This is a genomic window from Sorangiineae bacterium MSr12523, assembly GCA_037157775.1.
Lineage (GTDB): Bacteria > Myxococcota_A > Polyangia > Polyangiales > Polyangiaceae > Pendulispora > Pendulispora brunnea.
Map to the genome: position 1 here is coordinate 9,561,189 of CP089982.1, position 922,746 is coordinate 10,483,934.

Annotated in this window: 777 protein-coding genes, 7 tRNA genes and 3 pseudogenes (2 of these 787 running past the window's edge); 367 read left to right on the plus strand and 420 right to left on the minus strand. The window is 64.9% G+C overall.

What is annotated here, in order from left to right:
* Together acs and LZC95_37265 are read left to right on the plus strand one after the other, a co-directional pair.
* Positions 1–686 carry the end of an acetate--CoA ligase gene (gene acs / locus LZC95_37260; protein WXA92089.1) on the plus strand. The gene continues 1,291 nt to the left of window position 1, outside the view, so the window shows 686 of its 1,977 coding nt (coding positions 1,292–1,977); the start codon falls outside the window, past its left edge; its stop codon occupies positions 684–686.
* A 112-nt stretch (positions 687–798) separates the two neighbouring features.
* On the plus strand, positions 799–1,002 hold the full coding sequence (locus LZC95_37265) for a hypothetical protein (protein ID WXA92090.1): 204 nt from the start codon (positions 799–801) through the stop codon (positions 1,000–1,002).
* Here LZC95_37265 and LZC95_37270 read toward each other — a convergent pair.
* Positions 961–1,434, minus strand: coding sequence for an Hsp20/alpha crystallin family protein (locus tag LZC95_37270; GenBank protein WXA92091.1), 474 nt, complete (start codon positions 1,432–1,434; stop codon positions 961–963). The genes LZC95_37265 and LZC95_37270 overlap by 42 nt on opposite strands.
* 202 nt (positions 1,435–1,636) lie before the next feature.
* Between LZC95_37270 and LZC95_37275 the strand changes: the two genes are divergently transcribed.
* The 4 genes from LZC95_37275 to LZC95_37290 all read left to right on the plus strand — a co-directional run bounded on the left by LZC95_37275 (position 1,637) and on the right by LZC95_37290 (position 3,982).
* Complete coding sequence (locus LZC95_37275) at positions 1,637–1,795, plus strand: hypothetical protein (GenBank protein ID WXA92092.1); 159 nt, start codon at positions 1,637–1,639, stop codon at positions 1,793–1,795.
* A gap of 242 nt (positions 1,796–2,037) precedes the next feature.
* Entirely contained in the window at positions 2,038–2,655 is a 618-nt protein-coding gene (locus tag LZC95_37280; protein ID WXA92093.1) for a LemA family protein, read from the plus strand.
* A gap of 22 nt (positions 2,656–2,677) precedes the next feature.
* Entirely contained in the window at positions 2,678–3,523 is an 846-nt protein-coding gene (locus LZC95_37285) for a TPM domain-containing protein (protein WXA92094.1), read from the plus strand.
* Between the two features lie 24 nt (positions 3,524–3,547).
* Entirely contained in the window at positions 3,548–3,982 is a 435-nt protein-coding gene (locus tag LZC95_37290) for a hypothetical protein (GenBank protein WXA92095.1), read from the plus strand.
* Positions 3,983–4,146: 164 nt separating this feature from the next.
* Here the strand turns inward: LZC95_37290 and LZC95_37295 are convergent, their stop codons facing one another.
* The 4 genes from LZC95_37295 to LZC95_37310 form a co-directional block, all read right to left on the minus strand.
* Complete coding sequence (locus LZC95_37295; protein WXA92096.1) at positions 4,147–4,983, minus strand: M57 family metalloprotease; 837 nt, start codon at positions 4,981–4,983, stop codon at positions 4,147–4,149.
* A gap of 588 nt (positions 4,984–5,571) precedes the next feature.
* The gene (locus LZC95_37300; protein WXA92097.1) at positions 5,572–6,423 is read right to left on the minus strand and encodes a M57 family metalloprotease; all 852 of its coding nucleotides are present in this window, start codon (positions 6,421–6,423) and stop codon (positions 5,572–5,574) included.
* A gap of 262 nt (positions 6,424–6,685) precedes the next feature.
* Positions 6,686–8,527, minus strand: coding sequence for a DUF4091 domain-containing protein (locus tag LZC95_37305; GenBank protein ID WXA92098.1), 1,842 nt, complete (start codon positions 8,525–8,527; stop codon positions 6,686–6,688).
* The gene (locus LZC95_37310; GenBank protein WXA92099.1) at positions 8,524–9,504 is read right to left on the minus strand and encodes a pyridoxal-phosphate dependent enzyme; all 981 of its coding nucleotides are present in this window, start codon (positions 9,502–9,504) and stop codon (positions 8,524–8,526) included. The genes LZC95_37305 and LZC95_37310 overlap by 4 nt, the downstream gene beginning before the upstream one ends.
* Before the next feature lie 116 nt (positions 9,505–9,620).
* On the opposite strand from LZC95_37310, the gene LZC95_37315 reads away from it, so the two are divergent.
* Both LZC95_37315 and glnA read left to right on the plus strand, forming a co-directional pair.
* The gene (locus tag LZC95_37315; protein WXA92100.1) at positions 9,621–9,959 is read left to right on the plus strand and encodes a P-II family nitrogen regulator; all 339 of its coding nucleotides are present in this window, start codon (positions 9,621–9,623) and stop codon (positions 9,957–9,959) included.
* A gap of 92 nt (positions 9,960–10,051) precedes the next feature.
* Positions 10,052–11,467, plus strand: coding sequence for a type I glutamate--ammonia ligase (gene glnA / locus LZC95_37320; protein ID WXA92101.1), 1,416 nt, complete (start codon positions 10,052–10,054; stop codon positions 11,465–11,467).
* Here glnA and LZC95_37325 read toward each other — a convergent pair whose 3' ends face one another.
* The gene (locus tag LZC95_37325; protein WXA92102.1) at positions 11,468–12,508 is read right to left on the minus strand and encodes an alpha/beta hydrolase; all 1,041 of its coding nucleotides are present in this window, start codon (positions 12,506–12,508) and stop codon (positions 11,468–11,470) included.
* Positions 12,508–13,011: a GNAT family N-acetyltransferase gene (locus LZC95_37330; GenBank protein WXA92103.1), complete on the minus strand. Its 504-nt coding sequence runs from the start codon at positions 13,009–13,011 to the stop codon at positions 12,508–12,510. Before LZC95_37330 ends, LZC95_37325 begins: the two co-directional genes overlap by 1 nt.
* A 61-nt stretch (positions 13,012–13,072) precedes the next feature.
* On the opposite strand from LZC95_37330, the gene LZC95_37335 reads away from it, so the two are divergent.
* The 3 genes from LZC95_37335 to LZC95_37345 all read left to right on the plus strand — a co-directional run bounded on the left by LZC95_37335 (position 13,073) and on the right by LZC95_37345 (position 15,994).
* Complete coding sequence (locus tag LZC95_37335; GenBank protein ID WXA92104.1) at positions 13,073–13,561, plus strand: hypothetical protein; 489 nt, start codon at positions 13,073–13,075, stop codon at positions 13,559–13,561.
* A gap of 70 nt (positions 13,562–13,631) precedes the next feature.
* Positions 13,632–14,828, plus strand: a complete 1,197-nt coding sequence (locus LZC95_37340) for an NADP-dependent malic enzyme (protein ID WXA92105.1) — start codon at positions 13,632–13,634, stop codon at positions 14,826–14,828.
* A complete protein-coding gene (locus LZC95_37345) occupies positions 14,825–15,994 on the plus strand; it encodes an aminotransferase class I/II-fold pyridoxal phosphate-dependent enzyme (protein ID WXA92106.1) in 1,170 nt (389 codons plus the stop codon). The genes LZC95_37340 and LZC95_37345 overlap by 4 nt, the downstream gene beginning before the upstream one ends.
* Here the strand turns inward: LZC95_37345 and LZC95_37350 are convergent.
* Both LZC95_37350 and LZC95_37355 read right to left on the minus strand, forming a co-directional pair.
* Positions 15,991–16,818 carry a DUF882 domain-containing protein gene (locus tag LZC95_37350; protein ID WXA92107.1) on the minus strand — a complete coding sequence of 276 codons (828 nt, stop codon included), beginning with the start codon at positions 16,816–16,818 and terminating at the stop codon, positions 15,991–15,993. The genes LZC95_37345 and LZC95_37350 overlap by 4 nt on opposite strands.
* 12 nt (positions 16,819–16,830) lie before the next feature.
* Positions 16,831–17,469, minus strand: a complete 639-nt coding sequence (locus LZC95_37355; protein ID WXA92108.1) for a hypothetical protein — start codon at positions 17,467–17,469, stop codon at positions 16,831–16,833.
* A gap of 57 nt (positions 17,470–17,526) precedes the next feature.
* Here LZC95_37355 and LZC95_37360 point away from each other — a divergent pair, with 57 nt between their 5' ends.
* From LZC95_37360 to LZC95_37370, 3 genes are all read left to right on the plus strand, one after another.
* Positions 17,527–18,045, plus strand: coding sequence for a hypothetical protein (locus LZC95_37360; protein ID WXA92109.1), 519 nt, complete (start codon positions 17,527–17,529; stop codon positions 18,043–18,045).
* Between the two features lie 172 nt (positions 18,046–18,217).
* Entirely contained in the window at positions 18,218–19,183 is a 966-nt protein-coding gene (locus tag LZC95_37365; GenBank protein WXA92110.1) for a hypothetical protein, read from the plus strand.
* A gap of 590 nt (positions 19,184–19,773) precedes the next feature.
* Entirely contained in the window at positions 19,774–20,760 is a 987-nt protein-coding gene (locus tag LZC95_37370; protein ID WXA92111.1) for a sigma-54 dependent transcriptional regulator, read from the plus strand.
* A gap of 78 nt (positions 20,761–20,838) precedes the next feature.
* Here the strand turns inward: LZC95_37370 and LZC95_37375 are convergent, their stop codons facing one another.
* The 12 genes from LZC95_37375 to LZC95_37430 form a co-directional block, all read right to left on the minus strand.
* The gene (locus LZC95_37375) at positions 20,839–22,143 is read right to left on the minus strand and encodes a glycoside hydrolase family 18 protein (GenBank protein WXA92112.1); all 1,305 of its coding nucleotides are present in this window, start codon (positions 22,141–22,143) and stop codon (positions 20,839–20,841) included.
* 335 nt (positions 22,144–22,478) lie between these two features.
* Positions 22,479–23,519 carry a hypothetical protein gene (locus LZC95_37380; protein WXA92113.1) on the minus strand — a complete coding sequence of 347 codons (1,041 nt, stop codon included), beginning with the start codon at positions 23,517–23,519 and terminating at the stop codon, positions 22,479–22,481.
* A 578-nt stretch (positions 23,520–24,097) separates the two neighbouring features.
* Positions 24,098–25,585 carry a type VI secretion system contractile sheath large subunit gene (gene tssC / locus LZC95_37385; protein ID WXA92114.1) on the minus strand — a complete coding sequence of 496 codons (1,488 nt, stop codon included), beginning with the start codon at positions 25,583–25,585 and terminating at the stop codon, positions 24,098–24,100.
* 2 nt (positions 25,586–25,587) lie between these two features.
* Positions 25,588–26,085, minus strand: coding sequence for a type VI secretion system contractile sheath small subunit (gene tssB / locus LZC95_37390; GenBank protein WXA92115.1), 498 nt, complete (start codon positions 26,083–26,085; stop codon positions 25,588–25,590).
* A gap of 88 nt (positions 26,086–26,173) precedes the next feature.
* Positions 26,174–27,853: a type VI secretion system protein TssA gene (gene tssA / locus LZC95_37395; GenBank protein ID WXA92116.1), complete on the minus strand. Its 1,680-nt coding sequence runs from the start codon at positions 27,851–27,853 to the stop codon at positions 26,174–26,176.
* Positions 27,850–29,208: a type VI secretion system baseplate subunit TssK gene (tssK, locus tag LZC95_37400; protein ID WXA92117.1), complete on the minus strand. Its 1,359-nt coding sequence runs from the start codon at positions 29,206–29,208 to the stop codon at positions 27,850–27,852. Before tssK ends, tssA begins: the two co-directional genes overlap by 4 nt.
* 94 nt (positions 29,209–29,302) lie before the next feature.
* Positions 29,303–30,274 (minus strand): type VI secretion system-associated protein TagF, encoded by a 972-nt coding sequence (gene tagF, locus LZC95_37405; GenBank protein WXA92118.1) that lies wholly within the window; start codon positions 30,272–30,274, stop codon positions 29,303–29,305.
* 9 nt (positions 30,275–30,283) lie between these two features.
* Positions 30,284–33,853 carry a type VI secretion system membrane subunit TssM gene (gene tssM / locus LZC95_37410; protein ID WXA92119.1) on the minus strand — a complete coding sequence of 1,190 codons (3,570 nt, stop codon included), beginning with the start codon at positions 33,851–33,853 and terminating at the stop codon, positions 30,284–30,286.
* Positions 33,850–35,058: a type IVB secretion system protein IcmH/DotU gene (gene icmH / locus LZC95_37415; GenBank protein WXA92120.1), complete on the minus strand. Its 1,209-nt coding sequence runs from the start codon at positions 35,056–35,058 to the stop codon at positions 33,850–33,852. The genes tssM and icmH overlap by 4 nt, the downstream gene beginning before the upstream one ends.
* Complete coding sequence (gene tssJ / locus LZC95_37420; protein ID WXA92121.1) at positions 35,055–35,666, minus strand: type VI secretion system lipoprotein TssJ; 612 nt, start codon at positions 35,664–35,666, stop codon at positions 35,055–35,057. Before tssJ ends, icmH begins: the two co-directional genes overlap by 4 nt.
* The gene (gene tssH / locus LZC95_37425) at positions 35,663–38,401 is read right to left on the minus strand and encodes a type VI secretion system ATPase TssH (protein ID WXA92122.1); all 2,739 of its coding nucleotides are present in this window, start codon (positions 38,399–38,401) and stop codon (positions 35,663–35,665) included. Before tssH ends, tssJ begins: the two co-directional genes overlap by 4 nt.
* A gap of 76 nt (positions 38,402–38,477) precedes the next feature.
* Complete coding sequence (locus LZC95_37430; protein WXA92123.1) at positions 38,478–39,968, minus strand: transglycosylase SLT domain-containing protein; 1,491 nt, start codon at positions 39,966–39,968, stop codon at positions 38,478–38,480.
* Positions 39,969–40,041: 73 nt separating this feature from the next.
* Here LZC95_37430 and LZC95_37435 point away from each other — a divergent pair, with 73 nt between their 5' ends.
* Both LZC95_37435 and LZC95_37440 read left to right on the plus strand, forming a co-directional pair.
* The gene (locus LZC95_37435) at positions 40,042–41,478 is read left to right on the plus strand and encodes an FHA domain-containing protein (GenBank protein ID WXA92124.1); all 1,437 of its coding nucleotides are present in this window, start codon (positions 40,042–40,044) and stop codon (positions 41,476–41,478) included.
* 184 nt (positions 41,479–41,662) lie between these two features.
* A complete protein-coding gene (locus LZC95_37440) occupies positions 41,663–43,006 on the plus strand; it encodes an IS4 family transposase (protein WXA92125.1) in 1,344 nt (447 codons plus the stop codon).
* Between the two features lie 107 nt (positions 43,007–43,113).
* Here the strand turns inward: LZC95_37440 and tssE are convergent, their stop codons facing one another.
* Positions 43,114–43,524, minus strand: a complete 411-nt coding sequence (gene tssE / locus LZC95_37445; protein ID WXA92126.1) for a type VI secretion system baseplate subunit TssE — start codon at positions 43,522–43,524, stop codon at positions 43,114–43,116.
* A 3-nt stretch (positions 43,525–43,527) separates the two neighbouring features.
* On the minus strand, positions 43,528–44,025 hold the full coding sequence (gene hcp, locus LZC95_37450; protein WXA92127.1) for a type VI secretion system tube protein Hcp: 498 nt from the start codon (positions 44,023–44,025) through the stop codon (positions 43,528–43,530).
* 411 nt (positions 44,026–44,436) lie between these two features.
* Here hcp and LZC95_37455 point away from each other — a divergent pair, with 411 nt between their 5' ends.
* Positions 44,437–45,252 (plus strand): hypothetical protein, encoded by an 816-nt coding sequence (locus LZC95_37455; protein ID WXA92128.1) that lies wholly within the window; start codon positions 44,437–44,439, stop codon positions 45,250–45,252.
* Here the strand turns inward: LZC95_37455 and tssG are convergent.
* From tssG to tssF (LZC95_37470), 3 genes are read right to left on the minus strand one after another with little or no spacing between them, the layout of a single operon-like run.
* Positions 45,185–46,312, minus strand: coding sequence for a type VI secretion system baseplate subunit TssG (gene tssG, locus LZC95_37460; GenBank protein WXA92129.1), 1,128 nt, complete (start codon positions 46,310–46,312; stop codon positions 45,185–45,187). The two genes, LZC95_37455 and tssG, sit on opposite strands and share 68 nt — an antisense overlap.
* Positions 46,309–48,024 (minus strand): type VI secretion system baseplate subunit TssF, encoded by a 1,716-nt coding sequence (tssF, locus tag LZC95_37465; protein WXA92130.1) that lies wholly within the window; start codon positions 48,022–48,024, stop codon positions 46,309–46,311. Before tssF (LZC95_37465) ends, tssG begins: the two co-directional genes overlap by 4 nt.
* A 3-nt stretch (positions 48,025–48,027) precedes the next feature.
* A complete protein-coding gene (tssF, locus tag LZC95_37470; protein ID WXA92131.1) occupies positions 48,028–49,797 on the minus strand; it encodes a type VI secretion system baseplate subunit TssF in 1,770 nt (589 codons plus the stop codon).
* Between the two features lie 290 nt (positions 49,798–50,087).
* Between tssF (LZC95_37470) and LZC95_37475 the strand changes: the two genes are divergently transcribed.
* On the plus strand, positions 50,088–51,023 hold the full coding sequence (locus LZC95_37475; protein ID WXA92132.1) for a zinc metalloprotease: 936 nt from the start codon (positions 50,088–50,090) through the stop codon (positions 51,021–51,023).
* A gap of 510 nt (positions 51,024–51,533) precedes the next feature.
* Here LZC95_37475 and LZC95_37480 read toward each other — a convergent pair.
* The 5 genes from LZC95_37480 to LZC95_37500 all read right to left on the minus strand — a co-directional run bounded on the left by LZC95_37480 (position 51,534) and on the right by LZC95_37500 (position 59,538).
* The gene (locus LZC95_37480) at positions 51,534–52,958 is read right to left on the minus strand and encodes a hypothetical protein (protein WXA92133.1); all 1,425 of its coding nucleotides are present in this window, start codon (positions 52,956–52,958) and stop codon (positions 51,534–51,536) included.
* Between the two features lie 49 nt (positions 52,959–53,007).
* Positions 53,008–53,760, minus strand: a complete 753-nt coding sequence (locus LZC95_37485) for a hypothetical protein (protein WXA92134.1) — start codon at positions 53,758–53,760, stop codon at positions 53,008–53,010.
* Positions 53,761–53,910: 150 nt separating this feature from the next.
* Positions 53,911–57,990, minus strand: coding sequence for a sigma 54-interacting transcriptional regulator (locus LZC95_37490; protein ID WXA92135.1), 4,080 nt, complete (start codon positions 57,988–57,990; stop codon positions 53,911–53,913).
* 56 nt (positions 57,991–58,046) lie between these two features.
* Positions 58,047–58,238, minus strand: coding sequence for a hypothetical protein (locus tag LZC95_37495; GenBank protein ID WXA92136.1), 192 nt, complete (start codon positions 58,236–58,238; stop codon positions 58,047–58,049).
* A gap of 55 nt (positions 58,239–58,293) precedes the next feature.
* The gene (locus LZC95_37500; protein WXA92137.1) at positions 58,294–59,538 is read right to left on the minus strand and encodes a hypothetical protein; all 1,245 of its coding nucleotides are present in this window, start codon (positions 59,536–59,538) and stop codon (positions 58,294–58,296) included.
* Positions 59,539–59,582: 44 nt separating this feature from the next.
* Between LZC95_37500 and LZC95_37505 the strand changes: the two genes are divergently transcribed.
* The 5 genes from LZC95_37505 to LZC95_37525 all read left to right on the plus strand — a co-directional run bounded on the left by LZC95_37505 (position 59,583) and on the right by LZC95_37525 (position 65,760).
* Positions 59,583–60,656, plus strand: coding sequence for a GNAT family N-acetyltransferase (locus tag LZC95_37505; protein ID WXA92138.1), 1,074 nt, complete (start codon positions 59,583–59,585; stop codon positions 60,654–60,656).
* Positions 60,657–60,743: 87 nt separating this feature from the next.
* Positions 60,744–61,982 carry a hypothetical protein gene (locus tag LZC95_37510; protein WXA92139.1) on the plus strand — a complete coding sequence of 413 codons (1,239 nt, stop codon included), beginning with the start codon at positions 60,744–60,746 and terminating at the stop codon, positions 61,980–61,982.
* Positions 61,979–62,293, plus strand: coding sequence for a hypothetical protein (locus LZC95_37515; GenBank protein WXA92140.1), 315 nt, complete (start codon positions 61,979–61,981; stop codon positions 62,291–62,293). Before LZC95_37510 ends, LZC95_37515 begins: the two co-directional genes overlap by 4 nt.
* 5 nt (positions 62,294–62,298) lie before the next feature.
* On the plus strand, positions 62,299–64,881 hold the full coding sequence (locus tag LZC95_37520) for an Hsp70 family protein (GenBank protein WXA92141.1): 2,583 nt from the start codon (positions 62,299–62,301) through the stop codon (positions 64,879–64,881).
* On the plus strand, positions 64,882–65,760 hold the full coding sequence (locus tag LZC95_37525) for a hypothetical protein (protein ID WXA92142.1): 879 nt from the start codon (positions 64,882–64,884) through the stop codon (positions 65,758–65,760). It abuts the gene before it with no gap.
* Here the strand turns inward: LZC95_37525 and LZC95_37530 are convergent.
* The gene (locus LZC95_37530; GenBank protein WXA92143.1) at positions 65,720–66,964 is read right to left on the minus strand and encodes a serine/threonine protein kinase; all 1,245 of its coding nucleotides are present in this window, start codon (positions 66,962–66,964) and stop codon (positions 65,720–65,722) included. The genes LZC95_37525 and LZC95_37530 overlap by 41 nt on opposite strands.
* 135 nt (positions 66,965–67,099) lie before the next feature.
* Between LZC95_37530 and LZC95_37535 the strand changes: the two genes are divergently transcribed.
* The gene (locus tag LZC95_37535) at positions 67,100–68,230 is read left to right on the plus strand and encodes a VWA domain-containing protein (protein WXA92144.1); all 1,131 of its coding nucleotides are present in this window, start codon (positions 67,100–67,102) and stop codon (positions 68,228–68,230) included.
* A gap of 3 nt (positions 68,231–68,233) precedes the next feature.
* Here the strand turns inward: LZC95_37535 and LZC95_37540 are convergent, their stop codons facing one another.
* Positions 68,234–68,617 carry a response regulator gene (locus LZC95_37540; GenBank protein WXA92145.1) on the minus strand — a complete coding sequence of 128 codons (384 nt, stop codon included), beginning with the start codon at positions 68,615–68,617 and terminating at the stop codon, positions 68,234–68,236.
* A gap of 214 nt (positions 68,618–68,831) precedes the next feature.
* Between LZC95_37540 and LZC95_37545 the strand changes: the two genes are divergently transcribed.
* Positions 68,832–69,113, plus strand: a complete 282-nt coding sequence (locus tag LZC95_37545) for a DUF427 domain-containing protein (protein ID WXA92146.1) — start codon at positions 68,832–68,834, stop codon at positions 69,111–69,113.
* 88 nt (positions 69,114–69,201) lie between these two features.
* On the opposite strand, the gene LZC95_37550 is transcribed toward LZC95_37545, so the two are convergent.
* Positions 69,202–70,878 (minus strand): hypothetical protein, encoded by a 1,677-nt coding sequence (locus LZC95_37550; GenBank protein ID WXA92147.1) that lies wholly within the window; start codon positions 70,876–70,878, stop codon positions 69,202–69,204.
* A 128-nt stretch (positions 70,879–71,006) separates the two neighbouring features.
* On the opposite strand from LZC95_37550, the gene LZC95_37555 reads away from it, so the two are divergent.
* The 4 genes from LZC95_37555 (at position 71,007) to LZC95_37570 (ending at position 72,848) form a co-directional block, all read left to right on the plus strand.
* Positions 71,007–71,699, plus strand: coding sequence for a dual specificity protein phosphatase family protein (locus LZC95_37555; GenBank protein WXA92148.1), 693 nt, complete (start codon positions 71,007–71,009; stop codon positions 71,697–71,699).
* 38 nt (positions 71,700–71,737) lie between these two features.
* Positions 71,738–72,037 (plus strand): hypothetical protein, encoded by a 300-nt coding sequence (locus LZC95_37560; protein ID WXA92149.1) that lies wholly within the window; start codon positions 71,738–71,740, stop codon positions 72,035–72,037.
* 40 nt (positions 72,038–72,077) lie between these two features.
* Positions 72,078–72,236, plus strand: coding sequence for a hypothetical protein (locus LZC95_37565; GenBank protein WXA92150.1), 159 nt, complete (start codon positions 72,078–72,080; stop codon positions 72,234–72,236).
* A 306-nt stretch (positions 72,237–72,542) separates the two neighbouring features.
* Positions 72,543–72,848, plus strand: a complete 306-nt coding sequence (locus LZC95_37570) for a four helix bundle protein (GenBank protein ID WXA92151.1) — start codon at positions 72,543–72,545, stop codon at positions 72,846–72,848.
* A gap of 58 nt (positions 72,849–72,906) precedes the next feature.
* Here LZC95_37570 and LZC95_37575 read toward each other — a convergent pair whose 3' ends face one another.
* Entirely contained in the window at positions 72,907–74,199 is a 1,293-nt protein-coding gene (locus tag LZC95_37575; protein WXA92152.1) for an MFS transporter, read from the minus strand.
* Entirely contained in the window at positions 74,196–75,077 is an 882-nt protein-coding gene (locus LZC95_37580) for a fumarylacetoacetate hydrolase family protein (GenBank protein WXA92153.1), read from the minus strand. The genes LZC95_37575 and LZC95_37580 overlap by 4 nt, the downstream gene beginning before the upstream one ends.
* Before the next feature lie 109 nt (positions 75,078–75,186).
* Here LZC95_37580 and LZC95_37585 point away from each other — a divergent pair, with 109 nt between their 5' ends.
* Together LZC95_37585 and LZC95_37590 are read left to right on the plus strand one after the other, a co-directional pair.
* A complete protein-coding gene (locus tag LZC95_37585; GenBank protein WXA92154.1) occupies positions 75,187–76,215 on the plus strand; it encodes a LacI family DNA-binding transcriptional regulator in 1,029 nt (342 codons plus the stop codon).
* Positions 76,212–77,642 (plus strand): DNA photolyase family protein, encoded by a 1,431-nt coding sequence (locus LZC95_37590; GenBank protein WXA92155.1) that lies wholly within the window; start codon positions 76,212–76,214, stop codon positions 77,640–77,642. The genes LZC95_37585 and LZC95_37590 overlap by 4 nt, the downstream gene beginning before the upstream one ends.
* Positions 77,643–77,649: 7 nt before the next feature.
* On the opposite strand, the gene LZC95_37595 is transcribed toward LZC95_37590, so the two are convergent.
* On the minus strand, positions 77,650–77,916 hold the full coding sequence (locus tag LZC95_37595) for a hypothetical protein (protein WXA92156.1): 267 nt from the start codon (positions 77,914–77,916) through the stop codon (positions 77,650–77,652).
* A gap of 107 nt (positions 77,917–78,023) precedes the next feature.
* Between LZC95_37595 and kduI the strand changes: the two genes are divergently transcribed.
* Positions 78,024–78,872, plus strand: a complete 849-nt coding sequence (kduI, locus tag LZC95_37600) for a 5-dehydro-4-deoxy-D-glucuronate isomerase (GenBank protein ID WXA92157.1) — start codon at positions 78,024–78,026, stop codon at positions 78,870–78,872.
* Positions 78,873–79,049: 177 nt separating this feature from the next.
* Here the strand turns inward: kduI and LZC95_37605 are convergent, their stop codons facing one another.
* On the minus strand, positions 79,050–82,019 hold the full coding sequence (locus tag LZC95_37605; protein WXA92158.1) for a DEAD/DEAH box helicase: 2,970 nt from the start codon (positions 82,017–82,019) through the stop codon (positions 79,050–79,052).
* Positions 82,020–82,341: 322 nt separating this feature from the next.
* On the opposite strand from LZC95_37605, the gene LZC95_37610 reads away from it, so the two are divergent.
* A complete protein-coding gene (locus LZC95_37610) occupies positions 82,342–84,504 on the plus strand; it encodes a S9 family peptidase (protein WXA92159.1) in 2,163 nt (720 codons plus the stop codon).
* Between the two features lie 60 nt (positions 84,505–84,564).
* Here LZC95_37610 and LZC95_37615 read toward each other — a convergent pair whose 3' ends face one another.
* The 3 genes from LZC95_37615 to LZC95_37625 all read right to left on the minus strand — a co-directional run bounded on the left by LZC95_37615 (position 84,565) and on the right by LZC95_37625 (position 87,565).
* A complete protein-coding gene (locus LZC95_37615) occupies positions 84,565–85,677 on the minus strand; it encodes a hypothetical protein (GenBank protein WXA92160.1) in 1,113 nt (370 codons plus the stop codon).
* Positions 85,674–87,008, minus strand: coding sequence for a right-handed parallel beta-helix repeat-containing protein (locus tag LZC95_37620; protein WXA92161.1), 1,335 nt, complete (start codon positions 87,006–87,008; stop codon positions 85,674–85,676). Before LZC95_37620 ends, LZC95_37615 begins: the two co-directional genes overlap by 4 nt.
* Positions 87,009–87,121: 113 nt before the next feature.
* On the minus strand, positions 87,122–87,565 hold the full coding sequence (locus LZC95_37625) for a DoxX family protein (GenBank protein WXA92162.1): 444 nt from the start codon (positions 87,563–87,565) through the stop codon (positions 87,122–87,124).
* A gap of 150 nt (positions 87,566–87,715) precedes the next feature.
* Here LZC95_37625 and LZC95_37630 point away from each other — a divergent pair, with 150 nt between their 5' ends.
* On the plus strand, positions 87,716–88,090 hold the full coding sequence (locus LZC95_37630; GenBank protein WXA92163.1) for a helix-turn-helix transcriptional regulator: 375 nt from the start codon (positions 87,716–87,718) through the stop codon (positions 88,088–88,090).
* 182 nt (positions 88,091–88,272) lie between these two features.
* Here LZC95_37630 and gloA read toward each other — a convergent pair whose 3' ends face one another.
* Positions 88,273–88,656, minus strand: a complete 384-nt coding sequence (gene gloA / locus LZC95_37635; GenBank protein WXA92164.1) for a lactoylglutathione lyase — start codon at positions 88,654–88,656, stop codon at positions 88,273–88,275.
* Positions 88,657–88,666: 10 nt separating this feature from the next.
* Complete coding sequence (locus LZC95_37640; protein ID WXA92165.1) at positions 88,667–89,890, minus strand: acyltransferase; 1,224 nt, start codon at positions 89,888–89,890, stop codon at positions 88,667–88,669.
* A gap of 190 nt (positions 89,891–90,080) precedes the next feature.
* Between LZC95_37640 and LZC95_37645 the strand changes: the two genes are divergently transcribed.
* Both LZC95_37645 and LZC95_37650 read left to right on the plus strand, forming a co-directional pair.
* Positions 90,081–91,142 carry a hypothetical protein gene (locus LZC95_37645; GenBank protein ID WXA92166.1) on the plus strand — a complete coding sequence of 354 codons (1,062 nt, stop codon included), beginning with the start codon at positions 90,081–90,083 and terminating at the stop codon, positions 91,140–91,142.
* A gap of 27 nt (positions 91,143–91,169) precedes the next feature.
* Complete coding sequence (locus LZC95_37650; protein ID WXA92167.1) at positions 91,170–92,366, plus strand: hypothetical protein; 1,197 nt, start codon at positions 91,170–91,172, stop codon at positions 92,364–92,366.
* Here LZC95_37650 and LZC95_37655 read toward each other — a convergent pair.
* Positions 92,363–94,966: a hypothetical protein gene (locus LZC95_37655; GenBank protein ID WXA92168.1), complete on the minus strand. Its 2,604-nt coding sequence runs from the start codon at positions 94,964–94,966 to the stop codon at positions 92,363–92,365. The two genes, LZC95_37650 and LZC95_37655, sit on opposite strands and share 4 nt — an antisense overlap.
* A gap of 195 nt (positions 94,967–95,161) precedes the next feature.
* Positions 95,162–96,961, minus strand: coding sequence for a discoidin domain-containing protein (locus LZC95_37660; protein ID WXA92169.1), 1,800 nt, complete (start codon positions 96,959–96,961; stop codon positions 95,162–95,164).
* Positions 96,962–97,212: 251 nt separating this feature from the next.
* Between LZC95_37660 and LZC95_37665 the strand changes: the two genes are divergently transcribed.
* A complete protein-coding gene (locus LZC95_37665; protein WXA92170.1) occupies positions 97,213–97,935 on the plus strand; it encodes a FadR family transcriptional regulator in 723 nt (240 codons plus the stop codon).
* Positions 97,936–98,001: 66 nt separating this feature from the next.
* Positions 98,002–99,555, plus strand: a complete 1,554-nt coding sequence (locus LZC95_37670; GenBank protein ID WXA92171.1) for an MATE family efflux transporter — start codon at positions 98,002–98,004, stop codon at positions 99,553–99,555.
* Positions 99,556–99,579: 24 nt separating this feature from the next.
* On the opposite strand, the gene LZC95_37675 is transcribed toward LZC95_37670, so the two are convergent.
* Positions 99,580–100,083 (minus strand): transcriptional repressor, encoded by a 504-nt coding sequence (locus LZC95_37675; GenBank protein ID WXA92172.1) that lies wholly within the window; start codon positions 100,081–100,083, stop codon positions 99,580–99,582.
* A 98-nt stretch (positions 100,084–100,181) separates the two neighbouring features.
* Here LZC95_37675 and LZC95_37680 point away from each other — a divergent pair, with 98 nt between their 5' ends.
* Entirely contained in the window at positions 100,182–100,856 is a 675-nt protein-coding gene (locus LZC95_37680) for a hypothetical protein (protein WXA92173.1), read from the plus strand.
* Here LZC95_37680 and LZC95_37685 read toward each other — a convergent pair.
* Together LZC95_37685 and LZC95_37690 are read right to left on the minus strand one after the other, a co-directional pair.
* Entirely contained in the window at positions 100,786–102,186 is a 1,401-nt protein-coding gene (locus LZC95_37685) for an MFS transporter (GenBank protein WXA92174.1), read from the minus strand. The genes LZC95_37680 and LZC95_37685 overlap by 71 nt on opposite strands.
* Positions 102,167–103,021 carry an NAD(P)H-binding protein gene (locus LZC95_37690; protein ID WXA92175.1) on the minus strand — a complete coding sequence of 285 codons (855 nt, stop codon included), beginning with the start codon at positions 103,019–103,021 and terminating at the stop codon, positions 102,167–102,169. The genes LZC95_37685 and LZC95_37690 overlap by 20 nt, the downstream gene beginning before the upstream one ends.
* 311 nt (positions 103,022–103,332) lie before the next feature.
* On the opposite strand from LZC95_37690, the gene LZC95_37695 reads away from it, so the two are divergent.
* A complete protein-coding gene (locus tag LZC95_37695; protein ID WXA92176.1) occupies positions 103,333–103,818 on the plus strand; it encodes a hypothetical protein in 486 nt (161 codons plus the stop codon).
* A 7-nt stretch (positions 103,819–103,825) separates the two neighbouring features.
* On the opposite strand, the gene LZC95_37700 is transcribed toward LZC95_37695, so the two are convergent.
* The 9 genes from LZC95_37700 to LZC95_37740 all read right to left on the minus strand — a co-directional run bounded on the left by LZC95_37700 (position 103,826) and on the right by LZC95_37740 (position 113,268).
* Complete coding sequence (locus LZC95_37700) at positions 103,826–105,370, minus strand: hypothetical protein (protein ID WXA92177.1); 1,545 nt, start codon at positions 105,368–105,370, stop codon at positions 103,826–103,828.
* Between the two features lie 152 nt (positions 105,371–105,522).
* Complete coding sequence (locus tag LZC95_37705) at positions 105,523–105,930, minus strand: hypothetical protein (protein WXA92178.1); 408 nt, start codon at positions 105,928–105,930, stop codon at positions 105,523–105,525.
* 118 nt (positions 105,931–106,048) lie between these two features.
* On the minus strand, positions 106,049–106,891 hold the full coding sequence (locus LZC95_37710) for a hypothetical protein (protein ID WXA92179.1): 843 nt from the start codon (positions 106,889–106,891) through the stop codon (positions 106,049–106,051).
* Entirely contained in the window at positions 106,888–107,412 is a 525-nt protein-coding gene (locus LZC95_37715; GenBank protein ID WXA92180.1) for an RNA polymerase sigma factor, read from the minus strand. Before LZC95_37715 ends, LZC95_37710 begins: the two co-directional genes overlap by 4 nt.
* A gap of 65 nt (positions 107,413–107,477) precedes the next feature.
* Complete coding sequence (locus LZC95_37720; protein WXA92181.1) at positions 107,478–108,509, minus strand: hypothetical protein; 1,032 nt, start codon at positions 108,507–108,509, stop codon at positions 107,478–107,480.
* Between the two features lie 107 nt (positions 108,510–108,616).
* Positions 108,617–109,498, minus strand: coding sequence for a DUF72 domain-containing protein (locus tag LZC95_37725; GenBank protein ID WXA92182.1), 882 nt, complete (start codon positions 109,496–109,498; stop codon positions 108,617–108,619).
* A complete protein-coding gene (gene ligD, locus LZC95_37730) occupies positions 109,491–111,854 on the minus strand; it encodes a DNA ligase D (GenBank protein ID WXA92183.1) in 2,364 nt (787 codons plus the stop codon). The genes LZC95_37725 and ligD overlap by 8 nt, the downstream gene beginning before the upstream one ends.
* Complete coding sequence (locus LZC95_37735) at positions 111,851–112,456, minus strand: UdgX family uracil-DNA binding protein (GenBank protein ID WXA92184.1); 606 nt, start codon at positions 112,454–112,456, stop codon at positions 111,851–111,853. The genes ligD and LZC95_37735 overlap by 4 nt, the downstream gene beginning before the upstream one ends.
* Positions 112,453–113,268, minus strand: a complete 816-nt coding sequence (locus LZC95_37740) for a Ku protein (GenBank protein ID WXA92185.1) — start codon at positions 113,266–113,268, stop codon at positions 112,453–112,455. Before LZC95_37740 ends, LZC95_37735 begins: the two co-directional genes overlap by 4 nt.
* Before the next feature lie 112 nt (positions 113,269–113,380).
* Here LZC95_37740 and LZC95_37745 point away from each other — a divergent pair, with 112 nt between their 5' ends.
* Entirely contained in the window at positions 113,381–114,520 is a 1,140-nt protein-coding gene (locus LZC95_37745) for a Gfo/Idh/MocA family oxidoreductase (GenBank protein ID WXA92186.1), read from the plus strand.
* On the opposite strand, the gene LZC95_37750 is transcribed toward LZC95_37745, so the two are convergent.
* The 7 genes from LZC95_37750 to LZC95_37780 all read right to left on the minus strand — a co-directional run bounded on the left by LZC95_37750 (position 114,497) and on the right by LZC95_37780 (position 120,479).
* A complete protein-coding gene (locus LZC95_37750) occupies positions 114,497–114,904 on the minus strand; it encodes a response regulator (GenBank protein ID WXA92187.1) in 408 nt (135 codons plus the stop codon). The genes LZC95_37745 and LZC95_37750 overlap by 24 nt on opposite strands.
* Positions 114,901–115,179, minus strand: a complete 279-nt coding sequence (locus LZC95_37755; GenBank protein ID WXA92188.1) for a hypothetical protein — start codon at positions 115,177–115,179, stop codon at positions 114,901–114,903. The genes LZC95_37750 and LZC95_37755 overlap by 4 nt, the downstream gene beginning before the upstream one ends.
* Before the next feature lie 248 nt (positions 115,180–115,427).
* Entirely contained in the window at positions 115,428–116,357 is a 930-nt protein-coding gene (locus tag LZC95_37760) for a general secretion pathway protein GspC (protein ID WXA92189.1), read from the minus strand.
* 158 nt (positions 116,358–116,515) lie between these two features.
* Positions 116,516–117,220 (minus strand): amino acid racemase, encoded by a 705-nt coding sequence (locus tag LZC95_37765; protein ID WXA92190.1) that lies wholly within the window; start codon positions 117,218–117,220, stop codon positions 116,516–116,518.
* Between the two features lie 5 nt (positions 117,221–117,225).
* A complete protein-coding gene (locus LZC95_37770) occupies positions 117,226–118,683 on the minus strand; it encodes a CocE/NonD family hydrolase (protein WXA92191.1) in 1,458 nt (485 codons plus the stop codon).
* Positions 118,684–118,806: 123 nt separating this feature from the next.
* A complete protein-coding gene (locus tag LZC95_37775; protein ID WXA92192.1) occupies positions 118,807–119,691 on the minus strand; it encodes a hypothetical protein in 885 nt (294 codons plus the stop codon).
* Positions 119,664–120,479 (minus strand): ferritin-like domain-containing protein, encoded by an 816-nt coding sequence (locus LZC95_37780; protein ID WXA92193.1) that lies wholly within the window; start codon positions 120,477–120,479, stop codon positions 119,664–119,666. Before LZC95_37780 ends, LZC95_37775 begins: the two co-directional genes overlap by 28 nt.
* Positions 120,480–120,881: 402 nt before the next feature.
* Here LZC95_37780 and LZC95_37785 point away from each other — a divergent pair, with 402 nt between their 5' ends.
* The 4 genes from LZC95_37785 (at position 120,882) to LZC95_37800 (ending at position 127,003) form a co-directional block, all read left to right on the plus strand.
* Positions 120,882–122,669 carry a fatty acyl-AMP ligase gene (locus LZC95_37785; GenBank protein WXA92194.1) on the plus strand — a complete coding sequence of 596 codons (1,788 nt, stop codon included), beginning with the start codon at positions 120,882–120,884 and terminating at the stop codon, positions 122,667–122,669.
* A gap of 216 nt (positions 122,670–122,885) precedes the next feature.
* Entirely contained in the window at positions 122,886–124,646 is a 1,761-nt protein-coding gene (locus LZC95_37790; protein WXA92195.1) for a protein kinase, read from the plus strand.
* 63 nt (positions 124,647–124,709) lie between these two features.
* A complete protein-coding gene (locus tag LZC95_37795) occupies positions 124,710–125,546 on the plus strand; it encodes a hypothetical protein (protein ID WXA92196.1) in 837 nt (278 codons plus the stop codon).
* Positions 125,543–127,003: an ABC transporter substrate-binding protein gene (locus tag LZC95_37800; protein ID WXA92197.1), complete on the plus strand. Its 1,461-nt coding sequence runs from the start codon at positions 125,543–125,545 to the stop codon at positions 127,001–127,003. Before LZC95_37795 ends, LZC95_37800 begins: the two co-directional genes overlap by 4 nt.
* A gap of 97 nt (positions 127,004–127,100) precedes the next feature.
* Here LZC95_37800 and LZC95_37805 read toward each other — a convergent pair whose 3' ends face one another.
* Positions 127,101–129,368, minus strand: coding sequence for a zinc-dependent metalloprotease (locus LZC95_37805; GenBank protein WXA92198.1), 2,268 nt, complete (start codon positions 129,366–129,368; stop codon positions 127,101–127,103).
* Between the two features lie 170 nt (positions 129,369–129,538).
* Positions 129,539–130,009, minus strand: a complete 471-nt coding sequence (locus LZC95_37810; GenBank protein WXA92199.1) for an Lrp/AsnC family transcriptional regulator — start codon at positions 130,007–130,009, stop codon at positions 129,539–129,541.
* 92 nt (positions 130,010–130,101) lie between these two features.
* On the opposite strand from LZC95_37810, the gene LZC95_37815 reads away from it, so the two are divergent.
* The 3 genes from LZC95_37815 to LZC95_37825 are packed head-to-tail and all read left to right on the plus strand — an operon-like array spanning position 130,102 to position 133,023.
* The gene (locus LZC95_37815) at positions 130,102–130,962 is read left to right on the plus strand and encodes an EamA family transporter (protein WXA92200.1); all 861 of its coding nucleotides are present in this window, start codon (positions 130,102–130,104) and stop codon (positions 130,960–130,962) included.
* Entirely contained in the window at positions 130,929–131,909 is a 981-nt protein-coding gene (locus LZC95_37820) for an aldo/keto reductase (GenBank protein WXA92201.1), read from the plus strand. The genes LZC95_37815 and LZC95_37820 overlap by 34 nt, the downstream gene beginning before the upstream one ends.
* A gap of 40 nt (positions 131,910–131,949) precedes the next feature.
* Positions 131,950–133,023 carry a flavodoxin family protein gene (locus LZC95_37825; protein ID WXA92202.1) on the plus strand — a complete coding sequence of 358 codons (1,074 nt, stop codon included), beginning with the start codon at positions 131,950–131,952 and terminating at the stop codon, positions 133,021–133,023.
* Here LZC95_37825 and LZC95_37830 read toward each other — a convergent pair whose 3' ends face one another.
* On the minus strand, positions 133,024–133,872 hold the full coding sequence (locus tag LZC95_37830; protein WXA92203.1) for an isocitrate lyase/phosphoenolpyruvate mutase family protein: 849 nt from the start codon (positions 133,870–133,872) through the stop codon (positions 133,024–133,026).
* 157 nt (positions 133,873–134,029) lie between these two features.
* Between LZC95_37830 and LZC95_37835 the strand changes: the two genes are divergently transcribed.
* On the plus strand, positions 134,030–134,869 hold the full coding sequence (locus LZC95_37835) for an AraC family transcriptional regulator (GenBank protein ID WXA92204.1): 840 nt from the start codon (positions 134,030–134,032) through the stop codon (positions 134,867–134,869).
* Here the strand turns inward: LZC95_37835 and LZC95_37840 are convergent.
* From LZC95_37840 to LZC95_37885, 10 genes are all read right to left on the minus strand, one after another.
* Positions 134,851–136,065: a hypothetical protein gene (locus LZC95_37840; GenBank protein WXA92205.1), complete on the minus strand. Its 1,215-nt coding sequence runs from the start codon at positions 136,063–136,065 to the stop codon at positions 134,851–134,853. The two genes, LZC95_37835 and LZC95_37840, sit on opposite strands and share 19 nt — an antisense overlap.
* A gap of 185 nt (positions 136,066–136,250) precedes the next feature.
* A complete protein-coding gene (locus LZC95_37845; protein ID WXA92206.1) occupies positions 136,251–137,783 on the minus strand; it encodes an FAD-dependent oxidoreductase in 1,533 nt (510 codons plus the stop codon).
* A gap of 92 nt (positions 137,784–137,875) precedes the next feature.
* Positions 137,876–139,327: an FAD-binding oxidoreductase gene (locus LZC95_37850; GenBank protein ID WXA92207.1), complete on the minus strand. Its 1,452-nt coding sequence runs from the start codon at positions 139,325–139,327 to the stop codon at positions 137,876–137,878.
* 61 nt (positions 139,328–139,388) lie between these two features.
* Positions 139,389–139,538: a hypothetical protein gene (locus LZC95_37855; protein WXA92208.1), complete on the minus strand. Its 150-nt coding sequence runs from the start codon at positions 139,536–139,538 to the stop codon at positions 139,389–139,391.
* A 12-nt stretch (positions 139,539–139,550) separates the two neighbouring features.
* On the minus strand, positions 139,551–139,832 hold the full coding sequence (locus tag LZC95_37860; GenBank protein WXA92209.1) for a hypothetical protein: 282 nt from the start codon (positions 139,830–139,832) through the stop codon (positions 139,551–139,553).
* On the minus strand, positions 139,829–140,986 hold the full coding sequence (locus LZC95_37865) for an HEXXH motif-containing putative peptide modification protein (GenBank protein ID WXA92210.1): 1,158 nt from the start codon (positions 140,984–140,986) through the stop codon (positions 139,829–139,831). Before LZC95_37865 ends, LZC95_37860 begins: the two co-directional genes overlap by 4 nt.
* Positions 140,983–142,371: an HEXXH motif-containing putative peptide modification protein gene (locus LZC95_37870; GenBank protein ID WXA92211.1), complete on the minus strand. Its 1,389-nt coding sequence runs from the start codon at positions 142,369–142,371 to the stop codon at positions 140,983–140,985. Before LZC95_37870 ends, LZC95_37865 begins: the two co-directional genes overlap by 4 nt.
* A gap of 492 nt (positions 142,372–142,863) precedes the next feature.
* Positions 142,864–143,070 (minus strand): hypothetical protein, encoded by a 207-nt coding sequence (locus tag LZC95_37875; GenBank protein ID WXA92212.1) that lies wholly within the window; start codon positions 143,068–143,070, stop codon positions 142,864–142,866.
* A gap of 426 nt (positions 143,071–143,496) precedes the next feature.
* Positions 143,497–144,015: a hypothetical protein gene (locus LZC95_37880; protein ID WXA92213.1), complete on the minus strand. Its 519-nt coding sequence runs from the start codon at positions 144,013–144,015 to the stop codon at positions 143,497–143,499.
* Between the two features lie 232 nt (positions 144,016–144,247).
* Positions 144,248–145,012, minus strand: a complete 765-nt coding sequence (locus LZC95_37885; GenBank protein ID WXA92214.1) for a GAF domain-containing protein — start codon at positions 145,010–145,012, stop codon at positions 144,248–144,250.
* Between the two features lie 2,993 nt (positions 145,013–148,005).
* Between LZC95_37885 and fabD the strand changes: the two genes are divergently transcribed.
* The 16 genes from fabD (at position 148,006) to LZC95_37965 (ending at position 165,340) form a co-directional block, all read left to right on the plus strand.
* Positions 148,006–148,926, plus strand: coding sequence for an ACP S-malonyltransferase (fabD, locus tag LZC95_37890; protein ID WXA92215.1), 921 nt, complete (start codon positions 148,006–148,008; stop codon positions 148,924–148,926).
* A 98-nt stretch (positions 148,927–149,024) separates the two neighbouring features.
* Positions 149,025–149,354, plus strand: coding sequence for a TcmI family type II polyketide cyclase (locus LZC95_37895; GenBank protein WXA92216.1), 330 nt, complete (start codon positions 149,025–149,027; stop codon positions 149,352–149,354).
* On the plus strand, positions 149,351–150,634 hold the full coding sequence (locus tag LZC95_37900) for a beta-ketoacyl-[acyl-carrier-protein] synthase family protein (GenBank protein WXA92217.1): 1,284 nt from the start codon (positions 149,351–149,353) through the stop codon (positions 150,632–150,634). Before LZC95_37895 ends, LZC95_37900 begins: the two co-directional genes overlap by 4 nt.
* Entirely contained in the window at positions 150,631–151,881 is a 1,251-nt protein-coding gene (locus LZC95_37905) for a ketosynthase chain-length factor (GenBank protein ID WXA92218.1), read from the plus strand. The genes LZC95_37900 and LZC95_37905 overlap by 4 nt, the downstream gene beginning before the upstream one ends.
* A 2-nt stretch (positions 151,882–151,883) precedes the next feature.
* Complete coding sequence (locus tag LZC95_37910; protein ID WXA92219.1) at positions 151,884–152,204, plus strand: phosphopantetheine-binding protein; 321 nt, start codon at positions 151,884–151,886, stop codon at positions 152,202–152,204.
* The gene (fabG, locus tag LZC95_37915) at positions 152,201–152,977 is read left to right on the plus strand and encodes a 3-oxoacyl-ACP reductase FabG (GenBank protein WXA92220.1); all 777 of its coding nucleotides are present in this window, start codon (positions 152,201–152,203) and stop codon (positions 152,975–152,977) included. Before LZC95_37910 ends, fabG begins: the two co-directional genes overlap by 4 nt.
* A 50-nt stretch (positions 152,978–153,027) precedes the next feature.
* Positions 153,028–153,978 (plus strand): aromatase/cyclase, encoded by a 951-nt coding sequence (locus LZC95_37920; GenBank protein ID WXA92221.1) that lies wholly within the window; start codon positions 153,028–153,030, stop codon positions 153,976–153,978.
* Between the two features lie 40 nt (positions 153,979–154,018).
* Positions 154,019–155,554: an FAD-dependent monooxygenase gene (locus LZC95_37925; GenBank protein WXA92222.1), complete on the plus strand. Its 1,536-nt coding sequence runs from the start codon at positions 154,019–154,021 to the stop codon at positions 155,552–155,554.
* On the plus strand, positions 155,539–156,306 hold the full coding sequence (locus LZC95_37930) for an SDR family oxidoreductase (protein WXA92223.1): 768 nt from the start codon (positions 155,539–155,541) through the stop codon (positions 156,304–156,306). The genes LZC95_37925 and LZC95_37930 overlap by 16 nt, the downstream gene beginning before the upstream one ends.
* A gap of 76 nt (positions 156,307–156,382) precedes the next feature.
* Positions 156,383–157,381: a hypothetical protein gene (locus LZC95_37935; GenBank protein WXA92224.1), complete on the plus strand. Its 999-nt coding sequence runs from the start codon at positions 156,383–156,385 to the stop codon at positions 157,379–157,381.
* A 509-nt stretch (positions 157,382–157,890) separates the two neighbouring features.
* On the plus strand, positions 157,891–158,913 hold the full coding sequence (locus LZC95_37940) for a hypothetical protein (GenBank protein ID WXA92225.1): 1,023 nt from the start codon (positions 157,891–157,893) through the stop codon (positions 158,911–158,913).
* Between the two features lie 251 nt (positions 158,914–159,164).
* A complete protein-coding gene (locus LZC95_37945) occupies positions 159,165–160,787 on the plus strand; it encodes an NAD(P)-binding domain-containing protein (GenBank protein ID WXA92226.1) in 1,623 nt (540 codons plus the stop codon).
* Between the two features lie 364 nt (positions 160,788–161,151).
* Positions 161,152–161,382, plus strand: a complete 231-nt coding sequence (locus tag LZC95_37950; protein WXA92227.1) for a hypothetical protein — start codon at positions 161,152–161,154, stop codon at positions 161,380–161,382.
* 154 nt (positions 161,383–161,536) lie between these two features.
* The gene (locus LZC95_37955; protein ID WXA92228.1) at positions 161,537–163,078 is read left to right on the plus strand and encodes an arylsulfatase; all 1,542 of its coding nucleotides are present in this window, start codon (positions 161,537–161,539) and stop codon (positions 163,076–163,078) included.
* Positions 163,075–164,040 (plus strand): formylglycine-generating enzyme family protein, encoded by a 966-nt coding sequence (locus tag LZC95_37960; protein ID WXA92229.1) that lies wholly within the window; start codon positions 163,075–163,077, stop codon positions 164,038–164,040. Before LZC95_37955 ends, LZC95_37960 begins: the two co-directional genes overlap by 4 nt.
* Before the next feature lie 100 nt (positions 164,041–164,140).
* Positions 164,141–165,340 carry an acyl-CoA dehydrogenase family protein gene (locus LZC95_37965; protein ID WXA92230.1) on the plus strand — a complete coding sequence of 400 codons (1,200 nt, stop codon included), beginning with the start codon at positions 164,141–164,143 and terminating at the stop codon, positions 165,338–165,340.
* On the opposite strand, the gene LZC95_37970 is transcribed toward LZC95_37965, so the two are convergent.
* Positions 165,337–165,966 (minus strand): TetR family transcriptional regulator, encoded by a 630-nt coding sequence (locus LZC95_37970; GenBank protein WXA92231.1) that lies wholly within the window; start codon positions 165,964–165,966, stop codon positions 165,337–165,339. The two genes, LZC95_37965 and LZC95_37970, sit on opposite strands and share 4 nt — an antisense overlap.
* 199 nt (positions 165,967–166,165) lie before the next feature.
* Here LZC95_37970 and LZC95_37975 point away from each other — a divergent pair, with 199 nt between their 5' ends.
* Positions 166,166–167,089 carry a S1 family peptidase gene (locus LZC95_37975; protein ID WXA92232.1) on the plus strand — a complete coding sequence of 308 codons (924 nt, stop codon included), beginning with the start codon at positions 166,166–166,168 and terminating at the stop codon, positions 167,087–167,089.
* 41 nt (positions 167,090–167,130) lie between these two features.
* Positions 167,131–167,526 carry a hypothetical protein gene (locus LZC95_37980; GenBank protein ID WXA92233.1) on the plus strand — a complete coding sequence of 132 codons (396 nt, stop codon included), beginning with the start codon at positions 167,131–167,133 and terminating at the stop codon, positions 167,524–167,526.
* Between the two features lie 42 nt (positions 167,527–167,568).
* On the opposite strand, the gene LZC95_37985 is transcribed toward LZC95_37980, so the two are convergent.
* Positions 167,569–168,540, minus strand: coding sequence for a hypothetical protein (locus LZC95_37985; GenBank protein WXA92234.1), 972 nt, complete (start codon positions 168,538–168,540; stop codon positions 167,569–167,571).
* A 615-nt stretch (positions 168,541–169,155) separates the two neighbouring features.
* Here LZC95_37985 and LZC95_37990 point away from each other — a divergent pair.
* From LZC95_37990 to LZC95_38005, 4 genes are read left to right on the plus strand one after another with little or no spacing between them, the layout of a single operon-like run.
* Entirely contained in the window at positions 169,156–169,668 is a 513-nt protein-coding gene (locus LZC95_37990) for a hypothetical protein (GenBank protein WXA92235.1), read from the plus strand.
* Positions 169,665–171,464: a carbamoyltransferase gene (locus LZC95_37995; protein WXA92236.1), complete on the plus strand. Its 1,800-nt coding sequence runs from the start codon at positions 169,665–169,667 to the stop codon at positions 171,462–171,464. Before LZC95_37990 ends, LZC95_37995 begins: the two co-directional genes overlap by 4 nt.
* A complete protein-coding gene (locus LZC95_38000) occupies positions 171,461–171,673 on the plus strand; it encodes a DUF5989 family protein (GenBank protein WXA92237.1) in 213 nt (70 codons plus the stop codon). The genes LZC95_37995 and LZC95_38000 overlap by 4 nt, the downstream gene beginning before the upstream one ends.
* Positions 171,674–171,683: 10 nt before the next feature.
* A complete protein-coding gene (locus tag LZC95_38005; GenBank protein ID WXA92238.1) occupies positions 171,684–172,742 on the plus strand; it encodes a class I SAM-dependent methyltransferase in 1,059 nt (352 codons plus the stop codon).
* Between the two features lie 7 nt (positions 172,743–172,749).
* Here LZC95_38005 and LZC95_38010 read toward each other — a convergent pair whose 3' ends face one another.
* Positions 172,750–173,415, minus strand: coding sequence for an alpha/beta hydrolase (locus LZC95_38010; protein WXA92239.1), 666 nt, complete (start codon positions 173,413–173,415; stop codon positions 172,750–172,752).
* A 459-nt stretch (positions 173,416–173,874) separates the two neighbouring features.
* Between LZC95_38010 and LZC95_38015 the strand changes: the two genes are divergently transcribed.
* Both LZC95_38015 and LZC95_38020 read left to right on the plus strand, forming a co-directional pair.
* Positions 173,875–174,441: a GNAT family N-acetyltransferase gene (locus LZC95_38015; GenBank protein ID WXA92240.1), complete on the plus strand. Its 567-nt coding sequence runs from the start codon at positions 173,875–173,877 to the stop codon at positions 174,439–174,441.
* Entirely contained in the window at positions 174,438–175,007 is a 570-nt protein-coding gene (locus tag LZC95_38020) for a GNAT family N-acetyltransferase (GenBank protein WXA92241.1), read from the plus strand. Before LZC95_38015 ends, LZC95_38020 begins: the two co-directional genes overlap by 4 nt.
* Before the next feature lie 87 nt (positions 175,008–175,094).
* Here the strand turns inward: LZC95_38020 and LZC95_38025 are convergent, their stop codons facing one another.
* Entirely contained in the window at positions 175,095–176,993 is a 1,899-nt protein-coding gene (locus LZC95_38025; protein WXA92242.1) for an immunoglobulin domain-containing protein, read from the minus strand.
* Positions 176,994–177,971: 978 nt separating this feature from the next.
* On the opposite strand from LZC95_38025, the gene LZC95_38030 reads away from it, so the two are divergent.
* Complete coding sequence (locus tag LZC95_38030) at positions 177,972–178,421, plus strand: hypothetical protein (protein WXA92243.1); 450 nt, start codon at positions 177,972–177,974, stop codon at positions 178,419–178,421.
* A gap of 1,022 nt (positions 178,422–179,443) precedes the next feature.
* Here LZC95_38030 and LZC95_38035 read toward each other — a convergent pair.
* The 11 genes from LZC95_38035 to LZC95_38085 all read right to left on the minus strand — a co-directional run bounded on the left by LZC95_38035 (position 179,444) and on the right by LZC95_38085 (position 188,678).
* Positions 179,444–179,516, minus strand: a tRNA-Glu gene (locus tag LZC95_38035).
* A gap of 61 nt (positions 179,517–179,577) precedes the next feature.
* Complete coding sequence (locus LZC95_38040) at positions 179,578–180,993, minus strand: serine/threonine protein kinase (protein WXA92244.1); 1,416 nt, start codon at positions 180,991–180,993, stop codon at positions 179,578–179,580.
* Between the two features lie 62 nt (positions 180,994–181,055).
* A complete protein-coding gene (gene rpsT / locus LZC95_38045; GenBank protein WXA92245.1) occupies positions 181,056–181,328 on the minus strand; it encodes a 30S ribosomal protein S20 in 273 nt (90 codons plus the stop codon).
* An 81-nt stretch (positions 181,329–181,409) separates the two neighbouring features.
* Positions 181,410–182,597: a PrsW family intramembrane metalloprotease gene (locus LZC95_38050; GenBank protein WXA92246.1), complete on the minus strand. Its 1,188-nt coding sequence runs from the start codon at positions 182,595–182,597 to the stop codon at positions 181,410–181,412.
* Between the two features lie 12 nt (positions 182,598–182,609).
* Complete coding sequence (mtnC, locus tag LZC95_38055; protein ID WXA92247.1) at positions 182,610–183,284, minus strand: acireductone synthase; 675 nt, start codon at positions 183,282–183,284, stop codon at positions 182,610–182,612.
* A gap of 3 nt (positions 183,285–183,287) precedes the next feature.
* Positions 183,288–183,836, minus strand: a complete 549-nt coding sequence (locus LZC95_38060; protein ID WXA92248.1) for an acireductone dioxygenase — start codon at positions 183,834–183,836, stop codon at positions 183,288–183,290.
* A gap of 24 nt (positions 183,837–183,860) precedes the next feature.
* On the minus strand, positions 183,861–184,562 hold the full coding sequence (locus LZC95_38065; protein WXA92249.1) for a methylthioribulose 1-phosphate dehydratase: 702 nt from the start codon (positions 184,560–184,562) through the stop codon (positions 183,861–183,863).
* Positions 184,563–184,565: 3 nt separating this feature from the next.
* Positions 184,566–185,312 carry a hypothetical protein gene (locus LZC95_38070; GenBank protein ID WXA92250.1) on the minus strand — a complete coding sequence of 249 codons (747 nt, stop codon included), beginning with the start codon at positions 185,310–185,312 and terminating at the stop codon, positions 184,566–184,568.
* On the minus strand, positions 185,309–185,497 hold the full coding sequence (gene yacG / locus LZC95_38075) for a DNA gyrase inhibitor YacG (GenBank protein ID WXA92251.1): 189 nt from the start codon (positions 185,495–185,497) through the stop codon (positions 185,309–185,311). Before yacG ends, LZC95_38070 begins: the two co-directional genes overlap by 4 nt.
* Positions 185,498–185,499: 2 nt before the next feature.
* The gene (locus LZC95_38080; protein WXA92252.1) at positions 185,500–187,905 is read right to left on the minus strand and encodes a (Fe-S)-binding protein; all 2,406 of its coding nucleotides are present in this window, start codon (positions 187,903–187,905) and stop codon (positions 185,500–185,502) included.
* A 137-nt stretch (positions 187,906–188,042) separates the two neighbouring features.
* Positions 188,043–188,678 (minus strand): hypothetical protein, encoded by a 636-nt coding sequence (locus LZC95_38085; GenBank protein WXA92253.1) that lies wholly within the window; start codon positions 188,676–188,678, stop codon positions 188,043–188,045.
* On the opposite strand from LZC95_38085, the gene LZC95_38090 reads away from it, so the two are divergent.
* From LZC95_38090 to LZC95_38100, 3 genes are read left to right on the plus strand one after another with little or no spacing between them, the layout of a single operon-like run.
* Positions 188,677–189,708, plus strand: a complete 1,032-nt coding sequence (locus LZC95_38090; GenBank protein WXA92254.1) for a hypothetical protein — start codon at positions 188,677–188,679, stop codon at positions 189,706–189,708. The genes LZC95_38085 and LZC95_38090 overlap by 2 nt on opposite strands.
* Positions 189,709–189,765: 57 nt before the next feature.
* Positions 189,766–190,329 carry a sigma-70 family RNA polymerase sigma factor gene (locus LZC95_38095; GenBank protein WXA92255.1) on the plus strand — a complete coding sequence of 188 codons (564 nt, stop codon included), beginning with the start codon at positions 189,766–189,768 and terminating at the stop codon, positions 190,327–190,329.
* Entirely contained in the window at positions 190,326–190,970 is a 645-nt protein-coding gene (locus LZC95_38100) for a hypothetical protein (protein WXA92256.1), read from the plus strand. The genes LZC95_38095 and LZC95_38100 overlap by 4 nt, the downstream gene beginning before the upstream one ends.
* Before the next feature lie 3 nt (positions 190,971–190,973).
* Here the strand turns inward: LZC95_38100 and LZC95_38105 are convergent, their stop codons facing one another.
* Entirely contained in the window at positions 190,974–193,493 is a 2,520-nt protein-coding gene (locus tag LZC95_38105) for a HEAT repeat domain-containing protein (protein WXA92257.1), read from the minus strand.
* Positions 193,494–193,537: 44 nt separating this feature from the next.
* On the opposite strand from LZC95_38105, the gene LZC95_38110 reads away from it, so the two are divergent.
* Both LZC95_38110 and LZC95_38115 read left to right on the plus strand, forming a co-directional pair.
* Complete coding sequence (locus tag LZC95_38110) at positions 193,538–193,951, plus strand: (deoxy)nucleoside triphosphate pyrophosphohydrolase (protein WXA92258.1); 414 nt, start codon at positions 193,538–193,540, stop codon at positions 193,949–193,951.
* A 40-nt stretch (positions 193,952–193,991) separates the two neighbouring features.
* Positions 193,992–194,726, plus strand: a complete 735-nt coding sequence (locus LZC95_38115) for a sigma-70 family RNA polymerase sigma factor (GenBank protein WXA92259.1) — start codon at positions 193,992–193,994, stop codon at positions 194,724–194,726.
* Here the strand turns inward: LZC95_38115 and LZC95_38120 are convergent, their stop codons facing one another.
* Positions 194,727–195,842 (minus strand): alpha-hydroxy-acid oxidizing protein, encoded by a 1,116-nt coding sequence (locus tag LZC95_38120; GenBank protein ID WXA92260.1) that lies wholly within the window; start codon positions 195,840–195,842, stop codon positions 194,727–194,729. It lies immediately after the preceding gene.
* 114 nt (positions 195,843–195,956) lie between these two features.
* Here LZC95_38120 and LZC95_38125 point away from each other — a divergent pair, with 114 nt between their 5' ends.
* A complete protein-coding gene (locus tag LZC95_38125) occupies positions 195,957–196,349 on the plus strand; it encodes a ferritin-like domain-containing protein (protein ID WXA92261.1) in 393 nt (130 codons plus the stop codon).
* The gene (locus LZC95_38130; GenBank protein ID WXA92262.1) at positions 196,346–197,149 is read left to right on the plus strand and encodes a bacteriocin family protein; all 804 of its coding nucleotides are present in this window, start codon (positions 196,346–196,348) and stop codon (positions 197,147–197,149) included. The genes LZC95_38125 and LZC95_38130 overlap by 4 nt, the downstream gene beginning before the upstream one ends.
* On the opposite strand, the gene LZC95_38135 is transcribed toward LZC95_38130, so the two are convergent.
* Complete coding sequence (locus LZC95_38135) at positions 197,146–198,222, minus strand: FAD-binding oxidoreductase (protein WXA92263.1); 1,077 nt, start codon at positions 198,220–198,222, stop codon at positions 197,146–197,148. The two genes, LZC95_38130 and LZC95_38135, sit on opposite strands and share 4 nt — an antisense overlap.
* An 82-nt stretch (positions 198,223–198,304) precedes the next feature.
* Entirely contained in the window at positions 198,305–198,922 is a 618-nt protein-coding gene (locus LZC95_38140) for a hypothetical protein (protein ID WXA92264.1), read from the minus strand.
* 90 nt (positions 198,923–199,012) lie between these two features.
* On the opposite strand from LZC95_38140, the gene LZC95_38145 reads away from it, so the two are divergent.
* Both LZC95_38145 and LZC95_38150 read left to right on the plus strand, forming a co-directional pair.
* On the plus strand, positions 199,013–199,543 hold the full coding sequence (locus LZC95_38145; protein ID WXA92265.1) for a hypothetical protein: 531 nt from the start codon (positions 199,013–199,015) through the stop codon (positions 199,541–199,543).
* Between the two features lie 3 nt (positions 199,544–199,546).
* Positions 199,547–200,764: a tryptophan 7-halogenase gene (locus tag LZC95_38150; GenBank protein ID WXA92266.1), complete on the plus strand. Its 1,218-nt coding sequence runs from the start codon at positions 199,547–199,549 to the stop codon at positions 200,762–200,764.
* A gap of 49 nt (positions 200,765–200,813) precedes the next feature.
* Here the strand turns inward: LZC95_38150 and LZC95_38155 are convergent, their stop codons facing one another.
* The 6 genes from LZC95_38155 to LZC95_38180 form a co-directional block, all read right to left on the minus strand.
* Entirely contained in the window at positions 200,814–201,179 is a 366-nt protein-coding gene (locus LZC95_38155) for a hypothetical protein (protein WXA92267.1), read from the minus strand.
* A complete protein-coding gene (locus LZC95_38160; GenBank protein ID WXA92268.1) occupies positions 201,176–203,305 on the minus strand; it encodes a S8 family serine peptidase in 2,130 nt (709 codons plus the stop codon). The genes LZC95_38155 and LZC95_38160 overlap by 4 nt, the downstream gene beginning before the upstream one ends.
* 105 nt (positions 203,306–203,410) lie before the next feature.
* Positions 203,411–206,326: an excinuclease ABC subunit UvrA gene (uvrA, locus tag LZC95_38165; protein WXA92269.1), complete on the minus strand. Its 2,916-nt coding sequence runs from the start codon at positions 206,324–206,326 to the stop codon at positions 203,411–203,413.
* A gap of 57 nt (positions 206,327–206,383) precedes the next feature.
* Positions 206,384–210,334 carry a protein kinase gene (locus tag LZC95_38170; GenBank protein WXA92270.1) on the minus strand — a complete coding sequence of 1,317 codons (3,951 nt, stop codon included), beginning with the start codon at positions 210,332–210,334 and terminating at the stop codon, positions 206,384–206,386.
* A 4-nt stretch (positions 210,335–210,338) separates the two neighbouring features.
* Entirely contained in the window at positions 210,339–210,950 is a 612-nt protein-coding gene (locus LZC95_38175; GenBank protein ID WXA92271.1) for an RlmE family RNA methyltransferase, read from the minus strand.
* A gap of 101 nt (positions 210,951–211,051) precedes the next feature.
* Complete coding sequence (locus LZC95_38180) at positions 211,052–211,525, minus strand: peroxiredoxin (protein WXA92272.1); 474 nt, start codon at positions 211,523–211,525, stop codon at positions 211,052–211,054.
* Positions 211,526–211,689: 164 nt separating this feature from the next.
* On the opposite strand from LZC95_38180, the gene rplS reads away from it, so the two are divergent.
* Positions 211,690–212,046: a 50S ribosomal protein L19 gene (gene rplS / locus LZC95_38185; GenBank protein WXA92273.1), complete on the plus strand. Its 357-nt coding sequence runs from the start codon at positions 211,690–211,692 to the stop codon at positions 212,044–212,046.
* A 275-nt stretch (positions 212,047–212,321) separates the two neighbouring features.
* On the opposite strand, the gene LZC95_38190 is transcribed toward rplS, so the two are convergent.
* Positions 212,322–213,476, minus strand: coding sequence for a hypothetical protein (locus tag LZC95_38190; GenBank protein ID WXA92274.1), 1,155 nt, complete (start codon positions 213,474–213,476; stop codon positions 212,322–212,324).
* Positions 213,477–213,616: 140 nt separating this feature from the next.
* Positions 213,617–214,807, minus strand: coding sequence for a glycosyltransferase (locus tag LZC95_38195; protein WXA92275.1), 1,191 nt, complete (start codon positions 214,805–214,807; stop codon positions 213,617–213,619).
* 125 nt (positions 214,808–214,932) lie between these two features.
* Between LZC95_38195 and LZC95_38200 the strand changes: the two genes are divergently transcribed.
* The 3 genes from LZC95_38200 (at position 214,933) to LZC95_38210 (ending at position 219,622) form a co-directional block, all read left to right on the plus strand.
* Positions 214,933–216,063 (plus strand): glycosyltransferase, encoded by a 1,131-nt coding sequence (locus LZC95_38200; protein ID WXA92276.1) that lies wholly within the window; start codon positions 214,933–214,935, stop codon positions 216,061–216,063.
* Positions 216,064–216,160: 97 nt separating this feature from the next.
* Positions 216,161–217,471, plus strand: coding sequence for a hypothetical protein (locus LZC95_38205; GenBank protein WXA92277.1), 1,311 nt, complete (start codon positions 216,161–216,163; stop codon positions 217,469–217,471).
* Positions 217,472–217,837: 366 nt separating this feature from the next.
* A complete protein-coding gene (locus LZC95_38210; GenBank protein ID WXB00252.1) occupies positions 217,838–219,622 on the plus strand; it encodes a glycoside hydrolase family 3 protein in 1,785 nt (594 codons plus the stop codon).
* Between the two features lie 4 nt (positions 219,623–219,626).
* Here LZC95_38210 and LZC95_38215 read toward each other — a convergent pair whose 3' ends face one another.
* A complete protein-coding gene (locus LZC95_38215) occupies positions 219,627–220,853 on the minus strand; it encodes an MFS transporter (GenBank protein ID WXA92278.1) in 1,227 nt (408 codons plus the stop codon).
* 108 nt (positions 220,854–220,961) lie between these two features.
* On the opposite strand from LZC95_38215, the gene LZC95_38220 reads away from it, so the two are divergent.
* Positions 220,962–221,441 (plus strand): C40 family peptidase, encoded by a 480-nt coding sequence (locus tag LZC95_38220; GenBank protein WXA92279.1) that lies wholly within the window; start codon positions 220,962–220,964, stop codon positions 221,439–221,441.
* Here LZC95_38220 and LZC95_38225 read toward each other — a convergent pair.
* Together LZC95_38225 and LZC95_38230 are read right to left on the minus strand one after the other, a co-directional pair.
* Positions 221,435–222,523 (minus strand): esterase-like activity of phytase family protein, encoded by a 1,089-nt coding sequence (locus tag LZC95_38225; protein WXA92280.1) that lies wholly within the window; start codon positions 222,521–222,523, stop codon positions 221,435–221,437. The two genes, LZC95_38220 and LZC95_38225, sit on opposite strands and share 7 nt — an antisense overlap.
* Positions 222,524–222,528: 5 nt before the next feature.
* The gene (locus LZC95_38230; protein WXA92281.1) at positions 222,529–223,215 is read right to left on the minus strand and encodes a DUF4412 domain-containing protein; all 687 of its coding nucleotides are present in this window, start codon (positions 223,213–223,215) and stop codon (positions 222,529–222,531) included.
* 115 nt (positions 223,216–223,330) lie between these two features.
* Here LZC95_38230 and LZC95_38235 point away from each other — a divergent pair, with 115 nt between their 5' ends.
* Both LZC95_38235 and LZC95_38240 read left to right on the plus strand, forming a co-directional pair.
* On the plus strand, positions 223,331–223,789 hold the full coding sequence (locus tag LZC95_38235; protein ID WXA92282.1) for a nitrate reductase associated protein: 459 nt from the start codon (positions 223,331–223,333) through the stop codon (positions 223,787–223,789).
* Entirely contained in the window at positions 223,786–224,382 is a 597-nt protein-coding gene (locus LZC95_38240; protein WXA92283.1) for an NTP transferase domain-containing protein, read from the plus strand. Before LZC95_38235 ends, LZC95_38240 begins: the two co-directional genes overlap by 4 nt.
* Here LZC95_38240 and LZC95_38245 read toward each other — a convergent pair.
* The gene (locus LZC95_38245; GenBank protein WXA92284.1) at positions 224,379–225,086 is read right to left on the minus strand and encodes a porin family protein; all 708 of its coding nucleotides are present in this window, start codon (positions 225,084–225,086) and stop codon (positions 224,379–224,381) included. The genes LZC95_38240 and LZC95_38245 overlap by 4 nt on opposite strands.
* Positions 225,087–225,289: 203 nt before the next feature.
* On the opposite strand from LZC95_38245, the gene LZC95_38250 reads away from it, so the two are divergent.
* Positions 225,290–226,402 (plus strand): major royal jelly family protein, encoded by a 1,113-nt coding sequence (locus LZC95_38250; GenBank protein WXA92285.1) that lies wholly within the window; start codon positions 225,290–225,292, stop codon positions 226,400–226,402.
* Positions 226,403–226,405: 3 nt separating this feature from the next.
* Here LZC95_38250 and LZC95_38255 read toward each other — a convergent pair whose 3' ends face one another.
* Positions 226,406–227,266 (minus strand): hypothetical protein, encoded by an 861-nt coding sequence (locus tag LZC95_38255; protein WXA92286.1) that lies wholly within the window; start codon positions 227,264–227,266, stop codon positions 226,406–226,408.
* Between the two features lie 68 nt (positions 227,267–227,334).
* Between LZC95_38255 and LZC95_38260 the strand changes: the two genes are divergently transcribed.
* Positions 227,335–227,919: a DUF1349 domain-containing protein gene (locus LZC95_38260; GenBank protein ID WXA92287.1), complete on the plus strand. Its 585-nt coding sequence runs from the start codon at positions 227,335–227,337 to the stop codon at positions 227,917–227,919.
* On the opposite strand, the gene LZC95_38265 is transcribed toward LZC95_38260, so the two are convergent.
* A complete protein-coding gene (locus LZC95_38265; protein ID WXA92288.1) occupies positions 227,845–228,633 on the minus strand; it encodes a hypothetical protein in 789 nt (262 codons plus the stop codon). The genes LZC95_38260 and LZC95_38265 overlap by 75 nt on opposite strands.
* A gap of 122 nt (positions 228,634–228,755) precedes the next feature.
* Between LZC95_38265 and LZC95_38270 the strand changes: the two genes are divergently transcribed.
* Together LZC95_38270 and LZC95_38275 are read left to right on the plus strand one after the other, a co-directional pair.
* A complete protein-coding gene (locus LZC95_38270) occupies positions 228,756–229,637 on the plus strand; it encodes a PhzF family phenazine biosynthesis protein (protein ID WXA92289.1) in 882 nt (293 codons plus the stop codon).
* Between the two features lie 20 nt (positions 229,638–229,657).
* Positions 229,658–231,637, plus strand: coding sequence for a bifunctional serine/threonine-protein kinase/formylglycine-generating enzyme family protein (locus LZC95_38275; GenBank protein ID WXA92290.1), 1,980 nt, complete (start codon positions 229,658–229,660; stop codon positions 231,635–231,637).
* A gap of 4 nt (positions 231,638–231,641) precedes the next feature.
* On the opposite strand, the gene LZC95_38280 is transcribed toward LZC95_38275, so the two are convergent.
* Positions 231,642–233,996 carry an RNA-binding transcriptional accessory protein gene (locus tag LZC95_38280; protein WXA92291.1) on the minus strand — a complete coding sequence of 785 codons (2,355 nt, stop codon included), beginning with the start codon at positions 233,994–233,996 and terminating at the stop codon, positions 231,642–231,644.
* 137 nt (positions 233,997–234,133) lie between these two features.
* Here LZC95_38280 and LZC95_38285 point away from each other — a divergent pair, with 137 nt between their 5' ends.
* Positions 234,134–234,700: a GNAT family N-acetyltransferase gene (locus tag LZC95_38285; GenBank protein ID WXA92292.1), complete on the plus strand. Its 567-nt coding sequence runs from the start codon at positions 234,134–234,136 to the stop codon at positions 234,698–234,700.
* 2 nt (positions 234,701–234,702) lie between these two features.
* On the opposite strand, the gene LZC95_38290 is transcribed toward LZC95_38285, so the two are convergent.
* On the minus strand, positions 234,703–235,341 hold the full coding sequence (locus LZC95_38290) for a LysE family transporter (GenBank protein WXA92293.1): 639 nt from the start codon (positions 235,339–235,341) through the stop codon (positions 234,703–234,705).
* A 121-nt stretch (positions 235,342–235,462) separates the two neighbouring features.
* On the opposite strand from LZC95_38290, the gene LZC95_38295 reads away from it, so the two are divergent.
* The 3 genes from LZC95_38295 (at position 235,463) to LZC95_38305 (ending at position 237,626) form a co-directional block, all read left to right on the plus strand.
* Positions 235,463–235,801, plus strand: a complete 339-nt coding sequence (locus LZC95_38295; protein ID WXA92294.1) for a hypothetical protein — start codon at positions 235,463–235,465, stop codon at positions 235,799–235,801.
* A gap of 3 nt (positions 235,802–235,804) precedes the next feature.
* Positions 235,805–236,200, plus strand: a complete 396-nt coding sequence (locus LZC95_38300; protein ID WXA92295.1) for a hypothetical protein — start codon at positions 235,805–235,807, stop codon at positions 236,198–236,200.
* Between the two features lie 511 nt (positions 236,201–236,711).
* Positions 236,712–237,626, plus strand: coding sequence for a hypothetical protein (locus tag LZC95_38305; GenBank protein ID WXA92296.1), 915 nt, complete (start codon positions 236,712–236,714; stop codon positions 237,624–237,626).
* 7 nt (positions 237,627–237,633) lie between these two features.
* Here the strand turns inward: LZC95_38305 and LZC95_38310 are convergent, their stop codons facing one another.
* Positions 237,634–238,272, minus strand: a complete 639-nt coding sequence (locus tag LZC95_38310; protein WXA92297.1) for a helix-turn-helix transcriptional regulator — start codon at positions 238,270–238,272, stop codon at positions 237,634–237,636.
* Positions 238,273–238,336: 64 nt separating this feature from the next.
* Here LZC95_38310 and LZC95_38315 point away from each other — a divergent pair, with 64 nt between their 5' ends.
* The 3 genes from LZC95_38315 to LZC95_38325 all read left to right on the plus strand — a co-directional run bounded on the left by LZC95_38315 (position 238,337) and on the right by LZC95_38325 (position 241,684).
* Entirely contained in the window at positions 238,337–238,693 is a 357-nt protein-coding gene (locus LZC95_38315; GenBank protein WXA92298.1) for a hypothetical protein, read from the plus strand.
* 282 nt (positions 238,694–238,975) lie between these two features.
* A complete protein-coding gene (locus tag LZC95_38320; GenBank protein WXA92299.1) occupies positions 238,976–240,808 on the plus strand; it encodes a hypothetical protein in 1,833 nt (610 codons plus the stop codon).
* Positions 240,809–240,889: 81 nt separating this feature from the next.
* Positions 240,890–241,684 carry an aminoglycoside 3'-phosphotransferase gene (locus LZC95_38325; GenBank protein ID WXA92300.1) on the plus strand — a complete coding sequence of 265 codons (795 nt, stop codon included), beginning with the start codon at positions 240,890–240,892 and terminating at the stop codon, positions 241,682–241,684.
* A 121-nt stretch (positions 241,685–241,805) separates the two neighbouring features.
* On the opposite strand, the gene LZC95_38330 is transcribed toward LZC95_38325, so the two are convergent.
* From LZC95_38330 to LZC95_38340, 3 genes are read right to left on the minus strand one after another with little or no spacing between them, the layout of a single operon-like run.
* Complete coding sequence (locus LZC95_38330; GenBank protein WXA92301.1) at positions 241,806–243,008, minus strand: lactonase family protein; 1,203 nt, start codon at positions 243,006–243,008, stop codon at positions 241,806–241,808.
* Positions 243,009–243,041: 33 nt separating this feature from the next.
* Entirely contained in the window at positions 243,042–244,133 is a 1,092-nt protein-coding gene (locus tag LZC95_38335; protein ID WXA92302.1) for a VWA domain-containing protein, read from the minus strand.
* Between the two features lie 52 nt (positions 244,134–244,185).
* Positions 244,186–244,542 carry a GFA family protein gene (locus LZC95_38340; GenBank protein WXA92303.1) on the minus strand — a complete coding sequence of 119 codons (357 nt, stop codon included), beginning with the start codon at positions 244,540–244,542 and terminating at the stop codon, positions 244,186–244,188.
* A gap of 85 nt (positions 244,543–244,627) precedes the next feature.
* On the opposite strand from LZC95_38340, the gene LZC95_38345 reads away from it, so the two are divergent.
* The gene (locus LZC95_38345) at positions 244,628–245,437 is read left to right on the plus strand and encodes a helix-turn-helix domain-containing protein (protein ID WXA92304.1); all 810 of its coding nucleotides are present in this window, start codon (positions 244,628–244,630) and stop codon (positions 245,435–245,437) included.
* On the opposite strand, the gene LZC95_38350 is transcribed toward LZC95_38345, so the two are convergent.
* Positions 245,429–246,625, minus strand: coding sequence for a hypothetical protein (locus LZC95_38350; protein ID WXA92305.1), 1,197 nt, complete (start codon positions 246,623–246,625; stop codon positions 245,429–245,431). The two genes, LZC95_38345 and LZC95_38350, sit on opposite strands and share 9 nt — an antisense overlap.
* A gap of 139 nt (positions 246,626–246,764) precedes the next feature.
* Here LZC95_38350 and LZC95_38355 point away from each other — a divergent pair, with 139 nt between their 5' ends.
* A complete protein-coding gene (locus LZC95_38355; GenBank protein ID WXA92306.1) occupies positions 246,765–247,358 on the plus strand; it encodes a hypothetical protein in 594 nt (197 codons plus the stop codon).
* Between the two features lie 171 nt (positions 247,359–247,529).
* On the opposite strand, the gene LZC95_38360 is transcribed toward LZC95_38355, so the two are convergent.
* The 7 genes from LZC95_38360 to LZC95_38390 form a co-directional block, all read right to left on the minus strand.
* A complete protein-coding gene (locus LZC95_38360) occupies positions 247,530–248,084 on the minus strand; it encodes a GNAT family N-acetyltransferase (protein ID WXA92307.1) in 555 nt (184 codons plus the stop codon).
* A gap of 16 nt (positions 248,085–248,100) precedes the next feature.
* The gene (locus tag LZC95_38365; protein ID WXA92308.1) at positions 248,101–248,985 is read right to left on the minus strand and encodes a LysR family transcriptional regulator; all 885 of its coding nucleotides are present in this window, start codon (positions 248,983–248,985) and stop codon (positions 248,101–248,103) included.
* Positions 248,986–249,031: 46 nt separating this feature from the next.
* On the minus strand, positions 249,032–250,009 hold the full coding sequence (locus LZC95_38370; GenBank protein ID WXA92309.1) for a ketopantoate reductase family protein: 978 nt from the start codon (positions 250,007–250,009) through the stop codon (positions 249,032–249,034).
* 949 nt (positions 250,010–250,958) lie between these two features.
* Entirely contained in the window at positions 250,959–252,329 is a 1,371-nt protein-coding gene (locus tag LZC95_38375) for a TIGR03013 family PEP-CTERM/XrtA system glycosyltransferase (GenBank protein ID WXA92310.1), read from the minus strand.
* 71 nt (positions 252,330–252,400) lie between these two features.
* Positions 252,401–253,015: a polysaccharide biosynthesis/export family protein gene (locus LZC95_38380; protein ID WXA92311.1), complete on the minus strand. Its 615-nt coding sequence runs from the start codon at positions 253,013–253,015 to the stop codon at positions 252,401–252,403.
* An 83-nt stretch (positions 253,016–253,098) separates the two neighbouring features.
* Positions 253,099–254,640, minus strand: a complete 1,542-nt coding sequence (locus LZC95_38385; GenBank protein WXA92312.1) for a hypothetical protein — start codon at positions 254,638–254,640, stop codon at positions 253,099–253,101.
* 6 nt (positions 254,641–254,646) lie between these two features.
* Positions 254,647–256,023, minus strand: coding sequence for a glycosyltransferase (locus LZC95_38390; protein ID WXA92313.1), 1,377 nt, complete (start codon positions 256,021–256,023; stop codon positions 254,647–254,649).
* 52 nt (positions 256,024–256,075) lie between these two features.
* On the opposite strand from LZC95_38390, the gene LZC95_38395 reads away from it, so the two are divergent.
* The 4 genes from LZC95_38395 to LZC95_38410 are packed head-to-tail and all read left to right on the plus strand — an operon-like array spanning position 256,076 to position 263,182.
* Complete coding sequence (locus LZC95_38395) at positions 256,076–258,397, plus strand: hypothetical protein (protein WXA92314.1); 2,322 nt, start codon at positions 256,076–256,078, stop codon at positions 258,395–258,397.
* A gap of 31 nt (positions 258,398–258,428) precedes the next feature.
* Positions 258,429–259,523 carry a glycosyltransferase family 2 protein gene (locus tag LZC95_38400; GenBank protein WXA92315.1) on the plus strand — a complete coding sequence of 365 codons (1,095 nt, stop codon included), beginning with the start codon at positions 258,429–258,431 and terminating at the stop codon, positions 259,521–259,523.
* A gap of 12 nt (positions 259,524–259,535) precedes the next feature.
* Positions 259,536–260,942 (plus strand): O-antigen ligase family protein, encoded by a 1,407-nt coding sequence (locus LZC95_38405; GenBank protein ID WXA92316.1) that lies wholly within the window; start codon positions 259,536–259,538, stop codon positions 260,940–260,942.
* The gene (locus tag LZC95_38410; GenBank protein WXA92317.1) at positions 260,939–263,182 is read left to right on the plus strand and encodes a heparinase II/III family protein; all 2,244 of its coding nucleotides are present in this window, start codon (positions 260,939–260,941) and stop codon (positions 263,180–263,182) included. Before LZC95_38405 ends, LZC95_38410 begins: the two co-directional genes overlap by 4 nt.
* Positions 263,183–264,577: 1,395 nt before the next feature.
* Here the strand turns inward: LZC95_38410 and LZC95_38415 are convergent.
* From LZC95_38415 to LZC95_38425, 3 genes are read right to left on the minus strand one after another with little or no spacing between them, the layout of a single operon-like run.
* Positions 264,578–265,288: an enoyl-CoA hydratase/isomerase family protein gene (locus LZC95_38415; protein WXA92318.1), complete on the minus strand. Its 711-nt coding sequence runs from the start codon at positions 265,286–265,288 to the stop codon at positions 264,578–264,580.
* Between the two features lie 4 nt (positions 265,289–265,292).
* Entirely contained in the window at positions 265,293–266,468 is a 1,176-nt protein-coding gene (locus LZC95_38420; GenBank protein WXA92319.1) for a lipid-transfer protein, read from the minus strand.
* A 43-nt stretch (positions 266,469–266,511) separates the two neighbouring features.
* A complete protein-coding gene (locus LZC95_38425; protein ID WXA92320.1) occupies positions 266,512–269,163 on the minus strand; it encodes an SDR family NAD(P)-dependent oxidoreductase in 2,652 nt (883 codons plus the stop codon).
* 138 nt (positions 269,164–269,301) lie between these two features.
* Here LZC95_38425 and LZC95_38430 point away from each other — a divergent pair, with 138 nt between their 5' ends.
* Positions 269,302–270,594, plus strand: coding sequence for a M18 family aminopeptidase (locus tag LZC95_38430; GenBank protein WXA92321.1), 1,293 nt, complete (start codon positions 269,302–269,304; stop codon positions 270,592–270,594).
* A gap of 117 nt (positions 270,595–270,711) precedes the next feature.
* Here LZC95_38430 and LZC95_38435 read toward each other — a convergent pair whose 3' ends face one another.
* The gene (locus LZC95_38435; protein WXA92322.1) at positions 270,712–271,626 is read right to left on the minus strand and encodes an AraC family transcriptional regulator; all 915 of its coding nucleotides are present in this window, start codon (positions 271,624–271,626) and stop codon (positions 270,712–270,714) included.
* Positions 271,627–271,747: 121 nt separating this feature from the next.
* Here LZC95_38435 and LZC95_38440 point away from each other — a divergent pair, with 121 nt between their 5' ends.
* On the plus strand, positions 271,748–272,824 hold the full coding sequence (locus tag LZC95_38440; GenBank protein ID WXA92323.1) for an aldo/keto reductase: 1,077 nt from the start codon (positions 271,748–271,750) through the stop codon (positions 272,822–272,824).
* A 3-nt stretch (positions 272,825–272,827) separates the two neighbouring features.
* Here LZC95_38440 and LZC95_38445 read toward each other — a convergent pair whose 3' ends face one another.
* Genes LZC95_38445 through LZC95_38455 form a run of 3 tightly spaced genes read right to left on the minus strand, consistent with a single transcriptional unit; the run spans position 272,828 to position 275,794 of the window.
* Complete coding sequence (locus LZC95_38445; protein ID WXA92324.1) at positions 272,828–273,241, minus strand: DCC1-like thiol-disulfide oxidoreductase family protein; 414 nt, start codon at positions 273,239–273,241, stop codon at positions 272,828–272,830.
* 9 nt (positions 273,242–273,250) lie between these two features.
* Positions 273,251–274,177, minus strand: coding sequence for an enoyl-[acyl-carrier-protein] reductase (locus LZC95_38450; GenBank protein WXA92325.1), 927 nt, complete (start codon positions 274,175–274,177; stop codon positions 273,251–273,253).
* Between the two features lie 57 nt (positions 274,178–274,234).
* A complete protein-coding gene (locus tag LZC95_38455) occupies positions 274,235–275,794 on the minus strand; it encodes a serine/threonine protein kinase (protein ID WXA92326.1) in 1,560 nt (519 codons plus the stop codon).
* Between the two features lie 213 nt (positions 275,795–276,007).
* Here LZC95_38455 and LZC95_38460 point away from each other — a divergent pair, with 213 nt between their 5' ends.
* From LZC95_38460 to LZC95_38475, 4 genes are all read left to right on the plus strand, one after another.
* Positions 276,008–277,543, plus strand: a complete 1,536-nt coding sequence (locus LZC95_38460) for a hypothetical protein (protein ID WXA92327.1) — start codon at positions 276,008–276,010, stop codon at positions 277,541–277,543.
* The gene (locus LZC95_38465) at positions 277,540–278,829 is read left to right on the plus strand and encodes a cytochrome c3 family protein (GenBank protein ID WXA92328.1); all 1,290 of its coding nucleotides are present in this window, start codon (positions 277,540–277,542) and stop codon (positions 278,827–278,829) included. The genes LZC95_38460 and LZC95_38465 overlap by 4 nt, the downstream gene beginning before the upstream one ends.
* 87 nt (positions 278,830–278,916) lie before the next feature.
* Complete coding sequence (locus LZC95_38470; protein ID WXA92329.1) at positions 278,917–279,171, plus strand: hypothetical protein; 255 nt, start codon at positions 278,917–278,919, stop codon at positions 279,169–279,171.
* Between the two features lie 182 nt (positions 279,172–279,353).
* On the plus strand, positions 279,354–280,277 hold the full coding sequence (locus LZC95_38475) for a hypothetical protein (protein WXA92330.1): 924 nt from the start codon (positions 279,354–279,356) through the stop codon (positions 280,275–280,277).
* Positions 280,278–280,286: 9 nt separating this feature from the next.
* Here the strand turns inward: LZC95_38475 and LZC95_38480 are convergent, their stop codons facing one another.
* The 23 genes from LZC95_38480 to LZC95_38590 form a co-directional block, all read right to left on the minus strand.
* Complete coding sequence (locus tag LZC95_38480; protein ID WXA92331.1) at positions 280,287–281,150, minus strand: hypothetical protein; 864 nt, start codon at positions 281,148–281,150, stop codon at positions 280,287–280,289.
* A 101-nt stretch (positions 281,151–281,251) separates the two neighbouring features.
* Complete coding sequence (gene rpsK, locus LZC95_38485) at positions 281,252–281,671, minus strand: 30S ribosomal protein S11 (GenBank protein ID WXA92332.1); 420 nt, start codon at positions 281,669–281,671, stop codon at positions 281,252–281,254.
* A gap of 32 nt (positions 281,672–281,703) precedes the next feature.
* A complete protein-coding gene (gene rpsM, locus LZC95_38490; protein ID WXA92333.1) occupies positions 281,704–282,081 on the minus strand; it encodes a 30S ribosomal protein S13 in 378 nt (125 codons plus the stop codon).
* A gap of 9 nt (positions 282,082–282,090) precedes the next feature.
* The gene (gene rpmJ, locus LZC95_38495; GenBank protein WXA92334.1) at positions 282,091–282,204 is read right to left on the minus strand and encodes a 50S ribosomal protein L36; all 114 of its coding nucleotides are present in this window, start codon (positions 282,202–282,204) and stop codon (positions 282,091–282,093) included.
* 98 nt (positions 282,205–282,302) lie between these two features.
* Complete coding sequence (gene infA, locus LZC95_38500; protein WXA92335.1) at positions 282,303–282,545, minus strand: translation initiation factor IF-1; 243 nt, start codon at positions 282,543–282,545, stop codon at positions 282,303–282,305.
* Positions 282,542–283,210, minus strand: coding sequence for an adenylate kinase (locus LZC95_38505; GenBank protein ID WXA92336.1), 669 nt, complete (start codon positions 283,208–283,210; stop codon positions 282,542–282,544). Before LZC95_38505 ends, infA begins: the two co-directional genes overlap by 4 nt.
* A 2-nt stretch (positions 283,211–283,212) precedes the next feature.
* Positions 283,213–284,556, minus strand: coding sequence for a preprotein translocase subunit SecY (gene secY / locus LZC95_38510; GenBank protein WXA92337.1), 1,344 nt, complete (start codon positions 284,554–284,556; stop codon positions 283,213–283,215).
* A 17-nt stretch (positions 284,557–284,573) separates the two neighbouring features.
* Positions 284,574–285,038, minus strand: a complete 465-nt coding sequence (gene rplO, locus LZC95_38515; protein WXA92338.1) for a 50S ribosomal protein L15 — start codon at positions 285,036–285,038, stop codon at positions 284,574–284,576.
* A complete protein-coding gene (gene rpmD / locus LZC95_38520; GenBank protein ID WXA92339.1) occupies positions 285,031–285,225 on the minus strand; it encodes a 50S ribosomal protein L30 in 195 nt (64 codons plus the stop codon). Before rpmD ends, rplO begins: the two co-directional genes overlap by 8 nt.
* A gap of 1 nt (position 285,226) precedes the next feature.
* Positions 285,227–285,778 (minus strand): 30S ribosomal protein S5, encoded by a 552-nt coding sequence (gene rpsE, locus LZC95_38525; protein WXA92340.1) that lies wholly within the window; start codon positions 285,776–285,778, stop codon positions 285,227–285,229.
* Between the two features lie 19 nt (positions 285,779–285,797).
* Positions 285,798–286,151: a 50S ribosomal protein L18 gene (rplR, locus tag LZC95_38530; protein WXA92341.1), complete on the minus strand. Its 354-nt coding sequence runs from the start codon at positions 286,149–286,151 to the stop codon at positions 285,798–285,800.
* Positions 286,152–286,160: 9 nt separating this feature from the next.
* A complete protein-coding gene (rplF, locus tag LZC95_38535) occupies positions 286,161–286,766 on the minus strand; it encodes a 50S ribosomal protein L6 (protein WXA92342.1) in 606 nt (201 codons plus the stop codon).
* The gene (rpsH, locus tag LZC95_38540) at positions 286,766–287,170 is read right to left on the minus strand and encodes a 30S ribosomal protein S8 (GenBank protein ID WXA92343.1); all 405 of its coding nucleotides are present in this window, start codon (positions 287,168–287,170) and stop codon (positions 286,766–286,768) included. The genes rplF and rpsH overlap by 1 nt, the downstream gene beginning before the upstream one ends.
* A 4-nt stretch (positions 287,171–287,174) precedes the next feature.
* Positions 287,175–287,360, minus strand: coding sequence for a type Z 30S ribosomal protein S14 (locus tag LZC95_38545; GenBank protein WXA92344.1), 186 nt, complete (start codon positions 287,358–287,360; stop codon positions 287,175–287,177).
* A gap of 14 nt (positions 287,361–287,374) precedes the next feature.
* On the minus strand, positions 287,375–288,019 hold the full coding sequence (gene rplE, locus LZC95_38550; GenBank protein WXA92345.1) for a 50S ribosomal protein L5: 645 nt from the start codon (positions 288,017–288,019) through the stop codon (positions 287,375–287,377).
* Complete coding sequence (gene rplX / locus LZC95_38555; GenBank protein WXA92346.1) at positions 288,019–288,354, minus strand: 50S ribosomal protein L24; 336 nt, start codon at positions 288,352–288,354, stop codon at positions 288,019–288,021. The genes rplE and rplX overlap by 1 nt, the downstream gene beginning before the upstream one ends.
* Entirely contained in the window at positions 288,354–288,722 is a 369-nt protein-coding gene (gene rplN, locus LZC95_38560; protein ID WXA92347.1) for a 50S ribosomal protein L14, read from the minus strand. The genes rplX and rplN overlap by 1 nt, the downstream gene beginning before the upstream one ends.
* Before the next feature lie 20 nt (positions 288,723–288,742).
* Positions 288,743–289,072 (minus strand): 30S ribosomal protein S17, encoded by a 330-nt coding sequence (rpsQ, locus tag LZC95_38565; protein ID WXA92348.1) that lies wholly within the window; start codon positions 289,070–289,072, stop codon positions 288,743–288,745.
* Positions 289,073–289,075: 3 nt separating this feature from the next.
* Positions 289,076–289,273 (minus strand): 50S ribosomal protein L29, encoded by a 198-nt coding sequence (rpmC, locus tag LZC95_38570; protein ID WXB00253.1) that lies wholly within the window; start codon positions 289,271–289,273, stop codon positions 289,076–289,078.
* Between the two features lie 5 nt (positions 289,274–289,278).
* On the minus strand, positions 289,279–289,692 hold the full coding sequence (gene rplP, locus LZC95_38575) for a 50S ribosomal protein L16 (protein WXA92349.1): 414 nt from the start codon (positions 289,690–289,692) through the stop codon (positions 289,279–289,281).
* Positions 289,693–289,709: 17 nt separating this feature from the next.
* On the minus strand, positions 289,710–290,402 hold the full coding sequence (gene rpsC / locus LZC95_38580) for a 30S ribosomal protein S3 (protein ID WXA92350.1): 693 nt from the start codon (positions 290,400–290,402) through the stop codon (positions 289,710–289,712).
* A gap of 1 nt (position 290,403) precedes the next feature.
* A complete protein-coding gene (gene rplV, locus LZC95_38585; GenBank protein ID WXA92351.1) occupies positions 290,404–290,748 on the minus strand; it encodes a 50S ribosomal protein L22 in 345 nt (114 codons plus the stop codon).
* Between the two features lie 300 nt (positions 290,749–291,048).
* Positions 291,049–292,356 carry a CAP domain-containing protein gene (locus LZC95_38590; protein WXA92352.1) on the minus strand — a complete coding sequence of 436 codons (1,308 nt, stop codon included), beginning with the start codon at positions 292,354–292,356 and terminating at the stop codon, positions 291,049–291,051.
* A 159-nt stretch (positions 292,357–292,515) separates the two neighbouring features.
* Here LZC95_38590 and LZC95_38595 point away from each other — a divergent pair, with 159 nt between their 5' ends.
* Positions 292,516–294,057, plus strand: coding sequence for a family 20 glycosylhydrolase (locus LZC95_38595; protein ID WXA92353.1), 1,542 nt, complete (start codon positions 292,516–292,518; stop codon positions 294,055–294,057).
* 7 nt (positions 294,058–294,064) lie between these two features.
* On the opposite strand, the gene LZC95_38600 is transcribed toward LZC95_38595, so the two are convergent.
* From LZC95_38600 to LZC95_38615, 4 genes are read right to left on the minus strand one after another with little or no spacing between them, the layout of a single operon-like run.
* Positions 294,065–295,366: a hypothetical protein gene (locus tag LZC95_38600; GenBank protein WXA92354.1), complete on the minus strand. Its 1,302-nt coding sequence runs from the start codon at positions 295,364–295,366 to the stop codon at positions 294,065–294,067.
* Between the two features lie 44 nt (positions 295,367–295,410).
* Positions 295,411–296,082 carry a M15 family metallopeptidase gene (locus LZC95_38605; protein ID WXA92355.1) on the minus strand — a complete coding sequence of 224 codons (672 nt, stop codon included), beginning with the start codon at positions 296,080–296,082 and terminating at the stop codon, positions 295,411–295,413.
* Positions 296,079–302,126 (minus strand): MG2 domain-containing protein, encoded by a 6,048-nt coding sequence (locus tag LZC95_38610; GenBank protein WXA92356.1) that lies wholly within the window; start codon positions 302,124–302,126, stop codon positions 296,079–296,081. Before LZC95_38610 ends, LZC95_38605 begins: the two co-directional genes overlap by 4 nt.
* 59 nt (positions 302,127–302,185) lie before the next feature.
* Entirely contained in the window at positions 302,186–303,766 is a 1,581-nt protein-coding gene (locus tag LZC95_38615) for a serine/threonine protein kinase (protein WXA92357.1), read from the minus strand.
* 103 nt (positions 303,767–303,869) lie between these two features.
* Between LZC95_38615 and LZC95_38620 the strand changes: the two genes are divergently transcribed.
* Together LZC95_38620 and LZC95_38625 are read left to right on the plus strand one after the other, a co-directional pair.
* A complete protein-coding gene (locus tag LZC95_38620) occupies positions 303,870–305,225 on the plus strand; it encodes a sigma 54-interacting transcriptional regulator (GenBank protein ID WXA92358.1) in 1,356 nt (451 codons plus the stop codon).
* 164 nt (positions 305,226–305,389) lie between these two features.
* A complete protein-coding gene (locus LZC95_38625) occupies positions 305,390–306,013 on the plus strand; it encodes a hypothetical protein (GenBank protein WXA92359.1) in 624 nt (207 codons plus the stop codon).
* A 13-nt stretch (positions 306,014–306,026) separates the two neighbouring features.
* Here LZC95_38625 and LZC95_38630 read toward each other — a convergent pair whose 3' ends face one another.
* Positions 306,027–306,902: a hypothetical protein gene (locus tag LZC95_38630; protein WXA92360.1), complete on the minus strand. Its 876-nt coding sequence runs from the start codon at positions 306,900–306,902 to the stop codon at positions 306,027–306,029.
* A gap of 80 nt (positions 306,903–306,982) precedes the next feature.
* Here LZC95_38630 and LZC95_38635 point away from each other — a divergent pair, with 80 nt between their 5' ends.
* From LZC95_38635 to LZC95_38650, 4 genes are all read left to right on the plus strand, one after another.
* Positions 306,983–307,765, plus strand: coding sequence for a hypothetical protein (locus tag LZC95_38635; protein ID WXA92361.1), 783 nt, complete (start codon positions 306,983–306,985; stop codon positions 307,763–307,765).
* A gap of 250 nt (positions 307,766–308,015) precedes the next feature.
* A complete protein-coding gene (locus tag LZC95_38640; GenBank protein ID WXA92362.1) occupies positions 308,016–309,065 on the plus strand; it encodes a hypothetical protein in 1,050 nt (349 codons plus the stop codon).
* Between the two features lie 15 nt (positions 309,066–309,080).
* A complete protein-coding gene (locus tag LZC95_38645) occupies positions 309,081–309,665 on the plus strand; it encodes a hypothetical protein (GenBank protein WXA92363.1) in 585 nt (194 codons plus the stop codon).
* Between the two features lie 103 nt (positions 309,666–309,768).
* Positions 309,769–310,557: a hypothetical protein gene (locus tag LZC95_38650; GenBank protein WXA92364.1), complete on the plus strand. Its 789-nt coding sequence runs from the start codon at positions 309,769–309,771 to the stop codon at positions 310,555–310,557.
* 91 nt (positions 310,558–310,648) lie between these two features.
* Here the strand turns inward: LZC95_38650 and rpsS are convergent, their stop codons facing one another.
* From rpsS to rpsL, 9 genes are all read right to left on the minus strand, one after another.
* Positions 310,649–310,954 (minus strand): 30S ribosomal protein S19, encoded by a 306-nt coding sequence (gene rpsS, locus LZC95_38655; GenBank protein ID WXA92365.1) that lies wholly within the window; start codon positions 310,952–310,954, stop codon positions 310,649–310,651.
* A 14-nt stretch (positions 310,955–310,968) separates the two neighbouring features.
* Positions 310,969–311,802: a 50S ribosomal protein L2 gene (gene rplB / locus LZC95_38660; GenBank protein WXA92366.1), complete on the minus strand. Its 834-nt coding sequence runs from the start codon at positions 311,800–311,802 to the stop codon at positions 310,969–310,971.
* Between the two features lie 3 nt (positions 311,803–311,805).
* Positions 311,806–312,096: a 50S ribosomal protein L23 gene (locus tag LZC95_38665; GenBank protein ID WXA92367.1), complete on the minus strand. Its 291-nt coding sequence runs from the start codon at positions 312,094–312,096 to the stop codon at positions 311,806–311,808.
* Positions 312,093–312,746, minus strand: coding sequence for a 50S ribosomal protein L4 (gene rplD, locus LZC95_38670; GenBank protein WXA92368.1), 654 nt, complete (start codon positions 312,744–312,746; stop codon positions 312,093–312,095). The genes LZC95_38665 and rplD overlap by 4 nt, the downstream gene beginning before the upstream one ends.
* A 17-nt stretch (positions 312,747–312,763) precedes the next feature.
* Positions 312,764–313,075, minus strand: a complete 312-nt coding sequence (gene rpsJ, locus LZC95_38675) for a 30S ribosomal protein S10 (protein WXA92369.1) — start codon at positions 313,073–313,075, stop codon at positions 312,764–312,766.
* Between the two features lie 326 nt (positions 313,076–313,401).
* On the minus strand, positions 313,402–314,592 hold the full coding sequence (tuf, locus tag LZC95_38680; GenBank protein WXA92370.1) for an elongation factor Tu: 1,191 nt from the start codon (positions 314,590–314,592) through the stop codon (positions 313,402–313,404).
* A gap of 49 nt (positions 314,593–314,641) precedes the next feature.
* Positions 314,642–316,717 carry an elongation factor G gene (fusA, locus tag LZC95_38685; GenBank protein WXA92371.1) on the minus strand — a complete coding sequence of 692 codons (2,076 nt, stop codon included), beginning with the start codon at positions 316,715–316,717 and terminating at the stop codon, positions 314,642–314,644.
* 339 nt (positions 316,718–317,056) lie between these two features.
* A complete protein-coding gene (rpsG, locus tag LZC95_38690) occupies positions 317,057–317,527 on the minus strand; it encodes a 30S ribosomal protein S7 (protein WXA92372.1) in 471 nt (156 codons plus the stop codon).
* A gap of 12 nt (positions 317,528–317,539) precedes the next feature.
* Positions 317,540–317,938 carry a 30S ribosomal protein S12 gene (gene rpsL, locus LZC95_38695; GenBank protein ID WXA92373.1) on the minus strand — a complete coding sequence of 133 codons (399 nt, stop codon included), beginning with the start codon at positions 317,936–317,938 and terminating at the stop codon, positions 317,540–317,542.
* 174 nt (positions 317,939–318,112) lie between these two features.
* Between rpsL and LZC95_38700 the strand changes: the two genes are divergently transcribed.
* From LZC95_38700 to LZC95_38755, 12 genes are all read left to right on the plus strand, one after another.
* Positions 318,113–318,628 carry a TrmH family RNA methyltransferase gene (locus LZC95_38700; GenBank protein WXA92374.1) on the plus strand — a complete coding sequence of 172 codons (516 nt, stop codon included), beginning with the start codon at positions 318,113–318,115 and terminating at the stop codon, positions 318,626–318,628.
* 230 nt (positions 318,629–318,858) lie between these two features.
* Positions 318,859–319,566 carry a trypsin-like serine protease gene (locus tag LZC95_38705; protein WXA92375.1) on the plus strand — a complete coding sequence of 236 codons (708 nt, stop codon included), beginning with the start codon at positions 318,859–318,861 and terminating at the stop codon, positions 319,564–319,566.
* A 45-nt stretch (positions 319,567–319,611) separates the two neighbouring features.
* The gene (locus LZC95_38710; GenBank protein ID WXA92376.1) at positions 319,612–321,561 is read left to right on the plus strand and encodes a beta-propeller domain-containing protein; all 1,950 of its coding nucleotides are present in this window, start codon (positions 319,612–319,614) and stop codon (positions 321,559–321,561) included.
* An 843-nt stretch (positions 321,562–322,404) separates the two neighbouring features.
* Positions 322,405–323,340 (plus strand): hypothetical protein, encoded by a 936-nt coding sequence (locus LZC95_38715; protein ID WXA92377.1) that lies wholly within the window; start codon positions 322,405–322,407, stop codon positions 323,338–323,340.
* Positions 323,341–323,413: 73 nt separating this feature from the next.
* Positions 323,414–324,289 (plus strand): serine protease, encoded by an 876-nt coding sequence (locus tag LZC95_38720; protein WXA92378.1) that lies wholly within the window; start codon positions 323,414–323,416, stop codon positions 324,287–324,289.
* Between the two features lie 103 nt (positions 324,290–324,392).
* Entirely contained in the window at positions 324,393–326,519 is a 2,127-nt protein-coding gene (locus LZC95_38725; protein WXA92379.1) for a prolyl oligopeptidase family serine peptidase, read from the plus strand.
* A complete protein-coding gene (locus LZC95_38730) occupies positions 326,516–327,001 on the plus strand; it encodes a cupin domain-containing protein (protein WXA92380.1) in 486 nt (161 codons plus the stop codon). The genes LZC95_38725 and LZC95_38730 overlap by 4 nt, the downstream gene beginning before the upstream one ends.
* 7 nt (positions 327,002–327,008) lie before the next feature.
* Positions 327,009–327,335, plus strand: coding sequence for a (2Fe-2S) ferredoxin domain-containing protein (locus LZC95_38735; protein ID WXA92381.1), 327 nt, complete (start codon positions 327,009–327,011; stop codon positions 327,333–327,335).
* Positions 327,332–328,297: a nitronate monooxygenase gene (locus tag LZC95_38740; protein WXA92382.1), complete on the plus strand. Its 966-nt coding sequence runs from the start codon at positions 327,332–327,334 to the stop codon at positions 328,295–328,297. The genes LZC95_38735 and LZC95_38740 overlap by 4 nt, the downstream gene beginning before the upstream one ends.
* 47 nt (positions 328,298–328,344) lie before the next feature.
* Positions 328,345–329,550: a DUF418 domain-containing protein gene (locus LZC95_38745; protein ID WXA92383.1), complete on the plus strand. Its 1,206-nt coding sequence runs from the start codon at positions 328,345–328,347 to the stop codon at positions 329,548–329,550.
* A 1-nt stretch (position 329,551) separates the two neighbouring features.
* Complete coding sequence (locus LZC95_38750; GenBank protein ID WXA92384.1) at positions 329,552–330,211, plus strand: hypothetical protein; 660 nt, start codon at positions 329,552–329,554, stop codon at positions 330,209–330,211.
* A gap of 162 nt (positions 330,212–330,373) precedes the next feature.
* Positions 330,374–332,584 (plus strand): prolyl oligopeptidase family serine peptidase, encoded by a 2,211-nt coding sequence (locus LZC95_38755; protein WXA92385.1) that lies wholly within the window; start codon positions 330,374–330,376, stop codon positions 332,582–332,584.
* A 12-nt stretch (positions 332,585–332,596) separates the two neighbouring features.
* Here the strand turns inward: LZC95_38755 and LZC95_38760 are convergent, their stop codons facing one another.
* From LZC95_38760 to LZC95_38785, 6 genes are all read right to left on the minus strand, one after another.
* The gene (locus tag LZC95_38760; GenBank protein ID WXA92386.1) at positions 332,597–333,262 is read right to left on the minus strand and encodes a thioredoxin family protein; all 666 of its coding nucleotides are present in this window, start codon (positions 333,260–333,262) and stop codon (positions 332,597–332,599) included.
* 57 nt (positions 333,263–333,319) lie between these two features.
* Positions 333,320–334,780 carry an amidohydrolase gene (locus LZC95_38765; protein WXA92387.1) on the minus strand — a complete coding sequence of 487 codons (1,461 nt, stop codon included), beginning with the start codon at positions 334,778–334,780 and terminating at the stop codon, positions 333,320–333,322.
* Positions 334,781–334,893: 113 nt separating this feature from the next.
* Positions 334,894–336,021, minus strand: a complete 1,128-nt coding sequence (locus LZC95_38770) for a HAMP domain-containing histidine kinase (GenBank protein WXA92388.1) — start codon at positions 336,019–336,021, stop codon at positions 334,894–334,896.
* Positions 336,018–336,554 carry a GTP-binding protein gene (locus LZC95_38775; protein WXA92389.1) on the minus strand — a complete coding sequence of 179 codons (537 nt, stop codon included), beginning with the start codon at positions 336,552–336,554 and terminating at the stop codon, positions 336,018–336,020. The genes LZC95_38770 and LZC95_38775 overlap by 4 nt, the downstream gene beginning before the upstream one ends.
* Entirely contained in the window at positions 336,554–338,338 is a 1,785-nt protein-coding gene (locus LZC95_38780; GenBank protein ID WXB00254.1) for an OmpA family protein, read from the minus strand. Before LZC95_38780 ends, LZC95_38775 begins: the two co-directional genes overlap by 1 nt.
* 5 nt (positions 338,339–338,343) lie before the next feature.
* Positions 338,344–338,901 carry a hypothetical protein gene (locus LZC95_38785; protein ID WXA92390.1) on the minus strand — a complete coding sequence of 186 codons (558 nt, stop codon included), beginning with the start codon at positions 338,899–338,901 and terminating at the stop codon, positions 338,344–338,346.
* 201 nt (positions 338,902–339,102) lie between these two features.
* Here LZC95_38785 and LZC95_38790 point away from each other — a divergent pair, with 201 nt between their 5' ends.
* Together LZC95_38790 and LZC95_38795 are read left to right on the plus strand one after the other, a co-directional pair.
* Positions 339,103–340,020: an N-acyl homoserine lactonase family protein gene (locus LZC95_38790; protein ID WXA92391.1), complete on the plus strand. Its 918-nt coding sequence runs from the start codon at positions 339,103–339,105 to the stop codon at positions 340,018–340,020.
* A 78-nt stretch (positions 340,021–340,098) separates the two neighbouring features.
* Complete coding sequence (locus LZC95_38795; protein ID WXA92392.1) at positions 340,099–340,779, plus strand: hypothetical protein; 681 nt, start codon at positions 340,099–340,101, stop codon at positions 340,777–340,779.
* A gap of 5 nt (positions 340,780–340,784) precedes the next feature.
* On the opposite strand, the gene LZC95_38800 is transcribed toward LZC95_38795, so the two are convergent.
* Complete coding sequence (locus LZC95_38800; GenBank protein WXA92393.1) at positions 340,785–342,323, minus strand: PilT/PilU family type 4a pilus ATPase; 1,539 nt, start codon at positions 342,321–342,323, stop codon at positions 340,785–340,787.
* Between the two features lie 129 nt (positions 342,324–342,452).
* Here LZC95_38800 and LZC95_38805 point away from each other — a divergent pair, with 129 nt between their 5' ends.
* Both LZC95_38805 and LZC95_38810 read left to right on the plus strand, forming a co-directional pair.
* Positions 342,453–342,995: a hypothetical protein gene (locus tag LZC95_38805; protein WXA92394.1), complete on the plus strand. Its 543-nt coding sequence runs from the start codon at positions 342,453–342,455 to the stop codon at positions 342,993–342,995.
* A 120-nt stretch (positions 342,996–343,115) separates the two neighbouring features.
* Positions 343,116–345,284, plus strand: a complete 2,169-nt coding sequence (locus LZC95_38810) for a hypothetical protein (protein ID WXA92395.1) — start codon at positions 343,116–343,118, stop codon at positions 345,282–345,284.
* A gap of 200 nt (positions 345,285–345,484) precedes the next feature.
* On the opposite strand, the gene rpoC is transcribed toward LZC95_38810, so the two are convergent.
* From rpoC to LZC95_38890, 16 genes are all read right to left on the minus strand, one after another.
* Positions 345,485–349,738 carry a DNA-directed RNA polymerase subunit beta' gene (rpoC, locus tag LZC95_38815; GenBank protein ID WXA92396.1) on the minus strand — a complete coding sequence of 1,418 codons (4,254 nt, stop codon included), beginning with the start codon at positions 349,736–349,738 and terminating at the stop codon, positions 345,485–345,487.
* Positions 349,739–349,875: 137 nt separating this feature from the next.
* Positions 349,876–354,012: a DNA-directed RNA polymerase subunit beta gene (rpoB, locus tag LZC95_38820; GenBank protein WXA92397.1), complete on the minus strand. Its 4,137-nt coding sequence runs from the start codon at positions 354,010–354,012 to the stop codon at positions 349,876–349,878.
* A 147-nt stretch (positions 354,013–354,159) separates the two neighbouring features.
* Positions 354,160–354,543, minus strand: a complete 384-nt coding sequence (gene rplL, locus LZC95_38825) for a 50S ribosomal protein L7/L12 (GenBank protein ID WXA92398.1) — start codon at positions 354,541–354,543, stop codon at positions 354,160–354,162.
* 68 nt (positions 354,544–354,611) lie between these two features.
* Positions 354,612–355,091 (minus strand): 50S ribosomal protein L10, encoded by a 480-nt coding sequence (gene rplJ / locus LZC95_38830; protein WXA92399.1) that lies wholly within the window; start codon positions 355,089–355,091, stop codon positions 354,612–354,614.
* Between the two features lie 89 nt (positions 355,092–355,180).
* A complete protein-coding gene (gene rplA, locus LZC95_38835) occupies positions 355,181–355,891 on the minus strand; it encodes a 50S ribosomal protein L1 (GenBank protein ID WXA92400.1) in 711 nt (236 codons plus the stop codon).
* Positions 355,892–356,054: 163 nt separating this feature from the next.
* Entirely contained in the window at positions 356,055–356,492 is a 438-nt protein-coding gene (gene rplK, locus LZC95_38840) for a 50S ribosomal protein L11 (protein WXA92401.1), read from the minus strand.
* 136 nt (positions 356,493–356,628) lie between these two features.
* A complete protein-coding gene (nusG, locus tag LZC95_38845) occupies positions 356,629–357,162 on the minus strand; it encodes a transcription termination/antitermination protein NusG (protein ID WXA92402.1) in 534 nt (177 codons plus the stop codon).
* A gap of 73 nt (positions 357,163–357,235) precedes the next feature.
* Positions 357,236–358,006 carry a preprotein translocase subunit SecE gene (gene secE / locus LZC95_38850; GenBank protein WXA92403.1) on the minus strand — a complete coding sequence of 257 codons (771 nt, stop codon included), beginning with the start codon at positions 358,004–358,006 and terminating at the stop codon, positions 357,236–357,238.
* Between the two features lie 47 nt (positions 358,007–358,053).
* A tRNA-Trp gene (locus LZC95_38855) sits at positions 358,054–358,126 on the minus strand.
* Between the two features lie 31 nt (positions 358,127–358,157).
* Entirely contained in the window at positions 358,158–358,310 is a 153-nt protein-coding gene (gene rpmG, locus LZC95_38860; protein WXA92404.1) for a 50S ribosomal protein L33, read from the minus strand.
* Positions 358,311–358,322: 12 nt separating this feature from the next.
* The gene (gene tuf, locus LZC95_38865) at positions 358,323–359,513 is read right to left on the minus strand and encodes an elongation factor Tu (protein ID WXA92405.1); all 1,191 of its coding nucleotides are present in this window, start codon (positions 359,511–359,513) and stop codon (positions 358,323–358,325) included.
* 76 nt (positions 359,514–359,589) lie between these two features.
* Positions 359,590–359,661 (minus strand) — tRNA-Thr (locus LZC95_38870).
* A 132-nt stretch (positions 359,662–359,793) separates the two neighbouring features.
* A tRNA-Gly gene (locus tag LZC95_38875) sits at positions 359,794–359,869 on the minus strand.
* A gap of 47 nt (positions 359,870–359,916) precedes the next feature.
* Positions 359,917–359,998, minus strand: a tRNA-Tyr gene (locus LZC95_38880).
* 89 nt (positions 359,999–360,087) lie between these two features.
* Positions 360,088–360,159 (minus strand) — tRNA-Thr (locus tag LZC95_38885).
* A 249-nt stretch (positions 360,160–360,408) separates the two neighbouring features.
* Positions 360,409–361,281 (minus strand): TetR family transcriptional regulator, encoded by an 873-nt coding sequence (locus tag LZC95_38890; GenBank protein ID WXA92406.1) that lies wholly within the window; start codon positions 361,279–361,281, stop codon positions 360,409–360,411.
* A gap of 116 nt (positions 361,282–361,397) precedes the next feature.
* Between LZC95_38890 and LZC95_38895 the strand changes: the two genes are divergently transcribed.
* The 7 genes from LZC95_38895 to LZC95_38925 are packed head-to-tail and all read left to right on the plus strand — an operon-like array spanning position 361,398 to position 368,592.
* Positions 361,398–362,456, plus strand: coding sequence for an efflux RND transporter periplasmic adaptor subunit (locus LZC95_38895; protein ID WXA92407.1), 1,059 nt, complete (start codon positions 361,398–361,400; stop codon positions 362,454–362,456).
* Positions 362,453–363,373 (plus strand): ABC transporter ATP-binding protein, encoded by a 921-nt coding sequence (locus LZC95_38900; protein WXA92408.1) that lies wholly within the window; start codon positions 362,453–362,455, stop codon positions 363,371–363,373. The genes LZC95_38895 and LZC95_38900 overlap by 4 nt, the downstream gene beginning before the upstream one ends.
* The gene (locus LZC95_38905) at positions 363,357–364,280 is read left to right on the plus strand and encodes an ABC transporter ATP-binding protein (protein ID WXA92409.1); all 924 of its coding nucleotides are present in this window, start codon (positions 363,357–363,359) and stop codon (positions 364,278–364,280) included. Before LZC95_38900 ends, LZC95_38905 begins: the two co-directional genes overlap by 17 nt.
* A complete protein-coding gene (locus LZC95_38910; GenBank protein WXA92410.1) occupies positions 364,277–365,404 on the plus strand; it encodes an ABC transporter permease in 1,128 nt (375 codons plus the stop codon). The genes LZC95_38905 and LZC95_38910 overlap by 4 nt, the downstream gene beginning before the upstream one ends.
* Complete coding sequence (locus tag LZC95_38915) at positions 365,401–366,507, plus strand: ABC transporter permease (protein ID WXA92411.1); 1,107 nt, start codon at positions 365,401–365,403, stop codon at positions 366,505–366,507. The genes LZC95_38910 and LZC95_38915 overlap by 4 nt, the downstream gene beginning before the upstream one ends.
* Before the next feature lie 12 nt (positions 366,508–366,519).
* A complete protein-coding gene (locus LZC95_38920; GenBank protein ID WXA92412.1) occupies positions 366,520–367,335 on the plus strand; it encodes a hypothetical protein in 816 nt (271 codons plus the stop codon).
* Between the two features lie 30 nt (positions 367,336–367,365).
* Positions 367,366–368,592, plus strand: a complete 1,227-nt coding sequence (locus LZC95_38925) for a hypothetical protein (GenBank protein WXA92413.1) — start codon at positions 367,366–367,368, stop codon at positions 368,590–368,592.
* A 160-nt stretch (positions 368,593–368,752) separates the two neighbouring features.
* Here LZC95_38925 and LZC95_38930 read toward each other — a convergent pair whose 3' ends face one another.
* Genes LZC95_38930 through LZC95_38950 form a run of 5 tightly spaced genes read right to left on the minus strand, consistent with a single transcriptional unit; the run spans position 368,753 to position 398,963 of the window.
* Entirely contained in the window at positions 368,753–375,364 is a 6,612-nt protein-coding gene (locus LZC95_38930) for an acyltransferase domain-containing protein (GenBank protein ID WXA92414.1), read from the minus strand.
* Between the two features lie 11 nt (positions 375,365–375,375).
* Complete coding sequence (locus LZC95_38935; GenBank protein WXA92415.1) at positions 375,376–384,771, minus strand: SDR family NAD(P)-dependent oxidoreductase; 9,396 nt, start codon at positions 384,769–384,771, stop codon at positions 375,376–375,378.
* A 2-nt stretch (positions 384,772–384,773) separates the two neighbouring features.
* Positions 384,774–389,093: a type I polyketide synthase gene (locus tag LZC95_38940; protein WXA92416.1), complete on the minus strand. Its 4,320-nt coding sequence runs from the start codon at positions 389,091–389,093 to the stop codon at positions 384,774–384,776.
* The gene (locus tag LZC95_38945; GenBank protein WXA92417.1) at positions 389,077–394,416 is read right to left on the minus strand and encodes a type I polyketide synthase; all 5,340 of its coding nucleotides are present in this window, start codon (positions 394,414–394,416) and stop codon (positions 389,077–389,079) included. The genes LZC95_38940 and LZC95_38945 overlap by 17 nt, the downstream gene beginning before the upstream one ends.
* Positions 394,413–398,963 (minus strand): type I polyketide synthase, encoded by a 4,551-nt coding sequence (locus tag LZC95_38950; protein ID WXA92418.1) that lies wholly within the window; start codon positions 398,961–398,963, stop codon positions 394,413–394,415. The genes LZC95_38945 and LZC95_38950 overlap by 4 nt, the downstream gene beginning before the upstream one ends.
* 411 nt (positions 398,964–399,374) lie before the next feature.
* Between LZC95_38950 and LZC95_38955 the strand changes: the two genes are divergently transcribed.
* From LZC95_38955 to LZC95_38965, 3 genes are all read left to right on the plus strand, one after another.
* On the plus strand, positions 399,375–400,559 hold the full coding sequence (locus tag LZC95_38955) for a cytochrome P450 (protein WXA92419.1): 1,185 nt from the start codon (positions 399,375–399,377) through the stop codon (positions 400,557–400,559).
* Between the two features lie 192 nt (positions 400,560–400,751).
* Positions 400,752–402,491: a PQQ-dependent sugar dehydrogenase gene (locus tag LZC95_38960; protein WXA92420.1), complete on the plus strand. Its 1,740-nt coding sequence runs from the start codon at positions 400,752–400,754 to the stop codon at positions 402,489–402,491.
* 101 nt (positions 402,492–402,592) lie between these two features.
* Complete coding sequence (locus LZC95_38965) at positions 402,593–403,402, plus strand: helix-turn-helix transcriptional regulator (protein ID WXA92421.1); 810 nt, start codon at positions 402,593–402,595, stop codon at positions 403,400–403,402.
* A 161-nt stretch (positions 403,403–403,563) separates the two neighbouring features.
* Here the strand turns inward: LZC95_38965 and LZC95_38970 are convergent, their stop codons facing one another.
* The 3 genes from LZC95_38970 to LZC95_38980 form a co-directional block, all read right to left on the minus strand.
* Positions 403,564–404,505: a fibro-slime domain-containing protein gene (locus tag LZC95_38970; GenBank protein ID WXA92422.1), complete on the minus strand. Its 942-nt coding sequence runs from the start codon at positions 404,503–404,505 to the stop codon at positions 403,564–403,566.
* Positions 404,506–404,757: 252 nt separating this feature from the next.
* Positions 404,758–405,669, minus strand: a complete 912-nt coding sequence (locus tag LZC95_38975; protein WXA92423.1) for a fibro-slime domain-containing protein — start codon at positions 405,667–405,669, stop codon at positions 404,758–404,760.
* 96 nt (positions 405,670–405,765) lie between these two features.
* Positions 405,766–406,833, minus strand: coding sequence for a trypsin-like serine protease (locus tag LZC95_38980; protein WXA92424.1), 1,068 nt, complete (start codon positions 406,831–406,833; stop codon positions 405,766–405,768).
* A 92-nt stretch (positions 406,834–406,925) separates the two neighbouring features.
* Between LZC95_38980 and serS the strand changes: the two genes are divergently transcribed.
* From serS to LZC95_39000, 4 genes are all read left to right on the plus strand, one after another.
* Entirely contained in the window at positions 406,926–408,203 is a 1,278-nt protein-coding gene (gene serS, locus LZC95_38985; GenBank protein ID WXA92425.1) for a serine--tRNA ligase, read from the plus strand.
* A gap of 90 nt (positions 408,204–408,293) precedes the next feature.
* Positions 408,294–408,365, plus strand: a tRNA-Cys gene (locus LZC95_38990).
* A 97-nt stretch (positions 408,366–408,462) separates the two neighbouring features.
* Positions 408,463–408,714 (plus strand): hypothetical protein, encoded by a 252-nt coding sequence (locus LZC95_38995; GenBank protein WXA92426.1) that lies wholly within the window; start codon positions 408,463–408,465, stop codon positions 408,712–408,714.
* 62 nt (positions 408,715–408,776) lie between these two features.
* Positions 408,777–409,265 (plus strand): hypothetical protein, encoded by a 489-nt coding sequence (locus tag LZC95_39000; GenBank protein ID WXA92427.1) that lies wholly within the window; start codon positions 408,777–408,779, stop codon positions 409,263–409,265.
* On the opposite strand, the gene LZC95_39005 is transcribed toward LZC95_39000, so the two are convergent.
* Positions 409,262–409,966, minus strand: coding sequence for a M15 family metallopeptidase (locus LZC95_39005; protein WXA92428.1), 705 nt, complete (start codon positions 409,964–409,966; stop codon positions 409,262–409,264). The genes LZC95_39000 and LZC95_39005 overlap by 4 nt on opposite strands.
* A 47-nt stretch (positions 409,967–410,013) precedes the next feature.
* On the opposite strand from LZC95_39005, the gene LZC95_39010 reads away from it, so the two are divergent.
* Together LZC95_39010 and LZC95_39015 are read left to right on the plus strand one after the other, a co-directional pair.
* Entirely contained in the window at positions 410,014–410,259 is a 246-nt protein-coding gene (locus LZC95_39010; protein ID WXA92429.1) for a hypothetical protein, read from the plus strand.
* A gap of 92 nt (positions 410,260–410,351) precedes the next feature.
* Complete coding sequence (locus tag LZC95_39015; GenBank protein WXA92430.1) at positions 410,352–411,743, plus strand: L-serine ammonia-lyase; 1,392 nt, start codon at positions 410,352–410,354, stop codon at positions 411,741–411,743.
* Here the strand turns inward: LZC95_39015 and LZC95_39020 are convergent.
* Positions 411,730–412,653, minus strand: a complete 924-nt coding sequence (locus LZC95_39020) for an NADPH:quinone reductase (protein ID WXB00255.1) — start codon at positions 412,651–412,653, stop codon at positions 411,730–411,732. The two genes, LZC95_39015 and LZC95_39020, sit on opposite strands and share 14 nt — an antisense overlap.
* A 171-nt stretch (positions 412,654–412,824) precedes the next feature.
* Here LZC95_39020 and LZC95_39025 point away from each other — a divergent pair, with 171 nt between their 5' ends.
* The 9 genes from LZC95_39025 (at position 412,825) to LZC95_39065 (ending at position 426,452) form a co-directional block, all read left to right on the plus strand.
* On the plus strand, positions 412,825–414,798 hold the full coding sequence (locus LZC95_39025; protein ID WXA92431.1) for a TonB-dependent receptor: 1,974 nt from the start codon (positions 412,825–412,827) through the stop codon (positions 414,796–414,798).
* Positions 414,795–415,919: an HmuY family protein gene (locus LZC95_39030; protein WXA92432.1), complete on the plus strand. Its 1,125-nt coding sequence runs from the start codon at positions 414,795–414,797 to the stop codon at positions 415,917–415,919. The genes LZC95_39025 and LZC95_39030 overlap by 4 nt, the downstream gene beginning before the upstream one ends.
* Before the next feature lie 18 nt (positions 415,920–415,937).
* Positions 415,938–416,735: an HmuY family protein gene (locus LZC95_39035; GenBank protein ID WXA92433.1), complete on the plus strand. Its 798-nt coding sequence runs from the start codon at positions 415,938–415,940 to the stop codon at positions 416,733–416,735.
* 3 nt (positions 416,736–416,738) lie between these two features.
* Positions 416,739–418,916 carry an ABC transporter substrate-binding protein gene (locus tag LZC95_39040; GenBank protein WXA92434.1) on the plus strand — a complete coding sequence of 726 codons (2,178 nt, stop codon included), beginning with the start codon at positions 416,739–416,741 and terminating at the stop codon, positions 418,914–418,916.
* Complete coding sequence (locus LZC95_39045) at positions 418,916–419,995, plus strand: iron ABC transporter permease (protein ID WXA92435.1); 1,080 nt, start codon at positions 418,916–418,918, stop codon at positions 419,993–419,995. The genes LZC95_39040 and LZC95_39045 overlap by 1 nt, the downstream gene beginning before the upstream one ends.
* Positions 419,992–420,795 (plus strand): heme ABC transporter ATP-binding protein, encoded by an 804-nt coding sequence (locus tag LZC95_39050; GenBank protein WXA92436.1) that lies wholly within the window; start codon positions 419,992–419,994, stop codon positions 420,793–420,795. The genes LZC95_39045 and LZC95_39050 overlap by 4 nt, the downstream gene beginning before the upstream one ends.
* Positions 420,792–421,871: a hemin-degrading factor gene (locus tag LZC95_39055; protein ID WXA92437.1), complete on the plus strand. Its 1,080-nt coding sequence runs from the start codon at positions 420,792–420,794 to the stop codon at positions 421,869–421,871. The genes LZC95_39050 and LZC95_39055 overlap by 4 nt, the downstream gene beginning before the upstream one ends.
* 1,347 nt (positions 421,872–423,218) lie before the next feature.
* The gene (locus tag LZC95_39060) at positions 423,219–426,005 is read left to right on the plus strand and encodes a hypothetical protein (protein ID WXA92438.1); all 2,787 of its coding nucleotides are present in this window, start codon (positions 423,219–423,221) and stop codon (positions 426,003–426,005) included.
* 54 nt (positions 426,006–426,059) lie between these two features.
* Positions 426,060–426,452: a hypothetical protein gene (locus tag LZC95_39065; GenBank protein ID WXA92439.1), complete on the plus strand. Its 393-nt coding sequence runs from the start codon at positions 426,060–426,062 to the stop codon at positions 426,450–426,452.
* 156 nt (positions 426,453–426,608) lie between these two features.
* Here the strand turns inward: LZC95_39065 and LZC95_39070 are convergent, their stop codons facing one another.
* Entirely contained in the window at positions 426,609–426,785 is a 177-nt protein-coding gene (locus LZC95_39070; GenBank protein ID WXA92440.1) for a hypothetical protein, read from the minus strand.
* A gap of 535 nt (positions 426,786–427,320) precedes the next feature.
* Between LZC95_39070 and LZC95_39075 the strand changes: the two genes are divergently transcribed.
* The 5 genes from LZC95_39075 to LZC95_39095 all read left to right on the plus strand — a co-directional run bounded on the left by LZC95_39075 (position 427,321) and on the right by LZC95_39095 (position 434,393).
* Positions 427,321–428,493: a low temperature requirement protein A gene (locus LZC95_39075; protein ID WXA92441.1), complete on the plus strand. Its 1,173-nt coding sequence runs from the start codon at positions 427,321–427,323 to the stop codon at positions 428,491–428,493.
* Between the two features lie 21 nt (positions 428,494–428,514).
* A protein-coding gene (gene prfB, locus LZC95_39080; GenBank protein ID WXA92442.1) for a peptide chain release factor 2 occupies positions 428,515–429,661 on the plus strand; the annotation gives its coding sequence in 2 pieces (ribosomal slippage) (positions 428,515–428,583 and positions 428,585–429,661; 1,146 coding nt in all).
* 19 nt (positions 429,662–429,680) lie between these two features.
* Positions 429,681–431,390 (plus strand): lysine--tRNA ligase, encoded by a 1,710-nt coding sequence (locus LZC95_39085; GenBank protein WXA92443.1) that lies wholly within the window; start codon positions 429,681–429,683, stop codon positions 431,388–431,390.
* A gap of 6 nt (positions 431,391–431,396) precedes the next feature.
* Positions 431,397–433,652, plus strand: coding sequence for an ABC transporter permease (locus LZC95_39090; protein ID WXA92444.1), 2,256 nt, complete (start codon positions 431,397–431,399; stop codon positions 433,650–433,652).
* A gap of 66 nt (positions 433,653–433,718) precedes the next feature.
* Positions 433,719–434,393 carry an ABC transporter ATP-binding protein gene (locus LZC95_39095; GenBank protein ID WXB00256.1) on the plus strand — a complete coding sequence of 225 codons (675 nt, stop codon included), beginning with the start codon at positions 433,719–433,721 and terminating at the stop codon, positions 434,391–434,393.
* A gap of 154 nt (positions 434,394–434,547) precedes the next feature.
* On the opposite strand, the gene LZC95_39100 is transcribed toward LZC95_39095, so the two are convergent.
* Positions 434,548–434,859, minus strand: coding sequence for a hypothetical protein (locus tag LZC95_39100; protein WXA92445.1), 312 nt, complete (start codon positions 434,857–434,859; stop codon positions 434,548–434,550).
* A gap of 663 nt (positions 434,860–435,522) precedes the next feature.
* Here LZC95_39100 and LZC95_39105 point away from each other — a divergent pair.
* From LZC95_39105 to LZC95_39115, 3 genes are all read left to right on the plus strand, one after another.
* Positions 435,523–436,860: a sigma 54-interacting transcriptional regulator gene (locus LZC95_39105; protein ID WXA92446.1), complete on the plus strand. Its 1,338-nt coding sequence runs from the start codon at positions 435,523–435,525 to the stop codon at positions 436,858–436,860.
* A 226-nt stretch (positions 436,861–437,086) separates the two neighbouring features.
* The gene (locus LZC95_39110; protein WXA92447.1) at positions 437,087–438,154 is read left to right on the plus strand and encodes a hypothetical protein; all 1,068 of its coding nucleotides are present in this window, start codon (positions 437,087–437,089) and stop codon (positions 438,152–438,154) included.
* Positions 438,155–438,195: 41 nt separating this feature from the next.
* Entirely contained in the window at positions 438,196–440,001 is a 1,806-nt protein-coding gene (locus tag LZC95_39115; protein ID WXA92448.1) for a serine/threonine protein kinase, read from the plus strand.
* Positions 440,002–440,119: 118 nt separating this feature from the next.
* Here LZC95_39115 and LZC95_39120 read toward each other — a convergent pair whose 3' ends face one another.
* Positions 440,120–440,731 carry a response regulator transcription factor gene (locus tag LZC95_39120; GenBank protein ID WXA92449.1) on the minus strand — a complete coding sequence of 204 codons (612 nt, stop codon included), beginning with the start codon at positions 440,729–440,731 and terminating at the stop codon, positions 440,120–440,122.
* Positions 440,732–441,167: 436 nt separating this feature from the next.
* Here LZC95_39120 and LZC95_39125 point away from each other — a divergent pair, with 436 nt between their 5' ends.
* Entirely contained in the window at positions 441,168–441,440 is a 273-nt protein-coding gene (locus tag LZC95_39125; GenBank protein ID WXA92450.1) for a hypothetical protein, read from the plus strand.
* A 7-nt stretch (positions 441,441–441,447) separates the two neighbouring features.
* Here the strand turns inward: LZC95_39125 and LZC95_39130 are convergent, their stop codons facing one another.
* Genes LZC95_39130 through folP form a run of 3 tightly spaced genes read right to left on the minus strand, consistent with a single transcriptional unit; the run spans position 441,448 to position 444,304 of the window.
* Positions 441,448–442,380 (minus strand): YbbR-like domain-containing protein, encoded by a 933-nt coding sequence (locus LZC95_39130; GenBank protein WXA92451.1) that lies wholly within the window; start codon positions 442,378–442,380, stop codon positions 441,448–441,450.
* 3 nt (positions 442,381–442,383) lie between these two features.
* Entirely contained in the window at positions 442,384–443,487 is a 1,104-nt protein-coding gene (gene cdaA, locus LZC95_39135; GenBank protein ID WXA92452.1) for a diadenylate cyclase CdaA, read from the minus strand.
* On the minus strand, positions 443,480–444,304 hold the full coding sequence (gene folP, locus LZC95_39140; protein WXA92453.1) for a dihydropteroate synthase: 825 nt from the start codon (positions 444,302–444,304) through the stop codon (positions 443,480–443,482). The genes cdaA and folP overlap by 8 nt, the downstream gene beginning before the upstream one ends.
* Before the next feature lie 326 nt (positions 444,305–444,630).
* Here folP and LZC95_39145 point away from each other — a divergent pair, with 326 nt between their 5' ends.
* Positions 444,631–446,277, plus strand: a complete 1,647-nt coding sequence (locus LZC95_39145) for an HDIG domain-containing protein (GenBank protein ID WXA92454.1) — start codon at positions 444,631–444,633, stop codon at positions 446,275–446,277.
* 19 nt (positions 446,278–446,296) lie between these two features.
* Entirely contained in the window at positions 446,297–448,015 is a 1,719-nt protein-coding gene (locus tag LZC95_39150; GenBank protein WXA92455.1) for an acyl-CoA dehydrogenase family protein, read from the plus strand.
* Here the strand turns inward: LZC95_39150 and LZC95_39155 are convergent.
* On the minus strand, positions 448,008–449,102 hold the full coding sequence (locus LZC95_39155; GenBank protein ID WXA92456.1) for a major royal jelly family protein: 1,095 nt from the start codon (positions 449,100–449,102) through the stop codon (positions 448,008–448,010). The genes LZC95_39150 and LZC95_39155 overlap by 8 nt on opposite strands.
* An 83-nt stretch (positions 449,103–449,185) precedes the next feature.
* Between LZC95_39155 and LZC95_39160 the strand changes: the two genes are divergently transcribed.
* The gene (locus LZC95_39160; GenBank protein ID WXA92457.1) at positions 449,186–449,524 is read left to right on the plus strand and encodes a helix-turn-helix transcriptional regulator; all 339 of its coding nucleotides are present in this window, start codon (positions 449,186–449,188) and stop codon (positions 449,522–449,524) included.
* A gap of 552 nt (positions 449,525–450,076) precedes the next feature.
* On the opposite strand, the gene LZC95_39165 is transcribed toward LZC95_39160, so the two are convergent.
* The 3 genes from LZC95_39165 to LZC95_39175 are packed head-to-tail and all read right to left on the minus strand — an operon-like array spanning position 450,077 to position 454,367.
* Positions 450,077–452,068 carry a hypothetical protein gene (locus tag LZC95_39165; protein WXA92458.1) on the minus strand — a complete coding sequence of 664 codons (1,992 nt, stop codon included), beginning with the start codon at positions 452,066–452,068 and terminating at the stop codon, positions 450,077–450,079.
* 36 nt (positions 452,069–452,104) lie between these two features.
* Entirely contained in the window at positions 452,105–453,349 is a 1,245-nt protein-coding gene (locus LZC95_39170) for a DUF4912 domain-containing protein (protein WXA92459.1), read from the minus strand.
* 37 nt (positions 453,350–453,386) lie between these two features.
* A complete protein-coding gene (locus LZC95_39175; GenBank protein WXA92460.1) occupies positions 453,387–454,367 on the minus strand; it encodes a bifunctional riboflavin kinase/FAD synthetase in 981 nt (326 codons plus the stop codon).
* A 58-nt stretch (positions 454,368–454,425) separates the two neighbouring features.
* Between LZC95_39175 and LZC95_39180 the strand changes: the two genes are divergently transcribed.
* From LZC95_39180 to LZC95_39215, 8 genes are all read left to right on the plus strand, one after another.
* On the plus strand, positions 454,426–455,244 hold the full coding sequence (locus tag LZC95_39180) for an MYXO-CTERM sorting domain-containing protein (GenBank protein WXA92461.1): 819 nt from the start codon (positions 454,426–454,428) through the stop codon (positions 455,242–455,244).
* A 14-nt stretch (positions 455,245–455,258) separates the two neighbouring features.
* Positions 455,259–456,299 carry a DNA polymerase III subunit delta gene (gene holA, locus LZC95_39185; protein WXA92462.1) on the plus strand — a complete coding sequence of 347 codons (1,041 nt, stop codon included), beginning with the start codon at positions 455,259–455,261 and terminating at the stop codon, positions 456,297–456,299.
* Between the two features lie 126 nt (positions 456,300–456,425).
* A complete protein-coding gene (gene ribA / locus LZC95_39190; protein ID WXA92463.1) occupies positions 456,426–457,160 on the plus strand; it encodes a GTP cyclohydrolase II in 735 nt (244 codons plus the stop codon).
* Positions 457,161–457,246: 86 nt separating this feature from the next.
* Entirely contained in the window at positions 457,247–459,352 is a 2,106-nt protein-coding gene (locus tag LZC95_39195) for an ATP-grasp domain-containing protein (protein WXA92464.1), read from the plus strand.
* A 13-nt stretch (positions 459,353–459,365) separates the two neighbouring features.
* Positions 459,366–460,526 (plus strand): thrombospondin type 3 repeat-containing protein, encoded by a 1,161-nt coding sequence (locus LZC95_39200; GenBank protein WXA92465.1) that lies wholly within the window; start codon positions 459,366–459,368, stop codon positions 460,524–460,526.
* Entirely contained in the window at positions 460,523–462,667 is a 2,145-nt protein-coding gene (locus LZC95_39205) for a HEAT repeat domain-containing protein (protein WXA92466.1), read from the plus strand. Before LZC95_39200 ends, LZC95_39205 begins: the two co-directional genes overlap by 4 nt.
* Complete coding sequence (gene xseB, locus LZC95_39210; GenBank protein WXA92467.1) at positions 462,664–462,924, plus strand: exodeoxyribonuclease VII small subunit; 261 nt, start codon at positions 462,664–462,666, stop codon at positions 462,922–462,924. The genes LZC95_39205 and xseB overlap by 4 nt, the downstream gene beginning before the upstream one ends.
* A 73-nt stretch (positions 462,925–462,997) precedes the next feature.
* On the plus strand, positions 462,998–463,936 hold the full coding sequence (locus LZC95_39215; GenBank protein WXA92468.1) for an SH3 domain-containing protein: 939 nt from the start codon (positions 462,998–463,000) through the stop codon (positions 463,934–463,936).
* Here the strand turns inward: LZC95_39215 and LZC95_39220 are convergent, their stop codons facing one another.
* The 8 genes from LZC95_39220 to LZC95_39255 form a co-directional block, all read right to left on the minus strand.
* Complete coding sequence (locus LZC95_39220) at positions 463,937–464,467, minus strand: hypothetical protein (protein WXA92469.1); 531 nt, start codon at positions 464,465–464,467, stop codon at positions 463,937–463,939.
* Complete coding sequence (locus LZC95_39225; GenBank protein ID WXA92470.1) at positions 464,467–465,093, minus strand: hypothetical protein; 627 nt, start codon at positions 465,091–465,093, stop codon at positions 464,467–464,469. The genes LZC95_39220 and LZC95_39225 overlap by 1 nt, the downstream gene beginning before the upstream one ends.
* Positions 465,090–465,965: a sigma-70 family RNA polymerase sigma factor gene (locus LZC95_39230; GenBank protein ID WXA92471.1), complete on the minus strand. Its 876-nt coding sequence runs from the start codon at positions 465,963–465,965 to the stop codon at positions 465,090–465,092. Before LZC95_39230 ends, LZC95_39225 begins: the two co-directional genes overlap by 4 nt.
* A 161-nt stretch (positions 465,966–466,126) precedes the next feature.
* Entirely contained in the window at positions 466,127–467,344 is a 1,218-nt protein-coding gene (locus tag LZC95_39235) for a trypsin-like peptidase domain-containing protein (protein WXA92472.1), read from the minus strand.
* A 6-nt stretch (positions 467,345–467,350) separates the two neighbouring features.
* A complete protein-coding gene (locus tag LZC95_39240; protein ID WXA92473.1) occupies positions 467,351–467,629 on the minus strand; it encodes a DUF1844 domain-containing protein in 279 nt (92 codons plus the stop codon).
* Positions 467,626–468,303, minus strand: a complete 678-nt coding sequence (locus tag LZC95_39245) for a hypothetical protein (GenBank protein ID WXA92474.1) — start codon at positions 468,301–468,303, stop codon at positions 467,626–467,628. The genes LZC95_39240 and LZC95_39245 overlap by 4 nt, the downstream gene beginning before the upstream one ends.
* A gap of 145 nt (positions 468,304–468,448) precedes the next feature.
* Complete coding sequence (locus LZC95_39250) at positions 468,449–469,066, minus strand: peptidylprolyl isomerase (GenBank protein ID WXA92475.1); 618 nt, start codon at positions 469,064–469,066, stop codon at positions 468,449–468,451.
* Positions 469,067–469,149: 83 nt separating this feature from the next.
* Positions 469,150–471,144, minus strand: coding sequence for a 3-isopropylmalate dehydratase (locus LZC95_39255; protein WXA92476.1), 1,995 nt, complete (start codon positions 471,142–471,144; stop codon positions 469,150–469,152).
* Between LZC95_39255 and LZC95_39260 the strand changes: the two genes are divergently transcribed.
* Entirely contained in the window at positions 471,143–472,087 is a 945-nt protein-coding gene (locus tag LZC95_39260; GenBank protein WXA92477.1) for a glycosyltransferase family 4 protein, read from the plus strand. The genes LZC95_39255 and LZC95_39260 overlap by 2 nt on opposite strands.
* Here the strand turns inward: LZC95_39260 and LZC95_39265 are convergent.
* The 3 genes from LZC95_39265 to ftsA all read right to left on the minus strand — a co-directional run bounded on the left by LZC95_39265 (position 472,065) and on the right by ftsA (position 475,712).
* The gene (locus LZC95_39265; GenBank protein WXA92478.1) at positions 472,065–472,781 is read right to left on the minus strand and encodes a C39 family peptidase; all 717 of its coding nucleotides are present in this window, start codon (positions 472,779–472,781) and stop codon (positions 472,065–472,067) included. The genes LZC95_39260 and LZC95_39265 overlap by 23 nt on opposite strands.
* Before the next feature lie 101 nt (positions 472,782–472,882).
* Positions 472,883–474,235 (minus strand): cell division protein FtsZ, encoded by a 1,353-nt coding sequence (gene ftsZ, locus LZC95_39270; protein ID WXA92479.1) that lies wholly within the window; start codon positions 474,233–474,235, stop codon positions 472,883–472,885.
* A 175-nt stretch (positions 474,236–474,410) separates the two neighbouring features.
* A complete protein-coding gene (gene ftsA, locus LZC95_39275) occupies positions 474,411–475,712 on the minus strand; it encodes a cell division protein FtsA (GenBank protein WXA92480.1) in 1,302 nt (433 codons plus the stop codon).
* An 84-nt stretch (positions 475,713–475,796) separates the two neighbouring features.
* On the opposite strand from ftsA, the gene LZC95_39280 reads away from it, so the two are divergent.
* The 3 genes from LZC95_39280 (at position 475,797) to LZC95_39290 (ending at position 479,015) form a co-directional block, all read left to right on the plus strand.
* Entirely contained in the window at positions 475,797–476,522 is a 726-nt protein-coding gene (locus LZC95_39280) for a hypothetical protein (GenBank protein WXA92481.1), read from the plus strand.
* 13 nt (positions 476,523–476,535) lie between these two features.
* Positions 476,536–478,530, plus strand: a complete 1,995-nt coding sequence (locus LZC95_39285) for a dipeptidyl peptidase 3 (protein WXA92482.1) — start codon at positions 476,536–476,538, stop codon at positions 478,528–478,530.
* A gap of 161 nt (positions 478,531–478,691) precedes the next feature.
* Positions 478,692–479,015 carry a hypothetical protein gene (locus LZC95_39290; protein WXA92483.1) on the plus strand — a complete coding sequence of 108 codons (324 nt, stop codon included), beginning with the start codon at positions 478,692–478,694 and terminating at the stop codon, positions 479,013–479,015.
* Positions 479,016–479,019: 4 nt separating this feature from the next.
* On the opposite strand, the gene LZC95_39295 is transcribed toward LZC95_39290, so the two are convergent.
* From LZC95_39295 to LZC95_39365, 15 genes are all read right to left on the minus strand, one after another.
* Positions 479,020–479,904 (minus strand): PAS domain-containing protein, encoded by an 885-nt coding sequence (locus tag LZC95_39295; GenBank protein ID WXA92484.1) that lies wholly within the window; start codon positions 479,902–479,904, stop codon positions 479,020–479,022.
* 21 nt (positions 479,905–479,925) lie between these two features.
* Complete coding sequence (locus LZC95_39300) at positions 479,926–480,828, minus strand: FtsQ-type POTRA domain-containing protein (GenBank protein WXA92485.1); 903 nt, start codon at positions 480,826–480,828, stop codon at positions 479,926–479,928.
* Positions 480,825–482,234 (minus strand): UDP-N-acetylmuramate--L-alanine ligase, encoded by a 1,410-nt coding sequence (gene murC, locus LZC95_39305; protein WXA92486.1) that lies wholly within the window; start codon positions 482,232–482,234, stop codon positions 480,825–480,827. Before murC ends, LZC95_39300 begins: the two co-directional genes overlap by 4 nt.
* Positions 482,234–483,388 (minus strand): UDP-N-acetylglucosamine--N-acetylmuramyl-(pentapeptide) pyrophosphoryl-undecaprenol N-acetylglucosamine transferase, encoded by a 1,155-nt coding sequence (locus tag LZC95_39310; GenBank protein WXA92487.1) that lies wholly within the window; start codon positions 483,386–483,388, stop codon positions 482,234–482,236. The genes murC and LZC95_39310 overlap by 1 nt, the downstream gene beginning before the upstream one ends.
* A gap of 49 nt (positions 483,389–483,437) precedes the next feature.
* Positions 483,438–484,649 carry a putative lipid II flippase FtsW gene (gene ftsW, locus LZC95_39315; GenBank protein ID WXA92488.1) on the minus strand — a complete coding sequence of 404 codons (1,212 nt, stop codon included), beginning with the start codon at positions 484,647–484,649 and terminating at the stop codon, positions 483,438–483,440.
* Complete coding sequence (murD, locus tag LZC95_39320) at positions 484,646–486,022, minus strand: UDP-N-acetylmuramoyl-L-alanine--D-glutamate ligase (protein ID WXA92489.1); 1,377 nt, start codon at positions 486,020–486,022, stop codon at positions 484,646–484,648. The genes ftsW and murD overlap by 4 nt, the downstream gene beginning before the upstream one ends.
* 7 nt (positions 486,023–486,029) lie before the next feature.
* The gene (gene mraY, locus LZC95_39325; protein WXA92490.1) at positions 486,030–487,178 is read right to left on the minus strand and encodes a phospho-N-acetylmuramoyl-pentapeptide-transferase; all 1,149 of its coding nucleotides are present in this window, start codon (positions 487,176–487,178) and stop codon (positions 486,030–486,032) included.
* Positions 487,175–488,665, minus strand: coding sequence for a UDP-N-acetylmuramoyl-tripeptide--D-alanyl-D-alanine ligase (locus LZC95_39330; protein WXA92491.1), 1,491 nt, complete (start codon positions 488,663–488,665; stop codon positions 487,175–487,177). The genes mraY and LZC95_39330 overlap by 4 nt, the downstream gene beginning before the upstream one ends.
* A 3-nt stretch (positions 488,666–488,668) precedes the next feature.
* Positions 488,669–490,231, minus strand: coding sequence for a UDP-N-acetylmuramoyl-L-alanyl-D-glutamate--2,6-diaminopimelate ligase (locus LZC95_39335; GenBank protein WXA92492.1), 1,563 nt, complete (start codon positions 490,229–490,231; stop codon positions 488,669–488,671).
* Positions 490,228–492,351 carry a peptidoglycan glycosyltransferase gene (locus LZC95_39340; GenBank protein ID WXA92493.1) on the minus strand — a complete coding sequence of 708 codons (2,124 nt, stop codon included), beginning with the start codon at positions 492,349–492,351 and terminating at the stop codon, positions 490,228–490,230. Before LZC95_39340 ends, LZC95_39335 begins: the two co-directional genes overlap by 4 nt.
* On the minus strand, positions 492,348–492,758 hold the full coding sequence (locus LZC95_39345) for a cell division protein FtsL (protein ID WXA92494.1): 411 nt from the start codon (positions 492,756–492,758) through the stop codon (positions 492,348–492,350). Before LZC95_39345 ends, LZC95_39340 begins: the two co-directional genes overlap by 4 nt.
* Positions 492,755–493,627, minus strand: a complete 873-nt coding sequence (rsmH, locus tag LZC95_39350) for a 16S rRNA (cytosine(1402)-N(4))-methyltransferase RsmH (protein WXB00257.1) — start codon at positions 493,625–493,627, stop codon at positions 492,755–492,757. Before rsmH ends, LZC95_39345 begins: the two co-directional genes overlap by 4 nt.
* Positions 493,628–493,773: 146 nt before the next feature.
* Positions 493,774–494,217 (minus strand): division/cell wall cluster transcriptional repressor MraZ, encoded by a 444-nt coding sequence (gene mraZ, locus LZC95_39355; protein WXA92495.1) that lies wholly within the window; start codon positions 494,215–494,217, stop codon positions 493,774–493,776.
* Between the two features lie 541 nt (positions 494,218–494,758).
* Positions 494,759–495,901, minus strand: a complete 1,143-nt coding sequence (locus tag LZC95_39360) for an acyl-CoA dehydrogenase family protein (protein ID WXA92496.1) — start codon at positions 495,899–495,901, stop codon at positions 494,759–494,761.
* Positions 495,902–496,005: 104 nt separating this feature from the next.
* The gene (locus LZC95_39365) at positions 496,006–496,956 is read right to left on the minus strand and encodes a S1 family peptidase (protein ID WXA92497.1); all 951 of its coding nucleotides are present in this window, start codon (positions 496,954–496,956) and stop codon (positions 496,006–496,008) included.
* Positions 496,957–497,184: 228 nt separating this feature from the next.
* On the opposite strand from LZC95_39365, the gene LZC95_39370 reads away from it, so the two are divergent.
* Positions 497,185–498,762, plus strand: coding sequence for a DUF58 domain-containing protein (locus tag LZC95_39370; GenBank protein WXA92498.1), 1,578 nt, complete (start codon positions 497,185–497,187; stop codon positions 498,760–498,762).
* A complete protein-coding gene (gene rsmA / locus LZC95_39375) occupies positions 498,759–499,604 on the plus strand; it encodes a 16S rRNA (adenine(1518)-N(6)/adenine(1519)-N(6))-dimethyltransferase RsmA (GenBank protein WXA92499.1) in 846 nt (281 codons plus the stop codon). The genes LZC95_39370 and rsmA overlap by 4 nt, the downstream gene beginning before the upstream one ends.
* Positions 499,605–499,826: 222 nt before the next feature.
* Here the strand turns inward: rsmA and LZC95_39380 are convergent, their stop codons facing one another.
* Positions 499,827–502,415, minus strand: coding sequence for a tetratricopeptide repeat protein (locus LZC95_39380; GenBank protein ID WXA92500.1), 2,589 nt, complete (start codon positions 502,413–502,415; stop codon positions 499,827–499,829).
* A 90-nt stretch (positions 502,416–502,505) separates the two neighbouring features.
* The gene (locus LZC95_39385) at positions 502,506–503,459 is read right to left on the minus strand and encodes a GGDEF domain-containing protein (protein WXA92501.1); all 954 of its coding nucleotides are present in this window, start codon (positions 503,457–503,459) and stop codon (positions 502,506–502,508) included.
* A 219-nt stretch (positions 503,460–503,678) separates the two neighbouring features.
* On the opposite strand from LZC95_39385, the gene LZC95_39390 reads away from it, so the two are divergent.
* Together LZC95_39390 and uvrA (LZC95_39395) are read left to right on the plus strand one after the other, a co-directional pair.
* A complete protein-coding gene (locus LZC95_39390; GenBank protein ID WXA92502.1) occupies positions 503,679–504,560 on the plus strand; it encodes a DMT family transporter in 882 nt (293 codons plus the stop codon).
* Between the two features lie 89 nt (positions 504,561–504,649).
* Complete coding sequence (gene uvrA, locus LZC95_39395) at positions 504,650–507,574, plus strand: excinuclease ABC subunit UvrA (GenBank protein WXA92503.1); 2,925 nt, start codon at positions 504,650–504,652, stop codon at positions 507,572–507,574.
* Positions 507,575–507,759: 185 nt separating this feature from the next.
* On the opposite strand, the gene LZC95_39400 is transcribed toward uvrA (LZC95_39395), so the two are convergent.
* Entirely contained in the window at positions 507,760–508,737 is a 978-nt protein-coding gene (locus tag LZC95_39400; protein WXA92504.1) for a hydrogen peroxide-inducible genes activator, read from the minus strand.
* Positions 508,738–508,869: 132 nt separating this feature from the next.
* Here LZC95_39400 and LZC95_39405 point away from each other — a divergent pair, with 132 nt between their 5' ends.
* The 3 genes from LZC95_39405 to LZC95_39415 are packed head-to-tail and all read left to right on the plus strand — an operon-like array spanning position 508,870 to position 512,202.
* Entirely contained in the window at positions 508,870–510,276 is a 1,407-nt protein-coding gene (locus LZC95_39405; protein ID WXA92505.1) for a cytochrome-c peroxidase, read from the plus strand.
* 9 nt (positions 510,277–510,285) lie between these two features.
* A complete protein-coding gene (locus tag LZC95_39410; protein WXA92506.1) occupies positions 510,286–511,422 on the plus strand; it encodes a metallophosphoesterase in 1,137 nt (378 codons plus the stop codon).
* Positions 511,423–511,437: 15 nt separating this feature from the next.
* Positions 511,438–512,202 (plus strand): hypothetical protein, encoded by a 765-nt coding sequence (locus LZC95_39415; GenBank protein WXA92507.1) that lies wholly within the window; start codon positions 511,438–511,440, stop codon positions 512,200–512,202.
* 104 nt (positions 512,203–512,306) lie between these two features.
* Here LZC95_39415 and LZC95_39420 read toward each other — a convergent pair whose 3' ends face one another.
* Complete coding sequence (locus LZC95_39420) at positions 512,307–513,212, minus strand: LysR family transcriptional regulator (protein ID WXA92508.1); 906 nt, start codon at positions 513,210–513,212, stop codon at positions 512,307–512,309.
* A 76-nt stretch (positions 513,213–513,288) separates the two neighbouring features.
* On the opposite strand from LZC95_39420, the gene LZC95_39425 reads away from it, so the two are divergent.
* From LZC95_39425 to LZC95_39445, 5 genes are all read left to right on the plus strand, one after another.
* Positions 513,289–514,329 (plus strand): cyclase family protein, encoded by a 1,041-nt coding sequence (locus LZC95_39425; GenBank protein WXA92509.1) that lies wholly within the window; start codon positions 513,289–513,291, stop codon positions 514,327–514,329.
* Between the two features lie 193 nt (positions 514,330–514,522).
* The gene (locus LZC95_39430) at positions 514,523–514,885 is read left to right on the plus strand and encodes an RNA-binding protein (protein ID WXA92510.1); all 363 of its coding nucleotides are present in this window, start codon (positions 514,523–514,525) and stop codon (positions 514,883–514,885) included.
* A gap of 107 nt (positions 514,886–514,992) precedes the next feature.
* A complete protein-coding gene (locus LZC95_39435; protein ID WXA92511.1) occupies positions 514,993–515,184 on the plus strand; it encodes a hypothetical protein in 192 nt (63 codons plus the stop codon).
* Positions 515,181–515,519 carry a hypothetical protein gene (locus tag LZC95_39440; protein ID WXA92512.1) on the plus strand — a complete coding sequence of 113 codons (339 nt, stop codon included), beginning with the start codon at positions 515,181–515,183 and terminating at the stop codon, positions 515,517–515,519. Before LZC95_39435 ends, LZC95_39440 begins: the two co-directional genes overlap by 4 nt.
* 44 nt (positions 515,520–515,563) lie before the next feature.
* Positions 515,564–515,887 (plus strand): hypothetical protein, encoded by a 324-nt coding sequence (locus LZC95_39445; GenBank protein ID WXA92513.1) that lies wholly within the window; start codon positions 515,564–515,566, stop codon positions 515,885–515,887.
* 37 nt (positions 515,888–515,924) lie between these two features.
* On the opposite strand, the gene LZC95_39450 is transcribed toward LZC95_39445, so the two are convergent.
* The 3 genes from LZC95_39450 to LZC95_39460 are packed head-to-tail and all read right to left on the minus strand — an operon-like array spanning position 515,925 to position 518,276.
* Positions 515,925–516,323, minus strand: a complete 399-nt coding sequence (locus tag LZC95_39450) for a nuclear transport factor 2 family protein (GenBank protein ID WXA92514.1) — start codon at positions 516,321–516,323, stop codon at positions 515,925–515,927.
* 48 nt (positions 516,324–516,371) lie between these two features.
* Complete coding sequence (locus LZC95_39455; protein WXA92515.1) at positions 516,372–516,755, minus strand: terminase; 384 nt, start codon at positions 516,753–516,755, stop codon at positions 516,372–516,374.
* Between the two features lie 57 nt (positions 516,756–516,812).
* Entirely contained in the window at positions 516,813–518,276 is a 1,464-nt protein-coding gene (locus LZC95_39460) for an amidohydrolase (GenBank protein ID WXA92516.1), read from the minus strand.
* 74 nt (positions 518,277–518,350) lie between these two features.
* Here LZC95_39460 and LZC95_39465 point away from each other — a divergent pair, with 74 nt between their 5' ends.
* Complete coding sequence (locus LZC95_39465) at positions 518,351–519,691, plus strand: sulfatase-like hydrolase/transferase (GenBank protein ID WXA92517.1); 1,341 nt, start codon at positions 518,351–518,353, stop codon at positions 519,689–519,691.
* Positions 519,692–519,710: 19 nt separating this feature from the next.
* Positions 519,711–521,201 (plus strand): DUF362 domain-containing protein, encoded by a 1,491-nt coding sequence (locus tag LZC95_39470; protein WXA92518.1) that lies wholly within the window; start codon positions 519,711–519,713, stop codon positions 521,199–521,201.
* A gap of 2 nt (positions 521,202–521,203) precedes the next feature.
* Here LZC95_39470 and LZC95_39475 read toward each other — a convergent pair whose 3' ends face one another.
* The 4 genes from LZC95_39475 to LZC95_39490 form a co-directional block, all read right to left on the minus strand.
* Complete coding sequence (locus LZC95_39475; GenBank protein WXA92519.1) at positions 521,204–523,393, minus strand: VWA domain-containing protein; 2,190 nt, start codon at positions 523,391–523,393, stop codon at positions 521,204–521,206.
* Positions 523,390–525,975, minus strand: coding sequence for a MoxR family ATPase (locus LZC95_39480; GenBank protein WXA92520.1), 2,586 nt, complete (start codon positions 525,973–525,975; stop codon positions 523,390–523,392). The genes LZC95_39475 and LZC95_39480 overlap by 4 nt, the downstream gene beginning before the upstream one ends.
* 9 nt (positions 525,976–525,984) lie before the next feature.
* Complete coding sequence (locus tag LZC95_39485) at positions 525,985–526,488, minus strand: hypothetical protein (protein ID WXA92521.1); 504 nt, start codon at positions 526,486–526,488, stop codon at positions 525,985–525,987.
* 105 nt (positions 526,489–526,593) lie between these two features.
* Positions 526,594–526,956, minus strand: coding sequence for a TraR/DksA C4-type zinc finger protein (locus LZC95_39490; protein WXA92522.1), 363 nt, complete (start codon positions 526,954–526,956; stop codon positions 526,594–526,596).
* A gap of 203 nt (positions 526,957–527,159) precedes the next feature.
* On the opposite strand from LZC95_39490, the gene LZC95_39495 reads away from it, so the two are divergent.
* Positions 527,160–528,107, plus strand: a complete 948-nt coding sequence (locus tag LZC95_39495; protein WXA92523.1) for a hypothetical protein — start codon at positions 527,160–527,162, stop codon at positions 528,105–528,107.
* Here the strand turns inward: LZC95_39495 and LZC95_39500 are convergent.
* On the minus strand, positions 528,104–529,270 hold the full coding sequence (locus LZC95_39500) for a hypothetical protein (protein ID WXA92524.1): 1,167 nt from the start codon (positions 529,268–529,270) through the stop codon (positions 528,104–528,106). The genes LZC95_39495 and LZC95_39500 overlap by 4 nt on opposite strands.
* Here LZC95_39500 and LZC95_39505 point away from each other — a divergent pair.
* Positions 529,269–530,873 (plus strand): oligosaccharide flippase family protein, encoded by a 1,605-nt coding sequence (locus LZC95_39505; GenBank protein ID WXA92525.1) that lies wholly within the window; start codon positions 529,269–529,271, stop codon positions 530,871–530,873. The genes LZC95_39500 and LZC95_39505 overlap by 2 nt on opposite strands.
* Here the strand turns inward: LZC95_39505 and LZC95_39510 are convergent, their stop codons facing one another.
* The 13 genes from LZC95_39510 to LZC95_39570 all read right to left on the minus strand — a co-directional run bounded on the left by LZC95_39510 (position 530,874) and on the right by LZC95_39570 (position 555,793).
* Positions 530,874–532,037, minus strand: coding sequence for a hypothetical protein (locus tag LZC95_39510; GenBank protein ID WXB00258.1), 1,164 nt, complete (start codon positions 532,035–532,037; stop codon positions 530,874–530,876).
* 96 nt (positions 532,038–532,133) lie between these two features.
* Positions 532,134–532,451, minus strand: a complete 318-nt coding sequence (locus tag LZC95_39515; protein ID WXA92526.1) for a hypothetical protein — start codon at positions 532,449–532,451, stop codon at positions 532,134–532,136.
* A gap of 371 nt (positions 532,452–532,822) precedes the next feature.
* Positions 532,823–534,442, minus strand: a complete 1,620-nt coding sequence (locus LZC95_39520) for an AMP-binding protein (GenBank protein ID WXA92527.1) — start codon at positions 534,440–534,442, stop codon at positions 532,823–532,825.
* Complete coding sequence (locus tag LZC95_39525; GenBank protein WXA92528.1) at positions 534,424–535,128, minus strand: VOC family protein; 705 nt, start codon at positions 535,126–535,128, stop codon at positions 534,424–534,426. The genes LZC95_39520 and LZC95_39525 overlap by 19 nt, the downstream gene beginning before the upstream one ends.
* Entirely contained in the window at positions 535,118–536,185 is a 1,068-nt protein-coding gene (locus LZC95_39530) for a Gfo/Idh/MocA family oxidoreductase (protein WXA92529.1), read from the minus strand. The genes LZC95_39525 and LZC95_39530 overlap by 11 nt, the downstream gene beginning before the upstream one ends.
* Complete coding sequence (locus LZC95_39535) at positions 536,182–537,363, minus strand: cytochrome P450 (protein ID WXA92530.1); 1,182 nt, start codon at positions 537,361–537,363, stop codon at positions 536,182–536,184. Before LZC95_39535 ends, LZC95_39530 begins: the two co-directional genes overlap by 4 nt.
* A gap of 22 nt (positions 537,364–537,385) precedes the next feature.
* Positions 537,386–538,915, minus strand: a complete 1,530-nt coding sequence (locus tag LZC95_39540; protein ID WXA92531.1) for a class I SAM-dependent methyltransferase — start codon at positions 538,913–538,915, stop codon at positions 537,386–537,388.
* On the minus strand, positions 538,912–540,372 hold the full coding sequence (locus LZC95_39545; protein ID WXA92532.1) for a methyltransferase domain-containing protein: 1,461 nt from the start codon (positions 540,370–540,372) through the stop codon (positions 538,912–538,914). The genes LZC95_39540 and LZC95_39545 overlap by 4 nt, the downstream gene beginning before the upstream one ends.
* Entirely contained in the window at positions 540,369–541,475 is a 1,107-nt protein-coding gene (locus LZC95_39550; protein ID WXA92533.1) for a saccharopine dehydrogenase NADP-binding domain-containing protein, read from the minus strand. Before LZC95_39550 ends, LZC95_39545 begins: the two co-directional genes overlap by 4 nt.
* A complete protein-coding gene (locus LZC95_39555) occupies positions 541,472–546,961 on the minus strand; it encodes an amino acid adenylation domain-containing protein (GenBank protein ID WXA92534.1) in 5,490 nt (1,829 codons plus the stop codon). Before LZC95_39555 ends, LZC95_39550 begins: the two co-directional genes overlap by 4 nt.
* Positions 546,958–553,359, minus strand: coding sequence for an amino acid adenylation domain-containing protein (locus LZC95_39560; protein ID WXA92535.1), 6,402 nt, complete (start codon positions 553,357–553,359; stop codon positions 546,958–546,960). The genes LZC95_39555 and LZC95_39560 overlap by 4 nt, the downstream gene beginning before the upstream one ends.
* Positions 553,343–554,722 carry a salicylate synthase gene (locus tag LZC95_39565; protein WXA92536.1) on the minus strand — a complete coding sequence of 460 codons (1,380 nt, stop codon included), beginning with the start codon at positions 554,720–554,722 and terminating at the stop codon, positions 553,343–553,345. Before LZC95_39565 ends, LZC95_39560 begins: the two co-directional genes overlap by 17 nt.
* Positions 554,723–554,788: 66 nt before the next feature.
* Positions 554,789–555,793 carry an alpha/beta hydrolase gene (locus LZC95_39570; protein WXA92537.1) on the minus strand — a complete coding sequence of 335 codons (1,005 nt, stop codon included), beginning with the start codon at positions 555,791–555,793 and terminating at the stop codon, positions 554,789–554,791.
* A gap of 183 nt (positions 555,794–555,976) precedes the next feature.
* Between LZC95_39570 and mxcH the strand changes: the two genes are divergently transcribed.
* Genes mxcH through LZC95_39590 form a run of 4 tightly spaced genes read left to right on the plus strand, consistent with a single transcriptional unit; the run spans position 555,977 to position 563,960 of the window.
* The gene (gene mxcH, locus LZC95_39575; GenBank protein ID WXA92538.1) at positions 555,977–558,466 is read left to right on the plus strand and encodes a TonB-dependent siderophore myxochelin receptor MxcH; all 2,490 of its coding nucleotides are present in this window, start codon (positions 555,977–555,979) and stop codon (positions 558,464–558,466) included.
* Positions 558,467–558,479: 13 nt separating this feature from the next.
* Entirely contained in the window at positions 558,480–559,688 is a 1,209-nt protein-coding gene (locus LZC95_39580; protein WXA92539.1) for a hypothetical protein, read from the plus strand.
* Positions 559,689–559,707: 19 nt separating this feature from the next.
* Positions 559,708–560,592 carry an ABC transporter ATP-binding protein gene (locus LZC95_39585; GenBank protein ID WXA92540.1) on the plus strand — a complete coding sequence of 295 codons (885 nt, stop codon included), beginning with the start codon at positions 559,708–559,710 and terminating at the stop codon, positions 560,590–560,592.
* On the plus strand, positions 560,589–563,960 hold the full coding sequence (locus tag LZC95_39590) for a hypothetical protein (GenBank protein WXA92541.1): 3,372 nt from the start codon (positions 560,589–560,591) through the stop codon (positions 563,958–563,960). The genes LZC95_39585 and LZC95_39590 overlap by 4 nt, the downstream gene beginning before the upstream one ends.
* A gap of 1 nt (position 563,961) precedes the next feature.
* Here LZC95_39590 and LZC95_39595 read toward each other — a convergent pair whose 3' ends face one another.
* From LZC95_39595 to LZC95_39635, 9 genes and pseudogenes are all read right to left on the minus strand, one after another.
* Positions 563,962–565,839, minus strand: a complete 1,878-nt coding sequence (locus LZC95_39595) for a sulfatase-like hydrolase/transferase (protein WXA92542.1) — start codon at positions 565,837–565,839, stop codon at positions 563,962–563,964.
* Between the two features lie 163 nt (positions 565,840–566,002).
* Positions 566,003–566,467 carry an SUF system NifU family Fe-S cluster assembly protein gene (locus tag LZC95_39600; protein WXA92543.1) on the minus strand — a complete coding sequence of 155 codons (465 nt, stop codon included), beginning with the start codon at positions 566,465–566,467 and terminating at the stop codon, positions 566,003–566,005.
* Between the two features lie 4 nt (positions 566,468–566,471).
* Positions 566,472–567,677, minus strand: coding sequence for a SufS family cysteine desulfurase (locus LZC95_39605; GenBank protein WXB00259.1), 1,206 nt, complete (start codon positions 567,675–567,677; stop codon positions 566,472–566,474).
* A 141-nt stretch (positions 567,678–567,818) separates the two neighbouring features.
* Positions 567,819–568,292 (minus strand): annotated as a pseudogene (locus tag LZC95_39610) (nucleotidyltransferase family protein).
* The gene (locus tag LZC95_39615) at positions 568,276–569,301 is read right to left on the minus strand and encodes an XdhC family protein (protein ID WXA92544.1); all 1,026 of its coding nucleotides are present in this window, start codon (positions 569,299–569,301) and stop codon (positions 568,276–568,278) included. The pseudogene LZC95_39610 and the gene LZC95_39615 overlap by 17 nt, the downstream one beginning before the upstream one ends.
* 35 nt (positions 569,302–569,336) lie before the next feature.
* On the minus strand, positions 569,337–569,894 hold the full coding sequence (locus LZC95_39620) for a hypothetical protein (protein ID WXA92545.1): 558 nt from the start codon (positions 569,892–569,894) through the stop codon (positions 569,337–569,339).
* Positions 569,891–572,068, minus strand: coding sequence for a molybdopterin-dependent oxidoreductase (locus tag LZC95_39625; protein ID WXA92546.1), 2,178 nt, complete (start codon positions 572,066–572,068; stop codon positions 569,891–569,893). Before LZC95_39625 ends, LZC95_39620 begins: the two co-directional genes overlap by 4 nt.
* Positions 572,065–572,544, minus strand: a complete 480-nt coding sequence (locus LZC95_39630) for a (2Fe-2S)-binding protein (GenBank protein WXA92547.1) — start codon at positions 572,542–572,544, stop codon at positions 572,065–572,067. Before LZC95_39630 ends, LZC95_39625 begins: the two co-directional genes overlap by 4 nt.
* Positions 572,545–572,628: 84 nt before the next feature.
* The gene (locus LZC95_39635; protein ID WXA92548.1) at positions 572,629–573,588 is read right to left on the minus strand and encodes a LysR family transcriptional regulator; all 960 of its coding nucleotides are present in this window, start codon (positions 573,586–573,588) and stop codon (positions 572,629–572,631) included.
* Positions 573,589–574,102: 514 nt separating this feature from the next.
* On the opposite strand from LZC95_39635, the gene LZC95_39640 reads away from it, so the two are divergent.
* From LZC95_39640 to LZC95_39655, 4 genes are all read left to right on the plus strand, one after another.
* Positions 574,103–576,271, plus strand: a complete 2,169-nt coding sequence (locus LZC95_39640) for a molybdopterin-dependent oxidoreductase (GenBank protein ID WXA92549.1) — start codon at positions 574,103–574,105, stop codon at positions 576,269–576,271.
* Positions 576,272–576,286: 15 nt separating this feature from the next.
* A complete protein-coding gene (locus LZC95_39645; GenBank protein ID WXA92550.1) occupies positions 576,287–576,742 on the plus strand; it encodes a (2Fe-2S)-binding protein in 456 nt (151 codons plus the stop codon).
* A gap of 277 nt (positions 576,743–577,019) precedes the next feature.
* Positions 577,020–578,384 (plus strand): MBOAT family protein, encoded by a 1,365-nt coding sequence (locus LZC95_39650; protein ID WXA92551.1) that lies wholly within the window; start codon positions 577,020–577,022, stop codon positions 578,382–578,384.
* 2 nt (positions 578,385–578,386) lie between these two features.
* The gene (locus LZC95_39655; protein ID WXA92552.1) at positions 578,387–579,565 is read left to right on the plus strand and encodes a hypothetical protein; all 1,179 of its coding nucleotides are present in this window, start codon (positions 578,387–578,389) and stop codon (positions 579,563–579,565) included.
* A gap of 1 nt (position 579,566) precedes the next feature.
* On the opposite strand, the gene kynU is transcribed toward LZC95_39655, so the two are convergent.
* Complete coding sequence (gene kynU, locus LZC95_39660; GenBank protein ID WXA92553.1) at positions 579,567–580,817, minus strand: kynureninase; 1,251 nt, start codon at positions 580,815–580,817, stop codon at positions 579,567–579,569.
* Positions 580,814–581,665 carry a LysR substrate-binding domain-containing protein gene (locus LZC95_39665; GenBank protein WXA92554.1) on the minus strand — a complete coding sequence of 284 codons (852 nt, stop codon included), beginning with the start codon at positions 581,663–581,665 and terminating at the stop codon, positions 580,814–580,816. The genes kynU and LZC95_39665 overlap by 4 nt, the downstream gene beginning before the upstream one ends.
* Before the next feature lie 78 nt (positions 581,666–581,743).
* On the opposite strand from LZC95_39665, the gene LZC95_39670 reads away from it, so the two are divergent.
* A complete protein-coding gene (locus LZC95_39670) occupies positions 581,744–582,895 on the plus strand; it encodes an MFS transporter (GenBank protein WXB00260.1) in 1,152 nt (383 codons plus the stop codon).
* Here the strand turns inward: LZC95_39670 and LZC95_39675 are convergent.
* Entirely contained in the window at positions 582,879–583,643 is a 765-nt protein-coding gene (locus LZC95_39675; protein ID WXA92555.1) for an AraC family transcriptional regulator, read from the minus strand. The two genes, LZC95_39670 and LZC95_39675, sit on opposite strands and share 17 nt — an antisense overlap.
* A 101-nt stretch (positions 583,644–583,744) precedes the next feature.
* Here LZC95_39675 and LZC95_39680 point away from each other — a divergent pair, with 101 nt between their 5' ends.
* Together LZC95_39680 and LZC95_39685 are read left to right on the plus strand one after the other, a co-directional pair.
* Entirely contained in the window at positions 583,745–584,719 is a 975-nt protein-coding gene (locus tag LZC95_39680) for a lipase family protein (GenBank protein ID WXA92556.1), read from the plus strand.
* 147 nt (positions 584,720–584,866) lie between these two features.
* Entirely contained in the window at positions 584,867–585,196 is a 330-nt protein-coding gene (locus tag LZC95_39685; protein WXA92557.1) for a hypothetical protein, read from the plus strand.
* Here LZC95_39685 and LZC95_39690 read toward each other — a convergent pair.
* A complete protein-coding gene (locus LZC95_39690; GenBank protein WXA92558.1) occupies positions 585,193–586,113 on the minus strand; it encodes a LysR family transcriptional regulator in 921 nt (306 codons plus the stop codon). The genes LZC95_39685 and LZC95_39690 overlap by 4 nt on opposite strands.
* 108 nt (positions 586,114–586,221) lie before the next feature.
* Here LZC95_39690 and LZC95_39695 point away from each other — a divergent pair, with 108 nt between their 5' ends.
* Positions 586,222–587,280: an alkene reductase gene (locus LZC95_39695; protein WXA92559.1), complete on the plus strand. Its 1,059-nt coding sequence runs from the start codon at positions 586,222–586,224 to the stop codon at positions 587,278–587,280.
* A gap of 12 nt (positions 587,281–587,292) precedes the next feature.
* Here the strand turns inward: LZC95_39695 and LZC95_39700 are convergent, their stop codons facing one another.
* The 5 genes from LZC95_39700 to LZC95_39720 form a co-directional block, all read right to left on the minus strand.
* Positions 587,293–587,718: a biopolymer transporter ExbD gene (locus LZC95_39700; GenBank protein ID WXA92560.1), complete on the minus strand. Its 426-nt coding sequence runs from the start codon at positions 587,716–587,718 to the stop codon at positions 587,293–587,295.
* Positions 587,719–587,832: 114 nt separating this feature from the next.
* The gene (locus LZC95_39705) at positions 587,833–588,390 is read right to left on the minus strand and encodes a redoxin domain-containing protein (protein WXA92561.1); all 558 of its coding nucleotides are present in this window, start codon (positions 588,388–588,390) and stop codon (positions 587,833–587,835) included.
* Positions 588,390–588,977: a protoglobin domain-containing protein gene (locus LZC95_39710; GenBank protein ID WXA92562.1), complete on the minus strand. Its 588-nt coding sequence runs from the start codon at positions 588,975–588,977 to the stop codon at positions 588,390–588,392. Before LZC95_39710 ends, LZC95_39705 begins: the two co-directional genes overlap by 1 nt.
* A gap of 96 nt (positions 588,978–589,073) precedes the next feature.
* The gene (locus LZC95_39715) at positions 589,074–589,697 is read right to left on the minus strand and encodes a MarR family winged helix-turn-helix transcriptional regulator (protein WXA92563.1); all 624 of its coding nucleotides are present in this window, start codon (positions 589,695–589,697) and stop codon (positions 589,074–589,076) included.
* 44 nt (positions 589,698–589,741) lie between these two features.
* Entirely contained in the window at positions 589,742–590,167 is a 426-nt protein-coding gene (locus tag LZC95_39720; protein ID WXA92564.1) for a hypothetical protein, read from the minus strand.
* Positions 590,168–590,452: 285 nt separating this feature from the next.
* On the opposite strand from LZC95_39720, the gene LZC95_39725 reads away from it, so the two are divergent.
* Positions 590,453–591,139 carry a hypothetical protein gene (locus LZC95_39725; GenBank protein ID WXA92565.1) on the plus strand — a complete coding sequence of 229 codons (687 nt, stop codon included), beginning with the start codon at positions 590,453–590,455 and terminating at the stop codon, positions 591,137–591,139.
* A 47-nt stretch (positions 591,140–591,186) separates the two neighbouring features.
* Here LZC95_39725 and LZC95_39730 read toward each other — a convergent pair whose 3' ends face one another.
* Positions 591,187–591,633 carry a hypothetical protein gene (locus LZC95_39730; protein ID WXA92566.1) on the minus strand — a complete coding sequence of 149 codons (447 nt, stop codon included), beginning with the start codon at positions 591,631–591,633 and terminating at the stop codon, positions 591,187–591,189.
* 139 nt (positions 591,634–591,772) lie between these two features.
* On the minus strand, positions 591,773–592,915 hold the full coding sequence (locus LZC95_39735; GenBank protein ID WXA92567.1) for a S41 family peptidase: 1,143 nt from the start codon (positions 592,913–592,915) through the stop codon (positions 591,773–591,775).
* 294 nt (positions 592,916–593,209) lie between these two features.
* Here LZC95_39735 and LZC95_39740 point away from each other — a divergent pair, with 294 nt between their 5' ends.
* The 4 genes from LZC95_39740 to LZC95_39755 all read left to right on the plus strand — a co-directional run bounded on the left by LZC95_39740 (position 593,210) and on the right by LZC95_39755 (position 597,404).
* Positions 593,210–594,487 carry a hypothetical protein gene (locus LZC95_39740; GenBank protein WXA92568.1) on the plus strand — a complete coding sequence of 426 codons (1,278 nt, stop codon included), beginning with the start codon at positions 593,210–593,212 and terminating at the stop codon, positions 594,485–594,487.
* Positions 594,488–595,726: 1,239 nt separating this feature from the next.
* Positions 595,727–596,074 carry a hypothetical protein gene (locus tag LZC95_39745; GenBank protein ID WXA92569.1) on the plus strand — a complete coding sequence of 116 codons (348 nt, stop codon included), beginning with the start codon at positions 595,727–595,729 and terminating at the stop codon, positions 596,072–596,074.
* A gap of 197 nt (positions 596,075–596,271) precedes the next feature.
* On the plus strand, positions 596,272–596,724 hold the full coding sequence (locus LZC95_39750) for a hypothetical protein (GenBank protein WXA92570.1): 453 nt from the start codon (positions 596,272–596,274) through the stop codon (positions 596,722–596,724).
* A 116-nt stretch (positions 596,725–596,840) separates the two neighbouring features.
* Positions 596,841–597,404 (plus strand): SMI1/KNR4 family protein, encoded by a 564-nt coding sequence (locus tag LZC95_39755; GenBank protein WXA92571.1) that lies wholly within the window; start codon positions 596,841–596,843, stop codon positions 597,402–597,404.
* 410 nt (positions 597,405–597,814) lie between these two features.
* On the opposite strand, the gene LZC95_39760 is transcribed toward LZC95_39755, so the two are convergent.
* The 4 genes from LZC95_39760 to recA all read right to left on the minus strand — a co-directional run bounded on the left by LZC95_39760 (position 597,815) and on the right by recA (position 601,138).
* Positions 597,815–598,090 carry a hypothetical protein gene (locus LZC95_39760; protein ID WXA92572.1) on the minus strand — a complete coding sequence of 92 codons (276 nt, stop codon included), beginning with the start codon at positions 598,088–598,090 and terminating at the stop codon, positions 597,815–597,817.
* 234 nt (positions 598,091–598,324) lie between these two features.
* Complete coding sequence (locus LZC95_39765; GenBank protein WXA92573.1) at positions 598,325–598,924, minus strand: hypothetical protein; 600 nt, start codon at positions 598,922–598,924, stop codon at positions 598,325–598,327.
* Between the two features lie 401 nt (positions 598,925–599,325).
* The gene (locus LZC95_39770) at positions 599,326–600,024 is read right to left on the minus strand and encodes a helix-turn-helix transcriptional regulator (GenBank protein WXA92574.1); all 699 of its coding nucleotides are present in this window, start codon (positions 600,022–600,024) and stop codon (positions 599,326–599,328) included.
* Positions 600,025–600,115: 91 nt separating this feature from the next.
* The gene (gene recA, locus LZC95_39775; protein ID WXB00261.1) at positions 600,116–601,138 is read right to left on the minus strand and encodes a recombinase RecA; all 1,023 of its coding nucleotides are present in this window, start codon (positions 601,136–601,138) and stop codon (positions 600,116–600,118) included.
* Between the two features lie 250 nt (positions 601,139–601,388).
* Between recA and LZC95_39780 the strand changes: the two genes are divergently transcribed.
* Together LZC95_39780 and LZC95_39785 are read left to right on the plus strand one after the other, a co-directional pair.
* Positions 601,389–602,150, plus strand: a complete 762-nt coding sequence (locus LZC95_39780) for a class I SAM-dependent methyltransferase (protein ID WXA92575.1) — start codon at positions 601,389–601,391, stop codon at positions 602,148–602,150.
* A gap of 422 nt (positions 602,151–602,572) precedes the next feature.
* Entirely contained in the window at positions 602,573–603,223 is a 651-nt protein-coding gene (locus tag LZC95_39785; protein WXA92576.1) for a hypothetical protein, read from the plus strand.
* Between the two features lie 11 nt (positions 603,224–603,234).
* On the opposite strand, the gene LZC95_39790 is transcribed toward LZC95_39785, so the two are convergent.
* Together LZC95_39790 and LZC95_39795 are read right to left on the minus strand one after the other, a co-directional pair.
* Positions 603,235–603,852: a hypothetical protein gene (locus LZC95_39790; GenBank protein WXA92577.1), complete on the minus strand. Its 618-nt coding sequence runs from the start codon at positions 603,850–603,852 to the stop codon at positions 603,235–603,237.
* Between the two features lie 162 nt (positions 603,853–604,014).
* Positions 604,015–604,533 (minus strand): hypothetical protein, encoded by a 519-nt coding sequence (locus LZC95_39795; GenBank protein ID WXA92578.1) that lies wholly within the window; start codon positions 604,531–604,533, stop codon positions 604,015–604,017.
* Positions 604,534–604,831: 298 nt separating this feature from the next.
* On the opposite strand from LZC95_39795, the gene LZC95_39800 reads away from it, so the two are divergent.
* Positions 604,832–606,103 (plus strand): MFS transporter, encoded by a 1,272-nt coding sequence (locus LZC95_39800; GenBank protein ID WXA92579.1) that lies wholly within the window; start codon positions 604,832–604,834, stop codon positions 606,101–606,103.
* A gap of 7 nt (positions 606,104–606,110) precedes the next feature.
* Here LZC95_39800 and LZC95_39805 read toward each other — a convergent pair whose 3' ends face one another.
* The 5 genes from LZC95_39805 to LZC95_39825 all read right to left on the minus strand — a co-directional run bounded on the left by LZC95_39805 (position 606,111) and on the right by LZC95_39825 (position 612,922).
* A complete protein-coding gene (locus tag LZC95_39805) occupies positions 606,111–606,629 on the minus strand; it encodes a DUF1097 domain-containing protein (protein WXA92580.1) in 519 nt (172 codons plus the stop codon).
* Positions 606,630–606,830: 201 nt separating this feature from the next.
* Entirely contained in the window at positions 606,831–608,015 is a 1,185-nt protein-coding gene (locus LZC95_39810) for a hypothetical protein (protein WXA92581.1), read from the minus strand.
* Positions 608,016–608,032: 17 nt separating this feature from the next.
* Positions 608,033–609,196: an MFS transporter gene (locus LZC95_39815; GenBank protein ID WXA92582.1), complete on the minus strand. Its 1,164-nt coding sequence runs from the start codon at positions 609,194–609,196 to the stop codon at positions 608,033–608,035.
* A 7-nt stretch (positions 609,197–609,203) separates the two neighbouring features.
* The gene (locus tag LZC95_39820) at positions 609,204–611,948 is read right to left on the minus strand and encodes an L-tyrosine/L-tryptophan isonitrile synthase family protein (GenBank protein ID WXA92583.1); all 2,745 of its coding nucleotides are present in this window, start codon (positions 611,946–611,948) and stop codon (positions 609,204–609,206) included.
* Positions 611,949–612,274: 326 nt separating this feature from the next.
* Positions 612,275–612,922, minus strand: coding sequence for a 2TM domain-containing protein (locus tag LZC95_39825; GenBank protein ID WXA92584.1), 648 nt, complete (start codon positions 612,920–612,922; stop codon positions 612,275–612,277).
* 238 nt (positions 612,923–613,160) lie between these two features.
* Here LZC95_39825 and LZC95_39830 point away from each other — a divergent pair, with 238 nt between their 5' ends.
* Both LZC95_39830 and LZC95_39835 read left to right on the plus strand, forming a co-directional pair.
* Positions 613,161–613,790 (plus strand): energy transducer TonB, encoded by a 630-nt coding sequence (locus tag LZC95_39830; GenBank protein ID WXA92585.1) that lies wholly within the window; start codon positions 613,161–613,163, stop codon positions 613,788–613,790.
* A gap of 212 nt (positions 613,791–614,002) precedes the next feature.
* On the plus strand, positions 614,003–614,752 hold the full coding sequence (locus LZC95_39835) for a hypothetical protein (protein ID WXA92586.1): 750 nt from the start codon (positions 614,003–614,005) through the stop codon (positions 614,750–614,752).
* Here LZC95_39835 and LZC95_39840 read toward each other — a convergent pair.
* From LZC95_39840 to LZC95_39850, 3 genes and pseudogenes are all read right to left on the minus strand, one after another.
* Positions 614,749–615,165, minus strand: coding sequence for a nuclear transport factor 2 family protein (locus LZC95_39840; GenBank protein WXA92587.1), 417 nt, complete (start codon positions 615,163–615,165; stop codon positions 614,749–614,751). The two genes, LZC95_39835 and LZC95_39840, sit on opposite strands and share 4 nt — an antisense overlap.
* Positions 615,166–615,167: 2 nt before the next feature.
* Positions 615,168–616,364 (minus strand): FAD-dependent monooxygenase, encoded by a 1,197-nt coding sequence (locus LZC95_39845; protein ID WXA92588.1) that lies wholly within the window; start codon positions 616,362–616,364, stop codon positions 615,168–615,170.
* Positions 616,365–616,453: 89 nt separating this feature from the next.
* Positions 616,454–623,395, minus strand: a pseudogene (locus tag LZC95_39850) (amino acid adenylation domain-containing protein).
* A gap of 668 nt (positions 623,396–624,063) precedes the next feature.
* On the opposite strand from LZC95_39850, the gene LZC95_39855 reads away from it, so the two are divergent.
* Entirely contained in the window at positions 624,064–625,509 is a 1,446-nt protein-coding gene (locus LZC95_39855) for a hypothetical protein (protein WXA92589.1), read from the plus strand.
* Positions 625,510–626,155: 646 nt separating this feature from the next.
* Here LZC95_39855 and LZC95_39860 read toward each other — a convergent pair.
* The gene (locus LZC95_39860) at positions 626,156–626,956 is read right to left on the minus strand and encodes a helix-turn-helix domain-containing protein (GenBank protein WXA92590.1); all 801 of its coding nucleotides are present in this window, start codon (positions 626,954–626,956) and stop codon (positions 626,156–626,158) included.
* A 9-nt stretch (positions 626,957–626,965) separates the two neighbouring features.
* Between LZC95_39860 and LZC95_39865 the strand changes: the two genes are divergently transcribed.
* Positions 626,966–627,322 (plus strand): DUF4345 domain-containing protein, encoded by a 357-nt coding sequence (locus tag LZC95_39865; GenBank protein WXA92591.1) that lies wholly within the window; start codon positions 626,966–626,968, stop codon positions 627,320–627,322.
* Between the two features lie 5 nt (positions 627,323–627,327).
* Here LZC95_39865 and LZC95_39870 read toward each other — a convergent pair whose 3' ends face one another.
* A complete protein-coding gene (locus LZC95_39870) occupies positions 627,328–629,457 on the minus strand; it encodes a M13 family metallopeptidase (protein WXA92592.1) in 2,130 nt (709 codons plus the stop codon).
* 106 nt (positions 629,458–629,563) lie between these two features.
* Here LZC95_39870 and LZC95_39875 point away from each other — a divergent pair, with 106 nt between their 5' ends.
* From LZC95_39875 to LZC95_39885, 3 genes are read left to right on the plus strand one after another with little or no spacing between them, the layout of a single operon-like run.
* On the plus strand, positions 629,564–630,499 hold the full coding sequence (locus tag LZC95_39875) for a bifunctional helix-turn-helix transcriptional regulator/GNAT family N-acetyltransferase (GenBank protein ID WXA92593.1): 936 nt from the start codon (positions 629,564–629,566) through the stop codon (positions 630,497–630,499).
* Positions 630,500–630,504: 5 nt separating this feature from the next.
* Positions 630,505–631,146: a glutathione S-transferase family protein gene (locus LZC95_39880; protein WXA92594.1), complete on the plus strand. Its 642-nt coding sequence runs from the start codon at positions 630,505–630,507 to the stop codon at positions 631,144–631,146.
* A gap of 1 nt (position 631,147) precedes the next feature.
* Positions 631,148–632,848 carry a PQQ-dependent sugar dehydrogenase gene (locus LZC95_39885; GenBank protein WXA92595.1) on the plus strand — a complete coding sequence of 567 codons (1,701 nt, stop codon included), beginning with the start codon at positions 631,148–631,150 and terminating at the stop codon, positions 632,846–632,848.
* A 169-nt stretch (positions 632,849–633,017) separates the two neighbouring features.
* Here LZC95_39885 and LZC95_39890 read toward each other — a convergent pair whose 3' ends face one another.
* The 4 genes from LZC95_39890 to LZC95_39905 are packed head-to-tail and all read right to left on the minus strand — an operon-like array spanning position 633,018 to position 636,392.
* Positions 633,018–633,998: a hypothetical protein gene (locus tag LZC95_39890; protein ID WXA92596.1), complete on the minus strand. Its 981-nt coding sequence runs from the start codon at positions 633,996–633,998 to the stop codon at positions 633,018–633,020.
* Positions 633,999–634,007: 9 nt separating this feature from the next.
* Positions 634,008–634,490: a pilus assembly protein gene (locus LZC95_39895; protein ID WXA92597.1), complete on the minus strand. Its 483-nt coding sequence runs from the start codon at positions 634,488–634,490 to the stop codon at positions 634,008–634,010.
* A 20-nt stretch (positions 634,491–634,510) separates the two neighbouring features.
* Complete coding sequence (locus tag LZC95_39900; protein WXA92598.1) at positions 634,511–635,947, minus strand: hypothetical protein; 1,437 nt, start codon at positions 635,945–635,947, stop codon at positions 634,511–634,513.
* Positions 635,934–636,392 carry a pilus assembly protein gene (locus LZC95_39905; GenBank protein WXA92599.1) on the minus strand — a complete coding sequence of 153 codons (459 nt, stop codon included), beginning with the start codon at positions 636,390–636,392 and terminating at the stop codon, positions 635,934–635,936. The genes LZC95_39900 and LZC95_39905 overlap by 14 nt, the downstream gene beginning before the upstream one ends.
* A 649-nt stretch (positions 636,393–637,041) precedes the next feature.
* Here LZC95_39905 and LZC95_39910 point away from each other — a divergent pair.
* The 6 genes from LZC95_39910 to LZC95_39935 all read left to right on the plus strand — a co-directional run bounded on the left by LZC95_39910 (position 637,042) and on the right by LZC95_39935 (position 642,631).
* Positions 637,042–638,076 carry a band 7 protein gene (locus tag LZC95_39910; protein WXA92600.1) on the plus strand — a complete coding sequence of 345 codons (1,035 nt, stop codon included), beginning with the start codon at positions 637,042–637,044 and terminating at the stop codon, positions 638,074–638,076.
* Positions 638,073–638,978, plus strand: coding sequence for a hypothetical protein (locus tag LZC95_39915; protein ID WXA92601.1), 906 nt, complete (start codon positions 638,073–638,075; stop codon positions 638,976–638,978). Before LZC95_39910 ends, LZC95_39915 begins: the two co-directional genes overlap by 4 nt.
* Positions 638,975–639,925 (plus strand): DUF1152 domain-containing protein, encoded by a 951-nt coding sequence (locus LZC95_39920; protein WXA92602.1) that lies wholly within the window; start codon positions 638,975–638,977, stop codon positions 639,923–639,925. The genes LZC95_39915 and LZC95_39920 overlap by 4 nt, the downstream gene beginning before the upstream one ends.
* Before the next feature lie 44 nt (positions 639,926–639,969).
* Positions 639,970–641,262 carry a hypothetical protein gene (locus LZC95_39925; GenBank protein WXA92603.1) on the plus strand — a complete coding sequence of 431 codons (1,293 nt, stop codon included), beginning with the start codon at positions 639,970–639,972 and terminating at the stop codon, positions 641,260–641,262.
* 98 nt (positions 641,263–641,360) lie between these two features.
* A complete protein-coding gene (locus LZC95_39930; protein WXA92604.1) occupies positions 641,361–642,185 on the plus strand; it encodes an alpha/beta hydrolase in 825 nt (274 codons plus the stop codon).
* Positions 642,182–642,631 carry a hypothetical protein gene (locus LZC95_39935; GenBank protein WXA92605.1) on the plus strand — a complete coding sequence of 150 codons (450 nt, stop codon included), beginning with the start codon at positions 642,182–642,184 and terminating at the stop codon, positions 642,629–642,631. Before LZC95_39930 ends, LZC95_39935 begins: the two co-directional genes overlap by 4 nt.
* 255 nt (positions 642,632–642,886) lie before the next feature.
* Here the strand turns inward: LZC95_39935 and LZC95_39940 are convergent, their stop codons facing one another.
* Positions 642,887–645,205, minus strand: coding sequence for an AAA family ATPase (locus LZC95_39940; GenBank protein WXA92606.1), 2,319 nt, complete (start codon positions 645,203–645,205; stop codon positions 642,887–642,889).
* Positions 645,206–645,289: 84 nt separating this feature from the next.
* Positions 645,290–646,717: a phenylacetate--CoA ligase family protein gene (locus LZC95_39945; protein ID WXA92607.1), complete on the minus strand. Its 1,428-nt coding sequence runs from the start codon at positions 646,715–646,717 to the stop codon at positions 645,290–645,292.
* 133 nt (positions 646,718–646,850) lie between these two features.
* Between LZC95_39945 and LZC95_39950 the strand changes: the two genes are divergently transcribed.
* The 4 genes from LZC95_39950 (at position 646,851) to LZC95_39965 (ending at position 652,539) form a co-directional block, all read left to right on the plus strand.
* Complete coding sequence (locus LZC95_39950; protein ID WXA92608.1) at positions 646,851–647,750, plus strand: fibro-slime domain-containing protein; 900 nt, start codon at positions 646,851–646,853, stop codon at positions 647,748–647,750.
* A gap of 206 nt (positions 647,751–647,956) precedes the next feature.
* The gene (locus tag LZC95_39955; protein WXA92609.1) at positions 647,957–649,990 is read left to right on the plus strand and encodes a hypothetical protein; all 2,034 of its coding nucleotides are present in this window, start codon (positions 647,957–647,959) and stop codon (positions 649,988–649,990) included.
* A gap of 47 nt (positions 649,991–650,037) precedes the next feature.
* A complete protein-coding gene (locus LZC95_39960; GenBank protein WXA92610.1) occupies positions 650,038–651,288 on the plus strand; it encodes an MFS transporter in 1,251 nt (416 codons plus the stop codon).
* A 9-nt stretch (positions 651,289–651,297) separates the two neighbouring features.
* Positions 651,298–652,539, plus strand: coding sequence for an ATP-grasp domain-containing protein (locus LZC95_39965; protein WXA92611.1), 1,242 nt, complete (start codon positions 651,298–651,300; stop codon positions 652,537–652,539).
* A 7-nt stretch (positions 652,540–652,546) separates the two neighbouring features.
* Here the strand turns inward: LZC95_39965 and LZC95_39970 are convergent, their stop codons facing one another.
* Positions 652,547–653,464: a type 1 glutamine amidotransferase domain-containing protein gene (locus LZC95_39970; protein WXA92612.1), complete on the minus strand. Its 918-nt coding sequence runs from the start codon at positions 653,462–653,464 to the stop codon at positions 652,547–652,549.
* 162 nt (positions 653,465–653,626) lie between these two features.
* Here LZC95_39970 and LZC95_39975 point away from each other — a divergent pair, with 162 nt between their 5' ends.
* A complete protein-coding gene (locus LZC95_39975) occupies positions 653,627–654,538 on the plus strand; it encodes a LysR family transcriptional regulator (protein WXA92613.1) in 912 nt (303 codons plus the stop codon).
* A gap of 30 nt (positions 654,539–654,568) precedes the next feature.
* On the opposite strand, the gene LZC95_39980 is transcribed toward LZC95_39975, so the two are convergent.
* Genes LZC95_39980 through LZC95_40000 form a run of 5 tightly spaced genes read right to left on the minus strand, consistent with a single transcriptional unit; the run spans position 654,569 to position 664,012 of the window.
* Entirely contained in the window at positions 654,569–655,945 is a 1,377-nt protein-coding gene (locus tag LZC95_39980; protein ID WXA92614.1) for a hypothetical protein, read from the minus strand.
* Positions 655,942–659,697 (minus strand): FG-GAP-like repeat-containing protein, encoded by a 3,756-nt coding sequence (locus LZC95_39985; protein WXA92615.1) that lies wholly within the window; start codon positions 659,695–659,697, stop codon positions 655,942–655,944. The genes LZC95_39980 and LZC95_39985 overlap by 4 nt, the downstream gene beginning before the upstream one ends.
* A complete protein-coding gene (locus tag LZC95_39990; protein ID WXA92616.1) occupies positions 659,694–661,139 on the minus strand; it encodes a DUF1501 domain-containing protein in 1,446 nt (481 codons plus the stop codon). Before LZC95_39990 ends, LZC95_39985 begins: the two co-directional genes overlap by 4 nt.
* A gap of 6 nt (positions 661,140–661,145) precedes the next feature.
* The gene (locus tag LZC95_39995) at positions 661,146–661,868 is read right to left on the minus strand and encodes a hypothetical protein (GenBank protein WXA92617.1); all 723 of its coding nucleotides are present in this window, start codon (positions 661,866–661,868) and stop codon (positions 661,146–661,148) included.
* A complete protein-coding gene (locus LZC95_40000; protein WXA92618.1) occupies positions 661,865–664,012 on the minus strand; it encodes a hypothetical protein in 2,148 nt (715 codons plus the stop codon). Before LZC95_40000 ends, LZC95_39995 begins: the two co-directional genes overlap by 4 nt.
* Before the next feature lie 155 nt (positions 664,013–664,167).
* Here LZC95_40000 and LZC95_40005 point away from each other — a divergent pair, with 155 nt between their 5' ends.
* Entirely contained in the window at positions 664,168–665,205 is a 1,038-nt protein-coding gene (locus tag LZC95_40005; GenBank protein WXA92619.1) for a hypothetical protein, read from the plus strand.
* 66 nt (positions 665,206–665,271) lie between these two features.
* Entirely contained in the window at positions 665,272–666,201 is a 930-nt protein-coding gene (locus LZC95_40010) for a DMT family transporter (protein ID WXA92620.1), read from the plus strand.
* Here the strand turns inward: LZC95_40010 and LZC95_40015 are convergent.
* Positions 666,088–667,284, minus strand: a complete 1,197-nt coding sequence (locus LZC95_40015; GenBank protein ID WXA92621.1) for an acyltransferase — start codon at positions 667,282–667,284, stop codon at positions 666,088–666,090. The genes LZC95_40010 and LZC95_40015 overlap by 114 nt on opposite strands.
* Positions 667,285–667,552: 268 nt before the next feature.
* On the opposite strand from LZC95_40015, the gene LZC95_40020 reads away from it, so the two are divergent.
* Complete coding sequence (locus tag LZC95_40020; protein ID WXA92622.1) at positions 667,553–667,909, plus strand: SemiSWEET transporter; 357 nt, start codon at positions 667,553–667,555, stop codon at positions 667,907–667,909.
* Here the strand turns inward: LZC95_40020 and LZC95_40025 are convergent.
* Both LZC95_40025 and LZC95_40030 read right to left on the minus strand, forming a co-directional pair.
* Positions 667,890–669,512 carry a YifB family Mg chelatase-like AAA ATPase gene (locus LZC95_40025; GenBank protein ID WXA92623.1) on the minus strand — a complete coding sequence of 541 codons (1,623 nt, stop codon included), beginning with the start codon at positions 669,510–669,512 and terminating at the stop codon, positions 667,890–667,892. The two genes, LZC95_40020 and LZC95_40025, sit on opposite strands and share 20 nt — an antisense overlap.
* A gap of 57 nt (positions 669,513–669,569) precedes the next feature.
* Positions 669,570–670,199 carry a TetR/AcrR family transcriptional regulator gene (locus LZC95_40030; protein WXA92624.1) on the minus strand — a complete coding sequence of 210 codons (630 nt, stop codon included), beginning with the start codon at positions 670,197–670,199 and terminating at the stop codon, positions 669,570–669,572.
* 227 nt (positions 670,200–670,426) lie between these two features.
* Here LZC95_40030 and LZC95_40035 point away from each other — a divergent pair, with 227 nt between their 5' ends.
* From LZC95_40035 to LZC95_40045, 3 genes are all read left to right on the plus strand, one after another.
* On the plus strand, positions 670,427–671,683 hold the full coding sequence (locus tag LZC95_40035; protein WXA92625.1) for an HlyD family secretion protein: 1,257 nt from the start codon (positions 670,427–670,429) through the stop codon (positions 671,681–671,683).
* Positions 671,684–671,711: 28 nt separating this feature from the next.
* Positions 671,712–673,271 carry a DHA2 family efflux MFS transporter permease subunit gene (locus tag LZC95_40040; GenBank protein WXA92626.1) on the plus strand — a complete coding sequence of 520 codons (1,560 nt, stop codon included), beginning with the start codon at positions 671,712–671,714 and terminating at the stop codon, positions 673,269–673,271.
* A gap of 93 nt (positions 673,272–673,364) precedes the next feature.
* Complete coding sequence (locus tag LZC95_40045) at positions 673,365–674,672, plus strand: inositol-3-phosphate synthase (protein ID WXA92627.1); 1,308 nt, start codon at positions 673,365–673,367, stop codon at positions 674,670–674,672.
* A gap of 90 nt (positions 674,673–674,762) precedes the next feature.
* Here LZC95_40045 and LZC95_40050 read toward each other — a convergent pair whose 3' ends face one another.
* Both LZC95_40050 and LZC95_40055 read right to left on the minus strand, forming a co-directional pair.
* Positions 674,763–676,157 (minus strand): hypothetical protein, encoded by a 1,395-nt coding sequence (locus LZC95_40050; protein WXA92628.1) that lies wholly within the window; start codon positions 676,155–676,157, stop codon positions 674,763–674,765.
* 65 nt (positions 676,158–676,222) lie between these two features.
* Complete coding sequence (locus LZC95_40055) at positions 676,223–677,161, minus strand: SDR family oxidoreductase (GenBank protein WXA92629.1); 939 nt, start codon at positions 677,159–677,161, stop codon at positions 676,223–676,225.
* A 271-nt stretch (positions 677,162–677,432) separates the two neighbouring features.
* On the opposite strand from LZC95_40055, the gene LZC95_40060 reads away from it, so the two are divergent.
* From LZC95_40060 to LZC95_40075, 4 genes are all read left to right on the plus strand, one after another.
* Positions 677,433–679,160, plus strand: coding sequence for a hypothetical protein (locus LZC95_40060; GenBank protein ID WXA92630.1), 1,728 nt, complete (start codon positions 677,433–677,435; stop codon positions 679,158–679,160).
* Complete coding sequence (locus LZC95_40065; GenBank protein ID WXA92631.1) at positions 679,154–679,939, plus strand: CpsD/CapB family tyrosine-protein kinase; 786 nt, start codon at positions 679,154–679,156, stop codon at positions 679,937–679,939. Before LZC95_40060 ends, LZC95_40065 begins: the two co-directional genes overlap by 7 nt.
* A 51-nt stretch (positions 679,940–679,990) precedes the next feature.
* Positions 679,991–681,124, plus strand: a complete 1,134-nt coding sequence (locus LZC95_40070) for a hypothetical protein (GenBank protein ID WXA92632.1) — start codon at positions 679,991–679,993, stop codon at positions 681,122–681,124.
* A gap of 78 nt (positions 681,125–681,202) precedes the next feature.
* The gene (locus LZC95_40075; GenBank protein ID WXA92633.1) at positions 681,203–681,442 is read left to right on the plus strand and encodes a hypothetical protein; all 240 of its coding nucleotides are present in this window, start codon (positions 681,203–681,205) and stop codon (positions 681,440–681,442) included.
* On the opposite strand, the gene LZC95_40080 is transcribed toward LZC95_40075, so the two are convergent.
* From LZC95_40080 to LZC95_40090, 3 genes are all read right to left on the minus strand, one after another.
* Positions 681,439–682,293 (minus strand): hypothetical protein, encoded by an 855-nt coding sequence (locus LZC95_40080; GenBank protein ID WXA92634.1) that lies wholly within the window; start codon positions 682,291–682,293, stop codon positions 681,439–681,441. The genes LZC95_40075 and LZC95_40080 overlap by 4 nt on opposite strands.
* Positions 682,294–682,405: 112 nt before the next feature.
* The gene (locus LZC95_40085; GenBank protein ID WXA92635.1) at positions 682,406–683,260 is read right to left on the minus strand and encodes a hypothetical protein; all 855 of its coding nucleotides are present in this window, start codon (positions 683,258–683,260) and stop codon (positions 682,406–682,408) included.
* On the minus strand, positions 683,257–684,681 hold the full coding sequence (locus LZC95_40090) for an MFS transporter (protein ID WXA92636.1): 1,425 nt from the start codon (positions 684,679–684,681) through the stop codon (positions 683,257–683,259). The genes LZC95_40085 and LZC95_40090 overlap by 4 nt, the downstream gene beginning before the upstream one ends.
* A gap of 77 nt (positions 684,682–684,758) precedes the next feature.
* Here LZC95_40090 and LZC95_40095 point away from each other — a divergent pair, with 77 nt between their 5' ends.
* Positions 684,759–685,697, plus strand: a complete 939-nt coding sequence (locus LZC95_40095; protein ID WXA92637.1) for a DUF1003 domain-containing protein — start codon at positions 684,759–684,761, stop codon at positions 685,695–685,697.
* Between the two features lie 10 nt (positions 685,698–685,707).
* Here LZC95_40095 and LZC95_40100 read toward each other — a convergent pair whose 3' ends face one another.
* A complete protein-coding gene (locus tag LZC95_40100; protein ID WXA92638.1) occupies positions 685,708–686,841 on the minus strand; it encodes a hypothetical protein in 1,134 nt (377 codons plus the stop codon).
* Positions 686,842–687,769: 928 nt separating this feature from the next.
* Here LZC95_40100 and LZC95_40105 point away from each other — a divergent pair.
* Positions 687,770–689,398 carry a protein kinase gene (locus LZC95_40105; protein WXA92639.1) on the plus strand — a complete coding sequence of 543 codons (1,629 nt, stop codon included), beginning with the start codon at positions 687,770–687,772 and terminating at the stop codon, positions 689,396–689,398.
* Between the two features lie 245 nt (positions 689,399–689,643).
* Entirely contained in the window at positions 689,644–691,572 is a 1,929-nt protein-coding gene (speA, locus tag LZC95_40110; protein WXB00262.1) for a biosynthetic arginine decarboxylase, read from the plus strand.
* A gap of 14 nt (positions 691,573–691,586) precedes the next feature.
* Here the strand turns inward: speA and LZC95_40115 are convergent, their stop codons facing one another.
* Positions 691,587–692,225 carry a tRNA (guanine-N7)-methyltransferase gene (locus tag LZC95_40115; GenBank protein WXA92640.1) on the minus strand — a complete coding sequence of 213 codons (639 nt, stop codon included), beginning with the start codon at positions 692,223–692,225 and terminating at the stop codon, positions 691,587–691,589.
* Between the two features lie 126 nt (positions 692,226–692,351).
* On the opposite strand from LZC95_40115, the gene LZC95_40120 reads away from it, so the two are divergent.
* From LZC95_40120 to LZC95_40140, 5 genes are read left to right on the plus strand one after another with little or no spacing between them, the layout of a single operon-like run.
* Positions 692,352–692,960: an RNA polymerase sigma factor gene (locus LZC95_40120; protein ID WXA92641.1), complete on the plus strand. Its 609-nt coding sequence runs from the start codon at positions 692,352–692,354 to the stop codon at positions 692,958–692,960.
* Entirely contained in the window at positions 692,957–693,631 is a 675-nt protein-coding gene (locus LZC95_40125) for a zf-HC2 domain-containing protein (protein ID WXA92642.1), read from the plus strand. The genes LZC95_40120 and LZC95_40125 overlap by 4 nt, the downstream gene beginning before the upstream one ends.
* Entirely contained in the window at positions 693,631–694,530 is a 900-nt protein-coding gene (locus tag LZC95_40130) for a DUF4097 domain-containing protein (GenBank protein ID WXA92643.1), read from the plus strand. Before LZC95_40125 ends, LZC95_40130 begins: the two co-directional genes overlap by 1 nt.
* A gap of 48 nt (positions 694,531–694,578) precedes the next feature.
* Positions 694,579–694,935: a hypothetical protein gene (locus tag LZC95_40135; protein WXA92644.1), complete on the plus strand. Its 357-nt coding sequence runs from the start codon at positions 694,579–694,581 to the stop codon at positions 694,933–694,935.
* A gap of 32 nt (positions 694,936–694,967) precedes the next feature.
* Complete coding sequence (locus LZC95_40140; GenBank protein ID WXA92645.1) at positions 694,968–697,088, plus strand: hypothetical protein; 2,121 nt, start codon at positions 694,968–694,970, stop codon at positions 697,086–697,088.
* On the opposite strand, the gene LZC95_40145 is transcribed toward LZC95_40140, so the two are convergent.
* The 8 genes from LZC95_40145 to LZC95_40180 all read right to left on the minus strand — a co-directional run bounded on the left by LZC95_40145 (position 697,073) and on the right by LZC95_40180 (position 705,100).
* Positions 697,073–698,617 carry a hypothetical protein gene (locus LZC95_40145; protein WXA92646.1) on the minus strand — a complete coding sequence of 515 codons (1,545 nt, stop codon included), beginning with the start codon at positions 698,615–698,617 and terminating at the stop codon, positions 697,073–697,075. The two genes, LZC95_40140 and LZC95_40145, sit on opposite strands and share 16 nt — an antisense overlap.
* On the minus strand, positions 698,614–699,381 hold the full coding sequence (locus LZC95_40150; protein ID WXA92647.1) for a nucleotidyltransferase domain-containing protein: 768 nt from the start codon (positions 699,379–699,381) through the stop codon (positions 698,614–698,616). Before LZC95_40150 ends, LZC95_40145 begins: the two co-directional genes overlap by 4 nt.
* 87 nt (positions 699,382–699,468) lie before the next feature.
* Positions 699,469–699,888: a barstar family protein gene (locus LZC95_40155; GenBank protein ID WXA92648.1), complete on the minus strand. Its 420-nt coding sequence runs from the start codon at positions 699,886–699,888 to the stop codon at positions 699,469–699,471.
* A 68-nt stretch (positions 699,889–699,956) separates the two neighbouring features.
* On the minus strand, positions 699,957–701,174 hold the full coding sequence (locus tag LZC95_40160) for a Hint domain-containing protein (GenBank protein WXA92649.1): 1,218 nt from the start codon (positions 701,172–701,174) through the stop codon (positions 699,957–699,959).
* A gap of 79 nt (positions 701,175–701,253) precedes the next feature.
* The gene (locus LZC95_40165; GenBank protein ID WXA92650.1) at positions 701,254–702,609 is read right to left on the minus strand and encodes a right-handed parallel beta-helix repeat-containing protein; all 1,356 of its coding nucleotides are present in this window, start codon (positions 702,607–702,609) and stop codon (positions 701,254–701,256) included.
* A gap of 12 nt (positions 702,610–702,621) precedes the next feature.
* Entirely contained in the window at positions 702,622–703,662 is a 1,041-nt protein-coding gene (locus LZC95_40170) for an AraC family transcriptional regulator (protein ID WXA92651.1), read from the minus strand.
* Positions 703,663–703,742: 80 nt separating this feature from the next.
* Positions 703,743–704,891, minus strand: coding sequence for an ester cyclase (locus LZC95_40175; protein ID WXA92652.1), 1,149 nt, complete (start codon positions 704,889–704,891; stop codon positions 703,743–703,745).
* 62 nt (positions 704,892–704,953) lie between these two features.
* Positions 704,954–705,100, minus strand: coding sequence for a hypothetical protein (locus LZC95_40180; protein ID WXA92653.1), 147 nt, complete (start codon positions 705,098–705,100; stop codon positions 704,954–704,956).
* Positions 705,101–705,151: 51 nt separating this feature from the next.
* Between LZC95_40180 and LZC95_40185 the strand changes: the two genes are divergently transcribed.
* From LZC95_40185 to LZC95_40210, 6 genes are read left to right on the plus strand one after another with little or no spacing between them, the layout of a single operon-like run.
* Positions 705,152–706,102: an aldo/keto reductase gene (locus tag LZC95_40185; GenBank protein ID WXA92654.1), complete on the plus strand. Its 951-nt coding sequence runs from the start codon at positions 705,152–705,154 to the stop codon at positions 706,100–706,102.
* Positions 706,103–706,126: 24 nt separating this feature from the next.
* A complete protein-coding gene (locus tag LZC95_40190) occupies positions 706,127–706,972 on the plus strand; it encodes a 3'(2'),5'-bisphosphate nucleotidase CysQ (protein ID WXA92655.1) in 846 nt (281 codons plus the stop codon).
* The gene (locus tag LZC95_40195; GenBank protein WXA92656.1) at positions 706,969–708,165 is read left to right on the plus strand and encodes an FAD-binding oxidoreductase; all 1,197 of its coding nucleotides are present in this window, start codon (positions 706,969–706,971) and stop codon (positions 708,163–708,165) included. Before LZC95_40190 ends, LZC95_40195 begins: the two co-directional genes overlap by 4 nt.
* A gap of 35 nt (positions 708,166–708,200) precedes the next feature.
* On the plus strand, positions 708,201–709,940 hold the full coding sequence (locus LZC95_40200; protein WXA92657.1) for a hypothetical protein: 1,740 nt from the start codon (positions 708,201–708,203) through the stop codon (positions 709,938–709,940).
* 50 nt (positions 709,941–709,990) lie between these two features.
* On the plus strand, positions 709,991–711,934 hold the full coding sequence (locus LZC95_40205; GenBank protein WXA92658.1) for a sigma 54-interacting transcriptional regulator: 1,944 nt from the start codon (positions 709,991–709,993) through the stop codon (positions 711,932–711,934).
* A gap of 14 nt (positions 711,935–711,948) precedes the next feature.
* Complete coding sequence (locus LZC95_40210) at positions 711,949–712,854, plus strand: LysR family transcriptional regulator (protein ID WXA92659.1); 906 nt, start codon at positions 711,949–711,951, stop codon at positions 712,852–712,854.
* On the opposite strand, the gene folK is transcribed toward LZC95_40210, so the two are convergent.
* The 3 genes from folK to LZC95_40225 are packed head-to-tail and all read right to left on the minus strand — an operon-like array spanning position 712,828 to position 715,344.
* On the minus strand, positions 712,828–713,322 hold the full coding sequence (gene folK, locus LZC95_40215; protein ID WXA92660.1) for a 2-amino-4-hydroxy-6-hydroxymethyldihydropteridine diphosphokinase: 495 nt from the start codon (positions 713,320–713,322) through the stop codon (positions 712,828–712,830). The two genes, LZC95_40210 and folK, sit on opposite strands and share 27 nt — an antisense overlap.
* Positions 713,323–713,325: 3 nt before the next feature.
* Positions 713,326–713,934: a hypothetical protein gene (locus LZC95_40220; GenBank protein WXA92661.1), complete on the minus strand. Its 609-nt coding sequence runs from the start codon at positions 713,932–713,934 to the stop codon at positions 713,326–713,328.
* A gap of 27 nt (positions 713,935–713,961) precedes the next feature.
* Complete coding sequence (locus LZC95_40225; GenBank protein ID WXA92662.1) at positions 713,962–715,344, minus strand: hypothetical protein; 1,383 nt, start codon at positions 715,342–715,344, stop codon at positions 713,962–713,964.
* 352 nt (positions 715,345–715,696) lie between these two features.
* On the opposite strand from LZC95_40225, the gene LZC95_40230 reads away from it, so the two are divergent.
* Complete coding sequence (locus LZC95_40230) at positions 715,697–717,760, plus strand: serine protein kinase (GenBank protein ID WXA92663.1); 2,064 nt, start codon at positions 715,697–715,699, stop codon at positions 717,758–717,760.
* Positions 717,761–717,778: 18 nt separating this feature from the next.
* Complete coding sequence (locus LZC95_40235) at positions 717,779–718,102, plus strand: hypothetical protein (GenBank protein ID WXA92664.1); 324 nt, start codon at positions 717,779–717,781, stop codon at positions 718,100–718,102.
* An 18-nt stretch (positions 718,103–718,120) separates the two neighbouring features.
* Here the strand turns inward: LZC95_40235 and LZC95_40240 are convergent, their stop codons facing one another.
* The gene (locus LZC95_40240) at positions 718,121–719,140 is read right to left on the minus strand and encodes a lysophospholipase (protein ID WXA92665.1); all 1,020 of its coding nucleotides are present in this window, start codon (positions 719,138–719,140) and stop codon (positions 718,121–718,123) included.
* Between the two features lie 102 nt (positions 719,141–719,242).
* Between LZC95_40240 and LZC95_40245 the strand changes: the two genes are divergently transcribed.
* From LZC95_40245 to LZC95_40270, 6 genes are read left to right on the plus strand one after another with little or no spacing between them, the layout of a single operon-like run.
* The gene (locus LZC95_40245) at positions 719,243–720,325 is read left to right on the plus strand and encodes an adenosine deaminase (protein ID WXA92666.1); all 1,083 of its coding nucleotides are present in this window, start codon (positions 719,243–719,245) and stop codon (positions 720,323–720,325) included.
* A 33-nt stretch (positions 720,326–720,358) separates the two neighbouring features.
* Complete coding sequence (locus tag LZC95_40250; GenBank protein ID WXA92667.1) at positions 720,359–721,075, plus strand: DUF1554 domain-containing protein; 717 nt, start codon at positions 720,359–720,361, stop codon at positions 721,073–721,075.
* A complete protein-coding gene (locus LZC95_40255; protein ID WXA92668.1) occupies positions 721,072–721,815 on the plus strand; it encodes a hypothetical protein in 744 nt (247 codons plus the stop codon). The genes LZC95_40250 and LZC95_40255 overlap by 4 nt, the downstream gene beginning before the upstream one ends.
* Positions 721,812–722,795, plus strand: a complete 984-nt coding sequence (locus LZC95_40260; GenBank protein ID WXA92669.1) for a hypothetical protein — start codon at positions 721,812–721,814, stop codon at positions 722,793–722,795. Before LZC95_40255 ends, LZC95_40260 begins: the two co-directional genes overlap by 4 nt.
* Positions 722,796–722,807: 12 nt before the next feature.
* On the plus strand, positions 722,808–723,323 hold the full coding sequence (locus LZC95_40265; protein WXA92670.1) for a sigma-70 family RNA polymerase sigma factor: 516 nt from the start codon (positions 722,808–722,810) through the stop codon (positions 723,321–723,323).
* Entirely contained in the window at positions 723,320–724,009 is a 690-nt protein-coding gene (locus tag LZC95_40270) for a hypothetical protein (protein WXA92671.1), read from the plus strand. The genes LZC95_40265 and LZC95_40270 overlap by 4 nt, the downstream gene beginning before the upstream one ends.
* 1 nt (position 724,010) lies before the next feature.
* Here the strand turns inward: LZC95_40270 and LZC95_40275 are convergent, their stop codons facing one another.
* Complete coding sequence (locus tag LZC95_40275; protein ID WXA92672.1) at positions 724,011–725,129, minus strand: hypothetical protein; 1,119 nt, start codon at positions 725,127–725,129, stop codon at positions 724,011–724,013.
* Positions 725,130–725,227: 98 nt separating this feature from the next.
* Between LZC95_40275 and LZC95_40280 the strand changes: the two genes are divergently transcribed.
* From LZC95_40280 to atpG, 8 genes are all read left to right on the plus strand, one after another.
* On the plus strand, positions 725,228–726,169 hold the full coding sequence (locus LZC95_40280) for a hypothetical protein (protein ID WXA92673.1): 942 nt from the start codon (positions 725,228–725,230) through the stop codon (positions 726,167–726,169).
* Between the two features lie 108 nt (positions 726,170–726,277).
* Positions 726,278–730,681: a sigma 54-interacting transcriptional regulator gene (locus tag LZC95_40285; protein ID WXA92674.1), complete on the plus strand. Its 4,404-nt coding sequence runs from the start codon at positions 726,278–726,280 to the stop codon at positions 730,679–730,681.
* A 51-nt stretch (positions 730,682–730,732) separates the two neighbouring features.
* On the plus strand, positions 730,733–731,380 hold the full coding sequence (locus tag LZC95_40290) for a peroxiredoxin (GenBank protein ID WXA92675.1): 648 nt from the start codon (positions 730,733–730,735) through the stop codon (positions 731,378–731,380).
* Between the two features lie 150 nt (positions 731,381–731,530).
* The gene (locus tag LZC95_40295; GenBank protein WXA92676.1) at positions 731,531–732,025 is read left to right on the plus strand and encodes an ATP synthase F0 subunit B; all 495 of its coding nucleotides are present in this window, start codon (positions 731,531–731,533) and stop codon (positions 732,023–732,025) included.
* A complete protein-coding gene (locus LZC95_40300; protein ID WXA92677.1) occupies positions 732,022–732,837 on the plus strand; it encodes an ATP synthase F0 subunit B in 816 nt (271 codons plus the stop codon). The genes LZC95_40295 and LZC95_40300 overlap by 4 nt, the downstream gene beginning before the upstream one ends.
* Positions 732,838–733,407, plus strand: coding sequence for an ATP synthase F1 subunit delta (atpH, locus tag LZC95_40305; protein ID WXA92678.1), 570 nt, complete (start codon positions 732,838–732,840; stop codon positions 733,405–733,407).
* Positions 733,408–733,476: 69 nt separating this feature from the next.
* The gene (atpA, locus tag LZC95_40310; protein WXA92679.1) at positions 733,477–735,135 is read left to right on the plus strand and encodes a F0F1 ATP synthase subunit alpha; all 1,659 of its coding nucleotides are present in this window, start codon (positions 733,477–733,479) and stop codon (positions 735,133–735,135) included.
* Positions 735,136–735,137: 2 nt separating this feature from the next.
* Positions 735,138–736,094: an ATP synthase F1 subunit gamma gene (gene atpG / locus LZC95_40315; GenBank protein ID WXA92680.1), complete on the plus strand. Its 957-nt coding sequence runs from the start codon at positions 735,138–735,140 to the stop codon at positions 736,092–736,094.
* Positions 736,095–736,164: 70 nt separating this feature from the next.
* On the opposite strand, the gene LZC95_40320 is transcribed toward atpG, so the two are convergent.
* Both LZC95_40320 and LZC95_40325 read right to left on the minus strand, forming a co-directional pair.
* Positions 736,165–736,917, minus strand: coding sequence for a HAMP domain-containing histidine kinase (locus LZC95_40320; protein ID WXA92681.1), 753 nt, complete (start codon positions 736,915–736,917; stop codon positions 736,165–736,167).
* A 94-nt stretch (positions 736,918–737,011) separates the two neighbouring features.
* Positions 737,012–738,793: an NADH-quinone oxidoreductase subunit H gene (locus LZC95_40325; protein WXA92682.1), complete on the minus strand. Its 1,782-nt coding sequence runs from the start codon at positions 738,791–738,793 to the stop codon at positions 737,012–737,014.
* A 109-nt stretch (positions 738,794–738,902) separates the two neighbouring features.
* Here LZC95_40325 and LZC95_40330 point away from each other — a divergent pair, with 109 nt between their 5' ends.
* From LZC95_40330 to LZC95_40340, 3 genes are read left to right on the plus strand one after another with little or no spacing between them, the layout of a single operon-like run.
* Complete coding sequence (locus LZC95_40330) at positions 738,903–739,811, plus strand: hypothetical protein (GenBank protein WXA92683.1); 909 nt, start codon at positions 738,903–738,905, stop codon at positions 739,809–739,811.
* Positions 739,812–739,851: 40 nt separating this feature from the next.
* A complete protein-coding gene (locus LZC95_40335) occupies positions 739,852–740,673 on the plus strand; it encodes an undecaprenyl-diphosphate phosphatase (GenBank protein WXA92684.1) in 822 nt (273 codons plus the stop codon).
* Positions 740,674–740,698: 25 nt separating this feature from the next.
* The gene (locus LZC95_40340; GenBank protein WXA92685.1) at positions 740,699–741,787 is read left to right on the plus strand and encodes an NTP transferase domain-containing protein; all 1,089 of its coding nucleotides are present in this window, start codon (positions 740,699–740,701) and stop codon (positions 741,785–741,787) included.
* Position 741,788: 1 nt separating this feature from the next.
* On the opposite strand, the gene uvrB is transcribed toward LZC95_40340, so the two are convergent.
* The gene (gene uvrB / locus LZC95_40345; GenBank protein ID WXA92686.1) at positions 741,789–743,954 is read right to left on the minus strand and encodes an excinuclease ABC subunit UvrB; all 2,166 of its coding nucleotides are present in this window, start codon (positions 743,952–743,954) and stop codon (positions 741,789–741,791) included.
* Between the two features lie 285 nt (positions 743,955–744,239).
* Between uvrB and LZC95_40350 the strand changes: the two genes are divergently transcribed.
* The 4 genes from LZC95_40350 to LZC95_40365 are packed head-to-tail and all read left to right on the plus strand — an operon-like array spanning position 744,240 to position 748,750.
* Complete coding sequence (locus LZC95_40350) at positions 744,240–745,097, plus strand: NAD(P)-dependent oxidoreductase (protein WXA92687.1); 858 nt, start codon at positions 744,240–744,242, stop codon at positions 745,095–745,097.
* Positions 745,098–745,115: 18 nt separating this feature from the next.
* A complete protein-coding gene (locus LZC95_40355) occupies positions 745,116–747,071 on the plus strand; it encodes a VWA domain-containing protein (GenBank protein WXA92688.1) in 1,956 nt (651 codons plus the stop codon).
* A 12-nt stretch (positions 747,072–747,083) separates the two neighbouring features.
* Positions 747,084–747,629, plus strand: coding sequence for a hypothetical protein (locus LZC95_40360; protein ID WXA92689.1), 546 nt, complete (start codon positions 747,084–747,086; stop codon positions 747,627–747,629).
* A complete protein-coding gene (locus LZC95_40365; protein WXA92690.1) occupies positions 747,626–748,750 on the plus strand; it encodes a formimidoylglutamate deiminase in 1,125 nt (374 codons plus the stop codon). The genes LZC95_40360 and LZC95_40365 overlap by 4 nt, the downstream gene beginning before the upstream one ends.
* 19 nt (positions 748,751–748,769) lie before the next feature.
* Here the strand turns inward: LZC95_40365 and LZC95_40370 are convergent, their stop codons facing one another.
* Positions 748,770–749,150, minus strand: a complete 381-nt coding sequence (locus LZC95_40370) for a hypothetical protein (protein ID WXA92691.1) — start codon at positions 749,148–749,150, stop codon at positions 748,770–748,772.
* A gap of 29 nt (positions 749,151–749,179) precedes the next feature.
* On the opposite strand from LZC95_40370, the gene LZC95_40375 reads away from it, so the two are divergent.
* The 3 genes from LZC95_40375 to LZC95_40385 are packed head-to-tail and all read left to right on the plus strand — an operon-like array spanning position 749,180 to position 750,446.
* On the plus strand, positions 749,180–749,770 hold the full coding sequence (locus tag LZC95_40375) for a cation transporter (protein WXA92692.1): 591 nt from the start codon (positions 749,180–749,182) through the stop codon (positions 749,768–749,770).
* Complete coding sequence (locus tag LZC95_40380) at positions 749,767–750,078, plus strand: hypothetical protein (protein ID WXA92693.1); 312 nt, start codon at positions 749,767–749,769, stop codon at positions 750,076–750,078. The genes LZC95_40375 and LZC95_40380 overlap by 4 nt, the downstream gene beginning before the upstream one ends.
* 11 nt (positions 750,079–750,089) lie before the next feature.
* Positions 750,090–750,446: a metalloregulator ArsR/SmtB family transcription factor gene (locus LZC95_40385; protein WXA92694.1), complete on the plus strand. Its 357-nt coding sequence runs from the start codon at positions 750,090–750,092 to the stop codon at positions 750,444–750,446.
* Here the strand turns inward: LZC95_40385 and LZC95_40390 are convergent.
* Positions 750,443–752,362, minus strand: coding sequence for a phospholipase C, phosphocholine-specific (locus LZC95_40390; protein ID WXA92695.1), 1,920 nt, complete (start codon positions 752,360–752,362; stop codon positions 750,443–750,445). The genes LZC95_40385 and LZC95_40390 overlap by 4 nt on opposite strands.
* A 166-nt stretch (positions 752,363–752,528) precedes the next feature.
* Here LZC95_40390 and LZC95_40395 point away from each other — a divergent pair, with 166 nt between their 5' ends.
* Positions 752,529–753,767, plus strand: a complete 1,239-nt coding sequence (locus tag LZC95_40395) for an MFS transporter (GenBank protein WXA92696.1) — start codon at positions 752,529–752,531, stop codon at positions 753,765–753,767.
* On the opposite strand, the gene LZC95_40400 is transcribed toward LZC95_40395, so the two are convergent.
* The 5 genes from LZC95_40400 to LZC95_40420 form a co-directional block, all read right to left on the minus strand.
* Positions 753,718–754,410, minus strand: coding sequence for a phosphonatase-like hydrolase (locus LZC95_40400; GenBank protein ID WXA92697.1), 693 nt, complete (start codon positions 754,408–754,410; stop codon positions 753,718–753,720). The two genes, LZC95_40395 and LZC95_40400, sit on opposite strands and share 50 nt — an antisense overlap.
* 59 nt (positions 754,411–754,469) lie before the next feature.
* Complete coding sequence (locus LZC95_40405; protein ID WXA92698.1) at positions 754,470–755,570, minus strand: TIGR03364 family FAD-dependent oxidoreductase; 1,101 nt, start codon at positions 755,568–755,570, stop codon at positions 754,470–754,472.
* Positions 755,571–755,660: 90 nt separating this feature from the next.
* Complete coding sequence (locus LZC95_40410; protein WXA92699.1) at positions 755,661–755,990, minus strand: rhodanese-like domain-containing protein; 330 nt, start codon at positions 755,988–755,990, stop codon at positions 755,661–755,663.
* A gap of 343 nt (positions 755,991–756,333) precedes the next feature.
* Positions 756,334–758,520 carry a SufS family cysteine desulfurase gene (locus tag LZC95_40415; GenBank protein WXA92700.1) on the minus strand — a complete coding sequence of 729 codons (2,187 nt, stop codon included), beginning with the start codon at positions 758,518–758,520 and terminating at the stop codon, positions 756,334–756,336.
* Complete coding sequence (locus tag LZC95_40420) at positions 758,507–759,424, minus strand: hypothetical protein (protein ID WXA92701.1); 918 nt, start codon at positions 759,422–759,424, stop codon at positions 758,507–758,509. Before LZC95_40420 ends, LZC95_40415 begins: the two co-directional genes overlap by 14 nt.
* Positions 759,425–760,200: 776 nt before the next feature.
* Here LZC95_40420 and LZC95_40425 point away from each other — a divergent pair.
* From LZC95_40425 to LZC95_40435, 3 genes are all read left to right on the plus strand, one after another.
* Complete coding sequence (locus LZC95_40425) at positions 760,201–761,613, plus strand: cyclic nucleotide-binding domain-containing protein (protein WXA92702.1); 1,413 nt, start codon at positions 760,201–760,203, stop codon at positions 761,611–761,613.
* A 62-nt stretch (positions 761,614–761,675) separates the two neighbouring features.
* On the plus strand, positions 761,676–763,109 hold the full coding sequence (locus LZC95_40430) for a cyclic nucleotide-binding domain-containing protein (protein ID WXA92703.1): 1,434 nt from the start codon (positions 761,676–761,678) through the stop codon (positions 763,107–763,109).
* Between the two features lie 7 nt (positions 763,110–763,116).
* The gene (locus LZC95_40435) at positions 763,117–764,439 is read left to right on the plus strand and encodes a hydroxymethylglutaryl-CoA reductase, degradative (GenBank protein WXA92704.1); all 1,323 of its coding nucleotides are present in this window, start codon (positions 763,117–763,119) and stop codon (positions 764,437–764,439) included.
* Here the strand turns inward: LZC95_40435 and LZC95_40440 are convergent.
* From LZC95_40440 to LZC95_40450, 3 genes are all read right to left on the minus strand, one after another.
* Positions 764,410–765,855, minus strand: a complete 1,446-nt coding sequence (locus LZC95_40440; protein WXA92705.1) for a M64 family metallopeptidase — start codon at positions 765,853–765,855, stop codon at positions 764,410–764,412. The two genes, LZC95_40435 and LZC95_40440, sit on opposite strands and share 30 nt — an antisense overlap.
* A 311-nt stretch (positions 765,856–766,166) precedes the next feature.
* Positions 766,167–767,069 (minus strand): DUF58 domain-containing protein, encoded by a 903-nt coding sequence (locus LZC95_40445; GenBank protein ID WXA92706.1) that lies wholly within the window; start codon positions 767,067–767,069, stop codon positions 766,167–766,169.
* 6 nt (positions 767,070–767,075) lie between these two features.
* Complete coding sequence (locus LZC95_40450; protein WXA92707.1) at positions 767,076–769,289, minus strand: hypothetical protein; 2,214 nt, start codon at positions 769,287–769,289, stop codon at positions 767,076–767,078.
* 61 nt (positions 769,290–769,350) lie between these two features.
* Between LZC95_40450 and LZC95_40455 the strand changes: the two genes are divergently transcribed.
* Together LZC95_40455 and LZC95_40460 are read left to right on the plus strand one after the other, a co-directional pair.
* Positions 769,351–770,736 carry a sigma-54 dependent transcriptional regulator gene (locus tag LZC95_40455; GenBank protein ID WXA92708.1) on the plus strand — a complete coding sequence of 462 codons (1,386 nt, stop codon included), beginning with the start codon at positions 769,351–769,353 and terminating at the stop codon, positions 770,734–770,736.
* Between the two features lie 147 nt (positions 770,737–770,883).
* Positions 770,884–771,414, plus strand: coding sequence for a hypothetical protein (locus tag LZC95_40460; protein WXA92709.1), 531 nt, complete (start codon positions 770,884–770,886; stop codon positions 771,412–771,414).
* Here the strand turns inward: LZC95_40460 and LZC95_40465 are convergent, their stop codons facing one another.
* Positions 771,415–773,043, minus strand: coding sequence for a PrsW family intramembrane metalloprotease (locus LZC95_40465; protein ID WXA92710.1), 1,629 nt, complete (start codon positions 773,041–773,043; stop codon positions 771,415–771,417). It abuts the gene before it with no gap.
* Positions 773,044–773,302: 259 nt separating this feature from the next.
* Between LZC95_40465 and LZC95_40470 the strand changes: the two genes are divergently transcribed.
* The 5 genes from LZC95_40470 (at position 773,303) to LZC95_40490 (ending at position 778,314) form a co-directional block, all read left to right on the plus strand.
* Positions 773,303–773,671: a DUF2384 domain-containing protein gene (locus tag LZC95_40470; GenBank protein ID WXA92711.1), complete on the plus strand. Its 369-nt coding sequence runs from the start codon at positions 773,303–773,305 to the stop codon at positions 773,669–773,671.
* A 12-nt stretch (positions 773,672–773,683) separates the two neighbouring features.
* Positions 773,684–774,508, plus strand: coding sequence for an RES family NAD+ phosphorylase (locus LZC95_40475; GenBank protein WXA92712.1), 825 nt, complete (start codon positions 773,684–773,686; stop codon positions 774,506–774,508).
* 382 nt (positions 774,509–774,890) lie between these two features.
* Positions 774,891–776,210, plus strand: a complete 1,320-nt coding sequence (locus LZC95_40480; GenBank protein WXA92713.1) for a Stp1/IreP family PP2C-type Ser/Thr phosphatase — start codon at positions 774,891–774,893, stop codon at positions 776,208–776,210.
* An 80-nt stretch (positions 776,211–776,290) separates the two neighbouring features.
* A complete protein-coding gene (locus LZC95_40485; protein ID WXA92714.1) occupies positions 776,291–777,709 on the plus strand; it encodes a hypothetical protein in 1,419 nt (472 codons plus the stop codon).
* Positions 777,709–778,314 carry a DUF3943 domain-containing protein gene (locus LZC95_40490; protein ID WXA92715.1) on the plus strand — a complete coding sequence of 202 codons (606 nt, stop codon included), beginning with the start codon at positions 777,709–777,711 and terminating at the stop codon, positions 778,312–778,314. The genes LZC95_40485 and LZC95_40490 overlap by 1 nt, the downstream gene beginning before the upstream one ends.
* Positions 778,315–778,442: 128 nt before the next feature.
* On the opposite strand, the gene LZC95_40495 is transcribed toward LZC95_40490, so the two are convergent.
* Entirely contained in the window at positions 778,443–778,799 is a 357-nt protein-coding gene (locus LZC95_40495) for a hypothetical protein (GenBank protein WXA92716.1), read from the minus strand.
* A complete protein-coding gene (locus LZC95_40500; GenBank protein ID WXA92717.1) occupies positions 778,790–779,596 on the minus strand; it encodes an MBL fold metallo-hydrolase in 807 nt (268 codons plus the stop codon). The genes LZC95_40495 and LZC95_40500 overlap by 10 nt, the downstream gene beginning before the upstream one ends.
* Before the next feature lie 346 nt (positions 779,597–779,942).
* On the opposite strand from LZC95_40500, the gene LZC95_40505 reads away from it, so the two are divergent.
* On the plus strand, positions 779,943–780,599 hold the full coding sequence (locus tag LZC95_40505) for a helix-turn-helix transcriptional regulator (protein WXA92718.1): 657 nt from the start codon (positions 779,943–779,945) through the stop codon (positions 780,597–780,599).
* On the opposite strand, the gene LZC95_40510 is transcribed toward LZC95_40505, so the two are convergent.
* A complete protein-coding gene (locus tag LZC95_40510; protein WXA92719.1) occupies positions 780,596–781,432 on the minus strand; it encodes an alpha/beta hydrolase in 837 nt (278 codons plus the stop codon). The two genes, LZC95_40505 and LZC95_40510, sit on opposite strands and share 4 nt — an antisense overlap.
* A 44-nt stretch (positions 781,433–781,476) precedes the next feature.
* Here LZC95_40510 and LZC95_40515 point away from each other — a divergent pair, with 44 nt between their 5' ends.
* Together LZC95_40515 and LZC95_40520 are read left to right on the plus strand one after the other, a co-directional pair.
* On the plus strand, positions 781,477–781,707 hold the full coding sequence (locus LZC95_40515) for a type II toxin-antitoxin system Phd/YefM family antitoxin (protein ID WXA92720.1): 231 nt from the start codon (positions 781,477–781,479) through the stop codon (positions 781,705–781,707).
* Positions 781,704–782,090 (plus strand): type II toxin-antitoxin system VapC family toxin, encoded by a 387-nt coding sequence (locus LZC95_40520; protein WXA92721.1) that lies wholly within the window; start codon positions 781,704–781,706, stop codon positions 782,088–782,090. Before LZC95_40515 ends, LZC95_40520 begins: the two co-directional genes overlap by 4 nt.
* Positions 782,091–782,168: 78 nt before the next feature.
* Here LZC95_40520 and LZC95_40525 read toward each other — a convergent pair whose 3' ends face one another.
* Positions 782,169–783,500, minus strand: a complete 1,332-nt coding sequence (locus LZC95_40525; GenBank protein WXA92722.1) for a Glu/Leu/Phe/Val dehydrogenase — start codon at positions 783,498–783,500, stop codon at positions 782,169–782,171.
* 281 nt (positions 783,501–783,781) lie between these two features.
* On the opposite strand from LZC95_40525, the gene LZC95_40530 reads away from it, so the two are divergent.
* Entirely contained in the window at positions 783,782–784,222 is a 441-nt protein-coding gene (locus LZC95_40530; protein ID WXA92723.1) for a hypothetical protein, read from the plus strand.
* A gap of 86 nt (positions 784,223–784,308) precedes the next feature.
* The gene (gene rpsD, locus LZC95_40535; protein ID WXA92724.1) at positions 784,309–784,920 is read left to right on the plus strand and encodes a 30S ribosomal protein S4; all 612 of its coding nucleotides are present in this window, start codon (positions 784,309–784,311) and stop codon (positions 784,918–784,920) included.
* A gap of 230 nt (positions 784,921–785,150) precedes the next feature.
* On the opposite strand, the gene LZC95_40540 is transcribed toward rpsD, so the two are convergent.
* Positions 785,151–785,978, minus strand: coding sequence for a phosphatidate cytidylyltransferase (locus LZC95_40540; GenBank protein WXA92725.1), 828 nt, complete (start codon positions 785,976–785,978; stop codon positions 785,151–785,153).
* A gap of 8 nt (positions 785,979–785,986) precedes the next feature.
* A complete protein-coding gene (uppS, locus tag LZC95_40545; protein WXA92726.1) occupies positions 785,987–786,808 on the minus strand; it encodes a polyprenyl diphosphate synthase in 822 nt (273 codons plus the stop codon).
* Between the two features lie 162 nt (positions 786,809–786,970).
* Here uppS and LZC95_40550 point away from each other — a divergent pair.
* The 3 genes and pseudogenes from LZC95_40550 to LZC95_40560 all read left to right on the plus strand — a co-directional run bounded on the left by LZC95_40550 (position 786,971) and on the right by LZC95_40560 (position 789,684).
* Positions 786,971–787,369 (plus strand): annotated as a pseudogene (locus LZC95_40550) (hotdog fold thioesterase).
* A gap of 9 nt (positions 787,370–787,378) precedes the next feature.
* Positions 787,379–788,263: a 3-keto-5-aminohexanoate cleavage protein gene (locus LZC95_40555; GenBank protein WXB00263.1), complete on the plus strand. Its 885-nt coding sequence runs from the start codon at positions 787,379–787,381 to the stop codon at positions 788,261–788,263.
* Positions 788,260–789,684, plus strand: a complete 1,425-nt coding sequence (locus LZC95_40560; GenBank protein ID WXA92727.1) for an anthranilate synthase component I family protein — start codon at positions 788,260–788,262, stop codon at positions 789,682–789,684. The genes LZC95_40555 and LZC95_40560 overlap by 4 nt, the downstream gene beginning before the upstream one ends.
* On the opposite strand, the gene LZC95_40565 is transcribed toward LZC95_40560, so the two are convergent.
* Positions 789,681–790,568 (minus strand): VOC family protein, encoded by an 888-nt coding sequence (locus LZC95_40565; protein WXA92728.1) that lies wholly within the window; start codon positions 790,566–790,568, stop codon positions 789,681–789,683. The two genes, LZC95_40560 and LZC95_40565, sit on opposite strands and share 4 nt — an antisense overlap.
* A 78-nt stretch (positions 790,569–790,646) precedes the next feature.
* Here LZC95_40565 and LZC95_40570 point away from each other — a divergent pair, with 78 nt between their 5' ends.
* Positions 790,647–791,534: a LysR family transcriptional regulator gene (locus LZC95_40570; protein ID WXA92729.1), complete on the plus strand. Its 888-nt coding sequence runs from the start codon at positions 790,647–790,649 to the stop codon at positions 791,532–791,534.
* A 44-nt stretch (positions 791,535–791,578) separates the two neighbouring features.
* The gene (locus tag LZC95_40575) at positions 791,579–791,965 is read left to right on the plus strand and encodes a Rid family detoxifying hydrolase (GenBank protein WXA92730.1); all 387 of its coding nucleotides are present in this window, start codon (positions 791,579–791,581) and stop codon (positions 791,963–791,965) included.
* Here LZC95_40575 and LZC95_40580 read toward each other — a convergent pair whose 3' ends face one another.
* Both LZC95_40580 and LZC95_40585 read right to left on the minus strand, forming a co-directional pair.
* Positions 791,966–792,841 carry an NmrA family NAD(P)-binding protein gene (locus LZC95_40580; protein ID WXA92731.1) on the minus strand — a complete coding sequence of 292 codons (876 nt, stop codon included), beginning with the start codon at positions 792,839–792,841 and terminating at the stop codon, positions 791,966–791,968.
* Positions 792,842–792,883: 42 nt separating this feature from the next.
* Positions 792,884–793,387 carry a hypothetical protein gene (locus tag LZC95_40585; protein ID WXA92732.1) on the minus strand — a complete coding sequence of 168 codons (504 nt, stop codon included), beginning with the start codon at positions 793,385–793,387 and terminating at the stop codon, positions 792,884–792,886.
* Positions 793,388–793,440: 53 nt separating this feature from the next.
* Here LZC95_40585 and LZC95_40590 point away from each other — a divergent pair, with 53 nt between their 5' ends.
* From LZC95_40590 to LZC95_40600, 3 genes are read left to right on the plus strand one after another with little or no spacing between them, the layout of a single operon-like run.
* Entirely contained in the window at positions 793,441–793,863 is a 423-nt protein-coding gene (locus LZC95_40590; protein ID WXA92733.1) for a LysR substrate-binding domain-containing protein, read from the plus strand.
* A 14-nt stretch (positions 793,864–793,877) separates the two neighbouring features.
* Positions 793,878–794,888, plus strand: a complete 1,011-nt coding sequence (locus tag LZC95_40595; protein WXA92734.1) for a radical SAM protein — start codon at positions 793,878–793,880, stop codon at positions 794,886–794,888.
* A 1-nt stretch (position 794,889) separates the two neighbouring features.
* The gene (locus LZC95_40600; protein ID WXA92735.1) at positions 794,890–795,150 is read left to right on the plus strand and encodes a hypothetical protein; all 261 of its coding nucleotides are present in this window, start codon (positions 794,890–794,892) and stop codon (positions 795,148–795,150) included.
* On the opposite strand, the gene LZC95_40605 is transcribed toward LZC95_40600, so the two are convergent.
* Both LZC95_40605 and LZC95_40610 read right to left on the minus strand, forming a co-directional pair.
* The gene (locus LZC95_40605) at positions 795,151–796,116 is read right to left on the minus strand and encodes a threonine dehydratase (GenBank protein WXA92736.1); all 966 of its coding nucleotides are present in this window, start codon (positions 796,114–796,116) and stop codon (positions 795,151–795,153) included.
* Positions 796,117–796,121: 5 nt separating this feature from the next.
* A complete protein-coding gene (locus LZC95_40610; protein ID WXA92737.1) occupies positions 796,122–796,592 on the minus strand; it encodes a nucleoside 2-deoxyribosyltransferase domain-containing protein in 471 nt (156 codons plus the stop codon).
* Positions 796,593–796,662: 70 nt separating this feature from the next.
* Between LZC95_40610 and LZC95_40615 the strand changes: the two genes are divergently transcribed.
* On the plus strand, positions 796,663–797,211 hold the full coding sequence (locus LZC95_40615) for a sorbitol dehydrogenase family protein (GenBank protein ID WXA92738.1): 549 nt from the start codon (positions 796,663–796,665) through the stop codon (positions 797,209–797,211).
* Entirely contained in the window at positions 797,208–798,842 is a 1,635-nt protein-coding gene (locus LZC95_40620; GenBank protein WXA92739.1) for a GMC family oxidoreductase, read from the plus strand. The genes LZC95_40615 and LZC95_40620 overlap by 4 nt, the downstream gene beginning before the upstream one ends.
* Here the strand turns inward: LZC95_40620 and LZC95_40625 are convergent.
* From LZC95_40625 to LZC95_40650, 6 genes are all read right to left on the minus strand, one after another.
* The gene (locus tag LZC95_40625) at positions 798,839–799,897 is read right to left on the minus strand and encodes a hypothetical protein (GenBank protein ID WXA92740.1); all 1,059 of its coding nucleotides are present in this window, start codon (positions 799,895–799,897) and stop codon (positions 798,839–798,841) included. The genes LZC95_40620 and LZC95_40625 overlap by 4 nt on opposite strands.
* Positions 799,898–799,903: 6 nt before the next feature.
* Positions 799,904–800,965 carry a cytochrome c gene (locus tag LZC95_40630; GenBank protein WXA92741.1) on the minus strand — a complete coding sequence of 354 codons (1,062 nt, stop codon included), beginning with the start codon at positions 800,963–800,965 and terminating at the stop codon, positions 799,904–799,906.
* Between the two features lie 264 nt (positions 800,966–801,229).
* The gene (locus LZC95_40635; GenBank protein ID WXA92742.1) at positions 801,230–802,315 is read right to left on the minus strand and encodes a hypothetical protein; all 1,086 of its coding nucleotides are present in this window, start codon (positions 802,313–802,315) and stop codon (positions 801,230–801,232) included.
* A gap of 6 nt (positions 802,316–802,321) precedes the next feature.
* Positions 802,322–803,383, minus strand: a complete 1,062-nt coding sequence (locus tag LZC95_40640; GenBank protein WXA92743.1) for a c-type cytochrome — start codon at positions 803,381–803,383, stop codon at positions 802,322–802,324.
* A gap of 63 nt (positions 803,384–803,446) precedes the next feature.
* Positions 803,447–804,130 carry a hypothetical protein gene (locus tag LZC95_40645; GenBank protein ID WXA92744.1) on the minus strand — a complete coding sequence of 228 codons (684 nt, stop codon included), beginning with the start codon at positions 804,128–804,130 and terminating at the stop codon, positions 803,447–803,449.
* 18 nt (positions 804,131–804,148) lie between these two features.
* Positions 804,149–804,874: a flagellar biosynthetic protein FliR gene (locus tag LZC95_40650; protein WXA92745.1), complete on the minus strand. Its 726-nt coding sequence runs from the start codon at positions 804,872–804,874 to the stop codon at positions 804,149–804,151.
* A 65-nt stretch (positions 804,875–804,939) separates the two neighbouring features.
* Here LZC95_40650 and LZC95_40655 point away from each other — a divergent pair, with 65 nt between their 5' ends.
* Together LZC95_40655 and LZC95_40660 are read left to right on the plus strand one after the other, a co-directional pair.
* On the plus strand, positions 804,940–805,791 hold the full coding sequence (locus tag LZC95_40655; GenBank protein WXA92746.1) for a MaoC family protein: 852 nt from the start codon (positions 804,940–804,942) through the stop codon (positions 805,789–805,791).
* A 23-nt stretch (positions 805,792–805,814) separates the two neighbouring features.
* Entirely contained in the window at positions 805,815–807,008 is a 1,194-nt protein-coding gene (locus LZC95_40660) for an acetyl-CoA C-acetyltransferase (protein ID WXA92747.1), read from the plus strand.
* Between the two features lie 88 nt (positions 807,009–807,096).
* On the opposite strand, the gene LZC95_40665 is transcribed toward LZC95_40660, so the two are convergent.
* Positions 807,097–807,735, minus strand: a complete 639-nt coding sequence (locus LZC95_40665; GenBank protein ID WXA92748.1) for a hypothetical protein — start codon at positions 807,733–807,735, stop codon at positions 807,097–807,099.
* Positions 807,736–808,405: 670 nt separating this feature from the next.
* On the opposite strand from LZC95_40665, the gene LZC95_40670 reads away from it, so the two are divergent.
* Together LZC95_40670 and LZC95_40675 are read left to right on the plus strand one after the other, a co-directional pair.
* Positions 808,406–809,899 (plus strand): HAMP domain-containing histidine kinase, encoded by a 1,494-nt coding sequence (locus LZC95_40670; protein WXA92749.1) that lies wholly within the window; start codon positions 808,406–808,408, stop codon positions 809,897–809,899.
* Positions 809,896–811,791: a HAMP domain-containing histidine kinase gene (locus LZC95_40675; protein ID WXA92750.1), complete on the plus strand. Its 1,896-nt coding sequence runs from the start codon at positions 809,896–809,898 to the stop codon at positions 811,789–811,791. The genes LZC95_40670 and LZC95_40675 overlap by 4 nt, the downstream gene beginning before the upstream one ends.
* Here the strand turns inward: LZC95_40675 and LZC95_40680 are convergent.
* Positions 811,783–812,073, minus strand: coding sequence for a YciI family protein (locus LZC95_40680; GenBank protein WXA92751.1), 291 nt, complete (start codon positions 812,071–812,073; stop codon positions 811,783–811,785). The two genes, LZC95_40675 and LZC95_40680, sit on opposite strands and share 9 nt — an antisense overlap.
* Positions 812,074–812,259: 186 nt before the next feature.
* Here LZC95_40680 and LZC95_40685 point away from each other — a divergent pair, with 186 nt between their 5' ends.
* A complete protein-coding gene (locus LZC95_40685; protein ID WXA92752.1) occupies positions 812,260–812,484 on the plus strand; it encodes a hypothetical protein in 225 nt (74 codons plus the stop codon).
* Between the two features lie 31 nt (positions 812,485–812,515).
* Here LZC95_40685 and LZC95_40690 read toward each other — a convergent pair whose 3' ends face one another.
* The 4 genes from LZC95_40690 to LZC95_40705 form a co-directional block, all read right to left on the minus strand.
* Complete coding sequence (locus LZC95_40690) at positions 812,516–813,622, minus strand: hypothetical protein (GenBank protein ID WXA92753.1); 1,107 nt, start codon at positions 813,620–813,622, stop codon at positions 812,516–812,518.
* Between the two features lie 41 nt (positions 813,623–813,663).
* Positions 813,664–814,506, minus strand: coding sequence for a DUF6345 domain-containing protein (locus tag LZC95_40695; protein ID WXA92754.1), 843 nt, complete (start codon positions 814,504–814,506; stop codon positions 813,664–813,666).
* 214 nt (positions 814,507–814,720) lie between these two features.
* Positions 814,721–815,434: a hypothetical protein gene (locus LZC95_40700; protein ID WXA92755.1), complete on the minus strand. Its 714-nt coding sequence runs from the start codon at positions 815,432–815,434 to the stop codon at positions 814,721–814,723.
* Between the two features lie 29 nt (positions 815,435–815,463).
* Positions 815,464–817,803: a protein kinase gene (locus tag LZC95_40705; protein ID WXA92756.1), complete on the minus strand. Its 2,340-nt coding sequence runs from the start codon at positions 817,801–817,803 to the stop codon at positions 815,464–815,466.
* 129 nt (positions 817,804–817,932) lie between these two features.
* Here LZC95_40705 and LZC95_40710 point away from each other — a divergent pair, with 129 nt between their 5' ends.
* Positions 817,933–818,838, plus strand: a complete 906-nt coding sequence (locus tag LZC95_40710; protein ID WXA92757.1) for a segregation/condensation protein A — start codon at positions 817,933–817,935, stop codon at positions 818,836–818,838.
* On the plus strand, positions 818,835–819,962 hold the full coding sequence (gene scpB / locus LZC95_40715; protein WXA92758.1) for an SMC-Scp complex subunit ScpB: 1,128 nt from the start codon (positions 818,835–818,837) through the stop codon (positions 819,960–819,962). Before LZC95_40710 ends, scpB begins: the two co-directional genes overlap by 4 nt.
* Here scpB and LZC95_40720 read toward each other — a convergent pair.
* Genes LZC95_40720 through LZC95_40765 form a run of 10 tightly spaced genes read right to left on the minus strand, consistent with a single transcriptional unit; the run spans position 819,935 to position 829,674 of the window.
* Positions 819,935–820,264: an XRE family transcriptional regulator gene (locus LZC95_40720; GenBank protein WXA92759.1), complete on the minus strand. Its 330-nt coding sequence runs from the start codon at positions 820,262–820,264 to the stop codon at positions 819,935–819,937. The genes scpB and LZC95_40720 overlap by 28 nt on opposite strands.
* Positions 820,264–821,667, minus strand: a complete 1,404-nt coding sequence (locus tag LZC95_40725; protein WXA92760.1) for a TldD/PmbA family protein — start codon at positions 821,665–821,667, stop codon at positions 820,264–820,266. Before LZC95_40725 ends, LZC95_40720 begins: the two co-directional genes overlap by 1 nt.
* Before the next feature lie 32 nt (positions 821,668–821,699).
* A complete protein-coding gene (gene cheB / locus LZC95_40730; GenBank protein WXA92761.1) occupies positions 821,700–822,797 on the minus strand; it encodes a chemotaxis-specific protein-glutamate methyltransferase CheB in 1,098 nt (365 codons plus the stop codon).
* Positions 822,794–823,681, minus strand: coding sequence for a protein-glutamate O-methyltransferase CheR (locus tag LZC95_40735; protein ID WXA92762.1), 888 nt, complete (start codon positions 823,679–823,681; stop codon positions 822,794–822,796). The genes cheB and LZC95_40735 overlap by 4 nt, the downstream gene beginning before the upstream one ends.
* A gap of 1 nt (position 823,682) precedes the next feature.
* Complete coding sequence (locus tag LZC95_40740) at positions 823,683–824,771, minus strand: HEAT repeat domain-containing protein (protein WXA92763.1); 1,089 nt, start codon at positions 824,769–824,771, stop codon at positions 823,683–823,685.
* On the minus strand, positions 824,720–825,751 hold the full coding sequence (locus tag LZC95_40745) for a HEAT repeat domain-containing protein (GenBank protein WXA92764.1): 1,032 nt from the start codon (positions 825,749–825,751) through the stop codon (positions 824,720–824,722). Before LZC95_40745 ends, LZC95_40740 begins: the two co-directional genes overlap by 52 nt.
* The gene (locus tag LZC95_40750; GenBank protein ID WXA92765.1) at positions 825,748–826,305 is read right to left on the minus strand and encodes a chemotaxis protein CheW; all 558 of its coding nucleotides are present in this window, start codon (positions 826,303–826,305) and stop codon (positions 825,748–825,750) included. Before LZC95_40750 ends, LZC95_40745 begins: the two co-directional genes overlap by 4 nt.
* Before the next feature lie 4 nt (positions 826,306–826,309).
* Entirely contained in the window at positions 826,310–826,810 is a 501-nt protein-coding gene (locus tag LZC95_40755) for a chemotaxis protein CheW (GenBank protein ID WXA92766.1), read from the minus strand.
* Positions 826,791–829,232: a chemotaxis protein CheA gene (locus LZC95_40760; GenBank protein ID WXA92767.1), complete on the minus strand. Its 2,442-nt coding sequence runs from the start codon at positions 829,230–829,232 to the stop codon at positions 826,791–826,793. Before LZC95_40760 ends, LZC95_40755 begins: the two co-directional genes overlap by 20 nt.
* A gap of 4 nt (positions 829,233–829,236) precedes the next feature.
* Positions 829,237–829,674 carry a response regulator gene (locus tag LZC95_40765; protein ID WXA92768.1) on the minus strand — a complete coding sequence of 146 codons (438 nt, stop codon included), beginning with the start codon at positions 829,672–829,674 and terminating at the stop codon, positions 829,237–829,239.
* Positions 829,675–829,796: 122 nt separating this feature from the next.
* Here LZC95_40765 and LZC95_40770 point away from each other — a divergent pair, with 122 nt between their 5' ends.
* Entirely contained in the window at positions 829,797–830,534 is a 738-nt protein-coding gene (locus LZC95_40770) for a competence/damage-inducible protein A (protein ID WXA92769.1), read from the plus strand.
* On the opposite strand, the gene LZC95_40775 is transcribed toward LZC95_40770, so the two are convergent.
* Positions 830,531–830,758, minus strand: coding sequence for a PDZ domain-containing protein (locus tag LZC95_40775; GenBank protein ID WXA92770.1), 228 nt, complete (start codon positions 830,756–830,758; stop codon positions 830,531–830,533). The genes LZC95_40770 and LZC95_40775 overlap by 4 nt on opposite strands.
* A 363-nt stretch (positions 830,759–831,121) precedes the next feature.
* On the opposite strand from LZC95_40775, the gene LZC95_40780 reads away from it, so the two are divergent.
* The gene (locus tag LZC95_40780) at positions 831,122–832,768 is read left to right on the plus strand and encodes an FHA domain-containing protein (protein WXA92771.1); all 1,647 of its coding nucleotides are present in this window, start codon (positions 831,122–831,124) and stop codon (positions 832,766–832,768) included.
* A gap of 45 nt (positions 832,769–832,813) precedes the next feature.
* Positions 832,814–833,281: a hypothetical protein gene (locus LZC95_40785; protein ID WXA92772.1), complete on the plus strand. Its 468-nt coding sequence runs from the start codon at positions 832,814–832,816 to the stop codon at positions 833,279–833,281.
* A gap of 116 nt (positions 833,282–833,397) precedes the next feature.
* Here the strand turns inward: LZC95_40785 and LZC95_40790 are convergent, their stop codons facing one another.
* Positions 833,398–835,311, minus strand: coding sequence for an OmpA family protein (locus LZC95_40790; GenBank protein WXA92773.1), 1,914 nt, complete (start codon positions 835,309–835,311; stop codon positions 833,398–833,400).
* Between the two features lie 88 nt (positions 835,312–835,399).
* Between LZC95_40790 and LZC95_40795 the strand changes: the two genes are divergently transcribed.
* A complete protein-coding gene (locus tag LZC95_40795) occupies positions 835,400–836,893 on the plus strand; it encodes a hypothetical protein (protein WXA92774.1) in 1,494 nt (497 codons plus the stop codon).
* Positions 836,894–837,096: 203 nt separating this feature from the next.
* On the plus strand, positions 837,097–838,914 hold the full coding sequence (locus tag LZC95_40800) for a zinc-ribbon domain-containing protein (protein ID WXA92775.1): 1,818 nt from the start codon (positions 837,097–837,099) through the stop codon (positions 838,912–838,914).
* 363 nt (positions 838,915–839,277) lie between these two features.
* On the opposite strand, the gene LZC95_40805 is transcribed toward LZC95_40800, so the two are convergent.
* On the minus strand, positions 839,278–839,631 hold the full coding sequence (locus LZC95_40805) for a hypothetical protein (protein WXA92776.1): 354 nt from the start codon (positions 839,629–839,631) through the stop codon (positions 839,278–839,280).
* 53 nt (positions 839,632–839,684) lie between these two features.
* Complete coding sequence (locus tag LZC95_40810; protein ID WXA92777.1) at positions 839,685–841,475, minus strand: OmpA family protein; 1,791 nt, start codon at positions 841,473–841,475, stop codon at positions 839,685–839,687.
* Positions 841,476–841,704: 229 nt separating this feature from the next.
* Here LZC95_40810 and rpmH point away from each other — a divergent pair, with 229 nt between their 5' ends.
* From rpmH to LZC95_40835, 5 genes are all read left to right on the plus strand, one after another.
* A complete protein-coding gene (gene rpmH / locus LZC95_40815; protein ID WXA92778.1) occupies positions 841,705–841,854 on the plus strand; it encodes a 50S ribosomal protein L34 in 150 nt (49 codons plus the stop codon).
* A gap of 80 nt (positions 841,855–841,934) precedes the next feature.
* On the plus strand, positions 841,935–842,345 hold the full coding sequence (gene rnpA / locus LZC95_40820; GenBank protein WXB00264.1) for a ribonuclease P protein component: 411 nt from the start codon (positions 841,935–841,937) through the stop codon (positions 842,343–842,345).
* 21 nt (positions 842,346–842,366) lie between these two features.
* Entirely contained in the window at positions 842,367–842,639 is a 273-nt protein-coding gene (gene yidD / locus LZC95_40825) for a membrane protein insertion efficiency factor YidD (protein ID WXA92779.1), read from the plus strand.
* A gap of 17 nt (positions 842,640–842,656) precedes the next feature.
* Positions 842,657–844,417, plus strand: a complete 1,761-nt coding sequence (gene yidC, locus LZC95_40830) for a membrane protein insertase YidC (GenBank protein WXA92780.1) — start codon at positions 842,657–842,659, stop codon at positions 844,415–844,417.
* Positions 844,410–845,000: a KH domain-containing protein gene (locus LZC95_40835; protein WXA92781.1), complete on the plus strand. Its 591-nt coding sequence runs from the start codon at positions 844,410–844,412 to the stop codon at positions 844,998–845,000. Before yidC ends, LZC95_40835 begins: the two co-directional genes overlap by 8 nt.
* Here the strand turns inward: LZC95_40835 and LZC95_40840 are convergent.
* From LZC95_40840 to LZC95_40860, 5 genes are all read right to left on the minus strand, one after another.
* Positions 844,986–845,978, minus strand: coding sequence for a proline dehydrogenase (locus LZC95_40840; GenBank protein ID WXA92782.1), 993 nt, complete (start codon positions 845,976–845,978; stop codon positions 844,986–844,988). The genes LZC95_40835 and LZC95_40840 overlap by 15 nt on opposite strands.
* On the minus strand, positions 845,975–847,063 hold the full coding sequence (locus tag LZC95_40845; GenBank protein ID WXA92783.1) for an acyl-protein synthetase: 1,089 nt from the start codon (positions 847,061–847,063) through the stop codon (positions 845,975–845,977). The genes LZC95_40840 and LZC95_40845 overlap by 4 nt, the downstream gene beginning before the upstream one ends.
* On the minus strand, positions 847,063–848,343 hold the full coding sequence (locus LZC95_40850; GenBank protein ID WXA92784.1) for an aspartate aminotransferase family protein: 1,281 nt from the start codon (positions 848,341–848,343) through the stop codon (positions 847,063–847,065). Before LZC95_40850 ends, LZC95_40845 begins: the two co-directional genes overlap by 1 nt.
* 26 nt (positions 848,344–848,369) lie before the next feature.
* Positions 848,370–849,272, minus strand: coding sequence for a GGDEF domain-containing protein (locus LZC95_40855; protein WXA92785.1), 903 nt, complete (start codon positions 849,270–849,272; stop codon positions 848,370–848,372).
* Positions 849,273–849,376: 104 nt separating this feature from the next.
* The gene (locus LZC95_40860) at positions 849,377–850,387 is read right to left on the minus strand and encodes a tetraacyldisaccharide 4'-kinase (GenBank protein ID WXA92786.1); all 1,011 of its coding nucleotides are present in this window, start codon (positions 850,385–850,387) and stop codon (positions 849,377–849,379) included.
* On the opposite strand from LZC95_40860, the gene LZC95_40865 reads away from it, so the two are divergent.
* From LZC95_40865 to LZC95_40885, 5 genes are read left to right on the plus strand one after another with little or no spacing between them, the layout of a single operon-like run.
* Positions 850,380–851,705, plus strand: a complete 1,326-nt coding sequence (locus LZC95_40865; protein WXA92787.1) for a hypothetical protein — start codon at positions 850,380–850,382, stop codon at positions 851,703–851,705. The two genes, LZC95_40860 and LZC95_40865, sit on opposite strands and share 8 nt — an antisense overlap.
* Positions 851,702–852,826: a hypothetical protein gene (locus LZC95_40870; GenBank protein ID WXA92788.1), complete on the plus strand. Its 1,125-nt coding sequence runs from the start codon at positions 851,702–851,704 to the stop codon at positions 852,824–852,826. Before LZC95_40865 ends, LZC95_40870 begins: the two co-directional genes overlap by 4 nt.
* A complete protein-coding gene (locus tag LZC95_40875; GenBank protein ID WXA92789.1) occupies positions 852,823–853,086 on the plus strand; it encodes a hypothetical protein in 264 nt (87 codons plus the stop codon). The genes LZC95_40870 and LZC95_40875 overlap by 4 nt, the downstream gene beginning before the upstream one ends.
* Before the next feature lie 13 nt (positions 853,087–853,099).
* Positions 853,100–854,155, plus strand: coding sequence for an endonuclease/exonuclease/phosphatase family protein (locus LZC95_40880; GenBank protein ID WXA92790.1), 1,056 nt, complete (start codon positions 853,100–853,102; stop codon positions 854,153–854,155).
* A 26-nt stretch (positions 854,156–854,181) separates the two neighbouring features.
* Positions 854,182–854,547 (plus strand): phage holin family protein, encoded by a 366-nt coding sequence (locus LZC95_40885; protein ID WXA92791.1) that lies wholly within the window; start codon positions 854,182–854,184, stop codon positions 854,545–854,547.
* Here LZC95_40885 and LZC95_40890 read toward each other — a convergent pair.
* From LZC95_40890 to purQ, 5 genes are all read right to left on the minus strand, one after another.
* Positions 854,536–855,099 (minus strand): hypothetical protein, encoded by a 564-nt coding sequence (locus LZC95_40890; protein ID WXA92792.1) that lies wholly within the window; start codon positions 855,097–855,099, stop codon positions 854,536–854,538. The genes LZC95_40885 and LZC95_40890 overlap by 12 nt on opposite strands.
* A 294-nt stretch (positions 855,100–855,393) precedes the next feature.
* On the minus strand, positions 855,394–856,833 hold the full coding sequence (locus tag LZC95_40895) for a 2-oxo acid dehydrogenase subunit E2 (protein WXA92793.1): 1,440 nt from the start codon (positions 856,831–856,833) through the stop codon (positions 855,394–855,396).
* 11 nt (positions 856,834–856,844) lie between these two features.
* Complete coding sequence (gene rsmB / locus LZC95_40900; protein WXA92794.1) at positions 856,845–858,161, minus strand: 16S rRNA (cytosine(967)-C(5))-methyltransferase RsmB; 1,317 nt, start codon at positions 858,159–858,161, stop codon at positions 856,845–856,847.
* Positions 858,162–858,184: 23 nt separating this feature from the next.
* On the minus strand, positions 858,185–859,906 hold the full coding sequence (gene rseP, locus LZC95_40905; GenBank protein ID WXA92795.1) for an RIP metalloprotease RseP: 1,722 nt from the start codon (positions 859,904–859,906) through the stop codon (positions 858,185–858,187).
* Positions 859,907–859,926: 20 nt separating this feature from the next.
* Positions 859,927–860,634, minus strand: coding sequence for a phosphoribosylformylglycinamidine synthase subunit PurQ (gene purQ / locus LZC95_40910; protein WXA92796.1), 708 nt, complete (start codon positions 860,632–860,634; stop codon positions 859,927–859,929).
* A 50-nt stretch (positions 860,635–860,684) separates the two neighbouring features.
* Between purQ and purL the strand changes: the two genes are divergently transcribed.
* The 3 genes from purL (at position 860,685) to LZC95_40925 (ending at position 864,773) form a co-directional block, all read left to right on the plus strand.
* Positions 860,685–863,114: a phosphoribosylformylglycinamidine synthase subunit PurL gene (gene purL / locus LZC95_40915; protein WXA92797.1), complete on the plus strand. Its 2,430-nt coding sequence runs from the start codon at positions 860,685–860,687 to the stop codon at positions 863,112–863,114.
* A 59-nt stretch (positions 863,115–863,173) separates the two neighbouring features.
* Positions 863,174–864,439 carry a hypothetical protein gene (locus tag LZC95_40920; protein ID WXA92798.1) on the plus strand — a complete coding sequence of 422 codons (1,266 nt, stop codon included), beginning with the start codon at positions 863,174–863,176 and terminating at the stop codon, positions 864,437–864,439.
* An 88-nt stretch (positions 864,440–864,527) separates the two neighbouring features.
* Positions 864,528–864,773 carry a hypothetical protein gene (locus LZC95_40925; GenBank protein ID WXA92799.1) on the plus strand — a complete coding sequence of 82 codons (246 nt, stop codon included), beginning with the start codon at positions 864,528–864,530 and terminating at the stop codon, positions 864,771–864,773.
* A 12-nt stretch (positions 864,774–864,785) separates the two neighbouring features.
* On the opposite strand, the gene LZC95_40930 is transcribed toward LZC95_40925, so the two are convergent.
* Positions 864,786–866,420, minus strand: coding sequence for a serine/threonine protein kinase (locus LZC95_40930; GenBank protein WXA92800.1), 1,635 nt, complete (start codon positions 866,418–866,420; stop codon positions 864,786–864,788).
* Between the two features lie 169 nt (positions 866,421–866,589).
* Positions 866,590–867,786 carry a DUF1343 domain-containing protein gene (locus LZC95_40935; GenBank protein WXA92801.1) on the minus strand — a complete coding sequence of 399 codons (1,197 nt, stop codon included), beginning with the start codon at positions 867,784–867,786 and terminating at the stop codon, positions 866,590–866,592.
* 63 nt (positions 867,787–867,849) lie between these two features.
* Between LZC95_40935 and LZC95_40940 the strand changes: the two genes are divergently transcribed.
* From LZC95_40940 to sthA, 3 genes are read left to right on the plus strand one after another with little or no spacing between them, the layout of a single operon-like run.
* Positions 867,850–868,812 (plus strand): sigma 54-interacting transcriptional regulator, encoded by a 963-nt coding sequence (locus tag LZC95_40940; GenBank protein WXA92802.1) that lies wholly within the window; start codon positions 867,850–867,852, stop codon positions 868,810–868,812.
* A complete protein-coding gene (locus tag LZC95_40945) occupies positions 868,802–870,217 on the plus strand; it encodes a hypothetical protein (GenBank protein WXA92803.1) in 1,416 nt (471 codons plus the stop codon). Before LZC95_40940 ends, LZC95_40945 begins: the two co-directional genes overlap by 11 nt.
* A gap of 40 nt (positions 870,218–870,257) precedes the next feature.
* The gene (sthA, locus tag LZC95_40950; protein ID WXA92804.1) at positions 870,258–871,688 is read left to right on the plus strand and encodes a Si-specific NAD(P)(+) transhydrogenase; all 1,431 of its coding nucleotides are present in this window, start codon (positions 870,258–870,260) and stop codon (positions 871,686–871,688) included.
* Here the strand turns inward: sthA and LZC95_40955 are convergent.
* On the minus strand, positions 871,609–872,760 hold the full coding sequence (locus tag LZC95_40955) for an MFS transporter (GenBank protein WXA92805.1): 1,152 nt from the start codon (positions 872,758–872,760) through the stop codon (positions 871,609–871,611). The two genes, sthA and LZC95_40955, sit on opposite strands and share 80 nt — an antisense overlap.
* Positions 872,761–872,892: 132 nt before the next feature.
* Between LZC95_40955 and LZC95_40960 the strand changes: the two genes are divergently transcribed.
* Together LZC95_40960 and LZC95_40965 are read left to right on the plus strand one after the other, a co-directional pair.
* On the plus strand, positions 872,893–873,672 hold the full coding sequence (locus LZC95_40960; protein ID WXA92806.1) for a DeoR/GlpR family DNA-binding transcription regulator: 780 nt from the start codon (positions 872,893–872,895) through the stop codon (positions 873,670–873,672).
* A 170-nt stretch (positions 873,673–873,842) separates the two neighbouring features.
* Positions 873,843–874,295: a hypothetical protein gene (locus LZC95_40965; GenBank protein ID WXA92807.1), complete on the plus strand. Its 453-nt coding sequence runs from the start codon at positions 873,843–873,845 to the stop codon at positions 874,293–874,295.
* A 13-nt stretch (positions 874,296–874,308) separates the two neighbouring features.
* On the opposite strand, the gene LZC95_40970 is transcribed toward LZC95_40965, so the two are convergent.
* From LZC95_40970 to LZC95_40980, 3 genes are read right to left on the minus strand one after another with little or no spacing between them, the layout of a single operon-like run.
* Positions 874,309–877,416 carry a tetratricopeptide repeat protein gene (locus tag LZC95_40970; protein ID WXA92808.1) on the minus strand — a complete coding sequence of 1,036 codons (3,108 nt, stop codon included), beginning with the start codon at positions 877,414–877,416 and terminating at the stop codon, positions 874,309–874,311.
* 43 nt (positions 877,417–877,459) lie between these two features.
* The gene (locus LZC95_40975; protein ID WXA92809.1) at positions 877,460–878,983 is read right to left on the minus strand and encodes an insulinase family protein; all 1,524 of its coding nucleotides are present in this window, start codon (positions 878,981–878,983) and stop codon (positions 877,460–877,462) included.
* Complete coding sequence (locus LZC95_40980; protein ID WXA92810.1) at positions 878,980–880,341, minus strand: insulinase family protein; 1,362 nt, start codon at positions 880,339–880,341, stop codon at positions 878,980–878,982. Before LZC95_40980 ends, LZC95_40975 begins: the two co-directional genes overlap by 4 nt.
* Before the next feature lie 58 nt (positions 880,342–880,399).
* On the opposite strand from LZC95_40980, the gene LZC95_40985 reads away from it, so the two are divergent.
* Positions 880,400–881,020, plus strand: coding sequence for a Uma2 family endonuclease (locus tag LZC95_40985; GenBank protein ID WXA92811.1), 621 nt, complete (start codon positions 880,400–880,402; stop codon positions 881,018–881,020).
* Here LZC95_40985 and udk read toward each other — a convergent pair whose 3' ends face one another.
* Genes udk through LZC95_41020 form a run of 7 tightly spaced genes read right to left on the minus strand, consistent with a single transcriptional unit; the run spans position 881,021 to position 887,219 of the window.
* Positions 881,021–881,647, minus strand: a complete 627-nt coding sequence (gene udk / locus LZC95_40990) for a uridine kinase (protein WXA92812.1) — start codon at positions 881,645–881,647, stop codon at positions 881,021–881,023.
* Positions 881,644–882,801: a pyridoxal-phosphate dependent enzyme gene (locus LZC95_40995; GenBank protein WXA92813.1), complete on the minus strand. Its 1,158-nt coding sequence runs from the start codon at positions 882,799–882,801 to the stop codon at positions 881,644–881,646. The genes udk and LZC95_40995 overlap by 4 nt, the downstream gene beginning before the upstream one ends.
* A 35-nt stretch (positions 882,802–882,836) precedes the next feature.
* Positions 882,837–883,601, minus strand: coding sequence for a hypothetical protein (locus LZC95_41000; GenBank protein WXA92814.1), 765 nt, complete (start codon positions 883,599–883,601; stop codon positions 882,837–882,839).
* 19 nt (positions 883,602–883,620) lie between these two features.
* Complete coding sequence (gene hemC, locus LZC95_41005; GenBank protein ID WXA92815.1) at positions 883,621–884,526, minus strand: hydroxymethylbilane synthase; 906 nt, start codon at positions 884,524–884,526, stop codon at positions 883,621–883,623.
* A gap of 16 nt (positions 884,527–884,542) precedes the next feature.
* Positions 884,543–885,916 (minus strand): glutamyl-tRNA reductase, encoded by a 1,374-nt coding sequence (hemA, locus tag LZC95_41010; protein ID WXA92816.1) that lies wholly within the window; start codon positions 885,914–885,916, stop codon positions 884,543–884,545.
* A gap of 4 nt (positions 885,917–885,920) precedes the next feature.
* Positions 885,921–886,775 (minus strand): cytochrome c biogenesis protein, encoded by an 855-nt coding sequence (locus LZC95_41015; GenBank protein ID WXA92817.1) that lies wholly within the window; start codon positions 886,773–886,775, stop codon positions 885,921–885,923.
* Positions 886,776–886,793: 18 nt separating this feature from the next.
* On the minus strand, positions 886,794–887,219 hold the full coding sequence (locus LZC95_41020) for a hypothetical protein (GenBank protein ID WXA92818.1): 426 nt from the start codon (positions 887,217–887,219) through the stop codon (positions 886,794–886,796).
* Positions 887,220–887,320: 101 nt separating this feature from the next.
* Here LZC95_41020 and LZC95_41025 point away from each other — a divergent pair, with 101 nt between their 5' ends.
* From LZC95_41025 to LZC95_41055, 7 genes are all read left to right on the plus strand, one after another.
* Complete coding sequence (locus LZC95_41025) at positions 887,321–887,890, plus strand: hypothetical protein (protein WXA92819.1); 570 nt, start codon at positions 887,321–887,323, stop codon at positions 887,888–887,890.
* 37 nt (positions 887,891–887,927) lie between these two features.
* Positions 887,928–888,659: an FAD-dependent oxidoreductase gene (locus LZC95_41030; protein WXA92820.1), complete on the plus strand. Its 732-nt coding sequence runs from the start codon at positions 887,928–887,930 to the stop codon at positions 888,657–888,659.
* Between the two features lie 109 nt (positions 888,660–888,768).
* The gene (pssA, locus tag LZC95_41035; protein ID WXA92821.1) at positions 888,769–889,581 is read left to right on the plus strand and encodes a CDP-diacylglycerol--serine O-phosphatidyltransferase; all 813 of its coding nucleotides are present in this window, start codon (positions 888,769–888,771) and stop codon (positions 889,579–889,581) included.
* A 15-nt stretch (positions 889,582–889,596) separates the two neighbouring features.
* The gene (locus LZC95_41040) at positions 889,597–891,525 is read left to right on the plus strand and encodes a HEAT repeat domain-containing protein (GenBank protein ID WXA92822.1); all 1,929 of its coding nucleotides are present in this window, start codon (positions 889,597–889,599) and stop codon (positions 891,523–891,525) included.
* 15 nt (positions 891,526–891,540) lie between these two features.
* Positions 891,541–892,491: a hypothetical protein gene (locus LZC95_41045; GenBank protein ID WXA92823.1), complete on the plus strand. Its 951-nt coding sequence runs from the start codon at positions 891,541–891,543 to the stop codon at positions 892,489–892,491.
* 26 nt (positions 892,492–892,517) lie between these two features.
* The gene (locus LZC95_41050) at positions 892,518–892,916 is read left to right on the plus strand and encodes a DUF3224 domain-containing protein (protein WXA92824.1); all 399 of its coding nucleotides are present in this window, start codon (positions 892,518–892,520) and stop codon (positions 892,914–892,916) included.
* A 1-nt stretch (position 892,917) separates the two neighbouring features.
* Positions 892,918–893,577 carry a DUF3105 domain-containing protein gene (locus LZC95_41055; protein WXA92825.1) on the plus strand — a complete coding sequence of 220 codons (660 nt, stop codon included), beginning with the start codon at positions 892,918–892,920 and terminating at the stop codon, positions 893,575–893,577.
* Here the strand turns inward: LZC95_41055 and LZC95_41060 are convergent.
* The 6 genes from LZC95_41060 to LZC95_41085 form a co-directional block, all read right to left on the minus strand.
* Positions 893,568–893,786: a hypothetical protein gene (locus LZC95_41060; GenBank protein ID WXA92826.1), complete on the minus strand. Its 219-nt coding sequence runs from the start codon at positions 893,784–893,786 to the stop codon at positions 893,568–893,570. The genes LZC95_41055 and LZC95_41060 overlap by 10 nt on opposite strands.
* Before the next feature lie 40 nt (positions 893,787–893,826).
* Positions 893,827–894,618, minus strand: a complete 792-nt coding sequence (locus tag LZC95_41065) for a 1-acyl-sn-glycerol-3-phosphate acyltransferase (GenBank protein WXA92827.1) — start codon at positions 894,616–894,618, stop codon at positions 893,827–893,829.
* A 15-nt stretch (positions 894,619–894,633) separates the two neighbouring features.
* Positions 894,634–895,716, minus strand: coding sequence for a 2-dehydropantoate 2-reductase (locus tag LZC95_41070; GenBank protein WXA92828.1), 1,083 nt, complete (start codon positions 895,714–895,716; stop codon positions 894,634–894,636).
* Positions 895,717–895,762: 46 nt separating this feature from the next.
* Positions 895,763–896,578, minus strand: a complete 816-nt coding sequence (locus tag LZC95_41075) for a hypothetical protein (GenBank protein WXA92829.1) — start codon at positions 896,576–896,578, stop codon at positions 895,763–895,765.
* Between the two features lie 240 nt (positions 896,579–896,818).
* Complete coding sequence (dusB, locus tag LZC95_41080; protein ID WXA92830.1) at positions 896,819–897,799, minus strand: tRNA dihydrouridine synthase DusB; 981 nt, start codon at positions 897,797–897,799, stop codon at positions 896,819–896,821.
* A gap of 15 nt (positions 897,800–897,814) precedes the next feature.
* Entirely contained in the window at positions 897,815–898,546 is a 732-nt protein-coding gene (locus LZC95_41085) for a 1-acyl-sn-glycerol-3-phosphate acyltransferase (protein ID WXA92831.1), read from the minus strand.
* Positions 898,547–898,864: 318 nt separating this feature from the next.
* On the opposite strand from LZC95_41085, the gene LZC95_41090 reads away from it, so the two are divergent.
* The 5 genes from LZC95_41090 (at position 898,865) to LZC95_41110 (ending at position 904,825) form a co-directional block, all read left to right on the plus strand.
* The gene (locus LZC95_41090) at positions 898,865–899,881 is read left to right on the plus strand and encodes a hypothetical protein (GenBank protein ID WXA92832.1); all 1,017 of its coding nucleotides are present in this window, start codon (positions 898,865–898,867) and stop codon (positions 899,879–899,881) included.
* The gene (locus tag LZC95_41095; GenBank protein ID WXA92833.1) at positions 899,775–901,385 is read left to right on the plus strand and encodes an oligosaccharide flippase family protein; all 1,611 of its coding nucleotides are present in this window, start codon (positions 899,775–899,777) and stop codon (positions 901,383–901,385) included. Before LZC95_41090 ends, LZC95_41095 begins: the two co-directional genes overlap by 107 nt.
* Positions 901,386–901,523: 138 nt before the next feature.
* Positions 901,524–903,011, plus strand: a complete 1,488-nt coding sequence (locus tag LZC95_41100; GenBank protein ID WXA92834.1) for a protein kinase — start codon at positions 901,524–901,526, stop codon at positions 903,009–903,011.
* A gap of 44 nt (positions 903,012–903,055) precedes the next feature.
* Entirely contained in the window at positions 903,056–904,087 is a 1,032-nt protein-coding gene (locus tag LZC95_41105) for a hypothetical protein (protein ID WXA92835.1), read from the plus strand.
* A gap of 9 nt (positions 904,088–904,096) precedes the next feature.
* A complete protein-coding gene (locus LZC95_41110; GenBank protein ID WXA92836.1) occupies positions 904,097–904,825 on the plus strand; it encodes a hypothetical protein in 729 nt (242 codons plus the stop codon).
* Here the strand turns inward: LZC95_41110 and LZC95_41115 are convergent.
* Complete coding sequence (locus LZC95_41115; protein ID WXA92837.1) at positions 904,812–905,510, minus strand: phospholipase; 699 nt, start codon at positions 905,508–905,510, stop codon at positions 904,812–904,814. The genes LZC95_41110 and LZC95_41115 overlap by 14 nt on opposite strands.
* Between LZC95_41115 and LZC95_41120 the strand changes: the two genes are divergently transcribed.
* The 3 genes from LZC95_41120 (at position 905,509) to pepQ (ending at position 909,630) form a co-directional block, all read left to right on the plus strand.
* Entirely contained in the window at positions 905,509–906,036 is a 528-nt protein-coding gene (locus LZC95_41120; GenBank protein WXA92838.1) for an AgmX/PglI C-terminal domain-containing protein, read from the plus strand. The two genes, LZC95_41115 and LZC95_41120, sit on opposite strands and share 2 nt — an antisense overlap.
* 43 nt (positions 906,037–906,079) lie before the next feature.
* A complete protein-coding gene (gene aqpZ, locus LZC95_41125; GenBank protein WXA92839.1) occupies positions 906,080–906,787 on the plus strand; it encodes an aquaporin Z in 708 nt (235 codons plus the stop codon).
* A gap of 1,478 nt (positions 906,788–908,265) precedes the next feature.
* Positions 908,266–909,630, plus strand: a complete 1,365-nt coding sequence (gene pepQ, locus LZC95_41130) for a Xaa-Pro dipeptidase (GenBank protein WXA92840.1) — start codon at positions 908,266–908,268, stop codon at positions 909,628–909,630.
* Positions 909,631–909,643: 13 nt separating this feature from the next.
* Here pepQ and LZC95_41135 read toward each other — a convergent pair whose 3' ends face one another.
* Together LZC95_41135 and LZC95_41140 are read right to left on the minus strand one after the other, a co-directional pair.
* Positions 909,644–910,654 (minus strand): diguanylate cyclase, encoded by a 1,011-nt coding sequence (locus LZC95_41135; protein WXA92841.1) that lies wholly within the window; start codon positions 910,652–910,654, stop codon positions 909,644–909,646.
* A gap of 264 nt (positions 910,655–910,918) precedes the next feature.
* Positions 910,919–912,823 carry a hypothetical protein gene (locus LZC95_41140; protein WXA92842.1) on the minus strand — a complete coding sequence of 635 codons (1,905 nt, stop codon included), beginning with the start codon at positions 912,821–912,823 and terminating at the stop codon, positions 910,919–910,921.
* Between the two features lie 118 nt (positions 912,824–912,941).
* Between LZC95_41140 and LZC95_41145 the strand changes: the two genes are divergently transcribed.
* The 3 genes from LZC95_41145 (at position 912,942) to LZC95_41155 (ending at position 917,352) form a co-directional block, all read left to right on the plus strand.
* Positions 912,942–914,462 (plus strand): VWA domain-containing protein, encoded by a 1,521-nt coding sequence (locus tag LZC95_41145; GenBank protein WXA92843.1) that lies wholly within the window; start codon positions 912,942–912,944, stop codon positions 914,460–914,462.
* 3 nt (positions 914,463–914,465) lie between these two features.
* On the plus strand, positions 914,466–915,341 hold the full coding sequence (locus LZC95_41150) for a hypothetical protein (protein WXA92844.1): 876 nt from the start codon (positions 914,466–914,468) through the stop codon (positions 915,339–915,341).
* Between the two features lie 160 nt (positions 915,342–915,501).
* Complete coding sequence (locus tag LZC95_41155) at positions 915,502–917,352, plus strand: OmpA family protein (protein ID WXA92845.1); 1,851 nt, start codon at positions 915,502–915,504, stop codon at positions 917,350–917,352.
* Positions 917,353–917,413: 61 nt separating this feature from the next.
* On the opposite strand, the gene LZC95_41160 is transcribed toward LZC95_41155, so the two are convergent.
* Entirely contained in the window at positions 917,414–917,761 is a 348-nt protein-coding gene (locus LZC95_41160) for a hypothetical protein (GenBank protein ID WXA92846.1), read from the minus strand.
* Positions 917,762–917,810: 49 nt separating this feature from the next.
* On the opposite strand from LZC95_41160, the gene LZC95_41165 reads away from it, so the two are divergent.
* Positions 917,811–918,767 (plus strand): MYXO-CTERM sorting domain-containing protein, encoded by a 957-nt coding sequence (locus LZC95_41165; protein ID WXA92847.1) that lies wholly within the window; start codon positions 917,811–917,813, stop codon positions 918,765–918,767.
* A gap of 30 nt (positions 918,768–918,797) precedes the next feature.
* Positions 918,798–919,361, plus strand: coding sequence for a Uma2 family endonuclease (locus LZC95_41170; protein ID WXA92848.1), 564 nt, complete (start codon positions 918,798–918,800; stop codon positions 919,359–919,361).
* A 15-nt stretch (positions 919,362–919,376) separates the two neighbouring features.
* Here the strand turns inward: LZC95_41170 and LZC95_41175 are convergent, their stop codons facing one another.
* From LZC95_41175 to LZC95_41185, 3 genes are all read right to left on the minus strand, one after another.
* A complete protein-coding gene (locus LZC95_41175; protein ID WXA92849.1) occupies positions 919,377–919,907 on the minus strand; it encodes a PA2169 family four-helix-bundle protein in 531 nt (176 codons plus the stop codon).
* A gap of 28 nt (positions 919,908–919,935) precedes the next feature.
* Positions 919,936–920,907, minus strand: a complete 972-nt coding sequence (locus LZC95_41180) for a fatty acid desaturase (protein ID WXA92850.1) — start codon at positions 920,905–920,907, stop codon at positions 919,936–919,938.
* 122 nt (positions 920,908–921,029) lie between these two features.
* Positions 921,030–922,283, minus strand: coding sequence for a hypothetical protein (locus LZC95_41185; GenBank protein WXA92851.1), 1,254 nt, complete (start codon positions 922,281–922,283; stop codon positions 921,030–921,032).
* A 71-nt stretch (positions 922,284–922,354) separates the two neighbouring features.
* On the opposite strand from LZC95_41185, the gene LZC95_41190 reads away from it, so the two are divergent.
* Positions 922,355–922,746, plus strand: partial view of a sulfurtransferase gene (locus tag LZC95_41190; protein ID WXA92852.1) — the 5' end (the start) only. Its footprint extends 457 nt past the window's final position; 392 of the gene's 849 nt are visible here — the first part of the coding sequence; it begins with the start codon at positions 922,355–922,357; its stop codon lies off the right edge, out of view.

The following is a 922,746-nucleotide window of genomic DNA, read 5'->3' on the forward strand; positions in this document are numbered from 1 at the left end:
GCGCCATCATGCTCACCACCTTGCCGGGTGCTTGCTACTCCAAGCCGGGAAGCACGGGCCTTCCCTTCTTCGGCGTCGACATCGCCGTCGTGAAGGATCGCGGCGAACCGTGCGGCACGAACGAGGGCGGAAAGCTCGTCGTGAAGAGCCCGTGGCCCTCGATGGCGCGCACGCTCTACAACGACGACGAGCGCTACGTCTCGGCGTACTGGAAGCAAATCGAGGGCGTCTACTTCACCGGCGACGGCGCCCGAAAAGACGAAGATGGATATTTCTGGGTCGTCGGTCGCATCGACGACGTGCTCAATGTCGCGGGCCATCGCATCGGAACCGCCGAGATTGAGAGCGCACTCGTGAGCCATCCCTTCGTGGCCGAAGCGGCCGCGGTCGGAAAGCCGGATGAGCTCAAGGGCCAAGCCCTCGTCGTGTTCGTGACCTTGAAGCAAGGTCAAACGGCCAACGACGAAACGAAGGCGAATCTGAGCAAACACATCGAAAAAGAGATCGGGAAGTTCGCACGCCCCGATTCGATTCGATTTGCCGACGCACTACCCAAGACGCGCAGCGGCAAGATCATGCGGCGCCTTCTCAAAGAGGTTGCCTCGGGCGCCACCGAGGCCAAGGGCGATACGTCGACCTTGGAAGATCTCGGCGTTTTGGCGAAGCTGCGCGCCGACGAAGACTGACGCGCCCATACCGGCCATACCACCTGCGCCCTCATCGAATACCACTTTAACACCAGTGTTTTTGTGGCTTCCGGCGAGGAAGACTTCTCATCGTCGAACGTACGTACGGGGGATGTTGACGTTCGACGATGACGAAGTGACCGGGCCGGCCTCCGTGTACGATCCCACCGGCGCAGATTCGCGCCGGGGATCGCACGGAATGGTGACGAGGTCGTGGCACGGACGCGTCATCGTGTCGTTGCGTGCAGCGCTGAAGACGCTGGTGCACGCCGCGTTACTTGCCCTCACCACCCTGACGCGGGGCGCTCGCAGCTGAGGGAAGGCCGTTCGTCGCGACGGAGACCTGGATGCGACGGGGCTTCGCGGCTTCGAGCTTCGGGATGCGAATGCTCAGCACACCGTCGGAAAGCTCCGCGGTCAGATTCGTGGCATCGAGATCGTCGGGCAAGGTGAAGGCGCGGCTGAACGAGCCGTAGCTTCGACCGAGAACGGCCTGCGTGTTCTTGGACTGCGCGGGCCCGTTGAACTTGCGCGAGCCCTTGATGGTGAGCACGCGGCCATCGACGGTGATATCGAGATCTTCGCTCTTCACGCCTGGCACGTCGACGACGAAGAGTGCGCGTTCGTCGTCGGAAAAGACGTCGATGCTCGGCGAGAAGGAACGGCGATGCGTTGCGGTGCCGAAGGTTGCGCCCATCACGTCGTCGAGGGCGCGATCGAAACGAAACAGATTCTCGTAGGTCAACATGGTGCAATTACCCTTTCGTGGACGGTCCCGGCGTCGAGCAGACGAATGCTCGTGAAGCGTCGTGCCGAGCGAGAGGCAGGCTGCACGAACGGCAGGGGGGAGACCCGCCGCGTGCACGCCTCTCGATCGGCGCGACTGAATCGAGCGTGATGCACACGGGATGCGGCACCATGCCGCCTCCGCGTGCCGGCCGCTCTCGCCGGTGACGTTCCTTACGACCGACATCGATAAAGCATCGATCGCGCCTGTCAATATCGGCCCCTTCGAGCGCCGGGCCTTGCCCAGCATTTTCACTTCCCGCGACAGCCTGCACGCGATGGTCTCCGTGCATCCGTCCGCGATCCAACCGTTTCAGAAGTGACTCGAATACGGCGCCCGAGCGCTCGAAGGGGTCTCTGCGAAAGGGGTGTTTGATCAACTGCGTTCGGGTGGTTACCTTCCTTTCTGACGGCGGTTGCTCTTCCGAATTGCCGCTTCTCGTTCTGCTTTCGTTCCGTCCTCTGCGTCGTCCGTCATGGGAACGACACACGCGGGCGCGGGTCCATTCCATCTTTTTCAACCAACTCGACAGAGCCCTTTTGCAGCACTAGTTTGGACACCGTCATGAAACGACCCGCACTTCCCCGGCGCATTTTTCTCTCCCTCGCGCTCGCGCTTTTCGCCACGCTCGCGATTTTCGGAACGGGCTGCCAGAAGTACGACGAGCTGATCGAGAAGGACCAAGTCGCCGAACAGAAATGGGCCGATATCGAAGCTCAACTTCAGCGCCGGGCCGACCTCGTACCGAACCTCGTGTCGACGGTGAAAGCCTCCGCCGCGCACGAGACGGAAACCTTGCAGAAAGTGTCCGAGGCGCGTGCATCGGCCACGAGCATCAAGCTCACCGCGGACGACCTGTCCGATCCAGCCAAGGTCGCCGCGTTCGAGAAGGCGCAGTCCGAATTGAAGGGCTCCCTCTCACGCTTGATGATGGTCTCGGAGAAGTACCCCGATTTGAAGGCGAACGCCGCCTTCCACGATTTGCAGGTTCAGCTCGAGGGCACCGAGAACCGCATCCTGCGCGCACGCGAGGAGTACAATAAGGCCGTGCGCGAGTACAACGCCGAGCTCGGAAAAATTGGCGGCCAAGCCGTGAACAAGGTCACGGGCAAGCCCTTTACGAAGCGAGTGTACTTCCAAGCGACACCGGAATCGCAGGCGGTCCCGAAGGTCTCGTTCTAGTCGTTTCCATAAAAGGAATACCGTGCGCGCCCGTTTATGGCTGATGGTCTTCGCTTGGATCGCACTCATTGCGATCCCGCGGACCACGCTCGCGTATGAACCTCCGCCGCTGAAGGGGCACGTGGTCGATACGGCGGGCAAGCTCACGCCGGAGGACATTTCCCATTTCGACACGAAGCTCGATGCGTTTCGTCAGCGCGCGGGCTTCGCCGTGGTCGTGTTTCTCACCGGCTCGCTCGAGGGCGAAAACATCGACGACTACACGTACGAGACGTTCCGTGCGTGGAAGGTCGGCGAGAAGGGCCTCGACAACGGCGTACTTCTGGTGATCGCGCCGAACGAGCGAAAGGTTCGCATCGAAACCGGCAAAGGCGTGGGCGGGGAGCTTCCCGATCTCAAGGCGAACGACATCATTCGCAAGCAGATCACGCCGCGCCTCAAGGAGGAGCACTTCCGCCAGGCCGTGGAGGCCGGCACGGACGGCATCATGGAGGCCCTCGCCGGCCCCAACGCGGGGGGCGACGGTGCAACGAAAGAGCGCACCAAGGTGATCCGCCGCACGTCGGACGGAAGCGCCCTGTGGATGTTCGTGCCGCTGCTCCTGCCGCTCGGCATTCTGGTCATCATTCTCGTGGCCATCGCCCGCGCCAAGCGGCGCGGCTTCGGACCGGGGCACGACCGCGACGACGACGATCGCTGGGGTGGCGGCGGCGGTGGCGGGTTCTACGGTGGAGGCGGATTCTTCGGTGGCGGTGGCGGCTGGGGAGGTGGCGGCGGCGGCGGCGGCGACTGGGGCGGCGGCGGAGGAAGCGGATATTCTGGGGGTGGCGGCGAATCCGGTGGCGGTGGCTCGAGCGACAGCTACTGAAGTGGTATAATCATGGTTATACCGATGCCCCGCAAACCGCGCCCTTCGAAACACATCGTCGCGTTCAAGGTCGAGCCGGAGCTCGCGGCCGTGCTCGACGCCATGCCGAACAAGAGCGAATTCATTCGCGCGGCCGTTCAGAATCGTCTCGCCAGCGCCTGTCCTCTCTGCCGCGGAACGGGCGTGGCCCCCTTCGGCGGCGTAGGCGACGAGCTCACCAAGCTCGTTCAGCAGCACCCACTCTGCGTGTGCACCGGCTGCGGCGTCAAAGAGCCGCGCCCCTGTCACTCACCGGGCCACTGCGAAGACGAGCCGCGCATCGAGGCATTCGAGCGATGGGGCATCTTCATCTGCGAAGCCTGCGCCAAATCGACCTTGTTCTGCACCACGTGCAAAAAGCCTCTGCGCAGCGCCGCAAAGAAAAAGTCCGACCGCTGCGACGAATGCCGCGCGGCGTGACGTCGGTCGCGTAAGGGTCCCCGAAGAGAGATTCACATGAAGGCGGGAAGGCGGGAAGGACTGAGGGAGATTTTTAGGTTTCCAATCGGTGCAGTGCCCCGATTGGAATTCACAAAAAACCTCCCCGCCTCCCTGTAAAATCTCAGCCTTCTAATGCGACGCGATCAGGGTGCGCCATAGAGGGCGGCGGCGCCTTGGCGATCGCGGGTCGTGAGAACGAGGTCGCCGCGGTTGCTCCCGTTGCACTGCGGGTAGTGCATGACGGAGGCCGAATCGTAGGTCGTGAGCGCACGCCAGCTGTTGTCCTCGAAGCAGGTGCCCGACTCGGGGCGCGTGTGCTCGTGGCGGAAGCCCAGGGTGTGGCCCAATTCGTGGCGCAGAATGCCCGCCAACGTATACGGAGCGGTATTTCCGAATGCGCTCGTGCTGATCAGCACATTGCGGCTCGAACGCCCATTGTTCGGGAAGAAGGCGCGGGCGAGGTACGAGGTGGTCGACGTCTGGTTCACGTCGAACACGACGTTGGTGTTGCTCGCCGTGCAGTTCCCGTCTTGGCCGCTGCTGTGAACGAAATTCACCTTGGCAACGCCTTCCCACGCGGCCGTGGCGCTGTTCATGGCGTTGACCACCGTGTTGTAACGGCTGCCGAACGAGGCGCGGCTCACGCAGTACGTGATGTTGAGTTTTTGCGTGTTGTTCCACTTCGCGTCCGCGCCGTTTGCGCGGTGCACGATGAGGTCACCCTGCTGGACGTATTCCTCGTAGAAGGAACGCAGCTCGTCGCGGCTCGTGAGAACTTGGTCGCCGTTCACGATGTAGTTCCCGGTCTCGTCTTCACGAGCGACGGTCTTTTCCCACGCATCGAACGAGATCGAAGCGGTGGTTCCCGTGACTTCCGGCTCCGAAGCATTGTTCTCGGAATCCGCGGCGCAGCCGACGGAGACACATGCCATGAGGGACGCGCCGACGAACAGAATGGACGAGAGGATATTGGTACGCATGGTTTGACTCACGAATTGGGGGGGTTTTGGGTGGAGCCTTCCATCTGCGGGGCGAACGACGACATCAAGAGTCGGTCCCCGTGGAGACGATTCAGGTCGTGGTCCAGCGAAAAGCCAAGAAGGGCAAACCCCGCCCCACGCGAGCCAAAGGCGGCGCCTCTTGCGCCGGGCACGTGAGTCACGAAGTACTGGAGGCGCGATTGTCTAACACTTCAACAATTGTCTTACAATCATTTAAGCACTGGATTTTCCCACTTCTAGAAGTGCGCACCTCTCGTACTTCGATATACGTCGGCCCCGATGCTTGCATGCGCATTCACTCCGCACCGCGTCTAACGCGTGACGCGCGCGAACGATGGTTGCCGTGGCATCGAAATTGTTGTCAGGAAAATTATGCCAGCAACAAAACGACAACATCCCCCTGCCCTCATAGAGGAAGGGGGACGGAACCGACCAAAGGATTTGAACAGGGAGACGGGGAGGCGGAGAGGTTTTTGATTCGGGACCAGAGTCCTCAATGCGCACATCGTTGCTGCGACAACAAAAACTCCCCGTCTCCCCGCCTCCCTGTGAATTCTTCTGATTCTTCTACGGCGCGCCGTAGAGGGCTGCGGCGCCCTGCTTGTCCTTGGTCGTCAGCTTCAAGTCACCCGTTTGTGTTCCGTTGCACTGTGGATAGTGCATGACGGACTTGGGATCGTAGCTCGTGAGGGCGCGCCATTTGTTGTCTTCGAAGCAAGTGCCCGACTCGGGGCGCGTATGCTCGTGGCGGAAGCCGAGGGTATGACCGAGCTCGTGGCGAAGGATACCTGCGAGCGTGTACGGGTCGATGCTTCCGAATGCGCTGGTGCTGATGAGAACATTGCGCGAAGAGCGGCCCTGGTTCGGGAAAAATGCGCGGGCCAAAAAGGATTGATCCGTGGTCTGGCGAACGTCGAAAACGACATTGCCGTTGCTCTTGGTGCAGTTGCCGTCCTCGCCGCTCTTGTGGACGAAGTTGACGTTGGCCGCCGCCTCCCATGCCCCCGTGGCACTGGACATCGCGCTCACCACGGCGTTGTAGCGGCTTCCGAAGGAGCTCTTGCTCACGCAGTAGGTGATGTTCAGCTTCTGCGTATTGTTCCACTTCGCATCCGTGGTGCCCGGGTGATGCACAATCAGCGCGCTGTTGTCATTTAGAACGTAATCATCGTAGAACATGCGTAGCTCTTCGACGGTCTCGACGGGTGTGTCGCCGTTGACGATCCACACGCCCTCTTCGTCGACGTGAACGGTCTTCGACCAATCCTCGAACGACAACGGTGCGCCGGTGCCATTGGTGCCCTTGTCGTCGGACTCGGACCGATCCGAATCGGCGGCGCAGCCGACCGCTCCACAGAGCATCAACGAGGTCCCGAAAAGGCAAACGAGAGCGGTGGCGGGCAGCTTCTTGGTACGCATGATGAACTCCATTCAGGTTGCAAAGGGAAGGCGCCAAGGCCTTCGGCGAGGGCTCATAGAAGCCAAGGAGTCGCAAACACCGCTTCACGCGAACCAGCCGGCGCTTCTCACACGTCATCGCGCCGTGCACGTGAGTCACGAAGTTTTCGAAGATCGATTACCTAACACTTCGTCATATGACGGACAACGCAGTACGAAATGAAATTTGAAAATTTCCGACTGGATCGTGCCCTATCGCGAACTCGCGAATGCGTTCGCGCACTCAGTCGCGTGTCGCCGCGTCTCGACGTGAACCTGCACGCCGTGCGATGGCCAGCGTAACCCACGCAACCCCAACGACGAACGAGCCGAATGAGAAGGAATCGGGCGCTCCAGCCATTCCGCACTTCGTACACCCGAACCAACGCGCCACCCGCTCCGTTCGCGGCTTTCGCGGCGGATGCTTGCGCTCGATCACCTCGAGCAACTCCTTGCGTGCCGCAAGCCATGCGCTCCCGCGCTCCGGCCATGCCGGTTTGGCCTTTGCCTCGGCCAAGCCGCGCGCGACCACGTCCCCGACGATGGCGTCGGTGGTCACAGCATCGACCGCCCGCGCAAGCTGGATGTAACCCGCGTCTTCTGCCCCGCGGCGCAGGTTCTTCAGTCGAACCGACGGGTACACGATGGGCTTTCCATCGTCGCGCATCCCGGGAGCAGCCTGCGTGCCGGGATAGACGAGGATCCCATCGCCGTTCGCGTGATCGCCGTCCGCATTGTGGAACGTTTCGCTGACGACGAACGGGTCGAACCCGCGCTCACCGCCACGGCCCCCGCGGTTGGAATCCAGCCAGAACGTGGATTCCCAGTAGAACCAGTGCACAACGCCATAGCGCGCCGCGATCCAGGCATTCGCGCGCAGATCGGTCGCGGGGACGTCGAGCATCATCGGCCCCGCGAAGGGACGCTGGCCATTGTAGACCCAGACGCGCTTGCCGCGGGCGCGCGCTTTCTCGGCGACCTTCGGGTCGTAGCGTTCGGCCAGCATCATGACGAGATCCGCGGCTTGATCGCGCGGATCCTCGCTGCAGGTCACCCCGACGCGCACCCCGCGGGCTTCGGGAACGGCACGGAGCAGATCCATCCAGCGCACGCCGCGGGAGCTCTTGCAATTTTCGTCGACGGCGTAGACGAACACCTCCGTCGCCTCCGCCATACTGCGAACGCGCGCAGCGATGCGACCGACCTCCGCCGCCTTCGCCGCATCGGGCTCGCCGAGCATCCCGTAGGCACCAATGGCCAAGATCCCCTCACCCACCCCGACGCCGGGCCCCGCGTAGCCGGCGGCCTCCGTGTACATTTTGCCGCTGAGCGCCTCCTCATCCAAACCGGCGAGGGCATCGGCCGTCGTCACATCGTGGATCGCACTCAGGCGGTGCGCGTGCAAGGTCTGCCGAAGCGACCGCTCCGCCCGGCGATCGCCCATTCTCTTCTTCAAGGTCGTCGAATCGTAAAATGTCGTGATCGCGGCAGGCCCGGGATAAGGCAGCACCGCATCGGCCACCCGCAGTGAAACGCTTCGTTCGGCCAAGGTGCGATCCCCCGCCCGAACGCGAAGAACGCTGGTGTACACGCCCGGCGGTGCGCCCGGCGGCACGTGAATGTCCACCCACACGGCACCGCGCGCGGTGGGACCGGCATGGGTCTCGTCGCCCGGCACCAGCGCATCGGCGAAAAAGCCCACGTATGCGCCCGCCGCGGGCGCGGCCTCCGGCGTGAAGGCCAGCGAACCTGGAGAGCGCTCGTTGTAACTCGCGCGCTGGATCTCCACGAAACGCTCTTCGAACAGGTCGACCCGCACGCCAGCGAGCGCCGGCGAAAAGGGCTCGAGCGTGGTGCGCACGTGCTCCAGCACCTCGCCGTCGGGCTCCACGACGACTTGAAACGCCACCGTCTCGTCCCGCAGCGCGAAAAGCTCGATCGCCGAGGGCCACACGCTCTCGGGCAGCGGGTGCATCGCGTCCCGCGCGACCTTCTCGCCATCGTCGAGCACCGTCACCCGCGCCGCATGCGCCGTCGACGACCAGGCCATCGCCGCACACACCGCGATGCAAGCCGCGCGCTTCATTGAAAGAGCCGAGCCAACTCGGGCGGCAGATCCTGCTCCGAAGGCGCCCCCTCGAGCAGCGCCGAAAGCGGTGCGCTCGACAGCGTGTGCACGTAGAGGACATGCCGATAGCGACCCTCCGCCACCCGATCCAACGCGGCGGCGAACGCCTTCGCGGTGTACGTCGGATCCAGCGTCAACCCCGAGGCGGCGGCCAGCATCGTGGCATGCTCTCCCTCCGCGGTCCGATGCCCGTAACCCCGCCCCAGGTAGCGGCGCTCGATTTCCAACGGCACCAGCCGGCGCCCACACCGAAACGTTAGCCAGCGGGCCGCAAGTTCTACTCCCCACACCGGCGCCGCCACGGCCACCCCCACCACGCGCGTCTTCATCCCCTCTTGTGCAAATCCCACGGCCAGTCCCGCCGCCGTGCCCCCCGATCCCAAGGTCACCACCGCCAGGTCGGGCTCGGGCAACACCCCATCTCGAACCTGTTTCGCCACTTCCCGCGCCGCGTCCACGTAGCCCAGGGTCCCGAGGCGGTTCGACCCACCCACCGGCAGATAGAGCGCCGGCTCCCCGGCCCAAAGCCGCCGCACGATGGCGAAGGGCGCCGCCGCATACGAACCGACGGGAAAAGCCCGAACGCCGAGAGCCAGCGACGCGCGCAGATTCTCCACCGCGTGGTCGGAGCGCGGCTGAGGCAGAAGCACAGCTTCCACCTCGAAGCCGGCCTCGCGTCCAAAAAGGGCGGTGGCCAGCACTTGGTGGCTGCCGGCGGCGCCCACCGTCACGATGCGCCGCCCCAGGCCACGCGCGCGTGCATCCGCGAGGATCCGCTCCAGCTTTCGAACTTTGTTGCCACCGTAGGCCGGGTGCGTAAGGTCTTCGCGTTTCACCCAGAGGTCACACGGTTCGTGACCCGTGTGACCGGGCTGAACCCGACTCAGGCGCGGGAGGTGCTCGACGGGGGTGGGGTAATTCGGGTTAAGTTCCATCGGGGAAAACGCCCGCGAAACGTTGGCGAAACCTTAACCTGGCATCTTCCCTCGTGTCATCCAGCGTCATCGGGGGGGCCAACGCCTCGCACGTCGCGCGCAGAGAAAGGCACCACGTGAAGAAGATTGAAGCCATCATCAAACCGTTCAAGCTCGACGAGGTCAAAGACGCGTTGAGTGAAGTCGGCGTGCAAGGGATGACGGTGACCGAAGTCAAGGGCTTCGGGCGCACCGGCGGCAAAAAAGAAGTGTATCGCGGTTCGGCCTACGTGGTCGACTTCGTCCCCAAGGTCAAAATCGAGGTCGTCGTTCCGGACGAGCTCGTACACGACGTGATCGACGCCGTCGAGAAATCCGCGAAAACGGGCCGGATCGGTGATGGAAAAATCTTCATCACGCCGGTCGAAGAAGCGGTGCGCATCCGCACCGGTGAACGCGGCAAAGAAGCGATCTAGTTCGCGGCTGCCACCGCCACCAACTAACCCCGATTTTCGCCCCGCAGGCGCGGGGCCCGTAACGAGAGCGTGCTGTCTAGGAGGATCATCGAATGAATCCCAAGGAAGTCATTGAGCTTGCCAAAAACCACGACGTCAAATTCGTCGACTTGAAGTTCGTCGACTTTCCGGGGGTGTGGCAGCACACGACTCTCCCAGCGCGTCGTCTGGACGAATCGCTCTTCGAGGACGGCATCGGCTTCGACGGCTCGTCGATCCGCGGATGGCAGCCGATCAACGCATCGGACATGCTCATCATCCCGGACCCCGAAACGGCGCGCATCGATCCGTTCTACCAGGCGTCGACGCTGCACCTGGTGTGCTCGGTTTACGACCCCATCACGAAGCAGCCCTACTCGCGCGACCCGCGTCACATCGCGAAGAAGGCCGAGGCGTACCTGCGTCAGACGGGCATCGCCGACACCTGCTTCATGGGTCCCGAGGCCGAGTTCTTCGTCTTCGACGACGTTCGCTTCGACCACTCGCAGCCGAACGCCGGCTTCTACTACCTCGACAGCATCGAGGGCGCGTGGAACTCGGGTCGCGAGGAGTTCCCGAACCTTGGCTACAAGGTGCGCCACAAGGAAGGCTACTTCCCGGTCCCACCGACCGACACGCTGGCGAACCTCCGCAACGAGATGATGACCACGTTGATGGAGACCGGCGTCGAGATCGAGGTCGGCCACCACGAGGTGGCGAGCGGTGGTCAGTGTGAGCTTGGCGTGAAGTTCGCCCGCCTGCTCTCCAGCGCCGACCAGCTCCTCTGGTTCAAGTACGTCATCAAGAACGTGGCGCGCAAGAACGGCAAGACGGCGACATTCATGCCGAAGCCGCTCTTCGGCGACAACGGCTCGGGCATGCACGTGCACCAGTCGCTGTGGAAGGAAGGCAAGCCGCTCTTCGGTGGCGACGGCTACGCCGGCCTCAGCGAGAACGCCCTCTACTACATCGGCGGCATCATCAAGCACGCGCGCTCGATCGCCGCGCTCACCAACCCGACGACGAACTCGTACCGCCGCTTGGTGCCGGGCTTCGAGGCGCCGGTCAACCTGGCCTACTCGAGCCGCAACCGCTCCGCGTCGGTGCGTATCCCCATCACGGGCCCGTCGCCGAAGACCCGCCGCATCGAGGTGCGCTTCCCCGACCCGAGCTGCAACCCGTACCTCGCCTTCAGCGCGATGATGATGGCCGGTCTCGACGGCATCCAGAACAAGATCAACCCCGGCGATCCGCTCGACAAGGACATCTACGCCCTGTCGCCCGAGGAGCTGAAGGACATCCCGCACATGCCGGGAAGCCTGGAAGACGCCCTCGACGCGCTCGAGAAGGACCACGAGTTCCTCCTCCGCGGCGACGTCTTCACGCGCGACGCCATCACCGAGTGGCTCGACTACAAGCGCACGCGGGAGCTCAACCCGATCCGCATGCGCCCGACGCCGCACGAGTTCTTCCTCTACTTCGACATTTGATTAACGCTTCGAGGCCAGGAACGAGCGCACCTCCGTGAGGAAGCGCTCTTCCACCTCGATGTGCGGGATGTGACCGATCCCCGGGAGCTCCACGAGCTTGCTCCCGGGGATTTTTGCTGCCGTCTCCTTCCCAAGCCGATCGTAGCGCCCATGTTCGGCGACGACCTCGGGCTTGAGGAGGTTCTTCCCCACGATGGTGCGATCGGCCGTGCCCACGATGAGCAGGGTGGGCACGCGGATGCGGTCGAACTCGTAGTAGACGGGCTGCAAGTAGATCATCTCGCTGGTGAGCGCGGAAACCTTCGCCGCCTGCGGGAAGTTGGACAGCCTGGTGTAACGCGCCGCCGTGTCGACGAGCACTTCGTACTCGGGTTTCCACTCCCGGAAGTACGAGTTCTGGAAGTACTTGCGGACGCTATCGGGATTGGCGGAGAGCTCGACCTTGAGCTTCTGATCCATCGTCGTGTACGGCACGAAGGTGCGGTAGTCCTCGAGCCCGATGGGATCCTCGAGAACGAGTTCGCTGACCTTCTCCGGGTAGAGCAGCGCGAAGCGCATGGCCAGCATGCCGCCCATCGAGTGGCCCAAGATGACGGCGCGCTGGATGCCCAGGGCATCGAGCAGCTGCTTCGTGTTGTGTGCCAACCCGTGGAAGCTGTAAGCGATGTCGGGCCGCGAGGACTTTCCGAAGCCCACTTGGTCCGGAACCACGACCCGGTAGCCCTCGCCGCGGAAGGCCTCGATGACCCGGCGGAAGTAGAAGCCGCTGAAGTTCTTCCCGTGCAAGAGCACGATGGTGCGCCCGTTGGGTGCCCCCGAAGGCGCGACATCCATGTAGGCCATGGATACATGCTGGCCTTCGATGTCGATGGGCTGCCGCTTCACCGGAAAACCGTAGTCGATGCCATCGTCCACCGGATCGGAGCTCGCGACGGACGACGTCGTTGCGGGCGTGGGTGCAGCCGGAGCGGGAGCGGGAGCGGGAGACGAGGCGCACGCACCCAAGGTGCATGCGAGCAAGGCGACGAATACGGTGCGCATCACGTTCCCTCCGCGAGAGCGATCATCGCATCGCCATCGATTCGTACGGTTTGCCATTCCTTGAGGATGCGCGCACCGAGGCGCTCGTAAAAAGCAATCGCATCGACGTTCCAATCGAGCACGAGCCACTTCACGCCAGCACACTTTCGGGCGACAGCCTCACGCGCCAATTCGCGAAGCAGCACGCGTCCCACCCCCAAGCCGCGAAACTCGGGACGCACGAAAAGATCTTCCAAGTAGAGCACGGGGCGTCCCCGCCACGTCGTGTACTGGTAGAAGTACAACGCGAACCCCGCAGGCTTCACCGTCTCGCCTTCGTTCTGTCGCACGTCGGCGATGAACACGTGGAACAGCGGCTCGTCACCGAATCCGTCGCGAAGGAAATCTTCCACCGTTGCGATGACCGCGTTGGGTTCGCGCTCGTACAGCGCGAGGTCCTTCACGAACTCCAGAATCAAAGGCGCGTCGGCGGCGACCGCACGTCGGATCGAAAGGTCGGACATAGCTTCAGGCTTAGGGCGCCAGAGCCGCGAATGACAGTGAGATCGTGTTACAACCTCAACCATGAAGGTCCGCTTCTCACTCCTTCTGGCCCTTCTCGTGGCCGCTTGCTCGTCGGAGGACGACGGCGGTTACGATGCGCTCTTCAACACACCCTCGAGCACCAACAACACACCGAATTCCGTTCGCGGGTTGTGGGTAGCCCATGTGGCGCGCAACGAAAACGATGGTGTGGACTCCGATATCGACGTACGGATGTTCGTTTCCGAATCCAACTTGAAACTCGCCTGCCGCTGCCGATATCCCGACAACACCGTCCTGACGGCGGGAATCACCGTGGGCGCTCAGATCAGCAACACCGATCTCGTCACCACGCAGGACGCGGAGAACGCTCCCGCGAGTGGTAACCACACGTGCCGCATCGTGGCGAAAGCCGGTACGCTCGGGTATCACATCCGAGGTTTCGAGCTCGAATTCCAAGGTGACGGACTGCCTTATCCTCAGTTCGCAACATCGAAGTACGTGCCTCCGTTCGCCAAAGCTAGCGACTGAACAACAACAACGACAAACGGGAATCTAGGCTCCTCTCCCGTGAGCATCTACGCTGCGCTAAGGTCCCTCCATGGAAGACGGTCACAATTACGACGAAGAATCAGTCCTCCTCCACGACAAGCTGCATGGCAAACTGAGTGTCGCCAGCAAAGTCCCCCTGACGTCGCGTCGGGACTTGAGCCTCGCGTACACGCCGGGTGTCGCGCAAGTATGCCTCGAGATCGCGAAGGATCCCGGGCGTGTCCACTCTCTGACCCTCAAGCACAATTCGGTCGCCGTGGTGAGCGATGGCTCGGCGATCTTGGGTATCGGCAACCTAGGCGCGCACGCTGCCATCCCCGTGATGGAAGGCAAGGCGGTACTCTTCAAGGAGTTCGCCAACGTCGACGCTTTCCCCATCTGCCTCAACACACAGAAGACGGAGGAGATCATCAACGCGGTGCGTGTCATCGCGCCCGTGTTCGGCGGCATCAATCTGGAAGACATCTCCTCGCCACGCTGCTTCGAGGTGGAGGATGGCCTCAAGGACATCGGCATCCCCGTCTTTCACGACGACCAACATGGCACGGCCATCGTCGTGCTCGCGGCGCTCATGAACGCCTTGCGCTTCACCGACAAGGACCTCTCGAAGTGCCGCGTGGTCTTCAACGGCAGCGGTGCATCGGCCCTGGCATGTGCGCGCTTGCTCATCGTTGCCGGCGAGCGCAAACTGTTGCCCAAGTTGGGTGACCTCATCATGGTCGACTCCAAGGGCATCCTGGACCGGAACCGCGCGGATTTGCATTCGCACAAGCGCGAGCTCGCCGAAGCGGGCAACGTCGAGAACCGCACCGGCACCCTCAGCGATGCCATGGTCGGCGCCGACGTGTTCATCGGCCTATCCACCGGCAACTGCGTCACCGCGCAAATGGTCCGCAGCATGAACAAGGGCCCCATCGTCTTTCCGATGGCCAACCCCACGCCGGAAATCTTGCCGGACTTGGCGCACGAAGCCGGCGCGTCGATCGTCGGAACGGGACGCAGCGACTACCCGAACCAGATCAACAACGTGCTCGCGTTCCCCGGCATCTTCCGCGGGGCACTCGACTCGAGCGCCATCACCATCAACGACGAGATGAAGATCGAGGCTGCACGCGCACTCTCCTCGTACGTGAAGGAGGTCGGCCCGGAGAGGATCCTGCCCGACGCGCTCGATCGCAAGGTCGCATACCACGTGGCCGATGCAGTGGCCGCCGCCGCGAAGCGTACGGGTGTCTGCCGACCATGACGAGTCTGAAGGGGGAACGGCGGCTGGAGACGGAGCTCGTTCATGCGGGCGAGCTTCGTCCCCGGATCGCCGGGGCGGTCAATGCGCCGATTTTTCAATCGTCCACGTTCGAGTTCGCGAACGAGGGCAGCTACCACGATGTGCGTTACATCCGGCTGAACAACACGCCGAACCACGTCATCCTGCACGAGAAGCTGGCGCGCCTCGAACGCGCCGAGGCCGCGTTGGTCACGTCGAGCGGCATGGCAGCCATCTCGGCGACGTTTCTCGGGCTGCTCTCGCAGGGTGACCACATCATCGCGCACCGCTCGCTCTACGGCGGCACGCACAGCTTCGTGGCGAAAGATCTCCCCAAGCTCGGAATCGAGACCACCTTCGTCGATGCCGACGATCCGGCCTCGTGGCAAAGGGCCCTGCGGCCAACCACGCGGATCTTCTACATCGAGAGCATCACGAACCCGATCCTCGAGGTCGTCGACTTCATGGCGGTCATCGAGTTTTGCCGCGCCAAAGGCCTGGTGTCGGTCATCGACAACACGTGCGCCACGCCGGTGAACTTCCGGCCCATCGAGGTGGGCGTCGATCTCGTGCTGCACAGCGCGACGAAATACCTCAATGGGCACTCGGACATCGTGGCCGGTGCGGTGATGGGCAGCAGCGGGCACATCGAGGCGATCAAGCGCAAGCTGGATCACTTGGGTGGCTCGCTCGATCCGCATGCGTGCTTCCTCTTGCATCGCGGGCTGAAGACCCTCGCACTGCGTGTGCGCCATCAAAACGAGAGCGCGCTGCAGGTGGCGCGTTTCCTCGAGCAGCATCCCGCGGTGGCGAAGGTCAATTACCCGGGCCTCGAGACGCACCCGCGGCATGCGCGCGCACGCGAGTACTTCCGCGGCTCGGGAGGGCTCCTCAGCTTCGAGCTGAAAGGCGGGGTCGCCGCCGCGGACCATCTTTTCGGGCGCATCGAGCTGCCCGCCATCGCGCCCAGCCTGGGCGGACCGGAAACGTTGATTACGCGCCCTGCCACCACGTCGCACGCCGGCATGGAATCCGACGAGCGCGCGCAACAGGGCATCTCGGACGCACTCATCCGCGTATCGATTGGCCTCGAGGCCACCGAGGACCTGATCGACGACTTCGGCCAGGCCCTCGACGGCAGCTACTAATCCTCGTCCTCGTCCTCGCTTTCGGCGGGGACGACGCGGCCGCCGGGCTTCAGGGCTTCGTCGACGTCCAGGCCGATGAAGAAGCGGGGCGGTGGAACGTCGCCCCGCTGGCGCGCGGCGGAATCGGCGCGCTGGGCGACGTCGAGGAGGATGCCGCGCTCACGGCTCGAGCGACCGGGGCCGCTGCGGTCCATCCAGAAATAGCTGCGCGGGCGCACGTCCACGTGCACGAACGAGGCAATCGGGTACACGCCCACGCCGACGAACCCCGTTTCGCGCGCGAAGCGGGCGACGTCGAGATCGGCGGCGCCGGGGACCACGAAGTCGATGGCGATGCCGCGCCCGTGAAGGCCTTGCCCCGTACCGTCGGGCTTGGGCGTGCGGTACCCGGAGATGATGCGGATCTCGTGGGCGTTGAAGTGGCGCTGGATGCGGTAGATGACATCGAGCGTGCGCGGCTCGACGGGGTGCTCGTTGTTCTCGGCCGAGCGCAGCACGTGCGCCGCCTTGTCGAGCTCCTCGGCGGCGAACCCACCTTCGTCGCTGGCCGCGATCAGCTCCGCCACCTCTTTGATGTAGACCGCATTCAATACGAGCTTGGGCCGCCCCGACGCATCGAGCGGCGCCTTGGCGCCTTTCGTCGGAGTATGCAGCGCGCGGACGCTATGAAAGAAACCCGACGGCGCCGTCGGACGGGCCGCGCGGCTCGGAAAACTGCGCACCGGCCGCGCCGGACGCCGCTGCGCCCACGCCGCATCCGAGCTGGCCACGAGCGCAAGCCCCACCATCCCCAGCACGGCCGGCTTCCAATGCGAGATTCGCATGACGATTCCCCCTTACGTCGGCTGGAAGGTGTCGACCACGCGAAGCAACTCGCGCACGACCGGAGCCACCGACTCCCCTTGATGAACGATCTCCACGAGCGAGTAACGGTTCGCCCCGCGCATCAAGATCTCGCGACTGAAGTTCGTGTACGGCGCCTTCGAGGCCTTCACGTTGCGTTTGACCACGTATTCGCGGCCCTGCGAGGTGAGGCTGGCCACGGGAACGCGCCCCGCAACGACCTCGGCCCCCGCGGTCTTCGCGTCTTCCTCGTAGCGCGCGAGCACGTCGCCCCACGAATCGCCTGCTGGGTCGAGCCGCTCGTAAACGGCAAAGACGTATTGGTTCGGGGAGACGTATTCGATGAAGCGCTTTTGCGGCGTCAGGCTCGCGCGGCGAATGATCCAGTTTCTCGGACGCGAGAAACGCACGGTGCCGCCCAAGATGGCAACGCCGATGTACTCCCCGGTGGCGTCGCGGTAATCGAGCGACGGATACGCCGTTTCGAAGGTATTTTTCGGGCCTCCGGGCAGATCGTCGTACTGGTAAAAGGTGTGGTTGTCATAGGCCGAAGCCGGGGGCCCGCTGGCGCAACCCACGAGCGGAACGGCGGCAAGCAACAACCCGACGAAGGAGAAGAGCGTTCGCTTCACGGGAACGAGAATATCGGATCTCGCCAGCCGAGCGCCAACGCGATATGACCTTGCACCATGAGTGCATGGGGCGTTGGCTCGTTGGGGTGCGTGGCGGGAATCGTACTTGTGAGCGCGGCGTTGGGATGCGGGGGCGGGCACTATCAGCCTGCGCCGCTTCAGCCTTCTGTCTGCTCGGGCGTCGATCTGCAGCCGGCATCGACCGCCTTGGACGAGCGCGCGCTGCTGGATTTCCTCAAAGCCCAGGGCGTGCAAACCCGGACGGAGCAGAAGCGTGGCGACCTGGTGTACGTCGAGGTACTCAACCCCCAGAACAACAAGTTGCTCCGGCTCCGGGTGGCCATCCTCCCCTCGGCCATGGCGGCCGGAAAAGAGCTTCACGAGGCCATGCTCCAGCACAAAAAGGGCTCCTGGGGCGTCCACCGGGGCAACCTCGCGGTGCTTGGGCCGGTCAGCGACATGAATGAGATCCTCAGCTTCGCCAGCCGGACGAAGCTCGCATGCTGGGGCGTCCTCACGGTCGCCGCCTCGGCGGACGAGGCCGTGGTCATCCCGGGCGGCTACCGGGAGATTTAGGGGTTAGGGGTTAGGGGTTAGGGAGAGAAAAAAACGGGCTCGAGGTCAGGATGACGGCACCTCTCCCCTAAACCCTCCACCCTAGACCCTCCACCCTTTTTCGTGACGCCGCGAAAAACCGGAAACGAGGTCGGAGCGCGGGCCGAACTAGAGGGAAAGGGGACTCACTGTCATGACTCCTTCTCACCTCGCGGTCCGTTACGCCGTAGATAAAATGAACATTGCTCTTCGTGAGCGTTACGAAGAGCTTCAGACCCTTCTCGCCGAGGCCACGGGCAAGGACGTCCGCGCTCGCTACCGCATCGGCCGACTCATTGCCGACGTCAAAGGCTCCGAACAACGCTACGGGGCACGCGCCGTCAAAAATCTCGCCGCCGCGCTCGGGCGCGACGAGGCGACGCTCTACCGCTTCGCCCTGGTCGCCGAAGCGTGGACGGAGAGCGAGCTCGAGACGCTGCTCGCGCGCAAGACGCCGCATGGCGAGCCCCTCTCGTTCTCCCACTTGGTGGAGCTCGCGCAGATGGCGAGCAAGTCGGAACGCACGGAGATGCTGGAATACGCCCTCGCCTACGGCGTATCCGTCCGGGAACTGATCGACGCCATCGCCGACACCGGCGAAGGCCGCAACGACTCCCCGAACGACGCACCGCCGTCGATTGATTCCCTCTTGCGGCGGGTCGCCAGCACCTGCAACGCCGTGCAGCGCAAGATTGAAATCAGCGAGCGCCTGCTCTCGCAACTCGAAAGGACCGAGCCCAAGTCGGGCTGCTCGTTGGACGATCTGCTCGCACGAGCGGTGTCGTCCCAACGTGCCATCCTGGAAGCCTCGGCCCGATCCATCGAGAAGCTGGAACGTGCGCGCCGGCGTCTCACGCCTGCCTCACCGGAAACCGGCGTGCTGCTCTCCGCCTCCGAGACCAAGGCGGCTCGCTCGATGAGCGCAGAGGACTGGCGACAAACGGAGGCCACGAAGGTCGCCGCCCCTGCCCGTCGTCTGCGAAGCGGAAAGAAAGCTCCGGCTTTGCCGAAGGTCGCGTCGAAATCTCCCGAGCCGCCGCCCTCGCAAACGAGCCTTCGGCCGTCGTCCCGGAACGGCGGCTCCCGAACGCCGCGCCTCCTCGCGGGGTTCGTTCGGTAGCAAACGGACCGGCTGGGCCTCTTTTTTTTCCCAAGCGAGAGGGCTCCCTCCATTCGGAGGCGAACCTCTCGCTTGGGCCATTTAAAGGGCCCCGAATTTCGGGACACGATTACTTAGCGCAGTGACGCGATTCCAAAGTTTCGTCTTGAAACAATGTAATCTAACGCACTGCGCAGCGATATTTTCCACACGTTTCCGTGTTCATTGCGGGCTCCGCACAATGCGAAAATCAATCGTGATTGCGCACCATTGATATAGAACCACTATCAATTTGGCTGGTTCCGGTAGATACCACTTCGAGGCCATTTTCGCGGCCCGCGCCACCCGGTCGGACCGGGCGCAACCGAAAAACGGAAACGCGTCGCGTCATTTTTGGAGAATATGCAGTAATATTCGCTAATTGAAATTTAGATTCGATGTGGGTGCAAGTGTCGGCGCGTTACGCTTAGATCGGTATTTACATGGTATTAAAGTGGTAGTAAGCGTTGGTAATAATGATGACCTCGGGCGGGAGATCGAAGTCGTCGGCCATTCAGATGCCTCTGTCCTCAGCGTCTCATTTCGGACGCATGCTCGGGGGGAGCGTCGCCATGCGCAGGCTCTACCCGCTGTGCGAGCGGCTCGCAGGCTCCAACGTGCCACTCATCGTCGAGGGGGAGACGGGGACGGGTAAAGAGGTGCTTGCTGAGTCGCTGCACGACCAGGGTCCGCGCGCGCGCGAACCCTTCACCGTGTTCGACTGTACCGCGGTGCCGCCAAACCTCGTGGAGGCGGCGCTGTTCGGACACGAGCGCGGCGCCTTCACCGGCGCCACCGAACTTCGCCAGGGCGTCTTCGAGCAAGCCCACGGCGGAACCCTCCTCATCGACGAGATCGGCGACTTGGAGCTCGAGCTGCAGGCCAAGCTGCTGCGCGCCATCGAGCGCTCGGAGATCCGACGCATCGGCGGCAAACAGTGGATCCGGGTGGATGTGCGCATCATCGCTGCCACCCGGCGCAACCTGGACGAGGAGGTGGCCGCCGGCCGCTTCCGCGACGACTTGTTCTATCGGCTCGCCGTGGCCCGGCTCGAGCTTCCCCCTTTGCGCGCGCGGACGGGTGACATCCGGCTCCTCGCGAGCCACTTCTGGAACCGCCTCGCCGGGTCGAAGGTCCCCATCGCGGACGACTTCGTCGCGCAGTTGGAGAGCTACTCCTGGCCGGGCAACGTGCGCGAGCTGCAGAACACCGTGGCCCGCCGTGTGGTGCTCGGGGATCTCATGGGAGGGGAAGCCATTGCGCCCCCGTCCTCGCGATCCCTTCGTTCGACGACGCCCCTCGAGGTCGTGCCGAACCCGAAACCGCCGCCCCGTACCCAGTCGGATCCGGGCGACGTCATCGCCGATGTCATCGCCTGTGGCCTTCCCCTGCCCCGCGCACGCGAACGCGTGCTCGAGGCATTCGAGCGCCGCTACGTGAAGCACCTGGTCGACAAACACCGAGGCAACGTCGCGCGTGCGGCCGCGGCCTCGGGCGTGGCCCTGCGCTACTTCCAGGTTCTACGCGCCCGCACGAAGCGGCGCGAAGAAGAAACCTGAAACGTTTCGTTGTTGGCGTAGGTTTCCCGGGCCCGTGCACACCCCTTATGACAGGGTGCACGGGCCCGCTCCGTTTTGTTACTGCAGTCCGTTGAACACGGCCGAAACGAGCTCGCCGTTCGACGTGTCCCCGCTCAGCTCCCAGAACATGCCGCCGCCGAGGCTCTTGCTCTTGATGTAGCTCGTCTTGGTGCCGATCGACGTGGGCGTGTCGTAGCTCCAGAACTCGGAGCCGTTGAAGATCCAATAGGCCTTGGTGTCGGGGTGGTAGTACCCCTGGAAGCCCTTGTTTTTGAGCACTTTGTAGTCGTCGATGCCCTGCTCGTAGGTGCCCTGCGCCGCGCCGGTCGCCTTCTGGTAGACGCCGTTGCTGGCGTTGGTCACGCCCGTCCACCCGCGACCGTAGAACGGGATGCCGACGACCAGCTTGTTCGACGGCGTTCCGCCATTGAGCCAGAGCGAGACGGCTTCGTCAGTGCTGAACTTGAGCGCCTTCGACGGGTTCGACGCCGAGTTGTAGAGCGCCGAGTGGAAGTTCGTCGTGGTCTCCCACGCGCCGTGGAAGTCGTAGGTCATCAGGTTGATGAAGTCGAGGTACTGATGGATCGACCCGACTTGGATCTTGCTGATCTTGTCCGGCCCTGCGGGCGCGGCGATGGTGAGAAGGCTCCCCGCCTTTGCCGCATTGAGCTGGCTGCGGAACTCGGCGAGCAGCGCGGTGAAGTTCTGCGTGTCCTCCGGGCGGAAGTTGCAGGTGTTTCCGCACGCACCCGGGTACTCCCAGTCGACGTCGATGCCGTCGAAGAGGCCCGCCCAGCGGCTGTCCTTGATGTAGAGGTCGACGCACGACTTCACGAAGGCCGAGCGGTTCGCCGGGAGCGCCGCATCGGAGAAGCCCGAGGACCACGACCAGCCGCCGAGCGAGATGAGGACCTTGATGTTCGGGTACTTCTTCTTGAGCTTCTTCAGCTGGTTGAAGTTCCCGCGCAGCGCACCGGTGTCCCAGGTGTCGGACACGCCGTCGACGCTACCCGCCGCGTCGTAGTACTTGTCGTAGTCCGAGTACGTGTCGCCGAGCTGGCAGCGGTTGCCCACCACGTTCGCGAAGGCGTAGTTGATGTGCGTCAACTTGCTCGCCGAGCCGCTCGTGACGATGTTCTTCACGTGGTAGTTGCGCCCATAGACGCCCCACTCGGTGAAGTAACCGATCACGCGCTTGCCGGCCGCCGCCACCGCGTTGGTCTCGAGCTCTCCCGCCCCCTCGGGCGAGACGTTGGTCGAACGGTCTTCGCTTTCGGAGGCGCCGGTGCATCCGAAGGCACTCAAGGCCAATGCTGTGACGAGCGAGAGCCGGCATACGGCCCCATGCGAGCGGTGCGACATGTTCGAGAGCTCCTTCTGCGCGAGAATTTCCGGCGCATCCGGCGTTAGTGCAGCCCTCGTGCCGCGTGGAAATGCGCGGGATCCTTCGGGTGTTTTCGCATCGATTTCACGTTGCCTGCATGATCCACGCGATCACACATCATGATCGACGCGATCATGCGGTGCATTGGATCATGGCAGGCGAAGGTGCGGCGGCGAAAGGCGAACGCACGATGCGACCCCGCCGTCCGGGAGAAGCTCCAAAGCGCGGCGGCGCTTCGTGGGGCACAGCCCCACCGGATGATCGCATCGTGCGTCGTACTTAGCTTCGTCCGCCCGATTGGGAACGTTGCGCGCTAATCGATGCCTCGTTCCAGCTCATTTGCGTGCCGCACGGACGGAGACGCGGCGGGCTTCGAGGGACGCGGCGAGGACGTGGAGCGCGGGGACGGGCTGCGCGACGGCGGGGCGGGTTCGTCCTCGCTCGGAGCCGATGCCGTCGGCGGCACACCCGTCGGCGATGCGGCAGGTTTGGGCGCGGCGGCGGTGGCCGAAAGGGAGGGCGACGCGACGGCGGGCGCCGTCGGTTTGATCGACGCTCGCGCCGACGGGGTTGCCGTCGCGCCGGCCGATGCTTGCGGAGGAGCGTGGGGCAAATACTTTGCGGCCAGCGTCCCCAGAATGCCGACGGCGAGCATGAGGCACACGCCGAAGATGCAGAGCATCAGAATGACGCGGCCCTTCGTGCGGGGGACGCCGCGCGGCACCTCGGAGATACTTGCGTGCATGGGCGGCGAGACCGCCGCGGTCACGCTGCGACTCGTGGGATCGGTGCCTACGTCCACCACGACCAACGGTTCGATCGGACGTGGCGCTTGCCCCTGGGCCGGCATCACGATGGCCGCATGCGAGGCCCCATCCCGCCCGCGCGACTCGGCCACGTGCGCGATCGGCGTTTGGGCGCTGCGGTCCTTCTCCAGGCCACGCACCAAGTCGTCCGGGTCGGGCGGCGGGGCGGGGATCCTCCCCAACGCGCCCGTTGAAGGCGCCCCCGATTTCGGGGTGAGCGGCGCAGGCGCCGTAATGGCATTCTCGACGAAGGGATCCGAAACGGGCCCGCTCGCGGGACCGACCAATGGCAGCTCCAGAGGAATGGGCTCGGTGTTGTGGTGAATGACTCCGCCGAGCCCCGGCACCGTCATGTTCACGCTCGGCCGCTTGGACTCGGGCATGTCCGATGAAAGCGGCGCGTCTGGCACCGTCGCATTGAAGTCCACGATGTCGGGCAGAACACGCGGCAGCCGAAAATCGTCATGGACGCCCGCGGGTGGCGCCACGCCGGGAACGGTCGCGTTCGACACGGAAGGGCGCTGGCGCGCGAACGGAACCGGGCTCATACGCGGGCCCCGGAGGCTTGCCGGCGGCGGCGGAGTCGGCCGCCCGCCCTCTTGAAAGGGAGGCGCCGGTCCGGATACCACGGTGGCGTTGGCCCCGGCGAGGCGAGCGTGGGGGGGGCGCGGATCAGGGCCGCGGGAATCGGGAGAAGACGGCGCCGCCGTTCCTGCCCCAGGCCCGGCTTGGGGGGCCGATCCTGAAGCGTTGGACGCCGGCGGATCTTGCTCGAATGGCAAGCGAGAATTCGCAGGATCGGTGTTGCTATCGTTCATCGGACCTGACCGCTGGTCCCGCTGCTGGATAGAACGAGACGATTCGCAGCGTAGCGCATTTCGATGGTAGAGCGAAAAGGCAGAGCGCAGGGCCCGAGGCGTTTCTGGCTTGGTGTCGTGCGGGATCACAGGTGGGGGCGCAAGCTAATCGTCCGCGCGGCGTGGCGCGTTGTCGCCAATGATGCAAATCGGCCTGGCAACCGCAACTTGCCGACTCTCAAGGACATTTCTTCAACGGCACAAAATGACGAATGCCGCGCGCAGAGCGATCCGCGCGCGGCATTCCTACGAATTGACGGCCGTTGGGCTTATTCCTTGTCCAACTTGCCGACGAGGGACAGCGTGAAGAAGGCGCCCATGTAGCGGAAGTGCGGGCGAATCTTCATGCTGACACGGTACCAACCCGCGTTGCCTTCGACATCGGTCACCTTGATTTCGGCCTGACGGAGCGGACGCTTGCCGCGCACGGCCGGGGTGATCGAATCCATGTCGGCGACGTACTGCTTGATCCACGAATTGAGCTCGTTCTCGAGATCACCGCGCTCCTTCGCCGTGCCGATTTGCTCGCGCTGAATGACCTTCAGGTAGTGAGCAATGCGATTGGCGACGAAGAGATACGGAAGCTGGGTACCAAGGCGGTAATTGAGCTCGGCGTCCTTGCCCTCGGGCGATTGGCCGAAGGTCTTCGGCTTCTGCACGCTGTTCGCCGAGAAGAATGCCGCGTTGTCGCTGTCCTTGCGGGCGACGAGGGAGATGAAGCCCTCCTCGCTGAGCTCGAACTCGCGGCGCTCGCTGATGAGCACCTCGGTCGGGATCTTCGTCTGCACCTCGCCCATGGCCTCGTACTGGTGCAGCGGCAGGTTGTCGACCGTGCCGCCGGCCTGCGGGCCGACGATGTTCGGGCACCAGCGGTACTTGGCGAAGCTGTCGCCCACGCGCGTGGCGAGCGCGTAGGTGGCATTGCCCCAGAGGTACGCGGTGTGATTGCCAACGACGTCCTCCGAGTAATCGAACGCCTTCGTCGGGGCCGTGTTGGCGCCGTACGGGAGACGCAGGAGGAAGTTCGGCAACAGCAGCGCGACGTAGCGCGCGTCTTCCGACTCGCGGAACGCTTGCCACTTCGTGTACTGCGGGCCCTCGAAGAGCGACTTCAGGTCCTTCAGGTTCGGCAGATTGAGGTAGTTCTTCTCACCGAAGAACTGCGGACCCGCCGCGCCGAAGAAAGGTGCGTGCGCCATCGCCGACACGGCGCCGACCTTCTGCAGAAGGGCAACGTCTTGCGGGCCGGGGCCGAACACGTAATTCGAAAAGATGGCGCCGTACGGCCGGCCACCGAAGGTGCCGTATTCCGCCGTGTACGCGATCTTGTAAAGGCCGCTCTTGGTGACCTCGGGAGCATCTTCGAAGTCCGTGATCAAGTCTTCCTTCGAGACGTTGAGCACTTCGACCTTGATGTTCTCGCGGAAGTCGGTGCGATCGACGACGAACTTCAACCCGCGCCAGGCCGACTCCAGCTTCTGGAAGTCCGGGTGGTGCAGGATGTGATCGATCTGCTTCGACAGCTTGGAGTCGAGCTCGGCGATCATCGCGTCGACGAAGGCCTTGTCGACTTTTTCGGTGGCGTGGCCCGGGGTGAGGAGCTCGCCGATGAGGGCGCGGATGCCGCGCTTGGCGACGTCGTAGCCGTCGTCCGTCGGGGTGAGCTTCGTCTCGAGCAGGATCTCATCCAGCAGGGAGCCGCCCTGCTCGGTGGTGGTGGTCGCTGCTGCGCCTTGATTCTCCAATTCGTTCGCCATGATCAACCCTCACCCTTCCCAACACCGACTTCACTGAGGAGCTTTTCACGCGCCGTGACATCGCCGATGAGTGCCTGAATCTTCTTGCGGAATGCGGGCACGTTGCCGAGCGGGCCTTTGAGCGCGGTGAGCGCGCGGCGCAACTCGAGGAGCTGACGCAGCTCCGGAACGCGCTCGGCGACGGCCTCCGGGCCGAAGTCGGTCAGGCGCTTGAATTGCAGATTGACCGCCAGTTCGGCCTTCTCCTGCCCCTCGACGAGCGTGTTGGGGACGTTGAGCGAGAGCTGCAGGTTGTGCTCTGCAAGGACGCTCTGGAAATTGTCCTTGTCGATGCTGATCGGCTTTCGATCCTCGAGGGGCCGCTCGTCAGCGCGACCGGTGTAGTCGCCAACGAACAACATCTTCAGCGGGAGCTCCACCTCCGCTTGTGCGTCCCCCGTCGAGGGCTTGTACGTAATGTTGACGCGCTCCTGCGGAGCGACGCTTCCCTCTTTGGCCATCGGTAAACTCCCTTTCTTCCTCTACGCGTTCAGTGCCGAACTACGGCTGCGATGTCGCCCAAGGCCCCGCTTTGGGGGCCGTACTTGACTATGAAGCGCGCAAGCGCAGCGCGGCTTCCGGATCCAGTTTCAGTAAACGACGAAAAAGCTGGCTCTCTCTTTCATCGACCGCCCCCTCGTCGCGGTTGCGTGCCTGCAGAGCACGCAAACAATTTGCGAGAGCGTCGGCAGCAAGTGCCGGCTCCCATGCTTCCAACGTGTCGGTGACCTCCGGCAGGAGAAGCTCTGCGAGGTCTTGCGCCAGATCGTAGCGCTCTTTGTCGAGGGCCACCTTGGCAACTTCGAGCCTGCCCACGAAACGGCTTCGCATGTCGCTTCGTTCCCCTGCGCGAAGCACTTTGGCGATGGCCACGTCGCTTCCTTCGCCGATGCCGCCGAGGGCCTCGACGACGGCGGATGCGATCTCCGCACCTTTGCCACCACCGAGCGCGCCGCCTGCACCGGGGGCGCCCCAACGTGCACGCTCACCCGCGAGCCACTCGCGCGTTTCCGGCGAGGCGAAGGGCATCTCGTCGGAAAACTCGAGCTCCTCCAACTTGGGCATCCGCGTGAGGAACGCGACGACCTCGCGCCCCACCGTGTCGCGTGCGTCGGTCCGTTCGAGCTTCTCCAGCGCAATCGCCGAGTAGCGGTGCACGTCGAGCCAGAACGGGTTGGATGCGAGCGCGGTCTCCGCCGCCTCCACGAGCGCCTGCCAGTTCGACGCCTCGAAGTAGCTCGATAAATTGCTCCAATCGTCGCCGGGGGCGGAACGCGCGTAGGTCTTCTTGCCCTTGTCGATCTCGGGCGGCCCGTCGATGGTGAGCCACGTGGCCACCCGCAGAAGCCGGAATGGCCAAGGATCTGCCGGCGCCGTTGCGCGTGCGGCTTTCGCCAACTCGAGAAGGCCTTCTTGCCATTTCGAAGCGGCGTCTTGCAGCTCCTCGAGCGAGCCGCCCGTGGGCACCGCCGCCGGCGCAGATGGGACGGAAACGGAGACCGCCTGCACCGCCTGCGCGACCGCAGCAACCTGCGCGACCGCAGCGACTTGCGCGACAGGGACCGCGGACGTTCCATTCGTACCGTTCGTGCTGGGCTCGGGGGCGGCCACCGGCGCCTGTACCTGCACCGGGGCCTCCACCTTCGGCGGCGGGGGTGGCGGAGGAGCCGGCAACGCGCGAACCTTCTCACGAACGACGATGCGGAACCGCCCGACGCCGGGGTTCAAGTCCCCGAGCTTCGCGCCCAGCTTTTCATCGAGCTCCGAGACCAGCGTTTCCAGCGCCTTCAGCGCATCGGCGTCGGCCGCCGACACCGCGCGTGCGGTGAAGATGCCCTCCAGCGTCTCCCACAGCCACGAGAGCACACCGGCGCGGGCGCGGGCGCGCTTCAGCGGCGGGAACATGTTGTCCCAGAAGCCGTCGACCAAGGCCTGCATCGCGAAGAGGCCCTCGACCACGCCGCGCCACCCTTCGCGCTGCGCCTTGGCCACCGTGAGCCAGCCGGCGAGGCGGAAGTCCTTCGTGCGCTCGGAGAGCATGCGCGAGGCGTCGTCCGCGACGAGCATCCAATCGACGCTTCCGCCGGCCAGGTTGGAGAGCTTCTCGATCTCGGCGGCCACCCGCTCGAACTCGGGGTCGTACGATAGATCGCTCCCGGTGGGCGCCCCCGAAAGCGGGTTCGCATACGGCGCGGTGCGGGTGCGGATCTCTTCGTCGAAGGTGGTCATTGGAGCGTTTGCGCTTCGGTGCCGTACAGGGAGAGCTGTACGGTCGAGGGATCGATGGGAAGGTAGATGGCGACACCGCCGGTCGTGAGGATCTCACGCCAGTAGTCGCTCGCCTTTTCTATACGGAAAAAGAGGACCCCCGGCTTAACTGGAAGCGCCGCCGGAACACGATATTCGTGCGCGATGCGTGCCCCGGAGACGGCAGAGTGCATGAGCGACTCGATGCGCGCCGTCGAAGCGATCTTCGCGAGGCGCGGAACGTGCTCGCGGATCTGCGGCTCGGAGATGTTTCCCGTGCCGCTCACGGCGAGGAAGTAGTCGTACGGCAGCGACGCGGGGTCGCGGAACTCGCCCGTGTACAGCCCGCGCTCGTGCACCTTGAGCGGTACGGTGACGTAGCGCTCGGCAATCACGGTATCGAGCAGCTTCAGGACGCGGTTGAACATCACGTCGAAGACGTCGCCGAGCCCGAGGTGGTTGTACTTGGGGATGCTCGTCGGATCGGCCTCCGCATCGAAGGTGCCGAGCATGCCGAGGAGCTGCGCGAGCGCGCTGTGGGCCTCGCGCGGGGGTGTCTCCGGCTTGTCGACGATCTCCGCGATCATCGGGATGGTCTGGTTGAGCGTGTGCAGGAGCCAGAACTTGGCCGCATCTTGCGCTTGGAAGTCGACCACGGACGCCGAGCGAAGGCGGCGGCTCTGCGCAAGGCTCTGTTGCTTGGCGATCATCGTGGCGAGCACGCGCCGGAAGCCGTCGGCCAGGTAGCGCGAGGCGCCCACACGAAGCACCGGCGGGATGAAGGTGTCGCGCAGCGCGACCGCCCCCGAGGCGGAACGCACGAGCTCTGCGACGGGAAGTGCGTCGAAGCGATCGAGCGGCTCTGCGCCGAACGCGAGACGCGCGTTGTGGCGAACCCACCCGACGGGCCTTTCTTCCTTGGCGGTCGCGCTATCGAGCTCGCGCGCCTCGGCCGCGATGAATCGACTCATGGCCGCCGGATCTCCGCTGAAGTCGACCGCGGCGGTGGAGCCGTCTTCGCGCGAGAGGGCGACGTAGACGGTGAGGTTCTTCCCGGTGAACGCGTCGATGGGACGCGATGGGAGAACGTCATCCACCTGCCCGTCGCCCACCATGAGGGGCGTGCCATCGGGCAAGATGGCATCGAGCCGCGAGACGCGGAGTTGTCCAGCGCGAAGCGCAGCTTCGTCGATCTCGAGCTCGACGACGCCCCACGCATACGGCAACACCGACTCGAGCCGCGTGGCCAGGAGCCGCTCGTGGTAGCGGTCCTGCGCCTGCAGATGGTGTTGCGCTAAAAAGAGTCCCTTGGTCCAGAGCGGCTTACGCGGTTTCATCCCGCCTTCCGAGATTTCAGAGGATCACCGGCAACGAAAGAGAACAAACGATTGGTCGACTACGCTACAGAAATTGTTGGCTGTACTGCAACGCCTACGAGGTCAATGCATGAAGCACATCCGCGAAGCTGGAATGCGCGTCGCGAAAGGCCCCCCCAACCCATTGGGTGAGGTGGGGAGCATGATGGGCTGCTTGGGTTCCATCGACCGGAACGAGCGTTTCGTTGTCCGAATCTGGCATCCATAATTCGGCCAAGGTCGTCTGCGGAACATCCCCGAAGTGAACGAGAAGGGCGCGCGTTTGCATGGACCAGAAACATGCCGGCACGGTCCCACGCCATCGCGCCATTCGCCGGATGACATCGAGCCATACGACCGCCGCGCCTGCACCACCCGCGCCCAGTGAAAGGCGCGCCCCGAGCCGGGTCGGCGGGCGCTCGACCCCGCGGAATGGTTCGATCGTGAGGGCCAGCATCGAAAGCGCGCGCTCGGCGCCCTTCGAACCTTCCGCGAAAAGTGGAAGCCATGCTTGCTCGGGCGCGCTTCCCGCGCACCAGTTGGCGTATTCCGTCCCGGCGGCGGCAACCGCCTCGTAGCCGGGAACCTGCAACCAGGAGAGCGCCTGATCGAAGGGGAGCGCCCCCGGGGCCGCCAGGCGACCGGAATCTGGAACACCCGGCGAGGCCGGGTGCAGGACGTTGTAGGCTTGATCGAAGAAGTCGCCAAAGGCGAGCGGGATCGCATGGGGCGCATCACCGAACAACGCGGTGGGTACGACCGCGAACACGGTGATGGGGTAGCTTCTTCCCACCGCATCGCGGCTCGGCGCGATGATTCCGCAGAGAGCCATGTCCGGCTGCGAGCGATGCGTCCACACGAACGCGTAAACTGCGCCTTGCTCGAAGTTCGTGCGCCATGCATCGCCATGGCGCATGTGCCCCCATTCGAGACCGCTCGCGAGCCACGTTTCGAAGCTCGACACGAGATCTCCATGGGGGCGAATGCGGACGAACTCCGCGTACTGGGGAACCTTACCGATGGCACCGATGAAGCTTCCGCCGTGCACCCGTCCTCCTTATCGGCCGACGATTCTACGCGGACATTGGTAGCCGCGGAAGAAGCCACCCTGCAGAGGATTTTGTTCGCGTGCCGGCTTGATATCGAGCTTCACTTGTGCAGGAGGCTTGGTGCCCCTGATGTCGAACGTCGCGATCAGTACGGCTTTGTCGCCAGCCGTACCTCGTGTGATCTCGGCGGCGTCGAGCAAGTGGAACAAGCCGAAATCGCCTTGGCGCCCGATCTCCTCGTTGAGCCCTTCGCCCCTGACCCGAAGCTTCGCACCGTGGGCGCCTTTTCCGGGCCAGGTGACGGTGAGCCAGCGCTCGGGCTCGTTGCGGTAGGTGCGGTTGACACCTTCCACCTCGAAGTAGACCTCCGCCACCTTCTCGCTCACCGAGTGCAAGTTCACGTCGAACACGACGCCCGGTTCGACCTTCGCGTCGGTGCTCTTCGGAAACACAGTTTCGGTGATGTCCCAGCCGCGGCTGAGGCAATTGTTCATGAACTCGCCCTCGAACGGAACCGCGGAGCGGAGCCGCCGGGAGGCGGAGAACTTGTTGCCGCTGTGATCGATCATCGACTTCAACGTCGCGTCGTAGAAGCCCCAAAGAGCGCCGTCACCGGGGCGGAAGAACTCGACGAAATCCGCGAGCGGAGCGTCCGGGCCGGAACTCGAGAAGGGGTAACGGCCCATCAACTTGGGCTGCCACTTCGCCTGCCAGACCTCCGTTTCCCATTGTCCGCCGGCGATCTGCCCCGAGCCACCGACGACGACGTTGGCCGCCAGTTGGATCGGGTTGAGCAAGAGCGGCGAGAGCAGCGGGCGCGTGAAGCCGTCCTGCTCCGTGAGCAACTGCGTGGTCTGCCGCGTGGCGTCCTGGAACTTCGCGGTCGCGGCGCGCGGATCCGCCTCGCGCTCGTTGTCGCGCAAATCGGTCAGCGCGGCCACCAAACCCGCGAGCAAGGTTTGGTACTGCGTGAGGCCCGTGGGCGCCGGAAGCGAGCCCTCGGGGACCTCGGTCGCGGGAAGGCCAAAGCGCAGCATCGGCCGGAACGCAATCTCCACCGGAGAAGCCGCGACGCCCGGCTTCTTCGCCCCGCCGCCCAGCCCGAGGCCGCCGTCGACGACCTGCTTGGCCTTCTCGTCGGCCTTCTTCTCGGCCACGTCCTTGATCTTCTCGAGGATGCCGCCGTCCGCGCTCGGATCGGGCTCGGACATGTCGAGCATGATGTGCTCGCGCATGACGCGCATCAGGCGCAGGTACGGCCATTCGGGCTCGCTGAGGGCGCTGATCTCGTCGAGGGCGAGGTCGGAATTGCCCGGGTCTTGAACCTGCAAGTCCGCGAGAAAGTCACGCCACGAGTTCTTGTACCGCTCGAAGTACAGCTCGCGCAGTTTGGCGATGGCCTGGTCCTCGGCGCCGGCGTCACCTTCTTGGAGCACCCACTTTTCCGCGGCGAGCTTCGCGCGCTGCATGCCGAGAAGGTCGCGCACGCGCAGCCACCCGTTCTTCGTGTAGGCGCCGTCGACCTTTGCGCCGCGCTTCGACTGAATGAACGGTGCCACGCTGCCGTAGAAGATGGTCTCGCGCCGGATGGGGGCGATTTCCACGTTCGCGTCGCGCACCAGCGATTCGTAGAGGCGCTCCACCTGCGGCACCTGCGCAAGAATGGATCGCGACTTCGACACCACCGTCGCATCGATGCTCCACGGCTTGATGGCCTTCCGCTTGAGGAGCTCGAAGTAGTACGCCACGTGCGGAAGCAGCAGGTCTTCTTCGTTGGGCACGCGGGTGTGCGCGGTGAGGGCCCACTCGTGCACGAGACGCGGCGCCGCCCACTCGGAGTTCATGTGCTCCGGCTCGCCCATCATCAGGTACAACTTGAGCGTGTCGTAGTCCTTGCTGAAATTCTCGTTCGTGCGCACCGGCCCGCTGTCCATCGAGCGAAGCCGCGTCTCCAACTCGGTGTGCGCACGCGCAACGGCCACCCGGGCCAGCACCGCGCCGTACAGATCGCGCAGGCCCTCGTCGAGATCGTCGCCGGTGTACATGCCCCAGCGCAGATTCAGCGGCGGCGAGCCTTGCTCCCACGCGTCGAGTTCTTTGAGGCGCACTTGCGCGGCATCGAGTTGCGGCGAACCGTCCTTGAGGCTCGTTCCCTCGCCCCATTTCACGGATTGCACGCGCGTTGCGATGTCTTGCGTCGAGCTGACCAGCTCGCGGTTGCGCAGGAAGGTGAAGAACGCAGGCAGCACCAAGCACGCGCCGAGGAGCACTGCCGCCAGGGCGAATGCGCCGCGGGTCAGGAATCGACGTTGGCGATCGGCCTCCGTCCGGCCCGCGACGCTCTGGTCGCGGAACATGACCTTCTGGAACACGTCGGTCAAAAAGAAGCTCTTGGCCTCCGTCTGTTGCGGACGCAAGGCGGCGGCGTTGTGGCCGCGCATGCCGAAGGCTTGGGCCATCGACGCGACCACGCGCGCGGTGGGCGTGCCCATTTGCGTGCCGCTCGTGAAGTAGACGCCGCGCAGGATGGGCGTCTCCTGGAAGCGATTCTTCTGGAAGAGCGACTGCAAGAACAGACCGACATGGTGGCGCAGCGGGGCGAACTCCAACGGGAATTCCGCGATCTTCTGCCGCATCTCCACGCGCCGCTCGCGGCGGAAGCTGCGCAACGCCCGCGCGTGCAGCGTCTTCACCAGGTCGGCGAACTCGCGCTCGAAGGCGCCGCGCGGATCGTCCGTCGTGTTGAGCGCAAAGCTCATTCCCCAGATTTGTCCGCGCTCGCTCTTGCGCAGATCGTCCCAGAACTCGACGAAGCCCTGCACGAGGTCGCACTTGGTGAGCACGACGTAGATGGGGACCATCATCTGGATGCGAGTCGCAATCTCGTCGACGCGCGCGCGGATGCGGCGTGCGACGTCGTCGATGCCTTGGTCGTGCGACACGGCGAGATCCGCCAGGCTGATGGCGACGATCAATCCGTTGATGGGCCGGCTCGGTCGGTGCCGTTTCAGCAAATCGAGGAAGGTGAGCCACTCGTCCTGGTCGTTGGTCTCGGTGGCATACCGACCCGCGGTATCGAGCAGGATGGCGTCGTTGGTGAACCACCAGTCGCAATTGCGCGTTCCACCCACGCCCCGGTACGCCGACTGCGCCGTGTCCATCGGAAAGACGAGGCCCGAGTGCTTGATGGCCGTGGTCTTACCCGCGCCCGGCGGTCCGACGATGATGTACCAAGGAAGCGCATACAGCGCCGAGGCTCCACTCCGTGATCCGAGCTTGCTCTTCTTGAGGGCCATGATGGCCTGCTGCATTTTGTTCTGCAGCTCCATCACCGCTTCGCGCCGATCGGGCCGGGTGCTGGCGATTTGCGCCTGCCCCTGCTGGAGCATGGACTGCTCGAGATCGCGAGCCGCCGTGTAGCGCAAATAGAGAATGAGCCCCGCCACGAGTGCGCCGATGAGGAGTACGGCGGCCGTGAGAACGAGCTTGATGACCAGCGAAATCGCGAAGAACCATCCAATGAGCCAAATGGCAAGAATGGCAGCGACGCTCAGTGCAATGGAAATCCAGAGAATCATTTCGTGCTCGTGGCGTAGGACTTCATCTGCTTCGTGGCACTGGACGCACTGAGCCCGATGATGACTTTGAGACCAATGAAGGCGACGATCGCGAGGGCCACGATGCCGATGCCGATGCGAATGAGCGGCATGTCGCGGGTGAAGAGGTTGCGACCCAAATCGGGCGGCTCTCCGTGCGGGCTGATGATGTCACTCGAAGGCACGAAGCGATCGAGGGCGGCCGCGGTTTGCTCGATGACCTGGGCCAGACCTTCGCCGCCGGCCATCTGGTAGCGACCCTGAAAGCCCATGGCGAGGCAGAGGAAGTAGATCTGCAGAACGTGCGCGCGGTGTGGCTCGTTGCGGAGAGCTTCGAGCCGGCGGAAAAAGCCCTCGCCGGCGGTGTTCTCTTGAAAATAGGTAAACTGCAGCGAGTTGGCATTCCACTCCGCGCGCCCCGGCCACTGGCCGCGGAGGATCTGCTCGTCCAAGAGCGCGACGATGGCATATTGCGCATCGCGCACGTCCTCCGGCGGGATGTTCGATTCGTGGGCGCGCCGGCCCATTTCGTTGAACATGCCGCGGCAGGTGTTGCGCAGCGCCTCGGGCGCGGGCAGGTGCTCGCCCTGTGCGAGCTGCGGTGCGAAGGCCAGCAAGTCGGCGCATGCCCAATACATGGGTGCGAGCAACGGATGCTCGGTGCGCGCGATGTTTGCCACCGGTGCGGGCGGCGCAACCGCCGTCGCCGCAACGGCCATGGTGCCCTGCCCCGCGCCTTTGGGTGCAGGAAGTGGTGCGGGTGCGGGAGCAGGCGGCCGCACCTGCACTTGGTGCGGGGGAGGCTGAGGGTGGGGGGAAAGCGACGGCTGCGAGGGCCATGCGGGCTGGCCGGGGATCTGCGGGGGCGGCGGGGTCCCGTATTGTTGCTGCGGCGGGCCGCCGTAAGGCTGCTGCGGATGCGCCCCAGGCGGCGGACCATAGGGCACGCCGGGCGGGGCGTGCGGGGCCCCGGGCGGAAATCCTGGATTCTGCTGCGGGGCGTACTGCCCGTACTGCTGCTGCGGATACGGCTGTTGCTGCTGTGGGGAGGCCCCGGGACCGGCTTGCGGCTGCTGCGGGCGCGGCTGTCCCTGTCCCTGCGGCTGACCCTGCCCCTGCGGCTGCCCCGGCTGTTGACCACCCGGCGGAGCGCCCTGATTCGGTGAGAATTGAACTGTGCGGCTCACTTCTTCCTCTTCTTCATCGGTCCGGTCGATGGGAAGTCATCGACGTGATCCGTACCGTCGTCGACTTTGCTCCCGTCGATCCAGAACGCGAGTTCTGCGTTTTGTACTGGGCGATCCGTGCAGTCTTCGTCTTCGCACGTGCCGCACTTGCCCGGATCGGGCTGCGGCGGCAGGTCGAATGCGGAATACCAAGCCTTGCCCCGAGGATTGTGGAACAGAGCGACGGCGGCGACATACTCGACCCCCTCGGCGCGATCGAACTTCAGATCCGCGCGGGTCGCGGGGTAGGCCTGGACCTCGTTCATCTTGACCAGATCTTCGGCCAACGTCTCTTTGTCTTGATGCCAAATCTGCTCGAAGCTCGCGTTGTACAAACGCGTGTCGCCTTTGAGCTGGTACACGCGGATGACCACCGGGCGCGCCTGGCCTTCGTCGGTCGTGTTGATGCTCGGAGACGCGAGCACCGAAACCGTGACGTGTTGAGGCTCACACTTCGCAGGGGCCGCAGCCGGCGGCGCCGCAGCTTGGCCTCCACCGCATCCCAGAAATGCCATGCACCCTGCAACCGCAACCACCGTTCCGACCCGCACGACCCCTCGCAGCATCATTGTTCCTCCGAAATGCAGACAAAACCGTTAGCATCGTCCGTCGCAAGGCGAAGCTTTCGCGTCGCCTTGCCGCTGGCGATACCTTCGAGCAAAGCGTTGGAGACGAGCGGGAGGATTTTCCCGCGAAGGATGTGGTCCACGTTGCGCGCGCCGCTTTCCACCTCGCGGCAACGGGCAGCGACGGCGTCGATCACCGCGTCGTCGATCACCAGCTCGATGCCGTGCGATTCCCGCGTGCGCGTGGCCACCGCGCCAAGCTTCATGCGGGTGATGCCCAAAAGGGCCTCGGACCGGATGGGGATGTACGGGACCACCGTCATGCGCGCGAGCAGCGCGGGCTTGAAGTGCGCGCTCAAGGTAGGCTTGACCAGGGAAATCAAGTCCTCGTGGCCGGGCACCTCGCCCGCCGAAGGGTCAGCTGCCTGCGTGATGAGATCCGTGGCGAGGTTCGACGTCATGATCACGACCGTGTTGGCGAAGTCGATCACGCGCCCCTCACCATCGGCCAGCATGCCCTTGTCGAAGACTTGATAGAAGAGGTTCATCACCTCGCGGTCCGCTTTCTCGACTTCGTCCAGCAGAACGACCGAGTAGGGGCGCTGGCGTACGGCCTCGGTCAACATGCCCCCTTCGCCGAAGCCCACGTACCCCGGGGGTGAGCCGATCAGGCGAGAGACGGTGTGTTTCTCCTGGAACTCGCTCATGTTGATGGTGACCACGAAACGTTCGCCACCGAACAAAAGGTCGGCAAGGGCCAGCGCCGTTTCGGTTTTTCCGACGCCGCTGGGGCCCACCAAGAGGAATACGCCGAGCGGCGCACCCGGAGCCTTGAGACCGGAGCGCGCGGCGCGAAGTTCACGCGCGATGACCGAGAGGGCCGGATCTTGCCCGCGAACCCTCTGCCTCAGGCGATCTTCGAGGGAAAGAATCGCGGCGACATCGTCCTGCACCATGCGGCCGACCGGGATGCCCGTCCAGTCGGCCACGATGGTGGCGACCAGTGTCTCATCGACATCGGCAAAAACGACCAACTCTTCGCGCGGGATGGCGCGAAGACGGCCCAGGGCAATGCGCAGGTCTTCCAATTTGGCGGCGTGCTCGGCAGTCGCTTGAGTCGCGGTTTGGGTCGCAGAAGGCTCTTTGGCCTCCTTTCCTTCGTCTCCTCCTACTTCGGCCTTTCCGGCCCCGAGGTTGCCAATTTTCGCGACGTCGCGACGAAGCTCGTCCACGCGCTGCACGAGGGCCCGCTGCTCCGCGAGGCGCGTTTCCAGGGTGGCAACGCGTTCGCGCAGCTCGTTTCGCTTGGTCTCCGCGGCCTTGCGCCCTTCCTCGTCGACCACGACGCCGGCCGCGTGATCCCGCCCGAAGGCGCCGATCTCGCGTTCCACCGCCGCCAGCTCGGCCCGAGCATCCTCCAGCGCCGCCGGAGGTGCACCCCGGAGCACGCGCACGCGCGCCGCGCTCGTGTCGAGAAGGTCCACGGCCTTGTCGGGGAGCTGGCGCCCGGCGATGTAGCGGCTCGACAAGGTGACCGCGGCCCGCACCGCCTCGTCGCGGATGACGACGCCGTGGGCCTCTTCGAAGCGCTGCGCGAGCCCGCGGAGCATGAGAACGGCCGCATCGATGCCCGGTTCGTCGACCTTCACCGGTTGAAAGCGTCGCTCGAGGGCGGCGTCTTTCTCGAAGTACCGCTTGTACTCGGCCCACGTGGTCGCGGCGATGGTTCGCAATTCGCCACGTGCGAGCGCGGGCTTGAGCAGATTGGCCGCATCACCCGCGCCTTGCGCACCGCCCGCACCGATCAACGTGTGCGCTTCGTCGATGAAGAGCACGATGGGCTTCGGCGAGGCTTTCACCTCGGAGATGACCGACTTGAGTCGGTTTTCGAACTCGCCTTTCACGCCGGCGCCGGCCTGCAGCGACCCCAAGTCGAGGACCACGACCTGCGTGTCCTTGAGGAACTCGGGCACGTCGCCCTCGGCGATGCGCACCGCGAGGCCCTCCACGAGCGCCGTTTTTCCGACGCCGGGTTCGCCCACGATGATCGGGTTGTTCTTTCGGCGCCGGCAAAGGATGTCGACGACCTGCCGCACCTCGCCCTCGCGCCCGAACACGGGATCGATCCCGCCTTTCTTGGCACGCTCCGTCAGGTTCGTCGTGAAGCGTGCAAGCGCGGTATCGCCACCTGCACCGGGCGCAGCTCCCCCTGCCGACGCGCGTGCTCCGCCGCCGCCGGACCATTCGGCGTTGGCATCCTCGATGGCCTCGGCGCTTTCTCCGGCCAGGATCAAAAGGTTTTTGCGCAAATCATCCGTCGGCAGGCCCTCGAACAAAGTGACGTCGAGCGGCAGGTAACGGCCGGGCGCGTGCAGGAGGCGCACGAGGATCGCGCCGGAGCGCAGGCGGGTCGCGTGAAGTTCGGTGGTCGCGTAGATCCACGCATCTTGCAGCAGCTCGAGGAGCAGCGGGCTGAAACCCGGGCGGCCCGCATTGCCGGTGCGCAGCTCCGTGAGGCTCTTGTGCAGGCGCGCCCGCGTGCGCGACGGGTCGATCTGGAAGCGATCGAGCAGCACGACCAAGTCGCTCTCGCGCACGTCGAGCAGCGCATGCAAAAGGTGCTCGACGGTGACTTCGTAATGCCGCCCCGTGACGCTCGCCCCTGCGGCGGCCTCCAGCGCGCGACGAGAAACGGTATTGAGCTTTTCGAGCAGAGCCCGCGGTTCGGCAATCAGCATGTCATCACCGGTTCTTGGAGCGCCGGCGTCCGGCCGGCTAAAAAGGCGCCGGCGTCCGGCCGGCTAGGATTTGCGACTACTTCTTTTTCTTCGGTTTCGATGAAGCGGGGGGCGTCGGGGCCGGCGTGGGCGCCCCTGCATCCTCCGGAGCGCGAATGGTCAAAAGTGCTCCTGCCTTCAAAGGGGCCGCTGGGTCGAGTGCGTTGTCGGTGACGATCGTCACCGGTGAGACGCCATAGGCGCGTGAGAGACCCTCGAGCGTATCCCCTTCTCGCGCGCGGTAAAGGATGCGTCGCTCGGAACCGGAGCCCACCGCGACACCATCGTTGATGGGGCGGGCGGCGGTGGTTTCAGCTGAGCCGCCATCGACGTTGGGCAAGTTGCGCTTGCCCCAGTCGAAGCCCGAGCCCGCACGTCCTTCCATGCCAGGATTCGTCGAATAAAGAAGCGGCATCAACACTTCTTTGGCGCGGGCCAGTCCTTCCGTCGGCAGATGAACGACCATGGCGAACTTGGTCGAAGGCACGGTGTCCGACAGATATTCCGGATTCAGGTCGCGAATTCGATCGAGGCTCGTATTCGCAGCCCGCGCCACCACCGACAAAGGTGCGCCACCGGGAACTTCGAGATCACTCGTGCGGATCGGGTCGTCGAGCTTCATGCGATCGAGCCCGAAACGAGGGAGATTTCCCAGCACTTGCGCGGTGGCCAGCACCTGAATCACGTAATCCTTTCCGTCGGGCGTGAGGACGTCGTACGACGTCCAGAAGTCCGTCACGGAGTGCGCCGCGATGTCCGATACCGCCGTGCGATATCCGATTCCATATGCATAGAGCGCGAGCTCCCAGCTGCCAAATCGTTCTCGCAGGTCGGCGAGATAATGGGCAGTTGCTTCCGTGGAAATCGCGACACTGCGGCGCTCATCGTACTTCTCGAGAAGGGCGAGGCCGTATGCGGTCGCGACATCGGGGGTCAGTTTCCAGATGCCCACGGCGTCACCCGTGGCCTCGGTTGGCGAAATACCGCCATCGGTGACCGCGAGCACCAAGAGTGACTCGGGGACCTTCCATGCGCGAAGGATCCGCGAGATGTCATCGCGATAGCGCCCGGTTCGTTGAATGCGCTCGCTGAGCCTTTGGCGCGTTCCGTCGGTTTGAACGAGGGAGGCGGTCGCGTTGTCGACGTTCACATCGTCGCGCGATGCGAGATCGCTGCGCTTGAGGGCCGTGGGGAGCTTCTTCGTGTTCCCGGGGGTCGCGCCCTCGAAAAGCGAGGCCTTTCGCGGCGGTTGCGCCTTGGGCGGAATGGGGGCGCCACCGTCGAGGGAAATACCTTGCACGACGGCCCGCAGCTCAATCGATTCGCCGCCGGCGGCGACGCCAATCGACGGCAGAGTCGAAAGGCCGCCGCCATCGGGTCGGGCGAGGGTCCCCGCATCCATCGCGACAGGGCTGAAGAAACCATGCAATGCGGCGCGGACACTCGGGCGTGTCAACGCGATGCCGGCCCCCAGCAGCGGCAGCGCTCCAATGACCCCAACGAGCGCATAAAACGCAGGCTTACGCATTCGGTGGACCAGAAGGTCGCACGCCATCGGCAACCGTGGCAAGGGCAGCAAAGCTATTCATCCTTCCACCATCTTGAACGAGCTTGCCTTCGACGTTGGAGTGGTTCAGCGTCGTGGGGTGACCCACGCCGTACAGCTCCGCGTTTACAACGTGGTGGACCACCGCAGCTTCGAGCACACGACCGATCGCCTTCCCGTGCCGATCGGGCGTGATCCCAAAGTCTCCGCATGCATTCTCGAGGACGACTTGAAGGTGTCGCGCATGCACGCCCAGGTCGATCTTCGCGGAGACGAGCTTCTCGTTCGCGACGCGGGTAGTGCCAATGGCACTTATGTAAATGGGCAGCGCCTTCCCGATCGGTGGGTTTCACTCGGACCTGCCAATCAGGAACGCGAGATCCGCATCGGCAATTGGAGCATTCGCGCCCAGCGCAGTGCGCCGCAGGCGGTGCTTCCGGGACAGACATCGTTCGGCGCGGACGATGGGTCGGTCGTCGGCAATTTCAGCGAGACGATGGGCGTCGACTCGATGAGCGCGGCCGACTTCATGGCCCAGGCCGCTGCCGTCGCGAAAGGGACGAACACGGGCGCGCAGCGCGCGGCGCAGATGACCGAGGCGCTGCACGTCTATTTCGAGAGCTACGAGGCCGCAGCCCGCGAGCTGTACACGCGCATCGCCACGCAGTTGGAGTCGCTGCCGCCGGCGGCGCGCGCGCCGGCGTGCCATCAGATTCAACAGGCGTTTCCCACGCTCGCGGGCAACGACGCGTTCGTGCAACTGTTTCGTCACTATGGCGTTGCCGTGGATGGTTCCGGGCAGACGCCGGAGGGCGTGGCCCTCAAAGCGGTGCGCTACCTTTCGCAGTGGTACCTCGGGCGGCCGGCCACCACGCCGCCGGAGATCATCGCGTTCTGCGACAAGGTCCGGCAGGCGGTCGACGAGCTGCTCCTCGGACACGTGCCGCTCTTGGCGGGGTTGGAGAAGTTCGAACAGCAGATGGCGCTGTCCGAAGGGGAGGAGCAATTCCAGTTACCGGAAACGCCCGCGGAGTTCTCACGCGCGTTGTTCGATTGGAACGATCCGACCGATCGCGCCTCGCGCGCACTGCGACGGAGCTTCGCCGATTTGATGGTCCATCAAGTGGGCATGCTCAACGGCGTCATGCGTGGCGTGAAGGCGCTGCTCGTGGAGCTCGCGCCCGAGGCGATTCATCAAAGCTGGCGCGACCGGCAATCGAAGCGCTCCGCGGTGACGCGGCTCATAGGAAGCTGGCGCCGCGCGCCCGAAATCCTGGAGATCTATGCCAAGCGCTACGGCGATCTCGCCGACGAAGAGAACGAGCGATTCCGTCTTATCTTCGGGCGCGAGTTCGTCGAGGAGTACAAGCAATTCGCCCGCGAACAGGGCTCGGAAACCTCCCGCGCCGCCGCCCTGCACGCCGCGCCAACCCACCAACTCCCCGCGGTCACGGGACAACACCCGCAACAACACGGCGGGTATCCGCGCTGACGAAGAAGAAGATTCACAGGGAGGCGGGGAGGCGGCTGATGATTGGTTCCATCGTCGCTAGCGCAGGGAATTTCTCGCGTCGCCGGCCGCTTTGCGAGGCATGCAGAGCGACGGCGATCGGGTTTGGGCGTGGGAAGAGTTTAGGCGGCTCGAAGTCGATGACGAGAGGCTAAGGCCACGGACAATGCGGATGGTCCGCCGCGCCATGGAGCGCGGCGGCGGCCGTATTTCCGAGGTTTTCTGCGATGCGGCGGAGCGCCAGGGAGCCTACGACCTACTGGAAGGTGCTCGGGTGTCCGGCGAAGCCCTCATGGCTTCGATGAGCGCTGCATGCGTCGAGCGCGGTGATGACGGCGAATTTGTGCTCATCCCCATCGATGGCAGCAACATTCGAGTCGTCGATCGCGACAAGCGCACCGACCTAGGTCTTGTAGGTACCTACACCAATAATGCACGTGGGCTCCAGGTTGTCAGTGCGCTCGCCGTTACAGAGCACGGTACACCGCTCGGGCTATGCGCGCAGACCTGGTGGACACGCTCAACGAAGAAGAAACCGCGTTCTCACTCGACATATCGTCCGGTTCACGAGCGTGAAAGTCGTTACACCGTATGGACGATCCAAGATGCCTTGCGCAGTTACTCGCAGAGCAAATGTAAGCCATGGATCGTCGTCGACCGTGGCGGTGACGCGACGGTCATCCTCGATGAGCTCGTCCGAAGCAGGGCAAGATTCACCGTGCGCTGCTCATGGAATCGGTGCGTCGGAAACCGGAATACCCAGGCAAAACTTCGAGGCGTTCTCGCCAATCAGCGGGTGCAGGCGCACTACACGGTGCATGTTCCACCTGGTCACAAACGGAAGGAGCGTCTCGCGCGCGTGGCAGTGCGACGAGCATCGGTCGAGCTCAATCTGAAGCACGACTGGCAGGCGAAACGTTCCAACCCGACGCTCAACGTTCTTTGGATCCACGAGAGCCGGCCTCCACACGGAGAAAAGCCACTCGATTGGATGCTTTACACGAACAGTCCCATCGAGACGGTGAACGATATGCTGCGCGTCGTGCACAGCTACACGATGCGCTGGCGCATCGAGGACTTTCACAAGACCTGGAAGTCCGGCCATTGCCGAGTGGAAGAAATACGGCTTCGCTCTGCGGCCGCGGTCAGGACTTGGGCTACGCTCCTCGCTGCCGTGGCTACTCGAATCGAACGCCTTAAACATCTCGCCCGTACAGAACCGGACCTTGCCGCCACCGTCGAGCTCTCCGACATCGAACTCGACGCGCTCAAGCTCCTCAAGCGCCAGCAGAAAAAAAAGACCGAGGTGGTAGGAGACGGAGTTCCGACCATCGCCGTCGCCGTGCGGTGGATCGCCGACCTTGGTGGCTACACAGGCAAATCCTCCGGAGGCCCGCCAGGTGCTACTACCATCGGCCGAGGACTCGAAGACCTTGCAGTTGCGGCCCGAGTCCTCTCAATGGTCCGCGAAAACCCGAAAGAATTCGGACTCGCGCGGATGAAGCGATGAATGGTCAGGGGGAGGCGGGGAGTTTTTTTGGGATTTCAATTGGCCAACTGGGCGAACTGAAAACCCCAAAAATCCTCCCCGTCTCCCCGCCTCCCTGTGAATTCTCTTTATGTCACCTCGATGCGGCGGGATGCATCCGTCCGGGTTTCGAAACGGACGGGCGAGGTGTGATCCGGGAGCACCATCGAGGCGGTGATTTCGAATCGAACGACCAGGTCCGGCGTTTCGCTCGGAATGTGCCGCACGCGAACGCGGGTGAGGCGCGGTTCGTACTTCTCGATCGTGTCTTTGAGCGAGCGGGCCAGGATATCGAGCGCGGCCGGGAACGAGTGCACCATCTCCGAAACGTCGGGCACGCCGTAATCCGGGCGCGTGATCATGGTGCCGATGCGCGTTCCGCACATCACCCGAAGGTGCGCCAAAATGGCGTTGCGGAGCGCGCGATCGGCTTCGCTCGCCCCCCCCTCCTGCGCGAGGGCAGGCTCGCGCAGGCGACTACGCAGAGGGTGTATCGGCACGAATTAGGCCCCGGGCTGGTACCAGTCGTCGCTCGTGGCGGTGCCCGCCTCTTTGTTCTCGACCTCGATCTTCCGGAAGCGGAAGCCGACGTCTTCGAGGTGCATGACGTCTGCCTCTTTCGCGGCTTTGGTGGCGTTTTCCGAGTAGCGGTCAACGGAGACGATGGTCGCGTCGGTCAGCTTGATCTGCTCGACCACGATTTCGTTCTTGCCGTCGGCGGCGCGGGAGACCACCTCGATGATGACCTCCTCGATGACTTCGTTCGTCCAGTGCGCCTGGAGGATCTGCGGGGAGGACGCGCCCCACTCCTTGGTGATGATCAGCGGCTTGTGTTGACGATGGCCCTTGGCCTCACCGCTATTCACGTCGGTCGGGACCAACGATGCCATTTGGAACTTGACGCACGGAATGAACTTTTCGCTGCGCCCCTTCTTCTTGGTCTCGGGTTTGAACTGCTTCTGATTCTTGCCCTTGATGGCAACATAAAACTCGAACGCCATAACGAACTGCCTCCCATGGCCTTCTGCGAAGGCCTTGCTTGGAACCTACGAACGACCGAGACGATTGCGCGAAGCGTATCTGTGCCGGCACGCGACCTTCAAGCCGCTCTACATACCTTTCGTCCTTTGGACGGAACAGTTGTGGATTTCATACGTGCTTCAGGTGGGTTTTCTGCGCCTAAAAATAACCCACTGGAAAGCGTCCAGATGAGTAGTGCCAAGTTGCTTGCTTCGTGTACCTTTCGCCCAATGCGTCGGTCATCGTTGACTCTCACGGCCGCCACGGCGGCGTTTTCAACATTGGCGCTCACAGCCCTTTCCGCAACGGGGTGCTCGAAAACTCCCCCGCCGCGGACACGCATCGAGGATCAGTCGAGGAAAGTCGCGCCCTTACCGGCCTGCATTCTTTACTTGCCGTCGCGTAAGAACGAAGCGGCGGGCACGGCGCGGCGCTTGAAAGACGAGCAGGTCTTCAAGTTGGTCTTCCCCGGATTCGACGAGAACCAGAAGGCGCTTACGAAGTCGCCCACCTGCACCGGGCAAAACATCTTCGACGACAAGGTGCTCGCCGGCGGTACGCCCAAGGGCGGTTGGCCGATACGCATGCAAGAAGGGCAGATTACACAGGGTAGCGGCGGCGATCGCATCAAGGTCGTGTGGCTGCGCCTGCAGGAGTGGCCGGACGGTACCGCAGGCGGGCCGCTCGCCATCATCCGCGGCTCGGAGCACTTCGCGGAGTTGTACGCGGTGGTGCCCTTCCGCGGGCGACCCGACAAAGTGCGCCTCGGCACGGAACGAATGGGCGGAGAGTTGCTCGTCACCGCCGAGGAAGATGGGTGCACGGGACATCAAGCGGGGACGCCCTGCGAGGCTTCGCTTCACATCTTTTTGCCGCGGCAAGGCACCTTGCAGCGGGTGGTCGACGTGCCCGTGGAGCGCATTGCCTATGGGTCCGATCGCGAGAAGGGCACGCAGGGGAAGCTCGAGTTTCACATGACGTCGGCCTCGCGCGTTCAACCGGACGGCATTCACCTGGCCGAGCAGGTCGAGGTGAAGGACGACGGCGGCCAGGTGCTGCGCAAAGCGGAGCTCGATCGCGTGTTCAAGCTCACCGAAACAGGGCTCGTCGCCAACGAGGGTTCGCTCTGGGAGCGAATCGCTAAGCCCGAGCCGGAGAAGGCGGAGAAGCCCGAAAAGACCAAGTCACCGCCTCGGCGCCAGCGCTGAGTTCGATCCGGACGATCATCGGGGGGTCGTCCGGAGAACGCTGCCCCAACGCCGCCGTTCCGCCGAGTGCCGCCTCGTCATTTCCGAGTTCGAGGCGAGGTTCTTCGCCGGGGCGAACCTCGATTTCGACGGCCACGTCGACGAAGCCACCGGTCACCTCCTCGATGACGTAGCGAAAGCGCGCGTGGTCTGCACCGCTCGGGACGAGGCGCGCCAAGGTGGCGCGGCCCACCGGCGCAATCCAGAGGACGAGCAAGCCGGCCTGCTTCGTGAGCACGCCGCCGAGCACGACCTCGCCGAGAAGATTGCGCCGCTCACCGAGGCGGGTCATCTCCGAGGGCGCGAGCTCGATATCGCGCCACGGTGCCTCGAGGACGGTGATGGCGAGATCGGGAAACGCGAGGCTCAATGCCTGGACGAGGGCGTCGCGCCCGCGGGGACGCTGGGCGAAAAGGCGCGCGCGACCGAGGCGCATGAGCGGCGCGAGCGCGGGGACGTCCGCGGTGAAGGATGCGCCGCCCACCAAGGAAAGCGCGCGACGGGTGGAGGCATCGCGCCCGCCTGCGGAGAGGCTCGGCGAGAGGCCCACGCGGCGCGATGCGCGCAAAAAGAGCGAGATCAACCGATGGTGGAAGGCGTCGTAGAGGGCGAGCACGGCATCGTCGTCCTGCTGCGCCGCACGCAGAGCGTCCTCGGTGAAGAAGCTCGCCAGCGGCGAGACGGAACCGACGACGCCGAGAAAGCTGGTGGAGACCTCGAAGATGGGAGGGCTCTTGCGGCCGGTGAACTCGTCGTGCTCCTCGACGATGCGAAGCTGGGTGACATCGCCCGCGTGAAAGACCGGTTGAATGTCGTGGCGAAAGCGAATGCGCTCCGCGCGCGGCGGCCCGAGCTCGCCGACGGGCACCGCCTCCGGGCCAATGAGTCGCTCGAGGTGATCGATCAAGGTCGAGAAAGGCACGCGGTGCGCGGTGCGTACGAGCTCGTCGAAGTGCGTCCCCTCGCCCGCGGCTCCGCGCTCGGTGGCGGGCGAAGTCTCGATGGGTTCGTCGTATTTCATGGTGCGCGCGTTCCCCGGCGGAAGTCGTAGGCGAAGAGCAGCTGGCCAGCTCGATCGTGAAGGTTCAAGCGAATCGAGTCTTCTTCGTTCGCGGCGCCTGCGAGCAAGAGCTCGAGCACCTCGCCGAAGAGAAAGAGATCGCCCGCGCCGGTGAAGCGCGATTCGTCGACGTGAACATCGAGTTCGACGCCGATGCGCGCGACGGCCTCGCTGGTGAGATGGGTGCGGCGCCAGCGCACGTCGAGGAGGGCCTCGAACTCGTTGGCGTTCTCCTTCGCACCGGGCCACCTTCCCCACGCGGGCAGGTTGGCGCGGGCGAGAAGCGCGGCAAGCTCGCTCCGTTCGGCCAGCGACGGCAGGCCCAATTTGAAATAGCGGAAGAAGTGCCAAAGGCGATCGCCATCGAGCACCGCCGGCGCGGCCCGCGTGACGGGGGTGACGTTGCGGAAGGCCACCACGGCATTGGCCGCGTTCGCGCCCTCGCTCACGTCACCGATTTCGAGCCGCGCGGCACGACGGAGCTGCGTGGTGACCAGGGCCACCTCGAGATCGCCGCCCGGCGGAATCGCCTTGATCGCGGTGCCGAAGCTCAAAACGACGTCCAGCTCGGGCCCGACGGCCGAGCGACGGCGGTGCAATTCGTAAAAGAGGGTGCCATCCTCCGTGCCGTCGAGCGGCGGCGGAATGAGCGATGCCCACGCTGGCACCGGCTTGGAGCGCAGGGTCCCGCGTTCGACCACCGCGATGCGCTCGACGGAGAAGATCTCCGTGTCGTCGCCGGGCACCATCGCTCGCAGCGACCAGCGCTCCTCCTCGGGCTCCGTGGAGACGGTCATCACGCGCGGCGCGCTGAGTTGCACCGTCGGAACGACGTGAAGCTTGACCGAGGTCGCATCGAAGGCCACATGGCTCGGCAGGGGTTCGGCCAAGCGGATCTCGACCTCGAAGGCGCGCCCCTCCCCCAGCTCCGCGAGCTGCAGTCCAAGGAGCTGCAGCCGCGCGAACTTGTTCGGAAAGGCGAAATACTCGCGGGCGAGAAGCAGCGGCGTGCCCAAGCGGTGGCGACCCGGCAGGTGCGGATCGGCAAAGCCCGGCCTTCGGAAGGTGCGACCGTCCCCGAGCGAAATCTCGCGGCCATTGGCGCGCACGGTGATGGCCTCGGTCTTTCGAACCAAGTGGGCGCGCAGGTCGAGGGCTTGGGAGAGGTCCGCGGCGAAGTACAAACTGAGAGAATCGATCTCGGAGAGCTTCACGCCCTCGAAGAGCTCGATCGAGAGACGAAGCTGCCGCCGTTCCGCGCCGAGCGCCTCCACGCCGCGAAGGACGATGGGCTGCATGACGCATTCTTCGGTGGTGGCGAAGGAGCACACGATGCCCTCGACGGGGCGGCTGTCGAACCGGCGACCTTTTTCGATGGTCTGCCGGGTGCGGGCCTTGAGGGTCGGCTCGAGCTCCAGCATCGTGCCGCTCGGAAAGGCTCGAAGGAGCGCCGGGCAGAGCGTCTCGATGACGGGGTGGATCACCTCGGGAAGCTCGTCGTCGATGCGCTCGCGCAGGCGCGCAAAGCTGAAGGCGAGGCTCTGAACCAAGCGCGAGACACCGGGATCGGCATCGCGTCCGAGGACGGGGGCGACGCGTGGGTGCGTGCGGCCGATCTCCTCGCAGAGTTGGTAGAGGTAATCGAGCTCGGTCTGAAAGGTCCTTTCGAACATGATTTAGATCGTCTCGTCGCCGGTGCGTGCGGGGAAGGATACGGTGCGCCCGGTTCCTTCGAAGCGTGCACGCGTCCGCGCGAAGGAATTGATCTTCGCGTCGTGGGCAAAGAGGCGCGCCAGCACGGAGGCGAACACGTACGCATCGCCCTCCCCGTCGAGACCCGCTTCGTCGAGGCGAATGTCGATGTCGCTGCCCTGCCGCATGCCACGCTCGCCCGCGAGGTTGGTCATGGTGCTCGCCACGTCGACCACCGCGCGAATGCGGCGGAGTGCGGTAAGGCCTGCCGGGCCATTCACGGTGGTGTGCAGGTTGAGCAGGTGCAGGAGGGTGCGCAACACCTCCACCTGACGGCGCGAGGAAGCGCTAACGGCAACCATCGCCAAAGAGCGACGCTGCAGCGGGCGTCCTCCCGGCGGGGCCCGATAGGGCGTGACCGCGGTGATGTTGCGAAAGACGAGCTTTTTCGGCGTGCGGCCGCCGGCAACCTTGATGTCGCCCACGCCGAGCGCCATCGGCAGATCCCGGTTGGTGGCGAGAAGATCGAACGACACGGACTTGACCGGGGGCACTTGGTTCGCCTCGCGCGGGAGTACGAAACGGACGCTGGTATCTTCCTTCTGCCCATTTCCGTGTAGCGCGCGCGGTGAGCGGCCGACGGCGTAGAAAATCTTGTCCTTCGGGGCCGAGTTCACCTGCGCGAGGGCCTCGAAGTCCGTGAGGGGCGGGATCGGTATGGTGGCATTGCGCTCGGCGCACCAGCCTTCCGCGCCCAAGACGCCGTACACTTCGCCGTGATCGGGCGCGAGGCCCGCCGGGCGAAGCATGTGGGAAGGCCGCTCGATGCCGGGACGCACCGGCTCGGCGGTGGTTTCGAAGACGTTCACCACCGGAACGCAATTGGTGCGAAGCGATTCGCGGGTCACGCTGAGGTTCGCAGGCAGGGCGCGCCCCAGCTGGAAGGTGACGGCCACGGTTTGCGCCGGCCCGAGCGAGGTGGTGAGCACGGTCTCGTTGGCGCCGTTCGCGGAGAGCTCGACGAAGGCGAACTTCGACGGCAAGAGGAAGTACTCGCGGACCAGGCGAAAGCCGACGTGCTCCCAAGGTTCCGGCGGCAAGAGAGCCTCGGCGGCATCGAGCCCCCACATCCGCAGCGCGGTGCCGGGAAGGCGCAAGCTCGGGGACTGCGGCGATTCACCCGCCGTGATCTCGATCGACTCGACGGTGGAAAGCGCGAGAAGAAGCCCGAACGAGGACCGCGGCTCGCCGGCCAGATGAAGACGCAGCGGAAACAACGAGGCGAGCGTCTCGTGTTGGCTCTGCGTGCGGCGACGAAACACGACGCGCAACGACTGCCCTCGGTCCTGCGCCCACACGAGCTTCGCGTCGGCGACCTCCCACGGAATGACGCGGGAGGGGGCGAACGCGCGGAACGGGCAACGGACGCCCTCGACCGGGACGCTCAGAAATTCCGTGCCTGCGGGGACATCCGTCGGACGGTCGGCCGCCATTTCGAGGATGGCCGCACACGGGAACGGACGCAGCAGCTCGGGGGAGAGGATCTCGGCGAAGGGGTCGGCGGCGCGCTTGGCGGCGGAGTCGATCAGTTCCTCCACCTGCTGCACGAGGTACTGAAAGCCGTCGATGAGCCGTTCGACGTCGGGATCGTCCGATGGGGCGGCGAGGCCGGGGGCCAACGCGGGGTGGGCCGCGGCAAACGCTTTGGACAGGGACGCTATGGCCTCGAGTTCACGGGAAAAATCGTGAGACACGGCAAACGACGTTACCCGTTTTCGTGCGGGAGCCCACGTTCCACAGCGTCGCGGTCGCAATTGTCGCGACGGCGCGAAAATGACGAACGGCCGAGGTCGAACCGACATCGAACGAAGTGTGGTCAACAGCCCTGAAAACGCGCACGTTTCCGCGGTCATTCACATGATGACTCAATTGATGTCCTTGGTACACCCACCCGCCCATGTGTATGCTTCCCTCGCCCTAATGCAGAGTCCGCACGAATTGCGCGGACATCATCGCGCATAGGGAAAACAGCTGGGAGGCGAGGATGCGCAAGAAGGTCGGAATCGCTCGGGCAGGATGGGCGGTGATGTTGGGGATGGGCACGCTGCTGACGGCGGCCGGATGTAGTTCGGCGGACGACGTGGCCCAGGACGAGACGGCGCAAGACGACAGCGAGCTGACGGCTCGGGGGGGTCACAAGCGAAGCTGCGGCACCCGCAACGTGGACGACGCCGAGCAGGATCGCGTGAACCAGGCCATGGCGGCGCGGGCGAGCAACTTGGTCGCACCGGCGGCGCTCACGACCATCAATGTGTACGTGCACGTGATCAACAAGGGCTCGGGGATCGCCAACGGCGATGTGCCGCAGTCGCAGATCGACGATCAGATCGCAGTGCTCAACGAGTCGTACGGCGGGCAGACGGGCGGCGTGTCGACGAACTTCCGCTTCGTCCTGGCCGGCGTCGATCGCACGACCAATGCAACCTGGTACACGGTGGGTTACGGCTCCTCGGCCGAGACGCAGATGAAAACGGCGCTCCGCAGGGGCGGCGCGCGCGATCTGAATCTCTACACCGCAAACCTCGGGGGCGGTCTCCTCGGGTGGGCCACGTTCCCGCAGGATTATTCGCGCTATCCGAAGGACGATGGCGTGGTCGTGCTCTTCTCGTCGCTACCCGGCGGCAGCGCATCGCCATACAACGAGGGCGACACGGGCACGCACGAAGTCGGCCACTGGCTGGGCCTGTACCATACGTTCCAGGGCGGCTGCACCAAGACGAACGACTCCGTTTCCGACACGCCCGCAGAGAAGTCCGCGGCCTATGGCTGCCCGACGAGCCGCAACACGTGCACCGGCTCGCGCTACCCGGGCAACGATCCGATCACGAACTTCATGGACTACACGGACGACAACTGCATGAACGGGTTCACCGGCGGACAATCGACCCGCATGGACAACATGGTGGCGACGTACCGCTAATCGCGATCAACGGCCGAAGAAGTTCACATGGAGGCGGGGAGGCGGGGAGTTTTTTTGGGTTCCAATCAGCCCAGTTGATTGGTTGGAACCCGTATTCCTCTCTCCTCTCTTCATCATTGTTGAAATCGGCTTTGGAGTGAGGAATTGCATATCATCATTGCGCCATATGCTCCTATCGCCGGATCTGCACGATTTCGTGCGGACACGCTGCGCATAGGGAAACCATTTGGGAGGCGAGGATGCACAATAAGGGCGGAATCGCTCGGGGCGGCTGCTCCACGTCGAACTGCATGAACGCGTTCACCGCCGGACAGTTCACCCGCATGGACAACATGTGGCCACGTACCGCTAAAGAAGAGAATTCACATGAAGGCGGGAAGGCGGGAAGGTCTAGAGGTTTTCCAATCAGCCCAGGAGACTACTTGGAAACCTGAAAAGAAAGCGTTCCGCGCCATGCGCGCCGGCCGTCCTTCCCGCCTTCCCGCCTTCATGTGAATCTCTCTCTCCTCTTCATCCTTGGTGGAAGCGCTCGCCGACGGCGACGGCGGCGGTGAGGGCGGCTAGGGCGGTGAGGAAGAAGTACGAGCCGACGAACATGGGGCGGCCGAGAACGCAGAAGACGAAGAAGGTCATCATCGCCGAGAGCGCAAAGGCGTAGCGCGTGCGCGGAGCACGCCACGCGGCGACGGCGGAAACGATGGCTGCGGAGAGCAGGCCGGGGGCGGCGCGGGGAACGATGCCGTAGCGGTGAAAGAACCAGTTGGTGGGGGTCAGCCCGTCGATGGTCGATTGCGGATGGCCGCCATAGAGATCCAACACGACGCGAAGTGCGGAGCGGTAATCCCAAATTGCGAACGGGGTCACGGTGAGGGCGGCCGCGAGGACGAAGGTGAGCCACTGCAGGCCACCAAAGCCAAGCAAGATGGCCAGAGGAACGAGCCAGACCAGGCTCTGTTTGGCGCTCAGCGCGACGCCGAGGAGTGCGGCGGTAAGGGTCGGCCGCCGGCGCAGATGCGCGACCAAAGCCAGCGCGACGAGCGCCACGGGCAGCATGTCCGTGTAGGACTGCTCCACGAAGAAATAGGCCTTGGGCGTGAGCCAGAGCATCAAGGTCGGGGCATCTTCCGCGAGGCCCGGGAACGGAAGCGACGATGCGGGCCGAAAATCCGGCGTGGCGCGCGCCCGACGCGGGCGGATCGTCGAGGCGGCAAGGGCCGCGGCCTTCGCGGTGATGGGATCGAGGTGCGCGCTCGGCCTCATGCCGCGGTGGGCGATGTAGCGCAACGCGAAGCCGGTCACGACCAAGGTGACGAGGGGCGCCCAGCGAACGTCGCGGGCAATGGCGAAGGCCAGCGCGCTCGCGTAGAGCACCGTGGGAGGATCGCCGGGAGACGCCGCGGATCGATAGGGGTTCTCCCCGTGCAGAAGCGCGCGGGCCGCCTCGGTTTGGACGTCGAAGACGCCGCCGTGCGGGCGCGGCGACAAGAGCATGACGCTGATGCCACCCAGGATGAGAAACAGCGCGAAAAGACCGAAGCGCACCTCGCTCCAGAGGCGACGTTCGGGAACACCCCGCAGAATGGACGGGAGGTACGATGCGAGCAGCACGACCTGTCCTGCGTGCGTCACGCGGATGAAGCGCGGCACCTTTTCGGTGTCGAGCAGAAGGCGCGCGTCCGCAAACGTCGCGATGACGAAGACGGTCAGCGCGATGGTCGCCAAGGTGAGCATGGGCCGCGCAGAATCGTGCTGGAAGGTGCGCTTGGCCACGAGGCGAGCAAACTGCACGACGAGAAGCGCACCACACGCCACGACGAGGATGAATGGCGTCTCACCGAACGAACCTTCGTTCAGCCCCACCGTCATGAGCAGGACGAGGCCGAACACATAGACGACGATGAGCAGCCAGCCGATCTCCCGCGGCAAAGTGGGCATGCGGATCACGTGGAATGGATGAGACTATGCGAACGCCGAATGCGATCGCTTACGTGAAGTGTCGCACGGCCAGAACGACGAGCCACACGACGAGGCCGAGCAAGAGGAGTCCCACGACGATACCGCCGATGGCCCAGCCGATGGCGGAAGTGGGTGGATCCATCAAGATGGGCGGCGGGGGCTCGGCCCATGCCATAGCCGGCTTGGCCGGCGCGTACCCCGGTGGACGCTGCGGCGCGAACGTAAACGACGATGGCGCCGGGGGCTCGACGTTGGGGGCCCCCTGATTCGCCGCAGGTGCGGGCGATGGAGTGGGCGCGGGCATGGGCACCGGCGTTCCCGCGGCGGGCGACACGGAGGGTGGCGCCACGTCCACGGAAATCGGGGCTTCGTAATAGGGCTCGACCTGCAGGTCTTCGATGTCCTCCGGCTCGAGCGAGACGGGGGCAGGCTCCTCCTCGAGATGGCCCGCGGGATAACTCGGAGAGCCCATCGCCGGTGTCGGCGCGTCGTGTTGTGTCAGCGTGGTGAACGGAGGGCGCACCACCGTGGGATTCTTCGAGGAGGGGGGTAGCCCGGAGAGTTCCACGGTATCGAGTGACGGCGCCTGCATCTCCAGGGTGGCCATGGGAGAGATCGCCGGTGTCGGCTGCGGGGCACGCGGGGCCTGCTGCGGGGCCGTTCCTGGAACGCGGGGCGGCAAACCGGCGCTTTGCTCGAGTGCGTCAATCAGGTGCTGCGGAAACTCGGTGACGACGGTGGACGCATCATCGGCAGGCGGAACGGAGTCGGATGCAGGCATGGATGCGAGATTCTTCTCGTCCTCATCCGGCATCATTGTCCTCCCGACAAAGATACCCCATGGGCGCCTGAACAGCGAAGAACTTCCCGAAGTGCATAGCTCGGTTTCGCGTGCGCATCCTCTCCAAGGGAAGCGCCTTCCAAAAGATGACTAGCCGTTCCCGATGCGGACGTTGAGCCGTCTCATCATTTTCTGCAAGCCAAAACGGGAAAGCCCGAGCATCTCTGCCGCTTTGGTCTGGTTTCCGTGGGTACGGTCGAGGGCGTCACGCACGAGCTCCGCCTCGAGCGCGTCGACCCGCGAGCGCAGCCCAACGCCTGCGCCGCGAGCGGCGCCGGGGCCTCCGCGCGCGATTTCCTGCGAAAGCTCGGCCACGTCGATGCGCTCGTCCGCAAGGACAACGGCGCGCCGTATCTCGTTCTCGAGCTGCCGAACGTTGCCTGGCCAGGGATAGACCACGAGGCGGTCCATGGCGGCCTTGGTGATGCGGACTTTCCGCGTGGCGTGTTTTGCGAGGAAGTGATCGACCAACAGCGGAATGTCGTCCGGGCGCTCGCGGAGAGGGGGAACGCGGATGGTAATGACATTGAGTCGATAGAAGAGATCCTCGCGAAAGAGTTTTGCCTCGACCATGGCAGCGAGATCGCGGTGGGTGGCGCAAATGACCCGCACATCGACCTTCCGAACCCGGTCGCTTCCGACGGGGCGCACCTCCCCTTCTTGAAGGACGCGGAGCAGCTTTTTCTGCATCGACAGGGGCATTTCGCCCACTTCGTCGAGGAAAAATGTGCCGCCATCGGCCACGTCGAAGAGGCCTGCGCGGGTGGTGACCGCTCCGGTGAAGGCGCCGCGGACATGGCCGAAAAGCGTGGACTCGAGGAGGGGCTCGGGAACGGCAGCGCAATTTTCCGAGATGAAAGGACGGTCCTTGCGCGGGCCGTTCGTATGCATCGCGCGGGCGACCAGCTCTTTGCCGGTGCCCGACTCGCCCACGAGCAGGACGGGGATGTCGCTCAGGGTCACGCGATCGACGATGTGGAGCATGCTGCGAATCGGTTCGCTGCGACCGGCGATGGCCTCGTAGGGATAGCGCGTTTCGCCGCGAACGGTGCGAAGCTCGGCACGGGTGGCAAAGAGCTCCGCCTCTTTTTCGCCGAGGAGGCGTGCGAGCTCGCGTTGGGCGCGCTCGGCGCGGCGCACGGCGCGCTTGAGGAGCACTTGGTCGCGGGCGTCGGCGATGGCCATGGCGGCCTGGCTGGCGACGAGGCGCACCCAGGCGATCTCACGCGCACCGAAGGCGCCGCGGCGGACGCGGTCGTCGAGGTAGACCACGCCGAGGGTCTCGCCCCGCGCGATGAGCGGGACGGCGAGCACGCTGCGGAGGCGGAGCGCATGCACGGAGGCGTGGGCCTCGGCCAACGTGGAGAAGGCGTCGGTGGCGATGACGGCGTCGCCGGTTTCCATGGCTTTGCGCGCGAGGCCGTGGGAAAGCGAGAGCTGTTCGCCGGTGAGATCGCGGCGGGCCAGGTTGCGTGCGGCGCGTGGCACGAGACGGCCGTCCGGCGCGCGCAGGAGCAAGAGGCCGCGCTCGACGCCGGACCAGAGGACCATGGTGTCGAGCACCTGCTCGAGGAGCGGGCGAAGGCGATCGCGCGAGCCGAGGACGCGCACGATGGTGGCGAGTTGCTCGAGTTGCGCGGGCGCCAAGGTGAACTCGGGAACGTCCACGCCAACGGTATTCGGCTTGGCCCAGGCGAGGGTTTCCACGGTGGCGCGGAACTCGGTCGGAGTGTGCTCGCGCAAGGTGCGAGCGGCGGCGCTGCGCGCGAGTTCGAAGCGGCGCGCGGCATCGCCGTCGCCCCGCTCGGTGGCAAGGCGCGCGGCCGCGAACAGCGCGGGACCGCGGACGCAGAGCGGCGCGGGGACGTCGAGAAGAGCGACGAGTTCCGACAAGGTGGAAGGCGGCGCGGGGAACGAGGAGGCGGCGCGGGCGCCCCACCATTCCCAGCGGACGGGTCCCGCGAGGGTGGCGGTGTCGATGGCCTCGACGGCCGCGCGGTCGACGGCGTCCGGGGCCCAGACGAGCAGGCGCGCCGTGGCGCGGGCCATGTCCGAAGGATCGCGTGCGGCTTGGAGCTCGCGGAAGGCGCGGATGGCTTCCTCGCGTGCGCGCGGGTCGCCGGGTGGGCGCGTCTCGACGATGGCCCAGCGCGCGTAGGCAGCGGCGTCGCGATCGCCCGAGCTTTCGGCCCGGTGAATGGCCTCGGCGGCGGCTTCGTCGGCGCCGTGCACGGCGCCAACGGTCGCGAGGGTGGCTGCCCGAGCGAGCCATGCGCGCGCGGCATCGCTGCGGCGGCCGAGTCGTTCCCAGAGGAGCGCTGCACGCGTGGCGCTGGCGAGGGCGCGGGCGATGTCGCCTTCGTCGGAGGCCGCCGCGGCGAGGCCCGTGAGGTAGGTGGCCTCCTCGACGACGGCCCCGGCCTGCGCCGCAAGCTCGGCGGCGCGCGCGAAGGCCGCGGCGCTCTTGGCCGAGCGGCCATCCGCGTGCTCGATGTAGCCGAGGGTTGCGGTGAGGCGCGCCGACGCCGTTGCGTCGTGCGCGGTGGCCATCGCTTCCTCGAGGATCTGGCGGCCCGCGCCGAACGCCCCGCGCCGGTAGGCAATGAGCGCCTGCACTTCGGCAGCGGCTGCACCGCGTGCGCCTTGGAGGCGCTGTTCGGCCTGCGCGAGATCGCCCGCGTCCCATGCGAGGCGTGCGGCGATGGCGCAGGCGCGGTGCGATGCCTCGCCTGCCGCTCGCTGCGCAAGCGTGAGCGCGATGCGCTCGGCCTCGGAGCGATCGCCGCGACGGCGCGCGATCTCGGCACGACGCCACTCGGCGGCATCGCCGTGTGCGTGGGCGAGTGCTGCCCATGCGCGGCCGATTTCGCCCGCGCGAAGCAGCGCATCCACGGCGGAAAGGACCAGGGTCGGCGGTGCGCCGCCCGTCGCCATGGCATCTTCCGCGGAGGCGAGCGCGCGCACGTCCGGGCGCGGGCGCTCCATTTCGGCAACGAGGGCGGCGATGCGCTCGGAGGCTTCGCCTTCGTCCCACGGCGGGCGTGACGCGGGGCCAGACTGGCCCGCGGGCGCGAGATCGTCGAGCGTCCACGATGCCGGCGGTGCATGGGCGGCGAGATCGAACATGCGCTGCGCGAGATCGGCGTCGCTGCCGAGCACTTCGTCGCGAAGCGGCCATGCGGCCGCGCTGGGGCCGACCACGGCGACGAGCCATCGTGCACGCCCCATTGCCGAAAGCGACGAAAGAGGTGAAAGAGGCGAAAGAGGCGAAAAAGGCGACAGGGCCGTCGAGCCCACCTGCTGCGGGACCGCGCGGATCGCCTCGCGCAGCCACTCGCCAGGGAGGCCCATGCCCTCGTCCACGCGCGCACCGGACACGATGTCCCGTGCGCGCACCGCGAGGTACGCGCGCCGGATGCGCGCACACGCGACCTCCACCGGATCCGGCTCCGTATCGCCAAGAGCGCGGCGCGCGCGTTCGGCAATCCAGGCCGCGGAGGGTCGCGCGCCCGGTGCCGTGGACACGAGCGCCTCCGCCCAACGCGCCGCTTCGCACGGCAGACCATCGAGAAGCTCGGACAGGACCAGGCCCAGCGCGAACAAATCCGCCTCGGGACCGGCCACCTCGGGGCGCTCGCGAAGCTCCGGCGATGCGTAGTGCGGCGTACCACCCCTCGGCCGCGCACTCGAAACGGTGGCGAGCCCCAGATCGACCAGGGTCGCGCGCGTGCCGTCGGTCACGATGTTGGACGGCTTCACATCGCCATGCCGCACCCCCGCCTCGTGCAGCTCGGCAAGGCCCCGCGCGACCCCCAACGCCACCCGGGCCGCCGCGATCGCGCGCTCGTTCGGCGGCAGCGCGCACACTTTGGCCGGATCGAGCGGCGCGCCCTCGACCCACGTCGTCGCGAGGTACCAACCTCCGCCATCGGGAAGCGCCCCTGCGTCGAGCCAGCGCGGGCCCCATGCTCGTGCGAGGTGCGCGACGATCTCGGCCTCAGCCCGCGCAGTGTCCGCATCGTGAACGATCTTCAGCGCGGCCATGGCGCCATCGCCGTTGCGCCGGGCTCGCCACACCTCGGCGGTGGCGCCCTCGCCGGCCCGTTCCAGCAGAGTCCACCCCGCAGGCGCGTACGCCAACTCAGGTGGCTGCGGTTGTGCAGGCGACATGCCTCTATTTATGGCCGCCTGTTTTCGATTCCGTCAACTCAGGTGCCAGGCCCGGCTTAGAACTTGATGCCGTTCTCGGCCCGGTGCTTCCACCACCGGTAGGCGAGGACGGCGGCAGGAACGGCCGCGACCGTCGCGAGGAACGGGGCACCTGCCACGGCAGCCGTGACGGAAACGGCCGTTACCGCACCGGCCGCGATGCCTTTTTTCTTCGACTCGTTCAGCACGTCCGTACGCGTTTGGGTCATGGTGCAACCAAAGGTGCCCACGCGGGGCAAGGGATGCAAGTTCGCAACATTCGCACTACATCGCGTTGATCCATGCCTTGACGGCATTCATCGCCGCCGTGTCGACTTTGTGGGTGCCGAGCGGCGGCATTTGAATGCGCTCCCCGCTCGTGTCGCGGTAGCCGTCTCGGTACGGAATGGTGCTGTGCGCCACGTCGTTTTCCTTGATGCGGAGGAAGCCCGTTTGGCCGGGGGGCTGGAACTTCGATGCCACACCGACGGCCGTTTTGTAGGTGTCGGTCGCGGCGACGCTGCCCAGACTGTCCGTACGCAGACGCATGAACAGCCCGGAGTCCTTCGCCAAGGCGTAGTTCGAATTGCTATGGCACGCGTTCCCGCAGTTGGCGTGGAGAGATCCCAACGCCGCGCGCGCGGTGGCATCGCCCGGCACCTCGTACGAGGACGCGGGCGCATCGGTGACGCGCTGCTCGCTGACCAACGCGGACATCGTGAAGCCGCTCGCCCCCGCGGCCGAAAGACCAATGGCTTCGAAGCCGAGGACTCCATCGAGGTGGCCGTTGTGGCAAAGGGAGCAATCGCTTTGGGGCACGACGTCGTAACCGGTGCCCCAGATGTTGACGACGCCGGCCGTATTCTCGGTGGCACTCGATTGATCGCGCGACCATACGTACGCGGTGCGGTACCAGTCGCTGTTGGTCTTCTTCCAGAGCAGGCGCGTCTCGACGCGAAGATTCCCGAGGCGAAACTCTTTCCAGATCTTCGTGCCCACGGGAAAGCGCCACTCGTCCATGTTGGAGGTGTCGATCTTCGTGCCGGGCGGCAAGTAAATCCAACGGGACTTGTACGCGCCATCGCTCCACGACGTGAAGGCCGGGGTGAATGGCCGCGCGCTGGGCGCGATGCTGCGATCGGGCCACGAGGCGTAAAGGCCCGTGCAACCGAGCTCTTTGGGCTCGCCCGCGGAGCCGACGGCGGTGCAGTCCAACGGCGGGCCCGTGTCGATTGGCGTTACGACATCGGGCGCAGCATCGCTCGGCTGCTGCGCGTCGCTTCCGGAGTCGACGGGGAACGCGTCGCTCGACACATCGGGCTCGGCATCACGAGACGACGAGCCGTCCCCTCCGCCGCGGGGTCCCAGGTCAGGCGCGTTGCCATCCCCATCGTCCGTCCCATCCGGCGTGCTGCCGCTCGAGCTGCTGCACGCACCGAGCGATCCGGCGCCAATGAGCATCGCGGCGGGGAGAACAGCCACCACGCCGACGCGCCATCCTACCTGAGCCTTGCCCGGTCCTCTTCGCATCGGCTTGCCGACGTAGCGAATCGAATGCCAATCTCGAAGCCTGCATGGCGAGCCCTAACACGGTCTCTGCGACACCCGATCACGGTATCCTCTATCGACGCGTCGATCACACGAAGGATCGCGAGGGGGTGCTCGGCATTTTGCGCGAGTACTTCGCGTCCATCGGCGAACCCGGAACGGCGGACGCACGTTACACGCGGCTGTACTTGGATAACCCCGCGCAGCAGGCGTGCACGTTCGTGGCAACCGACGGTGCCACGGGCGAGGTCGTCGGAATCACGTCACTCTTTCCGCGCCCGGTCTGGGTGCGCGGGCAGACGTTTCTCGGCGCCATCGGCGGTGATGGCTATGTGACGCCACGCTATCGACGGCGCGGGATCATCACGAAGCTGCATCGCGAGGCGCTGCGCGCGATGAACGATCGCCACGAGGCGGTGAGCTTCATGTTCGGGCCCCCCGAGCCAAACAACTTGAAGGCACTTCTGCAGGCCGGCGCCTCGCAGGTGGGGCACGTGCAACGCTTCGTGCGCCCCTTCACTGCACGAGGCTTCGGCGGCGCGCGCGCCACGGCCTTGGCCACGTTGGGGCAGCCGCTCGCGTGGGCACTCGGACCGCGCAAAACCAGCTTGCGGCTGATCGAGCTCGGCGAGCGTCCCGATGCGCGCGTCGATCGCGTTTGGCAAGCGACGATCGATGCACTCGCGGGGCGTGACCAGGTGGTGCCGGTGCGCGATGCGGTGTTCTACGCGTGGAGATTCGGACGCGGCGAGCAGCGTGGCTACATCGTGCTCGATGGGGAGACGCCCGTTGCGGCCGTGGCGCTGGAGCGCAATGGGCAGCAGGCGGCGATCGTGGACGTGACGGCGCCGCCGCGGTGGATGACGCGGGCGTACCGCGCCATCCTCGACGCATGCCGCGGCGTCGACTCGGTTCATGTGGAACTACACGTGCCTAGTACGCGCCTTCAGATGATGCTCTACCGGCTTGCGTTTCTGCCACGCACGCGCAAACCGTTTCAGGTGCAGACGGATCGGAATCATCCGGCGTATGACACCCTGGTTCGGGCCGAGGCGTGGCGATACATGTGGGGTGACGGCGACGTCTTTCATGTACTCTGACGTCCTGGACGGCCGGGAGCGTGCGCTGGCGTGCCCCACGCGTGGAAAGTCGCCACAATGGGGCGGCAGTCCATTACAGTGAAGCCCATGTGGCGCGCCGAAGACGAGGCGCTGCTGTCTCGCCTCGAGGATGAACGCATTCTGGAGCGACTCTGGTTGGCAACGACCGGGCATCGCACGCCGCAGCCCGTCCGTGCCGCGGGGCTGATCGCCTGCATCGCGCGGATCGAATCGGGCCGCCGTGCACGGGAAGAGGCTGACCGCGGGGAGCTCGAGCCGCTGCTGCACATCGTGCGAACGGCGCCGCTCGAGGGGATGCCGCCCGAGCTTCTGCACCATCTGGCGCTTCATTTGGACCGGGTCGCGGAAGCGCTCTGCGAGGAAGCACCGGATGCGGCGAGCGATGCGCGTCTTCGCTCCTTGGCGGCGTGGCTCGCGCTGGTGCAGGAGCAGCAGTATTTGTCCGAGTTGGCGCGGGCCGTGGCGGGAGCCCAACTTTCCCCAGCCGAGCTCCAGTGCGCGGTGGAAGATGCCGCGCTGGACGTGATCCATGCCCTCGGGCGCGAGGCCGAGGAGGGCGCGCGCAATCGGACCCAGCGGGCGCGGGCCGCGTGGAGGACGCTCGCGCGCGTGGCGGAGGCATGCCGCACCGCAGGATTGGCGACCTCGGAGCTAGCGCGACGCGCGATGGCGCTTGCCGACTCGAAGAGGCAGCATGCGCTGGACACGGCCCTTTCGTCGATTGCGGAAGCGATGGCGGATGCATCGGCGCGCGGCAGTCTCTCGGGGGATGCGCAGCGGATTCTGCACCCGGCGACGACGCTCTGGTCGTGGGCGGAGTACGATGAGGCCGTGGAGCGCTTCGTCGTCGATCAAGTGAGCGACGCGGCGTGGGAGCTCTATCGGGGCAACCGCTGGGACGATTTGCGCGCGCTCATGGCGACCATCGATCCGCTGGTGGACAGCTTGTGCCGCCGCATCGAGGAACACCACGAGCCCATGGGCTATCTGGCCGCGTGCGCGCACATGCTGATCTTCCGGGCCGAAACGGCCACGACGCTGTCCGAGCAAATTGGGTTCGCGGAGAAGGCGCTGGCCATCTGCCCTTCGCACCGCAACGCGCGCATCGTGCTTTGCAGCTATTTGTGCCGCTCGGCGATTCACACGATGGATCGCGCCGGGTTCTTCGTGGGCGAGAAGGACATTGCGGCGATGGAGGCGATGCTGGCGCGCGCCGAGGGGCTCAATCCCACGTCGCGATCGCTGGAAGAAGCGCGCCGGCGTTTGGCGGCGTTCAAGCAGCGCGCGTACCGGAGGACACCGTGAGCTCGGGCAAAAACCCGTTCGAGGCGTACGACATCGATCCGCGCGAAGGGACGCGTGCCATCACGGAGCGCTTTCGCGAGCTGCTGGAGGACGCGACCAGCGACGAAGAGCGTGAACGGCTGCGCGCCGCGTGGGAGGCGTTGACGCTTCATCCTGCGCAGCGGGTGCGTGCGGCGTTCGGTGCGCATCCTGTCACTGGCGCCCTCCCTCTGCCGGCGGCAACGTCGCCGCGTGTTCAGTGCCCTCCCATGCCGCAAGCATCGGTTACGCCATTTCGAGAAGATCCCATTCTATTTCCCAGGAAGAAGTGAGACGCATGTTCGTCGACCGCCCCGTTGGAATCGATCTTGGCACCACCAATTCGGAGATTGCGCTTTGCCATCCCTCGGAGCGGCGCATCTTTCTCTATGCGGATCGCTTTGGGCGAAAGACCATGCCCTCGGCGGTGGCGTGGGACGCGAAGAGCGCAGCGCTGCTCGTGGGGCATGCGGCGCGGGCGCGCCGGACGAAGGGGGGCGCCATCGTCGAGTCCATCAAGCGCAAGATGGGACAGACCACGCGCACCGAGATAGGGCCGCACGCGCTCCTGCCGGAGGAAATCTCGGCGGCCATCCTCAAGGAATTGCGCACCCGCTTCGCCGAATACCTCGCCGCAGAGGCCGCGGGAGGCGTCGAGATGCGCGTCGCGCGTGCCACCGTCACCGTGCCGGCCTACTTCGATGCGCCGCAAGTGGAGGCCACCCGCCGCGCGGCAGAACAGAGCGGGCTCGAAGTGTTGAGCATCCTCCAAGAGCCCACGGCCGCGGCCATCCACGCGACGTGGAAACATCGCCTCGGCGACGGCACCTTTCTCGTCTACGACTTGGGCGGAGGCACCTTCGACGTTTCCATCGTGCGCTGCCTGGGCGGCGAGTACCAGGTGCTGGCCATCGACGGTGACAACTACCTCGGCGGCGACGATCTCGACAAGCGCTTCGCCGAGCGGCTTCGCCTCGAACTCGTGAAGCGCGGATACGCCCTCGAGCTCGACGTTCGCCAGAACGCCGATGATGCGCTCCGTTGGTCCAAACTCGTGCATCTCGCCCAAGAGATCAAAGAATCGCTCTCCACCCGCGACGTCGTGCACGTATCCAAGCAGGACATCTTCGACGACCAGGGCGGCGAAAGCGTTGGATACGAAGCCGAGATTGGCCGCGCGGAGTACGAAAGCGCCGTGGGAAGCTTGATCGACACGACCCTCGCCTGCTGCGAGCGTGCGCTGGAAAAGAGCCGGCAGCTCGCCGGGGTTGGGCTCGACGGGATCGATCACATTCTTCTCGTCGGCGGCTCGACCCGGGTGCCGCTGGTGGTGCGCAAGGTGACCGAGCTGCTCGCGGAAAAGTGCAAGAACACGAAGCCGCTGCAAGACGAAGTCGATACGTGCGTGGCCCTGGGGGCAGCCATCCATGCCGCACAGCTCGGCGGGTTGCGCATCGGCGACGCGGAGAAGAAGACGCGCGTCTCGTTTTTGACGCCGCTCGCCGGCGAGGGAAAGCAGCTGCGCCTGGGCATCCGCGTCGAAGAGGCGCCAGAGGGCGCGCGAACGTTGGCCGTGCGCGAGGACGGACAGCCGCTGGGCGCAACGGCCTTCGCGCTCGGAGAGAACGTGCGGCTCGACGTGCCGCTCGGTGCGAAGGAGGAGAACCCCGCCACCCTCGCCCTCCTCGACGCGAACGGTACGACGGTCTCGGAGCTCGACTTTGCGCTCTACCGCGTGGGCGCGGGCGAGGCGCGGCCGCGGGCCAGCGCGCTCAGTCGCCCGAGCGTCGTGGCCAAGGACATTGCCCTCGAGGTCGTGCGCGCGGGGCGGCGCGAGCGCCGTGTCCTCCTTTCGCACGGCACCGGGCTCCCCGCCAAAGTGAAGCGCGAATTCTTCACCGTCGACCAGAGCGGCCGGGTCGTCTTGCGTCTGCTCCAGGAGCGGCTTCCCATCAAGACGCTGGTCATCGAGGTGCCGCCCGAGACCAAAGTGGGATCGCGCGTCGAGCTGGAGCTCTCGTGCGACGAATCGATGCGCATGGAGGCGCGGGCCGAGGTCGCGGGGCAGGAGCTGTGGGCCCTGGTCGAGGCGCCGTCGGCGGTTCGCTATGAGAAGGTGGAAGCCATCCTCGCCCTGCTCGACGAGGCGGAGGAGGCCGGGCGCACGCTCTGGGGGGCCTTCGGGCAGGCGTACCACCGCGAATACGAGCGGCTTTCCTCGTCCATCCGGGAGCTCTTGGCCATCGATCCCGACAAGTGCGATGCGCACTGCCAGAAGCTGCGCCTCCTCATCGACGAGTTCCGCGGCGGCGAGCACGAGGCGATGACCCCGCCGATGCACCGCTTCGAGCAGGTGCTCGATACGTTGCGACGCATCGTCTACCGCGCCACGGGTCCGCTCGTGGGCATGGATCGCGCGGCATGGGAGGAACGCCTCACACGCATCACCGAGGAGGCGACGCGCGCGTACGAAGCCTCCGACGGCCCGGCTTGGCGCCGTCTTTTCAACGAGCTGCAAGCGCTGGTCGAGACGGCGTACCAGGAGGAGCTCTCCACCACGCGCCACGATGATCCGACCTACGTCGCACGACGCTTTGCCAGTGTCTTCGCGTGGGCCTCGCGCCTCGAGCTCGACCTGGAGGACTTCCAGCCTTCCGCCGCCGAAGAAGTGCGCGGAGTGCAGCTCGCGGAGAAAGAGCGGCTCGTCGCGTGGCTTCGCGAAAAGTGCGCGCGCCCTCTTGCCGCGGCCTCGGGCGGGGAGCGCGACATCGCCGAAACGCGCCGCACGCTCGAGCAGGTGGCCTCGGAGCTGGAGCGCATTCAGGCCGCCCTCGAGCGCATTCCGTCCATCGGCCTGGTGACCGATCGCGGGAGTCGTTGAGTGGCGGTGCTCCACGCGCTGGCGCTCGCCGGGCTGCGGGCGGTTCTCGAATTCGGGACCGCCAGGGAGCTCGGACGCACCTTGCGCCTGTGGGCCAAGATGAAGGCCAGGACCCACGACGAGGACCTCGCCACCCTCGCCGCGGACCTCATCGACCAAGGCTTGATGCATCTTGCCGTGCGCCTGGCGCGTGCGGAGGTGGCGCGTTACGAGCGCGCGAAGTCGCTGTATCTGCTGGCGCGCTGCCTCGATGCTTCGTCGCAGCGGCCCGACAAACTCGAAGCCCTCGACGTCTTCCGTCGCACGTGCGATCGCGCGGCGCACGAAGGCGAGGCGCTCATCGAATGCGCCGCGCGCGTGCACGTGGTCCGGTTGCTCTGCAGCGAGGCGCACACCTCGATGCAAGCCGTGGCCGAGGCCGCGCGGTTCGATCGACGCTACGTCCGCGGCGCCGATGCGCTTTTCGTCGACTCCGTGCTTCTGCGCTCACCGAGCCGCTTCGTGCGGGCCGCGGCACTGGCCTCGCTCACGGAGCTCGCCGAGCGCGATCCATCGCACCGCGAACAAGCCGTGCGCACGGGCCTCCAGCACGCCGAGGCACGCGGCGATGCGCTCAGCGCCGTCGAGGCCGAGCGGCTCGTCGCCTTGCTTCGCTGTTGGCCGAGCGAGCGCCCCCTCGACGAAGCCGTGCTCGCGCGGGTCGAGGCGCAACGACGCCGCGCGGGCGAGCTCGAGTCACGCGGCGAGGCAGCTACCGCATTGATCGAGGAAGCTCGCCGGCTCGCGAGCTCGGACCGCGAGGCCGCCATCTCCTACCTGCGCGAAGCGCGCGCGCGGTCTAAGGATCGCGCGTCGGGCCAATCGGATCGCGCTCGGTGAGGATGCGCGACCGCGCCGACTCCTCGGAACCTGGCGCGCCTGACACACCTGGCACGCCTGGGAAAGTCGGTGGTACGTACGACGGCGAGGAAGGCGATTCTTCGTCGAAGAACACGGGGATCTCGGCCGAGCCGTCGCCCGCGGGCGGAGAACGCACCCCCGACGCAGCTTGCCCGGATCCCGAAGAGCCCTTCCGGTACAGAACCGCGAGCTCGTGAAAGCGCTGGCGTAGGTAAGCCAGCCGTTCGCTCGTCGGCTCCTCCGGTTGTGGTTTCGAGTCCGCCGTGGCGTGCTTCAGCGACTCCAGCGCACGCGAGAATGCGCCTGCGGTGGGGTACCGCGACTCGCGCTGCGGTGCCATCGCCCGGGCGAGCACTTTGGTCAGCGCTTCGGGCAGGCTCGGATCGATGCTGCGGATTGGCTTGGGATTCGCCGCGGCAATGGCCTTGAAGATCTCGCTGAAGTGATTCCCCTCGAAGGGACGCACCCCGGTGAGCGCTTCGTAGATGATCGTGCCGCACGCGAAAATGTCGAGCCGGCCATCGGGATCCATCTCACCGCGCGCTTGCTCGGGCGCCATATAATAAGGAGTGCCCACCGCATAACCGGTCGCGGTGAGCGCATCGAGGCCTTCGTCTTCGCTCAGCAAAAAGCCGTCGAGCTTCGATGCACCGAAATCGAGCACCTTCACCAAGGCCTCGCCACCCACAGGGCGGCACACGAAGATGTTCTCCGGCTTCATATCCCGGTGCACGATGCCCTGCGCGTGCGCGGCGTGAAGGCCACTGAGCACCTGCGTCATAATCGTGATGACGCTGGGCAAATCCAGCTTAGGCTGCTTCTCCAACCGGTCAGCGAGGGTGTCACCGAATAGTCGTTCCATGACCAGGAACGGGGTGCCATCTTCGAGCGGGCCCACATCGAAAAGTGCGCAAACATTGGGGTGCGCAATGGCCGCACCTGCACGCCCCTCGCGCAGGAAGCGCTGGAGAATCACGTCGGTCGCGGTCTTGTGTGGCACTTTGATCGCGACCGTGCGGCGAAGCGCACGATCGATGGCCTCGTAGACGGTGCCGACGCCGCCCGAGCCAATGATGCTCCGCACGAGGTATTTCCCGGCGAGGACCTTGTTGATGAGGCCCCTCTCGTCGCGAGAAACTTCGTCCGACTCCAGCGAGGGCAGCCGAGGCGGTCTACTTACCACGCGCGTAGCCTACCAGGGACGGGCAGCCCCACCGGAAAATCTGCGTTCCTGGAGTTTAGATTTTCCAGGAACGGTCGATGCATAACCCGGGACGCAATTCCAGGGGGGTACATGGGTCATCGCACGGTTCCCGTCGTGTCATTCTTGTCCTTTGCGTTTGTCGCGCTTGGCCTGACCACTGCCGCATGTGGCAGCGGAAGGGACGATTCGACGTTCAACAACAGCAACGCCACCGACGATCCGGCGAAGCAGGACCCGGGAGGAAGCTTCGGAAGCGATCCGCTTGCGCCCGGAGGTGTTTTCTCCGCATGTGCGACGTCGGCCACCGATGCCGCGCTCACACCGGCCAATTTGGTCATCATGTACGACAAATCGGGCAGCATGGGCGATACCAACAATTCGCCGCCCTTCGATCCCAAGTTGAAGTGGATCCCGGTAAGCACCGGCATGAAGGCCTTTTTGGCCGATCCCGGATCGAAATCCATGAACGCGTCGATCCAATTCTTTCCAATTGGCGACACCGTCGAACAAGTTTGCTCCTACAACTATGCCGATCCGGAGGTGAAGCTCACACCGCTTTCGGAGTCGTCGCCGTTGGTCAACGCCATCAACACGACGCGGCCGCAGGGCGGTACGCCCACATTGCCGGCCCTGCAGGGTGCCATTTCCTATGCGAAGGGCGTCGCGGCGAAGAAGCCACGGGACGCAACGGTGGTCGTGTTGGTGACGGATGGCGAGCCGGGAATCACCATCGACGACAAGTTCAGCGAAGGTTGCCCAAATAACAATATACCGACGGTCGCCAAGACCGCGCGCGATGCCTATTTGAATGCGCCTTCGATCCGCACGTACGTCATCGGCGTGGGCCCGGCCTTGGACAGTTTGAACGCCATCGCCTCCGCGGGAGGTACGCAGGAGGCCATCATGGTCGACGTGCGCGATCCTGCGAACACGACGGGGCTCTTCCAGAAGGCGCTCGAGCGCATTCGTTCGCAGACGCTCTCGTGCGATTTCACCATTCCGCCTCCGCCCGCGGGCAAGACGCTCGATCCGACCCAGGTGAACGTCGTCTATTCGGCCGGCGGCAAGCACCAGGTCATTTCGTACAGCAAGGATTGCGCGAACGGCGCGGGCTGGCGCTACGACGATCCGAGCGCGCCGAAGAGGATCACGCTTTGCCCGACGATGTGCACGGGTGTGCAGTCGGACCGCGATGGAAAGCTGACCCTCGCCTTCGGGTGCGCGACGCAGGTGGACGTGAAGTAAGCGTCAGTTCGAGCGTTTGTCGGCGTAGCGCTCGACATTGTCGATCAAGATGTCGAGGCTCAGAGGCTTGCGCACCACGCCGGCGACGCGCATCGAATCGGCGCGGGCCACGACATCGCCCGAGGCGGAAACGAGGACAACCGGGATGGCCGAAAGTGACGGATCGGCCTCCTGGGCCGCTCGGAATTCCGAGCCCGACATGATGGGCATCATCAAATCGAGCAAGATGAGGTGGGGGCGCTTGGAGCCGGGCGACTGCAAGTACGCGAGAGCCTCCTCACCGTTGCCCGCGCTTGCAACTTCGTAGCCTTCTTCCTGCAATGCGCCTGTCACCGCCTCACGTATGTCGACGTCGTCGTCGACCACGAGCACGAACTTGGTAGTCACACCCGGGATGTTATTCCGCGGAAACGAGCTCGCCAAGCAGAGCCATGTTGCAACGGCGAGTTGCTTTCCTTCAATTCAGAAACGCTGCGTCAACATTTGCGCATGGCTTTTGACTCAAGCGCACGCGACATCCCGTAGCGCGTCGTAGCTCGACTGGCATGAAAAGCGCTTGACGAGCGGTGGACGTGAACCCAACGTCGGATCTTACGAACCGATGAAGGCGATTTGGAACGGGGCAGTTATCGCTGAGAGCGATGACATCGTGATGATCGAGGGAAACGCCTATTTTCCGAAGACATCGCTCGCGACGCAGTACTTTCGCCCCAGCGCTCGCCACACCGTGTGCGGATGGAAGGGTGTGTGCAGCTATTACGATCTCGTCGTCGATGGCGAAGAGAACGTTGGCGCCGCTTGGTACTACCCGACGCCCAAGCCCGCCGCCCAACGCCTCGCCAACCGCGTCGCCTTTTGGCACGGGGTGAGCGTAGAACCGTAGCGGACGGAGTGCACGCAGGCCTGCAAGGCCGATAGTGCACGTAGTCCACGAAGGTCCACGAGCGAAGCGAGTGAACCTTCGGTTCCGGTTATTTCGCGGTGTCCTTGAAGAAGTTCGCGAGGAACTTCCGGGTGAACTGATCGAACGCGTCGTGGGCGATCTGTTCGTAGATAATCTCCTCGGCGGGCTGCTGGGCACCTTTGATGGAGTCCATGCGCGGTGCCCGCCACGACGTCATTTTGAATTTGTACGGCTTGGCATCACCGGGGATGCGGAAGGTCACGTCGAAGGTGACGCCGACCACCACGAAGACGCCGCGCGGAACGTCGGAACTGGCCGTCCCGCCGGACCAATCGGCGGTGTGCTCGATGAAGAGCGTGGGCACGGTCGGCTCGGGTAGCGGCGCATCGGGATCGAGAAGGGGCTCGCCGATCTGGATGTCGAGGACATCCTTTGGAAACGCTTCCGAGAAGCGCTCGACGAGAATCTTCCCGGCGAAGGCCTCGCGCGTGTGGGCGTGCGCGACATCGAAATACCGCGTGGGGAAGGATTGGACGCCCATGAACTTGCTGCTCTTGCCGACCGCGGCATCGGCCTTCTCGAGGGCCTTTCCAATCTCGCGCTGGAAGCGGATTTCGACGCGCGGCCCTTTGCGTTCGGCAAAGGCGAGCAAGCGCTCCACGAAGGCCTGCGCGGCGGAATCCTTGGGGTTGGCCAGCGGCCGGTACGACTCGAACGCGCCGGAGTACACCGCATGCTTCGCCGCTTGAATCTCCGGAACGAGCCGGTGGTCCGGATGGCGCTGCTCGAATTCGTTCAGCGCGCTGACGGTGCCGGACTGCTTCGTCTTTTCGAGCTCGGCCAGCATCGCCGCGCGCCGCACCTTGTCCACGTCCCCTTGAATCTTCGAGTTGGGGTGCGACTGGATGTACCCCTCGATGGCCTCGACGGTGCCCGCGCGCTCGGCCTCGCGAAGCTCTGCGAGCGGCAGAAGTCGGTCTTGCACCTGGGGGCGGTACTTCGAGTCGGCCTTGCCGCGCGCCAGGTACGCGCGGTACGAGGCCACGTCGTTCTTGGTCTGCGCCTTCTGGAACATGCGCTCGTCGCTCCAGATGTTGCGCCCCGTCCAGAGCGCATGGCCGGCGAGGAATCCGATGGTGGGGGCCACGAGCCAGCTCCGCGCCCAGAGCGGAATATTGCGCGCAATGGGCGTTTTCGGCACGAGCGGGCTGGCAAAGCCGCCGTCCTGCAGAGGGTCGATGGCCGCGATGGCCTTGGGGCGGATGCTCTCGCGGGCGGCCACGGCCTCGATGTGCTGCGTGCGGGCCGCGGTCAGGCTGCGCAGCGCTTGCTCGGCCTTCGCCGGATCGGGCGCGGGAAAGACGAAGCGCGGCCCGTCGGTGAAGGTGAGCACGAACTGGTTCCCGGGCGAGGGCCCCTCCACCGATTGAAGCTCGGCGAGGTGGTATACGCGCATCTTGTGCCGCCGCGCATCGATGACGCCGATGGGAAAGACGTAGACACCCGGCTTGTACGGAAGGACGCGCACGTCCCGCCAGACCGCGAGCGCCCGCACGACGCCGAAGGCAATGACGGCCACGAGCACGTAGGCGGCGATGGTCCAGGTCTTCTGGATGGCGAAGGAGCTGTCGAGCGACCCGTACCCGAGGCGGTACAGAACGAGAAGCACGAGCGCCGCGACGGCGCTGAGGCCGAGCCACGCGTAAGGCTCCTTCGGACCGATGCGCACCTCCAAGATCGGCACGGGCATTCCGCTCCCCCGGACCGACCCAAGAAAACGCTCCTGGACAGGACGCGTCAGCTTATAGAAGTCGACGATCTGCATCCTCGCGCGAGCCATACTCTCGCGGAGTCGCACAGAAAGCCAATCCCGTGACATATCCGACCATTCTCTTTTCAATTGGCCTTGCGTTCGCCGGCATCGCGGCCGCACTCGGAGGGGCTTTCTGGATTCTTCTATGGCCCGCGGCGAGCTTCTGGGCGGTGGTCATCCTTGGCTACGCCGGCAAACGCCCGGGGTTGGTCGGTAAGAGGATGGACGGAACGATTGCGCCCCTCTCGTATCTTTTTTTCCTGCCGTTCCTTCTTTTCTCGCAGACCTCGTGGGGCCTCTTTCGTCTGTTCGTGCGCGAGGATGCCTGCAACGAGATCGTGCCGGGGCTGTGGATCGGGCGCTGGCCGGGAGAGCATGATCTGCCGAAGGGCGTGGATCTGGTGGTGGACGTGACCGCGGAGCTACCCGTTCGGCGTCGGGTGGTGCACGCGGGACGCGCTTACCTTTGTCTGCCGGCGCTCGATGCTTCGGTGCCCGATCCGGAGGTGTTCCGCGAGACGGTGGAGCGACTCGCCGCGGACTCGCGCGGGTTGTTCGTGCATTGTGCCTTCGGGCATGGCCGCTCGGCGATGGTGGTGGCAGCGCTGCTGATTCGCCGCGGGCTGGTGCGCGATTTGGAGGAGGCCGAAGCGTTGCTCAAGGCCAAGCGGCCACTGGTATCGATGAGCGCGCGGCAGCGGTCCTACGTGCGCCTGGTGGAATCGCCGCGAACGGCGAGCGCAGCCGAGTAGTCTCCAAAGGGCCGCGCGATGATGGTATCCTCGCGCAGATGTCTGATTCCGCCTCCGTCGAGCGTCGTTTCACCGGCATGCTGGCTCGCATTTTCTCCGACGGCATCGTCACCGACGAAGAGCGCAAGGAGTTATGGACCGCGGTCGCCACGGGCGGCCTCCCCGCCGCCCGCGTGGACGCGCTCCTCATCGATTTCATCCGAAAGAGCTTCTCCCACTTCTCCGCCGACGGCCGCCTCAGCGACTCCGAACGCGGCAAATTACGCCTCATGGTCGACGAGCTGGCGCTATCGCAAGAGAGCCTACCGGACGAAATTCGGCGGGCGCTGGAGAGCTAGGGTTAGAGCGATAGGGCTGCGCGTAGGCGTGGGGCTGGGCGTGAGCGTGGGGCTGGGCGTGAGCGTGGGGCTGGGCGTGAGCGTAGGCGTGGGGCTGGGCGTAAGCGTAGGCGTGGGGCTGGGCGTGAGCGTAGGCGTGAGCGTGAGCGTGGGGGAAATCTCGCCGCTCGTTCCGCCTTCTTCTCACGCCCACGCCTAGCCCTGACCCCACGCTCGCGCCCACGCCTAGCCCTGACCTCACGCCCACGCCTACGCCCACGCTCACGCCCGGCCCTGACCTCACGCCCACGCCCACGCCCACGCCTAGCCCTGACCTCACGCCCACGCCAAAATGCTTCACTCCGCGCGGGGACATGTTTTGATCGGTCATGCCTGTGCGCGCACGCCCCGCGCCAGCTCCGTCCCTGACGCCCGTGAGGCGTGTCGCTGTCACGGGGCCTGCGCGGGTTGGGGCATGACCGATCAAAACATGCCCCCGCGCTCCGCACTTCCGCACCATTCCCTCGTGGCCTATCAGGTCGCGGTCGAGTTCCTGCTCGCTGTGAAAGCGGCCAACATTCGCGACCCGAAGTTTCGCGATGAAGCCATGCGCTCGGCAAAGAGCGCCTGCCTCAATACGGCGGAAGGCGCCGGCCGCATCACGCGTCCGGACAAGGCGCGCGCTTTCGCCATCGCGCGCGGCGAGGCTGTGGAAGCAGTGGCTGCGGTCGAAATCTGCGCGCTCGTCGGCGACGTCGAAGAGAGCGCCGCGGCTCGGTGCGTCGCCATCGCGAAACACCTCGTCGCACTGCTTACTGCCCTGGCGCGCTGACGCAACCGCTGCACGCGCGGGAGCTCGTCTCCCGCGCTCCGCGTCACATCAACGGCCCTCAGTCCACCTTGGCCGGTGACAATTTCGGTGAGATCAGGTGCACGACGGTGAGTGCGACTAGGTAGGCGGAGGCGGCTACTACGAAGATGGGCGTGTAGCTCCCGATCTTCTCCAGGACGAAGCCCGCGTACTTGGCCATCGCCATGCCGCCAAAAGCCCCGAGCATTCCCCCGATGCCCACGACCGAACCCACGGCAGCGCGCGGGAAGACGTCGCCAGGTAGGGTGTACAAATTCGCGGAGAAACCCTGGTGGGCGGCTGTGGCTAGGCCGATGATGCCCACCGCGACCCAGAGGTTCTCGGCGAAGGCTGCGAAGCCTACGGGGATGGCGCAGAAGGCGCAGATGAGCATGGCCGTCTTGCGCGCGCGGTTCATCGAGAGGCCGCGCTTCATCATTTGGGATGAGAGCCACCCTCCCCCGATGCTGCCCACGTCGGACAGCAAATAGATGACGACGAGCGGCGGGCCGAACGACTTCAGGTTCAGACCGTGGCGCTTGTTCAAGAAGTCGGGCAGCCAAAAGAGGAACATCCACCAGATCGGATCGATGAGGAACTTGCCCAGCGCGAAAGCCCACGTCTCCTTCACGCGGAGCAGGCGCAGCCAGCCGATCTTCTCCACGGGATCGGGCGGGTCCTGCTGGATGTACGCGAGCTCCTCGCGCGTGACGCGCGGATGCTCCGCGGGACGGCGGTAGAAGAAGAGCCAGATGGGCAACCAGAGCAGCGCCACCACGCCGGTGACGATGAAACAGGCGGGCCAGCCCCATCGCAGTGTGATGTACGGCACGATGAGCGGCGTGAGGATGGCGCCGATGTTCGTGCCGGCGTTGAACAAGCCGGTCGCGAAGGCGCGCCCCTTCTTGGGGAACCATTCGGTGACGGCTTTGATGCCGGCGGGGAAGCCACCGCCTTCGCCAACGCCGAGCGCCATGCGCGCTGCGGTGAAGCTGACGAGGGAGGTCGCCCCGGCGTGCGCGATGTGCGCGAGCTGCCAGATGCAGTACGCGACCGCGAAGCCTGCGCGCGCACCGATGCGATCCATCACGCGGCCGAAAAAGAGGTAGCTGACCGCGTACGAAGCCTGGAACCAGAAGACGATGTCCGCGTAGTCCGTCTCGCGCCAGGCGAACTCCTTCGACAACGTCGGCTTGAGCACACCGATCATCTGGCGATCGATGTAGTTCACCACCATGGCCGCGAAGAGCAGCGAGACGATCACATACCGATAACCAAACGAGGACTTGGGCGTCGCGGAAGCGGCCGATTCAACGGTCGTTTCGAGGGTCATCGCACTCCGTTTCCTTGTCCCCCTCCCCAGCCCTCCCCGAAGGAAGGAAGTTCGCGGGCCTTCACGGCCACGCAAGGGATCTCGCCATACGAGCCAAAGCGCACCAAGGCGGTCTGGCCTGCGAGAACGTCATGAATGCCCGTGGCGGCGCCCGTCGAGATCAGATCGCCCGCTCGGAGGGGGCGATTGCGCGTGGCCAGATGCTCGAGCAAATAGCGCAACGCCTCGATGGGACCGCCGCTGATCGAGGCCGCGGAGCCGACGCCGACGCGCATGCCATCGATCCAGGTTTCGCACGGCATGTCCGTCCAGGCTCGATGGTGCCAGTCGGGGATCTCGGGGCCGAGGATGAGACCATTGTTGTTGCCGAAGTCGGACACCACGACCGTCGGACCGAGCACGTTGATCGTCTTCAGCGGGCTGCCGGCCGGCTCCATGCCGATGTGCATCGATGCGACCATGGTCTCGGCTTCTTCCAGGGTCCATTCGCGCTTGCCCGCGGGGGCGTCACGACCCACGCGCACGACGAACTCGGCTTCGACGGCGGCGAAACCGCCCTCGATGACCGGAAACTGGATGGGCGCGTGCCCGCCGGCTTCCTCGGCGACGAGCAGTTTGCGGCGAAAGATCGGGCCGCAGATGCGCGGGGCGCCGAGCCGTTCTTCGAACGGCGGCGGCACCTTGCCGATCTTCCAGCCGATGATGTCGTCCGGCCAGAGCTCGATGGCGGCTTCTTGCGTAGCGTAGCCGGTGGCCAGATCGGCCGGAACGATGCCCGGAAACTCGGGCAGGGAGCGTGCACGACGGCGCGCCTCGGTGAATGCGCGGGCCGTTAGGTCACTTCGGTCGATGTGCTTCACGCTGGAAACCGGTGTCATGCCATTCGTTACTACATGACACCGGTTACCTGTTGTCAATCGACACGCGCGCCAAAATGCCATCACATTGTGGCGGAACCGCGGCCACTGGTGGTAGCGTCCCTTCTCGGTGAACCGCCGGCCGACGATCAACGACATCGCCCGCCTGGCCCGCGTCTCCAAGAAAACGGTGTCGCGTGTCATCAACCAGTCTCCGCTGGTGCGGGACGATACGCGGGAGCGCATCAACGCGATCATCGCGGAAACGGGCTTCGTCCCCGATCCGCAGGCGCGAGGGCTCGCCTTCCGGCGCTCGTTCCTGGTCGGGATGATCTACGACAACCCGAACCCGCAGTACGTGGTGAACATGCAGGCCGGTCTGCTCGACGGCATGAGGGGCTCGGGCTTCGAGCTCGTCGTGCACCCGTGCAACCGGCAAAGCCCCACGTTTCTGTCGGATGTGCGCGACTTCGTGGAGCGATTGAAGCTCTTTGGCGTGGTTTTGCCGCCCTCGGCCTCCGAGGACGAGCGCCTGCCCCCCATCTTCGACGAGCTGGATTGCGCCTATGTGCGCATCGCGTCCGTGGCGATGGATGATCCCGAGGCGATGGTCGTCACGAACGACCACGTGGGAGGCATCGTGGCGGCGCGTCACCTCGTGGAGCTCGGGCATCGTCGCGTCGGGCACATCTCCGGCCCGCCGACCTTCCGCTCTGCGCACGAACGAAAGCGCGGCTTTGCGCAGGAGCTCGCCGCCCACGACGTGAAGCTCTTGTCGAAGAACGTCGCCGAGGGTGCGTACTCGTTCGAATCGGGCATTGCTTGCGCGGAGAAGCTGCTCGCGCGCACGCCGCGCATCACGGGCATCTTCTGCGGCAACGATGAAATGGCCGCCGGCGTGCTCTACGCCGCGCGCAAGGCGGGGATCTCGGTGCCGCGCGAGCTGTCGGTCGTGGGCTACGATGACTTCCAGGTCGCCGCGCGCGTGTGGCCTCCGCTGACGACGGTCTGCACGCCGACGCGCGAGGTCGGTCGCATCGCCGCCGACCAGCTTCTGCGCAGCGTCGGGGACGCCCACGGCGTGCGCTACGATCCGCAGGCGATCTTGCCGACGCTGGTCGTGCGCGAGTCGACGGGACCGGCCCCCAAAGACGCGTGAGGACGCTGGTCTGGTACCGCGGCAAGGATCTGCGCATCGCGGATCATGCGCCGCTGCGCGACGCGCTGGGTCACGGCGAGGTCATCGCGTTGTTCGTGCTCGATCCCTATTTCTTCGCACCGGAGCGGGCGCGCGAGCTCCCGCATCGCATGCAGGTGCTGCTCGATTCGCTGCGCGCGCTGGAGGCGAACCTCGCGCAGCGTGGCTCGCGTCTCTGGGTCGTCGCGGGAAAGAGCACCGAGGTGGTGCCCCGCCTCGCGGCACGGTGGAAAGTCGATCGGGTGGTCGCGCATCGCTGGGTCGAGCCATTCGGACGCGAGCGCGATCGCCGCGTGCGCGAGGCGCTGCGCGTGCCGTTCGACGTGTACGAGGGCGAGACGCTGGTGCCGCCGGGGACGTTGCGCACGGGTGCCGGAAAGCCGTACTCGGTGTTCACGGCATTCGCGCGAGCCTTCGCGGCGGCGGCCGACATCGGCAAGCCACTCGCCGCGCCGAAAACGCTCCCGCCCCCGCCGGATGGGATCTCGGCCAAGTCGGTGCCCATTCCCACGTGTGAATCGCTGGGCATCACGCCGAACGCGAACCTTTTGCCAGGCGGCGAACGCGCGGCGCGGGCGCGGTTGAAGCATTTCCTCGACGGCCCTGCGGCCGAGTACGACGTGGGGCGCGATAGGCTCGATCGCGCGGGGACGAGCCGGCTTTCGGCGGACATCAAGTTTGGAACGCTGTCGATCCGCACCGTGTGGACCGAGGTGGAGCGGGCGCTCAGCCGGTCGAAGGCGGCGAAGTCGTTTCTCAACGAGCTCGTTTGGCGGGAGTTCACGCACAGCACCCTTTGGGATCGACCGGAGCTGCTCACCGAGCCGTTTCGTCCCGAGTTCGCCGGCTTTCCTTGGAGCAACGACGAGGCGCTGTGGTCCGCGTGGGTCGAAGGAAAGACGGGCTACCCGGTGGTCGACGCGTCCGCGCGGCAGCTGCTCGGGGAGGGCTTCGTGCACAACCGGGCGCGCATGATCTCGGCGAGCTTTCTCACGAAGGATTTGCTCGTCGATTACCGCCGCGGTGAGGCGCACTACATGAAGTACCTCGCCGACGGCGACTGGGCGCAGAACAACGCGGGCTGGCAGTGGTGCGCTGGGTGTGGCTGCGATGCGCAACCTTACTTCCGCGTGTTCAATCCGGTGACGCAGGGCGAGAAGTTCGATCCTGAGGGCGACTACGTCCGGCGCTGGGTGCCCGAGCTCGAACGAATGCCGGCAAAGTTCATCCACCGCCCCTGGGAAGCCCCCGATGCCGTGTTGCGCGCCGCGGGCGTTCGGCTCGATCGCGATTACCCCCGCCCGGTGGTGCACCACTCCGGGGCGCGCAATCGGTTCCTCGCGCTGGCAGAGGAGCACCTCTCGACGACGAAACGCGCCAAGCGATGAGCGGCGCTTAGAGTCCCGAGGGCGGCAGCTTCGGTTTGGTCTCCGCACCGGCATCGGCACCGACGCCCGTCACGCCCGTTCCGGTGGTACTCGCGGGGGTGGCCTGGGGCGGTGGGGGCGTAGCCGTGGCATTGGCACCACCAGGACCGGGAACGACCACGACGACGACGGCGGGAGGCTTCGGCTCTTGGGTGGAGGGCGACGGAGCGTCCGCAGGTGAGCTCGGGTAGCATCCGCAGGCGGTAAACAGGACAAGGAGGACACGAAGGTGCACGAAGAGACGTTCGACCGTGCGTACAGTAAGATTGTCGAAAAACGACGGCCGCGGTTGCCATTCTAAATGACACCGGTTACCTAAGCCTAAGAAGAAGGAGAGCCGTTATGTTCGAAAAGACCTACCACGCCACCCACCCGGACATGATGGACGGGGTCACGTCGGATCAGCTCCGAGCACGCTATTTGGTCGACGGGCTTTTCGCGCCCGACTCGATCAAGCTGAATTACTCGCACAACGAGCGCTTCGTGATCGGCGGCGTCGCGCCCGTGTCGCGCGCGGTGAAGTTGCCTGCGCAGACGGAGCCGGCATCGGCCGCGGGCCATTCCTTTCTGGAGCGTCGCGAGGTCGGCGTGATCAACGTCGGCGAGGGGACGGGCAAGGTGACCGTCGACGGGACGTCGTACACCTTGCAGCCGAAAGACGGTCTGTACGTGCCCATGGGCTCGACGGACCTGGTCTTCGAATCGGTGGAGCCGTCGCGCTCTGCGCGTTTCTACCTCGCCTCGACGCCGGCGCACGCGCGCTTCGAGACGAAGAAGATCTCCGTCGCGGAAGCGACCCCACTGGAGCGCGGCGCACTGGATACATCCAACGAGCGCACGATTTACCAATACGTCGTTCCCGCGATCTGTCGCTCGGCGCAACTCCTCCTCGGTCTGACGATCCTGAAGACGGGCAGCGTCTGGAACACGATGCCCCCGCACCTCCACGATCGCCGATCGGAAATCTATTTCTACTTCGGACTAAAACCCGATCAACGCGTCTACCACTTCATGGGCCAGCCCGATGCCCAGCGCCACATCGTGGTGGCCAACGAGCAAGCCGTCATCTCCCCGCCCTGGTCGATCCACATGGGCTCGGGCACATCGAACTACGCCTTCATCTGGGCCATGGGCGGCGAAAACCTCGACTACACGGATATGAACGTCCTCGATATTTGCCAATTGAAATAAGCGCAGAAGAAGGTGACCGCCAGGAACGCCAAGGGTCGCCAGGATCGCCAGGGGTGAACAATCTTTTTTGGGGTTTCCAGTTTGCCAACTTGCAAACTGAAAACCCCAATTAGGGCAAGCGTCGTTTCCGTTGGCGATCCTGGCGACCCTTGGCGTCCTGGCGGTTACCTTCTTCCTTTACTCCAACAGAGCCAATAGTTCGTCGCGGGTGATGCCGCCGGCGTGGTCGGCGTTGCCCAATGCCACGTCGGCGAGGGCGCGTTTTTTCTCTTTGAGGGCCAGGATGCGCTCTTCGACGGTGTCTTTGGTCACCATGCGGTAGACCATGACGGGGCGGTCTTGGCCGATGCGGTGGGCGCGGTCGGCGGCTTGGTCTTCGACGGCGGGGTTCCACCAGGGGTCGAGCAAGAAGACGTGGTCGGCGGCGGTGAGGTTCAAGCCCGTGCCGCCGGCCTTGAGGGAGACGAGCATCACCGGCGGACCGTCCTCGCCCTGGAACTCGGAGACGACGGAAGCGCGATCGCGCGTGCTGCCGTCGAGGCGCGTGAATCGGATGCCTTGCGCGCGCAGATGCGGCTCGACCAAATCGAGGAAGCCGGTCCACTGGGAGAAGACGAGGGCCTTGTGACCTTCCGAGGTGGTCTCCTCGAGGGCCTCGAGCAGGCGCTCCACCTTGGATGAACTCTCGGCCGTCTGGCCTGGGACAAGCTGCGCGTGGCAGGCGGCTTGGCGCAGGCGCAAGAGCGCTTCCAGCGCGGCGAGCACGTTGCCGCCTTGGGAGAGCGCGGCGACCACGTCCTTCTTCGTCGCCACCCGGACGGCGTCGTAGACGCTGCGTTCGGCGTCGTCGAGCTCCACGTGCAGAATCGCATCCGTGCGCGGCGGCAGCTCGGGAAGGACTTCGCGCTTCATGCGGCGCAGAACGAAGGGGCGAATCTTGGTGCGAAGGCGCGTAGCCGCCGAGGCATCGCCCACGGAAATGGGGCTGGCGTAGCGGTCCTGGAAGTCGCTCTTGCCGCCGAGCAGCCCCGGGTTGGCGAAGTGCATCACGCTCCACAGCTCCTCGAGCCGGTTTTCCACCGGCGTACCGCTGAGGGCTACGCGGAAGGCACCCTTCAAATCGAAGGCCGCGCGCGCCGTCTGGCTCGTGGGGTTCTTGATGGCCTGTGCCTCGTCCAAAATGACGGTGTCCCACTCTTCGCTTTGCAGCACCGTCGCGTCGAGGCGGAGCACGGCGTAGGTCACCAACGTCACGTCGGCATCGCGATCGAGCTTGCGATTCACGCCTTGGTAGATGTGCGTGCGCAGGCTGGGACGGAAGCGCACGATCTCGTCGGCCCAGTTGTAGACGACGCTCTTCGGGCACACCACCAACGTGCGCCCGCGGATGGCGCAGATCGTTTGCAGCGTCTTTCCGAGACCCATGTCGTCGGCCAGAACGGCCCCCAATTCGGCGTCGCGCAAGAACGAGAGCCAGTCGACGCCCACCTTTTGGTAAGCGCGCAGCTCCGCGAAAATGCCCTCGGGCAGATCCGAGTGCGGGATGCCCGCGAAGCCTTCGACCAACGGCCGCAGCTTGCCAAAGCCGAGCGGCTTGGGCGTATCGAGCGCGTCGCACAAGGCGCCGAGCTCGGGGAGTGCGGCCGTGGGAAGCCGCTTCTCCGAATCGCGCGCGGCCAGAAGATCGGCCACCAGGTGCCCGTGTTCACTGAGCCACTTCGCCGGAAGCGGTGCCCAGCCTCCCCCTTGCAACGGGACCAGATCTAGGCCGTCGCGCCAAGCGCGGATGACGGCTTCGGCATCGGCGCGGCGACCGGCGGGGTTGCGCGAGTCGGGGCCGTCGAGTTCGACGTTCGGCGGAGTGCCATCGCACTCGAAGACCACGTCGAAAAGGCCATTTTCCAAGTCGAGGCGCGGTGAGAGGGAGCGGTTCTCGAAGACGCGCGCATGCGACTCGTCGCCGGTGCGGATCTGCCAGTCGCGCAGCTTGGTGGCGAAGCGGATCGCCTCGGTGCCATTCAGATCGACGCGGCGGCCGGGCACGAGGTTCAAATCATCGCGCAGGCGCAAAATCAGGGTGCGCTCGTCGTCGCGGCGGCGCACGGGCACGTCCCTCCCGTAGGCGATGACCGCGTCGCCATCGACCCGCGCAATCGGCGGATCGCCGTAGACGAGAATGGGCAAGATCGAAAGCGTGTGGCCCTGGTGCGACAGGTCCATGTGGATGCGCGGTGCGAGATGCGCGACCTTGCGCGAGAGCTTGTTCGTCTTGATGACGACGGAAAACGTCTTCTCCAGCTCGGGGATGACGCGGGTCACCAGCTCCGTCTCGAGGGCGCGGGCGAAGGTGCGGGAGAGCGGCAGCTTCTCCAGGAAATCGCCCGTGGTGGTCGTCTCGGTGAGCGGCCGCAGCACGTCCGGCGCGTCGCCGGCGCCGCGAAAGCGCGCGATGCCCATGGCGACGACGTCGGTCATCTCGGGGTTCTTCTCGATGCGCACCACGAAGCCGCCGCCCGAAGCATCCTCGACGACCGCGCACGGCGGCACGCCCTCGCCGGAGACGTGCACCGGTTTGCCATCGAAGGTGACCACCGCGCCGTGCGAAAGGGCCTCGAACACGTCGCGGATGCGCGCCAGCGGCAGGATGTCGCGCGCAGGCGAGCCGAGGATGCGATCAATGAGCAGATCCTCGTGCGTCGGCGTGAAATCGGAGGGGCCACGCCCGCGCGCCAGATCGGACGAGAGGGTGCCGCCGAAGACCTCTTCGCGGCCGTCCTCGTGGACGACGACGCGCGCAAGCGAGAGCAAGCGGCGCTTGTTGGTGAGGCGATAGACCAGGCGCGCTGTTTTGGGCTCCTCGACGGGCTCGCTCTCGCTCTTTTTCGAGCTGGCCGCGATGACCGCCGCGGTCACGTGGGCGCACGGGTCGACCTTGCTGCCGCAGTCGCACGACCACTCTTCGTCATCGACGTAAAGCGTCACCGTGGGGGCGATGGCGAAGCCAGGCGCGCGCACACGCAGGGTCACCTCGCCGTTGCCGCTGCCATTGGACGTGCGCGTGACCGAGTTCTCGCGAACCAGCTTGACCCCTTGCGTCCACATCGCGGGGAGGGCTGCCTTTTTGACTGTCTCGAGAAGTCGACGCATGGGGCTACTCTTTACCCTCTTCGGGCAAACTTTGTCGTACGTGAGGGCTCAGCCCTGAAAAGACGCCGCGAGAAGCGAGCGAAAGCATGGGTGTCACCCAGAGTGCAACTTGCCGGCGCCATCGCAGCGTGAAACAAGTCTAGGCGCCATGGCTCTGCCAAACAACCGGTCGCACATGATTTGGCCCGTTGCCATCACATGCGTTCTTGCGAGCGCGTGCGCAGGCACCCCACCTTCGAAATCTGCGCTATCATCGCCGCCTTCCTCGACAGCCCATACGACGTCCAACACGCCTGCGCGCAGGTCCCCTAGCTCTCACTCCGTGCCTTCGAATTTTCCCTACGAATTTGCGGTCACCCGAGGGTACAGCCTTGGGTCCCCGAAAAATCTGTTCCCGACCGAAGATGGACGGACGGTTCTCTTTCTGCGGGCTCGGCCGCGCGAAGCGAGTCAGTCGCTCTGGGAGGCCGACTTGGCCACGGGGCAGATCCGCGAGCTGCTCCGCCCCGATGCGCTGAAATCCGGCCCCGAGGTGCTCTCGGTCGAGGAACGCGCGCGGCGGGAGCGCCAGCGCATCAGCACGAGCGGCTTCACGGCGTTTCGGGCCACGCGGGACGGAAGCAAGATCGTCGTTTCCCTTTCGGGCCGGCTCTACGTGTTCAACCGCGCCTCGGGTGAGGTGCGCGAGCTTGCGACCGGCACCACGGGGCAGAGCGCCGTCATCGATCCGCAGCTCTCGCCCGACGGAACTCGGGTCGCCTACGTGCGCGATCACGACGTGTACGTCATTGCGCTCGACGGCGGAAAAGAGGTGCGCGTAACCACGGGCGGTACGGCGGCGCGCACGAACGGCCTCGCGGAGTTCATCGCGCAAGAGGAGCTCGGGCGCTCGCGCGGCTATTGGTGGTCGCCCGACGGGCAGGAAATCCTCTACGAGGAGGCAGATCTCTCGCCGGTGCAGCGGCTCACGATCACCGATCCAGCGCACCCGGAGAAGCCGCCCACGCTGTTCCCCTACCCGCGCGCGGGTACGCCCAACGCCATCGTGCGGCTGGCCATTGCGCCGGTGCCTTCCAGCGGGCGCGCGGGATCGCGGCAAACGGGAACGGTTCGCAAGGTGACGTGGGATACGTCGAAGTACCCGTATTTGGCCACGGCGAACTGGTCCAAAAATGCGCCGCCCACGATCTACGTGCTCGATCGCGTGCAGCAAAATGGCCTTGTTTTGGCCATCGACCCGAAGACGGGCACCACGCGTACGCTGCTCTCCGAGCAAGACGCGGCATGGCTCAACGTCGATTCGTCGGTGCCGCGGTGGCTGCCCGACGGAAGCGGCTTCCTCTGGTCGACGGAGCGCCGGGGCACTTGGGAGCTCGAGCTGCACGACGCCCGCGGTGAGTACCGCAACACGGTCATGGGTGCCGCCGGTGGCTACCGTCACCTGCTCGCGATCGATGCCGAAAAGCGGGTCGCTTACGTGAACGCGTCCACCGATCCGACGCGCGCCGAGGTATGGGCTGCACCGCTCGATGGATCCGCACCGTCGCCGGTTGCGCGCGTGACGGATGGCACGGTGACGACATTTTTCGGCGAGGGAACGAAGGTGTTCGCCTTCGCCGAAGACTCGAAGAAGGGCGAACGCCGTTTCGGTGCACGCAAGATCGACGGCTCGTCCGAGGTGGCCATTCCCTCGCTGGCGGAGCCGCCGCCGTTCAAGCCGCAGGTGGAGTACACCACGGTGGGCGAGGAAGGCTTCCACGTGGCGCTGATCCGCCCGAGGAATTTCGACCCGTCGAAGCGCTACCCGCTCATCGACGCGGTGTACGGAGGGCCGCACTCCAACGTGGTCATCTCCGATTCGCTCGCCTACCTGCGATCCCAATGGATCGCCGACGTGACCGATGCCATCGTGGTGGCCGTCGACGTGCAAGGCACCATGTGGCGCGGCCGCGCCTGGGAGCGCAAGCTGCGCGAGCGCCTCGGCGAGGTGCCCCTCGAGGGCCACGTCGCAGCCATTTCGGCCATCGCGAAGAAGTATCCCGAGATCGACGCGAACCGCGTTGGCATTTACGGCTGGTCCTTCGGTGGGTACCTCACGTCGCTCGCGATCCTGCGGCGCCCCGACGTCTTCAAGGTCGGCGTGGCCGGTGCGCCCACGGTCGATCAGGCGGATTACGACACTTGCTACACCGAGCGGTATTTGGGCATTCCGCCCTCACCGGCCTACGAGAATGCCTCGCTTTTGACGTGGGCTGCGCGTCCGCCGACGGAGGCCTCGCCGGCCCGGCCTTTCCTCTTGGTCCACGGCACCGCCGACGACAACGTGTACTTCTCCAACTCGTTGAAGCTGGCCGACACGATGGGCAAATCGGGTCGGCCGGTCGAATTCGTACCGCTCGTCGGGGTGACGCACATGCTGTATGCGCCCGATGTGGCCGGGCCGGCGTGGACGAGAATGGCGAACTTCCTAAGGGACCATTTGTAGACGCTAGAAGATCGAGCGCGCGCTCGAAGCGGCTCGAAGCGTCTCCCGGCCACGAATGGCCTATTTGCACCCTCCCGGCGGAAGGCTCGCGACCCACTCGCGGAGCAGCGCGAGTGCTTCCTTGTGCACCAAACTGCGGCCTAGCTCGGGCATGGCGATGCTCGGTTCGGTGGAGTCCATGCGGTACGTCAAGATGGACCTGTCGGGATTGCCCGGGACCACGTCGTAATCGAAGTTGGACCCCGCCCGCCCGGCGGCAACCGGGATTTTGCACACGCCGAGGCGCATGGGATCCATCTCGCGGAATCCCAAATAGAGCCCGCTGGTGCGCGCTTCCCCGGTCGTACTATGGCAATAGGCGCAATTGCCATCGAGGTACGAACGGGCGCGGTCGTTCAGCCCCACGCTGGGATCGTCCCACACGGGCAAGCGCGGTGCACTATCCAGCGTCGCGGGGGCGCCGGAGAGAAGACCGAGATCTCGCCATTTGGCAATTTGATTGCCCTGCGTACCGTCGGCAAATGTATGCGTGCGGTTGATCTGCGCGGCATAAATGCCAATCGGCGTCGAAAACCCGTTGTTCGCGTGGCACTTGGGGCATTGGTTGGCACTGGGGATCAAATAGGTGGCATGCTGCGTGATCCCCTGCCCGTCGATGAACTCGACGGCGCGCGTGCGTCCGCCGGGCACCTTGGTCGCCACCTGTTGCGCTTCGTCCCATTGGTACGAAATGGCCTTCCACCCATCGCTCGCGCGGATGAGAAGACGTGTTTCCTCCCAGCGTACTTTCGAGTTGGGATCGCGAAAATCCTTGGGAAAGCCAAAGGACTTCGTGATGACCGCCCCCACGGGAAAGTCGAAGGTACCGTCATCCTTGTAGGTCATCGACGTTCCGCGCGGAAGGAAGATGGTTCGCTCCTTCCGCGCGTAATCGGAGAACAAGGGGGTGTTGAGATCGTAATGAACCGTTTCCTTCGCCGGCACGATGGCGCCATCGCGGATGGTGACGAGCCCGTACCGATCGAGCGTCGCATACGGCTCATTCACGTAGGTGCCATCACCACCGGCAGGAATACCTGGGTCGTCGGACGACGAGCTACTGCAGGAAAGCGCGCTGGCCGCGAGGGCCAGCACGACCATCCTGGGAAAAACCTGCCATCGAAAAAGCATCATTCGGGCAGCTTCACTTCGGGAAGGGGGGGAAGCTCGCAGCCGTACACCGTCGGGTTCATTTCGAGAATTTGCGCGAGGTTGGGCGCATCCCGAGTGAACTTGTCGAAGTGCAGATTGACCGACTCCACAGTACCCTTGTTGTTCTTCCAGCAGACCTGGTTCGGATTCACTTGGTCCGAGCTCGTTGGCGGCGTGATGCCATCGTAAATGATCTCCGGCACACGCTTCTTCGGTTCGTTGGTGTTGGGGAATGAGGTGATGCTAAGAAGCAATCCCAACTCCTTGGTACCGTCGACGTCGGTGCCGCCATTGGCGTACGTATTGTCGTGAACGTACACGTTGGTGGGATACGGCTTGGTGTACCCCGTATCCTTTATCTCCTCACCCAGAATGAAATAACTGAGGATCGACGTCTGCGTCGTGCCGTTCTTTTCGAACGTGTTGCCGAACACTTCCACGTTGGTGTTCGCCAGGACGAAGAAGCCGGTGCCGGCGGGCACGTTTTGCAACAAGCCACCGGGCGAGAAGTTCCGATGGTTGTTCTCGTGGACCTTGTTGTTGAACACGCGAATGTCGTGGCCGCCCTTTTGCTCCAGATTCGGCAAATCGAAGATGAGGATACCGCTCGCGTTGTCGTACACGTCGTTGTCGTGCACATCGGCGGTGAAGCAATTTTCGATTTCGATGCCCGCGACGTTGCCGTGCGCGTCGTTGTTTCGAACGATGATGTTCTTCGACTGGCCCACGTAAATACCGGTATCCGATGCACCGATGGTTACGCTGTTTTCGATGAGCACGTTCGTCGATTGCACGGGATAGAGACCATAGGCACCGTGCGAAGCCTCGTCGGCCGACGTCCAGTACGTCTTGACGTTGCGGAAAACGACGTTGGTCCCCTGAAGGACCTTGATGCCGTTGCCGCGGCCATCCTTCACGGTGAATCCTTCGAAGCGAATCTTCTCGACGTACTGCGCGAAGACGCTGTCATTGCTCGTCGCCGTCTGCCCCTGAAAATCGAGCACGGTCTTCTCGCGCCCGGCGCCGAGTACGGTGAAGTTCTTTACGTTGGGCGGCAACGCGAGTTGCCGGGTGAAGCTGAACGTCCCCTCACCAAATTTGATGGTGTCGCCCGACTTGGCATCACCGAGGCGATCTTGGATTTCCACTTCGGTGGTACCGGCTGCGATGAACATGCACTGGTTCGCCGCCGTGCACGTGGGATCCTTCTGCTGGGGAGGAGAAGACGGCGAATCGTCACTGCTGCAGGCAAGCAGCGACACGCCGAGGGATAAGACGCCGAACGTCGCACGGCCAAGGTGATGCGATTTCATACACAGAAGCTATCACTTTGGTCCGAACAGTAATGACCAATACGCATCCATGAAAAAGGGCCCGCACCCGGTCGGCACGAGCCCTCATAAGGGGAAAAAGGCTGCGCAATGCGTCAAGCGACGGCGCCTCGTTTGATGGGCTCAACCACTTCGGTGGAAACCGGAATAGCGCGGGCGCGAAGCACTGGTGCAAAACTGTCGCGATAGGCCCAAGCCAAATAGAGCTCCAATGCGAGAACTAAGAACGCGAGGGGCAATCCCGCTGGCGCAATGGAGAGGTGAAAGCCAACGACGTTGACGATGACCGGTGCCAACAGAAGGAGCGCGAGGGGAACGAAGCGCCCGGCGAGAAGGAGAACACCCGCCACGAGCTCGGTCAGGGCAAGAAGAGGATAGAAGTACCCCGCCGCGGCGAGCCCACCGAGAAACTGGGCGGCTTGGCCTTGGGGCGGAGGCATCGGCAGAAATTGCAGAAAGCCATTCAGGCCGAAGAGCGCAAAGATGAATCCCGCAAGAAGGCGTGCAACCCAGGGTAACTTTCCGAACAACGTGGACATGACCGAACTTCCTTTCCTGTGGACGACCGCTGTTTTGGAAGTCACTTCCTTTTCTGCGGTATGACAAGAAGGTAGATCGGCCCTTTCGAAGGTCAAGTAGCTTCCCTTTCAGAAGTACGTGACTACGCTGTTAGCAGTAGGATTTCACCGATGAGCCGTCACAGCACCCAACTTTGCCCGCGTTTTCAGATTGCCATCAACCTGGTGGGCAAGCGCTGGAACGGGCTCGTGCTTCAGGTCCTCCTGCAGGGCCCGGCTCGTTTCGGTGAGTTGCTCGAGCGCATCGAGGTCGTGGGCGACCGCATCCTTTCCGAGCGCCTGAAAGAGCTCGAGGCCGAGGGCGTGGTCGAACGCCGCGTGGTACCGACCCATCCGGTCCGCGTCGAATACGAGCTGACGGAAAAGGGACGCGCGCTCGCGCCCGTGGTCGAGGCTCTCGGAAAATGGGCCGAGCAGTGGGTCGAAGTACCGGCTGGCGAAGAAGCCGCCGAGCCGGCACCGAAAACCAAGCGAAAAGCTGGCTAAAATCAGCGCGCAACGATCCTCGAACCGAAGAGGAAAACCGCCAAGACGCCAAGAGCGCCAAGACCTGAAGGGCTTGTGAAGAGCGTTACTGGACGCTCAGCACATGGAATTTCTCTTGGCGTTCTTGGCGCCTTGGCGGTTCCCTCTCCCTTCCGCAGGTTCGAGAATCGCGCTCGCCTATGCTAGCTGCGCTCGATTAGCTCGATCTTGTAGCCGTCGGGGTCTTCGACGAAGGCAATGACGGTGGTGCCGTGCTTCATCGGTCCAGGCTCACGCGTGACCTTGCCACCGGCGGCGCGGATGCGCTCGACGGCGTCGTAGATGTTCGGCGTGGCGAGCGCGATGTGGCCGAAGGCATTGCCCAACTCGTACTTCGACGTGCCCCAGTTGTAGGTGAGCTCGAGGACGGTGTTGGCATCTTCGTCGCCGAAACCAACGAAGCACAGGGTGAATTGACCGCTCGGGTACTCCTTCTCGCGGATCACCTTCATGCCCAACACTTCGCAGTAAAATCGTTTGGAGGCTTCCAGATCGCCGACGCGAAGCATGGTGTGCAAGATGCGCATGGGCGCCATCTTACCCCGAGTTTCGCAGCGTCTCTCCCATTTCGCGTAGGTCGGGCACGACCACGGGCGGCGGATTGGCAGGCGCAGGCGGTCGCTTTGTTTCCTCGGCGGGATGGTTCACGGCCTGGAAGCGATCCTTGAGACGCAGGATGGGCTTTTCGAAGGCGTACCAGCTGGCGCTCGCAAACGCGACGGCCACACCGAACTTGAGCAAGAGGATGCTGACCGACTCGAGGGCCTCGGGTGCTTCGAGTGGATCGGTGATGCCGAGGCGGTTGGTGAGCTTGTCGACGAAGACGTCGGCCGGCCTGTGCAGAAGGTACGTGCCGTAGCAGATCTTGCCGAGGTAACGGAGGGACGAGACGCGCAGCAGGGAGGTCACGCGCTCGTTGCGGCGCTGCAGGACGAACAAGACGAGGAGGCCGAACGTGACCGCCACGACGGAGTAGCCGAGCACGCGTCCCCAGGGAGTGGTGCGGGTGAGCAGGCCGAGCGGAAAGCCCACCGCCCAAACGAGAAGTGCGGCCCCCAGCGCGCGGGCCACCGTTTTTCGATCGAACGAGGTGGAGCGCACCATCAGGGCCAAGAGGCAGCCCAAGGAGATGCAGTCCATGCGGCACGGCGTGGCGAGGTATTGAATGCGCTCATTTCCGGGGGCGAGGAGCAGGGCCACCAAGCGGAAGATCGGCGCGGCCACGATGAGACCGAGCAGGAGCTTGCGGAGCTTCGCCGTGTCGAGGATGGCCACGACGAAGGGAAAGACGATGTAAAACTGCTCCTCGATGGCCAGCGACCAGATGGGGCCGAGCACGAACGGCGGCTCGTAGCCGATGGTCTCGGGGACGTTGCCCAAGTAGAGGATGTACCAAAGCGGCGAGCCGGCCGTCTTGATGAAGGACGTCTCGAAGTACGGACCGCGCTGCATGAGCGGGAAGACGACCAGGCAGCCGAGGACGAAGACGTAATAGAGCGGAAAGATCCGCAGCATGCGCCGCGCGTAGAAGTTCCGGAAGTAATGCGGATCGCTTCGCGTATCGAGCAGGATGCCGGCGATGAGGAAGCCGCTGATCACGAAGAAGAGATCGACGCCCACCCACCCGAGCTCCGCCACCTTCGCGAAGCGATGCAGCGGCCCTTGGTCGGGCCAGAAGCGATGAAGAAGAACCAGAGAGATGGCGATGCCGCGAAGGCCGTCGAGCTCTCGAATGAAGCCCCGAGTGAGTCCGTTTTTCACCAACACGAGATCGGTGCCAGAAATGTGCCGTGTTCAGGGTTTAGGGTTTAGGGGTCAGGGTTTGGGGAACGCACGTGCGCTGCGTGTGCGTTGGGGCAAAGTGCTACGCGAGTCGGGCGTGCCAGGCTCCTAAACCCTAAACCCTAAACCCTAAACCCTTCGGTACGACGATTGCTCCGCCCGGTAGGCCATGAGACGAACCAGAGCGGGAAGTACCTGGTCGCCGCGCAGCGCCGCAGTATTCATCGCGTTGTTCGTCGGCGGAGCCTTTGCGGCGTGCAGCTCATCGTCATCCGACGGCGACACGACGCCGGATGCGGCGCCCCCTCGCGATAGCTCGACGATGCAGGACACCGGTACCGACGCGCACGATGCATCCGATGCGAAGGTGCAGGACGCCCCCTCGGACGCGCCCCGTGTCGATGCGGCCGATGGCTCCATCACCGATGCGGGACAGGATACCTCGACGACGGATTCCGGGCTGCCGCCCGCGGCCTCTTTGTGGGCCGGCCCGGCGCTGCCCGCGTTCGACATGGCGACGGTGACGCACGTAAGGCAAGTGCGCGCGACGGGGCAGACGAAGGCCAATCGCTTGGCGGTGGTGGCCAAATTCGGTGACTCCATCACGGCGTCGACGAGCTTCTTCTACGACGTGGGCGATGGAAAAGCCGTCTTGGGAGATTACGGAGCGCTCCAAGGAACCATCGACGCCATTCGCGCAGTCGATGTCGGCGATGGGAAAAACTCGTTCAACCGCGTGAGCACCGGCGCCGTGGGCGGATGGTACGCGAGCGACGCCCTGCGGCCGACGGACCATGTGAAAGGTGAGGTGACGGCTCTGCGACCGGGCTACGCCATCGTCGAGTTCGGAACGAACAACGACGGCAACCCGTCGGTGCTCGCCACGGACCTGAACACCATCATCGACGAGATCGAGGCCGAGGGAACCGTGGCCGTCATCAGCACCATCCCGGATCGGATGGATTACGAGGGCGCCGGCGGAAACATCCGCTCGATGAATGTGCAGATCCGCAACATCGCGTCGACACGGCACCTGCCGATGATCGACCTGTTTGCGGGGCTCGCGGGCCTGCCCCAGGCCGGGCTCGGGCCCGACAAGATCCACCCCTCCGTCGGCGCCAATGGAACGTCGGGCAACTTCACCTCGGCGTACATCACCGTTTATGGCTACAACGTGCGCAACCTCACGGCGATTCAAATGCTCGACCGGCTGCGCGCTCTGCCGCAGTGAAAATGCGGTAACTTGTCAGCGCTTTCGATGATGTATGCGCCTGACACCATTTCGCGGTTCCTTTGGAGCATCGGCAAGCGTGCCGAGGCGGACTTTTACCTCGCGCTGTTTCGCGCCGAGACGAAGGAGCGATTTGCGACCATCGCGGTGGACGGGCCCGTGCTCACGCATGCCCTGGATGCCTTGGTGGTCGATCTCCGTTTTCTGTCCGAGCTCGGTTTGGTGCCCATCATCGTGCTGGGGCTGCTCGATGCGGACGACGTCATCAAGCATGCCTCGTCGTTGGCCCTGGAGCTTGCCCGTGTGGACGTCTCGTCCACCGTCATCGAACACCCGACCCCGGCCGAAGCTGCCGAGGCCGCCCGTGTGGCGGCGCGCGATGGGGTCATTCCCATTCTTCCGCTCGCCTCGCCGCCTTCGCCGGCATCGGGTGGTCGCCCGCTGGCCGATCGCTTCGAGATGGTGCGCGTCTTCTTGGACACCATTCAGACGCGCAAGCTCATTTTCCTCCAGCGGCGCGGAGGCATCTTGCTCGATGGGCGCGCGGTGAGCCTCGTCGAGCTCAATGCCGATTTGCTCACGTTGGTGACGTCGAAGGACGTGTCGCGCAAGCAGAAGACGATCTTGAACGGCATCGCGTACCTCATCGATCGGCTCACGCATCGATGCACCTTCGCGATGACGTCGCCCATCGAGCTTTTGCGCGAGCTCTTCACCACGGGCGGTTCGGGAACGATGGTGCGCCGTGCCGCCCGCGTGGAACGGTACGAGGGCTTCGGCTCGCTCGATACCGCGCGGCTCGTGACCATGCTCGAATCGGCATTCGAGCGGCCACTCAGCGAGGGATTTCTCGAGCGCCCGGTTTCGCGCATCTACCTCGAGGAGCACTACCGCGGGGCCGCGTTGGTCCTGGAGACGCCCCTGGGTGCGTACATGAGCAAATTCGCCGTCGGGCGCGAGGCGCAGGGCGAAGGCCTCGGCAAGGACGTGTGGGGCGCGCTCACGCAGGATTATGCGAACGTGTTTTGGCGATCGCGCACGAAGAACGCCATCAACGCTTGGTACACGAAACAGTGCGACGGGATGATCCGCACCGGCGTGTGGCAGGTGTTCTGGCGAGGGCTTTCCCCCGAGCGCATCCCCGAGGCCATCGCCTTCGCCCTCGACCAGCCGAAAGATTTTCCGCGGGTCGAGGGCGAGAGCACTTCGTCACTGGGCGGTTAGCGGAGGTCCCTTTCCAGGGCGACGGCATCATGCTGCGGGGCGCGGGAATGCTCGGGCGCCGCCGTCACGGTCGTCTGGCACTTGGAAGGATCTTGCAGCGCCGTGCTTGCATCCGGGGCCAACTTCTCCCAGGGCTTTGCGGCGTTGCGGAAGGCTTCCCACGCATCGCCGTGCGAGCCGGCGACCTTGTTGGCTTCGCACACGATCTTGCGCTGGTTCGCAGCGGACAGCGGCACGCTCTGGAGCTTGCCGCCCACCGCAGCGAGCGCCGTGTGGTCGGACAATGCCGCGATGCCCTTCCACACATTGAGGAGCCGGCCTTGCGTGGTCGTTTCCGCGATGTGGTCGCGGAAGAATTTCTGCCACGCGGGCACGTCCGCGTCGGGCACCTTCGAGTAGCGCTCGGCGGCGGCTTGCGACGCGAGACGTGAGACGGCCTGATCGCGCAGGAGCAACGAGGGCGCATTCGCGGCCAGGTTGCTCGCGAACGTGAAACTCTTGGTCGGCCCGTAGTCGAAGGAGAGCAGGTAATTCTTGCGGCCTGCATTCTTCGCGTCGATGGTGCCTTCCAGCTCGCCATCGAACCAGACTTGCGGCGTCTCGGAACCGCACAACGCGAGGCGCGTGTTGTACGAGTTGAGCGCGGGCTTCGTGACGATGCCGGTGAGCGCCGCCGTCCAGGGACCTTTGTCCGTGGCGCGGGAGAGCCACTGGCAACCCGCAACCTCGGCGGTGAACTTGGCCGAGCGCGAGTCCAGACCATCGTAGAACGACGGCATGGCACTGGGCTCGAACGGCGCAGGCGATGCCTGCTGCTCCAGCAGAATGCGCTCCTGCACGGCGGACGATCCGGCGGTGAATTGCTTGCGTGCCCCCTCCGTCATGGGCACCATGCGCGGGGAGAGCGCACCGTAATATTCCGTCGGATTCACGGTGAACGAGTCGTCCCAGCTCGGGTGCACCTCGCGCGGGTCGTAGACGAGATACGAGCCCTCGGGGAGGTTCACGGTGAGCGGGGTGCCGGGCGTGAGCTTCTTCGTCTCGCCGACGTTTCCGTCCTTGTCGACGACGACGATGTCGATCGGATCGAGCAGCGCGGCGGAAGGATCGCTCAAGGTCAGCTTCACGTCGCCCGCAGTCCCCGCATCGCCAACGGCCGGCGCCTCGATGGCGACCCCCGGCGGCTCCTTCTTCTCGAGCGTGGCCAGGATCTTCGTGATGGCCGCGTCGTCCAGCTTGGGCGCGAAGCCCCGCACGAACTGTTCACCGGTGAGGGTACCGGCGGGGTGCGCCTGCAAAATGCCTTTGAGCGATCCCCAGAAGGCGTCCTCTCCAACGCGCGCGCGGATCTGCGTGATGGTCCACGCCGCGCGGCCGTACGGGCCATCGGTGTATTTGGCGCTGCCCGTCAGCGACTTGTCGACGATCGCGTCCGCGGGGTCGAAGCCGAAGGTCCGCCCGAAGAGGCGCACGTTCTTCGATTCGCCCGTCTCGCGGTGTTGGCGCTCGGCCTCCGAGGCCAGCAAGGTGGCCATGCCTTCTTTGAACCACACGTCGTCGTACGTGTGCATCGTGACCCAATCGCCGAACCAGTGGTGCGCCAGCTCGTGCGCGTTGAGGCCGAAGCCGACGGTCCCCTGCCCCGAGCTCTCTTGGTTGAAGGTGATGGTGGCGTTCTCCATTCCACCGCCGAACTCCGGCAGCAGCACCACGGAGTAGCGATCGAACGGGTATTCGCCCACCAGCTTGCCGAAGGTCTCCATCAACTCGGCCAAAAGACTGAGATGCGCCTCGGTGTCCAGGACCAGGCCTTTGCGGTACCAGACGCTGAGCGGCTTGTGCGTCGCCGTCGCGGCGCGATCTTTGTGCTCGAGTTGCCCGCCGGCGAAGGCCATGAGGTACGTCGGCAGCGGCGTCGCGATGCGGTAGCCCACGGTGCGTGAGCCATCCTTCTTCTCGTCCTTCACGCGTTCGCCGTTGGAGATCACGTCTTCGTCGTCGGCGACGGTGAGCTCGGCCGACCAGAGCGCGCGGTCCGAGGGATGGTCGTTGGACACGAGCCAATTGCGGGCGCGGTCCGGCTCGGAGCTGGTGAAGACCACGCGCGAGGTCACCGGATCGCCATCCCGTCCCTTGGAGGCAAACAGCGAGCGCGATAGCGGGGCTTCGTACTTCACCACGAACGTGATGGCGCCTTGTTCGGCGGGAACTTGGGCGAGGTTCACGTGCAGAACCTTCTGCGTGGAATCGTAGGCCCACGGGACGTCCGTGCCCTTCGCCGTCACGCCTTTGACCTCGACGTTCGCATCGAGGGCCACTACCGTGTTCGTCTTGGTCAGCGTGAGGGAGACATCTTCCTCCGCGATCAAACGCTGTTTTGTCCAATCGTACCGCGCACGCAGCGCATACGATTTCGCATCGTAGTCGCGTGTGCCCGTGCATCCCGAGCACGTCCCCGCGTCACCCGCATCGGGGGTCACATTGGCATCGGGCCCCGCGTCGCCAGGCGGCGGTTTCGATCCTGGGGAATCGTCCCCGCAATTCCAAAGAAAGAGCCCGACGGCCGACACGACAGCCGTGCGGAATAATACCGTTTTCATTCTAGGACCTCACTGGTTCGTAGGTGGGCCCCACAGGGAGTAGCACTGAAACGGCTACAAGATCGAGCACGAGCGCGAGCAATCACGAACACCATCCCCGTGCCCGTGCCCGTGCCCGTGCCCGTGCTCCTGATCGTGTTCGTGTTCGTGATCGTGGTCGTGCACGTGCACGCGCACGCGCTCGTGCTCGAAGAGCTAATTGGACATCATCGCGCCGAAACTCAAATCCGCATCAACCTCCACGCCGAGCTCGAGCCCGCTTCCTCCCGCGTAATTCGAGCCAATCCACGCTTCATCCACCCGCAATCGCTTGTAACGCGTGGAGTCACTGGAGGCAGCCCACGTGCTCACCACCTCCAGCCGCACGTGGCGCGTATTAACCGCAGTCAAATCGATGAACTGCACCCCGCGATGGCTCGGCAGCGTACCCGTTTTGACGGGATTGCCCCAATTGGAACCATCGTTCGACACGTAAACCCGATAATCGCGAATGCGCGCCGATTGTTCCGTGTCGGATCGGGAATAGCTCACCGAGTCCTCCCGTTGATTGATCCCAAGGTATTGCACCCGCTTCGTTCCCCCCAAATCGAACCGAAGTGACACCGGTGTCACCTTGTTGCTATCCCAATAGGACAGGTAGTCACCATCCGCCGCCTCGGATGGTCCGTGCCCACTCGCCGAGGAGCTCGCGCTCATGGTGTACGTCGAAGGCGGAATGATGCCTTCGCGCGCCACCGTCTGCACGCGGAAGACCGTATCGTAATCGTCCCACGCGGAGATGCCGCTCAAGTTCAGCTTCCCGCCTCCCTGCGTGAAGTTCACCCGCGCTCCGCTGCGCAAGTTCGTCACACTCGCCACGCGGTAGCCGTTGTCGCGCACCGTGAGCGTGCTGCCCGATGGGCGCGTGATCACGTGGATGTAGTGCACGTTCGGATCGTTCTTTTTGACGGTGGTCACGCCATGGGCACCGTCGTTCCAGAACCCCGGTTTGAGACCGCCGTAGAGATACCCTCCCCCCTCGGTGCCCTCCAGCGATTCCCAAATCCCTTGCAAATAGCCATTGGCGAAGTTGTTGAAATTCACCTGGTTCGAGGGGAATTTGCCATTCACCATCGCCGTCTCGGCCATGAGCGACTTGATGGACGATCCCGCGTTGGTGATGTACCGCCCAATCGTCAGCTTGTAGTCCACCTCGGAATTGCTCCCGCTGTACCACCACGCCCCGCCCGTGGGCAGCTTGTAGTCGGCCTCGATCAAACGAGGGCCCGACGTGTACACCGCCTGCGGGTAATCGTAGCTCGGCGTCATGCCGGTCTTCTGCTCGTTGCTGATCATATCCATGATCGGCGTATCTTCGTTGTTGTTGCTCAACGTGAAGCTGGGCCTGTCCTTGCGGATCTTTTCGTACAGCCCGTGCGATTCCCAATACGCGTTGTCGTTGTCGATCCAGAAGCCCGACAGATTCGGGTACTTCTGCATCACCTCCACGAACTGGTCGTAGCTAAACTCGCCGAAGCCATCGCGCGTGGACAGGTCCACGTCGTGGCCTTTGTAGTCCGAATAGGCCTGCGAGTTGAGCCAGCTCTGGCCGGAGGGCAGCCCCTCGGTGTGCCACTTCGGGTCGTCGGTCATGTAGAGAATGACCTTGAGCCCCTTGGCACTGGCGGCCGTGATCAGCTCGCCAAGGAAGTCTCGGCTAGACCGACAGCTCCCAGGTATGACCGACGGCCAGGGACGCGCGTACCCAAGGCGACTGTGGAAGGTGGCCAGGACGAGGTACTGCGTGTGGAGCTTCTGAGCCTCGGTCACCCAATAACTGGGACTCCAGCCTCCGCTTGTGACGGCGGATTCCCAAGCGCTGCAGCTCGTGTAACCAGGGGATGTTCGCATTCCCCAATGCAAGAAGAGCCCGCCTTGTGATTCTCTCAGGTACTGTTGGCGCGGGTGGGTGAGTTCGGCATGGGCCGGAACGGTGGAGCCGAAGATGATGGCCATCAGCGGCAATAGGAGAGGTACGACTCGAGTTTCCTTTCGGTATGCGCCTCGGCGCATCGTGTGCAGCGCGAGTAACATGACGTAGTCTCCTCGGTGGTGGTGGAGCACCTTGTCGGCAACTCCACCTGTCGAAAGGTTGAGGTATCCTAGACGCAACGCTGGTCTTCAGCAGCCACGGTCCTGAGCGCTATACATCGGATGTATCCGCCGCGCAAAGAAGAAGAACGAAAGGTACATTGAGGGAGAATCTCATGCATACTGACGCGAAGACATCCGATCTATTGACACCGAAAAGGAGCGGCGTGGCGGTCACCGACGAGGCCATCGAGAAAATCAAAGAGATGATCGTCTCCGGGCAGTGGAGACCCGGCGATCGATTGCCGAAAGAAGCGGATTTGGCCGCGCAATTGGGCCTTTCGCGCAACTCGCTGCGGGAGGCCGTGCGCGCGCTCTCGCAGCTGCGCATCCTCGATGTTCGGCAGGGGGACGGGACGTACGTCACGAGCTTGAAGCCGCAGCTTTTGCTCGATGCCGTGAGCTTCGCGGTCGAAGTGCACCGCGATGGATCGGTGCTCGAGTTCTTCGAGGTGCGCCGTGTGCTCGAGCCTGCAGCGGCCGCGATGGCCGCAACGCGCATGCCCGAGGAAGAAATCGAGCTCCTTCGCGCACACCTCCTGCAAGTTCGCCCCGACTCGAGTGTCGACGAATTGGTCGCAAACGACCTCGAATTTCACAAGCGCATCGCCGAGGCATCCGGCAACTCGGTGCTGTGTTCACTCATCAACGGCTTGGCCTCGCCGACGCTTCGAGGCCGCATCTGGCGCGGCGTCAACGACGAGGGCTCGTGGGAACGCACCCAATCCGAACACCGGGCCATTCTGGATGCGATCGCTGCGCGCCAACCGGACGTCGCCCGCGCTTGGGTGGCGGTGCACATCGCCGGCGTCGAGCAGTGGCTCCGTAAGGTCCTGTAATTACGGGCGTTTTTACAAAGTTACATTGACAGAAAATTTGCCGTCGCTATATGCATCGGCACAACCATGCCTGATGCCAAGTTTACCGAGGGGCCGGTCGCGCGCACGTTGCTCGCGTTTTCCTGGCCCATGCTGGCGAGCAGTATCCTTCAATCGCTGAACGCTTCGGTCAACACGGCCTGGGTCGGGCGCTTGCTGGGTGCACGGGCGCTCACCGCCAGCGCGAACGCGAACAGCCTGGTGTTCTTCCTCATCGGCACGACCTTCGGCTTGAGCATGGCGGCGAACGTGCTCGTGGGTCAGAGCCTCGGTGCGAAAGATCTGGTCACGGCCAAGCGAACCGTCGGTACGAGCCTCGCGTTCTTCGGTGCCCTCTCCGTGGTGTTCGCAGGCCTCGGCATCGTGTTCGCGCCTTCCGTGCTCAGCGCGATGCATACGCCGCCCGACGCGCTTCCTTATGCGTCCGCGTACCTGAGGGTGATCTTTCTCGCGCTACCTGGAATGGTGCTTTACACGTTCGTGATGACCGCCTTGCGCGGTGCGGGCGATGCGAAGACGCCGTTTGCGTTCTTGATCGCGTCCGTGGCGATGGACATCACGCTCAACCCGATTTTCATTCGCGGACTGGGGCCGGTGCCGGCCTTGGGCATCGCCGGCTCGGCGTTGGCCACGATGGTGGCGCAGTGGGTGAGCCTGCTCGCCATGGTCGCGTGGCTTTACCGGCGCAAACACTTTCTGCGCATCGCGCGCGGTGAAGGGCATTACCTGCGGATCGATCGCGGCATCGTGCGCGCGCTCATTCTCAAGGGCGTGCCCATGGGGCTCTCCGTGGTGGTCATGAGCTCCTCGATGATTGCCATGATCAGCCTGGTGAACCGGTTTGGTTCGCACATGACGGCGGCCTATGGGGCGTGCTTTCAGGTGTGGAACTACATCCAGATGCCTGCGATGTCGCTCGGTGGCGCGGTGTCGGCGATGGCTGCGCAGAACGTGGGCGCCAAACAATGGGACCGCGTGGCACGCATCGCGCGCGTGGGGGTGCTGATCAGCGCCGTGATGACCGGAACGATGGTGCTGCTGGTATCGGCCGCGCATCACGCGGCGTTTGCCTTCTTCTTGGGCGACGATGCGGAGGCCATCGGCATTGCGAACCACATTCACGTGATCGTGTCGTGGACCTTCATCATGTTCGGCATCTCGCTGGTGCTAGGCAGCGTGATGCGCGCAACCGGCGCGGTGATGGCTCCGCTGGCCATTCTCTTCGTGTCGCTCTGGGTGGTGCGCATTCCCTTTGCGTATGCGCTCACCCCCTCGATGCATGCAGAGGCCCTCTGGTGGAGCTATCCACTCGGCTCCGTGGTCTCCTTGGTTCTCACCGTGGGCTACTACCGCCTCGGCAACTGGCGCGCAGCCCGCATGCTCGGCATGCGTGCAGCCCGCCCGCGCTTAGACTACAGAAGAATTCACAGGGAGGCGGGGAGACGGGGAGTTTTTTGGGTGTTCAATCGGCTCCGTGAGCGAACTGGAAAACCCGAAAAAGCTAAAGGCACGGGGCGTTTTTGGATGTTCATGGGCGCAGTGGACCAAGCGGAACCCCAAAATCTCCCCGCCTCCCCGTGATTCTTCTTCCTCTATTGGCCGTCGTCAGTCGCAGTTGTCGCAGACGCCTTTGAGTTGGACGGCGACCTTGTTCTTGCTGACGGATTTGGGCACGCCCTTGCTGCCCTTGACCTCGAAGGCGAGGCCGGGAAGGCAGGAAACGTCGCCGCATTGGATGCAGATGAAGTGAGGATGCTCGTCGCTGTGCGAGGTGCCGGCGACGCCCTTCTTCAGTTCGAAACGCCAGACGTGATCGCCTAGGTCGGTGCGGCTGACGATGCCGACCTCCGCCAAGTCCATCAGGTTGCGGTAGATGGTGGCGCGGTCGAAACCTTTGCCGGCGAGCGCCTCGAACAGCTCGGCGTGGCTGCTCGGCTCGGAGGTGTCATGCAAATGCTCGAGCACGGCCAACCGCGGTGCCGTGCTGCGGAGGCCCGAGGAGCGGAGGAGGTCTTGGAACGCCTCGACGGATCGATCGTCCGCCTTCTTCGGCTTTTTGGGTTTGGCCAATGGAGACTCCGATGTCGTTTCGTCGGTTAAACGACTCATCAACTGTAGCCCTTCTGCATCTCGATTGCACAAGAAACCGTATCGGGTTGCCCCTATGCTCTGTGTTCCTTACATTAACGCAATTGAATTGCAAATGCATGAGTGACGCAATTACAACGAGCCAACTTCTTTCTGCCGGTCAGGGAACGCTTTTTCTCGGGCTCGTTCTCGGGATGAGGCACGCGACCGATCCGGACCACGTGCTGGCGATCGGGACGATCCTCAGCCGCGATCCGCGGCTTCCGCGGGCGCTGCACATGGGGCTGTTCTGGGGCCTGGGCCACACCCTGACCGTGTTTGCGGTCGGGGCACTGATGCTTATCGGTCGGGTGACGGTACCGCCCAATGCGGTGCTGGCCATGGATCTCGCGGTGGCCGCGATGCTGATCGTGCTCGGCGTTCTGAGCCTGAAAAGCCGCATGCCCGCGAAGTCGCCGTCGCGGGCGCACGATCTGCTGTTGTCGCCGGCACGCCCGTTCGTGGTGGGCATCGTGCATGGGTTGGCCGGGTCGGCCGCCATCACCTTGCTCGCCTTGAGCACGATTGGAGATCGCGGCCTTGCCTTTGCCTACCTCGCGCTCTTCGGCCTGGGCACGGTGGCGGGGATGATGCTGATCACGATGCTCATCGCCTTTCCCCTGACCTTCGCGGGTAAGTTTTCTGCGCGGGTGCCGCTTCTGATTGCACGCGGCTCGGGCGTTCTCAGCGTGGTGGCGGGGCTTGCATTTGCGGCGCAGAGCCTGTTCGCGGTGATGCCGCCGTGGGCAAGGTGATGAAGAGTGTGGCCAGAAGAGAGGCCACGAAGAGCGCGCCGGAGGCCCAGGCTGCCGCCGTGGCGTAGCCCTGCACGGGAACGAGGGACGATGCAGCGACGGCGTTGAGCAGGGCGGTGCCGATGGATCCGCCCACTTGCTGGGAGGCGTTGACCGTGGCCGAGGCCACTCCCGCTTCGCGCGGGGAGATGCCCTGCGTGGCCACGCTGAAGGCGGTGATCATGGCGCAGCCCATACCGAGGCCGACGCAGATCTCGGCGGGGAGAATGCCCGTCAGGTAGTGCGTGTCGGCATCGATTCGGGTGAGCAGGGCCATGCCGAACGATGCCGTGAGCAGCCCCGGCGCCATCAGCGCGCGCGGTGGGAGGCGCGGTAGCAGGCGACTGGCCAGGGTGGTCGCCACGAAGAGCGACGAGGCGGTCATCGGCAGAAAGGCCAGGCCGGCCATGACCGGCGGGTAGTGAAGGACGGTCTGGAAATAGTACGTGAGCAAGAGAAAGAGCCCGAACATGCCCACGATGGCCAAGGCGGCGCAGAGGCATGCCCCACCGCGGTTGCGATCGGCCACGATGTGCAGCGGCAAGAGCGGATTCTCGGCGCGCGCTTCACGGACGACGAAGAGCGCAAGGAGCACGACGGCGGCGAAGGCCAACCAAGGCGCATACGAGGAGGTGCATGCGGAGACGGCACACACCAGGCCGGAGCCCACGAGAAGCACGCCGGGGATGTCGGCGCGCAAATCTCCGGTGCCGGGGGTGCGCGGAACGACGCGGCGTGCACCGACGAAGGCCACGGCGGCGATGGCCACGTTGACGTAGAGGCACCAGCGCCAGCTGGCCATCTGGGTAAGTGCGCCGCCGAGCACGAGGCCGATGGCCCCGCCGCTGCCCGCGATGCCGCCGTAGACCGCGAAGGCTTTCGCACGCTCGCGCGGTTCGGTGAAGGTCACCGCCAGGAGCGAAAGCGCTGTCGGCGAGAGCAAGGCGGCAAAAGCGCCTTGCAGCGCACGGGCGAGGGCGAGCATGCGCAGATCGAGCGCGGCACCCCCGAGGGCCGAGGCCGCGGCAAAACCGGTGAGGCCGATCAAGAACGCGCGCTTGCGGCCAATGGAATCGGCGATGCGTCCGCCGAGCAGGAGCAAGCCCGCGAGCGGAAGGGTGTAGGCCGTGACGACCCATTGGCGCTCCGCATTGGTGAAGTGCAGCGCACGCTGCACCGAGGGGAGCGCGATGCTCACGATGGTGGCGTCGAGCGCGACCATGAGCTGCGCCAGCGCGATGAAGGCGAGCGCGATCCAGCGGCTCGAGGAATCAACGGAACGCGCCTGCATGTGCCCTCGCCCATTGTTCGAAGGTGCGCGGCGCGCGCCCCGTCACCTGCGAGGCGGTGGGAAGCACCTCGGTACCGTGCGCCGTCTCGGAGCGGGCAAAGGCTGCATCGATGACGTCGTCGGACATGCCCCATCGGCGCATTCCGGCGCGCGCGGCGTCGTTGTCGAGCGGCACGAGGGAGAGCGGGCGGCCCAAGACGGTGGCGAGGATGGAGATCTCCTGCTCCGGCGTCAGCGCCTCGGGGCCGGAAAGCTCGTAGGCCTTGCCCTCGTGGCCGGGCTCGGTGAGTGCGCACGCGGCCACGGCGGCGATGTCCGCCGGATCGATCGATGCGGCGGGACGGCGTGCGAAGGAAACGTGAACCTTGCCCGTCTCGCGGATCATCGCGGACCACTGGAGTGCGTTGGACATGAAGCGCCCCGGGCGCAGCATCGTCCAGGCGATGCCGCTCTCCTTGATGGCTCCCTCGGCCGCGTGATGCCAGCGCGAAATGGGATCGTGGGTCGTGCCCTGGGCGGCGCCCCCGAGCACGGACAACTTGACGATGTGACGTACGCCCGCGCGCCGTGCGGCCTCCACCACGCGCGCTTCGTGGGTCGGCGCGGGAATGCTGCCGATCGGCTGCGTGGTCACGAGAAAAATGCAACGCGTGCCCTGCACCGCGGTGTCCAGGCTCGATGCATCGTCGAAGTCGCCGCGCACCACGTCGACCCCCTCTGGAAGTCGAGCCGCCTCCGGCCGCCGGCTCATCGCCCGCACGGCATGGCCGCGCGCCAACAGCATCGGCAAAAGCTCCCTGCCCACGTGTCCCGTCGCCCCGGTGACCAGAATCATGGCTGCATCCTTTCCGGCAAAGAATCATTCAACAACTGAATTATTCTTAGATCGCGTCGTTTCGACTGACCATGGTTGTGCTGCAACAAAGAGCACCCAGGTGAGCGGTAACCGGTGGCATGGTTCGTGGCCGTTCGTGGGAAAGCGACACACATCCGGGCGGTCGACAAGGGAATGTCACACCGAGGCCTTAAGTCGGTCACAGCACGGCCGTAACTACAGAGGTGAGGCCAACCCCACGGGTCTCATTGGGGGTTGGGAGCGCTCATCGAATGCCACTCACTGGTCCTCGTCTGTCCAAAGCAGAGCTCGTGCTCTCCGTTAGCATCTGGTCCGGAGAATCCGGCGAGCTCGATTTCACGGGCCCCATTCTCGAGGAGCGCGATGGCCCGGACAGCTGGCGCCCGCATCGGATCGACCTGGTCGACACGCGCGAGCGGCGCCTCATCAATCCATGGAAGCTCGGCACGAGGTACTTCGTCACCAGTCGCTCGACGGACGAAGAGCAATTCCACGTGCTGGGGAGCCGCCTGGCGGAGGCGGATCACGTTGCGCTGGGAACGATGTTGCTCGGAGACGATGCCGTCTCGGTGATGCTGAAGCCCGCGGGGGTCACCTTCGAGCTTTACCCCGTCCTCACGCTTCCCAAGAGCGCGCACAGTTTGCCGCTCGGGGCTCTGCGCATCGCGACCATCCACGTCGCGCCCATTGCGATGACCAAGATTTGCGCGGGCGATGCATCGGCCCACGCCGAGGCCGCGGCCATGCGTTGGGCAGACATCGCCGCGCGCAAGTAGCGCGCTCTCAGGGAAACCGCGGCATGAGGCGCGGCGTGGGGTTGCACACGCTTTCGTGGAGATCGCCGCAGTTGTAGAGATCTCCTTCGTCGGTTTGCTTGTGGCCAAGGCGCGCCGTGCTGTTGTCTCCCCATGCCGAGATCGAGGAGCGCTTGGCGAACAAGGCGTAGCTGGCACCCGCACCGGTAGCCGTGCCCACGACATTCGCGAGGCCGGTGTTGTACGGCGTCTTTCGACAGACCGTCGTCTGGCAAGGCTCACCCAGGATCTCGCCCGTGCCGATCGAACCAAGTGGGTTCGCGCCCCAGCAGAAGATCCTCCCGTCCTCCGCGACGGCACACGCATGGATCAAGCGGGCACCCACCTCGCGAATGAGCGACATCCCTGGGATTTGGGTCGGGCTCGAGGTCGAGTGCTCGACGAGGTTCGGACCTAGGGTGCCAAAGTCGTTGCCGCCCCAGCAATAGACCCGCGAATCGCGAACCGCGCACGTGAAAAGGTAGCCCGCAGCCAGCGAGGTGACATTCTCGAGCGGCTCGGAAACTCCCGCATCGGTGTAGTTCTTGGCCACGGCACGCGCGGTGGACGAGCAGTTCCCCGAGCACTCCGTATCCAACGACTTGGGATGACCAAGCTGGCCGCTGTGGTTTGCGCCCCAGCACCAAACCGCCTTGCGCTCCTGTGTGATGGCACACGTGTGGTAGCTCGAGACGCCCGTGGCCAAATGGAGCGCCTTCGGCAGCCCATTGACGGATTGCGGAATCGGCGTCGCAGCGGAGGGGGCTACGAGGGTGGTGCCGAGGGCCAGCGCTTCATTTCGCCCCCAGCACGAGACTCGGCCATCCGTTCCGATCGCACACGCATGCTCACGGTTGACCGCGACTTCGACCGCCGAGAGGCCAGCCACTTGCACTGGTACGGAGTTGCACTCTTGGGGGGTGCCCGCCGGTCCTTGATTCAGGGGCGGGCACATGCGATCGCCAGCCTCATTGGGAGCATGCCCGAGCTGGCCGAAGTGATTGTTTCCCCAGCACCAAACCGAATTGTTTCGCTTCACGGCGCAGACGGTCTGGAAGCCTACCGAGACCTGGAGGACATCGGTCATCCCAGGGACTTGGCTGGGCTTGTGCCGGCAGCTCACGAAGGTGTCGTTGCCCGCGTTGCACTGCTCGTCGCCTTCAGGAGGCTGACCGAGGGCTCCGAATTGGTTTCCGCCCCAGCACCACAAGGTGGCATCCGCAAGAAGGGCACACGTGGTCTCGCCCCCCGCGGAGATGCTGACGATGTCGTTCGAGCATGTCCCCTCCCCTTTTGGATCCAAACACGTCGACGGCGCAAAGCAGGACTTCGCCCCACAGGGCACGCCCGGCTCGGCGTCAGCGTCGGCGTCCGGACCGGCGTCGAAGACCGTGCCGTCGCGGACCTCGTAGTTGCCGAGGTAGGCCACGTAGTCGCAGGCGCCGAGGGTACCAAGGAGCGCGTAGGCGAGCACCGGTACGAGGGCGAGTCCGAAGGCGCAGCGTACGCGCCCGGGGCGCGACCGAGACATCATTGGCAGGGCGCCAAGCCTAGCAGAAATGAGAAAGCTCACGCGTCGCGGTGTGACTGCCGTGACGCGTGAGCCTCTCGAGGTGGAGTGGACAAGCCAAGTAAGAGGAAAAGAGCAACTGTCATCCATGGATTGGGAGCGCGGCTCCCATTCCGTCACCGCGCCGGACGATTTTTTCCTTCCCGGTGCGAAGCTCCGTCGAGGCCGGCGTTCACACGCCAGAGCGCGAAAATGAACAGGGCAATCGCGGTCCAGGTAACCGCGAGTATGGCCAGAGCTTTGATCCAGATCGGGCTGGCGGAGAACGCAATTTGGATGTCGACCGCCATGGCGCCACCGCCAACGATGCCTCCCAAGGCTCCGCCGACGAAGGCGAGCCCGAGCGGGAGTGCGATGGGCGCGGCGGAACCGTCCTTCACCTCACGCGCGCGGGTGCGCGTTCCCGTGTCGTTCGGGGACGCCGGCGGCGGACTGCCTGCGGCGCGCACGCGCACGTGCGATGAGGCCCCCGTCCCGGAAGTCACCGAGAGGAGTGTGTCGGTTGGTTCGAAGCGATTGGCCATGGGTCCTACCGGCGCATCAGCGCCTCATGCAAACAATTGGGAAGGAGGCCATGCTTCCATCACCAACATTGGCATTTATTGTAAACCCGTGTCGCGAACGAGCCCGTGTCGCGGGCAGTCAGAGGCCGCGCGTGGCGTCGTTCACGACCGGCATGAACAGGCTTCGCGGGTAATGCTGGCGGAAGCGATCGCCGCGCGTCTTCGCCGCCGCGACATCGCCCGTCTTCACGAGCGCCTGAATGGCGAGCGCCTCCCGTTCCTCTGCGAAGGAGCCGTTGGGAAAGTCGTGTGCGTGCCGCTCGAGCACCACCAGAGCATGCGGCGCATCGGCCCGCGCCAATGCCGCGCGCGCGGTCTCCACGAGGGCCCGCTCGGTACCGCTCGTGTCTCGCGTCTCCGGTGCCGCCGATCCGCGCGTCTCCGGCTCGACCCGCACCGAAGAAGAAGGAGCGGGCGCGCCAATCAAATTGGACGACGCCGGGGCGGGCAGCACAACGGGGGCGGGTGGGTTGGAAGTGCCGGGTCGGAGCTGCGATGATTCCTCCGGTCCGGGCGCCGGCGCCAACGGCGTCTGCGCTACTTGCGGCCCCGTCTCCGGACGCACCACCGTATAGACGACGAAGCCACCGGTGAGCAGACCCACGGCAAATGCCGCCGCCAAGAGCGGAAAGCGCGCCGCACGCAGGCGGGCGCGGGTGGCGTAGGCGGCGGGCGTGGCGGGTGCGGAACCAACCGCCGAAGCCACGTACGATTTCGATTCCGGCGGGGCGCCCCACACGTCGTTGGCAGCCCGGGAGGGCGGCGCTTCGTCTTCCGCCTCGTCCATCGCCGCAGCGTGAATCGTCGCTTCGACGCGCTGGAGCAGGCGGTCCTTCATCCGCGACGAGGCGGGCGGACCGTCGGAGCCGGCTTCGAGCAGTGCGCGCATCGCGGGCGGCAGCGACTCCAGATCGTCGCTCATGCTTTCACCCGTTGCGTTTGCTGCTGCATGCGCGTGACGGCGGCGCAGAAGGCTTTGCGCGCGAGCCGCAGGCGCGAGTACACGGTGTTGAGCGGTTCCCCCAGCGCGCTCGCGACCTCGGGAATGGTCTGTCCATCCAGCTCGTGCAGGATGAAAACCGCCCGTTGGTCCAAGTTGATCGTTTCGAGCGCCGCCATCACCAACCTTTGTGCTTCCCTCGCCTCGAACTGCGCGTCGGCGATGGGTGCCGTGTCTTGCCTCTCGGGTTCGCTGTCGAAGACCTCGCGCTTGAAGCGGGAAGTCCGTCGGTAATCAGATGCTACGCGAAAAGCTATGCCGAAGAGCCACGGGCGAATGGGGCGAAACGAGTCGTAGTCGTCGAGTTTGCGGTGAACGGTCACGAAAACATCGTGGGCCACGTCCTCGAGATCCGAGGGACGCACCCCCAGACGCCGAAGCGTTTGCCAAACGTAGTCGAATTCTGCCTCGTAGATGGATCGGAAGGATGGTCGCCAGCCCACGGCACTGGGTTGAGGGGCCGGGGTTGCTACCACACGAGGGAATCGGGATGAGCGGGGCGAATCCGTCACGGAAAAGTTACCCCCAACCCCATTCCTATAACCCCTGAAATTCTCGGGGTTTGCCACACTTCCGACTGGTTGACCTGCACGGTGGTCTGCGAGAGTGCGGCGAGGAGATCGGAATGGAGGTGTAAAAATAGCACGCCATCAAGCGGCACCTCCACGGCCAAGCGGGCCCCCGCCATGAAAACGGCGGTCGTGGCGTCGCGAGAATCTTCGAAGGACCGGCCGTGCGAACGCAACGCTCCCGCTCCAAGGATCGCGCAGCCCGCCAGCACGCCGTAGTGGTAGCAAGGCACGAGCGAGGCCAGCATCAGCGAGGTTTCGATGCTGCCCGGGCCCACGCTTCGGGTGGTCGGCGCATCGAACCGGCCTTCCAGCCCAGCCGAAAAGGGCATGCGCCGCACACCGACGAGCAGGCGCCCCCCCACCGCAGCCTGCGGCCCGGCTCCCAACGATCCCACCGGACCGCCGTCCGCATGGAATTGAAGATGGGGAGGTGGAGGCGAGGCCGGCTGAGGTGGCGGCGGTTTCGGCGCGGGTGCGTCGACCACGGGGGGCGGGGGCGGAGGGTGCGGCTCTTCGGTGGGCGACGCGGGTGCCGGCGGCGGGGCCTCGGTCACGATGGGTTTGGGCGACATGGCCCCGAGGGGATCGATGGCAATCGCGATGGCCAATTCGGTGGCCTCGGCCAACTCCGCGCAATCCTTGTCCTTGAAGGAGAGGTCGCGTTCACCGTAGAGCTCGCCCGCGGGACCGTGGACCTCGATGCGGGTGCGAAGGACTCTGCGGGCGCGGGTAACGCGCGCGGTGACCATTCTTTCTGCGTGATCGTCGAACGGATCGCGCCCGAGCCGGGCGGCCACGCCGTTGCGCAGATCGCGCTCGTCGGGGCATTTTTCGGTGCCGGGTCCGCGAACGTAGACCAGCCGGACCCGGGGCGGCTCGTCGGCCGCGGCATGACCCTCGCCGGCGAGCCATGCGAGCGCGAAGGCTCCGAGCAGGGCCGTGCTGCCACGAATGGAGGTAAGCGCCATGGGATCAGAAGAGGAAGGGACGGAGGAACATACCTGGCCGGTGGAAAGGAAGCACCATCTCCGACGCAGTGTACCGTGATAGCGGCCCTTATGTATGCCGGGCACACCTACGGTGCCGGGCACACCCGAAACGTTCGTTCCGCAAGACGCCCGAGGCCTTCGTCGCAGATGGTACGCAGGGTGCACGCGTCGAAGGGCGCACGGACTTTGGCGTCGTTGTCGAAGTACACGTAGACATCGCCTTTGCCGCGCAGCTTGCGCTGCCATCCCGCGATGCGTTCCGCCCATGTCCGGAGCGCGCGTTTGCTATATCCGCTTTCGTAAAGTTTGGTATCGCCGTGCAGGCGCACGTAAACGAAGTTGGACGTCACGCCATCGAAATAAGGGAAGCGACCGGCGGTGTCGGCAATACAAAGTGCGATATCGCATTTTCGAAGCAAGGCAAGAAACGCCGGATCGCCAAAGGTCGGATGTCGCACCTCCAAAGCATGAAGAATCGGACGATCGTCGTGCGGTCGCAGGTAGGCGCGGCCTTCGAGGCGATGATCGTGCTTTCGGGCTAGGTTTGCTGCGGCGTGGGTCGTGCGCGGCAGCAAGTCGAAAAATTGCTCGAGACGCTCCGAATCGAACTGTGTGCTCGGAGGCAGTTGCCAAAGGATGGGGCCCAGCTTGTCGCGCAAGGCAAGCACACCCGAGGCAAAGAAATTGGCCAGTGGAATTTCGATGTCGCGCAGCCGTTTGAGATGGGTGATGAAGCGGCTCCCTTTGATGGAAAAGACGAAGCCGTCGGGCGTGGCCTCGTACCATTGGGCCACGCTGGGGGGCCGGAGAAGCGAATAGAACGAGCCGTTGACCTCGATGCTGTCGAACGTGCGGCTGGCATAAGCGAGTTCCTGTTTCTGCGGGAGGCCTTTTGGATAAAAGACGCCGCGCCAAGATGGGTAGTTCCATCCGGATATTCCAATATGAACACGGCTAACTCTAGGCACTCTTGCGCCGCTCCGCCGGCGCAGATGGAAGTCGTTGCTCGAGCTCGAAAAAGCCAGCCCAGGGATCTTTGCGCCGCCGCGCGAGGAGCTTGGGGACGGTCTCCACGGTGAAGTCCTGCGGATCGAGGTGTGCGAGATCACGCCAGGCGACGGGCATGGCCACGGTGGCACCCGGCCGCGCGCGGGATGAATAAGGAACGATGGCGGTGGCGCCATGGCCGTTGCGAAGGTAGTCGATGAAGATTTTTCCGTGGCGTGAACGCTTCGACATCACCGCCGTGTAGCGGTGTGGGTCCTCTTTCTCGAAGCGGAGTGCAATCGCGTGGGTGAAGTCTTTCACGTCGTCCCAGCCGAGTTCCGGCACGATGGGGACGACGACGTGCAAGCCTTTGCCGCCGGTGGTCTTGACGAAGCTGGTGAGTCCAATGCTCTTCCATGCATCGCGCAGCGCGAAGGCCGCTTCGACGACCCGCGTGAAGGGCAAGGAAACATCCGGATCGATATCCATGACGATCCAATCGGGGTGCAGCGGATTGGGCAGGCGCGAGCCCCACCCATGGAGTTCGACGGCACCGAATTGCGCGAGGGACACGAGGCCTTCGGCGTCCTGCACGTAGAGCACGGCGTTCTTGCCGATTTTCGAGCCATGGATGGACTTGGGCATGCCGGGCGTGCGCTGCTTCTGGAAAAAGCACTCGGCGCGGTCACCTTCGGGGCAGCGGACCAGCGCGAGCGGGCGATGCTCCACGTACGGGAGCATGCACGAGGATACGGATTCGATGTAACGGGCCAGCGCGATCTTCGTGGTTCCGGAGGCGCGATCGAGCACGCGATCGGGATGGGTGATGCGGATGCCGGCCACGGTCGCATCGTCCTCAGCGCGGCGTTCGCGTGGGTCGCGTTGTTCGCGTACGACGTCGCGCGAAGGTTTGTCCTCGCGCAGGCCGACGAAGGCCGGGTGGCGGAGTGCGCCGTCCTTGGTCCACTCCGTGAAGCGCACCTCGGCGACGAGCTCCGGCTTCACCCACGTGGCATTGCGCATGCGGGGCGCTCGAGCCACGGCGGGCTTGTCGATGGCGAGCTTCGAAAGGCGGCGGTGCAGATCGCGCAGTACGCGGGCGGTGAAGCCGGTGCCCACCTTACCAACGTAACGGAGCTCGCCACCTTCGCCGTGCACACCGAGGAGGAGTGCGCCCAGGCCCGGCCGGCTTCCTCCGGGCGCGGTGAAGCCGACGATGACCAGTTCCTGGCGCTGCTGGCATTTCACTTTGATCCAATCGCGCGTGCGTGCAGGGCGATGCGGCTGGTCTTTGCGCTTGGCCACGACGCCCTCGACGCCTTGTTGGCATGCGAGCTCGAAAAGCTCGGCGCCTTGTTCGGCGGGCGAGTGTGAAACGTATCCAATGGGCGCTTTGCGATTCCCCAGAATGGACGCCAGCATGGCTTTTCGCGTTTCCAGCGGACGATCGCGCACGTCGAATCCGTCGACGAAGAGCAAATCGAAAATATAGTAAACCACCTCCGCATCTTTGGCATTTTGCATCTTTTGGAAGCTGGGAAGACCGCGCTCGTCGAGCGCGCAGATCTCACCGTCCAGGACCGCCGATTGGATGGGCAATTCGGCGAGTGCCTTGCGGATGGGGGCGAAACGCGCAGTCCAGTCTTGGCCCGTGCGGCTCACGATATGAACTTTGCCGTTCTCGACGGAGGCGAGCGCGCGGTATCCGTCGAGCTTCGGTTCGAAGATCCATCCCTCGCCCTTCGGGATTTCCTCGTCCAAGGTCGCGAGCTGCACGTGGAACGACTCGAGCTTCGGCACGCGCGCCGCCGCGGTTACCTCCTTCGAGCCGGGGGCCTTGGCGTGCGCATCGCGCGTTTTGAGCAAGAGCCATTGATTCTGCTTTTCGCCGCGATTGCGCATGCGCACGAGCGAGAATCCGCCATGCAGCCGCTTGCCCTCGAGCCGAAAGGACAAGCGGCCCTTGGTGAGGCCGGTGTGCGGATCGCCCTCGGGCTCCCACGTGCCCTCGTCCCAAAGCAGCACGTGGCCGGCGCCGTAATGGCCCTCGGGAATGGCGCCCTCGAAGTGGCCATAGTCGAGCGGGTGATCCTCGACCTCGACGGCAAGGCGCTTGTCGCCCGGCACCAAACTAGGGCCTTTGGGGACGGCCCAGCTCTTGAGCACTCCGTCCAATTCGAGACGGAAGTCGTAATGCAATCGGGTTGCGTCATGACGTTGAACCACGTAGGAGAGCGCCTTGGCTCCGCGGCGCGCACTTGGTTCGGGCCCGCGCGGCTCGGGGGTCGCGTCGAAGTCGCGCATGGTTCGATATCGGCGGAGGGCGTCTTTCTTCATGCGGCCATCTCCAGGAGCCTGCGCACCGCCACCAGATCGCGCACGAACCGCGCACGCTCAGTGCGACGCGTCTCGGGATCCGGTGCGCGCAACAAAGAGGACGGATGCACTGTGGCCAGCACCACGGGCGCAAGCGGAGAAGGCACAGGCTCGCCGCGGTGCTGCGTGACGCGGAACGATTTGCCGAGGAGAGCCTGCGCCGCCGTCGCGCCGAGGCACACGATGATGCGCGGCTTGACCGCGGCCAGCTCGGCGTCGAGCCAGAAGCGGCAGGCCGTGATCTCGCCCTGATTGGGCTTGCTGTGGAGACGGCGCTTCCCGCGCGGTGTCCATTTGAAGTGCTTCACGACGTTGGTCATGTATACGCGCCGTCGGTCGATGCCGGCCTCCGCGAGCGCCTGGTCGAGAAGCCGTCCGGCCGGCCCGACGAAGGGCCTGCCTTGAATGTCCTCGACGTCGCCGGGCTGCTCGCCGATGAACAAGATCTCCGCGCGCGAAGGGCCCTCGCCGAACACGGTCTGCGTGCCCGTGCGCCACAGATCGCAGCGCTGACACGATTTGGCCTCCTCGCGCAGGCGCGGCAACGACTTCACGGCGCTCATGCGGCCGCCTTTCGCGTGCGCTTACGCTTGGTCGCGGCGAGGCTGCGCTGCAGCACATCGGCCAAGTCGACGACATTGGTCGCACGAGGCCGAGCCTTCTTCAACTTGGGCATGGGCTTGCCGCGCGCCTTGCGATCGATCAAGGCCATCAGCTTTTCATGGTAGGTATCGTGGAACTCACCGATATCGAACTTCGCCGTCATGCTCTCGATGAGCATGTTGGCGGCCTTCATTTCGCCAGCGCGCGCGCTGGCGGCCTTGGAGGCGGGCTTGGGCAATTCGAGCGTGCCCACGTCGACGACGTCGGTCTTCCAGTGCAGCATGTCCAGCACCAGCACGTCCCCGCTCGGTTTCAACGCGGCAATGTGCTCGCGCGATCGCAGCACCACCCGGGCGATGCCGACCTTGCCCGATTCCGCAAGCGCCGTGCGGAGCAACGCATAGGCGTGGTGTGCCTTCTTTTCCGGCTCCAGGTAATATGGCTTTTCGTAGAGCATCGGATCGATCTCGTCTTCGTTCGCGAATTGGACGATGTCGATGGACTGCGTGGCCTCGACGGCGGCGGCTTGGAAGTCTTCATCGTCGACGACGACGTATTCGCCTTTCTTGAACGGATATCCGCGGACGACGTGCTCCCAGGACACCTTCTTTCCACATTCGTTGCAGATGCGCTCGTTGTGGAGGGTGCCCTCGTCCTCGTCGTGGAGAAAGTTAAAATGGACGCCCGATGCATCACGCACTGCGGTGACGAGTCGCACCGGGATATTGACCAGCCCGAAGTTAATGGTCCCGCTCCAGATTGCGTGCGCCATGATGCCGGGAGCCGTTGCATTGATCAGTCCATTCGCAAAAGGCAGCCTCGGGCAAAATTCCGGTCTTTCCCTTGCTAACCACTCGAAGCTGGCACGAAAGGAGGAAGCGCCAATGGATTCCACCCGAAAAATTCGTTATGCCGTCGCCGGGGCCGGCAATATTGCACAAGCTGCGGTGTTGCCCGCATTCGAGCATGCCCGAGAGAATTCGGAGCTCGCTGCCATCATCTCGTCCGATCCGGAAAAGCGCGAAACGCTCGCGACCCACTATGGGTTGCGCCACGTCGGATCGTACGATCAGCTCGAATCCATTCTGGCGCAGGGCAAGATCGATGCACTTTACATCGCACTTCCCAATTCGATGCACCGCGAATTCACGGAACGGGCGGCGCGGGCCAAGGTGCACGTGCTCTGCGAAAAGCCCATGGCCATGACCGAGGAAGACTGCGAGGCCATGATCCGCGCCTGCCGCGATGCGAACGTGAAGCTCATGATCGCCTACCGCCTGCACTTCGAGGAGGCGAACTTGCGCGCCATCGAGCTCGTGAAAAACGGGACGCTGGGGCCCGTGCGGCTCTTCGATTCGTCGTTCGCGCAGCAAGTGAGGCCGGGCGACATCCGCACCCGCGCGGAGGTGGGCGGCGGGGCGCTGTTCGACACGGGCATCTATTGTGTCAATGCGGCACGGGCCATCTTCCGGGACGAGCCCGAGGAAGTGTTCGCGTACCAGGTTTCGCACGGCGATGGGCGCTTCCGCGGGGTGGATGCCACCACGGTCGCGGTGCTGCGCTTTCCCGGCGAGCGCATCGCCACGTTCGGCTCGAGCCAGGGAGCAGCCACCATCGACACGTACCGAATCATCGGCACCGAGGGCGATCTCCGGGTCGAGCCCGCGTATACGTATCAAGGCGATCTGACGCATACGCTCACCGTCGGCGGCGAAACGCGTACGACCATTTTTACCAAGCGTGACCAGTTTGCACCCGAGCTCGTCGCGTTCTCGCGCTGCATTTTGGAAGGAACGGAGCCCGAGCCGTCGGGCGAAGAAGGGCTGGCCGACGTGCGCATCCTGCGCGCCATTGCCCGTGCGGCGCGCGAAGGACGACCGGTGAAGCTCGGCCCCTTCCACGTCGCGCGTCGGCCCGATCTGCGCAATGAGATTGCGAAGCCGCCGGTGCGAGAGCCCAAGACGGTCAACGCTCCTTCGCCCAGCCTGCCAAGCAATGGATCAGTCAACGTGCGCGGGCGCTGATGGCACCGATGGCATGAGCCGCCCCACGACCTCCACGAGGCGCTCGCGGCTGAAAGGCTTCGCGAGCGCCTCGTCGGCGCCGAGATCCAGCGCGCGATCGAGCAGGGACGAATCGGCGCTCATGGCAACGATGGGAACATCGGCCGTCTTCGCATCGTCGCGAAGCTGCTTGATGACCTCGAGCCCCGTGATGCACGGGAGGCACAAGTCGAGCAACATCAAACGCGGTTCGTGCAGCAATATCGAGGAGAAGGCATCGATACCATCTTTGCCTTGCACGATATCGAATCCTTTGCCGCGAAGAAAATACGACACGAGTTCGACGAGGCTTTTTTCGTCGTCGACGACGAGCAGGGATTGCGGAGTAGCGGTGGAAGAAATCATGGATGGGCATACCTGCGGGCTCGCCCATGCGCACCGCGCGTGTGGCGAGACGAATTGTCGGAAGACGCTGCAACGGCGAGAAATACAATTTCGTACTTCTGCGCGTGCTGCGGCGTGACCTTCGGGGCGCGACGGAGAAGCTGCTGCATGGTGCCGAGGGCCAGGGCGCGGGTCGCAGAGCGGCATTGGATCTCGGGCATGAGCGGGCATCGTGCGGAGACGGTGCCGTCTTCCTCGTAATGCAAATAGACTGGGAGATTGCGTTCGGAGTTCATGTCGCAACCCCCGAGTCTGACGAAGGATTTGCGTGGCTGCTCATAGCGAGTCTCCCTTGTTTGGAATGCACCCCCCGTTTGGAACGATGGGCCATGTGCATCGCCCGAGCCAAGGTTTGTTCTAGATGCTTCGCTTGAGGCGCAATAGCTCAGAATCGCTGCCTTTTCTCAGCTCCAAACCGCGCGGATCGATCAGAACGCTATGACAGGACAAAAGTGCCACCTGTGTAGCCTTTGCCGGCGCACGATCATTTGATGTTGTAATCGATCGCGAAATTCTTGCCGTTTCGGCTCCCGGTCAGGGTCAGGTGGTCGGCGGTACGGAGGCGGCCGAGCGCTTCCAGCATCTTCTCGGGATTGCCCGCGTCGTAGCCGTTGATCTGTTGAATGCGGTCGGCATTCTCGATGCCGAGCCTCCCGAGCAAGGAGTCCTTGGGCACACCGAAGACGTTGATGCCGATGGTCTTGCCGCTGCTGTCTTGGGCGGGAACGATTCTGTGGCGAAACAATTCCCCTTGGTGTTCGAAAACCTGATCGACCACGGCGCGGTCGATGTCGTACTCGTTGTTGCCCACCTTTTTGATGCCATTGGCAATCGCCGGTGGAAGCGCGGTATTCCCTCCCGGAACCGGCTTGGCGGCGTCGGACGGGCCACGTGGTTTGGTCGGTTCGGCAGCGGCAGGCTCGGAGAAGAGGCGGGCCTGGCAAATGGAGCCATTGTTGTCGAGCCAAACGCGATCGCTGCCGACGTAGGCGACCTTCTTGCCATTGAAGTCTCCGCCGCGGCGGCGCAAAACGACGTTCGACGGTGCGTTCTCCGCGCCGGCGGCTCCGTCACTCAGCGCGGCGTAAGACCAATCGGGATCGCTCGATGCTGCAATGATGTGCACCTTCACGCCCTCGCAGACGGCCGCGGAGGGCTCGGCACCATTCGCGTCCGTGTTGGCCGCAGCTTTGGCAACGCCCAACGGTCCGGTCTCCGAGTCGAAGGGATTGCGGGCGAGGATGGCGTCGGCGCTCGTCGCATGCCTGCCTGCCGTGGCCACCGTCGGTGGTCGCGGCGCAAGGGGCTCTCGCGTGAGGCTGGCCGCGTCCGTCATGAGACCAAGGCGGATCACCTGCATGACGCCCTGGGCGCCGAAGAAGGCGGCCATCATGACGAGGGCCGGGGTGATCATCCAAAAGGGTCTTCTTGGAACCATTCGAGGACGAATGAATTGCAAGCGGCTGGCCAGCGCTCGTCAATCGGTATTTCGTCGCGATGGTCGGCGAAACGTGCGACACGATGGCGAGGGACGAAGGGAAGCTGGGCGCCGCGCGACAAGGTGGCAATCGGCTATTTGGTATTTCGAATGGCGCGCTGCAAGGCGGCCTGCGCCAAGAGACGCGTGGAGTCGAGGGTCGGAAGCGGGGAGTTTTCGTCGTTCATGATGAGCGGAATCTCGGTGCAGCCGAGGATGACGGCATCGCAGCCCGCGTCCTTCAGCCTGCCAATCACCCGTCGGAAATAGGCGACTTGCTCGGGCTTGGTGATGCCGCATACCAGTTCATCCATGATGATGCGGTGGATCTCGTCGCGCTCTGCGGCGCTCGGGCGCACGTAACCCAGGCCCTGGGCGCAGAGCTTCTCTGGATAGATCTCGCTGTCGATGGTCCATGCCGTTCCCGTCACGCCAATGCGGTGAAATCCGCGGGCGACGGCCTGCGCGGCCACGACCTCGGCGATATGCAACCAGGGAAGCGGTGAGCGGTGGAGATAGGGAAAGGCCTTGTGAATCGTGTTGTCGGGGCAAATCAGGAATTGCGCACCGATGGATGCCAATTTGTTGGCCGAGGCGAGCATCAGATCGGCCACGCCCCGCCAATCGTTGCGATCGATGCAGGCCACGTAGTGCGCGAGGGAATGCGTGTGCATCGACACCTCCGGGTGCGCATGCGGCCCGAGGTGCCGCGCGCCCTCCGTGCAGATGGTGCGGTAGCAGAGGGCGGCGCCTTCGGCGGAGCAAGCAACGATTCCGATGTGGTCGGGCGACGGGTTCATGCTTCCTAGGGTAACGGAACGATGGGCAGAATCACGCGCGATGGATGGGCCTGCTCGTGCAGGACGTGGTGCTCGGCCGCATGTGGGTTCAGCGCCCAACGTGGTGACGAGCTGCTCGTCACGTCGAGCTGAACGCGATGGCCGGGCTGGAAGGCATGGCTCGTGGGGGTCAGCTCGATGCGGAAAAGACGAGGCTGGCCCGGCTCGAGCGCCAGGCGCAAAATCCCTTCCGCGACGTTGTACGTGGTGCCATCCGGCTCGACGTCGACCAGCTTGATGACGAAGTCGGCCTCGGGTGCGCTGGAGGTGGCCCACAGCTCGACGACGACGGTGCCGGTCACTTCGAGGCTCTCGTCGAGAACCGCGGACGTGTAGACGAGCACGTCGTCGCGAACCTCGATGCGACGCTGATCGCGGGGGCCGGCCAGCTCGGTGAACCCGATGTTGCTGCCACCCCAGGTCGGCACGGGGGACGCGGGATCGTAGGCGATGCGCGCCGGCGCAGACCAGCGTGGCTCGGGACCGAGAGAGCCCGCACCGAGGTACCACGAGGTGTACTGCGTCCGGGCAATGGGCCATTCCGATTCATCGCGCCAAACATTGCTTCCCATGACGAAGATGCGCACGGGGGCGCCCGTGGCCGGCGCGCCGGCGAGTTGCTCGCGGAAGAAGCGGGCGATCTCACCGCGAAAGCCGCCCGGGAGTCCGATGCCGGGCAAGGCGCCGAATCCCAAATAGCGCTCACCCGCAATGGCCGAATGCCCGGTATGTGTCCAGGGGCCCATGACGAGGCGCGTGCGTTGGCGCGCTCGCTCGCTCCCGGCGCGGGTGCGCATGCCGACGAATTGGTCGATGGCGCCTTGCACGAAGTAGTCGTACCAGCCGCCGATGATCAGCGCCGGCACGACGATGCGCTCGTAGGACTGCGCCTCGGTGAAGGCTTGCAGCATGGGCGGGCTTGGTTCGAAGGGCTGCGGGAGGCCGAGCGACATGCTCCAGGTGGTGATGGCGCCGCGCTCGAATACGCCGCCGCGGTGGAACATGGTTCGCGACGGTATGCTGGGCGATTGGCCCGGTGCGATGGCCCGCAGCGCAGGCGGTGCGCGGGTTGCCGCGGCCCATTGTGCGAATCCCTGGTACGAGTTGCCGTTCGCGAAGACGTCGCCCGTGCTGAAGGGTTGTGCGGCAGCCCACGCGACGAGGTCCTCGCCGTCGTCCGCCTCGTGGACGAACGGGGTGAAGCCATCGCGCTTGCGCACGTCTTGAACGACGACGGCGAATCCTTCGCGCGCGAAACCCACGGGATCGAGCACGGGGTTCGTGAAGGCGCCATCTTTTCCGTAGGGCGTGCGGGCGATGATGACGGGCCAGCGCCCCTCACCTGCAGGTCGCGCAACGTGGCACGCGAGGCGGGCACCATCACGCGCCGGAACCTCGACGTCGAAATCCAGTACGGCGTTCATCGGCCCTTCGTAGGTGACCCGTTCGGAAAGTCAATGCGAGCGCAACGTCGCATGGAGCAGGAGGGCGGATTTGACCCGCCCCTGGGGCGGAAGCGCACGGCACCTACCGCACGGCGCCTGCGATCATCGAGCGGCTTCTCGTCCGGAGATGAAACCGATGGCGAAGCCCATCGTGTAGCGCGCGTTGATCTCGCTGCGCGGTTGCAGCGCGAGGGCGCCCGATGGATCGCGGTACGTGTACGCATCGATGCCAAAGGGACCGAAGTAGCCTTCGCGCACGAGTGCCTCGGCAACGCGAGCAGCCTCCTCGACCAAGCGCGCACCGATGGTTTGTTCGGTCGATGTCGGCTCGGCGATGCGCTCGGTCGCGATCCAGCTTCCTCGCGCATCACAGCGTTGCTTGACCAATACGCCCAACGCGTGTGTCCCTTCTTCTTGATCGAGCATGCCGTGGATCGCGTACTCGTCCACGATGGAGACGTTGGGTTCGATTTGCACGCCGCCCTCGGCGAGACCCGCGCGAACGAAGGCGATGTCGGCGTCGGATGCGGCACCGACGTCGACGGGCCTTTGACCGCGGCCCGTCATGCCGAAGGCGCGCTTGATGCGCCATCCGCGACCGACGGCGGGCGACGTGCCGAGCATCACGCGCGCTTCGTCGAGCGACGTAACGAACCTTCCTGATGGAAGGGTTGCTCCCATCGCCGAGGCAAAGGCGCGGGAGTTGACGCGACGGAGAACCTCCACGGGCGGGTGCCGCTCGGGGACCGCACCCGCGGCCTCGAGGATCTTCAGCGCACGGGGCGTCGGGCAGAAGGCGCGGCCTGGAAGACCGCGCGCATTCTGTCCATCGACGAGGACGTCGTTCGGGCCGAGGAGCACGCCGGCAAGACGCGCCACCATGGGCTCCATCGCCGCGAGCACGCTTTTCTTGGGCGAATACCCCCGCAGCGTGGCGAGCTCCAGATCCGCGTCGAGGTTCAGGACCCAGGCGATGCGGGTTGCCATGCGTCGAGTTCGTCCAGAAAAGGCTCGGGCTGCCCCGCGCGGCGGCGTGCCTCGCGGTGCAATGGTTTGCCGCGCATGAGAAGCGGCGTTAGCGGCGGCGGGAGGGAGCGGCACCACGTCTCGAAAGAGAGGCCCGTGCGAAAGAACTCGAACCAGCGCACGCCAAAGCGCACGTGGGCGATTTCTTCGCGGCCGATGATCTCCTGAACGCGCGCGCCCTCTTCATCGCCGGCCTCGCGAAACATGGCCGCGTACCGAGCGGTGTGCTCCAGATTGGCGCTTTCGACACCGAGCCCCATCACCGCGACGAAGGCCGCGGGATCCGCCGAGCCAGGAATGCGCTCCCAGAACCAATCGCGCACCCCGAAGTCTCCGTAGGCGTAACCAAGGCGTCCGAGCTCCTCCTGGTAAAGCCGCATATGCCGCATTTCATCGTGCGCGATGCGCAGAAGCCCGGTGCGAAACGCGATGGGCGTATCGGGAAACGCGAGGACGGCCCACGCCATCAACTCGGCGGCCTGCAGCTCGTGATGCAGGAACGTGTGCAACGCTCGCGCCCGCCCGCTCGGTGCGGACATGCCACGCGTCTTCTCCGCCTTGCGCACGATGCGAAGCTCCGAAGGCCTGCCCGGTGCGCGCAATCTCCTCGCAGGCATTTCCGTTCCGCTTTCCGCGTCGGCCTCCGAGCGCGCGGGCACCGGGCCTGGCGCGAACTTGTGCGCCATCGTGTCGCACAGGATGTAGTCCCATGCCCAGCGCTCGATCGTCCCGGCCTCAGGCTCCTTCATGCGCGGGACATGTTGCCAGAATTCACCGGAGCGCGCCCAGCTTGAGTACTCACGTCGGCGCATTGCCGCTTCGTGGCCGCTTCGTCGCGCCTTCGCGGACCTCGCATCGCGCATCGTTTGCGCGAGTGCTTCCGCATCCGCACAGATGAGCGCCCCATTGGGGCGAGCGCGCGCCGGCGATGGAACGCTGCAGCGAAAGCGCGTCTCGATGATGTGCTTCGGGTCCCGAACTTGCTCAGGGCAAAGGTCTCGGGATCGCTCCCTGCGGGGACCTTCGTGGACTTCGTCCAGCATGGTTCCAACGCCGCGGTGACGGCGTCAGTCGTGCGAAACCAGAATACCGATTTAACCGGGGGGTTGAGTCCAATGAATCAAGTCCAAAATCGATCGTTCGAATCCATCGTGAGACGCTTTCAGTCGCACGTCGCGAAAAATCCCGAAAACGTTGCCCTTCGATACTTGGTGACCGGCGACCATGATGGCCCCGCACGCACGTGGGATTACGCCACGCTTGATGAACGTGCGCGCTCCATCGCAGCTCGACTCGGCGACCACCGTGGCGATTCGCAACCCGTGTTGCTGCTCTATCCAACGGGGCTCGAATTCGCGGCCGCCCTGCTCGCGTGCTTCTATGCCGGCGTTCCCGCAGTCGCGACGGGAGCGCCCGATCCTGCGCGGCTTAAGCGACTCCTTCCTCGCTTGGTCAGTATCGTCCAAGACAGTGGCGCGCGCGTGGTGCTGACCGATGATGCCACCGCGTTGGCGGCCAGGGCGCTTCTCTCCGACGCTCCCGAGTTCGTCGACCTTGACTGGGTGGCCACGGACGATCTCAGCCCCGCCTCGTTTCATCGCACGACGACACTCTCCTCGGAGTCGCTTGCGCTGCTTCAGTACACGTCGGGATCGACGGGCACCCCGAAGGGCGTGATGGTCACGCACGGGAACATCGTGGCGCAAGCCATGGCGCTGGAGAAAGCGTACCTGCACACGATGCCGGCTCGCTGGGTCGGCTGGCTGCCGCTGTTCCACGACATGGGCCTGATGGCCAACCTTTTACAGAGCTGGTGGACCGGCGGGGAGCTCACGCTCATGTCGCCCGAGGCGTTTCTGCAGCGCCCCATGCGCTGGCTTCGCGCCATCTCCGCCTTTCGCGCCACCCGCAGCGGCGGCCCCAATTTCGCATTTGCGTTGTGTGCGCAAAAAGCGAAGAGCGAAGACCTCACCGGCCTGGACCTCTCCTCCCTCGCCTGCATGATCACCGGCGCCGAGCCCGTGCGTGCGCCCTCGCTGGCGGCCTTCGCCGAGGCATTCGAGCCCTACGGCTTTCGGAAGGAAACGTTCGCACCATGCTATGGCAGCGCCGAAGGAACGCTTTTCATCACGGGCCCCGATGCCAATGTGCGGCCCATGGAGGGACGCTTCCGCGCACACGATCTCGAGATCGATCATAGGGCGAGTCGCGCGCGACCCGGGGACAGCAGTGCCATATCACTCATGGCATGTGGCGTTCCACACCGCGGGCTGACCACGGTGCGTGTGGTGGATCCAAATACCCACCATGAGATGCCCGAAGGCAAAGTGGGAGAAATTTGGTTGAAGGGATTGACGATCTCACCCGGCTATTGGCACCAAGCCGAGCTCACGGAAACGAGCTTTGGCGCGCGGCTCGACGGTGACGATTCGGAGCCATATTTCCGTACGGGCGATCTCGGGTTCTGGCTCGATGGTCAACTTTATCCGTGCACGCGTATCTCGGATCTCGTTGTTTTGCACGGGCGCAACCTCTTCCCGCACGATTTGGAGGAGTCGTTGGAGCGAGCACACCCTGCGATCCGCCCGGGTTGCACCGCGGCCTTCACGATTCATTCGGAAGAGCACGGCGAGGGGCTGGCCGTCGTCGCCGAGCTGGACCCTGCACGCATGGGAAGCGATGGCATGGATTGTACGAACGATATGGTGGCAAGCGAGATTCGGCGCGCACTGGCGCTGGAGCACCAGGTAAGACCCGACGTGCTGGTGTTCATCGAACCGCGCACACTGCCAAAGACGAGCAGCGGCAAAGTGCAGCGTGCACAATGTCGTGCCGATCTGCTGGCCAAGCGTCTGCGCGAAATTCATCGCGAGGATGCGCTCTCCGCACCTGATTCCACGGTATCGGGCAAACCGGCAGCTCATCGCGCAGTGGCATGATATCGAAATAGCGCCACAAAATTGCGGTGGAGCTTTGTGTGGTCACGCCAGTTACCTGAAGGCACCAGAAGGCCAACGGAGGGGCAGCATCCAGCGGTTGCCGAAAGGTGCAGCTCTCGCATACAGGCACCGTGGAACGGCTATTGAAATACATTAATTCGATGTCCTCTCCGGCAGCATCCATGAGGTAAATTCGGATTGCTGGGGAGGTCTTCGATGATGAGTGCAGGGAGGGAAACGGACTCCGACGACTCGGAGCAGGGGTCCGCTACATTCGGAAAGTATCAGCTCTTTGCGAAGCTCGGCAGCGGCGGGATGGCGGAAGTTTTTCTCGCGGTGGCCCGCGGCCCGATGGGATTCAACAAGCTCACGGTCATCAAGCGACTGCGCGCATCGGTCTCCGAACAAGGCCACGTGGTGGACATGTTTCTGAACGAGGCGCGCCTGGCGGCGCGGCTCGCGCATCCGAACATCGTTCACACGTACGAGGTCGGAGAGCACGAGGGAACGTACTTCATCGCGATGGAGTACCTCGAGGGACAGTCGCTCAATCGGGTGGCCCACGCCAATGAGATCCATCACCAAATTTCGTCCGTGATGTGGGCGCGCATCATCGCCGATGCGCTGAGCGGCCTTCACAATGCGCACGAGCTGCGCGATTACGACGGCACGCCATTCGATCTGGTTCACCGGGACATCTCGCCGCAGAATATTTTTCTCACGTACACGGGCGAGACGAAGATCGTCGACTTCGGCATTGCGAAGGCGGTCAATACCGAACAGACGGAGGCCGGTGTCCTCAAGGGCAAGGTCCGATACATGGCGCCCGAGCAAGCCCTGGGCAGGGTGGATCGGCGCTCGGACCTCTTCTCCATGGGCATCGTGCTCTGGGAGATGCTCGCCCAACGGCGGCTCTTCGAGGAGCAGCCGGCGAAGATTTTGACGGACCTGGTGCGGCGCGACCCGGTGATGCGTCTTTCGTCCGTGTGCCCCGACATCGATCCCATGTTGGACGGGATCGTAGCCAAGGCCTTGGAGAAAGATGCGTCCAAGCGATATCAAACCGCGGCGGAGATGCGGGAAGCGCTGGAGGCGTACATCCGGCGTACGGGGGAAGTCATCCGCGAGGTGACCATCGAGCGCGCCATGATGGCGATGTTCCAAGAGCGCAAGGAGGCGATCGCCAAGCAGGTGTACACCTTCATGGCGGCGGTGTTGCCACCCGACGGAGATATCTCGTCGGTGGCCACGGCGCACTCGGAGACGGACATGGGTTCGCCCGGGACGCACTCGCAATTCAAGCGGCAGTCGGGGGTAACCCGCCTGCACGACGGCACCCCGCGCACGCCCGTGCAAGAGGTGACCACGATGACGGATGCCGGGTCGAAAAGCTCGGTGGAGATCTCCGTGTCGCGAGGCTTTCGCGCGGCGCTGGTCACCATCGGCCTTTTGCTCGCGGCATGTGTGGGGCTTCTGATCGTGTTGGTCGGCGGGCGCGAGATGCTGCGAACCAACAACGTGGTGCACGAGGCTCCGTCACCGCCACCGCAAGTGCAACCTGCAGCGCAGGCGAAAGTGATTGTCCCGGTTTCGCTGACCACGGACCCAGCCGGTGCCATCGTCGATTGGAATGGTTCACCCGTGGGTCGCACACCTGCGCGCATCGACCTGCCACCGGGCCGGCAGACCTTGATCGTGACGAAGGACGGATACGTTCCGGCGACCCTGGTGGTCGATCTGGAGGCGGGAGCATCGGATGTCACGCGGCAACTTACCTTGGTCCCCACGGCGAAGCCTGCACCGGTGGTGAACAATCCAGCGCCCGTGCGCGCCCGAAGTGCTGCGCGTCAGCCGGCAAACTCGGGGCAGGTGACGGCTTCGGCGACGGCACCGCCCCCGCCCAGCGCGACGCAAATTCCAAGCAGCAAGGTGAAGGTTCTCGAGGACGACGATCCGAAAACCAAAGTGCTCGAATAGGGCATGGGTCGATACGTAACAAGGTAAGGGCGTAATCGTATCTCGCGGAAAGGAAAAATCGACATGGCGAAGTTGCATTCGGCCTTCTTTGCTCTCTGTGTGGCACTTACCGCACCGACCGTCGCATTCGCCGCCGACGGCCCGGGCTCCCCCACCCCCGACAAGCAAAAAACCGCCGACGAGTGGGCAGACGAAGCATTCGCGCTGGTCGCGAAAGGCGAATATCCGAAAGCCATTGCGGCTTATCAGAGAGCTTATCAAATCTCGGCGGACGGCCGTAACCTCTACAACATCGCGAATATCTACGACCGCAAGCTTCACGAGCGAGAGGTCGCGGCCGACTATTACCGGCGCTACTTGCACCTTTCGCAAACGGAGCCGGACCTCACCAAAAGGGCCACCGAACGGCTCGCCGCGCTGAAGGAAGAGGAAGAGGCCATCCGCAAAAACGCCGCCGCCGCCCCGGCGAACGGATCGTCTTCGCAAGGCAGCTCCATCGTCATGACACCGGCGTCGCGAGCATCGGCATCGTCCGCCGAACGCCCCGATACCACGCGCTCCACCATGCAGATCGGCGGAATCATCGCCGGCGGAACCGGTCTTGCGCTGATTGGCGCGGGCGCCGTTTTCGGGATGATCGCGAAATCGAAGAACGACGACGCGTCGAAACTCTGCAATGGCAGCGCGTGCAACGACAAGGAGGCATTGAACCTGACCGACGACGCCCGCCGCGCCGCGACCATCTCCACCATTGGATTCGTGGCCGGAGGCGTCGCCGTGGCGGGCGGATTGCTCCTCTATTTCCTCGCACCGGACAACAAGCGGTCCGCCGCATTGCAGATCACACCCAAGGTCGGACCGCAAATGGCGGGCATTACGCTCGGGGGAGCTTGGCGATGAGACACATCACGTGGAGCATTGCAGCGCTTTCCTGCGCGTGCGGCTTGCTGGCCTGCGCGGACATCTTGGACATTCCATCCGACCGATACGTCTCGGCCTCCTCGGCGGACGGTGGTGATGCGGGGGACGCCCGGTGCACGGGCAATATCGAGGTGCGCATCATCATCGACGTGAGCGGTCCGACGAAGACGCTGGGCGCGCCGTACTTGGCCGGCGAGCAAGATTACTTCCGCGAGCTCAACGAAGGTGGCGGCATCAAGGGCTGCCATATCAACTTCGTATCCACGGATTACGGTTACAAAGCCGACAATGCGCGGCAGGTGTACGAAAGCTGGAAGGCCGACCCCACGTGGCCGCAGGTCGTCGCCGTTCTGGGCTACGGCACGCCGGACACGTTGGGTCTCGCCGACCAAGTCGCCGCCGACAAGAAGCCCCTGCTCGGCGGGCAGCACGCTTCACTCGCCTCGCCCGATGCGGTCAGCATCGACGTGACCGTGCCCGAGATCGGTCAGAATTTCGCGCGCAACACGCTGCGGACGCACTTTGCTACCAATGGATATCCGTACAACTTCTTCGCCTTCACGGATTATTCGACCGGCGCCCGCATTGCGATGTTCCACATCAAGACATTGGGCGGCAAACGGGTCGGCTTCTTCGTGTGCGACGATCCGTACTGCACGGGGCCTGCGCAGGCGGCCCGGGTTCACGCCGAAAGCCTCGGCCTCGACATCGGTCGCGTCCTCCCGCTGCAGCAGAGCGGGCAAGATCAAGCCGCGTACGATGCCGCGGTGCTGCAGTATTTCAAAGACGAGCAGGCGCACAAGAAGAACGACGACCCCAACTACAACATCGTCGATTGGGTGTGGGGCGGCAATACGACGACGACCAGCGTGCAAATGGCCATTGCCCTGTCTCGGATGAAGTCACAGCTCGCGGGAACGACGCCGGCCATTCCCAACGTGCAGCTCATTCTGAACAACAATGGCTTCAGCGAAGACATGTACACGATTTGTGGGACACCGTGCGTCGACGCCGTGCACGGCATCGTTCCTTATACGCCCTACGGCGACACGAGCCGAGGCTCGAGCGAAATGGGGAGGCTCACGGCGCTTCACGACAAGTGGCGGCAGATCGATTCGGCCCAATCGGGCGCGGCACCGGCCTCGTACAAAACCGTGCGCTACGTGCAGGGTTACATCAACGCGACCCTCTTCCGATTGGGGGTCGAGGCGGTGGTCAATCAGCGCAAACCGGTGACGGGCGAGAACTTGAGAGCTGCCCTGGAGACATTCCGCAACGTGGACATGGGCGGACTTACGGACCGATTGTCCTACAGCGAAAAGGACCATCGCCCGCAATCCACGGAGGCGATTTACAAAATCGGGACGGACGGCTCGCTGGTTCGCGAGCCGCCCGACCGAACTATTTCGCTCGAGAATTCTTGGCTAGGTTGGTGAGGTGATCGCCGGAGAGGATTGAACGGGAACACGGGAAGGCGGGAAGGATTTCTGATGATGAAATCCCAACGAACCTTCCCGTCTTCTTCTCATTTTTCTAATTGAAATAGTTCTTCACGGCGGTGTCGATGCGGGAGAGGAGCTCGTCGGTCAAAACGGCATCGTCTCCGCTCGAACCTGCACGCGCGGCCTGAATGGTCGCGCGCGCGTCGACGAGCGCGCTAAGGGCCGCCGTGACTTGCAGCTTCTTCAGAACGGCCACCGCCGTGCGACGCGTGGCGTACGAGCGAATCGAGTCCCCATTGACGAGGTTTGCCTTCAACTCGGCAATGATGAGCGGTGTGACCTGCGCGTCGTACGGCGGATCATTGAGAAATGCGCCGCTGTTGCGCGTGTCGCCGCGAAGCGTGGCCGGATCGAGGTAAAGCCGCGAGAAGAGAAGACTCGTGGCCTGATCGACGCGCGCGGCATACCCTGGAATGGTGGCCACTTTGGTGGCATCGGCGGGAACCTTGAGCGGCCCGAGGGCAACATTCCACGCTTGCAAGTGCTGCGCGGCCGTCCCACCTCGAATCCACTTGAGGAGCCGGTTCAGGATATTGCCCGGCGGTGCGGTCACGGCGCCGCTGAGGAAGCCATTCAACGCCGCATTGTAGCCGGGCGTCGCGTCGTCCGTGAGCGGGTTCGCGCCAAAGTCGAACCGCGAGCATTCGGGATCGACGAGCACGTCGGGATCCGTGCAAAACGCCTGCGTGGGAGCTTCGTTCGAAAGGCCATACAGGTATTTGATGACCGCGTAATCGTAGGGCTTCGGCGTGCCGAGGCGCGCCCGATCCTGCGTCAGGTTGTAGTCCATCACGGTGGACGAGAGGGGCTCGAGCGAGCCTTTGAAATTGTGACGCAGGCCCAAGGTGTGGCCAATCTCGTGCGAAATCACGTGCGAGATGTACGCCTCGAATTTCTGCTTCTTGGTGAGCGGCGGCAACGCACCCGCCGCTGCCTCGGCCTCCTGCAGCTCGGCGACCGTCGGGGCCCAGAGCACGCACGACGGATCGCTGCGGAAATCGCCCCAGGTGAGCCCGGGGATCGGCGCATGCGCGGGCGGCGTGAGGTTCAGCACCGAATCCAGCTTCGGGGCGAGCGGCCCCGGTGCGGGCGGATCGTCGAAGAATGCACTGAGAGAGGTCAGCCAAACGCCGTTGAAATACACGCTGGCACCGCGAATTTCGCCCGTGTTCGGATTGGAGCGCCAATCGGCAAAGGCAAAACCGTAGGTCGGGTCTGCGTCGAAGACGAGGTAATTCTTGTCGTCGTCGGCAAACGAATCGTCCGGGCTGGCCACCTTGGCCTCGAGCGCCTTGAAGCCGAACACCTCGTTCCATCCCTCGACACCGCGTTTGACCGCGCCCAGAACGTCGTACGGCGCGTAAGCCGGATCATCCTTCAACTTGAGGAAGTGGTTCGACAGCAGCCACGTGATCGGTTTTCCGCCGGGGTGAATGTTCCATTTCACCGGGGTTTGCGAGGTCGTCCCCGTATTTTTGACGGAGTGCCGATCGCTGCGGAAATAGAATTCCTTCGCGGGGAGTGCCGAGGCCACGTAGTCCGAGCTCTCGTGGTAGCGGCGGATGGAGAGGCCCAAGGTGCCCGACGCCTTGAAACGATTTGATTCGAGCCCGCCGGAGGCGTTGAGCGCCGCGTCGTTGCTGAAGCCCGTGAACACCTCTTCGAAGGTGACGCCATCCGAAAGCTTGCGGAACTTCTGCAAAAACGCCAAATCGATCTGGAAATGCGAGGGTTGCGAGCCATACGCAAACGCGTCCGATAGCGCGCCAAATCGGTTCAATCCCGCAGCGGGATCGAAAAGGATGTAGTTGTTCGACCCCGCGAGCTCGTCGAAATGATTCGACTTCACGATGGGATACGCTTCGATGATGAGCGATGGGTCGAACGTATCGCTGGTGGCGTAGTTGTTCGATGCGTCAAAGACGAAAAGCTTCCCGTTTTGCTCGCGAAACGTGACCACACGTACACCGAGTGACGCGGCGGCGAACGCACCGACGGTGCCGGGGAAGTAATCTTTGACGTACGCGGTCAGGAAATACCGCTGTCCGAGCTCTTTGCGGTTGATGGCCACGTAAAAAGAACGTGGTGTGTCGGTGCTCGGAACCGACTGCGTCATAAGTCCTTGTGCGGCCGCAGGCAGCGGCCGATCAATGGCAACGAACGCGTCGCCATTGGAAAGCTCGTTGGCTTCTACCGACGAGGAATCGGTCGTTTGCGCGCAACCTGCGGCGACGACGACGGCTGGCGCTACGAGCGCCAGAGACAGATGGACCCCACGGAACGTTCGAGCGAGCGACATCGCGAACACCCTCCACTCCCCCCAGGGTGGTGCGAATTACCTCTACGCGAACGTTCCTGCAAGTTAAAGTTCAACAAAATGAACAAGTGTCTGTTTTAGTGAAGTCTCTTTGGAGCCATGCTAGTTCGTTAGTGCGGCAACGAACGGCGTCTTAGCAAACTCATTTCATTTTAAGTGGAGGGGGGCAAAGGCGGTGGGCGCAGTGGCACGGGAGATGACTGCACGATCGATGTTGTGGTTTGGCCATGGGCCAGAAACCGGTCGAGGATACGGTCCAGGTTCTCCAACGCATCGATGTGGATCTTCATAATGAAGCAGTCCTCGCCGGTGATGCGGTGGCATTCGACGACCTGCGGCATCGACCGTGCAAGCTCCGCCACCTTGGGGAGCTTGCCCGGGGCAGGCCTCACACGCACGTAGATGGTAATGGGCAGTCCCAAGGCGGCCGGGTCGAGCTCCAGGCGGTAGCCTTTGATGATCCCTGCCTCCTCCAAGCGCTGAACGCGCTCCTTGACCGCCGGGGCGGACATCCCCACGCGCCGGGCCAGCTCGGAAACGGACATGCGCGGGTCGTCCTGCAGGAGCCGGAGAAGCTCCGCGTTGCAGGGATCGCGGACCAGATTCATGGTCTTTAGGCTCAATCGCATTTCTCCTTTCAAAACAAAGGCAAAATCGCCCGTTTACCTTTGAAGCATGATAGCGCGATCGGCATGCATGCACCAATCTGCATGCCGTGACCCGCAGACGCATTCCACCGCATGCCTTTTTCCTGTGCAGCGCGCTGTTTCATTATTTGGGGCCCGCGTTTGCCGTTCTCCTGTTTGCCCAGATTCGTCCGCTGGGCGTGGCATGGCTGCGCATTGCCACCGCGGGTGCGATCTTCGCGGTGTGGCGGCGGCCCTGGCGTTACGTGAATACGACCATCGTGGCGCTGGGCGTCGTTCTAGCGGCGATGAACGTGTGCTTCTATCTGGCCATCGCAAGGCTTCCCTTGGGGACGGTGGGCGCCATCGAGTTTCTCGGTCCCATTGCGCTGGCGGCCGCCGGGGCGCGGACGCGGCGCAACCTTCTGGCCCTCGCGCTGGCCACGGCGGGCGTGTATGCACTGACGCGCGTTCGGCTCGCGGGAGATCCCCTCGCCTACGTGTTTGCCTTCGCGAACTGCGCGCTCTTCGTGCTGTACGTGGTGCTCGGGCATCGCATCGCGGCGCGCAGCGGGATCGATCGGCTCGGGGCGGCGATGCTCGTGGCCATGTTGGTCGCATTGCCCGTGGGGATTCGCGATGCGATGCCTGCCTTTCGCAGTCCCATGTTGCTGGGCGCGGCCGTGGGTGTGGGCATTTCGTCCTCGGTCATTCCCTACGTGTGCGACCAATTGGCCATGGCCCGGCTTCCGCGGTCCACGTTTGCGCTGCTGCTCTCGTTGCTTCCTGCGACGGCCACGGTGGTTGGGCTGCTCGCATTGCGGCAGGTACCGACGTCGACGGACTTGGGTGGGGTGGCATTGATCATCGCCGGCGTGGCCCTACATCAGTCCCGTCCCCGCGAACAGGAGAATGCATGCAATACGCACGAATTGGAACATCCGGCCTGAAGGTATCGCGTATCGCGCTCGGCATGATGAGTTACGGCACGAAGCGCTCACGGGCATGGCATCTCGAGCTCGACGAGGCCGAGCCCCTCGTGCGTCGGGCCGTGGAGGCGGGGGTGACGTTCTTCGACACCGCGGACATGTATTCCGACGGAGCCAGCGAGGAGATCACGGGGCGGCTTCTGGGCAAGCTCTTTCCACGTCGTGACGATTACGTCCTGGCGAGCAAAGTCTATTACCCGATGGGCTCGGGGCCGAACGACCGCGGGCTATCGCGAAAACACATTTTGTCGAGCATCGATGCGTCGCTACGACGGCTGGGCACCGACTACGTCGATCTGTATCAAATCCATCGCTGGGATTACGAAACGCCCATCGAGGAGACCATGGAGGCGTTGCACGATGTGGTCCGTGCGGGCAAAGCCCGGTACATCGGTGCATCGAGCATGTACGCGTGGCAATTCGCCAAAGCGCAATACACCGCCGACGCGCGAGGATGGACGCGGTTCGTGTCGATGCAGAACCATTACAATTTGGTCTATCGGGAGGAGGAGCGGGAGATGCTGCCATTCTGCATCGATCAGGGGGTGGGCGCCCTTCCCTGGAGTCCGCTCGCGCGCGGGCTGCTGGCAGGCGCGCGCTCCCGGAGCGGTGAGCTGAAAACGGTTCGCGCGGGCAACGATCCTTATGCCAATGAGCTGTACACCGAGGCGGACTTCGATGTGGTGGAGGCGTTGTCCCGCGTCGCCGCGCAGCGAAACGTTCCGCCGGCGCGCATCGCGCTGGCGTGGCTACTCGGAAAGCGTGGAGTGTGTGCGCCCATCGTGGGGGCGACCAAAATGCACCATGTCGACGACGCCATTGCGGCCGTGGAGCTCGCATTGACGCAGGACGAAATCGCCCAGTTGGAGGCACCCTATCGGCCGCATACGGTCCGCGGTCATTCCTGAGCCATTCCTTCGAGCACGCATCGTGCAATGCACTTTGCGAATGACGGAAATCCGAAAGGGACAGGCTCCGCCCAAGCTCGAGCGCGCCGAATTCCGGCGCCGCTTTCGTGCAAAATTCGCTGATCCCGAGTTCGAAGCGGCCCGTTCGAGTATCGACACACTGGAAGAAATCGCCTGGCGGGCCTATCGAGGCAGTCGAAAATCTCCCCGTACGCGGGTGGCGGGCCCGGGGTATGCCGATCCAACGTACGAGCTTTCCGTCGACTGGCTCGAGGCCAAAGCTCGCATCGAAGCGGCCGCGGAGAAGCATCGCGATCCGAAGAGCGCTTCCCGCGTCTTGGTGATCTGCGGGGCCTCGCGAAACGATGGCACCTGCCCAAGTGAAGTTTCGAAGACATGGCGCCTCGTGAAGGCAGTCGAGGCGAAGATCGCCGCGGAAAGCGACTTCGAGGTGGACGTTCTCGACCTATCCCTACTTGCCTCGGAGTATGGACGTACGATTCATCCTTGCAAAGCATGCGTGTCGACGGCGATGCCGCTCTGCCACTGGCCTTGCTCTTGTTATCCCAACTACGGGCTGGGCCAGGTTGGCGATTGGATGAACGAAATTTACGAGCGATGGACGCGCGCCCACGGTGTCCTTCTCGTCACCCCCGTGTACTGGTATCAGGTTCCATCCGGACTCAAGTCGATGCTCGATCGGCTCGTCTGCGCCGACGGAGGGAATCCCGATCCCACGTTGACCGGCGGCAAAGATCCAAAGAAGGCAAAAGCGGTGGAGCTCGATGGTTGGGACTATCCGCAACACCTCGCCGGACGCGTCTTCGGGGTGGTCGTCCATGGCGATGTCGCAGGAACGGAGAATGTCCGGCGCGCCCTCTCCGATTGGCTCACGTGGATGGGCCTCGTGGAGGCAGGCAAGCACGCCACGCTCGACCGATATATTGGATATTACGAACCGTATGCCACCAGCCACGATGCACTCGACCGAGATACGGCGCTCATGCTGGAAGTGGAAAACGCCGCGATGACCGTTGCCGCCGCGGTTCGTCTGTTGCGGGCAGGAAAAATCGAACGACCTGGAGCGTCGCTGAGACGCCCCAGGCCAAAGTGATCACACGTCGTATTTTTGCGTCAGCTTCGTGAGCTCGCCAAACATGCTGCCCGCGCCGTCGAAGGTGACATCGCGATTCGCGGCAGCGTTCGTGAAAAGCTGCTTGGTGAAGGCGTACGTCGCGAGCATGGGCCCAGCCCCAAGGCTCACGCGTCGTACGCCGAGGGCACGCAGCGACTCCACGGGGGCGAGCCGGTCGCCGACCCCGCCCCACACATTGAGCGGGCCTTGGATGCCTTTGACCAGGGCACCAATGGTGTCCGTGTCGACCGGCCCGGGAACGAATACGCAACGTGCGCCCGCCTCCAAGTAGGCATTTCCGCGCCGGATGGCCTCCGCGACGCGCTCCTCGGCGGAACCGGTGCCGACGAAGAAGGTGTCGATGCGCGCATTGAGTACGAAGTTGGCGAGACCGGCATCCCGTGCCGCACGGACGCCGGCGCGGAGACGCGCCACGGCGGACCCCAATTCGAACAACGCACCTTTGCGTGGATCGGTGTCTTCGATGTTGCACCCCACGATGCCGGCGTCGATGGCTGCCCGAATCGAAGCCGCCACGTCCTCGGGCTCGGGGCCATAGCCGGCCTCGAGATCGGCCGTGACCGCAACCGGCAACCGGCGCGCGATGCTGCCCGCGACCTCGAGCATGCGGGTGCGGCCAATGCGCTCGCCGTCGGGAAAACCGTGCGCCAGCGCCACACCCGCGGAGGTCGTCGCCACCGCGCCAAATCCAGCTTCGCACGCCAGCAGGGCGCTCGGGGTGTCCCAGGCATTGGGCAAGATGAAGCATCCCGCGTCGTGCATCCGTGAGAATTTCGCTGCCTTTTCGTCCATCGAGGGCCGGATCATCGCGTTCTCCTTTGGTCTACCGCCATCGTAGGGATGCTCCCCGGTCCCGACTTGGAAGATATTGCTATCGCGCCCCCGGGCCTCGACGCGGAGCCTGCCAGCCTCTAAGCGTTGGACGATGCCGGTTTCGAGTCGAGAATTCGAGAGAGAAGGGGCCGTGCGCGTCTCCGGCTACCGATGTGGCGCACACCGGGGCGATCCACCCGAGGCGGAGCAATTCGAAAAGCCGGTGATTTCCATCGTGCAGTCCGGAGTATTCGGATTTCGAAGCGAGGGCCGCACGCAATTGCTCACGCGCGGGTTTCTCCTTCTCGGCGATCCAGGCCGGTCGTACGAGATTTCGCACGAGCATGCCGGTGGCGACGAGTGTATCGTATTTCACTTCGACGAAGCAGCGTTCGACGAGCTTGCCGGGGGCCGTTCACGCGCCGGCGGCCGCTATTTCTCGCGCTCCGTGCTGCCGCCCCTGCCGCGCGCGGATGCTATCCGCCAGCTTACGGAGCTGCGCCTCGGCGGGGCATCGCCCGCACTCGGGTTGGAGGAGCTGGCCTTTTCTCTGGCGGCCTGCGTGCTCGACGAAACGGGGTTGCGGCCGCCGCCGAAGCTTCCGCCGGACAGCCGGCGCGCGCGGGACAACGTTTATGCCGCGCTATCGCTGCTCGAGGATTCGTCGTCCGAGGAGCTTCACCTCGATGACATTGCGCAGGCGGCGGATCTCAGCCCGTACCACTTTCTGCGATTGTTCAAACGGGAGCTCGGCGTCACGCCGTATCGCTATTTGATGCAAGCGCGCGTACGCCGGGCCGTCGAACTGCTCGGCGCGACGGACCAGCCCGTAACCGAAATTGCCTTCGACGTGGGGTTCGGCGATTTATCGAACTTCATCAATGCATTTCGTCGCGAGATCGGGTGCTCACCGAGGCAATACCGAAAGGCGTCGCGCGGGGATCGGCGCCCATTTCCGCAATTGCAACGAGGTTACGGCGGCGCAACGTAGAGATACGCGGTGCACTCTTCGTCGCGAATGTCCTCCCCCTGGAGGACGGGGTCCGCCCGCCCTTCCGTGTTGTAGATGCAGGATACACGCAAGCGATCGCCAGCTTCGACGCGCAGCGGTTCGTCGTAGGTGAAGAGGCGCTGGCGGTAGAAATCCCAATGGTCGAAGTTGCCGGCGCAGCTCGGAGATGCGCCACCGTGAAAGCGATCGAGCTGCATCGTGCGCCCCAGGGAGTGCATCCGGGGAGCCACGCCAAATATCGTGGTGGGCGCCGTCATGGTCATTTCGCCCGAGGCTTCCGCGTACGTCTTGCCCGGCGCGAGCTGGATGCCACGCGGCGACAGCGGGAGGAATTGCGCCTCGCGAACGCCCTCGTCGAACTGCAGATCGATGGCCGTACGGCTCGACGCACTGAGCCCGGCGGTCATGACATTGTAATGAACTTGCGCCACCAGCTTGCGGTGGGCCGCCAGCCGTATTCCCGTTCCGGGCGGGAAAATCTGCGCCGGGGTGGACCATGTCCAACTCGCAACGAGGGTCGCAGGATCCACCCGGGGCGAGCCGTAACAGGAATACCCGGGGGCAGGATCGTCCTGGTCCAGCGTGAGGGCATCGGCCTCTGCGGCCATGGTTTGCGGTGCAAAAAGGGTAATCTGCGCGAGCATGCGTGGATCGCTGAATCGGACGCGAATTCCGGTGAGGAACCGATCGCGATCGAGATTCGGATCCACGACGAAACATCGATACGACGTGGGGCCGAGCCCCGGCTTGTAGTCGAAACCAAGGTCCAGTGTGGTGTCGACGTGCGCGAGTTCGGGAATCGGATCGGGCCGCACCCGCGCATGCCCAACGGGTTCACCCGCAGGCGTTCCCGTCTCGGTCCATGAGACCAGGGTGGAAAGCTCGGCATCGCCGAGCCACAGCGCATCGCGCCACGTGCGGCAGATGCCCGTATCGTCGGCGCCCCACGGCGGCATCATCCTGCGTTGAACGGCGTACTTGATCTTGGGCGCCGCACTGACGACGTTCTCGTAGCTATCGAGCCGCGGCAGCGCCGACAGGCCGTCACCGGAATGACAACGAATGCATCGCCGCGCCACGATCGGCGCAACGTCGCGATGGTACGTGGGCCCTCGTTTGCACCCCACGAGTGAGAGGATGGCGACCGCAGCAACGAAGTAGACGGATCGAATCACCAATGGCTTCCTTCGGGCACAATCCTCCCCGTGCTTCCAAGTCGCTAGCCATTGCACCTTCGATGCCATCTATGACGATGGGCTTACGAGCTTAGTGGCGCGCACGGACTCGCAGGTTCGATTCAGGCGACTGGGCTGCAGCCCTGAATCGGCTGCACCCCAGCCGGCGCCTCGCTCCCGCCCCGTTAGGAAGCCTCTTTCCCGGTCCCCTCTTCGAATGCGCGTTCGGCTTGGAGGCTTTGGACGTCGCGGCCGAGGGTGACGATGGCGAGCGTCTTGTTGCCTGCGCGGAAGGCGACGGTGGCGTCGCGTTGGGCGAGGTTGCCCGATATGTCGATGCGGTCCCAGTGATCGGCGTGGCCGACGTAGGAGATGGCTACGTCGTAGTGCTGGCTCCAGAAGAACGGCACGATATCGCAAAGGGTTGCGCGGCCCAGCATGTTCAATGCGGCAATCTGGCCTTGTCGTTCGGCTACGACCCAGTGTTCGATGCGGAGGTTCTGGCCCGTGTGGGGATCTGGCCATCGTGCGATATCGCCGGCGGCCCAGATTCCTGGAGAGCTCGTCTTCAGGTGGGCGTCGACGCGGACGCCGCGGTCGATCATCAGGCCCGCACGCTCGGCGAGGTCCACGTTGGGGCGGACGCCGATGCCGATGACGACGAGATCGGCCTCGAGCGATTCCCCATTGTCGAGAACAACGACTTTCTCGTCGATGCTCTTGGCGGTGTGGCCCAAATGAAATACGACGCCGTGTTCTTCGTGCAGCGCGCGAATGAAATCGCCGAGCTCCGCGCCCATGACGTGTTCCAGTGGCCTCTTTTCCGGTGCAACGACGGCGACCTCGAGGCCGCGGGTGCGCAAGGACGCCGCGACTTCCAATCCAATGAAGCTGGCGCCCACCACGACGGCCTTCTTTGCGCCTTCGCATCGCGCGATGATCGCGCGGCAATCGGCCAGCGTTCGCAGATAGTGCACGTGCGGCAGCGTGGCGCCCGGAATCTGCAGGCGAATGGGCTCGGCGCCCGTGGCGAGCAAAAGTGCCCCATAGCCAAGACGCGATCCGTCGGTAAAAACGACGTTGCGCGTCTCGGGCTCGATGCGCTCGACGTTTACGCCAAGTCGAAGTTCGATGTTTTGTTCTTTGTAGAAATCAGGAGAACGCAGAGGAATCCATTCTTCGGGTGCCGTGCCTGCAAGGTAATCTTTGGATAGATTCGGTCGATCGCACGGCAGCGATGGGTCGGTCCCCACCATCGTCACCTTTCCGGAATACCCTTCGCGCCGCAGCATTTCAGCGGCTGCATTGCCCGCAGCTCCGGCCCCCACGATGACCACCGACGCGGGTGCGCCGTCCGGCGCGCGCTTCGCCGCCGGAGCACGCTTGCCGAGCACGTAGAGTTTCCCATCTCGTTGCTCGACTTCGAAACACGGGACCGGATTGAGCGCGGGCGCGCGCACCGCCTCCCCCGTGCGCAACGAGAAACACGCATGATGCCAAGGGCAGCGGACGGTATCGTCCACACGCAGCCCTTCCGCCAAGGGTCCCCCGTAGTGGGTACACGTAGCACCAATCGCGAAGACTTCGCCGCCTCGACGTGCCACGAGCACGGCCTCGCCGTGCGCATGCCCGAGCAACGTGGCGCCATCGCCCAATTCCCCAACACCGATCCCGGCCGCGAGATCGGGCCCCGCGAGCTTCGTGTCTCCACCGCCCATGGTTTCGCACCTCCGAGTCGATGCTACGCGCTTTCGGAGAGGCAACCAAGGGCGGCCCTCAGCGGCACGGCTTCGTTGTCCGTCTCACCCGCCTAGGACCAGGCCTTGCGGACTTCCGCATAATAGTTTCGGAAGAACGGTACCATTGTCTTGCGATTGCTGGCCGCAATTGCCAGAAGCTCGGGCGGAAGGATGAACTCCTCTTCGCCGAGTTCGTCGTAGAGCGAATCCAGCAGTTCCTTGTAGGTGCGCTCGAACAGGCGGTGCCAACCGATCTTCGGTAGTTCGATACTGTGCTCCCAGCCCATCGCCATGAAGTGCTCGAGGGCCTCGGCGCGGGCGCCATCGCGTGTCCATAGGACGACGGGCTTGCGCTCGGGCAGAAACGTCTCGTCGAACAGGCCGCGCTGACCGCGGATGCGTTTCGCGATGTGCTGACCGAGCAAAGGCGAAAGAAACAAACCGTCGCGGTAGGTGCCGGTGAGCAGCCACAAACCCTCCAGCGAGGTGCCCCCAATCAGCGGGCAGGTGTCGACGGTGACCGGTCGATTCCCGGTTTGCCAGCCCACGAGCTCGGATATGCAAAGATCTTGATCGATTTGCTCCAGCACACAATCGAGGATGAAGAACATGTCCGCGGGGGACGTCCGTGTCATCGGCTTGACCGAAAGTATGTTCGTCGCGCCGAAGTAAAGCCGATTGCCACCGCGCGGCAATCCATGCAGACCGCAGGCAAATGCGCGATTGGGCGTCCGCACGGCGTGGGTAAGCGACGGTGTTTGCGCCTCAAGGAGGAGGGACGTGCCGCCCCCACAAAAGATGCGCGGGATGCGTCGCGCGAGCTCGGGGAGCTCATCGAGCACCGCTTGGGTACCGACTCCCATCGCGAGCACGACCTGCGACGCCGCGATGGTCCGACCATCGGCCAGTGTCACACCGGTCACGCGCCCGTTTCGAACATCGAGTCTCGTCACCGCCCCATCGATGAGGGTCTGGTTCGGCGATTGCTCCACCAGGGTGGTCAACGCCGAAAGCAACCGGCTGGCATCCAGGCAGCCCTCACCCGGCAGAAACAATGCGCGGGTGGGGCGAGCATCCCCTGTCGGATTCATGCCCGGGATCCGATTCTGGTCGGCATTTTCCCAAGGCTCGCCGCTCTCCTGGAGCGCCTTCTGCATCGCGGCGAAGCTCGCGTCCTCGATGGTGCCCGATTTCGAATTGCAAAAAACGAAGGTCCCCGGCGTGATCGCGAGGCGTTGCTCCGCCGACACCTCGGCGTTGATGGATTCGAGCCAGGCGGGCCACAGGCGCGATGCGAGCACGCTCTTCGCGTGTTTGGCGCGGCCCTGTTCCGTGCGCAACAGCGCTGCGGTCACCTCACCGTAGCAGCCGAGCATCGCCCCCGCCGCGGCGGATGCTCCCGCCGGCCGGCCCTTCGGCCCCACGACGGCGATACGCAAGCTCGCATCCTCGAGCGACAGTGCACGCGCAGTCGCGAGACCCAGCGCTCCATTTCCAGCCACGACGATGTCGTACGTATCCACGTTGCTCCTGACTTCTCGAACTTCGGGCTACGGGCTTCGAGAGCCCGTAGCCCAATTTGGATTACTGCTTCTTCTCGGGAACCGCGTACGGAGGCCACCACTTGCGCTCTTCGCTGGAACCGCAGGTCACCGTCGGTGCCGCAACGTCGTCCTGCTCCTTGACCAGCTGCTTGACGGTCTCCAACCAGTTCGACTCTCTATTCTTGTTCATATCGCACTCCATTCATGCGTTATCGTGTTCAATCAATTGACTGCGAACGAGCATGTCGAGCCCCAGATGCAACTGGCGGCGCAGTTCTTCCGTCTCTTTGCCCATGACTTCGAAATAGGCGCGTTCGATTTCGAGCGAGCTTCGGCCATCGCTAAGCTCGAGAATCAACCACGCGCCCAAGTCGAGCCATTGGATTTTCGGGGCGAGAGGCGAAAATGCCATCAAGCATCCGGCCACCTCGACGGGGCGTGTCCTTAGTCCGTCGACCTTTCGATATTTCGGTTCGTCGCTCATGCTTGCTCCGTCGAATCACCGAAGACATCGTTCGAGACCGGTGCGAGTGCCCTCGAGAGCCATGTGACCAGCGATTTTCCCTGCGCCGAGAGAAGATGGGACCACGGCCCCAAAAGCTGCTCGCCGAGGTAGCGGGCGCGGTCGATGGATCGACCGAAACGAGAGACGGAGCCGTTGTTCACCACGGACATGGCGTGCGGCCGTGAAACGTAGTCCGCTGGATTGCCAAATTGCTCGATTGTAGACTTCTCCGCAACGAGCGCAGCGGCCTTGAAGAGCGATAGATGCACGTAAACGTGGTACGCATAAACCGCGCGCACGATGGACCAACGCACCGGGCGCCAGGGGACTTGAATCGTCTCGGCCGGAGCCGTCGCCAATGCAAGCGAACGCCCCGCGTCGAAGAGCTTCATGTGAAGTCCCTCGTGCAACAGGCAGCCGGCGATGTCCCAAGGATTGCCGAGTTCTTCCAGGGATAGAAAGACCGTCGACGGGGTTACATCGCCCCCGGCCGCGGACAATACCGTTCCGCCTTCGATTTTCGCCTGGAGAAGCGCGATGGCATCGATATGCCTCAGGGCAGCTGCCCCGGAGTGCGGCAACAAAGTCGACAACAGCGCGATGGCCTCTTCGATCTTTCGTCGTGACGCCGCATCGGGGTTCAACAGAACGCCACCGCCGCCTTTGGAATCCTTGGCGAAGATGCCATCGAATGCCGCGTGGAGCTCCCTGGCGTGGGCATCGTCCGAGTCCGCCACCGCCCACAACCATTTCGGGTGCTCGGAGCGAATGGGCCAATGCGAGGGCATGTGCGACTCGCAAAGCCCGAGAGGAAGCGCTTCGAGTGCCCGCACCAGGAATGCCTCCAGCGGGTGCGGCGACGCCAAACGGCGCCCTTCCAAGTCGGAGAATGCTTCTTCCAATTTGAGACGGACCAATGGATCGCAAAAGAGGCGGCGCGCGTCGACGTCGTTCAATCTCTCGACGGCGGATGCAATCTGCGCGACCGCCGGAAGGCGCTCGGCGAAAAGGTCCACCCCAAAGCGGTAGCGCGCGAGAACCTTTGCCAGGATTTTCGTCGAATCACCGAACTGCGCATGCTGCACGAGGGTTTCGTCCGCCGTCCCGACCAGATGCGCCGAGCCGTCCGTCATGTCGCACTCCCCTGCAGCGCGTCGCGCATGATCATGCCACTCGATGCGAGCGCGTCGAGTGTCGGAGAGAGCTCGGTCCATGCGCTCTCCGCCGGGATATCCATCGACGACGCATACGCGGCGAGGATCTCGCGCTCGGTTTTCCCGTCGCAGAGCTCGAACGCGAGCCACGCCGGCAGGTTCAAAGTCAGGATCTTGTGTGAGCGCGGCTCCAAAGCGAAAAGCGCACTGCAGCGGGGCGAGCGGCGAAGAAGGACATCGTCGCGGCGCTCGCATCGAGCCGACGAAGCTTCCGTCATGCTGCCTTTGGGCGCCATTTGGCTCGAGCCGGCATGCGCCGGCTCGGACGCGAGCCGCCTGTTCAGCGGACGGAGGGCATCCCATGCCCAGGCGACGAGCGCGTGTCCGTAGGGAGTAACCCTTCGTGCCCAGGCGCCCACCAGTTGCTGGTAATAGTGATCCAATCTCTGTTCAGCTCGTGCGAAAGGTCCTGTCTTGGTGTTCACGACCGACATCGGGTGCGCCAGCGCCTTGTAATCTTGTGGCGCGCCGAATTCGGCATGGTGCGCGGGACCAAAACGCTCCACGGCAGCACGAAAGACTTGCAGGTGGACGTAGGCATGAAAGGCAAAAACGCAATTGGAGAGCGCGGTCGTCCCGCGCCACGGCAACTCGACCCGATCTTCGTCGGCGATGTGGCCGGCACGGCATAGATCGGCAAGCTTGACGTGCATGCCCTCGTGCAAAATATGGCCCGCGGTATCCCACGGATTCTCCAATTCGTCCGGATCGAGAAAGATCATGCAGGGCGTCGGATCGCCCCCCGATCCGGTGAGCCGCCGGCCTCCTGGACCGCGAATGTGCCCAATGGCGATCGAGTGAAGATGCCGAAACACGCTCGACGTCATCTCCGGAACGAGATGGTGCGCGAGCGCAATGGCGCGATCCAGGTTCTCCACCATCTTCGGCGTGGGACGAATGGGTTCGAAGGTGCAGTCGGATCCCGGCATGAACCTCGTGCGAACGATTTCTCCGAGCTTGTCGCCGATCGCGGTCGACTCGTCCGGAAGATCCCACACCCAGGTTTGCTTTCGAGGCCCGACGACGAATCGCCGAGCCATGGCGTGCTGTGAAATCGTCGATTCGGGATGCTGCGACATCGCACCGAGCGCCATGTCGAGCACGGCAAATAGGGATTTTCCCCATGCCTCGTCCTTGCCCGTCTCCAGTCGCTCGATCGCCATTTCCAATTCGGCGCGGACCAGGAAATCACCGAAGAAGCGGTCCGCCGCGGCCTCGTCCAACGATTCGATCTGCGCCGCGAACTCGCGAAACCCCGGATCTCGGGCAGCGAACACATCCAGGGCAAATTTGTAACGCTCCACGACACGGCCGACGATTTTCTCGGACGCGCCAAATTTGCTTATCTTGCTGAAGGTGCCGGTCGATCTGCCGAATCACGTCTTCGAGCTGCTGCATCCCTTTTCTCCGAGTTCGAGGATCCAAGCTGCTTACCATCTGCATCGAGAAAAGATTCCTAGTGCCTCTTCCGTTCATGCGTAATGGCGCCAGGTGTGCAGAGTGAATACGGCCTCGTGGGATCGGGCCATTCCCTGCCGTCTCGTTCCGTAATTCTCCGTTCTTTCTCGACGTGCGCGAAGAGACATCATCTTCTTAGAGGATGACGTACGAATCGCAAGATGGAAATGTTGGTGATCTGTCCGTTCCCACACCGTTATTTGCGCCATTCACGAATGGCCGCCATCAACCGGTCGCCTTGTGCAACGCGGCAGCTCCGGTCCGCGCGTTCACCTCGGCATGTAAAAGATTCAATTACGCGATAGCGGAAGAAGTAGCGCTGATAATCGAATCTCCGCTTACTTCAATAGCTTCGTCGTAAAGGCAAATCCAAAGACGAAGCCGATACACATCTGGGCGAGCAGACCGTACAGCGCACCCTTTTTCGTGTCGGGTCCTTTGGCCAGCACGTACACGAAACCCGCCCCCAAGCATCCACCGAATAATCCGGCTAGAAAACCGAGTCCGACACTTCCCTGGGTGGAAGGCGCTTGCACGTTCGTCATGGCTATTCTCCGTTCTCGATATGTCTACGACCATTAAAGGAATGCGCGATAGGCCCGTAAGGTCACGATATGATCACCACCCTTTCGCCCGCTCCGAGGCGCCCATTGAACCGCATCCGCCGTTGCCTACGAGTCGCCGCACACGTCATGTTCCTTGCCGTCATGACCAGCGGATGCAAATCGACATTGCCCGATGAATGGTTCCAAGAGGACAAAAAGATGCCGTCGGCCCATGCATCTCCACCGGCGCCGCAGTCCGCCAATGCCTGCGAAGAAAAGCGAAACCATTGCTTCGATGGGTGCACCAACGGACCTCCGAGCGACCACGACGCGTGTTTCAAACGGTGCAGTCAACTCCCCCAATGTTGAGTGGGTAAGCGTCTCGTCCGAGCCCCGCATCGAAGCGGGGCTTCGGACCTAGCCGGCTCACTCGGTGCAAACCTCTTTGCCCCATTTGTCGGTGCTGCAGTAGAGGGTCTGCTCCTCTTTCCAGGGGCCAGTCCTGAGGACTCGTACGTCGAATCCCGCCGTTCGCTCGGCCCGGGCCTCGCCACTCGGCGCGACCACCACGACCTCCGTGGGACCTTTGACTTCGACATCCATCTGCCCCGTGGAATCGGCGTGCAGATGCTTGGGATCCCCGGTGCACGCATGCGCCTGAATGCGATAGACGCCGGGCTTGATCTTGTAATCTTTGGACTCTCCAGGCTGCGGCGGGGGCGCGGCCATGCCGCCGAACCAATTGTTGCGGATTTGCCCATCTGGCGTAATGACCACGAAGCCGCAAACGCTATACTGAATGGGTTTGCTGAAATTGCGTCCGACGGGCGTCGGCGGGTTGGTGACGCGGAATGGGATGTCGCCTTTGAGGGCATCGGGCTGGCCCACACCCAACATTTTTCCAATCGAGGCGCATCCGCCCAGCGCGCCGAGCGCAGTAAGCATCAAAGCCCATGTTCCCACCCTAAAATGCGTTTTGTTTCCCATTGCGATCTCTCCGAAAGGACAAGAGCTCGCCCGCCCATCGTGCGCACGAAGCGCACCGCAGGTTGAGCTCCCCTATGCCTTCCTTACGAGCCGCGCCGGGTTTCCTTTAACGAAGCCGCCTCTTTCCAGGACCGACCTCCGGAGCGCGCCGGTTTTGGCGCGCCGTGCTACATCGCGAAGGAGAAGTCGTCTATCGCCGCGGGGAGCGCGGGCCTTCGAGCGCAATGGCGACGAAGCTCGATAGAAGATAGCCCAGACGCTCTTCGTCCGCGTCCCACTGCCGAGGACCGCCGACATGCTCGTGGCAGACGACACCTGCGAGGCGATCATGCACCCAGATGGGCACGTCGAGCATGGCTCCGATGCCAAGCGGCTCGAGGTACGCCTTGGTCAAACACGAGGTGCGCGCGTCCTTTCTCGCATCGTTCGCGATGATGGTACGTTCATAACCGAGCGCCGCGAAGTAAGGTGCATATTGGGTCGCGAAAAGCTCACCACCACCGCTGTGCGTCCCCTTGTCCGTATCGAACAAGTCGAGGCAAGTAATCTTGGTACGCTTGTCGTCGATGAGCCATACGCTGACGCGCGCAACGTCCATTGCGCGGCTTGCGGCTTCGTTCGTGCGGCGGGCGGCTTCGCGGATGTTGCCCAGGATGAGCGAGCGCTGGCTCATGATATCGACGAAACATTCGACATGATGTCGAAGCTTGGCGACCAGCCGGGCGTTGTTGCCGGTAGCGATGGCAGCTTGATCCAAAAAGCCACCGGTGCGGGCGTCGATCTCGGAGCGGACTTGCTCGAGGGCATCCTTCAAGCGTGTGACCAGCCGAAGGTCATCGTTGCTCGCCGCTGCCTCGGCCGAGGTGATGCATGCAAGCGACGCCAGCCGAACCTTCGCCGGAATTCCGCCGATCTTTTCGGCTTCACGAAAAAATTGAGCGCACCGATCTCCCATCTCGAGATTTCATCATGTCCGGATGCGGTGTGGAAGGAAATCGCGTAGCAGACCTTGCCGGCGGCCCGTTTCCGCTCCAGCTGGGGGGCGCTTCGCTTCTTCGGCGGTGCTGAAGCCACCCCCCGCGTCTGGTCGATGCCCGCATGGGCGAGCCGCGCGAAGCACACGGAGGACGCGCTTCCAGGTTCTTCGAAGTCGCCATTCTGCAATCCATCGAATTGAAAACGAACTAGTGAGGCACCCTAGGTCGGATACGATCGGGCGCGCGGTTTACCGGCCGCCGTTTCGAGCTCGCGTCGCTCGTACACCCATCACGCCAACGGGTCGCCCATTCGCGTTCCGAGCGATGCGATTCGCTGCCCGCTGTCGACGCGACGACGAATACGGCGTCACCCATGCCGTGGCCAATGATCGCATTCGACAAGTGGACTAAAACCAGTCCAGGTATACGAATTAGCGCGCGATCTACAGTTCGTGGGACGATGTCCTCCTTCCTAGTCGAACGCCGGTCTGACAAGCGTCTAGCGGTGCTCGCTGCGCGGACCGCGCCATTCCGTGGCACGCCTACTTCAATGATTTACGAAATCGAACTACCCGTGTCGCCGAGATGTACCATGCGCGGGTACGCCGAGCGGTACACCGTACCGTATTGCGTTGGTACACGGCAGATGGATATTATCGATTTATCGAGTAATTTTCACTCGATGTCAGCGCGACCACTGGGCAAACGCTTTGCTCTAGTCTTTGCGTATGACCCAAATCTCAAAATTGAGTGCAGTTGTAGGAATGATCGGACTCATGGCGTCCGTGGCGGGATGCGCCGCGGAACCGGCGAGTGATGGTGACGAATCAGCGACGACTGGGACGTCTACGGAATCGCTTTCCACTCGCCCGTTGACCGGCGTCTGGGACGTCAGTGTCGTCGAACACCTCCATACCGGCGATGTGACTCGCACGGGAACCTTCACGTTCGACGCTGGCGGCGGAGGCAAAATGGTGACGAGCATCGGTCTAACCGGCCCCGTCACCTGGACTCAAAAAGGTCCGGACATCCAGTTCGACTACGAGCACGATCACCATTTACACTCCCGATGGGACGCCCGTCGAAACCTATACCGCCGACTTCACCTCGACTAGAAAGAAGTAGAGCGACCGCAGCGGATTTGGATCAAGTTGCTCGAGCAAGCCCCCCCCCCAAGAAACCTTTGAAACAATACTCCGGGGGGGCTTGCCTCCTCGTTGTCGCGAGAAGAAGGCGGTCAGGTGAATCCGATCGAGCACGGACACGATTTTGCGGCTCCCCCTCCCTCGTGCGGGCTCTCTCCACGTGATCCAAGGGATGGCGTGATCGCAGTGCCGCGGAGGTGTTCAATCGACACTTTCGCGTTTGCTTTTGTCCAGGATGGCGTCCTACCTCTCGCGATTCCGATTGCCGACTTGGTCATGGGCTGTTCGATGGCATCCACACCACGCGTCGGGCACCTTTACTTGGATAATTCACGCCGCCGACGGCGGGATCGTGACCGAATGAATCATGTACGCGCACCGTTGTCGGTGACGATGAAATTCTCGCAAGATGGCATAACCGGATTTTCTCCATCGCGATGCGCGCCGTCGCACGGACGCACATGACGACAGGCGCGGGACGCGCGTGCGGTGGGCGCGCGCCGCAGTCGGCGAAGTCGCTCGCGCACGAGAAAGAATTGCGCGTCGCTCTTCGTCATCGAAGGTACTTCGAGACCAGCCTGCAGCGAAGCATGCCACTCGACTTCCAATTAGCTGTCGACGAGTCAATCAACTCGATGTGCGTCGAGCATCGACAATACGAGGAACCAGCCGTCGTTCATTCCTTGATTGATTGTGGGACTTCTTTCGGTTGCGCAGCGGTTTTACCGGCAACTTCTTGACGCAGCTAGGAGATCATCCCATGATCCGCATTTGCTCGAGTTCTTGAATTCGGAGACCCCCCATTCATGCGGCGAACACTCGATCAGGCGCAACAAGTGCAGCAGCATCGGCTCGATGGCGACTTGCTGGGCACGCCACTGGAAGCCGTCGTGCTGCACTTCCTCGATCGGCTGGCGGACATTGCTGCCCAGGAAATGCGAACTCGGTACGACCTAGGGCGAATCGTCAGCAGAATTCGCCGCGCCCCGACTGGCGCTTTTCCTACTGATGCGCTTCGGCGTCTCGCCCAAGCCTTCGATATCCATCCAAGCGCGCTCCGACGGTCCGCTCGCATCAGTGAAGTCATCGGCGTGGACGAACTCGAGGCGGTATTGGCTTTGCGCACGAACGGCGGCCACCCCGTCACCTGGTCTCACCTGGAGCTCCTGACCGAAGTTCGCGGACGCGATGCACGTTGGACGTTGGTTCAATCCATTCTAGACGAGAGATTGTCTGTCCGTGATTTGGCGGCTCGTATCCGCGGCATTCCTAGAAAGCACCCCGTGGCGCGACAGACTGCCTCTCCATCGACAACGAGCAAAGTCACGACGATTGACACGAGCCCCCCAGTAGTGAACGTTACGCTCCGCGGCGAATTGTAACGATACAATGGGTGTATTTTTGTTCGGCACCCAAATCCAAATTTCGTCTCTTTTCTTCGAATAGCTGGCCACGGAAAATACGTATAAAACTACGAGAAATCTCTCGTAGGAGTTCACGCTAATGACACGGGGCGTGGGTGGCGCAGCATGACCGACGAGCGGGATGCGCGACTTGAAACGTCACCGCCGCAATCGAGCAGTCAGCAGTCCGAGCAAACGAAGACCATCCCTTGTCGTTCGATGACACGACAGCGCAATCGTCGGGTCATTCTTGCGAACTTATCGCATTACGCTCACACGACTTAACTTGACCATTTGTACCCATCGCACCTTTCATCCTCGGAGGCGCAAGGCGATGCTTGACATTCAATCACCGAAACCATCGATGGGGCGACAATGACTCGCATATACGTATTTCCGGGTCAAGGCTCTCAGAAGGCCGGCATGGGTGCCGCACTTTTTGCCAAGTACCCGGACGCGGTGGCCACGGCAGATCGAGTGCTCGGCTATTCCGTGACGGATCTGTGTCTCGAGAATGCGGATCAGCGCCTCGATCGCACCGAGTACACTCAACCCGCGCTCTTCCTAGTCAATGCCCTCAGCTACATGGAAAAGCTAGCAGAGGGCGGCCGCCCCGATATCGTAGCAGGCCATAGCTTGGGTGAGTACAGCGCACTTTTTGCCGCGGGTGCATTCGACCTTGCGACGGGCATCGCCCTCGTCAAAAGGCGTGGGGAGTTGATGGCCCGCTCGAGCGCGGGAGGCATGGCCGCGGTCATGGGGCTCACGGAGAGCGAGGTCGCCGAGGTGCTCCGGGCCGAGGGCGCTAGTACGATCGACATTGCGAATCTCAACGGCCCCAATCAAATCGTGCTCGCGGGACCGCGGGAGGATTTGCTGGCTTGCAAGGAGCCCTTCCTCGCGGCGAAGGCACGGAGCTTCGTTTCACTCCGGGTCAGCGCAGCTTTCCATTCGCGGTACATGGCCGATACCGCCAACGAGTTTCGGGTTTTCTTGCGCGATATTCGCATGTCGCCCTTGCAATTTCCGGTTGTCTCCAATGTCGATGCCCTACCCCATGAAGTCGAAACCATCGCCGACAAACTGGTCGCTCAAATTGTGAGCCCCGTCCGATGGACAGAAACGGTTCGACGCCTTATGTCATTGGACGATCCGCAATTCGAAGAAGTCGGGCCTGGAAAAGTTCTCGCGGGCCTGATTCGACAAATACAGAAAGTTTCCGAACCGCTCGCGGGTTCGTTCCTCGGTCGAGCATCGAACGAGACGGCTCCGTCGCCGGGCCTTGCTCCGCAACACCGTGCAGCTCTCGAAAATGTCCACCATGGGCAAAACGATACGAATTGATGGGATCATGATCGCGGAATCCGGACCGCGGTCTTCGTAGACCAGTTTTCGCAGAAGTGTTCATGGCCGGAGCGATCCGGTCGCGAAAAGGAGATGACATGCATAGCACGTTGATTGTGGCCCGCATGGAGCCACGCTGGAGCACCAACGTCGTCCAGCTTTTCCGAGATTTCGACCAGACCGAGATGCCGCACCGCATGGGAACACGCCGTCGCCAGCTCTTTTCGTACAAGGGCCTCTATTTTCATCTTCAGGAGTTCGACACGGACAATGGCGGCGAGCGCATCGAGCTCGCCAAATCGGATCCGCGATTCATCACCATCAGTGAGGATCTCAAACCGTTCATTCAAGCGTATGACCCCGCCACGTGGCGCTCACCCATCGACGCAATGGCCACTCGCTTTTATCATTGGGAAGCTTCGAAATGATGCGCCGGCGCGTCGTCATTACTGGCATGGGGGTGGTGGCCCCGGGCGGTGTCGGGACCAAGAATTTCTGGAAGTTGCTCTGCGAAGGCCGGACTGCAACGCGGAAGATTTCCACGTTCGATCCGTCGCCGTTTCGCTCGCGCGTCGCGGCGGAGATCGACTTCGACGCCGAGGCGAACGGCCTCGAGCCCCAGGAAATTCGCCGAATGGACCGCGCCGCGCAATTGGCACTCGTGGCGGCGCGTGAAGCGGTGGCTGACAGCGGCATCGACATCGGTCGATTCGACCCTTACCGCGTCGGTATCACCATCGGCAGCGCGGTCGGTGCGACCATGGGCCTCGATGCCGAGTACCGCGTGGTGAGCAACGGCGGCCGCCTCGAGCGGGTCGATCACAGGTACGCGGTTCCGCACCTTTACGATTACTTCGTACCGAGCTCCTTCGCGGCGGAGATCGCGTGGGCTGTCGGTGCCGAAGGCCCCAGCACGGTGGTGTCCACGGGATGCACGTCGGGCATCGATTCGGTGGGCCACGCCGTCGAGCTGATTCGCGAGGGCTCGGCCGACGTGATGATCACCGGCGCGACGGACGCCCCCATTTCGCCGATCACCTTGGCCTGCTTCGATGCCATCAAGGCGACCACACCGCGCAACGACGACCCCGAGCATGCCTCGCGGCCGTTCGACGCGACGAGAGACGGATTCGTCTTGGGCGAGGGTTCGGCCATCTTCGTGCTCGAGGAGTTCGAGGCCGCCAAGCAACGCGGAGCACGCATTCTCGCCGAGATCACCGGATACGCCGCACGTTGCAACGCCTTCCACATGACCGGGCTGCGCCCGGATGGAGTGGAAATGGCAGAGGCCATCCGTGTGGCGCTGGAGGAGTCGCGCATGAATCCGGAAGCCATCGATTACATCAATGCGCACGGCTCCGGCACCAAGCAGAACGATCGCCACGAGACGGCTGCATTCAAGCGAAGTCTGGGTCAACATGCTTACCGCACCCCGGTGAGCTCCATCAAATCGATGGTCGGCCACTCCTTGGGGGCCATTGGTTCGATCGAGATCGCCGCATCGGTCCTGGCCATTCAGCACAATGTGGTTCCCCCCACGGCCAATTTGCACAATCGCGATCCGGAGTGCGATTTGGACTACGTCCCGCGCATCGCCCGCGATCACCGGACGGACGTGGTCCTGACGGTGGGCAGCGGATTCGGTGGATTCCAAAGTGCCATGCTGCTCGCCGACCCGAGCGCGCCGATGGCAAGGAGCGCGGCATGAGCGCCTCGGTCGTGGTGACCGGTCTGGGCATTGCATCGCCCAATGGCCTCGGGACCAAGGATTATTGGTCGGCAACCCTCCGTGGCAAGAGCGGAATCGGCCGCATCACTCGATTCGATCCGACGGGCTATCCGGCGCAGTTGGCCGGTGAGATCCAAGGCTTCGAGGCGAAGAAGCACCTGCCCCAAAGATTGCTCCCGCAAACGGATCGCATGACGCGGCTCGCATTGGTCGCCGCCGATTGGGCGCTGGAAGATGCGGGTGTGAAGCCTGACACGCTTTCCGAATTCGACATGGGCGTCGTCACCGCCAGCTCCTCGGGCGGCTTCGAATTCGGCCAGAACGAGCTCCAAAAGCTGTGGAGCCAGGGCAGCCAACATGTCAGCGCATACCAGTCCTTTGCGTGGTTTTACGCAGTCAACAGCGGCCAGATCTCCATTCGCAATGGAATGAAGGGCCCGAGCGGCGTGGTCGTGAGCGATCAGGCCGGTGGCCTCGATGCCCTCGCGCAGGCGCGCCGCCAGATTCGCAAGGGCACGCCCCTCATCGTCTCCGGCAGCATCGACGCATCCATATGCACGTGGGGCTGGGTGGCGCAGGGCGCGAGCGGACGCCTCAGCACCGGCACCGATCCGGAGCGAGCGTACCTTCCATTCGACGCCGACGCGTCGGGGTTCGTCCCCGGTGAGGGCGGCGCAATCCTCATCCTGGAGAACGAGAGCGCCGCACGGAAGCGCGGCGCAAAGGTCTACGGCGAAATCGCCGGCTACGGAGCGACCATCGATCCGAAGCCGGGAAGCGATCGCGCCCCCGGTTTGCGCAAAGCCATCGAGCTTGCCCTGGCCGACGCGGGTGTCGGGCCTCGCGATGTCGACGTGGTCTTCGCCGATGCAGCGGCCATTCCGGAGCTCGATCGCATCGAGTCCGAGGCGCTCGTCCAGGTCTTCGGCCCGCGCGGAGTGCCCGTTACGGCCCCCAAAACCATGACCGGACGATTGTACTCGGGCGCCGCCCCGCTCGATGTGGCCACCGCGCTGCTTGCCATTCAAGAGGGGCTCATCCCTCCGACGGTGCATACCGCAGCGATCTCCGACTACCAACTCGATCTGGTCACCGGCGAACCGCGGCGTGCCAACGTGCGGACCGCCCTCGTCCTCGCCCGCGGCTATCACGGTTTCAACTCCGCGCTCGTCGTGCGGGGCTTTCACGAATCTTCGAATAACCAACTACAAAACACAGGGAGCTGACAATGAGCAAAGAATTCACCCTCGAAGATCTCAAAAGGGTCCTTCTCGCCGGCGCCGGAGCGGACGAAAACGTCGATCTGGACGGCGACATCCTCGACACCGACTTTGCAGACCTGGGCTACGAATCCGTGGCGATGCTCGAAACGGGCCGGCGCATCGAAATCGAACGCCGCATCTCCCTCGACGATGGCGCGCTCGCTGAGGCGCGCACGCCCCGCGAGCTGCTTTCCTTGGTGAATCAGTACCGCAGCGCCGGTCATTCTGGCCACGCGGGTCATGCCGCTCACGCCGTTCACGCGAGCGCCGCAGGAATGGGAACATGAGCCAGCGGGTAGCCCTCGTTTCCGGCGCCACCAGCGGCATCGGCCTCGCCGTCGCCCGATTGCTCGCCAAGCAGGACCATCGTGTGTTCATCGGTGCGCGCAACGCCGAGAACGTGAAGAACACCGTGCAAAAGCTGCGTGACGAAGCTCTCGAGGTCGACGGCATCGCCCTCGACGTGCGCTCCGGCGAGTCGGTGCGTGCATTCGTGCAAGGCGCCGTCACGCGCTACGGAACGGTCGACGTCTTGGTCAACAACGCAGGTCGCAGCGGCGGCGGCATCACCGCCGACATTGCCGACGACCTCTGGAACGACGTCATCGAGACGAACCTCACCAGCGTCTTTCGTATGACGCGTGAAGTGCTTGGCCCCGGCGGAATGCGGCAGAAGAAATGGGGTCGTATCATCAACATCGCCTCGACAGCTGGCAAACAGGGTGTCATCCTGGGTGCGCCGTATTCGGCGTCGAAGCACGGCGTGGTGGGCTTCACCAAAGCATTGGGCAACGAGCTTGCACCGACCGGTATCACGGTGAATGCAGTGTGCCCGGGCTACGTGGAGACCCCCATGGCAGCACGCGTTCGCCAAGGTTATGCGGCGGCGTACAAGAGCACCGAAGAAGAAATTCTCACCAAATTCCAGGCGAAGATTCCTCTCGGCCGCTATTCGACGCCGGAAGAAGTCGCAGGCCTCGTGGGCTATCTGGCCTCCGATACCGCGGCCTCGATTACGTCCCAAGCCCTCAACGTCTGCGGCGGTCTTGGCAACTTCTGAGCTGCGCCCGCCCCATTAGTTCATAGAAATTCAGCCAGGAGAGATATTCCATGCCGACGACGGGCCTCAAAGAGGTGGAGCACGACATTACCGTGCTCGCCCCGGCCGAAGCCGTGTACCAACTGATTGCGGACGTGCAAAACTGGCCGCGAATCTTCCCGCCGACGGTCTACGTCGATCGCTTCGAGCAAACCGAGCGCGAGGAGCGGATTCGCATTTGGGCAACCGCCAATGGCCAGGCGAAAACGTGGGCCTCGCGCCGTGTCCTCGATCGCGAAAAGCTGCTCATCGAATTTCGGCAGGAGGTCTCCGCGCCCCCCGTCGCCTCGATGGGTGGAACGTGGATCATCGAGCCGATTTCCAAAACGGAATCGCGGGTAAGGCTGCTCCACGACTACCGCGCCATCGACGACGATCCGGCGAGCTTGAAGTGGATTGACGAGGCCGTCGATCGCAATTCACGCTCCGAGCTCACCGCACTCAAGGCGAATGTCGAGCGGGTAACCGCCTCCGAAGAATTGCTCATGTCCTTCGAGGACAGCATCGACATTCGCGGTTCGGCAAAAGACGTCTACGATTTCATCAACGAAGCGAATCTGTGGTCCGAGCGCTTGCCGCACGTAGCCAAGGTGCGCTTCGAGGAGGACGGGCAAGGCCTGCAAACCTTGGAAATGGATACGCGCGCCAAGGACGGCTCCACCCACACCACGAAGTCCATTCGCGTCTGCTTCCCCCATTATCGGATTGCCTACAAGCAAATCACCTTGCCTGCGTTGATGGATCTGCACACCGGCTATTGGACCTTCCGAGAGACCGAAAACGGCGTCCGCGCGTCATCGCAGCACACGGTCATCATTCGCGCGGAAAATATCGCGAAGATTCTCGGTCCCGAAGCCAATGTCGAGAAGGCGAAAGACTACGTTCGCACCGCACTGAGCACGAACAGCCGCGCGACCCTCGGTTATGCCAAAGAGTACGCGGAGGCGAAGCGCCGCGTCTGACGAATCGAGCACCTCCATCGTGACGAATAGAACGGAACAAATGGAAAGGATATCTCCCACCACGCCGGTGGTCGTGGTGGGCGCGGGGCCGGTCGGGCTGATGCTCGCCGGTGAGCTCAGACTCGGCGGCGCCGAGGTGATCGTGCTGGAGAAATTGGACGCTCCGATGACCGAATCGCGAGCCTCCACACTCCACGCGCGCACGATGGAAATTTTGGATAGCCGGGGGCTTCTGGAGAGCATCGGGAAGCCCCCGAATGACAAGATGGGGCATTTCGGCGGGCTGCCGCTCGATCTTACCCTTCCGAGCCCGTATCCCGGTCAATGGAAGGTCGCTCAAACCCAGCTCGAACCTATCCTCCAGCAATGGGCCTCCTCGTTGGGGGCCGATATCCGTCGCGGTCACGAAGTGATCGGCGTGGCCGCCGGCGAGGGCAAGGTCGAGATCCAAGCGATCGGCCCGAAAGGTCCCGTACGGATCGAGGCCAGCTATGTGGTGGCCTGCGACGGCGAAAACAGCATCGTCCGGCGCCTATTGGGCGTCGACTTCCCCCATTCGGGATTGGAGCGCGTGATGATTCGCGCGGACGTCGCCGGGATCCACATTCCCAACCGCCGTTTTCAGCGTTTGGCGAAGGGACTTGCCATTGCGGCCCGTCGCGAGGACGGGGTCACCCGCGTGATGGTGCACGAATTCGGTCGCATGGAAGAACGCGGGGCCGCACAAGCCACGTTCTCCGAGGTCGCCGATATCTGGATGCGCGTCACCGGTGAGGACATCCGCGGTGGGACCCCGCTGTGGGTCAACTCCTTCAGCGACGGCTCCTGCCAATTGACGCATTACCGCCATGGGCGAATCCTGTTCGCGGGCGACGCCGCACACCGGCAAATGCCGATCGGTGGCCAGGCCCTCAACCTCGGTTTGCAGGATGCCGTCAACCTCGGCTGGAAATTGGCACTTTGCGTCCGCGGGCGTGCCTCCGACGAGTTGCTCGATACGTACCATCACGAGCGGCATGCGGTCGGCGAGAGCGTCCTGTCGAATATCAAGGCACAGGCCATGCTGCTATTGGGCGGCCCCGAGGTGGAGTCGGTCCGGAATCTCATGGGCAAACTGATCACGCACGGCGATGTGCGGACCGAGTTGGCGTCGATGATCAGCGGCCTGGATGTCCGATACGACGTCGGCACCAACGCGAACCCCTTGCTGGGCGCGCGGATGCCGCACGTCGAGCTTACCACAAAGTCAGGCACCACCCGCACCCCGGCCTTGCTCCGCGGTGGTCGCGGGGTATTGCTCATTTTCGCAAATCACGACAAAACGCGCTTCGATCGGCTCGCCACGCAAGCAGCACCGTGGGCGGGCCACATTCAACTCATTCAGGCGAAGGCATTGCCAAATGAATCGTTGGTGAAAATACGCGCCGTTCTCATTCGTCCGGATGGCCACGTCGTATGGACCGAGGAAGCGGGCACGGATTCGAGCGATCTCACCGCCGCCTTGCACCGTTGGTTCGGCCCCCCCGCAGATTCGATCCGCAAATCAGGAGAATACCAAACATGGGTAAGCTCGTAGGCAAGACCGCATTGGTCACCGGGTCGAGCCGGGGAATCGGCCGAGCGACCGCCATCCGGCTCGCTCGGGAAGGCGCACTCGTTGCCGTCCATTACGCGAACAATGCGAGCGCGGCCCACGATGTCGTCACCTCGATCGAGAAGGCGGGCGGCCGCGCCTTTGCAATCCAGGCCGAGCTGGGCGTTCCCGGCGACGTGCAGCAACTCTTCGCGGGTCTGGAACAGGGGCTCGAGGAGCACACGGGGAAGGTCGCGCTCGACATTCTCGTCAACAACGCGGGGATCTTGGTGCGCACCTCGCCCGAGACGACCACGCCCGACATGTTCGACCGCCTCATGGCGGTCAATGCGAAGGCGCCCTTCTTCATCATCCAGCGCGCGCTATCGATCATTCCGGACGGCGGGCGCATCATCAACATCTCCACGGGCCTGACCAGGTTCGCCAACCCGGAGGAAATTGCGTTCGCGATGAGCAAGGGCGCGGTCGAAATGCTCGCGCGGCACTTTGCCAAGTATCTGGGCCCGCGCAACATCACGGTCAATAGTGTGGCGCCGGGCGTAACACGCAATAGCAATCCGGTTTTCAATATCCCCGAAGTCGTGAAGCAGTTGGGGCACTTCTCCACCTTCGGCCGCGTGGCCGAACCGGAAGACATCGGCGACGTCGTGGCATTCTTCGCTTCCGATGACTCGCGTTGGGTCACGGGTTCCTTCGTGGACGCAACCGGCGGATCGCTGCTGGGCAGCAGCTGACGCATGGATACTAAAACGAGCTTTCTCGTTACTCGTTACCACCGACCAACCCGATTCGAGGTCGGAAAGGACAGCCATGAACACGTTTAGAATGTACTTTGCGATGGCGCTCGGAACCGGAGCCATCGTGGCCGCCGCATTGGGATGCAGCAACTCGAGCGCGAAGCCCGCGTCCGATGTCGCTGCGACGAGCGGCGCCGCGGTAGCGACGGATGATTCTGCGCGCGCCAAGGAGGCCAAGGACGCCTTCTGGGAAGCATTCCGCTCGATGGACCTCGACGCGATTGCCGGTGCTCGCGACAAAATGATCGGCCTTTTCAACACCCGCCCGAAGGATCCGGATCTGGCGACCATCGGCGGCTTCGCTTACGTCATTCCCATTCAGACGATGCGGTATGGCGGTCCTCCGATGGATCCGTCGAAGATCCCCGCTTACTTCGAGCTTGCCGTGAAATACACGCAGGCCGGTGTGGACGCTGCACCCGACCAGCAGAGCAAAATCTTCGCCACGGCTTTCGCAGGAGGCGTCCTCTATTCGGGCGCAATGGTCAGGCAAGATTGGGCGGCGGCGCAGAAAGGTCGCGAAATGGAGCAACTCGTCACCACGCATATGCCCGCGTTGGGCTACGCGACGGTGACGGATCTGATGAATGGAGCACCGCGAAACACCCCGGATTTCACGACCTCCCTCGATTCGCTCTTTCGTCTCTACGAGCTGTGCAGCGGCGCAAAATTCGACCGCGCGCATCCCGATATGCGCCCGCTCCTCAAAAGGCCGTTTGCAAATCCGAGCCGCGACTGTGGAAATCATTACAACTGGCCGCACTCGATTCAAGGGTATCTCCTCAATTTCGCGGACATACTCGTCAAGAACAATCAGCCCGACGCCGCGCGCCCGGTCTACGAGTTCATCTCCAAGACCGAGGGGTACGACACCTGGAATCCGAAATTCAAGCATATCGTCGAAGAGCGCTTGGCCTCGGACTTGACCAAGCGCGCTGCGGAGTATGGCCCCGGCGATCCTCAAAAGCAGCCGCTCATCGGTGGCGGTTGTTTCGCTTGTCATGGAAAGTGAACTCCAGCGGACGTAATCAAAGAAGTCTCTCGCGATCGTAAGACCCGGACGCATCGGAAGGAGCGCTCGCATGTCCTCTACAACCCACTCACCAGCATCCCAGAGGCTACTCGACACTCTATTGGGAGCGCGCGGCGCTCACGCATTGTACGAGGCCACGAAATTCGGTTTTGCCGAACTTCTCGTCTCGGGTCCGAAAACGGCGGCCGAACTTGCTCGTCTCACCAATGCCCATGCTCCCTCCGTGCTCCGTTTGCTGCGGGCGCTCGCCGGCGTAGGTATTTTCGTCGAGCTCCAAGACGGTAGGTTTGCGAACACACGCTTGTCCCACTTGCTTTGCGCTGACAGTCCCAATTCGAAGCGCAAGAGTTCTCCGAAGTCGAAAAATTCTTCTCGCAGTTCAAGGTGACCACATGCTGGCGTCTGCGCAACCCCGGACACCATCGCGGCAGTCTCCCTAAAAACTCTAGCCATCGTCATACACGCATTCATCGGAAGGAAACGCTCGCATGTCATCTGCCAACCAGTCCAATCCCACCCAGCGGCTGCTCGATACTCTCTTGGGAGCGCGCGGCGCTCACGCATTGCACGCAGCCACGAAATTCGGTTTTGCGGACCACCTTGCCTCGGAACCGAAAACGTCGACCGAACTTGCTCGCCTCACGAATACCCATGCTCCCTCCGTGCTCCGCTTGCTGCGGGCGCTCGCTAGCTTGGGCATCTTCACCGAGCTCGACGACGGCAGATTTGCGAACACCGCGTCATCCGAACTACTTCGCACCGACAACCCCAATTCGATGCGCGATAGCGTCCTGTTTCTCAATCACGACATCATGGCTCAGGCTTGGACGCAGCTGCCCAGCGCCATCGAAACGGGGAAACCCGCCTTCGATTTGCACTACGGCGAGAACCTTTGGCAGTACACCTCGAAGCATCCCGAGGCGGCTTCGGTCTTCAATGCGGGCATGACATCTTTCTCGACTTTGTCCGCTGCCGCCGTGGCCAATGCGTACGACTTCAGTGACATCGGCACGCTGTGCGACCTCGGCGGCGGTCGAGGCATTTTGCTCGCGACCATTCTGGCGAAACACCCGAATCTGCGAGGCATTCTTTTCGATCAGCCCCATGTCGTTTCCTCCGCCGGAAAGGGCCACGACCGGTGGGATGCCATCAAAGACCGTTGTCAGGCCGTGGGCGGCAACTTCTTCGAATCCGTGCCCGCGGCGGATGCTTATATCATGAAGAGCGTCATTCACGATTGGACCGACGAAGAGTCCGTGCGCATCTTCCAGACCGTGCAACGGGCCACGAAACCCGGTCAAAAGCTTCTCCTGGTCGAGGCCATCATCCAGCCGGGTAATGGGCCCGACATCGGCAAAATCGTGGATCTCGGGATGATGATCATGACGGGCCACGGCCGTGAGCGCTCGGAGAAAGAGTACGCGAAGATTCTGGATGCGGGTGGCTTCGATCTCGTGCGCCTCGTGCCAACGGCGTCGTACAGCTACATCATCGAGTCGCGTCGGCGATGAGCCCCCATCCGTCCCGCTTCCGTGCCTTCGCGGACGGAAGCGGGGATCGCGGTGGTCGTTCCAACGAGAATCCATAATTCGTTTTACATTAAAGAATCGCTGATATCCAATTAAATCGATATGACCTGGAAGATGTTCGCTTGACGAGACCCAGGTACTAATTATGATTGAGTCTGGCAGTAATGAACGCTGCATCACTGTGGTCTGCGATAGGGCGCGCCGCAGCATAAAGTATAGCCGAGAGGTGAGGGATGGAAAGAGTAGCGGTCGTGGGCGCTGGTATGTCCGGTCTGGTGACGGCCAAGGAACTCCTCGATGAGGGCGCGGAGGTCGTCGTTTTCGAAGAAGAGCCCAAGGTCGGAGGAACGTTCACGACGGGCCTGGGCTACGAGCGAATGCACCTTACGGTGTCCAATTACTTCATGGCCTTTTCGTCGTTGCCACCCCCCGAGAATCAGGGCCGCTATTTCTGGAGCCGTGCAGAGTACATCGAATACCTCGAGCGTTTCACGGCCAAGTTCGAGATCAACAAGCATGTACGCACCAATACGAAAGTAACCGGAATCTACAGGAACCCCGACGGCACGTTCCGCGTGGCAAGCATGGGCCCCTACGGACCGACGGAGGAGAATTTCACGGCCGTTGCCATCTGTCGCGGCGCCTTTCGCCGGGTGGCGCCCCGGATGATTCCGTTGGAAGGCAATTATACGGGGCAGGTCGTCCACACTGCGGATTGGACCGGTCCCGAGCAATTTCGTGGCAAGCGCGTCGTCTGTGTCGGGATGGGCGAGACATCTGCCGACATTACGAAGTGGATATCGGATGTGGCGCAAGAGTGCTGGCTCTCGATGCGATCCTATCCGTTGCTCATCGAGCGGTATCCATACGGAGGTGCCGACACCAACGATGCCTACTCGACCAGGGTCCTTCACTGGGGCGATCATCTTCGAACCGTCACGACGCTCAAGGAAAAGCTGCAGGCGTATTTGCCCGAGATGCCTGCGCGTAACCGCCTCGTCTACGAGTGGCTCTCCAAGTCGAAGGGTGGACGGTTCCTCCAGAAGAACGACGTATTCATCGACAACGTCCTGAGCGGCGCGATCAAGCCCACCTTCGGTGGCATCGAGAAGTGCGAGGGCAAGCGAATTTACTTCAAAGACGGCCAGAGCACCGAAGCGGACATCGTGATGCTTTGCACGGGCTACGAGGAGGGATCCATCCCCTCGGGTTGGATCGAGGGTCTCGAGATCCCCGACGTGCGGAACCTCTACAAGCATATGTTTCATCCCGATACGGGTCGCCGCCTTGCATTCATCGGCTGGGCGCGACCCGTCCAAGGTGGCGTACCGGCCGCCGCGGAAATGCAGGCACGTCTTTTCGCACGGGCATGCAGCGGGAAATGGGATCTTCCGGAGAAAAGCGAGCTGCTCGAGAAGATCGGGGCCGATGTTGCCAGGGAGAATGCGCTGACCAACGGCATTCCGTACATGCGCACGCTCGTCCGCTACACGGACTACCTGGATGACGTGGCCAATATCGTTGGGTGCAACCCCAAGCTGGAGGACTTCCTCGACGATCCCGAGTTGTTGTACCGCCTCGCTTGCGGCTCCAACATCGCCCCTTGCTACAGATTGGTGGGTCCCCACGCCGATCCCGAGGGCGCCAGAAAAGTCATCATGCGCCTGCCCGTTGCGATGGAGAAGAGCGTCGCCCATCGAGACCTTTTCGATCATCTGGTGCCCCACAACCTCCAGGGCCGAGTCCCCGCGTCGAAGCTCGATCAAATCGCATCCGTCCTCAAATCGCATTTCACGCGCGCATGGGAAGGAAAGCCGACGACGTACGTGCAGGCGACCCCTCCCACCTTCTCTTGAGCAACACAGGCTAGTATTTCACTGGGAGGTTTACGAATGAAACTATAGACGAGTAAGCCCGTCGGACGGCACTGGAGACAATCGGTCGTCGCGGTTGACGGAATTCGCAATTTACGATTGCCGTTGGACCGTTGACCGCCGACTTCTTGCTAGGAAGGACAAATGAACCCCGCGGAGAAAGCCATCGACCCCACTTCGCCCCAAAAGGCGGAGGAAACACGCCGGCCCCAAGAACCGCCACCTAGGGTCCGCGAAGATTACACGGCGGAAGAATTCGTCACGGACGACGATCTTTACGCCAACTTACCTTGTACGGATTGACTCGGTCGTCCCGAGATCGCCCGGGACGAGGAGAAACACTTTCATGCAGCAAGAACAAGATTCCGTTCGGAGTATTCGTATCCTTGCGAAGAGCGTATTCCGCCGGCTGCAGGGAGAAGGATACGAACGCGTTCAACTCATTCAATTTGCGAGCGAGCTCGTCGGGCTAATTGGCTCCAAGGAGCCGCCTCCGTCATCGGACGACGATTCGCCGCTCTCCGAGGGCCATTCTCCCGAACGCGCGCACGTCTCGGGAGCACCGGATGCGACGTGACACCGGTTGCGTCTCGCGTTCGGCGCTGGTTTGCATAGGGTTCATCGTTTCTCTTTCGTGCTCGAACGCGGACGAAACCACGAGCGCGATGGACCATGAACTCCATGCCGCCGGAGGTGAGGAGGCCGCGCCACGGAGACGCCCGAACATATTGATGATTCTGGCCGATGACTTGGGTTATTCCGACATCGGTGCTTTTGGCGGCGAAATCGCCACGCCCAATCTCGATGCGCTGGCTGCCAAAGGTCGCATTCTCACGGATTACTACGCAGCGCCCACGTGCTCGCCCACCCGGTCCGAACTCCTCTCCGGAACGGATCATCACCTCGCGGGCCTTGGTTCGATGGCCGAGGTGATGCTTCCTTCCCAGCGAGGGAAGCCTGGATACGAAGGGTATTTGAACGAGCGTTCGCTCTCCATTGCGGAACTTCTGCGGGATGGCGGATACCACACGTACATGGCAGGGAAATGGCATCTCGGGCTCGAAGAGAGTCAGAGTCCCAAGGCGCGCGGATTCGAATCGTCGTTCGCGTTGCTCGGTGGTGGCGGGTCGCACTTCGCGCCCGTGCCGGGAAAGCCCATGCCGTACGATGACGTGAAGTATCGGGAGAACGGTGTATTTACCGCCATTCCGGCGGACTTTTTCTCCACCACGTTCTACACGGACAAGCTCGTCGCATACATCGATGAGCACGCAGGCGACGGTAAACCGTTCTTTGCTTACGCTGCCTATACGGCTCCGCATTGGCCTCTTCAGGCACCACCCGAAATCATCGATCGCTATCGCGGGCGGTACGACGATGGCTTCGAGCCTACGCGCTCGAGACGCGTCGCACGATTGAAGCGGCTTGGCGTCATTCCGGCGGCATTCGAGCCGAATCAGCCACTGCCGTCGACGCCTGCCAATCCCGCATGGGACGATCTGACCGAAGAGCAGAAGAAGTTTTCTGCCCGCACCATGGAGGTGTATGCGGCCATGGTCGAGCACCTCGATGCGAACATCGGCCGATTGCTGCAGCATCTGAAGGAAATTGGCGAGTACGACGACACATTCGTGTTCTTTCAGTCGGACAACGGTGCAGAAGGAAGCGAGTTTACCTTTCCGAATGGGCCGAACGTCGACAATTCGTACGAGAATATCGGGCGTCCGCTCTCGAATATCAACTACGGAGCTCGCTGGGCCGAGGTGAGTGCGGCGCCGTACAGGCTTTGGAAAGGTCATTCGACCGAAGGAGGCGTTCGTGTGCCGGCCATTGCGCACCTGCCTCGACAAGGACATTGTCGCGCAGCATTCCGGGGGCTCTCGCGGACCTTGGATCTTGCGCCCACCTTCCTCCAGATTGCCAATATTCCCAATCCGGGTTCCCGATACGGCGGAAGAGAGGTGAATCCGATCACCGGCTTTTCGATGTTGCGCGGCCTAAAGGGCAATACCACGAGAGTACGCCCCGCCGGCAGCGTTCTCGCCGACGAGCTCTTTGGCGATCGATACGTGCGGCGGGACCAGTGGAAGATCACGTGGGTCGAGCCCCCGTTGGGTTCGGGCCGATGGCAGCTTTTCGATTTATCGACGGATGGGGCCGAGGCTCACGACAAGGCGATGGAAGAGCCCGTGCTCTTCGAAGAGCTGCGAGCCCAATGGGCCGAATACAAACGCGCCAATGGCGTCATTCCGGGAGGCTCGGGGGCGCCGTGAGGCGGCTTACCCTCGCCGCCATCCTGATAACGTCCGCAATTGTGGGAGGCGTTTGGGCTCGCGCTCGAACCAACACGCCGTCGGCACGTCTTGGATCGAGCGCCCAATGCGGCGTATACAGCGGTCTGCCGCCCGAGTGGGGCGCATCGCCGACGGCCGGCATGGTCCACGTCGATGGTGACGAGTTCGTGCTCGGGAGCATGCACGGCTATGCCGATGAACGCCCCGCAGGCCCGGTGCGCGTTGCCGGCTTTTTCATCGATCGCACGGAGGTGACGAATGCCCAGTTCGCAGCCTTCGTCGAGGCCACGGGGTACGTGACGGGCGCCGAAAAGAGCGGAGGAGCCGTGTTTCGCCAGCCCACCCGCGATACGATTGGAGACGAGCCGTGGTGGCATTACGAGCGCGGCGCCAACTGGCGCCACCCCGATGGGCCACCGAGTGACATTACCAATCGCGGCAACGAGCCCGTCGTGCAGCTCACGCTGGAGGACGCCTCCGCGTATGCGCGATGGCTCGGGCGGCGATTGCCCACCGAAGCCGAATGGGAGCTTGCAGCTCGGGCGGGCGTCGCCGGCGCCGCGCTCGATGGTGCCCCGGCCACGCGGGAAGGAAAGCCCGCGGCCAATTTTTGGCAAGGTGATTTCCCCATCGAGAACCTTGCCCAAGACGGCTACGCGGGCCGCTCGCCCGTCGGGTGCTTTTCCTCGAATGGATTTGGCCTCTACGATATGATCGGGAATGTCTGGGAGTGGACGAGCGATCCTTATCGAGGATCGCACCAGGCCCAGGGTGCGCCAGCGCCCGCGGAGCACGAGCCAGTCGAGCCCCGCGTGATCAAGGGCGGCTCGTACCTGTGCGCGTCGAATTTCTGCGCCCGCCATCGTGCCACGGCAAGGCACCCGCAAGACGCCAGCCTCTCGACCGCCCACGTGGGCTTCCGCACCGCCAAGTCGGACTGAGCGCCTCCTGGGGCGCGGCTTGACGAAAGTTATCCGACTGGATAACTTCGTCGCCGTTGACGTTTCCCCGCTCGAACCGCCGCAGGCGCAGGAGGTAACCATGCCGAGAGAATCCGAGGTTGCAGGTCGGTCGATGCGCGGGCAATTGATGGACGCGGCCGAGCGCCTGGCGCCCAGGCTGCAGGCAGCGACCGCGGCCATCGAGAGCCGCCGTTCTCTGCCGCAGGACATCGCCGCGGAGCTGGCGGCGGCGGGGCTTTATCGCATGCTCACGCCGGCAGCGCTCGGTGGTCACGAAGTCGACGTGCATACCTTCGTCACGGTCATCGAGCGGCTGGCCAGGGCCGATGCCTCGGCCGCTTGGTGCACGTTCATCTCCTGCACCTCGGCGCTCGTGGGCGCTTATCTTCCGCAGACCGAGGCGCGCGTGCTGTTCGCCCACCCCGAAGTCAAATGGGCCGGCGTATTTGCGCCGCGCGGGCAGGCCCATCGCGTGACCCGCGATGGAGTCGAAGGCTTCATGGTCAGCGGGCGGTGGCCCTGGGGTTCCGGCTGTCTCAATGCCGACTACGTCACCGGCGGCTGCCTGGTGCTGGATGCGAATGGCAAACCCGAGGCCCTCGCCGGCGGCACGCCCAATGTGCGGTCCATGGTATTCAGCGCCGACCAAATCGAGATTCACGATACCTGGCATTCCCTCGGGCTGAGAGGAACCGGCAGCAACGAATTCGGCGTGCACGAGCTGTTCGTGCCGGCGGCCCGCTCGACCGCATTGATGACGGACACACCCCTGCCCGGCCCGCTGTACCGTTTTCCTTTGTTTGGCCTGCTCGGCCTGGGTATCGCGGCCGTCGCCTTGGGCGTGGCGCGCGTGGCCATCGACAGCCTGATCGAGCTGGCGACGAAGAAAACCCCGCAGGGCAGCACGCGGCTACTTGCCGAGCGCCCCTCGACGCAAGAGCACGTGGCGCGCGCGGAAGCACGCTGGCGGGCGGCACGCGCCCTCGTGCTGGAGGCGGTGGATGCGGCATGGTCCGCGGCGGTCGAGACCGAAGGGATATCCACCGAGCACAAACGGGATATCCGTCTCGCAACGACCTTTGCCACCGAAGAAGCGGCCGCCGTGGTGAATCGCATGCACACGACGGCGGGCGGGAGTGCGGTATTCGAGGCCTCGCCCATTCAGCGCTGCCTGCGCGACGTGCATGTTGCGACCCAGCACATGATGGTGGGCGAATCCACGTACGAAGTCACCGGGCGCCTGCTGCTGGGCCTCCCCACCAACACGGCGATGCTCTAGCGCAAAATGCTGTAGACGAGGCGCTCCACCGCGGGTGCGAAGATTCCGGCTTCGAATTTCCGGCGCGGCAAGGCCGACTGCCCCAGGATCAATCCGCCAATCGCGTGCAGCACGAAAGCATAATCCTTTTCCGGCTCTTTCGAGCCCAGGGCGACGAATGCCTTGCGGCACAGGGCCGCGTGAATCTTTCCCCATTTGAGCAGCGCCGGGCGCAGCTCCGGTTCGCGGATCGCCGCGAGGTTGATCTCGTACAACGCCACGCCAATATCGGGATGATTGACCACATGGTCGATGTTGTAACGAACCAGCACGGCAGCAAATCGCGACGGATCGGACGCGGCCGCTTCCAGATCTGGGATGATCGCGCCAAAGGTGGTGGCAATGTACCCGCACACCTTCTCGACGACAGCCACCATGAGGGCGCCGCGGGTCCCGAAATAATAGGCGACCAGGCCGTGGCTCGCCGCCGCTTCCTTGGCGACCGTGCGCAGGCTGACCGCACTCGGTCCTTCGCGCACGACGATGCGCAGCGCTGCCTTGACCAGATCGTCGCGGCGCTGGGCTCCACGGTTCGTCAGCTCGGCATTTTCCGTTCGTTTGCTCTTCTTGGCCGTACTCGTTGACATATCCAAACCACCCGCTTGGACTATATCCGATCACGCCTGTTCGTGCATTGATTTGATACATATTGATACTCAGAAATCAGCCCTCGTCGGTGTATAGGAGGACCATTCGCTGCTGGCGTGAGCGCATCGGTTTTCGCCATGCACGGAGAAAGGGCATTTCGTGTCGAGTATTCATTTTTCGCGTTTCGGTATTCTTGCGATGGGCTTTGCGATTCTCGCCGGGTGCGGTGAAGCACCGGAGGCCGACGAAATCGGGCAAAACGAAGCATCGTTGTCCGGAGAGGGAGGGGAGAGTGCACCGAACGCGCGCGATGGGCAGTTTCCTTCGACGCTTCATCTGACGAGTCTCGAGGTGGCGTGTACCGCGACCAAGATCGGGCCCCGGCACATTCTGACCGCTGGGCACTGCGCTCTCGATGAAAGCAAGAAAATCGATGGCCCGTTCAAACCGGGCGGGAATCTGTTCGTGTCCAATAAAGCCAAGCTCGTACCGGCCGGCTGCACCAAAAGTGAACCGGCGTGCTTCGTGTCGAAAGAGCAGACGGCAATCGGGTTGGGGTACGTGAAAGTGACCGTCGAAAAGACCTTGCTCGAGCCGGTATTTGCGAAGAAACCCCTGACACTCGGCGAGGGGTCCGATTTGGCGGTGATCCTGCTGACCGCCGAATCTGCGGCCAAGATCAAAAACATTCCCACCGCCAAAATCGATTTTAGCGCCGTTCATCCGGGAGACGCCCTGACGTTGCAAGGCTACGGCGAAGATTGTTTGCAGTTCAACCAGCGACCCGAGTTGCGGTATGCGGACGCCAAGGCCATTCCCGCGCTCCGCGCCACCACGCCCGATCCGGAATCGCCGCCACCGCCGCCCCCTATCTCGGAAGCCCTTCGCAAGAAGATCGAGAAGGTCATGTTCTTCACGGATTCCAATCTGCGCCTTGGCCCCACGTTGTGCTCCGGAGATTCCGGCGCCCCCGTCTTTCGCAAGGGCAAACCCAACATCGTGGTGGGCGTGAATTCGACGGGCTGGCACGACAGCCAAATGTATTCCAACTGGCATGTCCGCCTCGACGACAAGACCGATGCCAAGGTCCATGCGTGGCTGAAATCGACGCTTGCGCAGTGAGGCGGGCTAAATCCAATTTTTCTTTCCAAGGCAGACACATCATGAAACGTCTTTCGAAAATTCATGCTCTCACGATCCTCACGGCACTCTCGGGAGCCGTCGCCTCGACCGCCTTCGCCGCGGAATCGCAGGACGAGAATACCGACGATGCCGTCCTTGCCGATCGCCGCGTTCCCGAATGCAGCGATGACGCGTCCGCCGCGAATCCGTGCTGGGAAGCTGGACTCGGCAACCGCTGGGTGAAATTCAAGAATACCGGCAACACCCAGGTCAAAGTGGTAGCCGTGTTCCGCCGAAACCATCGACAGGGCGAGCTCGAACGGACCAGTGGACGCCACGAGGGCAACGTTGCCATTCTCAAGCCTGGGCAAGACGCTGTTTGGCATTTCTTGGCCACCGACGGCCCCGAAGACTACGTCGTACGCGACATTCGCTAGGTATTGCGCAGGAGCCGGCGCACGGCTCCTGCTCGATTTCCCCTACAAGCGAATGCGCGCTCGCAATTCGGGAAGCTTTGGAGCCAACGCAGCCTGAACGGCCTCCGCGAGTCTTCGCGAGGCGCGGGCGTCGGGGTGCCCGTTTGGGAGAATCCAGCTAGGATCGAGATCGACGCGGATATAGGGCAGATTTTGCCCCTCGAAGAGGATTCGCTCGAGGGATGGGGCGCCCGTCTCGTCGGGGAGGCAAGGCCCTTGGTAATTGGTCAGCACGATGAGCGGAACCGCGCCGCGCGCCTTGGCCATGGAGACCATCGCCCGATAGGTGGTGCGCGCAACCTCGATGGCTTCATCGCTCTGATACCGAGCCAATCGTTCCGCGAGCAGGCTTAGACGCCAGCGATCTTCGCGCGGCGTGCGCGGGATGCTGACGAAGGTTCCATCGTCCTGCAGCCGGAGATGGGTGCGTTCTCGTTCGACATTTCGCTCCAGCAGATCTTCGAACACGAGCTGGACCACGGCAATGGGATGCTCGAAATCGGGCAATGCGTCGTGCAGGCGCACGTACGATTGATCATCGCCATAGGCGTGCACTGCCAGATTCGCGATCTGCACCCCCAGTGCCTCGCCGACGAGCGCCGGAAAAGACTCCTCGTACGTGATGCCAAGCCCCAGCACGACGGACTCGCCGACGAACACGATCGTGGGCTGCGACAGCTCGGGCAGGTCATTTTCGGTGCGCGCACGTTCACCGCGGGCGTTGATGGCGACAGGGACGACATGCCCGTTCATCACGATGTTGTAGTTGGAGTGGGGAGCGTCGTACCGCCAGCCGTATCGCGCATCGGCATGGGTCGCTGGTACCTCGACGGGGGCCGAGGTCGGGCTCATGTTCATCTTCCAACGCAAAATGAGCTCGCTCACTCCGACCGACAGCGCGATGGCCACGCCGATTCGGGCAACGGCCCCGATCAGCTCTCCGTGTGAGTGGCGCGCAGCCCACCGTCCAGCCATGGGCCTCAATCCAAGCGCCACCCCGAGGCCGCCCACCGCAAGGATGGCACGTTCGAGAGCATATCGTGTGAGCTCGTACGAATTCTCGGCACAACGGTTGTGCATCGTGTGAACTTCGAACCATCGGCGGTCGGCTCGCCAAGCCCAGACAAGAAGGGCGGCGCCCAGTGCCACAAAAATACATTCGACGGCGATGCGCCGAATCGGTGTTTTGGGCGATGCTCCCGTAGAGGGGACCTTGGATGTAGGCGATCCTGGATCGTCGCGTACCATGTTCCTCGGAATCGATTTGAGCTACACGAACTGTCGAGGGCTGAAGCCCGAGAGCTTTACTGGCGGCTCTCGAGGAAGGAAGCAAATTCGGTGGCGAGCAGTTCAACCGTCAAAGTCCGGGGAGCCGATCGTTGGTTATTTCCACTGCATCGGTGGGTCTGGGCCGATCCACATCGGCGAGCGCACAAGTTGCTTCGGTTTGCAGAGACCGAGGCTGACGGGGGTCGCGATATCGCTCGAGCCGCCGAACTCACCAACGATGCACTTTTGCGCCGATTGTACATCCGACACGCCCTCGACGAACAACGTCACGCGGATCTCTTTCGAAAACGGGGCAAGGCGATGCTACGAGCACTGCGTCAGAACGGCCCCGCGGTCAGTCTGCAAGCCAATTGGCTATCGCCCGGCGAACGTGGCCTCGACGACTTGCAGGTCGAAAAAGAGAACGATCATTCACTGCTCGCGTTCTTGCACCTCTCGGAGCGGGCTGCCGCCACGCGCTTCGCCGTCTATCACGACGTGTTGGCCATCGATCCGGAAACGCGCGCGGTGTTCGGCGAGATCTTGAAGGACGAGGCGTTTCACATGAATTACACGCACAAGCAACTCAAGCGCATCGAGCCGCGGCGATATGCAACGCGTCTCTGGCTCGCGCGCATGAGCCGCATGTGGAAAGCCTACTTGCGGCTGTCCGTGGCGGTTGCAGGCGTGTTCGGCGCGGTGTTCCTCTTGGTGCAGTATTTCGTGCTTCTTCCGGTTTTCGCCTTTTTGGCCAAACGAGCCGCAAGAAGCGAACCGGAAGGTTGGACCGCGGCCGACGCACGGCCGCACTCCATGAGGTCACAGTACCGATGAAGATCCTGGGAATCTCGGCGCATTATCACGACGCGGCGGCTGCGCTCTTGGTGGATGGCTTGCCCGTCGCGGCCGTCCAGCAGGAACGCCTGTCGCGCCGAAAAAACGACGCCGCATTTCCGCTCGAAGCCATCGAGTGGTGCCTCGAGCAAGGCCAGTTGGAGCCCGAGGACCTCGATGCCGTGGTCTTTTACGAAAAGCCGATGCTCAAATTCGAGCGCATCCTGACGTGCGCGCTCCGGGCATTTCCAAAGTCGTGGCGAAGTTTTCCCCAAGCGATGAAAAACTCCCTGGGGGAAAAAGTCTGGATCAAAGGAATCATCAGTTCCCACTTGGGTATCCCCGGTGGAAAAATCCTGTTTGCCGAGCATCATCGCTCGCACGCGGCCGCCGCATTTCTCACGGCCCCCACACAGAACGCCGCAATCTTGACCGTCGACGGCGTGGGAGAGTGGGCCACACTCTCCATCGGGCGCGGCCACCGCACACCGGGCGGCAAGACCGACCTCGTTCTACTCCGTGAGATTCGCTTCCCGCACTCGTTGGGAATGCTCTATTCGACGTTCACGGCATTCTTGGGCTTCGCCGTCAACGAAGGCGAATACAAAGTCATGGGGCTCGCGTCGTACGGCAAGCCGCGTTTCGCCGACGCCGTGCGTAAGATTGCGCGCCGAACGGCAGATGGCGCGTTTGCGTTGGAAATGAGCTACTTCGACTACCACACCACCTCGAAGCGCTCGTACTCGGCAAAGTTCATCGACACGTTCGGTCCACCACGCCTTCCGTACGAACCGCTCGACCCTGGCACCCCCGAGGGTGCCCGCTATGCGGATATCGCGGCCAGCGTGCAACTCGTGCTGGAAGAGATCCTGGTGGATCTAACGCGTGAGCTTCGAAAAAGTACCGGGCTATCCGATCTGTGCCTCGGCGGGGGCGTGGCACTCAATGGCTGCGCGAATGCTCGAATCCTGCGTGAGTCCGGGTTCGACAACGTCTTCGTCCCTCCCGCGCCGGGTGATGCGGGTTGTGCGCTGGGCGCGGCACTCTATGCGGACCGGATCCATTTCGGGCAGCCCGATCGGCCCTTTGCCGATCATCCGTACTGGGGCCCAACCTTGGCCCCCGACGAGCTGGCGCGGGTGGCGAGGGAAGATGGATTTGCGCAGGAGCAGCTCCCGAACGGGGAGGCGCTGGTCGCACGCATCGCGGACGAGCTCCATGCGGGAAAGATCGTCGGCTGGATGCAAGGAGCCAGCGAGTTCGGCCCGCGCGCATTGGGGCATCGCAGCATTTTATGTTCCCCGCAGGGCGCCGAGACGCGCGACCGGCTAAATCGCGAGATCAAGTATCGAGAGGAATTCCGTCCGTTCGCGCCCGCCGTTCCCATCGAGGCCGCGAGCACGTATTTCGATTTGCCGCCTGGAGGTGCACGTCTTGCGCGCTTCATGTCGGGGGTGTTCCCCGTGCGGGCGGAGTGGCAATCGCGCTTGGCGGCGATCACGCATGTCGACGGCACGGCGCGACTGCAAACGGTCGACCGCGCGACGGAGCCGCAATTCTACGCTCTTCTCGAGGCGTACGGTCGGCGGAGCGGCATCCCGGTGCTGCTCAATACATCGTTCAATCTGGCGGGCGAACCCATCGTCAATCGAGCGGTGGAGGGGTACTCCACGTTTCGCCGATGCGGCATCGACTTGCTCGTAGCGGGAGATACTCTGGTGAGAAAAGAGCGCGCGGGCGCCATCCGCGAAGATGGCAATGCCGCGGCGAGCGATGCAGAGGAAGCGGCAGAATGATCAAGCGACGCGGAAAATTTCGACGCGGGTTGAGCGTACTTGCGAGCGCCGCACCCTCCATCGCGGAAACCGCTGCGGCAATTTGGAAGAACGAGAAGAAGAACCGCTGGGTCGTTCCGCTTTTGGTGTTCCTATGTTTGACGGGACTCCTCCTGGTCGTGGCCAGCACGGTGGAGGTCATGGCGCCATTCATCTATACGATCTTCTGAGGGGTGAAGCGTGACCTCGGCAGCGAGCGCCATGGCCGCGCGTGACATCGCGCGCATTTCGAAGGCGAGCTTGGAGCTCATGGCGTGCCCCGCCTGCGCCGGCGCACTGGAGGCGTTCTCGGTGGGCTCGGAGGCCGGTATCGCGTGCACCGATTGCGCAGCGCGGTTCGACGTCCGAAACGGCATACCCAATTTGCGGGTCGACGCCGACCAGCGAACCGAGGTGGTTCGCGAGTTCTATTCCGTCGCACCTTTTCCGGGGTATCCGCCGAGGGACAGCCTTGGGAGCTTGCGCGCTCGCGCCGAACGCAGCGAATTCGCGCGGCTCCTGGATCGCGCCATCCCTGGCGATGCCCGCGTGCTGGAGGTCGGGTGCGGAACCGGCCAGATGAGCCTTTTTCTCGCCACGGCCAACCGCGTGGTGCTCGGGGCCGATCTGACACGTGCCTCGCTCGAACTCGGGGGCGCCGCGGCCCGGCGATTTGGTGTCGATCGCGTCACCTTCGTGGAGACCGATCTACGGAAACCTGGACTTCGCCCGGGAGCGTTCGACGTCGTTTATTGTTCCGGCGTTTTGCACCACACGCCCGATCCCCGCGCGTCCTTCGCTGCGCTGGCCAAGCTCGCGAAGCCGGGCGGAACGATCGTGCTCGGTCTGTACAATGCGTATGCGCGCATCCCCCACCGACTCCGGCGCGCGCTCGGGCGCCTGAGCGGGTTCAAGCTCATTCCATTCGACCCGGTGCTCCGCGACCGAAACGCGGAGCCCGCGCGGCGGGACGCGTGGCTGCGCGATCAGTACCTACACCCCGAGGAGCACCGTCACACGACGGCCGAAGTCCAACATTGGTTTCGCGAGAACGGGGTCGAATACCTTCGCACGTACCCCGATTCCCTAATAGCCGCCGAACCGCTTCAGGGTGACGAGTTCTTCACGGCCGCGGACGACAATTGGCACTTCGAGAACTGGCTGGCCCAAATCCGTTGGGCGGGCAGCCTTTGGCACGAAGGCGGTTTATGGATCACCGTAGGCCGCAAGGTGGATTCTCGAAACGACTGTCCGAAATAGCACCATATCAGGTTTCTAGAAGGAACTTACGAACGAGCGCAACCACCTCGTTTGGTCGTTCGAGCAAGACTCCGTGGCCGCTCTCGAGCGCCACGTATTCGCTCCCCGCAATCGCCTCGTGCAGAACACGCGTTTGGTATTCTGGAATCATGAAATCGTGTTGCCCGCGAATGATCAGCGTGGGCGCCGTTATCTTCTTCACCTCTTCGTGTATGTCGACTCGCAAGGCGAACTCGATACGCCGAATCGTGTGCGCAGGGGGCTTTTGAGCAATGATTTCCTCGATATTTTCATGACCAAGCGACGTGACGAACGACGGGGTGAGCGCGAGGGAGAGACCGTAGCGCATTCCTAGCTCGGAATCTTGGGCCTCGAGCCGCGCCCAGGTGCTGAAGATCAACTGATGGCGCGGATCTCCGCTGTTCGCCCAGCCCGCAATCAGCACCAACCGCCGCACGAGATCCGGATGGCGCGCCGCTGTCGCAGCCGACACCACCGCGCCCAGAGAATCGCCTAACAGGTCGACGGGCCCACTGGAAGCGTGGCGAATCGCACTGGCGACCTGCTCGACGAGAATGTCGAGTGATAAGTCTCCCTCGGGGATCGTCGAATTCGAGCATCCAGCATAGTTGATACTGACGACTTCCCGTCGATCGGAAAAGCGCTCGAGCACATGACCGAAGTTGGTCTGGCTGTCCATGCTCGTTCCATGCACGAGGACCAGCGCAGGTCCATGTCCCATCTTCGTATAGTGAACGGTGGTGCCGGAAACCGAAATTGTCGTCATGAATCAGTCCATTCTAACCAAGAACCGAATCGACCACACACGAATGAAGATCCGCGGTGAGCATTGGTAGGTGCGTTCGCGACTCCCGTTGTTCTCGAACAAGCGAAATTCACGCAACTCTTCTGAAGCCTGGTCGATGGACATTAACGGCGACGCCAGAGATTGGCATTCGACATGTACGCAAGCTCTTGCAGCCATTCCGGAAAGCCTGATCCGATTCGGACCCCCTGGTTCCTCCTGTTTTGCCCCCCGGCCGATGACGCTGCCGAAAACATCGAGCGGAAGGAGCTTGCCGTAGCCACTTCCTCGAAGACGCGATAGCGGTGTTCGGCGGAGAAAATGCAGATGACCAGACCCCTGAATGATAGCACCGCGCTAAGACCGGAGGACGCGCGGCCGAGCGTGACGATGCGGCGTCTCGAGGCCGGCGATCTGGAGGACATCGCCGCGCTCTGCGACGAGGCTGCGATCGCGGGCGCGTCCCCGGAGGGGCCCGCGCCGATGGACCGCGGATACTTGCGGTCGCGTCTCTTCGGCGGCGAGGCGAAGTTCGAGGCGTACGGATTGTACGAAGGCGGCCGCCTCATCGCGTGGGGGGCGCTCGCGCCGCACACCTACCGCCCCGTGTACAATGTCTGCGCGGAGATCAGCCTCGTGGTCGCGACTTCGCGCCGGCGTCGCGGGCTCGGCCGCCGGCTGGCCGCGCATTTGCTCGAGCGCGCGCACGCGCATCGTCTCCACACTGTGCTCGTCGTGCTCCCCAGCGAGCCGACGCACCCGATGGCGTGGGCCGTCCGTCTCGGATTCGTCAGCGTGGGAGGCCTCTCCGGTGCCCTCCAAACGGGCGACGACGAATGGTGCGACATCGTGCTTATGCAGAAGTACCTCGCATACGAGGAGCCGGGCCAATGACGTTCCGAAAAGCAGAGCTCCAGGACGCGGAGGCGATCGCGCGCATTTACAACGAGGCCATGCCGCCCGGCGTGTACGTGACGCCCGAGCTGGCGCAGGTGACCGCCGAGAGCCGGCGCCGCTGGATGTCGGAGGTGGCAGCGCCCTTTGGCGCTTGGGTCCTCGAGGCGGGGCAGGGTGAGGTCGTCGGTTGGTGCTCTCTCCGCCCGTTCGCCGTAAGGCCGACCTATCCGCGCATCGCCGAGATCTCGGCATACGTGACGATCGGAAAGCGCGGCCTCATCGGCGCCCGGTTGCTCGCCTGCGCCGTTCACGTGGCGCGGCGCCGTGGGTTTCGATCCATCGTCTCGATTGTGAGTGACAAGAATCGGGTGAGCGTCTCGGGATGCGTCACCTACGGATTCAAGCCGGCGGCGGTGCTCTACGAGGTCGGCAGGTTGGGCGGGAATCTCGAGAACGCGCTGTGGCTCCAAAAGAGCCTGCTCATCGACGATCCGGCCCCGTATCGCAAAATCCGCGACTCCATTCTTCGCACCGAGTGCGCGGACGAACGGACGTATCTATGATTCGATACGAGCTTTTGAGCGAACCTCTCTGAGCGCATGGACTGGCTTTGAGTGCACGAGTGCCGACGGTATTCTCCGGAGTGCTTTTCATTGGAGGCTGATCAACAGGAACTCGCCGCCGTTCAGTGACAAGCCGCCGATCGTGTAGCCGCTGACCGTAATTCCAGATTGGTCGAGCGAGGTGATGCTGGTTCCACTGCCTTTCAGGATGGTGAGGCTCGATGCGGTGACGTCGGGGCTGAAGCCTTTCAGAACGAGCGCAGTCGTGTAGGAAACCGTTGTAGAGGCATTCCAGATTGCAACGTAAGCACGTCGAGATGCATTCTTTTGAACCAGGGCGAACGCCTGTAGGTCGCTCGTGGTGGAAGTGAGCGGGCGAAGTGGCGCTGGCGCGGCCTGGAGCCACTTCAACACGGGCGGCAAGATGGTAGGCCCAGCATTCGGCGCGCCTTCTATTCCGATGGTCGCCACCGCGTAGCCGTACATCATGTCGGCATATGGCATAAGCTCGGCTTCGCGTTGCAGGAACTGGATCATACCGGCAGCGGTCGTGTACTCGTTCTGGCCAAGGGAAAGGCCGTAGCGATCGATGATGACCTTGACGTCGAGGTAGTCGGGGTGTTGCTGAAACTCTTGATAGGCGTTGTAGATGGACTGAGTGATGGTTGGTGACGGCGAGTAATTCTGAATCGTGAAATAGTCGAGCGGCATTGGCTCGGAAATAATTTGTTTGGCAGCAAAATCGTAGAAGTCGCTATTTCCCGAATTCAGCTGGATGCCACCGCTCAGCATGTGGTTGGCACGAAGGTATTGCGCGATGGGTGTCCAGTAGGAGATGAAGCGCTGGATATTCGTCGACACGGCCTTGCTCACGTCCGCAGCAGATACATCGGCGCAGCCGTTGTTATCGTAAGTAGTCGAAAAGCCCAGGGTATGCGACGGCTCCTGCGTGCCGATCCAGATAGCGCCCGGAAATGACGAGTTAAGATCACCCATCCAACTTTCCACCGCGTTCTGGGCCACCTGCATCATGGTTCCCGGCGAGGGTAAGGGGTAAAAGTTGCCGACGGGTTGGGGGCCCTTTGGTGGACAAGGGCGTTCATAGCCCGAATCGAGGTTGCTGCTCGGGTAGGCGGCGGGCGTGCCGCTGATCTGCACTGCGGCCGGTAGAGCGCTGGACGTGGCATCGCTCCGTAGAAGGTTGAACGTCTGCACGAGGGGTGCGCTGCCTGATGTGCTGGGGGTCAGATTCGGTGCCGTGTACGCGAAAAAGGGCGTGTCCTCCGAAGAGTTGATGTCGAGCGTCGCATTGAGAAAATTGACCCCCGAAGTTTGGATATCGTTCTTTACATTCCCGACGATCGTGGACGGAGGCCTGTGCGCGCGACCGATGTCGAAGCCTTCCACCACCCCGCGACGATACGTCACCTGGTGGGCCACCGCGGCGTCCTCCTCGGTGCAATCCACGACGATGGAGGGCGCGAGCGAGCCGGCAGCAACGGTCAAGAGCGCCGGTGCGCTCGTCGTCGTCTGCTTGGCACCGTTGGTGATGGTAACCGTGTAAGCATCGAGATTATTCTGCGCACGGGTATTGGGACCGGTCGTGTAAGACCGCGTGGTGGCTCCCGCGATCGCGACGCCGTTGCGGTTCCACTGGTAGGTCAGCGGAAGGGATCCATAGGCTGCTACCGCGAAAGTGGCCGTTGAATCGGGAACGACCGTCGCGCTAAGGGGGGATTCCGTAATCGTGGGCGGCTTGGGATTGATCGTCAGGGTGGCGCTCTGACTGGCGAGTTGCGAACCGGCTGCGTCAGTAACGACAACGCTGTAGGTGGCGCCGTTATGGTAGCTGTAAATAGTCGTGGGTATCGAGAGCGTTGCAGTGCTGGCGCCAGGCACCGGCGTGCTGCCCTGTTTCCACTGGTACGTCAGCGGCTGATTTCCGCTGGCCGCCACCGAGAAGCGAGCAGGCTGGCCGTCTGTCACCGTCAAATTGGTAGGTTGTGTCTCGATCTCGACATTCGGCGCCAACGTACCTGGGCCGCCGGCGCTCGATGGCCCGGAATCGGCACTACAGTGAACGAGAACGAGAACGAGAACGAGAACGAGTGTCCGAGCCAGACACATCGCGCCGATTGGCGACGGGGAGCATAGGGGCCGGGCGCGAGACGGTGTCTTGTACATGGGTCTCCGGGGTTGATTATCAGTGGCAATTGCCGCAGGCGGGTTCGAGATGCCAGGACCAGCGGAGTGGTATTCGGCGCGAGAGCGCTCCGGAGCAACCCGCTATGCGGTTGACTCGAAGACGACGAATATATTCGTCACAAATCCTATCCCTACGTTCACACCGAAGGAGCGATTCATCGCATTCAAATTCATCGTGCAACGGCTTCTGTTGCCCGCAACATCGATAAAGCCTTTGCAGGTTAAACGCTTGCGTTGCGCCATTATATGGCGCACGGCGAGCTCGCGCGCAAGCGAGTCGCGAGGTAAATCAATGTAAATCAACGACGTCGTGCGACCATTTTCGGCTCGTGAATGTCACAAAGACGCGCGCCGCCGCATGCTGCCAATCAATGAAAAAGGATGCAGCGGCGTACGGCGCCGGGCGCTTGTGGCGCGCTCAACGACGTCGTGGCGTGGCGCGAATTTCGCGTGCGCAACGGCACCGCAGTTCGCTTGGCATCCGCCGGAGTCACGGGGTTGTTGACGGCCAAGCTGAGGTCCGGTCTGCCATCGACGGCGAGCCGCGAGTGTTCGAAGCGGATCGGCCTGAGAAGCGGATGCTCGATGTGCTTCACCGAGTCATGACCGAAGCCGCGGATGTCATGGTCGCTCGATCCTCGTCAAATTGAACGGCGAGGCCGAACGAACGCTCATCACCGCCCGCCGCTTCGGTGCGCGGATGTGCCATGATACGGTTGCATGACGGCAAAAGGTGCTCTCTCTCCGAGGCGTAAACGAATGAGACGCCCAGCACGCCTGGAGGCAGCTCGTCACTGGCTCCCGACCTTCAACGGAAAGAATCTCGTACGCGGCTACGCCAAGTGGTTCGGGGTTGATCTCGGGTGTGCCCTGAAGGAGCTTTTGCTGCTGGGCGTCGCGCTCGATCCCATTTACGTCGAACGATTGCGCACGAGCTTGCGCAATCGCGCTTCCCGCGCGCCCAGTTCGGCCCCACCTCGTGAGGACATTCCGGAAGAAAGCTACGAAGAGTGGTATGCGGCCGATGACAGCAACGACATGGCCACGGATGCATCAGCGAGGGGAACCGTAATCGAGAGCATCGACGAAGCAATGAGGCTTTTGCGCAAGCTCGTGGCGCGCGCCTCGAACGGTGAAGAATTCATCATTGCTGAAAATGGAGCGCTCCTGGCCAAACTAGGACCGATTGTCGAGGAGCCGCCCTTCTAAATGCATAAACGTCATGACTGCGCCTGGTGGACAATTGCTAACGCCGCACTTCAAACACGCCGTTTCCGATTCGTATACGAATACAATTGAAACAGAACGCCCGTCATCCATCGTGAATCGGCAATGCTCACTTGGTGGTGGCTACCTGGGTCGAAACGAGCTGGGGATAGGCCGACTGGCCGTCGCGGTCAATATCCGAACCATCCGGCGACATGAACTGCTCAAAGACGGCGATGTATCCGCAGACGAACGAATTTCGAGTTCCAGCATTTTTACGTTGGACACGGAGACTACGCTTTTGCGGTCGGCTTCTTCTTTGCCCTCGCGGGTGGCTTCGAACTCGTCTTGGCCACTGTCGGCCTGCGTTGGAACAGAGACATCTGTTCGGCTCGCGCTGCCTTGGCTAGGGGTGCCTTATCATAAGTGACATTGACGTGTTCTGTCGGTGGGTAATCAATCCCCTTGCCGTTGAGCAGACTCTCGGTCGTAACCACTTGAAGCCGAGCATGCTCTTTCAGTTTGATAGCGAGATGGATGATATCAATTCCGATCCACGCACGTTTCAATCGATGAGCGACAGCAACGGCAGTGCCACGGCCACAAACGGATCGAGAATCACATCTCCGGGATTGCTACAGCGAGGATGACCCGCTCAAGGAGTTTCTCGTGATCAGGTCACATCAACTCCTCGGCGCTTCGCGTGGCGAGGAACGTTCATCAGGGCTTCAATAGGCACGCCCGGGAGCATTTCGAACGAGTGGCTCGGACGTGTACGAACGTCCGGTCGCGTGACGCGAAGAGCGCGAAACGCCCGGCGACGCGAGATGCGCATTATCGAGAGGTGCGGGGGACGGGGGGCACTTATCCCGCAGGGTCGCGCCCGCCCAAGCAGAGAACGCGCCCGATGCCCGGCGAGCCTGGTCGGTATGCCAGGCCACCAGTTCGTCGACGCGCTCTCGGTTAGGCACCGGCTCGAGCGGCCTGCCCGACTTCCCCCAGGTAGGAAGTCGGGGATCTCTGGGCGTCCCCAGGGGGATTCGAACCCCCGTTAGCGACGTGAAAAGCCGCGGTCCTGGGCCTCTAGACGATGGGGACTCTTAGGCGCCGGGAACCTACGCGGTACCGGTCGCGGTGTCAAAGTCGAAGTGGAGGTGGGCTACGGATTCGGCTCCTCGGGGAGGATGACCGGGCTCGGCACCGCTGCGTCGGCAGTGGAGACGGGAGGCGCCTCGCCGTGCGTGGCGGGGGTGAGAAGCTTGGGAAGGGCCCACATCGTGATGGTGGCGCCCGTTATCGCGGCGAGGGTGCCGGCAACGACGATGAGAGACCTCCGCGTCGGGGGCGGCGCTGGGGACGATGGCGACTCGGGGTGCGCTGGGGACGGCGCCGCGGCTAACGGTACGGTGTGTACCGGAAGGTCCTGCGCGGGCGTGGGGGGCCCCACCGCCTCCGGGCGCACCGCCGCCTGCACGCGCGCCGCCTGCACGCGCGCCGCCTCCGCGCGCACGGCGGCCTCCACGCGAGCCCGCACCGCCCGCAAAGGCTCGGCCGCACCACCCGCGAGAAGCGTCTTCGCCGCCACCTGCTCCTCCGCGACGTCCGCGACCTCCGCCGCGTCCGCGACACCCGCAACATCCGCCGCGTCCGCGACATCCGCGACGTCCGCGCCCGCGCCGTATTCGCACAGCGTGGTCACCGCCACGAGCATCTGCCGCGCCGACACGAAACGCCGCGAGCGGTCGCGGCGCAAAGCTCGCTCCACCAGGCGCGCCACCTCGGCCGAGACACTCGGCTCCACCGACCGCAAGTCCGGCGCGTCGTTCATGCAGATCGACATGATGATCTGCTCGTAGCCCTCCCCCACGTGCGGCGGACGGCCCGAAATGCACTCGAACATCATCGCCCCGAGGCTGTACAGATCGGCCCGGCCATCCACGTCGGCCACGGCCTGCGCCTGCTCCGGCGACATGTACAAAGGCGTCCCGATGACGGTGCCGGCACGCGTGATGAAGCTCACACGGTGATCGGTGCACTCCATCTTCGACATGCCAAAGTCGACGATCTTCACGAAACTGCGCGCCGCGACCACCGGCCCGCGCGACAGCAAGAAGACATTGTCCGGCTTCAGATCGCGGTGGACGATGCCCGCGTCGTGCGCGTCGGCAAGCCCGCGCAGCGTCTGCGCGGCAATCTGCAAGGTCTCCCCAATCGACAGCTTGCCGAGCCGGCGCAGGCGGCAACCCAGGTCCTCGCCGCGCAGCAGCTCCATCACCAGATAGGGACGGCCGTCGCACGAACCGGTGTCGTGAACGGATACGATGTGATCGCTGCGAATGCGCCCCACCGCGCGCGCTTCGCGCGTGAAACGGCTCGCGACCGACTCGACCTGCGCGTACTCGCGGTCGATGAATTTGAGCGCAACCCTGCGCCCTAAGCCAAGATGCTCGGCTTCGTAGACGGCGCCGATGCCTCCGGCGCCGAGAAGCTCGATGATGCGGTAGCGCTCGTCGACCACCTGGCCGACGAGCCTGCGAAGCTCATCTTCCCGCTGTTGGAGGGAAATGCCTTGCACGACGCGGTTTTACCACCGATTCGGCGGCTTCCCCACCCCCAGCCTTCCCTGCTCGAGACGGCTCAGGCGCCGGTCGTGAGCTTGTGGACGGCGGCGGAGAGACGCGCGACGGTGCGCGATGCTGCCTTGAAGTGAAAGACGCGCTTGCCAGCGGCCTTGTCGATCGCTTGGATCGCAAGGGCGAGGGCCGACTTTGCCCCTTCCTGGTTCTTCGCGGTGACCTCGGTGCGGACACGCTTCACGAGGGTGCGCACGGCGCTCTTCACGGAACGGTTACGGTTCGTGCGCTTGATGCGCTGGCGATTGCGCTTTTCTGCGGAGGGATGATTGGCCACGATGATTCCTTCGAGAAACCGGGAAAATGGAGCAGAACGAAGTTCTGCGGGAGGCGCACTCTATTGAAAGACCGGCCCTTGTCAAGCCTTGGCGCCACGCCCCACCCAAGCGCCCGCGCACGCTAGACCCCAGGCGATCGGCGAAAAGGCCAGCGCGAACACCAGGGCCATCGGTGCAGCAAAGCCGAGCACGAGCAATGTCGCCAAAAGGGCGAGGGCCGTCGCCAAAGCGGGCTCGAGCAGGGTGCGCGCATTCGAGGCCCGGGCCACGAGGTACCCGCTCACGGGAAATGCCCCCAAAAGCCCTGCCCCCAGCAGCGCCACCGGAGCCGTGGTGGACACGGTGTGCTCGTCGACCAGCGAGAAATCCACGTTGGCCCAATTGCCGAACAGGATTGACAGCACGAGCCCCACCAGCATGGCCCCCAAGGTCACCAGCGCCCCGTAAGCGATCCACCGGTATTTCACCGGTTGCTCGCTCCGCCGCAGCGCCTCCCGCACCGCGCGAAGGCTCGGCGGCTGCGACAGCGCTTCCAGCGGCATGAACGAGATGCGCGGCCCCGAGCCAGGCGCCGACGACACCGGTCCCTCGTTGCTGCGCTTGCGCAGGTCACGCGCGCCGATCCACGCGACGCCGGCCATGCCGATCAGCAGCGGCACGGTCGCAATGAGGGCGCCCGGCCCGCGGCCGTACACGAAATGGATGTACAGCCCGTGCGCCGCCACCGACCCCACCCACGTCACCGGAAAGAGCGTGCCCGGTGTCTTCAGCTGCCGCGAGCGACCCAGCGCATAGCCCCACGCGCACGCGAAAAAGAGGTGCGCCGGCAGCGCGAGCGCCGCACGCGCGAGCCAGATGCCGCCCGAGGCGTGCGCGCGCAGAAGCAGCGCATTCTCCACGGCCGCGAACCCCAGCGCCGCCGCGCTCGCGTAAACCAAGCCGTCGTACGGCTCGTCGAAGTGGCGCGTTCGAAACGCCGCCCACGTCGCGGAGACCTTGGCCGCCTCGCGCACGGGCGCCACCACAGCGAACAAGAAGAGGAGCGCACCCGCCTCGCCCGACACGGAGGCGCGGATGTCCAGCCCCGTCCACGCAGCCGCCCTCGCCTCGATGTAAAAGGCCACGCCACCAAAGAGCGCGCCCAAGAAGAACACGAGGCTCACGAGCCAGATGGGCTCCTTCTCCTCGTCGGTGTGGTAGACGCCGAACACCAGGAGCACCGCCGGCAACACCGCGGGAAGGAACCACCTCAGGAACGAGAAGACCATCGCCCCTTCCCTTCAGAACCCGAGTTCGTCGGGGGCGAAGGTCGAAACCTTGGGGTGCGTGCTCCCCGCATCGTCCGCGACCCCCGGCCTCAGGAGCTGCCACGTGGAAAGCCCCGCCGTGCGCGCCGCATCCAGTTCGGCGGTCACATCGGAGAGAAACGCCACCTGTCGCGTGCCCAGCGCGCGCAAAATGGCCTCGTACGCGCGCACCTCGCGTTTGGGCCCCGCCGTGGTCGGATCGAAGTAGCCGCTGAGAAACCCCGTGAGATCGCCCTGCTCCGAATGGCGAAACAGGAGCTCCTGCGCCTCGATCGAACCCGAGCTAAAAATCGCGATGCGGATCCCCCGCGCCTTCCATCGCTGAAAGGCCACCGGCACATCGGGGTACACATGGCTCTTCACCTGGCCGGATTCGAATGCACCGCGCCAGATTTTCCCTTGAATCGCCTTGAGCGTGGGCTCTTTGCGATCGGCATCGATCCACGCCGTCAGATGTTCGATGAGGCCCCCGATATCGCTCGCACCCGTCGCTTCGCGAGCGTCGCGCACCTCGTCGTCGTTCCAATGCTCCGCGATGTACTCGGGCAAGGCACGGCGCGAGAGTGGGAACAGAACGTCGTGGACGAAGGAAATGTCCGTCGTCGTTCCCTCGATATCGAGAAGCACCACCTCCGGCGCCGATCCCATCGCCTAAACCCTTGTGTAACGCGGAAAGCGGCCCGCCACGTCGGAACCGGTGAAGTTGGCCACCCAGCCTTTGGGGTCGGTGAAAAGGCGGATCGCGGTGAAGCGCGGCACGGGCCCCATGTCGAACCAGTGGCGCGTGCCCGCGACGACGTTGATGAGGTCACCCTTGGTGCACTCGAGCGCGTAAACGGCGTGCTCGTAATGGATGCAAAAGAGCCCCGAGCCCTCGACGAAAAATCGCGCCTCGTCCTCGGAGTGGGTGTGCTCGTCGAGGAACTTCTTGCGCATTTCAGCGTGGTTCGGCGTGCCTGGATTCACCGAAACGACGTCGGCCGTGCCAAATCCGCACTCGCGTTCCAATTTGCGAATGGAATCGGCATAGGCCGCGAGGACCTCGTCCTGGGAAGCGTCCGGTGCAAGAACGCGCGATGCGTCCCAGCGTTCGAAGCGAATCTTGGCCTCCGCTGCCGCATCGCGGATGGTTTCGAAGGTGGAATACTCGTCGAAAACGTCGGGGCGGGTATCGTCTCGGTAAACGCGCAAACGGCTCATGGGGCATTCCTCCTCGCAGCGCCCTCAGGCAACTGCGATGGGCTGACAGGCGCGATAACGAAGGGTGCAATCGAAGAGAAACTCGAAGGCTTCGACATGACGCCGGGCCTCGTCCATATGACGCCCCCACGCATATAGGCCGTGTCCCGCCACGAGGTAACCGTGGATCGACTCCGTCCCGAACGCGTCCATCCACGCGTCGACCTCGCGGGCGAGGTCGTCCATGTTTTGCGAATTGTGGAAGATCGGCACGCGCTCCTTGTGTTCGTGCGTGCGCACGTCCGAAAGCGCTTTCAGCATTTCGTAGCCGCTAATCTCGAGCACGCCCTGGGCCGCATCGAGCCGCGAGAGAACGGTGGCGCACGGCGAGTGCACGTGCAACACGGCGCCGATTTCCGGGATGCGCGTGTAAAGCCGGGCGTGCAATTTCGCCTCGGCGCTGGGACGCGCCCGGCTGCCATTGGAGCCTGCCGAGTGGGGCGGGAGTGGATGGCCGTCCAGATCGAGAACGACCATGTCCTGCGGCGTGAGCGCGCCTTTTTCGCGTCCCGAGGCCGTGATCATCATGGATCCCTCGCCCACGCGCGTCGAGAAGTTGCCGCCGGTGGCGAGCGCCCAACCGCGACCGTAGAAGTCGCGCCCGACGGCGACCAGCGCGGCCGCGGCGGCTTCGAGGTTGGCGGCGGGGGCCTTCGATCCTTGGTTGGAGGGCGTGGAGGTGCTCATGGCCTAAAAATGGATACCCCCGTGAAGTAGGAGGCGTCCACCGAAGCCCGCAGACCCACCGCTTTTCCCGTATTCCGCGTCGGTCGATCCGTCGACGGAGGGGCGCCACATGGCGAGAAACTCGGAGGAGAACTCGCCGCCGAACGAGAGGTGTGGCGTGAAGTAATAATCGAGGCCGAGTTGGAGCCCTGCGTCGAAGCCGCGCACGTGCACGTCGTTGGAGTTCGCGCGGGTGCCGATGGCGTCTTGGCTCAAGGCGCCGAGGAAGCTGTATCCGCCGTAGAGGCCGATGTACGGATCCCATCGGCCGATGGGGATGTGAAATGCGATTTCGGCGTTGATCTGCCAAAGGTCGTACGGGCTCAGCGCCGTGTAGCGAAGGCGCGGTCCAATCGTGAGAATGAGCAGGCGCAGGCCGAGGCCCACGTCGAACACGGGGCCGACGGCGCTCGTGCGATCGAGGGCGAGGTCGGACGAGTTGAAGGTGGTGAGGCCGACGAGGCCGGCCCCGGCGCTCACGTTCGCGTAGAAGAACTCCAGGCCGCGGCCGCTGTCTTTCTCCTTTGCGTCATAAGAAGAATAGGAATTTCCGTAGGAAGAAGAGGTTGGATAGGAATTCGAAGGGTAGGAAGACGGAGGGGGAGCCTGCGTCGGCGGCAACGGGGCGGGAGGTGCGAGACCTTGCGCGTGAGAGGAACCGGCGGCGGCGAGGCTGATGAGGCCAGCGAGGAACGCCGCCGTGTTCTTCATGATTTCTCGTCCTTGGGCTGTTGGGGCACTTCGCCGGCGTCGGAGCTTTCCTGCTCGGTGCCGGGGATGACGTACTCCCCGTTCAACCATTTCCCGAGGTCGACTTGCTTGCACCGCGGCGAGCAAAACGGCCGCGATTCACGCATCGCCTCGGTCAGCGTCTTGTTGCAGATGGGGCAACGCATGGTCACTCACCCGGGGGCGGCGGCGCGTTGACCTCTCCATCGACGTTGGACGCGATGGACAAGTCGACCGCGGGAAGCTCGGTCGGCGGCAAGGCAATGGCCGTTTCCTCGCAGCTTCGGTCGAGAAGCTCGGCCACGTCCATGGTCGTATAGCGCTCTTCGAGGTTCTGGCTCTTGAGGCCGTCGGTGAGCATGGTCATGCAGAACGGGCACGCGCTGGCCACGGTGCCTTGTTTCACCGCATCCACCAGCTGCAAGGTGCGCTTCACGTTCACGCGGTTTTGATTCTGCTCCTCCATGAACATTTGCGCGCCACCGGCTCCGCAGCAAAGACCGCGCTGCCGGGTCCAATATTCCGCCTCGACCAGCTCGACCCCAGGAATGGCGCGAAGGATGTCCCGCGGCGAGTCGAAGATGCCGTTGTAGCGACCGAGGTAGCAGCTGTCGTGGTACACGACGCGCCCCGTCACGGGATTCTGCGGGTCGAGCTTCTTCTGCGCCAAGAGCCCGAGCAGGTAGTCGGTGTGGTGAACGACTTCGAACTTGGCGTCGAAGTCCGGGTACTCGTTCTTCAACGTGTTGAAGCAGTGCGGGCACGTCGTCACGATCTGCCGGATGCCGCCCTGCTCCTTGTAGCCGTTGAGCACCGCGGCGTTCGTCTCTGCGAGCATCGCAAAGAGGAACTCGTTGCCCGCACGCCGCGCCGGATCGCCCGTGCAGTTCTCCTCCTCGGCGAGAATCGCGAAGTCGACCCCGGCCTTCTTCAACAGCCGCGCCGTCGCGCGCGCAATCTTCTTCGCGCGGTCGTCGTAGCTCGCCGCGCAGCCGACCCAGAAGAGCACCGGTGTGTTCGGCCGCTCCGCGAACGTGGGAATTTCCAGGCCTTCCGCCCAGCCTGCGCGATCCATGCGCGAGAGGTTCCACGGGTTGCCGTTCACCTCCATGCCCTGGAACGGCTTCTGGAGTTCGTGCGGGAACTCGCCTTTGACGAGCACGAGGTTGCGCCGCATATCGACGATCTTGTCGACGTACGAGATCATCACCGGGCACTGCTCTTCGCAGGCGCGGCAGGTGGTGCAGCCCCAGAGCACGTCGGGGTGGATGATGTTCGACACGAGGTCGATCGCCTGGACTCCGTTCGCCGTCTTCGTCGCCTCGGCAGCGCCTTCGGCGTTCGGCTGCGAAGATGCATCCTCCTTCTTCGGCTCGGGAGAAGAGTTTTCCTTTTTCTGGTGAATGAACTCTTTCTCGCGCGAATACAGATGATTGCGCAGATCGAGGGTCAGGTGCTTCGGGCTCAGGACCTTGCCCGTGCGGTGCGCGGGGCAGTTGTCGGAGCAGCGGCCGCACTCGGTGCAGGTGTAGAAGTCGAGAATCGCCTTCCACGAGAAGTGCTCGATGCGTCCCACGCCGATGGGAAGCGCGGTGGGATCCTCGGACTCGCCGGCGGCGCCCACGAGTTCCATGAGCGTCTCGGAATAGGGCTTTTTCTCGGGCGGTGCAGCCTCGGTCGCACCTTCTGCCGCCCCTTCCGTCGAGGGAGCGTCGGCCGCGGGCGCGGGGGTCGGCAACGTCGCCGAGATCAGAGGAAGGCGGCCCGCCGGCGCGAGATCGCGGAAGAAGACGTTCGGGATCGCCGTGATGACGTGGAAGTGCTTCGAGTGCGGCAGCAGGTTCAAAAAGAGAAGAACGAGCGCCGAGTGGATCCAGAAGCCCGCGTGCGCGAGCACGATGAGCAAGGTGGGCGAAAGCCCCTGGAAAAGCATCGCGAAGAAGGTGCCCGCCGGCGAAGGGAACGGCGACCAGCCGACGTGGCCCTCGTCCCCGTACGGCGCGACGATGGTGGCGATAGCCTTGCACTGGTCGGCCGAGACGAGCTCGTGCCCGGTGATGCCGCAAAGCGAGGTGTCACGCTCGGCGAGCACGAACGCGGCACCGTCGTAAACCATGTCGGCGACCATCATCGTGAAGATGATCCCGAGGATGACCAGGCCTTCCGTGCTCAAGGTGGTCCGCTTCATCGGGCGGATCACGCGGTAGTAGAAGAAGATGCAGACGCCCGTGATGACCATGAGGCCCACGGTGTCCTTCATGAACTCGTAGACCTTGCCGAGCGGCATCCACGGCGCCAGCACCAACAGGTTCCACGAGGGGCTGAAGCCGCGACCCCAGAGGATCAAGGTGCGCAGCAGCAGGACCACGAAGCCGATGAAGATCAGCTTGTGGGCGATGCCAGCGGGCTGGTAATAATCCATCTTCTCTTGAACGAAGGCGTACCGCCACACCGCCTTCACCCGATCGCCCAGGCGATCGAAGCGGTCCGCAGAACGCCCGGTTCGAAGTAGAAGCCACCTGCGCCCGGCCGCGATGGCGAATGCTCCGAACGCCACCACCAGCAACACTGTCATCGCCAACGCACTCAAAACGACCGACCTCCGCAAGGGTTAACTGAATCGCCATTCAGTCTACTCCAAATTGGCGCCGGGGGCGGGAAGATTGCTCGGCGGGGGGCGGGAAGATGGCTCGGCAGGGGCCGGGAAGATGGCTACAGGCTGAAGGTGAAGGACTTCTGGTCGTCGGTGGGGGAAACCTCGAGATCCACGCCGTAAGAGCGGCTGCCGATGCGGGCGCCCAGGCGTGCCTTGACGGGCGCGGGGGCGCCGTGGATGTCGGTGAGCTTGATCTTCACGACGTAGGCGCCGCGTGGGGGCTCCATGCCTTCGAAATAGACGTTCTCGACGTTTTGCGAATAGCAGCTCTGGTTGCCCGTGCCGGGGCAGTCGCGGTCGAGGTGCAAGCCGCTGGCGCTGGTGCGGTTCGATTCGGTGACGCTGCTGCCCGAGGGATCGGTGACGCTCAAGTCGATGTCGGCGGGGCTGTCACCCCACGCCACGATGAATTGCAGCAGGCCCGTGCCGAGGCCGCATCCCTCTTCGAGGATGCCGTTGCAGTTGTCGTCGATGGCGTTGAAGCAGATTTCCGGGCCCGTGGGGGTGCAGGCGCTGACGAGGGAGACGCCGGGCGGAGCGACGATGGAACGGGGTTTCAAGTCCGCGCCGGACTTCGTGGAGCGCGCGCTGGGTCCACAAGCTCCGCACGCGATGAAGGCTGCGACGAGCAACGCGATCGATTGCGCGGTTCGCAGAGGCCGCTTACACCTGTGCGTCGTCTTCCTTCTCATGCGGTCTTCTTTTCGCATATTCGCCTGGCTCGCGTTCGCCGTTTTCACCGTGTCGACCGTCGCGCCTTTGGCGCGGGCCCAAGAGGAAAGCGAGCCGGTGGTTCTCGTGTACCGCGCCCCGCGTACATGCCCCACGGAGGCGGCGTTTCTCGAGGAGGTGCGGCAGCGCACGACGCGGCTTCGTGCTCCGCGCGGCGCCGAGGCGTTTCGGCGCTTCACGGTGGACATACGCGTGACGCGGGCCGAGACGCGCGGGCGGCTTTCCATCCGCGACACCGACGGCGCGGAGGCGGTGCGCACCGTGGCGGGCGAGAATTGCGGCGAGGTGGGGGCGGCGCTGGCGCTGGCCGTGGCCATTGCGGTGGACCCGACCGTGTCGCTTGGGCCCGCACCGGAGGGGGGTCCCGCGCATTCGCCATTCGCGAATCGCGAATCGCGAATCGCGAATGCCCCCAGGCCCCCCTCCCCGCCGCCGGCCGCCCGTCCGGTGCCCCCGGCGCCCAAGGTGGTCCGGCGCTTCCGGGCTGCGCTCGCGATGGAGGGCGTGGTCGCCACGGGTGTGGCGCCGGACGCGCTCTGGGGCGCGGGGCTCGCGGCCACGTGGACCGCGCCGCTGACCTTCGAGCCGAGCCTGCGCACGACCATCGCGTACCTCACCGGTGCGCGCGAGGCGATCGACGCCGCCGAGGCGCACTTTGCGCGATGGACCGCGGGCCTGGAGGGCTGCGCGCTGCGCGTGCGACTCGGTTCCGTGTCGCTGTTTCCTTGCGCAAAGCTGGAAATAGGCGCGCTGCGCGCGGAAGGGCAGAAGATCGCGCGGGCCACGTCGGAGGTGCGGCCTTGGGTCGCCGTCGGGCCTTCGGCGCGGGTTCGATGGCTCGTGCCGGGGCAGCGCCTGTTCGTCGAGGCGGGGGCCGCGGCGATGCTTCCATTGACGCGAGATCGCTTCTTTTTCCAGCCGAACATCACGATTCACCGCGCGGCCGTGCTGGGGGCCGAGGCGAGCCTCGCGCTGGGGCTCGAATGGTGATGCGTCCGTGATCAAAACGGCCCGGTCCGTCCATTAACGGGGCGGCATCGCCTTCCCATGAGCATGGTCTCGGACCTCGACCTTCCTTTGACCCCTCCGTCGCCGCGCGCGCGTGAGCGTCTGCGCGCATGCATGGACGAGCACTACGACGCGGTGTGGCGGGCTTTGCGCCGCTTCGGGGTGCCCGAGTCCCAGGTGGAGGACGCGGCCCAGCAGGTGTTCATCGTGTTTGCGAACCGGCTCGAGGCCGTGACGGAAGGCTCCGAGCGCGCGTACCTCTATGGCACGGCGGTCCGTGTTGCTTCGGATTTGCGCAAGCGCGCATCGCGCTCGCGCGAGGTTCCTTCGGCCACCGCGGCCGACGAGCATGCGTCGCCGGAGTACGATGCCGAGCAGCTTCTCGAGGTGCGCCGTGCCCGCGCGTTGCTCGACGATGTTCTGGCGTCGATGCCGATGGATCTGCGCACGGTGTTCGTTCTGTACGAGTTCGAAGAGCTCACCATGGCCCAAATCGCTGCATCTCTGGAGATCCCTCCGGGCACCGTCGCCTCGCGTTTGCGACGCGCGCGCGAGTTCTTCGAATCGAGCGTCAAAGCATTGCAGGCAGGGACCGAACCATGAGCCACCCGAACGATCCGCGTCGCTTGAAGGACGAAACCCGCGACCGCTTGGCGCTCGCGCTGCTGGCATCGGTCCGCCTGGACACTCCCCAAAAGGGCGCGCGCGCCCGCGCCAAAGCCGCCCTGGGCCTCGCCCCTTCCGGCCTCGGCCTCCTCAAATGGCTCTCCCTCGCCACCCTCGGTACCGCGAGCATCGCCCTTTCCATTGCCCTCTCCCCCGAAAAAATCCCTTCTATCCAAGAAGATCCCATCGAAGAAGTAATTCCTGCTCCTTCAAATCTTCCCTTCAAAGAAGACGCTTCAAATCCTCCTCCCAAAGAAGACCCTCCAAAAAAATCAGATCCCGCAAGGAAAGCGCCCCCCAAAACCGAACGACGTTCCTCCCTGCTCGAAGAGATGGCCCTCCTCGACGCCGCACGCGCATCGATTGCAGCCCACGCCCCGGCGAGGGCGCTTGCGACACTCGACGACCTCGAGCACCGTTTTCCGCAGACCACCTTCCGCGAAGAAGCAACGGTGCTCCGCATCGAGGCACTGCACGCCGCAGGCGATCGTGCGCGCGCGGAAAGCCTCGCGCGTGCCTTCCTCGAAGCGCACCCGAAGAGCGCGTACGCGCGTCGCGTGCGCTCCCTTCAACCCTGACGACTATTGCGGCTTGTCCTTTTCCTCTTTCGTCGCGGCAGCCGGAATCCGCTCGTCCGTGGCCTTCGGGTTCATCACCTCGAAAAACGCTTGCCGCGCCAGCTCGCCAAGGGGTGCAGGCTCACTGCGCAATGCCAGGAGCACGCCCTTCTCTTTCATGAACTTCAGAATCGCAATCGCGTCTTCGCGCTTCTGCGCGTCGGCGCCCTTTGCGTCGCGCACCAAGCGCACGCGCAAATTCACGCGCGTCACCGAATGCGGACCGTTGTCGGTCTCGATACCTTGCAGCGCGCGCGACAAGATCAACTTCGGCCAATCTTGCAGGGCGCCATTCACCTTCACGTGGGCGCAGGCTTGCGCGTTGCGGATCCACCGCGCCACGTCGCCCTTCTCGTAGTTCTTGTCGCTCCAGTAGCCGAAGGACCGATTGTAGATGTCCTTGATCTCCTCGAGCGCCTCGGCCGCCACATCGTTGTACGACGCCACCGCCCGAGTCGCCTGGTCGACGTCGCCGCCAATGAGCAATGCCAACACGGCATCGCTGCGCGTGTTCGGATCGGTCAACTTGGCCTCGAGCTGCTTTGCCACGTCGGGCGTCACCCCGCCGAAGCCAATCGCGCGGGCTGCTTGGTGGCGCACCTCCAGCGGCACGTTCGGATCGAGCACGTTCACCAGCCCGCGCGTCGCCGACTGCGCCGGACGGTGCACCAACGTCTCCAGGTAGCAGGCCCGGATGAGCGCATTCTTCGGATCCGGCTTGTTGAACTCGTGAACCTTCTTCACGACCTCGCCGAGTTGATCGTCGGTCGCCACCCAGGAGAGCGCAAAGCACGCTTCGATCCGCGATTGCTCGTTGTTCTCCGGGTTCTCGATGTACTTCGTCAGCGTCGGGTACGCCTTCGGGTCGCCCCACTCGGCGAAGCCATCCGAGGCACCCACGCCGAGACCGCGCAAGGTCATGCCCAGCACCGCCAGACCGCCCTGCATCAGCGAATCCATCGTGGCATCGACCTTGGCCGGCTTGCGGTTCAACTGCTTCTCGAGCAGCCCCCAGCTCGCCGGATCCTTCGTCATGCCGACGTACCGAAGGGCGCTCTGCGCCGTGGCCCACGTCGGGGGAAAATCTTGCTGCCCTTCCTTGGGCAACGGGTCCTTCGGATCCGCCCACTTGCGCAGCAACGTCAACCCGCGCGCCGAGCCCGCGGCCGCGAGAAAACGCATGCCGTTCGCGTGCGGCTGCGGAAGATCCGTCGTCCAGAAGACGGCGCCATCCTCGGCGACCGACAGAATGTCGTTTCGCTTGTCCGGGTGGAGCACCGCCAGATCGGCCAGCATGCGCGCGGACACCACGCGCTCGTTGTCGTCGCGCACCAGCTCCGGATCGTCGACCTTGTTGTAAAGCTTGAGCGGGTCCTGCTTGAGACGCCAACCCAAGGTCGTCGCCGCACGCACGTCGCCGATCTCCGCCAAACGCAGCGCCGCCTCGGTCTTCCAATGCGGCTTCGGGTTCGACGCGATGTACTGCACGAGCATGTCGCCCCCGCGCGGATCGGCCAGCTCGCGCATCATCTCGAAGAGCTGCCGCGTCTGCGCTTTCTCACGCTCCGGGTTGTCGTGCGACACGCTGCGGATCGCCAAAATGAGACCTTTGGCACCGACGCCGTCGCGCAGCGCCTCGAGGAACTTCAGGCGCGAATTCTTGTCCGCCCGCGACAGCGCATCGAGAAGCGGCCCCACGGCGTCCTCGTTGCCAATGCGACCCAACCCGACGGCGGCCTCACGCGCCACCTCGACGGATTTGTCCTGCACCAGCTTGATGAGCACCCCGGTCCACTTCGCATCGCCCGTGCGCGAGAGCACCGTGGCAATGAGCTGGCGCACGCTCTCGCTCTCGTCGGTCGCGTACGTGGCCAATTTTTCGAGCGGAACCATGCCGGCGAGAAGCTCCGGATCGAATGCCGGAACGCCGTCCAAGCGCTGCACCTTGGACAGATGACCCAAGCGGTACTCGGAAAGCACGGCTTCGAATGCGGAGCCCTCGTGCAAGGTGGCCAGGGCCCAACTGATCTGCGGCTTGTCGCTGCTATCGGCCTCCTGCAGCGCCTTCAGAAGCGCAGGCTTCGCCGCATCGGCCGTGGGCGACCCGTATTCGAGGATGGCTTGCGCCGCCGTACCGCGCACGCGATGGTCGTCGGAGGCGAGGCCCTTGATGATGAGGTCGAGCCCCGCGGGATCCTTCGCCCACGCGAGCTCCGCGAACGCCTCCTGCTGAAGGGCGGGCACGTCGTTGCGAGCGGCCCACGAGCGCCATTTCGGAACCGCCTCGGCCTTCGAAAGCACGTAAATGTGCTTTCGCTCCGCGGCAATCTCTTTGACGCCGAGCTTCTCCGATTCCCCCTTCACTGCGAGCACCGCAAACACGATCCCGCCGAGGACCGCGAGACCGCCGATGCCAATCGCTATCGGCTTGAAGGCCCCTTTTTTGAAGTTTCCCTCGTCGACATCGTAATCATTGCCTTGCATCGCCGGAAGGACGATATCAGAGCGGAACACCAGCCAGGAAAAGAATGCATACCGTCATCGTCGCCGCCGCAGTTTTGATCGAGGGGAACCGCGTGCTGCTCACGCAGCGCAAGGCCGGCGCTCATCTCGCGGGCTCCTGGGAATTTCCGGGCGGAAAGGTCGAGCCAGGGGAAGATCCCAAGGCGGCTCTCGCACGCGAGCTCGCGGAAGAAGTGGGCATCGTTGTGCGGATCGGTGAGATTGTCGATGTAACGTTCCACCGCTACGACGACGCGAACAAGGCCGTGCTGCTCCTGTTCTACGAGGCGGAACGAACGACCGATTCGCCCGCCCCTCACGCCGTCGACGTGGCCGACTTGCGCTGGGCTACCGCCGACGAGCTCCAACCCGCGGATTTTCCCCCGGCCGATGTGGCGATTTTGGCCAAGGTACGACATAGGCTGTCCTGTCTGGTATGATTGCTTGTGCTCGTGATACCATCGAACAGCGGTTGCAGGCATGGCGGAGCATAACCGCAAAGGGGAGAACTTTCCGACGACCCAGCACTCCATCCCATTCGGGTTGAAGAGTGCGGACTCCGCCGAGAAAACGCGCTCCCTCGAGCGACTGACCAAGGCCTACTGGAAGCCGGTTTACAAGTACCTTCGCCGCAAGTGGCGCAAGACTCCAGCCGAGGCCGAGGAGCTCACGCAGTCGTTCTTTCTGCGCGCCATCGACAAGAGCACCTTCGCCTCGTACGACCCGGAGCAAGCGCGCTTTCGGACCTTCGTGCGCGTGTGCGTCGACCGGTTCGTGGTCGATCAGAAGCGCCACGAGTCGGCCATCAAACGCGGTCACGGCGTGCGCTTTCTGCAATTGGACTTTCCCGGCGCCGAAGGGGAAATCTCCAGCGACCACGCCATGCTGTCGGATCCGGAGAAGCTCTTCGAGGTCGACTGGGTGCGCAGCGTGCTCGGAATCGCCGTCGAATCCCTGCGCGCGGCCTGCGCCAACAAGGGCAAAGACGTGCACTTCCGCGTGTTCGAGCTTTTTCACCTCGGCGATGCCTCCGAGAAACCGAGCTACGCGGAAGCGGGCGCGATGCTGGGCATCTCGGTGACCGACGTGACGAACCGACTGAGCTACGTGCGGCGCGAGTTCCGCGTGATGGTGCTCGACACCTTGCGCGAGCTCACGGGAAGCGAAGAGGAACTCCGCAGCGAAGCGCGCGCCGTTCTCGGCGTGGAGCTTTGATCACGCGGGCACGAGCAAGTCGCGCGTGATGGATGCGATGTCCGGGCAGCCGGCCAGGGCCATCGAGGTGGTGAGCTCGTTCTGTAAGATTTGAAGCACGCGCACGACACCGGCCTCGCCGCCCACGGTGAGACCCCAGAGAATGGGGCGGCCGACCATCACGGCGCGGGCGCCCAAGGCGAGGGCCTTGAAGATATCCGTGCCCCATCGGATGCCGCCATCGACGAGGACATCGAACCCGGCCGCCTGGCGGGAGGCCACGGCATCGAGAACGCGCGGAAGTGCATCCAACGAGGCAATCGCATTGTCGAGCTGGCGGCCGCCGTGGTTCGAGACGACCACGCCCGATGCACCGGCGTCGATGGCCCGCAGTGCGTCGTCGCCGCGCACGATGCCCTTCAGCAAAATGGGCATGCGTGTGATCTCGCGGAAGCTCGCAATGTCGCGCCAGGTGAGCGACGGATCGTGGCGCCCGGTGGCGTAGGCATGATGGTACGCGTTCTTGGCGCCCTGTACGGCATCGGCCAGGTTGGCCGCGGTCATGCCGGGCGGCAGGGTGAACGCGTTGCGGAGATCGCTCAGGCGGCGGCCCATGACCGGCACGTCGACGGTGACGACCAAGGCCTCGTACCCGGCCGCGTCGGCGCGCTCGATGATCGAGCGCGTGATGCCGCGGTCCTTGTTCACGTAAAGTTGGAACCAACGCGGCGTGGCGCCCGCGGTGTTGGCGGCGTCGAATGCGGTGGCGATCTCCTCGAGGGGCTTGGTGGCCAAGGTGGTGGCCACGTAGGGCGCGCCGGATTTCGCCGCGGCACGGGCGCTGGCCAGCTCGCCGTCGGGATGCGCCAAGCAGTGGTAAGCCATGGGCGCGATGAGAATGGGCGTTGCGACGTCGCGCCCCAGGAGCCGAATGCGCGTGTCCACCCGGCTGACATCGACCATGACGCGGTAGTCGATGGCCCACTTGCGGAATGCGCGGCGGTTCGCGCGGAGCGTGGTCTGCGACTCCGCCCCGGACTTGAAGTAGCCCAAGGTCGAAGGAGGGAGCTCCGCACGCGCGACCCGTTCGAGGTCACGGACCGTGAGAAACGTCGACATATCGAGCGGCTCGATCATGCCGAAGGTATACCGAGGAGCCCGTCCCGGCGCAGCTCATGAACAACGATGCCGGCAACAAAGTGAGTGCGTCAAGGGTTTCATCCTCGCGGAATCGGGTTATTGAATTCCCCTATGTCCAGCGAAAGCTTGCACGAGCCGGAAGACCGACTGTCCGAGCCAACGAAGAACATGCACCGCGCGATCGTCTCGCTCATCGAGGAGCTCGAGGCGGTGGACTGGTACCAACAACGAGCCGAGGCCGCAACGGACGATGCATTGCGCGCCGTGCTCGAACACAACCGCGACGAGGAAATCGAGCATGCGTCGATGACGCTCGAATGGATTCGCCGCAACAACCCGCGCTTCGACGCGAACCTTCGCACCTATCTGATGAAGAGCGAACCCATCACCGAAATCGAGGAAGCGGAGACCGCTGAAGAAACGCAGCCGCAAACGACGACACCGGCTGCCAAACGGGGGACGGACGGATCGCTGGCCATCGGAAGCCTGAAGGAGACTCCATGAATCTTCTGAAACGTGAGCTCGCCCCCATTCTTCCCGATGCCTGGGAAGCCATCGACCAAGAAGCGACGCGCGTCCTCAAGTTGAACCTCGCCGGTCGCAAACTGGTCGACTTCAAAGGCCCGCACGGCTGGAAGTATGCCGCCGTGAACACGGGCCGCCTCGAGTTCCTCAAGGACTCCCCCGCCCCCGAGGTCGCTGCGGGCGTGCGCTCGGTGCAGCCGCTCATCGAGGTGCGCACCATGTTCAAGTTGGACATTCTCGATCTGGATTCCGTGGCCCGTGGGGCAGACGATCCCGATCTATCCGAGGTCGTGAAAGCCGCCGAGCGCATTGCCCACGCCGAGGACAGCGCCATCTTCAACGGCTACAAGGGCGGCCAGATCGACGGCATCATCGAGACGAGCCCGCACACCCCCATCGAGGTGCGCGCCATCGAATCGTGGCCGCAGAGCATCGTGCACGCGAAGGAGACGTTGCGCGCGGCCGGTGTCTCGGGCCCGTATGCGCTCGCCCTCGGCAAGCAGGCTTACGACGAGCTTTCCGCCGGAAGCGAAGACGGCTATCCGCTGCGCAAGCGCATCGAACGCACCTTGATCGACGGGCCCTTCGTCTGGGCGCCCGCCATCCAAGGTGCCGTGCTTCTCTCCACGCGCGGCGGCGATTACGAGCTCACGGTGGGCCAGGATCTATCGATTGGCTACCATTTCCACGACAAGCGCACCGTGGAGCTCTACATCACCGAATCGTTCACCTTCCGCGTGCTCGAGCCCGCGGCGGCGGTCGTCCTCAAGCGAGGCTAGCCCAAGATCGATTGCGCGATCTCGTCGGCCGTGAGCTTGGCCAAAACGATGCCGCTGCGGTAGTGGCCCGTGCCCCAAAAGAGGCCGGGAATGCTCGAGCGGCCGACGAGAGGACGATCGGCATGGGGTCGGAAGCCGACCCACGTGGCCGACAAGGCGGCGTGCGCGAGGCCGGGAACGGCGGCGATGGTGCCATCGAGAATGTCGCGCAGGGCGCCCGCCGTGACCTCGCGTCGGTAACCGACGAATTCGACGGTGGAGCCGCAGTAGACACGGCCATCGCCGCGCGGCACCGCGTAGGCGTGCCCGTTGACGATCATGGTGCGGAGGCGCGGCGGGCGCTCCTCGAGTTGCACCACTTGACCGCGCGCGGGGCGCACGGGTGACAGATCGGCCGCGCCGGCCATACCAGGAATGAGCGAGGACCAGCTGCCTGCGGCCAGCACCGTGGCATCGGCACGCACGATGGTCTCGCCGTCATCCGGTGCGCTGGCAAGTGCGACGCCGGTGCAGCGGTCGCCCTCGAGGAGGACGCGCTCCACCACGGCGCCGATGCGCATCGTCACGTTGCGCATCTTTCCCAGGTGCGCAACCAAGGCGCGTACCAGCGCGGGGGGATCCACCTGCGAGTCGTCGGGGAAGTAGGCGAAGGTGCCCGCCTTGGGCGCCAGCTCGGGCTCGATTTCGCGAGCCGCCGCGACGTCGAGGATCTCGGCGCGCTGTCCGAGCTCGCGCTGGACCGAGACGATGCGCAGGATCTTCTCGCGCTCCTCTCCGCTGTCGGGCAGCACGTGGAGGATGCCCGACACGCGGTAGCCGACGTCGATGCCGGTCTCCCGGCGCAGCTCCTCGGTCCACTCCGCATAGGCGTCGCGCGCACGCACGAAGTACGAAATGCGCTCGGGGCTCTCTTCCTCCACCTCCGCGCCTGCGCCCAGCATACCGGCCGCCGCGCTCGAAGCCTCCGACCCCGGAACCGCGCGCTCGAGCAGCACCACGTCCGCCCCGCGCTTCGCCAACGCCAGCGCCGTCGCGCAACCAATGACCCCACCGCCAATCACCGCTACCCGCATGCCCAAGGCATTAGCACAGCATCATTCTTCCCCCTCCCCCTCCCGCTCCCGCTCCCGTCGAAACGCTCGGGAGCGGGTACGCCTAGCGCACTCTTCGAGTCAAACGCACCAACGTCGCCACGTTCCACACCGCGAACCCGACGAAGAGCACCATCAACCCGCACGACCACCGCGCCCGATCCGGCGTCTCCCCATCCACCAGAAGCCACGCATGCGCGGGCACGTGGCTGCGCAAGCTACGGTGCCGCGGCCCCACCGCGTCGAAGCGCACCAGCCTCCCGGAAAACGTGCTCGGCGGAACGAAGCGCGCGCTCTCCTGCCCCGACGGCACGCGGATCTCCACCCAGAGGTCCGACCGGCCCGCCACCGGTGCGAGCCGGTACGAGTCCGACTCGAAGGGCCGCTCGTACCGAATCGCGCCGCTCGCGCCCAGCATGCCGCGGGCGTTCACCAGCCGATTTTGACCGACCTCCTCGAGCTTGAGCGCCAGAAGCTCCCCCGCCTCGAACGGACTGCTCGGCGCAAAGGCATACGCCGCATCGCGGGCCAAAGAGACGACCATGGCCAGCGACGCAAGCGCCGTGACGACCAGCAGGAGCAGCGTCCATGTACGTTCACGCCGGGGCGGATCGGGCAGCTGCAGAAGCTCCGGATCGACCGGCTCCGCAAACTCCACCAGGCCTTCGGGGGAATGGCTCATCGGACGCACATCCAGGTTGACATCTCACAGGCACGAACGTTCCGTAATTTTTCTCGGCGGCCAAGCCGCAGGCAGGGTAGGCTTTTTGCCATGGCCAAGGCCTCCGCTTGCCCGAGTTGCGGCTTTACGCAAAATCCCCCGAATGCGGTGCGCTGCGCCTCGTGCGGCGCCAAAATGGAGGCGCTCGGTCGAAGTGGCCGTACGCGCGAGGAAGAGCTCGAGCGCAGGTACCAGCAGGAAGGGCTGAGCATCAAATGGATGTTCATTGCCCTGCTGGTGCAGGTCGTTCTTACGGCCGCGCTCGTCTTCGGGCTGCCCATCGTCGTCGGCGCGCTCGATTTCGAGGGCGGCAACGGCATGATCGTGTGCATCCCCGTTTGGTTCCTCGGCGGCTTGCTCATCGGCATGGTCTCGCCGGGGCGCACGTTCATCGAGCCCGTGGTGGCCAGTTTCGTCGTGGCCATTCCCACCACGTTCGTGCTCGTGCAGAACCAGACCGTGCGCATGATTCCCACCTTCCTCTATGTGATCATGGCCGCCATCGGCGTCCTATTCACATTGGTCGGCGCATACATCGGGGAGCGCATCCAGCTCGGCCCCCCGCCGAAAACTGCAGAATAGTCCATGTCGTATGACGTCATCATCGTGGGCGGCGGGCCAGGCGGGTCCGTCACCGCGTCGCGGCTTGCTCAACTCGGCCGGCGTGTGCTCGTCCTGGAGAAGACGCCCTTTCCCCGCTTTCACCTGGGGGAGTCGCTCCTTCCGCAGTCGATGCCCATCCTTACGCGCCTCGGCGTGATGGACGAACTGGAGCAGCGCTTCCTGGTGAAGCGCGGCGCGAACTTCCACCTCAGCGGCACGGGCAAGACCGCCCGGTACGACTTCGCCGAGGCCTTCGACAAGAGCGTCAAGTCGGCGTTCGAGGTGCCACGCGACGAGTTCGATCACGTGCTCCTTCGCCGCGCCGCAAGCTTGGGCGCCGAAGTGCGCGAGGGTTGGACGGTCACGCGCGTCGTCTTCGACAACGACCGCGCCGTCGGTGTCGAAGCGCGCGAGCCTCACGGGGCCACGCATTCGCTCGCCGCGCCCTTCGTGGTGGATGCCACCGGCCGCGATGCGATGCATGCGCACACGACGCGCAGCACCATCCGGGTGCCGCACCTCGACAAAACGGCCCTGTTCTGCCACTTCCGCGATGCCTGGCGCGACACGGGGGATCGCGAGGGCGACATCCAGATCGTCGTCTTCCCCGCGGGTTGGTTCTGGTTCATCCCCTTCAAGGATGGCCGCACCAGCGTCGGCGCCGTCGTGTCCAGCGCGTGGATGAAGACGCGCACCCCCGGCCAGACCGTGGACGATCTTTACCGCCGCGCGGTCAGCGAGTCGGACGTGGCCACGCGCATGCTCGCCGGCGCCGAGCAGCTGTTCCCCGCCGGCGCCACCGCCGATTTCAGCTTCCGCGTGAAGAGCCTCGTCGGCCCTGGATGGCTTGCCGTGGGCGATTCGGGCGGCTTCATCGATCCGCTGTTTTCGACCGGCGCACACCTGGCCATCTATGGCGGCTACCACGGGGCCGACGCCATCCATGCCGCACTCGAGACGCGGGATGGGAGCATGGATCGCTTCATCGCGTGGGAAAAACAGGTACGCCGGGGCGCCGAGCTCTTTCTCGGCGCCGTTCAAGCGTTCTACCAGGGCACGCTTACGGAGTACCTGTTCGCGGACAAGCCGCATCCCTTCTTGAAGCGCTCCATCACGTCGATGCTCTGCGGCGACGTGTTCAGCGGCGACGAGCGCTGGACGCGCGAGATTCAGTCGCGCTTTCCAGCGTCGTTCGACTGAACCTCGTCATCCGCGGCGCGTGCGGGTGCCCTCCCGTTCGATGCGGAACTCAGTCGCGCTTGCCGGGGTCTCTCGGATCGACGGCACCCGCATCGGCTCGCAAATGCACGGTCCGTGCGATCTCGATGTGGAGCACGCCGTCGGTCGCGCGCACGCGGTCGAGGGCGCCCGCCGGGATGCGGGCGGTCACGACGTCACCCGCGATGGTGTCCACCTCGATGCCGAGCGCGGTGAGTTTCGCGCGTGTGACGCGGGCGGGATCGATCTGGAGATAAGCGCGGATCATTTCACCTCGATCCGATGCATCGCCACCCTTCACCGCTGCGGGAGAGGTAGCGGAATCAGGAGCCGGATCGGATGCCTTGTTCGGGCACCCGGTGAGCGCGAGCCCGATGATGGCAAGCAGCAGCTTCATCGGCGGCATCCGCGGCGCCTCCGGCGGACGAGCACCATGCCGAGGGCAATGCCCAGCGCGGTGACCCCCGAAGCGACGCTGCCGGTGGAGGACACGTTGCAGCCAACCTTTCCGTCATCCTTCGAGTCGTTCGGCGGCGCCAGTTTCGAATCGCTCATGGCGGCGAGTGCATCGAGCTTCCCGTAGCCCCATGTCGCGCTGGGAACGGTTGCACCGTCGGGCTTCACCGCCGTGCGGCTCAAGATGCCGCGTACGTCCTCGACGGTGAGCTGCGGATTGCGCTGCAGCATCAGCGCCACCACGCCCGCCGCCGCCGGCGACGACATGCTCGTTCCCTCGAAGGCCGCGTAGCCGTCGGGGCTCGATTTCACCACGCGCTCCGTACGCACCGCGCTGGGCGACACCCCGCCATTCAGCGCGGAGACGAGAAGCTCGCCCGGCGCGGCAATGTCTGGCTTCATCGGTCCGACGCCATTGCGCGACGGACCGTGACTCGAGAACGTACTGAGCGCGCCGAGGTTCACCACCTTGCCGTCGACGTCCTTCTTCAGATGCTCGACGCCATCGGTCGTCGTCCACGTGTTGCGCGTCGTGAACGAGCCGACGGCCAGCACCTTCGAAGCGATGGCCGGATAACCGATGGTCATTTCATGGTTGACCGTCAGAGCCGGATCGTTGTCCGCGAGCAAGAAGCCTCCGGCCAGGGTCGTGTCGATGAATGCATCGAATTTGCCCTTGCCGGTGATCTCGAGAAGCCAGAGCACCTGCTCTTCTTTGTGGTCCGCATCGGTGTCGATCATCGAGATGAAGATGTTGCGCGCCCCCGAGGGCGACGACACGCTTCCGAAGCCTCCCACCGCCCCCACCGCGGTCGTGCCATCGGAGATCAGCGTGTTCTGGAGCGGCCTATCCACCGACACCGCCTTCGAGTAGGCCGGCGTAGCGCCCGGTGCGGCCACGAAGCCCACGCGCACCGCGAGATCCGAGCCCGCATCGCTCCAGATGCTCACGACCTGCTCCGCGAAGGATTGCCCATCCTTGCCCCTGGCCCGCCCCGGAAGCCATCGAACCACGATGGGGGTCGCCGAGGCGGTACCCGTCGCGTGCACCGCCACCGGCGTGGAACCGAGCGGGTTGATCGTGCCGCGGCCTTCGTTGCCGGCCGAGGCCACGACGAGCCTTCCGGGCTTGATCAAATTATCGAGGCACTTGTCCGCCAACGACGAGCCGTCGTGCGGGCCGGTGTGCTCGCCGAGGCTCAAATTGACGACGGCGGGCTTGTTCGCCGCATCCGCGATCTTGAAGATGTACGAAACGCCGTCGCACACCGCCGTCGAGAAGGCCTCTTCGAAGCTGCCCGCGTCGGGAGGCGTACCGAGATCCACGAAGACGAGCTCCGATTCGGGGGCCATGCCGACATAGGGCACGCCCTGCACGGCTCCACCAGCGGCAATGCCCATGACGTGCGTCCCGTGGTAGGCCGTCAAGGCGGTGTACGAGCACTGTCGCGCATCGATTTCAGCGGCGTCGCACTCGCTGCCGTACTTGTAACCCGCGGGAAATCTTCCCTTCGTGCCCTGATCCCAGATGGCGCGCACGCGCGTGTTGCCGTTCGCCTTTTTGAAGGCGGCGTGTTTCAAGTCCATGCCGTTGTCGACCACGCCCACGATGACGCCTTCGCCCTTGTAAGCCGACGAAAGCGGGGAGGCCCCGGCGTGCACTTGATCGGCGCGCACCGCGACCGCGGCCTTGTCGAGCTTCGTCCTCACGGGCAGGCCGCCCTCCATCCGCGACACGATCGCGTCGTTGGCGATGCCGGCGATGGCCTCGGGTGGCACGCGCGCGGTCATCACGTCGCCCGCGACGGTGCCGACCGTACCGCCCGCGGCCTCGATGATCCGACGCGTGGCCTCGGGATCCTTCGACTGCACGAAGATCGACACCGGCGGGGAAGCCACGGCCGTCGTGGCATTCGGCGCATTCGACGCGAGCAGCGAGCGGGTGCGCAACGTCGCATCGAGCTTGTTCCAGCCCGACGTCGTCAGGCCGGCCTGGGCGATGCGCGGCTCGGGATCCTCGCCGGCGGGGCCCGATGAATCGGAGCACGCTGCGACGGAAACGGCCATTGCCCCCCCGAGGGCACACAGCTGCACGAATTTTCTCATCACGAACTAGACGCTCCCTGGTTTCAAATGGCGCGTAAAAATACGTTCGCGATAGGTTAGACGTCTTTACTCCACCGCGGGCGCGCCATTTTGCGAACGAACGCGCCGTTTGGCGCCGTTCGTCGGCGAGGACGACGCCTTGCGGATCGGCTTCGCCTTCAAGAGCGGAGCAAGGAACTGCCCCGTGAACGACTTGGCGATGCCCGCCACGTGTTCCGGCGTGCCCTCCGCCACCAAGGTTCCGCCGCGTGCACCGCCCTCGGGGCCGAGGTCGATGATCCAGTCGGCGCACTTGACGACATCCAGGTTGTGCTCGATGACCACCACCGTGTTGCCCGCATCGACGAGCCGCTGGAGCACCGCGAGCAGCTTCTTGATGTCGTCGAAGTGCAACCCCGTCGTCGGCTCATCCAGCACATAGAGCGTGCGCCCCGTCTGGACCTTGCCCAGCTCGCGACTGAGCTTCACGCGCTGCGCTTCGCCGCCGCTCAACGTCGTGGCCTGCTGCCCGAGCTTCATGTACCCCAGGCCCACCTCCACCAACTTGTCGAGGATGCGCGTCAGTGCGGGGAAAGCCTGAAAGAGCTCGCGGCACTCGTCGATGCTCGACTCGAGCACGTCGTGGATCGACTTGCCCTTGAAGCGCACCTGCAAGGTCTCCGGGTTGTAGCGCTTCGTCTCGCACGCCGAGCACGGGACGTACACGTCGGCCAAGAAGTGCATCTCGACCTTGACGGTGCCGTCGCCGCCGCACGCTTCGCAGCGTCCGCCCTTGACGTTGAAGCTGAATCGTCCCGCGCCGTAGCCGCGCGTGCGCGCCTCGGGCAGCTCCGCGAAGATCTCGCGGATCATGTCGAACGCCTTGGTGTACGTCCCCGGGTTGGAACGCGGCGTGCGGCCGATGGGCTTCTGGTCGATGGCAATCACCTTGTCGAAAGCCGAAAGGCCCTCGATGGAGTCGTGCTCGCCCACCGGATCCGAGCTGTCGTGGAGCGCGCGCCCCAGCGCCGGCAAGAGGATGCCGTTCACCAGCGAGCTCTTTCCCGCGCCGCTCACGCCGGTCACCGCGGTGAGCACGCCCACGGGGATCTTCACGTCGATGCCGCGCAAATTGTGGGCGCGGGCGCGTTTCACCTCGAGCCACGCGCGCGCGGTGCGGCGCTCCGCGGGAACGTCGATGGACTTTTTGCCCGAGAGGTACTCGCCGGTGAGGCTGTTGCTCGCGAGCAACTCGTCGGGCGTGCCGTTGAAGGTGATGTTCCCGCCCATGTGCCCTGCGCCGGGCCCGAAGTCGACCACGTGATCCGACGCCATGATGGTCTCGGCGTCGTGCTCCACGACGATGACGCTGTTTCCGAGATCACGCAGGCGCTGCAACGTGGCGATGAGGTGCGTGTTGTCGCGGGCGTGCAAGCCGATGCTCGGTTCGTCGAGCACGTACATGACGCCGGACAGCTCGCTGCCCAACTGGCTCGCGAGGCGAATGCGCTGCGCTTCGCCACCGCTCAACGTCGGCCCCTTGCGATCGAGGGTGATGTAATCGAGCCCGACGTCGAGCAAGAAGCGCAGACGGCTCTGGATCTCCAAGAGCGCGCCTTCGCTGATCTGGCGATCCGACGAGGGCAGCTCGATCCGGTCGAAGTGCGCGGCCACCTCGGCGATGGTCATCGACGTGACCTCGGTCACGTTTTTGGCGGCGACGAGCACCGCCAGGCTCTCGGCGCGCAGCCGTTTGCCGCTGCACGATTCACACGGGCGCTCGCGCAGGTAGCGGCGGTACGTGTCGCGCGCGGCCTCGGAGGCGGTCTCGCGGAACTTGCGCTCGATGTTGGGGATGACCCCCTCGTACTTCATCGCCCACGTGTTCTGGCCTTCTTTGCCCCAGCGCACGTTGATGCGATCTTGGCTCCCGAAGAGGATGCGCTCTTGCTTTGCCTTGGGGATCTTCTTCCAAGGTGTGTCGAGATTGACGGCGAAGGCCTTGGCCACGCCGTCGATGATGCGCGACGTCCACCCTTCCCCGCGCTGCATGGCCGGCGCCCACGGCGCAATGGCGCCGCCGCGGATCGACAGCGAGGGATCCGGGATGACCAGCGAGGGATCCACCTCGTCGCGCACGCCGAGGCCGTTGCACGAGGGGCACATGCCGAGCGGCGAGTTGAACGAGAAGCTCTGGGGCGAAAGCTCGGGAAAGGCGATGCCGCAGCATGAACGCGCCTCGCTGTAGAGGATCTCCTCCTTGCCGGTGTCGACGCGAAGTTCACCCTTGCCTTCCCGCAGCCCGAGTTCGACACCCTCGGCCACGCGGGCGCGATCTTCTTCCTTGAGCACGATGCGATCGATCACGACGTCGACGGAGTGCTTCTTCTTTTTGTCGAGCGCGGTGACGTCTTCCAGGCGCGAGATCTTTCCGTCGATGCGCACGCGCACGAAGCCACGCGTGCGCAAATCGTCGAAGATTTCGCGAAATTCGCCCTTGCGGTGCGTGACCAATGGCGCAAACAAAGTCACCGCGGTGCCGTCGGGGAGCTTCACGATTTCGCGCGTGATGGCCTGCGCCCCTTGGGCGGCGACCTTCTTTCCGCACTTGGGGCAGTGCTGCTCGCCGAGCTTCGCGTAGAGCACGCGAAGGTAGTCGTACACCTCGGTGATGGTTCCCACGGTGGAGCGCGGGTTGGACGAGGCGCTCTTTTGCTCGATGGCAATGGTCGGCGAGAGGCCGCGCAGGTGCTCGACCTTGGGCCGTTCGAGCTGCCCTAAAAATTGCCGCGCATAGGCGCTCAACGTCTCGATGTAGCGGCGCTGCCCCTCGGCGTACAGCGTATCGAACGCCAAGCTGGATTTTCCCGAGCCGCTCGGCCCCGTGAAGACCACCAGCTTTCGCTTGGGCACGGCCATTTCGTCGATCTTGAGATTGTGCTCACGCGCACCGACGACCTGGACGAAGTCAGGCTCTTTTGCGCTTTGAATCCGAGATTTCACCTACACCTTCACTTTCGACCCGAGGCCGCGTGGGAAATAGCACAACGCGCTCTAGGGTCACGTGCGGTCGGATTCGAGTATCCGGCGGATTTCTTCTGGCACCAGGCCGTAGCCTTCAGCAACCTGCAGAAGAACGTCGTTCAAGACCGCGTTCAAAAAGCCGCGAAGGTACGGTGTCTTCTCCAAGGCGCGCGTCCGTGTGAGCAGGCGCGGAATGCTGCGCACGATCGCCTGGCGCGCCTCGTCGGCGCGGCCCATGTTGGTGCAAATCCGATGCAGCGTCAGGAAGATGGGCGCCTCGTTGAGCAAACTGGGTGAGCCTTGGTCCACGAGGGTGCACGCCCGCTGCGCCAGCTCGTACGCGCGCTCCACCGCCCCACAACGACGCTCCGCCTCGGCAAGAAGGGCGAGCGCGACCGGCACCACGTCGAGCATCTTCGTGGCCTCGTACCCCTGCGCCGCAATGCGGAAAAGCGTGCGCCCGTGCTGCGCATGCTCGGACCCGGTCGTCGACTGAGCAGACCCCGCACAGTTGTCGAGCCGCATGAATTCCATGCCGCGGTAAAAAAGAACCCCCAGCGTCGCGCGATCGTGCGGAACCCAGCTCCCCGTGAGCGCGCCCTCGGCGGTGGAACGCGGCTCTTCGAGCAGGTGATTCAGCGCCGGATCGGCTCCGAACGTGGCCGCCCAGCAGAGAAGGTTCATCTGGCCATGCCGCACCGTGCCGGGCGACCCGATGGCCTGCGCGATGGCAATGCCCGCCTCGATCTGCGCGCGCGCTTCGTCTTTGGCGCCGATCGTGCACAGGGCAAAGCCCATGTTGATGGTGAGCATCGCCTCACGCGTGCGGAGCCCTGCGGCGCTCGCCGCCTCGGCCGCGGCCCGCCGTGCCTCGAGGGCCGCGCCCACTTCGCCGCGCGCCTGGTACACGACCGCGAACGTCTGCCACGCATCCACCGCCGCTGCAGGGATGGCATGCTCGTGCGCGATGGTCAGCAGCCGATCGGCCACGTCCGCGGCCTTGTCGTGCTCACCCGCATAAGCGAAGCGCGCGGCCAACACCGCCGCCGAGCGCGCCTCTTCGTCGCAGAGCCCCGCGTCCCGCGCCTCGCGTCCCACTTGCTCGAGGCGCGCGCTCGTCTCGTGGTCGCCGCCGCGTGCATCCTCGTAGCGAAGGCGTGCACCGCGCGCGCGGATTTCGCTGGCCGCGTCGTAGACGTTCTCCTCCATCGCGCGCACCGCGCTATCGCGCTCGCCGGCGCGCGCGTCGAGGCGGCTCCACGCTTCGTCGAGAATTTGCGCACGCGCGAACGCGGTGGCCTTGTCCTCGGCGAAAGCCAGCGATTTTTCGGCCATCGACACGGCGTCGGCCAGCGCGTTCGCCGCGAGCGCCCGCGCCGCCGCCTTCTCGAGGTACGCGGCCGCTTCCACGCTGCGCCCGCCCAGCTCGAAGTGCCGCGCCACGATGGCGTCGTCCTCGCCCATCTTGGCGAGCCAGCGCGCCGCACACGCGTGCAGATCTTTCAGCGCGTCGTCGCCGAGCGACGCGTAGGCCACCTCGCGCATCAAGGCATGCTTGAACGCCCACTCGCGGGTCCCCTGAAAGCGACTCACGGCCTGCTCGCGCAGAACGTCGGCCGCCGCGAGTGAGCGCAATGCTGCGCCGGCCTCGGCGACGTGAAGCTCCGACAACCCTGCTTCCCAACCGGTGAATCCGAAGACCGACAGCTTCACCGCCGCGTCGCGCGCGGCATCGTCCAGGGCATCGAGGTGCACCTGCATCGCCGCCTCGATGGTCGGCGCTGCCGCGGCATCGCGGCCCTTGGTGGCCAGCCGCGCAAGCTCCTCGGTGAACAGCGGCGAGCCACTCGCCTGCGCCGCGATGGTATCGCTGATCTTGTCGGCCTCCGACACCACGTCCCCGAGCAGCGAGCGCGCGATGAGGCGCACGCTCTTCTTGGACAAAGGCCGCAGCTCCACGCGCACGTGGTCGCGCGAGGCGAACAGGGCCGGATTCTCGCGCCACAAGCCGGGCCGCGTGGTGCCGAAGACCCAAAGGGGCAACCCGACGGCGCGCCCGAGCAGGTGATCCAACATGAAGAGGCTTTCGCTGTCGCACCACTGCAGATCCTCGATGCCGACCACGAGCGGCTTCTGCTTCGCCACCGACATGCCCAACTCGGTGAAAGCCATCCAGAGTGCGTCACGTGCGGCGCGGGCCTCGGCCAGTGCGGGCAGCGGCTGATTGCAAATGATCAGCGCCAAAAACTCGCGACCATCGCCCTCGGTGACCAAATCTTTGATGGCCACCATGGCCTCGTACTCGTCGACGCGTTGATTCGCGACGCCGGCGAGGCCTCGGGCAATGCTGGAGATGATGCCCAGTGCGTGCGCGCTGGAAAATGTCTCGGTGCGCACGAGCACGACACGCGGCGCGCTCACGTGGGACGAAACGCGAAGCAGGGCCTCCTGCCGCAAGCGCGTCTTGCCGATGCCCGGCGCACCCGTCATGGTCGTCACCACCGGCGTGGCATCGTCCACACATCGTTCGAACGATGCGAGCACCTGCCCCAGCTCCGCCTCGCGCCCCACGAACGGCGCACCGCCTGCGCCCTCGTGCTTACCGGGCAATGGCTCGCCCACGAGCGCGGAGCCGTCCTCGCGCACCAAGAACTCGAATCGCCCGCGGGCAAGCTCCGTCGTCGTCGTGTCGGCCAGCACGTACCCGCGCTTCGAGTCGCGTGCGAGCGCCGCCGCGCGGTCGACGACCTCGCCCATCGGGCGCGTCTTGTCGATGCGCGTCCGGCCCGTGGCCACGCCCACCGCCGCGTTCGTGCGCGCGAGGCGCATGGCCAAGTCCAAGGCGCGGGCCGCTTCATCGCCGAGCGCCTTGCGCACGCCGAGGTGGGCCACCACCGCATCGCCACCGAGCTCCGTGGCATCCGCACCACGCGCGCGCAGGTGCGCAAGCAACCGCGCCCGCGGCGCCCCTTTGGGAATGTGCGTCGCGAGAATGGACGTCACCAGCCGCGAGCCGCCGTACGACGACGGCGTCAAAACGCCGCTCGCCGGGGGCATGCTCGGAGTGGTGGCCAGCGCATCCTCGGGCACGCCGATGCGCACCACGTGCGGCGTGTCCATCACGAGCTCCGCGGCCAGCTTGCGCAGCTCTTGCGCCACCACCTCCGCACTTTGCGGGCGGTCCGACGGAATCGTTTGCAGGAGCTGCCACATCAACTCGTCCAGCGCGACCGGCACCTGCCCCACCACTTCGGACAGGCGCGGTGCGGGCGTCGTGACCAGGCGCGCGAGAATCGCCACCGGCGTCGGCCCCACGTGGGGCGGGCGGTTCGCGATCATTTCGAACAAGGTCGCGCCCAATCCGTACAGGTCCGCCGACGCGCTGATCTCGCCATCGCCCCGCGCTTGCTCCGGGGCCATGTACGCGGGCGTTCCCACGATGGCGCCCGTGCGGGTCAGCTTCGCATCCTCCGCGGAGGCGACACCGAAATCGACGAGCTTCACGCAAAGGGGCCCCGAATGCGGCCCGTTGCGCGACGAGGAACCGCTGCGCAGAAGAATGACGTTCGACGGCTTCACGTCGCGGTGGACGATGCCTGCCGCATGCGCCGCCGAGAGCGCATCCGCAATCTGAGCCGCGACCTCCAGGCATTGGCCCACGGTCAGCGGATTGCGCTTTTGCCTCTGCGCGATGTCCTCACCCTCGAGCCATTCCATCGCCACGTAGGGCTGCCCTTCTTCGAGCTGGCCGAATGCGACGAGGCGAACGATACCCGGGTGCACCAGTCCAGCGAGAACGCGCCCTTCTCGGTAGAAGCGGGCCTCTTCGCCGGCATCGACGCCGGGAATGGCAATGACCTTGAGGGCGACCCACGCGCCCGAAACGCGGTCGAAGGCTCGGTACACGATCCCGACCCCGCCGCGCCCAACCTCGCGCTCGACTTCGAACCTCTCCCCCACGACCGATGAAAGAGGTGAAGGGATCACGGCCTCACGGCGCCCCCTCCGCCGCGCGCCGGCCCTCTCCGATGATGAAGACCTCGTAGCTCACGCTTCGAGTCCCCTCGGGCCGAATGATGCGCTCGCTGGAAAAGTGCTTTCGCAACTCCGCGCGCGCAATGGGCAGGTCCTCCCCCATGAAGATCTTTCCGACGAAAGCTCCACCCACCTTCGAAAGACTAGCTGCAACCGCGAGGGCGCGCATGAAAAGCTCGAAACTTCGCGTTTGGTCGCCCAACCGATTGCCTGTGGTGTTGGGCGCCATATCGCTGAGAACCACGTCATAGGGAGCGTGGAGCGCCAGGGCGTCATTTTCGAGTGACAGCGCATCGCCCACGGTAAAGGTGGCGTGGGGGGGTAGCCCAATCTCGATAGGCTTCAGGTCGATGGCGAGCAGCCGGCCGCTGGGCCCGATTTTTTGGGCGGCGTACATGGCCCAGCTTCCCGGGGCCGCGCCCAGGTCGAGCACGTGCATGCCCGGACGGAGCAAGCGCACGCGCCGGTCGATCTCCTCGAGCTTGTAAACGCTGCGGGCCGGAAACCCTTGTGCTTTCGCCGTCTTGGTAAAGTGATCCGGCTTCTTGTAGGGGTTTTTGCCTCGCATGAAGATCGACCCGTCCGCGGCCTCGCACGCCAACCCTGTCGTCTCGTACGTTCCATAACGCGAAACGGACCGAGTTCTTTCGATAAAAGCCGCCCGGACAGTCAGGACAGCGTCGAAAGCACCTCTTTAACCCCGCTGAGGTGTACTCCTGCACGCAGCTCGCCCGAAAAAATCCGGACGATCTTTCCTTGCTTGTCGATGACGAAGGTCAGTCGCTTCGTGCGCTCGAGGAGGCCGAAGATGGAACCGTCGGCCCCGTACATGCGAACGATGCGTTTCTCCGGATCGCTGACCAGGGGGAATGGAAGGTGGTGTCGGGCGGCGAAATCGCGGTGGCTCGCCTCGGTGTCGGAGGAAACACCGATGACCTCGGTGTCTTTTCCGCGGAGATCCTCGTAGAGATCGCGGAAGCCGCACGCCTCGCGGGTGCAGACGGGGGTGAAGTCGCCCGGGTAGAAGTAGAGGACGATATTTTTCTTCCCGCGGTAGTCAGACAGGCGAAATGTTTCGCCTTTCGTGTCCTTCGCTTCGAAATCAGGGGCTTCTTGGCCGGCTGCGAGCGCTCCGTCGGTCATGGTTTCCATGCTCTATCAGCCGCCTGCCCGCGTTGACAGAGTCATTTCCAAATGCTTTAAGGCCGCACCTCTTCTAGCCGGCGAGACGCCGGCGCTGCATCCGGCATCGATTCGTCAGCCGGCCCGCCACCGTTTTTCCTAGAGCTCCGAAAGAAGGCTATCCCATGAATACGCACCCGAAAATCGCCGAAATCGAGTCGAGCCAGCTTCGCTCGGGGCTCCCCGATTTCCGCGTGGGTGACACGGTCCGCGTGCACTACCGGATCGTGGAAGGAGACAAGGACCGCATCCAGGTCTTCCAGGGTGTCGTTCTCAAGCGCCACCGCGCCGGCGCCCGCAGCACCTTCACCGTGCGCAAGGTCAGCTTCAACGTCGGCGTCGAGCGCGTTTTCCTGACGCACTCCCCGCGCATCGACAAGGTGGAAGTCGTCTCCAAGGGCATCGTCCGCCGCGCCCGCCTCTTCTACCTCCGCGACCTTCAAGGCAAGGCCGCCCGCGTCCGCGACCAGAAGGACGCCTGATCTAAAGCTTTTCAGCGCTGCATCTCTCGGCCGCCATGGTCTCCATGGTGGCCGTTGGCGTTTTGTCCGGCCGAAGAGAATTCACATGAAGGCGGGAAGGCGGGAAGGCTTTACGGCACGAGCCGTCGCGGAACGCGTTTTTGTTGTTTTCAGATCGGACCGTGCGCCGAGCGGAAAACCTCAAAAATCTTCCCGCCTTCATGTGAATTCTCTCGAACAAAAAGGCCCGCGATGGGGATCGCGGGCCTTTCAAGAAAGCTAAGGGGAAATTTGGATTACTTGAGCGTTACTTCGGCCAAGGTTTGGGTGACGTTGCTCCAGCGGATGGTGCCGTCGGTGTAGGAGTAGTAGGCGCTGCCGGCGGCGCCCTCGATGGCGGTGACGGTGCCGAAGACGTTGGCGGCGGCGGCGTTGGCGACGGGGAGCGGGACTTCGATGGAGTCGCCGCCCGCGGTTTTCACGGTGACCTTTTTGAGGACGCCCTCGGCGCCGCCCTGGTGGTTGTTCCAGACGATCACGCCGTTCTGGAAGGTCTCGGTCTGGGTGCCCGCGGCCCCGTCGGAGGACACGAAGGTGCCCAGCTTCAGGTTCACCGCGAGGTCGACCACGTAGGTCGGTAGCGGGTTCGGGGCCTCGAGCGAGCCCTTGGCCGACAGGCCGCTGATCTTGCCGGTGAACGTGTTGAAGTCGACGGTGCCGTTCGCGTACACCTCGTGGTCGACGCCGCGCTCGTGACTCGAGCGGACGTGTGCCCCAAGTCCGAGCTTGCTGGCCGCGTTCTTCACGGCGCCGGCGATGCCCGTCAGGGTCACATCCTCGATGGCGCCCGTGGCGGTCGTGTACTTCACCGCGCCGGCGCTGAACTTCGCCGTCGTGGAGCTGCCCGACGCCGTGACGCTGACGAACGTGCCGATGCGGCTATGTGCCGCGGCCAGAGCGGCCTTCGCGGAAACCGTCTTCCAGTTGCCGTCGGTGCCGAAGCCCACGTCGAGCAGCTCGCCCGTCTCGTTGCGCGTGCGAACGTAGCCGTTGGTGAAGCTCCAGTACGCGCTGCCGGCGGCGCCCTCGACGCCGTCGAAGGTGCCCAGCTTGAGGATGACCGCGAGATCCGCAATGTCCTGCGTGAGCGTACCGTTCGGCGTCACCACGGAGGTGAGCGTCCCGGTAAAGGTGTTGAACTTGATGCTGCCCTTCGCGAACTTGAAGGTCGCCACCGGCGAGGCCTTGTCCTGCCCCTGCGCGGCGCCCAAGCCGAGCGAGTTCGCGTACAGATTCACCGTCTGGATGCCGACGGCAAGGGCGCCCTCGGTCGTCCCCGTCTCCTCCGTGGCATTCGATTCATCGCGCGTGTCGGCGGCGCAGCCCACGACGGCGGGGGCAAAGGTCGCAACAGCAGTAAGAGCAGCGAAAAGCGCAAGTTTGACGTTCATGGATGGGAAACCTCTTCTCGGGTGATGTCTCGACGGATGTTCGATCGTCTACCGATCGGATGTCATCAAGTGGTCTGGCCGGTGATACGCGGCGACCTCCGAGATCTCCCCACATGAATGAAGTAAATTTCGAACGGTCGTTAGGCTTCTCCAGCCACCTGTTCCAGCACATTAAAGAGGGCGCGTGCGCTCTCTTCCCAACTGCCGGGCCCGGTATGAACGATGGCCTCCGCGTCCCAAGAGCGGTTCAACGCATCCACCAATCCGTTCGCGAGGGCGCTCGCGTCCCGGGCGGGAACGAGGAGACCCGAACGCGGGTCGGCCAGGCAATCGGGGATGCCGCCCACGTCGGAGCCCACCACCGGACGGCCGCTGGCCAGCGCCTCGAGCACCACGTTGGGGGTTCCCTCGTTGTGGCTTGGCAAGGTGAAGACGTCGCAGGCCCCCACCCACGTCGCCACTTCGCGCAGAGGGCGCGGGCCCGGCGCGATCAGTGTGCCTTCCGGCAGGCTCAATTGCGCGGCGCGCACACGCTGCACGAGCTCGCGCGAAACGCCATCGCCAAGCAACGCGAGCCGGGCATCGGGCCGCGCCGCGCGCACGCGCTCGAAGGCGGTGAGCAGCTCGCCCACCCCCTTCTGCGGCTCGATGCGCCCGCAAAAGACGATGAGCGCGCCTTCGCGCGCGATGCCCAATTCGTCGCGGCAGGCGGCGCGATCGCGCGGCCGGAACAGCGACGTGTCCACGCCGTTGCGAACCAGGTGGATCGCACCCGCGCGCACGCCCATGTCCTCGAGTAGCCGTGACAGCGGACGCGCCACGGAGATCATCGCGTTGGCGCGCGGAAGGACACGGCGCATGTATGCGCGCGCCGAGGCCATCTTGGCCACGATGTTCACGTCGGACCCGTGCACCTTCACCGCGCATGGCTTGCCGAAGGCGCGGGCCATCACGGTGGCCGCGCATCCATCGGGGTAGGCCCACGTACCCAGGATGACGTCGCTCTCGCGCACCAAGCGGCGAAGCGTGGGCTGCGAGGCCAAGGACGCGAGGTAAAGCGGCAGCGCCACCGACGTGCCCACGCGCGGCAGATAAAGCTGCCGCAGGTAGTGCGTGTCGATGCCCGCCACACGCTCGCGCTTCGGCAAGGCGGACAACTTCGCGGCGCGCTCCGGCATGCGCGTGCGATGTGCCAGCGGCACGTACGGGATGGCTTCCACCACCGTCAGCTCGCAAAGCTTCGCCAGTTCGACGAACTGTTGTCGATTGAAGGGAGAACTCAACGGTTCGAGGCTGTTGGGAAAAATCTTCGTGATCGCTAGAACGCGCATTTGGGAAGGGGGTTAGGGATCAGGGGTTAGGGTTTAGGGGGAGAATGCCTGGCGCTGCTCCAACATCTAATCCCTGCTTCCTCCAACCCTAACCCCTAACCCCCAACCCCTAACCCCTCAAAGCAATGCGCATCCTTCACATCGTGCAATCGTTGGAGATGGGTGGGCAGGAACGGCTCATCTTGCACCTTGCCCGTGCGCTTTCCGCGCGGGGACACGAGGTGGGTGTCGCGTCGCTGACGTTGGGCGGCGTGCTGCGGGCGGAGTTCGGCAAGGACATCGAGGTGTTCGATGTGCCGCGGCATGACGGGTTCGACGCCTTCGTCATCGCGCGAATGGCCAAGGCCATCGCCGATTTTTCGCCCGACGCGGTGCACACGCACAACCCGTCGCCCATGTTTTACGCGGTGCCCGCGGCGCGTTTGCTCGGGGTGAAGGCCATCGTGCACACGAAGCACGGGGCCAACATTTACGGTAAGCGCTCCCTGCATGCCGCGCGCGTGGTGGCGCGGCTCACGACGGCGTTCGTCGCCGTCTCGGAAGGCACGGCGGAGGCGGCGCGCATCAAGGAGCGCGTTCCCCCCGCGCTGCTGCACGTCGTGCCCAACGGCATCCCGTTGGACGATTTCGGGCCGAGTATGGAGACGCGTGCGCGCGTACGGCGCGAGCTCGGCATTCCCGACGATGCCTACGTCGTCGGTTCGGTCGGCCGCCTTGCACCGGAGAAAGATTACCCGCTGATGGTGCGCGCCATGCGCGACGTGCTCGGGCCGCGTGCGCGCCTGCTGCTCGTGGGCGATGGGCCCTCGCGCGGGGACATCGAGCAAGCCATCGCGGCGCTTCCCAACGAGAAGCATGCATTTTGCACGCTCACGGGGACCCGGCGCGACGTCGCCGATCTGCTCACGGCGTTCGACGTCTTCAGCCTCACGTCGCGAACGGAAGGGCTGCCCCTCGTCATCCCCGAGGCGATGGCTACCGCACTGCCGGTCGTCGCGACCGCGGTGGGCGGGCTGCCGAGCATCATTTCCGAGCACGTGGGGCTGCTCGCACCGTATGGCGACGTGGATGGGCTGACCCGCGCCATGCTCGCGCTTCGCGACGATGCAGAACGGCGCAGGCGCATGGGCGAGGCGGCACGAAAGCAGGCGCTCGAGCAGTTCTCGCTGGATAAAATGACGGACCGCTACGAAACCCTTTATCGGGCCGCGCGATCGCGCGCCACCAAGGAGCAGACTCTAGCATCGATCGCATAGTCGAAGCTTCACTCCCGCTTTTCTCGTCTGCCTCCTCTGTCTCGTCTGTACTCGCCGTTGCTCCTCCCTCCCCGTTCCTCCTCGGCTCCGCGCGCCCATGTTCGCCCTCCCCATCTACGCCGCGGGTAACGTGACCGACGTCGCGGCGACCGCGGCGATCGTACAAGGCGTCAACGACAACGTCATTCAGACGACCGACAACAGCGGCGACATCGATCGTCATCCGGCGACGTTCACCGGTCTCGATGGCACCTTCACCTTCCGCATCACCGAGCCCGACACCGATGTGCACGGCCTGCGGCTGCGCGTGCGCGGGCAGTATTACCAATCGCTCGACGGCTCTCGGACGACGGATCCCGACGGTACCTTCCAGGCCGTTTACGCCAGCTCCATCACGCTGACCCGGTTCACGACGCTCACGCTTTCGGCGTCCAACACCATCACGGCCCTCACCTCGGCTCGCGTGGGCGATGGCACCTTGTTCTTCACCGTCGACCCCAGCACCACGCAGACGACCTTCACGCTCACGCAGGGCAGTGCCACGCTGGTGCAGGAGCTCGGCCAGCGTTGGCGTCTGCGACAGAGCGGCGGCATTCTCGTCACCAGCACGGTCTCCGCGCCCCCGTTCATCTTGGCGGGCGGGCAGGAGCTCGATCGCAAAGGCATCGACGGGGTGCAGCCCTTCAGCACGACGAGCGTGCTCCACGACATCTCGCCGCGGAACACGGGCGACATCTCGGTGACGTACCGCTACACCTATGCGCCGTACTCGCTCGACTTTCGCTCCTCACCGCCCCGCGCCGCCGGGCCGCAGCGCATTCATCAAGTCATCCCCGACGTCGGGCTCACGCACTTGTTCACGCCCGATTGGCTCAGTTTATCGCGCGTCGGTTTGAGCGTTTCTTCGGCGCCGAATTTCAGCGACAGCAACAAGCCGGTCATCCTGCCCGTCGTCTCCGAGGAGATCCATTTCACCAACGAGCGCTGGGCCTTCATCAGTGCGGCCAGCTTCTCGTACGGCAGCGTGACCCCACGTCTTGGCTCGGGCCCGACCTTCAGCGCGCAGGCCTCCCTCGTGGGGACGCCGTACCCGCATGGCAAATTCCGTAATTTGATGATGACAGTGCAAGCCGTGGCCACGCATGCCAGCCTCCAAGCGTCGGGCTCGGCATCCACCAGCATCAATGCGGCCGGTGCATCCATCGAAGGGCGATATCCGCTCACGAAAGGGCTTGGATTGAGCGCCGGTTATGACATTCGCCTGTCGACGATTCAGACGACGGGGGCCGATCTGGTGCCGTTTTTCCGGCAAATTCTGTTCATAGGCCTCTCGGGGTATTTGACCACCGATGGGACCATTCCCGTTCTTCAGCTTCTCAATTCGCCATTTCGCCCTGCGGGCGGCTAATACCACTTTACGGACCGAGTGTTCCGTACGTTGGAAATGGCAATTGGTCCGAGTGTCCCATTTGCAATGGCATGCAAATGTACAATGGCGCAATGCGTTGTAACTTGCCATTCGGTAGACATTTCCCGTCGGAAAAAGGCATGATGTGTCGCGCAATTTCACGCAAGCGACTTGCTATTTCGTCTATGGGTTGAGTCGTTCTCGCATTCGTCAACGCGACGTACAACCCACGGGAGGTTGCTTATGAGACATCTCGCTCGATTGCCGCGCGGCCTGGTCCTGCTCGCGGCCACCCTCACTTCTCTCGTTTCGTGTAGCTCGGAATCGGGTCTTCGTGATTCCGACGGCGAGGACACGGCCGAGACAATGACACCGGTGTCTATCGACATAGACATCGATCTCTCGCTCGAAGGAAAGCTCGATAGGCGCGTGCGCGATCTGCTCGCCCAAATGACGCTCGAGGAAAAGATTGGGCAAATGACCCAAGCCGAGCGATTGGCATTCAATGATCAAAATCCGGTCACGGACATTCGCGATTACGGTTTAGGGAGCATTCTTTCCGGCGGTGGCAGCACGCCCGCGGGAAATACGCCCGAGGCTTGGCGCAAGATGGTCGACGAGTTTCAAAAGCTCGCATTGTCATCGCGCTTGGGCATTCCCCTCGTTTATGGCGTCGACGCCGTGCACGGCCACAACAATGTGTATGGTGCAACCGTATTTCCGCACAACATTGGGCTGGGGGCCACGCGCAATCCGAACCTCGCGCGCTTGATCGGACGCGCGACGGCGGAAGAGGTCGCGGCCACCGGTGCGCATTGGACGTTCAGCCCGTGCCTATGCTCGGCGCAGGACGAGCGCTGGGGTCGCACGTACGAGAGCTTCGGCGAGGAGCCGGAGATCCCCTCCTCGCTCGCATCGATCATCGATGGCTACCAAGGGAATCCAGGGCGGCCGGGCACCATTCTCGCGACGGCGAAGCACTTCGTGGGCGATGGCGGGACGAAGCTCGGCACGAGCACGAACCCGAACTACCTCCTCGATCAAGGCGACACGCAAGTGAGCGAGGCCGAGCTGCGCGAGCGGCACCTGCCGCCGTTCAAGGCCGCGATCAAGCGGGGCGTCTCCACGGTGATGGTGTCGTACTCGAGCTGGAACGGCACCAAGATGCACGGGCAGAAATACCTGCTCACGGACGTGTTGAAGAAGGAGCTCGGCTTCAAGGGCTTCATCATCTCCGACTGGCACGCCATCGAGCAGATCCCGGGCGACTACGCGTACCAAGTTCGTACGGGCATCAACGCGGGCCTCGATATGATCATGGTGCCCTTCGACTACAAGAAGTTCATCTCGACGCTGAAGGCGGAGGTGCTCGCGGGCAACGTTCCGCAGAGCCGCATCGACGACGCGGTGTCGCGCATTCTGCGTGAGAAGCTCCGCTTCGGGCTGTTCGAGCATCCGTATTCGAGCGATCGCTATGCGGACGACTTCGGGGGCAAGGAGCATCGTGCGATCGCGCGCAAGGCGGTTCAAGAGTCGCTGGTGCTTCTGAAGAACGAGGGCGACGTGCTGCCGCTCGAATCGCACCACACCCGCGTTCTGGTGGCGGGCACCAATGCCGACGATCTGGGCAATCAGACGGGCGGGTGGACGATCACCTGGCAGGGCAAGAGCGGAAAGAACACCGTGGGGACGACGATCCTCGAGGGCATCCGTCAGACGGTCGACAAGAACAGCACCGTCGAATACGTGAAGACGCCGACGGCGGAGCAGTCGAGCGGCTACGACGTGGGCATCGTGGTGGTGGGCGAGTCGCCGTACGCGGAAGGCGTGGGCGACCGCAGGGATCTTCCGCTCAAGGCCGAAGATCAAACCGCCGTCGACAACGTCTGCGGCGCCACCAAGTGCGTCGTGGTCGTGGTCTCGGGCCGCCCGCTCATCGTGACCGATCGCGTGAACAAGATGAACGCGCTGGTCGCCGCCTGGCTCCCCGGCACCGAAGGCCAGGGCGTCGCCGACGTGCTGTTCGGCCGCCGCAACTTCAAGGGCAAGCTGCCCATCACGTGGCCGAAGTCGGTCGCCCAACTGCCGAGCCACAGGGGCGATGCGAACTACGATCCGCTGTTTCCGTATGGGTTCGGGTTGAAGTACTGAGACCCTAGCCGTTGTCGGGCACGCCCTCGGCCGCACCAAGGGGGCGTGCTCGCGGATCGTCTGCGGCAAAGACGAGCGTCACCGCCACGAAGAACGCCCACATGGCCGCGAGATGGATCAACATGGCGCCGCCGCCAATCCTCGTAAAAAGCACACTCGAAAGCGGCGGCCCAATCAGCATCCCCATGGCATACGCCGCGTTGTAGAACGCATTGGCGCGCCCGAGATCCGCGGCGGGCGTCACCACCCCCTGCAGCGCCAACGCCAGCGGTGAAATCGATGCGAGCGTCGCACCCGCCACGAACACGGTGAGGCACATCAATGGGAATGACGTGAGCAAGAGAAAGCTCGCCACCAAGGTTCCCCCCACGGCCGCCAATGCGCGCATCATCAGCAAATGCCCGTAGCGGTCTCCGAGCCGCCCCATCGAGGCCACCGCGAGCAATGCGCCAAAGGCGAAGAACGCCGTGATGAAGATCGTCTGCTTCTCTTCGATGCCCTTGCTCTCGACCAAGTACAGCGGCAGAAAAAGCACCACGGAAGACTGGAAATACCCGTAGGAAAACGTCGCCAGGCACGCGGTCTTGATGCGCCAGAACACGGCGCGCGCGGGCTGGCCCGAGCCCACTGCCTGGTGCTCGTGCGCGCTCGCCCCTTTTCGATCGTCACCGTCGAGCAGCAGCGCGACGACCACGGCCGCCACGCACGCCAGCACCGCGGCCACGATGAATGCCGCGCCCGTGCCCAATCCCGCGACGACCACGCGCGCCACGAGAGGTCCCACGACGTAGCCCACCGCCACGGCAATCGTGTAGAGGCTCATCACGTACGCCTTGTTCGCTGTCCCGGAGCGTGCGAGGAGCGCCGTCTCGGTGGCCACCCACACGGCGACGGAGAACCCGCCGTCGAACAGGCGCACCAACGTGAGACTCGTCACCGTCGTGAGGAAGGGAAACGCCAGCACGCACGCGGCGTATCCAAGCAGCGCCACGGTCAGCGTCTTCTTCGAACCGAAGCGCGCGATGAGCCATCCCGAGGGAATCGACATGCCCGCGATGCCCACGGCAAACGCCGCCGAAAGCCCGCCCATGGCCAGCTTGGGGATGCCGTGCGCATTCAGGTGAATGGCCAGCACCGCCAGCGATGCGCCGTACGCGATCCCCAGAAGCAGAATCGCGCCGTTGATGATCCAGATGTTCCGGTCTTCGATGCGAGCGCGGGGTCCCGACACGGGGCGAGTCTTTACACCACGTGGAAGCGGACGCCGCGACAATCTCGCGAAGTGTTCGCTTTGTAGAAAATTCGGCCACCCTACATCGGGCACGCCACGATAACGCGCATGCGGATGCTGCACCTGGTCCTCGTTCTCGTCCTCGTGGGGGTCTTCACCGGCGGTTGCGCCCGCTCGGTGCATCGCCGGCTGCCGCGTGACGCGCGCAACATCGATACCGCGCCATCGCGCGGCCCCGAGGCGCGCTCGATGCAGGTTGGCCAGGTGCTTTCCTTCGCCGAGTCGCAAATCGGAAAGCCGTATTGCTGGGGAGGCGAAGGCCCTCGATGCTTCGATTGCTCGGGGCTGGCGCAAATGGCCTATAGCCGCGCGGGCCTGCGCATCCCGCGAACGTCGCACGACATGGCCGAACGCCTGCCCGAGATTCCCATGGAGGAAGCGCAGGCGGGCGACATCCTCTGGTGGCCTGGGCACGTGGCCATCTACGAGGGCGAAGGCTGGGTCATCGATGCTTTCAATTCACGCGAGGGCGTGGTGCGCCGCTACGGCTTCACCGACCCACCGCACCGCGCCTTTCGGCCTTATTGATGCAACTTCACCGCGACGATGACGATGCGCGGGACTTGGTCCGATCGGCCGTTGTCGTCGGACGTGAGGAACAAGAGGCGGCGGCCGTCCGGAAGCACGGGGCCGATGGTCATCGCCTCGAAGTTCTCCAGCACGGGGTTGCGCTCGGGGCCGCGATGCGTGGCGCCCGAGCACTGGAGATTTCCGACATCGAGGACCAGCGTCTTTTCCAAGGTGACCACGGAGTCGTCGAGCGAAGGGACGTCGATCACGTTTTTCGCGCCGGCGAGGTTCACGCGGAAGACGCGAACGGTATTGCCATATCCGTGCTGGAAACCACGCTCGAGCACGAGAAGGTCGTCCCCCGAGATCGCGGCCAACTCGGAAACGCCCATGTCGCCGCCCTTTCCACCGCCGAGCGGCTCGGTGCGGTAGGCGAATTCTTCGTCCTTCGACGAGGCAAGCTCGCGCCGTAAAATGCGGACCAAGGTGCCGCGCGTCTTGGTGGCGGGCGGGCCGTCGGAGAGAAGCGAGCCTTCATTCGCGGTGAAGAGGTAGCGCTCGTCCGGCGAAAGAGAGAGGCTCTCGAGCCCCTTGTTCGGTGCCTGACGGGAGTAGTGCTCCGGCATCTCCACCTTTTCGATGAAGACGCCGTGCGCATCGAACTTCGCCACCGCCGGCGCCCGCTCGTTGGCGATCACGAAAAAGCTGCCATCGGACGTGCGCACCAAGCCCTCGCCGTCCCAGGCATCCTCGAAATAGCCGGTGTGCGTTCCGTGCGTGAGCGCCAGTGGATAGGAAAGCGTGAGCCGCGGCCCCAAGGTCCACGTGCGCCACGTGGGACTGGCCACGAGCGAGACGATCCAGGGCCGCTTGTCTTCGAGCGCGTAGAGCGTGTGCGTCGACTCGTCGAGCGCGGTGCCCGAGAGCTCGCGGGTGCGCGCGATGCGCGGAAGGTCCACGATCGCGTAGAGCTCGGTGGGCATGTTCCCGTTTGCGTCCGGCGCCGCGGAGACGCCACACGCCACGGCCTGCACGGTATCTTGCTTCTGGCACGAGTTTCCGCAGGCGGAAACCGCCAAGAGAAGACCTACCGCGCGCACTCTTCTCAAGGGCGTTTGATCTGTGAGTAATTCGCCGGAACCTCGAACCGCGCCGGATCGATCTTCATCTTGTCGATCCGGGTCACGATCATGCGCGAGGTCTCTTTACCGGATGGATCGAACTCGACCGAACGAAGCGGGAACATCTTTTTCTCGTGGACTTCGTTGCCTGCTGGCCCGCTCGTTTTCAAGGGCGCACCGCCCGGGAGGAGCGCACCGAAGTCGAACGCAGCGAGGCCTTCGGCAATGCACGACTCGGTGCGCGAGCCGTTCGCGTGCTTGATCTCCCAAATCTCGCAGTCGTAGTCGGCCACGGTTTGTTTCTTGCCGGTCTTGGTCACGGTGGGGTTGCCACCGGGATCGGCCTCGGCCACGGCCGCGCCGGCCTTGAGGAGATCCATTTCGGTCCAGGCATGCTCGGAATCCATGACCAGGATGGCTTTGCCGTCGGGTCGCACGAGGGTGTACGACTTTTTGCCATCGATCGAGGTGAGGTCGAGGCGGACCCGCTCGCCTGCCGCCGAGACGATCATGTCGGTGGGGGCGCCGGTTTGCCGTTGGACGCGCAGGCCGATTTCGCCCTCGAAGGGGCCGCTGTTCTTCTTGCAGCCTATCGATGCCAGGGCCACGGACACGAGCGCACCAAGTAAGAACGACGGGACGCTCGGGGTACACCTGCGCGGTTCGGCCATGTCCGGCAGATTACAATTTCAGGACGCGCGCGTGCAGCAAGTTGCGCATCTACGGCCGGGCCCCCTTGTTCCGGCGTGCCCGGTGCCGCTGGGCCTATGCTAAATACACGGATCCATGAGCTACAAACGCTTCGCGTTCGAGGGCAACACCCACGAATCGCTCGAGTGCGTGCCCCTCACGGTGCGCCGCAAGCTGGATCTGGTGGGGCTCAAGATTTCGCTGGCCGGGTGGCAAACGCTGTCCCGTGCGGAGCGGCTCTCGCTCTGCCATCTGCCCGTGGACGAGGCGGGGGAGCTCGACGTCTACCGCGAGGTCTTCGAGGCATTCGCGGCGCGTGCGAACGTGCCTCTCTCTCCGCTGCCGAGTGAAGCGTCGGACCGCATGCAGTGGAACGGTGCGGTGCCCCCGGCGGGCGTGCAAGCGCGGCTCGATGCCATGGGCTTCGCGCTGCAGCCGTCGCAATGGGCCGCCCTCGACGAGGAATCGCGCTATGCCCTGATGAAGATGGCCGAGCCGAAACGCGACCCGCGCAAGTTCTCCTGGGTGCTGCAGGAGCTCGGGCTTTTGCCGTGACCGCGACGTCGGGCGCCCTCCTCGGCATTTTCGTGGGAGGCGCCGCCCGGCGCATGAATGGCTATCCCAAGGGCCTTTTGGCCACATCGGCGGGCGGAACGTCCATCGTGAAGCACCTCGTTCGGCTCGGAAACGAGATGGGCATGGCGCCCGTGTTCGTCGGCGATGCGGCGGTGTACGCGGAGGAGGCCCCTGGGGTCGTGGCATTGGCCGATGCTCCAGCGAACATCGGGCCGCTCGGGGGCCTCGCCGCGCTTTTCGCCCATGCGCGCGAGGGACATGTCATCGCGGTCGCGTGCGACATGCCGTTCGTCACACGCGACGTGCTGGAGCGCCTTCGCGCGCATCCGTCCGAGGCGGCCGTGCTGGCGGCACGGCGCACGGCGGAGGGGCCGTTCGAGCCATTTTTGGCGCGCTACGACGTGCATCGTGCGGGCGCCGCACTCGCGGTGTGCTTGCGCGACGGTGCGCGCTCGTTCCAGCGGCTGTTCGCCTCCTGCGACGTGACGGAATGGTCGCTTTCGGAGGAGGAGCGCGCCGCCTGGAACGATTGGGATGCGCCCGACGACGTGCCGGAGTGGGCCCGGCCTTAGTTGAAATAGCCGCCGACCCCCAACCAGAGTTGCGCGGTGAAGAGCGCGCCCTTGATGTCGTCGGTGTTCGTGGTGGTGCCACCCGACGAGGACGATCGGGTCGACGAGGTGGACGCGTGCACGGTGTGATCGAAGCCGAGCCCCGTGAGGATGTTGAACGATGGCGTAAGGCGTATCGTTCCCACGGCCTCGCCCGAGAGGGCCACGGCGAAGACGCCATTGCTCGCATCACTGTTTCCGTCGGAGAGCTTGCCGCCGGCCAAGGTCACCCCGGCGCGCGGGGTCAAATCGAATCGCGATCCAATGGGAATTCGATATCCGACGCGCGGCGTGAACGTGTACACGGTCAGCGAACCTTCATCCCGGTCGCGCGAGCCATTCTTGGTCGACAGAGAAAAATGCCCAAACCCCAGCCCACCGCCGACGGTGACGCCCACGGGGCTGATGTAATCGATACCGAGGCGCGGCGCGGTGTACGGATTGACATTGACGCTGCCCAGTCCAAACGCGGTGAGCGATGCCGAGTCATCGCTGTTGTCGGCGGTGAGCTTCGAATAGCTCACGCCGCCCACCCGTTCGAGCCCCACGCTGACCACGGGGCGCTTGAAGCCACCTTCCTGCGCAGACGCGCTGCCAGGAGCGAATAGAATTACGCACGCAACACCAAAGCCCAAGATGCCGATACGGCCAAAACGAATGCTCATTATTTGGATATCTCCGGAACGCCAACCAAAGTTCGTCACTAAGCGATAACGGGTTTCGTAACGAGTTTCGTCTTATCGCAAGCCCCACGCCAGAGCTCGGAGTGCGGGAAAATGCTGCGTTTTGCTCTTAACTTCGTGCCAGGTGGAATCGTTCGTTCACGGTCTGTGCGCGCATGGGCACATCACCGTGGTAGATCGGCGCCATGAAAGCCGTCCTTCCCGTACTCGCAGTGGCCTGCGTCGTTCATTGCGCGCCGACGACGACCTCCCAAACCACGAACACCGAGCACTCGGAGAAGAAGCTCGAAATGGTCGGCGAATTCGGCGATCAACAGGCGACGGGCGTCGCGGCCGCCAAGAATGGGCGCGTCTTCGTCAACTTTCCGCGGTGGAGCGACAAGGTTCGCTATTCGGTCGCGGAGGTCACTTCCGGCAAGGTGACGCCATTTCCGGACGAAGTGCGCAATACGTGGGATCCCGCCTCGGCGGCGGATCGCTTCGTCTGCGTACAAAGCGTGGTCGTCGACAGCGCGGACCACCTGTGGATTCTCGATCCGGCCTCGCCCATGTTCCAAGGCGTGGTGCCGGGCGGGGCCAAAATGGTGGAGGTCGATCTGGCCACCAATGCGGTGCTGCGCACCATCCGCTTCGGCGCGGACATTGCGCCGACAAAGAGCTATTTGAATGACGTGCGCTTCGATCGCGAGCGCCGCTTTGCCTATTTGACCGACTCCGGGCTCGGCGCCATCGTGGTGGTGGACTTGGCCAATGGCACCCAGCGCAGGTTGCTCGCGGAGCATCCGTCGACCAAGGCGGAAAAAGAGCCGGTCTCCGTGGCCGGGCAGACGCTGGTCGTGGCCAATGGCGATCGGCCGCAGGTGCATGCCGACGGCATTGCCCTGGATCCAACGGGAACGTGGCTCTATTGGCATGCGCTGACCGGGCGCTCTCTGTACCGCGCCAAAACGGCGGATCTGCGGGATGCGTCGCTGACGCCCGACGCACTCGGCGCGCGGGTCGAGCTCGTTGCAAAGACGCACCCGCCGGATGGCATGGAGATGGATGCGAGCGGGCAGCTCTTTTTGACGGACCTCGAAGACAGCGCCGTCGTGCGCCTCGACCCGAATGCCCCGGCAGCGGCGCCGCGCATCGTCGCGCGCGGGCCACAGCTCGATTGGCCGGACTCACTCGCGTTTTCGCCCGATGGGAATTACCTGTACATCACGGCATCGCAAATCGAGCACGCTCCGCGCTTCAACCAAGGAGTCGATCGACGCACGGAGCCTTATCGGCTTTGGCGGGTCTCGTTGAAATAGCTTTTACTCGGTGCAGGTATTGACGACGGCGCCCGAGGCGCGGGCGCCCGTCGTACGGATGGTGGACCCGTTGGACGAATACGACACGGAAGCCGACGCGTCGTCGTTGCTGCCATAGCTGTCGAGACGCCAATCGGTCAGACGACCCTGGCTGTCGTATTGGAAATCCTCGGAGTAGTCGTTCTCCGAACCGTAGGCGTCGTTGCGAAAGGACGATATGAGGCCCTTGCCGTTGTATTGAAAATCGTCGGAATAGTCGTTCTCCGAACCGTAGGCGTCATGACGAAAAGACGATATACGGCCAGCCGAATCGTACTGAAAATCGTCGCTCACGTCCGACTCGGAGCCATATGCATCGTAGCGAAAGGACGATATGAGGCCTTTGCCGTTGTATTGAAAATCCTCGGTCCAATCCGTCGTTCCGGAACCGTCGTGGCGAAAGGACGTGAGCCGGCCGGCCGAGTTGTATTGCAGATCTTCGGTGTAATCTTCGTCCGCGTTCGGGCTGTCGTAGCGGATGGACGTGATGGCGCCGGCGGAGTTGCGCGTAACGTCGACGCGACCGTTGGCCGGCGTACCAGGAACCCTTTGATGCTGGGCCTGCAGCGTGGCCATACGCCCGACATGGCCAAAGAGACGGCTCGTCGAGATGGGGATGCACGGATCGGCTTTGCCTTGGGGAGCGGACGAATCGTTGGCTTGCCCGCCGTCGGGCGACGAGCCATCCGGCGGAGGACCGCCCTCGCCCTGCGGCGGATTCTCGGGGTTGGAGTCGCTGCTCGAACATGCCGCAGCGCCACAAAGAAGACATCCGCCCACAGCGAGCAGCGCAAACAACGAAGACCGACGAAGGAAGGTATGCATTTCGAGAGAGTACGCCAAGCGATGGCGGCGGCTTCCCACGATGGCCAAAATGGTGGAGTCTTTGGAGCATGGATACGCGCAAGGTGGCATGGCATGAAGCGCACTGGCTCAATAGGCCACCTCGGGTGGAGATCGACGGAGAGCACCTCGTGGTGACCACGGCCCTGAATGGCGATTTCTGGAGAAAAACGAGCTACGGCTTCATCCACGACAACGGGCACGCGCTGCTTGCACCGCTCCCAAATGGCGCCGCCGTCGAGATTACCTACGAGGCGCGTTTCGAGGCGCAGTTCGATCAGGCGGGTGTCATGGTGCGCGTCGACGAGCGCACCTGGGTCAAGGCCGGCGTGGAATTCGCCGATGGCCTTCCGCAGCTGGGTGCCGTGGCCACGCGGGATTATTCGGATTGGTCACTGGCGCCCGCGCCCGATTGGATCGGAATACCGATTACGTTGCGCGCGAGCCGCTCGGGGGATGCGCTGACCATTCGCGCGCGCAAGGGAGAAGAGCCGTGGCAATTGGTGCGCGTGATACCGTTCATGCCGGACGCCGTCGCCAGCGCGGGGCCGTTCTGCTGCTCACCGCAGCGCGCCGGCCTGGAGGTGCGATTCACCCGGTTCGTGTTGGGCCCCGCCGATGGGAGCTTGCATTGAGGCCGCATGCCATAGCCACGTGGCGAGCAACGAATAGATGACGGCCACCACTGGAAAGTAGATAGCGTCACTCACGCCCTTCAGTAGGTCGATGCCGGCGAAGCTGAGAACGCGAATGCCCAGGCGAACGGCGTTCAAAGACCACGCGATGAGGCCGAGGCGCGCCGCAAAGGTTCGCTCACCGCGCAGCGAAAGGGCAAAACAGGTGGCCCCGATGGCCGCCGTGAGCACCAACGGCAGATAGAGCGCCTCCACCATCGCATCCCACTGGGCTGCGCGTTCGGCCAGCATGGCCCGGACGGACTCGGAATGCGACGCTTGGTACTCCTGCGCCCAATGCCGGCTGACGAAAAGCATATCGACCGAACGATAACCAAGTTCGAAACAGCAAAATAAGAGCATATTGGCAAATCCCACCAAGGCAGCGCCGGGGGCGCGCGGCAAGCGCTCGAGCGCGGTGGCGGCGAAGACGAACGACATGCACACGATGGCCGTGAAGACCGCCGCCCCGCGTGCCATGTCCATGGGCAGGGCGCGCGCGGCGAGCTTGGCCGCGGGGGAATCCGCGACCGGAATGAAGGACCGGTAGGCGATCTCCTGGAAGCCTTGCAGCACGATGACGAGGACCGCGCACACCGCACCAAAGCGGCAAAGTCGGGTGCGCGCGACGTGGTAGCGCTCGCCCGAAGCCCCCAAAAGAAGAGAGGATGACATCCATGCAAGGTTACCCACCATTGGACGCAGCGGGCACTCGAACCGGCGTAGACCGAGAAGCCGATGGCAGATGAGGCCTATGAGTGGCCGCAAGGCCCGAATGAACCTATGGACACGCGCACATGACCTCGACCTCGCTCCATGTCCTGCATGTCTTCGCCGTCCCTGGCACCACCGGCCCGAGTGGCAACCCGACCACCATCGCGCTCCATGCGGATGCGCTATCCAGCGAGGATATGCGGGGCATCGCCGCGCGGTTCGGGCATGAGAGCGGCTTCGTTTCCGCGCCCCCGGCTGGGTCGGCGTTCGACTTCACCTTCCGCTTTTTCGTACCCAATCACGAAATGGAGATGTGTGGCCACGCCACCTTGGGTGCCCTTTGGATCGTGCGCGAGCTCGGCCTTTGGCCGGCATCGCGCGCCAGCGTCGCGATATCGACGAAAAGCGGCCCCGTGACGGGGCAACTCATCGAGGGTGAGCTGGGAGGGCGCATCGCGATTTCGCAGCCCAAGGGCCGAGTGGTCACATTGCCGGATCCGGACGCACACACGGCACGGGTAGCCTCGGTGCTGGGCATCACGCCGGGCGACCTCGCCGGGCCGATTCGGAACGCGGCCACGAGCCGGGTCAAGACGCTGGTGCCATTGAAGAGCGAGGATGCCGTCCACGCGCTCCGTCCGGATTTCGCGCGCATGGAGGCGCTCTGCGAGGACATCGGCTCGACGGGCCTCTATCCCTATGCGGCGGTGGATTTGCAAAAGCGCATCTTCGAGGCGCGCCAATTCCCCAAGGCCGTCGGCTACCCCGAGGATGCCGCAACGGGCATCGCGGCCAGTGCGCTTGCATTCGGGCTGCTGGAGAATGGCCTGGTGACCGCCAACGAGCAGCCCATTTGCGTGCGACAGGGTCGAGCCATGGGCCAGCCTTCGCAAATCGAGGTGACCTTCGACGGCACGAACGGCTGCTGGCTCACGGGACACGTGCGGCGCGAGGTCAAGGAATAGCGAATAACGTGGAGGTTGCGGTGCCCGCCTTGACCATTCCCGTCACCATCGATGCGCTCGATATCCTCGGGCGGACCATCGATGGGAAGTACCGCGTCGAGGAGCTCGTCGGCCAGGGAGGGTTTGCCCTGGTGTACCGGGCGATGCACACGATTTGGAACAAGCCGGTGGCCATCAAGCTGTTCACCGCGCTGGCCAATGTGCTGCCGGACCAGCGGGATAGGTTCATGGCGTCCTTCGTTCAGGAGGGGGCGCTGCTTACCGAGTTGAGCGCTCGTTCGTCCAACATCGTGCAGGCCCGCGACGTCGGCACGTACACGTCACCGGACGGTCACTGGCTTCCCTATATGGTGCTCGAGTGGCTCGATGGGGTGACGCTTGCCCGCGTGCTCACGGAGGAGCGCGCTTCGAAACAGCCGCCCTGGTCGGTGGGCGAGATGATGACCTTCCTGGGCCCGGTGGCCGCGGCGCTGGAGGTGGCGCACGCGCGAGGGATTGCGCACCGCGACATCAAGCCGGGGAACCTGTTCGTGCTCGGGAAAAATGCGCGCGCCGGCGGCACCGTGGTGAAGCTTCTCGATTTCGGCTTGGCCAAGATGATGGCCGACGAATCGCAACTTCACGCGGCATTGGCAAAAACCGGTACGAACATCAAGTCGTTCACGCCCGCGTATGGGGCGCCGGAGCAATTCACGCGCACCTACGGCGCGACGGGACCGTGGACGGACGTGTTCGCGCTGGCGTTGGTGGCCGTGCGCATGTTGAGCGGGCGTCGCGCGCTCGATGGCGACGATGTCGCGCAACTCGCCTATTCCGCATGTTCCGTGGAGCGACGGCCGACGCCGCGCGCGCTGGGCGCCGAGGTTTCCGACGAGGTCGAACGCGTCTTCGCGCGAGCCCTCGCCGTGCAAACGACGGATCGCTATGCGAGCGCGGGCGCCTTCTGGCTCGCGTTGGAAGCCGCCCTCCGCCCGGTGCCTCCGGTGGAGGAGTCCGTTTCCATTCCGGTTGCGGAACCCGAAAAACCCTCGCAAGGGCCCCGGGGTGGGGGAGCCCTTCGCATCGCCGCCGGCATACTCGCACTCACGCTCATCGCCGTGTTCGCCTTCTTCAGGTTCCACCAGAGAACCAAGAGCCAGGAGGCTCCGCCAGCCCCCTCGGGCATGCCGCCCGCCCCGGTTCTTGCCGCCGCCGTCGTCACGACATGCCCCGACGACACCGTGGAAATCCCGGCAGGCCAATACTTCATGGGCTCCGACCGCAAAGACACCCACCCCAACCAGAAGCCCACACACCACGTCAAAGTGGCCGCCTTCTGCATGGATATCCACGAGGTCACGGCCCGAGACTACAAAGCCTGTTCCCAAATCGGCCAATGCCGCCGCGCGCCCGTCGATGTCGATTGGCCCGGCATCACCCGCCAAGAGCGTAAGGCCTATTCCACCGCGTGCACGGGCGCAGCCCCCGACAAAGCCGATCATCCGATCAACTGTGTTACCTGGCCCATGGCCCATGCCTATTGCGCGGCACGCGGCAAGCGATTGCCCACCGAGGCGGAATGGGAATACGCGGCGCGCGGCCCCGACGGACGCACATTCCCGTGGGGAGATGAAGCGCCCACGCCCCTCCTCGTGAACGCGTGCGGCTCGGAGTGCAGCGCCTGGGGCGATTCCAAAGGGGTCGAGCTCGATATGCTCTATTCGACCAGCGACGGATACCCCACCACGTCCCCCGTCGGAAAATTCCCTTCAGGCAAATCCCGTTATGGCCTTTACGACGTTGCCGGCAATGTGTGGGAATGGGTCGCCGACTGGTACGGCGATTACAGCGCCGTCGAAGCCGAGAATCCCACCGGCCCCGAGAACGGTGACCGCCGCGTCATCCGCGGCGGCGGCTGGAACGGGGCCTTCGACGATTGGCTTCTCCCGTCGTTCCGCTACGCGCAAGATCCCGAGGCACGGAGCCACGGGATCGGCTTTCGCTGCGCGAAGTCTTTGTAGAGCGTTACGGTTTGTTGTTCCGCAAAAGCTTTTCGAACGGATTGTTCGTAAATGCCTTTTCCTGCGGCCGCGGCGCGCCTCCCTGCTTGGGCCCCTGCCCTCGCCCGCGGTCGTTTCTGCCCTGCCCCTGATTGCGGGTCTGCGGCGGTGGCTGTTTCCCGTGCGCACCGCCCACGTTGGCCGACGCTTCCTTCCGCGCCGTCAGCGAAATGCGTTTCCGCCCCAAATCGACCTCGAGAACGCGCACCTTGATCTTGTCGCCCACTTTGACGACCTCGTTCGGGTCTTTCACGTAGCGATCCGTCAACTTCGACACGTGCACGAGCCCGTCCTGGTGCACACCGATGTCCACGAAGGCGCCAAATGCGGTCACGTTGGTGACGACGCCCTCGAGCTCCATGTCGGGCTTCAAGTCCTCCATCGTGCGAACGTCGTCGCGGAACTTGGGCGGCTCGAACGTCGCACGCGGATCGCGCCCCGGCTTCCGCAGCTCGCTCAGAATGTCCTGCAGGGTGAAGCTGCCTACGTCGCCTTCTTGGTAACGCTTCGGATCGATCTTATCGATGAGATCTCCCTTGCCCACCAAGGTGCCCACCGGGACGCCCAAGTCGGTCGCCATCCGCTCCACCAGCGGATAGCGCTCGGGGTGCACCGCACTCGCATCGAGCGGGTTCTCGCCACCGTGGATACGCAAAAAGCCCGCCGCTTGCTCGAACGTGCGCGGCCCCACGCCGGGAACCTCCAGAAGCGCGCGCCGATCCTTGAAGGCACCGCGCGCATGGCGAAACTCGACGATCTTCTTCGCCAGCGACGCACCGATGCCCGCAACGCGCGCCAAGAGCGGCGCGCTCGCCGTATTCAGCTCCACGCCAACGCGGTTCACGCAGCTTTCCACTACTTCGTCGAGCTTGCGCGCGAGCAGCGTCTGCAACACGTCGTGCTGGTACTGGCCCACGCCGATGCTCTTCGGGTCGATTTTCACCAGCTCCGCCAGCGGATCTTGCAGCCGGCGCGCGATGCTGATGGCCCCGCGCACCGTCAGGTCCAAGTCGGGGAACTCCTCGCGCGCGATATCGCTTGCAGAGTACACGCTGGCACCGGCCTCGCTCACCGAGACACAGGGCACCTCTTTGAGGCCCTCGGCCACGAGCAGCTCACGCACGAACAGCTCCGTCTCGCGTCCATGCGTACCGTTGCCCACGGCCACGGCGCTTGGCCGATGCTTGCCCAGAAGCTCGCGCAACACCTTCTTGCCACGTTCCGTCGCCTCGGCGCCCTGCACCAGGTAAATCGTTTCGTGCGCCAGAACCTTGCCCGTGGCATCCACCATCGCGCATTTGCAGCCCGTGCGCTGCCCGGGGTCGATGGCCAACACCGTGCGCGGGCCGAACGGCGCCGCCAGGAGCAGCTCGCGGAGGTTCTGCGCGAACACGTCGACCGCAGCTCGGTCGGAGCGCAACTTGAGCTCCACCCGCACGTCGACCTGGGTGCTTGGCACGATGAGTCGTTTGTACGCGTCTTGCGTCGCCTGCGTTAGCTCGCCCGCAAAAGGCGTCCCCTGGACGATGCCCACCATGCGCTCGATCTTCGGAAGCACCACCTCCGCCGCAAGCTCGATGGATGCGCGCAGAACACCTTCATTTTCGCCGCGGCGAATGGCCAAGAAGCGGTGCGAGGGGATGCTCGACACCGGCTCTTCGAACTTGGCATACGCATCGAACTTGGTCGTCTTGTCGGCGTAGTCCTTGGTCTTGCTCACGGACAAGCTGGCATGTTGCGCGAAGGTTTCGCGCACCATCTTGCGCACTTCGGCATGCTCGGCCACGCGCTCGGCGCAGATGTCCCGGGCACCCGCGAGCGCTGCCTGAACATCGGGCACTTCCTTCGCAGGGTCGACGTAGGTGGCGGCGTTCACCAGTGGATGACCCTCCCGCGCCTGCGACCAAATGAGGTTGGCCAGCGGCTCGAGCCCGCGTTCTTTGGCGATGGTCGCACGCGTACGTCGCTTGGGCTTGTACGGCAAATACAGGTCTTCGAGCTCGGCCTTGGTGCCGGCCGCCTCGATTTTCTTTTTGAGCTCCGGCGTCAATTTTCCCTGCGAGGAGATCTCCGACAGGATGGCGGTGCGCCGCTCGTGCAATTCGAGGAGGTAGGTACGGCGCTCCTCGATGGTGCGGATCTGGACCTCGTCGAGGCCGCCGGTGGCTTCCTTTCGGTAGCGCGCGATGAACGGGACGGTGGCGCCCTCCTCGAGCAACTTGACCACGGCACGGACGGCCGCCGGAGCGAGCTTTAGCTCTTCGGCAATGGCCGGGACGGGATCGAAAGCATTCTCGACGGGGACTTCAGGAGCGGTCATGGTCGCTCTTAGTACCAAAGCGGGTGGCCCTTGGAATTGCAAAAAATACGAGCGACGCTGGTGGAGCGCGCAGCATCGATCTCCGCTGGAGCTGTGGAAGGGGAACGGGCTCGATGGCACTCTATGAGGCGAGGAACATGAACGTAGCCGCAACCAAGCCCGCCTGGTCACTCGGCCGCGCCGAACCGAGCGACCGCGCCGCGCTGATCACGTTGCTCGGCGCGCAATTCCTCGAGCACGACATCCGGTTGACACCCGACCAACTCGCCGTGTCGGTCGATGGGGTTCTCAGCGACCCCACGCGAGGGTTGTTCCTCGTGGCCCGCCTCGCCGGCCCGCGCTCCGAGCCCGTATCGGAGCGCCCTCCGTACCCGGGCGCACCGATCCCGCCTCCCCCGGCGTCCTCACCGGGTGACGTGGTGGTGGGGCTCGCGTACCTGTCGTTCATGTGGACCTTGGAGCACGGCGGTGTGTCCGCCTGGCTCGACGTGCTTTATGTGGTGCCAGAGCAGCGAAGTCGTGGAATCGGGCGCGCTTTGCTCACGGCGTCGCTGGAGGCGTCGCAACAGCGCGGGTGCGTCGCCGTCGATTTGGAAATCGAGGCCTCCCATGCACGGGCCGCAAATTTGTATTTGCGCCTCGGGTTCCGCCCGCACGCCCGCACGCGCTGGGTGAAGCCGCTGCGCGGGCTGACATCGTATTAGCGCTAATCGCGCGCAAGCATCAATTTGACGCCGAGGCCCATCATGACGGTGCCAGTGACGCGGCGGATCGTGCGCTCGGCGCGGGCATGAAGCCGTTGGGCGATTTGGCTCGAAAAGAGCGCGGCCAGGGTGCCGTACCACACGAGGCCATCGCCCATGACGATGCCGATGGCCGAAAGGTGCACCCACGCGGGCGTGCCCGGCTTCATGAAGAGCGCAAAGACGCTACCGAAGTAGACGATGGACTTCGGATTCATCAAATTGGTCAATAGGCCACGGAAATAGCTCGCCGCGATGGAATGGCGAACCGGCGGCGCGGCTTCGGGTGCGGTCCCTATGGTCGCCGGGCCGCGCCCGCGATCCTGCCAGGCGCGCGCGCCAAGATAAACGAGGTAGGCGCCGCCGCCCATTTTCATCGCGCCGTAGAGCCATGGCCAAATGGTAAAAAGCGCCGTGAGGCCCAAAATGACGGCCACGGACCAGATCACACTGCCGGTCACGATGCCCAACACGAGCGCGGCAGCCTGTCGCCGCGTCTGCCGCATCGCCGTTTCCGTGATGACCACGAAGTTCGGCCCAGGACTCACCACCGAGAGAAAGTCCACGGCCAACAACGTGAGCAGTAAGGGAATGTAAGGCATCGCGCGAACAACGATAGGGTCTGACGAGCTGCGCGCCCAGGTTTGCGACTTTTGCGGCGAATCGAAAGCGTTTACCGTGTGTTGGGTAGAGCAGATGACGGGCCTGATGGACGAACAACGCATGCTTTGCCGAAAATACGGCTCCCCATGGGTGGCGTCGCCGGACCATATGAAAGTGGGTATCGCGAAGAACGTGCTCGACGGGCTCCTGCCCATCAACGGGTTGCGCCATCCGATCGAGGGCGCCACGTCGGGTTGGTTCATTTGGGCAGGACAAGAGCTTTCATCGGCACCGGACTTCTTCGCTCCTTTGCACATCGGGCACCTTGCCAAATGGTGCCCCCCGGCCCCGCGCTTTCTGGGACTCGCACCTGGGTGGCGATTCTTGATGGCGAATGGCTATGAGGATGTCTGGGAAGACGCAGCGTTGCTTGATGTCTGCATTCCCAACGTGAGGTAAGGGATGGGGCACGAGCTGGTACCGCGCAAGGGCTGCCTTCCCTCGGCAAGAGAGGTCGCAGGTCTCTTGTCCAAAGAGTTCCGCTACATCAAAGTGGAGGAAGGCGAAGGGATGCAGAGAGCTCACGCAATCGCCGCGTGGATCGAACGAGCAGAGGCACGCGTCTTTCTCGGGCATCATATGGAAGCATTGGAGCATGCCGCACGCTTGAGACGACTGGCGCCGGGAGAAGCGCTTACGATTGAATTTGGCGATGACGCCGACACGGTGGCCAAGATGACCGTCATTCCACGCGAAACGATTAAGTTCGGTTATCAGGGCGAGCAGAACGAACTCTCGAAACGTCCACTCGTGGATCGGTGTGCGAACGTCCTCGAATGCGACGTCGTGGAATTTTAGGCGTCCTACGCGAACAAATAGTTGCATCGCTCACTATGCGGCGATCGCGTGCTGTAAAACTGAATCACGCATCGCAAACATCAATTATCTTGACACATTCTGTAAGGCGCCATGCGTCGCCCCTCCGGGGGATACCCAATTATGCGTGCTAGGCCTTTTCTGCGGCGCGTGGACAGGCGATCGCGCGTGGGATGAGTGGCGTTGCTCTCCAAGTTTGGATCGCGCGATATGGCGCCAATGAGGAGGTACGAAATGTCGACGGTACAATGGCTTCATGAAGCTCACCGATCTCTCCAATGAACAGGTGCTTGCTGGTCTGCATACGCTCGTTGGCCAAGGGCGAGTACTCCTTGCACGGCTGCTGGCCTACCTCGGCGAGGTCGAGGAACGCCGTTTGGACCTGCAATCGGCGTGCTCGTCGCTCTTTGACTTTTGCGTATCCAGACTTGGGCTGTCCGAGGATGAAGCGTGTCGCCGCGTCACCGCTTCGCGTCTTGTACGAAGATTTCCAATGGCTCTTGGCATGCTCGAACGCGGAGAGGTTCACCTCACCACCCTGCTCTTGCTCCGCGAACGCCTGACGGAAGACAATCACGAGGATCTTTTGCGCGCCGCCATCGGGAAAACCAAAGCCCAGGTGCAAGAGTTCCTCGCCTTGCGATTTCCGCGGTCCGACACACCTTCGGTGATTCGCTCATTGCCCAATGCCACCGTCCCGCCAACCGCCGGGACCACGCCGGGATTCGTGCCTATGCCGGCCCCGAAAGCCACTCGTATCGAACCGCTCTCGCCGGATCGGTACGAGGTCCGGTTTACGGCCACCAGGGAGTTGAAGGAAAAGCTCGAATATGCGACGGATCTAATGCGCCACGCGAATCCGAAGGGCGATCTGTCGATCATCGTGGAACGTGCGCTCGACCTTCTCGTCGGCGAGCTCGAAAAACGCAGGCTCGGCAAGGCCAAACGCCCTCCTTTGCGGGAGCATGACACGACTACGCGCTCAGGCTATGTGCGGAGGGCCGTGCGGCGCGAGGTGTTCGAACGAGATGGGGCACGGTGCGCGTTCATGGACGAACTCGGCCGACGTTGTGAATCGCGGGTATTCCTCGAACTCGACCACGTCAACGCACACGCGCTCGGAGGCAGCGATGACGCCACGAATCTCATTGTCAAATGCGCGGCGCACAATCGACTTGCGGCGGAGCGCGACTTTGGGCGTGAGCACATCGACAAGAGAAAGGCGGAGCGCACGAATCTTCCGCGCCAGCGCCGATCCCAATCGAAAGAGGCCACTCGAGCGTTGACCTCGTTGGGATTCAAACAACCACACGTCCGCCGAGCGCTCGCCGTGCTCGAAGAGCGATGGGCCGGCAGCGATCCGTCACTGGAAACCATTCTTCGAGAGACGCTCTCCATTTTGACGTAACGTTGACTTACATGCGTTGGGGCGGCGGGGATGATGGGCGCGCGAAGAGACGAAAGAACTTCCGTGCCAGTCGTGCGTCCCCTCGGATTTCCACGGGCGCTCCGGCGAGTTTTCGATCGCCAAAGACCAAGGCCCGCAGGGTGCTGGGATCGGTATCGATGATGGCATCGGGGTTGCGCGAGTTGGCGCGCCCGATGGCGATGGCCCCATCATCGATATCGACGGAAAAGCGATCTTCGCCCAGCCTGATCTCGTAATTCGCGCGCAGTGCGGCGGCGTTTTCCGGTACGAAGGTCGCCTCGAGTGCGACCATCAGGGCGTCGACGCTCAGCACCCCCACGGGGCCCACGGGCGAGCGCGCGCCCCAGCGACCGAGGCTCAATAGAATTGGATGCAGCTCGCGGCCCCAATCCGTGAGCTCGTAGAGTGCGCCACCGGCCCTGCGCCGCTGCACGATGCCGCCCGCCTCGAGCTCACGGAGCCGCTGGGACAGCACATTCGGGCTTGCGCCCGCAAGGCCAGCCTTGAGATCGGTGAACCGCTTCGGCCCGAACAGGAGCTCGCGGACGATGAGCAGAGCCCACCGCTCCCCGACGACGTCGAGCGCTCTGGCAATACCACAAGGGTCTCCGTAACTACGTGTCACTTGCAAAGTAGGACTATTCGATCCTAAACTAGGACTACGAATTCAACAAGGGGGCAAACACGCCATGAAGAGATTCCTAGCTATCTACATCGGCACAGCAGGCGCGCTCGAGAAGGCGAAGTGGAACGAGCTGGACGAGGAAAAACGAAAAGCCATCGAAGCTTCGGGCATGAAGGCATGGATGGAATGGGGGACGGCCAATTCTGCCGCGATTGTCGATCGTGGAACGCCCCTCGGAAAGACGAAGCGCGCGGCGTCTCAGGGAATTACCGATATCACGAACAGCATGGTCGGCTACGTCATCGTTCAAGCCGAGTCGCACGAAGCCGCTGCAAGGCTGTTCGAAAACCATCCGCATTTTGCGATTTTTCCGGGCGATTCCGTGGAGATCATGGAGTGTCTGCCGCTTCCTGGGCAGTAAGCAACGTCGCAACCGTCTGAATCGTCTCCCAGGTCCGTGTCGTGACATCCTTGCCGAATGTTCCCATCGGAAATGAAAGCTGACGATTTGCGGGAGACGCCTCACACGCGACAGATTCCCTTGAAGCGGCAACGGCTCGTTCGATGCGGGGGAACATCGGGGCGTGTTGAAAGTCTTGGACGGAGATGCGCACGTTGACTACGTTATCGGCCCTTCGCCCCGGGGCAGTGGGAAGAAAGTTCGGAACATTCTGCTTGCTGGGTCGACTCATAGTGGATGCGAATGCCTATTCTCGATGAGACGAACCGGGTAAGACGCGTACTTTATGGCTCCTTGGCTGGCCTCGCGCTGGCCGCGTGCGCCCACACGCCCGCCGCGACAGCAGTGTCGACTCCTCCAGCGGGAACGTCCGGCTCGGTGGAGAAGGTGGAAACGAAGCAGGCGCAATCCCGCGACCCCGGCTTGGCCATCCTGCTTCGCCCGAGTGCTCAACCTTCGCCGAGGGTGCACGTCGAGATCGATCTCGATGCTTCGGATGCCGAGCTCGCGACATGGCGGGTCCAGCGCGGGTCGCCGGAGCGGGTCACGAATGTGGCAGCGCGCGATGGCAAGGGTGAGCTGACGGCGCGCGTTGTGGCGGCAGCCGATGGTGCGGCGAACATCGTGCTCGGGCGTCGCCCCGAGGGAGCGGTGCACCTGGGGTACGACGTTCTCGCGGGGGACGCGGGGGCGGACGATCCGGTCGGCATTCTCGTATTGGAGGATCGCTTTCGCGGCGCCGGTGAGGGGCTCGTCGCACTTCCGGCGGCGGTGGAGGACGCGGTGCTGAACATCACGCTCACCATCGATCCCGAGCCACTGCGGGTGCGCGGCGCCGCTTCGAGCTTGGGCGCTGGCCGCGTTCGCAGCACGAAGGCACGACCGCGAGCATTGCGCTATGCGACCTTCATGGCCGGCTCGCTCGGGAGCGGCGCGTTCGACGGCATCGAGGGTCACGACGAGGGCGCCTGGCTGGGATATACCGCTTTCGATCCGCGTCCGGCGATCGCCGAGCTCGCGCAAATGCGAACGGCATTCGGTGAGCTCTTCAAGGCGGACGTGCCGCTCGCGCCGTGGACGTACCTGTTCATGTCGCAGGCGCGTCCCATCGGTTCGTTCAGCACCACGCCGCGCGCGGGAAGCACATTGGTGCTACTCGGGCCCGACGAAGCGTGGGGCGCCCCATTGCGAGTGGCCATCGCACAACAGCTCGTGCGCCCTTGGATCGGGGGAGAGCTCCGCATTGCGCCCGAAAGCGGCGACGACGCGCAAGCCTGGTGGTTCTCCGAAGGCGTCGCACGCCACGTGGCCATTCGCGTGTTGGGCCGACTCGGGCTTCTCACCCCGAACCAATGGCGTGACACCCTTGCGGGCGAGCTCTCGGTCTTGGCCACGTCACCGCATCGCGCACTTGGGAATACCGAATTATCGGCACTGGCCCAAAAGGGGAATGCCGTCGCGCGGGCCACACTCGCAGCACGTGGGGCGCTCTATGCCGCACGAGAGGGCACGGCCCTGCGCGCGCGGGCGCGTCGCGCGAAGCAGGAGGGCCAGCGCGACAGCCTCGAGGGAGAGATTCTCGCATTGCTGCTCGCCGCGCGAAGCAAGGTGCAACCGGGGCAGCAAACGCGGAGCACCATCACCGCCCAAGCGTGGATCGACGCGCTCTCCAAAGACGACCCGGACGCGGCGAAGACCTTCGACTCCATCGTGGTACGCGGCGAGCCCGTCATCCTTCCCGCCGACGCACTGGGCCCATGCTTCCGCGCAAGCAATGGCAATTACATGGCGTACGATCCAGGTTTCGACGTCGAAAAAACGCGCGCCGACCGGGAGAGCAAAGTCGTCGGCGTCCGCCCCGACGGCCCCGCCGCCAAGGCCGGCCTCCGCGACGGCGACGTCCTCGAATCGATGAAATCGCGCGAAGGCAACGCCGACATCCCCGTCAAATTGGTAGTCACACGAGCCGGCACCAAGGTGAACGTGTCCTACGCCCCGCGCGGTATCCAAGGCCGCGGGCAAACGTGGACACGCACACCGGGAATCAGCGACGAGCGCTGCGGCGATCCGCCGTGAACGAACGATGTCTATGAAAACCTCGCATCTGCCGTTGGAAGCAGTTGGCCGCTGGAAGCGTTGTGGGGTAGCGCGATCCGCATGACGAGCTTGCCGCAATACAGCCGCTACACGTGGATCCCGGTGACGATTGGGAAATCCGGTGCCCAAGTGTATCGGCTCGATGATGACACACGCAGGCCGCGGCTCTATGCGAAGAGTGCGTCACGGAGCACGCAGCCCGATGTGGCGGAGGGGTTGACGCAGGAGGCGGCACGGCTCACGTGGCTCGCGGACCAAGGGATCCCCGCGGCGGAAGTCGTCGAGCTACGCAGCGACGGCGATGGCACGTGGTTGATCACGCGCGCGCTGCCTGGTCGCTCCGCGGCGGAAATATGGCCTTCGGCGCAGCCCGGCGCGATTGCCGAAGCCATGGCGGACATTGCTCGGCGACTGCATGCGTTGCCCACGGCAGGTTGCCCTTTCGACCAAAGGTTATCGCGCATCATTCTCGAGGCCGAGCAACGCGCCGCCGCCGGCCTCGTGGACCTCGAGGACCTCGACGACGTCCGCGCGGGGTGGACCGTCGAGCAATTGCTCCGTGAGTTGCACGCAGCGCGTCCCCAATACGAAGACGTCGTCGTATGCCACGGCGATTTCTGCCTTCCCAATGTACTTGTCGCGGACGACGGCGCCACCGTCACGGGCTTACTCGACGTCGGCCGCCTCGGCCTCGCCGATCGGTATGCGGACCTGGCCTTGATGTCCCGCAGCCTCGCCAGTCCGATGAATGAACAATACGGCGATGACGACGTCCGACGGTTTTTCGCCCGCTACGGCGCCGATGCGACCGACGAACGCATCGCATTTTATCGACTTCTCGATGAGTTCTACTGACGCAATCTACCGCGCCGGCATCACGTCCCTTGCTGGAACGATGTACCCGGGGCGCGGGGAGAACCAAAAGAGCGAATAGCCCAAGCGCGCGCCCCCTCATCGAATCGAAGTGTCGCGCGTTTCAGTCGATGCGAGGCACCTGAAGGTAAATCAGCCCAACGTAGCTCGGCGACGGAACCGATAGGGGCGTGCCCACGGGGCGCGGGACGCCCGTGCTCGGATCGATGGCCATCACGACGACGCTGTCCGATCCCTCGTTGCCGACGAAGAGAAAGCGGCCCGTCGGTTCGACTTGGAAATGACGGGGCCTGCGGCCTTGGGTCGATACGCGGCCGCGGCGGGTGAGTTTGCCGCTCGATGCGTCGATGTCGAAGACCATGAGGCTGTTGTCGCCGCGGTTCGACACGATGAGGTGCTTGCCGTCGGGCAGGACCTGGATCTCGGCGCCGGTGTTGGTCCCGCCGTCGTAGCCGGGCTCCAAGGACGAGACCCTTTCCAATTGTGCAAGTGCGCCATTTGCAGAATCCAAGGTGAATGCGCTGACCGTGCTTCCGTTTTCGTCGATGACGTAGGCGTAATGGCCACTTGGAGCAAAGTCGATATGCCGCGGTCCGTCGCCCGACGGGGCGGATCCCGCATCGGCGAGATCGTTGCCATTGCGACGAAGGATGGCCACGCGATCGAGGCCTTTGTTCGGCACGTAAACGAAGTTGTTCGTCGGGTCGACGGCAATTTGATGCGTCTGCGCCGTATCGCCAAAGGAGCGCGTGGCCGAGCTCTCACCGAGTTTGCCCTGCTCCAGCCGAGGGAACACCGCAATGGTGCCGCCACCATAATTGGCGACCATGGCAAGCTTGCCGGCGCGATCCAAACCGATATACGTCGGGCCGGCACCTCGCGAATCGATCGTCTGAAAGGGTGTCAGCTTTCCCGTCGACCGATCGATGGAGAACGCGCGAATCTGCCCTTGTTGATCCGCCACCGAGTACGCGTACCGGCGCTCCGAATCGAATGCCAGAAACGAGGGATTTCGCCCTGCATCCACCGTGTCGATCAACGTGAGCGCGTACGTGCCCTCGTTGAAGGAATACGTCCGTATCTTCCCGTCGTTGCTCCCCACGTACACGCGGGGCGGTCCCAAGGGTGCGCGCGCATCCTGATCGGTGGTCGCCGCGTCATTGGAAAGGCCATCGACGGATGCGTCGGGGAATGCTCCCTCGAAGCCGTTGTCCGAGTTCGAGCTGCACGCCATGAAGGCCGCGGGAACCACTCCCCCCACGAGGCCCATCGCGCCGAGGAGCACCGCCATCGACGAAGATCCCATGCCTTTTCCGTATCACGGAAGCCACTCGAAGGATCAGGGGACGCAGGCGTAGGTCGCCGAGACGCTCCCCTTGTAGTCGCTGGCGAGTGCGTTGCACGACGCCGTGCAGAGGGCCACCGTGGCCGGTCCCGCGGAATCTAGGAACTGCCAGCCCGTATTGCCGGCGCACGTTGCATTGTAGGCCAGTGTCGCCGGCTGCCCGGATCCCGGAGTGAATGTCACCGTGACGGCATTGCGATCGACGGCGCGGCCATCGGCCACCGAAAGCGCCAACGAACAGGGTGCATCACCCGACGCAAGGCTGGCCAGGCGCGCGCGAAGCTCTTGTGCGGCCTTGGCCGGATCGCCGGGCGGCACCACGATGGCCTTCTGCGTCCCGCCCGCCGCGGCCAGCCGATTGAGGTTCGCGGTCTCGGGCCCCACGGCAACGACCACCGTCGCAATCGAGGGGGATGCCGCCTTGGCTTGGGCGATCACGTTGAGAACATTCGTGTACGTGCTGCTGCAGTCGTTTGGCCCACCGTCGGTGGCCAGCACCACCACCGCCCTCTCGGCGGGTCGCGCTTTCGCGACTTGCTGGGCGGCGGCGACCGCACCGCGCATCGCAGACTCCATGGGACTTCCGCCAGCAGGCACCTTTTGGTCGATCGATGCCGCAAACGACACACTGGGAAGGGCAGTTCGCGCGACGACGGGCTCCGCGTACATCTCCGGCACGCAGAGCGATTGGTCGCGATTGATGATGGGAAAATAGTGCAGCGAAGCACTCATACCCGCCGTCTGCGCATCCGCGAAAAAGGCCTTCATCGCTTGCGTCATCGGCACCCATCGGGTCTGCGTATTGTCGCCGTCGGGATCCTGAACGAGGCTCTTCGACGTATCGAACATCACCGCAAGGTTGATCGGCACGACCTTGTGCGACGACGTCACGGTGCCGCCGCACGTTCCCGCCCCCCCATCGGGGTTCCCGCTGCCAGGTCCGCCGTCGCCCTCCCCCGAAGCGTCCAGCGCACCCGGATTGAGGGGATTCTTTCCCGAGCCATCCGACTCACTTCCACAGGCCGCCAAAAGAACGGCCACGAGCCCCGTAACGATGGCACCGTACGCGATACGCCTCATCTTCATGCTGATGATCCCTTACGGAAACGGCGCCGCGTCTCTTTAGGTAAAATTCGCGTCAGTAGCTCTTTCCGTCGAATTTTTGCAGTTCGAGCGCATCCACGTCCAGACCATCGAGGCAGCGCAGGTTCACGACCACCTTCTCCTGCCCATCGGTGGCATAGGAGCCGAAGGCGCGGATGCCGCACGTGCTGCAGAACAAGTGGTGCATCGTTTTGCTGCCAAATTGGTAATCCACCTGGGATTCCTTCCCCGACAGCTGCCGGAACGCCTCCAGCGGCACCGACGCCATCAGCCAGCCCGTGCGGGTGCAGATGGAACAGTTGCACGCGCTTGCCTTGGCGATGTCGGCAGTGACCTCGAATCGAATTTTGCCGCAGTGGCACGAGCCGGAATACGTCTTCGTCTCTCCCATGTGTTGCCTCCGGTGCGGAAGAGTGTGCCCATGGCGACGTTTCGTATTGTAAAAGCGCGCCAGCCACGCCGAAAATGCGGTTGCCATGGGGCTCGACGGCACGCGCGGAATCTTGAACCCTGCCGAGGGCTTCACCCGTTTCGCCCTTTCGCGGGAGTCGCCACCCGAGGATCTCGCCCCCTTCGTGGATCGCTATTGGAGCGTACGGTGGGATCTCGAGGGCCAGCCGCCGTACGAGCAGGAGACCCTGCCCTACCCCTGCGTGCACATCTCCTTCACCACCGTGGACTTCGAGGTTCACGGTCCCGGGACGCGGCGCTTCGTGGCGCATCTCTCCGGGCGCGGGCAGGTGCACGGAACCAAGTTCAAACCGGCGGGGTTCTTCGCATTGGCCAAGGTGCCCATGCGCGCGCTCGTCGATCGCGTCGTTTCGCTGGAGCACGCGACCGGCCGCGCCGCGCCCATTCCCGAGAACGCGGAGCCCGCAACGGTGAAACCCATCGTGGAATCGTTTTTGCGCAGTTTCGAACCGATCCACGACGCGACCGCGGAGCTGGTGAATGGCCTCGTCGCACGAGCCCAGGAGGACCGGCAAATTGCGCGCGCCGAGGATCTGGCGCAGATCGCGGGCGTCTCCGTGCGCTCATTGCATCGTCTTTTCGAGCGGTACGTGGGCGTAGGTCCCAAATGGATCGTGCGACGATCGCGCGTCCAAGAAGCCGCCGATCGCGTAGCCCGCGGCGGGCACGTCGATTGGGCCGCGGTGGCGCAGGAGCTCGGCTACCACGATCAAGCGCACTTGATTCGTGACTTCCGTGCGCAAATTGGTTTTACGCCATCCATTTATGCGCGCCGCTGCAAAGAGGCTGCGGCGCGGGCCTCATCGTCAGGGTAAATCGACGAAGCGAAACTCGCCTTTGGAAGCCACCACGAGGCGCTTGCCGTCGGGCGTGAACTCGAAACCGTCCCAATCGAAATCGAGCACACCCAACTTGCGCCCCTCTTGCGTGTCCCAAACGCTGAGCGACGTTGCATCGTTTTGCTTGGTACGGAGCAACAGGCGCGAACCGTCGGGACTCAGCCAAAGCGCAACGAAGTGCCCTTCGATGGGCCATCGCTTCGTGGCGTGCTTTTTCGTGTCGACGGGCGCCATTTCGATGATGGGTGCGCGGCCGATCTTCTCGGGCACCGCAGGAATGCGCGCAACGGCAATGGCATGTGCGCCATCGTCGATATCCGCACCGAGCAAAACGCCGACGTCGCGCACATTGTCGACGACGAATCCGAAGTTGTCGAGAATGTAGAGTCCCTTCCGTTCGGAGATATTGGCGCGCGCGGTCGTATAATCGGCAAAGGCCATTCCAATACGGCTTTGAAAGATTTGTACCCCGCGGCGGCGCACCCATTTGCAGGTCTCCGAGGATCCCCCGGCGGCGACGCTGGGAATGACGATGCCGTGCGCCTGGCTGGTCGCGAGATCGATCCATCGTTTGGGGCACGATTCGTCGGCAGCCGCGGCGCCACCCTTCGCGAAGACCACCGCGCGCTCGCCGTCCTCCGAGAGAATGACCTTCGAGGCGCCCGCCAGTTTGCGCGAAAGGGCAGCATTCTCCTTGCCGTCGGCACCGCGCAGCGAAAATGCATTTCCTTTGCGCACCAGCGCCATGCGGTGCGTTGCGGAAACGGTGACGAAGCTTTCGCCATCCTTGGCGGTGAGCTCGGACTGCGTATGCGTGTCCGGCTCCACGAAGACGGCGAGCTTGCCGTCGGTGGTCGCGACGATGCGCCCATCGCGCGAAACGCGAACGGTGCACGACTTCGACGAACAGGCAGCATCGAGGTGTGCCGTCGTCCCCGCGTCGGCGAGGGGCAGCGCACCCGCATCGTTGGCGATATCGCGCTCGGGCGAGTCCGCATCGGGCGTGGACGCGTCCGCTGCAGGTGCAGAGCCTGCGGCCGAAAGAGAAGGCGTCGCCTCACGCCCGCAGGCGCCGAGCGCGACAGCCGCCGCCAACGCGGCAATGCAGGGAAACTTCGAGAAAAAGCTGGATTGCACGTCGAGAAAACGCCGGCTGGCACTCATTTCATCCGCAGTTTCACCCGTGTCCGATGTTCACACCACTGATTCGAACGATGCGCTCGCAAGGCATTCAAGAACCGCACGGAACAGGCCGCGGTTGCCGTCGAGTGCGCCGCGCACCTGTGGTACTCAGGTCGGCGTCATGCATGCTCGCACGTCGGGTCTTCTCCTGGTTGTCCTGCTATCGGCTTGTTCGCGCACCCAAGAGCCCGAACAGAGTACGCCCGCCCCGCCGGCCCGGCAGGCACCGGCCGCACTCTCCGCCACGGCCACTGCCGCGCCGACGACGGGCAACGAGATCGTCTGGGATGCACCGGCATCTTGGGAAAAGGTGCCCAGCGCCAGCGCCATGCGCAAAGCCACGTATCGCATTCCCAAAGCGGCGGGCGACGCGGAGGCCCCAGAGCTCAGCGTCACAGTGGCCGGCGGCTCCAGCGCGGCCAACATCGAACGATGGGTGGGGCAATTTTCGCCGGGAGCCTCCGTCGACAAGAAAGAGCGCACGGTGGGCGGCATCAACGTGAGCGTCGTGGAGATCAAAGGCACCTACGGAGGCGGCATGACGATGCCCGGAATGCCCGCGCCGGCCGGTCCAAAGGAGCACTTTGCCTTGCTCGGCGCCATTGCCGCCGACGGCCAAGACAGCACCTTCTTCAAAATGATCGGCCCCGAAAAGAGCGTCCAAGCCGCCCGCGCCGACTTCGACAAACTCGTCGACAGCCTGAAGAAGCGCTGATTCTCCGACGAACACTGGACAAGCCGGGTCGCCCGCGGAAACAATGGCCGGTTAACGATGAGACGTTTAGCGGCGCGCGAATGCCAATCTATGGCTCCGCGCCTTCGCGTTGGAGATACGAAACGAGCGTAGCGGGTGGGACGCGCTCACCGAAGCGCGCCGCCAAAAAGTTCAGCGGGTGTCGCCCACCTCGGGATCGGCGGTCAGCCGGAGGGAGAATCCCGCGCGGCCCAACAGCGAGAGCAAAAGACCGCGGTAACGCGTCGGCGTCACGCCGCCTCGCTCGTAGGCCCAATGATCCACGATGCCGCGCGCGAAAACCACGAGCGATGGCAAGGGCAGCGCCCGCTGCAGGGCGTCCACCAACATGGTTCCGACGTGCTGGCGACGTGCATCCTCGGCCACCTCGATCGCACCGAGCTCCCAGAGATCGGGCACGTCACGCCACCGGTCTTCCACCGCGGCCGCCGACGGCACCAGCGTGGCATAGCCCACCAATGTTCGATCTTCCAGCGCGGCGACCACCACCGAGCCAATGGCAAGGCAATGTTCGATCGTCGCCATGAGACGTTCCGTTTTGGCGATCGACGTGAACCCCGGCGCCACGTCGATGGCGTGCGCGTCCGTGGGGCGATACCAAACTTCGATGGTCGGGCAGGACATACCCGAGACCATGGGAAGCTCACGCGTTGCGGGCGATGCACGCGCGCGCCGGAGCTCGTGCACATTTGCACGATGGCCTTCACGTCGATGGCGCCGCGGAAAAGACTTCGCGGATGGCGTCGCTTACCGCACGGATCGCTGCAACGCGGCGCTTCGCTTGTGGGACCACGAGCCAAATGCGGTATGGCTTGTCGAAACTCGGAAGCACGTGCACGAGCTGGGGCATCGCATCTCCGACGTAATCGGGCAGCTGGGTGATACCGATTCCCGCGATCGCAGCGGCCATCATCACGCGCGCACTGTTCGCCTGGAAGGCGACGTGGAGGCCCTCGGTCTGAAGCAACTGGAAAGGCTGCCCGCCGAGCCGTATCGCTTCATCGTAGGTCACAATCGGTTGCCCAAGCAGCGAATCGGGCGTTCCACGCTGCCGGACGTACTCGCGCGACGCGTAGAGGCGAAAGGAACGCTCCGCAAGCTTCCGACACGCGAGGCGCGGGTCCGTGGGGCGCACCAGGCGGATCGCGAGATCGGCCTCGCCGCGCAGCAAGTCGACCCGGGCAAAGCCGGTGTTCACGACGACGCGGATCGCAGGGTAACGAGCTTGCACGGCCCGAATCGCGGGAACGACCGAGTACTCCGCGATGGTGTCACTCGTCGCGATGCGCACCAGTCCCTCGATGCGGCCGTCCTCGGCGATGGCTTGCGCCGAAAGTTCCTCCGCAGCCTCGGCCATGCGCTGCGCCGATTGGAGAACGCGCTCCCCGGCCGATGTCAGCTCCCACCCCGCGGGCGTGCGCAGGAAGAGCGCGACTCGAAAGCGCTCCTCCAGCGCAGCGATCCGCCGTCCCACCGTGGTCTGATCGACGCCGAGCACCTTGGCCGCTTTGGCAAGCCGTCGCGTCCGCGCGACCGCGAGGAAGTACCGTACATCGTTCCAATCGAGCGTGCGGGGCGAGCCTTCCATGGCGCACCACAGTACCGGCGCGCGAACCGATGCGTTGGTCTCCTTTTTAGCCACGGAGAATGCGCGCGAGATTCTCCAAGCTCGGCTTGCTCTCACCTCTCGAGATGGCCCGCACCGTATCCGCAATCGCCGCGTTGAGCGGAGCCAGGACACCGAGTTCGAGTCCAAGCTTCGCCACGTACCCATTGATGAACTCGATCTCCGTGGGTCGTCCTCGCTCGAAATCCTGATGCATCGAGGGTCGGAGATCTCCGTAGGCGGCGAGGATTCGATCGATCCACGCGTCGCGGTCCAGCGGCGGGATGGGGTCGACGAGCATTCGCTCCGGGCGCACACCGCTCGCGAACGCGACGGAGAGCGTCTCGTCGTAGGTTCGATCGAACAAGGCGCGGCCCTCCGGATGCGTGATGTACCCGCGCATCGTCGTTCCTGCGACGGCGCCCAGGGTCGTGACGGTGCAATTGAGGAGAAGCTTGGACCAGATCGCGCCATTCATGTTCGCCGTGGTGCGAGTCTCGATGCCCAGATTGAGAAAGCTCGCAATCTGGGTAGCGCGCTCGGTCATGCCGCCCGCAAGTTCACCCATGAGGATATGGCCCGCGTTTCGCTGCTCGTAGCGCCCTGGCGCCATCATCGTCGCCCCCAGGTTCGAGAGCCCACCCAGCACGACACGGGAATGCTGCCGAGCAAGCACCTGCGCCACCGCACCATTCTGAATCGGCAACAGAGTGCCACCGGGCGCGAGCAGCTCGACACACCGCGGTGCGATCGAAAGCGCGTCATCCGCCTTCGTCGCCAGCACGACGAGGTCGAAGGCGCTCTGTGGCCAATCACCGAGGGCACGAACATCGACTCCACGCGCCGCAACCTCCCCTCCGACACCGGTCACGTGCAACCCCGCAGCTTTCAACCCCGCCGCAGAGGACGCGTCACGCGTTGCAAGAGCAACCGAAACTCCGCGCGCAAGCAGCCGTGCACCGATGACGCCCCCAAGGGCGCCCACACCGACGATGAGCAAACGCATGCACGATAGGGATCATCTCTTTGGCCCGAGCTGTCTACGAGACAGCGTCGCCAATGATGCTGCAAGAATGCAGCTCGAAGGAGCAGCGCACACGATTTTACGCAACATGCACCGTGCTGCGGCCGATAGAGGGACATCGATCCTATGAGACACCTCACCGGGCCAGTCGTTTCGACGTTCGCAATGCTATCCACCGTCCTCGGTTGCTCGAGTACACCGGCCCCGCGGACTTGGACACCTGCCGACTACGGGAGTGACTACCGCCCGACGGGGATGGTGCCGCCCATGCTCATTGCGAGCAATGAACTCGCAGCGCTGCAGGCCCTTCGCTGTCTCCCAGTACCCAATACCACGGCACTCGTGCAGATTAGGTGCAAACTCGGCGTCGATGGTGCCCTGTCCAAGTGCCAAGCTCGATATGTCGTCGGTCAGTGCAGAGGGTCGTTCCTCGATCTGATCGAGACCTTCGAAGACATGTATCGCTACCGGCCCGCGCTCATCAACGGCCAACCCGTGGAAATGCCCTATGCGTACAGCCTCAACATTCGGGGCCCGAACGTTCGCGGCGCGCTCTTGCAGCGGTCAAAGCGACCGCTGCGAAGTCGGTCGCAGATGAACGATGTACGAAACTTGGAACCAGATGAAGAATTGGTGCAAATTGCCGGAACGCCACCGACATTTCATCGAGAGGGAGAAATGTGCGTGCCCCCGAGAACAACGGCCATGGTTCAAATCGCGTGCGTCGTAGGCGTCGATGGCGGTGTCTCGCACTGCGACTTGTTTCCGCCGGTGGAACCCATCGGATGCGACGAAGCCGTGTCGAACGCCATCTCGACGATTGAGGAGTCCTATCGGTTCCAACCCGTGATTCGGAACGGCCGGCCCGTCGCCGTGTATACGGTCTTCAGTTTCGGTCTATTGGGAGAAGGCGTTGTTCCGTTTGGAACGGCTACCGGGCCCCAATCCGCAATAGGACGACCTTGATCGTGTCCAGCATGATCGATAGATCGAACAGCAGCGAGTAGCTCTTGATGTAATACAAATCGTACTGCAGCTTCTCGATCATATCGTCGGCGGTCGCCCCGTACTTGCAGCGCACTTGCGCGTGGCCGGTGACGCCCGGTTTCACGTAGAGGCGCTGCTTGAAGAACGGGACCTGTTGGTCCAGTTGCTCGATGAACACCGGCCGCTCGGGGCGTGGGCCGACCATGCTCATGTCGCCGCGGAGCACATTCCACAATTGCGGCAGTTCGTCCAAACGCGTTTTGCGAATGAATTTCCCCACCAGGGTCACACGGTCGTCGTTCTCTTTGGCGAATTGGGCGCCGTTTTTCTCGGCGTCGGTGCGCATCGAACGGAATTTCAGAATCGTGAACAGCCGACCGAACTCCCCTGCCCGCGTCTGCGTATACAGAATCGGGCCCGGTGAATCGAGCTTGATGGCCAGCGCCGTCAGCAGCATCAACGGTGCCGCCATGGCGAGACCGATGCCCGCGACGATCACGTCGAAGATGCGCTTCAAGCGGCGCGTCGTCGGTCGCGAGGTAAAGCCCTCCGCGAAGATCAGCTGGCTCGGCTTGAGTTCGCGGACGAAGATCTTGCCCGCCATGCGCTCGTAGAAGCTGACGCCCTCCTCGACCTCGACGCCGCGGAACTTCACCTCGAGCAATTGCTCGACGGGCAGCGTGCCGCGACGGTCGGGATACGCCACGATGACGAACTTGATTTCCTGCCGCTCGACGATGTCGCGCAGCTCGGCGTAGGTGCCGATGACGCCCTCTTGCCCGTGCGTCATGGAGATGCGGTCGCGCGAGAGCAAGCCCACCAGCTCGAGGCCACAATCCGGTGCCTCGCGAATGAGTGTGGCAATTTCGCGCGCCAAGTCGCCATTACCCAGTAACAGCGTGCGCCGCAAAAAGCCCGCATTGGACGAGATGCGGTTGTACAGCAGACGCCAGGTCGGCACGACCAAGGCCGTAATGGCAATGGCGGGGAGGAAGATGCCGCGCCCGATTTCCAGCGGCCGCACCGCATAGAAGAGGCCCCAAAGGATGACGCTCGCCAGCGCCAAGGCTTTGAGCATGCCGCTGAACAGCGCGCGGGCTGTCTGGACCGAATGCAACTCGTAAAGGCCTGCGTAATAAGCGGCGCCCTGGACGACCAAGCCGACCAGAAGGGCTTTCTTCGCGATATGAGGATAGGTGAGCCCGTCGTGTAAGCCTAGACGGACGCACGCCGCGACGATCAGGACAATCGCCACGAGAACTCCTTCGAACGCGAAGAGAAGGAGGCGCCTTGGTGAACGTAATAGCTCGACCATCGCTCCGTTCGATTCGCTGCCCCGGCTGCAGCGATACTCCTTTGCAACTAAACGCCAGGGATTTTATCGATTTAGGGCACTATGACGGTGTCGCCCGATTGCAGTGCCAGGTTCTGCTGAAGCTCGCCTTTCTCGACGACGGCATCGAAATCGAAGGGGATCCGCCTTTCACCGCGCGCGTCACGCCGGACGATGACGATGCGCGCTGGGTTGGCAAAACGGGTGAAGCCACCGGCCAGCGCCAGACCGTGCAAGACCGTGACCTCGCCGCTGGGGGTGAATTCTCCACCGCGCTGAACTTCGCCAACGACGTAAATTCGATAGGAGTGCACCTCGGACACTTGCACGTTGGCCGGGGGTTGCTCCTGGAAGAACTGTTTTAGTTTCGCCTGGATATCGGCGGTGATCTCGGTGACCGTGCGGCCGTTCCCGGGAACGTCGCCGAGCAGGGGTAGCGAAAATGCCCCATCGGGACGCACCGTGACTTGTTGACTCAGTTCATCGTGTTTCCACACGTTGATCTTGAGTATGTCGCCCGGCCCAACCTTGTAGCCGAGCGCGCTTTCCGCCGGCCAGTTGTACGTTGGGGACGGACCGCACGCCGATACTGCAGCGGCAGAACCGAGGGCGAGACCGAACAACGCGCAGGCGAATGGCCGCGAGGGCGAAGGGGGGAGGGGGCGCATAGGGCGGACCTGTCACCCCTTCGATGCAGAAGGTGGTGCCGCCGCTTCCGTGATCCCGCTCGCGGGCGCGACAATTCTCTAGCTCAACGCAAATATTCGCCCGACTGCTCGACCGTGGCGGGAAGCGACGGGGCGAATTCCCTCAGCGAGGCAACCAGGCGTGCACCTTCTCCGTGATCGATGGCATAGAACGAGACGCTTGGCTCTTCGCACACGACATTGTCGGCGATGCGCCAGCTTCCGACCTTCCGCCACGAGGGGCGAGCCAACTTGTCGTAAACGATGGCGATCTTGCGGCCCTGCACGACGCCATCCACGGCATCGCCGTGAAAGGCGGCGGCCAACTTGAGACGCGCGACGGCGGGGCTACCCAGGCCGATGAGGTCGACGATCTCCGGATCGCTGAAATAGGAAATGGCACCGACGTCCTGAATGGCGATCGGCTGATCCGGATAGTACCGCGCCACGAAACGGGCCATCTGCATCTGCTGTTCGTAAATGTTGTAGCTGGCCTTCGGCGTCTTGATGAGCGAATGCGCTCCGCGCGTCGTCAGCGGCAGCAGCAAAAGCGCAAATGCCAGTGCGTACGTACGAAGCCGTTCCCACGCCGCCAACATCGGCCCCGCGAGCGCCACGAGGCTGAGCAAAACGACGTACGACTCGTAGCGAAAGAGCCAGCCAACCTTGGCGAAGCTCGTATGCAGAACCATCGTCACCGCGGCGACGACGAGCATCAGCCTGCGACGCTCCCACGAGGATGGCGCGCGCGCCACCGCCAGGGCCAGCAGCACGAGGAGCGCCAACAAATGCGGTTCGCGGACGTAGGGCATGACCAGCTCGGCGAACGACGAGGCCGCGCCGAAGTGCTGCCGCTTGATCAGCACGGGATACGGAAAGGGCGCCGCGTCATGGGCCATGGAGAACAGGGCGAAGCCCACCACGGGCAACCCAGCGCCGATGCCCAGGGCGACGGCCATCGCGAGCCGTCGACGGATCAACGCAAGCAGCCCCAGGATGGCCACCGCGAACAGCGTCTCGTAGCGCGCCGACGTGGCGATCATCGCGAAGAGGGAAATCGCCGCAAGGCTTCGCGCCCCCGCCGCTTTCGGCGCCGCGAGCGCGTCCACCGCCGCGTGCACCAGCAGCAAGGTCGCGAGCATGTGGAGCGTGTGCTCCATGCCGATGAGAACGTTCGACACGATGGGCGTCGCCAGAAGGATCGCGCTGCCTAGGAGAACCCGGCCGGTCGCACCGTAGCCATCGCGGCGAAGGCCGCGGTCCACCACCGTCGCGAGAAGCGCGGCGAACACCGCATTCAGTGCGAGCGGCCCGAGCTCGCCCTTGTAGAACGGGCGCAGCGCGGCGAGAAGCAGCGGCCACACGATGGAGGACGACGCGGGCGTGAACTCGTGCGAGGTGATGCCGTAAATGCCCTGATCGGCGAGGTTCTTGGCCAGCGCGAGATGGATGTAGCTATCGTCGAGCGGATAGACGAACGAGCCGCCGGTCTTCGCGCGCATGACGAAAAAGGACACGGCCACGCAGCCCAGGATGATCCCGGCGACGAAGGTCCCACTCGCGATGCGGTGCTCGTGCGTGCGCGGCACCGTTCGCTCGTACCGCACGCCTCTTCAGTCTGCAAGCCGGGAGGCTTCGCGCATCACCGCAGCGAACTCACCGGCGAGCGCACGCCGCGCATAGCGCTCGATGCCGCGCGGGGCGAACGATGCCTCGGCCGCGCGCGCGTGGCCATTGCCTTCGCGAAACGCGCGCAGCCGCGCCTCGAGGTAGGCCGCAATGCGCGCTTCGTCGCGCGGTGGGAGCACGTCCCCCAAGCGATGGCGCGACACCAGCCGCGTGAGCGCGCCCGGTGGCGACAACGTGAGGCATGGGCGGCCGAGGTACATCAGCTCGAAAATTTTCGCCGGGTAGATGCGCTCGACGCCGGGCACCTCGTCGAGGGTGCACAAAACGAGATGGCTCCGCGACAGCTCGATGAGCGACTGCGCATGCTCGAGGTAACCGACCCGCTCCACGCCGAGTGCCTCCATCCCCTCGAAGGCATCGAGCTCCGTGTCGACGATGCGTCCGATGAAGCGCACGTGAAGATGCCGCGCAAGCTCGGGTGCGCGCTCGTGAAGCAGGCGCACCGCCCCGAGGAAGCCGCGCACGCTGGTCAGCTTGAACACGGTGCCCGCGTAGCCGATGACGAAACGGTCGCGCGGCGGCGACGGAAGATCCGTGGGGAAATCGTCCGCGTCGTAGCCGTTCGGGATGGCGTGCACGCGCGCAGGGTCGAGAAAGCGAAAGTGCGAGAGCAGGTTGTCGCGGAACTCCTCCGTCGCCGTGATGACCGCGTGGGCGGTGCGCAGCAGCGCCGACTCGAGCGGATCGCCAATCTTGGAGCCGATGCGACCGCCCATCATCTCGTACGCGGTGCGGTACGTGCTCCACTCGTCGCGGTAGTCGAGAATCACGGCGACCTTCCGCCGCAGCAGCCGCACGATCGGCGCCAGCAGAAACTGCGAGAACGGAGGCGCGCTGATGAGCACCACCTGCGGCGGCGGCCCCGAGAAATAAAGCTTCTTCAGCATGGCCGCCTGCGCCCCGGGCTGCCAGAGGATCTGCGCATCGGGCACGAGCAGCTCCTTGGCGAGGGCGCCCAGGCGGATCTTGCGATGGTGCGCCGTCTCGTTCCACGCCGCGCGCTTGAGGGCATACCCCGGTTCCAGGGTGCGGGCGCGCAGCACTTGAATGCCCGGCGGCAGATCGTGCAAGAGCGATGCATCGGTGAGTGGCACCGAGGGATTCGCCACCGTCAGCACGGTGGGAACCACGTGGTGCTCGGGCAGGTACTTGGCCAGCTTGAGCATGCGCTGCACGCCGGCCCCCCCCACCGGAGGAAAGCTGTAAGCTACAATCAATGCGCGCAGCCAATCCGCCGGCGCGGTTACCGACGCGGGACTCGCCGCGGTCGTCGTTCGTTCGTCCGAATGCGGCACATCCATTTTCCTACCATGCGATGCATCCGCCGTCGCCCTCGTAGCATCATTGTCGTTCATGGCCGAACCGCGGCGATGTCTCACGGTTGCATGGCTTACCTGGCTGCTTGGAGCCGCATCGCTCGCGGCCTGCGCCGCGCAGGATTGGGGCTCGCCGCCGGCGGGACCGCCCGCTTCACCTGCGCCGCCGATGCCCGCGGCCAACGCCTCCGCTCCAAACTGGGCTCCCCCGCCGGGCGACGCGGCGAAGGACCGCCCGCGCCTTTTTCTCAGTGCCGACGTGCTCACCGCACTGCGCGAGCGGGCCCGCGGCAATGCACCGAGCTGGGTGGCGCTTCGAGCGCGATGTGACGACTACGCGGACGCGCAGGTCGCCTACCCCGACGGCGCGGACTACCCCTCCAAAGGAAACATCGGCGAGGGCTACCAGGGCCAAGGCTACTTCGGCCCGCTGCTCGAGTTGTCGCTATGCCATCAGATCACGCGCACACTCGATGCGAACCGCGCGACGGTGTACGCGCGCAAGGCGCTCGAGATCCTCGACAAGATGAGCGAGAAGGACGGCCCCCACGCCGTGCCGATGGAGCGCGACTCGGTCTATGGCATCCGCTTTTACGGCGCCGGCATGGCCATTGCGCACGACTGGCTCCACGCGGTGATGAGCCCCGAACAACGGCGCCGCGTCGACGACGCCGTCCAACGCTGGATCGACGTGTACGAGAAGCGCGGCTTCGGGCGCGATCATCCGCAGGGAAACTACTTCGCCGGGTATTACGTCACCAAAGCGCTCTCCGCGCTTGGTAGCGAGAGCGGCGAGGACAACGCGCGCTGGCGCGACTTCTTCGAGCGCGTGCACCAGAAAACCGTGGCCCCCTTCTATGCCGCGCACCTCGCCGGCGGTGGATGGCCCGAAGGCTGGGGCTATGGAACGCTGGCCAGCTTGAACATGAGCCTGCCCGCCTGGGCGGCACGAACCGCGAAGGACGTCGATCTCGTGGGCGCCGGCTTTTCGTACCCGGTGGATCAGGCCAAGTACCTGCTTCATTTCTCGTGGCCCAACCGTCGAACCCTCGACGACCGCGGAACGATCCACGCGAGCGACACACCGTCGGCCTTCGACCCAGCGCTCGCGTACGGTGCGTGGGGCTTTGCCTCGATGTGGAAGGATCCCATCGCCCCCGCCTTCCACCGCTTTGCGCGCGAGGTGAAGGAGGCCGCGGGCGGATCGCCCACGTTCCTGGAGCCGCTGGTGGGCATGTTGCTTTGGGACGAGCAAGGCGCCGACGCGTCGTTCGACGACCAGCCGCGCGCGTACCTCGCCAAGGGCATGCAAACTGTGGCCATGCGCTCGTCCTGGCGCAAGGACGCCGTGTGGGCTTCGTTCAGCGCGGGGCCGTACGTGAACAACCCCGACTCGGGCGAGATGCTCTTCGATCAAGGTTCGCTGTCCGTGGTGCGGGGCGATCGGCCGCTGCTCGCCTATGCGCCGACGCGCCTCGTGAAGGGCGCCAAAGACGGCGCGCGCGTGGAGAATCAGGTGTATGCGGCGCTGTTCGGCGACAAGGCCGAGCGCGCGCTCTTCAACGTGTTCTACGCGAAGACGCCGGATGGCCCCAAGCCCGGGCAAATTGCCAATGTGTCGGCCAAGACGTCCGTCGGCGTCTTCGAGGACCGCGAGCCCTTCGTCGTGGTCCGTGGCGACCGCCTCGAGGAGACGTACCGCCCGGGCACCGTGGCCGCGTGGACGCGCCAGATTGCCTTCTTTCGGCCTTCGCTCTTCGTCATCGACGATCGCACCGAGGCGGCGAACGCGCGCGCGGACCAGTGGCTCGCGTTTCATCTTTCGCAGCGCCCGCACGTGACGCACCATGCGCGTGTCGACGCAGGCGATGCGGACGATTACGGCGGCGCGCTCATTCCGCTGCTTCCGCGCGGCGCCAAAACGACGACGACGGACGTGTTCGGCGTGCACAAAGTGTGGCGCGCCGAAATCCGCGGTCCGAAGGCGCGCACCCAACGATGGTGCACCGTGTTCGATGCATCGGCCTCACCGCAAGACGTCGCGGCGGCGTCGCTCCTCCATTTCACCGAGGGCAAAGCACGCGGCACGCTGCTTCGCCGAAAGGACACGGCGTACGTCTACGTGGCCGCCCCCGACGACGCGAACCGCATCGAGGGCGCGTTCACCTATGCCGTGCCCACGGCCGCGCTGCATGTCATCGCGGATGTGCCACCCAACGCGAGCTACGCGCTCGTCGCGCAAGGCAGAACCGTGCGTGCGGTGCCCGGTGGAGAAAACGGCACCAAACTGCAGGCAAGCGCGCAGGGCATCCTCGCGTTCCGCGTGTCCGAGGACGGAAAGATCGAACCGGTACCGTAGACCGCGACATCTAACGTGGTCGGTTTTCCCCATGGACCAGGACGCCTCCCTCCCCAGCTTCGTGAGCCTCGTCGTGCCGTGCCTCAACGAGGAGTCGTACATCGAAGCGTGCATCCGTTCGCTCCTCGCGCAGGACTACCCCAAGGACCGGCTCGAGATCCTCGTGGTCGATGGCATGAGCTCCGATGCAACGCGTGAGATCCTCGCGCGCATCATGGAGGACGATGCGCGGGTGCGCGTCATCGACAACCCGGAGCGCATTCAAGCCGCCGGCCTCAACGAAGGCATCCGCGCCTCCAAGGGCGACATCATCGTCCGCGCGGATGTGCATGCAGAGTACAACCAGGACTTCGTCCGCCAGTGCGTGCTGGTGCTCGCGGAGACGGGCGCCAGCAACGTCGGCGGCGCCGCACGTCCGCGCGCGCGCACGTTTTTCCAGCGCGCCCTTGCCGCAGCCTTGGAGAGTCCGCTCGCCATCGGCAATTCCAAATACCGCCAGGTCGATGCCGAGGGCTTCGTGGATACGGTTTTTCCCGGCGCCTTTCCGCGCCGCGTGTTCGCGCAGGCAGGGCTCTTCGATCGAAGGGCCATCACCAACGAGGATGCGGAGATCAATCAGCGCATCCATGCGGCGGGCGGAGAAGTCTATTTGAGCCGTCGCATCGTCGTGCACTATTACCCACGCGAATCGCTGGGAGCGCTGGCGCGGCAGTATTTCAAATATGGAAAAGGGCGCGCGCGCACGCTTTGGAAGCACGGCCGATTCCTCACCTTGCGGCCGGCGCTTCCGTTCCTGGCGCTGACCGGTGGCGTGGGGCTGCTTTTGACATCGCACCTGCAGCCGTTCACACCGTTTGCTTTCGGCGGCTACGCCCTGGGCACCTTGGCCGAAGCGGTGCGGGTCGGAAGGAAGCTCGGCGCGGCCGCCATTCCCGTCGTCTGGAGCATCTTCCCCGTTCTTCACGCCTCGCACGGAGCTGGCTTCGCCGTGGGGCTCGTGCAATATGCCTTCAGACCCGATTGGGGTCCCATCGAATACCTCGATGAGCCCCTCTCTCCATCCGACAGCAGCGACGAACCTTCCACCTCGATCAACCTGAACGGAGCGGGGATGGCGGCGCGCTAGCCCCGAACGCGATTGGGACTCCTCGGAGCCATCCTCCTCGTCACGACCGTTTTTTTGCGGCCGCAGGAAGTCATTCCGCTGCTGCAAGGGATCGGCTTTCTCAACCTCGTGACGGGCCTCGCTGTATTGGGCATCATCATCGAATTCGCCACCGGACGAACCCGTTCCGCGTGGACCCCGCAGCTTCCGTACCTCGGCGCCTTCGCCGCCTGGTGCTTCGCATGCACCTTGATCAAAGCGGGACGCAGCGAGATCGATCACACGGTCAACACGGTCGTGTTCTCCACCGTGTTCATGTTGGTCATCGCCTATGCCGCACGCAGTTACGCGCGTTTCGCGGTCATCGCCTCGACCTTGGTCGCGATATCCATCGCACTCGCCGCCTTCGGCTTTGCCCAATCGCGGGGCGAGTTCGAGTGCATCATCATTTCGGGCGAGGACCTCGCCGCCGGCGACAAGAGCACCGGCACGGCCACCGGGCGCACGTGCGTGCTCAGCCCGCGCGAGTGCGACGAGGATGCGCGACGGGACGCCATGGAAATGGCGCCGGGATCCGAGTTTCTCTGCGAGAAGCCGGGCCCCTTTCAGACCTTCACCATCGGCCACGGGCGCGTTCGCTGGCGCGGCGTTCTGGCGGATCCCAACGAGCTGGCGCTGGCCATCGGCGCCGCGTTCGCGTTCTGCTTCGCCCTGTACAGCGCGGCGCAATCCAAATTGAGGCACATCTTCTTCGGCGGCGCGCTCGCGATGGCTTCGTATTGTGTCATTCAGACGCAATCGCGCGGTGGCGTTCTCGTGTTGGCCGCCGTGCTCGGTGTCTATTTCGTGCGGCGATACGGTTTCAAAGGTGCCTTCGCCGGCGCGACCATGGCACTGCCATTGGTGATGCTCGGCGGGCGCGGCGGCGAAGAGGCCGAGTCATCGTCGTTGGAACGCCTCGGCGCGCTTTACGAGGGTGTGGACATGTTCCGCGCCTCCCCGGTATTCGGCGTGGGGCAAGGGCAATTCGCGGAGCATTATTTCATCACCGCGCACAATTCCTATTTGCTGGCGGCGGCAGAGTTGGGTCTTCCCGGACTCTTCCTTTTTAGCCTCCTCATTTATGTATCGATGAAGATCCCTTACGTGGTCGCCTTTCACCCGGCGGAGGACGTGGACCAGCGGCTGCGTCCGTTCGCGTTTTCGCTGTTCGTGGCGTTCTCGGGGATTCTCATTGGAATCACCTTTTTGTCGTTCTGTTACCACGCGATGCTGTTCATTTATCTCGGCCTCGCGGGCGCGCTGTACGGGGCGGTGAAACAGACGAGTCAGTCATTCCAGATCAAGCTGCGCTGGAAGGAATACCTCGCGATCTTCGTGGTCAATCTGTTGATGCTCGCGTTTCTCTTCGTCTACACCCGTATCAAAGGAGCCCCATGACGGGTGCGCGATTCGTGGTCGGCGCGGTGTGCCTCGGTCTTTCCATCGGGCCGGTCGGTGCCTGCAAGCGCGTGGTGCGAGGGTGCGTGCGCGGTGAGAGCATCAAGCCCGCGCCAAGCGGCACTGTGTCGCAAGGCTCCGAGGACGACGCAACGGCCGGCGGCGAATCGTCGGCTCCGCCGGTGCCGCTCCCCGCGCTGGCGAAGCTGCCCGAGCATCCGCGCATTGCGCTCACCCCCGCGCGACGCGCACGAATGAAGCGCCACGCGGCACAGCGCGCACCGTCGTGGGCGCGCATGGCCCATTTGTGCGAGGAGGCGACGGCGAAGAAGATCCCCAGCGGGTACGAAGGTTGGGATTGGACCAACGCCACCCTTGCGTGTGCGCTCGTCCATTACGTCGAAGGGGACGAGGCGGCGGCACGCACGGCGGTCATGTATTTGCGCGCGCTGGTGGATGACAAAGCCAAAGTGGGTGACGGGGAAGGCGGCGATACCGTCATTCGTCACGACAATGGATATGCGATCCGCACGCGCGGTTTTCTGGGCGCCGTGGCCTACGATTGGCTGCACGATGCGCCGGGCATGACGACGGAGTTGCGCCAGCACGTGATGGATCGATTGGCCTCGTGGATCGATTGGTACGGCCGCGAGGGGTACATGCGCGACAAGCCGATTGCCAATTACTATGCAGGCTATTTCGGTGCGGTCGCCATGACGGGCGTCGCCGCCGAGGGCGACGATCCGCGGGCCACCAAGTTTCGGGCGCAGGCGCAGCGGATGTTCCTGCGGGATATCGGTCCTGCGTATGCCAAGTTGGATGGCGGGCAATGGCCCGAGAGTTGGCAATACGGTGCAGGCCCTGCCGTGACCATGGCGCTCTACGCGGCGACGGAGCACGTGGAATTGCCATGGATCCGGCAGATCCTCGGGTATCGAACGCACGCACTGTTGCCGGACGGTATCCATCTTTACGACAATGGGGATTGGAGCGAGAAGCCGGCCGTGGCCAATGGCGCGGAGCTCGACGCCGTGGCCCTGGCCTTCGATGCGGACCCACTCGCGCAGCAAGCGCGCGCGCTCGCGGCGAAGACGACGCGCAAGCGCGACGATCCGTTCGGCTGGGTCAACGCGCTCGCAGACGATGCGTCGGCGCCGCCGCGCGCGGAAGACGATCCGCGCCGCGGGTCGAAGAGCTACCTCGCTGCGGGCACGGGCACGCTGTTCGCCCGCACGGCGTGGTCGCCCGACGCCGTGTGGCTCGCCTTTCAGAGCGGGCCGCATCTGTCGGACCATCAGCACCTCGATCAGGGGCACTTCGAGCTGGTGCGCGGCGAGGATGCACTCATCTCCGATCCGGGCGCGTATGGCTCGGGGTCCACCACGAGCCACAATTCCATTTTGGTCGACGATGGCAAGGAGGTGCTGGTCTACGCACCGAACCAGGTGCCAGTATCCCGCGCGACGATCACGCGCTTCTCCGACGATGGAACCTACGTGCACGCGCTCGGAGACTTCACCTCGGCCTACGAGCCACCCCGCCAAAGGGACGACGGCCGGCGTTCCGTGGTCCATGCCGAGCGGGAAATCCTATTTTCGCGCACGCCGGTGGCGGGGAACGCGGCCTCGTCGCGCCTCGTCATTTACGATCGCATCGCGGTCGCGAAGCCAGCCTTCGCGGTCACCTGGATCGCGCACACGTGCGGCGACGCCGTTGCCACGCGCTTTACGGTGGGCAGCTCCGCGGCGCAAATCTACACGGTGGCACCGGCCGATGCCAAAGCGCGACTCGTGCGCGAGCCGACCCCGGAAAAGAGCGACAGCTTCTGGACCAACGACGCCCCCGCAAAGGGCCTCCGCGCCACGCGCCTGGAAATCCCCTCGCCCACCGGCGCAACGGACCGCCGTTTCCTTCACGTCATCACCGCCTCCTCCGCCGACGCCCCCCGCGCCCCATTGGGCACCGTGCGCGGCGACGCCGTGGAAGGCGCCTCCCTCGACGGCGAAGCCTACGTCTTCCTACGCACCGCCGCACAAAAGGCCCCCACTGGCTTCGACTACACCGCCCCCGAAGACGCCCCCCGCCACATCGTAAGCGGCCTCGCTCCAAGCGCAACATATGCCGTCTCCGCTGCGCGCGCCGATGGCGGCTGCAAAGTCCGCGTCACGCCCGGCAGCGGCCCGAAAGCGTCCGACGCGGGACTCCTCGTCCTATCCATCGCGGGCTGCGCGCTCAAATGAAGAAGGAACCGCCAAGACGCCAAGGCCGCCAGGATCGCCAGCGGAAACGGCATTGGATTGAATTTTTCAATGAAGGGCAGATTATTCTAAATAGAAATATTTGTTCTTAAACCAAAAAATCTGCCGTATTTCGGTTTTCCGTTGGCCCCGCTGGCGATCCTGGCGCCCTGGCGACCCTGGCGCTCACCTTCTTCTGCGCCGCTTCCCTCAAAGTCCGCGTCACGCCCGGCAGCGGCCCGAAAGCGTCCGACGCGGGACTCCTCGTCCTATCCATCGCAGGCTGCGCGCTCAAATGAAGAAGGAACTGCCAAGACGCCAAGGCCGCCAGGATCGCCAGCGGAAACGGCATTGGATTGAATTTTTGAATGAACGGCAGATTATTCTAAATAGAAATATTTGTTCTTAAACCAAAAAATCTGCCGTATTTCGGTTTTCCGTTGGCCCCGCTGGCGATCCTGGCGCCCTGGCGACCCTGGCGCTCACCTTCTTCTGCGCCGCTTCCCTCGAAGTCCGCGTCACGCCCGGCAGCGGCCCGAAAGCGTCCGACGCGGGACTCCTCGTCCTATCCATCGCAGGCTGCGCGCTCAAATGAAGAAGGAACCGCCAAGACGCCAAGGCCGCCAGGATCGCCAGCGGAAACGGCATTGGATTGATTTTTTGAATGAACGGCAGATTATTCTAAATAGAAATATTTGTTCTTAAACCAAAAAATCTGCCGTATTTCGGTTTTCCGTTGGCCCCGCTGGCGATCCTGGCGCCCTGGCGGCCCTGGCGCTCACCTTCTTCTGCGCCGCTTCCCTCAAAGTCCGCGTCACGCCCGGCAGCGGCCCGAAAGCGTCGGACGCGGGACTCCTCGTCCTATCCATCGCAGGCTGCGCGCTCAAATGAAGAAGGAACCGCCAAGACGCCAAGGCCGCCAGGATCGCCAGCGGAAACGGCATTGGATTGAATTTTTGAATGAACGGCAGATTATTCTAAATAGAAATATTTGTTCTTAAACCAAAAAATCTGCCGTATTTCGGTTTTCCGTTGGCCCCGCTGGCGATCCTGGCGCCCTGGCGACCCTGGCGCTCACCTTCTTCTGCGCCGCTTCCCTCAAAGTCCGCGTCACGCCCGGCAGCGGCCCGAAAGCGTCCGACGCGGGACTCCTCGTCCTATCCATCGCAGGCTGCGCGCTCAAATGAAGAAGGAACCGCCAAGACGCCAAGGCCGCCAGGATCGCCAGCGGAAACGGCATTGGATTGAATTTTTCAATGAAGGGCAGATTATTCTAAATAGAAATATTTGTTCTTAAACCAAAAAATCTGCCGTATTTCGGTTTTCCGTTGGCCCCGCTGGCGATCCTGGCGCCCTGGCGACCCTGGCGCTCACCTTCTTCTGCGCCGCTTCCCTGGGTCACCGCCGCAGCGCCGCGAGCATGCGGTTTTTTACGTCGTCCGTGATCCAGGCGTCGACGGCTTCGTCGAGGCGCTTTTTGTGTTCGGCCTCGGGGCACAAATCGGTTTCGCCGCGGCCGCGCAAATCGCGTTTCGTCGCCGAATACGCATCTTGAGGAAGGGCGCCCCACGTCGTCAGTCGATCGCGTGCATTCTGCACAGGGTCTTCCGACACCGCGTCGACCAAGCCCAGCTCGAACGCGGTGACGGGATCGAACAACTCGGCGCCGAGGATGACGCGCTCGTGGTGCTGTGGTGGAACGCGGCGGCTCACGATGGTGTGGATGCGCGGCGGAAAGCGAACCCCCAGCGCCACCTCGTTCAGACCGATTTTGACCTTCGGGTCTGCCAGAGCCACCCGGTAATCGCAACACAACGCCAGCACGCAGCCGCCCGCGATGGCGTGACCATTGATGGCAGCGGCGGTGGGGCCCGGATAGAGGTACACGGCCGCCATGAAATGCTCGAGCCGGTCGAGGAACATGCGCATGGCAGGTCCATCGAACCGGCTCACCGTCTTCAGATTGAGCCCGGCACTGAAGGCGTTGTCGCTGCCCGAGATGAGGACCGGGCGACCGGCAGCCTCCCGCAGTTGCTCGAGCATGTACGCCATCAGCGTCGAGTCGAGCGCGTTTTTCGCGGGGTGTGCGAGCTTAATCTCGAAGATCATGCCACTAATCTCGTCGATACATCGTAATGACGCAAGCGCCGCCCAATCCTAGATTGTGCTGAAGCGCGACCTTGGCGTCGGGCACCTGGCGCTGATCGGCTTGCCCGCGAAGCTGCCACACCAATTCCGTGCACTGTGCAAGTCCGGTGGCGCCGAGCGGATGACCCTTGGAGAGGAGCCCGCCCGACGGATTCGTCACGTATTTTCCGCCGTACGTGTTCTGCCCTTCCCAGATGAACTTCTCCGCCTCCCCCTCCTTGCAGAGGCCGAGTGCTTCGTACGTGAGCACCTCGTTGGCCGTGAAGCAGTCGTGCAGCTCCACCACGTCCACGTCCTTGGGGCCCAGGCCGGCTTGCTCGTACACCTTCTCGGCGCACTTCACCGCCATGTCGTAGCCGACCATCTTGATCATGCTGTCGCCGAAGCTCGAGGCATAATCCGTGGTCATCGCCTGCGCCGCGATGTACACCGGCTTGGCGATCCCGTTCTTCTTCGCGAACTCATCGGAGCACAGAACGGCCGCCGCCGCACCACACGTGGGCGGGCAACATTGGAAGCGGGTCAGCGGATCGAAGACCTCTTGCGAGGCCATGATCTCTTCCAGCGAAAGCACCTCGTTGAAGAGGGCATACGGATTCTTGCTCGCGTGCTTGCGCGCCTTTTCGCTGACCTTGCCGAACGTCTCCTTCTTCGTCCCGTACTTCCACCGGTATTCGCGCCCCGCGCCGCCGAACATCTGCGCGGCAAACGGCGCTTGGTTCACGCCTTGGACGCGCGACATCACGCCCGCGTGTTGCTCCAGCGGATTGACCCGATCGGTGAACTTCGACCCGAGGGCGCCCTTCTCCATTTGCTCGAACCCGACCACGAGCACGCAATGCGCGCCCGCGTCGATGGCCTGACGGCCCAACATGAGCGCCGTCGAGCCGGTGGAGCAATTGTTGTTCACGTTGAAAACCGGAATTCCGGTCAGGCCAACTTCGTAAATGGCCCGCTGTCCGCAGGTGCTGTCGCCGTACACGTAGCCGGCAAAGGCCTGCTCGATGTCCTCGTATTTGACCTTGGCGTCCTCGAGGGCAGCGCGCGCCGCCTTGGAGGCCATGACGTTGTAATCCTCGCTGGCGCCCGGCTTGGCGAACTTGACCATCCCCACGCCGATGACATTCACGCGCTTGCTCATTGTTCTTTTCCTTCCGTCACGCCTGTCACGTCTGTCACGTCTGTCACGTCAACTGCCTCAAGAACCCAATCCGCTGCGCCGCCCGCACGTCGCCATCCACGCGCAACGCACCCTTTTGATAAAGCGATTGCGGCTGCTCCGTGCCCTTCACCAAGGCCACCAAATCCGCATCCTTCAAGGTCAGTACCGTGGTGGCCGCGGCATCCGTTCCTTCCTTGACCGCGCCGCCTTTCAAGTCGACCACCCATGCCGCATCCGGATCCTGAATGCGGAACTGCAGCACCGCCCCGACCTCGTCGACGAGCCGCTTGTCCTTCGCCACCAGCTCCTTCAATTTCCCAAAGATGGCGGCGGCCTCCGACGCCTTTGGGGGTGCGGGTTGCGCGGCGGAGGGTTGCGATGCGGCGGCCGCCGAAGCTCCACCCGCCCGAGCCTTCACCACCTCCAGCACCAAGTTGGGATCCAGCTTCTTCAAGAATTCCAGCTTCTGCGAAGCCATCACATTGCCGGAAATCTTCAGCTTCCCACCGAAGTACAACTTCTGCGCATCGGCCTTGCCGGTGCACATATCCATGAAGTCCGAGTCCTTCAACTCGAGCGTCGTATCCGCCGCCGACGACGCATCCGCCGACACGGTCCCCGACCCATTCTTCAAATCGATGGTCCACGCACTCGCGGGATCCGTGAGCACGAAGCGGAACACGGTCTGAATTTTCGACGCCAATTGGGCATTGGCCTCCAGGTATTTCCCAATCGCCTGGAACACGTCCGCACTCGTCGGTTGTACGCCGGCAGGTGCCGCCTCGCCCTTCGGAGCCTCTTTCTTCGCAGCAGCCGCCGCCGGCTTCGGCTGCGGGATCTTCTCGTACAACTCGATGGCCGCGCGGCTGATGACCACCTTCTCGCGCTCCTTCACCTTGGCCTGGAAGATGATGCGCGCGCCAATTCCTTTGGCCTTGTCGTCCTCCGAGAGCTCCTGCTTCCACATCTCGGTGACCAGCGTCTCGCCCGGAAAGACCGAATCCGCGAAGCGCACCTTGATGCTACGGAAATACCGTGGATCGCCGTTCGGTGCGAACGACCGCACCACGTGCCGCCCCACGTACCCGAAGGTGCAGAGGCCATGCAAAATCGGCTTTTGGAAGCCGAACGCCTGCGCGAAATTCGGGTCCGCATGCAGCGGATTCCAATCGCCCGAAAGCCGGTACAACAAGGCCTGGTTCTCGGGGATCGGCTCCGTCACCACGGCATCGGGCGCGCGCTCCGGCGGTACGTAGGGATCGCCGCCCGGCCCGCGGCTGCCGCCGAAGCCACCGGCCCCCCGCACGAACGTGGTCATCTCGTTGACGATGAGCTCCTCGCCGCTTTCGTCGTAGCTTTTGATCTCGGTCACGACGAGGGCAAACTTCCCTTTGTCGAAGATGTCCTTGATGCGCGCCTTGTGCACCAACTTGGCATTCGAGGGCAACGGCCGCTTGATTTCGGTGTACTGCTCGCCATGCAGCACGCGGTCGAAACCGTAATTCAGGCCCGGCGCCTGCTTTCCTTCCTTCATCAACTGCAACACGGCCCCCAGCGCGGGTGCCACGCCGAAGGTCGGAAAGGTGTGGAATCCTTCGCCGTGAAGCTCGTAGACGAGCTGCAGATCCTTCGCGTCCAACGGATCCTTCGCCGCACCGATGCCCAGCGCATACAGCGCCACGTCCCGCTCCGTGTACGACGACTCGATCGTCGGCAGCTCGGAACCCAAGGCCAAGTCCACATCGACGAATTCATTGCCGCCCAGGCTCGGCCCCGCCTGCACGTTGGCCAGAATCGGCGCCATGGACTGCACGACCGTGGCCGGATGCTCCGTCTCCTCGAAGGAGGTAATCGGGCCCCACGACGACTTCACCGTTTCCGGCGTGATGACGCGGCCGACGCGGAAGGTCTTGCCCTTGGTGCGCTCCCAGCGCAGCTTTCCGAAGAAGCCACCGCCCACCTCGAAAAGGCCGCCGGTCTCCTCACAGTCCTCGTGGCACAGCCACGCCACGAGCGGGGTCACGTACTCGGGCTTGAGCGACGCGATCAACTCGGGCGGAAGCACCGTCTCCGTCATGCGCGACCCGGCGATGGGCGCGATGGTGTTGACGTGCACGTTCTTCTTCTTGCCCTCGATGGCCAACGTGCTCGCGAAACCGGCCACCCCCAGCTTGGCCATCGAATAATTGGCCTGGCCGAAGTTGCCATAAATGCCCGCGGCCGATGCCGTCATGATCACGCGGCCGTAGCCCTGATCGCGCAGATACGGCCAGGCGGCATGCGTCACCCGGAAGGCACCGAGAACGTGCACGCGATAGATGAGGTCCCAATCCTCCTGGGTCATCTTGGGGAAGCTGACGTCGCGCAGGATGCCGGCGTTGTTCACCACGATGTCCACGCGCTTGAAGTGATCCAGCGCGGTCTGCACGATCTTCGCGCCGTCCTCCACCGAGTCGTAGTTGGCAACGGCTTCGCCGCCGAGCGCTTTGATCTCCTCCACGACTTTGTCGGCCGCGGCGGAGCTCTTGCCTTCGCCCGTGTGGCCTCCACCCAAGTCGTTGACGACGACCTTTGCGCCGCGACTGCCGAACAGGAGGGCATGCGAACGCCCGAGCCCGTTGCCCGCCCCGGTGATGATCACGACCTTTCCATCGAACCTCAGCTCGTTCGCCATGGCGCTCCTCAAAAATGTTCGAAAGCGGATGTTTCGTACACAAAGTATTCGGATCTCGCGGGACGTCAAGCCGCACGGGAGCGGTCCCCTTCAGCTCACCCGATCCACCGCTTTTCGGCGCGTGGTAGGTTACATCACATGGACATCCTGAAGGATTTGCTGGCCTTTCTGCGAAATTCGCCAACGCCGTACCATGCCGTGGAGAGCGCTGCGACGCGGCTGACCAGCGCAGGATTTCGGGCCTTGCTCGAGACCGATTCCTGGGCGGATCTCGCACCCGGCAAGTACTTCGTGAGCCATGGGGAGAGCGCGCTGGTGGCCTTCATCATTCCCGCCGCGCGGAATGTGAGCGGCTTTCGCTTGGTGGGCGCGCACACGGACAGCCCGAACCTGCGGCTGAAGCCGAAACCCGAGTACAAGAAAGAGGGTTACGCGCAGCTTGGCGTGGAAGTCTACGGCGGTGCGCTGCTGAATTCGTGGCTCGATCGGGATCTCTCGCTGGCCGGGCGCGTGCTGGTGCGCACGGAGGGAAAGCTCGAGTCGAAGCTGGTGCGCTTCGACCGGCCTTTGTGCCGTGTTCCGCAATTGGCCATTCACCTGGATCGCGACGTCAGCGACAAGGGGCTGGTGCTGAACAAGCAGGAGCATCTCGCGCCGATCATCGGATTGGCCGATGGCACGAGCGCGGATATCGCGGAGCTGTGCGCGCGCGAGCTGCACATCGAGAAGGCGAACATCGTGGCGACGGATCTGATGCTGTACGACATTGTGCCGCCCACCGTGGGCGGTGCCGACGGCGAGTTCCTCTTTTCCGCGCGATTGGACAACCAGGCGATGTGCCACGCGGCCATCGTCGCGCTCATCGATGCCGCCGAGAACGCGGACAAGCAGGCGGTGGTGCCGCTGGCGGTGCTCTTCGACCATGAAGAGGTGGGCAGCGAAAGCGCGACGGGCGCGGGTTCGGCCTTTTTGGCGCGCGATCTCGAGCGCATCGCGCTCGGTCTGGGCAAGTCGATCGACGAGATGCACCGCACCTTCGCGGGCTCACTCTGCGTGTCGGCGGACATGGCCCACGCGGTTCATCCGAACTACGTCGAACGCCACGAGGCACGCCACCGCCCCGCCCTCAACGGCGGCCCGGTCATCAAGGTGAATTCGCAACAGCGTTACGCCACATCGGCGAAAACCGCTGCGCTGTTCCACGAGCTTTGCCGCGCCGCCGACGTCCCCGTCCAAAGCTACGCGCACCGCACGGACCTCCCCTGCGGCTCCACCATCGGCCCCATCACCGCGGCCAAACTGGGCATCCCCACCGTCGACGTGGGCAACCCCATGCTGAGCATGCACTCCATCCGCGAACTGGGCGGCACCAAAGACCCCGAGCGCATGACCAAAGTGCTAACCCGCTTTTACGCAGTCACGGATTATTGATTTCACATGAAGGCGGGAAGGCGGGAAGGTTTTTAGGAATAGATTTTTTAATTAGGTAGCCTGAGCCACCAAATCAAAAACCCTTCCCGCCTTCATGTTCATCTCTCCTGGAGTGAACTATCCCCGCCGGTATTCCCTTGGAGTACGGCCCGTAATCTTGCGAAATTGCGTCGTAAAGTGGCTTTGGTTCGCAAACCCCACTTCGAGTGCGACCTCGGCGATGGATTTGTGGGTTCGGCGCAGCAGATTCATCGCCGTCTCGATGCGCTGCCTTAGCACGTAGCCGTGGGGCGTTTCGCCCGTGGATTGCTTGAAGGCGCGTGCGAAGTGGAATGGGCTCAATTCCGCTTGGGCGGCCAGCGATTCCAAATCGAGACTCTGCGAGAGATTGGTCACGATGAATTCCGTCACGCGGCGCACGCGTGATGGGGAGAGTCCACCGCGCGTGTCTTTGATGGGTGGCCGGCCAGGCTCGACGTGGTGGCGAAGTACCTGGGCGGCCACCATGCGCGACGCGGAGTCGACGTAGAGCCGGTCCATCGAATCCGGCGATTGGAGGGATTGGCACAGCTCCAAGGCGACGCTTTGAATCACCGAATCGCGAACTCCATTGCGCGTGCTGATGTGCAGCCGCTCGGGCGGGAGATCCAGCACGTCGGCCGCCATGTCCTCGAGCAGCCCCGGCTCCAAGTGAAGATGGATGCTCTCGACGGGCCGCTCGCTGAGGGTGCGCCATTGCACGTCGTACGTGGGGGACATGGCCGGCGTGATGAAGATGTCGCCCACGCCCACGTCGAAGCGCTCCCAATCGCCGCCATCGACGTCGCGCTGCTCGAGGTGCAACTGGCCCGCGGAGACCATCACGATGTGGTGCGCGGCCATCGGTGGCACGCGCACCGGATCATCCTGCACCTCCGGTTCGCGATAGGAGCGCACGAGAAGGCTCCCCCAGCCAAGCGGCTCACTGCTGAGGAGGGTGCAACCCGGGCGCCCCCTCTTGAAGGCGATGGAGGACAGTCCCTGCCGAGCCATTGGACTCAGAATAGCGCAGCAAGATCGCGAAAGTTTTAGCAAGCGGCCGAAAGAAGGTCCTGGCGCCCGCTCCTAGATTCGTCCGCGCGCTCGCTAGGGAGAGCAAACGGAAAGGATTCTCATGATGCGGTACGTACTTCTCGGAAAAAGCGGTCTCAAGGTGTCGGAGCTATGCCTTGGAGCGATGACCTTCGGCACGGAGTGGGGGTGGGGCGCCGACGACGAGGTGAGCCGCACCGTGTACCGAGCGTTCCGCGACGCGGGTGGCAATTTCATCGATACGGCGGACATCTACACCAATGGCGCGAGCGAACGCATCGTCGGTGCGTGCATCCGCGAGGAACGCGATCGTGTGGTGCTCGCGACGAAGTTCACGTGTTCGATGGACAATGAGAATCTCAACTCGAGCGGCAACTCGCGAAAGACCATCGTTCGCGCCGTGGAGGCGAGCCTGCGCCGTCTGGGTACCGATTACATCGATCTCTATTGGCTTCACGCGTGGTCGTTCACCACGCCCATCGACGAGGTGATGCGCGCGCTCGACGATTTGGTCCGGCAGGGCAAGATTCTCTACGTCGGCGTGTCCGATACGCCCGCCTGGATCATCAGCCGCGCCAACACGCTGGCCGAACTGCGCGGGTGGACGAGCTTCATCGCCACGCAGATCGAATACAACTTGGTCGAGCGGAGCGTGGAGCGCGAGCTCCTGCCCATGGCCCGCGCGCTGGACATCGGCGTCCTCGCCTGGAGCCCGCTCGCGAGCGGCATTTTGACGGGGAAGTACAATGCGAAAAAGGACCCCAAGCCCGCGGGCTCGCGGCATGCGGCCGCGCCGCTCGCGCAGATGAGCGAGCGCGCACTGCGCATCGCCGACGTCGTTCAGGAAGTGGCACGCGAGACGGGGCACGAGCCTGCGGCCATCGCGCTGGCCTGGCTGCGCGCACAAGGTGCCATGCCCATCATCGGCGCGCGCAACCCGTCGCAGCTCGCGTCCAATTTGAAGTGCCTCGAGGTGAAGCTCGACGACGCGCACCTGGCGCGCCTCGAGGAGGTATCGCGCATCGAGATGGGCTTCCCCCACGACATCCTCGGCACCTCGGGCCGCCTCGTTCACGGCGGCTTCTACCCGCGTTTCGATCATCCAAACCGCGCGCGCCACGGCATGACGGAGCGCATCCACGCGGCGCTCCTCAAGTAAGCCTCACGGCAGAAACAGCTCGCGCTCCTCGGGGCTCGGCACCCGGCACACCTCCAGCTTGCCGAAGATGCGGTACCGAAAGCGGGCCACCAGCCGATACACCGCGTCCGAAAACGCGCGCGGGATCCACCGGAGAAACCGCGCCCAGCGCCACGGGCGCGGCAGGTATCCCATGCTCGCGAGGATCCCGCGCGAGCGCAGATGCACGGTGCCTTCGTCGACGAAGATCACGGTGTCGACCCCAGCTGGGATCTCCGGGTGCATCGCCCGCAAGCGGGCCGCCGTTTCGCCCTGAATGGGCGCGTACCTCAGGGCCCGTGCGCGATCGACGCGCACGAGCCACTGGACGAGGGCGTCGCAGAAGCCGCAGACGCCGTCGAACAAGATGATGCGGGGCGGAAGAGCGCGTTCGGTCACACGGGAAGATTAAGCATTGCGACCGGGATCGCCCGGCGGAGCGTAACGTGCGTCGGTGGCCTTGCCCATCGTGTGGTAGCCCTTGTCGACATACAGCGTCGTGCCGGTGATGCCCGCGGCGAGCGGGCTCACGAGGAAGGCCGCCGCGTTGCCGACATCCTCGGCCGTCATGGGATCGGTCAATGGCGAATTGTTCGAGGCATATTCGACCATCGCATCGATGATGCCGATGGCGCTCGCCGCGCGCGAAGCCCACGGCCCCGCGGAAATCGTGTTCACGCGCACGCCGTATTTGCGGCCCGCCTCGTAGGCGAGCACGCGTGTATCGCTTTCGAGCGCGGCCTTGGCCGAGGACATTCCGCCGCCGTAGCCGGGGATCACGCGCTCGCTGGCCATGTACGTGAGCGACACGAAGGAGCCGTCCTTCTTCATCAGCGGCGCGAACTTCGCGACCATCGACACCATCGAGTAGGCGCTCACACCGACGGCTTCGAGGTAGCCCGCGCGGCTCGTCTCGAGCAGCGGCTTCTTCACCTCGGGCCCATTGGCCAGCGAGTGCACCACGATGTCGAGCGGTTGCTCGCCGAAGTCGGCCGTGAGCTGCGCGGCCAAGCCCGCGATGGAGAAGTCGCCCTGCTCCTTGTAGCGCTTGTTCTCGCGCACCTCGGCGGGCGCGCTCTCGAGCGTGTCGAAGGCCGCATCGAGCGCGTAGATCTTCTCGAACTCGAGCAACGAGCCGTCGGCAAACTTGCGCGACTCGTCCATCTTGCCGCGCCGCAGGAGCGTCTGAAAGATCCCGAGCGCGGGCGGCCACGTGCCCACGCAAACCTTGGCGCCGGCCTGCGCCAGCGCTTTGGCGATGGCAAACCCGAAGCCGCCATCGTCTGCCACCCCTGCCACCAGCGCCCTGCGCCCCGTCAGATCGATCTTGAGCATGGCCGAGGTATCACCCGGCCACGGGCCTCCATGCAAGGGGCGCTTCGAGTTATGCGCCTACAAATGCGGGATCAGGTGCGCGAACCAAGCGACGCCCGTCGCCATGAGCGCAGCGAGCACCACCACGATGCCGACGGTGGCCGTGCTGGTCGGCTTTTTCATGGCGATGGCCGACGGACCGCCCGCCACCGCAGGATGCAAATGCGACGGCCCCGAAGACGCGACGTTGGGAGGCGTTGGTGTGGTCACCAGCGGTGAATCCATGGGCGGAAGCGCGGACATGCGCATCGTGCCCGACGGGCCACCGCCGAAGCCGCCGCCCGTCCCTCCACCGGTTCCTCCTCCGCTGCCACTTCGAGGACGCGGAGGCAGGGGATACCGCGGCTGACGCGGAATCGGCGTCGGCGGGCGCGGCGGCTCCTCCAGATCTTCCAGCGCGGAGAGATTCCCCTCACTGAGCGCGTCGCCCGGAAGCCCGCCGCTCAAAGGCGCTCCGGTACCGGGAAATTCCCCGGTGTTGATCTCGGTCATCCAACGCGACGGATCCTCGAAGTCGCCCAAGTTGAGCGGCGCAGCCTTGGGGCTCGAGTGCTTCGACTCGGGCGCGCTGCGATCGTCGTCTTTGAGCGAGGTGAATTCGAAGAGCGCCTCCTCGATGAGCTTGTCGATGATCGAGGGCTGGGGCGGGCGAATGCGCTGCTTGTCGCGCACGGCGACGTGCACGAGCGTCTCGATGTCGAAGGAGCTCACGGGCTCGGCGAGGCGAAACATGCAGTTTGCAAGGTCTCGCCCGAGCTCGCGCGCGGACTGGTAACGCAGCGACGGATCGCGCGCCAAGATGCGGTTGACGATCCGCTCCAAGTCCGGCCGCACGTGGCGGTTGTACTGGCTGACCGAGGGGATCACGGCCTGCTGGACTTTTTTGACCGTCTGAAAATCCGTCTCGCCCAAGAAGAGACGCTGCCCGGCCAAAAGCTCCCAGAGGATGATGCCGACCGCGAAGATGTCCGTCCGATGGTCGACATCCTGGCCAAGGGCGGCCTCGGGCGACAGGTAGCTGAATTTGCCTTTGATGATGCCGGGCTCGGATTTTTCGAGCTGGGAGTTGGCCTTGGCGAGACCAAAGTCCACGATTTTGACCTCGCCGTACTTCGTGATGAGCACGTTCGGCGGGGACATGTCCCGGTGGACGATGTTGAGCGGGTTGCCGTTGGGATCGCAGAGCTCGTGCGCGTAGCTGAGTCCCTTGCAAATCTCGTGGGCGATCAAGACGGCCGCCGGCACGGGGAACTGCTTCCCCTGTTTCTTCAGCGATTCCGCGATGGTCTTCAAGTTCGCCCCGTCGACGAACTCCATGACGATGAAGTAGGCGTTGTCGCCCACGCCGATGTCGAAGACCTGAACGCAGTTCGAATGCGACAGGTGCGCCGAAAGACGCGCCTCATCGAGGAACATCGAGATGAACTTCTTCTTCTCGGACAGGTGCGGCAGAACGCGCTTGATGGCGACCTGCTTCTTGAAGCCCTGCAGGCCCTCGCTCTCCGCACGGAAGACTTCTGCCATCCCGCCCGACTCGAGTTTCTCGATGACGCGATAGCGCTGCGCGGAATCCGACATGCTCGTTCGATAGCGTGCCATCCGCAGGGTCCGAGGGTCAAGCGGCCCAAGGGCTCTTTTCCCGTACACGTACACGTTCCCGCTCCCGTTCCCGAAATTCCCGAAGACGGATCGGGTACGGGAACGGGAACGGGAACGTGTACGGGCAGAAAGCAGAAGAATCTTGTCCCTACCCAGCGCGACTGGTACGCGGAAAGAACGCGATCGGCGTCGATGCGCCCCCGATTTCTTCTCTTCCTTGCTGCTGCACCCGTCGCACTTTTGGGGGCGGCCAGGCCCGCCCTCGCCATCGAGCCGGAGGTCACGAGCGATACGTCTGCGCAGTTCTACGACGTGCGCAGCCCAACGGGCGAAACCATCGTGGCGCGGCGGCGTCTCACAACGACGCTGGGTGTCAGCGCCTTCGATTTGCTGGGGAATCAGGAACCCGACCGAAGGGGACGCGAAAAGCTGCCCGAACTGACCTTTCGGGCCCGGCTCCGCTACGACCCGGACTACGGCCCCGGCGGGGGCGTGGACGATCCGAACAACTTCTCCAACCTCGTTCCCGGGTTTTCCCGCGGGCCGGTCGACCTGATGTACGCCTACGTCGAGGGGCGAAAGTTCGCCGGCGGCTGGCTCGGCTTCAAGCTGGGCCGGCAGTACATCGTCGATCCGCTGGGCTGGTGGTCCTTCGACGGCGCCTCGGTTCGGGTGACGACACCTTTCTATGTGGCGCTGGAGGCCTACGGCGGACTGGAAGTGCGCGGAGGTATGCCGCTGTCCACGCCGCGCTTCGAGCAGAACGGTATCTGGCGTGGCGATCGAAGCGGGTACGATCCTTCGCTCTACCCATCGTTTCAGCCCAGCCAGATCGCGCCGGCCATGGGCATCGCCGCCGAGACCACCGGCTTCACCTGGCTGCATGGACGGCTGACCTACCGACGCGTGTACAATACAGGCGAATCCACCGTCTCGCAGTTCGCGGGCGGGCTAGCGCCACCGGTTCATTACGACGAAACGCGCATCTCGCAGGAGCGCGTGGGCTACAGCATCGACGGCACCTTGCCCGACGTGGGCGGGGCGCGCGCGGGGTTCGCCTACGACTTGTACATGGCGAAGATGGCGAGCATCTTCGCGTCGGTCGATGCCTTCGTCACGCGGAGGCTCACGTTGAGCGTGGACTACGACTACTACTCGCCCACGTACGACGCCGACTCGATCTGGAATTTCTTCGCCGGCTCCCCGATGAACGACATCGCCGCCCGCGCCAATTGGGACATCACGGAGGATCTGTCCGCGTCGGCGCGCTTCAATCTGCGCATTTTCCAGACGCAGACGTCGAGCTTCAACGAGAACAGCTCGCCGAACATCGTCCAGGCAGGCGCCGACGCGAACTACTACCCTTCGAGCGGCGCCACCTTCGACGAGGGCGGCTACCTTTCCATCACGCAGAAGCTGGGCGAAAACGTGCACGGCCTTCGCACGAACGGGAACTTCGGCAAGGAAGGCAACCGCGTGGGCGGCGACCTTTTCGTGAACCGCGTCTACGACGGCCGCTATCTTTTGGAGGGCCGCGCGTCCGTTTGGCACTGGGAGGACCGCCTGCGCGAGGGGCGGGATGCCACGAGCTATGGCGCCGTGGCCGCCGTGGGCTACCGCATTGCCCCGCGCAGTAAGATCTTGTTCGAGTACCAGGCCGACGTGAATCGGCTGGTGGGCGTGCGAAATCGCGCGATGCTCTGGCTCACCGTGGCGGTGACGAAATGATCGGCCGCTACGTTCTGCTCGTCGTTGCCATCGTTCTCGCGGCCACATTCGCCGTCGCGGCCCCCTCCCCGTCGGGAAGGGGGAGCCTGCCGCCGGGTGCCTACGACGACGACCGCGGCCCCAGCCAGGCCATTTTCCCGCCGCAATCGCTCACGATTCGGTTCAATCACAAGCTGCACCTCGCCGAGGGTGCCACTTGCAAGACGTGCCATCCGGGCGCGTTGACCAGCGCGTCGGTCGCCGACCATTTGATCCCCAAGGGCGCCGTCTGCGATACGTGCCACCAATCGGACCACTCGAATTTGGCCAAGGTGGTGCCGGGGCAAGGCGCATCGGGACAGTGTGCGTTCTGCCACCTCGGGTACAAAGAGTCGGACGGAAACGCCGTGGCGCGATTGGTGGTGCCGCGTGCCAACATGGTGTTCAACCATCAGAAACACGCGGCGCGCAACATCGGGTGCGGGCAGTGCCACGGTGCGCTCGATCAGGTGGAGCTCGCGACGCGCGATCAATTGCCGCGCATGCGCGGTTGCTTCAAGTGCCACCAGATGCCCGATGCCGCTGCACGCGGCGATGCCAAGAGCGATTGCACGACCTGCCACATCGCGTCGAACCCCCGCGATGGCGATGCGCCCGCGCGAAATGCATCGGTGCGGGCCGAGAACCCGGGCGGGCGGATCAAGACGGTGTTCGCCTCGGGCCGACTCGAGCCACCGCGGTGGCTTCACAATGCGGCGCACACGCCGGACTTCATCGAGCGGCACAAGTACGTGGCGGGAAACGATTCGCAGTTTTGCGCCAACTGCCACAAGGAGGACTTTTGCGTCGGGTGCCACGACGGACGCGTGCGCCCCAAGAGCATCCATCCGAGCGACTACTTATCGATGCACCCCATCGAGGCGCGGCAGCAGACGCAGCGATGCACGAGCTGCCACAACGAACAGAGCTTTTGCCTCGGATGCCACCAACGGGTCGGGATCACCATGTCGGGGCCACCGTCCACCCGGGAGTTGGGACGGTTCCACCCGCCCAAGGGCATCTGGAGTGACGCACCCCGGCGACCTGGTCACCACTCGTTCGAGGCCGAGCGAAACCTGAACGCCTGCGTAAGCTGCCACGTCGAGCGCGATTGCGTCGTTTGCCATGGCGGCTCGGGAATTGGCGGTGGATTCAACCCTCACAAGAGCGGCTTTTCCGGGGGTTGCGCAACGCAGATGCGAAGAAATCCGCGCCCTTGCTTCGTTTGCCACATGCCCGACGACGGAGTGCTCGCTCCATGCCGCTGAGAACGCTGCTCTTTTCCTTGCCTCGGCTCCTGTGGACAGCGTATAGCGACATGTCCGGGGGCCGGGCTAGGTCGAAGGAGGAGCCACGTGAAAGAGCTTGTGCGGTACCTACTCGAGAATCTCTACCTCGATTTCCAGGGGGAAATCACCTTGGAGCAGGTACGCCAGTTCCTCCGGGGCGACGAGAGCCGGGAAGCGAAGCAGCTCTTGGCCAAGCTCATCGAGGACAAGGGCGTGGACGACCTTTTGATCACCCTGGCCGACTGCTTGAAGGAAAGTATCCGTACCGGAATCAACGAGCAAACCGTCCGCGAGCAACTGTCCCTCTACTCGGAGAGCTGAAATTCCGCTTACCGGCGGGCACGCTGCCGGCGGTTAGCCGGCTTCTCGCCGGCGCCGTTCTGGCCGTTTCCTTAGCAAGCTGTGATCAAGGCGTCCAACACGACGCCTCTTCCCCCGCTCCTTACTTACACCTCGTCGCTGCCAACGTTGGCCCGGGCAAGACGCTGCCGCCGGACGGGGCCGTGCTCCTGGCGTTCGATCGTCTGCTCCTGCCGTCGACCGTGGTCCGGCAGTCGATTTACATCTTCGATGGGTTCAATGTCGCCCTTTCGCCCACGGTGCAGTACGACCCCGTCACCAGGGTCGTAACCCTGGGGAGCCCGCGGCAAAGCGAATGGCTGAAACCGGGCCAGCCATACAAGATCGTCTTCACGATCCCGAGCGGGAACGAGGACAACAACGGGCTGCGTGCCATCGATCGCGCGACGCTCGATCCCGCGTCCGAGCGTGTGATCGGTTTTTTCACGGACTCCGCCCCCACCGGAACGCCCGGCCCTCCGCGCGTGGATTTCTGCACCGACGTGCTGCCGATCTTCCAGCAGCACTGCTCGGCGGGCCAATGCCATGGTGAGCCGGGGCCGACGACACCGAGCTCGCGCTTTCCCGATGGACAGTCGCACCCGGCAGCGGGGCTCGTGCTCGAGACCCCCGGCGGGGTTCTGTCCACGGCCATCGGGATCGGCACCCGCCGCGTCGCGATCGGTTCCAACACCGGACCGCGCACGCTGCCGCAGTCGCCGGGCCGCATGTTCGGCCTCGACATGCCCATCGTGGATCCCGGTTCGGCGGCGAACAGCTGGCTCCTTTACAAGCTGCTGCTCGCGCCGCCGCCACCACCGGGCACTCCGCCGAGCGTGCGCCGCAAGTGCGATGGCTCTCCCGGCACTCCGCCGCAAGGCGGGTATCAGCCGCCCGTGTCCTACGCCGTTCTCTCCGACGCCGAACGCGCGCGCCTCGCGGACTTCATCCCCGGCAACAGGATGCCCTACCCGCCCGATCCTGCCAGCGGCGATCGCCGTGAGAACCTCACCGTCGGTGAAGTGCAGCGCATCAGCACCTGGATTGCACAAGGCGCCGTCACGAACGAGTGTGCCTGCGAGCCGTAGAGCGAGAGCCTAGTACCTGCAGGTTCGTCGGGCTTTCACGTCGACGCAAACGCCGTCGATGCAATCGTCCTGGCACGAGAGCGCGTTGACGCAGGATGCGCCCTCGGAACTTTTTGGCCCGCACGTATACGAGGTCGTGTTGCAGTACGCATTGGCGTCGCACCCGGCGTCGCGGCACGAGCCTCCCACGGGAGCTCCGGTCCGGCATCGGCGCACCGTCCCCGATCCGTCGGGCGCACAGTAGGTGCCGCGCATGCAATCGTCTGACGTCTCGCAGGTTTCGAACGTAGCGCCAAGGCGGTGGCACTTTCCCGTTCGTGCGGGGCAGGAAAAGCCTGCGGTGCTGGAGCAATCGGCAAAAATGTTCGGGAACGCACCGCCCGGCCCTGCAGCACAATCGACGCCCTCGGCAGGTTGCACCCGCCGTCGGCATTTGGAGTCCATGCACACGGCCTCGCCGCCGCGGGCTCCAAAGCACTCCACCGTGCCGGAGCAGTCCGCGCCCGCGTCCTTCTTGCCTTCGTACACGGAGCCACAAACGCGCTCCATCTCGTTGGTTCCGGCACACGCGCGGGCCGCAGCCTCCGCCGCTTGCACGCACGAATAGGCTTTGTCACCTTTGTACGTACCGCTGAGCGCCGCGACGTTGGCGAACTCCCTTCGCCTTGCCGAGAGACAAGCGCTCGCCTCGTAGGGCCCGCCGCTGCGCATGCAGCATTCGCCGACGTTGTCGCAGAACGCGTGTGCGTACGCCGAGACGAAGTCCTTCTCGGCGATGGTGCCGTCGGGGACCGTCTCCTCGTCGTCCCCGCCGCACGCCCCCAGGACGATCGCGACCACCAGCAACGGAACTCCGCAACGAAGCCATTTCATGCTTGGTACTTCGTAGAAGACGCGGAACCAACTAAGCCAAAAAAGCAAAAAGGCGCCGATGCCATGGCATCGACGCCTTCTCGCTTCGCGGAAGATCCGAATTAGACGCGGCGGCGCTTCGGCGGACGGCAGCCGTTGTGCGGAACCGGCGTAACGTCGCGGATGAGCGTGACCTTGAAGCCGGCGGTCTGCAGGGCGCGGAGTGCGCTCTCGCGGCCGGCGCCGGGGCCCTTCACGAAGACGGCGATGGAGCGCATGCCGTGATCCATCGCGCGACGGGCCGCTTCTTCGGCGGCAAGCTGCGCGGAGAACGGCGTCGACTTGCGCGAGCCTTTGAAGCCGCGGGAACCGGCGCTCGACCAGGCGATCGCGTTGCCGTTCACGTCGGTGATGGTGACGACGGTGTTGTTGAACGTCGACTGGATGTGCGCGATCCCGGTCGCGACGTTCTTCTTCACCTTGCGCTTCGTGCCCTTGGCTTTCGGGCCCGTGCCGGTGGTTTGCGTCTTCGCAGTGGCCATGTCTTCTTACTCGATCGATAAAGGGTGAAAAATCAGCTCGGTTTGCGCGCGCGCGACAGAATGCCCTTGCGCGGGCCCTTGCGGGTGCGGGCGTTGGTGTGCGTGCGCTGGCCGTGGACCGGCAGGCCTTTGCGGTGACGCAAACCGCGGTAGCAGCCGATATCCATCAGCCGCTTGATATTCGTCTGCACCTCGCGGCGCAGGTCACCTTCGACCTTGTAGTCCGTCTCGAGAAACTCGCGGATGCGCTTGATCTCGGCTTCCGTCAGCTCCTCGGTCTTCTTGGTCGGGGGGATGTTCGCCCGCTCGCAAATGACGCGCGCGAGAGCATGGCCCACGCCGTAAAGGTACGGAAGGGCGTAGGCAATTTGCTTGTGACGGGGGAGGTCGACTCCGGCAATACGAGCCATGGGTATTCCTTAACCTTGACGCTGCTTGTGGCGCGGGTTTTCGCAGATGATTCGGACCACGCCTTTGCGGCGCACGACCTTGCACTTATCGCAAATTTTCTTGACGCTCGGACGAACCTTCATGACGAAAACCTTTATCTGTCTTTTTTGGAGCCCCGCTCGTCGGCTCTCTCTCTACAAGACGCAGGGGAGGCTGGGAGGGGGCGCTTATACTCGAAAAACTACTTGTGCCGGTAGGTGATTCGCCCACGGCTGGGGTCATAAGGACTAACTTCGACGGTGACTCGGTCGCCGGGGAGGATGCGAATGTAAAACTGACGCATGCGCCCGCTGATGGTCGCGAGTACGACGAGCCCGTTATCACATTTCACACGAAACATCGCGTTCGGCAGCGCCTCTTGCACCACGCCGTCGAACTCGAGCTTGTCGCCCTTGGGCTCCTTGCGCTCGCGTCTTTCACTCATGCTCGTTCGGCTTGTCCTTCTTGGCTGGTGATTTCTAGCGCTGCCAAAACTCGCTGGGTCACTTCGTCGACCGTTCCCACCCCGCTGACCCGCTTCAATTTGCCGCGCTTCTCGTAAAAGGGGAGAAGCTCGGCGGTCATCGCCTCGTAGACGTCGATGCGCTTGGCAACGACGGCTTCTTGATCGTCCGGGCGATGCTCGAGATCTGCCTCCGCCACGGAGGCCGGCGGGGGGTTGTACTTCAAATGGTAAATCTGTCCAGTGCGTTTGTCGGTGCGACGCAAGACAGCGCGCTCGACCAGAAGGTCCTTCGGCACGTCGATGGCGACGACCAAGTCCAACTTGACGCCGTTCTTGGCGAGCACATCGTCGAGGCCGGTGGCCTGCGGCGTCGTGCGCGGAAAGCCGTCGAGCAGAAAGCCCGGCTTGGCATCCGGCTCCGTCACGCGCTGATCGACCAAGCCGAGGACGACTTCGTCGGGCACCAGCCCGCCGGCCGCCATCTGCTTGACCAACTCTTGCGGCAGCTTCCCCGCGGCCTTGGCCGCGCGGAGCATGTCGCCGGTGGAGATCTGCGGGATTCCCAAACGGGCGCAGATCACCTTGGCTTGCGTTCCCTTCCCCGCACCCGGGGGTCCCACCAAAACGAGTCGCGTGTTGGCCATGGCTAGACGTCCCTCCTACCGCGAATGCGCGTGGCCTTCCCGCCGGAGCCGGAGAGACCTTCATAATTGCGCGTGATGAGATGCGCTTCGATTTGGTTGACCGTATCGAGCGCGACGCCAACCACGATCATGATCGAGGTGCCGCCCCATCGGAATGGGACGTGGAATGCCTCGCTGATGATCGTCGGGACGATGCACACCGCCGCCACGTAAAGCGAGCCACCGAAGGTGAGACGCGACATCACGTGGTCGATGTAGTCGGCGGTTTGCTTTCCCTGACGGATGCTAGGGATGAACGCCTGCTGCTTCTTCAGGTTGTCCGCCACGTCGACCGGCTGGAACGTGACCGCCGTGTAGAAGTAGCAGAAGAAGATGATCAGCCCGACGTAGAAGACGTTGAACACCCAGTCGCCGCGGGAGAGCGCGCCCTGGAGTTGCGCCATGCCGGGAACCTTGAAGTTCGCGAGCGTGGCCGGGAACATGAGCAGCGACGAGGCGAAGATCGGCGGAATGGTTCCCGCCGTGTTCACGCGCAGCGGCAGGTGCGCCGTCTGGCCGCCGTAGACACGCCGGCCTACGGTTCGTCGTGCATAGAAGATTGGGATGCGACGCTGGCCGCGCTCGAAGAACACGATGGTGGCCACCGTGGCGAGGATGACCGCGGTAACGGCCGCGAGGTTCAGCGGCTGGATGTTACCCTTGTTGGTCGCGAAGTACTGGAACAGGCCCGTCGGGATACCGTCGACGATGCCGGCGAAGATGATGAGCGAGATCCCGTTGCCGATGCCGCGCTCGGTGATCTGCTCGCCGACCCACATCATGAAGGCGGTGCCCGTCGTGAGCGTGATGATGCTCATGATGCGGAAGCCCCAACCCGCGTGAACCACCACGTCACCCACCCGAGCGCTGTCGGAGAGGTCCTGGTTGTTCAGAGCCTCGAGGCTCATCGCGATGCCGAAGGCCTGGACGACCGACAAGAGGATCGTCCCGTAGCGCGTGTACTGGTTGATCTTGCGCTGCCCTTGCTCACCCTCTTTTCGCAGCTCGTCGAGCGGCTTGAAGACCATGGTGAGAAGCTGCAGCACGATGCTCGCGCTGACGTACGGCATGATGCCGAGCGCGAAGATCGAGAGATTACCCAGCGCGCCACCGCTGAACATGTTGAACAGGCCGAGCAGACCGCCGCCTTGCTTGTTGACGACGGCCTGCATCACGTTCCGGTCGACGCCCGGGATCGTGACGAAGACACCGATCCGGTACACCGCGAGCATGACCAAGGTGAAGAGGAGCCGCTTGCGCAGCTCCGGGACCTTGCCGATGTTGGCGAAACCGGAAAAGAGAGCCATGTTCGGGTCTTTGCCTTTTAGGCAGACGCCGGAGTTTCGGCGCCGAGAACGATCGCCTTGCCCCCCGCCTGTTCGATCTTCGCCGCGGCGCTCTTGGAGAAGCGGTGCGCCGTCACGATGACCGACTTGGTGATCTCGCCATCGCCGAGGATCTTGATGCGGTCGACCGGGCCTTTGATGAGGCCGCGGTCGCGCAGCGCGGTCTCGTCGACCTTGGCGCCTGCCGCGAACACTTCCAGATCGCTGACGTTGATCTCCGCGGTCTTGACCGGGAACGGCGGGTTGAAGCCGCGCTTCGGCAAGCGGCGCGCGAGCGGGGTCTGGCCGCCCTCGAAGCCGTGCTTGATACCGTTGCGGGCGTACTGGCCCTTCTGACCGCGACCCGCGGTCTTGCCGAGGCCGGAGCCAACGCCGCGACCCTTGCGGGTCTTCGGGCGGCTCGCACCGACGGGCTTGATGAGCTTCGAAAGAGTGTCAGCCATCGACTTCCTCCACCGTCACGAGGTGAATCACCTTCTTGATCGCACCGCGGAACGACGGCGTGTTCTTCACCGTCACACTGGACCCCGGACCACGAAGGCCGAGACCCTTGAGCGTCAGACGCATCGTCTCTTCTTGACCGATGACGCTGCGGGTCTGAACGACCTTCAGATCTTTGAGAGCTGCCATGTCACGCCTCGCCGGCCACCGCCGCGGCGACGCTTGCCGTCGACTTGCGGTCGGCCTGGTAGATGTCGTTCACTTCTTTGCCGCGCTTGCGCGCGACCATCTCGGCGCTCTTGAGCGACTTGAGCGCCTTCACCGTGGCGCGCACGACGTTGTGCGGGTTCGCACTGCCGATGCACTTGGTGAGGATGTCGTGGATGCCCGCGCTCTCCACCACGGCGCGAACCGCGCCGCCGGCGATAACGCCCGTTCCGGCCGTGGCCGGGCGGAGGAAGACGCGACCGGCGCCGAAGTGACCGAGCACCTCGTGCGGGATGGTCACGCCCGTGAGGGGCACCTTGAAGATGTTCTTGCGGGCCTGGTCGTTCCCCTTGCGGATCGCTTCGGGAACTTCGTTCGCCTTGCCGAGGCCGACACCCACGTGACCCGATTCGTCTCCGACGACGACGAGCGCCGCGAAGGAGAACCGACGGCCGCCCTTGACGACCTTCGCCACGCGGTTGATGTGGATGATGCGCTCTTTGAGCTTGTCTTCGTCGATTTGATCGAAAGCCATGTTCGTATTCCCTGGAGCTTTAGAACTCGAGGCCACCCTCGCGGGCCCCGTCAGCGAGAGCGCGAACACGCCCGTGGTAAAGGTACCCGTTGCGGTCGAAGACGACCTTGGAGACACCCTTGGCGAGGAGAGCCTTGGCCACCGCCTGACCGACCCGCTTCGCGTCGTCGGTCTTGGTGCCATCGGCGCCCTTGAGGCTCTTGGCGAGGGTCGAGACGTGGGCAAGCGTGTTGCCCGTAGCGTCGTCGACGGCCTGCGCGTAGATGTGTTTCGCGCTGCGGAACACGGTGAGACGCGGACGCTCGGCGGTGCCGCTGATCTTTCGGCGGATACGGAGCTTGCGTCGCTCCCGCCCAACAATCTGCATGGCCATGATCAGTTCCTACTTTCCGCCCTTGGCGCCGGCCTTACCGGCCTTCTCGCGAACCTTCTCGCCCTGGTAACGAACGCCTTTGCCACCGTAAGGCTCCGGCGGGCGAAAGCCACGAATCTTCGCGGCCGTCTCGCCCATTTTTTCTTTGTCAGCGCCCGTCAGGATCACGAGGGTGCCCTTCGAGTCGCCGGGGATTTCCACCTTGATGCCGGCGGGAACCGGGAAGTTGACCGGGTGCGAGAAGCCAAGTGACAGGTTGAGAACCTGGCCCTTGAGCTCGGCGCGGTAACCGGTGCCGACCAGTTGCAGCGTCTTGGTGTAGCCAGTGCTCGAACCCACGACCATCGAGTTGATGAGCGCGCGGGCGAGGCCCTGGAAGCGGGCGCCGTCGCGGCCGGGGATGGTCGGCAGCACGGTGAGCGTCGTGCCTTCCACCTTGACCGAGACGTTGTCCGGCAGGCGACGGGCCAACGTGCCCTTGGGGCCTTTGACCTCGACGTTGCCATCCTTGAGGGTAACGGTGACGCCCTTGGGGAGCTCCACCGGGCGCTTGCCAATGCGGGACTGGCGCAGTCCTTCCACGGTGCCCGCGGGCACGGATGCTTGCTGAGTCATCACCAAACCTCGCAAAGGAGCTCGCCGCCTACGCGCTGCTTGCGCGCATCGCGGTCGGTCATAACGCCGCGGCTCGTGCTGAGAATGGACACGCCCAGGCCCGAGCGAACGCGCGGGATGCGGTCGTGCCGGACGTAGACACGGCGACCCGGAGACGAGACGCGACGGAGGCCGTCGATCGCGCTCTGACGGTCACGCCCGTAACGCAGGATGAGCGTCAGGGTGCGCGGACCCGTGGGGTCGTCGCTCTCGCTGACGCGAACGTCATCGAGGAAGCCCTCGGCCTTGAGCACCTGTCCGAGGTGTTCCTTGAGGCGCGAGTGCGGCAGCTCCACGCGGTCGTGCCGCGCGAGGGCGCCGTTGCGGATACGAGTAAGCATATCGGCGATCGGATCGGTCATCATGGGATCACCAGCTAGCCTTGATCACACCGGGGATTTCTCCGCGCAGAGCGAACAGGCGGAGGCATACACGGCAAAGTTCGAATTTGCGGTAGTAACCGCGAGCACGACCACACACCTTGCAGCGATTGCGGACGCGTACCGAGAACTTGGGGGCGCGATTGAGCTTCGCGAATTGAGACGCACGAGCCATTGGTCAGTCCTCGACTATGCTGCCCGGAAAGGCATGCCCAGGTGTTGGAGAAGGGCGCGCCCCTCTTCGTCGGTCTTGGCCGTCGTCACGAAGGAGATGTTGAGCCCCTTGATGACGTCGATCCGGTCGTAGTTGATTTCGGGGAAGATGATCTGCTCTTTGAGGCCGAGCGTGTAGTTCCCCTTGCCGTCGAACGCCTTGCGCGAGACGCCGCGGAAGTCACGGGTACGCGGGAGGCCGATCGTGATGAGGCGATCGATGAACTCCCACATGTGGCCGCGGCGGAGGGTCACCATCGCACCGATGGGGATGCCTGCGCGCAGCTTGAAGCTCGCAATGGCCTTGCGAGCGCGGGTCACGACCGGCTTCTGGCCGGTGATGGCGCGGAGCTCTTCGACGGCGGCGTCGACGATCTTCGGGTTCGTCACCGCGGCGCCGAGGCCCATGTTGATGACGACCTTCTCCAGGCGGGGGACCTGCATCGGGTTCTTGTAGTTGAACTGCTTCGTCAACGCCGGAACGATTTCCTTCGTGTACTTGGCAGCGAAGCGCGGCGCGACGGCTTCCGTCGTCGAAGCGACGTAGTCGGCGTTCGCCTCTGCGGCGGCAGCGGCGGAAGGCTTGCCCTTCTGCTCTTTCTTGTCTTTCTTGCTGGCCATCACTTCTTCTCCCGCTTCGGAGCAGCGATTTCCTCACCGCTCTTGGCGACGCGGATCTTGTTCCCCTTGTCGTCCGTCTTGAAATGCACCCGCGTCGGCTTGCCGGTGCTGGGGTCGACCAGCATCACGTTCGACGCGTGAATCGGTTGCTCGCGCTCGATGATCCCGCCGTTGGGATTGCGGGGCGTGGGGCGCGTGTGGCGGTGAACGAGGTTCACGCCTTCGACGACCACGCGGTTGTCTTCGCGGAGAATGCGGGCGATCTTGCCCTTCTTCCCCTTGTCTTTACCGGTGATGACAACGACCGTGTCGCCGGTGTGAAGCCGCGCCGCCATTACAAAACCTCCGGAGCGAGCGAGATGATCTTCATGAACTTCTTGCCGCGGAGCTCGCGGGCAACCGGTCCAAAGATACGGGTGCCGATCGGCTCGAACTGGGCGTTGATGAGAACAGCGCTGTTCTCGTCGAACTTGATGTAGCTGCCGTCGGGGCGCGACTGCTCGCGCTTGGTGCGGACGACGACGGCCTTGGCCGTGTCACCCTTCTTCACCTTCGTACCCGGGAGGGCTTCTTTGATGGAGACGACGATGATGTCTCCAACGCTGGCATAGCGACGGCGAGATCCGCCGAGCACCTTGATGCACTGGACTCGTTTGGCGCCGGAGTTATCGGCAACCTCCAGTATGGTTCGCATCTGAATCATGGCGATTTCCTCTTCCCGGCCTACTCTTCGACGAACTTCTTGACGAGGCGCACGACCTTGAAGCGCTTATCGCGCGAGATCGGGCGGTGTTCCTGAATTTCGACGAGGTCTCCGTTGCGGAATTCGTTCTTCTCGTCATGAGCCTTGTAGCGCTCGCGCTGGCGGATGTACTTGCCGTACAGCGGGTCGCGGCGAGAGATGACCACTTCCACGACGACGGTCTTGTCCATCTTGTCGCGGATGACGAAGCCGGTCATCTTGCGGCGGAATCCGTGCGCCGCGCGCTCGACGGCGAGCGTCGAATGCTTCGGCGCCGGAACGGCGTTGCTAGCGGGTTTCTCGGTAGCCATCGGTTAGCCTTCCTTCGTCGCGCGGGACTTGAGGACAGTGAGGACGCGCGCGAGGTCGCGGCGGGCTTTGGAGATGCTGCTCGTGTCGTCGAGCCGGTTGGTGAAGTTCTTCAGGCGATTCTGGAACAGATCCGCGCGGAGGCTCTTCTCGAGCTCCTTCAGATCCTCGAGCGAGCGCTCGTTCAAGTCTTTGGCCTTCAACATGATCAGAGCACTCCGCGGGCAAGGAACTTGTACGCGACGGGGAGCTTGTGACCGGCGAGGCGGAACGCTTCGCGGGCGGTCTTCTCGTCGACGCCGGAAATCTCGTACATCACGCGGCCGGGGAGCACGTCGGCTGCCCAAGCCTCGACGCCGCCTTTACCGCCACCCATTCGAACTTCGAGCGGCTTCTTGGTGACGGGACGGTCCGGGAAGATCCGGATCCAGAGCTTGCCAGCGCGCTTCACGTGGCGGGTGATCGCCATACGAGCGGCTTCGATCTGACGGGCCGTGAGGCGCCCCGGCTCGACGGCCTGCATGGCGAAGTCGCCAAAGCTCACGTCGGAACCGCGGTGGGCGACACCACGATTGTGGCCCTTCTGCATCTTTCGAAACTTGGTTCGCTTGGGGGAAAGCATGGTGCTCGCTCTCTACGCTAGGAAATGGGCCGGCGGACGCGGCGCTGAAGGACCTCGCCCTTGAAGATCCAGCACTTGATACCGATGATGCCGTACTTGGTGCGGGCTTCGGCGATGCCGAACTCGATGTCGGCGCGCAGGGTGTGAAGCGGAACGCGACCTTCACGGTACGTTTCCACGCGGCTCATCTCGCTGCCGCCGAGACGACCGGAGCAGCGGATACGGATGCCTTTGGCGCCGAACTTCATCGCCGTCGAAACGGCCTTCTTCATGGCGCGGCGGAAGGCAACGCGGCGTTCGAGCTGGGTGCCGACGTTCTCGGCCACGAGCTGCGCGCTGGTCTCCGCCTTGCGGATCTCCTGCACGTCGATGAACACTTCGTTGTCGGTGAAGGACTGAACACCGGCGAAGAGCGTCTCACCCTTGGCGGCGGTCTTGAGATTGCCGACCTTCAGGGTCTCGATGCCCTTGCCACCCTTGCCGATGACCATGCCGGGGCGGGCGGTGTAGACGATGACCTTCGCTTTGTTCGCGGCGCGCTCGACCTCGACGGACGCGATGTTCGCGTTCATCAAGTAGTCTTTGACGGCCCGCTTGATGCGGATGTCCTCGTGGAGCCACTTGGCGTACGACTTGTCCTCGAACCACTTCGAGTTCCAGGTCTTGATGACGCCGAGGCGGAAGCCGTACGGATGGACTTTCTGACCCATATTAAGCTCTCTCCCCGAGAATGACGGTGATGTGGCTCATACCTTTTTGAATGCGCGTGGCGCGACCCATCGCGCGGGGGCGCCAGCGACGCATGAACTTGTTGGGGGCTTTGTCGACGAAAGCGGTCTCGACGAAGAGCGCATCGACATCCACACCCGGCGCGCGGGTCCGCGCGTTGGCGACGGCACTCTCGATGACCTTCTTGAGCATCGGTGCCCCAGCCTTCTGGGTGAACTCGAGAAGCTGCAGCGCTTCTCCGGCCTGCCTGCCCCGAACGAGGTTCACGACGACTCGGGCCTTCCGCGGGGAGATCCGCGCGAAGCGGGCAATCGCTTTGCTAACCATGGTGGACCTTTCGAACGCCTTTCGAATCTGACTGACGGTACATAACGAGACAGCTGCCTTACGATTCCCGCGGTTGTTTCCCAGAAAGGGGAGCGGGCACTCCGGCTGGCTGCCACTGCGACGATTGCGAAACTGCTAGAAACTGGGTGCTTCGTCGTACCGCTTCGAGGCTCTTGCTTGTTCGAGCGACGGAAGCGGCCGTTACGACCGCGGAGACTACGAGAACCTTACCCCAGGGGGGCTTGGAGGCGCGTACTTTACGCGTGGCGCTGCTGTTGGCAAGGAAAAAACTGTGGGAGCCTACTTCCCGCTGCGCCGTGGGATGGAAGTCGGGCGCCGGCCAAAGGTCAAGGTGACGGTGAGCATACGATGCCCGAAGGCGTCGGGGCGAACCACGGAGCCGATCCCCACGTGGGTGAAGCGGCCGTCGAGCATGTTGGCCCGGTGACCGGGGCTGTCCATCAGCACACGGTGGGCCATTTCCGGCGAATCGCCTTGGGCGACGTTCTCGCCATAGAGCGGAAGGAGCAGCTTCGCGCGACGAAATCGCTCCTCGGTGGTACCGGTGGTCGGGGAGACATGCCCGAAAAAGCCGTGATCGCCCATGTCCTCCGAGTGCGAGCGGGCCAGCGCCGAGAGCTCCTCGTCCTCTATTAAGGAAGGGAGGTGAGCTTCCGCTCGCGCTTCGGCCAGCAAGGTCAGCATTCGCTGATCGGCCAGGGCGGGGGTGAGTGCCGTAGCGGACTCTTGGGATGTCGCGGGGGTGCGCGCCGGCGGATCGGGCTCGTGCACGTCGACGTACACGGGGAGGTTTGCCACGACGACCGGCCCGCTGCTCCCCTGTCCGAAGAGCTCGACGCGGTAGAGGCCCACGTCCGTGACGACGTAGTCCATGGCGAAGCTGCGACTGCGACTCTCGAAGGTGCGCACGGTGCCGTCAGGTCGGGTGATGGCGACCGTCGAGCGCGTGAAGCGATCGCCCACGACACCGCGCAGGTGAAGTGCCTCGTTGCGCGCGACCTGCTTGGGGACGGGATCGAGTTCGAGCTCGACGGGTCCAAACGCGATCGCGACGATGTCGCCGCCGCCACCTGCAGCAATGCGCGCGGTGCCGACGCCGTAGCGCGTGATGGGGAAGTTGCGCGGGACGGCTTCGAGCTGACGGCGCATTGCGCCCTCGATGAGCGCTTCCGTCACATTCGAGTCGCGAACGAAGACGAGCCACAGCGTGGGTCCGGCGTGACCAACTCGATGTGACATCGCGTCGAGCACCGAGCCATCGGCCGGCACCTCGTCGCGCGTTGCGACCCAGGTTGCAAGCTGCACCAATCGTCCATCCGCACGAAAGGTGTCGCCACGTTCGCTCAGCAGGCGCACCACGGTGCGATCGACGACGGCGGCCACGCCTTCGGGCTGCGGTGCCAGCAGCGGATCGCTGGCGTACGTGGAGTAACTCGGCGGGACGATCTCGTGCAGCTCCTCCGGCGCGCGCTGTGCAAGGCCCGAGGGAGATCGCGACGAGAACGAGGACCCAAACGAACTGCAGGCAGCCGAGAGCAAGCCTAGCGCTGCGAGACACGTGAGAACGGCGGGACGGAGACGATCCATGCCGATGTATCGGCCTTCAGGGCGATGTCGTTGCGTGCAGGCCGAAATTCTTAACCGAAGCAAGACGACCAATACAAGTTCGACGACATCGAACTAGCGCCTTCAACGAAATAACGAGAACAACGAGAACAACGAGAACAACGAGAGCAGGGAGGTTCGATGCTTTACACATTGCGTTGGATCGCGACCGGCATGGTGTGGCTGTTCCTCGGTTGTGCGTCATCCGTGCCCGATACCGCGTCCACGGCTTCTTCTTCACTCGAGGGCGTGGCGCCGGCGTCGCCTCCACCCACGATTCCTGCTTTGCAAGAATGGATTCCGGCATCGTCCGCGGGATATGCCCTTTCGTCGAAAAGCCGAATCGTGCTTCACGTTGACGATGCGGCGGATTTGGCCGAAACCGCCACGGTGTTCGCAAGCGATCTAGCCGATCTCACCACGATAAGCGCGGACGTCCTCCCCGGCACGAGCGCCAGCGTGCTCCCGAGCGATATTTTCCTGGAGCTCGACCCGAGCGATGCGCAGCTCGGAAACGAAGGTTATTCGCTGCAGGTGGGCCCTTCGATTCGGATTCGCGCGCACACTTCGACGGGCGCATTTTACGCCACACGCACGCTCCTCCAGTGGCTGCGCCAGACGCGCAACCTTGGAGCAGGCAGCGCGCGCGACTGGCCACGTTATCCGGAGCGGGGATTCATGGTGGACGTGGGGCGGAAGTATTTCTCCATGGATTGGCTGCGGACACACATCAAGGAGCTGGCGTACCTGAAGATGAACTATTTTCATCTTCATCTCTCCGAGACACAGGGTTTCCGCATCGAGAGTGCGACCCACCCGGAGGCCGTTTCAGCCGAGCACTACACGAAGAGCGAAATCCGGGAGCTCATCGACCTGGGCAAAAAGTACCATGTGCTCATCGTCCCGGAGATCGACATGCCGGGACACATGGGCGCCATTTTGGCATCCCACCCCGAGCTGCAGTTGAAGAACGCGCTCGGGATTCGGGATACGGATTTCATCGACCTATCGCTCGATGGCGCGTATGCGTTGATGAAGGACTTGATCACGGAGTACCTGCCGCTCTTCCCTGCCCCGTTTTGGCATTTGGGTGCGGATGAATATGTAAGTCTCTACGCGCTGTATCCGCAGCTTCAGGCGTACGCGCGCAGCCATTATGGCCCCAACGCCACCGGGCGGGACACGTATTATGGTTTCATCAACTGGGCCAACGACATCGTGCGTGCGGCAGGCAAGACGACGCGCATCTGGAACGATGGGATCCAGTCGCCGGGAAGCGACACGATTCGACCGAATCCAAACATCGTGATCGAATATTGGTTCAACCTGGGCCTTACGCCGCAGCAGCATTTGGACGCCGGGCACACGATCCTCAACGCGAGCTACACGCCAACGTATTACGTGTTGGGGATTCGGCACCCGAATGACGCGGACACGTACGAGTCGTGGCCGCCACCGCGGTTTCAAGGCGGACACACCGTGGCCGCGGACGAGCCGCGCCAGCGCGGGGCCAAGGCCCACGTGTGGTGCGACTTCGCCAACGCGGAAACGGAGCAGCAAATCGAGCAGGGCATCGTCCCACTTCTGCGCTCGATGGCGCAGCACACATGGGGTTCGCCGAAAATCGTGACTTCGTATTGCGACTTCAAAGGCATCATCGAAGCCACGGGCCGGGCGCCGTAGAGGCGCGTCAGAGTCCAGTGACCGGCGCAGGTCCGGGGCTATTTTCGGTCGTGCCGATGCCGAGTTGCCCAGAGCCGTTGTAGCCCCAGCATTTGATGCCGCCAGAGAGGACCGCGCAGGTGTGGAAGCCGCCCGCGGAGACGGTGACGACGCCCGGCCCGAGAGCGTAAACCCGGGAGGGGTACCAGCCCGGCACCGATGACGTCGAAGATCGACCCAGCCGGCCGTAGGCTGCTTCTCCCCAACACAGAGCGGCGCCGTCGTTCGTGGCTGTGCATGTGTGCTCGCCACCGGCCCAGACTCCCCTGGCGCCGCCGAAGTCGATGAAGGTGTCGACCGGCGTCAGCTTCGGGGGCCCCGGCTCTGCGCCGAGTTGCCCGGTGCTATTGTTTCCCCAGCAGAGGACATCTCCCGACAAAAGCGCGGCGCACGTGTGTTTGGCGCCTGCAGTTACCGAGGAGACGTACGATGAGCCCAAGACTTGGGCGGTGACGGGTCCGACGTGGGAGGTGGTGGAACCATCGCCGAGCTGACCGATGGAATTGTCGCCCCAGCATTGGACGGAGCCCTCCGACGTGAGCGCGCACGCATGGTGCCCTCCGACGGACACGGCCACCGCACCGGATTCCAAACCGGGGACGGTGACCGGAACCGAGCTATCAGGCCCTGGACTGCCCAGCGCACCATCGAAATTGGAGCCCCAGCACTTCACCGCGCCCGTTGAGGTGACCGCACAAGCGTGGGTCGTGCCCATCGACAGGTCCACCGTGCCCGATTCGAGGCCGCGAACGTCCACGGGGACGCGACTCCCGGGAAGGTTCGCCCCGTTGCCAAGGAGGCCACCAAGGTTCGAGCCCCAGCATTTCGCAGCCCCCGCGGCGGTGACGGCGCAGGAGGCGAACGCGCCCACGGAAACGCGCGCGATGGTCGCATCGATCCCGGTGACGCGCACAGGCACGAGGCTGTCCTCGTTGGTGCCGTTCCCGAGCGCACCATAGTAGTTGGAGCCCCAGCACGCGAGGTAGCCCGATGGCCCCACACCGCAGGAATGGTACGTTCCGGCGGAGACGAGCATGGGTTCGCAGACGCGATCCTGACGGATTTGCGCGGCGGTGCGGATCTGTTGGCGTCCGTCGGTGCACGTGACGTCGTAGGCACCGTCGTCGCGCCGGGTCATGCTTTGGATGTCTTCGACCAAGGGCGAACGGGCCACCGACGCTTGCTCGCGCGGGGCATCGTTCGGCGAGACGCAGCCGGTGGCTGCGGTGAAACACGAAAGGGCGACCCAATTCCAAGAAGTTCGTTTCATGGCTATTGGGGAAATACGTCGCCCAATGGCGAACCTTTCGTTCGCTACTCGACCGAAAAGTCGAAATACGTCTTTGGGAAAGGTTCGTCGCGTAGGGTGAAGTGCCACCACTCGGTCTTGATGCCCTTGAAGCCGTGCTTGTCCATCACGGCTTTGAGGAGGGCGCGATTGGCGCGTTGGGATGCATTGGGACGCGGATCGGCCGTGTTCGACCGAGGGTCGAAGAGATCGAACTCCGTACCGAAATCGAGACCGTCGATGGTGAGATCCACCGTGCTGCCGCGGGTATGGCCGGATTTCTCGGCGATGTAGCCATCACGGAACAAGTTGGATTTGTCGACCTGGGGATAAAACTCGGACTTCATTTTCAGGTCGTTGACGTCCTTGGCCCATTCGACGAAATGGTCGACCGCGCGCTGCGGACGATAGCAATCGTAGACCTTCAACGTGAGCCCCATGGGGCGCAGCTCCGCTTGCACATTGGCCAAGGCTTGGGCTGCGGGGCGCGTCAAAAGGCACTTCGGTGCGTTGTAGCCGCGCACGCGCGTGCCTAGGAAATTGTGCTCGCCGTGGTAACGCGCCTCGACGGCAATGGTTGGGTCGATTTCCGTGATGGAGACGAAGTTGCCTGACGGCTCGGGCGACTTCGTCTCTTGGGAATGCGTGCACGCAGCGAGCGCGATGAATATCGAGGAGGCGAGAAGGGGCTGTTTCATTCGACGATGAGGCGATCGCCGGGACCGCGACCGAAGGTCTCCGGATTGTACATCTCCTCGGCCTTCGGAGGAGGCACGACGTAGGTGCCCGGGGTGGTGGCGCGCGCCACGTACGTGTACGGATGCACGCCGTCCCACACCAAGGAGGCAAAGGCCTCCACCCGATTGTCGCGCATGTTTTCATGCTGCACCCAGTTGTGGGCCCAGAACCACATGGGGCCGTTGGTCGGGGCCTTGGGATCGCCGGGGACCGACTCCGTCACCGCCAGGGCCGCATTGAGCGGTTCGAGGCCCGCGGGGAGCGGATCCACCAGCGCCACATGGTAACGGCGCGCGGGGGTGACCATGGTCAAACGAATGCGAACGCGCGCGCCCGCCTTCACACGGACGGTGCCATCGGCGTCGCGCCGCACGTCGTCCGGCCGATCCACCGCCTCGTAGCTGCGCGATACGGTGAAACCATGGTCGGCGGGCGGCGGCTTCAGGTCGGCCGGCGCGTACGTCATGCCGATTCGGAAATAGAGACGCCCGGGACCGTCCTTGGCCAGCGTGATCTTCGACCCCGCGTCGAGCAGCCGCATGGGAATGTCCGTGTTCGCGCGATCGGTGGAGCGCCCGCGGAAAGCGTGCTCGCTGGCCAGCTTGTCACCTAGCCAGGCTCGCGCCACGAAGTCGGGCTTGGTGCCTTCGTAGGTGCGGAAGTACCGGTCGAGCGCAATCAGCACGAAGGCGTTTTCCTGCGTGCTCGACCAGTGGCCCGCCGTGCGATGCGCGAGAAGTCCTGTGACGATCTTGGCAATGAGATCGCTCTTCGGCTGGTCGGCGATGAGGCTCTCCAGGATGACGCCGTCGGCGCGCCGATCGGACGCAAGCAGCACGTGCGCACCGTCCTCGTACTGCGTGACGAAGTGGGCGGCGCCCGCGGTCTCGCTGACGCGGTTGCCCAGGTGCGTCCGAATGGCGGCCAGCTCCGCCTGCGAACCGGCATCGCCGGTGAGCACGCGCAGAAGCCACCCATCGGCTTCGATGGGCAATTTCGCCGCGCCGCCCGCCTCCGCCACGAGACGCCGCGCCGAGGCCCGATCCGTGTCGCCGAGGATATGCCGCGTGAACAGCGCATACGCCTTGATCGCGCGCCGTGCATCGACCGAATACCACGATGGGATGCGCCCATCGATGTCGCGCATGTACTTCTTCGCGCGCTCCAGCATGCTCGGGTCGACTTTGAACCCCTTGTCTTTGGCGCGCGCCATCGCGTGGGCGATGTGCACGCTCAGGAACGGCCAGCTCTCCAGGTGATTGCCCCAGAAGGACCAGCCGCCGTCGGGTTGTTGGAAGCGCCGTAGCTGCTCCGCGTCGGCTTGGACGCGCTCGATCAGCTTGTCCGGCGGCGGGAGATCCTTCGCCTGGAACGCCGCGAGGACGTCTTTCAGCGAGGCAATGGCAATGACCCGCGAGGCGATTTGCTCGTTGCACTCGAAGGGATAATTCACCAAATAGAGCACGGCGTCGGTCAATGCCTGCAGCGCGGTCGACGAGGTGGTGACCGACACGCCACCGTATTCCGTCACGATGCCGCTGGGCACCTTCACCGGCTGCGCGATGGCCCCTTCGTCGATCTGCCCGTAGGTCGCGAAGGCCTCCGTGGTCGCGGGCGTCCACACAGGCAGCTCGATCTGGCTCGCATCGGCCCAGCGTCCCGCCACCGCCCCCACCTGAAAGCGCGCCGTGCCCGCCCGGCGTGCATTGGCGGCCAGGCGCACCTCGACGCGATCGTTCGCCGGCACGGTGACGCGCTTGCCGGTGGCCGCCACGTCGGCATTCGCACCGCGCGCAGCCACGTCCACGGTCATCGCTTGGTCCGTCTGGTTCTGCACCACGATGGGCAGCTCGAAACGATCGCCGAAGTTGAGAAAGCGCGGCGCCGAGGGGCGCACCATCAGCGGCAGCCGCGCGGTCACCGCGGATTCGCCCGAGCCAAAGCGTGCAGCGCCTTCCGCCGCAATGGCCATGATGCGGTAGCGCGTCAGGCTATCGGGCAGCTTCACCTCGACGCTCGCGTGGCCCTTGGCATCGGTCATCACGCGCGGAACGAAGGCGGCCAGCGGCGTGAGGTTGGTGCGCAGGTGAATCGGGCCGCCCGAAGCTTCGCCGCCTGCGGCAGATTTCTCCATCGCCATGCCCGCGGGGGCCGACAGCATCGCCGGCGACGGAGCCATGGGAGGAGGAGGCGGCGCGGGGAATGCGCCCCGCCGCGCGGCGCCACCGACGGATTGGTGCATCGAGTCCTCCGCCACATTGGCCTCGGCGGCCGCGGTCGTCTTCGCAATGCGCACGTACTCGAGCAACGTCGCGGACTGCACACCGTTCGGACGCGACGCGTAGAACGTCCGCATGGGATCCGGCGTTTGGTAATTCGATAAGGCGAGCACGGCCTCGTCGACCACGACGACCGCCAATTGCGTATTCGCTGCGGGACGATCACCCGCATCGCGCACATCGAGCTCCACCACGGTGCGACCGCCCGGCTCGATCTTCGCTTCGCGCGGCTTCACGGTGATGGCCAGCTTGCGATCGCGCGGCGCAATCTTGAGCGGCACCGTTCCCGTCGCATAGGCGGGGCGCTTCGGCAGGCGTGTATCCACCTCCCCTGCCTCGTTTTTGCGCGGCGCGAGGCCGGTGACTTGCACGCTGACCTGCGCATTGGGGAGCCAGGTGGGCTCGATGGGAATGCGCACCGTCGTGCTCGACTTGACCATCTTCACGCGCTGCAGATGCACGATGCCTTGGCGCCCCACGGTGACCACGGCCTCGCCCGGAAAGGGCGACATGACCAACAATTCCGCGGTCTCGCCGACTTGGTATTCCTCTTTGTCCGCGATGACGGTGAGCGCATCCTCGGGCATGCGCGCATCGGAGGGCATGTCTTCGCCGGAGACCCAAAGCAGCATTTCGCTCTGGTTCTTGCGCCCCTGATCGTCGGTCACCCATGCGGTAACGCGGTAGCGGCCTCCCGCCATGGTCGGCAGGTTGCAATGCACGGCATCGTCCCCGGAGGTTACCTCGCAGGTGCGCACGTCCTTGTCGACGTCGCGGAACTCCGTCCCTTGTTGCTCCCAATCGAGCCGCGCACTCGACACCGTGACCTTGCGCCCGCGCAGTGCGTGCCCATCGATGTCCGTGGCAATCGTGGCCACATCGATGACTTCGCCCGCGCGCACGAACGCGCGCGCACGGCGAATCCCCACGTAGACCGAGCCGGGGTGCACCAGAATATTCGAGCTCGAGGCGAACGTCTGCCGATTGACGTCTTGCAGCCGCGCCTCGACGTGCAGGTTCATCGGATACGCGGGCTCCCTGGCCTCGAAGTCGATGCGAAGCCGATGCTTGCCCTGGCCATCGGTGACGGACCTCCAGCTCTCCGAGACCGAGTCCCCATGGTGCGGCCCAAAGGAGTGTCCGCGCATTCCAAACGATTCGAAGAGGTCCGGCTGCTTGCCAAAGACGTAGTCACTGCGGTTCGGCGGGGTGTAGACGGCTTGGTCGCGCGTCACCGTCCAGTTCACCTCCGTGTTGGGCAGGCCGCCGCCCGCGTAATAGGCGGCGGTCATCGTGGTGACGGCGTGGTCGCCGACCAGGTGCGGGCCCTCCGTCGTTTCCGTGGTGACCTCGAACTCTGGACGGCGGAACTCCTCGATCGAGAAGCCATGCACCGCGTCGGATTCGCCGAGGGACGTCGCACCGAACAAATGCAGATTCACCCGCGAGTGCCCCAAGTTGGCCGTATCGGGAATCTTGAACGCGAGATCGAACGACCCCGTCTTGTCGACCTCCACGAGACCTTTGATGAACTCGTTCCCGCGTGCGTCGGCCGCACCCCAGCGAATCTTCGCGGCGCCGTCGACCAGGCCGATGTCACCGCCCTTCTTCGTGCCGGAGCGCCGGATCCAGCCTTTGACGCGGACCTCCTCGCCGGGCTTGTACATTTTGCGATCGTCGAAGACGAACCACCGAACTTCGTCTTTGATCTCGGGCCGCGTGCTGACGGCTCCCTGCCACGACGGCATCAAGGACAAGAATGCGACGTCATTTCCCTTGCGCGCAATCACGGCGGCTTCGTTCCCCAGCGGCTGCCGCGCGATACCGTCGGCGCCTGTCTTCGAGGTCGAGGCAGCCCCCTGCACGTCGATGCCCGCGAGCCCGGCACCCGTGGAGAGCTCGCTGACGAAGGTCACCAGCTCCTCGGCGTCGCGGAAGGTGCTCAAGGCCATGCGTGTAACCTGCACCCAACTTCGGAACGGCATGCTGAATCGATCCTTCGGTGCCGGAGGTCCGCCGCTTGCGGCGGCCGACTTTCCCGTCAGAGTCGTGGGCTCCACCAGCACGATGACGTGGCCCAAGCCACCCTTGAGGGCGGGCGCGAGATCGATGTTCGTTTCGGTGAGCTCGTCGGGATTGTTGGCCGGGCTCACCGTGCGCTTGGACACGAGCTCCCCGGGCGGCGGGCCCGGCGAGCGCTCACGGTAGGCTTTGCCGATCCAGGCCGTGTACTTGGACCAGTCCTGCGGCGTGACCGCGTAGAGGCTCACCGAAAGGGAGGGCTGGTTGACGCTGTAGACCGGCAGCTTCGTGCCCTCCGCGGCGTCGAGGACGGTCATTTCGCGATCGGCGCGAAACAATTCCGGCTCGCTGCGTTCGGTGGTGAACGACACGCTTTCCTCGCGGCCAAGCGATTGCCCGAATTCATCGCGAAGAGCGCTGCCGACGGTCACTTTGTATTTCGTTTTGCCCCGCGTGCGACCGGAAATGGAGATGCTCTGGTATTGCGCCACCACCTTCATTTGCGGAATCGGCGGCTCGACGCGGACCAGGTTCTTGTCGAATGCCGCGAGATCGAGCTGGTTCGAAAAATTGATTTCGAATGGCATGCGCGGCCGACACGTTTGCCCCCACCCGCATTGGTGCCCGGTGATGCGAAGCGGGCCATGCGTCTCGAAGGTGAAGGATTGATCGGCGGTGGTCTTCTTCGGGCCCTCGCGCGAGGGTGTGCCGGCGCGCACGTGGACGGTCAAATGCGCGCCGGGCGAGAGCGGCTCGTCGGGGCGAACGGCAAGCCAGCGCCCGGGCATGGAGTCTTTGATGCGCTGCCCGAGCTCGCGCTCCGCTTCCACTTCTTCCGCGGTCGCGAGGTGGAGCTTCACAGGCCGCGCATTTCCCGTGACCTCGAGGTTCTTGAGCACGGCCGCCGGGTCGACGGATTGGTCGAAGGCGAGAAAGAGAATCGGGTCGAACCGAACCGGGGTATGCGGCTCCGGATACGAGGCCACGAGCTTCGGCGGCGGGGTCGCAAAGCGCCAGCGCTCCGACATGGAGGGGACCTCCACCTCGTAATCGGTGGCCATCGGAAAGCGCTCTGCGTTGAAAGTCGCCGTCGGCGAGCCGCCGAGCTCCGAATTGGGCTCGAAGAGCAGCGTTTGCGTGCCCACCCAGCGCCATTGGCCCGGCGGCTGCGGGGTGAGACGAACCGGCACCTGCTGCGCCGCGAGATCGCCATGCGACGTGACGGCCACCATGGGCTTCGAAAACGTGACCGAGAGATGCCGCGCCAGCTCGACGGCACCGTCGGGTTGATGCCGGAGCACGCGGGCCGGGCCCGACGCGGCCTGCGGCGGTGGCTGCGAAGAGGCGGGCGGAGGAAAGGCCTCCTGCACGGTCTTGCCGGTGCGCGGTGCGGGCATGCTGCCGGCGCGAAGGGCAAAGTCCTTTTCATCGCCGGGTAGCGGCGCCAACTTCGGGAGGCGGTCGAGCACCTTGCGCGTGTCGGTCGCCGAGAGAGGCTGGGAAGGCGCGGGTGGCGTGGGCGTGCGGTCCTCCCCGGCCTCGGCGTTGCTCAATCGAAAACCGACACCCGATTTGGAGACTTTCCACATGGGCGATCCTCCCCCGTCTTTCTTGGCAATGGGCGAAACGGGAACCTTGGACTCACCGGGACAACCAAGCGCGCAGAGCGCAAGAAGCAGCAAGAACGCAAGCCGAACGTACATGTACGAATCCTCGTTTCGAGGAAACGTTTTACGCTAGGCGACCTTACAGCTCACCCGATTTATTCGAACTTGAGGCACTCCGGCTTGATGTGCCGGATGCCCTGTGCATCCTCGTAATAGGGCGGATTGCACGAGCGCCCATCGTCGGCACGAATGGTGTTCGGGGCTTTGGCGGCCCGCGTGCTCGGCGGAGGTTTGGCCGAAGCGCGCGCGGACGTGACGGGCGGCGTGCTCGCCTCCGCTGAGACCGGCGGTGGCGACGGCGGAGCCACGACACCGGTGGGCACGGACGATGCGGCCGCGCTGGGCACCACGGTGACCGGATCGGCCGACGGCGGCGTGCTCGCCTCCTTCGGCCGGGCGCCAAAAGAAGCCATGCCCAGCGCCACCGCGACGGCGCCGCTCACGATGGCGAGGCCCCAGGCCCATTTCAGTCGGGACGCGGCCTTCGCTTCACGCGACGAGGGTGTGCCGAGTTCTTGCGAATACGAGACGGCTTTGCGCCCCAAATCGGTAATCGTATTCTGCTCGGTGATCTCCGACCTCGCCCCGGGTGCGATCGGCAATGGGAGTGACCCGGCGGGCGCAGATACCGCCGGCGCCGGTGCCGAGGGGATCTCCTTCGGTGCGCGGGGCGTGGAGGGGCGCTCGACCATCGCGGATCTCTCGATGGCCGAAACGGCCTGCGCGCGCCATGCGATGGCACTGGCGGCAATGCGCTGCATCCATTGACTCACCTCGCGCGCGAGCGCGGGCACCATCGCCGACTCGAGGGCCACGGCCATGTCGTGCGCCGATTCGAAGCGAAGCGACGGATCGCGCTGGAGTCCGCGGAGGACGATCTCGTCGACCTCCGGTGGGACGTGCCGCGCGATGAGGCTCGGCTTGTGCACGACGCCGGAAAGCACTTGCGCGAGCGTCGCCGCATCGTTGCTGCCGGTAAAGAGCGGGTCGCCGGTCAGCATTTCCCAAAGGACGACGGACAGCGCGTACACGTCGGTGCGTGCCGAAATGGGATCGTTGAACACCTGCTCGGGCGACATGTAGCGCAGCTTGCCCTTGAGTTGCCCTTGCTGCGTCGTATCGACACTGGTGCGCGCCTTGGCAATGCCGAAGTCCAGCACGCGTGCCATTCCATCGACGCCGACGAGGATGTTCTGCGGCGACACGTCCCGATGGACGATGAACAGCGGGTGCAACGCCTCGTCGGTCGCGGTGTGTGCGGCGTGCAGGCCGTAGAGCGCATCGGCCGCAATGCGCAAAGCCACGCCCACCGGAATGCGCTCCCCCGAATTGCGACAGGCGCGCTGGAGCTCGGCAAGCGATTGCCCGGGTACGTACTCCATGACGAGCAAGAGCTCGTCTCGTTCGGCCACCGTATCGAGGGTGGCGACCACATTGGGGTGGCGAATGCGCGCGGCCAGGTGCGCTTCTTCGACGAACCTCGAGGAAAATTGAGGAATTTTGGCGTAATGAGGATGGAGGCGTTTGATGGCCACCGTACGCACGAACCCCGCGTCCCCGACCAAACGGCCAAAATACACGGTCGCCATGCCGCCGGACGCGATCTCGCCATACATCTCGTACCGCCCAATGCGGTGTTCGACGCGCGCTACGTTTCGCGGGTCGGCAACGGCCATGCTTCCGTTCTTTAGCGCACTTGGGGGCCGACGTCCCGCGAGGTACGCCGAGCGTGGAAAATGCGGAGCATGCTGATACGACAACGACCGCCGAGGTAGCGTCATGACGGATCGAAGCAAGGGCAGCACCATCACGGTCCTACGCTCGAACACCATCGAGGTACCGGCCCTGCGCGTGGCCATCGTGGACGAAGGGCCCGAAGTCTCCGTGCCCCTCGGCCTCGAGCCCGTTACCATCGGCTCATCCGACGAATGCCAATTGGTCTTGCGCGATCGGCGCGTTTCGCGGCGGCATTGTAGCATTACCCTGGGCGACGACGGCGTCGTCCTGCGCGATCTCGCCAGCAAGAATGGCACCTTTCTGGGCGAGATCGCGGTGCGGGAAGCCGTTCTCGTGCCGGAGGTCATTTTCACGGTGGGCATGACGCGGCTGGCGGTGCGGGTCGTGGGCGCGCCCGCGGTGCTGGAGCTCCATCCCACGCCGCAATTCGGCGAGGCGCTGGGGGGCTCGCTGGTGATGCGTGCGCTGTTCGCGCGGCTCGCGGAGGCGGCCCAGAGCGATGAGACCATTTTGCTCTTGGGCGAATCGGGGACGGGGAAAGAGCTTTTGGCGCGAGGGATCCACGATATGAGCCCGCGCCGCGATGGGCCCTTCGTGGTCATGGACGGCGGCTCGATTTCGCCCAACCTGATCGAGGCGGAGTTGTTCGGAAATGTGCGCGGGGCTTTCACGGGCGCGGTGGATGCGCGCGTGGGGCTGCTCCAGCACGCGGATGGCGGGACACTGTTTCTCGACGAGATTGGCGAGTTGCCACTCGATGTGCAGCCCAAGTTGCTGCGCGCCCTCGAGGCGCGGCAGTTCCGCGCGGTAGGCAGCAACAAATGGCAACCCTTTCATGCGCGCATCGTGGCCGCGACCCACCGCGATTTGCGGGCAGCGGTGCGCGACGGCACCTTCCGCAGCGATCTCTATTACCGGCTCGCGGTCATCGAGGCACGGGTGCCCCCGCTTCGCGAGCGCAAGGACGACCTCGAGCTGCTGGTGGATCGGTTTCTCGCGTCGCAGACTCCGCCCCTCACGCGCCACGATTTGCCAAAGACGACGATGGCGATGCTGCGTTCTCATTCCTTCCCGGGCAATGTGCGCGAGCTTCGCAATGTGCTGACCCGATTGGCGCTTTTCCCGCGCCTCGGCCTCGACGCCCTGGAGCCTATCCGCAAGCGCACCTTGGATCCCGGTGCGCACGACAACGACGCCGAAGGCTGGTCGCAATTGTTCGACCTTCCCCTGCGCGAGGCCCGCGAACACTTGGTGGAGCGCTTCGAGTCATCGTACTTGGAAGCGAAACTCAAGGACCACGCCGGCAACGTGGGGCGCACCGCACAATCGGCGGGCGTTTCGCGGCAGATGATTTATCGACTCCTCGAGCGCTATGGTTTGCGACCGGGTGAGGTTTGATTCGATATCCAACTAGTGGTCGAATTCAATGACGAGTTGTCCGGTACACCCGGTACACCGATTGGCATTTGCCGAAGAATCATTCGAATACCTTAGCGGCATGGCTCGTGCTCTTTCCATATTTCAATCGACGTCGATGTGACGTCGACAGGGAGAAAAGCACCATGTCGAAGACGATTTGCGCACCGTTCATGCTGCTGGCCATGGGCGTAGCCTTGCTAGGTTGTGCGGACGCCGGGCCTGCACAACCCGACGAGGACGATTCCTTCGTAGAGGACGACTCGAACGTCGAAGCGGCCTTGATGTCGGAAGACGAGGAGGCGGCGACGTCCGCGGAGGAGGACGACAACGTGAGCACCGAAGAGTTGCCCATCGACGTCAGCATGCCGACCGAGGGAGAAGGTGCCGACCTGGCGCAAGCCAAGCGGGTGCCCGGGAAGATCTACAAAGACAAGAAGGGCTGGTGCCACTATCGAAACTGGGGCGGAGACTTTTACTGCAAGAGCTCTTACAATCACAAATTGCCCAATGGTTATCGCAACGTATTCGTCATTGGCACGAACCACAATGTCTTCACCCGCTGGGCATCTCCTTCGGGCGTCAGTGGCTGGGCGTCGCTCAACGGGCTCTGCTACCACCCTGGGAAACAATCCATTACGCTCAAGACTTCGAAGAAGCCGTGGAAATTCACGATTTTTTGCCGCGCAGAGGACGGAAGCCCCTGGAGGCTAACGCGTTCCGAGGAAGGCAATTGGCCTAAGAAGTGGAGCCCCGCGTGGAAGCGGTGAGCGGTGAGCTCGATCACATCTCGCCGCGAATGGCGAGACCGCCCGGGAGAGGCACGAGCGAGACCGTCGTTTTCGGCGACGTGTGGACGCGAGGCCATTGCCAATAGGCGAGGCCGAGCGAGACGACGCCGATGCCGGCGCTTGCGGCGGATAGCCACCATAGGGTGCGTATCGAATCCACGTCGTCGGGGTTGCACCTTGGTTCGCAGTTCTGCGACACCAAGTCGGAGCGGTCCATGTGCCCCTTGACGAGGAGTACGCCGGACGTGGCCAATGCGGCAATGCCCACGATGCCGAACGTGTAGGCCAAGGGCCGGCTGCCGGATTCGGTGCGCGGGCTCTCGCCCGATGAAGACGAGAGCCCGGGCTCTCCTTCGGAGGATGGCGCAATGGACGCGGCGATCTCACGATCCCGCTCGCCCGGTTTGAGGGTGACCTTGACCGTGGCGGGCGGGGAGCCGATGCGCTCGAAGCGAAACTCGTGCTCTCCAGGGTCCACGGCGACGGGGCCCTCGGGGATCTCGTTGCGGAGCAAGATGCCGTCGACGAGGATGCGCGCGTACTCGACCTTGCGACCGCGGTCATCGGCCACGCGAAAGCGAACCGTGGGAATCGCCGCCTCGACCTCCGATTGCCAACGCTGGCAGTCGCGCGAAAAGCGCGCGGGGCACTCCTGCGTGCACGTGCGCAGAAGCTCCTGCGCCGCGGTGAGCTTTCCCTCGCGCCGTTCGCGCTGCGCCTGCTCGTAAGCGGCCACGCAACGCGCCGCACGCGGATCGTCGGCGGCGTTGGCCCGTTGCGACATTCCCGCGAGCGACCCGAGCAACGACGCGACGAAAAATGCGCTGGCCAGATACCGTGTTCGATTCGCGGGTTGGAACGTAGGCATGTTGCGGGGGGTGAAGATGGGGACCGTCAAGCAAAGCACATCGGGACGGCTCGAGCCAATATGCTACTTTCGGCCAGCCGATGCGACAATCCGCCACCCGAAAGGCCGCAACGTTTCTTGGAGGGTGCCTTCTCCTCTTCGCGTGCTCGCTCGACTACCTATCGCGCGACTTTGCGCAGAACGGTGGTGGAGGCGACATCCCCGATGGGGGAGGGGCGGAGGGGAACTATTGCCAATCGCTGGAGGCCGAGCCGACGTTCTGTGACGATTTCGACAAGGGCATCCATTCGAGCTGGCGGACGGCCGCCCAAGGTGGTGGCCTCGTGAAGGTCGACGACGGCGCCCTGCAGATCAGCGTTCCGGCCAACGCCGCGGACGCGTTCGCGTACATCGAGAAGAGCCTTTCGCCGACGTCCGAGAACATGCTGGTCGAGTTCCACCTCACCGCACAATCGTTGGCCGGGCAGACGAAGGCGTATCAAACGGTGCGCTTCGAGATCCCGAACGGCGGAGGAACCAGCCAGGTCTCGCTGACGTTCGGCGATGATCCGAATACGCCCGATCACCTCGAGGTCCGCGTGAAGGAACATCATCGCTTCACGGACGGAGGCAGCAAGGACAACGGATACGGAGTTCCGATTCCTTTTCCCATCGGTCACGCGGTCGATGTCTCGATGCAGGTCACGCCGGGTACCCCCACGCGGGTGCTCGTCAGCATCGATCAGACTGCAGACGAGCGGAGCCTCTCGGTCGCCATTCCCAATGCGCCCAATGCAAAGGTGGCATTGGGCGTGGTGCAACCGGAGTCTCCCTCGACGGGATGGAATCTCGCGATCGACAACGTCACGATTGTCGCACATTAAACGAACCATCGACGCGCCCGCCTCGTCGAAACCCGATGGTGCTGTGTGATTGCACAGTGATTTCGTCCGGGCGCTTCGTAGTTCAGGGTTTCGATCAACGGCGGGTTGTCACCGCGTGTAGCAGGGTCGAGCGAGAGTTGCTGCGGCGAAACGCCTAAGTGCGCGACGGCACGAAGGCTGCTCATACAACCATTCAGGAACAGCGGTTGGTTGTTCGCTTATCCAACTTCACGGGAGACATCGAACCATCATGAATACGTTTATGAACCTGCGCTCATTTTGGAGTCAAAATTTCACATTTTCGGCCAAGTGGCGGGTCGTGGCTGCGCTGGCGCTGGCGGGGACTCTCGCCGGGGGTTGCTCCAGTGCATCGGATGGAGGAGAGAGCGCGGAAGGATTGCGTCAGGGACTTACCGTGCTTCAGGCCGAGTCCGGAAATACGGTCAAGATTGCGTACAAAAAGGACGACCGTCTCGTCTACCTGCAGACTCGCCGCGGCGAGGCGACGCCCGAGGAGTACCGCAACGACGATCCGACGCTCCCCGCGTTCGGGACGGACTTGAAGATTACGGACCGGGTCGGTGACACGATTTATACACGCGTGGCGGGCACACACTCGGACTTCGATACGGAGTCTTCGGACGATGCGGACGAGTCGAGTGTCCCGAAAAGCGATTCCGAGCAGCATGCGCAGGACAGCGAAATCGTAACGGAGGCGCTCCAAGCATCGATGGGCGCCGTCGAGAAGCTGGGCAAGGATTTCGCGGACGTGGGCGACGTGATGAGCGCGGCCGAGTCGGTGTTCCAGACGCCTCAGGACGACGATGCAACGGACGACGATGGCGACATCGAGGCAACCGAGCTTTCTGCGGCCAAGGGAACGCTCGCCACAGCAGACGTCTCGGCAGCGAAGGCGCAAAAGAAGAAGCACCGGATTTGGCTGTGGAAAGGCAAATGGATCGGCAGCGGGACCTGGCATTCGTCCACGCGAATTGCCAATTACTACAAGGGCAAGTACCACAATCAAAAAGACCAATGCAACCACGGCCGATGCCCGGGAGAAAAGCGCATGAGCCTTGATTGCAAATACCTCAGCGGGTGGCGCAAGTCGTCACGCAAGACCGGACATTGCGCTACCGGTTACAATCCGATTGCGCCCTTCAGCCACAATTGCAACGACGACTCGCACCTCCAAACGATCAACATCCGCTACAATAAAAAACACTCGCCCGACAACGGCTCGTGCCACGACTTTGGTACCAACCCTGACCCGGATGGTTGCGATCCGTCGCGCTGGTAAGGAAAGGGCACGACAATGAGATACCGCCTTTGGCTCTTTGGAGGTGCGGCATGCGTGGCGGGGGTCTTCCTCTTCTCACGCACGCCTTCCAATCCGCCCCCGAGCTCCCCTGCCCCGGAGGCTTCCGTGGCCGCCGCAGTCCCCACGACGGAAGCCGCTTTGCCAAGCGCGCCCCCGCCGGTCGATACGACGGCTCCTCACGAAGAGCCAAAGGCGGAACAGGTTCACGCCGCGCATCGCGCCCCGGAGCCGCCCGCCGCCACCTTGAATGTCACCATCGACGGGCGTCCCACCTCGTGGACCACGGAGGACCTTCGATCCATTCGCCATGCCGGCGGCACGCACGACATTCGCGAACTCACGGCAGCCTTGGCCGGGGGAATTCGTGCCACAGTGCAAATCGTCGGTCAGACGGAGACCGGCGAGCGAACGGCCACCGTGAACCTCGAAGCGCTCGCAGCCACCGACCAACTCCGCATTTGGCCGGAAAGCGACGGAACGTGGTCCATTTCGCGCAATGTGACCAGTGAAGACGGTCGGTCCACGGTGGAGCAGTACAGCCTCACCGATGTGAAGGATCTGGCCATTCGCCGCAACTAACGGGACGATCCAGCAATTGGAAACGGGATAGCCCTCGCGGCTATCCCGTTTTCGCATTTGCATACCTGTACCTCGCGCTCCAATGGCTCCATACACAATCACCATGTTGCGGCGATACGCGCGGGTCGTGAGTGCCATGGTCCTGAGCGGTATGGTCGCACTGGCGTGTTCATTGGAGTCGCTGTCGAGTCAGTACCATGCCGCCGAGGGCGGCCGTGGAGACGCTGCCCCCGCCCCCGTCGAAGAGGACGTCGATGCCTCGCCACGGGCCGCGCCAAGCTGCATGCACACCACGCCTGCACCAACCTTCTGTGATGACTTCGATCACGGGATCGATGAGCGGTGGAGCCCTCTGCTCAAGGGCGACGGCGGGGTGAGCAACCTCGATCAGGCACTCGTGGTCTCGATCCCTGGCGCCTCCAAACGCCCCGGAGCAGCAGCAGCCTTGTGGAAGGAGTTCCCCCAAACGGCGACGTCGGCGCACCTCACGTTCTACTTCCGCGCGCCCGTGCCCATGGGAACGACGGAGCAGCCCATCATCACGTTCGAGCTCGAGCGCAGCAGGAAGGCTTACCAATTGTCCCTCATGTTCAGCGACAGCGAGACCCGCGTGAGCGAACGCCAGCTCGGTGCCGATGCGGGCACACCGCAGAACTACCCCGTGAAGACGCAGATCCCTACCGGCGGCGTCTCCGTCTCGATGGAGTTCTCCCTGGGCAAGCGTCCGCGGCTCGTCCTCTCCTTCAACGAGGTCGAGGTCCTCGACAAGGTGCTCACCCTGCCCTTCACACCGGGCCCGAATCTCAGGCTCTACATCGGCGTTATCCAAGCCGAGGTTCCCACCGATCCGTGGTCCGTCCATTTCGACGACGTCCACGTGCTCGTCGAATAGTGCCCCCTTCGCGAGCTCTTAAAAGCAAACGACCACGCGGACACTCGCAGTGGCGAGCGTCGGCGTGGTCGCTGACGGAAACGGCGCGGTGTTACTTCTTCGCGCCGCCGGGTCCGCCGCCCTTGACCTTGCCCTTCTTGTCGCCGGAGTGGCCGTGGAAGGTGCGGGTCGGGGCGAACTCGCCCAGCTTGTGGCCGACCATGTACTCGGTGACGAAGACCGGCACGAACTTGCGTCCATTGTGCACGGCGAACGTCAGGCCGACGGCGTCGGGGGTGATGGTGCTGCGTCGCGACCAGGTCTTGATGACCTTTTTGCTCTGCGTCGCACCGGCGGCGGCGATCTTTTCGGCGAGGTGACCGTCGACGAACGGACCCTTTTTGACTGAACGAGCCATCGTATGCTCCTAAATTAGCCCTTCTGGCCGCGGCGTTTGACGATCATGCCGTCGGTTCGTTTGTTGTTGCGGGTCTTCAGCCCCTTGGAGAGCTGACCCCACGGCGAGCACGGATGACGTCCACCCGAGGTACGACCCTCACCACCGCCCATCGGATGGTCGACCGGGTTCATCGTCACGCCGCGGTTGTGCGGGCGGCGACCCAGCCAGCGCGAACGACCGGCCTTGCCGAGCGAGATGTTCGCGTGGTCGACGTTCGAGACCTGACCCACCGTCGCGTGGCAATCGAGGTGCACCATGCGAACCTCGCCCGACGGCAAACGGACCTGCGCGTAGTCGCCGTCCTTGGCCATCAGCACCGCGCCCGAACCGGCCGAGCGCACGATCTGGGCGCCCTTGCCCTTCTTGAGCTCGACGTTGTGGATCGTCGTGCCGAGCGGGATGTAACGCAGCATCATCGCGTTGCCCGGCTTGATGTCCGCGTTGCGGCTCGAGATGACCTGGTCGCCCACCTTGAGGCCCTCGGGCGCCAAGATGTAGCGCTTCTCGCCGTCCGCGTAGTTGACCAGCGCGATGCGCGCCGTGCGGTTCGGATCGTATTCGATGGAGGCGACCTTGGCGGGGACGCCAATCTTGTTTCGCTTCCAGTCGATGATGCGGTAGCGCTGCTTGTGTCCACCGCCACGGAAGCGCGACGTGATGCGGCCGTGCGCATTGCGCCCGCCGGTCGACGTCTGGTGCTCGGTGAGGTGCTTCGGCGCTTCCGCGCCCTTGGTGAGCTCCTTGAAGTCGGAGCCGGAGTAAAAACGCCGCGCGGGGGAGGTCGGCTTATAGCTCTTGATGCCCATGGCTTATTCGCTCGAGTCGAAGAAATCGATGGTCTCGCCCTCTTTGAGGGTAACCATGGCCTTCTTCCAATTTTGCATCCTGGCGTGGCCGCGCCCCATGCGCCGCTCTTTACCGCGCACGACCAGCGTGTTCACGCTGACGACGTTCACGTTGAAAAGCTTTTCCACCGCGTTGCGGATTTGGATTTTGTTGGCGTTGCGCGACACCTCGAAGATGACCTGATTCTGCGCGCGCAATAGGTTCGACTTTTCCGTCAGCACGATCGGCCGACGAATGACTTGCTCCGGATTCATTCGGCGCCTCCGTCCGATTTGGATCCCGCGACGAGACGCTGCTCGAGAGCTTTGGCCGCATCCTTCGAGAGCACGAGGGTGTCGTGGCGAAGGAGGTCGTACACGTTGACGCCTTCCGGCGGGAGATACTGATGGTCTTTTGCGTTACGAATCGAGAGCACCAGGTTCTCGTTCGTGCGATGGTCGACGACCAGCGTCTTCTTCTCCGCCTTGAGCGTGTCGAGCGCGGAGAGAAGGCCCTTGGTCTTGATCTCGGGGAGGTCGAAGCGGTCGACCACGACGAGGCGGCCTTCCTTCACGAACTTCGACAGCGCGCTGCGGAGCGCACCCACGCGGACTTTCTGCGGGGGGCGGTAGCTCCAGTCGCGCGGACGCGGCGGGTGGGCCTGACCGCCACCGACGTAAATCGGAGCGCGGATCGAGCCGTGACGCGCACGGCCGGTGCCCTTTTGCTTGTAGAGCTTCTTGGTGCTGCCGCTGACTGCGGAGCGTTCCTTCGCTGAGGCGGTGCCTTGGCGGCGAGAAGCGAGCTGCGCTTTGACCACCTCCCAAAAGAGGTGCTCCTTTATTTCTGCGCCGAACACTTCGTCCGCGAGGTCGAGCGAACCGACCTTTTCGCGCTTCATGTTGTAGACGTCGACGGTTGCCATTGGAAAACTCCTGAACTCTACGACTTGATTTCGACGTCCACCCCGGCGGACAAGTCCAGCTTCATCAGGGCGTCGAGCGTCTGCTGCGTCGGCTCGAGAATGTCGAGCAGGCGTTTGTGCGTGCGAATTTCGAATTGTTCACGCGACTTCTTGTCGACGTGCGGTCCGCGGAGGACCGTGTAACGCGAGATATGCGTGGGGAGCGGGATGGGACCTGCGACGCGCGCGCCGGTCCGCTTTGCCGTCTCCACGATGTCACTCGCCGACTTATCGAGAAGCTGATGATCGAACGCCTTCAGGCGGATACGAATCTTGGTGGCACTGGCCATGGTCTACCTTCTTCAGTCTATTTGCTCTTCAGGCTCTAGCGAGTCGGAGGGCTGTTCCCTTGTTGAACGTCTTGAGGTTCGCAAGCGACGTCCGACTCGCTCGCGCCAGTCTTCAGGCATTTGTAAACGTCGGATTTCCCGCAGCCTGTCGCGTGAAATTCTTTTTCCCCGACGCTGGTCAGTTTCACCAATTTATCGGGACATCCAAAGTCGGTCGCTGCTCTCTGGTGTGCTGCCGTTTCGAAGGCGCTGGCACCGCACGCACTGAGCGAGAGAGCCAGAATTCCGAAAATCGAGAGCGAGCGACCCACCTTTCCGAGAGTTCCTTATTCGAGCACCTTGGTGACGATGCCAGCGCCGACCGTGCGGCCGCCTTCGCGGATCGCGAAGCGCATCTGCTCCTCGAGACCGACCGGCGTGATCAGCGTGATCGTCATCGTGATGTTGTCGCCCGGCATGACCATCTTGGTGCCTTCCGGGAGCTCGCAGGTGCCGGTCACGTCCGTCGTACGCATGTAGAACTGCGGACGGTAGTTCGTGAAGAACGGCGTGTGGCGGCCGCCCTCTTCCTTCTTCAGGACGTACACTTCGCCGACGAACTTCTTGTGCGGCGTCACCGAGCCCGGCTTGCAGAGAATCTGGCCGCGCTCCACGTCGTTCTTCTCGATACCGCGGAGGAGAACACCGATGTTGTCGCCGGCCTGGCCCTGATCGAGCAGCTTGCGGAACATCTCGACGCCCGTGACGACCGTCTTGCGCGAGTCGCGGAAGCCGATGATCTCGACCTCTTCGCCCGTCTTCACGATGCCACGCTCCACGCGGCCGGTGACCACGGTCCCGCGGCCCTTGATCGAGAACACGTCCTCGATCGCCATCAGGAACGGCTTGTCGATGTCACGCTGCGGCTCCGGGATCGCCTCGTCGAGCGCCTTCACCAGGTTGCCGATCGACTCTTCCCACTTCGGCTCGCCGTTGAGCGCCGGGAACGAGGCGACCTGCACGACCTTCGCGTTGTCGCCGTCGAACTTGTTCTTCGACAGGAGCTCGCGGACTTCCATCTCGACCAGGTCGAGCATCTCCGCGTCGTCCACCGCGTCACACTTGTTGAGCGCCACGACGATGTGGTTCAAACCGACCTGGCGGGCCAGCAGAACGTGCTCGCGCGTCTGCGGCATGACCGAGTCGAGCGCGCTCACCACGAGGATGGCGCCGTCCATCTGCGCCGCGCCCGTGATCATGTTCTTGATGTAGTCGGCGTGGCCGGGGCAGTCGACGTGGGCGTAGTGGCGCTTCTCGCTCTCGTACTCCACGTGCGAGGCCGCGATGGTGACCGTCTTGGTCGCGTCGCGGACGGTGCCGCCCTTGGCGATGTCGGCGTAGCTAATGACCTTGGCAAGGCCCTTCTTGGACTGAACCTTCACGAGCGCTGCCGTCAAAGTCGTCTTCCCGTGGTCGATGTGACCAATGGTGCCGACGTTCACGTGGGGCTTGCTTCGGTTGAATTTCTCTTTCGCCATGACTTTCTCCGAGGGGGCTCAGTAATGCGTATCCATGGGGCGTCGCGACTCAGTGCGACGTACCCTTAACCTTGGCCACGATCTCTTCCTGGATCGCCGCCGGAACCGGTGCGTAATGCGAGAAGTGGAGCGACGAGGTCGCGCGGCCCTGCGTCATCGAACGCAGATCGGTCACGTAACCAAACATGGTCGCGAGCGGAACTTCCGCGTCGACCACCTGCGCGTTGCCGCGCTGGCTCATGCCGAGGATCTTGCCGCGGCGCGAGTTCACGTCGCCGATGACGTCGCCCATGTACTGCTCGGGAACGACGACTTCGTTCTTCATGATGGGTTCGAGCAGGTGCAACCCTGCCCGCTTCGCGCCGTCCTGGAAGCAGAGCGACGCTGCGATTTCGAACGCCTGGGCGCTCGAGTCGACCTCGTGGTACGTGCCGTCGTACAGCCGGCACTTCATATCGACGAGCGGGTAGCCAGCGAGAACGCCGCGGGCCATGGCCTCGCGCACGCCCTTCTCCACCGCAGGAATGAACTCCTTCGGGATGGCGCCGCCGACGACCGCATTTTCGAAAACGAAGCCCGTTCCGCGCTCGCCCGGCTCGATCTCCATGAGCACGTGGCCGTACTGGCCGCGACCACCGGACTGCTTCGCGTACTTGTACTCGCAGGGGACCTTCTTCGCGATGGCCTCGCGGTACGCAACCTCGGGCTTGCCGACGTTGGACTCGACTTTGAACTCGCGGCGGAGGCGGTCGACGATGATGTCGAGGTGCAGCTCGCCCATGCCGCTGATGATCGTCTGGCCGCTCTCCTCGTCCGTGTGCATACGGAAGGAGGGGTCTTCGGCCGCGAGCTTCTGCAGACCCACGCCGAGCTTCTCGACGTCGCTCTTGGTCTTCGGCTCGATGGCGATCGAGATGACCGGCTCGGGGAAGACCATCTTCTCCAGGAGGATCGGCTGCTTCTCGTCGCAGAGCGTGTCGCCGGTGCGCGTGTCCTTGAGGCCCACGGCGGCGTAGATGTTTCCGGCGTCGGCTTCCGTCAGCTCTTCACGCTTGTTCGCGTGCATGCGGAGGATGCGGCCGATGCGCTCGCGCTTCCCGCGCGTGGAGTTGAGCACCATGGTGCCCGAGTTGATCGTGCCCGAATAAACACGGAAGAACGTCAGGTTCCCGTGCGGGTCGTTGATGATCTTGAAGGCGTAGCCCGCAAACGGAGCCTTGTCGTCGGCCGGGCGGGTGTCTTCCTGCTCGGTCTTGTCCGGATTCACGCCCTTGACCGGCGGAATGTCGAGCGGCGACGGGAGGTAGTTCACCACCGCGTCGAGCAGGAGCTGCACGCCCTTGTTCTTGAACGCCGAGCCGCAGAGGACCGGGAAGAACTTGAACGAGGTGCATCCCTTGCGGAGGGCGGCGACGATCTCGCCTTCCGTGATCGCATCGAGGTTGCCGTCGAGGAACTTGGCCATGATGCCTTCGTCGACGTCGGCGCACGCCTCGATCATGTGCTCGCGCGCGGTCTTGCACTTCTCAACGAGGTTCTCGGGGATGTCCGTCCAGCTGTACTTCTGGCCCTTGGACTCCTCGTCGAAGATGGCAGCCTTCATCTTGATGAGATCGACCACACCCTTGTGTTGGTCTTCCTCGCCCACCGGCCACTGGATGGCCACTGGGGTGACGCCGAGACGCTCCTTGATGGAGTTCACGTTCATCTCGAAGTCGGCGCCGACCTTGTCCATCTTGTTGACGAACACGATGCGGGGGACGCGAAACTTGTCGGCCTGGCGCCAGACGGTTTCGGTCTGCGGCTCGACACCGTTGCCGCCGTCGAGAACCGCCACCGCGCCGTCGAGCACGCGGAGGCTGCGCTCGACTTCGATGGTGAAGTCCACGTGGCCTGGCGTGTCGATGATGTTGATGCGGTGGCGAACGCCCGCGTGCGGCCCCTCGGCCGGCTGCCAGAAGCAGTTGGTGGCCGCCGAGGTGATCGTGATGCCGCGCTCTTGCTCCTGAACCATGTAGTCCATGGTCGCGGCGCCCTCGTGAACCTCGCCAATCTTGTAGTTGACGCCGGTGTAGTAAAGAACGCGCTCCGTCGTCGTCGTCTTGCCCGCATCGATGTGGGCCATGATTCCGATATTGCGGGTTCTTTCGAGTGAGTATTCGCGGGCCACGGGACTTCTCCTAGTTCGAGGGGCGAAAACTTGGGAGTTTACGCCGCGGGGATGACCTTTTCGTGCCTAAGATGCACGAAACCCCCTCTGGCCATCCCTTCCGCATTTTGGAAGGGGCCGGTAAGTCGCCAGGACTTGACCGGTGAGTCCAGAGAGGGTGCCGGGGATCGATCAATTGTCGAGACCCGGTCCTTATGTCGGCTTCGTCATCTCCGCTTCGTATCTCCCTACATTCGTTGGTGGGGGCCTTCTTTAGCTCACCAAAAGCTACAATTCCAGCCGATTACCAGCCGGTCACCAGCGATAGTGCGCAAACGCACGGTTGGCCTCGGCCATTTTGTGCGTATCGTCCTTCTTTTTCACGGCGTTTCCACGGCCGTTCGCCGCATCGACGAACTCGGCCGCGAGGCGCTCGCGCATCGTCTTCTCGCCACGCTCGCGGGCATAGTTGACCAGCCAGCGCATGGCCAGGGCGACGCGACGCTCGGGACGAACCTCGACCGGCACCTGGTAGGTGGCGCCACCGACGCGGCGGCTCTTCACCTCGAGCTTCGGCTTGACGTTGTCGAGCGCCTTGCGGAAGACCTCGATCGGATCCTCCTTGAAACGCTCGTTGACGATGCCGAAAGCGCCGTAGAGGATGCCCTCGGCCGTCGCCTTCTTACCGCCGTACATCAGCGTGTTGGTGAACTTGGAGACGAGCTTGTCCTTGTACTTCGGGTCCGGAATGATCCGGCGTTTCGGAACTTCACGACGACGGGGCATGGTTCTCCTCGATCAGCCTTTCGGACGCTTGACGCCGTACTTCGAGCGCTTGCGATTGCGATTAACTTTGTTGGTCGACGACGGGCCGATGGCGCCCGAGGCGTCGAGCGTGCCGCGGACGACGTGGTAACGCACGCCCGGCAGGTCCTTGACGCGGCCGCCGCGGATGAGCACGACGGAGTGCTCTTGAAGGTTGTGGCCCTCGCCCGGAATGTACGAGGTGACCTCCATCCCGTTGGTGAGCCGGACGCGGCAGACCTTGCGAAGCGCGGAGTTCGGCTTCTTGGGGGTGGTCGTGTAGACGCGCACGCAGACGCCGCGCTTTTGCGGACATGCTTTCAGCGCGGGAGACGCCGTCTTGAACCGGGCGGCTTCGCGGCCCTGGTTGATGAGCTGATTGATGGTCGGCACGTTATATCCTCGGAAATCCTCGTACGGTCAGCTGAGGCAGCGGGCAGACCATGGCCCGCATGGGAGCGCGCACTCTACTCGTGGCCCCGCCTCTGTCAAGCATGGATTGGCGCACCTCTTTCCAGGCGTTTCCAGGCGGCCTTGGGGTGGCGGCTACTATAAGGAGAGGGCACCGTGGCCCTCTTCCCCCCGCTCGATGCCTCCCCCGAGGAGGTCCGCGAGGCGCTCCGTCCCCTTCGCAACGATTTCTCGGTGGCGCTGCACACGGCGGGCAATGCCTTCGCCGTCGGCGCCATCATCCGGGTCGCGCATAGCTTCCTGGTCCGGGAGATCATCCTTATAGGAGGGGCGCCTTACTACGAGAAAGCCTCGATGGGTATGGAGAAGTACGAGACCATCGTCTCCGTGCCCGACGACGAGGCCTTCTTCGCCCACGTGGCGGGCCGTCCCGTGTGGGCCGTCGAGAAGGACCACGCGCGACGGAGCCTCTACGACGTGCACGCGTTCCCGCGCGGGGTGGTGCTGGCCTTCGGCAGCGAGCGCGCGGGCCTGTCGCCCGAGTTCATCGCGCGGGCCGACGAGATCATCGCGATTCCCATGTACGGGGTGAATCACTCGTTTCCGCTGGCCATCGCCGCAGGCATCGTGATGAACGAATGGGCGCGCCAACATTACGCCGCACGCACGTGACACTTCGATGGTTGCACGCGCAACGAATCGTTCGATGAGCGTCGACCTTACAGAGATGTAGCCCCAAACGGAGTTCGCCTTCCGCCACTATGCCGACGCGAGCCAAACGAGCTCGCTCCGGATGGGTGAACTTTGCAGTGCGCGATCCCGCTGAAGAAGCGTGAGAGTCGGCGCTGACGACTGCGAGGTGCCTGCGGAATCTCTCACGTTGAACCAACTCGGAGATTCACATGAAGACTCTCGTTCTCTCGCTCGTCGCGGGTGCGATGGCCGCGTTCACCATGGGTTGCACCGCCGATACGGCATCTTCCTCGGAAGCCGACAATGGCCGCGTTTCGGAGCCGATCATCGGTGGAACGACCGACAGCGGCGACCCTTCCGTCGTCGGCATCGTTCTCACCGACTCCTCGGGTTCACAATACATTTGCACGGGCAGCGTCATTTCATCGACGAAGGTGCTCACCGCGCGGCATTGCATCGAGGACATGGTGAGCTGGGAAGTGCGCGTGGGCACCAATATCAACAGCCCGACGTCCACACTGGCGGTTAGCAAAGGCGCTTATTCACCCGACGGCGACATTGGCGTGTTGACCCTCTCCCGGGCAACGTCGTTGACGCCCCTCCCCTACAACACGGGGACACTCGACTCGGGCGACATCGGCGCGTCGGTCCGTGCCGTGGGCTACGGCAGCAACAAGACGAATAGCGGAAGCGGCACCGGCGCAGGCACGAAGCGCACGGGCAATACGACCATCCGCGGCCTGCAGGTCGATACGTTCAGCACGTACAACGTCCTTTGCCATGGCGACTCGGGCGGGCCCATTTTCGAGAACGGCACGATCATCGGCATCACGTCGTACGGGAATCCCGCCAACTGCACCGGTTACGGGTATTCCGTCCGCACGGACCTTCACGCCGACTTCATCCAGTCGCACTGAGCCAAGAACTTTTCGGGGCGGTGGCCGTTGGATCGGTCATCGCCCATGAAAACTTCGGATTTTGCCCGCCGCGCGGGCGTGTTGGCGTTGCTCGTGGCCACGGCTTTCGTCGGTTGCAAAGGCGCCTGTGGTCGCGAGGCAGAGGCGGAGCCCAGCAAGGCTTCGCGGACAACGGCGCCGGCCAAGTTGGTGGCCTTTGGGTCTAGGGCCGAGTTCGAGAAGTACCTCGCGGACGCAGCCGAGGCGCAAAAACGCAAGGAGCGTTTGGCGCGGCGCGCAATGGAGGGCCCCGGCAATGCGGCGATGGCGCCCGCGCCGGCTGCTTCTGCAGCGTCGGGGTTGGCTGCCGCCGACAAAGAAGAGTCCATCACGAACAATCAGCACGCCGGCGTCGATGAAGGCGGCATCGTCAAAGTGCACGGGAATCATTTGATCGTGCTCCGGCGAGGTCGCCTTTTTTCATTGAAGGTCGGCGACGAATCGCTCACCCCCGTTTCGGTGGCGGATTGCTATGGGCCGGGGGTCAGCCCCGCCGGCGCGTGGTACGACGAGATGCTCGTGTCGGGCGACACCATTGCGGTCATTGGATACAGCTACCAACGCGGCGGGACGGAGGTTGGGCTCTTCGACATCGATGGAAACGGGCGCATTTCCTACCGCGCGACGTACCACCTTCGTTCCAACGACTATTACTCGTCACGAAATTATGCGAGCCGGCTCATTGGGAACAAGCTCGTATTCTATGCTCCGCTCTACGTGCCTTTGGCCGAGCGCGATACATCGAAATGGTTTCCCGCCGTTCGCCGTTGGTCGCCGGCGGCAACGGCGAACGACTTCGTATCCATTCTCGAGCCATCGCGCGTGTATCGCCCGATCGATCCCAGCGACCAACTCGCGCTCCACACAGTCACCACGTGCGATCTTTCGAAAGGCGATTTCGCCTGCACGGCGCGCGCCGTGATGGGACCACCGGGGCGCGTGTTCTACGTGTCGCAGGACTCGGTGTTCGTCTGGATGACGCCGTGGGCTTCCGGTGAGGACGGCGGCGAGAAGCGCGCGCGTTCGCGTTCACTGCTCTATCGTCTGCCGCTTTCGGGCGAGGAGCCGTCGGTGTTGCGCGTGAGCGGCGGGCCCATCGACCAATTTTCCTTTTTGCAGGGAAGCGACGGAAAGCTCAATGTGCTCGTTCGCAGCGAGACCGCGGGCGAGGCCATGTGGCTTCCCGAGGCTACGGGCGGAGAGCTCGCGCTCTTGCGGGTGCCTTTGGCCTCGTTCAATCGGGCCGCGGAGGAAGCGCCTCATACTGCCTATACGCGGTTGCCCAAGTCGGAAGGGTACGTGATGCAAAATCGCTTCGTGGGCGATTACGTACTTTACGGCACCGGCGCAAGTTGGGGATATGGTTCGCCCAAAGCCGAGGGCAAGCTCGTGGCCTATCGTTACGCGTCGGATGCGCCGGCGCGCGAGCTCGCGTTGGGCCATGGCGTGGACCGCATCGAGGCGATGGGGCGCGATGCGGTCATCGTGGGCGGCGACGGCAAGGATTTGCACTTTTCGAGTGTGGCGCTGGGCGCGACACCGGCACTAGGCGGCAAGTACACGCGCACGGGCGCAGCACAGGGCGAGCTTCGCAGCCATGGCTTCTTTTACAAACCGGACGGCGATCAGCGGGGCATCTTCGGTTTGCCCATTCGTGGCGGCGACCAGCCAGGGTATGCGCATTTGCAGAATGGCTCGGCGTCGATTCTCTTCGTGCGCAACGACCGGCTTGCATTCCGTGAGGTGGGGCAGCTCGAATCGGGCGGGGCTGGGAATGGCCGCGACGACGGATGCAAAGCATCGTGTGTCGATTGGTATGGGAATGCGCGCCCGATCTTTCTACGCGGAAGGGTGTTCGCGCTGCTCGGATACGAGATGGTCGAAGGGCGTCAGGACGAGACGGGCCGCATCCGCGAAGTGCGCCGCATGAACTTCGCCCCGACCGGCGTGCGTTGATGCGCTCGTGCCGCGCTCGAAGCCCGTGGAGTTGGCCTTTTCTGGCCGACCTGGAACCACACCATCGCCGCCTGGGAGCCACGTCCCGTTTCCGTGAAAGATCCAACGCGACGAAAAAAGCCGCGCATCTTGTTGCCCACGACACAGATCTTCCTTGGTTGCGATGACGCGCTCGATCGCACGAGTTTCGACTCGTCGCGCCAGGGCGCCGTCGTTCGAGTTACACGCTGACGGACATACGCCCGGCGGCGCGCGTCTCCGCGGATTTGGCAACATTCTTGGTCGAGCAACTCGAGGCGTACAATGGTGCCACATTGGATTTACTGGCTCTGTTGCGACTCCATCGGGGGAAACTCTTGCGGTCCAGCGTCCGAGATTGTGCCGAGGAACGTACCCGGCTCGCAGGTTCCATTCCCATTACACCGGCCAATGAACGTGCACTTGCTCGTTATTTTGCAACGGAGCTGGCGGCCAAAGGCGGTGCCGCACGCGATATGCTCGCGGAGTGGCCCGATAATCGATAGCGCTCGCGCCGCGTCGCGTTGGGGATAACCCACATAGCGACGAAATGGACGACATGGCTGATTTGCGATTGTCGTTCGTCAGCTCATAAAAAAGTAGCGGCGGCCTCACCAAGATGGTAACCGTGCCCGGTCCGGATGAGTGGGTTTGCAGCGGCGTGATGCTCCAACGCCAACCACTGCGAATGCCCTTGCGGAAGCTGCACTGAAAGCCGAAGCCGTCCCTCCGAAAGCGGTATTTGGACGGCCGCGGTGCATTCCGTTTCCTGGATTTCCACACGCTCTCCGGTTTGGCCGGTGAGCTTTGTCCTCGGAGTGGCACATGAGACATCGGTCTTCGATTTCGACCTTCGTCTATTTATCCATCGCGTGTGGCTCGGCGCTCACCGTCGCCGGCTGCCAAGCTTCGGCATCCGATTCCGATTCGGATTCGGAGGAGACTGTCGCGATCAGCGAAGAACAGGCCCTTAGTGCGGGCTATTTGCGCACGCCGTTTGGGTTGGTGCATCCCGATTGCATTTACGAAGTCGACGAAAACGCACCTGCACGAAACGTGCATGAAACGTGTACCCACCCGCGCGTGGCTAGCGCCGACGCATCGTTCGCCGCCGGCGGACAGGTGCCCGCCACGAATGGCTGGGTGGAGGCCTCCTGGGCCACCCTTTCCAACGCGGCCACGTACATGCATGGCCGATTTACGGTACCGGCTGCACCGAAAACTGCCGGCAATCAGCTCCTCTATTTCTTCCCCAGCCTCGAGCCCAACGGCGGCACGGCGATCATTCAGCCCGTGCTGCAATGGGGTGTCGGCGCGGCGGGTGGCGGGAAATACTGGGCAATTGCCTCGTGGTACGTCGACAACGCCGGCCACGCCGAACATAGCGCGCTCCGGCGCGTTTCCTCGGGTGATGTCATCGATGGGCTGATGGAGGGCTCGAACTGCACGTCCTCGGGCGTGTGCAACTGGAAAATCACCAGCACCGACGTCACGACCGGCGTATCCACGGTGCTGAATCACGCTGCCGACGGAAAGGCGTATACGCAAGCTCAGGGCGGCGTGCTCGAGGCCTATAGCGTCAGCCAATGCGCGCACTACCCCACGGACGGGGACATCACCTTCTCGCAGCTGGTCGTGCGCCGAGGAACCACCACGCTGTCACCGGCATACGGTCCGAAGCGCTGGTCCGTTTCGCCGAGCTGCGGATTCTCGGTGAATGCGAATTCCACGACTTCGCACACGCTTTTCTATTCGAACTGATGATGAATCGTTCGTTCGATGATGCGCACATGATCAACCTATTTCCTATTGCGTAAAGGCGGAGGTTCCACCCATGAAGAAGCTCATTGCAATTGCAGCAGTGCCGGCGTTGTTTCTGGTGGCGTGCAGCAGCGCGGACGAAACCGCGACGAACGAGACCGGCGCTCCGCAGGTGGAAGAGGGCAGCGGCACGCTCGAGCATCCGGACTTCCTGCGCAAGATCGCCGACCCGGCCAATTACAAGGTCACTCGTGAGCCGGCCGAGCGCCGTGGCTCGAGCATCCTGAGCACCTGCGGCTCGGCGGACGATTCCGTGTATGTCAACGACTACACTGGCAACTTGGGCGTCTCCACGGCCTATGTCAATTCGCACAAGAACCCCGTCGGCGCCATGGAGAGCAGCGCCAGCGACTCCTCGAGCGCGAAATACTGCTCGGGCACGCTGATCGCGAACGACCTATTCCTCACCGCCAGCCACTGCATCGACAGCAGCACGGTGCCGAACGACTACATCGCGTTCAACTACGAGCGCGCCAAGGGCTCCACCACGGTGCTGCAGCAGACGCACGTGAAGATCACAGCCATCGTCGAGGACGGCCTGGGCGGTCTCGACTACGCCATCGTGCGCCTCCAGGGCACCCCCGGCGCCACCTTCGGGACGACCAGCACCAACTCGACGGAAGTCTCCAACGGCGCCACCTTGGCGATCATCCAGCACCCCGCCCGCCTGCCGAAGAAGATCGAAGCGGGCACCAAGGCCGGCAACAGCGGCAACTACATGACCTACGGCAACATCGACACGCAAGGCGGCAGCTCCGGCTCCGGCGTCCTCAACGCCTCCGGCCAACTCGTCGGCGTCCACACCAACGGCGGCTGCACATCGAGCGGCGGCACCAACAGCGGCGTACGCATCTCGAAGATCGCCGCCGCGTCGAACATCATCAACTGAGTTCCCGCTCGCAAGAGCGGCCAACGGAAGGCCGGCACGCCGCAGCGTGTGCCGGCCTTTCCTCTATCGCTCGGCCGGGTGCGGGTGTATCACGGATTTCGTCATGATCCGCTCGATTCACCCTGGTTCACAGTTCTTTCGTCGTCGTCTGCTGTCGCTCGTTCCGCTGGTGCCCATCGTGGCGGTGGCCGCGGCCTGTGGCGGTGAGACCCCCGCCGCCGAGGCGCCGCCGCATCGCAACCAGCCGCTTACGAATGCGTTGAAGGATGCCGTCAAACCGGCGGCTGCGGAGGGCGACGCTGGGGCTGGATCGCGGCCGTACTCGGGTCACGGCGCGTCGAGTGTGCCGAAAGAGGTCATCGCGAAGTTCGCGCCCCCGCCCCTTCCCGAGGATCTGTCGCGCACCTTCCAGTCGATGCTCGATGTGCGCGCGCCCTCGGCTGGGCGACTGAGCCCGAATGGCAAGACGTTGTTCATGACGTGGAACGTCACCGGGACGAGCCAGATTTGGCGCGTGGACGGGGCGCAGCACTTTCCGGTTCAAATGACCGGCGGCGAAGATCAAACGACGCTGGCCGATGTCGCACCGGATGGCAGCTTTCTCGTTCTCCAACGCGATCGCAAAGGCGAAGAGAACCCGGGGATCTACCTTCAGGATCCCAAGGGCGGAAAGCTCACCGTGGTGGCGCACAAGCCTGGTGTGCAGTCGACATTCCAGTTTCTGAGCGATGACGGCAAGTACATTTATTATCGCTCGAATGACGTCAAGCCGGGCTCCTATATTTTATATCGTTACGACCGGGCGAAGAACACGCGCGAAGTCGTTTTCGATCAGGAAGGCATTTGGGGCATTGCCGACTATCGGCCGGCTGCTCCCAACTCGCCCGAGTTGAAGCTCCTCCTTCAAAAAGAAGTGGGGGGCGATATGAATGAATATTACGAGTGGGACACGTCGAAAAAGACGCTCACACCGCTTTTTGGCCAAGGTGAAAAAGAGGATTATGAAGCGCAGTACGGTGCCAAGGATGGCGAAATCCTGGCGCAGACTTCCCACCTGAGTGAATTCAAACGGCTTTATCGGTGGGATCTCGCGCAGAAGAAGTTCACGCCCATCGTGGCGGAGATTCCGCACGAAATTTTCAAGTTCCAAGTGGACCACTCGAGAACGCGAATTGCCTACGCGATCAACGACCAAGGCTACACGCGCCTCAAGATTATCGACGCGCGCACGTACAAAGACATCACGCCACCGGCCATCGCCAAGCTCACGGGCGATCATGTGACGTTTGGAAGCATGACGCGCGACGGCAGGTATCTTTCAGTAACCGTGGATAGCGGAAAAGCACCGCCGACGAGCTATATCTACGATTGGAAGACGGGCTCGCTCACCGCATGGCACACCCCGAGCTCGCCGGAGGTCGATGGTGCGACGTTCGCACCTGCGAAGCTGGAGAGCTATCCGGCGCGGGACGGAACGGCCATTCCGATGTTCGTGCGAAGGCCGGAGCCGTCACGCTGCGCCGCACATCCGTGCCCGGTGCTCGTCATGTTCCACGGCGGCCCGGAGGGCCAAGCGCCTCCCGGCTTTTCGCCAGTGAAGCAGGCGTTCGTCGATGCGGGGTTCATCCTGGTGGAGCCAAACGTCCGAGGCAGCAGCGGCTACGGGAAAACGTGGCTGCACGCCGACGATGGGCCCAAGCGCCTCAACATCATCACCGACATCGAAGACGTCTCGAAATACATCCGCGCCAATTGGGGTGAGGGGGGCAAGGCGCCGAAAATTGGAGTCTGGGGCGGCAGCTATGGCGGGTATTCGACGCTGATCGCCATGACCATGTTTGCTGGGGCGTACGATGCCGGTTCGTCCAATGTGGGCATTAGCAATTTGATGACCTTTTTGCAGAACACGGCGCCGTATCGACGCATTCTCCGCATTAGCGAGTATGGCGATCCGGAGCGCGACAAGGATGCGCTCATCAAGCTTTCGCCCAGCACGCACATCGACAAGTTGTCGGCGCCGTTGCAGATTATTCAAGGGGCCAGCGATCCTCGTGTGCCGGTTGGCGAGTCGTTGCAGATGTACGATCTGCTCCAAAAGAAGAACGTGCCGTCGCAGCTCATCATCTTCGCGGACGAGGGGCACGGGGCGCAGAAGCGCGACAATCGCGTGTTGCAGTTTGGGCACGTTTTGCGATTTTTCAAAGAGAACCTGTTGGGCACCAACAAATGAGCACCATGCCTCCCTTCATCGTGCACGAAGACGACGTTCGCGAAGTCGAAGGGCACTATCGGGTGCCTTTCGACGGGGAGGCGCTCTCGTGGGATCGCGACCTCGGGCGCGCTGCGGGGACGGTGAACCTCGGAATGAGCAAAACTCGGCTTCCGCCGGGCAGGCGGACGAGTTTTACGCATGCGCATTCCGAGGAGGAGGAGCTCGTCTACGTTCTCGAGGGAGAGTGCGCCGTGCGGATCGTCGAACCGGGGCAGGCTCCGCGGGAATATGCGTTGCGGGCGGGGCATACGGTGGCGTTCCCGGCGGGAACGGGGATTGCGCATACCTTCGTGAATCGAGGTAATGCGGATTGCCTTCTGCTCACCATTGGCGAGCGGAAGGATGCGACCGATCGCGTCTTTTATCCGGAAGAGCAGGATGCCGCCTACGAAGCGCACATGGTGGCGGACCGGCCTGAGCGGCACTGGAAACGGGTATAATTGACCCATGCCCCACCGAGAGCATTACCTATTCGTGTGCATCAATCGGCGTGACGATGCGAATCCGCGCGGCTCGTGTGCGCAAAAAGGTTCCGAGCTCATTGCCAAAAAGCTGAAAGATGCGCTGAAGACGAAGGGCACTGCCCGCACGGTGCGCGCATGCACGTCGAGTTGCCTCGACATGTGCGAATCGGGGGTCACCATCGTGCAGGAGCCCGAACACGTCGTTTATGGACATGTCACGCTGGACGACGTGGACGAAATTGCCGATGCTTCGGCACGCGGACAGGTCGTCGAGCGGCTCGTCGTCGCCCGAGGCTCCTCGAGGCCATGAGCACCGCCGATTCATTGTGTGCGCGACTGGGCGTACGCGTTCCCGTTTTTCAAGCGCCCATCGGACGCATTGCATCGCCGGAGTTGGCGGCGGCCGTCGCGCAGGCAGGCGGCGTGGGGCATCTGGCATGCACATGGGACAAGCCGGACGACCTTCGCCGTCGCATTCGCGAGGTGCGGGCGCACACGAATGCGTTCGGCGTCAATTTCGTGCTCGATTTTCCCATTGAAGAGAACCTCGACATTGCGCTCGAGGAGGGCGTGCGCATCGTTTCCTTTTTCTGGGGCGTCTCGGAAAAGCACATTGCGCGCGTTCACGCGGCGGGCGCCTTTGCCATTCAAGTCGTTGGCTCGGTGCAAGAAGCCGTTGACGCAGTCCAAGCTGGGGCCGATGCCATCGTGGCCCAAGGATACGAGGCGGGAGGCCACGTTCGCGGCACCGCATCGACGATGGTCCTCGTTCCGCGCGTCGTGGACATCGCAGGCGACATCCCGGTGATCGCCGCAGGCGGCATTGCCGATCGGCGCGGTGTGGCGGCCGCCGTGGCCTTGGGCGCGCGCGGCGTGTGGGTCGGAACGCGATTTCTCGCATCGCGGGAAGCGGATATCCATTCCATCTACCAAGAGCGCGTCCTCGCATCCTCCGAGGAGGACACGGTACATTCCGAGCTTTTCGATCTCGGGTGGGCCCATGCCGGACTCCGCACATTGCGAAATAGCACCGTGCGCGCATGGGAAGCGGCGGGATGCCCGGCGGCGCCGCATCGTCCTGGCGAGGGAGAAATCGTGGGCCAGCGGGCCAATGGCACCAACCTGCTCCGTTACGATTTCGGCGCACCGACGCGGGGCGCCCAAGGCAATACGGAAGCGATGGCGCACTATGCCGGACAGGGTGTAGGCCTCGTGCATTCCGTCGAGCCCGCGGCACGCATCGTCGAAGAACTGGCCTCCGGGCTCCGCTAGCCGGTTTTCGGGCAACATTGGGGAGGCCGGGCCGACCATTCATGTGAATGGCCGATCTCGCCCCCGTTCCTCGAAGCGAGCGCGAACCTTTGCTCGATGTCCTGCGCGCTCTCGCATTGTGCGTCGTGGTGACCGACAACGTCATGACGACGTTCAGCGGTTCCTCGTTCCTGCCGAAAACCTCGCCCGATTACATCCACAACGAAGGACTCTCGGGCATGCTGTTTCGGCTTCTCATGGGGCTGCGATCGATGACCGTCATGAGCTTCCTGTTCGGTCTGGGATTCTCCATCCAGCTCACGCGGGCCAAGGACAGCGAGGTTACGGCCATGTACCTGCGCCGTCTCACCGGCATGTTCGCCCTCGGCATGTGCCACATCGCGCTCGTGTGGTGGGGCGACATTCTCTGGATTTATGCCCTTGCCGGCTTGGTCCTGCTGCCCTGCCGCAAAGCCAGCACGCGCACACTCATCGGGATCGGTTTGGCGCTGGCCATCTTGCCGCGCGCGATCCCTTTGATTCCCTTCGTCGGAACCGCGCTCGTTCCGGACGAAACGGCGATACGGCAGATGAAGGAGAGCATGCTCGCGGCCATCTATGGCACCGAACATGGTCCAATGTTCACGGCGCATCTGCGCACTTTGTTCTATGTTCACGTGTGCAATTTGCCTTGGTTTCTTCCGTGGCTTGCCGGGCGATTCATCCTGGGATTCGTGGCCGGGCGGCATCGTATTTTCGAAAACAATGGCGCAAATCATCTGCCGCTTTTTCGCAAGCTCGCCATCGGCGGTGCTTTCGTCGCGCTCCTCGGGGGAGCCGTCCGCATCACGCTCATGGGGCGGGAGATGGCGCCGGAGCTCAAGTTCGTCGTGCGCTTGGTCGACGACACGGCGGTCGTGGCCTCCGTTGCGATGGGCATCTCTTTGGTCGTGCTGCTCATGCAAAACGCGCGGTGGCAGCGTTGGCTGTCGGTGCTCATTCCGGTCGGCCGAACGCCGCTCACCACCTACCTGTCGCAATCGGTCATTGCGACATTCTTGTTCTATGGCTGGGGCCTCGGCCTTGCGCGCCATGTGCAAGGGCCGAAGGCAGGTCTCGTCGGCCTTGCGATCTTCATGGTGCAAATCGCCATCGCCGGCGCGTGGCTCCGTCGCTACGAGCTCGGTCCACTGGAGTGGGTATGGCGCACACTCGCCTACGGAAAGCGGCAACCCATGCGCCGCCAGCCGCGCAGCCTGGAACAGGTGGTGTAGCGTGCCCTCCGTCATGCGTTGGTGCACCGTCGACGAACTTGCGAGCAAGCTCTCTCTACCCAAAGGATATACCCTCGACCTCTTGTCCAAGTCCGATGTGCCGTTCGTGGCACGCGCATTGGAGCGGTGGTATCCCGATGTTGTGATCGGTTCGGAAAGTCATCATTTGACCGAGGACTTCTACTATCGCAATGTGCAACTCGCCGGCACCGAAGAAGAACGCGACACGCTTGGACTCGTCCTCCGCTTCGAGGGGGCCATCGTGGGGCTGATGATGCTTACGAGAGATCGGCCCAGCCAAAGCCTCACGTCCCGCATGGGCGCCCTCGACCCGGACCATCGACGGGGCGCTGTTGGCTTTCTAGGCGTTTTGCTCCTCGACGCGGCTGCCCGTGCCATGGGAGCCGGTGTGGCCTATTCGTTCGTAACCATGAAGACGAGGCATCAACAAGTCATCGCCGAACGATACGGATTCCAAATCGTCGGCATCATGCCCGCCTGGGACATCGACATGGTCGAACCGAGCCGCCCCAAACGCGTTTTCGAAGCCATCTACGCAAAGGTCTACGCCCCAAAGAGCGAATGGCATATTCCGCCCCCCGACGCCATGACCAAGCGAACCCGCGAACTCTGGAATTTCCTCTTCCCGCAACAGAGCTAGGCGGAGGAAGGGTGCCGCCTCATTCGCTATTCGCGAATCGCGAATCGCGAATCGCGAATGAGACGCGGAGCCCCTCGTTGGCCGCGGCAACGCGCCCAAGGGGCCATTTTTCCCGCAACACGAGCACCACTACGGTCGACAAAGAACCGGAGAGGCAAGTTCATGCGTACGACCATCGTCTTCTTCGCACTGGCAACAAGCGCCTGCGCGCAAAGCAGTACCACCACCACGACCAGCGTGGTTCCGCCGCACAAAGCGGTCGCGACACGGGTGAATCGAGTCGAAGCGCCACCGCAGAACGAACCGCGGCGCGAGGTGGTGGAAGAGGACGTCTTCGGCTTCCACCTGGTTGATCCATATCGCTGGATGGAGAAGAAGGAGAACGTCGACGAGGTCTCGCGGTGGCTACTTCGTGAAGGACACGACACCCGGACGCGATTGGATGCGATTCCCGCATTGCCGAAGTTGCGCGAGCGCGTGCGCGAGCTCGGAATGGCGCAGGCCTTCGCAACGGATATCGCCGTCGCGGGCGATCTTCTATTCTATTTCAAAACGGAAAAGGGCGGTGACCTGCGCACGCTCATCGTTCGTTCGAACGATGGACGCGAACGCGTTCTGGTCGATCCGGCCGCCATGATGGGGCCGAATGGCAAGCACGTATCCATCGATCACTTCCAGCCTTCTGCGGATGGCAAATGGGTCGCATTTGGGCTCGCCGAAGGCGGTGGCGAGATCGCGAACGAACGCATCGTGGAGACGAAAACGGGGCGCCTGCTCCCTGATGTGCTCCCGAGAATTTGGGGCGAGTTCCAACCGCAATGGCGCACGGACGGTGCCGGGCTTTACTACACGGCCATGGTCCCTGCGGCCGAACTCGAAGGCGCGGACCCCATGCAGAACATGCGCGTGCGCTACCATCGGCTCGGAGAATCGTCGGAGAGCGACGCCCTCGTTTTCGGGAGGGCGTTGGACGGCGGTCCCCAATTCGAGCCACAGGAATTTCCCAAGCTCAACGCGATCGCGGGCGGAAAATGGGTACTCGGAACCGCCGGCGGGGCACGGCTCGAACATCGCATCTTCGTCGCATCGGCAAAGGACCTTTCGACGCCGGGCCGAAAACCTACCTGGAAGACAATTGCAGATTACAAAGATCACGTCGAAGGTAGCGCGCCGCACGGCGACGACATTTACGTACTCTCCTCGAAAGACACTTCGAACCGGCGCATCCTTCGAACGTCATTGAAGAGCCCCAACCTCGCAAACGCTATTGTGATCGTGCCCGAGAGCGAGGACGTCATCGAGAGAATCGCAGCCGACGCCAAGTTCCTCTACGTGCACCGGTCCCACCAAGGCCGCTCTCGTTTGCAGCGGTTTTCCTTTGTCAAAGGCACACTGGAGGAGCTCAAGCTGCCCTTCGAAGGCTGGATCGACGAGTTGAAAACGGACCCGACGCGCGAAGGTCTCACGCTGACCATGCAGGGTTGGACCGAGGAAAACCGCTATTTCTCGCTCACGACGGGCGGCGTATTCAAAGAGCTGGCTCTCACCGAACCATCCAACATTGCCGTATCCGGTTTCGTGGCCGAGGAGATCGAGATCAAGAGTGCGGACGGCACCATGGTCCCGTTGACCATCATGCGTCGACAGGATCTTTCCAAGGACGGCTCACATCCAACGATTCTCGATGGATATGGTGCATATGGATACTCGCTTACGCCGGTGTTTCGACCGAACCGATTCGCATGGCTCGAACGTGGTGGCATCTATGCGATCGCACACGTACGTGGCGGTGGCGAAAAAGGTGACGCTTGGCGAATCGGTGGAAAGGGCACGAACAAGGCAAATGGCATTCAAGACTTCGTCGCATGTGGCGAATACCTCGTCCGCGAGAAATACACATCGCCCGCGCGTCTCGCGGCGACGGGCCGGAGCTTCGGTGGAATCCTCGTCGGCCGTGCACTCACGGAACGGCCTGACCTTTTCGCGGCGGGAGAGATTTCGGTAGGTGAATTGAACCCCGTGCGATTCCTAGCTGGAGACAACGGAGCCAATCAAATGGCCGAATTGGGATCGCCGGACACGGAAAGCGGCTTCCGAACCCTTCTTGCGATGGATGCGTTTCACAACGTTCGCGCAGGTGTGAAGTATCCACCGATCATGCTGGAAACGGGGCTCAACGATGGACGGGTTCCGCCTTGGATGAGCGCCAAATTCGGTGCGCAGCTTCGGGCGAATGGGGGCAACGTGTGGATGCGCGTCGAGCGCGACGAAGGCCACGGCGTTGGCTCGATGCGCCGTCAGCGTTTCGATCTGTACGCGGACATCTATGCATTTTTCTTGCATCAGATGGGCGATCCCGACTTCCGCCATTAGGCGACGATCGCCTCAGTACTTCACCCCGCAGCCATAGGCCTTGGTGCTCTTCACCGCGATCGGCCGACCCGCAGCCAGTGCGTCGAGGGCAGCTTCGACGTAGTTGACCAGCTTTCCACCCTCGGGCGACTCGCCCTCACCATCGGGCGAGTTGTCGATGGCGCCTTTGTAAACGAGCACTCCTTGCCGGTCGATCACGAACATGTGCGGTGTATTGGTCGCACCGTAGCGCTTTCCCGTTTCACCGGATTCATCGAGCAGCACGGGGTAGGTCATACCGTAACGCTTTCTGGCCTCGGCGGTCTTCGCGGCACCGTGTCCGTTGTTGCCGGGGGCGCTCGAGTTGACCGCAAGCCAGACGACCCCCTTCGCAATCTGGGCCGACGGAAACGACTTCAGGGATGCCTTGGTGTGCGATGCACGAACGAAGGGGCACTCTGGATTGAACCATTCGAGTACGACCGTCTTGCCGCGGTAATCGCGGAGGTTCATCACCTTGCCATCGAGGTCTCGCAACGAGAAATCGGGCGCGGGTCTTCCCACCTCGGCCACCGCTTGGCCGCTGCCCGTGGCAGCCGTGGTGGTGGTAAACGCCGCGCCTTCGGGCGGGGTCCCGCGCTCGCAACCAGCGACCAAAAGCCCCCCAAAGACGACGGCACACATCGAAATAGCATTCATACGACTCTCCGCTTCCAATAGAATTCAATTCGAACGAATAACCATCGACCTCGCTCCTCAGATGTCCCCCGAACCGCGGTCGCGCACCAAGCCAAGCAGCTCACGCTTCGTGCGCGGCCCGTAGGTCTGGAAAGATGGCTGCGGGTCGTTCTTGTATTCTTCGCGCTCGCGGGTCACGGCGTCGTTGCGATGCGCCGTTTGCACTTCGTCGGGGTCCAGCCCGTAGACGCGGGCTCCGTTGAGGCCCAAGATCTTCCGCTTGATTCGGCGCGTGAGGGCCGGATAGCCGTAACGCTCCTGGAATTCCGGAGTGATCTCGAACGCGCGAAATGCCTGAATCTGATCCTGCGGCGAGCCGTACCAAATGGCATCCGTTCCCCAGAGGATGCGATCCTCTCCCAGGTGCTTGAGAAGCTTTCCCAACACGTGGGCTGCCTGCTCGGGATCCTTCATGGTCTCGCGCCAGACGCCGCCGAGCTCCGCGTAGACATTACCTCGTTTGCCAATTCCGTTCTCCTCGAGGCTGCGAATCAATGCGTCGACGCCCTTTTCGGCGCGTGGATTGTACGGCCCCTCGCGGAGCGACGGCTCGTAGCCCGAATGATAAATGAGAAATGTCGCCTCCGGCGCTGCCTTGGCGGCCGGTCCCACGTCTGCGCAGCCGGTGTACGCGTTGGGGATCCCTGCCAGTGGCAATCCTTTGTGTACCGCAAAAATTTTGACACCGGTGCGCAATCCCTCACGAATCGTGAAGAGCCCCGTCGCGGGATCGTCGAGCCGGTAGCCCTTTCCGTCGGACGACCATATCGGAAATAGCTTGAACGCATCGATCTTCCATCGGTCGACCAGAGCGTGCATGCGATCGCGGATCTGCTCGTGCGTTTCGTCCTTGGGCAGCACCGTACCGTGAATGCGTAGCCGCGGCGAGCCCTCCATCCGGGCGACACGCTCCCGCGTGAGAGCGGCTTCGTCGATATGAATTCCCGCGATATCGTCCGTGCCCCAAAGAGCGCTCAGGACCGCAACTTGGGTATCACTGTCGAGAAAAACCTCTTTGAGAAAAATGTCGCGGTCGAAGCACTCGAGCTGATTCGAGCGCCCGCACTTCGCCTGCGGTGTGGTGAGAAGAAAATTGGCAAGGGTCGGACGGCTCGTCTGCCACCAAGGCCGATCGATCGAGACATGGTGCGTTTGAACATCGAAAAGGAACTCACGCCCCTCGAGCGCACTGGCGGCTTCGGGCTCCGTTTGCGCTTCCTCGGGAAGGGCATAGCGGCCCCCGCACGCCGTCACCTCGTTCAGCGTCAGCAGCACGGTCGCCGCCCCGCAGCTTGACCGCAAAAACGCGCGCCGGCTCATACCAAGGCGGCGCGACGTCTCGTCGGCGCGTTGGAGAGCGGTTCGGTTCACCCATTGGAGACGCTCGGTCAGCGGCTGCGGTTCGTATTCGCCATTCGACGTCGAATCGAGTTTGATCGGCAGACGCAGTTCCTCATCCGGCAAGGATTTCTTTCCCACGCACTCACCTCCTCACGCAGAGAGATGAGGCACCCCGCTCGACATTTCCAACGCCCGTCGATGGACGGCCGCAGCTTGCCGGCGAACGGCCCGGAAAAGCGGCGAACGGCTTCTCAGGTGGGTCGCGCGATGCCGCGCCGTTTCGGCAGCCGGAACCAAAAGCGCGAGCCCCCCTCGGGGCGAGGCTCGTAGCCGATGGTCCCGCCCCAGCGCTCGATGGTAATCCGACAGAAATAGAGCCCCAGGCCAGTGCCCGGCGTGCCGTCGCCGGCGCGCGCGAATTTGCGAAACAGGTGTGGCAGCAATGCCGAAGGCACCCCACTTCCCGAGTCTTCGACGCCCACCAGGATGAAGCCCTCCTGATCGTCATCGACGGTGATGCGAACTACTGCATCGGCGGGGCTATATTTCAGTGCATTCTGCACCAAGTTGCCAATGACTCGAAATAGCCGCAGTTCGTCGCCGGCCACCAGCGTGTCGCCATGCGCGATATGAATGCGCGGCAAAAGCTCGACGCGGCGGGCGCGTGCTTTGGGCGACAATACATTGGCAATCTGCAGAACGACGGCACACACGTCGGCGCGCGGAGCCTCGCCCGCGGAGGCTGCGGTATCGTGCTCGGCGGCGAACACCGCGAGGATCTCGCGAATGAGCTCGTCCTGGCGGTTCGCCGCCCGCAATGCCACCTCGACCAATTTCGAATCGGCCGGGGGCAGTGACTGCTTCTCCAGCAAGGCCAGCGCCCCGAGAATGCTGCTCAAAGGATTGCGCAGGTCGTGCACGATGCAGTGGGCCAGCACCTCCTTCTGCTCCACCTCGCGCGAAAGGGCGTCGTGTGCAAAGCGCAATTCACGCGCGCGCTGCAGCATCGTCCGCTCTTCGCGGAAGATGCGCTCGTTCTCGGCCACCACCAGCAGCGACGTCGCCTTGTCGGCTTCCCGCACCCGCAGCGCCGTGGCCACCAAATGCAGCTCGGAGCCGCCATCGACAATCTGTGTAAAGCCACCCGAGTCCAGCCTCGCCGACCCCTGCCCCGCCCACGTAGCTTCGGCATCCGCGATGAAGAGCGCAAAGAACGGAAACACATCGGACGCGAGAAATGGAACGTCGCGCACGATGGTGCCTTTGCCCAACGAATCGCACCACGATGGCAGCTCGCCGCGCGGCGCGAACCACGGACCTTCGTGACGTTCGAGTACCAACATATCGAGCGCCGTCAGAATCCCCGCGCCTTCGATCATCTTCGGTCCTCACTGTCCACGACGAGGCCGTCCACCGTGAGCATCGCGCGGGTCAATGCCGAAAAGGCACCCTCGACGCCGTCGCCGGTCTTTGCGCTGGTCCTCACCAGCTTCCACTTTTTCTCGCGAAGCTGCTTTTCCATGTCCTCGTCGATATCCCACGAGGCCTCGACATCCGCTTTGTTCAACACGAGCACGAGAGGAATGTTGCCCACGACACGAACGGCCGCCTCTTGCAGCGACAACGCGGTCGTCACCGTTTCGCGGCGTGTTCCATCGGCGACCAACAGATATCCCGCTGCGCCGCGCAGATATGCGAGTTGCACACTTTGAAATTCGTCTTCGCCGCTCAGATCCCACATGACGAGGTCTACCTCGTGGCTGTCCACGCGTACGTGCGCCTTGTCGATCGTAACCCCCACGGTGGTGCGGTATGCATCCGAAAAAATGCTGTGCACGAAGCGTGCGACGAGGCTCGTTTTGCCGACGCCGGTGGCGCCCAGCATGCAAATCTTCTTTTTCTTCGTCGCCATCAGCGAAGCTCGACTCGAAAATCGACGCGACGCGCGCACGACGCCCCGCGGTACGTTCCCACGGCACCGGCGGGCGGAGCGCACGCCTCCGCATCGGGAACCATGGTCACTCCTGCCCCAACGGTGCGAATGTTCTCGGCGGGGACCCCCAATGCGACGAACTCACGCACGACACGCTCCGCGCGCTCCGAACTGAGCGACTGATTGAGTCCCTCCGCGCCTCGCGCATCGGTGTGCCCCGTTACCACCAAGTCCACGGTCTTTCCCGTTTCACGCGCCACCGCGAACAACTTCGTGGCCGCCCGCGCCACGTAATCGAGGGCACCACGCTGCTCGGCGCGAATTTCCGCCGAGCCCAGGGGAAAGAGCACCATCGACGACGCCAGCGTCCCGCTCGCAGCCTCCAAATCGCGCTCCGCATCCGTATTGCGCAGCGCACTCGTATCGAAACGCGATACGGCAGGCAGCGCCAGTGCGAGCACGCGTGCCGTGTCAATCCATGCGCGCGGCGCACTTCCCCGCGCAACGAGCGTCTCGCCATCCACCTCGAGGGTCACGCCCTCGGGAGGCCGCAGCACGCGAAGGGCGCGGCGCTCCGTCAAACGCGGGTCCAGCGAATAGAAAGAGCCGAAGTCGAATGATGCATCGCCCGCCTTCACGCCCAAAGGTGCCACGAGCGACGCAGGCTCCGGCGCCAATGGATCGCGCAGACCCGCAAAGGCGTAATGCTTCCCATCTCGGCGTGCGTCGGTCAGCATGAGCCCGGGCTCCCGCCGCAGGGTGCTCGTCACACTCTGGAAGCGCGCTTCTTCGACGTGGTTCGCATGCGCCTTCCACGCGATGCCCAGCGCCAGAACCACCGCCACGCAGGCCAGCGCCGCGAGCGAATACACCCGCGAGCGCCCCGGGTTCGCGGCGGGGCGCATCTCGCTCTGCAGGCATTGCTGAAGCAGCGACTCGGTCTGCTCGAAGAGCTCCACCTCGCCGCGAAATGACGAAAGATCCGTCCGGAACTGCAGATGGACGCGCTCCTGCACCTCGCGCATCACATCCCCGTAATGGTCGGGCGCCGTCCCGCGCACCACGGCAACGAGCACCGCCAGCGGGCCGTGCTCCACCCAACCCACCAACTCGCCCACGTGGAAGCGCGCCAGGCGCGCCTCCTCGCGGAAAGCGTCGTGCACGAACGCGTCGATGGCACTCAGCATCGCCGCCACTTGATCGGGATCTTGCGGCGGACTGCCCGGTGCGACCAAATGGTGCAACACCAGACCGCTCTCGCGGTGCACCAGGAAGACTTGCTCCACGCGGTAGAGCAAACTTCGCAGCACCACGATTTCCGCGAATGGGCGCCCGGTACGCGCCGCCTCGACGCGCCACCTCAAACCGCGCAGCGATAGACCGTGCGCGAGCGTCTCATTGAGTTGCTGCAGCAACGAACGCAATGCGTGCGTCACTGCTTTGCGAATCGCCGGTCCCATCACGGGCACCAGCGCGTCGATGAATATCTGCGGCTCGGTCTTCACCGCATCACGGATGGCCGCCATTACCGTGGGGCGCAGCGCCCAGGCCAGATCTTCGCCCTGCTTTTGGCTCGCCACCGCCGCCTCGGGGAGAGCTTTCCCCAAGGCGTCGGGCGACATATGGCCCTCGAGCTTCGCAAGGCGCTCGCGTTCGGGGCCCATGAGGATCCGTCGCAGATCCTCCAGGTCCTCGCGGTCGTTCGCAAAGCGACGCAAACGCCGCGCGGGCACGACCTGGCTGGTTCGCTTTTGCTCCTGCACGCTCTTCAATGATCCGGAGTCTGCGCGCGCGCCTCGGCGCGAACGTACCGCTCACCACCCATATCCGCATCGGCCGGTTCGGTGACCGCCGCAAACTCACGCTCCCATTTCGCAGCCATTTCGTCGCGGGCCTGTCGTGTCTCGTCGAGAAACGATTTGGCCTGATCGAGAATCAATTGCCGCATCTCGCGCTGCGCACGCGCAAGCGCCTCCTCCAACCGGGTCACGCGCTGCTCGAGCGCCACCACGGTATCGCGCGCATCGCGGTTCACCGCCGCGAGTGCCTCGGCGTGCGCCGTGCGCTCCGCCTCGAAGCGCGCGGCCAGCGCCTCGGACTCACGCTGCACGTGCGTCTCGAGAACGCCCAATCGGCGCCTCATTTCCTTGCGCAATTCCTCCGCCTCACTGGCGAGGTGCGAGTCCACGCGCAAAAGCTTTCGTTCCAAGTCCCTAAAGGGAGCGCCGAAGAGTATTTCGCGGACTTGTTCGAGGCTTTGATTCACCTGCCCCTGAAGCCGTCCGTTGCCGTCCCGATCGCTCGTTGTTCCATTTGCTACAGCCATGTTGGTCCTGGGCCGATCGCAAGAACGATGCGAACCTCGGCCGCAAGGTCGGGCTGATGGAATGCTGCCCATTCTTCACAATTGGCGCAAAAAATCGCCTCAAGCGGGCGAGACGGTTCCGTGGCACCTCCGCACGTGTGTGGCACAACGCCCCGTGCGGCTCTTGCCAAATGTGGCGCGCGACACATCGTCTTGACCCACATGAAAACGACGTTTCGCACCACCGCGCTCACCGGCACGCTCGCCCTCTCCTTGATGGGGGTCGGCTGCGCGACGGAGAAACCCGCCCAAACGCCTGAAACTTCGGCCAGCAAAGCCGAAGCCGCCCCCGCCGCTGCCTCCACCGAAAAGGGACTCCGCCTCTACGTGTTCGAGTGCGGCGACATCGATGTCGCAGACGATGCCATCTTCCACGCGAACCTGAACACCCCCGGCGTCAAACGCCACCTGATCGGTTCGTGCTACCTCATCGTTCACCCCAAGGGCACCTTGGCTTGGGATACCGGCCTGCCGGACGAGCTGGTGACCAAACCGGAAGGCATCCCGGCGATGAAGGTCTTCACCCTTCGCGTAAAGAAGACGCTCGCCTCGCAGTACCAGGCCATCGGCGTGGCCCCCGATTCGGTGAACTACCTGGGCATCTCGCACATGCACCAGGATCACCGCGGCAACGTCGGCCTGTTCCCGCGCTCTACGCTGCTCGTGCAGAAAGAGGAGTACGAGTCGGTGCTCGGCCCCGACTCGCTCAAATTCGGAAACGATCCGGCGCAGTATCCGACGCTCAAATCGAACCCCGTGAAGAAGCTCGAGGGTGATCTCGACGTCTTCGGCGACGGCTCGGTGGTGATCAAGCGCGCGCTCGGGCACACGCCGGGGCACCAGGCGTTGTTCGTGAAGCTCCCCAAGACGGGAAATATTCTGCTCTCGGGCGACTTGGTGCACTTCACCGACAATTGGAAAGCGCGCGGCGTGCCCGCGTGGAACTTCGATAAGGAGCGCAGCGTCAAGACGATGCAGGAGACCGAGCAGTTCCTGCAGGCGAACCACGCGACTCTTTGGATTCAGCACGATTACGAGCAGAGCGCGACGTTGCGCCACGCGCCCGGCTTTTACGAGTAGCTCGGGGCCGCCGGTAGCGGCGCGGCAGCGGTCCACTTTTTTGGCCCGAGCCGCGCCGATACCGAATGATTCGCTCCCATGACGACTCAAGTACCTCGTGCTTCCTCAGCGGATTTTTTCGATGATGAGGATGCCTTCGATGGAGCCTTCGACTTTGCCACCGCGCTGGAAAATCATTTGGTGGAGAGCGACTCGTCCCCCGACGTCGTGGTGCTCGCCGGCGACGATGCGACGTGGATCGATGCCCCGGTAGCGATGGTGGAAGAAGGGCGCGAGCCCGAGACCGTGGAGCTCGAGACAATCGAGCTCTTGATCGAGGTCGTCGACCCCGTAAAAACGGCGAACACGGCGAACGACGATCCCTTCGCCGAATGGCTCCAGGCGCTGGTTCGTGCGGCCGAAGGTGCGAGCATCTTCATTCATCTCGAGGCGCTTCGCGTGTTCGTCAATGAAGGGCGTGCGCCCTATGCGGCGTTTCCGACCAGCTCCGCGGCGGCCTTGGCCGATGGGAATATCGCGCGGCTCGACGGCGAGGAGCTGGTCGCCACGGCGGCGTTCCTGCGCATTGCCGCCGAATGGCGCCGTGTGCTGGCGGGTGAAGGCGGCGATTTTTCCAAGTGCGGCGCGCGCACCTTCGACGAGTGGTCTGCGGATTTTCTGGCGCGCGTCCTCGGAACACCGGCGAGGTTCGAATGGCTGAAACGCGAGCTTCGACGCCATGGCGTGGCGGCGTTCGGGCTGGTCGAAAGCGCGGCGTGATCCCGCTAGGAAGCGCTGCGTAGGAACATCGCGAGCGAATCGGGATCCCCGGCGACGGCGCGTGCGTCTTCACCGCGGATCTCGCCGTTTCGCACGAGATCGGCCAGATGGCGCTCGAGCGCGATCATGCCTTCGCGCCGTCCCGAGTGGAGCACGCTGGCCATTTGTGCCGTCTTGCCCTCGCGGATCATGTTCGTGACCGCGTGCGTGGCGCGGAGAACTTCGGCCGCGAGTACGCGCCCGCCGGCTCCGCGTGCGCGCGGAACGAGGCGCTGGGCGATGGCGCCGCGAAGCACGTCGGCCAACTGCGTGCGCACTTGGAGCTGCCGTTCCGCGGGGTACGCGTCCACGATGCGCTGGACGGCCGACGCGGCACCGCCGCAGTGAAGCGTGGTGAGCACGAGGTGACCGGTCTCCGCGGCGGTGAGCGCGAGGGAAATGGTCTCGGGATCGCGCATTTCCCCGAGGACGAGCACGTCGGGATCCTCGCGCAGTGCATCGCGTAGACCACTTGCGAAGTCGGCCACGTCGCGCCCGATCTGCCGCTGCCGCACGAGCGCCCGGGAGCCCGCCACCAGCGCGTACTCGATGGGATCCTCGAGCGTGAGCAGCACGATGGAACGACGCGTGAGCGCTGCCTGCGCCAATGCGGCCAGGGTCGTCGATTTGCCGGAGCCCGTGGCACCGCAAACCAAGACGAGACCGTGATTGCCATCCACGAGGTCGTCGATGGGCAGCGGAAAACCGAGCGACGAGAGCGCCGGTGCACTGCGCGCGAGAAAGCGAAGGGCGGCTGCGGTGCCCTCCGAGGTGCGGTAGACATTGACGCGCACGCGGGAGCCCTCCGTCGTTTGGAGCGCAAAATCGAGCGAGCGCCCCGAGTCGATGGCGGCAAGCGCATTCGCATCGAGGCCAAGGCGGGTGCCGACGTCCTCGATGCCTTCGTCTTCCAAGCGATGCAGCTGGCCATCGACACGGACCACGGGGACGTCCGCGTCGACGAGGTGCAGGTCGCTGGCGCGCATTCCGAGCGCGCGCGCGAGCAACGTCTCGCAGGGCAAGGCACCACGCGTCGCCGTGGGAGCGGCGGTACGCACGACGGACAGGCGTGGCGGTGCTTCGACGGGCCCCGCGATTGGGGCCATGTCGGGCGCGGGCGTGTCGCGCTCGCGTACGACGGGGATCTCACGCGGCGGTGCCACGGCCGGAGCGGGCGCCGGCGCGGGTGCTGGGCGGCTGCGATCGCGCAGAAAAACCGCGTCGAACCCGCCGTCTTGCCGCCCGGTGAAGGTGACGCGAAAGCGCCCGAGCTCCCCCGCCTCGTACGAGACGTCGAGCCGGCGCGCACTTCGCAGAGTCTCGCTTCGCTCCTCGGAGAGAATCTCGCCGAGAAGCTCGCGCAGCTCCTGCTCCGAGGTGGGCACCATGTGAAAGCGCTTGGACGCACCGTACGCGAGCATCTTCGGCTCGCGATCCGTGCCTACGCGCAGCTCATTCGCTCCCTGCTGAATCACCACAGCGAGAATGCTATCGATCCGTGCCATCGGTCCGTTCTACGACAACCGACGGCGGCCCGCCCTTCCCGCGGCAACGTGAGCCGCCGTCATTTGTGGGGAACCGATGTCAGGCAGCGTCATTTGTCCGGGAAGGCTGCGGCTTTTACGAAGAAGCCCATGCGAAACATCGTCACCGCTGCGGCCGTTGCGCTCCTTCTCGGACTCTCCTCCACCGCCTCCGCTGCCGACGCTACCGAGCCAAAATCCAAGGAACCGGCGACGGAGGTGCGCTGGTACGGCTATCAAACCTTTCTTTCCGATGCCGCCAGCACCGCACTCATCATCGGGGCCGCCCACAGCGAGAACGTGGTCCTCGCCACGCTCGGTGCTGGGACCTACCTGGTCGGCGGTCCCTTGATTCACGTTCTCAATGGCCACCCCCAAGCCGTAGGCCCCTCCGTGGCAGTGCGCCTTGGTATTCCTGCCGTGGGAGGCCTGATCGGTGCCGGCATCGGCGCCGCCACCTCGGGAGGGGGCGATTGGAGCGGCCTCGCCATCATCGTCTGCGGGCTCGTCGGTGTCGCCGGCGGTGCCAGCATCGCCTCCATCATCGACGCAACCACGTTTGCGAAACAGACCAAACCGCGCTTCTCGAGCTTCTCCATGGGCGTGGCCCCAACCCAGGGAGGCTTCACCATCGGCGCCGCAGGCACATTCTGAATATGCCATTAGCGCGAGTTATCCTTCATGGCGTGAACAACGCACTTCGACATCGCGCATACCGAAATATGGCGGCGCGGGCGAATTGACCGGGGCGGGACGTCGGCCACAATCGGCAGTATGCGTATCCTTCACAAGATGACGATGGGCATGGCCACGGCCTTTTCTCTGACGGCCTGCGTCGACGATGGCTCGGGCACCGGTGGCGGGGCCAGTGCATCGTTGGCCGACGGCCAAGTCGAGAGTGCACTGACGACGATCTCGATGTCGAGCCGCGGCGAATACCTCGTGACGTTTCGCCGGCCGGGATGGACCTTCGGGGGCAGTCTTGGCGTTCGCCCGTTCCGAATTGACACCGGTATCAAAGGCATCGATTCACTGGGCAGCTACACGGAACTCGGCTTTTCGTACGCCGAGCACGGGCTGAAGAGCGCGTCCATTCGCGCCTACGACGATGTGCCGGTGGTTCTCTTCAATGTCGAATATCGGACGGAATCTCCGAACGAAACATCGTTTCCGAGGCTCACGAAATTTCCAAATCTGCCGAATCACCTTTCGTACAATGGGAAGTTCTCGCGTCATTCGTTCACCGAGTTCGGCGCGGACAGTCCGTGGGTCTTCTTCGACGACGATGCCAATGCGTTCGTGCTCTCTGCGGCGAATCACTTCATGAATGCATCGACGCAGCTCTCGGGCGGAAGCCTCACCGCGGGCGTAGACCCTACCGTCACCACCATCCCGTCGGGATTTTCGTTTCAAACGATTCTCGTGGCGCAACCGGGCATCAATGCCGCCTACGAGACGTGGGGGCGAGCACTCACGCGCTGGTCGGGAAAGAGCCTGCCGACGAGCGACTCCGTCCCCTCGCTGGAGCGCTTGGGCTATTGGACCGACAATGGCGCGACCTATTATTACAATTACGATACCGCAAAGGGGTACGAGGGCACGCTCCTCTCCGTAAGGGACCATTTCGAACAGCAGGGCATTCCACTCGCCTACATGCAACTCGATAGCTGGTGGTACCCGAAAGGTCCGAATGTGGATTGGCGGGACAAATCGGGCGGCTTCTACGAGTACGTGGCCGACAAAACGCTGTTCCCCAATGATTTAGGGCCGTTTCGGGCTGCGTTGGGGGTGCCGTTCATCACGCACTCGCGCTGGATCGATCCGGCGAGTCCGTATCGCCAGCAATACAGCATGTCCAACAACGTTTCGACGGACCCCGCATTCTGGAAAGCGATGGCGGAATATTTGTCCGCGCGCGGGGTCGACGTTTACGAGCAGGATTGGCTCAATATCCAGGCACTGCCACGAACGGACAATTTGCACGACCAGGACGCCTTCATGGACAACATGGCGCACGCCATGGCTGCCAAGGGCATCACGATGCAGTACTGTTTGCAGCTCCCGCGGCACGTTTTGCAGGGCACGAAATACGACAATCTGGTCACATCGCGCGTGAGCGGGGACCGATTCAGCCGTGAGAAATGGGCCGATGCGCTGTACGGCTTCCGCCTCGTGAGCGCGCTCGGCATATGGCCATGGACGGACGTGTTCATGAGCAGCGAGGAGAACAATCTGATGATGGCCACCCTCTCGGCGGGCATGCTCGGCGTCGGCGATGCCATCGGCACCGCCGACGTGGCCAACCTCCGCCGAGCCATTCGCAGCGACGGTGTCATCGTGAAGCCGGACGCGCCGCTGGTTCCACTGGATTCGACCTTCGTCAACAGCGCGAAACGCTCCGACGCGCCCTCGGTGGCTGCAACCTACACCGATTTTGGAGGCGCCCCCGCGATGCGGGCGTCGTACGTGTGGGCCTACACGCAGGTGGGCGGGAATCGGCCGCTCACCCTCACGCCCGCCGCCCTGGGCCACACCGGAAGCGTCTTCGTCTACAACTGGTTCCGCGGAAAGGGCCAAGTGCAGGACGCAAGCGCCGCGTTCACCGAGGACCTCAGCTTCAGCGGCGACGGCCCGCGCAGTTATTACATCGTGGTGCCGGTGGGCCCGTCGGGCATCGCGCTGGTGGGCGACGCCGGCAAGTACGTGTCGCTCGGGAAGAAGCGGGTCACACGCGTCTCCGACGATGGGGTGCTCGCCGTGGATCTCGTGTTCGCCCCGGGCGAAGGCCCCGTGACCTTGCGCGGCTACGCCCCCGCGCCACCAACGGCAGTGGCCTCGGTTGGAGCCGTAGGCCCCGTCACATGGGACGCGGCGAGCAAGTCGTTCAGCGTGACCGTCTCACAAGCGGATGGAACCGCGAGCCTGGCACTACGGCAAAGATAGCATGGAGCGCCGGCATCCTGCCGGCGGTTAGCCGGCTTCCAGCCGGCGCCGCGATCGCCGAGCCACCTGGAAGGTGGCGGACCGCCGGCAAGATGCCGGCGCTCCATAGAGCTGCCGGCGCACCAGTTAGAGCCCCCAAATACGAAAAAGGCGCGAACCCAGTGGGTCCGCGCCTTTTCGCGTTTAGCTGAAGCTTACAGCTATTCCTCGTTCACGGCGGACAGCGGCTCCGCCACGGGGCGCGGCGGGGCGGCGGGCGGAGCGCGGTGCTCGGCCTCGCCCTCCACGATGACGTGGAGCTGCTTGTACGCGGGGAGGCCCGTACCGGCCGGGATCAGGCGGCCCATGATGACGTTCTCCTTGAGACCGCGCAGATGGTCGGTCTTGCCGGAGATGGCCGCCTCGGTGAGCACCTTGGTCGTCTCTTGGAAGGAGCTCGCGCTGATGAACGACTCCGTCGAAAGCGACGCCTTGGTGATGCCGAGGAGCAGCGGCTCGGCGATGGCGGGACGACCGCCACGCTCGATGACCCGCTGATTCTCGCGCTCGAAGATGTGCTTCTCGATCTGCTCGTCGATGAGGAAGTTCGTATCGCCCACATCCTTGATACGGACGCGGCGCATCATCTGACGAACGATGACCTCGATGTGCTTGTCGTTGATGGCAACGCCCTGCAGGCGGTAAACCTGCTGGATCTCGTTGACCAGGTACGCCGCCAGCTCCTTCTCGCCTTTGACGCGAAGGATGTCGTGCGGGTTCGCCGGGCCATCCATCAGAGGCTCGCCCGCGCGAACGCGGTCGCCCGGCTGAACCTGGATGTGCTTGCCCTTCGCGATGAGGTACTCGCGCGATTGATCCGTCTGCGGTGCGCCGTTCTGATCGAACGGCGTGATGAGGACCTTGCGCTTGCCCTTGGTGTCCTTGCCGAACGACACCTCGCCGTCGACTTCCGCGATGATCGCGTGGTCCTTCGGCTTACGCGCCTCGAAGAGCTCGGCCACGCGGGGGAGACCACCCGTGATGTCCTGCGTCTTCGTGGTTTCGCGCGGGATCTTCGCGAGAACTTCGCCCGCGTCGATGATGTCGCCGTCCTGGACGACGATGTTCGCGCCGACCGGGAGCAGGTAACGCGCTTCGAGCGTGCTGTTCGGCAGCTTGAGCGTCTCACCCGTCTTCGGGTCCTTGATGGTAACGCGCGGACGGAGATCCGCTGCGCGCGACTCGATGATGACCTTACGCGAGAGGCCGGTGACCTCGTCGAGCTTCTCCACCATCGTGACGCCTTCGACGATGTCGCCGAACTTCACCACGCCGGAGCGCTCGGTGAGGATCGGCATGGCGAACGCGTCCCACTCGGCGAGCAGCTGACCCGCCTTGACCTTGTCGCCCTCGTTGACCTTGAGGACGGCGCCGTACACCAAGCGATGGTGCTCGCGCTCGCGGCCCGTGTCGTCGACGACCACGATTTCGCCGTGGCGGTTCATGACCGTCACCACGCCATCGTGCTTCTTCGCCAGGTTCGCGTTGCGGATGCGCGCGAAGCCTTCGCTGCGCGCCTCGACCGAGCTCTGCTCGATCTTGCCGCGGGCGGCCGCACCACCGATGTGGAACGTGCGCATCGTGAGCTGCGTACCGGGCTCGCCGATCGACTGCGACGCGATGATACCCACCGCCTCGCCGATGTTGACCTTGTAGCCGCGGGCGAGGTCACGCCCGTAGCACTTGGCGCACACGCCGCGCTTGCTCTGGCAGGTGAGCACCGAGCGGATGACCACTTCCTCGATGCCCGCTTCCTCGATGGAGACCACGGTGGGCTCGTCGAGCTCCGTGTTCTGCGGAACGAGGACCTCGCCGGTGAGCGGGTCGACGATGTCTTCCAGGGCCACGCGACCGAGGATGCGGTCGCCCAGCGGCTGAATGACCTCGCCCGCGTCCTCGAGCTTCGTCACGCGGATACCATCCAGCGTGCCGCAGTCGAAGTCCGCGATGATCGCGTCCTGCGCAACGTCGACGAGACGGCGCGTGAGGTAACCCGAGTTGGCCGTCTTGAGCGCCGTGTCCGCGAGACCCTTACGCGCACCGTGCGTCGAGACGAAGTACTGGAGCACGCTGAGTCCTTCGCGGAAGTTCGCCGTGATCGGCGTCTCGATGATCTCGCCCGAGGGCTTGGCCATGAGACCGCGCATGGCGGCGAGCTGGCGAATCTGCTGGGTCGAACCGCGGGCACCCGAGTCGGCCATGATGTAAATCGGGTTGAAGCTCGGCTCGATGCTCTCCTTCCCCGTCTCGGGGTCGGTGACCTTCTCTTTGCCGATCTCCTGCATCATGACTTGGGTGACCTTGTCGGCCACGCCCGCCCAGATGTCGACGATCTTGTTGTAGCGCTCACCGTCGGTGATCAGACCCTCTTGGTACTGATCGATGACGCGCTGCACTTCGTCCTGCGCCTCGCCGAGGAGCACTTGCTTGGCGGCGGGGATGGTCATGTGATCCATGCAGATCGACACGCCGGCGCGGGTCGCGTGCTCGAAGCCGAGCGAACGCAGACGGTCGGCCAGAAGAACCGTCGCCTTGTTGCGGTGCTTGCGGTAGCACGCGTCGATGAGGGCCGAGAGGGCCTTCTTGTCGAGCGTCTTGTTGACCAGGTCGAAGCTCAGACCCTCGGGGAGGATCTCCGAGATGAGGCAGCGGCCGACCGTGGTGTTCACCACGCGGCGCTGGTTGGTCTCGGGGTCGATCACGCGGACGCGGATGCCCGTGTGGATGGTGACCTCGTCGTTGTCGTACGCCATGCGCACTTCTTCCGGCGACGAGTACACGCCTCGCAGCCAGCCTTCGAAGTGCTCTTCCTTCTTGTCGAGCTTGAGGCCACCCTCACGGTAGCTGCCCTTGGCGAACTTCTTCTCGCGGGTCGCGTAGTACAGCCCGAGCACGATGTCCTGCGTCGGGTTGATGATCGGCTTGCCGTTGGCGGGCGACAGAATGTTGTTCGTGCTCATCATGAGCACGCGCGCTTCCATCTGCGCTTCGACCGAGAGCGGCACGTGGACGGCCATCTGGTCGCCGTCGAAGTCGGCGTTGAACGCCGCGCACACCAGCGGGTGAAGCTGGATGGCCTTGCCCTCGATGAGGACCGGCTCGAAGGCCTGGATGCCGAGGCGGTGCAAGGTCGGAGCGCGGTTCAGGAGAACCGGGTGCTCGCTGATGACCTCTTCCAGGATGTCCCAAACCTCGGGACGCTCCTTCTCGACCATCTTCTTGGCGCTCTTGATGGTGTTGACGTACCCGCGCTCTTCCAGCTTGTTGTAGATGAACGGCTTGAAGAGCTCGAGGGCCATCTTGTTCGGCAGACCGCACTGGTGCAGCTTCAGTTGCGGACCGACGACGATGACCGAACGACCCGAGTAGTCGACGCGCTTGCCGAGCAGGTTCTGACGGAAGCGGCCCTGCTTGCCCTTGAGCATGTCGCTGAGGGACTTGAGGGGGCGCTTGTTCGGACCCGTGATGGTCTTGCCGCGACGGCCGTTGTCGAAGAGCGCGTCCACCGCTTCTTGCAGCATGCGCCGCTCGTTGCGGATGATGATCTCCGGGGCGTTGAGCTCCAGGAGGCGCTTCAGACGGTTGTTGCGGTTGATGACGCGGCGGTAAAGGTCGTTCAAGTCGCTGGTCGCGAAACGGCCGCCGTCGAGGGGAACGAGCGGACGCAGATCCGGCGGAAGAACCGGGATCACCGTCAGCATCATCCACTCCGGACGGTTGCCGCTCTCGCGGAACGCCTCGCACACCTTCAGGCGCTTCACGATCTTCTTGCGCTTCGCCTCGCTCGTCGCCGCGCGCATCTCCTGGCGCAGCTCCTCGGAGAGCTTGTGCACGTCGACCTGCTTGAGCATCTCGAGCACGGCCTCGCCGCCCATGCCGGCCGCGAACTTGTCGTCGCCGTACTCCTCGAGCAGCTGGAGGTATCGCTCTTCGCTCAGAAGGTCGCCGCGCGCCAGGCCGGTCTCCTTCGGATCGATGACGATGTACGCCTCGCAGTAGAGGACCTTCTCGAGATCCTTCAGCGTGATGTCGAGCATGTTGCCGATACGGCTCGGCAAGCTCTTCAAGAACCAGATGTGCGCAACCGGCGTGGCCAGGTTGATGTGACCAAGCCGCTCACGGCGCACCTTGCTCTGAATGACCTCGACACCGCACTTCTCGCAGACGATGCCACGGTGCTTCATGCGCTTGTACTTGCCGCAGTTGCACTCGTAGTCCTTCACCGGTCCAAAGATCTTCGCGCAGAAGAGACCATCTCGTTCCGGCTTGAACGTGCGGTAGTTGATCGTCTCCGGCTTCTTGACCTCGCCGTGCGACCACTCACGAATCTTCTCGGGCGACGCGAGCGAAATACGAATCGCGCTGAACGAAAGCGGATCCTTGGGCTTCTCGAAGAAGCTGAAAATGTCGCGCATCGGGTTCCTGTCCTTTTCTAAAACCTGCTGATTCGCCTGAAAACTTTTGGGGCCTGAAGCGGGCAAACCGCCAAGGACGCCAAGGACGCCAAGATTTCTAGTTTTTCTTGGCGATCTTGGCGTCTTGGCGGTTCATCTCACTCCTCCGCCGCGTGGTCGCTCGTGCGGCCGAGTGCACCCGGCTCCACGAGTTCGACGTTGAGGCACAATGCCTGGAGCTCCTTGATGAGAACGTTGAAGCTCTCCGGGAGACCCGGCTCGAGGGTGTGCTCGCCTTTGACGATCGCTTCGTACATGCGCGTACGGCCCATGACGTCGTCGCTCTTGACCGTGAGGAACTCCTGGAGCGCGTACGCCGTGCCGTACGCTTCCATGGCCCACACTTCCATCTCTCCGAGACGCTGACCACCGAACTGCGCCTTGCCGCCCAGCGGCTGCTGGGTAACGAGCGAGTACGGTCCGATCGAACGCGCGTGGATCTTGTCGTCGACCAAGTGGTGCAGCTTGAGCATGTACATCACGCCCACGGTCACCTCCTGATCGAACGCCTCGCCCGTGCGGCCGTCGAAGAGCACCGCTTGGCCGCTCTCCGGCAGACCCGCGAGGGCCAACGCGTCCTTGATGCCGCGCTCCGGAGCGCCGTCGAACACGGGGCTCGCGTAGTGCACACCACCGCGGAGCTTCTGCGCGACCTTCTTCATCTCGTCGTCGGACAACTTGCTCAGCCACTTGTGCAGCTGGGAGTCGCCTTCGAAGATCCGAAGAATGTGCTCGCGAATGGCTTGCGGGCTGAACTTCGTCTCCAGCATGTACTGGAACTGCCAGCCGAGGACCCGCGCGCCCCACCCGAGGTGGGTTTCGAGGATCTGGCCGACGTTCATACGCGAGGGAACGCCGAGCGGGTTGAGCACGATGTCGACGGGGCGGCCGTCCTGCAGGTACGGCATGTCCTCTTCCGCCATGATGCGGGAGATGACGCCCTTGTTGCCGTGGCGACCGGCCATCTTGTCGCCGACCTGCAGCTTGCGCTTGATGGCGATGTAGACCTTCACCATCTTGATGACGCCCGGCGGGAGCTCATCGCCCTTCGACAGACGGTCGATCTTGTCGCGGAAGTGCTCTTCGCGGACCTGGATGATCTCCTCCAGCTGGCGAAGCTTCTCCGCGAGCTCCTCGGCGCCTTCCACCGGCAGCTCGCCCCAGTACTTCTGCGGGATCTCGGACAGCGCAGCCTCGTCGAGCACGGCGCCCTTCTGGAGAAGGACCTTGCCCTTGTCGTCGACCAGCTTGCCGTTCGTCGTCTGACCGACGAGCTGGCGCTTGATCTGACGGAAGAACGAATCGCGCAGGATCTTGATTTCCTCGTCGCGCGAGCGCTCGAGGCGCTGACGCTCGTGGTCTTCGATGTCCTTCGCGCGCTCGTCCTTCTCGGTGCCTTTGCGCGAGAAGATGCGGGCGTTGATGACGATGCCCCCCACGCCCGGGGGGACGCGCAGCGAGCTGTCGCGAACGTCGCCGGCCTTCTCACCGAAGATGGCGCGGAGCAGCTTCTCTTCGGGAGAGAGCTGCGTCTCGCCCTTCGGCGTGATCTTGCCGACGAGGATGTCGCCCGGCTTCACCTCGGCGCCGATGCGCACGATGCCCGACTCGTCGAGGTCCTTGAGGGCTTCCTCGCCGACGTTCGGAATGTCGCGCGTGACCTCTTCCTTGCCGAGCTTCGTGTCGCGGGCGACGCACTCGAACTCCTCGATGTGGATCGAGGTGAACACGTCGTCCTTGGCGATGCGCTCCGACACGAGGATCGAGTCCTCGAAGTTGTAGCCCTGCCACGGCATGAACGCGACGAGCACGTTCTGGCCGAGCGCGAGCTCGCCCATGTCACAGGAGGGGCCGTCCGCGAGAACGTCGCCCACCTTCACGCGCTCACCGGCTCGGACGATCGGCTTCTGGTTGAAGCAGGTCGACTGGTTCGAGCGCTGGAACTTGTTGAGGTGGTAGATGTCCGGGATTTCCGCCTTGTCACCTTCGGCGCGGACGACGATGCGCTGCGCGTCGACGCTCTCGATGATGCCTTCGCGCTTGGCAACGACGCAGACGCCCGAGTCACGGGCCAGCTTGCCCTCCATGCCCGTGCCGACGTACGGCGCGTGCGAGCGGATGAGCGGCACGGCCTGACGCTGCATGTTGGCGCCCATGAGCGCGCGGTTTGCGTCGTCGTGCTCGAGGAACGGCACCAGCGCCGCGGCGACCGACACCATCTGGTTCGGCGCCACGTCGATGAGCTGCACCATGTCCGGGGTGGCCAGGTGGAAGTCACCGTTGAGACGAGCCGAGACGAGCGACTCCTTGAAGCGCCCCTTCTCGTCGACCTCGGCCGAGGCCTGGGCGATGTACTTGCCCTCTTCCTCGAGCGCCGAGTACCAGCCCAACTCGTCCGTCACGCGGCCGTCGGCCACCTTGCGGTACGGGGTCTCGACGAAGCCGAAGTCGTTCACGCGGGCGAACGTCGACAGCGACGCGATGAGGCCGATGTTCGGACCTTCCGGCGTTTCAATCGGGCAGATACGGCCATAGTGCGTGATGTGAACGTCGCGCACCTCGAAGCCCGCGCGCTCGCGGGTCAGACCGCCCGGGCCGAGTGCGGAGAGACGACGCTTGTGCGTGACCTCGCTCAGCGGGTTCGTCTGGTCCATGAACTGCGACAGCTGCGAGGAGCCGAAGTACTCCTTCACGACCGCGCTGACCGGCTTGGCGTTGATCAGGTCGTGCGGCATGAGCGTGTCGATCTCTTGCGACATCGACATGCGCTCCTTGATGGCGCGCTCCATGCGGACCAGACCGATGCGGTACTGGTTCTCCATGAGCTCACCGACCGCGCGCACGCGGCGGTTGCCGAGGTGGTCGATGTCGTCGACGGAGCCGCGGCCATTCTTCAACTCGATGAGGTGGCGAACCGTCTCGAGGATGTCCTGGGCCGTGAGCACCTGCGTATCGAGCGCGGGGCGCTGATCCTCGGGCAGGTCGCGGTAGAACTTGTAGTTCAACTTGAGGCGGCCGACCTTGGAGAGGTCGTAGCGCTCCGGGTTGAAGAACAGGTTGTTGAAGAGCGTCTTCGCCGTCTCGAGCGTGGGCGGATCACCCGGGCGCAGGCGGCGGTAGATCTCCATGATCGCGTCTTCCGTCGTCTTCACCTTCTCGGCGAGCAACGTGTCGCGGAGGTACGAGCCGACGTTCAGACCGTCGATGAAGAGCACGCGGAACTGCTCGACACCCGCCTCGCGGAGCTTCTCGACCTTGCCCTCGGTGACCTCTTCGTTCACCTCGATGAGGACTTCGCCGGTCTCCTTGTCGACGATGTCGTGCGCCGCCACCTTGCCGACGATCTCTTCGACGTCGACCTGCAGGCGGTCCACCTTGGCGTCGCGCAGCTTGCGGATGGCGGCCTTGGTGTACTTGGTGTTCTTCTTGACGATGACGTCGTTGCCGACCTTGATGTCGCGCGTGGCGCGCTGGCCGCTCAACAGCTCGTATTCGACGCTCTTGGAGATCTTGCCGCCCTTCTCCAGGTACACCGTCTCGGTGTTGTAGAAGTAGTTGAGCAGATCCTGCGTCGAGTAGCCGAGGGCGCGCAGAAGCACCGTCGCGTGCATCTTCCGGCGGCGGTCGATGCGCACGAAAATGATGTCCTTCGGGTCGAACTCGAAATCGAGCCACGAACCGCGGTACGGAATGACGCGCGCGGAATAGAGCAGCTTGCCGCTGGAGTGGGTCTTTCCCTTATCGTGGTCGAAAAAGACGCCGGGGCTACGGTGGAGCTGGCTAACGACGACGCGCTCGGACCCGTTGATGATGAAGGTACCGGTGTCCGTCATCAGCGGAATCTCGCCGAAGTAAACCTCCTGCTCCTTGATGTCGCGCACGATGCGGTCGCCGCCGTCGCGCGTGTCGTAGATCATGAGCTGGGTGGTCACCTTGATCGGCGCCGCGTAGGTCATGCCGCGTTGTCGGCACTCCTCGACGTCGTACTTCGGCTTCTCCAGGTTGTAGCTGACGAAGACGAGCTCGCTCGTCCCGTTGAAGTCTTTGATGGGGAAGACAGAGCGGAAAACCGCTTGGAGGCCCACCTCGATCCGGTCCGGCTGCGGCACCGTCGCCTGCAGGAACTTGTCGTAGGACGACTTCTGGATGTCGATGAGGTTGGGCACCTCGATGAAGCGCGGGACGCGCCCGAGGTCTTTACGGATGCGGAAGTTGGATTGGATAGCGTTCGCCATCGCTGCTCCTTGCCGGGTGACTACCTGGAGGCCACTAAGATAAGCGTCGTCAAAAAGCCGAAACGCCGAGAGGGACGAATGCGACGAGATCTCTCCCGTCGCACCGTCCCGAAGTCGGCACTACAGATGAAAAGCGTGTAAAATCAATTACTTGAGCTCGACCTTGGCGCCAGCCTCTTCGAGCTTCTTCTTGAAATCCTCGGCCTCGGCCTTGGACACGCCTTCCTTTAGGGGCTTGGGGGCGGCTTCGACCAGGTCCTTGGCTTCCTTGAGGCCGAGTCCGGTGATCTCGCGCACGACCTTGATCACGTTGATCTTGCTCGCGCCCGCTTCCTTCAGCTCGACGGTGAACTCCGTCTTCTCCTCAGCCGGAGCAGCCGCGGCGGTAGCCGGGCCAGCGACGCCGGCGACGACTGCCGGAGCTGCCTTGACGCCCCACTTCTCTTCGAGGGTCTTGATCAGCTCAGCGATCTGGATGACGGGCAGGTTCGAGAGGTAGTCAACAACCTGCTCTTTGGTGAGATCGGCCATTTTTCAATTCTCCGTATTCGATATTAAAACTTTGAAATCTTTTGAAAACTTGAGGGCCCCGCGCCCAATCATTCGCCCTTTGCCTGGCGCTCTTTGGCCGAAAGCAGGTAGGCGAAGTTCTGTGCAGGAGCATTGAGCAGTGCAACGAATTGCTGCAGCGGCGCTTGGAGCGTCGCGAGCAGCTTGGCGCGCAGCTCGTCTTTGCCAGGCATCGTCGCGAGTTCGTTCTCGACCGCCGCAGCGTCGATCACGGAACCCTCGATGAGGCCCGCCTTGATCTGGAGTTTCTCCCCGACCGGGCCGTCCTTGCGGAAAGCCTTCACCACCTTGGCGGCGGCGCCGGGTTCTTCGTAGCTCCACGCGATACCGGTCATCCCAACGAGGACGGACTTCAGCTTGTCGCTGTAGGCTTGATCCTTCAGCGCTTGCTTGACCAGCGTGTTCTTGACGACCTTGTACTCGACGCCCGCCTTGCGGAATTCCGCACGGAGCTTCGTTACGTTTTCGACCGTCATCCCCTTGTAGTCGAGGAAAACGGCGGCCGTCATCCTGTCGAAACGAGCGCGGACTTCTGCGATTTCCGCGTTCTTTTCGGCAATCTGGCTCTTCACGGTCGCACCAGCTTCCGTAGCCATGATCACGCCTCCTCCGTCCGGCCGATGTACTGAGCCGGGTCGATCTTGATTCCGGGGCCCATGGTCGAAGAGACCGAGATGCTCCGAAGGTACGTCCCCTTGGCGGTCGACGGCTTCTGCCGCACGAGCGCATTGATGAGGGCTGCCGCGTTCTCGGCCAGGGCGCCTTCCTCGAAGGAAACCTTGCCGATGCGGGCGTGGACGATGCCAGCCTTCTCGACGCGGTATTCGATCTTGCCGCCTTTGGCTTCGCGAACGGCGTTGCCCACATCGAAGGTGACGGTGCCGACCTTGGGGTTCGGCATGAGTCCCCGCGGGCCGAGGATACGACCGAGCTTACCGACGGCGCCCATCATGTCGGGCGTCGCGATCACGCGATCGAAGTCCATGAACCCTTCGGAAACCTTCGCCACCATGTCGTCGCTACCGACGAAATCGGCGCCGGCCTCTTTGGCCTCGCGCTCTTTTTCGCCCTTCGCGAAGACGAGCACCCGGACAGCCTGTCCGGTGCCGTGGGGAAGAACGATCGCTCCGCGCACCATCTGGTCGGCGTGCTTTGGATTCACGCCAAGCCTGACGGCGAGATCGACCGTCTCGTCGAACTTGGCGTACTTGGCCTGCTTGACCAACGCACACGCCTCATTCGTCGTGTATTTGCGCGACCGGTCGACTACCGACTCGGCCTTTGCGCGGTTCTTGGGTACCTTGGGCATTTTCCTCCTTTGCGGTCCTTCTGACCTCCCACCGTTGGCCGCGAGCATCGCGGCGCGGTGGTTGATTCAAGTCTCGTAAACTTTCCCGTTCCCGTTCCCGTCCACGTTCCCGAGCTTTTCCCTCCCGAAGAGATCGGGAACGGGAACGTGTACGTGTACGGGATCAGACCACGTCAATCCCCATGGACCTTGCCGTGCCCATGATGGTGAGCTCGGCCGCTTCGAGGCTCGTGCAGTTCATGTCGCCGATCTTCTGCTGGGCGAGCTCTTTGACCTGCGCGCGGGTCACTTTGCCGACCTTGTTCTTGTTCGGCTCCTTGGAACCGCTGCCCGGCTTCTTGCCCGTGGGCAGACCGGCGGCCTTCTTGAGGAGGACGCTGGCGGGCGGGGTGCGGAGGATGAACGAGAACGAGCGGTCGGAGTAGACCGTGATCACCACGGGGATGATCATGTCGCCGCCGGCCGTCTTGGCGTTGAACTCCTTGCAGAACTGCATGATGTTCACGCCGTGCGAGCCGAGCGCCGGGCCCACCGGGGGGGCCGGGTTGGCCTTGCCCGCGGGGAGCTGCAATTTGATTTGTCCAGTGACCTTCTTCGCCATGGGATGACTCTTCGTTTGCTCCTACGGGTGTTCTCGGGTTTCGGATCCTTTTAGAGAGGACCTGAAGCGAAAGTCCGTAGTGCGCATGGGAGCCGTGGGGAAACGGCCCCAGGTTGATGGGAAAACTAGGGGTTACTTAGACGCGCTTTTCGACTTGGCTGAAATCGAGCTCAACCGGGGTGGCGCGACCAAAAATGGAGACCTTGACCTTCAGCTTCTGCTTGTCGGGTTTGACCTCTTCGACGGTGCCGCTGAAGTTGGCAAATGCTCCGTCGATGACGCGAATCTCGTCGCCCGCCTCGAAGGAGACGCGCGGCTTGGGTTTGACGGCGCCCTCCACGATGATCTTGCGAAGGTCGTCGATTTGCGGAGGCTTGACCTCTTGCGGGCGCTGGTTGCCGATGAAGCCGGTGACTTTGGGGGTGTCCTTGACGAGGTGCCAGGCTTCCTCGCTCATCTCCATTTCCACGAAGATGTAGCCCGGGAAGCTGTTCTTCTGACGAACGCGGGCTTTGCCGCCGGCGCGCTGCTCTTGCACCGTCTCGGTCGGGATCAGGATCTCGCCGAACTGAGCTTCTTTCCCGTGCTCCTTGATGCGCTGAAGCAGGGCCTCGCGGACCTTGTTCTCGTAGCCGGAGTAAGTCTGGATGACGTACCACTTCTTGGACATGGCTGATGCTTTCGCAATGCTTGAGGCCTCTTCAGGCGCCCCTTTGGCGACGGTCTGCTGACGCACCATCGCGTTACGATCCGTAGACGAGGTTGGTGACGAAGCCCCAGAAGCGATCCATCAGCGCGAAAAAGATGGTGGCAAGTGCGGTGGTCACCAGAACGACCGCTGTCGAGTTCGTTACCTCCTGCTTGCTCGGCCAAGTGACTTTCGAGAGCTCATCCGCAACTTCCTCGGCGAGCTCCCGTGCGCGCGTCCTCTTCCAATAGTAGATGGCGGTCGCCAACCCGACGGCGCCAGCCAGCGGCATCACAAGCTCGTCATGCGGCTCGCCGATCTGCGGCTTGTACTGCGAGAGCCGAAGCCAACCGACGGTGAGCACCTTGGAGACAATGAACGCAATGAGGATCGCACCGCCGAAATAGGCAGCGAAGACGAACCGGGTCGTGCCAAATTGCGCAGGCGCGACGGCTTCGTCTCCCTCGTCTTCTTCTTCGTCTTCGTCCGCCTCTCCAGCTGCGGCCAACGCATCGGCTTTGCCGTTAGCGGGCTCGTCGGCAGCTTTGCGGACACCAATGCCGATCGGGCGCGCAAGACCTGACTCTGCGCCTTCAGCCCCGCCCTCGTTTGAGGATGGGAAGGTCGAGGCTCCTTCGGATTCCGAGCTTTCTTGCCCTTCCTCCGGCGAATCGCCTTCCTTTTCCTTGTACTTTTGCGTGATCGACATGGTGGTTTCAAAGAGCCACCTCCCCGTTGGTCGGGGGAGGTTCGGGAGGCAGGACGATGCGCCCTGCGGGGACCGTGCCATAGCACGGGTGGCGGAAGACGCCAGCTTTCTCAGCAACGGGTGTGCTGAAACCTAGCAATACCTGGCAAGCGGTGCGGTTTCGGCAGGGGCTGGGGGACTCGAACCCACGACCTGCGGATTTGGAATCCGCTGCTCTACCAACTGAGCTAAACCCCTAAATGGTCGCGTTTGTTTCGGCTCTTTCGGACTACTTGGTCTCCTTGTGAACCGTATGGCGTTTGCAGGAGGGGCAGAACTTTTTCAGCTCGAGCTGCCCCTTCTGCGTCACCTTACGATTCGTCCGGTAATTCCGGGACGAACACTCGGTGCAAACGAGCGTCATCGTGACGCGTGCACCCATCCGAAGATTCCCTTACTCGAGCACCTTGGTGACGATGCCGGCGCCGACCGTGCGGCCGCCTTCGCGGATCGCGAAGCGCATCTGCTCTTCGAGGCCGACCGGCGTGATCAGCGTGATCGTCATCGTGATGTTGTCGCCCGGCATGACCATCTTCGTGCCTTCCGGTAGCTCGCACGTCCCCGTCACGTCCGTCGTGCGCATGTAGAACTGCGGACGGTAGTTCGTGAAGAACGGCGTGTGGCGACCGCCCTCTTCCTTCTTGAGGACGTACACCTCGCCGATGAACTTCTTGTGCGGCGTGACCGAACCCGGCTTGCAGAGAATCTGGCCGCGCTCGATCTCGTCGCGCTCGATGCCGCGCAGGAGCAGGCCGACGTTGTCGCCCGCTTGACCTTGGTCGAGCAGCTTGCGGAACATTTCGACGCCGGTGACGGTGACCTTGCGCGAATCGGTGAAGCCGACGATTTCGACGTCCTCGCCGACCTTGATCACACCACGCTCGATACGACCCGTCGCGACGGTGCCGCGGCCCTTGATCGAGAACACGTCCTCGACCGCGAGCAAGAACGGCTTGTCGACGTCACGCTGCGGCTCCGGGATCGCCTCGTCGAGGGCGGAGATCAGCTTGCCGATGGACTCTTCCCACTTCGGCTCGCCGTTGAGCGCCGGGAACGACGCCACCTGCACGACCTTCGCGTTGTCGCCGTCGAACTTGTTCTTCGACAGGAGCTCGCGGACTTCCATCTCGACCAGGTCGAGCATCTCCGCGTCGTCCACCGCGTCACACTTGTTGAGCGCCACGACGATGTGGTTCAAACCGACCTGGCGGGCCAGCAGGACGTGCTCACGCGTCTGCGGCATGACCGAGTCGAGCGCGCTCACCACGAGGATGGCGCCGTCCATCTGCGCCGCGCCCGTGATCATGTTCTTGATGTAGTCGGCGTGGCCGGGGCAGTCGACGTGGGCGTAGTGGCGCTTCTCGCTCTCGTACTCCACGTGCGAGGCCGCGATGGTGACCGTCTTGGTCGCGTCGCGAACGGTGCCGCCCTTGGCGATGTCGGCATAGCTGATGACCTTGGCCAGGTTCTTCTTCGACTGAACCTTCACGAGTGCTGCCGTCAAGGTCGTCTTCCCGTGGTCGATGTGGCCGATGGTGCCCACGTTCACGTGGGGCTTGCTTCGGTTGAATTTCTCTTTCGCCATGACTTTCTCCGAGAAAACGATTCGAAACGGGCAGCGCTTGAGGCGGCCAAGTGCGGTGCTGCAGGGAGTAAACGAGAGCCCACCACGGGGCTTGAACCCGTGACCTCTTCCTTACCAAGGAAGTGCTCTACCACTGAGCTAGGTGGGCTTTTTGACGGGTCTCGCAACCCATCAACCCTGGCGGTTACCAGGGTGAGGTCTCTATGTCGGGGATAGGGGAACCGATATCGAGGGCCTCAGAAGAAAAGTACAAGAAGAAACGATCGATGAAGAAACCAGTTGGAGCGGGAGACCGGGTTCGAACCGGCGACGTTCAGCTTGGAAGGCTGACGCTCTACCAACTGAGCTACTCCCGCGAAAACCCTGACCTACTGAATGCTGCGGAATCTGAAACGGACGGGAGTGGAGGGTGATGGATTCGAACCATCGAAGGCATAGCCGGCAGATTTACAGTCTGCTCCCTTTGGCCGCTCGGGCAACCCTCCAGAATTTTTGGACTTATTACGCGATTATTTTTCTCTTGAGTAGGGGGTGCTTCAAAATCCGGCTCCGAGAACTGCTTGGCCGGGCGGAGAGCTGACGAGGGGAGTTGAACCCCTAACCACCTGTTTACAAAACAGGTGCTCTACCATTGAGCTACGTCAGCACGTTTGAACGACGGGCGGCGCAGAGTAGCTCAGGAGACAAAAATCCGCAAGCAAGACGGGCGCCAGGGGACTCTTGCCAGGGTGCGCACCGGTAGCGCGTCGTAAGGTTCGTGTCAAGCGCGGAGACGAGAAGATCACAGGGAGGCGGGGAGACGGGGAGATTTTCAGGGTTCCAGTGCTGGCACTTGGCCCATTCAAACCAAAAAGACTCCCCGCCTCCCCGTCTCCCTGTGAATTCTTCTGCGGTTTCAGGGCTTGGTCGGAAAACGCTTCGCGGGTGACGGCGGCGGCGTGGCAATGCGGGGCGCCTTCGACGGCGCAGGCGTGGGGATCCGCGGCGCCCTGGAGGGCGGCGGCGTGGGGATCCGCGGCGCCTTCGAGGGGGATGGCGTGGGAATCCGCGTGGCCTTGAAGGGGGGCGGCGTGGCCAGGCGCTCGGCCTTCGTGGGAAGGGGCGTCTTGAGCAGCGGAGACTTCGTCGGCAGGGGCGTCGTCAGGCGCTCGGCCGAGGCGCGCGTGCGCGGACGCAGGCCATCGGCGAGCACCTGGATCATCAGGTTGATCTCGGCCGGGTCGTCCCACTGCACATTGGGCATCAAGATGGTCCGCGTGACGAGGTATCCACCCATGATGGAGATGACCATGCGAAGGAGCGCGGGAGCTGGCATCTGACGCAGCTCGCCCTTCGCCTGGAAGTGCTCCGCGAGTCGGATGAAGCGCGGATAGATGTCGCGCTGTCCGCGTTCGAAGAACCGATCGAAGAGCTCGGGGCGCAAAAGGACCTCTTGCACGATGAGTTTGAGCTTGGCGCGATGGATCTTCGCGAACTCGAGGCGGTTGAGGAAGAGCGCACGCAGGAAGTCTTCGAGGCGATCCCAGGGGATGGCCATCGTGTCGACCACGCTCGATAGACTTTGAGGCGCCACCAATTCGAGCACCGCGGGGCTGACGGTCTCCTCGAAGAGCCGCTCCTTGCTCTTGAACTGCGAGAAGAGCGTCTTCTCGGCAACGCCTGCGCGTTGCGCAAGGGCGGCGGTGGTGGTTGCGGCAAAGCCTCGCTCGGCAAACAGCTCGAGCGCGGCGGCCAGTATGCGCTGACGGGTCTCGTTCGTTGCAGTCACGACTCTATCTTGACAGAAGGTGGGTTGGTACGTAACTACTTGTTGTACAGTAAGTACTTACCAAGTTCACTAGGTCAGCAATGCGCGAGCATTGCGAACTTGCGGAGGATGGGGTGATGAAAGAGCGAAGTCGTTTCGCGCTGCCGAAACGTGCGGTTGCGGCAATGCTCGGCGCTATAGCACTTGCAGGCGCGCTTGGGTGGCGCGTGCATGCGCAGCAGGCGGCCCTTCAAAGGCCCTCCGGGGGTTCGGGAACCGTGGAGGGAACGGAGGTCGTCATAAGCTCGCGCGTGCATGGGCGCGTTCGCGAAGTGCTCGTGCAGGCCGGCGACACGGTAAAGCGATCGCAGGTGATTGCGCGGCTCGACTGCATCGACCAAGAGGCTAGCCTTCGCTCCGCACGGGCGCAACTTCGCGTTGCGGAGTCGAATGTCGATGTCGCCGAGGCGCAATCGCTCGACGCACACGACAATGCATTGGTCGTGGCGTCGAAGACTGCATCGGCCCGGGCAGAGGGTGCTTCGGCGATGGCGGCGGCGGAACAGGCCGATCGCGAAGCGGAACGCACTTCACGTTTGCATCGTGAAGGGGTCGTGGCTGCCGTCGAGTGGGAGCGGACGGATACGCAACGCGAACAGCTCGATGCGCAGCGAAGGGCCGCGCTCGCCGCGCTGCAAACGACGCAGCTTTCGGCGAAAAGCGCGCGCAGTTCGGCGAATGCAGCCAAGACGCGGGTGGAGGCTGCACGGGCCGCCGTGGAGACGGCCCAGGCCGAAGTGACGCGCGCCGAGACGAGCGTGGCCGAGTGCACCTTGCTCGCACCGCGCGACGCCATCGTGACGGATCGGTTCCTCGAGCCCGGCGCGGTGGTGGCGCCAGGCAGCCGGGTGGCAGGTACAATCGACCTTTCCACTGCGAAGGTCGTTTTCTTTTTGCCCAATGCGGAGCTCGCACGCGGGCGCATTGGCGCGCGCGCGGAGGTGCGCGTGGATGCGTACCCGCATCGCGTGTTCGAAGGCCGCGTGCAGCGTGTGGCCAGCGAAGCGGAGTTCACGCCGCACAACGTGCAGACGCGCGAGGACCGCGATCGACTCGTGTACGCGGTGGAGGTGCACATCGACAATGCGGAGGGCGCGCTGCGTGCGGGGATGCCGGCGGAGGTGACCTTGCCATGACGCCGTTGCTGGAAGCGCGCGACGTGACGAAGTCGTTTGGAGCAACGCGGGCGCTTTCGGGGGCGTCGCTGGCGTTGCGCGAGGGGGAGCTTTTGGGGCTCGTGGGGGCCGACGGCGCGGGCAAGACATCGCTCATTCGCGCGCTGGTGAAGCTCGTGGCGATCGATGGCGGCACGGTGACCGTGGGCGGTGCGACGTGGGACGAGGCCGGACGCGATGCGCGCGAGTCGCTCGGGTACATGCCGCAGCAATACAGCCTGTATCCCGATTTGTCGGTGGACGAGAATCTGACCTTCTTCGCGCGGTTGTTCGGCCTGGAGCGCCACGTCTTCGAAGAGCGGCGCGAGCAGCTGCTCACGATGACCTTGCTCGATCGGGCGCGGGATCGACCGGCGGGCAAGCTGTCGGGCGGCATGTACAAGAAACTCGCGGTGGCGTGCGCACTGCTGCACCGGCCGCGGGCGCTGGTGCTCGACGAGCCGACCAACGGCGTCGATCCGGTGAGCCGGCGCGAGCTGTGGGCGCTGCTGTACGAGTTCGTCGGCCAGGGCATGGGGGTGCTCCTGGCCACGCCCTACATGGACGAGGCTGCGCGGTGCGGGCGCGTGGTGCTTCTCTCGCACGGGGTGGTGCTCGCCGAAGGGGCGCCGGCGGAGCTCGTGGCCTCCTTGGAGCATCCGGTGATCGAGCTCGACGTGGACGAAGCTTCGAGGCAACGCGTTCTCGCGCTCCTCGAAGGGCATTCGGGGGTGCTGGCGGTAACGCCCGCCGGGGAGCACGTGCGGGCGGTGTTGCGCAAAGCGCACGAGAGCGACGTGCGCAGGGCGCTCGCGGAGATGGGGGCGCGCGTGGCGGATGCGCGGCCCGATTTCGAGGATTTGTATTTGACGCTGGTGGACCATGACGCACGCCATTGAGGTTCGCGGGCTCGAGAAGCGATTTGGCGATTTTCGGGCGGTGCGCGGGGTCTCGTTTTGCGTCGAACCGGGGGAGATCTTTGGCTACCTCGGGGCCAATGGCGCGGGGAAGTCGACCACGATTCGCATCTTGTGCGGGCTGCTCGTGCCATCGGGCGGGAGCGCGATGGTCGCGGGGCACGACGTGGCGACCGATTCGGAGGGCGTGCGGCTCTCGGTCGGGTACATGTCGCAGAAGTTTTCGCTCTATCCCGATTTGACCGCGTTCGAGAACCTGGACTTCTTCGGCGGCGCCTACCGACTGCCGCCCGCGCAACGCCGAAAACGCGCGCGCGAGCTGATGGACGAGGTGGGCCTCGATCCCCGCGATGCGACGCTCACGGGCGCAATGCCCGGGGGCATGCGGCAACGCGTGGCGCTGGCCGCGGCGCTTCTTCACGAGCCGCGCATCGTCTTTTTGGACGAGCCGACGGCGGGGGTCGATCCGGCGGCACGGCGCACGTTCTGGCGCACGATTCGTCGCATCGCGGAATCGGGCGTGACCATCTTCGTGACGACGCACTACATGGACGAGGCCGAGTATTGCCATCGCGTGGGGCTGATGGTCGACGGCGCACTGGTCGCGCTGGACACGCCGGCGCGGCTCAAAGAGACGTATGTCCCCGGCGTCATCTACGAGGTGCGCGGCCCGACGTTGCCGCAGGAGCCTCTGCGCGCCCTGCCCAGCGTCACCCGGGTCGAGCCGTTCGGCGCGGGGCTGCACGTGGGCGGTGACGCACGGCTCGACGCCGAGTCCATCGCGCGGGCGCTCGCGTCGGCGGGCGCGGGCGAGGCCACCATCGAGCCTATTTTGCCGACGCTCGAGGACGTGTTCCTCGCGGTGGTCACGCGAAAGGCGGCGTCGTGAATCCCGGCATGCTGCGCCGCACGTGGGCCATGGCCCAGAAGGAGTGGATGCACATCGGGCGCGACTCCGCGACCTTGTACTTCGCGCTGGTGATGCCGTTGGTGCTGCTCGTGCTCTTCGGATACGCCGTCTCGTTCGATCTGGATCACATTCGCACGGTCATCGTGGACCGCGATCACTCCGCGGAGAGTCGGTTGCTCGCGCAACATCTCTTCTCGGGGAAGACCTTCGACCGGGCCGCGGTTCTCGACCACGAGGCCGACGTCGAGCCCATGTTCCGGCGCCGCGAAGCGCAGCTGGCCTTGGTCATTCCCAAAGGCTTTAGCGCGAGCCTGGGCCGGGGCGAGGCGGCGCGGGTGCAGGTGCTCGTCGATGCCGCAGACAACGTCGTCGCCGGCACGGCCGTCGGTTACGTGTCACGCTTCGCCGAAAATACGAACCGCGCGCGCATGCTCGACGTGATCGGTGACGACCCCGCGCGCATCGAGGCGCGGGTGCGCGCGCTGTACAATCCGGAGCTGCGCTCCACGGTATTTCTCGTACCCGGGCTCATTGCCTTCATTCAATCGATGATGGGCGTGCTTCTCACCGCCCTCACCGTGGCGCGCGAATGGGAGCGCGGCAGCATGGAGCAGCTCTTCGCCACACCGGTCTCGCGCCTGGAGATCGTCGTGGGCAAGCTCCTCCCCTACTTCGGCGTGGGCATGGCGCAGCTGCTCCTGGTGCTCAGTGTTGGAACGTGGCTCTTCGACGTACCCATCCGCGGATCGCTGGTGGTGCTCTTCGCCATCTCGTCTTTGTTTCTTGCCGCGTGCCTCGGTCAGGGGCTTCTCATCAGCGTGGCCACGCGCAATCAAATGGTGGCCACGCAGCTCGCCGCGGTCACGTCCATGCTGCCTGCGGCGCTGCTCAGTGGGTTGATCATCCCCATCGACAACATGCCCCGCATCTTGCAGATCTTCACGCAGGTTCTCCCCGCGCGGCACTTCGTCAGTGCGCTGCGCAGCATTCTGCTGCGCGATGGATCGCTCGTGTCGATGCTTCCCGATGCGGGGGCGCTCGCGCTTTTTGCATTGGCCATGCTGCTCGGATCCACCAAATCGTTTCGAAAGGTCATCGCATGATCAGTCCCTACACATTGGTGGCCTTGATCAAGAAAGAGTTCATCCAGGTCTTTCGCGACAAGCGGATGCTCGCGGTGCTGCTCGTGGTTCCCGTGCTGCAGGTCACCGTCTTTGGCTACGCCGCCAACATGGAGCTCACCCGAGTTACCGGCGTGGTGGTCGACGAGAGCCACTCGCGCGAGAGCACGGACTTCACAGAAGCGCTCGGTGCGGAGGGCACCTTTCACCTGCGGCGCGTGCCGGCGATGGGCGACGCGGAGCGCGCGCTCCGTGATGGCGAGGCGTCGATGGTGTTGGTCATTCCACGGGAGTTCTCGCGCAAATTGGGACGCTCCGGGGAGAGCGCGCGGGTGCAGGCGTTGGTCGACGGATCGGATCCTTCGCAGGCGCAATCCGCCATGAGTGCGCTGGAGCAATTCGTCGCGTTGCGCGCCAGCCAGGAGCGCACGGCCCTCTCAGGCCCTGCCGTGGTGCTGGAGCCGCGCTTCTTCTTCAACCCTGGCCTCAAGAGCCGGCTCTTCATGGTGCCCGGCACGGCGGCCGCCGTTCTCGTGATCGTGACCTCGATCGTGACCGCCATGGGCCTGACCCGCGAGCGCGAAGTGGGCACGATGGAGCAACTTTTGGTCACGCCCATGTCGAGCGTCACGCTCATGGTGGGGAAAACCATTCCGTATGCCATGTTCGGATTGGTGGACGAGATGCTCATTCTGCTCGCGGGCAATGCTCTGTTCGACGTGCCCTTGCGCGGGGTGGGGCTCGTCTTTCTCGCCACCACCGTTTACCTCGTGGCCACGTTGGGCATCGGTCTGTTCATTGCAACGATTGCACGCACGCAACAGCAGGCGCTCATGGGAGGCTTCTTTTTCCTGCTGCCCGCGATTTTGCTGTCGGGATTTCTAACCTCGGTCGATGCCATGCCCGGGTGGATCAAACCCATCACGTGGATCAATCCCGTCAAATATTTCGTGGATATCTGTCGCTCCGTTCTATTGCGCCGCGCGTCGTTGGGTGATGTGCTCGGTGCACTGACATCGCTCGCGTTCCTCGGTGTGGCGTTGCTCGCGGGCGCGTCGTGGCGATTTCGAAAGCAGATCGGGTAATGTGATGTCCACGTGCGTACTTGGGTGATCCTCGTTGCGATGGGCGGCGTCGCCGGGTGTGGGTTGATTGCGAACATCGACCCGGTGCAATACGAATCGGACGCCGGCATTGGCGCGCAGCAAGAGGCGGGGCCCGGGGGCCAAGGCGACGCGGACGTGAAGGACGCGGGTGCACGCGATGCCACCGATTGGCGGAAGAGCACGGATTTCTGCGGCCACTTCGATGCGTCCATCACGTATTTCTGCTCCGATTTCGAGCTGGGGGCGGATGTCGAAGACGAAGGCTGGACACGGAATTCGACGAATCGCGCCGACATTTCCTTCGGCCAGCCCGGTCATTCCCAATCGCAGCACGCGACCTGGTTGCACCGCGAAGCGAATACGACGGAGCCCGTGACGGTGTCGTGGTCGACCTCGATCCAGCAAGCGGGGCGCAGCACCTTCCTGGACATGAGCGTCTTTCTGCCCGGCGCCTTGCCGGATGGAACCGTGTGGGCGCAGTTCGAGCCCGGGGTGTCGTCGGGGTGCCAGCTGCAATTCATGGCCAGGGGCGTGCGCCTGATGCCGGCGGGGACGGAGCTCGCATTCACGCAAACGCCGGCGCGCGATCAGCCGGTCCACCTCTACGTGGATCTGCAAAGTACGGGCGCGGGCAACGACCAATTGTCGGTGGAGTGGAAGGGGGTGGGGACGATCCTCGGCTTGCAGTCGATCGCCTGCAGAAACCAGGGGATTTCGCGAATGAGCTTTGGCGTACACGGCAACGATGCGCACGGGACGGAGCGGTCCGTGGGCCTCGACAACGTGGCCATCGGCATTCCGCAGTGAGGGCCTGCGTGCTAGAGCACGCGACTGGACATGGCGCAAAAGGCCTTTACACAGCTCTTTCATCGACGCGAACGGGAGAGCGGACGGCTGCGTCGCTTTTTGCTTTTGCGCCCCTTTGGTCCTGCCCTCGAGATCGATGACGTGGAGCATCCGCCGGAGCTGCCCGCGTACGATGCCGCGCGCGATCTGGAGCCGCGCACCCCGCAGTTCGTGGAGCACACGCTCACGGCGAGCGAGCGCGGCAAGGGCGGGCGGCCCGGGCTGCCCGTGGTGACGGGTGCGCTGGCGGTGGACTGCGATCTCTCGGGGGCGTGCTGTTCGCAGTACCCGGTGATTCCGACCACGCCGGAGGAGAGCCGCCGCGCCGTGGAGGCGTTGAAGAAGTTCGAGCCGGGCAAGGCCCCGATGAAGCCGGAGGACGGGTTCGCACCGTCGACGCTCGGCCGGCGCGATCGGCTGACGCCCATTCTCGAGGGCGATGGGTGCACGTTTTTGACGAGCGAAGGGTGCCGCATTCACAAGTTGGCCGGCGCAGCGGCGAAGCCGTGGACGTGCCGGCAGTATCCGCTGCAGGTCGTTCACTGCGGGAATCAGTTCGAGGTGAGCATTCTGCCGCAATGCGCGTGCGCGGCGCGTACGGTGCACCGTTCCGAGGATGCCGACGAGTGGCCGGCCAATCCGCTGCAGGGGCTCACCACCGTTCCGGAGGTCCCGCCGCAGGTGCGCGTGGACGATGCACGCAGTCTGCCGCGTGCTGCGTATTTGGAATGGGCACGAGCCTTGTCGGACGTGCTGACGGTGCCGGGTATGGATCCGGTGCGCATTTTGGAGAGCGCGACGACGAGCCTTCGCGTTCCAGGTGGAACGCTGAGCGAGGCGTGGCTTCGCACGTTGCAAACGCGGATGGCGTCGGAGGCCGAGCGCCTGGAGACCTATCTGGATCCCGCGGGGCCGCAACCCAAGGGCGCACGTTGGGTCGCAAAGCTCGCCGAGAGCCTCCTGCGCAAGCCGCACCCGAAGCCGACTCCCTCCGCAAGCGACGGGATGGTCTTCGCGCTGGCCTTCCGCGCGCACCTGCTGCTCGAGCTCCCGTCGCTCGCCGCAACGCTGTGCGATCTGACGCGCATCGCACGCCTGGCCGGCCTAGCGCGGGCGACGATGCCCGCCGAGAAGGTGGACGCGCGGCTAGAGACGACGACGTTGCTCCTCTATTTGTGGGCCACGACCCGCTGGCCGGTGGCGTCGGAGAAGGCTTAACGCTGGATTGCGAAAGGCTGGAGTAGAACCCGACGAAGGCGGCGACGTATGGAGCGCCGGCATCCTGCCGGCGGTCCGCCGCCTTCCAGGCGGCTCGCCGCGCGTCTAGCCGGCCAGAGGCCGGCGGACCGCCGGCTGGAAGCCGGCGCTCCATTCCGAACTACGCCTCGAGGTAGTGCTGCGCCTCTTGGATGAGGCTGCGCAAGGCTTCGGGATCCTGAAGGACGGGATCGTCGGCGTCGATGACACCGAGTTGCATGAGGGCGCGGATCATGTCCGTGGGCACGGTCTCGATGGGCTCGACGATCGCGGGCTTGGTCACGACGAGCTTCTCGAGCAGGAAGGCCGAGAGGCGATCCACGGAGGGGTAGTTCCACGCGAGCGTGCCCGGAAGTGTCAGGGCCGTGCGCTTTTCCAGACGGTTGCGAAGCTCCAGGGAGAGCATCGAATCGAGGCCCATGCTTCCAAGGCGCGCCGTGCGGGAGATCTTGGACGGCGGCATTTTGAGCACAGCGGACAGCTCCTCGAGGAGGAGGGTCTCCACGAGCTTTTTGCGCTCGTCGGGCCCCAGATCGGCGAGGTTCGGGAGTGCCGGCTCGCGCGGCGCCGCTTCGACGGGTGCGGCCGCGTCGGCGCGCAGGGTTCGCAGGAGTGGCGAGGCGGCGGCATCGGGGTAGGCGCGGCTCCATTCGGGCCAGTCGACGTCCATGATGACGGTCTGCACGGAGTTGCGGACGAGGAGCGTGCCAAAGAGTTCCATGCCGGTGGCAGGACTGAAGCTGCGCATGCCTTGCGACTCGCCCTCGAAGTGCAAATCGCGGGTGGCCATGCCGCCGTCGGCCCAGAAGCCCCAGTTGAAGGATTGCGCGGGCTCGCCGCGGCCGCGACGGAAGGCGGCGAGTCCGTCCAAGAAGGCGTTGGCCGCGGCGTAGCTTCCCAACAGCGGGGAGTTCAGCACCGCCGAGGCGGACGAGAAGAGCGCGAAGAAGTCGAGCGCATCGCCGGGAAAGGCTCGATGCAGGTTCCAGGCGCCGTACACCTTGGACTGGAAGGCTTCCTCGAGGGCATCTTCGCGCAGCGCGCTCAGGAGCTCGGGGCGGATGATGCCGGCCAGGTGCGCAATGCCGGCAATGGGCGGGCGCGTCTCCTGCGCGTACTCGTCGAGGAACGCGCTCAAGGCCTGCGCGTCGCCGATGTCCAACGCGGGCGTCGCGACATGCGCACCGAGGCGCTCGAGGTGGAGAATGCCGTCGAGCTTCGCGCGCAGATCGGCGGAGTGGCCTTCGTGCGTCCAGGTTCGACGGGGCGGCAGCGGCGTGCGTCCGAGAAGAATCAAGTGGCGGGCGCCGTGGGAGACCATCCAGGCCGCGAGACGCAAGCCCAGGGCTCCGAGTCCGCCCGTCACGAGGTAGGCGCGATCGGCACGGAAGGCTGGCGTGGCGTTGCCCGGTGCGGTGTCGCGAAGCAAACGCGCAACCTGGCGGCGACCGCCCCGATAGAGGATGCGATCTTCACCGGGGCACTTGGCGAGAAGCTCGGCGAGGATTTGCTCCGCCTGAAGCCGCAGGTCGTCCTTCGGATCGACATCGACGATGCCGCCCCACAGCGCCGGATACTCCTGGGCGATGGCGCGCGTCAGGCCCCATACGGGGGCTTGCGCCGGACACGCTCCCCACGCACCGCGCGTTACCACCCAGAGACGCGGTGGCGAGGAACGCCGGTCGAGGGTCTTCAGCAGCTGCGTGACGCTGCGGCAGCCGGAGCTCGATGGTTCGCTTAGGTCGATGTTTCCTAGGTGGACGATGCCGGAAACGGAATCGGTCCACGCGAGATCGTCCTCCGGGTAGCCGATGCGAACCACGTGACCTGCGGCCAGGAGCCCATCGGCCAGGACATCGGCCAGGCCGCCCGGATCGCTCACGATGAGCCAGCGCCGTCGCGGGGTCGTGGGGCCGGCCGCAGGCGGTGGCGCATCTTCCCAGGCCACGCGGTAGAGCAGCTCGCTCGAAGGGCGCGATGCCGCCGTCGTGTGCTCCAACAGGTGGAAGCAGATGCGCTCCACGCGGGCGAGGAGAAGGCCTGCGTCATCGGTGACGTCGATGTCGGCGTAGAGATCGCCGGCATCGTCGGCGACGGGGCCTCCTTCGAGAAAGCGCACATGGCTGTGAACCGCGCGGCCGGCGTCGCGAAAGACGCGGATGCGTTCGGCGCGCGTGGGCATGAACGCGCTCTCGCGCCCCTCGGCGTTGGCGGTGCGAAGGGCGATGGGGGTGGCCATCACCTGCAAGCACGCGTCGAAGACGACGGGGTGGATGCGCGCGCCCTGGGTGCTCAGCGCGTCCTCGAGGACGACGCGACCGATGACGGAGCTGCCGCGCGTGCGCAGGCTTTGCACGGCGCGAAAACGAGGGCCGTAGCCGTTGCCGGCGCGCTCGAGGTTCCCGTAGAAGGTCGCGAGGTCGACCGATTCGCCAGCAGCAACATCGATGGCGCCGGCATCGGCGGACGATGGGCTGCGATGCAGCTCGCCGGAGACATGCCGCGTCCAAGCGTCGAGGGTCGGGTCGTAGCTCGAGAGGGTGAAGCGATGGCCGGCTCCCTCGGCCTCCATGCAGAGCTGCAAGGTCTTCGTTTCGGCCTCGAGGAACAGTGCCTTCTCGAAGACGATCCGCGCGATGTCGACGGGGGCGTCGGCGTAAAGCTCGCGCGCCGCCTCCAGGATGCACTCGATGTAGCCGGTGCCGGGGAAGACGGCCACGCCGCCCACGCAGTGATCCGCGAGGTAGGGGAAGCGCTCGAGGCCCACGTCCGACTCCCAAATGAGGCGCTCGCGCGGAAACGGCGAACGGACGAAGCGGTCCAGCAGCGCATGGCCCCGGGTCCCCGTGGCGGCCTGTTCCCGCGGCGGGTCGAACCAATAGCGTTCGCGCTGAAACGGATACCCCGGCAGATCCAGGGGCGCACCGGGGTGCGGATACAGCGCAGCCCAGTCCACGCTTCCGCCGGCGGCGAAGAGCATTCCCGCGGAGGTCAGCAATGCGCGCAGCTCGTCCTCGTCGCGTTTGAGGGAGCCCAGAATGAGCGAGCTCTCCGGGCGCACGCTCTTCGCGATCGAATACGTGAGCACGGGGTGCGGGCTGATCTCGAGGAACACGTTGAAGCCGCGCTGCTCGAGGGCGGAAATGCCCTGGTGGAAGAGAACGGGCTCGCGAAGATTCCGCGCCCAGTACGCCGCGGAGAAGCGCGCGTCTTCGACGAGAACGCCGTCCACGGTGGAGTGGAACGGCACCGCAGGAGCACGCGGGCGAGTTTCGCGAAGCGCGTGCTCGAGCTCGTCCTTGATGGCGTCCATCTGGGGGCTGTGCGACGCGTAATCGACATTGACGGGACGGAAGAAGATGTCGCGTGCGCGCAGGGCCTCGCCAATGGCCTCCAAGTCCGCACTGTCGCCCGAGAGCAGGCACGAGGTGGGGCCGTTGCACGCGGCGAGGCTCACCGTGGCGGCGTAGGGCTCGAGGATGGTGCGCACCTCGTCGGGCGAAAGCTCGACCACCGCCATGCCACCGCGCCCGCTGGTCTTCTGAGCGATGCGGCTGCGCAAGCAGATGATGCGCGCCGCATCGCGCGCATCGAGGGCGCCGGCGACGTAGGCCGCGGCCACCTCGCCCATGCTGTGGCCGATGACGACGTCCGGGTGCACACCCCACGAGCGCCAAAGCGCGGCCAGGGCCACTTGAATGGCGAAGATCGCAGGCTGAATCACGTCGACCTGGTCGAGCCGCGAGGCGGATTCCTCGGCCTGCAGCTGCTCGAGGAGGGACCAATCGGTGAATTCACCCAGCAGGGGCTCCCACTGGTGGATCGCCTTGCGAAAGACGGGTTCCGCTTCCAGGAGCTGCCGTCCCATGCCCACCCACTGCGAGCCCTGCCCCGGGAACACGAAGGCGATGCGCGGTCGCCCTTCGAGCGCGGCGGGGGCTCGCAGCGGCAGTGGCTCCGCCATCTCGGCCGCGGACAATGCCACCAACGCCGCGCGATGCGGCAAGTGACTTCGCCCGCGCGCGAGGGTGCGGCCCAGTGCCTCGAGGTCGACATCGGGGTAGGCGGTTGGGTAGTGCCCCAGATCGGAAAGCCGTTGCTCGAGCGCCGCCTCGGTGTGCGCGGACAGCGGCAGGAGACGCGGACGCTCCGAACGCAGCGCCGTCGTCACGCCACGCTCGAACAATTGCGCCGCCGTCTCGAGCAGCCGGGGACGGCTCGGCCGCTCGTGCTCCAGGCTCGTTCCCACGAAGCCGTCGGGCAGCTGCGCCTCGATGGCTTTGGCCAGCGTCGGGTGAGGGCCCACCTCCAGAAAGACGCGATGGCCATCGCGGATCAAGGTCGCGATTGCGTCGCCGAAGCGAACCGGATCGCACATGTTGCGGCACCAGTACTCGGCATCGAGCGGGCCATCGACTTGGCGGCCCGTCACCGTCGAGACCATGGGCGTGCGCGGTGCAATGGGGATTAGCCCCTCGAGGGCGCGGTGCAGATCGTCGCGCAGCGGATGCATCTGCGGACCGTGGTAGGCCACGTTGACGCGCACCGTTTTCACGGCGATGCCGCGGCTCGTTGCGTGGGCAACAAAATCGCGAACGCCGGCCAATTCGCCGCTCACCACCGTCTGCACGGGCGCGTTGCACGCAGCTACGGTAAGGCGCCCGGGCGCACTCGCATCGATGAGTTGCTGCGCCTGCTCGGCATTCGTCTCCACGAGCACCATGCCGCCTTGATCGGCGCACCCCTGCTGCAATCGGCTGCGATGCACCACCACGCGGGCCGCTTCGTCGAGGTCCAGCGCGCCGGCCGCCCATGCCGCGGCAATCTCGCCGACACTATGCCCGACCACCGCCGCGGGTTCGATTCCCCAATTGCGCCACATGGCGACCAGGCCCACTTGCACCGCCCATAGCAGCGGCTGCACCAAGTCCACCTGCTGCACGTCGAAGCGCCCGCTCTCCAGCGCACGCGCCACGCCCTCGCAGCCGTGCTTGCTCAAGGCTTCGTCGCATCGCTGCACCGCCGCGCGAAAAACCGCCTCCCGCTGCATCAAGTCGAGTGCCATGCCCGGCCATTGCGAGCCGTTGCCGGTGAACACCAGCACGGGGCGTGTCCCCTGCCCCTTCGTCGTGCAGACCGGAATCGGGTCCGGGAGAAACGACTCCAGCACCACGTGCGCATTGGTGCCGCCAAAGCCGAACGAGCTGACCCCCGCGAAAAGCGTCCCCTCTTCCTCCGGGGTCCACGAGGTCAACGCCGTCTGCACCTCGAGGTTCAGCGCGTCGAAGGCGATGTTCGGATTGGGCGTCTCGAAGTGCAGCGACGGGGGCAGGCGGCGGTGCTTCAGCGCCTGCACGGTTTTGATGAGACCTGCCATGCCGGCCGCTGCCTCCAGGTGGCCGATGTTCGTCTTGGCCGAGCCGATGCGAAGCGGGCGCTGACGATCGGGATGACGCCCGAGCACCTCGCCCAACGCGCCGGCCTCGATGGGATCGCCCAGCATGGTGCCCGTTCCGTGCGCCTCCACGTAGTGCACATGCCCCGGGCACACGCCGGCCCGCGCGTACGCGAGCCCCAGCATTTCGGCCTGCGCCGCGGGGCTGGGCGAGGTCAGCCCGTTGGAGAAGCCGTCGTTGTTGACCGCGGAGCCACGGATGATCGCGTGAATGACGTCGCCGTCGGCGAGCGCCCGCTGCAAGGGCTTGAGCAGCACCACGCCCGCGCCTTCGCCGCGCACGTAGCCATTCGCCCGCGCGTCGAAGGCCTTGCAGCGCCCGTCGGGCGCCATGCCACCGAACTTGGACATGGCGAGCGTGCTGTCCGGGCCGAAGATCAAGTTGACGCCCCCGGCGAGCGCCAATTCGGACTCGCCCGTGAGCAGGCTCTGACACGCGAGGTGCACCGCCACGAGCGACGACGAGCAAGCCGTGTTGATGCTCAGGCTGGGACCCCGCACCCCAAAGACGTAGGAGATGCGCGCCGCGATGATGCTGTCGTCCTGTCCCGTGGCGGTAAACTGCTCGATGGCGCGCGGGCCGCCCCGCCAGAGGCGCGCGTAGTCGTTCCACATCGACCCGACGAAGACGCCGACGGCGCGGTCGCGCAGAGCCTCCTTGGCGATGCCCGCCGCCTCGAACGCGTCCCACGCCAACTCGAGCAGCATCCGCTGCTGCGGATCCATTTCGACCGCCTCGCGTGGGGAGATGCCAAAGAGGTACGGATCGAAGGTATCGCTGCGCTCGAGAAAGCCGCCCCACTTGGTGATCGCTTTGCCGCGGGCCGTGGGATCGCTGTCGTAGAAGCCTTCCGCATCGAAGCGATCCGCGGGCACGGGCCCCACGGCATCGCGTCCCTGCACCAGGAGATCCCAAAAGGCTTGCGGCGTATCCGCACCGCCGGGAAAACGGCACGCCATCGCGATGATGGCCACTGCCCCGCCCTCCGCAGGAGAAGGAGAATACCGGGCCTCTTTGGGCGAGGTACTTTTTGGCTCGGTGAGGTGCGCCGAGAGTTCCGCGATCGTGGGATGGTCCCACAGGAGCGTGAGCGGCAATGGCCGGCCCACCTGCGCGGAAAGCTCGCCCACGAGCTGCGTGGCGCGGGCCGAATCGAGGCCGAGATCGCGCAGGCGCGCATGCACGGAGACCGCGCCGGTGGAAAGACGGAGCTGTTCGCCAATCCAGGCGGCGATCCAGGCCTGCAGTGCATCGCGGGAGGGTACGGAAGCGGACATGGTGGACGTTCTCATTTCGATCGAAGCGGGAGCAGGCGTCGTTGCAGCTCGGTCATGACGGCGCGCTTGTCGCGCAGGAAGAAGAAGTGGTCGCCCTCGAAGGGCAGAAGGTCGAAGGCGCCCGTGGTGAGCTCGCGCCAGCGCAGTTGTTCCTCGAGCGGCGCCAAATCGTCCCCGCGGCCCGCAAACGCGGTGATGGGGCACTCGAGCGGGCGCTCGTCGCCGAAGCGATACGACTCCACGACGGAGTTGTCGGCGTCCATGGATCGCGCCAAGAGCGCTTGCATCTCGGGATCGCGAAACACGGAGTCGGGTGTCGATTGATAGAAGGCCATCGCCTTCAACGCGGATTGTTGCGTGGAGACCCGGCTCAGGGTGGTCTCGGCAAAGGGAATGTGCGGCGCAAAGCACGAGGAGACGAACATGTGCAACGGCGTGCGCCCGGTGCGGCGGCGCAGTTCCGCAAGGGTGGCGAAGCCGGTGAGCCCGCCCAGGCTGTAGCCAAACACGGCGAACGGCACATCGAGGAGCGGGAGGAGCTCGTCGACGATGGCGGACGCGTACGCGCCCATGTTGCGCTCGGGCTCTTCGTGGAGGCGCTCCTCGCGGCCCGGCGGCTGGAAGGTGATGATCTCCACGTCGTCGGGAAACTGCTGCCACCACCCCTGGAAGGCGGATGCACCGGCCCCGCCGTGGGGAAAGCACAGGAGACGCAGCTTGGCCGAAGCTTTCGGCCGCTCGCGCACGAGCCAGCGCCCCGCAGCCTGGACGGGCGTCGACGTGGACTCCTGGCCCGCGATGCGCTCGATCAAGAACGTCGAGAGCTCGTCCAAGGTGGGGTAGCGCCAGATCAAGGTGGAGGAGAGCGACACGCCGAGGCCGGCCTCGAGGCGGTTGCGCAGCTCGATGGCCATGAGCGAGTCGAAGCCCATTTCCTTGAAGGTGAGCTGCGGCCGCACCTGCTCGGCGGAAACCTTGAGGACGCGCGAGAGGTTCTGTTTGAGGAAGCCATCGAGGTGCTCGCGGCGTGCACTCGGATCGGCCGCGGCAAGCGCTTCGGCGATGGAGGCGTCGCGGGCGTGTTCGTCCTCGCGGTAGCGGCTCTCCGCGCGGATGGTCGCGAAGAGGGTGTTCTTGGCGATCTGCGGGTTGAGTTTGCGCCAGAGAAGGAACGGGAACGGGAAAATGCCCAGCGACGTCTCGCCCCCGCGCAGCGCCAGGTCGAGGGCCTTCATGCCTTTTTCAGGGGGAATGCCCGCGATGCCGCTTCGCTCGGCGCCGGCCGCAAGTCCGATGTCGCGGAAGGCGCCCCAGTTGATGCTAAGGGCGGGAAGGCCTCGGGCGCGGCGATGGGCGGCGAGTCCGTCCATGAAGGCATTGGCCGCGGCGTAGTTGCCTTGGCCGGGCGAACCGAGCATGGACGCCACGGAAGAAAAGAGGACGAAGTGCTCGAGGGGGAGGTGGCGCGTGAGCACGTGGAGGTTCCAGGCGCCGGCTACCTTGCTGTCGAGGACTGCGCGGAACTTGGCGCGGTCCATTTGCAGCAGGGCGCCGTCGCGAAGGATGCCTGCGCAGTGGATGACGCCGCGGAGCGGGAAGCCGCCCTGATCGATGACGTGAAGCGCGGCCTGGACATCGTCGCGGCGGGCCACGTCGGCGGAGAAGACGCGGACGTGGGCGCCGAGTGCCTGGAGGGCGCGGATGGCTTCCTTTGCGTGCGCGTCGGGGGCGGAGCGGCCGAGCAGGGCGAGGTGACGAACGCCGCGATCGACGAGGAAGCGGGCCACACGAAGTCCGAGGGCGCCGAGGCCACCGGTGATGAGGTACGTGCCGGATTCGGTGCCAGGTCCCCACCCTTCCCGCGGTAGATGCCGCTCCCGCGGCGCCTTCAGTGCGACGAAGGTTGCCGAAGGCGGCAGTGTCGGCGGGGCCTTCGCATGCGAGAAGTCGATGAAGGTCCCGCATGCATCGAGCAAGCTTGCCGTGCGGGCCGCGGTGGCGGGTGGGGCGAAGTTCACGATGACATCGACGCCCTCGTCGGAGTGGGCGAGCACGCGGACATCGTTCAGGGCGGCTTCGCGCGTGAGTGCCTCGTGCAGAGAAGGATCGGCATCGAGCACGAGCCACGTGTGGCCCCGCTCGAAGGGGGCCAAGCGACGCAACGACGCGACGGTCTGCGCGAGATCGATCGCCGGCGCGGGCGACGGAAGGGCGGGCGGCATGTAGCGCGTGAGGCGCGCCTCGTAGGCAACCCCGGCGTGCAGACGCAGTTGATCGGGCACGTGCTCGGCGCAGAGCATCGCGATGAAGAGATCCAGGCTGCGGCGATCCAGTTCGCACGAGACGGTCTTCAGCTCGGGGTGCTCGTATTCCAGCACGCGCGCCATGGCCCAGAGGGGCGCTTGCATCGGGGTGGTCCCCGAGGTCATCACCCAGAGCCGCGGGCATGGCTGGGGATCGCACGCCACGAGCGCCTGCACGAGCTCGAGCAGGGACTCCGTTTCGGGCAACTCGGCGGGCAGAACGTCGGGCTCCGCCTCGAGCGACGGTGCATCGAGGCCCCAGAAATAGAGCACCCGTGTGAACGCGCCCTGCGTGAAGAGCTCGCGAACATCGGCCCTGGCATCTTTGCGAATCAACGTCGTCTTGACCCCCGCCGGCGCGAGGCGATCGGCGACGGCCGCGGCAAGCCCGCCTTCGTCCGCGAACAGGAGCCATGACTCATCACGTTTCGCCGCGGGCCGTGGAGAAGCCTCCAGCGGTTGCCAGTGAAGCTGATAGAACCAGTCGCTCGGCACGCCCTCCCACGACCGCCCCTGGCCCTCCACACGGCGGATGATGAAGCGCTCGACGGAAAGCACGGGTACCCCCGCGGCGTCGCGAAGCCAGAGCTGCGCCTCCACCGTCGCGGGATCGCGTGCGGGCGTCTCGAGCAACTTCAGGTGCGCGTGCAGCCCCTCGATGCGCGTCCCCGGCTTGCGATGGAGCCGCACCCCATGAAGGCCCGACGGAAGGTACACCGCCCCCTCGTCCACGCGATCCAACCCGGAAAGCGCCGCATCGATGACCTGGAATGCGCCATCGAGCAGGCTTGGATGGACCTGGCAGCCCGAAAGCTCTCCTTGGACCGCGGATGGCACCTGCAGTTCCGCCAGCACCTCGCCGGGACGGCAGAACAGACTTCCAACGACCTGGTACCCCACGCCGTACTCGAGCCCGCGCTCGCGGGTGCGCAGGTAGTGATCCTCCGCCGAAACACCGTGCGAAAGTCGCGCGCGCAGCTCTTCGATCGACACCGTCGAGCCCTCGGTGCCGCACGGATCGCGCGTCACGAGGCCATCGGCATGGCGCGTCCACGCGGCATGGTCGTCGTCGCGGCTGCCGATGGAAAATTCGAAGGTTCGCTCATCGAGCGGGGTGAGCTCGACTTGAACCGTGCGCGCCGTCTCTTCACGAAGCACCAGCGCGGCGCGGATTTCCAACGCGTCGATGCGCGTCGAGCCGGCGATCCCCAGTTCGGCGGCGGCCTCCAACACCAGCTCGACGTATCCGGCACCTGGGAATAGCGCGATGCCGTTCACCTTGTGATCGGCCAGCGAAGGCATGAGGGCGGGGCTCAAGGAGCTCTCCCAGATGCGGCGACCGTCCGCAGTCGTCGAGACGCGCTCGAGCATGCGTCCCACCGCGCTTGCACCTGCCGTCTGCGCGCTCGGTGTGTACCAGAAACGCTGCTCCTGCCATGGGTAACCCGGCAGCGCGAGAACCTGGGCGCCTTCCGGCGAGATCTCGGCCAGCCGCCCGCCCGCGCAGAAGTACCGGGCGCGCGCTTCGAGCAAGCAGTCGCTCTCGGATTTGTCGCGGTACAAGGACGGCAAGGTGAGCGCTTTGGCCTGGAGGTGCTGCAAGCCCTGGGCCATGGAAGGAACCAGCACCGGGTGCGGGCTGATCTCCAGAAAGACGTTGTGTCCGTCCTCGACCAGCCTTCGCAGGACCGGCCAGAAGAGCACCGGCTCGCGAAGATTGTCGGCCCAGTACGAGGCGTCCATCGCGAGACCATCCTCCACGCGATGGGTCACCGTGGAGTAGAAGGCGACCTTCGCCTCGCGTGGTCGGACTTGCCCCAGCGCTTCGTTCAACACCGGACGAAGGGCGTCCATCTGCGGCGAATGGGACGCGTAGTCGACCTTCACCGCCCGGCAAAAGACGTCGCGCCGTCGCAGCTCCTCGAGCACCTGCTCCATCGGTCCGGGGGCCCCCGAGAGCAGCACCGTGTGCGGCCCGTTCTCCGCGGCAACCGCGATCTCGGGCTGGGCGGCAATGGCCCGCTCGGCCTCTTCGCGCCCGAGCTCCACCAGGGCCATCGCACCGTTGCCGCGCGTGCGCTTCACGATTTGGCTGCGCCGCGTGATGATGCACACCGCGTCCTCGAGCGAGAGCACCCCGGCCACGTAGGCCGCCGCCACCTCGCCCATGCTGTGCCCAATCACGGCACTGGGGACGACGCCCCAGGAACGCCACAGCCGCGCGAGCCCGACCTGGACGGCAAAGATGCACGGCTGAATGACGTCCACCTGATCCAAGTGCGAGGCATCCGCATCCGCGCGCAGCTCCGCCAGCACGGACCAGCCCGCGTATTTCTGGATCCAGGTGTCGACCTCCTGCAACTCCGCGGCGAACTCCGGCTCGCGCTCCAGGAGCTGGCAGCCCATTTTGATCCATTGGGAGCCCTGCCCGGGAAAGACGAAGACCACCTTGGGATCGCCGAGCGCCACCTCGTCGGTGCGCATGCAGCGCGCATCGTCTTGACCAGCGGCGACGATGGCCAGCTGCTCCTTCAGCTCCGCCAAGGAGCCCGCACGCAGAACGGCGCGCTGGCGATGCGGGGTCCGCTTGTGCAACGTGTGCAGCACGTCGTCGAGAGAGAGCTCGGGCCTCGCGTCCAAGTGATCCTTCAAGCGCGCCGCGTGCGCGCGGAGCGCCTCGGGGTGCTGCGCGCTGATGGGAACGAGGCGCACGTCCTTCGCATCTCGTGCGGGCGCCGGGGCGCGCGCCGGAGCCTCCTCCAGGATGGCGTGCGCGTTCGTGCCGCTCATGCCGAAGGAGCTCACCGCCGCGCACCGCGGTTGGTCTCCGGACCACGCCGTAAACTCGGTGGGAATGCGCGTCGCCGGGTGCAGCTCGATGTGCGGATTGAGCTCCGTGAAGTGCAGGTTGCGCGGCACGGCCGCATGCCGGAGCGCGAGCACCGCTTTGATGACACCGCAGATGCCCGCTGCCGACTCGAGGTGCCCGAAATTCGTCTTCACCGAGCCCACGAGGAGCGGCGTCGACGCAGGGCGATCCGCGCAGTAAACGTCTTGGATCGCGGCCATTTCGATCGGATCGCCCAGCTTCGTTCCAGTGCCGTGCGCCTCGAGGTAGCCCACGCGATGGGGCTCGAGCCTTGCTTCGCGCAGCGCGGCGAGCATGAGCTCACGCTGGGCGCTGCCGCTGGGAACGGTCATGCCGTTGCTGCGCCCGTCGTGGTTCACGCCCGTGGCGCGCAACACGGCATCGATGCGGTCGCCGTCGCGGAGCGCGTCGCCCAGGCGCTTCAACACCACCACGCCGCTGCCCTCCCCCGGAATGTAGCCGTCGGCCGACGCATCGAACGTGGCACATCGCCCGCTCGGGGACAGCATCCGCGCCTGGCACCGGATCATGTAGATCTCGGGCATCAGCAGCAGATTGATGCCCCCGGCCAGCGCGAGATCGCTGTGCCCGAGTCGCAGGCTCTGGCAGGCCAGGTGCAATGCCACGAGCGACGACGAGCACGCGGTGTCCACGGACAGCGTCGGTCCGCGCAGGCCCAATTGGTACGACACGCGCCCGCTCACCACGCAGTGCGGATGGCCGGTGGCGAAGTACGTATCCATTTCGCCGTGCGCGGTGTCCTTCATCTGCATCATCGCGTAGTCCTGATTGACGATGCCCGCGTAGACGCCGGTGCGCGTGCCCTCCAGGGCCTCCGCCGAGATGCCCGCGTTCTCGAGGGCCTCCCAGCAGGTCTGCAGGAAGATGCGCTGCTGCGGGTCCATGCTCTGCGCCTCGCGCGGCGAGATGCCGAAGAACTCCGCATCGAAGCCATCCACGCGCGTCAGAAAGCCGCCGTGGGCCGTGTACATGCGCCCCGGGGTGCCCGGCTCCGAATCGTAATAGCGGGCCAGGTCCCAGCGCTCTTTCGGTGCTTCGCAAACGCCGTTCGCGCCGTCCTTCAGGAATTGCCAGAAGGACTCCGTGTCGTCGACGCCACCGGGAAAGCGGCAGCCCATGCCGATGATCGCAATCGGCTCCGACGAGAAGGACGGTGCCGTCTCGGGGACCGCGACCGGCGCCGTCTCGACGCCGCGAAGTCGATCGAACTCGCGCACGAGGTACTCGGTGAGTCCCTCGATGGTCGGCCGTTCGAAGAGCACGGCGGGGGTCAGCTCGTGCCCGCGCGTCAGGCGCAGGGCCTTGGAGAGCTCGACGGCGCCCACGGAGTCCATGCCCAATTCGCTGAGCAAGGTGCGCTTGGACGGCGAGGCGTCCGGCTCCAACTGGAGGACGCGGGCAAGCTGCTCGCGCACGTGCCGCTCGATGCGCGGGGGACGCGCGAGTGCGCCCAGAGCCTGGAGTTCGTTCCAAAGCTTCGAGGAAGGCTCGGGCGCCGGAGCTTTCGCAGGTGCGCACTCCGCGACGGCGGCCTCCGAAGCAGGCCAGAAGCGCCGGTGATGCCAGGGATACGCCGGCAAGGAGACGGCGTCCGCCTCGCCGGGATAGAGCGCACCCCAGTCGACGGGATAGCCGGCGACGTGCAGCGCGGCGAGGTTCGCGAGAAGCGTCGGTGCCTCCGGCGCGCCCCGGCGCAGCGAGTACGCGGCCACGCCCGAGACGCCTTCGCGGCGCAAGGTCTCCTGGATGGACGCGAGCAGCACGGGGTGCGGGGATATCTCGACGATGGCACGGTAGCCATCGCGCAGCATGGCCACGAGCGCCGGGTGAAAGCGAACGGCGTCGGTGAGGTTCCTCCCCCAGTAGGCCGCGGTGAGATCCTCGCCCCGCATTTTGCCGGCGGTGACGCTGCTGTAGAGGCAAACCTCCGCCGCGCGAGGGCTCACCCCGCGCAGCGCGGCCTCGAAGGGCTCGCGAAAGGCGCGCATCTGCGGCGAGTGAAAGGCATAGTCCACGCGGAGGAGGCGATGCTTGATGCCGCCTTCGGCCACGCGCTCCAGGACCCGCCCCAGCGCTTCGGTCGCGCCGGCGAGAACGGTGGTCTCGGGGCCGTTGAGGGCCGCGATGCACACCTCGTCCTCGTGTCCCTCGACGTAGCGCCGCGCGTCCGCCTCGGTGCACGAGAGCTCGGCCATTTTTCCGCGGCCGGTGGCCTCGTCCATGAAGCGGCCACGCAAGCCGGCCAGGCGCAGCGCCTCGCTGCGGGTGAGCACACCGGCGAGGTACGCGGCGCTGAGTTCGCCCAGGCTATGGCCCAGCACCGCATCGGGCGCCACCCCCCAGCGCAGCCAGAGATCCGCGAGCGCGATCTGCAGCGCCACGATGACCGGCTGCGCGATGCTCGTGCGCTCGAGCGGCCCCGTGAGGAGCGCGTCCACGAGGGACCAGCCGAACTCCTCGCGGAAGGACACGTCCATGAAGCGCAGGCCGCTCGCGAAGTCCGGATCGCTGGCGAGCAACTCGCGCCCCATGCCCAGCCATTGGCTCCCCTGCCCCGAAAAGACGAAGGCCGTCTTCGACATGCCGTCCAACACGGCTTCCCCGCGGACCACGCCAGGGTGGTGCGTTCCCTCGAGAAAATCGGCCAAACCGCGACGCAGCTCGTCGGCGGTGGTGCCCAGCACGACGAGGCGGTTGCGATGGTGCACGCGGCGGCGCGCTGCCGTGTGGCACACGTCGGCGACGGTGTCCTCGTCCGACAGCCGGTCGCGGTAGGCCGCGGCGAGTTGGATCAGCGAGCGCTCGTGGTGCCCGGAAAGGCACAGCATCTGGGTGCCCTGGCGCGAGGCGCGACGGGCCTCCCGGGGCGGTGCTTCTTCCAGGATGACGTGCGCGTTCGTGCCGCTGAAGCCGAACGAGCTCACGCCGGCCATGCGAGGTCCGTCGCTCGCCCAAGGCTCGAGGCGCGTGGGGATCGCCACGGGCACGTTCCAGTCGATGCGTGAGCTCGGCGTCTCGAAGTGCAGGTGCGCGGGGATGGCGCGGTGGCGCAAGCACAGGGCCGCTTTGATGAACCCCGCGATGCCGGCTGCCGCCTCGGTGTGCCCGAGGTTGCTCTTGACCGAGCCTACGCGCAACGCATCGGGCCGCGGGGCGCCGCCGAAAACGGCAGCGATGGCTCCCATTTCGATGGGATCGCCCAGCGGTGTGCCGGTGCCGTGGGCCTCCAGGTAGCCGATGCGCTGCGGCGCGATGCCGGCGTTGGCCAATGCGGCGAGAAGCAACTCGCGCTGCGCAGCGCCATTGGGAACGGTGAGCCCGCCGCTGCGGCCGTCGTGGTTCAATGCGGAGCCGCGGATGACGGCCCAAATGGGATCGCCGTCGCGCTGCGCGTCGTCGAGCCGTTTGAGCACCACCACGCCGCATCCTTCGGCGCGCACGTAGCCGTCGGCGGCCTCCGCGAACGCACGGCAGCGCCCCGTCGGCGAGAGCGCGCCGAACCGAGAGAGGAATACGCTGCCGTTCGGGCGCAGCACCAAATTGATGCCGCCCGCCAGTGCGATCTCCGATTCGCCCTGCCGCAGGCTCGCGCACGCTTGGTGAATGGCCACCAGCGAGGAGGAGCAGGCGGTGTCGATGACCAGCGCCGGGCCCTTCGTGCCGAAGAAGAACGAGAGCCGGCCCGCCGCGAGGCACGTGGCATTTCCCGTCCCCGCGTGCGCGCTCACGGCATTCAAATCAGTATTTCGTAATTCGAAATCGCCGTAATCGTTATTGCCGATTCCAACGAAGATACCCGTGCGGCTTCCCTGCAGCCGCTCCGGCGACAGCCCTGCATTTTCGCAGGCCTCCCACGCGATCTCGAGCAGGAGCCGATGCTGCGGGTCCATGCTCGCGGCCTCGCGGGGCGAAACGTGGAAGAACTCCGGGTCGAAATCCGCCTCGTGGTCGATGCGGCCCAGGGCACGGGTCGCGATGGCGCCTGCGTCGAACAGCGCGTCCGGCCAGCGCGCTTCCCCCACGGCATCGCGTCCCTCGCGCAGAAGCTCCCAGAGGTCGTCGGGGGTGCGGCATCCGCCCGGGAAGCGGCAAGCCATGCCTACGACGGCAATGGGCGCACGCGCCACGGACTCGGCGCGCGCAAGCCGCGCCTTGAGGTCCTTGATGGCGACGAGGGCTTTCTTGTTCTGTTCGAGAAGGGCAGTCGTGTCCACGATTAGACGAACTCCGCGGAGGGCAGAAGGCTGGCGAGCTCCTCGTCGAGAAGGCTCTGAATGGTCTCGTGGCTCGCACCCTCGAGCGCGTCGAGCGCGGCGAGTGCCTCGCGTGCAGGCTGCGCCTCGGGCGGAAAGAGCACGCCGAGAAGGTGCTCGGTGAGCCGCTGCAACGTGGGATGGTCGTAAATGAGCGTCTTGGGCAGCCGCAGTGCGAGATCGCTCGAGAAGCGGTTCGCGATGGTGACGGCCAGCAGCGAATCGAGCCCGAGCTCGACGAGCCCTTGGTCCGGACGAACCTCGGTGCCCGCATGCATGCCCATGACCGAGAGCACCACGGCGCGCACGTGCCCGTAGAGCACCTTGGAACGCTGTCCAGCGGGCGTGACACCGAGCACGGTGACGATGGGGTCGACCGCGCTTTGCTTCTTTTCCACGAGCCGCTCGAGAAAATGCTCGAGCGGCGGATGTTGCTCGAGCACCGTTTTCCACTCCGCTTCCACGACCGTGACGTCGGTGGTGCCATCGCGAAGCGCGCCCTCGAGGGCATCCAGCGCGCGCTCCTGGGCCATGGTGTCGAACCCGCGGCTTCGAAGTTGGGCGACCACCGCATCGGAGGCCATGGTGCTCTCGGCCCACGCGCCCCAATGCACGCACACCGCGCGCAGTCCGAGGGAGCGGCGATGTTCGGCCAAGCCCTGCAAAAAGGCGTTCGCGGCTGCGTAGCTCGTCTGCCCCGCGGCCCCGAGCACGGCGGTGGCCGACGAGTAGAGAACGAAGTGCTCCAGGTTCATGTCCTTCGTGAGCCTGTGCAGGTTCCACCCGCCATCGAGCTTGGGCGATAGAACGCGATCGAACGCCTCGGGGCTCGAGCCGGCGAGCAGGCCGTCCTCGAGCACGCCCGCGCCGTGGAATACCCCTCGAAGCGGCGGCGCCGACGCGCGCAGTTCCTCGAGCGCACGGGCGAGATCGTCCACATCGGCGACGTTCGCCTGCAAGGTCACCACGCGTGCACCTTTCGCCTGCAGTGAGGCGATCGCGCTTCGCTGCTCGGCATTGGGCACGCGCCGGGAGACCAGGGCCAATGTCCTTGCGCCCGAGCTCACGAGCCGCTCGGCGGTGGCGAGACCGAGGGAGCCCAGGCCGCCGGTCACGAGGAATGTGCCCTCCGCATCGAGCGGTGCGGGGGTTGGCAAAGCATGGGCCGTGAGCCGTGGCACGTACCACTGTCCCGTGCGCCACGCCGCCTGGCGTTCCGCCGCCGTGCCCGCGAGCCGCGACACGATGGCGCTTGCCTCGCCTTGGTGCGGACGCGCGGGAAGATCGAGCAAGGTCACCGCGAGGCTCGGCTCTTCGTGTGCGAGCGCGCGGCCGAAGCCCCAGATGGCGGCGAGCTCCGGTGCGGCCACCATATCGCCGTCCAGGTGCATGGCCGCACGGGTGAGGAAGGTGACGCGGGGCCGGTGCTCGGTGTCCAGCAGCCGTTGCACCAGGGCGCGTGCGGCGTGCAATGCGGGGAGCGCGAGCAGCACCTCGTCGACATCGAAGGAGTCCGCCTCGCACACGCCACCGGACGCCCGAATGGCCGCGCGAAGCTGCTCGGCGAGCGCGCCATCGCCCGCGACGAGGAGGTAGCGCTTGGGGACGGCGGATGCCGGCGACTTCGCGTCGGCGATCCACTCGGTGCGGTACGTGCGCGCCGGTGCATCGTGAAGCGCGAGCCAGTGGCGACGCCGCTGCCAAGGATAGGCCGGGAGCGATCCGCGGCGATCCGCGCGGGGCGCCAGGCGCGACCAATCGGGCTCGATGCCGTGGACATAGAGCGAGGCCACGGCCGAGAGCAGGCCGCGTCGGTCGTCCTGTCCGCGTCGCATGCAAAACGCGGTCGGGGCGTCGGCGATGTACGGTGTCAACGCCGGGTGCGGTCCCAGCTCGAGGAACGCGTTCGAGGCGCCCTCCGCGTGCGTGCTGGCGATGGCCTCGGCGAAGCGCACCCGCTCGCGCATGTTCTTGGCCCAGTATTCCGCGGTGCCCACGGCATCGCGTTCGCGCTGGCCGGTGACCGTGGAATGAAACGCGACGCGCGGCGCTTTGGGCCGAAGGCCGTGCAACTCGCGAACGAGCTCGCCCTGCAACGCGTCCATCTGCGGACTGTGAAAGGCGTAGGCCACCGCGAGCTTCTTGCACCGCACGCCGCGCGCTTCGAGCGCGCGCAGCGCCTCCTCCAGCGCCTCGGGCCGGCCCGAGAGGACCACGTCGCGCGCACCGTTGTGTGCCGCAATGACCACCTCGGGGTGCGCTTCGACGAAGGCGACGGCCTCGGCGAGCGGCAGTGCGACGGAGGCCATGGCGCCCAGGCCAGCGGTGCGCTCCATCAAGCGCGCACGGTGATGCACCACGCGCGCGGCCTCGTCCAAGGTCAAGATGCCCGCCGCCCAGGCGGCCGCCACCTCGCCGACGCTATGGCCCACGACGGCATCGGGTCGGATCCCCCAGTGCGCCAGCGTCTTCGTCAGCGCAACCTGTAGCCGAAAGATCGCCGGCTGCGCCACATCGGTTCGCGCGAGATCGGGCGCTCGTTCGACGCGTCCCGCCACGCGCTGAAAGGCGGCGTCCACCTCGGCCACGGCATCGCGGAACACGGCCTCGGTTCGCGAAAGCGCGGCGCCCATCTCGAGCCAGGGCTGCCCTTGCCCCGTGTAAACGAAGACGCATCGCGCGTTCGGGCGCTTGCTCCCGTACACGACGTCGGGGTGCGGCCGTCCTTCCGCAAAGCTGCGCAGCGCCTCCGCCGCGCCCGCGCGCCCCTCGGCGAGCACGACGAGCCGCTCCTCAAGATGATCGCGGTGAAGGGCGCGAAGCCCGGCGACGCCCTCCACGGTGAGCGCCGCATCCCCCGCCTCGAAGAGATGCGCATGCCGCGCCGCCATCTGGCGCCGCGCCTCGGTATGGCTCGCCGACAGCGGGATCAGGTGCGGCGCTGCGCGGACTTCGGCCGGCTCCGTCGCGCGCGCAGGGGCCTCCGCAAGCACCACGTGCGCATTGGTCCCGCCAAAGCTGAACGCGCTCACGCCCGCCACGCGCGGTGTTGCCCAGGGACGCGCCTCGTTTGCGAGCTCGATGCCCGGCGGCAAGGTGAGGTGCGGATTCTGCGCCTGGAAATGCAGATTGCGCGGAATGGTCCCGTGGCGGAGGGCCAGCACGACCTTGATGAGCCCCGCGATGCCCGCCGCGGGCTCGAGGTGGCCGATGTTCGTCTTCACGGCACCCAGCACGCAGCGCGTGGCCTGCGCGCCGAACACCTCGTGGATGGCTTCCACCTCGATGGGATCGCCGAGCGATGTCCCCGTGCCATGCGTCTCCAGATAAGAGACCTCGGCGGGGCTTACACCGGCACGGGCCAGCGCCTGGCGAATCACGGCTTGCTGGGCCGCGCCATTCGGCGCCGTCAGACCATTGGTCTTCCCGTCCTGGTTGACCGCGCTCCCGCGAACGACCGCCAGAATGCGCGCACCGGAGCGCTCCGCATCCGTGAGCCGTTGGAGCACCACCGCTCCACTCCCCTCGCCGCGCACGAAGCCGTCCGCGCGGGCGTCGAATGTCTTGCAGCGGCCGTCGCTCGCCATCATGCCCCACCGCGTGAGGCTGGTCGTGAGGTGCGGCGTGAGCACCAGGTTCACGCCGCCGGCCAGCGCGATGTCGCACTCGCGGGCGCGCAAGCTCTGGCAGGCCAGGTGCACGGCGACGAGCGACGAGGAACACGCGGTGTCCACGGCGAGGCTCGGACCGGTGAGGTCCAAGAGGTACGAAATCCGATTGGCGATGATGCAATGCGCGGAGCCCGAGCTCGCGTACGCATCGACCTCGTCGAGGCTGCGGAACTGATGCCAAATGTAATCGAAATTGGAGACGCCCACGAAGACGCCGGTCGCCGTTCGGCGCAGCGATGCGGTGGGCAGTCCGGCATCCTCCAAGGCCTCCCAGGCCGTCTCCAAAAAGAGGCGCTGTTGCGGGTCCATGGCCGCCGCTTCGCGCGGGGTGATGCCGAAAAACTCCGCATCGAAGCGCTCGACGTCCTCGAGAAAGCCTCCCCAGCGCGCACCGTTCGCACGGCCGCGTGCCGTCTCGGAGATGGCGTCGCGGCCTTCGACGAGCAGCTCCCAATACGCGCCGACGTCCGGAGCCCCGGGAAAACGACCGGCCATGCCGATGATGGCCATGGGCTCGTCGGCGGTGCCGGCCGCGAGGAGTTCGGCCAGCAGGGTCCTCTGTTCGGGGGTGAGGCTTTCCACCACCTCCTGGAGCTCATTCAGCATCGACATCGGCCTGGTTCCTGGGCGTGAGAGTCTTCGAACGGGACAGCCGCGACAGAGCACCGAGCAACGCTGCGCCATTGCGGGCGTCGATGCGGGGGACGGGCGGCGCGGCCTCGACGGGTGCCGAAAGCGAAAGCTTCGTCTCCAAGAAGCCACCGAGCGCGTCCAAGTTGGGGTGGTTGAACACCATGGTCGGAGGCAGCCGCACGCCCAGCGCGCGCTCGAGGCGGTTGCGGAACTCCAGGGCCATGAGCGAGTCGACCCCCATCGCGCTGAAGCTCTGTTGGCGATCCATCGAGCCCGGATCGCGGCGCAGCACGGCCGCCATTTGCCCCTGCACCCAATGGCGCAAGGTCTCGCGCTGCTCGCGCGTATCGGTCATCGCGCGCAGCCGCTCGAGGATCGGCACCTCGGCCTCGACGCCGGCTTGGAGGACGCCGCGCACGAGATCCTTGAACAGCGATGCGCGCGCCATTTCCGGGTGGTGCGCAAACCAACGTGCGAGTCGAATCGGGAGGATGGCCACGTTGGCGCGCGTCTGGGCTAGGGCGCGCTCGAAGGCCTGAAGGCCCAAGGCGGGCGCGATGGGCACGAGCCCTTGCTCCTGCAGACGCTGCCCGCGCAATGCGCTCGAGGCGGCGAGCCCCACCTCGTCCCAGATGCCCCAGTTGATGGATAGCGCCGGCAGCCCCGCGTCCTGCCGCTGCACCGCAAAGGCGTCCATGAAGGCGTTGGCGGCGGCGTAGTTCGCTTGCCCGGCCGCGCCGAGCAACGCAGCACCCGCAGAGAACAGGACGAAGAAGTCCAGGCTTCGCTCGCGCGTGTGCTCATGGAGAAGCCGCGTGCCCTCGACCTTGGGCCCTGCCACCGTGGCGAAGCGCCGCGCGTCCTGCTGGTACAGCGTGGCATCGTCGAGAACGCCCGCCATGTGCAGAACGCCGCGAAGCGCTGGGAGTGCGCCGTCCATCTCGCGAAAGAGCCCTGCGACGGCATCGGTCCGAGCGATGTCCACCTCGCGTACCCACACCTTCGCGCCGCGTGCGCGGAGGCTCTCCAGGCGCGTTTGCACCTCGGGCGTCGGTGCATGCCGCCCCACGAGAACGAGGGTGCGCGCCCCACGATCGACGAGCCACTCCGCGAAGGTGAGGCCCAAGCCACCTAGGCCGCCGGTGAGGAGATAGGTCCCCTCGGGGTGAATCGCCGTCGAGGACGCGGGCGCGGTTCGGGCACGTTCGAGCCGTCGCACGAAGCGCTTTCCATCGCGCAGGACAATCTCGTCTTCGTCGTCCGTGGCATAGAGCTCGCGCGCGAGCGCGTTCGTCTCCTCGGGCCCCGAGAGCTCGACGCGCACGCAGCGAGGCCTGGGCAGCTCGGTGGCGATGACCCGACCGAGCCCCTGCAGGGACGCCGCGGCGAGCGATCCCGCGGCGGTGACGAGCACCAGCTTCGTTCCCTGAACGGTGCGCGCCTGCTGAAGTGTCTCGAGGTACAACTCGTCCAGCGGCGCGTCCGGACGCTGGAAGGGGCGCAGGTCGATCACGCCTTCGAGCGACGTCGCGGCCGCATCCGCGGGAACGATACGAGCGCCACGCTCCTGCAGATGGGCCACCAACTGCGCGTGCACCGTGTCCGGTGCCCCGACAACGACCCACGCCCCCGGCTCCGCGGTGCCATCTCCAACGAGAGGGAGCTCGCGCAGTACCGGCTCGAAGAACCATTGGCCCACGTCATCGAGGCCGTCGGCGTCCTTGCGCAGCAAGGTCAGACCGCGCGTCTCCACGAGCACACGCCCCGCCTCGTCGAGCACGAGCACATCGCCGCGGGCGGTGGTTCCATCCTCCAGAACGCGCGCCGTCGCGCGCACCCATGCGGCGGCACCTGCATCGCCGAACACCGTGGCATGTTCGATGCCCAGCGGAATCCACGTATGCGAGGCATGCTCGCCCTGCGTCAGCAGCGCCGCCACCACCTGGTGGGCGGCATCCCACGACGCCGGATGAAAGACATGGGCGTCCGCATCGGGCTCCTCGCTGGAACGCAGCCGCCCCAACGCTTCGCCCGGCGCGAGATGAACCTCGGAGAGCCCTTGAAATCGCGGCCCGTAGGCCAGGCCGCCTTCGTTCATCCGCCGATAGTGCGTCTTACCGTCGCGCAGCACCGCCCCGCTCGGAGGCGCGATGGAGGCGGTCCGCTCGGTCCGCTCGAACTGAGAGGATCCCTGCGCCTCCAGCGCCTCGAGACGAAACGTCGCGTGCACCGTCCACTCGTCGGGCGCCGAGGCATCGCGGCTCGCGATGGTTCCTCGCAGGCCCTCACCGCGCACCAAGCCGAGCTGCACCCGACGTGGTTGCTCGGGCAACAAGGTGAGCGCTTCGCGAAACGAGACATCGGCCAGCGACACGGCACCGAGCCCCGATACTGTTCTGGCGGCCGAAAGCGCAAAGTCCAAATAGGCCGTCCCAGGCAGGACCGTCATACCGCGGACGCGGTGGTCGGCCAAGAATGCCAGGCCATCCTCATCGACGTCGAATTCCCAATAATGAGCTTCCGGTCCCGCCGCCGGCCGAAACGCGCTGCCGAGCAGCGGGTGCCCTTCCGCGCGGCGGCGCGGGCGCGATTTGGATAGCCAATACTCGCGTCGCTGCCACGGATACGATGGTGTGTCGACGAGCGCGCCCGAGGCCGGGCACACGTGGGAGAAATCCACCGCGTGGCCCATCGCAAACAGGCTCCCCAAGGATGTCGCCAAGCACGCCGCCTCGTCCTCCTCGCGACGCAGGCTGGGCAATGCCACCGGCCGATGGCCTTCGGCGGCGTCGATGGTCTTTTGAATCGCCGGTAGGAGCACCGGGTGCGGGCTGATCTCCAGGAAGGCCTGGACACCATCCGCGAGCAGCGCCTCCAATCGCTCGTGAAAGAGCACGGGACGGCGCAGGTTCTCCGCCCAGTATTCGGCATCGAGTTGCGCTCCATCGAGGATCGCCCCGCGCGCGGTGGAGTAGATTGGCACGTGCCCGCGCCGCGGTCGCACGTGCGCCAGGTCGGCACGGATGCCCGCGAGCAACGGATCCATCTGCGCGCAGTGCGAGGCGTAATCCACCTTGACCTTGCGGCAGAACACCCCGCGCGCATCCAAGGTTGCCAACAGTGCGTCCATGGCCGAAGGCTCGCCGGACACGAGCACCGTCGACGGACCATTGTACGCCGCGATGGATAGCGCCTCGCCGTAAGGCGCGAGCGCCTCGATGGCTTCCGCGGCGCTCGTTTCCACCAGCGCCATGGCCCCGCGTCCGCGGGTTGCCTGCACGCGCTGGCTGCGGCCGCAGATCACGGCGGCTGCGTCATCGAGGGAAAGGGCACCGGCCACGTAGGCGGCGGCCACTTCGCCCATGCTATGGCCGATCACGGCGTGAGGGCGAATGCCCCATGCTTCCCAATGCTTCGCCAGCGCCACCTGCACGGCGAACAACGTGGGCTGCACAACCGACACTTCGGTGAACGGGTCCGTGCCCGGCTTCGCGTCGAGCACCTCCAAAAGCGAGAAGCTGGCCCACGGTCGAAAGGCGCGATCCACCTCGTGAATCGCCTCGCGAAAGGCGGGGCTGCTCTTCATGAGCTGCTGCCCCATGCCCACCCACTGCGAGCCCTGGCCGGGGAACACCATGGCGACCTTCACCCCGTCCCGCGCCTCGCGCCCCAAAAGCACCGTCCCGGGCAGCGCATGACCGCGCACCGCCGCATCCAGTTGCTGGAGCAGCTCCGCTTTGCTGCGAAAGGCAAACCAGGCGCGCTGGCCGTGGTGCGTGCGCCGGCGGCATGCCGTAAAGCTCAAATCGGAAAGGCGCGCCTCGTCCAAGCTCGCCACGGTTTCCCGCGTCGAGGCCAACAAGGTACCGAGCGCGCGCGGATGCTTCGCCGTCAAGGGCAGCACGCCGACCGACGGTGCCGGCGCCGCATCGCCCGACGTGGGCGGGGCCTCTTCCAGCACGGCGTGCGCAATGATGCCGCTGAAGCCGAACGAGCTCACCCCGGCGAGTCGCTTGCGATCCGCGGGCCACGCGACCGGTGCGGTGGGGATGACGATGCGCGAGGCATCGATCGAGATGACGGGATTGAGCTTCTCGAAGTGCAGGTGCCGAGGAATGCGCTTCTCACGAAGCGCCACCACGGTTTTGATGATGCCGCCCACCCCGGCCGCCGCCTCGGCGTGCCCCAGGTTCGTCTTCAGCGAGCCGACATAAAGCGGGGACGCAGCGTAGGCCGCCTGAATGGCGTGCAGCTCGATGGGATCGCCCAGCGGTGTGCCCGTGCCGTGCGCTTCGACGTAGGAGACGTCCTCGCTTCGAACGGCGGCATCCTTGAGGGCCGCGAGGATCACCTTCTGCTGCGCGCGACCGTTGGGAACCGTGAGGCCGCTGGAGGCTCCATCCTGGCTGACCGCCGAGCCGCGCAGCAGCGCGTGGATGCGATCGCGGTCGCGCAGGGCATCGGAGAGCCGTTTCAGCACGAGAAGGCCGCAGCCCTCCGCGCGCACGTAGCCGTTGGCGCGTGCGTCGAACGTCTTGCAGCGGCCGTCCGGTGCCAGGGCGCCGGTCTGCGAAAGATAAATCGTGGTCTCCGGCGCGAGCATCAAGCTGACGCCTCCCGCCAGCGCCAGGTTGCACTCGCGGTTGCGCAGCGCTTGCAGGGCAAGGTGCACCGTCACCAGCGAGGACGCGCATGCGGCGTCCACGGCCATGCAGGGCCCTTGCAGGCCATAGACGTACGAAAGCCGGCCCGCGGCCACGTTCAAGTAGCTGCCCGTCCCCGAATAGACGTCCAGCGCACGCGGATCCTCCGCCGCGCGGGCGGCGTACTCCGACAGGGTGATGCCCACGTAGACGCCGGTCGAGGAGCCGCTCAAGCTCGTCGTGGGAATGCCCGCGTTCTCGAAGGCCTCGTACGAGACCTCCAGGAGGAGCCTCTGCTGCGGGTCCATGCTCTCCGCCTCGCGCGGCGAGATGCCGAAAAAGTCGGCGTCGAAGGTCCTCACGTCGGGCAGAAAGCCACCGCGCTTGCTGACCATCTTGCCCTTGGCCGAAGGATCGGGTGCATAGTGCGCCTCCACGTCCCAACGATCCGCGGGGATGTCACTCACGGCATCGACACCGCTCTCGAGCAGGCGCCCAAAGCTCGCGAGATCGTGCACGCCGCCGGGGTAGCGGCATCCGATGCCCACGATGGCGATGGGTTCGCGCACGGCGGTGGCCTTCCCCTGTTCGAGTTGCCGTTCGAGAAGGGCGCGCTTTTGCGGGGAGAGATTCTTGATGCGGTCGTCGATGGAATTCATGTCGGTTGAGCGAGCAGTCGCTCGGCCTCGTCGTCGTTCACGTTTTCGACGAAGGCGAGGAGCGCCTCCAGGTCGTGCCCTTGCGGCTCCTCGGCCGGGGCTTCATTCGTCCATCCGAAGCAATCGCGCATCACGAGGTCGCGGATCTCTTTGAGGGTCGGATGGTCGAACACCATGGTCGCGGAGTACCCCGTGCCCAGGAGCCGATTGAGGCGGATGGTGAACTCCACCGCTGTGACCGAGTCGAACCCCATCGAGAAGAGGCCCTGCTCGGCACTGATGATGCTTCGCGCATCGAGTCCGAGCACGCGCGCCGCCGTCTCACGAAGAAGCGCCAGCACGCGTTCGCACTGCTGCGAGGCCGGCTCGTTCTGCCACTGTTCCTTGAGGGACGACGCGGCCGCTTCCACTTCGGGAGGAGGCGCTGCCGCCGACGTCTCCGCGGAGGCAAGGGCTGCCAGCAGCGGGCGCCGGCCGTTCATCTCGTAGATCGGGCGGAACGTGGTCCATTTCACGTCGGCCACGGCCGCGACGGTCACGCCCGATGCGACGAGCTCCTCCAACGCGTCCAGAGCGCGCTCCGGCGCCATCGCACGCATGCCGAGGCGGGTCCAGCTTTGGCGTCTTTCCGCGGTGGTCATGCCTTCCGCGTCCCACATGCCCCAGCACACGCTGAGCGCGGGCAAGCCGAGCGCGCGCCGGTGTGCGGCCACGGCATTGAGGAACTCGTTGGCCGCCGCGTACGGACCCAAGCCCGAGGAGCCCCACACGGAGGCGGCCGACGAGTACACGATGAAAAAGTCCAGCGGGTGCTCGAGGGAAAGCTGGTGGAGGCACCACGTGCCCGCTACCTTGGGTGCCAACGTCTCCGCGAGCAGCGCCTCGTCCACTTGGGCAAAGGGCACGTCGCGCGAAACGCCGGCCGCGTGCACGATGCCCTTGAGCGGGTGCGCGCCCTTCGTCCACGCATCGAACAGCACGCGCATGGCCGCGGGATCGCTCACGTCGGCGGCATGAACCGAGACGGTGACGCCCAGCTCTTCCAGCTCACGAATCGCGTTTGCCTCCGGCGCCCGCCGCGCCAGCAGCGCGAGATGGCGCGCACCGCGCTCGGCCAAGCGCTTCGCGGCGAGAAGCCCGAGGCCTCGCGTTCCGCCGGTCACGAGGTAAAGGCCCGAGGGATCCAGCTCCCACGGCGATGCCGTGTGCGCCTGCTCGGCGCGGGGACGCAACCGCAGCCCGTAGCGGCGGTTCGCGCGAAGGGCGATCTGATCCTCCCCGCCCGATTGCAGCATGGCCGATACCAACGCCGGCACCTCGTCGTCCGACGCAGCAAGCGGCAGGTCGATGAGCCCTGCCATGGCCCGATGCGCCTCCAACGCGAGAACGCGTCCGAGCCCCCACACGGGCGCGGCGAAAGGTTGGACGCTCTCCCCCGAGGTCACCACTTGCGCCCCGCGGGTGACGATCCACACCTTGGACGGCGAAGAAGCCTTTTCCAGCGCTTGAACGAGGCGCACGAGCGACAAGCAGCTCGATTCGACGTGGTTCTCCTCGACGCTCTCGGGCACGTACACGACGAAGTCGACGCGATCGAACTCGGAGACCGCCACCACGGCGCGCACGGCATCCGGCGTCGCGCGCGAGACGGCATGCCCCTGCGCATGCAGGTGCGCGCAGAGCGCGTCGACCAGCGCCGTGGCCGTACCGACCACCAGCCACGACGCGCGACGCGGCGGCATGGCGGGCGCCTGCACCTCCTCCCAGTCGAGCGAATGCACCCACTTCATGGCCGTATCGAGCCAATGGCGTCGATGTTCCCACGCGTAATTCGGCAGGGAAACCAGAGCGCCCTGCCGCGGACCAGGAAGCACGTCGGGCGACACGCCGGCCGTGTACAGCGCTGCGGGCACGGCGCGCAGGCAAACTGCTTCATCCTGCTCGCGGCGAAGCGTGGCCACGGCGCGAGCGCGCGCATCGTGTGCCTGGAACGACTCGCCCAGATCGACCTGCAACACCGGGTGCGCGCCCACCTCGAGGAAGGTGTCGTGCCCCTGCTCGAGCAGTTGCGCCACGGCCTGCGCGAACACCACGGGCCGTCGCACGTTCTGCGTCCAATGGGCAGCGTGCTCGGTGCCCTCGGAAAGCTCGGCCCCCGTCACCGTGGACACGATGGGCAGGCGGGGTGCGGGCGTGCGGGCGCCCGGTCCGAAAATGCCATCCACGGCTTGCCGGAGTTCATCGAGAATCGCATCGGCCTGGGGGCTGTGAAACGCGTAGTCCACGGGCAGCATCCGCGTGAACACGCCCTCGGCGCGAAGCGCGTGCACCAAGGCCTCGAGCGGCGCAGCTTCGCCGGCCACCACCACGGATCGCGGGCCGTTCACCGCGGCCACCGCAAGCCCCGGCTTTGCCTCGAGGCGCGCCTCGATATCCTCGCGCGCAAGGCCGATGGCCGCCATCTTCCCCGCGCCCGTGAGCCGCTGCATCAACCTGGCGCGGTGAAATACGAGCGCCGTCGCCGCGGCGCGATCCATGACGCCCGCCACGCAGGCCGCCGCAATCTCGCCCACGCTATGCCCCACCACCGCCGCGGGCCGAATGCCCATCTCCTCGAGGCACGCCACGAGGGCCATCTGCACGGCGAAAAGGCACGGCTGCGCGATCTCCGTCGCATCGAGCTCGCGACCGCTGGTCAGCGATTGCGCGATGGACCAGCCCGCGAACGGAACGAAATCGCGGTCGATCGCGGCAATCTCCGCGGCAAAGCGCCGGTGGCTCGCCATCAACCCGCGCCCCATGCCGCGCCATTGCGAGCCCTGGCCGGAAAACACGAACACCGGACGCTCGGCCTGCGCCGTCCCCGATCCACAGCACCAGCTCGGGGCCGCACGCCCCGCCAGAAAGGCCTCCGCGGCCTCGAGCAGCCCTTCGGACGAATCCACCGTAAAGGCGGCCCGATGCTCGAAATGGTTCCGCCGTTGGAGTGCCGTGTAGGCAATGTCTTCGATGCGCTGCGTGCATCCCTCGCGACGCAGCCAGCCCGCCAGTCGTTGCACTTGTTTGCGCAAAGAGCGTTCGCTCTTCGCGGAGACGCACACGGTCGACGACGAAGCCCGCGCTGTCTCGTCTTTCGAGGGAATTGGCCGCTCCGGAGCACCCTGCACGATGACGTGCGCATTGGTACCGCCCGCGCCGAACGAGCTGACCGCTGCAAAGCGCTCCGCCCTGGGCGTTGTCCATTCCGTAACATCGTTGGCCAGCCGGAGCCGGGACCCTTCGAAGCGAATCAGGGGATTGAGCTGTCGAAAATTGCGATTGGGCGGGATCCGACCATGGTGCACGGCCAATACCGCCTTGATGAACCCCGCAATGCCCGCGGCGCCTTCCAAATGCCCGACATTGGTCTTCACGGCGCCGAGCACGCAGGCATTTCCTGCCGCCTTGCCGTAGGTCTCGTTCAGCGCCTCCACCTCGATGGGATCACCCAGCGAGGTGCCCGTTCCGTGGGCTTCCACGTAGCCGACGGCGCCGGGGTCGACACCGGACGCCTTCAATGCGCGGCCGATCAGCGCCTGTTGCGCAAGACCATTGGGCGCGGTGATGACGCTGGTCGCACCGTCTTGATTGACCGCCGACCCCCTGACCACCGCGAGGATGGGATCCCCATGGGCCAGCGCATCGTCCAATCGCTTCAGCACGACCACGCCCGCGCCCTCGCCACGCACGAACCCATTGGCCGACGCGTCGAACGTCTTGCATTCGCCATCGGGGCTGAGCATTCCCCATTTGGAATAGGAAATACTCAATGTGGGGGACAAAACGAGGTTCACCCCCCCGGCGATGGCAAAATCGCAATCACGGGTGCGAAGACTTTGGCAGGCCTGGTGCACGGCCACCAACGAGGACGAGCAGGCCGAATCGATGGCCATGCTCGGTCCTTTGAGGTCCAAGTGGAACGAGAGCCGATTGGCCGCGAAACTATAATGCGTGCCCGTGCTGGTGTACGCGTCGATGTTCGATGGGCTCTCTTGAACGGTGGCAAAGTAATCGTTGCCCATCAGGCCGATGAAGACGCCCCCCACGTCACCGGAGTGCTTTCGAAGCGAGGCTTGGGTCAGGCCGGCATTTTCGAGTGCTTCCCAGGCCACCTCCAGAAGCTGACGGTGCTGCGGATCCATGCGCCGCGCCTCCCGCGGCGACACGCCGAAAAAGGCGGCGTCGAATGCGTCGACCCCGTCGATGAACGCACCGCGATCGCTGAGGATGGCGCCGGGCGCGGACGGATCCTCGTCGTGGTAGTCGTCGATGGGGAAGCGGTCAGCGGGCACGCGGGATACGCCGCTTCGCCCCTGCATCAATAGCTCCCAAAACCGATCGGGAGTCCGTGCCCCACCGGGGAAACGGCAGGCGATTCCCACCACCGCAATGGGCTCGGCGTGTGCCGGACGCGTCGCGTGCTTTTCCTTGCTCTGACGCAGTCTTTCCGCCAGCAATCGTCGGTTGGCCGGATCGAGCTTGTCCAACTTGTCGAGAATTCCGCTCATTCCCCTTAGAGACTTTCTCTTTGCGCAATCCAAAGAACGAAGCACGAATGAATCGAATTCGAACTTAGATACTTGGGACCGACTTTTTCTATTTTTGACACATTAAGTCAAATCAAAAATCGAACAACCATTTACGTCATTCATTCGGATGACGTCAGCTGTGAGCCGGCACCGTGCACCTCGCGGTTGCCACGGCAACCGGAGCATCGAGTCCGCGTCGCAACAACATCGGCAACGCGCTCGAAACATGGGGAAACACTGGGCACCGAGTCGCCTCGTGCACCGCCGCCCCGCAAGCTACGCGGCACGGAACGTTCGCGGTAGTCGCCCGAATGCGCGACACGAAAATAGGTATTAACGATAAATGCCGACCTTGCAGACAATCTTCGGCGTCGTTATGTCACCACCACCATGCGCACATTCCCGGCGGGCTCGGAACTTTTGAATCCATATCCATTCTTCGAAGACATGCGGCGGAATCATCCCGTGGCGTTCGACGAGCAAGCGGGCCTTTGGGCCGTGTACCGTCATGCCGACGTGACGGCCGTTCTGGGCGATCATCAAAACTTTCCCACGTCGACCATCGAAGAGGGCGTGTTGCCCGCGCCCGAGTGGCGGCGGCTCTTCAGCCTCAATGCGTTCGACCCTCCTCATCACACGCGCCTTCGCAACCTCGCCTTGCGCGCCTTCACGCCGGCGGCCGTGGCCCGCCTGCAGGCTCACATCACGACCATCGTCGATCGGTTGATCGATGCCGTGGCCGACACGGGGCGGTTGGATCTCGTGGGGGACATCGCAGGTCCCCTGCCCACCATCGTCATCGCCGAAATGCTCGGGGTTCCCGCGGAGGATCAGGAGCAGTTTCGCCACTGGTCCGACGAAGTGGGCGAGCGGGCCAATGCCCTCGTGCTCGATCCGGAAAATGGGGTACGGCGCTTGAGCGAAGCGCTCTCCCCCATGGAGGATTACGTGCGGCACGCGGTGGCGGAACGCCGGCGCCAACCCAAAGACGATTTGATGAGCAGCCTGCTCGCGGCGGAAATCGACGGTCAATCGCTGGAGGAGCCCGACTTGGTGGCTTTCTGCATGCTCCTGTTGATCGCAGGCAACATTTCCACCACGCATTTGATTGGCAATGCCATCCGCGTCCTGCTCGATCATCCGGACCAACGCGAACACTTCCTCGCCCACCCCGCCCAGATGCCCGGCGCCATCGAGGAGCTGCTTCGTTACGACTCACCGGTCCTCGCTGCGCCGAGATGGATTCGCCATGATTACGAGCTCGGGGGCATGAAGCTGCAACGAGGGCAGCGGGTTATTTGTTGGCTCGGCGCCGCCAACCGCGATCCGGAAGCGTTCCCCGATCCGGACCGGCTCGATCTCACGCGCAAAGCCGCGCGCCAAGTGTCGTTCGGCCACGGCGCGCACTACTGCATGGGCGCACCGCTCGCGCGGCTGGAGGCACGCATTGCGCTGCCGGCCATCCTGCAACGCTTGCCAGAGCTCACGCTGGTCGAAGGTACGCAACTCGAACCGGTGCCGGGCTACCTCCTACACGGCATGGTGAAGATGCCCATGGAGTTCAAACCGGCCTGACCGCGCAATTTCAAATTGGATTCAAGGCTCGATCCATTGGAATCCATCGTTCGATACCGAGCGATTGGTTTCCAATGGATCGCGCGTCCCGCGCTTGACCGGGAAACGGAGCCTCGTATAACTGCATAAATACAATATCCATCCAATTCGTCCGGGGGGCCGTGATCCCGAACTCCGAAAGGTGGATAGGAAATGGCTCGACACTCCGTTTTGGTTCCCGTCGTCCTGCTCGCCCTCGCGTCGGCGGCCTGTTCACGAAGCGAACGCGCGCCGGCGGACACGGACGCATCGGCGGTCGTGACACCGGTGGCAGTCGATGGTCGCAGGCTCTTTCTCGAACGTTGTTCCGTGTGCCACGGAAAGGACGCCGAGGGTGCACAGGGACCGACCTTGCGCGGGCTCGCCGGGCGTCAGGCGGGAACCCAAGATCCCTTTGGCTACACGGCGGCCATGCGCGCGCTGAAATTTCGATGGGACGTGCCGACGCTCGACCGATTCCTCGAGGCCCCCACCGAAGTCGTGCCCGGCACTGCAATGGTGCTCGCCGTCCCGGTGGCCGCGGAGCGCAAAGCGCTCGTCATGTACCTGCTCTCGCTCGAGCCGATACCCGAGGTCGCGGACAACGATGCGCACGATGCTGGGCCGCCCCCCGCACCGACCCCCGGATTGCACGTCGCGAAGGACGCGCTCGGTGGCTTTCGGAGCGATGCGCCCGGGGTGCGGCGTCGCATCACCGTGGCGGATCTGCCCGCACCATTCGCCACGAAGGCGCGGCGAAACAGCGCGAAGGTCGTCGAGCCTCCCGCGGGTGCTGCGCCGAAGCTTCCCGCGGGCTTCCACGCCACCGTGGTGACGACGCTCGGCAAACCGCGGCTCCTGCGAACCGCGCCCAATGGCGATTTGTTCGTGGCGGAGAGCTTCTCCGGGCAAATCATGGCGCTTCACATGAGCAAGGACGGAACGACCGTCGAGCGCACCGAGGCCTTCGCAAAAGGGCTGGACCAACCCTTCGGCATCGCGTTCTTCCCGCCCGGCCCTTCCCCGCAGTGGATTTACATCGCCGAGCAGAACAAGGTGATTCGATTCCCCTACGCGAATGGCGATTTGACCCCTCGCGGTACGGCGGAAGTCATGGTGGCCACGCTCGCTCCCAGCACCGGTGGCCACGCCATGCGGAATCTGGCGTTCTCCAACGACGGCAAGCGCATGTTCGTGGCCGTCGGCTCGGAGTCGAACGTCGCCGAAGATCTGCCCGCCCGCTCGCCCGACGAGATTCGCACCTTCGAGGCATCGCATGGCTTGGGCGCGACCTGGGGACCGGAGGAATCGCGCGCGGACGTGCTCGTCTTCGATCCCGACGGAAAGAACGGCCGCACCTTCGCCACCGGAATTCGCAATTGCTCGGGCATGACGGTGCAACCCAAAACCGGCATCGTGTGGTGCTCGACCAACGAGCGCGACGGCCTCGGCGACGATCTGGTTCCCGATTACGTGACACGCGTGCGTGAGAATGCCTTTTACGGGTGGCCCTGGTACTACCTCGGCGACCACGAGGATCCACGCCACGCGGGCAAGCGAACGGATCTCGCGGGCAAGGTCACCGTCCCCGACGTGTTGCTCCAGCCGCACTCGGCGCCGCTTCAAATCACGTTTTACGACGGTGCGATGTTCCCAGCCGACTACCGAGGGAATGCCTTGGTCGCGCTCCACGGCTCGTGGAACCGCGGAGGGCGCACCGGCTACAAGGTGGTGCGCGTGCTCACGAAGGATGGTGTTCCCACCGGCGAGTACGAGGACTTCATGACCGGGTTCGTCATCGACGACGCGCAAGTATGGGCACGCCCCGTCGGCATCACCGTGGGCAAAGACGGCGCGCTCTTCGTGAGCGACGATGCCAATGGGCGAATCTGGCGTGTGACGTATTCGAAGTAAGGCCGCGCGCGTGGCGGGCGGGGCCGTCCCTCCCGAGAACGCCTCGCCATTACCTCGGAGGTCATGGCCAGCGTTCCCCGAGGATATTACCTTCTGCAGCGATGGCGGTAACGACCGAAGAGAGCACCGTGGGAACGCTGCTGCGCGCCTGGCGAACGGCGCGGGGCAAGAGTCAGTTGGCGGTGGCGCTGGAGGCAGGCATTTCCTCGCGCCACTTGAGTTTCGTGGAGACCGGGCGCTCCAGCCCGAGCCGTGAAATGGTGCTCACCTTGGCCGAGACGTTGGAGGTCCCTTTGCGCGAGCGCAATGCCTTGCTCACCGCGGCGGGATTCGCCGCCGTCTACCGGGAGACGCCGCTCGATGCGCCCGTGATGACGGATGTGCGCGAGGCGCTGTCGCACATTCTTCGAGCGAGCGAGCCCAATCCCACCTTGGTGGTAAACCGCCGCTACGATCTGCTGATGGCCAACGACGCGGCGCAGCGCTTTACGTCGTTTTTCGTGCCCGATTGGCGCGGGGGGCCGAACATCATCCGCATGCTCCTGGCACCCGACGGCCTGCGCCCCTACGTGCAAAACTGGCACGAAATCGCCAGCGACGTGGTGCACCGAACGCGCAACGAGCTGGCCTCGAGCCAAACGCGCGACGAGACCGACGAGGCGCTGCTTCGCGATCTCGTGACCGCCGAGGCCGAGTTGCGCCGCGACGGCCGGCCCGCGCGTACGCCATCGATCCTCGTCTCGATGAAGATGCGCAAAGGCGACGTGGCGCTCGATTTGTTCACCACGATCACGACCTTGGGCACGCCGCTCGACATCACCCTTCAAGAACTGCGCATCGAAACACTGTTTCCCGCAGACGCGAGAGCCCGCGAGGCGCTGTTGCGCATCGTGGGCTCCGAGATGCAATGAGACTTAGGACATTTTGCCTGATGGACCGCCGGCCTCCCGCTTGCCCGATGGAGCGCCGGCATCCTGCCGGCGGTTAGCCGGCTTCCAGCCGGCGCCGCGATCGCCGGCCGCCGAGACGGCGGCGGACCGCCGGCAAGATGCCGGCGCTCCATTGCGTGGGGTCAGTGGACCGGCGAATTCGAGACGCACTCGATGGTCGTATCGATGCGGAAACGCGATGCGGTGGTGTGACGCTCCGCGTGGAAGAGGTCCATCGGGTAACGCTGGCCTTTGACGAGGCCTAGCCGGGCTGCCTGCTCGTCGAGCTTCACGGTGGCCAGAAGCTCCGGGTGCAGGCCGCCGAGATCGATGGCGAGCTTGTTGTTGATGAAGAGCCAAAGATCGTCGTCCCCGCGGAAGGTGAACTCTTCGCCGCCGTTGTAGACGAAGGAAAAATGCGCCTCGGTCGTGAAGGCGAAGTTGTGCGTAGCGGGGTTCCCGTTTTGCTCCTTCGGACCATTTCCGAAGCCCTTGCCATCGATGGGGAAGAAGGTCCGATCGTCGAAGACGTAATGCTTCGCGCCAGCGTCGGTGATCGTTTCCTTGAGCTCGAGCGGGACGATGATCCGCCTGTTCGCGTTCAGGCCGTCACCGGCAACGTCGTGATACCAAGCGTCGAACGCCGTCTTCGATGTGGTCTCGAACTTGTTCGGCTGGTTCGGATAGTGATGCGGGCCGTCGCCCACGTACGCCGGTTTGCGATCGGGCAAACTCAAAGCCTCGGCCACAATGCCGGTCGTGGCCTCATCTCCCTGAAAATGCTCGAAATCCGGATGGCCCTGGGCGCTGTCTTTGCACCCCTGATCGTCCGCCTCCTCGCTCCCTGTAATTTGAGCGTTGCACGGCTTGAAATCGCGAATCACCGCCTGAATCACGTGTTCGCATTCCCCGCCGTCGCCACCCGAGCCGCCCTCTCCGAAGCCGCCTTCCCCGAAGCCGCCGCCGTTGTCCGATCCATCTCCGTTGAGACCTCCTCCGTCTCCCCTCGAATTGTCGAACTCCGACCCGTCCGACCCGCAGGCCATCAAGTACGCGCCACCACCGATGGCGGAAATGAACAACACCGAAGCAAGGATTCTCGAGCGGTACATAAACGCTCAAGTTATCGCGCTTCGATAACCGAACAACGAGAAAATCGGTGTGATCGTATTGTCACGGGGCAAACGTAGGACGAGCGCGGACGACTCCTACGGATGGCGCCATCGTCGTCGTCTACGGCATATCGATGCCATTACCGCCGGCCCACCACGACGCCGATGCCATCGACCGTTACGATGGTGACGCGGTGGCGGGCAAGTCGGCGTCCTGATGAGACGTCAGTGGACCGGCGGCTCGTTGTCGACGCACTCGATGGTCGTGTCGACCACGAAGTTGGACAGATCCGTGTGACGCTCCGCGTGGAACAAGTCCATCGGATAACGCTGGCCTACGGTGAGGTGCAAATCGTCCACCCTCACGCTGCCATTGCGCGCGGGGTGAAGACCGCCCAAGTCGATGACCAGCTTCTTGTTGATGAAGAGCCAAAGGTCGTCGTCCCCGTCGAACGTGAAGACCTCGCCGCCGCGGTACACGAAGGTCAAATGCACCTCGGTGGTGAAACCGTAATTGTGCGGGCGATTCCCGCTGCTGTTCGCAGGTGCGTTGCCCCAGCCCTTGCCATCGACGGGGTAAAATTGGTTCGGGGCAAAACGATAATGCCCCGGGGTGGACGTCTCCTCGAGCGTAATCGGATACTCGATGGCCACGTTCACGCCGGGCGTGTCGCGATACCACTGGTCGAATCGGGTCTTGTCGGTGGTCTGAGGCCTATTGCGATCGCCGTTGTAATAGTGAGGCCCGTCCACGAATACCGGTTTGAGATCGGCTCCGAGATTTTCGTCTACGATCCCCTCCGTCGGCCCCTCCCCCGTGTAGTGCTCGAAATCAAGGTGCCCGGTGGCGGCCGAACAATTCCCGGCAAAGGTTTCGGCGCATGGCTTGAAGTCACGAATGATCGCCTTGACGACATGGTTGCACGGCTCGGCGTCGCGATGGCCATTGCCACCCTCTCCATTGAGACCACCGTCGCCGAAGCCACCACCGGGGCCGGCATCAGCGCCGCGAAGGTCGCCGCCGTCCTTGTTTGCGTCATTGAACTCCGAAGAGTCCGAGCCGCAGGCCATCAAATAGGCGCCGCCACCAAAGGCGGAAATGAACAAAATCGAAGCAAGCATTCTCGAGCGGTGCATGGCCGCTCACGTTATCCGGCTTCGATATCCGAACAATCACAAAATTGCTGTGATCGCCTGGTCACGGAGGCAACGTAGGACGAGCGCGGACGACTCCTACGAATGGATACGGCGTCGTCGTGTCCGACGAACTGTTGCCAAGGCAATACCCAATGCCACCAACCCCGCGCCGGCGCCCATCGATCGCGATGACGCCGGACTGGCTGAGCATCCTCCATCGTCTCCGCCCGAACCATTGTTGGTCGGCCGGCCCGTTTCGACCAATGGGCTATTGCCCGATTCATTGAAGGCGCTTTGGATGAGGCTCTTGAACGGCGCGGTCTGCGTGTAGTCGTTGTCGGCGTTCGTGCACCCGTCGGCCGGATTGGTCGCATCCTTGCCGTTGCCGCCGCGCGACACGACACCGATGAGCGCCCCGGTATCCTCCGAGAAGCCTGGTCCGCCGCTGTCGCCAGAACACGTCGACTCGCCAACGAGAAAATCGTTGCCCGGAACGTCGACCCGATCGTCCGAATAGGGCCCGACTTGCACGATGGGGATGCCGGTGCGCTGTTGGCGCTGCGCCGGGTACTTGGTATCCAGCGTGACGCCCCACCCTACGGCGGTAATTTTCTCGCCCTTGCTCGCCTGGGAGTCGAGCCGGATCCTGGCGAGCGGTATCGTCGACGACACGTTGTTCTCGAGCAGCACCAACGCGAGATCGTGACCGCACACCGCCGTCGCATTATCGTGGAAGATCTTTTTGCCACGGGCGGCCGCTTGGGCCGGCGTCGTCCCATTGAAGACCGGCCGCGTCGTTCCCGTGAAGACGTACAAATCGGTCGCCTTGTAATCGGCCCCCACCTCGCCGCCCCCGTTTCCGTCGTTCTGAACCTTGCCGTTTTTGTCGCAATAGAAGGGCTGTTTGCCGGTCTCGGAAACGCAGTGACGCGCGGTGATGAGCAGGTTGGACGCGACCAACGTGGCCGTGCACGTCTCCCCACCATTGCCGTTCTCGACGTGGACGAGCATCACCACGGCATTCTGAGAAGAGGGCGATGCCGAACCGGAGATGATGGGCTGGGAGGTGGAGCCGGTGTTTTCCTCAGCGGCATGGGCGGATGAAGCCGCCGTCAGAGCGGCCGCAAGTAGTGGAAGCAAGCAGGAAGAAAGCGGTTTCTGCATGGGGCTGGAAATTCCCTAGCACAAGGTTTGGCGGGGGCCATTCCGTCTTGGGGAACTCGGCTGGCGCGGCGGGTGGTATAGAAGGGGCCCGCATGCTCGACATTGCCTTCATCCGCCAGAACGCCGACCTCGTTCGTGCCGCCATTCGCAACAAGCGCTTCGACCTCGACTTGGACGAGCTTCTGTCCGCCGACAAGCGCCGCCGCGAAGTCATCACCTTGCTCGACGAGAAGCGCGCCCGGAAGAACCAGGTTGCCGCGCTGATCCCCAAAGCCTCGAAGGAGGAGCGACCCAAGCTCATCGAGGAAGGCAAAGAGGTCAAGGCCGCCATCGAGAAGCTCGAACCGGAGCTGGCCGAGATCACGCGCGTCTACGACGACTTCATGCTGCGCGTGCCCAGCGTGCCGCGGCCCGAGGTGCCGGTGGGCGCCGGTGAGGACGACAACGTCGAGATCCGCAAGGTCGGCACACCGCGCGCGTTCGACTTCGAGCCGAAGGACCATCTCGACTTGATGCAGAGCCTGGGGATGGTGAACTTCGATGGTCCGCGAAAATTCGCGGGCGGTCGCTCCTACGCATTGACCGGATTGGGCGCGCTGCTCGAGATGGCGGTGACCCGGCTCACCGCGGACGTTCTGGTCCAGCGCGGGCTCACCATGGTCATTCCGCCGGTGATGGTGAAAGAGCGCGCCATGCAGGGCACGGGCTTTTTCCCGCTGGGCCGCGAGGAAGCGTACGCCATCACGGCCGACGAGCTTTTCCTGGTGGGTACGAGCGAGGTGGCCTTGGTGTCGCTGCACGCGGACGACACTTTGGACGAGGCGCAGCTGCCGATTCGCTACGCGGGTCTTTCGCCGTGCTTCCGGCGCGAGGCCGGCGCCTACGGCAAGGACACGCGCGGTCTGTACCGCGTGCATCAATTCACGAAGGTGGAGCAGGTCGTCTTCTGCCTGCCGGACGAGGCGGTGGCCGAAAAAGAGCATTATCAGCTGCTCGACAACGCCGAGGCGGTGCTCCACGCGCTGGAGATCCCGTACCGGGTGGCGCTGGCCTGCACGGGCGAGATTGGTCTGGGGCAGACGCGCAAGCACGAGGTGGAATCGTGGATGCCGAGCCGCAACGCCTACTCCGAGACGCACTCCTGCTCGACCTTGGGTGACTTCCAATCGCGCCGTTCGAACATCCGCCTGCGCCTGGCGAACGGCACCTTGGTGTACCCGTACACCCTGAACAACACGGCCATTGCGAGCCCGCGCATCCTGATCCCGCTGCTCGAGAACCACCAGAACCCCGACGGCTCGATCACCCTGCCCAAGGCCCTGGTCCCCTACATGAACGGGCGCACCAAACTCGAACGCGGCGGAAAATAAGGCGCCCCAAATAAGGGCGGGCCTCCCAAAATCTGCTATCGACGCGGGCCCCACCGGTACGCTAGTGTCGGGACCCGCAAAGACAGCGATGGCGTGGTAGCCAAGTGGTTAGGCAATGGTTTGCAAAACCATCATACGTGGGTTCGAATCCCATCCACGCCTCTTCGTCAATGGAGCGCCGGCATCCTGCCGGCGGTCCGCCGGCTTCCAGCCGGCAAGTCTCGGTGGAGTTTCGCCGCTCCCGAGGTAAAGCATAGGCATGCGTTCCCACGACACGCATCCGGCTGCTTATGAAGTACAGCTCGACGTCTATCGGCGGATGACACCGGGGCGTAAGGTAGAGATCGCACTCGAGCTGAGCGAAAGCGTACGCCGGACGGCGCGCAGCGGGATTCGGAAGCGGCATCCCGAGTACTCGGAGCAGCAGGTTACCCGCGCCTTGGTCGCCCTGATCCACGGGCGAGAAACCGCGCAGCGGGTCTGGCCCAATGAGCCGCCCGTAGTGCCGTGAGCGATCCCACGGCATTCCTGTCCTCGTTAACGACTGCACTGACTCAAGCCGGCGTGCCACACATGATCGCGGGCTCGCTAGCGAGTTCGGCCCATGGCATTCCACGCTCGACCCACGATATCGACATCGTCATCGATCCGACGTTCGCAAGCCTGGAGCATTTACTAAAGCTCCTCGCCACCAAAGATCGCTACGTCGATCCTGATAAGGCCCGCGCAGAGTTCCTTCGCCGAGGGCAGTTCAACGTCATCGACATGACCACGGGTTGGAAGGCGGACCTCATCTTCCGCAAGGCGCGTCCATTCAGCCGTTCCGAGATCGATCGGAGCTCCGAGCAAGAGATTCTCGGCGTACATGTACTCGCCGCGTCGGCCGAGGACACAATCCTCTCGAAGCTCGAGTGGGCAGCAAAGAGCGGCGAGTCCGAGCGGCAGCTGCGGGACGTGCGCGGCATCCTCGACACGCAGGGCGACGCTTTGGATTTCGCGTACATCGAGCAATGGCTCGACGAGCTTGGCGTGCGAGAGCTGTGGGACCGCGTGCGGAGCTAATTCGACGGGGAGTCGCCGGCGGGGTGGGCGCCGGGGGGGACGATTTCGAAGTGCTGGTAGTCCTGGCGCGTGTGCCAGCGGGCGCCCCAGACGAAGCCTTCGGCGTCGAAGGCGCGGGTGACGGCGTCGCCTTCGATGATCATGCCGGGGCGCACGTTGGTGCGGTCCACGAAGGGGATGCCCGAGGTGGGAAGCACGATTTCGCCTTTGATGTAAGGGTTCTCGACGGTGTTGATGTCGATGGCCCGCCCGTAAGAATGATTGGACCACGCGGTGCCGCCGGTGACGGGGCGGCAGTTGAAGCCCGACGTGTCGTCCGCCTCCATCGCGGCTTCGTCGCTCCCACCGTATTTGTCGATGGGCTCCATGCGGCGGATGGGAAAGCGTGCGCTGTACATGCTTTTGAACACGCGCACCACCGCCGCGCTCACCTCGTGGTGGACGATCATGCGGCCCCAGTGCGGCTTGGCGTCGAAGCCCCAATACGTCATATCGATGGCGCGCAAGTCCTCCATGGCCACGGGACAGCCCGGGCGCCACGACACGCCATTCATGGATTTGGCCGTCTCCGCGTCGATCGGCAGCACGAACGCCAGAAATGGCGGCTGGATGTCGATCGCGTCGGCACGCGTGCGGTGCAGGGCAATCATCGCAAAAGCCGACGCCGCCAGGAGAAGGATTGCACCCAGACCGAACCGCACGACGAGCACGCTAGCACTTTTGGCGTTCGCTTTGCGTGTACCGGAGCATGATCCAATGGCCCCCCGAACATCGGTTGAACGACGGAGCGCGTCACGCGCTCGCGCACTTCCGCGAGACGGCAGCGGCACGGGAGCTCGCCGAGGACGACCATCGCTGGAAGCTCGAAGGCACTTCGTGGTCCGACGAATTTCCCTACAGCCTGCTATGGCAAGACGAACGATTCCATGAACTTCGGGTGACATGGGAGTCGGGCGGCGTCTGGTGGTTCGATCGCGGGCAGGTCGCGCTCTAGAGCGCTCCAATACTTTGGCAGGTGCTCCAATGCTTTACATTCGAGCGTTCCACCTGCCGCGCTAACGGCGATATGATAATGAGAACCGCGACATGCCCATCAGCGTCTTCGATCTGTTCAAGATCGGAATAGGCCCCTCGAGCTCTCACACCGTCGGGCCCATGCGCGCAGCGCTGATGTTCGCCACCGGACTCTCGGACGATGGGCTGCTCGCCAACACGGCCTCGGTCCGTGCGGAGTTGTACGGATCGCTCGGTGCCACGGGAAAGGGGCACGGCAGTGACAAGGCCGTGATGCTCGGGCTCGAGGGCAACCACCCCGCAAAGGTGGATCCGTTCGTCGCCCACGATCGCGAGGCTGAAATTCGCTCCACGTTGAAGCTGCGGCTCCTGGGGACGCACGAGATCCCCTTCGACGACCGCGAGCACATCGTGATGCACCGGCGCGAGTCATTGCCATTTCACCCCAATGGGATGATTTTGCACGCGTACGACGCTGGCGGTGCTGTCCTGCGCAGCCGAACCTATTATTCCGTTGGGGGCGGCTTCGTCGTCGACGAGAACGCCACCGGCGCCGAGCGCGTCAAAGAATCGGACACGGTGATCCCGTATCCATTCCGCACCGGCGCGCAGCTCCTCGGTTACGCCGACGAAACGGGCCTCTCCATCAGCCGCATCATGCTCGAGAACGAGAAGGCGCTGGGCAAAGAGACCGGCTACTCCACGCCGGCCGAAATCCGCCGCGGCCTGCTCGAGATTTGGTCCGTCATGCGCGAATGCGTGCGCAATGGCTTTGCGCGCGAGGGCGTGCTGCCCGGCGGGCTCAAAGTCAAACGCCGCTCGGCGGAGTTGTACCGCAAGCTCACCACGCGACCGGATCCGTCGGATCCCTTCGTCGTCATGGATTGGGTGAACCTCTATGCGCTCGCGGTGAACGAGGAAAACGCCGCAGGAGGGCGCGTGGTGACGGCCCCAACGAATGGCGCCGCCGGCGTCATCCCTGCGGTGATGCACTATTATGCGAACCACGTCCCCGGCGCCGACGAAGAGGGGATCGTTCGCTACCTGCTCACGGCCGGGGCCATTGGAGTCATCTACAAAGAGTGCGCGTCCATCTCGGGTGCGGAGGTGGGCTGCCAAGGCGAGGTGGGCTCGGCCTGCTCGATGGCGGCTGCCGGCTTGACCGAGGTGCTCGGCGGCTCCCCGCGGCAGGTGGAAAACGCGGCGGAAATTGGCATGGAGCACAACCTCGGGCTCACCTGCGATCCCGTGGGCGGCCTCGTGCAAGTGCCCTGCATCGAGCGCAATGCCATTGCCGCGGTCAAAGCCATCAACGCCGCGCGCATGGCCTTGCGCGGGGACGGCAGCCACTTCGTCTCGCTGGACAAAGTCATCAAGACGATGCGGGAGACCGGCGAGGATATGAAAGACAAATACAAAGAGACCTCGCGCGGAGGCCTCGCGCTCAACGTCATCGAGTGCTGACGACGTCGAGCACGACGCGCCCGCGCACGCCGCCTTCGACGGCTTCGTGGGCGCGCGCAATGTCCTCCAGCGGAAAGCGCGCCGCGATCGGATAGACGAGACCCGACGCGGTGATGGCACGCGCCGCCTCCAACTTGGCGGCGAGCGGAAAGTCGTCGCTGCCGAGAAGTCGAATGGTCACGTTCTTGAAGAGCAGTGGCCAAAAGGGAATCTTCGGCTCGGCGTCCGCAGTCGCATACGCGGCGATGACGCCGCCCAATGCGAGCACGTCGTGGTTCGACCCGAGGTTCGCATCGAAGGCCACCTCGATGATGCGATCCACACCGCGGCCGCCGGTGAGCTCGAGCACCCGCTGCGTGAAGTCCGCTGCGCCTTGCACGAGCGCGTCGCGTGCGCCCGTCTCGCGCTTTGCCGTCGCCACTTCGTCCTCGGAGCGCACCGTCGCGATCACGTGCGCGCCTCCGCGCACCGCGAGAACGGCCGCCGCACGCCCCACGGCCCCCAGCGCACCGCGCACGAGCACCGTGGCGCCTTGCACCGGACCATCGGCGAAGACCGCCCGATGCGCCGTGATGCCCGGAATGCCAAAGCATGCACCTTGCACATAATCGATGCCATCGGGAAGCGAGACCGCCTGTTCCGAAGGGATGCACGTGAACTCTGCGGCCGTGCCCCACGGTCGATACGATTGCGCGCCGAAGCACCACACGCGTTCACCCACCCGCGATGCATCGACGCCCTCGCCCACGGCATCGATGACCCCTGCCCCATCGCTATGCGGAATGATCCTCGGATGCGCCATTGGCATCCCAAGCCATGGCGCCCTCTTCTTCACGTCGCCAGGGTTGATCCCCGAAGCGTGGACGCGTACACGTACCTCTCCCAAACCCGGATAAGGAGGGGCGGGCATTTCACCAACGACCAACACCTCCGCCGCGGCTCCACGTCGTTCGTACCAGGCGGCGCGCATGCCTCACTTTAGCCTTGACGGTACTCCGGGCATCCATCATCTTGCCATCATTGTGATAATGGTTTTCATTATCACTGCTGCAATCCTGTCGTGAACCGAAGGACGAGTTTGATGATCGCTTTGACGCTGGCGTCCACGGCCGCGGCGGGTCGGGCACGCGGTGCGGATCCCGAGCCGCGCGATCCGCACGACACGGTCGTCGTCACGGGCACGCGCACGCCCGAGCGGTCGCAGCGCGCAACGGTGAAGACCGACGTGGTCACGCGCGACGAGATGGATCGCCGGGGCGCGACCAACGTGGGCGAGGCGCTCGCAACGCAACCGGGCGTGCGCGTCGATCCGGGATCGTACGGCTACCTCGGCAATATCCACGCGATTCAGATTCAAGGCTTCGATCGCGATCGCGTGCTCGTGCTGGAGGACGGGGAACGCGTGGTGGGCGACATCGGTGGGGCCATCGATCTGGCCGCCCTTCCCACCGCGGACCTCGCGCGCATCGAAATCGTCACCGGCCCCACCAGCTCCCTCTATGGATCGAGCGCACTCGGCGGAGTGGTCAACCTCGTCACCGCACCTCCGCGCTTCGAAGGACCGAGCGCGCGCGCACGGATCGAAGGGCGGAGCTATTCCACGCTCTTTGCGCAGGCCAACGGGGCGTACCGCAAAGGTCACTCCTTCGTGACCCTCGATGCAAACTACTTCCATCAAGACGGCATCGCGCGCGCGCCCGGGCTGCCGGACATGCAACTCCCCGATACGTCGCGCCAGATGATTGGCCTGCGCGCGGGGACGGACATCTCGAAGCGCATCGATCTGCGGGTGCGCGCGCGCTGGCTGCACGACAAGCTCGACGGCCTCAAATCCGAAGAAACACCGGGACTCGGACGCTACCTCATCGATCTGCCCGAGGAGACGCATCGCTACACCCTTCACGTGATCGAAACCATCGATCTGGGCCGCGGCTCGAATGTGCGCCTCACATTGGGACGTCAATGGAGCGACAACGAGACGGCCAACGACCGGCGCAATTCGCCCATCGATCAGATCCGCGACCGCCACCAGCGCATGCAGAGCTTCGAGGGCGTGGTGACCGTCGCCGATGGGCCGCGCACCTGGGTCCTCGGAACACGCGCCGAGGCGGAGACGTTCTCGCAATACCTGACGAAGTCCGACAGCCTGGCCTCGGGCATCACCACCACGCGCCAGCAAGAGGTGGTTCCGCAAAGCTTCGGCAATGCGGCGGGCTACGGGCAGCTCGAGTGGCGTTTCGGGAAAACCTTCACCGTGCTCGCGGGTGTGCGCGGCGAAGGGCACACGAAGTACGGAGGCGCCGTCTCACCGCGCCTTGCCCTCGCGTACCGCCCCACGCCGGAGGTCGGAATACGCCTCTCGGGAGGACGCGGATTTCGCGCGCCGAGTGCCAAGGAGCTGGGGTTCGTGTTCGACCACTCCTTTTACGGATACCGCGTGCTGGGCAACCCGCTCCTCACGCCGGAGACATCGTGGGGCGTGAACGGCGATGTGACGTGGCAGCCCGATCGCAACGTCACCTTGCGGGCATCGGGGTTCGCCAACTGGGTCGACAACATGATCGACATCGACCTCGCGAACGGCGTTCCGAACGGCACCGTCGTCGATTACCGCTACACGAACTTCGGCAAGGCGCGCACCTTGGGCGGAGATGTCTTCGGGAGCGTGCGCCTCTGGAAAGAGCACCTGCGGGCGGAGGTCAATTACTCCTATCTGTGGACCCGCGACGATCTGAACGATCGGCCGCTCGCCGGACGGCCGCCCCACACCGTTACGGCCTCGCTGCGCGCCCAGCTTCCATGGAAGCTCGAGGCGTATGGCCGCTGGCGCATGACCACGGACGCCTTCATCGACGAGAACACACGCGCGCCCGCGTACTCGATGGTCGACCTGCGCGTGGGGCGTGACCTTTGGCCCAAGTCGCACGCTTACGCCGGCGTGCTCAACCTGCTCGACGTGCATCAAGACGTGGGACGCGTCGGCGATACGCGGCCGCCGCTCGGTCGCGTGTTTTACATCGGCCTGCGCGCCGATTTTTCTCTGGAGGACGAATGAAACCGCGATTCCTTTGGCTTGCTCCATGGCTCGCCCTCGCGTGCGCATCGTGCAGCGACAGCGCGGGCACGAAAGACAATACGGGCGACGCCGGACCGGGCGGCACGCCCGACGCGGGGCACGATTGGAGCGTGTTCTCGTCGGGCACCGAGCTTCGCGTCGCCGTCCCCGAAAGCGGCCGTGCGTACGTTCGCTTGGATCCACCGGCGGTCGTCCAAGTGCCGGGCGATCCCAAAGCGTCGAGCGACTGGGATATCGCGCTCGAGCAATACGACGTCTACACGAACAGCGGCGCATCCGGCTCGGCCCACGGCTCGGCATTCGGGCCCATCGATGCACCTTCGTACAGCGCGGCCACCTTGCCGCAGGTACCGCTCTTGTTCACCGATAAGGCGGGCGGCGCCTTCGTGAAGTGGTACGCGTACGACGGCGATGCCCACGTCCTCTATAGCCGTTACCACGTGGCCGGAATCCAAGATGGTGCGCGCCGCTGGAAGGTGCAGGTGCTCGGCTATTACGGAGAGCGAGACGGCGCACCGGTCAGTGCATTGTACAAGATTCGTTATGCGGAGCTTTTCGCCGATCACGTCGGCGACACCGTGGAGGCGAGCACCCTCGATGGCACCGCAGGCGGCCCCGCGGCCGACCCGAGCAAGCCGAGCGAGTGCATCGACCTCGGCACCGGCACGCGCACGATGCTGACCCCCGCGGCTGCGAGCGCGTCGAACGCGTGGCACCTTTGTTTTCGGCGCGATGCCATCGGCGGCAACGGCGGATTGGGTGGGCCACGCGGGGTGACCAGCATCGACTTCGACGATGCAGCCATTGCGGGCGAGGCGCTTGCCCAAGTCCGAGTGCGCAACGCGGATAGCGAGAAAGCGCGCTTCGACGCGATCAACTGGGCGTCGTTCGAGGGCAAGACGTTGCGCGGTGACCGCGTGATCAGCGCATTCGGCGAAACGTGGGCCGATCGCAACGCACGGACACCGGCCTATGCCGCGTGGGTCGCCACCAGCGCGGGCGGGGAGAAGAAGTACTTCATCGGGTTTACCTCTTTCGAGAATGCCACCGCGGCGTCGCCGGGGACGGTCGCCCTACGCATCAAACCTTTCAAAGAATAAAAGAGAAGGATGAGAGCTATGAAACATAGCCTTTTCGCTGGGCTTCTTTTGTCTTCCATGGCGATCACCGCCGGCGCGGCGGGTTGCAGCGGCGACGACACCGTGGCGAACAACCCTGGCGTCGACGCGGGCAAAGACACCGCGGCATCGAACGACGCCCAGAGTGCCGACACGGGTACGGGCGCCACGGACGCGGGCTCCGATGCCGGCGAACGATGCTCGGCGGCCAAGGAGCAATTGCTCAAGCCCATCGACACGGTGTCTACGGGCGACGTCAACGTGTACGCCACCGAAGGGAATGCGCAACGCATCTACGTGAACGCCAGCGCCGGCGGCTTGAACGGGGCGAGCACGAACCCGCGCATCTACTTGAAGCTCGCCTCCACCAAGGTCGCCGTGACGGACAAATCCGCCGGCGCCTCCGCCGATTGGGACTTGGCGCTCAAACGCGATGTCATCTTCACCAACAGCGGTGATGGCGGCAAAGGCCAAGGTAGCGCGCTGTTCTTGGCGGACAAGCCGTTCGACGAGGTGACCGTCGCCGACACGCAGGGCAAGACCTTCGACACGGAGAACTTCTTCGACGACAATTGCACGCCGAAGCGCGACGAGTTTGGCAGCGTAAAAACGACGTTCAGCGGCTGGTACGATTACAACGACGCAACGCACGTGCTCACGCCCAAGGAGGGCACGTTCCTCGTGCGAACGGCCGCGGGGGCCTTCTTCAAGCTGCAGATTCTCTCGTACTACTCGACGGCCGACGGCGGCACCGGGATGGCGGGCGGCCACTTCACCTTCAAGGTCGGGGCGCTCTGAGTCATGCGGGCCCTCGGCGTTGCGCTCGGCGTGCTTCTCGCGGCGGGCGTCGCCGAGGCCCATGCGCAGACCTGCACGCGTCCCACCGACCCTGCCGGTTACGCCGGCTACGCGTATGGCGCCGCGGCCGTCGCGCACTTCGATGAAGCGCGCACGCGCATCTGGTACACGACGGAGGGCGAGCATCGCGTCCATGCGGCGAGCACGCGCCCCGATGGAGTGCCCGACGAGGTAGCCCGCGCCGCAGCGGTGACGCAAGATGCGCTCGATCGCTACGCGGGTATGGGATTTCGCGCGCCGCCGCCCGACGAAGACACCGCGTGCGGTTCCAACGGCGGCGACGGCCGGCTCGATGTGTACCTCGTGCATTTCACGGGGGCTGACGGCACCGCGGTGCCGGAGCGGTGCGTGGGACGGCAGTGTGCGAGCTTCATCCTGGCCGAGAGCCAACTCGGGGAGAGGTACCCCACGGCCGAAATAGGCATCCGCACCGTGCTCCCGCACGAGGTGTTTCACACCGTGCAGAACGCCTACGACGCGCAGATGGATCGCTTCTGGGCCGAGGGGACTGCGCAGTGGGCGGCAAAGACACTGGATCCCACGCTCACCGATCTGGAGTCGTTTCTGCCGGCGTTCTTTCGCGAGCCATCGCGCTCCCTCGATCTTCCGCCGGGCGGGGCGTCCGCCGCGTATCTTTATGGCAGCGCGATCTGGCCGGTGTACCTGACGGAGACACGCGGCAACGACATCGTGCGCACCATTTTGGAGGCCGAAGGTGCCGATGGCAGCCCGGCCTTGAAGGCGACGGATACCGTCCTGCGCCCATCGAGCCTCGCCACTGAGTTTACGCGCTTTGCCGTTTGGAACACGGCGACGGGAACACGTGCCATGAACGCTGGATACCGTGATGCCAAGAAGTACCCCATGTCGAGCGTGCCGGATTTCCCGGCCGAGGGCAGTGTGCGACGTGCCACGGCAGGCCTCGCGTCCTTCTATTATCGATTGAAGGTCGACGCGGCGAAGCTTCTCGCCTTCGAGGCGGATCCCACGCGCACGGCCGCAACACTCGTTCCGCTCGAGGACGGGATCGCGCGCATCGATCGCACGACAGCGCTTTCGACGACGATTCCGACGCGCGTCGAGGCCGAATCCATCCTCGTCGTCAGCGGCGTGACCACGAACAAAACCGATGCAACCTTTGCGCTCACGTTGAGCACACCTCCGCCGATCGAAACCCCTCCGCCGCCAGACCCGGGTTCGAGCTCCAACTCGAGCTCGGGCGGCTGTTCCGTCTCATCGCACGAGAGCTCGAGCAGCGGCTCCTTCGCCCTCATCCTCGCGCTTGCGCTCTTCGCGGCCGCGTGCGGTCGCACCTCGTCCGCCAAACCAACGCAAGCGGCGCGCATCGTTTCCGTCGGTGGACCGGTCACCGAGACCGTCTTTCTCCTCGGCGCGGGCGAGCAGGTCGTCGGCACCGACACCTCCAGCGTGCACCCCGACAAAGCCAATCAGCTTCCGCGCGTCGGCTACCAACGCACCCTCGGCGCCGAGGGCGTCTTGAGCCTTACCCCCACCCTGGTCATCGCCGCCGAAGAAGCCGGCCCGCCTGCCGCACTCGAGCAGATCCGCGGCGCCGGCGTGCGCCTCGAGATCATTCCCTCGGAGCCATCGGTCGCGGCGGCACGGGCGCGCATCGAAAAGGTGGGGCAGCTCCTCGGCCGCGACACGAAGCAGGCCCTCGGCGACTTCGACGCGGACATCGGCCGCGCCGGCGCACTGGTTGCCAAGGCAACATCGCACCCCAAGGTGCTAGCCCTCTATGCGCGCGGCCAGAATCTGCTGCACGTGTTCGGCGCACACTCCGCCGCCGACTCGATGGTGCGCCTCGCCGGCGGCATCAACGCGGTCAGCGGATTCGATGGCTCGAAACCCATGGCCCCCGAGGCGATGGTCGAGGCGGCGCCCGACATCATCCTCGTCCCCGCGCGCGGATTGGAAAGCCTGGGCGGCGCCGAGGGCCTCGCCAAGGTATCCGGCATCGCACAAACCCCCGCGGCGAAAGAGAAGCACTTCGTCGCCATGGATGACCTGCTCCTGCTCGGCTTCGGTCCGCGCACGGGGCAGGCCATCCGGGAGCTCGCGCGAAAGATTCATCCCGAGCTCGCGTCGGAACCCGACTGATGCTCCTGCCGGCCGCGCTTCCGCTTCCGCAACCCCGCACGCGACGGCGGCTGATCCTCCCCGGCCTGATCGCGCTTCTCGCCGCATCGGCCATTCTCGCCGCGGCCCTCGGGGGCGTGCCGCTGCCGCCGCTCGAAATCGCTGCACTCCTCGCCAGCAAGGCCGGCATCGCACTGCCCGTGGAAACGACGCAGGAGCACACCGCGATCTTCTTCGCCATCCGCTTGCCACGCGTCGTGCTGGGCGTGCTCGTTGGCTCGGGGCTCGGCATGGCGGGTGCGGCCATGCAGGGCGTCTTTCGCAATCCGCTGGCCGATCCGGGCCTGCTCGGCATCTCCAGCGGTGGTGCGCTGGGGGCCGTCGCCGCCATCGTGCTCGGCGCGCACTGGGCGCAAGCCATCGCGCCGTGGATCTCTGCACCGCACATGCTGCCGGTGGCCGCCTTCCTCGGTGCGCTCGGCGCGGCATGGCTCGTGGAGCGCCTCGCCCGCGTCGAAGGCCGCATCGTCGTATCCATGTTTCTTCTCGCGGGCATCGCCGTCGCCGCACTATGTGCCGCGCTCACGGGCCTTCTCACCTTCACCGCCACCGATGCGCAGCTTCGCACGATTCTCTTTTGGACCCTGGGAAGCCTCGGCGGCGCCACTTGGAAGACCGTCCTCGCGACGGCGTTGTTTCTCGCCGCCCCCGTCGCACTGCTGCCGCGCTTTGCACGCGCGCTCAACGCGCTCTTGCTCGGCGAATCGGAGGCACGAAACCTCGGCGTCGCCGCCGACCGCGTGAAGAAGGTCACCACCGTGCTCATCGCGCTCGCCGTGGGCACCTCCGTCGCGGTCTCCGGCGTGGTCGGATTCATCGGCCTCATCGTCCCACACGTCGTGCGGCTCACCGCAGGCCCCGATCATCGCGTGCTCCTCCCAGGCTCCGCGCTCCTGGGCGCCAGCTTGGTTCTCTGGGCCGACGCCCTTGCGCGAACCGCCGTGTTGCCCGCCGAGCTTCCGTTGGGCATCGTCACGGCATCCGTCGGCGCGCCCTGTTTCATCGCACTGCTCGTGCGCGAACGCGGGAGGCTCGGATGATCGAGGCACGCAACGTCAGCTTTCGCGCCGGCGCGATCCCTCTCGTGAACGAGGTGTCGCTCGCCGCCAAACCCGGCGAGGTCGTCGCCATCGTCGGCCCCAACGGTGCCGGCAAATCGACCTTGCTCAAGATGCTCTCCGGCGAGCTCACCCCATCGTCGGGCGAGGTCCGCATGGGCGACCGCCCCCTCGCCGAATGGTCCGTGCACGACCGCGCGCGGGTGCGGGCCGTCCTTTCGCAGCACGAAGACCTTCGCTTCGCCTTTACCGGATTCGACGTGGTGCTGCTCGGGCGCTCGCCCCATATCGCGGGCACCGAATCGATGCGCGACACCGCCATCGCGCGATTGGCCATGTCCGCAACGGACACGCTCGCCTTCGAAGAGCGAACCTACGTCACCCTTTCCGGCGGCGAGCGCCAGCGCATCCAGCTCGCGCGCGCCCTGGCCCAAATCTGGGAGGCACCCGAAGGGCAACACCGAGTGCTTCTTTTGGACGAGCCGACGAACAGCCTCGATTTGCATCACCAACACGCCGTGTTGCACTGGGCGCGAAAGATGGCGGCAGACGGAGTGGCCGTCGTCGCCGTGCTCCACGATTTGAATCTCGCCGCACAATCCGCCGATCGCATTGCCGTCCTTCGCGCCGGCCGCCGCGTGGCCGAGGGCCCGCCGGGCGACGTGCTCACGGCGGAATTGGTGCGCGAGGTCTTCTCCGTCGAGGCGATGGTGCTCCCGCACCCCGAGCTCGACTGTCCTCTCATTGTCACGCGTTCCGCATCATCGGAGGTCCGGTCATGAATCAAAACGATTTGTACGAGCGGTGGCTTGATCTTCGGGCCTCCGAGAAACGACTGTTCGCGCTCGATGCCGCGAACAAATTGAATGTCACCGAATGCGAGCTCGTCGCCTCGGCGTGCACGGCCCCGTCGGGCTCGTCGGGCCCTATCGCCGTACGCCTCGAGGTGCCCGATTGGGTTGCCTTCGTATCCGCCCTCCCCAAGTTGGGACTCGTCAAAGCCATTACGCGCAATCAACCCGCGGTCATCGAAGTGGAGGGCAACTACGATCGCATCGAGTTCTTCGGCGCCCATGGCCAGAGCCTCGGCACCATTGACTTGCGCATCTTCCTTCGCGTCTGGCGATACGCGTTTTTCGTGCGCGAAGAGACATCGCGCGGCACCTCGGAAAGCCTGCAGATTTTCGACGAGACCGGCCGAGCCATCCACAAGATCTACCTTCGCGCCGAAAGTGACCGAACGGCCTTCCTCGAGCTGATCGAGACGTACCGCGCGAAGTCCAGCGCGGCCTTGGAGCTCGCGCCGCCCGCGCAAGTTCGACCGGTCCGTCCCGACGCGGAAATCGATGTCGATGGGCTTCGGCAAGCCTGGCTTGCCATGACCGACACGCACGAGTTCTTCGGACTTTTGCAGCGATTCAGCGTTGCCCGAACGCAAGCGCTCCGGCTGGCAGGCTCCGATTTGGCCTATCCGGTGGAGCGCGACAGCCTCGAGCGGATCCTGCAGAGCGCGGCGGCGTCGGGCCTATCGATCATGGTGTTCGTCGGCAACGCGGGAATCATTCAGATTTACTCCGGCGCCATCACCAAGGTCGTTCCGACCGGACCGTGGATCAACGTGCTCGACCCGACGTTCAACCTGCACGTCCAGCGCGATTTAATCGATTCAGCCTGGGTCGTGCGCAAGCCCACCAAAGACGGGAACGTCACATCGCTCGAGCTCTACACGCGCGAAGGTGAGCAGATTGCACTGCTCGTTGGGCTTCGAAAGCCAGGTCAAACGGAGAACCCCGCTTGGCGCAGCGCAGTGGAAGCACTCCCGGCCGCGCTAAACCAAAATGTTACTTCTTTGACCTAATCCTATTTCATTTCCCTTGCGTACGTGGCGCGTGGTGGTTCTAATTAACTGAGCGAGGCGCGGAGAGCGCCCCACGCACCGCTGTCAAGACAGCGCTGGGAGGAAAACAAGCAGACGAGTCTTTGCGGAGAGATAGTCGCCTGGTGCCCGCGTCACGTAACTGCGCGTCACGAGACCTTGAAAGCCGTTTACCTCATGTAGCGGCTCCACAAGGAGGTACCTGTCCAGGTAAGATTGAAAATCATAATCGATATTCAACGACCCCGTTGAACTTCGACGGGGATCCCTAAGCCAGTGGAAGCACCAGGCAACGCCCATCTCTCCGCGCGACGCCGGCACTATTGCCGGCGTCGCTTTTTTTGTCTGCACCATCCGGCACTCCACCGACGCCGGAGCAGGGTCTCCTACCAGACTGAAGCCACTTCGAAACAATCCGCTTGCGGCCACCATCCACTACTCAGCACCGAGTCAGGTCCTACTCAGGTCTTCGACCGGGCCATCCCGATATCCAAACGACACCGCCCCTGCCCGGCGGACATTCGTAACCGGCACCTTGTATAAGCGCAGCACCGTTCCGACATCGGTATCGTCCAAAAGCGAATCGTCACCTCCGGTAACGACGCGGCAACGTGAGTGTCCACATACTCACCTCGCTTGCCACGTCTTGGTGTCCAGGTTCGTTTTGGACGGCGTCGTTGAGAGGAGTCCATTGTGCGTGCGCAGCGCCGCGGACGGCGCACCTGCTAGCACGAAACGTCTCCGAAAAATCCAACCGCGCCCCCGATTTCCGTCGTTGCTCTCTCGTTCGAAGCCCGCGTGTCACCAGGAGTAGTGCGTCAAGTTGTACGCGTTCCGATTAAAAATCGAATTTGAACTATTCGCACTAATTCCTAGTACGCGCGGCAATTAGTCGGTTTACCGGAGGTACGTCAGATGCGGATGGGCATCAGGGTTTCGGTGCTTATAGCGGCTGTCGCCGTGACGGCGGCTGCGTGTGGAAGTTCCAATGAAAGTTTCTTCGATCCCAACGCCCAGGACGGTGGCCCTCCAATAGGGAACGGCAATTCCGATGCGGGCGGCGGGTTCGGTCAGACAGACGGTAAGGCGCCCCCGGTTAACTGCACACCCAAATCGGCGTGCGCTCCCGACCAAAAATGTGGGTTGGAGGGCGACGGGTGTGACGGAACGCTGGGATGCGGGGCCTGTGCGCCCGGCACGACCTGCGGCGGCGGTGGAAAGCATTTCGAATGCGGTTCCACCACGAACAATTGCAAGCCGAAGACGAAGGCCGAAATTTGCCCGCCGGAAAGCGACGTGTGCGGTCCGGTTTCCGACGGATGCGGAGGTTTGATCGACTGCAAACCGACGTGTCCCGCCGGCCAAACCTGTGGTGGTGGCGGAGTCCCCAGCAAATGCGGTGGTAACAGTGGTTGCCGCCCCAGGAGCTGCCAGGACCAAGGCATTACCTGCGGCCAAGCTGGCGACGGCTGCGGCGGCGTCATCGAGAACTGCGGCACCTGCGCGCCCGGAACGGCGTGCGGTGGCGATCCCGCGAAACCCGGTCAGTGCGGAGGCCAGGTCGTCGACGGTGGTGTGAGTAGCTGCACCCCGAAGACGTGCGCACAGCTCGGTGCCACCTGCGGGCAGCAAGGCGACGGCTGCGGAAACCTCATCAACTGCGGCACCTGCACGGCGCCACAAACCTGCGGCGGCGGCGGAGTACCCAGCAAGTGCGGCGGCAGCAGCGCCTGCGTGCCGAAGACGTGTGCACAAATCGGAGCGACCTGCGGTCTCGCGGGCGATGGTTGCGGCGGTACGCTCAACTGCGGCACCTGCACGGCGCCGCAAACCTGCGGCGGCGGCGGAACCCCCAGCGTGTGCGGTGGCAACTCCACGCCGTGCGTAAAGCGCACATGCGCACAGGCCGGTGCGAACTGCGGACCGGTCGCGGACGGGTGCGGCGGCACCATTCAATGCGGTACCTGCGTCGAGCCGGCTATTTGCGGCGGCAGCGGCGTGCCGAGCGTGTGCGGTGGCGGCGAGCCCCCGGACGCGGGACAGGTGAATTGCCCAGGGACGACGCAGACGACGCTTAAGGGTGTCGTTTACGCCCCGAATGGAACCCTTCCTCTATATAACGCCATCGTTTACGTGCCGACGGCCCCCGTCGATCCGTTCCCGACCAATGGCGTTTCGTGCAACCAGTGCTCGTCGGAGGTCTCGGGCAAACCGCTCGTTCGCACCACCACCGGCACGGACGGCTCCTTCACGCTGACCAATGTACCGGTTGGAAACAATATCCCGGTGGTCATCCAGCTCGGTCGCTGGCGGCGACAGATTCGGGTGTCGAACGTCCCGGCTTGCCAGGTGACGACCATCCCCGAAACGCTGACGCGCCTTCCGAGGAACAAGGGCGAAGGCGACATTCCGCTGACCGCTCTCTCCACCGGCAACGTCGACGCGCTCGAGTGCTTGCTCCGCAAGATGGGCATCGACGACACCGAATTCACGGGGCCGAGCGGCACCGGCCGGATTCGCATGTACCAGGGCGACACGGGTCGGGACGGACACCAGCCGGGGCGACCCCCGAGCGGCAACGCCGTTTCGGAAGACGTGCTCGTCGACAACCAGGCGACCATCAACCAGTACGACCAAGTTCTCTTCGCGTGCGAAGGCTTCCACAACGACGAGACCTCGGCGCGCAAGCAGGCGGTGGTCAATTACACGAACAACGGCGGGCGCGTTTTCGCGACCCATTACAACTACGCCTGGCTCTACAACCAGGTGCCCTTCTCCCAGGCAGCCCAATGGCAGGTCGATAGCGACGGTTCGGACGGCATGGATAGCCTGACGGCCAACGTCGATACGAGCTTCCCGAAGGGCGCGGCGTTCCGTGAGTGGCTGGACAATGTCGATGCTTTGTCTGGCAACAACCCGCCGCAAGTGACCATCAACGAGGCGCGTTGGGACCTCCGCGGGGTGAACTCTCCGTCGCAGCGCTGGCTCTACGGCGCCTCCGATGCCCGCAAGGTGCAGCACTTCACCTTCAACATGCCGTGGAACAAGCCGGCCGATCAGCAGTGCGGCCGCGTCATCTTCAGCGACTTCCACGTCACCAACTCCGACACGAACGGCTCCAGGTTCCCGAACCATTGCGGAGACAGCAGCATCTCGGCGCAGGAGAAGATCCTGATGTTCATGCTGTTCGACCTGGCCTCGTGCATCCAGCCGGACATTCCCCCGCCGCCTCCCACCTGCCGCCCGCGCACCTGCGCGCAGGCCGGTGCGACCTGCGGGCCGGTCGGCGACGGTTGCGGCGGCATCATCCAGTGCGGCGACTGCACGCCTCCGCAGACCTGCGGCGGTGGCGGAACGCCGAGCCAGTGCGGTGGGTCGCAGTGCGTGAAGCGCACCTGCTCCCAGGCGGGTGCGACCTGCGGTCCGGTCGCGGACGGGTGCGGCGGCATCCTCAACTGCGGTGAGTGCATTCCTCCGCAGACGTGCGGTGGCGGCGGCGTCCCGAATCAGTGCGGCAACCCGAGCTGCGTTCCGCGTACCTGCTCCCAGGCGGGTGCGACCTGCGGTCCGATCGGTGACGGTTGCGGCGGCGTCCTCCAATGCGGCCCGTGCACCAAGCCGGGTGAGACGTGCGGCGGCGGCGGCTCGCCGAATGTGTGCGGCAACAGCACGTGCGTTCCGAAGACCTGCCCGGCCGGCGCGAACTGCGGGCCGATGGCCGACGGATGCGGTGGTGTTGTCCAGTGCGGGACTTGCTCTCCGGGCAAGGTCTGCGGTGGCGGCAACCCGGGCACGCCCAACGTGTGCGGCGAAGGTTCGTGCACCCCTCGAACCTGCGCACAAGTGGGCGCGACCTGCGGGCCGATCGGCGATGGTTGCGGCGGCCAGCTCGATTGCGGCGCGTGCACCAAGCCGGGCGAGACGTGCGGCGGCGGCGGTTCGCCGAGCGTCTGCGGCGGTTGCAAGCCGCTCACGTGCGCCGAACGCGGGTACCAGTGCGGTCCGGCAGGCGATGGGTGCGGTGGACTCATCGATTGCGGCGAATGCACGACCCCGGGCGATACGTGCGGCGGTGGCGGCGTTCAGTTCAAGTGCGGGCACCCCGTGATTAACTGAGCACCCCGACCGCGGAACCCGCGACGACCGCGCATCTCCGGATGCGCGGTCGTTGTGTTTTGTCGGTCGGAGTCGGCGTCGGACGCCGACGCCGACGCCGACTCCGACGCCGACGCCGACGCCGACGCCGACTCCGACGCCGACTCCGACGCCGACGCCGACGCCGACTCCGACTCCGACTCCGACTCCGACTCCGACTCCGACTCCGACTCCGACTCCGACTCCGACTCCGACTCCGACTCCGACTCCGACTCCGACTCCGACTCCGATTCCGACTCCGACTCCGACTCCGACTCCGACTCCGACTCCGACTCCGACTCCGACTCCGACTCCGACTCCGACTCCGACTCCGACTCCGACTCCGACTCCGACTCCGACTCCGACTCCGACTCCGACTCCGACTCCGACTCCGACTCCGACTCCGACTCCGACTCCGACTCCGAGTAGGACAGGACATTGTTGGCTGCGGTTGGAGGTGAAGGCGGGGCGGTGGGTTGGTTTTGATTGCCTGCCGGGCGCGAAAGAAGCGCGCCAGCGCCCTCGTTTAATGGCGGGTGGGGGCGGGGGCGCTGTCACGCTTCTTTCGCTGGGAGGGGCATGCAATCAAAACCAACCCACCGCCCCTCCTCGTTTCACGTCCTCGAAGTCTCGCTGCTGGCCATCGAAGTCCTTGGGCCTATCGTTGCAGGTATTCGGCGCTGTGACCGGGATCTGGGCGAGCAGCTTCGGAGGGCTCTCAGCTCCGTTGCGTTGAACATCGCCGAGGGGAATCGTAGCCAAGGGGGGCATCGCATCGCACGGTTCTCTACGGCGGCGGGTTCGACTCACGAGTCTCGTACCGCGTTGCGTGTGGCAGTCGCATGGGCGTACGTACACGCGAGGGACATCGAAGACGGAGAGCAGCTCCTCGACCGCGTCGCAGCCATGCTCTACCGCCTCGGCGCCAAACGGTAACGCCCGCAGGGGCACGGGTTCCCGCCCGTGCCCAACATCCTCCGAGTCGGAATCGGACGAGTCGGAATCGGACGAGTCGGAATCGGACGAGTCGGAATCGGACGAGTCGGAATCGGACGAGTCGGAATCGGACGAGTCGGAATCGGACGAGTCGGAATCGGACGAGTCGGAATCGGACGAGTCGGAATCGGACGAGTCGGAATCGGACGAGTCGGAATCGGACGAGTCGGACTCTGCGTCGGAGTCGGAGTCGGCGTCGGAGTCGGCGTCCGAGTCCGAGTCCGAGTCCGAGCCCGATTTCCGAGGCCGATTTTTCGAGGGCTCGATCTTGGGGCGGGGGGCGCGGTACAAAGGAGGGCCGATGGCCGAATCTCCGCCCCGGCTTCGCGTTTGGTATCGGCCCATGCTCGCGCGCGAGGCGCACGAGGCGCATCGGGCGGCGACGACGTTGGAGCTGCTCTTCGACCTGTGCTTCGTCGTGGCGGTGAGTCGGGCGGGGGCGGCGCTGCACCATGCGCTCGCGGAGAACCACGTTGCGCACGGGGTGTTCAATTACCTCTGCGTCTTCTTCGCCATTTGGTGGGCGTGGCTGCAATTTACCTGGTTTGCCAGCGCCTACGACATCGATGACGTCGCCTACCGGCTTGCCGTACTCGTACAGATCGCCGGCGGCCTCGTGATCGCGGCCGGGGTCGCGCGTGCTTTCGAGGGCGACTTCGCCGTCGTGGTCACGGGTTACGTCGTCATGCGCCTCGCCGGCGTCACGCAATGGCTTCGCGCTGCACGCGGCGATCCCAAGCGACGACGCACGGCCTTGCGGTATGTCCTGGGCATTGCGGCTCTCCAAGTCGCGTGGATCGCGCGGCCTTTGCTTCCCACGCCGTGGCTCGTTCCTTCGTTCCTCGGCCTCACGCTCGCCGAGCTCGCCGTTCCCGTTTGGGCGGAGCACGCCGGACACACCACGTGGAATGCGCACCATATCGCCGAGCGCTACGGGTGCTTCACCCTCATCGTGCTCGGCGAGACCGTCGTGGGCGCCACCAGCGCGATCCAGGAAGGCCTCGAAGAAGGGCACAACATCGCCGGCCTGGTCTCCCTCGCCGCGGCCGGCTTGGTCATCGTGTTTTCCATGTGGTGGCTCTATTTCGACCGGCCCGGCCATCGACGACTCACCTCGTTTCGAACGGCGGTCGTCTGGGGCTATGGCCACTACTTCATCTTCGCGTCGGCCGCCGCGGTCGGCGCCGGCATGGAGGTCGCGGTCGATTACGACACCCACAAAGGCCATTTGGCCCACCTCCCCGCGGGATTGGCCATCCCCCTCCCCGTGGCCATCTACCTGATATCCACCTGGCTGCTGCACATTGGCCCTTCCAACGAGTGCCGCCCCATTGCCATTGGCTTCCCGGTGGCCGCGGGCCTCGTACTTGCGGCCGCCTTTTCCCCGGCGCCGGTGCATATCACGGCCGCCATCGTGGCCGGTTTGGTCGCCCTCATGGTCGCCGTCACCCGGGAGCATCCGGTCGAGCCGTAAATGTGCTAAGGCAACCGAACCATGCTGACCGAATCCCGCGACTCGCTCCAAGACCTCAAAAGGCGCCTCACGGCGCTAAGGGGGCATCTTTGACGTCGCTCGACTGAAGCGCGAACTCGATCGCCTTGGCGAGCAGACCCTGGCTCCCGGTTTCTGGGACGACCAAAACAAGGCCCTCGCCCTCACCCGCAAGCGCTCGAGCATCGAGCAAACCGTGGTGAACTTCGAAAAGCTCGAACGCGACGTGGAGGATGCCTCCGTTCTGCTCGAGCTCGGTGCCACGGAAAAAGACGACGATACCGTCGCGGAAGTCGCCAAGACCATCCCCGAGTTGGAACAGCGCGTTCGCCAGACCGAACTGGCCCGCATGCTCTCCGGCCCGGCGGATCGCTCGGGCGCCATCGTCACCATCCATCCCGGCGCCGGCGGCACCGACGCCAAGGATTGGGCGCAAATGCTTTTGCGCATGTACATGCGTTGGTGCGAGCGCCGCGGCTACAAGACGGAGATCGTCGACTTCCAAGAGGGTGACGAAGCCGGCATCGATGCCGCCTCCTTCACCGTCGCGGGCGATTCGGCCTATGGCTACTTGCGCTCCGAAAATGGCGTCCATCGCCTGGTTCGCATGAGCCCCTTCAATGCGGATCACACGCGGCAAACCGCGTTCGCCGCCGTGGAGGTCACCCCCGACCTGGACGACGACATCCAGATCGAGGTGCAGGACAAGGACATCGAAATTACGACCATGCGCGCCGGCGGTAAGGGCGGGCAGAACGTCAACAAGGTCGAAACCGCGGTCCGGTTGCGCCACCTGCCCACGGGCCTGAACATCGTCTGCCGCGCGGAGCGCTCGCAGCATCAAAACCGCGCCATGGCGATGAAAATGCTCAAAGCGAAGCTCTATGAAATGGAGCTGCAAAAGCGCGAGCAGGCCAATGCGGCGTACCAGGCCACCAAAAGCGCCATCAACTTCGGTAGCCAGATCCGCAACTACGTGTTGGCGCCCTACCGCCTCGTCAAAGACGCGCGCACGGCGCACGAGAACAGCAACGTGGACGCCGTCCTCGACGGGGACCTGGATGCCTTCATCGAGGCGTACCTGCTCGCTGCCGCCGGCGGCGACCTGAAAAAGGGTGTTTCCGCCGACGACGCGGCCGACCTGGCATGATAAACCCACGGCCACCAAGATGTCGCCGTCCGACCCGAACGCACCTTCGCCGCGAGCTCCGCAGGGAAGCTCGCTAGGATCCGCCGAACAAGCGCTGCTCGAGGCGCGCCGCGCCAAGGCGCAGCGCGTTCGCGCGCGGGGTGAAAACCCGTTTGCCAACGACGTCGTCCCGCGCCTGCCCGGCTCGGAGACGAAGGACATCGGCCAGCTCCGAGCCTTCGCCGAGCCGGCCCGCGCCGACGGCAAATACGGCGAGGACGCGGTCAAGAAGCTCGCCGAGGGGCGCACGTTCCACGTCCATGGCCGCATCATCGCCCATCGTTCCGCGGGCGGCCTCTCGTTCTTGCGCCTGCGCGATCGCAGCGGCGAGATTCAGCTCCTGGTGAGCCAGGCCGCGCTGGGCGAGGAGTACGCGCGGCTCGACGACTTCGACATTGGCGACATCATCGAGGCCGAGGGCACCCTCACCGCCTCGAAGCGCGGCGAGCTATCCATCGAGCCCGCGCGCCTTCGCCTGCTCACCAAGGCCATGCGCCCGCTGCCGGAGAAGTGGCACGGCCTTTCCGACGTCGAGACGCGCTACCGCCAACGCTACGTCGACCTGATCGCCAACCCCGGCGTGGCCGAGGTCTTCCGCGCGCGCAGCTACATCGTGCGGGCCATCCGCGCGACCTTCGACGAAGCGGACTTCCTCGAGGTGGAGACGCCCACCTTGAACACGCTCATCGGCGGCGCCGTCGCGCGCCCGTTCGTCACGCACCACAATGCGCTCGATATGGAGCTCTTCATGCGCATCGCGCCGGAGCTCTATTTGAAGCGCCTCATCGTGGGCGGCCTCGAGCGCGTGTACGAGATCGGTCGCTGCTACCGCAACGAGGGCATCAGCACGCGCCACAACCCCGAGTTCACCATGCTGGAGTTCTACTGGGCGTACGCCACGTACGAGACGCTCATGGACTTCACGGAGACCTTGCTCCGCCGCGTGGACGCGCAGCTTGCGCGCGCGATGCCCGAGGCGCATCGCACGTGGGTCGAGGCGCGCACCTTCACCTTCGAGGAACCGTTCGTCCGCCTCCCGATGGAGGACGCCGTGAAGCGCGCCGCCGAGCGCACGCAGATCGCGGATTGGGTGCGCGCGGTCGAGAAGAGCGGCGCGGGCCTGGTCGATCTGTTGCGGGCCGACTTCGGGGAGCGCATCAAAGAGTGGTCGAAGAGCTCGCCGCGCGCGAAGGCCATCGACTGGGGCAACTTCCGCAAGGGCATGCTCAAATGCGAAAACGACGGCGAGCGGCTTTTCGCGCTCTACGAGTACCTCTCGGAGCCGTTCCTGGTCGAAGATTACCGCTCCGCCGATGGGAGCAAGAGCCTCCCCGTCTTCGTGAAGGATCACCCGTACGAGACGTCCCCGCTCTCGCGCAGGAACGATCTGCGCCCGGAGTTGGTCGATCGCTTCGAACTTTTCGTCAGCGGCCGCGAACTCTGCAATGCCTTCAGTGAGCTCAACGATCCCGAGGACCAAGCCGAGCGCTTCCGCGCGCAGGTCGCCATGAAGGCCAAGGGCGCGGAAGAGACGATGGATTACGACGAGGACTACGTGCGCGCCCTCGAGCATGCGATGCCGCCCACCGCAGGCCTCGGCCTAGGTATCGATCGGCTGACCATGCTCCTCACCAACGCGCCGTCCATCCGCGACGTCATTCTGTTCCCTCTGCTTAGGGCCGAGGTCTAGCCGGCCATGTCGAACGAGCGAAGTCAGCGTTGGTCGACGGAGGGCGTCGTCCAGCCGTGGACACCGGGGGAGGCGCTCGGGATCGGCACCAGCTCCTTCCTTCGGCATTGGAAATCGCTCATCGGGCCGCTCATCGGCGCCGTCCTCACGGCGTTCATCTTTCCGCTGGCCACCCCGATCTTTCTCGCGCAGCTCGCAGAGCGGTCGCTCGCCGCCGTGCGCGATACCCCGGCGGAACCGGGTACCTTCCGGCGCGCCATTGGACGCGGGCTGCGCCTTCTGGGGCAGGCCGCGCTGGGGACCTTGGTCACCCTTTTCGTCCCCATGGTGGCCGGTCTTGTCTGCCTCGCATCGCGGGCGTGGTCGCCGTGGGCGCTCGTCTCGCTCATCCCGGCGCTGGCCATCGGCATCGTCTGGAAGCTGCGCTTCGCCTTCACCGCGTTCTTCATGGTCGATGAAGACGCGAAGCTCTTCGAGGCGATGCGCAAGAGCTGGCGCGCCACCTCGCACTGCCTCGATTCGATTCTCCTGCACGCGGTCGTGCTGGCGCCGCTGGTGCTCGTGAGCTTCATGGTCCCCGTGGTGGGCCTCCTGGTTCTGCTGGGCATTCAGCAGCTCGGCATGAGCTACGGCTACGCGCGCACCACCGGCCGGAATGACCTGCCCTGGTTCGATCCCGAGTACAAGCGCCGCGTCGTCCGCCGGCTCTTGCGCGTGACCTTCGTCGCCCTGGTTGCGCTGTTCATCGGGCTCACGGTCTGGGTGCGCGCCATGCCGACGTTGCGCGGCTCCGCGTGGTCCGCGCAGGATACCGCCATCCGCGCGGCCGCCATCGTCAGCGGCGTCATTGCCATCATCGTGGGGCTCGCGCTGCTGCTCCCGCACGCGCTCGACCGGCTCGAGGGCCGGAGCTTTGCGTCGTTCGTCGGAGCACGCCACATTCGCGCGCAGAAGAGCGGCTTTCTCACGGTCATCTCGATTCTCTCCATCTCCGGCGTCGCGCTCTCCTCGTGCTCGCTCTCGAGCGTGGTCAGCGTGATGGGCGGCTTCGGCCAGGATCTGAAGCGGAAGATCCTCGGCAACAACGCGCACATCGTCATCGACATGACGAGCCAATCGGCGTGGGACAACTACGACGACGTGCTCCTCAAGGTGCGTGCGGTGCCCGGCGTCGTGGGCGCCACCCCCGTGGCCCACGGCGAGGGGATGATCTCCAGCCCCTCGAACCTGTCCGGCGTCATCGTTCGCGGCGTCGATCCGGTCACCATTGGCGGGGTCATCGAGCTGCCGAACAACATCGAGGTCGGCAAATTCGAATACCTGGAGCATCCGGAAAAGCTGGCCAAGCTTCCACCCGATGAGGTCATCGGCCTCGGCTCGCACGGCGAGCAGTTCCTCAAGGGCACCGAGCTGGGCTTGCCCGACGACATCGACCCCACGGTGCGCGAGTCCATCATGGCCAAGCCCGCGCGCCCCGGCATCATCATCGGGCGCGAGCTCGCCAAGACGCTGCACGTCTACGTCGGCGACGAGGTGACCTTGGTCTCCGCGCTGGGCGATTTGGGCCCAATGGGCGTGATGCCGCGCACGCGGAAATTCCGCGTGGCCGCGATCTTCTTCAGCGGCATGTACGAATACGACGCCACGCACGTGTACACGACGTTGGAAATGGCCGACGAGTACTTCTCCCTGGGCGACAAGATCCACGCGATCGACGTCAAGGTGGAGGATGCCGAGCGCGCCGACTTCTTCACCCCGGCCATCACCGATGCGATGCAGCGCCCCGATCTGCGCGTGCGCGATTGGCGCGAGATCAACCGGAACCTATTTTCGGCGCTCAAATTGGAGCGTTTTGCGACGTTCATCATTCTGTCGATCGCCATCATCGTGGCGAGCTTCTGCATCATCTGCACCTTGCTCTTGATGGTCACGGAGAAGGGCAAGGAGATCGCCATCCTCAAGGCCATCGGTGCGAGCGACCGCTCCATTTTGCGCACCTTCATGACCGAGGGCATGATCATCGGGGCCATCGGCACGGTGTTCGGCGTGGCCACGGGCCTGGCGCTCTGCACCGGTTTGAAATGGTTCGGCGTGCGGCTCGATCCGGATGTCTATTACATCGATCGATTGCCCATCAACGTGGACGCGCTCGACTTCCTCTCGGTGGCGCTCGCCGCGATGACCATTTGCACCTTGGCCACCGTCTATCCAGCCTATGCGGCTTCGACCCTGCGCCCGGTCGATGGCCTACGTTACGAGTAAAAGGGAGAATCTGCCGTGCCCAACGCCTTGGTCGTCGCCGATAACGTCCGCAAGTCGTTCCAACACATGGGACGCACCTTGGAGGTCTTGCGCGGGATCGATCTCGCCATCCACGAGGGTGAAATCGTGGGTGTGGTCGGGCAATCCGGCGCGGGAAAGTCCACGTTTTTGCACTGCCTGGGCACGCTCGACATTCCGACGAGCGGGTCGCTGCGCCTCGCCGGCGAGGAGCTCACGCAGGTGACGAGCTCGCGCCTGGCGGACATTCGCAACCGCACCATCGGCTTCGTCTTCCAGTTCCACCATCTGCTGCCCGAGTTCAACGCGCTGGAAAATGTGCTCATGCCGGGCCTCATCCAGGGTCGCTCGCGCCGCGATCTCGAGCCGCGTGCGCGTGCGCTGCTCGAGGAGGTCGGCCTGAAGGACCGCACGCTTCATCGCCCGGGTGAGCTCTCCGGCGGCGAGCAGCAGCGCGTCGCCCTCGCGCGCGCCCTGGTGCTCGAGCCCAAATTGCTCCTCGCCGACGAGCCCACGGGCAACCTCGACTCGTCCACGAGCGCGCAAATTCACGATCTATTTTTCACGATCAACAAGCAGCGCGGCACCACCATCGTGGTGGTCACGCACAACCTGGCCCTCGCCGCCAGCATGCCCCGCGTGGTCACTTTGAAAGACGGCCGCGTCGAAAAAGACGAACGCCGCCCCAGCGTCGCCGAAGTACAAAACTCCGCCACGGCGTAAGCCACTGCCGTCCTTACGAGACGAACGATCTCGTTGAACCGCCAAGACACCAAGAACGCCAAGGGCGAAGATTCATCGGCGAGTGCTACTCGACGATCGGGCCCCCCCATCCCACTCTTGGCGTCCTTGGTGTCTTGGCGGTTCGAGCTCGCAGCTACGTCGGGTCGTTCGACTCTTTTTCCGAAGTCAGCACGCGCAAAATTTCGGGCGGGACGCGAAGGGTGTCGGCTTCGCGATCGAAGCGGAGCATCATGAAAAACTCGACACGATCGCCGAAGACGAAGACCTGAACGTCTCGGATCTTTCCTCGGCAGGCCATCAAAGCTCGCTGGGGATCGGCAACGGGAACACCATTCACGGTAAGCGAAAGGTTCCGATACCCGACACGAAGTTGCGCCGAAGCCTCTTCGCTTCGCTCGTCATCGTCGTCGTCCAGCAAGTGCTCCAACACGCTCATCTCGCTCATGTCCCCCCTGCACTCATCAAGTCGGTTGGATGTCTCGGACACGGAACTTCGTGGTGCTGGAACCGCGGCAGCGGGACGAAACCGGCGAGACCGGCGCGATGTGTGCTGCAGAAAGCGTGGGTCGAAATCACGTCTAGGCGATCCTTCCGTGAAGGCAGCGACAAAGGCTCCGGCCTCGCCGGACTTGTTCCGCTGCCGCTGCTCGACTGCAACGACCTGGCGAACAATCACTGACTATCGGCCCTTACGTTGGGCGCGCGCACGTCTGCTATCTGCTATCGACTCATTAATTTAACCAGGGTGGTGAGTACCCCTCGGGCCCGCGCGCGCGCCAGGCGGGTCGCGCGCGCGGGCCACTCCTCTCCTTCCTACTCCCCTCCCTTGGTGGCACCCCCCCGGGCCCACAGTCTTCGCCCCAGCATGTCTTCGGTAGGCTCGACGCCAGGACTGCCCACCCATTGAGCAACCCACGTGCCGCTTGCCGGCTGCGCTACCTGGAGCGGAATAAAAAAGGCTCTTTTGGATCTTTTGCCGGAGTTGCGTAGGCTTACAAGAGTGGTTCCGTTGACATCTATCTGGCGGAGACGGAACGAACTGCGCGGTCCCAGCCGCACGCACAGCTGTCTCGAAGCCGCAAGCTCGCTAACATAGACTCCTCACGACATGGCGCATGACCCTACGGATGAAGGCCTCGATTCAGCGACGTCGACGCTCATTCACGATCTGCCCGATCTAAAGCCGCTCGGCGCCATGTTGCGCGTGATCGAGCCTGCGGGTCAGAAGCCGCATCGGCTCGCCGCGGGCAAGTGCATCATCGGCTCGGCACCCACGTCCGACTTCGTCGTCACGTCGCCTACGGTCTCGCGCACGCACGCCGAACTCGAGCTCGTGCCCGACGGCGTGCGCGTGACGGATCTTGGTAGCCGCAACGGTACGCACTACCTCGGACAGCGCATCGAGCGCGCCGTGCTCTCGCTTGGTTCGCGTATCAAAGTCGGCGCTGCCGAAATCGCCATCGACGCCGACACCGAATCACTAGAAGAAGGGGCCGCCTACCCCGACGACGAGTACCGCAACATCGTCGGCGCCTCTTATGCGATGAGGCGCATCTTCGCGACCCTCGAGCGGCTGGAGGGTTCGCTCGTTACGGTCCTGGTCGAAGGTGAGTCAGGCGTAGGTAAGGAGCTCATCGCTCGCGCCCTTCACGAAGGATCGGAAGTGTTCGCCGGCCCCCTCGTGGTGGTCAACTGCGGTGCCATTCCACGCGACTTGGTGGCAAGCGAGTTGTTCGGACATCGCCGCGGAGCGTTCACCGGTGCGGTGGAAGCGCGCAAGGGTGCGTTCGAAAGCGCCGACGGTGGAACCCTCTTCCTGGACGAGATTGGTGAGCTTCCGCTCGACGTGCAGCCCATGCTTCTGCGCGCGCTCGAAACCGGAGAACTCCGCGCCGTCGGTGCCGATGGAACACGCAAGGTGCGCGTGCGCGTGGTCGCCGCTACGCACCGCATGCTCGAAGAAGAAGTGGAAGCAGGTCGCTTCCGCGAAGACCTCTTCTATCGCCTTGCTGTCGTGCGCATGCGCATCCCGCCGTTGCGCGAACGTCCCGAGGACATCGAGCCGATTGCACGCCGTTTGGCCGAGCAAGCAGGCACCAAGACGCTTCCGCAAGCGGTCATCGAACAACTGAAGTCACGCACCTTCCGCGGCAACGTGCGCGAGTTGCGCAACTTGGTCCAAGCGTATGCGGCGCTCGGTTATTTGCCGGGCGATAAAAGCGCGGCCAACGAAGGCGCACTCGCGGCTGCGCTGGCTGCGTACGTCGACCTCGACCGTCCCTTCCTCGCGCAAAAAGAAGCGCTGGTGGAAGACTTCACCGTCGTCTACTTGCGCGCACTGCTGGCGCGCACACAAGGCAACCAATCTGCAGCGGCTCGGATATCCGGATTGGATCGGACGTACCTCGGCAGGCTTCTCGCAAGACACGGATTGGGGAAGCGATAGGCCATTTGATCTGAAGGCCGTCCCCATCGCGCGGGTGGAACCGTAGGCGATCACTGCTCCGTTGGAGAGGTGGCACCTCGAGGATCCCCGCGAGAAGGGGATCCGACCTACGGACGGGTCCCATCACCCCAAAGGGCGAATTGAGTCCGATACCTGACGTCCGTAACTATCGAATGAGGCCAGAATGGTGAGGGGATTACCGTCAATTGCCGGCGTTTTGTGCGCTATGGCGCTGCCGCTCGCATCGAGCGGCAACGCGAGCGCCGACGACGGCAAGATCAAGCCGAAGGACTTCACGGCGACCCTGCCGTCGAAGCCCGCCGGCTCGTCCGTATCAGTGCAGAATACAAACACCGCCTCCACCTCCAACAAGAACGCGCAAAACGAACTTGCCGCTGCGCAAGCTTACGATCGCGGCGCCGCAGCCTTCGACGCGAAGGATTACGCGCGCGCAGCCGACGAGTTCTCGCGTGCCGATACGCTCGCACCCAACACGCTCGCACTTCAACTCGCGCTCGACTCGGCCATGCGCGCGGGTCGTGCGGCCATGGTCATGGATCTCACCACGCGCGCCGAAGCACGGCTGTCGCAATCACCTGCGTCCAGCGATCGCACCGTGCTCACCGGACTCATTTCACGTGCGCACGCCGAATACGAAGTACGCACGGGCACACTCACCATTCAGTGCGCAGCGCAACACACGTGCGCTGCGCAAGTCGACGACCGTCCGTGGCCCGTCAATGCACGCACGTGGATCGGCGTCGGACGTCATGTCCTCAGCATGAAGATCGACGGTCGCGAAGATCATCGCGACGTCGTGATCGCATCGCGTGAGCAAGTCGAAGTGCGTCCCGATCCTGCTGCCCCCGCTCCACTCCAAGGAGCCAATGTCGCACATAATCCTATATCAAAGGATCCAATGTCGTACCCTGTCGGGCAAGGGCAAAACCAGGGTAATCCAGGCGGTTCCCGACATATGTCCCCAACGTGGTTTTGGGTCGGAGCTGCTACCACCGCGGTCCTGGGTGGACTCACGATCGCGTCAGGAATCGATACGAACGCGAAGCACGACGAGTTCGAGTTGAACCGCACTGCCGATCGCGCGAGCGAGGGGCGTGGGGCACAAACGCGCACGAACGTGCTTCTTGGTCTCACTGCGATTGGAGCGGTAGCAACGGCCACTCTCGCAGTGTTCTTCGTAGATTGGTCGCATTCACGAACACCGGGTCGTGCTTCCGGACCCCGAACGACGTTGGGGCTCGGTAGTTGCTTAACTCTGACGACGACCTACTAGCCCATGAGGACCGGGACAACGGTCCTTCCAGAGGGAACCTGATGAATCACGCGGAACAGGCCAGTTTCATATCCGATCGAGCGGAGGTGCTGAGCCATTCACGCTATGAAGTGGTCACGAAGATTGCCGCGGGTGGAATGGCAACCGTGTACCTGGGTCGCGCGCGCGGGGCGAAGGGTTTTTCCCGTGTGGTGGCCATCAAGCGTGCGCATCCGCACCTGCTCGAGAGCGCTGCGTTTCGCGGCATGCTGCTCGCGGAAGCGCGCCTCGCCTCGCATATCCACCACCCTAATGTGGCAGGAGTGATCGACGTCGAAGAGTTCGACGACGAGCTGCTTCTGGTGATGGATTACGTGGAAGGGCTCGCCCTCTCCGACCTCGTGCGTGGCACCTCGCGCAAGAACGAGAGCGTCCCTCTTCCCATCGCGTTCCGTATCGTGCTCGACGCGGCGGCAGGGCTTCATGCCGCGCACACCACGGCCGACGAACTCGGTCAGCCGCTGGGCATCGTGCACCGTGACGTTTCGCCTCAGAACATCCTCGTCGGCCTCGACGGCACGGCGCGCGTGGTCGACTTCGGCATTGCCAAGGCCACGGCACTAACGCCACAGATGACGCAGATTGAAGGCACGACCGATGGCGCCCGCAAGGGCAAGCTCGGGTACATGGCACCCGAGTACGTGAGCGACTCGATCGTCACGCCTCAAGCCGACGTGTTTGCGCTCGGCGTCATCCTCTGGGAGCTCGTCTGCGGCCGCCGTCTCTTCCGAGCTGGCGATGCGATCCGCACGCTGCGTGCGGTTCTGCGCGGGCCCATTCCGGTCCCGTCGTCGGTGAACCCTGCTGCGGGCGAAGCGCTCGACGAGGTCGTCCTCAAGGCGCTCGCGCGCAATCCGAAGGAGCGCTACAAGACGGCGCTCGAGTTTGCCGAAGCGCTCGAGGCAGCCGCCCGCAAAGACCACGACGTGGCGAGCGCCGCGCGCACGGGCGCATGGGTCGAGGACCTCGCGCACGAGGCTCTGGAGAAGCGCCGCGCGCTCTTCCGCGAGACCATGAGCTCCCTGCGCATGTCGAGCGCGTTCGACACGTTCTGTCCGCGTTCGGCGCTGGTTTCCACGGGCGGCGCCGATCGCCCGCAGGGCATCGAGCCGACGCCGCCCAACGGCAGCCGCGATCTTCCGTCGCAGCGCCTGCGGGCGCATTCGCAGCCCGACGATGGAGCCGCGCTTTGCCACACGGGCAGCCGCTCCTGCGCCGAGGTGGAGTTCAACTCGTCGCGGCACCTCACGCCCATGCCCGTGCGCGCCGCGCGCTGGTCGCTGGCGCGGCTCGTGCAGCTGGCCGCGGTGGCTTCGGTGTTCGTGGTCGCCGGCGTGGGCATCCACGGCGAGCTCTCGGTGAAGCCGAGCCACGATACGTTCGATCGCATCGTGCGCGCGGAGCGATACCTCTCCTCGTCCACGCCGACGCCGGCGGCTCCGGTGTCGACGACGGCGGCGCCTGCGCATGCCGCGGCCGCGCACGTGGACCGTCCCGAAGTGCGCCCGGCGGCTCCGGCGGCCGCACCCGCGCCCACGCCGGCTACGGAGGCACCGGCGCACGCTGAAGCTCGCCCCGCGACGGAGCCGTCGGCCGCACCCGCGCCTCAGGCTCCGGCGCCGGTGGCAAAAGAGGCTACGTCGAGTGGCTCGTCGCACCGATCATCGCGCAACAAATTGCGCAAGTCGGACAGCATGCTCAATCAGCAGACGACGAACCTTGCCAAGTCCCTGCAAGCCGGTGCCGAAAACGCAACCGAATTGCTCAACCGCGCCCCGCCGAATCCGTACACCAAGCGATCTCCGTAAAACGTCAGCCGAGCAGCGGCAGCGGAGCCAGGCCGGCGCATCGCAAACTTGCTACTTCGACTCGACTCTCACCTTCCAGCGGACGCATCGGAATGAAGCGTGCTTGACACTCGCGTGCTCATCGCTCGCTTGCGGCCTGCCGCAAGATGAAGGCGGTGAGCGCGCTGAGGTTGAGAAAGTTCGTCTTTCGCAGAAGGGACTTTACGTGCGTCTTATACGTGTTCGGCGACATATCCTGATCAATCAGGAATCGGTCTCGGGCAACACCGGCAAGTACGCTGGCCAGGATTTGCGACTCTCGGGGGGAAAGCGAATAGGTCTCCGAAATACGCATCAGGATGGGCCCCACTTGCGGAGAGCCAATTTCGCGAATGAGCGATTGGCGCACGAAGGGCGCCAGCTCCTCCGGACCGAAGGGCTTGGAAACGAAAATGGCCCCCAGCCGGGCCGCGCGATTGACCATGGCCGGTTCGAGCACGGCCGTGAGGACCGCGATGGGAATGGCCGGGTCGCGCACGCGCGCCAGATCGGCGAGGTCCATCCCCGAGTCGTTGCCGAGCTGCTCGTCGACGACCATGCCGTTCCACATCCAGCGATAAATGGCCTCTTTCGCCGTAGGCGCGTTGTGCACTACGTGCGCGGGACCGAATCGCTTGATGAGCGAAGCGACCTCCCTGGCTACGACGGGATCGTCAGCGACGATCAGAAACCCCTCCCGAGAAGTCATCATGACTCGTAGTAGCGATTCACACGCCGCCCGGCCCAAAGCCGATATCGAAACCCTCCCCAGACCGCCGGGCCAACGTGGTTCCACCATAGCCTATCCATTCCGCCGAATGCGGCAAACATCGCGGGCGATATCGACCACTGCCGCCCTTCTCCTCGGTGGACTGAGTGCCGCGTGTGGGCTCGACTGGGCTTTGGATGAGTCGTCCGGCAATACTGACTTGCGTGACGCAAGTGACGATAGCCGAATCCTCCCTGATGGCGGTCTCAACGGACCTCCGCGCGCCTGCTCGCGCACGAAGCCGTGTTACTTCGACGAATACTGCGATTATCCAGACGGCAAATGCGGTGCAGTCGCCGAAGGCGTCTGTCAGTTGCGTCCCAATGCGTGCACCGCGCTGTCTCCGCCACAATGCGGCTGCGATGGTCGTCGCTATACGATGGCGTGCGAAGCGCATCGCGCCGGCCTCGATGACGGCCCCGACGCCTGCGCTGCGAACGCGCCCGAGTACTTCGCGTGTGGTCCGACGAAGCAGTGCCAGGTCGGCTTGGAGTACTGCCTGGTCACCGGACTGCTCACCGCGCGCGCCTACCAGTGCAAGCCCTTCAGCGGCTGCTCCACCACCGACTGCGCCTGCGCCCGTCGCACCGATCCGTGCCTTACCTGCACCGAGGTCACCGGCGGCGGCACGCTGAACGATTGCTCGCTTTAGTCGGGCTTTACCAGCGGACGACGACGGAGCTCGGCGTGGTGTGGGCTTCGCAGCCCTCGACGCCGACTTCGATGGCCACGGATTCGCTGCCGCTGGCGGCGGTGGAGTGCACCGTTGCCTTGGGCACCACTTGCTCCGGCCGCAAGGCGCGCAGAATCTCCGGGGGGCACACGAGGCGCACGTCCACCTCGTTGGGCTGACTCTTTCCTTTGGCCTGGCCGACGACGGCGACCGGGATCTTCACGAAGGGCCGCTCGACCACTTCGCGCGTGATCTCGGCGGTGACCAGCACGCTCTGCGTCGCCAGATCCGGCAACACGCGGCCGGTGGGCCGGTCGATGGCCAGATGACGCGGAAAGCTACCTTCCGTTAGCCCCGACACGTCGAACGGATCGGCGCGCACGTGCTGCAGCACGAGCACCTCGCTCTTCGGCCCGCGCACGCGCACCGTCGCCGGATCGGCCTGCGGAACGCCCTTCACCACGAACCCGGGCGCCGGCGTGCCCACCACGCTGACCTGAATCGGCACGTCGCGCGTCACGCGGTCTTCCCACACCAGGTCGATCGCGGGCGGGTCGATCTGCTCGACGCGCACACTCGGCGGCACGTGCACCATGCCGGGATCCAACGTCACCCGGCGCTCGGAGCCGAGGTGCACGTCGATCTGGAGGTAGCCGATGTCATCGGAGTGAAGATCGTCGAGCGCCGAGCGCGAGCCACGCAACGTGAGCCGCACGGAAGGCGGCATCGAGCTCACCAGAACGCGATCGGCGCTCTCGGGCGGCATCAGCGCGACCAGGTTCACCGTCATGGTCCGCTGCGCATCCTGCGCGCCATGAAACAGCGAGTACAAGAGCAGCGCCAGAACGAAGGCGATGAACTTGAGGTTCAGGTTCTCCGTAAAGGCGGCCTTCAGCTTTTCGCCGAGTTCGAGGGCCATGGTCTACTTGTCGGATTCTCCCGAGGTCGTGGTCGGGACTTGCGTGCCTTGAAGGGAGCTGGGCGCGGGCGCCGGTGTCTCGATCGGCTTGGCCGGTGCGAGACGGCGCGGAGGCGAAGGCTCGGGACGAGGGTCGATGTCATCCAGCGAATCCCGCGGCACAGGCGGCCGCTCGGCCGACGACGGCGGAACGCGGTCGCTCTGCGGCTGAAGGCTCGCGGGGGCCGCATCGTTCTTGCTCGAGCGCGGCGGGAGCGAGAAGCGGTACGAACCGGTCTGCCGCTCCTTGTCCTTCTTCGGCGGGACCTTCTTCTTGCGGGCGCGCTGCCCGAACAGCCCGAGCAGCGCCTGCCGCAAGGAGGCACCATCCAGGTTGGAGATGATGTTGCCATTGAAGCAGAAGCTGATCGTCCCGCGCTCCTCGGAGACGACGACCACCACGGCATCCGTCTCCTCGGTGATGCCGAGGGCGGCGCGGTGGCGCGAGCCCAGCGACTTGTCGAGCACCTTGGTGTCCGGCATCGGGAAGAACACGCCGGCCTTGGCCACGCGCAGGTTGCGGATGACCACCGAGCCGTCGTGCAGCTTGTTCAAGCTCTCCGGGAGGAAGATGCCCACGAGCAGCTCGCGCTGAACCTGCGCGTCGATGAGCGTTCCCTGCCCCACCACGAATTCGTCCAGGTTGGCGTCCTGCTCGAAGCAGATGAGCGCACCGATACGGTGGCGGGCCAGCTCGGTCGCGGCGGCGACCACCTCGTCGATGACCCGCGATTCCTGCTGCCGCGAGATCCCTCCGAGGAAGGCGCGCGCGCCCACGCGCATGAGCGCGCGGCGAATGTCGTTCTGGAAGACGACCACGACGACGAGGATGATCGACGACAGAAGCGACGAGAGAAGGTTGTACAGGGTGACGATGTTCAGCCAGCGCGCCACCAGGTAGACGACGAAGATGACGGCGAGGCCGGTCCCCATCTGCATCGCCCGCGTTCCACGCATGACGATGAGCGCGCGGTAGATCACGTAGGTGACCACCAGCAGATCGAGAATGTCGATCAGGATCTCCCGCGGCGGGCGCACCGAGAAAAGGTGGAGGAGGCCTTCAAGCATGGTTGCCACCTCCCAACGCCTTCACGACGTCCAGCGCTTGCCGCGTCCCGCGCACGTCGTGCACGCGGACCACTTGTGCACCGAGCGATGCCGCATGAACGGCCGCGCCGATGGACGCCCCATCGCGTTCAGCAGGTGCTGGATCACCCTGGGTCGCTCCCACCAGCTGCGTCAGAAACGATTTGCGGCTTGCTCCAATGACGATGGGTACCTCCACCGCGCGTGCGATCTCGGGAAGGCGGCGCAACAGGTCCGCGCTCTGCGAGGCGGTCTTCGCGAAGCCGAGCCCCGGATCCATGAGCAGCGACGCATGCGGAACGCCGCGAGACATGGCTCGTTCGGCGGCCGCGCGCCATTCAGCGACGACGTCCTTCACCACGTCATTGTACGCGCCGCGGTAGTCGCTGAACCCGCGCATTTCGGCCTGCGTGCCCCGTGCATGCATCAGGATGAACGCCGCATCCGCTCGGGCTATTTCGTCGGCGAGCGCATCGTCGCGCAAACAAGAGACGTCGTTCACCGCGCATGCGCCCGCGTCGAGACAGGCACGGGCAACCTCGGGGTTTGCCGTGTCGATCGTTACGCACGCGCCGGCCGCCTCGGCCTTTTCCACGGCGTAGCGAACGACGCCAAGCACGCGGGCGAGCTGAACGCTGGCCGGAACGGGCGCGGCACCGGGGCGGGTGGACTCACCGCCGATGTCGAGAATGTCGGCCCCTTCCTGCAAGAGCACGTCGACGCGTGCGCGCGCGTCCGCCTCGTCGAACGACTGCCCTCCATCACTGAACGAATCGGGTGTGACGTTGCATATACCCATGACCGCCGTGCCCCGGGTCGTCGACGCACGCTGGATAATTGCAAAGAGAGACCTTGCCCGATTCACCGACTCTCCTTCCAGAACGAGCCGCACTGACTCGCTCAAGCTGGCCTCGTCGAAGCTCCCGCAAGCTCCCTACTCGGCCTTCCTCTTAACCACGTAGCAATACCCATACCGTTGAGCAAGGATTCGTAGCCTTGCCACGGCAATTCGCGGCGGAGTACCTTCTCGGCGCACGGCTTGCGGTTTCTATAAGCCGGCACGAGGGCCAAGCCTCCCAAATGCTGCGTACGAGGGTCCGAGCAGGGGCGATCGCCGGGGTGGTCATGAGCCTCGGCTTCGCCATGATCATCACCTTGGCGCAGGTCGGCGACGCGCTGATTCCTCAGCTCGACCCGCATTTTGGCGCGCCCGCGCCCACGACCATCCGCGTTCCTTACGCCTCGTTCATTCAAAAGGCGCAGTCGTCGCTCCTTGCGTACGAACATACGCGGATCCTCATTCCCCGCGGAACGGTGCTCGACGAGTCGAACGACGCCCACCGGATCGCCTATGCCTTCGAGATGACGCGCCGGCCCGCGCAAACGATGCGCACGGCCGCGATGTTCGTCATCCATCTGACCTTGCTGCTCTTGGCGTCGGCGTACCTTCGCCGTTTCGGACCGACACGCACGCGCCTCCTGCGCACGCAGCTCGGGCTTTTCGGAACGATGGCCGGCGTCTTCATCGTCGCCAAGTTGTTCCTCGTCTTTACACCGTTGAGCGAATTTTGGATTCCCGTGGCCACGGTTCCCCTGTGGTGCACCTTCGCCTTCGAGCGGCGCACGGCCTTCCTCATCAACGTGATGATGACCTTCATGGCCTCGTCCCTGCTCGTGTTCGACCTGCCATTTCTGGCGGTGCTCATCACGCGGGGGCTTGCCTCGAGCCTGCTCTTTCTGAACCGCAAGCATCCGCGGCAAATGATGCTCGCCGGCTTTGGCGGCGGTCTGATCGCCGCGACCATGTTCGGGGCGATCATCACGGTTTTCGAGGGCCATTTCTCCATCGGGCGCCAGCTCTACTTCGGGCTGGACTCACCGCTTCTGGGCATCGTGGGCGGCGGCGCGCTGGCGGGACTGCTCGCGCATTTCCTGCGTCAGTTCGCCGTGCGCGCGCTGGGCAGCGTCGGACGCGATCGGTTAATGGACCTGACGGACCTGGAGAATCCCCTGCTGCGCAAAATGGCGGAGGAGGCGCCGGGGTCGTGGGAGCACGCGCGCGCCATGGCCAATTTGGCCGAGGCTGCGGCGGCGGCGATCGGGGCGGATGCGCTCCTCACGCGGGTGGGTGCGTACTACCACGACCTGGGAAAGACGATTCAGCCGAAGTACTTCGTCGAGAACCTGGCCGCGGGTGAGCGCACACCGCACGACGATCTGGAGCCCGAGGTGAGCGCCGACGCGATCATGGCGCACGTGGTTCAGGGGACGAAGCTATTGCGCGACGGCGGCATCCCCGAGCCGGTCGTGGAGTTTGCCTACACGCACCACGGCACGCAGGTCATCGAGTACTTCTGGCACAAGTGCAAGCAGCGCGGGAACCCGAAGAACCTGACGGAAGAGTTCTTTCGCTACCCGGGCATGAAGCCGCAAACGAAGGAGACCGCCATCCTGATGCTGGTCGACTCCATCGAGGCGGCGAGCCGTACGATCCAGCCCCCCGAGAAGGCGAAGTTCGAGGAGATGATCCAGCGCATCATCTTCACCAAGCTGAAGACGGGTCAGCTCGACGAGGCCGGCCTCACCCTGGAAGAGCTCAAGATCCTCATCGTGAAAATGGCCGACACCCTGGTGGCGATGTACCACGGCCGCATCAAATATCCCTGGCAGGAGAAAGACGAGCGCCGGCGCAGCAAAGGCGCCATCGTCGCCGCCGCCCCCGTCGCCCCTAGCGCCAGCGACCCAGGCAAGGGCACCTCGAAACCAAACTAAGTTTTCACCCGAGGAATCGATGATCGAGCAGTCGTTCATGAAGTCGCTGTTTCACGGGGTGATTGCGGACAACCTGATCGTGCCGTACCCGGAGCCTTTGCCGGCGGAGACGAACAACCTGCACATCATGCTCGACAGCGTGCGCAAATACTTCGCGCAGAATGTCGACGCGCAGAAGATCGATCGCGAAGCGCTCGTGCCCGACGATGTGCTGCAGGGCATCAAAGACCTGGGCCTCTTCGGTCTTTTGGTACCAAACGATTACGGAGGTATCGGTCTTTCGGCGACGGCGTATGCGCGTGTGATGCAGGAGGTGAGCGGCCTCGAAGGCTCGCTCGCGGTGACCTTGGGCGCGCACCAATCGATCGGGATGAAGGGCATTTTGCTCTTTGGCAGCGAGGAACTGAAGAAGAAGTACCTTCCGAAGTTGGCCACCGGCGAGTGCGTGGCCGCGTTCGCACTGACGGAGCCGAGCGCCGGCAGCGATGCGGCCGCGATTCAGACGCGCGCAGAACTCAGCGACGACGGCAGATACTTCACCCTGAACGGGTCGAAAATCTGGATCTCCAACGGCGGCTTTGCGGATCTTTTTACCGTGTTCGCGCGCACCTCACCGGCCGAGCACGGGGCCAAACCACGCATCACCGCCTTCGTCGTCGAGCGCGGGATGGGCGTGCGCACGGGCCCCAACGAGCACAAGCTGGGCATCCGCGGGAGCTCCACCACCGAGGTGTACTTCGAGGACGTGAAGGTCCCCATCGAGAACGTGCTCGGTGAAGTGGGGCGCGGTTTCAAGGTCGCGATGGAGGTGCTCAACAACGGGCGGCTCGGCGTGGCCAGCGGCAGCATCGGCCTTGCAAAACGCCTCATCAAGCTTTCCGTCGAGCGCGCGCGCGAGCGCAAGGCGTTCGGGCGACCCATCGGGGAGTTCGGGCTCATCAAGGACAAGATTGCCCAGATGATGGCCGGCACCTTCGCCCTGGAGAGCATGACGTACCTCACCACGGGCCTCATCGACTCCAACGTGGCCGACTACTCCGTGGAGAGCGCCATCTGCAAGGTGTACGGCTCGGAGACGCTCTGGAAGATCGTCAACGAGTCGCTGCAGATCGCCGCCGGCGTGGGCTACATGCAAGAGTACTCCTACGAGCGGCATCTGCGCGACGCGCGCATCAATTTGATCTTCGAGGGCACGAACGAGATTCTGCGCTGCTTCATCGCGCTCAGCGGGATGCAGGGCCCCGGGCGTCAACTCGTGGAGGTGGCGCGGGCCATGCGCGAGCCCATCAAGGGGTTCGGCTTGTTGAGCGATTTTGCCATCCGCAAGGCACGCACCGCGCTCGGGCGCGAGCGCTTCACACGTGCACACCCGGTGTTGAACCGCGAGGCCGTGGTCTTCGAGGAGTACACCGTCGAGCTGGCGAAGAACGTCGACAAGGCGCTGCGCAAGTTCGGCAAGGACATCGCCGAGATGCAGTACACGCAAAAGCGCGTGGCCGACATGGCCATCGACCTGTTTGCCATCGCGTCCGTTCTCTCACGCACCACGCGCGCGCTCGAGCAGCGCGGCGAGGAGGGCGCACGCCGCGAGATCGATCTGACCACGGTGTTCGTCTCAGCAGCAGAAAAGCGCCTCGCGGACAACGTCGCCGCCTTCGAAAAGAACGACGACGAGCTGCGCAAGGCCATCGCCGATCGCGCGTACAACGACGGGGGTTACCCGTTCGACATCATTTGATCCGCAGCCGGTAAAGCCGAACGGGCAGCTCGATTTTCGCGGTGCCGCCTTGAAAGAGTGCCACGCGATCCATTTGGGGCGTGGGAAGCCAGATGAAGCCGTCCGCGTCGATGTCGGGGGCATCGACCCAGTGCAGGCGCGCGTCCTGGATCACGGTGGTGATGGTGCCGTCGGCCGCGCGACGCTTGATGGCGTTGGCGGCCAGATCGCCGAAATAGAGATCGCCGTTCGCCATCATGGCCGTGCCGCCGGTGGGCGGGAGATCGGCCCAAGGTTCGACCTTCGCGGCGAGATCCGCTGGGTTGAGCGAAGCATCGTCGAGCCAGCGCGTCTCGATGCGCGACCATGGGCCGTGCAGGGGTGCATAGTACAGGTATTTTCCGTCGGGGCTCACCTCGAGCGGGTCGGCGTTCACGCAGAGGGGTGAGCCGTCGGGAGCTCTGACGATCTGGCCGTCGACGACGACGGGGCGGTTCGATGGCGCGGTGACCGAGGGATGCCCGTCGAGAACGCGCCGCGCGGCGCCGCTGTCGAGATCGAGCACGATGATGCCGGGGCGGCCGGCGTCGGTAAGGTAGCCGCGGCGGCCGTGAAAGCGAATGTCGTCCACGTAGCTTCCAGGGCCCGCGACGCGCGCGTCGAAGGGGTACACGCGCACGACCTCGTTGGTCCCGAGATCGATCTCCACGGCCTTGGGCCCAGAGGGGACCGGTGGACCGCCGAAACCCGAGACGCCGGCATCGATGACCCAGAGGTGCCCTTGACCATCGCGGTGGATGGCGTTCACGTTGACGAACGATTGGGCGGGATTGCGCCCGGCCTCGTTCCACGCGGCGTCGGGATAGGGCTGGGGCTGCCCCGCCTTGTCGAGCACGGCCACCGACGGCCCTTTCGAGCCGGTCCAAAGCGGGCCGGAGACAAAGACGCGCCCGCCCTCCACGGCAACGCCGTTCCAGATCATCGTGCGGCTCTCGGCCGCCACGGAAAGGGTCGTGGGCTCGGAGGCCGAGGACGCGGCCGGCGTCGAAGAGGACGTCGACGAACAAGACACGAGGAGTGCCGCCATCAGGAAAAGCGCTGTCTTCATCGTTGGTAGCGCGGAGATAGGAGGTGGCGAGGCATTCGAAAATACGGCAAAATATTGCCGGTAGTATCCAGTTTGATACCGACATGGCCGCGAAGAAGAAGACCTACGACTGCGCAGTGGGCTGCCCCGTCGAGGCTGCACTCGATCTGATCGACGGCAAGTGGAAGGGCGTGATCCTTTACCACCTGCAAGAGGGCACGCTCCGTTTCAACGAGTTGCAGCGGCGCCTGGGCGCGGTCAACCATCGCATGCTCACGAAGCAGTTGCGCGAGTTGGAGGAGGCCGGTCTCATCACGCGAACGATTCACGCGCAGGTGCCGCCACGGGTCGACTATGCGTTGTCGCCCGAGGGCAAGAGCATGCAGCCCATCATCGAGGCGCTCGCCGCATGGGGCCAAGCGCGCCTCGCCCGTCTCGGCTAGAGGGTTCCCCTGGTTCTCGGTTCCGCGTGGCACTGGGCCTCATGAGGCGAACACGGCTTCCCCGGGCGACGAGACAAACGGGTGCGTCATCGCGCTTCCGCGCAATCGCACACGTTCGTCGTCTGGCTTTTTCTCTGCCAGATAAAGATGAGGGGTAGAAAAGTTCCGGTGGAGCGATCAGTTGCATGCGCAGCTTCACCCAACGAGGAATTCGGCCACCGGTCCGCGCCCGCTGCGCTTCCCATCACCGCTCTGCGTGTCGTTCCCGCTGGCGAGGCTCCCGTAGGAGTGGTTCCTCGCTATCAACGGGCACGCGGAGGGCTGTTGCCTCCCAATCGTACCAATGGCAACCCATCGTCTTGATCTGCGACCTGGAGAGCGCGGAGTCCGGAGCTCCGCGCCCCAAGGTCTGACTCCGCACCTTGCCAAGGCCGGGCCAATCCCCATCGGCTAAAAATGCGCCGCTCTGCGCGCCGTCCCCCTGTCCCGGACAACGTGGGACCTGTCCCGGACACCCTCGTGCCCGGCCCGAGCCCCCCACGATCCATCTCGTCAGCTGCCCGGTTGCATGCCGAGCCGCTGCCGCAAGACCTGAATCTGCCGCTCCAGCTCCTCCGCCGGCAACGCCAAGGCGGTGCGCGCGCGGTCGAGCATCGCGCGCTCCTGGTTGTCGAGCTTCCCGTCGATGAGCGCCGCCGACACGAGGCCGGCGAGGAACCATTGGGGCGACGCGCTCACCAGCGGGGTTGCTTGGGCGGCGTGGGGGTTGGACATGACCTGCGCGACCGTCTCGTCGGGAATGACCCAGCGGCGGCTGCACACGCGAAGAAGCTTCTTCTCCTGCTTGCCCAGCTTCCCGTCTTGCGACATGAGCGCGGCCATCTGCGCGAAGAGAATCTCGCGCTCGCGCGGATCGGCGATGTTGGGCACGAGCCACTCGGGAAGCGGCTGCTCGTGGTTCGCGCGCGGCCGAATGTCGCCCGGTGCGAGCATCGCATCGAGCACCCACGCCTGCTCGCCCCCCGCCACCTCCGTGCCACAGAAATCGCACCGCGGACTGTCGCTCTCGGTGAGCGGTCCGCCACAATTCGGACAGATGACCGACGTCATCGAGAAATTCGCGTGAACGCCGGCCCGGCGTGTGAGCTTCACGATGGCCTGGCTCGGCGTCGGCTCCTGCTGCGGCTGAAAGCGCGCCGACCAGTAGACCTTCACGTACACGTGATCGAAGTCGTTCTCCGGACCAGGATCGCACAAGACGCAATCGGCCGCGCCGATGGCCACGTCGCTCACATTGGCAAGCGGCGCGACATTGGCGCGCATTTGAATGAACTCCGCCGTCGCGCACTTGCGCACGGGCACCGGCGAGCGCTTGCGCGCCGACTCGATCCACTTCCAAAACAGGTACGAGGCTCGGTCCTCGAGAACCTCGCGTGATACCAGAGGGTCCGTCTCACGCAACTCCACCAGCCCCGGAACCTCGCCGTGCGACTCCGGGTACCACTCGGAGAGCTGCGTGATCTCCGAAAGGACCCAATCGTGCTCCGCGGAGCATGCGAGCGCGCCGCAGTACTTGCACTTGATCATCTCGGCCTGCAGATCGAGCGGTGCGCCGCAGTTCGGGCAGCCCTTGCCCACTTGCTCCGGCGGGAGGCGAGTCACCGCGCCCTGCTTGCGCACCAAGGTCCAGATCTCGGTGTACGGCTCGAGGGGCGCACCGCGAAGTGCGCCCGCGATCTGCTCGGGCGTGGACTGCACCGGCACCATGCGGTCGCGCGCCTGCGCGGTGAAGCGCACGTGCACGACGTCGATTGGCGGGCGTGAATCGACCGCCTCCACCGTCGTGTAGAGAATCGACGCATCGCTCATCACGTTGCGCTTGCCCTCGGCGCGCATCAACTCGAGCTGCACTTGGAACCGGCTGAACACCCCGTCGGACACGAAGGGGCGGGCCGGCTTCATGTCACCCGCGCACCACGCCTCGCGCAGAATGACGCTCATGTGCTGCACGCGCTGAATGATGCTCTCCACCGTCAATTGCGGATCGCGCGCCAGCAGCTTCTCGACGGACGCGTTGCGCGGCTTGGAGGAGGCCTCGTGCTGGGCGTCGAGAATGGCCGCGCGCTTGTTTCGCGTCGAGCGCGCCACGAGCCACCACACCAAGACGATGCCGCCCACCAGGAACAAGAGCACGATGAAGCCCACGAAGAAGCCGCCACCGTCCGACGAGCCGCCGCTCGAGGTGTATCCACCACTCGAATACGTGGTTCCGCCGCTGTAGGTGCTCCCGCTCGAGCGACTCCCACTGCTGCTACCACTCGACCGGCTTCCACCGCTGTACGTGCTGCCGCTGGAGCGACTGCCACCGCTGCTCCCGCTCGAGCGGCTTCCACCGCTGCTCCCGCTCGAGCGACTCCCGCCGGAATAGCTCCCTCCCCCGCCCGGCCGGGCCGACGCCAACACTGGCGAGAAGACATAAATAAGGCAGACGGCCAACGCGAAGAGGCGCAGCGCGCGCAAGACCGAACGGAAAATAGAAAGCACGCGGGAAGAGTAACACCCCTCCCGCAGCCGCAAGCGCTATCGGATCATCGTATCGGACGACGACATCGCGCGTCCGCCCACACCGAAACGGCCCGCGTTTTCCGAGGCGCCCAGCGGACGCGCCGCTTCGTCGTCGCCCAAGCCGTAGGCCATGCCTGCGCCGAACCCCTCGATGATGTCCTGGAAACCCTCGGCGAAGGTACCGCCCCTCGGCATGTCGCCGCGGACTCGGGCGCGTTGCACGTGCGCCTGCACCCGTCCCATGGCGCGAAGGATCCCCTCGGCGGCGTCGTCCGTGGCATCGACGGGGTATGCGCCCCCCGCCGACCAGTGAACGAGGCCCTCGGCGAAAATCGGCGATGCCGCCCCCGGCGGCACCTCGAGCGTCGGCGAGTGCGCGACCGACACGAACGCCTCGCCCTCGCGCCAGCCCAGGCCCACGCGAACGACGCAGCCGAGCGGAAGATCGCGCAGGAAAAAGTCGCCGAGCTGCGAATAGACCACGTGATCGCGCACCTGCGTGCGCGGACCGTCCCAGGTCGGCTCGATGATGAGAACGCGCAGCGCGATCTGCCCGTCGCCGTGGGTGCGGCGAAGGTACGCGTACGTCTCGTCGCGCACTTCCCAGTAGACGAACATGGTGCGCGGATCGACGGGGATGGCCACGCACTCGTCGACGTCGTACTTCGGCGGGAGCGGCTCGTCGTCGAGCATGCCGAAGGGCTCCGCAGGCGGCTTCGGCCCCGTGCCCTCGCTCCTGTCCGAATCGGACGCCGCGGGGGGAACGCCGTTTTGCGCGGACGCCTCCACCTCTTCCTCGGGCGGAAGCGGCGGCGGCGGCAGCTCGATCTTCTGCAGCTGATTCAGCAGCGCGCGGGCGGCCGCGTGCTCGGGCTCCTCTTTCAGCACACGCTGCAGCGTCTCCAGCGCCTTGCCCTTGTGGCCCTGCGCTGCATAAATCTCGGCCAACGTCACCGTGGGCACCGTGGCCGGGGACGTGGAGCGCGGGCGGGGCGGCGGCGAGCTGGCACGAATGCGCTCCGCCGCGTCGGGCAGGTGAAGACCGCGCTCGACGACGCGGGCGAGCAGATCGCGCGCGCGCCCGAACCAGCCGCGCGACCTGGCAATCGCCTGCGGGTCGATGGACGTGCGTGAGGTGCGCAGCAGAATCTCGTCGACCAGCTCGGGGCGGGTGAGCACGTTGGCGCGAACCACACCGAGTTCCTCCGCTCGGGTAATGAGGCCGTCTCGGTCGAGTCGCTCGAGCTCTACGCGTTCCATACCCGCGGTTTTGCCTGTCGCGCGCCCGGGGCGCCAGTCAAAAATGCCGGCCCGCGAGAATGCGGCGCGTCTCGGCGACGTCTTCGGCGATCTTGGCCTTGAGCGCCTCCAGGTCGGGGAATCGCTCCTCGCCGCGCAGCCGTGCCACCACGTGGACGCGGAGGTGTGCACCGTACAAATCGCCGTCGAAATCGAGCAGGAACACTTCCACCGTGCGCTCCAGGCCCTCGCCCACGGTCGGACGCACGCCGATGCTCATGGCGCCGAGCGCCAAGGCGCGTACATCGTCGTCGAAAACCTGCTCGACCAGGGTGGCGTAGATACCGTCGGGCGGGAGCATTTCAGGCACATTGCCCAAATTGACGGTGGGAAAACCGATGGTCCGTCCGAGCTTGCGCCCTTCTTGCACGACACCGGAAAGCGCGTGAGGGCGCCCGAGAATGTGCTCGGCCTCGTCCATCTGGCCCGCGGCGATGGCGGCGCGCGCCCGCGAGCTCGAAAATGGGCCACGTTCGTCGCCGACCAGGGCATGGGCGGTGGTCACGAAGCCCAGCGACTCGCCCAAAGTCACCATCTTGGAAAAGTCGCCCTCGGCGCCGGCGCCGAAGCGGAAATTCTGCCCGATGCTGATTTCGTGCGCGAAAAGCTTCTGCACGAGCAGCTCTTTCGCAAAGCGAAGGGGCTTCCACGTAGCGAACTCTCCATCGAACGTGCGCACGAAAACGCGCTCGATGCCCAGGCCTTTGGCCAGCTCCGCGCGGCGCGCCAGGGTGGCGAGGCGCGGGGGCTCCGGTCGGCCGAGCACCACGCTGGGGTGCGGGTCGAAGGTGAGGACGTACGGGGAAAGCCCGTCGCGCTCAGCGCGCTGGACGGCAGCGCGCAGCACCGCGGCATGACCACGATGGATGCCATCCAAGTTTCCGACGACGACCACAGAAGGCCGAACATCCGAGGGAGCGCCACTCTCGTCGATCTCGCTGATCTGGTCGAGCCGCTCGTACGGTAAGCCTTTCGCCACGACGGCGGCTGTATAGCACGTGCCAGCCGGCCGTGTTCTCTGGTAGCGTGGCAAAGTCATGTTTGCCCGCAAGGTCGCGCCGTCCTCGTTCCTTGTATTTGCCTTTCTCTCTTTCCTGGTCCTCGTCCTCACGTCGGGCGACGCGGCCGCAGCCGGCAGCGCGCGCCTCAAGACCACGGAAGTACAAGAGGTTTCCGGGGCCTGGCACATCTTCGTCACCGTCGAGCTGCCCAAGCCGCCGCTCACCGCCCACGTGCCCATGCGGTTCGTCTTCACGAAAACCGCCGTCTACGAGCGCTCGCTGACGGACAACAGCAAGGACCCCGTGGTGAACCGGCAGACATTGGCCGGCCAGCAGCCGACGGCCGAGTCGCTCGACGTCGACTTCGCGAACCCGCAGGGCAAAATCTTCAAGGGCACGAACTTCGACTTCGGCCTGACGCGCGCACGCGGCTACGAGGCCGGCGAGTACACGGTGCAGATCCGCACGGCGGACGGCGTGGACATCGGCGGGCCGATGCGGCTCACGCTGAAAGGCGACAACCCCGTCGTCGATCGCCGCAGCATCACCTTCGAGGCCAAGAAGAAGGGCATCACCAAGGTCGGCGACGAGGATGCCGGCGCGGCCAAAAAGACCGACGAAGCCGCCCCCACGACGAACTACTCGGGTGAGGTGACCCCCAGCGGCAGCGCCGCCCCCTTCGTGCCCAAGACGGCGTACGACCCGACGGAGGAAGAGAAAATCAAAGAAAACCCCAAGGGATGCGGCTGCTCGGTGCCAGGGCTCGCGTCCGCGCTGAACGGGAGCGGGGGCCTCATGTTTCTGAGCGCGCTCGCCGTGCTGGCGGGTGTCAGCCGCCGCCGTCGCAAGCCGTGACGCCGAGCGAAGCCATGGCGCAAGCGAAGCAGGGGAAGCTGCTTCCGCTGTACGTCATCGTCGGCGAGGAGCGCTTCCTTCGCGACGAGGTCGTGGCCGCATTGCGTTCCGCGGCACTAGGCAACGGCGTCGCCGCCTTCAACGAGGACAAGTACACCGCGGGCGAGGCCGACGCCGACGCGATCCTCTCCGCAGCGCGCACGGTGCCGATGATGGCGCCCAAGCGCTTCGTCCTGGTTCGGGGCATCGAGCGCTGGGACTCCTCAGGTGAAGGGCGAAGCGACGACGGCGACGCGAAGAAGCTTGCACCGCTGGACCGATTCGCCGAATACGCCGCCGCGCCCATCGACTCCACCTGCATGGTCCTCACCGGCGACAAGGTCGACGGGCGAAAGAAGCTCGCCACCTTGGGCAAGAAGCAGGGCTTCGTCGTGGCGTGCGACGTCCTGGGAAGTCGCGAGCTACCCAACTGGATCCGCGAGCGCGCCACGGCCCGGGGCAACCCCATCGATCCCGACGTCGCCGAGCTGCTCGCGGAAATTGCAGGCCCCGAGCTGGCCCACGTCAACGACGCCATCGAGCGGCTGGCGCTCTACGCCGGCGAGGGAAAGCCCATCACCGAGGAAGCCGTCGGCGAGTGCGTGGCCCGCGTGCGGACCGCCGACACCTGGGACCTCGTGGCGAAGGTCGGCGCGCGCGACTTGAAAGGTGCACTCGCCGCCCTGGCCGACACCTACGATCCGCGCGACCGCGGACTGCCGCTCCTCGGCGCCTTGGCGTGGTCGATTCGCCAGTTGGCGAAGTTTCAGGCGGCCGCGGAGTCCGGGGCCTCCACGGACGAGGCCGCCAAACGTGCCGGGGTCTTCCAGCCATTCCGCGCCCGGGAACTGGCGCAACGGGCCCGCGGCCTTCGCCCCAAAGAGACGGATCGCTGGCTCCTGGTCCTGGCGGAGACCGACTTGGCACTCAAAGGCTCCCGGAGGCCGCCCCAGGCCATCTTGGAGGACATGCTGACCCGTCTCTGCGCGTCATCGGGACGGGCGTCGCGGGCATGAATCCGCTCGGAGACTGCCGCGCTGCGATTTGACGGACGCCTGCGCCAGTCCTAAGTTTGGCTCCGGCGACAGACCGCAACCGCGGCCTTGCGACCGACTCACATGACGAAACAGGAGAAAGCTGAGATGCACGTCCCCGCTCGGGTGATCCGGCCTCAACTTCATTGGGTAGCTTCGAGTCCTCTTCCAACCAGACACGGCGAATTCACGACGCACGTATTTTTGGATCAGGCTGGAGACGGCACCGGCACCGGGAAAGAGCACCTGGCTTTGGTTTTCGGAGATGTCGACGGAGCGAAGGGCATCCCCGTTCGCGTGCACTCTGAATGCATGACCAGTGAGGTTTTCGGCTCGCTCAAGTGCGATTGCAAAGAGCAGCTGGATTACGCGATGGCCGAAGTGGCGCGCGTCGGGCGCGGCGCCGTGGTTTACCTCCGCCAAGAAGGACGCGGCATTGGGCTGACCAACAAGATTCGCGCGTACGATCTGCAGGCCCGCGGCCACGACACGGTCGACGCAAACCGGCTACTCGGCCTCCCCGACGACGCGCGCAAGTATGACATCGCGGCGGACATTCTCGAGTTCCTCGGTGTGCGCAGCATCCACCTTTTGACCAACAACCCGGAAAAGGTCGAGGCGCTGCGAGCGCTCGGGGTCGAAGTGGTGGGTCGCCAGCCCGTCATCATCGCGCCCAACCCGTACAGCGCCGGCTATCTGGACACGAAGCGCCGCCGCATGGCTCACAAGCTGCCCCGGCTTTCGAGGGTGCCCCAAGCCGGAGCGGGTGCCACCCCGTCGCTGTCGCTGGTCGACACGCTCGCGGTGGACGAAAGCCGCCCGAGCGCGGGCGACGCCGAGTAGTTCTCCTCAGCCTAGCAGCTTAAGGATGCGTAAAGACGCGGGCGTGCGTCTAGGCACCGTAATGGCTTTTGATAGCGTGATGGGACATGCGGATCGCCCTCACGCACAATCTGAAGCTGAGTGCATCGGAAGAGGAAGCGGAGTTCGACAGCCCAGAAACCATCGCCGCGATCAGCGGCGCACTCACCAAAGCGGGGCACGTCGTCGAGCGCATGGAAGTCTCCGGCCCCGCATCGCGGCTGGTGGCGCGCTTGGAGGCGTACGCGCCGGACATCATCTTCAACACCGCCGAAGGGCGGCGCGGCAAGATGCGGCGCGGCTTCTACCCCGCGCTGTTCGAGGAACTCGGCATCGCCGTCACGGGCAGCGACGCCTACGCGCTGTGCATCACGCTCGATAAGGCGCTGACCAAGCGCATCCTCGCGGGCTACGGCGTCTCGAGTCCGCGCGGCCGCATGATCACGCGGGCGTCGCTCAAAGACGGAGGGCTCGACGAGCTTCCCTATCCCGTCGTCGCCAAGCCGAACTTCGAAGGATCCTCGAAAGGCGTCACGCAAGCCAACGTCGCCGAAGACTCCATCGAGCTCGGTCACGCGCTCGATCGCCTGCTCGCACGCTACCCCGACGGCGTCCTGGTGGAGCGCTACATTTCGGGCACGGATCTGCGGGTCTCCCGCGTCGATGGGCTGCCCCCGCTGCCGCCCGTCGAGGTCGTGGTGGACCCGACGTACGCGCGCCGCTTCGATCTGTTCGATTACGCGCTGAAGCACGAAGAGGCATCGTTCGTCTCGTGGCGTGTGCCGGCGCACCTGCCTCGCGCGCTGCTCGAACGGGTGAGCGATCTCGCCGAGCGCACGTTTTCGGCGCTGGGCATGCGCGATGTGGGCTCGCTCGATTTTCGCGTGGGGCTCGATGGGCAGGTCCATTTCCTCAGCGCGACGTGCCTGCCGAGCTTCGGGCCCACCGCATCGCTCTTCGCGGCGACGAAGGCGGTGGGGCTCGACTACCACGCCACCATCCTCGCCGTGCTTCGCGCGGCCACCGCGCGTGCGGGGCTTTTGTCGCTGTACGATGCGACCAAGCCGCGGAGAAACGGCACCGGCAGCAAGCGGCCCATTTTGCGGGTGGGGCTGGCCTTCAACATGAAGCGCATCGACTCCGCCGCCGACGATCGCGAGGCGGAATTCGACAGCCCGAAGACCATCGAAGCGATCACACGGGCCATCGAGAGCTATGGGCACACGGTGGTGCCACTCGAGGCCACGGTGGACTTCCCGCGCGTGCTCATGGCCTCGCGCGTCGATCTGGTCTTCAACATCGCCGAGGGCATCAGCGGCCGCAACCGCGAGGCACAGGTGCCCAATTTGTGCGAGCTGCTCAACGTGCCATACACCGGCAGCGATGCGGCAACCTTGAGCATCTGCCTGGACAAGGCCTTGGCCAAGCGCATGCTCGCGGCCGGGCGCGAACGCGTGCTCACCCCCGAGTTTCAAGTGCTGTACACGGGGCGCGAGAAGCTGCGGAGCTTCCGCTACCCGGTCATCGTGAAGCCCAACGCCGAGGGCACGAGCAAGGGCATCAACGGCAAGAGCGTCGTGGACACCGAGGCGGGTGTGCGCGAGGTGGCGCGCGAAATCATCGAGCGCTACGGGCAGCCGGCCATCGTGGAGGAGTACATCCGCGGGCGCGAATTCACCGTGGGGCTCCTGGGAGAGAGGCGCCCGCGCGTGCTGCCGCCCATGGAAATCGTCTTTCTGGAGCCCTCGGAGCGAGCCGTCTACGGCTACACGATGAAGCAGGACTGGGAACGTCACGTCCGCTACGAGTGCCCGCCCGTGTCGCTGAGCAAGGAGCACGTGCGCGCGATGGAAAAGGTGTGCCGCACCACCTTCACCGCGCTGGGCTGCCGCGATGTGGCCCGCATCGATCTGCGCATGACCCGAGAGGGACAGATTTACGTCATCGAGGTGAATCCCCTGCCCGGCCTCACCCCGAACTACAGCGATCTATGCCTCATCGCCAACGGCGCGCACCTGGAGTATCGGCTGCTCATCGGGGAAATTCTGAGCTACGGGATCAAGCGGTGGCGCGAACGGCAGTTCGCCGCGGCGGACCCGCAAGAGGCCCCACGCGCGACGCCTCCGGAAGGCGGCACCGACACGACGTCGACATGGGAGGCTCAGGGCGCGTAGTCTTCGCAGACGTATGCGCTCCCGGACGGCTCTTATCTCATTGATCGCGCTCGGCGCGGCACTTGGCACGACGCGACCGGCCTCGGCCGAAGATCTCCCCTCGGTGGACACGCGCACGTGGCGCCCTTCCACGGACCACGCCGCGAACCTGGTGCTCGAGCCGGTGCTCACGCCGGGGTCGTGGAACTGGAACGCCGGCGCATGGTTCCACTATGCGCTGCACCCGGTGGATCTGGAGCCGCCCGGCACCGCCGACAAAGTGCGCGCGGTGGAGCATGCCATCGGCGCCGATTTGACCTTGGGCATCGGGCTAGGGCGCATCGTGGCCCTCGGCGCGAGCGTGCCGGCGGTGCTCTATCAGAGCGGACAAAGCGAGTCCCTGCCCAAAACGGTGATGGGCGACGTGGGCCTGCACAGCAAGGTCACCGTCGTGTCCAACGAGCAAGGAGGCTTCGGGCTCGCCCTGCTCAACAACGTGCTCGTGCCCACGGGCGCCCGTACCGGGTTCCAGGGAGATGGCAGCACACGGGTGGGCGCGCGCATTCTTGCAGAGTACACGCTTCTCGTATTGGGCGTGCAGGCGAGCGCCGGCTACACCTTGCGGACCGAGCGGCGCTCGTTCGGCGACGTGCGTTACGGCGACGAGATCCCGTGGACCTTCGGCATCCTCATGCGCCCGGGCATCCTGGGCGTCGATGGCGACAACCGGCAGCTCTGGGAGCTGGCGGTGCATGGTTCGCTTCCCGCAGGGCCGTCGGGACCATTTGGAACGGGGGATCCCGGTAGTTCGAAGCTGAGCCCCATGATGCTCGCGCTCTCGGACCGGATCGCCCTCGGCAAGCAGCGGGATTTCTCGCTCATCGCAGGCGTCGACGTCGGCTTGACGGCGGCTTACGGTGTCCCCACCTTGCGCGGCATCGTGGCCCTTTCGTGGGCGCCGCGCGAGCACGATCAGGACCACGATGGGGTGGCCGACGACGTCGACCAGTGCCCGGAGATCCCCGAGGATCGCGACGGCTTCGAGGACGGCGACGGCTGCCCGGAGATCGATGACGACGATGACGGCATCGTCGATTCCGAGGACAAATGCCCGCGGGTGGCAGGCGTGGCGCAGCCCGGCGACAAGAACGGCTGCCCTCTGCCGGAGGGTAAGCCAAAGAGCGAGTCCCCGTGAGGCGCCTGCTCGTCCCGCCCCTGATTGCACTCGTGCTGGGGGCGGCTCCCGCGCAGGCCGTCGCACAGCGCGTGCAGACGCGCCCTGCGCCGGGCCGGCCGCGGCCTCCCGCGTCCGCCGAGCCCCGCGCGCTCGAAACGACGACCGATCTGCGCGCGCACTTCGGGCTCGATCTGGTGGAGCGCCTTCTGCGGTCGGACGATCCCGACAACCGCCTGCGCGGGATCCTTCGGGCGGCGACCTTGGGCACGCCCGAGGCCGTGGCCCGCTTGATCGACATCGCCGAGCCTTCGAGCACGGTGCGCCTCGATGCGCGGGCGCTCATCGAGGTGGCCCGCGCGCTGGCGCCCTCGGCGGACAAGCCAGCCACGCGCGCGGCGCTGGTGAACCTGGTGAACACGCCGAATCCCTCGGCAAGCCGCAGTGCGCGCACGGACGATGCATCGAGTGCCTTCGATGCCGACCAAGTCGCGCGGCTCGAAATGGCGCGCGGGACCGCGGCCCTGGCGCTCGCGCAATCGGGCGATGCGCACGCCGAGGAGGCGCTGTTCGGGATTTTGCGGGCCGGTGGCGTGGGGCAAAAAGCAGCGATGACCGCGCTCGCGGCGCGGCCTGCACGCAATGCGGCCCTCGTGGGGCCCTCGCTGGTGACGCCGGCGACCATTCGGCTCGCGGTTCGCACGGGCGATTTGCGCGCCCTCGATGCGCTCCGTCAGGCTGCGCGCTCGATGGATCCCGTGACGCGCGCCGCCGGGCTCTCCGCGCTGGGCGAGATGGGCGATGGGCGCGGGGCGGAGTTGGCACGCGCGGCCTTGGGCGACGTCGATGCGCGCGTGCGGGCGGCGGCGGCGCGCGCGCTGGTGCTGCTCGATGCACCGGAGCGATTTCGCGCCGTGAAGGCGCTGATCGATGACACCTCCACCCTTGCGCAGGGCATCGAGCTCGCGCGCACGGCGCAGGACGACGGCGTGGAACGGGCGCTCATCGCGCGGGCCAACGCACCGATCGACGCCGATCTGCGGCGTGCGGCGGTGGCCGCGCTGGGTTATGCGCATTCGCCGCAGGCCCTCGCGGCGCTCGCGGGCTGGCTGCGCAATCCGCTTCTTTCGGGGGATGCGGCCCACGCGCTCGGGCGCTCGCCGATGCGCGGCGCGCAAGCAACCTTGGACAAGGCGCTCAGCGATCCGGCGACGCGGCGGCTCGGTGTGCGTGGGGCCCTCGTGCGTGCGCTGGTGCGAGGCGAAAAGAGCTCGGTGTTCGCGCGCACCATCGAGCAGCTGGCGCAGTCGCGCGAAGGCGCGGACCGAGCCCTGGGTGTGTTCGCCCGTCTTGCCGTGGGAGAGGGCTCGCTCGAAAAGGAGCTGGGCGATCCCGATGCACGCGTGCGAAGGAGCGCGGCCCTGGCGTCGCTCGCGGGGGCGGAGCGCAATGCCGCGGCGAAGGTCCTCGCGCGCTTTACCGTGGAGCGCGATCCGCTGACCCGCACGGCGCTGCTCGCAGGGCTCGTTTCGGGCGACCAGGCCGGCCAGGTGACGACGTTGGAGCTTCGCGCGCGGGCCGAGGGCCAGGAGGCCGATGCGCCGCTCGCCGCGTTGGCCTTGGCGCAGCGGGGCGATACGAAAGAGGACGCGAACGTCAACGCGTTGCTCAAGTCGACCGATCCGCTGCTGCGGGCGCATGCGGCGCGCGGTCTGGGGGGCTCGCCGGTGCCCGATGCGGTGGGGCGACTCGCGGCCGCGTACCGCTACGAGCCGGATGCGACGGTGCGCTACGCATTGGTGCTGGCCTTGGCCTCGCGCATGGGGCAGGACCGCGATGCACCGGCGCGGCGCGAGACGCTCAAGGCGGCCGCCCGGCTCGATCCAGACGATGGCGTGCGCTGGCTGGCCGCGCGTGCCCTGGAGGGCGTGCCCCCGCCGCTGGAGGCCGCGCCGGCGGACGTCACCTGGCTCCGGGCAACGACGGCCGATGGGGGCAAGCCGCCCCCGGATCTCCTGGGAACCTTGGTGCGCGCAGACGGGATCGCCATCCCCATCGTGTTCGACGTGGACGGCTATGCGCTGGTCCCGGGGGTTCCTCCCGGCACGGCGCGTTTGATCCTTGCGCCACGGGTCCCGGCGTACGACCCTGCGAAGCCATGAGCCAGGCATCACCCGATCCGAACGACGAGCCGTCCTTCGAGCAAGCCGTTCGGCAGCTCACCGAAATCGTGCAACGGCTGGAGCGGGGCGACCTTCCCCTCGAGGAATCGGTCGCGCTGTTCGAGCAGGGCGTGCGCCTCTCGGCCATCTCGCAGCGCCGGCTCGACCGTGCGCAGAAGCGCGTGGAAGAGCTCCTCCACGTCGACGAATCCGGCCGCGCGCGCACGGCCCCGTTCGATACGAGCGGCGACACCTAGCGCGGCCGGCCGGGAACTTTCGCCGGGTTTTTCATGTAGGAAGAGGTGGCGTGCTAGAACGCGTTCTTCTCCCGTGGAAAGCAACAAGCGCCAAGGACCGCCGTATTCCGTCGACATTCCCAAGGGGAAAGCCGACGAACCGTCGTGGCTGCGGGTCGCCGCCATCGCCATCGTCGGGTTCGTCGTGGGCGTCGCCTGGCCCAAGGTAGCCGGCGTTCGCATCGGCCCCAACGCACCCTCGGAGGCCGTGGCCGCCCACGCAAAAGAGCAGGCCAAAGAACAGAAGGAACAGCAGGCGGCCGCCGAGGCCTCCGCGTCGGCCTCCTCGGGCAACGTGCCCAGTGTTTCGGCCAACGTGCCCTCCTCCGCAGGCGCGCCGGCCGTGCAACCCGCCAATGCGCCGGACATTCTCGTGAAGGGCGGGATTCTCCTCGGGTGCCGCACCTCCGGCGGTGAGCTCATCAAGGGCATGGCGTGCGGCCCCATCGCGTTCGATGCGATCGTGCAGCCGCGCATGAAGAAACTCTCGCAGTGCGCCGCCGCGCAGGGCGCCGAGGGGAAGTTCGGTGTCATCTTCAACCTGGACTTCAACTCGAACAAGACCGGCTTCACGCTGGGCAAGAACTCCACCGTCAAAGATCCCGACGGCTTGCTCACGTGCTTGAAGCAAAGCTTCGAGTCCGTTTCGCTGTCGGCCGTCTCGCACGAGCACCCGACGTATTCGCTCCTCTACAACGCGAACTTCGTCTCCAAGGTGTCGACCGGCTCCTCGCCTTCCGCGCGCAGCAACACGCCCGCGGCACCGGCCGAGCCTGCGGGCACCGCCACGCAGATCATGTGGGAGGTGGCCATCGTGCGGGACAAGCCGCGCACCGGGCAGGTCGTGGCACGCCTTCCGCGCGGGACCAACGTGCGGCTCGGTGCAAGCCAAGACGGCGGCTGGTACCAGGTGAAGTACGGCGAAAGCTTCGCCAACGAGGGCTGGCTTTACCGCGCCGCCATCGGCAAATAGCTACTTCGCGGCGCCGGCGCCCTTGATGGCGATGCCGAGGACCAAGATGCCGCCCTTGTGGCTCTGACCCGCAACGAAGAAGGGCTCGTTGGGCGACGCCGTCACCTCGATCTTCTTGAGAAACGCCTCGCCCTTGGAGGCGTCGATGCTGGCCGCGAGGCGGTAGCGCTCGGGCTTCGGCGTTTTCTCGAGCAGCACGAGATTGAGCTTGCGACCGTCCACGAGGGCGTACTCGATGGGTTGGCCCTTTTTGAGGGTGATGCCCTTGCGGTCGAGCAGCTTGTACGTGTTGAAGGAGCTAAACGGCGGCTTTTTCAGCTGCGGAAGGTTGCCAATGCTCGGATCGATGGCGCCGGCGCCTGCTTGCTGCGTGGCGTGAAGCACCAGGATTTCTACGTTGGCCGAGTCCTCCGCCTCCGCATGCGCGACCGACGACGTCGTGACGATGACCGCCGGGATGCCGAGCGCGGCGATCGAAAGAGCCGAAAGAGCCGAAAGAGAGAGCGCGACCAACCCGGATCGAAGGGCCATCACTTGGTTCCTGGCTTGTTGTCGCCGATCCAAACCACGACGCTCGAGGCCGACTCACCCGAGACCGCCGGCACGTAGAAGACCGATATTTCGCGCGAGGGAGACTCCACCTGCTCCAACTCGACGCCGCCCGGCGTCACTTCGTTTTCGGGCGCCGCGGCCACGGCCGAAGGCTCGGTTCCCGGCGTTTCGGGCTCCGAGGGCGCTGCGGGCGCCGTGCTGGCGACCGTCGTCGGTGCGGACGTCTCGGGGAAATCCGGCGTGCGGAAGAACATGAACCAGCTTGCAGCCAGGGCAAGGGCGGCGGAAACGGTGCCGGCCACCACCGCGCGGCGCATGCGAATCGGTTTGGGGTCCGCGTTCGGCTTGCGATCCACCTCGTAGCGGGTCGCCTTTTCCATCACGGAGTCGACGATGCGATCGACGGCCTTGGGAACGGGCCGCGCGCTTTCGCTCACCGCGATGCACTCGGACAGCGTGCGAAACTCCTCGACCCAGCGGGCGGCTTCGGCGTCGCGAGCAACCCAGGCCGCCACCCGTTCGGCGGCAGCGCCCTCGAGCTCGCCGTCGGCGTAGGCCATCAAATCGAGCATGGCCTCTTCCCCGAAGGGAGAACCGGCGGTCATTGGGCCCCCTCCTCGCCCGGCTCTTCCGCGCCCCGACCCGCTTGCGGGGCGACATCGGAGGCGGGATCCACGCTCTCAGGTGGCGTGCCCACCTGCTCGGCATAACAATCCGCCAAGGCTCGCTGGAGCTTCTGACGTGCGTGGAATAGGCGGCTCATGATCGTACCTTTTGAAACTCCCATGGCCTGCGCCATTTCTTCGTAGCTAAGGCCGTCGACTTCTCGCATCACGATGACGCCCCGGTGATAGGGCGGTAGCGCTTCGAGCGCCTGTTGCAATCGCACACCGATTTCGCGCCGGCGGACGACATCGACGGGATCGGCACCTTCCACGCGGCTGACGAAGGGGAAAAGGGACTCCTGGTCTTCCTCTTCGTGACGGCGTTCGTCCGGTTCGACGAGCTTGTGGCCCGGCTTGCGGAGCAGGTCGATGCTGAGGTTCGTGATGATGCGGTACAGCCAGGTGAAAAAGCTCGATGATCCCTGGAAGCTATGGAGGCTCTTGAAGACCCTCAAAAAAGCGTCCTGAACGAGTTCGCGGGCGTCGTTCTCGTCACGGACGAGGGCCAAGGCAATGGCAAAGGCGCGCCGTTGGTGCCGTTCCACGAGCTGTCGGAACGCGGCCATGTCACCTGCTTGTGCCCGTGCGATAAGTTGCCGATCCTCCTCTGCTTCTTTTGCCCTCTGCGCTTTGTTGGACGCCGCATGGGCGCGCGTATTCACCGGCCCGGGCACCACGTGGGGGCTTCTCGGGCCGCCGGGAGCGCCAGCAAGTGCGCCCTCACGCGAGTCGGCCTCGGGCTCCTCCTCGCCCTCCCGGCCATCCAGCGCGGGGGAGGACGGAGGCGATTCCGACGACGGGTGAACACTCACCCCTCTACCCATAGTTTCGGTGCGGCGAAGTCACAAGAGCCTGCTCGTTCTGCCCGCTCAGCCATTGCTGCTCGGTTCAACCCGTGCACGTACACCTCCCCGGTCTTCTCGCTGAGGATTTTCGGGCACGGGCACGGGCACGGGCAGAGATTTACGTTGCTCTACGGCGTGGGCAAGGGGGAGACGCGGCGGGGCTTGGGCATGTCTTTCTCCTGCAGCTCACCCAAAGTGACCTTCAAATCGAAGGCTTTGCCCATGCGCAGCACGCGGAGGGTAACCGTTTTTCCGACGCCGGCGGTGCTCGCCATCCAGGAGAGCAAGGTGCCGCGGTCGATGGCCTGGCCGTCGAACTGCACGATGACGTCGCCAGGCTTGAGATCGGCCTTGTCGGCGGGGCTGCCGGGGGCGACGTACTCGATGACCGCGCCCTTGTCGTCGGTCAACTTGAGCTCCGTGCGATCTTCCGGCGCGAGCTCGCGGATGTCGCGGATGCGCACGCCCAAGGCGCTGCGCGTGACGTGTCCATCGCGCAGCAGCATGGGAAGCAGCTGCTTGACCATGTTGATGGGGATCGCGAACCCGATGCCCTGCGCGCCGCCACCGCGGATCGCGGTGTTGATGCCCACCACCTCGCCGCGCAGGTTCAGCAGCGGGCCGCCGGAATTGCCGGGGTTGATGGACGCGTCCGTCTGCAAAAAGTTGTAATACCCCGTGGGATCGAGCGGCACGTCGTCGCGGGTGCGGCCTTTGGCGCTGATGATGCCCGCGCTCACCGTGTGCGAAAGCCCGAACGGGTTGCCGATGGCGACCGTCCAATCGCCCACCTCGGCGCCGTCGGAGTCGCCCAGCGGGAGGGGCTGAAAAGCGGCTCCCGAGCGATCTTTCGCCTCGAGGCGGACCACGGCGATGTCCGTGCGCGGGTCGCGGCCTACGAGCTTGCCCGGGTATTCCCGGTTGTCGGCAAGGCGCACGGTGATGACCTCCGCGCCCTCGATGACGTGGTTGTTCGTGAGGACGGTGCCGTCCTTGTCGATGATGAAGCCCGTGCCGAGGCCTTTGATCTCCCGGCGGCGGCCGCGCATCGTGAAGCCGGGCAGCGCCTCGATCTCCTCGCCGATGGTGGCGATGGTCACCACGCTGGGATCGGCCTGCTTGGCAATGGGCGCAAAGCTGAGAGGCCCGCTCTTCGCGAGCTCCGGCCCTGCATTCGAGAGGGCCGGGCCCTTTGGAACTTGAACGACCCCGCTGGGTACGGGGACGGCGCCGGAGGGAAGCTCCTCCGCCGATGCACCACCGCTGCTTCGTTTGCCGCAGGCTGCCGTCGAGAGCACGCCCAACACCACGACAGGAGCCACGGCGAGGATCGCCCAATTCCGCATTGCGTTTTAGCCTTTCGTTTTGGTGAGCTCCACGTACCGCATGCGCAAATCAAAGAGAATCTGATGGAGGAGACGCTCTTCGTCTCCCGTGAGATTCCCTTTGGTCTTCTCTTCGAGAAGGGCAATGAGGTCGATGGTCTGCCGCGCGAGCGGAAGGTTCTTTTCGAGCCGGTTCGTGTCGGGATGCGGCGCCTCTCCGAGGTGGAGAAGCGCCGAATGGCTGAGCGACAGCACGAACGTCGAAAAGTCGATGCTCGGCAGTTCCTCCGGCGGCTTCTGGCTCACGGTTCCTCGCTGGCTTGATCGGGCGGCGGCTCCGGGGCTTCCTCGTCCTCGTCGTCGTCTTCCTCGTCACTGGAGGCTTCTTCCGCCGCAACGGGCGCGGGCGCAGGCGGCGCCTCGACCGGCGCGGCAGCAGCAACGGGCGCGGGCGCCGGGGCGGACGGCTCGGCGGCGACGACCGGCGCCACCTCTTCGAAGGCCGGCGCGGGGGCAGCCGGCGGCGGGGGCGGCGGTTCCGGGGCAGCAACGGCCGCGGGCGGCGGGGCCGGAGGCGGCGCAACCGGCGCAACCGGCGCTGGGGGCGCGACGACCGGCGCAGGGGCCACGGGAGCGGCGGCCACCGGCGCGGGGGCCGGAGGCGCAGCCACGACGGGCGGCGGCGCAGGGGGAGGCGGCGGGGCCGGGGGAGCGGCAACGCGCGTGCTCTCGGGGGCAGGCGGCGGCGGGACGGGGCGCTCGGCGGGGGGAGGAGGCGGCGCCACGAACGAAGGCGGCGGGGGCGGCTCGGCGGCGAGTGCCGGCTGCGAAAGGGAAATGGGCTCCGCGAGATCGGACACGTCCGGCAAGCCGGCGCGCTGCTTCTCGATGTCCTTGTCGGTCAGAACGCCGCTGCGAAGGTTGCGCTCTCGAACGCGAATGTCCCAATCCCAAGAGTTGATGACTTTGTTATTGCTCATGAGTTCCCCTAAAAGCGAGGCCTGTCCAAACAACGAATCCGGTTGCCGATTTATGCCGGCCCGGAGCTTTCACCCGGCGTTTTGCGCCCTCTGTAACCTGCCCGTGTAACCTGGCCGTGTAACGGGCCAGTGTAACCAGCTTCGGTCACGAGGGCTTCTCGTCCTCTTCTTCTTCGTCTTCCTCTTCGTCGAGGTCGTCGTCGTCCTCGTCTTCCAAATCTTCGTCGTCTTCGTCGTGATCGTGGTCGCAGTCTGGACCGTGCTCGTGATCGTCGTCGTCTTCTTCCTGCTCGGCGCGCGCCTGCTCGATTTCCTCGGGCGTGGCATCACGCACCTCTTCGACCTTGATCGAATAGTGCAGGTCGACCCCCGCGAGCGGGTGGTTCGCGTCGACGCGGACGACGTCTTTCTGAATCTCGACGACGCGCATCGCAAGCTCTTCGCCCTCGCCGAACTCCGCGACGAATTCGTCCCCAAGCTCGATGGCCGCCGGATCGGGGAACTCGGTGCGATCGATGATCAGCACCAGATCCTCGTCACGCTCGCCGAAGCCTTCGTCGGCGGGGATGACAATCTCCTTGGCGTCCCCCGCCTTGAGGCCCTCGAGCGCAGCCTCCAGTCCCGGAACGAGGGTCCCGTAGCCGTGAACGTATTGAATTGGCTCGCCACCTTCGACGGAGCTGCCGTCGATGACGACTCCCTCGGGGGTTTTGAGGGTGTAGGCCACCGTCGCGTAGCTGTTGGCCTGGATCGTCGCTGCCATTGGGGCGGACTCGTAGCGTAAAGTAGTCCACCCCGCCAGAGGTTTCGGGCCGCGGGGCCCGGGCGAGCGGTGTCTAGAGGAGACTAAACGGCCTTCAGGGAGGCCGCGATCTCAGCCGGGTGAACGATATGACCTGCGATGGCGCTCGCGGCAACGACCAATGGGCTTGCAAGATACACCTTTCCGGGACCGCTTCGTCCGGGAAAATTCCGATTCTGGGAGCTCACGGTGACTTGGTCGGGCGAATCGCTGACGCCGGGCCCGGCTTTGATGCAGGCGCCGCACGAGGGGTCGACCAATTCCGCACCGGCCCGGTGGAAGATGTCCAGGTACCCGCGTGATTCGGCGTAGCGGCGGATGTCCTGCGATCCGAACTGGATGTACAGGTGCACGCCATCGGCGACGCGCTTGCCCTGCTCCACCGCGGATTGGAGCACGGTGGCGTACATGTCCATATCGGCCTTTTTGCCGCCGGTGCACGAGCCGCCGTAGGCAATGTCGATTTTCACGTTGGATGATGGCGACAGGGAATCGATGGGGATGCCATTGCGTGGGTCGCCCGGGGTGGCGACCATCGGCGTGAGGGCCCCGAGGTCGATGTCGAAGGTGGCCACGTAGCTCGCGCCGGGATCGGCACGCACGATGCGCGCGCGAACGCTGTCGGCGTCGAGGCCGCGCTGGGCGACCAAATAATCGACGACCACCTCATCGGCCTCGATGATGCCCGTGAAGCCGCCCGCCTCGACGGCCATGTTGGTGAGGGTGGCGCGTTCGTCCAGCGGCATGGCGGCGATGCCATCGCCGGCAAACTCGAGAACCTTGCCGATGCCCTGGCCGGTCTTGAAGAAGGGCTGGCTCAGGATGTGGAGCATGACGTCTTTGGCGCAGACGCCCGAGGGCAAGGCGCCGCGAAGCACGAAACGCGCGGTCTCGGGCACGGTGACCCGGATGTCCTTGGTGAACCACGCGTTGGCCATATCGGTGGAGCCCACGCCGAAGGCGAAGCATCCGAGGGCGCCGGCCATGCACGTGTGCGAGTCCGTCCCGGCGACGAGCTGCCCGGGAAGCGCAATCTCCTCGATGACCTTGTTGTGGCAGATGGCGTCGGAGCCCACGAGCTTTCCGTCGCGCTGCACCTCGCCGTAGAGCTTCACGTGGTGGCGACGGCTGAATTCCTCTTGCACCGTCGCGAGCTCGCGGGCCTGGGCGTCGAGGCCCATGTCGCGGTGGGCCTTGGACATGACCCGATCGAGGAACGTGAGGTGATCGCGGAAGGCGAAGACGCTCTCGGGGTCTTTGACCTTGGCCTCGTCGCCGAGCTCCGCGCGGAAGATGGCGTCGGCCATGGGCGTCACGTACTCGTGCGAAAAGCGCACGTCGGTGCGCGCGAAGAAGGCGTCGCCGGGTTTCACGGCGGGCACGCCCACGGTGCCGCGGCTCGCGTCCACGATGGCGTGGGCGGCGAGGATCTTTTCCGCGAGGGTCATGGGCCGCGGGGCCGTGGTGATGGCGGGCGGCGTGGTGCGGCCGGCCATGCGCGCGCGGTTGTAGGCGAAGAGGCCTCCGTGTTCGACGACGGCGGCGCTGATGGCATCGAGCCCGCGGGTGAACTCCTCCATGGGAATGGCCTCACCGCGGGCGATGCGCGGGATCAGGCCGAAGTCGGTGCTGGTGAGAAGGCCGATGTTTTGCGCATTCTGGCGGTAAATCTTCTCGATGCTCTTGGCGATGACGAGCTTCACGCCGGACTTGAGCTCACTGTAGGGCGCCGTCTCGCGCGAGGAGCCGCAGCCCTTGGAGATGCCGCTGACGATGACGCCAAAGCCGCCGTTCTTGATGTGATCGCGCTGCACGACGCCGCCGCGAAGGCCGACCAGGCAATAGCGCGCCAGGGTTTCGTCGTAGTAGTAGCAAACCCATCCCGGGGTCAGCTCGTCGGTGGAGATGTTGCCGAGGAGCGCGCGTTCGGGATCCCACGCGAGCTCTTCGCCGGCGAGCTGGGCCGCGAGAAGCGCCGGATCTTCGGTGAGCTGGAGGATTTTGCCTTCGATGCGAACCGTTTGGGCATCCGAGACCATGCCTACAGATCTAGCATCGTCGCCGCCGCACGTGACCCGGGTCGCCATCGTGACAACCAGTTATCCGCGCAACGACGATGACGCGTCAGGGCATTTCGTGCGCGCCGAGGTGGAGCAGCTGCGACGCGCCGGCGCCACGGTGGAGGTCTTCGTTCCGCGGGGGCCCGCCTTTGGTTGGCCCGGCGTGGCGGCCCGCCTTCGCGAGCGGCCGTGGCGTGCCATCGCCGTACCCTTCGCCATGGCGCAAATCGCGGGTGCGCTTCGCGCGGCGGGCCGCTTCGATCGGACGATTGCGCATTTCGTCGTTCCCAGCGGGCTGCTCGCGCTTTCGGCGAAGCACCGCGGGGAGCTGGAGCTCGTGTCGCACGGAGGTGACGTCCGGCTCTTGGTGGCGCTTCCGGGCGCGGTGCGGCGGCATGCGGTGCGGGCGATGCTGCGGCATGCGCGGGTGTGGCGCTTTCCGTCGGAGGCCCTGCGACGCGATCTCTCGTCCGCACTGGACCAGGAGGAGCAGCGGGCACTCGAGCCCATCGCTCGCGTCGTGGCCCCGCCCTTCGAGATGCCCGCGATTCCCCCGTGGGATCCCGCAGGCCCCAACCCCAAAAACCTCCCCGCCTCCCCGTCTCCCTGTTCAATTCTCTGGGTCTGCGCCGCGCGCCTCGTTCCGAGCAAGCGAATCGATCGCGCCATCGAGCACGCGGCGGCGCATGGGGTGAGGCTCGTGGTGGTGGGCGATGGGCCGGAGCAGGCGCGGTTGGAAACGTTGGCGCGCGCGTGCGGTGGCCAGGTGCACTTCGTTGGCCGCAAGCCACGCCGCGAAACGCTGGCATGGATCGCGGCGGCCGACGCGCTCGTTCATGCATCGGAGGCCGAGGGACTCTCCACCGTGGTGCGGGAGGCAGAGGCCCTCGGCACGCCGGTCATTTGCCTGAATAATACGTGATGGCCTGACGACCCAGCTGCTCCCAGGCCTCGCGGAAGTTCTTCCGATTGAGGCGCTTGTTCTTGCCATTGCTCGGATCGAGCGGGTCGTTGATGTAGACATTGTTCGCGTCGAAGCCCGTGATGACCACGGAGTGTTCCTCCCAGGTAATCCGGATATCGCCCGTGCGCGTGTGCCATGTCTCGAATTCGGAGTCGGCGAGCTTCCTCCAGAGCGCGTTGTTGATGACCCACACCGGCCGTCCCCTCGCCACGTGCTTCGTGAGGAGCGTGTCGAAGTTCGCCCCCGTCAGGTCCACAATCTCGTTGGGCAAATACCGCTCGGCAAGGCGCGCCACCGGACCGTGGTAAACGCCATATCCGGGCTTCTCGAAAGTATACATGTCGCCGACGAAACCGTCGTACGGATTCCCATGGAAGCCGTCTTCCAAGTAGGGAACCTTTTCGACCTGCTCCGCCAAGGTCATTTTGTCGGCACCGTCGATGCCGGCATATCGAAGCAGCATGGTCAGCGCGGTCACCTCACAGCCGCGCGGCAACTCGGGATTCTGTGCGACGTACGGCACGTCGAGCACGAACGCAGCTTGCGCCTGCGATTCCTGCACGCCCGTTTCCGGCTCGGCGCTCTCCGTCGCGCAGCCGATTGGGGAACAACCTAAAACGATACCCACGAGTAGCGTGAACTTGGTGCGCATACACGCTCGGTAGCACGCGATAAAAAACGGGCCGAGCTGCAAAGAATCTGCAGCCGGCCCGTGATTTCCATTTGCCGTGTTGGCGTGATTGTGTGGCGCGATTAGCCGCCGTGCTTACGCTGGAAGGCGGGCACGTCCCAATCCGTCTCGAAGGCGGGGAAGCTCGAGCTGCGCTCGGCGCGACCGCGCGACTCGGGCACTTCGGCCCAGCGCGCATCACGACGGGTATCGGGCTGCTCGCGCATCGGCAGACGGCTTTGCTGGCCCGCGGAGGGCTGCGTCTGCGCGTACTGCGGAGCGGGCGCGCGGCGCGAGACCGCGGGCACGTGCTGCTGCGGCTCGGGGTAGGCGGGCGCCTGCGGGCGCATCGTCGGATAGGCCGGCGCGCGCATGTTGTAGCTCGAGTCGCGCAGCTGGTGCGTCGGAATGGGCTGCGGCGTGGAAAGCTGGCCGCGGGCGGCAGCTTCCTGCAGGAGCACGCGATCGGCCACGTCGAAGCCGGTGGCGATGACCGTGACCTTGACGTTCTCGCCGAGCGACTCGTCGATGCTCGAACCGAAGATGATATTCGCGTCCTCGTGCGCCTGCTCTTGCACGAGCGAGGCCGCCTCCTGGATTTCGCGCATCTTCAGGTCGGGACCGCCGACGATGTTGATCAGGATTCCCGTCGCGCCCTCGACGGAAATATCGTCGAGCAGCGGTGAGGTAATGGCCATTTCGGCGGCCATGCGGGCGCGATTTTGCCCCTTGGCGATGCCGGTACCCATGAGGGCGCGACCGCGCTCGCTCATCACGGTCTTCACGTCGGCAAAGTCGACGTTGACGATACCGTTTTGGGTAATCAAATCGCTAATACCTTTGACGGCTTGATAAAGAACTTCATCGGCCTTGCGGAATGCATCGATGAAGGTAAGATCTTCGTCGCCCAGCAAAAGCAATTTCTGATTCGGAATCGTAATCAGCGTATCGACGTGCTCGGCCAGCCCGGAAAGGCCGACTTCCGCACGGCGGGCGCGCTGGCGTCCCTCGAAGAGGAACGGCTTGGTCACCACACCGACGGTCAGCGCACCTTCCTCACGCGCAAGCTGCGCGATGACCGGGGCTGCGCCCGTGCCGGTGCCGCCGCCCATGCCGGCGGTGACGAAAACCATGTCGGCGCCGCTGATCAATTCCTTGATCCGCTGCACGTCCTCCAGCGCGGCTTTGCGCCCGCGCTCGGGGTCTGCACCGGCACCGAGACCCTTGGTCACGTTGTTGCCGATGTTCAGCTTGGTGGGCGCGAAATTGGCGTTCAGCGCCTGCGCGTCGGTGTTCACCACGATGAACTCCACGCCCTCCAGGCCGAAGTTGATCATGGTGTTGACCGCGTTCCCGCCGGAGCCGCCGCAGCCGATGACTTTGATGCGCGCCTGGTACTCCTGCTGCTCGTCCGCGAACTCGATCGAGAAACTCATCGCCGTCCTCCCGTGGACCAACGCGGCCCTAGCGGTCTACCTTCATCTTTGGATCCGTCGAAAGACTTGCGATGGCCGAGCGCCTCTTCTCGTTCACCGCCGAATCCGTGATTTTTTCAATCTAAGGAATCAGTCGAACCGGGTACAAATTCTTGGTGCTTATTTATCGAACCACTTAGAAAGCCTGCTTGATCCACTCCCACAGCTTGGATTTCTCCGCGCGCGGGAGGGTCATGACGGCCGCGTCCTTGGCCGGTTTGCTGGCGCCAGACTGCACGCGCATCATCGATTGCGCCGGCGGCGACGCCTCGCGCACGGCGGCCTCGCTCATGACCTGGGCGCCGTATTTCACCAGGCCCACGCCCGTGGCGTATTGCGGACCGGCGATGAGCTGCGTGAGGCCGCGGACCCCGACGGGGTGGCCGATGCGAACCGGCATGCCCAGCACTTCTTCCGCGAACTCGGTCATTCCCTCGAGGAGGACCGCACCGCCGGTGAGAACCGCACCCGCGGAGAGCTGCTCGATGAGGCCCGTGTCCTCGATGCGCTTGCGCACGACGGCGAAAATTTCCTCGACGCGCGGCTCGACGATGTCCGAGAGGACGCGGCGGGCGACGCGGCGCGGGGGGTGCCCGCCCACGCCGGGGACTTCGATTTCCTCGTCGTCGGCGACCATGCGGCCGAGCGCGCAGCCCGAGAGCCGCTTGAGCCGGTCGGCTTCGGCCATCGGGGTGCGAAGGCCCGCGGCGATGTCGTTGGTGATGTTGTTGCCCCCGACGGGGATGACGCTGGTGTGCGCGATTCCGCCGTCGACGTAGAGAAGGATGTCCGTGGTGCCGCCGCCGATGTCGATGACCGCGGCGCCAATTTCCTTTTCGTCGTCCGAAAGCACCGATTCGGCGCTCGCGAGCGGCTCGAGGACCACGTCGGCCACGGCGAGGTTGCAGCGCTCGGCGCAGCGAATGACGTTTTGCACGCAGGTGGTGGCCGCCGTCACGAGATTGACCTTAACGCCGAGGCGCACGCCGCTCATCCCGATGGGATCGCGGATGCCGTCCTGGGTGTCGACGACGTACTCCCGGGGGAGCACGTGGAGGATCTGGCGATCGGCATCGACCGGGATGGCGCGGGCGCCTTCGAGGACGCGCTCCACGTCGGCGCGGGTGACCTCACCGCCGGCGATGGCGGCCACGCCGTCGGACACCATGGACCGAATGTGGCTTCCCGCGACGCCGGCGTACACCGTGCGGATTTCCACGCCGGCCATGGTCTGGGCGCTCTCGATGGCATCCTTGATGGATCGCACTGTCCAGTCGATGTTGGACACGATGCCCTTGCGCAGTCCGCGGCAGGGAACCGAGCCGACGCCGAGGATGGTGATCCCATCTTCGGCCACCTCGCCCACGACGGCGCATACCTTGGTGGTGCCGACGTCCAGCCCGACGACGATCTCTCCGTTGGAAAGCGGGGTGCTCATGACACCCCTGCTTCATCATGCCCGTCCGGTCTGGGCCAAATTTTTGGTCTGCCGGACATACGGGAAGAGCGTAAAAGGAGTGCGATGTCTCAGATAGCCCTTCTTCCCGAGCCGCCGCGCGGCTTCGAGTCCACGGCGAAGTATGCCATTCGGCCGCGCGAAAAGCGGGCGTTTCACTCGATTCTCGAGGCGAAACACGTGGTTGACACCGATCCGTCCCGCGGGAGCGTGGTGGAGCTGACGCAGGATGCCGACGGGGTGCTCTTCACGGCCAAGCAGCCCATCTTGCGCGGCCAACTCGAGGAGGAGATTCGGTTTTCGCGACGAAGCGGCGCGCTTTTGACCAAGTCGGTGTCGCGGCGGGTGCTCGGGAACGACGGGCGGTGCGTGCGCGAGGAGGAGGTCGCGGAATTCCACCACGACGCGATGCCGCTGCCGGAGGCGACGTACCCGGAGGTCACCCTTCCCTTCTGCCTGGGGTGGCTGCCGCTCGATGGGAAGCGGCGAAGCGTGTACGCGTGGATCAACGACCGGTTCGTGGCGAAGGTCTACGTCGAAACGGCGGGCCGCTCGCGGCTGTCGCTTCCCATCGGAACGCGCGATGCGGTCGAGGTGATCTTCTACCCGGACTTGAACGACTGGATCGCGCTGGGCAGCGTGCTCACGCGGCTGGCGAAGCCGTTCATTCCGAAATACTACATGTGGGTCGAGCCCGAGGCGCCGTACCGGCTCTTGCGCTTCGAGGGGCCGTATGGGCCGCCGGGGGCACCGGAAATTACCCTGGAACTCGCCTCCATTTCGGCGAAGTGATTCCATCGGGGACATGCGCCTTCTTGCAGCGGCCTCGCTGGTCGCGCTCGTAGCTTGTTCCCCAGCATCAGCCCCTCCTCCTGCCCCGGCACCGCGGGTGAGCGAAGTACCGCACGCGGCCGCGCAAGCGCCGAAGGCACCGACGTCGAAGTCCCTGGGGATGGTGGGGGACATCCAGGTGGCGTCGTATCCGCCGTCGGGGTTCGAGCGGCTTAGCGCGGAGCAGCGCGCGCTGGCGTACCACCTCGCGAGTGCGGCACTGGCGGGCGACGTGATTTTCACGATGCAGACATCGCGCTTCGCATGGCCCGCGCGGCAGGCGGTGCAGCGGATTTTGGCCAAGCGGGACAAGCTCGAGCCGGGGACGCGCGACAAGCTGCTCGAGTACCGGCGTTTTCTGTTCGTGCACCATGGGCTGCACGACAAATCGACGGGCGCGAAGTACACGCCGCCCATCGCGCGCGCGGAGTTCGAGAAGGCGGCGCGCGCAGCCGACGTGAGCGTGCCGGCGGAGCTTCTCGCGGCGATGTTCGACCCGAAGGTGCAGCCGGCGCAGGTGAACAAGTCGCCGGGCGTGGGGAAAGATCCCATCGCGGAGAGCGCGTCGAACCATTACGAGGGCATCACGAGCAAGGATCTGCACCTGTACGAGGAGCAGTACGAGCTCAATGGGCGTTTGGTGAAGCAAGGGGGCAAGGTCGTCGAGCAGGTGTACCGCTCCGGGGACGCGAAGACGCCGGCGGGGCTGGCCGCGCCCGAGTTGAAGCGCGTGATCGAGCACCTGCAGGCCGCGAGCGCGCTGGCGCCGGCGGCGCAGAAAGAGGCGCTGCGGCACCTGGTGAACTATCTCGCGACGGGAACGCCGGAGGAGTTTCGCAAGCACGACATCGCATGGGTCGCGCAGACGTTTCCCGTGGATTACATTTTGGGCTTCATCGAGGTGGCGCTGGACGTGCGCCAGCGCAAAGGAAGCTTCGAGGCCTTCGTGGCCATCGCCGATCCGCTGCACGATCCGCCGCTGCAGGCTTTGGCGCGGGAGGCGGCGTACTTCGAGCAAAAGCTGCCCACGCCGAAGGAGTACAAGCGCGACGTGTTCCGCGTGCCGGCGGCCGCCGCGGTAAGCGTGCTCGCGGCGACCGGTGAAGCGGGGTTCTTCACCTTCGGCGGGGTGAATCTGCCGAACTCGCAAGAGATGCGCGAGACGCACGGGTCGAAGAACTTCATCAACGAGAGCTCGCTCACCGTCTTTCGTGAGTTGCGCGATGCGAAGCTGCTCGACGAGTTCGTCGCGGCGGAGTCGCGCGCCGAAGTGCAGAGGTGTTTGCCGTACTTGGTCGATGCGGCGGTGGGCTTCCACGAGGTGACCGGCCACGGCTCGGGGAAGGTGAGCAGCACCTTGCAGGGCGACCCATCGAAGCTTTTGGCGCCCTACTACTCCGCGATGGAGGAAGGCCGGGCGAACTTGGTGGCGAATTACCTGATCGGCGATCCGAAGACGGTGCAGATCGGCCTTTTGCCCGACGCGGCATGCGCGCGCGTCTATCCCTCGCTCGAGGAGGCGATGACCTTGGAGTTTCTCTCCTGGGTGCCCGAAGGCGATCGCATCGAAGAAGATCACATGCAGGGCGCGTTCATTCGGCTGGGCATCTTCCTGGAAAAGGGCGTGACGAAGGTCGAAGAGCGCAACGGAAAGATCTTCTTCACCGTGAAGGACCCCGATGCCTGGCGCCGCGCCGCGGGCGAGCTCCTGACCGAGCACCAACGCATCAAGGCGACGGGCGACAAAGCCGCCATGGCCGCCTTGGTGGAGAAGTACGGAAGCCGCTTGAATACGACATGGCGCGATCAAGTCATCGCCCGCGTGAAGTCGCTCAACCTGCCCCGCGCGCTGGCCACGGTGCCTCCAGTGCTCACGCCGATTCGCGACGCGAAGGGCCAAGTGATCGACGCGAAGGCCGAGCAAGTGACGTCCCTCGATGCCTACCTCGACGTGCTCGAGGGTTCGTAGCGCCGCACGAACGGCGCTGTCTTGCCGCTGCCGTGTAGACGTGCTCGGATGGGGCGGTCATGGCCGCGCGCAAGAGCACCCCGAGCAAGAAGGCACCACGAAAGAAGGTGGCTTCCGTAAAAGAAGACGTCCTTCAGAAGGTTCTCCAAACCTACCACAACGTGGGGGTCATTCTGGAGGACGTGCGGTCCCAGCAAAAAGTGATGTTCGAGTACATGCAGGGAATGCAAGAGCGGATCGAGCGGATCGAGCAGCGCCTCGACCGGATCGAGCAGCGCCTCGACCGGATCGAGCAGCGCCTCGACCGGATCGAGCAGCGCCTCGACCTCGTGGAGCTCGCGGTCCGGCATCACTCGACGGAGATTCGTCAGCTGCAGGAAGACGTCCGCCAGTTGCGCAACGATTTCGAGCAGCGTGAAGATCGCGCCCGCATCGCGGCGCTCGAAGAGCGGGTGCAACGGCTCGAGGCGCGCCTGGCAGGCTGACGGGCTAACCTGCAAACGCGGCCATGGCCGAGGCGATGGCGTTTTTCAAGTTGGTGTGGCAGGCGATGTCGCCGAGGTCGGCGCCGATTTCGACGAGGGACTTGGCGACGTTGGGGCGGATGCCGCTCAGGATGACATTCGCGCCGAGGAGGCGCGTGGCGTGGGCGGCGCGGACGATCATCTCGGCGAGGGAGGCGGTGACCTCGGTGACGCCGGTCACGTCGATGATGGCCACCCGGGCCCGTTGATCGATGATGCCGGTGAGCAGCGATTCCGTGATGCGGTGAACGCGCGCTTCGTCGAGGGCGCCGATGAGGGGCATGACGACGATGGAATCGCTGATGGGAATCAACGGCGACGAGAGCTGCGCGAGCATCAGCGATTGCGCGCGGATCAATTCCTCCTGCCGGACGCGTTGCTCGATGGCATCTTTGCGATCCGTGATGTCGCGGGCCACGAAGACGACCGAGTCCTCCGTCATGGGTGACACGGAGCCCGAGAACCAGATGTTCCGGCCCTGAATCGGAAGCGCATACTCCTCGAGGTAGACGACCTGGCGCGTCTCCAATGCGCGCAAGATCGGCGGTAAAAACTGCGCCTCGGCCTCCGGGCCGATGGCTTCGCGGATGGTGCGGCCCACCAGGTCGATGGATGGCGCGTAGAGCAAATCCGGCCGCGTGGGTGCCACCTTCAGGTAACGACCTTCGCGATCGAGGACCAGGACCACGTCGGTCATCGCACGGAAGATCGCGAGGAGCTCGCGATCGGACGCGGTGAGAGCCGTTCCGGCGAGGCGCGCGATCTCGGCCTCTCGTTCACGAAGGCGACCCTCGAGCTCCGCGATACGGCGATGCAACCGCGCCGTTTCGCTGTCGGAAGAGTGATCCATCGGGTGGCCCCGAGGGTATCACTAGCGCATACGAACCACCACGCGTTCGGGCCGGGCGTCGTTGTCGAGCATGATGGCGTCGGCCTTGGCCCCGCGCCGATCGAGCTCGGCGAGAACGCGCACCGCTTGATCGAGTTTGCGACGGAACGGGGGGTCGCCCAGATTCAGTTGCAGGGCATTTTTGCCGACGATCAGCGTCGTGGACCCATCGCGCGCCAGATGGATCTCCTGCAGACGGGCCCGTTGCGCGAGGGGCCCGTGCTCGTAGTCACCCGCGAGGTCGAGCGCGCGCCGGATCGATTGGGCCACCCCCTCGCGGTCCTCGGCAACGGCCTCGGGGGTGATGCCGGTGATGATCGGGAGATCGCTCGGATCGCCCGGCTCGATGCGCTTGAAGATCTCGCCGCTGCGCGTGCTCAGGTACAGGTCGCCCAAGGCGACGAGCGCCACGGCCTCGCGTTCGGCAATCTGGATGACCACGGTGCCGGGGAGGCGCCGCGCCAAGGTGGCTTCGCGCACCCAGGGATCCTGCGACAACTTGGTGCGCGCCTCGTCGAGGTCCACGGAGAAGACGTTCTGACCTTTGGCCACGCCCGCTTCGGCGGCCACGGTCTCGGGGGTGCGGGACTTGGCGCCGACGATCTCGATGTCGGTCACCGCAAAACGCGGGCTGTGGGTAACGTACTCGCGAGCAGCATAGGCCACGGACACCGACACGCCGCCGACCAGCGCCATGCCGGAGAGGGCCTGCAGCGCACGGAACAAAGGCCCGCGCGGGCGTCGTCCCGCTCCCGCTCCCGCTCCCGAAAGGTCATCGGGAGCGGGATCGGGAAGATAGTCGTCGCCCGCATCCGCGAGCTCCATAACGTCGGGAGGAGGCTGCGGCTTGGCAACGCGGCGGTTCGTGGGATTGACCCCGCTCATCCGCCTCCTTTGGAAAGAGCCGCGTGCAGCTCGCGGGCGCTGGCGTTGATGTCGCCCGCGCCCAGAGCAATGACCAGATCGCCGGGCTCGACCAGATCGAGCAGCTCGGCGGCGATTTGCTTCTTGTCCGGCACGTAGCGCACGGCGTGGTGGCCGTGGGCGCGGATGGCGTGGGCAAGCGACTCTCCGGTCGCGCCCTCGATGGGCTGCTCGCCCGCGGGGTACACCTCGGTGACGACGAGCAGGTCGGCCTTGTTGAAGGCGCGGGTGAACTCCTCGAACAGCGCGTGCGTGCGCGTGTAGCGGTGCGGCTGGAAGGCGACGACGACGCGGCGATCGTCGAATCCGCGCTGCGCGGCATCGAGGGTGGCCTCGATTTCCGCCGGGTGGTGGCCGTAGTCGTCGATGATCAGAACGTCACCGCGGCGGCCGCCCTTCTCGAGCGCCGGCTCGCCGATGACGGTGAAGCGACGCTGGACGCCGTGGAAGGACGCGATCGCATCGCGCGTGACGTCCAGCGGGATCTCCAGCTCGTCCGCCACGGCAATGACGCCCAAGGCGTTGAGCACGTTGTGGGCGCCGGGCATGCGCACGGTGAACTCGCCCAGGCTCTGCCCGCGCCGCTGGCAATCGAAGCGGGTCGCAAGCCCCTCGAAGCGCAGGTTGCTCGCACGGTAGTCGGCCTGGCGCGAGACGCCGTAGGTGACGTGGCGGCGCGAGATGCGCGGGAGCAGCTCCTGCACGTGCGGGTGATCGAGGCAGAGCACCGAGAGGCCATAAAACGGCGTGCGGTTCGCGTACTCGACGAAGGCCGCTTTCAAGTTCTCGAACGTGCCGTAGTGGTCGAGGTGCTCGGGATCGATGTTCGTCACCACGGCGATGGTCGGGGTGAGCCGCAAGAACGAGCCATCGCTTTCGTCGGCCTCGGCGACGAACAAGTCGCCCGCACCGAGACGCGCATTCGAGCCAAGCGCATTCACCTTGCCTCCGACCACCACGGTCGGATCGAGCCCCGCCGCACGCAGCACGGTGGCCACCAGCGACGTCGTGGTGGTCTTTCCGTGCGAGCCCGCAATGGCCACGGTGTACTTCACGCGCATCAACTCGGCGAGAAGCTCACCGCGCGAAATGATGGGGATCTCCAGGGCCCGGGCGCGTGTCAGCTCGGGATTGTCCCACTGGATCGCACTGGAGTGCACGACCACGTCGGCCCCTTCGACGTACTCCGGGGCGTGCCCCTCGCGAAAGGTGACGCCCATGCTCTCGAGGCGATGCGTGATCTCGTTCGGCTTGCGATCCGAGCCCGAGACCTCGAACTCCATGGTTCGGAGAATCTCGGCGAGGCCACTCATGCCGATGCCGCCGATGCCCACGAAGTGAACGCGCCGTACGCGACCGCGGAACATCAATGCGTCTCCGGGATGCGGCGGTAGTTGCCGGAGCCATTGGTGGTGCGGGAAACGCCGTTGGTGACGGCCTTGGGCACCGGCGGTGCGTTGGCCTCGACGTGCCATCGTCCCAGGCGGAGGAGATCCTCGGCGACCAGGCGTGCGGAATCGGGGCGCCCGAAGGCGCGTGCGGCTTCCGCCATGCGGGTGCGCGTCGCATCGTCGCGAAGCAGGCGCCCGACCTCGGAAGCGAGGCGCGTGCCGTCGGCCGCCTCTTGGCGAATGGCGAGACACCCGCCGGCGCCGGCGAGGACGGCGGCATTTTTGGCCTGATGGTCGTCGGCCGCGAAGGGGAACGGGATGAGGATCGCCGCGCGCCCGATGGCCGAGATTTCCGCGACGGTGCCCGCTCCGGCGCGCGCAATCACCAGATCGGCGCCGGCGATGGCCTCGGCCACGTCGTCGATGAAGGGCACGACCGTGACGCGGTCGACCTTTTCGCGCTCATAGGCATTGCGCACCACGAGCTCGCGGTCGCGGCCCGACTGGTGCACGATTTCGAGCTGCGGGAACTCTTTGACCAGCCGGCCCATGGCCTCCGGCACGCGCTCGTTGAGCGGGGCCGCGCCCTGGCTTCCGCCCAGCACGAGAACGCGCGCCGAGGACGACGCCCGGTACGGGGCACCGCGGAAACCTTGGCGCAAGGGCACACCGAGGATGCGCACGCTGGAGGCGCGCACGGTGGGCGGAATCTTCGGCAGACCGCCCTCCGACTCCACCAGCGCGAGATAGGCGCGCTGCGCGAACGGCGCGGCCACCTTGTTGGCCAGGCCCATGGCGGCGTTCGGCTCGAAAATGGCCAGCGGAATGCCCAGCATTGCGGCGGCCATGGCCACGGGGCCCGAGGCATAGCCGCCCACGCTCAGCACCACGCGCGGGCGCACGCGGCGGAGCAGCGAGACCGCACGCACCGTGGCCACGGCGGCGACGCCGCTTCCGCGCATGGCGCGCCAGACGCCGCCGCCCTTGATGGGCAGAACATCGAGCAGCTCGAGCCGGTGGCCCGGCGGCAGCGTGATGCGCGATTCGAGCCCCTTGGCGGTGCCCACGAAGGTGACCTCCACCTCCGCGAGCTCGCTCGCCGCCGCCGCAATGGCCAGCGCGGGGAACACGTGCCCTCCTGTACCGCCTCCTGCAATTACGATTCCTGATTTCGTCGTCTCACCTGCTGCCATCGGCTCCACCTTGTCGCGACACGCTCAGCAGGATGCCTGCAGCGGCGGCGTTCACCAAGAGCGACGAGCCACCAAAGCTCACGAAGGGCAACGTCAGCCCCTTGGTTGGAAGAATGGCGAGCGCCACCGAAAGGTTCAGGAGCGCCTGGATGCCAAACATCGTCGCAATACCGAACGCCAGGTAGCTGCCGTAATCGTCGGGCGCCCGCAAGGAGGCGCGAATACCCCGCAAGACCAGGAGAAGGTACGCGCCGCACAGCCCGGCGATGCCGATGAAGCCGAATTCCTCGCCAATGATGGCCGAGACGAAGTCGGTATGGGCCTCCGGCAGGTACAAGGTCTGAAGCCCTCGACCGAGGCCGAGCCCCCACACTTGGCCGGAGCCGAACGCCATGACCGACTGCCACGGCTGGTAGGCCAGGGTTTGCTTGTACTGCTCCATGTTTTCCCACGCCAGGTAGCGCAGGTAGCGGTATTCGCTGAATCGAACGGCGATGACCGCGAACATGCTGCCCAGAATGGTGCCGCCCATGATGTAGCCGACCTTGGCGCCGGCCACGAAGAGCAAGGTGAAGGTCAAAAACAGGAGCTCGACGGCGCTGCCGAAGTCCGGCTGCTTGATGCACAAAACGATGAAGACCCCGGAAATGATGAGATGGGGCAGAAAGCCGACGGTGAACGTCTTCACGCGATCGGCCTTTTTTGCGAGGGAATAGGCGAGCCAGGCGACGATGGCGAGCTTCGCCATCTCGACGGGCTGCACGTGGATGGGCCCGACCGCGAGCCACCGCGCCGCACCACCGGCGTTGTGACCGAGGCCGACGACGCACATCGTGAGCAGGATGCCGACGCCCGCGAGCACGGGGTAGGTCAGCTTGTAGAGGCGGTGATAATCGATGCGGCTCGTAACGAAGAGCACACCGAGGGCCGCCAGCGAGTAGAGGCCTTGCCGCGTCAGGAAGAACTGCGGGTTCTTGTACCGCACCGTCGCCTCGACGGCCGACGCGCTGTACACCATGACCACGCCGAAGCCGATGAGGGCGACGACGATGGCGGCCAGCACGGGATCCATGGGACCGGCCGCTTTGATGGCGTTCGGCGTCGCATCGAGCGGCGCGGCGAGTTGCACTTGAATGCGCGTGCGCAGGTTGGGAGGGGGCGCAACCGAGCTGCGCATGGCGCCGGCTTCGATCCTCATGGCGTGGGCACTCCTCGAGACGGAGACAGGCGGTTGACGGCGGCCACGAACTCGTCCCCCCGGTGCTTGTAGTCGCGGAACATGTCCAGGCTGGAGCACGCCGGCGAAAGGAGCACGGCGTCGCCCGGCTGTGCGAGCTCGAAGGCGGCACGCACGACGGCGTCCATCGTCGCCTCGAGCGACGGCGCCGTGGCGATGCGGCGCACCGGCAGCGCGTTTCCAACGGCGTTGGAGATGGTCTCCGCGGCTTCGCCCAGAACGACGACCCCGCGGCCCTTGGAGCGAAGCACGGACACGAGCGGATCGTAGCTGCCGCCCTTCTCACGCCCGCCTGCGACGAGAACGACCTTGGACTCGGGCAATCCGCGCAAGGCGGTGACGGAGGCGCCCACGTTGGTACCCTTGGAGTCGTCGTAGAAGCGCACACCGCCGATCTCGGTGACGAACGCGGTGCGGTGCGGAAGGCCGGTGAACTTCGCCAAGGTGTCGCGGATGCTCTGCGCGGGGACGCTGAACGCGCGCACGGCGGCGATGGCGGCCGCGATGTTGTTGGCATTGTGGCTGCCGACCAGCGCGATTTCCGAGCGCGGGTAGACGTGGCCGTAGGTGCGTTCGATGATCGTGTTGGGCGTGACGTCGACGTCCCCGCCCGGACCGAAGGTGCGCACGATACCGTCGCCCCGGCGCGCTTCGTGCCAGCAAATGTCGTCGCGGAATGGGATGACCGCCACGTCGTCCTTGGTCTGCCGCACGAAGGCATTGCCCTTGGCGTGGGCGTAATCCTCGAACGAGGGATACCGATCGAGGTGATCCGGCGTGACGTTGAGCAGAATGGACACCTTGGGCTTGAACGTCTCCAAGCGCTCCATTTGGAAGCTGGACACCTCGAGCACCGCAATGTCGAAGGCGTCGTCCACGTAGTCGCTCAGCGGCTCGCCGAAGTTGCCGCCCACGAAGGCGCGGGTGCCGTGCTGCTCGAAAATGGCGCCAATCAGGGCCGTGGTGGTGCTTTTGCCATTGGTGCCGCCCACCGCCACCACGGGAACGCGCGGCGGAAGGGCCTGCACGGACAGCTCCACCTCACCGATGACCCGCACCCCGGCCGCGATGGCCGCGTCCAACTCGGGAAACGACGGAAAACCGGGCGACGTCACCACCAGATCGGCATGCTGGATGGCCTCCGCCGGGTGCGCACCCGCCAGAATGCGCACGCCGCTGTCCTTCAGCTTTCGCGCGTCCTCGGACAGGGCCTCCCACGGTTTGGCGTCCACGGCGGTGACCCCTGCCCCGCGCGCAAGACAAAGGCGTGCGGCGGCGCAGCCACTCAGGCCGAGGCCCAGCACGGCGACATGCTTTCCGGTCAGGTCGAGCACCGGCTAGTTATCGCAACTTCAGGCTAGAAAGCGAAATAAGCGCGAGCAAAATGCTGATGATCCAGAACCGCACGATGATCTTGGGCTCTGGCCAGCCCTTCTTCTCGTAATGGTGGTGGATCGGGGCCATCAAGAAAATGCGCTTTCCAGTGAGGCGAAAGCTCAAAACTTGCACAATGACGCTGACTGCCTCCAAAAAGAAGATTCCCCCGAGGATGATCGAGAGCAGCTCGTTCTTCGTGAAGACGGCGCACATGCCCAGGCCGCCGCCCAAGGCCAGCGATCCGACGTCGCCCATGAACACTTGTGCGGGGTACGTATTGTACCAAAGGAATCCAATGCCAGCGCCCACGACGGCGCCGCAAAAGACGGAGAGCTCGCCCACGCTGGCGATGCCGGGGATGTCCAGGTAGCGCGCGACGATGAAGCGCTGCGATACGTTGGCGATGCCGAAGGTGGCACCGGCCAGGTAGCACCAGAGCAGGTACGTGGCACCGTTGATGATGACCGGGCCGATGGCCAGTCCATCGAGGCCGTCGGTGAGGTTGACGGCGTTGGACATGGCCACGACGACCAACACCGCAAACGCGATGTAGATGGCCACCGGTAGCTCGACGGGGTGTTTGGCGAAGGCCACGAACGGGATGGCCAAGCGCGTGCGGATCTCCCACCAATCCTGGGGCACGTGGCGCTCGGCGAAGAAGACATAAATGATGACCGCCCCGGCGATGAGGAACTGGCCCAAAAGCTTGTACCGGCCAGGAACGCCGCGGGAATTCTTCGCCTTGATCTTGAGGTAGTCGTCCAGGTAGCCGATGACGCCGTAGCCGGCGGTGACGGCGGTGGTGGCCCAGACGAAGACGTTGCTCAGGTCGCACCAGAGAATGGTGGGCAGGAGCACCGACAGAAGAATGAGGGCGCCGCCCATGGTGGGGGTGCCGGACTTGATGTGATGGCTCGCAGGGCCGTCGACGCGAACGACCTGGCCGATCTGCTTGCGCTGCAGTTCGCGGATGAACCACGGCGAGAGAAAGAACGAGATGAACATGGCCGACGCAGCGGCGGCGATGATGCGAAACGGTACGTAGCGAAGAACGTTGAGCCAGGAGAGCCAGCTCGCGTCGTGCCGGAGAGGAAAGAGAAATTCGAGGATCACCTGGGTGTTCTCTGGGGGCTGCTGGTCCGGCTACTGTCGCGGGCGAGAAGTGCAATGGCCACGCGCTCGGTCTGTACGCCGCGGGAGCCTTTGACGAGGACGACGTCGCCGGGGCGAACCTCCGCGCAGGCCGCATCGGCCGCCTCGCTGGTGGTCTCCGCCGGGATGGTGCGCACGCCGCCGCGGGCCGCCTGCGAGAGCGTGGTCCAGATGGCCGAGCCGCCGCATCCGATGACCGTGTCCACGCGGGCGCGTGCAAGCTCGTCCCCCAGCGCAGCATGGGCTTCGGCCTCGGCCGGGCCGAGCTCGCGCATCTCCCCGAGAACCGCGACGATGCGGCGTTTCGAGGGCGCTGCGAGTTCCACGGCGAGCTCGATGGCGGCGGACATGCTCGAGGGGTTGGCGTTGTAACTGTCGTCGATGACGGTGATGCCCCACGACAGCGTGTGGATCTGCGCGCGGCCCTCGGGAAGGGCGACGCGCGCGAGGCCGCGGGCGAGTTCTTCGAGTGAAAGCGCTCGGTCAATGGCAAACTCGGTGGCGGCAAGGGCCGCGAGGAAGTCGACGGCCGCGGCCTCGCCCGCGAGAGGCAGGTCCAGGGTGATCTCGCTCTTGGCCCGCGAGAAGACGACCTTGTTGCCGGCGCGCGACAGGAGGCGGTAGGCGGCGCCGGACGCGCGGCCGAACGAGACGGTGTGGCGTGCGACCGTGCGGGGAAGCTGGCGCGCGATCTCGTCGTCGTCCGCGTTGACGACCGCGCACCCCGATTCGGGAAGCGCCGCGAAGAGGGAGCCCTTTTCCACGCCGACCCCCGCGCGCGTTCCGCCGAGCCGCTCGGCGTGGGCGAGGCCGATGTTGGTGATGATGGCCGCATCGGGCACGGCGATGCTGGCCAAGGTGGCGATCTCGCCGGGCATATTGGTGCCCATTTCGAGCACGACGAAGCGGTGGTGCGGCTCGAGGGCGAAGATCATCGCGGGGACGCCGACCCGGTTGTTCAAGTTGCCCAGGGTGGCGTGCGTCGCGTCCACCTCGGCGAGGAGGGCGGAGGCGAACGACTTGGTCGTCGTTTTTCCGGCGCTACCGGTGATGGCCACGACGCGGCCCTGCGGCGTCTTGGCGCGCCATCGTGCGAGGTGATCGCGTGCGAGCGCACCCCACGCGACGAGGGTGTCATCGACCTCGACGACATGCGGGGCACAGTCCTCGGGATCGGACTCGGGGTCGGCCGGCAGATCGTGCGAGCGACCGCGCTCGATGAGCATGAGGGAAGCACCGGCGCGGGCCGCGGCGAGAACGAAGGCGTGGCCATCGAAGTTCTCACCGCGCAAGGCGACGAAGACGCAGCCGGGCGTGGCCTCGCGGCTGTTGGTGGTGAGACCAGTGTGTAACCGTTCGGGCTTGCCTCGGACCAGTGTGCCGCCCGTGATGCGGGCAATCTCGCCGCTCGTGCGCTGGACCCGGTTTTTGGGGATGGGCGTCGACATGGGTCAGCCTCGTCCCTGTTTCGGGCGCTGGGCACGACGCTCGGCGAGGGCGTTGCGCGACTCGACGCGGTCGTCGAAGGGGCGCTTTTCCGTGCCGATGATCTGGTAGTCCTCGTGGCCTTTCCCGGCGACGACGATGATGTCGCCCGGGCGCGCGCCGAGGATGGTGTCGCGGATGGCGCGGGCGCGATCCAGCTCGACGACGTACGAGGCGCCCGCCGCGCGCATGGCCTCTTCGACGGGGCGCGCGATTTCCGCAGGGTCCTCGGTGCGAGGGTTGTCGCTGGTGATGATGCCGAGGTCGGCGCCTTCGGCGACGGCTTGGCCCATGGGCCCGCGTTTTTTGGGATCGCGGTCGCCGCCGCAGCCGAAAATGCAGACGAGACGCGACCCGTCGGAGCTGACCTTGCGCACGCTCTCGAGGACGCGGGCCAGGGCATCGGGGGTGTGCGCGTAGTCGACGAGCACGATGACGTCGTCGTCCTCGACGTCGCACCGCTCGAGGCGGCCGGAGACGCCCGATTCCTCGCCGATGGCCGCGCAGGCACGACCGAGCTCGAGGTCGAGCGCGCAAGCCACGCCCACCGCGACGACGATATTTTCCAGGTTGTGACGGCCGATGAGGCGCGAGCGCACCCGATGCGTGCCCTTGGGGGTGCGCAAGGTGGCGTCGATGCCGCGCGCATCGAGGGTGGCCTGAAGCGGGGCGATTTCCGCCTCTTCGGGCGGCGTACCGGTGCGGGCGCTCACGCGGATCAAGGGCGCGCGCACGCGCTCGGCGATGCGGCGGCCGAGGGGATCGTCGATGTGGATGACGGAGCTCCCGGGTCCCATGTCGAAGAAGAGCCGCTCCTTGGCGGCGGCGTAGGCCTCCATCGAACCGTGAAAGTCGAGGTGATCTTGCGTAAAATTGGTGAAGGCGGCCACCCGAAAGCGCACCGCCCGCACCCGCCCCAACTCGAGCGCAATGGAGGAGACCTCCATGGCCACGTGGGTCGCGCCAAGCTGGCGCATGTGGTTCATGACGCGCGCGATTTCGTCGGCTTCCGGCGTGGTGTGCTCGGCGACGATCTTCGTGTTGCCGAAGATGTGACCGACGGTGCCAATCATGCCGCACGCGGGTGCGCCCTCACGCTCGCGGGCCAGTGCGCCGTCAACGGCGGCACGCACCAGGTGGCTCGTGGTGGTTTTGCCGTTGGTGCCGGTGATTCCGATGACGTCCAGGGTGAAGGTGGGGTGGCCGTAGACGGCGGCGGACGCAAACGCGAGGGCATCGGCGGCATCGTCCACGATGATGTGCGGGACATTGGCGATGGCGCCCGCGTCGGCGTCGATGTGGCCGCGCTCGACCATGATGGCCGCGGCGCCCCGTTCTTCCGCCTGCGGGATGAAGCGGGTGCCATCGGTGTTGGCCCCGTGGCGGGCGACGAAGAGATCCCCCGGTTCGACGCGGCGCGAGTCGTGGTGCACACCATGCACGCGCACCTCGGGGTCGCCCACGATATCGACCTGGCCGGGAATTTCGCGCACCATGTCGACGAGCCGGAGTCCTTCCGGCGGCATCATGACGAGGGCTCGAAGACCAGGCGGACGGCGCTTCCTTTGGCCGCGGAGCTTCCGGCGGTGGGACTCTGGCGCACCAGACGACCGTAGCCCTCGATCTGCGGAACGAGGCCCGCCGCGAGAATGCTTTTGACGGCATCGCGCGCGGCAAGGCCATTGGTGTCGGGCACGCGCACGGGCTCCTGCGGGGGGCCGATCATGGGCTGCTGTTCCCGCTCCCCCTCCCGCTCCCGATTCTGCGCGATCCCGTCGGGAGCGGGAGCGGGATCGGGAGGGGAAACCTGGGGCGGCTTCATCGAGGCGATGAAGCTATCGGCCGGATCTCCCTCGCGGGTCACGTTGGAAAGCTTGGCGGTGGCGGCGTTGGGGGTCACTCCCAAGTAGCGTAGCGTTGCTTCGGCCGTTCGGCGGAAGACCGGACCGGCAATCGAACCGGCCGCGTGGCCGATGACCGGTTCGTCGAGCATCACGGCAATGACCAACCGCGGGCGTTCGGCCGGCACGAAGCCCACGAAGGACGACGTGAACAACTCGTTCGACATTTTCCCGGTCTTCGTGTCGGCTTTCTGCGCCGTACCGGTTTTTCCGGCCACGCGGAATCCAGGGATACTCGCCTCGAGGGCGGTTCCGCCGTCTTCCGTCACAGCCGTGAGCATCTCGGTCACCATGCGCGCCGTCCCGGGAGGTATCACTTCGCGCCGCACGTGGGTGACGCCTTCACGCACCAGCTCGCCGCGGGAATCCATCACTTTACGGACGAGCACCGGCTCGAGCAGGCGCCCTCCGTTCGCAATCGCGGCCATGGCCATGGCCAGCTGCACGGTGGTGGTGCTCACGCCCTGCCCGAAGGAGGCATACGCCGTATCGACTTCGAACCACGCCCGACCGCGCGGACGAAGCACACCGGAGGCCTCACCGGGCAGCGGCAATCCCGTGGGCTCGCCGAAGCCAAAGCGACGAAACGTCGAGTAAAGGCCCGCCTCGCCCAGGTTGAGGCCGATCTTCAGGGCGCCGATATTGGAGCTGCGCGCGAGGATCTGCGTGGGGGTGAGCCAGTCGTTCAAGTGGGTGTCGCGGATGACGGCCCCCGCGATGGTGTAGCTCCCGTGCTCGCAGAAGATCGACTCGGTGGGCTTGAGCGTGCCCGCGGCAAGTGCGCCAGCGAAGGTGAACACCTTCATGACGGAGCCGGGCTCGAATCGGTCCGTCACGGCCCGATCGCGCCGCGCATCGACCTCGGACTCGCCGTAGTCGTTCGGGTTGTAGCCGGGGCTGGAGGCCAGCGCGAGGATCTCTCCCGTGTTGGGATCCACGACGACGAGCGCCCCGCCCTTGGCCTCGTACGTGCGCTGCGCGGCATTGAGTTCGCGCTCGGCAACGTGCTGGATGCCCTCGTCGATGGTCAGGTGGATATCGCGCCCCGTGAGCGCGTCCCCTTGGGTGTTGCCGTTCGAGAAAATGAGCCGGCCCGTGCGATCGCGGAGGCCGCTGACCTCTTCGACCCGGCCGCGCAGCTCCTCGTCCATGCTCAACTCGAGGCCGTCCTTGCCCTGCCCGTCGGGCGCGACGAATCCGAGCACGGGCCCGGCGAGCTCGCGACCCGGGTAGTAGCGGTGACCTTCGCCCTCGACGTTGAGGCCCTTGATCGGGTGCGGCTGTTTCTTCGCGTCGCTGAGTTCGCGCACGAAGAGGGCCTCGTCGCCGGTGATGCGGCGCTTGATCCAGACGAAACGCTTTTTGGCCGAGAGCTTCGCATAAAGCTCGTCGCCCTTCATGTTGAGGCCCGGGGACAGGCGCGTGGCGACGTCGCGCAAGATGGCGTCTTGCGCATCGGGGGCCTCGATGCCGCGGAGCATCTCGCCCACATCGGCGCTGAGGCTCGGCACCTCGACGCTGACGGCGAGGGCGGTGCCGTTTCGGTCGTAGATCGTGCCGCGCTTGGGCTCGATGTGAAGGCGCCGCTGCCGCTGCTTTTCGGCCATGTCCTTCCACAATGGGCCGTCTTCGACTTGGACCCGGTACGCGCCGGCCACGAGGCCGCCGAGGGCGAGGCTCATCACGCCGACGAGGATCCCCATCCGCAGCCGAATCCAGCGGGCCCGCGACGGATCGAGGTTCTTCATGGGGTGGCCGCCACCGTTGCGGAGCCAGCGTCGGCATTCTCCGGCGCGCGAGGCGGCGATCGATCCGAGTCTTGCAGCGCCGGGAGCACGATCATGCGGTCGGGCGTGGGCGGCTCCATGCCGAGCAGGGTGCGCGCGACGATGTCGACCCGCTCGGGAGTCTTGTAGCTGGCCGCCTCCACCTCGAGGACGCGCTTGACTTCGCGCAGGCGCGCCTGCTCGGCCCGCGCCCGCCCGAGCTCGTAGCCCAGGGCGACGGTGCGGCCGCGCAGGGCGAGGTGCAGCACGAACGCGAGCACGGTGGCCACGATGGCCAGGGTCCACACCGTGACGAAGACGGCCGCCCGCTGCCGCGGCGTCCCCGAGCGGGCTTTGCCCCAGCTTTGAAGCAGCCCCCGGAAATTCACCGCACGCTCTCCTCTTGAGGAATGCGGCGGGCCGCGCGCAACTTGGCGCTGCGGGCACGCGGGTTGGCGGCGCGCTCCTCCTCGCTGGCCATGAGCGGCTTCTTCCAAATGGGCTGCCAGACTTCGCGGTCGGCGAACGTCTTCTTGACGAGACGGTCCTCGAGCGAGTGGAAGCTGATGACGGCCGCCACGCCCCCGGGAACGATGACGTCCTGCAGCGCGGCCAGCAGAATCGAGAGCTCCTCGAGCTCGCGGTTCACGGCGATGCGGAGCGCTTGGAAGGTGCGCGTCGCCGGATCGACCCCGCCCACGCGCACCGGACCGACCGCACGCACGATGGCGCGGCGAAGATCGAGCGTGGTCGCGAGATCGCCCTCGTCGAGGGCGCGCTTGATGCTGCGCGCGATCCGACGCGAGCGGCGTTCGTCGCCGTAGCGGTAGATGATGTCCGCGAGCTCGTCGTCCTTGAGGCGGGTGATGAGATCCAGCGCCGTTTCGGCGTCCTCCGGATCCATCCGCATGTCCAGCGGGCCCTCGGCGCGGAAACTCATGCCGCGCAGCGGGTCGTCGAGCTGGGGCGAGCTTACCCCCAGGTCGGCGCAGAGGCCGTCCACCTTGGCGAGGCCCATGGCGGTGAGCTCCTCGCGCACGCGCCCGAAGTTGGAACGCACGATCTCGATGCGGTCCTCGAACCGCTCGAGGCGCGTCTCGGTGGCACGGATCGCTTCGGGATCGCGATCGAAGCCGATGACCCGGGCGCCGGGGGCGCTCTCCAGGATGGCCTCGGCGTGGCCGCCGCCCCCGAGGGTCACGTCGACGTAGACGCCGCCGTCACGCGGGGCGAGAACCTGCGCCACTTCGTCCTTCATGACGGTGGCATGGACGAAGTGTTCCACGACGTTGACCTCTCCTTCGTCCTCGGCCCAGACCCACTCGACGTTGCCTTCGACGAGGCCCGGGAGGGAAAGTTGCGGATCGCTCGGCTCGATGCCAGCGCCAGCGCGCGCGGGGCCGCTCATAGTCCGAGCTCCGCGAGCCGTGCGCTGATGTCGCGCCGCTCGTCTTCGGTGGTGTCGAAGTGCTGCTTCCACAGCGCCTTGTCCCAAAGTTCCGCGTACTTACCGGAACCTGCCCAGAGCACTTCTTTCTGCAGCGAGGCGTGCTCGCGCAAGGTGGGCGGCACGAGGATGCGACCCGAATCGTCGACCTCGCACTCGACGGCACCGGAAACGTAAATGCGCTTCAACTTCTGAACGGCGCGGTCGAACTGCGGGAGCTTCGCGAGCTTCTCCTCGAACGCCGTCCACTCCGGCATCGCGTACGCGACGAGGCACGGATCGAGCGCGCTGGTCAGCACGATGCGTCGCTCCCCGAGCGCAGCAAGGTGATCGCGGTACCGAGCCGGAAGGCTGGTGCGGCCCTTCGCGTCGATGCTGTGCTCATAACGACCGCGAAACATCCGGCGTCGCGCCTCAACGAATCACCCACGGAGAGAGAGGAAGGGAAAGATTTGGCACTTCTTGCCACTTCTTCCCACGTGCAAACGCCACCGTATGGAGAGGGGCCAGGGCTGTCAATAAATCACCGCATGTTCAGCTCCAGTTTCACACGAGTGTGACGGGCTTGGCCAAGTTGCGGATGGACAGATGATCAGCCCGAGCTGTGGAAAAGCAGCCCGAATCACTGTGGAAAACTTGTGACTTCACTTGGGCTGTACGCGCGCGCTCGCGGTGCATCGCGCACTCGCGACACGATCGCGGCCCCGCGACGCGAACGAGATCGCGTCCATGGACACACGCGTGTGAGCCCTCACGCGCGCGCTTGTTAGTGTCGCTGATGCGGCCCCCAGAAATTGAACAGGGAGGCGGGGAGACGGGGAGGTTTTTTGGGGTTCCTCTCAGCGCCGTTGGCCGAAGGAAAACCCTCAAAATCTCCCCGCCTCCCCGCCTCCCTGTAAATCTTCTTGGGTGTCTATGGAGGGACGGGCGCGGCGGCGAACGTCACATGAGCAAATGCTTTGCGATCACCATGCGTTGCACTTCGCTGGTGCCCTCGCCGATCTCGCAGATCTTGGCGTCGCGCAGGTGGCGTTCGACGTCGAACTCGCGCGTGTAGCCGTAGCCGCCGTGGATCTGCAGGGACCGATTGCACGCGCGTGTCGCCGCTTCGCTTGCAAACAATTTGGCCATGGAGGCCTCTTTGCTGTAGGGGCGCTTTTGATCGGCGAGCCAGGCCGCGCGGTATGTGAGGAGTGAGGCCGCGTCCAACTCGGTCTTGCTGTCGGCGAGCATCCATTTGATCGCCTGGAAGTCCGCGATGGGATTGCCGAATTGCTTGCGATCCTTTGCGTAGTGGACCGCCATGTCGAGTGCGCCGTAGCCCAAGCCGAGGGCCATGGCTGCAATGGACACGCGACCTCGATCGAGGATCTGCATCGTGTCGGAGAAGCCGCAGTCCACCTCGCCGACGCGCTGCGTATCGGGCACCCTCACTTCTTCGAAGGTGAGCTCGACGGTGTCGCTGGAGCGGCAGCCGAGTTTTTCCAGGTGCTTGGACGCCGAGAAGCCTTTCGTGTCTCGGTCGACGATGAAGGCCGTGATGCCCTTTTGCTTGGGCGCGTCCGCATTGGTGCGGGCCAGAACGACGCAGAAGCCGCCGACGCTTCCCTGGGTGATGAACATTTTCGTGCCGTTGATGACCCAGTCGTTGCCATCGCGGCGGGCCGTCGTGCGGAGGGCGGCCGAATCGCTTCCGCTACCTGGCTCCGTCAGGGCCCAGGCCGCGAGCCACTCGCCGCGGGCGGCCTTTGGCAGGTAGCGGCGTTTCTGCTCTTCGTTTCCGAAGGTGAGAATGTGGCCGGTGCCCAAGCCGTTGTGCGAGGCCAATGTCAATGCGAGCGAGCCGTCGATCTTGGCCGTCTCCTCGACGCAAATCGCATAGCTGACCGTGTCCATCCCCGAGCCGCCGTATTCCTCCGGGATGCGGATCCCCAGGAGTCCCATCTCGGCAAGCTTCGGGATGATCTCGTGCGGGAAGCGCTCCTCCTTGTCCCATTGGCGCGCGTGCGGACGAACCTCGGATTGTGCAAAGTCACGAACGGATTGGCGAAGCAACGCGTGGTGTTCGGTGAACGAAAAATCCATGGGGGCGGCCCTCCATACCACTGCACCCCTCCTCCGGCTAGATGGCTCGCACCGCTGCAGGCCAGTACGTGCGATGCCCAGGCGCGTCACCGAGCGCGAGCGGTTTAGAGCGTCATGATGCAGGCCTTGACGCTGGTTGCTTCTTTGCAACGAAAACCCGCGAGGCAGCGGTCACCGCTGCCGCAGGAGCGTGTGCAATAAGCCTGATCTTCGTCGCGGACGCACATGCCCGTGGTGCATTCGAAGGCGGATTGGCAAGGCTGGCCAACGTCGGTGCCGGGCCTCGACTTCTTCGGGCTCTTGGCCCGTGGACGGCCTGCGTCGGCGGCGTCGAGATCGTCTTGGCGCATCTGTTTGGCAAGCGCCATGGCCTCTTCGACCAGGCTGCGTTGGATGTCGATGCGCGCGTATTCGGCGGGTGCATCGCACGGATTGCCGCCCTGCGTCACGATGCCGACGACTTCGCCCGTGCCCTCGTCGAGGGCGACGCCGCCCGCGTCGCCTTGGCAGGTGGCCTCCGCCACGAGAAAGCGATCCTCCACGACGTCCGTCACGGCGACGTGCTCGCGCGCGAGCTTGACCAAGGGCTCGTTCGTCGAACGCTGGCCAAACGACACGGTGCGAATGCGCTCGGTGCGTTGCGGGGGCTCTTCGCGAACGGGAACCGGCGTCGTATCGGGAAGGTCCCGGTCCAGGATGAGGAGCGCCAGTTTGGCGTCTTCCGCCGCGTTCACAACGAGCTCGCGACCGCGGGCGAGAAGCTGCTGCGCGGCAGGATCCTCTCCGCCATAAAGAAGGAGGGACGATGGATCGCGGTCGGCGACGCAGGCGCGGGCCGTAAGAACGAGGTTGGAGCCGAGGGCGGTACCCGTGCAAAGCCGCTCGCCTGCGATGCCGAGGGCGAGCACCGCGGGATCGCGCCCGCGACTTGGTGCCCCCGACACGGGGGAGGAAGACTCCACGGCGAGCGCGAGCGGTGCGCCTCCCGCGTCGTCCCGCGGGGGTGAGGCGCGCATTTCTTTGCTGGAGCCGCACGCGACGCATGCGAACCACATGACAAGCATCCAAAGCGAAGTTCGGTCGTGCATGCCCGAGCGGATTGCGATCGGCGTGCCGCCGCCAAAACACGGAAAATCCCGCGTCTTCAAGGCGCAATCGCCTGTCCGGGACAGCCGCGAGGGTGTCCCGGACGGAGGGTCTAGGGGTTAGGGGTTAGGGAAGAACCAGGCATGCTACCCTCCACCCCTCTCTCCCTAACCCCTAACCCCTAACCCCTCCCCCCAGTGCGACTGCACCCGACCCGTGCGACCTTTCACGTAGCCCTTGCCGGCGCGGCGGTCGCGTCCATGGGCGTGGCGCTGCGGCTCGGGGCGGTGGTCGCGTTCGGTGGCGCGATGATCCTTGCGGTGGCCGTTGGGCGCGCCTTTGCGCTCGCGGCCGTCACGCGCCTCCGTGCGGCGGGCTTCGAAATGGTGTGGAGCACCACGAAGCGCGTTCTGCGGGTCGCGCGCGGCGAGACGGTGACGTTCGGCGCGGAGCTTCGCAATCGCAGCAGCGACGAGATGCGCGGCATCTCGGTGCGGGCCATCGCATCGAGCATGCTCGACGCCACCGTGGAACCGGAAACGGTGGACCTTTTGCCAAACTCGCGGCTCGAGGTGAAGGTCTCCATCCACGCGAAACGCGTGGGCCGGTGGGGGGTGCACGGCATGGCCCTCGAGGTCCGGGGCACGCCGGCGGGCGGCGAGGCGCTCTACGAGGTGCCGCTCATGTTCGCCAATCCATTCGGCATCGAGGTGTTTCCTCGGTCGCTGCACGCGCTGGTCACTTCACCGCGCGGCGGACGCTCCCGGCGCGCGGCCGAGGCGGGGCGTGCGGCACCGGCCCTCGGCGAGGGCGATGAGATCCGCGAGCTGCGAGACCACGTGCCGGGCGATCCCTTCAAGCGCATCGCATGGAAGGCCAGCGCCCGGCGCGGCCGCCTCATCGTGCGCGACATGGAGCGCGAGGAGCGCGACGTGGTGTGGCTCGTGCTCGATGCCTCGGTGGAGCTCTGGGCTGGCCCCGAAGGCCGCGCCCCCCTCGATGACATGGTCGACGAAGTGGCGGCGCTGGCGGCGCGTCATCTGGCCCGCGGAGATCGGGTGGGCCTCGCGGTGTTGGCGTCGCGCCCGCGGACCTGGCTTTCGCCGGCCAGCGGCGCGCCCCACGCGGTGAAGATCGCGGCGGCGCTGGCCAGCGCGGCGAGCATGATCGACGTGGACCGCTGCGAGCTCGACGAGTGGGAAATCGCGCAGCGCGTGTCCGAGCATGCGCGGCCGCTCGATCCGCGCGGGCTGCAGGACATCCCCAAGTCGAACCTGGATTTGCTCGCGGCAAGGGCGCAGGCGCTGCGTGCACGCGCCCCCTTCGCGCCGCGCATTCCCCACGCGCCGACCACGCGGGAGCAGCAGCTTCGGCATTACATCGCGGCCTTCGGCATCGAAGTGCCGCCGCGGGTCGAGGGTGAACGCGAGAAGACACACGCGACCATGGCCGGCGCCCTCGATATGATCTTCAATGACAAGAAGGCCCGGGCGAGCGTGCTTTACGTCTTCTCGCCGGCACCGGCGCCCACGAGCGAGATCCTCACCGTGCTTCGCCGCCTGCGCGCGCGGCGGGTGGACGTGCGCTGGTCGCTGCCGCCGTTCGAGCGCGCGGTGCCGGCGCCCGTGGATCGCGAGGGCATACCGACACGCCTGCACGAGGTGGTGGAAGAAGCCGTGTGGCTTCGTGCGATCGCCGCACGGGCACGCGCGGAGAAGATCCTGCGGCGCCTTGGCGTGCGTCCGCGGGTCACGGAGCGACGGATCGCCGGATGAAAGACTCACGTACCCTGCTCCGCGAATCGGGGCTCGCACCGAAGAAGAGCTTTGGACAGAATTTCCTGGTCGACGCCCACGCCGTTCGGTCCATCGCCTGCGCGTCGGTTCCCGATGCCGAGGTTGGACGCGCCGTCGTCGTGGAATTGGGCGCCGGGCTGGGGGCCCTCACCTCCGAGCTCGCCGCCCGGGCGCGCCTTCTCGTCGCCGTCGAGCGCGACCGCGATCTCGTACCGGTGCTCGCGCGCACCTTCGGCGAGGCCATCGAACGCGGAAGCCTGGAACTGCGCGAGGCCGACGCCAAAACGGTGGATCTCGAAGGCGTCTTCGCCCGGGCCAGCGACGGCGAACCGCGCGTCCTCTGCGGGAATCTGCCGTATCAAATCACGGGTGCCCTCATCGAGCGCGCCGTGCAGAGCGCGACCTTCATCGACCGGGCCGTCTTCATGGTCCAGCGCGAGGTGGCCGATCGCTTGCTCGCGGCGCCGGGCACCAAAGAGTACGGCGCATTGACGGTGTTCACGCGCGCCGCGTTCGACGTGCGGAAGGTGCTCGCGGTGGGCCGTGGCTCCTTCTTTCCGGCCCCCGAGGTGACCAGCACCGTGGTGGAGCTCGCGCCATGCCGCCCGCCGCGCGCGGCCGAGACGAACACGTTCCGCGCCTTGGTCAAAGGCGCGTTCGGGGCGCGACGCAAGACCCTGCGCAACGCATGGAGCTCCCTCGGCAGCGAGCGCATCGCCGCCGCCGCCGAAACGTCGAACATCGACTTGAATGTGCGCGGCGAGACGCTCGACGTCGTCGATTTCGCCCGCATGGCGCGCACACTCGACGGCGAGCGCTAAAATCAGCGAGCGCGATCCTCGAACAGCGTCACGAAGAGAAGAAGAAACCGCCAGGACGCCAAAAGAGAGGCGCCAGGATCGCCAGGTGAACAAACGATAAACTCTCAATTTTTGGGAATTTATCGTTGGTTCAGTTGGCGATCCCGGCGGCCCCTGGTCCTGGCGGTTTCTTTCTTCTTGTTCGAGAATCGTGCTCGCCCGTTTTTAGAGCGAACCGTCAGTCTAGGGGTGCGCGCCCAACTCGGAGAGGGCGAGGATGGCGTCTTTGCGCTCTGGGGCAGCCTTCGGCGACAAGTCGAGGTAACGCCGGTAATGCTCGATGGCGTCGGCGAACTTGCCGGCTTTTTGCAGGGCCTGCGCGCATGCCAGCTGGGCGGGAACGAACCACGGCGGGGCCGGATCCATTTTGTTCGCCTCGCCGACGGCGAAGACGAGGTGCTTCGAAGCGTCGCCCACGGTGCCGCGCTCGAGGAGGAGACGGCCAAATCGGTATTTCCAATAAGGCTGCGCGTCGTTGATCTTCAGGGCCTTCTGCCACGTGATGAAGGCGTTCTGCGAATCGTTGCGCGCCTCGTAGCTCTCGGCCAGGTCGGCGTAAATCTCGCCGCGCTCAGGATCGAGCTCCACGGCGCGTTTGAGATCGGTGATGGACTCGGCGGTGGTGCCGGCTTTGCGTTGGGCAATGCCACGCTGCCAATAGCCTTCCGCGAGGCCGCGCTCGACGGCTCCGACGTTGGGAAGCTTGGCGCGCGCTTCCTCGAGCTTGGCCTCGGCGTCCTTGCCGCGGCCTTTGAGCGCGAGAAGCCGGGTTAATCCAGCATAGGGCAAGGCCGCGTCGTTGGATTTGGCATCGGCCGCGCCGATGGCGCGAAGGTATTCGCGTTCGGCGGCCTCCTGGTTGCCGAGTGCTTCGTCGCTGCGGGCGAGCCAGTACGCAATGCGCAGGTCCTTCGGGAAATCTTTGCCGGCGGCCGAGAGCTGCGCCTTCGCCTCGCTGATGCGATCGAGGGACAGCTTGGCTTTGGCTGCACCGGTGATGGCGGCCGAGGAGGGCTCGCTCTCGAGGGCCCTTTCGAAACTGGCCAGGGCCTCGGCGTGCTTGCCTTCGCCGTACGCGATTTCGCCTTGCGCCACGAGCAAATCGCCCGCGCTCGGATCGAGCTTCGCACCTTGCTCGAGGGCGGCCTTCGCCTCGGCGGCTTTTCCTTTGGCCGCCTCGGTGATGGCGCGCAGTGCCCATGCGTCGGCGAGCTCGCGCGGGGATGCGGCCTCACGGGCCGGGCCTTCGAGAACGGCGGCGAGATCTTCCGCAACGGCGGCGTCGGTGTGTTGGCGTTCCCACGCGGCCTTGGCGCGAAGGACGCGAGCGCCAACGTGCCGCGGGGAGGCGGACAGTGTGGCGTCGATGGCGTTGGCGAGCTCGCTGGAATCGTTCGCGAGGTAGTGGGCGCGGGCCAGGCCGAAGTGCGCGCGGGCGGTTCGACGTTTCGCGAGGGCGCGGGTAAAAGCCTCGAGCGCGGCGGGGGCATCTTGCGCGCGCAGGGCCATTTCACCGCGCACGGCGAGCGCGTCTTCCGAGGCGTCACCGCCCGAGGCGAGAAGGGACTTGGCTTTGTCGACGTCGGCGGTGGTGGAGAAGCGAAGTTGTACTTCGGCGTCGGCGAGTTGGACGTATTCGGCGAGGCCTTTTGCGCGCGGCGCCTGCTGTTGGGCATGGGTGAGCGCTTGGAGTGCGGCCTTCGCATCCGGGAAGACGTCCGCACCCAGGCTGACGCGCGTTTTTTCGGCGGAGGCGACGAGGAGGTTCGCGTATTCGTCCGCGTGCAGTTTGTCGGAGATGGCGATGCGCCCGAAGGCTCCGTAGGGCGTGGCCTCGAGGGCCAGGCCCGCAACGGCCACGAGGCCGATGGCCCAGACGGGTGCCCGGCGTGGCTTCTTTACTGCAACTGAGACACTCGGTTCCGGTTTCGCGGGCTCTTTCGCCGCAACGGGCTCGGGCTCCTCCGGCTCGGGCTCGGAGACTTCCGGGGCCTCTTTCGCGGGCTCGGGTTCGGGTTCGGATTCCGACTCGGATTCGGATTCCGATTCCGATTCCGATTCCGATTCCGACTCGGATTCCGATTCCGAGTCGGATTCCGATTCCGATTCCGACTCCGACACGGATTCCGATTCCGACACGGACTCCGATTTCGCGGGCTCGGGTTGGGGCTCCTCTTTGGCCGAGACCTCTTCGACCGGTTCCTCCGGTGCGATCTCTTTCGGCGATGACTCGGGGGGCGGAGGTGCAACCTCTTCGACGAGCTTTTCCGCCGGTGCGGTGTCTTTGGACGACGGTTCGGGAGGCGGAGCGGAGTCGACGCTCCAGTCGAGACCTTCGAGGATCGCTTCGTCTTCGGCGACGGCGAGGAGCGCGGCGTCTTCGGCGCCCGAGGCGTCGGCCTCCTTCACCTCGAGGACGGGCTCGTCGCTGAGCGAGGGCATCCTCTTGCGCTGACCCGCGTACGGCATCGTGTTCGCGCGCTTCTTCAACGGCGAATCGGCTTCGGTGGCGGGCGCCGTCATCCCCATCATCGGGAGCGGCGGCGTGGAGCGCATCGGGATCGGCGGCGTGGAGCGGGGCGGCGGCGTCGATGGGGACGGCGGCGGCGTGGACGGAGACGGTGGCGGCGTGGATGGGGACGGCTTCTGCGGATTCAGAATGTCATCGAGCGTCCCGAAGATCAGCGTGCTCGTTCCCGCACGGCGAAGCCGGGCTGCGGCGGCCTTCTTCCCTTCGACCATGAAATTGTGCCCGCACTTCGGGCATCGCATGGGAAGCCCCGTCGAAGGGACCCTGCGTTCATCGACCTGGAACGGCGTTTTGCACTTCTCGCACTCGACACGGAGCATGGATTCAGGGCTTTATATGGCCACGCGGTTCTTTCCTCCACGCTTGGCGCGGTACATCGCCTGATCGGCAGCGCGAAAGAGACCTTCGGCATCCGTTGCATCGCCCGGCAACGAGGCGACGCCGAGGCTGATACCCGGATGGACGGTGATGCCATTGCGTTGGAACACGTGCGCACGGATCGCCTCGCGGATGTTGTCCGCAATGCGCACCGCCTCGTCTTTGGCCACGCCCGGGAGTGCCGCCGCGAATTCGTCGCCGCCGAAGCGCGTGGCGAATCCCTGCGCGGCGATCACGCGGCCAATGACCTGACCCGAGGTGCCAATCACGAAGGCCCCCATATCATGGCCGTGCGTGTCGTTGATGCCCTTCACCCCGTCGAGGTCCATCACGATGCAGCTCACCACGTCGACGGTTCCGATGTCCACCGCGGCCACGGTCGTCGCCAGCTGCGCGTCGAAGCGCCGCTTGACCCAGAGACCGCTCAACTCGTCTTCGCTCAGCATTCGCTCGAGCTCGGCGTTGAAGCCTTGCTGGATGGCGTCCTGCTCTTGGAATTCCAGAATCGTCTTGCCGAGGACGATGCGATCGCCCGGCTTCAGACGCGAGTCCGACACCCGTTCGCCATTGAGCAACGTGCCGTTCGTGCTCGAAAGATCGACCACGGCCCATTCGCCCGCGCCGCGATCTTCGAAACGGACGTGCCGCCACGAGACGCTTTCATCGCGCAGCGGAAGGCTCGCGGAAGGATCGCGCCCAACCTCCACCGAGCGGTCCAGCCGAAGCCGCATGCCGACCTCGGGCCCGGCCACCACCATGAGCACGGGCCGCGAATGCTTGCGCAGCTCGGCTTGGAGCGCCTCGCGAAATTGATTGTTGTCGACCAGGGGCTTGGTCCGCAGATGCGCTTTGCGCGGCCTCGAACCGCCCTTCGAGTCATCTTCGGGCATGCGAGCCCAGGGTATCACAGCCCGACTCCCCTTCTTCAAGTTTGGCCCTAGTGTCGCGCCGGAGCCATTTTTTCGATGCCAACGTCGCCAAGTAGTCTCGGAGCCATCCCACTTTCGCCTTCTCTTGCCCGCGGTTCAGAAACCCGCGTTTCCGCGAGCGGAACCGGGACCGCCGCCTCAGCAAGCGCATCCGTTGTAGACGGGCCAAGATCCGGGAACGTCGCCGCCTACGGCTGGATGGCGCTGAGCGCGACCCTCTTCGCCGCAATGTACTTCTTCGCGCACCTGGCCAGCACGGGTCGCAACGTCCCATGGACCTTGGTCGCCGCCACCCGCGCCGCCATGGGAGCACTCGTGGCCATTGCGGTGGCCAAGATGCGCGGCGTTCCCTTCGTGGCCAAAAGCACACCGAAGATGTGGATGCGCAGTGCCTTCGGCACCGTCTCGATGCTCTGCACCTTCTATGCGACCGGCACCCCCGATCTGGCTCTGGGCGATGCCATCACCTTGGTGAACCTCGCGCCGGTGATGCTCGCGTTTCTTGCGCCCTTGATGCTGGGAGAGCGCTCGGGGCGCCGCATGGCAGTTGCCATTCCGTTGTCGCTCGCTGGCGTCATTTGCATCGTCCGGCCAGCGTTCATTTTTGGCCACGAGGTGGCGAACGCCAAAATGCTCATTCCGGCGTCCGTCGCCATTGCGGGCTCCTTTTTCGGCAGCATCGCCATGATCATGCTGCGTCAGGTGAGCGATCGCGAATCACCGGAGGCGATTGCCACACATTTTTCCCTGACCGCCGCAGTTGCCATGCTGCTCCTCTCCATTCCGGGCATGTGGGAATCAGGTACCCTGCCGGGCGTTGTGGATTTCGGCATCATGGTGGTTGCCGGACTCTGTGCTGGGTTTGCGCAACTGGCGATGACCCGCGCGTATGCCCTGGAATTGGCCGCCCGGGTGAGCCCGTTCAGTTATTTGCAAGTCGTGGTCGGCGCGCTCTTGGGAGCGTTCGCCTTATCTCAATGGCCGGATCGGCTAGCAATCGTCGGCATGCTGTTGGTCATTGCGGGCGGCGTATTCGTGAGCATCGTAAGCCTTCGCGAACAGCGACGAAGGGCCACGTAGTTCACTCACCAATCCCTCGGACGGGAATTCGAAGAGCGCGCTATGCCCCATTTGCCGATTGGTTCGTGCTAGTTGGTGAATGAGGTTTGATGGATCGTCTCGTCGTCGTCGGCGCGCGACAACACAATCTGAAGAACGTCGATTTGTCGCTTCCCCGCGGCAAATTGGTGGTTTTTACCGGCCCGAGTGGCTCGGGTAAGTCCTCGCTGGCGTTCGATACGATCTACGCGGAAGGCCAGCGGCGTTACGTCGAGTCGCTGAGCGCCTATGCGCGCCAGTTCCTCGAGCAGCTCGCCAAACCGGACGTGCAACGCATCGACGGCCTGTCGCCCGCCATCGCGATCGAGCAGCGCCCGCTGGCCAAATCGCCGCGGTCGACCGTCGGTACGGTCACGGAAATCGCGGATTACCTGAGGCTACTTTTTGCCCGAGTGGGCGTGCCTCACTGTCCCAATTGCGGAAAGCGCATCGAGGCGCAGACGGTCCAACAGATCGTCGATCATGTTTTGGCGCTGACCGATGGGACGCGGCTCTCGATCCTCGCGCCCATCGTGCGCGGGCGGCGCGGAGAGCTGAAACTCGAGCTCGAGCGCCTGCGTCGCGAAGGTTTCGTGCGCGTCCGCATCGACGATTCGGTGGTCGACCTCGGGGACGAGATCCAGCTCGATGGGCGCAAAGCGCACGACTTGGACGTGGTCGTCGACCGCATCGTCCTCAAGGAAGGACTCAAAGGTCGTCTAACCGACAGCGTGGAGCTTGCACTCAAGTTGGGTGACGGACGACTGCTCGTCGCGGTGGAGGGCCAGGAGCCGTTCTGGCTTTCGGAGCGATTCGCCTGCGTCGATTGCGGGATTTCGTTGCCGCCCATCGAACCGCGGATTTTCTCCTTCAACGGCCCCCACGGTGCCTGTCCCGCGTGCGATGGATTGGGGGCGCGCGTGGTGGTGGATCCCGAGCGCGTGATTGGCGATCCAAAGCGCACCTTGCGCGAGGGCGTGGTGCTCGCGTGGGGCCGGCGCGGATCCGTGTCGTTGGCCACGGAGGTGGCGCGGGCGGTCGAAGCGCTGAGTGTCGATCCCGACGTGCCGTGGGGGAAGATGCGCGAGGCGCAGCGGAAAGCGATTCTGTTCGGGCTGGGCACCGAGGCGGAGCCCCCGCCCGATGGCGCGAAAAAGAAGCGCGGGAAGAAGAAGAATTACGAGGGAATCGTGCCGCGGCTCACCGCACTGCAGATGGCGGACGGCGAGAACGGCGAGGACTTCAACGACGACGATCCCGATGCCAGCGAGGGCGCGATTGGGGAAGACGAGCTCGGGCGATTCCTGGCCACGCGCACGTGCGACGCGTGCCATGGGCGACGGCTTCGACCCGAGGCGCTCGCCGTGAAGCTCGGTGGAAAGGACATCTCGGAGCTTGGCACGATGCCCTTGCGGCATCTCGGCGCCTTCTTGGATGAATTGAAGGCCGAGAACGGCGCCGGGGAGGACTTGGCCGCACGCGAGCGCGCGATTGCCGAACCGCTCATCAATGCGGTGACGGCGCGTCTCGGGTTTCTCGTCGACGTGGGGCTCGACTACCTCTCGCTCGATCGAAGCGCGCAGACGCTCTCCAGCGGCGAGGGCCAGCGCATTCGCCTGGCCACGCAGATTGGCGCGGCGCTCGTCGGCGTCATGTACGTCCTCGACGAGCCGTCCGTCGGACTTCACGCGCGCGACAATGCGCGCCTCATCGAGGCGCAGGCGCGTCTGCGCGATCTGGGCAACACCGTGCTCGTCGTCGAGCACGATCGCGAGGCCATCCTCGCGGCCGACCACGTCGTGGACATGGGCCCCGGTGCGGGCGTGCATGGCGGAAGGGTCATCAGCCAAGGCACACCGGCCGAGGTCATGGCCGATCCGGCGTCGCTCACCGGGCCGTACCTCTCGGGCGAGCGCACGCTCCCCATCATGCGCGATCGGCGCGTGTCCGGCCGCGGCGAGGTGCGCGTCGTCGGGGCGCGCGCGCACAACCTGCGGAACGTCACGGCGGAGATCCCCATTGGCCTTTTGACGTGCATCACCGGCGTCTCGGGCAGTGGGAAGTCCAGCTTGATCGTGGACACCTTGCTGCCCGCCGCGCGGAGCAAACTGTATATGGCCACCGCGCCCGTGGGCGAGTGCGACGGCGTCGAGGGGCTCGAGCAGATCGACAAAGTCATCTCCATCGACCAAGCCCCGCTCGGCCGCACGCCTCGGTCCAACCCGGCCACGTACACCGGCGTGTTCGCGCAACTGCGCGAGCTCTACGCGAACCTTCCCGATGCGCGGGCGCGCGGGTACAAGCCGGGGCGATTCTCCTTCAACGTCAAAGGCGGCCGCTGCGAAGCGTGCCAGGGCGACGGCCTTTTGCGCGTCGAGATGCACTTCCTGCCGGACATCTTCGTCACCTGCGACACGTGCGGCGGCAAGCGGTACAACCGGGAAACCCTGGAGATTCACTACCGCGGACTCTCCATCGCGGACTCCCTCGAGCTCACCGTCGAGCAGGCGAGCCAGACCTTCGACGCCATCCCGCGCGTCTACGAGCGGCTCGAGGCTCTGCGCAAAGTCGGACTCGGGTACCTCACCTTGGGGCAATCGGCAACGACGCTCTCGGGCGGTGAGGCGCAGCGCGTGAAGCTCGCGCGCGAGCTTGCGCGCAAGGCCACGGGGCGCACGCTCTACGTGCTCGACGAGCCCACCACCGGGCTTCACTTCTCGGACATCGAGGTCCTGCTCAGCGCCCTCTTCGATCTGCGCGACCAGGGCAACACCATCGTCATCATCGAGCACAACCTCGATGTCGTGGCCTGCGCGGATTGGGTCGTGGACCTGGGTCCCGAGGGCGGCGAAGGCGGCGGCAAGATCGTCGCCGTGGGCACGCCAGAGCAAGTCGCCAAGAGCGGCATCGCGCACACGAGCCACTACCTGCGCGAGGTGCTCGATCGGGCCAGCGACACGCAGCCCAAATCGAAGCGCATCAAGTCCGCCGGGTAGCGGCCGAAGAATTTGAACAGGGAGGGGGGGAGGCGGGGAGGGATACGGCACAAATCCCACCGCGCACCGAGGCTGGTTTGGGTTTTAGTTGGCTCACGAAGCCAACTGAAAACCTAAAAAAGCCTCGGCATGCGGTGGGATTCGCGTTGTTTCCCTCCCCGCCTCCCCCCCTCCCTGTTCAATCTTCACTTCTTCCGGCGGTGCGCGGGTAAAATCGGCGGGATGACCGCGTCCGTCGGCCGGCGGCGCAGCGAAGCGGGGAGCCCCTCGGTCAGAATGGACAGCACGGCATCGGCCAGCGGGCGGCGCTCCTGTTGCCGCGCGTGAATCAGGCTGATGCGCCGCACGGGAACCGGCGGCGAAAAGGGACGCAGTTGGGACTTTCGCTCGGGGGCGAGACGATTGGCGACGAGCTCGGGCAGCAACGTGAGGCCGTGCCCGGTGTCGACGATGTCGATGAGCGTGTCCAGGCTTCCCGCCTCGAAGCGCACGCCGCCGTCGGACGGCTGCTGCCGCAGGTCGATGCTACACAAATGGAGAATCTGCGTGCGGAAGCAGTGCTCCTCGGAAAGCAGCCACGGCTTGTACTCCACGAGATCGCTCTGGCGAATCTCGGGGCTCTTGCTCAGCGGATGCTTGGGCGAGAGGTACACGAAGAATCGCTCGAAGCCGAGGTGCCGCTCATGAATGGCAGGGCTACCCAATGGCGTGACCGCAAGACCGCCGTCGACGGCATCTTCCAAGAGACGGCGCACCAAAAGATCGGTCGGTAGCTCTTCAATGACCAAGTGCACGCGCGGATAAGCTTTGGTGAACGACGCAACCAATCGCGGAATCAATGTGCGGGCCAACGTGGGAATGACACCCAGCCGATACGAGCCCGCGACCTCGTCCGACGACTGCGTCACATCCGGAAGGCGGGCGCACTCGCGCAGCACCAACCGCGCCTGCGTCACAACGCGCGTGCCCACGTCCGTGGGCACAACCGGCGATTTTCCTCGGTCAAAAAGGCACACTCCGAGGATCTCCTCCAGCCTACGGATCTGCATGCTGAGCGCCGGTTGAGACACACGGCAGCTCTCGGCCGCGCCGCGAAACGAACGATGTTCGTCGACGGCGAGGAGGTAGCGCAGTTGTGTCAGCGTCAATGCGGATACATCCATGTCGAAACCTTCCGCGTAGTCGTATCACCCGAACCGAAGCGTAGCGATAACTTGAAACTATCAGCTCATCATCGTCTTCGATTGGAAGGTTTTCGCGTTTAAGCAGAGAGTCTTTGGTCGGAGGTGGTCGTCATGCGACGAGAGGACGTCGAGATGCCCCACGTTGGCCGATGGCGCAGGGGGGCTCGTGTGAGCTTTCTTGCCGTACTGATTCTGGCGGGGGCCACGGCAGGCGCCGTGAGCGCCCAGCCGCAACCTGCGAAACCAACCCCGCCGCAACCGCCTGCGCAAGCGGCACCGCCTGCAGCATCGGCGCCGCCGATCTTGCTCGGCAATGGGCCGCACGGGGCGATGCCCGCGACGGAGCAACTCACCAAGCTCCCCGGCCTCTTTCCCAAGGAGCCGGACGGGGCTCCGCCGGCGGGCGTCGCCGACAGCTTCTGGAAGGTGCTCGTCCCCTCGGACAATGCCTTCGATCCGAAGCGTGTTGCGCTGGGCAAAAAGCTGTACTTCGACACACGCCTCTCGCGCGATGGAACCGTCTCGTGTGCGACCTGTCACGACGTGAGCCGCGGCTTCACCGATCGACGCCCCACGTCGGAAGGCGTCGATGGCAAGCTCGGGCGCCGCAATGCCCCGACGTCGATGAACGCGATGTTCTTCAACACGCTGTTCCTCGATGGCCGCGCCGCCTCGCTCGAAGAGCAGGCGCGGTTGCCCATCGTCAACCCGATTGAAATGGGCATGCCCGACGGCGCGGCGGTCACCAAGGCGATCGCAGCCATCCCCGAGTACCAGCGCGACTTCCAGGCTGCGTACGGGCGGGCCGTGAGCTACGAGGACATCGGCCGCGCGATTGCTGCGTTCGAGCGAACCCTGGTGTTCCTCGATGCGCCGTTCGATCGGTTCACCGTGGGCGAGGCGACGGCGCTGTCCGACGATGCCAAGGCCGGCTGGGCGCTCTTCAATGGCAAGGCGCGCTGCTCGACCTGTCACCAATTCAGCTCGAACAGCCCGATTGGGACGAACAACAAGTTCCACAACATCGGCGTCTCCGCACGGCATCAAGACTTCAACAAGCTGGCCAGCAAGGCCCTCGCCTCCTTGGAGAAGAGCAACACCAAGGAAACGATGGATCAGATGGCCCTCGAGACCGACCTTTCCGAGCTCGGGCGCTTCGTGGTGACCCGCAACCGCTCGGACATTGGCGGGTTCAAAACATCGCAGTTGCGCAACATCGGAATCACCTCGCCGTACATGCACGACGGGTCGATGCAGACGCTCTGGGACGTGGTGGATCACTACAACAAAGGCGGCGAGGCGAATCCGTTCCTCGACGGCGGCATCGAACCGCTGGCGTTGAGCGAGCGCGAAGTCGACCAGGTGGTGGCGTTCCTGTTCACGCTGACCGACAGGCGGTTCGCCGAGGCGAATCAAAAAGAATTCGATCGCCAGCGCGCGGTGGCCCAAAAGAACCGCCCCTTCCGCGACGAAGCGCTCGCCAATCGGAAGAAACTGCCCTTCGAGGCCCAGAAATAGAGGTCCGTCATGACGACGAAAAAGAGCGCCTGGAAGAGCATCGAAACGAAGCACATGGAGGAGCGCGATAGCCTGTTTCGCGGGCTCGCGAAGCTGGATCGCCGCAGCTTCATGAAGGTCTCCCTCGCTGCCGGTGCCGCGGTGGCGAGCCAAGGCCTGGTCACGCCGCACTCCTTCCAACCGGTGAAGGTGGCCTACGGGCAGACACCGGGCGGACAAAAAGGGAACTTCCGTTTCGCATACATCTCCGATTCGCACTTGTACGAGCGGAAGTTGAATGACCGGTTCGTCAATGCGCTGATGCGCGCGGTGGACGACGTGAATGCGATGGATCCGCAGCCGGACTTCGTCTTTTACGGCGGCGACCTGGCGCAGCTCGGGCAGCCGAAGGAGCTCGAGCTGGGTGCGCAGATCCTGAAGAGCGTGAAGGCTCCGCTCCGGATGATGGTGGGCGAGCACGACTGGTATTTCGATTTGGGCGACAAGTGGCGCGAGCTCTTCGGGCAGCCGCAATATTCGTTCGACCACAAGGGCGTGCACTGCGTGGTGCTCAACAGCGTCGTCGAGAAAGACTTCTGGTCGGCGCGCAAACTCTCGCCGATGGACCGCATGAAGACCGTGGCGGGGCTGGACAACGGCGTGCAGAGCCCCTTCACCGTGGGCGACGAAGGCCGCAAGTGGCTGGCCCAGGACCTGGCCAAGATCCCCGCGTCGACGCCGCTCATCGTCTTTTCGCACTCACCGCTCTACAAGCTGTACAAGCCGTGGAACTTCTGGACCGACGATGCCGAGCAGGTGCAGGCCATCTTGCGCAAGTTCCAGAATGTGACGGTGCTTCACGGGCACACGCACCAATTGCTGAGCAATCGTATCGGCAATATTTCCTTCCACGGGTTCCTCTCCACCGCGTGGCCTTGGCCGTACGCGCCGGAGGGTTTGCCCGAGCTCACCGTTCAAATGGCGCGGCCGGATCCGTTCGATCCGCAGGATGGCTGCGGCGATGGTTCGGTGCAGGTGTTGGCCAATGGCTTGGTCGACAAAGTTTACAATCTTTGGAACCGCAATCCCGTGACGGTGCGGTCCTCTTTCCTGGCGAGCAAGGGCGGCAAAGACAAGCCGGCGGCGGCCGCGCGAACGAGCTTCTGAGAGGAGATCCGAGTCATGTCACCGAAACGCTGTTCCCTCATCGTCGTTGCGATATCCGCACTCGCGGCCCTCGATATCTCGTGCAGTTCGGCGAGCCAAGAGCCCCCGAAGACTGCGGAAAACCCGCCCGCCCAAGGCGGCGCTCAAAGTACGGCCTCCACGGGTGGGGGCAAGTCGGGGGGCCAAGCAGGGATCGAGGTTCTGCTCTGCGACGGCAAGACGAAAACCACCGTGCCGGAAGGAACTCCGGGTACCTCGATTGCCGGTTCGCTCATGGCCGAATGGCTGCGGCAAAACCCCAATAGCAATTGGGAAGCCGAGGAAAAAGAGCGCCACAAGCTGCAACCCGCGGCCGACAATTCGAAGTTGATCAACGTGCAGACCAGCACGGCGGGTGCGACCGGCGGTGCGCCCAAGCCCGAGCAGGCGCAAACCTACGGCCGGGTGACCGAGCAGGATGTCGCCTTGTGGAAGGCGGAATCCGAGCGCATTGCCACGGCCGGCTCGCGTGTCTTCCACAGTGCCGACGAATTGGGCAGCACCATCGCGGTGTCGTGCGACATGTGCCACCCGCACGCGGCGAATACGCACCCGGAGACGTATCCAAAGTTCCAACCGCAATTGGGGCGGGTGGCGCTCTTGCGCGATATGATCAATTGGTGCCTCGAGCATCCCGTCCGGGCGAAGCCCATGTCCTCGGACGACCCGCGCATGCGCGCCCTCGAGGCGTACATCTATGCGCAGCGCAAGGGAAAATCGCTGGACTACGGTCGTCACTGAGGAAGAGGAAACCGCCAGGACGCCAGAAAAGAATCGCCGGGATCGCCAGGTGAACCGACGATAGACCCTGCTTTGGGTTTGTTGCCGTTTCCCTGGCGGTTTCCTCAATGGGCGAAAAGCGCGGCAGCGTGATCGATGAAGGCGCGCACCTTGGGCTGGTGATGGCGATCGGCGGGCCAGATCAGCCAGACGTCGCGCCCTTCGAGGCGGTGCGCCTCGAACAAGGGAATGAGCTCGCCCTTGGCCATGTCCTCGCGCACCGTGCATTCGGTGACTTGGGCGATGCCCATGCCCGAGCGAAGGGCGAAGACGATGGCGTCCGCCGTATTGAAAACGAGGGTTGCCGGCACGTTGCCCGAGCCATCGTGGGGGAGGCTCCAGGCTTGGATGCGTCCCGTCTTGGGCGAGCGGTAGCGGATGCAGTCGTGACGGGTGAGCTCTTCGACGGTGCGCGGGGCGCCGCGGCGGGCGACGTACGACTTCGCTGCGCAGACGATCTCGCGCACCCGGCCGACACGCTTGGCGCGAAGGCCGCTGTCGGGCGCCTTGCCCGTGCGAAGCACCACGTCGTAGCCGCCACCGATCACGTCGACGGGGCGGGCTTCGAAGTCCATCTCGACGCGGATCTCCGGGTACGCGGCCGCAAACCGCGGCAGGCTCGGTAAGACGACGGCGCGGCCCAAGCCGTGGGGCACGCTGACTTTGAGGCGGCCGCGCGGGCCGCTGCGTGCGGCGGTGATGGCGGCTTCGGCGGAGGCGATGCTCTCCACGACGTTTTTGGCGTGCTCGAGCACGACCTCGCCGCACTCGGTGAGGCTCAACGTGCGGGTCGTCCGGCTGAAGAGCGCCCCGCCGAGCCGCTGCTCCAAGCGTGCGACGGCCTTGGCCACGCCCGATGGCGTGCGCCCGAGCGACACGGCTGCGCGGGCGAAGCTGCCGGATTCCGCGGTGCGTACGAAGGCGACGAGGCCCGCCATGCCGACGTTCGGGTCGTCCAGGAGAAAGGCCATTGGAGACATTCTGTCCTGAATCTCCGGACACGCGCGCGCCTTTCCTCGCCATGGTGGGCTCCTTAAATCCCGCGGCATGAAAGCCTCGTTCACGAAGTCCGCGGTGGGCATCTTGTTTTTCAGTTGGGTTGCTGGCTGCACGCCGGCCCAGGCGCGGCCCCCGGCGGCGACGACGGCAACGTCGGCCGCGCCGCGATCCGAATCGGTGGGCAAGAGCCCGTGGGGTCCCCACGACGAGATTGGAGCGCTCAACATGATGACCCCCGAATCGCGCACCGCGATCCTGGCACGCCTCGACGTGCGCAAGGTCTACGACCTTGCGACCGACTATTTCCAAGGCATGCCGAGCTTCGACGCCTTTGGCGATCCGCATTATCAAATTTGGATGACCCACACGCCGCGCGGCACCGGTGTGGACGATCCCGCGAAGGTGGGGCACGCCCACAACGACAAGGTCTCGTACACCGGCGATGCCGTTTCGATGTACACCCACACGGGTACGCACATCGATGCGCTCAACCACTTCGGCCTCGACGGCGAGGTGTACAACGGCGTGAAGGCCGACGAGCACCTCGGCGATCACGGTTGGAACCGCAACGGCGTCGACAAGATGCCGCCGATCATCGCGCGCGGTGTGCTCATCGACGTGGCCGCATCGAAGGGCGTGGCCGTGCTGCCCAATTCGTACGCCATCACGTTGGCCGATCTGCAGAGCGCCCTCACGCGCCAAGCCACGGCCTTGCAACCGGGCGACGTGGTTCTGATTCGCACGGGGCGCATGTCGCTCTGGCCGGACCGCGCGCGCTACGGGGGCAATGAACCGGGCCTCTCCTTCGAGGCCGCCCGATGGCTGGCCGAGGAAAAACGCGCCATGGTCATTGGCAGCGATGCCTTTGCACCGGAAGCGCTGCCGTCGCCGCGGAAGGACAACTGGATTCCCTTGCACACGTACTTACTCGCGCAGCGGGGCATTCCAATCATCGAGGTGATCAATCTCGAGGAGCTCGCGCGCGATCGCACCTACGAGTTCGCCTTCATTGGCGCGCCCCTGCGATTGCGTGGCGCATCCGCTGCGCCCTTCCGACCCATCGCAATACCGTTGCAACCCAAATCGTGACGGCGTCCTTGCGGATGGGCCAGAAAAGATCGCGGCGGCGCGCAATCGGCAGGTGCGCTCTTGTGCTCCCTTGCAATTTCTGCGGTAAGGCCTCACTCTTCGTGAACCTCGCAGCCCGCGAGCAACCGCGTACGACCACGCCTCTCGATAGTCGAGATCGCGCTCAATCGTTGCGAATTCGAATCGGGAAAACATGGGCTCTCGCCTCTACGTTGGCAACCTTTCGTTCCAGACCTCGCAGGAATCCATTCGCGAAGCGTTCTCGCGCTTTGGCGAAGTCGCTGAGGTGTACATCGTTTCCGATCGGGAAACGGGTCAACCGCGTGGCTTTGCGTTCGTAACCATGGGCTCGGCTCAGTCGGCCCAGCAGGCCATCGACGAGATGAATGGCGCGCTGCTCGACGGCCGTCCGTTGAAGGTGAACGAGGCGCAAGAGCGCCCCGCTCCCGGTGGCGGCGGCGGTGGCTTCCGTCGCGGCGGTGGCGGGGGCGGTGGTGGTCGAGGCGGCGGCGGCGGTGGTCGTGGCGGTGGCGGCGGCGGCCGCAATCGCTGGTAGTCGCCACCTTCGGTTCCGACTTGTCGGGCGCCCCGCTTCTTCGAGGCTGCGGCGCCCTCCCCAATGGCCTCAACGAGCCGCTCGGACGGCACGGGATAATTGCGCGCATGGCTTCGAACACCACCTTCCAAAAGCGTCAAAAAGAGCGAGCTCGCCTGGATAAACAGCGCGAGAAGGAAGAGCGGAAAAAGCAGCGCCGCGAAGAGCGTCCCGCCCGCTCGAGCACCGAAGGGGGTGTCGACCCGGACATTGCCCACATCGTCCCCGGACCTCAGCCGGTTGCGGAAGAGGATTCGTGACGAAAGAAGACGAGGCAGCCGGGCGGCACGCGATCCGCATCACCGATCAGTTTCGCAAAGAAGACAGCATGGTCTACGACTTCCGTCGTGACGAGGACCGGCTGACCATCTCCGTGGCCCCGCGGACGACCGCGGAGGACGCAGGTGAGTGGCGCGTTCGCGCTTGGATGCGCGGTGCGTCGGAAGCCGAAGCCGTCACCGAATGGGGCGCAACGCGCGCGGAAGCCCTTCAGGCAGTCGGGCGCACGTGGGCGTCGCAACGCCTCGAGCGCAATCTTCCCCCCTTCGACTGGGACGCCATCGCTGCGGCTCTTGGAACCGTGCGAGCCCTATGAAGGACACACGCATCGGGGATTTTCGCAAAATACTGAATGCTCTCATGGAATCGATGACCGCCACGGCGCGCATCGGACGATGGGAAGGTCCTGACGCGGTCCCCGTGCCGCTTCGGGAAAGCGCGTCGAAGCTCGCGCACCACCTCGACGCCGCCAAACGGCTCGCGGGCGGGATTCGCGACGGACGTCAGCCTGCGACCGCAGCGGCGAGCCTGAACGCCATGAGCGGTGCGCTCGGGCGCCTCGATGCCGCCCATCTGGAGTATCGCCGCCGCATCGACGAGGCCCCCGCGCAAAGTCGTGAAGCTGCGCTCGACCTCGACGGCGAGGTCGATACCGTCAAGAGCGAGTCCCACACCTGGGGATGACGGCTACGGCGGGAGGCATCACCTCCGCTTCGTCGCCTCAGGCAGGGGTCATGGCTCGCACGAGGCCATGGGTGTCCTCCAGCAGTCGGTAGCGCACGATCGCACCGTCCACGACGGTGAAGTGCGCAAAGAACAGCGATTCGTAGACCTTGCCGGTGGCGAGCATGCGCGAAGCGAATTCTCCGCTGGCCACGGCCACGTTCCCCTCGACGACGATGTCGTGCATCGCGAACCGAACGGGCTCGATGTTGCGAAGTAGAAGCTCGTACATCGCTTCCACTTCGTGACGCCGGCTCCGCCGCCCAACCCAGGGCGCGACGGCTTCGTTGCCGGGGATGTACCAATCGACGGGGTCCGAGACGAGTGCGGCAACGTCCTGCACCGCGCCGGCAAGAAGTCGCTCGAAGAAGCATTCCACGATGGCTCGCGTGTTCATACGGATCACGTTAGGCAGCGAGCGGCTGCGGGACCATTACCTCGCAGGTCATGATCCCGACAGCGCACGGGCGAACTCGCCGCTCAGCACGTAGCGCGGGAACGTGATCCATTGCTCGGCGAAGATGCGCAAGATGACGTCCTTCGGCCCGGCGAAGGGCTCCGGCGCTTGCTCTTCCGTCTTGTGACCGACCCCTTGCACACCGATGGCGAGAATCATGGCCAGGAGCCCGCCGGCGATGGCGCCAACCGCCCCCAGCGCGCTCGCCTTCCCCATGACGGCGAGTGCGATGCCCGCGCCGACGGAGACGGTGCCGGCCATGAAGACCGGCACCGTGAGCAGGTGAATCAGCAGGTTTTTCCGGCTGTGGTGCACGTTGCGGTAGTTGTTCCACTGGCGGGTGAAGACCGATTCGTCGTGTCGCGTGTTCATGCCCGTGAGTATGCGGACATCCCCCGCCCCGCTCTTGAACGAACTGGCTACGACGCGCTACACGGGGCCTTCGTCTCGAAAGAGGCCCAGAAGCTCGCGCCGGGTGCGCGGGCCGTAGGTACGAAACGACGGGTTCGGGTCGTTCCGGTACTCGGTGCGCTCGCGCATGACGGCATCATTGGCATGCGCGCGCCGGATCTCGTCGACGTCGACCCCGTAGACGCGGGCGCCGTTGAGGCCGAAGATCTTGCGCTTGATGCGCGGCGTGAGCGCAGGGTACCCGTAGCGCTCTTGAAACTCGGGCGAGATCTCGAAGGCGCGGAAAGCCTGGATCTGGTCCTGCGGTGAGCCGTACCAGATGGCATCCGTGCCCCAGAGAATGCGGTCCTCGCCCAGGTGCACCAGCAGCTTGCCCAGGACGTGTGCCGCCTGCTCGGGATCCTTCATGACCTCGCGCCAGATGGATCCCAGCTCCGCGTAGACGTTGCCTCGTTTCCCAATGCCGTTTTCCTCGAGGCTGCGAATGAGCGCGTTCACGCCCTTCTCGGCGCTCCTTCCTGAAGCATCGTACGGCCCCTCGTGGATGGAAGGATCGTAGCCCGAGTGGTAAATCAGCAAGGTCGCATCCGGCGCAGCCTTGGCCGCGGGCCCCACGTCGATGGGGCTGGTGAACGCGCCTTGGTTTCCCGGCAGCGGCAGGCCTTTGTGCACCGCGAAAATCTTGATGCCCAGCCGCAGCCCCTCGCGGATAGTGAACAGGCCCGTGGCGGGATCATCGAGGCGGTAACCGGTCCCATCGCCGGTCCAGACCGGGTACAGCTTCCACGCGCTGATCTTCCATCGCTCTTTCATCGCGTGCATGCGCTCGCGCGTCTGCTGCGGCGACTCGTCCTTGGGCAGCACGATGCCGTGGATGCGCAGCCGCGGTGAGCCCTCCATCTGCGCGACCCGCTTGCGCGTGAGCGCCTCCTCGTCGATGTGAATCGCGTTGATGTCGTCGGTGCCCCAGAGCGCGCTCAACACCGCGAGCTGCGTGTCGCTATCGAGAAAGACCTCCTTGAGGAAGACGTCGCGATCGAAACACTCCAGCTTTTCCGAGCGTCCGCAATTGGCCTGCGGCGTCGTCAAAAGGAAATTCGCCAAGGTGGGCCGCGAGGTTTTCCACCATGGCCGATCGGTGGACACATGATGCGTCTGCACATCGAAAATGAACTCGTCCCCCTCGAGCACATTTGCCGCAGCGGGATCCGTTTGCGCCTCCTCGGGGATCGCGTAGCGCCCTCCGCAGCCGCTCACTTCGTTCAAGGTCAGAAACACGGTGGCGGCGCCGCAGCTCGAGCGAAGAAAGCTGCGGCGACTCATGCCCAAGCGGCGCGCATTCGCGTCGGCGCGTTCGAGCGCGGTGCGCATGACCCAGCGTATGCGGTCGCTCACCGGGCGAGGCTCGTACTCGCCGTTGGTCGTCGACCCAAGTTTGATCGGGAGCCGCGGTGGCTCCTCGGGCAGTGTCTTCGAGCCCATGTTCATCCTCCATTTTCGCCCCCAAATTCGGCCCAAATTTCGTTGAAAGCAGCACTCGTGCTAGGGACGAGGACGTGTTTTCTCGATGTCTTTTCGCCTGCTCGCTCGCAAGTCTCGTAACGGCCTCGGCCTCGTGCTCTCGAAGTGAGGCCAGCCCCGCGCCCGCCGGCTCGTCCAACGCGCCCCAAACCGCCGCCGCCAGCGCACCCGCGGTGGACGCTTCCGCTGCCGCCGCGCCACGACCGCCGTTCAACGTGCTGCTCATCACCATCGACAGCCTGCGCGCGGACATGCCGTGGGTCGGGTACAAGCGACCGATTGCACCGCGTCTGACGGAGCTCGCGGGTCGCTCGACGGTGTACACGCAGGCGTACTCCACGTCGTCGTTCACGTCGAAAAGCTTGGTCGGCTTCTTGAGCGGGCGCTACCCGTCGGAGCTTCAACGCACGGGTGTCTTCTTCACGCGCTACAAGGACAACCCGCCCTTTCTGTGCGAGCTGCTCGCCAAAGAGCAAATCCCCTGCATGACCGGACAAGCGCACGCGTACCTCGACAAAGGATACGCGGGGCTCGATCGCGGCTTTGCCGAGTGGAAGCTCGTGCCGAAGATCACGTTCGACTACAACACCGACCCGCACGTCACGAGCCAGAAGCTCACGCCGCTGGCCATCGAGCTTTTGAGCAACGAGAAGCTGCGCGGCGATGGGACGCACCCTTTCTTCGCGTGGTTCCACTACATGGATCCGCACGACAAGTACCAGGGGCACGAAGAGTCGACGCACTGGGGCACACGCCCGCGCGATCTCTACGACGAGGAGGTCTTTTACACCGACCTGTGGATCGGCAAGCTGCTCGACTTCGTGGCCAAAGAGCCCTGGGGCGCGCGCACGGCCATCATCGTGACCGCCGATCATGGTGAGGCCTTCGGGGAGCACGGGCGCATCAAGCATGCGCACGAGTTGTACGAGGAGCTGGTGCACGTGCCGCTCATGGCCTTCGTCCCGGGACAGACCGCCGGCCGGCGCATCGAGTCCACGCGCAGCGCGCTGGATCTCACGCCGACCATCGCCGATCTGCTCGGCGCCAAGCCGCTCGAAGGCTTGCATGGAAAGAGCTTCGCACCGGAGTTGCTCGGTGAGCCGCCCGCCCCGTCGCATGACATCGTGACCGATTTGCCGGAGGACGAGTTCAATCAGCGGCGGCGTACGTTCCGGCACGACGACGCAAAGCTCATCGCGCGCGGCAAGGATCAAAGCTTCGAGCTGTTCGATTTGAAGAACGACCCGCGTGAGGAAAAGGATCTCTTCGGTAAAGATCGCGAGCTCACCCGTGACATGCTGGCACGCTACAAGGAGGCGTCCCGCGCCATTGCCGATGTCGCACCGGTAGGTGGTATTCCGGTGCGAAAGGACTGATTGGCGCTACCCTCGAAGGATGCACCCGACCCACGACGCCCGCGTCATTCTTCGCCGCGCGAACGGTTACGACGTTCAGAACATCCGCGCCATCACGCGCGCGGGGCTCGAGGAACTCGGGCTGCGGCCGTTCGGGCGCACCTTGGTGAAGCCCAACTTGGTCGCCGCCGGTGAGCTTTTCACGCACGCGCACACCCGGGCCGAGTTTGCCGAGGGCGTTCTGCTCGCGTTGAAGGATCGGGACGACGGGTCGATGAAGGAGCTGGCGGTGGGCGAACGCAGCGGCATCACCGTCCCCACGCGATTCGTGTTCGACGAGGCGGGCTACAACGAGGTGGTCTCGCGCGTGGGGGCCAAACGGTATTTCTTCGAGGAGGAGCCGCAAGTCGAGATTCCGCTGCGCCACCAGGGGCGTCTGCGCGATTACTTGTTTACGCCGGAGCCCATTGCGCGGGCCGATTTCTTCGTCAATTGCCCCAAGTTCAAGGCCCACCCTTGGACCACGGTGACGTTTTCGATGAAGAACTACATCGGTATCCAGGACGACCGGCACCGGCTCATCGATCACGACCACGCGCTCAATCGCAAAGTGGCCGATCTGCAGTACATCATTCAGCCGCAGTTCTGCGCGGTGGATGCGATCATCGCCGGCGAAGGGCGCATGCTCACGCCCATTCCGCGCGAGCTCGGGCTCATCGTGATGGGGAACAACCAGGTGGCGCTCGATTCCGTGTGCTGCCGCATCATCGGCGTCGACCCGATGGAGGTGGAGCACATTCGCCTCGCGCACGAGCGCGGCTTCGGCCCGCTGGAGGCGAAGATCACCGGGGACGTGACGCTCGAGGAGATGCAGGAGCGCGCGAAGGGCTTCCAAGTGGGGTTGGTGCGCATCGAGAAGTACTTCGAGGGGACGAACATCTTCGGCTACGCCGGCCCGCCGCCCGGCCACGGTGACGATGGCTATTGCTGGGGCGGATGCCCGGGTGTCATGGAAGAAGTCATCGAGGTGCTGCGCCTTTACGACGAGCAATGCGATGCGAAGCTGCCGCGTCTCCACATGGTCTTTGGCCATTACAAAGGACCGCTCGATATCAAATATGGCGAGAAGGTCGTCTTCGTAGGCGACTGCTGCCAATGGCAAGGAAGCCTCGGCGGCGAGGTCGTGAAGATCGAGAGCCTGTACAAGGATCGCTCGCAGCTGGATCCTTACGAGATCAAGCACAAGGATGTGTATGCGCGCATGCTGAAGATGGCGGGCAAGCTGCGGGAGCTGAAGAAGCAGCCGTACATCCGGCTCGAGGGCTGTCCGGTGAGCATTGGCGAGTTGATTCTTCTGCTCGCCGAATTGGGCAACATTCAAAATCCGTATTTCGACAAGCGGCAAGTGCTCGGGTTCAATCGGTCGTATTTGGCATGGCGCGGTAGCTCGGCGTGGCAGCGGCTGCTCGGGCACCCGTACCAAGTGCGGGGCGAAACGGAGCGCGGGCGGGCACGGCCCGAGGTGGAATGAGGTTACGCGGCGCGCCCTGCAACGGCATGGTGCACCGCGCGTAACGCCGTGGCGATGCGCGCGGAGCCCGAGGATACGGCGCGCGCATACACGGCCGGGGTGAGGCGCGCTTCGGGGAGCAACCGCTCGATCAGTGCGATGGCGTCGGCGCGACGGTGCAATTCCGTGCCGCCGACCACGTCGAGAACCTCGGCAATGGCGGCGAGGGCGACGTACACGGCTTCCTCTTCATCGTCATCCGCGACGGTGCGCGGGGCCGCGGGCGGCTCGGGGAACCATCGGGCGAAGCGCTGCTCGAGCGCGCGGCGGTCTCGGTAGAGGGCCTCGGTACGGGCGCGCTCTCCCTCGGTGATGTCGCCGGGCTCGAGTCCGGCCTCGCGGCGAGCGTCGGCCTCGAGCTCCAGATCGTCGAGTGCGCCTTGGTCGCGGCGCCGTGCGATGAGCTCCAGTTCGTCGAGGAGCAGGCCGATTTCCTGCTCCGGCGGCGTAAAGTCGTTCGCGACGTCGGCATGCAACGATGGGCCGAGCTGCGCGCCGCTGCAGATGCCCTCGAGCTGGGCGTCGTCCATGAAATGGTAGAACGCGCGCTCGCCGCGTGTGCGCTGACGGGCAACCAGGGCGCGCAGCACGGCGTTTTCCTCGCCGAGCGCGATGACGCTCACGCCGATGGGTAGCTCGCCCAAGCTTTCGCGCACCTGGGTGACCTTGGCCTCGTCCACGGGTGCGCGGCCGTCGGTCACGAGGACGATCTGCGCGAGTGCCAGCGCAGGATCGTTCGCCTTGGCCTGCGCGATCGTGGCGAAGCTCGAAAGCAATGCTTTCTCGATGTCGGTCCCGCCCTCGCGCTCGGTGGCGCAGATGCTCGCGATGGCCTGGTCGACATCCGTCGGGTTGGAGGCCCGGATGAGGTCCCCGAGTTCCTCGGTGAAGTAGCGGAAGTAGAGCATCGGGCGCACGTGGCCGGGATCCTCGAGGCGCTTTCGCAGGGTCGCGAGCTCCGCGAGCACGATGGCGTCGCGCATGCGCGAGCGATTGCCCCGCATCGAGGTGGAGCCGTCGAGCACGTAAACGCGGACCTCGCTGGTCATGAGCACGCGCGAGTGCCGCTCGACCTCCTCGCGGATGAAGCGCCGGCTCAAGAGACGACCCGCCGCAAGATCGAGCAGCAAGGCCCGAGGATCGGAGATGAGCGCGTCCCGGAGGTCCTCGGGACCGCGGGCGGGGACCAGCTGCATGGCCGGCGTGGGAAAACGGACCGCGCGCACCCGCCGGCGCTCTTCCTCGATGCGCACGGGCGTCATCGGCGCGCCGAGCTCGAAGGCACCATCGACGGCCAGCGCGCATGCGCGCGTGGCGTCATCGTAAAACGCCATCGCGCCGAAGCTCTCCTTCGCCGAGCGCTCGAGCGATTCATGGATCTCGAGCGGGTGGCACCCGCGAAGACCACCAAGGGCGCGCGAAGCGGCGGGCCCGAGCTCGGCATCGGAGCCCTCCTCGAGCGCGCGCAGGGCGGCGTAGAGAAGGCGCACGTCGCCCGTGCGGGATGCCTGGCGTGCTTGATGAACCACATCGACGTCGGGCTGGAGTCCCGCCGCCTGAAGGCGATCGAGCCACGCGATCTGCTGCGCGACGTATTCGCTTCGTGCCGTGACCGCGCGGGCATCCAGGGGCAAGGCGGCGGCCACGTCGAGAAGGACCTGCCGCGCGGCGAGAAGCTGCTGCCGCCTTCGCCCGAGAAGACGCGTCTCGGTGCGCGCACCGTCGAGGAGGTGATCGACGAGCGCGAGCTCGAGCTCCAAGGCGCGCGTGGTCTCCGGCACCTCCGTCGCAAAGCCGAGCGGCGGGAGCAATCCCACGGAACCTGCCGCGGGCGCCTTGCCTTCCTGGGAAGCGCGCGCGAGGAGCTCCCACACGCGACGCAGCCACGCCGCATAGGCGACGAGGGGCCGGCCCGCGACGATGGTGGCCCGCTCCACGAGCTCCACGTTCTCTTCCAGCTCGGCCCACGCGGCCTGGAGCGATTCGGGTGACGGTTCCGACGCAGCGAGCTTTTCCAACGCCGCCGTCTCCGTCTTCGGGCGGTAGCCAAAGGCCGCCAGGAGCGGCCGCGCCACCTTGACGAAGCGCTGCTTCTCGATGTGCTCCGGCCCGAGCGCGAGCCGCTCGATGCGCGCGCCGAGATCCGCGGTCACGAACGGCCCATCGCGAGGATATCGCTCCACACCGCGTCGGCATGACCGCTGCGCAAGCGCGCGAGAAGCCCGCTCGAACGCGCCTCGAGCTCGTCGATGCGCGTGCGCAGCGCGGTGGTTCGCTCGCGCGCCGCTGGGAAACCCTCGCCCACGAGGCGCGCCTCGAGCGCGAACCGCGCAAAGGCACCCTCGTCGTATACCACGTGGAAAAACCGGCTCTTGCGCGTATCGTCGAGGGCCACGAACAGCGCCGTCGCATCGCCCGAGGTGCACGCGCTCTCGATGGGCCCGCGCAGGCTTTCCCAAAATTGCTCGAGAAGGGTCACCGCGCGGCCGATGCGCTCGATATCCACCCTCACGACCTCGTCACGCAGCTCCGCGGGAATGCGCTCCAAGACCTCGTGCAGGTCCGCGATGCGGGCGTCATACTCCGCAGGGGAGGAGGCCGCGTCGTGCGACACGCGAAAGGCCGTCACCAGCAGGGTGTACGTCAGCGAGACGCGTTGCTCGGCGCTGCGCAGGTCACGGTAACCCTTGGCACTCGGCGATCGAACCGGGTGCTGCGCCCGCTCGGTGCGCAAAAGCACTTTGGCCATCAGCGCGAGCAGCTCGCTGCGGGTGAGCACGCGCCCCAGACCCACCGCCTCGAGCCGCTCCAGCACCGAGGACGTGCGCTCGATGAGCAGCAGCCGATCGCGCGTGTCGATACCCTCGAAGGCCGCCTCGAGCAGCGGCCGGATGCGCGGCCCGAGCACGCGCGATTTGAAGGCCAGCGGCGTGGCCCCGAGTGCCTCCAGGCGCTGCGCCGTCCGATCCACGTGCTCCAAATGCGGCTCGAGCGCGTCCACCACCGCATCGAGGCGATCGGCTTCCTTGCCCAGCAACGCCGCACGCACGGCGCGTTGAAGCTCGCCATCCCAGAGCACGACCAGCTGGTCCTCCAGCCGCGCCGCCGCCCGCGCGAACGGGGCATCCGCGGCTTTTTCCGGCGTCTCCGCCCCTTCGGCGCGGAGCTTCGCGTGCTCGGCCACGAGCTTCTCCAGCGCCGCGAGCATCGCGTCGGAGCTCTCGAGCGGGCGCACGGTCGCATGGCCCTCGTCGAGCCACGCCCCCATGTTCGCGAACCCGAGCGACACGTGTTCCTCGAGCAGCGACATGGCCCGCCCACGCAACCATCGCGCAATCGGGCGGGTCGTGCCCGAAGCTTTCTCCAGCTGCCCCGCGAGATTCGAAAGGTCGTCCACCACCTTGTCCACGGGCAGCTCGCCCGCACCGCCCGCGAGCCCCTTTTCGAGCGCGCGGCCCCCCAGTGCCTCGAGGGTGTCGGCCAAGAGCGAGGCCGCCCGCGGTGCATCGCGTCCGCCTGCGTCGGCCGCTTTGGCCAGCTTCTCGACGGTGCGCAGAAGCTTCGCCGGCTCTGCCTCTTTTTTCACGTCCTCCACGGTGCGCGCGAGCTCGTCCACCGAGTAGAGGGCGGCCTGCGGTGCCGGCTTCGGCACGGGCTTGGGCAAACGCGCCAGCACCGCATCGAAGATGCTGCTTTCGACCTTCATGATGGAAAGCTGGCGCCGTTCACGCGGATCGGTCTCGCGTGCGAGAAGGCTGTCCACCGCCTCGCGCGGGGGCCCGCACAAGAGCAGGCTGTAACGAAGCATGGACAGATCCTCGAAGGTGGCCTCCTCCGCCCCGCCCCGCGTGATGCGTCGCAACACCGTGGCCGCCCGCAACACGCGCCCGAGCCGCACGGCGGTGCGCGTCGACAAATAGCGCGTCGGGAAAAAACTGGGATCGCTCCGCGCGGTGCTGGAAAGCTCGCGATCGAGCGCCTCGATGAGCGCGCCCATGGCATCGCACACCTCGTCGGGAACGAACACCGCGTCGACCGCGGCCTGCAGGACGTCCAAATCCTGGATGGTGAGCAGCGAATCCAAACGCGGACGCCCTACCCCTCCAACCTGCGTGCGCAACACCTGCGTGAAATTGGCGCTGTCGGCAAAGCTCTTTGGAACGAAGGCGATGAACGCGATGCGATCGATGAACGCGAGCAGCGTTTCACGCGACGTTTCGAGGACCTCCGCCAGGTAGCGGTTGGTCGTCATCAACGCGCACTCGATGGCGCCCTTGGTGGTAAACGTGCCCTGTTTGAGCTCGCGCTCGTGCAGCACGTTGAGCGTGGTGCGCAGGAGCATGTCGCGCCCGTCGAGCACCTCGTCGAGAAAGGCATGCACGGCGCCGAGCATGCCCTCGTCGGTGAAGTATTCCGTGCGCCCCGTTTGCATGAGCGTCTTGAAGTCCACCGGCCCCACGAGATCCGTCTGTACGGTGCTCTCGGTGAATTGGCGGGCGAAGACGCTGGGCGCCCCGGTGCTTTCGTCGAGGATCCTCCGGAGCACCGCGGACGCGATGGCGCTTTTCGCGGTGCCCGGAGGGCCGGTCATCAAGACGTGCTCGCGCGCGAGAAGCGCCAGCGCGATCTGGCGAAGCAGGCCCTCGCGCTCCACGAAAACGCGGCCAAGTTCGTTGAAGAACTTGAAAAAGCGACCCGCCGCAGGCGTCTCGGCGATCGGGATGGACTCGACCATCCCCTCTACTTAAATCGTCTTTGGAGCGGTCGCAGCCAGTGCCTGCTGAATTTTTCCGGCCAAAGCGTCGATGTCTTCCTGGAAGCTTCCCGGAATCATCGGGCTCTCTTGGCAATAGGCGCCCGGCAAATTCACGATCCACGGCCCTTGCCGGTCGACGCCCGACATGGTCGACCAGCCTTGCGCGCAGCGCTTCGTGTCGATACGCACGGTGACGTTCGCGCCGTTGCCAGAAGGGGCGAGGATCACCACGTAGCGCCGCACGATGTTCGCAGGCTGCTGGTTCACGAAGCCGTACCCGAAGCCGGTGTCCTGCCACTCGGTGAGGACGATGCCCGTCTGCCGATCGATGGATGTGGCCGAGTGTCCTTCGGCGGCCAGGGTTCGACTCACGATGTCGATCCCGCTTTCGACGTTCGCCGACGTGACGAAAGTAACCGGCTTTTGCGTGCTCCCGCACGCAGTTCCCAACGCGAGCGCCAAAAGCCCCCACGGAGAAATTCTAGTTCTCATGCGATCTCCCGATGTTTCGTGTCTTCGACTCGGTCTTGTGCGCACGACGGGGGTTCCGTCATGGCGCGAGCACGATTTCGGGAGATCGCAGAAAACGGTGTGCGACTAGGAGTAGTCCTTCTCCATGCGCTCTTGGTCTTCCTTGCAGCGGATGCAAAGGTTCGTTTCCGGGCGGGCTTCGAGGCGCTTCAGGGAAATTTCTTCGCCGCACTCTTCGCAGACACCGAAGCTACCGTCTTCAATCTTCGCGAGCGCCTTGTTGATCTTGTCCAGAAACGCCTTTTCTCGGCCGCGCAGGCGGAACGTGAAGGATTGGAGGTACTCGCTCGACGCGAGGTCCATCTCGTCGGGCAAGTCGTTGGCGTCGAGGGTCATGTCCTCTTCCAACGTTTGCTTGGCCTTCTTGATGATCTCGTCGCGCTTTTCCGTGAGCAGCGTTTTGAACTTCTTCAGATCGTTCTTTTTCACTTCGGTTGCTCCGCTTCGCTACGCAACGTCTTGGGCTCGGTAATTCGACTAGTCTAATCGATGCCCCCGATTTCGAGGGCGGGAGACGGTAAGCACGTGGGCATTTTTCGTCAAGGGCTAGTGGGGTGGACGCTTGGGGTGCCAAATTCAGGAGCACGACCGGCCCGATGCACTGCTAGGGTGCGCCCCAGGAACGGCCCGCCATGAGCTACCTCGTTGCAGTCGATGAAAACGGGCTTGGTCCTCGCTTGGGCCCGCTCATCGTCACCGCCGTGACGGCGAAATGCGAGGGAAATGGCGCCAAAGTGGCGTTCGGGCGACCGGGGCGTGCCTTCTCCGAGAGGCTCGGCGATTCGAAGGGGCTCGTGGCATACGGCGACTCCGCGCTCGGTGAAGCGTGGGCACGCGCGCTGGCCGAGGCCACGGGTCGTGGACGCGATGCGGCGGACCCCGACGCGCTGTTTGCCGCATTTTCGCTCGAGCCTGCAACCGAGTTGCGGGCCCACTGCCCGAGTGACCACGAGCGTCAGTGCTGGGGACGCGAGACGGAGTCGTTCGGCGCCGACGATGGCATTCTCGCCAAGGTGCGAAAAGATTTGGGGCGCCTTGCGAAAAAGGGCGTCGAGATCGTGCGCGTGGAGGTGGCCTTGGTGTGCACCGCCGCGATCAACCGCGCCGTGGAACGTGGGGAGTCGCGCTTCGTGGTGGACCTTCACGCCATGGAGCGGCTGGTGCTCTCGGCGCGCGCGGCCGTGAATGAAGACGTGGTGGCCGCGTGTGGAAAGGTCGGCGGCTACGATCGCTACAGCGATCACTTCGGGCCGCTCGGCGGGCGTCTGCACGCGGTGGTCTGCGAAGGGCGCGCGCGCAGCGAGTACCAGTTCCCCGGCGTAGGCCGTATCGCCTTCGTGCGCGATGCCGACGAGACGCATTTGCTCGTGGGCATGGCGTCGCTCGTGGGCAAATGGGTGCGCGATTTCATGATGGAGCGCGTGGTGCGCTACCACCGTGAGGCCGACGAGTCGCTGCCCATGGCCAGCGGCTACCACGATCCGGTGACCACGCGCTTCATCAAGCAGAGTGCTCTTCTGCGACGAAAGCGCGGGGTCCCGAACCACTGCTTCGAACGGAAAGCGATCGGCGCCGGCTAGCGTTTCCCGGCGTCGGCTGCGGGGGCGGCAGGAGCGCCGGCGGCGGCGAGGATCCAGGTGCGCAGGCGCGCGACCTTTTCGTCCTTGCTCAGACGCACCTCGGCCTCGGCGGGTTTTGCCACGAGATCCTCGTCGCCCACGCCGAAGATGATGGTGCCCTTGCGCGCGACGACGTATTCGCTCTTGGGGCGGTCGGGCGCATCCTGGATGGTCAGGTGCAACGCCTCGTCGGCAAGCCCCGAAACCGGGAGCGTGCCCGGACGCTGGCGCAGAAGCTTCATCGCGTCCTTGGCCACGTCCGCGTCATCGCGCACGAGCGAGACGATGCGGTAGCGCTTGGTGCCGTCCTTGTAGTAACCGACGGCGCCGGCCCCGAGCCGCGCAATGCCCAAGATCTCCTTGGGGAAGTACTGAATGCCGTTCGGGACGAGGTTCGCGGTCGGCAGGGCGTGCGCCGCCGCCGGCTTTTCCGCCGAGCCGGGAAGCTTGCCGCCGATGCCCTCCGCAATGGCCGTCAGCACCGGCGCGCTCGATTTGGTGATCTGCTCGGGCGACTCCTGCTCGTTCAAGTACGTGAGTTCGGCCAGGTAGGGCCCCTTCCACACGTAGCCGCGGCCATTGCCCAGGGCCCCTGCGCCCCCCGCGGTGATGGGCTTCGGTGCGCGCGCGTCGGCCGGATCGGCGTCGGCGATCACGCGCTTGGTGAACATGCCGTAGGCGCCGCCGGGATCGGCGAACGTCGTCAGGACGACCTCGACGCTCCCGCCTCCACCGCCGCCGTCGACGTAGCGAACGATGACCGCGCGCTTCAGGCCGTACGATTTGTACACCTCGCATTCGCCATCGACGGCGGTCGTGCAGACCTGATCCATCGTGAGCTTGCCACGGTCGCCGTACGTCTTGGTGTCGCCCTGGGGCTCGAGGCAGTAACTGCCCGCGGTGCGGACGAAGAACTCGCCTTGCACCGGATCGTCCACGGTACCGCCGCCCGAGGCACACGCTCCCGGTTTGGCGGTTTCCACCACGGGCGGGGGCGCGGAACCGCGCTCTTCGGTTTTTTCGTTCTTGCTGCAACCCGATCCAGCGAACGCGAGGGATGCCGACACGGCAAACGCGAGCGCCCCTAGCGGAACAGCCGAGAAAGTGAGAGGAACCTTCACCATGGTTCGTCCTCTATCACACCCGGCCCCTTCCGCGTCCAAGCAGGACGAGCCGCAGGCCGGGCAAGGCGCGCGTGCGGTCGGACGGGGCGGACTGGCCGTGCTCGGCGCCAAGGCGTACTTCATTTTGCTGGGATTCGTGCAGCAAACGGCCCTGAAGTACGCGATCGGCATGGCCGGCTATGGCGCCCTTTCGCGGGTGCTTGCACCGGCCAACATCATCAACAACGTCATCGTCTCGAGCTCCACCCAAGGGGTCAGCCGCGCCGTGGCCGGCGGCGGCAAACGCCAGGACGAGGCCTTTCGGGCCACGCTGCGCGTGCATGTGCCGCTCGCGATCGGGCTCGCCGTGCTTTTCGCGTTGCTCAGCCCCACCTATGCGGCATTCCAGAAATCGCCACACATCGCGCGCCCGCTGCGCATCGTCGCGTGCGTGGTCGCGATTTACGGCGTGTATGCGCCGCTCGTGGGCTCGCTGAACGGGCGGGCGATGTTCACGCGCCAGGCGGCGCTGGATACGATTTTTGCGACCCTGCGCACGGTGGGCATGATCGGTGTGGGCTGGTTCTTCGGCTCGCACTTCGGCGCGGGGGTGGAGGGCGCGGTGCTCGGCTTCGTCATCGCCGCGCTGCTCATCGTGCCCATGGCGCTCTTTTGGAGCGGCACGGGGCGCACACCCGATGCGGAAGGCGCACCGGAGGTTCCACGCGGCACGACGTACCTCGCGCAGCTTTTGCCACTGGCCCTGGCGCAGCTCTTTGCCAATGGCTTGATGCAGGCGGACATCGCCGTGCTCGGACGCTTTCTCTCGTCGGGCGCGCTCGACAGCGGCCTCACGGGGGCCGCGGCCGCGAGCAGCTCGGACGAGTGGGTCGCCGTGTATCGGTTTTGCCAATTCTTCGCGTTTTTGCCTTACCAGCTCGTGCTGAGCATCGCGCAGATTCTCTTCCCCATGGTGGCACGCGCCCATGCGGAACACGATCGCGAGGCCGTCCGCCGATACGTCGAACGCGGGGCGCGGATCAGTGCCATCGCGTGCGGGTTGTTCGTCGCGGTCATCGCGGCGCTTCCCGCATCCGTGCTCGGCATGGCCTTCGGCACCGTGGTGTCCGAGCGCGGTGCGGATACGTTGCGCATTCTCGTGATTGGACAGGGTGCCTTCACCTTGTTCGGTATCGGCACCACCGTCCTGGCCAGCCTCGGCAAGGAGCGCCTTTCGGCGACCCTGAGCCTCGTGCTGCTACTTTTTCTCACGGGTTCGGTCTGGGTGGCGAGCTCCCACGCCGAGTATGGCGAGCCACAACTCCGCGCGACGGCCCTTTCGACGAGCGTGACCTTGGCCGTTGGCCTTTTGGCCATGGCGGTCGCCGTGCGTCGTTATTCGGGAGCGTTCATCCCCGTCGCCACGTTTCTGCGCGCGCTCGGGGGAATTGGCCTCGCCTATGCCGCAGGTTTGTTCCTTCCGCGACTCGGCTTGCTTCTCACGCCGGTTGCAGCCGGCGTCGTCGCCGTGGCGTATGTCGTCCTTCTCGCCGTGACGGGCGAGTTGAAGAGCGCCGATCGCGAAATGGTTCTTTCCCTGATTTCACGCCGCAAACGGGCGTGATCAGCACGGGCTCATGCCCCGACGGCGCCGTCGATGCCCAATGATGGCGCCTGCGGCAAGCAGCAGGGGAACGAGGGCGTCCTTCGCGTTGGAAGGCATACCACTGGTCGCGCATCCGCCCTGGGCGGCTTCGGCGGTTGGCGCGACGTCGACATTCGGCGCATCGCCCTCGGATTCGGCCGATTCCGTTATTTCGGTCGCGTGCGCAACACGTGTTCCTCGAAGACGTACCGTCAAGAGATCCCACGGCGCCGACGATGTGTACCCACCGAGAAGGATGCGGCCACTCCGGTCGATCGCCGAATCCGCGTGAGTGCCAGCATCGTAAAGCGCATATCCGCTGCAGTTCCAGCTCATATCGAGCGAACCATTGCGACGGTAACGAAGAACGACAGTCTTCCTGACACGCGCACCGGCGTCACCTGGTTCTTGCACCGTCGCGGAACCGGACACCACGATCCGACCGTCCTTCTGAAGTGCAATGGATCGTGCTTCGTCGGTGCCGCCCGCGATGTCCGTGGCCACGATGCCATTCTCGCCAAATGAGGCATCGAGCCTGCCATTCACGGTCACCCGGGCCACCAACGCATCATAGGAATAAAGACTCGTGGCGGAAGAGAGGTGCCCCGCCACGAGGACTTTGCCATCCGGCTGCACCGCAATATCCGCGATGCGCGTATACGATCCACTCGTTCCATACTCGAGTTGCGGGGCATCGAAATGCATTTGCCCATTGGAACCAAAGGACGTATCGAAGCTACCATCGACGTTGAGTCGAGCGACGACCGCTTCCTTGTCACGCGTGCCGGTAACGATCAGTTTGCCATCCTGCTGAACGGCAAGTTTCGAATACTCGTTTTGGCCGAAGAACACGATGCCATTGCCGCCAAGGGTGGGATCGGGCGTGCCATCCAGCTGAAGCCGCACGAGGGCATAGGAGAACGGGTCACTGTAATGCGTTGGTTGATAGCTGAAGAGAACGGCGATCTTCCCATCCGGCGTCGTGGTAACGGCCGAGGGCGAGTATCTCAGCGAGTCATTGCCGGCGCCCAATCGCCGCATTGCCAACTTCAAATTGCCAGTACCGGCAAAACTCGTATCCAGCGTACCATCGGCGTTGACGCGAAACAGATTCATGTACGGATGCCAATAGAGGTCCTCCACACCACATTCACTCGCCAATAGGACCTTTCCGTCTGCTTGTAGCGTCGCGGCAGTCGCACCATTGCGCACGCACGGCGTCCCGTCCGGGAGCACGGTTTACGGCAACACGATGCGACCTCCATTGCCGAAGCTCGTGTCCAATTGGCCCGATTCGTCGTAACGGACCACTCCGCCCACCGTTTCGACGGGAGGCCGAATCACGGAGCCAACGACGACGACGCGGCCATCCGGTTGGGGCAGGACGGCGGTCGCATAGTCGTCTTGGTTGGTTCCCTCGAGGTCCGTCGTGACCTTTCCCGTTCCTCCCCATGTTGGGTCGAGCGCAGAGGGGTCCGTGTGGGCGTGGCCAGTGTGTGCGAGAGCGATGGTCCCCGCGATGAAGAAAAAGGAATGAAGCTTCGCTAAGTTTCTCATGCCATGCGGGGTAACACGCGGATGACGGCCCCGCGAATCTGCGCGCCGCCTGCGAGTGAACATGGACACGATGACGCGAGAATCGGCCGTATTCCAACGTGGCCCATGATCTGCACGGCCTACACATTCGCGACGTCGCGACTCGCGTGCACGCCTCGTTCAGCGCGCGCGTGCCGTTCCTTGTGTTCGATTCGTTGCCTAAGTGACGTTGGCTACTTGCCGGCTTTAGCTTGCCGCGACCATGTCCAAAAGGCTGTTGTAGGGTCCCTTGCCCTTGAGAGGTATTTCGTTCAATAGCTTCCCCAAAATAATGCGCGGCCGTCCGATGGCCATCTCAATGAGGCATGGCGTTTCCCAGCGCGGGGCGGATGCTAGCTGCTACTTCGAGGCGGGTGGACAATCCGCGCGGCCAACTCGCGCTTGTTGACTTTGCCCAGGGGCGTTTTGGGGAAGCTCTCCAGGACGACGGCGCGATCGAGCAGCTTGAACGCGGCGACGCCGATGGATCGCAAGTGCGTATTCAGCTCGGCGAGGGTCGGTGGCACATCGCGCGCGATGATGCACGCGCACGTGCGCTCGCCCATGGCATCGTCGGGAATACCGATTAGGGCGACATCGCGAATGCACGGATGCGACAAAAGATAATTCTCGATTTCCTCGACGGGTACTTTGTCGCCACCGCGGTTGATGACGTCTTTGCTGCGCCCTTCCACGACGAGGTGCCCGCTCGGGAGCCGGCGCACCAAGTCTCCGCTTCGATAAAAGCCGTCGGAGGTGAAAGCTAGTCGATTATGCGCTTCGGCGCGGTAATACCCGCGAATGGTGTAGGGGCCCCGCACGTGCAGCTCCCCGATCTCACCGTCCGCCACCTCGTGATCGTTGGCATCGACGATGCGGACCTCGTCGTGGACGGCCATGGGGCGGCCTTGCGTCTCGAAGACGACAGAGTCGGATTCGTTTATCCCCGTGAAGTTGAGCAGGCCTTCGGCCATGCCATAGACCTGTTGCAAGGTGCAGCCCAGCGTTCCCCGCACACGGGCCGCCGTTTCGGCCTTGAGACGGGCTCCTCCCGCCTGCAAAAGCTGGAGGCTGCTCAGGTTCTCGGTGGACCACTCCACGGCCTCCAACCAGAGTAAGACCAAAGGTGGAATGAGCGCCGTGGCCGTGATGGCCTCGCGCTCTATCAGGCCAAAGGCTGTCTCCGGGCTGGGATCGCGGCAGAGAACGACGGTGCCGCCCGCGTACAGGCAACCGAGCGCGCCCGGGCAACCCAATGCGAAATTGTGCTCGATGGGCAAGCTGACGAGATAACGCGTTTGGGCGTGAAAGCCGGCTGCCTCCGTGGCAAGGCGGATGTTGCAAAGATAGTCGTCGTGGGTGCGCGGAATCAGCTTGGGCGCGCCGGTGGTGCCGCCCGACAAGAGGAGGAGCGCGACATCGCTTGGATCGGGCTCCGTTTCCTGGTCGTCCGGCGCGTGCGCTTCGAGTTCGCCCAGCGACGTGAATTCCTGCGCATCGCCTGCGACCAACACGTGGCGAACGCTGGGACAGCGCTCGCGAATGGTGCGCGCCAAGGTTCGATAATCGAAGCCGAGGTGGAGATCGGCCACGACGTAGGCCACCGACTCGGAGAGATCCGTCAAATGGACGATTTCCGTCACGCGATGCGCCGGCAAGGCGAGCACCGGGATGGCTCCTATCCGAAACAGCGCAAAGCACAGAGAGAGAAACTCCGCCATATTGGGCAATTGCACCAATACGCGCTGCCCCCGGGCGATGCCCAGCCGGCGCAATCCAGCGGCAAGGCGCGCGGAGCGTTGCTCCAGCTCGCGGTATGTCCATGCGCGCTCGCCGTCGATGACGGCGCACCGGTCCGGCGTTTCCTCGGCGCGGGTGCGCAGCATGGTCCCCAATGTTTCGCCACGCCAATAACCGAGTTCGCGGTATTTCGCCGCGAACTCGTCGGGCCAATTTACGAAGCCTTCGAGCATTGTTCGTCTCCCACGCGAAAGATGGTTGCTCCGTGCAGGAGCGCCGAGTCGAGCTCCGTGGAGAGACCTGCGATGACCACATCGCGAATGTGTGTGTTCTCGCCGGGCTCCAACACGAAGGTGGGATCGTCCCCGACGAGTCTTCGCACGGCCGCCAAATCGCGCTCGTGCACGGCCATTCGCACTTGCCGGAGTGCAATGGCTCCGTTGGGATGGTGAACGTCGGGCGGGCACTGCGGTGTATCGTACGGGGTCACCAGAAAAGGCAGATGCTCGTTGCGCGGATAGGCAAATTGGAATCGCACGCGCGCGCCGTCGGGCTTCGTGCGCGTCCAGCGAACGACGCGCCCCACGGGGATGCCCGCTCGGGCGAGGGCTCGCCGTTCGTGCGTGAGATCGGACGCGTTCACGGCGACGGCCACGTCGCAGAATCCTTCGTTTCGCGTCCAGCGCACCATGCGATGGCCGGCGCCGCGGCCGAAGGCCAGCTCGAGGGGCCATTTGAACCATTTGGCGGTGGCGGGCGCCGTGAGCAGTTCGATGGCGGGGCCGCTGCGAAACCAAATGTGCGCATGCTGTGCTTTGGCCTCCGCGGTCGCATAATCCACCCGAAAACCGAGTTGGCGGTAGTCGCGCACCGCTCGATGAAGGTCGCGAACCCAGAGCAAGACGTGGCTACAGGACATGGAGCTTCTCCAAGGGAAAGGGCTGCGGCGGATCGGGCCGAATCAACTCGGGCATTCCGATACGAGCCGTGAGATCGCGCCAGGCGGAGGACACGCCGATGGCCCATTGCCCCGCACGCGCACGCCGCGCCGGGTCGGCGATGTCGTCACACAAATCGTGCAATGCGGCCACGACCGCATCGGGCCACGTTCGCGCGAAGACATCGTGGTAGCTGCGCGCCTCGGACTCGCCGAGGACGGACGTGCTGGGTACGGCTAGACGCTCCGTCCCGGGGCCGCCCATGAGCAGCCGGCCCGTGGCATCGCGAGGGGCGTGCAGGCGTGGATTCCAGAGCACCAGGCCGTGGGTGTCGGCGAGGGTCAGCACCCCGGCCTCGAAACCGAGCTCGAGGCGATGCATGAAATGCGAATGGTTGTCCGGATCCTCCGGGTGCACTTGGTTTTGCATCCGCAGAGTGACCGGCACGCCGCCAAGGGTCGCGTGGAGCATGCGAAACGGAGAACCGCCCTGGTCGGGCGCGCAAGCACCGAACGACCACGGGCGCAAACCTCCGACGGCGCGGCCAATCACATCGAGCAGCGGATATGCGACTTGGCTGTTGCATGCCGCATCGACGAAGGCGACCCGTTGATGCTGGCGGAGGCGCGTCGCCGCGGCCAGAAAACGACGAATCGATTGCACATTCGGATAAAGCGTATTCACGGCATACGCGGCCCCGCCGCGCTTTGCAGATTGAAGGCACGCGGTGATCTCCCGCACGTGGACGGGGTGCTCGTGCAAGACGTGAATACCGCGCGCGAGCAGGGCCTGGGCCAATTCGGCACCATCGCCGCCCGTCGCGGCCGATCGAACGACCACGCAGGCGATGTCCACGTCACCGGGTACCTGATCGACACTCGTGTAAAGCGGCACGCCGTGCTGCCGTGCCACGTCGCGCGAATAGTCGCTTCCGCGGGCCAGCACCCCGGCGAGCTCGAACGACTCGGGCGCCGAGGTCACCGCGGCAAGGTAGATGCGCCCGAAGGCGGTGCCGGCGACGAGGACGCGCCGCCTCACCAGCTCACCAACATGGTGTGCGGGCCTCGGAAGAAGGTCGCCGCCTTCCACCGGACGTCCTCGTGCAGCCGAAGATTCGGCCAGCGAACGACCAGGGCGGCCAGCGCCTCCTGCAGCTCGACCCGCGCCAGGGCGGCGCCGATGCAATGGTGCATCCCGTGGCCAAATGCCATATGGGCGTGCGCGTCGCGGCACAGGTTCAACTCGTCCGGCGCGGCAAATTTTTCCGCATCGCGGTTGGCGGCGCCCACCGACGCAAATACCGGTTCGCCCATGCGCACCACCGCACCGCCGACGCAGACGTCTTCCGTCGCGTAGTGGCAAAACATGGCGGCGGAGGCCAGCGGGATGTATCGAAGCAGCTCTTCGACGGCGTCGCCCACGCGCTCGGGGTTCGCCCGAAGACGCGCGAGTTGCTCGGGGTGCTTCAACAAGGTGACGATGAAATTGGGAATTTGCGACGACGTCGCCTCGTAGCCCGCCACCAAAATGGCAATGCAAAGCAGCACGAGTTCGCGCTCGTTCAGGCGATCGTCCACGTCGTGGGCCTCGAGCAGCGCCGTCATGAGGTCATCGCGCGGCTCGCGGCGCCGCAGTGCGACGAGCTCGAGGATGTAGCGTGAGAGCTCGCCCATGTTCTGCATGACTTGCTCGGCGCTGAGCGTGTTCGTCGAGAGCAAAGAGTCGTTCCACTCTTTGAAGCGGGCTTGATCGGCCAGCGGAACGCCGAGGAGCTCGCAGATCACGGACATGGGAATGGGCAGCGCGTAGTGCTCGACCAGGTCTGCGGGCGGGCCTTTGGCTTCCATTTCGTCGATCAGGCGGTGCGCGAGCGAGCGCACGTGCGGGCGCAGGGCCTCGACCCTGCGTGGCGTGAAAGCCTGCACGGCGAGATGGCGAAGCCGCGTGAGGGCCGGTGGGTCCATGGTGACGATGCCTTCCGCGATGCGGGGCATGATCCGCGGTGCGTCCTCGCGCGTGAGGGCGATCGAGCGGCTGAAACGTCGGTCCGAGAGCACGAGGCGAACGTCCTCGTAGCGGGTGGCCAGCCATGCGGGCTCGCCGAGGGGAAGCTGCACTTTGACCAGGCCCGGCGTCTGCTGCGCCTCGCGATACGCAGACGCGAGGTCGATGCCGTCGAAGTCGTTGAACGGATACGGTCGGGGAGAGTCCGTCATGGTCGATTCCTTCCTGCTCGAGTCATTGCCTGGGGCGCGCCACGAAGACGCGATGGCCAAGTCGATGCAGCGGGTGGCCCTCTTCGGGGAGGCCGAGCACCCGGCACAAGCCGGCTCGGTCCAGCACCGCGTTCCACTGCGGGAGCGATAGAAACGTCGTGTCGGTCGACGCGCGTCCGTCGCTCGATTCACCGAGCATGAAGGCTTGGGATGCGAGCACCCAGAATTCTTCGCGGGTCGGCTCCGTTAGGACCAGCCAGCCTTCGCTTTGCAGCAATTGGGTCAATCCGCGGATCGAGGCGTCCGTGTCGCGGGCAGCGTTGAGCACACCTCCGCCGATCACGACGTCGAATGCGTGGGGGGCGAATCCTTGCGCGCGGGGCGCGACGTCGATGTCGTAGCGATCGAATCGGACGAAGGGATACGCGCGCAGGCGCTCGGCGGCCTCGTTCAAGAAGAACGCGGAGACGTCCGTGTAAAGGTAGTCCACGTCGCGACCTGCGAGCGCGGGCAAAAGGAGCTCCGACGTCGCGCCGGTGCCGGCCCCCACCTCCAGGATGCGCAGCGGCCTTGGCGCGTGCCAATGCGCCGCCACGCGACCGACCAGCGCACGCACGGCGTGGTGTTGGTAGCGGGCGGCTACGCTTTCGCGGTAAAGCGCGCGTGCAAGGTCGGTTCGTCCTTCGGGGAACAGGAGGTGCACGGCTTTTTGCTCGCCGCGAAGGAGCTCGGGCAGCCTCTCTGCGTTGCGGCGTGCATAGGCGATGGTGCCGGCGGAGCCCATGGCGAGGCGCCAATCGGCTTCGAGTTCGGCCCACGCGCGTTCCAGCGTGGGCTCGGCGTAGGTCAAGGGCGCGATCGCGGTGTGGAAGGCATCACCGGTGCGGAGCAGGAGGCCTTGCTCGGTGAGGACGCGCAGCCAGCGGCGAATCAAGGGTCGATGCGCATCGGCGACCTGTGCGGTGCGAAGGATTTCGTCCTCGGTGTGTCGAGCCTCGGGGTTGGAGAATAGGCCGCTGCGTGAGAGGCCATGCAGCATCGACAGGAGCGCGGTGTGGCTCAAGGCGTCGAGGGTGTGGAGGGCCTTGGTGAAATCGAGGTGGGCAAAGTCCTGTTCCAAGAGCGCCTTGGCTTCGGCGACGATGGGTGCCGCAGGCTCGAGATCGGCCACGAAGCCTGCGAACTCCGCCCCAAGGAGGCGTCGCGCGGCCTTGACCTCCGTGGCGTCGAGCATCGCGTCGGCGGGGGCTTCGTAGAAGATGCGTCGCAGGGTGGACAGATCGACCAGCGCGAGGGCATCGCAGGCCAGCAACGCGCGCAGCAAGGCCACGGGAAGGACTGCGCAATCGGCTTTCGTGCGCTCGAGAAAGGCCAAGGCCCTGGCGGGATGGATCGGCGTCGGTGCATGTTCCACCCCGAGACCGCAGGCTTGGGCGGCGCGGGCAGCGATGCCGCCAAAGCCGTCGGGCGACGAGAAAATGACCATGCGTGCGGCGGGCGGGTCGAGGGTGCGGCACCACGCGGCGAGCGACGCGGAAAATTCGGGACTCATGGTGCTACCGCGAAGAACAGGCGCTGACCGGCGGCGGCCAGGGGCGAATTCGTAGGGGGGAGTTCGAATTGGGGCACGAAGCCGGCGGCGAACAATTCCGCGCGCCAACCGTCGATGTCGACGAAGGGTGAGCCTGTGCCTGCGCGGCGATCTTCGGTGCCCACGGGCGGTGCGCCCGGTGGTGGCGACAGGAGAAACAGGATGGCGCTGAGCATGGCGTCGTTCTCGTGCGTCGAGTCGGTGAAGACGAGCCATCCGCCCGGCACCAGGGCGCGCCTCATGCGACGCAAGGTCCGGCCGACGTGCTCGGCGTTGTGAAGGAGGTTGCAGGCAATCACGAGATCGACGGATTGGGGCGCGATGCCTTGCGCGGCGAAATCGGCATTGAGATCCAACGCCCCACGCCGCACCTCGAGCACGCGACCGCGACGTTCCGCCAGGTGGTCACACGCCGCACCGAGGTACGCCGTGAAGACGTTGCTCTGATACGCGGCGAGCGCGCTCGTCGTGCTCGAGTCGAGCAAGCGGGGCAAGGTGGTTTGGTCGGATACGAGCTGCGGCAATGCGCGCAATGCGGCGATGTGCAGTTCGGCCATCGCGGGTGGGAAGCCCAATGCCGCGTAGGCGTCGCGCATTTCGGTGGGGTCGGTGGGCTCGCGGCCGGGGGGCGGCCAGCCGGCGCGGTTCAGGGCGAGTAGCCAACGGCGGATGAGCCATACGTGGCGCGGAGCTGCGCCGAGTGCGGCGAGGAGCGCGGCTTCGTTGCAAAGGACACCATGCTCGGTGCGGGCGCCGTGCTCGCGAAGCAGCTCCGAGAGAGCGCGGCGGCTGATGGCCTCGAGCCGGCCCAACGCATCGGGAAGCGATTCCACTTCAGCGGCTCCGAGCGAGCGGAGCGCGGCTTCGTGTGTCTCCGTCGGATCGGGATGCGCGGGAAGCGCCGCCACGGGTGCACGCACGATGGATTCATGAATCTGCGCCAAGACGAGCTGGTGCTGCATCTCCGCCGCGTCGGCCCGAGGCTCGGGGTCCAACGCCTCGCCGTGCACGGGCGTGTAGGTCAGCTCGCCGGCATCGTGGTCGACGGTTAGCGCGAAGGACTCCTCAGGGCCCACACGCAGGACGATCGGCACGCCGGCAAGGCATCCCGAGATCACGTGCGCGCCTCGCGCGAAGCGCCACGGTCGAACACCACCGAGCGCGCGACTCGAAAGCGCCAGCACCGCGTAGAGATCGCCGCTGGCGCACGCTGCGCTCACGCCTCGAATCGGCGCCTGCAGGCCTCTTGCCGCGGCCACGAACCGCCGCGCCGACGGCGTTCGCTCCACATGCGTGGCCACGCGCAACGACGCTCCCGTGCGACGCGCGATGCGCGTGCACGCGAGAAGCTCGTCGTACCCAAGCGGTGTCTCGACGAGCACGGAGATCCCTCGTTCGAGCTGCTCGCCAATGTTCACAGGGTGCCCTCCTCGCGTTCGGCCCGCGCGTCCACGGCACCGTCGAGCAACTCGAAAGCCCCCAGCGCACCGCTCTCGCGCAGCCGCGCCACCGTCGCGGCCGGGGGAAGCACGTCCGCCGCGAAGTGGCACCCTGCCGGGACCTCGCCCTCGGCCACAGCGAGCACGCCAAGCGCGGCCATGGCCCCTGTCACGGCCGCGTTGCCGTGCGCGCGCACCATCATCGTGCGCACCATGGCCGAACCTCGATGCATCCCTTCGAGCTGCACCAGCAGCAACACGTATGGCTCTCGGCCCGCCAGATCGAGCAAGCTGGCCCGGCGCAGCAGCGCAATGGCCTGGCCTCGGTCGAGCGTTCGCACGCGATCGAATGCGCTGCGAACCTGCTCGCCCACGAGCACCGTGTGCCAGTCACCGCGTTCGAGCCGGAGTGCACGCGCCAGACGCTCACCCTCCGCATCGAGAAACGGGAGCACGGTCGCACATCCCGGGAAGAACGGCACGTGCACACCTTGCTGGCGCATGGACACGCGCGAACGGCGGCGCCCCTGTCGCCATGCCGCAAGAGGCTCGCTCAGGCCATCCTCGGCACCTTGGAGATAATCGTCCGCCGCCACCTCGGTGAATTGATCGAACACCCCGAAGTAGCTCACCAGATGATGAACCTCGTCGAAGGCCTGCTGCGCCAACCAGCGCGGCAAAAGGCCCGTCAACCCCGGCTGCAATCCGCAGGAAAGCACCGCCGTGCGCTTGGCGCGGGCGAACGCCTCCGCGTCGAGCTTGCGATGCAGCGCATCGTCGCCCGCGACATCGACGTAGTCGGCGCCGGCCCGCAAGGCCTCCAGGGCCACCGCATCCCCGATCGCATGCGAAGGCCCCGCGCAGTTGAGCACGACGCGAGCTCCGTCCACGAACGCGCGCAGCGAGGCCCGATCGCGAAAGTCCACCGCACGGCACGCGAGATCCGCCGCGGGCAACTGCGCGGCGAATCGGTGGGCGGCGGCCACGTCGCGACCCCCGAGACGCAGCGGCGCGCGCCCGAGCAGTTGCCGCGTGGCCTCACGCCCGACGTCGCCATAGGCGCCGAGCACCGCGATGGTCATCGCCGCGCCCCGCGCAACGACGCGGCAAGATGCTCGGCGACGCGCTCCACGAGCGGCGGCTCGATCACGCTGAAATGGTTGCCCGGTACATCGATGAGCCGGAACTGGCCCAAGCACGTCTGCTCCCAGAAGGGCGCCGCCAGGTGCCCGACCCCGGCGGTGATGCCGAAGGACTGCTGCTCCATGCAGCGCAGGTACGTCATGTCGCCCACGTACGGCGGTGGGTCGAAGCGTGCGGCGCGCATGCTGTGCCTGCACACGCGAAAGAGCGAGGGCACCAATTCCGGCCCGATGGGAACCCCCGCGTGCGCCGCCGCCGCGTGTGCGTACGCGGCCAGCCGCTCCTCCTGCGGCCGCGCGGATTGCCGGCGCACGGCCGCAGCCACGGATTCGAGCCCTGCGTCGCCGGCGAGCTTCGCCATCGCGCCCGCGGGAACGTTGCGGTCGTAGTCGACCATGAGCTTCTCGATGGCGCGGTAAACATCCGCGGCCTCCACCTCGGGCCCAAAGACGGCCGCCACCGGATCGAGTTGCAGGTTGGGAACGAAGATCGCCTCGAAGGCCAGCTCTTCGTCCGTCTCGATGAACATGGGAATGCTGTCGACGAGGGTCAGATCCAACACGGACAGACCGCGCTCGAGCAGACGCCGCGCCACCTCGATGGCCAGCAGACCGCCGAGGCAATACCCAATGAGCTGAAATTCCTTGAACCCCTCGTCCGCGAGACGCTGCGCATAGTCATCGGCCACGCGATCGATCAGCTCGCGCGGAGGCGTCGCGACGTATTGCTCGGCATCGGCCACGGCCACACCGATCACGGGCCCCAGGTTCTGCGCGGCCAAAGCCCGGCCCAGGTGCTGGAAGTAATCCATGGTGCCCAGCGCGGCGTGGAACATCACGCGCACGGGTCCCTCCCCTGCCCCGCCAAAGGAGACGAGCAGGGAGTTGCTCCCTTCGCGACGCGCCGGGATCCCTCGCTCGGCGTCGCTCGAGGGCGCCGTCGTCTTGGTTTCCTTTTCGCGGCGAAGCATGCGCCCCAACGCCTGCACCGTGGGCTCGTTGAGCATCTGACGCAGCAGCGTGTCGTACGCCAGCGATGCTGCCTCGGGGATCTCTTCGCGAAGGCGCCCCGCGACACGGGCGAGGATCAGCGAGTCCGCCCCGCGCTGGTAGAAATTGTCATCGCGACCGATCTTCGCGATCCCCAGCGCATTGGCCCAAAGGGCACACAGGCGAAGCTCGAGCTCGTCCAAGTCCGTCTCCTGGCCATCGGCCGAGGAGGCGTGCAGCGATGCCGGGCGAAGCAACGCGAGCTTCTTTCGGTCGACCTTGCCATTCGCCGTCAGCGGCAACGCGTCGACGATCTGGACGTGCGAGGGAATCATGTGCCCGGGCAGCCGCTCCGCCAAAAATGGAGCGAGACCGTCGGGGCGAATCGACTGCCGGTCGCTCTTGAATTGCGCCGCGAACGCATGCATCCCGTACGCAGAGAACGGGTGCTCGTCCGCGGGCAGGCAAACGGCCAGCTCGCCACCGTGCCGCTCGATCAACGCCCGCCATGCGCGCGTCGAGCGGAACTTGCTCGTGCCGTGCTCTCGGTCTCCGTCCTCCGGCTCCATCATGAAGCCTTGCGTGAGCAAAATGTGCGCGTGATCGGCCGTCGGCTCCGTGAAGACCAACCAGCCGCCCGGGGCGAGAAGCTCGAGGGCTGCCGCCACCGCGGCTTCGACGTTGCGGGTGCTGTTGAGCATCCCCGCGCACAGCACCACATCGGCCGAATTGGGCGCGTAGCCCTGCGCGCGGTAATCTTGATCGAGGTCGAGCAGCCCCGTTCGCAGGCAGGGGTACTCGGCGAAGCGCCGCCCTGCATCGGCAAGAAAGAACGCCGTCTGATCGGTGAAGACGTAGTCGACGTCGTAGCCCTCGAGCAGCGGCAGCACCACGCCGCTCGTGGCACCGGTGCCTGCGCCCAGCTCGAGCACGCGCAGCTTCGTGCCACTCGGGCTCGACGCGGCGATCCGGTTGATCACCGCCGCAACGGCGTGGTTGTTGTATCGCGCGATGGCATCATCGCGGTACAACGCGAGGGCAATTTCCTGGCGCCCTTCGGGGAACAGCAGCTCGAAGGGGTTCTGCCGATCCTCCAAGAGCGCGTGCAGCCGCTCCACGTGCGCCAGGTGGTACTGCACGAATGCCGGCGTGCACAGCCCCGTGTCGGAGGCCAGCTGCTGGACGCGCTGCCATGCCTCCCGCACACGGTTCGCATCGATCGGCCGCAGGTGATGATACCGAGCACTCGACGATTCGAAGGAGAGCCATCCCGATTCGGTCAGCATGTGCAGCCACTGCCGGACGAGCCAACGATGCCGCTCGGCAACACGCAATGCCGCGAACATCTCCTCCGCGGTATGGTCGTGGGGCAAGACCGCGAGCATCGACGCGAGGGAGGCGTCGCGGAGGGCGGATAGATAGGCCGGCACCTGCACGGCCTCGAGATCGGGTCGGTCGGCGAAGCGCACGGCCGCCGAGCGCAGACGCGCGTGTCGCGCTGCGAGCTCCTCTCGATCGACGGAGCCGCGTCGCGCCTCCACGAATGCGCTCAGGCTGCGGCCTTCGTGTTCGCTCTCCACGACGCATGCGGCCGCGGCACCGACGGCGGGGTGCGCGAGCAAGGCGGCCTCGATCTCGCCAAGCTCGATGCGGTGTCCGCGAAGCTTGATCTGGTTATCCTCGCGACCGAGAAACTCGACGATGCCCCCGGGAAGGTAACGCGCGAGATCGCCCGTCCGATAAAGGCGCTGACCGTCCACGGGGTGCTCGAAGAAGCGCTCGGACGTGAGCTGCGGATCCCCGAGGTACCCCGATGCGAGCCCGAGGCCGGCGATGTACAGATTGCCGGTCCCCCACACCGGCACATCGCGAAGGGCATCGTCCAATATGCGGAATGCCTGGTTGGTCAGCGGCACGCCGTAGGGAATGCTTCGCCACGACGGATCGACCTGCTCGATGGCATGATAATTCGACCAGATGGAGGCTTCGGTCGCGCCGCCCAATCCGATCAAACGCAACGCCGGAACGAATTGGCGAATTTGCTCCGGCAGCGAAAGGGGAATCCAATCGCCGGACAGGAGGGCAAGCCGCAACGACCCAATCTGCACGGGCTCCGTGGGCAGGTAGCTCGCGAGCATCTGCATTTGCGCAGGAACGGAGTTCCACACGGTGACGCCATGCTGCGCGACGAGTGCGGCCCAATGCGAAGGATCGGCCGAGCGCTCCGGGTCGGGCAACACCAAGGCCGCCCCCGCGGCCAAGGTCGCGAAAATGTCATACACCGACAAGTCGAACCCGAGCTGCGCCAGGCCGAGCACGCGATCGGCGGAGGTGATCGGGAAACGGCGCTGCATGTCCTCGAGCGTGTTGAGCGCCGCACGATGCGAGATCATCACGCCCTTGGGATCCCCCGTGGAGCCCGAGGTGTAGATCACGTAGGCCATCGCGTCAGGGTCAACCCACGCGACCTCGGGAAGGCGATCGGCCGGCGGCAGCGTGTCCACGTCGATCGCGCGGACGGAGGGTGGGAGGGCGGCGTTCGCGGCCACCCACGACTGACTCAGCACGTGAGCGACCTTGGCGTTCGCGAGCAACTTGTCACGGCGAAGCCGCGGCTGCGTGCTGTCCAATGGCAGGTACACACCGCCGGCGAGCAGGACGCCCAGCACGGCAATCACCTGCTCCAGGCCCTTTTGCATGACGATGGCGACGCATTCGCCGGGCGCACAGCCTCCCTCACGCAGCGCCATGGCCACGGCGGCAGCGCGCAGCATCAGCTCGCGGTACGTCAGCGAGCCACGATGGCCGATGACCGCGACCGCGTCGGGGGACGTGCTCGCCCGCTCGACGGCCGCCCGGTGAAGTTGCGAGTCCGGCACGGGTCCCGCGGTTTGGTTCACGCGTTCGCGTTCGCCGATTTGCCATGCGGGCAATGCGACGGGGTCGACCGCATCCCAGGCGCCTTCGTCCTCCGCAAGGCGAAGGAGAAGGGCATGCATGGCCTCGAGCATGTCCTCCACGAGACCGTCGGGGTAGACGCCCTGGCGCACGTCCCAATGGATTTGCAAACCGTGGGCATCGTCTTGGACCTGGCAGTCCAAGGTGACCTGCGGGGTTTGCGTGATGCCGTAACCAAAACGCGCCGCACGCTTGCGCGCGAGACCAATGGCGCTGGTGAAGACCACGGGCGAGAGGGCCGCTTCGCGCCCGCGCTGCCGTGCGACCTCGCGCAGGACTTCGACGCCGGAGAAGAGGCGATGGTCCATGTCTTCGAACAGCTGCCCGCCGAGGCGCGCCGCCTGCTCGTGAAAGCGCCGGCCCGCGGATGGTTCGACGGCCAAGAGGCTCACCGAGGTGAAATCGCCCACCAGGCGCTCGACATCGGGGTGGAGCGGCAACCGATTGAGGACCGTGAGGTTGACGGAGAAGCTCGGGCGCCGCGCCCATCGCTGCAGCACCGCCACGTACGCCGCGAGCACCGCGACCGACGGCGTGATGCCATGCTCGCCGGCGCGGCGACGCAACTGCTCCCAGTGCGGCATGTCGACCCGGCGGCGATGCCGCTGGAAGCGCACCTCGCTCGAGCCGGTACAGGTAACAACGGGCAGCTCCGGTGCGGGAGGCAGCTGCGGCACGCGCGCCAGCCAATGGTCGCGATCGCGCTGGTAGCGGGCTGTATCGCGCAGGCGCCGTTCCGCGAGCAGGTAGTCGCGAAATTGAATCTGCAGCGGCGGCAGATCGTCGCCGGCGCCGTCGAGGATCTGGTCCAGCTCCGCGAAGAGCACCTCGGCGCTCGCCCAATCGGCGATGAGCGCGTCCATGGAGAAATGGACGATGTCCCCTTCCCGCGTGCGCGTCTGCCGCAACTCGAACAGCGGCCACGTCGCCGGCGCGTGCATGCGATGATCCATGGCCGCACGGATGGCGGTGAGTGCGGTTTCCGCCCGATTCGAAGAGGATTCGCGCAGATCCTCGACCTGGATGCGGTAGCGCGGAACCTCGGGCAACACGCGCTGGTACCCGTCGGCCTCCACCACGGCGCGCAGCATGTCATGCCGCTCGATCAGCCGATTCCACGCGTCGGCGAGGCGCCCCGGTTCCACCTGCGGGTAGTGAAGCTCGAGGTAGCCATGGCAAGCCACACCGCCGAATCCAAACGAGTCCTGGCGCCCGAGCCAATAAGCGGTTTGCACGTCGGTCAGCGGAAACGGCTCGTGGCGTGCGCTCGGATCGGCCGAAACACGCTGCAGCGACTCGGCGGCGAGCAAGTCGAGAATCTCGGCCTTGTGCGCGCGGAGCAGGGCGACCCTGTCCTCGGACAGCACGCCCTTGGGTGCGCGGAAGCGGAGTTGCCCGGCGTCGGTCCAGAGCTCGACGCCGAGGGTCTTCAATTCACGAACGATGGCGGCAGCGGCCATGGCAGAAAGCTCCTTCACAACGCACCTTCCTCGAAGTGCGCCACGGTGGGATCGGCCGCGATGGCCGCCGCGATTTCGCGGACGGTCGGGCCAGTGAACAAACGCCGTTGAGGCAATTGAATGGAGTGACGCTGCCGGAGCGCCTCGAGAAAGCGCGTGGCCAGCAGACTGTCGCCCCCCAACTCGAAAAAGCTTTGGTGCGGCCCGACGGAGCGGCCGCCGAACAACTCGCTCCAAATCGCGGCCACCGAGCGTTCCCAATCGCCGCTCAGCGGCTCGGAGGGCGCGTCGGGCACCGCCGCCAATCCGGCGAGGTGCTCGAGGACCTGGGCGCGATTCACTTTGCCATTGGCCGTGAGCGAAACACGGTCGATGCGCTGAATGCGCGCGGGCACCATGTGGGAAGGAAGCTTGCTCGAAAGGAATGCGCGCAGCTCCGGCTCGGAGACGTCCTTCGCGAGCACCACGGCGGCGAGCAAGCGCCCCTCGTGTGCGGCCACCACGGCATGACGAACTTCGGGGTGCGACTTCAGCGCGGCCTCGACTTCGCCGAGCTCGATGCGATGCCCGCGGATCTTCACTTGGTCATCGGTGCGGCCGAGGAACTCCAATGTGCCATCCGGCCAGTAGCGGCCTCGGTCCCCGGTGCGGTACCAGCGCGCACCTTCGTCGTGCACGAACTTGCGGGCGGTCAACTCCGGCGAGCCTCGGTAGCCGCGCGCAACGCCCGCCCCGCCGATCCAGAGCTCGCCCGGAACCCAATCGGGGCAGTCGCGCCCGTGCGCATCCACCACGCGGAAGCTCTGGTTGCCGAGAGGGCGGCCGTACGGGATGGATCGCCACGCCGGATGGACGCGCTTTACCTCGATGAAGTTGGACCAGATGGCCGCTTCGGTCGCACCGCCCATGGCCACGAAACGACAGCCGGGTCGCAGCGCGTGCAGCCGCGCCGGCAAGGTGAGACCGACCCAATCGCCGGACACGAGGACCAGGCGCAGGGCGAGCGATGCCGGGTGCGCCACGAGCAGCAGCATATCGAGCAGCGTGGGCACGCTGTTCCACACGGTGACGCGGTGCTTGGAGGCAAGCTCGAGCCAGCGCCGGGCATCGCGGCGGTGCTCTTCGTCGAGCAGAACGAGCGCGCCACCGACCGAGAGCAGACCGAAGATGTCGAACACCGAGAGGTCGAAATCCAAGGCCGACACGGCGAGCACGCGGTCGTTCGCGCCCACGTCGAAGCGCCGCTGGATATCGGCAATCGTGTTGTGCGCCGCGCGGTGGGAGATCTCGACGCCCTTGGGTTCACCGGTCGAACCCGAGGTGAAGATGACATAGGCCGTCCCGTCGGGATCGCCCACGACGGGCGCGCGCGCTGGCTCGAAGGATTGCGCCTCCCGAGTCGGGTCCGTGATCGCATGGCGCACACCGGCCTGACGCAACATCGCCTCACGGCGCGACGCAGGCTGGTCGGGCGCGATGGGCACATAGCCGGCGCCGGCAGCCAACACGCCCAGCACGGCGGCAATCTGCTCGGGGCCCCGCGGCACGCTGACCGCCACCAAATCGCCTGGCTCGACGCCACGATGTTTCAGCATGGCCGCCAGGCGCAGGGCCTGCTCGGCGAGTGCGCCATAGGTCTGCGTCCGTGCATCGTCCCAATGCAGTGCCGTGCGCTCGGGTTGCTCGCGGGCGATGCGGAAGAAGGCCTCGTGCAGCGTCTGCGGGCTATGCTCGCACGCGGTCGCATTGGCTTCGTCACGCACGCGCCGCTGCGCATCGGGAAGTGCATCGGGCAGAGGCTGCGTCCATTCATGGCCTGCGAGCCAGCGCAGGGCACGCAAGTAGGCCTCGAACATGTCCTCGATCATTCCCTCGGGAAAAAGGGAGTCGACCACGTCCCAGTTCAGCGCGATGCCTCCGTCCGATTCGACGACTTGGTGGTCCAGCCACACTTGCGGCGTCTGCGTGAGCCCCCAAACGGGCCGGCTGAAAGGACCGCTCGCCGGCGCCGCCGTCCCGCCAGGGACGCCGAGCGCGCTGGTGAAGACCACCGGCATGGACAGATCCGGTCGCCCTGCGGCCCGCGCCAGATCGCGCACCAGCGAGATGCTCGACAGCTCGCGATGGTCGAGGGCTTGCCCGAGCTCACCTTGCATCCGCCGCGCACGTGCGGCGTGGCTCTCACCGGCAACGGGGCGATATCCGACCAAGCTCAGGGACGTGAAGTCCCCCATCACGCGATGGATATCCGGATGCACCTCGCGGCGATCGAACAAGGTCACGTTGAGGGTCACATCGGGTTGGCTGCTCCAGCGACTCAAGACGTCCGCGAACGTGGTGAGCAGCGCGGTGGATGCCGTCACGCCGCACGCGCTGGCGTGCGCGAGGATGCGCGCCCAGTCGCCGGCTTCGATGCGCCCTTCGAAGCGAAGGAAGTGCGGTCGCCCGATTTCGGCGGGGCTCTTCGCGAGCGGCAGCTGCGGTGCGGGCGGCAGAGTCGGAAGCTTTTCGTCCCAGAATGCGCGCGCGGATGCCTGTGCATCCGGGTCCGGGGGCAACCCGAGTACGTAATCGCGAAACGAGAGCTCGATCGGCGGTAAGTGCGCGTCCGGCGTTCGATAAAGCGTATTCAGCTCCGAATAGAAAGTGAGGATGCTGAGCGCGTCCAGAATCAAATTATCGAGGCTCACACCCAGACGCGTTCGCGCGCCCGAGCGCACGCCGCGGATGGCGAAAAGAGGCCATTGGGCCGGGTCGTAGCATCGGTGCCCGAGCTCGGCGCGAAGCTCGGCGTATGCGCGCTCGGGGTCTTCGCTTGCCTCGACGATCTCGACGGCGAAGGGCGGCACCTCCGGCAAAATGCGCTGGTTGCCATGCTCGTCGAACACGGCGCGCAACATCTCGTGCCGGCGCACCAAGGCATCGACGGCCGCCGCCAACCGCGGGACGTCGAGATCGTCGACGTCGTATTCGCGGTAAAAGTGACAGCCCACGCCGCCGAGCGTGAAGCTCGGATCGCGGCCGACCCAGTACGCCCGCTGCACCTCGGTCGGCGGAAAGGGCTCGTGACGGCGGCTTGGGTCCACCGTCAACGTTGGTGCGGCGGGCGCTCCCTCGCCGAGGCGCAAGGTCGCGGCGAAATCCGACAGAATCGGGCGCGCGAACAGCTCGGAAAGCTTCACGTTGGAGAGGCCATGATCGAGCAGACGGCGCACCAGACGCGTGGCCACGAGCGAATCGCCGCCCGCCGCAAAGAAGTTGTCCTCGCGGCCCGGCGAAGCCACCCCGAGCACCTCCGACCAGGCAAGAGCGACCCTTTGCTCCACCTCGCCCGCGGGAGCACTTGCCTTGGGCCGGTCCGTCGGCGCGAGCGATGCGACCAGGCGCTCCAGTTGCTTGCGGTCGATCTTTCCGTTGGCCGTCAGCGGGAGCTCCTTACAGTGCACCAGTTGCTCGGGCAACATGTAGGCGGGCAATCGGTCCGCCAGGAATGCGCGAACCGGTGCGAACTCCACCGGCGACGGGCCCACGACCACCGCGGCCAGGGCGCGCTTTCCGAGCAGCGCCATCGCGCGCTCGATGCCAGGGTAGCTGCGCAGCGCGGCTTCCACCTCGCCCAGTTCGATGCGGTGTCCGCGCAGCTTCACTTGGAAGTCGGCGCGGCCCAGGAACTCGACTTCGCCGCTGGCCACGTAACGCGCGCGATCGCCCGTGCGGTACCAGCGCGTTCTGCCCTCGGAGACGAATTTTTCGGAGGTGCGCTCGGCATCGCCGCGGTAGCCGAGGGCGACGCCGTCGCCGCCGATCCACAGTTCACCGGCGACGAAGTCCGGGCAGTCCCGCCCCAAGGTATCGACCACGCGAAGCTGCACGTTGCCGAGCGGCTTGCCGTAGGGGATCGAGGTCCAGTGCGGCGGCATGGCTGCGACGTCGGTCACCTCGCAAAGGGTGGAATGAATGGCCGTCTCGGTGGTGCCGCCCAGCGCGAGGAAGCGACACTGCGGCGACGAACGGAGCAGACGCCGCGGAAGATCCGTGCCCACCCAATCGCCGCCCGTCAGCACGGCGCGCAAAAGCGACAGCGGCTCGCCGCCGGACGCGGTGAGCGCCATATCGAGCAAGGCCGGAACGCAATTGAGGACCGTCACACCATGGCGTTTCGCGCGGTCGAGCCACGTGTACGCGTCGCGGCGCTCCCCTTCCTCGATGCAGACGATCGCACCGCCCGCGGTGAGCGGCCCGAACATGTCGTACACGGAGAGGTCGAACTCCAGGGCCGACAAGGCCAGGGTTCGATCGTCCGCGCCAAGAGCGAGCCGCCGATTCAGATCGTCGATCGTGTTCATCGCCGCCGCGTGATGGATCTCGACGCCCTTGGGCTCCCCCGTCGAACCCGACGTGTAGAGCACATAGGCCAACGCCGCATCGTTCCCGGGGAGCGGTGCGGCGAGCGGTGCCCTCTCGCCCGGCAGCGCATCGACCACGTACGCGACGTTCGCCGCGCGGTAGATACGCTCGCGACGCAGCGCAGGTTGATCGATGGCAACCGGCACGTACGCCGCACCGGCGGCCAGCACCCCCAAGACGGCGACGACTTGCTCGGGCCCCTTCGGCAGATGCACCGCCACGGCATCGCCCGGCGCGACGCCTTGCGCTTGGACGTGCGCGGCGACGCCGAGGACGCGGCGACGAAGCTCGCCGTAGGACATCGAACCGTCCTCGCCCCAAAGAAGTGCCGTGGCCTCCGGCGCACGCTCGGCCCGCTCGAAAAAGCCATCGTGAAGGCGTTTGCCGCTGCGCGCCCTCGCCGTATCGTTGGCGGCCCGGCGCCGTTCCATTTGTTGCGCAGGCAGCAGTGCAGGCACGGGCTCGTCCCAGGCGCCCTCATCGTCGAGGAGGCGCGCGATCAGACCACCGTGGGCCTCGAAGAGCGCATCCAGCACGCCCGGCGCAAAGGCGCCTTCGCGTGCGTCGACATTGATCAACCAGCCACCATCGAGCTCGGTGACCTGTGCATCCAGCCAGACCTGCGGACCTTGCGAGATGATCCACGACGCCGTTCCGAAGCGCTCCTTCACCGAGGCGGGAAACAGCTCGCCCAGGCCGAGCGCGCTCGTGTACACCACGGGCGCGAGCACCTGCTCGGCCCGCGCGCGCGATAGATCGCGCAGCACCTCGACCCCGGAATAGCCGACGTGCTCCGCGTCCTCGTGAAACCGCGACTGCAGACGCTTGGCCCGCTCCGCGAAGGATCCCGGCGTTTCACCGTCCCAGGCCAAAAGAATCGAGGACGTGAAGTCGCCCACCAACGACCCCACGTCGGGATGAAGCGGCTCGCGGTCGAACACCGGCAGATTCAGCAGAAAGCGGGGTGCATCGCTCCACGCGGAGAGCGCCTCCGCGAACACGGCGGCCATGGCCATCGCCGGCGTGAGGCCGTGACGCCGGGCCCGCACTTCGAACTCGCGCGCGCGGTCCGGCGCAAGCCAGCGGTGGCGACGCACCACGGTGGTGGCATCCTCCACCTGCACCGCGGCAGGAAGCTGCGGCGCCGCGGGAAGCTGGTCCAGACGCCCGCGCCAGTATGCCTGGTCGCGCGCCCTGGTATCTCCTTCGCCACGTTCGCGCAGGTACCGCGGGTAGCTGTACCCGATGCTCGGCAGCGCTTTCCCATCGTAGAGTTGCGCGAGGTCGCCAAGGAGCACGCGCAGGCTCAACGCGTCGGCGGCCACCATGTCGAGGTTCACGTGCAGCCGCGTGCGCCCGCCAGGCAGCAGCGATATTTGCACGTCGAAGACCTCTCCCCGCTCGAGGTCCATCTGCCGATGCGAAAGCTGCTGCCGGGCGCGGGCGAGCGCCTCCCGTGCCTCCTCGTCCGTGTGCGCGCGAAGGTCGTGCACCTTCAGCCCGGGCCACGCCGCATCGCCGAGAATGCGCTGACGCCCCTCGCGACCAATCTGCACGCGCAGCATGCCGTGGCGCTGCATCAATGCGCGAACGGCGCGTTCCAATCGCGCCGGGTCGACGTTCTCGCCATCGAACTCGTTGTAAAAGTGCGCCGCGACACCGCCCAGCTTTTGGCCCTGCTCCCGTCCGACCCAATACGCGTGCTGCATGAGGGCCAACTCGAACGGCGCATCCTCGTCCGTCACCACGGATCTCCTCGCCGCAGGTTCCACCGAGGTGCACGGTTTCTCCAGCAAGGCTCTCCACGCAGACACCACCGGGTTGGCCGCCAATTCGGCAAACGCCACGGAGATGCCCTGACGGCGCCATTGGCCGGCGAGGCGCATCATGGCAATCGAGTCCATGCCCAACTCGATGAGGTTGCTCTCGTCGTCGATCGTCTCCGCGGGCACATTGAGAACGCGGGCAATCGTGCCCCGCACGTCCAGCGAACTATCGCGATCCGACATGGCTGCCTCGCGCGGTCGAAGGATGGCGCGGCACCAGATCGCGGGCGACGCACAGAAGCTTTTCGCTCGTTTCCTCGAGCTCGCGATCCGGGGTGGATTGCGCCACGATTCCGGCGCCCGCCTGCAGCCAAGCGTCGCCCCCGTACTGAAACACCGTCCGCAAAATGAGCGCGGCGTCCATGGCGCCGGCATCGTCGACGAACATCATCGCGCCCGCGTAAAGACCGCGCCGGTGCGGCTCGTGGTTGCGGATCCACTCGAGTGCCTCGCGTTTCGGCACGCCGGACGCGGTCACGCCAGGAAACAGCGCTTGGAAAGCGTTCCACGCGCTCTTGCTTTTCTCCAGTTGGCCGGAGAGCCGCGAGGCAAGATGCTGCACCGTGCCCCGCGGCGAGACCGACATGAAGTCGGTCACGGCGACGCTACCTGCCGCACAGACGTGCGCGAGCTCCTCGAAGGCCAATCGCACCGAGAGGGCGTGCTCGGCGAGCTCCTTGGTGTCGCGGAGCAGCTCGGAACGCAAATCGTGATTCTCGGTATCGTTTGCCACGAGCGCGCGCGTGCCCGCCAGGGGTTGCGTGGTGACGATTCCATCGGTGCTCACCTCGAGCACCGTTTCGGGGCTGAATCCTGCGAACTGCAGCTCGCCGCGCCTCACCAAAAAGGAGCGCGCGGGGTTGTTTCGCCGGCGGCCGGCCACGTAGGACGCCACCAGGTCGATGGGACAGGCGATGGGAACGCGCCGCGATGCGATCACCTTGTCCAAGCCGTGTGCGGCGATGTCCTGCGTGGCCGTCGCCACGAGCTGCTTGTATTTGGCGCCGTCCGTCCCCAAATCGACGATGTCGCCCGTCGGCCGCGGCGGCGTCTCGCTCTCGTCGCGCCCGGTGGCCGTGTCGAGCCGATTCACCACGGCGACCAAGCGCTCCACCTCGGTGAGCGAAAGTGCGCGAATCAGCGCTGCCCCGTCGCGAATACGAACTTCGCTTTCCGGCACACAAAGATGCAAAAGCGGTTCCTTGGCCACCTCGCCGGAAAGGCCATGGTAGCGATACGCAAGTTCGAACGAGGCCGTTCCATACGCACGGAAGCCACGCAACGGGATGCTCGCCACGGCCCGGTCGAGCGCCGACGCAAGATCGTCGCCCTCGAAGCGTTGGGTGCCCGCCGCACTCGACACGAGCACGTCGTCCGTCTCGACGAAGATGGCGTAAACCGCGCCCAACGCCGCACTCCATTCTCCGTGGCGCTCGTAAAGCGAATAGGTCGTGTGCGCGGCCGATGCTACGAGCGCCGCCGCCAACTCGAGCGGATCCGCGTGAACGGTCACGCGGCGCTCGACGTACGTCGGCCTGTCGGACATACCGTCCTCAGCGTACTGTCGATATTTCATGTTCCACTCTGGGAAATAGAACTTGGTAAATTCGAATCAATGAACGCGTCGTGCGGTCCATGCGGCTGCAGCCGCAAACCAGGCCCCGGCACGACGGTGCAGGTTGAGCGAATGCCCCACCTGCGGAATGCCCACCACCTCGACACGGGCTTCGGGCGTGTAGAACGCTTTTTCGCGTTCGAGCGCGCCCGTTTCCGAGCACGATGGGGGGCTGCAATACGTCGAATCCTCGTCGCCCACCGCCACCAACACGGGTACACGAATGGACGCCGTCGCCGCGGCCCCCGCCGCAGCGTCGGAAAATTGAGTGGCGCTGACGGTCGATTTGAGTCGCTCGTCCGCCTCGATGACCGCGGATTCGGCGTATTCGGAACGATAGAATAACGGGCCCCGCTGACCGGCAATGGTGGTCACGTATCCCTCCGGGGCGGCCGGCTGCAAATTCTGATAGAGGGTAAAATTGTCAGGACCCTGGTTGTGAAGGATCCCGGAGAAGATCACCCCGTCCACATCTTGATAAGTCGCCGCTTCGACGGCCGCAACTGCGGCCCCGAGCGAATGGCCCACCAAAACGATGCGCTCGGGCCGAAATGAGCGCAAAAACGAGCCAGACTGCATCGTCTGAATGATTTGATGAACGGCGTACGCATTGGCCGCGGTGGTGACCTGCGCGGCCGGCGGGTGATCGCTTTCGCCGGCACCGAGGCCGTCCAGGCTCAGGGTGGCAAAACCCGCGGCGGTTTGCGCCGCAACATACGAATAGCGCGGGCGGGCGTAGGGGAAATCCCAATATTCCTTCGTATACGTTGCGCCATGCAAAAGGATTTGCAGGGTGTGCGGCACGACGGGGCCCCGCGCACAAAGCGAGCCCACCATGCGGTACGCGTCGGCGGCGCCGGGTTGCAAATGCACATCGAAGGTCACGCGCTCACAGCTCGGCGGACAGGCTGCACCTCGGGCCTCCTGCCCTTGGGCGGATACCGCACACAAGATTCCCATCGACAGGGTCGTTGCGAAGCATCGTCTCGACATAAGTCCCATGGCAGATCCGTTAGCAACGACGCACCAGAGATGTAAATGCAATTAACATGTATTTTCAACAACGCCCGACACGAGCTTCACTTCCGCAAGTAAACAAGTGTAGCGGACGTTATTGAAAATGCAATTCTATTGCTCATTCAATGTGGTTGCTGTAGATGCGCTACTCGAGTTGTAGCTCGTTCCATGATGAGACACGTCATCTGTGCTGCCCTGGTGGCGGCGAGCGCGGTGCTCGCGGAGGGCATCGCACGCGCTCAAGATCCTCCGATCGCGGAGACTGTTCTTCCGCCGGTGCTCGTCTCGCCCGTCGAGGCCGCGTATCCCGCCGAAGCACTTGCGCAACGCGTGGAGGGGACCGTAGTGCTGCGCCTCACCGTCGATGCCGACGGGCATGTCTCGGCGGCCGAGCCCGTGCAGTCCGCAGGATACGGCTTCGACGAAGCGGCGCGTGAAGCGGCATTGCGTTTCTCGTTCTCGCCCGCGCAGAGAAACGGCAGCCCGGTCGCTGCACGTATTCTCTATTCGTACGAATTTCATCTCCCTGCGCAGGCGCCGCCCGAGAAAGTCGAAACGTCGGTCCCTCCCGCGGCGGTGGTCCCGGCCCCTTCCCCCAAAGGGGGAGGGAGTCCAGCTCCGACCGACGTCACGGTGAAGGGCAAGTCCGAGGCGGATCGATTGCGCAGCTCGGCGGAGGCCGTGACGGTCGTCGAGATGAATCGGGCCAAGCGCGAGTCGGCGGATTTGGGCGAGGTGCTCGCCCGCACGCAAGGCGTCGGCGTGCGGCGCGAAGGTGGGCTCGGTTCCAATACGCGCTTCTCGCTCAATGGCCTCACCGACGACCAGGTTCGCTTCTTCCTCGATGGCGTTCCCCTCGAACTCGCGGGCTACCCGTTCGGCATTGCCAACGTGCCCGTGAACCTGCTCAATCGGGTCGAAGTCTACAGCGGCGTCGTGCCCGTGCGCTTGGGCGCCGATGCACTCGGCGGCGCCGTCAACCTGGTCACCGATCGAGACATTCGCGGCACGCACGCCGGCGCCTCGTACGAAGTCGGCTCGTTCGATACGCACCGATTGACCCTCGGCGCGAGGCACTTGGACGAGGGCACCGGCCTCTTCGCACGGGCCAACGGCTTTCTCGATTACGCGAAAAACGATTACCCCGTCGACGTCGACGTCGCCGATGCACGCGGCGTTCTCACCCCCACGCGCGTGTACCGCTTCCACGATCGCTACCGCGCCGAGGGCGGCAACGTGGAGGCCGGCTTCGTCGATCGGCCTTGGGCGAAGCGCCTGCTCCTGCGCGCCTTCGTCACTGACTTCGACAAGGAGTACCAGCACAACGTCGTCATGACGGTGCCTTACGGCGGCGTGAGCTACGATCAAACGTCCATGGGCGCGAGCTTGCGGTACACGCAGCCGCTCGGGCACGGCGTATCCCTGGACGTCGTGGGCGGATACACCCGCACGCGCGGACATTTCCTGGACACCGCTACGTGCGTCTACGACTGGTTCGGCCGCTGCACGGGCCCGCGCCGCCGACCCGGGGAGTCCGATCCACTGCGCCCGCACGACGACGTCGTGTTCGACGACTCGGGCTTCGCCCGTTTCAACCTCGAGTGGCGTTTTCACCACGCGCACGCCCTCCGGCTCTCCGTCGCGCCCACGTACCTCGCGCGAACGGGCCGCTCCCAATTCCCCAGCGATTCCCAGGACCGCGATCCGCTGTCGGCCGACCGCAAGCTCTTCACCTTGGTGAACGGGCTCGAATACGAGGCCAATCTGTTCGACGGGCGCCTGCAAAACATCGCGTTTGCCAAGGATTACGTACAGAGCCTCGATGGCGAGGAGCCGCTGCCGGGCAACATTTTCCAGCGGCGCGATCGCAGCACGCATCGATTCGGTGCGGGCAACGGAATCCGTTACCGCTTTTCGCCTTGGCTTTACGCCAAAGCGTCGTACGAATATGCCACGCGCCTTCCGCGCGCCGATGAAGTATTCGGCGACAATGCTTTCATCATCCCCAATTTGAACCTCGAGCCCGAGTCGAGCCACAACGGCAACCTCGGACTGACGTTCGACGCACGCGAAACCCCGTCGGGCGGCTGGCGTGCGACGGCCAACGCATTCGTGCGCGAGGCGCGGAACCTCATCGTCGTCTTGGGCGACGCCCGTGCGCAGAGCTACCAAAACGTGTACGACGGACGCTCGCTCGGGGTGGAAGGATCCGCCGGCTGGACCTCACCCGGAGAATACGTCGTCCTCGATGGGAACGTCACCTACGTGGATTTTCGCAACCGCTCGCGCGAGGGCACGTTCGGCGACTTCGAAGGCGATCGGATTCCCAATCGACCTTATTTCTTCGGCAACGCATCCATGCGACTGCAAATGCGCAACGCATTGGCCCCGCAGGACGAAATCTCCCTCACGTGGAACAGCCGCTACGTGCACTCGTTTTTTCGAACCTGGGAGAGCATCGGCCAGACGGATTTCAAGAAAGAGATCCCTTCACAGTTCGTGCATTCGGTGGCCCTCGGCTATGTCGTTCGCAAGAACGCGACGAGCTTTGGCATGGCCGTGGAGGCTCAGAACCTCACCGACGAAGCGGTGTTCGACTTCTTCGGTGTTCAACGCCCGGGCAGGGCCTTTTACGTCAAAACCTCGGCTGACTTTTAGGAGAAGCACCGCAATGACGATTCGCCGTATCGCTTTTTGGGTGGCTGCCTGTCTTCTCGGTGTGGCGGGATGCAGCAGCGATGATTCGAAATCGAGCTCCCCTCCTGCGAGCAATGGTCCGGCCTACGCGGTCACCGGGCGCGTCTACAGTCCCGACTTTGCGCAGGTGACTTCGCTGCTCTGGCTGGTCAGCGACATCCATGGCGGCGAGGCCAAGCTGGATCAAGCCATCGAGCTTCCGGGCGGCGCTTCGATATGGGGCGTACCGCAGACGGGCGTCTTTTACGTCGTCAGCGCCGAGCAGCTCACCGTGTCGAAGTACGGATTGAAGGACGGACGACCCGAGGTCCAAGGCCGGCTCGGTTTGAACGGCGTGGGCATTGCCGCCCTTTTGGGCGAGAACATGCTCTTCGACGGGCCCAACAAGGGTTATCTCTTCGATCCCAAGTCGGGGCAAGCCCTGGAGCTCGATCTCGTCGCCATGCAGATCGTCCGGCGCATCAGCCTGGCCGAGGTGCTGATTGGCGGCTCCGAGAATACCTTTCTCGCGCAAAACGGATTTCGCAAATTTGGAAACCGGTACGTCACCGCCGTTTATGGCACCAGCGCGAACTACGACCACGTGGCGGCTGAATCGAAGATTCTCTTTTTCGACCCCACGAATGGCAACTTGGAGGTCAAAAAGGCACCCTGCGGAGGGCTGCTCTACACGGCGGGCGCGCCCAACGGAGACGTGTACTTTGCATCCGATCCGTACGTGGCCTCCGTGCATCTGATTTCACCGAACAATTCGCCCGCACCTTGTTTGGCGCGCCTGGCCGTCGGACAAGACGTACCCGATGCGACCGTGGTCACGCTCAACGATGTCACCGGCGCGCCCAGTGGCGGTTTGATTCCCGGCTCGAACGGCGATGCCTACGTGCGCGTGCTGGACCGCGCGCTCTATTCGCCCGCGCCTGGTGCCACGTACAACCAGGCCTTTTCGGCGACGGCGTGGCAGACGTGGCGCATCTCCTTGAACAATGCGCGGCCCGCCGAGCGCACCGATGCCGCGCCGCTCGCCGGTGGCATTACCGTCTTCGAGGTGGACGGTCAGGCCTACGAGAATGTCTCGACGGCGAACTTCGCCTCCACCACGTTGCGGCGCAGAACCGGCGATGGCGCGCCCGCCCTCGGTCTGGTGATGCCCGGTGTCACGTGGGGCATCGTTCGCGTCCGCTGATGGAATGACGAGGTTTGCCATGTCGAACGGTTTACTCGTGCGAGGATTGAAGAAGACCTACGCCAATGGTCTTCGGGCGCTGGACGGTGTGGAGCTCGAGGTCGGACCGGGTCTCTACGGCCTTTTGGGCCCCAACGGCGCGGGCAAAAGCACGCTGATGCGCACCTTGGCGACCCTGCAAACGCCCGATGCGGGGACCATCCATTTCAAAGGGCTGGACGTCCTCGCTTCATCCGACGGTCTGCGGCGCCGCCTCGGTTATCTTCCGCAGCAGATTGGCGCCTACCCCGGTGTGACGGCGCGCTCGATGCTGGAGCGGTTTGCCTGGTTGAAAGGGCGCACGGACCGGCGCGAGCGCGATGCCGAGATTGGCCATTTGCTCGAACGGGTCAACTTGACCGATGCGGCGCACCGCGAGGTGGCCACCTATTCGGGCGGGATGCTGCGTCGGTTCGGCATTGCCTTGGCGCTTTTGGGCTCGCCCGAGTTGCTGATTGTCGACGAGCCGACGGCAGGCCTCGATCCGGCCGAGCGCAATCGATTCCACTGCGTGCTGGCCGATGTCGCGGCCGAAGCCGTCGTTCTTCTGTCGACCCACATCGTGGACGACATCGAGAGCCTTTGCGGCAGGCTTTCCATTCTCGACCGGGGGCGCGTGGTCGCGAGTGGAACACCGGCGGAGTTGGTGCGGCCGCTGGAAGGGCGCATCTGGAGCCGCATCTACCCCCGCACGGAGCGCGCTCCCGAGGATGCGCTCAACGTGTCGGCCACGCCCGAGGGCACGCGGGCCGTCGTGGTCGCCGATGCGTCCCCCGGCGACGGCTTCGTGCCGCACACGCCCCGGCTCGACGATGCGTATCACCACGTTCTCGCGCAAGCGCGGCCGGCGAAAGAGGCCGCATGAGCGTCTATCGCATTTACGCCATGGAAGCGTGGCACGAGCTTCGGGCGGGCCTCCGAACGTCGCTGGTTCCACTCATGTTCGTGGGGCTGGTGGGCTACCTCTTCATGATGCTCTTCAACGCGGAATACCTGCGTCAGATGGGCGGCGCCGATGTGGCGCGCAACAGCCCGCACGTGATCTTCCAGATGACGTCGGGGCAGTCGTTCTGGCTCGTCTTCGCGTGGGCGTGGGTGTTCGCGCAGGTCGTGACACGCGACCGCGCCGCGAGCCTCCACGAGCTCGTGCTCACAACCCCGGTCTCGCTACGCGGGCTCTTGCTTTCGCGCTACGCGGGCGCGCTCGGGCTGGCCGTCATTCTCGGTTCGTCGAGCTCCATCGGGTTTCTGCTCGTTCCCGCCCTGGCCAAACTGGGAGCCTTTCCCGCCGAAGCCGTCCGGCCCACGCCATATGCGGCCATCGCATGGGCGTGGATTCTCTTCGTCGTGCCCTCGGCGCTCGGATTGGGGGCGCTGTATCTCACGGCGGCGTTGCGGACGCGAAGCTCGGCGGGGCCATTTGCCGTGGCCGCCGTGGTCATCTTGGTCTGGATGGTCGCGATGGTGGTGCTGCGCGGTGGCAGCGTTCACGCCGACATCGCGACGGTGCTGGACGTCAGCGGTTTTGGAGAAGCGGAAGCCCAGACGAAGCGCTGGACACCGCACGAAAAGGCCACGGCGCAATTGGCGCTGAGTGCACCGCTATGGATCAATCGCCTGCTCTGGACGGTGATACCTGCGGCCATTTTGGGCTGGGCACTCCGAAGGCTACGGCGGGAAACGCTCGTTCTGGAGCGGGCGGCAGTCCAAAAGAACGATTCCGTGCAGAAGATGAATGCTCTTCCGAAGAGTAATCTTTTGAAGAGCGCCACATTGCTCGAAGCGCGCTGGCATTTGAGCCAGACGACCAGGGGATGGGCATTTCGCGTGGCCATCGGGCTCTGGACGCTGATGAACGTGGCCGGCGCCTTTTATCACATGGTGGGGCACGCCGATGGGCCGTTCGTTCCGCGGGCTGCCATCCTCGCGCCGTTCCTGCTTCGCCTTTGTTACGTCTTTTCGTTGTTCACCGTCGCAGGTTTCGTGGGCGCACTCGTGCGACGCGACGACCGGGCCGGCTTCGACGAGATGCTCGACACCACCCCGGCACCGCTCGGCACGCGCGTGCTGGGTCGGGCCCTGGCCGCCCTTGGACTCACCTTCATCCTGGCGCTGTTGCCGACGCTCTCGAACTGGATCGTGGTCGGCCTCACGGCACCGTCCACCTTCGAGCCGTGGACGGCGTTGCTCGTGAATGCCCTCGTGGCCGCACCTCCGCTCTTGGAGCTCGGCGCGCTGACGTTCCTCGTCCACGCCCTCGTGCGCTCGTCGGGAACCGCCTACGCGCTTTCGATGCTGGTCGCCTTCATCGCGCTGCTCAACCACGAGCTGGACATCGTTTCCTATCCCGTCGCGCAGATCGGCGTGCCCATTCACATTGCGCTGTCCGAATTTGCAGGCTGGAGGCCGTGGCTTGGACCGGTGCTGCAGATGGCCTGTCTCAAGATGAGCGTCGTGGCCTTCACCATCGCGCTCGCGTGGCTGGCACACGTCCGCGGCACGGCGATCACCTGGCTCGCGCGATGGCGCGATGCCGGACGAAGGCTCCGGCAGGGCGCCGGGGTCCTCGGCATCGCAAGCCTCGCCGCGTCCGTCGTTTGTGCAGGGCTCCTACACGAGCGCATCGTCGTGCAGGCGGGCTTCGCATCCAAGACCGAGAAAAACGCCTCCGATGCAGCCTGGGAAAAGCGCTTTTGGTCGGAGGCCTCGCCCTTTTCGGTGGAGGGGGGACGGGTCGATGCGACGATCCGACCCTTGGATCGTACCGCCCGCATCGTCTGGGAACTCCGCGGCGTGCGCTCCGCGGGGGCGAAACTCCATGGCGGTCTGCGCGCGGGCATGCGCATCGAGGAGGCCCGTGTGGACGGCACCCCGCGCGAGGTGCTCGAGCAGGAGGAGCACTTCATGCTCGATTTGGGCAGCTGCGCGGAGCGCGGGTGCAATGTCCAATTGAACATCGCGATCACGGCCCCCGACTGGTTCGAGGAGAACGAGGCGCCATGGCTGGACGGCTCGGGCGTGTGGGCACGCGCCGCGGACCTGCTTCCGCGCTTGGGGATCGACGGCGAGCGCCCCCTTCGTTCGCCCTCGATGCGGCGAAATTTAGGCTTGGCGGAGAAGCCGCCGCCCATCGATGCAAAGGCCCTCGCGCCCATGTCGGGGGTCGCGCCCGCGGGGGATTGGCACTGGTCGGTGTCGTTCTCCAACGCGACAGGTTCGAGCTCGACGACCCAAGGTGAGACGCATCGAGGCCTCGACTTCGCCGTGGCCTGGCTGCCCGAGGGAGCTGGCTTGCAGGAGCGAAATGAAGACGGGATCACGGTGTGGCACGGAGCAACGCGCATCGATACGGCGCGCGAGGTCCTCGAGGACTTCCGCCGCATGCGCGAGTGCGTTCACGCGCACCTGGGAACGACACCGGAGATCACGAGCATCGTGCAAGCCCCGCGCGAGCGCGGCAAGCTCGAAGTCCACGGCGCGATCGTCTGGCTGCCCGAGGGCGAAGGTTGGGACGTCGCCTCCGCCGGCGTCGGGCGATCCACCCGGCGCGCCGCACTCGCCCAGGCCCTCGCAGCGCGCGCGCTCGCCGATCGCGCCGACCCACGCGGTGGGCCCGGCGCGCGATGGCTTCTCGACGGCGTCGCCGGGTGGCTCGGACTCGAGTGCGTCCGCTCGGCCGATGGCGTCGACCCATGGCTCGCGCTTCTCGCCCGCCGCAGCGATCGCGTGGCCGATTCACTCGGAGCACTCGATGCGCCGCTCTCGGGCCTTGCAAGCGACGGCGACGCCAAGTGGGTCCCTGCGTACGCGCCGCTGGAGACCCTCGCGTGGGCGCAATCCATCGGCCCCGCGGAGGCCGTGCGCATCGCCACGCGCGTGGCCGACATGGTGCGCCTTGGCGATACCGTGCAAACCGCGTTGGAGAAGGCCGCGGGGACCGATACGCGCGACGCGCTTTTGGGACCACCCGCGGCATCGGAGCTGACGGTCACCGTGAGCGAAGCAGGGGGCCCGCAGGCCCGCGGCCAACGCTTCCATTGGGAAAAAGACGACTGGCAGCCCGAGGCCAAGTCGTTCGATGCGCTGCAACGCTTCGACGACGACACGACGCCTTCGCGCCGCACACCGCTCCCTGCCACCTTCGATCCGCAGGCGCCCTTCGTCCTCTTCGACGCCAGGCCATCGTTCGAACGCTCACCGCGCGACAACGCGTGGCGGGCGGGATCGCGTTGACCTAGCGCGACGAAGCAAGCGGCCAGACGCGGTTCGCGAGCAGGATGTCTTCGTTGGCGTGGATGCGGACGATGGTCTGCCGCAGCGTCGCCACCTGTGCGGCACGCGCGGGATCCTCGATGAGATCGTTCTCTTCGTCGGGGTCCTGCGCGAGATCGTAGAGGTGCTCCTGCTCGGCCGACTCGTGCACGGTGAGCTTGTAGGGCCACTGCACGGCCGCGAGCTGGACCCCGTCGTACGGCTGCACCAGCGGAACGGGCGGCCGCGCATCGTCCGCCGCAACCAGCGAGCGCCCCATGAAGGGCGTCTTCGTGCGGATCTGGAGCAGATCGAGAATCGTCGGCGCGAGGTCGATTTGCGAGGCCGCGCGGTCGGTGACCACCTGCGGTGCCACGTGCCCTCTCCAACGAAGCGAAAAGCCGATGTGAAACGTCTCCTCGAAGGAGCCGATGGCATTGAAGTGAACGCCGTGTTCATCCGCCGGAAAGCTGTGATCGCCGACGAGGATGACGATGGCATCGCGCAATGCGGGCCTTCGATCGAGCTCCGCGAAGAAGGTGCCCAACCACGTATCGGCGGCGGTCAGCGACGCGGTGTAGTTCCGTTGGTATTTGCTGGAGTTGCCGTCGTACTCCGGATCCGGGACGTGTTTTGGATTTTTGTCGAACGGATAATGATGCGACGCATTCGCGAGCACGGCAAACTGGGGCCTGCCCGGCTCACGCGCCATCGTCGCATCGAGACCTGCGAAGAAACGCTGGTAGAAGACATCGTCCTGAACCCCCACGCCCCAGACGGTGCCTTCCGGCACCTGCGCGCGCTTCTGCGCAAAGCGAATATCTTCGAAACCAATTCGGGCAAGAAAGGTGTCGGCGGAATCGAAATCGGGCTCGTCGCTCGCCGAGTGGAACGAGGTGGCGTAGCCATGCTCGCCCATCACCTCCGGGAGGCAGCGCACACGCGTATTCGGGATGTCCACGAACTCCTTCGCGTGGATCATGGGAATGAGCGAGCAAAGTGTCGCAAAGTGCCCGCGACTGCTCTGCACGGAGTTGCCGTAGAAGTGATCGAAGGTCAGTCCCTCACGCCGGTGGGCATCGAAAACGGGCGTGAACGGATGTCCGTCGGGGCGCTTCTTATCGGAATAGTGCCCGCTCCACGACTCGAGGAAGAGAAGAATGACGTGGGGCCGCGGGACATCGGCGAGCCTGCGCGGAGATGCGCTGGGGATGGACTCGTGCACCAAAGGGAATTCCGTCCCGTGGACGCTGGCCGCGGCGGCCCGGCGCACGGCGTGGAAGCGGAAGGCCGAGATGGCAAAGTCGGTCAGCGACTCGTGGGTACGAATGCGCGCCACGGGCACGCCGACCAGGACGAGAAGGCATACCCCCACGGCCAGCCGGCGTGACCTCTCCGTTCCGCGCCATCGCTGCGGAGGCCAGCGCACGAACGCGCCGATGAACGCGAGCGGGAGGACGAAGAGAACGGCAACTTCCCATAGGTGCACGTTCGCGAGAACGATGCGACGTCCGAGGGGCGTGGCGATCTCACGAAAATTCGCGTGCACGAAGCCGTAGTCGAACGAGCCAGTCGTTTCGAACCGCGCAAAGTTGGCCGCGACGAACAAGAAGAACACCACCGCCGTGATCCGCAACGCACCGCGCGGTGTCCGTGTGACGAGGGGAATCACCCCGAAAAGGGCGAATACGGTTGCATACGTGAGCAAGACGCGAATCGTTTCGCCATTGCGCGCGACGTCATAGCCATCGCTCGCGACGAACGCGATGAGGAACACCGTCTGAACGAATGCGGGGATCCATAGGCTGGCAGGGATGGAACGCACCCGCGCGCCGATGGCGCCAACACGTGGGCGAATCATCGATGCAATCGATATAACGAGGTGGTCAATTTGTGTCAACGAGGCAACATTCGCATGACGGTCCGTGGACGGGTTGGCGTCCACCAGGCGGATGTCTGGCGACATGGGCGCGTAGCCCACCAGGCCGAATCCTCGATGAGAAAACTTCGTTGGGATTCGAAAACTAGAGCAATATCGCCGCGCGAAGGGCGTCCCAGGCCAATGTGGCGCACGCAATCCGCACGGGAAACCGTGCCACCTCGCGAAAAGCGACAAGGTCGCCCAAATCCACATCGGTCCCGTCACGCACCCCGTCACGCGCCCCGTCACGCGCCCCGTCACGCGCCCCGTCACGCAACAATGTCGCGAATTGATCGTGCAGACGGTGCACGTCGGCTCGATGGAGGCTTTTGACCGTCTCCGTCATGAGCGAGGCGGAGGCCATGCTGATGGCACATCCGCTTCCCTGAAAGGCGATATCTCGGACGATGTCCTCTTGGACGGCGACGGCAAGGACGATGCGATCTCCGCACGCGACGTTGCGGAGTTCGGCGAAGAGAACGCCCTCGCCGGTGAGCGCGCGGAAGTTCCGCGGGGCGCGGCTATGTTCGAGAATGGTGCGCTTGTACAGATCGCGAACGGAGGCCATCGCGCTAAAACACCGAAAAGAAATCGCGGGCGCCGCGCAGGGCCTCGGCCAGCGCGTCGACGTCGGCGTGCGTGTTGTAGATACCAAACGACACACGGGTGAGCGCCGAATGGCCGAGTTGCTCGAGAAGGGGCTGCGCGCAATGGTGGCCAGCCCGCACGGCGATGCCTTCCCCGTCGAGGAAGGTGGCCAGATCGTGCGGGTGAATGTCCTCCACGGTGAACGAGAGCAGCGGAATGCGCGTGGCCGGTGAACCCACGATCTGCACGCCGGGGATTTCCTCCAGGGTCGACACCGCATACTCGAGGAGATCGCGTTCGTGCGCTTCGCGGGCGGCCGCGTCGAGCCCGCGCAGGTAGCGCACGGCCGCGCCCAGGCCGATGGCCCCCTCGATGTTCGGCGTGCCCGCCTCGAAGCGGTGAGGCGGCGCGCGGTAGGAGGCGCCCTCGAAGGCCACATCGGCGACCATGTCGCCGCCGACCTGGTACGGCTCCATCTCCGCGAGGAGCTCGGCGCGCGCCCAGAGCACGCCGATGCCGCTCGGGCCATAGACCTTGTGCCCGCTCAGCGCGTAAAAATCGCAATCGAGGTCTTTCACATCGATGCGCACGTGCGCGGCCGCCTGCGCGCCGTCGACGACGAGAAGCGCGCCTCGAGCATGGGCCATGCGCGCAATTTCCCGAATGGGAAGCACCGTGCCGAGCACGTTCGAGGCGTGTGAAACGGCAACGAGGCGTGTGCGGTCCGTCAGGCGCGAGGCCAAGACGTCGAGGGACACTTCGCCCGAGGGCTCGATGGGCGCGACGTCCAGAATGGCCCCCGTGCGGCGGGCGACGATCTGCCACGGCACGAGGTTCGCGTGATGTTCCAGCGCGGTCACCAGGATGCGATCGCCCTGCCCGAGCCGCGGCATGGCCCACGACGCGGCCACGAGGTTGAGCGCCTCCGTGGCGCCGCGAACGAAGACGACTTCCTCCTGCGAGCGTGCACCGAGAAAGCCGGCGAGCGCAGCCCGTGCGGCTTCGTACGCCGCACTCGCCCGCTGCGAAAGCTGGTGAAGCCCGCGATGCACGTTCGCACAATCGCGCGCGTACACTTGGGTGACGGCCTCGATGACCGCGCGCGGCTTCAGGGCCGTGGCCGCCGTATCCAAGTAGACCAGCCGCCGCTCGTTCACTCGTTGTTCGAGCGCGGGAAAGTCGCGCGCCACGGCGAAAGTCTGCGCGCGGCGCAGATCGTCGGCGGTGTCGACATCGACCTCCCCACCGGGAAGATGCACCACGCGCACGAGCGCCGCGTGCCGCTCGAGAAGGTGCTTGCCCCCCTGTTGGTCCGAAAGGCCGGCGAGCTCCTCGCGAAAGGTGCCCGCGAACAGGGCTGGCACCCCCGCCGTGTCCGCGTAGCCACTGGCCACGATGGTCGCCCCATCGCGAAAGGCGGCAATCATTCGATTCAAATGCGCCGTCGTCACGCGAAGCTGATCGCACACAACGAAGAGAATCCCGTCTTCGGCGGGCGCATAGCGCAACGCATGCACACCGCATCGGATCGACGAGCCCATGCCGCGTTGCCAGGCTGCGTTGTGCGCGGTGCGCACCTCGATGCCCGCGAGCTCCGCGGCCATGGTCGCCTCGTTTGCACCGAGCACCACGGTGACCGACGCCGCCTCGGAGGCTCGTGCCATCTGAACAGTGCGGCGAAGCAGGCTCACGCCCTCGTGACCAATTTGGACGAGTTGCTTGGGGTGCCCGAGCCGGCTCGAGCCACCCGCCGCAAGGATCACGGCGTGGACCCTCTCCTGTCTCGCATCATGTGTCGCGGTCATGAATCGGCCCTCCGCGGTGGCGCAACGAACCGCCGGACCGCCCGTGCAGCACGGCATGGATCTCCGCCACAATCGACAGTGCAATGGCCTCCGGCGTCCCTGCCCCCACGTCGAGCCCCGCGGGGCTGTGCAGGTGCTCGGGGACCGGCCCGGCGAGCTCCTCGAAGAGCGCACGCGCGCGTTCGCGCGGACCGAGCAGGCCCACGTACGGGAGACGCTGCCCGGCGAGGCCGCGCAGAACCTCCACATCGGCCCGGTAATGGTGGGTCATCACCAGCGCCGCGCTCGCACGGGCCTCTGCGGCCGCGCGCGCCAGCCCTGCAATGGGCACGAGGTGCCTTTCATCGCAGGCGGAAAAGGCCTCATTGACCAGCGCACTCTCCCGATGATCCCAGAGTGCCACCCACCACCCCAGCGACTTGGCGCGGTGCACCACCGGAATGGCATCGGGCCCGCCCCCGAATATGGCCAGCGCCGTGCGCGGGGCGAGGTACTCCACGAAATAGCGTTTTCCCTCCAGGGCGACCATGCGCGACTTGCCAGATCGCAAAACTTCGGTGCATTCGTGTTCCAGCGCCGCGGCCGAGCGAGCCTCATCCAGCGCCGTGACGACGACGCCTGGCGACGGCGGGCGTTGATTCCAAAAGGCCAGCAGGCGCTCCAGCGGATTCGCACGATCATGTGGATCGATGCGCTCGATCACGATGGACAATTTGCCTTTGCAGCCAAGCCCGAGACCAAAATCGATATCGTCGTCGTCGCGCAAATCATAGACAACGAGACGACGTGAAACCTCGGGGGATAGTGCGCGCGCATGCTCGGCCAGGTCCTTTTCCAGGCAGCCGCCGCTCACCAGACCGATCACGCCCCCCTGCGGCGTGATGAACGCACGCGCCCCCGGGCGCATGTACGTGGAGCCTTCCACCTCGACCAATGTGGCCAGCAAACCGGCCTCGCCAGCCCGGCGCGCCGCAGCATAACCATCGAGAATGGACGAGAGATCGATCACGTATTGAACCTAACAAATGCGACTTCGGTCGTCGATTATGGGCACGGTGCCCCGCCCGCTACCCAGGAGCGAATCGCCTCGGTCGTCCGCTCGTGGGAGACAGGCGGCAACGTCCGTCCGGGGCCGGGGGACCAACCCCATGCGACCAGCGGATCGGTCGCGATGTGCTCGACCAAGGCGGCGAGGTCCTTGCCGTTCGTCTGCACGGGATCCTTGAGCTGCTCGCAGAGCTGCCGCGGCGTGCGACCTTGGAAGACCATCGGTGTCGCCGCCGGCGGTAAATCCCAATGCGGCGCGCCGGGCGGCGTGTGCGGCAGTCGTCCATTGCTCGAGCGGTGGCACGTCGAGCACGATAGACCATTGTGCTCCGAGCGGCGCGTGATGTTTTGCGCGTGGGGAATGCCTTCATCCGTCTGCAGCGGGGCGTCTCCGGCGGGGTGACAATTCCGACAGCGCGGCGAGAGGAGCACGCGGTAAAGAACGTCGTACTCGGCGAGCGGCTCCGCGGCGACGGCGCGCTCGGGCCGGCCGAGCCATCCTACCGTTGCCCCGAGCGCGATGACGGATCCTGCAACCAAGACGCGCGCGTTCACGGTGCCTCCTTCATGGCGAGCGCGATGGGCAAACGGCGGATGCGCCGGCCGCTCGCGGCGAAGATCGCATTGCACAACGCAGGTGCAATCGGTGCTACCCCCACCTCGCCGCTGCCCGACGGCCGCTCCGTGTTGTCGACCACGTGCACCTCGATGGCCGGGCACTCGTGGTAGCGCAGCACCCGAAAATCGTCGAAGTTGCTCTGCTGAACCTGGCCCTCCCGAAAGGTGATCTGCCCGTGGAGCGCCGCGCCCAACCCAAAGACAATGGATCCCTCGATCTGCGCGCGTATCAGATCCGGATGGATCGGCAGACCACAATCGATGGCCGCCACCACCCGCCGCACGCGCACGTCCGTGCCATTCACCTCCGCCTCGACGACCTGGGCGCAATGGGAGTCCGCCCTCGACTGCAGCGCGATGCCGCGCCCCGTACCTGCAGGCAGGGGGCTGCCCCATCCAGCCTTGGAAGCAGCGAGCTCGAGGACGCCGAGAGCCCTCGGGGCATCGCGAAGCAGCGGGCGGCGGAACTCCACGGGGTCGCGCCCGCCCAAGTGCGCGAGCTCGTCGAGGAAGCATTCGAAGGCGAATGTATTGGACGATAGCGCCACCGAGCGCCAGGCACCGCATCGCACGATGGATTCGGCAACGCAGCCCTCGACCCGCGTTGCCGCAATAGCGTACAGCGTGTTGGTAAACGCCTCCGTATCGAGGCCGGGGACGATCGGTCCAACCTGGCATGCAAGGCGGCATAGCCAGGCGCGGAGCATCCCCGTCGCATCGAGACCACCGCGCATGGACGAGACGGCCATGGGCCGATAGTAGTCATTGGCCATTTCGTCTTCGCGCGACCACACGACCTTGACGGGTCTGCCGATGCGCTGTGCAATCAGGACGGCCTCCGTCACTTCTTCCGGGCGCGTACGGCGCCCGAAGGCCCCCCCGATCATCGTCCCGTGAACCTGAATCGACGGCGCCGGACGCCCCAGGACTTGTGCGGCCGTCGCCTGCATCCAGCCCGGCGCTTGAGTGGGCACCCAAATCTCGCAACGCTCGCCCGTCACGATCGCCGTCGCATTCGTCGGCTCCAACCCCGCATGCGCGAGAAACGGGGTTTCGTACGTGGCTTCCAACGTGGCGGCCGCGCGGCCCAACTCCGCGTCCACGTCACCTACGGCGCTTTGCACCGTCCCCGGTCGCGACGACAGGTCACGGTAGTGCGCCAGGATCGATTCCGAGGAGGTCCCGGTGCGTCCCCCCTCCCACGTGACGCGCACGTCCTCGGAGGCCCTGCGCGCTTGCCAATAGGTCGCGGCCACGACGGCAATTCCCTGAGGCCGCAAATCGAGCTGGCCCGGTACGCCCGCGATCGGTCCAGTGGGCGCGAGCTCGAGCGGGAACACGTCGAGCACGCCCGGACGAGTGCGCGCGACGGCCGCGTCGAAGGACGCGACACGCCCATCGTGCACGGGCGGATGTATCACCACCGCGACGACGAGCCCCGGTAGCTTGACGTCAAGGCCATATACCGCCGAACCATTCGTCTTGACCGGTCCGTCGAGACGGCGAATCGACTTCCCTAGCAAGCGAAATTCATGTGGTTCCTTGAGCCTCGGCTCCTCGACGGGAAACGCTGCAGCCCTCGTCGCCAGCGCGCCATAGGTGGCCGTTCGCCCGCTCGGCGCATGTCGAATGGTTCCGTCGCGGGCATCGCACTCCTCGAGCGGAACGCTCCACTCTGCCGCGGCGGCACGCCGCAACATCTCACGGGCCGTCGCCCCCGCAACCCGCAAGGGATCCCACGAGCTTAGGACGCTCGCGGAGCCTGCCGTCGTTTGAGCTCCCCTGAAATGGGGCAGCCGAACGCCGTACACGGGATCGACACCGGCAAACACGATTTCGATGCGTTGTGGATCCACCTCCAGCTCCTCGGCCATGATCATGGGGTGCGACGTCATCGTCCCCTGCCCCATTTCGACCCGATCGAGGACGAACACGATGCGATCGTCGGGATAGATGCGTAGCCATGCATTCGGCTCGAACGCCGTTCCCGGCCTCGCCGGCGGCGTTCCAGGCGCTGGCGGCGCCTCGGACGAGCGTCCGCAGCCCGGAAGGTGCAGCGCGAGCACCAGACCGCCCGCGAACCGGAGCAGGTCGCGTCGGCTGGGATTCATCGTCCACCTCCGTTGCGTCCCATTTGAGCCGCCGCACGATGAATGGCGAGACGGATTCTCGGATATGTGCCGCATCGGCAAATATGAGACGCCATGACGCTTGCAATATCTTCGTCGCTCGGTGCGGGATTGACGGCCAACATCGCGGCCGCGCCCATGATTTGGCCGGATTGGCAATATCCGCATTGCGGCACGTTCTCGGCAATCCACGCCGCCTGCAGCGGGTGCTGCACGCCGCCGTTCAGGCCTTCGATGGTCGTCACCTGACGCCCCTCCGCCTCGCTCACCGGATATACGCATGACCGGATGGCTTTTCCGTCGAGGTGCACGGTGCACGCACCGCACAAGGCTCGGCCACACCCGTATTTCGTACCCGTAAGCCCGAGTTGTTCACGGATCACCCAAAGCAGGGGTGTCTCCGGGTCCACGTCGATCTGAACTTCGTGACCATTCAGCACGAATTTCGATATAGCCATTGCAGATAAACTAAGTTGGCGCGCGCAAAAGACGAGGCCAATAATAAGCATACAGAACATACACACCGTTTATGTTCGCGCGCGTTACTTCTTGCCGTGACGTTCCACGCGCGCGACGAGGGCGAGGGCCACCTTCAAAAGGACACCGCGTAAGAAGCGCGCGGCCTCATCGTCGTCGGTAGCTCTGGACCAGAGAAGTTCGACGATCGACGATTCCCACGAAAACGGCAAGGGCGTGCTCCGCAAATGCGGCCGCGTCCGAATGATATGGTTGGCCACGAGCGTCGGAATCGTGGCCAGCAACGGCGATCCATCGACGACATCCGCCACGTAGCTGAACGCGGGAACGGAAATGCGTACCTTCCGCGCCAGACCGAGCGAGTCCTCGACGATGCCCCGCGTGTCGCCCGCATAAGAAACCACGACGTGTTCGCGTGCGAAGTACTCGCGTTCGGAGAGCTTTTTCGGCAACTTCGAATGACGAGGATCGTAAAGGCACACGAAGTGCGGCCAGGAAGATGGCTTGGGAGGTAGCGGCTGGCGAAGGATCGAGCGCGGAAGCTCGTCGGCGACGCCCACTGCGAAATCCACCTTGTGGGAGAGCAACAGCTCTTCGACGGTCCGGAATTGCACGGGGACGATGATGAGCTGCATCTCGGGCGCCTCGGTCCGCAACGCCTTCATGAAATCAGGGAGGATCAACGCCCCCAACGAATCGTCGAGCCCGATGCGCACCGTCGCTGTCGACGATTTGGGGTCGAAGACCGGCACCTCCATGGCCGCCGCGACGAGCGGCTGCAAGTGGGCGCGGGCAGCCGCCAAAAGCTCGGCACCGCGATGCGTGACCACCATACGGCGTCCCTGGCGGGTGATCAGCTCCGCACCGATGAACGCGGTCAGCCTGCGAATGGCCGCACTGACCGCGGGCTGGGTCACGTAGAGGCGCGCAGCCGCTCGGGTGATGCTCCCTTCCTCGGCCACGACGGCGAAGACGCGAAGCAGATTGAGATCCAAATCACGCGCATAAGCGTCCATTCCAGACATAACTACGCATTATGTCCGATACTCCCATTATTCACGAGCGTTAGGAAAGGAGGGACCTACGTTCTGGACGCCATGGCCGTCGAGCTCGCACGCACGGGGGCGCACGTCATTCTAGGATGCCGCGACGTGAATCGAGGAATCGCGGCACGAGCGGGCTCGCTGCAAGCGACCGAATCGATTTCGACAACCTGCAAAGCGAAAAGAGGTATCTGCCACAACGCGCCTACGCGGCGTCCAAGCTCGCGAATCTCGCGTTTCCAGTACGGAGCTCCTCGACCGCGGCATACAAAGGTGGTTCTTGAGCTTTGCACCAGCGCCAAACTTCGGTGCGCGGTATCGGAGCGTCTCACCGGAGTGGAATTCGAATCCCGACGCAATGCGGCATAGTCGGGCGATCGTAAATTCATAACAATGCATTCCATCATTACTGGCATCGAAGTTAGGATGAACCCCTCGTAACAAAGCGACCCTGGGGTCCTGGCCACCTGGTCAGGCATTCGAACGGTGGTGAGCGATGCACAAGGATGAAGGCTCCATCGGGCGTCGTCGATTTCTCACGTACTTGGTCGCCGCCCCCATCCTTACGGTGGCGTGCAAAGCCGAGGTCGAAACGGCACCCTCTTCCGCGGCCGGAGAAACGGCCTTGGGCGTGCCCGACGTCGTGGATCTCGGCGACGCGCTCATCCTCGCAGGCGCGCTCACCGCGTGGAATCTTTCCATCGAGATCGACCCGTCGAATCGCGTACGCATCAAACTGCCGCGGGCCGAGGTCGGGCAGGGCATCACCACCACCGCGGCGATGATCGTGGCCGAGGAGCTCGATGCGCGCCTGGCCGATGTCGATGTGCACCTTTCCGATGCGCAACCGGAGATCCTTTTCAATCAGCTCACGGGCGCGTCCAATTCGGTGCGTTCGCTCTATGGCCCGATTCGGGCCGTGGCCGCGGCCGCGCGTGCGCGTTTGGTGACGGCGGCGGCCGCGCAGTTCGACGTGCCCGCGCACACGTTGACGACCAAGGACACACAGGTGATCGCGCCCGATGGCCGCACGGCGACGTATGGCTCCCTTTCGGAGACCGCCGCGCGGGTGCTTTTGCCGGCGGTGTCGGCGGCGCCGAAAGACCCGTCGAAGTTCTCCGTCATTGGCCAGCCGACGACGCGCATCGATGCGCGCGAAATCGTGACCGGCCAGGCGAAATACGCCATGGACCTCGATGTGCCGGGGGCCCTGCCCACGGTCGTGGCGCGCGCACCGACCATCAAGGGCACCGTGGCCTCGTACGATGCCTCGGCGGCGCGGGGCATGCCCGGCGTGATTGCCATTGCGCAAGTGCCCAGTGGCATTGCGGTGACCGCGGAGACGTTCGATCAGGCCATCAAGGCGCGCGATGCGTTGCGCATCACCTGGAACGAAGGCCCGGTGGCAGGGCTCTCGGATGGCGACATTCGAGGCATGCTCGCATCGGCTGCCCTGCCGCTTACGCCGCCGCTGCTCACACCTTACGTCGATGCGGAGTTCGATTTTGCCTTCGTCAGCCATGCGCCGATGGAGGTGCTCGCCGCCGTCGCCGACGTGCGCGAGGGCAAGGCGGACGTGTGGTGCTCGTCCAAGTCGCCCATCGTGGCGCAGCAGACGATCGCAGCGAGCATCGGCCTGCCGCAAAGTGCGGTGACGCTTCATGTCGTGCGCGGCGGCGGCTCGTTCGGGCGACGGCTTTTCTTCGATGGGGCGCTGGAGGCGGCGCAGATCTCCAAGGCCATCGGCCGCCCCGTCAAATTGATGTGGACGCGCTCCGACGACACGAAGCACGGGCGCATGCGCCCTATGAGCCATCACAAACTGCGCGCAACGTACGGCCTGGGGGCGGTGCTCACCTACGAGCACCGCATTGCCGCCGTCAAAACCGATCTCACGCACGGCCTGGGCGAGGCGCTCACCGCGATCGGCTTCAAACTGCTCGGCGGGGTGCCGAACCAGCTCTTCTTCCTGCTGACGGAGAAGGTGCCCTACAACTTCGGCATCACCTCGCAGCTTTTGTCCGAGGTGCCCCTGGAGATGAACACCGGGAGCTGGCGCTCGGTCTATTCGGGATTCGTGGCCGTGGCGAATGAAATCATGGTCGACGAAATCGCGCGCACCTTGGGGAAAGATCCTGCGGCGTTCCGGCGCGCGACCTTGTCGTCCTCGCGTGCAAAAGCCGTGTTGGACAAGGTCACCAGCGCTGGAAACTGGGGCCGGGCCATGCCGCCGGGCATGGCCCAGGGCATTGGGTTGCACGAGGAATACAAATCGTGCGTGGCCTGCTTGGTCGAAATCGATACGCGAGACAGTGCGGGGCCGCGGGTCACCAAGGCGGTGGTCGCGGCCGACGTGGGGCGTGCGGTGAATCCGCGCGGCCTCGAAGCGCAGATGATGGGCGCCACCGTCGACGGAATCTCCGTCACGTTGCAAGCGGGCCTGCACATCGACAATGGCGCCGTGCGCGAAAGCAGCTTTTCCGATTTCCGCTATGCGCGCATGCGCGATACGCCGCGGGAATTCGAAGTTCATATTCTACCGCCCACGACCGGAGAACCCGGCGGCGCCGGGGAGCTCGCCTACCCTGCCGCCGCCGCCGCCGTGGCCAACGCCTACGCCCGCGCGACCGGAACGACCCCACGCCGTTTTCCCGTCATGGGATGAACAGGAGCCACGACCATGCCGAATTACACCTTCACGCTCAACGGCAAACCGGTCACGGTGGACGCCCCTGCCGATATGCCCCTCTTGTGGGTCCTGCGCGACAAACTCGGAGTCACCGGCCCCAAATACGGGTGCGGCGTCGGCGTCTGCCGCGCGTGCACCTGTCACCTCGACGGCACGGCCTTCACCCCATGTCTGGTCGCCATGCGCGACCTCCCGGCCAACGCGAAGGTCACGACCATCGAGGGCCTGGCCAAAGGCGAAACCTTGCACCCGGTGCAGCAGGCCTGGATCGACTGCGACGTCGCCCAATGCGGATTCTGCCAGGCGGGCCAAATCATGGCTGCCGCCGCCCTGCTCACGCAAAAGCCCGCCCCGACGGACGACGATATCGACACCATTGAAAATGTGTGCCGCTGCGGCTCGTACCCGCGCATTCGCCTGGCCATCAAAAAGGCTGCGGGCGGCTAGCCCCCCCAACCTGCTGCGGCCAATGATTCCGCAGTAAGGCCGCGCCCGGCACGAAAAAAAAGACTGCGCGACGAAGATTGTCCGATCCCACCAACCGGAGTCCGGACATTGGAGCGAATAAGCCAGCACGCGCCGGCGAAGCCTTGCTCTTTCCATTGAATCATGAGCCGTTGCGCGAAGTTTTGGACACTATGCGCGGGGCACGTTTTCCATGGTCTTTTCTTCGCCGCTTTTCTTGTTCTTATTCTTACCGGTCGTCCTTACGCTTTACTTCGTCGTGCCGTTCGCAGCACGAAACGCGGTTCTTCTCCTTGCCAGCCTTCTCTTTTACGCGTGGGGCGAGCCAAGGTTCATCATTGTCTTGCTCGCCTCCGTTTCACTCAATTATGCCCTGGGGCTGCTCGTCGAGCGTTATCACCAGGGAATATCCGGAAAGCTCGTTCTCTTTGGCGCGGTCGCTATCAATATAGGGCTTCTAATTTTCTACAAATACGCCGCATTCGCCGTCGAAGCGGTGGATTCGTTCCGTATCTTGGCTTTTCCGCGCGCGGCTCCTCTCACCATGGGCCACATCGAGCTACCGCTGGGCATCTCGTTCTTCACGTTTCACCAGCTTTCGTACGTCATCGATGTGCGACGCCGCCAGGCCACGGCCCAGCGCAATCCATTTCTGCTCGCGCTCTACATTGCATTCTTCCCACAGCTCATTGCCGGCCCCATTGTTCGCTACCACGAAATTGCCCACCAACTCATTCGGCGTCATGTGGACACCGTGCGGTTTGCCGCCGGCGCGGAGCGTTTCATTCTCGGCTTGGGAAAGAAGATGCTCATCGCCAATACGGTCGCCGTATCGGCGGATGCCATTTTCGGCCTCCCCGCGGAGCAACTCGCCACGCCGCTCGCATGGCTCGGCATCGTCTGCTATTCGCTGCAGATCTATTTCGATTTTTCGGGATACTCCGACATGGCCATAGGACTCGCGGCGCTGTTCGGGTTTCGCTTCCCGGAGAACTTCGACTATCCCTACGTGAGCGCATCGCTCACGGAATTTTGGCGGCGCTGGCACATGTCGCTGTCGCGTTGGTTTCGCGACTATTTGTACATCCCGCTGGGCGGAAACAAAGGTTCCCCGCTTCGCACGTACGCTAACTTGGCCATCGTATTCTTTCTCTGCGGTTTGTGGCATGGCGCGAGCTGGACGTTCGTCGTCTGGGGGATCTACCACGGGGCATTCCTCGTCATGGAGCGCGCGGGCCTGGCCAAGGTGCTCTCGCAATGGCCGCGCGCGCTACAGCATGCGTATGCGCTGCTCGCCATCATGATGGGGTGGGTGCTCTTTCGTGTGGATTCCCTCGGGCACGCGGGTGTCTACTTTCGTGCGCTCGCCGGGCTGGGCCCGCGCGCGCACTACAATGGCAGCATTTACCTCGATAGCGAACGTGCGCTGGCCATCCTCGTCGGCATCGTGGCCAGTGCCGCATGCTTGCCCGCCGTGCGGCGCGCCCTCGTCCAACGTGCCGATGCGATGAGTGCAAACATGGCATCGACGGTGCGGGTGGCCGGATTCGGCCTCGTGTTCCTCGGATGCGCCATCAAATTGTCCGCCAATACGTACAACCCTTTCATTTACTTCCGATTTTGACATTGAAAAGGCATCGCACCGAGTGTGCACTCATTGCATTGTTCGTCGCAGGGATGCTCTTGCCGCTGGCGCGCCATTGGGCGCCTGCGCGCAACGCGGTACGGCTCGGCGAAAACCGGCGACAGGCCGAGGCGCCGCGGCTCCCCACGACTTTGGCCGCCGCGCGGCAGTTCCCGCACGACTTCGATGCGTATTGGAACGACTCGTTCGGCTTCCGTGACGATCTCATTCAACTGCACGCGCAGAGCAAGCTCGCTTTTGGCGTCGCCTCGATGAACGACGTCGTGCGCGGCCGCGATGGCTGGCTTTTTTACACCGGCGATCACTCGATGGAGATCCACCGCGGCGAGCGGCCGATGTCCCCGGAGGAGCTCGTCGCGTGGCAGCGCGAGCTCGAGGCGCGCGCGGATTGGATGGCGGCGCGCGGAGGCCACTACATCGTCGTCATCGCCCCCAACAAGGAATCGATTTATGGGGAGATGCTCGCGGAAGGGTACGAAAAGAGAGGCGCCACGCGGCTCGACCAACTCGTTTTGCACATGAGTGCGCATTCGCGGGTCAAGATTCTCGATTTGCGTGGCGCGCTGCTGGAAGAGAAAACGCGGCAGCAGGTGTATACGCTGACCGATACGCATTGGAACGATCATGGGGCGTACATCGCCTATCGGGAAATCTCGCGGCACCTCGCGGGACTCTATCCGCAGATGCAGGCACGCCCGCGCGACAGCTTCACCGTGCGCGCGCTGCCGCCGTGGTACGGCGATCTCGTGCAGATGCTGGGCATGGCCGGGCTCATGGACGAGCCACGCGACGAGCTGGTCCCCCATCCGGATTATGCGTCGAGCGACACGCCATCGACCGTGCCCGCCTCGGGCCGTCGCTGGGCCTCCATGCGCGGCTCGGCGGAGGGACCGCGCGCCGTGGTCTTCCACGACTCGTTCTTTCTTCCGCCCGAGGAGCGCGGCGATGCCGCGCGCGCGGCAACGGCGGCAAAATCCGCCGGCCAAAGCGCATTTCGCATGGTGCCTTTGCTGGCCGAGTATTTCTCCAGCAGCGTATTCACCTGGTCGCACGAGTTCGATCCCGAGCTCGTTCAACGCCAGGATGCCACCTTGGTGGTGCAGGAAATGGTGGAGCGCGTCCTCTCCGGTCCACCGCAAGGCCGCGCGCCGCAAATGTGAATCACGTCACGCGTGAGCGTGTCGCCGGGTAGGCCTCGTAGGCTTTGTTCTCCGCGATGTCGCGCAATCGCGAAAGGCCATCGTACAAATCGACGTAGCGCGTGTACAAAGGCGCAACGCCGATGCGCAGGCGATCGGGCGTGCGAAAATCCGGAATGGTGCCCGCATCCTTCCACGCACGGCACAATCGCCAGGCCTCCGGGTGCTCGAGCGTGATATGCGCGCCCCGCACGTGCGCATCGCGCGGAGAGGCAAGCCGAAAGCCGTGCGGCGCGAGCCACGCATCGTACAGCGACACGGCGTAGGACGTGAGCGCGCGCGCCTTGTCGTGAATGGCCGCCATTCCTGCCTCGGCGGTCAGCCGCGCGCCCTCGAGAACGCCGTAGAGCGAAAGCACGGGCGGCGTCCCCACGAGGAATCGCTCGATGCCGTCAGCCGGCTGGTACTCGGGGCCCATGTCGAATTGGTCGCGCTGCCCGAACCAGCCCCAGATCGGCTGGCGCAGTTGCGGCTGCAGGTCCGCGCGCACGTAGAGAAATGCAGGCGCACCGGGACCGGCGTTGAGGTGCTTGTACGTGCAACCGACGGCCAGGTCCACACCGGCACCGGCGAGATCGACGGGCACGGCGCCCGCCGAATGGCAAAGATCCCAGAGAACGAGCGCGCCGGCTTGGTGGGCGGCCGCCGTGATGCCTTTCAGATCGGCGATGGCGCCGGAGCGGTAAGCAACGTGCGAAAGCGACAGCAGCGCGACGTCCGTGCCCAGGGCCTCTTTCACCCGCGCCAGGGTCACGCCCTCGTCGATGTCGGTGCGGATCGACCGCAGCTCGAGACCGCGGGCGCGCGCAAGCCCCTCCAAGATGTATCGATCGGTGGGAAAATTGTCGTCGTCCGTGACGATGACCCGGCGATCGCCGCGCGCATCCAAGGCGGCCGCGGCAATCTTGTACAGGTTGACGCTGGTCGAATCGGAAACGACGACCTCCCCGGGTGCGGCGCCCACGATGCCGGCCAGCACGTCCCCCGCTTCGCGTGCGAGCTCGATCCAATGGTCCCATGCAGCCACCAGCTCACCGGCCCACTCGTCCTCCATGGCGCGCCGAATGCGCGCAATGGCCGCTCGGGGCGGGCGGCCGAGGGAATTGCCATCGAGGTAAATGCAGGTGCTGCGCCCGAAATCGAACCGATCACGGAAGCGCGCCAGCGGATCCGCCGCATCCCGCGCGAGGGCGTCATCACGCGTAAAGCTCATTGTCCCCTCGCGGTGCGAACGAATTCGACGAGGGCACGCGAGGCGAAGGCATCGCGCCTGCGAACGAAGACGGTTTCCGTAAAGGCGTAGCGCTTTGGAAGCGTGTGCGCCTTCACGCGATGGCTTCCCGCATTCTCGACGACGGAGCGTGGCATCAACGTGATGCCGAGATCCGCCGCGACGCAACCGAGGATCCCATCGAGCGTGCCGAACTCCAGCCGGCGCGGCATCGCAATACCGCGGTCGGCAAGGAAATGATCGAGGCGCTGCCGGTAGGAGCAGCCCGGCCGAAAGACGACCACGCCCTCGCAACGCAGCGCCGCCCGCAAATCCGCGCGGGAGGGAGCACTCACCAGAACGAGTTCCTCCTCGAAGATGGTCTCCTCCGTGAGATCGGGATGATGCCGCGGACCGACCACGAAGGCGCCCTCCAGTTTGTACGCGACGACGTCTTCGACGAGCGACGCCGACGAGCCAGTACGCAAGGTGAGGTCGACCTCGGGGTAGCGCTTGCGGTAGCGGATGAGAACCGGCGACATGCGCACCGCGGCGGTCGTTTCCAACGTGCCGATGACCAAGGTGCCGGTGGGCTTACCATCGTCCAGGGCGCGGCGCGCCTCGGTCAACAGCTGCGCGGTGCGCACGGCGTAAGGCAGCAGGGTTTCGCCCGCACGGGTGAGCGAAACACCGCGCGCATGCCGGAAGAACAGCGGCTTTCCGAGGTTTTCCTCCAAGGCGAGGATGCGCGCGGTGACGTTCGATTGAACGGTGCCCAGCTCACGCGCGGCCTTTCCGATGCCGCCGTGGCGGGCGACGGCTTCGAAGACGTGCAGATCCGCGGAGTTCATGGGGCATCATTCTGAACGATGGCTCACATCGAAACAAATCGTTTTTCACGATGACGTACCCACCCCACATTGAGCTCCGTGAATGACCGCGCTCCCTTCGTACGTCTGTGGCTGGCCACCTTTTTTGGATACGTGGCCCTCGGGGTCACGTTGCAGAGTCTGCCCGATTACTTGGTGAATCGCTTTGGTGCGGGACCGCTGGGTGTGGGCATCGTCATCGGCGTCGCATCCGTGGCCGCCGCGGTGACACGGCCTCTGGTGGGGCGCGCCGCCGATCGCGGGCTTGCACGAAGGGTGGTGCTCGCGGGCGGTCTGCTCGGCGTCGCCGGCGGCCTGGGCCATTTACTCGCGCCGAACCTGGCGGCGCTTTTCCTCGCGCGATTGTGCCTCGGCGCGGGCGAAGGCAGCGTCTTCACCGGCGCCGTCGCATGGATTCTGCAATTTGCCGCCACGGATCGGCGCGGGCGCATGGCCGGATGGTATGGGCTATCGATGTGGGCTGGCCTCGCGGTGGGTCCTTTTGCCGCGTTGGTGTTGCTCCGCGCCGGCGGCTCCATCACCGTGTGGGGCGCCGTCACGGCGTTGCCCGTGCTCACGTGGGGGCTCGTGGCCACCACGGCTGCACCGCCTGCGCGTGCCGGAGAGGATGGCGGCGGATGGCTTTTTCCAGCGGGCGCGCGGGCGCCGGCCTTCGCCTTCGGGCTCGCGAGCTGCGGCTATGGGGCGATTGCGGCGCTGATTCTTTTGCGACTCGCCCATGCGGGACTCGGCGGACAAGAGATTGCGCTCGCACTATTCGCGTTTTGCTTTCTCCTGTCACGCGCGCTGGGCAGTCCGCTGGTGGACCGCTTCGGCGGTCATCGCGTGGCCGTGGCCTTCGCCGGGCTGGAGGCGCTGGGGCTCGTGCTCGTGGGCATGGGGCACTCGATGGCGATGGTGCTCGTGGGTGTCGCTTTGGTGGCGGTCGGCGTATCGCTTCTTTATCCATCGACGGTCGAGGTCGTGGTCAATCGCACCCCGACGGACCAACACGGAGCCGCCCTCGGTGCACTCACCGCGTGCTGGGATCTCGGGGTCCTCACGGGCAGCGTTTCGGGCGGCCTGATTGTGACCCTCGTCGGCTACGAAGGGGCCTTCACGGTGACCGCGGCCCTCGCGGGGGCAGGCGCCTTGTTTTTCGCCGTCTTGGGCGGTGTCGGTGGTCGATTGCGAACTACGTACAGCGGATGAGCGTAACGTTCTCCGGATCGATCACCGACGAGGGATTCAACCCGAAGACTTCCACGAAGGCATGATCGAGGTGGGCCAAATCGTGAAAGCCGACCTCGTGGGCAATCTCCGTGAGACGCCGCCCTTGCGACCAAAGCGAGCACGCGCGCCACACCGCCGCCCAACGCGCATAATGGCTGATCGTGTGACCGGTCACCTCTTTGAAGAGATGCCGAAGCCGCGAGGACGATAGTCCCAACCGACGCGCCAGCCCCGTCACCGTCACCTCGTCGAAGGGCAGCTCGTCGATCAGGCGCAGCGCCTGCTCGATGCGAGGATCATGATGGGGCTCGTGCGGCACGTCTTCGATCAAACGCACCGCAGCATCGAACAAGCGCCCCACCTCGGCGCCCGGCAGCCTGCCCGAAAACGCCTCCGCCAACGCCGGCAGCAACGGCGCAAAGCGCTCGATATCCAGCACGCGCACCGGTTCGGGCGTGGGAATCGAGTGCATCGGCAAATCGAAAATTGCCATATCACTGTCCACGGCAATGACGCGCCGCCGCAAAACCTTGGGTGCGATCAACGCAGCGCGTGCAAAACGCGGCGCGTCATCGTTCACCTCGAGCTGGAACGGCTCTTTGCAGGCGAGCAATAGCGTCGGGGTGAGCCGGCGATACGGCGTTGCCGGAGCCAGAACCCACGTGGGTGCGAGTAGCAGGAAGCGCCGTAATCCGTAATAAACGGTAAATCGCAACGGGGCGCGCATTCGCGATTCAAAATAGTCGGTTTGCGCAATTAGAAAAGCCTCCTCATACAAGCCCGGTGGGTGCCGCTTTCATAGAGTCTCTCTCCTAGGAGGTGCTCGGTATGGCAAACGCTCGTCTGTCCCGTGTTGCCCGCGTGGGTGGGTCCATCGTTCTCGCACTCTGGCTCGGCGGCTGTACGGCCGGAACGCAAGCGGAGGCCGACCAAGGGGCAGGCAGCCCCGCGGCCGATGCGCTCACGGGCCCGGTTCCCATCGTGTCGGTTCAGAATCTCGAATCGAGCGCCGCGCCCAGCGCCCAGGCGAACGACTTCAACTGCAAACCAAGCAGCGAGCATCCCGAGCCCGTCATCCTCGTACACGGCCTCGGTTCCACGGCGGATGGTAATTGGTTTTACCATGGCCCGCGCATCGCCAATGCGGGCTATTGCGTATTTGCATTGACGTACGGAACGGGCGTGCTCGGGCCGTGGGTGGGTGGCCTTGCCTCCATGGCCGACAGCGCCGCCGAGCTCGGGACCTTCGTCGACAAAGTCCTCACGGCCACCGGCGCGTCCAAGGTCGACATCGTCGGTCATTCCGAGGGCACCACGGTGCCCGCGTACTATATGAAGTTCCTCGGCGGCGATGCGAAGGTGAAACACTTCGTGGGCTTCGGCGCGAACTACAAGGGCACCACCTTGCAGGGCCTCTCCACGTTGATCGGATTGCTCACCAGCGTCGCCCCCGGGCTGGCCGATTTGTTCAGCCGCCACGCGTGCGCATCGTGCCTCGAGTTCATGCCGAACTCGCCCTTCGCGCAAAAGCTCAACGCCGGCGGCGTCACCGTGGCCGGGCCGACGTACACGAACATCGTCTCGCGCGTGGACAACGTCGTCACGCCTTACACGAGCGGTGTCGTCGAAAACGGCGGCGACAATGTGACGAACATCGTGCTGCAGAATGCCTGCAGCTTCGACACCGCCGGCCACCTGGGCATGGCCATCGATCCGAACATCACGCAATTGATCCTACGCGGGCTGGATCCGGAGAACGCCGCCCCGTTGAAGTGCCAGCCCTTTACCACCTTGGGGATTTAGCGCAGGCTACCGGGCCCGGCAACGAGCGGGCCTGGAACACATAAACTTTGTTCATATTTCACATGCGTCCTATTCACTAAACTTTGGTTCGAGAACGACCAAGACTAGTGCGTGAGATGCACAAGATTCTCGTCTACGCCGCGTACGGTGTCCTCGCGTTCACCGGCGCCATGCATTTTTTTCATCGACGTCGTCTCGCAATACGTGCGGGGCAAGCGGCCTCCTGGGCCCGAAACGACGCTCTATTTCGGGCTCAACACCGCCTACGCACTGGGACAGGTTCTCTTCGGGCTTCTCGCCCTCGTCGTGGCGGTGCGCGCGATGGATTTGCTGGGGCGATGGCCCGCCATCGTCCTATCCATCGCCGCGGGCGGCTCGTGGTTGATCTTTGGCTTCCTGTTTCTCGAATACTGGGAGCCGAGGATCGCCGCCGCCGCGTATTGTGCTCTGATCGTGGCGGCCGCAGTCACCGCCTAGTCGACGCCGCCGGCGACCTCGAAGTGCTCGATCAGCAGATCGATCATCGCGCGAACGGCAGGTGAAACGTTGCGCGCGCTTGGATAGACGGCAAAAAGCGGTACCGCAGAAGGGGCGAATCGAGGGAGCACCTCGACGAGCCGCCCATCATCGAGCGCGTGGGCCGCATTCGCCATGGGCAAGCGGGCAATGCCCACCCCCGCGATGGCCAATTCGCTGAGCACCACGTAACTATTGACCGCGAGATACGGCGTGACGGAGACGGTGCGCGCTTTGCGGTCTCCACGAAACGTCCACGTCGTGGGGGTTTGCGCCCCACGCATGACGAGAGTCCGGTGCGCGGCGAGATCCCGCGGATCCTTGGGCACGCCGGCGCGTCGCAGGTACTCCGGACTGGCGAAGACTCCCATGCGTTGGCGGGAACGGTCGAGACGCCGAGCAATGAGGCCCGAATCGTCCAAGTGGCCAAAACGAAGGGCGAGATCGTAGCCCTCTTCGACCAGATTGACCCGGCGATCGACGAGCTCGATCTCGAGCGTCACATCCGGATAACGCGAGGTGTACCTCGCCAGGAGGGTGCCCATGAACACCTGCCCGAACTCGAAGGCGGCCGTGATTCGCAGGTTTCCACTCGGGTGGGCCTGCCGATCGCTCACCATGGCCTCGGCGGCGCGCAGGGCGGCCATGGCACGGGCGGCATCGCGGTAGAAGCTCGCGCCGATGTCGGTGAGGGTAACGCTTCGGGTGGTGCGGGCGAGCAACCGTGCGCCAAGGTGCTCTTCGAGCTCCGCCACCCGCGTGCTCAGGGTGGACTTCGAAATACCGAGTGTGCGGGCGGCGCGTCGAAAGCCTTTCTGCTCGACCACCTCGAGAAAGGCGAGGACCGCGTTCGGATCGGCGTGGCGAATTGTCCGCATGGCCGGACATTGCGTCCGAAAGGCGGTCACTGTCCAGATCCATCCAAAGGGCTCAAGCTCCCGGTGTCGGCCACCGAAAGCGGGCGGCGACTCGAAGGAGTGTTCTCCATGTCCTTGTTTTCACCGTTTCGTCTTGGTCCACTGCAACTGGCCAACCGCGTCGCGATGGCGCCGATGACGCGCAGCCGCGCCGAAGGCAGCCTGCCGAACGAGCTGCACCGCGACTATTACGTCCAACGTGCATCGGCGGGGCTCATCATCACCGAGGGGACCGCCCCTTCGCCGAATGCGCTCGGATATGCGCGCATTCCGGGCCTTTTTTCGGCCGAGCACGTGGCCCGATGGCGCAAGGTTACCGAAGGCGTGCACGCCGCCGGCGGCAAGATCATCGCGCAGTTGATGCACGTGGGTCGTATCGCGCATGCGCTCAATCTGCCTGAGAACGCGCGCGTCGTGGCGCCGAGCGCGGTCCGCGCAGAGGGCCAGATGTACACGGATCAACAGGGATTGCAGCCCCATCCGACCCCCGAGGCCATGAGTGCGAGCGATTTGCACGAGGCGCGCGACGAGTACCGATCGGCCGCTATGCGGGCCATCGAAGCCGGATTCGATGGTGTCGAGCTGCACGGTGCCAATGGGTATCTGCTCGAGCAGTTTTTGCACCCGCATACCAACCGGCGGACCGACGAATACGGCGGCAGCGTGGAGCGGCGCATCCGGTTCGTCGCCGAAACCATCGAGGTCACCGCGGCGGCCATCGGTGCGGAGCGCCTCGCCATCCGCCTTTCGCCGTACAGCACGTACAACGATCTGCCGCAGCACGACATGGTGGAAGCGCAGTACCTCGCGCTCGCGGGCAAGCTACGAGGCCTTCTTTACGTGCACCTCGTGCGAGCGGCCCGAGACGGGTTCGATGCGCTTGCCTCGGACATTCGGCGCGCATACGGCGGTCCGATCATCTTGAACGCGGGCTTCGATGCGGCGAGTGCTCAATCCGCCATCGACGCGGGGCAAGCCGACATGGTGTCGTTCGGCCGCCCCTTCATTGCCAATCCCGATCTGGTGCTGCGCATGCAAAAGGGGGCCGAATTGGCCGTTCCCGACCACGCGAAGTTCTACACCCCCGGCGCGAACGGCTATACGGATTATCCCTCGCTATCGGTGTGATAACCGGAACGCCTACTGTAGGGCGTCCGTTGCGATGCCGACGGTCTCGGCACCGGCGACCTTCGCCGCGTCCACGGCCCATACCAGCCGACCGTAGTTCGCCTGCTCCTCGGCCACGAAGAACACGACACGCTCGCTCTCTTGACGCGGATCCAGGCGCTTCTTCAGCTCCGCGACATAGTCGTTCTCCGTGACCTCCCGCACATTGATGTCGAGCTTTCCGCCGTTTTTCACGTGAACGACAATTTGGTCGGAAGGCACATTGTCCGGCGGTGCCTGCTCGCTGTTCGGAATGCGCACCAAAATGTCCTTCTCGAGCAGCGGCGTAACGACCATGAAGATGATCAGAAGCACGAGCACGATATCGACCAACGGCGTAATATTGATATCACTGTTGGCGCGAACCGGCTCTTGGATCTGGATCGGCCCGTGCTTCATGATGGCACCCCTTCCCGGATGATCTGGTGTTATTCCTTGGATGGCATACCGTCGCGCATTGCCCTCCGCAACGTAAATTTCGTAACGCATTTGCGAGCAGCAAACGCGACTCCATCAACGATTTGCACATCCATCTTCATCGCAGCCAAACCGCTTGGGTTCCAGCGTGGCGCCATCGACGGCGCTGTGGCGCGCGCCGCGCAATTCGCTCAATAGCTGCGCGAGGGCGGCTCCGAGACGGAGATCGTCGTGAACGCCGAATGTCTGCTGTCGGATTCGCCCGTCGCCGTCGATGAGCACCGTCGTGGGCGTGCCTTGCATGGCGTAGGCCTTCATCGTTCGAGGAATGAAACCACCTGCCGGATCGGGCGCGTCGACGCCAACGGGAAATCGAACTCGGTATTCGTGGAGGAACGCCCGCAGCGACTCCACCCGCATGGCTTCGTGGTGTTCGAACACGGTGTGCAGACCGACGACGACGAGAGGCTCGTGCGAAAAATACTCGGCGACACGCTGGGCCTGGGGAATGCCGCGTGTGACGCATCCGGGGCAGAGCATCTGGAACGCGTGCAGCAGCACCACGCGGCCACGAAGGCGCTCGAGCGTGAGCGGCTCCGAGGTGTTGAGCCACTCCGTGGTCGTCCACTCGGGAGCAAGGCGGGGTATCCTCATCAGAAATCCCCGTCTTTCACGTAGGGATGGCTCCATAGTGTGAGCTGCAACAGGCAGGACTTCACCCATGCCGCGTGCATCTTCTCGACCTCCTCGGCCGAGTGCCCCTTCTTCGCGAGGAACGGCCGCAGCGTAAAGGTCACCGGGAAAAGGAGTGCAAAGAGATTACGAAATGGCACGATATCGGTCGAGGGGGCACCGTCGGTCGCATTCTTCTTCGCGCGGTGGTGGCGAAGGCCGATTTCATGCTGGTAGTCCAGCCACCGCTGGTCGTACTGGGCGCGCGCGGTGTCGAGAATCCATTGGCCGAAACGCCTGCGAACCGCGCCGAGGTAGTCGCCGAGTGGCTTGCCGCCCGACTTGCCCGTGAACGACGCGAGGAGATGCGGCTGGCTCCCGACGAAGCCGTACCAAACATCGAGAATCGCCTCGACCTCGTCCTTCACGACGTCGTGCGACATGCGGAGGTACTTCACGTCTTCCTCGCCGAAGAGGGAGCTTGCCTTCATCTGCTCGAACTCGGCGAGCGTCACGGGTGACTTCGCAACCGACGAAGTGCCATAGGTGTAACCGGATAGGCTGCTCATGATGGTCATCTCCTTTTTCGGAGCAAAGCTCCGCTCTTGCCGTCGGCCGGCATGGCCGCGGAAAACTCGATGTCGGGCGTGTTCGCGAAAACGCGCTCAGACGGGGCGCATGAAATGCTCGTGCTCGGGGCAGTCGAGGCGCAGTTGCTCGTCCGCCAAGGGCGCGTCGACGAAGGCGCAATGATGTGGCGACGCTCCAGCGCGGACGTTCGGGCGGAAATGCGTGCATGTCACGCACATCCCGCTCACCGGAACGAGCCCCTGATCTTGCAGGGAGCGAATCATCTTCACGACGCCAGAGAAGAACGCCCGCTGTTCCTCCGGCGCGAGATCGTTCACCGATGCAGCCAGAAACTCGGGCCAGGAGCGCGCGCGGGCGCCCAACGTCGCCCCCCTCTGGGTCGGCGTGAGCAGGCTTGCGCGCGGATGGCGAGGGTCCTTCGACTTCGTGACGAGCCCTTTTTCAACGAGCACACGCACCGAATCGCTGATCGTCGGGAGCGTAATCCCGAGACGCTCGCTCAACTCCGAGCCCGTGAGCGGGCCATGCGCAACGAGCGCCGCAAGAATCTGCCCTTGCGTGGCCGACAAGCCTTCTTGGTTGGCCTGCAGCCAGGCCTGCTGCTTCATCGCGAGCCCAATTTTGTGCAGGCCCGTCGCGATGCGCGCGGCCAGCGGCTCGGTGTGCTCCTCGAAATAAGGCAGGCGCTTCCCACTCATGCCAGAAGAGTCTAGTTAGGACTCCTAAGTTGTCAAGGCGCTGGCTACGTGGGCAAGGTGGACTGCCTGATGAGTCTCGCGAGCGCCGCCACGAAGTCCTCCTCGCGACTGTGGACCGTCACGCTGCGCTTGGTCTCCATGTTGGCCACGTAGGTCCCCATCATCACCAGCGGTGAGGAAATCAGCAGCTCGGCTGGATTGAGTTGCGCGTCCCATCGAGCCAGCCACTCGGTGATCCACCTGCGCGCCTCGGCGCTGTATCCACGGACACCCAGCCAATGGTGACAAGGCGTAATCGTCTCGCCCCGTCGAAGAGCGCGTTCGGCACGGGAGGCATAGTACTGCACGCACGTTTCCGAAAGATGCCCCACCGCGTGGGTCACGAAAACGTTCGGAGTCGGTTGCCAGCACTTGATCACGCACCCCGGTTCGAGGTGCGTGGTCGCCATGCTCGGAATTTCGAACGCCATGATCCCTCCTCGAGGAGGATATCGCGCTCCGGGCACGCGGTCATGGCCTAGAAGCTGCTGCCACGCGCTTCAAAACGCTCGCACGCGAATATCCACCATGGGTGCTGCACGATCGATTTGGTCGTCGGGATGAAATGAGCCCGGCCGCCAAAGAGAGGGATACAGGCCACGGGAGAGTGGCTGCCCAATCAGGATTGCGCGTACACGCTCACGTCAGCTCCTGTCATTTGAAGGAGCACCGCTAGGTGCCGCACGCTCTCGCGCATGTGGAGAAAACTCGTCGTGGTGGGAACTCTTGCAGTCGCGCCGCTCACATCGAAGGCGGCATACGCGGGTGAGGCCGAGGAGGGCATCTTGGTGGTCGCCACCCATGCGAAGAACGTCGTCATCGAAGGCCGCGATACAGACAACGTTTGGCAGCCGCTGTGCACCTCGCCATGTTCGACGGTGGTCACGCCCGATACGCTGCTGCGGGCGCGCTTGGGAACCATTGTGGCCATGTACGCGATCGTCGGCCGAGCGGGAGACCGTGTCGAGTTGCCCATCGCGGACGTGAAGGCGCGTGCGCACGCGCGAGAAATCGGTCGTGGCGTCGCCATGACCGGCGGTGTGGTGGGCGTGGCCGCGCTCCTTACTTCGTTGGGTTTGCTCATGGCCGCCACGTTCCACGAAACGTGCCTCAATCTTTATCGTGCTTGCGCAGACGAAGCCGAGAGAGCCAAGGAAAGCGACCAGTTTCGTGACCAGGCCACCGTCTCGTTCCTCGCGGGGGCGGCGGTGCTGGCCATAAGCGCCTTGTCACTCGTTCTCATGAATGAGATCTCGACGACGGGCCAGGTCGTCAAGGCGGCACAGCGCCCCGTGAAGCCGGCGGCCGTTTGGCGTGTGCCGGCCCCCAGCGTCATCCGAACGCCTCCCGCGACGGACCTTCCTCGAGCGACAATTGCACCTTTGTTTAGAGTAACCTTTTAGCCATTCATCGAGAATCGATTTGGTCGTCGGGAGGGCCGAAGAATCGCTCAATGCAAAGGCGCGGGATTGGGTGCGTCGGCTCGAATTCGAAACGTGAACGAGTAGGGCACCGCCATGATCTGGCCGTTATAGATTGGTGGCCTGATTCGATACGTCGACTCGATAGTGCGCAATGCCTCGGAGGTGGCCACTTCGCACCCGGGGACCGCAACGTCGCTATGGCATTTCGACACGATGCCATCCAGCCCGAGCTGACAGCGAATGATGACGGCTGCCACCTCGACATTCGAGGCCGCGCACGACTTCCCATCTTGGAAGAACGAGGGCTCCGTCCCCGAGAGCCGCTTGGGACGAACCCACCCCGTCGAGCGGTACTCATCTCCGTAGTCCGCGATGGTCCAGGCCCGAGGCGGCGGCACCACTTGCGTGCTTGACCCTGGGTTGCCCGCCGAGGCGGGCGCCTTTCCCGCCTCCCCTGCGCACCCAAGCAGCATCGTGGCTATTACCGCGACATTGAGCCCATGAATCCGCGCTCTTGCTCTCGAGATCAATCTGCTCCGCCTCCTTCAAGCCGAGAACCACGTTTGGCGCCATACACTTAGTAAATTCCGCCCCACGATGTCCACCGCGTGCTCACTCTCGGCGGCCGAATTTCGTTTGCAGTTCGTCGAGTATCTGACGCAGATGCGCATCGCTCTCGTGATCGTCGGCCTGCGCGATTCGCTGTCGAATGGCCAGGATGTGCGCCGTCGAAAGCGCGTTTTCGGCGGATGTCTCGACGTCTGGCTTTACCCCTGTGCCTTCCCAGTTGGTCTTGGTAATCGGATTGATGGGCCGACCGTCGGGAATGAACACGGAAAAGTGCTCGGTAACGCGGTGCTCGTCACAAGGATTGGCGCCCCCACGTGTCGTCTCACCGATGATGACGGCACGTTTCAGAGCCTTGAGATCGTAAGTGAACTCCTCCGCGCTCGAAAATGTGCGTGTGCTCGTGAGGATGTACACGGGTTTCTTCGAACCGAAGCGCTTAGCGGGTATCAACGGGAGAGTCCAAAATTCCCGAATCCGATCGTCACGTCGGAAATAAATGTCGTTCAAATGCACCGGTTCCGCGTCGAAAAGATATGTCGCGACGAAGGCCACCATCGCAGGTTCGCCACCGCCATTTTGGCGCAGGTCAATGATCAGGGCGTCCGTGTCCGCAAGGGAGGTCATCGCCGCTGCAGCAGTTTCCCCCGCCAAACTGGGCTCGAAAAAGCGACGCATCTCGAGGTAGCCGATGTTTCCCTCGAGCCGCTCGACACGCTCGATACCGTAATTGACACCGCGCGCGAACCTCGTCTCTCGCTCACGCTTGGCAAGATCCGTTGGTTTGGCCGGGTCGCGGTCGGGCGGAACCGGGGAGGCGCTGTATCGAACCCGCAGGTGCTTGTCGTGGCTGATCTCGCGTAGATGCTCGGTGAGCAAGTGCGCAAGCATGACCGAGCTCCTAACCCCGTCGTACTCATGCCGCTGCACCCTCGCACGGACGGCCGCGACCATTCTCGTCGCAACGTCTGGGAAGACGTACGTTGCGGGGAGCTTTTCGAGTACTCCATCGATGACCTGGGTGCGAAGTGCGGCATCAATCGGAGCATCCGGCTCCGGTCGCATGGTCCCGCTTGCGTCCGTCGCAGGGAGCGTCATCGTCACCCCAGAAGACGGGTGACCGGGCGAACGAGCCGCGCAACCGACGGTGGCGACGAGTGCGAGGGCAAAAGGAATAAGAGATCTCATGGTTCGAGTCTTCTTTCGTGCTGGCCCACCCTACTCCGCCCAGCCACGAAACCCGAATATTGCGCTTTGCCGCCTCGCGATTCACGCTCGCTATCGTCACCATAACATCAGGCCATGTACCTTGGCTGAGATTGCCCGCATGGAATGGCGCTCGTACCAACGCGTGTTGGCGTGCCGTCGACGGATCCCGTCGAGCACGAATTTCTGCAGCGGACAAAAAAAGTCTGGGGTGGTGATGGAAACCGCGTGGAGACGCCAAATGTCGGAGTGATGGTCTCGACAAGGATTACTTCGATGAAGTCAGCCTCCATCTCCTTGGGATTCGTGCTCATTGCCTTGGGCGCCTGCTCATCCGGCCAGGCCGCGCCGAGTAGCGATAGAAACAACGTTTCACCCAGCGACGCTGCGGATGCAAGCGATGGCGGCGCCGTCCATGATGCCGGCGATGGCGGCGCCGTCCATGACGCCGACGACGGCGGCTCGGCCCCGGACGCAGGTGGCAACGCGGCGCCACTAGGTCAGGTGGGTGCAGCCACCGACGGAACGCAAGCGTTCTTCGTTTGGACGGGTGGCGTCCAAGCAGGAGTCCACGGCGCACGCATTGCCGAGGATGGGACGATCCTCGGGCGGGTCACATTGGCCTCGGACACGACGGCTTATCAAAATGTGGCGGCCGCTGGCTACGATGGGCAGCACTTTCTCGTGGCTTGGCTCAACGGGCGACCAGGCTATTGGACCCTCTCCCTCCATGGGTCGCGTGTGAGCAGGCAAGGGCAGTCCCTGGATTCGCAGCCGATCGTCATCGGCAGCCCGGGGTCGGGCCTCATCGATGATCTCCATGTCGGCACACGAGTCGTTGTGGCCGGTGGAGCGGGCTTCTTCGACGTGGGCTGGGCGAATGGATCCTACGGCAACGTGCGGGTCGACGGCTCCGGGTCGGTGGGGCCGGCCACCGAATACAGGCCCCCGGATGGAATACAGGAACAGTTTCCCGCAGCCATTTCGCTGAATGGCTCGCTAGTCACATTGTGCGCGTTTGCTGGAGCCCCTCCGCGGCCGGGAGGCCCTCCGACGAACCCGGAGGTTAGGGTTGGTGATTGCCACAGTTATCCGGACCAAGCCAACCCCAACGGGGGATACAGCAGCTCCAGTGTTCCCGCCTTGGCCTACGGGGGAAACACTCTCGCCCAAGTGTGGTCGTATCAAGACAAATACCAATCATCGATGATAGCGGTCCAAGGCAGAATTGGCGAACACCCATTTTCGATTGGAGGGAGCGCGCGCGACGTCGAGGTTGGATTCGATGGCACGTATTTTCATGTCGTTTGGCTCACCAATCAGTACAACGCCTCCGCATTGATGGAACAGCGAATTCGCGTCGATGGCTCCCTCGTTGATTCGCCGGTGACGCTCGAACCGTCGACATCGCACGTGGCCGACGGGATCAGCGTCGCTTGCCCGGGAACCACCTGCATGGTGGGATTCCACGACGACGCCGGCATTGGCGTCATCCGGCTCGCGGGTGCGGGCCCCGGTCCAACCGAGCGCATCGCGCTCGCCCCCGCCCCGTGACATTGAGCTCCTTCCCGTGCGAGAACGTCCGACACGGATCGCGCCGGCGGACAGCGTCCATCAGCCTCAAAATTCGTGACGTCGTGACAATACCGCCCGCCTAGTCACCGCCGTCACCGCCGTCACCATCCGAGCCACCGTCACCAAAGTCGCCAAAATCAAATCCCCAGCCCCCGTCACCATCGCCCGAGCCCCCGTCGCTCCTCCGAGGATGGTAATCCGAAGGGTCGAATCGCAGGGGCTCGGGGAAGTTCTCGAACGTCGGTGGGGCCTTCTGGAGTACTCTCGCCACCGCCTGGAACTCGTATCGATCGAACCACGTCCCGTGCTCATCGCACAGATCGATCTCGATAAGCGTTTGGTCGACGGTAATCCTGCGCAGAGTCTTCTTGCATAGGGGACATCTCGGCTCGCGATTGCGAATCGGATGCGGGACGGAATTTCGTGACGCAAGATCGGCGAGTGCGATGGCATCCGCGTCGAGTCGCTCGAACATACGTTTCGCCAGGTCATTGCCGACCCAAACGCCGCCACAGATACCGCACCCGTGAAGAGTGCTCGTGCCACGTGTTCCTTCATAGAGCGGTTGTCCACTGCAGTGCGGGCATTTCAAATTTTCTGTCACGCAGCGATCGTATGCACGGGCCACCCGCCCCGCAACGGCGGTTCACCCGGCGTCGGTCATCGTTGACCGCGCGGCCATTTCGGCCGTGGCTCGACGCGGCCCGCTGGCGCCCCTCGGCGGACGAGCCAATGCGAGGGAACGAAAGACGTCTATTGTAGAAAACTTGTTCTCTGGAACGCAGAGATGACTCCACCGCAGCCACGAGAACGTATAGTGCGCTTTGCCGCCTCGCGATTCACGCTTCGTCCACGGCGTCGCCTGCCACCCGAAAGCCGTCCCGCTTCGAGGGTACATGAATGAAGACGTTGCTCGCTATCATCACCACAGCATCCGTTCTTGCTAGCGTGTTGCCTGCGAAGGCCGAGGGAGCAACTTCCACGCCTCCGGCACGCCCGAAATCGACCGACCCCGAGCCGGGAGTCGTCTGGACGCATCTTGATTCGTCTTCCGGATTGCGAATCGAACGCAACTTCGATTCGATGCATAACGACTGGCACCCCGTGTGCCTCGCGCCTTGTGATCGGGAGCTTCCATCCGACCCCGATTATCGCGTAGCGGGTCCGGGAATCCATCCGTCCGCAAAGTTCGTGCTCCGCGCCCCCGATGGCGGTCGAATGGTGATTCACGTTCACTCGGGCTCCAAGGCACTTTCGGTGGTGGGATGGGTAGTGTTCGGTGCAGGTACGGTGACGACCCTCACGGGCTTCGCGCTCCTGTTGGGGAGAAGGCTCGTGTTTCAACCGGGAGACCGCGATGACGACATGGCAGGCGCAATGGCCGTGGGGGTCGGCGCTACCGCGGCAATCGGCGGGCTCGCACTCGTTTTGATGAATCGGCGGACCACCATTTCTCAGGACATTTTCCCGCGCGCGCCTGATGACCGCCCTTCATCACCGGGCACCCCGTCCCTATGGCCGCAGTGCGCACGATGGACCTTCCCACTCATTGGCGGCTATTTCTAAAAAAGCGCCCGGCGAGCGTTTGAGCTGGGTGTCGCCCCTTTTCGGATATTGGCTTGTCCCCTCGGAGTGGCATGAGAAGTGCGCAGCCTCCACCGACAGACACCGCAGGAACACATGGGCCGAGGTAGACATTGCCAAGAAGCGCCGACCTGGCTGACTGTAAGATTCGGTGAAGGCTTCGTGGTGGCTCTGGAGACATGCACATGGAACTGAACGACGACGCATTCCGCTTCTTCACGGGACTATCGGGGCGGCTGCACCTCGCGTTGAGTGAGGAGCCTACACGCATTACGCCCAACCTCTTGAACCTGGCCGCCCCGCCCACGGCGCGCGTCACGGATGCATCGATCACCTTCAAGGTCTTCGAAGATGGCAATTTTCGTGCGCTGACCGAAGAAGAATGGGGCCGCGTGGTCATGCGGACGCCGAGCATCCGCATGCGCGATCGCCTGGGCGAGTTGGTGGTCGAGCACCTCGCCCCCGACGGCTCCGTTTTCTCCGTCCGTGATCTCTGTGCGGCGGTGGAAGAGACGGCGCGAAGGAGTCGCGCCTCCAGCAAGTGGTTCGGCGGCGTCGACGTGCACCACGTGTACTTCGAAGGAATCCACCTCGATGAGGACGGAGTCTGGGACATCCGCTGGGGCTCGTAACCCCAGTATGCGCGGGAGTCGGTTTCTTTGGCCAAAGCGTGCGGCATGCTGGCCAACTACGTGTGCACGGTCTTGTCGTTTCAGAGTCGCTCACGTACCTTCTCGAGGAGACATTCATGCCGCTTGAACGCAGCCTTCTGAACGACCTTCGGTATCGCGTCGCTGTCGAAAATGCCGAGCGCGCCCGCATGCTCGCGGTGCCCATTCCTGCAGTCGCAGACGCAGACACCATCGCGACGGCGGAGCGTCTCCTTGGGTTCGCGATCCATCCGGATCTCGTCGAACTCTACACGAAGGTGGCCAACGGCGGATTCGGACCCGAGTATTTCCTTCTCGGCGTGGGGGAAGCCGGACACCGCGCGGACACCAACCGTAGCGCCGAAGCCGAATATCAAGCTTTCCGTGCCAAGGATCCGGAGCAGCCGTCATCGTTCTGGCCTGCCCGCGTGCTCCCGATTCATCATTGGGGGTGCGCCATCTACACATGCATCGACTGCGACTCCGATGAGGGTACCCTCTATCGATTCGACCCCAATGGGGTCGATGACGACTGGAGCACTGCGTGGCTTCTCGAGGGACGAACCCTTGCACATTGGCTGCGCGGCTGGCTTGACGACGACGATTTGTTCGAGTGCGACCAACCCTTTTGGCCCAGGGCCAAAGAGCGAGGGCTGCGCTAGTTCTAACCGGTCTTGCAGCGCACGACGTAGTCCTCGACGAGCTCTGCGCCTTACGGATCGAGCGTGAATCCAGGCGCTTCCACACCGCCCGTAGTTCGGCGCGTGCAGTCACCGTGCGAAGCCCGGGAGATGATTGCGTCGATTCGAGCCGCCGTCGTTCGAGGGCGCGTTCGATCGCTCCGGATGCTCGTCGTCAAAGAGATGGCAACTTCCTCCAGCAAACTTGCTGGGCGGCTCCGGATCGCTCCGTCACCGGTCGAAATTCGGTTGCCGGCGGCACGTACGCTCAGAGCGGCAAGTTAGGAAGGCTGACGGCGGCCACGAGAGAATGCTGGCCGCCGTCGGTCCATCGTACGCGCGGCGGTGTCGCAGCGGAGTACTCCACCGCGGCACGCCGGGATCAAGCCGAGTCAGTGCGCGGGGTGGCCCTCGCGTTCGAAGCGGTCGAGCGCCTCGAGCATGGCCGGCGTTGGCTTGAGGATGCGCGTTTGTCCCTGCGCGTCTTGCATCGCCCAGGCCCACGAGCCGTCGTCGAGCGATACGCGCTGGACTTCGCCGCGCTCTTCGGCGTGGAGAAGAGAGTGCGCGAGCTGTTCGGGTGTCATTTGGGGCGCTCCGATGCTGGAGAGCTTGCGGGTTGCGGCGGCTGCGAGTGCGCTCTTCTTCTTCTTCTTGTCCTTCGGCATGGTTTTCCCTACATAGCATCGACCGACACTGGATGCCTCTCGAATGGCTGCCAGGCGGCTTCAACGGCGCGTGTTCCTTTCGCAGGCGCGACGGAATCTGGAACTTCCCGGGAAATGGGCATCCCGCAGGCGCTCCACACAGGATAAGGGAAGTTCCCCAAAGTCCAATTCCATCTCGACGTGTCTCGTCCAAACCGAATTAGACGCAGTACCGAGGCGTCCTAAGTTGGAAATTCAGTAGCCCGGAATGTCGGGCTCCCTTCGCCACCAATTTGCTGGGTCCTCGCACGGCGGCGCACCGGGATAGCCACAACACCGCGGCTCGCCCGGCCCGTTGCAACATGGCGGCTTGTCGCCACGACTGCAATGCCGACATAGCGGTTGACCGGGGCCATTGCAGCATAATTCGTCGTGCAGCTTGCACTCGGGTTTCTTGGGAGGGGCTTCCTCGAAGACGACGCGCGTGGCCTGGGGCGGCTCTTTCGCAGGGCCCGAAGGATTGGCCAACGCGAGGACGCCCCCAACTCCGAGCAAACCCAGAAAGCACGTGCACCACATCACCGTGCGCCCGCGATCCGTGGCGAAGACGCTCCGAAACAGCGGTGGCTCGAGCTCCCCGGCCGTGCTCGAATGCGGTGTGCCGGGCAACATGTCCGCCTCGCGAAAGGGCGCACCCCGCCCGAGATGCTCGCGCAAGGCACGTGCCAATTCGTAGAACTCCGTGCCGTCCACCTCCGCGTCGATGCGGCGTACCGGCGCGCCGGTCTCGAGGTGTGCGTCGAGCCGTGCACCACGGCTGCCGATGCAGAACCGGGCAGCCCCATTCTCGAGCACAATCGCGCTCCCGACACGCGACCCCAACCGCCGGCACCATGGCGCGAACTGCACGCGCGCTCCCGCCAGCGGGAAACGCTGTGCTGTAGCATCAAGGAGCAAGTGGTCGTCTTCGATGCGCATGCGGAGGAGTGACGAACAACAAGCTTCGGCGATTCAACGAAGCACGAAAAGCCGTTAGTGGCAGCGGAAGAGCGCCTTTCTCGCCTTGCACGATGGATCCGTCGTGCCATCGATGGGTAACGCTTACATTGGGAGGACTCCGTCCTGCAGTGCTCTCCCATCGAAGCGTTCATTGACTTTCGCAGTGCTGCATCAAGCCAATCGTCATGCACTGCCCTCACGGCTACCGAGATGTACTCGGAATACGACACTTGGCGGGCCTCGCGTGCCGCCAAGCCCTAGGGAGGTTCAAGGTCAGCCACGCCTGTTTCCCGATGGGCTTCGTTGCTGCAAACGAGATGAAAAGCTTTCGCCTCATCATGCTCGGCGCGGCCGAGGCGTCCCTGTTGGTAGCGCGTCCCGGCCGAATGGAGCACTTCCAGTGTGGCCACGATGGCCTGACCAAGTCGCTCCCGCAGGCGCTTGCGCGATGTTTTGGGTCCTTCCTCCGGGGGCAGCTCCGTTGCGAGAAGGGCAGTTCCGCGTGTGGCCAGCGCAGAAGGTCCCGCATGAACGGTGACATTGTCCAAAGTAATGGGCTCGCCGCAGGCGTTGCATACCACGCGGGGGCCGGTGAAGTGCCCGCAGGGTTCGTGGCGAATGCGTACCGGTGGGCCAGCACGCTCGGAAAGCCAGGTATCGCCCCAGTGCATCATTCCCAAAAGAATGGGGAACAAGTCCTTCCCTTTTCGCGTGGGGCGATATTCATAACGCGGTGGGCGCTCCTGGTACGGGACGCGCTCCAGTATGCCCTTGTCGACCAAGGCTTCGAGCCGGGTGGTGAGCACGTTGGATGCGATACCGAGGTCAACACATATTTGATCGAACCTCCGCAATCCGAAGAAGACATCGCGAAGGATGAGCGGCGTCCACATTGGCTCGAAATGATCCAACGTGCGCGCGATCGAGCAGCGAAATTCGGCAAAGTCCAATTTCATGTCGTTTCTCGGAACGTCCATACCGGTTTCCGCCCCGACGAGGGTCGCGGCGGAAACCGGAGATTAGAACCACGCCGTGCCTAGCCGCCCATCACGCATCGATCGTGCGCCGCCCCGGCCTGACGGGGCCCGACGCCATGATGGCCTCGCGCAGCGTGCTTTGAAGATCTTCGCTCTCGTTGAGCGTTTCACGCGACCGCTCCCGACCATTGCCCAAGGCCGTCCCATCGTACGACAGGTGATTGCCGCTCTTGTCGACGAGTCCGCGCAGAAGCCCCAGATCGATCAGTTCGGACATGGTATCGACGCCGGAACCAAATCGAATTTCGAACTCGGCCTCCGTGAAAGGGGGTGCGACCTTGTTCTTAACCACTTTAACGCGAGTTTTGCCGCCCACGAGCTCGTCGCCAACCTTTACCTGGCCGATGCGACGCACATCGAGCCGCATCGAGGCGTAGAACTTCAGTGCGTTGCCGCCGGTGGTCGTTTCGGGAGAGCCAAAGGTAACACCGATTTTCTGACGCAATTGATTGATGAACATCAAAGTCGTCCCAGATCGGTGTGCGGCACCGGTCAACTTGCGGAGAGCCTGGCTCATGAGCCGGGCCTGCAGGCCCATATGAGCATCGCCCATATCGCCTTCGAGCTCGGCCTTCGGCGTGAGGGCGGCCACGGAGTCGACCACGATCAGATCGACGTGACCCGAGCGAACGAGCATCTCCGTAATCTCGAGGGCCTGCTCCCCAGTATCCGGTTGGGAAACGAGCAATCCCTCCGTCTCGACACCGATTCCGCGGGCATACGCGATGTCTAGCGCGTGCTCCGCGTCGATGAATGCGCAGACGCCCCCGGCTTGCTGCGCTTGCGCAATGGCGTGTAGGGCCAGCGTCGTTTTGCCACTGGCCTCCGGCCCGTAAATCTCGATGACGCGGCCACGCGGGTAGCCGCCAATGCCCGTCGCCAGGTCGAGCGCCAGCGATCCCGTGGAAATCGCCCCCACGGGCTCGGGCTCGTACTCGTCACCGAGCGCCATGATCGAGCCTTTGCCAAATTGCTTTTCCACCGCGTGCAGTACGCTCTTCAACGACTTCATCTTGTCTGCAATGCAATCCATCATGTTCGTCTGCCTTTTGGGTCGCCCCATGGAGTTCACCGTCGCGTCCTGGGGCAGCGGCGCGCGACGAGCGTGCCTGCCCTACAGCGAGCGCCATGCCGGCCGCGATGCCGCTCATTTGCCGAGAAATCCTGCGCCCCAGGGGTGTCCGGGACAGCTCCCCCCCTGTCCCGGACAGCGTCGGGTTCATGGCTCGGCATGCCCACGGGCGAGCGCGCACCCTCGGAATGGTCGCGCGCCAACGACATCCATGATCGATCACCCACGTTATGACTCCATTGGACACGGATACGCCATTCGCCGGCGCGAAGATCCCCGGTATCGAGAGCGCATCCTAGCCGCCCTGGGGGATGCTCGAACCGTCGTGAACGTGGGCGCGGGGGCAGGTTCGTACGAGCCCCGGGATCGCTACGTCCTTGCCGTCGAACCGAGTGACGTCATGGCAGCACAACGCGCCAAGGAGCTGGCCCCGGCCATTCGAGCTTCCGCGGGCCGGCTGCCGTTTCGCGACGGTAGCCTGGACGCCGCCATGTCGATTTTGTCGCTGCACCACTGGGATGACGAGCGAGAAGCCGGCGTCCGGGAATTGCGAAGGGTCGCGACAGGTCCCGTCGTCATCGTGACCTTCGACCCGGAGGTGAGCCGTGCGATGTGGCTCGTGACCGATTACCTGCCGGAGCTGGCCGACATGGATCGCCGCATTTTTCCGAGCCTCGAGCAATTGTCGAAATGGCTCGGTGGAACCACGCATGTCGATGTCCTTCCCATTCCGCGGGATACCTCCGACTGGATGCTAGGTGCCCTCTGGGCACACCCGGAACGCGTTCTCGATGCGGCGGCCCGCAACGCGACTTCGGGTTTCGCCCGCATGCCGCCCGATGTCGTGGCTCGCGTCGTGACCGCGGTCGAACGCGATCTCGAGAACGGCACCTGGGATGCGCGCCACGGGCACTTGCGCAAGCTCGATGCGTACGATGCCGGCCTAAGACTCCTCGTGAACACCCCGGCATAGCCGCGTACGGGCGAACGCGAACGCACTCCCTTGAACGACGCCCCAATCTTGATTGAGCACAGGCCAACAAAAAAGCCGCAACTCGCTGCCAATATGGCCGACACCCTCCCCAGACGGCCCCCTGTGTAAGCGACGGTTCTCTCCCCCAACGCGAACACGCCGGTGCACTCTTTGGCTCAATTGGGAAATGCCCCTTTCTATTGAATGGTATCGACATTGCTAAAGGCCATGTCGCTCGGGGGGCTTTGAAAGAAATACCACCAATGAATATGATTCGACTTGCTTGTACCTCGCTCTCGTTCCTGCTCGCGGCCGCTTGCTCATCCAGTTCGCCGCATGATGTCTTAACCGACTCCGAGCTCGATTCGGCCCTCTGTGGAGCCGTCGACTGCTCGGGCCATGGCAAGTGCCATGCGTCGGTCATGGGAACGACCGAAGAAGGGAACGCCTCCGTTCGAGAGGCGAAATGCTCGTGCGACGAGGGGTACATCGCCGAGAGGGATGGTGAACTTGCCTGCATCGCCAAGACACCTCGCAACGAGGGCTATGGGTATCGGTTCGACCGCGAGCCGAACGCCGATACCGTCTCCCGTGAACTCGAGGCTTTGCGTGGGGACTGGTTTCGAAAGAGTCTCTTTTGGACCCGCGTCGACAAGCCGAATGAGGTGGGGACCAATGGCTTCCACTACGACCTTCCTCGTTCTGCAGGACCTGCCGTGTGGCACGCGCGCGATTTTTCCGCCGTTCAAAGAGGAGACGTTCACATCACACCGCCGGCAACCCAGGTCGTTCAAATAGGAACGGAGTTGACCGGCGCCCTCGCAGGCTTCCGCCCGATGCAATTCTCCAAGACGGAAACGCCCGACGACGGTCTTCCGACGATTCTCTACAAACGAAGCGAGGAGAGCGTCACGAGCGGGGGCGAGACACGGGTGCGCCCCACGCTCCTCGTCATCGAATGTTCCGACACGTTCACGTCGGGGCTCGCGAAGCCGCGCATCGAGAGTTGCGCTTCCTATGCATCACCCATCTCCGCGACGACGTACGTGCGCGACATGTTCGATCCTCTTTAGACGGAGCTGTCTCATCCGCCTTTCGCGCGGCGGATGCTCTCCTCGCGTTGTCTCTGCTTCTCTTCGAAGAGTTTCTTCAAATCCGCTCGGCTTCGAACGATCTGTGCGTCGAGCGTAAAAAGCCATCGTTCATTTGGATCGGGAGGTACGGCCTGCAGGGCGCCGGTGAGAAATTGATGATCGCCCACGGTCACCGTCGTCCTCGTCGCGAGTCGACGGGCGCTCGCAGCATCGCGCCCGTCGCTCTCGTGGATGGATAAGTCCAGATCGAGGTGGATTGCGTCCTGCGGATCGATGGTCGGGATGACGACGATCCTCGTTCCCGGGCGACCATCGATGGAGCCCGAAATGGTCACCGGGTATCCGTCGGTCGCCAACATGTGCGGTGTGCTGACGAGGGTCACGCGCGGGTCCTCGAGCAAACGGTTCAGCGTGTCTCCATCGTCCGGGCGCGGCATCGGCCCGGCGAAATCACGACTTACGCGGAAGATCGCCATCTCGACGAAGACCTGTCGTTTCTCGCCCTTCGCCGGCGTTTCCGGCGTATTCGTGGCGCTGCTGCAGGCGGGGATCAGGACGAGTGCCAAAAAGGCGCGGGCGATGTTCATGCCTCGGTGAAGAAAAACCATAGCCTCTTCCGAGGCACGGCGCGTGCCGTAATGCAAATGCCGCCAACAGCTGCGTTTCTTCGCAAAATCAGCAGTCCTTCGTCGCCGGCGCCATTGACACTTTGTCGCGACGAAGGACCGCGCACCGACCTCACGATTCGCCCGATTCGAAGCTCGCGCGAGCTAGCCGCCGACTTGATTGGCGGCGTCTCGAGCGCGGGACATGTATTGCTGGTACGCGCCGTTGTTGTACGTAGTCCACGGCGTCCAGTTGCTTCCACCCGACGAAATGTTGTACGCCGCGGTGGCGCAGCCCGCAGGATCGAACGCTTGGTCGTCGGATACTTCGGAGTGCCAATACGAATTGATCTGCCATACCCCACGATCGCGACTGCAATCGGTGTTGATGAGCACCGCGCGCGTCCAGCCCTGGCTTTCCGCAAGTGCGACGGCGATCGAAATCACGAGTCCGTCCCCATGGAGTCCGGCATTCCGCGCATATTGGGCAATTTGAACATCGGACAAGTGGGTGCCCGCGAGGGTACTCTGTTGCGTGCACTGCGCCGCACTCGGATCGGGCGCAACAGCGTTGGGGCCGCGCGTGCCCGCGGAAGCCGCGGGTGCGAAAGCCAACGACGTCGCGAGCAGGCAGAAGGCAGATGCGGTGACGCGAGACGCCGTAAGGCGAATGGTTTTATTCATGGTGGGTCACTCCTCTCGTCGCGCCCCACTGCAGTGCGTATGCCGTTCCCAATTACGCAATTAAACGAGAAATACACTCTTACAGACTGGTAATATGATCTTCAGGATCGCGTTTTGATGATCCGCATGATCATGCTCCAAGGTGTGTCGTCACGGCATCCAGAGATTCATGTCGGTCAGCATGACGCCACGCTGAGACGCCAACGGATTGTGCACTGCGGCGGGTGGACTTCGGGACGCTCCGACCCTATCGGTAGTTAGAGGCCGCGCTTCCTTAAAAACGCGGGCAATTTAGGCAATGTGGCGTCGCATTTTTCCCGATTGGCGTGGACTCCCGAGGGCGTTCTGGCTCGTTTGCGCAGGCACGTTCGTCAATAAATTCGGCACCTTCGTCCTGCCGTTTCTGTCGATCTACCTCACCCAGCGCAGGGAATTTTCTCCGCAAGAGGCGGGGATCGTGGCCTCGTTCTTCGGCATAGGCTCCTTGGTGGCCGGGCCGCTGGGCGGGGTGCTCGCCGATCGCATCGGGCGACGGCGGACGATCATTGCCAGCCTGGGCTTCAGCGCCATCGCGGTGATGCTGCTGCCTCTGGCTCGAACCCTTCCCCATTTCGCGACCGGCGCTTTCGTCCTGGGCATGACAGGCGACATGTATCGTCCTGCGGTCAGTGCGCTGGTGGCCGACGTGGTGTCGCCGGATGCGCGCCCCCGCGCCTATGCCTTTCTTTACTGGGCCGTGAACCTCGGCGTTGCGTGCGGGGTGCCGCTTGCGGGCGCGCTCGCCACGTTCAGCCCGCGATGGCTCTTCTTGGCGGACGGGGCTACCAGCCTCTTGTTCGTGGCCATCATTTGGGCCGGCGTGCGGGAAACCCGTCCCGCCGAACGCGCCGGTGAGGTCGAGGCGCGTGTTTCCAGCCCCACCATCCTGCGCGATACACTGTTTTTGGGCTTCGTCCTTCTGATCTTTCCGATGGCCTTCGTCTTCGACCAGCACCTGACGAACCTGCCCATCGACATGACCGACCACGGATTGAATGCGCGGCAATACGGGTTGCTCATTGCCATCAACCCCGCGCTGATCGTGGTGTTGCAGCCGACGATGGGGCAGGTTGCCCGAGGATTCAACCGGCTCGGGGTCTTGGCCTTCGGAGCTCTTTTGATTGCCATTGGCTTTGGCATCAATGCCTTTGCCTCCACCATTCCGATTTATGCCATCTCGGTCGTGATTTGGACCTTCGGCGAGATGTTCGCCCTGCCGGTTGCCACTGCCTTGGTCTCCGATTTGGCCCCGGGCCCCGCCCGCGGGAACTACCTCGGCATCTACCAAAGTGCGTGGGGCGCTGCGAACATGACCGCGCCGGCGTGTGGAGCTTTCCTGCTTCAGCGATATGGCGGAAGCATGCTCTGGTCCGCATGCTTTCTACTTTGTGCTGGCGCGGCGGGCGGCCTTTATGCACTGGCCTCGCCGATGAAGCGCCGATTGGGCCAAGACGAGTCCATTGGCCAATCGCTTCGTGCATCACCACCCGCCGCAGAGGCTTGCGCGGAAGCCCCCGCGTCGCGCGTATAGCGTCGGTTTAACCATTTCCGAGGGCCTCGCCGCTATGCGATCGAGGCTGAATCGGTAACGGGGTGCTCCAGTGTTTGTGAACCCGGCTGGCCAACCAGCCTGCGATCGATCCCACCGCTGCCGCCACGCCGAGCTTGGCAAAGGTCTCGGCCGAGGGCGGAAGGTGCGATGCAAAGTACGAGACGAGGCCGAGAAAGAATCCGAGCAAGTTGTTGAAGACCGGAACGAGCCGCAACGATACGACCACCATCGCGACGGAAAAGACCACCACCGAGATCGTCCACGGCCCCAGGTGCGGGCCGAGCGCGTGAAGGCCCACCGCAGCGCCCATTCCGCATGCCAAGCCCACCAGCACGCAGGCGAAGTTGATCGCACCGTGCCGGAAGTCGACACCGCGCGTGAAGAACGCGATCCAGCCGATGAACATGGCCCACACCGGCAAATCGAGAAGCACGAAGCTCACCGTTGCCGCCGCCGATGCGACCAGCGATTCACCCACGGTGATCTTCCATTGAGCCGAAGCCATTTCACGCGCCATGAGACACCCCCACCGCAAAGATACGTTTCACGAGATTCTCCTTTTGTCCTGCGTCCACGGCGTTATCCGCGTCGCAAGGGAAACAATGGGCCCGCGAACCGCATGCGACCAATGCATAGTGTCAATATCGAACATGCACGGGGCGCAAGTGCATCGACGGTGAGTCGCTCTCCCCGTGCCCGTTTATCCCTAAGGAGCTTCCTCGGCGAAGCGATCTCGTTGGCCGATGGGCCCCTCTGGGCGCCACGAGCACCACGGAATGCGCGCATTGACCTTTTGGCCGCCCGCTATCAAGGTCGCCGCCGGCGGATGATGCATGTGCAGAAGCCAATCGTCGAAGGTGTCGAATGGCACCGCCAAGTGGAGGCGGAAGAAGAAGTCGTTGTCCTCGCCACCCCAGCCTTCGTAGCGTTCGTCGAAGCCCCCGATGCGGCGGAACGCTTCGGTCCTGAGCCACAATGAGCAGCTCGGCGGGCGCCGGATTCGAAATGCGCGCAACCGGTCGACGTCCACGTCGGGTGTACCCTCGTGGATGCGTTGGCGAATGGCCGCCGACGTGGCCACCTCGTCGAGGCACGACATGTCTCGGTAGGTCAGATGGGCGCCCGTCCCCGGCAGCTGCAAACGGGCCACGTTGCGCGCGATGTAGTCGCGGTCGACGAGAACGTCGCCGTCCAGAATGCACAACAACTCGGAGTCGTCGGCGGCGTTCACGACGGCCACATTGATGGCCCAGGAGCGATTGAAAGCGCCGGCCTTCGGAGCAAACAAGTATTCGTCGACGTACGGCTCGACGGCATCGCGCCAGCGGGCGCTTCGATCCGACTCGATGACGACGACGCGATACTCGTCACGGGCAACCGACTGATCCTGCAAAGCGAGTAGGCAGGCGAATAGATTCCGCAAGCGCGTTCCATGCGTATCGCGGTCCCGAAACGGAATGATCACGGTAACCACCGGCGGCCGCCCCGAGCCGGCCCGACGGGGCGCGACGTTCTTCAATTCCGAGGCCGATACGGGGAGCACCTGACGCTCGTACTTCACACCGAGATGATAGCCGACGCGCGAAACGCACTCGGCTTGCCACGCTTTTTCGAACAAATCCTGCGACGAGGAGCCGCTTTCGAGCAAAGCGGCTTTCAAATCGAAATAGTGCCCCGGCGCCGTAGGCTCCGCAGCCAAATGTTCACCCAGCGCCCGAATCGTCGAATTGGCATGGTTCCGAATGGCATCGACCACCGCAAGGGTCCACGGTTGCGAGCGCTCCCAATAGGTCCGATTGGCTGTTTTGACATCGGGATCGGACGCCACCACCACGCTATCGGCAACCGCCGTGGCCAAAATGCCGCGATCCAAAGGTATCGAGCGGGACATGCAATTTCTCCTAGTGGTCAATGTCGGCGGTCCAATCGGGCGAAGATGCCCATTCCAATCAGCAAAACGGCGGCCGCCGTATGGAACATCACGGCATAATTGGTGGCGCGAACCACGAATCCAAACAAAGGCCCGGCCACGATCGTTCCGATGTCGTAGAACGACGTAAAAATCGCCAGCGCAGAACCGCGTGCCCGAGGATCGGCCCGCGTGACCACGAGGCCCAATAGGACGGGAAGTGCATAGCCCTGGCCGACTCCGCACGCGATCCCTGCCGCTGCAAGCCCATATCCGCTCGAGGCTTGCCCGAGCAACAAAAGCCCCGTGGCCATCGAGACCATGCCGACGAAGAGGACCCGTTTCGGGCCTGCGCGCTCGGGCAGCCGGCCCCCGAGCACGCGAATCAAGATGGACATGGTGGTGTACATCGAAAAGAAGACCGCCACGGAACCGATGCCGCTGCTTTGAACGAAGGTCTTCAGAAATGTAAAATAGATGGCGGCAATGATCGCGCAAAGCAAGCTTGCGAACCACAATGGGAGAAGCTCGCGCTGCAGCATGGCCGCCGAGAAATGCCGCGGCGGTCCATCACCGGCGGGTCCCGCATCGGTCAGCGCGGAGGAGATGGCGCACGCGAGAATGGCAAACGCCGCCGACGTCGCAAAAAGAAGTACATAATCGGCGCGCACGCGCAGCAAGGCTTCGCCGAGCAATCCTGCAAGGCCGATGGGGAGAATCCCCGCCACCCCGAAGAGCGCCATACCCTGGATGCGCCGGGGCTCGGGCAGATGGGCGGCGGCATACGCGTAAAACGAGGTAACGAGCACCTGAATCGCAATCGTTTGCAGCATGCGAAGCGGGTAAAACCAGAGAAGGCCACGGCCTTGCAGCAGCAGGTACCCGCACGTACTCGTCACGGCCAACACGCCACCCACGAGGAGAACCGGCCTCGGCCCCGCCCCGTCGATGCGGCGACCACAAAGCGGTTTGGCCGCAATGGCGGACGCGGCACTCACGGCGTAGCTCAACCCGATATCGAATTCGGTGGCGCCACGCCCGTGGAGGTAGCCCGGTACGTGCAAATGGAGCTGAAAGGAGAGCGCATGGAAGAAATACGCGACCCATGCCAAGGCGAATGGGCGGGTCAGCAAAGGAGCGGCTTGGGCGACGGTCGTGTTCATCGAGGCATCACTTCCTGCGCAGCCGAATGCTCTCGATGAACGCGGGCAGCAATTCCGCAGGCCGGCCCGGTGCGGGCACGCGTGTCGCCGTAATGGGCACCATCATCCAGGGTTGATCCTGCAGAAGCGGCGAATGCACGGGGACGAATCCCTGATCGAGCAGCGAAATGGCAAATTCGGTCGATACGTAACCGCGCGCATCCACGCAGCCCGTGCCATGCCATGGAAGCAAGGTGGACCCACCGAGGAGGGAGATCCCGAGGCGCCCCGCTCGGGGCACCACCCCCATCCGGACCCGTACGTCGAACGGTTCACCGTAATATCGAAGCAGCGCATTGGCGCGCACCGATGCCATGTAGCGGATGCTATGTTCCCACGCGGTCGTGAGCAGCCTGCGCCGAGCTTCGCACACGGCCTCGGGCCCTTCCAAATGGAACAAATCCTCGTAAAGCGATTTCGACCACGCGATCTGCGGAGTGTCCGGCGGCGGAGGGGGAATCGGAACCGAGTGCACGAGCGACAAGAAGAGCTCTTGGAACGTCAGATGTTCCGAATCGACGTTGCGCTCGGCCGCCGCACGGAGCGTTCGCAGCGGGTTTTCCTCCACCGAGAGACCTTCGAGGGCGGCGCGGAGGCGATGCTCCTCCTGCCCCACCACCTCCTGCCGGTGCGCTCGGGTTCCCGGCCCGAACGTGGCCTCCGCGAGCTCGTCGATGTCGCGAAATGCGATCCGCTCCCCGCCGATCCAGCCGAGGTACGCGTGCAATCGATCCAGGTACGCATCCACCAGCGACTGGGTGCGCGGCCGGTAATGCTGTCCATCGGTGAGCACGGTAAGTCGAAGGCCGGGCGCGTACAGGCGTCGAACGGAAAGTTCGAGCTCGCGCAAACGCACCAGCGCACCGAGCTCCGCGAAATCGGGCAATGGCCCAAATGCCTTGAGCGCGCTTTCGCAATGCTTGATGGGGAATCCCAAGATCACGACGTGCACCGGCACATGCCGCTCGACGTGGGGCGCCATGTCGCGCATGGCCAATTCGATTGGGTAATGACCGCGCGGGCCTTTGCAAAATTGTTTCCGTGTCAGCACATGGTGGAGCAGGCGCACCGTGCGCTCCACGTCGCTCGCGGGCCCGGGCCCGACCTGAAGTGCCGCACGCGCAGCCGCCGCAGTCCGCTCGGCATCGAGCTCCGCCCGCGCCACCAAACGGTCCACGATGGCGCGTGATTGCTCGAGCGAGAGGTGAACTGCGTGATCGGCGGCCATCACCGGCGCCTGCAGTTCGGCAAGCGCGAGCTTTGAAATGGATTGCGCATCGAGCGGGGCTGGAACCACGCCGCGCGTGGCAGTGCGAACGCGCGGAGCCGTCTCGAAGGTGGCAATCTGCGGCGCGGCGGCATCGGCAGGCTCGCCGGCAAAGCCGGGGATCCGTGCGGCGATGACCATGGCCGACGGAAATGCCGCCGCCATGGCCGCCCTGTTGGCGACAAGGTCGTCGAAGAACGCCACCACCTCGAGATCCGTGAGCGCACGCACCTGTTCGACCTTGAGCTCCGCCACCGGGCGTGTTCGGTCATCCGGCATCGTCAATAGCGTGGCGTGAAGGATCCCCGCGCGCGCGAGCACGTATTCGGTCTGCGCGCGCACACGGTCCCGGCGGCCCGTGCTGAATACGACCTCGCCGCCCGCTTGGACGATGTCGTGAACGAAGGTGGCAATGCCGGGAAGGACCTCGTCCAAGCGAAGGTTCTCCCACGGCCGGTAATAAGCCATTTCGAAGCGTGCGCGAAGGCCGGCCCAATCGAGCGCAGGGTATTTCGACGGCAGCCGATGGCGTTCGAGGAAGTCGAACCACCCGGCCTCGTGATGCACCGGCAGCGGGTCGAGCCGTTCGGGCTCGAGCAACTCCGAAATCCCCTGCGGTGCCCCCGGCTGCGGGAGCGCAACCTGTCGCGCCGCGAGCAGTGTCCGCGCGCGGGGAATCAACGCGCAGAGATCGAGGTCGAACACGACGGCGGGTTTGCGCAGCGTCCGATCCGCCGCGCGCCTTCGTGCAAGGTCTTCCACACGCTGCAAAACGCCGCGCAAGAGCGCATCCTGCTCTGGAGCAATCGTGTGCACGAGGCCGCGCAGGACGGGGTCCGCCGACAGCGCCGCGGCGGCTCGGGGTTCGAGAAAGCGCAGCTCGCGCATCGCCGCCCGCAACACGGCCCGCTCGACATCGAACGAGGGGGCACGCCCGCCCGCGGTTCGACGAAATGCCTCACCGAGATTCGCGAGCGCCGTGCGCAAAGCATCGAGGGACTCCCGCCCGCCGAAGGTCTGCTTGCGACCAACGACGACTCGCCCAGTGGCACGCCCATCGGGGGCCATCTCGAACATCAGGGGCTCCCCGTCGCCGCCAAAAAGCGCCACCCCGTGTCGCTCCAACGCAATCCGCGTGGTCTTGACGAAGGGGCGCACGAAGCACTCGACGAAATCCCGCCATGAAAGGCCCTCCGCTGCACGGGTCTTCGCCCATGCCTCCAAGCTGACGGCGCGCGTGCCGCTCGGATGCCGCGGATGCCACGGCCATAACGAGCCGAATGGCGCCAGCAAGGCGCAATGCATCCGCAGCGTCGGCTCCGTGATCAAGAGCTCCTGCAGAGAGCGCAGGGAGCGATGTTTGGATAGTCCATCTTCATCGACGTCATTCGAACGATGAAGTTCGACCGAGGCGGTCGACGAATCAGGCGCATTCGATTCGATCATTGGTCGAAAACCAAGAGCGCACGCGCACCGCTGCGCGTCGCACTCCATGACCCTATACGAAATGCGAAACGCTCTTCATTTATGAAAGCTCAAAAGAATGCTTCGAACGTGGACCAGTTGAGCCTGAGCCCAATAGCAAACATCATGTTGATCGCATCCCACTCGAGCCTGTTCTAAATCCAATCGTCTCCACCGTCGGATGCCGCCAAGGTGTCGCCAAGAATCCAAACGGAGCGATACTCACCGTGCACGAACGACATCGCGTGCAATTGAACATTGGATTCGACAATGATCAATTCACGATGTCGGACACCGATCGGAGTCTCTCAGCGTGAGCGACGCGCTCGGTGTTCCGACGGATCGTCGGGCTCGAGCTCGTCCAGCGCGTCTTCCTGGACCTGAATGCGTTTGCGCGCGTCCTTGCTGCTCGAATCGGCCATGCGCGCCCGATCGTCGCGCACCTCGCGCGTGAGGTGCGTCAGCAATTGTTCCACGCCTTGGTCGAGCGCGGCGCCGAGCTGCTTTGCGGTCTTTTCCCGCCGCGCTTTGCGGGCCTGCTGCTCGTTGCGTTTGAACTCGCGCGCCAAGGCTTTGGGCGAGATCTCCTTCGAGAGCGCCGACCGCGCATGGAAGAACATGCCGAGCCCCCACCCGAGGAGCGGGAAGAGAAACCATAGGACGTGCGGCGAGGTGAGCAAGTTGATGGCCGCAAGAAACGCGTTCACGGCAACGAACGGCCACAAATGAGCCACGAGGCCCTTACGCCGGCGCGCCAAAATGGCTTCCCTTGCCTGCCGCTCGCCGCGCGCATCGTCGAGCTCCAACGCCGCCGCCTCGATGGCCTCACGGGAAATGCCGACCTCGGCGGCCGCGGCCAGGAGCTCGTCGTGCCCCACGCCCTGCTTGTCGTCCTTCTTGAGCGCCATCTCCAAGATGGCGCGGACCTCTTCGTCGGAGTACCGGCGCTGCGTCATTCCTGGACCAGCATAGCCGAACGGGCGCCCAACACGACGGTAACCGACAAAGCGCGTCAGGTCGGCGACTTCGCCACATGGCCATGGCGTATGTTCAAGGAGGGAGGCTCCGGCGATGCGAATGACACTCCGTCGAGTTGAAGGAACCATCGCCGGCCTTGGCTTACTCGCCGCGCTCCTCCACGGCGCTTGCAAGCCGCCGCCCGAACAGGTTTCGCAGCCTCAGGAGAACGCTCGCGTGGCGACGCTTCCTTCGGAGGGAGGGCCCGCGGACGCGTCGCCTCTGGTCGCTTTCGACACGTTGGACGCCGGTCCCGAGCCGGAGCCTCCGCGTGAAGAAAAGCGCGACGCGCAAACGGAGCCCGCGGATGCCGGAAGAAAGCGCCCGACGGCGACGCGCCAATCCCCCGGGTGGCAAATAGGCCAGGTGGATCCAAAGCGAAAATGCCTCATTACCTTCGGGTGCCCCGGCATGAAGTCGCCCACGCGGCTTTCGAGCGTCGCGCCCCAATACCCAAAGGAAGCCATCGACAAGGGCATCGAGGGGCTCGTTCTATTGAAATGCCTTTTGACGAAGACGGGACACGTTACCAATTGCAACATCATCAGGGATCAGCCCGGCCTCGGCATCGCCGCTCGCGAAGCGGTGACCACATGGATCTACGAACCGGTGCGGTCCAACGGTATCCCACAAGATATATGGTACACGTTCGTATTCCGGTTTTCGTTGTACGGCTGCCCCCCGAAGCCGGGGTCCTCGCCGCAACCCCCCCACCCCAAGGGCCCTCCGGCCGAGGGCTGCGAGGAGGAGCCGCCCTCCCCGCTGCGACCGGGCGAGCTCCCGCGTTGCCCATGTTTCGATGATTAATGGGCCATCATGTTGGCCATTCGGAAAATTGCGGCAAGCCGTCGTTCAATTGGAGCCGGGGAACCTTGCTCGAGGTCCAGATGTGCATCGTGGGCGCAAGGCGCTCCGGCGCATCGCGCCTGCGTCGTTGCCATGCGCGAAGTCTACAATGAATAGCGCAATCCCGCACTCGGTCGACCGTTCGCGGCTCACCTGCGTTACGCTTGCTCGACATGAGAATCCGCTTCCACGACGAGGACTTCGACGGCTTTCTTCGCTGCCGTGCATGGCAGAATCCCGGTCAGCACCTCTCCGTCGACGCCACGGTCGAACTCGAGGCGCGCTCGCTCATGGCGTCGGAGCGCCGCATTCTGGGGCTCCTGCACGGTCATCTCTCACGAAAAACGCCGCAGGATCCCTTCGCCATCCCGCTCGGGCCGGGCGAGTTGCGCACTCTCCTGGAGTATGCCGATTCAGAATGCCCCGAACGCGAACCTGAAACGGAATATCTCCGCGTCCCGGACCTACAATGGCTCATCAAGCCTTGCCCTATCCAAGAAACCGTCGCGCTGCAGTACGCGGGTGCGGCCCGCCAATTCCTGGAATCTCGCCTCGCCCTCGACAGCTATCCGGATATGCAAGACTGGCCTCTCGAGGTGAGCAACCCCGACCGCATCGAAGAATTCTGCAATTTTTACGACGAGAACACCGACCCGGTGGTGCGCTTCGACACCATGCAACTGGCACTCTATTCACTCGAGCACTGCGCAGACAAGAATCGTTGGGCAAGCTGGTTCTACACGAGATTGCGTCGCGATTTTGCCCTTCATGGGCACACCATTGCCTATTGGGCTTGCCTGCAGCGCGATGCGGCGGATCCGGAGTTCCGCCGTCGCGATCCTGAATTCGTGTTTCCCATTTCGGGACTCTTGCGCACGGTTTGGGAAGAGTCCCTGGTTGCGGTGGATTCGATTTACATTTAGCCCGGGAACAGGGTGCGTTTGAAGTTGTCCGTGTCGAAGTGTTCGACGACCTGTGTGACCTTGCCGCCTTTGACGGTGAAGATGGCCGCCATGGGGTTGCGGAAGGCGCGGCCATCTTTCGTCTTGGAGCTCGAGACGCATTCGACCACCGCGTACTCGCCCTCGGCGATGATGCGTTTCACGTCGGTGACGTAAGGCGTAGCCGGATCGAGCAGGTCCACCATGGGTTGGAAGAATCCCGCCATGACGCGCTCGCGCCCGGAGAAAACACCGGAGAGCGGATGATCGCCTGGAATGTGGTATTCGACGTCGTCGGCCACGATCGAAAAGACCGTCGGCAGATCCTTTTCCCCAAGCGCCTTCAAATAGCGAAGTACCGTTTCTCTCGTCTCGTTCGTGGTGGAGGATGCCATGTTCATGCCTCGCCTGCCGTTCGCAGAGTAAACGCAGTGTTGATGGGCGGCAGCGTTCCGGCGCGTTCGAACGTCTCCCAGAGTTTGCCCTTCGGTGTGAGCTTCAAGAACGCCGTGCGCAGCAGCACGAGCAACGGATTCTCGATTTGCTCCACCACGCCCAGCTTGCGCGACGTTTCGACCATCCACCGCGTTCGCTCGCGGCGCTGGTCCTCGTATTGACGCAAACCGCGCACCGGATCGGGCGCCGTCGCCAACGTCGAGGCCAGAACGACCGCATCCTCGATGGAGCTGCTGCCGCCCTGCGCGAGGCTCGTCAGCATGGGGTGTGCGGCGTCGCCGAGCAAGGTCACCGGCCCCTCGCCCCAACGCTCGACGAACGGCCGATCCTGCGACGGCACCGTCACGATATCGGCGTCCGGCGTGATCTCGATGAGCTCCCGCGTCTCGGGCGCCCACCCCTCGAATGCGCGCGCCAATTCCCTTTTACCGCCCTTCCAATTGCGCGCGATATGCTCCGGCATGGTCTGCGTGCCCCACCAGTAGGCGCGGCCCTGCCCGATATCGTGCAGTCCGAATCGCTTGCCCGTGCCCCAATATTGACCGCTCCAGCCCGGCGTCATGCGGGGGTGCTTGAACGGCACGGTGGCCAGCCAGCAGAGAAACCCACCGTAGCGCGTCGGGCTCGCCCCGTGAATCTGACGGCGAATCACGGAATGGATACCATCGGCACCAATCAGAATATCGCCGCGGGCCTCGCGACCGTCTTTGAACTTCACGCGAACGCCTTTGCCATCGCGCTCGAAATTCGAGGCCACGGCACCGAGGTGAATGGGCGTGTCCTTCGCCACCTCCAGGAATCCGGCCTGGAGATCGCCGCGGTGAATGCACACCGTCTTTGCGTCCGGCTGCGATTTGAAAATGTCCGATGCGCGCGAGGTTACGATGGTCTGTCCTTTGGGATTGAGGATTTCCGCAGTCTCCCCCACGGCACCGCGGATCGTGCCCAGGCCGAGATCGATGCCAAGTAGCTGGAGGGCAGCCACCGCATTGCTAATGACGGAAATGCCCGTCCCCATGGCTTTGAGCTCGGGGGCTTGCTCCCAAACTTCGACGTCGATTCCCACGCGTCGGAGGGAGACGGCGGCTGCCAACCCGCCGATGCCGGCGCCCACGATGATGGCTTTGGTGTTTCCCATTTGTTCTGCCCGATCTTTTCGATGATTGCTGCGGTGAGGTGTTGAACGTGCGGCTCGGCCATCATGGTCAGATGGTCGCCCGGGATTTCGATGACTTCGAGTTTTGCGGACGTGCGCCCCGTCCAGCCATTGGCCGGGTCGCGGTACATGGATCCTGCGCTGTCGTGCATGGGACGCAGCACCTCGGGCAGCGGACGCGCCGCGCGAAGCAGCGTGATGTCGCGGTCCAACACGCCGGGACGGTAATCGAGCACCGCTCGGGAATTGGCTTTGTACACCTCGAACAGACGGCGTGCCGTCGTCCCCGAGCTGCCGCCGGGAAGAACACCGAGCTTCACCGCCTGCTGCGCGATGAAGTCGAATTTCTCCTCCAACGTGCCCAGGTTCGACGGAATCGCGTCCATCGGCGCGCTTGCACCGCGTTCGAGCCAGAGAAGCTCCCAGAAGAACCAGCCGAGCACGAACTCGTCGGCCGCGCGCGTCCGTTCCTCCGGGCTCAATGCGACCGTGTCGATGATGATCAGCTGCGAAATGTCCTCGCCGGCCTCGCGCAATTGGCGCGCCATTTCGAAGGCCACGAAGCCGCCGAAGGACCAGCCGCCAATCGCATAGGGTCCGACCGGCTGCACGCGCCGCAAGGCGGCAAGGTAGCTCGCGGCAAGCTCGGAAACGCTCTCGATGGGCACACTTCCCGCCTCGGCGCCTGCCGCTTGCAGCGCGTACAGCGGCTGATCATCGGGCAGGTGACGCGCCAGCGGGAGGTAACACAGCACATTGCCTCCCATCGGGTGCACCAGGAACAACGGCGGGCGCGTCCCCTCGGGCCGAATGCTCACGAGCGGATCGAATGCCGCCATGGCCCCGTCGCGCCGGAGATGCGCTGCAAGGGCCGCCGCCGTTGGAGCCTTCAACAGGTGCGACAGCGGAACGTGCGCGCCGAAGCGCTGCTCGATCATCATCACGAGCCGCATCGCGGTGAGCGAGGTCCCGCCGAGCTCGAACATGTCGTCGTCCACCCCGATGTCGGAACGCTGGAGCAAGTCCGCGAGCGTCTCCACGAGCACGCGCTCGTACACGTCCGCGGGTTCGCGTCCATTCGACTTCGACGACTGCGCCAGGGGCCTCTTGCGAAGCGCCTCGTTGTCGCGCTTTCCGCTGGGGGTGCGCGGCAGGCTTTCGATCCACTCCAGGTGCGAAGGCACCATGTGCTTGGGCAGCACGCTTCGAAGCCGCTCGGTGATGGCTTCGAGCGGCACCTCGGCGGGATCGCCCACGAGAAATGCGGCCAGGAACGCATCGCCGTCGCGCCGCCGGGTCACCACCACGGCGGCCTCCCGAAGGCCGGCGAACTCGGCGCCCAGATCGAGGATGGCGCGCTCGACCTCCGCCGGCTCCACGCGGAATCCGCGCACCTTCACCTGATCATCGGCGCGGCCGAGGCAGACGATGGCCCCGCTGGGCAGCACCATGCCGAGATCACCGGTGCGGTACAATCGATCGCCGTCCACACCGAAGGGGTGCGCGAGAAAGCGCTCTTTGGTCAGATCGGGCCTGCCGAGGTAACCATCGGCGAGGCAGCGCCCGCCCACGTAAATCTCGCCGCGCACGCCGGGCGGCACGGGACGAAGCTGCGCATCGAGCACGTGCACCTCGGCGCCGTCGATGGGCGAACCGATCGGCGGCAGCGCGGGAAACACCTCCGGATCTCCGGTCATCGCGAAGCTGGTCACCACGTGGGTCTCGGTCGGGCCGTACTGGTTCTCCAGAATTGCGCCCGCGCACAGACGGCGAATGGCGCTGGTAACCCGAAGTTGCTCGCCGGACGAAATGATCACGCGCAAGCCTCGCGGGCGCATGTCGAGCGCGCTCGCCGTCTCGGCGAGCTGCTGCAGCGCCACGTACGGCATGAAGATCCGTGCGACCTCGTTTCGATCCATGAGCCGCAGCAGCGCACGCATGTCGTGCCGCTCCTCCTCGGATACGAGCTGCAACGTCCCACCGGAGCACAGCGTCGCGTAAATCTCTTGGAACGAGACGTCGAAGCTGAGAGGCGCATACTGCAAGGTCACGCCGCCCGCCGCGGCCGTCGCGATACGATTTTGCCAGCGGACCAAGTTGGCGAGCGCGCGATGCGGCATCACCACGCCCTTGGGCGTTCCCGTCGAGCCCGAGGTGAACAAGATGTACGCGGCGCTCGCGAGAGGGATTTCCGGCAGCGGAGCACGCGGGCCCTCCGCATCGTGCACCTCGACGAAGTCGTCCCGGTTGAGGATGCGAAACGGGCGAGCCTGTTCGGTCATCGCATCGATCCGCGCCTTCGGGTAGCTCACGTCGAGCGGCACGCACGCGCCCCCCGCCTTGGCGATGCCCAGCACCCCGGCAATCATCTCGGGTGAGCGATCCATCGCGAGGCCGACGGTCATCGCACCCGGCGTGCCCCCTTCGGCGAGAAGCCGCCGCGCAATTCCGTTGGCCGCGCGATCGAGCTCGCGGTACGTCCAGCGCGTGTCGCCGAAGCGCACCGCGATGCCGTCAGGCGTGCGGGCGACCTGCACCTCGAATTGTCGCACCACGTCGATGGCCGAGAGCGACGCGAAGTCCGGCGCCTCGTGCGGATGCTCGAGCATCCGCTGAAGGATGCGCACGTACGCCTCGCCAAAGAGCCCGACCTGGTCGGCGCTGAGGGCGTTGCGGCGCGCATCGATCCGGAGCCGCATGCGGCCGTCGTCGACGTTGGTGACCGCGTTCACCAGCAGCGCGAGGTTCGTTTCCTCCCACGAGTCGAAGCGGCGCAGCGCCACACCTGGGAGCTCCAGCACCGCGGAGAGCACGTGGAAGTGCACGTAGTTGAACGCCGTGTCGAGCACCTCGCTCGCGGTATCGGCTTGGATCGCGCTCAGCGGATAACGCCGGTGCGCGTGCCCCTCCTGCTCCTGGCGGAAGGTCTCGCGCGCCGCCTCGAGCCAACTCGGAGCAGCCTGCCCAAGGCGCACCGGCACCGTATTGAGGAACAAGCCGGCCATGCGATCGGCGCCCTCGCGCTCGGGACGACCGTGCGTGATCAGCCCCGTGGTGATGTCGTCCGTCCCCGAAAAGAGGCGCAAGGTCTGGCAGTACGCCGCGAAGAGCACCGATTTGATCGGGATGGCATGCTCACGCGCGAAATCGCGCACCATCGTCTCGAGGCCGTCCGGAAAGGCGATATACCGAACCACGGCGTCGCCCTCACGCGGCGATTCGTACGAGCCGAACGCAGGAAGCTCCAGCAGCGACGCCCCTTCGAGTTTGCCGCGCCAATACGCGCGCGCCTCCTCCGATGCGAGCGCCCGCTGTTCCTCGCGCACGTGATACGCGGGCGACGGCGGCGGCCGATCGTCGACGGCCTCGATGCCGCGGCCGAGGGCGTGAAGGTAATCCTGAAGGAGCTCGCGCAGGAGATTCGCGATGCTGCCACCGTCCAAAATGGCATGGTGAAAGCTGAATACGAGCTCCACAACCTCGGGCCGCAGGTGAACGCGGAAAAGGTAGAGCGGCGCCTGGTCCAACCGATACGGGTGAAAGCGCCGCGCCTCGACGTGACGGCGAATCTCGGCCTCCGCGGCCGCCTCGCTCCACGTGCGCAAGTCGGCAATGCTCAAACCGCCGGGCGCGGCACGCCGAACGAGCTGCAGCGGCTCCGCGTGGCTCCCCAAATCGAACGAGGTGCGCAGCGCGGGATGACGAGCAACCAACTTGTCGAAGGCCTGGCGAAAGCGCGCCTCCTCCCAGGGGAGCGCCAAGGTGTAACGGAAGACGTCTTGGTAGACGGCCGACCGCGGGTGCTGCCGACTGTGATAGAGCATCCCGAGCTGCAAACGGGTGACGGGGTACGCGTCCTCGCAGTCCTCGAGCTGCGCCCGATCGACGCGCGAAACGAGCTTGAACGGTTCGAGCGCTTCGTCCGCCGCCGCCAGCGACATCGCGCGCACGGCCAGCTGGGCCACCGTGGGATGCTGAACCAGATCGGTCAGCGAGAAGTGCACGCCGCGCCCTGCGGCCTGCGCGCGAACGCGAAGCGCGGTGATCGAGTCGCCACCGAGCGCAAAGTAATCATCGTGCACGCCCACGCGCTCCACACCGAGCACCTCGGCCCAAACGGCGGCGATCGTAGCCTCCAACTCGGTGCGCGACGCCTCGTACGGGCGCGGCGCTTCCGCAGGGGAGAACGCCGCGAGCGCTTTGCGGTCCGCCTTGCCGTTCGGCGTGAGCGGGATACGCGCGATGCGGACGAACCGCGCAGGGACCATGTATTCGGGCAACGTCACGCGAAGTTCCGCGCGAAGTGCGCCGTCGTCGAGGTCCTCGTCGGAGACGTAATACGCGACCAAGTGCGTCCCGCGCGCTTCGGAAACGTGGTCCATGACGACGGCATCGTGAACACCGCGCACTTTGGAGAGGGCGTTGGATACCTCGCCGAGCTCGACGCGGTTGCCGCGAATCTTCACCTGCCCATCGAGCCGGCCGAGGTATTCGAGGTTGCCATCGGCCAGCCATCGGGCGAGATCGCCCGTGCGGTACATGCGCTCACCGGGGAAAAACGGATCGGCGCAAAACTTCTCCTTGGTCAGCTCGAGCCGATCGAGGTACCCGCGTGCCACACCGACCCCGGCGATGCAGAGCTCCCCGGGCACACCCGGCGGCTGCAATTTGCCGTTCGCATCGAGGACATAAAGGCGCATATTGTCGATGGGCCGCCCGATGGGCACGCGCGCCACGGAAGGCTCCGTCGGACAATCGAAATAGGATACGTCGACCGTGGCCTCCGTCGGACCGTACAGGTTGACCAGGCGGGGTCCGCCACCCGCGAAAATGCGATTGAATTGTTCGACGCGCGCCGGAGGCAACGCCTCGCCGCTGCAAAAGACGAAGCGAAGCGAGGAGGTCTCCGCGCGCCGCTCGGGCGCTCCCTCGAGCGCATCGAGAAAGGGACCGAACATCGACGGCACGAAGTGGATCGCCGTGACCTTTCGCGCGCCAACCGCGTGCAAAATCTCGAGCGGGTCTTTTTCCGCACCCGGCGGCAGCAACGCCAGCCCCGCGCCTTGAATGGCCCACCAAAAGAGCTCCCACACGGAGACGTCGAACGAGATCGGCGTCTTTTGCAGGAGCACGTCGTTTGGCCCGAGTGGATAGGCCGTCTGCATCCACGTCAATCGATTGATGATGGAATGATGCTCGACCATCGCGCCCTTGGGATTTCCCGTCGAGCCCGAGGTATAAATGACATACGCGAGGTTCTCCGGCCCTGCCCCCAAAAGAGGGAAGACGGCCCCAGACTGTGCCTCGACCTGCCGCAATCGGTCGATGTCGACCACGGCCTTGGCGCGACTGTCGGCAAGCAAAAAGCGAATACGCTCCTCGGGATACCCTGGATCGATGGGCACATACGCCCCACCGGCCTTCATCACACCAAGCAGTGCAACGAGCATGTCCGGGCTGCGCTCCATCACGACGGCGACCCGATCGTCGGGGCCCACGCCATCCTCTTCGCGCAACGCCCGGGCCAATCGATTGGCGCGCGCATCGAGCTGGGCATACGTCAGAGTGGCGCCATCAGCTCCGGTAATGGCGATATGGTCCGGAATGCGCGCGGCCTGCTCCTCGAAGAGCCCGTGCACCGTGGCATCGCGCCGATACGCCGTGCGCGGCCCCGTACCGATCTCGAGCAGCGCGGCGCGGGTCGCCCCATCGACCAATTCGAGCTCGGAAATGGGTCGATCCAGATTCGCGAGGGATTGCTCCACCAACGCTTGGATGGACTGCGCCACGCGGGCGGACGGCATGTCGTCGTCGAAGACGTCCTGCGCATAGTAGAAGGCCAAATGCAGGGCATCGTCCCCTTCGAACGACAGCGCCGTGATCGACAATGCGTCCGAATCGTGGACGAGCATGGTCGGTACCAAGGTCCCGCGCGCGATTCCCGGGATTTCCGTCGGTGTAGGAAGGCGCATATAGGAGAAGGTCACATCGAACAGCGGCCCCGTTCCCCGCGGCACCGCCTCGCGCATGACATCGCCCAAAGAAAGCCGTTCGTGCGCACGCAGCGTGGACAAGGCCGTCCGGGTCCGCGCCACCAGCTCCCGCATGGTCATGCCCCCCGTGAGGGCCACGCGCAGAGGCAGCATGTTCGCGACCTGACCGCAAACCCGCCGCGCGACGTCGCCTTGGCGATTCGCAAACGGAATACCGAGAACGATCTCGTCGCGCCCGTGGACTCGCGACGCATAAATAGCCATTACCGCTGTAAAATACGCAGATAGCGCCGCTCCACTCTCTTGAATTCGCTTGATGACGTGTCCGTCGACGGTCAAGCGATGACATGCCGTCGCCCGCTCCCCCGATTTCGCTTTTCGTGCAAACAGAGCGGGTGATACGCCCGCCAGCTCCGCGCGAAAGAATTCGACGTCCCGTTCGTACTCGGCCGAGGCGAGGTAGCGAGCTTCCTCGTCGATGAAATCCAAGTACGAGGATCCGGCAAGCTTCGCCGGCTCGCCGGTGCGACGTACGTGAAGGTAGTCCGCCACCACGTCATCGGTGAGCCGGATGGTGGCAATCCCATCGACGGCAATGTGGTGCACCTTCGAATAGACGTGCACGACGGAGTCGCTCTCGCGCAGCAGAGAAACTTCGATCAACCTATTTTTCTCGATCGAAAATGGACGCGCCAGTGAGTGCTCACACCACGCTTTGCATGCGGCCGCCGGGTCCGGCTCGCGCGAAAAGTCGACAATGGGAATCTCGGGCTTCTCCCGTTCGAGCCATTGACGAGGCTCGCCATCCATTTCGGCCAAACGAAGATGCCAGGGATCGTGACGATCGATCACTCGAATAGCGCATTCTCTCAGCAGCTCGAAGTCGAGCTCGCCTTCGAGACGCGCGCACGTCGAAAAATTGAACTGGGGATTGTCAGGAAGACGTGAATTGGCGATCCAAATATCGCGTTGGTACGCCGTCAATGGACGGCGCACGCGCGAATCGAAATGCTGGCCCATGGTCACCGCTGCGAAAGGGAGAAAGGGATCGTCTGCAGCGAATACGGAACGCGACGCCTCGATACTTCACGGCATCTTCGCCTTCCGAGCATACTGCGGCATGCGACACGCGCACGCAACGTAACGCGTTGCGCAACATTTATTGCCATCTATTCTCCGAGAGTCAAGCCAAATACCACTTCGCGATTACCTGCGCAGCCGACGTCGATTGCATGTTTGGCGTTCCGTACAATTCTCCCGCCTTCAGCAGGTCCGAGTGAGGTTCACCCGATTCGGTTCACGTGAATCGACGTTTCCTTCATTCGATAACAACTTTGCTAATGCGAGGCTGTAATAACAACATCGCAACGCCCGCCCGCGACCGAACATTCTCGGCAGAGCATCAAATCACGGTGACTCGATAATCGTATCCAATCGCGACAATACGAAAGTCGAAATCCAAGTTGACGCCTCTCCTGATCATCAATTGCCATCATGCGGATTCGCATCTTCGACGAGCCGCGCGATGAAGTCGGAGCGGCTCCAGAAGGCTTCGCGTCGAGCCCGCCATCCGTCGGTCCTCACGGCAAGTGCCGCGGGTGCATGAGGCCGGCCGGAAACGACACTCGAAAAAGATCGCGCCACGCAGCCGAAGCATCGCGACGCTTTCCGTAAGGTTCTCTGAAGCCATGAACCTTACAAAATTACGCTCCCTGTATGGCGGTGTCCCATCGGTGTCTCTGCTCGTGTTTCTCGCGGGCGGTTGCTCGTCCGAGGCACCGGAAACGATAGAAAATGCACCCAGTGCACTGACCAACCCGGTCGAGGAGGACATTATCGTCCAACTGCGGAATGTGCCCGGCATCGTCGAGGTGCGCGAGATGGCCGTAACGGAGCCAGGCCGGCGCTATTTGGCACTTCGCTTCGAGCAGCCCGTCGATCACCATCATCCGGATGGACCGAAGTTCACCGAACGGTTCACCATGATCTATCGCTCGCGCGAGCTGCCCATGGTGCTCGAATCCACGGGGTACAGCGTTTCCTCCACGCGGATATGGGAGGTCGAGCCCGCGCGCATGCTCCAGGCCAACCAGATCTCGTTGGAATTTCGCTTCTTCGGCGAATCGGTACCGGCCACCGTCGATTACACCAAGATAAACGCCTTCCAGGCCGCCGCCGACGAGCATCGGCTCATCCAAGCCTTGCGTCCGCTCTTCACGAACAAGTGGCTCTCCACCGGCTCGAGCCGGGGTGGGATGACCGCCATGGCCCACCGGTATTACTACCCCGACGACGTCGAGGCCACCGTCGCGTACGTGGCGCCTCACAATTACCATACGAGCGATCCGCGCTACGTGTCGTTTCTGGAGCACGTGGGCGATGACCCCGCCTGCCGCCAAAAATTGAAAGACTTCCAGACGGAGCTTCTGCGACGCCGTGCGGAAATCGAGCCACTCATGGTCCAGGAGGCGTCGGCGTACGGTGACGGGTACGAGAAAACCCTAGGCATTCACCGCGCCATGGACGCCACGGTCACCGAGGCATCCTTCTTCTTCTGGCAATATGGGGAAACGACCTGTGCAGAAATACCGTCGACGGCGGCCACCACGCAGCAGCTGTTCGGCTTTTTGCAAAAGATATACTTCGGCAATATCGCAGGCGGTGGCTTCGGCGATGCAACGAATACCTTCTTTGCGCCGGGGTATTACCATGCCGCCACGGAGCAGGGTTACTCGGGATTTCAATATTCCCATTTGCGACCTTACCTGACACCGGGATTCAAAGACGAACCGGCCATGTATCCGCCCTTCGACGTGGAAAAGCGCTTCAACCCCGAGGTGAACATTCGTATCGGCACGTGGTCCGCGGCCTCGGCCCAGCGGGTGCTGCTCGTTTATGGCGAGAACGACCCGTGGTCCGCCGGCGCCTTCGTCGTCAGCCCAGCCAACGATAGCTACCGGTACTTCGTACCGAAGGGGAACCACAGCGCGAACATCGCCCGGCTCCCCGCACCGGAAAGGGCAAAAGCCACCGCTACCCTGGCACGCTGGATGGGTGTCCAGATCCCCGTCACGGTAGAGGCGCTCCGATCACCAACTTTGGAGGAATCCCCCACGCCTCGTTTGCGTTGGTAACATAAAGCCATGGATCTCGTGTCGCCCGCCACCGTCACGCTCATCCTCGGGGTGGTGCTGTTCGGGTTCGCGCTGGTCCGCCTCACGGCGGGCCGGCGCCGTGCGGCGGAGGCGCGTGCGCTCTTGCGCCACCGCAAGCACAACGATCTCGCGGAGGGGCGCCCCGTCACGCTTCGCGGAACGGTGCGCACCTCGGAAAAGTGCATTCAGACGAGCTTTCCCCCCGCCGGCGTGCTCGGTGGCTCGACGTCGGGATCGCGCGACGCCATGCTCGATGTGGAGGGCGAGCAGCCGGTGCGCATTCTCCTCGACGAGAGCGTGCAGGTCGTTCTCGGCTCCCGAGAGCGCGCCACGCACGACGGGCGCTCCTACCGGCTCTTCGATGGAGACCGCGTCATTGCGGCGGGGACACTCGAACGAACGGCGACAAGGTGCGACGGCCCGACGGCGGGCTACCGGAAATCGGCTGCGACCCTTCGTCTCGTGGCCGATGCCTCCGGCGCGCCGCCCATCCTGCTCTCGCAAACCGGCCCGAGAGCGGTCCGTGCGTTCCCGGTGATGGAGGCCCTTGCGGGCATTTCCCTGATGCTGCTCGGCACCATCGAGCTGGTCGAGCCGGAGCCACCGGCGCCGCACCACCCGTCCGTCACCCTCGCCTTTCGGGCTCCCGTCGCGCCACTTCAGATGGCGCGGCCGATTCCGCAAAAACAATGCGTGTACTCGCATATAGACGACTTGGAGGAACGCCAAACATCGCGTGGAAGGCGCTACTGAAGTGCGCGGAGCTCGAGAATCCCGCGTCCATGGCGGCCGAGGTGAGATCCCCTCCCCGCGTCAACGCGGCACCGGCGCGCAGCATGCGGGCCCAGAGTCGATACCGGCGAAAGGTCGTCGACGTCTCCTGTTGGAACAAATGAAGGAACCGCGACGTCGATAGCCCTGCACGCTCCGCGAAAAAGGCAGCCGATTCCGCGGCGCAAGGATCCCGCACGATGGCCGCCGCCGCCGCCCGCACGCGCGGATCGAGTCGCGCGTCCCGCCCCTCCGTGGCCGCCGCCTTCGCGAGCCAAGCCTCCGGCGCCTCGAAATCGAGCAACGCGTCCTCGTGCCGATGCCCGTGCGCGATCGGCCCCGTGTGCATCTTCATTTGGCGCCGGCACGCACGTTCGAGCGGCGTGCCCGGGTCCAGGTACGCGAAGATCATCTCCGCACCGTGGGCCACGAGCCGATGCGGCGTCCGTGCGGGAATCAACGCGGAGCGCGCCTTGAACGAAACACGGCCTACGTGCACGGTGAACGCGGCATCGACCCCCACCGCAAGGCATGCCACCGATCCGGAGTGCGTATCGAGCTGCAGCGACGCCCCGCGGTAAATCGCCCGCCCTGGCCATAGCCACAGCGTGGCGTAGCACGTTCGTGAAAGCGGAGGCCCGGCCGTCTCGGTCATGCTTGCACCATGGATAGTGCACGGCTCGCCCTCGTGGCGTTCTTCTTCTTGGGCATGGGCGTCTTTGGCCTGCTCGCACCGACGAGACTGGTAGCCCCATTCCGCATCGCGTTGGAGAGCGCCGACGCGCGCACGGAGGTGCGGGCGGTCTACGGTGGATTCGGCATCGCCATCGGGATCCTTCTCCTCGCAGCCATCGCTCGCACGGATCTGCGGCGCGGCGCCGCGGTGGCCGTGGCCATCGCCCTGCTCGGCATGGCCTTCGGCCGACTCGTGGCGCGCGCCTTCGAGCGCCCGTCCGCCTTCTACCCAACATGGTTCTATTTCTGGGTAGAGCTCGCGGGCGCCGGTTTGCTTCTAGCTTGAACGGCTCACCACACGCGCACACGTGCATTCGGCGCGAGATAGAGCGGATCGCCCGCCCCCACGTCGAATGCCGAATACCACGCATCCAAATTCCGCATGGTGAAGGTGCGGTACTTCGGTGGCGCGTGCCCGTCGGTCATGACCCGGTGCCTCAGGCTCTCGTCGCGAATCTTGCTCTGCCACGATTGCGCGTATGACAGGAAGAACTGTTGATCGCCGGAAAGCCCGTCTTGCACCGGCGCAGGCGCACCGCCCAGCGACGCACGCCACGCATCGTAAGCCACGGCGAGCCCCGCGAGATCGGCAATGTTCTCACCCAACGTCTGTTTGCCATTCACGGCCAAATCGGGAAACGGTTTGTACGCATCGTATTGAGCGGCCAGCGCGGCGCCGGACGACTGGAAGTGCGCCAGATCGTCGGGAGTCCACCAATCGGCAAAACGCCCGCGCGCATCGAACTTGGCGCCCTGATCGTCGAAGGAATGGCTAATCTCGTGCCCGATGATGGCTCCGATGGCCCCGTAATTGGCCGCGGCGGTGGACTTTGCATCGAAATACGGCGGCGAAAGCATGCCCGCCGGGAAGTTCAATGTATTGCGCACCGGCAGATTCACGGCATTGACCACCTGCGGCACCATGGCCCACTCACCACGATCGGCCGGGCGCCCAATCTTTTGCAGGTTGCGCCGATACTCGAAAAGCTGCGCGCGCTCGAAATTGCCGAATGCATCGCCGCGCACGACCTCCAGCCCCGAATAATCGCGCCACGCATCCGGATATCCGACTTCGACCTTGAGCGTCCCGAGCTTCTCCTTCGCCTTGGCCTTCGTCGCCGGGGCCATCCACGTGAGCGCATCGATGCGCCGCCCGAACGCGGTCACGAGATTCTCTACTAGGCCCTGGACGGCGCGCTTCGTCTCCGGTGGGAAATAGCGCTCCACGTAAAGCTTGCCCACGGCCTCGCCGAGACCCTCGGTCACGACTTCGTTCGCCCGCCGCCAACGCGGCGGCGGCGCCTGCGTTCCACGCAGTTGTTTCGAGTGGAACTCGAAGCGCGCTTCGTCGAAGGCTTTCGGAAGGAAACGCGCCACGTGATCGATGGTGCGCGCGGTGAGATACTCCTTCCACACCGCGAGAGGCTCGCTCTTCACCAGCGCCGCAAGCCCCGTCACCGCCGCCGGCTGCCAGACGATGAACGATGCTTGCTTGTCCAGCGAAGCCGCCGCGAAATAGGCATTCCAATCCAAACCGGGCGCCTTCGCCGCGAAATCCGCGCGGGACCACGGATTGTTCGCCTTGGAGACATCGCCCGACTCTTCGCGGCTCGCGTGCTTCTGCGCGATCTTCTTCTCGAGCGCGACCACGCGGCCCGCCTTCGCATCCGCATCGGCCACACCGGCGAGCCGCAGCAACGTCGCCACGTAGCGCACGTACGCATCGCGATGCGCCTGCACGCGCGCACCCTCGTCCAAATAGTAGCTGCGGTCCGGCATGCCGAGGCCACCCTGGAGAAGGTACGGCACGGAACGCGACGGGTCGTTCAAGTCCTGCTCGACGAAGAGCCCGAGCACGTGGTCCGTATGGTAATTCGTATCGTTGAGCGGATCGACGTCCGCACGAAGCGTGCTGCCCAGGTACGTCGCCAGACCGCGCGCGTCACGGATCTTGGCAATGCGATCGAGCAGCGGCCGGAGCGGCGCCGTGCCCCGCGTCTCGATGGCCGCCTCGTCCATGTAGCTCGCGTACGTGTCGCCAATCTTCTTGGCCAACGAGCCCGCGGCCGTGCTCTTCGCCGTCTCCTCCAAAATACCGCGCGTGCGCTTCTCGATTTCCTCGGTAACCCGCACGCCGGTGCCGGTGGAACTGCGGTCCGCCGCAATTTCTGCCTTCGCGTACCACGCGCCGTTGGCATGAAGGAAGATGTCCGCCCCGGGCTTCACCGAGCGGTCCATCGCCGCGAGGTCGATGGAATGACCCGCCACCGTGGGCGGCGCCGCGGCCACGGGCGGGGGCGAAGCGCTCGATACGGGCGCGGGCGGCGCCGGCGGAGGCGATTCCGCGCCTCCACACGCAACGGCAGACAGCGCGGACAAGAGCGAAAGCGCAAAAGAAGGACGGAAAATGGAATTCGGCATGGTCGTGGATCGCGCATGCTAGCGCATTTCGCCAGCACATGCGGAACGAGACCCGTGTATAAAGTTGCACGTGACAACCAATTGGTTGCATGCAACAACTATCACCATGAGCACCACCCTTTTTCCGGAAGTCCTTCCCCTGCGGTATGCCTCGCGCAGCGTCGTGCGTGAACTCGGTTTTCTCCAGGACCGTTACGACGAGGCCGGGGTGAGTCATTCGGAGGCGCATGCGCTGATGGAAATCGAAAGCAAAGGCCCGGTTGCGCCCATCTCGCAAGCGGACCTGAGTCAGGCCCTCGGCCTCGACAAATCGACCACCAGCCGTATCGTCGCACGCCTGGTGGAGAAGGGCTGGGTGCGCGCGCCGAAGGACAAGCAGGACGCGCGGCGCAGTGTGCTCTTGCTCACGGCGGCGGGGCGCAAGCGCCTGGGCATCATCCATGGGCCGGCCAATTCACGGGTGCAGGAGGCGCTCGGCACCCTGTCGGAGGAGGAACGCAGCATCGTCCTCTTCGGGATGAATCTTTATGCGCGTGCGCTACGGGCCACGCGGCTGCAGGAGGAATTTCGCATTCGGCCGATTGCCCGAAAGGACAACGGAGTGCTCTCGGAGATCATCGGCGCGTGCCTCGCCGAATTCAGCCCAGGCACCCGCGGGCTGGTCGACGAAGACCCGGAATTTCATTCGCTCTACGAATTCTACCGCAAGCCGCGCTCGGCCTACTTCGTCATCGAGCGCGAGCAGCGGGTGCTCGGCGGCGCGGGTGTGGCCCCTCTGAAGGGCGGCGATGCGCACACCTGCGAGTTCCAAAAAATGTACCTGCTCGCGGAGTGCCGAGGGCACGGCCTAGGGCAACGCATGCTCGACATGTGCATGCGCACCGCCAAAGAATTCGGCTACCGGCGCGCCTACCTGGAAACCCTCACGAACATGAATCGCGCGCGCAAACTTTACGAGAAAAATGGTTTCATGGCGATTCCCAAGCAACTCGGCACCACGGGACACTACGGATCGGAAGCTTGGTACGTGAAGGAACTTTGAAAACCATGATTCTCTATCATTTCCTGAATTCGCCCTTCGCCCGCCGTGTTCGCTTTGCCATGGTCCTCAAGGGTATTTCCGTCGAGCTGCGCGACGCTCGCGCAACGCCGGAGAATCAGGAGGCCGTGCACTGCCTCAATCCCGTGCACACCGTGCCGGTTCTCGTCGATGGCGATCGCGTGATCTCGGATTCGACGGCCATCTGCCATTACTTGGACCGCAAGTTCCCCGAGCCGCCGCTCTGGCCCGCCGGGATGGCCGGCGCCGATGCCTTCGAGTTCGTCGCCTTGACCGACAGCGTGGTCCACATCTTGTCGGACCTGGGCATGCGTTACCATCCGCTGCACGAGCATCCGCAGTTTCCCGAGGTGCGCGACATGTTCATCGGCCGCGTGCAGCGCGTGTTGGACCGGCTGGCCCAAATGGTTTCGTCCCGTCCCGCGGGCGAGCCCTTGTGCGGCCCCGAGTGGAGCGGCGCCGACATTGCGGTTTACACCCTGGTCATCTGGCTCGAAGGGCTGCCCGCACGGGCCGCCACCTTTCCACCGGCGAAGTGGGTCGTGGACTTGGGGTGGTCGCTTCCGCAGGCGCTCCGGACGTGGGCCGATCCCCACCGCTGGCGAGAGGATGTGCTAATCACGGGCTAACATGGCCAGGAGTACGATCGTTCTTCCCATCGCCGGCGTCGCGGTTTTGGCTGCCGCGTCGGTCCTCTGGTTCCGTTCGCGCGGCGAGAGCCAGGCGAGTACGGTCGGCGCAGGCGATGCGCGCGACGGACGCGCAATGTTTCTCGAGCGATGCGCCGTCTGCCACGGACGCGAGGCCGAGGGCGCACAAGGCCCCGCGTTGCGCGGCGTGGTCGGTCGCAAAGCCGGCACCGAAGCGCGCTACGGCTATACGAAGGCGATGCGCGCCGCCGAGCTCACCTGGGACGAGCCCACGTTGGACAAGTTTCTCTCGGCACCCGGCCTGCTCGTGCCCGGGAGCACGATGACCTTGGCCACGACGTCCGCCGCCGACCGCAAAGCGATCATCGCGTACCTGGCGAGCCTCGGCAGCCGCCCCGAAAGCGTGCCCTCCGCACGGACCACGGACAACGCCTCCGGGGGCTTCCGCAGCGATGCACCGGGCGTGCGCCGTCGCATCACGGTGGCCGATCTTCCCGCGCCCAATGCCACGGAGTCGGTGCGCAATCGCGCCACCGTCGTCGATCGGCCACAGGGCGCGGAGCCGAAGCTTCCGCCAGGCTTTCATGCGACGCTCTTCGCAAAAGGGCTCTCGCAGCCGCGCCTTTTGCGCGTGGCGCCCAATGGAGATCTCTTCGTCGTAGAGAGCGACGCGAAACGGATTCAAGTGCTGCGCGCCAAAGAGGGCGCCGATGCCGCGGAGCGCGTGGAGACGTATGCCACGGGGTTCGACGATGCCTTCGGGCTCGTGTTCTATCCGCTCGGCCCCTCCCCCAAGTGGGTATACGTCGCCGAGGCCAATGCCGTGCGGCGCTTCGCGTACACGCAGGGAGATCTCACCGCGCGCGGCGCACCGGAGACCGTGATCGCGCAGCTCTCGCCCACCAGCGCCGGCCACACGATGCGCGATTTGGCTTTTTCCAACGACGGCAAGCGCATGTTCGTGGCCATGGGCTCGTCCTCCAACGTCGCCGAGGACGTCGCCAAGCGCACGCCCGAAGCCATTCGCGAGCTGGAGGCGACGCACGGCCTCGGCGCCATGTGGGACTCGGAGGAATACCGCGCCGCCGTCCTCTCCTTCGATGCCGATGGCAAGAACAAGCGCGTCTTCGCCACGGGCATCCGCAATTGCTCGGGCATGACGGTGCACCCGAAGACCAACGACGTGTGGTGCGCCACCAACGAGCGCGACAAACTCGGCGACGATCTGGTCCCCGACTACGTGACCCGCGTGCGCGAGAACGCCTTTTACGGGTGGCCCTGGTATTACCTCGGCGATCACGAGGATCCGCGCCACGCCGGCGAGCGAAAGGATCTCGCGGGCAAGGTGGCCATGCCCGACGTGCTTCTGCAGTCGCACTCGGCGCCGCTGCAGATGACCTTCTACGACGGGAAAATGTTCCCCGCGGAGTACCAGGGCAGCGCCTTCGTCGCCCTGCACGGCTCCTGGAACCGGGGCAGCCGCACCGGCTACAAGGTGGTGCGCATCCTCGTCAAAGACGGAGTTCCCACGGGCGAATACGAGGACTTCATGACCGGCTTCGTCATCGACGACGCGTCCGTGTGGGCCCGCCCGGTAGGCGTCGCCGTGGGCAACGACGGCGCCCTCTTCGTGGGTGACGACGCCAACGGCACCATCTGGCGTGTCACCTACCGCCCCTAGCTGGCGAGCACGATTCTCGACCACGAAGAAGAAACCGCCAGGGCGCCAAAAGAGAGTCGCCAGGATCGCCAGGTGAACCACCAATGAACCCTCATTTGGGTTTATCGTTGGTTCAGCTGGCGATCCTGGCGACTTTGGCGTCTTGGCGGTTCCTTCTTCTCTTCGAGGCTCACTTCTCCGTGATGGAGATCGCTTTTACGGCCTCGACGCCCAAGGTTACCGGTTGCTGGCCGCCCATTTCGGCCATCGACACCATGGTCTTGCCGTCTTTCTCGATGGCGCCCGCAAACACGATGACGCCGTCCTTCATGTACGCACGCCCCACGGCATCCTCGGGGTGCTGCAATCCCTGCCAGCCGCCGGCCGTCATGTCCGTGTCCATGTGATCGAGCACTTCGCGCGGGCTTGCCGTAGAAAGGTAGCCGCGCACACCGTAGGGCGTCCCCTCGACCGTGCCGGAGAGAATGCGGCGCGCTTGAATGGGGCGCGGAAGCAGCGGATTGTCCGACCCCGGCTCGAAGCTCTCCGTGGGCATCAGTCGATCGATGCGGAAGTGATCCTCGGTCCACATGGTCGTGATGCTCGTCACGCCTTTGTCGACGGCGGCGTACGCATAACGAAGTTTACCCAGCGCGCTCAGATCGTGCGTCTTGCTGAACTCATGCAGCCGGCCGAGCAGCGTATCCGGCGTGTCTTCCGATTTGATGAAGCAGAGCACCACGCCCTCGAGCTTCGTCGACGAACGAATCACGCCCATGTCGGGCACCGCCTGCGGCAGCACCTTGGCCGACGCCATCGCCGCCTTGTCCCACGTTCCCACGACGCCATTTTCGCGGCAGTGGTTTTCGAACTTGTCCAGCACCGTATTCAAATCCTCGGGGCTCGTTCCCAAGCCCATCGAAATCGATTCACCGTCGATATCGACCTTCGAATGCTGCTGAATCATATGTGCGAGCGGCGCCAGACTGCGACCGAGCTGCATACCGGTCTTGGCCACCTCCGCCCGCGCGGAATGCATGGAAAACGCGCTAAAGCCGAGCGCGAGTACCAACACGTACCCGAACACGCGCAATGTGCCGCGGGTGGAGCGGGCACGCTTCGCATTGAAGTTGCTCTTGTTGCGCAAAGCCATCCACATCAGTGACAACATGATCGGCTCCTAGAGTCCCACGGCGCCCTTGAGGGCGTTGAGTCCGGCTTTCAAGGCTTCCATGAGGAAGTCCGCACCCGTAGCAGGGCTGCAAAACACGTACGAGTTGGCCGTCACGTCCTTCGACCAAGCCAGCACGCTCAGCCCCGCGTTCGTCGCCTTCTTGCTGGCGCTTCCCGACGTCGTGAAAATACCTTGGCTGACCATTCCATCGAGGGGGCTTTTGCCGGCCACCTCCCCGACGCCTTGCCCGCCGCCAACGTCCGGCTTGATCGGGAAGGCCTGGCCGCCGCCGCACCCGCCCTGGAGCGCCTGCGAGAAGGCGCCGTTGCGGCTCGCCGCCATGGCCTCCTGCTTCGCACTGTAGCCGGCGTAGAAGAAGGTCAGGAATCCGAAGAAGCTGATGAGCACCGGCATGATCACCGCAGCTTCGACCATGGCGGCACCACGGTTTCGAATGCGGCGTGCGGTCTTTTTCGATGAAGCTTTCACGAGCGAATTCTCCATGATCATCAGTGGTAATTGTTTGCTTCGTCGAGGAACTCTTTGCCCGCGTTCTTGATCGCGCCGCTGACTTTGGGAACCTGCTGCGTCGCGATGGGGCTCGCATCGTAGACGCGGCGGCCCACGTTCTTGGCCTTGTCCACCACACTGTCGGGGATGCCGATCTTCTTCAAGCCTTCGGCCATGCCATCGAAGGCCAAGCCGACGCCGTTGTTCACCGTGCTGTTGACGAGGTTCTCGAACAGAAGCTGGCCAGGGCTCTTGTACTTCATGAGCCGTGCCTTCCAGCCAATCGAGTAGAGCGCGTGCTCTTTACCCACGCTGGTGGCGCCAATCGTTTGTCCGTTGCAATCCTCCTCGAAAAAGCGGCCTTTGCAATCGTAGTAGAATTCGGCCTGCGCGTTGTACGAGTACTCCTTCGCGCCGCCGTCGCCGCCACCCCACTGGGCTCGCGGGCCTCCCAGCTTGACCTTGCGCTCCCATTTGTCCTGGAAGTCGCCGCTGGAGAAACCGTACACCTGGGTCTGCGGCGAGAGGTTACCGCCGGCCATCTTTTTCGGCCCGGGCCAATCCCACGGTGCGCCCTTGCACGCCCTCTTGGCATAGAGCTCACCCGCGCCACCGAGCACGGTGTCGATGGCCCATTTCACCGGGGTCGGTAGATGGAAGAGATCCGCGATGATATCCGGAACGAAGACGAACGCGCGGACGCAAAGCGTGTCGTTCGGTTCGTACGCCACTGGCAAGCCGAGGCGAATCGTTCCGAGGACTCCGTTGTCATTCTCGCGCTTGTCCGCCCGATCGCGCTCCTTCTGATCCTCGGGCGAGAGCGGCTCTTCTCCTTCACGCTCTTTGGCCTTGTCCCTACCCCTCTTCGATTTATCGAACGTGGCCGCTTTGCCCGTGGAGAATCCCGCCCCGGGTATATTTTGCAATCCGAAGGCTGCGAATGGTCCGCTCTTCTCGAATCCCTGGTAGTGCGACGCCACCTGCGGCGCGATCATCAAGGTACCCACCCATGGGGTCGCCACCGCCACGACCGTCTGGGCCGTAGCAATCGTCGGCAGCGCCACCGTCAATACGCCCTTCACGGCACCCTGATTGGCGCGATCGACTGCCTCACCCTCGGGGGTGAAGATGATCGACACAATCATGGCGTCGGCCACGAGCTGGATGAGCAGGTAAATGCTGACCAGCGCCAGCATGATGACGTTGAGGACCGCGATGAGATCCATGCCGCGTGCATCGACAGCCGCCACGGAGAAGGCCATCGCATCTGCGGCTTCCTGTCCGCGGTCACGGAAGATGATCGCCTGGCCAATACCGATCAGGAACCACAGCGAGGCCACGAGGGACAACGCCATGAAGAGCCCCATGATCATGATGGCGCCGCGCTGATCGTGCTTCAGCGAAGGTTTTGCGATGCAGGGTTCACTCGCAAGCATGGTTGTACGAAGCTCCGTGATGCGGAAGGGTCACTCGGATTTCTTTCTGCAACTTGCCCCCATTGCACACGATGTTCTTTCCCAGCGGCACTGTGCAGGTATATGCAAATCGCACCGTCGTCGGCAGTGGGCCCTGCGGACCGGCGCCCGTGTACGAAGCCTCCACGCCCTGCACGGAGATCTTCGATGACCACGGACCCAGCGCGGCTTTGGCGGCCGCCGCCGGATCGGAAGAAGGGCTACCGGGCATGCATTTGCCTTGCGTGACCGAGGCGTAGCGCGCGGTCACCGTGGCCGCGTGGCGCATGACGATGCCGGCCGTGTAGGCAAAGCCTAGCTGTGTGAACGAGAAGAACGCGAGCGCCATGGGCATGAAGGCGATCACGAACTCCACGGCGATGGCGCCTTGGGTGGCTCGGATAAGTCGTCGAGGGCTTCTCAGCATGGTCTCCTCGGAAGTACGTCCAGCACAATGCGTGCCCAATAATCCGCGCTGATTTCTACCGCGCGTGTGACGGGCTCATTCAATTCGTCAATGAACGATTCGTCACCTGATCGCAAGCGTGGAGATCACTTCCAATCACGCCACGCACGACGAGCCGAGAAAACAAGCTCGAATCATGCGTGCATGCACACGTACAACGATGTCACCGTGAAACGCGTCAGCATGGCTGTTGCGGAGTCCAGGTCCCATTACAGGTCAGGGGAAAATGGGCACCGGGCATGGATCAACGCGGTGAGAACGATACACTCGAACCGCGGATTTTTCCGCGCTGCGCAGCGCTGGAAGCGGGTTCGGGTATATGCGAAACGATTCGACCATCGCAACGAAATCCGTATCCACGGATCTCTCGAAGGCACGAATTTGGTCGCATATGCCCACCCGGATGTTCGGTATTTGGACGTCGATTGGCGCGCTGTCCGCGAGAGATTAGGGGGAGTGATCTCGTGGATCCCATATGCTAGTTCGTATTCGATAAATCGAAATTTCCCGCGCATACGACCCAGACCAAAGCCGCGCCCGCTTGAGTTAGAGTGCAATTTTTAATGAAAGAGTACTTGTAACCCTTACAGTTGCACTTAGACTCTATGGCGTGGCCGAAATACGCAGCTATCCCTTCGTTCGACACTTCCGGGCCGATGCCAGCTCGCACATCCTCTACTTCCGCCGTGGACGATTGCGGGCGAGCGGGCGCGGTCTGGCGTTCTGGTTCTTGCCCCTTTCGTCGAGCATCGCCGAGGTTCCCGTCGATCAGCGTGAACAGGCCTTTCTCTTCCACGGGCGTTCGGCGGATTTTCAGGATGTCACGGCGCAGGGCGCGCTGACGTACCGCATCGAGAACCCCGAGGCGGTGGCCGAGGCCGTGGACTTCACCATCGATCTGCGGCGCGGGGCGTACCTGCGCGATCCGCTGGAGAAGCTGTCGTCCACCTTGGCCAACCTCGCCCAGCGCCACGCGTGGGACTACATTGCCGGCACACCCGTGCGAAAGGTGCTCGCCGAGGGTCAGGCGCAGATCCGCGAGCGCATCGAGCACGCGCTGCTCGGCGATGCGCGCCTGAAGGCCATGGGCCTCGCGGTGCTTTCCGTGGCCGTTCTCTCGGTGAAGCCGACCCCCGATACGGAGCGCGCCATCGAGGCGCCGGTGCGCGAGCGCATCCTGCAAGAGGCCGACGAGGCGGCGTTCGCACGGCGCGCGATGGCGGTGGAAAAGGAGCGCGCGATTCAGGAGAACGAGCTGCAGAACCGCATCGAGATCGCCAAGCGCAACGAGCAGCTCATCGCGCAAGAAGGCCAGAACGAGCGACGCAAGGCGACCGAACGGACCGAGGCGGCGCGTATATCGGCCGAGGGCGAAGCGGAACGCAGCCGCATTCTGGGTCTCGCGCAAGCCGACGAACTTCGCGCGGTGGAGGGCGCGAAGGTGGCGCTCGAGAAGGCGCGGATTGCGGTGTACGAATCGCTGGCACCGCAGATCGTGCTGGCGCTGGCCGCGCAACAAGTGGCCGGAAAGCTGGAGCGCATCACCATCGAGCACCTCAACGTGAGCCCGGACTTGCTCGCGTCGATGGTGACGAGCCTCGTGGGCGCGACGACGCGCAAGCTGGAGGAACCTCGGTCGCCATGAGCAAGGTGCCGCGCGTCGTCGTCGTCACCCGGCCGACCGACTACGAGTCGCTCATCGCCCGTCATGGCACACGCGAGCAAGCGCGGTTCTTCTCGAAGACGCGAGGCGTGTCGCTCGACGAGGTGGAGGCGCGCCACCGCCGCTTCGAGCGCGCCGTCCAAACGTTGACGCAGGCGATTCCCACGGCATGGCGCCGCATTCGCCTGGGGCGCGCGGATCTGGCGCAGTTCGTCTTCGAGCCGGACGACATCGTGGCCGCCGTCGGTCAAGATGGCCTGGTGGCCAATGTCGCGAAATACCTCTCGGGGCAACTCGTGATCGGGCTGAACCCCGAGCCGGAGGTTCATCCGGGCGTGCTCGTGCGGCACCGCCCCGAGCAAGCCGCGTCGCTTTTGGCGGCGGCCGCCGCGGGCAACTGCCCCGTGCAAACGCGAACGATGGTCGAGGCGCGCCTTCCTGACGGCCAGCGACTGCTCGCGCTCAACGAGGTTTTCGTGGGCCACACGAGCCACCAATCCGCGCGCTACCGCTTGCGTTGCGGCGAGCAGCAGGAACGCCACTCGTCGTCGGGCCTCATCGTGTCGACCGGAACGGGCGCCACCGGCTGGGCACTCTCGATTCATCGCCAACTTCGCAGCGCCTGCGATCTCCCCTCCCCCGAGGAGCCGAAGCTCGCCTTCTTCGTGCGCGAACCCTGGCCCAGCATCGCCACCGGCACGAACCTGTCGAGCGGTGTGCTCGACGGCGACGCGTCCCTGGAGTTGGTCTCCGAAATGAACGAAGGCGGCACCCTCTTCGGCGACGGCATCGAGCAAGACCGCATCGAGCTCCCCTGGGGAACCCGCGTCATCCTTCGCATCGCCCCCGAACGCCTCCGCGTCGCCTCGAGGAAAGCCGCGTGAACCTGCTCGAACTTCCGTTCCTCACACGACTCCGCCGCGCGCAGCGAATCCTCATCAGCGGCGCCGGCGGCGGCTTCGACGTCTTCGCCGGCCTCCCTCTGTATTTCGCCTTGCGCAACCTCGAGAAAGAGGTCGTGCTGTCGAACCTGAGCTTCACCTACCTCGGTGGAACCAATGCGGAGTTCCTGACGCCGGCGTTGGCCAAGGTCACGGCATTGACCCAAGGCGAAACGCACTATTTCCCCGAGCGGTACCTTTGCCAATGGTTCGCATCGCGCGGCGAGGCGCCTTCGATGTACTGCTTCGAAAAGGTGGGCGTGGCGCCGCTCCGCGAGGCCTACGCGCACATCGTCGCCAAGCATGCGATCGACGCCATCGTGCTCGTGGATGGCGGCACGGACATCCTCATGCGCGGCGACGAGGCGGGGCTCGGAACGCCGGAGGAGGACATGACCAGTCTCGCCGCGGTGGCCGGGCTCCAGGTCCCACACCGCATCGTGACGTGCCTCGGCTTCGGCATCGACGCTTTTCATGGCGTGTGCCACGCGCAATTCCTGGAGAACGTGGCCGCGCTGGACACGGTGGGCGGGTATTTGGGCGCGCACACGCTCCTCTTGGGCATGCCCGAAGCGCAACTTTTCCGCGATGCTCTCGATTTCGTTCATGCGCGCATGCCCGAGCGACCGAGCATCGTCAACACGAGCATCCTCTCCGCGCTGGAAGGGCATTTTGGCGACCATCATCGGACGCGCCGCACGCGGACGAGCAAGCTATTCATCAATCCGCTCATGGCTTTGTATTGGCATTTCGACTTGCAAGCCGTGGCCGAGCGCTCGCTGTACCTGCCGTCGCTGGAGGGGACGCAGACGGTGTTCGAGGTGAGCGCCTTCATCGAAGCGTTTCGCCGTGGCGTGGTTCTCCGGCCGCGGTCGAACATCCCGGTTTGAAGCGGGGGGAAGGAAAGAGGCGGCGCGGCGTAAGACGAGCGGAGATGACCGCGAAATATGGCTTGTGGACCGCGATGGTGGTGGCGTCGTTCGGGGCGGGGGCGGGGTTGTCGCTCCTTCATTGCAGCGGGGCCAATGCGGATATTCCGGGCGATGTGCCGGATGCGAGCCTGCAGGCTGACGGCAGTGAACCGAGGACGTGCACCGCGTGTGGTGAGAACCAGGTCTGCTCCAATGGACAGTGTACGGATCTTCCCGCGCAGTGTCCGTGTCCGCTCGGGAGCTATTGCGATCTTGGCGCCAATCGATGCGTCCGCGGCTGCATCGGCGAATCGCACTGCAGTGACGGCGAATATTGCGACGTCGAAAAGCGCACGTGCAACCTTGGGTGCGACAAGGACCAGGAGTGCAAGACCGGGGAATTCTGCAAACGGGATGTCCATGTTTGCGCCCCCGGCTGCCGCACCGACGATGAATGCGTCAAACCAGCCATCTGCCAGCCCCAAAGTGGCAATCGCGTTTGCGCGGTTCCGTGGCGGGCCATTTCGGGCACGCCGGCGCACGTGGAATCGGTCACAATGGGCGCGAGTTGCCTTTATGCGCTCACCAGCGAAGAAGCAAAAAGGCCACTTGGGTATGCGATAAGTGCCTATTGTCCTTCGAGCAAGGCCTGGACCATCAATCGATTGAGCGTCCCCAACGCAGGGCGTGCCGTGCCGCAAATCGCAAGCCTCGGAAGCCGCGTGTACATCGCAGGCGGCATCGTGGAGACGGACGCCGGCGTTCCCGAGCCCACCACGCGAACCACCTTTTGGAACGGTACCGATACGAGCGGCACGCAGAGCGCTCCGCTCATGAATGTCGCCCGGCGCACCCACGCGATGGCCTCGGACGGCTCCCTCGTCTACGCGTTCGATCATGGAACGATGGAGGTGCTCTCCGCGAGCGCGAGCGAATGGGCACTGCGGAAGTTCTCCACGCTCGACCTCGCCCACCCCGGCTTCGCCTCCGCCGGAGACTCCCTTTACGTCACCGGCGGGCTCGATGCGCGCGGCGCCCCCACCGGGCAGGTCTGGAAGCTCACCGCGAACGGCAACGCGAACCTCCTTGGCACACTGGCCAAGCCGCGCGGCCGCCATGCAACGGTGGCGAAGCCCGACGGCACCTTGTACGTCTTCGGCGGCGATGCCACCCGTCGTAGCGTCGAAGTGTTTCCCGGCGGACGAGAGCTCACGCCGCTGCCGAACAGCGGAAATGTCATCGGTGCCGTGCTGACCAAGAATGCGTACTTCTACGTGGTGACGGACGCCGGCGAGATGTTCACCAACGAACCATGACCTCGCACGAAGACCAGCATTCCGAAAACCTCATCCAGTGACTCGGAATGTTCGAATCCGTTTCATGATGGAGGCGCCCAGGGATACCTTGGTGGGACATGACCTGGGTCAGTCGCCACTTGCCAACGTGCCTCGGACGCATCCATGTCCGGCTCGGGGGGAATGCGAACCATCCCGCCATCATGTTTTGGCCAAGCCTCTTGATGGACGGCACCATGTGGTCCGCCGTAGCGGAACACTTCGAAGATCGCTACCGCGTGGTGCTGGTCGATTCGCCCGGCCATGGTGAGAGCGAACCTCTGGCGCGAAAATTCGCCTTCGACGAGTGTGCTCTTTGCATTTCGGAGATGCTCGACGGCTTGGAGATGGCGAAGACCATTTTCGTGGGCAACTCGTGGGGTGCCATGGTGGGCGGCACCTTTGCGGCGCGCCATCCCGAACGGGTCGTGGCCTCGGTGTTGATGAACGGCACGGCCTCCGTCGCAGGGTTTCGGCAGAAGCTCGAGTTCTTTGCGATGACACGCATCGTCGGTGCCATGGGTGGTGTGCGCGGACCTATGGTCGGACGCGTCGTCCGCGCATTTTTGGGTCCCACCGCGTTGCGCGAAAATCCGGCGGCCGCACGCGCGGTCCGTGAATCCGTCGCGCAGGCGCACGTGACCTCGTCGATCTTGGCGACGGAGAGCGTCGTTTCTACGCGGCCGGATCAGCATGCGTTGCTCGCGACGATTCGCACGCCGGTGCTCGTCGTGGCGGGGGACGAAGATCCGACGTTCTCCCTGGCCGAAACGCAGCGCATGGCCTCGGCCATCCCGGGCGCCGAGTTCCACGTGATGCCCCGCACCGGGCACCTCGCCGCGCTCGAGCGGCCGGCGGAGGTGGCCGCGCTCATCGAGTCTTTCCTCGGGAGGGTGCTCCAATGATGATGATCATGTGTCGCGGACTCGCGGCGGGCGCACTGGTGGCCGCGCTAGGGTCCTGCAGCGAGACGAAGTCACCGAGCGTCGCCACCACACCTGCCACGACGCCCAGCCCGGCACCGAGCGGCGCGCCGGTGTGCCCCACGCAGAAGCTCGCGTTCACGCAGGAGCACGCCTGCGACAACGACGGCTCCGTCGAGTTCTGCCTGGAGGCGACGGACACGGCCGCGCAAAACGCGGTGCGTGCCCTCGCCCCCGACGTGCAATTCCAACCGGGAAGCCGAGGGCGTGCCCGATGCAGTGCGTCGCAGACGCTCACCCTGATTCCGCTGAACGAGCGCGATTGCCCGGCCCACCATGGCCCGGCCTCGAACGAGGCCTGGTCGCGCCTTTGCGCCTTGGCGGCGCTGGGCCAAGTGAGGGAAATCGTTGCAACTTGGTACGAGTAGCCCTACCAACCTGGGCTTTTTGGGCCCGGGTGGACGCGGCAGGGCGTGGCCCGTAGAATCGGGGCTTTCTCGTTTTGTAGAGGTGCCCGTTGGCGTTGTTTGACTATGTGCTCCGTGGCGGTGGACGGCAAACCACCCGGACCGTGCTCGAGGGAGCCCTCAAGCCGATCATCGTGCTCGGTGCCGTGATCGCATTCCTGGTGTACCTGGCGATGCACAAGCCGCCGAAGCCGGCACCGCGCGGGCCGACGGAGGTCAAGTTCTTTGCCCCATCGGCCATGACAGCGCCTCCGGCACCGCCAGCGCCATCGGGAAAATAGGAGACAGCGCCCCCGGCGCGACGATCCACACTTGGTGCACGGCGCGCGTCAGCGCCACGTGCATCTTGCGGCGGTGCTCACCGCCAGCGGGGTACGTGCGCGCATCGGCATCCGGCACGATGACGTAATCGAACTCCAGGCCCTTGACCTGCGCCACCTCGGTCACCTCGACGCCGGGCGCGAAGGCGAAGTCGCCGTCGAGAACGAGACGCGCCGGCAGCGAGCGCGCGAGCACCTCGTGCACCGCACGCGCCGATTTCGCATCGGCGGCAATCACCGCCACGCCGGCGCGCGGTTCACGCCGCGCCAGCGCCCGCAGCGCCTCGGAGATGAACACAGCCGCGTGCCCCTCGCCGGGCAGCACCGTGCGCAAGACCGGCGGGCCCTCGCGTGCGGCCGTGGGCATGGGCCCCGCAGCCTCGTCGCCCAAGACGGCGTACGCGAGCTCCAAAATGGGCCGCGGGCACCGGTACGATGTCTCGAGGTGCGTCGCGGTGGAGCGCACGCCCAGCTCGGAAACGAGCATATCCCACGTTGCAAACGCCTCCCCCTCGTCGAGGCGCTGCGCCGCATCGCCGGCCACCGTGGCACTGCCGCCCTGCGCGAGAGCCCGTCCAATCACGCGCAACTCGATGGGCGAAAGCCCCTGCGCCTCGTCGATGACCAAATGCCGATAACGGCGGAGACTCCCCGCACGCGTCCCCGAGCGACCCGTTTTGCGAAAGAGCAGCTCGAACGAAATGGCATAGTCTTCCGCGTCGATCGTGCCCGCCACGGCATCGGGTGTATCCTCGTCGAGCGAGCGGCCATCGAGCGTTTGCAAGCGGTCCGCGTCGACATGCGCGAACCGAACCGCGCTCGGATCGTCGAGCTGGCGTCGCGTATGCTCGGCCGCTTGCTCGAGAACCGGCATGGCCAACTGCCCCTTGGCCACGTGCACCGCATGCTCGAGCAACGCGCGATCACCCACGAGGCGATGCAGATCCGCCTGCACCCGTTCGAGGCGCCGGCGCGCCTCGCGAAAGGCTTCCTTCAACAGCGGCTTCTTCGCCGCTGGCGCCGCCTCCAGGACGATCGTTTCGGCGTGCCGCAGGCGGTGCTCGATCACCGGCTCGCGCTGCGCGTCGACGACCTCGCGAATGGCTCCCCGCCCCGCGTGCAGCCGGTCGATGCGGGCACCAATCCCGCGCACGATGTCCTCGACGAGCGCATCGATGGCAGCGAAAAGCCCGGGATGCCGTTTGAGCCGGCGCACCGCCGCCGGAACATCGGGCGACTCCTCGGCGGGAATCCACGGGAACACGCGCCTTGCCTCACCGCGAATCCATTCCTCGAAAGTGTGCACGTTGACCCTCTCGAGACCGAGATCCGTCAACATGCGCTGCGCGAGGTGCCTCAGCCCCACCTCCGGCACGAGCACCAGCACCGCGGCCGGATCGAAATCCGCCGTGCGCTCCGCAATCGCGGCAATGCGATGGATCGCCACCGTGGTTTTGCCGCTGCCGGCGGCGCCGAGAACCAACAGCGTCTCCTTGGGATCGCGCTCCAACACCGCGCGTTGATCTTCGTCGAGCAGGGCCGCGACACCCTTTTCTCGGTTCGCAGGATCGATCTCGGCCGCCAGAGGCAGGCCATCCACCCGCGAGAAATCCGGCACGAGTGCCCCCGGATCGAAGTGCCATTCCCCGCGAATGCGGCGAACGGCGCCCCCCTCCACGGTGATCGCCGCCGGCTCGCCCCGCTCGAACGTCACCAAATGCCGGGCTTCGAGAACGCCTTCCACGGTGCGGCGGTCGATTTCAATTTCGTAGTCGTCGCCCGGCTCGCACGTAAAAAAGGCTTCCGCGATGGGTGCACGCCGAAAATCGACGATGGTCAGGGCACGCGCGGCATCGACGTACGGGCGCGCTCCGAGAAGCACGTCCCGCACCTTTCCCGCGGTGCGAATGCGCATATGTGCGAAGTACGGCGCGTGAAGATCGGGCAAGAGCGCATTGTCCTGCAACTGCGCCTTTCGCGCGTCGACCCGCGCCGCCGTCTCGTGCATCTGCGCCAGCAGCGCAATCCGGTCCTCCTCGCCGGCCTCGGCATATTCGTCGCGCAGGCGCGCGTACGCGAGCCGGTCCTCCGTGCCCGCCGGCTGGGACGGCGCCTTCGCGAGCACCGACGCGCGCACGGATGCGGCAAAAGCTTCGTGATCGCGGACGAGCTTCGACTCTGCGGCCGTGAGCGGCCGCGGTTGAACGTTGGGCATATCCCTCCTCCGGAGCGAGTAGATATGCGCAGCACACGCCCAGTCTTCAAGGCGTTGCAAAAAAGAGTTATTTAGCTATTATATTCATGCGGAGGTGGGCCGCGTGTTTCGCGTGTAGCGGTGCTTCACCCCAACGGGAAACCACGTGGGGTCGCCGGCCGGAGCCAGCATCACCTCGGGGCGCTGCCGCTCTTTTGGAACATAATGGGCAAACTCACTGCTGCGCAGCATCAGCGCACGCACCACCGCAGCGGCAATGGCCTCGATCTTATCGTCGTCCGCGGCCACCCCCGGTGCGAGCTCCACCACGAGGCGTAGACGCCGATCTTGGGCGGTGTCCTCCTCGGCCATGAGTACGAATTTGCCGGTCACCCACGTGTGAATCGGTGCCTCCTCCAGCGCGACGGTGACGTTTTCGGGAAAGACGTTGGCTCCAAAAAAGGAAACCGTGAAATGCGAGCGGCCGAATACCCATACGAAGGGCAGCTCGCGCAATCCCCGTTCGTTCAAGCCCGCCGGCATCACGAAACCGCGCGCCCGTGCAAACTCCATCATGGCGCCAAATTCCGCAATACCGCCCGTATCCGCAATATGATAGCGCACCAGCGGCACACCGCCGTCCGCGGTAAAAAGCAATGTACCGTCGTGCTCTTCGAAATAGCGCGCCAACGGATCGTACTGCGCGAGGGTCGGCAGGCGCGACTCGCCAAAGCGCTCTCGGGCCAAATCGGGATGCGCCCCGAAGAACCGGCGCAGCGCAATCGAAAGCGGCGTCTCCGTCGCCAGCACGCCCGCATCCGCAGTGCCATACAGCGATGCCGAGTCGTAAAGGATATTTCCTTGTCCGAGGCGCTCCGCGAGAAGCGTTCGCCACTCCTCGCTCACCACCTCGCCCGCGAGCACGAGCTTCGCGTGCCATGGCGCCGGATCGATGCCCCGCGCGCGCGCCGTGTCCACCACGTCCTTCAAGAAGGGTGGATAGCCCAGAAGAACGACTTGCTCGAACGACGGCGCCAACGCCACCACGACGCGCAAAATCTCGTCCTTGACGTTGCCCGGCGTCACCACCGTGACCTTGTGCCCTTTGGCCGCGAGCGTGCGGCAGCCGCTGGTCGTGTACATCCCGCCCACCCACGTCCCCAGCGGAAAACAGATCACCGCGAGCGTCGTTCGTTCGTCCGCCCGGAACGAATCGTAGAACACCTGCTCGAAGCGCTCGGCCACCAGCGCCTCGTCCCGTGCGGTGCGCGGCCAAAACGTGGGCTCGCCCGTCGAGCCGGACGACACGGCAATCATCTCCGCGCGCGCCAGCGCCCCCTCCCGGCACCGCGCATCGAGCGGAAAGCGACGGAAGTAGTTCTCCTTCGTCATCAGCGGCAGCGCACGAAAGGCTGCCTCATCCCGCACTTGTCCCGCGTCGATGCCTTGTTCGGCGAGAAACGCGCGGTAGGCGGGCACCCGCGCCACCGTTTCGTGAAACACGCCCAGCGCACGCTCGATGGGGGTCGCCATGGTTCCACGCAGCCTAGTCGATGGCGCCTTTCGCAGCATGTCAGGAAAAACCGCACGTTGGCACGCAACAGTCCACGCCAATTTGCGCAAATTATCAATCGATTCACGCAATAATTCGATCTACCGTCGGAGAATGCGCCGGTACCTGACGTCGTTGCTCCTCGTTCTCCTCGCGTGCGGCTCGGACTCGTCCAACTTCGGCAACGCGCCCGCCGGAGGAAACAACCCCGATGGTGGCGGGGACGGCGGGTCGAACAACCCGGGGGGCGGCATCAACCTGCCCGACGGCGGCAGCGGAGGAACGCCGGATGGCGGCGACACGTGCAGCCACTCGCTCACGGCCATCATTCGTGATTTCCGCCCGTGCGTGGCGGAGCCCAACGCCACGAGCTGCACCCAGGCCAGCGGGCACCTCGACTTCGAGCATTACCGCGGCGACGCCGTGGCCAAAGGCATCGTGGGCCCGACCTTGAACCCCGACGACCGCACCCCCGTGTGGATCGCGCGCGGTCAGACGAACGAGGGCCCGGCCACCACCGACGCCACGCGCTTCAGTGACTGGTACCACACGAAACAGGGCGTCAACATCGCGCTGGAGCGCCGGCTCGACTTGGTCGAACAGAGCGATGGCCACTACGTCTACGAACGCACCGCGTTCTTCCCCATCGACGACGACAAGGCTGCGGGCATCACCACTGGATTCGGCAACGGACCGAAGCCGCCGCCCCCGAACGACAACCTCGATCACAACTACGAGTTCACCACCGAGGTGCACCTCTCCTTCACGTACCGGGGCCACGAGACCTTCGAGTTTTACGGCGACGACGATCTCTGGGTCTTCGTCGACGGCAAGCTCGCGCTCGATCTCGGAGGTCCGCACCCGCCGGCGCGCGACCGCGTCAACATGGATGCGCGCGGCCTCACCGTGGGCCAGACGTACGCGATGGATCTGTTCCACGCGGAACGTCACACTGAGAAGTCCACCTTCCGTGTCGACACGACGATCGAGTGTTTCAAGCCTCCCGTGCACTGATGTCGCGCCGAGACATCGCAGCGCCTTGCGCCATCGCTAGAAAAGACAGTCGAAGCGGGACGGGACTGCCTTGACACGCCGCCAACCGGTGGCATAAGTGCGCGCCCCCAACGGGTACGCGCTTGTAGTTTAATTCGATACGTTTCAAATGCCGCGGACCGGTTGGTTGTTATCCTGAACACACCCAAGCGAATCGGTGGCAACAGATGACGAATGCAGCACAGGTAGCCGAAGCTGAAACGGCGGCACTCGTGGGCGAGCCGTTGACCATGGAGGCGTTCGACCGACTCTCCGGCGAATTGAGCGGCGTCCGTTTCGTCAAAATCGTGGTCGACCGCCCTGCAGGTGTCGCGCATTTCCTCGATAGCGCGCGCTGGCGATTCCACGTCGAATACGTGGCCAAGCTGCTCAACATGCCGCGCGCGGAGCTCGAACGGACGCTCGATGCGGTGAACGCCAGCGTCTACAACGATCCCGATCGGCGCTTTTACCTGGCCATCCTTTCACGCCACGTGCGCCAGCCCGGCACGCCGTCGAAGACGTTGCACACGCACCAGAGCAACGGCACGGCGGAGGTCTTCTTTTCGCTGGAGACCACCGAGGCCGACACGATGGATGCGGAGATGCTCCGCTACCTGTACACGTTCGTACGGCAGAACGTCGACCCGAGCATCCCGGTGGTGATGAAGCCGGCGAATCACCTGCAGGAGGCATTCCTGCGAACGATTCCGACCGACGAGGTGCCGCGCGTGCTCGCGCACGAGCTGTTCTCGCAAGCACGCTTCGTTCCGCTCAATCCGGGCATGGCGCGGGGTCGCCTGCGCGTGTTCCGCACCAGCGCGGACTACCGCAACATGACGCAGCCACTGAAGTGGTCGGACATCGTCGTGATGGAGCGCGTGCCCGAGGACATTCCGCGCGTATCGGGCATCATCAACACGGCGCATATCACGCCACTGTCGCACGTGAACGTGCTTGCCCACGGGTGGAAGATCCCGAATGCCATTGCGCTGGATGCGTTCGAACAAATCGAGCGCGAGAAGCTCGACGGCCAATGGGTCGAATACCGAATCGACCCATCGAATGCGAATCTCAGTTTGCAGCGCATCGAGGCGCCGTCCTTGGCCGAGCTTCCCGCACCGCCGCGCCAGCATGTGTGGATCGACGATCCCGAGACGGTGACCGGCAACATCCTCGGCCTCGAGGAGCTGCGCGCCTCCGACCGTTACCGCTACGGCACCAAGGCGGCCAACCTCGGGGAGCTGCACCACCTGCTGGCCAACGGCTCGCACCGGCTGCTCGGTTTTTACCAAGTGCCACGTCCCCCGCGCAGCGATCTTCTCGAGTACCTGGCGCGCCAGCTGGGCGTTGCCAATGGCGAGGGCCTCGCCAACGCCTCACTGGCCATGCTGCGAAAGTACGTGCGCATCCCGCGCGGCATCGCCTTGCCGTTTGCCGTGCAGCAAGCCTTCTTGCAGTCTTCGTGGCGCATCCAGCAGGTCGTGGGCAAGCTCAAGGCGGTGCTGGAGCTCGGCGCCGACGAGCACATCGATCCGCTCTGTCTCGAGTTGCAGGACTTGATCCGCCGCACGCGCATGCCGGCGGACATGCGGCACAGCATCGATGCGGCCATCGTTCATCACCTCGCGGGCGCCGACAAATTCGTGGTGCGCAGCTCATCGAATGCGGAAGATCTCGCGGGCTTTTCGGCCGCGGGCATCTACGAATCGGTGACCCGCGTGAGCGGGGTGGAAACGATTTTGCGCAGCATCCAGGAAGTGTGGGCTTCGCTCGTGTCACCGCGCAGCGTGCGACTGCGGCAGCAAGCGGGCATTTCCCTCGATGCGGTGTACATGGGCGTCGTCATCCAGCAAGAGGTGGCATCCAAATTGGGCGGCGTGATGGTGACGACCAACCCGACCAGTGCGTCGGACTTCCGGCACGTGTACATCAATGCATCCCGCCGCGGCTCGGTGAACGCGATCGTGTCCGGTGATGCCTCGCCGCTGCAATACCTCTACAACACGATGGAGGGCGGCGGGCGCACCGTCTCGTTGGGTGATTCCGATACCGATCTCGACGACAACGACAAAGCGCTGCTCGGCCGATTGGCCCTCGTGGGCCGCCTTTTGCAATCGCATTTTGCTGCGAATTACACCTTCGCCGACCCAATCGACGTGGAATGGTTGGCAGGGAATGACGAATTGCAAATTCTGCAAGTAAGACCCTATTCACACTGATGTCCGCGCACCCCATTGTCGACTGACAAGGGGTTCTCTTTTCATCGATGAACAGCATTGCCGTGAATCCAAGTTCCACCGCGATCCCCGCCGGCGTACGGCGGGTGGTCGCACTGAGCAACGCCTTTCAGCTGCTCTTCGGCCTTCTGTTCTGGCTTCCCGTTTTTTATGTGTATCAGCGCCAATCGGGCCTGAGCGATCCGCAGATTTTCGGGATTCAGAGCATTTATTACGTGGTGTTTTGCCTCTTGGAGGTACCCACCGGGCTATTTGCCGATCGCTTCGACTACCGCCGCTCGGTGCGGGCGGGCGCACTGGTGCTCGCCGTGGCCAATCTGACGCCGGTGTTTGCGTCGAACTACACCGGCTTTCTGGTTCACTTCGTGCTCATTGCCCTGGCGCGCTCGTTGGTATCGGGTGCCTTCAGCGCCTACCTCTATGATTACTTGTCGGCCGAGGGCGCGCGCGATGCTTACCGCGCCGCCGAGGGACGAGGGCGCGCCTACAGCTTGGTCGGCCGGGTGGCCTGTCTACCGGTCGCGGGTCTGCTCATGGCGTGGCTCCCCACGGCACCGTATTGGCTTTCGGCGGCGAGTGCCGTGGCGGCCACCGTGATTGCATTTCGACTGCCGCCCATCGGTGCGTCGGGAGGCCAAAAGCCGAAAACGGTGCTGCCGTTCGTGACGCTGATCAGCACTGCGTTCAAATATCTTCGGGCGACGCCGCACCTGTTGATGCTGATGATCCAAGGTGTGGCCGTCTTCACCTTGGTGCGCATCGTCCAGGTGAATCTGTTCCAACCGATTCTCACGTCCAAGGAACTGCCGCTGCCCACGTTTGGATTCGTGATGGCCGGCACGACGGTTTGCGAGATTGCAGGTGCATTCCGCAGTGCCTGGATCAAGCGGTGGATGAGCAATCAAAATGCCGTCTTCGTGCTCACCTTGATCATGGCGGGCGCTCTGGCGGCGCTCGTTCCCATGGGGGTGGCGGGAACAGTGGCGGCCTTGAGTGTGTTTTCACTCGCGAGCGGTTTGTCGTTTCCGATTCAGCGGCAACTGCTCAACGAAGCCATCGTCAATTCGGATACGCGCGCCACGCTGCTGTCGATCGAGTCGATCATCGACCGGGCGGTATGCGCAGTGGTGGCGGTCTTGTTGGGAGATTATTTGGCACGCGGCGCGCTGCACGCCTTCTTGGCACAGACAGCCGCGGCCACCGCCGGGCTCATGGCATTGCTCTTCGTGGCCCTGCGGTTTTTCCGTAAAGTAGAGACTCATAAGCCGTTGAGTAGATAGAGGGGCATCGTGAGCAATCGATCCAAAGTAGTCATCGTGGACCCGTATTCTTCGGGATACGGATTGGCACCTGCATTTCGTGCGAAGAACGTCGACGCGGTCGCCGTGCGCACGGCATTCGAGATCCCGGAGAGTGCGCTCGACAGCTGGGATCCTTCGCATTTCGTGAGCATCCTCGACGGCACCATGCCCGAGGCCGATCTCGCGGCGCAGGTGGCCGAGTTCGAGCCATTGTGCATCCTGCCTGGCAACGAGTCGGGCGTGGAGCTCGCCGAGGCGCTTACGGCGCGGGTTCTGCCGCACATCGGCAACGTGCCCGAGCTGGCCGCAGCGCGCCGCGACAAGTGGCAGACCGCCCTGGCGCTGCACCGCAATGGGATTCCGGTATTGCATCAAGTCGGCACGGCGAAGCCGGAGGCGGTGGAAGCGTGGATTGCCGAGTTTGGCCTGCAGGGGCAGCCTTTGGTGCTGAAGCCGCCGAAGAGCGCGGGCACCGACAACGTGCACATCGTGCGGGCAGGGCAAGATTGGCGGCCGGTGTTCGCGCAGATCCTGGGGATGATCAACAAGATGGGGCTGCACAACGAGCAGGTGCTCGTGCAGGAGCTCGCCGAGGGCATCGAGTACGCCGTCGATACGTACACGGCGGGCGGTGTGCACGGCCTGGTGTCGGTCTGTCGATACCGCAAGCGGGCCATCGACGACCGCCTCGGGATCTACGAAGCGGTGGACTTCCTGCCGCCCGGCGCCCCGCGCGTGGATGCCCTTTATGACTACGTGCGCGCTGCGCTCGATGCCGTAGGAATGCGCAACGGCGCCGCGCACGTGGAGGTGATGGACACGCCGCACGGCCCGCGTCTCATCGAAGTCAACGCGCGTCTGTCCGGCGGGCACCAGCAGCGCCTCACGCGTCTGGCCACGGGCGATTCGCAGATCGATCGCTGCGTGCGCCACATGGTCGGCGAGCCCCTCGGCGGCGACGGCTACAACTTGAACAAGCACGTCACCGTGGCCTATCTCTCCGCCGCCCGCAGCGGCACCTGGCGGAACGCGGAAGAGATGAAAGCCTTGAGCCAGCTCCGCACGTTCCACGATATCCACCTGGTCTACGGCACCGGCGACCACGTGCCGCGCACGGTCGACGTGTTCACGTCGATTGGGCAAGTGGTCTTGGCCAGCGAAAGCGCCGCGGCGGTGGCCGAGGACTACGCCGCGGTTCGCGCGTGCGAAGCACGGATGGATATCGTGTAAAGGGGGGTCACCGACTCGGATTTGCGCGGAGCAACTTGGCGACGAAGGCATCGCCCAATGCATGGGACGAAAATGGCTGCTGTCCGCTCACCACCTCGCGGTCCTCGACCACGTTGACGCCCCACAGCCCCACCCGGTCGACATGCGCGCCCGCTTGGGCGAGTGCATCGGACACATAGAGCGGCAGATATCCCCCCATTTGCTGCGCTGGCCCTTCGATCTTCGACTCCTCCGCCTGCGAGTCCGCCGTCATGTGATACCCCTTGTAGGCCCAACCGTCGCTGAGCTTCGAGGCGCCGAGGTAATCTCCGGCAACTATGGCTTTGCGAAAGGCCGCAGGATCGCTCAACGTCGACAACAGTGCTGCTGGTCCGTGGCAGAGAAGCCCCGTCGGCCTCCCCGTCGTATGGAAGCTGAGGAGAATCTGCCCCAGCGTTTTGTCCTGCATCAAATCCTCCATCGGCGAAAAACCGCCCGGAACATAGATGCCCACGTATTGACTGGTACCCTCCCGCGCAACCGCCGCCAGGGTCTTTGGATGGTGTATTGCGTAATAACCATTTACGAAATCCAGCGCCTCTTTTCTCTTGGCGTCGTCGCCATTGAAAAGAATGCTATTGTTCGAATGGGGATCGAAAACCGGATCGTCGCCCTTTGGATTGGCAAACACGGGCGTAAATCCAGCATCGATCATTTTGCGCACGGGAATGGCCAGTTCGTCGAGGTAGTACCCGGCCTTGTACCTCACGCCATCGCGCAGCTGATATTCCTTTGCGCTCGATAGAACCACCAGTACTTTGCCGCCGCGTGATTCCGCGGAGGCCTCGTGCGAAGCGACCGTCGGAGCGGCGAGGCCCAAGGCCGAGGCCAATACGATGCCGTCTTTGTTGAGTACGTTGAATCCTGCTCTGAATCTCGTCGTCATGATTGCACCTTCGCCATGTTGAATCGGTCGCGCTCGTTGCCGGGGCCGGCACCTTCGCGGTCCCCGCGTTCTTCCTGCCAGGAGCTTGCGCCCTTCGGGCACTCCCGAGTAGGCGCACGGCCGGCGAAGCACTTGTGCTAAAAAGTTGTAAATGGTGAGAGCATGACGCGACTCGCATCGGCGGGGACACTTCCCAACCTCGAGGCCTTTTGTCGGACCTTCGAGAACGGCAGTTTCACCAAAGCAGCTCGAATGCTCGAGGTCACACCGCAGGCGACGAGCCGCAGTGTCGCGCGGCTCGAAGGCGCTCTGGGGGTGACGCTGTTCCGAAGAACCACCCGCAGCCTCACGCCCACGGATGCAGGGCGCCGCTACTACGATTTATGCGTTCAAGCGCTCGCCCTTCTCGCGACGGGCCAGCGCGCTCTGGCGAGTCGCGGGGAGACGCCCGAGGGACGCGTCCGCATCAGCGCCCCGACATCGTACGGCCATCTCCGTCTCCTCCCATCCCTCGGCACATTTCGCAACCGCTACCCCAAGGTCGATGTGGAGGTCGAAATCTCCAACCGCCGAATCGACTTCACGCGCGACGGCTTCGATTTGGCGGTTCGCGTCGGCGCGATCGAGGACAAGACGCTGGTGGCGCGCAAGCTCGGTGATTTTGCCCTCGGCGTCTACGGTAGCAGCGCCTACTTGGCGAAACACAAGCCACCTCGCACGCCCGCCGACTTGGCGGAGCACGCCTGCATCGGTTTCGTTCTGCCGAGCACCGGCCGCGTCATGCCATGGCAGTTTGCGGGTCAGCCACGCGGGTTCGTTCCGGACGCTCGCTACCGCTGCTCGGAAGACGTGTTGGGCGTCGTCGGGCTCGCACGTGCAGGTGTGGGGCTCGCGCAGGTCTACGACATGGCCGCGGCCGAAGACGTCGCTCGAGGCACGCTGGTCGAAGTCCTCGCGGGATTTCGCAGCGCACGCCGGCCATTCTGGCTCCTCTACCCCAAGACCGTGAAACCGTCGCGAGCCACGCGTGCGATGCTCGACTTCATCGTCGCGCAGGCGCATGCGACGGGTTGATGGGATCGTGAATCCAAATTGGCCGCGTATTCAACGTGGAGTGCGCCCATCGATCCACGCCGTGAAAAGACGGGTGGACACCGCATCGAGTCGTAAATCGGGTGGCATTCGCCCTTCGCGCACGGCGGCGCGCACGGCGTTCGCTTGGCCCGAGAGGCGCTCGTACGACGAGAGATCGCGTGCGATGCCGCGGCCGACGCCTGCGGTGTGGCAGGAGCCGCATTTGGCGTCGTAGAGCGGGGCGATGTCGGCGTCGTACGTCGGAATGCGGCCGATGGGCGAGCGGTAGTCGAAGCGCAAGGTGCGCGTGCGTTCGCGGCCGTCGGCGAATACGGCGCGAACGTCGACACGATGGGTACCGAACCCCAGCGACGCGAGCTCCGCAGGGCGAACGCCGTCGGCGCCCCATCCCCACGGTGGCGCGGTGCGCGAAGCGAGGTCCTTCCCGTCGAGCGCGAACGACACCCGCTCCAGCGCATCGCGCTCGGCGCCGGAAGCCTCGAGCTCGAGCTTCGTATCGAAGACCGCGCCGCCGTCGGCGAGCCCCGAGAGAAAGAGAGCCCCGTCGGCTTGGATGCGCAACACGCCGCCCGCCCCATCGAGAACGAGGGCGAACGTCCCGGTCCCATCGTCGACCGCAAGCCGCGCGCTTTGCCCCAATGGCACATTCTTCGCGAGCGACTCCCACGTCTCCCCGTCGGTGCGCAAAATCTGCCCATTCCAGCCGACCCACGCCCATCCGCCACCACCGGCAAGCGGGCCAGGAATACCCGCATCGCGGTACGTGCGAATCGTCTCCTCGGAGACGACGGTCAATCCGCGATCGCTCACCATGGCGCCGAGTCCCTCGCCAACGCGTGCGATCGATTGTACGGCGCCGACGGTGACCCCCGGCGCGGGGTCCATCCAGCTCACCTTGGGCGCATCGCCGCCGGGCTCGAGATGAACGCGCACCACGCGCGTGCCGATGCGAACCCACGCATCGCGCGCGTCCTTCGCATCTTTGCCGCCGCGAAACGTGAGCGGCACGACCTGCGCGATGCTGCGCAACCCCTCGGGCGTGAGACCGAGCTCATTGCCGGCTGGCGCCTCCAGAGAGAACCATCGCCCGCCGTATTCGGCCCGCAGACCGCCCGACGTGCTCCACTCCGCACGCGGCGCCGCAACATGGTCGACGGGATACACCGCACCGCGCGCATCCACGCGAAGGAAATGCCCATCGGCCAGCTCGACGAATCCCTCGCCGCCCTCTTGCGCAACGACGGCCACGGCGCGGGTCCCCGGCGGAAGCGCCACACGCTGCATCGCACGCGGGGCGCGATCCACCGCGCCCACGGAGCGCTCTTGAATGGGGGCCGTCGCGCAACCCGCCAGCAGCGGCAACGCGAGAAGCACGGCACGCCTCATTTGGGCACCTCCAGGTTCCACCGATACGCGGCGCCGAGGTTTGCGCCCTTGCCCCCGCGCGTCGAGCCCGATGCGCCGACGACCAGCGCCGCCGGCGAAAGCGCCACGGAGACGCCGAACACGCTCTTTTCCTTGAGGTCGCCCACGGCCATCAGGAAGGGATCCTCCGCCGTCTTGTTGCCGCCGAGGTACACGCGCACCACCCCCGCGAACTCGCCCTGATCGGAGTCGTCGGGCACGCCCATCGCGAGATCGGCCACGCCATCGCGGTTTGCATCCCCCAGGGCGATGGACGCAATGCCACCCCGCGCCGTCGGCTCCGCAAAAAGGACACGGCGCACGGGCGCACCGAGCGGGCGCATGGCCACGACGTTCCAGTCGCCATCCGAGAAGAGCGCACCTCGCCGGCCCCGGGGGCATCGATGGTTCGGGCAGAGCCCCGCGAGGTACGCGCCCGAGATGATTTCCACCGCCGGCCCGCGCACCTCGCCCAGCGTGAGATCTCCGTCGCGAAAGACCACGTCAGGAATGCCATCGCCGGTGAAATCGCCCGAGCCGCGCGCAAGCACGCGTCCCATCGTCGTCGGCTGCCGCAGATCCTGCAGATCGTTGGCGCGGGTCTTCGCATCGCCCACGACGTCGTCGGCGAGCGTGTGATCATCGGCCACGAGCCGCAACACGAACGGCCGATCATGCCCGCGGCACCGTTTGCCCTCTGCATCGTAGCCAAAGGCCACGGCCACCCCGGCGTGCTCGGGAAAGCCTCCGATCGACGAGAGCGAAATGGCCACCTCGTCGCATCCGTCTTTGTCGAGATCTCCGACGCGCGCCACGGCGCCGCCGTACGACGTCGGGACGCCTTCGGCCATCGAGGGCATGACCAGCGCGCCGTTCTTGCCCGTCTCGCCGGTGTTGCAGGCCACCAACACACCGCCACCTGCATCCGGCTTTCGCCCGAGGATCACCTCCGCGCCGCTCCCATCCATCGAATTCGGGCGCCCCACGACGAGGTCGTCCAATTTGTCACCATTCACATCGGCCACCGCAAGAGAAAACCCGAAGCGACCGCGCGCGTAAGGGGGCCAGCCCTTCATGTTGCGCGGCGATTCCTTGGGCGCGACGACGCGAAATCGCTCCACCATTTTGCCGGACACCATCGAATAGATGCGCACCGAACCGCGATGCACCGTCAGAATCGGCTTACCCGCGGCGTCGAGCGCGGAGCACCCCTCGGGGTCCACGTAGCCTTTCGGTGCCGGCCCGCCCCAATTGTCGTCGGGATCGCCGACCGCGAGATCGAGCTGACCATCGCCGTCGAAGTCGAGCACCGCCATGGGGCCGCGCCCGAATTGCGCATCCTGCCGCTCACCGGCCACGCGCTGCAGCGGCCGCGCGGCATCCGCGCCGAACAGATCGACGGCGCCCGCACGAAGACGCGAGGACGCATTCGCGCCGGGTGCGCCCACCACGGTGATGCTCTTGCCGTCGAGCACCCCGAGCTCGACCGCCTGCCCTGCGCGATCGCCGGCCCCGAAGGTGGGAAGCACCATCGCCTCCTTGCCTGGCCAGCGGCTCTTGAACGGAGCTGGCCCTGCTGGAACGACGTCGATGGCTCCTGCGAAATTCCCCTGCGCCGTGTTTCTCCACGGCGACCATACGGCGAGCGCCCCCGCGCCGACGGCCGCGATGCGAAGGCCGGTAAACTCGTTCGGGCGCCCTGCGCCGTCCGCGAGCGGTGCGAGTGCGCCACGGCGCTCGAGCAAACCCGCCGCGGAGAAAACCAAGACGCCCCCGCGGTTTTCCGGTGCCGACACCACGTACTCGAGTCCCGGCGCAGGGTCGACGTCCGCCAGTGCGGCACTTCGCCCGATCCCGCGCGCCGGTTCACGGCCCTCAAGGTAGAACGCACGCGCGGCTGCCGTCGTGACCACGTGCGCACGCCGATCGCGCCCGCGCGGACCGAGGGAGCCCGGTGCGAAGGAGAAAAACCCCAGGCCGGGCGCACGCACCACGAGCATCTCGGGACCGCGGGGCTCGGCTCGAACGACGTCGAGGCCCGACCCGAAGGCCGCATTGTCTTTCCGCTGCGGTGGATCGAGCTCCAGAGCCCACGCGGGATCGGTCTCGAACTTGGCGCCGCCCAATCCGCGAAACACGAGCACCTGGCCTTGTGACTTGCCCGGCTGCGGATAGGACACCTGCGGCAGACCCACCACGAGATCGGCGGTCTTGTCGCCATCCATGTCGATCAACGCGAGCGCGCGCCCGGCCCCCGTGGGACCGTTGCCGCATGCGGGCACCGCATCGGAGTCGCTTTGCACGGGGCGCATGTCGAGGGTCTGCTCGGGCACGCCCTCCAACACACCGCGCGGCGTCTTCTTGTTGCGAAAAATGGAGACGCGTCCCCCCTCGCAGGCAGGCTCGAACGAGCTCTTGCCCGTGGGCGCGGAGACCGCGAGATCCGGTGCGCCGTCACCGTCGAGATCCCCCAACGCGAGCGCGGCGCCGAAATGATGGTTGATCCCCTCGCCGGCCACGATGCGATCGGGCTCCGTCTCGATGCCGTGGCTCGAGCCGAGGTAGATGGCCACCTCACCGCGGTCGGTATCGCCGAGATCCGCATCGGGAACGCCGGCCACGATGTCGTCGATGCCGTCGCCGTTGAGGTCCCGCACGGCCAGCACCGCGCCGAGATGATCCGCGGCGCGCTCGCCCTCGATGACCCCGGGAACGGCGTCGACGGCACCGGGGGCGCCGCTTCCCGAGTACACCAAGATGCCACCCGCCTCCATGGCCGCCTTGCTTCGTTCGGCGTGGCCCACGACGATGTCGGGCTTGCCGTCGCCGTTGACGTCACCGACCGCGAGATCGCCCAGCCCTGTCTGCGTTCCTCGCGCGAGCGGCGGCGCGCCGAGCATCTCGGCCACGAGCACGCGCACCTTGGCCGTTTCCTTCGTGAAGCGATCGCGCACCGTCACGTCGGCCACACCTGGCCGGGCGCCGGCCTCGAACCACGCATCGCCCGACTCCACGGTAACGCGCCCGCCGGCGCCGCCGACCGACACCGGATCGACGCGCGCCGAGCCACCGCGAAAATCGAGGCGCACACGCCCGCGTGCCGGCACGGCATAGAGCTCCGCACGCGGGCGCAACGGAACGGGCTTGCCCACCGTCACGGTGAGCCGCGCTTCGTTGCCGCTTCCCGCATCACGCGCGGCGATGCGGTACGTGCCCTCCACATCGCCCGCGACGAATGTCCCCGCGTCGATCTTCCCGAGAGCGCCCTCGCGCCCGGCGGGTCGTTCCAGCACGGTGTACGCAACGCTGCCGAGCGCGCCGCTCGCCGCGAAGGAAAGACGTGTCCCCCGGGCCACGACGATGGACGCAGGCTCGACCTCGAAGGGCCCGACCACCTCCACACGGGTGCGCGCCTCGGCGCGGCAGCGACCATCGTGCGCAATCGCCTCGAACGACGCCGCGCGTTTTCCGGCGCGCAGGCCGCCGCCGGGCTCGATGCTCGCGCCGCCGGTGTCCCCGACGAGCGTGAACGTCGCCACCCCCGAGCCGCCCGCGGCATGAAGCGCCACCGCCGAACCGGTGGCCATGCGAACGTGTGCACTCTGCATCTGAAATGGCGCACACGAAAATCCGTCCACGGTCACCGGCTCGAGGGCCACGGGCCGCGCGTCACCAGCTCCGCACGCAGCCGCACCGAGCACCAGCCCGAGAGATGCCCACCAGGATCGCGTCATCCGGGAACCAACACCCGCAACGGCTCCTCGCGAATGAGCGCCCCGGCCGGATCGAGCCCTGCGCTCGCCAGCAAGGTTGCCGCCACGTGCTCCGGTTTGATGTTCTCTCCGCCCTGACTCGTCGTCCGGCGCGCCTTGAAGTCGTAGCGCCCTGGCCCCATCCCCACGTCGCCGGAAGCACCGACGACCTGATTGCCGACGATGCCCGCACCCGCGAGCAGGCACGAGCTCGTCAGATGATGATCGCGCCCGCCGTACGTATTGAACATCGGCGTGCGCGCAAACTCGCTGAAGGCGATCAACGTCGTATGATCGAGCCACGAGTCACCGCCCAATCGTTGAAGCTCGGGTGGCGCCGGCGATTTGGCCAGATCGTCGATCAGCGCGGCAAAGGCGCCAATCCCCGGATACAGCGCGTCCGCATGCCCGGTGTTGCCCGCAAAATGCGTATCCGTCCCGCCGCCAATGGCCACCGAAACACATTGGGCCACTTGCTCTTTGATGGCCTGCGCCGCAAACGCCGCACGCGCTGCCGGCGACGCCGCCTCGCCGCGGTTCAATCCGTATTGTTGGCGCACCGCCGCGCTCAGATCATCCTTGCCCGTGGGAAAACGAAACTTGTTCGCGAGCTTCGATCCCAAGGTCGCTCGCGCCGCACCGTCCGCCCCGCGCATGCGCGTGAGCAAGCCGCGGCGATCGTACACGTTCACCGCGCACGGCGCGCCCTGCTTTGCATAATCCGAGAGCGCTTCCTCCACCGCATCGCGCTCGAGCAAGTCTTTCCCGCGCTCCAGCACCATGAGCAAATCGTCGATGCTATCCACGCGCATCGCCGAATATTGGCCCGGCCGGCGCTCGTTGTACGACTCCACACGCAGCGACACGGCCGGCAGCGGCAGGGTCGATTGCATCTGCGCCGCAGCCTCCGTCGCCAGGCTGGTCCCTCGTGCCGTATTCCCTGCGGGGAACTTCGCCGTCAAGAAATAGCGATATCCAACTTCGTGCCCCAACGTTCCCATGTTGATGCCGCGCACGATGGCCAGACGCTGGTAATGCTTGGTCAGCTTCGGCAATGGCGAAGTGGCCTTTTCCACCGCCGGCCCGAAGGTCAGATTCCCGGCCGTGATCACTTTGGACGAAAAGCCATTGTGCCCGTCGAGGGATGCGTACCGCGTCTCGGTGAGCGTGTTCGCGCGGTTCTCGTCGTCGAACTTTTTGCCATTGGCCGTGGGGTCACGCGGATCCAAAAAGAGCAATTGATCCCAGCCACCGGGGAAATAGCAAAAGACGAACCGCCGCGTGGACGACACTTGCGCAGCCGCCTGGGCCAACGCAGGAAAGCCCAAACGCGACGCGAAGCCCGCCGCGGTCAACGTCATCACACTTCGCAGGAGATCGCGCCGCGTAAAGTGCATTGGTTTTCGGGTTTCGTCCTTTCTCATGGGGCCTCAGTAGGTGAGAAACTGCGGATCGGTGGCCATGGCAATGCAGACCGCACGCCAGCCTTCCACGGGTGTACCTGGCGCGGCGGTCGCCTTTCCGAAAAGGGTCAAAAGAGGTGCGAGCTCGGCATCGTTCGGGGCGATGGTGCGTCCCCAAAAGCGCAATGCCAAATACGAGAGATTCTTCTTTATGGCATCCGAATTGGCGGCCAACGTATCCTTCGGGGTCACGTGCCGCAGGATCCGTCGCTCCTTTTCGGGCGCGGTGGTGTCGGCCTTGACCGACATGCGGCACGACGAGCGCGCCGCATCGCCGGCCAACTTGGAAAAGGTCACCGCCGGCTCGATGGCCTCGCTGGTGCTCGTCACGTAGTCGGGCCGGCCCAGCGTGGCCGCGAGCGCTTCCAACATGTCGGCATCGGGGAGGTACGTCGTGCCCGTGAACGAATCGGGATCGTTCACCACCCTGGAGGCCATCCACGTGTAGCCGGTCGCCGCGAGCAGCGATGCACGGAGCTGTTCGACGGAAAGCCTGTGCGGGGCGCGCCCCACGCGCCCGTCGTTCGATGCGGGATCGGCCAGCGGGATCTCGGGATGCCCTTCGGGAAGCGCGCGCGCCGTGTCGACCGGCACCGCACGCCCCGGCACCGAGCGCGGCTCGGGCAACGGCGATGTGCCTCCGCACGCCGCGAGCACGAGCGGCAAGGCGCATGCGAATGCGCGCTTCAATCGACCCTCCGATACGCGGGCGACGTCACGATGGCCTTGATCAAGTCGCGGTAGTTGTGATGGCTCCGCGCGAAGCGGGCCGCGAGCTCCGGCAGCACGGCCTGCGTCTCGTCGTCGCTCATGCCTCGCCCGAGAAGCTTGCCCCATGCGGTTCGAATCGTGCAGCTCTCGAGCTCCCCGGAGGCGATGGCGCTCGCCACGAGCCCCTCCGGCCCTTCGTCGATGCGCGCCTCCTCGTCCTTCGTGCGATACAGATACCCGCGCAACGTGCCCGCATAGCGCGCACCGTCCGCATTCACCGTGTCGACCACGTACTGCGTGCGGCACCGCTCCGTGCACCCTCGCTTGGTCACCGCGCATTGCTCGCACGACGGATCGTGCGCCGGATACTCCGCCGGCGACAGGTATTGTGCGCTGCGCTCGGCCCAGCGCCCGAACCACGCGGTCATCGGCTCGAGCGCGGCGTGGCAGTTCTTGCAACCGCACCGCTGCGCCAAATTGGGCTCGCGGGTGCACGCATCGTCCGGCGAGGGCAGCGCCGCACTGCCGGGCGTGAACGGCCGGCACATGAAGGCCGTCCGAAACTGCGACACGCGCGAGCGCCACGTGGGAAAGCGCCCCAGGTACGCCGGAGTCGTGAGCACGCCCGCATGCTGCGCATCGCGCAAGTACTCGCGAAAGCCTGTTTCGTCGTAGGGGATGTCCGGAAGCACCTCGGCCGACGCGGGCGCACTCAGCGAGAGCCCCTGCAGCGTGCCAAGCTGGTTCTTGTACATCATCGCGAGCGGCCCATTCATGAAGGAGCGGCGCGTACGAAAGATATCGAAATAGTCCTCATCGTGCGCCACCACCGACTCCACGATGCGAAGCGGCTCTTCGTTCAGCGCGCTGCGAACCGCATATTCGGCGCGCGAGCTGACGATCCCCGTCGTGGGCAGGTTCGGCATGCAATAAATGCCCTGCGGCCCGCACCCACACGAAGGGTCACGCAGTGCATTGCCCGCACAGGAGACGCCGGTGGTCGCGCTGTTGGTGCGATCCTGCGCGTCGTAGGCGCACGTGCGCACCTCCGTGGTGCCGGACCAATAGTGACGCATCTTGCGCATGCCCTCGCGGCGCTGACGCACGACCATCTCGGGGTCGTTGGCCTCGACATGGTTGTCGCACGAATTCACCACGCGATGCGGAAAGGCATCCGGGCAGTGCATATCGGGCGGGTCGAGCTCGTGCGGTTTGGCATCCGCGCCCTTCGCATTCATGGGCGCGTAGTATTCGCGCTTTCCTTTGTAGTCGCGCGAGGCGCGCTCCGCGTCGCTCTTGCTCGAGCAATAATTGGGGCAATGCGCCGCATCGTGGTACGGCAGCGGAACACCGTCGGCGTCGTAGTACGGATATTTCCGCTTCTTTTTGTCGGTTCCCAACACGGTATACGTCGGCTGGGCCGGCGCCACCGAGCGGCCGCCTTCCATGCGCGCCGCAGCCGGCTTGGGGTACTCGATACGCGGATCGCACACGATGGAGCCCGGCTCACCGCCGCGCAGGTGCTGGTTCACGTACGCGTCGGGGTGGTACACGAAGCCGCGCGCGGCAGGGCGCTTTCCGCTCTTGCCTTTGGGCGCGGGCCCGTCTTCGACCATGGCCGGATCCGGCGAAAAGACACCGCCCTTTTGGCGCCCCGTCGCATCGTCGTAGTCACTGGCCACCAGCGGCGCGCCGCGAAGGTGGAAGCCATCGAGGTTCGGCCAGAGCAGCGCCATGTGCCACGTGCGCACGCGACCGAGGAACTCGTCCGAGCGCACCATCGCGTCGATCACCTCGGGCGTCACGTCCCCGGCCGTCCGCACTTGCTCCAGCTCCTCCATCGAGGGCGGTCGTCCGCGCAGATCGAGCGAGAGCTGACGCAGGTACCGCGTGGCATCCGTCGCACATGCCGGACACGCCTCCTCGCCCCCTTCGTGGCGAGCCCTTTCTTCGCGACCTGCCTCGGTGCGGGGCTTCGCCGGCGAAGTGGACAGGCCGGCGCCTCCGCAGGCCAAGAGAACCACCGTGAGAAAAAAGCCCATCGACCCGCGGCGGCCATACACCGCCAGGAAACGAGAAAAACCGCGTAGATACATCGCGTATGCGGGACCGAACGAGCTCATGGTGCGAGGGAGAAACCGACGATGACGAAACCATCGGTGATTGTCGCACCGCGATGATTCAGTCTGCAGTTACAAAAAAGAAAGACCTTTTCAGGAGTTGCGTACGGCGGAGCTGACTGGCGATCTCGACGTCTTCGAGTAATCTTCATGGCTTCATGCCGAGCGCTTCCTTCGCGCGTGCCGTTCTTCCCTTCGCCGGATTCTCACTCGCGTTCCTCTTTCAAGCGTGCGGGCTCGATGAGGGCGGCGTGACACCGAACGGCGCACCTCCTCCCATTCAGGACTCGGGCCCCGGCAGCGACGTGCAACCGCGCCCCGACACGGGCCCGCCGCCCGCCGGTACGCACCTTGTCGGTGGAGAGGTGCTCGGCCTTCAAGGCCGCGATCTCGTCTTGCAGAACAATGGCGGCGACGACCTCCACATCGATCGCGACGGGGCCTTCACCTTTCCCACCGCCGTGCGCATCGGCGCGGAGTACGACGTCCGCGTCAAGCCCGGCGGACTTCCCACCTCGCCGCATCAACCGTGCACCGTAACCTCGTCGAGCGGCACCGTCGGCAACGTGGACGTGCAAACCGTCAGGGTCACCTGCGCCTTCTTTCGAAGCTGCAAAGAGCTGAAGGCATCGTTTCCCTCGGCGACCACCGCCACCTACGTGATCCGGCCCGCCGACGAAAAGGCCATCACCCGCTGCGACATGGACTTCGACGGCGGCGGCTGGGCCCTCATCGAAGCCACGAGCAACCAGCGCGGTCCCGCCGATCTCGCCGAGTCCAACGCCGAGCTTCCCATCGACGTGGACAAGAACTGCTACATGAAGGCCGCGACCATGAAGTCGCTCGCGGCGATCTCCACGCAGATTCACATTCGGCAAAACGCCAATTCGAACGACTCCATCACCAGCAAAGCGGAGAGCGCCGTCCTGCTGGAGAATCTCCGCGCCGGCAACGTTCTCAACTACGACCTGCACAAACTCTCACAGGCCCAACAGGTCGCCTTGTGGACCGGTGCGAGGGCGACGCAAGAGAGCGTGGGATTTTCCGGGAACCCGAACGACAAGCGCTACCCGGACATCTATTGGGCGCGCAACAACACCAAAGGACTGCACTTGTTCGGCGTCCTCTCCACGTACGAGTGGGACGGCGACACGAACCGCGAAAACAACCAGCCGATGGAAGTCTATCTCCGCTAGCCCGGCGAATTCGAAAGCAACGAACGAGGTGCGCGCCGCCCCGCGCGGCCCTACAAAGGCGACCACATGGCCGCCTCCACGCACTCCCGCCCTGTTTCGCTCGATCCCGCAAAGCCCGGCATCGACCGGCGCGCGCTCGCGGCCGTGGTGGTCACCTTGCTCTGCTGGGCCTCCTCGTTCGTGGCCATCCGCGCCGCCGCGCGGGACTTTTCCCCGGGCGCGCTCGCGCTCGGCCGACTGCTGATTGGCTCCATCTCCCTCGGCGTCATCTGCCTCGTGCGGCGCGAAGGCTGGCCCGCGCGCGCCGCCTGGCGCGGCATCGTCTTGTCCGGCGTCCTTTGGTTCGGCCTCTACATGGTCGTCCTGAATTGGGGCGAGCAGGAGGTCGATGCCGGCACGGCCGCGATGATCGTCAACATCGGTCCCATCCTGATTGCGCTGCTCAGTGGGTGGCTGCTGAAGGAGGGCTTCCCGCGCCGGCTGCTCGCCGGAATGGCCGTGTCGTTCGGTGGGGCCGTCGTCGTCGGTATTTCCATGTCCGAGGGCGGCCACGCTTCCGTTCTCGGTGTCGCCCTGTGCCTGCTCGGCGCGATGGCTTATTCCGCGGCCGTCATTTGGCAGAAGCCTGCCTTGCAACACGCCTCGGCACTGCAAGTCACCGCCTTTGGCTGTTTCGTGGGCACGATCACCTGCTTACCCTTCGCCGGGCACCTCGTCGCGCAAGTCGCCAAAGCGCCGCCCCTGGCCACCGCCGGCATCGTCTACCTCGGCATCTTCCCCACAGCGGTGGCATTCACCACGTGGGCCTATGCCCTTGCGCGAACCACCGCTGGCAAAATGGGCGCCACCACCTACGTCGTCCCGGCCATGGTCATCGTCATGTCATGGCTCGCGCTGGGCGAGGTCCCCAGGCCCCTCGCCTTCGCCGGCGGGCTGTTGTGCCTTTTGGGGGTGGCCATCTCGCGTGGCTGGCAGAAAGTACGCCCGCAGACGTAGGCCCGGCACCTCGATCGCGTGATACGTCGCCGCGGCGCACCCGATCGTCATGGCCGTGTACAACGCCCCATTGACGAACCACGGCATCGCCGGGTTGAGCACATGATCGCAAACCCTGCCCGCCACCCCGTGCCAAAGGTATGCACCGTAGGAATAGGTGGCCAGCCAAAAAAAGACTTTGGCAAGCGGCGCCGGAAAGGTCACCCCCTGCACGCCAATGAGGCATGCACCGAAGGAGATGCCCAAAAGCGTTGGATAGAACATTGACCGAACATCCTCGATCATGGTGACCGGCATATACGCCAGCGTCATCGCGCACGAGAGGATGCCCAGCAGCAACAAGGGCATTCGAGGGAGAGCGTGCCATCCCATCCATCGACGCGATAGGCAGGCAAGAAAGATCCCGATCGAGATCCCATCCAGATCTGCGTGCGTCGGAAAGTGCACGCCCATCAGGAAGTCCATGTACACCATGTGCTCGGGGTGCATGGCCTTGAACACGAGGCGAAAGGCCAAGCTTCCCAGCGCCGGCGTGAGCCAGACCCACACGGGCCACCGCTCGGCCCCGCGCAGGCCCAATGCAAAGAGCGGAAATAGAAGATAGAAATGCTCTTCGACGCAAAGTGACCAACTTTGACCGAAGTCGTCGATCGAAATGTAATTCTGTAAGAAGAATGCGTATCCGGCGTGCCCTCCGACGAATGGCATATGGAGAAGTCGCGGTTTGATGACCGCGTAAAACGCCAACACGACGAAGTAGAGCGGCAATGTCCGCGTCCATCTTCGAATCCAAAAGGAGCGAATCTCCGAAATTCGATTGGAGCCCACGGGCCTCCCAAAGACTTGGCGGCCAATCAAATACCCCGACAGGACGAAAAAGAGATCGACGCCAATCCAACCGTGGCTCGCCATCGCGCCCACGAACGCAGGTACGCGGATCACGCCCGGCGCGTGAAAAGCGATCACCGCCAGGCATGCGAGGGAACGAAGAACGTCGAAACCGAATTCGCGAACAGTATCCGTACGTGGAGCCGCCAAACTCTGGGCGATGCCCAGAGCCGGCAGCCCTGTGCTTTGATTCATTAAGCGCCTCTCGAAAGCTCTCTCGAACGTGGTCAAAGCGACGCGCGAAGCGCGGATGGAGCACGGCCCAACACGAATGCCAGCGCCCTTCTGCAAAGGCACCGCACGCGCGCGGGCTTCCTTTCCTTTGGCATTGGGACGACGGCGTGCGTTCCGTCACCCGTCCGCGTTTTTCTGTGACCACTCCCCGCAATCGGGCGCGCCGCCTCGTTGCTGCAGGGGCCGCTAACGCTTTGCGTTACATTTCGATGGAGCGGGCTAGACACGGATGGGCCGAGCTCCTAAACGATGCCGCACCTTGCCCCCATCGCTTCCCGAGTTAGTCGGTTATCTCGCGGCGTTTCTGACCACGGCGTCCTTTCTTCCGCAGGCTTTGATGATCTGGCGCACCCGACGCACCGACGGCATCTCGGTGGGCATGTACGCCATCTTCAGCACCGGCGTGTTTCTCTGGTTGGCGTACGGTCTCTTGGCCCGGGCGTGGCCCGTCGTCGCGGCCAACGCGGTGACCTTGGCGTTGGACCTGTGGATTCTCGGGATGAAGCTGCACTTCGACGGACGACGCGCCCGGGTGACGGCGCACGTGGCGACGCCCGCTGCAGCCGCTACGGCGTTGAAGCCATAGGGCGCCCCGCCGATGGCCGCGTGTGAAAGCGGTCGAGGAGGCGCAATTGGATCGCTTCCGAAACGTGGTCGCGCGAGACCGCCGTCTTCCCCTCCAAATCGGCGATGGTGCGGGCCACGCGCAGCACTTTGCCGTAGGCCCGCGCCGAAAGTCCGTAGCGCGCGGCGGCACTCGTCAAAAGCGACAATCCCTCGGCCGAGGATGCCGACACCCGCGCCGCCTCCGCCGGGCGGATCGTGGCATTGGTGGGCGCGGTGGTCTCCCCCCGCTCCATGCGATCGAGCTGAATCTCCCTTGCCGCGGCAACGCGCGTGGCAACGGCGGCCGAAGATTCCCCGGGGCGCGATGGGGCGAGTGCACTCACGTGCACGGGCGGCAAGGCGACCTGCACGTCGATGCGATCCAGAAGCGGACCACTGATGCGCCCGCGATACGACCGAATGCGATCGACCGTGCACGTGCATCGATCGGTTCCGTCGGCGTGGTAGCCGCAGGGGCACGGATTCATCGCGGCCACCAGCAGAGGACGCGCCGGAAACGTCGCCGTGCCGTACGCACGTGAAATGGTCACCACGCCATCCTCCAGCGGCTGACGAAGCGCCTCCAGGGCTGCACGGCGAAATTCCGGCAGCTCGTCGAGAAACAGCACCCCCCGATGCGCGATGCTCACCTCCCCCGGCCGCGGATCGCCCCCGCCGACCAACCCCGCCTCGCTGATGGAATGATGGGGCGCACGGAAAGGTGGCGTGAACGACAGCGGGCACTCCGGCGGAAGCAACCCGCCCACGCTATGGATGGCCATGACCTCCAACGCCTCGTCGACCGATAGAGGCGGCAGGACCGTGGGCAGGCGGCGCGCCAGCATCGTCTTTCCCGCACCTGGACTGCCGACCATGAGCAGGTTGTGCCCTCCCGCGGCCGCAATCTCCAGGGCGCGGCGCGCGTGAAGCTGGCCGCGAACCTCGCTCAAGTCGTCGAGCGGAGGTGCGCGCTCTTCCTTGTTCCACCCCGGTTTGGCCGGTGCGATGGATTGCTCGCCCCGCAAGCCGGCCACGAGATCCTCGAGCAGGGCGACCACGCGCACGTCGATCCCGGACACCAAGCCGGCTTCCGCCTCGTTGTAGGCAGGAACGATGGCTTTTTTTATCCCACGCTGACGTGCGCCAAGGAGCAGTGGGAGCGCCCCTCGTACGAACTGCACGCTTCCCGCGAGCGATAGCTCGCCCACCAACAGCGTCTCCGCGAAGGATGCTTCCGGCACAATCTCCAATGCCGCCAAGGTGGCGAGGGCGATGGCCAAATCGAAGGCGCTCCCCGTCTTCTTCACGTCGGCCGGGGCGAGGTTCACGATGATGCGGTACTCGGAAAGATCGACCCCCATTTGGGCGAGCGCCGCTTTGACGCGCACCCGGCTTTCCCGCACGGAGGCCTCCGCGAGGCCCACCAGTTCGAATGAGGGAACGCCACGCGCGACCTCGACCTCCACACGAACGAGTTGCGCTTGAAGACCAATCAATGTGGCACTCAGGGCGGTGACGAGCATGCCCATCGCCATCGCGAACGCCGTGCCGCGCTCCACCCGCGACTTTGCCGGAGAATCCAACAACGCGCCCTGTCCGGGACAGATTCGGCCCTGTCCCGGACAGGTGGCGCGCGGGTCTTACTCCACGCTGGCTGGGCTGGCTGAGCTGGCGGGGTTGGCTTGGCCGGAGATGGGTTGCCCGTTCTTGGCGCCCACCACCTTGGCCCCGGCCACAATCATGTCGACCACCGACTCGAGGAACGGCTCGTCGACCTTTTGTCCCACGGTCACGATGCGAAGGAATACGGCGGCAAAGCACACCTCGCCCACGAGTTGACTGTCCGTGGTCACGGGGAGCTCGCCGCGGAGGATGGCGCGGTCGAAAATCGCCTGGCGGTTGCCGGCCATGTCGGTCTTGAGTCGCGTCAGCACCGGCTCGAACGCGGGTTGACCGCGCTCGATTTGGATGGCGCGAAAGATTGCGAGGCCCTTGGGTGTGGACGCCATTTCCACGATGCCGCGCAGCAAACCAAGGAGATCCTCACGAAGCGAGCCCGTGTTGGGTGGTTGCTTGTATGGGCTAATGTGGCGAAGGGCCGCCACCACCAAGTCGTCCTTTGTCGGCCAACGTCGATAAATAGTTGTCTTGTTCACGCCGGAGCGCGCGGCGATTTCGTCGACGCGCATGCCGGCGTAGCCATTTCGCCCAAATTCCTCGGCCGCATTCTGCAATACGAGCTCGACGATTTCGGCGCTTCGGCCCTGCACGCGGATACCCTCGGTCCTGCGGGTACTGCGGCCGGCATTTCGAAGCCGGGGTCTCGGTGCCTCGGCGGGTCGGTTTTCTTCGGTCATGAGCTTTCTGCCCCCTTGGCCGGATGGCGATCCGGTCAGGAACCTTTCTACCTCAAAAACATGGCAACCATGAGTTGCCAAATCAAGGTCGTAGCCTCAATATGGCAACATCCGGTTGCCGGATAAGAAGGCACACGCGAATGACTCAATCAGCCAGCATCGATAGCAACATCAACAGCTCCACCCTAACGGACGCTCCCGCCGCTGAAGTCGCCGAAGCTCCTGCGCAGACCGCTCAACCGCAGCGCCGCCGTCGCATCATGATGGGCGTCGCGGCCCTCGCCATTGCCGCCGGTGGCGCATGGTACGTCGCGCATCGCGGGCTCGAGACGACGGACAACGCGCAGATCGATACGAATATCGTCGCCGTTCCCGCACGTACGGCCGGTACGGTCGCCAAGATTCTCTTCACGGAAAACCAGCAAGTGCACGCGGGGGATGTCCTCGCCGAGTTGGACGACGCCCCCGCCAAAGCGCGCCTCGCGCAGGCCGAGGCCAGCGTCGCCGCCGCCGTCGCGTCCGCGGAAGCGGCCGATGCCGACGCCCAAGTGGCCGAGACCAATGCCGTCGGCAACAAGTCGTTCGCCGACGCCAGCTTGCAGACGGCGGTTGCCGGTGTGGCGACCACGCAGGATCAGATCAAGGAGCGCGAGGCGCTCGTCCAATCGGCCGAGGCCAACCTCGCGCAAGCAAAGCTCGATCGTGAGCGCGCCAAGTCGCTCTTCGACAGCGGCGCCATCGCCAAGGCCAATTTCGATCAGGCGGATACGGCCTACAACCTCGCCCAAGCGAACCTCGATGCAGCCCGCTCGCGCCTTACGACGGAGAAGCTCTCGGTTGCGCAGAACCGCAGCAAGGTGGCCGAGGCCGACGCCAAGGCCAAGCAGGCGAACAACGTTCCCGTGCTCGTCCGCCAAGCGCGTGCGCGCGCGGCGCAGGCGCATGCCCAAGTGGCCACGGCGCAGGCCCAGCGCGATCTTGCCGCCCTCGATCTGTCCTATACGAAGATCGTGGCCCCGCATGACGGGGTGGTTTCGAAAAAAACGATCAACGAGGGACAGAACGTCGCCCTGGGCCAGACGATCGTGCAGCTCGTCACGCCGGAGATCTACCTGACGGGCAACTTCAAGGAGACGCAGGTCACGAACATGCGCGTGGGCCAGCCGGCGCATTTCTCGGTGGATGCGTTCCCCGGACGCGAATTCGAAGGCGAGATCGAAAGCCTCTCCGGCGCGACCGGTTCACGCTTCACGCTGTTGCCGCCCGACAACGCGACAGGCAACTTCACCAAGATCGTTCAGCGACTTCCCGTTCGCGTGAAACTGCACGCGGCGCCCGACGGAATCGTCCTCCGGCCTGGCATGAGCGTCGACCTCACCGTCGACACGCGGAAGTAGTCCAAGGCCAAAGAAGAGAGGTATTCCCATGGCCACTGCAGCTCCAGGCTCGGGAGTCAACAAGTGGGGCGTCGCCGCGGCCGTGTCGCTCGGCGCCCTGCTCGAGATCATCGACACGACCATCGTCAACGTCGCGCTGAGCGACATGCAGGCCGAGCTGGGCGCCACGCTCAGTCAGATCAGTTGGGTCGTCTCGGCGTACGCAATTGCCAACGTCATCATCCTGCCGCTCACGGCCTGGCTCGGGCATCGGTTCGGCAAGAAGAACTACTTCGTCTTTTCGCTCATCGGCTTCACCCTCGCGTCGGTCTTGTGCGGCCTCTCGACGAGCCTGCCCATGCTGATCGTCGCGCGCATCCTCCAAGGGCTCACCGGCGGTGGTTTGCTCGCGAAAGCCCAGGCCATCCTCTTCGAGACATTCCCCAAAGAAGAGCAGGCGATGGCCCAAGGCTTCTTCGGCATCATCGTCATTTCAGGCCCCGCCATCGGCCCCACGCTCGGCGGCTATTTGGTCACCAATGTGGATTGGCGCTGGATCTTCTTCGTCAACGTGCCGGTCGGCATCATTGCCGTGGCCATGACGATGTACTTCCTCCAGAAGGACCGCGTCGAAGACATGGTGCGGAGCAAAATCGATTGGATCGCCATTGGCCTCTTGGCCGCAGGCATCGGTGCGTTCCAGGCGATCCTCGAGGAAGGCAACGACGAAGATTGGTTCGAGTCGCGCGCAATCATTTTCGGGGCCATCGTGGCGGTGGTCGGCCTCACGGCGTTCGTGGTGCGCGAGCTTCGGTCGAAGAACCCGGTCGTCGACCTGCGCGTGCTCCGCTACCGCTCGCTTTGGGCGGGGAGCATCCTCTCCACGGTGCTCGGGATGACGCTTTATGGCGCCATGTTTGCGGTGCCCATCTTTGCGCAAACATGCATGCATTATACATCCCAGCAGACGGGCATGTTGATGCTGCCCGGTGCCCTTGGCTCCGCGGTGACGATGATCTTCGTCTCCAGGCTGGTGAGCCGGTTCGATGCGCGCGCCTTGCTGGCGTTCGGGGCGGTCGTGCTCATCGGCGCCGTGATTGCACTCACCCGATTGAGCCCGGACACGGCGGAGCGCGATCTCTTTTGGCCGCTGATTTTCCGGTCGGTGGGTTCGGTGCTCATGTTCATGCCGCTCAGCATGGCAACCCTGGGTCCGATTCCGAAGGAGGACGTCGGCACGGCCACGGGCTTCTACAACCTGACGCGCCAGCTCGGTGGCAGCATCGGTGTGGCCCTTCTGAGCACGTTGCTCACGCAACGGCAGCAGTTTCACCGGGCCATGCTCGTGGAGAGCATCGTCCCGAACAGCGTGATGACCAACGAGCGGCTGCAGGGCTTCACGCAGATGCTGGTCAGCAAGGGCATCTCGCTCGAGGACGCGAAACAGAAGGCCCTGGGCCTCCTGGACGGCATCGTCGCGCAGCAATCCTCGGTGATGTCGTTCGGGGACACGTTCTGGGCCACAGCCGCACTGATCATCGTGTTTCTGCCGTTTATTCTCCTGCTCGGCAAGCCCCCCAAGGGCGCCCAAGTTTCGGGAGGTCACTGAGGAACGGGGTCCGTTGGAGGTGAAGAAAAGTTGAGTTAGGCTCCGGACCCCTTTTCTGAGTACGAAACCTTCCCACAACTGCAGGCCAACAATATGACGCAGCGGCCGATCAAAGAATCCAAGGGCAAGTTACTGGTCTTAACTCCGGGCATGGGCGCCGTGGCGACCACGTTCTTCGCGGGGGTGGAGGCCGTCCGACGCGGCAAAGCCCTACCCATCGGGTCGGTCACCCAGATGCAGACCATTCGAATTGGTCCGCGCTCGGAGAACCGCAATCCGCTGATTCGCGATTTCGTGCCGCTCGCACCGCTCGATAGCCTCGCGTTCGCGGGGTGGGACGTCTTCTCGGACGACGCGTTCGAAGCCGCTTCCCGCGCAGAGGTTCTGCGCCGGCACGATCTGGAGGCTCACAAGGAGTTCCTCCATTCGATCAAGCCGATGAAGGCCGCCTTCAGCCGCGACTACGTGAAGCGCCTCGACGGCCCGAACGTGAAGACGGCGAAAACCAAGTTGGAACTCGCCGAGGAGCTCCGCCAGGACATCCGCAATGCGATTGCGCAGCAGAAGGCCGACCGCGCGGTGATGGTGTGGTGCGGCTCGACGGAGATTTACTTGGAGCCGGCCGAGTGCCACCGCTCGCTCGAGGCGTTCGAGGCGGGTCTTCGCGCCAACGATCCGGCCATTTCGCCGTCGCAGCTTTACGCGTACGCGGCGATTCAAGAGGGCATCCCCTACGCGAACGGCGCGCCGAACCTGTCGGCCGACTTTCCCGCGCTGGAGGAGCTCGCGCACGCGAAGAACGTCCCCATCGCCGGCAAGGACTTCAAGACGGGGCAGACCTTGGTGAAGACGGTGCTCGCGCCCGGCCTCAAGGCGCGTTCGCTCGGTCTCAAGGGCTGGTTCTCGACGAACCTGCTGGGCAACCGCGACGGCGAGGTGCTCGACGATCCGGAGAGCTTCAAGGCGAAGGAAGTGACCAAGTCGGGCGTGCTCGACTCGATCCTGCAGCCCGAGGTCTACCCCGAGCTTTACGGGGACTTGTTCCACCGCATCCGCATCCACTACTACCCTCCGCGCGGCGACGAGAAAGAGGGCTGGGACAACATCGATATCACGGGCTGGCTCGGCTACCCGATGCAGATGAAGATCGACTTCCTCTGCCGCGACTCGATCCTCGCCGCCCCCGTCGTTCTCGACTTGGCCTTGCTGCTCGACCTCGCCGGCCGCGCCGGCCGCAGCGGCGTCCAAGAGTGGCTCTCGTTCTACTTCAAGAGCCCCCACGTCGAACGCGGCCACGTGCAAGAGCACGACCTGTTCCTGCAACACCTCCGCTTGAAGAACACCCTCCGCCTCATGATGGGTGAGCAGCCGCTGACGCATTTGGCCGAGCACGACGAATAATCCGTCGCCGACGAAGCTAGAGATCGGATCCGGATCCTCGCGAACCGTGTGGCGAGGATTCGGATCGCGTATCTCGCCGTCACCTCGGCGTTATCGAGCTCGATACAGCCGCAAATCTCCGGCTTCCGCCTCGAGCACGAATTTGCCGGTCAGCGCTTCGTGCACCGCCGGTGCCGACGCGATATCGGGCAAGGGGCCCTCGGCAAGGAAGCATTTGGCTTCGGGGCGGAGGACGTCCCCGACCCATGTGGAGGCCGGGAGACGGCCCGCCGAGATGAGCGCGTGGGTCTGGAAGAAGGGCGCGAGAACGCGGCCGTTGGCCATGTACTCGATGCCGGCGCTGTCGGAGAGGATGACGTCGGAGGGATCCGTGCGGCAGGTCGCGCGGGCGCGCTGCACGAGTTGCGTGCGCGCGGGGAGCTTCTCGAAGGCCTCCAGCACGCCCTCGGCGGAGATGCCGGCCAGCCAGATCGCGTGCGCGATGGCCAAGGCGCCGATGGTCGTGGCGGTTCGTTCGGACCAGGCGGGCCACGGAGCGTAGGCCACGAGGATGACGGCGCCCAAGGCGGGCTCCATCCAGTAATTGGACGCCGCGCCCACCTTGGCGAAGCAAAAGAGCATCCACCCAAGGTTCACCGCGACGGCGAAGAACGCGATGCGCACGCGCGGATCGCGGCGACCGCGCCAGCCCATGGTCAGCACCAACGCGAACGGCCCGAGAAAGAGCAGCCGCCGGCTGACTTGGTCCCACCAGAGATCGAGCCTCAGCGCCTGTCCCACGGAAAGGCGCAGGTGATCCACGAAGCTACCGTCGCTCGCGGCGTACAAGATGCACGCGACGGGCACGCTCACCGCAAGCACACCGGTGAGCGGCGGCAAGAGCCGGCGCAGCAGCGCAGGAACGGAGAAGGGCCGCTCGAGCAGCAGCGCCACAGCCACCCCCGCGCCAAGGCCGACCACATTGGGCTTCAGCCATGCGGCCAGAGCAAAGAGCGCACCACAAAGCGGCCCCGCATGCGCGCGCCGCACCGCGAGGAGCAACGCCAGCGCCGCCAGGCACACCGCGGCCGTGTCGGGCCGCGCGCAGACCGCGAAGGTCGCGAGCAAATGGCTTCCCATGAGGTAGAGCGTCGCGACGGCGACCGCGCGCCGCTCCCGACGCGCGGCAGTCCGCAGGACCAGTAGCAGGGTGCCCATCCACATCAGACCGCCGACGACCCGCCCCAAAAGAGGCGCCTCCTTGGCGGGGAGGAACGAAAGGACCCACGACCAGAGTGGCGGGTAAAGCACGTACGCACGCGTCGGATACGGCCCCTGGTCGAAGGCCCCCGCGAGCGGATCCGTGTACAGCGGCAAGTGCAACCGCAGACGCGCCGCCTCGGAGAGGATCTCCCCTTCCCCGTTCAGCACGGGCCGGTCGCGCAAAAGCGCCACCAGGTAGGCCGTCGTGACGATGCTCGACAGGACGAGGAGCGCCACGGCCACGGCCCAGAGCCGACGTGTCGAGACGAATGTTTTCCAGCGGATCCGCACGCAACCGCTGCGGGAACCTACTTCGCTGTGCGGAATGCCGCAATGGTTCGTCGCAAACCTTCGCGCACGTCCACCTGGGGCTCGTAGCCGATGAGCGCCCGCGCCGCCGAGATATCCGCCAAGGAATCGCGCACATCGCCGGCGCGCTCCGGCCGGTACTCCGGCTCCAAGCGCGTGCCGACCTCCTCGGCCACGTACCGCGCCAGCGCATTGAGCGACGTCCGCTCGCCGCAAGCGATGTTGACCACTTGGCCCGTCAACGCCGAGCGACTCTCGGCCGCCAGCAGATTCGCCCGCACCACGTTGTCGATGAAGCAGAAGTCGCGCGTCTGCTCGCCGTCCCCATAGATGACAGGTCGCTCGCCGGCCAAAGCGGCGCTGATGAAGTTCGGAATCACGGCCGCGTACTGACTCTTTCGGTCTTGTCGCGGGCCGAACACGTTGAAGTAGCGCAGGCTCAACGTCTCGATGCCGTAGAGGCTCGAGAATACGCGGAGGATCTGCTCACCCGTGAACTTCGAGATCGCGTACGGTGAGAGTGGAACGGACGGCATCGTCTCCACCTTGGGCAACGTCTTCGTGTTGCCATAGGCGGACGAGCTCGCGGCGTAGATCACGCGTTTGACGCGCTCCTGGCGCGCGACGTCGAGCACCACGGTGGTGCCCTGCACGTTGGCGAGCATGCTGCGCTGCGGATTCTCCACCGAGCGGGAGACGGATGGGATGGCCGCCTCGTGGAACACCACGTCGACCCCCCGCATGCAGCGCCCGACCGCATCGGCGTCGAGGATGCTTCCCTCGATGACCTCCACCTTGCCCGGGAGGCTTTCCACGTTGGCGCGGCGCCCGGACGAGAAGTCATCCAGGATGCGTACCGTTTCGCCACGTGCGAGCAAAGCCTCAGCGATGGATGAGCCGATGAAACCGGCTCCCCCCGTAACGAGATACGTTGGCATTTTTTTCTGTCGCTCCGATGTACTGCGACCGCTCCTGTTTTCTGCCGGCCATATCAGATGACCGTGCTTCACGTTGGGTCGCTAAATTTCGATTATTTTCGACGCAGCTAAGCCTTTGGAAAAATTGCAATTGTGAAGCGGAACCACCAGGCAGAGGACGATATCTAATGATTTTAACGGAGGGACCAGCGCAATCCGTTGCGCTGAATCCAGCATCTATATCTGTATGCCCAACCCCCTCCCTGAGGATGCTTCCGGACTCTTCGGAGTTTTGAAGCAAGCCTTCCGTATCACCGCGTCGCAATACCGCGATTCGGTGTCGGGCCAGTTCGTTGCGCTCGCGCCCCCTCGCGAGCTCACGCCCCGCGAGAGAATGGAGCGCGCCCGCGTGGTGGCGCGCAGAGCCGCGACTTACTGGAAGAGCGCCGCCGCGCTGTTCGTTCTCGGTGCCATCATCTCGGTCGCCGTCGCCATGAATCTGACGCGCATCTATCGCTCGGAATGCGTCGTCCTCGTCCGCCCGGCCATCAACACCGGCGAGCGCGAAGAGTCTCCGTCCGAGCGCGCCATGAAGCTTGCGCCGAAGCTCAAAGACACCCTCCTGACGCGCACGCGCCTGGAGCCCGTCATTCGTGAGTTCAACCTCTATCCGAAGACGGTGGAATCGAAGGGGATGATCGACGCGGTCGAGGAGATGCGGCTGCACGTCGGCTTCCGCGGACGCGACAGCGAGACCTTCGTCATCTCGTTCGAGGACGAAGACGCCGATCGCACCCGCGCCGTCACGCAGCGACTCGCCGAGTCGACCATGGAGGAGTTCCGCAAGGGCAATCTGAGCACCTCCAAGCAGCAAGCCGAATTCCTCAGCGTGGAAGAAAAGCGCGCCGAGGAAGCGTTGGAAACAGCGAACCGACAGCTCGCCACGTTCCTTGCAGCCCACCCGGAGTTCGCCGCCGAAACGCGGCAAGGTGGCCTCGCCGGACAGGCCGGTGCCGGCTTCGGCGCCGCCGTGCAGGCGCCGCCGCTGATGCCGGGCATCGTCGCGGCGCAACATTCGACCGATCCGCAGCTCGCCTCGCTCTACCGTCAGAAGGCGCGGCTGGAAAACGAAATGCGCGCGCGCGCGAACCCAGGCGCGGCGCCGACGGTAAATGACAGCGTCGCAAACCTCGCCAAAGCGCGTGACGAGGCAGCGCGACGGGCCGCACAGGCTCAGGCGGACCTGGCGGACAAGGTGACGCGCTTCACGGATCAACACCCTGACGTCATTGCTGCGCGATCCCAGGTCGACGCGGCGGCGCGTACGCTGCAGGCGGCCGAGGCCAACCTCGAGGCAGCGAAGAAGGGTGACAACAAGGGTCAGGCGGACGTCGCACAGGTCGCGCCCGATCTTCAAAAGCGGGTGGAAGAAGTTCAGCGTCAGATTGCGCAACGTCAGGCGGAGGTTGCGAAACATGGCGCGGGTGCTCCTTCGGCCGCGGCGGATTCCGCCAAGGCCGCCCCTGCTCCGGAACCGACGAACCCGCTCGTTCTGCTGGAGACCGAGTGGCAACGTCTCTTGCGCGCCACCAGCGATGCGAAGTCGTCTCATGACGATCTCGCCCGCCGCATGGATCGCGCGAGCCTTCGCGCAAGCGCTGCCGAGGCCACGGGCGATGCGCAGATGGAAATCATCGACCCGGCGTACCGTCCCACGCGCCCCGCGCGCGGTGGCCGGACCAACGCTGCGCTGATTGGCCTCAGCCTCACGATGTTCCTCGCCGTCGGATTCGCCTTTGCGCGGGTCGCGACGAATGACACGCTGATCGATGCGTACGACGTCGAGCTTCTCCGGATGATCCCGGTGCTCGGTACGATCCCCAAGCTTCCACCCTCTCCGTCGAGCTCCGTGGAACCTCCCGCTCCAAGAAACTCGGTCCGTTCGGAACCTGCGCCGCCTCCTAGGCCTTCTGGGAGTGGCCCGTCGCAACCGCCGAGCGGAGGAGGCAATACATGCTGATTGAAGATCCCCCCCGAACTTTGGTCCTGTCTCGAAATGAAATTGCCCAGGCAGTGCACGGCGCGGAGTCGCCCGTGCGCATCGTTCCAGCTTGGGCCACCCCCCCCGATACACACGTTCTCATCATGCTCGGCGAGACGGCCCCCGAGGCGGCCGCCTCCCTTCGCGTCATCCGTCACCGGCTCGAACAGCGCCGCTCCGACGGCATGTGGGTCTTCGGCGTGACCAGCCCGCGCGATGGCGAAGGCAAGAGCACATTTTCTGCCCAGCTCGCGCTCGTTCTGAGCGAGTCGCAGCGCGCACGCGTTCTGCTGATGGAGGCCAATTTCCAGAGACCGACCATCGCGAAAATCTTGGGCTTCCGCGTTCCGGAGGGCCATGGATTCTCGACGCAGCTCGCGCGCAAGATGCGCGGCAGCATGGAGCCTTGGACCGTGGTTGCCCTCGGTCCCTCGCTGCACGTGCTGGCCGAGGAGACGGGCGCGCACACCTTCCCGGAGACATTGCACTCTACACATTTCCAGAATGTGGTCGGGTTCCTCGGGCGTGGTTACGATTACGTGGTGGTCGACGGTCCGAGCATCCTCGGGTCGGGCGATGCCAACGTGGTCGAGAACGCGGTGGACGGCGTCATCGTCGTCGCGCAAAGCGCGATCTCGCGCGGTGCCGACGTGCGCGAAGGGGTGAAGCAGCTCGGACAGCGCAAGGCGGTGGGTGTGGTTCTCTGGGATACGGCCGGCGGTCGCAGCGGCAACGTACGACGCAGCATCTCGCCTTGACCTAGAGCCCTCATGCTTCGCGCTCTTTGGCGGAAGGGGCTTCATCGGTGGGTGCCCAGCTGGCTTTTGCAGCGGGGGCGCGCGAACTTGCGTCGCGCACCCTTCGCGAGCGGCACCTACGGTTTCGGTGACAACGGCGTGAAGCACCTTGTCTTCGCCGTTTGCGATCATTATGAACCATTGCACGGGAACGTCACGTTCGAGCAGGGTCTCGAGCGGGTCATGACGTGGCGGCGGCGGTATCCGGAGATGGCGCGTCGCTTTCGCGATGCGAACGGACGCCTGCCCCGTCATTCCTACTTTTTTCCCGGCGAGCAGTACGATCCGCGCTTCGTGGAGCCACTCGCCGAAATGTGTGCCATGGGCCTCGGCGAGGTGGAGGTCCACCTTCACCACGACGGCGACACCCGCGAGACCTTGCGTGCCGCGCTGGAGAAGACGCTGCGCGATCTGGATGCGCACGGCGTCGTGCCGCGCCATCCCAAAGGCACCCCGGCGTGGGCTTTCATCCATGGCAATTGGTGCCTGGCCAACGCCCGGCCGGATGGCCGCTGGTGCGGTGTCGACGACGAGATGGAGCTCCTGTACGAGCTCGGATGTTACGCCGACTTCACCTTTCCCAGCGCGCCCGACCCGTGCCAACCGCACGTGGTCAACGCCATCTATTACCCGCGCGGTGATGTTCGCCGGCGGCGCGCTTACGAAGATGCCGAGCTCGCGCACGTGGGGATGCCACGCCGCGATCGTCTCTTGATGATCCAGGGACCGCTGGCCCTCGCGCGCCGGCCGGGAAAGCGTGCGCTCCGGCCCCTCCGCATCGAGGGTGGCGCGCTCGATGCGCACGATCCGCCGACGCCGGCACGCCTCGACACGTGGGTGCGCCAGGGCGTGTGCGTCGAAGGACGCCCCGATTGGATCTTCGTCAAGGTGCACACGCACGGTGCGCCCGAGGACAACGCCGAGGCGGTGCTCGGCCCGAAGATGGCGGCGCTGCACGCCGCGCTGCACGAGCGCTACAACGACGGCACGCGCTGGAAGCTGCACTACGTGACGGCGCGCGAGATGTTCAACGTGGCCTGTGCGGCCATGGACGGAAAGACGGGCTCGCCCGGGCAGTACATCGACCATGTGATTCCGGCACCGCCACGCGCGGCCTCCGCCACAAAGTTGGCCCACGCGTCCTGAATGGCCGAGGGTCGGCCGATGCAAGACTTTGCCAGTGGATCTGCCTGCGCCGTGTGCGGTGAGCGCGATGCTCGTGCCTTGACCAGCCTGCGTCTCGCCGGTGGTGAACCGGTCGTCGTCTGCGGCACGCACGAACTCATGCATCGGCGTGCCTCCCGCACCGCGCGCAGCATCGAAGAACTCCGCGCGCTTCTCGCCGAGCGCCGCAAGCTCACCGATCGCCGCGCCCCCAACCCCGACGAGCTCGCCGGGGCGCTCACCCACGCCTTCTCGCCCGACCGCCGCGCCAGCGACGACCGCCGCGCAGGCCAGGACTAACGCGTATCGAGTGAGGAACGCCATCGGCCGAACCAGGAGCCGGTGAGAACATCGAGGGCCGCCTCGGCGTCGCTGAGGCGCATCCCCGTTTCCAACGATTCTGCCGCGTCCGGCGCGGAGAGGTGCGTGTCCACCCAGGCGCGCTGCCACTGTCCGAGCAAGGTGAGCACGCGCGCCGCGATGCGCGCACGGGCGTCGTGCCGCTCGAAGCGTATGCGCTCGAACGCGGGTTCGTCGTCCGCATAAAGGATGCGATCGAGCCGCCACGTCAGGCGCGCCTCGAGCCATAGGTTCGCGCCCGCGCTGTCGGTGGTGCGTGGATCGCCCGAGGCCGTCGAATCGATGCGGGCGCTCTCGTCGAAGGCGCGGGCGACGCGCATGCGCGCCTCGGGAAACAGCGCACTCCACCGCGCCCGCGACGCCAGATCGTCCACTCGGGCATCGCCCGGACCGAGCCCTGCCGAGCGCCACGCGGCCAGAACTGCGGACCGCGCCACGTCGCGGGTGACGGGCAGGCTCGCCGCGGAAAATGTCCCGCTGGGCACCATCGCGGCCGCTCTCTCGAGGCGCGGCCGCTCCGCCCCGCGGTGGGCCAGTTGATCGAACGGCAGCTCCAACGTGGCGAGCGCGCCGAAGTCGCGCGTGTGCCCATCCACCGTGTGCGCATAGCCACCGAGCGAGAGCCAACTCGCCCCGCGGTGCTTGGCCACGAGACGCTCCACCGCGTCCGGGTCAATCTCGGGCTCCGGTCCGGCAAACGATTGCGCAAACGCGCGCGTCGGCAGAAAGAGCAACGTTACGAAGAGCAGCAGGCAAATGCGAAGCGGTTCGGGGGAGATGGGCAGGTCCATGCCCGCGCGTAGAACAAGCCGCGTGCCGCACCACACCCCCTGAAATCACCGAGTCCCAGCACCCCCCGCACCGTCCCGGACAGATCGACCCCTGTCCCGGACACCCCCTACCTTACGGTGCCGGGTCGAAGATCACCGTATCGATGCCGAGCTGATAGGCATTGAAGCCCCCGCCGCTTCCCGTGTCCGCACTGACGGCGCCGAGATTCAGCTCCACGTGATCGACCTGGGCGATGGTGCTCGACGGCACGAGAATCGCCATGCTCCTCGTGTCGCTGCCGAACGTCACGCGAAGCGTCCCAATGTTGTTCGCCGTCGCCTCCAGGTTCGATTCCAGCGCCACGTGGACCCACTGGTCGCGCAAGGCCTCGACGTTGCCCACGTTGGCCTGGAAGCTTCCGTCGTCCACGACCACTTGCCTCCCAGCATCGCTCGGGGCCGCAAATTTCAGCCGCAACGAGAAGCAGTTGCCCGCCCCGGACCGCGGACAGAACGACAGCAGCATGGCCACGTACGATTGATTCCCGAGCTCCTGCAGCCGCATCTCGAACGACAGGCTGAATCGCTTCGTCGGGGGCAAGTTCGTCGTCACGAAGGCGTGATCGTTGTCCCCGCTGTCGACGAACAAGAAATTCGGCGGCGATTTCGCTGCGAACGGCGACCCGTTTCGAACCTGCACGACGTCCTGGGCGCCGCTCACGCTCCACTTGTCGTCGCGCACGTTGTTCGATTTGTCGAAGTTCGAGCAGAAAGCCCTCTCCGAAACGCCGGGCGCGCAGCTTGGACGTCCGCCGTCGCCGCCCGAATCGTTGCCGGCGTCCACACCCGGACCACCGTCTCCGCCGACGCCAGGCTCGTTGGTGAACGTATCGCCGCTGCAGGCCACCATGCCCACCACGACGGAGCAAATACCTATTGCAAGAAAGCCCGCCGCACGCATGCCCCAACCATATCCGTGAGCGGTCACGGCGTCTCGTTCACTGTGCCGGCCACGGCCGTCTTCGCTTCCGACACGGCCTTACTCGCGGCGAACTCGCGAGGCTTCGGCTTCGCATTCCACACCCGCGTCGCGAGCAGGAATCCAGCGAGTGCCGCCGGCGCCATCACCAAGGGCCACGCCCACCAATTCTCCGTCACCTTCGCCGCCGCGTCCTTGGGCAACACCTGGCCCAGCACGTAGGCCTGCAATCCCGTTCCCAAGTACACGAATCCGTCGATCAGGCCGACGGCCACACCCACGTTCTTCTTGCCGCCGAAATCCATGCTGGCCGTGCCGGAAAGCATCCCGTGCACGCCGATGATGCAGAGGGACATGAACACCACCAGCCAACCGAGAAGTGGTGTCGTCAGCACAGCAAACATCCCGCCCGTGCCCAGAAGCATGGCGCCATAAAGCACCGCCGACACGGGACCGCGGCGCGATTGGAAGATCCGGTCCGAAATCACACCCGCAAATACGCCGCCCAAGATGCCGGCCACGCACGTCATCATGCCCCAGTGGCTCGCCACGAAGGCTTTGGCGATCCCCGTCTCTTTCGCCATGATCGGGTACCACTGCATGATCGCGTTGCGCAGGTAGCCGCTGCAAAACTCGACCAGCGCGATCGTCATGATCACCGGGTGCTTCAGCATTCGCTTGCCGACCTCGAATACCGAAAGCTGCGGCCCATCGTCGCCCGACGACGTATCGGCCGTGTCGAAATCGGCCTGCCCGGCCTGCCCTGGCGTGTCGCGCACCAGCCATGCATCGAACATGGCCAACGTCAGCAGCAGGAGCGCCGGCACGAAGAACACCCAGTGCACGGGCGCGTGATCCACGATGAACTGCCCCCAATCGAAGGCGAAATAGACGCCCAGCGAAATCAAAATGCCGAAGATGCCCCCGAAGGTTCCGCGCTCGCGCAGGTGAAACCATGCGGCGTTCACCTTCACGATCGAGACCGCGCCAAAGCTTTGAAAATACATGTTCAGCGCGTAAAGCGGCGCGAACACCGATACGAGTGCGTCACGCCGCCCGGACAGGAGCACGAGCCCCATGGCGATGTTGGACACGGCCGCGCCCACCGCGGAGAGCATGATCGTCTTTCGCCCGCCCCATCGGTCCGTGAGGGGCCCGTTGATGACGAAGGCAAACCCATAGACGACGGTGCCGAGCGAAAAAATCGTGCCGAAGTCTTCCTTCGACATGAGCTGCCCGAGCGCGTTCTTGCAGACGGTCAGGTTGTACCGCCCCATGTAGAGGAAGGCGTAGGTCATCCCAACCGGAAACCAGTTGAGAAAACGCCGGCGGCGAAACTCAGGCGAGTGACCGAGCTCCACCCTGGGCAACCGCAACGTGACCAGGGCAATCACACCGAGAAGAATCACGATGGGCAAGAGCTCGCTCATCGCACGGCTTGCTTGAGGCATTACATCCCATACTACCTCTTGCGCCGGCCTCGCGGACTGGGCGACGCTAGGGTCCGATGCGCCACGCCGACCTCCTGGCCCAGATCCCGCTTTTCGAGGGGCTCTCCGACGAGGACCGCGAAGAATTGGCCGGGCGCATGACGGAACGCCACTACGAGCAGGGAAAAACCGTCTTCGCGAAGGGAGAACGCGGGTTCAGCATGTACGTGGTCCTGGCGGGCCGCGTCCAGGTCTTCCTCCCGTCCGAGTCCCCCGAAACGCCGCGCGTGGTGCTGAAGGACATGGGCTTCGGCGAGTACTTCGGCGAGCTTTCGCTCTTCGACGACAAGCCGCGCTCGGCCAGTGTGGAAGCCACCGTCGATGCCACGCTCCTCGAGCTGACCCGCGATGACCTCAGCGATCATTTGACGAAGTCGAAAAATGCGGCCATCGCCATCCTGAGCGACATGGCCGCGCGCCTGCGTGAGACCAACGAGCTTCTCGGTCAGCGCGCCGCGAAGGACGTCGTGAAGGAATTCGAGGGCAACCTCACGTGGGGCCAGCGCCTGGCCGACAAAGTCGCCGAGCTCAATGGAAGCTGGGCATTCATCCTCTTCTTGCTCTTCCTCTCGCTTGGCTGGGCGTTCTTCAATTCGCCATCCTTCGCGGGCAAGCCGTTCGATGAGTACCCGTTCCAGTTTTACAACTTGTTCCTGGCCATTCTGGTCGCCCTTCAGGGGCCGCTCATCGTCATGAGCCAGAATCGGCAGACGCTGAAAGACCGCAAGCAGGCCGAAACGGACTTTCGCGTCAACTTGAAGAACGAAGTGGGCATCGAGAACCTGATGCGCGATCTCAGCGTCTTCCGCAGCGAAACGTTGAAGCGCCTCGATTACCTGGAACGCCTCGCCCGCACCGACCGGATGCGGGCCGAGCTGCCCAACAAGAACGCGCCGCAGCAAACCGGCGCGCCATGGGCCGACGCCAACGAAAGCCGTTCCCGCAGCGCGAAATAGTCTTTCCTGCCTATTTGCTGGCCTTTTCGCGGGCCAGGCGCTGTTTTTCGGCTTTCTTCTTCAGGATGTCCAGCGCCCCCTGCACCTCCTGTTCGGTGAAGGGAAACGTTGCAAATATAGCCTTTTCCTCTTCGAGGGCCTGCTCGATGTCGCGCTTCATCTCCTCGGCACGCCGAACCCACGCCGAAGAATCGAGCTGCTGTTCGCCCAGGATCAAGGTGCGCTTCGTCATGTCGAGCCCCTTCTCGAGGAGCACGCGGTAGCGAAGGTGCATGATCGCGTAGAAGATCGATTTCTGCTTGTCCGTCTTGGTCAGCAACGTGGGCGGAATGGACATCAAGTCGCGGTGGAGACGTTTGTACATCTCGCCCACGCGGTATCCGCTCATGGCAATCCAGTGGGCATCGACGGAACGCATCGCGTCGCCGTAGGCGGCTTGCGCATCGAGTAGGCCTTGGCAGCGCGCCTCCATCTTCGGCAGAAAATCCGGCGATACGGCGGCCGCGGTGGGAAGCTCGCCGTTTGCCGACGGCTTTACGAACTGAATTCGCTCCGAGCGCGTACGCCGGATTTCCCCGAGCGCAAATCGCAATTGCGAGGCCGCGACCGGAAGGCGCCCGGTCATGCCATAGCGATGCTCCTCCACCAAATCGAGCCCGTTTTGCACGTCGATCATCGCGCGCACGTCGTCGCCCGCCTCGATGCGCGCAAGCCCGCGCGCTCCGAGCCCCGTCATACGGTCGACAGGGTCGAGATCTTCGCGCGCGAGAAGCGCCTCCGCCGCGTCGCCCAAATCCTTCCACTGTTCCAGGTACACATCCAGCGACAGCACACGCAGCCACGCAGGCCGCGCCACCTTGTCGCGGGGAAAGCGCTGCGCCGCCTCGCGAAATCGATCGCGCGCCCGCTCGCGATCCTCGAGCCCTTCGTAAGCGCTGGCCAGATCGAACAGCACGGACGGTGCCAACGACTCCTGCGGCGGAAGTCGAACCAGCGTTTCGAAGATATCGGCCGCTTCTCGCCAACGTTGCCCGAGAAGTGCGCGCTCACCGCGCTCGAAAAGCTCTTTTTCGGAGCCATCGAGGGTGGGGGTCACAATCTGTGTAGGCACACGAATCGGCGGCGGAGGCTGCGTCGGCGCCACGGGCGCAGGGCGCAACGGCTGAGCGCCACATCCAAGCAAACATCCGACCGCGACCGCTCCCAGCCACGAAGCCGAGCGCCAAAATGACAGTCTTTCCATGGGAATACGAATCATGGTCCCCGCGTCAACCCAACGAACACATGGTGAGTCTGACGCAAAGCGCGAGCGCGGTCATCATCCCAAGTACGTCCGGCTAACCGGAAAGGAGCTTGAAAAAAGGTACGGCCGCTCGCCAGAAAGACGGGTGGCGCGGCCGGGCGTTGGGTTGACGTCGCGCTATATTGTCTTAGCGTTTTGGAATCACCGCCAGGAGGACCCATGAAGCGAATGGATCGGAGCTCCGTGAGCGATTTGGAAGCACAGACGCGTGAACTCGAGCATCAAATTCACAAGCTCGAGCGGAGGGGTTTTCATATGACCCCCACGGAGCAAGAGCAGGCGACACGTCTCAAGAAACTTCGCCTGATAAGTAAGGATCGACTCGCCTCAATTCGTTGACGAGAACACTTCGCATACGGGCCCCGCCGCGCCCAGCCGGTCTGGTTGGGGGGCGGGAGCCTAGGGCGTTCAGTAAGTGCCTCCGATGAGCTCCAGTTTCCTGAACGGAACGCTGACACCTCGTCAGCAGAGTCAGGAAAATAGAGAGAGCTGGAGGATAGATTTACGCCGGGGGTGAATTGACCGCCGCGTGGGTGCAGATTAACGTTTGCGTCGCTTTGAAGCTCGTGTCCGCTGTCTCGCCGGCTCGAGGAGACCACACACGTTGAAAACCACCCCGCAGCCAGCCCCCGAAGACCCGGGTGCGCCGCCGCCACCGCCATCCACCTCTGGATCTGGTGGCCCGGCGCCATCGGTTCAGGACGTCGGGCGCCCGGCGATGGTTGGGCGCGCTGCTCCGTCGGACGCTGCGGCCTCAGATCCTGCAGCCGTGGGCTTGCCACAGCGTTTCGGCAAGTACACGCTTCTGCGCAAGCTCGCGACGGGTGGCATGGCGGAGCTTTTCCTCGCCTTGCAACGCAGCGTCGCGGGCTTCGAGAAGCTCGTGGTCATCAAGCGCATCCTTCCAAGGGTGCAGCAAGATCGCGCCTTCATCGAAATGCTGCTGCACGAGGCTCGGGTCGCGGCCACGCTGTCGCACCCGAACATCGTGCAGATCTTCGATGTAGGTCAGATCGACGGCACGTACTTCATCGCCATGGAGCACGTGCACGGCGAGGACATTCGGTCCATCGCCCGCCAGATGAAGCGAAAGACGCTCCCCGGCTACACCGAGCTTCCGCTGGAGCATGCACTCAGCGTGATGCTCGGTGTCTGCGCCGGTCTAGCGTACGCCCACGAGAAACGTGATTTCGACGGCACCGCACTCAACATCGTGCACCGCGACATCTCGCCGCAAAACGTGGTGGTCACGTTCTCGGGCGACATCAAAATCGTCGACTTCGGCATCGCCAAGAGCGATCGTGGCCTTCGTTCGGACACGAGGAGCGGCAAGCTCAAAGGTAAGGTCCCGTACATGTCCCCCGAGCAGGCTCGGGGCGAGGACATCGACGCCCGGAGCGATATTTTCTCCGCTGGCGTGATGCTCTTCGAGCTGACCACGGGAAAACGCCTCTTCAAGTCCTCGAGCGAGTACGAGACGCTGAAGTTGATCTGCGAGCGCGAGTACCCGTTTCCGTCGGACATCGTGCCGGACTATCCCGCGGAGCTGGAGGCCATCGTCATGCGCGCCCTCGCGCGCGATCGTGAGGACCGGTTCCGCACCGCCCGCGAGATGCAAGCCGCACTGGAAGACTTCGTGCGGCGCGAGCAGATGATCGTGAGCCCGATCGGGCTGCAGCATTTCATGCATTCGCTATTTGCCGACAAGCTGGTCTCGCAGAAAGAGGCGCTGCTTCAGGGCAAACAGCTGGCCGAGGCGATAGACCTGCAGGCCGGAGACCTGCCCTCGAGCGAGAAGGAATACTTCGGCGCGCACCTCAGTGCGCCCGCCGCCTCGCACACCGTGACGAATGCCGTCGCGCCGTCGGGTCGCGTTCTTCCATGGGCCTTTGCCGGCGTCGTCACCTTGGCCCTGGTCGTCGTATCCGGGACGACGTTCTTCGCGAAGGGCGCTAGGCCCGCGGAGACCACCGCGTCCCTGCCGCAGTCCGTCCAGCAGCCTGTCCCGCAGCCTCTCCCGCACAACGCCGCACTGGCCGCGCCCTCGATGCCCGAGCCGACCGAAGCACCCGGAGCGGCCGCCGTGGATACGCCGGACGTGCAGGCCGGCTCGGGGCCGCAGCGCGTTGCGGGTCCAGCGGCTTCGGCACCTCTCCATACTGCTCAGGAGCATGCGCCAGCGCGGGCGAGCGCCCCCGGCAAACTCAACGTCGCTGCCGCGGGCGGTTGGTGCGAGGTTTCCGTCGACGGAAAATCTTTTGGCCCCACTCCCGTGGCCTCCATCGAATTGGCCGCCGGATTTCACCGGGTCACGTGCACGCCGGCGGAGGGCAAGGCCCAGTCAGCCAACGTCCGCGTTCCGCCCGCCGGCACCGCACGCCACCGCTTCCAGTTATGAAGAGAGCGCGAAGGGGCGCGAAGCCGCTTCTCCCCGGAGCTGCCACGCCTTTGTTACACATTAAAAGCTGCGCCGGAGCGCGAATCTGTTCTTGAACGGCTGGCCCGCGTAGCGTAGTAACCGCGAATAGTTGAAGCGACTTGCAATCGGCGGCCCCCGCGCGAGGCAGTGAGTAACCCCCCCCGGATTGTAGCGGGCGCGCGAGCGAAGAGCCCCGGCGCCAAGAGGAGTAGCCATTGAACGACGTGTCGCGAGAGTCCCCGCCGCCCGACACCTGGACCAATGATGACGCCAAGGAGCTGTACCTCATCGATCGATGGGGGGCCGGCTACTTCGACGTCAACGATGACGGCAACATGACCGTGGCGCCGCTGCAGGAGCGCGGTCGAAAAATCGCCCTGCACGACGTGGTCAACGACGCGCGCGAGCAAGGCCTGCGCACGCCACTGTTGATTCGGTTTCAGGATCTGTTGCACCACCGTGTGCGCAACCTGAATCTCGCGTTCCAGGCCGCCATCGCGGAGAACAAGTACCGCGGCGTCTACCGCGGCGTGTTCCCCATCAAGGTGAACCAGCTGCGCGAGGTCGTGGAGGAGATCCTCGATGCCGGCCGGTCGTTCCACCACGGCATCGAGGTTGGGTCCAAGCCGGAGATATTCGCTGGACTGTCGGTCCACACGGACAACGACTCCCTCATCGTCTGCAACGGCTACAAAGACGATGCGTACATCCGCATGGCGATGATCGGCCGCAAGCTCGGCAAGAAGGTCATCCTCATCGCCGAGAAGCTCTCCGAGGTGCGCTCGATCTTGCGCATTGCGGCGGAGATGAACGTGGATCCACTCATCGGACTGCGCGTGCGCCTCTCGACCAAGGGCGCCGGGCGCTGGGCCACCTCGGGCGGAGAGGATGCGAAGTTCGGCTTGTCCACGTCGGAGATCCTCGCGGCCACGGAGCTGATGAGGCAGGCTGGCAAGACGTCCGCCTTCAAGCTGATTCACTTCCACGTCGGCTCGCAGATCCCGGACATCTTGATCATCAAGCGCGCCGTGCGGGAAGCCGCCCGCCATTACGCCAAGCTCCGCAAAATGGGGCACCCCATCGAGTACATCGACGTGGGCGGCGGCCTGGCCATCGACTACGACGGCTCGCGTTCGACCTTCCATTCCTCGATGAATTATTCGGTCGAGGAGTACGCGCGGGACATCGTCTACAACATCATGGACGTGTGCGACGACGAGAAGGTTCCGCACCCGGACATCGTGTCGGAGTCGGGCCGTGCGACGGTGGCGCACCACTCGGTGTTGGTCATCCAGGCCTTCGGGCAAATCGAGAAAGTGACGCCGGGCCCGCTCAACGGAGCGCACGACGATCACAAGCTGGTGAAGAACCTGCTTCACACCCTCGAGCACCTGACGACGGAGAACCTGGGCGAGTCGTGCCACGACATCCTCCAGGTGAAGGAGGAGTCCCAGAAGATGTTCGATCTGGGTCTGCTCAATCTGGACGTGAAGGCGCGGGTGGAGACGCTCTTCTGGCAGGCGGCCGAGCGGATGCAGAAGCTCGCCTCGCAGCTCGATACGAGCGAGGTGCCGGACGACATCACCGAGTTGGGCAAGCAGCTGGTCGACCAGCACATTTGCAACTTCTCCGTGTTCCAGTCGCTGCTCGATCATTGGGCACTGGGCGGCTTGTTTCCCATCGTGCCGATTCACCGCTTGAACGAGCGGCCGACGCAGCAGAGCACGTTGGTGGACATCACGTGCGACTCCGACGGCAAGGTGTCGAAGTTCATCGACTTGAGCGACGTCCGCGACACGCTGCCGCTGCACACGCTCGACGACAAGCCGTACTACCTGGGGGTCTTCTTGACCGGCGCCTACCAGGACATCATGGGCGACATTCACAACTTGTTCGGCCGCGTCAACGAAGTGCACGTCTTCCTCGATGATGACGAGGATTGCGGCTACTACCTGGAGGAAACCATCGCGGGCAACAGCATCCGCGAGGTCCTCAGCATGACGCAGTACGAAGCGCGCGAAATGGTCGCCAAGTTGAAGTCCCAAGTCGACGCCGCGATCAAGCAGGACCGCCTCCGCCCCACCGAGGGCATGCGCCTGCTCGCCGACTTCGAGCGCGGCCTGGCCGATCAGACGTACCTCAGCTTCGGCTGAGCCCAGAAACCCCGCTAGCCGACGCGCTTGAAGCGAAGTCGGTGAATCGGCAAACCGTCCGCGATGGCCCGCTTTTCACGCGGGCTTTGCGCGTTGTAGGGGTTCTCGGCGAGGAGCGGGCTGCCCTCGGTGTCGCCGAAGGGGACGAGGAGCGGGCACGCGCGGATCTGCGCTTCGTACTGCACGGCGCGCTCTTCGACGTCGGTCTGAACGAAGAGCTCCCCGTTCGGTTCGAGAACGCGCGCGATTTCGCCGACGACGTCGCCCTGGACCACCAGGCGCTTCGCGTGGCGCTTCTTCCACCATGGATCGGGGAAGTGCAGGAACACGCGACGGAAGGCGCCGCTGGGCACGAGCCGCGGGAGAGCGTGGCGCGCGTCCTCGGCGAAGATGCGCGCGCGCGGGCCAAGTCCAGCTTTGGCGAGGCGCTGATCCACGATGGTGGCCCACTTGCGGCGCACCTCGAGCCCGACGAGGCCCGCGCCGGGGACGGCGGCGGCGCGCTCGAAGACGAAGACGCCACGGCCGGGGCCGATTTCGAGCTCGAGCCACTCGCCGGCCACCAGGGATTTGGCCTCCACATGGTCGCCTTCGGGAAGGCGGGGAGCATCGGCATACGGGCGCGGAGGGCGCGGGGGACGGGGCTCGGACATCGGGCCCACGCCTTACTCCGAAGCAAAAGCGGTTCGCAAGCAGACTGATCGCTAGATATTCAACCCTGCCGACGAATTTCTCTAAACCCCTGGGGAGCGGCCGGCATCTAGGGCACAGAATCCGCGATGACCGTGCTTGGCCTTCCCCGATGGACTCTCTTTGCCGCCTCTGCGGAGAAGGTCGCCCCGCGCGAGCGCGGGATCTCCGGACAGGACGTCCCGGGCGAGCCATTGGTGCATGCCGCGCTTCGCGGGGATGTGGCCGCCTTCGAGCAGCTTTATCGCAGCCACGTCGGGCGCGTGCACGCACTCTGTCTGCGACTCGTCGCCGACAGGGCGCACGCCGAGCAGCTCACGCAGGACGCCTTCGTGCGCGCCTGGGAGAAGCTGCGCAGCTTCCGCGGTGAAAGTGCTTTTGCCACGTGGCTGCGTCACGTCACCGTGAACGTCGTCCTCGAAGACCGACGGGCCACCGCGCGCCGAACGCGGCGCATCTTTTCTACGGCCAACGATGCCGTCTTGGAATCGCCTTCCACGCCACGTCACGACGACGCGGCCCTCGATTTGGAGCGCGCACTCGCGCGCCTTCCCGAAGGGCCGCGCACCGTCTTCGTGCTGCACGACGTGGAGGGCTATCAGCACCAGGAAATCGGTGAGCTCCTCGGCATTGCCGAGGGCACCTCGAAGGCCCACCTGCACCGGGCCCGCACCCTCTTGAAGGAGGTGCTCCGATGAGCACACCCTGCGACATCACGGAGCTGGAGCTCCAAGCGCTGGCCGATGGCGAGCTCGCACCCGAACCGGCACGCGCGCTCGAAGAACACGCCCGCACGTGCACGCGCTGCAGCGCTTTTCTCGAGGAAGAACGCGCCCTCGCCGCGCGCGTGGGTGCTCTGCCGCGCGCCATCGAGCCGGCGCCCGAAGTATGGCGCGCCATCGAGTCACGCATCGAGGGGCCGCGCGTTCTCAAAGGACATGCTCGATGGCGCATCGCCGCGGGAGGATTCGCGCTGGCGGCAGCCGCTGCACTGGCCATCGTGGCGTCGCGCCCCGCGACGAAGATGCCGCCGCAACAGACGGTGGCAAGCGTGCCGGCTCCTCCTTCTCCTCCTTCCCCGCCGCCTGCGCGCCCGTCGATTCCGGAGAATCTCCCGGAGGAAGCCCCCTACCTCGCAGCACTCGCCACCCTGGAGGCGGATTTTGCGAAGGGCAAACACGCCCTGCCCGAGGCCACCGCACGCAGCGTGGAGGAAAACCTCCGAACCATCGACACCGCCATCGTTACCGTGCGCACCACGCTCGAGAACAGCCCGGACGATCTCGATTTGAAATCGCAACTCTCCGACCTTTATCAGCAGAAGATCCGCGTCGAGACCGACGTTATCGATCTTACGGCGAGGATCTAATGCACAAGCTTCTTTTCATCGCATCGCTCGCTTGCCTCTCGTGCGGGGCTGCGTCCGTGCATGCGCAGCCCGCGCCGCCGCCCCCTCCGGCAGCACCGCCTGCGCCGCCTGCACCGCCGGCTCCGGCGCCGTCGTTCCACGTGAGCGCAGCATCGCCGAAGGGCACCGTCACCATCGATGTCGTCGGTGCCAACTTGAACATCATCGGCTGGGCCAAGCCCGAGGTCAGCGTGAAAGACACGTCGAGCTCGACCCCGCGCATTCAATTCAGCGTCAATGGCGATCGCACCACCGTGCGCTCCAGCAGCGGCGGTGCCCTCGAGGTACGCGTGCCCGCGGCCAGCGCCGTCGAGGTACGCAGCTCGAGCGGCGACGTGCAAGTGCGCGACGTGACCGGTGCGCTGCGCGTGGACACCATCTCGGGCGCCATCGAGCTCGCCGGCGCGCCGCAGTCGATTGCCGCACGCACGGCGAGCGGCGACGTCAAAGTCGAGGCCAACACCACGCAAACCACCGTACGCACGCTCAGCGGCGAAATCCGCGTGCGCGGCGTCCGAGGCACCGCGTCGCTCGACAGCGTGAGCGGTTCCGTGGCCCTGAGCGGGAGCTCCTTCGCGCGGGTCGACATCCACAACACGTCCAGCGACATCTCGTTCGATGGACAGCTCGCCGCGCAAGCCTCCTTCGAGGCGCGCAGCACCAGCGGAGACGTACGGCTCGTCTTGCCGTCGTCCACCAGCAGCAGCTTCGAACTTCGAAGCTACAGCGGATCCATCCGCAGCCAACTCGGCGGCGTACGTACGGGCGACAAGCAGCTCGACTTCAAAGTCGGCACGGGGGCATCGACCGTACGCGTTCAGACCTTCAGCGGCGACATCGCCATCGACGTTCGCAAATAGAAGCCACCCCGGCGGTACCAAACCGGGGCAGTGCAGGAGAGATCTTCCATGAATACGTGGATTATACACATAAAAGCGGTCACCGCCGCGCTCGCGGCGCTGGCCACGTGTCATGGCGGAAGCTTCGAAACACGCAGCAGCGCCCCAAGCCCGCCCCAAGCTTGGCGCGGCCGCGCGCAAGTGGTCGACATTCGCGCGGGCAACGGCGAAGTGCACGTCCATTCCACCCCCGGTGACGAGGTCGAAGTCCGCGTCCATCCCCTCGGCGGAGCCGACGGCGCGATGAAAATCGCGCGCCACGGCCGCACCGTCATCGTCTACGCGCGGGACCTCGGCGGGGGCGATGTCGAGGTGCACGTTCCCCGAGGGGTCGCCCTGCGCGCTTCCGCCGACGACGGCTCGTGATGCGGCACGAGACGCGATAGTCTCCGAGCCCGATGATGGGCAACCGCGTGCGCGAATGGAGGAACCGCCTCGCCGAGGCATGGAAGGGACGGGCACGCCCGTGGCAGAAGACGGCACTCGGCATCGCCCCGGTGCTGCTGGCCACGTTGGGCCTCGCGTATTGGGCCATTTCCGGCGTCCTGGCGAAGCTCGGCCATCCGGGCGCCACCCTCGACGACTCGTTCATCCATTTCCAATACGCGCGCGCCTTCGCCGAAGGGCACCCGCTGCGCTTTCAGCCAGGTGAGCCCATTTCGACCGGGGCCACGAGCTTGCTCTGGCCCCTGGTCCTCGCGCCGTTTTACCTCGTGGGCTTTCGCGATCTCGCCATCCTCTGGCCGGCGTGGCTTCTCTCCTTCGCCGCGCTCGTCCTGCTCGCGCAGGAGGTCTACCGTCTCGCACGCCCCCTGGCCGGACAGGCCGCCGCGCTTTCGGCCGGCGCCATGGTTCCGGCGTTCGGTGGGCTCATGTGGTGTGCGGCCAGCGGCATGGAGGCCGTGCCCTTTGCATGGGCCATTGCGCGCACCATCCGGCTTTCCGCGGAGTGGGCCGAAGTGCAGGAACGCGAGCGGCTGCGCGCACGCGCACTCTGGCACCTCGTCGTGTGCTCGTGGATCGCGTTCCTGCTGCGCCCCGAGGGTGCGCTTTTCACCGTGGCGGCGGCGGCGACGTTGTTCATCTTTCCCGCGCGCACGCGGTGGAAGGCGCTGCTTCCCCTGGCCATGCCCGTGTTCATCGCGCTCTTGCTGCGGGTGCTCTCGGGCAGCGCCATCTCGTCGACGGCGCACGTGAAGCTCCTCGTGGGCAATCCGTATTACATGGGCGACGCGCTCTGGGCCGCCGTGCAATACAACGTGAAGCTGCTCTTCGTCACCTTGCTCAATGGGCGCATTTGGTCGGCGGAGTTTCTCCCGGCAGGCGGCACCGCCGTCGGCATCATCGGGCTCGCCGCCGTCATCCCGCTCGGCGTGCGCGAAGAGAAGCGCTGGCGGGCCTTCCTCGTCGTGCTGCTCGCCGCAGGCATCGGCATCGCGTGCTTCTACGTCTCGTTTCTGTGGAACCGGCTTCGGTACCTCTGGCCCTTCGCGCCGGGCTGGTTCGTGGGGCTTGCCTGCTTTGCGCGCCTCGCGGGCGATGGCCTCGGCCTGATCCGCGCGCGCTGGCGCGTCCTCACGCCCATCCTCGGAGGGTGCTTCGTCGGCCTTTTGGCCTCGCGCCTCGACGGCACCATGGACGACGTGGTCAATTCGGCCAGCGGCATCGATCGGCAACAAGTGAAGCTGGGGCGCTGGGCCAAAGCGAACCTGCCGCCCGACGCGCGCATCGGCCTGAACGATACCGGCGCCATCGCCTACTTCAGCGAGCGACGCACCTTCGACGTGGTGGGCCTCACCACCCCGGGCGAAGGCCGCTATTGGGTCGCCGGCCCGGGCTCGCGCTACGAGCACTACGAGCGCCTCGCCAAGACGAATCCCTCGCGCCTGCCCACGCACTTCATCGTGTACCCGGAGTGGATGGCCTGCGACGCCGTCCTCGGGCCCATGCTCACGGAGGCCGTGGTGGTCGATTCCACCGTGCTCGGCGGAACGACGATGCGTGCGCACGTGGCCGATTGGAGCCTCCTCGGCTCGGGCGAAAAACCGTGGAGCCCGGCTTTTGCCGCACGAGAGCCCATCGACGCGCTGGACGTGGCCGATCTCGAGAGCGAAGCCGAGCACCGCTACGATCTCGCCGGCGCGCGCGAAGGTCACGACGTCGCACGCGTCGATGCGGCCCCGCTCGTGCGCGATCCCGAGTCGGAGGAGGCGGACGCAAGGGATTACGGCAACCCCATGGTCGCCGATGGCGGTCGCGCCAACCGCCGCGTGGAGCGCTTCGTGCTGCACCTTCGCGATGGCGTCGCGGCCCACGTCGTCGCTCGCATCGACAACCGAGCGGCCAACGTGCTCCACGCCCGCGCCAACGGGCGCGAGCTCCCCGCCATCGTGCTCCAACCCGATACGACATGGAGCGAAATCGCGTTCGACGTGCCTGCGGACGCCGCGAAGTCCGAAACGGCCCTGGAAATCACGGCGAGCCAGCCGCTCGCCGTCTTTCACTATTGGGCATTCTGAAGCAGGACGATGAGCTCACTCGAAGCGTGGAATGCCCAATTGTACGCGCGCGGAGGCTCATTCAAATCTTGCACCAACGCCCGCGCGAATTGGGCCTCGAAGCGCTTTCGAAAGCGCGCACGCTGCGCCGAATCGCGCGTGAAGAAGATGCCCATGGCGAGGCTATACGCGATTTCCATGGAGTGAATGGCCGCCGGCTCCGAGGCATTGCCCGGCGGCAAAGGAACGGAGGCCGTACCGAAGCAGTCGACGATGTAAAACGGGTCGCCGTCGTCCTGAAAGCCTTTGCGGTCGAGGAAATCGCACCAGCGCACCACCATCTCGGGAATGCGCGCATCCTCGGTGATGCGCCACACGTGGGCGAGCGCGGCGAGCAAGAGTGCGGTCATCCAGGGCGATGCGGCACCGGTAAGCCGCGTCTCGTTCGGATCGTACAGCGCCCAGTTTTGGCGCCAGGAGCCGTCGGGCGGATGGCCGTCGGGCGGCTCGCGTTGATGCGCATGCAGCGCATCGACGTGCTCGCGCATGGCGCGCAGGTACACGAGATCCCCGGTCATTTCCCAGCCGTGCGCAATCCCCAATAGCGCATACGCCTCGTGCCGCGCGCTCCAAAAGAGCCGGTCCTTCTCCGGGTCCACCCCGAGGGGCGGCTCGGCGTAGCGCTCCGGCCGGTACCAGGGATCCCAGCGGGTCAAGCAGTAGCGCGCCATCGCTTCGCCCGCGGCCCGCGCGCGCAGGTCGCCGCTCAGCAGCGCGTGCAGGTGCATCGCTTGCGGGTACACGTATTTGAGATCGCGCCCTTTCAATCGGAAGATGCCCGCGTCGGGCCCCTGAAGCTCGGTCTGGAGCCGCACGAAATGGGCGGCGCGGTAGGCGGCGTCGAGAAACTTCGCGTCGCCCGAGCGCACGTATTGCTTGTACCAGGTGCTCGTTCGATCGAAGAGCCACGTGCTGAAGACGCGACTGTCCAGGTACCGCAAGGATCCGGGAAAGTGCCGCTCGACCGCGCGATCGTAACCTGCGTAGTTCCCCGAGTGCTCCACCGGCACCTGCGGACCGGCCACGCGCGATTCGCAAAGCCACGAGGCCGGAAGCAACGCCAGCACACGCGGTCCCTGCAAGCCGTCGGTGTCGATCAACGTCTCCTCGATGGGCACGAGCGCCCGCGTCGCATTCGGGTACTCGCCGACGGCGAGGGCCACGGACACCGTCGCCGCCGCGCCGAAATCGACCTCGGTCTGGAGCTGCACCGCGCGCGCAGATCCGTCGTTTGCCCAGGACTCGATCGGTCGCGTGGCCGACGGCAACTCGCGCCCGTTCGCGTCGAGCACGCGAATGCGCCGCGGATCCTCGAGCGCTCCCGGCGGCAGCGGCAGACCAAGGTTCACGATCGCGCGAGCGTGGTTGCCGGAGGAACGGCTCACCAATGTCACCGGCAGACGCGCCGGCGGCAGCGAACTGCGGCAGGCTGGGACGAGGCACGCCGCACCTCCGGCCAAGAGCAGCGCGCGACGCGTGAGGTCCGTCAAAGAACTTCGTCCAGGTACGAGGTGGCCGCGAGCTCGGCTGCCTCGCGCTGGGCGATTCCGCGGCCGCGTCGCAGCTCTCGGTACAGCTCGATGGCTGCGCGCAGCGCCTTGCCGCACGAGGCGCGGTCGTGCCCACACAGCGTCTTTTCCAGCGCGGCCACCGCCTCGGACGAGGCTTCCTCGATGCGGCGAACGCCCGTCGGCCGTTTGCCGAGGCGCACCAACAACAGAGGACCGAGCACCTGGGTGCGCAGGTAGCCGATGAAGTCGATCACCTCGAACAATTCACCGCGCCCAATTTTCAAGGCGCCGTAGTGCACCCAGACCCAAAAGCGATCCTCGATCCACTGCAGATCGGGATACGGATAGCGCGCCTCCGTGCCGTTCATCGCGCGGGACATGTCCTCGCCGCGCTGCCAAAGAATAGCGGGATCCTCGACGCGCTCGCCGAGGGCATTCAACGAGACGAACTTCAGATCCACGTGGAGCACGGGCGGCCCGTACAGGCAGATGAGCAGGCGCGGCTCGCCCACGTGCTCGCCGGTGAACGCCGCGAGCAGCGGGCCACACCGCTCGGCCATGGCCGTGCGCTCGGCGCTCACCGCCTCTTCGTGCTCGGGATAGACGGCCACGACGAAGTCGATGTCCGAATAGCGATCCATTCCCGTGAGCCACGAACCGCCGACGCCGATCCCCGCAATTCGTGAATCGTTGGACAGTTCCGCGACGATGCGGTCCGCGGCCTCACGATGAATCGGCATCATGGGAGCAGTCTATTCGCCCGACGCGGCGCCGCAAATTCGCGAAGCCCGGAGGGCTATCGGAGGTTATCGCAATAGCAGCTCAGGTGGCTAAAGGTTCAGCAGCGGGATCTCGCGACCAAGCGCAGCGAGCCGTCGTTGGAGTTCCGGAGCTTGCTCGACCGTGGCTTGTAGCACCACGTGAAAGGGCATTTCGGAATCGGCACACGACTCCGCGGCATCGGACAGCACGTCGATGAAAATATCGAGTTCGTTCGGCTCGACGTCGGCCAACACCTGCACCGCATCCAGCACGACGAGCACCACCCCGTCCGTGCGAAGCCACGCGAGATCGCGCATGCAATCGAGAAACGCGTCCCAATTTTCACCGAAGTAATCGGGAAACTGCAACAGCGCGCCAAATTGCTCGAAAAGGCCTTCACGCCGCCGCATGCGCCTTCCACGGAGCATACCGATGAAGAGGCCATTCGCAGCGTCCTCGCCACGCAATGTCCATACGGCGGTGCTCATCGCATCTGCATCGGCAATGCATTGCGCGATGGCAGGGGGCCCTGGGTTCAGGAGATCAGCGAGGGACATTAGAATCGTGTGAAGCTCGTGTAGTGATCATTGGTGTACCACTTCGTACCGTCGCTTCCGATGACCACGCGCTCGGTCCCCCGATTCACGCCAGGGGTGAACGAATTCGTATCGTATTCCTTGTACGTGATGGGATTGCCCGAGGCATCCGCCGTAGGAAGCGTTCCCGCCTTGTTCTTGAACGTGCCCCCGCCCACGTAATTGTTGCCTGCAGGGTCCGTGTAATAGACGTCGAACTTCTTCTTGCCGACTTTGACGTTGCTGACCACGCCCCCACCCATGTGCGACGCTTGATTGGTCACGCTGCTGGGAACGGTCACCGGCGATCCGCCCACCGATGCCGGATGTCCGGTGGAAGCGGTGGACGGCGTGGTCGTAACGGGCCCGGTGACAGGTCCCGTCACGGGAGGCGGGGCGGCCGTTCCCGCGGTCCCGCCCGTGCCGCCTGTCCCGCCTGTCCCGCCTGTGCCGCACGGCTGATTGTGGACCCATACCGAACTACGGCCCACGAAATACGTGTGATCCGCCTCGACCTCGAGGTTGTAGACCACCGCCTCTTGCGCGATGGGAACGACCTTCGTCACCTGCACTTCGCGACCGGCCCGATCGAGCAGCGTCTCACCGGCCACGAGATCGCCGGCGCCGAGCCATCCGCGATCGCGTGTGTAATACAAGTGTTCCGGCGTCGAGCGGACGCGCTCGCGGGTATCGTCGAGCGTGACGACGTGCACGTCGACCAGCGAGGGCGCCTGCCGCACGAACGTCTGCGCGATGGGGCGCACCTCCGTTGCGTCGCCCCATTCGCTGCGGGCGAGAACGCGATCGCCGACCTTCAGGCTCTCAATCGGGCGGTCGCCATCCGGGGTCGCCACCAAGGTGCCCGCCACGAAGCACGCGCCCGGCGAGCCGCAGGAGCGGCCATCGCACACGACGTCCCGCGAGTTGTCGCCACCCCCCGGTGTTGCGCCACCGCCACCGCCGACGGGCGCCGCCTCCCCGCCCATGAGAACGGCCGTCGCGTTGTTGGCGGTCTTTGCGTTCTTCCCGCCGAGCGCACGGTAGCCTGCGGCCACCACCAGCAAAACCGCGACGAGAAGCAGCGCGTATTCAATGGCAGAGACACCGCGCCGGTCCGGAAGGAGGCGCGTGATTCCCGCGAGAAATGGCCAGCGGCGATGGGCCGACGGCGCGCGCACCAGGCTCTGCATGCGATTCATCTCGAGGACGTTTTCGCACGATCGTCCGCGCCCGCCACCGTTTTCCGCCAGCGAGCGCGTCTTTCCGACGTGTAAGCTTTTACGGCGAGTCGTGCGCGCCGATGGACGGCGGCGACGGGCGACTTGCGCCCCAGTAATCGGCGGTCAGATTCGCATGGGCCGCACCCGCACCGCGCAGCGGCGAGGACGCACTTATCTTCAACCCTTCCGGCGTCCCCGCATTCGGGTTCACGAAGCCCGGCGCAACCGTGAGGGCATTCGAGCCCTGCGCATTGCCGCGCACCCAATCGTTGTGATGGATGGACCACCCCGGCATGTCGAGAAGGTGAAAATTCCCATCGAGGATGTTGTCGACGAACTCGTTTCCTCGAACCCCACCCTCATCGCCTTTGTCGGCGTAGAATTCCGTATCGTAAAACGTATTCCCGACGAAGTGCAGATTGTAATACGTCTTCCGCCCATCGCGGATGAACACCACCGGCCCCACGCTCCGCGTGATGTTGTTCCGCCAGACGATGTCATGCGGCGGGTCTTTGATGTTCGCATATCCATACGGCTCGGAGGCAAAGGCGAGCGCTCGCCCCTCCCCATCATGAACGAAATTGCGCTCGACCACGCCGTTGGCTGCGTTGTCCGTGTAAATACCGACGGCCGTCACCGGTGAAATGTCGTTGTCCGAAATGACGAAGCCATCGCAGTGAAACGCGCTGATGTTCTCGCCCCAGTTGTTCCAAATCTTGTTTCGCCGCGTCGTAAAATTCTTCGTACGGCCCCCGATATCGAACTTCCATCCGGAGCCGATGCCCGTCCCCGCCACGCCCTCGAGCTTGGAATTGTTCACGTTGGATAGCTCGGAATCGTGAATCTCGTTGTCCTCGGCGAGGAAGTCGTCGGCCGAGACACTCACGGGCTGCATATAAACATCGTGTATCTTCGTGCGGCGAATCACACCGCGCGCCGCCTCGTCGTCGAAGCCGATCGCATTCCAAGGGCTGTTGAAGATCTCGATTCCATCCCACACGATGTCGTGCCCGGTCACGCGAATCAAATTGTCGTCGCGCCACGTGCCCTGCGGGTTGGACTTGCCGCCGTCGATGAAGCCGCGATTGTTCGGGTCGGGCCTCAAGGTGACCGGCCTTCCTTGCTCGCCGGATGCCCAAATCACGATGCGCTCGTTGTAATAGCGCCCCGAGAGGTACACCGTCCCGCCGGGTCCCACCGCCTCGATGGCGGCGTTCCACGTTCGCTTCGCCGTCGCCGCGGTGAGGCCGTCGTTGTCGTCGTTGCCCTGCTGCGACAGGTACACGACGGGGCCCTCTTCCGGATTCCGGAGCGAGGCATCGTTGCCCGTGTCGTTGATCGCATTGGAGGTGGAGCCGCATCCCAGCAGCGCAAACGCGAGCAGGTGCGTAGGTCGGATGAATCGAAAAGTCATGGGCCGTATCTTTCACGAAGTCGATGGATGCGTACGTCGATATTCCTTCGGCGTGATGCCTCGCCATTTCACGAAGGCGCGTTCGAAGCCACGTTGATCGGCATACCCGAGAAGCAACGCAGTCTCGTAAATGCTCCATTTCGGATCGCGCAGGTACCATTCCGCGAGCTCCACGCGCACACTCTCGAGCTCCGCTTGAAACGATGTTCCCACGGCCTCGAGGCGCCGTTGCAAGGTGCGCGTGCTGAGTCGCAATCGGCGGGCGACCTCCACCAACGTCGGAACCGTTTGCACCTGCAAGCATTGGCGAATCTGCTCGTGCAATCCCGGAATGCGCTGGTCCAATGCCGAATCCGGCGGGAGCAACGTGCGCGCGTATTCGTCGAGCCAAGGCAGAAGCCCCTGGTCGTGCGAGACCAAGGGCAGCGACAGAATGGAATCGCTCCAGACGATCATGTTTCGGCCGGCGCCGAAAAGAAGCTGGGTCGTGCCGAAAAAGCGTTCGAGCTCGCCCACGTCGTCTGGCGCGGGATGCGCGAACTCGACGCGCTTTGCCTGCGCATCCGATTGGGTCAGCTCTCGCAGAAACGCGTGAAAAAGCCCCAGGGTAAACTCGTTTCCCTGACGCCCCACGCACAACGGCTCGCCCGGAATGCGATGCACCAGCGCGACCTCGCCACCGAATTTGCGCAGCTCGAGGCGAATCGTCTCCGATAGCAACCGCAGGTAGCGCACCGCGCGATTGAAGCCTTCCTCCACGTCGGGCGCGCTGCGGGCCGCGAATTCCACGATGCCGAAGCTCCCGCGCGGAAGGTCACGCGCGACATGAAGGCCAATGAAGGCGTCCCGCGTGCGGGTTGCCGCAAGTTCGCTCGCGGTGCGGTAGGAAGAAAGCGGAACGGTGAGTTCCTTGACCAAGGTGCCGCCTTCCTGGGGCAACTCGAGCTCGTGCCGGATGGCGTCGGCCGTTTCAGCCGCGCCGTTTCGTGCGAGCCAATCGAACAACAGCACGAGAAACTGCGAGCGAATCACCGTGGTGCGTGGAAGTTCCAAGTCCATTGCAAGCCCAAAAGAAAAACGGCGCCGGCCCCACTCGTGGGCCGACGCCGTTCTATACGGATGAAATTGCGAAACTACTTCTTCGGGGCCGTGCCGCCCTTGGCGCCGACGGAGCCCTTGTCGGCCGGCTTGGCGCCCGCAGGAGCCGACGGTGCCGGCGGCTTGAAGAGACCGAGCTGGCCGACCAACTCGATGCTGTTGCCGAAGGACCAGCCCTTCACGACCTTGCCATCCTTGACCTGGAGCACGCTGACCGAGTGCAGGGTCACGTTCTTCTTCGTCGCCGGAAGCGGCCCGAGAGGGCCCTTCTGCGTGCCGTTGAAGGAGGACTCCTCCACGACGAACTCGCCCGCGCCGAACTGCGCGCTGGTCGTGCTCTTGCCGTCGGGGAACGCCTTGGTGAATTCGCCGAAGAACTTCTTCGACGCAGCCTTGCCCTTCGTCGTCTCGGGCATCGCGAAGTCGGTCCACTCGATGTCCTCGGCCAGCGGCGCGAGGAAATCGGCTTCCTTCTTCGACTCGAAGGCGGCGTTGAGCTGCTTGGCCACGCCCACGTTCTTCTCCTCGTCGGGGGTGCCCTTCGAGATGAACGTCTCCGTCGAGGCGGCCGGCGTCGGAACCGGGCGAACCTTGCCCTGCGCCTTGGTGATGCCCAGCTGCGCGAAGACGGTGGCGAAGTCCTCGTAGCGGTTTTCCTGCTTGATGTGGCCGTCGTTGTCGTACGTCACGAGGCTGAGGCCCACGACGCCGGCTTGCTTCTCGCTGCCCTTGACGCCGAGGAACTCACCCGACTGCGTGCCGCTCCAGCCCCACTCGATGGCGGCGACGTCCTGCTTGACCCAGATGCGGCTAATCCAGAACTTCGCATCCTTGAAGGTGTCGAAGAACTGCTGCGTGCTCTTCTCGATGTCGGCCTTGCCCTGCACCTGGCCGTGGTTGATCCACACGCCCGGGATCGTAACGACCGCGTCGTCGGCGTAGAGGGCGGCAAACTTCTTCGCGTCGTGCGCGTTGTAGGCCTCGACGAGCGCCTTGTTGGTCGCCTGCTCGAGATCCCAAAGGCCGGGCTTGATCTCCACCTTCGGAGCTTCGGCCTTCGGTTGCTCGGCGGCCGGCGGCGGCGGAGCAGGCGGCGGCGTTTGCGGGGCGGGAGCCGTTTCCTCGCCCCCACCGCACGCGCTCACGAGAATCCCCAGAATCAGCGCCACATGTCCTTTTTGCATCGTTCTGCCTCCCGAAGGTCTCCCTTCGTTCCCAAGTTTCGTCCGTTTGATTGGTCGTGGCCTCAATCGCTCGTTTTCTGGGCTCCCGTCAAGCCCCAGCGGCCCACGTATTCCGTTCCGCTTTTCCTGCCCGTGCCCGTGCCCGTGCCCCTGCCCGTTTCCGCGCCGCGGGTCGCCATTTCGTCGGGCACGGGCACGGGCACGGGCACGGGACCGAGCGTACGAATGCAATTTTGGCGGAAATGTGAGATGGGCAGAGTGTGCGAAAGCGTGCACTTGGAAAGACGGGCCTCTTCGTCGCGGAGATGGGAATCGGCACGTGGGGCCTTTCAGGGGATGCCTACGGGCCTGTCGAGCCAGCCGACGCAGAACGGGTACTCCACCGCGCCATCGACGTCGGAATGACGCTCATCGACACCGCCGACACCTACGGCGGCGGGAAGATGGAGCACCTGCTCGGAAAGGCGCTGGCGCCCTACAAAAATAAGGACTTGGTGCTCGTCACCAAAGGCGGCACCGACCGCAGCACCACGCCCGCACGCAAACGCTTCGACGGCCCCTACCTCGTCGAGTCCGTCGAACGCTCGCTCAAGCGCCTCGGGCGCGAGCGGCTCGATGTCTACCTGCTGCACAACCCGAGCGTCGATGCCCTGCTCGCCGGGGAAGCGTTCGAGACCTTGCAAAAGCTCAAGCAAGACGGAAAAATCGGCCATTATGGTATTGCGGCCGGCGACTCCGAGGTGGCCATGACCGCGCTCGATCGCGGGGCCGAGGTCATTTCCATGTCGTACAACCTGCTTCACTCGGTGGACCTGCATCGGGTCGCCGGCGAAATCATGGTGAGCGGCGCCGGCGTCCTCGTGCATTCGACCTTGGCGTACGGCCTTCTCTCGGGGCTTTGGGCGCACGGGCACTCGTTTGCCGAGGGCGACCACCGCGAGAAGCGTTGGGAAAAGCACGAGCTCGCAAAGCGCATCGATCAGCTCGACGCACTGCGCTTTCTCGTGAAGGGCAACGTGCACTCGCTACGTGCGGCTGCGATTCGCTTCGCGCTCGCGAACCACCTGGTATCGTGCGCCATCCTCGGACCGCGCACCGTGGATCAACTCGTCGAACTCGTGCGCGAAACGGGAGGAGGGCCCGTCTACCTCCCCGATGCCGACCTTGCCGCCCTCCCGCGGACTCTCGCCAAAGTCGGCATCATGATGTGAGAAGGACTCGGAGAAACGCCTGTCATGAGTGACGACCGAACGCTGGACGAACTGCTCCGCATCGCGGCACGCGCCTCCGCGGCCATCGCCCGCGTGTACGCCACGGACTTCGCCGTCGAATACAAGGCCGCGCACGATCCGGTCACCATCGCGGATCGGGAAGCCAACGGCATCATCTGCGAGGAACTCGCCAAGTCCTTCCCCGGCGTGCCCGTCGTCGCCGAAGAAAGCGACCCCTCGACGTACGCCCGATGGCGTGAGTCCGATGCCGTCTTCTTCGTGGACCCGCTCGATGGCACCCGCGATTTCGTGAAGAAAAACGGGGAGTTCGCCGTGATGATCGGCCTGGCGGAAGGCGGGCGGGCCAAGCTCGGAGCGATCCACGCACCGGCCACCGGACGGCGTTTCGGCGGGGGCGTGAACGTCCCCACCTTCGAGCTCACCGCCAGCGGCACCAAGAAGCCCCTTCGCGTTTCGTCCACCGCCGAGCTCAGTGAAGCGCGCCTCGTGCTCTCGCGTTCGCGCCCGTCGGAAGAACTGGTGCGCATCGCCAACGACCTTGGAGTGAAAAGCGTCGCGCCGCTCGGGAGCGCGGGCATCAAGGCCCTCGCCGTGGCCACCGCGGCCGCCGAGATTTACTCGCACCTCGGGCAGGCGGGATGGCGCTGGGATGCGTGCGGGCCCGAGGCCATCGTCATCGGCGCCGGCGGCCGCACCAGCGATGCCCGCGGCGATGCCATCGACTACCGCGCGGAGTCGTTGGAGAACAAGAGCGGCATCGTCATGTCGAACGGCTTCCTCCACGATGACATGATCAAGGCCATCGACAACGCCATCCGCGCCATCGTCGAGAAGGCGGGTTCGTCGTGAAAGACCGCGCGGAAGTCGTCGTCATCGGCGCAGGCATCATGGGCCTCGCCATCGCGTACCAGCTGGCCAAGCGCGGCGTGAACGACATCGTGGTCCTCGACAAAGGCTACCTCTGCGGCGGCGCGAGCGGTCGCAATGGCGGCGGCGTCCGCGCCCAATGGTCGAGCGAAGCGAACATCCGCCTCATGCTGGAGAGCATCCGCATGTGCCGCGATTTCGCGAGCGAGATGAAGATCAACGTGTGGCTCCGCCAGGGCGGCTACCTCTTTCTCACGCGCACGGAGGAGAAGCGCCGCGCGCTCGAGGCCAGCGTGAAGCTGCAGAGCGAATGCGGCCTGCCCACGCGCATGCTCACGCCCAAAGAGGCGCAGCAGATCGTGCCGGAGCTCGACACCGACGGCGTCGTGGCGGCCAGCTACAACCCGGACGACGGCGTCGTCTTCCCCTGGCCCTTCGTGTGGGGTTTTGCCCAGGGCGCGCGCAAGCTCGGCGTCACCGTAGAGACGTTCCGCGAGGTCACGGGCTTTCGCACCAAGGGCTCGCGCATCGACGGCGTGGTCACCCGCGCCCTGCCGCATTCGGGCAAGGCCTCCTCGGCGCCGGCCAAAGAAGAGACGATCCGGACCCATCGCGTGGTCAACGCCGCGGGCGCCTGGTCGCCGGAAATCGCGCGCCTCTTGGGCATCGAGCTGCCGAACAAACCGCATCGCCACGAGATTTGTTCAACCGAACCGCTGAAGCCCTGGCTCAAGCCCTTGGTGGCGGACCTCACCGATGGCCTTTATTTCAGCCAATCCACGCGCGGCGAAATCGTGGGCGGCGTCGGCCAGGAGCACGTGCCCCAGGGCATCAACCAGGACAGTTCCCACGCTTTTCTCGGGCGTTACGCCCGCTCGCTGGTGCGCGCCTGTCCCGTTCTGGGCCAGGTGAAGGTGCTCCGGCAATGGTCGGGCTGCTACGACATCACCCCGGATGCGAACCCCATCGTGGGGCAGGTCGACGAGGTCGAAAACTTCTACCAGGCCTCCGGCTTCATGGGTCACGGCTTCATGATGGCCCCCATCATGGGGAAGCTCATTGCCGAGGACATGACGGGCGAGCTCCCCGCCCCCAGCGCTGCGATGTTCGAACGCTGGAACCTGCGCCGGTTCCGAGAGGGCAAACTCTTGTCCGAAGCGATGATCATCGGGTAGCGTCAAGCAAAAGGCTGCACTTGGCGGAGGTACAAGTGAGCAACAAATCGCGAACCATTGTCTTGGGGCTGTCGACCCGTATTGCCGCGGGTCTGGTGAGGGGCGTGCTGCCGGTTCTTCCGCTCGTTGCGGTGAGCGCGGCATCCACGATGCTCGTCGCATGCGCGGACGAGAACGACCCGAAGACGTGGGTCAAGAGGCTCGACGACCCCGCCCAGCGCTCGCCCGCCGTGCGGCGCCTGGCGCAGTTTTTCGAAGACACGATGACGAAGACGAACAAGAACCGCGAGGCACCCGAGGTGACCGAGCTTCTGAACGTCATCGTCGAGCCGATGACCAAGGTCTACACGGCCGGGAACCTCGACGACAAAACGCGTCGTGAGCTCATCAAGTCCCTCGCCGACATGCGCGATTCCCGCGCGGCACCGGCCATGGCCAAGGCCTTCAACGACTACGAGCCGGGCAAAAACGAGGAGGACGTGAAGTTCGCCTCGCAGTGGACCAGCGGCGTGGCCTCGCAGGGCAAGCTGACGGACCAAGCGCTCATCGACTCGCTGTGGACCTGCTTCGCGAAGTTCCAGCCGTCGCAGTCCAAGTCGAAGTCGTACAACTTGGTGGCCGATCTTCACGACGCCGTGCTCGACGTGAAGCACCCGAGCTACGGGCCCAAGGCCACCGAGAAATTGGCCGCCGCGGTGGATGCGAACAGCCCCGAGTCCGCGATGGACCAGATTCAATTCTGGCAAAAAACCGCGGTGCAGGTCATCAAGGAGCTGAAGTACGCCCAGGCGGTCAAGCCGCTGGTGAAGGTGCTCCTCACGCCGACCAAGGCCGAACTGCGCCCCACGGTGAACGCCGCGCTGATGGTCATCCCCGTGGAAGCCGAAAAGACGCTGCTCGGCGCCTTGCAGGGGACGGATCCCGAGCTGGCGAAGCTCGCCAACGACGTGCCGGACAAACTGGGGCCGGCCATCCTGGCCGACGCCATCTCGTGGATCTCGCGCCCGGGCTCGAGGGCGCCGCTGTTGGCGGCCCTGGAGAAGGCCGACAACGACACGAACCGCACCGTCATCGCGCAATCGCTGACCCGGTTCCCGCCGGACAACGGCATCCGCGATGCCTTCATGGGCGCGTACCGGAAGCTGTCCTCCACCTCCAAGCTGAAGACGCCGGACGAGCCGTTCGCGCGGCCCGTGCTGGTGCAGGTCAGCTCGGCCTTCTACGATCCGACCCTCACCGACTGGGTGCTGCGCGAGGTGAGCGGCTCCAAAGGCGACGAAGGCGCCTCGATGCAGGCCAAGGGCCTGGAGGCGGCGCTCAAGCTGATGGACAAGGGGCGCGGTCGCGCCGTGGGCGAGATGGTCACGAAGTATTGGACCAAGGAAGAGAAAGAGCTCTTCAACGGCGCCTTGAACATCACCGAAAAGTGCGGAAACGACGCCAAATGCTACGCGGCGGTGTTCGACGAGCCGGTGGCGTCCACGCCCACGGGCCGCATGAAGGCCATCAAGGCGGCGCGCATGGCCGCGACCTACGGGCGCGAGGACACGAAGAAGGCGCTCCTGCAAAAGATCGACAAGATCAAAGACGGACAGTCGCGCCTCGCGCTCGCCGAGGCCATCGACTACCTTTCTCCCAAGGGAGACACGGCCGCGGCCGAGGCCCTCGACAAGGTCGTGGCGGGTGACATTGCAAGCGGAAACAAAGACCTGATTGCAGGCGACGACGCGGTTGTTAAAGTGGCCAACCGACTGCGTGCGCGCGCTTTGCCTTGAGGTCGAGGTGACGGCGCACCGCATTTTGCGGTAAAGCTGCAGATGTCCAGATGATTAGGCTCGAGGTCAAAAGCGGTACATCCAGCGGAAAACACCTCGACTCGTCCGCGGATGTGCTGCGGATCGGTCGAGCCGACGACAACGATCTCGTCCTGTCGGACGGCCTCGTCTCGGGCCAGCACGCCAAAATCGTCTACGCGGCCGACCACTACGTTCTCACGGATCAGCGCTCCACCAACGGCACGGCCATCCTCCGGCAGGCGGAGCGCGTGCCGCTGGACGCGGGGAACAACTTCCAGGTTGCGCTGGCCAACGGCGACGTCATCGAGTTGGGCAGCGGCGAACACGCGGTCTCGCTCGGCGTCACGGTGAAGGACGACCCCGACGACGCGCGGGTCGTCGCCGTGCGCCGCATCGAGGAGATGACCGCCGGCGGCCAATTCGAGCGCCACGGCGACCGCCTGAAGACCCTGTACGAAGCGCAAACGCGCATCGGCGCCGCCGGCGAGCTCACGGAAGTGCTCATCGCGATCTGCGACGCCGTGTTCGAGCTCGTGCCGCGGGCGACGCACACGACGATCATCCTGCGCGACGACGACGAGGAGGGCGCACGCGCCGGCAGCGCGGGGTACGTGCCCGTGATCACGCGGCTGCGCGGCCAAGAGGGCGCCGGCAGCGGGCCGATCCCCATCACGCGCAGCGTGTTCCGCAAGGTGGTGAGCGAGCGTGCGGCGGTGCTGGCGGCCGACGCCACGAGCGAGGTGGGGCAAACGGAGTCGCTCATCGGCGCGCGCATCCGGTCCACGCTGGGGGTGCCCTTGTGGAAGGGCGAAGAGATCCTCGGCGTGCTGCAGATGGACAACCGCGAGAGCGCGGGCGTGTTCACCAACGGCGACCTGGAAATCGTGGGCCTCATGGCGCACAACGCCTCGCTGGCCGTGGCGAATGCGCGCCTGGTGAAGCGCCTGCGCGCCGCCGAGGAGCGGCTGAAGAAGGAAAACGCCTTCCTCAAGGGGCGCGAGGAAACGCGACGCACCGGCGGCCGTGGCGGACAGCAGGAGATCATCGGCCATGCGGCGCCGATGCGGCACCTCTTGCAGCAGCTCGACAAGGTGGTCGACACACGCGTGACGGTGCTCATCGAGGGCGAGACCGGCACCGGCAAGGAGCTGATTGCCGCCGCGGTGCACTACCGTTCGCGGCGCCGCGACAAGCTTTTCGTCGGGCAAAACTGTGCGGCCATGCCGGAGAATTTGCTCGAGAGTGAGCTCTTCGGGCACAAAAAGGGCGCGTTCACGGGCGCCCACGAAGAGAAGAAGGGGCTCTTCGAGATCGCCGACGGCGGCACCTTGTTCCTCGACGAAGTGACGGAGATGCCTCTGTCCTTGCAGTCCAAGCTGCTGCGCGTCCTGCAGGAGGGCGAGATCCGCCCCATCGGCGCGACGCAGGAGCGGCGCATCAACGTGCGCATCGTGGCGGCGACGAACCGGAACCTCGAGAAAGAGGTCTCCGAGGGCCGCTTCCGCGAGGACCTGTACTACCGCTTGAAGGTGTTCCCCATCCGCGTGCCGCCGCTGCGCGAACGGCGCGAGGACATCCCGCTGCTCGCGACGCACTTCTTGCAGCGCTTCACCACCGAGATGGGCAAGCCCGCCGCGGGCTTCTCGCAGCAGGCCATGGAGCTTTTCCAGAGCTACGACTGGCCCGGCAACGTGCGCGAGCTGCAAAACGAAGTGCAGCGCCTGGTCATCCAGATCGACCCAGGCGGTTTCGTCACGCCGGAGCTGCTCTCCCCTCGCCTGCGCCAGATCGAAGGCGTCATCGAGCGCGTGCGCCCGACCAAGGGCACGCTCAAAGAGATGATGGACCAGCTCGAGCGATGGCTGCTCATCGAGTCGCTGCGCGAGCACCAGAACAACAAGACGGCCGCCGCGAAAGCCTTGGGCATCACCCGCGAAGGCCTGCACAAGAAGCTGCGCTCGTTCGGGCTTTAACTAGAACGAGACCCATGGTCTCTGCGGACCTTCTTCACGGCCTCCAGGCCTTCGTCGTCACGGCCGATGCCGGCAACTTCACGGTCGCGGCCGAGCGGCTCTCGCTCACGCGCTCGGCGATCGGCAAGGCCGTGGGGCGGCTCGAGCGGCGGTTGGGCACGCGGCTCTTTCATCGCACCACGCGCAGCCTCGGTTTGACCGACGAAGGGCGCACCTTCTACGCGAGCGCCGTGCGCGCCTTGGCGGAGCTCGAAAAGGGTGAGGCGGCGCTGGCCGCGCGCAAGGGCGTGCCTTCGGGGCGCGTGCGCATCGATCTGCCGGTGTCGTTCGGCCAGCGGTGGGTCATGCCCGTGCTCCTGGAGCTCGCAGAGCGCCATCGCACGTTGCGCTTCGACGTCTCGTTTTCCAATCGAAAGACCGACTTCGCGCGCGATGGCATCGACCTCAAAGTGCGCGTGGGCGCGCTCGGCGACAACGTGAACCCCATCACGCGTTACCTCGGGCGGCAGGACACCGTGGTCTGCGCGACGCCGCATTACCTCGACCGGCACGGCCGCCCGCAAACGGTGGCCGATCTGGCCGAGCACGACGCCATCATCGATCGCCGCGGCGGCACGGCGTGGTCATTCACCGCCCCCGATGGCACGGAGCAGTCGGCGGCCATGCGCGCACGCTGGCGGCTCGATCGCGCCGAGGCCATCACCGACGCCGCCTTGTCGAACCAGGGACTCGCGCGCCTGCCCACGTGGCTCGTCGCCGAGCACCTCGCATCGGGCGCCCTCGAGGCCGTGCTCCCCGGCTACACGGGTCGCAGCCTGCCCATCCACGCCATGTGGCTCGGCCCCGCCACCCTCAAAGTCCGCACCGTGGTGGATGCACTGGTGCAGCGCTTTCTACCGAACGCCCCCTGGGATCTGTGACCATTCGCTGGCGGGCGCAAAGCGTGCAATTTCTCCCGGCACCGTGACCGGGCTCGCGTACGGCGCGTCGGGCGCGACGTCGAGCAGCGGCAGGATCGCGAACGCGCGCTCGTGCACGCGCGGGTGCGGCACCGTGAGACCCGGAAGGTCGAGCGCGACATCCTCCGCCCATAGAATGTCCAAGTCGATCGTGCGCGCTCCCCATCGCTCACGGCGCACGCGGCCCAGCGACGCTTCGATGGCTTGCAGCTTCTCGAGCAACGCGGGCAACTCCGCGGGGGCCCAACGAAGCAAGAGCGCGGCGTTCAAGTAATGCGGCTGCGGCGGCCCCACCGGTGCCGTCTCGTAGACCCACGACGCAGCCACGACCGGCGTGATCTCCGCCGCGATGCGCTGGGCCGTTTCACGCAGCGTAGCCAGCCGATCGCCCAGGTTCGACCCAAGTCCAACGACGACGCGCACACTCATTCGTCAGGGACGCGAGCCTTGCAGGCGCAAGGGATTCGTCAACCGGCCCGTGTAGCCTCCGTTGACCTGGCCGTTCTGCACGAAGAAAAAGTACGCCGGGTCGGCATTGCCATCGACGTAGCCCGACAGCTGAATCACGGCCCCCGGATCGCTGTCGAACAGGATGCCGGCGACGGCCGTGGTGGTGACGGTATGCGCCCCCACGTCGGTGCCGTTGCTGCTCGCGTTGACGCTGTCGCTCGTGAGAAGGCGATCGCCGCGCACGTTGGAGACTTTGCCACTTTCGACGTGCACGTCCACGTCGAAGGTACAGGGCCGGTGGGCCTTGTCGCGGTTCGTATCGCACGTCCACCAGATGTACCAATGGCCCCCGGCGGAGTACTCGGTGTAGATCCCCACGCCCTCGCCCGGGTTCGCGTTCAGCGTTTGGTCCGTGTCGACTTCCGCCAGAATCGGCGTGGTGGTGCCGCTGTTGGGAGGCGGTGTATTGACCCAGCCGCCGTAGGCGTCGCCGTGGCGCCAATCGTCGTCGTCCTCACAGCCCGTGCTGGCCATGGCGAGGCACGCAAGAGCGGGAACGCAGAAAGCGATGACGGACGATTTTCGAAGCATGGGACTCTCCAAAGGTATCCAAAAAGATTAGCGCGGGCGGCTTATCGATCGAGCACCGCCGAGGGAAGGCGCCGCGGGGCTGTGACCACCACCACCTCCGCCAAAGCTTCCACCGCCATGGAACATCGGCGAGGGCGAATGATGAAACACCGGAGGCGGCGGAGGTGAATACGTCGGGGCGCGGTAGGGGGCGCTGATCGAAGGCGTCGAGTGGAACGTAGGGGTCGGCGGAAGGCTCGACGAGGGCCCAAACATGGGCCGCGGCATCGACGGACGGCTGATGGCCGCCGGGCCCGGGCCCGCATAGGGCGCGATGTACGGCCGCGGCACCGCGGAGACATGGTCCGGAAGACGGGTCGGTCCCGTCGGGAAGACCCCCGCCGGACGGCTGACGCTCATGGTCGAAGGCATGGGTGTAGGCGGAGGCGCGAAGCCCTGCGGCGGCCGCGCCCCCACCGCCACCGCGGTCGATGGCGTTGCAAAGGCACGGGCCCGGGAAAGCCCGGAATCGCTGGCCGGCGGCCGCGCGATGGCCGGCTCGGCATATCCAAGCGACGCCGGCGGCGGGCCATGCCCCGCGCCCGGTCGCGCTGCAACGCGATCGCCGCCCACCGTGGGGGTCGCGATCGAACGAGCGCCGCCCACCGTCGGATCCGCCGGGTAATACGGCCTCGTGTTCGCCGCGATGGGCGGAACGCGCGCGGGCGGAACGATGCGCGTGGCAATCACCGGGCTGAACACGTCACGGTGCGGGCAGTAATAATACGTTGGGGTCGGAGCCACGTAGAAGCCTACGGCATAGCCACCGCGCCAGTACCAGGTGGGCGCCATCGGAGCCCAGCCGATGTAATCGTAGGCCCCGTATCCCATGCGCCACGTGACCCACGCTCCACGGTACGTGCGCCCCGGGATCCAGCTCCAACCACGCCCTGGAATGAAAACCCACCGGCCGTAGTGGAAGGGAGCCCAGCCCCAGGAGTAGTCGGAGACCCAAACCCAATCGTCATCGTAGGACCAATGCCCCGCGCTGACGTACGGCGCGAAATCCGCCCCCACAACCTTGGCGGACGGCACCCAAACGACACCGTAGTTGGCGTCTTCCACCCAGTTACCGTAGGGCTCCAACGTCGACCGGAACTCGGTCAGAGCCGTGGGATCCGTATCGGCGTAGGTCTTTTCATCCACCCCGATGGCAATCTCCGGTGGCGGTGCGGGGGGATTTGCCTCGAGGCTCGCCGAGCGCGTGGTGGATTCTTCCGCGGGGGCGGAAGACGGGTACGCCGCGGGTTGATCGTAGGCCTCGGCACATCCGCCCAGTGCGAACACGAACGGCGCAAGTAGCAGGAGAGGACGGCCCAAGTAGCAGACAGCCCGCAGTGAACCGGCATTGCAAAGCGAACCGATTTTCATGTGAGCTTCCCTCCTCGACCTCGAAATCCTTCCCTAGTGTGCCTCTTTGTCGAACTGCTTGCCATTAACGCGCCAGCTTGCTTCATCCAAGCAAGTGGGGCGGAATGTTCGTGAGCCCCAGCGGGGTTACCAACAGGCGAGCATGCGATTTTCATCCCGCCGACAAAGTTCGTCCAACCGACAAGGTGCGACGTTCCGACATGCCAAGCAAGGGCCCTGACGCCTCGGCCTTCGGTAGGGGGTGTTCTTTCCCTGCCGTGTTATCCTGTGAGAATCCAAGCTGGCGAGACGGGCGAGAATCCAAGCTTCTGACTAGCTCACAAAGCTCACAAAGCTGACAGAGGAGATACGGATGGCTGAAACACGCACTTCGATGACTGAGCGAATCGCCGCAATGCAGGACTACGCCCTGTACCGCGAGCTGCATTGGGAGGGATCGTTCGAAGAGTACTTGGAAGTCGTGCGTCAACGGCCGCAGATCACGCGGAACGCGTACCAGCGCGTTTACGACATGATCATCAGCTACGGGACCGAAGAGTACATCGACAACAAGAAGAAACTGGTTCGGTACAACTTCTTCAAGGACGAGCTCAACAACGGCGCCAACGCCATTTATGGGCTCGACATCCCGCTGATGCGGCTCGTTCACGTGCTCAAGGCCGCATCGGAAGGATACGGCCCCGAAAAGCGCGTCATCCTGCTCCACGGGCCGGTGGGTTCGTCCAAGAGCACCATCGCGCGCCTGCTCAAGCAGGGACTCGAAGCCTATTCGCGCACCCCCGACGGTGCGCTCTATTCGTTCGACTGGATCAACCTGCAGGGCACCGGCCTCACGGGCAGCGAAGCGGAAACCTTCTCCAGCCCCATGAACGAAGAGCCTCTGCGCCTCATCCCGCCGGAATGGCGCACCCGCGTCATCAACGAGCTGGGGCTGTCGAACGATCAATTCAAGGTTCGCTGCGAAGGCGATCTCGACCCGGCAAGCCGCTTCATCTTCAAGCATTTGATGACGAAGTACGAAGGCAACTGGGCCAAGATGATTTCGAACCACGTCCGCTGCCGGCGCCTCGTGCTCTCGGAGAAGGACCGCGTGGGCATCGGTACCTTCCAGCCGAAGGACGAGAAGAACCAGGACTCGACGGAGCTTACGGGCGACATCAACTACCGCAAGATCGCCGAGTACGGGTCCGACTCCGATCCGCGCGCGTTCAACTTCGACGGTGAGTTCAACATCGCCAACCGCGGCATCGTCGAGTTCATCGAGGTGCTCAAGCTCGACGTGGCCTTCCTCTACGATTTGCTCGGTGCTTCGCAGGAGCACAAGATCAAGCCGAAGAAGTTCGCCCAGACGGACATCGACGAGGTGATCATCGGCCACACCAACGAGGCCGAGTACAAGAAGCTCCTGAACAACGAGTTCATGGAAGCCTTGCGCGATCGAACCATCAAGATCGACATCCCGTACATCACGAAGCTGAACGAAGAGATCAAGATCTACGAGAAGGACTTCAGCACCAAGAAGATCAAGAACAAGCACATTGCGCCGCACACGTTGGAGGTGGCTGCGATGTGGGCGGTGCTCACGCGCCTCGAGGATCCGAAGAAGCACAATCTGTCGCTCGTGCAGAAGATGAAGCTGTACGACGGCCGCGTGCTCCCCGGCTACACGCAGGACACGGTGAAGGAGCTGCGCAAGGAATCGAAGCGCGAAGGCATGGAAGGCATCAGCCCGCGCTACGTGCAGGACAAGATTTCCAACGCGCTGGTGAACGACGCCGGCGAAGGGACGATCAATCCGTTCATGGTGATGAACGAGCTCGAAAAGGGCCTGCGTCACCACTCGCTCATCACCAACGACGAGCAGCGTAAGCGCTACGGCGAAATCATCAGCATGGTGAAGCGCGAGTACGAAGAGATTGTGAAGAACGAGGTGCAGCGCGCCATCAGCGCCGATGAAGATGCCATCGCGAAGCTGGCGGCGAACTACATCGACAACATCAAGGCGTACACCCTCAAGGAGAAGGTCAAGAACCGCTACACCGGCCAGGACGAAGAGCCGGACGAGCGCTTGATGCGATCCATCGAGGAGAAGGTGGACATCGCCGAGAACCGCAAGGACGACTTCCGGCGCGAGATCATGAACTTCATCGGCGCCTTGGCCGTCGAGGGCAAGAAGTTCCAATGGTCGACGAACGACCGGTTGCGGCGCGCGCTCGAGTTGAAGCTGTTCGAGGATCAGAAAGACTCGATCAAGCTGAAGACCCTGGTCGCCGCCGTGGTCGACAAGGACACGCAAGAGAAGATCGACATCATCAAGTCGCGATTGATCAAGAATTTCGGCTACAACGAGGTGAGCGCGACGGACGTACTCAACTACGTCGCATCGATCTTCGCCCGCGGCGACGCCAAAGACTGATAGAGAACCCCTTCAGCAATGGCTAGCCTCAAGAAAACCCTGATGAAGCAGGGCATGAAGTGGATGAGTGACCCGCGCGTCATGAAGTTGATGCAGGACGAGCGGGTCATGAAGGCGGTGATGACCGCCATGAGCATGCCCGGCAAGGTGCAGACTTTCACCCAGGAGCAGGCCGAGCGCATCGCCAAGGCGATGGCCCTGGCGACCGAGGACGAGGTGAAGGATCTGAAGCGAACGGTGCGCCGCCTCGAAGAAGAGGTGGCGCGCCTTCAGCGCGACAGCCGCGAGACACGCGGAGAGGCGCGCGACAACGGCGAGCGCACCGCAACGAAGCGTCGTTAGAGCGAAGCCGGAATCGAATTAGGCGGCGCGCTTGTCGAGCCAGGAGCTGACGAGCGACCAGGTGCTGAGCGGTGCTTCGCGGCCCATGAGCAGATCGATGTGGCCGAAGGGCACCGCGCGGTACGTCTTGTCGGAGGAGCGGCTGCGCAAGAACGCGGGGCGCACGCTCGCCGGCGGCGCGATGTCGTCGCGCTGGCCGGAGATGACGAAGAGCGGCACGTCGTGCTTCTCGAAGCGCTCCGCATAGTCCGAGGCGGCGCCGCCGAAGCGACGCTCGTTGGCCCACTCGAACATGTTCACGAGGTCGTGCAACATCGCGCGGTCGAAGGCGAGACGCAGGTGCTCGTCGAGAACGTGCGGCTCCAGCGCGCCGACGTGCCATCCGCGCAGCGGAATGGGATAGAGCGGACTCTCGGCAACACGACGGAAGGTGCGCATCAGCGACCCAATGGGACGGATGGCCACCGGGAGATTCCACGGACGCACACCCATCGCCGAAATGGCCTTCCAGAAGAGCGCGAACGTCTGCAGCGACCACGACCCATTGGTGAAGTGGTAAGGGCTACCTATTCCGACCACGCCGGCGACCAGGCCGGAAAGCTCGGGCGCACCCGCATAACAGATGAGCCCTCCCAGCGAGTGGCCCACGAGGAAGACGGGTCGGTTGTGGCTAATGCGCGAGACCTCTTCCACCGCCGCGGGCAAATCCTCGCGCACGTAGTCATCGATTCCACATGAGCCGACGCTGGTGAGCTGCCGGGTGCGGCCGTGCCCACGCAGGTCCACGTTGAACACATCGAAGCCGGCGCGCGCGAGATGATTGGCCAAGCTGCGCGAAGGCAGATGCCACGCATACCGATTTTGCCCGAAGCCGTGCACCAGGAGCACCGGTGAGCGCGTGCCGCCATCGTTCGCTGCCCAACGTTTGCGCACCATGGCGAGCGGCACCCGCCCGGACGTCACCACCAATTCTTTGTGAAACATCCCGCTTTGATTGCGGTCGATGGCTTGCTTGGTAACGCGTCCGTGGAGAATCAAGAGGTGGCTTACTCCCTCCCCCCCTTTTGATGTTCTTCAGCTTAGCATCGGGGGCGGCTCGAGCGAACAGTGCTGAAACAATGCCGATACATAGGTGCAAGAATGAAACCGACCTCACTTAGCCTGGAAGCGGTTCGCCGCGTACCCAAGGTGCTCCTTCACGACCACCTCGATGGCGGGCTTCGTCCGTCGACAATCATCGAATTGGCGGCGAAAGTGAGTTACGACGCACTGCCCCATACGGACCCCGAGGCGCTGCGCCAGTGGTTCATTGGGGAGGCGAATTCACACGCACTATTGCGCTATCTGTCCACGTTTGCGCACACCACCGCAGTCATGCAAACGGTGGAAGGCCTTTCGCGCGTGGCGGCGGAAGCGGTGGCCGACTTCGATGCGGACGGCGTCGTGTACGCGGAAACGAGGTTCGCGCCCGAGCAGCACCTGACGGCCGGGCTTACGTTGGATGAGACGGTGGACGCCGTTCTTGCCGGCCTGCGTGAGGGCGAACGCGCTGCGCAAGGCCGGGTGCGCGTCGGATTGCTCTTGTGCGCAATGCGTCACTCATCGCGGGCCATGGAAATCGCGCAGCTGACCGTGCGCCATCGCCATCGCGGGGTGGTGGGATTCGATATTGCCGGTGCGGAGGTTGGTTATCCGCCCATTGCCCACCTGGAGGCTTTCGAGTTCCTACAGCGCGAGAACATGCCCATCACGGTGCACGCGGGCGAGTGGCTGGGACCGCGCCCCTTCGAGCAAGCGATCCATCGGTGCGGCGCATGGCGCATTGGCCACGGGATCAGCATCGCTGCGGAAATCGACGAAGCATCCGGCTCGTCCAGAATGAGCCACCTCGCAAGCTACGTGCGCGATCGGCGCGTGCCGCTGGAGGTCTGTCCGACGTCGAACCTGCAGACCGGTGGGGCCTACAGCTACGCGACGCACCCGTTCGGGCGCCTCGATCGACTTGGATTCTGCGTCACCATCAACACGGACAATCGGTTGATGAGTGACACCACGGCGTCGCAGGAGTTTTTGCACTTGGCCGAAGCATTCGGATACGAGCTACGCGATCTTCTGCGATTCACCTGCAATGCCATCGATGGCGCTTTTCTTCCGTATCCGGAACGCGAGCAACTGAAAGATGCAGCGATTCACGCCTACGACAGGGTCGGGTCGATTTCGTAACAAGTCGCGCGAGGCTAAGGGCAATCCCTGGTCATGATGCGAACGTACTCTCCTTTTCTTCTTCTTTGTTTTCTGGGCGTGGTGGCGTGCAGCTCGACACTCGACGTCGGCGATGATCAAAATGACGGTGGCGCGCAAGGCCCTGGCCCGGCGGGCGCGAAACGCATGTTCGTAACGAGTACGGCGTACACTGGAAACCTCGCCGCGCATGGACATGGCGAGACGGTGTCGCCGGAAAATGATCCTGGCGCGAACGGGGCCGACAAGTTGTGCCAAGCCGCCGCCACCGCGGGACGCCTCGGCGGAACATGGAAGGCTTGGATTTCGAGCCACTCACCGGATCAAGACCCCGCAACGACGGCGCACCACGCTCTCGACCGCATCGCCGACGTCGCCGGCGGCTGGTACAATGTCGACCGGACGAAACTGCTGTTCACCAACAAGGCAAACTTGGTCACGATGCCATCGCAGGAGGCCTGGTCCACCGCCGACGAGCTCACGATCGCACTGAAAGACGAAAGCGGGCGTCGGCTCGAAAGGGGCACGCTGGTGTGGACGGGAACGACGACGGGCGGGCGGCTGGCCAGCGCCGACTGCCTCTCGTGGACGGACGACCAGGATCGCAATGGAGGCTCCAAAGGAACCGTCGGCGTCGTCGGAAAGGAACCGAGCACGTGGACCGACGACTCAGGCAGGGGCTTGGGTGCCGAATGCGAGCATGCCGCCCATCTGTATTGTCTCGAACAGTGACGATGCGAAGACGCTTGGCTTGGTGGGCAATCGCCATGGGCAGCGCTGCGTGCAGTTCGGCGCTGGACGTGGGGACGAACATTCGCGATCCGGGCGATGCCGGGGACGCGCAAAAGGACGTCGAAGACCACGCGACCATTGGCCCGCCCGATGCGAAGCGCATGTTCGTCACGGGCGCCGCGTACACGGCCGATCTGGCCACCCAAGGGCGCGGTGAGAGCATTCCGCCGGAGAACGATCCGGGTGCGGACGGTGCCGACAAGCTTTGCGCCTCGGCGGCCGCCGCGGCAAACCTGGGCGGCACGTGGCGGGCGTGGATCTCGAGCCACACGCCCGCCGACAAGCCGGACAAGGATGCGGGCTTCATCGCGCACCACGCGATCGATCGCATCGCCGACGTGCCCGGCGGTTGGTACAACGTTCGCCGCACCGCGCGGCTCTTTGCCAACAAGAGCAACTTGATGACCGCACCCGATGCGCGGGAGTGGCACGCCGGCGCGGGAGGCCCCAGCTTCCTTCGAGACGAATACGGCAACCGCATCGCCGACGGCATTTTCGCGTGGACCGGAACCGACTCCGGCGGCCAGCTCGATCGCAACAGTGGCACGTGCAGAGCGTGGACGTCGGCGAACAATTCCAGCGCGCAGGTGGGCGCCCCCACGGGCGAACCCAATGAATGGACGGATTGGTCGACCAATCCGTGCGAGCGCCAGGGGCACCTTTACTGCTTCGAGCAATGACGCGCGGGTTCGTTCTCGTTGTCTCTCTTCTTTCTCTTCTTTTTCTCGCGCGCGCTGCGTCCGCAGAGACGTCGGCGCGCTTTCGGTACGTGCGTGGAGAAGGGGCGGAGACATGTGGCGACGAAGCGAGCATGCGGCGGGCGGTGTCCGCCCAACTCGGGTACGATCCCTTCAAGGACGATGCGGCCACCGCGGTGCAGGCCACGGTGAGAAGGAAGGGCGAACGACTCGTGGGGCGGGTCGAATTGCACCGGCCGGGCGAGGCGCTCGGCGTGCGCGAGCTGTCGTCGCACGAGATGAACTGCGCAAGTCTTGGCTCGGCGATGGCGCTCACGATCAGCATCGCGATCGACCCGCTCGCCGTTTCGCGGCCGGCGCCTTCGCCGCCCCTGGAGCCGTTGCCACCGCCTTCGGAGCCCGCGCGGCCGGCGGACGTGCCAAAGGACGCGGCGCCCGTCTTGCCGGCGGCGACCAAAACGGAGCCCGCGGAGCGGCCCAAGGTGCGGGTTGGGCTATCGAACCACGGAACGATCGGGCTGGCGCCGTCGGCGGCATGGGGCGTGGGGGCGTCGGTGGGGCTCAAATGGACGCGCCTGTCGATCGCGCTGGAAGGGCGCATCTTTTTGCCGGCGCGGGCCGATCTTTCGACCGGCGGCGAAGTGAACACGTGGACGGGGATGGGCCTCTTGGTGCCGTGCGCGCACGTGAATGTCGCGCAGTTCTGTGCGGTGGGCGCCATCGGTTCCTTGCAGGGCGAGTCGGAGGGGGTGAGCCGCCCGGAAGAGGACCATGGCCTTTATGCTGCATTGGGGGCACGGGCCGGCGTGGAGGTGGCGTTGACCCGGTACATGGCGATCCGCCCCGAGGTGGAGGCCTTGGCCGCGGTGGTGCGGCCGTCGCTCACGTTGAACGGGCGCACGATTTGGACGATGCCGCGCGTGTCGGGGACCCTGGGCCTCGCCGTGATCGTGCAGTTCTAGGGCGCGCGCGACGTGGATTCGCACTTTCAATCCGTCTTCGAGGCCGAGTTCTCCTACGTGTGCCGGTCGCTCCGTCGATGCGGCATCCCCGATCGCGACGTGGAGGATCTCGCCCACGACGTCTTTTTGGCGGCGCACCTTCGCTTCGGGGAGTTCGATCGGGCGCGGGCGATCAAGCCGTGGCTCTTCGGCATCGTCTTTCGCGTGGCCTCGCACCACCGGCGCCGGCCGGGCTACCGCCGCGAAGAACTGGGCAACGAGCCGGTCGACCCGAGCGATGCGGCACCGCTGGCAGACGAGCGGGTGGAGATGTCGCAGAAGCGCGCGCTCGTTTTGGAGGCCTTGGAGGCGCTCGATCTGGATCGGCGCGCCGTGTTGATCCTGCACGATCTCGACGAGCTGCCGATGCGCGAGATCGCGGAGTCGCTCGGCATTCCCATGTTCACGGCGTACTCGCGGCTGCGGGCGGCGCGCACGCAGTTCACCGATGCCGCACGCCGGATTCAGCTTCGTCGAGGTGAGCGATGAGTGAAAAACTCGACCCCATCGCGCCGGACGTCGCGGCATTGCTCGACGCCGAGCGGCACTATGACGACGAGCCGGTGGCCCGCCAAGGGCGCGTGCTCGAACGCCTCGCTGCGACGACGGCGGCGCTTGCTCCCCCGGCCGCGTCTCCTCCTTCTTCTCTCCTTCCCAAGGCCATCTTGAAAACGAAGCTCGCCGTGGCCGCCGCCGCAGCCATGGTGGGGGCCGTGGGCGGTGGCGTCGTGGGCTATCGGCTCGGCGAAAAAGCGCGGCCGCCGGCGCCCGTGGTTTTTGCCCCCGCGAGCGTGATCACGGCGGAGGTGGCGCCGCCCATCGTTGCACCGGATGCAGCGCCGCCGCCGCCATCGCAAGCGTCGGCCGTGCGCCCCGCGCCACCGCCCCGGACGAAAAAGGACGACAGCGCGGATACACTCGCGGTGGAGCTTTCGCTCGTGCAGATGGCCCGGGCCGCGCTGGCACGCGGCAACTATGCCGCAGCCCTCGATGCCACCGAGCAACATGCTCGGGCCTTCCCCAAAGGGCACCTCACCGAGGAGCGCGAAAGCCTGGCGATTCAGGCCCTGGTCGGCGCCGGGCGCGATGCGGAAGCACGGGCGCGCGCGGCGCGATTCCGTGCGAAATATCCGCAAAGTCCCCTTCTGCCCACACTCCCGACGGATTCGCCTTGAGCTAGCTGTGACCACGCAAGGCCACGATGATCTCGATGACGATGAGCACCACCACCGCGACCTCGAGAAGCTGACTCTTACGAAGCTCCGCCTCCCCCTTGAGCATCTCGTAGGCTTCCGAGACCAGCCGCTGCTTCCGATCGATGCTCTCGTTCCACATGTCGATCCGCAAACGCACCACCGCCGCACGGTAAATGCGCGCTGCGTACGTCTCGCCCGCCACCTTGATGGCATTGTCGATGCGTTCCAGCACCTCGCTCAAGCCGAGCAAGTTCCGCATCACCGCATGGGCGAACTTCGCATAGGGGCTGAAGATGACCGCCCGCTGTCGCGTGCGCGACAATTCCGTATAAATACGGCGAAGCTCGGCATCGAGCAGATCATCGTAATAGCGTAAATTCAAAAGAAGCGAATTGGCGAATTCCAAAACGTCGACCAACTCCGCCCCGCCTGCGGGATCCAGCACGAACGCGCTGTTCCAGTCGACGACCACCAGGTCTTCATCCAGGTAGCCAAATGCGTATTGCAGAATGTCCTGCCGCTGCTTGTGGGCCAGCGGCTTGGGCGAGGGTTCGCCCAACATCAACTTGGGAAGACCCGGCCATTGCAAAACCGCCTCGGCATCGAGATCGCCTTCGAGCGCGCGGACGAGCACCACCGTGTAGTCCTCGAATTCGTCCCACACGTGCACGCCGGTGATGGCTCCCCCAACCGCGGCCACGAGGGCATCCGCTTCCCGACGCGCTGTCGCCTCGAGTGTGCTCGACACGTAAAGTTCCTGACACAAGGGGAGAAGCGCTTCCAGCGAGGTTCCCGGCGCGATGGGAAAGGCGTAACAGACGGAAACGGTGCCCGTGGAAAATAGATGTATCGTACATGTTGCCTCGAGCGATCGCCCGAGTGACGGGAGGGTGATATTCCGTTTTCCCAAGGCGACGCGCAGCGGAACGGCGGCAGCATCCATCGTGCTCGTGGGCCGCCGGCCGATGATCGCTTCGGAGGCATCGCAAAGACCCGACGTGCGAGCCAGCCCCGCCGCGCGCTCGAGGGATACATCGTCCCCCACGTCGAACATACGGTAACAGAGAACCGATCCTGCCCGCACGACCGGTGCGGTCATTTGCGCCCTCCATGAAGGAGCATCATCAGATGGACTGCGGGGTCATGGTTAGGTGGTATACGATTGAGCCAGAACGCAGCCCCGCCAAACGAGGACTCATGAGAGCTCATCGCCTGCGCCTTCCTTTCGTGACTTCGACCATCGTCTTCATTTTTTCCACGTCGAGCTACGCGCAACAAGCCACCCCAAGCGCAGCTTCCAGTGGAACGGCGCCGACCCCGCTGGCCGCGCCGCGGTCGAGTGCGATGCCGGCAGGCCACGTCGACCCGCCCGCCGAGGAACCGAGCAGCAGCAAGGACGTCTACGAGAAACCGGGAAAGGCCTATTACTTCGTCGGCGCCCGCTACCGCGGAACGGTGATTCCCAAGTTCTTGATGAACATCTTCGTCGACGGTGGAAAGACGATTTATTCGAATACGTTCGGCGCGGAATTGGACATTCGAAAAGATGGTTTTTCCTTCATTCCATCCATTACGTATACCGAATATGGCACCGGCGGCGACGTTCTCTTTCTCGAGAAAGGCAAACCGGATACGGCCAACAATTGGTCGCTGGTCAATTCCAGCTTGAAGGGCTTGTACCTCAACGCGGACCTTCTCTGGTCTACGAAGGTCCATCGAAACGTCGATTTCGAATACGGCGTCGGCGTGGGCCTCGGGGTCATTTTCGGCTCGCTGGTGACCAACTGGGTCTACGAGAAGGCGGATGGGCCGTACCAAGCCGACAACGGCAAACGCTACGCATCGTGCAACACGGAGAACGACGATCCGAGCTCGGTGCACGCTTGCACCAAGGGTGCACACTCCAACTCGAGCGTGGCCAAGGTCAATCAGTACGAGGAGTCGAGCTGGGTCAACGGCGGCTCCAAGCCCAATCTGTTCATTCACCTGGCGGTGCCGCAGATTGGCGTGAGAATCAAGCCGGTAAAAGAAGTCGTGACGCGACTCACCGTCGGATTTTCACTCACCGGCTTCTTCTTTGGCCTGAGCGCCAATTACGGCCTGGAAAAGGTGCTGGACAAGAAAAGCGAGAAGCCCTGAGGCCGCGTTCTGTGACATAAATCAGAACCGGCATCGATGGTCCTGCTTCCGCCTAGATACGAAGCAAAACATCCACTGGGCAAAGGGGGCGGTGGGGAAGTTTGGGCGGTGCGCGATCGCGTGAGCGGGAGAATGCTCGCGCTGAAAGCGCTGGCGCTGGACGCCGGGACCGAGGAGCGGCTTGCGCTGGTGCGCGAGGCGATGGCGCTATCGGGCCTCGAAGGCCTGGGCGTCCCGCGCGTGGTCGCGTTCGGTGCGCTGCCCGACAGCGGACGGCGCTACCTGGTGCGCGAGCTCGTGCCGGGCGAAAGCCTGGAGGATGCCCTGGAGACACGGCCGGCCCGCGATCTGCTGCTGGCCGTCATCGGCGCGAGTCAAAAGCTCACCATGCTGCATCGCGCGGGGCTTCTGCACGGGGACATCAAGCCGGCGAACATCATCGTGGACGATGCGGGAAAGGCCACCTTGGTCGACCTGGGGCTCACGGTGACCTGGCGCGCGCGGCGGGGAACGCAGGCCGAGGGGCTCACGCCGAAGTACGCCGCCCCGGAGCTTTTCCGCGGGGAGCCGCTCACCGTGCGGGCCGAGGTGTATTCGCTGGGAGCCACCTTGGCGGAGGTGCTGAAGCGAAGTGGGCCCGCACCCGAGCTGGCGGCAGTCGTGGCGCGGGCGATGGCCGAGGAGCCGAGTGCGCGCTTTCCCAGCGTCGACGAGTTCGCGAGCGCGCTTCGGCATGCGGCGCACCTCGCGCCGTCGTCGTTCGGGCGCGAGAGCAACGGTGCGGAGGTGCGCTCGCGCTCGACGTTCAATGCCGAGGAGCCCGGGTGGCCGGTGCTCGGGCTGGAAAGCGTCGCGCAGACCTTGAGCGAACAGGTGGCGGGGCTCTCGCCCGGCGATGGGCTAGCCATCGTCGGACCGCACGGCTCCGGGCGGACGACCTTGGCGCTGCGGCTGGCGTGGACATTGGGCATCGAAGGCCGCACGGTGGCGCGCATCGAAGCGCCTGCCGAAGGTTCGCCGCTTGCGGCGACCGACTTTCCACGCAGCTTGCTGTCGATGGCCGAGGTCGTTGCGCTGGAGCTGGGTGCGGTGGCGGACGCCGATCGGTCGTCGGCGGTGATCATCATCGACGACGTGCACCTCCTGGGGAGCGAGGCCCGCGAGGTCGTGCTTCGCGCATCGCGGCAGGGTGCACGCATCGTCGGCGTGGGGAGCGTGGAAAAGGTGGCGCAACTCTGCGATGGGCAGACGGAGCGCTTCGACGTGCCCAAATTGGATGCGCGTGCGGCCGAGGAGCTCGTGCTGCGGGCCATGCCTTCGCTGCCGAAGGCGCTCGTGAACCATTTCATCGAGCGGACGGCTCATGTGCCCGGCGCCCTGCGCGCGGCGTTGCGCAAGGTGGGCGACCGTCCCCTCATTTCCATCGACGACATCGATGCCGTGTTGCAGAGCGAGCATCGCGCGGTGCAGGCGCCCGCGTCGGTGGCGCGCGAGGATTGGTTCTTGCGCGCCGAGCGGCTTCTCGACACCGGCCGCATCGACGAAGCGGAGCAGGAATTCGCGCGGCTGGGCGATCCGGTCGACGTGCACGAGCGCGTTCGCCTGGCCGTGGCCCACGGGCGCATCGCACTCGGGCGGGGCGATCCCGCGGCGGCCGCGGCCAAGCTGGACGGCCTCGAGCCGGCGGCACGCGATACGTCGAAGTATGCGCGGGCGTGGAAGGTGGCGCGTGCGCGTGCGTATCTGCGTAGCGGGGCGTACGCCGAAGCGGCCACGCTCGCGGAGAGCGCCATCGAGGGCGACGATGCGCGATCGGCGGACGCGCTGTCCGTGCGGGGCATCGCGCTCGTCTTCATGGGCAACGGGGAACAGGGGCGCGCGGAGCTCGAGCGCTCGCTCGAACTGGCGCGGCAGGTGAGCGACCGCCGCCTGGAGGCCGTGGCCCTCGGGGCAATGGCCATCGTGCACCAGCGCGCCGGCGAAAACGGCAAGGCGCGCGAAGCCTACGAGCAATCCCTCGCCGCGGCGGAGGACGCGCGCGATGCGGGCACGGTGGCGCTCACCCGGTTGAACCTGGCGGGGCTGGCACGCGCCGAGGGCGATCTGGCGCTGTCGCTGACGCACCTCGAGGCCGCCGTGGACATGGGACGCCGCGCCGGCGGGCTCCTGGCCTTGCAGGGCGCCCTGCTCAACCTGGCAAACCTCGATTTGTACCTGGGCCGCTACGCGCGGGCGCGTGCCTCCATCGACTCGCTGGCAGCCGCACGCGCGCAGCTTTCGCCGATCAACGAGGCCATGCTCGTGGGCTTCGAGGCGGAACTTGCCGCGCGCACGGGCGACGTGCCCCGGGCCTCGGAGCTCTACGAGGAATCGGCGCGGATCTGGGAAACCACCGGCAGGCCGCTCGACGCCGCCGAATCGCGGCTCGAGGGCCTCCTCGCGCAGGCCGACGCACGCGGTGCCGACGCGGCGGCCTTGGGCCGAGGCCTCGCCAAGGTCCGCTCGGCGCTGGGACCTTCGGGCTTCGGCGAGCACGAAGCGCTCGCGCAGATCGTCGCCGGCGCCATTGCGATGCTCGCGGGCGACGAAGGCGCCGCGCGGCAGGCCTTCGATCGCGCACACGACCAGGCCGCGCAAGCGGATCGCCGCGAATGGCAATGGCGCTCCTTGGAAGCGCGGGCACGGCTCTCGTCGGTCCAGGGCAACAAGGCGCTGGCACGGCGCGACGTCGAGGCGGCACTGTCCATTCTGGAGGAAACGGCGGCCAAGCTGCCGCGCGATCTGCGCGAGGTCTTTTGGAACGATCCGCGACGGCATGCGCTGCAGGACGCCCACAGCACCTCGCACGTCACCATGCCCAGCGCACCGCGCACGACCTCGTGGTCGCGCCGGGCGCCCGCGCCAGCGGAGGACCGGCTGGTGCGCATCCTGGAGATCACGCGCGAGCTCGCGAGCATCCATGACATCGGGCACCTGCTCGCAAAGGTCACCGATCATGCGATCGCGCTGCTGGGCGCCGAGCGCGGCTTCGTCGTGCTCACCAACGCGACCGGCGAGCTCCAGACGCACACCTCGCGCGATCGCAAGGGCGACGATCCCCACGCGCAATTCTCGCACTCGGTGGCCGAAAAGGTCGTCCGCACCGGCGAGCCGGTCATCGCCACCAGCGCCCGCGACGATGCGCGCCTCGCCGAGGCCGTGAGCGTGCACCAGTTGATGATCCAGTCCATCGCGTGCGTGCCCATCTCGCGCGAAAACGAGACCATCGGCGCTCTATATCTGGAGACGCGACTTCGCCCGGGCGCACGCTTCACCGAGGAGCTGCCCACCCTCGCGGCGTTCGCCGATCAAGCGGCCATCGCCATCACCAATGCGCGGCTCATCGCGGAGAATCGGGAGCGCGCCGACGAGCTCGCGCGCGCCAACCAGGAGCTCGAGGCGGCCCACGCCAAGCTTTCCGAGCTCCTCGGCCGGCGCACCGAGCAACTCCAGGTCACGCGGCGGAATTTGAAGGAGGTGCGCGCACAACTCCGCAGCCACTTCGGCTACGCGGGGCTCGTGGGCACCAGCGCGGCGATGCGCAAGCTGTACGCGATCATCGAGCGCATCAAGGACACCGACGTCCCGGTGCTCATCACCGGCGAAAGCGGCACCGGCAAGGAGGTCGTCGCCAAGGCCATCCATGCCTCGGGCAACCGCGCCAAGAAGCCGTTCCTCGGCGTCAACTGCGGCGCCATCCCGGCGAACCTCCTCGAGAGCGAGCTATTCGGCCACGTGCGCGGCGCCTTCACTGGCGCCGACCGCGATCGCAAAGGCCTCTTCCGCGAGACGGAGCAAGGTACCCTGCTGCTCGACGAAATCGGCGAGATCCCCATCAAGATGCAGGCGGGCCTGCTCCGGGTGCTGCAAGAGCGCTCGGTCCGCCCCGTGGGCGGCGTCAAAGAGGAATCGTGCGACGTGCGGATCGTCGCCGCCACGAACCGCGATCTCTCGCACATGGTTGCGGAGGGAACGTTCCGCGAGGACCTCTTCTACCGTTTGCACGTCGTCGAGCTGCGCATCCCGCCGCTGCGCGAGCGGAGCGAGGACATCCTGCCGCTGATCGACCATTTCCTTTCCATCTTCGCCGCACGCTATCGGCGCGAGCGCAAGGCGGTCGATCGTGAGGCGCTGCGTCGTCTTTCGAACTACGACTGGCCCGGCAACGTTCGCCAACTCGAACATGTGCTCCTCAATGCATGGCTCATGAGCGACACGAACGAGTTGCAGCTCGAAGACTTCGAGCTGCCGGATGCCACGAGCGTGCGCCCGACAGGGGGCGCGGCGGGCCCGCCCTCGACCACGGGCACGCGTGCGGTGGCCCGCAACAAGGCGGAATACAAGGACTCCGAGCGCCAGCGCATCCTGGATGCGCTCGCCGAGTGCAACTGGAACCGGGTGCAGGCGGCTCGGTTGGTCGGCGTCCCTCGCCGCACCTTCTATCGGCGCCTCAAGGAGTTCGGGATTATTTGATGTAACCTTCGGGCCGCTGCGGCGTATTCACGCGTTTCAAGGAGGCTTTCCATGCCGTGCCTATCCATTCGCGGTCTCGTTTCATTCGTCGCCATCTCCACCGCGCTGCTTGCTTGCCAGAAGGATTCGACCCCGCCGGAATCGAGCTCCAAGGCGACCACGAGCGCAGCCACAACGACCGAACCGGCCGCTGCAGCTCCGGCCGCTGCCCCCGCCCCCACCGTCGCCAACCCGGCCGCCGCGACAGCTGAGCCTACCGCCGCTGGCGAGCTCGAGGTTGGGAAGCCCGCGCCGGAGCTGAAGGCCAAGGCGCATGACGGTACCAGCATCCAACTATCGGCTTTAAAAGGGAAATCCGTCGTCATCTACTTCTACCCGAAGGACGAGACGCCCGGCTGCACCAAGGAAGCCTGCTCGTTCCGCGATGCGTGGAATCAGCTTGGGAAAAAGGCCGTCATGATTGGCGTTTCCGCCGACGATGACGCGTCGCACAAGAAGTTCGCCGAGCACCACAAGCTCCCCTTCTTGCTCGTGAGCGACCCCGATGGCGCCATCGCGAAGTCCTTCAACGTCCCCTTCGTTGGCGGACTCACCAAGCGGCAGACCATCGTTATCGGCCCCGACGGGAACGTGAAAAAAATCTACCGCACTGTGGACGTGACAAAACACGCCGCGGAGATCCAGAGCGACCTAGGCTGACGATCGGCAGACCACGAAGCCGTAGACAGGGGGCCGCCGTAGTGGTAGTGGCTCCCTGCTTTTCAAGCGAAATTCCCGCACGATTGCCCTCGCTTCTTCTGTAAGAAGAGAGGCCTCGAACGGGGTCTGGAAGGACCTAGGGACGGATCTATGTCACTCGTGATGATGGGTGCGGTGGAATCGAATCTGGCACGCGCCGCGGAAGGCGCGGTCAATGTCGATTTCGACCTCACCGTGGTCGGCCAAATCGTCCTGTTTCTCATCTTGATGGTGGTGCTCAAGCCCACCCTGTTCGATCCCATGCTCAAGCTCTTTGCCGAGCGCGAGAAGCGGATCCAGGGGGCCATCGACGAGAGCCACGTCATGGACAAGGAGTCCGAGGAGGCGGAGGCCAAGTATCAGCGCGAGATGCAGAAGACGCGCGATGCCGCCAATGCCGAGCGCGAGAAGCTGCGCGCGGAAGCCGTTCGGACGGAAAACGAGATCATGTCCCGCGTCCGCGCCAGCACGGCGAAGACGCTGGAAGACGGCCGCAAGCAGGCCGAGACAGAAGCGACGCAGGTGCGCGCCGCACTGCGTGAGCAGTCGAAGCTCCTGGCGCAAGACATCGCGACCCGCGTGCTTGGACGAGAGGTGCAGGGATGAGCGACCAGCACGAGCAGCAGCACGCACCGGCCCAAGCCGCCGGCGAACACGGTGGAGCACACGGGGCACCTGCCGAGCACGGTGCCTCAGGTGCGAACGGCGCCCACGAAGGCCACGGAGATCATGGCCCGGGCGACATCAACTGGTTCGAGTTCAAGCCTGGCTCGACACCGTACATCGCGAACGTCATCAACTTCGCGATCCTCATGTGGATCTTCTGGCGCTTCGGCCGCGAGCCCATCGCGAAGGCGCTGTCGAGCCGCAAGTCGAGCATCAAAGAGCAGCTCGACAACGCGCAACGCATCAAGAAGGAAGCGAAAGAGCGCGCCAAGCAGTACCAAAAGAAGCTCGAGCACCTGGAAGAGGAGCAAGGCGCCGCGAAGAAGGGTCTTCTCGAGGCAGGCGCCGTCGAGAAGCAGCGCATCGTGCAGGAGGCCGAAGAGCAAGCGGCCCGCATGGAGCGCGACGCGAAGGCGCTTCTCGCCAGCGAGATCGCCCAGGTGAAGCAAGACCTGACGCGCGAGACGGTCGAGAGCGCGGTGGCAGCGGCCGAAGAGCTTCTGCGCACGCGCATCACGGCGGCCGATCACGAGCGCCTGGCCGAGAATTTCCTGCAGGATCTCGCCGCACGCAACGCGAAGACCAAGCCGGCCTCGCCCACGACGCCGCCGTCGGGTCCGCGCGGCCCGGGTGGCACCGGAGGCGGGTCGACGCGTCCGCCGCTGCCGCGTCCCCCGGCGAGCGTTCCGCCGCGCCCTGCGCCGCCCAGCAACGCGCAGCAGACGAATCATTCTTCCGGAGGCACGGAGTAAATGGTCAACACCAACGTTGCACGCCGCTACGCGGCCGCCATCCTCGAGATTGGGCGGGAGAGCGGCAACCTCGGCGCCTTGGTCGAGGAGATCGTCTTCTTCGCGCAGAATTACCAGGCGAGCGCGGAGCTCCGGAACGCGCTGGAGAATCCGCTGGTCTCGTACGACGCCAAGCGCTCCATCCTCACGGACATCGCCGATCAACTCGGCCTCGGGCAAACGGCACGCAACACGCTGCTGCTCTTGAACGAGCGGCGCCGCATGCGCGTGCTGCCGGACATCGCGCAGCAGCTCAAAGAGAAGACGGACCTCGAGCGAGGTGTCGTGCGTGCGTCGGTGACGACCGCGGTGCGCCTCAGCGAGGGGTACTACGCGAAGCTCCAGGCCGAGCTCGAGAAGATGACCGGCAAGCGCGTCGTCCTCGACCGCCGTGAGGACCCGTCGATCATCGCCGGCGTCATCGCGCGCATCGGCGACACCGTCATCGACGGCTCGATTCGCACCCAGCTCCAAGAGATGAAACACGCGCTGCTGCCGGATGCGTCGGGCAGCGCCTCCAGTCCGGCCTGAACCAAGCCCCCAGGCCTCCCCCTCCCAAGTTTTCCCGCCGACCGCGGCCCGCACCAAAGAGACGAGAACATGCAGCTTCGCGCCGAAGAGATCTCGCAGATCATCAAAAAGCAAATCCAGAACTACGAGCGCGCTGCGCTCACGCAGGAGACCGGAACGGTTCTCAGCGTGGGTGACGGTATCGCCCGTGTCTACGGCCTCGAAGGAGCCATGGCCGGCGAGTTGCTCGAGTTCCCCGGCAACTTGGTGGGCTTGGTGCTCAACCTCGAGTCGGACAACGTCGGTACCGCCCTCTTCGGCGACACCAGCGCCATCAAGGAAGGCGCCATCGTCAAGCGCACCGGCCGCATCATGGACGTGCCCGTGGGCGAGGCGCTCATCGGCCGCGTCGTCAACTCGCTCGGCCAGCCGCTCGACGGCAAGGGCCCCATCGAGTCGCCGCACCGCCGCCGCGTCGAGGTGAAGGCGCCGGGCATCTTGGCGCGCCAGCCGGTCAAGGAGCCGCTCCAGACGGGCATCAAGGCCATCGACGCCATGGTTCCCATCGGCCGCGGTCAGCGCGAGCTCATCATCGGCGACCGCCAGACGGGCAAGACCGCCGTCGCGATCGACACGATCATCAACCAGAAGGGTCTCGGCGTTTACTGCTTCTACGTCGCCATCGGGCAGAAGCAGTCCACGGTCGCGGCCGTCATGGACAAGCTGACGAAGTTCGGCGCCATGGAGTACACGACCATCGTCGTGGCCGGCGCGAGCGAGTCGGCGCCGCTGCAGTTCATCGCGCCGTACACCGGCGTGACCATGGCCGAGTACTTCCGCGACACCGGCCGCCACGCGCTCTGCATCTACGACGACCTGTCGAAGCAAGCCGTCGCGTACCGCCAGCTTTCGCTCCTCCTCCGCCGTCCGCCGGGACGCGAGGCTTACCCGGGCGACGTCTTCTACATCCACTCGCGTCTGCTCGAGCGCGCTGCCAAGATGGCCGAGGAGTTCGCGGTCGTCCCGAACGGCACGACGGATTGGAAGCAGGTTCCCGCCGGCGCCAAGGTCCACCTCGGCGAGGAAGGCAAGCACGAGGCCGAGGCCGAGGCGAAGGAGAAGGGCAACGGCAGCACGGTGCTCCGCAACCCGAACTCCGGTGGTTCGCTCACGGCGCTCCCCATCATCGAGACGCAGGGCGGTGACGTTTCGGCGTACATCCCGACGAACGTCATCTCGATCACCGACGGCCAGATCTTCCTCGAGACGGACCTCTTCTACTCGGGCGTCCGTCCGGCCATCAACGTCGGTATCTCCGTTAGCCGCGTCGGTGGTAACGCGCAGATCAAGGCGATGAAGAGCGTCGCCGGTACCCTGAAGCTCGACCTCGCGCAGTACCGCGAGAAGGCGGCGTTCAGCCAGTTCGCCAGCGACTTGGACAAGGTTACGCGCGACATGCTCGATCGCGGCGTGCGCCTCACCGAGGTGCTCAAGCAGGGTCAGTACGTGCCGCTCCCCGTCGAGCGCCAGGTCGTTCTGATCTACGCAGCGACGAAGGGCTTCGTCGACGGCCTGCCGGTGGACCGGCTCGCGTCGTACGAGAAGGAGCTCTACGCGTACCTCGATGCGAACCACCCCGAGGTGTTCGAGAAGGTCCGCACGAAGAAGGTTCTCGACAAGGAGCTCGAGGGAGAGCTGAGGGGCATCCTCGAGAAGTTCGGCAAGGCTTTCGGTAAAGGCGGCAAGTAGGCATGCCGAACCTAAAGGCCATCCGCAAGCGCATCACGAGCGTCAAGGCGACGCAGAAGATCACGCGCGCCATGAAGATGGTCGCGGGTGCGCGCCTCAATCGTGCGCAGCAGCGCATTCTTGCGCTGCGTCCGTACGCGCTGAAGACGCAAGAGGTGTTGCAGAGCGTTGCGGATTCGATGCGTGAGCACGCCGAGGACGAGGCGGCGAAGGTCGATCCGCACGATCCGGACGAGCTCTTTCACCCGCTTCTCGAGTATCGCCCCGAGAAGAAAGTCCTCTACGTCGTGATGACCGGCGACCGCGGTCTGTGCGGTGGCTTCAACGCCAACGTCAACAAGGCGACCGATCGCGAGCGCAAGGAGCGCGAGAGCGGTGAGCGCGCCGCGGAAGCGGAGTTCGTGACCATCGGGCGCAAGGGACGCGAGTACCTGCAGCGCCGTGGAGCAACCGTCGCGCAGGACTTCCCGGGTCTGTACGACGGGCTCAATCTGGAGAAGGCGCGTCAGGTGACGCACTTCATCGTGTCCAACTTCGAGAACGGCACCTACGACGCGGTGTACCTCGTATACAACGAGTTCAAGAGCGCCATTTCGCAGAAGACGACGGTGGATCAGCTTCTGCCGATCCCGAAGAGCAGTGAGAAGGCCGACAAGAACGACAAGAACGACAAGAACGACAAGAGCGACGCGCTGAAGGCGGAGTTCCTCTACGAGCCGAACCCGCGCGCGCTGCTCGAGCGGCTCGTGCCGATGTACATGGACATCTCGATCTATCGCGCGTTGTTGGAGACCCAAGCGGGCTTCTTCGGCGCGCAGATGACCGCCATGGACGCCGCCACGCGCAACGCCAAAGACGTGATCGCGCGTCTGTCGCTCGCATACAACCGCGCGCGCCAGGCTGCCATCACGACGGAGCTGATGGAGATCATCGGCGGCGCCGAAGCGCTGAAAGAGTAAGCGCCCATAGCGCGATGCAGTGCAACGAGCACGGGAGCCTCTCCCGTGCTCGTTGGCGTTTAAGGCAGCCTTAGCGAACCGACCTGACCGGGATCGGGTAGCGGATGACGAAGCAGACCGGGAAGCCAGGTTCCTCGGAGAGGCCGATGGTGGCGCCGAGCTCCTGCAACGCGAGGCGGCAGAAATAGAGACCGAGGCCGCGGTTGAGACCCATGCCTTCGGCCTCGGTGCCCACGGCGCGGGTGAAGAGGCGGTTGCGGATGGCCAGCGGGATGGGCGGGCCTTCGTTCTTCACGCGGATTTCCATCGTGTCCCGGACGGCGTGCGCCGAGAGAACGAGCTTGCCGCGCGCCCGCGTATTGCGAAGTGCGTTGTCGACGAGGTTGTGCAGGACGCGCGAAAAGAGATCCGCATCCGCATCGACGGAGGGAAGCTCCTCGGCGGCATCGATCTGGAGCTCGACCTCGCGCTGCGCCAGCTCGGGCTCGTAGGCGGCAACGACGCGACCGAACAGCTCGGGCAGACTCACGGAGCTGAGCCGAAGAGCCAGGCGCCCTTCCTCACACCGGGCCACGTCGAGCAGGTTGGCGATGACGCGGAAGATGCGATCGCTCGCATGCCGGCACTCGGCGAGGGCACCGCGCAGGACGTCGAACGAGGCATCCGGAGGGAGTTGCTCGAGCACGAAGTCGAGGTTGAGGGCCACGGCCGAAAGAGGGCCCTTGAAGTCGTGCACCAACACGGGAGCAATGTCTCCGAAGGTGCGTGGCGTCGCCTCGAGCGCTGGTAGAGAGCGCGAGGCCGTGACGGATTTAGCGGCCATCTTCCTCTATTTAGAGAGAACGGCTCGCTGCGAACAAAAGTTTAGCCCCGATATGCAACGGACCGACGATTTCAATCCGCCGCTACGGCTGGGCTCAAAGAAAGGGGTTCAGGTGCGGCTCCGCAGTGCCTCCCCCGCGCACCTTTTGTAGGCCAAAGCTCCCGGTGCGCACACCGAGGCGCACGATGAGCAACAAGGCAAGGACCACATCGACGGCGGCGACGAGGGACTCCATTTCGGGGTGAATGCGCAGGTACGCCCACGCCATGCACGCCCCCAAGGCCGCCGCGGACAAGGGAACGAGCCATCGCCAGGCGAGGCCGATGAGCATGCGCGTTTCGATGGCCGAGGTCATGCGGCGACCCCGGGCGACGAGGTGCGCGATGCCGTGCATCTTCGCGAGAAAGAGAACGCACCCGAGAAGCGCGTAGAAGCCGTTCGTGCGCTGCGCCCCCGGCGCGAGCATCGGAAGCGTCCAGCCGCCGAGGAAGACCGCGGCGCAAAGGCCGGCAAGCGCCAGCACGTGCACCTGCTCGGCGAGGGAAACGATGCCGCGCGCAGCCGGCGAAAACCGCTCTTTGGTGGTCGACGCGAGGAAGGCAAGAAAGAGAAGGAAGGCCGGCGGCGAACGGAAAGCAATCCACTCCCAAGGCCAGCCGCCCTGCACCGACGCAATGTCGCGAAGGCGGAGGGAGCCGGCGATGCTGACGGCGCCGATCAAGGCGAGCACCACGGGAAGTTCGAAGGTGACGATGGTGAACACGCCGCGCAGGCGGTTCGTGAGGGAACCACCTGCGAGAAGTGCCAGAGTGGCCAAGGTCATCCATGAGACGATGGCGAAGGTCGGGACATCGAGCTCCGCGATGAGGCTGCGCGACGCCGTCGAGAGCGACGAAAGAAGCGTGAGCAACGCAAAGCAGAGCGAGACGGTGATGGCGACCATGAGGCGCTCACGCCGCGGCGGTGCATGCGGTGCGACGGAAGAGCGGGGCGCGCTGGCAAACCTCTTTTCGAGCCAGGTGATGGGACCACGCGACGGGGTGAAGAAGAGAAGCACGACGAGCGTCGCCGCAATGGCGATGAACGCGGCGCCAAAGACGTCCGTCGGGATCGAGCGATCCACACCGAGGGTGTGCACGGTGCGCTTTTCCTCGCGCGCCGCGGCGCCGCGTCGGAGGGTGATCTCGACGTCGCGCACGCCGCTCGGGATGACCACGTCGGCGAGCTTGCCGATGCGCACGCCCGCAAACCCGACGAGAACGTCGTCCGCAAGGATCCCTGCCTCTTCGGCGCGTGATCCGGCATCGACTTTGGCCACGCGGAGTCCCCGCTCCCCCGTGGGCTCGGTGCCGTGAATGCCAATGGCCGCGAGGGTCTTCTCCCCTTCGGCAGCGCGTTCGGCAATGACCGAGGGCGAATCTTCCGGCGGGCGCAAGTCGAGCGTCACCTGGTGGAGAACGGCGGTAACGGGCGGCGCTCCTTTGGACGCAGCGGCAAATGAGACTTCGAGATCGCCCTCGAAGGTGGTGTGCCGCCGATGGTCGGCGATGCCGCAGAACTCGGCGTCGAGCGCTTCCGTGTACGCAACCTCGATGCTGTCGCGCCCCACGACGGTGCCGTCCGCGTCGATCACAGCGCCACGCGCCGGCCGCTCTCCGGGCCGATAAAGCGTCCCACGAAAGGCGATGCGCGCCGCCTTTCCCTGCGGGAAACCTGCCCCGGTGATCTCGAGCTTGTCGCCCACCTCCGCTTCCCGGGGCGTCAATTCCGTCACCGAAATGAGCTGCGGCGCCGGCTCCGCCTCACAGCCGAGCACTGCCGCGCCCAGGGCCACCACGAGAAACGCAACGAACGATACGAAGACGAATCGAGGCATGCAGATCGAGTCCGCCGCCGATCTAAGCGCGCCACCCACCCCAGGTCGAAATTCCTACGAACAGCGCCGTTAATTCGCCCCCGTGCCGCGGCTTCGATAGGCTGGCCGGATGGGGGCTGCTTCGCTTTCGGTCGAGCACGAAGGCCTCGTTCTACTCTTCCGGAATCGGCCCACCCTCGCCGCGGAGTGCTTACGCGACCTTCTCGGCTGCCCAGTACCGGAGTTCGCCAGCGTGGAGAGCGTCGACACGCAGGTCGCGCAGGTGGTGGCTGCGAATCGCGCGCCGGATCTCATCCTCGTTCTCCGAGATGAAGCAGGCAGGCCGCGGCTCGTCCTCATCGTCGAGATGCAACGCGGTGTGGATCGAAAGAAGGAGCGCTCGTGGCCGCTGTACATCACGGCGGAAGCCGCGAAATACGATTGCGATGCGATGCTGCTCGTCGTCGCCATTCAGGAGACGGTGGCGACATGGGCACAGGGCCCCTTCCCGACTGGCCATGCGGGCTTTTCGCTACAGCCACACGTGCTGGGTCCTTCGGCCATTCCGCTGATCGATGACCCTGTTCAAGCTGCCAACGCGCCCGAGCTCGCCGTCCTCTCGACGATGACGCATGTGAAGCGCAAGCCAACGGAGGATGCTGCCCTGTTGGCGGGGGCTATCCTCGGGGTGTGCCGCCAGCTCGACGAGGAGCGAGCGTCGGTTTATTCTGACCTCATCATCGCTTCGATGAGCGAGGCGGCCCGAGCCCACTTGGAGAGTTTGATGGCATCCGGCAACTACGTTTTCCAAAGTGACTGGGTCAAGAGGAACATCGCGCTTGGAAAGGCCGAGGGACTCGCCGAGGGTGAGGCCAAGGGCGAGGCCAGGGCGCTGTTCGCTATTTTGGAGGCTCGAAAAATCCCGGTGCACGACGAGGCGCGGGCGCGCATCGCGGCGACGATGGATCTACAGGTCCTCGAACGGTGGATTCGGCGCGCGGTCTCCGTGACGTCGGTGGACGAGTTGTTTCACGACTGAAAGATCCGCCGCGGTCGGCTTTGTGGTAGGGACGGAGCCGATGCAGATTCCGGTCGTCGAGGCCATCGTTCTTGGCGTCGTTCAGGGAATTACGGAATTTTTGCCGATCTCGAGCGATGGGCACTTGGCGCTCGTGCAGCTTCTCTTCGGTGGGCAAGCGGACTTGGCGACGACCGTCGTGCTCCATGCGGGCACGTTCGCGGCGACGTTGCTCGTGCTGCGCAAGCGCGTCGTCGCGGCCGTTCATGAAGGTGTGCGCGGCCTCTTTCGGCCTTCGCTGATGCGCGAGACGCCGGGCGGGCGCGATGCCTTCGTCGTCATCCTGGCGAGTGTGCCGACCGCGCTCGTTGGACTCACCTTGAAGAAATCCGTCGAGGAGTGGTCGAGCTCCCCCATCATCGTGGGCGCCTGCCTTCTCTTGTCGGCGGTCGCCGTAGCCTCCACGCGGTGGTCGCCCGTAGGACGCGAGCTCACGCCATCGACATGGGGCTCCGTCCTCGTGGGGCTCGCGCAAGGCAGCGCCGTGCTTCCAGGGTTGAGCCGCAGCGCCATGACCATCGCGAGCCTCCTCTGGCTGGGCGTGCGCGCCGATCGCGCGTTCGAGTTGTCATTCCTCATGTCCTTGCCTGCCGTGTTCGGCGCCATCGTCCTCGAAGGCCGGCACGGGTTCGGACCCCAGACGGGCGGCGCCTTCCCACTGCTCGCGGGCACCGTGGTCGCGTTTGGCGTGGGCATCGTCGCCCTTCTCGCACTGCGTCGTGTCCTCGTGGGCGGCAAGCTTGCGCTCTTTGCGGCCTACCTCGTGCCCCTGGCCATTGCCACCATCGCCTGGGGCTACGCGCGGCCGTCGTACACGCCGTAGCTATAGCTGTGGTAACACCTTGCGCATGGCCGCAAACGTCTACGCAGTGATCATGGCCGGCGGCGCCGGCACGCGGTTCTGGCCTGCATCGCGCAATCATCGCCCCAAGCAGCTTCTGGCGCTGGGCGGCGACGCCAACGAGTCGCTCCTCGCGGCCACCGTTCGGCGCCTCGCGCCGCTGGTCCCGGCCGATCGCGTGTACATTGCAACCGGTGCTCACCTGATCGACGCGACCGCGGCCGTCCTTCCCGACGTCCCGCGCGCGCAACTCCTCGCCGAGCCGGTGCCGCGCAACACTGCACCGTGCATCGGATGGGCCGCGGCCACCATCGCGCGCCGCGATCCCGAGGCGCTCATCGCGGTGCTGCCGAGCGACCATTACATCCTCGATGAACCGGGCTTTCGCGCCACGCTCGAGCGCGCCCTCGACGGCGCGCGGCAGGGACGCATCACGACCATCGGCATCGTCCCCACCCGGCCCGAAACGGGGTACGGCTACATCGAGCTGGGCGCCGAACTCGCGCCGGGCCTCTCCTCGGTGGCGCGCTTCGTGGAGAAACCGAACCGCGCCCGCGCCGAAGAATACGTCGCGGGCAAAAAGCACCTGTGGAACGCGGGGATGTTCTTCTTCCACGCAAGCGCCATGAAAAAGGCCATCGCGGCGCACCTGCCGGCCCTCGCCGCAGGCCTCGACCGGCTCGACACGGCCGCCAAAGACGGCAACGAAGCCGCCGTGTTGGCCGAAGTCTTCCCCACCCTGCCCAGCGTGTCCATCGACGTCGGCGTCATGGAGAAGTCCGCAGATCTCGCCGTCGCACACGGCGATTTCGGCTGGAACGACGTGGGCAGTTGGGAAAGCGCCTGGGAGCTCGCAGCGAAGGACGCTTCGGGCAACGCCCTGCCGGACGGCACCGTGGCCGTCGACGCGCACCGCAACCTCGTGCGCGACCTCACGACCGACAAAAAGAAAAAATTGGTCGCCCTCGTCGGCGTGAATGACCTGGTCATCGTCGAGACCGACGATGCCTTCCTGGTCATCCCGCGCGAACGCGCCCAAGACGTTCGCGCCGTCGTGGATGCCCTGCGCACCCGCGGCGACACGAACCGGATCTAAGCTAGCGGAACTTCCGCGACGCCCGCTTCTGCGCTGCCGGCGACTTCGCGGCCGCCGGCGAGCTCATTTTGCCCTTCGCCCCGGAACCGCGGGTCGTGCGTTTGCCCTTCTTGTTCGCGTACGGCTCGTACGACACCCCGCTCGCGGGCGGCGCATCCGACGCGGCGACTCCGCTGAGCGACTCGAGCCGCTTCAACTCGTCGCGCAGGCGGGCCGCCGTCTCGAACTCCAGGTTTTCGGCCGCGGTGAACATCGCCAGACGCAGCTCGGCAATCTTCTCCGCGAGATCGTCCGTCTCGGCGACCGCGTGGTGGCCCGCCTTGCCGTCACGCCCCACCTTGGGCACGTTCAAATAGTCAATCGTGCCCGCCGCCGGGTTCACGTTCATGACCGCGCGCACCACCGTCTGCGGCGTGATGCCGTGCTCCTTGTTGTAGTCCTCCTGCAGAGCCCTACGACGGTTCGTCTCCTCGATGGCCTGCTTCATGGCCGGGGTGATGTGGTCCGCGTACATGATGACGCGACCATTCACGTTGCGGGCGGCGCGTCCGATGGTCTGAATCAGCGAGCGCGGACTGCGCAAAAAGCCTTCTTTGTCGGCATCGAAAATGGCGACCAGGCTCACCTCGGGAAGATCGAGGCCCTCGCGCAAAAGGTTGATGCCCACGAGAACGTCGAATTCCCCCAATCGCAGATCCCGCAGAATCTCGATACGCTCCAACGTATCGATATCGGAGTGCAAATACCGAATACGAACTTTGAGTTCGCGGTAGTAATCGGTCAGGTCCTCGGCCATGCGCTTGGTCAAGGTCGTGCAGAGCACGCGCTCGTTCTTGGCCGCGCGATCGCGAATCTCCGTGAGAAGGTCGTCGACCTGCCCGGATACCGGACGCACTTCCACCTGCGGATCGGTAAGGCCCGTGGGGCGAATCAATTGTTCGACGACGACGCCTTGGGCCTTCTGTAGTTCGTATTCACCCGGGGTGGCCGAAACGTAAATTGCTTGTTTGACCCGCTCCTCGAATTCCTCGAATTTGAGCGGCCGATTGTCCATCGCGCTGGGCAAGCGGAATCCGTATTCCGACAGCGTCTCTTTGCGCGCGCGGTCGCCGCGGTACATCGCCGATACCTGCGGCACCGTCTGGTGCGACTCGTCGACGATGACCAGGAAGCCCTCGCGGAAATAATCGAGCAACGTCGGAGGCGGCTCGCCCGCGGCGCGCCCGGAGAGGTGGCGCGAGTAGTTCTCGATGCCCGTGCAGAACCCCATCTGCTCCATCATTTCGATGTCGTATTGGGTTCGCTGCTCCAGGCGCTGCTTCTCCAGGAAGCGCCCTTCCCGATCGAAGAGGGCCAGCCGATCCTGCAGCTCGTCGCGGATGCTCGAGATGGCCCGGCGCATCTGCTCCTGCGGCGTCACGTAGTGCGAACCGGGGTAGATCGCGTAGCGGTCGAGCGAACCTTTCACCTTGCCGCGCAGCGGGTCCACCTCGCGGATGGCCTCGATGGTGTCGCCGAAGAACTCGACGCGAATGGCGGTGTCCTGCTCGTAGGCCGGAAAAACCTCGACGATATCGCCGCGCACACGGAAGGTGCTTCGGTGGAAGTCGACGTCGTTTCGCTCGTATTGAATGTCGACCAGCATGCGCAGAAGCGTGTCGCGCCGGAATTCCTCGCCGGTCTTCAGGTCGATGAGCAGGCCATGGTACGTCTCGGCGCTACCGATGCCGTAGATGCAGCTCACCGAGGCCACGATGATGACGTCGCGGCGCGAGAGCAGCGCGCGCGTGGCCGAGTGGCGCATGCGGTCGATCGCGTCGTTCACGATCGCGTCCTTGTCGATGTACGTGTCGCTCGACGGGACGTACGCTTCGGGCTGGTAATAATCGTAGTAGCTGACGAAGTACTCGACGGCGTTGCTCGGGAAGAGCTCCTTCATCTCGCCGTAGAGCTGCGCGGCCAGCGTCTTGTTCGGCGCAAGGATGAGCGCCGGCTTTTGGCTCTGGGCGATCACGTTGGCAATCGTGAAGGTCTTGCCCGAGCCGGTGATGCCGAGCAGGACCTGATGCTGCTCGCCCCGTCTCACACCATCGACCAACTCTCGGATGGCCGCCGGTTGATCCCCCTTGGGCTCGAAAGGTGTCGCAAGTTGGAATACTCCGGACATGGACCTCCCATCATCGAACGGCAGCTACCTTAGCGCAAGTGGTGGCTTGCTCCGAACAAGGTCGTTCAGGTTTTGGGGGGCTCCGCCTCCGACGTCCAGGCTTTGGGGGGCTCCGCCTCCCCAGGCCCCCGAGAGGAAGCCCCCGAGAGGCCGAAGAGTCCGCCGCACATTGTGGCGGGCCGTCTTTTCTTCGGTCACGATAAAGTGGCCGGAATGACATCTAGGCCGCCGCCTCCCCCCGCTGGACCTTCGCGCATATCCACTCTGCCGCCTCAGAAAACCCAGGTGGCATTTCTCGGCCTCGGCGCCATGGGCGCACCGATGGCCGCGAACGTGGCGCGCAAAGGTTTCGCGCTCCAAGTTTGGAATCGCCATCACGAGCGCGCCCAATCGCTCACGGCGCTAGGGGCCAAGGTCAAATCGTCGCCCGCGGAGTGCGCGCGTGGGGCTCGCGTCATCGTCACGATGGTGCGCGACGAGTCCGTGCTCCTGCAGCTGCTCTCGCGGCCGGATGGCATTCTGGCCGGCATGGACAAGGACGCCGTCATCGTCGACATGTCCACCATCGGGCGCGCGGGCGCGCTCAAGGCCGCAGCGATCATCAAAGAAGCGGGCGGGCGCTTCGTCGATTCGCCGGTGGGCGGCACGGTGGGGCCTGCGGAACGCGGCGAGCTCGTGGCGTTCGCGGGCGGACGCTTGAACGATGTCTCGCGCGCGCAGCCGGTGCTCCTGGCGATGTGCAAGCGCATCATCCACGCCGGCGACGTGGGCCAAGGGCAAGCGCTCAAGGTGCTGGTCAACGGCCTCGGCGTGCACCACCTCATTGCGTACACGAGCATGCTCGCGCTCGGCGAACGCGCAGGCCTGACCCGGCGGACCATCGTCGAGGCCTTTTCCATCGGAGCGTTCGCCTCGCCGCAGTACGTGGGCAAGAAGGAAAAGATGCTCGCGAAGGATTATTCCCCGGAGTTCAGCCTGGATCTGATGCTGAAAGACGCGCTCCTCAACGTGGATCTTCAGCAGGAGGCAGGGCTGCCGCTCCCCGTCCTGCGCGAGGCACTGCGGGCCATCGAGAATGCCATCGAGGAAGGGCTCGGTGAGGAGGATCTGTTCGCGCTCGAGAAATACTATCGAAACCTCTGATAGTGTTCCTCGCCTCCCGTGTCGTTCGTCGCTGCGCTCGCCCTGTTCGTCGGTGTTCTCGTGGTCGCGCCTTACCTGGCGCACCGCCTGCGGCGTAAACGCGCCGACGATCGGCCCTTCGCGCCCGCGCACCTGGTGCCCCCGGCGCCGCCCCGGGCGCGGCGTCGCTCGCGGCTGGAAGATCGCGCGCTCTTTGCCACACGCGCGCTCGCTGTGTTGGCGCTGGCGCTGCTCGGGGCATCGCCCCTCGTGCGATGCTCGCGGCTCGCGTTGCAGCGTTCCAGCGGTGCGTCGGTGGCGTTGGCCATCGTCCTCGACGACTCGATGAGCATGCGCGTGCGGCTCGACGGCGGAAAAACCCGCTTCGAGCGTGCGCTGGATGGCGCGCGCGAGCTGCTCGGTTCGGCGCGTGAAGGCGACGCCGTGGCCATCGTGGCTGCGGGCGAGCCCGCACGCGTGGCGCTCGCCGCAACCACGGATCTGCGTGCGGCGCAGGCCGCGCTGGATGGGCTCACGGAGAGCGATCGCGCGACCGATCTGGAAGGCGCCATCGCCATGGCGCGCGCGCTGGTGGGCCAGCTTCCGCAGGTGGACAAGCGCGTCGTCGTGCTGAGCGATCTCGCCGATGGGCACTCGGACAAACCGCCGCTCGGCGAAGGAAGCGAGATGCCCGTGTGGATTGCGCTTCCAGAGCTTCGTGCCTCGGGAACGGACTGCGCGCTGCTCTCCGCCGATCGCGCGGGCCTGCGCGTGCGCGTGCGCGTTGCGTGCAGCCCGGGAGCGACGGCGCAGGGGCGCGAGATCACGCTCTCCGCGGGGGAAACCGTGGTGGCGAAGGGCGCCGCCCCGCAGACCGCGCCGGCCGATGCCGTGTTGATGCTCTCCGCGGAGCCGACGGGCGAGCTCATTGCGCAGCTGGGTGGCGCCGACGCCATTGCGACCGACGACGTCGCCACGGTGATGACCGAGAGCGGGCCCGGTGCGCTGGCCGTCATCGGCGATACCGCAGCGGAATCGGCGGCCACCGGCGGTGCACCGCTCATCGAGCAGGCGCTGGCCGCGCTCAAGCTCGAGATCGGCGTGCGCCCCATTCCGGTGTTCCCGGAGCGCGCTGAAGATCTCGCGCCGTTCGTGGGCGTGGTGCTCGACGATCCGCCGGGGCTCACCCCGGAGCAGCGCCGCGCGCTCGGTGACTTCATGGACAACGGCGGCGTGGTGCTGCTCGCGCTGGGGCCGCGCGCGGCGGTGGCACCGCTCGGAGCCTCGCTCGAGCCGATTCTCGCGCACGCGGTGCGCTGGGAGCTCACCAAGGTGCCGGGCGCCGATCCGGGCAGCCCGCGCGCGGGGCTCGAGGAGGCGGCGAGCACGATGCTCGAGCTCGATGCGAACCACCGTGCCATTCTCGATGCGGAGGACATCGGCAAGCTGAATACGCTCCTCGCGTGGAAGGACGGCCCCCCGCTGGTGGCCACGCGCACGGCAGGTCGCGGCGAAGCGTGGCTCGTCACACTGCCCTTCAGCATCGACAGCAGCGATTTGACCCTGCGCCCCGGATTCCTCTCGTTGCTCGACATGTGGGTCGAACGGGCACGCATGCACGCCTCCGCACGACGCGGTGAGGTGGCCGCCCCGTGGGTCTTTCCGGGTGTGCGACGCCTCGTCGTCACCGGCCCAAAGGGACCGATCGAGGCGCAACGCGATGGTTCGACCTGGCGTGTGAGCCCGCCCCTCATCGGGAATTACCGCGTCGAATTCGACGATGGAAAGCGGGAAATCCGCATTGCCACACCGAGCGCGCGCGAGCTCGACATGCGCCCGCGCGCGGCCGCGCCCAACACCGCCGGCCGCGATTTCGGCGATACGCGTGCCGCGGTCGATGTCTCCTGGGTGGTGGCGCTCATCCTCCTCTTTCTCACCGCGTGCGAGCTCGGGCTGCGCGTCTTTTCGTCCACCGTACGCCCCGTCGAACCGTGAGATACTGACGGCATGATCTCGTTCCAGAGAGCACTTGCGTTGCTCGTGTTCGTGACCGGGTGTTCGGGCCCAGGTCTCTATGGTCACTCGCCTCGTTATGCCCCCCTGCCCGACGAAGAATCGGCCGCCGCAGGTGTTCGCGAGTACGACCCGGTCATGTATGCGCGCGAGCCCGAGGAATGGAAAAAGCGAAAGAGCTCGCTCTTCGGCGTCGTGACATCGCGCACGCCCGGCGCAGGCGGCGCGGCCTACCTTACCGTCACCGTGCGAAGGCTGGAGCCGCGCAACCTCTGCGACAGCATCAACTCCGATGACACGTGCCGCGTCACCGTGAGCGATCGCGACTTCGGCGCCGTCCACGCGTTGGTTCGTCTCAAGCCGGAGGACGACGTCGGCGAGATTTCGCTCGGCCCGGGATCGCTCGTGCGCGTGATCGGCACCTTTGGACAGGACACGGACGCCGGCGATGGAGGCCCCATCCTCCGCGCCGACTATTACCGCCACTGGCCGCGTGGCTACTTCGTCACGCGCGCCGACGCCAACGAGATGCGACAGTGAACACCGAGATCAAGCTTCCCGCGCTGGCCACGGCGCATTCGCACGCCTTTCAACGCGGCATGCGCGGTGGTGCGCAGCGCCGGGGCACATCCAAGGACGACTTTTGGTCGTGGCGCGGCCTCATGTACCAACTCGCCAACGCGCTCACCCCCGAGTCCATCGGGCACGTGAGCCGCGTGGCCTTTCGCGAGCTGCGCCGCGCCGGTGTGCGCACCGTCGGCGAGTTCCACTACGTGCACCACCAGCCCGATGGCACGCCGTACGAGCAGCGCACCTTGCTCTCCGAGGCGGTCATCGCCGCCGCCAAGGCCGAGGGCCTTCGCATCGCACTTCTACGCGTCGCCTACCATCGCGCCGGCGCCGGCCGGCCCGCCGAGCCGATGCAGGCGCGCTTCTGCGATCCCAACGTCGACGCCATCCTTTCCGACGTCGAAGCATTGCGTGCAAAATACAAAGACGATCCCGACGTGCGCATCGGCATCGCGCCCCATTCGGTGCGTGCCGTCCCGCCCGAGTGGCTCGCCCCGCTCGCGGAGTACGCCGCGCGGCATGGACTCCCTTTTCACATGCACGTCGCCGAGCAGACACGCGAAATCGAGGAGTGCGTCGCCGAAACGGGGCACCGCCCCGTGGAGCTCCTGGCCGATCGCGGCGTTTTGTCGCCGCGTTTCGTCGCCGTGCATGCGACGCACCTGACCGACACCGAGGCGCGTCTTCTCGGGGAAGCGCGCGCCTTTGCCTGCATCTGCGCCACCACCGAGCGCGATCTCGGGGATGGCTTGCCGGATTTATCGGCCCTGCGCACCTCGGGCGCACGATTGTGCACGGGCATCGATAGCCATGTCATCACCGATCCTTTCGAGGACATGCGCTCCCTGGAGACGCACGAGCGCCTTCGCACGAGAACGCGCGTCACCTTCTCGGCCGAGCGCTCCCCGGCCGAGCAACTCTGGCGCGAAGGATCCATCGAAGGCGCCGAGGCGTGCGGATTCTCCGACACGGGCGGAAGCGTCATCCTCCGCCGCGATCACCCAACGCTGGACTTGGTGTCCGACGACCTGGTCCTGGACGCCGCCGTCTTCGGCGGAGGACCGTGGCTGGTCGATCGAATCGACCCGTGATTTAGGCATTGCCCTCGCGTCAAAGGTGTCGCGCGAGGGCGACGGCCTCGGCGTGCGCGTCGAAGTAACGCGCGCAGCCCGAGCAGCATAGGTACACGGGCCGACCGCGATAGCTCCGCTGCAGTGTCGTCTCGGTGATCTGAAATGCAGCACCGCTCACGGGGCAGCGCGTGGAATCGCCGAGCTTCGCGTCCGGCTGAAGCACCAACCCCGCGGGAGCCTCCGCCGAGCCGCAGGACTTTTGACAGCCGCGGAAGGACTCGTCGATGGGCTCCTCCGGAGCGAGCGCCGTCTTTTCCTCGACGTGCTGCGATTTGCAGCCGATAGCCAACGCCGCCGTCACGCCACAGGCAATGGCAGCGCGCCTGGTGAACAATTTTCGTTTGTCGATGGCGTGCATGCGAGTTTAAGTACATACTAATTTACTAAGTGCAAGCTGATGGAGCCAAGAAGCTGTCCTTTGGCGCGGCCCTTCTCGCCGCACTCGCGGCGTCGTCGTGTTGCCTCGTGCCGCTCGTCCTCACGGCCCTGGGCCTCGGCGGTGCCGCCGCAACCGCGGTGTTGGGCGCCTTTCGACCGTACCTGTTCGGGGCGGCCGGGGTGTTGCTCGCGGCGGGATTCTACTTCGCGTACCGGAAGCCGAAGGCGTGCGGGTGTGCGCGGCCCGGAATGAAGGGCCGCTGGACTTGGTGGCTCGCCAGCGCACTCGTACTCGTGGCGGCTTTGGCGCCTTCGCGGATTGCGCGCTGGGCAGCCATGGGGCCCCCGGGTGCCGCCCCCCCGGATCTCGTCCAGGAGATCATCACCGTGCGCGGTCTCGATTGCGAGGCGTGCGCCGCGCCAATCAGCACCGCCCTTTCGAAGGTGGGCGGCTTCTACGATCTGCACCTCGACCTCGCCGCTGGAACGGCCACCGTGCGCTACCAACCTGCCGCAGCGCGCCTCCAAGCGTACGTCGCAGCCATCAACGAGCTCGGATACGAAGCGGCTATGCCGAGTGGGAGTGAATCGAAACGATGAAGCACATCGAGATCATGATGTTCGAAGGGTGCCCCCACATGCACGCGGCGCTCGAGCGGGCACACTCGGCAGCCGCCTCCACGGGCGTGGCATCGAGCGTTTCCGTCGTTCGAATCGGAAGCCTCGCGGAAGCGGTCGACCGGCGATTTCTCGGCTCGCCCAGCGTACGCGTCGACGGTATCGACGTCGAACCCGCGGCGCGAGGGCGCATCGATTTCGGAATCCAATGCCGCCTCTATCCCGTGGGCAGCGGCTTCGAAGCGGCTCCGCCGGTCACATGGATTGCCGCAGCCCTTCGCGGCGAGTAAGGATGACCGACGTGCCCATACGATGCGAGCCGCCGGAGACCGGCCGAGACCTGGTCAAGCGCTGGAAGAAGACCATGACGTTCACCCCCGACCTCGACGAGCGCGCGGCGGTGCTTGGCGTCATCGCGCAGCCGACGAGGCTTCGGCTCTTTTACCTGCTCGATCGAATCGGCGAAGTGTGCGTATGCGATCTCGCCGATATTCTCGGGGTCTCGCAATCGGCTGTCTCGCAACACCTTGCGAAATTCAAAGCTTACGGCCTCGTCACCGTTCGGCGAGACAACCAGACGCTCTTTTACGGCCTCGCCGACAAGCCCGAGGTCCGGGCCCTGCGCAAGACGGCCCTCGCGGGCATCGAGGCCATTTAGCCGCTCACACTCGGCGAGCCCGTTTCGATGTGCCCGACGAGGCGCTGGCTGAAGCTCGGATCGGACGAGATGGTCACGGTGAGATCGTACCAGCCATCCCCGTACGTTCCGGTGCGCCAGGAATCGGACGCGCTGCCGCCGGGGGCGACGCTGTACGTCCACGGGCCATCGGTTCGATAGTTGTTGGCCGTCACCGTAACGGTCACCGCGGACGTGCCCTCGTTGGTGAAGACGAGGTGCAGCTTGCCCCCTTCGTCGGTGGTCACCAGCGAGGTCACGCCCACGTCTTTTCCGGGAGCGTTGAGATCACCGGCGAAGCGGCGCAAGAACCGATTGGGGCCGTAAAGGGATAAGTCGTATTTGCCACCCCCGTAAGCGCGCGCATTGAACGAATCGGAAACGGGCGTCCCGCCGATGTCGTACCGCCAGGGGCCATCGCTTCGAAAGCGATTCGCATAGGCGGCAAGCTGCGCAACGGAGGCGCCGGTGTTGCCCATATCGATCCAGACTTTGCCGGCCGCAGCATCGGCGCGCAAATTGGCATTCGGCTGGTACGGCAACGCGCGCGCCGCCCGCGTTCCGGCCTCCTGCACGGGCATGCGCTGGGTCCTCGGCGGCTTGACCGTCACCTCGGGGCCGGGCCCCGGATCCGTCGTGACCGGCAAACGCGGCCACGTCACGGTGGACGAGGTCAGGTCGAGGGTGCGCGTCAGATCGCCGCACACGGCGCGACGCCAGGCGGAAATGTTCGGCTCCTTGATTCCGGTCCACGCCTCCAAGAAGCGCAGAATCGACGTATGGTCGAATGTCTCCGAGCAGACGAACCCACCACGGCTGAAAGGAGATACCACGATGGTGGGCACCCGCACGCCGAGACCGATGGGCTGACCGTTCACGAATTCGTCCGGCGTGCCAGCGGGCGGTACGGGCGCCGGGACGTGGTCGAAGAATCCGTCGTTCTCGTCGTAGGTCAGAATGAACACCGTTTTGGCCCACACCTCGGGCGCGGCCGCCAGAACGTCGAGCAATTGGCTGGTGAGGGCCGCTCCGCGAACCGGCCCGTAGGCGGGGTGCTCGCTCAAAGCCGTGGGGGCGACGAGCCATGACACCTTGGGAAGCTTGTTCGCCTTCACGTCCGCGCGAAAGGCCTGCACCAGATTGTCGACGGTGGCCATTCCGCGATCGTAAAGCGGACTACCCGGCTTGGCCTCGCGGTACTGTTTGAACCACGCCAGCGCGTTGTCGTCGTAATTGTCTCTTTCCTGGTACACCTTCCAACTGATCCCCGCCGCCTGGAGCCGCTCGGGGTACGTCGTCCAGGTGCGCGCGCGGGACTCGTCGTTGTCGATGACCGGTCCCCCACCCTTTCCACCCGGGTCCACGGTACCGCTCCAGAGGTAAAGCCGATTTGGATTCGTCGGCCCCATCACCGAACAGTGGTACGCGTCGCAGATGGTGAAGGCGTCGGCCAGCGCGTGGTAAAAGGCCAAATCATTTCGCGCGTAATAGGCCATCGTGGACGTCCCTTTGTATTGGACCCACTTGTCGTTGAGGCCTCCGTTCCACGCGGAGTGGCCCGTTCCCCAATCGTGGGGAGTGCCACTCATGTATTGCTCGGTGACGGGATAAGGCAGTAGCGTCGACGAGCCGTTCGGCTGGTAGAAAACCGATTTTCCTGTTTGCAATTGCAGCGCGCTGCGATCGGAAAAGCCGCGCACGCCGCGCAGGGTGCCGAAGTAATGATCGAATGACCTGTTTTCCTGCATGAAGATGACCACGTGCTCGATGGTATCGAGCGAGCCAGTGGTCCGAACGGGCATGGCCAGCGCGCGGCGCAAATGGGTCGGAAGTAGGTTGAGTACCGCCGTACTGCCCGCCGAGGCCGCGGCCAACTTCAGAAAGTGTCGTCGATCCATCGCGAGCGTGACGTAGCCAATCGCGATGAGCTCCGCTACGAATTCACCGGCATTCGCAATGAGTTTTCACGCGTGTATCCATGATGACACGAAGTCACGCCGAAGCCACTTTTACGTGACGAACGAGACGCGCGAATGACACGCTTCCGTTGTTCGATGCACGGCCATGCCGCCGACCCGACTTCGCGTGCACGTCTTTGCATTGAGCTGGCTCGCGTATGCTTCGTATTACATTGGACGAAAGCAATTCGCCGTCAGCAAGGCGAGCCTTGCATCGCAGTACCACCTGACGACCGAAGCCCTTGGTCGCATCGACACCGGCTACCTGGTGGCCTATTCGCTGGGCATGTTCGCATCCGGGTGGCTCTGCGATCGCGTGGGGCCGCGTCGGTTGCTCGGGGCGGGCATGCTCGCATCCGCGGCGGCCGTAGCCTGGTTCGGTGCGTCGTCCGCGGAAATGTGGTTCGCCGTCGCCTTCACCGTCAACGGCTTGGCACAATCGACGGGGTGGCCGGGCACCATCAAGGCGATGGCGCCGTGGTGGTCGGCCGGCGAACGCGGAAAGATCATGGGCTGGTGGTCCACCTGCTACCAAGTCGGCGGCATCGTGGCGACCGCCCTGGCCAGCGCACTGCTCGTGCACGCCGGATGGCGAAGTGCGTTTTGGGTGCCCGCCGTGTGGATGGCGCTCGTGGGACTGGTGGTCCTTTGGCGATTGCCCGATTCCCCGCAGGCCGGCCCTCCCGCGGAGGGGGCCGAAAAGGCCCGCGCCCACGTCGAGAGACGCATCGAGATATGGTATCTCGGGTTCATCTATTTCGGATTCAAATTGATCCGATATAGCCTGCTCTTCTGGCTTCCCTTTTATCTCCAGCGGCAACTCGGATATTCGGCCGGGCAAGCCGGCTATCTATCCATCTCGTTCGAGCTCGGCGGCGTCTGCGGCACCGTGGCGAGCGGCATCGTGTTCGACCGCATGGGTGCCCGCCAGCGTGCCGTCCTCTTCGCCATGACCTTCGGCCTCGCCCTCAGCCTCGTTTTGTACACGCAGGTCGCCGCGTGGGGTGCCGTCGCCAACTTCGCGGCCATGGCGGCGGTCGGATTCATGCTGTTCGGCCCCGACGCCCTCATCTCGGGCGCCATGGCGCAAGAGCTGGGGGGCGCCGAAGGGGCCGGCAGCGCATCGGGCATCATCAATGGCATCGGCTCGCTCGGTGCCATCGCGCAGGGCACCGTCACCGCCGTGGTGGCCACCCGCTACGGGTGGGACCGTGTCTTTCATCTGTTCATCGGCCTGGCGTTCGCGTGCGCCGCCGCGTTGTTGCCCTACGCCCTCGGACGGCGCAGTGCGAAGGTCACGCCGCGCGCGGCGCCATCGCGCGAAGCAGCCCCGGTAGCTCGTTGACCGATGTAAGGACGTGCGTCGCACCGGCCGCCGAGAACGCCTCGAGATCCGAAAGGCCGGTGAGCACGCCGGCCACGATGCCCGCCCCGGCGCGAAGCCCGCTGTAGATGTCCGACGGCGTATCGCCGACCACGACGACGGAGCGCACGTCCGTCACCCCAAGCCGAAGTACGGCCGCCAGCACCATGTCCGGGTACGGACGCCCGCGGGGAACGTCGGATGGACACAAGGCCAAGTCGACGAGGTTGCGCCAGCCCAGCGCATCCAAAATCGCATCTTGCGTGGCCCGGGCAAACCCCGTGGTCAGCGCAATCGACAACCCCAAACTGCGCAGCGCGCGGATGGCCGATTCGGCTCCCGCAATCGGCTGCACGTGCCCTGCGCGCACCAAGTCCGCGTACGCCACCTCGAAGCGCGCATTCGCCGCGGCCGCGCGATGCTCTTCTCCGAGCAACGCGCGAAACACCTCGATTTTACTCTGCCCCATGGTCTCGCGGACGAAACGAATCGCCCGCTCGTAGCCCGCAGAGCCCAATGTGAATCCGTCCTCCGCGGCCACGGCGACGGTAAATGCTTTTTCCACGAGCCCCTCGTCTCGCACGGTGGTACCCGCCATGTCGAGACATGCAAGTTGCCAGTTCATTCGGGCCTTGCGGCCCTCATAGGCCTCATCTGCCCTCGACTTCTCAGTCAGCGACCGGTTCATGATGGTGCCAATGTCTCCTCGGCAATTGCCGGCGAAAATGTCATTCCGCGCCCACCCGGCCCGGTCACCAACACAACCCCGGGCGCGAGATCGACGCGATGGTAAAGCCGCGCGGCCTCCGGACGCAATTGACTGTAGACACCTGCCCAACGACGGCGCACCGGTGGAAGCGGCCTCCCCAGGATGCGCGAGGCCGTCTCGAGCAGGTGTGCATAGGGAAGTTCGTCCACGTCGAAGCCGAAGGGCTCGGTGTACTCGTGCGTGTCGCCGATGGTGAGCGAGCCATCGAGGCGCTGCACGAGCAAGAGCTGCATATGGTGTTCGCGCGCGATCGGCACCTGAGGATCGAGGCGCTCACGGACCGGTACGTCGAAGGCGGGGTAGTAGCGCAGCGAGTCGCCATCCGCGATCGACGTGGTGAGCGTCTCGTCCAACGGCTCGGTCTGTAGCATCTGCAGCCGAACGCGGCGCACGGCTGCGGTGTGCGGAGCCATGAGGCCGCGATGCCATGCGCCTGTGGTGAAGATCACCAAGTCACCGGTGTGCTTGTCACCGTGATCATCGATGGCGTGGTGCGAACCGAAGCCCGTGACCTCACGCCCGCCGAGCCATGTGTAGCGGGCGTGCCCGCGCAGGTAGCTCTGAATGGCCCGCGCAGCCTTGCGCGGTTCAACCGCAGCATCGTGACGGCAGTGCAGTGCCGCGATGAACTCACCACGCATCGCCGGGTTCACCCGCCGCGCTTCGCTCGCATCCACCACGCGCACGCCGCGGCGTTCGCCTTCATCGGCACGTGCCACAGCCTCGAGCACGGCCACCTCGGCGGCAGTCCGCGCGATCGTCAGGGACCCGTTCGCCCGAAAGCCCACCTCGGGCACATCCGTTCCGACTTTTTCCCAGAGCTGGCGCGCCCGAAGCGCCAAGTCCAGATCGGCACCGGGCGCACGCCCGCTCACCCAAACGAGTCCGAAGTTCCGAACCGAGGCTCCGCGCGCCTGATCCTCGCGCTCCAAGTGAACGACGCGATCCCCACGCTGCACGGCAAAAAGGGCGTGCATCGTGCCTACGATGCCGCCCCCTACGATGACGATATCCATGTTGCGACGTTCCTACGCCGCATGCATCACCGCGCGTCGCACAAGCCGACGATCTTTCGGTGACGTTCTCGCGTCAGTGCGTCTGCGATGTCAGACGGCGACGCTGAGATCGTGAACCAGCGGCAAGCCCGCTTTCACCCAGCCGCGGGTGCCACCGCTCAAGTTGTAGACCTTGGTGAGACCACTCGAGGCGGCGAGGCGGGCGGCCGTTTCGCTGCGCATGCCGGCGGCGCACACGAAGACGACGCCATCGCGCGGGAGAGCAGCCTTGGGATTCGCGCGAAACTTTGCGAGCGGAACGAGGCGTGCGCCTGCAAGATGCCCCGTGGACCACTCGTTCGGCTCACGGACGTCGATCACCTCCACTTCACCGCGGGAGATGAGATCGTGAGCCTGCTGCGGACTAACCGAACGAACCATGCGTCTACTATAACGAACATCTCCGACGGTTCAAGGGCGGTCGCCCACATCTTTTTTCCCCAGGAATGACGCACAGATGCACGCGTGACGCTTTAGGCGCCAAGCGAGTCATTCTGTCCGCGAAAAAGGCCGTTCCGTCGTCATAACGGACCGCGTCATTCCTCTGGAAAAGCCAAAATTAAACCGCCAAGACACCAAGGACGCCAAGATCGAGGGTTGTTCTCGCATACCCCAAATCTTGGCGTTCTCGGCGTCTTGGCGGTTCGAACAGCTTGGGTCTAGGGCCACAGGCTTCAGGAAGATAGAGAGCTGTCCTTTCCGGCAGCCTGAAGCCCGTAGCCTTTCAGAGGCCGCGCACCGGCCTGCCGGCTTGGATGCGGTGCAAGGCTTCCGCAAGCGCGTCGATGTCCTCGGTCGTGTTGTACGGAGCGAGCGATGCGCGAACGGTCGCCTCGAGGCCGAAGCGGCGCAGGATGGGCTGCGCGCAATGATGGCCCGAACGCACGGCGATGCCTTCTTGATCGAGCATGCCGCCCACCTCTTCGGTGCGCTGACCGTCGAGGATGAAGGAGATGACCCCGGCCTTCTCGCGCGCGGTGCCGATGATGCGCAGCCCCGGCACGCGGGAAAGCTTCTCCTCGGCGTAGGTGAGCAGCTCGTGCTCGTAACGTTGGACGTTCGCGAGCCCGAGTCCGCTGACGTAGTCGAGCGCGGCGCCCAGGCCCACGGCATCCGCGATGTTGCCGGTGCCCGCTTCGAAGCGGCTCGGCGGCGGTCCGTAGGTGGTTTTCTCGAAGGTGACGTCGGCAATCATGTTGCCGCCGCCCTGCCACGGAGGCATCGCCTCGAGGATCTCCGTCGTGCCGTACAGCACGCCGATGCCCGTCGGTCCGAAGACCTTGTGGCCCGAAAAGGAGTAGAAGTCGGCGCCGAGAAGCTGGACGTCGACCGGCATGTGCGAGACCGCCTGCGCGCCGTCCACGTGCACCGTGGCGCCGTAGCGATGGGCAATCTCCACCATTTCGCGCGCCGGCGTGATGCTGCCGAGCGCGTTGGACACCTGCGTGAAGGACACGAGGCGCGTCTTGGGTCCGAGCAGCTTTTCGTACTCGTCGAGGATGACCTCCCCGCGATCGTTGACGGGCGCCACACGCAAGCGGCAGCCCTTCTCCGAGCAGAGTTGCTGCCAGGGCACGATGTTGGCGTGGTGCTCGAGCCAGGTGATGACGATTTCGTCGCCGGCCGAAACGTTGCGCCGGCCCCAGCTCTGCGCCACCAGATTGATGCCCTCGGTCGCGCCGCGAACGAAGACGATGTTCTTCGGCGAAGGCGCGTTCAAGAAGCGTCGCACCTTGTCGCGCGCAGCCTCGTAAGCATCCGTCGCGCGTGCGGCCAGGGCATGCGCCGCCCGATGGATGTTCGAATTTTCGTGCTCGTAGTAGTACGAAATTCGGTCGATGACCGCCTGCGGCTTCTGCGTGGTGGCCGCGTTGTCGAGCCACACGAGCCGCCGTCCGTGCACGCGCTCCTCGAGAATCGGGAAGTCACGTCGCACGGCGTTGGCATCGAAGACGCCGGGAGCCGTCGCCGTCGTGCCGCCGAGATCCGGCACCAGTTGCGGGCTGAACTCGTGCGCGGTCCAAGACGGCACGGGCTCCACCGCCGTGGCCGGCGGCGCTGCGACCTCGGCCGCCATCGGATCGCCCGCGAGGACGCCCGAGTTGGCCGAGTAGGGAAGCGCCGGCGCTGGAGGAACGTCGGTGGGAACCTGGAACGGCAGACCACCGAAATCCGGCACCGGCGGCGCGCCATTCGACGACACCGACGTGGGAAGGCCGGCCAGCGAGAGGAAGTACGGCGCGGCCGATCCCGTGGGCGCATTCGTGACGTCCATGCCCAACCCCGAATCTCGGGGAAGCGCATCGGGCACGATCGCGAAGTCACCGACGTTCACCGGCACCTGGAACGACGAGCCCGACACGCCTCCACCGGGCAACGTAGGTGTCGGCGCCGTTGCCGGCGACGCGGGCGGCGAGCCGGGAATACCTGCAGTCTGCAGGTAATACGGCGCGGGATTGGCGCCGCCGTACGCGTCGTTCGTCGTGGTCGCACGCGCGACCTCGATGGGCGACGGCGTGTGCCCATACTCGGACAGGATCGTGGGCAACGCGCGAAGGTCCCGATCCGTCGGCGGCGGCGAGGCGGCGAGCGGAGGCCGATGCACCGCGCCCGGAACCGGAGGAAGCGGCGCCGAAGCCGGCGAAATTCCGCCGCCTCCGACGTTCAACGCGTGCGGGCCCACCCGCGGCGGTACCAGCGGTGCGGAGACCGATAGCGGCGCCGCCGCCGAGATGGCCGGAGCGGCTTCGGGAACCGCCTCGTCCATCACGGGACTGGACGCCCCCATCGGGCCTTGCGCGAAATAATTGTTCGCAAGGCGCTCCAGCTCCTTGGCCATGGCGCCGACGAGATCGTCGGTGCCCGCGTCCAGCGCCACCTCGGGTTCGTACGGGCTCTTACTTGTACTCATGGTAGCGGTCGACCTCGACGTTCTCGAGTACGCCGAGCGCATCTTCGGTGAGAACCGCCGCCGAGCAGTAGAGCGACACGAGGTACGAGGCCGCGCCGCGCTGATTGATGCGGGTCAGACGCACCGACAGGCTCGGGCTCACCTCGCCCGGCAGCCCCGGCTGGAAGAGACCGACGACGCCGCGCTTCTTCTCACCCGTGCGAAGCAGCAAGATGTTCGTCTTGTTGCCGTCGATGCCCAGCTTGTCCGTGGGGACGAGCGGGATGCCCCGCCACGTGAGGAACGGCGAGCCGAACATGCTGACCGTGGGCGGCGGAACGCCCCGCTTCGTGCATTCGCGCCCGAAAGCCGCGATGGCGCGCGGATGCGCAAGGAAGAACGCCGGCTCCTTCCACACCTTGGCAATGAGCTCGTCGAGATCGTCCGGCGTGGGGGCGCCGGCGCGCGTGCCCACGCGCATGTGCGGGGCCACGCTGTTGAGCAAGCCATAGTTCGGATTGTTAATGAGCTCGCCCTCCTGGCGCTCCTTCACCATTTCGATGAGGACGCCGAGCTGCTCACGCACTTGATCCATCGGGCTGCGATACAGGTCCGAGATGCGCGTCTGCACTTCGATCGTCGTCGTCACGGTGCTCAGGGTGTACTCGCGAGGCTGCTCCTCGTAGTCCACCAAGGCGCTGGGAAGCTCGTCCGAGTCGCTCGGGCTGCACTCGATGCCGATGCCCTGCTCCCCGCCCTCCTTGACCTTGTTGACGCGGTAGGTGCCCGCTTCGACGGGCGTCCAGGGAAGAAGGCTGACCAACCAACGGGGCGTAACCCCGACCCATTGCGGGGGGGTCTTCGTGGTGTTTGCAAGCTGGCGCGCCGATTGGGCGCCAAGAGTCGCAGGAGGAGTATCGGCCATAGGTGTGCTCCAGGAATCTCCGGGAAGGTGAATCTGCGCGTAGGCGCATCGCGACTCTATGAGCAGCGCCCCCCTCCCGGCAATCGCGCCGCGCGCGCGGGTAGCAACTGCGGCCACGATCCGCATCTTTTTCGTCCGATGAAGCGGACGCGCGACCAATCCAGCGGATCATGTACACCGCAAGCGTGCTCCGTCCTACACGCCGCACGGCCACGCGAGCGGTAGGGCGACGAGCTCCCCGGCCCGCAAAGAAATACGGACCATGCAACCGTCAATTGAAAATCGCATTATTGACTCGGAGTAATTCGTATTTGCATCAAGCGATGGGCGAGTCACATCGAACCCACCTGACGATGCACGGCTGCACCGCGGCGGTGCGGGACATGCCGATGAAACATCGCTAGTCCATATTTGCGATTTTCACCTCGAAACGATGCGCGCATGAGACCTAAGCCGTAGTCGTAACTTCGTTGTCAAAAAGAATGTGATACGGGCCGTCGTTTTCCTGTAGCCAATACGAATCATGCAGATAGAGTGGCTGCCGTTCGCCGTCGCAATCGCGATGGAAGCGGGGGGTGTCGAGTGACTCGTCAGCAGCCATTTGGCCAGTTCTTACCTGCGCGCGTGCGCCGCCCACCGCCCGAGTGGCGCTGGCGTGCGGCATAGCAACCCCGCAACGCTGCAAAGCCTGCCCGGACAGGAAAAAGCGCGAAAAATTTCTGCGGCCGATCGGGGCTTGGGCGCCTCGGCGGCACGCATCGGAAAGGTGAGCCACGATGAACATCGTCACGAAATCGGTCAATGGATCCAACGGCGGAACGCCGCAAACGAGCTTGGGAACGGCCGCCGCACGCAAGCTGGCGACGACGACCAAATCCGTACCGCAGATGCAAGGCATCACCTCGCGGTGGCTGCTGAAAATGTTGCCTTGGGTGCAGACCAGCGGCGGCGTTTACCGTGTGAACCGGCGTCTGACCTATGCCGTTGGCGACGGGCGCGTCACCTTCATGACGACCGGCGCCAAAGTGCAGGTCATTCCCCGTGAGCTCACCGAGATGCCGCTCCTGCGCGGGTTCGAGGACGAAGAGCTTCTCAACTCGTTGGCCAGCCGTTTCGTGCAGCAGGAATTCAAGGCGGGCGACGTCATCGTGCAATCGGGCACGCCGGCCGAGCACGTCTTCCTCATCGCGCACGGCAAAGCCAACAAAATCGGCTCCACGAAGTACGGTTCCGAAGCGACGATCGACGTCCTGGCCGATGGCGACTACTTCGGAGATCGCTGCGTCGCCGAGTCGAACGACAAGTGGAATTACACGGTCAAAGCGGCCACCCACTGCACCGTGCTGGCGTTGCCTCAGCGCGTCTTCGAAGATCTGATCGCGCAGTCGGACAAGCTCCGCGCGCACGTGGACCAATTCAGGCATCGCCTGACGCTCCCGCAAGACAAGCACGCGCAGGCCTGCATCGAGCTGGCCGCCGGCCACGTGGGGGAACCGGTACTTCCCGCCACCTTCGTCGACTACGAAGTGACGCCGCGCGAATACGAACTGAGCGTGGCCCAAACCGTGCTTCGCGTGCACACGCGCGTGGCCGATCTGTTCAACGAGCCGATGGACCAGATCGAGCAGCAGCTTCGCCTGACCATCGAGGCGCTGCGCGAGGAGCAGGAGCAGGAGCTCATCAACAACCGAGAAATCGGCCTTCTCCACAATGCGGACTTCTCGCAGCGCATCCACACGCGAAGCGGCCCGCCCACGCCGGACGATTTCGACGATCTCCTCTCCTTGGTCTGGAAGGAGCCCACGTGTTTCCTGGCCCACCCGCGCACCATCGCGGCGTTCGGGCAGGAGTGCAGCAAGGCCGGAATCTACCCGCAGAGCATCGATTTGGGCGGTCACATGGTGCCGGCCTGGCGCGGTGTACCGGTGCTTCCGTGCAGCAAGATCCCCGTCACGGACACGCGCACGAGCTCCGTCATCCTGATGCGGTCGGGCGAAAAGAACCAAGGCGTCATCGGACTGCACCAAACCGGTATTCCGGACGAATACCAACCAAGCTTGTCCGTTCGCTTCATGGGCATCGACGAAAAAGCCGTTATTTCTTACCTCGTCAGTGCGTATTACTCGGCGGCCGTCCTGGTTCCGGACGCGCTGGCCGTGCTGGAAAATGTCGAAATCGGCCGGACGTAATTGACCATTTCGCAATTCGAAAAACCGATTGAATCATTGATACCGCTCACGCGAGGTGCGAAATGAGTGCTCCCTCTCCGTTCGATTTGAATGGCAACGGCCACAGTGGAAATGGTCACAACGGCGGCCCGCAGTCCCTTACCAGCTTGGGCACGGCCGCCGCCCGCAAGCTTGCAACGACGACGAAATCCGTCCCGCAGATGCAGGGCATCACCTCGCGGTGGCTGCTCCGCATGCTGCCGTGGGTGCAGACGTCGGCGGGCGTCTACCGCGTCAACCGCCGACTGAGCTATGCGGTCGGTGACGGCCGGGTCACCTTCGTGAGCACCGGCGCCAAGGTGGAGGTCATTCCGGGAGAGCTGTGCGAGCTACCGCTGCTCCGCGGCATCCAGGACGACGGAGTGCTGCGGCGGCTGGCGTCCAAATTCGTCCAGAAAGAGTACAAGCCGGGTGAGACCATCGTGAAGGCCGGAAAAGCGGCCGATCACGTGTACCTCATCGCCCACGGCAAGGCGAACAAGTTGAAGCCGGGCAAATACGGCGACGAGCAGTCGCTGGCCGTGTTGGCCGATGGTGACCACTTCGGCGACGACGCGCTGGTCGAATCGCGCGACCATTGGCCCTTCACGGTCACCGCGGTGACGGCGTGCACGGTGCTCTCGCTTTCGCAAAAGGTGTTCGAGGACGCGATCAAAGACTCGGACACGCTGCGCCAGCACGTGGAGAAGTTCAAGTTGCGGCTGCAAGCGCCGCAGGACAAACACGGGCAAGCGGCCATCGAGCTGGCGGCCGGCCACGTGGGTGAGCCGATCTTGCCGGAGACCTTCGTCGATTACGAGCTCACCCCTCGCGAGTACGAGCTTTCGGTGGCCCAAACCGTGCTTCGCGTGCACTCGCGCGTGGCCGATTTGTACAACGACCCGATGGACCAGATCGAGCAGCAGCTGCGGCTCACCGTCGAAGCGCTGCGCGAGCGGCAGGAAGACGAAATGATCAACAACCGCGAATTCGGCTTGCTTCACAACGCCGATTTTGCGCAGCGGATCAACACGCGCAGCGGGCCGCCCACGCCGGAAGACATGGACGATCTGCTCTCGCGGCGCCGCAAGACGCAGTTTTTCCTGGCGCATCCGAGGACCATCGCCGCGTTCGGCCGCGAGTGCACCAAGAAGGGCGTCTACCCGCAGCAGATCGAGTTCAACGGCAGCCATGTCTGGGCATGGCGCGGGGTGCCGGTCCTTCCGTGCAACAAGATCCCCGTCACGGACACGGGTACCAGCTCCATCTTGGCGATGCGCACCGGCCAGGAAGATCAGGGCGTCATCGGGCTGCACCAAACCGGGATCCCGGACGAGTACCAGCCGAGCCTCAACGTGCGCTTCATGGGCCTCGACGAAAAGGGTGTCATTTCGTACCTGGTCAGCAATTACTTCTCGGTGGCGGTGCTCATTCCGGACGCGCTCGGCATTCTGGAAAATGTAGAACTCGGGCACTGAGCCGGCCATGGCCAAAACATCGCGGTTGCCTGGCTTTCACAAAGTCAGCGTCCAGCAGCGTCGCACGCTCGTCGCGGACGTGACCGGGACGGAGATGGCCGAGCTCGAAGCTTCGCTGGAGGGCGGTGGACTCGAGGCGGAGGTAGCCGACAAGTTCGTCGAGAACGTGCTCGGCACCTACGCCCTTCCCTTCGGCGTGGCGCTCAACGTGCGCATCAACAGCAAGGACTACGTCGTGCCGATGGTCGTCGAAGAGCCGAGCGTCGTGGCCGCGGCCTCCAACGCCGCCAGGATGATCCGCGGAAGCGGTGGCTTCCTGGCGGAGGTCGATCCTCCGCTGATGGTGAGCCAGGTGCAACTGACGAACGTGCGCGATCCGCGCGCCGCCGAGGAGCGCATCCTCGCGCGGCGCGAGGAGATCCTCGCCCTCGCCGATCGGGCTGTGCCCGGCCTGGTCGTGCGGGGCGGCGGCGCACGCGATCTCGAGGTGCGGAGCATCGGCGCGCCGGAAGACGAGATGCTCGTGGTGCACATCGTCGTCGATTGCCAAGATGCGATGGGCGCAAACCTCGTCAACGGCGTCGCCGAGGCGGTGGGCGCGCATCTGGCCGAGCTTGCACACGGCCACGTGGGCCTGCGCATCCTGTCGAACCTGTGCGACAAGCGCAAAGTGCGCCTTCGTTGCTCCGTCGCGGCGGAAGATCTCGCGACCGAGGACATGGACGGGCAGCGCGTGATCGACGGCATCGTCAACGCGTCGCGCTTCGCGGAGCTCGATCCGTACCGGGCGGCGACGCACAACAAGGGCATCATGAACGGCATCGACGCCGTGGTCATCGCCACCGGCAACGACTGGCGCGCCGTGGAAGCGGGTGCGCACGCGTACGCCGCGCGGAGCGGCCGCTATGCACCGCTAGCCATCTGGCGGCGTGACGGAGAACGGCTCGTGGGAACGTTGGAGATGCCCATGGCCATCGGCACCGTGGGAGGCACGTTGCGCGTGCATCGCGCGGCGCGTCTTGCCCTGCTCCTTCTCGGCGTGCCCAGCGCGGGCGAACTCGCGTCGGTGTGCGCCGCCGCGGGCCTCGCCTCGAACCTCGCCGCCGTGCGCGCACTGGCCACGGACGGCATCCAGCGCGGTCACATGGCCTTGCACGCCCGCTCCGTGGCCATCGCGGCGGGTGCAAAAGGCACCGCCGTGGAGCGCGTCGCCGCGATGATCGTGGAAGCGCGCGACATCACCGTCGAGGCCGCGAAAAGGGCCATCGAGGTGCTACGCGGCAGCGATGTCCCGCTTCCGTCAGAAGAGAGCGCGGGTGGGGCAGACTAAGCTGGTCCCCGGATTGTAGAGTCCTCCGCCGCCCGAATCGGAGCCCCCCGCGTCGGGCGCACCGGCGTCCCCGCCGCTGCTGCGCGGGCCGAAAACGTTGCGCAACTGACGCGCGCACACGGGGCAGAAGCCGGTGCTCAGCTCTTTCATGAGGCACGTGTGCGCGGGCCGGTAGACGCCCGTGGTGCAGTACGCCGCCCCTTCGAAGGCACCGACGCCCGCCGTGCCTTCGGGCGTGGGCAGCGGATTCGTAGGCGTCACCATGTCCCTCCACGGCAGCGCATCGAGCTTGGCCGACGTGTTGGGCGACTCCGCGCGACCGCGATCGCAGGTGCCGTACGAGTATTCGTCGGCGAGCGACAAGAGACCGTGCCCCATCTCGTGCAAGATGACCCGGTTGCCCTGCGCGTGGTTCGTCACCGTCACGTAGGTGATGCCGAGAAATTGCGACTTCACGCCGCCGTACTCGGGCGTATTGACGATGATGAGAATGATGTCCGCCTTGGTGTAGCGCGCGCCGATTCGAAGCCGGTCGGTCGTCTCGTCCGAGAGCGCGTTGCGCGGATAAATGATGCGGCGCTCGGCGGAGTTGGGATCCGCCGACCCAAAGGAAACGCCGAACGCGGTCGACTTGGGGCGGTTGTCGCCCGGATCGAAGATGCTGCCATCGCGCGAGACGAAATCCTGCGCCCAGAAGACGAAGCCGTTCGCGTAGGTGCCGTATTCCGAGGAGGAAACGATGTCGTTGGCCACCTGCTCGGCGCGCGTGCGGAACGCGCCCATGTCGGTGAAGGCCTCGGGCACGATGAGGACATTGAACGGACACGCCGCGCTGGAATCACGCAGCTTCCGCACGCCGTCGGGCGGAGCCTCGGTACCGGCGGGCGCCGGCGAAAGCGTCGAACCGTCACTTGCCGCGGGCGCACCGCTCGCGCCACTCGCGATCTGCGTCACCGCCCCGAGTGGAACGCTCGCACCGACGAGGGGCACCGCAAACGTGCCCGCCGTCGAGGGCACGCGCGCGGAAAAGACCATCCACGGCTGCGAGACTTCCGCGCGCGCCGACGAGCCATTGGGCGCAAACTCCGACTCGGCGGTGCGCGCATCGTCGAGGGTGCCGCGGACGGTGGTGCCATCGGCCGCGGTGAAGGTCCACTCCAGGGTATCCGGCCCGGGCGTGGGCTGCGCGCCCGAGGGGTTCGATTGCGGAACGTAGGCGCCAATGACCTTCAGCGCCTGTCCATCGAGCTTCAAATCGAGGATTCGTTCCTGAGGAATGGTCACCTGCTGCGGCGCCGAGGAAGACGAATCGGAGGGCGTGGAGCACCCTGCGAAGCAGCCAAGTGCGCTTACGATGAAAGCGATCAAGAAGCCGCCAGCAACACGTGCCGCGCGGCGGTTGGGCATCTGCGTCATGTAAAGTTCCGTCAGCAAACGACGTACCCCGCACGAACGACGCAGAAACCAGTCTTTGACGGCCAAGCGCGGAACGACTCGTTCCGTTCGCGGAAGCGCGACTTCCGCCGCTAAAGCAGCGAGCACAATCCTCGAACTGAAGAGGAAAAAACCGCCAAGACGCCAAGACGCCAAGATGATTGATGTGCTGAAGCACCGAACGCCATGGCGCACGCCCTCCCAGCCCTTGGCGTTCTTGGCGCCTTGGCGGTTCCCTCTCCCTTCCGCAGAATGAATCTGGTCGAGAATCGCGCTCGCTGATTAGACCAGATTTAGTGCGCAGCCTCGACGATGGATCGAACCACGCGCACCGGATCGTCGCGCGTGAGTGCGCGCACGAAGCGGCCCCCGCGTGCGAGGAGGGTGCGCTCCCAACGATCGCTCAGCTCACGAAGCGCGGTCAAATATTGCTCGCGTGTCGTTTCGACGTCGGTCTCCACGACCGTGCCGCCCTCGAGGGAGCGCAGGCGCACGGTGCCCTCGAAGGGCAACGTGGCCTCGTCGGGATCGAGCGTCTGCACCACGACGAGCACGCGACCGCGCGACGCGAGGCCGGCCACGAGCTCCATCGAGCCCTCGGGCAAATCGAGCAAATCGCTCAAAAAGACGATGACCGATCCGCGTCGCGCCGAGCGCGCGATGCCGCCCAGCGCGCGATCCAGCATGCGCGCATCCGCCAGCGCATCGCCCGTCGCCTCGAGCGACTCCAACGTCGCGATCAGGCGCTCGAACGACTCACGCCCGCCCGCCACCGGCAGGTTCCGCGTCCCATCTTGCCCGCCCACCAAGGTGAGGCCCACCGGATCGCCGTTCTCGATGGCGATGCGCCCGAGCGCCGCCGCCACCAACGCCGACCACGCGAGCTTCGCCCCCTCGGCTTGCGAGCCGCGATAGCCCATCGACGCCGTTCGATCCACGATGAGCCGCAACGCGCGATCCGTCTCCGTTTCGAACTGGCGCACGAGAAGCCGATCGTGCAAAAGCAGCGAACGCCGATCGAGCCAGCGCAGATCGTCCCCCGGCGTGTAGGCGCGATGGCCGCCGAATTCGACCCCCGCACCGCGACGGGCGCTGCGGTGCCCGCCCGCGTAGACGCCCTCCGCGACCAAACGCGAACGCAGGCGCAGTGGCGCGAGCTTGCCCCAATCGAGCTTGTGCCGAATGCCTTCCGCCATCGCCGCTTACGGCAACGCCACCTCGGGCAACGGCCCGACGGAAACGCGGCCGCTGTTGAGCAGGTCGCGGGTGAGCGCCACCTCCATCAAATCGATGCCGCCCGTCTTGAGCACCTGACGAAGCGTCGCCTCCGCACCGCGCTGATCGCCGGTGATGCGCCGGTCCATCGCCGCGTAAAAGAGGGCCTCGGTCTTTTGTGCCGGCGTTTTCGCGCTGGCAATGAGCTCGTCGGCCTTGATGCGCCCTCCGCCAAACGCGGCAAGCCTTCCGATCCAGCGTCCGTCGTCCAAAATCGACGAGAACACCTTCTCCTCGGTGCCATCGGGCTGCACCTTGAGTTGCCGCTCCAAGAGCCGCACCCAGAGCGCCAAGTACACGATGTCTTCCTGCTCCAGATCGGCCTGGATCGCGCGGCGCAGCCCATCGCGCGCCTTCGGCAGATCGCTGTGCACGAGCGCGCGCCCCACCATTTGGCCCAAGGTGGCTGACACCTGCTGCTTGTCGCGCGGCGCATTGTCGTAGGCGCGCTCCAGGGCCTTCGAGGCCGGCTGCCCCGCGCCGAACCGGTCGAGCACGCGCGCGAGCACGCGCTCCACACGGGCGCGCTCCTCCGGCTCGCCGCGGGTGCGCGCACGCGCCAGCTCCTTGAGCGCATCCGTGTAAGATGCACGCGCCGCCGCCGAGTTGCCCTGCTCCGCGGCAATGTCGCCGAGCATCAACTGAATCTCGCCCTTGAGCGCCGGATCGCGCGCCACGTCGGGCGCGGCGAGCGACTCCTTCAGGTGCGCGCTGGCCGCAGGAAGCTGCCCATCGAACCGCTCGATGCGGGCCAAGGTCGCCAGCACACCGCCCGATCGATCCTGCGACGCGGCTTTGAGCAGCTCGCGTGCCTCCGCCACGCGGCCCTCGCGCAATTCGAGCTCGCCCATCAGCCCGCGCACCTGACCCGAGCTCGGCTCCGTTCGCGCCTTCGACTGATCTGCCAGAGCCAACAGCGGCCCCGACGCCTTGAACGCGCGGCGGGCCGCCGCCACGTCCTCACCGGAAACCTCGAGCTCCATCGCGTGCATCACGATCGACAGCGCGCCGCCGATGGTGCGCGCATCGGGATGCGCCTTGGCCGCCGCCACGAGCACGGCCGGACTCGCCTCCGCCATGCCGTACTCCTGCAGGCCGGCCGCCACGGCACCCGCCGCCTCGGGAAGCGACGGATCGAGCCGGTACGCTTCGATGGATACGGCCCACGAGGCTGCGCGAAACAGCTCGTGGTCCTCGAACATGGCTTCTTCCTCTTGCGAATCGCGCGACGACGGCGGACGCAGCGCCCGCAGCACATCGAGCCAGCGCAGGCTGTCCGGCCGCTCCCCCGCCCGCTCGAGCGCGAGGAGCAGATCCGGCCGCACCAACTCACGCGCCCCGGCGCGATCGATCGCCGCGAGCGCGCCCTGCGCGTCGCACGCGAGCAAGTGAATCGCCGCCAAGGTGCGCCCGCCGGTTTGCAACGCGCCGAACGCCTCGATGCCCTCTTCGCGGGTCGACGGGATGCGCTTGTCGCGAAGCGAGTTGCGAAGGGCCAGCCCGGCCTGCACCCACTGCACCGTGCGATTCGATGCGTCCTGCAACGCCGCGTCGTTGGGCTCGAGCAGACGCCGGGCCGTGGCGATGCTCTGCAGCTCGTGCGCATTGCGGACGGGCCCGTACTTCTGCTTCCCATCGCGGATCCACGCATTGAGCGCGTCGAGGTGCGACTGGATGTCCTTCTTCTCCTGATCCGAGGACAGCGGAAAGAGCAGGTTGTACAGCGCCTGCGCGCGCCCTTCGTCGCCGCGGGTGGCGTATTCCTTCGCCCCGAAGGCCAGCGCCTCCTTGCCCTTTTGCCCGAAGATATCCTTGGTGAGCTCGCCGGTGCGGGCCAGATAGAGGCCCCCAGTGAGCGCGGCCACCCCGCGGTTTGGCGTGTGGTTGCGGAAGCGGGCGGCGGCCCGGGCCATCTGCCGCGCTTCGACCCCGGCCAGGCGCTGGCTGCGCTCTTTCGAGCCGGGGGCGCTGCTCAAGAGATCGCGCACGGCGCCGGCGAAGGCATCGTCCGAGACCGCCACGTCCGGCGCGGTGGCGCCGTAGGGGGAACGTGCCCCCTCGCCCGAGCCGGCGCAGCCGAGTAGGGAGCCGGACAGCGCGAGCAGCAGGGAAGCGGTGCCAACGACGAGCGATCTTCGCATCGCGCCAAGTGTACACGGCCGCGGGAGCCACTCCCAGGTGATTGCGTGTACTCTTCCGTTCATGGCCCGAGGACACCTACTCGTCGTCGATGACGAGCCTTCCATCCTGACCACCTTGCAAAAGGCACTCTCGCTGGAGGGCTACGCGGTCGATGTCGCTGGCGGGGTCAAGGTCGCCGACGAAAAGCTGAAGAAGCGCAGCTACGACCTCTGCCTCTTCGACGTGATGCTGCCCGACGGCGACGGCTTGGAGCTGCTTTCGCGCCTGCGCACGGCGAAGGTCGAGGTCCCGGTCATCATGATGAGCGGGCACGCGACCATCGACACCGCGGTGCGGGCCACCCGCCTCGGGGCGCTGAATTTCCTGGAAAAGCCCATCAACACCGACGCGCTCCTGATTGCCGTCGAAACCGCCTTGCGCCTCGACCGCGCGGAGGCGGAGGCCCGGGCCCTGCGCCTGGCCAGCGGCGCCGGCTCGGAATTGGTGGGCGACAGCCCCGCGATCAAAAAGCTTATCGAGCAAATTGGCCGTGCCGCCCGAAGCCATGCGAGCGTGCTCGTCACCGGCGAGCGAGGCACTGGCAAGGAGCTGGTCGCCCGGGCCATCCACCAGATGTCGCCACGGGAAAAGGGCCCGCTCGAGAAACTGAACTGCGCCGCCCTTCCGAGTGAGCTCATCGAAAGTGAACTCTTCGGCCACGAGGTGGGCGCCTTCACCGGGGCCACCAAACAACGCCGCGGCAAGTTCGAGCGGGCCAGCGGCGGCACGCTCTTCCTCGACGAAGTCGGCGACATGCCGCTGCCCATGCAGGCCAAGCTGCTGCGCGTTCTGCAGGAACGCGAAATCGAAAGGGTCGGCGGCAACGAGACCATCAAGGTCGACACCCGCGTCGTCGCCGCCACCAACCGCGACTTGGTTGCCGCTTGCGACAAGGGCGAGTTCCGCGCGGACTTGTACGATCGCCTGAACGTCGTCCCGCTCGCACTTCCCCCGCTGCGGGCACGCCGCGAGGATATTCCCCTGCTCGCGCGGCATTTCCTCCAGCTGGCCGCGCACACGAACGACCGCCGCGACATGCGCATGACCGACGACGCGTTGGGCGTGCTCTCCGCGTACAGCTTTCCTGGCAATGTTCGAGAGCTTCGGAATTTGATCGAGCGCCTGGTCATCCTGACCCCAGACGACGTCATCCAAGCCGAGGACGTGCGCACCTGCCTCCCGGGCGGGGGCTCGCCGAAGACCGCCGGCCTCTATCGCCCCGGCACACCCTTTCGCGTTTTGGTGGAGGAAGCCGAGCGCACCATCTTGTCCGAGGCCATCGCGCACCACGGCGGGCAGATGGCGGCCACCGCACGCGCACTCGATCTGGAGCGGAGCCACCTCTACAAAAAGTCGCGCGCCCTCGGATTGCGCGGCGACAAAGGCGACACCGACGACGAAGGCTGACGCAGGGCACGGAGCCTGCTCCTTCGGGCTCCCGACATGAAACTCTGTGGTTCCTTCTTCACACTCGCCGTCTCTCTTTCGTTACTCGCAGGCTGTCGCAACCAAACGATCGACAACCAAGCCAACGTCGCACGCTATGAAGCGAACATGGAGGCGCATCGAGAGATGGCCTACGCCACGTGTGCAGATGGCAACGCCATTGGTGTGAACTGCGGTTTGATCACCAAGCACGTGGGCAACGAAGAATTCCGCGCCAAATTCCGAGCGAAGTACTGCGCCGAACCAACGACGGAAGAAAAATGCCAACTGCTCTTCCAGAGGTTGGTGGATGCCGAGCTTGCAAAACGCTACTTCGCCGCCGATTCGCAGGCCGTGATCATGACGTGCGATCTTCGCCCGACGGAGTGCGACGATCCTCTCGTTTACGAACGCTACCTGCTCGACTCCCACAACGCGCACGTCCGCGAGAAGCACGCCAAGCGGGTGAACGCCATCGAGGAAGAGCGCGAGCAGCGGCAGGCCGAGCAGACACGCGAAGCCGTCGAAGGCACGGTGGCCGTGATCTCCGCCGCCGGGCAAATCGCCCGCGAAGTCGACTACCAGAAGAACGGCGGCACCAAGTGCCATAGCTACCCCGACGTCTTCTCGGGTGCCGTTACCTACTGCAAATCGCGCTGACTACATCGCCCGGAGTTCGCGCACGAAAAAGAAGAGCAGAATCGCAATGCCCAAGAGGCCCTGAAGCATGGTGGCCGCCGCTTGCTGCGGCCCCATCGCCCCGGAGGCGTAGACGAAGGTGACGCCGGTCACTACCGAGATCGCCAGCACGAAGGCTTGAAGCAACGAGATGCCCTTGTCGGCGCGGCGGCGGGCCGCGTCGACGGCCTCGAGGAACGGCTTGGTCAAAAAGAGGAACACGGCCATCGCGATGAAGGAGCCGCCCATCTCTTCGTGCGAGAGAAAAAAGTCGTACGCGCCGTGCAGCCCGACGACGAAGAGCGAGGTGCGGAGGAAATTCGACGCGTGGCGTTCGCCATCCTCGATGAACTCGAACAATGCCGTGGCCAGAATGCCGGTCATGGCCATGTGCAGAAAATTGGCCGTGAGAAAGCGTGCGAGTCCGCTGTGCACCGCGCCCTGCGCGATGTAGTCGATGTTCTCTTCGGCGGCGAAACCAAGGCCGACCATCGCGCCGGCGACCAGTACGTCGAGGCGGTCGCCCCATTTTCGCAGGATGGGGACGAGCGGCAAAAAGAGGAGCAGCTTGGAAGCCTCCTCGCGCAGCCCCACGCCGAAGACGAAAAAGAGAATGTCCCGCACCATGTCGCCGGTCTCGATCAGGCGCAGGCGAGACTCCTCCACCGCAATGAGGAACATGGTCGGAATCACGCTGGCCACGCCGAGGCCGAAGGCCACGATGTAGAGCGGCAACCGAAAGCGCGGACGCTCGCCGAGCTTTCCGAGGCGCGTGCAGACGAAGGCCCACGCCAGCGCGGAGACGGCGCTCATCAGCAGCCCCGTGCCCTGCCAGCGCTGCTTCCAATTGAGCCAAAGCTGCAGCGCCGCGCCTTTCCAATCGCGCTCGTTGACCGCAAACCGGTATTTCGTCAGGGGGCCGGCGGCCGCAAAGACACGTGCATCTTGCAAGCGATCGCGCACGTGCTCCCAGGCGCCCGCGTTCATCCAAAGATTGAGCGCGATGTCCATGTCCCCGGCGCGCTCGGGAAAGGTCAGGCCTTCACGCTCGTAATAAACGGCCGCCTCCATGGGCGCGCCCGATTGCTGCGCCTCACGCGCCAGCAGGTGGTTGAACCAGGGCACGGGCGGCTCGCGCTTCGCGCCGGCGAGCATTTGCTCGCGCACGTGGCGCGGTACCGCATCGGCCTCCACGCCGCGCCAGAAACGCGCCACCAAGGTGATGTCCGGCGGAAGATCGCGCCAGAGCACCTCGTCGAGCGCATCATCGGTGAGCAGGGCGCCGGCAGCGTGTTCGGCGATCGGATCGTAGGCCTCACCCTGAAGGCGACGGCGAATGCGATCGGCAATCGCGCGCTCGTGGTTGTCCAGAAATGCGAGCACCAGTGGCACGCTCGGCCGCTCGTGCAGGAGGCGAACGTAGATCGCCTCCGCGGCAGCAAATTGTTTGCTACTGGCCAGCGCAGCAGCGCGGTCCTCGTCCGAGGATGCGCGATGGCTCCAGTACGAGGCCACGCCGAAGCCCACCGCCAGGGTCAGAAGAAACGCGACGAGCGCGGGAACGAGCAGCCGCTCCTGACCCGATCTGGTGACGAAGAGCCTCGTGAACATGCCGTCCCCGTCCAATAGCATCCCGCGGGGGCTCTCTATATTAAGGAGGACCTGCTCTTTCGTTCAGTACCTGGACGCGAAGCCGTCCCCCATGCTCTCGTGAGCCCGGCTCACGGAAATCACTGGGTTTTTCGTCGTTCTTCGCAGAGCTACGACGCCAGGAGGAAGCCAGAGTCAGGCAGGAGCACCTGAAATCGGGCATAAATGGGCTCAATTCAGTTTGCACCTGAAAATGGCGTGCGTTAGGTTTTCCTGTGAAATGAACCAAGTCGCACCCAACCCGGAAGAGGGCGTCGTCCTAACCAAGGCCATTCTCCGGGTAGCCGAAGCCCTGGGTCTCTCGCAAAGGGAGCTGGCACGTATCCTCGGCGTGAGCGAGGCCACGGTGTCGAGGCTCATGACGAGTACCTTCATATCGCCGAGTAAGAAGGAGGGGGAGTTGGCGCTCCTCTTGGTGCGCATCTTCCGCGGGCTCGATGCCCTCGTCGGTGGAGACGAGCGGAAAGTTCAAGCCTGGTTTCACTCGCCCAATGCCCATCTCGGGGGCATTCCCGCCGAGCGCGTGCTCACCGTCGAGGGATTGGTCGATGTGGCCACTTATCTCGACGCCATGCGCGGGCACGTGTAGCCTCTGCGCCGAGTGAATTTCCATACGGATATCGCAGGGCTGTGGAAGGCGTGCGAAGGTGAAAAGCACCTTGCCGCACTGGCCTTGGACGCCTATCGCGCTGTCGAATCGCAGCATATCACCTCTACCCGCAAGCTCGTCGACTCGGACGAGGAGCAGCTCCTGTTGGAGGAGCTCATCGACACGGTGAAACCGCCCGTGCCGAACGGGCCCGAGTTTCGCGGCCTGCACTATTTGCTTTTCACGCCGTTCCGCCATCCCCCGCTGCGCTGGGGCTCCCGCTTCGGGACGCGGGCCGAACGCGGCATGTGGTACGGCTCCGGCGACGTCGAAACGTGTTTTGCCGAAGTCGCCTATTACCGTCTTCTCTTTTTGGAGGGGACGACGGCCGATCTGGGCATCGTCACCATCGAGCTGACGACCTTCGTGGCGAACGTGGCCGCCACCCGCGGCATCGACCTGACGAAGCCGCCCTTCCGCGAGCACGAGACGCTCATCTCGTCGAAGACCTCGTACGCCGCCGCCCAACCCTTGGGCCGCGCGATGCGCGCCGCGGGGGTGGAAGCGTTCCTCTTTCGCTCGGCCCGCACCGTCCTCGACCCGGCCGCCCCCCATCCGAACCGGTACCACGGCATCAACGTGGGCCTCTTCGATCCCGTCTTCGCGAGCAAAAAGCCGACGAGCACGAAGTACCAAACGTGGACGTGCACCGCCGGCCGCGACAAGGTCGAAGTCTCCCGCAAAAGCATCGCCCACCCCCTGACCAAGGCAGGCGAATCGCTCGTATTCCCCCGCCGCGACTTCGAAGTCGACGGCGTGTTCCCCGTCTGCGCCTGAGAGAGTTTTCACATGAAGGCGGGAAGGCGGGAAGGTTTTTTGTTTTTCAATTCCGGGCATTGGGCGACGCGCGGGGAATTCACATTTCGATAGCGCGCCCTCCTGCCGCGGCGGTTACGAGCGCCCCTTCACCAATCAATACGCAATTACGTTGGGCACTCCCTATCCTAGTTGCTAGTAGAGCCATCGTTTAATTCGAACTTCGTCGATTGACGGAATGCGCGACGAGGCAGCGGGCACGGACACGTTTGGCGCGCGGATGGGATGACCTCGCTGAATCCAACCCGGGCAGCCATTTCCAGCCTGCACGAGAAGCGCCTTCAGCCCAACCGTGCTGCGTGGTGCGACGGCACCGATCCATGGCATGATGGCGTAAAAAGAGATGATCGACTCGATTCGGTTCTTTGCAGCCACGGACGTGGGGAAGGTCCGCGAGCACAACGAGGACAACTTCCTCGTCGACAAAAAGCTCGCGCTCTTCGTCGTAGCCGATGGCATGGGCGGGCACGCGGCCGGGGAAGTGGCCAGCGCCATTGCCGTGCGCACGTTGCATGAGGAGATCAAGCGGGAAAAAGAGCTGATCGACGACTACGTCAATGGAGCGACGGGGGCCGCCAAGGTCACGCAGAAAGACATCATCGCGCTGCTCGAGCACGCGGTGCAGCGGGCCTGCGCGAAGATCCACGAGGAAGCTCAGGGCGACGCCGACAAGCGCGGGATGGGCACCACCTTGAGCGCGATCATCGTGCTCGGGCATCAGGCGTTCATCGCGCACGTGGGCGACACCCGCATCTACATGATGCGGGGCGATGAAGTGCATCAGGTTACCGAAGACCACACCGTCCACAACGAGCTCATCAAGCGCGGGAAGCTCTCGCGCGAGCAAATCGAGAAGGTCGCCCACAAGAACGCGATCACGCGCGCGGTGGGTGTCTACGAGCGGGTCGAGGTGGACACGCTGGTCATCGAGCTTCTGCCGAGCGACACCTTCGTGCTCGCGAGCGATGGGCTCACCGGCTACCTGCAGAGCGTCGAAGAGCTGCTCACGCACCTGCAAAAGGACGGCGACCAGGCGGCGAAATCGCTCGTGGAGCTGGCGAACGAGCGAGGCGGCAAGGACAACATCACGCTCATCATCGTCAAAGTGGGCGAGGAGGGCGAGGGCGACGACGAGCGCGCCCGGCGCCTTGCGCTCAAACGCGACGTGCTGGCGCGCATGCCGCTGTTCGCGAAGCTCACCGAGCGCGAGCTCCTTCGGGTCATGCAGGCCGTCGAGGTGCGCGCCTTCCACGAGGGCGACGTGGTCATTCAAGAGGGCGACCGCGGCGACGAGTTGTTCATCGTCCTCGAAGGCAAGGTGCTCGTCTCACGCGGCGGGGCGACGCTCACGGAGCTCGGACCGGGCGAACACGTGGGCGAAATGGCCCTGATCCGCAGCGTGCCCCGTTCCGCGACGGTCACGGCCCTGGGCGGGCCGGCGGAGCTCATCGCCATCAAGCGCATCGACTTTTTCGAGATCCTGCGCAAGGAGCACGAGCTCGCGGTGAAGCTGCTGTGGCAATTCCTCGGCGTGCTGGCCGATCGGCTCGATCAAACGAGCAGCGAGCTCAAACACGCGCGCGAGGAGCTGACGGCCGAGGACATCACGGCAGACATTTTTCCCATCGTGGAGCAACCGACGTCGCCATTTCCGGTACGTTGACGGGCGGAGCATGGGCCGTTAGCGTCGCATTCGTCTTCCGAATGCGCCTTCGAACTTGGCTTGCTGCAACGCTCTTCGCGATGGCCCCGCTCATGACGGTGGCGCCGACCGCGTTTGCGGCCGACTCGCCCAGCGGTTCGGTGGTCATGTGGCCCACGCTAACCCCCGCGGGCGATCAGCCGGGACCGGCCCCGCTGCACAAGGCCACCGAGGCGGAGCAGGGCGTCTATGCGCGCTCGCAGGAGCTCGACGCGACCTTGCGCGACGCCGCGCAGGACCTCGGCTACACGCTTCACGTGACGGATACCGGGCCGGTGCCCGGGAAAATGCGCGACAGCGACATGATCGATCGCGCCGCGCACGAGGGTGCGGCCGGTGCCGAGGCGGGAACGTGGGTGGTAAGCCCGCGGCTCGAGGTCGCGGGGGACAACTCCTTCGTGGTGCGCATCGTGGCGGTGGCGCCAAAGTCGCGCGAGCTGCGCGTCCGCGTGGAAGTCGTCAAAGGGAGCGATGTGGCGGTGCGTGGCCTGGTCATGCTGCGCGATCTCTTGTCGCCTGCGGCAGCGGCACAGGCCGCGGCCATCGAGCGCGAGCGCGCGCGTGTGGACGAGTCGGCGCGCGCAGGGCTCATTGCGCCGCTGCGCTCGCAAGGGCGCGCGGTGCTGGCCATCAACGGGGCGCTCTTCGGCGGGTACGTCGGCTACAGCGTGCAGCGCGCCAGCGGCAACGACGATCCGCGCGTGCTCTATCCGCTGCTCGCGCTGGGTGCGGGCATCGGCATCGGCAGTGCGCTGCTGGTGAGCGAGGAGTGGGACGTCGGCACGGGCGACGCCTGGTTTCTCGCGGGCGGAGCCTGGTGGGGCGCCGGCGCGGGCTTGCTCATCGCCAACGGGCGCGACACGCAGCCGTTTTCCGATAGGTACTCGTGGGGTGCGGCCGGCGGCGTGATCGGGCTCACCCTGGCCACCGTCGCGCTCACCCGCTCCAAGGCCGACGAAGGCGATGCAGTGCTCACGCACTCCGGCGGCGGTCTGGGCCTCGTGCTCGGCGGCCTCTCGGAAATGGCCATCCGCGGAACGCAGCCCGACGTGACGCCGAACTATGGCGCGGGCATCGGCGCCGCCATCGGCGTCGTGGGCGCGGGAACCCTCGCGTCGTTCGTGCGCGTCTCGCCGTCGCGGGTCATGCTGGTCGACCTCGGCCTGGGCGTGGGCGCACTCGCCGCCGCTGCTTCGGCGAGCCCGCTGCTCTTCGAGACGCCGGTGAGCGAGCGCCGGGCCCGTGCCTTTGCGCTCATCACGGGGGCAGGCACCCTGGTGGGCGGCGGCATCGCCTGGTTCCTCACGCGCAACATGCCGCGCGAGCCCGCGGTTTCGCGCACCGCGCCCCGCTCCAACACCGGCATGAGCGTGACCCCCACGGGCGGCGTCATTGGTTCGTCGGCCACGCCGACGGGCATCGTTCCGGCCTATGGCGTGGGGCTCACGGGGCGCTTCTGATGGCGCTTTTGGCGCTGGGCCTGGCCGCGCAGCTCGTCGCCGTGCCGCCGCAGCAGCCATCGCCACAGCAGAAGGTGGACCTCTCGGCGCGCTGGGAGCCGCCCGTGCTTCACACGACGGCGTTCCTCACGGGCCTGCGCTACATCGAGGCGTACCTGTATCCGCATCCTTTCGCAGAGGGAAACTTCGAGCACATCTTCGAGCGCTACCGTGACACGTACACGCACTGGCCCATCTTCGACTCGGACAAGCCCGCCTTCGAGTGGGACGGCGATTCCTGGCGCATCAACGTCATCGGCCATGGCCTCATGGGCAGTGAGCTCTACACGCGCGCCCGCATCTGCCATTTCGGCTGGGCGGGCTCCCTCGCCTTCGCCATCGGCAGCACGGTCGCCTGGGAGTACGTCTTCGAGGGCAACGGCGTGCGCCCCTCCCTTTGGGACCTCACCTACACGCCGCTCAGCGGCCTACTCCTCGGCGAAGCGCGGTACCTCATCTACCGCACCGCGCAGTCGCTCGACTCCCCCACCGCGCGCAACATCCTGTCGGCCATCGCCGATCCCTTCGGTGAGATGGAGCGCCACTGGCTCGGCAGCCCCTGCTAACCGCCCCAACTGAACCAACAATAAATCCCAAAAATTCAGAGTCTATTGTTGGTTCACCTGGCGATCCTGGCGCCTCTCTTTTGGCGTCCTGGCGGTTTCTTCTTCTCTTGGTGACGCGGATGTAGCCGCTACGGCGTCGAGATGGGCGTGAAGTCGCCCGCGAGGTTGAGGAACGTGCCCTCGGGTGTCGTAATGTTGCTGTACACGCGATTTCGTCCGAAGTCCTCCACGTGGGTCACCGTCGTTCCACCGGCTTCCTGCCAATAGACGAGGAATACGTCGGGACGGATCGGAACGGCGGTGTACGAGATGGTCTGGCTTCCCGATTCGTTCGCACTGACGGACGCCTTCGCGCCGATGGCGGAAAAGGTCATTCGCTTGCCATCCGCATCGAAATCGAGCCGAAAGGCCAGGTCTCCGAATTTGGCTTCGTAGCTGCGGCCGCGAGCGGGAAATGCCGCCGCGTCGTTCGTGTTCAGCCCCATGACATCTCTCCCTTCGCAACCTTGGCGCCCAGGTTCGCGGCGATTTTCAATCCGGCATTCGGGTACGCGGCAAGCAGTGCCGCCTCGGCCTCGGCGGCATTGGCCGCTTCGGCAACGGCGCTCTCGAAGCGCCGAAGATACTCACGCGTGTGACGGATGGCCACGATGTCCGTGGACGATCCGGAACTGCGATGTCCGGCGGCCACGAACGTCGGTCGCAGGGCTTCGAGTCCGTCGAGTGCGCGGATCCATTCCGCCCGCAGTTCCTTGGTCGCGGTATCCGCGGTCCATACGTGCAGCCCCTGAAACAACAAGGTGCCACCGAGCAGAGCTCGTCGCGTTGGTTCGAAGACGTACCACGCTCGATTGCCAAGTTGCTCGCTGCCGCGGCGCACTTCGAGCGCGACACCGTCGACCGTGACGCTGCCGGTGGTGAGCGGCTGGATGTCGACCAGGCGGCTAGGCAGGTTCGCGCCAAGATGCGCCCATGCGACGAGCTTCTTCTCGTAGGTCTGGCGGATGTGCGCGATGACATCCGCGGGTGCCAGAAACCGCACACCGGGGAAGGCATCGGCGATCACCTCGGCGCCGAAATAGAAGTCAGGGTCGCCCGCGGTGATCAGAACGGTGGTGAGCGTCTTTCCCGAATCGAGCACGTTCGCGACGATCCGATGACCATCGGCACGGGTGAAGGCGGCGTCGACGACGAGGGCTTCGCTCGCACCGGTTACCAACACGCTGGTCTTGTTGAGGGAGGAATCTGCAGAGTCGAAGATGGTGTAGGCGAGCTCGCTCATGGGCCGTTCTCCTTTTTTCGAAGCACCGAGCAGGGCAGTAAATTTGGGCGCCATGCGTGTGAGTACTGTAGGCAACGAAAGCGGTTTTTCACGGTCGCCGCCGGACCTAGAATGGTAAAAATGGGACAAGTCGCCATTCGTCCGGTTCACTACGATCCGCCGCCGGGTGTATCGGGGGAAATCGAAGTCACGTCGCTTTCACACATGCGCAAGCGTGGTGGACGGCGAGAGTTCCTCGGGCCGCAGCGGCTGGACTTCGACGTACTCGTCCGGATCGACACGGGGCGTACGACGCATACGGTCGACTTCTACCCGCTACGTTCTCGAGCCCGGCGATCTCATATGGGTGCGGGCGGGACAGGTGCAGGAATGGGGCAACATCGCCGCGATCAACGGGCCGGTGGTCCTCTTCACGCCGACCGCGCTCGATGCCGAGACGCGCGAGTGCATTCGGCATGCGGGCGTGGTCACGCCCAATCACTGGTCCCACGAGGCGATCGCGAACGCCCCGGCGGGCAACGCGCTCGACGTCGCATTCGCAGCTGCGGCCCTTGCGGATGCCCCGAGCGGAATCCGCAGCGCGGCGCTGATGCGCGCGCTCGCCACGACGCTGCTGTTGCTCGTCATGAGCATGCCCACGGGCAATGGCTTGCAAGGCCCGGCGCCGCATCCTGCCTTCGTATGGTTTCGCGACGAGCTGGAGGCGAACTTCCGCACCCGCCACAAGGTCGCCGAATACGCTGCGCGCCTAGGTTATTCGACGCGCACCCTCAATCGACTGGCGCGGCACAACACGGGACTGAGCGCGAAACAGCTCATCGACGAGCGCATCGTGCTCGAGGCAAGGCGTTCCCTGGCACACGGCCGGGATTCGGTTGCGCAAATCGCCGAGCACCTCGGGTTCGACGATGCGTCGAACTTCGCCAAGTACTTCCAGCAACGCACGGGCATGTCACCCTCGCTCTTCCGGAATGGCACCCGGGATCCACGCAGCCTCGCTTAGACCTGCGGCTGGACCTCGCTCGTGAGATGCTCGCGCACGAAGGGAACCAGCACGGCGTTGACGGCCTCCGGCTGCTCGATGGGCGAGGCATGCCCCGCATCGTCGATGAGGCGCATCGTCGCGCGCGGCAGCCGGTTCACGATGGCCTCCGAACGCGCGGGCGGTGCCGACGCATCCTCGCGCCCGCACACGACGAGGGTCGGGCAGCTGATGGCCCGCACCTTGTCCAAGATGCTCTGCCGCTCGACCGAAACCGCCTTCACCGCGCGGCTGACCCCCAGGCGCGGAAAGCCACTGACCCGCGAGTAGACGCGCTCGGCCAGCTCCGGACGCTCGCGCAGCGTCTTCGGTGCGAACAGCATCGGCGCGATCTGCTTTTCCACGATGCTCGGCGGCAACCCAATCGTGCGAAACACGGTGCTCATCACGCGATCTTTCACGCGGCGGATGCGCGTCTGCGCGTCGGCCGTCGTGTCGATCAGCCCGAGCCCGACGATGCGCATGGGGTTGTCCAGCGCCACGCGCATGGCCACCATCCCGCCCCACGAGACGCCGACGAGCAGCGCCTTGAAGATGCCCAACGCATCGAGCGCATCAACCAGCGCCCGGGCATGATCATCGAGCGAAAACGGCGGCGGTACCTCGCTCTTGCCGTGCCCCGGCCCATCGATGACCACCACGCGCCCCAGCTGCGAGAGCGGCCCTATCTGCTCGTCCCACGCCGACCCATCGAAGAGCAACGCGTGCAACAGCACGATGGCCGGATCGTTCGGCCGCTGCGCTTCCCCGCGTTCCTCGTAAAACCACCGGCCCAGTCGGGTTGTGACGTACACGATGGGATGTTGACTAAGTGGTGGACTAAGTCAAGATGGAAGCAATGAAAGAGGTCAACGTTCATGAGGCGAAGACACATCTTTCGCGGCTTCTTCAGCGCGTGGACGCCGGCGAGGAAATCGTGATCGCTCGAGGTGGCCGCCCCATCGCGAAGCTCGTCCCCTTTCGAGAACCCGTACAGCGCGTTTTCGGCATTGACCGAGGCGTTTTTCGCGTACCGGACGATTTTGATGCTCCGCTCTCCGACGAGATTCTCGCCGCCTTCGAGCGATGAGGTATCTGCTCGATACGCATTGCTGGCTTTGGCTGCAAAGCGAGCCTGAACGCCTCTCCGCCCTGCTCGATCGCCTCGCCGACCCAGCGAACGAGCTGCTCTTGTCCGCGGCCAGCTCGTGGGAGATCTCGATCAAATACGCGCTCGGCAAACTGCCCTTGCCACTTCCGCCGGCGGAATACGTGCCTTCGCGCATGCAGTCCAGCGGCACTTCCAGTCTGCCGGTTCATCATGCGCACGCCCTGCAGGTCAGCAAACTGCCACGCCATCACGGTGATCCGTTCGATCGACTGCTCATCTCCCAGGCGCAGTGCGAAGGGCTCCAAATCGTGACGGCCGATGCCGCGTTTTCTGCGTACGACGTGGAACTCCTTCGCCCTTGATCCGCAAATGCCGAAGGGCCCCTCGTTTCGGAGGAGCCCTTCTTTGCAGGCTGCACGCAGAATGCGGCGATCTTCAGCTCAGGGGAAGATCTCGCGCTCCTTGTACACGGCCTCGATGCGCGAGAGCGCGATGGCGTACGCCGCGATGCGGAGGCTCACCTTCTTGTTGCGAGCGTAGTCGCTCACCTCGCGGTAGGCCCGCTCCATGGCGCGTTCGAGCTTCTCGTCGACCTCTTCTTCCGTCCAGCTCTCGGAGCGCTTGTTCTGCACCCACTCGTAGTAGCTGACGGTGACGCCGCCCGAGTTGGCGAGGACGTCGGGAAGGATCGTGATGCCGCGCTCTTCGAGGATCTTCTCGCCGGCCGGGTTCGTCGGGCCGTTGGCGCCTTCCACGATGACCGTGCACTGAAGCTGGCGGGCTTCGGCTTCTTTGATCTGATTCTCGAGCGCCGACGGGGCGAAGATGTCCGCCTTGGTGGCGAAGAACTCTTCACGCGAGATGGGCTTGCCGCCCGGGTAGCCCGCGATCGACCCGTGGTGCTGCACGTAGTCCTGGAGCTTGTGGGCGTTGAAGCCCTCCGGGTTGAACAGGTAGCCCGTGTGGTCGCCGACCGCGATGGTCGAAACGCCGAGGCGCGCGAGGATGACCGCGGTGTGCGAGCCGACGTTGCCGAAGCCCTGCACCGTCATCGTCTTGCCTTCGAGCTGGAAGTTGTGCTCCTTCGCCCACTCGATGAGGCAGAAGACCATGCCTTGCGCAGTGGCCTTGGCGCGGCCGAGCGTACCGCCGGAGGCGACGGGCTTGCCGGTGACGACGCCCTTCACGCTCTGCTTTTGGTAGCTGCCGATCATGTTGGAGTACGTGTCCATCATCCACGCCATCGTCTGGCCATTGGTGCCGACGTCGGGGGCGGGGATGTCGTAATCCGGGCCGATGTTCATGCCGAGGGCATGCGTAAAGCGGCGCGTGATCTTCTGCAGCTCGTGCGGCGTGACGCTGTGCGGGTCGAACTTGATGCCGCCTTTGCCACCGCCGAACGGCAGGCGCATGAGGGCGCTCTTCCACGTCATCATCGCGGCGAGGGCCTTCACGTCGTCGAGGCTGACGTCGGGATGGAAGCGGATGCCGCCCTTGAACGGTCCGAGCAGATTGTTGTGCTGAACGCGGTAACCTTTGAAGAGTTTGACCTCTCCGTTATCCATCCGGACCGGGAAGTTGACGATGATCTCGTTCTTCGGCTGGCTCAGGATGGTGCGGACGAACAGCTCGAGGTTCGCCGCGGCCGCGGCTTCATCGAGGTAGTCCTGAATCACTCCGAAAAAGTCGTATTCTTTCTTCGTCGTCGTCGACGGGAGCGACGTGCGCGACGGCGGGGGCACGGGAACGGGCTTGTTTTCCGAGTCGGTCATCGGTGGATTTCGACGCAAAGCGTCGCCTTCGGTGCGGTTGGGGGGTCGCTTTCGCGATCGGCGGTTCAAAATGTGCCGCTCGTTCTAGACATCGGCCATCGCTTTCGCCAGCGGGATCGTTCGAGCGAGATGGCTTTTCGAAACACTCCGGAAACATAGGAGGTGTGCTGCGAAATGGGTTTCGCTTGACAGGGGCGAGGAAGGTCGTTCAGATGCGGGCAGTTGATGAATATGATTTTCACTTTCACATTCGACCTCGAACCAGGCCGGATCGGAGGAAAATGAGCAGCCGCACGACCGTCGTCCTTGAGCGCCCGCTGTCCGTGGACGGAGACCTCCGCAACCGGTTGCACGTGCCCGACTGGCCGCCGCCCCCGCACGATCCGCGCGAGCGCGATCTGGCCATGGTGCTCGAAGGCTGGGAGGTGAGGCTCTTTGGCGGTCGGAAGTTCCAGTACTTCGTGACGCGCGGCTTCTGGCATCTGCAGCTTTGGCACCCCGAGGCACGCATTTCCGTGCTGACGCCCTCGCGTCTGACCCAGGGGTTCTACGAAACGTTCCCGGTCGCGAACTGGAAAGCTCAAGCGCCGGACTACAAATCTCTTGTCCAGCTCGTTACAGGAATGCACGAAATACGGCTGCCAAACTACGGAGAAGTGGCCCGTTTGGAAAAAGCACTTGTCGACGACGTCGTTCGTGCCAAAAGTGCTCTCCTTTCCTGAAAAACCGTGTACCTTGCGCCGCCGGCTTTCCTAGAATCGGCAAACTCTGCCGGAGCACGGTTGAAATGTTTGGAGGAATTTGAGCAATGAGTCGCTATACGGGTCCGCGCGTTAAGATCATGCGGAAGCTCGGGACGGAGCTCCCCGGTCTGTCCCCCAAGAAAACGGAACGCCGGCCCTATCCCCCCGGCCAGCACGGTCAAGCGCGCAAGAAGCTCTCCGAGTACGCAGTGCGCCTTCTCGAGAAGCAGAAGGTCCGCATGAACTACGGGGTGAGCGAACGCCAGCTTCGTCACCTGATGCACGAGGCGAAGACCACGGCCGGTAACACGGGCCCGAAGCTCATCGAGCTGCTCGAGCGCCGTCTCGACAACATCGTCTTCCGCGCCGGCTTCGCTCGCACGATCCCGGCCGCCCGCCAGCTCGTCAACCACGGGCACATCCTCGTCAACGGCAAGCGCGTCGACATCGCGTCCTATCGCATCCAGAAGGGCGACGTCGTCACCGTGCGGGATCGCAAGAAGATCCACGCGGCCGTCGAGCAAGCCTTCCCCGTCGCGGACGGCTTCCAGACGCCGTGGATCGACGTCGATCGCACGAAGCGCCAAGCCACGATCTCGTCCCTCCCGGACGAGGGCGCGGTCCTCTTCCCGCTGCGCGTGCAGCTGGTCGTCGAGTTCTACTCGCAAAAGATGTAGGCCTCCGGACGGTTCCGCCGTCCAGGAAAGCTGCGGCAACCGCCGGCCCGTCACAAGGCCGGCGTTCCGTCTTTTAAGGCGCATCGAAGTGGCTCGTCGAGCGCGTCGCCGGCTGGAAGCCGGCTAACCGCCGGCAAGATGCCGGCGCTCCATGTCGCACTCGAAGGCGGTGCGTGGGATGGAGCGCCGCCGTCTCGGCGGCGGTCCGCCAGCCTCCGGCTGGCTGCTGTCTAGTGGTGGACCCAGAGCATGTACAGGTACACGGCGGTGCTCGTGAGGAGCAGGGCGTCGATGCGATCGAGGACGCCGCCGTGGCCCGGAACGATGGCGCCCGAGTCTTTGACGCCGGTGGAGCGCTTCAAGAGGGACTCACCGAGGTCACCGGCCTGGCCCAATGCGCTCGCGACGATGGCGAGCGGAATCGAGTGGGCCAACGGGAACGCGGGCAAATACACGAGACTCGCGAGCAGGGCGCCCACGACGGAGCCCGCAAGCCCGCCCACGGCGCCTTCCACGGTTTTCTTCGGGGAAACGAGCTCGTAGAGCTTGTGCTTACCGAGAAAGCGGCCCGCAAAGTAGCCACCGGTGTCGGCGAGCCACGCGAACATCAAGGTGACGAGCACGTAGCCCGGCCCATCGTCCTGCATGTCGCGACGAAGCATCGCGAGCATGGTCATGGGCAGCGCCACGAAGAGCGGGCCGAACCCCATCGCACAGGCACGCAACGCCGCGGTGGAAATGTCGCCCACCCGAATCAACGTGAGCAGCGGCCCGAGGAGCGGGATGGCGACGAGCAGCGTGAGAAGCACGCGCGTGTCGTGGCCGAAAAACCAAACGAGAAGCGACGCGGCCGCGGCGAGGAGCACGCCCACGACCTGCGAAACCCGGTCCCCCGGGTGCGTCATGGCGAACAGCTCGAAGCTGCCCACCAAGGCCGCCGGAAACGCGAGGAAGTAAAACGCGTACGGCGGACACTTGTAGAGGAGGAAAAGGATGACCGGGACGGCGACGGCCGCCGTCAGAAGGCGCATCGCCAGGTTCGACTTGGTTACCGCCATCGTTCCGATCAGACGGCGATCCGCGCCGCCTCCGCTCGATCTGCCGGGCGCAAGCCGTTCGACGACGTGCCGTTGGCCGGCTGCTGCCCCAGCGACAGATGCTCGATCTGGTTCCCGGTGAGGCCGTAGCGGCGCTCGCGGGCCTGGTAGCTCGCGATGGCCTGGTAAAAGTCTTCCGCGGTGAAGTCGGGCCAGAGCACGTCGGCAAAGTGAAGCTCGGAGTAGGCCAGCCCGTACAGAAGAAAATTCGAGATGCGGCGCTCACCCGAGGTGCGGATGATCAGGTCCGGATCGCCCACCTGAAGGCTGGGCATCAACCCGTGGAGCGCTTGCTCGGTCACGTCCTCCGGCGCCAGCTTGCCGGCGGCGACCGCGCGGGCCAGCTCACGGGCGGCGTTCACGATTTCCTCGCGGCCGCCGTAGCTCAGGGCCAGCGTGAGGGTCATCTCGTGGTTTTCCTTGCTCTCGCGACGCAGCGGGTCGAGCACGGCGCGCACCAAGGCCGGCAAGCGGCCGAGGTTGCCAACGGCGTTGAGCCGGATGCCGTTTTCGAGGATTTCCTCGCGCTCGGAGAGCAGGAACTCCCTCAGGAGCTCCATGAGGGCATCCACCTCGTCCTCCGGGCGGGCCCAGTTCTGCTCGCTGAAGGCGTACAGGGTGAGCGCGCGCAGGCCGAGGCGCCGGGCCGCGCGGATGATGCGCCGGGCGGCGTGCGAGCCTTCTTTGTGGCCGCGAACACGGCTCAAATTGCGCTGCTGCGCCCAACGGCCGTTGCCATCCATGATGATGCCGACGTGGGACGGGAGATTGCGTGCTTCGACGAGCGTCATGCAGCGTTACCGGAAGAAACGAGGGCCGCGCGCAATGGCGCGGTACAAGGATGCGCTAGGTATCACGGGGCGACCGCGCCGGCAACGAAGTCCTCGGCCATGGCGGTAAGTCGTGGCAACTGATGCCTCTCGGGAAGGGCTCACCATGGTACGTATGGTGGCATGGTAGGCTTGAAGGTCACGCTGCGCCTTCGGATGTCGTCGCACGATGCGCATTATGCCGGGGAACTCGTCGACGGGGCGCGCATGCTCGCGCTCTTCGGGGATCTCGCGACCGAGCTCCTCATTCGGCTCGATGGGGACGAAGGGCTCTTCCGAGCCTACGATTCCGTGGAGTTTCTGGCCCCCGTCTTCGCGGGCGACTACATCGAGGCCACCGCGGAGCTGCTCTCGGTCGGGAACACCAGCCGACAGATGCGCTTCGAAGCGCGCAAGGTCATCGCCAACCTGCGCGAATCCGGGCTGCCCGCGAGCGCGGCGGATCTCTTGGAGCCCCACGTGGTCGTCTGCCGTGCAACCGGCACGTGCGTCGTGCCCAAGGGCCTGCAGCGAAAGCCGCGCGAGCTTTACATGCCCGCGCTTCCCGCGGGCCCGGCGCCGGATCCCGAGCCCATCGTCACCCCCACCCCGCCGCCGGACATCATTTTGACCGCGGCCATCGTCGGGGCCGAAGTCACCCGTGCCCAGACGCCATATCTGCCCATAACTCCTCAAGAAATTGCTGACGAGGCCGCCCGCTGTCGCGAGGCCGGCGCAGCGGTGATTCACCTCCACGTGCGCAACGACGATGGCAGCTCGACCCAATCGGCGGAGCGCTTTGCCGCGGCCATCGAGGCCATCCGCGCGAAGACGGACTGCATCATCCAGACGACCACCGGCGGGGCCGTCGGCATGTCCATGGAGGAGCGTGCGGGCCCCCTCGCCTGCCGGCCGGAAATGGCCACCCTCAACTGCGGGACCATCAACTTCGGCGACGACGTGTTCATCAACACGCGGCGTGAGATCCGCGACATGGCGGCACGGATTCGCAAGGCGGGGAGCATTCCCGAGCTGGAGTGTTACGAGGTGGGGCATATCGAAGAGGCGTTGCTCTTGGTGAAGGAGGGAACGCTCACCGGGCCGCTGCACTTCCAATTCGTGCTCGGAGTCCCGGGTGCCATCGGCGCGCGCGAGGAGCACGTGCGCTTCATGCGCACGCTCATCCCGGAAGAAGCGTCGTGGGCCGTGGCCGCGGTGGGCCGGCACCAGCAGCCCATGACCGAGTTGGCCATGCGGCTCGGCGGGCACGCGCGCGTGGGCCTCGAGGACAACATTTACCTCTCGAAGGGCGTGCTCTCCGAGGGAAGCGCCCCACTCGTGCTGCGGGCCGCGCAGTATGCGCGCAGCATCGGGCGCACGCCGGCGGAGCCGAAGATGGCCCGCAAGCTCCTCGGCATCGCAGGCAACGCCACGTGAACGGATTCGTCACGCGGACGCTCGTCGCCGATGGTCTGACCCCGGTGCGAGCGTACGCGCTGTTGCGCGATGCCGCGGAGGGCACGGCGTCGTTTCTGCTGGAAAGCGTCGTCGCGGGGGAACGCTGGGGGCGTCTCTCGATGCTCGGCTACCGGCCGCGTTACGAGGCCGCCCTTCTGCCGAATGGGCAGTGGACCGTGCGCGGCGACGCACCGTTTTCGCCGCCATCGCAGGGAGGAGATCCCATCTCGGTCGCGAGCGCGCTGTTCGCGAGCAAGGTCGAGCCACGCACCCCGGCCGAGCGCCTCGCCGGCGCGCACGTCGGCTACTTCGGCTGGGACCTGGTGCACGCCATCGACAAAGTCGATACGTGGCCGGGTACGCGGGCCCCGCTCGCGCGCTTCGTCGGTGGAAGCACCGTGGTCGTGTTCGACAATTTCGCGCAGACCTTCACCATCGCGGCGGAGACCGAGGAAGAAGTCGACCGCGCGGAGCGGGATCTCCTGGCACCGGGCGCGCTGCGCCGGATTGCGCTGCCGGACCGCACGCGGCTGCCGGCCGACGTGGCCGTGAGCATGGATGACGCGGAGTACGAGCGCATCGTGCGCCGCGCGAAGGAGTACATCACGGCGGGCGACGCCTTTCAGATCGTGCTGGCGCGCAATTTCCACGTGCCCCGAGCAGGGCGCGATCCGTTCGACGTGTACCGCGCGATGCGGGTGCTCAACCCGTCGCCGTACATGTACTTTCTCGACTTTCCGCCGGCGGAAGGAGAAACGGCGCGCACGCAGATCTCCGGCGCGAGCCCCGAGACGTTGGTGCGCCTCGAAGACGGCGTGATGACCGTGCGCCCCATCGCCGGCACACGCGCGCGAGGCCGCACGCCCGACGAGGACGCGGCGCGCGAGACGGAGCTTCTGAGCGATCCCAAAGAGCGCGCCGAGCACGTGATGCTCATCGATCTGGGCCGCAACGACGTGGGCCGCGTGGCGGACATCGGCAGCGTGCGCCTGGTGCGCAACATGGAAGTGGACCGCTACTCCCACGTGATGCACATCGTGAGCGAGGTCGAAGGACGCGTGAACCCCACGCGCATCCCGCCGCTCGAAGCCTTCCGCGCGGCCTTTCCCGCGGGCACGCTCTCCGGCGCGCCCAAACTGCGTGCCATGCAGATCATCCGCGAGCTCGAGTCGCGTCCGCGCGGCATCTACGGCGGCGCGGTGGGCTACCTCACGCAGCACGGCGATTTCGACTTTGCCATCGCCATTCGCACCGCCGTGTGCCGCGGCGACGGCTTCGACGTCACCGCCGGTGCGGGCATCGTCGAGGGCAGCGTCCCCGCCGACGAGGCCATGGAGACGCGCAACAAAGCGCGCGCCGTCCTCGCCTCCATCGAGGCCGCACCGCGCGACGTCGTCTAGCGCGCGGACTTCGTGAACAGCGTGTACTGCATGCCGTCCGGCGCGCGCAGGCGCACGTTCTTGTCCAGCCATGGCGTGACCACGGGCCCGCCGAGCAGCTGCGCGCCCGCCTCCATCAAGGCCTCGCCACGCTTCGCCGAATCGTCGACCTCGAGGGCCACGCGCACGGGCCCCGCCACGCGCGGGCCCACCTCGATGCGGTCGACGGATTCTGCCATCTTGGTCGAGAGAAGCTCCAAGGTGGCCCTTCCCGCCTCGAAAATCGCGCCGCTTCCCTCGGGCTCGGCCCACGCCTTGCGCACGGGAAGCCCGAGCCCATCGCGGTAGAAGCGCAGCGCCTCGTCGTACTTGTCCACGGTCAGCGCGATGCGCAGCTCGCGGATGGACGCACCCGTCTTTTCGCCAGGGCCGGCGTACAGGGTGTACTGCATTCCATCGGGCGCGCGCATCCGGAACGTCGTCCCCCACGGCGCCGCCGCCGGCCCCGCGAGACGTTCCGCCCCGCCGGCCTCGAAGGCCCGCGCAACGGCTTCGGGCTCCTCCACGTCCAGCCCGAGACGCACCGGCCCGGAAATGCGCCGCCCCACCTCGATGCGATCGATCCGCTCCACTTGCTTCGTCGAAAGGATCTCCAACGTGGCGCGCCCCGCGTCCAGAATTGCCCCGCTACCGTCGGGCCGATCCCACGTTTCGACAGCGCGCATCTTCAGACCGTCGCGATAAAAATGAAGCGCCTTGTCGTACGCATCCACGGTGAGCGCCACACGCATTTCCTGAACGGGGTTCGCTTTCACGGAGGCTCCTGTCGCGGAGGTTGGCTTGGGCTCCTTGCCCGAGCAGGCCACGCACAAGAGTACAACGGCCAGGGGAATGATTCTCGACATGCCCCAGGGATAGATCCGTACCCGCAGCGTGATAATCTCCAGGTTCGTACCTTCATTCCGTACTAATAGTATCGAATCATGGACCGACTCACCGGCATGTCGCTCTTCGTATGCGCCGTGGATCGCGGCAGCTTCGCGGCCGCCGGGCGTGATTTCGGGATGACGCCCGCCATGGTCGGCCGGCATGTGCGCGCGCTCGAGGAACGCGTCGGTGCGCAGCTTCTTCAGCGCACCACGCGCTCGCAGCGCCTCACCACGTTCGGGCGCATCTACTACGAGCGGTGCACGCGAGTTCTCGCCGAGATCGACGCCATGGATCGCACGGCCGACGAGCTACGCGCCTCACCGCGCGGCCTTCTTCGCGTGACCACCACGGCCTCGTTCGGTGCGTGCCGACTCGCCCCCGCGCTGGCCGACTACCTCACGCGCTTCCCCGACATGAACGTCGAGCTGATCTTGAGCGACCACTACACGGACCTGGTCGAGGAGGGATTCGATGCCGCGGTGCGTGTGGGCCCGCTCGCGCCTTCGCCTCTCGTGGCGCGGCGTCTCGCCAGCGTGCGCTTCATTCTCGCGGCCTCCCCGCATTACCTCGCCGCGCGCGGGGTGCCCAAGCGGCCGGACGATCTCACGCGGCACACGTGCATCGGGCATGCGCATGGCGCTTGGAGCGATGTCTGGCCGATGGAAACCTCGGACGGCATCGCTCAGCCCGTGAAGATCCGCGCGCGGCTCAAGATCAACAATGGGGAAGCTTTGCGCGCCGCGGCGGTGCGCGGAATGGGCATCGCCCTGCAGCCCGAGTTCCAAATGGCCGACGATCTCGCCGCGGGAAGATTGACGCGCGTGCTGCCGGAGTATCCGTTCCCCAAGGTCCCCATGCACATCGTGTATCCACCGCAGAAGCCGGTGCCTGCGAAATTGCGCACCTTCGTCGACTTCGTGGTGGAACGGTTCGGCCGCTGAGCCACTTCGAAGGAGGTTGCGCCGCCGCCGAAAGCGATGTGAGCATGCGGCACATGGCACGCAAATCCATCACCGCTCCCAATGCGGTTTCCGTCGGTCCGTATTCACACGCCGTCGATACGGATCCCTACGTCTACTTGTCCGGGCAAACCCCGCTCGACAGCGCCACGGGCCGACTCGTCGAAGGCTCCGTAGGAGACCAGACCTTGCAATGTTTCAAGAACCTCGAGGCGGTGCTCACCGCGGCGGGGCTCACGTTCGACAACGTCGTCAAGTGCAACGTCTTCCTGACGAACATGGCCGACTTCGCGGCGATGAACGAGGTGTACGCGAAGCAATTCACCGCCCCCTACCCCGCGCGCACCACCATCGGCGTGGCCGCCCTTCCCCTCGGCGCGCGCGTCGAAATCGAGTTGGTCGCGAAGCGTTGATCACGTCGAAGGCAGAAGTGCGCGCACGACCGTTTCCAATTCGGTCGTGCCGCGCACGTGCCGTTCGCCCGCTCCGGCAAAGCGCACGACGTCGGCGTTGATGCCCACGTACATTCCGCGCATGTGCCGCGCGACGTCCGCCGACATGCCGAAGCTCTGAAACGCCGGCTCGATGGCCTCCGCCGGCGCGAAATCCGGCTCCACGGGTCGGCCGAGTGCACGCGCCGCCGCCTCCGCGACATCGCGCGGCGAGTACGCGCGCGGCGCCTCGAGGGCGATGATCTGGATATGCTCCGCGGGCGGGCCTTCGATGAGCGCCTGCGCCGCCACCGCACCGATGTCGCGCGTCGCAATCATGGGCATCGCGTGCTCGGCCTCGATGAACGTGGGCAGCTTGCCCGACGCCGCAGCCGCCCCGAGAGAAGGGGCCCAGTTCTCGAAGAAATAGGCCGCGCGCACGAAGGTCAGCTTGGCCTGCGTCTTCGCAAGCCGTTGCTCGGCGTTGTAGAGCGAAACGATGACGCCCGTGCCGTCGGGACGATGGGCACCAATCGACGAGAGGAAGACGACGTGCGGGACGCGGCTCGCATCGATGGCGCGCGCAAGGCCGTCGGCAAAGGCGATGCGCCCTGCGAGGAAGTCCGTCGCCGTGACGTCGGGCGGCTGGAGGAAATACGCGCCCTCCGCGCCTTCCAGCGCCTTGGTCAATGCCGGCACGTCCTCGAACGACGCCACGGCCACTTCCGCGCCGCGCGCACGAAATGGCTCTCCCTTTTTGGCGTCGCGCACGATGACACGCACCTTCTTGCCCTTGGCAAGCAAGGTATCGACGACGACCGAACCCGTGTTTCCAGAGACTCCAGCAATAGCGAACATGCCCGTAAGCTACGGCGCGTCGAAGCATGTATCCAATCAATGCTACACATATGAACCATGCATGAGGTGCATCTCGACGCAGCCGATCTTCGTGGCCTGGACCTGAACCTGGTGCTCGCGCTCCATGCCCTGCTCGTGGAGCGGCATGTCACGAAGGCAGCCAAACGGCTCGGCCTCACGCAATCGGCCACCAGCCATGCCCTCGCGCGGTTGCGCACCAAGCTGCGCGATCCGCTGCTCGTGCGCGCGGGAAAACGCATGGTCGTCTCGCCGCGGGCGGAGGCGATGCTCGGACCGCTCGAGCGCGCCCTGGGCGATATCGCTCGCATCGTGGCCAGCCCCGCGCCCTTCGACCCGGCCAGCGCGCGCATGCGCTTCACCATCGGCACCAGCGATTACATCGAGCTGGTGCTCATGCCGAAGCTTCTCGCGCGCATTTGGTCGGAGGCGCCCGGCATCGATGTGCGCGTCATCGCGGACCCCCGTCCATGGGGCGATTCGCTTTCGGAGGGGCGGGCCGATCTCGTTTTGGGATTGCCGCAGCACGATATTCCGGATTTCGACGTGCCGGCCATGGCCAGACGACGCCCAGCGGCATCTTGGCAAAGCGCCTCTTTCGCGAGCGCTTCGTCTGCGTTCTGCGCAAAGGCCACCCCTGCGCGCGCCGGCGCCTCGATTTGGAGACCTTCGTTTCGCTGCCGCATGCCCTCGTTTCGCCGCACGGGCAGGCGGGGGCGGTGGTCGACATTGCGCTGGCCCGCCTGGGCAAACGCCGCCGCATCGCCGTCGAGGTGCCGCACTTTTTGGCCGCGCCCCACATCGTGCGGCAAACCGACACGGTCCTCACCCTCACCGAACGCGTCGCGCGCACCTTCGCCCCGTCGCTCGATTTGGTCCTCATCAAGCCGCCGCTCGAGCTGCCCAGCTTCTCCATGTCCATGCTCTGGCACGAACGCCGCCGCGCCGACCCAGCCCACAGCTGGTTGCGCGCGTGTGTGGCGGAGGTCGCAAAAGGGATTTAGCGTAGTCCGGCCAAATGACTCCATTATCCCTTCGCGAATTTCGCGCGTTTCCGCTCGACGGCGCGATGCTTTATTTCCACCCCGCCACGGGCACGAGCCTTCGCATGGAAAGCGAGGCAACCCGCACGCTGACGTGGCAAGCACCGCGTGTCGTGATGTTTGGCATCACGAATGTTTGCAATTTGGCCTGCCATTTTTGCTCGCGCGACACGTCGCGTGCGAGTGCGTGGACGGTGGATTCGGCAGCCGCGATGCTCGAAGGGCTCGCCCGAGCAGGGACGCTGGAGGTCGCGTTTGGCGGCGGCGAGCCGTTTGCGTTCCGCGGTTTCGTGGACCTCGTCCGGCGATTGCGAAAGACGACGCGGCTCGCCATCCATGTGACCACGAACGGGACTTTGCTCACCGACCGCGTTCTCGGCGATCTCTCGGGGGCGCTCGGGCAGGTGCGCGTCTCCATCTACGAAGACGTGGAGTGGCGCCGTGCTGCGGGGGCGCTCCTTCGGGCGGGCCAAATGTGGGGTGCCAATGTTCTGGTGCACGAGGGCACGATGGCCGGATTGCCATCGCTGCTTCTCGAGCTCGCGGCGTTGGGCGCGCGGGATGTGTCGCTCCTCTCGTACGTGGGGCCGGACCCGTCGATGGTCCTGAGCGCCCGAAGCGAAGGAGCACTCGCTGCGATCATTCGAACCAGCCCCATACCGTGTCGCGTATCGGTCTGCTTCGGCGCGCGGCTTGGCGTTCACCGGCTCTTCGATGGCATGGACGATGGTGGCGATTGCGGAGCGGGCCTGGATTTTCTCAGCGTCACGACCGACAAACGCGTGCAAAGCTGCTCGTTTCAGGAGGCATCCTTTCCCATCGAGTCGGCGGAAGATGCACTCCGGGTATGGCGAACACACCGAGATGCACTCCGCGCCCGGTCTCCTCGAGCGGGATGCGCGCGCGACGAGCATCGCGGCGGACAGGCTCGGCGCAAGGGCATTCGGGTATGGCAGTCCTTCAGCGGGAACAACAGCGGCGAGTAGCGTGGTCGAAGGCGAGCTGCGCGACCGATTGCGGCTCGAGCTCGGACCAAAGACGTTCGAAATCGCGGAATGCGCGCCCTCGTGGGGAGATCAATTGAGCGTGCGCATCGAAACGAACCACCCCGCCGACGTGCTCACCGCAATCGCGAGCTATGTCACGCAGCAAAATCTCGAGGCTTGGCTGGATCTCGTTGATCTCCACCCCCTCGAAAGGGCCATTCGACGGCTTTTGGCCGATCTCGATGCCACCGCGCGACGGTAATCAGACGTTCGCGTCGCGCAGGACGCTGGCGAAGACGTCGGCGTCGACGTTGCCGCCGGAGACGACGAGGCCGGCGCGGCGGCCTTTTAGGCTCGCGCGTTGTTGCAGTGCGCCGGCGAGTGCGGCGGCGCCCGCGCCCTCGGCGACGTTGTGCGTTGCCGTGAAGAGCAGGCGCATGGCCGCGGCAATTTCGGCGTCGCTTACCGTGATGACCTCGTCGACATGCTTCGAGATGATGGCGACGGCATCGGCATCCGGGGTTCGGCAGGCCATGCCGTCGGCGAGCTGCGTCGAGACGGGAGCCTCGATGCACTTCCCCGCTTTGAACGAGAGCGCATAGGCCGGCGCGTGCGCCGAGGTGACGCCCACGATCCTCGTGCGCAACCCGAGAGCTTCGCGCACGGCAACGGCGGCGCAGATGCCCGAGCCCAATCCAATGGGCACGTAGATGACGTCCAGGTTCGGCACCGCTTCGAAGAACTCGAACCAATACGAGGCAACACCCCGCACCAAATCGGCGTGGAACGACGGCATGAAATGGAATCCTTCACGCTCCGCATAGCGAGCGGCCTCTTCGCGCGCGGCCTGAAAGTCCTCGCCGTGCTCGATCAGCTCGACCCCCAGCGCCTGCATCGCCGCATTTTTCTCGCGACTGTTGCCGTGCGGCACGAAAATGGTGGCCTTTATCCCATAGCGCCCGGCCGAGAATCCAATCGACTGGCCATGATTGCCGCGCGTCGCACTGACGACGTGGCCCCCCCGTGGCTGCCGCGCCGCGAGCTCGCGGAAGTACACCAATCCGCCACGCACCTTGAAAGCCCCCACCGGCGTGTGGTTCTCGTGCTTGACCCACACCTCCGCCCCCACGGCTTCGACGAGCAGCGGCCAGCGATACTGCGGCGTGGGTTTCATCGTCCGGTAGACGATCTCGGAAGCAGCACGCAAAGAAAGAAGATCGGGCAGCATGCGCATCATCCTAGCCGGAGTGCGTGCCGGACGCCGGCGAGCAGCTCGCCCAGCGAGGAAACCGTGGGGATGCCGTAGCGCGCGCACACGATGTCCACGTTTCCTTTGCGCCAAAATCCGTCAGGGCAGCAAACGATCACCTTGCCGGTCCGCGCGAAAAGCCCCAGCTCCAGCAGCGTGATGGGCGCTTTCGTCGTGGGGGCGAAGTACATCGCGATGCACGTGGCGGCATCTTGTGCATCGAGCTCCCATTCCACTTGGGCGCGCAGGTTCGGGTCGGACATCGATTGCTTCCAACTCGGGTCCCAATCGTCACGCCGCGGATTCAGAACGACCGCGGGTGTGTCCTCGAGGCCGATTTCCAACTGGCGTTGCCAATCGTCCGCTTGCCCCATTTCGATGGAGCCCGCGAGAAAGACGCTCGGCAGCGTACGATCGAACGAGAGTGGAGCGGGGGGTTTGAGTAACAACGACATCGGGCAAAGTTCTCCTCATTCATGGTTGTACCGTTGAAATCGGCGAGCACTCGAGCCAAAGATGTCCCCAATGAGTGACACGCCGCCCGCCATCGGTCGTCGTGCGATCCTGGCTGCTTTTGGAGCCGTTGCGCTCGCACATGGCCTTGCCGCCTGCGCGTCTTCCGAAGAAGAAGGCGCGCTCGATGCACTATCGGAGGAGCTGCGCCTGCATCCCGAGCTGGCGCGCTTTCTCCACTTGTCTGCGCTGCTCACCGGCTTCGATCGCCTCGAGCCGTCGTTCGCGCAATTGTATTTGCATTCATTGCAGTCAGACGCACAGCGCGCCGCCGATCTCGAACGCCTTTACCAACAGGCGGGCTACCGCGATTGGCATGCTCCCGCGAGCCTCGAGGAATTGGAATCCCGAGGCATCTTCCGAGATGGCGCGTTTCGCATACTCACGGACCGCATCATCACGAATTGGTACACGGGGCTGTACGAAGCGGAATCGGGCATGCGCGTCGCAACCTACGTCCGCGCGCTGGGATGGCGTCTCGACGGCATCAATGCGCCGACCACCCGCGGTGGGCCTCCGGGATTCTGGAGCCGGCCCCCCGTCGTACGGGAGATCCCATGAGTTCGAACGATATGGAAGCCGACGTCGTCATCGTGGGGGCTGGAATCGTCGGTTCGCTCGTGGCCACCCGGCTGGCGAAAACGGGGGCCAAGGTCCTGGTGCTCGAAGCCGGTCCACGGGTCGATCGCGCGCAGGCCATCCAACGCTACCGCGATTCGGTCATCAAATTGCCCGAAACACCGTATGAAGCGGTGTCGCACGCACCCGCGCCACGCCTGGACAAGATTGGCGATTATTACGTCCAAGCGGGCCCGGATATTTTCTGGAGCAACTACCTCCGCTTGGTCGGAGGCAGCGTGTGGCATTGGCTGGGCATGACGCCGCGCCTGCACCCGACCGATTTCGAAATGAAGTCGCGTTTCGGTGTCGGGGCCGATTGGCCAATACGCTACAGCGATATCGAACCGTATTACGTGGAGGCCGAGCGGCTCATGGGCGTGGCAGGACACGGCGATCTGGAGTCGCCGCGAAGCGCGCCATATCCCCTGCCGCCGATTGCCCTAAACAACGCGGACAAGGCCTGGAAGCGCGCCCTCGGGACTTTGGGAATCGAGATGAGCGTCAATCCCCAAGCACGCAATTCGATTCCGCACGATGGCCGTCCCGCGTGCGACGGGCGCGCAAGCTGTTTGCCGATTTGCCCCACGGTGGCGCGGTTCGATGCCGGCGTGCAAGTCGAGCGCGCGGAGCGTGCGGGGGCACGCATCGTGGAAAACGCGGTCGCCGTCTTCGTCGAAGTAGGGCCGGACGAGCGCATCCAAGGCATCCACGTCCGCAGGCCCGACGGCACATCGCAGATTGCGCGCGGGCGCATCTACATCCTTGCCGCACACGGCATCGAGACGCCCAAGCTCTTGCTCCTCTCGCGCACGTCCGCGCGTCCCGGCGGCGTGGCCAATGGCAGCGACCAAGTCGGCCGCAACCTCATGGACCACCCGACGCAGGTCACGTGGGCCCTCACCCGCGAGGCCCATGGTGCTTACCGCGGCCCGCAGTCGACGGCCGGCGTGGACCATTTTCGCTTTCGCGACTTCGATGGGGTCGACCAACGCGCCCACCGTGGGGCCTTTCGCATCGAGCTGCGCGCCGACGGTTGGACCTACGCCAAAGGAACCGCAGACTTCGCCCTTCCCGAGCTTCTCGCACGCGGCATTCGCGGCACCCAACTGCGGCGTGAGCTCGCCTTGCATGCGCACCGCCACTCGAGTGTGTCATCCTTGGTCGAGCAGCTGCCCAACCCGAACAACCGGGTCACCCTGGCGGAGGACGCGCTGGACAGCTTCGGCCTGCCCCGCCCCAAGATTCACTACGCGCTCAGCGACTACGAGAAACGAGGCCTCAGCGCCGCCCGCGCGACGCACGATCGCATGTACGCGGCCCTCGGCACGACCTACATCGAGCACGCGCCCGATTACTTCGGGGGCGGGCACATCCTGGGCACCTACCGCATGGGCAACGACCCCGCAACGAGCGTGGTCGATCCGCACGGCCGTTCGCACGACCACGCGAATCTCTTCCTCCTGGGCAGCGGGCAGTTTTGCACCGGCGGCACCGTCAACCCGACCTTGACGCTCAGCGCCCTTGCTTTGTATGCGCTGCCGCGAATCGAGAGGGCGCTGGCGGGGGACTAGGGTGGAAGGCGCTCAATCCATGCTTTGACGACCGAAACGGCGTCCGCGTCGACATGCTTCGTGGCAATGGGCGGCATCGACTCGGGCGTCCCGTCGCGCCGGGACATGCGGTAAAAGAGGCCGCTCTGCTCGGGGTGGCCCGCCACGACGCGGAACGTATCGCCCGAGGTCTTCGGGCGATTCATCTTCTCCCCCACCGTGGCCTTGTAAATGCTGCTGGTCGCGGCATCGCGCTCGCCGACCAAGAGCCGCAGCTTCATCGGATTGTCCGCCCAGGCAATTCCATTTTCATTGTGGCAGTGGCCACAATTCGCGTGCAAGTACCCGAACGCGCGCGCCGTCGCCTCGTCGCCCGGCACCGAGAAGTCGGCATTGGCTGCAGGAGGTGCAGTGAGCTTGCCCTGCTCGACCAGCCAGCGCAACGTGATCGCCGACGCGCTGGGTTGGAAAAGCTGTATCGCCGAGAACCCGAGAATCGCGCCCGGCTCGCCACGGTGGCACTTGAAGCAATCCTGCCGCGACGGCACGTCGTGATCGGTCCCGCGGATATTGCGCGCGCCGTCGACGACGAGATCCGCGTCGGACTCATCGCCGCGCCAGACGAAGGTGGAAGCACGATAATCGTCCTCCTGCTTTCCCGTATCGGCGACATGCTCGATGAGACGCGTCTCGAGGCGCGTTCCCCCGCGCGAGAACTCTTTGAAAAACTTGGTCCCCACGGGAAAGCGCCAATGGTCCATGTCGCTCGTATCGATGCGCGCGCCGGCCGGAAGCACGATCCAGCGTTTCTTGTCCGCGGCATCCGACCACAACACGTACGCCGGCGCATATTCGAGCGAGGCCGCGGCCACTTGCTTGGTCGCCATGTCCGAATAGAGCCCCGTCTCGGAGAGGCGCTGCGGCGGCCCCGAGGGTCCCGCGTCGGCACGCCCCGCGTCGCCCCCCGGCGGCGGACTGCCTCCGCCGTCCGATGACGAGCTACACGCCACGAACGAACTCGTCAGCGCCGCGACCACGAAGACGACCGCGTGCGTTGCGCAAAGAATGTTACGCATTTCCAATCAAGGCGTGGGCTGACAATCCGGCCGCGGATTCGAAATGGGCGGAAGTGACAGCAGATACCGCGCAATATCGTTTGCGTCCTCGTCGGTAATATTGGAATACGGAGCCAGGTGTCCCGCGGGCATGGGCGGGCACACCAATCCGCCGTCCGGCTGGATGCCTTCCCGGATGGCTCGGACGATATCGGTCATCGAGCGGCCCGCGAGCCCCGTCCGATCCGAGGTCAGATTGGCCGTGTGAATCTCCTCCGGAAAATTGGACGGCAGGCCCAGATCCGACCGTCTGAAAATACGATTTCCCGCAAACCACCTCGTTCGATCCGGCGTAGGCGGTTGTACGCCCTCTTGATCGGGCGTGTGGCACTCGATGCACGGCATGGCGGCCGCGAGGTACCGACCGCGCACTTGGCTGTCGTAATCCGGATTCCCATCTCTCGGCGGTGCATACACCGTATTCATATCAATCGGCGGACGCGGACTTGGTGGTGGCGAGTTCCACGGCCATTGGCTCGCCGATCGATGATCGACCCCCTGCGTCGAACGCAAATGGGCGACAACGGCCATGGCGTCTTGCTCCGACATATTCGCGAAAACCCAATAAGGCATGACCGGCCAGAGAGCATCCCCCGTCGGGCGCCTTCCATGTTGGAACATGTCCCGAATCTCTTGATCGCTCCGGTTCTTCAAACCGGTCTCGTGATTGGTCAGATTCGGCGTGGCGAGACAGCCCGGCGGATCGTTCGGGCCGCCCGGCCCCGCGTCGCCGCGATTGACTCCGACGAGGCATTCGTTGCCGCCGAGGTAGCGTGACATGTCGAACGTGCCATCCGGATTGCGCGGAGTATGGCAATCGCCACAGGTTGCAAGCGTGTCCACGATGTATCGACCACGCACCGGATCGCCAGCCGTGGAGGAACTATCCGCGGTGCTGTCCGCCGTCGTACTATCTCGAGTGCCGGCGTCCAGCACCCGAACGAGGGTGTCGTCGTCGCCGCATGCGCCGACAAAGAACGCCGGCAAGCTTGCCGCCGCGAGGGCCAACAGCCACATCGATTGCCGCATACGATTGTCCTCCGAGTCGACGAGCTTGGGGACAATGCATCTCGGGTCAATGCCTGATATTCGATTGTGCGATTAAGATCATAATCACACGAAATCCATTTCACCAAACCGGTAAGCCGACCGGCCGAGAGAAACTATGGGCGGCGATCGATTGCAATCGATCCAATCGCGTGCAATCCGCAAGCATCCAGCCAGCTATCCAACCCGAACGACCGGGTCACCCTCGCGGAAGACGCGCTCGACAGTGTCCCGATCGAAAGGGCATCAGGGGGAAGGCGGGAGGCGCTCAATCCATGCTTTGACGACCGAAACGGCATCCGAATCGACATGCTTCGTGGCAATGGGCGGCATCGACTCGGGCGTCCCGTCGCGCAGGGACATCCGGTAAAAGAGGCCGCTCTTTTCCGGATGGCCCGCGACGACGCGAAACTCGTCGCCGGACGTCTTCGGCCGATCCATCCTCGCCTTGACCGTGGCCTTGTAGATGCTGCTGGTCGCGGCATCGCGCTCGCCCACCAAGAGCCGCAGCTTCATCGGATTGTCCGCCCAGGCAATTCCATTTTCATTGTGGCAATGGCCACAATTCGCGTGCAAGTACCCGAACGCGCGCGCCGTCGCCTCGTCGCCCGGCGCAGAGAAGTTGGCGTCAGCCGCAGGAGGCGCGGTCAGCTTGCCCTGTTCGACAAGCCGGCGCAGCGTCATCGCCGACGCGGGCGCGCTCGGTTGGAAAAGCTGTATCGCCGAGAACCCGAGAATCGCGCCCGGCTCGCCACGATGGCACTTGAAGCAATCCTGCCGCGAGGGCACGTCGTGATCGGTCCCGCGGATGTTGCGCGCGCCATCGACGGCGAGGTCCGCGTCGGACTCATCGTCGCGCCAGACGAAGGTGGAGGCGAGGTAATCGTCCTCCAGCTTTCCCGTATCGGCGACATGCTCGATGAGACGCGTCTCCAGGCGCTTTCCTCCGCGGGAGAACTCTTTGAAAAGCTTGGTCCCGACGGGAAAGCGCCAATGGTCCATGTCGGTCGTATCGATGCGCGCGCCGGCCGGAAGCACGATCCAGCGTTTCTTGTCCGCGGCATCCGACCACAAGGCGTACGCAGGCGCGTATTCGAGCGAGGCCGCGGCCACCTGCTTGGTCGCCATGTCCGAATAGAGCCCCGTCTCGGAGAGGCGCTGCGGCGGCCCCGAGGTCCCCGCATCGCCAGGCCCCGCATCGCCAGGTCCCGCATCGCTGCCCGGCGGATTGCCTCCGTTGTCCGACGACGAACCGCACGCCGCGATCGAACCGATCAACATGGCGGCGGCCATGACGGCCGCCCCTGATTTTGCACTCACCATGGCACGCATGACGATTTATGGCGGTGTGGGCTGACAATCCGGCCGCGCATTCGCAATGGGCGGAAGTGACAGCAGGTATCTCGCAATATCTTTTGCATCGTCTTCGGTCATATTGGAATACGGCGCCAGGTGCCCCGCGGGCATGGGCGGGCACACCACACCGCCGTCCGGCTGGACACCTTTTCGAATCGCATTGACGATATCCTCCACGGAGCGACCGGCGAGGCCCGTCGGATCCGAGGTCAGATTCGCGCTGTGAATCGTCTCGGGGAAATTGGGCGGCAGGTGGAGATCGGAGCGCCTGAAAACACGATTGCCCGCAAACCACTTGTCTCGATCGGCCATGGGTGGTTTCACGCCCTCTTTTTCCGGCGTGTGGCACTCGATGCACGCGGCCGCGACGGCGCTGATGTACTTGCCGCGCATTTCGCTCTCGTAATTCGCATTCCCCTCCTGCTTCGGGGTGTGCACCTTGCTGAGATCAATCGGCGGGGTCGCGGCTGGCGGGGGCGAATTCCACGGCCACTGACTCGTGGAGCGGTGATCGATACCCGGCACCGTGCGCAGATACGCGACAACGGACTTCGCGTCCGCGTCCGTCATGTTGTGGTAAACCCAATACGGCATGACCGGATAGAGAGCGTCACCGGTGGGGCGCTTTCCATTTTGGAACATGTCCCGAATCTCTTGGTCGCTCCGGTTCTTCAAACCGGTCTCGTGATTCGTCAGGTTGCGCGCGGCGAGACACCCGGGAGGATCTTGCGGAGCGCCGGGGCCCGCATCACCGCGATCGGCTCCGACGAAGCAGTCGTTGCCGGCGAGGTAGCGTTCCATGTCGGGGCTACCATCCATTTTGCGCGGGGTGTGGCAATCGCCACAGGATGCCAGCGTGTCGACGATGTACTTGCCGCGCACCGGATCGCCGCCGGTGGAAGGGCTGTCCGTGCTGGTGTCCGTCGTACTGTCTCTGCCCGCGTCCTGTCCGGGAACAGAGGTGTCGTCACCGCTGCATGCGCCGACGAGAAGCGCCGGCACGCTCGCCGCCGCGAAGACCAACAGCCACATCGATTGCCGCATAAGCCATCCTCCGAGACGAATACCTTGAGGATAATCCACCTCGGGCGTCAATGCCTCTTTTGATTATGAGCCGATATTCGCTCGCGGTGGACGCATCATGAACCAGGACATCAACGAGGCCGGGAGAATGAACCCAACCACGATGAAAAGGCCGTAAATAACAGGCGAACTCGACGTACCGGCATCGCCCGTCAGGATCATCGGCGACCACCAAGGCGTCAATTGTACCGCGAGAAATGCCATCACCATGATGGGATATTTCGATGCATTCAAGCTTTGGATGCCATTCGAACAACCAATTAAGATCATACTGATAACGAAAATCACTTCCAGGAACCACGACCCCACGGGCAATGAGCTCCACGCCCCCAGCCCCACATGCGCTGACGAATACGGCCACAACGCCAAGTCGGGATCGTGCATCGCGAGATCGGCCAAAAAGTGCGAAAACACCGCTGCCGCGGCAACCATAGCCCAGCGCTTACCCCCCGCTCGCCACGCGACGAGGCCGGCGAGTGCGGACCAGACGAGGGACATGAGCAGCGAATGATCCCAATCGATGAAGTCGAGTGCCATATGCATGTAGCCATTGGCCTGAGCGGAAGGCGTCACACGTTCGACACCGGCGCCGACCAGCACGCCATCGACGATGTCCAGCAGCCCGATTCCAAACAAAGGAATCCACGGAGGCACGTCGCGAAAGCGTGACGAAAACGCAAAGCCAATGGCGAAATGTCCTGCGTACATCCGGGCCGTCCTTGTCGTTCAGCGCATCGCATGGGCGAGCACGAAGGCGATGCGCTCGAGCACCAAAGCCGCCACGATGAGCAGGCCGAGCGCGCGCAACGGGGGAAACAGCACGTAGAGCTGCGCGGGGAACGACGCACGCGCCACGAGGGCGGTGGCCACCTCCAGTACGATGGCCGCCGCGAACAGCGGGCCCGCCAGCGCCACGGCCAAGGTGATGCCGCCCGCGAGATCGTGCATGGCGGCCAGCAGCGGGTGCGCCGGAAAATCCGCCGTGGCCAACGCCAGCGCCACGCGCGATGGCCCGCCCGATTGCAGGAAAATCCCGGCCGAAAGCAGCGCGAACACGATGCCCATGTGGCTCGCCTTCCCCGCAACGACATCGGTATTCCAAGGCTCGTGGGCGCCGCGCAGCGTATCGACCAAATTGCCCGCCATGGTCGCGGCCCACAATGGAATGGCCGCGGCCAGCGCAACGGGAATGCCCCGCAGGACATTCTCCAGCAGCAAAAGCGGCCATGGCTCGTGCGCCGAAACCAGAAATGGCGCCATTCGCGTCGTCGCGCCCACGGCGGGAATGATGCATAATGCAAGCATCAACCCCAGCACTGCGCGCACGGGCCCTGGAAGCGCGCGCAGGCCGAAGGCGGGAACGAGCGCGACGGTCGGCAGCATCCGTGCCCAGGAGAGACCTAGGGCGGATAAATCGATGCCGAAAACGGCATTCAAGGAGGGAACGGCCATCGCGACCGGAAACGAAGGTACCGCGGCCTTGACCCAGGCGGGCGGAAAACCGATTCTCTCGGGCCATGAGCCTCGACCTGGACATCGTAGGAAAGCCGTCCGAGCCCTCGAAACGCATCTATTCGTGGCAGGACACCGTTTTGTATGCGCTCGGCATCGGAGCCACGAAGGACGAGCTCGACTACCTCTACGAGGGGCGCGGCCCCAAGGTGTATCCGAGCTTCGCCGTGGTGCCGAAGATCGACCTGATGTTCGATTTTCTCGCCAAGAGCGGCGGCAACATGGCCATGGTCGTGCACGGCTCGGAGAAGATGGAAATCCTGCGTCCCTTCGCCAGCGCAGGCACCGTGTACACCACGGCGACCGTCCGCGACATCTACGACATGCGCAAGTTCGCCTACGTGGTCCTGGACATGGAGACGAAGAACGAGCAGGACGAGGTTGTCTGCAAGACGACATCGAACATCATTTTCCGCGGCGAGGGCGGGTTCGGCGGAAAGCCGCTGCCCAAGGAAGAAGTGCCCTACGCCGCGCCGAAGGATCGCCCGGCGGATTTTCGCATCGAGGAGAAGACCTCGGAAGAGCAGGCACTGCTCTATCGCCTCTCGGGTGACCGCAATCCGCTGCATGCCGATCCGGAGTTCGCCGCGAGCGTCGGGTTCGAGCGCGGGCCAATTTTGCACGGGCTCTGCACCTTCGGGTACATGGTCCGCCACGCGGCAAAGGGCGCGTGCGGGGGAGATGCGTCGAAGCTCACCGCATTCAACGCGCAGTTCCGGCGTCCGGTTTGGCCGGGCGATACGCTCGTCACCGAAGGCTGGATCGTGGCACCAGGCGGCGTTGCGCTCAGCGTCTCCGTGAAGGAGCGCGGCGAAACGGTGCTGACGAGCGCCTGGGCAAGCTTCGACGCGGGTTGACTGGAGTAAACGAGGAAGAAGACATGGCCAAGCTAACCAAATCGATTGTCATCGTCGGCGCGAAGCGCACGGCGTTCGGCACCATGCAGGGTGCCCTCAAAGGGCTGAGCGCGAACGACCTGGGCGTCGCCGCGGCCAAGGCCGCGTTGGCGCAATCCGGCGTCGCTGCGGACGCCATCGATCACGTGGTGATCGGCAACGTGCTCCAGTCGAGCGCGGACGCCATCTACTGCGCGCGCCACATCGGCCTCAAGGCGGGGCTGCCCATCACCACGCCGGCACTCGTGGTGAATCGTCTCTGCGGGTCCGGGTTCCAGGCCATCGTGAGCGGCGCCGAGCAGCTCCTGCTGGGCGAGTCGAACGCGGTGCTCGTCGGCGGCACGGAGAACATGTCGCAAGCGCCGCACGTCGTTCGCGGAGCGCGCGAGGGATTCGCCTTCGGCAAGGCGCCCGCGCTGGAAGATTCGCTGTGGACCTGTCTCACGGACAGCTACTGCAATCTGCCGATGGCGGTGACCGCGGAGAACCTCGCGGTGAAATATGGCATTACGCGCGAGGCCTGCGACGAATACGCGCTGGTGAGCCAGCAGCGCTGGGCGGCGGCGAACGAGGCGGGGCGCTTCAAAGACGAGATCACGCCGCTCGAGATCAAGCAGAAGAAAGCCACGGTGAACTTCGAGGTCGACGAGCACCCGCGCCCGCAAACGACGCGTGAGGTGCTGGCCAAGCTCGCGCCCGTCTTCAAGAAGGACGGCGTGGTTACGGCGGGCAATGCCTCGGGCATCTGCGATGGCGCGGCCGCCCTGGTGCTCACGACCGAGGAATTCGCGCAGCAAAAGGGCCTCAAGCCGCTCGCGCGCTTGGTTGGGTGGGGCGTGGCCGGTGTGGATCCGACCATCATGGGCATCGGCCCGGCCCCGGCCATCCAGCAGGCGCTCGCCCGCACGGATTTGAAGCTCTCCGATCTGGACCTGGTCGAGGTCAACGAGGCGTTTGCGCCGCAGTATTTGGCGGTAGAGAAGGAGCTTGGCCTCGATCGGGCCAAGACCAACGTGAACGGCGGCGCCATCGCCCTGGGGCATCCCTTGGGCGCCAGCGGGGCGCGCATCACGACGCACCTGGTCTACGAGCTCGCCCGCCGCCAAGGCCGTTACGCCGCAGGAAGCGCCTGCATCGGCGGCGGCCAGGGCATGGCCGTCATTTTGGAACGAGTCTAACGACAAACGGCGAAGCGCCGCTTCCTTCGAAGCGGCGCTGCCTGTTCAACGAGCCAACCGAGCTCTCGGCCTTCTCAGGCCAAGGCTCTCAGCCAGCTTGTTCGACCAATACGAGGCCGCTGGCGCGTTCGCTTTCGACGTCGACCTTTTGGGTGCGCCGGCCGGCGATGACGGCCCATTTGACCGCGTTTTTCATGGCGCGGGCTGCCGCGAGGGCGGCTTGTACGCTGGGGAAGACCCAGGACAGTGTGCCAGGCTCCACGTTGTGCCACTCGTACACCACGAGGGTCACTTGACGGACCAGATTGGGGTCTGCGTTGGTAAAGCGAGAGCTCACGTACACACCAGAGTCGAAAGGAATGCCAGAGGAGCCGGAACTCGAAGGGCGAGGGGAACTGTCCGGCGACGCGTCATCGTCACCCTCGTCCACCAACACCTCGCGCGATTCATCCATTCCCGCGCGACGTGTTGCATCCAGATCCCGCACGCGGGACCGCTCTTGCTCGAGCGCGATCATGTGACGATCGGCAACGGCGCGTTCTTCCAGCTCCAAAGCCGTAGCGCCGTCGTCGACCACGCTCGCGTCCAGGTCCACCACGACTTCGGCAACGCGCAACTTGGCGCTGCTTTCGGCCGCGGTTGCAAGATGCACCAGCTTACGACGGCGACGGGGCGCCGCGCCGCGGGCTGCATCTTTGGTGGCGAAGAGTCGTGAGAGTTTGCGCATCGCTCTTACTTCGGTACTTCGATGATGTTATCCGCCCAAGACGTAGCGGCGTAAAGGGTCAACGACCAATTAAAATCGGAGACGCGGTGCGTCGATCGGACTACGAAACGGATGCGAAATATTCGCGGGAATTCAGCCGAAAAACCCGTCGCTCGCCCCACCTGAAAACACGCTGAAACCTTTAGGTGTAAACATTCAGTTAAAAATCAGGGGCACGCAGCGGAACCGTTTAGACCCTGGGAGCGAATCGTTGGGCCTCCACGAGCGTAACCCCCTATTTCGAGATGGCCAGTAGAACTCGTATTCGTGATGCACTTTCTGGCTGCCCGCGCGCGAACGTGCACGAACGCGCACGGCCGCGAATTTCCTGCGCTCCGCGTGATCGCAACCGACCTTGCGACAGGTGTTGAAGTGGTATCGCCGCCATTGTTGTCGCGATGACGAACGAGGCTCGATTGGCCGGATTTTTCTGCGTCTGGAGAATCTTGCATCGAAGCAAAGATCGGCTGTTTTCGGTCGCGTTGCACGAGAGCGCGCAATGAATACGGGTCTCGTATCGCATGCGCGCGTCCCTTGCGTGACGTGTGAGAGACAACGGTTGCGTGGCGGATGACACATCGACGCGCCCAGAATTTCACGCGCCGTCCAGACGGGGGTATCATCGCTCCACGTGTCCATCGGTTCGCGAGGCTCACTCCCCACGTACGGCGGGTATACGGCGGAGGGCGTGGCCTTTCGGCGGCTCTGGCCGCTCCATCCTTTGGCGCCTGCGATCGCCATTTTCGTGAGCTTGGCCGTTGCGATCGCCATTGGACTTACCGGCTTGGATCATCTCGTTCGCGAGAGCGACGACCTCGCCGCCGAACGTGCCGAACTGCTCACCGCGACGCTCAGCGCGCGGCTTCCGTGGTTCACGCTTTCGGGGCGGCAAGAAGCCATTCAGCAGGCTGCACGGCGCACGCAAGCCGAGGTCCTCATTGTCGACGAAAATGGTGGGATCATCTGCGATGCGAGCCTCGGCGCTCCACCGCCGGACACCATCCGCAAGTTCATCATTGCCAAGCACGGTGAAGCGACAACGTCGCTGGGACGCGTGCGTTACGCCGTGCGACCGCTCGAGCGAAATGCCGACGAAGGCTACGTGCTCGCCTTCGTGCGCGCGCCGGATCAATCCGAGGCAGGCCCCGCCTTGGTGGCTGCGCTCATCGCATTGACCGTGCTTTTGGTCGGCGTGGCGGCCGCCTTCGCCTATGCGGTGGCACGCGAGGCCAACATCGATGTCGAGTTCCTGACCGAGCGCGTCCGGGCGATGATTCAAGTGCCCAGCGAGCCCTCCGGTGAGCCCGTGCCGGTGCGCTCGCTCGATGAAGTGGGTGCCCTCACCGCGGCGTTCAATCAGCTCGTGGCCCGCTTCGTGGAGGCCGAAAAAGGCTACCGCGGCGCGTTGGAGCGGGCGCGGGCAGCCGACCGCGATCGCGCGGCCTTCTTGGCCGCCGTGAGCCACGAGTTGCGCAGCCCGCTGAATGCCATTTTGGGATTCGCCGATATCCTCGTTCAAGGCGTCGACGGTCCCCTCACCGCCGAGGCCACCGAGGAGGTGGAGCAGATTCGAGCCTCGGGCGGGCACCTGCTCGAGTTGATCAACGACATCCTCGAATTTTCCGCGCTGGAAAGCGGGCAATTGCGCCTCTCGCGCGATCCCGTGGACGTGGTGGCGATCGCCACCGAGGTGCTGCGCGAGGCGGCCGGTGTGCTCCAAGGGCGCCCCATCGTCGTCGGACGCGAAGGCGTTTCGCGTTTGGTCATCGAGGCCGATACGAAGCGGGTGCGTCAAATCCTCACCAACTTGGTGGCCAATGCCATCAAGTTCACGCAAAAGGGCGAGGTCGTGGTGGGCGTGGCCCTGCAGGGCGCGTACGCCAAGGTGAGCGTGCGCGACACGGGCCCGGGCATCGGCGACACGGAGCGTGCACTCATCTTCGAAGATTACCGCCAGGCAGGCGACGAGCATCGCCGCAAACGCGGGACAGGGCTCGGGCTGGCCATCGCGCGGCGCCTGGTGCTGTTGCACGGCGGCGCCATTTACGTGGAGAGCCAACTTGGACGCGGGTCCACATTCAACGTGCTCCTGCCCCTCAAGGCCCCGCGCGCGAGGTTGTCATGAGCCCCGCGGCCCTGCGCTTCGTACCGCGTTTGTTGAGCATGCAGCTGCTGGTCGCGGCATTCAGCGATCTCGTGGCCGTCGCCTTTGCGCCGCGGCTTTTGCTCCTCGATCAGCGCGTGTTGGTGGCGACCTTGCCCACCGCGGGATGGGTCTTCGCGGTGTCGGCGGTGTTCAGCGCCATCATTACCTTGACCCTGACGCGCCGCCTCGCGCCCACGTTGCGTGCGCTCGCGCAGGGCACGGGTCCGGTGCCCGCGCAGGATCTCTTGTCGATCTATGCGCTGCCTGCGCGCATTGCCACGTCGCAGGTGTTCGTGTCGCTGGCCGCGTCGACGGCGACGCTCTTGCCGAATTATCGGCCAATCACGAACGACTTGTACAACCAGGTCGCGCTCATTCTTCTGTATGCGACCATCGTCATGGCCGGCGCGTTGCCGTTGTACGTGCGGCTGCGCAGCATCGTGGCGCGGGTGCTCCAAGTGGCGCCGGAGAACGCGGCCTACGATGCCGTGTTCGTGATGGCCGCCAATCCGCGGACGGCCATGCGGGCACGCACACGGCTGCTCGTGGCGGTGGCCGGGCCGGTGGCCTTCGTGGCGCTGGGCGCATCGCTTCTCGTGTACGCGCACACGCGCGCCTTCGAGAGCACCGTGAGGGCGCGCACGGCGAGCGACATTGCGCGCGGCGTGTTCGACCACGTCCGCGGGACGGATCGCGGGCGCGAGCAAGCCATTTTGGCCGCGGAGCAACTCGGCTACTACACCGAGCTTTCGCCCAATGCCGTGTCGCCTTCGGCACTGGGAATGGGCGCCGAGGAAGAGACCACCGTCTTGGTCCCGCTCACCGATGGATACGCGGCCGTACACTTCGAGGCCGCGCGGCTCGATACCATCACGTTCATCTACGCGCTCTTGGCCTTCACCGGTGTGGGACTCGCGGCGCTGCTCGCATGGCGTGTCGGTACGCGCTTCTGCGAGGACCTGCGGCTGGTGACCAACACGGTGCGCACCACCGGTGTCGCCGACATCATCCGCGGCACGCGCATGGTCCGCATGGCCCGCTTCATTTCGGTCGGAGCCATGATGGATTCCATCGAGCAGCTCGGCGACATCTTCCGCGAGTTCGCCGCGGCGCACGAGCAGGCCACGCACGCCCGCGAGGCCACCGAGCGCATGCGCGGTCTGTTCCTCGCCTCCATGAGCCACGATCTCAAGGCACCGCTGAATGCCATCCTGGGCTTTGCCGCGCTCGCATCCCGGGCGCCGTTGACCGACGGGCAGCGCGAGAGCCTGGCCATCATCGAGCAGCGCGGGCGCGAGCTGTTGCACCTGATTCAAACGATCCTCGATGCCGCGCGGGTCGAGGCAGGCGCCTTTCTGGTCACGCCCGAGTGGACGGTGGTCGACGACGTCGTCATGAGCGCCGTGCTCGATGCCCGCGATCTCATGGCCGACAGCAGCGTGCAGGTCGTGGGCGAGGTTCAGCGCGGCGTTCCCAAGCTGCAACTCGACTCGCTGCGCATCGTGCAGGCGCTGACCGGCATCATCACGAGCGCCGTGCGCTTCACGCACGAGGAGGGCACGGTTCTCGTGCGCGCCACCTTCCGCGGTGACCGGCTGCACATCGACGTCGAGACGCCAGGCCGTGCGCTGCCGGAGGAGGAGCGCGAGAAGATCTTCGAGGCCTTCAAATACGCCGACAAGGCACGCCGGCACGGGGCCCTCGGCCTGGGTCTTTCGCTGGCGCGCTCGATCATCGAGGTCCATGGCGGCACCATCGACGTGGCCACCATGGAGGGCGGCGGCATGGTCTTTCAGATTGCGCTGCCGACGCCTTACGATCCCATCGCTTCGTCGCGCCCGAGCACCGTGTCGACGCGCGGTCTACAATGACGGGGGCGTGATGCCATCGCCAATGACCGTGGTCCACTCGCGGATGCGCCAGCGGGCCACGAGGCCGTTCTTCACGTAGGGATCGCTCGCGACGAAGGCTTCGGCGGCCTTCGCATCGCGAAAGACGAGAACCGCTCCGTCGGCGGGGTTGGCCAGCGCCCCTGCGAGCACGAGCTCCCCGCGATCATAGGCCGCGCGCGCCAAATCGAGGTGCTGCGGGCGGTACGGCACGCGCTTGGTCACATAGTCGTCGACAACGTCGTAAAAGAGAATGAAGTGCATCGTTCGATGCTCAAATATTTGCTTGACCGCGTCAAGCATTCACCTCGAAACCTCTGGTATTTGCCGATGTTTTTACTGCAAGGCCCGCACATTGCAATAGCTTGCTAATAGCAAGTTACTCTCTGGAATTCGATTTAACGATTGCGCTGCCGCGCCCATTCGGGTCATCGTCAAGCATCCACAGCGATGCCGGATCTCGACCTCGACCACGACCACGCCCCATCCAAGCTGGAAGAGCTCGTGGACGCCCTCGAGCGCCTCGCGTTCTCCCGATTGGCTCGGGAGAACGCATTGGCGCTCGCAGGGTGCGACGAGGAAGCCCAGCTCATGGCCTCCTGGCGCGATGGAGTCCGCGCCGCCGCCGATTTCGTCCGCACCTGGCCCGACGCACCCAACCGCCCGGGCACCTAACCCCGCCGGAGCCCCCCTCTCGAACTCGCACTCAACGGCGCGGGGTCTCCGTCTGTCGGCGCGCGGCTTTGCGCGCTTGGTTCTCGCTCGTATCGCGCTCGGCGATTGCGCGAAGCGACGGGTCTTTCAACGCCGGAATGTACTCCACGAGCTTCTTCGACACGCCATCCAGGGCCTCGTAATAGAAGCCATAGTGCGGCGCGAGCACGTTTTGCGTATTGTCACGCCCCAGCCGCTGGTAGCCGAACTCCGACCGCACCGCGCGGTACTTGCTCATATCGATTCCGCTGCGGGCCAAGCGCGCCTCCACCTCTGCGCGCGCACGATCCGGATCGGACAGCGCGGAGCCGTCCAGCTCTTTCACGGTCGACTTCACCTTGCGGATCACGAACTCGTGTCCAACGGGCTGCCCGTCCGTCGTCATGTGGATGACGAGCTTCCCGCCCGAGCCTATCACCGGCAGATCGTCGATGCTCTGGTTGAAGGCCACGGCCACCTGGTACGTCGACACCTCCGGCTCCGCCTCCCCCTCCGATATGGCATTCTTGTAGCGCCGAATCTTGTACGGATAGAGATCCGCCAGCGGCAAGGTCGACCCGACCGCGGACGCGCGGCGATTGGCGATGGCAAGGTACTCGTCGTCGCTCCGAGAGTCCGCCGTGCCCGGGCCCTGGTGAAACAGCTCCGTCACCAGCGAGCGCTCGGCGCCGCTTCGGTCGCCGATGCGGATCTCGCTCACGCCGTCCTTGATGCTCGAGTGATTGACCTTCTTCACGACCTCGCCGCGGATCCCCAACTCCGCCGCGCGGCGCTGCAACGTGGCGGCGACATCGCCCACAGGTTCCAATTCGTAGATGCCGAGCTTCCCGGCAACGGGACGCCCCTGGGCAAAGGCCGCACGAACGCGCTCGAAATTCGCCGTGGCCGGCTCGTCACGCAAAAAGGCTTGGGCGCCGGCCCTTGCACGAAACGCCGAGATCCCCTGCAACTCCGGGGTGAGCGCGGAGGGCGAAACCGCGGTCGACTCGGAACCATTCTCTCGAACGTCGTCCTGCCCCGAACAGCCGGATGTGGCCATCGGGCTACACGCAAGACCCACCACGCTCGTCAGCAACCACCACTTCTTGTTGAATTTCATCGTAGGTAATTCCTCGCTCTATCCTTTGGATCCCTCAGCCCTCAGCCCTCGTGCCACGCCCACGCAAACCAGCCATGATGGCTGTCGGATCCGCGACGTTCCCAATTGGCCACCGCCTTGTCGCGGCGGTAGATCGCCGCGTCGCGCGTCTTGCCCGAGGCCACCATCGAGGCCACGTCGTCCACGGCCCAATCTTCGGCCGCCCAGAACCAGCCACCCTTCAAGGTGTCGCCGTCATCGAACACCGCGTCGACCAAGTCCTCACCCACTTCGTCGGTGGTGAAGCTATCGGCCGAGGTGCCGCGGTATCCGAGAACGGTGTCGCCGCCGTGCGCCAGCGTTTGGCCCCATTGTTCGTTGGGCTTCGTATGAACGCTGTAGCAGGTGAAGAAAACCCACCAGCGGGCCTGGCCCGGATGCGGTGTGGCGTATTGGCTCTGTCCTGGTCCGGCCGCCTCGCCCATTCTGGATTGATTCGCGTCGAAGTGGCAGCTGCTCGATGCCGAAGCCGATCCCGATTTGCACATTGGCGTGGAGAACGTCTGCTTGCCATTCGAATCGTTCGGCGCCCCGCCGTGGCTGGAAAGCGCGAACAAATCGACACCATCGGCGTAGCCGGCGTCGTAGCCGTTGGGGAGGCTATCCTCGATGAGATCCAACGAATACGAAGAAGTATTCTTGTAAAAGAACTTCTTTTGATGTCCGAGATCTTGCATCTCGCTAATCAGATAAGAGATCTGATCATCCGTGTATTTCAGCGATCCTGCGCTGCAATCGCAGCCGGACCAACTCGTCATGGCTTCTCCGGCAACTTCCAGCGCTTTCGCGGTTCCCGGTGTGAAGAACGGCGCCAAAGCAAACAGCATGAGCAACGGCTTTTTCAAACTAGGGTCCTTTCCAAAGTTCGCGAGACGATGCGTCCGCGTTGTTGGAGACCCTTAGAGCAAGCTGCAGGCCATGCCAGGCGCCAAGGCTAACCGCTTGAAATTACGTCACTTTGGCACCGCACCACCCGCATGACACAACCGCCTTCCCGAGCGGTCGTGCTGTTGCGCCCCTGTTGCACCCCGTTGCAATGCGTTTCAGGGCGATTGGCAACTACAAGGGAATGCGATATCCGATGGTCAAACCGAATTGGATCGATTCCACGGTACCGGTGAGCGTGCCGCAGTCGCCAATGGCGGTGCACTGCGGGGAGTCGGGCAATTTCCAGCGATCGGTGCGCGCGATGATGCCGGCCACCCAACGATCGGCGAATACCCAACTGCCGCCGACTTCCACGCCGACCGTGTACCCCTCCGTGCGGACCGTCACGGCGGGAACGCCGAGGATCGCGGGCACCTTTTCGCCGGTGTCCGTCGAGAAGCGGTCGGCGATGATGACGCCGCCCACGGTGAGGCCAAACCAAGCTTCCAGTGTTTTCGAGCGGAACGGGATGTAGCGAAGCTCGCCACCCACGAGCAGGTAGCTGCGCGCGTGGGAGCGTTTCAGCCCCGTTTGTCCGCCGTATTGCGTATCGGACGTCGGCTGCGGGCCGAGCAAGAAGCCTGCACCGAAGGCGAACGCGGGCGAGGCGCGGTAGAGAAGGTGCATCCCCACCAGCACCGTCGCGTCCCCTTTTCCGATGGTCCCGAATGGCGTCTCGCCGCCCTCTTGCCTCCGCGAAATGGGCGCGTTCGGAAGCGCGATGATGCCCGCTTCGAGCTCCGCGATGGTGTGCGGACGGCCCACGAGGCTTTCGGGGCTCGTCGTCGGCACGCGCGACGTATTTTCGGCGTACGCCGGCCTTACCGCCCCAAGCCATGCAGTCATCAACGCCGCCGTAGCTACGGCGGCTATTTTCAAAGCCATTTCGCGCTCCCGCTCGGTGCAGGGGGCGCGCTCGAACCCGACGATGCCGGCGGACTCGAAGTCGGGGCTTCGCCACCGCCACCAGGTGCGGCGGGAGCCGGCTTGGCGCCCTCGACGACCACGGTCCGCACGCCGCGCACGTTCGCGCCGTCGACCCGGGCCAAGAAGCTTACCTCGTACCGCCCCGCCTCCAAAAACGTGAACCCCGCCCGGTAGGCACCGCTGTCGCTGATCGCGGTCAGCTTGGCCCCCACGGCACCGAGGTTGCCGCCGGACACCACGAAACGCGCATCCGTGACGTTCTTGCCCTCGCCCAACCGCGCGGCAAAGTCGACCTGCTGCCCGATGCGCGGCTTGCCCGGCGACGTCTCCACCGCGACGCGCGGCCCCGACGACCCGGGTTGTTTCGTCGTACCGGCACCGGCATCGGCCAGGTGCATCAACTGCTCGCTCGACGCCTGCGCGATGTCGTTCTCGTATTCGTGGACCAGCGCGCGCTTGCTCGCGTCGTTCGGATCGAAACGGGTGGCCAGGCGCGCATCGCGCACCGCCTGCTGCAAATCGCCCGAGCTCTTGGCGGTAATGGCCCGCTTCATCAAGTCGTCGCTTGCGCGCGTGCGAATTTCCACGAGGCGCGGCTCGCCCGGCCAGAGCACGAGTCCCTCGTTGGTGAGATCTTGCACGTTGTCGCCGGGCGGCGCGTCCCACCGGCCCTCGGAGGCGGCCACGCGGGCGCGCATCACGATGTCCTCCAGGTTGTTCGCGCTGGCCGGCGGCTGCAAAAGCCCCAGGTGGTACGCGACCCCTGCCGCCACGACGCTTCCCACGACGAACAGAAGGAAAAACAGCGCCGCGTAGCGCGCAAACTTGCGCGGGGGCGTGCGCACCCGGACCGACGCCACCGACGATGGCTCGCTCGAAGGCGCGTCACTCAGCGTGCTCTCGACGTTGGACCGCGGCTTCGACGAGGAGGCCACGATGGGGAACGACGGCGGCAGGCGCACGGTTTGATTCAGCACGGCCATCGGCGCCGCCGGCGTGGGCGCGGTCGCGAGTCGGGCCTGCAGCGCCGGACCGATCTCGGCGTCGTCGATGGTCGCGGCCAGCGGCTGCGGAGGTGGCGGCGTGGGCGTCGAAGCCCGCACGGCATCCGGAGACGAGCCGCGCGATGGATTGAACACGAGCTGCGCCTGCAGCGCGACGGGCGGCGTCCAACGCGTGGTGGGCAGCGCTCCGGGCAGCAGCGGCACGTCTTCGAGCGACGGCACCGAAGGAAACGACGTCCCCGAGACACGCGGCGACGACACGCGCATCACGTCGAGCAGCGCACGGCCGAGCGCACGCGCGTCCTGCGCGCGCGTGTTGCGGTCCTTGGCCAGGTTCTGCATCACGATCTCGGCCAGCGCATCGGGCACCGCCGCCGCCTCGGGGAACGACTTCAGCGGGGGCGGCGTATCGTGGATCTGCTGAATCAAGATGCCGACGGCCTGCTCGCCCTCGAAGGGCGTACGCCCCGTGAGCATCTGGTACAGCAACGTCGCGATGGCGTAGACGTCACCCGGCGGCCCGACGCTCTCGCCCTGCGCGCCCTCGGGCGAAATGTAGCGCGCCGTACCGAAAATGAGCCCGGCGGCCGTGGCCATCGACTGCTCGCCCCAACTCAGTCGCGCGATGCCGAAGTCGAGCACCTTGACGTAGTCGGCGTCCTCGCCGCGCCGGACGAGCATCACGTTTTCCGGCTTCAAATCGCGGTGAACGACGCCCTGCGCGTGCGCCTCACCCACGGCATCGCAGAGCTGCAGCGCGATGTGGAGCGCCCGCGGCAGCGGCATCGAACCGCCCGCCGCGGTCAGCGCGCTCTGGAGCGACATGCCGTCCAGGTACTCCATCACGATGTACAGCGCACCGTCGGGGAGCTGCCCCGCGAGGTGGACGTGCACCACGTTGGGGTGCTGCAGGCGCGAGGCGACCTTCGCCTCCCGGTGGAAGCGGGCCACGAGCTGCGGGTTGGCCGAGAGCTCGCGGTGCAGGATCTTCACCGCGACATCGCGGTCGATGCCGCGCTGGAACGCACGGTAGACGCGGCCCATGGCGCCGACCCCGGCGAGCTCGCGGATCTCGATGTGGCCGGAGATCTCGCGACCTAAATAAGTGTCGACGGGCTTCGCCGGCTCGGGGACCGGCAGCGGTGCAGGCGGCGGGCTTTCCTCGCTTGCGTCCGATTCGACGAGCTTCGTGCCGTCGTTCGGGCAAAACAGGGCTTCGCCCGAAAAACGGTCACGACACGACGGACAATGCTTTTGCGTCGTCGTGGCGGACGCGCCTCTCATCACAGGGCCCATGCTAGCCGAGCGGCGGCGGGGGAGCGAGAGTCCCGGTTGCCGACCGGGCCAATTCTCCGCAAGCTAGGCCTGAAACTGGGCCCGAATGGAATGGTGTTATAAGGCCCAAAGCAGCACATGAGCGAAGTCGAGCGTTTGGACGCAGGTCCCGGCACCTATTCCGTTTCTCTCCCGATGTTCGAGGGGCCGCTCGACCTGCTTCTGCACCTCTGCCAGAAGCACGAGCTCGAGATTTTGGACATCCCGATCTCGTTCGTCACGGAAAAATACCTCGAATACCTCGCCTTGATGCAGCTGCTGAACCTGGACATCGCGGCCGAGTACCTCGTGATGGCGGCCACGCTGGCCCATATCAAGTCGAAGATGTTGCTTCCGGCGCCTCCCCCCGGGCAGGACGACGACAAGGTCGAGGAGGAGGAGGAAGACCCGCGCGAGGCCCTGATTTCGCGGCTTCTGGAGTACCAAAAGTACAAGCAGGCCGCTGCCGAGCTCGGAGAATTGGGCGTTGCCGGGCAGGACTCCTTCGGGCGCGGCATGCCCATGGAAGAGTCCTTCGTGCAGACCGGGCTGGCGCCTTTGGCCGATATCCCGCTGTACCGTCTGCTGGAGGCCTTTCAGTCGGTCCTTTCGCGCTCGAAGATCAAGATCACGCACGACGTCATCGCGGACCGGATTTCCATCACCGATCGCATTCATGAGCTCGCTGATTTCTTGCGCGGCAAGCCTCGAATGCTGTTCGAAGAGCTCTTCGAGGGACTCACGACGCGCTTCGATCTGGTCATCACCTTCCTGGCGCTTTTGGAGATGACCCGACTGCGCATGACGCGGCTTTACCAAGAGGAGCCGTTGGCGCCGTTGTACGTGGAAGCGACGGATCTGAACGCCGGCATCGAGTCCGGCGGGCTCGACCCGCGCGCGGTCGCCGTGCTCACGGGCCAAGAGGGCCCGGAGGGCCAAGAAGAGCGCCCGGTCGAGGAGGAGGAGGAACCGCCGGCATCGCCTGAGGGCGAGGGTGCATCGTGACGACGGAACCGACCGATAACGCCACGCCGGAGGCGGAGCCGGGGTCGGAGGAAGAGCGCGACCTCGAGGAAGGCGGAGGCGAGGAGGCAGAGGAGCTCGGTGAAGAGCTCGGTGCGCCGCTCGGGGAGGATGTCGAGACCACGGTCGACTTGGTGGGCGACGAGGTAGCGCTCCCACTGCGGGACGATTTCGACCTGGAGGCGCTCGCGCAAGGCGAGCTCTTTCCAGAGCCCGAAGAGGACGACGACGATGGCGGCGCAGAGCCGCTGGGCGACGAGTCGCGCGAACATCTCAAGGGCCTCTTGGAGGCGCTGGTGTTCGCAAGCGACAAGCCGCTGAAGGCGAGCGAGCTCGCGCGCCTCGCCCAAGCGCGGCAAAAAGAGGTGAAGGGCCTGCTCGATCTGCTCAAGCAAGAGTACAGCCCGCGCGGTATCAAGTTGGACGAGGTGGCCGGGGGCTTCATCTTCCACACAGCGCCGCGTTACGGGTCCTACGTGCGCGATCTCACCAAGCAAAAGCCGGTGAAGCTTTCGCGCGCGCAGATCGAGACGTTGGCGATTCTGGCCTACCGGCAGCCGATCACGCGGCCCGAGATCGACGAGATTCGAGGTGTCGACACGGGGGCGGTGCTGAAGATGCTGCTCGAGCGCGACTTGATAAAGATTCTAGGAAAGAAAGACGAGCCGGGCCGCCCGCTCCTCTACGGGACAACGCCGGCGTTTCTCGAGTTCTTCGGGTTGAAGTCGCTGAAGGATCTTCCGACGTTGCACGAGTTCACCGAGTTGAATGAGGAATCGCGCAAGATTGTGGAGAAGGAGTTAGGGGAGGTTTTGCCGGGCCCATCGCTCTCCCCCGATCCCGTGCCCGTGCCCGTGCCCGTGCCCGTGCCCGTGCCCGTGCCCGAAGACGAGCACGAGCGCGAGCGCGTGCACGAAGACGACCACGCGCACGCGCACGCAGACGATCACGATCACGAGAACGATCACGAACACGTGGACGATCACGAGAACGTGGACGAAGGCGTGGACGAGAAGCGGGACGACGAGGACCCGATCGAGGGCGAGATCACCGATCCCGAAGGGATCCTGAAGGACGATCAGTCCTCTTCGGAAGGATCCGAATAGCTCGCGGCGAGCTTCGCGACGTCGTCGCGGAGCTTCTTGTGCGCCGCGAGCTTGCGGAACAACTCCCAGAGCTGCGGATCCGCAAGCGACTTGATCGGGTTCGTCCCCTTGGACTTGCGCGGGATGGCCGATGGCCCCTTATCGCGGAGCGCATTCATGCGGTCGACGAATTGCTTCGTCGGGAACAGCTCGCCTTGTTCCCACGCCATCACGGTCTTCTGCTCGAGACCCAACGCCGCGGCGAGCTCCTTCGCCGTGCACGACAGCGACTTGCGCAGCTCCTTGATCTCGTCGGGCGACATCAGCCGGCGCCGGCGATGGTCATCTTCGACACGCGGAACGTCGGCGACGCCGTCGACGTGCGGAGATCCAGATCGCTGCCCACCACGTCGATGCTCTGCAGAAGCTCGTCGACGTTGAGCGAGATGGTCACCTCGCTCACGGGGAAGGCGAACTCGCCGTTTTCGATCCAGAAACCCGAGGCGCCGCGTGAAAAGTCGCCGGTGACCGCGTTGAAGCCGAAGCCCATCATCTCGGTCACGTAGAGACCGCGCTTCGTGCCCTTCACGATTTCGTCGTGCGACTCTTTGCCCGGCTGCAAAATGAAGTTCGTCGTGCCGGGGCCGACGCCCGCGGAGCTGCCGCGGCTCGCACTCCCGGTGCTTTCGCGCGACAGCTTGCGCGCCGAGTAGCTGTCGCAGAGGTACGTCCGCAGAATCCCGTTCTCGACGACCAGGTTCTTGCGGCTGGCCAGCCCTTCCCCGTCGACCGGACGCGAGCCCGGTGCGCGGGCGATGAGCGGATCGTCCACCACGGTGACCAGATCGCTCGCCACGCGCGTGCCCTCGCGGCCCACGAGGTAGCTCGACTTGCGCCAGATGGAGCTCCCCATCACGCAACCCGCGAGCAACCCGAGAATCGAGCGCGCGGCATCCGGATCGAAGACCACGGGTGCCTCGGTGGTGGCCACCGGACGCGCGCCCAGCTTCTGCAGCGTGCGCCGCGCGGCCTCGCGCCCCACTTCCTCCGCGTCGTCGAGCTCCGCGAGAAACCGCTTCGCCGTCCAGTGGTAACCGCGGCGATTCTTCCCGCCGCTGTCCGCGGCCACGGGAACCACGCTCAAGGAGCAGAACGAACCCTTGTAAGCTACACGGAATCCGCTCGAGAGCACCATGGCCACGCCGCCGGCGGTGCGACCGAAGCTCGCGCCCTCGCTGTTCGTGATGCGCGCATCGAAGCTGCGCGCCGCGGCCTCGCCCTTCTTCGCAATGGCAATCGCCTCGCCTGCCGCCACGCGCCCGCCGGACGGATCGTACAGCTCGAGATCCGGCAGAGACGTCGCATCACAGAGCAGCTTCGGATCGGCCGGGCCCGCGAAAGGGTCCTCCTGCGCGAGCTCCACCAGCTCCAGAGCGTCCTTCACGAAGCGGTCGATGCCCGCATCCGAGAGATCGCTCGTGGACGTGGTGGCCACCTGCTTGCCCTTCATCACGCGAAGGCCGATGGAACGGTGTCCCGCCTCCTCGACCAGCTCCGGCTCGCCCAAGCGAACCTTGGCCGAGAGCTCGGCGCCGTTGCGCAGCAGGCACTCGGCAACCGTCGCGCCGCCCTTGGTGGCCATCTTCACCACGCGGTCACCCAGAGCGAGAAGTTCGTCGAGCTGCGGATCTTGCGGCCCCAAGGCCCGCTCGTCTTGATCGGTCATGATGAAGCTCCCTAATTTCGAACGGACGGGGACTAACTCAATCCGGCGATGTACTCGGCGATCGCCGGGAGCGGAAGGACCTTGCTGACCACCCCCGCACGAACGGCGGCTGCAGGCATTCCATAGACCACCGCGGTCTCCTGGGACTCGGCAATCACGGTTCCGCCGTTGAAAAAGATCTGTCGAGCACCCTCGACGCCGTCATCACCCATACCGGTGAGCACGACACCGATGCACCGCTCCCGCGCCGCCGCCGCCGCGCTCTTCAGCAGGCGATCCGCGCTGGGAACGTAGCGATCCGTCGGCGCGCCCGGCCCCACGCGCAGCACGTAGTCGTTGCTCGCGTTGCGGATGACCTCCATGCATTGACGGCCCGGGCAGACGAACCCGGTGAGCAAGCCCACCCGATCGCCATCCTGCGCCTCCGACGTGCGCACCGGACCACGGCGGTCGAGCCGCTCCGCGAAAGTGCGCGTGAACTTGTCCGGCATGTGCTGCGCGACCACGATGCCCACCCCCGACGTCGCGGGGATCTTGCTGAAGATCTCGAGCAGCGCACTCGGCCCGCCCGTGGAGCTGGCAATCGCTACCAGGTGCCGCGGCTGCTGGAACACCGGCTGCGCCGCCGGCGGAGGCGTGGGCCGCCCTTCCGGGGTCCAGGGACCGCTGGGCGCCGCCGCGCGGGAACGCAACCCATGGGGCACCAGCGCCTGCGGGCGCCAGTTCTTCACCACGAGCACCTTGCTCAGGATCTGCTCGCGCAGCTCCGTCGCATCGGGCGTGATCTGGCGATCGGGCTTGGTCACGAAATCGAGTGCGCCGAGCTCCAACGCCTTGAAGACGTTTTCCTTTTGCGAATAGCTCGACACCACGATGACCGGCGTCGGCTGACGCGACATCAGGATGCGCAGGAAGGTGAAACCATCCATGCGCGGCATCTCGAGGTCGAGCGTGATGACGTCGGGCTTGAGCAACGTCGTCAGGCGCAAAGCCTCTTCGCCATCGGCGGCTTTGCCGATGACTTCGACCTCGGGCACGTTGAGGAAAATGTCGGCGATGTTGCGGCGGTTGTACGCCGAGTCGTCGACGACCAGGAGCCGAATGCGGGGTGCGGGGGACGAACTGCTCACGACCGATTCGCCATCGCAGAACTCTGCGCCAAAGTGGGCTTTTTGTAGACCAAGTCTTCCTTCAAGTGCAAAAGCTCGAATGCGGTCGAGACGTTGAGCAGCGATTCCGAGTGACCAAGCAAAAGGACCCCACCTGGATACAATCTGTCGTGAAAAATGTCGATGACGCGACGGCGTACGTGGGCATCGAAGTAGATGAGAACGTTGCGACAGAAAACCACGTCGACCCGACCCAAGATACGAGCTTTGTCCTCGTCGAGCAGGTTCATCTGCCCGAAATGACACAGGGGTTTGATCGAATCGAGGATGTGGGAGCCGTCGGCACGTTCCACGAAGTATTGACGGCGCAAGTCCGGGGGTGTGGCACGGAACGACGCCGGGCCGTAGACCCCGCGCCGGGCGGTGGCGACACACCGACGCGAAATGTCCGAGCCAAAAATGCGCACGTCCCACCCCGAGAACAGCTTCGACTGATCGACCAGGATGGCGATGCTGTACACCTCCTCGCCGGTCGCGCAGCCCGCGCTCCAGATGAAGAGACGTTTTCGCGCCTTGTTCCTCTCGTGGAGCATCGGCAGGATTTCATCGCTGAAGGCCCGCAGCTGGAAATCTTCACGAAAGAAGTACGTCTCGTTCGTGGTGAGCAATTCCACCGCCTCCTCCCACTCGTGCCGCGCGAGTGGATGAAATCGAAGGTACTGAAAGTACTCGGTGAAGGAGGCAAGATTCAGCACGCTCAATCGCTCACGCAAACGCCGCGCCACGCTCTGGCGGGAGGTGGATGCGAGATTGATTCCAATGCGCGCGCTCACGAGATCACGCAAAAGGCGGTATTCGTCCTCGCGGATGATCGGGTCCCCATCACCGAACGGAGTCCGCGCCACGTCAGTCTTCCTCCGATCCCGGTGGCGGCCGCAGCGAAAGCGCCAATGTCAGCGCCCCCCTTACGATGGGCTCTTTTTCCCGCTCCAACCGGGCGCGGAGCAGCTCTTTCGCCGCCGGCGCTTTGGTATGGCCGAGTAGCTCGGAGGCGAGCCTTCGCACCTCCCACGAAGCATGGTCGAGGCACGTGCCCAACCGCGCAAGTGCGCGCGCGTCGGGCGCCCGTGAGAGCTCGGCCAGCGCAAGCTTGACGACCTCCGGATCGGGATGATCGAGCGCGTCGAACAGGACGTCGTCCCGCAACGGCCCCGTGGAACCGCGTATCGCTTCCACAGCTGCGCAAGCGATGGCGGCGTCGGGGCTCTTCACGAGCGGGCGCGCGGCGACGAGGCCCTGGTACGAATCGGCCTCGCAGAGCGCGCGCAAGGTCGCCGCAATGACATCGCGCTCGTCGCTGGAGCCGATGAGCGCCACCAGCGGGTCCGCATAGCCCAGCCGTCCCAGTGCACGCACCGCCGCGAGGCTCACCTCGCGCTCCTCGTCGGCCAGCGCAAAGGCGACTGCGCGTTGCGCTTCTTCGCCGCCCAAGGTGGCCAGCGATTCCACGGCCACACGGCGCGCACGCGGATCGCCGTTGGAGAGCGCACGCTTTACGAACTCGACGTCGGGCGCCACGCCGTCTTTGACACCGGCGAGGGCCGCGACCATGGCACACCCCGCAGTAACGTGTTCCCCATCCGGAGCGAGACCGCGCAAGAGCATGCGGGCAGGCCCTGGGTACATCGCCGTGAGCGTACTGAGCGCCATCACGGCCGCTTTCGCTACGCGCACGTCGAAATGGTTCGTCAGCGAGATCATCCGCCCCAGATCGCTGGCATCCCCCGCAGCCGCGAGTCCCTTAATGGCCGCCACCGCAACATCCGCCGCAGGATCGTTCATTCCCTCGCGCAGCATGATCAGCAGCGAAGGATCCGGCTCGGGTGAAAGGCGCGGAAGAAGCGACAGCAAAAGCGCACGCGTGTGCTCCGACGCCCGCGGAATCATTTCCGTGAGCGGCGCCGTGGCCTCCCGGCCGAAAATGTCCAACGCCAACGCCGCCTGCTCGTCGAGGTCTTCCTCGGACAGCGCATCCGCGATGAGCGGCAGGTCCGCCGGGTCGCGCGGAGAAGCCCCAACGCGAGCAGCGCATACGGCCGCGCGTTGTCTGCGCGATCTTTTGCGCACCTGCGCACGAACTCCACCGCGCGGGGCAACGCGGCCATGGCACGCCGCACGCGCGCGAGCCGCTCGGTGCCCAAGGTCTCCGTCAAGAGCCAGCCCCCGAGCGACGTCAGCGCCTCCCGCGCGATGGTCATCGAGCGATCGCCCGTGGCCTCCACCAACGCGAGCAGCGCCGTCTCCTCGCGCGAGCGCGACGCTGCGGCCACGGCTTGCCGGCGCAAGAGCGGATGCTGCACGAGCGGCTCGTACACGCTCCATGGCAACCGCGCATCGAGCCGCGTGAGCGCTTCGAGCGCGGCGAGCTTCACCATGACGTCTTCGCTCGAAAGGCAGCGCGTGAGCTCCGTCGTCGCCTGCACGCGCGTTTCTTCCGTGGAGAGGCCCGCCTGCCCGAGCGCCTCCGCCGCGGCCGCGCGCACGTTCGGATCGGGATCATCGAGCGCGTGCGAAAGCGGCTCGACGCCGCGCGCGTCGGGGATGCCGCCCAGCACCTCGATGGCCAGCTTGCGCCCATCCGCATCGAGCCGCGCGAGCGCGTCGATGGCACCGGGCACCGCGTCCGGGCCGATGGTCACCAGCGCCTCCACCGCCGCGTTGCGCAGGCCGATGTTCTGCTTGTCGTCGAGCGCATCCAGCAAGAACGAGACGATGTGTGCGCGCGCTTCGTGCAGCGGCGCTGCCACGGCGGCCTCCTTGCGCACGCGCCAATCGGCATCGCCCAGGGCGAGCACCAAGAGCCGCGCACCATCGGCGCCGTGCACCAGCGGCAATTGTTGGACGGCGAGCCTTCGCGCCTCCGGATCGTCGTCGGAGAGTGCGCGCTCGATTCGCTCGACGTCCATCGCGATCATGGTGCCTCGCCCGGCAAGGCGTACGCCATGCCGGCGCCCTCCATGAACGCGTCCGTGATGCCGGCGAACCGCGTCGGATCCAGAACGAAGACCATGAGATCGGCGAAGTACGTCACGCCGGCAATGCCGCGCACGTCGTCGCCCGCGCCCAAGGGCGGTGCGGGCCGAAGCTCGGCACCGCCGGTGCCGAAGACGTCTGTCACCGCATCGACAATCACGGCTACAAGTTTGCTACCAGCCATGCCCGAAGGCGAGAGATGCGCCCGCGGCACTTGAACCGAGCCAACCTCGACGAGGATCCATTTGGTCCTCCGCGTCACGGTCACGGGAGGCAAGCCAAAGCGCACGCGCAAGTCGATCACCGGCACGACATCGCCGCGGTAATCGGCCACGCCCGCCACCGCCGGGGGCGAACTCGGCAACTCGATGACCGGAAGCGGATTCACGATTTCGCGCACGCAGTCGATCGAGAATGCGTAGTTGACGTCGCCAATGACGAAGGCAACGAGGTTCTTCAGCGGATCGTGGCGAGGGCGGGACAAGGACTGCGCCATGGCGTCACCCGTCCAGAATAGGTCGTAAATCGAGCAGCACGAGCAGAGATCCGAAGTCGGGGCGGCCGGTCCCCTCCTTGGGTCGCCCGATGCCGTGGATGTGGGCAGGCTGGTCCCCGCCCAAGACGTTGGCCGGCTCGATCTCGTTTTCGGTGAGACGGTACACTTGCAGCACCTCGTCCACCAATAGCCCGAGCTTTTCGTCCCCTTTGTCGACGAGCAAGATACGCGTCAAATGGCCAATCGGCGCATCTTTGACGCCGAATCGTTTTCGCAAATCGATCACGGTCACCAGGCGCCCCCGCACGCTCACCACTCCGATGATCGAAGACGCGGCCCGGGGCACTTCCGTAATTGGCGGCGGCTTGAGAATCTCGCCGATGGAGTGGATTTCGACCGCGTAGATTTCCCCGGCCAAGGAAAATGCCAAATACTCCGTGCGCTGGCCGTCGGCCGCGCGGCGGAGGGCGCGTTGCTCTGCGCGTCTACGCACGAGCGCGGCCATCGCCTAGCCTCCCTTCCGTTCGCATTTCCAGGGCCCCTGCCCCGCGGCCCTCGAGCAGGCGCTCGCCGTCGCCGCTGAGCACCTCTTCCACGAGCGCCGCCACGTCGAGCACCAACGCAACGCGCTGATCGCCCAACTCCGTTGCGCCAGCGAAACCTCGGACGTGTGACAGCGACTTGCCGAGCGCTTTGATGACGATGTCCTGCTGTCCGACCAAACGATCCACGACGAAGCCCAGCTTGCGATTGCCCACGGCGGCGATGACGACGAAGCGCTTCGGCGGCGGGGGGCCCTCGTGCGTGAGGCCGAAAAGCTTCCACAGCCGGCAAATCGGCAAGGTGCGACCGCGCTGGTTCATGACCTCGCGATCTTCCACCGCGCGCACGTCGCGCTCGTCGAAGACGATGGCCTCTTCCACGCTGGCCAGCGGAATGGCGTAGGTGCGCCCGACGATCTCGATGACCAACACGCTGATGACCGCCAGCGTGATGGGCAAGGTGATGGTCATCTTGGTGCCGATGCCCACCTCGCTCGAGATGTCGATGATGCCGCCCATGCGCGAGATGTTCGTCTTGACGATGTCCATCCCGACGCCGCGCCCCGAGAGATCCGTCGCCTCGCCGCGCGTGGTGAAGCCCGGCAAGAACACCAGGCCGAGGATCTCGTGCGGCGCGAGCTCCATCGCTTGCTCGCGCGTGAGCAGGCCGCGGCGCACGGCGCTGTTGATGAGCACCTGCGTGTTCATTCCGGCGCCGTCGTCCTCCACCTCGATGACGACGTGATTGCCTTTTTGGAACGCGTTCAGCGCGATGGTGCCCACGGTGGGCTTGCCCACGCGCATGCGCTCTTCGCGCGGCTCGATGCCGTGATCGATGGCGTTGCGGATCATGTGCATGAGCGGATCGCTCAGCTCCTCCACGATCAACTTGTCGATCTCGGTCTCGGCGCCGGTGACCACGAGGTTCACCTGCTTGTCGTGCTCGCGCGAAATCTGGCGCACGATGCGCGCGAGTTTGTCGAACGCCTGCCCCAGCGGCACCATGCGCACTTCGAGGATGCCGTTCTGCATCTGCGCGAGGTTGCGCTCGAAGACGCGGTGCAGTCGATACAGCTCGTTGGCCAGGCCCCGCGCCTCGGGCCGCGCGCGGACCTTGTCCGAGAGCTTCGCCAGCGAGGTGCGCACGATGGCCAGCTCGCCGACGATGTTCATCAGGTGGTCGAGCTTGCGGATGTCGACGCGTACCGTCTGGCTCACGGAGCGCAGCGACATTTCGCGTCCACCGCCACCGACGGCGGCACCGGGCGGGTACGACGGCTGCTTTTCCACCGGCGGAATCGGCGGAGGCATCGACTTCAAAATGTCGTCGACGTCCGTCGGCCTGCCGCGGGAAATTCGAGCAAAATCTGGGATCGGGGGCGGCACTTCCGATGGCGCCGTGCTGGTCGTGCCCGTGGTCGGAGGCTCGCGTCCCCAGACGACGGGAAGCGGCAGCTCGCCGGCCTTCGACTCCGGGATGGGCACGGCCTGCGGGAAGGAGCTCGTCTCGCCCGTGATGGCGGGGACGGCACCGGTCATGTCGCCGAAGGGCTCGCCCTCCTGCTCGTCGACCGCGGAAATGGGCGGCGGCGGCGGCTTGCTGCGTGCGCCGCGGCGCTGCACCTCTTCGATGGCGGCGTACGAACCACCAAGCGCCGCCTCGAGGACGCTGAGCGAAGCATGGCTCGCCAGCAGGATCTCCAGCTCGATGCTGTCGGCATCGCCGCCCTCGCCCGTGGGCAGGTACGTGATGATCTCGCCGTGCGGCCTTGCGCGCGCCTTCAGCTCGTCGAGCGCGGAGTCGATCGTGTCCAGGCGGAACTGCACGCGGATGCGAAACAGCGAGACGCCCTGCGCGATGTTCGTGCGCAGCCGGTACTCCTCGTACTCGGTGAGCACGCCCAAGAGCCCCGGATCGAGCTCGTACTGCGCCACCGGACTGACGCCGCCGCCCTCCCGCCGCTGCGAAACCTGCCCCAGCGCGTGCAGCAGCGCTTTGACGTCCGCCCCCGGTTCGTCGGGCCGATCGCCCCGCTCCGCGGCCAGGATCTGCGCGTAAAGCTCCACCGCGCGAAAGAGCAAATCGAGCACCGCGGGGCTCATCTCGAGCCGCCCGAGGCGCAGATCGTCCAGCACGTCCTCCAGCTCGTGCGAGAGGCCGCTCATCAAGGTGGCGCCAAAAAGCCCTGCGAGACCTTTCAGCGTGTGGACGGCACGAAAGACGTCGTTGATCAGCTCCGGATCGGTGCGCCCGCCTTTGGCGACGGCATCCACCGCGAGAAGATCACGCCCGAGGCCATCGATGAGCTCCTGCGCCTCGGAGAAGAACTCTTCGCGCGCCTTGTCTCCGAGATCTCCGCGCCCTCCCCCACCGTGCTCGGCCATCGATTCAGCGCTTCACTTCGCCCGGCACCGCCACGCCTGGCACACTGCTCCTAGGCGGCGCGCTCAAAAGGCGCACACACGTGGCACGGAGCTGCTCCGCCGTGAACGGCTTCGGCAGGTAGGCGTTGGCACCGAGGGCCAGCCCCCGGTCGACATCCCGCTGGGCAGCCAGGGTGGAGATGATGACCAAGGGCGTCGAGCGATGGTGCTCGGACTTGCGGATGAAGTGGATCAGCTCCAGGCCGTTGATGTCGGCCATGTTGATGTCCGTAATGATGAGGTCGTAAGGACCGCGCGGCAAAAGCCGCATGGCGTCGAAGCCGCTGGTCGCTTCCGTGACCTGACATCCGCCGAGCGCAGCCGCAAACTCCGCGTCTTCCAAAATGGCGCGCACGAATGCCCGCGCCGAGGCCGAATCTTCCACCACGAGAACTTTGGGCATCGCTATCCCGTATACCGCGCGGAAGCTTACTACGCCGCGCGGGCGAAAGCTCGCACCGTGTTCCGGAATCGACCGGTTTTTGGACCCCCAATCCCAATCGAGGAAGACTACTCTTAGGCTCCATGCAGCCGGCGAAGACTGCGGCGGTCCTCATCATTGGCAACGAGCTCCTCTCGGGCAAAGTCGAGGAGGCCAACCTGCCCTTCCTGGCGCGCACGCTTCGCGAGTTGGGGATCCAATTGCGCCGTGTCGTCATGGTGCTCGACGACATCGAGACGATTGCGCGTGAGGTGCGCGAGCTATCGGCGTCGCACGACTGGCTTTTCACCTCCGGAGGGGTCGGACCGACGCACGATGACGTGACCGTCGATGCCGTGGCGAAAGCGTTCGGCGTCGCCGCGGTGACGAGCCCCGAAATGCGCACCATGCTGCTCGAGCACTACAAAGAGCGCTGCACCGAAGGTCATCTGCGCATGGCGCTCATTCCCGAAGGCGCCACGCTCGAGACGACGGAAGCCATCCGCTGGCCAACGATTCGCTTCAAGAACACCTGGCTCATGCCCGGCGTGCCGGAGGTCTTCCGCATGAAGATCCCCGTGCTCGTGGAGAAGCTCGGGCAAGAGGTGCCGTACATCTCGACCGCGGTCTACACCAAGATGGAAGAGGGCGACCTGAAGCCGCTGCTGGACGACGTCGTCGCCGCCTTTCCCGAGGTCGACGTGGGCTCGTACCCGAAGTGGCTCGACCCTTCGTACAAGACCAAGGTGACCTTCGACGGCCGCGATCGCGCCCAAGTCTTCGCCGCGCGCGACCGCTTTCTGTCGACCCTGCCCGAAAGCGAACCGCAGCGCGTCGACTAACGCGCCGGCGGTGGCGGAGGTGCCACCAAGGGCCCCCGCTCCACCACGACCTCCTTCGTCATCCCCTCGCGCACAATCTGAAGCCGCACCCGCGTCCCGACTTGGCCCGACAATGCCTGATGCAAGTCGTCCCCACTCATCCCCTTTGCCGGCTTCCCATCGATGGCCGTGATCTCGTCGTCCACCAGCAACCCTGCCCTGGCCGCCCCCATGTCCGGGGGCACGTCACGTACGAAAACACGCCCGTTTTCGTTATTTTTGGCGAGAATTGCCCCAATGGAGCCCGTCCAAGTCGTGCCACAGCCGGTCGCTAAAAGCGCTGCGCAAAAGGACAGGAAGAGCCAGGGGTGGACGCGATTGCGTCCCCGGGAAAGAAGGATCCAGTTTGATTTACGGGTCGACATAGGTGAAAAAACGTATCCGAAGGTGGACACAGCAGATTCAGCGGAGGGGCGTAGTCTAGGCCGTTGCTTTCACGTAGGCCCGCTAGCTACACTTGGGCAGAAGCGGAACCGCTTCCTCAACCGAGCGCCTACCTTGACTTTGACCCGGGCCCCCTCGCGAGTGCGAACAGACGACGAACTCCGATGTGGAAGCTGATTATCGAGGACGAGGAGGGCAAACGGACGGTCGTCCCGCTGACGCGTGACGATTACACGATCGGCCGCAAGGAGGGGAACAACATCCGCCTCACCGAGCGCAACGTGTCGCGTGATCACGCGGCGTTGCATCGGAAGAAGAATGGCGCCGCGCCGGTATCGCCGCGCACGCCGCCGCAGTCGGTCCCGCCCAGCAACCCCACGTTCTTCCTGGAAGACCACCAGAGTTACAACGGCGTCTACGTCAACGGCCTGCGCGTGGCGCAAACGCAGGATCTGCTGCACGGCGATCTGATTCAGATCGGCGACTACCGCATCGTGCTCCACGACGATGCCGCCGTCGAGCAGGTGCCCGCGAACGCCACGATTCCGGACGACACCAAGGCGACGCTGCCGAACATCACCACGCGCGGCTCGCTCCTGCTCGAGCGGCCGAATCGTTTGGTCATGCTCGCCGGCCCCACGCCCGGGCTCGAGTATCCGCTCGATCGCGAGCGCCTCACCATCGGCCGCGCGGAAGATGCGGCCATCTCGGTGAATCACAATTCGGTCTCGCGCCTGCACTGCGAGATCCACTCGCTCGGCGAAGGTCGCTACGAGATCGTCGACAAGGGCTCGTCCAACGGCGTGCGGGTGAACGGCTCGGATCTTCGCCGCGGCATCATCGAAGCGGGCGACATCATCGAGCTCGGCGACGTGCGCTTCAAATTCGTCGGTGCGGGTCAGATCTTTTTGCCCGGCGCCACGGACACGCACCAATTCGAGTCCATCGGCGAGCGCTCCACCAACGCGGTGTCGCGTTCGAGCCGCGGTCTCGGCGTCGTGCCTTGGGTGCTGCTCGGGATGATCCTCGCCTCGGCCGCCGTCGGCGTCTGGGCCTACAAGCGACAGCGCAGCCTCTTGCCGTCGCCCGCCACGGCCACCACGCAGAACGAGCCAAGCGAAGAGACGACGTTGGCCGAAGCCGATCGCGCGTGCAATCCGCCGGAGAACCGTTGCGAGGAAGCGCACGACAAGATTCTGCAAGGCATCCCCGAGAGCTCACCGCTGCGCAACGACAAGCGGTTCAAGACGATCGAGATTCGCTGGGCGGAGCAGATGTTCGAGCGCGCCGTCAACGAGACGGACATCTCGCACAAGCGTGCCCTGTACGAGCTCGTGGAAAAGCAGTCCACGCTCGACGAGTCGCACCGCAAGATGGCGGGCGATCGGCTTCGCGAGCTGGATGCGCAAACCATCGCCATGGCGCGGCCTGCGCCGTCGGTGAAGGACAGCGGGCACTCGGTGTCGCTGACCAGCGCGCCCGAGCACGTCGAGCGTCCCGAGAAGACCGCGAGCCGGTCGTCCGGCGAATCGGGCAGCTCGCACTCGAGCTCCAAGTCGAGCGGCGCCGGCAGCACGCCGCCCGCGGCACCGGCTGCATCGGCCTCGAGCAGCAGCTCGAGCGGCAGCGTCGCCGATCAGGTGCGCGGAATGATGCTCAAGGATCCCGACGGGGCGAAGAAGCTGCTCCAGGCCCGTGTGGCCTCGGGCAAGCCCACGCATGAAGAGCTTCTGCTGCTGAAGACGATTTGCCGCGACCAGCACGACCAGGTCTGCGTCAACAACGCGAAAAATCTCCTCGGCGAGAAATAAGCTATTGCCTACACTGATCTTATGATCAGTGCTAAGGAACGGGCCATGCTACCGTTCCCCGTGCAATCCCTTCTCGAGATCTTCAACAACGAGCTCGCCGACGTCCGCTTTGGCGACATGGACGCCAAAGGCCTCGCGGATCTCGCCGCCGAGGTCGAGGCGGCGTCGCACAACGTCATCACCGCGCAGGCTGCGGTGGATGCGGCGAAGGCCAAGCTCACCGAGCGGCAGGAGGCGATGATCTTGCAGGCGCAGCGCGCCCTCGCCTACGCGCGCATTTACGCCGAGACGAACGAGCCGCTCCGCGCCCGTCTCGATGCCATCGCGCTGCCGAAGCTCGCAAAGCGTGCGGCGCCGAAGGTCGAAGACGCCCCCGCCTCCCCCGAGGGCGCGCCGAAGGCCGAGGGCGAAGCCGAGGTCACAAAACCGCGCCGCGGCCGTCCGAAAAAGGCGGAGGCCGCGGCAAACGAGGCAAACGAGACGGAGGAGCCGGCATCGCAAGCTGCCGAATAGCGACTCTCGCCCCCCGTACACGTTCCCGTTCCCGTTCCCGTACACGATCCCGAAAGCCCGAGAAGAAGATCGGGAAGGGGAACGGGAACGTGTACGTGTACGGGAAAGATAGGATTTCAGGGAATTGGGTCGGGCTTCACACCTTTGGCGATGGCGTTCGGGCAACCCAGCTGAACGCCGGTGGGCCCGTCCTTCGTCTTCACGATCTTGAAGTCGACGCGGCGGTTCTTCTCCCACGCCTCCTCGTTGTGACCGGGATCCTCGGGGCAGTACTCACCGTAGCCCTTGGCGCGCAAGCGTGACTTGTCGATCCCGCGCTGCACCAGGGCCGCCATGACCGAGTTCACGCGCTGCTGCGTGAGGTTCAAGTTGAACTGATCGCTCGCGCGCTCGTCGGCATGGCCGGCGACCTCCATCAAGGTGAACTCGGGATGGTGCACGATGGTGGCCGCCACCGCGTCGAGGATGCCGTTCGATTCGGGGAGGATCTGCGCCGACCCCGTCTTGAACTTGATCTTCTGCAAGATCACGATGTTGTTGTCCTGGATGACCACCTGTCCCTTGTCGGGGCAGCCGTCTTCGTCCTCGAAGCCGTTGAAGGTCTCCGGCTGGTTCGGGCACTTGTCGACCTTGTCGGGGATGCCATCCTTGTCGTTGTCCGGATCCGGGCAGCCGTCTTCGTCTTCGAAGCCGTCCTTGTCCTCGGGATCGTTCGGGCACTGATCCATCTTGTCGGGGATGCCGTCCAAGTCGTTGTCCGGATCGGGGCAGCCGTCCTGGTCCTGGAAGCCGTCCTTGTCCTCGGGCTGGTCCGGGCACTTGTCGACGTTGTCGGGAATGCCGTCGCCGTCGCGGTCGCCCGTGTTGCCCTCGGGGCAACCGTCGTCGTCCTGATCGCCGTCGCGATCTTCGGGCTCGTTCGGGCAGCGGTCGTCCTTGTCCGGGATGCCGTCTTCGTCGTTGTCCGGATCGGGGCAGCCGTCTTCGTCTTTGAAGCCGTCATGATCTTCCGGATCGTCCGGGCACTGATCGATGTCATCCTTGATGCCGTCGCCATCGCGATCGCCAATCGACGGCTCGAAGACGAAACCGATGAAGCCGCGGATGTTCGCCGCCTCGAAGCCGTTCGTGTAGCGGGGGCCGGCGCCGAACATCAGGTACGAGTTGCGCTCGACGAAAATCTTCAGTCCGCCGACGACCTCGTTCGACGGCTTCACCTTGTCCGCGGCATCGCCCGAGAGCAGGTACGTCGCATACGTCTCCGCGATGATGTCGACGGGATCCAGAATGCGGTACGCGATCGCAGCGCCGTAGGTGAGGCGATTGCCGTCCTTGAACGTGCCGTCGCGCAGCTCGATGGTGGTGTCGCTCGCGCCGTGGACGCGGATACCGCCGTTCAAACCGAACTTGAAGCGCTGCGAAGCGCCCAGGCGATGCTCGAAAAAGACCTGCGGCCACACCCATGCCGTGGGATCGGCACCGGCGTTCTTCGGTGCATCCGTCACGGGCACGCCCGCGGTAACGCCGAGTGCGAGCCCGGGCCCGCGATCCACGCGCGTGATGCGCAACTTCGCGTGCAAGCCCAAGTATCCGAGGGTCTGTGAATCGAGCTTGTTGTTCGCCCAGCCCCCCACCGAAGGCGCGCCACCTGGACCGCCGCGATCGTCGCCGGCCATCAAGTTCACCGGCACCGTCAGGCCGACGGCGAGCAGGTTGGCGATGCCGTAGTTGAACATCGCCGTGCCTTGAAACGAGTGCTCGATGAGTTGCGGGCTACCCGCACCGTTGTCCGGAACGCGAAGCAGCGTGCGGCCGTAGTCGATGACGAGGCCCAAGCTGATGTCGTTCTTTCCAAGGATGTCCGTGCCGTTGACGGAGAAGAACCCTTTCGAGTCCATCGCAGGACGAAACAGGTGGGTATCGAAACCGTCACCGTTTCCGTTTGCGATTTGCGCTCCCGCCGTACTGCCGAACAAGGTCACCGCGCTCGCACAGGCGAGCGCCACGAAGCTTCGGTAGTGAGCTTTCATTCGCCTTGGCGCCTATCATGCCCATATTTTCCAAAGAACCGGCAAATAAAGCGCCGGCCATGGTCTTGCGGTAAGCTCCCCCCTCGTCGTGGTCCGATTCGAAAGACTCGCCTTCCTCTCGATTGGCTTCCTCGCCGTATTCGTCCTGTTCTCGCAACCTGCTTTTGCAGGTCCTCTCGACGGAAAATGGCGACAAGGCCCTCTTCGGCAAGACTACACGGTGCAACAGTGGCTCCTACGAGGATGCGGGCCGCCTCCAGTCACCGGCCTCACGGGTGGCGGAGAAACCGTCACGGTCACCGAAGAAGGCGATGAATTGAGCATCGTTGGAAACGGCCGCACGTTCCGTACGAACCAGTGTTACGAGGAAATGCCTACCTTGGTGCGCGACTCCCACTCGCGCGATGGCTCCGGGCGCTCATGGCGCACGCGCTGCTCGACGCCACCCGCCGATCCACGGCGCGCGGTGCTCAACACGCTCGTGACGCTCGTCGGAGACAACCGCATCGAGGTGAGTGAATCGGGCCGCTACGAGATCACCCTCAAGGAAGGGACGTGCATGGCGGACGTGAAACGTTCGCGCACCTTCGAGAAGGTGGTCGCAACGCCCGCGACCTCGGCGCCTCCTGCGGCCCCGAAGACAGCCGAACCCACGCACGCGCCCGAGCCCACGAGCCGCGCCTGCACCAACCCGGGCGAGCCTGCGCGCCTCGAGGTGCGCCCCTCTCGTAAACTTTTGCGCACGGGGGAAAGCTTCCTCTTTCACGCGGTGGTCTCGGACGCCAAAGGATGTGCAACGCCAACGCCGGTGACATGGAACGTCGAAGGCGAAGGATCGCACTTGGTCGTCGATCCCACGGGCAAGGTGACCGTGCCCGAGGACGCACCCGAAGGCATCACGAAGCTCGTGGTGAGCGCCGCCGGCAAGAGCACCACGGTCCTCGTGGAGATCAGCTCGTCGGCGCACTACGAGGCGCTGCTCGCGCAGTCCGGCCTCAACGCATCGGGCGAGAACGAGGAAGCATCGGTGGCCATCATCGCGCAAGGTGCGCTCGGTGGGCACGAAGCCACCGCAGTTGGCAATGCGGTTCGGCGCCGGAACATTTTCATCGCGGTGGTTGGCACCTTGGCCGCGGTGCTGGGCCTCGTGGCCATATTTGGATGGAGGCGCGCACGCCGAGCGAGCAAGCTGCAGCGCGAGGCCGAGGCACGGCACGAGCAGAAGCTGCGCGAGGTCGAAGAGCGGCGCCGCGAGAAGGCCGCGCGCCATGCCGCACAGATGAAGGCGCACGAAGAAAGTGTCGAGCGGGCCAAGGCCGCGGCCGGCGCCCGCGAGCGCTACGAGAAGCGCCTCGTCTGCCCGACGTGCCACCGCGAGTACGGGATCGGCTCCACATTTTGCCCGCAAGACGGCGCCTCATTGGTCGAGCTTGCTGGAGGTGAGGAGATACTTCCCTACGTCGCGGGCGCATCGGCGCGACCGCAAGAGAAGGGGAAGATCTGTCCTACCTGCGGGGATCGATTCGATGGCTCCGCGTCATTTTGCGGCAAGGACGGCACGGCCTTGGTACTGCTTAATTAAGCGCGGGACCTAGCTAAGGCGTCTCCCACCTTTTGTGGCGCGTTGCTTGATCGCCGTTCTGGCGGCCCGCTATACTTTTCAAAGTTGTCTTCATCATCCTGTGAGCGAACGTCCCACGGATTACTGGGCACGCCTCCGTGCGTACTCAGAGGGCGGTGCACTGACCGGATGGTGTTGCACCGAGTATAGGGCCGGAGGCATCCGTGAAGATTTCGTGCCAGTCGTGTCAGGCCAAGTACACCATCGCGGACGAAAAGGTCCTCGGGAAGATCGTCAAGATCCGCTGCAAAAAGTGCGGCGCGACCATCGTCATTAACGGCAACGAGCCGGAGGCCACCGCGTCGAGCGGAGGAGCTGCTTCCGGTGGAACCGTGAGCGATCCAGGGTACTCGGCTGACCAAGATCAGTGGACCGTAAACGTCGCCGACGGCGATCAGCGCACGATGACCGTGCAAGAGATCGTCGATGAGTACAAATCCGGCACGATCCACGACGAGACGTTCTGCTGGAAAGACGGCATGAACGATTGGCTTCCGCTGCGTGAGATCGATTCGCTCTACGCGGCGTGCTCCGTCGGATCGTCGCCCGCAGTGGGCGAGTACTCACCGCTCAGCCTTCGGAACAGCGGCCCCGACGCCGACCCGATCCCCGCGCCTGCTGCGGCCGCACCTGCGGCTGCGTCACCGCTCGGCTTGGGAGGAGGTTTCGGCGGGGGCGATTCGCTCTTCGGCGGCGCCAGCAGCCCCCGGGCGAATGGCAACGGCAGCAGCGGAGGGCTGTTCGATTCGAATCCGCTGGCGGCGGCAAGCAGCACCGCATCCCCGCTTGCAGCCGCAGGCACCAGCGCCGCCGCAAGGCGAACGGGCGGGCGCGGGAATCAGGCGGACCTGTTCGGCGGCGTCTCGCAAGCCGGTGGCGAAGAGGACGTGATGACGAGCGCCGCGCCGGTTTCGAACGACGGCAGCAAGCTCACGGGCCAGCGCAACGAGAACAGCGTGCTCTTTTCCTTGGGCGCGCTCACGCAGACGTCGGGTCCGGCGGACAAGCCCAGGGGGTCGTCCACTTCGTCGCCGTCGTCCTCGTCGTCGTCGGTCTCCGACGGCTCGGGGCTCATCGACATCCGCGCGCTCGCGTCGTCGACCAGCTCCACCGAGAGCGAGGGCGGAGCGAAGGGCGGACGCCACGTCGACGACATCATGAACCTCGGCGGTGGCGGTGCCTTCAGCGCCGCGCTCGCGGCACCCGTGCTTGCACCGCCTCCGCAGGATTTCGGCGATCTGTCGTCGCCGGTCTCCATGGGCGGCGGGCAGAATCGCACGCTGCTCATCGCCATCATCGTGGGCACGTTGCTGGTCTGCACCGCGGTCATCGTCGCGGTCATCGTGACGCGTCCGTCGGTGAAGGAAGAGGCCAAGCCGTCCGAGCCCACCGCCACGGTGAGCGCATCGGCCGTGCCCGCGCCGGCGCCGACGCCCACGGTGGCAGCGGCCGATCCGGCGTCCTCGCCCACCGCCTCGGGCGCGAAAGAGATCACGCCGGGAGCCGGAACGAAGGGCACCGGTGGCGGCTCGCGCGTGAAGGGTTCGGCGGGTGGTGGCGGCGGAAGTACCGCCAGCACGGGCGGTGGCGAAGAGGGTACGGCGGCTCCGGCCCCCGTCGCGAAGAAGGAAGGGCCGGCGGATCTCGCTGGCGCCATGCAGAAGGCCGTCGGCGGTCACGCGGAGGAGTCCGCGCCCTCGCAGGCTGCTGCCAGCACCGCGCCGTTCAACCGCGCAGAGGCCGCCGCTTCGCTCGGCAACGTGAACATCTCGAGCTGCAAGAAGTCCGACGGGCCCACGGGTAGCGGTCACGTCAAGGTGACGTTCCAACCGAGCGGCACCGTGAGTGTCGTCGACGTCGATCAACCGCCCTTCACCGGCACCGCGGTGGGTGGCTGCATCGCCTCGAAGTTCCGCAGCGCCCACGTCCCGCCGTTCGGCGGCGCCCCCGTCACGGTGGGCAAGACGTTCTCGCTGAACTGAGCCCCGCACGACACGACAACGGGACGGGCTAGCGCCTCGGTGCTAGATCCCGTCCCGTGCTCACTGCAGCCCTCTGCACCGTTCTTGGCTTCCTGCTAGGCCTGCGCCTCGGCATCGCCCTAGGCTACCGCGGCGAACGCCGCCGCCGCGCGGCCCTCGACGCCCGGCGGGCCTAGGACCCAAAGAAGAAGGAACCGCCAGGACGCCAGGGTCGCCAGGGGTGGTCGGCTTTTCTTTGTTTTCATCTCGCCCCGCGTGAACCGCGGAAACAAAAATCAAAAGCCAGGGCCGTTTCCGTTGGCGACCCTGGCGACCCTGGCGTCCTGGCGGTTTCCCTCTTCTGAGGGAAGCGTCCTCGCAGACTTACGCGCCCACCGCGATGCGCGTGATGGCGTTGGCGGCGTCGTTCATCTTTCTCACGCGCGAACCTAGCGCGACCAGGTACAGCGACTCGTCGCCGGCTGGGACGGTGCGGAGGAAAAGGTCGCTCGTGGCGGTGACGATGTCGAACTCGACACATTCTTCGCCGCGGGCGACGGGGCCTGCGACACGGGCGATGCCCGCGAGATCGTGCGGTAGCCCGGTTCCGGCGACGATGTTGCCGCGCGTGTCGACCAGGGCCACCGCTTCCACCTCGCTGCGATCGGCGACCGCCTCGAGCAGGTACTGAAAGGCTTCGTTCTTCTGGGTGCTTCGCTTGGAGCGTCGATCGATCATGGGCCGGAGGGTAAAAGCACCTCCGGCCCCAAGCCCAATTCTCGGCAGAGAATCTACTTCTTGATCTTGTTCGGGTCCTCTTCCTCGGTGATCTTGAACTCGACGCGGCGGTTTGCAGCGCGGCCCTTCTCGGTGGCGTTGTCCTCGATGGGGCGCTCCAGACCGTAGCCGTGCGCCTCGAGACGCGGCTGCTCGATGCCGTGCTCGGTCAGCCACTTCATGACCGAATCGGCGCGGCTCTGCGAGAGCTTCTTGTTCAAGTCCGCACCGCCCTTGTTGTCGGTGTGGCCTTCGATCGACATCTTCTTGATGGCCGGGCTCGACTTGAGCAGGTCGGCAATCTCTTGAAGCATCGGGAAGCTGTCCGGCAGGATCTTCGACGAGCCGAACGCGAAGTGCACCTGCTGCAGCACGCGCACCACCGAGCCTTCCTTCTTGATGAACTGCGGGCAGCCGTTCACCTTCGGGTCGGGCGAAGGCTTGCCAGGAACGTCGGGGCAAGCGTCGGTCACGTCGGGCACGCCATCCTTGTCGGCGTCGTCCTCGGGGCAGCCGTCGCCGTCCTCGATGCCGTCCTTGTCCTCCGGCTGATCGGGGCAGCGGTCGTACTGGTCCGGAATGCCGTCGCCGTCGCGATCGGGCGGCAGCGGGCAGCCATCGTTCGGGTCCGCGCCCTGGTGATCTTCGGGCTCGTTCGGGCACGCATCGATGTCGTCCGGAATGCCGTCCTTGTCCGCGTCACCCGCGGCCTCACGGCGCCACTTCTCGTGCAACGCGGCCTTGCGATCCGGCGAATTCGCGTCCGAATCGGAGATGGGCAGGTACGCGCCAATCAACCCCATGACGCGCAAATCCGGCGCGCCGTAGCCGTTGGCGATCAACGTGCCGCCACCCAGGCCGACCCACCAGCGATCCTTGGGGCCGAACTTCATGCGCCCCTCGACGTTCCACTCGATGGGCGTGTTGCGCTTCTTGAAGACGGTATCGCCGATGATGCTCGTGTCGCTGATGCCCGTCTGGCCGAAGACGCTCGCGCCGATCCGGAATTTCCCGCCCTTGATGGGCACGAAGCCGCCGACGGCCCAACGCCACTCGTTGCCGATACCCAACCCCTGGTCGTTCACGGGGTTGTTGATCGAGTTGCGCGGGCGGAAGTGCACGCCGGTGTTCGCGGTCAGCACGAACAAGTTGAAATCGTACTCGGCCTGAATCCCCACCAAGGCCGACGTGCTTCCGTCGCCACCGAAGCGCGAGTTGTTTCCGCTCGGCGCGAACAGGCTAAAGCTCGCTCCGAGAGCGCCCTTCTCATTGCCGGTTCGCAACACCACCGCGCGCAGGTCGATGCGTGTATCGCCCACCGACGGACCGCCGGTGGTGACGTTGGTCGCGCCCGCAGCACTCGAGGAGTACGTCGGATTCTGCCCATCTTGAATGAGCGTGACCGGCAGCGTCGCCGCGATGGTGAATCGATTGAGGAACTGGAAACCCAGCGTCGCGTACGTCGTGAACTGGTTGTCGATGACCGCCGTGGAGGAACGACTCAGTGTGTTGCGGTCGTTCGTCACATTGCTCGTGTGCAACGGTCGGAGCGAGTAACCCAAGGCCAATTGGCCGAAGAAAATCGGCTTTGGCTGGGTGACCGGCCGAAAGAGCACGGCGCCGTCCTCCGGTGCCCCAGGCACCTCCAGACGATCCAGGTGGAAGGTTGCTTGTTGAGCTTCCGCTCGCGTGCTGCTCAGCATCGCAGACGCGAAAAGCGCGGTCGCGCCCAGGGTCACGCCCAGTCGGCGGGCGATGGCGCGGCGGACTGGTCCGACGCCATCGGAGGAAAATTGTTGGGTCATGGTTCCGTCAGCTAGGAGAAGGAGCGGGAGGGAGGACTAACCTGCTGCTCACGGATGCTCACAACGACGCGTGATTTCCGATATGACGGCGTCTCTCGTCAAAGAGCCGCCTCCAGGACGCCCCGATGGTACGGAGAATCAAGCGCCACGTGAAGCGTCAAAAATCGCTGCCGATGTCGGCATGGCGCTTGACCGCTGCACACATGGATGCTTTCTTTCGCGCCCCGTCATGAAACGCACTTACCAGCCGCACAACCTCCGCCGCATTCGGACGCACGGGTTTCGCGCCCGCATGGCTACGCGTGGAGGGCAGCAAGTGCTCGCGAACCGTCGTCGTAAGGGTCGCAAGCGTCTCGCTGTCAGCATCTACAAGAAGTAACAAAAAGTAGTCCTGCCACGAAAGCGTCTTTCTGCTTCCGCCCCGAGCGACGAGTCCGGCGTCATGCCGACTATGTTCGCATTCAATCGGCAACCTCCGGGAGCGAACGCGTCTCCAGCCGGCATTACTATTTTCTCATAGCCCCATCACCCGACGGGCGCGCTTCGTCGCGCCCGCCGAACGATGTTCCCTCGCCCGCGCTTGCGCGTTTGGGCCTCATCGTCACCCGTAAATTGGGCGGCGCCGTGGTCCGTAACCGCATCAAGCGCATCTGTCGAGAGTGCTTCCGGCGTCTTGCCCAGGATGAACGCTGGGTTGCGGCCGGAACGGACGTCGTGGTGATCGCGCGTGCAGGGGCCGAAAAGCTTTCCATGACGGACGCGCTCGCCGAATGGGAGAAATTGCGACCGGTGATCCGCAAGCGCTCGTTACAAGCGCTGGCCAAAGCATCGAACAAGGGTCATCTTTCGCCACCAGGTCAGCGAAGCTAAAAGCGGCCACTACCGAGTGTCATGGTTCTGCACGTCGTCATAGCGCTGATCCGGCTTTACCAGCGCCTCATTTCCCCCCTCCTCGGCAACGTCTGCCGCTTCGAACCGTCGTGTTCGCGTTACGCGGTGGCCTGCCTCGAAGGCCATGGGGTATGGAAAGGCGGCTTGCTTTCGCTAAGGCGGCTGTGTAAGTGCCACCCGTTTCACCCGGGAGGTATCGACCTCCCGCCTCGCTCGGCTAGTTCGGCTGCTCCGCCGATCGAAAACGTCATGAAAACCACGGGGATCGGCTGAAAAGTTCGAAGTAGCGAATGGACAAGAACACGGTTTTGCGCTGGGCGATCATCGCGATCGGGGCCATTTTGATCTGGCAGTGGGGCATACCTGCCCTCACTGGCAAGTCCAACCACGCCCCGCAGCCGGGGCTGGCCGAAAACTACGTCAACGCGCCCGATTTCGTGGGCGACGTGATCGACCCTCCGGCGATGCCGAGCGATCGGGATCCCAATCTACCGCCGGTGCCGAACCAGCCGCCCCCGGGTGACCTTTGCACCATCAAGGGAAACCGGTTCGAGGTCACGCTGTCCTCGCGCGGTGCGGGCGTCACGCACTACCTGCTCACCGATCCGCAGTACGCCGGCAGCGAGGCGCGGGATCTCTCGACGACGCCGGACATCGAGCGATGGCGCTCGCTGCGCACGATGTTTCGTGCCGAGGGCGCGAACGACCAGGTGAAGTACGACCGCTTCAATTGGAAGCTGGAACCGGCCGCCTCGGAGAACAAGGACTGCAAGTTCACCTACGCCGACGAGACGGTGAAGATCGTCAAGACGGTGACCGCGGGCGCGCGGCCGTTCGAGCTGGAGGTGGAGACCACGGTCACCAACCTCGCCGACACGAAGAAATCGCACCGCTTCTCGATTCAGGCCTTTGCCTTCCGCCGCAACAAAGAAGTGAAGGGCAGCCTCGGCCGCGTCTCCCCGTTCATGACGGATCTGGAGTGCGCGAACGGCAACAAGGTCGAGCGCAAGAACCGCGACGACTTCAAACAGGGCCCCTTCCGAGAGCCCGTGGATCGCTACGCCGCGATCTCGAACACGTACTTCGCGCAGGCCCTGGTGCCCGCAGCGCCTGCCACCTGTGAGATCCTCGCCGAAGACTGGTACTCGGTCGGGCAGAATCGCGATGATGACGACGCAGCCGCCGTTTACCACGCGAACCTGAATTACAACGCCAAGGAGCTCGGCCCGGGCGAGAGCACCACCTACCGCGTTACGGCCTTCGGTGGCCCCAAAGAGCGCAACGTGCTCGCCCAGGCCGCGGGCGGCAACAAAGGCCTCGGGGACCTGATCAACCTCGGGTTCTTCTCCATCGTCGCGAAGGTCCTGGTCGACGTTCTGCTCTTCTTCCGCAACAAGATCACCGGGAACTGGGGCCTCGCCATCATCGTGATGACGCTGTGCCTGCGCACCCTGCTCTTCCCGCTCACGTGGAAGTCCATCAAATCGAGCTTGGCCATGCGCCGCTTGAAGCCCGAGGTCGACGCGCTGAACGAGAAGTTCGCCGGCGATCCGCAGGCCAAGAACATGGCCATGATGGAGCTTTGGAAGAAGAACGGCGTGAATCCCTTCGGCGGATGCCTGCCGCAGCTCGTTCAGATGCCCATTTGGTTCGCGATGTACACCACCTTGCAAACCGCGGTGGAGATGTACCACACGCGATTTCTGTGGTTTACGGACCTATCGGCGCCCGATAAATTCTTCGTCCTGCCCATCGTGTTGGGTGCATTCATGATCGTTCAGCAAAAGATCGTGCCCCAGCAAGGGATGGACCCGATGCAGCAGAAGATGATGACTTACCTGCTCCCGGGTGTTTTCACCGTCATGATGTTGTTCTTGCCTGCCGCGCTCGGGGTCTACATGCTGACCAACAGCGTGCTCGGTATCGGCCAGCAGCTGCTCATCGAGCAGATTGCCCCGCGGTCGACGCCCAAGGGAAAGAACGATATCGAGGTTCGAGAAGCTTCCAATGAGGCTGGAAGCAACCTGCGAAAGGGAAAAGCCCGTGTCTGATGTTTCGAACGTGTCGTCCCCTGGTGAAGCCAACGTGAATGGCGTGGAAAACGGCGTGGATGATCCGCAGGCGTCCCGCGCGCTGAACTTCGTGCGCACCTTGATGGAAAAGATGCTCATGAACGCCGAGGTAAACCTTGCACCGGACGACGGCGAGGGCTCGGCAGACGAGATCCGGCTCGAGATCGAAGGCCCCGACGCCGGGCGCGTCATCGGCAAGCGCGGCGCCGTTCTCGAGGCGATTCAATATTTGACGACCCGCGTCGTGCACCGGCCGGGCGAGCCGCGCAAGCATGTCGCGGTCGACGCCGAAGGCTACCGCGCGCGCCACGAGGACCAGCTCGCGCAGATGGCGCGGCGCCTCGGGGAGCGGGTGGCCGCCGAAGGAAAGATCATCACCTTCGACCCGATGAGCGCGCGCGATCGGCGCATCGTGCACATGGCCCTCAAGGACGTGTCCGGCGTTCGCACGGAGAGCAACGGCGAAGGGCCGGACCGTCGGGTGCAGATCATCCCGGCCTCGCTGCCGTCGACGAACATCGCCGCGGCGGTGCCGCGGGCGCGTCCGTCACGTCCGCGCTGAAGGGCGTCGATCCACGGGGCCGTCGAGCGGGGGGCGCTGCATGCGGCCGAGCGCCGAGATGCGCGCGTGCCCTGGCAGTGACGGCACGAGGGCGTGCGCCGGATCGGAGAGGCCGACGGCGACGATGCTGCGCGCAAGCGACGCGAGAACCGTGGGAAGTGCCTCGAGGGGCATGATGTGCAGGTGGCGACCCGGCGGGGGGACGAGCAAGGTATCGGTCACGCCGACGAGATGGGCCTTCCCTTCGTACAAGTCGCCGGCGAAGCGCACGGTGTCCGCATAGCGGCTTGCATCGGCGCATTCCGACGGCGTGAGCTCGCCGCGGCGGATGGTGCTTTCGCGCGCGGTGAGGGCCGCGTGAAGTTTCTCGGCGAACGAGTTGTCGGCGGCGAAGGCGATGCGGGGGCTGAGGCAGCCACGCTGATCGAACGCGATGACGTCGTCCGCGAGCGCGTCAGCGGCTTGCACGAGATCGGCGGATTCGGTGACGATCGCGATGCCCATGCCGGCACCGTGACCGCGGACGAGGGTTCCGCGGGGTGCGGAGGCGCGTACGTTGGCGATGGTTTCGTCGCGGCCGTAGACGTGGATTTCGCCTTCCCCGCCCTTCTCGGCCAAGGTGATCGCTGGGTCGGCGAGCTCGCGAACCAAGGCGGTGGCAAAGGCCGGATCGCGCGACGAGGGGCGCACAGTGACCGTCGGGGCGGCGGCGCGGGCCAACACGATGGCACGCAGCGCGGCGACGAATACGTTGGCCGAAAGGATGACGTGGACGTGGGTCGCTTCGACGGTGCCGCCCAGGACGGTGCGAAGGTCGTCGTCCGTGGCGTCCGTCTCGAGGTGGTGCAAAAGGGCATGCTCGACCCCCTCGGGTGAGAGTCCGGTGCTTTTCACCAGCTCGGGGATGAGCGCACCGCGGTGCTCGACCAACGCGCGCGCGGCATCGAGGATGCGGCGAAGGTCGGCGACGCGGCTCACGAGCCGAGGATCTCTTCGACGGTGAGCGAGCAGCCACGCGGCGGAGCGCCGGGCGTGCGCCCGAGCAGCTCGAAACCGCCCGACACACGGCGCACGCGATCGGCCGCGAGAACGGCGAAGGCGCTGTCGACGTTCATCAGGTCCTCGATGCGGGCGATGCCCTCGGCGCCTTGGGGCACCGGCTCGAGGGTCACCGGATCGACGGGAACGACGCGCGCCCACGGAGGCTCGAGGTAAGGACCGCCACCGCGCTCCTCGTAGAATTGGCTCGACAGCTCGGTCATGCCGTACTCGCCCCGGATGTCGTCCTCGGCGATGTGAAAGACGCGCGCGAGCTCGCGCCGCAAGTCGTGGGGCTCGATCTCGCGGCTTTTTCCCTTGAAGCCGCCGGTCTGCATCACGCGGCTTCCCTTGGGAAGGCGGAAGTCCGCATCGCCAAGCCCGTCCAGCAGGTACGCGCAGGCAAACGCCGTGGCCAGCAAGAGCACCGGCGCGTCGCTGGTGACGAGGATGCGCGCCACCGTTTCGTCCAGCGCTGCGAGATCGAGGATATCGTCACGCAGGAAGAAGACGTCGCCGTCGTGGGGCAAGCCGAAGGCGTGCACGAACGCGTCGTTCATGTGCGACAGCGAGGAATCCGGGAGATCCTTCGCCGAGGGTCCGAGCACGAGAACGTGCACGCGCTCGGGGAAGCCTTGCAAAAGGGTGCGCCGCGCGAAGGCCACTGCGGCACGCTCGTACGTGCCCGCATCGCGAAAGGGATGCGATCCGCGTGCGCCCACGGTGGTTCCACTCGTGCGGAACGTGATGGGCGTGTCCTGCTCTGGAAATGCACTCACGCGCGCCACCTTGAAGGCGTCCGTCGGTACCGCAGGCGCGTCACCTGCCCTGGCAAAACGCGACGCATCGAGCCCTCGGGCCGCGAGCAACTTCGCGTACCCCGGCACGTACCGCGCTTGAAAGCGTGCGAGATCGCTCGCCAGAGCATCGAACGGCTCCGGCATCGGGTTTCCCTCGTCGAACGCCCGCACGAAGGCGCGTGCGCGCTCGTGCAGGGCTTCGCTCTCGTTGCGTCGTGCGTCCATCACGTGGTCCCCTTTCGAAGCACCTCGACGAGCGCGGTGTCGAACGCATCGAGCAGCTCCTGTTCGATGTCGAACGGCGGCGTCAAGGTCAGCGTGTCGCCCGTCACCCCGCCCGTCAAAACGATGTAGCCCCGCGCGAGCAGCGCACGCGACACGGCGAGCGCACGCGCCGCGCCTCCCTCCAGCGCGAGCCCGACCATGAGGCCACGCCCGCGCACGGTCACGCCTGCGATGCGCTCCAACTTGGCGCGCCACGCATCACCGGTGCGTCGCGCTCGTTGGACGATGTCCGTAGTCTGCAAGGTATCGAGCACCGCCAATGCCGCCGCGCACGCGGGGGGCGACCCGAAGTGCGTGCCGGTGTGGATCGTCGTCCCGCCGTGCGCGCCCCAGGCCTGCATCGCCTGCGCGCGCCCGATGAGCGCGGACACGGGAAAGCCCGCGCCAAGTCCCTTGCCGAGGCACACCAGATCGGGAACGACGCCTTCGTCCAGCGAGGCGAGCATGCTCCCCGCGCGCCCCATGCCGGTCCATACCTCGTCGGCAATGAGCAATGCGCCCGCCGCGTCGCACTGCGCACGAAGCTCACGGAGCATGCCCGGCGGTGGCACCACGCACCCTCCCCGCCCGAGCAGCGGCTCCACCACGACGGCGGCCACGTCCTCGGATAGATGCAGATCGCATGCATCGTAGGGCCGGAAGGTCACGAAGTCGCCCACCTGCCCGGCGAACGGCGCGCGAAACGAAGGCGCAAGCCCGCAGGCCGCCAGGGGGCCGTGCGACAGGCCGTGGTAACCACCGACGAAGGCGACCACCTTGGAACGCCCCGTCGCGAGCTGCGCCGTCTTCAACGCGGCGGTCACGGCGTCGGCGCCCGAGAGGCCCAGCATCACGCGTGCCCCCGGCTCGGGGAACAGCGCGGCCAGCCGCTCGCACAGATGCACTTTGGCCTCGGCCGCGTACACGTCGCCCAGAGCCAACGCGAGCTCCGACGTCTGCGCGTTCACGGCGCGCACGATGGCCTCGGGGGCGTGCCCGAAAATGAGGGCGCCGAAGCCGGCCACCAGATCGACGTAGCGATTGCCGTCGACGTCGAACACGTTGGGCCCCTGCCCGCGCGCGTACACGATGGGGGCATGCGAGGCCTCGCTCAACGCGGCGCGAGCCTCGCGGCGGGCGTCGAACGCCGGGCATTCGACGGCGGCAAGGCGCGCGGCCAAGTCACGCGATTTCGGCCCGGGCGGTGGGGTGACAATCTCAGGAAGACGTGCGTTCGTCACGGCGCTGCACGTGTTAGCACCGGCGTTCAGCCCACGACACGATTTCGACCGCCACGCTTGGCCTCGAGCAGGCGTTCGTCGGCGTGCTTGATGAGATCCATGCTCGTGCGATCTTCCTCGCGCAGCTGCGAGACGCCGATGGAGACCGTCACTCGGATGAGTTCGTTCTGGAACACGAACCGCGACTGCTCGATCTTTTCGCGCAGCCCCTCGGCGAGCGAGCGCGCCCCCTCGAGGTTGGTCTCCGGCAGGATGATGGCAAACTCTTCGCCGCCGTAACGCGCGAACACTTCATCGCGGCGAATGCGGCCCTGCACGATGCGCGCGAGCTCCTTCAGCACGAAATCGCCCGCGAGGTGGCCGTGGAAGTCGTTGATCTTTTTGAAGTGGTCGACGTCGAACATCAAGAACGAGAGCTCGCGCGTGTGGCGGCGCGCCCGGATGATCTCCTTCTCGAGGGCCTCGAGCAGGTAGCGCTTCACGTGCGCCTGCGTCAGCCCGTCGATGATGGTCATGCGGTAGATCTCTTCGTGGTACTGCGCCTCGACGTCGGCGCCGGAGAGGTACTTGAAGATAGTCGGCCCGACCTTGATGCGGTCGCCGTTCGCCAACGCGATGTCGCGTGTGATCTGGTCGTCGTTCACGTAGGTGCCGTTCGTCGAGTTGTCGTCGACGGCGTACCAGATCGCGCCACGCTGTTCGAAGTGCACGTGCCTGCGCGACACGGAATCACCTTCGAGCACGATGTGATTCTCGGCGCCCCGTCCAATCTTGAACGGACTGCCCTCAAGGACGAACCGCTTTCCGAGAAGCGTCGGCTCCTTGGTGTAGATCACCACCAAGCAATCGTTGCCGCGTGGACGTGGTTCGTCCCCGAGGGTCTTCTGAACGATCGTGGTGACGCGCGTTTTCTCGTCCGAGTCGCTCACGCGTGCACCGAGAGGAACTCAGCCATGATCGTGGCAAGGCGGTAAAAAAGCCTGGAATTCGTCCTTGGAGACTATGGTGCGCGTCGGGCGCGGTCAAGGCCGCGCTACATTTCCCGCGTCTTTTCAGGCCCGATCGCGTCGCGCAGAACACAGCGAAGGGTGGTATCAAGATGCACGTCATGCTCCATGACGTACAATGGAAGCACTGATGAATTGCGCAAGTGTATCGCACACTTATGCGTCGTGAGCCAGCCTTCGACGCGATGCGTTGCCGCAAGGGACGCCAGGGTGTGAGGGCTGGGCGCACCGTGATCGGAAGCGTGGAGGACTGCGCGAGGAACGATGCCATGAGCCTCCAGTCGCTCACGGATCCGCGCAGGTCGCGCCACGGAAGTCACCAGGCCGAGGTTCATGCGCGCGAGCTCCGCATAAGACAACAAGGCGCCGTCGGGCGCGATGGCACCGCGGCTTCGAACGAGGTCGTCCGATAGGGTCACGACGCGATCGCAGGCGGCGAGCAGAGCGTCTTTGGGCGCGCGCAGGTCACCACAGGGCGGGCATGCGCCGCTGCCCCATGGCGCGCGGGCGTCGCATGCGAGCAGTGACAACGTCGCGTGGCGGGGCGCCATCTGCAGCACACCGTCGAGCACGAGGATGCGTGCACCACGAGCGACCGCGAAATCGAGGGCCTGCTGCCGCGTCGGGGCCACGATGACATCGACGCCGGAGGGTGCCGAGAGTGCCTGGGCGCACATCAAGGCTTCGTCGCCGACGAGGTGCACGTCATCGGTGGGCTGAACGATGCGCGCCGTGCCGGGTGTCGCGCGGTAAGCGTGACCAATGAGGGCGACGCGCTGCGATTCGGCGGCGAAGCGTGCACATGCAAGGGCCAAGGGCGTCTTTCCCGAGCCGCCGAGCGTGGTGCCGCCGATGGCGATGGTGACGATGCCGTCGGGCACCTGGAGCGGCCGTGCCACGCGGCAGGCGGACCACCTGTGCCACACCCGCTCGAAAGCGCGCGCGGGTACGCCCGAGAAGCGCCCGCCCTCGAGCGATCGGGCCAACGCACGGCGAACCATCTCCACGCGCGGTACGTTACCGCCTAACGTGAGCATCGTGCTTTCGAAATGGGCGCTGCGGGTGGCAATCGGGGTGGGGGCACTCGCGTTGGGCGCGGGAGAGGCGCACGCCAATGGGCGCTTTCCCGCGGCGAGCCAGCTCGTCGTTTTCCCGAGGACGCCGGAACGGCTGGTGCTACGCACCACCTTCGGCATCCTCTTTTCACACGACCGCGGCGCGACCTGGGACTGGGTCTGCGAACGCGCCGTGGGCTACGGTGGCCAGTATGATCCCGCGATTGGCATCGTCGGCGACAACGTTCTCGCGGGCACGTTCGAGGGGCTCAGCGTCACGCAAGATCTCGGATGCTCGTGGAACTTCGCCGGCGGCGGTTTGAAGGGCCAAGTGGTCATCGACGTGACGTCGCGGCCGGGCAACCCCGCCGGCGCCCTCGCCTTGACGTCGACGTACAGGCTCGACGACGCCGGCGCGGGCTACACGAGCGATATCTACGAAACGACGGACGAAGGCTCCTCGTGGAGCCGCCTTGGTATCGGGCTGCCCACCTACGCCATCGCGGAGACGGTGGACACGGCACCGAGCGACGGCGCGCGCATCTACGCCTCCGCGTTTCGGCGCAAGGGAGAGTCCATCGAAGGGCTCTTCTACGCATCGAAGGACAACGGGCATACCTTTTCCGAGACGCTCATCGAGCTGACGCTCAACGAGGGTGCGCCCTTCATCGCCGCCGTCGATCCCCTGAATGCCGATCGCGTGTACGTGCGGACCACGGCGGGCAGCGCGAGCCGCCTTCTCGTGACGGACGATGGCGGGAAGACGTTTCGCACGGCGCGCACCGGGCCTGCGATCCTCGGGTTTGCGCTTTCGGGCGATGGCTCGAAGGTGTGGGTCGGCGGCACCGATGGCCTCTACGAGGCGTCACGCGATGACTTCGCCCTCACGAAGAAGTCGGCCGCGCAGATTCAATGTCTGACATGGTTCCAGGGAACGCTGTACGCGTGCTCGACCGAATCGAGCGGATTCATTCTCGGTGCATCGACGGACGACGGTGTGACCTTCGCGCCGCTGCTGCACCTCGCCACGGTGCGCGGTCCGCTGGCATGCGCCAGCGCAACACCAACGGCAAATTGCATCATCGAGTGGCCGGCCATCCGCGATCAACTCGGCATCGTCGACGACGCGGGCCCGGGTAGGCCCGACGCAGGGGCGCAAGGCGCCACATCCTCCGACGACGGCGGATGCTCCGTGCCGAGTGGAAAAAGTGGTCCCGTGGCCTTCTTTTCGATGTGCGCCGCGGCGATTGCTGCCATCCTCGCACGCACCGTGATCGTTCGGCGTCGGAGGCCTCGGTGACCCCTTGGTGGATCCGCGCGACGGGCTTCGTCGTCGCGTTGATCGCGTTTCGTTCGTTCGCCACGTGGTGGTGCGGGCGCGGCGCGGAAGCCTGGTTCCGCGGAGACGCCGAACCTCAAACCCAGCTCGCCGCAGATGTCGCGGCCTTCGAGCAGGAAGACGATCCGCGGCAGTTCAATGGCAAGATGGCGCTCTGGACGCACCAGATGGCCGCGCTCGGCCTGGCGCAGGTGGTCTTCGAGCACCCCGAGCGAAAAGCCGAATACGTGCCGATCATCACGCGCGCGGCGAGCAAGTGCTTTCTGCCGGAGATGCGCGGCTTCGGCACGGAAGCGTGGAGCGGCGAGGACGCCTTCAAGTCGCTCGAGGGCTCGCACGCCCATGGCTACCTCGGGGGTGCGGCGCTCGCGATTTCCGTAGCCCGTGCGCTCGACCCGGCCTTTCCGGCCGATGTCGCCAAGCAGCACGATGCACTGATCGCGGCCTTCGAACGACGTCTGCTCGCATCGCCCTCGGGCCTGGTGGAAACGTTTCCGCACGCCGCGCACCCGCATGATACGGCGGCCATCGCCGGCGCCCTCGCCTGGCACACGCGCGCCACGGGACGCGTGCACACGCAGGCGCTGTCCTACTGGACCGACAAGGTTCGGACGAAGCAGATCGATCCCGCCAGCGGACTTCTCGTCCAGCGCATGGAGCATCGCAATGGGCGGGGGACGGATTTCCCCCGCGCCTCGGGAACCGCGCTCGCCGCCTATTATGCGAGCTATGCCGATCGCGGCATCGCAGCGCTTCTCAGGGAGGCGGTGCTTCGGCATGCGTCGGATCTCTGGGGCTTCGGCGGCGTTCGTGAATACGAAGATGGCCACAGCGGTTTCGGCGAGGACGATGACGTTCCCGTACTGCTGGGCATCTCACCCACGGCCACCGTGTTCGCGCTGGCGCCGGCGCGGGTGTCGGAAAATGCGGCCGAGTTCACACGATTGTACCGAACCACCACGCTCGCGGGCGTTCCGTATACATCGGGCGGCCGCACGCGATTTCTGGCCCTCGGCCCCATTGGCAACGCGGTCCTTCTCGCGCTGCTCACCGCGCGGACTGCAGACGGCGTCGCACCATGAAGCGCACAGTGGACGTGTTGTGGCGTTTTCGTTTCAGCATTTTTCTGTCGCTCCTGTATTTCGTTTTCCAGTGGGGATTTGCGCACACGAGTTTCACCAAGGGATTTTTCGACGGTGACATGCCGAACCTTGGCGTCTTCGGACTCGGCGCCGTCGTGTTCTTGCTGCGATTCGGCATGCTTTTCATCGTTCCGGCGCACGTGACGTACCGCACGGTGGAGTTGCTGCTCACGTTCGCGCAGCGGCGCAAAACGCGCTAAGACTGCGGACCTTATGTCCAAGAATCGCACTGCGCTCGAAAAGGCACTTGGCGCGCCGTTGGCCGCCCTCTTCGGACTGACGCTGGCCTACGGGTTTTCAGCTTGCTCGGGCGAAGGAATCACCCTCCCGCCCGACGTGAAGGATTCTTCCGTAGACACTGGACAGATTCCGACGGACAGCGGCGGGAAAAACGATGCCGCGGGCGATGCCAACGTCCCTCCGAATGACGCGGGCGCGGACGCACGCGATACGGGAACGGACGCAAGCCCCGGCGGTGGCAACGTCGTTCGCATCGCGGCCGCCAATCTGACGAGCGGAAATGGGCAATCGTATTTGGAGCCGGGTATCCGCATCCTCAAAGGATTGAAGCCGGATATCGTGACCATTCAAGAATTCAATGTTGGCGCGAATAGCGAAAAGGAGATTCGCGCGTTCGTCGACACCGCATTTGGGACCAATTTCTCCTACTTCCGGGAAACCGGTCTGGGGATCCCCAATGGCGTCATCAGCCGATATCCGATTCTCGCGAAAGGCGAGTGGGACGACGCGGAGCTCGCCGACCGCGACTTCGCATGGGCGAAGCTGGATATTCCCGGTGACAAAGATCTGTGGGTCATCAGCGTTCACCTCAAAGCGGGATCGGGCACCAGCGACGAGGGAAAGCGGGCCGACGAGGCCAAGGCGCTGGACGGCTTGATTGGCGAAAACATCCCCTCGAGCGACTACGTCCTCATGGGCGGTGACTTCAACACGGGCTCGCGCGAGGAGAGCTGGCTCGCCACGCTCGGCTCGAGGTTCGTCATCACGGGGCCCTATCCGGTCGACGGCGCCGGCAACGATAAAACGAATGCGCCGCGCAGCAAGCCCTACGACTGGGTGCTCGCCGATCCGAAGATGAACGCACTGGCCACGGAGGTCCACGTGGGCGCGCAGGTCTTCCCGAACGGCCTCGTCTTCGATTCGCGCGTCTACACGCCCCTCACCGACGTGGCCCCGGCCCAATCCGACGACAGCGCAGCCACCGGTATGCAACACATGGCGGTCGTGCGCGATTTTCGCATTCCGTAGGGAGCGGGCGCGTACACTGGTGGCCGATGGGACAGAATCAGCTCCTCGTCAGCCTCGGCCACCTGATGATTTCGGGCCTGAGCGTCTTCATCGTCGCGCAGATCATGCCGGGCATGCGCGCCCGCGGATTCGGCTCCGCGATCATCTTCGCCCTGGTCGTTGCGCTCCTCAATGCCGTGGCTTGGCACTTTCTGCGCCCCGTCACCATCACCCTGAGTGTCCTCACCCTGGGCCTCGGCGGCGTCATTCTCAATGGCATCCTCTTCTTGATCGCGGGCAGCCTCTCCGGCGTGAAGTTCGCCGGCTGCATCACCGCATCCATCGCGTCACTGTTCGTCACGGTGGTGAACTGGGGCCTCGAGTACATCCTTGCGGCATGGCTACGAAAATAGAGAGGCGCGCTGCTTCTCTTCGTTGATGAGCCGCATCTCGAGCTCTTTGCACGCGGCCGGGCTTTCGTGGCTCCGTCCAATGCGCACCATATCGATCAGCGCGAGGTACTCGTGAAACTCGGGATCGTGCTCCGCGGCCCGCGGCACCGTCTTGTAGAGCGGCTCGATGGCGCGCCCAAAAGCGGCGCCGATCTCGCCGTCCGCCAATGGCCATACGACGCGGTCTTCGTCATCGGCCACCATGACGCCAGCAGCGTCAGCGAGGTCCCTCAGGGCGAATCCAGTGGGCACGCCTGATCGATAATCTCCCAGCCGTGCAGGAAACACGTACCGCAATCCGTGCACGAGAAACTCGAGAAGGTTGGCTCGGATGATGCGATTTTCGCCGCGGTCGAAGAGATGGCACGCCGCGAGACGCTTCAGGCCCTCGTTGCACTCGGAAGGGCTGACGAAAACCGCCTGAGCGAGTTCCGTTTGCGTCCAGTTGCGCCGTCCCGTGGCGACGGCCTTGAGCGCAAGTACGACATCTTGCGGCTTGAGATGTAGCCCCATGGCTCAGGTACCTCCCCTCCCCTCCGGGGGAGGATACGCGGCATTCGCAATTCGCGAATCGCGAATCGCGAATCGCGAATGACTCCAAGCCCCCCCTCGGTCCCGCGGAGCTCAAGCGTTCAACGGGATCTCGGCAAGATCGTGCGGGCGGTGCCGTTGATGCATGCGGCAGCCGTAGGTGTGGCGCGCGCAGGTGGAGAAAAACGGCGCAGAAACGCAAAAGGCGTTGCGCCAAGGTCGAGCAGGTCTGCTCAACATGGGCAACGCCTCGAGCGATGCTTGCTCCGTGGACGACTAGACTTCGAACTCGCCCTTCTCGAGAACGTCGGCGACGCGCCAGAGGAAGTTGTTCGCGGCGACGCCGTCGACGATGCGGTGGTCGTAGCTCAGGGCGGCGTACATGACGGGGTGGATGGCGATGACGTCTTCACCGCCGGGACCCTCGACCACGACGACGCGCTTTTGGATTTCACCCATGCGCAGGATGCCGACGTTGGGCTGGTTGATGATCGCGCCACCGAACAAGTTGCCTTTGAGGCCCGGGTTGGTGACGGAGAAGGTCGCGCCGCTCAGATCGTCGACCGTGATCTTGCCGCCGCGCGCACGCTTGGCCAGCTCGTCGATCCCGCGAACGATGCCGCGCACGCCCAGTTCGTCCGCGCGGCGGATGACCGGAACCACGAGGCCGTCGGGCGAGTCGACCGCCACGCCGATGTTGATGTCCTTCATCACGACGTAAGCGTCGTCGAGCACGCGGGCGTTGAGCGCCATGTTCTCGCGCAGGGCGCGGGCGACGGCCACCACCACGAAGGCGAGCATCGTGAGGGCGTGGCCCTCTTTCTTGTAGCGATCCTTGTGGGCATCGCGAAGCTGCGAAACCTTGTTCAAGTCGATCTCGGCCACGGTGACGACGTGGGGCGAGGCGAACTTCGAATAGGTCATGTGGTCGGCGGTGATGCGGCGCCGGCGCGTGAAGGGAACGACCTTGTCACCCTCGTTCGGCTTGTAGGCCGGCACCTTGAAGGAGCCGTAACCCAAGCCCGGGATCGGCGGGACGAAGCCGCCACCCTGATTGATCAACTGCGAAAGCGCGGCCGCCGGTGCACGGGCCGGTGCAGGCGCGGGAGGCGGCGGTGCCACCGGTGCAGGCGCAGGCGCTTGCGGCGCAACGGCCTGCGGGCCATTGGTGGCGGCTGCGCGAAGCACGTCGTCACGGGTGATGCGACCGCGCTCGCCGGAGCCTTGCACGGACTCGAGATTCACCTCGTTCTCGAGAGCAGCCTTGCGGGCCGTCGGCGTGGCCAAAGTGCCACCCGTCACGCTGCGCGAGGACACGGTCTCGAGCCCCGCGGCGGCGGCGAGCGAAGGTGACGATGCGGGAGGTCGCTGCACGACGGCGGCGGGCGCCGACGGAGGCGCGGGCACCGGTGCGGGTGCGGGCGCGCGCACGTCGCTCGACGGGGCCGCAGGCGCCGCTTGCGGGGCCGCACTTGCTTGTACGGTCTCGTCCAGACGACAGAGCACCGCGTTCACCGCCAGGGTCTCCCCCTCCTTCGCGAGAATCTGCGTCACGCGGCCAGCGGAGGGTGCGGGCAGCTCGGAGTCGGCCTTGTCGGTCCCGATCTCGACGAGCGGCTGGTCTTTTTGCACGAAGTCGCCTTCGCGGACGAGCCACTTGGTGACCGTCCCTTCGGAAACGCTCTCACCGAGCTGAGGAAGCGTGACGTCAATCATGGCGCCAGCTTTTAGCAAGTCGCGGGGCGCTTGACGAGACTCGCGAGAAAGTAACCGTCGGTGCCGTGAACATGCGGCAGCAAGCGCAGCATGCTTTCCCCTTTTGCGAGATCGGCCGCGGGCTGGCCTTCGAAGGGTTGGAGCTCCAAATCGGGGCGCGCAGCCAGAATTTTCTCGATGACTTGCTCGCCTTCCTCGCGCAAAACGCTGCATACGGCATAAACGAGGCGCCCGCCCGGCTCGAGCAAATCCGCGGTGCGCGTGACGATGGCGACCTGCAGGGCCGAAAGCCGAGCGAGGTCTTCCGGTGCACGGCGCAAATAGAGATCGGGACGCCTCCCCAAGGTGCCCGTTCCCGAGCAGGGCGCATCCACCAAAATGCGATGGTAGCGGCCTTCGACGGCACCGGCGCCGACGGACCAATCGACTGCGTACGTGGCGCGCGGTGCTCGCGCGAGCCTCGTCAGCTCCTCGCGAAGGCGCGCCAGCTTGGACGGGTGCAGATCCGCAGCATCCACCGCGCCGGCTCCGACGGCACTCGCCAAGAGCGCCGTCTTGTTGCCCCGCCCCGCGCAGGCATCGAGCACCACGTCGCCGGCGCGCGCACCGAGCGCGAGCGCGATCACCTGCGAGCCCTCCTCCTGCAACGTCCACGCGCCCTCGGCAAAGCCGGGCAAATCGTGCGGCCTCCCCGCCCCGCGCACGCGGATCGCATGCGCCGAGAGAGGCCCCAGCTCGAACTCGCCCTGCGGCGCCGCCTCGCGCAGCCGCTCGAGCCACGCGTCGCGCATATTTGCAGCATACACGCAAATACCATTGGGCGGTGCCGTCAGCGCCGACCGCAAATAGGCGCGCGCGCCTGCGTCACCGAGCGAAGCGGCCAAGCTCGAGAAGAGCCACGGCGGCGCCGATTCCACGGCAATCGCCTCGAGGTCGAGGCTCGCAACCTCCGCCTCGGCCTCACGCGCCAGCTTGCGCAAAATCGCATTGGCGAACGCCGCGACCTTCGGACCATTCACGGCACGCACCGCGCTCACGGCTTCGCTGACGGCGGCGAACTTGGGCACCCGCTCGAGGAAGAAGAGCTGGAACGTCGCCAGCACGAGGTGAACGCGCACCCGCGGATCGAGCTTGTCCAGCGGCCGCGTCGCGTGGCGCTGCAACCGCGACTCCAGCCACCGCCGCACACGCAGCGAACCGTACGCAAGCTCCGTGGCCAGCGCGCGATCGCGCGCGTCGAGCTGCGGCGAGCGCGCAATCTCCGCATCCAGGGCGGCGGCCGCAAAAGCCTGATCGCGATCCACGCGCAGGAGCACGTCGGCAGCCACGCTGCGAGCAGATATCTCGTTCTTCAACCGAAAATCTCGCGAATCTGCCCCACGATGACGTCCCAGCGACGCTCCACATCGTTCTTGAAGGCGACCATCATCAAAACGAAGAGCACGCTCATGCCCACCAAGCTCGAGACCTCGCGCGCACGCAGCGACAGCGGGCGCTTCTTGATGGCCTCCAGCGCCAGAAACACGAGGTGGCCGCCGTCGAGCACCGGAATGGGAAGCAGATTGACCAGACCGACGTTGATCGAGATGACCGCCATCGCCCACACGAAGTCACGCGTGCCCTTGGCGCCGGCCTGCCCGGCCACGTCGTACATCGTGATCGGCCCGCTCACGCTGGCGAGGCTCACGCGACCTTGGAGAATGCGCCAGAAGCCCACGGTGATGAACTTGATGACGTTCACCGTTTCCTCGAAGGCGCCGCGAAGCGAGTACGAAATCAAATTGGGATTCTTCACCATCGCGGGCGGCGCATTCGGACTCCAATGCGTCGTCAAGAACACGTGCCGCTCGTGGCGCTGGGAAAACTCGTCGACCCACTGCTCCTTGCGCAGCTGGAAATTGCCCGCCATCGGCTGCCCGCCGCGCGTCCACTCCAAGGCGTGCATCCGATTCGGATCGCGCAGAAGCTCTTCGGCCATCGCCGGCCAATAGCGCTGCGGCACACCATCGAGCTGCGTGATGCGATCGCCCGCGCGAAGCCCCGCCTTCCACTCGCCCGACCCCGGCGGCACGAAGGCCACGTACATGTCCGAACCCTCGATGCCCGAGCGCAGGAGCACGTCTTTCGCGCGCGCATCGGCGTTCTCCTCGGTGCCCGCCGATTCACGCGGCATCGGCGTCAACGTCACCGCACCGGGATCCATCACCGCGATGTCGCAAAGCCCGCCCGCTGCGGGAACGGGCACGGGGCGCAAATACGCGAGCACCACCGTGTCGCCGCGGTTCTTCGCCAGTGCGTCGATCAGGTCCAGAAAGCGGTCGACCTTTTTGCCATTGATGGCCGTGATGCGGTCGAACGTGCGCAGCCCCGCGCGGTAGGCGGGCGAGTCGCTGCGCGGCACGCCGATGACCGGCGCGGGGAAATTCGGCATGATCCCGACGCGCGCCACGTGCTCCACCACATCGAGCTCGCGCTGCACTTCGGAGCGCTCGACGAGTTCGTCGGCCGGGGTGACCTGCACCTCCACCTGCTTGCCATCGCGCTCCACCACGAAGCGAACCGGCACGCCCGCACGCTGCGAGACGATGCGTTGCACGTCGGGGAAGGTCTCTACGTCCTGCCCATCGACGGACAGAATGCGATCGCCCGGCACGAGCTTCCCCTCGGCCGTGCGCCCGGGCGTGACGACGCCGACGTTGGGCGCGGGAAAGGTGCGATCCTCGAGGAACACCGACGTGTAGAGCGCCACGGGAAAGACGACGTTCATCGCCGGCCCGGCCAGCACGATGACCACGCGCTTCCACAAGGCCTGCGCCTCGAAGGTGCGTTTCGCGTCCTCGGGCGGAATGGCCTCCGTGCCCTTGGCCTCCTCGAGCATCTTCACGAAGCCGCCGAAGGGCAGAAGCCCCACGCAATACTCCGTTTCCTTACCGCGCAGCCGAAGGATCTTCGGGCCGAAACCGATCGAAAACGTAATGACCTTCACGCCGAAGAACTTCGCAAAGACGAAGTGCCCCGATTCGTGAATGAAAATGAGGATGCTCGTGAGGAGGGTAAAGTAGAGAAGATCCACGTTCCCGCCTCGCCTCTACGTCAAGCAGCCGAGACCGCGGAAGCCGCGTGGCTCGCGATGACCGTATCGAAGATGGTGCGGCCGTCGACGCCGCCGAGGATGGCCTCGCTCATGCGCTCCGGGTGCGGCATCACGCCGAACACGTTCTTGCGCGGGCCGCCGTAAATCGCGGCGATGTTGTGCACCGCCCCGCTCGAATTGGCCGCGTCGGTGACGGCACCGGACTTGTCGCAATACTGAAGAGCGATGCTGCCCGATTGTTCGAGCTCGGCGAGCACGCGATCGGTGGCTTGGTAACGCCCCTCGCCATTGGCGACCGGGAGGCGCCAGACGGCATCGAGCTTCGGCGTGAACGGACCCACGGCGCTGACTTTGACGTAGACGTCGCCACATGCAAACCGCATCGCTTGATTGCGGGTCAGCGCACCGGGAAGGAGTCCAATCTCGGTGAGAATTTGAAAGCCATTGCAGACGCCGAGGACGTATCCGCCTCGTTTTGCATGCTCCACGATGGGCTGGATGATGGGTGCGACCTTCGCGATCGCCCCCGCCCGAAGGTAATCGCCGTAGCTGAACCCGCCTGGGATAGCTACGAGATCCGTCCCGGTCGGGAGTGCGGTCTCGGTGTGGCGAACGACGGTGGTGGGCACTCCGCAAACATCGCGAAGCGTACGGACCATTTCGGCATCTGCGTTGATGCCAGGAAAAACGACAACGGCGGCGCGCATTTCGGCCCTTTCGCTAGCACGGAAGCGCCAAAGCTTCTACGTTGCGCCGCGTGACGCATCAATCGTCGGGCGGGGTTGCCGCCGTACCTGGGACCGCACCGGGCGTTTTTCCTGGTGATTTGGTGATCACGGACGAGCTCGTCCGTCAACACAAAGTAAGCGAGGCCGAATATCGGACCATCGTGGAGGCGCTCGGACGCCCCCCGACCTACACCGAGCTCGGCGTCTTCAGCGTGATGTGGAGCGAGCACTGCTCCTACAAATCATCGCGCGTGCACCTGCGCAGGCTGCCCACCAAGGGCCCACGGGTCATTCAGGGCCCCGGTGAGAATGCCGGCGTCGTGGACATCGGGGACGGATTCGCCGCCGTCTTCAAGATGGAGTCGCACAACCACCCGAGCTTCATCGAGCCGTACCAAGGCGCGGCCACCGGCGTCGGCGGCATTCTGCGCGACGTCTTCACCATGGGCGCACGGCCGATTGCCTCGCTCAATTCACTGCGTTTCGGACGGCCCGATCATCCGCGCACCCCGGAGCTTCTGCGCGGCGTGGTGGCGGGCATCGGCGGCTACGGCAACTCCTTCGGCGTGCCCACGGTGGGCGGCGAGGTGTTCTTCGATGCGCGCTACGACGGCAACATCCTCGTCAACGCCTTCACCTGCGGCGTGGTGCACAAGGACCGCATCTTCTACGGGCGCGCCACCGGCATCGGGAACCCCATTCTCTACGTAGGCGCCAAGACGGGACGCGACGGCATCCACGGCGCGACGATGGCCTCGGACGAGTTTGCCGATGACAGCGCCGGCAAGTCGAACAACGACGGCATCGCCACCGCCTCGTCGCTCCGCAGCGGCGTGCGCTCCACCATGCAGGTGGGCGATCCCTTCATGGGCAAGATCCTCCTCGAAGCGTGCCTCGAGCTCTTCCAGCTCGACTTGCTCGAGGGCATCCAGGACATGGGCGCCGCGGGTTTGACCTCGTCGAGCGTCGAGATGGCCGGCCGCGCGAAGAACGGCATCGAGCTGGATCTCGATTTGATTCCGCGCCGTGCAAAGCGCATGTCGCCCTACGAGATTCTGCTCAGCGAATCGCAGGAGCGTATGCTCCTCGTCGCCAAGCGCGGATGCGAAGATCGCGTGCTCGAGATCTGCAAGAAGTGGGAGCTCGATGCCGCCGTCATCGGCCACGTCACCGATACGCAGCATTGGGTCATTCGCGCGACCCCGGGCTACGATCCGCTGGCCGACGCGCCAAACAAGGGCGAGAAGCGCGAAAGCGTCGTCGTGGCGGACATCCCGATCGACATTCTCACCGACGGCGCCCCGGTCTACGACAGGCCGCGCGAGCCGCTGTCGCAAATCTTCGCCACGCGCATCGAGCTCGATCCGCCCGCGGATTGGGGCGAGGAGCTCATCACGCTGTGCGGCTCGCCCAATATCGGCTCGCGCCGGTGGATCTGGCGGCAGTACGACCACATCGTTCGCGGCGGCACCGCCGTGCGGCCCGGCGGCAGTGCGGGCGTGGTGCGCGTCCCGTGCGAGCTCGGAGACAGTGTAGTCTACAAGTATCTCTCCTTCGCCGTGGACTGCAACGCACGCCAGGTTGGCAACGATCCGTTCACCGGCGGCGCGATGGCCGTCGCGGAGAGCTGCCGCAACGTCGTGTGCTCGGGCGCAGAGCCCATCGGCCTGACCGACTGCCTCAACTTCGGCAACCCGGAGAGGCCCGAAGTGATGGAGCAATTCTCGCGCGCCATCGATGGCATCGCCGCCGCGTGCACCGCGCTGCAGGTGCCCATCGTGAGCGGCAACGTGAGCCTCTACAACGAGACCGCCGGCCAGGCGATTTTGCCGACACCGACCATCGCGTGCGTGGGCCTCTTCAACTCGGAAAAGGACATCGTCACCCCGTGGTTCAAGCGCGATGGCGACATCGTACTCGCGCTGGGCGTGCTGCCGAGCAACCAGGCCGGATGCCTGGGCGGCAGCGAATACATCGCGCGCAAGAAGGGCTGGACGACCGGCACCCCGCACCTCGATCTGGAACTCGAGACGCGGTTGCAGCGCCTCGTCCTCAAGCTGGCGCGCGAGCACCTTCTCTCGAGCGCACACGATGTCGCAGAAGGCGGCTTGGCCGTGGCCCTTGCGGAATGCTGTGTGACGGCACCCGAGGGAGAGAAAGATGTGGGAGCACGTATTACGCTCCCCGCTGTGGGTTCGACCGAAGGGCATGGCGCCGCCGACACTGCAGCGCGATTTTTCGGCGAGATCCCGTCACTCATTCTGGTGAGCGTCGACAAAAACAGTGTCGAGCAAGTGTTGGCCGCAGCACGCGACGTTGCGGTTCCCGCGGAAACCATTGGCGTCACGGGCGGAGAAACACTGCGCATCGATGACGCGACGCGCGCAAGCCTTCGGGTAGACCTCGCGCGGCTTCGCCAGGCGCGCGAAGAATGTCTCACGAGTATCGTCGGGGGCTAGCCAACCTGCCATCTCGTCGTGGTACATTTTGGGGGAGCACGCCTGCGCGTAGCTGAGTCATGTCCAAGGCGCCTTCACCGCTGCTCGGCTATAACAACAACGTCCGTCACAAGAGTCGGGTATTCCATATCCAGACCGAGGATTCGGGCGTTCGGCACCCGCATATCATCACGCACCTGTTCATGGACGGGGGGCGGATCCTCAAGTCGGTGAAGAAAAGCTACGCGGAGCACCTCGGCACCGAGGGCCTCTCCGACGTGGTCCGGCAGATGATGAAGGAACAGCACAAGGCGATGTTCATCGCCTTGCGCGGCGGGCATTTCGATCATTTGGTCGATGCGGCCTCCGATTCGGCGCCTCCGTCGCTGCGCGCCAAGGCGCCCGAGGCGGCGGCGCCAAAGGCCGACAGTGACGTGCCGGTGTCCGTGCCGCTGCCTAGCCAGGCTGCGGAAAGCGCGAAGCCGAGCGAGCCCGCGCCTTCGCCGGCGTCGCCGGCCCCGCCTACCTCGCCGGACTCGCCTGTCGCGGCGACGGCGCCCGACTCGGCGCCCGCGCCGGAGACGCCCCCGGCGTCCACCGCACCGGAAGCCCGCGAGCAGCCGCCGTCGCAGCAACCCGCGCAGGCTGTGAGCGCGCGGGCCCCCGAGCGTGAAACGGAGCTGACGCTCGACATCGACGCGCTGGAGCCCCCACCGGCCGACACGCGGGTCGACCTCCCACCGGCGCCGGATCCGTTCCCTCGGCCGCCACGCGTCGAGAGCCCTCCGCCGGAGCCGCTGCGCGATCTCTCCCCGCAATTGTTCAAGAAGCGGGCGGACACGTTCCGTTTCCGGCAGGGCAAAGAGACGCGGGCGACGGAGGCGCTGCTTTCGACCACGCTTCCGAAGGCCTCCCCTCCCCCTGGCTCGGGACCGCCCAAGGCGCCTCTCGCAGGCGCAGGCCTGCCCAAACCCGCAGCCCCTGGACCGCTTCCCAAGCCGGTTGTCCAGGAGAGGGCCCGCGCGACGCACGATCCGCTGCGCGACCGCTTGCCCGCGTTTTTGCGAGGGGACGTGCCGCCAAGCTCGGGAAGTGCCCCGGTGTCGTCCGGCATTCCGGACACCGACAAGGTGCCCCCCTCCTCCCAGCCGAGCAAACCTGCGTTACCCCAGACCGCGACAGGCTCGGAGGGTCGCTACGCACCGGCCCGCCCGGCCGCCATCTTCGGGCACGCCCGCCCGCAGCAGGGCAGCTCGATCTTCGGCGAGGACCTGATCAGCGACAAATCGCTGGACGAAGTGATCCTGAGCTACCTGGCCGAGGATCTCGAGGCCGACAAGAAATAGCCTTTTCTCCTTGACTTTAGGGGGATGAGGGGCTCACTTTGTCATGAAATAGAAAGTGATTTTCACTTTCATTTATCATGGAGTGAACATGGACGAGTCTCATCGTACCCGCCTCGCCGAAGGCCCCATCTGCATGGTCGAAGAGTGCAGTTGCGGTGTGATGCACCTGACGATCGGCCCCGTAACGTTGCGTCTGCAGGCCGACGCCGTCGAATCGATGTGGGTAACCTTGGGCGAGGCGATCAGCCGCCATGCCGCACACGATCGCGAGCGCGCGATGCACATTCACATGAGCAACTGCGCCAACCCGCACTCCGACGAGCGCCTCTCGTAAAGCGCCTCGGGTCTACTCCGTCGGCGCCGGGCTCGGAGCCGGCGGATCGTGGGGCTCGTTCGAGGGGGACACGATCGGCGGCGTCGTGGGAGGCACGACGCCCCACGTGGGGGCCCCCGACGGAGCACTCGGCGGCGGTTCGACCGGCATACGCGGGCGCTTGCCTTTGCCTTTGCCGCCGCTGGCGGATGCCGCGGGCGTCGCCGAAGCCGATGCTGCAGCGCTCGCACTCCCACCTGCTGCGGGCGCACGGGCGCTCGCGGACGCAGAGGCAGCCGTTCCTACCGGCGCTTGCTCGACGACCGACTCGGGCGACGGCGTTGCCGCACTCGTATGCACGGTGTGCGGCGGCGCCGAATGCCCCGACGGGGCGGCCTCCGCCGACGGCGCGGGCTTGGGCTCCTCGCTGGCCACGGGCCATGCGCTGGAGCTGGCGCTTGGCGCGGCCGAGGCACTCGCAGAAGGCTCCGCCTGCGGCGCGACCACCTGATCGCGGGCCGCCGCGTTCTGCGTGAAGGTGCCGCGGAAAAGGAAGGCGCCGACACCGGCCACGCCGATGAGAAGCATGGCCGCGAGCAGATGGCCCGTCCAACGTCCCCGCGCCGCCGGAAGGTCGTTGTCGATGTCCGTCCCGAGGGGCGTGAGTCGGCCGCTGCCATAATTGCGCACGGACGCGGCACGCACCGCATTCGAGTCGATGGAGACTTCCGTGGCCGCGACCCCGAGATCGTGCGGCGTGGGCAACGGCGAGCGCACGCCGGCTGCCAGTGCGGGAGGCGCGGACGAGTGCGGCGCGACGTGCTGGTGCACACCGAGCCGCGGCGTGCCGCCCTCGAGGTACGCGCGCAGATCGGCCCGCATCTCGCGCGCATTCTGGTAGCGATCCTCGCGCTGCTTCTGCATCGCCTTCATGCAGATGGCCTCGAGCTTCTTGTCCACGTTGGGCACACGCTGCGAGGGCGCGAGCGGAATGTCCGTCACGTGCTTGAGCACCACACCGAGCGCGCTGTTCGCCTCGAACGGCACCGTGCCGGTCAGCAGCTGGTACAGTATGACGCCCACCGAATACAGATCCGCCCGCGCATCGAGCGGCTCGCCGCGGCCTTGCTCCGGCGACATGTACTCGGGCGTGCCGACCACCAAACCGTGCGTCGTCAGCTTCCCTTGCTCACGCTGATCCGGAGACGGCGTCTCACTGCGGTCGTCCATGATCTTCGCGATGCCGAAGTCGCAGACCTTGACCAGATCCTTCTTGTTCCCCTCGTCGTCGGTCGCCGTGAGAACCATGATGTTCTCCGGCTTGAGATCGCGATGCACGACACCCATGTCATGCGCAACGGCCAACGCAGCAAGCGTCTGCATCACCAGGTCGGCCACGCGCGGCGGAGGGATGGGCCACTCGTTCTGAATCACCTGGAACAGATCGCGCCCGTCCAGGAATTCCATGGCCATGTACAACGTGCCGTCGTCCTCTTCACCGAAGTCGACGACGCGCATGGAATTCGGGTGGTCGATGCGGGACGCCGCCTTGGCCTCACGCATGAAGCGGGCAGGAAACGTCGCATCCCGAGCGAGCTCGCGATGAAGAAGCTTGAGCGCCACGACCTTGTCGAGCGCCACCTGGCGAGCCCGGTACACGGCCCCCATCGCGCCGCTTCCGATAAACGCTTCGACCGCGAATTTCCCCGCGATCTTGCGCCCAATCAGAGCATTTTGTTCCACCTGTGCCATCAATCGGGGTGAAGTCTAACCAACACGGCTTGATCCAGCCACACCCGTTATCCGCTCATGTACGAATAGCGGGCAGAGCGCCCAGTCAACACGTTCTACGATCCAAAGATTCGCGCGCGCTACGCACAATCTCCAAATCTCCATTGCGAAGTCGGCTGACCACCTGCGCAACATCGTGCGCGGCCGCGCCCGTAGCGATGAGCGCGCGCGCTTCGTCATCGCCCGTAAGAAGATCGAACGCGGGAATATCATCGACGAACTCATAGCGTTCCATTCGGAAGCGAAACCGTTCCGGATCCTGCTTGTGCGCCAGAGCAACGAGGGCCACGTAGCACGCAACGGGCCGGAAGGTGGCGGGATCGTCGACATGCACCTGGACGCCTCCGCAGATCTGGCCCGCGTGCTTGTGGAACATGGGCTGGAAGGTAAGTGGTCGCACGCGCACCCCGGCGTATTCCAGCGTGTGGAAATCGTGCGCGAGCTTTTTTCCATCGAGCCACGGCGCGCCGAAGATCTCGAACGGGCGCGTCGTTCCCCGCCCCTCGGAAAGGTTCGTTCCCTCGAGCAGGCAGCCTCCCGGGTACACCAAGGCCGTGTGGTACGTGGGCATGTTGGGCGAGGGCATGATGAAGGGCCGATCCCACGCGGTCGCATGCTCCTCGCGTGCCCACCCGCGGACGGCCGCAATCTCGAGCTGCTCGGGTGGGATGCCCTCCTCGTCGGCACGCCATGCCAGAATTTCCCCCAGGGTCAGCGAATGGCGGATCGGAAGGGCCTCGAGCCCCACGAACGAAAGATAGCCGGGCCGCTGCCGCTGTCCTTCGACGCAGGACGGCGCGCCGCCGATGGGATTCGGCCGGTCGAGCACGAGAACGCGTTTGCCGAGCTGATGACATTTTCGCGCGGCCAAAAGCGCGGTCCACACGAACGTGTAGTAGCGCGCGCCTACGTCTTGCAGGTCGATGACCAAGAGCTCGACATCCGCGAGATCTTCATCGCGTGGAACGAGCGCTGAAAAATCTTGGCCATACAAGCTACGAACTGGAATGCCATGTCGATCGCGTGCGTCTTCCACGCCGATCATGTCCTGCGCTTCGCCACCGAAACCGTGTTCGGGGCCGAAGACGACCTTCAGACGCGCACCTTGTCCGATGAGCACGTCGACCGCGTGCACGAGGTCGCGTGTGACGGACGCCGGATGGGCCAGAACCGCGACGTTCGTACCGCGTACACGTTGGGCGGCGGATTCTCCGGCGGCGAGAAGGTCGAGTCCGGTGAGCATGGAACCATCCTACGGGAACTGTGATCCCCATGTCAGGGGGCAAGCGGGTCGACGAGGCTTGCCATGAACGGCCACGCACGTGATGGCATCGTGGCGACCGCGCCGCAGATGGCGAACCTCTTTCGTACGATCGTCAAGATCGCCGACTACAAGACGACGGTCCTCATCAGCGGAGAGAGCGGCGTGGGCAAGGAACTCGTCGCCCGGGCGATCCATGCGCAATCGAGCCGCCATGATGGTCCCTTCGTTGCCATCAACTGCGGTGCCATTCCGGAAAATCTGCTCGAGAGCGAGCTTTTCGGCCACCGCAAGGGCGCCTTCACCGATGCGGGAGCGGATCGGCGCGGTCTGTTCGAAGAGGCCACGGGAGGCACACTCTTTTTGGACGAAATCGGCGAGCTACCGCTCGCATTGCAGGTGAAGCTTCTGCGCGCACTGCAAGAGGGCACGATCCGCCGCGTGGGCGACTCCATCGATACGTCGGTCGACGTGCGCATCATTGCTGCGAGCCATCGCAATTTGCGTGCAGAAGTGGGCGCCGGACGGTTTCGAGAGGATCTCTTTTATCGCATCAACGTTCTCGCACTTTCGATTCCACCATTGCGAGAACGCCGAGAAGACATTCCACATTTGGTGGACTATTTCATTGCGCGGAACAATTCACGGCTGGGCACGAATATCCACGGTGTCTCGCCCGAGGCGGCCAAGCTTCTCTGCGAGTATGCATGGCCGGGCAACGTGCGCGAGCTGGAGAACACCATCGAGCGCGCGATGGTGCTGGCCGATCGCGACCTGCTCGATTGCGCGGACTTCCCCGACCGATTGCACCAAAACATGGATCCGCTGCAGGCGCACTTGGCGAGCGGCGAGCTTTCCATCAAAAAGACGATGCACGTCATCGAGGAGATGCTCATCCGCCGCGCGCTGCAGAAGACCAACGGAAACCGGACGCGCGCCGCCGCTATTTTGGAGATCAGCCACCGCACGCTGCTTTACAAGATTAAGGATTACAAGATTGAGGACTAGAGCTCTGGCCATCGCGCTTGCGACACTCGGGTGCGGCGAAACGTCCCCGGTCTCGAAGACGCCGCCCGCGGCGCGCCACTCGGGTGGCGAGGCGGTGGCCTGGGCCTACGAAGTGACCGCGAACCGCGATGCGACGGAGCTCGACGTCGTCGCGACCCTGACCGGCGCCGCGAGCACCGAGCTGTCGGTGAGCGAGTCGGCGGAGCCCTTCGTGCGCGAGGTTCGCGTGGAGCGCGGTTCGGGATGGGAAACCGTTTCACCGCGTGGAACGTCGTGGTTCGTGCCGGAGTGCGCGTCGGTGTGCCGCCTTCGTTACCGATTCGATCTGCGAGGGGCGGCGGCGGAGGTGGTGCGCGATTCGATTGCACGCAGGGTCGGCGATGGCGTCTTCGAATCGCCGCCGCATGCATGGCTCCTGCACCCGCTGCAGACGAACCAGGACGATCGCGCGCGCTTCCACGTCGCGACGGAAGACGGCGTTCGCTTCGCAACGGGACTGCGTGCGACGGCGATGGATACGTACGAGATCCGCGCCAGCGAAATTGCGCGGGTGCCCTATTCGCTTTTCGGCAGGTTTCACGCGTCGTGGGTGCGCGTCGGCGATACGTCCGTGCAGCTGGCCATCGTGCCGGGGCGATACCGCGCGAGCGAGGCCGAACTGACCCAATGGATTGCGCGCAGCGCCGGCGCCGTGCGGGATTATTACGGGGCATTTCCCGTAAAGGGGGCGCTCTACGGGATCGTGCCCCGGTCGGGCGATTCGGTGGGCTTCGGGCGCGCGTCGGCCGGTGCGGGCGGCGCTTCCATTTTGATCGACGTGGGGCGTGATGCGGACGATGCGGAGCTTCGCCGCGATTGGGTCGCGGTGCACGAGACCTTGCACCTCACCATGCCGTCGCTCGCGCGCGAACACATTTGGGCCGAGGAAGGGCTCGCCACGTACCTCGAGCCCATCGTTCGGCGACGGGCGGGGCTTACCTCGGACGAAGATCTCTGGCGGCAGTTCTACGAAATGATGCCCAATGGCTTGCCCCGCGCGGGCGACCGAGGATTGGACAACACGCACACGTGGGGGCGCATTTACTGGGGCGGCGCGATCTTCTGGCTCGTGGCCGACGTGGAGATCCGCAAGCGAACGCAGAACGCGCACGCGCTGGGCGATGCCGTGCAGGCGATTTTGCGCGCGGGCGGGAACAACTCGGAGATGTGGGACGCCTCGCGCATGTGGGACGAGGGCGACCGCGCCACGGGTACCCATGTGCTGCGCGAGCTGGCCACCTCGATGGGATCTCAACCGGGCTCCGTGGATCTTGCGGGGCTCTTTCGTGAACTCGGTGTGAGCGCGACGGCGTTGGACGATAGCGCCCCGAAGGCCGCGCTGCGAAAGGCCATCACCGCGCGATGATGCGCGCACCCAGCGCGCGTCTTCTGGTAGGGTCGACCCCGTGGCGTTCGACTACGATTTGATCGTGTTGGGAGCCGGGCCCGCAGGCGAAAAAGGCGCGGTGCAGGCAGCGTACTTCGGAAAGCGTGTGGCCATCGTCGAGTGCGCGAAGGAGCCGGGCGGCGCCGCCGTGCACACGGGCACCCTTCCCTCGAAGACGCTGCGCGAGACGGCGCTGTTTCTCTCGGGTTACCGGCAGCGGGACCTTTACGGCGTCGATGTTCGTCTGAATCGCGAACTCGCCGTGCCCAAGCTGTTGTCCCGCAAGGATGCGGTGCGCGACTTGGAGGTGGCGCGCATCCGCTGGAACCTGGAGCGCCATGGCGTGGAGATGCTGCGCGGCGTGGCCCGCTTCATCGATGCGCACACGGTCGAAATCGTGCAGCTCGGCGGGCCTCCACGCACCTTGACGAGCGAGTTCTTCCTCGTGGCGACCGGCTCGAAGCCGCACCAACCCGCAGACATTCCTTTCGATGACGAAGACGTCGACGACTCCGACACGGTGCTGCTCATCGATCGACTGCCGCGGACGATGACCATCGTGGGCGGCGGCGTCATCGGCTGCGAATACGCGACGATGTTCGCGGCGCTGCAGGTCAAGGTGACCCTCATCGAAGGCCGCGGGCGGCTGCTGCCGTTCTTGGACTTGGAAATGGGCGAACGCCTGCGGGCCGCGATGAACGGCCTGGGCATCGAGATCATCTTGAACGCGAAGACGAAGAAGGTCGCGCGCCTCGAAGGCTGCGGCATCCGGTGCGAGCTGGAGTCGGGGCCCGTGATCGACTGCGACAAGTTCCTCTTTGCGGCGGGGAGATCCGGCAGGACGGAAGATCTGCGGCTCGATCGGGTGGGCGCGAAGATCGACAAGCGCGGCTACGTTGCGGTGGACGACGACTACCGCACCGAGGTGCCGAGCATTTACGCCGCGGGCGACGTCATCGGTTTTCCGGCGCTGGCCTCGACGTCGATGGAGCAGGCACGCGTGGCCGTGTGCCACGCCTTCGGCTTCACCTACAAGCGGCAGGTGTCCCACGTACTTCCATACGGCGTGTACACGATTCCGGAGGTGAGCTGCGTCGGGCTATCCGAAGAAGCCTGCACGGAGCAGAAGATCCCGTACGCCGTCGGGCGCGCGTTCTACCGCGACAATGCGCGCGGCAAGATCGTGGGCGACAAGGACGGCGTGATCAAACTGATCTTCCACGCCGAGACGCGCGAGCTCTTGGGATGCCATTGCATCGGAGATCGCGCGTCCGAACTCGTTCACATCGGGCAGGCGCTGCTGATGGGCAAGGGAACGGTGGATACTTTCATCGAGATGGTCTTCAACTACCCAACCCTCGCCGAAGCCTTCAAGTATGCTGCATACGACGCGCTCGCGCGTCTCGCGAAGACGCCCGCGAAGGATCCACCGAAGGTGCCAGTGCCGTAAGAACCACCGCGAGGGCCACGACCACGCCGAGGCCTCCGCGCAAGGTGAGGTGCTCGGAGACGAAGCCGATGCCCGGGGGGCCGACGAGAAAGCCGCTGTAGCCGAGGGTGGCCATCATGGAGAGGCCTGCCGCGGGTTCGACACCGGGAACGTTGCCGCTTGCTCGGAAGGCGGTGGGCATGACCACCGAGAGACCGAGGCCCACGCTGAGAAAGCCGGCGATCATCATGGACACGTTGTTGAAGAGAAGGCCAACGCCGAGCCCCGCCGCAACGAGCAAGCCGCCGTACCGAACGATGTCCACGGCGCCGAAGCGAACGGTGAGCCGGTCGCCCGCAAAGCGACCGATGACCATGGTGAGCGAGAAGGCCGCATAGCCAAGGGCCGCGACGGCCTCGCTGGTGTGGAGCATGTCCCGCATGTACACCGCCGACCAATCGCCCATCGCGCCCTCGCCCACCGACGAGCAAAACGCGACCGCGCCCAGCGCGACGAGGGTGGCATTGAGGCGCGCGCGCGGGGTGCCTTCGGGCTTTTTCTCCGGCACCGGAGCATCGGAACGCGGCAAGAGCGAGCGGCCGAAGACAAAGGCCAGCACGAGATAGAGGACGGAGGCACAGGTCAGGTGAACCGCCGGGGTCAGCCCTTGCGAGGCGGCGAGCGAACCAATGCCGGCCCCGGCGAGACCGCCCACGCTGAAAAGCGCGTGGAGCGATCCGAGGATCGGTTTTGCAAGCCGCTGTTCGACGTCGACGCCGTGCGCGTTCATGCTGACGTCCAAAAGCCCCGTCGAAAGGCCAATGGCAAACAGGCCGAGCGCGGTGAGCAGTGAGGTCGGCGTGAAGCCGGGAAATGTGACGGCCACGCACATGAGAAAGGCACCGACTTGCGTGGTGCGGCGATTCCCGTAGCGGGCAATCAGCGGCGGTGCGATGCGGAAGGAGAGAAGAGCCCCGATCGCCACGGCCAAGAGGAGTAATCCGAGATCCCGATCGCCAAGTCCGAGTCGGTCGCGCATGGCCGGAATGCGCGCTACCCAACCGGCATACGCGACCCCAAGAAGGAAAAACATCCCTCCCACGGCTGTGCGTGCCCGCTTGGCTCGGGTTAAGCCTGCTTCGTCTGGAAAATCGATCATGTCAGGCACAAACATGCACCACATCGCTGTCCGTTCAAGGACTTTCGTGCTAATGTACGCATAACCATGCAGAGTGAGGTCCCCAAGTCAATGTTGACCGAGGAGCGCCGCCGCTGGATCGTGGCGGAGCTCGAGCGGGAGGGCAAGGTCGTCGCGTGCGAGTTGAGTCGCGTGTTGGAGGTGTCCGAGGACACCATCCGGCGTGACTTGCGCGAGCTCGCAGCGGAAGGGCGCGTGCAGCGCGTGCATGGGGGCGCGCTGCCAGCGCCCCGTATCAGTGCGAATTACGCGGTACGCGCCACGCAATCGACCTCGACGAAAACGACCTTGGCGCGCGCCGCTGCCACCTTGGTTCGTCCGTCGAACGTCGTGCTGGTCGACGGTGGCACGACCAACGTCGAGATCATGCGCCATCTCGCGCCGGACTTGCATGCGACGGTGGTGACGAACAGCCCGCCGGTCGCGGTGGCGTTGGCGGACCATCCTCACATCGAGGTGATCGTGCTTGGGGGCCGCATGTTCAAGTCGTCGCGCGCCACGGTCGATGCCGTCACACTCGAAGGGGTGCGTGGCGTGCGCGCGGACCTGTGCTTCCTCGGCGTGTGCAGCGTGCACCCCGAGACGGGAGTCTCGACGTTCGATTTTTCCGAGGCTCACATCAAGCGGGCCATGGTGGCCTCGTCCGCGGAGGTCGTGGCGGTGGCGCTTTGCGAGAAGCTCGGCACGGCCGCGCCTTATGTGGTGGGCCCCCTGACCGAATTAACGCAACTCGTGACCGAGGCGAGCGTCTCGGACGAGGCGCTCGCGCCCTACCAGGCAGCGGGCGTGACCGTGCTTCGAGCCTGAGGTCGCGCTCGAGACTCTCGGGGGGTGTCCTGGGACAGGGGGCAAACTGTCCGGGACAGGTATGACGGGCAGTAGAGTGCGGTGTTTCCCGATGAATCGAAGGCATGAGGGGTTGGCCCCGGACTGGCAATGAGCCCGTTCGAACCTCTCACTGCTTGAAGGAATTCATCATGAACACTCGTTTCTCATTCGGGGCGCTTTGTCTTTTCATGGTTGCATCGCTGACGATCGGCTGCGCGGGATCGTCCGGCGATGCGGATGTCGAACTGGCCAATGCCGAGGCGGAGCTGCAGACGAATGATTTGACGAAGGAGCAATCCGCCGTCGCACTCAAGCTGCTGGACGACATCTGCGGCGATACGTGGTGCGAGGGCGAGTACAACTGGCACTTTCCCAAGATCGTATGCCGGTTCGCCCAGCCCTCGTGCACCGTCACCTTTCGTGTGACGACCTACGACGATCCGCCGAAGAACTACACGCGATGGTGCAAGGTTCGGGACCTCGGCCGCTTCGAGGATCTCGTGCAAACAGCACCGAACGGCTACCAGTCGCTGAACGATACCTTCTACGACAAGGTGTCGGCGTGCATCTCGCGCATCGAGGACGATCTCCGGACGCCTTAGATCACAAGGCAGGTCATTTGACCGTCCCCAGGTCGACGAAGGCGTGGTCGGCCATCACCACGAAGGGTCGCTCCTCGAAGGTGATGTTCCCACTCCCATCGTGATCCAAGATCTCCAGCTTGCCCATGCCGTAGCCCATCGGGCCTCGTGAGTAGTAGTGCGCTTGCAGTTTGTACGGGGCAGCCCGTGCGCTGCGGGGCGCGCGGATGGTAAAGCACTCGGGCCCGTAGCCGGTGGTCACGTCGGCATACAGCTCACCGCCGCTGGCCAGCTGGGGTCGCGAAAAGAAGGCATGGCCACCCCGCGCGTCGCGGATATGGAAATCCACGTCGTTGGCGTCGGTCTCCCAATTCAGCACGAAACGGAGCGAAGGTCGCGATTCGAGCGTCCCACCGGCCGCACGCAACCGTTTGGTGATCTCCTCGCGGAGGTCGGGCTCGGCGCGTATCCATGCGGCCGCGATGAGGCCAAGGTCTTCCCGCAGGATGCGCTCCACGCCCGCGAAGCGTCCGTCCGGATAGCGTCGTTTGGCACCGGCCGCGGCGACGGCAAACGCCTCGGCGAAGTTCCCCTTTCGTAGGTGAGCGAACGCCAGAAGGCGGTGGCTCGCCGGATGATCGGGACGCTCCTCCTTGGCCTTGAAGTACGTATCGATCGCGAGCTCCAGGGCACCGGGGGAACGCAGGCGCTCCAGTCGCTCACCGGCGAAGCGACGCAAGTCGGCACGCGACGGAAAAAGATCGATGAGGGAGCCATAGCTTCGCGCCGCGCGCGCAACGTCACCGCGCGCTTCCAAGGCTTCGCCCAGGGCCACCAGCGACATGACGTCACCCGGTGCGTTGTCATGCATACGGGTGGCCGCCTCGAGCGCGCGCTTCGCGTCGTTTTTCGCGATGGCGTCCATCACCTCGCGGAAGTTGCCGGTGTACGGGTGGACCTTGCGCACCGGTACATCGTCTTCATCGGATGAGGCCCATCCCGTAACAGGAACTCGAGGACGAGGCCGTGCGATGCGCGGCATCGAGGGTGCCCGGAAGATTGGCTCGACATCGGCTGGCGGCGCCGGTGACGACGTGGATGAACTCGGAGACGGCGCCGCACCCGACCATGGCTCGTCCATTTCGGTCACCGCATGGGGCTTTGCTTGGGGTGGAGGCGGCGGCGGCGGGGCGTCCATGACGCCGTTTGGTGCCGATGCAGAACCACCGTGTCCACCACCCATGGCGCTCGAGCCGCGTCCAGGCCGCGGTGCCGCCAAGTCGCTCTTCTTCTCGGCCTCCTCGACCGGTGCGGCGCGGGGATCGTCCACGACAACGCTGGCCGTGGCGGTCGGACTCGGTTTGGCCTTGTTCTTCCCGAGCCACGCTTCGCCGCGGTGCTCGAGGATCACGTGACCGTCGCGGATGGCCAGCAGGTTCCCCGGGGCCTTGCGGTCGATGTCGAAGCGGGCGTAGTCGGCATCGGTCTCCAGGACCAGGAGCGAGGTGTACGGAGACAGAACGCGGTGGCGCGTGGAGAGCTCGATGACGCGGCGGCGCGCCACGTCGTCTTTTGGGCCCTCGGCGTGGGCGAGCACGCTGGCAATTTTTGCCTGAGCCCACGTGTGCTCGAGCAGCGGGGCGTCCACGTTGCGAAGCTCCGCGGTGGTGGGCGCGGCCTGCCCGATGCGGATGCGCACGGGGCTCTCCTCGGGCACCTCGGCGTAGACGAGTCGCTCGTCGCCGGGTTGCACGCCGTCGAGGCGCTCGGGCCAGACCCACGTGGCGCCCTCCACCTGGACGGAGAGCCCCGATTGCGCGGTTCGCGTGAGCCGCTTGGCCAGCGCGTGCACGTCGCGCGCACCATCGACGACGACGCCGTCGTGCGGCAAGGCGCCGCTCGTGAGGCGCGCGAGGGCCGCATCGTCGCGGATGCCACCGACGGCCACGGCGTCGAGCCGTTGCACACCGGCATCGCGCAGTCGGGCCGCGGCGGCGGCGAGCTTCTCGCCGTCGCTCGAGCCAGCGGTCGCGACGCCATCGCTCACGACGACCACGCGGCGGATCTCGTGGGCATTTTTGGCAACCCAGGAGAGCGCGTCCTCCAAGTTGGACGCGCCGAGGGCGCCCCGTGCGACGAGCTTCGCGGTGGCCTGCGTTCCATACCCTGCGGCGTTGCCGTCGTAGATGGACTCGATGTCTTGATCGAAGGCCGCGACGACGAGGCGTGCGCTTGGATCCCCGCCCGAGGCGATTTCGCGAGCCAGGCCCTCGACGAGGGCGGCTTGGTCGGCAAAGCCGAGGGCACGCGATGCGCTCGTGTCGACGAGAACCAAGGTGCCGCCTTCGAAGGGCTCGGGGCCGGCGCTGGCGAAAGGACGCACGCGCGCGAGGACGATGCGACCGCTGCGTACTCCATCGCGGCGGAGGGTCGCCGGCGCGACGACGACGTCCTCGGTCGGCGGCGCCTCGCCGCGCCGTTTGCGCTCTTGCAACGCCTGCCCCTCACCTGCACGCGACACGGTGACGTCGAGATCGTCCACCGCGGGCAGGCCCGTGAGGGGATACACGTAGCCCGCCCCCGGCGCGAGCTCCTGCGCGTACGCCACGAGGATCTCCTTGATTTCGCGCGCGGGAATGGGGAACACGCGCGCGGAGAACGCATTGGGCGCGGCTTGCTCGAGCAGCGCCGGGTCCTGCTTGCGGTGGAGAAAATCCTCGTACACGACCCGGGCGCGAGACTTTTCGACCATCTCGGCCTCTTGCCAGCTCTCGCCGATTTTCATCGCGAAGCGGCTCACCGTGGCGCCGGGAGGCAAGGTGATTTCGAAGCGCCCTTCGAGGGTGCGATTCTCGGGGTTCTCGAAGGCGAGGCGCACCTCGGTGTAGGCGAGCGGCTCGTCCAGAACGGCGCGCGCCTTGAGGCGCGTCAGCTTCAAGCCCGTGCCGTCGGTCGCCGTGAGGCGCAGCGGCGGAACGTCCTTGGGCCGCGGCAGCGGCTCCTCGACGATGGGCTCAGCGGCCAAGAGCTCGGCCGCCCGCGACCGTTCGTCCGTCGAACCACGCGAGCTTTGCGCAGTTCGACAGCCGGCGGAGGTTGCGAGGGCGGCCGAGACGAGGAGAAACGGCAGTAGGCGGCGCACCCAGCGTCATACGCTCGGCCCGCCGCGAAAGATCTGACGCGCGTTACTTTGCCGCGCGCGGATTCCCCTCGGCGTCGAAAAACTCGGGCTTGGGCAGGCCTTCGACCTGCGCGAGCTGCGGCAACACCTTCGCTTGAGGCCCCACGATGACCACGATGGCGTCTTTGGGATGAAAGTAGCGCTGGGCCACGCGGTCGAGGTCCGCTTTGGTCGCACTGTCACGCCGGAGCGCCGCCTCGGCCTCGTAGGTCGCGGGCAATCCCAGCGCCGCGTCGTTGCCCAGCAAGGTGGCGGTGCTCGAGACATGCTCGTACGCCTGCACCACGTCCACCCGGGCCATCATGCGCGTCAAATCGACTTCCGCCGGCGTGAGGCCCTTCGTCGCGTACACCTCGGCATCGTTGAGCATCGCCTTCACGGCATCACCGGTGTTCTCCGTATGAACCGCAGACGATAGCCCGATGGTCCCTGCCTGCCGCATCGCCGAGACCCGCGACCCTGCGCCGTAGGTCCAGCCGTGCTCCTCGCGCAAATCGAGGTTCAACCGCGATGTGAACGAGCCGCCCAGCGCGATGTTCGCCCGATCGGCCAACACGGCGTCGGGCTCCGACACCGTGGGGCCCGGCCGCACGATCGTGATCTGCGACTGCGGCGCATCCGCACGATCCACGACGATGAGCCGCGAGCGTGCGCCCTTCGGCTCTGCGGCCGGCGCGGCCTTTGCGGCGGGTGCCGCGGCCGGCGCCTTCCAGCCGGCAAACGCCTTGTCGAGTGCCGCCGTCAGCTCCGCGCGCGTGACGTCGCCCACCGCAACGATTGTCGCTTGATCAGGGCGCCAGTTCGCCTGATAAAAGCGCTTCACGCGCGCGAGATCGATCTTCGCCGCCGAAGCCAAGGTCCCCGACACCGGGTGGCCATACGGTTGATCCGCACCGTGGAGCGCGGCCGACGCGACCACCGAGGCCACCGCCCGCGGATCGCGGGTCCGCGACTTGAGGTCGTTGGTCCAAAGCTCGTGCACCCGCTTCCACTCCGTGGCATCGAAGCGCGGACGCGTGACGACGTCGGCGAGAAGGTCGAACGCCGGCGCCAAATTTCGCTTGAGAACGAAGAGCGAAACCCCGCTGCGATCCGTCCCCGCGGTGGCACTCAACGACGCACCCAATTGATCCACCGCACGCGCGAGCTCCAGCGCGCCGCGCGAACCTGCGCCCTCGTCGAGCATGTTCGCCGTCGCCCACGCGAGGCCCCCCTCACCCGCCGGATCGCTCGCCGACCCGATGGGAAGCGCGACGTCGATCGCCACCATCGGCAGGGCGTGACGCTCGAGGAGCCACACCGTCATGCCGTTCGCCGTGCGGAAAACCGCCGGCGCGGGCGGCGTGAACGGCGGGGGCGGATCGACGTTGGGGCGCGGCCCCAAAGGATCGGCCTCGGCGGCCGGTGCAGCAGGCACCGGCTTCGGGGGAGCCACCGCGGGCGGCTTCGTTTCCACAGTCTCGCCGCCACATGCGGCCGCGAGAACGGTGGCGAGAAGCAGCGCGTGTTTCACGTATTTGAACGTCACGGTTTTTTCCCTTTCGGCACGACACGAAGGATCACGCGGGCATCCGGACGAAGCCACTGCTCCGCCACCGCGCGAATGCCATCCGCAGTCGCTTTGCGGTACCGCTCGAGATCGCGCTCCGCGTAGTCGGGCGTCCCGACCTCCGCCTGGTACATGTTGAGGATCGAGGCCCGCTGCTGCACGCCCTCGAGGCGCGCGACGAAGTCGGTCTCCACCACGTTCTTGACCCGGGTGAGCTCCTCCGCCGAAACCGGCTTGGTGCGCGCCCGCTGAAGCTCGGCATCGATGGCCTTCTCGATGCGCTCCAGCGGCACGCCCGGCCGGGCCAACACGCCGACCACGAACCGCGACCCGAGCGTACCGGACTGCTGCACGGCCTCCACGCTCTGCGCGATCTTCTGCTCGTACACGAGCGCCTTGTACAAGCGACTCGCCTTGCCACCGGCAAGCACGTTGCCGAGCAGATCGAGCTCACCGTCGCCGGGCGCGAAGTGCTTCGGCGTCTGCCACGCCATGATGACCTTGGGCAGCTCGACCTCGTCCTCCAAGGTCTCGCGCACCACCGTCTTCAAGCTCGAGGCACCTTCCGGAAATCCCGGGGACTTCGGATCTTTGGGCGCACCGCGCGATGGAATCGACTCGAAGTACGTCTTGATCCGATCGAGCGTCTCCGCCGGCCCGAAGTCCCCCGCCACGACCAACGACGCGTTGGCGGGATCGTACCAGGTGGCGAAAAACTCCTTCACGTCCTCGACGGTCGCCGCCTCCAGGTCTTCGTGCGAGCCGATGACCGGGTGGTGGTACGGGTGCCCCTCGGGATAGAGCAACTCGGGCAGTCGGAATTCGACTTTGCCGTAAGGCGTATTCTCGCCGGTCTGCCGCCGCTCGTTGCGCACGACCTCGCGCTGCGCATCGACCTTCTTCTTGGTCATGAGCGGCCCCAGATCGCGCAGCCGATCGGCCTCGAGCCAGAGCAAGAGGGGCAGAATCGTCTTGGGGCCGACATCGAAGTAGTCGGTGCGATCTTCACTCGTCCACGCGTTGTTGCTTCCGCCGGTGGACTCCATCCATTGGTCGAATGCGCCGGTGGGCGCACGCTTCGTCCCCATGAACATGAGGTGCTCGAACAGGTGCGCGAACCCCGTTCGCTTCGGCGCCTCGAACCGCGAGCCGACGTTGTACGAGACATTGACGGCCACGAGCGGCAGCGAATGATCTTCGCTCAGGATGACCGTCATCCCATTTTTCAATTTGTGCACGGCGTGCGGAATACTGATTCCATCGGCCGCCGCCGTGCCCGTGACGAGCCCCAGCGCAGCCACGAGCACGCCTTGTAGTGCGAATCGTTTCCCGAGCATGCCGGCACGGTAGTTCGACCGGGTCCGCGGTGTCGACCCCCGTGGTATATTTGGCTCTATGGCACAGCCTGCAGTTACCATCCAACCCTCGCCGAAGCGGCCGATGACCATCGAGGAGTGGGCCGACATGCCGGAGGACGAGCCGGGCGAGTTGGTCGATGGATACCTGGAGGAAGAAGAAGCGCCGGACTTCATTCACGAGGCTATCGTGTCATGGCTATTTCGAGTGCTAGCGAATTGGCTCGTTCCACGCGGCGGGCGCGTCTTCGGCTCCGACGCCAAGTACCGGCTCACGGAGCGTCGAGGACGAAAACCGGACCTGGCCGCGTACCTTCCCGGTAGCCAACTACCGGGCGGACGTCGCGCGGCGACGCGCGTCCCGCCGGACATCGCGGTCGAAGTCGTCTCACCGGCAGCTCGTGATCGGCGGCGGGACCGCGTCGAGAAGACCACCGAATATGCTCAATTCGGGGTCCGTTACTATTGGCTCATCGACCCGGAGGCACGCACCCTCGAGATCTTGGAGCTTGGCACGGATGGCCGCTACGTGTTGGCACTCACCGCCGCAGATGGCGCCGTGTCCTCGGTTCCGGGGTGCCCCGAGCTATCCCTCGACTTGGATGCCCTCTGGGCGGACATCGATAGCCTTCCCCAAGACGAAGACGAGCCCGCCCCCTAATCACCCCCGCGCGAGGCGCGCGCGGACGTGGCTCACGAGGAGCTCCAGGGCGACGCGGTTCTCGCCGCCCTCGGGCACGATGATGTCGGCAAAGCGCTTGGACGGCTCGACGAAGGCCATGTGCATGGGGCGCACGGTCTCGTAATACTGCTTTCGCACTTGCGCGAAAGTACGGCCACGGTGCTCGAGATCGCGGCGGATGCGGCGCATCAAGCGAATGTCCGCGTCGGTGTCGACGAAGAGCTTCACGTCGAAGTGCGCCCGCAGGCGCTCGTCGGCGAGCACCAGAATGCCCTCCACCACGATGACCGGCACGGGCTCGACCCGCGTCAGCTCGGGGGCGCGATCGTGGCGCGAGAAATCGTACGTCGGTCGATCGATGTGCGTCCACGCGCGCAGCGCTTCCAAATGGCGCGCGAGAAGATCCATCTCGAGCGCGTCGGGATGATCGTAATTGACCCGCTCGCGCTCCTCGAAAGGCAGGTGCGTCTGCGAACGGTAATAATGGTCTTGCTCCACGAGGAGCCCCGAGCCGGGCGGCAGCGCCTTCAGAATCGCGCGCGCAATGGTGCTCTTGCCGGAACCCGAGCCACCGGCAATGCCTAGAACGAGAGGCGGTGCATTCATCGATTCGTTACTGCAGCAAAGGGTTCAACCGCGCGTTCCCACGTCGACCGATCCACGTTGCGGCCCGTGAGGAGCACGACCAAATCGCCGCCGCGCACACCAAGAGCCGAGGCCACACGCTCGCGCGACGGCAGCAACAGCGGCGCGAGTGCCACCGCCGAGCTGCCCTCCACGAGCAATCCCAAGTCGCGATAAACGTAGTGCATCGCCTGTGCGATGGCATGCTCCGTCACCACCATGACGCCACCAATCGCCGAGCGCGCGCGCACGAAGGCGTCGTCCGGAATGCCGCCCGAGAGCCCATCGGCGAGCGAGGGGCCCTGCGGAATGAAGCGCTCGATCGCCTCGCCGCGCTCCAGGGCATCGGCCATCACCGGCGACACATCGCTCTGCACGCCCCACACACGCGGCACCTGACCCGGCGTCTCCCCCGCGGCATCGGCCAGCGCCCACGCCACCCCGGTCGCGAGCCCGCCGCCACCGAAGGGCAAAAGCACATGCTCGGGCACGTGCCCCAGCACCCGCGCCAGCTCGTAGCCGAGCGAGCCTCCGTTGCCGGCGATGACATTCAAATCATTGTACGGCGAGATGAACGGAAGGCCCTCGGCCTCGGCCATCGAGATCGCCATCGATTCCGCGTCGTCGTAATGCGGCGTCGGCCCGAAGCGCAGGTCCACCCCGAAGCGCGCGATGCGCTCGCACTTCGCCGCGGGCGCGCCCTTGGGGACGACGATGGTCGCGCGGACGCCGAGGACCGAGGCCGCATAGGCCATGGCCGCACCGTGGTTACCTGCACTCGCCGCCACCACGTGCAACCCGGCGCTGCCGCCCGCGCGCTTGATGCACGCATCGATGGCCACCAGTGCACCGCGAACCTTGAAGCTCCCGGTCTGCTGCAGCGACTCCACCGCGTACCACACGCGCGTCTGGCCCGAGGCATCGACCCTCGCATCCAGATCGGCCGCACGCACCACGGTGACCTCGCGCAGGTGCGCCGTGGGAAAGCGCGCCGCGAGGGGTCGGATGTCGTCGAAGAAGGCCTGATGGATCGCCGCCGTTTCCTTGGCGACCGGTGCAAAAGGACGATCGGTGATGACCGGACGAACCGGCACCACGCGCAAGCGTGCCGCTTCCTCGGAGGCTAACGAGGACATTTCCGCACTCCCCACTTCGGCTGGCATCGGACTTCTCAGGGCTTCTTCGCGGCCATGAGCCAGAGCAGCGGGCGGCGGTAATTCGTCACCATCTTGTCCGCCGGGACCTCGTGACCGAGGCCGCTCACGATGTTCATGCGCACCGGGATCTTCGCATCGCGAAGCATCTTCTCGACGCGCTTCGTGTTCTCGGCCACCTCGTCGTTCTGGCCCGTATAGAGGTAAACGCGCTGGATGCGTTTGCGGCCTTCCTCGAGCAGGTGCTTGTTCTCTTCGCCCCACCAATACTGATCGTTGGCGGCCAGAATGAGCCAGCGGTCCCACGTGCGCGGGTCCTTGATGCCCACCTGCATCGCAATGAACGAGCCCTCGCTAAAGCCGATGAGGACATTGTTACGAAGCTGCACGCGCGACTTGTACTTTGCACGCAATGCCTGCACCACTGCGTCGATGGTGCTCTTGCCGGCAATCGGGTTGTTCCCCCAGCCACGCGCACCGCCGCCGCGATCTTCCGGGCCCTGCGGGCAGACGACCCACCCGAACTGCGTCGCCACGCGCGCCCACTTGCGGCAGTCTTCGGCGGGGTTGCCGCCGCGCCCGTGCAAGAACATGAGAATCGGCTGCTGGCCGCGCACGCTCGGCTGGTAGTAAAACGCGTCGGCGTGACCGGGCACGTCGAGCTGCAGCGGATCGTTTGGTCCGGCGCCCTTGGCCCACGCGCGCGGCGCGCCGATGAACGAAATGGCCGCAGCCGCACACGCGGAGAGCACGACCCGGGTGAGAAAGCTTAAGCGCATCACCGGGCCCGAGGATATTCAGCTACGAAATTTGGGCAAGTAGATGGTGACCAATGTCTTGCCCGAGGGTGGCCGCGTCCGCCTCCGAGGTCGGCCACTGGAGCGTCCGTTCAGTCTTCCGGCACGACGATCCATCGGGCCGCGCGATGAACGCGCGCACGTGAAGGCGCCCGCTTTCCGTACGAACGGCGTACGCGGCGATGGGCGTACGGCAGTCGCCCTCGACGGCGATCATCACGCCGCGCTCGACAGCAACGCAAATTCCCGTCTCGGCGTCGTGCAGCGGCGCCAGGTAGGCCCGCGTCGCTTCGTCTTCCTCGCGGCTCTCCAGGCCGAGCGCCCCCTGCCCCACCGCCGGAATGGACACGTCCGGCTCGAGCACCTCGGTCGCACGCGCCTCCAGCCCGAGTCGCACCAGGCCCGCCCGGGCGAGCACGATGGCATCGACCTCGCCCGCGTCGACCTTGCGCAGCCGCGTATCGACATTGCCGCGCAAGGGGACGACGTTCAAATCCGGCCGCGCCGCCTTGAGGGCCACCATGCGCCGCAGGCTGCTCGTACCCACGCGGGCCCCCGACGGAAGCGCCTCGAGCCCGCCATGGCGCGGCGCCACGAGCACGTCGCGCGGATCCTCGCGGCGGGGAACGCACACGAGCGCGAGCCCGGGCGGCACGATACCGGGAACGTCTTTGATGGAGTGCACCGCGAAGTCGGCCCGCTCGTCCAGGAGGCGCTCCTCGATTTCCTTCACGAAGAGCCCTTTGCCTCCAATTTCCGACAGCGGGCGGTCCTGAATTTTGTCCCCGCTGGTGACGACTTGCTCCTCCACGAAGTCGACGTTGGGGTGAATCGCTTTGAGCTGCGCCACGACGGCGCGGCACTGCGCGAGGGCAAGGGCGGATTTTCGGGTGGCGTAGACCAGGCGCATTCGGGAACTGCTACTTCTAATGCGGGACGCGCTCGTCGTCATCCGCCGTTTCGTGATGCTCGTCGCGCGGCATGCGCCCCCGCGTCTCTTCCGTGATGCGCGGCATCTCGGGAAGATCGAACAGATGTTTGAGCGCCTTCACGTGCTCTTCGCTCTCCGGGCCATTCGCGGCTCCCGCTTTGAGCCGCGTCGTGGGCGCGTGCAGCAGCTTGTTCACCGCGCTTTCCATCATCTGCTCGAGTGCTGCTCGATCGCCCTCGCCCAGGTGCTTCAGCCGCCCGGCCAAGGTCCGTTCGAGCTCACCCAACAGCACCGCCCGCGTCTTGGCTCGCAGCGCCACCACCGCCGGTTGCACATCGAGGCTTCTCGCCCATGTGACGTAATCCGACAGCTCCGCGTTGACGATACCTTCGGCCAGCGACACCTCTTTCTGGCGCGACTTGAGGCCTTCCGCGACTTGCTCCTGAAGATCGTCGACATTGAAGACGTACACGTTGTCCAAGCCATGCACGTTCGGGTCCACGTTGCGCGGAACCGCAATATCGATGAAAAACAGCGTGCGGCCTTTGCGAGCCCGGCGCACGCGTCGGACCATATCGGCCGTGATCACGTAGTTGGTCGCTCCAGTGCTGGTGACCACCACGTCCGCGCCGACCAATTCTTCCTCGAGCGCGCTCCACGGAGCGGCCGTCCCCCCGACGCTCGTCGCGAGGGCCTGCGCATTGGCCAAGGTGCGGTTCACCACGCGGATCCCTTTGCCGCCTTTTCCAAGGCTTTTCGCCGCGGCTTCCGCCATTTCGCCCGCGCCCACGAGCAGCACGGTATGCCCCGCGAGATCGCCGAAGATCCGGCGCGCGAGATCCACCGCCACGCTGCTGATGCTGACCAACCCGGCCCCGAGGGCCGTCTCGCTGCGCACACGCTTGGCCACCGTAAAGGCGCGATGCACGCATCGCCCGAGCAGGTGCCCCAACGTGCCCGCGGCCAACGCGGCGTCGTACGCGTCCTTCACCTGGCCGAGGATCTGCGGCTCGCCCAGGACCATTGAATCGAGGCTGGCGGTGACGCGGAAGATGTGGCGCACCGCATCCTCGCCGTGCTTCTCGTAAAGGTAGGGGGCGAGATCCGACGGGGTAACACCGGCGTATTCCGCCAGTACCTCGCGAATCGCAGCCATCGCCCGTTTGCGTCCGGTCGAAGGGTCGCCTGCGGCGTTGGAAAAAACCTCGACCCGGTTGCACGTCGAGAGAAACAGCGTTTCTCGAAGCTCGGGACGGGCCGATAGGCGCGCAAGCACCTGCGGCAAGGCATCCGAGTTGGCGGCAAAACGCTCGCGCACGTCCACAGGTGCGGTTCGATGCGAGAGTCCAAGAACGAGAATCGACGTCACAGCTTTAGATCCCGGAGAAAGCCTGCAAATCGTGGACCGGCAACGGCCCTCGGAGGAGGTAGATGAGAAGCACGAGAACGGCGAAGCCAAACCCTGCGATCGTGCCGTAGGCCGCCCGCCGACCGCGCCAACCGGCGACCGCCCGAAGTACCAGCACTGAGGCAAACAAGATCCAGGTGAGATAACTGAACGCGGCCCGCGCCATCTCCGCGGAGCCCGTGGCCTCCATGCGACGTGCCCACACGGTTCCCGTGAGGATCCCAATGGTCAGCAGCGGAAAGCCCGACATGAGGAACACATGCTCGGCCTTGTCGAGGGCATCGAGCGGCGGCAGGCGCTGAAAGAGGCCGCCCACCCGCTTCGTCTTGAGTCGATTTTCCTGCACGAGGTACGCAACCGCTGCGCAAAAGGCCAGCGTGAACAAAGCTTCTCCCAGCAAGTTCACCGTGACGTGCAGAGGCAAAATCGCGCTGCGGATCCGCGCCGTGGGCTCCTGGCTCCCGATGGCGGCGATGCGCGATGCGAGCAAGAACGTCAGCGCCAACGGCGACACCAGAGCCCCGAGTCCATCGATGCGGTACCGACGGCGGGCGACCAAGTACACCGCGCACGCGAGCATCGAGAGGAGGCTCATGCCGAAGTGCATCTCTTCGACCGGCCACATGTTGAGAACCAGCGACGAAAGCAGGATATGCCCTGCGTGCAGCAGCGCCCCCACGAGCACGAACTGCGGCGCCGACGTCACCATCTCGTCCATGCGGCTGCCATGCGCGCCCGCGAGGTAACGGATGAAGAGCACCGTTGCCACGAGGTAGCTCGCCGCTGTGAGGACGAAGAAAAAGTCGGACGCGATGGCCATCGAGGTTTCAGCCGGGATCTATTTTAGGGTCCGCAACAAAAAGCGGGCGAGTAGGTCTTCATCGGTTTTGGGCTCATCGCCATCGAAATCGGGCCCGCTGGCGCGTGCCGCCGCCCGATCGACCGACGCGACGTGCTCGTCGAACGTCCCGATGGGTGCGCCCAGCCAACCCGGCTCCACGTCGTAGGCGTTGTCCCCCAGGATCATCGAGTTCTCGAGCAGCTCGGCACCGAATTCCTGAAGGAAAACCTTGGACTTCACCCGCCCCACGAGATCGTTCGCGTCCTCGGATCCGGTGACTTCCCGCACCACGTGCACCGCTTCCGCCAGCTGATACCGTCGCGCTTCACCAATGATGGTGAGCTCCGTCCCGCGCAGGTCGACGGCTCCCCCGATGAGCCACTGGTCGAGTGCGCTTTGCGGGAAGAAGACCCGATTTTGCATTCCTTCGACTATACCGCTTTTTCCCAATGGATTTTCTCGCCGTGTACGAAGCCTTGGTGACTTGCAGCGGCTCCCCCCGCTTCGCAAGCCGGGTTAAGGAAATGCGGCGATTTTTCGAGGAGCGCACCGGACCGTTTGGGCCGGACGACGCCTGGTTCGAGGTGCGAAGCCGCGCTTTTTGGGATGATGCCCTGACGACACCCGGCTTTGCGGCCACGGTTGTGCCAGCCCTCGAGCTGCCCCAAGCCTCGCTCGAAACCGCCCGCAACTGGGTGAAGCCCTTGGAGCGGGCCCACCGGGGACTTTTTCGCGCGGGGCCGAGCGAAGGCGGCTGGAAGCTCGTCGACCTCTGGTCCGGTGCCGAGTTCGTCGTGGGCGATCCCGACTCGGGGCTGCACGAGGCGCTGGCGGCCGCGAGTTTGCTCGATGGCCGCGTGGTTGCGCGCAACAGTCCACTCGAAGTCGCCCTGCTGCCGGGTGCACTGTTTCACCCGGCCGATGCCACCGATCCCATCGGCCACGTGCTGGACGCCGCGCACGAGCGGGGAATGAGCACGGGCGAAACGTTGGATGCGCTCTTGCGCATGGAGAGAAATCTGCGATCGCATTCGCGGGTGAAGGCGTCGTACGCGTACCGCGCGGAAAGTTTGAAGCCCGCCAAGAAATCTTGAGCCAAAAAGAAACTACGAGAAGAGGTAAACCAACGCCGTGCCGCTACCGCCGACCTTCGAAGTTCGCCTGACCGAAAAGCGCCAGCTCTCGCCGGCCGTTCGTGAGCTCACCTTCGAGCGCCAAGATGGGGCGCCCTTCGCGTTCGAGGCCGGTCAGTGGATCAGTCTGATCCTGCCACGTGAGGATGGCGAAATCCGACGCAGCTATTCGATCGCGTCGCCACCGACGACGACGTCGAGCTTCCAACTCGCCATCACCCACGTGCAAGGCGGTCCTGGCTCCACGTACCTCCACGACCTCACGCCCGGCTCGACGCTCCGAGCGGTGGGGCCGCAGGGCTTCTTCACCCGGCCGCTCGACAAGACCGGGCCGTCGCTGTTCGTGGCCACGGGAACCGGCGTCACGCCGCTGCGAAGCATGATGCACGCTGCGAAAGCGGCAGGGCACACGTTGCCGATGTGGCTCGTGTTCGGCGTGCGGCACGAGGACGACATTCTCTACCGCGACGAGTTCGAAGCATTGGCCCGTGAGCACACAAATATCCGCTTCGAACCGACACTTTCGCGCGGAAGCGAGATGTGGGGCGGACGTCGCGGTTACGTGCAGACGCACATCCCGGAGCTTTGGAGCGAGCTTGCGGGCCTGGGTCTCGGCGTACCGCACACGTACATCTGTGGCCTGAAGCGAATGGTCAGCACCGTCCGCGATCTGTTGCGCAAAGAGCTGAACGCCACCCGCGAACAGGTTCATTCGGAGCGGTACGATTAGGATCTCGTAAATCCGAACTCAGGGGGGCGTTTGGGGGCAGACATCCGTACATCGAAAGGGGATACTTTACGTACGGCCTCTCACAAGGCAGATTCAACTCGAGAAACCCATGGTTGCGCCCCGCCGAAAGCTCGATCTCAGGAAGACCCTCTTCCTCCTCCCCAACATGATCACGCTTTCGAGCATTTTTTGCGGATTCGATTCCATTCGAATCAGCGCACGTGCTGGGGCGGACGGGGACGATTTCTACCGCGCGTCCATTCTTCTGGTCTTCGCGCTGTTCTTCGACCTGCTCGACGGCCGCGTCGCACGGCTCACCAAGACGCAGAGTGCATTCGGTCTGCAGATCGATTCGCTGGCGGACGTCATCTCGTTCGCGGTTGCGCCTGCCATTCTCGTCTACAACTGGTCGCTCTATCAGAAGGGCACGCTCGGGCTCGTGGTGGCCTTTGCGTTCGTGGCCGGCGGTGCCGTCCGGCTGGCGCGCTTCAACGTGCTCACCATGGGTGAGGGCGGCAAACCGACGAAGCCGGGCAAGTACGTCGTGGGCCTGGTGGTGCCGGGTGCGGCGGGCATTTTGATTTCGCTGGTGGTGGCCAACCACGCCGTGGAGGGCGCGCTTTCGGGGCCCAAGTACGTGTGGGCCATCATGGTGCTCACGCTGTTTTTGACCTTCCTGATGGTGTCGACCATCAAGTTCCGCTCGTTCAAGGACCTGCGGTTCAACGCGCGTTCGGTGGCGCTGGTGGCGTTTGCCGTGGGCTCCAGCGTGGTGGTCTCGCTGCGCTACAAGCCGGCGTTCGTGCTCATCTGGTTGCTCTCGTTCTACGTGGCCATCGGCTTCTTCGAGATGTTCCTCTCGTTGCCGAAGCGCCGCCGCGAGCGCGCCAAGGCCCGTGCGAGCGCGCCGCCGACGACGTAACATCTCGTCCCGCTTATGCTGGACGAGATTCATTACTACCGGGAGCGGGCGCGTCAGGCGGCTGCCCGCGGAAACTATGACGATGCGATTCTGGCGCTGATCACCATCGCGCAGCAGACGCAAATCTCCGAAAACGAGTACGTCTCCATCCTGCGGCCCCTGGAAGCCGCCATGTCGAAGCGCGGCGATGCGCGCAGTGCGCTGACGGTGCAGTGGTACCTGTCGCAGTCCGAGCGATCGCAGTCCGAGCGCAGCGGTCGCGGAATCGATGGCGGGCTCGGTTACGATTTGCGCCTGCTGCAAGAGGTGCCGCACGTCGATCGGGCGCGCACCATGGCCGCCGCCGGCGATGTGGCAGCGGCGGGGCGCGAGATGGAAGAGGCGGGGCTCGTGGCCGCGGCAGCCATTTACCGCGAAAAGGCGGGGCAGTGGCAGGAAGCGCGCGCACTCTGGTCGCGCCTCTCGCAAGTGCTGCGTGGTCCGCGCGGGGCCGGCGGAGCTGCACCCGAGCGAGGCATGCGCAATGCGGACGCGTACCATGCGGCGCTCGCGCAGTTCAACCTCGCGCGGTGCGCGAAGCAATGCAACGACGCCGGACAAGCGCGCGATGCCATCGTGGCCGCGGTGCGCTTGCTGGAAGAAGCCGCGGACCACTTCGAATCGGTGGGACAGCGCGAGCGGGCCTTCGACTGCTTCCAGGTGCTCGTTCAAATCGGGCGCGAAGGAGGCATGTTCGAGAACATCCTCGAGGGCTACGTCAACTGCATCCGCATCCTGCGCGAAGATCACCTGAAGTACTTCGCGCTGCAGTACTTCGAGGATGCGCTCTCCGTCGCCAAAGAGCACAAGGAGTACTCGGCTGCGGCCACGCTCGCGCGCGAGGCCGCCGAGTATGCGCGCGCGCTGTCCTTGCACTCGGCGAGCACGTACTACACGACGGTGCAGGCGGAGCTGTGGCACGACGTGGCCGTGCAGCAGATCGAGCGTGGCGGCCCGCCCGAAATCGCCGAAAATGCGCTGCTCGCGGCCATCGTTTCTCTGGGTGAGCTCGGGCAATTCGTTCGCGTCGGGGCGTTGTACGAAGAGCTGAGTCGCATGGACCTGGAGCCGGTGCGCAAGGCGCATTATGCGCGCGCGGCGGGGCGCTATGCCGGGGTGCGCGACGAGATGCTCAATGCGGCGCAACTTCCCTCCCATCTGCGACAGGACAACCACGTCACCGAAGTGTGGCACCTCGATCTCGTGGAGTGGGAGCAGCAGGGGAGCGCCGCGGAGGCTTGCGCGGACCTCTTGCTCAACCCTGCCCTGCCCGACTTGATCCGGCGCAAAGCGCTGCTCACGCGCCTCACGGCGTTTGCCGTCGAGCCGGTGCCGACGAGCGGTGCCATCATGAGCGATGGGCCGAGCGATGCCGCGGCAACGAATGCGCGCGTACGGCTGTGCGAGCAGCTTTCGCAACTGCAGATGTACGCGGTGCTGTCACCGCTCGAGCGGCTCTTCACGCGGCCGGAGCGTCAGGTTCGCGTGGCGGTGATGACCGCGATGCAATCGCTGTTCTTCAAGCGGAGCTTCGTCACCGTTCGCGCGGGGCTCACCGATCCGGATCCTGCCGTGGTCGAACATGCGGCACGTGCGGTGGAGTCGCTCTATTTCCCGCATGCGTTCGACCCGCTCGCGCGCATCGTGCGGGAGTCATCGCAAGCGCCCATTCGTGCGGCTGCGCTGCGTGCGCTCGCCCACGTCGATTCACGTGAAGCCGCGGAGTTCCTTTTGGGCATCCTAGAGCACGGCGCGCCGATCGATCGGCATGCCACGTTGGAAGGGCTCAAGCGCACGCGCGGCGCGCGATTCGTAGAGCTTGCGCGTGCATCCATTACTTCGAGCCCGCCCGACGTACAGCATGCGCTGCGCGAGATTTTGCGCGCGCGCGGTATCGCAGCTTGAGGATAGGCTCGTCACATGAACCATCGTTCTTCTCTCTTGGGACTCGCGTGTACCCTCGTTCTGCCGCTCTTCGCGGTGGCCGCATGCTCGTCGTCGTCCTCCGATTCGAACGACGATGTCAGCGCCGACAAAGCGGCCACCGACGCCGCCAGTGCGATTTGCGATGCACTGCAGAAGTGCTCCCCCGTGTTGATTCAGGTCGCGTACGGCGACGTGGCCACCTGCAAGACGCGCCAGAAGCTCGGTTTGCAGCCGGCCTTGTCGGCCAATGGCACCAGCCTCACGCCATCGAGTTTGGCGGCGTGCGCGCGGGACCTCGCCGGCACCACGTGCGAGCAGCTCACCTCACGCAACATTCCCGAGAGCTGCCGCACCAAACCGGGCAAGCTCGCCGATGGCGCGGCCTGCGGCTCGGACCAACAGTGCCAAAACCGGCTTTGCCGCAAAGAAGCCACCTCCACGTGCGGCGCGTGCAGCAAGCTCGGGGCCGCGGGTGACAGTTGCAAGATCAACGAGGAGTGCGACTTCGGCCTCGGATGCGCCAATGGAAAATGCCGCGCATTCCAGGCGGCGGGCCAAAGCTGCGATGCGAACCAACGCTGCAATCCGACGCTCGCATGCAAATCGGGGACGTGCGGAACCCCCGCCGAAGCCGGCCAGGCGTGCACCACGGTGGGCCTCGACAGCGAGTGCTACGCCGCCAAGGGCGTCGCATGCGGCTTGAAGAGCAACTGCATCCAGATTCAATTCGCGGCCCCAGGACAAGCGTGCGGCGTCGTCGACGAGAACTTCGTCAGCTGCGCCGGCGGAGGCAGGTGCACGGCCCCTACGGCGAAAGGCACTTGCGTCGCGCCCGCCGCCGACGGTAGCCCATGCGAGGACGACGTGGATGGCCCCGGGTGCGTGGCACCGGCGCGCTGCATCGGCAAAGTCTGCAAGCTCGACGATCCCAGCGCCTGCAAGTAGGCACGAGGAATGGTAAAACGGGCGCGATGAGCCACCACGCCCGCGGTCAGTTCCACGTCACCAAAAATGCGCAGCCGCCGTACGACACGGACGACGGTGTCATCCTGGGTCGCACGACGATTCAGAAGCAGTTCGAAGGCGATCTCGAAGGCACCAGCGTGGTCGAGATGCTCAGCGCGATCGCGCCGGTGCCCGAATCGATGGCCTACGTGGCCATCGAGCGGGTGCGCGCCCGGCTGCACGGCAAGAGCGGCAGCTTCGTTCTGCAGCACACCGGCTCGATGAACCGCGGTGCCTCGTCGCTGACCATCACGGTGGTGCCCGACACGGGGACGGAAGCCCTGAAGGGCATCGCCGGCAGCATGACCATCGATTTCGTCGATGGTCAACGCACTTACGCTTTCGACTACACGCTGGCCGACTGACATGGGACGAACCCTTCGCAGGCTTGGCTTCATCGCTTCCACCGCGGCCCTCGCAGGGCTGACCATCGTCGCGTGCGGCGACGACGACAAGGGCTCACAGAACACGCCCGGCAACGATGGGGGCGCGCCCACGGATGCTCTGGTCGACAGCACGTCGCACTACGTGGTGCCCGATGCGTCGTGCGAAATCGTCATCGACGAGTATCCGTTGCTCGCATCGCCGCACGTTCCGAAGAGCAGGGAAATCGCTTACAACTCGAACCCGCCGTCGAGCGGCCCGCACGATCAAGACTGGGCGGCGTTCCAGGAGTTCACCGATCCGGTGCCACAGCGAAACTACGTGCACGATCTCGAGCACGGTGCCGTGGTGTTCCTCTACCGGTGCGATCTCCCCGGCGCCGGCGATTGCAACGCCATCACCGAGCTATTTCGCTCCACGGTGAGCGGCCTGCCGGACGATCCCATTTGCGCGAACGAGACGAAACGCGTGCGCACCGTCATCACGCCCGATCCGCGGATCGACGTGCCCATTGCGGCCACGGCGTGGGGATGGACATACCGCGCGCGCTGCATCGACCCTGCGAGCCTCGCCGCCTTCGTGCGCGATCATTACGGCCAGGGCCCCGAAGTGCTCTGCCGCCCCGGAGTCGATCACTTCTGAGCGTTGCCCGGCGCATCGCCAGGCCCGGTGGGCCCGCCATGACCGGGCCCATAGCCGTGCGATTCGTCGTAGCCGTGATCCGGCTGCTTCTCGATTTTCGTGCGGGCGGGGTGCTTTCGCGTCGGCGGCTTCGACTCGGGATCGCAGGTCGCGCTATCGTGATCCGGTTCCGGCCGGCTTGGCTTGGGTCCAGCTTGAACGGAGGGCATCCCGCATTCGATGCCCGGGCGCGCGGTCGCGTTGCGAGAACTAACCGGGCCCGTCCGAGGCTTCTTTCTCCGTGGGAATGGCCCCGTCGAATCCCAGCGCAAACGTGCTGTCGTGCAGGGCAAGTGCCTCGACGATGCGGCCGCGCACGGCTCGGGCGAAGTCGGTCACGTCCTCGAACTGGGCGGACGGAACCGGCTCGAGCACCTCGACGGTGAGCTCGGCGGTGGCCGCGAAGGTGGTGCCATGCTTCGGAATGAGGGCGTGCCCGCCGTGGATGGCAATGGGCACGACCGGAACCCCGGCCTCGTAGGCAAGGGTGAAGGCGCCGTGTTTGAACGGCTGCACGCGTCCGTCGCGCGAGCGGGTGCCCTCGGGGAACATCATGATGCTCATGCCGTTTTGCAGCAGCGTGCGGCAGCGATCCATCATGGTGCGCGTGCTGTTCGCATCGCCGCGCACCAGCGGGATGTACTGAGAGAGCCACATGTTCCAGCCGAGGATCGGCAGGTTGAAGTTCTCGCGCTTGGAGACCCACTTGAACTGACGGAACAACGTGAAGAGCAGCACGATGTCCGCAATGGAGGTGTGGTTCGCCGCCATCACGTAGGCCTGGCCGGGCTTGATGCGGTCGCGATGGATCGTGCGCACCTTCCATCCGGGATAGAAGACCGCGTACATGCTCGCCCAAGCGCACGACCACATGTGGTTGATGCGGCGCTGACGATCGAACGGTGCAGTCAGCACCCAGAGGACGACGGCGACGAGAAGGCAGAGCACCGACGTGAGCCCGAGGAAGGTCCAGAGAAGGTACGTGACGATCTTGCGCGACATGGTCACCCGCCGCAGTTAACGAGGTTCGAGGTCGGGAACGCGCCGTGCGAGCTCTTCGAGCGCCGCGATCCCGGATTTCATCTTTCCGGCTGCAATGGCGTGCACCATGTTGCAGGCTTCGCGGTTGAAAGGGGTAGAAATTCCAAGCTTGTGCCCGCGAACGGCGACTTCCCCGTTCAGAAAGTCGACGGCCGGCGGTTGGCCCCGCTCGATCGCCGCCAGCATGGAGGAGCGCAACCTCCGGTAACGCGCCCCGACGGCCAGCAGCATTCCATGCTTGGCCACGAGGCCCGGCGAACCGTTGACTTGCCGCTCGGCCTCGGAAAGGGCAATCCAATCGATGTCCAGGGTGCCGGCGACCTTTTCCAGCCGAACCTTCTCGGCCCGTGCGACCGCCACGGCCTCGGTGATGATCTCGAGCCCGAGACGCCGGACGAACCGGTGGAGCATCAAGCTGCCGAGCGGCTTGCCGCCCAAGGTGCCCAAGGTGGAGATGGCGCAGTTGATGGCCAGCTTGCTCCAGCGCGCGCCCGCCAGGTTGCTCGTCGTCGACACGGGTCCGATGGGCTCGAAGAGCATCGCGAGCTTCATCAGCCGATCGTCGTTTTTGCCATCGATGCGGCCGATGGTGAAACCGCCCGCGGCGGTGCGGTCGTATACGCCGGGTTCGACCATGGATCCGCCCCACGCGACCACGGCGCCGAAGACGCGCTCCGGCCCGGCAATGGCGGCGACGCGGTCCTCGCAGAGCCCATTTTGCAGGCACACCATGGCGCCCCGCGGCGCGAGGAAAGGCACCACGTTGCGCGCGGCGTCTTCCACCTGGGTGGGCTGCGTGGACAAGATGATCCAATCGAACGGCGCGGTGTCGGGCGCGAGCTCGTTCACCGCGCGACCGCGCACCGTACGCAGGCCATCGACGCCGCGCAGGACGAAGCCGCGCTCCTGAATGGCGTGCGTCACCGCGCGGTTGCGCGTGAGGCCGGTGACATCGACCAACTCGCCGCTATGTTCGAGGAGGGACGCGGCGACGATGCCACCGAGCCCTCCGCATCCAACGACGAGGACACGTTGTTTGGATTCCGTTCCTTCGTGCACGGCCGCCGGTATACCTCACGGCCGCCCCGGCGAAAACGGTGAAGCCTTACGGGCGGCGCGTCGGTTCCGGTAGGGACTTGCTCGTGCGCACGAAGTCCGCGATGGCGCCGGTGAAGGCCACTTCGGCCTTGCTGCATTTGCCATCGTCGCCTCCACCGCAAGCTTTGTCGCGGGCGTCGAGGCCGGCCTTCACCTTGGGGGCCGCAAGAAGGGTGCTCTTGGTGGGCTCCTCCAAACGGCGCCAGGGGATGGCCGCGCGCTTGGGTTTCGGTGCCTTCGTCATGGTGATTTCCTCGGCCATGACGGAGACGCAGGAACCGTCCCAGCGAAGCACGTCGTACGAGCCCGTGTCGCCATTGGCGGCGACCAGAACGATGCCGTTCGCGTTCGCCTTGCGATGGGCCACGACGAGCACCTCTTCATCGAATTGCAGCTTCGCGCGGTGCGTGCGCCCGCCGCCGGCGTTCCATCCTTCGACGTCACGGGTCATGTAGGCGCGCGTGAAGGGCGTGCCTTGCGAGAAAAGCGAGAGGGCCACATCCGGATATTCGGCGCTGCAAAGCTTCTTCGCGTAGTCCGCGTCGGGCACACAGGCTTTGCGCGTGCCTTGGGGCGTGCACGTCGTAGGAAGGGGGCTGCCTGCGGCGCCAGAGGCAGAGGAGACCTCCGCTTGCGTGGTGGTGGTCGTGGCCGCGGAGGACTCGGCCGGTCCGCTTTCCGCTGGGGGCGCAACGCCCTGGGGCTCCACAATCGGAGTGGCGGTGCTGGCAACCGATACCGGTGCGGGGGTCGGGCTCGACCCGCAGGCCGCGGCGGCCACGCAGAACACAATGGATATCGCGAACTTGTTCGACTGATGCATGTGCGATGCTCCCAAAGCTGGGGAAATGCCCGCTCCAAAATTGGATGCGGAAAAGAAGCGACCACTCGCCTGATACGGTCGCTGACCCCGTTTCATTTGCTCCGGGTCAGCGAAAGTAGGTCACCGTGCGCACGCGCCACGCGGCCCGCAAGAGACCGTTTCCGAGTTCACCTGATTCAGTACCCGGACGCGCGCTGCACCAGGCAGTCGCCTCTTTTTCAAGCCTCGCTCAAGCCTTGCTCACGCCGCGCGTGCGGCGCTTTCCTCAAGGAAATCGAGACACTCGCTCAGCGAGTCCGTCTGAAAGAGTCGCTGGCGCATCGCCGAGGCGCCGGGCAAACCACTGAGATACCCCGAGAGGTGACGCCGGGTGACCCGCACACCGTACGGCTCGCCGCGGAATTCCACGTTGGCACGAAGGTGATCGCGGCAGAGCGCCAGCCGCTCTTCGGCCGTGGGCGGCAACACCGGCTTGCCCTCGAAGCGCTGCGCGATTTCGCGAAAGACCCACGGGTGCTCGATGGAGCGACGCCCGACCATGACGCCCGCACAATGCGTCTCCGCGAGCGCGCGTTCCGCATCGTCGGCACTGCGCACGTCGCCGTTGACGATGACCGGGATGGACACGACGCTCTGCGCGCGGGCTGCCCACGCCCAATCGGCCGCGCCCTTGTGACCCATTTGGGCCGTGCGGCAGTGGACCGTGAGCGCGGCGATGCCCGCGTCCTCCAAGCGACGCGCGAGGTCGACGATGGGCATGTCCGATTCGGGCCCATACCCAATGCGGGTCTTCACCGTGACGGGAAGCGAGACGCTCTGCACGACCAGACGCGCCATGGCCACCATGGCCTCCGGGTTGCGCAGCCACCCCGCGCCCGCACCACGCCCCGCGATCTTGGGCACCCAGCAGCCGCAGTTGATGTCGATGAACGCGGGCCGTGCTTCCTCGGCAACGCGCGCGGCCTCGGCCAGGCGCTCCGGGTTGGACCCGTAGATCTGAATCGCGGTGTGCGTGTCGTCTTCCGCCAGGGAGATCTTCCGGCGCGCGTTGCGGCAGCCGCGAAGCAGACCTTCGACGTTCACGAACTCGGTCACTTCGATGGTGGAACCGAAGCCGCGGCACAATCGGCGAAAGACGACGTCCGTCACGTCCTCCATGGGCGCGAGGACCACGGGGCGATTGCGCAATAGCTCGGAGACGTTGACGGGGCTGGCAGACATCGGGGGAGCGCCTTCCTAGCGCGATGGGCCTCCCGGCGCCAGTCCGCCCTCCAAACGGGCGCGAATCGTGCGTTCCTGATCGCCAAGTGCGGCGATGGCTTCGCACGTGCGCTCGGAAACGCGGCGGAACACCCGCGGGCTCGGGGCCTCGTTCATGAGGCTGCCGAAGTCGACCGGAGGCCCGAAGGCCACCACCACCTTGCGCCCGGTTCGCGTGGCGTTGGAGCCAATCTGTTGAACGATGTCGTTCGTGAGGCCGTTCACGAACACGGGAATCACCTGCGCGCCGGCGCGATGGATGATGCGCCCCACCCCGCTCTGCGCGGGCAAGAGCGCGTAGGGATCATCGCCTTTGTTGCGCGCGCCCTCCGGATGCAGCCCCACGAACACGCCGCCGCGGCGAAGGAGCGATGCCACTTCCTCGATGCCCGCCAGATTGAGCCCCTGACGTTTGCGATCGCGAAACACCGGCGGGTACATGGCGAAAAAGCTCATCACACCGTTCACGACTGGGCCGAGCGGATGGTCGTAAAAGAAATTCGACCGCACGGGGAACAGGATGCGATGCGGCAGCCCGCGCTTCACGAGGTAGCCGGTGACAACGTACAGATCGAAAAAGCTGCGGTGGTTGGAGACGAGCACGTAGCTTTTGCCCGGATCGAAATGCGGCAGTCGATCCACACCGTGCACATGACGCAAGTTGCGAATGGCCGCCTCGATCCAATTGGCGCCAATGGTCCGCTGCAACCACCTTAACGATTTGTCGAGCGTCCCGGGCTCGAGACTTTTCCGAATGAACCGGATCTGTCCGCGTTCGAGCGGGCTCAGGAGATTTCCGCCGGCGCTGAGCAGGTCGAGTGGCTCGGCTCGACGGGGTGCAGCAGCGCCAGCCGACTGGCCTACTGCAGGAGCAGCGCCAGGGCGTGCCACACCAGCATGAGCGTTTTCTTCGGACAACACGGAATCCTCCGTCATGTAGGTCGACCACACTTTACCGTCGCCGCAAGTGAACACGTGCGGTTTTCGACTTGCGCGTGTCCGGACTGCGCGTGACTCTTATAGGCCGTGAGCGACATCGCGAAGATCACCAAACTTCTCCACGACGACTCGCTCGAACGCCAGATGGCGGCGGTGATCGTGCTGGGGGAGCTTTGCGCGGGCGGTCCCGACGTGATTCGCGGCTTGCTCCACGCGCTCTCCAGCGACGTGCCCGTGCTCCAGCGCCATGCCGTCTCGGCACTCTCGCGCATCGGCGCGCGGGAGCTCGCATTGTGCGCCAAGGACTCGCTGCTCGATCCCAACGTGCGCCTCGAAGCGCTCACCGCATTGCGCCTCGTCGTGGGCACGCGCTCGGGCGCGACGCACGGCCACGTGGAGCCGCATGTTGCCGAGGCCCTCATCGAGATTGCCTCGGGTGAAGATCGCGCCCTCGCCCAAAGTGCGCTGACAACGTTGGCAGGGCTGGAAATTCCTGCGGAGACCTCGCAGAGCCTGGCAAAACTGGTCGCGCACCCCGAGTTGGAACGCGCGCGCTTCGTCATCGACCAACTCGGACGCCGCAAAGACGGAGAGGCCACGCTCGTTCTCGTGGGCGTCGTCAAATCGTTGGATCGGCGGCGGGCGGAGTTTGCCGCGGGCGCGCTCACCGGAAAGGACGATGCGGTCACGCCGCTCGCCGAGGCGCTGCTCGAGACCAAGGACACGGACCGCGCGTGGTTGATGCGCAACGTGCTCCGGCCCAGCGCGAGGAAGGTGCCGGCCGCGCTCTTGAACAAGATGCTCGATCGGGCCATGGAGCGTTTCGGCGCCGGCGAGCGCGGGTGGGAGCCGCTCCTCGACATCGTGCGCGATGCCGATCCAGAGGCGGTCGCGGGCGCGCTGCGTACGCTGGCGCGCAAGTTCGAAAAGCAGGACCAGACGACCGACGCCATTGCCGTCTGGCGCCGCGTTTGCGCGAGCGATCGCGCGACGAACGATGACCGCGACGAGCTCGCGGCCCTCGAACGGCGCATCGGTCAACGTGACCAACGCGACCAACGCGAACGCAGCGGCAGGCCCCAGCGCCGGAAAGCGGCAAGGTAAGGGAGGGGGGAGACTCATCTCGGCCGAGCCTTTGACCACGAAGGCGGTGCGGGGCGCGAGTTGGACCATCGCGACCAGCGTCGGATCACGCGCCATCGGCTTGGTGGGTACGCTGGCGATCACCTATTTTCTCGTGCCCGAGATCATCGGCGAGGTGTCCGACGCCTCGGTGCTCATCCTGAGCGCGATGCAGCTCTCCACGATTGGCGTCGGGCAGTACGTCATCGCGAAGCCCAACGCCGGCCGCGACGTCGCATGGCACGCGACGGTGTTCCACATGGCGCTGGGGCTACTCGCCATCGGCCTGGTCACCTTGTTCCGCGAGCGATTCGGAGGCTTTCTCAGCGCGCCCACCATGGCGCGCTACGTTCCGGGCTTGGCGCTGGCCGCGGTGTTCGATCGCGTCGCCTTCATGCCGGAGCGGCTGCTCGCGCGCGACATGCAGTTTCGCGTGATCGGTCTCTCGCGCACCGTCGGCGAGGTGACCTACAGCATCGCGTCGGTGGCCTTGGCCTTCGCGGGTCTCGGCGGCATGGCCTTGGTGCTCGCGAACGTCGCGCGCAGCATCCTTCGGTGCGCGATGCTCTGCATGGCCGTCGACCGGCGCGAGTGGCTCACGCCATCGCCGCTGTCGAAGGTGACGACGCGCGCGATGCTCGCCTTCGGACTCCCCTTCTCGGTCAGCGCATCGGCGAGCTTCGCGGCGCGGCGCTGGGACAACTTGCTCGTGTCGAACTTCTTCGGACCGACGGTGCTCGGCGAGTACAACCTCGCGTACAACTTGGCCGACATTCCCGCGGTGCAGGTGGGCGAGCAGATTGGCGACGTGCTCCTGCCCTCGTTTTCGCACATGGGTCCAGCGCAGCGGAAACGCGCCCTGGTGCGCTCGACCGCGTTGCTCGCCCTCATCGTGTTTCCACTCGCGGTCGGGCTCGGCGCGGTGGCCAACACCGCGGTCGCGACCTTGCTGCGCAAAGAATGGCACAGCGTAGGGCCGATGTTGACATTGCTCGCTGCGCTATCCGTCGCGCGCCCTGTCGGCTGGACCATTGCGTCGTACTTGGTCGCGCGGGAGATGACTCGCCCGCTCATGTGGCTCGGCCTCTTTCAAGTGGCCTCGTTGCTCGCATGCATTGCCACGATCGGGCGCGCCGGGCCGCTCTGGACCTGCGTCGCCGTCGGTGTGGCGTTCGGCGCGCACGCGCTCGCCAGCATGGTGGTGGTCGCTCGAGCTGACAACATCACGGTCGCGTCACTTGTCATGTCGTGCGTGGGACCGCTGCTCGCGTGCATCCCGTTGGTGCTCGCCGTCATCGGTGCGCGACATGGACTGGCATGGCTTGGAGAGATGCCGCGGGGAGTCGGCCTCGCAGTGGAGATCATCGCCGGGGGGCTCGGTTACGTGGGCGGTGCCTTTCTTTTGGCTCGAAAGACCGCGGCGGACTTCCTGGGTCTGGTGCGCTCGGCCCTGGGGCGCCGCGCCGCAGGTCGTTCCTCGGCCTAGTGGCGCTCGGCGGGGCAATTTACCACGCGGGTGCTCGCGGCCTTCGCGAGATACCCGGCAGAATCAGTTGGCGCAGAATTCGCTTGCGTCCCCGCTGACAGCTCTACGCCGAGCACCAGAAAGCGAGTCCGTTCCATCATGCTGAGCGCGTCCCAAGAGACGGGCGAGCCCGTGCGCACATTGCCGCAGAGAGGGGACGTTCTCGTCGGCAAATACCGAGTTGATCGGGTCATCGGCGACGGTGGCATGTGCATCGTGTACGCAGCCGAGCACCTGCAGCTCGAGGATTGGGTCGCCATCAAGGTGCTGCGCACCGAGTGGGTCGACCGCCCCGAGGTGGTGGAGCGCTTCCTTCGCGAGGGCAAAACCGCCACGCGCATTCGAAGCGAACACGTGGTGCGCACCTTCGACGTGGGAACGCTCGACGACGGCACACCGTGCCTGGTGATGGAGTACCTCGTCGGCAGCGATCTGGATGCGCTGCTCACGGCCAATGGGCCGCTTCCGGTGCCTGCAGCCGTGGATTACCTGCTCCAAGCGGGGGAGGCCATCGGCGAGGCGCACCAATTGGGCATCGTTCACCGCGACCTCAAGCCGGCGAACCTGTTCCTCACGCATCGCGCGGATGGGTCGCCGTGGATCAAGGTGCTCGACTTCGGCATTTCGAAGCTTGCACCGCGGGCACTTGCGCTGACGGGACGCGATCTGGCGCTCACGGGGACGCACTCCATCATGGGCTCGCCGCGCTACATGTCGCCCGAGCAGATGCGCTCCTCGATGGAGGTCGATCATCGCGCGGACATCTGGGCCCTCGGCGTGATCTTGCACGAGCTCATCGCGGGTCAGCCGCCCTTCGACGGCGAGACGATGCCCGAGATCTGCGCGAATATCCTGCAGAGCCCCGCACCGCCGCTCACCACGCTCTGCCCGGATGTGCTGCCCGACATGGAGGCGGTGGTGCTGCGCTGCCTCGAGAAGGATCCGGCGAAGCGCTTCCAGAACTTGGGCGAGCTCGCGGCCGCGCTGCGCGAATTTGGCACCCCCGCCGGGCGGGCTTCAGCCCATCGCATCATGGGCATCTTCCAATCGGGCGCCACGATGTACGGGCGCACGTCGGGGCAGATGCCCGAGAGCGGGCCCGCATGGGGCTCGACCGATCCGACGTGGAGGCCGGGACCGCGAAAACGCCGCAGCTTGGTAAGGACCGTGGGCATCGCCCTGGGTTCGACGGCGATTGTCGCGTGCGGGGCCATTACCGCGATGTTTGCCCTTCGCCATGCGACCCCGACGAGCACGAGTGCGGCGCCCGCACCGTCGCCCGTGCTTTCCTGGGAGGCCCAAGTCGCTCCCTCGGCTCCGCCCACGCTCACCAGCGCGCCCACGCCTTCGGCCTCGATCGAGCCGCCGCCCGCCGCCTCGGAGACGGCGAGCGCCGCAAGCGCGAGTGCGAGTGCAAGCGCATCCGCGGATGCGAAGAAGTCGAAACACGGATCGGCAAAGGCTCGAGGTGCAGCTGCGCCGACGGGCGCGTCGGTGCCGTCATCGGACTCCTTGCAGACGCCGCCACGTGGAAGCGCGACCGCGGCGCCCACGAGTTCCGAATCGCTGTTCGAAGAGCGCAAGTAACCGCCTACAGGCCGCAGTTCCCCAAACAGCTCTGGCAGCCACTCATGAAGCTGAAGCTCTTTCGTTCCATCTTCTTCTGCTCGTTGTGCTCGAGCCTCGTGCTCGGCTCGGTCGAGGTGCGCGCGGCGGGCAGCGATGCCCCCGCAGCGCAGGCGCTGTTCAACGAGGCGAAGAAGCTCATCGCCGATGGGAAGTGGGCCGAGGCCTGCCCCAAGTTGGAGGAGAGCCAGAAACTCGATCCGGGCATTGGCACCCAATACAACCTGGCCAACTGCTACGAGCACATCGGGCGCGCGGCGAGCGCGTGGGCGGTGTTTCTCAACGTGGCCGGCGAGGCCAAGGCTGCGGGACAGACCGCGCGCGAAAAGGTCGCCCGCGATCGCGCGACGGTGCTCGAGGCGCGTCTGGCGAAGCTCGTCATCACGGTGCGCTCGACGGACGTGTCGCAGTTGAAGGTGACGCGCGATGGCCTGGAGGTGGGCCGAGGCCAATGGGGCGCGGCCATCCCGATCGACGCGGGCGAGCACCGCATCGTGGCCAGCGCACTGGGCAAAAAGACGTGGGAGAAGTCGGTGCGCGTGCCCGTCGATGGCGTCACCGTCAATGTGGAGGTGCCCGCGCTGCAGGACGATCCGAACGCCACCACGCTCGCCGATCGCGGGCTGATGCCGGGCAAACCCGCGGACGGACAAGAGGGCGCACCCATCGACGAGCATCCAGGGCGCACGCAGCGCATCGGCGGCATCGTCGCCGGCGCCGTCGGCATCGTGGGCATCGGTGTGGGCTCGGCCTTCGGGCTGATGTCGAACTCCAAGAAAAACGACTCCGAGCCGCACTGCAATGCCGAAAACCGATGCGACGAGACGGGGCTCGGCCTGCGCGACGACGCGCTGAAGTACGGCACCATTTCGACCATCGCGTTCATCGCGGGAGGGGCTGCACTGGTCGGGGGCGTCGTTCTCTTCGTGACCGCGCCCAAGGCGAAGGATGCCAGCCAAGTCGGCAAAGTGACCTGGCAGGCGGCGCCGATGATCGGGCCGCGTGAAACGGGCTTCCACGTTCAGGCGCGTTGGTAAGAGGCGCCGATGCGGGGGATCTACGCCGTCTTCTCGCTCACCCTGGTCCTCGGCTGCAACATCGTGCTCGGCAACGAGAAGGGGGAGCTTCTCGAGGACGACCAGAGCAGCACGCACGGCAGTGCCTGCGCCAAAGGCTTCGCCGATTGCAACGGCGATCCGCGCGACGGCTGCGAAGCGCGCCTCTCCGAAGCGAGCCACTGCGGCGCGTGCGACGTGCGCTGCGGCGCCGCCAATGCGGTCTGCGCTGCGGTGGGGGATGACCGCTTCGCTTGCCTAAACGGCTGTCCGGACAAGGCCCTCGCCATTTGCAATCTGCAATGCGTCGATCCCATGACCAACGTGGCCAACTGCGGCGAATGCAACCACGCCTGCCCGACCACGCAGAATGGCGAGGCGCTCTGCTACCAGGGTAAGTGCCGGGTCGCCTGCGCAACGGGCTACCACGCCTGCGGCGCACGCTGCGTCGGCCCGAGCGATGCCACCGCGTGCGGCGATTCCTGCACCGCCTGCCCATCGGGCCCGCACAGCTCCGCGGCGTGCGACAAGGGCACGTGCGGCATTGCGTGCTCGGCCGGCTTCGCCAACTGCGACGGCGACATGCAGAACGGCTGCGAGACGTCGGTGTTCGAGGACGCGAAGCACTGCGGCGGGTGCGGCCGCCCATGCGGCAACTCCACGCGGTGCGTGGGCGGGCTATGCCTTCCCTGGGGCGGAATGACGCCTAATGGCGACTGAGAAGTGAGCCGAACGCGGTGAGCGCTCCGGGCGGGATGCCGTGACCTCCGCGGAAGGGCACCCATGCGACGTCGAGCCCCGCGGCCCGCAGCACCTCGCGAAGCTCCTCGGCCACCTCGTAGGGCAAAATCGGATCTTGCGTGCCGTGGCTCTGAACGACGCGCAGCCCGCGGCGTGATTCAAGGCGCGGCATCCACTCCCCGCGCGCAATGATGGTGCCCGAAAGCAGCGCGAGGCCCGCCAGCGGGACGTCGCAGTGGAGCGCCACGTCGAGGGCCAACATCGCGCCTTGGGAGAATCCGCCGAACACCACGGGTGCGTCGTTCGCGCTCGACAGCCCGGTGAGCAACTCGGTCACGCGGACGCGCACGTCGGTGAGGCCGTCGGGAACGAGCTCGGTGAGCTCCTGGGTGCGGCCCGCGAGGACGGCGAGTTGGTAGGACATGATGTCGATGTCCCACCATGCGCGCCCTTCGTCGAACTGCGGACCGAGCGACTTGGGCGCCTCGGGAAAGGCGAAACGCGTCCCCGGCGGTGCGGGGATTTCCCGCGCGAGGGGCACGAGATCGTCGCCGGGCGCACCGTAGCCGTGCAGCAGGATCACCAGCGGGCCCTGCCCGCCGCCGTGGCCGTCGTCGCCGCCGGTCCACCGAACCTTGAGTCCTGCTACAGTGCTCTCTTTCATGAGCGGCAGACTACCTTCTCTGTTCTTGATTCTTGCAGCTCTTTCGGCCTGCGGAGGGTCCACGCCACCACCGGCTCCTGCAGAACCGGCCCCGCAAACGGGAGCCGGGGCGCCCGCCGCCGAGCCCCCGCCGCCCGCTGCGGCTTCTGCGGCAGAAGCGCCCAAGGCGGAAGAGCCGCCCGCGCCTTCCACCGAACCGTCCGTGGCGGGAACCGTCACCACCGGCTCCGACGTGCCGGACGAGTGCAGCAAGGCGGCGCTTCCCTACGAGGAGAAAGTCCGTCCGCTGCTCAACAAGTGTTACCAAGAAGGCAAAAAGAAGAACCCGGACCTTTCCGGCACCGTGCGGGTGCAGGTAGCCATCAACACCACGGGCAAGGTCACATCCGTGAAGCCTTCCGGCACATCCGAATTGGGCGACAGCGTGGTGCAATGCATGGTGAAGGCGGTGCGTGACACCCCGTTCGACGGCGCGCTATGCAAGTCCAAGACGGTCATCGTCAGCAAGACGTACGGGAAAAAGTAGCCGTCATTTTTTGCTTTGGCGCGCGTCCGCGGTAAAGCGGACCATGCAGAAAAAATACGTGGCTGAGGCCATAGGAACATTCGTCCTCGTTTTCGGAGGCTGCGGGACCGCTGTACTCGACGCGAAGAACGTCGGTGTTCTCGGCGTCTCAATCGCGTTCGGTCTGACGCTCCTCACGATGGCCTACGCCATCGGGCCGATCTCGGGTTGCCACATCAACCCCGCCGTCACGGTGGGGCTGATCGTGGCGGGCCGGCACGACAAAAAAGATCTCACGGGCTACGTGGTGGCGCAGATCCTGGGCGGCATCGTCGCCGCGGGCGTGCTCTACGCGATCGCGAACGGCCACGATTTTGGCTACGATCTGAAAGAGGGCCTCGCGGCCAATGGCTACGGCGATCATTCGCCGGGTGGCTATGGGTTGCTGGCAGGCCTGCTCGCCGAGATCGTGCTCACCGCGCTCCTTCTCTTCGTCGTACTCGGCACGACCGACAAACGCGCCGCCGTCGGCTTTGCCGGCCTTCCGATCGGACTTGCGCTAACGCTGATTCACCTGGTCGGCATACCGATCACGAATACCTCCGTCAATCCAGCGCGATCCATCGGTCCGGCGCTGTTCGTTCGCGGCTGGGCGCTCGAGCAACTGTGGCTTTTCATCGTCGCCCCCATCGTCGGGGCCATCTTTGGCGCACTGACTTATCGCGCGATCGAAGAAGCACAGCCGAAACCCAAAGCCGCGCCAGCGGAATGAAAAATAGCTTCGTTGGCGCGCACCTAGCGGAGTTGCCTTTTTCGAAGAGTTGCAATCTACACATTCGAAACAATCGCAGTACTTTGCATTGATTCAAACGCACTTTCCTGGAGATGACGAAAAGGCCCCACGGAGGTCGTGCCGGGACTAACCCGCGGATCTCTCGGGCTTTTTCGTCATCGCCCCACCTTTTCTCCCAACCTGGGGACAAGTTTGTGGAGAACTTGCGGAATAAAAAAAGCCATTATCTTGACTTTTTGGGTTGCACCAATCGGGCACTTATTGGATAAGTGCACTCAGAAGTTCGCGGTACCACAAGACCAATGAGCCGTTGTTCGTAGTGGCTGTTCGGGGCGCTGCGATGGTTCGCATTCTCCAACCCGTCATTCCTGAAGGGAATCGCGGCGAGGGACCGAACCATCGGGCTACGCATGGAATCGCGTCGTCCATCCATTCCATCGTTTTTGCATTGGGATGGGCGGAGCGAGACCATCGGGTCATACAGGCGACTTCCGGCTCGGCCGCAAGCACTTCATCGATTTTGGACCGTTGTTTCGGATTCGTTTCCGAAAGGTCACGAGGATCGAAATCGATATCCAAAATTCATGACGGTGCGCATGCATTGGCAACGAGGGGAACGGATGTTTCGTCCTTCGTTTCGAATGCACAATCCAAGTAAGTTGCCAAAAGGGCCGTTCGTAATCCCCGCATTCCGAATGGCAACTTTGGCTCCGCGACCCTATTGGGCAATGTTTCGTATGTAACGGTACGCAACATCGTGTGGTCGCGCAGAGAGCTGGTGCAACGGTTCACATGGTCGTCCCGTGCGTCGCTGAGCAAGGGGAATTTCCCCTCGCTCGCGTTGCAGAACTCGGCGGAACAGGAAGTCCCTCCCCCAAAGGGCAAATTCCATATCGGCCGAGGGAAGGCATTCCCTGGTCATTCACGGTGAAGGCTTTCACGAGCTTTCCCCGCGAACGACCTCGGTCCTCTGGAAAAAACGGCGACCCACGAAGCAGCGTGGGACGCTCATCAAGTCACGTGCCTTCTCTTGGCCGAGGGCACGTGCCCGAGGATGACGGGGTGCCCTCGCCGAAGTCGTGAACGGGCGAGCCACGATGGCGAACAACCATCGTGGCCGCCCCACGAACCGCCGAGGCGGGTTTCGTGCGCCGTGAAGCGCGCGGCCCCTTCGAATCGCACGATTCGAAAACAACGAGCACGGGCGCTCGCAGCAAGCAAGAAAGACGGTCGGACCGATGGTGGCTCCCACGAGCGATCCCTGGCGTCCCCCAAATTCGCAACGTGGAAACATGTTGCTGCAATGTTGGCCATCATCACCGACCCCCGCGAGCTTCCTCGGAGGGCGATTCGGCTAAATACCGGACCGCCCCCGTGTATTTTTGTGCGGATTTCCGCGCTCGAGTTGGAATGGTGCGCGCTGCACGCGGACGCGGATCTTACGCTAAGCTGGAGGCGTGGACTCCACCTCCCTGACCAGCCTCTATCGTGAACACATCGAAGACCTGAGCCGGCGCTACGGCAAAGCGCTGACGGCGGCGGGTTTCGACGGCATCGTCATTCACTCGGGAACGCTCCAGCTCAAAAGCCTGGTGGACGATCAGTATTGGCCTCTTCGCCCGACACCGCACTTCCAGCACTGGGTGCCCGTGTGCGAGCCGGATTGTGCCATCGTGCTGCAAGTCGGAAAGGCGCCGGTCTTCATTTGGACGCGCTCCACCACGATGTGGGAAATCGCGCCCCGGCCCGAGACGGATCACTTCACACACGTCATCAAGATCGTCGAGCCCGAAGGTGCGGACGGCGTCAAAGCGCTGCTGCCGACATCGGGCAAAATCGCCTTCGTCGGCGACGACCGCGCGCGCGCTGCGGCATGGGGCTTCGATGCGGAGCGAACCAACCCGAAGAAGCTCGTCGACGCGCTCGACGAACTCCGCACCATCAAGACCGACTACGAGATCGCATGCGTCGGAGAAGCGAACCGGCGCGCGGCCGTCGGCCATCGGGCCGTGTTTCAGGCTTTCCGAAGCTCGGATCGCTCGGAGCTCGATCTGCACTTGCTCTACTTGGCCGCCACCGGACAGGACGATCCGGAGACGCCGTACAAGAACATCGTCGCCCTCGGACCGCACGCCGCGGTGCTGCACCACATCGCGTATGACAAGTGGGCCGTCTCGCGCAACGTCGAGTCACTCTTGCTCGATGCGGGCGCAAGTTACCAGGGGTACTGCTCGGACATCACGCGCACCTGGGTGAAGGGCACCGGCGCCACGTCGTCGGCCTATCGCGGCCTCATCGAAGGCGTGGAGGCGATGCAGAAGCGACTCTGTGATGCCGTGAAGCTCGGCACGGGCTACGAGGCGTTGCACGAGGAATCGCATCAGCAGGTCGCGGCCATTCTGCGCGATGTCGGCATCGGGCGCGGCAGCGTCGACGCCCTCGTGTCGAAGGGCATCACGCGGACCTTCTATCCGCACGGCCTGGGGCACTCGCTCGGGCTGCAAGTTCACGACGTGGGTTGCGCCACGACGAAGCCGAAGCCGGAGAATCCGTTTTTGCGGAATACCTCGACCATCGCGGAACGTCAGGTCTTCACCGTGGAGCCGGGCATCTACTTCATCGCGGCCCTCGTGGAGAAGCTTCGCCAGAGCCCGGACGCGTCCCTCGTCGACTTCCGCCTCGTGGACGAATTGGCACCGCTCGGTGGTGTGCGCATCGAGGACAACGTCGTCGTCCTCAGCAAGGATGCCAAGGCCCCAGTGCTCAACCTCACCCGAGAACACCTTCCGCTTGGGGGGGGTTACGCGGAGGCGCTTTCGTAGCGCGATTGGAGGCTCACCAGTAGGCGATGCGGTCCCGGCCCGCGGCTTTGGCGCGGTAAAGGGCCGCATCCGCGCGGCTCACGAGTTCGGCGCTTCCATAGCCTTCGCTCGGGAGCGCGGCTGCCACACCCGCGCTGAACGTGATGACGCGCGAGGTGCCATCTCGAAACAGGTACGGCCGCTGACGAAGCTTCTTTTGCAGACGCTCGGCCACGTCGGCGGCGCGCTCCGCATCGCACGCGCGCAGCAAGAGCACGAACTCCTCGCCACCGTAGCGAAAAGCCACATCCTCGCCGCGCAGCACGGAGCGCACGGCGGCTGCGAACTGCGTGAGCACATGATCGCCTGTCTCGTGCCCATAGGTATCGTTGACCGATTTGAAATGATCCAGGTCGACCATGACAATCGAGAACGGCTGATCATGCCGCTTCGAATACGCCGACGCTTCGCGGATGCGCGCCTCGAAGTGCCGTCGATTGAACAGACCCGTCAACGGATCGATCATCGCATGAAGCTCGGCGAAGCGCAGATCGTAGCGCAGGCGCCGTTCGGCCCGTGAGCGCTCGCAGGCCGCGCGCACCTTCGCGGTGAGCACCGCGGTGGAGACCGGCTTCATGATGTAGTCGATCGCCCCGTATTCCACACCACGCACGATGTCATCTTCCTCGGTCGCACTCGCCGTGACCAGGATGATGGGCGTCGTGGCCGCCGCGGGAATTCGTTTGATGTGGCGAATGACGTCGAAGCCATTGAGCCCCGGCATCATGACGTCGAGGATGATGGCGTCGATCAGCTCTGGTTTGGCCAGAACATGCTCGACAGCCTCCTTACCATCGACGGCCTCGAAGGTTTGAATGCCGCTACGCGCGAGCGCACGAACGACAAGCCAACGCGCAGCGTCGTCGTCATCGACGACGAGTACGGCACCTACGGGAGGCACCGACAGTTGAACGCGGCTGTGGGTTGCGTCGTCGCTCGAGAGGATGCGCTCGGCGTCCGCTCGTTGGATGATGGGTGAAAGCATAGGTGGAAATACCGCCGGATTTCCCCCCCGACTTGGCCGCTAGCCTTTGCAAACGGTATGCGCGCTCAGAAACCGCAATCCGCTCGGCGGCGGACAAGCTGGGCCGCGAAAAACATTGTCAATTTACGGGGTTCCCGAGGGCATGTGCGAATTTCGCGACCTCTCCACACGTAATCCCACCGTGGCAAAATGCGGACCCGGTCCCGTACTCACGTGGCAAAATGGCCACCAATTCCGCTTTCCGTTTCATCCGGGAATATGGAATTAGCGCCCGCTGGTCGCACCCGATTTGGGAGGTGCAGCCAGCCACGCACGTGTGGCCGCCTCGATGGTGAGATTGTCCGCGTGCAGGTCGACCGGCGAGCTCGACCCCAAGATGGACTCGAGAGCGCGCTCGGCATATCCACGCACGATCGGGACGGGATGAACCATCTGCCGCGCAATCGATTGCGCGGCATCTCGGTAATGCATTTCACCGAGGAGGTGCATCGCCACGGCCTGCTCGTGCGGCTTACCCGATTCCAAAGTTGCGATGAGGGCATTTTGCGTCCAATCGGGATACAGCGCATGAAGGCGCCCTTCGTCGAAGCGCTTTCCGTAGAGCCGCTGGATGTCCGAAAGCAACGTCGCCACGCTTTTTTCGGTATGGCATAACGCGCATTCGAGGGGCCGATCGCGCTCCACCCGCACGGGATCGAGCGGTGAGCCGATGCGGTGATAACGGGTGAGCGTGCCATCGAGCGACATGTTCTTCTTGGGCATATGGCACGCGATGCAGCGCCCGCCCTCGCCATTGGGGTCGTGCTTCGCGTGCGCGCGCAAGGCATCGCGTGATTCCAACTTGGCATGGCACGAGGTGCACATGGCGTTGCCCGAGTGCGCGGTATCGAGCTCGCGCGTGCGACCGCCGCTCTCCCGCGTGTGCGGCTCGTGGCAGGGCACGCACGAGACGCGGCACGCTCCGAGAAGCATATCGCGCGCCTCGCCGCTGTTGATGTTGCTGCCACCTGGGCCATTCACGGCTCGGCGTTGTCGGGTGCCGCCCTCCCAGGTGTGCGCGTAGCCGGAAAAAAGCACCTGATGGCAACGCGCGCAGGTGCGATTGACGAGTTCTTCGCGGCTCGGCGGCCCGCCCGGTTTTGCAATGCGAAGAAAGGAGGCGCGCGGTTCGAAGGTGGGGTGCACGCGCGGGTTCGACACGTGCTCCTTGGAGCCGCCGTGGCACGACTCGCAGCCGATGCCCACCTCGATCAAATGGCGCTCACCGAAGTTCTCCCGCGTAGCCACCACCGCGCGGGCCGCGGCCTGCGGCGGTGCCAGATCGTCCCATGATTCACCGGACGCAGCGCTGCGTTGAAAGTCGGGCGCCGCGAGCGGCGCACCTCCGTGAAGGAAGTCGACCTCCTTCGCGAGCGCGCGGCGAAAGGCTGCGTCGTCGGTGACCACGAAGTTCCAGCGCTTCTCTTTGGGGAGCAGCGGATCGACCACCTCGCCTTGGTAGCCACGCGCCGCCGGCCCCGCGATCGCACCGAGGAAGCTCGAAAGGTACGGCGCGGTGTTGTGGCAGAAAATGCAGGTCTTTTGCCAGACCGGCCCCGCGCGCAGACCATCGCGCTCGGGCAGCATCACGGAATAACCTTTGTAGCGAAGCTCTTTGCGCTTGTAGACGTACGAGACGGGAAGCACGAGCTCTTCGCCGGAGGTGCCCGGCTCGCCGGGCCCGACTTTCAACGCAGAGGGGCGGCTCACATCCACGCCGGCGAAGTCCTCGCGGTAGTGTCCGCCGATGACCTTGGTCACACGGTACTTGTGATCTCCATAACGCGGCGACGCGATCGAGACGAAGCGCTCGCCCCCGACGCGATCGAGACGGGCCGTATCCTCTTTGAACCGAAATACGGTGCCATCGAACGGTGCCAAGATGCGCGCGTCCTTGGCCGGGCGGGTCATCTGATGCATCGCGGAGGCCTGCCACGCTGCGTGGATGTCCGCATGGCAGGGCTCGCAGGCCGCACTTCCCGCGTAATCGTCACGCGTCACATTGCTCGCGACGGAATGCCCCTGCCCCGCGGCGTGCGCGGGCACCCGCGATTCCGCGGCAGGCCGGCACGTGGTGGAGGCGAGCCCGCACAAGGCTGAAAGGCAAAGAAGCGCGGTCCAGAAACGCATTGGAGATCCACGCTAACGCAACATTCTATGGGCCGTCCTCGTCCAAAACTTCGTTGCGGTCGAGCAGATCTTTTTTCGCGGTCGCACGTTTCAAAGCCGAAAGTCGAAGGAGCGTGTCATGCCTGTGCCCCAGTGGTTACGGAGAGGGTCGTCTTTTGCCAAAAATACGTTCGGGCGCTCGACGCGAGCCCGCCGCGGATTGGCCGCGTGCGCGGTCGTGCTTGCCGCCGGCGGTTTGGTGCTCTTCCGCGCGCCCCATGGTGTGGGTGCGGCCCCCAGCATCCCCCGAATCGTCCCGCCGGTCCTGACGGAGACGGAGCTTCCGAAGCTGCCCGTCTCCACCCCGACGGGTAGCAACTCGGCCACCTTTTCGGGGCCGGGTGCGCATGGATCCATTGCCCTGAGCCATTCGAAGGCGCTCGCGGATGCGCGCCAGACGCTGTACGGCGAGCTGCTGGTCCGCGCCGACAAGGAGGATCGAAAGGGCGTGCACGCGCCGCTGTCGATGGCCGTGGTGCTCGATACCTCGGGTTCGATGAGCGGCGACAAGATCGAGCAGGCGAAGGAGTCGGTCATCAAGTTGATCCGCCAGATGGACGACGCCGACGAGCTCGCGGTCGTCCGCTACTCGGACGAAGCCTCGACGGTGGTGCCGCTCGGACGCGTGAGCGAGGTGCGCGCGACGGCCATCGCGCGGGTGAAGAACCTCGACGCGGACGGCGGCACGGCAATCCCGCGCGGCCTGTCGCTCGGCCTCAGCCAAGTGGGTTCGCGCTCGAGTGAACGCGTGCGGCGCATCATCCTGGTCAGCGACGGTCTCGATTCGACCCGTGCGCAAGCCGAACGGCTCGCGGCGAACAGCTTCGAACGCGGCATCGTCGTGTCGTCGTTGGGCATCGGTTTGGACTTCGACGAGGGCTACATGTCGAGCGTGGCCAGCCGCGGACACGGCAACTTTGGCTTCGTGAAAGACGCCCCCGCCCTCGCGACGTTCTTGAAGCGCGAGCTCGACGAAACCGCGAAGACCGTGGTGGAAAACGCCACCGTGCGCGTCACCCTTCCGCAGGGCGTCACGTTCCAGCGCGCCTCGGGCGCCGACGCACGCACGCTCGGCCATGGCGAAATCGAGCTCAAACTGGGTTCCCTTTTCGCGGGCGACGAGCGCCGCGTCGTGCTCGAAATGGAGAGCAATGGGGCAGAGGCGAGCGATGCGATGAAGTTCCTCACGCATGCAGCTTGGGATCGCGTCGGTGGCGAACACGCCGACGTCGACGTGGCGCCGCTCACCGTCGTGGCCACGAACGACCCCGCCGAGGTGGAAAAAGGGCGCGATCCCACGGTGCTTGCGAGCGCAGCCAGCGTGACGGCCTCGCGCCGTCAGATGGAGGCCGCCGAGGCGTACAACCGCGGCGACGTGCGCAAGGCCGAGGCGCTGGTGGACGAGAGCATCGTCCACCTGCAAGCGGCGGCCACCGCGGCCCCGGCCCCTGTTGCTGCCGCGCTGGCGGGCCAGGTGGACTCGTACGCGCGCGCCAAGAAGGGATTCCAAAGCTTTGCGCCGTCCAGCATCGAGGCCAAAGAGCTGTCCAAGAGCGTCGTGCAAGACGAGGCCCGCAACATGGCACGAAAGGCTCATTGAACCATGAAGAAGGCGCTCTTTCTCGGCCTGGCCGCGATCACCTTCGCGTCGGCGCCGCTCGCGGAACGATTGGGCCACGTGGGAGGTTCACTCCTGCTGGTGGCCATGGGCGTCCTTCTCGCCTGGGCGGCCAGCGAGAGTGCAAACGCGATGGCCGCCGGCTTCGGCGCCATCGGAGCCTTCGGCGGCTCCGTGCTCGGCACCGTCTCGCCGGCCATCGGTGCGGCCGTGCTCACGGCCCTCGTGTACGCCGAGCGAACGTCGCGCGTGCGTGAATCCGGCGCGCGCGTGATCCACGTCGGCGGAGCGCTTCTCGGTGGTGCGCTCGCGGGGACGGTCTCGGCGGCGTATGCCACTGCGCACCTCGAGGTGCGGGCGGTGGCCATCGTCGTGGCCGCGGTTCTCGTCTTGTTGCCATTGCTCATCGAGGCCGACGATCCCACCGCGCACGCGCTCGAAGCGTGGTCGCGCGATCTCTCCGCAGTCGCTCCGATCGCCACCGCCGACGTCCTTCGCCGCGGCGCCGAGCTTCGGCGCACGGCGGGCGATGCGCCGCTCGAGCGCGATGCCGCGCGGCGCGTTTCGCAGACGTGGCGCTCGTTGCTACGGCTCGCCGAAGCTCGCGGCCGCCTTCAACGAAACGCGCCCTCGGCGGATGACAAAGACACCACGAAGGCTGCCGTGGTCGAGATGCTCGATCATCGAATTTCCGAACACGTGGCCGCGCTCACCCGAGCCTATACCGCGGTCGATACGGTGCATGCCGCTACCGTTGGGCTGGACGATGCCGCGCTCCGCGGAGTCGATACGGTTGGCGAGTCGCTGGAAGAGGCCAGCCAGGCGCTCGTGGAGGTGCGTGAAGGCGTCACGAAACCGTGAGAAAATAAGCGGATATCAGGGGATATTCACCTTCATAAAGCCATAAACATGACATTTTTGTAGTTGCATAATATCGTCGCCCCCGAGCTACACTCCCCATGAGGTCGCTCAAGCAGTTTCATACCAGGCTCGGGGTTCATCATCCCCCTCGTGGAGGAACATGCGACTACGTTCCCTTGCTTCCACTGTTTCGTCGTTCGCGCTGCTGTTAACAGGTCTCGCCTACTCCACGCCCGCTGCCGCCCAGGCCAAAGGCTTCGCACTCGATCGGTTCGACCCGTCGGAGCGCGGCAGCGAATGGTTCGTCCTCGACACCCTCGACATGAGGGGGAAGGTCCGACCGGCCTTCGGCGTCGTGGGGGACTGGGGGTACAAGCCCCTGGCGGTGTACGACAAGGCCAATGACGACAAGGAGATCGGTTCCATCGTCGAGAACCAGTTCTTCGTGCACGTCGGAGGATCACTCGCCTTGGCCGAGCGCATTCGTCTTGGCGTCAATCTACCCATCGCCGCCTACCAAAATGGCGACAGGATCACGTCGAACGGACGCACGTTCACCCCGCCGGAGTCGGCCCTGGGCGATCTGCGCCTCAGCGCCGACCTGCGACTTTTCGGGCGCTACGGCGGGCCGATCACGGCAGCCCTCGGTGCCTCCGTGTACCTGCCTACGGGTGATCAGGAGAACTACACGAGCGACGGAAAGATCCGTGTGCAGCCGCACGTCAACGTGGCTGGCGACATCGGCCTCTTCGCGTACGCCGTGAAGGCCGGCTTCAACTACCGCCCGCTCGATGACGAGTTCGTGCAGGGAAAGAGGCTCGGAAGCGAGCTTTTCGGCGCGGTGTCGGCCGGTCTTCGATTGGCCAACAAGAAGCTCCTCATCGGTCCCGAGCTCTATGGCAGCACGGTGGTCACCGACGAGAAGTCGTTCTTCAAGAAGCGGACGACGCCCGCGGAGGTCATGCTCGGCCTGCACTACACGGCCGGTGACTTCCGATTCGGCGCCGGCGTCGGCACCGGCGTGTTCGCCGGCTCGCGCGGGTGGGGCTCTCCGCAGGTTCGCGGGTTGCTGAACATCGAGTGGATGCCCGCCTACACCGAAGACTCCGACGGAGATGGTGTGCCGGACAGCGAGGATGCGTGTCCGACGCAGCCCGGCGTGAAGACGAACGATCCCAAGACCAACGGCTGCCCGCCCGTGGTTGCCCCGGCCGATCGCGACGGCGATGGCATCGTGGACAGTGAGGACGCATGCCCTGACGTCCCCGGCGTGAAGACGAACGATCCCAAGACCAACGGCTGCCCGGCCGACAAGGACGGCGACGGTGTCTACGATCGGGACGACGCCTGCATCGACGTACCTGGCGTGAAGACGAACGATCCCAAGACCAACGGTTGCCCGCCCGACAAGGACGGCGACGGCGTCTACGACAAGGATGACGCGTGCGTCGACGTGCCCGGCGTGAAGACCAGCGATCCCAAGACCAACGGCTGCCCGCCCGATCGTGACAAGGACGGCATCGTCGACAACTTGGACGCGTGCCCGGATCAACCCGGCCCCTCGGATCCCGATCCGAAGAAGAACGGTTGCCCCGCCGCGCGCATCGAAGCGGGTCAGATCAAGATCATCCAGCAGGTGAAGTTCAAGACGAACAGCGCGACGATCGTCGAAAGCGACGCCATTCTGAACGCGGTCTTGGCCATCCTGAAGGAGCACGCGGAGATCAAGAAGATCCGCGTGGAAGGCCACTCCGACAACACCGGCAAGGCTGCCTACAACAAGACCCTGAGTCAGAAGCGCGCGGCCTCGGTAGCCAAATGGCTCACCGATCACGGCATCGACAAGAAGCGCGTGATCGCGAAGGGCTGGGGCCAGGAGAAGCCGATCGACACGAACAACACGGAAGAAGGCCGCGCGAACAATCGCCGCGTCGAATTCCACATCGAGGAGACCCCGGAAGCACCCGCGAAGGCTGAGAAGGCGCCCAAGGCGCCGAAGAAGAAGAAGTAATTCGCGCGGTTGTGTTAAAGTCCACTTCGGCTTCATTGGAAGCCGGAGTGGACTTTTCTCTTTAACCCCCGTTTGCCTTCTCGCGCGCTGGCGCGGGGAGCAGAACCACTTCGAGTAGGGAGGTAACGATGTCTTCTCGTTGGATCGCGCTTTCTGCCGCCTTCGCCGTGGCGGCAGCTTCGTTCACGATGTCCACGCCGGCACGCGCCGCGGTGTGTTCCACGGATGCCGAATGCACGGGAACACCGAGCACGCCGCACTGCAACGCCGGTGTCTGCTCGCAGTGTTCAAATGACAGCCACTGCGGTGGGACGACGAGTCGGACGCCAAAGTGCCTCACCGCGTACGGGATCTGCGGCTGCACGCAGGACGCCGAGTGCGGGAACGAGACATCGGGACGGGTATGCACGCGCCCCTCCCCTGCCGAGGGCTCGGCGCCCTACTGCAGAGCAGGTTGCGTGAACGACGGCGCAGGTGGACGCAATGGCTGTCCCGAGGTCGGCGGCGCGGCATGCATCGGCGCGGCTGGTGAAATTGGGCAATGCCGGCATAGCTGCCTCAATGTTCCGCTGCTCTGCTCGGGCGCCGGGCCTCGCAGCAAGTGCGAGGTGCTCGGGGCCGAGTTCGCACGTTGCGTGGAGTGCCAGACCAACGCCGACTGTTCGACCGGCGCGCCCGTCTGCGACACAGGAACGCAGACGTGCGTGCAATGCAGGGCGAACAACGATTGTGCGACGAACCAGAATGGCCCCATCTGCCGAGGCGGGGCGAGCTCGCAAGCGAGCTGCGGATGCAACTCCGATGCAGATTGCGGCGCGGGCCGCGTTTGCCAAGACACCGTCAAAGTTTGTTTGCCCGGTTGCCGCGGCAACAGCCCGAACGCGTGCCCGCCCGGCAGCGTGTGCAACGCGAGCGGCGGTGGCACCGGCCAGTGCGTGCCGGGCACCGATGGCGGTGTGGACGCGGGCGATGCCGGAAATGACGGCGGCGCGGGGGACGGTAGCGTCAGCGACGGCAGCACCGGCGACGGTAGCGTCGAAGATGGAAGCACCGGCGATGGCAGCGTCGAGGACGGAAGCACCGGCGACGGCAGCGTCGAGGATGGCAGCACGGGCGATGGCAGCACCGGTGACGGCAGCACGGGCGACGGCGGCGCCGATGCGGCCGACGGTAGCATTCGTGCCGACGCCGGCGACGGTGGCGATGGGGGCAGCGGCGGCAACGATGCGGGCGGCAACGACAACGACGGCAATTACATGACGTCGCTCGAAGGTGGCGGCTGCGACTGCTCGGTGGTGCCGTCGGAAGACTCGCTACCGATTGGCGGCCTGCTCGCAGTGGGCGGGTTCTTCGCCTTCTTCACGCGACGCCGCACGCGCAACGCGAAGAAAGACGAGGGCACCCAGCAGCGGTAGCTCGGCGCGCTATCGCGCTATAATGAGCGTATGGGTGACCCGGTGCGGAAAATCGCAACCTACGAGGATATCCTCGCACTCCCGGAAGGGATGACTGGGGAGATCCTCGGAGGCGTGCTGTACACGCAACCGAGACCGCGAGCGAGGCACGCGCGCTCCGGTTCGCGACTGCAGACCATTCTTGGCGGCCCATTCGACATAGGCGATGGCGGCCCCGGCGGATGGATCATCTTGTCCGAGCCCGAGCTTCATGCGCCCAGTGGCGAGATTGTCGTACCCGATACGGTAGGATGGCGGCGGGAGCATATGCCGGAGCTTCCCGACGCAGCCTACATCGATGTCTGCCCGGACTGGGTTTGCGAGCTGCTTTCCCCTTCTACCGCCGTCAAAGACCGCGAGAAGAAGATGCCCTTCTATTTGAGATGGGGCGTGCACCATATCTGGTTGATCGATCCTGGCCTACACACGCTCGAGGTATATCGCGCGGAGCACGAGCGGTGGATGCTCCTCGGCACCTGGTCCGAGGACGCCGTCGTTCGCGCCGAGCCCTTCGACTCCATCGAACTCAAGCTCGAGCGACTTTGGGAGCGCTAGCTCACCCGTAGCCCGCTAGAGGCAGGGCAGAATCGTTTCGCCTTTCGGCGTCATGATGATGCGGCGCTCGAGCCATTCGCGGTGCTGGCGCTCGTCGTCGAGGTAGCGCGCGAGAAGCAGGCGGAGCGGTTGCACGTAGGATCCCGTGCTGGCACGCGCGTAGACGTCGTTCGTCTCCTGCTCGTTGCTGCACATGGCGCCGAGCACGGCATCGTCGCCCATGAAGCCGCCGATGACGACTTTGCCCTTGGCGACGATGCGGCGCAAATCGGCATGATCGACTGGGCGGCCGCCGTTTTGCCGCACGAAAACCGAGAGCTTGTCGATGTGCCGCCGATGATCCTCGACGAAACGCCGCAATGTCCTCCGGTCCTCGTCCACGGAAAGGCGCGGAATGGCCGCCTCGTACGCTTCGATCGCGTCGTAGTCGGCCACAATCAGCCGATTCAGCGTGACGACGAGCTCCGTGTCGGTGGTGGGTACGACCATGTGCAGCACCCTGGTGCCGCTCACGCGCCCGCGCAAGCCAAGCCGTAGCTCAGCCACGAAATCGACCCGATCGCTCCGCGCCTGCTCAGATCATCTGCGCGTTGATACCGGCTTCGACCGCTTCACCCACGGACTCCGACCGAACCTTGCGAACCTTCTCGCCCGTCGGGGGATCGAACGGCGCGCGGCCAATCTGCTTGCTGCCCACGCTGGGGACCACGATCGAAAGGAAATACTGCCGGAAAACCCACCACCAGAAATTCGATTCCCGCAATTCCGGGTGAATCTGGTCCTTGATCTTCGCATACGCCGCGGGCAGCTCGCTCCAATGCGTGCTCGCGCTCTCGTGGTGTGCGGTGTGGAGACCGTTGTTGAAGAGCAGGAAGTTCAGGAGCCAGCCATCGAACGTGCGCGAGTGGTTGTGCGCCGACCAAGGATCGGTGTGAACGTGCTGCCCGTAGTTGAAGAACGTCAGCGTCCAGAGCGAGAACAACGCAGGGCCGCCCAACGTGCACAGCCAAACGTAAAGGCCGGTCTTCAAACCGTGCATCATGCACGCAACGCTGATTGCGGTGGCATGGCCGCCGAAGAAGACGACGTACTGCGTGACAATTTGTCGATACAGCTTCGGGTTGTTCTTCTTGGCCTTCTTGATGAACTCACCAATCGGGAACGATTGGTAATACGACGTCACGAAGAAGTACGTGATGGCGACCAAGGCGTTGTTGCGGTTCGTGTGACGCCAGGTGATCGTCGCGTCGCCCACTTTGTTCACGTACTTGTGGTGATTCAAGTTGTGCGTGGGGATCCACACGAAGGTGGGATAGCCGTAGAAGAACGAGATCCAATTCGAGAAGATCGAATTGACACGCTTGCTCGAGAACGTCGGCACATGGTTGTGGTTGTGCGCGATGACACCGGCCGCCACGGCGAAATAAACGCTGACCCACCACATTTTGGGAATCAGCTCGGGGTTTCGATATTGGACCAGTGCCACCACGGGCATGGCCAAAACCCAGAGAATCGTGCGATAGTCGGCGGAGTTACGCGGTAGCATCCAAACCTCGGTTAAGTTCGCGCGGAGCATAGCCTCTTCGGCCACGCATGGCGAGGACGCGCGCGTCACGAGATCATCACGCCAAAGTGGCAACGTGAGAGCGAAATGAATTTCGCAGTACGCTACTTTTCCCAGTCGTCGAAGTGAATCTCGACGGCGCCCGCGTTGCTCGAGGGCACGCCACCGGCAATGGAATTCGGCGGCGGCGAAAATCCGAGGGGCGCGAAGATGGACAGCTCGCGCTCACCCATGCCTGCGAGATGTGCGATGAGGTCTTCTTTCTTCACGTAAACCTCCTCGCGCCGGCCCGCGTCGTTCTCCATCTTGAGTGAGAGCTCGCGCGGGTTGGGGCTGCGCCGCGAGATCTCCGCGACCATGGGGCCGAGGAATCGCACCACGCGCTCGATGAGCATGATGGCGAGATCGTTCTCGAAGACGTCCTCCCCCTCGAGCTTGAGCGCCAGGAGCTTCTCGCGCTGCTCCAACATGGGATCCACGGCCGCGCGGAGGCTTTGCCAGAGACGCGACAGGTGCATCTTGTCGCCGGTGTCGACGGGCGCGGGCAGTGCCTCGGGGCCCTCCTCGGAAGGGTGGCTTACTTCGGCGGCGAGCTCGCTGCCATCGCGGCGCATGGTGAAGACGAGTGCATCGCGTTCGTGAATCTTGCGGCGAAGGCGTATCTCTGCCGTCGAATCGGTGAGGTCGAAGCTGCTCACGAGGTACTCGTCGACCTGCACGAGCTCGGGCTGCGAGGATCGGCGAAAGAGGCTCTTTCGCACGCCGACCATGAGGTTTACCCCCTGGGCGAAATCGCCCACACGCCGAGGCTGCTGCCACTTCGCATCGGCTTTGGATGCGCCCAGCTCGTAGAAGGAAACGATGCCGTCGGGGTTGGTCAGCACGCACGACATGACGTAGCGCCCGTCCCACCGCGTCTTGATGACGGCATCGAGAATGGGCAGGCGCCCCGTGGTGAGGAAGCCCTCGAGCGCGAGCCGAATTTCACCGCGCCGGCGTTCGACCTCGGCACGCACCTGAGCCTGCTCGCGGTCGTTGGCCGCGGTGGTGGTGCGGCGTGCATCGTCGAGAAGCCGAACGGCATGCTCGACGACTTGAAGCGCGTACTCCGCGGTCTGCCGTTGGGTCGCGCGGCGTGCGCTCTCCTGGATGCCGGCAATCACCGATTCATGAAAGGTCTCGAGCTCGTCGAGGGATTTGACGCGTGCCGCTGCCGCTGCGGCCGTCGTACTCTCCAGGTTGCGCGCCTCGGATTCGAGCTTGACCACCTTGGTGGCCGCCGCCATGAACCTCTCGAGCGTAGCGAGAAAGTTGAACGTGTGGGGGAACGGAGCCGAATCGCCGTAGAGATACCTCATGAGTGACCCCTGCGAGAGACCGTATCATGCCGCCGCGTTGCGGCTAACCATGTCGAACTCGAGGCCATGAAATGAAAGACGTTCGCGCGGCAAACCTAACCGATGTTCGTTGGCTCTCCGATGAAGGAGCAAAGGATTCTTCCGTTCGCATCATCGACGTGCGCTGGTACCTCCAAGGCAAAGACGGGCGCGAGGAATACGGGCGCGGGCATATTCCCGGTGCGGTGTTCGTGGCGTTGGAAGACATCACCGCGGACGAAGGTCCGGGACGCCATCCCATTCCCAGCGCCGAGAAGTTCGCCGAGGCGATGCGCGCGGCCGGCGTCTCGAACGGAACGCACGTCGTCGCGTACGACGATGCGGGCGGTTCGATTGCCGCGCGGCTGCTGTGGCTTCTGCGACGATTCGGTCACACGAAGGCGTCGGTGCTCGATGGCGGGCTTGCCGCGTGGACGGCGGCGGG

Coding starts and splice junctions, on each gene's coding strand:
- LZC95_37265 (WXA92090.1), top strand. CDS start 799: ATGTTGACGTTCGACGATGACGAAGTGACCGGGCCGGCCTCCGTGTAC.
- LZC95_37270 (WXA92091.1), bottom strand. CDS start 1,434: ATGTTGACCTACGAGAATCTGTTTCGTTTCGATCGCGCCCTCGACGAC.
- LZC95_37280 (WXA92093.1), top strand. CDS start 2,038: ATGAAACGACCCGCACTTCCCCGGCGCATTTTTCTCTCCCTCGCGCTC.
- LZC95_37290 (WXA92095.1), top strand. CDS start 3,548: ATGCCCCGCAAACCGCGCCCTTCGAAACACATCGTCGCGTTCAAGGTC.
- LZC95_37295 (WXA92096.1), bottom strand. CDS start 4,983: ATGCGTACCAATATCCTCTCGTCCATTCTGTTCGTCGGCGCGTCCCTC.
- LZC95_37300 (WXA92097.1), bottom strand. CDS start 6,423: ATGCGTACCAAGAAGCTGCCCGCCACCGCTCTCGTTTGCCTTTTCGGG.
- LZC95_37305 (WXA92098.1), bottom strand. CDS start 8,527: ATGAAGCGCGCGGCTTGCATCGCGGTGTGTGCGGCGATGGCCTGGTCG.
- LZC95_37310 (WXA92099.1), bottom strand. CDS start 9,504: ATGGAACTTAACCCGAATTACCCCACCCCCGTCGAGCACCTCCCGCGC.
- glnA (WXA92101.1), top strand. CDS start 10,052: ATGAATCCCAAGGAAGTCATTGAGCTTGCCAAAAACCACGACGTCAAA.
- LZC95_37325 (WXA92102.1), bottom strand. CDS start 12,508: ATGCGCACCGTATTCGTCGCCTTGCTCGCATGCACCTTGGGTGCGTGC.
- LZC95_37330 (WXA92103.1), bottom strand. CDS start 13,011: ATGTCCGACCTTTCGATCCGACGTGCGGTCGCCGCCGACGCGCCTTTG.
- LZC95_37335 (WXA92104.1), top strand. CDS start 13,073: ATGAAGGTCCGCTTCTCACTCCTTCTGGCCCTTCTCGTGGCCGCTTGC.
- LZC95_37340 (WXA92105.1), top strand. CDS start 13,632: ATGGAAGACGGTCACAATTACGACGAAGAATCAGTCCTCCTCCACGAC.
- LZC95_37345 (WXA92106.1), top strand. CDS start 14,825: ATGACGAGTCTGAAGGGGGAACGGCGGCTGGAGACGGAGCTCGTTCAT.
- LZC95_37350 (WXA92107.1), bottom strand. CDS start 16,818: ATGCGAATCTCGCATTGGAAGCCGGCCGTGCTGGGGATGGTGGGGCTT.
- LZC95_37360 (WXA92109.1), top strand. CDS start 17,527: ATGAGTGCATGGGGCGTTGGCTCGTTGGGGTGCGTGGCGGGAATCGTA.
- LZC95_37365 (WXA92110.1), top strand. CDS start 18,218: ATGACTCCTTCTCACCTCGCGGTCCGTTACGCCGTAGATAAAATGAAC.
- LZC95_37370 (WXA92111.1), top strand. CDS start 19,774: ATGCGCAGGCTCTACCCGCTGTGCGAGCGGCTCGCAGGCTCCAACGTG.
- LZC95_37375 (WXA92112.1), bottom strand. CDS start 22,143: ATGTCGCACCGCTCGCATGGGGCCGTATGCCGGCTCTCGCTCGTCACA.
- LZC95_37380 (WXA92113.1), bottom strand. CDS start 23,519: ATGAGCCCGGTTCCGTTCGCGCGCCAGCGCCCTTCCGTGTCGAACGCG.
- tssC (WXA92114.1), bottom strand. CDS start 25,585: ATGGCGAACGAATTGGAGAATCAAGGCGCAGCAGCGACCACCACCACC.
- tssB (WXA92115.1), bottom strand. CDS start 26,085: ATGGCCAAAGAGGGAAGCGTCGCTCCGCAGGAGCGCGTCAACATTACG.
- tssA (WXA92116.1), bottom strand. CDS start 27,853: ATGACCACCTTCGACGAAGAGATCCGCACCCGCACCGCGCCGTATGCG.
- tssK (WXA92117.1), bottom strand. CDS start 29,208: ATGAAACCGCGTAAGCCGCTCTGGACCAAGGGACTCTTTTTAGCGCAA.
- tssM (WXA92119.1), bottom strand. CDS start 33,853: ATGATTCTCTGGATTTCCATTGCACTGAGCGTCGCTGCCATTCTTGCC.
- tssJ (WXA92121.1), bottom strand. CDS start 35,666: ATGATGCTGCGAGGGGTCGTGCGGGTCGGAACGGTGGTTGCGGTTGCA.
- tssH (WXA92122.1), bottom strand. CDS start 38,401: ATGCTGATTGCCGAACCGCGGGCTCTGCTCGAAAAGCTCAATACCGTT.
- LZC95_37430 (WXA92123.1), bottom strand. CDS start 39,968: ATGCGTAAGCCTGCGTTTTATGCGCTCGTTGGGGTCATTGGAGCGCTG.
- LZC95_37440 (WXA92125.1), top strand. CDS start 41,663: ATGCGGATGGTCCGCCGCGCCATGGAGCGCGGCGGCGGCCGTATTTCC.
- hcp (WXA92127.1), bottom strand. CDS start 44,025: ATGGCGTTCGAGTTTTATGTTGCCATCAAGGGCAAGAATCAGAAGCAG.
- tssG (WXA92129.1), bottom strand. CDS start 46,312: ATGAAATACGACGAACCCATCGAGACTTCGCCCGCCACCGAGCGCGGA.
- tssF (WXA92130.1), bottom strand. CDS start 48,024: ATGTTCGAAAGGACCTTTCAGACCGAGCTCGATTACCTCTACCAACTC.
- LZC95_37475 (WXA92132.1), top strand. CDS start 50,088: ATGCGCAAGAAGGTCGGAATCGCTCGGGCAGGATGGGCGGTGATGTTG.
- LZC95_37480 (WXA92133.1), bottom strand. CDS start 52,958: ATGCCCACTTTGCCGCGGGAGATCGGCTGGCTGCTCATCGTCGTCTAT.
- LZC95_37485 (WXA92134.1), bottom strand. CDS start 53,760: ATGCCTGCATCCGACTCCGTTCCGCCTGCCGATGATGCGTCCACCGTC.
- LZC95_37490 (WXA92135.1), bottom strand. CDS start 57,990: ATGTCGCCTGCACAACCGCAGCCACCTGAGTTGGCGTACGCGCCTGCG.
- LZC95_37495 (WXA92136.1), bottom strand. CDS start 58,238: ATGACCCAAACGCGTACGGACGTGCTGAACGAGTCGAAGAAAAAAGGC.
- LZC95_37500 (WXA92137.1), bottom strand. CDS start 59,538: ATGCGAAGAGGACCGGGCAAGGCTCAGGTAGGATGGCGCGTCGGCGTG.
- LZC95_37505 (WXA92138.1), top strand. CDS start 59,583: ATGGCGAGCCCTAACACGGTCTCTGCGACACCCGATCACGGTATCCTC.
- LZC95_37510 (WXA92139.1), top strand. CDS start 60,744: ATGTGGCGCGCCGAAGACGAGGCGCTGCTGTCTCGCCTCGAGGATGAA.
- LZC95_37520 (WXA92141.1), top strand. CDS start 62,299: ATGTTCGTCGACCGCCCCGTTGGAATCGATCTTGGCACCACCAATTCG.
- LZC95_37545 (WXA92146.1), top strand. CDS start 68,832: ATGAAGGCGATTTGGAACGGGGCAGTTATCGCTGAGAGCGATGACATC.
- LZC95_37560 (WXA92149.1), top strand. CDS start 71,738: ATGTCTGATTCCGCCTCCGTCGAGCGTCGTTTCACCGGCATGCTGGCT.
- LZC95_37575 (WXA92152.1), bottom strand. CDS start 74,199: ATGACCCTCGAAACGACCGTTGAATCGGCCGCTTCCGCGACGCCCAAG.
- LZC95_37580 (WXA92153.1), bottom strand. CDS start 75,077: ATGACACCGGTTTCCAGCGTGAAGCACATCGACCGAAGTGACCTAACG.
- kduI (WXA92157.1), top strand. CDS start 78,024: ATGTTCGAAAAGACCTACCACGCCACCCACCCGGACATGATGGACGGG.
- LZC95_37605 (WXA92158.1), bottom strand. CDS start 82,019: ATGCGTCGACTTCTCGAGACAGTCAAAAAGGCAGCCCTCCCCGCGATG.
- LZC95_37615 (WXA92160.1), bottom strand. CDS start 85,677: ATGATGCTTTTTCGATGGCAGGTTTTTCCCAGGATGGTCGTGCTGGCC.
- LZC95_37620 (WXA92161.1), bottom strand. CDS start 87,008: ATGAAATCGCATCACCTTGGCCGTGCGACGTTCGGCGTCTTATCCCTC.
- LZC95_37625 (WXA92162.1), bottom strand. CDS start 87,565: ATGTCCACGTTGTTCGGAAAGTTACCCTGGGTTGCACGCCTTCTTGCG.
- LZC95_37630 (WXA92163.1), top strand. CDS start 87,716: ATGAGCCGTCACAGCACCCAACTTTGCCCGCGTTTTCAGATTGCCATC.
- gloA (WXA92164.1), bottom strand. CDS start 88,656: ATGCGCATCTTGCACACCATGCTTCGCGTCGGCGATCTGGAAGCCTCC.
- LZC95_37645 (WXA92166.1), top strand. CDS start 90,081: ATGAGACGAACCAGAGCGGGAAGTACCTGGTCGCCGCGCAGCGCCGCA.
- LZC95_37650 (WXA92167.1), top strand. CDS start 91,170: ATGATGTATGCGCCTGACACCATTTCGCGGTTCCTTTGGAGCATCGGC.
- LZC95_37655 (WXA92168.1), bottom strand. CDS start 94,966: ATGAAAACGGTATTATTCCGCACGGCTGTCGTGTCGGCCGTCGGGCTC.
- LZC95_37660 (WXA92169.1), bottom strand. CDS start 96,961: ATGGCCATCATCTTCGGCTCCACCGTTCCGGCCCATGCCGAACTCACC.
- LZC95_37665 (WXA92170.1), top strand. CDS start 97,213: ATGCATACTGACGCGAAGACATCCGATCTATTGACACCGAAAAGGAGC.
- LZC95_37670 (WXA92171.1), top strand. CDS start 98,002: ATGCCTGATGCCAAGTTTACCGAGGGGCCGGTCGCGCGCACGTTGCTC.
- LZC95_37675 (WXA92172.1), bottom strand. CDS start 100,083: ATGAGTCGTTTAACCGACGAAACGACATCGGAGTCTCCATTGGCCAAA.
- LZC95_37680 (WXA92173.1), top strand. CDS start 100,182: ATGAGTGACGCAATTACAACGAGCCAACTTCTTTCTGCCGGTCAGGGA.
- LZC95_37685 (WXA92174.1), bottom strand. CDS start 102,186: ATGCAGGCGCGTTCCGTTGATTCCTCGAGCCGCTGGATCGCGCTCGCC.
- LZC95_37690 (WXA92175.1), bottom strand. CDS start 103,021: ATGATTCTGGTCACCGGGGCGACGGGACACGTGGGCAGGGAGCTTTTG.
- LZC95_37700 (WXA92177.1), bottom strand. CDS start 105,370: ATGATGTCTCGGTCGCGCCCCGGGCGCGTACGCTGCGCCTTCGGACTC.
- LZC95_37705 (WXA92178.1), bottom strand. CDS start 105,930: ATGGCCAATCGCTTCGAACCAACCGACACACTCCTCTCGGTGACTTCC.
- LZC95_37710 (WXA92179.1), bottom strand. CDS start 106,891: ATGAGCGACGATCTGGAGTCGCTGCCGCCCGCGATGCGCGCACTGCTC.
- LZC95_37720 (WXA92181.1), bottom strand. CDS start 108,509: ATGGCGCTTACCTCCATTCGTGGCAGCACGGCCCTGCTCGGAGCCTTC.
- ligD (WXA92183.1), bottom strand. CDS start 111,854: ATGAAGAAAGACGCCCTCCGCCGATATCGAACCATGCGCGACTTCGAC.
- LZC95_37735 (WXA92184.1), bottom strand. CDS start 112,456: ATGAGCGCCGTGAAGTCGTTGCCGCGCCTGCGCGAGGAGGCCAAATCG.
- LZC95_37740 (WXA92185.1), bottom strand. CDS start 113,268: ATGGCGCACGCAATCTGGAGCGGGACCATTAACTTCGGGCTGGTCAAT.
- LZC95_37745 (WXA92186.1), top strand. CDS start 113,381: ATGGATTCCACCCGAAAAATTCGTTATGCCGTCGCCGGGGCCGGCAAT.
- LZC95_37750 (WXA92187.1), bottom strand. CDS start 114,904: ATGATTTCTTCCACCGCTACTCCGCAATCCCTGCTCGTCGTCGACGAC.
- LZC95_37755 (WXA92188.1), bottom strand. CDS start 115,179: ATGAACTCCGAACGCAATCTCCCAGTCTATTTGCATTACGAGGAAGAC.
- LZC95_37760 (WXA92189.1), bottom strand. CDS start 116,357: ATGATCACCCCGGCCCTCGTCATGATGGCCGCCTTCTTCGGCGCCCAG.
- LZC95_37765 (WXA92190.1), bottom strand. CDS start 117,220: ATGAACCCGTCGCCCGACCACATCGGAATCGTTGCTTGCTCCGCCGAA.
- LZC95_37770 (WXA92191.1), bottom strand. CDS start 118,683: ATGAACGCCGTACTGGATTTCGACGTCGAGGTTCCGGCGCGTGATGGT.
- LZC95_37775 (WXA92192.1), bottom strand. CDS start 119,691: ATGGCAACCCGCATCGCCTGGGTCCTGAACCTCGACGCGGATCTGGAG.
- LZC95_37780 (WXA92193.1), bottom strand. CDS start 120,479: ATGAAGGAGCCTGAGGCCGGGACGATCGAGCGCTGGGCATGGGACTAC.
- LZC95_37790 (WXA92195.1), top strand. CDS start 122,886: ATGATGAGTGCAGGGAGGGAAACGGACTCCGACGACTCGGAGCAGGGG.
- LZC95_37795 (WXA92196.1), top strand. CDS start 124,710: ATGGCGAAGTTGCATTCGGCCTTCTTTGCTCTCTGTGTGGCACTTACC.
- LZC95_37800 (WXA92197.1), top strand. CDS start 125,543: ATGAGACACATCACGTGGAGCATTGCAGCGCTTTCCTGCGCGTGCGGC.
- LZC95_37805 (WXA92198.1), bottom strand. CDS start 129,368: ATGTCGCTCGCTCGAACGTTCCGTGGGGTCCATCTGTCTCTGGCGCTC.
- LZC95_37820 (WXA92201.1), top strand. CDS start 130,929: ATGCAATACGCACGAATTGGAACATCCGGCCTGAAGGTATCGCGTATC.
- LZC95_37825 (WXA92202.1), top strand. CDS start 131,950: ATGACGGAAATCCGAAAGGGACAGGCTCCGCCCAAGCTCGAGCGCGCC.
- LZC95_37830 (WXA92203.1), bottom strand. CDS start 133,872: ATGATCCGGCCCTCGATGGACGAAAAGGCAGCGAAATTCTCACGGATG.
- LZC95_37845 (WXA92206.1), bottom strand. CDS start 137,783: ATGGGCGGTGGAGACACGAAGCTCGCGGGGCCCGATCTCGCGGCCGGG.
- LZC95_37855 (WXA92208.1), bottom strand. CDS start 139,538: ATGAACAAGAATAGAGAGTCGAACTGGTTGGAGACCGTCAAGCAGCTG.
- LZC95_37860 (WXA92209.1), bottom strand. CDS start 139,832: ATGAGCGACGAACCGAAATATCGAAAGGTCGACGGACTAAGGACACGC.
- LZC95_37865 (WXA92210.1), bottom strand. CDS start 140,986: ATGACGGACGGCTCGGCGCATCTGGTCGGGACGGCGGACGAAACCCTC.
- LZC95_37875 (WXA92212.1), bottom strand. CDS start 143,070: ATGACGAACGTGCAAGCGCCTTCCACCCAGGGAAGTGTCGGACTCGGT.
- LZC95_37880 (WXA92213.1), bottom strand. CDS start 144,015: ATGCTTACTGCGCTCGGCGCGCTGGGCGGATGCGCCTCGATTGGAAAA.
- LZC95_37885 (WXA92214.1), bottom strand. CDS start 145,012: ATGGGAGATCGGTGCGCTCAATTTTTTCGTGAAGCCGAAAAGATCGGC.
- fabD (WXA92215.1), top strand. CDS start 148,006: ATGGGTGCCGCACTTTTTGCCAAGTACCCGGACGCGGTGGCCACGGCA.
- LZC95_37895 (WXA92216.1), top strand. CDS start 149,025: ATGCATAGCACGTTGATTGTGGCCCGCATGGAGCCACGCTGGAGCACC.
- LZC95_37900 (WXA92217.1), top strand. CDS start 149,351: ATGATGCGCCGGCGCGTCGTCATTACTGGCATGGGGGTGGTGGCCCCG.
- LZC95_37905 (WXA92218.1), top strand. CDS start 150,631: ATGAGCGCCTCGGTCGTGGTGACCGGTCTGGGCATTGCATCGCCCAAT.
- LZC95_37910 (WXA92219.1), top strand. CDS start 151,884: ATGAGCAAAGAATTCACCCTCGAAGATCTCAAAAGGGTCCTTCTCGCC.
- fabG (WXA92220.1), top strand. CDS start 152,201: ATGAGCCAGCGGGTAGCCCTCGTTTCCGGCGCCACCAGCGGCATCGGC.
- LZC95_37920 (WXA92221.1), top strand. CDS start 153,028: ATGCCGACGACGGGCCTCAAAGAGGTGGAGCACGACATTACCGTGCTC.
- LZC95_37925 (WXA92222.1), top strand. CDS start 154,019: ATGGAAAGGATATCTCCCACCACGCCGGTGGTCGTGGTGGGCGCGGGG.
- LZC95_37930 (WXA92223.1), top strand. CDS start 155,539: ATGGGTAAGCTCGTAGGCAAGACCGCATTGGTCACCGGGTCGAGCCGG.
- LZC95_37935 (WXA92224.1), top strand. CDS start 156,383: ATGAACACGTTTAGAATGTACTTTGCGATGGCGCTCGGAACCGGAGCC.
- LZC95_37940 (WXA92225.1), top strand. CDS start 157,891: ATGTCATCTGCCAACCAGTCCAATCCCACCCAGCGGCTGCTCGATACT.
- LZC95_37945 (WXA92226.1), top strand. CDS start 159,165: ATGGAAAGAGTAGCGGTCGTGGGCGCTGGTATGTCCGGTCTGGTGACG.
- LZC95_37950 (WXA92227.1), top strand. CDS start 161,152: ATGCAGCAAGAACAAGATTCCGTTCGGAGTATTCGTATCCTTGCGAAG.
- LZC95_37955 (WXA92228.1), top strand. CDS start 161,537: ATGATTCTGGCCGATGACTTGGGTTATTCCGACATCGGTGCTTTTGGC.
- LZC95_37965 (WXA92230.1), top strand. CDS start 164,141: ATGCCGAGAGAATCCGAGGTTGCAGGTCGGTCGATGCGCGGGCAATTG.
- LZC95_37970 (WXA92231.1), bottom strand. CDS start 165,966: ATGTCAACGAGTACGGCCAAGAAGAGCAAACGAACGGAAAATGCCGAG.
- LZC95_37975 (WXA92232.1), top strand. CDS start 166,166: ATGGGCTTTGCGATTCTCGCCGGGTGCGGTGAAGCACCGGAGGCCGAC.
- LZC95_37980 (WXA92233.1), top strand. CDS start 167,131: ATGAAACGTCTTTCGAAAATTCATGCTCTCACGATCCTCACGGCACTC.
- LZC95_37985 (WXA92234.1), bottom strand. CDS start 168,540: ATGGCTGGACGGTGGGCTGCGCGCCACTCACACGGAGAGCTGATCGGG.
- LZC95_37990 (WXA92235.1), top strand. CDS start 169,156: ATGCTACGAGCACTGCGTCAGAACGGCCCCGCGGTCAGTCTGCAAGCC.
- LZC95_37995 (WXA92236.1), top strand. CDS start 169,665: ATGAAGATCCTGGGAATCTCGGCGCATTATCACGACGCGGCGGCTGCG.
- LZC95_38000 (WXA92237.1), top strand. CDS start 171,461: ATGATCAAGCGACGCGGAAAATTTCGACGCGGGTTGAGCGTACTTGCG.
- LZC95_38015 (WXA92240.1), top strand. CDS start 173,875: ATGACCAGACCCCTGAATGATAGCACCGCGCTAAGACCGGAGGACGCG.
- LZC95_38020 (WXA92241.1), top strand. CDS start 174,438: ATGACGTTCCGAAAAGCAGAGCTCCAGGACGCGGAGGCGATCGCGCGC.
- LZC95_38030 (WXA92243.1), top strand. CDS start 177,972: ATGAGACGCCCAGCACGCCTGGAGGCAGCTCGTCACTGGCTCCCGACC.
- LZC95_38050 (WXA92246.1), bottom strand. CDS start 182,597: ATGGTCTTCTCGTTCCTGAGGTGGTTCCTTCCCGCGGTGTTGCCGGCG.
- mtnC (WXA92247.1), bottom strand. CDS start 183,284: ATGGGATCGGCGCCGGAGGTGGTGCTTCTCGATATCGAGGGAACGACG.
- LZC95_38060 (WXA92248.1), bottom strand. CDS start 183,836: ATGAGCCGTTTGCGCGTTTACCGAGACGATACCCGCCCCGACGTTTTC.
- LZC95_38065 (WXA92249.1), bottom strand. CDS start 184,562: ATGAGCACCTCCACGCCCTCCAACCAAGGATCGAAGGCCCCCGCCGCC.
- LZC95_38070 (WXA92250.1), bottom strand. CDS start 185,312: ATGAAGAACACGGCGGCGTTCCTCGCTGGCCTCATCAGCCTCGCCGCC.
- yacG (WXA92251.1), bottom strand. CDS start 185,497: ATGCGTTGCCCCATCTGCAACAAGACGCTGACCGAGGCGATGCGTGAA.
- LZC95_38080 (WXA92252.1), bottom strand. CDS start 187,905: ATGACAGTGTTGCTGGTGGTGGCGTTCGGAGCATTCGCCATCGCGGCC.
- LZC95_38090 (WXA92254.1), top strand. CDS start 188,677: ATGCGGTCTTCTTTTCGCATATTCGCCTGGCTCGCGTTCGCCGTTTTC.
- LZC95_38085 (WXA92253.1), bottom strand. CDS start 188,678: ATGAGAAGGAAGACGACGCACAGGTGTAAGCGGCCTCTGCGAACCGCG.
- LZC95_38095 (WXA92255.1), top strand. CDS start 189,766: ATGAGCATGGTCTCGGACCTCGACCTTCCTTTGACCCCTCCGTCGCCG.
- LZC95_38100 (WXA92256.1), top strand. CDS start 190,326: ATGAGCCACCCGAACGATCCGCGTCGCTTGAAGGACGAAACCCGCGAC.
- LZC95_38105 (WXA92257.1), bottom strand. CDS start 193,493: ATGCAAGGCAATGATTACGATGTCGACGAGGGAAACTTCAAAAAAGGG.
- LZC95_38110 (WXA92258.1), top strand. CDS start 193,538: ATGCATACCGTCATCGTCGCCGCCGCAGTTTTGATCGAGGGGAACCGC.
- LZC95_38115 (WXA92259.1), top strand. CDS start 193,992: ATGGCGGAGCATAACCGCAAAGGGGAGAACTTTCCGACGACCCAGCAC.
- LZC95_38120 (WXA92260.1), bottom strand. CDS start 195,842: ATGATCGAGCCGCTCGATATGTCGACGTTTCTCACGGTCCGTGACCTC.
- LZC95_38125 (WXA92261.1), top strand. CDS start 195,957: ATGTCCAGCGAAAGCTTGCACGAGCCGGAAGACCGACTGTCCGAGCCA.
- LZC95_38130 (WXA92262.1), top strand. CDS start 196,346: ATGAATCTTCTGAAACGTGAGCTCGCCCCCATTCTTCCCGATGCCTGG.
- LZC95_38135 (WXA92263.1), bottom strand. CDS start 198,222: ATGCGGGTAGCGGTGATTGGCGGTGGGGTCATTGGTTGCGCGACGGCG.
- LZC95_38140 (WXA92264.1), bottom strand. CDS start 198,922: ATGAGCCATTCCCCCGAAGGCCTGGTGGAGTTTGCGGAGCCGGTCGAT.
- LZC95_38145 (WXA92265.1), top strand. CDS start 199,013: ATGGCCAAGGCCTCCGCTTGCCCGAGTTGCGGCTTTACGCAAAATCCC.
- LZC95_38150 (WXA92266.1), top strand. CDS start 199,547: ATGTCGTATGACGTCATCATCGTGGGCGGCGGGCCAGGCGGGTCCGTC.
- LZC95_38155 (WXA92267.1), bottom strand. CDS start 201,179: ATGAAGCTGCTGCTTGCCATCATCGGGCTCGCGCTCACCGGGTGCCCG.
- LZC95_38160 (WXA92268.1), bottom strand. CDS start 203,305: ATGGCCGTTTCCGTCGCAGCGTGCTCCGATTCATCGGGCCCCGCCGGC.
- LZC95_38175 (WXA92271.1), bottom strand. CDS start 210,950: ATGCGAGGCAAAAACCCCTACAAGAAGCCGGATCACTTTACCAAGACG.
- LZC95_38180 (WXA92272.1), bottom strand. CDS start 211,525: ATGACCGACGGAGCGCTCGCAGCCGGCCAAGAAGCCCCTGATTTCGAA.
- rplS (WXA92273.1), top strand. CDS start 211,690: ATGAATACGCACCCGAAAATCGCCGAAATCGAGTCGAGCCAGCTTCGC.
- LZC95_38190 (WXA92274.1), bottom strand. CDS start 213,476: ATGAACGTCAAACTTGCGCTTTTCGCTGCTCTTACTGCTGTTGCGACC.
- LZC95_38195 (WXA92275.1), bottom strand. CDS start 214,807: ATGCGCGTTCTAGCGATCACGAAGATTTTTCCCAACAGCCTCGAACCG.
- LZC95_38200 (WXA92276.1), top strand. CDS start 214,933: ATGCGCATCCTTCACATCGTGCAATCGTTGGAGATGGGTGGGCAGGAA.
- LZC95_38205 (WXA92277.1), top strand. CDS start 216,161: ATGTTCGCCCTCCCCATCTACGCCGCGGGTAACGTGACCGACGTCGCG.
- LZC95_38210 (WXB00252.1), top strand. CDS start 217,838: ATGACACCGGTGTCTATCGACATAGACATCGATCTCTCGCTCGAAGGA.
- LZC95_38220 (WXA92279.1), top strand. CDS start 220,962: ATGCGGATGCTGCACCTGGTCCTCGTTCTCGTCCTCGTGGGGGTCTTC.
- LZC95_38230 (WXA92281.1), bottom strand. CDS start 223,215: ATGGCCGAACCGCGCAGGTGTACCCCGAGCGTCCCGTCGTTCTTACTT.
- LZC95_38235 (WXA92282.1), top strand. CDS start 223,331: ATGAGCTACAAACGCTTCGCGTTCGAGGGCAACACCCACGAATCGCTC.
- LZC95_38245 (WXA92284.1), bottom strand. CDS start 225,086: ATGAGCATTCGTTTTGGCCGTATCGGCATCTTGGGCTTTGGTGTTGCG.
- LZC95_38250 (WXA92285.1), top strand. CDS start 225,290: ATGAAAGCCGTCCTTCCCGTACTCGCAGTGGCCTGCGTCGTTCATTGC.
- LZC95_38255 (WXA92286.1), bottom strand. CDS start 227,266: ATGCATACCTTCCTTCGTCGGTCTTCGTTGTTTGCGCTGCTCGCTGTG.
- LZC95_38260 (WXA92287.1), top strand. CDS start 227,335: ATGGATACGCGCAAGGTGGCATGGCATGAAGCGCACTGGCTCAATAGG.
- LZC95_38265 (WXA92288.1), bottom strand. CDS start 228,633: ATGTCATCCTCTCTTCTTTTGGGGGCTTCGGGCGAGCGCTACCACGTC.
- LZC95_38270 (WXA92289.1), top strand. CDS start 228,756: ATGACCTCGACCTCGCTCCATGTCCTGCATGTCTTCGCCGTCCCTGGC.
- LZC95_38280 (WXA92291.1), bottom strand. CDS start 233,996: ATGACCGCTCCTGAAGTCCCCGTCGAGAATGCTTTCGATCCCGTCCCG.
- LZC95_38285 (WXA92292.1), top strand. CDS start 234,134: ATGAACGTAGCCGCAACCAAGCCCGCCTGGTCACTCGGCCGCGCCGAA.
- LZC95_38290 (WXA92293.1), bottom strand. CDS start 235,341: ATGCCTTACATTCCCTTACTGCTCACGTTGTTGGCCGTGGACTTTCTC.
- LZC95_38295 (WXA92294.1), top strand. CDS start 235,463: ATGCTTTGCCGAAAATACGGCTCCCCATGGGTGGCGTCGCCGGACCAT.
- LZC95_38300 (WXA92295.1), top strand. CDS start 235,805: ATGGGGCACGAGCTGGTACCGCGCAAGGGCTGCCTTCCCTCGGCAAGA.
- LZC95_38305 (WXA92296.1), top strand. CDS start 236,712: ATGGCTCTTGGCATGCTCGAACGCGGAGAGGTTCACCTCACCACCCTG.
- LZC95_38315 (WXA92298.1), top strand. CDS start 238,337: ATGAAGAGATTCCTAGCTATCTACATCGGCACAGCAGGCGCGCTCGAG.
- LZC95_38320 (WXA92299.1), top strand. CDS start 238,976: ATGCCTATTCTCGATGAGACGAACCGGGTAAGACGCGTACTTTATGGC.
- LZC95_38325 (WXA92300.1), top strand. CDS start 240,890: ATGACGAGCTTGCCGCAATACAGCCGCTACACGTGGATCCCGGTGACG.
- LZC95_38330 (WXA92301.1), bottom strand. CDS start 243,008: ATGGGATCTTCGTCGATGGCGGTGCTCCTCGGCGCGATGGGCCTCGTG.
- LZC95_38335 (WXA92302.1), bottom strand. CDS start 244,133: ATGAAGATGAGGCGTATCGCGTACGGTGCCATCGTTACGGGGCTCGTG.
- LZC95_38340 (WXA92303.1), bottom strand. CDS start 244,542: ATGGGAGAGACGAAGACGTATTCCGGCTCGTGCCACTGCGGCAAAATT.
- LZC95_38345 (WXA92304.1), top strand. CDS start 244,628: ATGGGGCTCGACGGCACGCGCGGAATCTTGAACCCTGCCGAGGGCTTC.
- LZC95_38350 (WXA92305.1), bottom strand. CDS start 246,625: ATGAGTGCCAGCCGGCGTTTTCTCGACGTGCAATCCAGCTTTTTCTCG.
- LZC95_38355 (WXA92306.1), top strand. CDS start 246,765: ATGCATGCTCGCACGTCGGGTCTTCTCCTGGTTGTCCTGCTATCGGCT.
- LZC95_38365 (WXA92308.1), bottom strand. CDS start 248,985: ATGGAAGGCTCGCCCCGCACGCTCGATTGGAACGATGTACGGTACTTC.
- LZC95_38370 (WXA92309.1), bottom strand. CDS start 250,009: ATGCGTTTGCTCATCGTCGGTGTGGGCGCCCTTGGGGGCGTCATCGGT.
- LZC95_38375 (WXA92310.1), bottom strand. CDS start 252,329: ATGGTCGAGCTATTACGTTCACCAAGGCGCCTCCTTCTCTTCGCGTTC.
- LZC95_38380 (WXA92311.1), bottom strand. CDS start 253,015: ATGCGCCCCCTCCCCCCTTCGCCCTCGCGGCCATTCGCCTGCGCGTTG.
- LZC95_38390 (WXA92313.1), bottom strand. CDS start 256,023: ATGGATGTGCCGCATTCGGACGAACGAACGACGACCGCGGCGAGTCCC.
- LZC95_38395 (WXA92314.1), top strand. CDS start 256,076: ATGGCCGAACCGCGGCGATGTCTCACGGTTGCATGGCTTACCTGGCTG.
- LZC95_38400 (WXA92315.1), top strand. CDS start 258,429: ATGGACCAGGACGCCTCCCTCCCCAGCTTCGTGAGCCTCGTCGTGCCG.
- LZC95_38410 (WXA92317.1), top strand. CDS start 260,939: ATGACGGGTGCGCGATTCGTGGTCGGCGCGGTGTGCCTCGGTCTTTCC.
- LZC95_38415 (WXA92318.1), bottom strand. CDS start 265,288: ATGATCTTCGAGATTAAGCTCGCACACCCCGCGAAAAACGCGCTCGAC.
- LZC95_38420 (WXA92319.1), bottom strand. CDS start 266,468: ATGAGCAAGCGCGTGAATGTCATCGGCGTGGGGATGGTCAAGTTCGCC.
- LZC95_38425 (WXA92320.1), bottom strand. CDS start 269,163: ATGGCGAACGAGCTGAGGTTCGATGGAAAGGTCGTGATCATCACCGGG.
- LZC95_38430 (WXA92321.1), top strand. CDS start 269,302: ATGGACATCCTGAAGGATTTGCTGGCCTTTCTGCGAAATTCGCCAACG.
- LZC95_38435 (WXA92322.1), bottom strand. CDS start 271,626: ATGGCTCGGCAGGGACTGTCCTCCATCGCCTTCAAGAGGGGGCGCCCG.
- LZC95_38440 (WXA92323.1), top strand. CDS start 271,748: ATGATGCGGTACGTACTTCTCGGAAAAAGCGGTCTCAAGGTGTCGGAG.
- LZC95_38450 (WXA92325.1), bottom strand. CDS start 274,177: ATGCTCAAGATCGATCTGACGGGGCGCAGGGCGCTGGTGGCAGGGGTG.
- LZC95_38455 (WXA92326.1), bottom strand. CDS start 275,794: ATGTCGGATTCCGCGCAGCGCTATCGCGTCATCGAGAAACTCGAGTCG.
- LZC95_38460 (WXA92327.1), top strand. CDS start 276,008: ATGCGCCCCCGATTTCTTCTCTTCCTTGCTGCTGCACCCGTCGCACTT.
- LZC95_38465 (WXA92328.1), top strand. CDS start 277,540: ATGATCGGCCGCTACGTTCTGCTCGTCGTTGCCATCGTTCTCGCGGCC.
- LZC95_38480 (WXA92331.1), bottom strand. CDS start 281,150: ATGAAATGGCTTCGTTGCGGAGTTCCGTTGCTGGTGGTCGCGATCGTC.
- rpsK (WXA92332.1), bottom strand. CDS start 281,671: ATGGCCACTGCGAAGACGCAAACCACCGGCACGGGCCCGAAAGCCAAG.
- rpsM (WXA92333.1), bottom strand. CDS start 282,081: ATGGCTCGTATTGCCGGAGTCGACCTCCCCCGTCACAAGCAAATTGCC.
- rpmJ (WXA92334.1), bottom strand. CDS start 282,204: ATGAAGGTTCGTCCGAGCGTCAAGAAAATTTGCGATAAGTGCAAGGTC.
- infA (WXA92335.1), bottom strand. CDS start 282,545: ATGAGTGAAAGACGCGAGCGCAAGGAGCCCAAGGGCGACAAGCTCGAG.
- LZC95_38505 (WXA92336.1), bottom strand. CDS start 283,210: ATGGCCAACACGCGACTCGTTTTGGTGGGACCCCCGGGTGCGGGGAAG.
- secY (WXA92337.1), bottom strand. CDS start 284,556: ATGGCTCTCTTTTCCGGTTTCGCCAACATCGGCAAGGTCCCGGAGCTG.
- rplO (WXA92338.1), bottom strand. CDS start 285,038: ATGGCTGACACTCTTTCGAAGCTCATCAAGCCCGTCGGTGCGAGCCGC.
- rpmD (WXA92339.1), bottom strand. CDS start 285,225: ATGGCAGCTCTCAAAGATCTGAAGGTCGTTCAGACCCGCAGCGTCATC.
- rpsE (WXA92340.1), bottom strand. CDS start 285,778: ATGGCTTTCGATCAAATCGACGAAGACAAGCTCAAAGAGCGCATCATC.
- rplR (WXA92341.1), bottom strand. CDS start 286,151: ATGGCCATGCAGATTGTTGGGCGGGAGCGACGCAAGCTCCGTATCCGC.
- rplF (WXA92342.1), bottom strand. CDS start 286,766: ATGACTCAGCAAGCATCCGTGCCCGCGGGCACCGTGGAAGGACTGCGC.
- rpsH (WXA92343.1), bottom strand. CDS start 287,170: ATGATGACCGATCCGATCGCCGATATGCTTACTCGTATCCGCAACGGC.
- LZC95_38545 (WXA92344.1), bottom strand. CDS start 287,360: ATGGCTCGTGCGTCTCAATTCGCGAAGCTCAATCGCGCCCCCAAGTTC.
- rplE (WXA92345.1), bottom strand. CDS start 288,019: ATGGCCAGCAAGAAAGACAAGAAAGAGCAGAAGGGCAAGCCTTCCGCC.
- rplX (WXA92346.1), bottom strand. CDS start 288,354: ATGGCGGCGCGGCTTCACACCGGCGACACGGTCGTTGTCATCACCGGT.
- rplN (WXA92347.1), bottom strand. CDS start 288,722: ATGATTCAGATGCGAACCATACTGGAGGTTGCCGATAACTCCGGCGCC.
- rpsQ (WXA92348.1), bottom strand. CDS start 289,072: ATGGCTACCGAGAAACCCGCTAGCAACGCCGTTCCGGCGCCGAAGCAT.
- rplP (WXA92349.1), bottom strand. CDS start 289,692: ATGCTTTCCCCCAAGCGAACCAAGTTTCGAAAGATGCAGAAGGGCCAC.
- rpsC (WXA92350.1), bottom strand. CDS start 290,402: ATGGGTCAGAAAGTCCATCCGTACGGCTTCCGCCTCGGCGTCATCAAG.
- rplV (WXA92351.1), bottom strand. CDS start 290,748: ATGGTTAGCAAAGCGATTGCCCGCTTCGCGCGGATCTCCCCGCGGAAG.
- LZC95_38590 (WXA92352.1), bottom strand. CDS start 292,356: ATGGATCGTCTCCGTCCCGCCGTTCTCACGTGTCTCGCAGCGCTAGGC.
- LZC95_38595 (WXA92353.1), top strand. CDS start 292,516: ATGCTTTACACATTGCGTTGGATCGCGACCGGCATGGTGTGGCTGTTC.
- LZC95_38600 (WXA92354.1), bottom strand. CDS start 295,366: ATGAAACGAACTTCTTGGAATTGGGTCGCCCTTTCGTGTTTCACCGCA.
- LZC95_38605 (WXA92355.1), bottom strand. CDS start 296,082: ATGAAACAGCCCCTTCTCGCCTCCTCGATATTCATCGCGCTCGCTGCG.
- LZC95_38610 (WXA92356.1), bottom strand. CDS start 302,126: ATGTACGTTCGGCTTGCGTTCTTGCTGCTTCTTGCGCTCTGCGCGCTT.
- LZC95_38615 (WXA92357.1), bottom strand. CDS start 303,766: ATGGCCGTTGCCGACCCGCGAAACGTAGCGCGCGTCGAACACCGCATT.
- LZC95_38620 (WXA92358.1), top strand. CDS start 303,870: ATGACGGATCGAAGCAAGGGCAGCACCATCACGGTCCTACGCTCGAAC.
- LZC95_38625 (WXA92359.1), top strand. CDS start 305,390: ATGTCGAAGACGATTTGCGCACCGTTCATGCTGCTGGCCATGGGCGTA.
- LZC95_38630 (WXA92360.1), bottom strand. CDS start 306,902: ATGCCTACGTTCCAACCCGCGAATCGAACACGGTATCTGGCCAGCGCA.
- LZC95_38635 (WXA92361.1), top strand. CDS start 306,983: ATGCGACAATCCGCCACCCGAAAGGCCGCAACGTTTCTTGGAGGGTGC.
- LZC95_38640 (WXA92362.1), top strand. CDS start 308,016: ATGAATACGTTTATGAACCTGCGCTCATTTTGGAGTCAAAATTTCACA.
- LZC95_38645 (WXA92363.1), top strand. CDS start 309,081: ATGAGATACCGCCTTTGGCTCTTTGGAGGTGCGGCATGCGTGGCGGGG.
- LZC95_38650 (WXA92364.1), top strand. CDS start 309,769: ATGTTGCGGCGATACGCGCGGGTCGTGAGTGCCATGGTCCTGAGCGGT.
- rpsS (WXA92365.1), bottom strand. CDS start 310,954: ATGGCTCGTTCAGTCAAAAAGGGTCCGTTCGTCGACGGTCACCTCGCC.
- rplB (WXA92366.1), bottom strand. CDS start 311,802: ATGGGCATCAAGAGCTATAAGCCGACCTCCCCCGCGCGGCGTTTTTAC.
- LZC95_38665 (WXA92367.1), bottom strand. CDS start 312,096: ATGAATCCGGAGCAAGTCATTCGTCGGCCGATCGTGCTGACGGAAAAG.
- rplD (WXA92368.1), bottom strand. CDS start 312,746: ATGGCAACCGTCGACGTCTACAACATGAAGCGCGAAAAGGTCGGTTCG.
- rpsJ (WXA92369.1), bottom strand. CDS start 313,075: ATGGCCAGTGCCACCAAGATTCGTATCCGCCTGAAGGCGTTCGATCAT.
- tuf (WXA92370.1), bottom strand. CDS start 314,592: ATGGCGAAAGAGAAATTCAACCGAAGCAAGCCCCACGTGAACGTCGGC.
- fusA (WXA92371.1), bottom strand. CDS start 316,717: ATGGCCCACATCGATGCGGGCAAGACGACGACGACGGAGCGCGTTCTT.
- rpsG (WXA92372.1), bottom strand. CDS start 317,527: ATGCCCCGTCGTCGTGAAGTTCCGAAACGCCGGATCATTCCGGACCCG.
- LZC95_38705 (WXA92375.1), top strand. CDS start 318,859: ATGAAGACTCTCGTTCTCTCGCTCGTCGCGGGTGCGATGGCCGCGTTC.
- LZC95_38710 (WXA92376.1), top strand. CDS start 319,612: ATGAAAACTTCGGATTTTGCCCGCCGCGCGGGCGTGTTGGCGTTGCTC.
- LZC95_38715 (WXA92377.1), top strand. CDS start 322,405: ATGAGACATCGGTCTTCGATTTCGACCTTCGTCTATTTATCCATCGCG.
- LZC95_38720 (WXA92378.1), top strand. CDS start 323,414: ATGAAGAAGCTCATTGCAATTGCAGCAGTGCCGGCGTTGTTTCTGGTG.
- LZC95_38725 (WXA92379.1), top strand. CDS start 324,393: ATGATCCGCTCGATTCACCCTGGTTCACAGTTCTTTCGTCGTCGTCTG.
- LZC95_38730 (WXA92380.1), top strand. CDS start 326,516: ATGAGCACCATGCCTCCCTTCATCGTGCACGAAGACGACGTTCGCGAA.
- LZC95_38735 (WXA92381.1), top strand. CDS start 327,009: ATGCCCCACCGAGAGCATTACCTATTCGTGTGCATCAATCGGCGTGAC.
- LZC95_38740 (WXA92382.1), top strand. CDS start 327,332: ATGAGCACCGCCGATTCATTGTGTGCGCGACTGGGCGTACGCGTTCCC.
- LZC95_38745 (WXA92383.1), top strand. CDS start 328,345: ATGGCCGATCTCGCCCCCGTTCCTCGAAGCGAGCGCGAACCTTTGCTC.
- LZC95_38755 (WXA92385.1), top strand. CDS start 330,374: ATGCGTACGACCATCGTCTTCTTCGCACTGGCAACAAGCGCCTGCGCG.
- LZC95_38760 (WXA92386.1), bottom strand. CDS start 333,262: ATGAATGCTATTTCGATGTGTGCCGTCGTCTTTGGGGGGCTTTTGGTC.
- LZC95_38770 (WXA92388.1), bottom strand. CDS start 336,021: ATGATCGAAGGCGCGGGGATTCTGACGGCGCTCGATATGTTGGTACTC.
- LZC95_38775 (WXA92389.1), bottom strand. CDS start 336,554: ATGGCGACGAAGAAAAAGAAGATTTGCATGCTGGGCGCCACCGGCGTC.
- LZC95_38785 (WXA92390.1), bottom strand. CDS start 338,901: ATGGCTGTAGCAAATGGAACAACGAGCGATCGGGACGGCAACGGACGG.
- LZC95_38790 (WXA92391.1), top strand. CDS start 339,103: ATGAAAACGACGTTTCGCACCACCGCGCTCACCGGCACGCTCGCCCTC.
- LZC95_38795 (WXA92392.1), top strand. CDS start 340,099: ATGACGACTCAAGTACCTCGTGCTTCCTCAGCGGATTTTTTCGATGAT.
- LZC95_38800 (WXA92393.1), bottom strand. CDS start 342,323: ATGGCACGGATCGATAGCATTCTCGCTGTGGTGATTCAGCAGGGAGCG.
- LZC95_38805 (WXA92394.1), top strand. CDS start 342,453: ATGCGAAACATCGTCACCGCTGCGGCCGTTGCGCTCCTTCTCGGACTC.
- LZC95_38810 (WXA92395.1), top strand. CDS start 343,116: ATGCGTATCCTTCACAAGATGACGATGGGCATGGCCACGGCCTTTTCT.
- rpoC (WXA92396.1), bottom strand. CDS start 349,738: ATGCGCGACATTTTCAGCTTCTTCGAGAAGCCCAAGGATCCGCTTTCG.
- rpoB (WXA92397.1), bottom strand. CDS start 354,012: ATGGCGAACGCTATCCAATCCAACTTCCGCATCCGTAAAGACCTCGGG.
- rplL (WXA92398.1), bottom strand. CDS start 354,543: ATGGCCGATCTCACCAAAGAGCAGGTTGTTGACTACCTCTCGAACCTG.
- rplJ (WXA92399.1), bottom strand. CDS start 355,091: ATGACGGCCGCCGTTTTCCTCGACTACAAGGGGATGACGGTCGAAAAC.
- rplA (WXA92400.1), bottom strand. CDS start 355,891: ATGCCCAAGGTACCCAAGAACCGCGCAAAGGCCGAGTCGGTAGTCGAC.
- rplK (WXA92401.1), bottom strand. CDS start 356,492: ATGGCGAAGAAGGTCACTGGACAAATCAAATTGCAGCTCCCCGCGGGC.
- nusG (WXA92402.1), bottom strand. CDS start 357,162: ATGTCCAAGAAGTGGTACGTCATCCAGACTTACTCCGGCTACGAGAAC.
- rpmG (WXA92404.1), bottom strand. CDS start 358,310: ATGGGTGCACGCGTCACGATGACGCTCGTTTGCACCGAGTGTTCGTCC.
- tuf (WXA92405.1), bottom strand. CDS start 359,513: ATGGCGAAAGAGAAATTCAACCGAAGCAAGCCCCACGTGAACGTGGGC.
- LZC95_38895 (WXA92407.1), top strand. CDS start 361,398: ATGAAAGAGCGAAGTCGTTTCGCGCTGCCGAAACGTGCGGTTGCGGCA.
- LZC95_38900 (WXA92408.1), top strand. CDS start 362,453: ATGACGCCGTTGCTGGAAGCGCGCGACGTGACGAAGTCGTTTGGAGCA.
- LZC95_38905 (WXA92409.1), top strand. CDS start 363,357: ATGACGCACGCCATTGAGGTTCGCGGGCTCGAGAAGCGATTTGGCGAT.
- LZC95_38915 (WXA92411.1), top strand. CDS start 365,401: ATGATCAGTCCCTACACATTGGTGGCCTTGATCAAGAAAGAGTTCATC.
- LZC95_38925 (WXA92413.1), top strand. CDS start 367,366: ATGGCGCAAAAGGCCTTTACACAGCTCTTTCATCGACGCGAACGGGAG.
- LZC95_38930 (WXA92414.1), bottom strand. CDS start 375,364: ATGTCCGCTTCCGTACCCTCCCGCGATGCACTGCAGGCCTGGATCGCC.
- LZC95_38940 (WXA92416.1), bottom strand. CDS start 389,093: ATGTCGATGCTGAATGAGCTCCAGGAGGTGGTGGAAAGCCTCACCCCC.
- LZC95_38945 (WXA92417.1), bottom strand. CDS start 394,416: ATGAATTCCATCGACGACCGCATCAAGAATCTCTCCCCGCAAAAGCGC.
- LZC95_38950 (WXA92418.1), bottom strand. CDS start 398,963: ATGAGCGGAATTCTCGACAAGTTGGACAAGCTCGATCCGGCCAACCGA.
- LZC95_38955 (WXA92419.1), top strand. CDS start 399,375: ATGCGCACATTCCCGGCGGGCTCGGAACTTTTGAATCCATATCCATTC.
- LZC95_38960 (WXA92420.1), top strand. CDS start 400,752: ATGGCTCGACACTCCGTTTTGGTTCCCGTCGTCCTGCTCGCCCTCGCG.
- LZC95_38965 (WXA92421.1), top strand. CDS start 402,593: ATGGCGGTAACGACCGAAGAGAGCACCGTGGGAACGCTGCTGCGCGCC.
- LZC95_38975 (WXA92423.1), bottom strand. CDS start 405,669: ATGCACCGCTCGAGAATGCTTGCTTCGATTTTGTTCATTTCCGCCTTT.
- LZC95_38980 (WXA92424.1), bottom strand. CDS start 406,833: ATGCAGAAACCGCTTTCTTCCTGCTTGCTTCCACTACTTGCGGCCGCT.
- serS (WXA92425.1), top strand. CDS start 406,926: ATGCTCGACATTGCCTTCATCCGCCAGAACGCCGACCTCGTTCGTGCC.
- LZC95_38995 (WXA92426.1), top strand. CDS start 408,463: ATGCGTTCCCACGACACGCATCCGGCTGCTTATGAAGTACAGCTCGAC.
- LZC95_39000 (WXA92427.1), top strand. CDS start 408,777: ATGATCGCGGGCTCGCTAGCGAGTTCGGCCCATGGCATTCCACGCTCG.
- LZC95_39010 (WXA92429.1), top strand. CDS start 410,014: ATGATCCAATGGCCCCCCGAACATCGGTTGAACGACGGAGCGCGTCAC.
- LZC95_39015 (WXA92430.1), top strand. CDS start 410,352: ATGCCCATCAGCGTCTTCGATCTGTTCAAGATCGGAATAGGCCCCTCG.
- LZC95_39020 (WXB00255.1), bottom strand. CDS start 412,653: ATGCCCGCCCCTCCTTATCCGGGTTTGGGAGAGGTACGTGTACGCGTC.
- LZC95_39025 (WXA92431.1), top strand. CDS start 412,825: ATGATCGCTTTGACGCTGGCGTCCACGGCCGCGGCGGGTCGGGCACGC.
- LZC95_39030 (WXA92432.1), top strand. CDS start 414,795: ATGAAACCGCGATTCCTTTGGCTTGCTCCATGGCTCGCCCTCGCGTGC.
- LZC95_39035 (WXA92433.1), top strand. CDS start 415,938: ATGAAACATAGCCTTTTCGCTGGGCTTCTTTTGTCTTCCATGGCGATC.
- LZC95_39040 (WXA92434.1), top strand. CDS start 416,739: ATGCGGGCCCTCGGCGTTGCGCTCGGCGTGCTTCTCGCGGCGGGCGTC.
- LZC95_39045 (WXA92435.1), top strand. CDS start 418,916: ATGCTCCTGCCGGCCGCGCTTCCGCTTCCGCAACCCCGCACGCGACGG.
- LZC95_39050 (WXA92436.1), top strand. CDS start 419,992: ATGATCGAGGCACGCAACGTCAGCTTTCGCGCCGGCGCGATCCCTCTC.
- LZC95_39055 (WXA92437.1), top strand. CDS start 420,792: ATGAATCAAAACGATTTGTACGAGCGGTGGCTTGATCTTCGGGCCTCC.
- LZC95_39075 (WXA92441.1), top strand. CDS start 427,321: ATGGCCGAATCTCCGCCCCGGCTTCGCGTTTGGTATCGGCCCATGCTC.
- LZC95_39085 (WXA92443.1), top strand. CDS start 429,681: ATGTCGCCGTCCGACCCGAACGCACCTTCGCCGCGAGCTCCGCAGGGA.
- LZC95_39090 (WXA92444.1), top strand. CDS start 431,397: ATGTCGAACGAGCGAAGTCAGCGTTGGTCGACGGAGGGCGTCGTCCAG.
- LZC95_39095 (WXB00256.1), top strand. CDS start 433,719: ATGGGACGCACCTTGGAGGTCTTGCGCGGGATCGATCTCGCCATCCAC.
- LZC95_39100 (WXA92445.1), bottom strand. CDS start 434,859: ATGAGCGAGATGAGCGTGTTGGAGCACTTGCTGGACGACGACGATGAC.
- LZC95_39105 (WXA92446.1), top strand. CDS start 435,523: ATGGCGCATGACCCTACGGATGAAGGCCTCGATTCAGCGACGTCGACG.
- LZC95_39110 (WXA92447.1), top strand. CDS start 437,087: ATGGCGCTGCCGCTCGCATCGAGCGGCAACGCGAGCGCCGACGACGGC.
- LZC95_39115 (WXA92448.1), top strand. CDS start 438,196: ATGAATCACGCGGAACAGGCCAGTTTCATATCCGATCGAGCGGAGGTG.
- LZC95_39120 (WXA92449.1), bottom strand. CDS start 440,731: ATGATGACTTCTCGGGAGGGGTTTCTGATCGTCGCTGACGATCCCGTC.
- LZC95_39125 (WXA92450.1), top strand. CDS start 441,168: ATGGCGTGCGAAGCGCATCGCGCCGGCCTCGATGACGGCCCCGACGCC.
- LZC95_39130 (WXA92451.1), bottom strand. CDS start 442,380: ATGGCCCTCGAACTCGGCGAAAAGCTGAAGGCCGCCTTTACGGAGAAC.
- cdaA (WXA92452.1), bottom strand. CDS start 443,487: ATGCTTGAAGGCCTCCTCCACCTTTTCTCGGTGCGCCCGCCGCGGGAG.
- folP (WXA92453.1), bottom strand. CDS start 444,304: ATGGGTATATGCAACGTCACACCCGATTCGTTCAGTGATGGAGGGCAG.
- LZC95_39145 (WXA92454.1), top strand. CDS start 444,631: ATGAGCCTCGGCTTCGCCATGATCATCACCTTGGCGCAGGTCGGCGAC.
- LZC95_39150 (WXA92455.1), top strand. CDS start 446,297: ATGATCGAGCAGTCGTTCATGAAGTCGCTGTTTCACGGGGTGATTGCG.
- LZC95_39155 (WXA92456.1), bottom strand. CDS start 449,102: ATGAAGACAGCGCTTTTCCTGATGGCGGCACTCCTCGTGTCTTGTTCG.
- LZC95_39160 (WXA92457.1), top strand. CDS start 449,186: ATGGCCGCGAAGAAGAAGACCTACGACTGCGCAGTGGGCTGCCCCGTC.
- LZC95_39170 (WXA92459.1), bottom strand. CDS start 453,349: ATGGAACGCGTAGAGCTCGAGCGACTCGACCGAGACGGCCTCATTACC.
- LZC95_39180 (WXA92461.1), top strand. CDS start 454,426: ATGTTTGCCCGCAAGGTCGCGCCGTCCTCGTTCCTTGTATTTGCCTTT.
- holA (WXA92462.1), top strand. CDS start 455,259: ATGGCGCAAGCGAAGCAGGGGAAGCTGCTTCCGCTGTACGTCATCGTC.
- ribA (WXA92463.1), top strand. CDS start 456,426: ATGCACGTCCCCGCTCGGGTGATCCGGCCTCAACTTCATTGGGTAGCT.
- LZC95_39195 (WXA92464.1), top strand. CDS start 457,247: ATGCGGATCGCCCTCACGCACAATCTGAAGCTGAGTGCATCGGAAGAG.
- LZC95_39200 (WXA92465.1), top strand. CDS start 459,366: ATGCGCTCCCGGACGGCTCTTATCTCATTGATCGCGCTCGGCGCGGCA.
- xseB (WXA92467.1), top strand. CDS start 462,664: ATGAGCCAGGCATCACCCGATCCGAACGACGAGCCGTCCTTCGAGCAA.
- LZC95_39220 (WXA92469.1), bottom strand. CDS start 464,467: ATGGCCCTTCGATCCGGGTTGGTCGCGCTCTCTCTTTCGGCTCTTTCG.
- LZC95_39225 (WXA92470.1), bottom strand. CDS start 465,093: ATGACCGCCGGTTCTCCCTTCGGGGAAGAGGCCATGCTCGATTTGATG.
- LZC95_39235 (WXA92472.1), bottom strand. CDS start 467,344: ATGCGGAATTGGGCGATCCTCGCCGTGGCTCCTGTCGTGGTGTTGGGC.
- LZC95_39245 (WXA92474.1), bottom strand. CDS start 468,303: ATGAGCAATAACAAAGTCATCAACTCTTGGGATTGGGACATTCGCGTT.
- LZC95_39250 (WXA92475.1), bottom strand. CDS start 469,066: ATGGCAGCGACGATCCAGGCCAACAGCTACGCGACGGTGGCCTACACC.
- LZC95_39260 (WXA92477.1), top strand. CDS start 471,143: ATGCCTACAGATCTAGCATCGTCGCCGCCGCACGTGACCCGGGTCGCC.
- LZC95_39255 (WXA92476.1), bottom strand. CDS start 471,144: ATGGTCTCGGATGCCCAAACGGTTCGCATCGAAGGCAAAATCCTCCAG.
- LZC95_39265 (WXA92478.1), bottom strand. CDS start 472,781: ATGCGCACCAAGTTCACGCTACTCGTGGGTATCGTTTTAGGTTGTTCC.
- ftsZ (WXA92479.1), bottom strand. CDS start 474,235: ATGAGTTTCTCGATCGAGTTCGCGGACGAGCAGCAGGAGTACCAGGCG.
- ftsA (WXA92480.1), bottom strand. CDS start 475,712: ATGAGCACCCCGCTTTCCAACGGAGAGATCGTCGTCGGGCTGGACGTC.
- LZC95_39280 (WXA92481.1), top strand. CDS start 475,797: ATGTCTCAGATAGCCCTTCTTCCCGAGCCGCCGCGCGGCTTCGAGTCC.
- LZC95_39285 (WXA92482.1), top strand. CDS start 476,536: ATGCGCCTTCTTGCAGCGGCCTCGCTGGTCGCGCTCGTAGCTTGTTCC.
- LZC95_39295 (WXA92484.1), bottom strand. CDS start 479,904: ATGGATCACTCTTCCGACAGCGAAACGGCGCGGTTGCATCGCCGTATC.
- LZC95_39300 (WXA92485.1), bottom strand. CDS start 480,828: ATGAGCGGGGTCAATCCCACGAACCGCCGCGTTGCCAAGCCGCAGCCT.
- murC (WXA92486.1), bottom strand. CDS start 482,234: ATGTTCCGCGGTCGCGTACGGCGCGTTCACTTCGTGGGCATCGGCGGC.
- ftsW (WXA92488.1), bottom strand. CDS start 484,649: ATGAGGATCGAAGCCGGCGCCATGCGCAGCTCGGTTGCGCCCCCTCCC.
- LZC95_39330 (WXA92491.1), bottom strand. CDS start 488,665: ATGTCGACGCCCATCCCCAAAAACCGGGTCCAGCGCACGAGCGGCGAG.
- LZC95_39335 (WXA92492.1), bottom strand. CDS start 490,231: ATGATGCCGCCGGAAGGACTCCGGCTCGTCGACATGGTGCGCGAAATT.
- LZC95_39340 (WXA92493.1), bottom strand. CDS start 492,351: ATGAAGAACCTCGATCCGTCGCGGGCCCGCTGGATTCGGCTGCGGATG.
- rsmH (WXB00257.1), bottom strand. CDS start 493,627: ATGAAGGACGAAGTGGCGCAGGTTCTCGCCCCGCGTGACGGCGGCGTC.
- mraZ (WXA92495.1), bottom strand. CDS start 494,217: ATGTTTCGCGGTCGTTATGAGCACAGCATCGACGCGAAGGGCCGCACC.
- LZC95_39360 (WXA92496.1), bottom strand. CDS start 495,901: ATGGATTTTTCGTTCACCGAACACCACGCGTTGCTTCGCCAATCCGTT.
- LZC95_39365 (WXA92497.1), bottom strand. CDS start 496,956: ATGTGGTTCGCATGCGTCGCGTGCGGCTCCAGCAAAGAAATGCGCGCC.
- rsmA (WXA92499.1), top strand. CDS start 498,759: ATGAAAGACTCACGTACCCTGCTCCGCGAATCGGGGCTCGCACCGAAG.
- LZC95_39380 (WXA92500.1), bottom strand. CDS start 502,415: ATGCGATGCCCGAAGTGCGGGCACAATTTCATGGTCGAAGGGAAGAAG.
- LZC95_39390 (WXA92502.1), top strand. CDS start 503,679: ATGGCGCTGAGCGCGACCCTCTTCGCCGCAATGTACTTCTTCGCGCAC.
- uvrA (WXA92503.1), top strand. CDS start 504,650: ATGGATCGTCTCGTCGTCGTCGGCGCGCGACAACACAATCTGAAGAAC.
- LZC95_39400 (WXA92504.1), bottom strand. CDS start 508,737: ATGGATGTATCCGCATTGACGCTGACACAACTGCGCTACCTCCTCGCC.
- LZC95_39405 (WXA92505.1), top strand. CDS start 508,870: ATGCGACGAGAGGACGTCGAGATGCCCCACGTTGGCCGATGGCGCAGG.
- LZC95_39410 (WXA92506.1), top strand. CDS start 510,286: ATGACGACGAAAAAGAGCGCCTGGAAGAGCATCGAAACGAAGCACATG.
- LZC95_39415 (WXA92507.1), top strand. CDS start 511,438: ATGTCACCGAAACGCTGTTCCCTCATCGTCGTTGCGATATCCGCACTC.
- LZC95_39420 (WXA92508.1), bottom strand. CDS start 513,212: ATGGCCTTTCTCCTGGACGACCCGAACGTCGGCATGGCGGGCCTCGTC.
- LZC95_39425 (WXA92509.1), top strand. CDS start 513,289: ATGAAAGCCTCGTTCACGAAGTCCGCGGTGGGCATCTTGTTTTTCAGT.
- LZC95_39430 (WXA92510.1), top strand. CDS start 514,523: ATGGGCTCTCGCCTCTACGTTGGCAACCTTTCGTTCCAGACCTCGCAG.
- LZC95_39435 (WXA92511.1), top strand. CDS start 514,993: ATGGCTTCGAACACCACCTTCCAAAAGCGTCAAAAAGAGCGAGCTCGC.
- LZC95_39445 (WXA92513.1), top strand. CDS start 515,564: ATGGAATCGATGACCGCCACGGCGCGCATCGGACGATGGGAAGGTCCT.
- LZC95_39450 (WXA92514.1), bottom strand. CDS start 516,323: ATGAACACGCGAGCCATCGTGGAATGCTTCTTCGAGCGACTTCTTGCC.
- LZC95_39455 (WXA92515.1), bottom strand. CDS start 516,755: ATGAACACGCGACACGACGAATCGGTCTTCACCCGCCAGTGGAACAAC.
- LZC95_39460 (WXA92516.1), bottom strand. CDS start 518,276: ATGGGCTCGAAGACACTGCCCGAGGAGCCACCGCGGCTCCCGATCAAA.
- LZC95_39470 (WXA92518.1), top strand. CDS start 519,711: ATGCACCCGACCCACGACGCCCGCGTCATTCTTCGCCGCGCGAACGGT.
- LZC95_39480 (WXA92520.1), bottom strand. CDS start 525,975: ATGGTCGAGTCCATCCCGATCGCCGAGACGCCTGCGGCGGGTCGCTTT.
- LZC95_39485 (WXA92521.1), bottom strand. CDS start 526,488: ATGAGAACTAGAATTTCTCCGTGGGGGCTTTTGGCGCTCGCGTTGGGA.
- LZC95_39495 (WXA92523.1), top strand. CDS start 527,160: ATGAGCTACCTCGTTGCAGTCGATGAAAACGGGCTTGGTCCTCGCTTG.
- LZC95_39505 (WXA92525.1), top strand. CDS start 529,269: ATGGTTCGTCCTCTATCACACCCGGCCCCTTCCGCGTCCAAGCAGGAC.
- LZC95_39500 (WXA92524.1), bottom strand. CDS start 529,270: ATGGTGAAGGTTCCTCTCACTTTCTCGGCTGTTCCGCTAGGGGCGCTC.
- LZC95_39515 (WXA92526.1), bottom strand. CDS start 532,451: ATGAGAAACTTAGCGAAGCTTCATTCCTTTTTCTTCATCGCGGGGACC.
- LZC95_39520 (WXA92527.1), bottom strand. CDS start 534,442: ATGCTCGAAGGCTTCGTAAATTGGCCCGACGAGTTCGCGGCGAAATAC.
- LZC95_39525 (WXA92528.1), bottom strand. CDS start 535,128: ATGTCCTGTAGCCACGTCTTGCTCTGGGTTCGCGACCTTCATCGAGCG.
- LZC95_39535 (WXA92530.1), bottom strand. CDS start 537,363: ATGACGGACTCTCCCCGACCGTATCCGTTCAACGACTTCGACGGCATC.
- LZC95_39540 (WXA92531.1), bottom strand. CDS start 538,915: ATGAGTCCCGAATTTTCCGCGTCGCTCGCCGCGTGGTGCCGCACCCTC.
- LZC95_39550 (WXA92533.1), bottom strand. CDS start 541,475: ATGACCATCGCGGTGCTCGGCGCCTATGGCGACGTCGGGCGTGAGGCC.
- LZC95_39560 (WXA92535.1), bottom strand. CDS start 553,359: ATGTCGGATCGCGATAGTTCGCTGGACGTGCGGGGCACGATTGCCCGC.
- LZC95_39565 (WXA92536.1), bottom strand. CDS start 554,722: ATGTCCGACAGGCCGACGTACGTCGAGCGCCGCGTGACCGTTCACGCG.
- LZC95_39570 (WXA92537.1), bottom strand. CDS start 555,793: ATGGGACTTATGTCGAGACGATGCTTCGCAACGACCCTGTCGATGGGA.
- mxcH (WXA92538.1), top strand. CDS start 555,977: ATGATGAGACACGTCATCTGTGCTGCCCTGGTGGCGGCGAGCGCGGTG.
- LZC95_39580 (WXA92539.1), top strand. CDS start 558,480: ATGACGATTCGCCGTATCGCTTTTTGGGTGGCTGCCTGTCTTCTCGGT.
- LZC95_39585 (WXA92540.1), top strand. CDS start 559,708: ATGTCGAACGGTTTACTCGTGCGAGGATTGAAGAAGACCTACGCCAAT.
- LZC95_39590 (WXA92541.1), top strand. CDS start 560,589: ATGAGCGTCTATCGCATTTACGCCATGGAAGCGTGGCACGAGCTTCGG.
- LZC95_39595 (WXA92542.1), bottom strand. CDS start 565,839: ATGATTCGCCCACGTGTTGGCGCCATCGGCGCGCGGGTGCGTTCCATC.
- LZC95_39600 (WXA92543.1), bottom strand. CDS start 566,467: ATGGCCTCCGTTCGCGATCTGTACAAGCGCACCATTCTCGAACATAGC.
- LZC95_39625 (WXA92546.1), bottom strand. CDS start 572,068: ATGAATCCCAGCCGACGCGACCTGCTCCGGTTCGCGGGCGGTCTGGTG.
- LZC95_39630 (WXA92547.1), bottom strand. CDS start 572,544: ATGGCTATATCGAAATTCGTGCTGAATGGTCACGAAGTTCAGATCGAC.
- LZC95_39635 (WXA92548.1), bottom strand. CDS start 573,588: ATGTCTGGAATGGACGCTTATGCGCGTGATTTGGATCTCAATCTGCTT.
- LZC95_39640 (WXA92549.1), top strand. CDS start 574,103: ATGCACAAGGATGAAGGCTCCATCGGGCGTCGTCGATTTCTCACGTAC.
- LZC95_39645 (WXA92550.1), top strand. CDS start 576,287: ATGCCGAATTACACCTTCACGCTCAACGGCAAACCGGTCACGGTGGAC.
- kynU (WXA92553.1), bottom strand. CDS start 580,817: ATGAGCTTTACGCGTGATGACGCCCTCGCGCGGGATGCGGCGGATCCG.
- LZC95_39665 (WXA92554.1), bottom strand. CDS start 581,665: ATGAACTCCGCGGATCTGCACGTCTTCGAAGCCGTCGCCCGCCACGGC.
- LZC95_39675 (WXA92555.1), bottom strand. CDS start 583,643: ATGCGCGCCCCGTTGCGATTTACCGTTTATTACGGATTACGGCGCTTC.
- LZC95_39680 (WXA92556.1), top strand. CDS start 583,745: ATGGCAAACGCTCGTCTGTCCCGTGTTGCCCGCGTGGGTGGGTCCATC.
- LZC95_39690 (WXA92558.1), bottom strand. CDS start 586,113: ATGCGGACAATTCGCCACGCCGATCCGAACGCGGTCCTCGCCTTTCTC.
- LZC95_39695 (WXA92559.1), top strand. CDS start 586,222: ATGTCCTTGTTTTCACCGTTTCGTCTTGGTCCACTGCAACTGGCCAAC.
- LZC95_39700 (WXA92560.1), bottom strand. CDS start 587,718: ATGAAGCACGGGCCGATCCAGATCCAAGAGCCGGTTCGCGCCAACAGT.
- LZC95_39705 (WXA92561.1), bottom strand. CDS start 588,390: ATGAGGATACCCCGCCTTGCTCCCGAGTGGACGACCACGGAGTGGCTC.
- LZC95_39710 (WXA92562.1), bottom strand. CDS start 588,977: ATGAGCAGCCTATCCGGTTACACCTATGGCACTTCGTCGGTTGCGAAG.
- LZC95_39715 (WXA92563.1), bottom strand. CDS start 589,697: ATGAGTGGGAAGCGCCTGCCTTATTTCGAGGAGCACACCGAGCCGCTG.
- LZC95_39720 (WXA92564.1), bottom strand. CDS start 590,167: ATGGCGTTCGAAATTCCGAGCATGGCGACCACGCACCTCGAACCGGGG.
- LZC95_39730 (WXA92566.1), bottom strand. CDS start 591,633: ATGCTGCTTGGGTGCGCAGGGGAGGCGGGAAAGGCGCCCGCCTCGGCG.
- LZC95_39735 (WXA92567.1), bottom strand. CDS start 592,915: ATGAGATCTCTTATTCCTTTTGCCCTCGCACTCGTCGCCACCGTCGGT.
- LZC95_39740 (WXA92568.1), top strand. CDS start 593,210: ATGAAGTCAGCCTCCATCTCCTTGGGATTCGTGCTCATTGCCTTGGGC.
- LZC95_39745 (WXA92569.1), top strand. CDS start 595,727: ATGGTGATTCACGTTCACTCGGGCTCCAAGGCACTTTCGGTGGTGGGA.
- LZC95_39750 (WXA92570.1), top strand. CDS start 596,272: ATGCACATGGAACTGAACGACGACGCATTCCGCTTCTTCACGGGACTA.
- LZC95_39755 (WXA92571.1), top strand. CDS start 596,841: ATGCCGCTTGAACGCAGCCTTCTGAACGACCTTCGGTATCGCGTCGCT.
- LZC95_39760 (WXA92572.1), bottom strand. CDS start 598,090: ATGCCGAAGGACAAGAAGAAGAAGAAGAGCGCACTCGCAGCCGCCGCA.
- LZC95_39770 (WXA92574.1), bottom strand. CDS start 600,024: ATGAAATTGGACTTTGCCGAATTTCGCTGCTCGATCGCGCGCACGTTG.
- recA (WXB00261.1), bottom strand. CDS start 601,138: ATGGATTGCATTGCAGACAAGATGAAGTCGTTGAAGAGCGTACTGCAC.
- LZC95_39780 (WXA92575.1), top strand. CDS start 601,389: ATGATCGATCACCCACGTTATGACTCCATTGGACACGGATACGCCATT.
- LZC95_39785 (WXA92576.1), top strand. CDS start 602,573: ATGGGAACGACCGAAGAAGGGAACGCCTCCGTTCGAGAGGCGAAATGC.
- LZC95_39790 (WXA92577.1), bottom strand. CDS start 603,852: ATGGTTTTTCTTCACCGAGGCATGAACATCGCCCGCGCCTTTTTGGCA.
- LZC95_39795 (WXA92578.1), bottom strand. CDS start 604,533: ATGAATAAAACCATTCGCCTTACGGCGTCTCGCGTCACCGCATCTGCC.
- LZC95_39800 (WXA92579.1), top strand. CDS start 604,832: ATGTGGCGTCGCATTTTTCCCGATTGGCGTGGACTCCCGAGGGCGTTC.
- LZC95_39805 (WXA92580.1), bottom strand. CDS start 606,629: ATGGCTTCGGCTCAATGGAAGATCACCGTGGGTGAATCGCTGGTCGCA.
- LZC95_39810 (WXA92581.1), bottom strand. CDS start 608,015: ATGTCCCGCTCGATACCTTTGGATCGCGGCATTTTGGCCACGGCGGTT.
- LZC95_39815 (WXA92582.1), bottom strand. CDS start 609,196: ATGAACACGACCGTCGCCCAAGCCGCTCCTTTGCTGACCCGCCCATTC.
- LZC95_39820 (WXA92583.1), bottom strand. CDS start 611,948: ATGATCGAATCGAATGCGCCTGATTCGTCGACCGCCTCGGTCGAACTT.
- LZC95_39825 (WXA92584.1), bottom strand. CDS start 612,922: ATGACGCAGCGCCGGTACTCCGACGAAGAGGTCCGCGCCATCTTGGAG.
- LZC95_39835 (WXA92586.1), top strand. CDS start 614,003: ATGAGAATCCGCTTCCACGACGAGGACTTCGACGGCTTTCTTCGCTGC.
- LZC95_39840 (WXA92587.1), bottom strand. CDS start 615,165: ATGGCATCCTCCACCACGAACGAGACGAGAGAAACGGTACTTCGCTAT.
- LZC95_39845 (WXA92588.1), bottom strand. CDS start 616,364: ATGGGAAACACCAAAGCCATCATCGTGGGCGCCGGCATCGGCGGGTTG.
- LZC95_39855 (WXA92589.1), top strand. CDS start 624,064: ATGAACCTTACAAAATTACGCTCCCTGTATGGCGGTGTCCCATCGGTG.
- LZC95_39860 (WXA92590.1), bottom strand. CDS start 626,956: ATGACCGAGACGGCCGGGCCTCCGCTTTCACGAACGTGCTACGCCACG.
- LZC95_39865 (WXA92591.1), top strand. CDS start 626,966: ATGGATAGTGCACGGCTCGCCCTCGTGGCGTTCTTCTTCTTGGGCATG.
- LZC95_39870 (WXA92592.1), bottom strand. CDS start 629,457: ATGCCGAATTCCATTTTCCGTCCTTCTTTTGCGCTTTCGCTCTTGTCC.
- LZC95_39875 (WXA92593.1), top strand. CDS start 629,564: ATGAGCACCACCCTTTTTCCGGAAGTCCTTCCCCTGCGGTATGCCTCG.
- LZC95_39880 (WXA92594.1), top strand. CDS start 630,505: ATGATTCTCTATCATTTCCTGAATTCGCCCTTCGCCCGCCGTGTTCGC.
- LZC95_39885 (WXA92595.1), top strand. CDS start 631,148: ATGGCCAGGAGTACGATCGTTCTTCCCATCGCCGGCGTCGCGGTTTTG.
- LZC95_39890 (WXA92596.1), bottom strand. CDS start 633,998: ATGTTGTCACTGATGTGGATGGCTTTGCGCAACAAGAGCAACTTCAAT.
- LZC95_39900 (WXA92598.1), bottom strand. CDS start 635,947: ATGCTTGCGAGTGAACCCTGCATCGCAAAACCTTCGCTGAAGCACGAT.
- LZC95_39905 (WXA92599.1), bottom strand. CDS start 636,392: ATGCTGAGAAGCCCTCGACGACTTATCCGAGCCACCCAAGGCGCCATC.
- LZC95_39915 (WXA92601.1), top strand. CDS start 638,073: ATGAGCAAGGTGCCGCGCGTCGTCGTCGTCACCCGGCCGACCGACTAC.
- LZC95_39925 (WXA92603.1), top strand. CDS start 639,970: ATGACCGCGAAATATGGCTTGTGGACCGCGATGGTGGTGGCGTCGTTC.
- LZC95_39930 (WXA92604.1), top strand. CDS start 641,361: ATGACCTGGGTCAGTCGCCACTTGCCAACGTGCCTCGGACGCATCCAT.
- LZC95_39935 (WXA92605.1), top strand. CDS start 642,182: ATGATGATGATCATGTGTCGCGGACTCGCGGCGGGCGCACTGGTGGCC.
- LZC95_39940 (WXA92606.1), bottom strand. CDS start 645,205: ATGCCCAACGTTCAACCGCGGCCGCTCACGGCCGCAGAGTCGAAGCTC.
- LZC95_39945 (WXA92607.1), bottom strand. CDS start 646,717: ATGGCGACCCCCATCGAGCGTGCGCTGGGCGTGTTTCACGAAACGGTG.
- LZC95_39950 (WXA92608.1), top strand. CDS start 646,851: ATGCGCCGGTACCTGACGTCGTTGCTCCTCGTTCTCCTCGCGTGCGGC.
- LZC95_39955 (WXA92609.1), top strand. CDS start 647,957: ATGACGAATGCAGCACAGGTAGCCGAAGCTGAAACGGCGGCACTCGTG.
- LZC95_39960 (WXA92610.1), top strand. CDS start 650,038: ATGAACAGCATTGCCGTGAATCCAAGTTCCACCGCGATCCCCGCCGGC.
- LZC95_39970 (WXA92612.1), bottom strand. CDS start 653,464: ATGACGACGAGATTCAGAGCAGGATTCAACGTACTCAACAAAGACGGC.
- LZC95_39975 (WXA92613.1), top strand. CDS start 653,627: ATGACGCGACTCGCATCGGCGGGGACACTTCCCAACCTCGAGGCCTTT.
- LZC95_39980 (WXA92614.1), bottom strand. CDS start 655,945: ATGAGGCGTGCCGTGCTTCTCGCGTTGCCGCTGCTGGCGGGTTGCGCG.
- LZC95_39985 (WXA92615.1), bottom strand. CDS start 659,697: ATGACGCGATCCTGGTGGGCATCTCTCGGGCTGGTGCTCGGTGCGGCT.
- LZC95_39990 (WXA92616.1), bottom strand. CDS start 661,139: ATGAGAAAGGACGAAACCCGAAAACCAATGCACTTTACGCGGCGCGAT.
- LZC95_40000 (WXA92618.1), bottom strand. CDS start 664,012: ATGAGCTCGTTCGGTCCCGCATACGCGATGTATCTACGCGGTTTTTCT.
- LZC95_40005 (WXA92619.1), top strand. CDS start 664,168: ATGCCGAGCGCTTCCTTCGCGCGTGCCGTTCTTCCCTTCGCCGGATTC.
- LZC95_40010 (WXA92620.1), top strand. CDS start 665,272: ATGGCCGCCTCCACGCACTCCCGCCCTGTTTCGCTCGATCCCGCAAAG.
- LZC95_40015 (WXA92621.1), bottom strand. CDS start 667,284: ATGAATCAAAGCACAGGGCTGCCGGCTCTGGGCATCGCCCAGAGTTTG.
- LZC95_40020 (WXA92622.1), top strand. CDS start 667,553: ATGGGCCGAGCTCCTAAACGATGCCGCACCTTGCCCCCATCGCTTCCC.
- LZC95_40035 (WXA92625.1), top strand. CDS start 670,427: ATGACTCAATCAGCCAGCATCGATAGCAACATCAACAGCTCCACCCTA.
- LZC95_40040 (WXA92626.1), top strand. CDS start 671,712: ATGGCCACTGCAGCTCCAGGCTCGGGAGTCAACAAGTGGGGCGTCGCC.
- LZC95_40045 (WXA92627.1), top strand. CDS start 673,365: ATGACGCAGCGGCCGATCAAAGAATCCAAGGGCAAGTTACTGGTCTTA.
- LZC95_40055 (WXA92629.1), bottom strand. CDS start 677,161: ATGCCAACGTATCTCGTTACGGGGGGAGCCGGTTTCATCGGCTCATCC.
- LZC95_40065 (WXA92631.1), top strand. CDS start 679,154: ATGCTGATTGAAGATCCCCCCCGAACTTTGGTCCTGTCTCGAAATGAA.
- LZC95_40080 (WXA92634.1), bottom strand. CDS start 682,293: ATGGACCTGCCCATCTCCCCCGAACCGCTTCGCATTTGCCTGCTGCTC.
- LZC95_40090 (WXA92636.1), bottom strand. CDS start 684,681: ATGAGCGAGCTCTTGCCCATCGTGATTCTTCTCGGTGTGATTGCCCTG.
- LZC95_40095 (WXA92637.1), top strand. CDS start 684,759: ATGCGCCACGCCGACCTCCTGGCCCAGATCCCGCTTTTCGAGGGGCTC.
- LZC95_40115 (WXA92640.1), bottom strand. CDS start 692,225: ATGTCCGAGCCCCGTCCCCCGCGCCCTCCGCGCCCGTATGCCGATGCT.
- LZC95_40120 (WXA92641.1), top strand. CDS start 692,352: ATGACCGTGCTTGGCCTTCCCCGATGGACTCTCTTTGCCGCCTCTGCG.
- LZC95_40125 (WXA92642.1), top strand. CDS start 692,957: ATGAGCACACCCTGCGACATCACGGAGCTGGAGCTCCAAGCGCTGGCC.
- LZC95_40130 (WXA92643.1), top strand. CDS start 693,631: ATGCACAAGCTTCTTTTCATCGCATCGCTCGCTTGCCTCTCGTGCGGG.
- LZC95_40135 (WXA92644.1), top strand. CDS start 694,579: ATGAATACGTGGATTATACACATAAAAGCGGTCACCGCCGCGCTCGCG.
- LZC95_40140 (WXA92645.1), top strand. CDS start 694,968: ATGATGGGCAACCGCGTGCGCGAATGGAGGAACCGCCTCGCCGAGGCA.
- LZC95_40150 (WXA92647.1), bottom strand. CDS start 699,381: ATGATGCCGATTCATCGTGAGGCCGCGGACCGCATCGTCGCGGAACTG.
- LZC95_40155 (WXA92648.1), bottom strand. CDS start 699,888: ATGAGCACCGCCGTATGGACATTGCGTGGCGAGGACGCTGCGAATGGC.
- LZC95_40160 (WXA92649.1), bottom strand. CDS start 701,174: ATGAATCGCATGCAGAGCCTGGTGCGCGCGCCGTCGGCCCATCGCCGC.
- LZC95_40165 (WXA92650.1), bottom strand. CDS start 702,609: ATGACTTTTCGATTCATCCGACCTACGCACCTGCTCGCGTTTGCGCTG.
- LZC95_40175 (WXA92652.1), bottom strand. CDS start 704,891: ATGCAAAAAGGACATGTGGCGCTGATTCTGGGGATTCTCGTGAGCGCG.
- LZC95_40190 (WXA92655.1), top strand. CDS start 706,127: ATGAGTGACGACCGAACGCTGGACGAACTGCTCCGCATCGCGGCACGC.
- LZC95_40205 (WXA92658.1), top strand. CDS start 709,991: ATGATTAGGCTCGAGGTCAAAAGCGGTACATCCAGCGGAAAACACCTC.
- LZC95_40210 (WXA92659.1), top strand. CDS start 711,949: ATGGTCTCTGCGGACCTTCTTCACGGCCTCCAGGCCTTCGTCGTCACG.
- folK (WXA92660.1), bottom strand. CDS start 713,322: ATGAGTGTGCGCGTCGTCGTTGGACTTGGGTCGAACCTGGGCGATCGG.
- LZC95_40220 (WXA92661.1), bottom strand. CDS start 713,934: ATGCTTCGAAAATCGTCCGTCATCGCTTTCTGCGTTCCCGCTCTTGCG.
- LZC95_40225 (WXA92662.1), bottom strand. CDS start 715,344: ATGAAAATCGGTTCGCTTTGCAATGCCGGTTCACTGCGGGCTGTCTGC.
- LZC95_40230 (WXA92663.1), top strand. CDS start 715,697: ATGGCTGAAACACGCACTTCGATGACTGAGCGAATCGCCGCAATGCAG.
- LZC95_40235 (WXA92664.1), top strand. CDS start 717,779: ATGGCTAGCCTCAAGAAAACCCTGATGAAGCAGGGCATGAAGTGGATG.
- LZC95_40245 (WXA92666.1), top strand. CDS start 719,243: ATGAAACCGACCTCACTTAGCCTGGAAGCGGTTCGCCGCGTACCCAAG.
- LZC95_40250 (WXA92667.1), top strand. CDS start 720,359: ATGATGCGAACGTACTCTCCTTTTCTTCTTCTTTGTTTTCTGGGCGTG.
- LZC95_40260 (WXA92669.1), top strand. CDS start 721,812: ATGACGCGCGGGTTCGTTCTCGTTGTCTCTCTTCTTTCTCTTCTTTTT.
- LZC95_40270 (WXA92671.1), top strand. CDS start 723,320: ATGAGTGAAAAACTCGACCCCATCGCGCCGGACGTCGCGGCATTGCTC.
- LZC95_40275 (WXA92672.1), bottom strand. CDS start 725,129: ATGACCGCACCGGTCGTGCGGGCAGGATCGGTTCTCTGTTACCGTATG.
- LZC95_40280 (WXA92673.1), top strand. CDS start 725,228: ATGAGAGCTCATCGCCTGCGCCTTCCTTTCGTGACTTCGACCATCGTC.
- LZC95_40290 (WXA92675.1), top strand. CDS start 730,733: ATGCCGTGCCTATCCATTCGCGGTCTCGTTTCATTCGTCGCCATCTCC.
- LZC95_40295 (WXA92676.1), top strand. CDS start 731,531: ATGTCACTCGTGATGATGGGTGCGGTGGAATCGAATCTGGCACGCGCC.
- LZC95_40300 (WXA92677.1), top strand. CDS start 732,022: ATGAGCGACCAGCACGAGCAGCAGCACGCACCGGCCCAAGCCGCCGGC.
- atpH (WXA92678.1), top strand. CDS start 732,838: ATGGTCAACACCAACGTTGCACGCCGCTACGCGGCCGCCATCCTCGAG.
- atpA (WXA92679.1), top strand. CDS start 733,477: ATGCAGCTTCGCGCCGAAGAGATCTCGCAGATCATCAAAAAGCAAATC.
- atpG (WXA92680.1), top strand. CDS start 735,138: ATGCCGAACCTAAAGGCCATCCGCAAGCGCATCACGAGCGTCAAGGCG.
- LZC95_40320 (WXA92681.1), bottom strand. CDS start 736,917: ATGGCCGCTAAATCCGTCACGGCCTCGCGCTCTCTACCAGCGCTCGAG.
- LZC95_40325 (WXA92682.1), bottom strand. CDS start 738,793: ATGCCTCGATTCGTCTTCGTATCGTTCGTTGCGTTTCTCGTGGTGGCC.
- LZC95_40330 (WXA92683.1), top strand. CDS start 738,903: ATGGGGGCTGCTTCGCTTTCGGTCGAGCACGAAGGCCTCGTTCTACTC.
- LZC95_40335 (WXA92684.1), top strand. CDS start 739,852: ATGCAGATTCCGGTCGTCGAGGCCATCGTTCTTGGCGTCGTTCAGGGA.
- LZC95_40340 (WXA92685.1), top strand. CDS start 740,699: ATGGCCGCAAACGTCTACGCAGTGATCATGGCCGGCGGCGCCGGCACG.
- uvrB (WXA92686.1), bottom strand. CDS start 743,954: ATGTCCGGAGTATTCCAACTTGCGACACCTTTCGAGCCCAAGGGGGAT.
- LZC95_40360 (WXA92689.1), top strand. CDS start 747,084: ATGATCTCGTTCCAGAGAGCACTTGCGTTGCTCGTGTTCGTGACCGGG.
- LZC95_40370 (WXA92691.1), bottom strand. CDS start 749,150: ATGCACGCCATCGACAAACGAAAATTGTTCACCAGGCGCGCTGCCATT.
- LZC95_40380 (WXA92693.1), top strand. CDS start 749,767: ATGAAGCACATCGAGATCATGATGTTCGAAGGGTGCCCCCACATGCAC.
- LZC95_40390 (WXA92695.1), bottom strand. CDS start 752,362: ATGGATCGACGACACTTTCTGAAGTTGGCCGCGGCCTCGGCGGGCAGT.
- LZC95_40395 (WXA92696.1), top strand. CDS start 752,529: ATGCCGCCGACCCGACTTCGCGTGCACGTCTTTGCATTGAGCTGGCTC.
- LZC95_40400 (WXA92697.1), bottom strand. CDS start 754,410: ATGAACTGGCAACTTGCATGTCTCGACATGGCGGGTACCACCGTGCGA.
- LZC95_40405 (WXA92698.1), bottom strand. CDS start 755,570: ATGGATATCGTCATCGTAGGGGGCGGCATCGTAGGCACGATGCACGCC.
- LZC95_40410 (WXA92699.1), bottom strand. CDS start 755,990: ATGGTTCGTTCGGTTAGTCCGCAGCAGGCTCACGATCTCATCTCCCGC.
- LZC95_40415 (WXA92700.1), bottom strand. CDS start 758,520: ATGAGTACAAGTAAGAGCCCGTACGAACCCGAGGTGGCGCTGGACGCG.
- LZC95_40420 (WXA92701.1), bottom strand. CDS start 759,424: ATGGCCGATACTCCTCCTGCGACTCTTGGCGCCCAATCGGCGCGCCAG.
- LZC95_40425 (WXA92702.1), top strand. CDS start 760,201: ATGAACATCGTCACGAAATCGGTCAATGGATCCAACGGCGGAACGCCG.
- LZC95_40430 (WXA92703.1), top strand. CDS start 761,676: ATGAGTGCTCCCTCTCCGTTCGATTTGAATGGCAACGGCCACAGTGGA.
- LZC95_40435 (WXA92704.1), top strand. CDS start 763,117: ATGGCCAAAACATCGCGGTTGCCTGGCTTTCACAAAGTCAGCGTCCAG.
- LZC95_40440 (WXA92705.1), bottom strand. CDS start 765,855: ATGACGCAGATGCCCAACCGCCGCGCGGCACGTGTTGCTGGCGGCTTC.
- LZC95_40445 (WXA92706.1), bottom strand. CDS start 767,069: ATGGCGGAAGGCATTCGGCACAAGCTCGATTGGGGCAAGCTCGCGCCA.
- LZC95_40450 (WXA92707.1), bottom strand. CDS start 769,289: ATGCGAAGATCGCTCGTCGTTGGCACCGCTTCCCTGCTGCTCGCGCTG.
- LZC95_40455 (WXA92708.1), top strand. CDS start 769,351: ATGGCCCGAGGACACCTACTCGTCGTCGATGACGAGCCTTCCATCCTG.
- LZC95_40460 (WXA92709.1), top strand. CDS start 770,884: ATGGAGGCGCATCGAGAGATGGCCTACGCCACGTGTGCAGATGGCAAC.
- LZC95_40465 (WXA92710.1), bottom strand. CDS start 773,043: ATGTTCACGAGGCTCTTCGTCACCAGATCGGGTCAGGAGCGGCTGCTC.
- LZC95_40470 (WXA92711.1), top strand. CDS start 773,303: ATGAACCAAGTCGCACCCAACCCGGAAGAGGGCGTCGTCCTAACCAAG.
- LZC95_40480 (WXA92713.1), top strand. CDS start 774,891: ATGATCGACTCGATTCGGTTCTTTGCAGCCACGGACGTGGGGAAGGTC.
- LZC95_40485 (WXA92714.1), top strand. CDS start 776,291: ATGGCCCCGCTCATGACGGTGGCGCCGACCGCGTTTGCGGCCGACTCG.
- LZC95_40490 (WXA92715.1), top strand. CDS start 777,709: ATGGCGCTTTTGGCGCTGGGCCTGGCCGCGCAGCTCGTCGCCGTGCCG.
- LZC95_40495 (WXA92716.1), bottom strand. CDS start 778,799: ATGGGGCTGAACACGAACGACGCGGCGGCATTTCCCGCTCGCGGCCGC.
- LZC95_40500 (WXA92717.1), bottom strand. CDS start 779,596: ATGAGCGAGCTCGCCTACACCATCTTCGACTCTGCAGATTCCTCCCTC.
- LZC95_40515 (WXA92720.1), top strand. CDS start 781,477: ATGAAAGAGGTCAACGTTCATGAGGCGAAGACACATCTTTCGCGGCTT.
- LZC95_40520 (WXA92721.1), top strand. CDS start 781,704: ATGAGGTATCTGCTCGATACGCATTGCTGGCTTTGGCTGCAAAGCGAG.
- LZC95_40525 (WXA92722.1), bottom strand. CDS start 783,500: ATGACCGACTCGGAAAACAAGCCCGTTCCCGTGCCCCCGCCGTCGCGC.
- LZC95_40530 (WXA92723.1), top strand. CDS start 783,782: ATGAGCAGCCGCACGACCGTCGTCCTTGAGCGCCCGCTGTCCGTGGAC.
- rpsD (WXA92724.1), top strand. CDS start 784,309: ATGAGTCGCTATACGGGTCCGCGCGTTAAGATCATGCGGAAGCTCGGG.
- LZC95_40540 (WXA92725.1), bottom strand. CDS start 785,978: ATGGCGGTAACCAAGTCGAACCTGGCGATGCGCCTTCTGACGGCGGCC.
- uppS (WXA92726.1), bottom strand. CDS start 786,808: ATGACGCTCGTCGAAGCACGCAATCTCCCGTCCCACGTCGGCATCATC.
- LZC95_40555 (WXB00263.1), top strand. CDS start 787,379: ATGCCCGCGCTTCCCGCGGGCCCGGCGCCGGATCCCGAGCCCATCGTC.
- LZC95_40565 (WXA92728.1), bottom strand. CDS start 790,568: ATGTCGAGAATCATTCCCCTGGCCGTTGTACTCTTGTGCGTGGCCTGC.
- LZC95_40570 (WXA92729.1), top strand. CDS start 790,647: ATGGACCGACTCACCGGCATGTCGCTCTTCGTATGCGCCGTGGATCGC.
- LZC95_40575 (WXA92730.1), top strand. CDS start 791,579: ATGCGGCACATGGCACGCAAATCCATCACCGCTCCCAATGCGGTTTCC.
- LZC95_40580 (WXA92731.1), bottom strand. CDS start 792,841: ATGTTCGCTATTGCTGGAGTCTCTGGAAACACGGGTTCGGTCGTCGTC.
- LZC95_40595 (WXA92734.1), top strand. CDS start 793,878: ATGACTCCATTATCCCTTCGCGAATTTCGCGCGTTTCCGCTCGACGGC.
- LZC95_40605 (WXA92736.1), bottom strand. CDS start 796,116: ATGCTGCCCGATCTTCTTTCTTTGCGTGCTGCTTCCGAGATCGTCTAC.
- LZC95_40610 (WXA92737.1), bottom strand. CDS start 796,592: ATGTCGTTGTTACTCAAACCCCCCGCTCCACTCTCGTTCGATCGTACG.
- LZC95_40615 (WXA92738.1), top strand. CDS start 796,663: ATGAGTGACACGCCGCCCGCCATCGGTCGTCGTGCGATCCTGGCTGCT.
- LZC95_40620 (WXA92739.1), top strand. CDS start 797,208: ATGAGTTCGAACGATATGGAAGCCGACGTCGTCATCGTGGGGGCTGGA.
- LZC95_40625 (WXA92740.1), bottom strand. CDS start 799,897: ATGCGTAACATTCTTTGCGCAACGCACGCGGTCGTCTTCGTGGTCGCG.
- LZC95_40630 (WXA92741.1), bottom strand. CDS start 800,965: ATGCGGCAATCGATGTGGCTGTTGGCCCTCGCGGCGGCAAGCTTGCCG.
- LZC95_40635 (WXA92742.1), bottom strand. CDS start 802,315: ATGCGTGCCATGGTGAGTGCAAAATCAGGGGCGGCCGTCATGGCCGCC.
- LZC95_40640 (WXA92743.1), bottom strand. CDS start 803,383: ATGCGGCAATCGATGTGGCTGTTGGTCTTCGCGGCGGCGAGCGTGCCG.
- LZC95_40645 (WXA92744.1), bottom strand. CDS start 804,130: ATGTACGCAGGACATTTCGCCATTGGCTTTGCGTTTTCGTCACGCTTT.
- LZC95_40650 (WXA92745.1), bottom strand. CDS start 804,874: ATGGCCGTTCCCTCCTTGAATGCCGTTTTCGGCATCGATTTATCCGCC.
- LZC95_40655 (WXA92746.1), top strand. CDS start 804,940: ATGAGCCTCGACCTGGACATCGTAGGAAAGCCGTCCGAGCCCTCGAAA.
- LZC95_40660 (WXA92747.1), top strand. CDS start 805,815: ATGGCCAAGCTAACCAAATCGATTGTCATCGTCGGCGCGAAGCGCACG.
- LZC95_40665 (WXA92748.1), bottom strand. CDS start 807,735: ATGCGCAAACTCTCACGACTCTTCGCCACCAAAGATGCAGCCCGCGGC.
- LZC95_40675 (WXA92750.1), top strand. CDS start 809,896: ATGAGCCCCGCGGCCCTGCGCTTCGTACCGCGTTTGTTGAGCATGCAG.
- LZC95_40680 (WXA92751.1), bottom strand. CDS start 812,073: ATGCACTTCATTCTCTTTTACGACGTTGTCGACGACTATGTGACCAAG.
- LZC95_40685 (WXA92752.1), top strand. CDS start 812,260: ATGCCGGATCTCGACCTCGACCACGACCACGCCCCATCCAAGCTGGAA.
- LZC95_40690 (WXA92753.1), bottom strand. CDS start 813,622: ATGAAATTCAACAAGAAGTGGTGGTTGCTGACGAGCGTGGTGGGTCTT.
- LZC95_40700 (WXA92755.1), bottom strand. CDS start 815,434: ATGACTGCATGGCTTGGGGCGGTAAGGCCGGCGTACGCCGAAAATACG.
- LZC95_40705 (WXA92756.1), bottom strand. CDS start 817,803: ATGAGAGGCGCGTCCGCCACGACGACGCAAAAGCATTGTCCGTCGTGT.
- LZC95_40710 (WXA92757.1), top strand. CDS start 817,933: ATGAGCGAAGTCGAGCGTTTGGACGCAGGTCCCGGCACCTATTCCGTT.
- LZC95_40720 (WXA92759.1), bottom strand. CDS start 820,264: ATGTCGCCCGACGAGATCAAGGAGCTGCGCAAGTCGCTGTCGTGCACG.
- LZC95_40725 (WXA92760.1), bottom strand. CDS start 821,667: ATGACCGATCAAGACGAGCGGGCCTTGGGGCCGCAAGATCCGCAGCTC.
- LZC95_40745 (WXA92764.1), bottom strand. CDS start 825,751: ATGATCGCGATGGACGTCGAGCGAATCGAGCGCGCACTCTCCGACGAC.
- LZC95_40750 (WXA92765.1), bottom strand. CDS start 826,305: ATGGCGCAGTCCTTGTCCCGCCCTCGCCACGATCCGCTGAAGAACCTC.
- LZC95_40755 (WXA92766.1), bottom strand. CDS start 826,810: ATGGCCGCGCTCGTGCGTAGACGCGCAGAGCAACGCGCCCTCCGCCGC.
- LZC95_40760 (WXA92767.1), bottom strand. CDS start 829,232: ATGGCCGAGCACGGTGGGGGAGGGCGCGGAGATCTCGGAGACAAGGCG.
- LZC95_40765 (WXA92768.1), bottom strand. CDS start 829,674: ATGCCCAAAGTTCTCGTGGTGGAAGATTCGGCCTCGGCGCGGGCATTC.
- LZC95_40770 (WXA92769.1), top strand. CDS start 829,797: ATGCAGCCGGCGAAGACTGCGGCGGTCCTCATCATTGGCAACGAGCTC.
- LZC95_40780 (WXA92771.1), top strand. CDS start 831,122: ATGTGGAAGCTGATTATCGAGGACGAGGAGGGCAAACGGACGGTCGTC.
- LZC95_40785 (WXA92772.1), top strand. CDS start 832,814: ATGCTACCGTTCCCCGTGCAATCCCTTCTCGAGATCTTCAACAACGAG.
- LZC95_40790 (WXA92773.1), bottom strand. CDS start 835,311: ATGAAAGCTCACTACCGAAGCTTCGTGGCGCTCGCCTGTGCGAGCGCG.
- LZC95_40805 (WXA92776.1), bottom strand. CDS start 839,631: ATGATCGATCGACGCTCCAAGCGAAGCACCCAGAAGAACGAAGCCTTT.
- LZC95_40810 (WXA92777.1), bottom strand. CDS start 841,475: ATGACCCAACAATTTTCCTCCGATGGCGTCGGACCAGTCCGCCGCGCC.
- rpmH (WXA92778.1), top strand. CDS start 841,705: ATGAAACGCACTTACCAGCCGCACAACCTCCGCCGCATTCGGACGCAC.
- yidD (WXA92779.1), top strand. CDS start 842,367: ATGGTTCTGCACGTCGTCATAGCGCTGATCCGGCTTTACCAGCGCCTC.
- yidC (WXA92780.1), top strand. CDS start 842,657: ATGGACAAGAACACGGTTTTGCGCTGGGCGATCATCGCGATCGGGGCC.
- LZC95_40845 (WXA92783.1), bottom strand. CDS start 847,063: ATGGACGCACGACGCAACGAGAGCGAAGCCCTGCACGAGCGCGCACGC.
- LZC95_40860 (WXA92786.1), bottom strand. CDS start 850,387: ATGCTCACGTTAGGCGGTAACGTACCGCGCGTGGAGATGGTTCGCCGT.
- LZC95_40875 (WXA92789.1), top strand. CDS start 852,823: ATGAAGCGCACAGTGGACGTGTTGTGGCGTTTTCGTTTCAGCATTTTT.
- LZC95_40880 (WXA92790.1), top strand. CDS start 853,100: ATGTCCAAGAATCGCACTGCGCTCGAAAAGGCACTTGGCGCGCCGTTG.
- LZC95_40885 (WXA92791.1), top strand. CDS start 854,182: ATGGGACAGAATCAGCTCCTCGTCAGCCTCGGCCACCTGATGATTTCG.
- LZC95_40890 (WXA92792.1), bottom strand. CDS start 855,099: ATGGGGCTACATCTCAAGCCGCAAGATGTCGTACTTGCGCTCAAGGCC.
- LZC95_40895 (WXA92793.1), bottom strand. CDS start 856,833: ATGATTGACGTCACGCTTCCTCAGCTCGGTGAGAGCGTTTCCGAAGGG.
- purQ (WXA92796.1), bottom strand. CDS start 860,634: ATGCGCGCCGCCGTTGTCGTTTTTCCTGGCATCAACGCAGATGCCGAA.
- LZC95_40920 (WXA92798.1), top strand. CDS start 863,174: ATGTCCAAGGCGCCTTCACCGCTGCTCGGCTATAACAACAACGTCCGT.
- LZC95_40925 (WXA92799.1), top strand. CDS start 864,528: ATGGACGAGTCTCATCGTACCCGCCTCGCCGAAGGCCCCATCTGCATG.
- LZC95_40930 (WXA92800.1), bottom strand. CDS start 866,420: ATGGGGGCCGTGTACCGGGCTCGCCAGGTGGCGCTCGACAAGGTCGTG.
- LZC95_40935 (WXA92801.1), bottom strand. CDS start 867,786: ATGCTCACCGGACTCGACCTTCTCGCCGCCGGAGAATCCGCCGCCCAA.
- LZC95_40940 (WXA92802.1), top strand. CDS start 867,850: ATGAACGGCCACGCACGTGATGGCATCGTGGCGACCGCGCCGCAGATG.
- LZC95_40955 (WXA92805.1), bottom strand. CDS start 872,760: ATGTTTTTCCTTCTTGGGGTCGCGTATGCCGGTTGGGTAGCGCGCATT.
- LZC95_40960 (WXA92806.1), top strand. CDS start 872,893: ATGCAGAGTGAGGTCCCCAAGTCAATGTTGACCGAGGAGCGCCGCCGC.
- LZC95_40965 (WXA92807.1), top strand. CDS start 873,843: ATGAACACTCGTTTCTCATTCGGGGCGCTTTGTCTTTTCATGGTTGCA.
- LZC95_40980 (WXA92810.1), bottom strand. CDS start 880,341: ATGCTCGGGAAACGATTCGCACTACAAGGCGTGCTCGTGGCTGCGCTG.
- LZC95_40985 (WXA92811.1), top strand. CDS start 880,400: ATGGCACAGCCTGCAGTTACCATCCAACCCTCGCCGAAGCGGCCGATG.
- udk (WXA92812.1), bottom strand. CDS start 881,647: ATGAATGCACCGCCTCTCGTTCTAGGCATTGCCGGTGGCTCGGGTTCC.
- LZC95_40995 (WXA92813.1), bottom strand. CDS start 882,801: ATGTCCTCGTTAGCCTCCGAGGAAGCGGCACGCTTGCGCGTGGTGCCG.
- hemC (WXA92815.1), bottom strand. CDS start 884,526: ATGCGCCTGGTCTACGCCACCCGAAAATCCGCCCTTGCCCTCGCGCAG.
- LZC95_41015 (WXA92817.1), bottom strand. CDS start 886,775: ATGGCCATCGCGTCCGACTTTTTCTTCGTCCTCACAGCGGCGAGCTAC.
- LZC95_41020 (WXA92818.1), bottom strand. CDS start 887,219: ATGCAAAATCGGGTCTTCTTCCCGCAAAGCGCACTCGACCAGTGGCTC.
- LZC95_41025 (WXA92819.1), top strand. CDS start 887,321: ATGCGGCGATTTTTCGAGGAGCGCACCGGACCGTTTGGGCCGGACGAC.
- pssA (WXA92821.1), top strand. CDS start 888,769: ATGGTTGCGCCCCGCCGAAAGCTCGATCTCAGGAAGACCCTCTTCCTC.
- LZC95_41040 (WXA92822.1), top strand. CDS start 889,597: ATGCTGGACGAGATTCATTACTACCGGGAGCGGGCGCGTCAGGCGGCT.
- LZC95_41045 (WXA92823.1), top strand. CDS start 891,541: ATGAACCATCGTTCTTCTCTCTTGGGACTCGCGTGTACCCTCGTTCTG.
- LZC95_41050 (WXA92824.1), top strand. CDS start 892,518: ATGAGCCACCACGCCCGCGGTCAGTTCCACGTCACCAAAAATGCGCAG.
- LZC95_41055 (WXA92825.1), top strand. CDS start 892,918: ATGGGACGAACCCTTCGCAGGCTTGGCTTCATCGCTTCCACCGCGGCC.
- LZC95_41060 (WXA92826.1), bottom strand. CDS start 893,786: ATGCCCTCCGTTCAAGCTGGACCCAAGCCAAGCCGGCCGGAACCGGAT.
- LZC95_41065 (WXA92827.1), bottom strand. CDS start 894,618: ATGTCGCGCAAGATCGTCACGTACCTTCTCTGGACCTTCCTCGGGCTC.
- LZC95_41075 (WXA92829.1), bottom strand. CDS start 896,578: ATGCATCAGTCGAACAAGTTCGCGATATCCATTGTGTTCTGCGTGGCC.
- dusB (WXA92830.1), bottom strand. CDS start 897,799: ATGTCTGCCAGCCCCGTCAACGTCTCCGAGCTATTGCGCAATCGCCCC.
- LZC95_41095 (WXA92833.1), top strand. CDS start 899,775: ATGACCGCGACGAGCTCGCGGCCCTCGAACGGCGCATCGGTCAACGTG.
- LZC95_41100 (WXA92834.1), top strand. CDS start 901,524: ATGCTGAGCGCGTCCCAAGAGACGGGCGAGCCCGTGCGCACATTGCCG.
- LZC95_41105 (WXA92835.1), top strand. CDS start 903,056: ATGAAGCTGAAGCTCTTTCGTTCCATCTTCTTCTGCTCGTTGTGCTCG.
- LZC95_41110 (WXA92836.1), top strand. CDS start 904,097: ATGCGGGGGATCTACGCCGTCTTCTCGCTCACCCTGGTCCTCGGCTGC.
- LZC95_41120 (WXA92838.1), top strand. CDS start 905,509: ATGAGCGGCAGACTACCTTCTCTGTTCTTGATTCTTGCAGCTCTTTCG.
- LZC95_41115 (WXA92837.1), bottom strand. CDS start 905,510: ATGAAAGAGAGCACTGTAGCAGGACTCAAGGTTCGGTGGACCGGCGGC.
- aqpZ (WXA92839.1), top strand. CDS start 906,080: ATGCAGAAAAAATACGTGGCTGAGGCCATAGGAACATTCGTCCTCGTT.
- LZC95_41135 (WXA92841.1), bottom strand. CDS start 910,654: ATGCTTTCACCCATCATCCAACGAGCGGACGCCGAGCGCATCCTCTCG.
- LZC95_41140 (WXA92842.1), bottom strand. CDS start 912,823: ATGCGTTTCTGGACCGCGCTTCTTTGCCTTTCAGCCTTGTGCGGGCTC.
- LZC95_41145 (WXA92843.1), top strand. CDS start 912,942: ATGCCTGTGCCCCAGTGGTTACGGAGAGGGTCGTCTTTTGCCAAAAAT.
- LZC95_41150 (WXA92844.1), top strand. CDS start 914,466: ATGAAGAAGGCGCTCTTTCTCGGCCTGGCCGCGATCACCTTCGCGTCG.
- LZC95_41155 (WXA92845.1), top strand. CDS start 915,502: ATGCGACTACGTTCCCTTGCTTCCACTGTTTCGTCGTTCGCGCTGCTG.
- LZC95_41170 (WXA92848.1), top strand. CDS start 918,798: ATGGGTGACCCGGTGCGGAAAATCGCAACCTACGAGGATATCCTCGCA.
- LZC95_41180 (WXA92850.1), bottom strand. CDS start 920,907: ATGCTACCGCGTAACTCCGCCGACTATCGCACGATTCTCTGGGTTTTG.
- LZC95_41185 (WXA92851.1), bottom strand. CDS start 922,283: ATGAGGTATCTCTACGGCGATTCGGCTCCGTTCCCCCACACGTTCAAC.